The organism is Sorangium sp. So ce367 (assembly GCF_051520455.1).
Classification (GTDB): Bacteria; Myxococcota_A; Polyangia; order Polyangiales; family Polyangiaceae; genus Sorangium; species Sorangium cellulosum_B.
The window spans coordinates 519044-1441789 of sequence record NZ_CP150334.1; the positions used below are offsets into that span (position 1 = coordinate 519044).

691 protein-coding genes, 7 tRNA genes, 6 pseudogenes and 1 riboswitch (2 of these 705 only partly in view) are annotated in these 922746 nt (G+C 71.2%); of the genes and pseudogenes, 384 read left to right on the forward strand and 320 right to left on the reverse strand.

Features of this window, described 5'->3' with window-relative positions; all coding sequences use genetic code 11:
* The 3 genes from gspC to WME97_RS01980 form a co-directional block, all read right to left on the reverse strand.
* Window positions 1-952, reverse strand: the 5' portion of a protein-coding gene (gspC, locus tag WME97_RS01970; protein ID WP_437549039.1) for a type II secretion system protein GspC. It extends 8 nt beyond the left edge of the window; only the first 952 of its 960 coding nucleotides appear in the window; the start codon lies at window positions 950-952; its stop codon lies beyond the left edge, outside the window.
* 350 nt (window positions 953-1302) lie between these two features.
* Window positions 1303-3096 (reverse strand): cytochrome b N-terminal domain-containing protein, encoded by a 1794-nt coding sequence (locus tag WME97_RS01975; RefSeq protein ID WP_437549041.1) that lies wholly within the window; start codon window positions 3094-3096, stop codon window positions 1303-1305.
* The gene (locus tag WME97_RS01980; protein WP_437549042.1) at window positions 3093-3653 is read right to left on the reverse strand and encodes a ubiquinol-cytochrome c reductase iron-sulfur subunit; all 561 of its coding nucleotides are present in this window, start codon (window positions 3651-3653) and stop codon (window positions 3093-3095) included. Before WME97_RS01980 ends, WME97_RS01975 begins: the two co-directional genes overlap by 4 nt.
* A gap of 272 nt (window positions 3654-3925) precedes the next feature.
* Between WME97_RS01980 and WME97_RS01985 the strand changes: the two genes are divergently transcribed.
* Window positions 3926-6289, forward strand: coding sequence for an autotransporter assembly complex protein TamA (locus tag WME97_RS01985; protein ID WP_437549044.1), 2364 nt, complete (start codon window positions 3926-3928; stop codon window positions 6287-6289).
* Between the two features lie 69 nt (window positions 6290-6358).
* On the opposite strand, the gene WME97_RS01990 is transcribed toward WME97_RS01985, so the two are convergent.
* The 5 genes from WME97_RS01990 to WME97_RS02010 form a co-directional block, all read right to left on the reverse strand.
* The gene (locus WME97_RS01990; RefSeq protein WP_437531283.1) at window positions 6359-6514 is read right to left on the reverse strand and encodes a hypothetical protein; all 156 of its coding nucleotides are present in this window, start codon (window positions 6512-6514) and stop codon (window positions 6359-6361) included.
* Between the two features lie 379 nt (window positions 6515-6893).
* On the reverse strand, window positions 6894-9281 hold the full coding sequence (locus WME97_RS01995) for a (Fe-S)-binding protein (RefSeq protein WP_437549046.1): 2388 nt from the start codon (window positions 9279-9281) through the stop codon (window positions 6894-6896).
* A gap of 190 nt (window positions 9282-9471) precedes the next feature.
* Window positions 9472-10170, reverse strand: a complete 699-nt coding sequence (locus WME97_RS02000; protein ID WP_437549048.1) for a hypothetical protein — start codon at window positions 10168-10170, stop codon at window positions 9472-9474.
* Window position 10171: 1 nt separating this feature from the next.
* Complete coding sequence (locus WME97_RS02005; RefSeq protein WP_437549050.1) at window positions 10172-11008, reverse strand: TrmH family RNA methyltransferase; 837 nt, start codon at window positions 11006-11008, stop codon at window positions 10172-10174.
* A gap of 14 nt (window positions 11009-11022) precedes the next feature.
* Window positions 11023-11559: an ureidoglycolate lyase gene (locus WME97_RS02010; protein WP_437549052.1), complete on the reverse strand. Its 537-nt coding sequence runs from the start codon at window positions 11557-11559 to the stop codon at window positions 11023-11025.
* 213 nt (window positions 11560-11772) lie between these two features.
* Here WME97_RS02010 and WME97_RS02015 point away from each other — a divergent pair, with 213 nt between their 5' ends.
* The 4 genes from WME97_RS02015 (at window position 11773) to WME97_RS02030 (ending at window position 15364) form a co-directional block, all read left to right on the forward strand.
* A complete protein-coding gene (locus tag WME97_RS02015) occupies window positions 11773-12399 on the forward strand; it encodes a LemA family protein (protein WP_437549053.1) in 627 nt (208 codons plus the stop codon).
* Window positions 12400-12413: 14 nt separating this feature from the next.
* Window positions 12414-13205, forward strand: a complete 792-nt coding sequence (locus tag WME97_RS02020) for a TPM domain-containing protein (protein ID WP_437549055.1) — start codon at window positions 12414-12416, stop codon at window positions 13203-13205.
* A gap of 217 nt (window positions 13206-13422) precedes the next feature.
* The gene (locus tag WME97_RS02025; protein WP_437549057.1) at window positions 13423-14634 is read left to right on the forward strand and encodes a thiolase family protein; all 1212 of its coding nucleotides are present in this window, start codon (window positions 13423-13425) and stop codon (window positions 14632-14634) included.
* A 160-nt stretch (window positions 14635-14794) separates the two neighbouring features.
* Entirely contained in the window at window positions 14795-15364 is a 570-nt protein-coding gene (locus WME97_RS02030; RefSeq protein ID WP_437549059.1) for a peptidylprolyl isomerase, read from the forward strand.
* A 61-nt stretch (window positions 15365-15425) separates the two neighbouring features.
* On the opposite strand, the gene WME97_RS02035 is transcribed toward WME97_RS02030, so the two are convergent.
* The 3 genes from WME97_RS02035 to WME97_RS02045 form a co-directional block, all read right to left on the reverse strand.
* Window positions 15426-16517 (reverse strand): hypothetical protein, encoded by a 1092-nt coding sequence (locus tag WME97_RS02035; protein WP_437549061.1) that lies wholly within the window; start codon window positions 16515-16517, stop codon window positions 15426-15428.
* 173 nt (window positions 16518-16690) lie between these two features.
* Entirely contained in the window at window positions 16691-17776 is a 1086-nt protein-coding gene (locus WME97_RS02040; RefSeq protein WP_437549063.1) for a CHAD domain-containing protein, read from the reverse strand.
* Window positions 17773-19464, reverse strand: coding sequence for a ribonuclease J (locus tag WME97_RS02045; RefSeq protein ID WP_437549065.1), 1692 nt, complete (start codon window positions 19462-19464; stop codon window positions 17773-17775). Before WME97_RS02045 ends, WME97_RS02040 begins: the two co-directional genes overlap by 4 nt.
* 360 nt (window positions 19465-19824) lie before the next feature.
* On the opposite strand from WME97_RS02045, the gene sppA reads away from it, so the two are divergent.
* The 3 genes from sppA to WME97_RS02060 all read left to right on the forward strand — a co-directional run bounded on the left by sppA (window position 19825) and on the right by WME97_RS02060 (window position 26413).
* On the forward strand, window positions 19825-21633 hold the full coding sequence (sppA, locus tag WME97_RS02050) for a signal peptide peptidase SppA (RefSeq protein ID WP_437549066.1): 1809 nt from the start codon (window positions 19825-19827) through the stop codon (window positions 21631-21633).
* 518 nt (window positions 21634-22151) lie between these two features.
* Complete coding sequence (locus WME97_RS02055; protein WP_437549068.1) at window positions 22152-25562, forward strand: vitamin B12-dependent ribonucleotide reductase; 3411 nt, start codon at window positions 22152-22154, stop codon at window positions 25560-25562.
* A gap of 329 nt (window positions 25563-25891) precedes the next feature.
* On the forward strand, window positions 25892-26413 hold the full coding sequence (locus tag WME97_RS02060) for a hypothetical protein (protein ID WP_437549070.1): 522 nt from the start codon (window positions 25892-25894) through the stop codon (window positions 26411-26413).
* A 22-nt stretch (window positions 26414-26435) separates the two neighbouring features.
* On the opposite strand, the gene thiL is transcribed toward WME97_RS02060, so the two are convergent.
* From thiL to WME97_RS02090, 6 genes are all read right to left on the reverse strand, one after another.
* Window positions 26436-27425, reverse strand: a complete 990-nt coding sequence (gene thiL / locus WME97_RS02065; RefSeq protein ID WP_437549072.1) for a thiamine-phosphate kinase — start codon at window positions 27423-27425, stop codon at window positions 26436-26438.
* Window positions 27422-29026, reverse strand: a complete 1605-nt coding sequence (locus WME97_RS02070) for a sensor histidine kinase (protein WP_437549074.1) — start codon at window positions 29024-29026, stop codon at window positions 27422-27424. Before WME97_RS02070 ends, thiL begins: the two co-directional genes overlap by 4 nt.
* Window positions 29023-29751 carry a GTP-binding protein gene (locus WME97_RS02075; protein ID WP_012233021.1) on the reverse strand — a complete coding sequence of 243 codons (729 nt, stop codon included), beginning with the start codon at window positions 29749-29751 and terminating at the stop codon, window positions 29023-29025. Before WME97_RS02075 ends, WME97_RS02070 begins: the two co-directional genes overlap by 4 nt.
* A gap of 108 nt (window positions 29752-29859) precedes the next feature.
* Complete coding sequence (locus WME97_RS02080; RefSeq protein WP_437549076.1) at window positions 29860-31677, reverse strand: dynamin family protein; 1818 nt, start codon at window positions 31675-31677, stop codon at window positions 29860-29862.
* A 44-nt stretch (window positions 31678-31721) separates the two neighbouring features.
* Window positions 31722-32615 (reverse strand): M48 family metallopeptidase, encoded by an 894-nt coding sequence (locus WME97_RS02085; protein WP_012233023.1) that lies wholly within the window; start codon window positions 32613-32615, stop codon window positions 31722-31724.
* Window positions 32616-32814: 199 nt separating this feature from the next.
* Window positions 32815-33867 (reverse strand): homoserine kinase, encoded by a 1053-nt coding sequence (locus WME97_RS02090; protein ID WP_437549078.1) that lies wholly within the window; start codon window positions 33865-33867, stop codon window positions 32815-32817.
* A gap of 219 nt (window positions 33868-34086) precedes the next feature.
* Between WME97_RS02090 and hflX the strand changes: the two genes are divergently transcribed.
* Window positions 34087-35955 carry a GTPase HflX gene (gene hflX / locus WME97_RS02095; RefSeq protein ID WP_437549080.1) on the forward strand — a complete coding sequence of 623 codons (1869 nt, stop codon included), beginning with the start codon at window positions 34087-34089 and terminating at the stop codon, window positions 35953-35955.
* Between the two features lie 45 nt (window positions 35956-36000).
* Here the strand turns inward: hflX and WME97_RS02100 are convergent, their stop codons facing one another.
* The 8 genes from WME97_RS02100 to WME97_RS02135 form a co-directional block, all read right to left on the reverse strand.
* The gene (locus WME97_RS02100; protein WP_437549082.1) at window positions 36001-36951 is read right to left on the reverse strand and encodes a hypothetical protein; all 951 of its coding nucleotides are present in this window, start codon (window positions 36949-36951) and stop codon (window positions 36001-36003) included.
* Between the two features lie 10 nt (window positions 36952-36961).
* Window positions 36962-38248: a PEGA domain-containing protein gene (locus tag WME97_RS02105; RefSeq protein ID WP_437549084.1), complete on the reverse strand. Its 1287-nt coding sequence runs from the start codon at window positions 38246-38248 to the stop codon at window positions 36962-36964.
* A 174-nt stretch (window positions 38249-38422) separates the two neighbouring features.
* Window positions 38423-39031 (reverse strand): precorrin-2 dehydrogenase/sirohydrochlorin ferrochelatase family protein, encoded by a 609-nt coding sequence (locus tag WME97_RS02110; protein WP_437549085.1) that lies wholly within the window; start codon window positions 39029-39031, stop codon window positions 38423-38425.
* A gap of 97 nt (window positions 39032-39128) precedes the next feature.
* Complete coding sequence (locus WME97_RS02115) at window positions 39129-39890, reverse strand: hypothetical protein (RefSeq protein ID WP_437549086.1); 762 nt, start codon at window positions 39888-39890, stop codon at window positions 39129-39131.
* A 131-nt stretch (window positions 39891-40021) separates the two neighbouring features.
* Window positions 40022-41638 carry a BamA/TamA family outer membrane protein gene (locus WME97_RS02120; protein WP_437549088.1) on the reverse strand — a complete coding sequence of 539 codons (1617 nt, stop codon included), beginning with the start codon at window positions 41636-41638 and terminating at the stop codon, window positions 40022-40024.
* 51 nt (window positions 41639-41689) lie between these two features.
* A complete protein-coding gene (locus WME97_RS02125) occupies window positions 41690-42592 on the reverse strand; it encodes a hypothetical protein (RefSeq protein ID WP_437549090.1) in 903 nt (300 codons plus the stop codon).
* A gap of 256 nt (window positions 42593-42848) precedes the next feature.
* Window positions 42849-43538, reverse strand: a complete 690-nt coding sequence (gene hisIE / locus WME97_RS02130) for a bifunctional phosphoribosyl-AMP cyclohydrolase/phosphoribosyl-ATP diphosphatase HisIE (RefSeq protein ID WP_437549092.1) — start codon at window positions 43536-43538, stop codon at window positions 42849-42851.
* 3 nt (window positions 43539-43541) lie between these two features.
* Window positions 43542-45008 carry a prolipoprotein diacylglyceryl transferase gene (locus tag WME97_RS02135; protein WP_437549094.1) on the reverse strand — a complete coding sequence of 489 codons (1467 nt, stop codon included), beginning with the start codon at window positions 45006-45008 and terminating at the stop codon, window positions 43542-43544.
* A gap of 216 nt (window positions 45009-45224) precedes the next feature.
* On the opposite strand from WME97_RS02135, the gene WME97_RS02140 reads away from it, so the two are divergent.
* A complete protein-coding gene (locus WME97_RS02140; RefSeq protein ID WP_437549096.1) occupies window positions 45225-45977 on the forward strand; it encodes a hypothetical protein in 753 nt (250 codons plus the stop codon).
* A 5-nt stretch (window positions 45978-45982) separates the two neighbouring features.
* The gene (locus WME97_RS02145; RefSeq protein ID WP_437549097.1) at window positions 45983-47470 is read left to right on the forward strand and encodes an MXAN_5187 C-terminal domain-containing protein; all 1488 of its coding nucleotides are present in this window, start codon (window positions 45983-45985) and stop codon (window positions 47468-47470) included.
* Window positions 47471-48132: 662 nt separating this feature from the next.
* On the opposite strand, the gene WME97_RS02150 is transcribed toward WME97_RS02145, so the two are convergent.
* Entirely contained in the window at window positions 48133-49935 is a 1803-nt protein-coding gene (locus WME97_RS02150) for a serine/threonine-protein kinase (protein WP_437549099.1), read from the reverse strand.
* Window positions 49936-50689: 754 nt separating this feature from the next.
* On the opposite strand from WME97_RS02150, the gene WME97_RS02155 reads away from it, so the two are divergent.
* The 18 genes from WME97_RS02155 (at window position 50690) to panB (ending at window position 69779) form a co-directional block, all read left to right on the forward strand.
* Window positions 50690-50762: transfer RNA gene (locus WME97_RS02155), tRNA-Thr, on the forward strand.
* A gap of 81 nt (window positions 50763-50843) precedes the next feature.
* Window positions 50844-50925, forward strand: a tRNA-Tyr gene (locus WME97_RS02160).
* A gap of 74 nt (window positions 50926-50999) precedes the next feature.
* Window positions 51000-51072: transfer RNA gene (locus tag WME97_RS02165), tRNA-Gly, on the forward strand.
* 16 nt (window positions 51073-51088) lie between these two features.
* A tRNA-Thr gene (locus tag WME97_RS02170) sits at window positions 51089-51164 on the forward strand.
* Window positions 51165-51216: 52 nt separating this feature from the next.
* Entirely contained in the window at window positions 51217-52407 is a 1191-nt protein-coding gene (tuf, locus tag WME97_RS02175; protein WP_012233037.1) for an elongation factor Tu, read from the forward strand.
* Between the two features lie 9 nt (window positions 52408-52416).
* Window positions 52417-52587, forward strand: coding sequence for a 50S ribosomal protein L33 (gene rpmG, locus WME97_RS02180; protein ID WP_437531315.1), 171 nt, complete (start codon window positions 52417-52419; stop codon window positions 52585-52587).
* Between the two features lie 29 nt (window positions 52588-52616).
* Window positions 52617-52689: transfer RNA gene (locus WME97_RS02185), tRNA-Trp, on the forward strand.
* 87 nt (window positions 52690-52776) lie between these two features.
* Complete coding sequence (secE, locus tag WME97_RS02190) at window positions 52777-53406, forward strand: preprotein translocase subunit SecE (RefSeq protein ID WP_437549101.1); 630 nt, start codon at window positions 52777-52779, stop codon at window positions 53404-53406.
* A 30-nt stretch (window positions 53407-53436) separates the two neighbouring features.
* A complete protein-coding gene (nusG, locus tag WME97_RS02195) occupies window positions 53437-53967 on the forward strand; it encodes a transcription termination/antitermination protein NusG (RefSeq protein WP_012233040.1) in 531 nt (176 codons plus the stop codon).
* Window positions 53968-54084: 117 nt separating this feature from the next.
* On the forward strand, window positions 54085-54528 hold the full coding sequence (gene rplK / locus WME97_RS02200; RefSeq protein WP_272097520.1) for a 50S ribosomal protein L11: 444 nt from the start codon (window positions 54085-54087) through the stop codon (window positions 54526-54528).
* Between the two features lie 144 nt (window positions 54529-54672).
* Entirely contained in the window at window positions 54673-55383 is a 711-nt protein-coding gene (rplA, locus tag WME97_RS02205) for a 50S ribosomal protein L1 (protein WP_272097521.1), read from the forward strand.
* 3 nt (window positions 55384-55386) lie between these two features.
* On the forward strand, window positions 55387-55917 hold the full coding sequence (gene rplJ / locus WME97_RS02210) for a 50S ribosomal protein L10 (protein ID WP_437549104.1): 531 nt from the start codon (window positions 55387-55389) through the stop codon (window positions 55915-55917).
* Between the two features lie 98 nt (window positions 55918-56015).
* Window positions 56016-56402 (forward strand): 50S ribosomal protein L7/L12, encoded by a 387-nt coding sequence (rplL, locus tag WME97_RS02215; RefSeq protein WP_437531319.1) that lies wholly within the window; start codon window positions 56016-56018, stop codon window positions 56400-56402.
* Between the two features lie 366 nt (window positions 56403-56768).
* Complete coding sequence (gene rpoB / locus WME97_RS02220; RefSeq protein ID WP_437549106.1) at window positions 56769-60905, forward strand: DNA-directed RNA polymerase subunit beta; 4137 nt, start codon at window positions 56769-56771, stop codon at window positions 60903-60905.
* 141 nt (window positions 60906-61046) lie between these two features.
* Window positions 61047-65330, forward strand: a complete 4284-nt coding sequence (gene rpoC, locus WME97_RS02225; RefSeq protein WP_437549108.1) for a DNA-directed RNA polymerase subunit beta' — start codon at window positions 61047-61049, stop codon at window positions 65328-65330.
* A 390-nt stretch (window positions 65331-65720) separates the two neighbouring features.
* Window positions 65721-67973: an HD domain-containing phosphohydrolase gene (locus WME97_RS02230; RefSeq protein ID WP_437549109.1), complete on the forward strand. Its 2253-nt coding sequence runs from the start codon at window positions 65721-65723 to the stop codon at window positions 67971-67973.
* Between the two features lie 21 nt (window positions 67974-67994).
* The gene (locus WME97_RS02235) at window positions 67995-68624 is read left to right on the forward strand and encodes a GNAT family N-acetyltransferase (protein WP_437549111.1); all 630 of its coding nucleotides are present in this window, start codon (window positions 67995-67997) and stop codon (window positions 68622-68624) included.
* 207 nt (window positions 68625-68831) lie between these two features.
* Window positions 68832-69779, forward strand: a complete 948-nt coding sequence (gene panB, locus WME97_RS02240; RefSeq protein ID WP_437549113.1) for a 3-methyl-2-oxobutanoate hydroxymethyltransferase — start codon at window positions 68832-68834, stop codon at window positions 69777-69779.
* Window positions 69780-69901: 122 nt separating this feature from the next.
* Here the strand turns inward: panB and WME97_RS02245 are convergent, their stop codons facing one another.
* Together WME97_RS02245 and WME97_RS02250 are read right to left on the reverse strand one after the other, a co-directional pair.
* Entirely contained in the window at window positions 69902-72046 is a 2145-nt protein-coding gene (locus WME97_RS02245) for a VWA domain-containing protein (RefSeq protein WP_437549115.1), read from the reverse strand.
* A complete protein-coding gene (locus WME97_RS02250) occupies window positions 72043-73002 on the reverse strand; it encodes a DUF58 domain-containing protein (protein ID WP_437549116.1) in 960 nt (319 codons plus the stop codon). The genes WME97_RS02245 and WME97_RS02250 overlap by 4 nt, the downstream gene beginning before the upstream one ends.
* A gap of 255 nt (window positions 73003-73257) precedes the next feature.
* Here WME97_RS02250 and ftsH point away from each other — a divergent pair, with 255 nt between their 5' ends.
* A complete protein-coding gene (gene ftsH / locus WME97_RS02255; RefSeq protein ID WP_437549118.1) occupies window positions 73258-75117 on the forward strand; it encodes an ATP-dependent zinc metalloprotease FtsH in 1860 nt (619 codons plus the stop codon).
* 3 nt (window positions 75118-75120) lie between these two features.
* On the opposite strand, the gene WME97_RS02260 is transcribed toward ftsH, so the two are convergent.
* The 3 genes from WME97_RS02260 to WME97_RS02270 form a co-directional block, all read right to left on the reverse strand.
* Complete coding sequence (locus tag WME97_RS02260; RefSeq protein ID WP_437549120.1) at window positions 75121-76566, reverse strand: choice-of-anchor D domain-containing protein; 1446 nt, start codon at window positions 76564-76566, stop codon at window positions 75121-75123.
* A 104-nt stretch (window positions 76567-76670) separates the two neighbouring features.
* On the reverse strand, window positions 76671-77927 hold the full coding sequence (locus WME97_RS02265) for a serine/threonine-protein kinase (protein WP_437549121.1): 1257 nt from the start codon (window positions 77925-77927) through the stop codon (window positions 76671-76673).
* Window positions 77924-78877, reverse strand: a complete 954-nt coding sequence (locus tag WME97_RS02270) for a LysM peptidoglycan-binding domain-containing protein (protein WP_437549123.1) — start codon at window positions 78875-78877, stop codon at window positions 77924-77926. Before WME97_RS02270 ends, WME97_RS02265 begins: the two co-directional genes overlap by 4 nt.
* A gap of 163 nt (window positions 78878-79040) precedes the next feature.
* Between WME97_RS02270 and WME97_RS02275 the strand changes: the two genes are divergently transcribed.
* Window positions 79041-80063, forward strand: coding sequence for an OmpA family protein (locus tag WME97_RS02275; RefSeq protein ID WP_437549125.1), 1023 nt, complete (start codon window positions 79041-79043; stop codon window positions 80061-80063).
* Window positions 80064-80103: 40 nt separating this feature from the next.
* Here the strand turns inward: WME97_RS02275 and WME97_RS02280 are convergent, their stop codons facing one another.
* Together WME97_RS02280 and WME97_RS02285 are read right to left on the reverse strand one after the other, a co-directional pair.
* Window positions 80104-81615, reverse strand: a complete 1512-nt coding sequence (locus tag WME97_RS02280; protein WP_437549127.1) for an ArnT family glycosyltransferase — start codon at window positions 81613-81615, stop codon at window positions 80104-80106.
* Window positions 81608-83266 (reverse strand): helix-turn-helix domain-containing protein, encoded by a 1659-nt coding sequence (locus WME97_RS02285; protein WP_437549128.1) that lies wholly within the window; start codon window positions 83264-83266, stop codon window positions 81608-81610. The genes WME97_RS02280 and WME97_RS02285 overlap by 8 nt, the downstream gene beginning before the upstream one ends.
* Window positions 83267-83484: 218 nt before the next feature.
* Here WME97_RS02285 and WME97_RS02290 point away from each other — a divergent pair, with 218 nt between their 5' ends.
* From WME97_RS02290 to WME97_RS02310, 5 genes are all read left to right on the forward strand, one after another.
* Window positions 83485-84708, forward strand: a complete 1224-nt coding sequence (locus WME97_RS02290; RefSeq protein WP_437549130.1) for a DUF1015 domain-containing protein — start codon at window positions 83485-83487, stop codon at window positions 84706-84708.
* A 33-nt stretch (window positions 84709-84741) separates the two neighbouring features.
* Entirely contained in the window at window positions 84742-85179 is a 438-nt protein-coding gene (locus WME97_RS02295) for a rhodanese-like domain-containing protein (RefSeq protein WP_437549132.1), read from the forward strand.
* A gap of 95 nt (window positions 85180-85274) precedes the next feature.
* Window positions 85275-85985 carry a glycosyltransferase family 2 protein gene (locus WME97_RS02300; RefSeq protein WP_437549134.1) on the forward strand — a complete coding sequence of 237 codons (711 nt, stop codon included), beginning with the start codon at window positions 85275-85277 and terminating at the stop codon, window positions 85983-85985.
* A 208-nt stretch (window positions 85986-86193) separates the two neighbouring features.
* Window positions 86194-88416, forward strand: coding sequence for a HAMP domain-containing sensor histidine kinase (locus WME97_RS02305; RefSeq protein ID WP_437549136.1), 2223 nt, complete (start codon window positions 86194-86196; stop codon window positions 88414-88416).
* Complete coding sequence (locus tag WME97_RS02310; protein WP_437549138.1) at window positions 88413-88781, forward strand: response regulator; 369 nt, start codon at window positions 88413-88415, stop codon at window positions 88779-88781. The genes WME97_RS02305 and WME97_RS02310 overlap by 4 nt, the downstream gene beginning before the upstream one ends.
* Here WME97_RS02310 and WME97_RS02315 read toward each other — a convergent pair.
* On the reverse strand, window positions 88769-89764 hold the full coding sequence (locus WME97_RS02315; protein ID WP_437549140.1) for a squalene/phytoene synthase family protein: 996 nt from the start codon (window positions 89762-89764) through the stop codon (window positions 88769-88771). The genes WME97_RS02310 and WME97_RS02315 overlap by 13 nt on opposite strands.
* A 952-nt stretch (window positions 89765-90716) precedes the next feature.
* A complete protein-coding gene (locus tag WME97_RS02320) occupies window positions 90717-94676 on the reverse strand; it encodes a serine/threonine-protein kinase (RefSeq protein WP_437549142.1) in 3960 nt (1319 codons plus the stop codon).
* 466 nt (window positions 94677-95142) lie between these two features.
* Between WME97_RS02320 and WME97_RS02325 the strand changes: the two genes are divergently transcribed.
* From WME97_RS02325 to WME97_RS02340, 4 genes are all read left to right on the forward strand, one after another.
* A complete protein-coding gene (locus WME97_RS02325; protein WP_437549144.1) occupies window positions 95143-95667 on the forward strand; it encodes a hypothetical protein in 525 nt (174 codons plus the stop codon).
* Between the two features lie 323 nt (window positions 95668-95990).
* Window positions 95991-97169 carry a hypothetical protein gene (locus WME97_RS02330; RefSeq protein ID WP_437549146.1) on the forward strand — a complete coding sequence of 393 codons (1179 nt, stop codon included), beginning with the start codon at window positions 95991-95993 and terminating at the stop codon, window positions 97167-97169.
* Window positions 97170-97498: 329 nt separating this feature from the next.
* A complete protein-coding gene (locus WME97_RS02335) occupies window positions 97499-97783 on the forward strand; it encodes a hypothetical protein (protein ID WP_437549148.1) in 285 nt (94 codons plus the stop codon).
* 30 nt (window positions 97784-97813) lie between these two features.
* Complete coding sequence (locus WME97_RS02340; protein WP_437549149.1) at window positions 97814-98614, forward strand: ADYC domain-containing protein; 801 nt, start codon at window positions 97814-97816, stop codon at window positions 98612-98614.
* Between the two features lie 69 nt (window positions 98615-98683).
* Here the strand turns inward: WME97_RS02340 and WME97_RS02345 are convergent, their stop codons facing one another.
* From WME97_RS02345 to WME97_RS02355, 3 genes are read right to left on the reverse strand one after another with little or no spacing between them, the layout of a single operon-like run.
* Window positions 98684-100186 (reverse strand): AMP-binding protein, encoded by a 1503-nt coding sequence (locus WME97_RS02345; protein ID WP_437549151.1) that lies wholly within the window; start codon window positions 100184-100186, stop codon window positions 98684-98686.
* Window positions 100187-100196: 10 nt separating this feature from the next.
* The gene (locus WME97_RS02350; RefSeq protein WP_437549153.1) at window positions 100197-100466 is read right to left on the reverse strand and encodes an acyl carrier protein; all 270 of its coding nucleotides are present in this window, start codon (window positions 100464-100466) and stop codon (window positions 100197-100199) included.
* A 34-nt stretch (window positions 100467-100500) separates the two neighbouring features.
* Complete coding sequence (locus WME97_RS02355; protein WP_437549155.1) at window positions 100501-101886, reverse strand: cystathionine beta-synthase; 1386 nt, start codon at window positions 101884-101886, stop codon at window positions 100501-100503.
* A gap of 384 nt (window positions 101887-102270) precedes the next feature.
* Between WME97_RS02355 and WME97_RS02360 the strand changes: the two genes are divergently transcribed.
* On the forward strand, window positions 102271-103638 hold the full coding sequence (locus WME97_RS02360) for a sigma 54-interacting transcriptional regulator (protein ID WP_437549157.1): 1368 nt from the start codon (window positions 102271-102273) through the stop codon (window positions 103636-103638).
* Window positions 103639-103762: 124 nt separating this feature from the next.
* On the opposite strand, the gene WME97_RS02365 is transcribed toward WME97_RS02360, so the two are convergent.
* Entirely contained in the window at window positions 103763-104062 is a 300-nt protein-coding gene (locus WME97_RS02365) for a CsbD family protein (protein ID WP_437549159.1), read from the reverse strand.
* Window positions 104063-104495: 433 nt separating this feature from the next.
* Between WME97_RS02365 and WME97_RS02370 the strand changes: the two genes are divergently transcribed.
* Window positions 104496-104753, forward strand: a complete 258-nt coding sequence (locus WME97_RS02370) for a GlsB/YeaQ/YmgE family stress response membrane protein (RefSeq protein ID WP_437549160.1) — start codon at window positions 104496-104498, stop codon at window positions 104751-104753.
* A gap of 400 nt (window positions 104754-105153) precedes the next feature.
* Complete coding sequence (locus tag WME97_RS02375) at window positions 105154-106368, forward strand: pyridoxal-phosphate-dependent aminotransferase family protein (protein WP_437549161.1); 1215 nt, start codon at window positions 105154-105156, stop codon at window positions 106366-106368.
* Here WME97_RS02375 and WME97_RS02380 read toward each other — a convergent pair.
* Both WME97_RS02380 and WME97_RS02385 read right to left on the reverse strand, forming a co-directional pair.
* Window positions 106365-108194: a chloride channel protein gene (locus tag WME97_RS02380; protein WP_437555292.1), complete on the reverse strand. Its 1830-nt coding sequence runs from the start codon at window positions 108192-108194 to the stop codon at window positions 106365-106367. The genes WME97_RS02375 and WME97_RS02380 overlap by 4 nt on opposite strands.
* 61 nt (window positions 108195-108255) lie before the next feature.
* Window positions 108256-108822: a MarR family winged helix-turn-helix transcriptional regulator gene (locus tag WME97_RS02385; protein WP_437549163.1), complete on the reverse strand. Its 567-nt coding sequence runs from the start codon at window positions 108820-108822 to the stop codon at window positions 108256-108258.
* Window positions 108823-109076: 254 nt separating this feature from the next.
* Between WME97_RS02385 and glyQ the strand changes: the two genes are divergently transcribed.
* On the forward strand, window positions 109077-110024 hold the full coding sequence (gene glyQ / locus WME97_RS02390; RefSeq protein WP_437549165.1) for a glycine--tRNA ligase subunit alpha: 948 nt from the start codon (window positions 109077-109079) through the stop codon (window positions 110022-110024).
* A gap of 61 nt (window positions 110025-110085) precedes the next feature.
* Here glyQ and pyrE read toward each other — a convergent pair whose 3' ends face one another.
* The 4 genes from pyrE to WME97_RS02410 are packed head-to-tail and all read right to left on the reverse strand — an operon-like array spanning window position 110086 to window position 112157.
* Window positions 110086-110664 (reverse strand): orotate phosphoribosyltransferase, encoded by a 579-nt coding sequence (pyrE, locus tag WME97_RS02395; protein WP_437549167.1) that lies wholly within the window; start codon window positions 110662-110664, stop codon window positions 110086-110088.
* Window positions 110661-111356 carry a bactofilin family protein gene (locus WME97_RS02400; RefSeq protein ID WP_437549169.1) on the reverse strand — a complete coding sequence of 232 codons (696 nt, stop codon included), beginning with the start codon at window positions 111354-111356 and terminating at the stop codon, window positions 110661-110663. Before WME97_RS02400 ends, pyrE begins: the two co-directional genes overlap by 4 nt.
* 3 nt (window positions 111357-111359) lie before the next feature.
* Window positions 111360-111674 carry a bactofilin family protein gene (locus WME97_RS02405; RefSeq protein ID WP_012233083.1) on the reverse strand — a complete coding sequence of 105 codons (315 nt, stop codon included), beginning with the start codon at window positions 111672-111674 and terminating at the stop codon, window positions 111360-111362.
* A 54-nt stretch (window positions 111675-111728) separates the two neighbouring features.
* A complete protein-coding gene (locus tag WME97_RS02410) occupies window positions 111729-112157 on the reverse strand; it encodes a bactofilin family protein (RefSeq protein ID WP_012233084.1) in 429 nt (142 codons plus the stop codon).
* A gap of 624 nt (window positions 112158-112781) precedes the next feature.
* Between WME97_RS02410 and WME97_RS02415 the strand changes: the two genes are divergently transcribed.
* A complete protein-coding gene (locus WME97_RS02415; protein WP_437549171.1) occupies window positions 112782-114146 on the forward strand; it encodes a styrene monooxygenase/indole monooxygenase family protein in 1365 nt (454 codons plus the stop codon).
* 43 nt (window positions 114147-114189) lie between these two features.
* On the opposite strand, the gene WME97_RS02420 is transcribed toward WME97_RS02415, so the two are convergent.
* Complete coding sequence (locus WME97_RS02420) at window positions 114190-114366, reverse strand: JAB domain-containing protein (RefSeq protein WP_437549173.1); 177 nt, start codon at window positions 114364-114366, stop codon at window positions 114190-114192.
* A 59-nt stretch (window positions 114367-114425) separates the two neighbouring features.
* Here WME97_RS02420 and WME97_RS02425 point away from each other — a divergent pair, with 59 nt between their 5' ends.
* Complete coding sequence (locus WME97_RS02425; protein ID WP_437549175.1) at window positions 114426-114899, forward strand: hypothetical protein; 474 nt, start codon at window positions 114426-114428, stop codon at window positions 114897-114899.
* Window positions 114900-115217: 318 nt separating this feature from the next.
* Here WME97_RS02425 and WME97_RS02430 read toward each other — a convergent pair whose 3' ends face one another.
* The gene (locus WME97_RS02430) at window positions 115218-118325 is read right to left on the reverse strand and encodes a VWA domain-containing protein (protein WP_437549176.1); all 3108 of its coding nucleotides are present in this window, start codon (window positions 118323-118325) and stop codon (window positions 115218-115220) included.
* 385 nt (window positions 118326-118710) lie between these two features.
* Here WME97_RS02430 and WME97_RS02435 point away from each other — a divergent pair, with 385 nt between their 5' ends.
* Both WME97_RS02435 and WME97_RS02440 read left to right on the forward strand, forming a co-directional pair.
* Window positions 118711-119856 (forward strand): serine/threonine-protein kinase, encoded by a 1146-nt coding sequence (locus tag WME97_RS02435; protein WP_437549178.1) that lies wholly within the window; start codon window positions 118711-118713, stop codon window positions 119854-119856.
* Between the two features lie 100 nt (window positions 119857-119956).
* Window positions 119957-120547, forward strand: coding sequence for a Uma2 family endonuclease (locus WME97_RS02440; protein WP_437549180.1), 591 nt, complete (start codon window positions 119957-119959; stop codon window positions 120545-120547).
* Window positions 120548-120718: 171 nt separating this feature from the next.
* Here WME97_RS02440 and WME97_RS02445 read toward each other — a convergent pair whose 3' ends face one another.
* From WME97_RS02445 to WME97_RS02455, 3 genes are all read right to left on the reverse strand, one after another.
* Window positions 120719-122557, reverse strand: a complete 1839-nt coding sequence (locus WME97_RS02445; protein WP_437549182.1) for an FG-GAP repeat domain-containing protein — start codon at window positions 122555-122557, stop codon at window positions 120719-120721.
* 258 nt (window positions 122558-122815) lie between these two features.
* Window positions 122816-124849: a vWA domain-containing protein gene (locus tag WME97_RS02450; protein ID WP_437549184.1), complete on the reverse strand. Its 2034-nt coding sequence runs from the start codon at window positions 124847-124849 to the stop codon at window positions 122816-122818.
* A 1-nt stretch (window position 124850) separates the two neighbouring features.
* Entirely contained in the window at window positions 124851-125738 is an 888-nt protein-coding gene (locus WME97_RS02455; protein ID WP_437549186.1) for a DUF58 domain-containing protein, read from the reverse strand.
* A 317-nt stretch (window positions 125739-126055) separates the two neighbouring features.
* On the opposite strand from WME97_RS02455, the gene WME97_RS02460 reads away from it, so the two are divergent.
* The 5 genes from WME97_RS02460 (at window position 126056) to WME97_RS02480 (ending at window position 132760) form a co-directional block, all read left to right on the forward strand.
* Window positions 126056-127213 (forward strand): zinc-dependent alcohol dehydrogenase, encoded by a 1158-nt coding sequence (locus WME97_RS02460; RefSeq protein ID WP_437549188.1) that lies wholly within the window; start codon window positions 126056-126058, stop codon window positions 127211-127213.
* Between the two features lie 401 nt (window positions 127214-127614).
* Complete coding sequence (locus WME97_RS02465; RefSeq protein WP_437549189.1) at window positions 127615-129129, forward strand: hypothetical protein; 1515 nt, start codon at window positions 127615-127617, stop codon at window positions 129127-129129.
* Between the two features lie 11 nt (window positions 129130-129140).
* Window positions 129141-130721 carry a vWA domain-containing protein gene (locus tag WME97_RS02470; RefSeq protein WP_437549191.1) on the forward strand — a complete coding sequence of 527 codons (1581 nt, stop codon included), beginning with the start codon at window positions 129141-129143 and terminating at the stop codon, window positions 130719-130721.
* A gap of 265 nt (window positions 130722-130986) precedes the next feature.
* The gene (locus tag WME97_RS02475) at window positions 130987-131844 is read left to right on the forward strand and encodes a hypothetical protein (RefSeq protein ID WP_437549193.1); all 858 of its coding nucleotides are present in this window, start codon (window positions 130987-130989) and stop codon (window positions 131842-131844) included.
* Window positions 131845-131854: 10 nt separating this feature from the next.
* Window positions 131855-132760 carry a hypothetical protein gene (locus WME97_RS02480; protein WP_437549195.1) on the forward strand — a complete coding sequence of 302 codons (906 nt, stop codon included), beginning with the start codon at window positions 131855-131857 and terminating at the stop codon, window positions 132758-132760.
* 95 nt (window positions 132761-132855) lie between these two features.
* Here WME97_RS02480 and WME97_RS02485 read toward each other — a convergent pair whose 3' ends face one another.
* On the reverse strand, window positions 132856-134391 hold the full coding sequence (locus tag WME97_RS02485) for a WD40/YVTN/BNR-like repeat-containing protein (RefSeq protein ID WP_437549196.1): 1536 nt from the start codon (window positions 134389-134391) through the stop codon (window positions 132856-132858).
* Between the two features lie 74 nt (window positions 134392-134465).
* Between WME97_RS02485 and WME97_RS02490 the strand changes: the two genes are divergently transcribed.
* On the forward strand, window positions 134466-137099 hold the full coding sequence (locus WME97_RS02490) for a hypothetical protein (RefSeq protein ID WP_437549198.1): 2634 nt from the start codon (window positions 134466-134468) through the stop codon (window positions 137097-137099).
* A gap of 43 nt (window positions 137100-137142) precedes the next feature.
* The gene (locus WME97_RS02495; RefSeq protein WP_437549200.1) at window positions 137143-137805 is read left to right on the forward strand and encodes a hypothetical protein; all 663 of its coding nucleotides are present in this window, start codon (window positions 137143-137145) and stop codon (window positions 137803-137805) included.
* Between the two features lie 46 nt (window positions 137806-137851).
* Here the strand turns inward: WME97_RS02495 and WME97_RS02500 are convergent, their stop codons facing one another.
* On the reverse strand, window positions 137852-138820 hold the full coding sequence (locus WME97_RS02500) for a hypothetical protein (RefSeq protein WP_437549202.1): 969 nt from the start codon (window positions 138818-138820) through the stop codon (window positions 137852-137854).
* Window positions 138821-139206: 386 nt separating this feature from the next.
* Here WME97_RS02500 and WME97_RS02505 point away from each other — a divergent pair, with 386 nt between their 5' ends.
* Window positions 139207-140580: a hypothetical protein gene (locus WME97_RS02505; RefSeq protein ID WP_437549204.1), complete on the forward strand. Its 1374-nt coding sequence runs from the start codon at window positions 139207-139209 to the stop codon at window positions 140578-140580.
* Between the two features lie 18 nt (window positions 140581-140598).
* Here the strand turns inward: WME97_RS02505 and WME97_RS02510 are convergent, their stop codons facing one another.
* Window positions 140599-141573 (reverse strand): tetratricopeptide repeat protein, encoded by a 975-nt coding sequence (locus tag WME97_RS02510; RefSeq protein WP_437549206.1) that lies wholly within the window; start codon window positions 141571-141573, stop codon window positions 140599-140601.
* 479 nt (window positions 141574-142052) lie between these two features.
* On the opposite strand from WME97_RS02510, the gene WME97_RS02515 reads away from it, so the two are divergent.
* The gene (locus tag WME97_RS02515; protein ID WP_437549208.1) at window positions 142053-143759 is read left to right on the forward strand and encodes a serine/threonine protein kinase; all 1707 of its coding nucleotides are present in this window, start codon (window positions 142053-142055) and stop codon (window positions 143757-143759) included.
* A 99-nt stretch (window positions 143760-143858) separates the two neighbouring features.
* Window positions 143859-146048, forward strand: coding sequence for a bifunctional alpha,alpha-trehalose-phosphate synthase (UDP-forming)/trehalose-phosphatase (locus WME97_RS02520; protein WP_437549210.1), 2190 nt, complete (start codon window positions 143859-143861; stop codon window positions 146046-146048).
* A gap of 16 nt (window positions 146049-146064) precedes the next feature.
* Here WME97_RS02520 and WME97_RS02525 read toward each other — a convergent pair whose 3' ends face one another.
* Complete coding sequence (locus WME97_RS02525; protein ID WP_437549212.1) at window positions 146065-147792, reverse strand: right-handed parallel beta-helix repeat-containing protein; 1728 nt, start codon at window positions 147790-147792, stop codon at window positions 146065-146067.
* Window positions 147793-148132: 340 nt separating this feature from the next.
* Between WME97_RS02525 and WME97_RS02530 the strand changes: the two genes are divergently transcribed.
* Window positions 148133-148750, forward strand: a complete 618-nt coding sequence (locus tag WME97_RS02530; protein ID WP_437549214.1) for a Maf family protein — start codon at window positions 148133-148135, stop codon at window positions 148748-148750.
* Between the two features lie 372 nt (window positions 148751-149122).
* Window positions 149123-150457 (forward strand): magnesium transporter, encoded by a 1335-nt coding sequence (gene mgtE / locus WME97_RS02535; RefSeq protein WP_437549216.1) that lies wholly within the window; start codon window positions 149123-149125, stop codon window positions 150455-150457.
* Between the two features lie 78 nt (window positions 150458-150535).
* Here mgtE and WME97_RS02540 read toward each other — a convergent pair whose 3' ends face one another.
* Window positions 150536-151141 carry a hypothetical protein gene (locus WME97_RS02540; RefSeq protein WP_437549218.1) on the reverse strand — a complete coding sequence of 202 codons (606 nt, stop codon included), beginning with the start codon at window positions 151139-151141 and terminating at the stop codon, window positions 150536-150538.
* Window positions 151142-151490: 349 nt separating this feature from the next.
* Here WME97_RS02540 and WME97_RS02545 point away from each other — a divergent pair, with 349 nt between their 5' ends.
* The 3 genes from WME97_RS02545 to purU all read left to right on the forward strand — a co-directional run bounded on the left by WME97_RS02545 (window position 151491) and on the right by purU (window position 153655).
* Window positions 151491-151796, forward strand: coding sequence for a hypothetical protein (locus WME97_RS02545; protein ID WP_012233127.1), 306 nt, complete (start codon window positions 151491-151493; stop codon window positions 151794-151796).
* Window positions 151797-151918: 122 nt separating this feature from the next.
* Entirely contained in the window at window positions 151919-152656 is a 738-nt protein-coding gene (locus WME97_RS02550) for a histidine phosphatase family protein (RefSeq protein WP_437549220.1), read from the forward strand.
* Between the two features lie 102 nt (window positions 152657-152758).
* Window positions 152759-153655 carry a formyltetrahydrofolate deformylase gene (gene purU / locus WME97_RS02555; protein WP_437549222.1) on the forward strand — a complete coding sequence of 299 codons (897 nt, stop codon included), beginning with the start codon at window positions 152759-152761 and terminating at the stop codon, window positions 153653-153655.
* A gap of 295 nt (window positions 153656-153950) precedes the next feature.
* On the opposite strand, the gene WME97_RS02560 is transcribed toward purU, so the two are convergent.
* The 3 genes from WME97_RS02560 to WME97_RS02570 form a co-directional block, all read right to left on the reverse strand.
* Complete coding sequence (locus tag WME97_RS02560; protein ID WP_437549223.1) at window positions 153951-154622, reverse strand: hypothetical protein; 672 nt, start codon at window positions 154620-154622, stop codon at window positions 153951-153953.
* Between the two features lie 497 nt (window positions 154623-155119).
* Window positions 155120-155809: a glutathione S-transferase N-terminal domain-containing protein gene (locus WME97_RS02565; RefSeq protein WP_437549225.1), complete on the reverse strand. Its 690-nt coding sequence runs from the start codon at window positions 155807-155809 to the stop codon at window positions 155120-155122.
* A gap of 168 nt (window positions 155810-155977) precedes the next feature.
* On the reverse strand, window positions 155978-156907 hold the full coding sequence (locus WME97_RS02570; RefSeq protein WP_437549226.1) for a homocysteine S-methyltransferase family protein: 930 nt from the start codon (window positions 156905-156907) through the stop codon (window positions 155978-155980).
* Window positions 156908-157265: 358 nt separating this feature from the next.
* On the opposite strand from WME97_RS02570, the gene WME97_RS02575 reads away from it, so the two are divergent.
* From WME97_RS02575 to WME97_RS02610, 8 genes are all read left to right on the forward strand, one after another.
* Window positions 157266-157886, forward strand: coding sequence for a hypothetical protein (locus WME97_RS02575; RefSeq protein ID WP_437549228.1), 621 nt, complete (start codon window positions 157266-157268; stop codon window positions 157884-157886).
* A gap of 119 nt (window positions 157887-158005) precedes the next feature.
* Complete coding sequence (locus WME97_RS02580; protein WP_437549230.1) at window positions 158006-159538, forward strand: S53 family peptidase; 1533 nt, start codon at window positions 158006-158008, stop codon at window positions 159536-159538.
* A 23-nt stretch (window positions 159539-159561) separates the two neighbouring features.
* Window positions 159562-160491 carry a hypothetical protein gene (locus tag WME97_RS02585; RefSeq protein WP_437549232.1) on the forward strand — a complete coding sequence of 310 codons (930 nt, stop codon included), beginning with the start codon at window positions 159562-159564 and terminating at the stop codon, window positions 160489-160491.
* Between the two features lie 133 nt (window positions 160492-160624).
* A complete protein-coding gene (locus WME97_RS02590) occupies window positions 160625-162190 on the forward strand; it encodes a L,D-transpeptidase (RefSeq protein ID WP_437549234.1) in 1566 nt (521 codons plus the stop codon).
* A gap of 207 nt (window positions 162191-162397) precedes the next feature.
* Entirely contained in the window at window positions 162398-162748 is a 351-nt protein-coding gene (locus WME97_RS02595) for a hypothetical protein (RefSeq protein ID WP_437549235.1), read from the forward strand.
* Complete coding sequence (locus WME97_RS02600) at window positions 162738-164213, forward strand: TolC family protein (RefSeq protein WP_437549237.1); 1476 nt, start codon at window positions 162738-162740, stop codon at window positions 164211-164213. The genes WME97_RS02595 and WME97_RS02600 overlap by 11 nt, the downstream gene beginning before the upstream one ends.
* A gap of 1 nt (window position 164214) precedes the next feature.
* Entirely contained in the window at window positions 164215-165549 is a 1335-nt protein-coding gene (locus WME97_RS02605; protein WP_437549239.1) for a multicopper oxidase family protein, read from the forward strand.
* A gap of 240 nt (window positions 165550-165789) precedes the next feature.
* A complete protein-coding gene (locus tag WME97_RS02610; RefSeq protein ID WP_437549241.1) occupies window positions 165790-166401 on the forward strand; it encodes a DUF2914 domain-containing protein in 612 nt (203 codons plus the stop codon).
* A 44-nt stretch (window positions 166402-166445) separates the two neighbouring features.
* Here WME97_RS02610 and WME97_RS02615 read toward each other — a convergent pair whose 3' ends face one another.
* The 8 genes from WME97_RS02615 to WME97_RS02650 form a co-directional block, all read right to left on the reverse strand.
* Window positions 166446-167051, reverse strand: coding sequence for a Uma2 family endonuclease (locus WME97_RS02615; protein ID WP_437549243.1), 606 nt, complete (start codon window positions 167049-167051; stop codon window positions 166446-166448).
* 86 nt (window positions 167052-167137) lie between these two features.
* Complete coding sequence (locus WME97_RS02620) at window positions 167138-168475, reverse strand: metallophosphoesterase (RefSeq protein WP_437549245.1); 1338 nt, start codon at window positions 168473-168475, stop codon at window positions 167138-167140.
* Between the two features lie 58 nt (window positions 168476-168533).
* Window positions 168534-170645 carry an alpha/beta hydrolase gene (locus WME97_RS02625; protein ID WP_437549247.1) on the reverse strand — a complete coding sequence of 704 codons (2112 nt, stop codon included), beginning with the start codon at window positions 170643-170645 and terminating at the stop codon, window positions 168534-168536.
* Window positions 170646-170687: 42 nt separating this feature from the next.
* Complete coding sequence (locus tag WME97_RS02630; protein WP_437549249.1) at window positions 170688-171734, reverse strand: hypothetical protein; 1047 nt, start codon at window positions 171732-171734, stop codon at window positions 170688-170690.
* On the reverse strand, window positions 171727-172956 hold the full coding sequence (gene tyrS / locus WME97_RS02635; RefSeq protein WP_437549251.1) for a tyrosine--tRNA ligase: 1230 nt from the start codon (window positions 172954-172956) through the stop codon (window positions 171727-171729). The genes WME97_RS02630 and tyrS overlap by 8 nt, the downstream gene beginning before the upstream one ends.
* Before the next feature lie 159 nt (window positions 172957-173115).
* Entirely contained in the window at window positions 173116-173460 is a 345-nt protein-coding gene (locus WME97_RS02640; RefSeq protein WP_437297590.1) for an HU family DNA-binding protein, read from the reverse strand.
* Window positions 173461-173594: 134 nt separating this feature from the next.
* Entirely contained in the window at window positions 173595-175997 is a 2403-nt protein-coding gene (locus WME97_RS02645; RefSeq protein ID WP_437549253.1) for a hypothetical protein, read from the reverse strand.
* A gap of 1 nt (window position 175998) precedes the next feature.
* Entirely contained in the window at window positions 175999-178410 is a 2412-nt protein-coding gene (locus tag WME97_RS02650) for a hypothetical protein (protein WP_437549255.1), read from the reverse strand.
* Window positions 178411-178844: 434 nt separating this feature from the next.
* On the opposite strand from WME97_RS02650, the gene WME97_RS02655 reads away from it, so the two are divergent.
* The 19 genes from WME97_RS02655 (at window position 178845) to WME97_RS02745 (ending at window position 209990) form a co-directional block, all read left to right on the forward strand.
* Complete coding sequence (locus tag WME97_RS02655) at window positions 178845-181280, forward strand: thioredoxin domain-containing protein (RefSeq protein ID WP_437549257.1); 2436 nt, start codon at window positions 178845-178847, stop codon at window positions 181278-181280.
* A gap of 539 nt (window positions 181281-181819) precedes the next feature.
* Entirely contained in the window at window positions 181820-183724 is a 1905-nt protein-coding gene (locus tag WME97_RS02660) for a GAF domain-containing protein (RefSeq protein ID WP_437549259.1), read from the forward strand.
* A gap of 12 nt (window positions 183725-183736) precedes the next feature.
* Window positions 183737-185428, forward strand: a complete 1692-nt coding sequence (locus WME97_RS02665; RefSeq protein ID WP_437549261.1) for a sensor histidine kinase — start codon at window positions 183737-183739, stop codon at window positions 185426-185428.
* The gene (locus tag WME97_RS02670; RefSeq protein WP_437549263.1) at window positions 185425-186387 is read left to right on the forward strand and encodes a TIGR02757 family protein; all 963 of its coding nucleotides are present in this window, start codon (window positions 185425-185427) and stop codon (window positions 186385-186387) included. The genes WME97_RS02665 and WME97_RS02670 overlap by 4 nt, the downstream gene beginning before the upstream one ends.
* Window positions 186388-187208: 821 nt before the next feature.
* Window positions 187209-188408: an alpha/beta fold hydrolase gene (locus WME97_RS02675; RefSeq protein ID WP_437549265.1), complete on the forward strand. Its 1200-nt coding sequence runs from the start codon at window positions 187209-187211 to the stop codon at window positions 188406-188408.
* A 134-nt stretch (window positions 188409-188542) separates the two neighbouring features.
* Window positions 188543-191320, forward strand: a complete 2778-nt coding sequence (locus tag WME97_RS02680; protein WP_437549267.1) for an MXAN_6577-like cysteine-rich protein — start codon at window positions 188543-188545, stop codon at window positions 191318-191320.
* 228 nt (window positions 191321-191548) lie between these two features.
* Complete coding sequence (locus WME97_RS02685; RefSeq protein ID WP_437549269.1) at window positions 191549-194092, forward strand: MXAN_6577-like cysteine-rich protein; 2544 nt, start codon at window positions 191549-191551, stop codon at window positions 194090-194092.
* 346 nt (window positions 194093-194438) lie between these two features.
* Window positions 194439-195560 (forward strand): hypothetical protein, encoded by a 1122-nt coding sequence (locus WME97_RS02690; protein ID WP_437549271.1) that lies wholly within the window; start codon window positions 194439-194441, stop codon window positions 195558-195560.
* A 244-nt stretch (window positions 195561-195804) separates the two neighbouring features.
* Entirely contained in the window at window positions 195805-196161 is a 357-nt protein-coding gene (locus WME97_RS02695; RefSeq protein WP_437297602.1) for an NADH-quinone oxidoreductase subunit A, read from the forward strand.
* Between the two features lie 26 nt (window positions 196162-196187).
* Complete coding sequence (locus WME97_RS02700; protein WP_437301525.1) at window positions 196188-196733, forward strand: NADH-quinone oxidoreductase subunit B; 546 nt, start codon at window positions 196188-196190, stop codon at window positions 196731-196733.
* On the forward strand, window positions 196730-197383 hold the full coding sequence (locus WME97_RS02705) for an NADH-quinone oxidoreductase subunit C (protein ID WP_437549273.1): 654 nt from the start codon (window positions 196730-196732) through the stop codon (window positions 197381-197383). Before WME97_RS02700 ends, WME97_RS02705 begins: the two co-directional genes overlap by 4 nt.
* 3 nt (window positions 197384-197386) lie before the next feature.
* Window positions 197387-198601: an NADH-quinone oxidoreductase subunit D gene (locus tag WME97_RS02710; RefSeq protein ID WP_437549275.1), complete on the forward strand. Its 1215-nt coding sequence runs from the start codon at window positions 197387-197389 to the stop codon at window positions 198599-198601.
* Between the two features lie 79 nt (window positions 198602-198680).
* Window positions 198681-200354, forward strand: coding sequence for a 2Fe-2S iron-sulfur cluster-binding protein (locus WME97_RS02715; protein WP_437549276.1), 1674 nt, complete (start codon window positions 198681-198683; stop codon window positions 200352-200354).
* Entirely contained in the window at window positions 200351-202117 is a 1767-nt protein-coding gene (locus tag WME97_RS02720) for a complex I subunit 1/NuoH family protein (RefSeq protein ID WP_437549278.1), read from the forward strand. The genes WME97_RS02715 and WME97_RS02720 overlap by 4 nt, the downstream gene beginning before the upstream one ends.
* An 11-nt stretch (window positions 202118-202128) precedes the next feature.
* A complete protein-coding gene (locus WME97_RS02725) occupies window positions 202129-202803 on the forward strand; it encodes a NuoI/complex I 23 kDa subunit family protein (RefSeq protein WP_437549280.1) in 675 nt (224 codons plus the stop codon).
* A gap of 109 nt (window positions 202804-202912) precedes the next feature.
* On the forward strand, window positions 202913-204370 hold the full coding sequence (gene gatB, locus WME97_RS02730) for an Asp-tRNA(Asn)/Glu-tRNA(Gln) amidotransferase subunit GatB (protein ID WP_437549281.1): 1458 nt from the start codon (window positions 202913-202915) through the stop codon (window positions 204368-204370).
* Between the two features lie 141 nt (window positions 204371-204511).
* Entirely contained in the window at window positions 204512-205357 is an 846-nt protein-coding gene (locus WME97_RS02735) for a lysophospholipid acyltransferase family protein (RefSeq protein ID WP_437549283.1), read from the forward strand.
* A 105-nt stretch (window positions 205358-205462) separates the two neighbouring features.
* Window positions 205463-208867: a GAF domain-containing protein gene (locus tag WME97_RS02740; RefSeq protein ID WP_437549285.1), complete on the forward strand. Its 3405-nt coding sequence runs from the start codon at window positions 205463-205465 to the stop codon at window positions 208865-208867.
* A gap of 625 nt (window positions 208868-209492) precedes the next feature.
* Complete coding sequence (locus WME97_RS02745) at window positions 209493-209990, forward strand: hypothetical protein (protein ID WP_437549287.1); 498 nt, start codon at window positions 209493-209495, stop codon at window positions 209988-209990.
* Window positions 209991-210537: 547 nt separating this feature from the next.
* Here the strand turns inward: WME97_RS02745 and WME97_RS02750 are convergent.
* The 4 genes from WME97_RS02750 to WME97_RS02765 form a co-directional block, all read right to left on the reverse strand.
* A complete protein-coding gene (locus WME97_RS02750; protein WP_437549288.1) occupies window positions 210538-211632 on the reverse strand; it encodes a hypothetical protein in 1095 nt (364 codons plus the stop codon).
* Window positions 211629-213989 carry a DEAD/DEAH box helicase gene (locus tag WME97_RS02755; protein ID WP_437549290.1) on the reverse strand — a complete coding sequence of 787 codons (2361 nt, stop codon included), beginning with the start codon at window positions 213987-213989 and terminating at the stop codon, window positions 211629-211631. Before WME97_RS02755 ends, WME97_RS02750 begins: the two co-directional genes overlap by 4 nt.
* Before the next feature lie 114 nt (window positions 213990-214103).
* Window positions 214104-215285 carry a hypothetical protein gene (locus tag WME97_RS02760; RefSeq protein WP_437549292.1) on the reverse strand — a complete coding sequence of 394 codons (1182 nt, stop codon included), beginning with the start codon at window positions 215283-215285 and terminating at the stop codon, window positions 214104-214106.
* 312 nt (window positions 215286-215597) lie between these two features.
* Window positions 215598-216938: a hypothetical protein gene (locus tag WME97_RS02765; RefSeq protein WP_437549293.1), complete on the reverse strand. Its 1341-nt coding sequence runs from the start codon at window positions 216936-216938 to the stop codon at window positions 215598-215600.
* Window positions 216939-217033: 95 nt separating this feature from the next.
* Here WME97_RS02765 and WME97_RS02770 point away from each other — a divergent pair, with 95 nt between their 5' ends.
* From WME97_RS02770 to WME97_RS02785, 4 genes are all read left to right on the forward strand, one after another.
* Complete coding sequence (locus WME97_RS02770; protein WP_437549295.1) at window positions 217034-218017, forward strand: TetR/AcrR family transcriptional regulator; 984 nt, start codon at window positions 217034-217036, stop codon at window positions 218015-218017.
* A gap of 210 nt (window positions 218018-218227) precedes the next feature.
* Window positions 218228-218500 carry a metal/formaldehyde-sensitive transcriptional repressor gene (locus WME97_RS02775; protein WP_437555294.1) on the forward strand — a complete coding sequence of 91 codons (273 nt, stop codon included), beginning with the start codon at window positions 218228-218230 and terminating at the stop codon, window positions 218498-218500.
* An 11-nt stretch (window positions 218501-218511) separates the two neighbouring features.
* The gene (dmeF, locus tag WME97_RS02780) at window positions 218512-219531 is read left to right on the forward strand and encodes a CDF family Co(II)/Ni(II) efflux transporter DmeF (protein WP_437549297.1); all 1020 of its coding nucleotides are present in this window, start codon (window positions 218512-218514) and stop codon (window positions 219529-219531) included.
* Window positions 219528-220097 carry a manganese efflux pump MntP gene (locus tag WME97_RS02785; RefSeq protein WP_437549299.1) on the forward strand — a complete coding sequence of 190 codons (570 nt, stop codon included), beginning with the start codon at window positions 219528-219530 and terminating at the stop codon, window positions 220095-220097. The genes dmeF and WME97_RS02785 overlap by 4 nt, the downstream gene beginning before the upstream one ends.
* A gap of 78 nt (window positions 220098-220175) precedes the next feature.
* Here the strand turns inward: WME97_RS02785 and WME97_RS02790 are convergent, their stop codons facing one another.
* From WME97_RS02790 to WME97_RS02815, 6 genes are all read right to left on the reverse strand, one after another.
* Window positions 220176-221528 (reverse strand): glycosyltransferase, encoded by a 1353-nt coding sequence (locus WME97_RS02790; protein ID WP_437549300.1) that lies wholly within the window; start codon window positions 221526-221528, stop codon window positions 220176-220178.
* Between the two features lie 522 nt (window positions 221529-222050).
* Window positions 222051-223442 carry a DUF1552 domain-containing protein gene (locus WME97_RS02795; RefSeq protein WP_437549302.1) on the reverse strand — a complete coding sequence of 464 codons (1392 nt, stop codon included), beginning with the start codon at window positions 223440-223442 and terminating at the stop codon, window positions 222051-222053.
* Window positions 223439-225184, reverse strand: a complete 1746-nt coding sequence (locus WME97_RS02800) for a DUF1592 domain-containing protein (RefSeq protein ID WP_437549303.1) — start codon at window positions 225182-225184, stop codon at window positions 223439-223441. Before WME97_RS02800 ends, WME97_RS02795 begins: the two co-directional genes overlap by 4 nt.
* A gap of 161 nt (window positions 225185-225345) precedes the next feature.
* Window positions 225346-226053 carry a hypothetical protein gene (locus tag WME97_RS02805; protein WP_437549305.1) on the reverse strand — a complete coding sequence of 236 codons (708 nt, stop codon included), beginning with the start codon at window positions 226051-226053 and terminating at the stop codon, window positions 225346-225348.
* A complete protein-coding gene (locus WME97_RS02810) occupies window positions 226050-226796 on the reverse strand; it encodes a tetratricopeptide repeat protein (protein ID WP_437549307.1) in 747 nt (248 codons plus the stop codon). Before WME97_RS02810 ends, WME97_RS02805 begins: the two co-directional genes overlap by 4 nt.
* The gene (locus tag WME97_RS02815) at window positions 226796-227341 is read right to left on the reverse strand and encodes an RNA polymerase sigma factor (RefSeq protein ID WP_437549309.1); all 546 of its coding nucleotides are present in this window, start codon (window positions 227339-227341) and stop codon (window positions 226796-226798) included. Before WME97_RS02815 ends, WME97_RS02810 begins: the two co-directional genes overlap by 1 nt.
* 209 nt (window positions 227342-227550) lie before the next feature.
* Between WME97_RS02815 and WME97_RS02820 the strand changes: the two genes are divergently transcribed.
* The 7 genes from WME97_RS02820 to WME97_RS02850 all read left to right on the forward strand — a co-directional run bounded on the left by WME97_RS02820 (window position 227551) and on the right by WME97_RS02850 (window position 233441).
* The gene (locus WME97_RS02820) at window positions 227551-228534 is read left to right on the forward strand and encodes a hypothetical protein (protein WP_437549310.1); all 984 of its coding nucleotides are present in this window, start codon (window positions 227551-227553) and stop codon (window positions 228532-228534) included.
* A 65-nt stretch (window positions 228535-228599) separates the two neighbouring features.
* Window positions 228600-229961, forward strand: a complete 1362-nt coding sequence (locus tag WME97_RS02825; protein WP_437549312.1) for a retroviral-like aspartic protease family protein — start codon at window positions 228600-228602, stop codon at window positions 229959-229961.
* Window positions 229962-230099: 138 nt separating this feature from the next.
* Window positions 230100-230570 carry a hypothetical protein gene (locus WME97_RS02830; protein WP_437549313.1) on the forward strand — a complete coding sequence of 157 codons (471 nt, stop codon included), beginning with the start codon at window positions 230100-230102 and terminating at the stop codon, window positions 230568-230570.
* A 162-nt stretch (window positions 230571-230732) separates the two neighbouring features.
* Complete coding sequence (locus tag WME97_RS02835) at window positions 230733-230915, forward strand: hypothetical protein (RefSeq protein WP_437549315.1); 183 nt, start codon at window positions 230733-230735, stop codon at window positions 230913-230915.
* Window positions 230912-231151 carry a hypothetical protein gene (locus tag WME97_RS02840; RefSeq protein ID WP_437549317.1) on the forward strand — a complete coding sequence of 80 codons (240 nt, stop codon included), beginning with the start codon at window positions 230912-230914 and terminating at the stop codon, window positions 231149-231151. The genes WME97_RS02835 and WME97_RS02840 overlap by 4 nt, the downstream gene beginning before the upstream one ends.
* 486 nt (window positions 231152-231637) lie before the next feature.
* A complete protein-coding gene (locus tag WME97_RS02845) occupies window positions 231638-232585 on the forward strand; it encodes a hypothetical protein (RefSeq protein ID WP_437549318.1) in 948 nt (315 codons plus the stop codon).
* Between the two features lie 424 nt (window positions 232586-233009).
* Complete coding sequence (locus WME97_RS02850) at window positions 233010-233441, forward strand: DUF6968 family protein (protein WP_437549320.1); 432 nt, start codon at window positions 233010-233012, stop codon at window positions 233439-233441.
* A gap of 102 nt (window positions 233442-233543) precedes the next feature.
* Here WME97_RS02850 and WME97_RS02855 read toward each other — a convergent pair whose 3' ends face one another.
* A complete protein-coding gene (locus WME97_RS02855) occupies window positions 233544-233807 on the reverse strand; it encodes a hypothetical protein (RefSeq protein WP_437549322.1) in 264 nt (87 codons plus the stop codon).
* 268 nt (window positions 233808-234075) lie between these two features.
* Between WME97_RS02855 and WME97_RS02860 the strand changes: the two genes are divergently transcribed.
* Both WME97_RS02860 and WME97_RS02865 read left to right on the forward strand, forming a co-directional pair.
* Window positions 234076-234408, forward strand: coding sequence for a hypothetical protein (locus tag WME97_RS02860; protein WP_437549324.1), 333 nt, complete (start codon window positions 234076-234078; stop codon window positions 234406-234408).
* A gap of 44 nt (window positions 234409-234452) precedes the next feature.
* The gene (locus tag WME97_RS02865; RefSeq protein WP_437549325.1) at window positions 234453-235595 is read left to right on the forward strand and encodes a D-alanine--D-alanine ligase family protein; all 1143 of its coding nucleotides are present in this window, start codon (window positions 234453-234455) and stop codon (window positions 235593-235595) included.
* 9 nt (window positions 235596-235604) lie between these two features.
* Here WME97_RS02865 and WME97_RS02870 read toward each other — a convergent pair whose 3' ends face one another.
* Together WME97_RS02870 and WME97_RS02875 are read right to left on the reverse strand one after the other, a co-directional pair.
* Window positions 235605-236699: a GHMP family kinase ATP-binding protein gene (locus tag WME97_RS02870; protein ID WP_437549327.1), complete on the reverse strand. Its 1095-nt coding sequence runs from the start codon at window positions 236697-236699 to the stop codon at window positions 235605-235607.
* Between the two features lie 150 nt (window positions 236700-236849).
* Window positions 236850-237353, reverse strand: coding sequence for a hypothetical protein (locus WME97_RS02875; protein ID WP_437549329.1), 504 nt, complete (start codon window positions 237351-237353; stop codon window positions 236850-236852).
* Window positions 237354-237702: 349 nt separating this feature from the next.
* On the opposite strand from WME97_RS02875, the gene WME97_RS02880 reads away from it, so the two are divergent.
* The 4 genes from WME97_RS02880 to WME97_RS02895 all read left to right on the forward strand — a co-directional run bounded on the left by WME97_RS02880 (window position 237703) and on the right by WME97_RS02895 (window position 245005).
* Window positions 237703-240045, forward strand: coding sequence for an ATP-binding domain-containing protein (locus WME97_RS02880; RefSeq protein WP_437549331.1), 2343 nt, complete (start codon window positions 237703-237705; stop codon window positions 240043-240045).
* Window positions 240046-240206: 161 nt separating this feature from the next.
* A tRNA-Met gene (locus WME97_RS02885) sits at window positions 240207-240283 on the forward strand.
* A 764-nt stretch (window positions 240284-241047) separates the two neighbouring features.
* On the forward strand, window positions 241048-243027 hold the full coding sequence (locus tag WME97_RS02890; protein ID WP_437549332.1) for a globin family protein: 1980 nt from the start codon (window positions 241048-241050) through the stop codon (window positions 243025-243027).
* A gap of 97 nt (window positions 243028-243124) precedes the next feature.
* On the forward strand, window positions 243125-245005 hold the full coding sequence (locus WME97_RS02895; RefSeq protein ID WP_437549333.1) for a protein kinase domain-containing protein: 1881 nt from the start codon (window positions 243125-243127) through the stop codon (window positions 245003-245005).
* 99 nt (window positions 245006-245104) lie between these two features.
* Here the strand turns inward: WME97_RS02895 and WME97_RS02900 are convergent, their stop codons facing one another.
* On the reverse strand, window positions 245105-245743 hold the full coding sequence (locus WME97_RS02900) for a hypothetical protein (RefSeq protein ID WP_437549335.1): 639 nt from the start codon (window positions 245741-245743) through the stop codon (window positions 245105-245107).
* A gap of 470 nt (window positions 245744-246213) precedes the next feature.
* A complete protein-coding gene (locus WME97_RS02905; RefSeq protein WP_437549337.1) occupies window positions 246214-247497 on the reverse strand; it encodes an MFS transporter in 1284 nt (427 codons plus the stop codon).
* Window positions 247498-247760: 263 nt separating this feature from the next.
* Between WME97_RS02905 and WME97_RS02910 the strand changes: the two genes are divergently transcribed.
* Complete coding sequence (locus WME97_RS02910; protein WP_437549338.1) at window positions 247761-247970, forward strand: hypothetical protein; 210 nt, start codon at window positions 247761-247763, stop codon at window positions 247968-247970.
* Between the two features lie 12 nt (window positions 247971-247982).
* Here the strand turns inward: WME97_RS02910 and WME97_RS02915 are convergent, their stop codons facing one another.
* The 3 genes from WME97_RS02915 to WME97_RS02925 form a co-directional block, all read right to left on the reverse strand.
* Window positions 247983-248909 (reverse strand): glutamate--tRNA ligase family protein, encoded by a 927-nt coding sequence (locus WME97_RS02915; RefSeq protein WP_437549340.1) that lies wholly within the window; start codon window positions 248907-248909, stop codon window positions 247983-247985.
* Between the two features lie 67 nt (window positions 248910-248976).
* Complete coding sequence (locus tag WME97_RS02920; protein ID WP_437549342.1) at window positions 248977-250773, reverse strand: glutamate--tRNA ligase; 1797 nt, start codon at window positions 250771-250773, stop codon at window positions 248977-248979.
* A 139-nt stretch (window positions 250774-250912) separates the two neighbouring features.
* Window positions 250913-252667, reverse strand: coding sequence for an adenylate/guanylate cyclase domain-containing protein (locus tag WME97_RS02925; protein WP_437549344.1), 1755 nt, complete (start codon window positions 252665-252667; stop codon window positions 250913-250915).
* Between the two features lie 437 nt (window positions 252668-253104).
* Here WME97_RS02925 and WME97_RS02930 point away from each other — a divergent pair, with 437 nt between their 5' ends.
* The gene (locus WME97_RS02930) at window positions 253105-253824 is read left to right on the forward strand and encodes a hypothetical protein (RefSeq protein WP_437549346.1); all 720 of its coding nucleotides are present in this window, start codon (window positions 253105-253107) and stop codon (window positions 253822-253824) included.
* 141 nt (window positions 253825-253965) lie between these two features.
* Here the strand turns inward: WME97_RS02930 and WME97_RS02935 are convergent, their stop codons facing one another.
* Entirely contained in the window at window positions 253966-254346 is a 381-nt protein-coding gene (locus WME97_RS02935) for an Hsp20/alpha crystallin family protein (RefSeq protein WP_437549348.1), read from the reverse strand.
* Window positions 254347-254438: 92 nt separating this feature from the next.
* Window positions 254439-254903, reverse strand: coding sequence for an Hsp20/alpha crystallin family protein (locus WME97_RS02940; RefSeq protein WP_012233212.1), 465 nt, complete (start codon window positions 254901-254903; stop codon window positions 254439-254441).
* A 438-nt stretch (window positions 254904-255341) separates the two neighbouring features.
* On the opposite strand from WME97_RS02940, the gene WME97_RS02945 reads away from it, so the two are divergent.
* On the forward strand, window positions 255342-255923 hold the full coding sequence (locus WME97_RS02945; RefSeq protein WP_437549351.1) for a YtfJ family protein: 582 nt from the start codon (window positions 255342-255344) through the stop codon (window positions 255921-255923).
* Between the two features lie 34 nt (window positions 255924-255957).
* On the opposite strand, the gene WME97_RS02950 is transcribed toward WME97_RS02945, so the two are convergent.
* Entirely contained in the window at window positions 255958-256872 is a 915-nt protein-coding gene (locus WME97_RS02950; protein ID WP_437549353.1) for a MerR family transcriptional regulator, read from the reverse strand.
* A gap of 173 nt (window positions 256873-257045) precedes the next feature.
* Between WME97_RS02950 and WME97_RS02955 the strand changes: the two genes are divergently transcribed.
* The 3 genes from WME97_RS02955 (at window position 257046) to WME97_RS02965 (ending at window position 261153) form a co-directional block, all read left to right on the forward strand.
* On the forward strand, window positions 257046-258662 hold the full coding sequence (locus WME97_RS02955; RefSeq protein WP_437549354.1) for a phytoene desaturase: 1617 nt from the start codon (window positions 257046-257048) through the stop codon (window positions 258660-258662).
* Window positions 258643-259599: a phytoene/squalene synthase family protein gene (locus WME97_RS02960; RefSeq protein ID WP_437549356.1), complete on the forward strand. Its 957-nt coding sequence runs from the start codon at window positions 258643-258645 to the stop codon at window positions 259597-259599. The genes WME97_RS02955 and WME97_RS02960 overlap by 20 nt, the downstream gene beginning before the upstream one ends.
* A gap of 66 nt (window positions 259600-259665) precedes the next feature.
* Window positions 259666-261153, forward strand: a complete 1488-nt coding sequence (locus tag WME97_RS02965) for a lycopene cyclase (protein ID WP_437549357.1) — start codon at window positions 259666-259668, stop codon at window positions 261151-261153.
* A 168-nt stretch (window positions 261154-261321) separates the two neighbouring features.
* Here WME97_RS02965 and WME97_RS02970 read toward each other — a convergent pair whose 3' ends face one another.
* From WME97_RS02970 to crtD, 3 genes are read right to left on the reverse strand one after another with little or no spacing between them, the layout of a single operon-like run.
* On the reverse strand, window positions 261322-261813 hold the full coding sequence (locus WME97_RS02970; protein ID WP_437549359.1) for a beta-carotene hydroxylase: 492 nt from the start codon (window positions 261811-261813) through the stop codon (window positions 261322-261324).
* Complete coding sequence (locus WME97_RS02975; RefSeq protein ID WP_437549361.1) at window positions 261810-262694, reverse strand: carotenoid 1,2-hydratase; 885 nt, start codon at window positions 262692-262694, stop codon at window positions 261810-261812. Before WME97_RS02975 ends, WME97_RS02970 begins: the two co-directional genes overlap by 4 nt.
* The gene (gene crtD / locus WME97_RS02980; protein WP_437549363.1) at window positions 262691-264262 is read right to left on the reverse strand and encodes a 1-hydroxycarotenoid 3,4-desaturase CrtD; all 1572 of its coding nucleotides are present in this window, start codon (window positions 264260-264262) and stop codon (window positions 262691-262693) included. The genes WME97_RS02975 and crtD overlap by 4 nt, the downstream gene beginning before the upstream one ends.
* A gap of 98 nt (window positions 264263-264360) precedes the next feature.
* On the opposite strand from crtD, the gene WME97_RS02985 reads away from it, so the two are divergent.
* The 5 genes from WME97_RS02985 to WME97_RS03005 all read left to right on the forward strand — a co-directional run bounded on the left by WME97_RS02985 (window position 264361) and on the right by WME97_RS03005 (window position 271861).
* Entirely contained in the window at window positions 264361-265272 is a 912-nt protein-coding gene (locus WME97_RS02985; RefSeq protein WP_437549364.1) for a polyprenyl synthetase family protein, read from the forward strand.
* Between the two features lie 431 nt (window positions 265273-265703).
* Complete coding sequence (locus WME97_RS02990) at window positions 265704-267473, forward strand: acyl-CoA dehydrogenase family protein (protein ID WP_437549366.1); 1770 nt, start codon at window positions 265704-265706, stop codon at window positions 267471-267473.
* Between the two features lie 292 nt (window positions 267474-267765).
* Complete coding sequence (locus WME97_RS02995; protein ID WP_437549368.1) at window positions 267766-268854, forward strand: MaoC family dehydratase; 1089 nt, start codon at window positions 267766-267768, stop codon at window positions 268852-268854.
* A 156-nt stretch (window positions 268855-269010) separates the two neighbouring features.
* Window positions 269011-271146, forward strand: coding sequence for an ATP-binding protein (locus WME97_RS03000; RefSeq protein ID WP_437549370.1), 2136 nt, complete (start codon window positions 269011-269013; stop codon window positions 271144-271146).
* Between the two features lie 145 nt (window positions 271147-271291).
* Window positions 271292-271861: a hypothetical protein gene (locus WME97_RS03005; protein WP_193790775.1), complete on the forward strand. Its 570-nt coding sequence runs from the start codon at window positions 271292-271294 to the stop codon at window positions 271859-271861.
* Here the strand turns inward: WME97_RS03005 and WME97_RS03010 are convergent, their stop codons facing one another.
* The 5 genes from WME97_RS03010 to WME97_RS03030 form a co-directional block, all read right to left on the reverse strand.
* Complete coding sequence (locus WME97_RS03010) at window positions 271862-273319, reverse strand: cyclic nucleotide-binding domain-containing protein (protein ID WP_437549372.1); 1458 nt, start codon at window positions 273317-273319, stop codon at window positions 271862-271864. It lies immediately after the preceding gene.
* Window positions 273320-273480: 161 nt separating this feature from the next.
* On the reverse strand, window positions 273481-274545 hold the full coding sequence (locus WME97_RS03015; RefSeq protein ID WP_437549374.1) for a retropepsin-like aspartic protease: 1065 nt from the start codon (window positions 274543-274545) through the stop codon (window positions 273481-273483).
* Between the two features lie 3 nt (window positions 274546-274548).
* Complete coding sequence (locus WME97_RS03020; RefSeq protein WP_437549376.1) at window positions 274549-275691, reverse strand: hypothetical protein; 1143 nt, start codon at window positions 275689-275691, stop codon at window positions 274549-274551.
* A gap of 75 nt (window positions 275692-275766) precedes the next feature.
* Window positions 275767-276612: a ribokinase gene (locus WME97_RS03025; protein ID WP_437549378.1), complete on the reverse strand. Its 846-nt coding sequence runs from the start codon at window positions 276610-276612 to the stop codon at window positions 275767-275769.
* Window positions 276613-276647: 35 nt separating this feature from the next.
* Window positions 276648-278516: a vWA domain-containing protein gene (locus WME97_RS03030; protein ID WP_437549380.1), complete on the reverse strand. Its 1869-nt coding sequence runs from the start codon at window positions 278514-278516 to the stop codon at window positions 276648-276650.
* Between the two features lie 361 nt (window positions 278517-278877).
* Here WME97_RS03030 and WME97_RS03035 point away from each other — a divergent pair, with 361 nt between their 5' ends.
* Complete coding sequence (locus WME97_RS03035) at window positions 278878-279687, forward strand: SIR2 family NAD-dependent protein deacylase (RefSeq protein WP_437555296.1); 810 nt, start codon at window positions 278878-278880, stop codon at window positions 279685-279687.
* Window positions 279688-279829: 142 nt separating this feature from the next.
* On the forward strand, window positions 279830-280069 hold the full coding sequence (locus WME97_RS03040) for a DUF378 domain-containing protein (protein ID WP_437549382.1): 240 nt from the start codon (window positions 279830-279832) through the stop codon (window positions 280067-280069).
* A 28-nt stretch (window positions 280070-280097) separates the two neighbouring features.
* On the opposite strand, the gene WME97_RS03045 is transcribed toward WME97_RS03040, so the two are convergent.
* On the reverse strand, window positions 280098-280946 hold the full coding sequence (locus tag WME97_RS03045) for an alpha/beta fold hydrolase (protein WP_437549384.1): 849 nt from the start codon (window positions 280944-280946) through the stop codon (window positions 280098-280100).
* A gap of 200 nt (window positions 280947-281146) precedes the next feature.
* On the opposite strand from WME97_RS03045, the gene WME97_RS03050 reads away from it, so the two are divergent.
* Together WME97_RS03050 and WME97_RS03055 are read left to right on the forward strand one after the other, a co-directional pair.
* Entirely contained in the window at window positions 281147-282016 is an 870-nt protein-coding gene (locus tag WME97_RS03050) for an isocitrate lyase/PEP mutase family protein (RefSeq protein ID WP_437549386.1), read from the forward strand.
* A 10-nt stretch (window positions 282017-282026) separates the two neighbouring features.
* Entirely contained in the window at window positions 282027-283202 is a 1176-nt protein-coding gene (locus WME97_RS03055; protein WP_437549388.1) for an acyl-CoA dehydrogenase family protein, read from the forward strand.
* 22 nt (window positions 283203-283224) lie between these two features.
* On the opposite strand, the gene WME97_RS03060 is transcribed toward WME97_RS03055, so the two are convergent.
* Both WME97_RS03060 and WME97_RS03065 read right to left on the reverse strand, forming a co-directional pair.
* Window positions 283225-283845, reverse strand: coding sequence for a glutathione S-transferase family protein (locus tag WME97_RS03060; protein WP_437549390.1), 621 nt, complete (start codon window positions 283843-283845; stop codon window positions 283225-283227).
* A 25-nt stretch (window positions 283846-283870) separates the two neighbouring features.
* Window positions 283871-284545: a glutathione S-transferase family protein gene (locus WME97_RS03065; protein ID WP_437549392.1), complete on the reverse strand. Its 675-nt coding sequence runs from the start codon at window positions 284543-284545 to the stop codon at window positions 283871-283873.
* 779 nt (window positions 284546-285324) lie between these two features.
* Here WME97_RS03065 and WME97_RS03070 point away from each other — a divergent pair.
* Complete coding sequence (locus tag WME97_RS03070) at window positions 285325-285915, forward strand: GNAT family N-acetyltransferase (protein ID WP_437549394.1); 591 nt, start codon at window positions 285325-285327, stop codon at window positions 285913-285915.
* A 97-nt stretch (window positions 285916-286012) separates the two neighbouring features.
* On the opposite strand, the gene WME97_RS03075 is transcribed toward WME97_RS03070, so the two are convergent.
* Entirely contained in the window at window positions 286013-286504 is a 492-nt protein-coding gene (locus WME97_RS03075) for an N-acetyltransferase family protein (protein ID WP_437549396.1), read from the reverse strand.
* A gap of 37 nt (window positions 286505-286541) precedes the next feature.
* Window positions 286542-290819, reverse strand: coding sequence for a tetratricopeptide repeat protein (locus WME97_RS03080; protein ID WP_437549398.1), 4278 nt, complete (start codon window positions 290817-290819; stop codon window positions 286542-286544).
* Between the two features lie 352 nt (window positions 290820-291171).
* On the opposite strand from WME97_RS03080, the gene WME97_RS03085 reads away from it, so the two are divergent.
* The 5 genes from WME97_RS03085 (at window position 291172) to WME97_RS03105 (ending at window position 304030) form a co-directional block, all read left to right on the forward strand.
* Window positions 291172-291768: a peptidyl-prolyl cis-trans isomerase gene (locus WME97_RS03085; protein ID WP_437549400.1), complete on the forward strand. Its 597-nt coding sequence runs from the start codon at window positions 291172-291174 to the stop codon at window positions 291766-291768.
* A 56-nt stretch (window positions 291769-291824) separates the two neighbouring features.
* Window positions 291825-292121 carry a polyhydroxyalkanoic acid system family protein gene (locus tag WME97_RS03090; protein ID WP_272097713.1) on the forward strand — a complete coding sequence of 99 codons (297 nt, stop codon included), beginning with the start codon at window positions 291825-291827 and terminating at the stop codon, window positions 292119-292121.
* Window positions 292122-292561: 440 nt separating this feature from the next.
* Window positions 292562-297334, forward strand: coding sequence for a hypothetical protein (locus tag WME97_RS03095; RefSeq protein ID WP_437549402.1), 4773 nt, complete (start codon window positions 292562-292564; stop codon window positions 297332-297334).
* The gene (locus WME97_RS03100; RefSeq protein WP_437549404.1) at window positions 297331-303354 is read left to right on the forward strand and encodes a hypothetical protein; all 6024 of its coding nucleotides are present in this window, start codon (window positions 297331-297333) and stop codon (window positions 303352-303354) included. The genes WME97_RS03095 and WME97_RS03100 overlap by 4 nt, the downstream gene beginning before the upstream one ends.
* 259 nt (window positions 303355-303613) lie before the next feature.
* Window positions 303614-304030, forward strand: coding sequence for a YkgJ family cysteine cluster protein (locus tag WME97_RS03105; protein ID WP_437279621.1), 417 nt, complete (start codon window positions 303614-303616; stop codon window positions 304028-304030).
* A gap of 34 nt (window positions 304031-304064) precedes the next feature.
* Here the strand turns inward: WME97_RS03105 and WME97_RS03110 are convergent, their stop codons facing one another.
* The 5 genes from WME97_RS03110 to WME97_RS03130 form a co-directional block, all read right to left on the reverse strand.
* Window positions 304065-305723 carry a phytoene desaturase family protein gene (locus tag WME97_RS03110; protein WP_437549406.1) on the reverse strand — a complete coding sequence of 553 codons (1659 nt, stop codon included), beginning with the start codon at window positions 305721-305723 and terminating at the stop codon, window positions 304065-304067.
* A gap of 88 nt (window positions 305724-305811) precedes the next feature.
* Window positions 305812-306279, reverse strand: a complete 468-nt coding sequence (locus WME97_RS03115; protein ID WP_437549408.1) for a hypothetical protein — start codon at window positions 306277-306279, stop codon at window positions 305812-305814.
* A gap of 26 nt (window positions 306280-306305) precedes the next feature.
* Window positions 306306-307259 (reverse strand): MlaE family lipid ABC transporter permease subunit, encoded by a 954-nt coding sequence (locus WME97_RS03120; RefSeq protein WP_437549410.1) that lies wholly within the window; start codon window positions 307257-307259, stop codon window positions 306306-306308.
* Window positions 307256-307816, reverse strand: a complete 561-nt coding sequence (locus WME97_RS03125; RefSeq protein WP_437549412.1) for a hypothetical protein — start codon at window positions 307814-307816, stop codon at window positions 307256-307258. Before WME97_RS03125 ends, WME97_RS03120 begins: the two co-directional genes overlap by 4 nt.
* A gap of 153 nt (window positions 307817-307969) precedes the next feature.
* Entirely contained in the window at window positions 307970-308746 is a 777-nt protein-coding gene (locus WME97_RS03130; protein WP_437549413.1) for a rhomboid family intramembrane serine protease, read from the reverse strand.
* A 63-nt stretch (window positions 308747-308809) separates the two neighbouring features.
* Here WME97_RS03130 and cysS point away from each other — a divergent pair, with 63 nt between their 5' ends.
* The 4 genes from cysS (at window position 308810) to WME97_RS03150 (ending at window position 314269) form a co-directional block, all read left to right on the forward strand.
* Window positions 308810-310381 carry a cysteine--tRNA ligase gene (cysS, locus tag WME97_RS03135; protein ID WP_437549415.1) on the forward strand — a complete coding sequence of 524 codons (1572 nt, stop codon included), beginning with the start codon at window positions 308810-308812 and terminating at the stop codon, window positions 310379-310381.
* 158 nt (window positions 310382-310539) lie between these two features.
* Window positions 310540-311505 (forward strand): DnaJ C-terminal domain-containing protein, encoded by a 966-nt coding sequence (locus tag WME97_RS03140; RefSeq protein ID WP_437549417.1) that lies wholly within the window; start codon window positions 310540-310542, stop codon window positions 311503-311505.
* 50 nt (window positions 311506-311555) lie between these two features.
* On the forward strand, window positions 311556-312623 hold the full coding sequence (locus WME97_RS03145) for an AgmX/PglI C-terminal domain-containing protein (RefSeq protein WP_437549419.1): 1068 nt from the start codon (window positions 311556-311558) through the stop codon (window positions 312621-312623).
* A gap of 200 nt (window positions 312624-312823) precedes the next feature.
* Window positions 312824-314269 carry a protein kinase domain-containing protein gene (locus WME97_RS03150; RefSeq protein ID WP_437549421.1) on the forward strand — a complete coding sequence of 482 codons (1446 nt, stop codon included), beginning with the start codon at window positions 312824-312826 and terminating at the stop codon, window positions 314267-314269.
* A gap of 10 nt (window positions 314270-314279) precedes the next feature.
* On the opposite strand, the gene WME97_RS03155 is transcribed toward WME97_RS03150, so the two are convergent.
* A complete protein-coding gene (locus WME97_RS03155) occupies window positions 314280-315542 on the reverse strand; it encodes a chorismate-binding protein (RefSeq protein WP_437549422.1) in 1263 nt (420 codons plus the stop codon).
* Between the two features lie 65 nt (window positions 315543-315607).
* Here WME97_RS03155 and WME97_RS03160 point away from each other — a divergent pair, with 65 nt between their 5' ends.
* Entirely contained in the window at window positions 315608-316345 is a 738-nt protein-coding gene (locus WME97_RS03160) for a TlpA family protein disulfide reductase (RefSeq protein WP_437549424.1), read from the forward strand.
* A gap of 82 nt (window positions 316346-316427) precedes the next feature.
* Here the strand turns inward: WME97_RS03160 and WME97_RS03165 are convergent, their stop codons facing one another.
* A complete protein-coding gene (locus tag WME97_RS03165; protein ID WP_012233257.1) occupies window positions 316428-317036 on the reverse strand; it encodes a response regulator in 609 nt (202 codons plus the stop codon).
* Between the two features lie 457 nt (window positions 317037-317493).
* Between WME97_RS03165 and WME97_RS03170 the strand changes: the two genes are divergently transcribed.
* Window positions 317494-317567: transfer RNA gene (locus tag WME97_RS03170), tRNA-Pro, on the forward strand.
* A gap of 200 nt (window positions 317568-317767) precedes the next feature.
* On the opposite strand, the gene WME97_RS03175 is transcribed toward WME97_RS03170, so the two are convergent.
* The 7 genes from WME97_RS03175 to WME97_RS03205 all read right to left on the reverse strand — a co-directional run bounded on the left by WME97_RS03175 (window position 317768) and on the right by WME97_RS03205 (window position 325456).
* Window positions 317768-320515 (reverse strand): ATP-binding protein, encoded by a 2748-nt coding sequence (locus WME97_RS03175; protein WP_437549426.1) that lies wholly within the window; start codon window positions 320513-320515, stop codon window positions 317768-317770.
* A gap of 181 nt (window positions 320516-320696) precedes the next feature.
* Window positions 320697-321668, reverse strand: coding sequence for an electron transfer flavoprotein subunit alpha/FixB family protein (locus tag WME97_RS03180; RefSeq protein WP_437549428.1), 972 nt, complete (start codon window positions 321666-321668; stop codon window positions 320697-320699).
* A 105-nt stretch (window positions 321669-321773) separates the two neighbouring features.
* Window positions 321774-322601 (reverse strand): electron transfer flavoprotein subunit beta/FixA family protein, encoded by an 828-nt coding sequence (locus tag WME97_RS03185; RefSeq protein WP_437549430.1) that lies wholly within the window; start codon window positions 322599-322601, stop codon window positions 321774-321776.
* Between the two features lie 191 nt (window positions 322602-322792).
* Entirely contained in the window at window positions 322793-323089 is a 297-nt protein-coding gene (locus tag WME97_RS03190) for a hypothetical protein (protein WP_437549432.1), read from the reverse strand.
* 293 nt (window positions 323090-323382) lie between these two features.
* On the reverse strand, window positions 323383-324198 hold the full coding sequence (locus WME97_RS03195) for a hypothetical protein (protein WP_437549433.1): 816 nt from the start codon (window positions 324196-324198) through the stop codon (window positions 323383-323385).
* Between the two features lie 266 nt (window positions 324199-324464).
* Window positions 324465-325103 carry a sigma-70 family RNA polymerase sigma factor gene (locus WME97_RS03200; RefSeq protein WP_437549435.1) on the reverse strand — a complete coding sequence of 213 codons (639 nt, stop codon included), beginning with the start codon at window positions 325101-325103 and terminating at the stop codon, window positions 324465-324467.
* Between the two features lie 44 nt (window positions 325104-325147).
* A complete protein-coding gene (locus WME97_RS03205) occupies window positions 325148-325456 on the reverse strand; it encodes a hypothetical protein (protein WP_437549436.1) in 309 nt (102 codons plus the stop codon).
* A 381-nt stretch (window positions 325457-325837) separates the two neighbouring features.
* Here WME97_RS03205 and WME97_RS03210 point away from each other — a divergent pair, with 381 nt between their 5' ends.
* The 11 genes from WME97_RS03210 (at window position 325838) to WME97_RS03260 (ending at window position 343655) form a co-directional block, all read left to right on the forward strand.
* Window positions 325838-326986 carry a serine/threonine-protein kinase gene (locus tag WME97_RS03210; protein WP_437549438.1) on the forward strand — a complete coding sequence of 383 codons (1149 nt, stop codon included), beginning with the start codon at window positions 325838-325840 and terminating at the stop codon, window positions 326984-326986.
* Window positions 326986-329673 (forward strand): protein kinase domain-containing protein, encoded by a 2688-nt coding sequence (locus WME97_RS03215; RefSeq protein WP_437555298.1) that lies wholly within the window; start codon window positions 326986-326988, stop codon window positions 329671-329673. Before WME97_RS03210 ends, WME97_RS03215 begins: the two co-directional genes overlap by 1 nt.
* Before the next feature lie 29 nt (window positions 329674-329702).
* A complete protein-coding gene (locus WME97_RS03220; RefSeq protein WP_437549440.1) occupies window positions 329703-330758 on the forward strand; it encodes a hypothetical protein in 1056 nt (351 codons plus the stop codon).
* A gap of 14 nt (window positions 330759-330772) precedes the next feature.
* Window positions 330773-331873 carry a PEGA domain-containing protein gene (locus WME97_RS03225; protein WP_437549442.1) on the forward strand — a complete coding sequence of 367 codons (1101 nt, stop codon included), beginning with the start codon at window positions 330773-330775 and terminating at the stop codon, window positions 331871-331873.
* Window positions 331874-332079: 206 nt separating this feature from the next.
* On the forward strand, window positions 332080-333465 hold the full coding sequence (locus WME97_RS03230) for a PGRS family protein (protein WP_437549444.1): 1386 nt from the start codon (window positions 332080-332082) through the stop codon (window positions 333463-333465).
* 1137 nt (window positions 333466-334602) lie between these two features.
* Window positions 334603-334974, forward strand: a complete 372-nt coding sequence (locus WME97_RS03235; RefSeq protein ID WP_437549446.1) for a hypothetical protein — start codon at window positions 334603-334605, stop codon at window positions 334972-334974.
* 176 nt (window positions 334975-335150) lie between these two features.
* A complete protein-coding gene (locus tag WME97_RS03240) occupies window positions 335151-336584 on the forward strand; it encodes a hypothetical protein (RefSeq protein ID WP_437549447.1) in 1434 nt (477 codons plus the stop codon).
* A gap of 1321 nt (window positions 336585-337905) precedes the next feature.
* Window positions 337906-338511, forward strand: coding sequence for a PP2C family protein-serine/threonine phosphatase (locus tag WME97_RS03245; protein ID WP_437549449.1), 606 nt, complete (start codon window positions 337906-337908; stop codon window positions 338509-338511).
* A gap of 1264 nt (window positions 338512-339775) precedes the next feature.
* Window positions 339776-341458 (forward strand): L-aspartate oxidase, encoded by a 1683-nt coding sequence (locus WME97_RS03250; RefSeq protein WP_437549451.1) that lies wholly within the window; start codon window positions 339776-339778, stop codon window positions 341456-341458.
* Window positions 341455-342417 (forward strand): CPBP family intramembrane glutamic endopeptidase, encoded by a 963-nt coding sequence (locus tag WME97_RS03255; RefSeq protein WP_437549452.1) that lies wholly within the window; start codon window positions 341455-341457, stop codon window positions 342415-342417. The genes WME97_RS03250 and WME97_RS03255 overlap by 4 nt, the downstream gene beginning before the upstream one ends.
* Entirely contained in the window at window positions 342414-343655 is a 1242-nt protein-coding gene (locus WME97_RS03260) for a patatin-like phospholipase family protein (RefSeq protein WP_437549454.1), read from the forward strand. Before WME97_RS03255 ends, WME97_RS03260 begins: the two co-directional genes overlap by 4 nt.
* A gap of 82 nt (window positions 343656-343737) precedes the next feature.
* Here WME97_RS03260 and WME97_RS03265 read toward each other — a convergent pair whose 3' ends face one another.
* On the reverse strand, window positions 343738-344238 hold the full coding sequence (locus WME97_RS03265; RefSeq protein WP_437549456.1) for a YchJ family protein: 501 nt from the start codon (window positions 344236-344238) through the stop codon (window positions 343738-343740).
* Between the two features lie 237 nt (window positions 344239-344475).
* Between WME97_RS03265 and WME97_RS03270 the strand changes: the two genes are divergently transcribed.
* The 3 genes from WME97_RS03270 (at window position 344476) to WME97_RS03280 (ending at window position 348534) form a co-directional block, all read left to right on the forward strand.
* Window positions 344476-344943 (forward strand): Tudor-knot domain-containing protein, encoded by a 468-nt coding sequence (locus tag WME97_RS03270; protein WP_437549458.1) that lies wholly within the window; start codon window positions 344476-344478, stop codon window positions 344941-344943.
* 176 nt (window positions 344944-345119) lie between these two features.
* Window positions 345120-347207, forward strand: a complete 2088-nt coding sequence (gene fusA / locus WME97_RS03275) for an elongation factor G (protein ID WP_437549459.1) — start codon at window positions 345120-345122, stop codon at window positions 347205-347207.
* A 10-nt stretch (window positions 347208-347217) separates the two neighbouring features.
* Window positions 347218-348534, forward strand: coding sequence for a hypothetical protein (locus WME97_RS03280; protein ID WP_437549461.1), 1317 nt, complete (start codon window positions 347218-347220; stop codon window positions 348532-348534).
* Between the two features lie 103 nt (window positions 348535-348637).
* Here WME97_RS03280 and WME97_RS03285 read toward each other — a convergent pair whose 3' ends face one another.
* On the reverse strand, window positions 348638-349072 hold the full coding sequence (locus WME97_RS03285; protein ID WP_437549462.1) for a DUF6918 family protein: 435 nt from the start codon (window positions 349070-349072) through the stop codon (window positions 348638-348640).
* A gap of 614 nt (window positions 349073-349686) precedes the next feature.
* Here WME97_RS03285 and WME97_RS03290 point away from each other — a divergent pair.
* Window positions 349687-350499: a hypothetical protein gene (locus WME97_RS03290; RefSeq protein WP_437549463.1), complete on the forward strand. Its 813-nt coding sequence runs from the start codon at window positions 349687-349689 to the stop codon at window positions 350497-350499.
* Between the two features lie 30 nt (window positions 350500-350529).
* On the opposite strand, the gene WME97_RS03295 is transcribed toward WME97_RS03290, so the two are convergent.
* Window positions 350530-352347 (reverse strand): glycoside hydrolase family 15 protein, encoded by a 1818-nt coding sequence (locus tag WME97_RS03295; protein WP_437549465.1) that lies wholly within the window; start codon window positions 352345-352347, stop codon window positions 350530-350532.
* Window positions 352348-352609: 262 nt separating this feature from the next.
* On the opposite strand from WME97_RS03295, the gene WME97_RS03300 reads away from it, so the two are divergent.
* The 8 genes from WME97_RS03300 to WME97_RS03335 all read left to right on the forward strand — a co-directional run bounded on the left by WME97_RS03300 (window position 352610) and on the right by WME97_RS03335 (window position 359361).
* Complete coding sequence (locus tag WME97_RS03300) at window positions 352610-353323, forward strand: hypothetical protein (protein ID WP_437549467.1); 714 nt, start codon at window positions 352610-352612, stop codon at window positions 353321-353323.
* 10 nt (window positions 353324-353333) lie between these two features.
* Entirely contained in the window at window positions 353334-353882 is a 549-nt protein-coding gene (locus tag WME97_RS03305; RefSeq protein WP_437297730.1) for an OmpA family protein, read from the forward strand.
* Window positions 353883-354034: 152 nt separating this feature from the next.
* Window positions 354035-354775, forward strand: coding sequence for a MotA/TolQ/ExbB proton channel family protein (locus tag WME97_RS03310; protein ID WP_437549469.1), 741 nt, complete (start codon window positions 354035-354037; stop codon window positions 354773-354775).
* 21 nt (window positions 354776-354796) lie between these two features.
* Window positions 354797-355294: a biopolymer transporter ExbD gene (locus WME97_RS03315; protein WP_437549471.1), complete on the forward strand. Its 498-nt coding sequence runs from the start codon at window positions 354797-354799 to the stop codon at window positions 355292-355294.
* Window positions 355291-356151 carry a TonB C-terminal domain-containing protein gene (locus WME97_RS03320; RefSeq protein ID WP_437549473.1) on the forward strand — a complete coding sequence of 287 codons (861 nt, stop codon included), beginning with the start codon at window positions 355291-355293 and terminating at the stop codon, window positions 356149-356151. The genes WME97_RS03315 and WME97_RS03320 overlap by 4 nt, the downstream gene beginning before the upstream one ends.
* The gene (locus tag WME97_RS03325; protein WP_437549475.1) at window positions 356142-357476 is read left to right on the forward strand and encodes a tolB protein; all 1335 of its coding nucleotides are present in this window, start codon (window positions 356142-356144) and stop codon (window positions 357474-357476) included. The genes WME97_RS03320 and WME97_RS03325 overlap by 10 nt, the downstream gene beginning before the upstream one ends.
* Before the next feature lie 322 nt (window positions 357477-357798).
* The gene (locus WME97_RS03330; protein WP_437549477.1) at window positions 357799-358371 is read left to right on the forward strand and encodes a hypothetical protein; all 573 of its coding nucleotides are present in this window, start codon (window positions 357799-357801) and stop codon (window positions 358369-358371) included.
* Between the two features lie 408 nt (window positions 358372-358779).
* On the forward strand, window positions 358780-359361 hold the full coding sequence (locus tag WME97_RS03335) for a hypothetical protein (RefSeq protein ID WP_437549479.1): 582 nt from the start codon (window positions 358780-358782) through the stop codon (window positions 359359-359361).
* Between the two features lie 182 nt (window positions 359362-359543).
* Here the strand turns inward: WME97_RS03335 and WME97_RS03340 are convergent, their stop codons facing one another.
* The 4 genes from WME97_RS03340 to WME97_RS03355 form a co-directional block, all read right to left on the reverse strand.
* Entirely contained in the window at window positions 359544-361229 is a 1686-nt protein-coding gene (locus WME97_RS03340) for a protein kinase domain-containing protein (protein ID WP_437549480.1), read from the reverse strand.
* A 289-nt stretch (window positions 361230-361518) separates the two neighbouring features.
* Window positions 361519-362346, reverse strand: coding sequence for a bifunctional hydroxymethylpyrimidine kinase/phosphomethylpyrimidine kinase (gene thiD, locus WME97_RS03345; RefSeq protein WP_437549482.1), 828 nt, complete (start codon window positions 362344-362346; stop codon window positions 361519-361521).
* A gap of 258 nt (window positions 362347-362604) precedes the next feature.
* Entirely contained in the window at window positions 362605-363825 is a 1221-nt protein-coding gene (locus WME97_RS03350) for a hypothetical protein (protein ID WP_437549484.1), read from the reverse strand.
* Window positions 363826-363909: 84 nt separating this feature from the next.
* Window positions 363910-364134 carry a hypothetical protein gene (locus tag WME97_RS03355; RefSeq protein WP_157907469.1) on the reverse strand — a complete coding sequence of 75 codons (225 nt, stop codon included), beginning with the start codon at window positions 364132-364134 and terminating at the stop codon, window positions 363910-363912.
* A gap of 200 nt (window positions 364135-364334) precedes the next feature.
* On the opposite strand from WME97_RS03355, the gene WME97_RS03360 reads away from it, so the two are divergent.
* The 3 genes from WME97_RS03360 to WME97_RS03370 all read left to right on the forward strand — a co-directional run bounded on the left by WME97_RS03360 (window position 364335) and on the right by WME97_RS03370 (window position 368322).
* Window positions 364335-365120 carry an ABC transporter ATP-binding protein gene (locus tag WME97_RS03360; protein WP_437549486.1) on the forward strand — a complete coding sequence of 262 codons (786 nt, stop codon included), beginning with the start codon at window positions 364335-364337 and terminating at the stop codon, window positions 365118-365120.
* A gap of 6 nt (window positions 365121-365126) precedes the next feature.
* Complete coding sequence (locus WME97_RS03365) at window positions 365127-367322, forward strand: ABC transporter permease subunit/CPBP intramembrane protease (protein WP_437549488.1); 2196 nt, start codon at window positions 365127-365129, stop codon at window positions 367320-367322.
* A gap of 316 nt (window positions 367323-367638) precedes the next feature.
* Window positions 367639-368322 (forward strand): extensin-like domain-containing protein, encoded by a 684-nt coding sequence (locus tag WME97_RS03370; protein WP_437549489.1) that lies wholly within the window; start codon window positions 367639-367641, stop codon window positions 368320-368322.
* Between the two features lie 23 nt (window positions 368323-368345).
* Here the strand turns inward: WME97_RS03370 and WME97_RS03375 are convergent, their stop codons facing one another.
* The 4 genes from WME97_RS03375 to uvrB all read right to left on the reverse strand — a co-directional run bounded on the left by WME97_RS03375 (window position 368346) and on the right by uvrB (window position 375520).
* Window positions 368346-370283 (reverse strand): glycoside hydrolase 5 family protein, encoded by a 1938-nt coding sequence (locus tag WME97_RS03375; RefSeq protein ID WP_437549491.1) that lies wholly within the window; start codon window positions 370281-370283, stop codon window positions 368346-368348.
* A 188-nt stretch (window positions 370284-370471) separates the two neighbouring features.
* Complete coding sequence (locus WME97_RS03380) at window positions 370472-371491, reverse strand: LacI family DNA-binding transcriptional regulator (protein WP_437549493.1); 1020 nt, start codon at window positions 371489-371491, stop codon at window positions 370472-370474.
* A gap of 283 nt (window positions 371492-371774) precedes the next feature.
* Window positions 371775-372959, reverse strand: coding sequence for a phosphoserine phosphatase SerB (serB, locus tag WME97_RS03385; protein WP_437549495.1), 1185 nt, complete (start codon window positions 372957-372959; stop codon window positions 371775-371777).
* A gap of 401 nt (window positions 372960-373360) precedes the next feature.
* The gene (gene uvrB / locus WME97_RS03390; protein ID WP_437549497.1) at window positions 373361-375520 is read right to left on the reverse strand and encodes an excinuclease ABC subunit UvrB; all 2160 of its coding nucleotides are present in this window, start codon (window positions 375518-375520) and stop codon (window positions 373361-373363) included.
* Between the two features lie 834 nt (window positions 375521-376354).
* Here uvrB and rsgA point away from each other — a divergent pair.
* Window positions 376355-377419, forward strand: a complete 1065-nt coding sequence (gene rsgA / locus WME97_RS03395) for a ribosome small subunit-dependent GTPase A (protein WP_437549499.1) — start codon at window positions 376355-376357, stop codon at window positions 377417-377419.
* Between the two features lie 397 nt (window positions 377420-377816).
* On the opposite strand, the gene WME97_RS03400 is transcribed toward rsgA, so the two are convergent.
* The 6 genes from WME97_RS03400 to WME97_RS03425 form a co-directional block, all read right to left on the reverse strand.
* On the reverse strand, window positions 377817-379763 hold the full coding sequence (locus WME97_RS03400; protein WP_437549501.1) for a sigma 54-interacting transcriptional regulator: 1947 nt from the start codon (window positions 379761-379763) through the stop codon (window positions 377817-377819).
* A 272-nt stretch (window positions 379764-380035) separates the two neighbouring features.
* On the reverse strand, window positions 380036-381793 hold the full coding sequence (locus WME97_RS03405) for a hypothetical protein (RefSeq protein WP_437549503.1): 1758 nt from the start codon (window positions 381791-381793) through the stop codon (window positions 380036-380038).
* A gap of 220 nt (window positions 381794-382013) precedes the next feature.
* Window positions 382014-382856, reverse strand: coding sequence for an SDR family oxidoreductase (locus WME97_RS03410; RefSeq protein ID WP_437549504.1), 843 nt, complete (start codon window positions 382854-382856; stop codon window positions 382014-382016).
* 126 nt (window positions 382857-382982) lie between these two features.
* A complete protein-coding gene (locus tag WME97_RS03415; protein ID WP_437549506.1) occupies window positions 382983-384131 on the reverse strand; it encodes an NAD(P)/FAD-dependent oxidoreductase in 1149 nt (382 codons plus the stop codon).
* A 6-nt stretch (window positions 384132-384137) separates the two neighbouring features.
* On the reverse strand, window positions 384138-384971 hold the full coding sequence (locus tag WME97_RS03420) for a 3'(2'),5'-bisphosphate nucleotidase CysQ family protein (RefSeq protein ID WP_437549508.1): 834 nt from the start codon (window positions 384969-384971) through the stop codon (window positions 384138-384140).
* 5 nt (window positions 384972-384976) lie between these two features.
* Complete coding sequence (locus tag WME97_RS03425; protein ID WP_437549509.1) at window positions 384977-385918, reverse strand: aldo/keto reductase; 942 nt, start codon at window positions 385916-385918, stop codon at window positions 384977-384979.
* 349 nt (window positions 385919-386267) lie between these two features.
* Here WME97_RS03425 and WME97_RS03430 point away from each other — a divergent pair, with 349 nt between their 5' ends.
* The 4 genes from WME97_RS03430 to WME97_RS03445 all read left to right on the forward strand — a co-directional run bounded on the left by WME97_RS03430 (window position 386268) and on the right by WME97_RS03445 (window position 390553).
* Window positions 386268-386873 (forward strand): hypothetical protein, encoded by a 606-nt coding sequence (locus WME97_RS03430; RefSeq protein ID WP_437549510.1) that lies wholly within the window; start codon window positions 386268-386270, stop codon window positions 386871-386873.
* Between the two features lie 71 nt (window positions 386874-386944).
* Complete coding sequence (locus tag WME97_RS03435) at window positions 386945-388042, forward strand: pectin acetylesterase-family hydrolase (RefSeq protein ID WP_437549512.1); 1098 nt, start codon at window positions 386945-386947, stop codon at window positions 388040-388042.
* A 247-nt stretch (window positions 388043-388289) separates the two neighbouring features.
* Window positions 388290-388982 (forward strand): ROK family protein, encoded by a 693-nt coding sequence (locus WME97_RS03440; protein ID WP_437549514.1) that lies wholly within the window; start codon window positions 388290-388292, stop codon window positions 388980-388982.
* A gap of 281 nt (window positions 388983-389263) precedes the next feature.
* Window positions 389264-390553: a cytochrome P450 gene (locus WME97_RS03445; protein WP_437549516.1), complete on the forward strand. Its 1290-nt coding sequence runs from the start codon at window positions 389264-389266 to the stop codon at window positions 390551-390553.
* A 251-nt stretch (window positions 390554-390804) separates the two neighbouring features.
* Here WME97_RS03445 and astD read toward each other — a convergent pair whose 3' ends face one another.
* Complete coding sequence (gene astD, locus WME97_RS03450; protein ID WP_437549518.1) at window positions 390805-392274, reverse strand: succinylglutamate-semialdehyde dehydrogenase; 1470 nt, start codon at window positions 392272-392274, stop codon at window positions 390805-390807.
* A gap of 544 nt (window positions 392275-392818) precedes the next feature.
* On the opposite strand from astD, the gene WME97_RS03455 reads away from it, so the two are divergent.
* Both WME97_RS03455 and WME97_RS03460 read left to right on the forward strand, forming a co-directional pair.
* Entirely contained in the window at window positions 392819-394369 is a 1551-nt protein-coding gene (locus tag WME97_RS03455) for a hypothetical protein (protein ID WP_437549520.1), read from the forward strand.
* 312 nt (window positions 394370-394681) lie between these two features.
* Window positions 394682-395143 (forward strand): hypothetical protein, encoded by a 462-nt coding sequence (locus WME97_RS03460; RefSeq protein WP_437549522.1) that lies wholly within the window; start codon window positions 394682-394684, stop codon window positions 395141-395143.
* Window positions 395144-395185: 42 nt separating this feature from the next.
* Here WME97_RS03460 and WME97_RS03465 read toward each other — a convergent pair whose 3' ends face one another.
* Window positions 395186-396061 carry an ATP-grasp domain-containing protein gene (locus WME97_RS03465; RefSeq protein ID WP_437549523.1) on the reverse strand — a complete coding sequence of 292 codons (876 nt, stop codon included), beginning with the start codon at window positions 396059-396061 and terminating at the stop codon, window positions 395186-395188.
* 245 nt (window positions 396062-396306) lie between these two features.
* Here WME97_RS03465 and WME97_RS03470 point away from each other — a divergent pair, with 245 nt between their 5' ends.
* On the forward strand, window positions 396307-398892 hold the full coding sequence (locus tag WME97_RS03470) for an SUMF1/EgtB/PvdO family nonheme iron enzyme (RefSeq protein WP_437549525.1): 2586 nt from the start codon (window positions 396307-396309) through the stop codon (window positions 398890-398892).
* A 93-nt stretch (window positions 398893-398985) separates the two neighbouring features.
* On the opposite strand, the gene WME97_RS03475 is transcribed toward WME97_RS03470, so the two are convergent.
* Complete coding sequence (locus tag WME97_RS03475) at window positions 398986-399642, reverse strand: hypothetical protein (protein ID WP_437549527.1); 657 nt, start codon at window positions 399640-399642, stop codon at window positions 398986-398988.
* Between the two features lie 42 nt (window positions 399643-399684).
* Window positions 399685-399834, reverse strand: coding sequence for a hypothetical protein (locus tag WME97_RS03480; RefSeq protein ID WP_437549528.1), 150 nt, complete (start codon window positions 399832-399834; stop codon window positions 399685-399687).
* Window positions 399835-400433: 599 nt separating this feature from the next.
* On the opposite strand from WME97_RS03480, the gene WME97_RS03485 reads away from it, so the two are divergent.
* On the forward strand, window positions 400434-400733 hold the full coding sequence (locus WME97_RS03485) for a hypothetical protein (protein ID WP_437549530.1): 300 nt from the start codon (window positions 400434-400436) through the stop codon (window positions 400731-400733).
* A gap of 22 nt (window positions 400734-400755) precedes the next feature.
* Here WME97_RS03485 and WME97_RS03490 read toward each other — a convergent pair whose 3' ends face one another.
* Window positions 400756-402201, reverse strand: coding sequence for a sigma 54-interacting transcriptional regulator (locus WME97_RS03490; protein ID WP_437549532.1), 1446 nt, complete (start codon window positions 402199-402201; stop codon window positions 400756-400758).
* Window positions 402202-402385: 184 nt separating this feature from the next.
* Here WME97_RS03490 and WME97_RS03495 point away from each other — a divergent pair, with 184 nt between their 5' ends.
* The gene (locus tag WME97_RS03495; RefSeq protein ID WP_437549534.1) at window positions 402386-402853 is read left to right on the forward strand and encodes a hypothetical protein; all 468 of its coding nucleotides are present in this window, start codon (window positions 402386-402388) and stop codon (window positions 402851-402853) included.
* Window positions 402854-402891: 38 nt separating this feature from the next.
* Here WME97_RS03495 and WME97_RS03500 read toward each other — a convergent pair whose 3' ends face one another.
* Together WME97_RS03500 and WME97_RS03505 are read right to left on the reverse strand one after the other, a co-directional pair.
* On the reverse strand, window positions 402892-404160 hold the full coding sequence (locus WME97_RS03500) for a glucuronyl esterase domain-containing protein (RefSeq protein WP_437549535.1): 1269 nt from the start codon (window positions 404158-404160) through the stop codon (window positions 402892-402894).
* 252 nt (window positions 404161-404412) lie between these two features.
* On the reverse strand, window positions 404413-405285 hold the full coding sequence (locus tag WME97_RS03505; protein ID WP_437549537.1) for an SDR family NAD(P)-dependent oxidoreductase: 873 nt from the start codon (window positions 405283-405285) through the stop codon (window positions 404413-404415).
* Window positions 405286-405378: 93 nt separating this feature from the next.
* Between WME97_RS03505 and WME97_RS03510 the strand changes: the two genes are divergently transcribed.
* The gene (locus tag WME97_RS03510; protein WP_437549539.1) at window positions 405379-406293 is read left to right on the forward strand and encodes a LysR family transcriptional regulator; all 915 of its coding nucleotides are present in this window, start codon (window positions 405379-405381) and stop codon (window positions 406291-406293) included.
* Between the two features lie 50 nt (window positions 406294-406343).
* Here WME97_RS03510 and WME97_RS03515 read toward each other — a convergent pair whose 3' ends face one another.
* A complete protein-coding gene (locus tag WME97_RS03515; protein WP_437549541.1) occupies window positions 406344-409802 on the reverse strand; it encodes a DNRLRE domain-containing protein in 3459 nt (1152 codons plus the stop codon).
* Window positions 409803-410238: 436 nt separating this feature from the next.
* Window positions 410239-410397 (reverse strand): hypothetical protein, encoded by a 159-nt coding sequence (locus tag WME97_RS03520; protein WP_437549543.1) that lies wholly within the window; start codon window positions 410395-410397, stop codon window positions 410239-410241.
* A gap of 155 nt (window positions 410398-410552) precedes the next feature.
* Between WME97_RS03520 and WME97_RS03525 the strand changes: the two genes are divergently transcribed.
* From WME97_RS03525 to WME97_RS03540, 4 genes are all read left to right on the forward strand, one after another.
* Window positions 410553-412046, forward strand: a complete 1494-nt coding sequence (locus tag WME97_RS03525; RefSeq protein ID WP_437549545.1) for a B12-binding domain-containing radical SAM protein — start codon at window positions 410553-410555, stop codon at window positions 412044-412046.
* A gap of 63 nt (window positions 412047-412109) precedes the next feature.
* Entirely contained in the window at window positions 412110-412250 is a 141-nt protein-coding gene (locus WME97_RS03530; RefSeq protein WP_437549546.1) for a hypothetical protein, read from the forward strand.
* 10 nt (window positions 412251-412260) lie between these two features.
* Window positions 412261-412686, forward strand: coding sequence for an STAS/SEC14 domain-containing protein (locus WME97_RS03535; RefSeq protein ID WP_437549547.1), 426 nt, complete (start codon window positions 412261-412263; stop codon window positions 412684-412686).
* A gap of 280 nt (window positions 412687-412966) precedes the next feature.
* Window positions 412967-417019 (forward strand): serine/threonine-protein kinase, encoded by a 4053-nt coding sequence (locus WME97_RS03540; protein WP_437549548.1) that lies wholly within the window; start codon window positions 412967-412969, stop codon window positions 417017-417019.
* A 185-nt stretch (window positions 417020-417204) separates the two neighbouring features.
* Here WME97_RS03540 and WME97_RS03545 read toward each other — a convergent pair whose 3' ends face one another.
* From WME97_RS03545 to bioA, 3 genes are all read right to left on the reverse strand, one after another.
* Window positions 417205-418050 (reverse strand): GFA family protein, encoded by an 846-nt coding sequence (locus WME97_RS03545; protein ID WP_437549549.1) that lies wholly within the window; start codon window positions 418048-418050, stop codon window positions 417205-417207.
* A gap of 196 nt (window positions 418051-418246) precedes the next feature.
* Window positions 418247-418672: a hypothetical protein gene (locus WME97_RS03550; RefSeq protein ID WP_437549550.1), complete on the reverse strand. Its 426-nt coding sequence runs from the start codon at window positions 418670-418672 to the stop codon at window positions 418247-418249.
* Window positions 418673-418791: 119 nt separating this feature from the next.
* Window positions 418792-420075 (reverse strand): adenosylmethionine--8-amino-7-oxononanoate transaminase, encoded by a 1284-nt coding sequence (bioA, locus tag WME97_RS03555; RefSeq protein WP_437549551.1) that lies wholly within the window; start codon window positions 420073-420075, stop codon window positions 418792-418794.
* Between the two features lie 303 nt (window positions 420076-420378).
* Here bioA and WME97_RS03560 point away from each other — a divergent pair, with 303 nt between their 5' ends.
* The 5 genes from WME97_RS03560 to WME97_RS03580 all read left to right on the forward strand — a co-directional run bounded on the left by WME97_RS03560 (window position 420379) and on the right by WME97_RS03580 (window position 423148).
* Entirely contained in the window at window positions 420379-421230 is an 852-nt protein-coding gene (locus tag WME97_RS03560; protein ID WP_437549552.1) for an alpha/beta fold hydrolase, read from the forward strand.
* Between the two features lie 82 nt (window positions 421231-421312).
* Complete coding sequence (locus tag WME97_RS03565; RefSeq protein ID WP_437549553.1) at window positions 421313-422062, forward strand: RNA polymerase sigma factor; 750 nt, start codon at window positions 421313-421315, stop codon at window positions 422060-422062.
* A 6-nt stretch (window positions 422063-422068) separates the two neighbouring features.
* Window positions 422069-422311 (forward strand): anti-sigma factor family protein, encoded by a 243-nt coding sequence (locus tag WME97_RS03570; RefSeq protein WP_012233331.1) that lies wholly within the window; start codon window positions 422069-422071, stop codon window positions 422309-422311.
* A 217-nt stretch (window positions 422312-422528) separates the two neighbouring features.
* A complete protein-coding gene (locus WME97_RS03575; RefSeq protein WP_437549554.1) occupies window positions 422529-422765 on the forward strand; it encodes a DUF433 domain-containing protein in 237 nt (78 codons plus the stop codon).
* On the forward strand, window positions 422762-423148 hold the full coding sequence (locus WME97_RS03580) for a DUF5615 family PIN-like protein (RefSeq protein WP_437549555.1): 387 nt from the start codon (window positions 422762-422764) through the stop codon (window positions 423146-423148). Before WME97_RS03575 ends, WME97_RS03580 begins: the two co-directional genes overlap by 4 nt.
* Before the next feature lie 245 nt (window positions 423149-423393).
* Here the strand turns inward: WME97_RS03580 and WME97_RS03585 are convergent, their stop codons facing one another.
* Together WME97_RS03585 and WME97_RS03590 are read right to left on the reverse strand one after the other, a co-directional pair.
* Window positions 423394-425235 (reverse strand): DEAD/DEAH box helicase, encoded by a 1842-nt coding sequence (locus WME97_RS03585; RefSeq protein WP_437549556.1) that lies wholly within the window; start codon window positions 425233-425235, stop codon window positions 423394-423396.
* Between the two features lie 79 nt (window positions 425236-425314).
* Complete coding sequence (locus tag WME97_RS03590) at window positions 425315-425761, reverse strand: hypothetical protein (protein ID WP_437549557.1); 447 nt, start codon at window positions 425759-425761, stop codon at window positions 425315-425317.
* 355 nt (window positions 425762-426116) lie between these two features.
* On the opposite strand from WME97_RS03590, the gene WME97_RS03595 reads away from it, so the two are divergent.
* The 5 genes from WME97_RS03595 to WME97_RS03615 all read left to right on the forward strand — a co-directional run bounded on the left by WME97_RS03595 (window position 426117) and on the right by WME97_RS03615 (window position 435297).
* Window positions 426117-427676 (forward strand): dipeptidase, encoded by a 1560-nt coding sequence (locus WME97_RS03595; protein WP_437549558.1) that lies wholly within the window; start codon window positions 426117-426119, stop codon window positions 427674-427676.
* 52 nt (window positions 427677-427728) lie between these two features.
* Window positions 427729-430014 (forward strand): hypothetical protein, encoded by a 2286-nt coding sequence (locus tag WME97_RS03600; RefSeq protein WP_437549559.1) that lies wholly within the window; start codon window positions 427729-427731, stop codon window positions 430012-430014.
* A gap of 128 nt (window positions 430015-430142) precedes the next feature.
* Window positions 430143-430982 (forward strand): inositol oxygenase family protein, encoded by an 840-nt coding sequence (locus tag WME97_RS03605; protein WP_437549560.1) that lies wholly within the window; start codon window positions 430143-430145, stop codon window positions 430980-430982.
* Window positions 430983-431372: 390 nt separating this feature from the next.
* On the forward strand, window positions 431373-434468 hold the full coding sequence (locus WME97_RS03610) for a hypothetical protein (protein WP_437549561.1): 3096 nt from the start codon (window positions 431373-431375) through the stop codon (window positions 434466-434468).
* Between the two features lie 196 nt (window positions 434469-434664).
* Entirely contained in the window at window positions 434665-435297 is a 633-nt protein-coding gene (locus WME97_RS03615; RefSeq protein ID WP_437549562.1) for a MarC family protein, read from the forward strand.
* A gap of 37 nt (window positions 435298-435334) precedes the next feature.
* Here WME97_RS03615 and WME97_RS03620 read toward each other — a convergent pair whose 3' ends face one another.
* From WME97_RS03620 to WME97_RS03635, 4 genes are all read right to left on the reverse strand, one after another.
* Entirely contained in the window at window positions 435335-436030 is a 696-nt protein-coding gene (locus WME97_RS03620) for an STAS domain-containing protein (RefSeq protein WP_437549563.1), read from the reverse strand.
* Window positions 435981-436391 carry a PAS domain S-box protein gene (locus tag WME97_RS03625; RefSeq protein ID WP_437549564.1) on the reverse strand — a complete coding sequence of 137 codons (411 nt, stop codon included), beginning with the start codon at window positions 436389-436391 and terminating at the stop codon, window positions 435981-435983. Before WME97_RS03625 ends, WME97_RS03620 begins: the two co-directional genes overlap by 50 nt.
* Window positions 436392-436629: 238 nt before the next feature.
* Window positions 436630-437538 (reverse strand): NmrA family NAD(P)-binding protein, encoded by a 909-nt coding sequence (locus WME97_RS03630; RefSeq protein ID WP_437549565.1) that lies wholly within the window; start codon window positions 437536-437538, stop codon window positions 436630-436632.
* Window positions 437535-437990 (reverse strand): nuclear transport factor 2 family protein, encoded by a 456-nt coding sequence (locus WME97_RS03635; RefSeq protein ID WP_437549566.1) that lies wholly within the window; start codon window positions 437988-437990, stop codon window positions 437535-437537. The genes WME97_RS03630 and WME97_RS03635 overlap by 4 nt, the downstream gene beginning before the upstream one ends.
* Window positions 437991-438160: 170 nt before the next feature.
* On the opposite strand from WME97_RS03635, the gene WME97_RS03640 reads away from it, so the two are divergent.
* The 8 genes from WME97_RS03640 (at window position 438161) to WME97_RS03675 (ending at window position 450540) form a co-directional block, all read left to right on the forward strand.
* Window positions 438161-439102 carry a helix-turn-helix domain-containing protein gene (locus WME97_RS03640; protein WP_437549567.1) on the forward strand — a complete coding sequence of 314 codons (942 nt, stop codon included), beginning with the start codon at window positions 438161-438163 and terminating at the stop codon, window positions 439100-439102.
* Between the two features lie 133 nt (window positions 439103-439235).
* Window positions 439236-440942: a right-handed parallel beta-helix repeat-containing protein gene (locus tag WME97_RS03645; RefSeq protein WP_437549568.1), complete on the forward strand. Its 1707-nt coding sequence runs from the start codon at window positions 439236-439238 to the stop codon at window positions 440940-440942.
* Between the two features lie 507 nt (window positions 440943-441449).
* Window positions 441450-442403: an IS110 family transposase gene (locus WME97_RS03650; RefSeq protein WP_437555300.1), complete on the forward strand. Its 954-nt coding sequence runs from the start codon at window positions 441450-441452 to the stop codon at window positions 442401-442403.
* 81 nt (window positions 442404-442484) lie between these two features.
* Window positions 442485-443087 carry a glutathione S-transferase N-terminal domain-containing protein gene (locus WME97_RS03655; RefSeq protein ID WP_437549569.1) on the forward strand — a complete coding sequence of 201 codons (603 nt, stop codon included), beginning with the start codon at window positions 442485-442487 and terminating at the stop codon, window positions 443085-443087.
* Between the two features lie 223 nt (window positions 443088-443310).
* Window positions 443311-444351, forward strand: coding sequence for a metalloregulator ArsR/SmtB family transcription factor (locus WME97_RS03660; RefSeq protein WP_437549570.1), 1041 nt, complete (start codon window positions 443311-443313; stop codon window positions 444349-444351).
* A gap of 153 nt (window positions 444352-444504) precedes the next feature.
* Window positions 444505-448416, forward strand: coding sequence for an ATP-binding protein (locus WME97_RS03665; protein ID WP_437549571.1), 3912 nt, complete (start codon window positions 444505-444507; stop codon window positions 448414-448416).
* A gap of 143 nt (window positions 448417-448559) precedes the next feature.
* The gene (locus WME97_RS03670; RefSeq protein ID WP_437549572.1) at window positions 448560-449282 is read left to right on the forward strand and encodes a hypothetical protein; all 723 of its coding nucleotides are present in this window, start codon (window positions 448560-448562) and stop codon (window positions 449280-449282) included.
* 220 nt (window positions 449283-449502) lie between these two features.
* Complete coding sequence (locus WME97_RS03675; protein ID WP_012233350.1) at window positions 449503-450540, forward strand: aldo/keto reductase; 1038 nt, start codon at window positions 449503-449505, stop codon at window positions 450538-450540.
* Window positions 450541-450655: 115 nt separating this feature from the next.
* On the opposite strand, the gene WME97_RS03680 is transcribed toward WME97_RS03675, so the two are convergent.
* A complete protein-coding gene (locus tag WME97_RS03680; protein ID WP_437549573.1) occupies window positions 450656-451132 on the reverse strand; it encodes a VOC family protein in 477 nt (158 codons plus the stop codon).
* A gap of 300 nt (window positions 451133-451432) precedes the next feature.
* Here WME97_RS03680 and WME97_RS03685 point away from each other — a divergent pair, with 300 nt between their 5' ends.
* The gene (locus WME97_RS03685) at window positions 451433-451879 is read left to right on the forward strand and encodes a hypothetical protein (protein ID WP_437549574.1); all 447 of its coding nucleotides are present in this window, start codon (window positions 451433-451435) and stop codon (window positions 451877-451879) included.
* A gap of 125 nt (window positions 451880-452004) precedes the next feature.
* Here WME97_RS03685 and WME97_RS03690 read toward each other — a convergent pair whose 3' ends face one another.
* From WME97_RS03690 to WME97_RS03710, 5 genes are all read right to left on the reverse strand, one after another.
* Window positions 452005-453585 (reverse strand): hypothetical protein, encoded by a 1581-nt coding sequence (locus tag WME97_RS03690; RefSeq protein ID WP_437549575.1) that lies wholly within the window; start codon window positions 453583-453585, stop codon window positions 452005-452007.
* A 327-nt stretch (window positions 453586-453912) separates the two neighbouring features.
* Window positions 453913-454497 (reverse strand): protoglobin domain-containing protein, encoded by a 585-nt coding sequence (locus tag WME97_RS03695; RefSeq protein ID WP_437549576.1) that lies wholly within the window; start codon window positions 454495-454497, stop codon window positions 453913-453915.
* 250 nt (window positions 454498-454747) lie between these two features.
* A complete protein-coding gene (locus WME97_RS03700; RefSeq protein ID WP_437549577.1) occupies window positions 454748-455407 on the reverse strand; it encodes a MarR family winged helix-turn-helix transcriptional regulator in 660 nt (219 codons plus the stop codon).
* Window positions 455408-455438: 31 nt separating this feature from the next.
* Entirely contained in the window at window positions 455439-456653 is a 1215-nt protein-coding gene (locus WME97_RS03705; protein ID WP_437549578.1) for an aminoglycoside phosphotransferase family protein, read from the reverse strand.
* Window positions 456654-456730: 77 nt separating this feature from the next.
* Window positions 456731-457660 (reverse strand): RNA ligase family protein, encoded by a 930-nt coding sequence (locus WME97_RS03710; protein ID WP_437549579.1) that lies wholly within the window; start codon window positions 457658-457660, stop codon window positions 456731-456733.
* Between the two features lie 207 nt (window positions 457661-457867).
* On the opposite strand from WME97_RS03710, the gene WME97_RS03715 reads away from it, so the two are divergent.
* Window positions 457868-459784 carry a response regulator gene (locus WME97_RS03715; RefSeq protein ID WP_437549580.1) on the forward strand — a complete coding sequence of 639 codons (1917 nt, stop codon included), beginning with the start codon at window positions 457868-457870 and terminating at the stop codon, window positions 459782-459784.
* Between the two features lie 119 nt (window positions 459785-459903).
* Here the strand turns inward: WME97_RS03715 and WME97_RS03720 are convergent, their stop codons facing one another.
* Window positions 459904-460476 carry a hypothetical protein gene (locus tag WME97_RS03720; protein WP_437549581.1) on the reverse strand — a complete coding sequence of 191 codons (573 nt, stop codon included), beginning with the start codon at window positions 460474-460476 and terminating at the stop codon, window positions 459904-459906.
* A gap of 400 nt (window positions 460477-460876) precedes the next feature.
* Between WME97_RS03720 and WME97_RS03725 the strand changes: the two genes are divergently transcribed.
* Window positions 460877-461383 (forward strand): DUF1993 domain-containing protein, encoded by a 507-nt coding sequence (locus WME97_RS03725; RefSeq protein ID WP_437549582.1) that lies wholly within the window; start codon window positions 460877-460879, stop codon window positions 461381-461383.
* 152 nt (window positions 461384-461535) lie between these two features.
* Here the strand turns inward: WME97_RS03725 and WME97_RS03730 are convergent, their stop codons facing one another.
* From WME97_RS03730 to WME97_RS03745, 4 genes are all read right to left on the reverse strand, one after another.
* On the reverse strand, window positions 461536-462027 hold the full coding sequence (locus tag WME97_RS03730) for a UPF0262 family protein (RefSeq protein WP_437549583.1): 492 nt from the start codon (window positions 462025-462027) through the stop codon (window positions 461536-461538).
* Between the two features lie 287 nt (window positions 462028-462314).
* Window positions 462315-462602, reverse strand: a complete 288-nt coding sequence (locus WME97_RS03735) for a hypothetical protein (RefSeq protein WP_437549584.1) — start codon at window positions 462600-462602, stop codon at window positions 462315-462317.
* Window positions 462586-462900: a hypothetical protein gene (locus tag WME97_RS03740; protein ID WP_437549585.1), complete on the reverse strand. Its 315-nt coding sequence runs from the start codon at window positions 462898-462900 to the stop codon at window positions 462586-462588. Before WME97_RS03740 ends, WME97_RS03735 begins: the two co-directional genes overlap by 17 nt.
* 77 nt (window positions 462901-462977) lie before the next feature.
* On the reverse strand, window positions 462978-463646 hold the full coding sequence (locus WME97_RS03745; RefSeq protein ID WP_437549586.1) for a hypothetical protein: 669 nt from the start codon (window positions 463644-463646) through the stop codon (window positions 462978-462980).
* Window positions 463647-464383: 737 nt separating this feature from the next.
* Here WME97_RS03745 and ltrA (WME97_RS03750) point away from each other — a divergent pair.
* From ltrA (WME97_RS03750) to WME97_RS03795, 10 genes and pseudogenes are all read left to right on the forward strand, one after another.
* On the forward strand, window positions 464384-465703 hold the full coding sequence (ltrA, locus tag WME97_RS03750; protein WP_437549587.1) for a group II intron reverse transcriptase/maturase: 1320 nt from the start codon (window positions 464384-464386) through the stop codon (window positions 465701-465703).
* A gap of 459 nt (window positions 465704-466162) precedes the next feature.
* Entirely contained in the window at window positions 466163-466951 is a 789-nt protein-coding gene (locus WME97_RS03755; protein WP_437549588.1) for a hypothetical protein, read from the forward strand.
* Window positions 466952-467521: 570 nt separating this feature from the next.
* Entirely contained in the window at window positions 467522-469096 is a 1575-nt protein-coding gene (locus tag WME97_RS03760) for a DUF1592 domain-containing protein (RefSeq protein ID WP_437549589.1), read from the forward strand.
* 71 nt (window positions 469097-469167) lie between these two features.
* The gene (locus WME97_RS03765) at window positions 469168-470457 is read left to right on the forward strand and encodes a DUF1552 domain-containing protein (RefSeq protein ID WP_437549590.1); all 1290 of its coding nucleotides are present in this window, start codon (window positions 469168-469170) and stop codon (window positions 470455-470457) included.
* Between the two features lie 118 nt (window positions 470458-470575).
* A complete protein-coding gene (locus WME97_RS03770) occupies window positions 470576-471070 on the forward strand; it encodes a cupin domain-containing protein (protein ID WP_437539753.1) in 495 nt (164 codons plus the stop codon).
* Between the two features lie 74 nt (window positions 471071-471144).
* Window positions 471145-471303, forward strand: coding sequence for a hypothetical protein (locus WME97_RS03775; RefSeq protein WP_437549591.1), 159 nt, complete (start codon window positions 471145-471147; stop codon window positions 471301-471303).
* A 213-nt stretch (window positions 471304-471516) separates the two neighbouring features.
* Window positions 471517-472304, forward strand: a pseudogene (locus WME97_RS03780) (IS5 family transposase).
* A 243-nt stretch (window positions 472305-472547) separates the two neighbouring features.
* Window positions 472548-473411, forward strand: coding sequence for a hypothetical protein (locus WME97_RS03785; protein WP_437549592.1), 864 nt, complete (start codon window positions 472548-472550; stop codon window positions 473409-473411).
* 69 nt (window positions 473412-473480) lie between these two features.
* Window positions 473481-474335, forward strand: a complete 855-nt coding sequence (locus tag WME97_RS03790) for an ATP-dependent Clp protease adaptor ClpS (protein ID WP_437549593.1) — start codon at window positions 473481-473483, stop codon at window positions 474333-474335.
* Window positions 474319-478233, forward strand: a complete 3915-nt coding sequence (locus tag WME97_RS03795; protein ID WP_437549594.1) for a serine/threonine-protein kinase — start codon at window positions 474319-474321, stop codon at window positions 478231-478233. Before WME97_RS03790 ends, WME97_RS03795 begins: the two co-directional genes overlap by 17 nt.
* A 133-nt stretch (window positions 478234-478366) precedes the next feature.
* Here the strand turns inward: WME97_RS03795 and WME97_RS03800 are convergent, their stop codons facing one another.
* Complete coding sequence (locus tag WME97_RS03800) at window positions 478367-479050, reverse strand: hypothetical protein (RefSeq protein WP_437549595.1); 684 nt, start codon at window positions 479048-479050, stop codon at window positions 478367-478369.
* Here WME97_RS03800 and WME97_RS03805 point away from each other — a divergent pair.
* From WME97_RS03805 to WME97_RS03815, 3 genes are all read left to right on the forward strand, one after another.
* On the forward strand, window positions 479049-479390 hold the full coding sequence (locus WME97_RS03805; protein WP_437549596.1) for a hypothetical protein: 342 nt from the start codon (window positions 479049-479051) through the stop codon (window positions 479388-479390). The genes WME97_RS03800 and WME97_RS03805 overlap by 2 nt on opposite strands.
* A gap of 568 nt (window positions 479391-479958) precedes the next feature.
* Window positions 479959-481281, forward strand: a complete 1323-nt coding sequence (locus WME97_RS03810; RefSeq protein ID WP_437549597.1) for a hypothetical protein — start codon at window positions 479959-479961, stop codon at window positions 481279-481281.
* Between the two features lie 317 nt (window positions 481282-481598).
* Window positions 481599-482144 (forward strand): DUF1003 domain-containing protein, encoded by a 546-nt coding sequence (locus WME97_RS03815; RefSeq protein WP_437549598.1) that lies wholly within the window; start codon window positions 481599-481601, stop codon window positions 482142-482144.
* Window positions 482145-482317: 173 nt separating this feature from the next.
* Here the strand turns inward: WME97_RS03815 and WME97_RS03820 are convergent, their stop codons facing one another.
* The gene (locus tag WME97_RS03820) at window positions 482318-483490 is read right to left on the reverse strand and encodes a hypothetical protein (RefSeq protein ID WP_437549599.1); all 1173 of its coding nucleotides are present in this window, start codon (window positions 483488-483490) and stop codon (window positions 482318-482320) included.
* Between the two features lie 656 nt (window positions 483491-484146).
* Window positions 484147-484380, reverse strand: coding sequence for a hypothetical protein (locus WME97_RS03825; RefSeq protein WP_437549600.1), 234 nt, complete (start codon window positions 484378-484380; stop codon window positions 484147-484149).
* A gap of 554 nt (window positions 484381-484934) precedes the next feature.
* Between WME97_RS03825 and WME97_RS03830 the strand changes: the two genes are divergently transcribed.
* Entirely contained in the window at window positions 484935-486461 is a 1527-nt protein-coding gene (locus WME97_RS03830) for an RICIN domain-containing protein (RefSeq protein WP_437549601.1), read from the forward strand.
* Between the two features lie 406 nt (window positions 486462-486867).
* Window positions 486868-488289, forward strand: coding sequence for an RICIN domain-containing protein (locus WME97_RS03835; protein ID WP_437549602.1), 1422 nt, complete (start codon window positions 486868-486870; stop codon window positions 488287-488289).
* A gap of 101 nt (window positions 488290-488390) precedes the next feature.
* Here WME97_RS03835 and WME97_RS03840 read toward each other — a convergent pair whose 3' ends face one another.
* Entirely contained in the window at window positions 488391-489170 is a 780-nt protein-coding gene (locus WME97_RS03840; RefSeq protein ID WP_437549603.1) for an NAD(P)H-dependent oxidoreductase, read from the reverse strand.
* 145 nt (window positions 489171-489315) lie between these two features.
* Between WME97_RS03840 and WME97_RS03845 the strand changes: the two genes are divergently transcribed.
* Window positions 489316-490221 carry a LysR family transcriptional regulator gene (locus WME97_RS03845; RefSeq protein WP_437549604.1) on the forward strand — a complete coding sequence of 302 codons (906 nt, stop codon included), beginning with the start codon at window positions 489316-489318 and terminating at the stop codon, window positions 490219-490221.
* Between the two features lie 125 nt (window positions 490222-490346).
* Window positions 490347-491705 (forward strand): FAD-binding oxidoreductase, encoded by a 1359-nt coding sequence (locus WME97_RS03850; RefSeq protein ID WP_437549605.1) that lies wholly within the window; start codon window positions 490347-490349, stop codon window positions 491703-491705.
* Window positions 491706-491762: 57 nt separating this feature from the next.
* On the opposite strand, the gene WME97_RS03855 is transcribed toward WME97_RS03850, so the two are convergent.
* Window positions 491763-492356, reverse strand: a complete 594-nt coding sequence (locus WME97_RS03855; RefSeq protein ID WP_437549606.1) for a hypothetical protein — start codon at window positions 492354-492356, stop codon at window positions 491763-491765.
* 672 nt (window positions 492357-493028) lie between these two features.
* Between WME97_RS03855 and WME97_RS03860 the strand changes: the two genes are divergently transcribed.
* From WME97_RS03860 to WME97_RS03870, 3 genes are all read left to right on the forward strand, one after another.
* Window positions 493029-493937 (forward strand): ABC transporter ATP-binding protein, encoded by a 909-nt coding sequence (locus tag WME97_RS03860; protein WP_437549607.1) that lies wholly within the window; start codon window positions 493029-493031, stop codon window positions 493935-493937.
* Window positions 493934-494773 (forward strand): hypothetical protein, encoded by an 840-nt coding sequence (locus tag WME97_RS03865; RefSeq protein ID WP_437549608.1) that lies wholly within the window; start codon window positions 493934-493936, stop codon window positions 494771-494773. The genes WME97_RS03860 and WME97_RS03865 overlap by 4 nt, the downstream gene beginning before the upstream one ends.
* Window positions 494774-494853: 80 nt before the next feature.
* A complete protein-coding gene (locus WME97_RS03870) occupies window positions 494854-495993 on the forward strand; it encodes a hypothetical protein (protein ID WP_437549609.1) in 1140 nt (379 codons plus the stop codon).
* Between the two features lie 77 nt (window positions 495994-496070).
* Here the strand turns inward: WME97_RS03870 and WME97_RS03875 are convergent, their stop codons facing one another.
* From WME97_RS03875 to WME97_RS03890, 4 genes are all read right to left on the reverse strand, one after another.
* Window positions 496071-496457, reverse strand: a complete 387-nt coding sequence (locus WME97_RS03875) for a VOC family protein (protein WP_437549610.1) — start codon at window positions 496455-496457, stop codon at window positions 496071-496073.
* Window positions 496458-496510: 53 nt separating this feature from the next.
* The gene (locus tag WME97_RS03880; RefSeq protein ID WP_012233393.1) at window positions 496511-496954 is read right to left on the reverse strand and encodes a helix-turn-helix transcriptional regulator; all 444 of its coding nucleotides are present in this window, start codon (window positions 496952-496954) and stop codon (window positions 496511-496513) included.
* A 69-nt stretch (window positions 496955-497023) separates the two neighbouring features.
* Window positions 497024-498541 (reverse strand): M20/M25/M40 family metallo-hydrolase, encoded by a 1518-nt coding sequence (locus tag WME97_RS03885; RefSeq protein WP_437549611.1) that lies wholly within the window; start codon window positions 498539-498541, stop codon window positions 497024-497026.
* 78 nt (window positions 498542-498619) lie between these two features.
* Entirely contained in the window at window positions 498620-498886 is a 267-nt protein-coding gene (locus tag WME97_RS03890) for a hypothetical protein (RefSeq protein ID WP_437549612.1), read from the reverse strand.
* A 383-nt stretch (window positions 498887-499269) separates the two neighbouring features.
* Here WME97_RS03890 and WME97_RS03895 point away from each other — a divergent pair, with 383 nt between their 5' ends.
* Window positions 499270-501522, forward strand: coding sequence for a prolyl oligopeptidase family serine peptidase (locus WME97_RS03895; protein WP_437549613.1), 2253 nt, complete (start codon window positions 499270-499272; stop codon window positions 501520-501522).
* A gap of 63 nt (window positions 501523-501585) precedes the next feature.
* Here WME97_RS03895 and WME97_RS03900 read toward each other — a convergent pair whose 3' ends face one another.
* The gene (locus tag WME97_RS03900) at window positions 501586-502926 is read right to left on the reverse strand and encodes a trypsin-like serine protease (RefSeq protein WP_437549614.1); all 1341 of its coding nucleotides are present in this window, start codon (window positions 502924-502926) and stop codon (window positions 501586-501588) included.
* Window positions 502927-503423: 497 nt separating this feature from the next.
* On the opposite strand from WME97_RS03900, the gene WME97_RS03905 reads away from it, so the two are divergent.
* The 3 genes from WME97_RS03905 to WME97_RS03915 are packed head-to-tail and all read left to right on the forward strand — an operon-like array spanning window position 503424 to window position 506621.
* Window positions 503424-504782: an ABC transporter substrate-binding protein gene (locus WME97_RS03905; protein WP_437549615.1), complete on the forward strand. Its 1359-nt coding sequence runs from the start codon at window positions 503424-503426 to the stop codon at window positions 504780-504782.
* Window positions 504782-505786: a carbohydrate ABC transporter permease gene (locus tag WME97_RS03910; RefSeq protein WP_437549616.1), complete on the forward strand. Its 1005-nt coding sequence runs from the start codon at window positions 504782-504784 to the stop codon at window positions 505784-505786. The genes WME97_RS03905 and WME97_RS03910 overlap by 1 nt, the downstream gene beginning before the upstream one ends.
* Window positions 505779-506621, forward strand: a complete 843-nt coding sequence (locus tag WME97_RS03915) for a carbohydrate ABC transporter permease (protein WP_437549617.1) — start codon at window positions 505779-505781, stop codon at window positions 506619-506621. The genes WME97_RS03910 and WME97_RS03915 overlap by 8 nt, the downstream gene beginning before the upstream one ends.
* A 258-nt stretch (window positions 506622-506879) precedes the next feature.
* Here WME97_RS03915 and WME97_RS03920 read toward each other — a convergent pair whose 3' ends face one another.
* Window positions 506880-507965, reverse strand: coding sequence for an STAS domain-containing protein (locus WME97_RS03920; RefSeq protein WP_437549618.1), 1086 nt, complete (start codon window positions 507963-507965; stop codon window positions 506880-506882).
* A gap of 318 nt (window positions 507966-508283) precedes the next feature.
* On the opposite strand from WME97_RS03920, the gene WME97_RS03925 reads away from it, so the two are divergent.
* Window positions 508284-509168, forward strand: a complete 885-nt coding sequence (locus WME97_RS03925; RefSeq protein WP_437549619.1) for a transglutaminase-like domain-containing protein — start codon at window positions 508284-508286, stop codon at window positions 509166-509168.
* A 54-nt stretch (window positions 509169-509222) separates the two neighbouring features.
* Here the strand turns inward: WME97_RS03925 and WME97_RS03930 are convergent, their stop codons facing one another.
* Window positions 509223-510593 carry a glycoside hydrolase family 15 protein gene (locus WME97_RS03930; RefSeq protein WP_437549620.1) on the reverse strand — a complete coding sequence of 457 codons (1371 nt, stop codon included), beginning with the start codon at window positions 510591-510593 and terminating at the stop codon, window positions 509223-509225.
* Window positions 510594-511005: 412 nt separating this feature from the next.
* On the opposite strand from WME97_RS03930, the gene WME97_RS03935 reads away from it, so the two are divergent.
* Window positions 511006-511908: a LysR family transcriptional regulator gene (locus WME97_RS03935; protein WP_437549621.1), complete on the forward strand. Its 903-nt coding sequence runs from the start codon at window positions 511006-511008 to the stop codon at window positions 511906-511908.
* Between the two features lie 97 nt (window positions 511909-512005).
* Window positions 512006-512428, forward strand: coding sequence for a DoxX family protein (locus tag WME97_RS03940; protein WP_437549622.1), 423 nt, complete (start codon window positions 512006-512008; stop codon window positions 512426-512428).
* A 58-nt stretch (window positions 512429-512486) separates the two neighbouring features.
* Here the strand turns inward: WME97_RS03940 and WME97_RS03945 are convergent, their stop codons facing one another.
* The gene (locus WME97_RS03945; protein ID WP_437549623.1) at window positions 512487-514262 is read right to left on the reverse strand and encodes a CotH kinase family protein; all 1776 of its coding nucleotides are present in this window, start codon (window positions 514260-514262) and stop codon (window positions 512487-512489) included.
* A 568-nt stretch (window positions 514263-514830) separates the two neighbouring features.
* Here WME97_RS03945 and hcp point away from each other — a divergent pair.
* Together hcp and WME97_RS03955 are read left to right on the forward strand one after the other, a co-directional pair.
* A complete protein-coding gene (gene hcp, locus WME97_RS03950) occupies window positions 514831-516132 on the forward strand; it encodes a hydroxylamine reductase (RefSeq protein WP_437555302.1) in 1302 nt (433 codons plus the stop codon).
* Window positions 516133-516208: 76 nt separating this feature from the next.
* Window positions 516209-517891, forward strand: a complete 1683-nt coding sequence (locus WME97_RS03955; RefSeq protein WP_437549624.1) for a delta-60 repeat domain-containing protein — start codon at window positions 516209-516211, stop codon at window positions 517889-517891.
* A 78-nt stretch (window positions 517892-517969) separates the two neighbouring features.
* Here the strand turns inward: WME97_RS03955 and WME97_RS03960 are convergent, their stop codons facing one another.
* Both WME97_RS03960 and WME97_RS03965 read right to left on the reverse strand, forming a co-directional pair.
* Window positions 517970-519436 carry a glucose/sorbosone family PQQ-dependent dehydrogenase gene (locus WME97_RS03960; protein ID WP_437549625.1) on the reverse strand — a complete coding sequence of 489 codons (1467 nt, stop codon included), beginning with the start codon at window positions 519434-519436 and terminating at the stop codon, window positions 517970-517972.
* A 478-nt stretch (window positions 519437-519914) separates the two neighbouring features.
* Window positions 519915-520715 (reverse strand): DUF4339 domain-containing protein, encoded by an 801-nt coding sequence (locus WME97_RS03965; protein ID WP_437549626.1) that lies wholly within the window; start codon window positions 520713-520715, stop codon window positions 519915-519917.
* A gap of 202 nt (window positions 520716-520917) precedes the next feature.
* Here WME97_RS03965 and WME97_RS03970 point away from each other — a divergent pair, with 202 nt between their 5' ends.
* Window positions 520918-521709: an OmpA/MotB family protein gene (locus WME97_RS03970; protein WP_437549627.1), complete on the forward strand. Its 792-nt coding sequence runs from the start codon at window positions 520918-520920 to the stop codon at window positions 521707-521709.
* A 30-nt stretch (window positions 521710-521739) separates the two neighbouring features.
* Here the strand turns inward: WME97_RS03970 and WME97_RS03975 are convergent, their stop codons facing one another.
* From WME97_RS03975 to WME97_RS04005, 7 genes are all read right to left on the reverse strand, one after another.
* A complete protein-coding gene (locus WME97_RS03975) occupies window positions 521740-523947 on the reverse strand; it encodes a hybrid sensor histidine kinase/response regulator (RefSeq protein WP_437549628.1) in 2208 nt (735 codons plus the stop codon).
* Entirely contained in the window at window positions 523931-525490 is a 1560-nt protein-coding gene (locus tag WME97_RS03980; protein WP_437549629.1) for a methyl-accepting chemotaxis protein, read from the reverse strand. The genes WME97_RS03975 and WME97_RS03980 overlap by 17 nt, the downstream gene beginning before the upstream one ends.
* Window positions 525491-525627: 137 nt before the next feature.
* Complete coding sequence (locus WME97_RS03985) at window positions 525628-526209, reverse strand: YfiR family protein (RefSeq protein ID WP_437549630.1); 582 nt, start codon at window positions 526207-526209, stop codon at window positions 525628-525630.
* A 75-nt stretch (window positions 526210-526284) separates the two neighbouring features.
* Window positions 526285-526797, reverse strand: coding sequence for a response regulator (locus WME97_RS03990; RefSeq protein WP_437549631.1), 513 nt, complete (start codon window positions 526795-526797; stop codon window positions 526285-526287).
* Window positions 526794-527282: a chemotaxis protein CheW gene (locus tag WME97_RS03995; protein ID WP_437549632.1), complete on the reverse strand. Its 489-nt coding sequence runs from the start codon at window positions 527280-527282 to the stop codon at window positions 526794-526796. Before WME97_RS03995 ends, WME97_RS03990 begins: the two co-directional genes overlap by 4 nt.
* 163 nt (window positions 527283-527445) lie before the next feature.
* Window positions 527446-529785 (reverse strand): TonB-dependent receptor, encoded by a 2340-nt coding sequence (locus tag WME97_RS04000; RefSeq protein WP_437549633.1) that lies wholly within the window; start codon window positions 529783-529785, stop codon window positions 527446-527448.
* Between the two features lie 387 nt (window positions 529786-530172).
* On the reverse strand, window positions 530173-532386 hold the full coding sequence (locus WME97_RS04005) for a hypothetical protein (RefSeq protein ID WP_437549634.1): 2214 nt from the start codon (window positions 532384-532386) through the stop codon (window positions 530173-530175).
* Between the two features lie 111 nt (window positions 532387-532497).
* Between WME97_RS04005 and trmB the strand changes: the two genes are divergently transcribed.
* Window positions 532498-533166, forward strand: coding sequence for a tRNA (guanine(46)-N(7))-methyltransferase TrmB (gene trmB, locus WME97_RS04010; RefSeq protein WP_437549635.1), 669 nt, complete (start codon window positions 532498-532500; stop codon window positions 533164-533166).
* A gap of 236 nt (window positions 533167-533402) precedes the next feature.
* Here the strand turns inward: trmB and WME97_RS04015 are convergent, their stop codons facing one another.
* The 3 genes and pseudogenes from WME97_RS04015 to WME97_RS04025 all read right to left on the reverse strand — a co-directional run.
* Window positions 533403-534041: a hypothetical protein gene (locus tag WME97_RS04015; protein WP_437549637.1), complete on the reverse strand. Its 639-nt coding sequence runs from the start codon at window positions 534039-534041 to the stop codon at window positions 533403-533405.
* Window positions 534041-534952: an AAA family ATPase gene (locus tag WME97_RS04020; RefSeq protein WP_437555304.1), complete on the reverse strand. Its 912-nt coding sequence runs from the start codon at window positions 534950-534952 to the stop codon at window positions 534041-534043. Before WME97_RS04020 ends, WME97_RS04015 begins: the two co-directional genes overlap by 1 nt.
* A 261-nt stretch (window positions 534953-535213) precedes the next feature.
* Window positions 535214-535393: pseudogene (locus tag WME97_RS04025) on the reverse strand (AAA family ATPase); the annotation flags it as partial.
* A gap of 57 nt (window positions 535394-535450) precedes the next feature.
* Here WME97_RS04025 and WME97_RS04030 point away from each other — a divergent pair.
* From WME97_RS04030 to WME97_RS04065, 8 genes are all read left to right on the forward strand, one after another.
* Entirely contained in the window at window positions 535451-535966 is a 516-nt protein-coding gene (locus WME97_RS04030) for a hypothetical protein (protein WP_437549638.1), read from the forward strand.
* Window positions 535963-536229 carry a hypothetical protein gene (locus WME97_RS04035; protein WP_437549639.1) on the forward strand — a complete coding sequence of 89 codons (267 nt, stop codon included), beginning with the start codon at window positions 535963-535965 and terminating at the stop codon, window positions 536227-536229. Before WME97_RS04030 ends, WME97_RS04035 begins: the two co-directional genes overlap by 4 nt.
* Window positions 536230-536809: 580 nt before the next feature.
* A complete protein-coding gene (locus WME97_RS04040) occupies window positions 536810-537526 on the forward strand; it encodes an MXAN_6577-like cysteine-rich protein (RefSeq protein WP_437549640.1) in 717 nt (238 codons plus the stop codon).
* Between the two features lie 86 nt (window positions 537527-537612).
* The gene (locus tag WME97_RS04045; protein WP_437549641.1) at window positions 537613-537873 is read left to right on the forward strand and encodes a hypothetical protein; all 261 of its coding nucleotides are present in this window, start codon (window positions 537613-537615) and stop codon (window positions 537871-537873) included.
* 329 nt (window positions 537874-538202) lie between these two features.
* Entirely contained in the window at window positions 538203-539135 is a 933-nt protein-coding gene (locus tag WME97_RS04050; protein WP_437549642.1) for an SDR family NAD(P)-dependent oxidoreductase, read from the forward strand.
* Between the two features lie 413 nt (window positions 539136-539548).
* On the forward strand, window positions 539549-539947 hold the full coding sequence (locus WME97_RS04055) for a hypothetical protein (RefSeq protein ID WP_437549643.1): 399 nt from the start codon (window positions 539549-539551) through the stop codon (window positions 539945-539947).
* A 479-nt stretch (window positions 539948-540426) separates the two neighbouring features.
* Window positions 540427-543417 carry a DNRLRE domain-containing protein gene (locus WME97_RS04060; RefSeq protein WP_437549644.1) on the forward strand — a complete coding sequence of 997 codons (2991 nt, stop codon included), beginning with the start codon at window positions 540427-540429 and terminating at the stop codon, window positions 543415-543417.
* A 345-nt stretch (window positions 543418-543762) separates the two neighbouring features.
* Window positions 543763-546705: a penicillin acylase family protein gene (locus WME97_RS04065; protein WP_437549645.1), complete on the forward strand. Its 2943-nt coding sequence runs from the start codon at window positions 543763-543765 to the stop codon at window positions 546703-546705.
* A gap of 509 nt (window positions 546706-547214) precedes the next feature.
* On the opposite strand, the gene WME97_RS04070 is transcribed toward WME97_RS04065, so the two are convergent.
* A complete protein-coding gene (locus WME97_RS04070) occupies window positions 547215-547502 on the reverse strand; it encodes a hypothetical protein (RefSeq protein ID WP_437549646.1) in 288 nt (95 codons plus the stop codon).
* A gap of 154 nt (window positions 547503-547656) precedes the next feature.
* A pseudogene (locus tag WME97_RS04075) lies at window positions 547657-548277 on the reverse strand (thioredoxin); the annotation flags it as partial.
* 345 nt (window positions 548278-548622) lie between these two features.
* Here WME97_RS04075 and WME97_RS04080 point away from each other — a divergent pair.
* Both WME97_RS04080 and WME97_RS04085 read left to right on the forward strand, forming a co-directional pair.
* A complete protein-coding gene (locus tag WME97_RS04080; protein WP_437549647.1) occupies window positions 548623-550302 on the forward strand; it encodes a GMC oxidoreductase in 1680 nt (559 codons plus the stop codon).
* 217 nt (window positions 550303-550519) lie between these two features.
* A complete protein-coding gene (locus WME97_RS04085; protein ID WP_437549648.1) occupies window positions 550520-550834 on the forward strand; it encodes a hypothetical protein in 315 nt (104 codons plus the stop codon).
* Between the two features lie 32 nt (window positions 550835-550866).
* Here WME97_RS04085 and WME97_RS04090 read toward each other — a convergent pair whose 3' ends face one another.
* The 4 genes from WME97_RS04090 to WME97_RS04105 all read right to left on the reverse strand — a co-directional run bounded on the left by WME97_RS04090 (window position 550867) and on the right by WME97_RS04105 (window position 557752).
* Window positions 550867-552255: a SagB/ThcOx family dehydrogenase gene (locus WME97_RS04090; RefSeq protein WP_437549649.1), complete on the reverse strand. Its 1389-nt coding sequence runs from the start codon at window positions 552253-552255 to the stop codon at window positions 550867-550869.
* A gap of 15 nt (window positions 552256-552270) precedes the next feature.
* Window positions 552271-553431: an amidohydrolase family protein gene (locus tag WME97_RS04095; RefSeq protein WP_437549650.1), complete on the reverse strand. Its 1161-nt coding sequence runs from the start codon at window positions 553429-553431 to the stop codon at window positions 552271-552273.
* A 62-nt stretch (window positions 553432-553493) separates the two neighbouring features.
* Window positions 553494-555443: a radical SAM protein gene (locus WME97_RS04100; RefSeq protein WP_437549651.1), complete on the reverse strand. Its 1950-nt coding sequence runs from the start codon at window positions 555441-555443 to the stop codon at window positions 553494-553496.
* Window positions 555444-555562: 119 nt separating this feature from the next.
* Window positions 555563-557752 (reverse strand): TOMM precursor leader peptide-binding protein, encoded by a 2190-nt coding sequence (locus WME97_RS04105; protein ID WP_437549652.1) that lies wholly within the window; start codon window positions 557750-557752, stop codon window positions 555563-555565.
* A 175-nt stretch (window positions 557753-557927) separates the two neighbouring features.
* On the opposite strand from WME97_RS04105, the gene WME97_RS04110 reads away from it, so the two are divergent.
* From WME97_RS04110 to WME97_RS04120, 3 genes are all read left to right on the forward strand, one after another.
* Window positions 557928-559631 (forward strand): S53 family peptidase, encoded by a 1704-nt coding sequence (locus WME97_RS04110; protein WP_437549653.1) that lies wholly within the window; start codon window positions 557928-557930, stop codon window positions 559629-559631.
* Window positions 559632-560130: 499 nt separating this feature from the next.
* A complete protein-coding gene (locus WME97_RS04115; protein ID WP_437549654.1) occupies window positions 560131-564225 on the forward strand; it encodes a TOMM system kinase/cyclase fusion protein in 4095 nt (1364 codons plus the stop codon).
* 84 nt (window positions 564226-564309) lie between these two features.
* Window positions 564310-565110, forward strand: a complete 801-nt coding sequence (locus WME97_RS04120; protein WP_437549655.1) for a GNAT family N-acetyltransferase — start codon at window positions 564310-564312, stop codon at window positions 565108-565110.
* Here WME97_RS04120 and WME97_RS04125 read toward each other — a convergent pair.
* Window positions 565082-566410, reverse strand: coding sequence for a TfuA-like protein (locus tag WME97_RS04125; RefSeq protein WP_437549656.1), 1329 nt, complete (start codon window positions 566408-566410; stop codon window positions 565082-565084). The two genes, WME97_RS04120 and WME97_RS04125, sit on opposite strands and share 29 nt — an antisense overlap.
* Window positions 566411-566484: 74 nt before the next feature.
* On the reverse strand, window positions 566485-568038 hold the full coding sequence (locus tag WME97_RS04130; RefSeq protein WP_437549657.1) for a YcaO-like family protein: 1554 nt from the start codon (window positions 568036-568038) through the stop codon (window positions 566485-566487).
* Between the two features lie 186 nt (window positions 568039-568224).
* On the opposite strand from WME97_RS04130, the gene WME97_RS04135 reads away from it, so the two are divergent.
* Entirely contained in the window at window positions 568225-568425 is a 201-nt protein-coding gene (locus WME97_RS04135) for a hypothetical protein (protein WP_437549658.1), read from the forward strand.
* Between the two features lie 30 nt (window positions 568426-568455).
* The gene (locus WME97_RS04140) at window positions 568456-569133 is read left to right on the forward strand and encodes an iron-containing redox enzyme family protein (protein ID WP_437549659.1); all 678 of its coding nucleotides are present in this window, start codon (window positions 568456-568458) and stop codon (window positions 569131-569133) included.
* Window positions 569134-569171: 38 nt separating this feature from the next.
* Here the strand turns inward: WME97_RS04140 and WME97_RS04145 are convergent, their stop codons facing one another.
* The 4 genes from WME97_RS04145 to WME97_RS04160 form a co-directional block, all read right to left on the reverse strand.
* Window positions 569172-570896, reverse strand: coding sequence for an ATP-binding protein (locus WME97_RS04145; RefSeq protein WP_437549660.1), 1725 nt, complete (start codon window positions 570894-570896; stop codon window positions 569172-569174).
* A gap of 8 nt (window positions 570897-570904) precedes the next feature.
* Window positions 570905-572860, reverse strand: a complete 1956-nt coding sequence (locus tag WME97_RS04150) for a protein kinase domain-containing protein (protein WP_437549661.1) — start codon at window positions 572858-572860, stop codon at window positions 570905-570907.
* 416 nt (window positions 572861-573276) lie between these two features.
* The gene (locus WME97_RS04155; RefSeq protein ID WP_437549663.1) at window positions 573277-574749 is read right to left on the reverse strand and encodes a DUF1552 domain-containing protein; all 1473 of its coding nucleotides are present in this window, start codon (window positions 574747-574749) and stop codon (window positions 573277-573279) included.
* 4 nt (window positions 574750-574753) lie between these two features.
* Window positions 574754-576502 carry a DUF1592 domain-containing protein gene (locus WME97_RS04160; protein WP_437549664.1) on the reverse strand — a complete coding sequence of 583 codons (1749 nt, stop codon included), beginning with the start codon at window positions 576500-576502 and terminating at the stop codon, window positions 574754-574756.
* A 756-nt stretch (window positions 576503-577258) separates the two neighbouring features.
* On the opposite strand from WME97_RS04160, the gene WME97_RS04165 reads away from it, so the two are divergent.
* The 3 genes from WME97_RS04165 to ltrA (WME97_RS04175) all read left to right on the forward strand — a co-directional run bounded on the left by WME97_RS04165 (window position 577259) and on the right by ltrA (WME97_RS04175) (window position 582315).
* Window positions 577259-578689, forward strand: a complete 1431-nt coding sequence (locus tag WME97_RS04165) for a right-handed parallel beta-helix repeat-containing protein (RefSeq protein ID WP_437549665.1) — start codon at window positions 577259-577261, stop codon at window positions 578687-578689.
* Window positions 578690-578848: 159 nt separating this feature from the next.
* The gene (locus WME97_RS04170; RefSeq protein WP_437549666.1) at window positions 578849-580273 is read left to right on the forward strand and encodes a multicopper oxidase family protein; all 1425 of its coding nucleotides are present in this window, start codon (window positions 578849-578851) and stop codon (window positions 580271-580273) included.
* 722 nt (window positions 580274-580995) lie between these two features.
* On the forward strand, window positions 580996-582315 hold the full coding sequence (gene ltrA, locus WME97_RS04175; RefSeq protein ID WP_437545495.1) for a group II intron reverse transcriptase/maturase: 1320 nt from the start codon (window positions 580996-580998) through the stop codon (window positions 582313-582315).
* Between the two features lie 237 nt (window positions 582316-582552).
* On the opposite strand, the gene WME97_RS04180 is transcribed toward ltrA (WME97_RS04175), so the two are convergent.
* A complete protein-coding gene (locus WME97_RS04180; protein WP_437549667.1) occupies window positions 582553-584721 on the reverse strand; it encodes an alkaline phosphatase D family protein in 2169 nt (722 codons plus the stop codon).
* 488 nt (window positions 584722-585209) lie between these two features.
* Between WME97_RS04180 and WME97_RS04185 the strand changes: the two genes are divergently transcribed.
* The 10 genes from WME97_RS04185 (at window position 585210) to WME97_RS04230 (ending at window position 598640) form a co-directional block, all read left to right on the forward strand.
* Window positions 585210-585719, forward strand: coding sequence for a chemotaxis protein CheX (locus WME97_RS04185; RefSeq protein WP_437549668.1), 510 nt, complete (start codon window positions 585210-585212; stop codon window positions 585717-585719).
* A 947-nt stretch (window positions 585720-586666) separates the two neighbouring features.
* Complete coding sequence (locus WME97_RS04190) at window positions 586667-589456, forward strand: nitrate- and nitrite sensing domain-containing protein (protein WP_437549669.1); 2790 nt, start codon at window positions 586667-586669, stop codon at window positions 589454-589456.
* 48 nt (window positions 589457-589504) lie between these two features.
* A complete protein-coding gene (locus WME97_RS04195) occupies window positions 589505-590041 on the forward strand; it encodes a chemotaxis protein CheX (RefSeq protein ID WP_437549670.1) in 537 nt (178 codons plus the stop codon).
* A 36-nt stretch (window positions 590042-590077) separates the two neighbouring features.
* A complete protein-coding gene (locus WME97_RS04200; RefSeq protein ID WP_437549671.1) occupies window positions 590078-590455 on the forward strand; it encodes a response regulator in 378 nt (125 codons plus the stop codon).
* A gap of 662 nt (window positions 590456-591117) precedes the next feature.
* Window positions 591118-592119 (forward strand): hypothetical protein, encoded by a 1002-nt coding sequence (locus tag WME97_RS04205; protein WP_437549672.1) that lies wholly within the window; start codon window positions 591118-591120, stop codon window positions 592117-592119.
* A gap of 4 nt (window positions 592120-592123) precedes the next feature.
* The gene (locus WME97_RS04210) at window positions 592124-593014 is read left to right on the forward strand and encodes a CHAT domain-containing protein (protein WP_437549673.1); all 891 of its coding nucleotides are present in this window, start codon (window positions 592124-592126) and stop codon (window positions 593012-593014) included.
* Window positions 593015-593127: 113 nt separating this feature from the next.
* Window positions 593128-594588, forward strand: a complete 1461-nt coding sequence (locus WME97_RS04215; RefSeq protein WP_437549674.1) for a caspase family protein — start codon at window positions 593128-593130, stop codon at window positions 594586-594588.
* Between the two features lie 609 nt (window positions 594589-595197).
* On the forward strand, window positions 595198-596028 hold the full coding sequence (locus WME97_RS04220; protein WP_437549675.1) for an SDR family oxidoreductase: 831 nt from the start codon (window positions 595198-595200) through the stop codon (window positions 596026-596028).
* Between the two features lie 150 nt (window positions 596029-596178).
* Window positions 596179-597267 (forward strand): nuclear transport factor 2 family protein, encoded by a 1089-nt coding sequence (locus WME97_RS04225; protein WP_437549676.1) that lies wholly within the window; start codon window positions 596179-596181, stop codon window positions 597265-597267.
* Window positions 597268-597686: 419 nt separating this feature from the next.
* Window positions 597687-598640, forward strand: coding sequence for an IS110 family transposase (locus WME97_RS04230; RefSeq protein ID WP_437555300.1), 954 nt, complete (start codon window positions 597687-597689; stop codon window positions 598638-598640).
* 76 nt (window positions 598641-598716) lie between these two features.
* On the opposite strand, the gene WME97_RS04235 is transcribed toward WME97_RS04230, so the two are convergent.
* From WME97_RS04235 to WME97_RS04250, 4 genes are all read right to left on the reverse strand, one after another.
* On the reverse strand, window positions 598717-600210 hold the full coding sequence (locus tag WME97_RS04235) for a carotenoid oxygenase family protein (RefSeq protein WP_437549677.1): 1494 nt from the start codon (window positions 600208-600210) through the stop codon (window positions 598717-598719).
* A 110-nt stretch (window positions 600211-600320) separates the two neighbouring features.
* Window positions 600321-601055, reverse strand: coding sequence for a hypothetical protein (locus tag WME97_RS04240; RefSeq protein WP_437549678.1), 735 nt, complete (start codon window positions 601053-601055; stop codon window positions 600321-600323).
* Between the two features lie 234 nt (window positions 601056-601289).
* On the reverse strand, window positions 601290-603203 hold the full coding sequence (locus WME97_RS04245) for a glycosyl hydrolase (protein ID WP_437549679.1): 1914 nt from the start codon (window positions 603201-603203) through the stop codon (window positions 601290-601292).
* Window positions 603204-603553: 350 nt separating this feature from the next.
* Window positions 603554-603676, reverse strand: a complete 123-nt coding sequence (locus WME97_RS04250) for a hypothetical protein (RefSeq protein WP_437549680.1) — start codon at window positions 603674-603676, stop codon at window positions 603554-603556.
* A gap of 188 nt (window positions 603677-603864) precedes the next feature.
* Between WME97_RS04250 and WME97_RS04255 the strand changes: the two genes are divergently transcribed.
* The gene (locus tag WME97_RS04255; RefSeq protein ID WP_437549681.1) at window positions 603865-605214 is read left to right on the forward strand and encodes an MBL fold metallo-hydrolase; all 1350 of its coding nucleotides are present in this window, start codon (window positions 603865-603867) and stop codon (window positions 605212-605214) included.
* 82 nt (window positions 605215-605296) lie between these two features.
* On the opposite strand, the gene WME97_RS04260 is transcribed toward WME97_RS04255, so the two are convergent.
* Window positions 605297-606475: a hypothetical protein gene (locus WME97_RS04260; RefSeq protein ID WP_437549682.1), complete on the reverse strand. Its 1179-nt coding sequence runs from the start codon at window positions 606473-606475 to the stop codon at window positions 605297-605299.
* Between the two features lie 311 nt (window positions 606476-606786).
* Between WME97_RS04260 and WME97_RS04265 the strand changes: the two genes are divergently transcribed.
* Window positions 606787-607536 (forward strand): hypothetical protein, encoded by a 750-nt coding sequence (locus WME97_RS04265; RefSeq protein WP_437549683.1) that lies wholly within the window; start codon window positions 606787-606789, stop codon window positions 607534-607536.
* A 59-nt stretch (window positions 607537-607595) separates the two neighbouring features.
* On the opposite strand, the gene WME97_RS04270 is transcribed toward WME97_RS04265, so the two are convergent.
* Complete coding sequence (locus WME97_RS04270) at window positions 607596-610175, reverse strand: ATP-binding protein (protein WP_437549684.1); 2580 nt, start codon at window positions 610173-610175, stop codon at window positions 607596-607598.
* Window positions 610176-610269: 94 nt separating this feature from the next.
* Here WME97_RS04270 and WME97_RS04275 point away from each other — a divergent pair, with 94 nt between their 5' ends.
* The 4 genes from WME97_RS04275 to WME97_RS04290 all read left to right on the forward strand — a co-directional run bounded on the left by WME97_RS04275 (window position 610270) and on the right by WME97_RS04290 (window position 628429).
* Window positions 610270-610914, forward strand: a complete 645-nt coding sequence (locus tag WME97_RS04275) for an SDR family oxidoreductase (protein WP_437549685.1) — start codon at window positions 610270-610272, stop codon at window positions 610912-610914.
* A 234-nt stretch (window positions 610915-611148) separates the two neighbouring features.
* Complete coding sequence (locus tag WME97_RS04280) at window positions 611149-612798, forward strand: PfaD family polyunsaturated fatty acid/polyketide biosynthesis protein (RefSeq protein WP_437549686.1); 1650 nt, start codon at window positions 611149-611151, stop codon at window positions 612796-612798.
* 26 nt (window positions 612799-612824) lie between these two features.
* Window positions 612825-620531: an SDR family NAD(P)-dependent oxidoreductase gene (locus tag WME97_RS04285; RefSeq protein WP_437549687.1), complete on the forward strand. Its 7707-nt coding sequence runs from the start codon at window positions 612825-612827 to the stop codon at window positions 620529-620531.
* An 11-nt stretch (window positions 620532-620542) separates the two neighbouring features.
* Window positions 620543-628429: a beta-ketoacyl synthase N-terminal-like domain-containing protein gene (locus WME97_RS04290; protein WP_437549688.1), complete on the forward strand. Its 7887-nt coding sequence runs from the start codon at window positions 620543-620545 to the stop codon at window positions 628427-628429.
* Between the two features lie 13 nt (window positions 628430-628442).
* Here the strand turns inward: WME97_RS04290 and WME97_RS04295 are convergent, their stop codons facing one another.
* On the reverse strand, window positions 628443-628718 hold the full coding sequence (locus WME97_RS04295) for a hypothetical protein (RefSeq protein WP_437549689.1): 276 nt from the start codon (window positions 628716-628718) through the stop codon (window positions 628443-628445).
* Window positions 628719-629058: 340 nt separating this feature from the next.
* Between WME97_RS04295 and WME97_RS04300 the strand changes: the two genes are divergently transcribed.
* The gene (locus WME97_RS04300) at window positions 629059-629583 is read left to right on the forward strand and encodes a GxxExxY protein (RefSeq protein WP_437549690.1); all 525 of its coding nucleotides are present in this window, start codon (window positions 629059-629061) and stop codon (window positions 629581-629583) included.
* 320 nt (window positions 629584-629903) lie between these two features.
* Here the strand turns inward: WME97_RS04300 and WME97_RS04305 are convergent, their stop codons facing one another.
* Both WME97_RS04305 and WME97_RS04310 read right to left on the reverse strand, forming a co-directional pair.
* Window positions 629904-630938 carry a PEGA domain-containing protein gene (locus tag WME97_RS04305; RefSeq protein ID WP_437549691.1) on the reverse strand — a complete coding sequence of 345 codons (1035 nt, stop codon included), beginning with the start codon at window positions 630936-630938 and terminating at the stop codon, window positions 629904-629906.
* Window positions 630939-630964: 26 nt separating this feature from the next.
* On the reverse strand, window positions 630965-631912 hold the full coding sequence (locus WME97_RS04310; RefSeq protein ID WP_437549692.1) for a hypothetical protein: 948 nt from the start codon (window positions 631910-631912) through the stop codon (window positions 630965-630967).
* A gap of 166 nt (window positions 631913-632078) precedes the next feature.
* Here WME97_RS04310 and WME97_RS04315 point away from each other — a divergent pair, with 166 nt between their 5' ends.
* From WME97_RS04315 to WME97_RS04335, 5 genes are all read left to right on the forward strand, one after another.
* Entirely contained in the window at window positions 632079-633545 is a 1467-nt protein-coding gene (locus WME97_RS04315; RefSeq protein ID WP_437549693.1) for a formylglycine-generating enzyme family protein, read from the forward strand.
* Window positions 633542-634936 carry a formylglycine-generating enzyme family protein gene (locus WME97_RS04320; protein ID WP_437549694.1) on the forward strand — a complete coding sequence of 465 codons (1395 nt, stop codon included), beginning with the start codon at window positions 633542-633544 and terminating at the stop codon, window positions 634934-634936. The genes WME97_RS04315 and WME97_RS04320 overlap by 4 nt, the downstream gene beginning before the upstream one ends.
* Window positions 634937-635014: 78 nt before the next feature.
* Entirely contained in the window at window positions 635015-636409 is a 1395-nt protein-coding gene (locus tag WME97_RS04325; RefSeq protein ID WP_437549695.1) for a serine/threonine-protein kinase, read from the forward strand.
* Window positions 636410-636445: 36 nt separating this feature from the next.
* The gene (locus WME97_RS04330; RefSeq protein ID WP_437549696.1) at window positions 636446-637621 is read left to right on the forward strand and encodes a serine/threonine-protein kinase; all 1176 of its coding nucleotides are present in this window, start codon (window positions 636446-636448) and stop codon (window positions 637619-637621) included.
* 128 nt (window positions 637622-637749) lie between these two features.
* Complete coding sequence (locus tag WME97_RS04335; RefSeq protein ID WP_437549697.1) at window positions 637750-638259, forward strand: hypothetical protein; 510 nt, start codon at window positions 637750-637752, stop codon at window positions 638257-638259.
* A gap of 267 nt (window positions 638260-638526) precedes the next feature.
* On the opposite strand, the gene WME97_RS04340 is transcribed toward WME97_RS04335, so the two are convergent.
* On the reverse strand, window positions 638527-638748 hold the full coding sequence (locus WME97_RS04340; RefSeq protein ID WP_437549698.1) for a DUF465 domain-containing protein: 222 nt from the start codon (window positions 638746-638748) through the stop codon (window positions 638527-638529).
* A 339-nt stretch (window positions 638749-639087) separates the two neighbouring features.
* Here WME97_RS04340 and WME97_RS04345 point away from each other — a divergent pair, with 339 nt between their 5' ends.
* Window positions 639088-640260 (forward strand): tetratricopeptide repeat protein, encoded by a 1173-nt coding sequence (locus WME97_RS04345; RefSeq protein WP_437549699.1) that lies wholly within the window; start codon window positions 639088-639090, stop codon window positions 640258-640260.
* 36 nt (window positions 640261-640296) lie between these two features.
* Here the strand turns inward: WME97_RS04345 and WME97_RS04350 are convergent, their stop codons facing one another.
* Window positions 640297-641433, reverse strand: a complete 1137-nt coding sequence (locus WME97_RS04350) for a vWA domain-containing protein (RefSeq protein ID WP_437549700.1) — start codon at window positions 641431-641433, stop codon at window positions 640297-640299.
* A gap of 634 nt (window positions 641434-642067) precedes the next feature.
* On the opposite strand from WME97_RS04350, the gene WME97_RS04355 reads away from it, so the two are divergent.
* Window positions 642068-643420, forward strand: a complete 1353-nt coding sequence (locus tag WME97_RS04355) for a hypothetical protein (RefSeq protein ID WP_437549701.1) — start codon at window positions 642068-642070, stop codon at window positions 643418-643420.
* A gap of 82 nt (window positions 643421-643502) precedes the next feature.
* Here the strand turns inward: WME97_RS04355 and tmk (WME97_RS04360) are convergent, their stop codons facing one another.
* Window positions 643503-644201: a dTMP kinase gene (gene tmk / locus WME97_RS04360; protein WP_437549702.1), complete on the reverse strand. Its 699-nt coding sequence runs from the start codon at window positions 644199-644201 to the stop codon at window positions 643503-643505.
* Window positions 644202-645092, reverse strand: coding sequence for a pantoate--beta-alanine ligase (gene panC / locus WME97_RS04365; RefSeq protein ID WP_437549703.1), 891 nt, complete (start codon window positions 645090-645092; stop codon window positions 644202-644204).
* A gap of 193 nt (window positions 645093-645285) precedes the next feature.
* Here panC and ppk1 point away from each other — a divergent pair, with 193 nt between their 5' ends.
* Window positions 645286-647499 carry a polyphosphate kinase 1 gene (gene ppk1, locus WME97_RS04370; RefSeq protein WP_437549704.1) on the forward strand — a complete coding sequence of 738 codons (2214 nt, stop codon included), beginning with the start codon at window positions 645286-645288 and terminating at the stop codon, window positions 647497-647499.
* Window positions 647500-647577: 78 nt separating this feature from the next.
* Here the strand turns inward: ppk1 and WME97_RS04375 are convergent, their stop codons facing one another.
* A complete protein-coding gene (locus tag WME97_RS04375) occupies window positions 647578-648360 on the reverse strand; it encodes a hypothetical protein (RefSeq protein WP_437549705.1) in 783 nt (260 codons plus the stop codon).
* Between the two features lie 1211 nt (window positions 648361-649571).
* Between WME97_RS04375 and WME97_RS04380 the strand changes: the two genes are divergently transcribed.
* From WME97_RS04380 to rpsS, 10 genes are all read left to right on the forward strand, one after another.
* Window positions 649572-649706 carry a hypothetical protein gene (locus WME97_RS04380; RefSeq protein ID WP_437549706.1) on the forward strand — a complete coding sequence of 45 codons (135 nt, stop codon included), beginning with the start codon at window positions 649572-649574 and terminating at the stop codon, window positions 649704-649706.
* A 61-nt stretch (window positions 649707-649767) separates the two neighbouring features.
* A complete protein-coding gene (rpsL, locus tag WME97_RS04385) occupies window positions 649768-650166 on the forward strand; it encodes a 30S ribosomal protein S12 (RefSeq protein ID WP_012233473.1) in 399 nt (132 codons plus the stop codon).
* A gap of 36 nt (window positions 650167-650202) precedes the next feature.
* Complete coding sequence (gene rpsG / locus WME97_RS04390) at window positions 650203-650673, forward strand: 30S ribosomal protein S7 (RefSeq protein WP_012233474.1); 471 nt, start codon at window positions 650203-650205, stop codon at window positions 650671-650673.
* Between the two features lie 304 nt (window positions 650674-650977).
* Complete coding sequence (fusA, locus tag WME97_RS04395; RefSeq protein WP_437549707.1) at window positions 650978-653092, forward strand: elongation factor G; 2115 nt, start codon at window positions 650978-650980, stop codon at window positions 653090-653092.
* Between the two features lie 9 nt (window positions 653093-653101).
* Window positions 653102-654292, forward strand: coding sequence for an elongation factor Tu (gene tuf, locus WME97_RS04400; protein WP_012233037.1), 1191 nt, complete (start codon window positions 653102-653104; stop codon window positions 654290-654292).
* A 10-nt stretch (window positions 654293-654302) separates the two neighbouring features.
* Window positions 654303-654614, forward strand: a complete 312-nt coding sequence (gene rpsJ / locus WME97_RS04405) for a 30S ribosomal protein S10 (RefSeq protein ID WP_272100105.1) — start codon at window positions 654303-654305, stop codon at window positions 654612-654614.
* Between the two features lie 13 nt (window positions 654615-654627).
* Complete coding sequence (rplD, locus tag WME97_RS04410; RefSeq protein ID WP_012233477.1) at window positions 654628-655251, forward strand: 50S ribosomal protein L4; 624 nt, start codon at window positions 654628-654630, stop codon at window positions 655249-655251.
* 15 nt (window positions 655252-655266) lie between these two features.
* Window positions 655267-655563: a 50S ribosomal protein L23 gene (locus WME97_RS04415; protein WP_012233478.1), complete on the forward strand. Its 297-nt coding sequence runs from the start codon at window positions 655267-655269 to the stop codon at window positions 655561-655563.
* Window positions 655564-655565: 2 nt separating this feature from the next.
* The gene (gene rplB / locus WME97_RS04420; RefSeq protein WP_437279857.1) at window positions 655566-656396 is read left to right on the forward strand and encodes a 50S ribosomal protein L2; all 831 of its coding nucleotides are present in this window, start codon (window positions 655566-655568) and stop codon (window positions 656394-656396) included.
* A gap of 2 nt (window positions 656397-656398) precedes the next feature.
* Complete coding sequence (gene rpsS, locus WME97_RS04425) at window positions 656399-656698, forward strand: 30S ribosomal protein S19 (RefSeq protein ID WP_012233480.1); 300 nt, start codon at window positions 656399-656401, stop codon at window positions 656696-656698.
* Window positions 656699-656821: 123 nt separating this feature from the next.
* Here the strand turns inward: rpsS and WME97_RS04430 are convergent, their stop codons facing one another.
* The 6 genes from WME97_RS04430 to WME97_RS04455 form a co-directional block, all read right to left on the reverse strand.
* Window positions 656822-657868 carry a tetratricopeptide repeat protein gene (locus tag WME97_RS04430; protein WP_437549708.1) on the reverse strand — a complete coding sequence of 349 codons (1047 nt, stop codon included), beginning with the start codon at window positions 657866-657868 and terminating at the stop codon, window positions 656822-656824.
* A 5-nt stretch (window positions 657869-657873) separates the two neighbouring features.
* Window positions 657874-662106, reverse strand: coding sequence for a protein kinase domain-containing protein (locus WME97_RS04435; protein WP_437549709.1), 4233 nt, complete (start codon window positions 662104-662106; stop codon window positions 657874-657876).
* 372 nt (window positions 662107-662478) lie between these two features.
* A complete protein-coding gene (locus tag WME97_RS04440) occupies window positions 662479-663126 on the reverse strand; it encodes a tetratricopeptide repeat protein (protein WP_437549710.1) in 648 nt (215 codons plus the stop codon).
* The gene (locus WME97_RS04445) at window positions 663126-664556 is read right to left on the reverse strand and encodes a serine/threonine-protein kinase (protein ID WP_437549711.1); all 1431 of its coding nucleotides are present in this window, start codon (window positions 664554-664556) and stop codon (window positions 663126-663128) included. Before WME97_RS04445 ends, WME97_RS04440 begins: the two co-directional genes overlap by 1 nt.
* Before the next feature lie 132 nt (window positions 664557-664688).
* Window positions 664689-666113: a GDSL-type esterase/lipase family protein gene (locus WME97_RS04450; RefSeq protein ID WP_437549712.1), complete on the reverse strand. Its 1425-nt coding sequence runs from the start codon at window positions 666111-666113 to the stop codon at window positions 664689-664691.
* Window positions 666110-667252, reverse strand: coding sequence for an SDR family oxidoreductase (locus WME97_RS04455; RefSeq protein ID WP_437549713.1), 1143 nt, complete (start codon window positions 667250-667252; stop codon window positions 666110-666112). Before WME97_RS04455 ends, WME97_RS04450 begins: the two co-directional genes overlap by 4 nt.
* A gap of 156 nt (window positions 667253-667408) precedes the next feature.
* Between WME97_RS04455 and WME97_RS04460 the strand changes: the two genes are divergently transcribed.
* On the forward strand, window positions 667409-669196 hold the full coding sequence (locus tag WME97_RS04460) for a hypothetical protein (RefSeq protein WP_437549714.1): 1788 nt from the start codon (window positions 667409-667411) through the stop codon (window positions 669194-669196).
* A complete protein-coding gene (locus WME97_RS04465) occupies window positions 669193-670119 on the forward strand; it encodes a 3D domain-containing protein (RefSeq protein WP_437549715.1) in 927 nt (308 codons plus the stop codon). The genes WME97_RS04460 and WME97_RS04465 overlap by 4 nt, the downstream gene beginning before the upstream one ends.
* A 160-nt stretch (window positions 670120-670279) precedes the next feature.
* Here WME97_RS04465 and WME97_RS04470 read toward each other — a convergent pair whose 3' ends face one another.
* The gene (locus WME97_RS04470; RefSeq protein ID WP_437544868.1) at window positions 670280-671701 is read right to left on the reverse strand and encodes an IS701 family transposase; all 1422 of its coding nucleotides are present in this window, start codon (window positions 671699-671701) and stop codon (window positions 670280-670282) included.
* 423 nt (window positions 671702-672124) lie between these two features.
* Here WME97_RS04470 and WME97_RS04475 point away from each other — a divergent pair, with 423 nt between their 5' ends.
* On the forward strand, window positions 672125-673138 hold the full coding sequence (locus tag WME97_RS04475) for a double zinc ribbon domain-containing protein (RefSeq protein WP_437549716.1): 1014 nt from the start codon (window positions 672125-672127) through the stop codon (window positions 673136-673138).
* Window positions 673139-673158: 20 nt separating this feature from the next.
* Here the strand turns inward: WME97_RS04475 and WME97_RS04480 are convergent, their stop codons facing one another.
* The 6 genes from WME97_RS04480 to WME97_RS04505 form a co-directional block, all read right to left on the reverse strand.
* Entirely contained in the window at window positions 673159-673554 is a 396-nt protein-coding gene (locus tag WME97_RS04480; RefSeq protein ID WP_437555306.1) for a DUF4150 domain-containing protein, read from the reverse strand.
* Between the two features lie 29 nt (window positions 673555-673583).
* On the reverse strand, window positions 673584-674291 hold the full coding sequence (locus WME97_RS04485) for a DUF3540 domain-containing protein (RefSeq protein ID WP_437549717.1): 708 nt from the start codon (window positions 674289-674291) through the stop codon (window positions 673584-673586).
* Between the two features lie 14 nt (window positions 674292-674305).
* Window positions 674306-675367: a pentapeptide repeat-containing protein gene (locus WME97_RS04490; RefSeq protein WP_437549718.1), complete on the reverse strand. Its 1062-nt coding sequence runs from the start codon at window positions 675365-675367 to the stop codon at window positions 674306-674308.
* Entirely contained in the window at window positions 675364-678003 is a 2640-nt protein-coding gene (locus WME97_RS04495; protein WP_437549719.1) for a DUF2169 family type VI secretion system accessory protein, read from the reverse strand. Before WME97_RS04495 ends, WME97_RS04490 begins: the two co-directional genes overlap by 4 nt.
* A gap of 7 nt (window positions 678004-678010) precedes the next feature.
* Window positions 678011-680449: a type VI secretion system Vgr family protein gene (locus tag WME97_RS04500; protein WP_437549720.1), complete on the reverse strand. Its 2439-nt coding sequence runs from the start codon at window positions 680447-680449 to the stop codon at window positions 678011-678013.
* A 122-nt stretch (window positions 680450-680571) separates the two neighbouring features.
* Window positions 680572-681714 (reverse strand): hypothetical protein, encoded by a 1143-nt coding sequence (locus WME97_RS04505; protein WP_437549721.1) that lies wholly within the window; start codon window positions 681712-681714, stop codon window positions 680572-680574.
* Window positions 681715-681923: 209 nt separating this feature from the next.
* Between WME97_RS04505 and WME97_RS04510 the strand changes: the two genes are divergently transcribed.
* The 3 genes from WME97_RS04510 to WME97_RS04520 all read left to right on the forward strand — a co-directional run bounded on the left by WME97_RS04510 (window position 681924) and on the right by WME97_RS04520 (window position 690088).
* Window positions 681924-682739, forward strand: coding sequence for an N-formylglutamate amidohydrolase (locus tag WME97_RS04510; protein ID WP_437549722.1), 816 nt, complete (start codon window positions 681924-681926; stop codon window positions 682737-682739).
* A 309-nt stretch (window positions 682740-683048) separates the two neighbouring features.
* On the forward strand, window positions 683049-685877 hold the full coding sequence (locus WME97_RS04515; protein ID WP_437549723.1) for a protein kinase domain-containing protein: 2829 nt from the start codon (window positions 683049-683051) through the stop codon (window positions 685875-685877).
* Complete coding sequence (locus tag WME97_RS04520; RefSeq protein ID WP_437549724.1) at window positions 685877-690088, forward strand: DnaJ domain-containing protein; 4212 nt, start codon at window positions 685877-685879, stop codon at window positions 690086-690088. The genes WME97_RS04515 and WME97_RS04520 overlap by 1 nt, the downstream gene beginning before the upstream one ends.
* A 6-nt stretch (window positions 690089-690094) precedes the next feature.
* Here the strand turns inward: WME97_RS04520 and WME97_RS04525 are convergent, their stop codons facing one another.
* The gene (locus WME97_RS04525; protein ID WP_437549725.1) at window positions 690095-691978 is read right to left on the reverse strand and encodes a S41 family peptidase; all 1884 of its coding nucleotides are present in this window, start codon (window positions 691976-691978) and stop codon (window positions 690095-690097) included.
* A 379-nt stretch (window positions 691979-692357) separates the two neighbouring features.
* On the opposite strand from WME97_RS04525, the gene WME97_RS04530 reads away from it, so the two are divergent.
* Window positions 692358-693185: a sigma-70 family RNA polymerase sigma factor gene (locus WME97_RS04530; protein ID WP_437549726.1), complete on the forward strand. Its 828-nt coding sequence runs from the start codon at window positions 692358-692360 to the stop codon at window positions 693183-693185.
* Between the two features lie 88 nt (window positions 693186-693273).
* On the opposite strand, the gene WME97_RS04535 is transcribed toward WME97_RS04530, so the two are convergent.
* Window positions 693274-694107: an MBL fold metallo-hydrolase gene (locus tag WME97_RS04535; protein ID WP_020733205.1), complete on the reverse strand. Its 834-nt coding sequence runs from the start codon at window positions 694105-694107 to the stop codon at window positions 693274-693276.
* A gap of 403 nt (window positions 694108-694510) precedes the next feature.
* Between WME97_RS04535 and WME97_RS04540 the strand changes: the two genes are divergently transcribed.
* The 3 genes from WME97_RS04540 to WME97_RS04550 all read left to right on the forward strand — a co-directional run bounded on the left by WME97_RS04540 (window position 694511) and on the right by WME97_RS04550 (window position 698653).
* The gene (locus WME97_RS04540; protein WP_437549727.1) at window positions 694511-695056 is read left to right on the forward strand and encodes a YdcF family protein; all 546 of its coding nucleotides are present in this window, start codon (window positions 694511-694513) and stop codon (window positions 695054-695056) included.
* A gap of 2 nt (window positions 695057-695058) precedes the next feature.
* Window positions 695059-697410 (forward strand): peptidylprolyl isomerase, encoded by a 2352-nt coding sequence (locus WME97_RS04545; RefSeq protein ID WP_437549728.1) that lies wholly within the window; start codon window positions 695059-695061, stop codon window positions 697408-697410.
* A 118-nt stretch (window positions 697411-697528) separates the two neighbouring features.
* Entirely contained in the window at window positions 697529-698653 is a 1125-nt protein-coding gene (locus WME97_RS04550; protein WP_437549729.1) for a glycosyltransferase family 2 protein, read from the forward strand.
* Window positions 698654-698670: 17 nt separating this feature from the next.
* On the opposite strand, the gene WME97_RS04555 is transcribed toward WME97_RS04550, so the two are convergent.
* The 3 genes from WME97_RS04555 to WME97_RS04565 all read right to left on the reverse strand — a co-directional run bounded on the left by WME97_RS04555 (window position 698671) and on the right by WME97_RS04565 (window position 702613).
* The gene (locus WME97_RS04555) at window positions 698671-699432 is read right to left on the reverse strand and encodes a YdcF family protein (RefSeq protein WP_437549730.1); all 762 of its coding nucleotides are present in this window, start codon (window positions 699430-699432) and stop codon (window positions 698671-698673) included.
* A gap of 168 nt (window positions 699433-699600) precedes the next feature.
* A complete protein-coding gene (locus tag WME97_RS04560; RefSeq protein ID WP_437549731.1) occupies window positions 699601-701457 on the reverse strand; it encodes an MYXO-CTERM sorting domain-containing protein in 1857 nt (618 codons plus the stop codon).
* Window positions 701458-701548: 91 nt separating this feature from the next.
* Window positions 701549-702613 (reverse strand): PQQ-dependent sugar dehydrogenase, encoded by a 1065-nt coding sequence (locus WME97_RS04565; protein WP_437549732.1) that lies wholly within the window; start codon window positions 702611-702613, stop codon window positions 701549-701551.
* Window positions 702614-702758: 145 nt separating this feature from the next.
* Here WME97_RS04565 and WME97_RS04570 point away from each other — a divergent pair, with 145 nt between their 5' ends.
* The 4 genes from WME97_RS04570 to WME97_RS04585 all read left to right on the forward strand — a co-directional run bounded on the left by WME97_RS04570 (window position 702759) and on the right by WME97_RS04585 (window position 706187).
* Entirely contained in the window at window positions 702759-703037 is a 279-nt protein-coding gene (locus WME97_RS04570; protein ID WP_437549733.1) for a hypothetical protein, read from the forward strand.
* Window positions 703038-703134: 97 nt separating this feature from the next.
* Entirely contained in the window at window positions 703135-703893 is a 759-nt protein-coding gene (locus WME97_RS04575; protein WP_437549734.1) for an EboA domain-containing protein, read from the forward strand.
* 23 nt (window positions 703894-703916) lie between these two features.
* A complete protein-coding gene (locus tag WME97_RS04580) occupies window positions 703917-704801 on the forward strand; it encodes a TatD family hydrolase (protein WP_437555308.1) in 885 nt (294 codons plus the stop codon).
* Window positions 704802-704813: 12 nt separating this feature from the next.
* Entirely contained in the window at window positions 704814-706187 is a 1374-nt protein-coding gene (locus WME97_RS04585) for an alkaline phosphatase family protein (protein ID WP_437549735.1), read from the forward strand.
* Window positions 706188-706263: 76 nt separating this feature from the next.
* Here the strand turns inward: WME97_RS04585 and WME97_RS04590 are convergent, their stop codons facing one another.
* The 4 genes from WME97_RS04590 to WME97_RS04605 all read right to left on the reverse strand — a co-directional run bounded on the left by WME97_RS04590 (window position 706264) and on the right by WME97_RS04605 (window position 711627).
* Complete coding sequence (locus WME97_RS04590) at window positions 706264-707928, reverse strand: hypothetical protein (protein ID WP_437549736.1); 1665 nt, start codon at window positions 707926-707928, stop codon at window positions 706264-706266.
* Window positions 707929-708011: 83 nt separating this feature from the next.
* Window positions 708012-708893, reverse strand: coding sequence for a UbiA family prenyltransferase (locus WME97_RS04595; protein ID WP_437549737.1), 882 nt, complete (start codon window positions 708891-708893; stop codon window positions 708012-708014).
* Window positions 708890-710305, reverse strand: a complete 1416-nt coding sequence (gene eboE / locus WME97_RS04600; protein WP_437549738.1) for a metabolite traffic protein EboE — start codon at window positions 710303-710305, stop codon at window positions 708890-708892. The genes WME97_RS04595 and eboE overlap by 4 nt, the downstream gene beginning before the upstream one ends.
* Window positions 710302-711627: a 3-dehydroquinate synthase gene (locus WME97_RS04605; RefSeq protein ID WP_437549739.1), complete on the reverse strand. Its 1326-nt coding sequence runs from the start codon at window positions 711625-711627 to the stop codon at window positions 710302-710304. Before WME97_RS04605 ends, eboE begins: the two co-directional genes overlap by 4 nt.
* Window positions 711628-711910: 283 nt before the next feature.
* Between WME97_RS04605 and WME97_RS04610 the strand changes: the two genes are divergently transcribed.
* From WME97_RS04610 to WME97_RS04625, 4 genes are all read left to right on the forward strand, one after another.
* The gene (locus tag WME97_RS04610) at window positions 711911-712522 is read left to right on the forward strand and encodes a polysaccharide biosynthesis/export family protein (RefSeq protein WP_437549740.1); all 612 of its coding nucleotides are present in this window, start codon (window positions 711911-711913) and stop codon (window positions 712520-712522) included.
* Between the two features lie 2 nt (window positions 712523-712524).
* Window positions 712525-714006 carry an oligosaccharide flippase family protein gene (locus WME97_RS04615; RefSeq protein WP_437549741.1) on the forward strand — a complete coding sequence of 494 codons (1482 nt, stop codon included), beginning with the start codon at window positions 712525-712527 and terminating at the stop codon, window positions 714004-714006.
* Between the two features lie 281 nt (window positions 714007-714287).
* Window positions 714288-715622 carry a nucleotide sugar dehydrogenase gene (locus WME97_RS04620; RefSeq protein ID WP_437549742.1) on the forward strand — a complete coding sequence of 445 codons (1335 nt, stop codon included), beginning with the start codon at window positions 714288-714290 and terminating at the stop codon, window positions 715620-715622.
* Window positions 715623-716083: 461 nt separating this feature from the next.
* Window positions 716084-717778, forward strand: a complete 1695-nt coding sequence (locus WME97_RS04625; RefSeq protein WP_437549743.1) for a SpoIIE family protein phosphatase — start codon at window positions 716084-716086, stop codon at window positions 717776-717778.
* 121 nt (window positions 717779-717899) lie between these two features.
* Here the strand turns inward: WME97_RS04625 and WME97_RS04630 are convergent, their stop codons facing one another.
* From WME97_RS04630 to WME97_RS04650, 5 genes are all read right to left on the reverse strand, one after another.
* Entirely contained in the window at window positions 717900-719333 is a 1434-nt protein-coding gene (locus tag WME97_RS04630) for a hypothetical protein (protein WP_437549744.1), read from the reverse strand.
* Window positions 719334-719421: 88 nt separating this feature from the next.
* Window positions 719422-721281 carry a hypothetical protein gene (locus WME97_RS04635; protein ID WP_437549745.1) on the reverse strand — a complete coding sequence of 620 codons (1860 nt, stop codon included), beginning with the start codon at window positions 721279-721281 and terminating at the stop codon, window positions 719422-719424.
* Window positions 721274-722830, reverse strand: coding sequence for a GumC family protein (locus tag WME97_RS04640; protein ID WP_437549746.1), 1557 nt, complete (start codon window positions 722828-722830; stop codon window positions 721274-721276). The genes WME97_RS04635 and WME97_RS04640 overlap by 8 nt, the downstream gene beginning before the upstream one ends.
* A 354-nt stretch (window positions 722831-723184) precedes the next feature.
* Complete coding sequence (locus WME97_RS04645; protein WP_012233514.1) at window positions 723185-723484, reverse strand: STAS domain-containing protein; 300 nt, start codon at window positions 723482-723484, stop codon at window positions 723185-723187.
* Window positions 723481-724068 carry an ATP-binding protein gene (locus WME97_RS04650; protein ID WP_437327675.1) on the reverse strand — a complete coding sequence of 196 codons (588 nt, stop codon included), beginning with the start codon at window positions 724066-724068 and terminating at the stop codon, window positions 723481-723483. The genes WME97_RS04645 and WME97_RS04650 overlap by 4 nt, the downstream gene beginning before the upstream one ends.
* 65 nt (window positions 724069-724133) lie before the next feature.
* Here WME97_RS04650 and WME97_RS04655 point away from each other — a divergent pair, with 65 nt between their 5' ends.
* Entirely contained in the window at window positions 724134-724865 is a 732-nt protein-coding gene (locus WME97_RS04655; protein WP_012233516.1) for a sugar transferase, read from the forward strand.
* Between the two features lie 74 nt (window positions 724866-724939).
* On the opposite strand, the gene WME97_RS04660 is transcribed toward WME97_RS04655, so the two are convergent.
* The 5 genes from WME97_RS04660 to WME97_RS04680 all read right to left on the reverse strand — a co-directional run bounded on the left by WME97_RS04660 (window position 724940) and on the right by WME97_RS04680 (window position 732105).
* The gene (locus tag WME97_RS04660; protein ID WP_437549747.1) at window positions 724940-726316 is read right to left on the reverse strand and encodes an O-antigen ligase family protein; all 1377 of its coding nucleotides are present in this window, start codon (window positions 726314-726316) and stop codon (window positions 724940-724942) included.
* 116 nt (window positions 726317-726432) lie between these two features.
* Window positions 726433-727398, reverse strand: a complete 966-nt coding sequence (locus WME97_RS04665; RefSeq protein ID WP_437549748.1) for a hypothetical protein — start codon at window positions 727396-727398, stop codon at window positions 726433-726435.
* 149 nt (window positions 727399-727547) lie between these two features.
* The gene (locus WME97_RS04670; protein WP_437549749.1) at window positions 727548-730013 is read right to left on the reverse strand and encodes a hypothetical protein; all 2466 of its coding nucleotides are present in this window, start codon (window positions 730011-730013) and stop codon (window positions 727548-727550) included.
* Window positions 730010-731020 (reverse strand): NAD-dependent epimerase/dehydratase family protein, encoded by a 1011-nt coding sequence (locus WME97_RS04675; RefSeq protein WP_437549750.1) that lies wholly within the window; start codon window positions 731018-731020, stop codon window positions 730010-730012. The genes WME97_RS04670 and WME97_RS04675 overlap by 4 nt, the downstream gene beginning before the upstream one ends.
* Window positions 731017-732105, reverse strand: a complete 1089-nt coding sequence (locus tag WME97_RS04680; RefSeq protein WP_437549751.1) for a Gfo/Idh/MocA family protein — start codon at window positions 732103-732105, stop codon at window positions 731017-731019. Before WME97_RS04680 ends, WME97_RS04675 begins: the two co-directional genes overlap by 4 nt.
* A 179-nt stretch (window positions 732106-732284) precedes the next feature.
* Here WME97_RS04680 and WME97_RS04685 point away from each other — a divergent pair, with 179 nt between their 5' ends.
* Together WME97_RS04685 and WME97_RS04690 are read left to right on the forward strand one after the other, a co-directional pair.
* Window positions 732285-733526, forward strand: a complete 1242-nt coding sequence (locus WME97_RS04685; RefSeq protein WP_437549752.1) for a glycosyltransferase — start codon at window positions 732285-732287, stop codon at window positions 733524-733526.
* 153 nt (window positions 733527-733679) lie between these two features.
* Window positions 733680-734057, forward strand: coding sequence for an STAS/SEC14 domain-containing protein (locus WME97_RS04690; protein ID WP_044963993.1), 378 nt, complete (start codon window positions 733680-733682; stop codon window positions 734055-734057).
* Window positions 734058-734211: 154 nt separating this feature from the next.
* Here WME97_RS04690 and WME97_RS04695 read toward each other — a convergent pair whose 3' ends face one another.
* Together WME97_RS04695 and WME97_RS04700 are read right to left on the reverse strand one after the other, a co-directional pair.
* On the reverse strand, window positions 734212-735414 hold the full coding sequence (locus WME97_RS04695) for a P1 family peptidase (RefSeq protein WP_437549753.1): 1203 nt from the start codon (window positions 735412-735414) through the stop codon (window positions 734212-734214).
* Window positions 735411-737705 carry a D-alanine--D-alanine ligase family protein gene (locus WME97_RS04700; RefSeq protein WP_437549754.1) on the reverse strand — a complete coding sequence of 765 codons (2295 nt, stop codon included), beginning with the start codon at window positions 737703-737705 and terminating at the stop codon, window positions 735411-735413. Before WME97_RS04700 ends, WME97_RS04695 begins: the two co-directional genes overlap by 4 nt.
* A 180-nt stretch (window positions 737706-737885) precedes the next feature.
* On the opposite strand from WME97_RS04700, the gene WME97_RS04705 reads away from it, so the two are divergent.
* Window positions 737886-740348 carry an ATP-dependent helicase gene (locus WME97_RS04705; protein ID WP_437549755.1) on the forward strand — a complete coding sequence of 821 codons (2463 nt, stop codon included), beginning with the start codon at window positions 737886-737888 and terminating at the stop codon, window positions 740346-740348.
* A 104-nt stretch (window positions 740349-740452) separates the two neighbouring features.
* On the opposite strand, the gene WME97_RS04710 is transcribed toward WME97_RS04705, so the two are convergent.
* Window positions 740453-742315, reverse strand: a complete 1863-nt coding sequence (locus WME97_RS04710) for a hypothetical protein (RefSeq protein WP_437549756.1) — start codon at window positions 742313-742315, stop codon at window positions 740453-740455.
* A 272-nt stretch (window positions 742316-742587) separates the two neighbouring features.
* A complete protein-coding gene (locus tag WME97_RS04715; RefSeq protein WP_437549757.1) occupies window positions 742588-743448 on the reverse strand; it encodes an MBL fold metallo-hydrolase in 861 nt (286 codons plus the stop codon).
* Window positions 743449-743585: 137 nt separating this feature from the next.
* Between WME97_RS04715 and WME97_RS04720 the strand changes: the two genes are divergently transcribed.
* From WME97_RS04720 to WME97_RS04730, 3 genes are all read left to right on the forward strand, one after another.
* Complete coding sequence (locus WME97_RS04720; RefSeq protein WP_437549758.1) at window positions 743586-744842, forward strand: MFS transporter; 1257 nt, start codon at window positions 743586-743588, stop codon at window positions 744840-744842.
* A gap of 641 nt (window positions 744843-745483) precedes the next feature.
* Window positions 745484-746734 (forward strand): DNRLRE domain-containing protein, encoded by a 1251-nt coding sequence (locus tag WME97_RS04725; protein WP_437549759.1) that lies wholly within the window; start codon window positions 745484-745486, stop codon window positions 746732-746734.
* Between the two features lie 162 nt (window positions 746735-746896).
* On the forward strand, window positions 746897-747790 hold the full coding sequence (locus tag WME97_RS04730) for an N-acetylmuramoyl-L-alanine amidase family protein (RefSeq protein WP_437549760.1): 894 nt from the start codon (window positions 746897-746899) through the stop codon (window positions 747788-747790).
* A 6-nt stretch (window positions 747791-747796) separates the two neighbouring features.
* Here the strand turns inward: WME97_RS04730 and lon are convergent, their stop codons facing one another.
* Window positions 747797-750208: an endopeptidase La gene (gene lon, locus WME97_RS04735; protein ID WP_437549761.1), complete on the reverse strand. Its 2412-nt coding sequence runs from the start codon at window positions 750206-750208 to the stop codon at window positions 747797-747799.
* Window positions 750209-750325: 117 nt separating this feature from the next.
* On the opposite strand from lon, the gene WME97_RS04740 reads away from it, so the two are divergent.
* Both WME97_RS04740 and WME97_RS04745 read left to right on the forward strand, forming a co-directional pair.
* Window positions 750326-751321: a lysophospholipase gene (locus WME97_RS04740; RefSeq protein ID WP_437549762.1), complete on the forward strand. Its 996-nt coding sequence runs from the start codon at window positions 750326-750328 to the stop codon at window positions 751319-751321.
* Window positions 751322-751335: 14 nt separating this feature from the next.
* Window positions 751336-751722, forward strand: coding sequence for an NFACT RNA binding domain-containing protein (locus WME97_RS04745; protein WP_437549763.1), 387 nt, complete (start codon window positions 751336-751338; stop codon window positions 751720-751722).
* A 91-nt stretch (window positions 751723-751813) separates the two neighbouring features.
* Here WME97_RS04745 and WME97_RS04750 read toward each other — a convergent pair whose 3' ends face one another.
* Window positions 751814-752287 carry a hypothetical protein gene (locus WME97_RS04750; RefSeq protein ID WP_437549764.1) on the reverse strand — a complete coding sequence of 158 codons (474 nt, stop codon included), beginning with the start codon at window positions 752285-752287 and terminating at the stop codon, window positions 751814-751816.
* Between WME97_RS04750 and WME97_RS04755 the strand changes: the two genes are divergently transcribed.
* A complete protein-coding gene (locus WME97_RS04755; RefSeq protein ID WP_437549765.1) occupies window positions 752279-752485 on the forward strand; it encodes a hypothetical protein in 207 nt (68 codons plus the stop codon). The genes WME97_RS04750 and WME97_RS04755 overlap by 9 nt on opposite strands.
* Before the next feature lie 143 nt (window positions 752486-752628).
* Here WME97_RS04755 and WME97_RS04760 read toward each other — a convergent pair whose 3' ends face one another.
* Window positions 752629-753345 (reverse strand): hypothetical protein, encoded by a 717-nt coding sequence (locus tag WME97_RS04760; protein ID WP_437549766.1) that lies wholly within the window; start codon window positions 753343-753345, stop codon window positions 752629-752631.
* A 489-nt stretch (window positions 753346-753834) separates the two neighbouring features.
* On the opposite strand from WME97_RS04760, the gene WME97_RS04765 reads away from it, so the two are divergent.
* Window positions 753835-755139, forward strand: a complete 1305-nt coding sequence (locus tag WME97_RS04765) for a glycoside hydrolase family 5 protein (RefSeq protein ID WP_437549767.1) — start codon at window positions 753835-753837, stop codon at window positions 755137-755139.
* 167 nt (window positions 755140-755306) lie between these two features.
* Window positions 755307-757163, forward strand: coding sequence for a hypothetical protein (locus WME97_RS04770; protein WP_437549768.1), 1857 nt, complete (start codon window positions 755307-755309; stop codon window positions 757161-757163).
* A 307-nt stretch (window positions 757164-757470) separates the two neighbouring features.
* Here WME97_RS04770 and WME97_RS04775 read toward each other — a convergent pair whose 3' ends face one another.
* Window positions 757471-759078, reverse strand: a complete 1608-nt coding sequence (locus tag WME97_RS04775; protein WP_437549769.1) for a CHAT domain-containing protein — start codon at window positions 759076-759078, stop codon at window positions 757471-757473.
* Between the two features lie 406 nt (window positions 759079-759484).
* Window positions 759485-761284 carry a sigma 54-interacting transcriptional regulator gene (locus tag WME97_RS04780; protein ID WP_437549770.1) on the reverse strand — a complete coding sequence of 600 codons (1800 nt, stop codon included), beginning with the start codon at window positions 761282-761284 and terminating at the stop codon, window positions 759485-759487.
* A 145-nt stretch (window positions 761285-761429) separates the two neighbouring features.
* Here WME97_RS04780 and WME97_RS04785 point away from each other — a divergent pair, with 145 nt between their 5' ends.
* Entirely contained in the window at window positions 761430-765281 is a 3852-nt protein-coding gene (locus WME97_RS04785) for a serine/threonine-protein kinase (protein ID WP_437549771.1), read from the forward strand.
* Here the strand turns inward: WME97_RS04785 and WME97_RS04790 are convergent.
* On the reverse strand, window positions 765232-766965 hold the full coding sequence (locus WME97_RS04790; protein WP_437549772.1) for a protein kinase domain-containing protein: 1734 nt from the start codon (window positions 766963-766965) through the stop codon (window positions 765232-765234). The two genes, WME97_RS04785 and WME97_RS04790, sit on opposite strands and share 50 nt — an antisense overlap.
* A gap of 241 nt (window positions 766966-767206) precedes the next feature.
* Here WME97_RS04790 and WME97_RS04795 point away from each other — a divergent pair, with 241 nt between their 5' ends.
* Both WME97_RS04795 and WME97_RS04800 read left to right on the forward strand, forming a co-directional pair.
* The gene (locus WME97_RS04795; RefSeq protein WP_437549773.1) at window positions 767207-769000 is read left to right on the forward strand and encodes an AMP-dependent synthetase/ligase; all 1794 of its coding nucleotides are present in this window, start codon (window positions 767207-767209) and stop codon (window positions 768998-769000) included.
* Between the two features lie 186 nt (window positions 769001-769186).
* Complete coding sequence (locus tag WME97_RS04800; RefSeq protein WP_437549774.1) at window positions 769187-770677, forward strand: hypothetical protein; 1491 nt, start codon at window positions 769187-769189, stop codon at window positions 770675-770677.
* A 202-nt stretch (window positions 770678-770879) separates the two neighbouring features.
* On the opposite strand, the gene WME97_RS04805 is transcribed toward WME97_RS04800, so the two are convergent.
* The 9 genes from WME97_RS04805 to WME97_RS04845 all read right to left on the reverse strand — a co-directional run bounded on the left by WME97_RS04805 (window position 770880) and on the right by WME97_RS04845 (window position 778903).
* Window positions 770880-771602: a glutathione peroxidase gene (locus WME97_RS04805; protein WP_437549775.1), complete on the reverse strand. Its 723-nt coding sequence runs from the start codon at window positions 771600-771602 to the stop codon at window positions 770880-770882.
* 275 nt (window positions 771603-771877) lie between these two features.
* Complete coding sequence (locus WME97_RS04810) at window positions 771878-773065, reverse strand: methylated-DNA--[protein]-cysteine S-methyltransferase (RefSeq protein WP_437549776.1); 1188 nt, start codon at window positions 773063-773065, stop codon at window positions 771878-771880.
* A 45-nt stretch (window positions 773066-773110) separates the two neighbouring features.
* Window positions 773111-773953 carry a helix-turn-helix transcriptional regulator gene (locus tag WME97_RS04815; RefSeq protein ID WP_437549777.1) on the reverse strand — a complete coding sequence of 281 codons (843 nt, stop codon included), beginning with the start codon at window positions 773951-773953 and terminating at the stop codon, window positions 773111-773113.
* A 214-nt stretch (window positions 773954-774167) separates the two neighbouring features.
* Window positions 774168-775217, reverse strand: coding sequence for a DUF2169 domain-containing protein (locus tag WME97_RS04820; protein ID WP_437549778.1), 1050 nt, complete (start codon window positions 775215-775217; stop codon window positions 774168-774170).
* A 280-nt stretch (window positions 775218-775497) separates the two neighbouring features.
* A complete protein-coding gene (locus WME97_RS04825; RefSeq protein ID WP_437549779.1) occupies window positions 775498-776340 on the reverse strand; it encodes a nucleotide-binding enzyme in 843 nt (280 codons plus the stop codon).
* The gene (locus WME97_RS04830; protein ID WP_437549780.1) at window positions 776337-776750 is read right to left on the reverse strand and encodes an RNA polymerase sigma factor; all 414 of its coding nucleotides are present in this window, start codon (window positions 776748-776750) and stop codon (window positions 776337-776339) included. Before WME97_RS04830 ends, WME97_RS04825 begins: the two co-directional genes overlap by 4 nt.
* A complete protein-coding gene (locus WME97_RS04835; RefSeq protein ID WP_437549781.1) occupies window positions 776722-777219 on the reverse strand; it encodes an HD domain-containing protein in 498 nt (165 codons plus the stop codon). The genes WME97_RS04830 and WME97_RS04835 overlap by 29 nt, the downstream gene beginning before the upstream one ends.
* Window positions 777220-777356: 137 nt before the next feature.
* Window positions 777357-778523, reverse strand: a complete 1167-nt coding sequence (locus WME97_RS04840; RefSeq protein ID WP_437549782.1) for a caspase, EACC1-associated type — start codon at window positions 778521-778523, stop codon at window positions 777357-777359.
* 20 nt (window positions 778524-778543) lie between these two features.
* Window positions 778544-778903 (reverse strand): hypothetical protein, encoded by a 360-nt coding sequence (locus WME97_RS04845; RefSeq protein ID WP_437549783.1) that lies wholly within the window; start codon window positions 778901-778903, stop codon window positions 778544-778546.
* 548 nt (window positions 778904-779451) lie between these two features.
* Here WME97_RS04845 and WME97_RS04850 point away from each other — a divergent pair.
* Both WME97_RS04850 and WME97_RS04855 read left to right on the forward strand, forming a co-directional pair.
* Window positions 779452-779982, forward strand: coding sequence for a hypothetical protein (locus WME97_RS04850; protein ID WP_437549784.1), 531 nt, complete (start codon window positions 779452-779454; stop codon window positions 779980-779982).
* A gap of 23 nt (window positions 779983-780005) precedes the next feature.
* Window positions 780006-780605 (forward strand): DUF1990 family protein, encoded by a 600-nt coding sequence (locus WME97_RS04855; protein WP_437549785.1) that lies wholly within the window; start codon window positions 780006-780008, stop codon window positions 780603-780605.
* A gap of 55 nt (window positions 780606-780660) precedes the next feature.
* On the opposite strand, the gene WME97_RS04860 is transcribed toward WME97_RS04855, so the two are convergent.
* Window positions 780661-781470, reverse strand: coding sequence for a haloacid dehalogenase type II (locus WME97_RS04860; protein ID WP_437549786.1), 810 nt, complete (start codon window positions 781468-781470; stop codon window positions 780661-780663).
* A gap of 208 nt (window positions 781471-781678) precedes the next feature.
* Between WME97_RS04860 and WME97_RS04865 the strand changes: the two genes are divergently transcribed.
* Window positions 781679-782617: a LysR family transcriptional regulator gene (locus WME97_RS04865; RefSeq protein WP_437549787.1), complete on the forward strand. Its 939-nt coding sequence runs from the start codon at window positions 781679-781681 to the stop codon at window positions 782615-782617.
* On the opposite strand, the gene WME97_RS04870 is transcribed toward WME97_RS04865, so the two are convergent.
* Together WME97_RS04870 and typA are read right to left on the reverse strand one after the other, a co-directional pair.
* Entirely contained in the window at window positions 782605-783099 is a 495-nt protein-coding gene (locus WME97_RS04870) for a hypothetical protein (protein ID WP_437549788.1), read from the reverse strand. The two genes, WME97_RS04865 and WME97_RS04870, sit on opposite strands and share 13 nt — an antisense overlap.
* A 77-nt stretch (window positions 783100-783176) precedes the next feature.
* Entirely contained in the window at window positions 783177-785063 is a 1887-nt protein-coding gene (gene typA, locus WME97_RS04875; RefSeq protein ID WP_437549789.1) for a translational GTPase TypA, read from the reverse strand.
* Window positions 785064-785213: 150 nt separating this feature from the next.
* Window positions 785214-785421: riboswitch (cobalamin riboswitch) on the forward strand.
* 240 nt (window positions 785422-785661) lie between these two features.
* Here typA and WME97_RS04880 point away from each other — a divergent pair.
* Window positions 785662-787863 carry a TonB-dependent receptor gene (locus WME97_RS04880; protein ID WP_437549790.1) on the forward strand — a complete coding sequence of 734 codons (2202 nt, stop codon included), beginning with the start codon at window positions 785662-785664 and terminating at the stop codon, window positions 787861-787863.
* 13 nt (window positions 787864-787876) lie between these two features.
* Here WME97_RS04880 and WME97_RS04885 read toward each other — a convergent pair whose 3' ends face one another.
* Window positions 787877-788371, reverse strand: a complete 495-nt coding sequence (locus WME97_RS04885) for a hypothetical protein (RefSeq protein WP_437549791.1) — start codon at window positions 788369-788371, stop codon at window positions 787877-787879.
* Window positions 788372-788826: 455 nt separating this feature from the next.
* Here WME97_RS04885 and WME97_RS04890 point away from each other — a divergent pair, with 455 nt between their 5' ends.
* From WME97_RS04890 to WME97_RS04930, 9 genes are all read left to right on the forward strand, one after another.
* Window positions 788827-790731 carry a hybrid sensor histidine kinase/response regulator gene (locus WME97_RS04890; RefSeq protein ID WP_437549792.1) on the forward strand — a complete coding sequence of 635 codons (1905 nt, stop codon included), beginning with the start codon at window positions 788827-788829 and terminating at the stop codon, window positions 790729-790731.
* A gap of 166 nt (window positions 790732-790897) precedes the next feature.
* A complete protein-coding gene (locus tag WME97_RS04895) occupies window positions 790898-791593 on the forward strand; it encodes a DNA-directed RNA polymerase (protein ID WP_437549793.1) in 696 nt (231 codons plus the stop codon).
* A gap of 98 nt (window positions 791594-791691) precedes the next feature.
* Window positions 791692-794223, forward strand: a complete 2532-nt coding sequence (locus tag WME97_RS04900; RefSeq protein WP_437549794.1) for a sensor histidine kinase — start codon at window positions 791692-791694, stop codon at window positions 794221-794223.
* Window positions 794224-794438: 215 nt separating this feature from the next.
* Window positions 794439-796190: a protein kinase domain-containing protein gene (locus WME97_RS04905; protein WP_437532528.1), complete on the forward strand. Its 1752-nt coding sequence runs from the start codon at window positions 794439-794441 to the stop codon at window positions 796188-796190.
* A 512-nt stretch (window positions 796191-796702) separates the two neighbouring features.
* Window positions 796703-799153 carry a sodium-translocating pyrophosphatase gene (locus WME97_RS04910; protein ID WP_437549795.1) on the forward strand — a complete coding sequence of 817 codons (2451 nt, stop codon included), beginning with the start codon at window positions 796703-796705 and terminating at the stop codon, window positions 799151-799153.
* A gap of 153 nt (window positions 799154-799306) precedes the next feature.
* Window positions 799307-799510: a hypothetical protein gene (locus WME97_RS04915; protein WP_437297996.1), complete on the forward strand. Its 204-nt coding sequence runs from the start codon at window positions 799307-799309 to the stop codon at window positions 799508-799510.
* A 246-nt stretch (window positions 799511-799756) separates the two neighbouring features.
* A complete protein-coding gene (locus WME97_RS04920) occupies window positions 799757-802162 on the forward strand; it encodes an alkaline phosphatase PhoX (protein ID WP_437549796.1) in 2406 nt (801 codons plus the stop codon).
* A gap of 8 nt (window positions 802163-802170) precedes the next feature.
* A complete protein-coding gene (locus WME97_RS04925; RefSeq protein ID WP_437549797.1) occupies window positions 802171-803823 on the forward strand; it encodes a hypothetical protein in 1653 nt (550 codons plus the stop codon).
* A gap of 384 nt (window positions 803824-804207) precedes the next feature.
* The gene (locus WME97_RS04930) at window positions 804208-805593 is read left to right on the forward strand and encodes an MATE family efflux transporter (protein WP_437549798.1); all 1386 of its coding nucleotides are present in this window, start codon (window positions 804208-804210) and stop codon (window positions 805591-805593) included.
* A 76-nt stretch (window positions 805594-805669) separates the two neighbouring features.
* On the opposite strand, the gene panD is transcribed toward WME97_RS04930, so the two are convergent.
* The 13 genes from panD to WME97_RS04995 form a co-directional block, all read right to left on the reverse strand.
* Window positions 805670-806059, reverse strand: a complete 390-nt coding sequence (gene panD / locus WME97_RS04935) for an aspartate 1-decarboxylase (protein WP_437297999.1) — start codon at window positions 806057-806059, stop codon at window positions 805670-805672.
* Window positions 806060-806192: 133 nt separating this feature from the next.
* The gene (locus WME97_RS04940; protein ID WP_437549799.1) at window positions 806193-807338 is read right to left on the reverse strand and encodes a hypothetical protein; all 1146 of its coding nucleotides are present in this window, start codon (window positions 807336-807338) and stop codon (window positions 806193-806195) included.
* Window positions 807338-807514, reverse strand: a complete 177-nt coding sequence (locus tag WME97_RS04945; RefSeq protein ID WP_437549800.1) for a hypothetical protein — start codon at window positions 807512-807514, stop codon at window positions 807338-807340. Before WME97_RS04945 ends, WME97_RS04940 begins: the two co-directional genes overlap by 1 nt.
* 202 nt (window positions 807515-807716) lie before the next feature.
* Complete coding sequence (locus WME97_RS04950) at window positions 807717-808853, reverse strand: metallophosphoesterase (RefSeq protein WP_437549801.1); 1137 nt, start codon at window positions 808851-808853, stop codon at window positions 807717-807719.
* Window positions 808854-808945: 92 nt separating this feature from the next.
* A complete protein-coding gene (locus tag WME97_RS04955; protein WP_437549802.1) occupies window positions 808946-809491 on the reverse strand; it encodes a DUF1232 domain-containing protein in 546 nt (181 codons plus the stop codon).
* 220 nt (window positions 809492-809711) lie between these two features.
* Window positions 809712-810890 (reverse strand): hypothetical protein, encoded by a 1179-nt coding sequence (locus WME97_RS04960; protein WP_437549803.1) that lies wholly within the window; start codon window positions 810888-810890, stop codon window positions 809712-809714.
* A 47-nt stretch (window positions 810891-810937) separates the two neighbouring features.
* The gene (locus tag WME97_RS04965; RefSeq protein ID WP_437549804.1) at window positions 810938-812017 is read right to left on the reverse strand and encodes a dipeptidase; all 1080 of its coding nucleotides are present in this window, start codon (window positions 812015-812017) and stop codon (window positions 810938-810940) included.
* A 4-nt stretch (window positions 812018-812021) separates the two neighbouring features.
* Window positions 812022-813362 carry a protein kinase domain-containing protein gene (locus WME97_RS04970; RefSeq protein ID WP_437549805.1) on the reverse strand — a complete coding sequence of 447 codons (1341 nt, stop codon included), beginning with the start codon at window positions 813360-813362 and terminating at the stop codon, window positions 812022-812024.
* Window positions 813363-813468: 106 nt separating this feature from the next.
* A complete protein-coding gene (locus WME97_RS04975; protein WP_437549806.1) occupies window positions 813469-816045 on the reverse strand; it encodes a transglycosylase SLT domain-containing protein in 2577 nt (858 codons plus the stop codon).
* A gap of 182 nt (window positions 816046-816227) precedes the next feature.
* Window positions 816228-816632: a c-type cytochrome gene (locus tag WME97_RS04980; RefSeq protein ID WP_437549807.1), complete on the reverse strand. Its 405-nt coding sequence runs from the start codon at window positions 816630-816632 to the stop codon at window positions 816228-816230.
* Between the two features lie 454 nt (window positions 816633-817086).
* On the reverse strand, window positions 817087-818493 hold the full coding sequence (locus WME97_RS04985) for a sensor histidine kinase (RefSeq protein WP_437549808.1): 1407 nt from the start codon (window positions 818491-818493) through the stop codon (window positions 817087-817089).
* 487 nt (window positions 818494-818980) lie between these two features.
* Window positions 818981-819445: an SRPBCC family protein gene (locus tag WME97_RS04990; RefSeq protein ID WP_437549809.1), complete on the reverse strand. Its 465-nt coding sequence runs from the start codon at window positions 819443-819445 to the stop codon at window positions 818981-818983.
* A 182-nt stretch (window positions 819446-819627) separates the two neighbouring features.
* Window positions 819628-820911 (reverse strand): SprT-like domain-containing protein, encoded by a 1284-nt coding sequence (locus tag WME97_RS04995; RefSeq protein ID WP_437549810.1) that lies wholly within the window; start codon window positions 820909-820911, stop codon window positions 819628-819630.
* 152 nt (window positions 820912-821063) lie between these two features.
* Between WME97_RS04995 and WME97_RS05000 the strand changes: the two genes are divergently transcribed.
* Entirely contained in the window at window positions 821064-823112 is a 2049-nt protein-coding gene (locus WME97_RS05000; RefSeq protein ID WP_437549811.1) for a sulfatase-like hydrolase/transferase, read from the forward strand.
* 5 nt (window positions 823113-823117) lie between these two features.
* Complete coding sequence (locus tag WME97_RS05005) at window positions 823118-825136, forward strand: sulfatase-like hydrolase/transferase (RefSeq protein WP_437549812.1); 2019 nt, start codon at window positions 823118-823120, stop codon at window positions 825134-825136.
* A 22-nt stretch (window positions 825137-825158) separates the two neighbouring features.
* Here WME97_RS05005 and WME97_RS05010 read toward each other — a convergent pair whose 3' ends face one another.
* Window positions 825159-825728, reverse strand: a complete 570-nt coding sequence (locus WME97_RS05010; RefSeq protein WP_437549813.1) for a hypothetical protein — start codon at window positions 825726-825728, stop codon at window positions 825159-825161.
* Complete coding sequence (locus WME97_RS05015; RefSeq protein WP_437549814.1) at window positions 825725-826975, reverse strand: AAA family ATPase; 1251 nt, start codon at window positions 826973-826975, stop codon at window positions 825725-825727. Before WME97_RS05015 ends, WME97_RS05010 begins: the two co-directional genes overlap by 4 nt.
* Window positions 826976-827298: 323 nt before the next feature.
* Between WME97_RS05015 and WME97_RS05020 the strand changes: the two genes are divergently transcribed.
* Together WME97_RS05020 and WME97_RS05025 are read left to right on the forward strand one after the other, a co-directional pair.
* Complete coding sequence (locus WME97_RS05020; RefSeq protein ID WP_437549815.1) at window positions 827299-827427, forward strand: hypothetical protein; 129 nt, start codon at window positions 827299-827301, stop codon at window positions 827425-827427.
* A gap of 139 nt (window positions 827428-827566) precedes the next feature.
* On the forward strand, window positions 827567-828157 hold the full coding sequence (locus WME97_RS05025) for a Uma2 family endonuclease (protein WP_437549816.1): 591 nt from the start codon (window positions 827567-827569) through the stop codon (window positions 828155-828157).
* A 40-nt stretch (window positions 828158-828197) separates the two neighbouring features.
* Here WME97_RS05025 and WME97_RS05030 read toward each other — a convergent pair whose 3' ends face one another.
* Together WME97_RS05030 and WME97_RS05035 are read right to left on the reverse strand one after the other, a co-directional pair.
* Window positions 828198-828710, reverse strand: a complete 513-nt coding sequence (locus WME97_RS05030) for a DUF1993 domain-containing protein (protein WP_437549817.1) — start codon at window positions 828708-828710, stop codon at window positions 828198-828200.
* Window positions 828711-828934: 224 nt separating this feature from the next.
* Complete coding sequence (locus tag WME97_RS05035) at window positions 828935-832021, reverse strand: PEP/pyruvate-binding domain-containing protein (protein WP_437549818.1); 3087 nt, start codon at window positions 832019-832021, stop codon at window positions 828935-828937.
* A 119-nt stretch (window positions 832022-832140) separates the two neighbouring features.
* On the opposite strand from WME97_RS05035, the gene WME97_RS05040 reads away from it, so the two are divergent.
* The 10 genes and pseudogenes from WME97_RS05040 (at window position 832141) to WME97_RS05085 (ending at window position 840816) form a co-directional block, all read left to right on the forward strand.
* A complete protein-coding gene (locus WME97_RS05040) occupies window positions 832141-833202 on the forward strand; it encodes a YegS/Rv2252/BmrU family lipid kinase (RefSeq protein ID WP_437549819.1) in 1062 nt (353 codons plus the stop codon).
* Between the two features lie 184 nt (window positions 833203-833386).
* On the forward strand, window positions 833387-834025 hold the full coding sequence (locus WME97_RS05045) for a hypothetical protein (RefSeq protein WP_437549820.1): 639 nt from the start codon (window positions 833387-833389) through the stop codon (window positions 834023-834025).
* Between the two features lie 163 nt (window positions 834026-834188).
* Window positions 834189-835322, forward strand: a complete 1134-nt coding sequence (locus WME97_RS05050) for a formimidoylglutamate deiminase (protein ID WP_437549821.1) — start codon at window positions 834189-834191, stop codon at window positions 835320-835322.
* A gap of 261 nt (window positions 835323-835583) precedes the next feature.
* Window positions 835584-835970, forward strand: a complete 387-nt coding sequence (locus WME97_RS05055; RefSeq protein WP_437549822.1) for a VOC family protein — start codon at window positions 835584-835586, stop codon at window positions 835968-835970.
* Between the two features lie 75 nt (window positions 835971-836045).
* Entirely contained in the window at window positions 836046-836531 is a 486-nt protein-coding gene (locus WME97_RS05060; protein ID WP_437549823.1) for a DUF1579 domain-containing protein, read from the forward strand.
* 51 nt (window positions 836532-836582) lie between these two features.
* Window positions 836583-836840, forward strand: a pseudogene (locus WME97_RS05065) (ATP-binding cassette domain-containing protein); the annotation flags it as partial.
* A gap of 199 nt (window positions 836841-837039) precedes the next feature.
* Window positions 837040-837180: pseudogene (locus WME97_RS05070) on the forward strand (JAB domain-containing protein); the annotation flags it as partial.
* Between the two features lie 540 nt (window positions 837181-837720).
* On the forward strand, window positions 837721-838182 hold the full coding sequence (locus tag WME97_RS05075) for a hypothetical protein (RefSeq protein ID WP_437549824.1): 462 nt from the start codon (window positions 837721-837723) through the stop codon (window positions 838180-838182).
* A 94-nt stretch (window positions 838183-838276) separates the two neighbouring features.
* Window positions 838277-838711 (forward strand): amidohydrolase family protein, encoded by a 435-nt coding sequence (locus WME97_RS05080; protein ID WP_437555310.1) that lies wholly within the window; start codon window positions 838277-838279, stop codon window positions 838709-838711.
* A 146-nt stretch (window positions 838712-838857) separates the two neighbouring features.
* A complete protein-coding gene (locus WME97_RS05085) occupies window positions 838858-840816 on the forward strand; it encodes a sensor histidine kinase (RefSeq protein ID WP_437549825.1) in 1959 nt (652 codons plus the stop codon).
* Window positions 840817-840840: 24 nt separating this feature from the next.
* Here the strand turns inward: WME97_RS05085 and WME97_RS05090 are convergent, their stop codons facing one another.
* From WME97_RS05090 to WME97_RS05100, 3 genes are all read right to left on the reverse strand, one after another.
* Window positions 840841-841671 carry a hypothetical protein gene (locus WME97_RS05090; protein WP_437549826.1) on the reverse strand — a complete coding sequence of 277 codons (831 nt, stop codon included), beginning with the start codon at window positions 841669-841671 and terminating at the stop codon, window positions 840841-840843.
* Window positions 841668-843218, reverse strand: coding sequence for a DUF5924 family protein (locus WME97_RS05095; RefSeq protein ID WP_437549828.1), 1551 nt, complete (start codon window positions 843216-843218; stop codon window positions 841668-841670). Before WME97_RS05095 ends, WME97_RS05090 begins: the two co-directional genes overlap by 4 nt.
* A gap of 329 nt (window positions 843219-843547) precedes the next feature.
* Window positions 843548-844096: a glycoside hydrolase family 11 protein gene (locus tag WME97_RS05100; protein ID WP_437549830.1), complete on the reverse strand. Its 549-nt coding sequence runs from the start codon at window positions 844094-844096 to the stop codon at window positions 843548-843550.
* Between WME97_RS05100 and WME97_RS05105 the strand changes: the two genes are divergently transcribed.
* Both WME97_RS05105 and WME97_RS05110 read left to right on the forward strand, forming a co-directional pair.
* Entirely contained in the window at window positions 844095-844625 is a 531-nt protein-coding gene (locus tag WME97_RS05105) for a hypothetical protein (RefSeq protein WP_437549832.1), read from the forward strand. The genes WME97_RS05100 and WME97_RS05105 overlap by 2 nt on opposite strands.
* A 421-nt stretch (window positions 844626-845046) precedes the next feature.
* Window positions 845047-846681 carry a glycoside hydrolase family 30 protein gene (locus tag WME97_RS05110; protein WP_437549834.1) on the forward strand — a complete coding sequence of 545 codons (1635 nt, stop codon included), beginning with the start codon at window positions 845047-845049 and terminating at the stop codon, window positions 846679-846681.
* A 116-nt stretch (window positions 846682-846797) separates the two neighbouring features.
* On the opposite strand, the gene WME97_RS05115 is transcribed toward WME97_RS05110, so the two are convergent.
* Both WME97_RS05115 and WME97_RS05120 read right to left on the reverse strand, forming a co-directional pair.
* Window positions 846798-847997, reverse strand: coding sequence for an alpha/beta hydrolase (locus tag WME97_RS05115; RefSeq protein WP_437549836.1), 1200 nt, complete (start codon window positions 847995-847997; stop codon window positions 846798-846800).
* A 155-nt stretch (window positions 847998-848152) separates the two neighbouring features.
* The gene (locus WME97_RS05120) at window positions 848153-849373 is read right to left on the reverse strand and encodes an aldose epimerase family protein (RefSeq protein ID WP_437549838.1); all 1221 of its coding nucleotides are present in this window, start codon (window positions 849371-849373) and stop codon (window positions 848153-848155) included.
* Window positions 849374-849951: 578 nt separating this feature from the next.
* On the opposite strand from WME97_RS05120, the gene WME97_RS05125 reads away from it, so the two are divergent.
* Entirely contained in the window at window positions 849952-850239 is a 288-nt protein-coding gene (locus tag WME97_RS05125; RefSeq protein ID WP_437549840.1) for a hypothetical protein, read from the forward strand.
* On the opposite strand, the gene WME97_RS05130 is transcribed toward WME97_RS05125, so the two are convergent.
* The 6 genes from WME97_RS05130 to WME97_RS05155 form a co-directional block, all read right to left on the reverse strand.
* Window positions 850220-851923 (reverse strand): DNRLRE domain-containing protein, encoded by a 1704-nt coding sequence (locus WME97_RS05130; protein ID WP_437549842.1) that lies wholly within the window; start codon window positions 851921-851923, stop codon window positions 850220-850222. The genes WME97_RS05125 and WME97_RS05130 overlap by 20 nt on opposite strands.
* 74 nt (window positions 851924-851997) lie before the next feature.
* Window positions 851998-852630 (reverse strand): hypothetical protein, encoded by a 633-nt coding sequence (locus WME97_RS05135; RefSeq protein ID WP_437549844.1) that lies wholly within the window; start codon window positions 852628-852630, stop codon window positions 851998-852000.
* Window positions 852631-852809: 179 nt separating this feature from the next.
* Window positions 852810-852977, reverse strand: a complete 168-nt coding sequence (locus WME97_RS05140) for a hypothetical protein (protein WP_437549846.1) — start codon at window positions 852975-852977, stop codon at window positions 852810-852812.
* Entirely contained in the window at window positions 852977-853732 is a 756-nt protein-coding gene (locus tag WME97_RS05145) for a sterol desaturase family protein (protein WP_437549848.1), read from the reverse strand. The genes WME97_RS05140 and WME97_RS05145 overlap by 1 nt, the downstream gene beginning before the upstream one ends.
* Window positions 853729-854295 (reverse strand): sterol desaturase family protein, encoded by a 567-nt coding sequence (locus tag WME97_RS05150; protein ID WP_437549850.1) that lies wholly within the window; start codon window positions 854293-854295, stop codon window positions 853729-853731. The genes WME97_RS05145 and WME97_RS05150 overlap by 4 nt, the downstream gene beginning before the upstream one ends.
* Window positions 854296-854307: 12 nt before the next feature.
* A complete protein-coding gene (locus WME97_RS05155) occupies window positions 854308-854904 on the reverse strand; it encodes a hypothetical protein (protein WP_437549852.1) in 597 nt (198 codons plus the stop codon).
* A 371-nt stretch (window positions 854905-855275) separates the two neighbouring features.
* On the opposite strand from WME97_RS05155, the gene WME97_RS05160 reads away from it, so the two are divergent.
* Both WME97_RS05160 and WME97_RS05165 read left to right on the forward strand, forming a co-directional pair.
* Window positions 855276-861977, forward strand: a complete 6702-nt coding sequence (locus WME97_RS05160; RefSeq protein WP_437555312.1) for an RHS repeat-associated core domain-containing protein — start codon at window positions 855276-855278, stop codon at window positions 861975-861977.
* Window positions 861974-862348 carry a hypothetical protein gene (locus WME97_RS05165; protein WP_437549854.1) on the forward strand — a complete coding sequence of 125 codons (375 nt, stop codon included), beginning with the start codon at window positions 861974-861976 and terminating at the stop codon, window positions 862346-862348. The genes WME97_RS05160 and WME97_RS05165 overlap by 4 nt, the downstream gene beginning before the upstream one ends.
* Before the next feature lie 405 nt (window positions 862349-862753).
* On the opposite strand, the gene WME97_RS05170 is transcribed toward WME97_RS05165, so the two are convergent.
* Window positions 862754-863668 (reverse strand): hypothetical protein, encoded by a 915-nt coding sequence (locus WME97_RS05170; RefSeq protein ID WP_437549856.1) that lies wholly within the window; start codon window positions 863666-863668, stop codon window positions 862754-862756.
* Window positions 863641-864615 (reverse strand): ferritin-like domain-containing protein, encoded by a 975-nt coding sequence (locus tag WME97_RS05175; RefSeq protein WP_437549858.1) that lies wholly within the window; start codon window positions 864613-864615, stop codon window positions 863641-863643. Before WME97_RS05175 ends, WME97_RS05170 begins: the two co-directional genes overlap by 28 nt.
* 540 nt (window positions 864616-865155) lie before the next feature.
* Between WME97_RS05175 and WME97_RS05180 the strand changes: the two genes are divergently transcribed.
* Both WME97_RS05180 and WME97_RS05185 read left to right on the forward strand, forming a co-directional pair.
* Entirely contained in the window at window positions 865156-865485 is a 330-nt protein-coding gene (locus tag WME97_RS05180) for a DUF2325 domain-containing protein (RefSeq protein ID WP_012233607.1), read from the forward strand.
* A 262-nt stretch (window positions 865486-865747) separates the two neighbouring features.
* Window positions 865748-866077, forward strand: coding sequence for a DUF2325 domain-containing protein (locus WME97_RS05185; RefSeq protein WP_437549860.1), 330 nt, complete (start codon window positions 865748-865750; stop codon window positions 866075-866077).
* Between the two features lie 41 nt (window positions 866078-866118).
* Here the strand turns inward: WME97_RS05185 and WME97_RS05190 are convergent, their stop codons facing one another.
* From WME97_RS05190 to WME97_RS05215, 6 genes are all read right to left on the reverse strand, one after another.
* Window positions 866119-866337, reverse strand: a complete 219-nt coding sequence (locus WME97_RS05190; RefSeq protein ID WP_012233609.1) for a hypothetical protein — start codon at window positions 866335-866337, stop codon at window positions 866119-866121.
* Window positions 866338-866373: 36 nt separating this feature from the next.
* The gene (locus WME97_RS05195) at window positions 866374-867009 is read right to left on the reverse strand and encodes a PH domain-containing protein (protein WP_437549862.1); all 636 of its coding nucleotides are present in this window, start codon (window positions 867007-867009) and stop codon (window positions 866374-866376) included.
* Between the two features lie 62 nt (window positions 867010-867071).
* Complete coding sequence (locus WME97_RS05200) at window positions 867072-867203, reverse strand: hypothetical protein (RefSeq protein WP_437549864.1); 132 nt, start codon at window positions 867201-867203, stop codon at window positions 867072-867074.
* Between the two features lie 20 nt (window positions 867204-867223).
* A complete protein-coding gene (locus WME97_RS05205; protein WP_437549865.1) occupies window positions 867224-867487 on the reverse strand; it encodes a GIY-YIG nuclease family protein in 264 nt (87 codons plus the stop codon).
* The gene (locus tag WME97_RS05210; protein WP_437549867.1) at window positions 867484-869868 is read right to left on the reverse strand and encodes a tetratricopeptide repeat protein; all 2385 of its coding nucleotides are present in this window, start codon (window positions 869866-869868) and stop codon (window positions 867484-867486) included. The genes WME97_RS05205 and WME97_RS05210 overlap by 4 nt, the downstream gene beginning before the upstream one ends.
* An 11-nt stretch (window positions 869869-869879) precedes the next feature.
* Window positions 869880-870728 (reverse strand): SDR family oxidoreductase, encoded by an 849-nt coding sequence (locus WME97_RS05215; RefSeq protein ID WP_437549869.1) that lies wholly within the window; start codon window positions 870726-870728, stop codon window positions 869880-869882.
* A 406-nt stretch (window positions 870729-871134) separates the two neighbouring features.
* On the opposite strand from WME97_RS05215, the gene WME97_RS05220 reads away from it, so the two are divergent.
* The 14 genes from WME97_RS05220 to pyrF all read left to right on the forward strand — a co-directional run bounded on the left by WME97_RS05220 (window position 871135) and on the right by pyrF (window position 886596).
* Window positions 871135-874044, forward strand: coding sequence for a protein kinase domain-containing protein (locus WME97_RS05220; protein WP_437549871.1), 2910 nt, complete (start codon window positions 871135-871137; stop codon window positions 874042-874044).
* A 581-nt stretch (window positions 874045-874625) separates the two neighbouring features.
* The gene (locus WME97_RS05225; protein ID WP_437549873.1) at window positions 874626-874961 is read left to right on the forward strand and encodes a hypothetical protein; all 336 of its coding nucleotides are present in this window, start codon (window positions 874626-874628) and stop codon (window positions 874959-874961) included.
* A 39-nt stretch (window positions 874962-875000) separates the two neighbouring features.
* Window positions 875001-875990, forward strand: coding sequence for a hypothetical protein (locus WME97_RS05230; RefSeq protein ID WP_437549875.1), 990 nt, complete (start codon window positions 875001-875003; stop codon window positions 875988-875990).
* Between the two features lie 67 nt (window positions 875991-876057).
* Window positions 876058-877608: a condensation domain-containing protein gene (locus WME97_RS05235; RefSeq protein ID WP_437549877.1), complete on the forward strand. Its 1551-nt coding sequence runs from the start codon at window positions 876058-876060 to the stop codon at window positions 877606-877608.
* 2 nt (window positions 877609-877610) lie between these two features.
* Window positions 877611-878396, forward strand: a complete 786-nt coding sequence (locus tag WME97_RS05240) for a glycosyltransferase family 2 protein (protein ID WP_437549879.1) — start codon at window positions 877611-877613, stop codon at window positions 878394-878396.
* Window positions 878393-879913: an AMP-binding protein gene (locus tag WME97_RS05245; RefSeq protein WP_437549881.1), complete on the forward strand. Its 1521-nt coding sequence runs from the start codon at window positions 878393-878395 to the stop codon at window positions 879911-879913. The genes WME97_RS05240 and WME97_RS05245 overlap by 4 nt, the downstream gene beginning before the upstream one ends.
* Window positions 879903-880847 (forward strand): nucleotidyltransferase domain-containing protein, encoded by a 945-nt coding sequence (locus tag WME97_RS05250; protein WP_437549883.1) that lies wholly within the window; start codon window positions 879903-879905, stop codon window positions 880845-880847. The genes WME97_RS05245 and WME97_RS05250 overlap by 11 nt, the downstream gene beginning before the upstream one ends.
* Complete coding sequence (locus WME97_RS05255; RefSeq protein WP_437549885.1) at window positions 880844-881302, forward strand: acyl carrier protein; 459 nt, start codon at window positions 880844-880846, stop codon at window positions 881300-881302. Before WME97_RS05250 ends, WME97_RS05255 begins: the two co-directional genes overlap by 4 nt.
* 2 nt (window positions 881303-881304) lie before the next feature.
* Window positions 881305-882636 carry a hypothetical protein gene (locus tag WME97_RS05260; protein ID WP_437549887.1) on the forward strand — a complete coding sequence of 444 codons (1332 nt, stop codon included), beginning with the start codon at window positions 881305-881307 and terminating at the stop codon, window positions 882634-882636.
* A gap of 259 nt (window positions 882637-882895) precedes the next feature.
* Complete coding sequence (locus tag WME97_RS05265) at window positions 882896-883780, forward strand: hypothetical protein (RefSeq protein ID WP_437549889.1); 885 nt, start codon at window positions 882896-882898, stop codon at window positions 883778-883780.
* Entirely contained in the window at window positions 883777-884466 is a 690-nt protein-coding gene (locus WME97_RS05270; RefSeq protein WP_437549891.1) for an SDR family NAD(P)-dependent oxidoreductase, read from the forward strand. Before WME97_RS05265 ends, WME97_RS05270 begins: the two co-directional genes overlap by 4 nt.
* The gene (locus tag WME97_RS05275; RefSeq protein WP_437549893.1) at window positions 884460-885068 is read left to right on the forward strand and encodes a GTP cyclohydrolase II; all 609 of its coding nucleotides are present in this window, start codon (window positions 884460-884462) and stop codon (window positions 885066-885068) included. Before WME97_RS05270 ends, WME97_RS05275 begins: the two co-directional genes overlap by 7 nt.
* A complete protein-coding gene (gene tmk, locus WME97_RS05280) occupies window positions 885065-885706 on the forward strand; it encodes a dTMP kinase (RefSeq protein ID WP_437549895.1) in 642 nt (213 codons plus the stop codon). Before WME97_RS05275 ends, tmk (WME97_RS05280) begins: the two co-directional genes overlap by 4 nt.
* 11 nt (window positions 885707-885717) lie before the next feature.
* Complete coding sequence (gene pyrF / locus WME97_RS05285; protein ID WP_437549897.1) at window positions 885718-886596, forward strand: orotidine-5'-phosphate decarboxylase; 879 nt, start codon at window positions 885718-885720, stop codon at window positions 886594-886596.
* A 402-nt stretch (window positions 886597-886998) separates the two neighbouring features.
* On the opposite strand, the gene WME97_RS05290 is transcribed toward pyrF, so the two are convergent.
* Entirely contained in the window at window positions 886999-887631 is a 633-nt protein-coding gene (locus WME97_RS05290; protein WP_437549899.1) for a HupE/UreJ family protein, read from the reverse strand.
* Between the two features lie 16 nt (window positions 887632-887647).
* Window positions 887648-888103, reverse strand: a complete 456-nt coding sequence (locus WME97_RS05295) for a DUF6640 family protein (protein WP_437549901.1) — start codon at window positions 888101-888103, stop codon at window positions 887648-887650.
* A gap of 214 nt (window positions 888104-888317) precedes the next feature.
* Here WME97_RS05295 and WME97_RS05300 point away from each other — a divergent pair, with 214 nt between their 5' ends.
* Both WME97_RS05300 and WME97_RS05305 read left to right on the forward strand, forming a co-directional pair.
* Window positions 888318-889223 (forward strand): LysR substrate-binding domain-containing protein, encoded by a 906-nt coding sequence (locus WME97_RS05300; RefSeq protein ID WP_437549903.1) that lies wholly within the window; start codon window positions 888318-888320, stop codon window positions 889221-889223.
* 126 nt (window positions 889224-889349) lie between these two features.
* Window positions 889350-890240 carry a LysR family transcriptional regulator gene (locus WME97_RS05305; RefSeq protein ID WP_437549905.1) on the forward strand — a complete coding sequence of 297 codons (891 nt, stop codon included), beginning with the start codon at window positions 889350-889352 and terminating at the stop codon, window positions 890238-890240.
* A 466-nt stretch (window positions 890241-890706) separates the two neighbouring features.
* Here WME97_RS05305 and WME97_RS05310 read toward each other — a convergent pair whose 3' ends face one another.
* Window positions 890707-891573 carry a GntR family transcriptional regulator gene (locus WME97_RS05310; RefSeq protein ID WP_437549907.1) on the reverse strand — a complete coding sequence of 289 codons (867 nt, stop codon included), beginning with the start codon at window positions 891571-891573 and terminating at the stop codon, window positions 890707-890709.
* A 205-nt stretch (window positions 891574-891778) separates the two neighbouring features.
* Here WME97_RS05310 and WME97_RS05315 point away from each other — a divergent pair, with 205 nt between their 5' ends.
* Window positions 891779-892960 carry an FAD-dependent monooxygenase gene (locus tag WME97_RS05315; RefSeq protein ID WP_437549908.1) on the forward strand — a complete coding sequence of 394 codons (1182 nt, stop codon included), beginning with the start codon at window positions 891779-891781 and terminating at the stop codon, window positions 892958-892960.
* A gap of 122 nt (window positions 892961-893082) precedes the next feature.
* On the opposite strand, the gene WME97_RS05320 is transcribed toward WME97_RS05315, so the two are convergent.
* The 3 genes from WME97_RS05320 to WME97_RS05330 all read right to left on the reverse strand — a co-directional run bounded on the left by WME97_RS05320 (window position 893083) and on the right by WME97_RS05330 (window position 896670).
* Window positions 893083-894441, reverse strand: a complete 1359-nt coding sequence (locus WME97_RS05320; protein WP_437549910.1) for a CotH kinase family protein — start codon at window positions 894439-894441, stop codon at window positions 893083-893085.
* A 194-nt stretch (window positions 894442-894635) separates the two neighbouring features.
* The gene (locus tag WME97_RS05325) at window positions 894636-895469 is read right to left on the reverse strand and encodes a hypothetical protein (RefSeq protein ID WP_437549912.1); all 834 of its coding nucleotides are present in this window, start codon (window positions 895467-895469) and stop codon (window positions 894636-894638) included.
* A 193-nt stretch (window positions 895470-895662) separates the two neighbouring features.
* The gene (locus WME97_RS05330; RefSeq protein WP_437549914.1) at window positions 895663-896670 is read right to left on the reverse strand and encodes a hypothetical protein; all 1008 of its coding nucleotides are present in this window, start codon (window positions 896668-896670) and stop codon (window positions 895663-895665) included.
* Between the two features lie 47 nt (window positions 896671-896717).
* Here WME97_RS05330 and WME97_RS05335 point away from each other — a divergent pair, with 47 nt between their 5' ends.
* A complete protein-coding gene (locus WME97_RS05335) occupies window positions 896718-897293 on the forward strand; it encodes an exonuclease domain-containing protein (RefSeq protein WP_437549915.1) in 576 nt (191 codons plus the stop codon).
* Window positions 897294-897450: 157 nt separating this feature from the next.
* Here WME97_RS05335 and WME97_RS05340 read toward each other — a convergent pair whose 3' ends face one another.
* A complete protein-coding gene (locus tag WME97_RS05340; protein ID WP_437549917.1) occupies window positions 897451-897909 on the reverse strand; it encodes a hypothetical protein in 459 nt (152 codons plus the stop codon).
* 1123 nt (window positions 897910-899032) lie between these two features.
* Here WME97_RS05340 and WME97_RS05345 point away from each other — a divergent pair.
* A complete protein-coding gene (locus tag WME97_RS05345; RefSeq protein WP_437549919.1) occupies window positions 899033-901294 on the forward strand; it encodes an SdrD B-like domain-containing protein in 2262 nt (753 codons plus the stop codon).
* A gap of 202 nt (window positions 901295-901496) precedes the next feature.
* Here WME97_RS05345 and WME97_RS05350 read toward each other — a convergent pair whose 3' ends face one another.
* Both WME97_RS05350 and WME97_RS05355 read right to left on the reverse strand, forming a co-directional pair.
* On the reverse strand, window positions 901497-902456 hold the full coding sequence (locus WME97_RS05350; RefSeq protein ID WP_437549921.1) for an alpha/beta fold hydrolase: 960 nt from the start codon (window positions 902454-902456) through the stop codon (window positions 901497-901499).
* Window positions 902457-902537: 81 nt separating this feature from the next.
* Window positions 902538-903284: an outer membrane lipoprotein-sorting protein gene (locus WME97_RS05355; RefSeq protein ID WP_437549923.1), complete on the reverse strand. Its 747-nt coding sequence runs from the start codon at window positions 903282-903284 to the stop codon at window positions 902538-902540.
* A gap of 572 nt (window positions 903285-903856) precedes the next feature.
* Here WME97_RS05355 and WME97_RS05360 point away from each other — a divergent pair.
* On the forward strand, window positions 903857-904333 hold the full coding sequence (locus WME97_RS05360; protein WP_437549925.1) for a hypothetical protein: 477 nt from the start codon (window positions 903857-903859) through the stop codon (window positions 904331-904333).
* Window positions 904334-904475: 142 nt separating this feature from the next.
* On the opposite strand, the gene WME97_RS05365 is transcribed toward WME97_RS05360, so the two are convergent.
* Both WME97_RS05365 and WME97_RS05370 read right to left on the reverse strand, forming a co-directional pair.
* Window positions 904476-904793, reverse strand: a complete 318-nt coding sequence (locus tag WME97_RS05365) for a DUF1330 domain-containing protein (RefSeq protein ID WP_437549927.1) — start codon at window positions 904791-904793, stop codon at window positions 904476-904478.
* Complete coding sequence (locus WME97_RS05370) at window positions 904783-905514, reverse strand: SDR family NAD(P)-dependent oxidoreductase (protein ID WP_437549929.1); 732 nt, start codon at window positions 905512-905514, stop codon at window positions 904783-904785. Before WME97_RS05370 ends, WME97_RS05365 begins: the two co-directional genes overlap by 11 nt.
* Window positions 905515-905623: 109 nt before the next feature.
* Here WME97_RS05370 and WME97_RS05375 point away from each other — a divergent pair, with 109 nt between their 5' ends.
* Window positions 905624-906559, forward strand: coding sequence for a LysR family transcriptional regulator (locus tag WME97_RS05375; RefSeq protein ID WP_437549931.1), 936 nt, complete (start codon window positions 905624-905626; stop codon window positions 906557-906559).
* A gap of 107 nt (window positions 906560-906666) precedes the next feature.
* Here WME97_RS05375 and WME97_RS05380 read toward each other — a convergent pair whose 3' ends face one another.
* On the reverse strand, window positions 906667-907575 hold the full coding sequence (locus WME97_RS05380) for a LysR family transcriptional regulator (RefSeq protein ID WP_437549933.1): 909 nt from the start codon (window positions 907573-907575) through the stop codon (window positions 906667-906669).
* A gap of 167 nt (window positions 907576-907742) precedes the next feature.
* On the opposite strand from WME97_RS05380, the gene WME97_RS05385 reads away from it, so the two are divergent.
* The 7 genes and pseudogenes from WME97_RS05385 (at window position 907743) to WME97_RS05415 (ending at window position 914109) form a co-directional block, all read left to right on the forward strand.
* On the forward strand, window positions 907743-908561 hold the full coding sequence (locus WME97_RS05385; RefSeq protein WP_437555314.1) for an inositol monophosphatase family protein: 819 nt from the start codon (window positions 907743-907745) through the stop codon (window positions 908559-908561).
* Between the two features lie 29 nt (window positions 908562-908590).
* Window positions 908591-909229 carry an NADPH-dependent F420 reductase gene (locus tag WME97_RS05390; protein ID WP_437549935.1) on the forward strand — a complete coding sequence of 213 codons (639 nt, stop codon included), beginning with the start codon at window positions 908591-908593 and terminating at the stop codon, window positions 909227-909229.
* Between the two features lie 354 nt (window positions 909230-909583).
* Window positions 909584-911296 carry a DUF1592 domain-containing protein gene (locus tag WME97_RS05395; protein WP_437549937.1) on the forward strand — a complete coding sequence of 571 codons (1713 nt, stop codon included), beginning with the start codon at window positions 909584-909586 and terminating at the stop codon, window positions 911294-911296.
* 5 nt (window positions 911297-911301) lie between these two features.
* On the forward strand, window positions 911302-912690 hold the full coding sequence (locus WME97_RS05400) for a DUF1552 domain-containing protein (RefSeq protein ID WP_437549939.1): 1389 nt from the start codon (window positions 911302-911304) through the stop codon (window positions 912688-912690).
* A 76-nt stretch (window positions 912691-912766) separates the two neighbouring features.
* Window positions 912767-913030, forward strand: a pseudogene (locus WME97_RS05405) (protein kinase domain-containing protein); the annotation flags it as partial.
* Between the two features lie 52 nt (window positions 913031-913082).
* Window positions 913083-913583, forward strand: coding sequence for an RNA polymerase sigma factor (locus tag WME97_RS05410; RefSeq protein WP_437549941.1), 501 nt, complete (start codon window positions 913083-913085; stop codon window positions 913581-913583).
* Window positions 913570-914109: a hypothetical protein gene (locus tag WME97_RS05415; protein WP_437549943.1), complete on the forward strand. Its 540-nt coding sequence runs from the start codon at window positions 913570-913572 to the stop codon at window positions 914107-914109. Before WME97_RS05410 ends, WME97_RS05415 begins: the two co-directional genes overlap by 14 nt.
* 167 nt (window positions 914110-914276) lie before the next feature.
* Here the strand turns inward: WME97_RS05415 and WME97_RS05420 are convergent, their stop codons facing one another.
* Genes WME97_RS05420 through WME97_RS05430 form a run of 3 tightly spaced genes read right to left on the reverse strand, consistent with a single transcriptional unit; the run spans window position 914277 to window position 916223 of the window.
* Window positions 914277-915467 (reverse strand): RNA polymerase sigma factor, encoded by a 1191-nt coding sequence (locus WME97_RS05420; protein WP_437549945.1) that lies wholly within the window; start codon window positions 915465-915467, stop codon window positions 914277-914279.
* 56 nt (window positions 915468-915523) lie between these two features.
* Window positions 915524-915841 carry a YciI family protein gene (locus WME97_RS05425; protein ID WP_437549947.1) on the reverse strand — a complete coding sequence of 106 codons (318 nt, stop codon included), beginning with the start codon at window positions 915839-915841 and terminating at the stop codon, window positions 915524-915526.
* Window positions 915729-916223 carry a helix-turn-helix domain-containing protein gene (locus WME97_RS05430; protein WP_437549949.1) on the reverse strand — a complete coding sequence of 165 codons (495 nt, stop codon included), beginning with the start codon at window positions 916221-916223 and terminating at the stop codon, window positions 915729-915731. The genes WME97_RS05425 and WME97_RS05430 overlap by 113 nt, the downstream gene beginning before the upstream one ends.
* Before the next feature lie 447 nt (window positions 916224-916670).
* Between WME97_RS05430 and WME97_RS05435 the strand changes: the two genes are divergently transcribed.
* From WME97_RS05435 to WME97_RS05455, 5 genes are all read left to right on the forward strand, one after another.
* Window positions 916671-917018, forward strand: coding sequence for a VOC family protein (locus WME97_RS05435; RefSeq protein WP_437549951.1), 348 nt, complete (start codon window positions 916671-916673; stop codon window positions 917016-917018).
* A 2-nt stretch (window positions 917019-917020) separates the two neighbouring features.
* Window positions 917021-917194 carry a hypothetical protein gene (locus WME97_RS05440; RefSeq protein WP_437549953.1) on the forward strand — a complete coding sequence of 58 codons (174 nt, stop codon included), beginning with the start codon at window positions 917021-917023 and terminating at the stop codon, window positions 917192-917194.
* A 35-nt stretch (window positions 917195-917229) separates the two neighbouring features.
* Window positions 917230-917589, forward strand: a complete 360-nt coding sequence (locus tag WME97_RS05445) for a YciI family protein (RefSeq protein WP_437549955.1) — start codon at window positions 917230-917232, stop codon at window positions 917587-917589.
* Window positions 917586-918848: an RNA polymerase sigma factor gene (locus WME97_RS05450; protein WP_437549957.1), complete on the forward strand. Its 1263-nt coding sequence runs from the start codon at window positions 917586-917588 to the stop codon at window positions 918846-918848. The genes WME97_RS05445 and WME97_RS05450 overlap by 4 nt, the downstream gene beginning before the upstream one ends.
* A 220-nt stretch (window positions 918849-919068) precedes the next feature.
* Window positions 919069-919389 carry a hypothetical protein gene (locus tag WME97_RS05455; protein ID WP_437549959.1) on the forward strand — a complete coding sequence of 107 codons (321 nt, stop codon included), beginning with the start codon at window positions 919069-919071 and terminating at the stop codon, window positions 919387-919389.
* Window positions 919390-919705: 316 nt separating this feature from the next.
* Here WME97_RS05455 and WME97_RS05460 read toward each other — a convergent pair whose 3' ends face one another.
* Complete coding sequence (locus WME97_RS05460; RefSeq protein ID WP_437549961.1) at window positions 919706-920086, reverse strand: Na+/H+ antiporter NhaA; 381 nt, start codon at window positions 920084-920086, stop codon at window positions 919706-919708.
* On the opposite strand from WME97_RS05460, the gene WME97_RS05465 reads away from it, so the two are divergent.
* Genes WME97_RS05465 through WME97_RS05480 form a run of 4 tightly spaced genes read left to right on the forward strand, consistent with a single transcriptional unit; the run spans window position 920079 to window position 921883 of the window.
* Entirely contained in the window at window positions 920079-920888 is an 810-nt protein-coding gene (locus WME97_RS05465) for a hypothetical protein (protein WP_437549963.1), read from the forward strand. The genes WME97_RS05460 and WME97_RS05465 overlap by 8 nt on opposite strands.
* Window positions 920885-921163, forward strand: coding sequence for a hypothetical protein (locus WME97_RS05470; protein ID WP_437549965.1), 279 nt, complete (start codon window positions 920885-920887; stop codon window positions 921161-921163). Before WME97_RS05465 ends, WME97_RS05470 begins: the two co-directional genes overlap by 4 nt.
* Before the next feature lie 52 nt (window positions 921164-921215).
* The gene (locus tag WME97_RS05475) at window positions 921216-921350 is read left to right on the forward strand and encodes a hypothetical protein (RefSeq protein WP_437549966.1); all 135 of its coding nucleotides are present in this window, start codon (window positions 921216-921218) and stop codon (window positions 921348-921350) included.
* Window positions 921347-921883 carry a hypothetical protein gene (locus WME97_RS05480; RefSeq protein WP_437549968.1) on the forward strand — a complete coding sequence of 179 codons (537 nt, stop codon included), beginning with the start codon at window positions 921347-921349 and terminating at the stop codon, window positions 921881-921883. Before WME97_RS05475 ends, WME97_RS05480 begins: the two co-directional genes overlap by 4 nt.
* On the opposite strand, the gene WME97_RS05485 is transcribed toward WME97_RS05480, so the two are convergent.
* Window positions 921838-922746, reverse strand: partial view of a hypothetical protein gene (locus WME97_RS05485; protein WP_437549969.1) — the final stretch only. 2466 nt of this gene lie beyond the right edge of the window; 909 of the gene's 3375 nt are visible here — the last part of the coding sequence; its start codon lies off the right edge, out of view; the stop codon is at window positions 921838-921840. The genes WME97_RS05480 and WME97_RS05485 overlap by 46 nt on opposite strands.

Below are 922746 nucleotides of genomic sequence, written 5' to 3' on the forward strand. Positions count from 1 at the left end.
TGTTGAAGTCGACCGTCATCAGCTGTCCGCCGCGCTCGATCGCGACGGACAGGCGGTTCGCGGTCCGGAGCCGCGCGTAGGCCTCCAGCGCCTTCTGGGGATCGGTGACGTCGAAGCCGTTGATCGACCTCAGGGTGTCTCCGCTCTCCAGCCCGAGCGTCTCCAGCAGCGAGCCTCGCCTGATCCTGAGCTTCAGCCCGACGACCTGGTCTCCTCGTCGCTCCGGGGTCACCCGGGCGGAGCGCATGAGGAGCGCCTGCTGCTCGAGGATCTGATCGACCGCCGCGCGGTCGACGTTGAACTCCGTGGCGCTCACCCGCCGGATGCGGGCGGCGATCTCCGGCGGGATCGAGTTCAGGTTGTTGTCGCTCCCGACCGGCCTCGCCTGAGGCCGGGGCTGCGGCGCGGGCGCCTCCTCGCGCGCGCTCTTCCCGAGCTTCCCGAGCTGCATCTGACAGCGGGCGCCCCCCGCGGTGATCCAGACGCGGTCCCACGCGATGCGCGTGAGCGTGCCTCCCGCCGCGTCGCCGCCGAGCCGGCGGAGCTGCGTCTGCCCGTCGGGGCCCTCGATGGCCGCGAACGACCACGCGGCGTCCTGCGACGCCGCGATGAGCACCACGCGTCCGGCGTCGCAGGTCGGATCGCTCCACGGATCGCCGTGCGCCGCGGGCGCGCGCTCCTCGGGAGCGCCGCCCGGGGGCGGGAGGAGCGGCCCCGTCGCCGAGTCGAACGGGTTGCGCCGGAGGATCACGTCAGCGCTCGTCGCGTGGAGGCCGTCGCGCAACGCGCGGTGGGACGCAGGGGGCGTGGAAGAGAGCCTCGTGGCTCTGTCCGGGATGATCGTCCTCCCGATCAAGTGAGACACCCCCGACGCCTGAAAGTAGGCGGCGGACGCGATCATCGTGCCCGCGATCCACAGGAAGTGGTGCTTCACAGCCGCATCCAGGTCCACGGGTCCTGCTCTTTCTGGGGCTCGATCGCTGCCCGCGCGCGGGGCGAGCGCCGCGCGCACGCCAGCGTGCGCGCGAGGCGAGCGCCGCGCGCACGCCGGCGTGGAGGCGACCGTGCACAATGTCGCCACCGACCCTCCCTCTCGGGACGCGCAGCACCGCGCGTGCCGGCCCGTCGCGCCGGAGCGCCCGCGCGAGCGCCTGTCAGAGCGCGCGCCTTGACCCGAACGGATCGGCGCGCGTCCACGAGCCGCGCGAGCGTCCACGAGCCGCGCGCGCCGCGGCGGCGCTCATCGAGAGGGGGATCGGGAGGAGGAGAGGGTGGGGCAGCGAGCGCCGGCGGGCGGCTCGCTCAGGGCTTCTTGTCGGGCGCCTTGGCGGCGACCGTCGTCCCGGGCTCACCGCGGCCGCGGCGGTACACCCAGGCGGCGAGGACCTTCCGGTCGTTCGCGGAGAGCTTCTCCTCGAACGCCGGCATGTGGCCTTCCAGGTCCTTCGCCATCGCGGCCGGCGGGTAGGCCTTGCCGCTGCCGGGGTTCGTGATCTGCGCCTCGATCCACGCGATCGAGGCCCAGCCGCGCAGCTCGGGGGCGGCCGACTCCTCGTCGTCGGTCTTGCCGTCGAGCCGGTGGCAGCTCGTGCACCGCTGCCGGACCATCTTCTCTCCGGGCGTCCCGGCGCCGGGCTCCCCGCGCGCCTGCCCCTCGAGGAACGCGGCGATCGTCTCCTGGTCGGCCGCGCTCATCGGCGTGAACACCTTCGCCGCCTCGGGATCCGCGGGCGGCTTCACCGCCGACGGCATCATCTCCTTGAATGCCGTCTTGCCGAAGAGGTGGTCGGCGTCGGGATCCCTCAGCACCTCGAGCGCCCAGGCCTTCGTCCCGAACCCGGTGAGGTCCGGCGCCGTCTGCTTGTCCTTGGGCGGGCCGAGATCGTTGAGCCGGTGGCAGCTCGCGCACTCCTTCTTGTAGAGGTCCTCGCCGCGCGTCTCCGGGTCGTTCCGTAGCATCGCGAGCGCTCCCTCGGGCGGGACGCCTTGCTTGAACAGCGCCACCGCGCGCGCGGTCCGCGCGGCGCTCTGCGCCTCGGAGCGCTGGAAGCCCTCGTCCTTCGCGTCCTTCACGAACGACATCCCCAGCAGGCCGACGGCCCCGAGGCCGATCAAGAACAGCGGCGCGAGCGCCGGCAGCCGCGCCCGGAGCGGGCCGGGCTTCCTGTCGATGAACGGCAGCAGGGCAAGGTACAGCCCGACCACCCCCGGCAGGCCGACGGTCGCGATGAGCTCGAGCGAGCCAGGGAAGTACTTGCGCAGCTCGAAGAGCGGGCGGAAGTACCAGGCGGGGCGGGCGTTGTAGTCGCTGACGGGATCCGCGGGCGCCTCGAGCGGGGCGCCGTGCTCCATGGCCGCGAGATCGAACACGACGACCAGCACGAGCGCCACGGCCAGCAGGATCAGGCCGAGCTGCTTCGGGTAGAACCGATCCGCCTTGCCGAGGTCGGCGCCGTGCGGCGTGCCGAAGCCGTGCCTGCGGAACTGCGCGAAGCTCGCGGCGAGCAGCACGGCCATGACCGCCGGCAGCACGAAGACGTGCAGGCTGTAGAGCCGCGTCAGCGTCAGGTGGCCCAGCGAGCTCCCGCCGATGACGAGCTGCTGCGTGAACGACCCGACCACCGGGACCGAGCCCATGATGCCCGTCTCGACGCGCGCGCCCCAGTAGCCGTCCTGGTCCCACGGGAGCGGGTTGCCCGTGAAGGTGAAGCCGAGGATCACGCCGAGCAGGCCGAGGGTCAAAAACCAGCCGATCTCCCGCGGCGCGCGGTACGCCCCGTGGAGCGCGATCCGCGCCACGTGGATCGCGACCAGGATGACGAGCGCCTGCGCTCCGAAGTAGTGGAGGCCTCGGATGAGCCACCCCGCGCGCAGGGTGAAATTGATGTGCGCGACGCTCGCCCACGCCGTGGTCGCGCTCGGGGCGTACGCCGACATGAGCAGCGCGCCCGTGACGACCTCGACGAGCAGCAGCAGCGCGAGCGCGCCTCCCCACACGTAACCGATGCGCGCGCCGCCGGGGATGGGCGCGTCGAGGAACCGGCGCAGCGGCTCGCGGTGCCCGATGCGCTCGTTCAGCCAGTCGCCGAGGCTCATCCTGCGATCTCCTGGAGCTCGGCGACCCCGTCACGGTAGCGCCGGAAGTCCACCTCGAGCCATCCATCGACGACCCGCGTCGCGAGCGGATCCATGGCGCGAGGGGACGGCCCCGTCTCAGGCGCACCCGACAGGCCGAAGCGCGACGCGTGGCACGGGCAGTTGAAGCTCTTCTTGTCGTCGTTGAGCTCGATCCCGCAGCCGAGGTGGGGGCACGTGGCGCTCATCGCGCGGATCTTCTCGCCCTCCCGGATGACCCAGATCGCGCCGAGCATCTGGTCCTTCGCGACCGTGAAGGCGTCGCGCTCCTCGCCGATCACCTTGAGCCGCCGCGGCTCGCCCGGCGGGAGGTCCGCGAGGCGCCCGACCCGGACCCAGCGCTCGCGCCCGCCAGCGGCGCCGGCGCTGCCTGCGGCCGGAGCCGCGATGAAGCTCGCCGCCGGTACGGCGATCGCGCCGGCGCAGGCCAGACCGCCGATCGCCACGAGCGCCTTCAGGGCGCCACGCCGCTCCTCGGGGGCCGGGACCGCGGACGGCGCGCCGGCGCTCGCGGGCACCCCGTGAGGCCCAGGTTCGTGCGGCAATCCATGTCCGAGGTACCCACCGGCACCAGGTTCCTTTTGCGTCGGCTCTGCCATCTCGTAGGCTCTCCCTCGCTCGCGCCGCTCTCCGAAGGCCGCCCAGACTGGAGCGGGGCCACCGGCGGCCGAAGCGGACGCAGCATATCGAAAACACAGGCGTAACGTTGAATCCTCGCCATCGCGCACATCGGGGCGATTGCGTTTCGGCCGGCACAGCCGAAAGTTCTCTTTCAGTTGTCCGGGTCCCGATGCCTCGTCCCGTCCCCGCAGCGCTCGTGATGTTCGCCTTGCTCGGGGCCTCCGCGTGTGCCGCTTCGCGTCAACCGCCGGCGTGTACGCGTCCCGACCTCAGCGGGTGCGCCATCGAGGACGTCTCGTTCGATGGCGACGACGTGATCAGCGGCGACGAGCTCGCCGCGCGGATCGCGACGGCCGAGAGCTCGCGCCTCCTCGGCGGCGCGTTCGAGCCCGTGCCGATCCTGAGCGTCTGGGACGCGCTCACGGTCGAGTACGAGCGCTTCGACCGGTTCGTCCTCGAGCGGGACCTGGCCCGCATCGAGCGGTACTACCGCGCGCGCGGGTTCTACGGGGCGCGGGTGCGGGCGGCGCGGGTGCAGCGCTTCGGCGGCCCCGGCAAGGAGGGGCGCGTGCGGGTGCGCATCGTCGTCTCCGAGGGCGCGCCGGTGAAGATCGCGTCGGTGGATCTCGCGTGGCGGGACTGGACCCTGGAGAAGGGCAGGGACATCGGCCGGCCGGTGACCGAGGCGAAGGACGAGCTCAAGGTCGGCGAGCGCCTGGACGAGGCTCGGTACGAGGAGCTCAAGAAGAGCCTGCTCCGGGTCCTCACGGATCGCGGCTTCGCCTACGCGAACGTGGAGGGGCACGTGGACGTCGACCTCGTGAAGAACGAGGCGCGGATCCGCTACACGATCGAGCTCGGTCCCGAGTGCAGGTTCGGCAAGGTCAAGCTCGAGGGGCTCGGCGAGCTGCCCGAGGGGCCCGTCAGGACGGCGATCGGCATCGAGGAGGGCGAGCGCTTCTCGACCGCGGAGCTGGCGGACGCAGAGCAGGCGCTCGCCGACTTCGGCGTGTTCGGCTCCGTCGCCGTGAAGCCCGAGCTCGCGCCGTCCGGACAGCCCAGGAACCCGGTCGTCCCCGTGACCTTCTCCGTGCAGCCGTCCGCGCTCCGCGCCGTGAAGCTCGGCGGAGGCGCCGAGGTCGGCTCGCGCGTCGAGGCGCACCTCGTCGCCGGGTGGGAAGATCGCAACTTCCTCGGGGGGCTGCGCCGCTTCAGCGTCGAGGCCCGGCCGGGGCTCGTCTTTTACCCGGTGGAGTTCTCGAACCTGCTCGGCAAGGAGCTCGGGGACACCTTCCGCCTCCTGCCGGAGATCCAGCTCCGGTCCGAGCTCCGCCAGCCCGGGGCGATCGAGCGGCGCACGGCCGCGGTGCTGCGCGGCTCGTTCAAGCTCTACTGCCCCCAGACAGGTGAGTTCTGCACCAAGCCGGACAAGCAGGGCGCCGAGGAGGGGGAGTCAGGAGCTGCACCAGAGGCTGCCCAGGAGGAGCCGGAGCACGCGATCGTCGGCTACCGCGAGTACGTCGGCTCCATCGGCATCGAGCGGCCCTTCCTGAAATCGGACCTGAACGCGGCCCTCCTCTACAACGTCCAGCTGAACAGCCCGTTCACCTACAATTCGGCGCGGCTGCCCTCCGGGTTCGGGACCCTCTTCATCCCTTACCTCCAGGCGCTCGTGTCCTATGACCGCCGGCTGAACGAGGCGGGGAAGCCCGATCGGGTCACCCCCCATCACGGCTATTACATCGCGCTGGACACGCAGCTGGCCGGCTATCTGGCGTTCGACACCGCGATCGCGGAGGCCCTGGTCGGCGAGAAGGCGCAGGACGAGCGGGACAGGCGGTTTCACTCCGCGCGCGACATCCGCCTTCAGCCCGAGTTTCGCGCCTACTTCCCTGTTTCGAGGAGATGGACGCTGGGTTTCCGCCTGATGACCGGGTGGCTGTTCACGGGCGACTACGGCGACGCCTCCGTGGATCCTGCCCAGTGCGACGCCCTCGCGGGCGTGGACAGGGACCGTTGCCGGAGAGACGTGGGGGCCGACCTTCAGCTGATGCAGTTCCGCGGGTTCTTCAGCGGCGGCGCGACCAGCAACCGCGGATACGGGTACAACGAGGTCGGCCCGCACGCCCGCGTGCCGAGCCTGACAGCCGGCGACAGCGCCGACGAGGAGAACGCCCCGCTGGTCCCCATCGGAGGCCGTCTGCTGTGGGAGACGAGCCTGGAGCTGCGGATACCGCTCGGCGAGAGCTTCGGTACGGTGATCTTCGCCGACGCCGGCGATGTCACCCGGGAGCACCGGCTGTTCCGCTCGGGAGCGCAGCGCCTGCACGTCTCGGCGGGCTTCGGGCTGCGCTACGTCACGCCGGTCGGACCGCTGCGCTTCGACGTCGGCTACCGCATCCCCTGCTTGCAGGTGCTCGGCGTCTGCAAGGAGACAAAAGCAGCAGGCTGGCCCGAGGACGAGCGGCCCCCGGGCAAGCTGTTCGATGTGCTGCCCATCGCCGTGAACCTGGCGATCGGCGAGGCGTTCTGACGTGGGGTGATCCCTCCGGCGGGCGCCGGAGGGCGGTGGGGCCCGCGCCTTCGGGCAGGCCGCGGGCGATCAGCCCTCTTCTTCTTCGACGTTCCAGGCGGACAGCGCGGTCATCCCGATGGCAACCGAGCAGAGGCAGCAGAGGGCAGGCTCCTCGAAGCGGAGCTCGTCGCCGCGCGACCATACGTAGAGGCCGCGTCCGTGGGGCTCCCCCGTGATGGCCACGTTGCACACGTCGCAGCGGAGCTCGGTTGCGCCTGAGGCTGCTTGACGCGCGCGCAGCGCATGGTCGGCGATCGCGTCGACCGAGACGCAAATCGGATGGGCCAGTGTCCCTGTGAGCCGGTAATCCGCATTTGCGGTCCCCTCCGGCGTAGGGCAGGGGTCCAGGTTCGCGGTCCCCTTCAGAGCGCCTTCAATCACATCCACCTCCGGCGGCAGGGCCGAATCTAGCTCAGGCCGAGACGGGACGCACGAGAAGGCTGTGCCTGAACACCATCAGGCCTGCTCCAGGGCGCGCATGTAGGCGAACACGCTGGAGCGGCGCGTCATGGCCTGCATGACGTGCCGCCCTGGTGCGCAATAGCAGCGGAATTTGGCGGGATCAGGCGCTGGCGGACGCGGCCGTCTCGGCGACGTCCTGGGCGGCGGCCGAGCGGCTGCCGGCCGAGCGGTCGAGAGCGCAGCTCTCTTCGAGCAGCTCGACGACGTCGAGCTGGCGGATCGACTCCTCCTTGGACTGATCCTTGAGGCCGTCGGTGATCATCGTCTGGCAGAACGGGCAGGCGGTCGCGATGGTCTTCGCCTCCGTCTGGAGCAGCTGCAGTGTCCGCTTGACGTTCACGCGGTCCTTGTTCTGCTCCTCCATCCACATCTGCGCGCCGCCGGCGCCGCAGCAGAGCCCCTTCTGCCGGTTCCACCCCTCGGCCTCGACGAGCTGCAGCCCGGGGATGCGCTTCAGGATGTCGCGCGGCTGCTCGTACACGTCGTTGTAGCGGCCCAGGTAGCAGGAGTCGTGGAAGACCACCTTCCCCTCGACCGGCTTGCTGGGGACGAGCTTCTTCTCGGCGACCAGGCCGAGCAGGAAGTCGGTGTGGTGCACGACCTCGAACTTCGCGCCGAAGTCGGGGTACTCGTTCGCGAGCGTGTTGAAGCAGTGGGGGCAGGTCGTGACGATCTTCCGGACGCCGCCCTGCTCCTTGTAGCCGTTCAGGGTCGCCGCGTTCTGCTCGGCGAGCATCGCGAAGAGGTACTCGTTGCCCGCGCGGCGCGCCGGATCGCCGGTGCAGGTCTCCTCCTGGCCGAGGATGGCGAAATCGACGCCGGCGGCCTTCAGGAGCCTGGCGGTCGCGCGGGCGATCTTCTTCGCGCGGTCGTCGTAGCTCGCCGCGCAGCCGACCCAGTAGAGCACCGGGGCCTGCGGCTTCTCGGCCATGGTCGGGATCTCGAGCCCCTCGGCCCAGTTGCCGCGGTCGATGCGCGCGAGGTTCCAGGGGTTGCCGTTGACCTCCATCGCGTTGAACGGATTCCCGAGCTCCGCCGGGAACTCGCCCTTCACGAGGACCAGGTGGCGGCGCATGGAGACGATCTTGTCGACGTAGCTGATCATCACCGGGCACTGCTCCTCGCAGGCCCGGCACGTCGTGCAGGCCCAGAGCACGTCCGGATGGACGACGTTCGCCACGAGGTCGACCGGCTTGTACGCGACCTCGGGGACCGGGACCGGGTTCTCCGGGGCCGCCTGCTCCGCGTGCTCCTGCGTCTCCGCCGCCTCCGCCGCCTCCGCCGCCTGGCCGTCCTGCGCCGCCCCGTCGGAGGCCTGCCCGTTCGCCTGGGCCGCGTGGCCGTCGCCCCGCGGGCCGCCCGGCCTGTTGATGAACTCCCCCTCTCGGCCGTACAGGTGATCGCGCAGGTCCAGGGTGAGCTGCTTGGGGCTCAGGATCTTGCCCGTCTTGTGGGCCGGGCAGTTGTCGCTGCAGCGGCCGCACTCGGTGCACGTGTAGAAGTCGAGGATCGCCTTCCAGGTGAAATCCTCGATGCGCGCGACGCCGACAGGGGCGGCCTTCTCCGGCTCCTCGGCCGCCTTCATGACCATCTCGCCGATCGCCTCGGCGCTGCCCGCGACGAGCGGCAGCCGGCCGCGCGCCTCGATGTTGCGCGTGAAGACGTTCGGGATCGACGTGATGATGTGGAAGTGCTTCGAGTGCGGGAGCAGGTTCAGGAACACGAGCACCAGCGTGACGTGCGTCCAGAACCCGATGTGCGCGAGCACGACGAGCGTCCCCGGGCTGGCGCCGCTCAGGAGGACGGCGAACAGCGAGCCCGCCGGGGCCGGGAACAGGTGCCAGCGGAGCGCCGCCGGGTCCGCGGGGACGCCCGCGAACGGGGCCGTCACGGTGGCGACGCGCTCGCAGAGCGCCCCGTCCGCGGGGCCGCACGCCGCCGTGGACCAGCGGTGGTGGAGCACCAGCGCGGCGCCGTCATAGAGCATGTCGCTCACCATCATCGTGACGATGATGCCGAGGATGAGGAGCCCCTCGCCGGACAGGGTCATGCGCCGCTCGCGCTTGATCGCCCGGTAGTAGATGAACACGAGCGCGCCGGTCACGACCAGCGTGGCCATGACGTCCTTCACGAACTCGTAGATTCCGCCGAGCGGCACCGCGCCGACGCCCGGAAGCCGCACCGGCTCGTGCCCCAGGATCCACAGATCGAACGACGGGTCGATGCCGCGCCCCCACAGCATCAGCGTCCGGAGCAGGAGAACCAGGAATCCGAAGAAGATGAGCTTATGCGCCAGCCCGGCGAGCGGGTAGTAACCCATCTTCCGTTGCCGGAAGGCGTACTCCCAGGTGCCTTTGAGGCGCTCTGCGATCCGGTCGAGCCGGTCTTCCCCGCGCCCGACCTTGAGGAGCTGCCAACGCCGGTTGGCGCTCCACGCAAAGGCGGCGAAGAGGCCGACGAGCAATGTGAGCATCCACGTGGGATTCATTCGCGGGGCGTCTCCAGGTGTAAAATGGCCACATCTTTTAAGGTGGGCGGCTGCCGGACGTCAACCGCGCGGCGGCGAGGGAACGCGCGGGGCTTCTTCGCCGGATTTCTATTCTTGCAAGGGCGGATACGTCGGTGCGCGCTGGGGCTCCTCGCGCGGCGCGGGCGCGGGCGCGCACCGCGCGAGCGGCTCAGAGCGTGAACTCGACGCTCTTCTCTTCGGTCGCGGCGGAGGGGGACAGATCGAGCGCCATGCTGTACGAGCGCTGGCCGACCCGCGCGCTCAGGCGGACGCGGATGGGGGCCGTCGCGTCGTTCAGCTTGTCGAGCCGCACGACGACGCGGTAGCGGCCCCGCGCCGGCTCGCCCTCGGTGAGGAAGACGTTCTCCACGTTCTGCTCCTGGCATTCGCCGCTCACGCGCGGGCAGTCGCGGTCCTTCATGAGGCCGCTCGCCGTCGGCTCTCCGACGCGCGCGAGCTCTCCCGCCGGGTCATAGACGTTGAGATCGACGTCGGCCTCGGGCTCCTCCCACGCGATCGTGAACTGGAGGATCCCTGTGTGGAGCCCGCAGCCCTCGTCGATCACGCCGTTGCAGTTGTTGTCGCGGGCGTCGAAGCAGAGCTCGACGCCCGTCGGTGTGCAGGCGATCTCGAGCCCGACGCCCTCGGAGACCTTGATGTCCTTCGGCTGGAGGGGCGGCCTGGGTGGGGGCGGCGGCACCTCGATGCAGCCGGCGAGGAGCAGGGCGAGGGCGGCGGCGCGCGCGACGTCGATCGCCGCGCCGGCGAGGCGCGCGCGGAGGCCGTGAGACGCCGGCTGGCGCGGTTCGGCGCGGCGGGCGCGCGGCTCGCGCCGCGGGGGACCGGGGCTTCGCGTGGGGGGCTGCATGTTATCCGCCTTCAGGCTCCCGCGGGGCGCCGGCGCTGCGCGTCTCGAGCACGGGCGGCGCGGGCGGCTTCCGCGGCTTGGGGCCGCGCGGCATCGGGGGAGGGGGCGGCGTTCCTCCGAGGGGCAGGGGCAGGTGCATGCCCCGCGCGGCCAGGATCTCCGCCGCGTGGGGGACGGTGAGCACGAGCGCGCGCGCGTAGAGCGTGATCTGGTAGGGCTCCGGCAGGTCGCCGGGACGGCCGTTCGTCGCGTGCTCGAGCAGGATCGCCGCGGTGACGCTCACGTTGAGGCTCTCCGCGAAGCCGCGCATGGGGACGCGCACGGCGCGGGCGCAGGCGGCGGCCAGGTCGGGGCGGATGCCGTCGCGCTCGTTGCCGAGCACCAGCGCGAGGCGGGGGATGCTCGAGAGGTCGCGCGGGGTGAGCTCGCCCTCCGGGTGCGTCGCAACGAGCTCGTGCCCCGAGGCGCGGAGCGCGGCGATCGCGGCCTCGGTGGTCGCGTGCGTGCGCACGTCGACCCAGCGCTCGGAGCCGCGCGAGACCGTGTTCGAGACAAGGAACTGCTCGGCCCGCTCGATGATGTGCAGCCGCTGCAAGCCGAACGCGTCGCAGGAGCGGAGCACGGCGGCCCCGTTGTGCGGATCGTGCGGCGCATCCATGGCCACGGTGACGGCGTCGAGCCGCGCCGCGATGACGCCGCGCAGCCGGGCCCTGCGCTCGTTCGTCACGAACTCCTCGAGGATGCGGGCGACGTCGGCGACGTCGAGGGAGTCGAGCGCGGCGAGCAGCCTTCGCTGCTCCTGCGCGACGAACGAGCAATTGGGGGTCGAGCGGCGCATGGCGAGGGGCGCCTCTATAGCAGGTCGATCGCGACCGCGATCCGCTCGCTCTCTGCGTACTCGACAACGGCGCAGTCGCCGGGAGAGCCGTCCTCCCAGGACAGGCAGACGAAGTCGGCCTCGGCGTCGAGCGCGATCATGGGGTGGTGCCACACGCCGGGGCGATACGTGATGCCCTGGGCGCCGTGGGCGATGAAGGCGCCGAGCGTCGTGAGCTCGGGCCTGTCGCCGCCGAGGGCCACGACGACGAGGTAGCGCCGCGCGCTCATCGGCACGAACGCCTGGGTCGAGCCGGGGTGCTTCTCGAGCAGGGCGATCGGGAGCGGGAAGCTCGAGCGCGGGGCGCAGCGGAACACCGAGACGTTCAGCGAGGCGTGCCCGGGGCGGAGGTTCTCGATCGCGGCGAGGTGATCGAAGCGCCGCGCCGTCCCCTGGTTGGCAGGCCTGCCGGGCTCGCCGTGCGGCGAGGCCATGAGGATGTCGCCATACGGCGCATAAGCTGCGGGGCTGAGCGAATGGGCTGCGATGCGCGGGCGGTGGCTCATCGTCATGGGCGACTGTGGCGGCGTGCCACGCGTGTGGCCTCCGTGGGGCTCTCCTGCGCGGTGCACGGAGCGCGCCGGCCGAGGCACGACAGGGAAAGGGTATCACGTCGCGGGCGCGCCGCAGCACGCCAGCTCGCCGCGAGCGCCATGGGGCCGGGTTTTGCAAGGCGCCTCGCGACGCAACCCCGACGGGTAATGCAAGCGACCCTGGAGCCAGTCATGCGGATTGTTCACAAATCGACATTTCGGAAGCGCCTCGCGGTGGCCTTCTTGTTCCTGGCGGTGCTCGCCGTCATGACGTCCGTCGTCGGCTGCCAGCGCTACGACGTGCTGGTCGAGAAAGATCAGATCGCGGCCCAGAAATGGTCCGATCTCGAGGCGGATCTCCAGCGGCGCTACGACCTGGTGCCGAACCTGGTGGCGGTCGTGAAGGGGTCGGCCAAGCACGAAGAGCAGACGCTGGCGAGCGTCGCCGAGGCGCGCGCCCGCGCGACCAGCGTCCAGCTCAAGGCCGACGATCTGACGGATCCGGAGAAGGTGCAGGCCTTCCAGAAGGCGCAGGAGCAGCTCAGCGGCTCGCTCTCGCGGCTCCTCGTGGTGCAGGAGCAATACCCTGATCTCAAGGCGAACCAGGGCTTCCACAGCCTCCAGGTCCAGCTGGAGGGGATCGAGAACCGGATCCTCCGAGCGCGCCAGGAGTACAACCAGGCGGCGCGCGAGTACAACGCGGAGCTCCTGAAGATCCGGGGTCAGGTGGTGAACAAGGCGACGGGCCAGCCGTTCAAGCCGCGCGTCTATTTCACCGCCTCTCCCGAGGTCCAGTCGGCGCCGAAGGTCTCGTTCTGATGAGGCGCGCGGCGATGCGACGGGTCGGCACGAGCGGGGCGCGGCTGCGGGCCGTGGCCAGGGCCGTCGCGGCCGCGTTCGCGCTGGTCTGCGCGCTCGTCGCGCGGCCGGCCCTGGCCGACTTCACGCCGCCGGCGCTCACGGGGCACGTCGTCGACACCGCTGGGCGGCTCGAGCCGCCCGACATCCGCGCTCTCGACGCGAAGCTCGATCGCATCCGCCGCGAGACAGGGTTCGAGATCGTCGCCTTCGTGGCCGGATCCCTCGAAGGCGAGACGATCGAGGACGTCGCCTACGAGGCCTTCAACACCTGGCAGCTCGGCCAGCGCGGGGCCGACAACGGCGTTCTCCTCGTGATCGCCCCGAACGAGCGGCGCGTCCGGATCGAGACGGGCAAGGGCGTGGGGGGAGCGCTCACGGATCTCCAGTCGAACGACATCATCCGGCAGACCATCAACCCGCTGCTCAGGCAGGATCGATTCCGCGACGCCATCGACCAGGGAACGGCAGAGATCGCCAGGGCGCTCATCGCCGGGACACCCGAGGAGGAACGGCGCCCGGCGCCCGACGCCCGGCCGGCGCCCGCTCCGGTCTCGCCGATCAAGGTCGGCGTGACGGTCGTCGCCATCGTGGCGGCGCTCGTGCTCGCGCTGATTTCGCCCTCCTTCCGCTGGTTCCTGTGGCTCGTCCTCCAGGCGCTCCTCTTCCGAGGCGGCGGCGGCGGCCGCAGCGGCGGCGGTGGATCCGGGTTCGGTGGCGGCGGCGGCGGTCGCTCCGGCGGGGGCGGATCCAGCGATAGCTACTGAGCCGCAGCGCGCCGCCTCTTCACCCTGTGCAGGACGGATCCGGCCGATCGATCGGCGTCCGCCCCGGCCTTTCGATCGGTCGCTGGGCTCACCCCTGGCGTGACCGGGCGGGCACACGCGACATCGACGCCGGCGCGGCGCCGTCGAACCGAGCGGAGATTCCAGGGCGCGCGCGATCTCCCGCTGCGCGCTGACCAGGCGACGCTACGCTCTCGTCATGGCTGCTGCCCTGCGCCCTGTCTTCGTCGTCGACGCTGTCCGGACCCCGATCGCCCGTTACGCCGGCGCCCTGGCGACGGTCCGCCCCGACGACCTCGCGGCGCACGTCCTCGACGCGCTCGTGCGTCGCAATCCTTCGCTTGCGCCGCGCCTCGATCACGTCGTCCTCGGCGCGACGAACCAGGCCGGAGAGGACAACCGCAACGTCGCGCGCATGGCCGCGCTGCTCGCCGGCCTCCCTTACGAGGTCCCGGGCGTCACGGTGAATCGCCTCTGCGGCTCGGGGCTCGAGGCGGTGGCCGACGCCGCGCGGATGATCGCCACCGGGGAGACCGACTGCGCGATCGCGGGGGGCGTCGAGAGCATGACGCGCGCGCCGTTCACGATGCCCAAGCAGGCCGAGCGCTTCGATCGGAGCGCGCCGACCGTCTACGATACGACCCTCGGCTGGCGCTATCCGAACGCGCGGATGGCCGCGCGGTTCGAGCTCCAGTCGATGGGGGAGACGGCCGAGAACGTGGCCAAGAAGCACGGCATCAGCCGCGACGACCAGGATCGGTTCGCGCTCCTCTCCCACGAGCGCGCCACGCTCGCCTGGGAGTCGGGGGGCTTCGCCGCCGAGGTGGTCCCCGTGCTCGTCCCCCAGAAGAAGGGCGATCCCGTCCTGTTCGAGCGCGACGAGGGCGTGCGCGCCGACGCCTCGCTCGAGGCGCTCTCGAAGCTCAAGCCCGCCTTCCGCGAGGGCGGGACCGTCACGGCGGGCAACTCGTCGCCCCTCAACGACGGCGCCGCGGCCCTCCTGCTCGCCTCCGGCGACGCCGTGCAGGCCGCCGGCGCGACGCCGCGCGCGCGGGTGATCGCGACGGCGACCGCCGGGGTGGATCCCAACCTCATGGGGGAGGGGCCGATCCCGGCCGTGAAGAAGCTCCTCCAGCGGACCGGGCTGCGCGTCCCCAACGTGGACCTCTTCGAGCTCAACGAGGCGTTCGCGGCGCAGGCGCTCGCGTGCTCGCGCGCGCTCGAGCTCGACCCGGCGCGCGTCAACGTCCGCGGCGGAGCGATCGCGCTCGGGCACCCGATCGGCTGCTCGGGCGCGCGCATCGCGTGCACCCTCGTGCATGCGATGCGCGCGCGCGGCGCCAAGGTCGGGGTCGCCTCGCTGTGCATCGGCGTCGGCCAGGGCATCGCGACGCTCTTCGAGCGTGCGTGAGGTCATTTCACCGCTCGTTCGTGGCGCCAGATGAGATAAGACCGCCGCAGCAGGACGCAGGAAGGGGGGCCCGCGGCTCACCTCCCTCGGCTGACGCCGCCGCCTCGGCGGCCAAGAACTGACGGCGCCGCCTCGGCGGCCAAGAAAAGGAGAAGGCCTGATGGAATTCCCCCCGATCAACGTGCCCGGCACCGGCAAGCTTCACGCTCGGCTCAAGACCTCGCTCGGTGACATCACGGTCCGGCTCGAGGAGGAGGGCGCCCCCAACACGGTCAAGAACTTCGTCGGCCTCGCCACGGGCGCCATCAACTGGACCGATCCGAAGACCGGCCAGGGGATGCAGGGGACTCCCTGTTACGACGGCGTCCGCTTTCACCGCGTGATCTCGGGGTTCATGATCCAGTGCGGTGACCCGCTCTCGCGCTACCCGGACAAGGCGCAGCTCTGGGGCACGGGCGGCCCCGGGTACAAGTTCGCCGACGAGTTCAACCCCTCGCTGAGGCACGAGGGCGCCGGCGTGCTCTCCATGGCCAACGCCGGCAAGAACACGAACGGCGCGCAGTGGTTCATCACCGACGGGCCGACGCCGCACCTCGACAACCGCCACACGGTGTTCGGCAAGGTCGTGAGCGGGCAGGACATCGTGAACCGCATCGCCAACGTGGCGACCACGCGCGATCGGCCCAACCAGGACGTCGTCCTCGAGCGCGTCGAGATCTTCCGGCAGTAGGCGCGCTGCGCGCCGCGCGGCGCCGTTCAGCGCCGCGCGGCCAGCGCGGTGCTTCGCTCGTTCAGCGGGCGCAGCAGACGGTGATCCTGTCGTCGCCCTCCTCGACCTCGCCTGTGGGGGCGCCGCCGCGCGGCTGGCAGCTGCCGCTTCCGGTCACCTCGATCGACACCGAGGCGGGGGGCGGGTCGTCGACGCAGGCCCCGTTGAACGGCACGGTCTCACCGGGCCCCCGGCAGCGGCTCTGCTCGAAGAGCGTCAGCGTCGCCGCGCAGCGCACGCCGCCCGCGTCGCACGTGCACCGCGTGCAGCCGCGGTTGTCGACCATCGAGCTCGCGAACACGTGTTGCTCGCCGAACCCCTCGGGGCAGCGCCGCTCCCCGTCGCGCCAGATGCAGACGCCCTGCTCGAACGGCGCATCGATCTCTCGCGGGGCGCAGGCCTCGCCGGCCTCGCATCCGCCGGCGTCCGACCCGGGGGCGCACACGAGCCCCTCGATACCGAAGCGCGGCCGCGGCAACATCGCCTCGCCACCCGACGCGGCGCACGCCGCCGAATCCACGTTCGGCGCTTCGCCGCTGTAGCTGCTGGGCTGGAAGTCGCCGAGGTTGATGCAGTTCTCCGCCTGCACCGGCACCGTCACGCTCCCCCCGTCACACGCGCCGTCCTCGTACACCGTGACCGCGGGCGTCTCGCACTCCACGGTCGGCGCGCCGCACGCGCACGGGCTGCAGGTCGCGGGCGTGTCGAGGGGATCGCGGCCGCCCACGTCCACCCGCTCGGAGAAGCCCTCGGGGCAGGCGACGTCCGCGGCCTCGGGGCCCTGGTACAGGAGGCCGGGCCCTTGCCAGTCCTCGGGCACGGCGACGCAGGCGAACCCTCCGCAGTCGTCGTCGGCGCAGTCGACGGCGCCATCGCCGTCGTCATCATCGCCGTTGGTGCACTGCTCGCCGCCGTCGGCGCCGCCGCTGCTCGTGGTGCTCCCAGCCGACGTCTGGCCTCCTCCAGCTCCGCCGGAGCTGCTGGCCCCGCCGGAGCCGCTCCCGGACGGTCCCGGGAAGAGCTCGGGCTCGAACTGGTCGAAGTCCTGGGTGCAGGCGCTCGCCGCGAGGAGAGCGACGAGCGCGGTGACGCTTTGGAACGCAGAGCGGCGCAACACGACCTCCGGGATCGGCGGGCTTCGCCTCGGTTCGAAGGAGCCCGACCGACGGTATCACGAAGCGCCTGCCCGCACGGCGAGCTCCGCAGCCTGCAATCCCGGTGACCGTTCGCCCGCCCGAAGCGCGCCTGCTGCGGCGCTCCTTGCTGCACCGCGCCCCGTGCGCTGCGTCATCCGCTCGGGAGCGCGCGGGGATCGCCCGACCAGAGCGATGTGAGCGTCTCGAGCTCCCGCGCGAGCTCCTCGGTCGCCTTGTGAGCGAGCCGCGCCCGCTCTGCGACGAGCGCCTCGATGACGGCGGCGCGCGCGTCGGGCGCAAGCTCCTCCGCTCTCCTCATCTGCGCGAGCGCCTCGTCGGCGTCGTGCAGCTGGCCGAGGCGGCGCTGCATCCGTGACGCGGATTTCGCGGTGCGCTCGGCGCGCTCTCCGAAGAGCGGCGAGAACGTCTCCGCGGAGTAGCGCAGCCGTTTGAAGCGGATCCGGAGCGCGTGCATGGCCGCGCCGTCGCCCGGGTCGCTCGAGGCGAGCGCGCTCACGTCGTCCAGGGCATCACCGATCGCTCGCCTCGCGAGCGCCTCGGCGCCGCGCTTCCTCGCTTTCCGGCGCGAGATGCGCCGCTCGAGGCGCGCGAGGTGAGGCTCCAGCCGGAGCCGCTCGCCCGCGGCCGGCGCGTCGACCTGCGTCGCGCCCGTTTCGCCCGCGGCCGGCGTGTCGGCCTGCGTCGCGCCCGCGTCACCCGCGGCCGGCGCGTCGACCTGCGTCGCGCCCGCGTCGTCCGGGCGATCCTGCCGGAGCAGCTCGACGATGTGGGCCCTCGCCTCGCGCTCGCGGCGCGCGCGCTGCGCGACCCATCCTGCGACCGCTGCCCGGGCCGCCTCGTCCAGATCGAGCGCGGTGAGCGTCTCGCGCAGCACCTCCTCGTCGCGCAGCGCGCCGGTCGCACGCGCGAACTCGCGGAGCCCTTCGGCCACGGGGCGGAGCCGCCTCCTGCCGTAGATGCGTCGCGCCGGCTTGAGCAGCGTCCGGAGCCGGCGAAGCGAGACCCGGAAGTCGTGCACAGCCTCCGCGTCCGGCTCCGCGCTCTCGCCCTGCTCGCTCGCGGCGACGACGCGCCGCGCATCGGCGCGGACGCGCTCGATGTGGGAGAGCAGCACCGGACCCAGGAAATCTCGCGCGGAGAGCCTCGCGCCGCCGCCGTCGCTGGCTCCGGCGCCATCGCCGCCCGAGGGCGGGGGGCTCCCCTCGAGCGGTGTCACAGGCGCGTGAGCGCCACCGTCACCAGCGGGCGCCTCCCGAGCTTCGCCTCGAGCGTCCGGCGCGCCGCGAGCCGGGCGATCTCGATGATGTCGTTGTCGCGGCGCCGCGCGCGCGGCTCGCAGTCGTTCACCGCCTGCGCGACCGCGCGCGCCGCGGCCCTCAGCGCGCCGCCCTCGAGCTCCCCGGTGACCCCGCGGGCGAGGACCTGCGGCGGCGCCGCGAGGGCGCCGTGCACATCGACGACCAGCGACACGAAGGCCACCCCGGAGCGACCGAGGTTCGCTCGCTCCCGGAGGACCTCCTCTCCGAGCTCCTCGCCGCCCGCCGTCGCCACCCGGCCGGTGACGGCCCGGCCGCTCCGGCCGAGCGGCTGCGTCTTGCCGATCTCGACGACGTGGCCGTTCTCGGCGACGAGCACCTCGGACACGCCGCGCTCCCGCGCGAGCTCCGCGTGCCGCGTCAGGTGGTGCAGCGCGCCGTGCACGGGGAGGAAGCTGCGCGGCTGGGTGAGGTCGATCATGCGCGCCTGCTCCGTCCGGTGCGCGTGCCCGCTCGCGTGGACGCGCCGATCCGTCGACCACGTCACGAGCTCGACGCCGAGGCGGAGCAGCCCGGCCATCATATCGACGACCGGGCGGTCGTTGCCCGGGATGACGCGGCTCGAGAGCACGACCCGATCCCCCTCTTCGAGGCGCAGGAGCGGGTGCGTTCCCGAGGCGAACCGCGTCAGCGTGGAGGCCCGCTCGGCCTGCGTGCCGCTCGCGATGACGAGGAGCCGCTCGCGCGGCATCGAGGAGGCGACCTCGGGCGGGACGAGCAGGTCGCTCGGCCACGGGAGCCTCCCCACGGTCTGCGCGGCCCGCACGTGCGTCTGCACGCTGCGGCCGAGCAGGCAGATCTTGCGGCGCGCGCGGACCGCGGCCTGACCGAGGGCGAGGAGGCGCTGGACGTTCGAGGCGAAGACGCCGACAACGACGCGCGCCGGCGCGGTCTCGACGAGCTCCGCCAGCGCGTGGGCGACGGCGCGCTCGCTCCCCGCCTCGCCGGGCGAGTCCACGTTGGTGCTGTCGGACAGGAGCAGCCGGACGCCGGCGTCGCCGAGCGCGCGGAAGCGGGCCTCGTCGGTCGGCTCGCCGTCGAGCGGCGTCGGGTCCAGCTTGAAGTCCCCGGTATGGACGACGAGCCCCGCGGCCGTGTGGATCGCGAGCGCCGTCGCGTCGACGATCGAGTGCGTCACCCGGAGCGGCTCCACGACGAAGCCGCCGATCGCGACCTCGCGCCCGACCTGCGTGGGCAGCAGGCGCACCTTGTCCTCGAGCGCGTGCTCCGCGAGCCGGTAGCGCACGAGCTCCAGCGCGTGCGGCGGGCCCCAGACCGGGACGTCGAGGTGACGCAGGAGGAACGGCAGCCCGCCGATGTGATCCTCGTGGCCGTGCGTCAGCACGATGCCGCGCACCTGATCACGGAGCGCGAGCACGTGATCGAAGCGCGGGTGATACACGTCGACGCCGAGGTCCGTGCTCGGGAACGTCACCCCGCAGTCGATGAGCAGCAGCCCATCGGCCTGCTGGAGCGCGAGGCAGTTCATCCCCACCTCGCCGAGCCCTCCGAGGGGCACGAGCCGCAGGGTGGACGGCGCTGGCGGGGGGAGCTGGCTCGGGGCGGGGGCGCTCTGCTCGGGATGCACGTTCGATGGAGGGGGTCTGCCACCCAGGGCGCCGGGAGGCCTACGGCCCGCGGCTTGCTGAGCTGGTCTGAAAGAGAGAGGACGACTGCTTCAAGACGTAACCCACATCGGCTCGCCGTCCCCTTCGAAACTTGGAGCGACAGTGTAGCCACAGGGTGGCCCCTTGCGTCACGCTCTCTCTTTCCAGTTCCACCGCCGGGGCCAGGCGGCGCCGACCTCACCAGCGGATCTCGTGCCGCGCGGACCGGTTCCTGCACACCCTGTTTCCCCCCACCCCCGTCTCCCCCCACCCCATCGTGACCGCCGGCGGACGCCGAGCCGCCTTTCCGTCGCCCATCCCCTGATTCCGAGGAGCTTCCGGTGATCGCTGCCCTGCTCGTCAATCTCCTCCGCCTGCTGCTGCTCCCCGTCAGCGCGCTCCGCTGGGCGTTTGCTGCACCCCGGGGCGGGTACGTCGTCCTCGAAATCGATGGCCGCGTGGTCGACCTGCAGCCCCCCCGGGTCCGCCTCGCGCTCCCGTGGCGTCGGAGGAAGAGGGCTCCGCTCTCGGTGGAGCGCGTCCGCGAGCTTGGCAAGCACCTGATGAAGGATCCGCGCCCGGCGGGGCTGCTCCTCCGGATGCGGTCGGTGCACGCGGGGCCGGCGGTGGCGGCCTCGCTGCGGGACGCGCTCCTCGAGATCCGGGCCGGGGGCAAGGACATCGTCGCCTACCTGCCGATGGGCGCCGACACCACGATGCTCCTGCTCGCCTCGGCCGCGCGGGCCATCGTCGTCGGGCCCGAGACGATGGTGTCGCCGCTCGGGTTCGCGGTGGAGGGCCGCTACGTGCGCCGCGCGCTCGAGCAGGTCGGCGTCGAGCCCGAGGTGTTCGCGAAGGGGATGTACAAGAACGCCGGCGAGGTGCTCGTGCGGGACACGATGAGCGCCGCGCAGCGCGAGCAGGTGGGCGCCCTGCTCGACGGGCGCCTCGGGGACCTGACCGCGGCGCTCGCCCAGGGGCGCCGCGTCGATCGCGAGACGGCCGCGCTGTGGATCGACGAGGCGCCCTTCGGCGCGGTGCAGGCCGTCGCGCGAGGCATCGTCGACGCGGTCGCGTACGAGGACGAGCTCGAGCACATGCTCGCGGCGGGGTCGCTCCCCTGCGCGACAGCGGCGCCGCGCCGCGCCGAGATCGGCGCGGAGAACGCGGACCGCGCATCGGGTGGAGGAGGCGCAGGAGCTCTTGATGCCGCGCGGCATTCGAAGAAGCGCCTCGTGTCGGCGGGTCGCTACCTGGGCGCGCGGCGCGCCCTCTCGATGACGCCGGTGTGGCCTCGGCCCGTCCTCGGCGTCATCGAGGTGCACGGCGCGATCGTCAGCCGCGCCCGCTTCCGGGGCGCCTCGCTGGCCAGCGAGGAGCGGCTCGTCGCGAGCCTGCGCGCGGCGCGGCAGAACCCGCGCGTCCAGGGGGTCATCCTCCACGTCGACTCGCCGGGCGGCTCCGCGCTCGCTTCCGACAGGATCCACCACGAGGTCACCCGCCTCGCCGAGGTGAAGCCCGTCGTCGCGTGCCTGTCGAACGTGGCGGCGAGCGGCGGCTACTACGTGGCGGCGGCCGCGCACGCGATCGTCGCGCAGCCGCAGACGATCACGGGGAGCATCGGCGTGGTCTCGGCGCGCTTCGCGCTCGGTCCGCTGCTCGAGCGCCTCGGCATCTCGACCGACGTCGTGAAGCGCGGCGCGCGGGCCGATCTGTTCTCGCCGTCGCGCAAGCTCGACGCGGGGGAGCGGGCGGTCGTGGAGCGCGAGCTCGACGCGATCTATGCGGCGTTCCTCCGCGTCGTCGCCCGCGGCCGCCGCCGCCCGGTCGAGGAGATCGAGCCGCTCGCGCAGGGGCGCGTCTACAGCGGCGCCGACGCGCAGGCGCGCGGCCTCGTCGACATGCTCGGCGGGTTCGAGCGGGCGCTCCACGAGCTGCGCCAGATGATCGGGCCCAAGGCGGCCGCCATCGAGCCGGCCATCGTGCGCGCGTCGCGGTACATCCCACCTCCACCGCTGCTGCCGGCGCCGGTGCCCACGCTGCTCGAGCTCGTCGGGCTCCGCGGGATCGCCCAGGAGGTGGCGCTCGCCATCCACTGCGAGGGGGAGCGGGTGCTCGCGTACTGCGCTGAGGCCGACGATCTCGACTAGACGGCGACGGCCGGCGGGGCCCCAGCGCGCCCGGCGCGCGCCCATGCCACGCCTGGCTCGATGGAGGAGCCGGTGGTTGGTTAGGCGCATTCCCGGGAAGAGGCGGATTTTCTCGCGGGAGAAGCTGTGCGTAATCTGTGCGCGCGGTGGGTAGCACCTGTTCAGAACTGATCACGGATCGCTAGGAATCCCGTACCGGACAGAGAGGCCCTATATGTGGGCCCTGTTCGGAGGGAGATCCCAACATGTAGCGGTTCTCCTTGACGCACGGACCGTTCGCGAGTTTGGATAGCAAGCGGTCAGGCGCTCCCGCATGTCGGCGCACGCCTTTCAGGCATGGCACCTGAAACTATGCTCACTGGTCTGAAGACGGAACGTTTGAGCAGGTAGTAGGGGAGAAGCGACGAGACCTGTGGAGATCGAGGCGATGAGGCCTCGTCGTTCTCCAGGGAACTCTTTGTGCTTTCGGTAGGACCCGGGTCACCGCCAGGTGCGGTGGTTCACAGGAGGACTTGGAAATGGCCCAGTCGGCAGTTGTGGGTGACGGCGGTAAGCTCCCCGCCGGGAACGGCAAGATGACGGCACGGACGAAGGAAGAGGGGGGGGCTCGTCCGGTGACCGGGGGGGCCGCCAAGGCGCAGGTCGACGGCGCAGCCTCGAAGAAGGGCGCGAAGAAAGGGGCCTCGCGCCCCCGCGGGCTCGGGTTCGACCGGCGGTTCACGCACCGGGCCGCGGATCCGCTCGACGAGGTCACCTGGGAGCGCCGATCGAGCGTCATCACCAACCCCGACGGCTCGGTCGTCTTCAAGATGGAAGGGGCCGAGATCCCCGCCGGCTGGTCGCAACTAGCGACCGACATCGTCGTCTCCAAGTACTTCCGCAAGGCGGGGATCCACGGCAAGAAGGAGCTAGGCGAGACCAGCGTCCGCCAGGTCGTCCACCGGCTGGCGCGCACCATCCGCGAGGCGGGTGAGCACTTCGGTGGCTACTTCGCGTCGGCGAAGGACGCGGACACCTTCGAGGCGGAGCTCGCCTACCTGCTCGTCCATCAGTACGGCGCGTTCAACTCGCCCGTCTGGTTCAACTGCGGGCTCTATCACCGGTACGGTATCGAGGGGTCGGGCGGCAACTACGCCTGGAACGAGGCCTCGGCCGACGCGGGGAACGGGAGCGCCAACGGGAAGGCGTCGGCGCCTCGAACGAACGGGGCGGGCGCGGTCGACGACATCGTCGAGACCCGGAACGCCTACGAGCGGCCGCAGTGCTCCGCGTGCTTCATCCAGGCGGTCCAGGACGACCTGATGAGCATCTACGACCTCGTGAAGAGCGAGGCCCGGCTGTTCAAGTACGGGTCCGGGACGGGGACGAACTTCAGCGCGATCCGCGGGAAGCAGGAGAAGCTCTCGGGCGGCGGGACGAGCTCGGGGCTCATGAGCTTCCTCGAGGTGTTCGACCGCGCCGCCGGCGCGACCAAGAGCGGCGGCACGACGCGGCGCGCCGCGAAGATGGTCTGCCTCGACATGGACCACCCGGAGATCGTCGACTTCATCCAGTGGAAGGTCCGCGAGGAGAAGAAGGCGATGGCGCTCATCGGCGCGGGGTACCCCTCCGACTTCAACGGCGAGGCGTACCACACGGTGAGCGGGCAGAACTCGAACAACTCCGTGCGCGTGAGCGACGAGTTCATGCGCGCGGCGGCGACGGGCGCGGCGTGGGAGACGCGCTCCCGGACGACCGGCGAGGTCGTCGACACGCTGAGCGCCAAGGATCTCTGGCGCCAGATCGCCGAGGCGGCGTGGGGCTGCGCCGATCCGGGCGTGCAGTACGACACGACCATCAACCGCTGGCACACCTGCCCGAACACGGCGCGCATCAACGCCTCGAACCCGTGCTCGGAGTACATGTTCCTCGACGACTCGGCCTGCAACCTGGCGAGCCTGAACCTCACCAAGTTCCTCCGCCAGGACGGCTCGTTCGACATCGAGGGCTACCGCCACGCGGTCCGGGTGTTCTTCGTCGCGCAGGAGATCCTCGTCGACTTCTCGGCGTACCCGACCCGCGGCATCGCGAAGAACTCGCACGACTACCGCCCGCTCGGGCTCGGTTACGCCAACCTCGGCACCCTGCTCATGCTGCAGGGCATCCCGTACGACTCCGATCAGGGGCGCTCGGTCGCGGGCGCGCTCACCGCGATCCTCTGCGGCCACGCCTACCGGGTCTCGGCGGAGATGGCCGCCGCGAAGGGGCCGTTCGCCGGCTTCGCCAGGAACCGCGAGCCGATGCTCCGGGTGATGGGCATGCACCGGGACGCCGCCTACGCGATCGACCGCGACCGCTGCCCGGAGTCGCTCTGGCGGGCCGCGTGCGCCGACTGGGACGAGGCGGTCCGGATCGGGCAGGAGCACGGCTACCGCAACGCCCAGGCGACGGTGCTCGCCCCGACCGGCACCATCGGCCTCCTGATGGACTGCGACACGACGGGCATCGAGCCCGACTTCTCGCTCGTGAAGTTCAAGAAGCTCGCCGGCGGCGGCTACTTCAAGATCGTGAACCAGTCCGTGCCCGAGGCGCTCCGGCGGCTCGGCTACCCCGAGGCCGAGGTGCAGGAGATCGTCGCCTACGTCTCCGGCACGAACACGCTCCTGGCGGCGCCGCACGTGAACCGGGCGTCGCTCAAGGCGCGGGGGCTCACGAGCGACGACCTCGCGAAGGTCGAGGCCGCGATCCCCGGCGTCTTCGATCTGGATCTCGCCTTCGGCCCCTGGATCCTCGGCGAGGAGGCCTATGACAGGCTCGGCGTCTCCAAGGAGTCGCGGGCGCGCTTCGGCTTCTCGCTGCTCCAGCACCTCGGCTTCTCGGCCGCGGAGATCGAGGAGGCGAACGAGACGATCATCGGCCGCATGACGGTGGAGGGGGCGCCGCACCTGCGCGAGGAGCACTACGCGGTGTTCGACTGCGCCAACCGCTGCGGCAAGAAGGGCCGGCGGTACCTCGCGCCGATGGCGCACGTCCGCATGATGGCGGCGGCGCAGCCGTTCCTGTCGGGCGCCATCTCGAAGACAGTGAACCTGCCGAACGACGCGACGGTCGAGGAGGTGCAGCGGATCTACGAGGAGGGGTGGCGCCTCGGGCTCAAGGCGGTCGCGCTCTACCGCGACGGCTGCAAGGCGTCGCAGCCGCTCTCGTCGACCTCGAGCTCGAGCGACAGCAAGGAGAGCAAGGGCAAGGCCGACAAGGCCGAGGTCCCCGCGCCCATCGTCCAGGCAGCGACCGCGCTGGCGCGCCCGCGCTCGCCCTCGGCGGCGGCGCCCGAGCGGTTCCGCCTGCCCAGGAAGCGCAAGGGCTTCACGCAGGAGGCGCGCGTCGGCGGGCACAAGATCTACGTCCGAACCGGCGAGTACGACGACGGGACGCTCGGCGAGATCTTCATCGACCTCCACAAGGAGGGCGCCGCGTTCCGCTCGATCATGAACTGCTTCGCGATGGCGGTGTCGATCGGGCTCCAGTACGGCGTGCCGCTCGAGACCTTCGTCGAGCAGTACACCTTCACCCGCTTCGAGCCGCAGGGCATCGTCGAGGGGCACGACTACGTGAAGATGTCGACGTCGATCGTGGACTACCTCTTCCGCGTGCTCGGGGTCGAGTACCTGAACCGCTACGATCTCGCCCACGTCCAGCCGGTCAGCTCGGCCATGGAGGACCCTGTCGAATCGCGGGCGCAGGAGAGCGGCGCGGCGTCGTTCTCGCAAACGGCGTCGGCCGCGGCGGCGCTGGTCGAGGGCGGGGGACGGGCGGCGAGCGCGCTCGACGCGCAGCTCGAGGACATGATGGGCGACGCGCCGGTCTGCGACGGCTGCGGGCACATCACGGTGAGGAACGGGGCCTGCTACAAGTGCCTCAACTGCGGCAACAGCATGGGATGCAGCTGAGCTGCGACGGGCGGGGGTGGGGGTGACGAGGGAGGGGCCGGCGGGGGGCCCTCCCACGAACTCGCGCCTTTTCGTGGCTGTTGCCTCGTGAACGGGGGAGACGGGTCTGAGAGGGTTCGCTGCGATGCGGGCCGGCGCTCGGATTCGTGGGGCCCTCCCCCGCCGGCCCCTCCCTCATCACCCCCACCCCCGCCGACTCGGGGGGGAAGGGGGGTGATCGCGGAGCGGTTGGGGGGAGGCGGGCGCGGGAGCGCGGCGGGGGGGACCGTACGGGCTTGTACTCGGGGAGCCGTATGGATGCGCTCGGAGAAGCTCTGTAGAAGACGGGCATGATCCGGTCGCGTTCGTCCATCGCCTTCGCCGTTCTTGTCTGCAGCATCCTGTCGAGCTCCTGCCGGAAAGAAGAAGCAGAGCCGGAGACGATCCCCGCGCCCACGCCGACGGTCGCGCCCGTGGCGGCCGATCCGGTGCCGACGGCGACACCGACGCCCGCTGCGACACCGACGGCGGCGGCGACGCAGGAGCCCGCGGCGGGGCAGGAGCCCGCGGCGGCGGCTTCCGCCGAGCCTGCGGCGACAGCCGATGCAGGGGCGGCGACGGCCGAGGGGGCGACGGGGACGGCGACGTCACGGGGGGGAGGCGCCTCCATCCAGGCGTGCTGCACAGCGCTCCACGCGGTCGCCACCAAGTCGGGCAAGTCGCCGGAAGCCAAGTCGAAGGCGGCGACGGCATCGCACCTCTGCGCCGGGATCGAGAAGCTCGTGAAGAGCGGGAAAACCCCGCGCGCCAAGGCGCTGACCCAGATCCGAGCGAGCCTCGCCGGAACCACACCGCCCGCCGAGTGCAACTGAGCGAGGTCGCCGCGCTGGCCGCTCAGGCGAAGTGGTCGTACCCCCGCGCCATGAGGCTCGTGAGCTGCCCACCCGGGCCGAGCAACGCCACGTCGCTCGCGCCCTCCTCGCGCGGCACGCAACGGCCGATCTCCACGAAACCGGCGAGCTCCCCGACGTCGGGGCCCGCGACCACGACGGCGTAGTCCTCGCCGCCGTAGAGCGCCAGATCCAGCGCGCCTAGGCCGAGCTGCGCGGCGGCGTCGCGGAGGTCGGCGCTCACGAGCGCCGCGGGATCGAGCAGCGCGCGCACGCCGCTCGCGCGCGCGAGGTGCGCCACGTCCGCGACGAGGCCGTCGGAGACGTCGATCGCCGCGCGGGCGCACGCCGCCGCGCGGAGGCCCGCGTCGATGCGCGCCACCGGGCGGCGGAACGCGTGGATCGCCTGCTCGGCGGCGGCGCTGGCCGGCGCGATGCCGCGATCGAGCAGCGCAAAACCGGCCGCGGCGAGGCCGACCGGACCGGTCAGCGCGAGCGCGTCGCCCGGTCGCGCGCCGTCGCGCCGGAGCGGCAGAGCCGCGACGCCGAGCGCCGTCGTGGTGATCGAGATCTCGCCGCCCCGCGAGAGATTCCCGCCGATGACGGCCGTGCCGATCTCGTCGCACGCGGCGCGCTGACCCCTCGCCAGCGCGCCGAGCTCGTCGTCGCTCACGCTCGGAGGAAGCACCAGCGCGGCCAGCAAGCCGACAGGGCGCGCCCCCATCGCCGCGAGATCGCTCGCCGCGGCCATCGTCGCGCGGTAGCCGAGATCCTCGAAGCCCAGCAGATCGCGCCGGAAATGGACGCCCTCGACGGCGCTGTCGACCGTCCAGACGAGCGGCTCCGGGGCGGCCGGGAGGACGCCGCCCCGCGAGGCCACGGGCGCGAGGATGGCGGCGTCGTCGCCGATGCCGCACAGAACGTGATCGCCCGCCGCGGCCCCGAGCACGGCGCGCAGCATGTCGATGCGCTTCCACTCGGAGCGCCCGCTCATTGGAAGATGGGCGGCAGGACGCTGTTCGCCGGCGAGCCGGCAACCGTGGGCAGCTTGACCACGAACACGGTGCCGCGCGGCTCGTTCGGCTCGATGCGCACCGTGCCGCTGTGCGCCTCGACCAGGCGCTTGACGATCGAGAGACCAAGCCCCGTGCCGCCGTGCTCCCGCGTCGAGCTCTGATCGATCTGGTAGAACGGGTCGAATACCTTCAGCCGCTCGGCCGCAGGGATGCCGATGCCCGTGTCCACGACGCGGATCTCGACCGCCTGCTGGAGAGGCGCGACGAGCACCAGCCCGGGGAGGTCGTCCATGTCCTCGCTCACGGCGCGCGCGACGAGCTGCACCTCGCCCCCCGCCTCGGTGAACTTCACCGCGTTCTCGACGAGGTTGATGAACACCTGGCGCAGCCGGTCGCCGTCCCCCAGCACCGGCGGGAGATCGTCCTCGGCATGGATCCGGAGCTCGACGCCCTTCTTCGAGGCAGCTGGCGCGATGGTCGACGCCGCCTCGACGAGCACCGGGCCGACGGCCACCTCGGTGCGATGCACGATCAACGTGCCGCTCTCCAGCTTCGAGAGATCCAGGAGGCTCATGATGAGCCCGAGCAGCTGCTCGCTCTTCGACCGGATCGTATCGATGAACTCGCGCTGCTCATCGGTCAGAGGCCCGCCGATGCCCTCGGCGAGCATCTCGCTGTACCCCATGATCGACGTGAGCGGGGTCCGGAGCTCGTGCGACACCGTGGCCAGGAAGTTCGACTTGAGCCGGTCGAGCTCCTTCAGCCGCTCGTACGCCTGCTCCAGCTCCGCGTTCTTCTGCGACAGCTCACGGAAGCTCTCGCGGATCGACGCGACGTGCATCGTCGAGGTGAGGAGCGATTTGTGCCCGCTGAACAGGATCAGATCGAGGACCGAGCGGAGGTGATCCGCGATCGCGCCGAGCCGCTCCGGCCGGAGCCGGGGCATCCGCAGCCGCTCCTCCGCCGCAGGCGCGAGCTCGAGCTGGGACGCCGCCTCGATCTGCGCGGCAGAGGGCTGGTCGAGGCCGTCGGGGAGGTAGGGGCCCAGGATCGACCGGCCGATCGCACGCCCGTCGTACTCGATCGGGAACACCTGGTAGAGCGCGCCCTCGAAGCAGGGATCCGCGACCTCGCTGCCGGCCGACGCGCCTTGTCTTGCCGTCCAATCCGACGGCGCCACGCTCGCCCGCCGGCCTTCCTGCTCGCCGGTCAGGCCGCCGAGCGGCGGGAGCGGCGCGAGCGCGCCCGACTCCGCGAGCGTCGCGCCGTTGATCGATTGGATCCGGATCGGCAGGCCGAACAGCTTGTGAAAGGACGCCGCCATCTCCCCGAGGGCCTGGCGATCCACGAGATCCTCGAGCGAGAGGGGGCCGATGCCGACCAGGTCGACCACCGGCGCCGCCGCGGGGGGAGGCAGCGTCGAGGGCTCAGGCGCGCTGGACGCGCCGTCGCGCTTCGAGGAGCTGGGCCCGTCCGCGACGCGCGCCGACGGTATCGGCGCGGAGCCCGGCATGCTGAGGAGATCCTCGTCGTCGAGGCCGAAGTCCGCCGGCGTCCCCTTGTGGGCGTCGGGCCTCATGGAACGATCCGGGAGCTCTTCTCGAGGCTGCCGCCCATTCGTCTCGCCAGGAGGTCGTTCACCGAGCTCGTCACCCCGAGCTGGCGCGCCGCGCTGTTCAGGAGCTCCTCGCCGCTGATCGACAGCCGCTTCGAGAGCTGATGCGTCTGATCGAGCGTCTCCCACGTGAGGTGGAGCAGGCCCATGAGCGTCTCCACCGTGCCCACGCCGCGGGTCGCGACGGCCTTGTACACCGGCTCCTTGCCCCGCGCGGCGAGCCGCGCCAGCTCCTCGTCGCTCCGGATGTCGGGCAGGTCGCGCTTGTTGAACTGGATGACGAGCGGCATCCTCGCGAGATCGAGGCCGTTCTCTCGCAGGTTCTGGCGGAGGTCGAAGAACGCCTCGGCGTTGCGCTGCGTCTCGGAGATCTGCGAGTCGGCGATCAGCGCGACCCCGTCCGCGCCCTGGAGCACGAGCCTCCGCGTGGCGGCGTGCATCGGCTGGCCGGGCACGGTGAACAGCTTGATGCGGAGCGAGACGTCGCCGTCCTTCGCGCGGAAGGTGAGCGGCAGGAGATCGAAGAACAGCGTGCGATCGTCCTGCGTCTCGAGCGTCATCAGCCGTCCGCGAGCGTCTGACCCGGCGAGGCCGTGCAGCGAGACGAGGTTCGTCGTCTTGCCGCTGAGCGCCGGGCCGTAATAGACGAGCTTGATCGTCACTTCACGGGCTGCGAAGTCGAGCTGCACGGCCGCATTCTCGCATGAGCGCCCGACGATTGGATATGGCCACGGCGCAGGGCGGAGGAGGCCGGGCTGAGCCGGACCTCCTCCCTTGTCAGGAGGCGTGCGCCCCGCTCAGGCCGAGCCGCCCGGCGCGTTGGGCACGCTGGACACGGGCGGAGGGATCGGCCTGCTCTCGCCGTTTTCGACGGTCCAGAGCGCGCTCCGCAGCCCCTCCAGGCGCGACGTCAGCGTCTGGAGCGCCTCGGCCTGGGCGTCGCACGCCTTGAGCTGGCTCTCGCTGCTCGGCTCGGCCTGGACCCGCTCCTCGCGCGCCGCCTTGAGGACCTCGATGACCTCCCGGTGCAGCTCCTGGCCGGCCGTGACCACCCACGCGTCGAGCCGGCTCGCGAACTCCTGGATCATCTCGTCGAGCTTCGGCCCGATCCGGGTGGCGGCCTCGCGCAGCGCGATCGGCGCCATCTCCTTCGCCTTCTTGCGGGTCTCGGCCTCGACCTTGTCCTTCACGTACACGGCCAGGACAGGCGCCGCGAGCGCCAGGATCCCGCCGAGCAGGGCGTTCGTGAACATCACGCCGAGGCCGATGGTGAAGAGCGCGAAGACGCCGACATCGTAGCCGAACGTGTCGACCTCGACGTTCGGCGGCTTCACGTCGCCGCCGAGCGCCTCGCTGACCCGCTTCGCCACGTCGTGCGCGTCCTCGCGCACGAGCGCGATCGTCTTCTCGGCGAGCGCCTCGAGCGCCGTGGCGATCTCCTTCGTCTCGGCCTGCGCCCACTCGGCGAACGTGCGCTCCAGGAACGCCCCGAGGTAGACCTTGATCTCGTCCGTGTGGGCCTCGTCGATGATCGCCGGGAGCTGCCGGAGCACGTCGTCGACGAAGCGATCGAGGTCACGGTGCACCCAGGCCCGGATGGCGCTCACCTCCTCGCGGATGCCGGCGCGCCGCTCCTCGATGGTGCGCGACTGGCCGGCCAGATCCTTCTCGATCATCTCGATGCGGCGGCTGAGCTCGTCGCGCGACATCGCGGTCGCCCGCCGCCGCGCGTCCACGCCCTTGCCGAGCAGGCGCGCGGACTCGAGGCCCTCGCCGAGCGCGTTGTCGAGCAGGATGCGCCCGCGCTCCTCGGCGAGGAACCGGGTCAGGTGATCGAGCAGCTCCGGCATCCCGCTGCCGGGCCGATCACCCTCCAGCGCCCTCTCGCTCGAGATCGGGAAGACCACGGGCGATTTAACGAGCTTCCCGAGCTCGCTCCGGATGTAGGCGAGCGCTTCGACCTCCTCGTCCTGGCTCCAGATGTCGCGCTTCGTCACGACGAACAGGATCTTGTCGCGCGACTGCCCGAGCAGCTTCTCCTGGAGGAAGACCCGCTCGCTCTCCTTGAGCGGCTGGCCTGCGTCGATGAGGAACAGCACGGCGTCCGACCGCGGGATGTAGCTGTAGGTGATGTCCGCCCGCTGGAGCGAGAGGTCGTTCACCCCGGGGGTGTCGACGAGGACCACACGCTCGCGCAGGAGCTCGGCCGGGTACCCCACCTCGAGGAACTTCACCTCGCCGGCGCTTGACGAGCGCTCTCCGCCGACGGTGAAGGCCCGCACGTCCTCGAACGGCAGGCCGGTGCGCTCGCCCGACGCGTAGACCACCTCGGCGCGCGGATCGGCCGCGTACTCGAGGTGGTGGATCACCGCCGTCGTGGGCGTCACGCCGACGGGGAGGATCGAGGCGCCGAGCAGCGCGTTCACGAACGTCGTCTTGCCGTGGTTGAACTCGCCGACCACGACGAGGTGGAAGCGATCGGCGTCGAGCTTCTTCACGAGATCGTTCGTGATGCGCGTCGCGACGCTCTTGGCGCCGAGGGCCTCGGCGAACGTCACGAGATCCCTGAGCGCCCCGGTCACGTCGTCTTTGCGGCTGTGGAAGGATTCGAGCATGTGCGTCTACCTCGGCCTTGCGCCTTTCCAGGAGCGGGAGCCCCTCAGCCCCAGATCTTGATGACTTCGTGCACCTTCTCGTCGACCTCCTCCATCGAGAGGCCGCCGGCGCCGAGCCCGGCGTGGCGCTTGTAGAGCTCGCTCTCGGCGAAGGCCCGGAGCGCGAGGACGCGCTTCGGCAGCCACGGGTGGCTGGCCGTGAACTCGGCGAACCTGCCGACGCCGCCCTTGCCCTCCTCGTGCTGGGCGATGAACGCCTCGAGGTTGAGCTCCTCGTACAGCTTGGTCGAGCCGAGCGCGAGCTTGGTGAGCGCGCGCGTCGAGACGTCGAGGCTCTTCGCGCAGAGCAGGCCGGCGCGGTCGCAGGTGACCTCGGCCCGGCGCGACCAGCCGGAGAGCGCGAGCATCGCCGGGCCGACGATCCACTTCACGAAGACCGACGCCATCCGCGTCAGGTAGTGCATGGCGGTCAGGTAGACCACGTGGCTGTTGTGGATGTGGCCGCACTCATGGCCGATGACGCTGAGCAGCTCGTCGTCGGTGAAATGATCGACCAGCGCCGAGTGCACCATGATGAACGAGTCGTCGTTCGTCCCGTAGGTGGCCGCGTTGAGGGTGGGGCTGTTGACGATGTAGATCGTCGGGGTCGCGATCCCGAGCGTCTCGGCGCAGTGGACCGCGAGGTTGTGGACGCGCGGGAACTGCGCGGGGCCGACCTTGACGGCGTGGCCGAGCAGCTCGTTCTTGCCGACCGTCTTGAACAGCCTGACCGCGGCGGTCACGGCGAGCTCGACCGGACGCATCTTCTCGAAGGCGAGCCGCGTGTTCTTGTCGGACACGTAGGCATACGCGTTGCCCGCGCCGTCCCCGCCGCCCGCGCGCTGGCCCTTCCGTCTCTCGATGAAGCCCTTGAAATCGAGGGTTCCGACCTGTGCCATTCGGCGAAGGTAACGGCCTAGCCGGGACCGCGCAACGCCGCCATCGCCAGGCGCAGCGAAGTTAACGCAAAATCACAGACGACCTCCGCTCACATCTGAATCGGACCTGAATCAGACGGTGAAGACGGCGAAGGCGCCAAGCAGACGGTAAGCAGACGGTGATCGGACAGCGGAAGACGTCGGCGCGAGTCGACGCGGATCAGACGCCGAGCAGCGCGAGGAGCCCCTCCGGGCCGAGGCGCTCGAGCGTCCGCTGCCGCGCAAGGAAGCGCCGGAAGTCCTTGTAGACACCGCTGCCCTTCGGGCGGAGCTCGAAATCGGTGATGCGCGTGATGGAGAACCTCAGCGCCGCGATCACGCTCTCGTGGAACAAACGGTCGCGCTCCTCGGTTGAGAGCGGCCGCACCGCCGTGTAGCCGGCGGCGAGCGCGGACACGAGATCCGGGTCGAGATCGTCGCCGAAGCACCACGCGAGCATCGTGACGGCGAGGTCGAACGCGGCGCTCCCGCGCGAGGCGCTCTCGAAATCGAGCAGCGCCGAGATCTCGCCGGCCTCCCAGAGCACGTTGTCGCGGAAGAGGTCGCCATGGATCAGCGTCTGGGGGCCGGGGGTTCGCGGCGCCGCGGCGCGGATCCGTTCGAGCCGGCCGGTGAGCTCGTCGACGGCGGCGGCCACGTCGGGCGGGAGGGCCGGGGCGGGAGCGGGGGCCGTCGACGTCGTGCCGGCGGCGGGCGCAGGGGAACGGAGCCCCCGGAGCCGCTGGTCGAGGCCGTCGAGGTCGAACCGGCTGGCGTTCGCCCCCTCGAACGAGGCGCCGACGAGGTGCACCCGCGCCAGGGCCGCGCCGACGCGGCGGGTCGCGTCCGGCGTGACGCGCGCCTGGCAGAGCGACGCTCCCCCGACCCACGGGAACAGCGCGACCGGCTTTCCAGCGTGCTCTGCCACGAACGCGGCGCCCTCCGACACGGACGCCGCGTCAGAGGGCGCCGCGTCGCGGCGCCGGAGCGGCTGCGGGGTGGCGACGCCCCCCGCCGCGAGGTGCTCGAGCATGCGCGCTTCGCGTGACGCCGCGCCGAGCTGCTGCTCCTCGTAGACCCGCAGGAACACCTGTCCGCGGCCGTCGGCGAGCGTCAACGCGAAGTTGGAGTTGACGCTCCCGGCGAGGAGGCCGCGCACGTCGGCGATCTCCAGGCCGTAGAGCGCGCCGATGCGGCGGGCATCCGCGAGCGAGAGGGGGGTCAGGATGGCCATCGCGGCGCAGGGTAGCCTCGTCTCGCGCGCGGTCTCCACAGGAACCTGGAGGAGCGCGTCGAGCGGGAGGCGAGGAGGGACGGGGAGCAACGGAAGGGGGACGAGCGACGAGAAAATGCGCGCTCCGCACGAAGATCCGCGGTGCCCCTGGTCGCGGACCGGCCCCGCGTGCGTTATGAAATCGAGTGAGCGGGATCGACATCCCCCTTCGATTATCGAATGCCCACCCTCTACGGAAACACCACCGGACTCAGCCCCCAGGCCACCAAGACCCTCGAGCGCATCTACCGCCGCAAGGTCCCGCTCGCCAGCATCGCCACGCCCGAGCTCATCAAGGCGCTCGCCGAGGCATCGCATGAGACGGGGCGCCAGGTCGGCGCGCTGGTCCACCGCTCGGGCGAGATCGACTACGTCATCGTCGGCGACGCGACCCGGCTGATGCTGCCGGACATCGGGCGCCTCCGCGCCGCGCAGGGCCGCTTCAGGGCGCTCCGGCTCGTCCACACGCACCTCTTCAACGAGCCGCTCACCCGGGACGATCTCGTGGATCTCGTCCGTCTCCGGCTCGACCTGGTCGCGGCCGTGCAGCTCACCCCTCAGGGCGAGCCGCGGACCCTCCAGTACGCGTACAACGTCCCGGTCCACGGGAAGGAAGCGGTCACGGTGACCGTGGACGAGGCGGAGGGGCGCGGCGACGGCCGCGGGGCGGCGGCGCTGCCGTATCGGACCGTGGGCCCCGTCGCGATCGGCCGCGCCGACGTCGATTTCGGCGCGCTCATCCAGGCGCTCGAGGACGAGTTCACGAAGCGGTCGCGCACGCGGTCGGTCGCGGCGAAGGACGGCCGCGCGATCCTCGTCCACGTCGCCGAGAAATCCAAGGTGGGCGCGCTCGCCCGGGCCGAGGAGAGCCTGCGCGAGCTGACCGAGCTCGCTGGCACCGCGGGCGTCGACGTCGCGGACACGGTCCTCCAGCTGCGCGATCGGCTCGACCCGCGGCTCGTGCTCGGCAAGGGCAAGCTGGACGAGGTCGTGCTGCGCGCCTCGGAGCTCGACGCGGAGACGCTGGTCTTCGACCGGGATCTGACCCCCTCCCAGGCCTCGGCGATCGCGAAGCACACGGATCTCAAGGTGCTCGACCGGACGCAGCTCATCCTCGACATCTTCGCCCAGCGGGCCGAGTCGTCGGACGGCAAGCTCCAGGTCGAGCTGGCCCAGCTGAAGTACACGCTCCCTCGCCTCGGGCAGAAGGACGACTCCCTGTCTCGCCTGACGGGCGGCATCGGCGGGCGCGGTCCGGGCGAGACGAAGCTCGAGATCGGGCGCCGCCGCGCGAAGGAGCGCGTCAGCTTCCTGGAGGCGCAGCTGAAGCGGCTCTCCCGCCAGCGCGAGCAGCGCCGCCGCCGCCGCGCCCGGCTCGGCGTGCCGGTGGTCTCGATCGTCGGCTACACGAACGCCGGCAAGAGCACGCTGCTGAACACGCTGACCGGCGCCGACGTGCTCGCCGAGAACAAGCTGTTCGCGACCCTCGACACCCGCTCGAGGCGGCTCCGCTTCCCCGAGGAGCGCGAGGTGGTGATCACCGACACCGTCGGCTTCATCCGGGAGCTGCCGAAGGACCTGTTCGCCGCCTTCCGGGCGACGTTCGAGGAGGCCGCCGACGCCGACCTCCTGCTCCACGTCGTGGACGCGAGCGATCCCGCGCGCGACCAGCACATCGAGACGACCGAGGCGCTGCTGACCGAGCTCGATCTCATCGGCATCCCCCGCATCGTGGTGTTCAACAAGGCGGACCTGATCGCCCCGGCGGAGGGGCGGCGGCTGCTCCTCGGGCACCCGGATGCGGTGGTCCTGTCCGCCACGGACCGGGAGACGACGCGGGAGCTGCTCGCGAAGCTCGCGGAGCGGCTCAAGAGCCGCTGGGAGGAGGCCGCGATGGTGCCTGCCTACGAGGCGGAAGCCGCGGAGGACGAGCTCGGGGACGGCGGGCTGTTCGAGGGAGAAGCCGAGTCGATGACGGTGCTGGGCCCGCCTTCGAGCTCCGGGGCGGGAGAGCTCAGCGCGCGCGTGAGAGGGACGTTCGAGGCGTGAGCTCCGCCGGGCTCCCTGGGGAGCCCGGCGGGAGCCGGAGAGAGCTCAGGGCGTCTCCGGGATCTCGTCACACCTGAAGAGGGGGCTGGGGAGGCACTTGCCGCTCGCGCACTGCTCGTTGGTGGTGCACTCCTCGCCACCCACCAGCTTGCAAGCGCCCTTGCCATCGCACGTGTTGATGCCGCTGCAGTCCGCCTCGTCCTCGGTGCCGAGCGGGATGTTCGAGCACGTGCCTTCCAGATCCTTCACATTGCAGGCCATGCACGCCGTGTCGCAGGCGGTGTCGCAGCAGACGCCGTCGACGCAGAGCCCAGTGGCGCACGCGCTCGCTTCCGTGCACTCCACGCCGTTCGCGGGCTTGCACTCGCCGGCGGCGTCGCACGCCTGGCCCTCGTCGCAGCCCAGGCCCTCCGCGCCGGCCGCGGCCAGCACGCAGGCGCCGTCCGCGCACTCGTGGCACTTCGCGCAATGCGCGTCCTCCATGCACTCGGTGAAGCAGGCGTTGGCCGCCTCATTGCAGGCGAACTCCTCGCACTCTTTCTCCTCGCCGGGCCCGCACTCCACGTTCTCCCCGTCGCAGGTGCCGCGGCTCGTCTCGACGCCCTCGGAGCACGTCGCCTCACCGCACTCGGTCTCGGCCTTCGAGGGGCCGCACTCGCCGTCGTCGCCCGACGCCTTGAGCGCGGCCGTGCAGGAGTCGCACTCCGCGTCGCAGGCCTTGTCGCAGCAGACGTCGTCGGCGCAGAAGCCGCTCGTGCAGTCGGTGGCTGCGGTGCACGCCTTGGCGGCGTCGCACTTCGGACAGATGGAACCGCCGCAGTCGACGTCGGTCTCTTCGTTGTTCTTCGTGCCGTCAGAACATCCGTCGTCGAGGACGTCCTCGTCCCCCGGGATGCGCGAGCGATCGACCGAGGCGATGAGCTCGCAGCCCATCCCGAGAGTCGAGAGCGCGCCAGCGCAGAGCGCCATCGCGAGAAGATGCTGTTTCTTCCACATAGTAGTCCCCTTAGAAGGTAAACCGCGCGGCGGCGCCGCCGCCTGTCGGGCTGACGAACGGAGTGACGAACGCCTTCTTCGTCGCGCTCGACGCTGCGGCCTTCGCCTGGGCCGGGTCGTCGCTGAGGAGCAGGACCGCGCCGGTGACGCCGAACGTGAGCGCCACCGCGAAGGACATGTCCGCGATGAGCGCGAAGCGATCGACCTTGTCCGCGGTCTTGGTCGTCGGGGCGTCATCGAAGTCGCTCTTCGCGCCGAGCGCCTGGATGCCGAAGATCGTCCCGACCACCACACCGGCGCCGGCGAGCCCGAGGGTGACGTAGGCCGGCACCGGAGAGCGCGGCTCGATCGGCGCTGCGGGCGGCGGCGGCTGCGCGGGCGGCACGTCGGCGGGCGGCGGCGGGGTGGGGGGCTGGGCCGGCGTCGCAGCGACAGGCGCCGGCGCCTGCGGCGTCAGCGTGACGTTGACCTCGCGCGCCTCGGCGAAGCTGACCTCGAGCTCCTGGCTCGCGTCGGCGAACCCCTCGGCGGAGACGGTGAGGGTGTGCTTGCCGGGGGGGACCGAGAGCTCCTTGCCGGTCTGGGCCACGCCGTCGACCGCGACCTTGAGGCCAGGCGGCGCCTCCGGGACGGTCGCGACCTTCACCTTCGCCGGCGTCTTCTTCAGGGCCTCGACGCGCGTCTGCCCCTCGGCGATCTTCTCCTTGAACTTCTCGGCGTCCGGCTTCGAATCGAGGAACGCCTGCCAGGCCGCGACGGCCTCGGTGACGAGGCCCTGCTTGTCGAGCGAGAGGGCGAGCTTGTACTTCGGTGCGGCGCCGGGCACGTACTCGTCCGCCTGGCGGTACAGGTCGGCCGCGACGGCGTACTCGCCCTTGTCGAACCTGGCCTCGGCCTCCTTGTAGAGCTTCTTCGCCTCGTCCTTCTTCTGCTTCTCGGTCAGCGCCTTCTTCGGCTTGGTGGTGGTGACCTTCGTCGCGGGCTCACCGGCCTTCGCGGGAGCCGCCGTCGCGGGCGTACCCGCCTTCGCGGGAGCCGCGGCGGGCGTCCCGGCCGCGGGCGGTGTCGCGCCGGCCGCGGGCGGCGTCGCAGCGGGGGTGGGCGCCTGCGCCGCGGATGTGGCTGGCTTCGCAGGAGCCGCCGCGGGGGCGGCCGGGGCGGCCGGCTTAGCTGCCGGGGGCGCTGCCGGCTTGGCATCCGTCTGCGCGGATGCCGGACTGACGTTCGTCAGCGTCAGGAGCCCAGAGACCATCGCCGCCGAGGTCAACATCGTCAGCCGGCCCGATCGTGAACGCATACCGTAAGCCCTCCTCCGCGGATAGTGTCGCGTGGGCGCCCACTTAAGCCTTGAAGGCCGCTCTACACAAGGGGTTTCGCGTTCATCCGGGGGCGCGCGCGCCTTGGCCGAGATCCGCGCCGAGGCCCGCGCCCCCGCGGCGCCCCCGCCGCTCCGGCGCGGCCTCTTCGGACATCAAGGCTCGTCGCCTCGCTCCAGCCATGCAGGGAACCGAAGCCTCGCCTCCAGCCCGAAGCCCAGGGTCGCCCGGCGCATGCGCGCGGCCCGCTCGGGGCCCCGAGGGAGGCTCTCGCGGAGCCTGCGCAGCGCGTCGATGTAGCGGGCGAACCGAGGATCCGAGAAGAGGGCGCCGAGGTCCTCCCGGATGCGCCGTATCGTTCCAGGGCTGACGCCATGGCTGCTGAAGCTCATCGTCAGTCCGGAGGCAGAGACCACCGAAGGATTGACGAAGTTCGACACCTCCGGGCGATCCAGCGTGCAGACGAGGCGCCCGGCGCCCGCGAGCTCTCGGTGGAGGCGCCGCGAGAGCGCCTCGTCACCCGGCACGAGGAACACGATCGCCGCCCCGGCGAGGTCGCCCTCCACGAATGCTCGCCGGTGCAGATCGAGCCGCCCCTCCCGGCTGGCTTGCTCGATGGACCCGTCGACCTGCCGTGGAGCGACGACGGAGACGCGAGCGCCCGCCGAGAGGAGGCGCTCCACGGTGTACGGGGCGTCGCCGTCCGCGCCGATGACGAGCGCCCGCTGGCCGTTGAGATCGAGCGCGATGGGAAAGAGGCGCATGGGGGTGGATCCGACACCAACAGAGCGTCCGCGCGACGAGTGTAGACCGACGCGCCGCCCGGCGGGCGAGGGGCGTGACGTCGAGCGAGGCCGCCGCTCAGCGGCCGGGAGACCTCTGGGGAGGAGGAGGCGGGCTGGGCGGTGGCACCGGCGGTAAAAAGGGCTGCGTGCGGAAGGCGAGCATCCGGTCGGCGTTGCCGATGCGCGTCACGAACAGGCCGACGAAGGAGCCGAACAGCGAGTCGCCCGGCCCGATCGCCGTCGAGCCGGGCGGTCGGGTCACCCACCGCTTGATGCGATCGAGCATCTCGGCGCTCATGGGGTTCACCTCGACCAGCACGGCGACGAAATAGCGGCTGCCGTCGCGGACGAGCGATCGCTCCGCGAGCGGCAGCCGCCGGGCCTCGGCGCAGTTGCGGAGCACGCCCTCGACGTTGATCGCGACCGTGCTCGACTGACCTCCGGCCTGGATCAGCTGGATCCGGAACACCTCATCCCAGAGGTCGTAGACGATCCGGCAGCTCTTGGCGGCGAGCGCGACAGGGTTGCCTCCGCTCTCGTGGAAGAGGTAGCCGCGCATTGTGATGACGGTGGGGAGCCCGCTGAGCAGCTTCTTCGAGATCTCGCCGTCGACGACGTCGCGGAAGCCCACGGTCAGCTGCACGATCGTCTTGTCGAGCGTCAAGCTCGCCACCCGGGTGGGCAGCGCGGCAGGCGCGCCGAGCGCCTGCTGCGCGTCCGCGTCAGCGATCTCCTTGGGCCCCGGCCCCTCCTGGGCCATCGACCAGCTCGCTCGGAGGGCGAGCGTCGCGAGCAGCGCGATCCCGAGCCAGCGCGCCGCTCCGTGGCCGAGCGCCACGAGCGCTCGCCGCGCCTCTCGGAGGTGCCAGGCGCGGCGGCCACCGCCCGCGCGCCGCGCACCGCGCACCGCGCGCTTCGGTCCGCGATGTGCATTGGAGCAGAATGAGCAGAGCGAGCAGAACGAGCAGATCATTTCCGCTCACCGCGTCGCGCCGGGATCAACCCGAGGAGGTTCGAGAACGCGAGCGTCACCCCGCCGACCGCGGTGTCGACCCGCAGACCGAGGTTGTAGGTGAGGTCCACGGGCACGCGGGCGAAGCCCTCGTATCCGGTCGGCGCATCGGTGAACTCGCGGCGCGTCGCGAGGCCGTACAGGCCCGCGGCGCCGAAGAGATCGACGCCGTAGATGGAGCCGCGGCCGGCGTAGACCGGGATCCGGTACTCCGCCTCCAGCTTGGCGGCGAAGTCCCCGTACCGGACCTCGATGATGTCCGTGCTGAGGAAGTTTGGCGGTTGCCTCCGATCGGGCGCCAGATCGAGCAGCCGATCCGGCAGGAGGTCGGTGAGATCGCCGACGTAAAATTTCTCGAAGAAAGGCGCATCCCCGGCTATCGCGCCGGCGAACGCCTCGACGCGGAGCACGTGCCGCAGCGGCAGGCGGAACCAGCGCTGCGCGCCGAACTCGAACTTCTGGTAGCCGTAGTCGCTGCCGAACGGCGGTACGCCCACCGTGACCGAGACCGACGCGAGCGTGCCCTGCGTCGCAAGGAAGGGCGCGTCGCGCGTGTCGTGATCGATCGCGGCGTGCAGCGACGAGAGCACCGTCTTGCCGCCCAGGATGTCGAATTCGATGGGCTCGCGGCTGTTGCCGCGCATGTGCGAGGCGACCGTGGGCACGGTCGCGTCGATCTGCTCCAGGTGGTAGTCGAGCGACAGCCGCGAGGAGGAGGAGACGTCGTGACCTGTGCCGAGCGTCGCGCCGAACCGCTTGTAGGCGACGACGGCGTAGCCCGTGACCTCGCGCTGCTCGAGCAACGGGGACTCGAAGACGACGTCCCGGTTGCCGAAGAAGTCACGGGCGTCGTTGTAGAGCACCGTCACCGTGGCCGACCAGCGGGTCCCCACGAACGCGGGGTCGACGAAGCGGGTCCTCAGCGCGAGCTGGTCGGCCGCGAGCCCGACGCCGGCGCCGAGCGTGATCCCTGTCCCGGCGAGGTTGGTCTCGGCGACCTGCACGCCGGTGAACGCGGAGAGCGGCTTCGCGTTGCCCGCGGTGTCCTCGTCGGCCGCGATGCCGAGCCAGAGGTCCTGCACGACGAACGTGTTGCGCTCGACGACGTCGATCACGAGCGTCGCGCTCCCGCGCTCGACCCCCTTGCGGAGCGAGAACCCGACCGAGGCGAAGAACCCGGTCCCGAGGAGGCGGTAGCGCGTGAGCTCGATCTCCGGATCCTCGACGTCGAGCAGGTCCCCCGCGCGGAACCTGACGTAGCGGAGGATCACGCGCGCGGCGGTCCGCACGTTGCCTCGGATCTCGATGCCGTCGAGGGTGTACCGGACGCGATGCCTCTCCTCTGGCGCCGCGCCGGGCGACAGCGCTGCCGCGTGGGGGGGCGCGGAAGCGTGCGGCGCTCGCTCCTGCGTCGTGGCTTCTGCGCCGGCGGCCACCGCGCCTTGCCCGAGCGCGCGCCTCGGGCACGTCCCCAGGAGCAACGCGCACCCGATCGCGAGGTGGGCGCGGCCGAGCGCAGGGGGCAGGGGGATGGCCCGGGAGCGTGAAGAGCTCCGGAATCGAGGTGGATTCACGGGATTCCTGCAACGCCGCCGAGGCCTCCCGAGGCGTCGGCGGCGCGCCCTTCAGCAGCGCACCCTAGCACGATCGATCGCCTCACCGGAGGAATCGGTCGCGTCGAGATCGACCCCCGCCGCGGTGTCCTCGGCGACGGCGTCGGAGGGGACAGGGGGCGACGGCGCCATGCAGCGGATCTGCGCCGCAGCGGTCACGCGCTGTGGCCAGCGTGCATCCCGCGGCGCCGGGGCGGGCTCGGTGTGCTCTGCCAGCACGAGAAGGTCCAGCCGGGCCGGCGTCGGCTCGATCAGGTGATCGGCCGCGGCGAGCAGAAGCGCCCGGACCTCGGTCCGGACGCTGGCCTCGCGCGCCCATCGCGCGCCGACGCTCGCGGCGATGGCGCGGGCGAGGAGGAGCTCCGCGCGGCCGCGCACGTCCGCGGGGATCCAGTCCGCGATGAGCGGATCAGCGAGCATGGATAACGTCTTGCGCAGCGCGGTGACGCGGCGAGGGCCGAACCTATCCGGCGCGCGCTCCGCGTGGCGCGCGAGGCGCCCTGCCCTGCGGAGCGCGCGCCTCGCCGCCCTGCCGACCACGGCCCCGTGCACGGTGAGCCGTTCGCGCGGCGCATCGATGGCGCGCAGCACCGCGGCCAGCGAGACCCCGCCCGCGATCACGAGCGCGACCGTCACCGCCGTGGCCTCGAGGCCGTGCAGCTGAAAGCCGCCGGTCGCCGCGACGAAGGCGCAGGCCGACGCGAGCAAGAGCCCCAGGGAGCCCAGCGCGCCTGCGGTGTGCGAGCGGCCGCGCCAGGAGCCGCCTTCGCCGTGGAGGGTCCGCGCGTAGCCGTCCGGCGCGATGAGCCGTCCCCCGCTCGGGATGAGGCCCACCATGGCTCGCCGCGCCGCGCGCCCGAGGCCGACCTCCAGCGGGCCGAGCTCGATGCCGGGCGGCTCACGGAACGGGCTCACCCATCCAGAATAGCCCATCCGCCGCCCTCACGGAGGGCGGGGGCCGGCGCGCAGCTGCGGTGGCGAAGCCTCGCCGTCTGCCACCTCGCTCTCGCGGGCGCCGCCGCCATCGGGGTGATCCCGATCGGCAGCCCCGGTCGCGGTGACAGGGCTTCGTCCGTCTACAACGGGCTCTGTGGTTGCTGACAGCGCAGCGCCGCGCGGCGGATCACGAAGAGCGAGCCGCCGCCACATCGAGGCAGCGGCGCCCGGCGCATCACGGCTTGCCCGGGCCGTCCTTCTGTGCCCGCGATGCCTTCTCGACGAGGCCGCTCGTGCCCATGCGTGACGCGAGCGCCGAGAGCACCGCGCGCAGCGGGACGCCGCGCGACGCGACGCCGACCAGCAGGTGGTAGATGACGTCCGCCGCCTCGGACGCGACGCGCTCGTCGCTCTCCCCGGCGATCGCCTGGGCCAGCTCGCCGGCCTCCTCGCGGAGCTTCGCCCCGATGAGCGGCGCGCCTCCGTCGAGCAGCTTCCGGGTGTAGCTCTTCGTCGCCGACGACGCCTTGCGCGCCTCGATCTCGCGCTCGAGGGCCTCGAGCAGCGCGGACGCGTCCTGCCCCTCGTCGGCGGCCTCGGGCTCCCCGTCGCCGCGGGCATCGACCTGCCGGAAGAAGCAGCTCGCGCTCCCCGTGTGGCACGTCGGACCGCGGGGCTCCGCGAGGATCAGGAGCGCGTCCCCGTCGCAGTCGGCGTGGACGCTCGTCACCGCCAGCGTGTTGCCGCTCGTCGCCCCCTTTTCCCAGAGCTCGCCGCGCGAGCGGCTGAAGAAGGTGGCGCGCCCCGTCTCGAGCGTCCTGGCGAGCGACTCCCGCGTCATGTACGCGAGCATCCGGACCTGCCCGGTCAGCCGATCCTGCACGACGGCCGGTACGAGCATGCCCTCTCCGAATGCGATCTTCACGTTCTATGCCTCTCCGGTGGTGTCGGGCGCCTCGGCGGCGCCGGTTTCGCGGGCCGTCGCCCGGCCTTCGTCCTTTGCGCTGCCGCGCCTGGCCCGCGACGGCGCGTCGCCGGCCTTCGCCGGCGCGCTCCGCTTCTTTCTCGGCGTGTCGTCCTCGTCCTCGTCGTTCTGGTCCTCGTCGTCGTCGCCATCTGCTTGCTTGTCGGCGGCCGCGGCGGGGCTCTCCGGGAGGCTGAGCGCCATCGCCTGCTCCGGGTGGTCCAGGGCGGCCTTGTGATAGACCGCGAACGCGATCGACGCGGCGAGCCCGGTCGCCAGCGCGACGGCCTGGGAGGTCGAGTACTGGAGGGTCGCGGAGGCGGCGAACGTCTCGGGCCTGAGGGCCAGGTACAGGGCGACCGCGGGGACGAAGGAGAGCACCTGCGTCACCTTGCGCACCACGTTGTCGCGCAGGAGGTGGGAGAACCCGATCGTGTACCCCACGGCGAAGATCACGAGGCCGGCCGGGAGCAACACGTGCTCCGGGAGCGACGGCGGGATCGAGCCCCGCTCGGCGTCGTCGCGGAGGAGCTCGAGCAGGTAGCGGCAGACGCCGTAGGAGAACGTGAAGATGAGGAAGATCTCGCCACGGAACTTCTGCCGGCGGCGCGCGAGGAGGAGGAGCGCGAGCAGCCCTGCGCCGACGAGCGCCTCGTAGATCTGCGTCGGGTGCACGGCGAGCGACGCCTCGGAGCTCGGATCCAGCCCGCGCTCCTTGACGTGCTGCACCCACGCCGGGGACCCGCTGCCGTGGTCCAGCGTGCCCTCGGCCCAGCGCGGGAACGTGCCGAGCTTCTTCAGCCAGGCGGGCGCCGTCTCGCCGAGCGGCCGGCCGAAGTCGCAGCCGAAGAGGTAACACCCGATGCGCGTGATCATCAGGCCCGAGGCGAGGCTCGGGACGGCGACGTCGGCCCAGGGGAGCAGCGGGATTCGATGGGAGCGCAGGAACAGGTACGAGCCCAGGAAGCCGCCCAGGAAGCCGCCGTACGCCACCAGTCCGCCGCGGCGGATGTCGAACATCGCGCCGAACGAGTCGAACTCGTCGAGGTTCGTGAGGATGTAGAGCACGCGCGACCCGACGACCGCGGCGAGAGCGGTGACGACGTAGCAGTTGGCCATCGTCTCCTTCGGCAGGCCGTCGCGCTCCGCGAGCCCGAGCGTCAGGTACCAGCCGACGACGAGCGAGAGCCCGAGCATGACACCGTAGCTGTAGATGGGCAGCGGACCCAGGGTGTAGGTCTGCTCCTTGACCTGAGAGGCGATCGCGGCGAGCGCGACGCCTGCGATGCCCGCGGCCGTCGCGCCTGGCTTGTTCTTCGCGATGAGCAGCCCGATCGCGCCCGCGAAAGCGACGCCCGCAGCGATCAGGAAGACCCAGAGCAGGGGCACGGTCCAGGCGGGCAGCGGGACGCGGAACAGGATGGGATGCATGGCGCCTCTCCTTACGCCTGGGCTTGGGGACCATCAAGCATCGTCTCTCGCGCATGACGCAGCGAGCCAAAGCGTTCGCTGACGCTGGTCCAACCGCGCCGGGCGATCTCGATGTGCCCGGGCCGTCAGCGCAGCGTGATGTTCTCCCCACCCCTGTCGTCGGCGCCCGCGAAGCGGCTCTCGAAGTCCGCGCGCGCCGCTGCTAGCATCGATTCCGTGCTCTCTGGCCGTGCCACCGTCGGGGTCTTCGCAGTGCCTGGACTGCTCGTGAGCGCGGCGTGTGTTCCCGAAGGGCCGGCCACGGGGGATGTGAGCGCGCGGCCAGCCGGGACGGTCGCGCCGTCGGTCTCCTTGCCGACCGCGGGCGCCGCTCCGGGAGCGCAGGGGACGGGCGTGTTCGAGGACGACTTCAACCGGTCGGCGCTCGGCCCCGACTGGAACGCCTTGAGCTCCAAGTGGGCCATCGACGAGGGGCAGCTCTGCGTGCGCGCCGCGAGGAACCGCGGCGTGTGGTTGAAGCGGCCGCTGCCGGAGAACGCCCGGATCGAGTTCGACGCCATCGCCGAGGCCCCAGACGGCGATATCAAGGCCGAGCTCTGGGGTGACGGCCGGAGCGGGGCGACGGCGGCGAGCTACACGAACGCGACGAGCTACCTCGTGATCCTCGGAGGATGGAAGAACACGAAGCACGTGCTCGCGCGCCTCGACGAGCACAGCGCCGAACGGCTGGAGATCGACGTGGATCCGGACAGCGACGACGACCGCGCGCGGCCGGTTGCGCCGGGGCAACCGTATCGCTTCCGGATAGAGCGTCGTGACGGCAGGACCCTCTCCTGGTCGGTGAACGACGTCGAGTATCTGGAGCTCAGCGACCCTGCTCCGCTCTCCGGTCCAGGGCACGAGCACATGGGCTTCAACGCATGGGATGCGCCGGTCTGCTTCGACAACCTGCGCATCACGCCCCTCTAGCCGCGATGGAATCGGGTGAGGTCGAGCGGGAGCTCGAGGAGCTGGAGACGCGCATCGAGCGGCTGCGCGCGCTCTACGAGCAGTACTTCATGGGGATCGAACGGCTGGAGCCGCTCATCCCGCGCAAGGACGTCGAGCGTCGCATCTGGGTGATGCGGCGGGAGCAGATCAGGAACACCGGGCTCCGGTTCAAGTTCCAGATGCTGATCCAGCGCTACAACACGTTTCAGCAGTACTGGGGCCGCATCTCGCGCGAGATCGAGAACGGCACGTACCGTCGCGACGTCATCCGCGCGGCGAAGCGGGTCGGAGCGAAGGAAGCGCTCACGATCGTCGGCCGCAAGCGGGCAGAGCGCTACGGGGAGCTCGCCGAGCAGCAGGAGGCAGCGCGCGAGCCGGTCCACCGCGCCGATGACAGCGGCGATCACGAGGAGATCGACGTCGACGACGAGGCGGTCACGCTGGCGCCCCCGCCTTTGCCCGCCGCGTCGCTTTTGGGAAAGCGATCGCTGGCCGCGCTGGCCGCCGAGGAGGCCGCGCCTCGCGCCGCGGCCGCGCCGCTGACCGCACTGGAGGCGTCGAGCGCGGCGCCCGCGAGCTCGCCGGTGCGCCCCGCGCTCGCGCCGCCTGCCATGCCGCAGGCCGCCGCGGTCGTGAAGCCCGCGCCGCTGGGAGGGCTGCCCCGGGGGCTCGGCCTGACCAGGCCCCAGCAGAAGCCGGCGGAGAGCAAGCCGGCAGAGGCGAAGCCGGCCGAGGCCTCCCCAGCGGGCGCGAAGTCGCCGGCGCGCCCTGCCGTCGACAAGGCTCAGCCTGCGGCGGGCGCGAACAGCCGTCAGCGGCTCGCCGAGCTCGCGGCGGAGATGCGCGCTCAGCGCACCAAGACCGGCGACGCATCGAAGGCCGCGGCCGGGCCTCCAGACGTGTTGACGGACGTCGCGTCCGAGCCTCCGCCTGCTCCGAAGCGACCGCCGCCACCGAGCCCGGTCAAGCCTTCTCCTGGCGCTCCGGCCGAAGCCCCAGCGGTCGCTGCCGCCGCGGCGGGCGAAGCGAAGGGCACAGGAGCGAGGCGGCAGGAGCGCGTCCACTCGGAGCGCCCGCCGTCGGCCAGGCGCCGTCGCTCCACCGCGCCGCCTGCCGCGGAGACCGGCGCGGCCAGCGGCGCTCGGCATACGGCGCCGCGGACGCCGTCGCGCCCCCCGGAGGCCGCGCGCGCCGGCGTCGACGCCGCGGTGCGCGCGCGACCCGCGCCCCCGCAGCGATCTGCTGCGCGCGACGACGAGCTCCCGGAGCAGCGGCTGCGTCAGATCTACGCGAAGTACGTCGAGACGAAGCGCGCCGCGCGTGAGTCGACGGCCGGCGTCACCTACGAGCGCCTGGCCGAGAGCCTCCGCGCGCAGGCCGCGAAGCTGCGTGCGACGAACCCGGCCAAGTCCGTCGACTACGATGTCGTCGTCAAGGACGGCAAGACCCTGCTGAAGCCGATCCTCAAGTAGCCGGAGATCGGCTGGCGGCAGGGCGGACGGGACGTCCCAAGGCAGGGATCCACGCGGGACCGACGCTCGGCGAACGTGAGGAGCATGAGCGCTCCGAGCTACGCTCGGTTCGCCGAGACGCTCCCGAGGGCGCTCGCCTCGTCAGACGGTCGGGCTGGGCGGGTGAGGATGCTCCGGCGGATCAGTGGTGCGCGACGCGGCGCCAAAGCTGCGGCAGTCGCTGGACCCGCGGAGGTACTCCGGCGTCGTCCTCGACGAAGAGGATCGCACACGCCGTGCGGTCGGCCTCGCGCATCCTCGCGCATAAGTCGGCGAGGTCATCGTCGGCGTCCACAACGTCGGCTTCGGCCGGCTGGGAACAGCCTTGAACGTATTTGACATTGTCAAGGGCGATCCATCGCCCAGCGAACTCTTTAGATCGACATATGTCGCGCCAGCTCATTCGAGGCGCGACCAAACGAATCTTACTGCCCATTTCCCGTGAGCGACCTTCTCCCCCGTGTTCCAAAGTCAAGCGCCGACCAAACAAAGCCAGGGCGCGGCGTGCACTGAACTTTCAGAACTGTCGGGGCAGGATCTAGCACCGGTCAAAATCGGGCGTCAAGGCAAGCCTGGAACAGCCCGGACCCGCTGAGCGTTGTGCCCGATCCGACCCGCCTCCTTCATCGACACTGCGCTGGCAGCTGGGACATCGCCTCGCCCGCCCCGATCCGCGCGGCGGCCAAGGCGTGGGACTTCGCCGCGCACCCCTTGGACGCGACCGCCCGCTTGGCGCTTGCGCTGATGGCCGCCCTCGCCTCGGCCTTTTTGGGGCCATCGCACGACGCGAAGCGCTTCACTGCGAGATCCGTGTTGCCGCCGTTCGCCAGGTTGATCGCGGCCCTGCACTCCTGCTCCGCCTTCTCGTTGCCAGGCGGCGGGGCCTTGGGCCCGGTGGTCGCGGTCGGGGTCGTCGGGGTCGTCGTGTTCTTCGGGGTGTCCGGAGCCGTCTTGTCCGGGCCGGTGGGCTCGGGCGGGGGAGGCTCCGGGGTGGCGGTGGGCGTGCTCGTGGGCGTGCCCACGGGATCCGACGCCACGGTGACCGACGGCGCGCCCGTGGGCAGCGGGATCGCGGTCGACGTGCTCTCCTCCGTCGTGCTCCCGCCGCTCCCCTTCGTCATCATGACGATGCCCACGACGCCGAGCACCGCGACGGCCGCGACCGCGGCGAGGATCGGAGCTGCCTTGCTCTTCTGCGGCGCCGGCGGCGGCGCGGGGAACACCTGGCCGCTGCCCGTGGGCACGGCCGGGTGCGCCGGGACGACAGCCTGATCCATGACCGTCGGGGCCTGATGGGCCTGATGGTTGACGACGGTCCTCACCGGTCCCGATCCCGTGGGCGGCCCCGCGACGAACAGCGGCTCCCCGAGCTGCGTCTGACCCGAGCGCGACGGCATCAGCGCCGTCCCGCTGGTCGGCGCGTCGCTCCCGACGAGGGTGCGCGGCGCCGCCGCGAGCACCGAGAGGCGAGCGCCCGCGCCGATCGTGAGATCCTCGTAGAACTCCCGCGCCGACTGCTGCCGGTCCTCGCGCCTCTTGCTGAGGGCCCTCATGACGGCCGCCTTCATCTTCGGCGGGGCCGCGGCGCCCATCGGCACCGCCTCGAACGGGAATGGCTGCGCCGTCATGTGCTGAGTCGCCCATGCCCACGGCGTGTCGGCGTCGAACGGCAGGCGCCCGGTGAGCATCTCGTAGGTCAGCACGCCGAGCGAGTAGATGTCGCTCCGCGCGTCGAGCTCGGTCCCCGTGAACTGCTCGGGGCTCATGTACGGCGGGGTGCCGAGCACCGTCCCCTGCTGGGTCAGCTTCTGCTCGGCCTTGGCGCTGCGCTCGTCGCGCTTCGCGATGCCGAAGTCGAGGACCTTGACGTAGTCCTCCTCGCCGGCGCGCTTGGTCAGGAAGATGTTGGCGGGCTTCAGGTCGCGATGGACGATCCCCTTCTCATGGGCCTCCTGGAGCGACCCGCACGTCTGCGCGATGATGCGATCGACGCGCTCGGGAGAGAGCGCGCCGCCCCGCTCGAGCGCCGTCTCCAGCGACTGCCCGTTGAGGAGCTCCATCGCGATGTAGAGCTCCCCGGTGTTCGTCTGCCCGAAGTCGTAGACCTTGATGGTGTTCGGGTGCTCGAGCTCGCTGACCGTGCCGCACTCCCGCATGAAGCGCGCGACCACCTGCGGATCCTTCGCGTGCTGCGAGAGGAGCGTCTTGATGGCGACCTTCCGCACCGACGTCCCCATCGGCTGCTCGCCGTTGTAGACGCGGCCCATCCCGCCCTCGCCGAGCACGCCCATGATGCGGAACCGGCCGCCGACGATGGCGCCGATGAGCGGGTCTGCTTCCACCGGCGCGACAGGGAGGAGCGCGCCGCACGTGGCGCAGAAGCGCGCCCCATCGATGTTTGGCTGATGGCAAGCGGGACATTCCATGCGATCGAACCTCTACCCCCGAAGCATGACGGAACGCGATCGTCGCCTCGGGCCGCTCCGCGGCGCGCCCGGGCGAGCGTGCGCCGGGCAGGATCGCAGCAGCCGCGAGCGGAGCGCAAGGGACCTCTCGCTCGCACGAGGCGCCGTCGACGCGCGTCCTCGTCGTCCCCGTCGTCCCCGTCTTCGCCCCCTCGTTCTCGTTCCACGTTCGCTTGCGTTCGCGCTCACGCAGCTGCTCGCCCGAGCCGCGTCGTCGCTGCGCGCGGCGTTCGGCGCGGGGCACGTGGCCCAGGCGACCCCCGCGCGCGCCTCGCCGCGGCGCTCCGCGGGATCGTTCTATTCGACGTCCGCCGACGTCCGCACTTGAAAATCGGGAGCGCTCGAGCGAGATCGGCGCCGTCGGAGGACGCCGGTGCTCTGGACCGCCCAGCTCGACCACGCGGTCAGACCGCGCTCTCGCAGCCGATTCCAGCGAAACGGACGAAAACGATGCACACCGCTTGACACGTCTCTTGCAGGGGGCTAAGAGCCTCCTCCCTTCGCGGGACTCGTCTACCTTCGGAGCGACGTGAGCGGCACCAACAGCTTCACCTCGCTGCGGTCCAGCCCGGTCGGCACACTCCGAACCGCGCAGGCAGGCGGTCCAGCAGGGCCGGGAGTTGATTGCTCGCACAGAAGTGATCGGTCTTGGGACATTTCGCTAGGTCAGCACGCACGTTTCCCGGAGCCCGGGGACGGGCAGCGGGTGGATGCCGCTGGCGTAGCTCAATCGGTAGAGCACCTGCCTTGTAAGCAGGGGGTTAGGGGTTCAAGTCCCCTCGTCAGCTCCGATGCAAGGCAACAGATTGGCGGTTCGGGAGGTCAGGGCAGAGACAAAATCGGCAAGATCCGATAAATAGAGAAAATCTGGAGGGTTGCCCGAGCGGCCAAAGGGAGCAGACTGTAAATCTGCCGGCAATGCCTACGATGGTTCGAATCCATCACCCTCCACCGGAGCGTCCTTTCGCTCCGAAAGCGGTTCGACCAGGATATAGATCCGCCGGGATCACTCTCGACGGAAGCCCGCGGGCGTAGCTCAGTTGGTAGAGCGTCAGCCTTCCAAGCTGAACGTCGCCGGTTCGAACCCGGTCGCCCGCTCCGTGGTCGGTCGTTTGCCCACCTAGCTCAGTTGGCAGAGCACGTCCTTGGTAAGGACGAGGTCGTCGGTTCAATCCCGATGGTGGGCTCCAGCCAGGACAGCGAAACGCAGCCGCGAACTTCATTTCGGCAGGAGACATCTCGATGGCCAAGGAGAAATTCACTCGTACGAAGCCGCACGTGAACGTGGGCACCATCGGCCACATCGACCACGGCAAGACCACGCTCACCGCGGCGCTCGTCAAGGTGCAGTCGAAGCGCAACCTGGCGAAGGCGATCTCGTACGCCGACATCGCGAAGGGCGGGACGGTCCGTGACGAGACCAAGACGGTGACCATCGCGGCGGCGCACGTCGAGTACGAGTCGGCGAACCGCCACTACGCGCACGTCGACTGCCCCGGGCACGCCGACTACATCAAGAACATGATCACCGGCGCGGCGCAGATGGACGGGGCGATCCTCGTCGTGTCGTCGCTCGACAGCGTGATGCCGCAGACGCGCGAGCACGTGCTGCTCGCCCGGCAGGTCGGCCTGAACCACATCGTCGTGTTCCTCAACAAGTGCGACGCGGTGGACGACCCGGAGATGCTCGACCTTGTCGAGATGGAGGTCCGCGAGCTCCTGTCGAAGTACAAGTTCGACGGGGACAACGCGCCGGTGGTCCGCGGCGCGTCGCTGCCCGCGCTCCAGGGCGACCCGAAGTGGGAGGAGACGATCCAGCAGCTGCTCAGCGCGCTGGACAGCTACATCCCCGAGCCGGTGCGCGACATCGACAAGCCGTTCCTGATGGCGATCGAGGACGTGTTCTCGATCAAGGGCCGCGGCACGGTGGCCACGGGCCGCATCGAGCGCGGCGTGATCAAGGTCGGCGACGAGGTGCAGATCATCGGCTTCAAGGACACGAAGAAGTCGGTCGTGACCGGCGTCGAGATGTTCCGCAAGCTGCTCGATCAGGGGCAGGCGGGCGACAACGTCGGGTGTCTGCTCCGCGGCGTGGAGAAGGAAGAGATCGAGCGCGGCCAGGTGCTGGCGAAGCCCGGATCGATCACGCCGCACACGAAGTTCACCGGTGAGGTGTACGTCCTCAAGAAGGAGGAGGGCGGGCGCCACACGCCGTTCTTCACCAACTACCGGCCGCAGTTCTACATCCGGACGACGGACGTGACCGGCACGGTGAACCTCCCCGAGGGGGTGAAGATGGTGATGCCGGGCGACAACATCACGATGACGATCGAGCTCATCGCCCCGGTCGCGCTGGAGGAGCAGATGCGCTTCGCCATCCGCGAGGGCGGCAAGACGGTGGGCGCCGGCGTCGTCACCAAGATCCTCGCGTAGGAGGCCGACGTGGGCGAGCAGGCCGGTGGGTGGCGTGCGGCGCGCATCGCCGTCTCACTGGCCTGCAGCGAGTGCAAGTCGCGGAACTACAAGACCACGAAGGCACCGGACCAGGTGGTGTCGCTCAAGAAGTTCTGCAAGCAGTGCAAGAAGCACACGGTTCACGACGAGACGAAGTGAACGAGTGCTCAGGAAGGCGCAGCGATTCTAGGGGTATAGCTCAGTTGGTAGAGCAGCGGATTCCAAATCCGCAGGTCGGGAGTTCGAGCCTCTCTGCCCCTGCCGGGGGATGTGGGCGCCTCAGGGCCGCCCCTGGATCCTCACCGAGCAGGCCTTTGTCTGCCGCGGTTCGGCGCGTTTGGTGTTGTTATGGCGAAGGGTCAAAAAGACAAGCCGCCGACGAAGGTCGCGGAGGACGAGGAGCCGGAAGAATCCGGACCGAGCTCGCCTGCCGAGGACTCGTCCCTCGTGGCGCAGAGCGAGGGGACGGGGGCTGCTGACGCGAAGGACGCCGAGGCGCCGCGTGCCGATGAATCGAACGACGCCGATGAGGCCGAGGACGAGGAGGTCGCGGCCACTCAGCTCGGCTCGGAGCGCTATGTGCTCGCCGGCTTCTTCGCCGCGGGGATGCTGCTTGCCTACCTGCTCGGCAAGGTCGTCCATGGCGTCTGGGCGACCCTCGCCAACAAGGACTGGTTCAGCCGGGCGCTGCCGGCGCTCTCCGCGGTGGGTGACGACGACAAGACGACGTACGGCATGATCGTCGGCGGCGTCGTCGCGCTGGTCGTCGTGTTGCGCGCGTTCCGCAACGCCGAGCTTCGCGCCTGGAGCGACGAGGTCGCCGCCGAGCTGGCGAAGGTGAAGTGGCCGACCAAGAAAGAGGTGACGAATGCGACGTTCGTCGTCATCGCGACGACCACCGTGGCGACCCTCTACCTGGCGCTGCTCGACCGCTTCTGGGCATTCGTGACCAACATCGTTTACGGCGATGGAAGCTGAAGCAGGGAGACCCTGAGGGAATCAAGCGCCATGGCCAAGAAGTGGTACGTCATCCATACCTACTCGGGATACGAGGCGAAGGTGCGCGACGCGCTCCAGCAGCGCGTGAAACAGTACAGCCTGGAGGATCGGTTCGGCGAGATCCTCATCCCGAGCGAGACCGTCACGGAGAACCGTCCCGGCGGTAAGACCCGCGTTCGTCAGAAGCTCAGTCTGCCCGGCTACATCTTCGTGGAGATGGAGATGAACGAGCAGGTCTGGCACCTGGTCAAGGACACGCCCAAGGTGACCGGCTTCATCGGCAACCAGACGCCGCAGGAGGTCCCGATCGTTCAGATCGACAATCTCCGGCGGGGGATCGTCGAAGGGGCGGTCAAGCCCAAGCCGCGGCTCACGTTCGAGGTGGGTGAGGAGGTGCGGGTCCTCGATGGCGCCTTCGCGAACTTCACCGGCACGGTCGATGACGTCAAGATGGACAAGCAGAAGCTCAAGGTGAAGGTGAGCATCTTCGGCCGACCCACCAGCGTTGAGCTCGACTTCTCAGCCGTGGAGAAGCGCTAGCCAGGAACGGACGGCTGCAAACCTGCGGGCGAGCACCGCGCCTCCGCGGTGCTTCGCTGTTTCTCTGAATAGTAGACCGCCCGTCGGGCGGCGGTTCGATAGGGTGCGAGATTCATCATGGCGAAGAAAGTCACAGGGTATGTGAAGCTGCAGCTTCCGGCGGGCAAGGCCAACCCGTCGCCCCCCGTCGGTCCGGCGCTCGGCCAGCACGGCGTCAACATCATGGCGTTCTGCAAGGACTTCAACTCGCGGACGGCGGCGCAGGGGGACATGATCATCCCGGTGGTGATCACGGTCTACTCGGACCGCTCGTTCACGTTCATCATGAAGACGCCGCCGGCCTCCGTGCTCCTCAAGAAGGCGGCGGGGCTCGAGACGAAGAAGAAGCCGGGCGCGGGCTCCAAGGAGCCCAACAAGGTCAAGGTGGGCAAGGTCACGCAGAAGCAGCTGCAGGAGCTTGCCCAGCTCAAGATGCAGGACATGAACACGACGAACCTCGAGTCCGCGATGCGCAGCATGGCGGGCACGGCGCGCTCGATGGGCATCGACGTCGTCGACTGAGGTGGTCGTGGCGCTCCCCGCCGTCGGGGATGCGCCCCGCCGCGCCGGGCGCCCGAGAGGGGCGTTCAGCGGGCCAGAAGCAAGACTTACCACGGTAGTTTAAGGCGCACCGTGGGAGGCGAGAGCCGTTAAGAAGGAGGGCATGTGCCGAAAGTCGCCAAGAAGAAAGTCGCAGCGCGGGCAGTCGTCGACCGCGCTCGAAAGTACACATTGCAGGAGGCGTGCGCGCTCGTGAAACAAGCGGCGCCCGCCAAGTTCGACGAGACAGTGGACCTCGCGGTCCGGCTGGGTGTCAACCCGCGGCACGCTGACCAGATGGTCCGTGGCGCCGTCGTGCTCCCGCATGGGACGGGGCAGTCGCTTCGGGTCCTGGTGTTCGCCAAGGGCGAGAAGGCCAAGGAGGCCGAGGCGGCCGGCGCCGACTTCGTCGGCGAGGCGGATCTCGTGAACAAGGTCCAGGAAGGCTTCATGGACTTCGATCGCGTGATCGCCACGCCGGACATGATGGGTCTGGTGGGCAAGCTCGGCCGTATCCTCGGTCCGCGCGGCCTGATGCCGAACCCGAAGGTCGGGACCGTGACGTTCGACGTGAAGACGGCCGTCTCGGAGGCGAAGGCCGGCAAGGTGGAGTACCGTGTCGAGAAGGCGGGCATCGTGCACGCGCGGATCGGCAAGGTCTCCTTCGCGGAGAACGCGCTCCATGTGAACGCGGACGCGCTGATCCAGGCGCTCGTCCGGGCCAAGCCGGCGACGGCCAAGGGCATCTACCTCCGGAGCATCACGCTGTCTTCGACGATGGGCCCCGGGGTTCGCATCGACCCGGTCCATTTCATCGGCAAGACGGAGGAGGCGTAGCCCATGGAACGGTCCCAGAAGGAAGTGCTGATCGGCTCCGTCCGGCAGAAGTTCGAGCGGATGTCTTCCGCGGTCTTCCTGGATTTCAAGGGGATGAACGTCGAAGCGGTCACCAAGCTTCGCGATGAGTTCCGGAAGTCCGGCGTGGAGTACCGGGTCGTGAAGAACACGCTCGTCCGCCACGCCATCAAGGAGCACCCCTGGGCGAAGACCCTCGCGAAGAGCCTGACCGGCATGACCGGCGTGGCCTGGAGCTACGAGGATCCGAGCGCGGCAGCCAAGGTCGTCAAGGCGTTCCGCAAGGACAACCAGAAGCTGCAGGTCAAGGCGGGGCTCATCGAGGGGCAGATCCTCTCGGGGGATGCCGTCGAGACGCAGCTCGCGACGATGCCCGGCAAGGATGAGCTTCGTGCCACGCTGCTCGCGACGCTGCAGGCGCCGCTCCAGCAGTTCGTGCAGCAGCTCAACGCGCCTCTCCAGAATTTCGCCTATCTCCTGAAGGCGAAGGAAGAGGAAGCGGGCAAGCAGGCCTGAGAGGGTGCTTTCGTATCAATTGGGCCTTGCGCCCGTCTGGTTTTGGTTTACATGGGCCCCTCCGCGGGGCGCGCAGAAGAGTTTGAAGGAGTCTTGCAATGGCTGAGATCACGCGCGAGCAGGTCGTCGATTACCTCTCCAACCTCCCTGTCATCCAGATCGCCGAGCTCATCAAGGACCTCGAGAACAAGTGGGGCGTCAAGGCTGCCCCCGCGGCCGTCGCCGTCGCCGCTGGTCCCTCGACCGCCGCTCCGGCCGAGAAGGCCCCGGAGCAGACCGAGTTCGACGTCATCCTCGCGAACGCGGGCAGCAACAAGATCGGCGTCATCAAGGCGATCCGCGAGATCACCGGTCTGGGCCTGAAGGAGGCGAAGGACCTGGTCGAGGCCGCGCCGAAGACCGTCAAGGAGCAGGTTTCCAAGGCGGACGCGGAGGAGATGAAGAAGAAGCTCGTCGAGGCAGGTGCTACCGTCGAGCTCAAGTAACGATCACCGCTCCCTGCAAGGGAAATCGGGATCCGCCGGCGGACGGCGGCAGGGGCGGTCGTCCCTGCCGCACGTCCCGCTTTTGTCTGATGAACGGGACCGCGTTTGCGGGCCCTCGCGCAACGCTGAAGAGGGCCGCGAGTACGGGTCCTCGGTCAATCCTGAAGAGGACCGCGGGTGCGGGTCCTCGGCCAACGTCGGAGCTCAATGGGTCGCCACGCGGTCCGCTCTGCCCCCACAACCAAGATGTTTTGGGTCCTCATTCCCTGGGGACGCTCGCTCGCCATTCGTGCGTAGCTTCGTGTTCGTTGCTCGGTTCGAGCCGTGCGCCCGCCCCGCACTGCTCGTGTGAGCCGGAGGAAATCGATGCCGTCGGTCGTCCAATCCAACTTCCGCGTCCGTAAGAACCTGGGTCGCGTTCGTCGCATCATCGACGTCCCCAACCTGATCGACATCCAGAAGTCGAGCTACGACAAATTCCTCCAGATGAGCGTTCCGCCGAACGAGCGGGAGGAGGTCGGGCTGCAGGCGGTGTTCCGCTCGGTCTTCCCGATCAAAGACTTCAACGGCACGAGCGAGCTCGTCTTCGTCTCGTACAACCTCGAGCCGCCGAAGTACGACGTCGATGAGTGCCGCCAGCGCGGTATGACCTACTCGGCGCCGATCAAGGTCACGAACCAGCTGATGATCTACGACACCCGCGACGGCGGGGAGCGGATCGTGCGCGACATCAAGGAGCAGGAGGTCTACTTCGGCGAGCTCCCGCTGATGACCGAGACGGGCACGTTCATCATCAACGGCACCGAGCGCGTCGTCGTCAGCCAGCTGCACCGTAGCCCCGGCGTCTTCTTCGACCACGACAAGGGCAAGACGCACTCGAGCGGCAAGCTGCTCTACTCCGCGCGCGTGATCCCGTACCGCGGCTCGTGGCTCGACTTCGAGTTCGACCCGAAGGACATCATCTATGTTCGCATCGATCGCCGGCGGAAGATGCACGCGACGGTGCTTCTGCGCGCGCTCGGGTACTCGACGCAGGACCTGCTGAACTACTTCTACTCGACCGAGACCGTGTACCTCGAGAAGGGTGGCAAGTACGCGAAGAGCATCGAGTACGATCTCCTCGCCGGCCAGCGGACGACGCGCGACATCAAGATCGGCAACGACGTCATCGTCAAGAAGAACACCAAGTTCACCCGCGCCGCCATCCGGAAGATGAAGGAGGCGAAGCTCGAGCGGCTCAGCCTCGAGCCGGAGGAGCTCGTCGGGAAGGTCGCGGCGCACGACATCGTCGACCCGGAGACCGGCGAGGTCGTGGTCGAGGTGAACGAGGAGCTCACCGAGGCGAAGCTCGAGCGGCTGCGCGACGCGAACATCGAGCAGTTCCGCATCCTCTTCATCGACGGCCTGAACGTCGGCTCGTACCTCCGCGACACGCTGCTCACCGACAAGGTGAAGACGATGGAGGACTCGATCCTGGAGATCTACCGGCGGCTGCGGCCGGGCGATCCGCCGACGCTCGAGACCGCCAAGACCCTGTTCCACAACCTGTTCTTCAACGCCGAGCGTTATGACCTGTCGAAGGTCGGCCGGCTGAAGCTGAACTACAAGTTCTACCGGGATGTCCCCGAGGACGAGCGGCCGGGGCTCGATCTCACGGTGCTCACGCCGCAGGACATCCTGGAGACCGTGCGTCACCTGATCGAGCTCAAGAACGGGCGCGGCTCGGTCGACGACATCGATCACCTCGGCAACCGCCGCGTGCGCGCGGTCGGCGAGCTGATGGAGAATCAGTACCGCATCGGCCTCGTCCGCATGGAGCGCGCGATCAAGGAGCGCATGAGCATGTCGCAGGAGATCGACACGCTCATGCCCCACGATCTGATCAACGCGAAGCCGGTCAGCGCGGTCGTGAAGGAGTACTTCGGGAGCTCCCAGCTCTCGCAGTTCATGGACCAGACCAACCCGCTCTCGGAGGTCACCCACAAGCGCCGCCTCTCGGCGCTCGGCCCGGGCGGCCTGACCCGCGAGCGCGCCGGGTTCGAGGTGCGCGACGTCCACGCGACCCACTACGGCCGTATCTGCCCCATCGAGACGCCGGAAGGTCCGAACATCGGCCTCATCGCCTCGCTGTCGACGTTCGCCCGCGTGAACGAGTTCGGGTTCGTCGAGACGCCGTACCGGAAGGTCGAGAACGGCCGGGTGACGGAGGACGTGATCTGGCTCTCCGCGCTCGAAGAGGAGGGCAAGTACATCGCGCAGGCGACCGTGAACCTCGACGAGGGCGGTCGCTTCAAGGAGTCGCTGGTCTCGGCCCGCTACAACGGCGAGTTCAAGATCGTCACGCCCGAGATGGTCGAGCTGATGGACGTCGCGCCGAACCAGATGGTGTCGGTCGCCGCCGCGCTCGTGCCCTTCCTCGAGCACGACGACGCGAACCGCGCGCTCATGGGCGCCAACATGCAGCGTCAGGCCGTGCCCCTCGTGCAGTCGCACGCGCCGCTCGTCGGCACCGGCATGGAGGAGCGGCTCGCCCGCGACTCCGGCGTCTGCGTCATCGCGCGGCGCCCCGGGGTCGTCGAGAGCGTCGATGCGACGCGCATCGTCGTCCGCGCCGAGGGCGAGGGCGCCGAGGTGCCCGATATCTACCACCTCATGAAGTTCCAGCGCTCGAACCAGTCGACCTGCTACACGCAGAAGCCGGTCGTCAGGACGGGCGAGGTGGTGAAGAAGGGCGACGTGCTCGCCGACGGCCCGTCGACGGACATGGGCGAGCTCGCGCTCGGCCAGAACGTGCTCGTCGCGTTCATGCCGTGGCAGGGCTACAACTTCGAGGACTCGATCCTGGTCTCGGAGCGCATCGCCAAGGACGACGTGTTCACCTCGATCCACATCGAGGAGTTCGAGTGCGTCGCCCGCGACACGAAGCTCGGCAAGGAGGAGATCACCCGCGACATCCCGAACGTCGGCGAGGAGGCGCTCAAGGACCTCGACGACTCCGGCATCGTGCGCATCGGGGCCGAGGTGCGGCCGGGCGACATCCTGGTCGGCAAGATCACGCCGAAGGGCGAGACCCAGCTCTCGCCCGAGGAGAAGCTGCTCCGGGCGATCTTCGGCGAGAAGGCCGGCGACGTCCGCGACAGCTCGCTCAAGGTGCCGCCCGGAGTCGGCGGGATCGTCATCAACGCCCGCGTGTTCTCGCGCAAGGGGACCGAGAAGGACGACCGCGCGCGGGACATCGAGGATCAGGAGCGGGCCAGGATCGAGCGGACGCGCGACGAGGAGATCAAGATCCTCCGCGACTCGTTCTTCCGCCGCATCCGCGAGCTCCTCCTCGGCAAGGAGGCGACGGGCAAGCTCGTCGACGACAAGGGCAAGGTGCTCTTCCAGAAGGGCGCCATCATCGACGAGCCCTCGCTCGCCGAGATCCCCCGCAAGTACTGGGGGGAGATCCCCGTGGACGACGCCGAGCGGGTCCAGCAGATCCTGCGCGACCTCGAGGAGCTCGTCCGCACGCGCGAGGAGCACTTCCGCGACAAGATCGATCGCCTCTCCAAGGGCGACGAGCTGCCGCCGGGCGTCATCAAGATGGTGAAGGTCTATATCGCCATCAAGCGCAAGCTCCAGGTCGGCGACAAGATGGCGGGCCGCCACGGCAACAAGGGCGTCATCAGCCGCATCCTCCCCGAGGAGGACATGCCGTATCTGCAGGACGGCAGGCCGGTCGATCTCGTGCTGAACCCGCTCGGCGTGCCGAGCCGCATGAACGTCGGTCAGATCCTCGAGATTCACCTCGGGTGGGGCGCCTTCGAGCTCGGCAACCAGCTGCAGCGGATGCTCGAGCAGCAGCGGGCGAGCGCCGAGATCAAGGAGCACCTGAAGGCCATCTACGCCGGCGACGAGACGATGAACGGCTTCTTCGACAACCTCGATGACGGCGACGTCAAGCGCTTCGTCAAGACGGTCGATGATGGCGTCTTCATGGGATCGCCGGTGTTCGACGGCGCGCACGAGTCGGACATCAAGGGCGCTCTCGCCCTCGCGGATCTCCCGACCTCGGGCCAGGCGATCCTCTTCGACGGGCGCACGGGCGACGCCTTCGATCAGAACGTCACGGTGGGCATCATGTACATGCTGAAGCTCCACCACCTGGTCGACGACAAGATCCACGCTCGCTCTATCGGGCCCTACTCGCTCGTCACGCAGCAGCCCCTCGGCGGCAAGGCGCAGTTCGGCGGGCAGCGGCTCGGCGAGATGGAGGTCTGGGCGATGGAGGCCTACGGCGCGGCCTACGCGCTGCAGGAGTTCCTCACCGTGAAGAGCGACGACGTGATGGGCCGCACCCGGATGTACGAGGCCATCGTGAAGGGGGACTACACCCTGGAGGCGGGGCTGCCGGAGAGCTTCAACGTGCTCATCAAGGAGCTCCAGTCGCTGTGCCTGAACGTCGAGCTGGTCGAGACGAGCGCAGGGGTGGAGGCGTCGGCCGCGGAGGAAGAGGAGTGATGCAGTTCGTCACGTCACGAGCGCCGCGCGCCTTCTCGGTGACGGCAGGGGAGGCGCGCCGCGCGGGCGGCGCGCTCCCGAACGCTCAAGCAGTGGGCGCGGACAGGTTCATCGGTTTCGTTTCTGTCTCCGGAGGTCTCCATGCGTGACATCTTCAGCTTCTTCGAGAAGCCCAAGGACCCGCTGTCGTTCAGCGCCATCCGCATCTCGCTCGCGAGCCCGGAGAAGATCCGCGAGTGGTCGCACGGCGAGGTGAAGAAGCCGGAGACCATCAACTACCGGACGTTCAAGCCGGAGCGCGATGGTCTGTTCTGCGCCAAGATCTTCGGGCCCGTGAAGGACTACGAGTGCAACTGCGGCAAGTACAAGCGCATGAAGCACCGTGGCATCGTGTGCGAGAAGTGCGGCGTCGAGGTCATCCAGTCGAAGGTCCGGCGCGAGCGGCTCGGGCACATCTCGCTGGCCACGCCGGTCGCCCACATCTGGTTCCTGAAGAGCCTGCCGTCGCGCATCGGAAACATGCTCGACATCACGCTCAAGGACCTGGAGAAGGTGCTCTATTGCGAGGCGTACATCGTCATCGATCCCAAGGAGACTGGCCTCATGCGGGGCGATCTCCTGAGCGAGGAGCGGTATCTGCAGCTCCTCGACGAGTACGGTGACGACAAGTTCAGCGCCGGGATGGGCGGCGAGGCGATCCTCGAGATGCTCAAGCAGGTCGACGTCCACGGCCTGGCGGAGCTGCTCAGGACGGAGATGCGCGCCGCGACCAGCGAGGCCAAGCGGAAGAAGCTCGCGAAGCGGCTCAAGGTCGTCGAGGCGTTCCGCGAGAGCGGCAACCGGCCCGAGTGGATGATGCTGACCGTGATCCCGGTGCTCCCGCCGGATCTGCGCCCGCTCGTCCCCCTGGACGGCGGCCGCTTCGCGACCAGCGATCTCAACGACCTCTACCGCCGCGTCATCAACCGCAACAACCGCCTGAAGCGGCTCCTCGAGCTGAACGCGCCGGAGATCATCATCCGGAACGAGCGCCGGATGCTGCAGGAGGCGGTCGACGCGCTGTTCGACAACGGCCGCCGCGGCAAGACGATCACCGGCCCGAACAAGCGCCCGCTCAAGTCGCTCTCCGACATGCTGAAGGGCAAGCAGGGCCGGTTCCGCCAGAACCTGCTCGGCAAGCGCGTCGACTACTCGGGCCGCTCCGTCATCGTCGTGGGCCCGACGCTGCGCCTGCACCAGTGCGGCCTGCCCAAGAAGATGGCGCTCGAGCTCTTCAAGCCGTTCATCTACAACAAGCTGGAAGAGCGCGGCTACGTCAACACCATCAAGAGCGCCAAGAAGATGGTGGAGAAGGAGCGCCCGGAGGTCTGGGACATCCTCGAGGAGGTCATCAGCGAGCACCCGGTGCTCCTGAACCGCGCCCCGACGCTCCACCGCCTCGGCATCCAGGCGTTCGAGCCCGTCCTCATCGAGGGCAAGGCGATCCAGCTGCACCCGCTGGTCTGCGCGGCGTTCAACGCCGACTTCGACGGCGACCAGATGGCGGTCCACGTGCCGCTGTCGGTCGAGGCGCAGATGGAGGCGCGCGTGCTCATGATGAGCACGAACAACATCCTCTCGCCCGCGAGCGGCAAGCCGATCATCAACCCGACCCAGGACATCGTTCTCGGGCTCTACTACGCGACCCGCGAGCGGAAGTTCGAGAAGGGGTCGTACCGCGCGGACACCCTCGCCTTCGGCGAGGACGGCGTGGCGCAGGGCTACCTGCGGGGCGTCTACGCCTCCCTCGAGGAGGTGCGGATGGCGTACGACAACGGCGAGGTCGCGCTGCACGCCGGCGTCCGCGTCCGCGTGCCGATCATCGACGACGACGGCAACCCGCAGCTCGACGAGTTCGGCCACGTGAAGCGCCGCATCGTCGAGACCACGGTGGGCCGCGTCATCATCTCCGAGGTCCTCCCGAAGGGGGTCGCGTTCGAGTACGCGAACAAGACCCTCGACAAGAAGGCGCTCTCGGCGCTCATCGACGTCTGCTACCGCATCCACCGCAACAAGGAGACCGTCCTCCTCGCGGACCGGCTCCGCACGCTCGGCTTCGACCACGCGATGCGGGCGGGTATCTCGATCTGCATGGATCACATGGTGATCCCGGCGGCCAAGAAGGTCCTCCTCGGCGAGGCGCAGAAGGAGGTCGAGCGCGTCGTCGAGCAGTACCAGGAGGGGCTCATCACCGACGGCGAGCGGTACAACAAAATCGTCGATATCTGGGCGAGCATCGCCGACCAGGTCACGACCGAGATGATGGCCGGCATCGGCAAGGAGACGATCGTCGACCACGAGACGGGCAAGGAGTCGATCGAGCCGAGCTTCAACCCGATCTACATCATGGCCGACTCCGGCGCGCGCGGCTCCACGCAGCAGATCCGGCAGCTGGCCGCGATGCGCGGCCTGATGGCCAAGCCGTCCGGCGAGATCATCGAGACGCCGATCACCGCGAACTTCCGCGAGGGTCTCAGCGTGCTCCAGTACTTCATCTCGACGCACGGCGCCCGGAAGGGGCTCGCCGACACGGCGCTCAAGACGGCGAACTCGGGGTACCTCACCCGGCGGCTCGTCGACGTGGCGCAGGACGCGGTCATCTCCGAGTTCGACTGCGGCACGCTCGACGGCATCCGCGTGGCGAAGCTCGAGGAGGCCGGCGAGGTCATCCAGCCGCTCGGCGACCGCATCCTCGGCCGCGTCGCGCTGGAGGACGTCGTCGACCCGCTCACCGGCGAGGTGCTCATCACGGCGAACACCGAGCTCGACGAGCAGGCGGTGCGGTCCATCGAGGACGCCGGCATCGAGGAGGTCGTCATCCGCTCGGTGCTCACGTGCCAGCTCCGCCGCGGGGTCTGCGCGCTGTGCTACGGGCGCGACCTCGCGCGCGGCTACCGGGTCAACATCGGCGAGGCGGTGGGCATCATCGCCGCCCAGTCGATCGGCGAGCCGGGCACGCAGCTCACGATGCGCACCTTCCACATCGGCGGCACCGCGGCGCGCGGCAAGATCGAGGCGAGCTACCTCGAGGCCCGCACCGAGGGCACCGTCCGCCTCCGCCGCGCGGTCGTCCAGAAGAAGAAGGACGGCACCATGGTGGTCATGAACCGCCACGGCGAGATCGTGGTCGTCGACGAGACGGGGCGCGAGCGCGAGCACAACCGCCTCGTCTACGGCGCCATCCTCAAGAAGGCCGACGGCGAGCGCACCAAGCCCGGCGAGCTGCTCGCCGAGTGGGACCAGTTCGCGACGCCGATCCTCACCGAGGTCTCCGGCGTTGTGAAGTTCGGCGACCTCATCGAGGGCGTCAGCGTGCAGGATCGCCTCGACGAGGTGACGGGCCTGTCGCGAAAGGTCGTCATCGAGTCGAAGGCGGCCGACGTCCGCCCGCGCATCTCGCTGAAGGACCCGGAGTCGGGCAAGACGCTGAAGCTCCCGAACAGCGAGCTCGAGGCGCGCTACCTGCTCCCTGTCGGCGCCCACATCGTCGCGCAGGAGGGGGATCTCATCGAGGCCGGCGAGGTCATCGCCAAGATCCCGCGCGACACGACGAAGGTGCAGGACATCACCGGCGGTCTGCCCCGCGTCGCCGAGCTGTTCGAGGCCCGAAAGCCGAAGGATCACGCGATCATCAGCGAGATCGACGGCGAGGTCACGTTCGGCAAGGACACGAAGGGCAAGCGGAAGGTCATCATCACGCCGTACTCGCCGGACGGGCACGCGCTCGGCGATCAGGCGCGCGAGTACCTGATCCCGAAGGGCAAGCACATCCAGGTGCAGCCGGGTGACCGGGTGCGCGCGGGCGACCCCCTCCAGGACGGCCCGCCGAACCCGCACGACATCCTCCGGGTGAAGGGCGAGAAGGAGCTGTCGGCCTGGCTCGTGAACGAGATCCAGCAGGTCTACCGGCTCCAGGGCGTCGGCATCAACGACAAGCACATCGAGGTCATCGTCCGGCAGATGCTCCGGCGTGTCCGCGTGCGCGAGGTCGGCGACACGAACTTCCTGGTGGACGAGCAGGTCGAGAAGCACATCTTCGAGAAGGAGAACGAGACCGTGCTCGAGCGCGGCGGCAAGCCCGCCATCGCCGAGGCGCTCCTCCTCGGCATCACCAAGGCCAGCCTGTCGACCGAGTCGTTCATCAGCGCCTCGTCGTTCCAGGAGACGACCAAGGTGCTCACCGAGGCCGCGATCAACGGCAAGACGGACGATCTCCGCGGTCTCAAGGAGAACGTCATCATGGGCCGCCTGATCCCGGCCGGGACGGGGCTGCCCGCCTACAAGCGCCTCCAGGTCGTGGTCGAGGGCGAGCCGGTGGCGCAAGCGCCGTACGTCGCCCCCCGGCCGCGTCCCGAGGAGACGCTCACGGCCGTGAACGAGGAGTAGCGGCCTTGCCGGCGCGCCCAGGGCGGGATCCAACCCCGACCCCGGGCGCGCCGCCCATCTCCCGAAGCACGCCCGCAGCGGCTCGGGAGGCGTTTTGCCCTTCGCCCCAGGCTCATCGGCGTCGCGCCGGACGTGGCGCGCGCGCCTACCCGGAGCCAGTCTTCACTTCCACGTCGCAGCGTATCGGGTCGAGCGGGCCTCGCCAGCCAACCGGCGTCGGCTGGAACGCTCACGGGGCTCGCGCGCCGCGCCGAGCTCTGCTCTCATTCCTCGAGCGCACCCCATGGCTGCATACGCCGCGAGCGGCTGGCCAGCTCTCCCCGCGTGCTCCCGTTCCGCGAGGGTTCTTGGGCGCGCCACCTCCAATTTCTGGGTAGAATCAGGGTTTCGATGGCTTCCGTTCAAGGATTGAACCAGCGGATTGCCGATCGCCTCGTCCTCGAGGGGCGCATCACCCCGGACGATCACCGTCGTGCGGTGGAGTACGCGATGCGTACGCGCGGCCGTATCGAGGACGCCATCATCGAGCTCGACATCGTCAACGAGGCCGAGCTCCTGAAGTTCATCGCGACCGTCCACAACACCCGCTTCGTCTCGACCGAGAAGCTCTCGAAGGCGATCATCGAGCCCCGCGTGCTCGCCAAGGTCTCGGCGATCACCGCGACGTTGCACGGTGTCTTCCCGGTGCTGCTCGACGATCGGAACACGACGCTCTCGGTCGCGACGGCGGATCCCGACAACGACGTCGCGCTGCACGAGATCCGGCTCGCCGCGGGCGTGCGGGACGTACGCGCCATCGTCGCCAGGCCGGCCGCGGTCCGCGCGGCCATCGCGTACCACTACCGGGGCGACACGACCGCGTTCAACTCGCTGCTGCGCCCGGTCAACTCGTTCGACGAGATCCTCTACACCAACAGCAATAACCCCTTCGAGCGCGCGTCGATGACGCACGAGCGCGCATCGATCACGCACGAGCGCGCGTCGATGACGCACGTGCCGGCGGCGGTCCCGCAGCCGGCGCACGGGCAGACGATGCACGGGCAGACGATGCACGGCCTGCCGGCGCACGCGGCGCCCACGCAGGCGGCGCCGATGCACCCGCAGGCGATGCACGGGCAGCCGGCGCACGCGGCGCCCACGCAGGCGGCGCCGGTGCCCGCGGCGCTCGTCACGGCGCCGCAGGTGCCCGCGGTGATGCGGGCGCCCTCCGCGCCGCCCCGCGTGGCCCCGGCCGGGCCGCCGCCCACGCCGGTGCCCCCATCGCCGCCCCCCCAGCAGCACGTCGCTCCCGCGCCGATCTCGGCGCCGGTCGCCGCGGCGCCGCCCCCGCCGCCGCCGCACCCGACGACGACCCACGCGTACGTCGAGACGCTCAACGTCCTCGTGAGCCTGCTCGAGAACGCGCGGCAGGACCTCCGGGGCCACTCCTCCACGGTCGCCCGCATCGTGCGCAAGCTCTGCGAGCGCATCGGCCTGCCGCCGACGACGGTCGCGAGCTACGTGGCCTCGGCCTACCTGCACGACCTCGGCAAGAACGGCCCGTACCACCTCACCGCGCTCAACGTCGCCGAGTACGAGGGGCACCGGCTCGCCGCGACGAAGAGCGTCGATCTCCCGGCGCACCTCATGGAGTCGGTGGGGCTGCCGCAGGAGGTCGTCTCGGCGATCAGCATGATGTACGAGCGCTACGACGGCAGCGGCTTCCCCGACGGCCTGTCCGGCAAGGAGATCCCGCTCGGCGCGCGCATCCTCGCGGTCGCGGACACCTACGCCGATCTCACGCAGAACCCGCGCAACCCGTACCGCAAGGCGCTCCGCCCGCCGGAGGCGTGCGACGTGCTCGCCCAGTACCGCGCCACCATCTTCGATCCGAACATCGTCGATCTCTTCCGCCAGGTCATGACGGGGGACGACATGCGCGCGAAGCTGCTCTCCGATCGGCACCAGGCGCTCATCGTCGACCCGGATCCCGAGGAGACGACGGTGCTCGAGCTGCGCCTGCTCGAGCAGGGCTTCGAGGTCTCGATCGCGCGCAACGTGGCGCAGGCGCGCCGCGAGCTCGAGACGAAGGACATCGAGGTCGTCGTCAGCGAGATCGATCTCGAGGAGCCCGACGCCGGCCTCGCGCTCCGCTCCGACGCGCTGAAGCTCGGCTTCGGCCGCGACAAGACGTGGGTCATCCTCACCGCGAAGACGGACCGGCAGACCGCCCAGCGCGCCTTCGATCTCGGCGTCGACGACTTCGTCTCCAAGCCGGCGTCGACCGACGTCATGGCCGCCAAGCTCCGCCAGCTCATCGAGCGGCGCTCCACGACCGCCGTCCCCCGCGGCGTGTCCGGCTCGCTCGCCGAGATGGGCCTGCCGGACATGATCCAGATCCTCTGGCACGGCCGGAAGACGTGCGCGCTCAAGATCCAGGCGAACTCCATGGCCGGCGAGATCCACTTCGCCGACGGGCAGGTCGTCCATGCGCTCTGGGCCGGCGCGCAGGGCGAGGACGCGTTCTACCGGATGCTCTCGCTCACGGAGGGCGACTTCCGCCTCGACCCGAGCTTCTCGCCCAGCACCCGCAGCATCACCGCGTCACCCGAGGCGCTGCTCCTCGAAGGGATGCGCCGCCTCGACGAAGGGACCTTGTCCTAGGCGCGTGGCGCTGGAGGCCCCTTGAAGAGCCCCGTCTGCATCGAGACCCCGCGGCTGCGCCTCTTCATCCCTCCCGTCGAGCTCGCTGGCCGCTACCTCGCCTATTTCGAGCGCAACCGCGATCACCTGGCGCGGTGGGATCCGCCGCGCCCCGAGGGCTTCTACACCGAGGCGTTCTGGCGCGAGCGCCTCCTCCGCGACCTCGAGGACTTCGCCGCGGATCGCGCGCTCCGGCTCGCGCTGCAGTGGCGCGGCGCCCCCGGCGGCGAGGTGATCGGGGTCTGCAACTTCACGCAGTTCGTCCGCGGCGCCTTCCAGGCCGCGACCCTCGGCTACTCGCTCGACCAGCGCGCCGTGGGCTCGGGCCTGATGTTCGAGGCGATCGAGGCGGCGATCGCGTACATGTTCGACACGCTCGGCTTCCACCGGGTGATGGCGAACTACCTGCCGCACAACGAGCGCAGCGGCCGGCTGCTCCGGCGCCTCGGCTTCGTCGTCGAGGGGTACGCGCGCGATTACCTGTTCATCGACGGCGCGTGGCGTGATCACGTCCTGACCGCGCTGACCAACCCGAGGCCCGCGCCTCCGGGCGGCTCGCGAACGACGGGGGCAGCACACCCCGTCCGCGGCGCCGGCCCGCGCCACGGTTGATCCGGCCGCTGCTGTGATCGCGCCGCCGCGCGGCGTCCTGGCCGCACGCCCTTGCCGGCCGGCGACCGGTCGGCAACCTGGCGAGAACGCTGAAGATTGCGGCTTGCCGCCCCGCGACCGCCGCGCGCCGCGTCTTGCCCCGCAGCGGGCGCCGCCCTAGCTTGTCCCGAGGCGTGGACCGCGAGTGCGGCCGCGACCCGGAGGCACATGTACGGTCCGCAAGGCAACGGTGGCGGCAGCGCACGCAGGCCAGCGCAGCGCTCGACGAAGGTCACGGTCCCCGAGATCCGCTCGCGCAAAGGGGCCTCGCCGATCGCGATGGTGACGGCCTACGACTTCACGATGGCGCGGCTGCTCGACGAGGGCGGCGCCGATCTGCTGCTCGTCGGCGACTCGCTGGGGATGGTCGTGCAGGGGCACACGACGACGCTCCCCGTGACGGTCGAGGAGATCTGTTACCACGGGCGCGCGGTGGCGCGCGGCGCGCGGCGGGCCCACGTCGTGGGCGACATGCCGTTCATGAGCTTCCAGCTCTCTCCGATGCACGCGCTCGAGAACGCCGGGCGCATGATGAAGGAGGGCAGCTTCGAGAGCATCAAGCTCGAGGGGGGCGAGGAGATCGCCGAGCACGTGCGCCGGATCGTCGCCGCGGGCATCCCGGTGATGGGTCACCTCGGGCTCACGCCGCAGTCGGTGCACGCGATGGGCGGGTTCAAGGTGCAGGGCAAGGGCGACGAGGCGGCCGAGCGCCTCATCGCCGACGCGCGCGTCCTCGACGAGGCGGGCGCCTACGCGATCGTGCTCGAGGCCATCCCGCCGGACCTCGCGCAGGAGGTGACGGCCGCGGTCTCCGTCCCGACGATCGGCATCGGCGCCGGGGCCGGCTGCGACGGGCAGGTGCTCGTCTGTTACGACCTGCTCGGGATGTTCCGCGAGCTGACGCCGAAGTTCGCGAAGCGCTTCGCCGAGGTCGGCGATCAGATCGTGGAGGCGACGCGCGCCTACGTGGACGAGGTGCAGTCGCGCACGTTCCCCGCGGCAGAGCACAGCTTCAAGCCGAACGGGCCTCGCCGGGCCGCGACCGTGCCCGCCGCGCCGGCCAAGCCCGAGTTCGCGCCGGCGGACGAGATCCCCCCGCACTGGCAGACGCACTGAGCGCGGCGGCGCGGTGCGGTGCGGTGCGGTGCGGTCGGTTGACTCGACTCGACTCGACGCCGGCTGCTCCGCGCCGGCAGGCGCGCGTCCCGCGCGGGCAAGCGCGCCGGAGGGGACCAGACTCAGCTCGCCTGGCCTTCCGCCGGCTCCTGCCGCCCTCCGATGGAGCGCAGCAAGAGCTCGACCGCGAGCAACAGGAGCAGCAGGAGCGCGACGTAGGGCGACCCGTCGATGGATGCGGCCATGCCGCCCAGCTCCGCCGCGCGGGCGCTCTCGGCGACGCGCCTGGGGCGGAGGTCGATCTCGCGCTCCGGGACCGACACGACGCGCGTCGAGCGCTCGCCGTCCAGGGTGAGCTCGTAGAGGCCGGCGAGCGGCGGAGAGACGCGCAGGCGCCGCTCGACCTCGGCGACGGGGAGCGCCTCGCGCGACCGCGAGCCCTGCGAGGCCCCGTCGCGGTCGACCCGCACGCGCTCGACCTTGACGTCGTGGTAGCCGTCGAACGTCCACAGCTCGCCCGCGGCGAGGCGCCGCGCGCCGCCGCGGGCGCGCGCGGCGCCGACGAAGCCGTCGAGCAACGACAGGAACGCCGGCCGCAGCGCGACGTCGCTCTCCTCCGTGCTGAGCGGCAGCGTCATGAACAGCACCACGCCGCGCCCGAGCGGGCGGCGCACGAGGAACGGGGCGCCGTCCGCCCACCGGGCGAGCACCTCGGCGCCCTCCGAGGCCTCCGCGCCCAGCGTCGCCCGGCCGCGCGGGGCGACGTCGGTGAGGCCGGGCGCGGACGGGCCGAGCCAGCCCGCCGTCGCCGGATCCACGCCGGGCACCGGGGAGGCCGACCAGCGGACGACCCCCGGGACCAGCGGCTCGAACCCGGCGCCGAGCGGCGCCGCGGCCGCGCGCTGGCCGAGCGTCAGCAGCGCGACGCCGCCGCGCTCGACCCACGCGGCGAGCGAGCGGCGCACCTCCGGCGTGAAGCCGGGCGCGTCGTCGACGATGAGCCCCGCGTGCGCGGCCAGCTCGTCCGCGTGCTCCGGGACCGAGGGCAGCGGTCTGATCTGCGCGTCCAGGTCGAGCGCCGAGAGGGCCTGCTCGAGCGGCGGCGGGCCGCCCGTCTCGACGTGCGTGGTCGCGGGGTCGACCACGACCGCGATCGAGAGCGGGCCGCCGGCGGAGATGATCGGGGCGCGGTCGTCCTCGACGATCGCGTCGCCGCCGGTGAGCGCGGCGATCAGGATCTCGGGCGTCCCGGCCGGGAGGTCGATCGAGAGCTCCTCGGCGCGCAGGGCCGGATCGAGCGCGACCTTGCCGAGCACGGCGTCGCCGGCGCGCACCTCGAGGGATCGCCCCGCCGCGGCGGAGGCGCCCGTCGCCGAGGCGCCTGTGGCGGCGGAGCCCGCGGCGGGCGGCGCGTCCGCGCCGCCGTCTCGCTGCGCGACGACGATGTCGGGCCCGCGCGCCGCGGTCGACCCGGCGGTGCAGACGACGCGGACGCGCGCCTTCTGGCCGGATCGATCGGCGCGGACGATCCCGCAGTCCTCGCCCGTCGCCTCGAGCTCCTGGAGCGGCACCCACGTGGCGATGTCGGGGGTGCCCGAGATGGGCGGGGCGCCGGGCGTGCCGTCCGCGAGGTCGCTGAGGAGCACGATGCGCTTGTCGCTCTGAGGCAGCCCACGGAGCAGATCGCGGGCGAGCGCGAGGGCGCCGTCGATGTCGGTGGCGCGGTCCGACGGCGCCACCGCGTCGAGCGCCTCGCCGACGGCGGCGAGGTTGGTTGTCGACGCGAGGGCGACGCGGGCCGGGGCGCCCGCGAGGACGAGCGCCGCGGCGTCGCCGGGAGCGAGGCCGCCGGCGAGCTCGCGCGCGGCCGTGAGCGCGCGCTCGAACCGCGAGGGCGAATCGCTCGACCGCCCGTCGCGCGCGGCGCCCTCGGCGCCGTCCGGGCGCGCCCGCATGCTGAGCGAGTCGTCGACGACGATGGCGAGCGCGACCGACGCGCCGGCCCTGCGGCTGAGCGACAGGTGCGAGCAGCGCAGGAGCGGCGTGGCGCCGAGCACCGCGAGCGCGATCACCGAGACTGCCCGGGTGGCGAAGAGGGCGCGGTCCTCGAGGAGGCTCCGTCGCCGCGCCGTCGGCGGCGTGGGCGGGACCAGGCGCGCCGGCGGGAACGGCCGCTCCTCGGCGCGGCGACGGCGCAGGAGGTGCGCGGCGACGGGCGCGCCGACGAGCAGCGCGACCAGCAGCGCGCCGAGCGTGACGAAGCTCATCGGCGCACCTCGGCGATCGCCTGCACGAGCGAGCGGACGACGTCGGTCGGAGGATCGGCGCTCGTCGCGCGGAGCAGGCGGCCGCCGCGCGACGCGAGCGCCCGCGACCAGGCCTCGGCCAGGGCGGCGAGGCGCGCCTGGTACTGCGCGCGGACCGCGCCCGCGTCGGCCTCCACGACCGCGCCGCCCTCCAGGGCGCGCAGGCGCACGTTGCCCTCGAAGTCGAGCGTCGCCTCGCTGGGATCGAGGACCTGGAGGGCGATCAGCGTGCGGCCGCCGGTGCTCAGCGACGTGAACGCCGAGAGCGCGCGATCGACGCCCGACGGGGCCGCGCCGGATTCATGAGCGAGATCGATGAGATCTGAGATGAGCAGGACGACGGCGCCGCGGCGGGCCTTCTTCGCGATGGGCGCGAGCGCGCGCTCGACGGCGCCGGCGTCACCGCTCCAGTCCTGGGCGGCGGAGGTGGCCTCGAGGGCGCCGACGATCCGCTCGAACGCCTCGCGCCCCGCCATCGCGGGCAGGCCGTGGGTGCCGGCGCCGCCGAGCCAGGCGAGCCCCACCGGGTCGCCGGTGGCGAGCGCGACGCGGGCCATGGCCGCGGCGATGAGCGCCGCGTAGGCCAGCTTGGCGCCGGGCGCGCGCCGGCCGCGGTACGACATCGAGGCGGTCGCGTCGACGCACAGCCACAGGGCGCGATCGGTCTCGGTCTCGAACTCGCGCACCATGAGGCGATCGTGGCGGAGCAGGGCGCGGCGATCGAAGAAGCGGAGATCGTCGCCGGGCACGTAGGGCCGCTGGCCGCCGAACTCGACGCCCGCGCCCTTGCGGACGCTCCGGTGCATGCCGGCGTAGACGCCCTCGGCGACGGCGCGCGACTTGAGGCGGAGCGGGGCGAGCCCGCCCCAGTCGATGGGGAACGCGGCGAGCGAGGCGCGGTCGGAGGCGAGCGGCACGGTGTCGCTTCTTAGCCTGGATCCACCGGGCGATCACCTCGCGGCAGCGGCGCGCCGGCGCTGCGGGGGGACGCGCGGCAGCCGTGCGCCGGCGCTGTCGGTGGACGCGCGGCAGCCGTGCGCCGGCGGCGCGCCGAGCCGCGCTCGGGGACGCTCCTGGGCTCCCTCCCTCGCGCGGCTTTCTCGTGGGCTTTCCCGTTGTTCCGGGGGCGAGGGCTTGCCGAAGCGACGCCCGCCGCACATCAGCTCCGTGGAATGGCTGACGAGAAGAGGCCGGCGTCGCGCGCGTGGCTCGGGTACCTGCTGATCGCCGTCGGGATCCTGGTCCTTTCCGGGATCGTCAGGTCACGAGGGCGCCCGCTCGTGCCGTACGACGAGGCGGTCGCCGAGGTGCAGCGCGGGGAGGTCTCCGCGGCGATCGTGAAGCCCGACGAGATCGAGCTGATCCGCCGCGAGAGCCCGCAACGACCGGAGGAGCGCGTCCGCGTGACGCGGCTGCCCGGCGTCGAGGACGAGCCGCTCGTGAGGGCGCTGCTCGACAAGCAGGTCCGCATCGAGGCGAAGAGCCCCCAGACGTCGGTGTGGATGCAGGTGGCGATCTGGATGTTGCCGCTCCTGCTCATCAACGCGGCGTTCTTCATGGTGCTGCGGCGGGCGGGGCAGGGGGCCGGCGGGCCGCTCGGATTCCTGCGCAGCAAGGCGAAGATCTACGATCGATCCAGGCAGGATCCGGTGCGCTTCTCGGACGTCGCCGGCGTCGACGAGGCCAAGGACGAGCTCGTCGAGGTGGTCGACTTCCTCAAGGAGCCCTCGAGGTACCGCTCGCTGGGCGGGCGGATCCCGCGCGGCCTCCTGCTCATCGGGCCGCCGGGCACCGGCAAGACGCTGCTCGCGCGGGCGGTGGCGGGCGAGGCGAATGTGCCGTTCTTCTCGCTGAACGCGAGCGAGTTCGTCGAGATGTTCGTGGGGCTCGGAGCCGCGCGGGTCCGCGAGCTCTTCGAGGAGGCGCGCAAGAGCGCGCCCAGCATCGTGTTCATCGACGAGATCGACGCCGTGGGCAGGACCCGGGGCGGCCTCGGCGCCCTCGCGACGCACGACGAGCGAGAGCAGACGCTCCACCAGCTCCTCGCCGAGCTCGACGGCTTCGACGCGCGCACCACCGTGATCCTGATGGCCGCCACCAACCGCCCCGAGGTGCTCGATCCGGCGCTCCTGCGGCCCGGGCGCTTCGATCGCCAGGTCATCGTGGATCGGCCCGATCTGCGGGGCCGCGAGGCGATCCTCGCCGTCCACGCGCGGCGGGTGCCGCTCGCGAGCGGCGTCGATCTCGGGCTCGTGGCGCGCCGCACGCCGGGCATGGTCGGCGCCGATCTCGCGAAGATCGTCAACGAGGCCGCGCTGGCCGGGGCGCGGCGCGGCGCGAGGGAGATCGGACAGGCCGATTTCGACGAGGCGCTCGATCGCTCGCAGCTCGGGCTCCGGCGCCGCGGGCAGATCATGACCGCGGAGGAGCGGCGGCGCGTGGCCTACCACGAGGCCGGGCACGCCCTCGTCGCGCTCGCGCTGCCGGCCGCCGATCCGGTGGAGCGGGTGTCCATCGTGGCCCGCACGATCGGCGCGCTCGGCGTCACGATCCAGGTGCCCCGCGACGAGCGACAGCTGGTCACCGAGCAGGAGATCGAGTCGCGCGTCACGGTGATGCTCGGGGGCAGGGCGGCGGAGGAGATCGCGCTGGGGCAGGTGTCGAGCGGCGCGCACGACGATCTCGGGCGCGCCACGGCGCTCGTCCGCGAGATGGTGACCCGCCTCGGGATGAGCCGGCGCCTCGGGCTGGCCGCGCTCGCGCGCACCGTCGGCGCGCCTATGCTCGGCGTGCTCCAGGAGGAGCGCACGTGCAGCGAGGAGACCGCCCGCGAGGTCGACGAGGAGGTGAGGGAGCGGCTCGGCGAGATGTACCTGAAGGCCAAGCAGCTGCTCGTCGATCGCCGCGAGGGCCTCGAGGCGGTCGCGGAGGCGCTCGTGCTCAAGGAGACGCTGCGCGGCGAGGAGCTGGAGGAGATCGCGGCCGTGTCGACGCGGCGGAAGATCGCCGTGGGCCCGCCGAGCGCGGCGTGAGCCTCAGGCCGCGCGCCGCCGGCGCCTGAGGCCGCCCGCGAGCGCGGCGAGCGACAGGCCGGCGGCCGCCCACGCCCGGCCCCCGGTGCTCCCGCGCGGCGCGCCCCCGGCCGCGCGGCAGGCGCAGCCGCCGTCCTCCTCCGCGAGGTCGCCGCCGCCTGCCGGGGCCTCCGGCTCGCCGACGCCGATCCCTCGCACCGCGATCATCTGCAGGGGTCGGTCGGGGTCGTTGGACTCGACGAGGACGGTCGCCGCGAACGCGCCGCTGGCCTTCGGCGCGAAGCGGATCGCGAAGTCGACCTCCGTTTCCGGATCGATCCCGAGCGCCGCGTCCGCGAGCTCGAAGCTCTCCGCGTCGTCGGTCGTCACGACGGCATCGAGCAGCGCCTCTCCCGCGTTCGACAGGCGGACGAGCTCCACGTTGGCCTGCCCCACCTCCACGGCGCCAAAATCGATCTCCTGCTTGTCCAGCGCGAGGTCCGGGAGCGGCACATGGACGCGCTCGCTCTCGAAGACCCATTCCCGCTCGGTGTGCGGGAAGGCGAGCGGGATGTCGGCGAGCGGGATCGACCACGAGCGGCCCAGCAGGCTGACGCCGAACGCGGGGACGAGGTGGAGCGTGCCGTCGTACCGCACCGAGCCCTCCGGACGAACATTGAGCTCGACCGACGGGCCTCCCAGGTAGTCGACGGAGGAGGCTCGGCCTTCGGAGGTGATGTCGCCTCCGCTCACCGTCGCCTGATCGAGCGTCTCGATGGCCACGCGATGGGTCGTGTAGCGGGCCGCGACGTCCATCGCGATGTCGAGCTCGAACCTCCCGTCGATTCCGGGGATCGAGCCGCCGATGAGGTCGCCGAGCGACACGGACGCAACGCGCTGCAGCGCGGTGGAGCTCTCCAGCGTGATGCCCGGCTCCCAGCCCCAGGCGTCGAACTGCTCTCGGGCGTGCACCTGGAAATCGATCTGGGGCACATAGGGGATATCACCCGTCCAGTCGAAGTCCTGGCCCAGGACGGAAATGCTGATGCGTCCCTGTGCGCTGACATCGAGTCCGTAATCGCAGCTGAACGCGCCGCCGTCCGGGGCGCCTGGTGCCTTGAGCGCGAGCGCCTCTGGCCACGACGCCTCGAGCGCTCCGCTCAACGAGACCTGGGTGTCGGCGTAGACCGCCGCCCCGAGGCTGACCTGGAGCGGTGAGCCCGGCGGGACCCAGCCTGTATCGAAGTCGAGCTCGAGCGGGATGGCGTCTCTGCGCTGGAACGTGAGCGGCCCCCGCGCGCACTGGAGCGGGTCGTCCGCGCACGGCACGGCGAGCGAGTCATAGGCCGAAGCGGCCGCGGGGGCGAACAGGGCGAACGCGGCGGCGACGCAGGGGAGAGCGCGCCGCCGCCGGGGCCGAGCAGAGCGGAGAGCCGCGAGGGCAGCGCCGCCGGACAGCAAGGAACGCATGAGAACGATTACCACGATCCTCGCGCTCCACGCCATAGCCGCAGCCCCCCGATGGCGGCGCGCCAGGCACGCCCCAGCTGCGTTTCAGCTCGTTCCAGCGCGTCCTAGCGCGCCCCGAACAGCGTGCCGACCACGATGCCGGCGGCCGCGCAGAGAATGGCCACCACGGTCCAGAGGATGAGCTCACGCGAGGTGCGGCCCGCAGTCGGAGCAGGGCCAGCGGGCGTCCCGCGGACCACCGCGGCCGCGCTTTCGGGCAGCGCTCTCCTCACCGCGCTCGCCACCGCGCTCTCCGGACGCGTAACCGGATGGCCGACGTGGCCAACATGGCCGACGCCCGGGGCGGAAGCACCGTCCTGGAGGGGCGCGGCGTAATCCAGGCCGGTCCGCTCGAGCGCGAGATCGGTGATCGAGACGGCGTCCGCGAGGCTCGCGGGGGTGTGGTGCACGACGCGCCGTTCTTCTCGGCAGGCGCGCAGGGCGTCCGCGAAGGCCCTGGCGCTCGGGTGCCGGTCGGAAGGGCTCTTGGCGAGGGCCCTCAGGATGACCGCCTCCAGGCCGGCCGAGATGAGCCCGGAGCGCTCGCTGGCGCGCGGCGGCAGCGGCTGCTCGGCGATCTGCGCCGTCATCACGGCGATGGGCGTCCGCTTGCTGAACGGCACGGCGCCGACCGCCATCTCGTAGAGGATGCAGCCGAGCGCGTAGATGTCGCTGCGCGGGTCGACGTCCTCCCCGCGCACCTGCTCCGGCGCCATGTACTCGGGCGTCCCGAAGATCATGTCCTTCTCGGTGAGCCCGGTCGTCTGCTGCTCGCCGTGCACCACCTTCGCGAGCCCGAAATCGACCACGCGGACGCGGCCCGCGAAGGGGGACGGCGCGGCGCCCGCGCGCCCGTCCGGGCGCTCGATGAGCACGTTGGCCGGCTTGAGATCGCGGTGCACCACGCCGGCCGCGTGCGCGGTCTCCAGCGCGGCGCAGATCTGCAGGGCGATCTCGATCGCCAGGTCGATCTCGATCGGCGCGTGGTCCCGCAGGAGCTCCTCGAGCGAGCCGCCGTCGATGTGCTCCAGCGCGATCACGAGGAGCCCGCCCTCCTCGACGAAGTCGAGCATCCGGACGACGTGCGGGCCCTCGACGCGCTCCAGGATGGCGGCCTCCCGGTGATAGCGCCTGAAGATCTGGGGGGTGCCCGAGAGGTGCCTGTGGATCACCTTCAGCGCGACGGGCTGGCCGTCCTCGTCGCGGGTGGCGCGGTAGACGACGCCGGACGCCCCCTCGCCGATGACGGACTCGACGGTGTACCGCGACGCGACGCCGTGCCCGGCGGGCAGGCGATCGGGCGCGGGCTGCTGCGAGGTCACCGCCCACCGCCCGCGTCCGCCGGGATCGGCGGCGCGGGGTCCGGCGAAGGCGCCCTGAGGTGCAGCTCCGTCGACGAGGTGCAGGCGCGCACGATCTTCGGGCTGAGCTCGATGGGATCGAGCCGCGCGGCGGGGTCGGCCTCGCGCCACGCGGCGCACGCGGTCTCGGCGAGCCCTGTGGCGTCGAGCGCGACGTAGGCCTCGAGCAGGTGCCGCTGCAACGTGGCGATCTGCACCCGGGCGAGATCGCCGTAGCCGAGCAGGCGGCTCGCCCGCGCCACGGCGTCGATGTAGCGGCCGCTCCGCACGTCGCCGGCGAGCTGCGGCAGCTCGGCGTCGACCCGGCGCTGGGCGTCGCGCGCGCGGCCGGCCCCCTCGGAGCGCACCAGCGCGCCGGAGCTCGCGGCCTCGGCCTTGCCCTCGGCCGTGAGCGGCAGATCCGTGAGCGGGACGAGGATCACCATGCCGCGGCGGAGCGGGCGCTGCTTGAGGTGGTTGTACTTGTCGAGCATCCACGCGTGGTCCCGCTTGCCCAGGAAGCGATAGGCGATGGTGAGCAAGGTGTCGTGCTGGCCGACGACGTACCGCAGGTTGTACGGCACGATGATCTCCTGCCCGTCGGTCGGCTCGAGCCAGGGCCACGTGTCGTTCGAGAGCGCGAGGACGTCGCTCCGGTCGGCGGTGCCGAGCAGCCGCTCCGCGAGGATCGCCCAGGTCTCGCCCGCGGTGACGCGGTGGTGACCCAGCGCGGGCACCTCCAGGCGCAGGCCGGGCATGATCGGCACGCCGGCGCCGGCGTCGAGCGCGTTGGCGGCGACGAGCACCTGCTCCATCTGCACGCGCCCGTAGGTGCGCTCCGCGATCTGCGCGAGCGTCTCGCCCTCGCGGACGACGTGCGGGAACGCCGCCGCGGCGCTGCCGACCAGCGTCGTCGCTGCGAGGGCGCCCACGGAAAACCAAGCTCGCGGAGACATCACGCCGCCGAGGGTACCAGGGGTTCGCGCGCGGTGGGACGGCTCGCGACGGCTCGCGACCGCTCGCGCGGCGGCGCGCGGGGAACGTTTGCCACGATTTCGTCGCGCCCGGGGTTTCGTGCCAGAGTGCGCGCGACGCATGAAAGACACGACGATGTCCGGCAGGATCCCGACGTGGCTCTCGCGGCGCTCGCCTGCGGCGGCGCGGCTCCTCACGGCCGGCCTGCTCGGGCTGGCGACGCCGGGCTGCCTCGTCCGGCAGGGGCTGTACGACGAGGCGCGCGCGGAGATCCGGAGAGAGCGCGAGGCGGGTGACAAGGCGCGGGCCGAGGCCCAGAGCGCCCGCGCCGAGGCCACACAGCGGTCCGCGCAAATCGCCGCCATCGAGGAGGAGCTGGCGCGCCTTTCGGACGACCTCCGGGCGCGCGATCTCAGGCTGTCCGAGGCAACGACGGCCGAGGCGGGGCTCGCGCGGCGGCTCGACGAGCTCGCCGCCATGAACGAGGAGCTGTCGGCGCGGCTCCGGAGCGCCGGGCAGAGCGTGGGGCAGCTCGCCGGCGAGCGGGGCAGCCTGTCGGCGGAGCTTGCGGAGACGCGGGCCAAGCTCGACGATCTGCGCCGGAAGCAGGCGGCGGCGGAGGCGCGGGCGGCCGGGATCCGCGACGCCGTGGACCGGCTGAAGGGCGCGGCCCTCGCGGGGAAGGTCCGTGTCGGGCTCCGCGCCGGGCAGCTCGTGATCGAGGTGCCGAGCGACGCGCTGTTCGCGGCGGGGAAGGCCGAGATCCAGCGCGAGGGGCGCGCGGTGCTGGCCGAGATCGCCGCGGTGCTCCGGACGATGCCGGAGCACAGGTTCCAGGTCGCCGGGCACACCGACGACGGCGGCGACGCGAAGAGCAAGAAGGCGAAGGGCGCGCGCTTCCCGTCGAGCTGGGAGCTCTCGTCGGCCCGCGCGGTGGCGGTGGTCCAGGCGCTGATCGCGGAGGGCATGGCGCCCGGGAGCCTGTCCGCAGCTGGATACGGGGAGTTCGCGCCAGCGGCGACGAACGTCACGGCGGAGGGGCGGGCGAAGAACCGGCGGATCGAGATCGGCCTGGTGATGGACCAGGAAGCGTTGGAGAAGGAGAGAGCAGGCGGCCCGAGCGTGGCGGCGCCAAAGCCCTGACGGCTCGCCTCCAGCGCCTCCGGGCGCCGCCCGCGTCACGTCACCGATCGCCCGCCGGCTCCCCGGCCGCCTCCCCTCGCCGCAGCGCGCATGCCGCGAGGATGCACAGCGCCGGCGTCACGACCATGTGATACCGGTCCTCGCCGAAGAACACGGCGTGCGTCAGCGCCACCGACGCGACCGCGAACGCGAGGTAGCCGACGACGCCCCCGTTCGCGGGCCGGCCCGGCAGCGGCAGCGCCGCGATCAGCGGGATCACCACCGCGAGCGGCCAGAACGCGTGCACATCGCCGAGCACCCCCCACGCGACGAGCCCGAGCACCGCCGCGAGCGCGAGGAGCTGCGCGACGAGCTCCCGCCGCTGCCTCCGCCGCGGCATCGCCACGACCCCGAGCGCCGCGGCGGACAGCAGGCCGAGGTGCGACGCCGTGAGCACCCGGCGCCCCGCCGCGCGCCGCTCCTCGGGCCACGCCGCAGGGTTCGCCTCGCCGAGATAGCCGATCGGGAACGACTCGTGATCGAAGGTGAAGCCCAGCTTCCTCGGGATCAGGGCCAGCCAGCGACCTGGATCATCCTTGATCCACTGAAGCCCCGCGGTCATCCAGCAGCGGTCCTGCGCCACCTGGCCGCGCGCGATCGGGCAGCCGTCTCCCGCGCGCAGCGTCTCGAAGCGGCCCGTCGCGCGCGGGAACGCGCCGATGGCGAGGTTCCAGCCGCCGTTCGTCGAGACGAGCGCGCAGCCGTCCATCACGCGGCAGTTGCGGATCGTCCACGGCGCCACCACGGCGAGGGCCGTCGCGGCCGCGAGCGCCGCCGCCAGCGCGCCGCGTTTCCACGCGGCCGCCCCTCCAGACGCCGTTGCCGCCGCTCCTCCGGACGCCACCCGCTGCGGGGCACGCATGGCCAGCAGCGCGAGCGCCGGCGCGCAGAGCAGGCTCTGGGGCCGCACGAGCGCCGAGAGCCCGAGCGCCACGCCCGCGAGGACCGCGCCGCGGGCCGGGCGGCCGCGCGCGGCGTCGCGCGCGAGCAGCCAGGGCGCCGTCACCAGGCCGAGCGCCGCGAGCGGCTCCGTCATGAGGAGCGCCGCATAGACGATGAGCCCCGGCGAGAGCGCCGCGAGGAGCGCCGCCACGCGGGCGCGCCCCGCAGTGGTCGCGTACCGGGCGAGGCGGTGGACCACGACGACGAGCAGCGCGCCGGTCACCGCGTTCGCGACGGTCGCCGCGTGCGGCCCGGCGCCGAACAGCCGGTAGACGAGGGCGAGGAACCCGCTGTAGCCGACCGGATAATGGCACCACGGGTGCCATACCGCCTGGCCCCCGACGATGAGATCGTCCGAGTAGCCGAGCCCGGCGGCGATGCGGCGCGCACCGAAATCGTAGTAATGGCCGTCCCACACGGGCTCGCGCGCCCACGCGATCGCCACGTAGAGCCGCGGCAGCAGCGCGAGCGCGAACGCGAGCGCCGAGAACGCGAGATCCCCGCCGGCGCGTTCTGACGTGCCGCCTCCGATCCGCGCCGCCCCGTTGCTTTCGCGCGACGCCTCAGCCATGCGGCTTGGCGCGCGAGCCGGCGGAGATCTCGCGCAAGCGACGCATGTAGGTCTTCGCCACCTGCGCCGGATCGAGCCGCAGGTACTTGGCAATTTCCTGAACGAATCCCTGTACGTAGACGGTCGCGGGCAGGTCGCCTATCGCCTCGTTCTCGATCGCCTGGAGGTGCGCCAGCGAGATCTTGGTCCGCTGCGAGATGTCGGTGAGCTCGACCCCCTGCGACTCGCGCACCTTGCGGAGCAGCGCGCCGCTGAACTGCGTCTCGGCGTTGATCTCGCGCGCGAGCTCGGCCTGGAGCATGGCCAGCTCGGCCACGGCGGCGGCGTTCTCGGCGCGCACCGGGCCGAGCTGCGTGCGCGGATCGTCCGGGTAGGTCGAGAGATCGTACGCGCGGCGGCGCACCGGATCGAGGAGGGTGTCGTGCGCCTCCTCGATGCGCGCCTGCTCCTTCTGGAGCACCGCGGGGCTCAGCACGCTGACCACGGGCAGGCTCCCCTCCCGGTAGGTGTCGCGCTGGCGCTTGTAGGCGCGCCGGATCTCGTCGTCGGCGGCCGTCCGCGCGAGGCCGAGCGCCTCGTAGAGCGTCGGCGGCGCGGCGCTCTTCGAGGCGGCGGCGAGGGCGCGGGCGTGCGCCTCGGCCGGGCGGGAGTCGCGCGCGGCGAGCAGCGCGAGGATGCGCCGGGCCACGCGCTCGAGGTTGCGCGCGCTCTTCGACGTCGGGCTGTCGATGAGGAGCGGCTGGCGCCGGCGCGCGGTCAGCCACACCGCGTCGTCGTGCTCGATGTGGCCGAGGTAGTCGAGGGAGATGCCGAGGAAGCGCTCCGAGACGGCGCTCATCGCGGGGCCGAGCTCCAGGTCCGAGCGGTGCCGGGTCTGGCTGACCACGAGGTGCGGCTTCACCCGCGGCAGCTGCGCGGCCGCGAGCGACGCGACCCCCTCGTCGAACCGCTTCACCTCCATGATGAAGTCGCGCGGCGTCGCGAGCGCCGGGAGCGACGCGGCCACCTTCTCCACGAGCCGGATCTTGAAGCGCTCCTTCATGAGCGCCCGGCGCAAGGTGCGCTGGTAGAGCGCGCGGCAGAAGCGGTAGGAGTGCTCGACCGCGAGCGGCTCGGGCGTGGTGGCGCAGATGCCGACGTCGGCGTGCAGGAAGAGGTCGAGCGTCGACGATCCGGTCGCCGCGCCGAGGCTGACGATCACGTAGTCGACGTCGAGCTCCTGGATCATCTTCATCCAGTAGGCGGCGCGGCTCGGCCGGTGCGGCGTGGCCGTCATCGGGTCGTACGCGGTCGGGACGAGCCGGAGCCCGGGCACCGTTGTCGCGATCGGCTCGGCCTTGCCCTCCTCGATGTCCTCGCGCGTGACGAGCGGCGGCGCCTCGATCCCCAGCGCGGCGTGCAGCCCCGGGCTGTAAGCGTCGGTGTCGATGATGATCACGTCGCGCCCGAGCTGCGCGAAATACACCCCCAGGTTGACCGCGAGCGTCGCCTTGCCGACGCCCCCGCGGCCGCCCCCCACGGCGATCACGCGGCGGGATCGCGAGCTGGAGAACGAGGTGATCTCGCCCGGCAGGGGGAGATCGTCGTCCGCCGAGCCGGGAGGGAGGGTCGAATAGCGCGGCGGAGGGTAGGACTCACCGGAGCTGGACAAGGTTCCTCTTCGTGCGGCGCGCGGCTGCGCGGGCGGGATGGTGCGGCGGCGAGCGGATGCGAGCGGCCCGCGGCGCGAGTCCCTCCTAGCACGCGCCGCGCGCGGCCATGAGCGCCGCCGTCGCCGGGGCTCCGCGCCGGTTTGCCCGCCCCGCCTGCCGCGGCTCCCGCCGCGCGAGCCGCCTCGACGCGCCCAGGCCGCTGGGCTAGTCGCTCCGCGTGGCTACCGTCCGACCTTTCCGCGCTTACCGACCCCCCCAGGCCCAGGCGGCTCGCGTCGCGAGCCCGCCGTACGACGTCATCTCGACCGCCGAGGCGCGCGTCCTCGCGGCGGGAGGCCTGCACAGCTTCCTCCGCGTCTCCCGCCCCGAGATCGACCTGCCCGAGGGGACGGACGAGCACGACGACGCCGTCTACGCCCGCGGCGCGCAGAACCTCGCCGATCTCATCGCGAGCGGCGACCTCGCGCAGGACCCGGAGCCGCACCTCTACCTCTACGCCCAGAGGATGGGTGATCACCGGCAGATCGGCGTCGTCGGCTGCGCCGCGGTCGCCGAGTACGAGCAGGACATCATCAAGAAGCACGAGAAGACGCGCCCCGACAAGGAGGACGACCGCACCCGCCACATCGAGGAGCTCGGCGCCCACGACGAGCCGGTGTTCCTCACGTACCGCGCCGACGCGGGCATCGACCGCGCCGTCGCGGAGGCCTTGCAGTCGCCGCCCATCTACGATTTCACGACCGCCGACGGCGTCGAGCACAAGCTCTGGGTCCTCGGTCGGGCGGCGACCGCCGACATCGAGGAGCGCTTCCAGGCGATCCCGACGCTCTACGTCGCCGATGGCCACCACCGCAGCGCCGCGGCGGCGCGCGTCCACAGGAAGCTGCGCGGCGACGGCGGCGAGCACGACGTCTTCCTGGCCGTGGTCTTCCCGCACGACCAGATGAACATCATGCCGTACAACCGCGTCGTGCGGGACCTCGCCGGCCGCAGCGCGGAGGCGCTGCTCGCGGCCCTCGGCGAGCGGCTCGACGTCGCGCCGGCGACGGACGGCGCGGCCGCTACCCCGGCCGAGCCGCGGACCTTCGGGCTCTACCTTGGCGGCCGCTGGTACACCGCCAGGGTCCGCCCGGGGTCGTTCGACGCGAAAGACCCGGTGGCCTCGCTCGACTGCTCCATCTGTCAGGACCAGATCCTCGGCCCGATCTTCGGCGTCAGCGACCCTCGCCGGGACAAGCACGTCGATTTCGTCGGCGGCATCCGCGGCGTCGCCGAGCTCGAGCGACGCGTCGACTCGGGCGCGTTCACGATGGCGATCCACCTCCATCCTACGCAGATCGACGAGCTCTTCGCGGTGAGCGACGCAGGGCTGCTCATGCCGCCGAAGAGCACGTGGTTCGAGCCGAAGCTCCGCAGCGGGCTCTTCATTCATACGTTCTGACGAGCGCGCCGCGCCGGGGGTAGACTGCGCCCCATGGCGGACATCAAGCGTGTATCTCCCCAGCAGGCCAAGAAGCTCATCGACGAGGAGGGGTATCTCTACCTCGACGTCCGGAGCGAGCCCGAATATGCGGCCGGGCACCCGAGCGGCGCGCACAACGTGCCGCTCATGCACGCCGGCGCCGGCGGCATGAAGCAGAACCCCGACTTCCTCGATGTGGTCCGCGCCCTCTATCCCACGGACGCGAAGATCATCGTGGGCTGCAAGTCCGGACAGCGCTCGATGCGCGCGGCCGAGGCCATGGTGTCGGCCGGCTACACGGCTGTCATCGAGCAACGCGCCGGCTTCGATGGGCCGCGCGACGCGTTCGGCGCGCTCACCGAGCCGGGGTGGGGGCCGGCCGGGCTGCCCGTCGAGACGGCCACGTCAGGCGGCTCCTACGCCGAGCTCCGCAAGAGCGCTGGCAGGTAATACGTCCGGCGCGCATGGCTCGCGGCGCGGCGCCGAGCGTGTCGTCGCGGCGTCGATCGCGTTGCCGGAGACCGCTCGCTCCGCTAGGAATCCGCGTGCTCCACGGTGCGCGCGTCGCAGTGGTCATCCCCGCGCGGGACGAGGCGCGATGGATCTCCGAGGCGGCGGCGTCGGTCCCCGCCTTTGTCGACCACGTGATCGTCGTGGACGATGCCAGTCGAGACGGCACGGCCGAGATGGCGCGCGCGGTCGGGGACGAGCGCCTCGAGGTGCTCGTCCACCCGGAGTGCCGCGGCGTCGGCGCGGCGATCGTCGCTGGCTACCGGCGCGCTCGCGCGCTCGGCGCCTCGGCCGTCGCGGTCATGGCCGGCGACGGGCAGATGGATCCGCGCGATCTCCCGCGCGTCGTCGCCCCGATCGCCTCGGGCGAAGCCGATTACGTGAAGGGCGATCGGCTGCGCCACCCCGACGTGTGGCGCGTCATGCCTCTCCAGCGGCTCGCCGCGACGGCGGCGCTCGCCGCGCTCACCCGCCGTGCGACGGGGCTCGACGCCCTCTCCGACAGCCAGTGCGGGTACACCGCCATCTCGGCCCGCGCGATCGACGCGCTCGATCTCGACGGCCTCTGGCCCCGCTACGGTTATCCGAACGACTTGCTCGCCGCCCTCGCGGCTCGCCGGCTCCGCGTCTGCGAGGTCAGCGTGCGTCCCGTCTACCGCGGTGAGGCGAGCGGCCTGCGCGCGCGCCACGTGCTCACCATCCTTTTCCTGATCGCCAGGAACGCCATAAGGCAGTCCCTGAGCTGATCAGGAAAATCGCAGAACGCCCGCGCGCGGACGGAACGTGTGAGTCGGAGTCGATCGAATCGACACGAGCCGCTGCGCAAAACGGTCGACAACTCGCTCATTGGTTTTCATAGCAAAGCTGCCTGACGACCTGACTCATCAACTTGGCGCGGAGGGGCTCCAGAGGCGCGAACCCCGCAGCCATGCTTCAACAAGGGGGGTGACGGACGTGGCCATCAGCCGAGCCGCCTGGGCTAGAATCTGGAATCCGGGGAGGTCGCGGACTCTGTCGTTCACGCCTCGGGTCGTGGCCTATGCGTTCGGCATCGAGCTGCCGTACAGCCTGCTTGTCCCGGTCGCTCACCTGCGCCTCCTCGGCGTCGTGGACTCGGCGGTCCAGGCGCGGCTGCTCGGGCTGATCGGGCTCATGTACCTCGTCAAGACGGGAGGGCTGATCGCGCTGCTCGTCCACATGCTGCGCCCGATCGAGCGCCTGCGGCAGTACTCCGTGGCCCATCGCCTCCAGAGCGGCGCGGGCGTCGAGGACACGAGCAGCGGGGGCGCGGCGCCCCCGGAGGAGGTCGTCCTCGCCGCGGCGAACGCCGCCTACGACACCCCGCTCGCGTTCGCGACGGTCTGGGCCGTGTCGTGGGGGCTCCTGTACCTGCCGGTCACGATGGCGCTCTACTTCATCGCGCCGGACCAGAGCCCCCTTGGCGTCCAGCGCGGCGTCGCGCTGGCCCTGTTCGCGCTGGCCCTGTTCGCGGCCGCGCTGCCGCTCGCCTACAGCATCCTCGGCCGCCTGCTCGCCCCCGCCGCCGGCGTGATCTCGCTCATCGCGCGCGAGCGCGGCCTCTCCATGCCCGGCAAGGGCTACTCGCTCGCCGTCCGCCTCGTGATCCTCGGCGCCTGCCTCGCCATCGCGCCGACGAGCTGGATGGCGGCCATGGTGCTCGGCGAGACGGCGGGGCCGGCCAAGCCCGGCCTGAAGCTCACCCTGGCGATCTTCTCGATGGTCGCGGTCACCTGGGCGCCCGTCTGCGCGGGCTTCCTCGCCGGCGCCCTCGCGGGCCCGCTCCAGCAGGTCGCCGCGGTCATCCAGAAGATCGTCCAGCGCGGCGAGGTCGACCGGCTGGAGCGGATCCCGGTCTATTTCAAGGACGAGATCGGCGCGCTGGCGGGCGGCGTCAACGCGATGGTCGATCGCCTGGAGGAGTCGTCCCGGCGCACGCGGAGCTACCTGGCGGAGCGCGAGCGCCTGCTGCAGGACGCGGCGCAGCGCGCGGCGCAGCTCGGGGCCGTGCTGGACAACCTCGTCGAGGGGGTGTTCGCGTGCGACCGCCAGGGCCGGCTGACGATGATCAACGCCTCGGGGCTGAGGCTGCTCGGCCTCTCGGGGCGCTCGGAGCAGGCCGGCCGGATGGTCGAGGAGGTGATGGACCTCGGCCGGATGCGCCACAGCGACGGCCGCGCCTTCACGCGCGACGAGCTGCCCATGGTGCGGGCGCTCGCCGGCGAGACCATCGTGCAGGAAGAGCAGGTGCTCGCGGAGGGCCGCGCGGGCCGCGACGTCTTCCTGCGGACCAGCGCGGCGCCGATCCGCAGCGAGGGCGGGGCGGTCCTCGGCGCGGTCGCGGTCGCCCGCGACGTGACGGAGCTCATGGAGCTCGATCTCGTCAAAGATCAGTTCATCCGGGTCGGCGCGCACGAGCTCAAGACGCCGGTCGCGATCATGAAGGGATACGCGCTCGCGCTCCTGCGCAACTCGAACGATCTGCCGGCGCCGCGCCGCAAGATGCTGGAGGCCATCGACCGCGGCGCGGACAGGATCAACCGCATCGTCGACGATCTCCTGGCCATCTCGCAGGTCACGCTCGACGTGCTCCAGGTCTCCGAGGAGGACGTCGATCTGAAGGAGCTCGTGCAGGAGTCGGTCGATCGCGTCGCGAAGTCGGCGAGCCGCCACCGGGTGCGGCTGTCGCTCGACGCCGAGCGGCCGCCCGTCGTGCGCGCCGATCCGGAGCGGCTGCGCCAGGTGCTCGCGAGCCTCCTCGACAACGCGGTGAAGTACTCGCCCGACGGCGGCGACGTCGACGTGCGCGTCGCCGTCGCCGAGCGCGCGCCGGCGTCGTCGCCGCCGTCCTCCTGCGACGCCGCGCTCTTCTCGCAGCGGCACGGCGCGGCGCCGCGCTTCGAGGCGGTCGTGTCCGTGCGCGACCAGGGCGTCGGCATCCCCGCCCACAGGCAGGAGCGCATCTTCGAGCGCTTCTTCCGCGCGCACACGGACACCCGACACGACTACGGAGGCATGGGGATAGGGCTGTTCCTGGCGAAGGACATGATCACCCGTCACGGCGGCCGTATCTGGTTCGAGAGCGAGGAGGACAGCGGCAGCACGTTTTATTTCACCCTTCCACTCAGCAGCGAGGCCCCCGCGGCCGATCGACGATGAGCGACAGACACGCAAAGACGGTGCTCCTCGTGGAGGACGACGCGGATCTCGTGGCGCTCGTCTCCCTCGTGCTCCAGGAGGACGGCTACCGGGTCAAGATCGCGTGCAACGGTCGCGAGGCGCTGGCCAAGCTGGAGCACGACCTGCCGGATCTCATCCTGCTCGACATGAAGATGCCGGTGATGAACGGCCCGGAGTTCGCGCGCGAGCTCGAGGTCCGGCACGGGCGTCAGGCGCCCATCGTCGTGCTCACCGCGGCGGCGGACGCGCACCGGCGGGCGGCCGAGGTCGGCGCGGACGCGTGGCTCGGCAAGCCGTTCGATCCGGACGCGCTCCTCTCGACGGTGAGGCGTTACACGGGGTGAGCGCGGAGGAGCTGCCGCCGCTCGGCGAGGTCGCGCCGCACCTCGGCCCAGTACCGCGCGGGGAACCGGCGGTGATCGAAGCCGGTCGCGCGGAACACCCGTGTGATGCGGGCATAACGGCGCAGGCTCCACTCCCTCATGATCTGGAGCGAGGGGTGGAGGCCGCGCGCCTCGATGAACGGCGCCGCCCGCGCGTAGAGCGCTGGCATGACCTCATCGAGCCAGTACCGCATCAGGGCCTGGTATCCAGGCGTGTCGACGCACCGTCCGGAGATCACCTGAGCGCGCGTGACCCCGTGGCGCGCGAGCTCCTCCTCGGGCAGGTAGCAGATGCCGCGATCGGCGTCCTCCTGCATGTCCCTCAGGTTGTTGAAGAACTGATCGAGCCGGCCGAACTCCCCGGCAGCGTCCCAGTGCTCCTTCGTCAGGAACGGAACCAGCTGAAAGATATGGCCTGACAGCCGCACGAGCATCGTGTCGTGCTCCTTCAGGGTGCGGATGAGCAGGCTGGGAGCGTGGTAGTCGGCGAGGGCGAGCAAGTAGGCGTCCCAGGCGGCGAGCGAGCGCGGTTGCATCTCGTCCAGGTCGGGACGATCGAGCGCGGGGCGGCGGAGCCACAGCGCGTGGATGGCGGAGAGCTCGCGCGCGAAGGGGCAGCACGGGTCGACGAAGCCGCAGGAACGGACGCGCCTCCACGCCACCATGAAGCGGCTGAATCGCCGCGCGTGCGGCTCGATGCGCTCGTTCTCGGCGAGGCGATCGACGATCCGGATCCAGCGGATGCGATCGAGCCACGCCCGCTTCACGTCGGGCGCGAGGCCGAGCACCCACGCGGCGTTGTCCTCGTCTTTCAGCGCGTCGTCCGACAGGGCGCGATAGTGCGATGAGCCGACGATCGCCGAGATCGGCTGGTAGGGAGTCCGCTCCGATGCCGGTGCGGCAGCGGGCAGGTAGGGCGAGGAGATGTGTTGAGTAGGTTTCACGATGTCGAGTGCCGCACGTTGAACGTGCCTGTCGCCGGTGTCGCCCTGGCTTCGCGCGGTCACTGGCGATTATGGACGTAGCTCACCCTGTTTGCTTTGGGGCGCCTGCGCCGGTGATGGATGGTGGCTCTCTACCGTGTAGAACTTTCCGATCCTCCGAGAGATGCGCGGTGACGCCTGTTCGCCTTCCTTTATGAGGCCTTATCGTCCCCCAGTCGACGCGGAAATTCGTCGTCCAGGGCACGGGCGCCGGAGATAATGCATGGATTCCCTGTGTGTTTTGCCGGTGTGTTGGGAACATGCCGTCAATGATCGTCGGTGTATACCCTGGGTCGGTACATTGTCCAACGGATAACGTCAGTGATGGCCTGACGTCTCGGCCCTCTCTCGCTCCGTCTCGGCGGTAGATCACGTGTTCTAGGCACATGGATTATTCCGGAGTTCCTGGCGGATGGCCTCTGCGCCCCACGTGAGGGCGGGTGAGCGCCGGGGGCCAGCCTCTCTCTCTGCTGCTCGGTCTGCCTCGGTGAGCGGCGCGACGGGAACGCTCCGATTCGCGATCGGACGCGATGCTAGACGCGCTCGTGAGAGGGGGGATTCAGCGGTTGTCATCGCGCCGTGCGTGCTGCGGTGAACGGCCCCGATCTGTGATTGTGACCACGGTCCAAAACGGTCATCCGCGCTCGGCGCGCCGAGCGGCGTCCGCTCCAGACAGAGGAGATCGAGCCGCGTCCCCGCGCATTCATCGTGTTCAGACCTGCAATCGAGAATCTCAGGTTCGAAAGACGTCAGGAGCATCCTTAAGGTCAACTCCATGAATCGAGCAAGGTCGGGCCCTGGCCCGTGTCCTGCTAAACCTGCTAAAGCGGAAGAGCAGAGCGCCCGTGACGGCTTCCCCCCGCCGTCGAATGGGCGCTCTTTTTTTTGTGCTGTTCGTCCGGGACGCGAGGTCCTAGCGCTCGCGCAGCCGGGCCACCCGGTCGCGCCAGTGCTGGAGATCGAGCGCGGAGAAGACCGCTGCGGCGCGCGCGATCTGGCGCTCGCGCTCCGGATCGCGGCGCGGGAGGTGCCGCGCGAGCTCGAAGCGGGCGCGCGCCTCCTCGACGGGCAGGCCGCGCTGCAGGGCGTCGTCGATCGCCGCGGCCCAGAGCCGCCTCGCGCGCGCGTGGCCGCCGGCGAGCCACGCGGCGAGGCCGCGCAGGCGGAGCGAGGTCGAGCGGCCGAGGGGGAAGATGCGCGCGTACCGGCCGAGCGCGCGGCACGCCTCCGCAGAGAGGCGTGAGAGCTCGCGCCGCTCCGCCGGGCCAGGGGCGTCCTCGAGCAGCGCGAGCAGCACCTCGCACGCCGCCGCATAGCCGTACAGGCAGTGGTAGCCCGCCGGTTGTCCCTCGCGGAGCATGGGGAGCGTCCGCTCGGCGGCCGCGCGGGCCTCGCCCTGCGCGCCGCGGAGCAGGTGCCCCAGCGCGACCTGGCCGTGCGTGATCTGCTGCGTGCGGTCGCCGAGCCGCTGCACCTCGGCCGACAGCGCGTCGAAGATGGCGATCGCGCCCTCGCCGTCGCCGAGCAGCAGCCGGCACTGCGCGCGGCCGCTCTCCGCCCAGATGTGGCCCTGCGCGTTGTCGCTCTCGCGCGACGCGATCACCAGCGCGCCGTACAGGTCGAGCGCCTCCCTCCAGCGGCCCTCGGAGTACGCCGCGCCGGCGAGCAGCGTGATGCACTCCTCCTTGCGGCGGCGGTCGTGCAGCGCCTCGGCCAGCCGCTCGGCCTGGGTGAGCAGCGCCCGCGCGTCGCGGCACCGGCCCTCGCCGAGCGCCGTCAGCCCGCGCAGGCACGAGACGAACGCGACGCCTTGCGGGTCGTCCAGCGCCGCGGCGACCGCCGTCGCGCGCGCGGCGTAGGCGTCGACGACGGCCTTCCACGGGACGTACCCGAACGCGACGCTCAGGGTCGCGTACCCGCGCGCGAGCGCGAGCGACGGGCCGAGCCGCGCCGCGGCGTTGGTCGCCGCCAGCGCGGCCAGGAAGGCGAGCGTCGGCTCGTTGCGGAACAGGTAGGTCTCCGACAGCTTCTCCGCCGCGAGCGACGCCTCGGCGAGGCGCTCGCGCTCGGCCGCGTCGCGCGCGACCGGGGCCGGCAGGCCAGCGACGTGCGCGAGCTGCAGGCCGAGCTGCTTCAGCGAGGCCATCGCCGGGCGCAGCCGCTCCCCGAGGCCCGCGCGGCCGCTCGCCGCGCGCTCCCCCGCGCGGAGCCACGCGGCCTCGTCCCGGGAGAGCAGCTCCAGCGCCGCCGCGCAGTGCCGCTCCGCGCCGAGCAGATCGCCGAGGTTGTAGTGGGCCTGGCCGAGCCGCCGCTCCCAGCGCGCGCGCCGGATCGGCGGCGCGCGCTCCTCCGGCGGGTGCGCGCCGTCGAGGTCGAGCGCCCTCTTGTAGAAATCCACCGCGTCGCCGGAGGCGCCCGTCGCGAGGGCCTGGGCGCCCGCCTTGTCGAGGTACTCCAGCGTCTTCTCGACGGCGCCCGCGATTCCATAGTGGTGGGCGAGGAGCGGGTACGACAGCGCGAGGCCCGGCGCGTCGCGGTGGCGCTGCTCGATCGCGCGCGCGGCGGCGGCGTGCAGGGCCCGCCGCTCCGACTCGGGGATGCCCGCGTAGACGATCTCCCGCAGCTTGTCGTGCACGAAGCCGAGCCGCCCCGGCTCCGTCTCCTCGAGCACGTGGCGGCGGGCGAGCTCCGCGAGCGCGTCCATGGCGTCGACCTCGGCGAGGCCCGCGGCGCCGAGCAGCAGGCGCTCCTCGAGCTCGCGGCCCAGCACCGAGGCGAGCCGCGCGAGCGCGAGCGCCTCGCGGCTCAGCCCCGACAGCCGGCGCGCCACGAGCTCGCGCAGCGAGCCCGGCAGCGGCAGCGGCGCGGGCGGCTGGCTCCCGCGCGCGGCGCGGGCGAGCCGCTCTGCAGCGGCGCCCTCGGCGCCCGCGCGGATGCGCCACGCGTAGGCCTCGTCCCGGTAGATCACCCGCTCCTGGATCGCGGCCCGGAGGTACTCGGCGATGAAGAACGGGTTCCCCTCCGACTGCTCGAAGAGGTACTGCACGAACGCCTCCGGCGGCTCGTCCAGGGCGAGCATGTCGCGCACCATCCGCTCGACCGAGCCGCGGTCGAGCCGCCCGAGCTCGAGCCGCGAGGCCCAGGGGGCGCCGAGGAGCGAGGAGAGCGCGGGCGACGTCTCCTCGGTCCGGTACGCGCACAGGAGGACGACGGGATGGGCCGCGAAGTAGTCGGCGTCGAGGTGCTCGAGGACGGCGCGCGAGTTCTCGTCGGCCCACTGGAGGTCGTCGAGCACGAGCAGGACGGGCCGCGCCGCGGCGAACGCGGCGAGCGTGTCGGCGAGCGCGGTCCGCAGCCGGTAGCGCGCCGCGTCCGGCGGCAGCTCGGGCGGCTCGGGGTAGCGGTCGTGGCCGCGGAGCTGGGCGAGCGACGGCTCGTGCGGCGCGAGGACCCTGCCGCGCGGGCCGAGCAGCGCGTCGTAGCCCGCGGGGCCGAGCTCGTTGCACCGGTCGGCCACCGCGAGCAGGAGCGGCCGGAACGGGTGCAGCGGCGCGGCCTTGACCGCGCCCTCGCGCTCGACCTCGGCGGACACGGCCGCGCACGCGCCCGTGACCACGGCCATGCGGTTGAGCGCCGCCTGGTGCGCCGCCTCGACGGCGAGCCGCGTCTTGCCCACGCCGCTCTCGCCGCCGACGACGACGAGGCTGCCCTGGCGCCGCTCGTGGGCGCGCTCGAGCGCCGCGGTGATCTGCTGCAGCGCCTCCCCGCGCCCGGCGAGGCGCGGCCGGTACAGGTACGGCTGCGCGTTCGGCACGCGCACGCGCACGCGCGCCGCGCCGCTCCAGTCGTGCGGCGGGGTGTCGGCCGCGCCGAGCTCGGCGAGGGCGGTCGCGACCTCGTCGGCGTAGCCGAGCCGGTCCTCGGGGCGCTTCTTCAGGAGCCGCGCGATGAGGGCGTCGAGCGCGGGAGGCACGTCGGCGACGAGCTCGGAGGCCGGGAGCGGCTCGGCGTAGAGGTGCATGGACAGCACGACGGAGCTCGAGTCGCCGAGGAACGGGACGCCCCCGGTCACGGCCTCGTAGATCATGCAGCCGAGCGCGTAGAGGTCCGCGCGCGCGTCGACGAGGTCGCCGCGGATCTGCTCGGGGGACATGTAGTCGGGGCTGCCCATCAGCCTGCCGCCCGCCTGGAGCACGTCGCGCCCTGTGTGCCCCTCGAACTGGAAAGCGAGGCCGAAGTCGAAGAGCACCGGCGTGCCGTCCGGGCGGATGAACACGTTGTCCGGCTTGAGATCGCGGTGGACGAGGCCCCGGCCGTGGACGTACGCGAGCGGCCGGCAGATCGCGCGGAGGAGCGTCAGCGCCTGGCGGAGCGCGCCGCCCGCCGCGCGGTGGAACGGGCGCGGCGCGAAGGGCTGGCACGAGCGCGGGATGATCGACGCGGGCGCGATCTCCGCCGTCGCGGTGCTGGCCTGCGCGTTCATGGCCGTGGAGACGCTCACGGTCGGCTCGCTGCTCACGCTCCCGCGGGCGCGCCAGCGCTCCTGGTTGTGATCGCGGAGCGTGCGCCCCTCGATCAGCTCCATCGCGTACCACGGGAGCCCGCCCTGGACCCCCTCGTCGAGCACCCGCACGACGCCCGGGTGCTCGACGCCGCGGAGCGCGTGGATCTCGCGGCGGATGCTGGAGACGAGGCTCTCGTCGCCCACGCAGACGGTCTTCAGCGCCGCGAGCGCGCCCGTGACGCTGTGCTGAGCGCGGTAGACGACCCCCATCCCGCCGCGGCCGAGCGGCGCGAGCACCCGCCACGGCCCGATGGACACCGGGACATCCGGAGGGTGCCTGGCCTGTTGCGAGCTCGGCGTCGTGATCATCGAGGGACCGACGCAGCCTTGGCCCGGGCCTGGATTCGCCCCAGGTGGTAGGTCAAAAGCGGTTTCCCGACATCCACGCTGGAGCTGAGTACATCCACCCGACGGCGCGCGATGATGTCACGGCGCGGCCGACCGTACAACAGGTCTGTGTGGAGGCCAGCTCATCGCACGAACGCCGGGCGGCGGGGCTGCCGCACCGACAGGCGACTACACATGAGGCGGCGGAGCGTGGCTCGCGCGGCGCTCGGGCGGGGACGTCTCGGTTCTCTCGCGGCGCGCGGACCGCCGGGGAGCGCCTGCTTTCCCCGCTTGGTGGATTCGACATCTCCGATGTCTTTGTCCCGTTTCATCGAGCTTCGACCGCGCCGTGCGATCCCATCGTGCACAGCTGAGCTCGCGGTACACGGTTTGCTCCCGGTGCGCTCGCGGCCCGCGCTGGCGGCCGCACTTAGAAAGGGAACCACGAATGAAGCATTCGACTCATCTCGGGGCCTTGTTGACCGTCCTGTTCCTCGCTGCGTGCGGCGGCGAAGGTGCAGATTCCGCCCCGACGGACAGCGCCGTGAGCTCCAAGCAGCTCAGGGATCTGACGGCCGATGACGTCCAATCCGCCTGCGATTCGCTCGCGGCGAGGGTGAAGCTCTCCAAGGAAGATGCCTGTGAGTACCTGGGCCTCGTCGCGTCTCCCGCCGTCGGGCAGCCGTGCGGCACGGTGAAGGACGAGTGCCTCTCCACGGCCGACGAGGCGGCCGCGGAGCAGGACGACCACGCAGCGGATTGCATGCCTCCGACCGAGCACCGGGCCGGCTGCTCCGCCACGGTGGCCGAGTACGAGGTCTGCTTGCTCGCCCAGACGCAGCGGGTCCGGGAGCTCACGTGCGACTCGGCGCTGAGCTCGCTCGAGACGGCTCCTCCGGAGTGTGATGCGGTGGCCCGCAAGTGCCCGCAGATCCTGGACATGGGCGGAGATCAGGGCGCCGAGAGCCCCTGAACACGGCGCCGGGGCGCGGGCGGCCACCGATCATGGGCGATCGATCATCGATCATCGCGCTCGACGTGGACGCACGGCTCGCTGAACGAATCGCCGGTAGGCACGACACGGCCGCTTGGCGGCCGTGAGTGCCATTGTCCTACCTCTGTTTCCCTGGATCTTTTGATTCCTACCGATATTCGTGCTCGTCCGCGCCTTCCAGGGCATCTCGGCGTATGATGGGCTCCGCAGCCGGCGCGCCCGGGGAGGTTCAACCCTCGGCGTCTCGGCTCAAGCGAAGTCGCGGCTCCCGCCGAGGGTTCGCTGGCACAGAGGAGGATTTCATGAAGATCACCAAGGTTTCCGGAGTGCTCGCCCTGCTGCTGATCGCCGCCGCGGCTGCTTGCGGCAAGAGCGAGCAGCCGGCTGAGGCGAACGCGACGGTCGAGGTGACCGCCACCGCCACCGCCGAGTCGGCGATCGGCGAAGGCGCTTACGTCGAGGAGCACGAGAGCGGCAAGGCCGCCTTCAACGTCGCTGCCGACGGGAACGTCAAGGCCGCGGTCACGGGTCCGGACGGCAAGCCGATCCGCGAGGACGTCAGCGGCACGCTGGTGTGGAAGGACGCTTCCGGGGAGAAGACCGTGCCGCTCACGCTCGACGCGAAGACCGGCCTCCTGGTCGCCGCCGGCCCCAAGCTGGAGGCGGATCTCACCGAGATCGGCTACACGCTCAGCGTCGCCGGCAAGCCGTGGAACGGGACGCTGCACGTGCCCGCCGGCGGCACCGCCGAGCTCTTCGCCAACGCCAAGGCGTCGGCGGAGCTCGGGCTGCCGGAGGGCAAGCTCGGCCCGCACGGCGGGCGCATCGAGATCGTGGGCGACGACCGCCTCGAGCTCCTGGTCGACGAGGTGACCGGCGAGGTCCGCGTCTATGTGCTCGACGCCGACCTGAAGCCCATCGACCTCGGCGAGCGCAAGATCACGCTCGGCGTGGTGGCCGAGGCGCCGCAGGTGGTCGTCCTCGCTCCGGCGGTCGCGACCGCGGACGTGGCCGCGACCGCGGCGGCGGGGGTGGCCGCGGGGGCGTACCTGACCGGCAAGCTCGCGCTCGCCGCCGATCCGCTGAAGTTGACCATCGCGGTGCGGAACGCGGGCCGCTCGGCGGTGGCCCTGTGCGGCTACCGGGCCGGGGCGGCGTTCGCCGTCCACGCGCGCGCCCCGCGGGTGAAGGTGCGCGTGAAGACCGACTGGGACGTGCACGCCCGCGCGCTCGCGCACGCCGACCTGAAGGCGAAGGCCGACATCGACCCGAAGGTCCACGTCCACGCGGGGGCGGGCGCCGCTGCCAAGGCCAACGCGAAGGCCAACGTGCACGTCAAGGCGCCGAGCATCCGCGTGACGCCGCCCAGCGTGAACGTGCAGATCAAGGCGCCGAAGATCTCGATCCCCAAGCCGAGCTTCAAGGCGTCGGCGTCGGCCCGCGCGAGCGCGGGCGCGGGCGCCAAGATCGGGGCGCATTGATGCGACGCGCGGCGGTGACGGGCGCGCCTGTCACCGCCGCCATCGCAGCGACGCGGCGTGCTCCGCGGCGCGATGGGGGCGAGGGGGGGCCAGGGCGAGCCGTGCCAGGTTTGGGCTTCCTCTCCGTGTGCGACAGCGTGTCGGGTGAGCGGTTCCATGTCGCGCGCGTGGACCACGAGTGGTTCATGATGGCGCCGAACGGTTGACGGCGACCGCACGAGAGCTGCTCGTGGGGTACCCGGGATGTGTGGCCCGGAGGACCCGTGGCGTGTCAGGCAGGCCCGCTGCCGCCGTCAATGGCGCCGCCATGGAGAGCCATTTCGGAGGAAATGGCCCTCCGGGCGAACGTCCATGACGGCATGTCGATTGCTCCCTCCTCCGCGGCCGCGCATCAGCGCGGCCAGACCGTGAACGGTCGGAGGTTCATCATGAAAAAGCTCGTATCTTTCGGTCTCGTTGCAGTGGCCCTCGTCCTCGGCACCGGGGCGGCGTCCGCGGGCGTGAGGCTCAATGGCGTGAAGCTCAACGGCGGTGCGTGGAACGGCACCTCGATGACCACCGGAATGAAGCTCGCCGGCGTGAAGCTGGTCGACGGTCGCCTCGTCCGCCGCTGATCCGCCGCTCACCGGAGAAGTAGGACGACCATGGTCTCCACGCTCGACCCGCGCAACGCGGGCAAAACCAACGTGCTCGCTGCCGTCGTGCTGGCCGCTGCGGCGCTCATGGCAGGGTGCGAAGGCTCGTCCTCCGGATCGCCGATCGGCGCCGGGGATGTGCTCGACGCGCGCGACGAGCGTGGAGCTCCGGTCACGCTGCGGATCGACGCGGTCGAGCGCGACCCGAAGGACGCGGACGGCGATCTCTTCCTCTATACCGTCTCGTACCGCGATCCGGAGGGAGGCGACTGGAAGCCTTTCTGCCGGCCGGATCGCGACGGGAGGAAGGTCGCCATACCGCTGCAAGGCTACTGGAAAGCCTCCGGCGATTACGTGGCAGCGGAGGACGTGATCACGTTCGGCTGCACGAGCGGCGTCGTCGGAAAGTGCGCGCGCTGGGGCTACAAGCCATGGAAGACGGTGGGCGGCGTCTCTCTTCGGAACCACCACCTCGCGTGCGTGCGGATGGCGCGCGCTGACTACTGCGGCGATGGACGGTCCCATACGCGCGAGGGGACATCCATCCAGATCTACGATCGGCTGGGGATCCAGAAGCGCGAGGAGGAGGCGGGCATGGTCTTCGAGGCTGCCTGGGGGCCCGAGGGGGCCGTGTACGTCGGGAAGGCCCGCTACGCCGAGCCGCTCGAATCGCTCGTGGGTCAGTGCGAAGGCCGTCTCCGCGGGCGTACGCGCCTCGATACCGAGAGCCTCGATGCACGCTCCGTCGCGGAGCGCTACCCCGAGGCCCTCCTGTTCAACGAATCGCAGGTCGTCGCCGAGCCACCCTGAGCAGGCGGCGCCTCAACATCGATGAGGCGGCGGGACATGCATCGTGGGATCGCGGCTCGTCGAGCGCGCTCACCCGGGGAGCGCGCGATAATCGATCTTCCCCGTCGAGGTCCGCGGCAGCTCGTCCATCGCGACGATCGTGTCCGGGACCATGTACGGGGGTAGGCGCTCCGCAAGATACAGCCTGAGCGAGCGATCGTCCGCGTCCCCTGCGAGGGCGACGAAGCCGCGCAGCGTCTTGCCGGGGCGCACATCCTCCACGGCGATCACCGCGGCCTGGCGCACGTCGGGGTGTGACGCGAGCGCGGCCTCGACCTCGCCCGGCTCGACCCGGTAACCCCGGATCTTCACCATCCGGTCGATGCGGCCGCGGAAGTAGAAGAGCCCGTCGGCCTTGCGCTCCACCCGGTCGCGGGTCCGGTACGGGCCGCCGTCCACGGTCGTCGGCCCCGAGACAACGAGCTCGCCCGTCCCGGGGCCCTCGATGACCTGGCCGCTCTCGTCGTCAGCGTCCAGCGCGAGCAGCGTGCAGTCGGCGTAGGGGCACGCGACGCCGATCGGGACCTCGCTCGCCCCGTCGAGCGCCGCGCGATCGACCTGGTGGAACGTGCAGACGTTCGTCTCGGTCGGGCCATAGAGGTTGTAGAGCGCCGCGCCGGGCGCCCGCGCCGCCAGGGCCGCGAGCTCGCGCGGCGGGAAGACCTCGCCGGCGAACAGGATGGCGCGCACGGGCGAGAGCGCGAAAGCCGGCGCCGGCGCGCCCGCGTCCGCCGCGGGGAGCGCCGCGACGAGCTTCATGAACATCGACGGCACGCCGTAGATGACCGTCGGCGCGAGCGCGCTCACCGCGTCGCGGAGCGCGCGGCCCGAGGCGAGGTCGCGCCGCGCCATCGTGGCGAGCGTCGCGCCCGCGCGGAACGTCGCGAGGTGGTCGAACCAGGCGAGATCGAAGACGAGCTCGGCCACGCGGAGGACCCGATCCGCCGGCGTGAGCCCGACGAGGTCGATGCAGAAGGCCGTGAACGCGTCGAGCCCCGCCCATGTGATGGGGACCGGCTTCGGCTCGCCCGTGCTGCCGGAGGTGTGCAGGATGCACGCGACGTCCTGCGCACGGTCGTCGCAAGCGCCGCCGCCGCCCGCGTCAGCGCGCGCGGCCCCGCGCAGGGGGCGCCCCTCGGCGTCGAGCGCCACGCGCGGCAGGCCGCCGCCGAGCTCGGCGTCGATGCCGTCCGCGAGGCCCGCGGCGCCGACGTCGAGCACGAGCGCCCGGCACCCCCGGGCCCGCGCGATCCGCCCGAGCCGCGCCGGCGGCGCGGTCGCGTCGAGCGGGACCGCCACGGCGCCCGCCGTGAGCACCCCGGCGAGCGCCACCGGCTCGTCGTGCGCCCGGCCGAGCGAGAGCAGCGCCACCCGGTCGCCCGGGCGCACGCCCGCCCCGGCGAGCGCCGCGCCCACGGCCGCCGCGCGCGCCGCGAGCTCGGCGTAGGTCACCGCGGCGCCGCGCGACGCGAGCGCGACGGCGTCGCCGCGCGCGGCCAGGTCCTCGGCGCCCAGGCGGAACGTGCCGGCCACGCGCTCCCCGCTAGCTCCGCGCGGCCGCGATGCGGCCGGCGACGAAGCGCGCCATGCTGTCCACGGTCGACACCGCGTCGAGGTCGACCTCCTCGTCCGGGATCTTCACGCCGAAGCGCTGCTCGATGAACACGAGCACCCGCGTCAGCGACATCGAGTCGAAGCCGGACCCGCCCGCGAACAGATCCTCGTCCAGGGCGAGCGGCGCCTTGCGCAGCAGGATCTCCTTCGCGATATGGTCGTGCAGCGCGCGCCGCACCGTGTCGAGATCGTAGGTCACCGCAATCGTCCCTTTCCAGCCGGAGCCCGGGCGCTCAGCCGATGGCCGGCGTCGCCTTGCGGGCAAGATAGTCGATGAGGTCGATCTTGGACACGACGCCGAGCACCGTCTCCTTGTCGACGACGAGCGCGATCTTCGCGTCGCTCAGGACGCCCTTCAGGAGCTCGACCTTCGTCGCGGGCGTCACGGTCGCATAGTCGCTCTCGACGAGCCCGCCGATGCTCGAGTCGAGCGTTCCGCTCCCCGTCACGAGGTGCCGGAGCAGGTCGATCTCGTGGACCATCCCGGCCAGCTTGCCGTCCTGGGTCACCGGGAGCTGGCTTATCCCGTGCGATTTCATCATGTCGATGACCTCGCGGACCCGGGCGTTCGCGTCGGCGGTGACCACCGCCCCGCTGGGCTTGACGGCGAGCAGGTCGCGCACCGTCCCGAGGCCCTTGTCCTCCTCGAGGAAACCATTCTCTCGCATCCAGTCGTCATTGAAGATCTTCGAGATGTACTTGGACGCGCCGTCGGGCAAGAGGACGAGGATGTTCTCCTTCTTCCCGCTCTGACGCGCATACTTGATCGCGCCGGCCACCGCCGCGCCCCCGGAGCCGCCCACGAAGAGGCCCTCGAGCCGCACGAGGTCCCGCGTCATGAGGAAGCACTCCTTGTCGTCGACCCGGATGATCTCGTCGATGATCTTGAGGTTCATCGTGCTCGGGAAGAAATCCTCGCCGATCCCCTCGACCTTGTAGGCAAACGGCTTCGTGATCCGCTGGGTCTTCACGTAATCGTAATAGAGCGAGCCGACCGGGTCGACGCCGACCATCTTGATCTCCGGCTTCCTCTCCTTGAGGAACTTGCCAATGCCGCTCAGGGTGCCCCCTGTCCCCATGCCGGCGACGAAGACGTCGAGCTCGTCGCCGCACTGCGCCCAGATCTCGGGGCCGGTGGACCGGACGTGGGCCTCGGGGTTCGACGGGTTGTGGTACTGGTTCGCGTAGAAGCAGTTCGGCGTCTCGTCGGCGATGCGCTTCGCCACCTGGTAGTAGCTGCGCGGGTCGTCGGGCTCGACGGCGGTGGGACAGACCACGACGCGGGCGCCATAGGCGCGCAGCGTCGCGATCTTCTCCTGCGACATCTTGTCCGGCATGACGAAGACGCACTTGTATCCCCGGATGGCCGCGACCATGGCGAGCGCGGCGCCCGTGTTGCCGCTGGTGGCCTCGACGATCGTCCCGCCGGGCTTGAGCCCGTTCGCCTCGGCGTCGCGGATCATGTTCAGCGCGACCCGATCCTTGTGGCTGCCGCCCGGGTTCAGGTACTCGCACTTCACATAGATGTCGCTCTCGAGCCCCTCCGTGACCCGGTTCAGCTTGACGATCGGCGTGTCACCGACGGCCTTCGTGATATCGCTGCGCGCGCCTCGCATCATGGGGAGACCTCTTAGCCGCCGCGCGCCGAAGCGACAAGGGGAGCACGCGAGAGGCAGGCTCGCCGAGGCGCTGGCGAGGGCGCGCGCCTGCCGTGACGGCCGTGACTGCCGGGTCCGGCCGCCGGTCATCCTTCCTATCCTTCCGGAGACAACGACAAAAGAAATTGTGTTTACGATGAGTCCACACTGCCCCTATCCGGCACGTCATCGTCACGGGTTCAAAGGCCCTGACGGTAGCGAGCCAGAGCTCTCCGGCGCGAGCCGCCGGGGCGCTCCGCTGGCCCGCTGACGCGCTGACGTCAACGCCACGCGGCGCTGCTGCGCGCCGGGGCGAACGGGCCGGCGGGCGATCTCGCGCCGCGCTCCCTGTGGTAGGCTGGCGAAATGGCGTCCGAGCCGAAGATCCATCCGAGCGCCGAGACGGCGCTCCTCAAGGTCCGCTCCAAGGAGATCGCGTTCAGCCGCTTCCGCGTGCAGGTGACCGCCGGCCCGGACGCCGGGGCGTCCCAGACGTCGGACGCGACGGAGTTCGTGATCGGCACGGCGCCCGGCAACCAGCTCATCCTCACCGACCGGGCGGTGTCCCGGCACCATTGCGTGATCTCGGTCACCCCGCGGGGGTTCTTTCTCCGCGATCTCGGCAGCAAGAACGGCACGACCCTCTCCGGCTTCCGCGTCGAGGCGGCCTATCTCCTGCCGGGCGCCTCGCTCGGGGTCGGGCAGTCCACGCTCCGCTTCGAGCCGCTGGCCGAGGAGATCCGCGAGCCGCTCGGCGACGAGGAGCGGTACGGCCGGGTGCTCGGGCAGAGCGCCGCGATGCGCCGCATCTTCGGGGCGCTGCCGCGGATCGCCGCGTCGGACTCGACGGTGCTGATCGAGGGCGAGACGGGCACGGGCAAGGGCCTGCTCGCCGCGGCGATCCACGAGAGCAGCCCGCGCGCGGGGGGGCCGTTCGTCGTGATCGACTGCGGATCCATCCCGCCGACGCTCATCGAGGCCGAGCTCTTCGGGCACGCGAAGGGGGCGTTCACGGGAGCGCAGGCGGCGCGCGCCGGCGCCTTCGAGGCGGCGCGGGGCGGCACCGTGCTGCTCGACGAGATGGGCGAGCTCCCGCTCGACATGCAGCCGAAGCTCCTGCGCGTGCTCGAGGAGCGGCAGATCCGGCGCATCGGCACCATCGAGCCGACCAAGCTCGATATCCGGGTCATCGCGACGACCAACCGCGATCTCCGCCAGGAGGTGAACCGCGGAAACTTCCGGTCGGATCTCTACTACCGGCTCAACATCGTCCGCCTCCGCGTCCCCGCGCTGCGCGAGCGCCCCGACGACATCGCGCTGCTCACCGCGCATTTCTACCGGCAGCTCGCGCAGGGGCAGGACCAGAGCCCCCCCGGCGAGCTGCTGGAGGCCTTCATGCGGCAGGACTGGCCGGGCAACGTCCGCGAGCTCCGCGGCGCGGTGGAGCGCGCGGTGCTGATGATCGATCCCGCGCTGTTCCGCGAAGCCGTGATGGGCTCCGAGGGGGCGGACAGCGGCGCTCCGGCGCTCCCGGCGCCCCGGGACGACGAGCTCAGCCTGTCGTTCCGCGAGGCGAAGGAGCGCGCCGTGGCGCGCTGGGAGCGCACGTTCCTCACGGCGCTCGTGCGGGCGAACGGCGGCAACCTCTCGCGCGCGGCCCGCGCGGCGCGGATGGACCGCAGCCACCTGCGCGAGCTCCTCCAGCGGCACGGCGTCTCGGCGACGGAGGCGTGACGGCCTGGCCCGCGGGCCAGCGCCGGAGACGGCCGCTCGCGCGTCTGGTGAGTGGGGAGCGGCCAGGGCGGCGCCGGAGGCGGCTCGCCCCGGCGGGCGGCGCCAGGGCGCGCCCTCTCGCTGGTTACTGATTGGCCTTCTGCCGGTTCTCTCCCTTGAGCTCCTTGGCCTTCCCTTCGGCGGCCATCTGCTCGTCGTCGACCAGCTTGCCGACCCGGTTCTTGATCGCGCCGGCGGCCTCCTCGAGCGCGCCCTTCGCGCGCTCCTCCGCCTTGGCGTCCTCCTTTTGTACCTTTCCCCGGAGCTCCTTGGCGCGGCCCTCCGCTTCCATCTGCTCGTCGCCGAGCAGCTGGCCGAGGCCCTTCTTGATCTTGCCGCCCAGCTCTTCGGCTGCCCCTTCATTGCGATCGCTTGCGTTGCTCATTGCATCCTCCTCGTGGCGTGGCCGCCGCAGAGCCTCTCTGCGGCGCGCCGCCGCCGTTGACCTCGCATTGGCAACCTCAGGAACTAGCAACCGGTGCGCCATCCCATCGCAAACGGCCTTTTCGAGGACGCGGAAGGGCGATTGGGGCAGGCTACCTCGCCTGCGCTCTGCCTCTCGGCTCGCCTGAGGCAATACGCCACGGGGCGGCCAAGCAAGCAGTCCCACGATCCGACCGGACGGCCCCCGCTCTCCTGGAGGCACACCGCGCTGCGGTCGGATTTCGCGGCGAATGCGGCGATGCGAGCGCTCTGTCCGCGGCGTTCAGCTCGGCTGGGCGTCTGTGGAGAGCCGGGACTCCAGGGCATGGCGCGGCGTTTGCTGAACAGCCTGCATAGCAACGAGGAGCACTTCGCTCCTTTCTGGGAGGTTCACCATGTCGTTCATTCTCTTTCTCCTGTTTGGCCTCGTCGTCGGTGCTCTGGCGCGCCTCATCGTCCCTGGACGTGAGCCGGGCGGGTGGGTCGTCTCGATGATCATCGGCGTTGTCGGCTCCTTCATAGGCGGGCTGCTCGGCCGCATGCTGTTCATGTACCGTGAGGGTGAGCCGGCCGGCTTCTTCATGTCGCTCATCGGCGCCATCGTGCTGACCGCCGGCTATCAGGCGATCGCGCGGCGCCGTACGGTGGTATGAGCGGGCGGAGCGATCCTCTCTCGAGGCGCCACGCCCCCTACCGGCCCACGGCGCTGCATGAAGGAGCTCTCGATCCGCCGCCCCGATCTGTAACGTCCGGGAGCACCTCGGGCCGAGAGCAGGAGGCGCGGAGGAGGCGCCGCTGTCCGTGAGCGCGATCTCGGCTCAGGCGGCGCGGCGCGCTCCTCTCCCGCTCGGCAGGCCGGAGGGGCCCTGCTCGTCGCACGGCCCATCCCCCAGGTTCGTACGACGAGCAGGGCCTTCGTCGGCCTGCGACGCGGACTCCAGCGCCGGCTCCGCATTTCCGCCGGCGCCGCGTCCGCTCGCCGGGTAACGCTTGACGCCGCAGGACGCTTTGGGCTTGCTAGCGGGCTCCGCGCTTTTGCCCAAGGTCCTGGCCATGTCGTTCTCGATCCTGCCCCCGCCGATCACGCCCCTCGCCGCGATCCTGCCGTCCGAGCCGCTGCTGCTCATGGGCGCCGGGCCGGTGCCCATCCCGCAGGCGGTGGCCCAGGCGAACGGGGTCATCATCAATCACCTTGGCCCCACCATGGACCGCGTCATCCAGAACGTGAAGTACATGGCGGCCTATGCGTTCCAGACGCGCAGCGACAAGATCCTCGGCATCGCCGGGCCCGCGTCCGCGGCGATGGAGATGGCCGTGGCGAACCTGTGCTGGCCGGGGCGCAAGGTCCTTTGCCTGAAGGTGGGGACGTTCAGCGGGCGCCTCGGCGAGATGGCGCTCGGCGTGGGCGCCGATGTCACGTTCCTCGAGGGGCCGCCCGGGCGGCCCGTGACGCTCGCGGACGTGCGTGAGGCGATGAAGAAGCAGCGCTACGACGTGGTCACGATGGCGCACGGCGAGACGTCCTGCGGCGTCCGCATGGTCGAGATGCCGGAGATCTGCAAGCTCGCGAAGACGCAGGGCGCTCTCACCATCGTCGACGCGGTGGTCACGCTCACGGCCATGCCGGTGCACATGGACGAGTGGGGCATCGACGTCGGCATCGTCGGCGGGCAGAAGGCGCTGTCGTCGATCCCGGGCGTCTCGGCCTGCGCGTTCTCGCAGGACGCGTGGAAGGTCGTCGAGGAGCGCCCCCTGCCGCGCCCGCACTGGTGCTACGACGCGACGCGCGCGCAGCGGTTCTGGGGCTACCAGCAGTACCACTACACGGCGCCGGTGCCCGGCGTGCTCGCGCTGCACGAGGCGCTGCGCCTCGTCTGCGAGGAGACGCTAGAGCGGCGGTTCCGTCGCCACGAGATGAGCTCTCTGGCCATGCAGGCGGGCCTCGAGGCCATGGGGCTCGAGCTGTTCGCGTCGAAGGACGTGCGCCTCAACAGCGTGCTCGCCATCAAGCTGCCGACCGGCGTCGATAGCGCGCGGATCCGCGAGTACATGACCAAGGCGTTCCGCGTCGAGATCTCGGGCGCCTTCGGCCTCAACATCGTGCGTGTGGGCCAGATGGGCGAGCAGTGCCGCTCGCACAACCTCTTCAAGACGCTCTACGCGATGGGCATGAGCTTCCAGCGAGAGGGCGTGAAGCTCGACGTCGCGAAGGGAATGGCCGCGCTCGAGCAGGGTCTGGCGGGCGATCGCGATTACTTCGTGGACTAGCCCTGCCCCACGGTGGCCCGGTCCGGGATGGCCGGACCTCCGCGCCGCCTCGCGGCGGCGAGGGCTTGCTCGCGGCGCTTGCCGGCGTCGATCCGGCTCCGATGCGCGTCGAGCAGGTCGCTGCGCGTCAGGATCCCGAGGACCTTGCGGGGGGCCTGCCTGGACACGACAGGGAGCCTCCCCACCCCCTCGGTGACCATGTGATCGGCGGCTTCGCGCAAGGAGCTGTCCTCGAACACCACGGCGGGCGGCCGCCGGACCAGGTGGCGGATCGAGATGGTACCGGCCTGCTCGGTGAGCACATCGCGCTGGGTGACCACGCCGACGAGCTCCCCCCGATCGTCCACGACCGGGAAGCCCTGGTGGCGAGAGCCCGCCGCCTGCGACAGCAGGAAGGCGCGGGCCGCCTCGACCGTATCGTCCGCGGCGAGCGTCACGACGGGGCGCGAGGCGGCCTCGCCGGCGGTGATCTGCGCCAGGTGATCGGCCGCGTATTCGCCCGGCACGCGCGCGCCGCGGCGGGCGATCTTCTCCGTCATGATGGAGTGCCGCATCAGCAGGCTGGAGACGAGGAAGGCCGCGCTGCAGCCGCCGAGCAGCGGCAGCAGCCCCATGGGCTGCCGCGTCGTCTCGAAGGCGAAGACGACGGACGCGAGGAGCGCCCGGGACGCGCCCGCGAAGATCGCCGCCATCCCGACGAGCCCGGCGACGCGAGGGTCCACGCCGAGCCCGGGGAGGAGCGCGGTCGCGGCCAGGCCGAGGATCGCGCCGAGACCGCCGCCGACGGTGAAGAGCGGCGCGAGCGTCCCGCCCGAGGTGCCGCTGCCGAGCGCGATCGACCAGGAGACGAACTTCATCAGCGAGAGCGACACGAGCGCGGCGAGCGCCAGGCGACCGCTCAGGATGTCGTCGATGTTGGTGTACCCGACCCCCAGCGTCCGCGGCGCGAAGTAACCCACGACGCCGATCGCGACGGCGCCGATCGCCGGCCACCACATCCAGTGGAGCGGCAGCCGCTCGAACGCCTCCTCGATCGCGTAGATCGCGCGGGTGGCGCCCATCGCCGCGAGGCCGAGGACCGCGCCGAGCACGATGTAGAAGGCGAGCGCGGGGCCTGTCGAGGGCGCCACGGACGCCATCTCGAACGCGGGCGCGGTGTGGCCCGCGCAGAGGCGCGCCGCCGTCGCCGCGGTCGCGGCGAGGGCGACGGGGATCACCGAGCGCGGGCGGTACTCGAAGAGGAGGAGCTCGATCGCGAGCAACACGGCCGCCACCGGGCTGCCGAAGGTCGCCGACATGCCCGCCGCCGCGCCCGCGGCGAGCAGCGTCTTGCGCTCGTCCGCGGTGATCCGGAGCAGCTGCCCGAGCAGCGAGCCGAGCGCGCCGCCGGTGGCGATGATGGGGCCCTCGGCGCCGAACGGACCGCCGGTGCCGATGGCGATCGCCGCGGAGAGCGGCTTGAGCAGCGTCATCCGCGGCGGGATGCGGCTCTGGTTGAACAGCACCTGCTCCATCGCCTCCGGGATGCCGTGGCCGCGGATCGCCTGGGAGCCGTAGCGCGCCATCACGCCGACGACGAGCGCGCCGAGGATTGGCACCACGAGCACGAAGAGGCCCAGGTGGTGCTCGGCGGGGGACGCGGGGGCGGCGGACAGCCGGCCGAAGAACGCGAGGTTCGTGATGACGGCGATGAGCGTGGTGAGCAGCTCCGCCGCGACGAAGGCCACGCCGCCGAGCGCGATCGCGAGGCCGCTGACGAGGACGACCCGCCGGTCGACGGCGGCGCTGGGCGCGGGGACGCGGAGGTCCTCGAGGGTCGGGCCCATCGAGGGGGCGACCGGGATGCTCTCGGTGACTGTTGGGGCTGGGGCGTTCGATCTGGACAATTCAGCTCTCCTCGCGGTCTGTCGCTTCGGGTCCGGCTCCGGCGGGGGTCTCCTCGCCCTCGAAGAACAGCGGGGGGGCCTCGTCGCCGGCGCCGAGCGCCCGGGCGAGGGTGGCGAGGCTCTGCGCGAGCGCGCCGCGCTCGTCGGCGGGCAGGCGGTCGACGGCGGCGACGAGCTCGGCCTGCGCGGTGCGGGGCGCGCGGCGGAGCAGCGCGCGGCCGGCCGCGGTGAGCGAGATCTCGGTCCGGCGCGCGTCCTCGGGCGAGGCGCGCCGCGTGACCATCCCTCGCTCGGCCAGGCGCGTCACAACGACCGACACCGAGCTCTGGTGCGTCAGCGTGCGCTGCGCGAGCTCGGCGATCGAGGACGCGGCGGCCTGATCGAGCTGCTGCAGCACGAACAGCTGCGCGCTGCTCAGGCCGAGCTGCCGCTCGCACGCGCGCGACGAGACGCGCAGGCGCTGTACGATCGCGCGGATCGCATCCATGACCTGCTGCGCGTCGGGTCCGCCGGGGGCCTGCCGCGCGGGGCTCTTCCGGCGCGCCGTCGAGGATGCATGGGCTCCCATATAATTGCGCGGGAACCTACGCCGCTCGCCGGTCGACCGCAAGCAGTCTGCGGACCTCCCTGGGGCACGGGCAGATCGAGGCGGGCCGTCCTCGACGGGGTGGTCGCGGGCGGCGGTGGATGGCGGCGGGGCGCCGGCGCGGCGTCCGGCGCGCGGCGCGCGGGCCCGGAGGCAGCGCGCCGGGCGGACCGTGCGGGCGACGCTACGCGGGGCGTCGCCTGCGCGGGCGATCCAGGCTAAGAACCGGCCCTCCCATGACCTTCCAAGACCTCATTCTCACCCTGCAGAAGTTCTGGGCCGATCGCGGCTGCCTCATCGTGCAGCCGTACAACTCGGAGGTCGGCGCCGGCACCTTCAACCCGGCGACGTTCCTGCGCGCGCTCGGCCCCGAGCCCTGGAATGTGGCCTTCGTCGAGCCTTCCCGGCGGCCCGCGGACGGTCGTTACGGGGAGAACCCGAACCGTATGCAGCAGTTTCACCAGTTCCAGGTGATCCTCAAGCCGAGCCCGATCGACATCCAGGACCTCTACCTGGAGTCGCTGCGGGCGATCGGCACGAACCCGCTCGATCACGACGTCCGGTTCCTCGAGGACGACTGGGAGTCGCCGACGCTCGGGGCGTGGGGGCTCGGCTGGCAGGTGTGGATCGACGGGCTCGAGATCTCGCAGTTCACCTACTTCCAGCAGATCGGCGGGATCGACTGCCGCCCCGTGTCCGGCGAGCTCACCTACGGGCTCGAGCGGATCGCGATGTACCTGCAGGACAAGGACAGCATCTACGACGTCGTCTACTCGGACCGCGGCGGGAAGATCGTGCGCTACGGGGACATCTACCAGCGCGCCGAGTGGGAGTGGTCGACCTACAACTTCGAGGAGGCCGACATCGCCGAGCACTTCGGGGCGTTCGACGTCTGCGAGGCCGAGGTGAAGCGGCTCCTGAACCGGGGCGCGGATCCGGCGGCGAAGGGGGCGGCGATCGATCCGAAGAAGGCGCTGGTGCTCCCGGCCTACGATTTCGTCGTGAAGGCGGCCCACCGCTTCAACGTCCTCGACGCGCGGGGCGCGATCAGCGTCACCGAGCGGCAGCGCTTCATCGGCCGTGTCCGCGCGCTCGCGCGGGCGGTCGCCGAGACGTACGTCGCGCAGCGCGAGGCGCTCGGCTACCCGCTCCTCGGCGAGCAGCAGGCGAAGGCGGCGGAGTAGCGCGCAGCCGAGGCGGCGGGCAGCGCGCCGTCGCCTCGGCCGGGCCGCGCGTCGCGCAGCCTCAGCCGGGCGGGTTGTCGGGGATGAAGTCGTGGCGGGTGCAGATCGCGACGACCGGCAGCCCCGCGGCGCGGATCGCCTCCGCGCCGCCCTCGAGGCGGTCGACCAGGGCGATCACGCCGACCACGGAGGCGCCCGCGGTGCGGAGCTTCTCGACCGCCTTCAGCGTCGAGCCGCCCGTCGTGATCACGTCCTCGAGGATCGCGACGGGCATCCCGGGCACGAGGTCGCGATCGCCCTCGACGAGGCGCCGCGAGCCGTGGTCCTTGACCTCCTTGCGCACGTAGAGCGCGGGGAGGGGGCGGCCGCGCAGGAAGCTCGTGAGCGACACAGCGCTCGCGAGGGGGCAGCCCCCGAGCTCGACGCCGGCGACGGCCTCGCACCGCGGGAGCGCGCCGAGCGCCTCGAACATGAGCGAGCCGACGAGGGCGTGGCCCTCGGCGGTCAGCACGGACTGCTTGCAGTCGATGAAGAAGTCGCTCTCCCGGCCGGACGCGAGGAGGACGCGCTTCTGCTCGAACGAGCGCTCGCGCAGCAGCGCGACGAGCCGGTCCCGCTCCGAGGCGCCGGCGGCGCTCACCGGCCGCCCCGCTTGCGCAGCGAGGCCTTCGCGGCCCCCTTCCGGAGCGCGGGGACCACGGGCGGCGGCGGCCCGCCGGCGCCCTCGGACGCCTCGGGCTCGTCACCCTCGCCGGCGGCCGAGCCCGATAGATCGGCCTCCTCGTCGTCGTGAACGGCCGCGAGGGCAGGGGCGGGCGCGGGCCTCGCCTCGACGACCGGGGCGGGGCGCGCCGCCGGGGCGGGGCGCGCGGGGGCAGGCGCGGCGCGCGGCGCAGGCCGGGCGGGCGGCGCAGGCGCGCGCGCCGGCCGCGCGGCCGCGGCCGCGGCCGCGGCGCGCGGCGCAGGTGCAGCGGCCGCGGCCCGCGCCGGGGCGGGGGCGGCCGCCGCGGCGAGCGGCGCGCCGGTGGTGACGTTGCCGCGCACCAGGGCGCCCGCGTGGATGCCGATCTGCGGCGCGCCGAGGTCGCCGACCACGCGCGCGCCGGGCTCGAGGATCACGGCCTCGTCGCCGGAGATGTTCCCGGCGACGGCGCCGCGGACGACGACGCGCCGCCCGCGGACGTCGCTCTGGATGAGCGCGCCCTCGCCGATGGTCACGTCGCCGGTCATGACGACGCTCCCCTCGACGCGGCCGAGGATCTCGAGATCCCCGTCGCCCTGCACGTTGCCGCGGATGGCCGTCGTCGGCCCGATCGAGGACTGGGCGGTCATCGGCTACACGTCCATGTCGACGTTGCCCTTGAACGAGGCTCCGTCCGCGATGGTCAGCCGCGACGCCTTCACGTCGCCGACGAGGCGACCGCCGGCGAGGAGATCGACGCGATCGGCCGCCGTGACGTTGCCGGTGACGTTGCCGCCCACCTGGAGCGACGCCGCCCCGATGTCCGCTTCGATCAGCGCCCCTGCGTCGATGGTGAGAGGCCCCTCGACGGTGAGCTTCCCGCGCACCGTCCCGGCGACGATCACCTCCTCGTCGGAGGTGATCTCGCCCTCGATCGTGAGCCCGTTTCCGATGATCGTACCCGCCACGTTCGTGCTCCTCGCCGCGCCCTCGCGGCGCGATTCTTCGTCCGTCAACGCGCGCTATCGCCCTGCCGGTTCGCGCCGGGGGGCCTGTCCGCGACCGCCGGTCGTCCGCTCCGAGAGCTCGGCCGGGAGGTCGAACTCCGCCTCGATGCGGCCGGCGAACGCCGCGCCTTCCTCGAGGATCACCTCGCTGCCGCCCACGTTTCCGGCGTACTGCGCGGTCGCCCGGATCGTGACGGGGCCGCGCGACACCACGTCCCCCGTGAGCTGGCCGGACACGACGAGCGAGCTCGCCTCGACGTCCCCGGTGACCGTCGCTCCGTCCTCGATCTCGAGGTCGCCAGCCAGCTGGATGTTCCCCTCGACGCTCCCCTCGACCCGGAGCGAGCCGTCGCCATGGACGCGCCCGCGGATGCGGGCGCCCCGTCCGATGAGCGATTCGGCAGCGTCCGATTCGCTGCGCGTCGTTGTCGAGCCTCGGGCCATTCTCGTCTCCTGTGCGCGGAGGGAGCCGCGCGAGCCGGGGCGCGCACCAGACGCCCGGCTCGTCCGCTGGAGCTGGGCGAACTGGATCGCTCGGCCCCGCGGCGGCGCGGACGCTACTCCAAGCGGCTGCGCCTCGCAACCGGCGGGCGGCCTCGGTGGCGGTACGCTCCATGGACTGACTGCAGGGGAGCCCTCGGGGGGAGGGGGCGTCGCGCGGGGGGGTGAGGGGGGCCCTCCCACGAACTCGCGCCTCTTGGTGGCAATGGCCTGCTGAACGGAGCTGGCGAGTCCGTGAGGCGTCGCTGCGATGCGGGCCGGCGCTCGGGTTCGTGGGGCCCTCCCCCTCACCCCCCCGCGCGACACCCCCTCCCCCCGAGGGCTCTCTCCGATGGCAAGCGTGACCGGAGGGAAGGCGGCGACGGGGATCGAAGCGAGGCGAGGGAACACACGAACGCACGTCGCGGGCCGCTTCCTGCGGGGCTGGATTGGGTGATACGGTCTCTCTTGACTGGGCTTTCCTTGCTCGCGACGCCTGCTGTGGCCCTGACGGCGAACCGACTCGGATGGCTCGGCGCGCGTCGTCGTTGAGGCGAGCGCAGACCAACCCAACCCGGGGGGTTCCTCATGCGGAAGATAGCTATCGTGGGGTCTGGACAGGCCGGCCTGCTCGCGGCGCACGCCCTGGTGAAGGCCGGCTACGAGGTGACGCTCTACTCGGATCGCACGCCCGAGCAGTGGCTCAACGAGTCGAAGCCGACCGGCACCGCGGCGCGGTTCGACGTGGCGCTCGCGTTCGAGCGCGAGCTCGGCCTGGCCTTCTGGGAGGACGCCGCGCCCCGGGGCCACGGGGCCCAGCTGACCGCGTGCGCCGCGCCGGGCAACCGCCTCCTGACGCTGGCGGGCCGCCTGGAGCAGCACTTCTTCGCGATCGATCTCCGGCTCCAGAGCCACCGGTGGATGCTCGAGCTCGAGCGGCGGGGCGGCAAGATCGCGATCGAGCCCGTCACGATCCCGCGGCTCGACGCGATCGCCGCCGAGAACGATCTCACCGTCGTCGCTGCTGGACGGGGGGATCTGTGCAACCTGTTCGAGCGAGACGCCGCGCGCAGCGTCCACTCGGAGGCGCAGCGCAACGTCGTCATGATGTGCGTGACCGGCCCGAAGCTCGGGTTCGACGGCATCCCGATGCTCCCGGTCAAGTTCAACCTGTTCGCGGGCATCGGGGAGGCGTTCTGGGTGCCCTACCACCACAAGGACGTGGGACCGAGCTGGAACTGCCTCGTCGAGGCGGTGCCCGGAGGGCCGCTCGACAGGTTCCAGGGCGCGAAGTCAGGCGAGGAGATCATCGCGATCGCGAAGGGGCTGGTGAAGGAGCTCATCCCCTGGGACTACGAGTGGTTCAGGAGCGCCGAGCTGTCGGACAAACACGGGTGGCAGAACGGGCGGGTCGTCCCCGCGGTGCGCAAGCCCGTCGGACGGCTGCCCTCCGGCCGGATCGTGACGCCGCTGGGCGACACGGCGATGTCGATCGATCCGATCGGCGGCCAGGGCGCCAACAACGGCAACAAGATGGCGCGCAACCTGGTCGAGTGCATCGTGCAGCACGGCGAGCGCCCGTTCGACGCCGACTGGATGACGCGCACCTTCGATCGCTTCTATGCGCGGCACGGCGGGCCCACCGACCGGTTCAACAACATCCTGCTCGCCGGGGTTTCGCCCCCGATGGCCCACCTCCTCATGGCGCAATACGGCAGCGACGGGCGAGCGGACAACACGAGCGGGCAGCAGGCGCTCGCGAACGCCTTCGTGAACAACTTCAACGATCCGGCGCGGCTGACGGCGGTCCTCGAGGACGTCGGGCGGGTGCGCGCCTTCATCCGGCAGACGACCGGGAGGCCCTGGCCCCTCGCGCTCGCAGCAGGGGGCGTTGGCGTCGGCATCGCGCAGGTGCGGCAGCGCATCGGGCTCCTGCCCGGGCACCCGGCGTAGCTCGCCACGGTTCCACGTGGTCGCGGAGATGGCTCCGCGATGGCTACTCCAGGACGGCGGCGAGGCGCCCGCCGGGCGTGACGAGGACGTGGGCCTGGAGCGGGACGTTCAGCGCGTAGGAGAGATCGCGCAGCTCCTCGGTCATCGCGTGGTCCTCCGCGGCCGGCGTCGGATCGCCGCTCGGGTCGCCGATGAGCCGAAAAGGCGGGACGAAGTACATGTGAAAATGCGTAGATATGTCGCGCGTCACGGCTGAACGCGACGTTAGGCGTTTTTGATATGACGAAACAATGCGACAACGTTCTGTTCCGTGAGAAGATTCGCCAGTACGACGCGCTGCTGATGCGAGTTCAGGATTGCGGCGCTCAGCAGTACACAGGCTTCGTCGAGAAGGTTTTCTCGAGACGGTTCGAGGGCCCAAGGCGCTATGGTGACGGCCTGTTGGAAGTTGTCGGTTCACCGGGTCATTGGGGCCAAGTGACCCTTAAGGACGGAGAGAGAGCGATAGTCTTTGTTCGCTACCTGACTCACTCCGGCCGCTACTACCAAGACCATTGGCGAGGGCACCTGACCATCATCGAGGGTGGCGATGTCGCTGTTGCAAACTGGCAGCTCCTCGGAGAAGGAGGACTCTGGGGGCCCGAGTACTTGCGCAGTGCTGCGAGGCTTCTTGATCCGTCAAACCCAGCAAAGGTCGCGCTTCCCTACAAGCTGGTGGAGCAGCATCTACACGAAGAAATCGCTCTCCTATGAAGCAAACGCCTGACCCTTCCATCGAGCGGATGTCCTGCCGGCTGCGTCGTCAAGCCACCGCTCATGTCAAACGTCAGGCCACTCCGCGCGCCCACGTTCGCCCGCATCGAGTGAGGTCGCGCCCCACCCCAGGCCAGCGATCGCGGCGACAGAAACAAGCGTAGTACCGAGCACGCGCGCCGACGAGAACCTGGCGCGGCCCGCTGCGCAGCCATCGACGCCTGGCTCGCGCGCGGACAGCTCAGGCCGCCGAGATCCTCGCGCGCCACGAAGCGCGACAGAGCGCAGACGTGCCCGGCACGGTCGCGCTCTGTCGCGTCACCTCCGCCCACGACGCCGCGCCAAGATCTTCTCCGCCGCCGTGAGCGGTCGTCCCTCCGGCGCCGCGCCGCCCGCGCCCGTTGCGTGTCCGCCCCCCGGGGACGCGGGTTGAGGCCCCGCCGCCGACCCAGGTTGAGGCCACGACGCCGATCCAGGTCGAGGCCACGAACCAGGTTGAGGCCACGACGCCGCCGACCCAGGTTGAGGTCCCGGCGTCCCCGCCGGCGGCGCTGTCCTCCCTGGCATCGCCGCCATTGGCGCGGCCTCGCCGCGCTCACCGGCGCGCGGCGCCGGGCTCGTCTCCGTGCCCTCGCGCCGCTCGCGCCCCCGCTCCCTCGCCGACAGCAGCGCCCCCACGGTCGCGCCCGCGGCGGTCGGCTCCGCGGCGGCTCCCCATCGCGCCGCGCGGAGCCGCTCTCCCGCCCGCGCGAGCCACGCCGCCGCGGCTTCCGGCAGCGCGAGCCGCCGCGCCGCCACCGCGAGGAGCAGCGCGAGCGCGGCGAAGAACACCAGGCTCGGCGTCGCGTCCCGGTACGCGAAGCGCTTCGACGCCCTATCCTCGAAGATGCCCGCGAGCGTGTCGCGCCGCTTGCCCCCTGTGAACTCCGCGATCCGCCGGAGCAGCGACAGATCGCTGCCCGTCGGGCGCAGCTCCTCGCCGGCGGTCATCGCCGCCCCCGTGGTCCCGACCGCCTCCCCCGTGAGCTCGTCTCGGGCCACCGCCACGTACGTCCCCGGCCGCGACAGCGGAAGCTTCGCCGTGTACGCGCCCGCGCCCGTCGCCTCGAGCGGCAGCTCTCGCGAGAAGCCATCGGGCCCCGCGACATGCACGACCAGCCGGCGGAACGACTGCGCCCGCCCGTCGTCGCCGATCACGCTCGCCCGCACCGACAGCTCGCCGCCCGACGCGTCCGCCTCCAGGCGCACGCGCGGATCCTCCTCCTTGCGCGTCACGTCGCGCGCGGCCTGCGCGATCATCCGCGCCGCCCCGGGCCAGCGCGTCCACGCGGCGCCCCAGCGGCCCTTGAGATCGCTCGTGAACGCGGCGGCCCGGCCGAGCCCCGCCGACCAAACGGCGAGCACCGGATCGCCCTCCGGCCCGGACAGCAGCACCGTGGACCGGCTCTTCGGGACCGTCACCACGTAGCCCCCGAGCGGGGGCGCCTCGCCGAACGGCACGCCGGCGGTGATCGACGACGGCGCGCCCAGCGCGACGTGGAAAGGCTCCTCCACGATCGCGCTCTTCGCCGCCATGATGGTCTCCTGCGTGAACACCGCGGGCAGCCGCGTGGCGTCCTCGACGAGGTAGAAGCGGCCGCCGCCGATGCGCGACAGCGCCTCGAGCTCCGGCACGTCGCTGCCCTGGCCCAGCGCCACGACGCTCGTCGTCGTCCCGCGGCGCATCGCCGCCTCCACCATCGCGCGGCACGGCCCCATGTTCTCCGCGTCCGAGCCGTCGGCGAAGAGCAGCACGTGCTTCAGGCTCGAGGTGTCCCGGTCGAGCGCCTGGTAGGCCGCCTCGAGGGTGATGTCGACGTAGATGCCGCCGCCGCCCGGGCCCACGGCGCGGATCGCCTTCTCGATCGCGGCGCCGTCCGCGACCGGCGCGAGCGGCACGCTCCACCGCACCGCCGTGTCGACGTGCGCGACGCCGAGCCGATCTCCAGGGCCGAGCAGCGAGGCCGACCGGGCGGCGGCCTCGTTGGCGAGCTCGAGCTTCGTGTGGGCGCCGGCGGTCGCCGCCATCGACCCGGAGATGTCGATGCCGATCACCTCGGCCAAGCTCGCCCGCCGCCGCTCCTGCTTCAGGTCGAACGCGACGGGCGAGATCTCCTCGAGCGGCGTCCGCGCGTAGCCGCCCGGCCCCATGCTCCGATCGCCGCCCATCAGGATGAGCCCGCCGCCGAGATCGCGGACGTAGCTCGCGAGCGCGTCGATCTGGCCTGGCGACAGATCCGACGCGCGGATGTCGCTGAGCACCACGACGTCGTAGCCGGCGAGCTCTCCGAGATCGGCGGGGACGCGGCTCAGGCCGCCCTCGTCCACGCGGAACGCGCCGTCCGCGAGCGCCCGCGCGATGAACGCGCCCTGCCCGGCGTCGCCCTCCAGCACGAGGGCCGCGGCGGCCCCGCGGACGCGCAGGAACGCGCTCGCCGCGTTGTCCTCGGCGGCCTCGTCGAGCCTCGGATCCTTCGCGGTGATCTCGACGTCGTAGCGGTGCAGCCCGGGCCCCGGCGCCTTCTCCCGGATGCGCAGCACGTCTTCTCCCGCGGCGATCGAGGCCTCGGTGCGGGCGATGAGCTCGCCGTCGCGGCGGAGGCGGATCTCGACCTCGGCCGGCGACGGCGACGAGGTGACGAGCCGCAGATCGAGCGCCTCCCCCTCGTCGGCCCGCGCGGGCGCGCGGAGGGCGACCACGCGGACGTCGGGGACGAGCCGCTGCTCCAGCGGGATCACGTCGACAGGGAGGCCGGCGGCGACGGCGGCGGCGGCCGCGGCCATCGTGTCGCCGCGGGTCGCGACGCCGTCGCTGAGCAGCACGACGCGCGCCGCGGAGTCCGGCGGCACCTCGGCGAGCGCGCGCCGGAGGCCGGCGGCGAGGTCCGTCCCGTCCCGACCGAGCGCGACCCGCTGCGGGGCCGCGAGCTGCGAGCGCGGGCGCGGCGGATCCTCGGTCGCCGCGCCCGCGGCGAACGCGATGGTGGCGATCCGATCGTCCTCGCGCATGCCGAGCTCGGCGACGGAGAGCTCCTGCGCGACGCGCCGGTCGGCGCTCGGTACGAGGTCGATCGAGCGGCTGCGATCGATTGCGACAAGGACGGTGAGCCGGTCGAGTGGCCGGCCAAGCTCTGGCCCGGCCACGGCCATCGCCGCGGCGAACGCGGCGAAGGGGGCGAGGAAGTCGCCGAGCCGCGAGCGCCACGCCCCCTGCCGGCGGGCGTGCGCCGAGGCGAGCGCGAGCGCGAGGTACCGGAGCGCGATGAACGACGTGGCGCCCAGCGCGAGCAGCGCGCCCCAGGGCCGCGCGAGCCGGAGATAGGCGTCCGGGAGCAGGCCGCACCAGACGAGGCCCACGTAGAGCGCCGGCAGCGCGCCTGCCACCATCCAGCCGAGCAGGATCGGGCGGCGGAGCGCGCCGCGCCGGAGGGCGAGGCGCAGCAGCGCCGCGAAGACGAGCGCGCCGGCGAGCGTGGCGGCGTAGGGGAGGGCGCGCAGCGCGGCCGCCGGGATCAGGGGGGCCTCCGTTCGGTCCGCATGCGGGGGAGCCGCAGTAAATCATCTTTGCGGGGGCCCGGGGACGCCGCTTCGGCGGGTGTGGCCGAGTGCCCCATCGGCGACGCCGTGGGGCGTCTCTGTCGGTGTCGAGCGGGTCTCATGGGGCGCTCCGGCGCATCGGAGCACCTTTCCATGTTTGTCAGGGATGGCACGCAGTCTGCTTGAGCGCGGGTCATGGGCGCGGCGAAACCGCGCAGCCGGGGCAGGAGAGATCATGTCGCGCATCGAGACCACGGACACCTGGAACGGTACGGGCAGCGGCGCGTTGGATCTCGACGAGGGCCTCGGCGAGCCCGCGGGCAGCGTGCACTACCAGGAGGGGGATCTCATCGCGGGCAAGTACCGCCTGGTCCGCAGGATCGGCGAGGGGGCGATGGGCACGGTCTGGATCGCGACGCACGTGGCGCTCGGGTCGGAGGTCGCGATCAAGCTGATGCGGCCCGAGCTCCGGTCGCCGGAGCTCGCGGAGTACTTCGTCCGCGAGGCGCGCGCCGCCGGCCGGCTGAACCACGCGGAGGTCGTCCGGATTTTCGACCTCGGCGAGACCGCGGCGGGGGACCCCTACCTGGTGATGGAGCTCATCGAGGGCGAGTCGCTGAGGAGCGCGCTCTCGCGCGAGGCGGCGATGACGCCGGAGCGGGCGATCGCGCTGCTCCTCCCGGTCGCGGGCGCGATGCACGCGGTGCACGAGAAGGGGGTCGTCCACCGCGACCTCAAGCCGGACAACGTGATGCTGGTGCGCCGCGGCGGCGGCCGATTCCAGCCGAAGATCGTCGATTTCGGCGTCGCGAAGATCGTCTCCGAGCGCGAGGAGAGCCAGGCGTCGGCGGCGTTCGAGGTCTTCGGCACTCCCGATTACATGCCGCCGGAGCAGGTGCTCGCCGTCCCTGACATCGATCGCCGCGCCGATGTCTGGGCGCTCTGCGCGATGCTGTACGAGCTCCTGTCGGGCCGGCCCCCGTTCTCGTCAAGGAACGCGCTGGACGGCTTGCGGGCGGTGCTGCAGGACGCGGTGCCGTCGCTCGCCGACACGTGCGGCCTCGACGCGGAGCTCTGGGCGATCGTGGAGCGCGGGCTGCGGAAGGAGCCGTCCTCGCGCTGGTCGAGCATGCGCGAGCTCGGCGAGGCGCTCGCCGCGTGGCTAAGGGCGCGGGGCGTCCTGGAGGACGCGCGCGGCGTGTCGCTTGCGGGGGAGTGGCTTCCTTGCGAGGAGCCCTGTGTGCCCGCGGCCAATGGCGCGACGCCGCGCGTATCCTGGGTGGAGGAGCGGAGCCGGCCGAGTCGCCGCTGGTCGTCGCGCCGCCGGGTGCACCGGGTGCACCGGGGCCGGCCTCACGGCGAGCAGACGGCCTGCCCTTGAGAGATCCCCCTGACGCGGTCGGCGTTCGCCTGGTGGCAGCGAGCGCGACGCGGATCGAGCGGCGGGAGTGACGGCGGTGTACGCTGGCGACAGGTCGCGCATGAACCTCGCCGAGAAGCTCGTCCGGTCCGCCACGCTCGCCGATCTCGACGAGCTGCCGCCCGGCTGGCGTGGCGAGATCATCGACGGCACGCTGTACGCCTTTCCGCGTCCCCGCTTCGTTCACGCGAACATCGAGGACCTGATCACGGCGGACCTCAAGAACCCCTACCAGCGGGGCAGGGGCGGTCCGGGAGGGTGGTGGATCCTCTCCGAGCCTGGCATCCAGATCGAGCGCGCGCCGGAGATATCGCCCGACGTCGCGGGCTGGCGCCGCGCGCGCATGCCCGCGGAACCCATCTCCCTCGTTCCCGACTGGTGCTGCGAGATCCTCTCGCCGCGCACGGCAGGCTACGACAACCTCGTGAAGCGCCGCTTCTACGCCGAGATCGGCGTGCCTCACCTCTGGTACGTGGATCCCGTCCGGCGGACGTTGCTGGTCAGCCAGCTCGAGAACGGGCGGTGGGTCGAGCTGGGGCTGCACGGACGAGACGAGAAGGTGCGCGCAGCGCCGTTCGAGGACGTCGAGATCGACCTGGCCGAATGGTGGGAAGGGCTCGACGAGGGCGAGGGCGAGGGCGACGCGCCCTGAGGCGCCGGCTCACCGAGGCGGACTGCGCTCGTCTCGTGGTCGAGCCGATCGGGCCATGGCGCCCGCCTGCGGCAGGTCAGGAGGCCGCGGCGGCCGCCCTGCCTCGATCCACCCGGACCGCCGCGAGCCAGCGCGCCGCTCACGGCCTGCCGTCCGCCGTGCGAGCGAGGGTCACCGCGAGGGCTGACCCGTGCGCAGCGGGCCACCTCGCGAGGTGGGCCAGAGCATGCAATTCGCCGCCGATCCCGGGATCGTGAAGACATCCATCCCATGCTCGAAGGTCTGCACGAAGACCTCGAGCTGGCCGTCTCCGTCGAGATCACCCACCGCCGGCGGGGCGGGCGCGCCGTTGCCGTTGCCGTTGCTGCCGGGGTTCGGCAGGGGCACGTCGTGCAGGACCGCGCCGTTCGCGCCGAGGATCACGAGGTTGCCGGAGTCGAGCACGTCGGGAGCGCCGTAGGTCGCCAGCAAGACCTCGGGTGATCCATCCTGATTCAGGTCGGCCACGGTGGCCTCGGTCGCGAACATGATCGATTTGCCGTGCATGTAGTTGTATCGCCACAGGAGCGACGCATCGGGGCCGAACGCATAGAGGTAGCCGTCGTTCATCGGGACGATGATCTCGGGCCGCGCGTCCCCCTGGAGGTTCACCGTCGTCGGCGAGGGCACGCCGTGCGGCGGGTAATAACCGTCGATTTCGAGCGGCCTCTCGCCGCGCGGGAGCGTCTCCCACCCGGGCTTGCGCATCGCCGATCGGCCGCCGTCGCCGTGCGCGCCCTCGAGCACCATCACCGCATACGCCTGCGTCTCGTAGGGCTCGTGCATCTCGACGTTTGGCACGCCGACGACTTCGTTTCGCCCGTCCCCGTCGAGATCGACCACGTTCGGCGGCGACGCGGTCCACTGCAGCCACTCGGCGGAGCTCGGGTGCGGCCACGTCCCGGTATGGAGATGGTAATGGTCGCCCTCCACCTCCGGATCCGCCCAGCGGATGAACTGGCCCCAGGTCAGCGGCTGGTCGGTGAACGCCTCGTCGCGATTCTTGAAATACGGCGCGGCGTCGATCGCCACGCCGTCGTGGTTGAACGCCTGGATGTGGTGGTTGTCGTACGTGGCCAGGATCTCGAGCTCCGGGTCGTCGTCGATGTCGCCGATGCCGACGTTGAGCCCATAACACCCGAACCCGGAGTGCCCCATGCCGTTGCGATCGGCGTCGTTCCCCGGGCCGCTCTGGCTGTTGTACCGAGGCCAGGCCGCGAAGGCGGCGCCCGCGGGTGCGGGTTGATAGAGCGACCCATCTGCGCTGAAGACGAAGACCTGCGCGCCGCCATCCTCGGTGGTCGCCGTCTGGGTCGTCGTCGCCACCACCTCGATGGTGCCGTCGCCGTCGAGATCCGCCGCGGCGAGCCCGCGCACCTCGGGGGCGCTGCCGGCCGTTGTGGTGTCCACCGGCCACCCGGCTTTCGGCGCGAGCCCGTCGTTCCATTCGAATGCGAAGACCTGATGACCGTTGCCATAAACGATGTCAATCGCGCCGTCGCCCTCGAGGTCGGCGACCACGTGCGGCGCGTAAACCCGGTCCTCGCCGGCCTCGGCGCGATCGATCTCCTTCCCGTTCGAGTCGAAGACGAAGAGCGCATAGTAAGCGGCGATGAGCTCGTTCCGACCGTCGCCGTCGAGGTCCATCACCACCGGCGACGCGTACCAGCTCGTCTGCCCGGGCAGGACCATCCGGTGCTCGGGCGCCCGCACCTCGCCGGCGCTCGTGCCCACCTCGCAGGTCGGGTTGCGCGTGCCGCCCGTGCTGCCCGTGCGGCCGCCGGCGCCGCTCGCGCCGCCCCCGATCTCGCCCCCGGCGCAGGCCGTCGCGAGCAGCGCGAGGAGCAACGCCGCGCTGCCGAAGGGCCCCGCACCCAGGCCGGTGCGCGCGGCCCATGGCAACGGGGGCGGGTGTCGAGGTCCGGTGGGGAACCCGCGATTGGGACGGCACGGGCGGCGCTGGGTAACCATGAGTCCTCCGGGGAATGTGCTCGCGGGCGACGCCCGCGGGCAGAAAAGGACAGGAGCCAAGCTCATCGAGATTACCAGGAACCTTCAGAGCCGTGGATACGAGAGTCCACCCGAGGGGAGCCTCGCGGGGTCGCCGTGAGGGTGGTTGTCCAGAGCAGGGTGTGGTTCGTCGTCCGGGGGTGAGTCTCGCCCGTCAAGCAGGGATTCGCGTGCATCGGCGAGCTCGCCGAGCACGCTGCGCTCCTGCACCCAGCGTGTTCACGACCGGTTCGGCACGCGCGTGAAATACCAGACGTCGAAGACCACGAAGCCGAGCGCGGCGAGCGCCAATAGCCACGTCCACTCGACGTGGGCGTCCGGCTGTCCCCCCGCGCTGGAGACGGCGACCTCGCCGCCTCCCTCCGCGAGGAGCGGCCTCGTCGTGAGGTCGCTCTCGGCGACGCTCGTGAGGTTCGCCGGCACGACGACGGACCCGGCCTGCGGTCCCTGCCAGGCGAGGCGGTAGAACCCGGCGCGGGGCGTCTCGGCGATCACCGCGACGCCGCCGCGCTGCGCGACCTCGAGCCGCTCGCCCGCGGGGCCGATGGCCTGGAGGTCCCGCGCGGTAGCCGGGACGCTCACGCGCAGCGGCTCGCCGGTGCGCGCGGGGCCGGTGATGCCGTGGGCGCGGTGGGCTCGCGCCTGCTCGAGCAGGTTGCGCACGAACAGCACGAACGACGCCTTGAGCGGCCAGTCGCTCTCGCCCACGTCGAAGCCGAGCAGCGTGCCGGTCCGCGAGGCGGTGGAGATGTCGGTCGCGATCGTGCCCTCCTGGGCGCGGATCAGCTCCTGCGTCGCCGCCTCCGGCTTGAGGGACGAGGCCACGCGGAGGTTCACGCCGTCCAGCGTCAGGAAGCGCAGCCGAGGATCCGCCGTGTCCCACGACGTGAGCGTGGGGCGATCGAGCGTCTGCCCGACGAGCGTGCCGGCGCAGCGCCCGGGCGGCGGGTTCACGATCAGCAGATCGCCCCCCGGAGGATCGGGCGGGCACGCGCCGTCGATCACCACGAACGTGTCGGGATCGAGCCCGGGCTTCCCGAGCAGATCCGCGAGCGCGCCCGAGGTCACCGAGGTCATCGGATCGGACGCGAGCGCCCGCTCGATCCAGACGGAGCCGCCCGAGGGCGCTCCCGGCTGCGCGCCCTGGGCGTCCCCGCCCTGGCCCATGCCGGCCGACGCGAGGAACACCGGGAGCTTGTCGCCGGCCGGCACGCGCCCGTAGGCGACGTCGTCGAGCGGCATCGCATCGCGCGGCGAGAGCTCGAAGACGAGCCCCTTGCGGTGGTCGCCGGGCGACGGGCGGAACGTGAGCACGACAGGGAGGCGCTCGCCCGGCTTGACCAGCACGCGCCGCGAGCCGAGCACGTCCGACGCGTTGTCCTGCCGCATCGTCACGTACACGTCGCGCGGCTGCGCCCCGAAGTTCGCGACCACGAGGAAGGCCTGCACCTCCTCGCGCTGCTCCGATGGCTTGCCGTCCGCGCCGCTCGCTCCCCCCACCGCGCTCCCGGAGCGCACGTCGACGCGGACGATGGCGGCGTTGTCGACCGGATCACCCACGGTGATGACCTCCACCGGCAGCGACGCGCCGCGCAGCGAGGCGGGGCGGGCGAGGTTGCCGTCGGTGATCGCGACGACCCGGCGGGCGCCGCCGAGCTGGCGGAGCCGGTCGATCCCGAGCGCCACCGCGGCCTCGAGATCGCCCTCGACGTCGCGCGCCGCGATGGGGTCGATCGCCGCCTTGAGCCGGACGAGATCGCGATCGAGCGCCGCGACGAGGCGCGCGTCGCGCCCCGCCTCGACGATCAGCGCGTCGCTGCCCGGGGCGAGGCCGGAGAGGAGGTCCCTGGCGAGCTGCTTCGCGAGCTCGACGCGCGTCGTCGCCTCGCCGGTCGGCCCTCGAGCGGCCGCGGACATCGAGGCGCTCGTGTCGAGGACGATCGCCACGTGATCGCCGGTGAGCTCGCGCCCGCGCGAGGCGGGGCGTGCGAGCGCGAGCGCGAGGAGGGCGAGCGCGAGCGCCTGCAGCACGAGCGGCAGCTGGGCGATGAGCTTCCTGAAGGGCGCGCGCGCCATGAGATCGCGCTGCGCGGCGGCCCAGAGCCACGTCGAGGGGACGCGCCGGCGGCTCCGCTTGATCTTGAGGATGTAGAGCAGGACGAGCGGGCCGAGCAGCGCGAGCAGCCACAGGCCGCCGGGCGAGAGCAGCGCGAGCGGGGCGCCTGCGGAGGCCTGTGCGAGCGGGGCGGTCACGTCAGTCGACGCTCCTCGCGACGAAGCGGCGGACGGCGCCCTCGAGCGGCTCGTCGCTCCGCGCTCGCACGTACGTCGCCCCGTGGCGGCGGGCGAAGGCGCGCAGCGCCTCGCACAGGCCGGCGAAGCGGGCCGCGTAGGCGGCGAGGGCCGCTGCGTCCAGCGTCACGTCGACGAGCGCCCCCGTCTCGGCGTCCTCGAGCGTCAGGTCGCCCTCGAAGCTCGGCTCGAGCTCGTCGGCGGCGACGACCTGGAGGGCCGCGACGTCGTGGCCGGCCTGCGCCGCGCGCCCGAGCGCGGCGGTGACCGGGCCGGGGTCGAAGAAGTCGGAGACGACGCAGAGGAGGCCCGGCCGCGCGCTCTGCCGCACGACGGCGTCGATGGCGCGCGCGAGGTGCGTCCCGCCGGAGGCCCTCACGCCGTCGAGGGCGCGGAGGAGCGCGGCGAGCCCCGCGCGCCCGCGCACCGGCGCGTGCTCGCGCGCGATGCCGTCGCCCGCCACGAAGAGCTGCGCGCGCTCGGAGCGCGCGAGCGACATGTACCCGATCGCGGCCGCGAGCCGGCGGGCCGCGTCGAGCTTCGTGGGCTCCCCGAAGTCGAGGGACGCCGACGCGTCGCACACGATGCGGGCGACGACGTCCTCCTCGGCGCGGAACAGCTTGAGCACCGGCTCCCCGGTGCGGGCGTACGCGGCCCAGTCGATGCGCCGCATGTCGTCGCCGGGCGCGTACGCCCGGTGCTCCTTGAACTCGGCCGAGCCGCCGCGGCGCCGCGCGAGGTGCTCGCCGGCGCCGCCGGAGCGGGCGCGGATCTCGAGCCGCCGCTGGAGCACCTCGAGCTCGCGGACGAAGCTCGCGCCGAGGAGCGGCTCGGGGGACGAGGGGAGCATCGGAGGGGAGTAGACCTCGGCGCGGTCGGGGGTGCCAGCGGGGTCGCGGAGGAGCGGCGGCCCGCGCTCGGCAGGGGCGCCGGCCGCGCCCGGTTCGTCGTCGTTCCGCGTCGCTCCGCGGCGTCGAGACAGACCGCCACGGTGGGGCAGGGCACCCCACCCGCGTTCGTCGTGGCCGACGGGCCCCGTCAGAAGGCGCGCCGCGGCTCCGTGGCTCGCTTTATGCGAGCCAGCGCTGTGGTTCAGCTGTCGTGCGCCGGCCTGGCCGGTAGAGCCGCCGAGCGCCCGTACCGATGTGTCACCCGAAAGGAGGCACCGTGAAGGCCCTGGTTTTCCACAAACCCTCGGACGTCCGCGTCGAGGACGTCCCGGATCCCCGGATCGAAGAGCCCACCGACGTCATCGTGCGCGTCACCGCGACCGCGATCTGCGGCTCGGATCTGCACATCTACAACGGCTTCTTCCCCCAGGCGAAGCCCATGGTGCTCGGCCATGAGTTCATGGGCATCGTCGAGGAGATCGGCCCGCAGGTCACGAAGCTGCGGAAGGGCGACAGGGTCGTTGTCCCGTTCCCCATCGCGTGCGGGCGTTGCTTCTTCTGTCAGGCGGAGCTGCCCGGCCATTGCGAGAGCTCCAACCCCAAGCACTACGGCCCCGAGGGCGGCACGCTCGAGGGCAAGGGCGGCGCCCTCTTCGGGTACACGGACCTCTACGGCGGTTACAACGGCGGCCAGGCCGAGTACGTGCGCGTCCCTTACGCCGACTTCGGGCCACGGAGGGTGCCTGAGCGCCTCACCGACGAGCAGGTCCTCTTCACGACCGACATCCTCCCCACCGGGTGGACGGCCATCGAGTGGGCCGAGCTCAAGGGTGGAGAGACGGTCGCCGTGTTCGGATGCGGGCCTGTCGGCCTCGCGACCATGAAGTGCGCCTGGCTCCGCGGCGCGGCGCGCGTCATCGGCGTCGATCGGGAAGAGTACCGCCTGAAGACAGCCCGCGAGGTCGCCAAGGCCGAGACCGTCAACGTCGACAAGGTCGACGCTGTCGAGGCGATCCGCGCGATGACGGGCGGGCGCGGCGCGGACGTGTGCGTCGACGCGGTCGGGATGGAAGCGCACCGCGGCCTCCTCGAGAAGGCCTCCAGCGCCCTTCACGGCCAGGTCGGGACGATATCGGCCCTCCGGCTCGCCCTGAGCGCCGTGCGCCGGGGCGGGGTCGTGCCGGTCGTGGGGGTCTACGGCGTGCCCTACGACAACTTCCCGCTGGGCCAGGTCTTCGACAAGGGCCTGAGGCTCCAGGCCGGCCAGGCGCTGGCGCACAACTACATCGACCGGATCCTCAAGCACATCGAGGACGGTCACCTCCGGGCGGACGACATCATCACCCACCGCCTGCCGCTCTCGCGCGCCCCGCACGCCTACGAGATCTTCAACAAGAAGCTCGACGACTGCGTCAAGGTCGTCCTCAAGCCCTGACGCAGGGCGCGGATCACCCCTCCAGCGCTCGTCCGGCGCGCCGTCATGCGCCCTCCGCCCTTCGAACACCGCCATCACGCCCTCTTGTCGACGCGCGATGCTCCGCCGGTCGATCCCACGCTCGGGAGCGGCCACGCGCTCGGGCGCCGCGGCCACGCGAACCAGGGCCCGCCGCAGCCCTGACGCCTGACACCGGCGTCAGGGGCGCGAGGCCTCGTTGCTGTGTAATTGGTTGAATTGATGTTTGTTTGTTCAGGGTATGGCGCTTGCTTGGGGCCGGACCTCGGCGAGCGCTCCGCTCGCTTGCTCAGCCACCCGCGATGGCCTCTGATCGCACGGAAGGAGAGCTCCCGATGGCTCGAGATCTGCGCTCAACTCGAACGCTCCTTCACCCCTTATGGTTGGGAGCCCTGGCGCTCCTCGTCCTCAACGATCACGCCCTCAAGGGCTCTGGCGTGCTCCCTGGGTGGTTGACCGGGAAGCTCAGCGACTTCGCGGGGCTCCTGGTCGCGCCCGCGGTCCTCGCCTCGCTGCTCCGCGTGACCTCGCGCCGCGGATTCCTCGGCGCGCACGTCGTCATCGGCGTCGTCTTCTCGGCCATCAAGCTCGCTCCGGAGGCCGCCCGCGCGGTCGAGGGGCTGATGGCGCTCACGCCGCTCCCGTGGCGGATCACCGTCGACCCGACGGACCTCATCGCGCTGCCGGTCCTCCTCGCCTCGTACCGCGTGCTCGGCGAGGCGATGGCGCGGCCGGCGCCCGCGCGCCCGGTCGCGCACCGCCTGGCGCTGATGGCGGGCAGCCTGTCCTGCGTGGCCACGAGCTACGACCCGCCTCCGTGCGGCGAGGCCGAGGGGTGCGCGCCGCCGCAGCCGCAGGAGCTCGCGTCGCTCGTGATCGGCAACACGACCGGGACCGAGCAGCTCATCCGCGTGCGGCGCCTCCGGGAGTCGGTGCGGGTCGATTGCGGCGTCGTGCTCGACGACGCGACGAGCGCCCTCTCGCGCGATCTGTTCGCGAACGCCGAGACCTGGCTCATCGCGCCCGGCCGCGCGCTCCCGCTGGGCAACGCGGGGTGCGATGCCTACTTGATCGACGCTGACGGGCTGCCGCTCACGCTCCTCGCGTGGTCCGCTGCGGAGTTTCCGGAGCAGGAGGTCGTCACATCGACGGAGAACCCGCAGCCGGATCGGATGATCACGCTGCAGCGCGCCGGGGCCAGGCTCGAGCTCGCCGAGCACCCGGCGATCTTCCCGGCGCCGCCCATCGAAACGCCGGCTCCCGCGGGCGCATGCGGCGCCTCGGCCAATCGAAGCGGGCTCGACTGGACCGTGCCCGTCTCCAGAGCAGGGGTCCTCACCGGCGTGACGTCGTCGCCGGACGGGTGCCACGCCCTCGCGCTCGATCGCGGCGAGACCTTCTTCCTCTGCGCCCCTGCCGAGGCGATCCCGTTCAGCGAGGGCGACGTCCTCCATGTGAGCGCCGTCGCGATCGACGGCGGCAGGTACCCCGAGCTCCTGCAGGACCAGCTGGCGTTCGCGCGCGGCCTCCACATCGAGAGCGAGACGCACGCGGTGCTCGCGCTGCGCGGCAACGTGCTCGCCCGCTGGTCGATGGTCGGCCGGCAGCCGGCCGCCCATTTCACGGCCGATCTCTCGCCGCTCGCGGCCTGCGGCGGGTTCCACGACGCGTGCGGCAGCCTCGTCGAGCCGCTCGAGGCGTCGCTGCTCGGCGACGGCGTCTCCGGGGTCGTCTCGCTGCGGCCCGGCGAGAGCGCGGCGCTCGCCGAGGGCGCCGGCGCGCTCTTCCTCGTGCGCGCCGACGACATGCCGGTGCGCGACGCGGAGTGCTTCACCGTCCCCGTCGATCAACCCCGCCTGCTCGAGTCGGTCTTGGTCGCCGCCGCCGCGGCGCCGTAGGAGGTCACGCCATGAAGATCCGAATGCATGAGGTCCTCGCGCTCGGCGCCGCCGCTGCGCTCGGCGCGGCCGGCTGCGCGTCCTCGGACCGCGAATCCGGCGGCATCACCTTCCCCCCGGACCCCCCCGGGTCCCCGTCCCCGGGCAGCGTGGGCGTCTCCCAGGGCGGCGCGCAGGACTTCGGCCTGTTCCGGCAGATCCTCGAGGACGGCGAGATCCCTGGGCCGGACACGCTCGACGACGTCGGCTTCTTCGCCGAGCACAAGCTCGATTACCCGGCCGCGACCTGCGGCGAGGACGTGTGCATGCACGGGCTGCTCGGGATCATGGGCAACATGATCAGCGGCTCGCCCTGCACGCTCATCCAGATCGGGATGAACTCGCCCGTGGACCTCGGCGCGCTCGAGCGGCCGCCGCTGCACCTCGTCATCGCCGTCGACACGAGCGGCTCGATGGAAGGCGACCCGATCGCCTATGTCAGGGCGGGGCTCGTCGAGATGATCGACGCCCTCCAGCCGACCGACCGGATCTCGCTCGTCCGCTACGCGGACGCGGCCGAGGTCGTCCTCGAGCAGGCGGAGGGCTCGGACAGGGAGGCGCTCACGGAGGCGTTCGAGGGCCTGACCGCGCGGGGGTCGACCAACCTGTACGAGGGGCTCTTCACCGCGTATGCGCTCGCCGAGCAGCACCTCGATCCGGCCTGGCAGAACCGCGTGATCTTCCTGTCCGACGGCGTGGCCACGGCCGGGCTCACCTCGCCTCAGCGGCTCGTGTCGCTCGCGGCCGGGTACGCGGAGAAGGGGATCGGCCTCACGGCCATCGGCGTCGGGGCCGAGTTCGACGTCGACGCGATGCGCGGGATCAGCGAGGTCGGCGCGGGCAACTTCTACTTCCTCGAGGACCCGAAGGCGGTGGAGGAGGTCTTCGCCGAGGAGGTGAAGACGTTCCTCGTGCCCCTGGCGCTCGACGTGGAGCTCGACGTCGCCGTGGGCGACGGTTACGTCGTGCGCGGCGCGTACGGCACGAACGGCTGGCAAGGCGGCGAGCGCGGCGGCGCCGTGCACATACCGAGCCTCTTCCTCGCCGGCCGGACGAGCGCCGCGGAGCCCGTCGGCTCCGGCCGGCGCGGCGGCGGAGGCGCCATCCTGCTCGAGCTCGTGCCGAAGCCCGACCAGCAAGGCGTCGAGGACCCGCGCGCCGTGGGCAGCCTCGCGCTGTCGTGGCGGCACCCGCTGACGGGCGAGGCGCACGCGCAGGAGGTCGACATCGAGGCGCCGAGCGCGCCCGACGCGCCGCCCGAGGCCGGCTATTTCTCCGGTGACACCGTCGAGAAGGGCTTCGTGATGTTGAACCTCTTCGCCGGGTTCAAGCTCGCCGCCCAGCTCGCCGCGGACGCCGACCCCCGCACCGCGCGGCGCACGCTCGAGGCGCTGCGGCCGAACGTCGAGGCGTGGCTCGCGGATCATCCGGACCCCGACGTCGAGGACGACCTGCGCTACGTCGATCTGTTCATCGAGAACCTCATCACGGCGGAGGCGAACGTGCAGCCCTACACGCCGGCGGATCCGCCGAACCCCTGGCCCGCCGATTGAGCCCCGCGCGCCGCGCGCCAGGTGACGGCGAGGCGCGCTAGTGACACCAGCGCGCCTCGCCCGTGACCCCCATTCCCGTCGATGCCCCTCAACACGCGTCTCGACGTCTCCACGTCTCCACATGCGCTACGCGTGTACGCGTGCCCGCGTACACAACAACGCGTCCCGTGCGCCGCAAACGTGCGCCGCGGCGATGTCGCTTCCTCGCGGCGATCGCCTTGTGTAGGATCGAATTTTCCCGGCCGTCGAGGAGGAGAGTGCACCTATGCGAAGATCCATGTGGTTCGGGCTGGCGAGCATCACCGTCTGTCTCACGGCCGCTCTCCCGGCGAGCGCGGGTGTCCCGGAGTGCGGCAACATTCGCTTCGAGGGCCTGTCGAACTGCGAGGTGCGCGTCACGGGCGAGTGCACCGCGGGCTGCAGCGAGCTCGGGATCTACAAGACCGCGTGCGCCACGAAGCTCGTACCGGTCTGCAAGACGGAGTGCACCCTCGCGGCGGAGGCGACCTGCACGGACAGCTGCACCGAGCAGTGCAGCGCGGACTGCGACAGGGGCATCAATGTCATCTGCTCCCACAACTGCTTCGTCGAGTGCACCACCACGCGGGACGACGAGTGCCGTGGCGCCGTCGACGCCGCCCAGTGCGCCGCGACGTGGGACGCGAACTGCGACAGCGAGTGCGGCGCCAAGTGCGTGACGGTGGATGGCGGCTGCTACCAGCACTGCATCGAGTGCTGCGGGGGCTCGTGCACGGCGGACGCGAACATGGACTGCCAGACCACGTGTCAGAACGAGGAGTTCGAGGACTGCGAGCACGAGTTCCGCGCGAACTGCGACGCTTCCTGCAGCGGAGACGGCGCGCTCTTCTGCGATGGGAAGTTCATCATCTCCGGATCGCAGATCCCGGCGTGCGTGAACGCGCTTCTCGCGCAGGGCATCAGCGTGGAGGCCAAGGCGGAGGTCACCATCGGTCCAGACGGCATCGACGGGAACCTCGCAGCTGGCATGTGCGCCGCCAGGCCTGCGAGCAAGGCCTCCCTCACCGCGCCGCTCGCGGTGTTCGCCGCGGCGGCAGGCTGGCTTGCGCGGCGCCGCAAGCGCTCATCGCGCACTTCGGGCTGAGCGTCCCCAGGTGAGCGTGCGGCCGACCCACGAGGCGCTGCTCGCGCTGCTCCTCCTGTGCTCCGCGGGCTGTGCGGGCGAGGCGGCTGACGCGCTCGTGGTGATCGGCCTCACCACGGATATGGCGGTTGGCTTCCAGTTCGATCACATCGAGACGACCACGAAGGTGGATGGCGTCGTCACGGGCACCGAGCGTCTCTCGTATGGCGGGGGAGAGCTGTCGCTCCCGGCCGAGCTCGTGGTCGGGCCAGCGCCCGACGGCGCGGAGATCGAGCTGTCCATCGCGGCGTTCCGCGACGGCGAGGCCTCTCCCATCGTGACGCGGAGGGGCGCGACCCGCGCGGCTGGCGGGCGGAGTCTGCTCCTGCCCATCTCGCTCGACGAGGCGTGCTGCGCGACCCCCTGCGCGGCGAGCGCGACCTGCGCGGCGGGGGCGTGCGTCGAGCCCTTCATCGCCCCCTCCGCCCTCACCGACTACGACCCGCTGTGGATCGCGTCGGCGAGCGATGCGTGCAAGACGCCAAGCTCTGGCGACCCCGCGGTCGTGATCGGGCAGGGGGAAAGCGTGTTCGCTTCGCTGGAGCCTGGCGAGGTGGTGCCGATCGAGGCGGGCCCTCAAGGAGGCCATCACGTGTGGCTCGCGCTGCGCGTGACCGGCCTCCGACAGATGGGCTCGCGCCTGACCGTGGAGGGGTACTTCCCCGAGCTGGAGTTCGAGCTCCTTCCCTTCACCGCCCAGGTCACGATGCACAAGGCCGGGGAGGACCGCTGCGAGATCGATGGCGTGCGCTTTCAGGTGGACCGGGGGCTCCCGGTCGAGGCCGTCCGGGGGCAACCGCTCGATATCGAGGTTGCCCTGGAGGACCCGAACGGCGACGTCGCGATGGCCGCGCAGCGGGTCGTCATCTCTCCCTGACTCGTCACCTGTCGGAGCGGCCTCATGAGGGGGCCGACTCCGGTTCCGGATCGACGTGCCCCCTTCGCGAGGGGGCGCCGGCACGTCGCGACCGCTCAGGGGCGGCCCTCGAGGCTGTCCGTTTTGGTCCTGGCTCGGCCGAGCACCCCTCGTACGATGACGCCAGCGCGTCGCGACCTCCGTCGCGCCGCCGCGGCCGCCGCCAGGCACGCGGCGGAAACGGCGCCGGCCTGGCCCTCCTCCGCGCCGCCGGTACGACAGCCGCAGCCCGCTCCGCCCGGCCGCGCTCCGCCAGAAGGCGGCGCCCCGCCTGCTGGTCCGTCGGGCGCTCCGCCTACACCCGCGGCGCTCGTCTGGCCGCCGCCGCTTGCCGCCGCTGCGCCGGCGCCGGTCGCGCCGGTCGCGACGGCGTTCGTGCCGCTGCCGGCCGCGGGTAAACCGGCGTCCGGCGTGCAGTCCCGGTGGCCCGTCATCAGCGCGATCCTCGGCCAGTCCGCCGGGCAGACCGCTCCGACCGCGGTGCTCGCCGCGCACTCCAGAGGGCCACGAATGCACCCCTGCTGGAGCAGCGGTTCGAACGTCGCGCCGCCGTCGAGCGAGCGGCCGATCGTGAAGCCGTCCAGGAACTCGCTCGCGCACGCGTAGAGGCCCGAATCCGTCCAGGCGAAGCAGCGCGGCGCGACGCTCGAGACCCGCTCGAAGGCCAGCGTCGACGAGGGCGCGCGGAAGACGCCGTCGATGTCGCTGCCCACCGCCACCGTCGCGCCGTCCGGCGAGATCGCGAACGCGCGCACGAAGCCCTCGGTCGTGAACACCGGCGCGAACGCCGCCCCGCCGTCCGTCGAGACGAACAGGCGCCCCGGCGCGCTCGCGATCCGCACGTACAGCACGTCGGCGTCGAGCGGATCGACCCCCGCGATGTAAGGCTCGCGCGACGTCGTGCTCCCCGGCACCGCCGCGGTCTGCCACGTCTCCCCGCCGTCGGCCGAGCGCGCGAGCACCCCCTTGACGGAGCCGCCCTCGCTCGCGAGGCCGCTCACGTAGACCCGCCGCGGATCCGACGGCGCGACGTCGACCGTCCGGGCCACAAAGCCCGCGGGGAGCGGCGCCCCCGCGCCGGTCCAGCTCGCGCCGCCGTCGCGCGACGCCCAGAGGCCGTGCCTGGTCCCCGCGGCCACCGCGACGACGTGCGACGGATCGCCCTGCCGGACCGAGAGATCGATCACCTCCCGCCCGGCGAGCTCGGCGGCGCGCGCCCAGGCGCAGCCGCCGTCGGCGCCGACCGCGATGCCGTCGGTCAACGCGGCGAACACCCGGCCGCTCGCCGCCGCCGCGATGGGCGGGGATTGACCGGCCGTGTCGTCGTACCCGACCGCGCCCTCGCAGATCCAGCGCCAGCTCGCGCCCCCGTCTCGCGTGGTCAGCAGGCCGTACGTCATCCGGGCGACGGCGCGCGCTGGATCCGCCGGGTCGAACACGATCTGGTCCGCCGAGGGAAAGACGCCGTTCGCGGCCGCAGGGGAGGGGAGCGCCATGGCGACGAGCGCGACGGCGCGCGGCACGGCGGCGAGCGCGGCGGCGCGCGCCGGGCGAGAGCTCGGCCTCACGGCGCGCTGGGGAGACGATCGCATCAAGGGATCCATCGTACCGCGGCGCGCGCCGAGAACCGCCCACGCGCCCTCCGCGCCCCGCTACACTCGCCGCAATGCCGGAGCGCATCGTCGTGTCCTTTCGAGGTACTGCGGCCCTCTCGCAGCCAGACAGCACGGACGCGGTCGCGCCGTGGCCCGGCCGCCGCGGCGCGGCGCGGGCGCCCGCGCCGCCGTCGCGCCAGAAGGGCGCCGCGCGCGCCGCCGGCGGCGCCGCGCGCGCCACGGGCGGCGCCGCGCGCGGCGAGGAGAGCTACCTCGCGAGGGCGCTCGCGCTGAAGAAGCGCGCCGAGGCGCTCGGCGCCACCCTGTGCGCCTGGAGCGCCCAGACCTTCTCGTTCGAGTTCACCCCCGACGACGTCGAGGAGGCCGTGCTGCTCGCCGCGCTCGCCGCGGAGGACGCGTCGGTGCACCCCGACGCGCGCTTCGCGGTCGGCATCGCGCGGGGCGAGATGACCTACGTCGGCGAGGCGGGGCGCTTCACCGCGCTGTCCTGGGGACAGCCGCTGCTCGTCGCCGTCATGCTCGCCCGCGTCGCGCTCCCCGGCGACGTGCTCCTCGATCCGGCGCTCCCCGCCGTGCTCTCGGGCGAGCTCATGACCCTCGGCGCCCACCGCGGCATCGACGGCGCGCGCCGGGTGCGCGGCCTCCGCCTCGACGCGCAGCAGCCGCTGCGCAGGCAGGTCGCCGAGAGCGTGGCGCGCCTGTGCAAGCCGCCGCTCATCGGCCGCGACGCCGAGCTCGCCGAGCTCGCCGTGCCCCCCGGCTCCCTCGCGATCGTCCGGGCCGAGCCCGGCGCCGGCGGCACGCGGCTGCTCCTCGAGCTGGAGCGGCTGCTCGCGCCGTCGCGGAGCCTCTTCGTCGCGCCGATCGGGGCCTCGCGCGAGCCGTTCGGCGCGCTCCGGCGCGCCCTCGCGCGCGCGGCGCTCCGCGCCGAGAAGAGCCGCGCCCGCGCGCCGGTGCTCCCGGATCGGCTGAAGCCCGCGCTCGCGCGGCTCCTCGCCGGCGAGGGCGTCGAGCCGAGGATCGCCGCCGAGGTGCTCGCCGTGTGGCTCGCCCCGTCCGACGTCCGCGTCGGCCTGCTCGCCGTCGACGACGCCTCCGAGGTCGACGCCGCGAGCCTCGACGCGATCGCCCTCGCCCTCTCGCCGGGCGGCGGCCCGCGCGCCGTCGCCCGGCTCGGGCGCTCGGATCCGCTCCCCGCGCCGCTCACCGCGCTCACCCCCGCCGCCACGGTCACGCTGGGGCCGCTCCCCGCGCCGGGCGCGCAGGATCTCGTCCGCCGCCTCCTCGACGGCTGCATCGACGAGGCGGGCGCGCGCCGCTGGGCCGCGCGCGCGCCCGCGTTCCCGCTGGCCGTGCGCGAGCTCCTCTGCGAGGCGCTGGAGAGCGGCGCGCTGCGCTGGATCGGCAGGAGCGTCGGGCCGCGCCGGCGCAGCGCCGGGCGGGGCAGGCCCCCGCGCACGATGACCGGCGCCGAGCTCGCCGCGCCCCCCGCGCTCCGCTCGATCGAGGGCCGGCTGCGCCTTCTCGCGATCGGCCAGCGCACGGTGCTCACCGCGCTCGCGACCCTCGGCGGGGACGCGTCGGACGCGGCGATCGACGCGCTGTGCGACGGCACCGGCGCCCCGAAGGTGGCCGCGGTCCAGGCGGCGCTGCTCGGCGCCGGCTGGGTCTTCCGGCCGGAGCCTGGCTGGCTGCGGCTCTCCTCGCGCACGCTGCGCGACGCCCTGCTCGCGGGCGTCCCGCCGGGCGAGCGCGCCGCGTGGCACCTGGCCGCGGCGCGGGTCGTCGAGGATCACGCCAGCGTGCTCGGCCTCGCCGACGCCGCGTGGCACGCCGCGAAGGCGGGCGATCGGCGCTCCGCGGCCGATCTCGCCGGGCGCGCCGGGCGCGCGGCCGGCGACGCGCTGCTCGAGGGCGCGGCCGCGGAGCTGCTCGCGTTCGCCGACGAGCAGGAGACCGCGAGAGATCACCGCGACGAGGCGCCGGACAGCTCGTCGAGCCAGCCGCCCACCCACCGCACGCCCATCGAGGTGGTCGGCGACGCGCCGGAGCCGCAGCGCGCGGCGCCGGCGCCGGTCGGCGAGCGCTCCCGCCCCGGCGCGCCCGCGGCGCAGCCGGACGACCCGCCTACGGACTTTCCCGACGCGACCTCCCCGGACGTCGGCCTTCCGTGCGGCGACGCCTCCGACGATCTGCTCGCGAAGACCACGGAGTCGCCCGTCATGTCGATGAACGACATCGCGCTCCGCCTCGCCGAGCTGGCCAAGCAGGCGCTCGTCCAGGGCGACCTCCGCACGCTCGAGCGGCTCGTGGGCGAGCTCCGCCGCACCGGCGAGCACCTCGATCTGGCGGAGCGCATGACCGGCCTGATCTCGCTCGGGCGCGGCGCGAAGGAGGAGGCGCTCCGGCGCTTCCGGATCGCCGCGGAGGCCGACGCGTCGCCTTCGCAGCGGGCCCGGGCGCTGCTCGCCTACGGCGTCGCGCTGGCCGCCGCGGGCCGCACGGAGGGCGCGCTCCTCGAGGCGCTGAGCGCCCTCGCGCGCGCCCGCGAGGCCGAGGATGCCCACGGCGAGCAGGCGTGCGCGCAGTTCCTGGCGCAGCTCGCGGCCGCGACCGGGCACGAGGAGGCGGCCCGCGCGTGGGCGCAGGTGGCGCGCCTCGCCGGCGCGGCGCCCCCCTCGTGACGGCGCATTGACAGCGTCGTCGCGGCTGTCCATACCGCCGGCCATGTCGTCCCGAGAGCCCTCCGGCGCGCGCCGGGTCGCCGCGCTCCTCGCGCTGGCGCTCTCGCTCGGCGCGATCGCCGGCGTCGCGTACCAGCGCTACGCCGCGGTGCACCTGCGCGCCCTCCCGAGGGTCCCGAGCTGCGTCCGCGGGGCGCGGGTGGCGCTGCGCAAGCCGGTCGCGGCGTCCGGCACGGAGCCGCGCCAGACGGCGTCGGGCGAGACGGTCTACCTCACGCCTGGGGAAGATCGCGCCGTCGCCTGCGCCTTGCAGCTCGACGAGGCGCTCGCTCGGCACCTCGCCGGAGCGCTGGCCGAGCAGGCGCCGGCGCAGCGCGCCGCCCGGATGAGCGAGCTCGTGCGCGACCGCGTGCCGGCCGACCCGGCCCACGATCGCGCCGCGTCTGCGGCGTACATGATGGCCTCCGCGGCCCTGCGGGGCCTGCCAGACGACGTCCCCGAGGTCCGCGCCGCCGCGGAGGAGCTCGATCGGCATCACGCCTGCCGCTTCGACACGCGCCGCCCCTGTCCGACGCGCCCGCCGCTGCCGGCGCTCGTCTGGCTCACCGGCGTCCCGGCGGCGCTGAGCCTGCTCGGGCTGCTCTGGATCGGCCTCGCCGCGAGCGCCGCCCGCTACAGGCGCTGGACGGCGCGCCGGGGCCGCTGATCGCCCGGGCTCGCGCGCGTCGCGCGCCTCCGCCTCTGCGATTGCCTCAGTCGATCGCCTCGACGCGGAAGCTCGACTGGACGAGGCGGCGGGGCCGGGCCCCGATGTCGGCGACGTCGAACCCGAAGCCCGCGCCCTGGTGGTGGATCCCGCCCGACGTGGCGCCGCTCGGCATCTGCACCGACGAGCTCACCGTGACGTAGACCTTCGCCCCCTTGGTGAACGCGGCGGTCATCGCGAGCACGCGCCCGGCGAGCTGCGCCGCCGCCTCGCGCGCCACCCGCGCCCAGAGCGCCGCCGCTCCGGCCGTCGACGACAGCGCGCGCACCCCGAGCACCGCGCCGGCGCCGCTCAGCTGCACCTCGAACACCGCGCGCGCCGTCGCGGGCGTCTCGGCGCTGCGCACCGCCTCCGCCACCACGGACGCGACCGTGCCGGCGGCGGGCAGATCCAGCCCCAGCGTCTTGTCCCGATCGCGCATCGCCTCGCGCAGCAGCTCGCCCGCCCTGTCCGCCGAGACCTCGCGCGGCGCGGCCGGCGCGGTCGGCGCCGGCGCCGGCGGCGCGCGATCCGGCAGAACGCCGGGCAGCTGCCACACCGGCGCCCCCCCGAGGCCGGCGACCCCGCGCGGCGCCTCGGCGGTCGGCGGCCCGTCGTACTCGCTCGACGGCGCGGGGGCCGGAGGCGCCACGGGACCCTCCCGCGGCTCGACCGGCGCCTCCGTCGGCGCTTGTGGATCGAGCGGCCGCCGCTCGCGGCGCGCCGTCCGGCCGAGGACCGGCTCCGCCTCGCGCGGCCGTGCCTCGTCCGCCGTGCGCGGCGGGGGCGTGCGCGCCTCGTCCTGCTCCGGCCCACGCGGCGCGACGGGCTCTATCTCGATCTCCACCTCGCGGCGCGCGCCGCTCGAGCGGGCCTCGAGCACCGGCCCCGGGGCGCCCGCGATCCGCGCGAGCAGCGGGATGGCGGCATGGAGCAGCGTCGCTGCGAGCAGGAAGCGGACCTCGCGGGAGAGCAAGCGCCGAGCACCTTGGTGGGTGCCGGACAGGGGCGCAAGTGCGCGTTTCGTCGCCGGCGTGCTCACGTCCCCACTCGCGCGCACCAGCGCAGCCCGGGGCACACCCCTCCCGCTCCCTCGCTTTGCGGCCCGACAGGCTCACCCACGCGTGTTCCAGCAGGGGACAGGGTATTACGGCCACGCTTAAATATGCGCGTACGGAACGGTTGTCGCTTGAGCTGGAGACCGTACTGGTCGATGCTCCGCGTGCCGCGACGCCTTCCGGGCTCACGGCAGGAGCAGAAACGCAGCGCGCTGCCGCCATGCGGCGCGCTCACGGAACAGACGCAGCGCCTGGCAAACCAGGGCTCGGCGCTACATCCCCGTTGTAAGGGAGGGGTATCGAAATGAAGGGAAACGTGCGCGCTGACGGGTCGCCTGCGGACCTGTCGCCGACGCCCACGCCGCCGCCCGTCACCGTGATCCAGGGTTGCGCGGATCGCGGTCTTCCCCTCGACCTGCCCCCCCTCGGCATGGCCCCCGCGCCGGAGGAGCAAGCGTTCCTTCCCGGTTTCGCCCCGCCAGCGCCGCAGGGGACGCCGCCCTTCCCCATGGCCGGGGCCGGGCCGTACGGCTCCTGGTCCTCGCCCTCGCCGGACGAGCGCCGCGCGCGCGTGTGGCGCGCCCTCGGGGCGTTCGTCCTGGCCGCGGCCACCGTCATCGTCGTCGTCGCCGCCGCCGCGCGCGGGATCGCCGCGCGGATGCCGATCGCCTCCGCCGAGGCCTTCCGCGCCATGACCCCCGTCAACCGCGCGTCGCTGCTCGCGCTGCGCTCCTCGCGCGAGGACGCCGGGGCGAGCGCGGCCGTCGCGCCGGAGGGGCTCGCGCGCTTGCAGCCGCCGGCGCCGCCTCCCGCGCCGGTGACGCCGCCGCCCGCGATCAAGCACGAGGGGTACGCGTCGATCCGCGGCGGCGTGCTCTTCACGCCCGACACGTTCAGGCCCACGGGGTCGAGCTACGATCTCCTGCTGCACTTCCACGGCAACACCCAGCTCGTCCGCGAGAGCGCCGAGGTCGCCGGGCTGAACGCCGCGGTCGCCGTCATCAACCTCGGCATCGGCTCGGGCGCGTACGAGGACTTCTACGCGACGCCGGGCGTCTACGAGAGCCTGCTCGCGGACATCGACAGGGCGCTCGCGCAGCGCGGGCTGCCGACCCCGCGGCTCCGCCGGGTCGCCCTCTCCTCGTGGAGCGCGGGCTACGGCGCGGTCGCCAAGATCCTGGAGCTCCGCCGCGGCACCGAGCCCCTCGACGCGATCCTCGTCACCGACGGCATCCACTGCGGCTTCGTCCCGGAGCAGCCGAGCGGGCTCAACCCGCTGCAGCTCGCCTCGTTCGCGCGCGCCGCGCAGCTCGCCGCCTCGGAGGAGCTGCTGTTCACCATCACGCACTCGGAGATCGACCCGATCGCGTACGCCAGCTCCGCCGCCACGGCCAGCTACCTGCTCGACGCCGGGGCAGGGCGCCACGTCGAGCGGTCGCCCGCGTCGGACGCGCCCCCGCACCTGCGGCTGCGCGCCGCCGAGGGCGCCGTCTCGAAGAAGCTCGAGAAGCAGATGATCCCGACCACCGAGGCGAGCGTGGGCGAGCTCCATGTCCGCGGGTTCCGGGGCAACACGCCCGAACACCACATGGCGCACCTGCTCCAGATGGCCTCGACCGTACTCCCGGAGCTCGTCGAGCGCTGGCGAGAAGGCGGCGATCCGTCGTCCGAGCGCTGATCGACGGGAGCGGCGGAGTCAGCTCCGGCTCCGCGCCTCGGCCATCCAGGCCCCGATCGCCGTGGCCACCGGGTGATCCGCCCCGAGCTCCGCCTCGGCGAGCGCGAGCGCCCGCTCGTACAGCGGCAGCGCCGTGGACGGCCGCCCCGCGGCGTGGTGGACCTGCGCGAGCCGGACCAGCGTCGGCCGGAGCGACGGGTGGGCGGCCCCGGCCAGCGCCTCCCGCGCGGAGAGCGCGCGCTCGTACAGCGCCGCCGCCTCGGCCGCGTCCCCGAGCGCCTCCCGGGCGGCCGCCAGGTTGTGCAGGATCGACGCAAGGAGGGCCCCGTCCACGCCCGCCCCCGCCTCGGCGATCTCGAGCGCCCTCCGGAGCATCCTCTCCCGCTCGGCGGTCGGGAGGTCGTCTTCCTGCTCCAGGAACGTGGCGGCGTTGTAGAGCGCCTCCGCGACGAGCGCGTGACGGGCGCCGAGCGCCCCCTCCCGCAGCGCGATCGCCCGCCGGAAGAGCGGCGCCGCCTCGGCGCGGGCCCCCCGCCTGCCGAGCAGCAGGCCGAGCCGGTTCAGCAGCGCCGACAGCTCGATGGGGTCGGGATCGCGCATCCGCTCGTAGCCCGCGAGCATCCGGCGGAACAGCGCCTCGACGTCGTCGAGCTCGCCCTGCCGCTCGAGGATGGCGGCCAGCTGCTCGAGCAGCCTCGGCAGCGGCGGATCGGCGCTCCCCGCCGCCTCGGCGATGGCGATCGCCCTCGCGGAGCTCGCGCGCGCCTCGTCCAGCCGCCCCTGCGCGAGCCGCGCCGAGCTCAGCGCGTAGAGCGGCGCCGTCAGCTCGGCGTCCCCGTCGCCGTAGATCTCCTCGGCGATCCGGAGCGCCCGCGCGCATGTCGCCTCCGCGTCGGCGTGGCGCGAGCCGGCAAGCTCGGACGCGGCCACGTCGAGTAGGCGCCGGTACTCTCTTCCCCTCCACCAGCGCAGCACGGCGCGATCCGGTCGCATCCTCCTCTACTACCTCGTCCCCACCCGGGAGGGCGAGAAGGCCGGCAGGGACGTCCGGCGCGCACCGGCCGGCGTCCGGCGGCGGCGCCCGACAAGGATGATCGGAAGAGCATCGCGCGGGCGCGGAGCAGTGTACTCTGCTCGCAGGATCTCGTGGCGCGAAGGTGCGATGCAGACGCTCGATGCCAGCAACTGGCGGCTCCCGTCGATCGGGGCTATGGCGCACGGCGCATGGTGCAGCGCCTCACGGCCGGCCTCGCGATCGGCCTCTCGCGCGGGGGCCCCGGCCTCACGAGCGGGGCGATCGTGGAGGCGATCGAGGAAAGGTCGCCAAGGACATTTCTTCCGTTTAGACTGCCCCGACGGCCCCACGCGCCGACGCTCCCCACGATCATGAGGTCCAGGCTCACGCATCGCGAGGCATCGTCACCGAGGGGAGGGCTCGCCCGCGCCCGCACGGGGAAGGCGACGGAGTTCATATGAGTGGTGCCAACGAAAACGTCGTCGATGAAGTAGCGCGCAGCGAGCCGATCGATCCGTTGCTCGGAAAGGTGCTCAACGGAAAGTTCAAGATCCTTTCCCAGCTCGCGACCGGCGGCATGGGCACGATCTATCGCGGCGAGCAGCTCCCGCTCGGGCGCCAGGTGGCGATCAAGGTCTTGATCCCCAACCAGGCCTCGCGGCAGCTCGACCCGAACTTCCACAAGCGCTTCTTCCTCGAAGCGAGCATCCTCGCGCGCCTCCAGCACCCGAACATCGTCACCGTCTTCGACTACGGCCGCATCGAGGCCGACGATCAGGAGCGGTTCTTCATGGCGATGGAGTTCCTCGAGGGCGAGACGCTCTTCCGGCGCGTGCGCCGGCAGGGGCGCCTGCCGCCGCCCGAGGCGATGCGCATCGCGCGGCAGATCGCGCGCGGGCTGCGCGAGGCGCACAAGCACGGCGTCGTCCACCGCGACCTCAAGCCGTCGAACGTGATGCTCGTCTCCAACGAGGACGCGGAGGAGGCGGTCAAGATCCTCGACTTCGGCCTCGTGAAGCAGCTCGGCGACGACTCGGAGGAGCTCACGCAGCAGGGCGCGTTCCTGGGCTCGCCCCGCTTCATGTCGCCGGAGCAGATCTCGCACGGCAAGGTCGATCTCAGGACCGACATCTACTCGCTCGGCGTCATCCTCTACCAGATGCTCTGCGGGAAGGTCCCGTTCGAGTCCGAGAAGTCCATCCAGATCCTGATGGCGCACCTCCAGCAGCCGGTGCCGCGCATGAAGGAGCGGAACCCGGACGTCGACATCCCGGAGCCGCTCGAGGCGCTCGTGATGCGCTGTCTCGCGAAGGATCCGGACGGCCGGCCCGCGACGATGGACGCCCTCATCCAGGGCCTCGGCGAGTGCGCCCGCGGCATGGGCGTGACGACCGCGTTCGGCGGCACGCAGATCACCTCGTTCGAGTCGCTGCCCGGCGTGCAGATCTCGTCGCGTTCGTCCACGGTGCAAGCGCTCAAGGACGCGGTGACGCTCCCGGCGCCGTCGAGTGATGACGATCCGAGCGGCCGCACCTCCGGCGTCGGCTCGGGCCCGGGCGCCGCCGCGACCGCGGCGGGCGCGTCCAAGGGCGCGACCGGCGCGCACGAGGCCCCCTCCGGCGGCGGGCGCAAGGCGGTGATCCTCGCCGCCATCGGCGCGGTCGTCGTGGCGGCGGGCGCGTTCATGCTGACCCGCAAGCCCGCGCAGACCGAGGCCACGCCCGAGGTCGCGACCGCGCCAACGACGGCGCCCGCGGCGACCGGCACGCCCAGCGATCACAAGGGCGCGCCCTCGTTCATGCTGATCATCGAGTCGATCCCGCCGGGCGCCGACGTCGTGGAGGACGGGAAGTCGCTCGGGCAGACGCCGCTCCAGCTCTCGATCGCGAACGACGAGGTGCGCGCGTCGCCTCGCCGGCTGACCCTGCAGAAGGAAGGCTTCCAGCCCTACTCCATCGTCCAGGGGCCGTCGGAGATGTCCGTGCAGACCGTCGCGCGGCTCGCGCAGGTGGCCGCGCCTGCGAAGACCGAGGACGCGCCGTCGAACACGAGCTCGGGCGGCCGGCGAAACTGGGGCCGGCCCGTTCGCCCCGCAGCGCCCACGGCCACAGCGAAGCCCAACCCTCCGGAGAACACGGCGCCGTCGATCCGGGTAGACCGGTAGCGATCAGGGCGCGCCCGACGAGCACCATCGGCTAGCCCCTGATTTCACCGCGCCGCAAGGGCGTGGTGCAGGGGCCATGCGCTAGCTTCCTGGCCGCGCATGTCCCGCCTGCTCATCGTCTCGAACCGCCTTCCGGTGACCGTCCACGCCGATCAGGGGGACGTCTCCGTCGTCCCCTCGGCGGGCGGCCTCGTGACCGCGCTCCGGGGCCCTCACGAGCGCCACGGCGGCCTCTGGCTCGGATGGCCGGGCGACCTCGCGCGCCTCACCGAGGAGCAGCGCCGAGAGGTCGAGGATCGGCTCGAGCAGCTCGGCGCGGTCCCGGTGCACCTCACCTCGGCCGAGGTGAGCCGTTACTACGACGGCTTCTCGAACGGCGTCCTGTGGCCGCTGTTCCACTACCTCGTCGAGAAGTTGCACCTCGACGCCCGGCACGACTGGGAGAGCTACCGCGAGGTGAACGAGCGCTTCGCCGAGGCCATCGTCGCCCGGTACAGGCCGGGCGACAGGGTGTGGATCCACGACTACCAGCTCACGCTGGTGCCGGCGATGCTGCGGCGGCGCATCCCCGACGCGCGGATCGGCTTCTTCCTGCACATCCCTTTCCCGGCGGCCGAGGTCTTCCGCATCCTGCCCTGGCGGGAGCAGGTGCTGCGCGGCATGCTCGGCGCCGACGTCGTCGGGTTTCACACGACGGCCTATCGGTACCACTTCGTCTACTCCGCCGCGCGCGTGCTCGGGCTCGATCCCGACCTGGAGACGCTCGCGTACGAGGGGCGGCGGGTGCGGCTCGGCGCCTATCCGGTCAGCATCGACGTCGACGAGTTCGTGCGGCTCGCGCGGGACGAGGAGGTCCGCGCCGAGGCGCGGCGCATCCGCGAGAGCGCCCAGGGCCGGAAGATCGTGCTCGGCGTCGATCGGCTCGACTACACGAAGGGCATCCCGCGGCGCATGCTCGCCATCGAGCGCTTCCTGGAGCGCGAGCCCGAGCTCCGGAGCAAGGTCCGGTTCATCCAGCTCGCGGTGCCGACGCGCGAGAGCGTCGACGCCTACGCCGAGTTCCGGCGCGTCGTGAACGAGCTCGTCGGCCGCATCAACGGCAGCTACGGGACGCTCGACGATGTCCCCATCCACTTCCTGCACCGGTCGATGCCCATGGCCGGGGTCGTCGCGCTCTACCTCGCGGCCGACGTGATGATGGTGACGCCGCTGCGCGACGGGATGAACCTCGTCTGCAAGGAGTACGTGGCCTCGCGGCTCGACGACACCGGCGCGCTCGTGCTGAGCGAGTTCGCGGGCGCGGCCGCCGAGCTGATCGAGGCGCTCCTGGTGAACCCGCACGACATCGACGCGGTGGCGTCGACGATCCAGCGGGCGCTCGTCATGTCGCCGTCCGAGCAGCGCGTCCGGATGCAGGCGCTCCGGCGCCGCGTCATGACGCACGACGCGCACCGCTGGTCGCACCGCTTCCTGAACGATCTCGAGCGCGCGGGCGGCGCCCCGCCCGCGGTGGGGGCCGTCCGGCGGCCGGAAGGCGCGCCCCGGGGGAGCACGATCGCGAGCGCGCGCAGCGCGCCGTCGCTGATCGTGATGCTCGACTACGACGGCACGCTGGTCCCCCTCGAGGCCATGCCCGAGCTCGCTCAGCCGGACGAGGCGCTCGTCACCGAGCTGCGCGAGCTCGCGGCGCGCCCGCGGACGCAGGTGCACGTGGTGAGCGGCCGGCCGCGCGAGGACCTCGAGCGGTGGCTGGGCGAGCTGCCCATCAGCCTCCACGCCGAGCACGGGTTCTTCTCCCGCGCCGCGCCCGGAGAGCCCTGGGTCGCGCTCCGCGAGGCGGCGCTCGACTGGAAGCCGAGGGTCCGCGACGTCCTCCAGGGCTTCGTCGACCGCACGGCGGGCAGCTTCATCGAGGAGAAGATGGTCTCGATCGCGTGGCACTACCGGGCCGCCGACCCGGAGCTCGCCAGCCAGACGGCCCGCGAGGTGCCCCTGGAGCTCGCCGAGGCGCTGCGCGAGCACGATCTCGAGCTCATCCCGGGCCGGAAGGTGCTGGAGGTGCGGCTCCGCGGGGTCAACAAGGGGGTGATCGTGCCGCGGGTGCTCGCCACGATGGGGCCCGACGCGGTGGTGATCGCGCTCGGCGACGACAGGACCGACGAGGATCTGTTCGCGGCGCTCCCCCCGACCGCGCTCACGATCCACGTGGGCGGCGGGGAGAGCTCCGCGGCGTTTCAGCTGCCCGACCCGGCCTCGGCGCGTCGCTTGCTGCGCGCGCTCATCGCCTGAGGGCTCGCGCCGCGGCTCACGCCCCGGGGCGGCGACCGCGCCGCCGGAGGGCGGCGCCGAGGAGCGCCGCCGCCCCGGCGACGAACGCCCCCGAGCCGGCGACCGGGCCGCCCGCGAGCGCCCCGCCGACGCTGCACGCGCTGGCGTGGGCGCCGCGCGGAGCGTCCGCGCTGCCCTGCGCGGCCTCGGAGCACGCAGCGGCGCGCGCCGCGGTGTCGTCGCCGTCCGCGGCGCAGTCGCCGGCGGACGCGTCGCTTTCCGCGTCGGCGTCGCTGGCATCGCCGTCGTCGGCGTCGCTGGCGTCGGCGTCGCTGGCGTCCGCCTCACCGTCGCTCGGGGCGGCATCGCCGTCGACGTTCCACCCCTCCTCTGCGGCTCTGCTGTCGCTGTCGTCGAGGTCCCGATCGCTGTCCGCGGCCCTCATGGCGAGCGCCGCGAGGCCGGAGCCGGACTCGTAGGCTCCGATGTCGATCGCGCCAGCGACCGGCCGCAGCAGCGGTCCGCTGGCCGTGCGCACGCCCCTCCTGGGCGAGGACTGCGGCGCGGTGAGCGGCTTCGGGAAGGGGTACCCTGCCGGGCTCGGCATCGCGCTGGAGCCGGCGTTGACGAGCGGGCTGTTCGACGCCGGGCGGAGGTCCAGCGAGCTGAGGTTGGTGAAGCCGGGGTCGGTGCCCTGCACCGTGCCCGTCCACGCCGCGGGGAGGGCCGAGGAGCCGGTGGGCACCCAGTTGTTCGCGCCCGAGATCAACGCCGTTCCGGTCTTCCAGGTCGCGCTCCTGTCGACATAGACCTCCACGCCGCCGCCGCCGCGCCGATAGAACACGTTGTTGCTCATCTCGACGCTCTCGATCCCATCGAACATCCGGATCGCCGGCCGCGACCCGGGGGCGAGCAGGAAGGTGTTGTTGACGAACCGGAAGCGACCCCACGTCTGCCCCGTGCCGTCGCCCCCGACGCGCACGGCGAAGTGCTGGCCGCTCTTGACGATGACATTGCCGACGACGTCGGAGTCCTCGCGCGCGAGCCCCTCGTCCTGGCCGTCCGGCCCGATCAGCTCGAGCTCGTGGTATTTCGCGCCCTCGATCCAGTTGTAATAGATCTCGTTCCGCTCCGCGCGGCTCTTCACGCTGTTGCCGCCATTGCCGTCGTGCACATAGCAGTGCCGCATGCGGAACACCGAGCCGAGGCGCGTCTCCTCGTCGGTCGCGATGTAGATGGGGTGCCTGGTGTCGCCCGAGCCGCAGGCATAGACCTCGACGTACTCCAGCGTGAGGGAGCCCGACTCGGAGTCGGCGCCGAGGATCCCGTGCCCGGCGCAGTCGTGCACCACCGAGTCGCGGATCGTGATGTCGTGCGCCTTGTTGAACACGCAGCGGCCCGAGCCCCCGGTGATGTCGAAGCCTTCGAAGGTATAGTGATTGCCAGCGAAGATCACGGTGTTCGTCCCCCCCGATAGGACAGGGCGGCGGCCGTTCACGCGGACGCCGCGGATCGTGATCTTCTGCGCCTCGGTGCCCGACTTCTTGAAGAACAGATCCCCCGGATAGGTCGCGTCGCCCTCGACCAGAACCACGTCCCCGGCAGCGAGGCGAGGGGCGACCTCCGCGAGGCTCGCATAAGGCTTGCCCCGCCCCACCTCGTACGTCGCTGCGCTCGCCGGCGAGGCGGCGAGCAGCACGGAGAGCCCGATGCCCGGCGCGACGAGAGAGAGTGTGACGAGGTGCCTTGTGTTGAGTTGCTGCATTGGCGTACTGTCGCGTGCTGTAGAGTCCGAGTGCAAGCTGCTTTTTAATGAAATGCATGATGGGTAATTCAGGCGACACCTGACGGCAGGAATTCCTGCCGCTATTCCCGTGTCCACAGCGGCTGTCACCATTGCTGAGAATCCGTGTCGTCTGCCATTTCTCGATAAATTTTGGTAAATGAAAGCAAATCGGTGCGAACGCCGCGAAGAGCGTGAAGAGCAGGGTTGCGCGGGTGAAGCGCGGGAGGAGCGGGAGGAGCGCGAGGGGCTGGAGGAGCGCGAGGGGTGAGGCGGGTGGTTCCTCTCGGCGCGCGCGTCGTTCCGTGCCATGGAGCCGACCATGTTCCCGGTTGTCCTCGCCTCCACGTCGCCCTTCCGGAGGGCGCTCCTCGATCGCCTCGGGCTCGCGTACGAGGCCGTCGCGCCGGCGTTCGAGGAGAGCGCGCCCGAGGGGATGCCGCCCCTCGCGTGCGCCCGCCTCTTCGCGGAGGGGAAGGCGCTGAGCCTCGCGCCCGCCCGGGAAGGCGCCCTGATCATCGGCGCCGATCAGGCGCTCGAGCTCGATGGGGAGCTCCTCCGCAAGCCGGCCTCGCTCGACGAGGCGGCAGACCAGCTCGGGCGGCTCTCGGGGCGCGTCCACGCGCTCCACACCGCCGTCGCGGTGCACGCGCCGCCGGGGGTGCCGCTCGCGGCCGGCGAGCCGCGGACGCTGGCCGAGATCGTCACGGTGGAGCTCCGCGTCCGCCCGCTCGGCCGCGCGCAGATCCGCCGCTATGTCGAGCTGGATCGGCCCATCGGCAGCGCGGGAGGATACCTCTTCGAGAAGCACGGACCGTGGCTGTTCGACGACGTGCGCCACGCCGACGAGGCGGCCATCGTGGGGCTGCCGCTCGTCCCGCTCTGCCGCCTCCTGCGCCGCTTCGGGGTCGATCGGCTCGACCCGCCCGCGCGCGCCTGAGCGCAGGCGCGCGCGCAGAACGTCAGAGAGAGCGCCGGCGGGCGCCACGCAGGCCAGAGAGAGAGCCTGCATCCTGGGAGATACGGTAGGTTCCCGCCAAAACGCGCCATTGCGCGTCGCCGCGATCCGAGCGCCGAGAAGAAGCCCGAGGCAGCCAGGAAGTTGCCGGCTGCTCCAGGCGCTTCGCTGTCCGACGGCGCAGGCGGGGGGCCGCGGCGCTGTGCGTGCCGGGGCTCCCAGGGAGGGGCGGCCGTGGCGCGCGCGTTGCTAATCGTGGTTCCAGGGTCGAGCCTGCCGCTGGGCCCTCACGAATGAGCATCTTCTGCCGGGCGACGCCGACGGGGCGGGCCAGGCGCTCGACGAGGTGAGGCGATGATGGAACGCCCGCCCTTCAACGCGGCCGAGGCGCTCACGGCGGCTGATCTGACGCTGTCCTGGTCGGCCCTGCAGAACGAGGAGCGGGTGCAGGCCTATCGCCGCCTACGGCGCGAGGAGGCGGAGGATTTCTTCGAGGGTCTCCCCACGGCCGACCAGGCCGCGCTCCTCGCGGGCCTCACGAGGGGCGAACGCAAGCTATGGCTCCGCCTGCTCGCGCCCGACGACGTGGCGGACCTCCTCCTGGAGGTGTCGCCGGCCGACCAGGCGGAGCTCCTCTCCTTGCTGGACGAGCCGACGCGGCGCGAGGTGATCGCGCTCCTCGCGTACGCCGAGGACGAGGCCGGCGGGCTCATGAGCCCGTGGTTCGCGCGCGTGCGGCCGGAGGCGACGGTCGACCAGGCGATCAGCTATCTCAAGCGGCAGGCCAGGGATCACCTCGAGACCATCTACTACGGTTATGTGCTCGACGCCGAGCAGCGGCTGCGCGGCGTGGTGTCGCTCCGGCAGCTCATGATCGCCCCCGGCGACCGGCGCGTCAGCGACGTGATGAAGACCGACGTCGTGTCGGTCAACGAGGACGCCGACCAGGAGGCGGTGGCGCGGACCTTCGCGGAGCACGATCTCGTGGCGATACCCGTCGTCGACAGCGAGGGTCGGATGAAGGGGATCGTCACGGCGGACGACATCGTGGACGTCGTGGAAGAGGAGGCGACCGAGGACATCCAGAAGCTCGGCGGCATGCAGGCGCTCGACGCGCCCTACCTCCGGACCCCCCTCTCCAGGATGCTCGGCAAGCGCGCGGGCTGGCTGTCCGCCCTGTTCGTGGGCGAGCTCCTCACCGCCACGGCGATGGGGCACTACGAGAGCGAGATCGCCCGCGCCGTCGTGCTCGCCCTCTTCGTGCCGCTCATCATCTCGAGCGGGGGCAACTCCGGCTCTCAGGCGACGACGCTGGTCATCCGGGCGATGGCGCTCGGCGAGATCCGGCTCGCCGACTTCTGGCGCGTCAGCCGCCGGGAGCTCGCGTCGGGCCTCGCGCTCGGCGGGATCCTCGGCGCCATCGGCTTCGCGCGCGTCATCGCCTGGGAGAAGCTCTTCGGGGCCTATGGCCCGCACTACGCGCTCCTCGCCCTGACCGTCGCGATCAGCCTTGTCGGCGTCGTGACCTGGGGCACGCTGGCGGGGGCGCTCCTGCCGTTCGTGCTCCGGGCGCTCCGCTTCGACCCGGCGAGCGCCTCGGCCCCGTTCGTCGCGACCCTCGTCGACGTCTCCGGCCTCGTGATCTACTTCAGCGTGGCCGAGCTCCTGCTCCGCGGGGTGCTGCTGTGAAGCGGGCGAGCGCCCCCCGCGCGCTTCCCTGGGGCTTCCCCGAAGCGCGCGGCCGGGGAGAGCCCCGGCCGCGGGGGCCTAGGGGCTGACGCGCGACGCGAGGTAGCGCGCCACATACGCGCCGATCACGCGCGCGTCCTCGCGCCAGCGGCCGCCGGGCTTCAGCTTGTCCGCGTCCGCGGAGCTCAGGTTCGTGTTCGGGATGGGCGACGCCGTGCGGCTCGAGAACTGGACCTCATCGAGCACCCGGCCGTCCGGCGTCGTGAGCCGGAGCGTCAGCCGGATCTGGCTCGGGGCCGAGGAGACGACCGCGTAGAAGCCTGGATTCATGTAGCCGATATAGGGCTTGATCACGAACGGCGCCGACGTGTGGCCGTCGGACGGCGCGACCTCGATGCCCTCTTCCTGGGCGGCGCCGACCAGGGCCTTCGTGAACTCCTCGTTGATGGTCTCCTTGTCCTCCACGAAGCGCTGGTGATCGTCGGCGTCCTTGCCGGCGAGGTACTGGTCCTCGCGCTGGTCGAGGATGAAGAGGCCCACGTAGTCGATGGGCATCAGGGCGAAATACCGCTGGCCGACGAACGTGTCGGGGCTCGCCTGGGTCACGACGCGCCAGCGCGGCCCGCACCCGGCGAGGGCCGCGAAGCCGAGCAGCGCGGCCGCGATGAAGCTGCGACGGTGCATGAAAGTCTCCTTCAGAGGGCCCGCCTTGTAGGCCATGTCCGAGCGAGCTGGCAAGGGCGGCGCAGCGCGCCGCGCCCGGGCGGGCCGGTCCGGCGCGCCGCGCCCAGGCGGGCCGGTCCGGCCCGCCGCGATCACGCGGCGGCGGCCCGCGCGGCCCTCCGACCCGGACGGGGCAGGCGGCCGCGCATTCGATCCGATCGATGGCGCGCGCGCGGGCTCGCCCCGCGCTCGCGCGCTGTGCAATGGGCGGACATGACCGGAGCTGGCCTGTCGGATGCATGTTGGATTCGACAGCTGCAATGGCCACCTCGCACGAGGGTGCCTTTCTATCGACGTTGGAGGTAAACCCATGATCCCGAATTTCGTGGCCGGTCTCTTCAGCATTTTTCCCATCTTGGTGCTCCCGTTGCTCGGCGTCGATCCGCCGGAGGACGCGGGGGGCAGCGGCTCGCAGGTGGGCGAGGGCTCCGAGCTGGAGATCCCAGGCTTGCCCGGGGAGGGCGCCTCGCGGTTCGTCTATTCGATCTCCTGCATCGAGGGCAGCACCGGAAAGAAGACCTTCCTGACGGAGGACGACTTCTGCAGCGCCCTGCGCGACGAGCAGGTCTGCTCCGAGAGCGCGGCCATCTTCGCGCTCTTCCACGGCTGTCCCTGAGCGCCCGCGCGGCGGCGGTACAAACCCTTGACATTCGAGGGGGGCCTTGCTCTTCCTAGCGAGCGCGGACCGCCCCGCGCGGCCCTCCCCCCACAAGGTCGCGCGCCTCGGAGGCTCAGATCGTGACGAACCTCTATCTCATCCGGCATGGAGAAGCGCAGGTCAACGTGAACCATATCGTGGGCGGGATGCGCGGCGACACCGGGCTGACGCAGCTCGGCGTGCTCCAGGCGGAGCGCTTGCGCGATCGCCTGGCCGCGACGCGCGAGATCCCCGCCGACGTCCTGATCGCCAGCACCTATCGCCGGGCGCAGCAGACGGCCGAGATCGTCGCTCCCGCCCTGGGGCTGCCCGTCACGCTCGACGACGAGGTGCAGGAGCTCCGCCCCGGCGAGGCGGACGGGATGCCGGTCGGCGAGGCGATGGTGCGCTACGCGATTGATTTCGAGCGCGAGCCGTACCGGCCGGCGAGCCCCGGTGGAGAGAGCTGGGCTCAGTTCATGCTGCGGGTCTCCGTCGCCCTCGATCGCGTCACCCGTGAGCACGAGGGGCGGACGATCGTCGTCGTCACCCACGGCGGCTTCATCGACGTCGCGTTCCTCCACTTCTTCAGGATGAACGCGCTCGCCTTCCCGAGCGCGCACTTCGCCACCCGCCACACCTCGCTCACCCACTGGCAGCGAAGGCGGCGCTGGGGTCGGGCCGAGGCCTGGCACCTCATCTATTACAACGACAGCGCGCACCTGCGCGACGTCGAGCGGACCGTGCGCATCCCCTGGGCGGAGCTCTCCACGCTGGCGCCGAGGCTCGTGGATGATCCGTCTGGGCCGCCGTCCTCCGAGAGCGGCGAGGGGCGCTAGCACGCCCGGCGAGGCAGCCTGGCGGACAGGCCGCCACCCGCCCGTGGTCCCTCGCGGCCCTCGCGCTTGCGCCTCCGCCTCGGGGCGAGCTACATGACCCGTATGACGGGTCCCGTTCACGCAACCTTCCTCGTCGCCGCTCCCGACCAGCCCGGTCTCGTCGCGCGACTCGCGGGGTTCTTCTACGACATCGGCCTGAACATCATCGACGCGAGCAATCACACCGATGCGTTCATGGACGAGGGCCCGCGCTTCTTCATGCGTCTCGTCGTCGATCTGTCCGGCCTCGCCTCGCCGGCCGCCGTCGCCGCCCTGGGCGGCTCGGCCACCCGCGGCGCGATCGAGGCCGCCTTTCGCGAGCTCGCCGCGTCGCTCTCGGCGCGATGGTCGGTGGAATACAGCGATCACGTCCCGAAGATGGCGATCCTCGTCACAAGGGATCCCGCGTGCCTCTACGATCTGGTGCTCCGGCAGCGCGCGGGCGAGCTTCGCTGCGAGATCCCGCTCGTGATCTCCAACCACCCCACGCTCGAGGCGGTGGCCGAGAGCTTTCGAATCCCTTTCTTCTGCATCCCGATCACCCCGGAGACCAAGCGCGAGCAGGAGCGTCAGGTGCTTCACCTGCTGAAGAGGCACCATGTCGATCTCGTCGTGCTGGCGCGGTACATGCAAATCCTCTCCGAGCAGATGCTCGATGAGGCGCCGCCCGTCATCAACATCCACCACGGCTTCCTGCCCGCGTTCCAGGGCGCGAAGCCTTACCACCAGGCGCACGCGCGCGGCGTGAAGCTCATCGGCGCGACGGCGCATTATGCGACGCGGGACCTGGATCAGGGGCCGATCATCGAGCAGGACGTGGCGCGCGTGAATCACCAGATGGGCCCCGAGGAGATGACCCGGATGGGGCGTGACGTGGAGCGGCTCGTCCTCTCTCGCGCCGTCCGGGCGCACCTGGAGCGGCGGGTCATCGTAGAAGGCCGCCGCACCGTCGTCTTTTAGAGCTAGAGCGGCGGTCACCCGCTTCGGATACGGGCCCATCTCGACGTTTTCGGTGCTCAGCGCACCGGAGTGCGCTTCCGCGCCGAAAACGCCGATCTGGGCCCGTCTCCTGTGCGGGTGACCGCCGCTCTGCGGCTCTGCTCTGGATGGTGCAGAGGGGGGCGGAGAGCGCTGTAGATCTCCAGACAATGCCCCGACCGACCTGGCAGTCGGGGCAACCCGGGCGATCGAGCGGGTGAAGTGCGCGCGCCCGGGCGTGCTCTCCTGGGAGCCCGACGAGCGCGCGCGCGAGGCGTTACGGCCGGCCCTGCTGGCCGGGCGCGGTGATCTGGCCCGTGACGGAGGGCCCGATCTGCCCGATGACGGAGGGCCCGATCTGCCCGATGACGGAGGGCCCGATCTGCCCGGCGACGGCCGACTGGCCAAGGCCGGCCTGCTGACCAGCATAGCCCTGCATACCCTGGCTGGATTGCTGGCCGGCATATCCGCCGAACCCGGCCTTGGACGGCATCTGGGCCTGCCCGGGGAACATCCCGGCCTGGCTCGGCACGAGCGCGCCCTTGCCAGGGAACACCTCGCCCTTGCTCGGTCCGAGCTCGCCCTTGCTGGGGAACATCCCGCCCTTGCTCGGGCCGAGCTCGCCCTTGCTGGGGAACAGCTGGCCTTTGCTCGGGCCGAGCTCGCCCTTGCTGGGGAACAGCTGGCCTTTGCTCGGGCCGAGCTCGCCCTTGCTGGGGAACATCTGGCCCTTGCTCGGGCCCATCTGGGCCTGTCCGGGCGCGAGCTGCGCCGCGCCCATCCCCAGGTATCCGCCTCGCTCCTCCTCCAACGCTTGCTCGACGGCCCCGATCTCGTCGTCACCGAGATCGCTCTGATCGAGGTCCGCGTCGTCCGTATTCACCGCACAACCGGCGGCCAGAGCAGCCAAAAGAAATGCAGGCACCAGCATCTTGCTATGCATCGACATGATCGTTTCCCCCCGATGTCCGCGAGGGCCCACCAGGCCCAGACATCTCGGCTCACCGCAGAGCAGAGTGTGTGCCTGGCGGAGCTGTGCAGACGTTTCCGCTCCCGGCGTGCTTGACGTCCGCGAGGGCGTCAATGCAGCGCGCTCGCGCGCTCGGCGCCCCGCAGCGGAGCCCGCGCGATCCGGGCTGAGCGGATCGTCGGGGAGCGCTCGTTGCCCTTTTCTCCGGCGAAAGGAGGTGTCGGGTCCAGCCAGGGCGCACCAGCGGCCCGGCGCGCCAGGTGAAACCCTGACGGCAGGGCGCGCTGCGCTGGTGGCCCCGCCCTGCTCAGGACGCTCTGGGGTGCGGCGCGCGTGGCGCGCTGGCGCGCTGGACGGCTCGCTGGAGCTTGGTTTGTCCGCCCCGGTCGCAGTCCGTCAGCGAGGCACCGCGCGCCCAGGGCGCACCACCGCGCAATCGCGGGGGGCGCGGTCCCTGCGCGTGCGGGACGGTCGGCTCACTCGGGCTTCTTCCCGAACAGCCACTTCTTCGCCTCGTCGTCGATGGGCTGGCTCGCGTTCCGCAGCTCATTTCCGACCGCGAGCCCGCGCTCGACGGCGGGCCTCGCGCGCACCGCATCGACCCAACGCTTGAAGTTCGGGAGCTCGTCGGCCGGCACCCCGTACCGCTCGTGCGCCATCGCCCAGGGGTAGCTCGCCATGTCGGCAATCGAGTACTCGCCCGCCAGGAAAGGCCGGTCCGCGAGCCGCTTGTCCATCACGCCATAGAGCCGGCGTACCTCCTTGGTATAGCGCTCGATCGCATAGGGGATCTTCTCCGGCGCATAGTGATTGAAATGGCCCGCCTGGCCGCTCATGGGGCCGAGGCCGCCCATCTGCCACATGAGCCACTGGGTCACCTCGTGACGACCGCGGACGTCCGAGGGAATGAACTTGCCCGTCTTCTCCGCGAGGTAGAGCAGGATCGCGCCCGACTCGAACACGGAGATCGGCGCCCCGCCGCCCGGAGGGTCGTGATCGACGATGGCGGGCATCCGGTTGTTGGGGCTGATCGCGAGGAACTCCGGCTTGAACTGCTCGCCCCGCCCGATGTTGACCGGGACGAGCTTGTAGGGGAGGCCCGTCTCCTCGAGCATTATGCTGATCTTCCAGCCGTTCGGGGTGGGCCAGTAATAGAGATCGATCATCTTGCGCTCCGTGTCCGTCGGTCGTCGCCGATCGCGACGGCGTGCTGTCTCAGGCGATGGATCGTGTCTGCCGGGCGCCGCGCCGCTTCGCGCTGGCGCCGCCCGGCCCGTCGGACAATCGGTGGCACGTCGCCCCGTGGGGAGCAACCGGCGTTTGGGCGCGTCGCCTCAGCGCGGCGATCCCGCCGGTTCGCGCGCGGGCCTCGCCCCGTCGACGAGCGCGCGCAGCGCCGCGATGTGCCCGGGCCCCGTCCCGCAGCACCCGCCCACGATCGCGGCGCCCGCCTCGATCCAGCGGCGCGCGAGCTCCGCATAACGCGCGGCCGCCGAGCCGCGCTGGTCGACGCCAACGCCCCAGCCGAGCCCCTCGGCCTCCGCGCCCGCGTTCGCGTAGGCCCCGAACGGGACGCCGCACGCCGCGAGCCGCTCGATGTGCGCGAGCGTGCGAGTCGCAGGGGTGCAGTTGACGAGCACGGCCCTCGCGCCGCGAGAGGCGGCCTCCCGCGCGGCGAGCCCGATGTCCTCGGGCGAGAGCAGATCCGACCCCGGACCCGCCGTGAACGACACCCATGCTTCGACGCCCGTGGCGACCGCCTCCTCCAGCGCCACGAGCGCCTCGCCGACGTGCGGGAACGTCTCGCAGAGGAGGAGGTCGACGCCCGCCCTCGCGAGCGCCTGCGCGAGCTCGCGGTGCTCCTGCCGCGCGTCGGCCGGGCTCAGGTCGGGCCTGTAGCAATCCTCGATCGGCGCGATGCTGCCGGCGACCCGGTGCCGTGGGCCCTCGCCGCGCACGGCCTCGCGCGCCAGCGAGACCGCGCGCGCGGTCAGCTCGGCCCAGGCGGCGCCCGCCTGCCTCCGCTTGGTGCGGAACGTGTTCGCCGTGTGCACCGTCGCGCCTGCGCGCGCGTAATCCCGATGGATCGCGCGGACCACGTCGCGGCCGCGCGCATCGAGCAGGGCCGCGGCGCTCCAGAGCGGCGCCGGCGTCTCGACCCCGCGCGCGGCGAGCTCGGTCCCGAGCGGGCCGTCGAGGACCACGATGGCAGCCTCGGCGGACACAGCAGCTGAACCGAACGGCGATCTGGCCACGTCCTCCATGTAGGCTCCGGTATGTCCGCGGCCGGCTCCCACCGCAACCCCTGAGTCGGGTCATGGCCCGTCTGCGGCTCGGGGTAAGCGAGGCCCCGCACGGCGCACCGTCCCGACCACTGTGCCGCAGAAAGAACGATGGAATTCTCTTTCGCCCCGGGAAATTACTTGCCAGGTATGGGGGGCCTGCGGCACCGTTGAAATGAATTCATCTTCCCCTCATTCCACTCGACTCGCCGGAGTCGTGGCGTCTGACAAGCAAACGATCGTTTGCAGGACCGACGCAGGACCGACATGGGGGAGCTCCCGCTGGCCGTGCGAGGCCAGGCGAGCGCCGTCAGTGAGCCCATAAGAAAGGAACGCCATCATGATTCGACAGTCCATCCGTTCTTCCAAATCGCTCGCTCTCAGTGTTGCGCTCGGCGTCATCGCAGCGGCCGGTTTCACCGGATGCGGCGCGTCGGAGGAGGCGCCCGTCGATGACGCGGTGGCGCACGAGCGGATCACCCAGGCGGAGGTCTCGAAGGCCCTCGAGACGAGCGAGTTCCTGAGCCTCGACATGAGCCGAGACACGGTCTACGCCCTCGATTACTCGGGGGGGGCCATCGACTACGCGCGCATCAAGCTCTCCACCGGCAACGGCAAGGAGATCTTGCTCTCGGAGCAGATGGCCGCCATCGAGCAGGCGGACTACGGCGACTACCCGGCGCCCGTCCTGACCGAGGCGTCGGACGATCGGTTCAGCATCTCCTCGGACGAGGCCGCCTTCGGGAAGCTGTCGGAGAGCGAGCTCGACCAGCTGAGGACCGACGGGTTCTTCTACACCGAGGAGCCCCCGGCGGGCCCCGGGGCGAAGCCGCAGAGCACCGACCCCGACTGCATCCACGCCTACTGCGAGGTATGTACCGACAACACGACCGGCGGGCGCCCCGAGACATGGAAGCCGGGGACCTACACCTGCTACCTCATCGAGCACGTGTGGTGCTGAGACGCGCCTGACGGACTCCTTCCCCCCTCGCTCGCAGGGCCTCGTTGATGCGTTCGCTCTCGGTTTGGTGCGTTGCGCTGCTCGCCCTCGGGGGCACAGCGTGCGGAAAAGACGGACCCGTGCTCCCGAGCGGCCTTCCCCGGCCGCTCGCGGGGATCTACATGGACTTCGGCGCGGCGCCGGAGGAGGACCGCTTCCGCGCGCTGATGGGGTTCCCGACCCGGGATGTCCCCGGGCTCGAGAGCGCGATCGAGGACATGTACGATCCCGGGAAGCCGGACACGTTCCGGAAGTACATGTCGGTCGAGACCTGGATGGAGCGCCACGCCCCGTCCGAGAGCGACGTCGCGGCCGTCGAAGACTGGCTCGTCAAGCAGGGGATGGAGATCCGGCGGCGGTCCAAGAACCGGCTCCTGCTCGAGTTCGCGGGCACGGTCGAGCAGTTCAATACCGCGTTTGACACCGAGCTCCGCGACTTCGAGCGCGAGAACCCCGCGGCCGGCGGCAAGCCGCTCCGCACGTTCGGCGCGCTCGATCCGCTCAGGCCGCCGCAGCGGATCATCGACCTCGCGTCGGGCGTCATCTCGGTCGAGATCCCCGCGGACACCGATCCGCTTCCTGGCGAGGGGGGCGCGATCGAGGAGGAGCCACCGCCGGAGCCGGAGCAGGGGTACACGCCCGCGCAGATCGCGCGGGCCTATGGGGTCGAAGCGCTCCACACCGCCGGCCACAGCGGGCAGGGCGTGAAGCTCGGCGTCGTTGTCGGGGCGACGTTCAAGAGATGGGATCTCCAGTCGTTCTGGCGGTCGTTCGGCGTCTCGCGCGATAACCCCGAGGAAGTGGTCACCGCGGATCCGATCTCCACGCGTTATATCGAGAGCACGCTGGACATGCAGTGGTCGGGCGTGATGGCGCCCATGGCGGAGCTCATCGCGTACCAGGGGCCGGACGCGCGCACCCACTCCATCCTCTATGCGTGGAACGAGGCGATCGCCGCCGGCGAGGTGTCGGTGCTCTCGACGTCGTTCGCGCACCGCGAGGAGACGGAGGCGCAGCCGATCCGCGAGCAATACAACGAGGCGGCGCGCATGGGCGCGGCGCTCGGGATGACGATCGTCGTCGCGAGCGGCGACTCGAGCAGGCCCGACGTGCCGTCGTCGAGCCCGTATGTGACGTGCGTCGGCGGGACGGTGCTCGAGCTCGGCGACGGCGGTGGGGTCGCGCGCGAGGTGGCGTGGAGCGGCTCCGGCTCGGGCCGATCGCGCGCCTTCGATACGCCGTGGTGGCAGGAGAGCGTCGTGACGGACGCGCAGGGCACGCGCGCGGTCTCCGACGTCGCGCTGAGCGCGTCGTCGGACTTCCCGTACTGGCTCTACTTCCTGGGCGAGTGGGATCAGCGCGGCGGCACCTCGTTTGCGGCGCCGGTGTTCGCCGGGCTGATGGCGTCGGTGAACAGCCACCGGATCGCGCAGGGCAAGCCCGTCGCCGGGTGGCTGAACCGGGCGCTTTACACCGATGCGGGCGTGCAGGCCGCGTTCCGCGACATCACCGAGGGCAAGACCCCCGAGGGGTTCAGCGCGGGGCCCGGCTGGGACTATCCGACCGGCTGGGGCGCGCCGCTCGCGGACAAGCTCGCGGAGGCGCTCCCGTAGGAAAGCGTCATCCTCTGGGTCGGATGGCGTTCCCTGTCACGTTCCTCTTCCTCTCGCTCGTGTCGCTGCCGCTCCTCGCGGCGGCGGCGCTCGGCTGTGACCGCTCAGGCCGCTCCGCCGGTCCGGCGCCCGCGCCGCCCAGCGTCGCGCCCGCCCCGGTGCGGGAACAGGCAGCGCGGGTCGCGGACGGCGGCGTGACGCCGGAGGCCGCGGACGGCGGCGCGACATCGGCGGCCGCCGCCGGGGACGCGGCGGCCGCAGCGGCGAGGGCCGCGCCGCTCCGCGCGGACGCGCCGTTCGTGGAGCTCCCTGTCGAGGGGTTTCCGAGCGCCGTGGTGTCGGTGCCGAACGGCGCCACCGCGCGGCGTCCCGTGCTCATCGCGTCGCACGGCAACTACGATCGGCCCGAGTGGCAGTGCCAGGTGTGGCGCGACATCGTGGGAGACGGCGTCTTCGTCCTGTGTCCGAGGGGCGTCGCGCGGCCCGATTCACCGTCGGCGAGCGACGTCCGCTTCACATACGAGAGCAACGCCCGCCTGGAGCAGGAGATCGACGCGGGGCTCGCGGCGCTGCGGGCGCGCTTTCCCGAGCACGTGGATCCCGGCGCGGTGCTCTATACAGGCTTCTCGCTGGGCGCGATCATGGGCTCTGCGATCGCCGCGCGCCGGGCGGCGCTCTTCCCGCGCCTCGTGCTGGTCGAGGGCGGACACGACAAGTGGACCCCGGCGACGGCCAAGGCGTTCGCGGACGGCGGCGGGCAGCGGGTCCTCTTCGTCTGCGCGCAGGCCGGGTGCGGCGGCGCCGCCGCCGCGGCCGCGGCGCGCCTGGAGAAAGCGGGGGTGCTCGCTCGCGTGGCGCGCAGCAAGGAGGCGGGCCACCGGTACGACGGGCCTGTGGCCGAAGAGACCCGAAGAGCGCTGGATTGGCTGATCGACGGCGACCCGCGCTGGTAATCGCCGCTCGGCGACGCGAGGGGGAGCGCGCGCGATGAACTGCCGCGTCTGCCCGGCCGGGTCGAGACGTCGCGCCGCGCGGGCGGTCTGGTCGGCGGGCGGCCTCTGAGCTAGACGAGGCCCGTTGCTCGTCATGGCTTGCTCTTTCCCGGATGCGCGCGCGCGCCGCCGCGGTGGCCTGGATCGGCTGCGGCGGGCGTCGGCGCTCGCCGCGTCGGCGCTCGTGGCGGCCTGCGGCCCGGGCGAGGAGCCGCCGGGGCGCTCGGCCGCCGCGCAGCCGGCGGCCCCGGAGCCGGCGCTCGCCGCCGCGGGCGTCGTGGAGCCGCTGGACGGCGGCGCGGATGCCGAGGCCGCGCCCGCGGCGTCCAGGGAGGCGCTGCGGCCCGGGCGCGGCGACAAGCTCGCGAGCATCGCCATGCGCACGTCCGTGTACGCCGCGCCCGAGCGCGGCGCGCGCAAGCTCGGTTACCTCCGGGCCGGCGCGCTCGTCGAGCGCGCCGCGGCGCCGTCGGGCGACGCGGGGTGCGCCGGCGGGTGGTACGCCATCCATCCCCGCGGCTTCGTGTGCGTCGGCAAGGGCGCCTCGCTCGACCTGGACCACGACATCGTCGCCGCGACGCCGGCCGGCCCGCGCCGTGGCGAGCCGTATCCGTACCGTTACGTCGTGTCGCGGAAGCCGCCGCCGCACCTCTATGTCCACCTGCCCAGCGAGGCCGAGCAGCGGCGCGTCGAGGGGCGCTCGCGCGCCCAGGGCACCCCCGCGTGGTCCCGCCGCGACGAGGCGCTCCTGGGCGAGCCGGAGCCGCTCACGCCCTTCTTCGCGAGCCGCCGCGACCTGCCCAAGCCGGTAGGCGCTGCCGAGAAGGTCCGCTTCCCCGCGCACCGCGGGCGCGCGCGGGCCGACTCGGCCTTCGGCTTGATCTCCACGTTTGAGTGGACAGGGCGGCGCTTCGGCCTGACGACCGAGCTCGACCTCATCCCGATCGATCGCACCTCGGCCGTCGCCCCCACCGCGATGCGCGGCGTGGAGGTGAAGAGCGAGGGGACCCCCGCGTTCGTCATGCACCACGGGGTGCGCACGCTGAAGCCGGACGCCTCGGGCGAGCTCAAGCCGGACGGCTGGGCGGCGTACCGCTCCGGCTGGGTGCTCACCGGCAAGACGGCCGCTGGCGGCGCCTACGCGGAGACCGACGCGGGCGTGTGGATCCCCGCGTCCGCGCTGCGGGTCGCGCGGCTGGGCCGCGACTTCTGGGGGCACGCGGCGCGCGGAAGGAAGTGGATCGACATCTCCATCGAGCTCCAGACGCTGGTCGCCTACGAGGGCGAGCGCCCGGTCTTCGCGACCCTCGTCTCGACGGGCAGGGGCGAGCTCGGCGATCCCGCGACCACCAGCGCCACCGTGCAGGGCACGTTCTTCATCCGCGAGAAGCACGTCACGGCGACGATGGACGGCGACGAGCTCAGCGAGTCGTCCGTCGACCTGCGGGACGTGCCCTATGTCCAGTACTTCCACAACAGCTATGCGCTGCACGGCGTCTACTGGCACGACGCGTTCAGCAAGGTGCGGAGCAGCGGCTGCGTGAACCTCGCGCCCGCCGACGCGGCGTGGCTGTTCGCGTGGACCGATCCCCCCGTCCCCGAGGGCTGGCACGCCGCGTTCAACGACAAGGGCGGGACGCTCGTGTACATCCACGCCTGACCGCGCGCGGTCCGGGGCGGCGACGTGTAATACCGCCGGGCCGCGCACGTCGGCCATGCATGCAACCCGGGACGATGCTGTTGGCGATCCAACTTCCTGCGCTGAGCTCTGGAGCCCTCGAGCTCAAATGCGGCATGAAGCCGCCGCGGGGCGCGGTCGCCCTCGGGCCCCGTACGTGATCGCACTCGCCACGCTGGAGCGGCTTCCATGAAATCACCTCACCTCGTCGGCCTGAACGCCTTGCTGATGCTCGTCGCTGCGCTCGCCGGCTGCGCGCCGCGCAGCCTTCCCGCGAGCTTCCCCGCGTCCTCTGCTGCCTCGCCGCAGGCCGCGGAAGCTCCCTCGCCGCGGATCGGCGTCGCCCTCTCGGAGGAGCCTCCGCTGCCCGGCGAGCCCGCCGCGGGCTGGGTCGGGCTCGAGCCGGCGGGGGCCGCGGGCGCCGGCGCCGACCCTCACCAGCACCACCACCACCACCATCATCACGGCCCGGCACCGGCGAGGCCGCCGGAGGGCGGCCCGGCGGCTGCCACGCCCGAGGAGCCCGTCCATGCGCACTGAACGTCGGCGAGCCCGCGCGCTCGCCTCGCGCCTCCTGCCGCTCGCGGCGGCCCTCGCGCTCCTCTCCGCGGCCGGCTGCGCCGCCCCGTCGTCGACCGCCGACATGGCGCGGATCCGCGAGCTCTCCCGCCTCGAGCTCCCGCCGAGCGCGGCGTCGGAGGAGGTCGATCCGGCGCCGGCCGACGGCGCGCGCGCCCTCGGCCAGGCGCCGCGGCAGCCGCTCACCGCGGACGCCGCGGTGCGGATCGCGCTGCTCAACAACCGCGAGCTGCGCGCCGTGCTGAAGGAGGTCGGCGTCGCGCGGGGCAACCTCGAGCAGGCGGGCAAGCTGCCGAACCCGGAGATCGGGATCGGGGTCACGCCGCAGCAGGAGGGGGTCGAGCACGCGCACCTCGAGCTCGAGGTCGAGATCGACCTCACGTCGGCGCTCCTCTCGCCGCTCCACGCGAGGGCGGCGCGCTCGGAGCACGAGGCCGCGCGCTACCGCGCCGCGGGCGCGGTCGTCGATCTCGGCTACCAGGTGCGCGCCGCGTTCTACGCCGCGCAGGCGGCGGAGCAGCGCCTCGGCATCGCGAACCGCGCGCTCGACGCGTTCGCCGCGGCCCGCGACGCCGCCCGCGCGCTCTTCGAGGCGGGCAACGTCCCGGAGCTCGACGTGGCGACGCAGGAGGCGGGTTACGAGGAGGCGCGCGTCACGGCCGCGCAGATGGAGCTGGAGCTCCTCTCGCAGCGCGAGCGGCTCACCCGGCTGCTCGGCCTCTCCGGCGCGGCGACCTCCTGGACGATCGCCGGCGCGGTCCCCGCGGCGCCCGAGGCGCTCGCGACGCCGCCGCGCGCGGAGTCGCTGGCCTTGCGGGCGAGCCTCGAGCTCGCGGAGCTGCGCAGCCGGATCGAGGCGGCGGCGGGGCGCGCCGGGGCCTTGCGCGCCGAGGGCTGGGTGCCGGACGTGGCGATCGGCGTGCACGGCGAGCGGGAGCTCGGCGCGAGCGGCGAGGCGCACGAGCACCCGTGGGTCCTCGGCGCCGGGGTCCGCCTCTCGCTCCCGCTCTTCGATCGGCGTCAGGGGGCCGAGGCGGCGCAGGCGGCCGAGTTCGACGGCCTGCTCGAGCGCTACCACGGGCGCGCCGTCGACGTCCGCTCGGCGGTCCGCGAGGCGCAGAGCAGGCTCTCGTTCGCGCACGCGCGCGCGCGGCACTACGCGCGCGTGATCCTCCCGGCGCGCAAGCGGGTGCTGGAGCAGACGTTGCTCCAGTACAACGCGATGCAGGTCGGGGTCTTCCAGCTGCTCTCGGCGCGCCGGGAGCAGCTCGACGCCGAGCTCGCGGCGGTCGAGGCGCTGCGCGAGCACTGGACGGCGAAGGCTGCGTTCGACGCGCTCCTGGCAGGGCGCCGCGTCGAGGCCGCGGGGGCCGGAGCTCCCGCCGCGATGCCGAGGGCCTCGGCCACCGGCGAAGGAGGGCATTGACATGGACCGACGTGCTTTCATCCACGCGGGCGGTCTGGCCGCCGGCGCCGCCATCCTCACGCAAGGGCTCGCCCATGCGCAGCAGCGCCCTGGCGCGCCGCCCGCCGGGGGCCCCGCTGCGCCCCCGCCTCGCCGGACCGCGGCGCCCGGGGGGCAGCCCGCCGTGGTGACGCCGAACGGCAGCACGCTCCCGCTGCGCGTGGTGGACGGCGTGAAGGTCGGCCACCTCGTCGCCGGCCCCCTCGATCACGAGATCGCCCCCGGCCTGAAGAGCGAGGTGTGGGGCTACAACGGGAGCACGCCCGGCCCGACCATCGAGGCGGTCGAGGGCGATCGCCTGCGCATCTACGTGACGAACTCCCTGCCGGAGGCCACCACGGTCCACTGGCACGGCCTCGTGCTGCCGAACGGCATGGATGGAGTCGCCGGGCTCACCCAGCGCCCGATCGAGCCCGGCGAGACGTATGTTTACGAGTTCGTCGTGCGGTATCCGGGGACGTACATGTACCACTCGCATTTCGACGAGATGACCCAGATCGCGCTGGGCGCGGTGGGGATGTTCGTCGTGCACCCGAGGAGGCCGAGGGGGCCGCGCGTGGACCGGGATTTCGTGCTGATGACGCACGAGTGGAAGATCAACGCGGGGGCGCGCCGGCCCGACCCGAACGCGATGAGCGATTTCAATGTCCTCACGTTCAACGGCAAGGCGTTCCCCGCGACGGCGCCGCTCGTCGTCGGCCGCGGCGAGCGCGTGCGCGTGCGCCTCGGGAACCTCGGCCCGATGGATCACCACCCGATCCACCTGCACGGCCTGTCGTTCCAGGTCACGGCGACGGACGGCGGGTTTGTCCCCGAGTCGGCCCAGTACCCGGAGACGACGGTCCTGGTCCCGGTCGGCAGCACGCGGGTCATCGAGTTCGTCCCCGAGGAGCCGGGCGACTGGGCGATGCACTGCCACATGACCCATCACACGATGATGCAGATGGGCCATGGCCTGCCGAACATGGTCGGCGCCGACACCCGCGCGCTCGATCGGCGGATGAGCCGCGTGATGCCCGGCTACATGACGATGGGGACCACGGGGATGGGTGGCATGGGCGAGATGCCCATGCCGATCCCCGCGAACAGCCTGCCGATGCGCGGCGGGGCCGGGCCGTTCTCGTACATCGACATGGGGGGAATGTTCACCGTCCTCAAGGTCCGTGACGACCCGGACAAGGCGGATCCGGCCGGGTGGTATGTGCACCCGGCCGGCACCGTGGCCGGGCCGGCGAGCGCCGAGCGGATGCGGGCGGACGGGATTGACCCCGCTTCTGGAGCGAAGCCGGGCGGGTGATCTCTCGACGTGAGCGAGAGCGCGCGGTCGGCATCTCGTCCGCGCGCCGACTCGAGGAGGTCGGGGGCTCGGGTCGATCGCGGCGGCGCGGGTCGGCCGTCTCGATGGACACACGAGGCGCGGCCGAGCGACCACAGGTCAGCCAAAATCTTCAGTGATTTCAATGAGCCAGAAGCGGTCCACGCCTTGCCATATCCGGTGGCGAGGCCGGGACGCCCCGGATCGCGGAGGAGTGCTTCGATGGCAATGAAGATGGCTCGACGGATGACGTTTCTGGCGCTTTGCACGGTCTCGCTCGCCGGCTGCGGCGAGCGTCACGACGCGCGGCCTCCGGCGCAGGCCGCTGCCGCGAGCCCCGCGGCGACGCAGTGCCCCGAGCCTGCAGCCGCCACGGCGGCGGCGCCCGCAGGCCTGCCGGCCGCGACGGTGACCGCGCCCGCGCCGGACGCGAACGTCGTGGCGGACAAGGGGAGCAAGGGGAGCCGTGAGGCCAAGGAGAAGGGGAGGGGTGCGGCGGAGCTGAAGGTGAAGCGGCTGGTGATCGCGGAGGGGGTGAAGGACCGCGAGCCGGTGGCGCCGGGGACGACGTTCCACGCGCCGGAGACACCGCGGCTCTATGCGTACCTGGAGGTCGAGAACCGGAGCGACGTGGAGGGCGAGGTGACGGTGGCGTTCGTCCCGCCGGGCGGCGGGGAGCCGGTCGGGAACGTGACGCTCGGGGTCGGGCCGTCGCCGCGGTGGCGGACGTGGGCGTTCACGCGCGGGGCGCGGAAGGCGGGGGAATGGACGGCGGTCGTGCGGTCGGAGACGGGCGAAGAGCTCGCGCGCGCGCCGTTCGAGGTGACCCTGTAGCCGAGGGCGGCTGGCCCCGGGAGACGCCGGTCGTCGTCAGCGCGTCAGGGCGCGTCCTTCGGCGCTTCTCCCATCGCATCCCGTTCGAAGACGTCCAGGTACACCCGGTCGACGTCGAGCGCGCCGCCGAGGGACGACAGCTCTGCGTGCTCGCCGGGGTCGTGGATCCGGAGCAGCCAGCTGCCGTCTGGCTGCCGCGTGAACACCTCGATTCGCGGCGCCTTCTGCGACGCGAGCACGTACTCCGCGAGCGACGGTAGCGTCCTGTACTGGGCGAACTTGTCCCCGCGATCATAGGCCTCGCTGGAGTCGGAGAGCACCTCGACGATGACGCGTGGGTTCAGGAGCGTGTCGCGCTGCTCGTCTTCGAACTCGGGACGCGCGCAAACGACGGCGCCGTCGGGGTACACGTAGCGGCGCGTGGCGGCGATCTTGATGCGCATGTCGGAGGTGAGCACCCGGCACCCCCGACCGCGGAGCGCGTTCCGCAGCTCACCGAGGATGTTCGCGGCGATCGCGCTGTGCTCCAGCGTGCCGCCCGCCGTGGCGAAGAGCTCACCGTCCGCGTATTCGTGGCGAAGCGGCGACGAACGCTCGAAGTCCAGGTACTCCTGCGGCGAAAGGCCGGTGCGGACCGCGGCTTGTGCCATGTCCCGGAGTTTCACCCGGGAGACGGAGCGCGTCCACCGGTCGAGAGCTCCGCAGAAGCGCAGGAGGCGAGACCCTCCCTGCGGCGTCAGGCGGGCACGAGCTCGACGAGCGTGATCTCCGGTGGGCAGTTGATGCGGACCGGCAGCCAGCCCCCGGCGCCGGCGTTGACGTGGAGGCGCCGGCCGCCGTGCTCGTAATGCCCGTTGTGGTAGAGCCCGGCGGGCAACATCGGCGTGAGCGCGTAATCGCCGATCCGGCCGAGCGAGATCTGCCCGCCGTGCGTGTGGCCGGACAGCATCAGATCGAACGGCAGCTCGCGCGCGGTTCGGAACGTGCCCGGGTGGTGGCTGAGAAGGACGCGCGGCGCGCCGTCGTCCCGCATCTGGCCGAGCGCTCGATCGAGCCCGTCGCGCGTCGGGCGCCGGGCGGGCTCTCCTGGGCGCGCGCGGCTCGGGTAGTCGATGGCGCCCATCCACAGGCGATCGCCGCCAATGCGGACCTCCCGCGCCTCGTCGACGAGCACCTGGGCGCCCGCTTCCTCGAGGCCCTTCACGATCGTCCCGACGCTGGCCGACCGGGCGGCGATGTACTCGTGGTTGCCCATGCAGAAGAAGAGCTGCCCCCGGGTGGGGCGCAGGCCCCGGAGCAGCCGCGCGGACAGCTCGAGCTGCGAGACGTGGTGATCGAGCAGATCGCCGGTGACGACGTGGATGTCCGCGCGGATCGCGTTCATGGCGTCGCGGAGCTCGTCGAGCCGCTCGGCATCCATGAAGCTGCCGACGTGCACGTCGCTGAGCTGCGCGATGGTGACGCCGTGCAGGCTCGTCAGCTCGCGGCGCACCGGCAGCGCGAGCCTCACGACGGCCGGACGCTGTCGCGACGCGAGCACGCCGCCCATCGACACCGCGACCGCCGCCGCGGGCAGCGCCCATGTCGCGCCGACGACGAGGCGGCGGCGGCGCTCATCGATGGCCTCCGGCCGGGCCTCGACCTCCGCAGGCCCGCGGATGTCCTGAGTGGCTGGATCGGCCTGAGCGCCGGCGCTGGCCTGCGCGCTCGTCGCAGGCTGGGTATCGGCCGCAGGCCGGGCGTTCCGGGGTGGCTGGAGCCGGCGGAGCGCCCGGACGGCCGCGCACGCGAGCGTGGCGAGCCCGAGGAGCAACCCGTAGAGGAGCAGGCCCACCTGCGCGCCCATGGCGATCAGCGCCAGAGGCTCCGGCGCGTGGCGCTGGAGCGCGCGCAGCCCCGAGAAGCTCGCCGCGGCCATGAGCAGCGCCGGGAGCGCGGCCAGCAGCAGGCCCGCAGCGCAGAGGCCGTTGATCAGCGCTGCATGCCGAGGGAACGCCGCGCGCAGCCGCCGCCACAGGATCAGGCCGAGGAGGCCGTTGACGAGCGTGACGACGAGGCCGCCGAGCTGGTACACGCCACGGAAAGTAGCATCGCGTCGATAGCGCGTCCGGCCGCGGCCCCGCCGGCTGCGCCTAGGAGCCAGCCGCTCCGTCAGGCACCTCGGCGCTGACCGGGATCTCACGTGCTTCGAGCCCCTCGAGCGACGCCTTGCCCGAGAGCGCGTCGAGATCGCCGCGCGCGTCCCGGAGGTAGCCATTGAAGAACGCGGCGAGGTAGCCCATCGCGATCGCCTGCTGCTCGCGCCGCGAGAGCCCGGCGCGGCCGTCGAGCGGCTCGGCGAGGCCGAGCGACGTCGTGTAGCCGAAGTGGTTCGCGCCGGGCAGGGTCACGAGGTGCTTCGGGGCGCGCGCGCGGTCGTAGAGCGCCGCCGGGACCGCGGCGGCGATGGGGTCCGCGGTGCCGCGGACGACGAGCGCCGGCCGAGGCGCGAGCGCGTCGATGGACAGCGCGCGCTCGGGGGCGCCCGCCGGCGCCAGGAGCGCGAGGGCGCGGACGTCGAACGGGCAAGCGGCGTCGAGCGCGAGCGCGAGCGCCGCCTGCGCGCCGAGCCCGTGGCCCAGCAAGCCCACTCGAGCGAAGTCGGCAAGGAGCGGGCCCCGGGAGCCGGCGCGGAGGTGCGTGAGCGCGTCCCGGAGCACCGCGGCGCGGCGCAGCGGCGCGTCGTCGGGCGTGAGCCACGAGAGATCGGGCGCGACGACGACGAAGCCCCAGCGCGCGAGGTGCGCCATCACGCCGGCGAGCTGGCGGTAGTCCTGGGCAAGACCCGCGGGCGACCCGGCGGTGGCCGCGCTCGTGGCGAGGCGCCGCTCGTGGGCGATCGCGATGACCGGGAACGGGCCTCCCGACGAGAGCGGCGCCTCCTCGCCGTCCGCGGACGCGGGGTAGTAGAGCAGCGCGGCGCTCCGCGCGGGGCATCGGTAAATCGCGCCCTGGAACGGCCACGTGTCGGGGTAGCAGGCGTCCGCCGACAGCGAGAGCGCGCCGATGCGCCGGAACCCCGCCCGGTGCGGCCCGGCGCGCAGCCGCGGCGAAGCGCCGGTGGGGAGCGGCGCAGGCGGAGGCGAGCTCGTGGAGGGGGGCGGGCGAGAGGTCGTCGCTGCAGGCGGGCGAGACGGCGTCGCTGCAGGTGGGCGATTCGTCGTGGCGGCGGGGGGGCGAGAGGTCGTCGCTGCAGGCGGGCGATTCGTCGTGGTGGCAGGCGGAGGGAGCGTCGCCGGAGAGGGGACATCTGCCGGGGAAGGGGACGCATTGCCGACGATCGCGCGCTGCGACCAGACCGCGCCGTCGCGCGCCGCGTGGACGATCCGCCCTTCGGCGCGCACGGCGAGCTCGATTCGCCCGAGCGGCCAGCTCTCGATCACCGATACCGCGTCACACCGGCCCAGATCGGTGGCGAACACCGTCGGACCGCGGAAGCGCGCCCCGCGGGCGCCGTCGTCGCGGCACCACCGCGCGAGCCCCACGCGCGCGAGCGGCGAGAACAGCTCGAGCGTCCCAGGTCCGCCGATCGTGCTCCGGACGAGCGCCGGTGCCCCGCGGACCCCGGAGACCACCTCCTCCGGGCCGTGCCACGCGGCCCCGGACCCGGGAGAGCGCCAGAACATCACCAGGCGATCGCCGACGCGCGCGACGACCTCGAGGTCGCCGGGCGCGTGCGGTCCGTGCGGCGCGCCGCCCACGCGCTGGATCATCGCGACCGCCTCGAATCGACCGAGCCCCTCGCCGAAGATCACGGGGCCGCGCCAGCCGAGCTCCGCGGTGTCGTTGTCGCGGTGGTAGTGCGCGATCCCGCCGCTCGCGTGGGGCACCACGAGCTCGAAGTTGCCTTTGCCCCCGAAGCCGCCCTGGATCAGGGCGGGATCGCCGGTCGCGCCCTCCGCGAAGAAGCGCGGCTCGCTCCACGACGGCTCGCTCGAGGGCGCGCACCAGAACGCGGCCAGCCGATCCCCGATGCGCGCCACCGCCTCGAGGTGGCCTGGATCGCCGAAGTTGCTCTGGATGAGCGACACCGCGTCGACCGGGCCGAGGCCGCCGGCGAACGTCGCCACGTGACGCCACGGCCCGGAGGCCTCCTCGCGGCGGTGGTGCTCGACGCCGAACGGCGTGTCGGCGGCGGGCAAGACGAGCTCGAGCGTGCCGCGGGAGGCGCATTGCAGGAAGAAGCCGCTGGTCGTGGTGGGCATGGCGCTGACGGCACCCAATTTACCGGTGAGGCGCCGCGGCGCCTACCGCAGCATCTCGGCGAGCCGTTCGCCGGTCGCCGCCGCGAGCCCCCGGGCGAGCGCCCGCGGGTTCAGCTCGACCGCGACGGCCACCGCGTCCGGCGCGTGGGTGGCGAGCGGCGGCTCGACCGGCGCGTCCAGCCCGAGCAGGTGGCCGAACGAGCCGCCCGCCAGCTCGCTCCAGGCCGCGAGCAGCTCCTCCGAGGCGGCCTCCCCGCTCGTCGAGAAGTCGCCTGCCACCGCGATCGCGAGCGCGATCCCCTCGCGGGCGCTCGGCCTCGCGGCCGCCCCCACGGCGGTCGCCGCCGCGAGCAGCCCCCGCGCGCCGCGGGCGAGCTCCCCGTCGAACGGCCCCGGCGCGAACGCGCGCACGGGCGCCGGGCCGAGGCGGGCCTCGAGCGCGCGCAGCGGGCCGCCCGAGAGCGCCGCCGGCGAGCGCTTGAGGCGCCCGAGCGCGTACAGCGACGCGACGCGCGCCGGCCCGCGCAGCGGGCTGCCGCCGTCCTGTACGCAGGCCACGTCCTCGCCGAGCAGCACCAGCGCGTGTGGCTTCGTGCCGATGTCGCCCGTCACGCGCACGACGTCCGGGCGATCGAGCGCGCGCCGCTCCTTGCCCGTGAGCCGACGCCGGAAGAGGCGCTCGATGGCGCGCGGATCGCCGCTGTGGCGCGCCACGTAGAGCGTGGCGCCGCCCGCCGGCCCCGCGCCCGCGTACGACGCGATCGCCGCCTCGCGCACCTGCCGCAGATCGACGCCGGTCGCGCGGGCGTGCCGGGCCAGGTTCTCCTCGGGCGCCACGAGCGCGATCGACGGGATGAGCCACGGCACCGCCGCGACCTCGCGGGGCCGGACGAGGAGCAGCCACCTGAGCCCCGCCTGCGGCAGGAGGCGCGTCAGGTCCGCCGTGGCGAGCGGCGGCAGCGGCGGGCTCGGCCGGGCGGGCGGCCGCGGCGCGCCGCCGCACGAGGGCAGCGCGAGGCCGAGGGCGCAGCCCAGGAAGCCGCCGAGCACGGCGCGCCGGCGAGGCGCTCGCCCGGGCGCGTCAGCCAACGACGAGGTAGGCGAAGCGGCGGTTCTTCGAGCCGACGCGGACCAGGTAGCGCTTCCCACGCTCGAGCTTGAGCTGCTCGTCCTTGACCACCTCGCCCTCGAGGTGCACCGCGCCGCCCTTCACGAGGCGCCGCGCCGCGGAGGTCGACTCGGCGAGCCCCGCCAGCGCCAGCGCGTTGCCGATCGGGATCGTGTCGCGGTCGCTCGCCACCTGGAGCTCCTCGATGTTCTCCGGCAGGCCGCCGGCCGCGACGCTGCGGCGCCGCTCGAGGGCCGCGCGCGCGTCCTCCGCCGAGTGGAAGCGGGTGACGATCTCCTGCGCGAAGAGCTCCTTCACCGCGATGACGCCCTGCTCGCCGCGGAGGACCGCCCCCCGCAGGGCGGCGATCTCCTCGGGCGGGCGCGACGAAAGGAGCTCCATGTACCGCCAGATCACGCCGTCATCGACGAGCATCAGCTTCTGCAGCATGTCGAACGGCGGCTCGGTGATGCCGACGTAGTTGTCCGCGCTCTTCGACATCTTGGCGCCGACGACCTTCCCGTCCTCGACGCGGGCGTTCGTGCCCTCGAGCAGCGGCATCGTCATCACCATCTGAGCGCGCTTGCCGTAGCGTGGCATCAGGTCGCGCGCCACGAGCAGGTTGAAGAGCTGATCGGTGCCGCCGAGCTCGATGTCGGCCTCGAGCTCGACCGAGTCGTAGGCCTGGAGGAGCGGGTACATGAACTCGTGCACGTAGATGGGCCGCGCCTCCTCGTAGCGCTTCTTGAAGTCGTCGCGCTCCAGCATGCGGGCGACGGTGTACTTCGCGCAGAGCTCGATCATCTGCGTCGGATCGAGCTTGTTCAGCCACTCGGAGTTGTAGCGGACCTCGGTCCTGTTCTTGTCGAGGACCTTGAACGCCTGCGCCTGGTAGGTCTCCGCCGCGGCGACGACCTCCTCGCGCGAGAGCCGCGGGCGCAGCTCGTTCTTGCCGGTCGGGTCGCCGACCATCGCCGTGAAGTCGCCGACCACGAAGACCACGTGGTGCCCGAGCTCCTGGAACTCCCGCATCTTCTGCATCACCACCGTGTGGCCGAGGTGGAGATCGGGTCGGGTCGGGTCGAAGCCGGCCTTCACGCGCAGCGGCTTGCCCTCGCGGATCCGCTCCTCGAGCTCGGCTCGGACGTGGAGGTCGACGACACCCTTGCAGAGGATCTGGAGCTGACGTTCGGCGGGGACCATGGGGGCCCGCTTCTACCGCGCAGCGGAACCGCCCGCCAGGGGGGCGACGCGCCCCGGCGCGCGCGGAGAGGGCGCAGGAGCGAAGAGGGCGCCGCGAGCGACGTCGGCACGCCGTCACGCCGTGGGGCGCGTCACGTCACGGACGCGCCGCGCGCCGCCTCATTCGTCGTCGGTCTCCTCGTCGTCCTCGTCCTCGTCGTCGTCGTCACCGGAGATCGCGTACGCGCGGCTCGCGTTGACCAGCTCCTTGAGCTCCTTGCCGACCTTGAAGAACGGAAGGCGCTTGGCGGGCACGGGCACCGGCTGGCCCGTGCGCGGGTTCCTGCCGCTGTAGGGCTTGTACGGCCTGACCGTGAAGCTGCCGAACCCGCGGATCTCGATGCCTTCGTTGCGCTGGAGCGCCTGCGTCATGGCGTCGAAGACGCAGTTCACCACGAGCTCCGCTCGAGCCTTGGTGAGCTCCCCCCGTCCCGCGATCGCGTCGATGAGCTCGCTTTTCGTCATGGTCGACCTCCCCCACCCGAGCGGACCGCCGCCGGCGCTCGACTTGCCGCTTTCCACCGCAGAGCTCCAGGGGATGCGCCGCTCCAGGAGCCGCACGACAACAGAATCCTATGAAAAGCTCGCATGTTACGGGACTAGCGGTCAACCGAATTCCCGCCCACAACGGAGAGCGCGTCGAGCGCGAAGAGGGCTCCGGTTTCTCCCGGCCCGGTCTCCCCCGTAACCGCCGCGTCCTCGCGGGCGAGGGAGAGCTCGATTCCGACGGCACCCTCGGGGATCGGATACGCCGGGAGCTCGGGGCAGGCGAGCGGAGCGCCCGGGGGGCTCGGCGCGGCGGGCTCGACCCGCCAGACGTGGAGCAGGGCGCCGTCGACGACGAGGCGCACCTCGCCGGCGCCGTCGCCCGAGAGCGCCACGCGCGGGCTGATCCGGGCGCCGCGGAGCCAAGGGGCGGGCAGGCCGACCCGGACGACGGCCTCACCGCGCCCCGCCGCGTGCACCGCGAGCAGGCGCCCGCCTGACGCGCACGTGCCGCCGGCGTGCTCGGGCAGCGCGAAGGCGCCGCGCTGGTCGCGGGGCGGCCACAGCGACTCGCCCTCGATGCGGGCCTCGCCGGGCGGCTCGGCGTCGAAGACGAGCGGCGTGATCGAGACCGAGGCGAGGCCGCCTCCGTCCGGGATCGCGAAGCGGTAGCGGTACGCAGGGGGGCGACCGCGGGCCTCCCACGCCATGCGGTCGATCGCGTCGCCCCGGTAGCGCAGCACCGCGACGTCCTCCGGCGCGGGATCGAAGCCGAGGTTGAAGCCGTGATCGGTATCGACGAACACGAGGCCGCGCGAGACGCCCGCGCGCGCGACGGCTCCGGGGTCGAACATGGGCAGGCCGCCCTCGCGATCGCGAAGCGCGGCGTGGTCGAAGCCCGCGCGGAAGGCGAAGCCGGCGAGCGGGAGCGCCGCCGCGAAGAGCGCCGCCGGGAGGAGCGCCGCCGGGAGGAGCGCTGCGGGGAGGAGCGCGCCACGCCGGCGCGCGGGGCCGCGCTCCGCGTGCGCCGCCGTCGCAGCGCGCTCGGCGAGCGCGAGGGCGGCCATGGCGGCGAGGACGTGCTCCACCGGCAGCACGTCGGCGAAGAAGCGCGCGCCGCCTCCCGGGTAGTTGCCGTCGAAATAGAAGGGGGCGTAAGCGGCGACCTGGAGGAGCGGGGCGATCGCGAGGGCGCGCGAGCGCGGCCGCCGCCAGGCGATCAAGGCGCCGGCGAGCACGAGCAGCGCGAGCGGCTCGGCGTTGAGCGCGTCCACGAGGTGGAGCTTCAGGCGGCGCAGCGTCGTGCCGGCAGCCGCCAGAAAGCCGTATCCTTCCGCGAGGTTGTGACGGACGAAGTCGCCGTGCTCGCCGAGGCAGCCGACGCCGGCGCCGAAGCCGTAGCGGAAGCAGCCGGGTGGGCCGTCCGAGACCGCGTAGTACGCGGCCTGCGACGAGGCGAAGGCGCCCGTCGCGGCGCGCTGGTGGGCCGCGAGCAGCGCGAGGCCGGGGAGGGCGCCGATCGCCATCGCCGCAGCGAGCCGCGCGAGCCGCGGCGAGGGGCGCGGCGGCGGATCGCCCTCGCGCGGGCCGGCCGCCGCGCTCCCCGGCGCGATCGCCGGCAGGATCACGAAGGGCAGCGTCGCAGCGAGGGCGAGCGCGCTCGGCGGGCGCGTCGCCGCGAGCCAGCCGGCGGCGAGCCCGGCGAGCGCGGCGGCGCGGACCGCCGGACCGAGGGGCCCCGTCGCGGCGCCCGTCGATGCGGCGGCGCGGGCCTCGTCGAGCGCGCGCCGCGCCGACGCGAGCGCGACCGTGAAGCAGAGGGCCGCGAGCCCGTGCGACATCGTGTCGGCCGTGTGGTAGCGGAGCGCGGCGCAGAGCGCCGAGAAGAGCGCGGCGACGAGCGGAACGAAGCGGATCGGCGCGGCGCTCCCGGACGGGGCGGGGCCCTCCGGCGCGAACCGCGCGGCCAGGTCGTAGGTGGCGATCGCGAGCGCCGCGGCGAGCGCTGGGCCGACCGCGAGCGGCGCGCCCGCGAGGAAGCCCAGCGCGAGCAGGGCGGGGTAGCCCGGGGGGAAGAGGACCGCGACCTCGGCCGCGCGGTTCGCGCCAGAGGGCCCGGCCATCGTGTCGCTGCGGACGAGGAAGCGGCCGAGCACGGAGGCCGCGGGCTCATCGAGCGGCCACGCGAGGTAACCGGCCGCCATCGCGCGCGCCTCGAGCCAGTAGCTGGTCGCGTCGATGATGCGGGGGCCGCCCCGCAGGTAGACCGCGACGTACGCGGCCGAGAGCAGCGCCGCGACGATCGAGAGCGCCGCGGCGATCGCGGCGCCCAGGGCCGCGCCGGAGCGGGGCGCGGGGTCGGGGCCCGAGTGCGCGGCGCCGGGGCCTGGAGGCGTGGGGCCGGCCCGCGCGATGGCGGGCGAGCGGCGGAGGAGCCAGGCGCCGGCGAGCAGCGCGGCGAGGGCGAGCGCGAGCGCGATCCATTGCGCGGGGTCGCGGGGCAGGCCGGCGCGCACGTCACTGTCCGGCGAGCGGGCGCGCGCCGGCGCCGCGCGCGGGGCGATCGAGGATCCAGACGTGGTGATCGACCCACTCCCCGTCGACCGGCGTGAGCGTGAGCGTGAACGTCTCGGGCAGGCCCTCGGGGAGGTCGAGCGAGGCCTCGGTCCAGCCGTCGCCCCTCTTGAGCGCGAGGTGGCCGATCTCCCGGCCATCCGCCGTCGCGCGGATCGTGGCGGCGCGGGGCGCGGCGGTGCGGACCACGAGCCTGCCCTGGCCCTCGCGGGGGGCGTGAAGGCGGGCCGCCTCGCTCCTGCCGCCCGGGATGACGCGCCCCGCGTCGAAGCGATCGTGCCCTGATCCGCGCGGATCCGGGAGGACGCTGAAGCCGACGAAGCCGGCCTGGGGCCGCGGGAAGGCGTAGCCGTGCTCCCGCTCGCTCACGAGATCGGCGACGTCGAGCTCGTCGACGACCCGCTCGTCCTCGCGCATCGACGCGGGCGCCTCGCCGTGCGCGAGCGGGCTCCAGTCGGCCTGGTAGATGACCTTCTCCGCGCCGCCGCAGATCACGTTGCCGACGACGGGGATCGCGGCGATCCGGCTGCCGAAGATGGCCGGGAGGTCGCCCCACCAGCCCGGGTAGATGGCCAGCGTGTCGGGGCGGTCGTCGGCCGGGATGCGCTCGATGAGCTCCAGCGAGGCGCCCAGGCCGTGGACGCCCGCGCGCGCGAACGGCAGATCGTGGTAGCCGCCGAGCCCGATGATGTCGAGGCCGGGCCGGTCCGACGCGTAGAGGAGAGCGCCCGCGTCGCCGACGAGGACGCGGCGCACGTCGAGCTGGGCGAGGAGCTTGCCGGCGACGAGGTGCTGATCGCGGATGTTGCGGCTGGCGCGGCCGAAGAACCAGATCTGGTCGCGCATCCTGGGCAGCTGGTGCGCCCAGAAGAGCGCGGCCACGGCGAGGGCGAGCGCGACGCGCGCGCACCAGAGGCCGCGCGAAAGGGCGCCGCCGCGGGCCGCGGCCGCGAGGCCGCCGAGGGCCCCGAGCCGCGCTCTGAGCCCGGCCGGGGCGCTCTCTGGCCGCTCCTGGCGGCGCTCGCCGCCGCTGGCCCATGCGGCGCGCGCGACGAGCAGCGCGAGCCCCATCGCCGCGAGCACCAGCAGCCAGGCGACCGCGGGCATGGTGTAGCGCTCGTTCTGCCAGCGGACCTGACCGTTCAGGGCCACGAGCGCGAGCCACCCGACGACCTGGACCCAGAGCAGCGCCGCGACCCCGCGGGTCCTGCGCGAGGCGAGGGGGATGAGCGCGAGGGCGGGCACGAGCCAGCCCCAGGGGAGGGCGTCCGAGAAGTGGTGGTTGGTGTTGCGGGCGACGACGTACGTCGCGAGGAACTCGTAGGTGTCCCACTTCTCGGAGGACGTCATGTACGGGTTGTTCAGCGCCAGCTTGGCGATGGCGCCGCTCGCCGCCCACTCGCCGGTGAACACGCGGTTGGCGACCGCCTGGGCGAGGCACGCGAGCGCGCCGGGCACCGACGTCCGGAGCAGGGTCGCGATCGCCGCGCGCGCGCCGTGGGCCCGCCTCACGGCGATGGCCGCGTACACGCTCAGCGCCGCCACGCAGACGACCGACTCCGGCCGGGTGGCGTAAAGGAGCGCGCCGGCGAGGCCGGCGGCCCAGCCGAGGTGGGCGAGGCGCTTCGGCGGCGCCTCGGCGCGCGCGCTTGCTATCGCCCGTGCCCCCAGCTCGCGCGGCGCGTCGGCCGCGCGGGCGACCGAGAGCGCGGCGAGGGTGGCGAGCGCCCAGACGCCGAGGTGGAAGGCGTTCTCCATCCCGCTGAACAGCGACCAGTCGAGCGCGCCGATGGAGAGCGCCACGGGCGGCAGGAGGTACTTCGCCCAGCGCCCGATGGGCTCGAGGAGCCGCGCGCCGACGAGCAGGAAGCCGAGCGTCGAGGTGCACGCGATGATCGCCGCCCACTGCATCAGCAGGACGCCGCGGAAGCCGACGAGATAGCCGAGCGCGAGGACGAACGGGTAGCTCAGGCTCGTGTTCCCGCTCGAGAAGCCGTTGCCCTCGGACCACTCGAACGGGTACCCGCGCGCGGTGGCGCGTGCGTAATCGAAGTGGATGAAGACGTCGTCGAGCGGCGCCGACCACATGCCGCCCGTCTGCTGGTGCATCGCGCTGTAGAACGCGACGGCGGTGTAGAGGACGCATGCGCCGGCGTAGGCGGCGAACAGGACCGGATCGACGCGCGGCCAGGCCGCGATCAGGCGATCGAGCCAGCCGGGGGGCGCCGCCGGGCCGGCGCCCCGGGAGGCCGGGGTCTCGGTTCCGTCCGTTCCGTCGGGGGAGGCGCTGCTCGGCCGGGGCGCTGCGCTTCCGGGCGGCGAGGAGGGACCAGGGTCGGCGCTGGACGGTGACACGCGGCTCTTTTACACGACTTTCACGCAGCCTGACCCGAGCAGCCCGCCCGCGAAGGCTGAGGTCGCCAGCTCTGCCCAGCACGTTTGCAAGCGGCTGCTTCAGGATTGAAATGGGAAAGTCATTTTACTAGCGAAAGTCCTCGAACTCCGAAGGGAAGCTCCTGGCCCGCATCCTGCTCAGTGAGCGGTGCAGAGCGCCCGTGACGGTCTCCCCCCCCGCCGTCGAGCGGGCGCTCTTTTTTTTCTCCGCTGCCTCGCTGATCGGATGGCTGGCGGACGGATCTGCGGGTGTTCCTTGGCAGGCGCTCGCCGTCTGGGCTCGCCGGGGCTCCCATTGTGCGCCCGTCTGCAGCGATGGCGCGCGGCCCGGGCGACCTGAGCTGGGGCCGTCCGTGTAGGATCCCGTCCACGGACCGCGACACTCGAGGGGGCTCATGCCTGCGCTACCGCCGTTTTCCCGTCTGTTCTTGCTGCTGTTCCTCTGGAGCTTTCTCGCTGCCTGCGCGTCGGGCGCGGTGACCCCGTCTGCGGTCGAGCCGCCGAAGACGGTGATCGTCCCGCCGCTGGCCGTGCCGGCCGCTGTCGTGGCGGCCGAGCCCGAGCCGGAGCCGGGCACCGCCGTGCCCGTCACCCGCGCGGATCCGTGGTGGGGCGAGCCGCTCGCGCCGGTCACCCTCGTGGTGTGGGGCGACTACGAGTGCCCCTTCACCTCCAGGCACATGGCGACGCTGGAGCAGCTGAAGGAGGCCTACGGGCCCGATCGGCTGCGCATCGTCTGGAAGCACTTCCCGCTCGCGTTCCACAAGAATGCGCGCCCGGCGCACCTGGCGGCCGAGACGGTGTTCCGGCTCGGCGGGGACGAGGCGTTCTGGAGATTCCATCAGCTCGCCTTCGCCAACCAGCGCTCGCTCGCGCCGGCGTCGTTCGAGGCGTGGGCCGCCGAGGCGGGCGTCGATCAGGCGGCGTTCCGCGCGTCCTTCGAGGAGCAGCAGCACGCGCCGAAGATCGACCGGGACGTCGAGGCCGGCAAGGCCGCGGGCGTCGGGGGCACCCCGGCGACCTTCGTGAACGGGGTGTCCGTCAGCGGGGCGCGGCCCATCGACGACTTCCGGCCCATCATCGACGAGCAGCTCCGGGCGGCCGAGGAGCTCCGGCGATCGGGCGTCCCGCAGGAGCGTGTCTACGCGGCCCTGTCCGAGCGGAACAAGGCGCGCGCTCCGGCCCCGAAGCCGCCCACTCCGCCGGCCCCCGAGGACACGACCGTGTGGAAGGTGCCTGTCGACGGATCGCCGATCCGGGGCAATCCGGGCGCTCCGGTCACGCTGGTCATGTTCTCGGAGTTCGAGTGTCCGTTCTGTCGCAGGGTCGCCCCGACCGTCGACGGCCTCGAAAAGAAGTACGGCGCTCAGCTGCGCGTCGTCTTCAAGCACAACCCGCTCCCCTTCCACAAGCGGGCCGAGCCCGCCGCGGAGCTCGCGCTGGAGGCCAAGGCGCAGAAGGGCGACGCGGCGTTCTGGCAGGCGTACGAGCTCTTGAAGACCGGGGGCCTCGAGGACGCGGACCTCGCGGCGCACGCGAAGTCTCTGGGCCTCGACGTGGCCCGCGCGCAGAAGGCCATCGCCGCGCGGCGCCACGCGGCGCGCATCGAGCGCGATCAGCGCCTCGCCGACGACCTCCAGGCGAGGGGGACGCCCCATTTCTTCATCAACGGCAGGCGCCTCGCCGGCGCCCAGCCGGCGGAGAAGTTCGAGGCCCTCATCGATGAGCAGATCGCGCGCGTCGCGAAGCTCGTGGCCGCGGGCACGCCGCCCGCGAAGGTCTACGACGCGCTGCAGAAGGAAGCGAGGGCCGGCAACGCGCCCGAGCGGATCCTCGCCCCGGCGCCGACCAAGGACAACCCCGGCAAGGGAGCGAAGCCCGGCGCGAAGGTGACGATCCAGATGTTCGCCGACTTCCAGTGCCCGTTCTGCAAACGCGTCCAGCCCACGATCGACGAGGTCATCGCCGCCTATCCGGGCAAGGTCCGCGTCGTCTTCAGGCACCTGCCGCTCCCCTTCCACACGCGGGCGCCCCTCGCCGCCGAGGCGTCGATCGAGGCGTTCCGGCAGAAGGGCGAGGCCGGCTTCTGGGCGATGGCGCAGCGCCTGTGGGAGGACCAGTCCGAGAGCGGGCTCGGCCGGGAGGCGCTCGAGAACCACGCGGCCGCGATCGGCCTCGACGTGGCGAAGTTCCGCGCCGCGCTCGACTCGGGAGCGCACCGCGCGGCGGTCGAGGCGGACCTGAAGCTCGCCGAGCGCCTGCACATCACCGGCACGCCGTCCTTCGCCATCAACGACTACTTTCTCAGCGGGGCGCAGCCGACCGCGCACTTCAAGCGGCTCGTCGACAGGGCGCTCGGCCCGCACGATCCCCCCACGAAGGAGTCGCTTCACGGCGCGGGCAAGCCCGCGGCCCAGCCGGGAGCAGCGCAGCCGACGCCGGCCCAGCCGGGGGCGGCCCAGCCGGGCGCAGCGCAGCCGCCCCCGGCGCAGGGGGCGCTGATTCCTGGCATGCTGGGCGCCAAGCACCTTCTCATCATGTACGCGGGGTCACGGCGTGCGCCGCCGCACGTCGCCCGCACCCGGGACGAGGCGCGCGCGCTCGCCGAGCAGCTGCTCCAGAGAGCGCAGCGCGGGGCGAAGTTCGAGGAACTCGCGGCTCAGTACAGCGACGAGCCGGGCGCCGCCGGGCGCGGCGGCGATCTCGGAAAGTTCCCGAAGGGGGCCATGGTGCCCGAGTTCGAGCACGCGGTGGAGAAGATCGCTGTCGGCTCGCTGAGCGGCGTCGTGGAGACGCCGTTCGGCTTCCACGTCATCCTGCGGACGCAGTAGCGATGGTGCGCGGACCTCTCCGGTGGTCGTGGCCGGAGTCGCCCCTCGGAGGGGCGCACACGAGGTCGGGAAGGCAGGAGGAGCGCTGGGGGTTCCTCCCGCCTTCCCCGATCCATGTCGGAATTTGCTCACCCCCTCACAGGGGGTGATCGGCGCACGAGCGGAGATGCAGAGTCGATCATCCCAGGTCGTCGCGTGGGCCGGGCTCGCCGCCCACCTCGTGTTCGGCCGGGCTCGTGCGCTCACCCGCGCGCTCGTATCGCCGTGGGGGGCCGGGGATACCCGGCGGCCGTTCAGTGGACGACCGGGTTCGTCCGCGGCGACTCGCGGCGCGGGCGGCGTGATTTCAGGACAGGCCCGATTCTTCTTGCCGGTCCCGGTCGAGAAGATTTCGCGCCATCCTCCAAAGGCGTCCGCGCGCTCTCTGCGCGGTCCCGTGCGGCCTGCGCGTTGACCCCTCTCGCGCGCGTCGAGTAGAACGATCTTCGCGCCCGAGCGCGCCACCCAGTCAGCGCCAGCGCGGATTGGAACCGCAAACGATGCGTTGGTTCGTCGAGATCTCGTCGTTAGGCCAGAACGCTCCGCCGAGCAGGAAGGTGTGCGTCGAGGCCCCGCAGTGGCAGCCCGCGCTGCAGAAGGCCCGGGCGCTCCGCGGCGATGGGGGCCCGCTCAACAATTTCTCGGTGGATCTGCTGGAGAGCGGCTACCGAGCGATCGATCCGGCGACGCGCGTGCGGTACGTCGTGCAGCGCGCCCCGGACGACGCGGCGCTGACCGACGGGACCGACACGCCGGCGGGCGCCTCCCCGGCCGGGGCGGCTTCTCCAAAGCCGGCCGAGCCAGCGGGGCGTGTCGCAGGGAAGCGCCCGATCGCGCCCACGGTCCCGTTCATCTCGATGGGGACCGCGCTCCTCGTCTCGGAGCCAGCGGGCGCCCAGGCGCAACCGGCGAAAGGCGTGGAGGCCGCGCCGGGGCGGGATGCGCCGCCGGAGCGAGGCGCCGAGCCGGAGCGAGCGCCCGCGGAGCTGCCGCCGTATCAGCTCATCTCGCAGCGCGAGGAGAACCCGTCCGAGCGCTCGCCGCTCACGTACCGAGAGCTCGTCTATGCGGTCGCCACCGGCACCCCGCGCGATCTCGTCAGCGCGCTGCTGATCGATCGGCTCGAGCGCGCACGGCAGCGCATCGACGACGCGCGACCGGGCAAGTTCATCCATATCGCCGTGTTCGATCACGTCTTCGACGGCCGGCCTCAGCGCAGCCCGCTCGCGACCCTCGCCTGGAAAGACTGGCGCTCGGCCGAACCGGAGATCCAGTTCCGCCCGCGCACCGGCGGCACCGCACCGCCGCCGGCCATGCCACCTGCGGACGTGGCGCCGCCGGTTGCTGTGCCGCCGGCCATTGCGCCGCCTGTGGACGTGGCGCCGCCGGTTGCCGTGCCGCCGGCCGTGGCGCCGCCGGTTGCCGTGCCGCCGGTCGTTGCGCCGCCTGCGGACGTGGCGCCGCCGGTTGCCGCGCCGCTGGCAGACGCCGCGCCGCCTGTGGACGTGGCGCCGCCGGTTGCCGCGCCGCCGGCCGACGTGGCGCCGCCTGTGGATGTGGCGCCGCCGGTTGCCGCGCCGCCTGTGGATGTGGCGCCGCCGGCTGACGCGCCGCCTGCGGACGCGGCGCCGCCGGCAGACGCCGCGCCGCCTGCGGACGGGCCACCGCCGGCCGCCGCGTATTCTGCGGACCTGCCGCGGCCAGCCCTCACGCCGCCGGCCGACGTGGTGCTGCTCGCCGTGCCGGCCGACCAGCAGGGGGCGCCGCCGCGCCTCCAGCTCGTCCCGGAGCCGCCCGAGGTCGCTACCCCCACGCCGGCGCCGCCGCGGCGGCGCTCCTCCTTCCCTCCGAAGAACGGGCGCCTCTCCGGCGACGACCTCATCGCCGAGCTGTTCGAGGCGTGCAGCGACCTGCACTTCCTCCAGGACACCCTCGCGGGCGCCGACTTCATCCTCGCGCTCACGCTCGACAAGATCCCGTGCGCCCTCGGCCTCGTGTCGCTGTTCGACATCAACCGGCGCGAGTTCGTGGTCGTCCGGCAGTACGGCGGCAAGAGCGCGCTCCTCGCCAGGCTGTCCGAGCGGGCGCCGCTCCCGCTGGCCGCGATGCGGTCGAGGCGCGCCGTCGTGGTGCCCGACGCGGCCAAGGACGAGCGCGTCATGGACGAGCGGTGGAAGGCGATCGGCGTCGAGCTCCGGAGCGTCATCTGCGCGCCCGTCGAGCTCGCGGGCCGCTACCTCGGCCTCCTCGAGATCGGAAACCCGCTCGACGGCAAGCCGTTCTCCGAGAGCGACGGCAACGCGCTCACCTACATCGGCCAGCAGTTCGCCGAGTTCGTCGGGGCGCGCGGCGTGGTCCTCGAGCCCGGCCTCGTGACCGCGGGGGCGAAGAAGGCCGCCCGCTAGCGGAGCCGAGCGATGGACCTCCTCCCCTCCGCTGGGAAGCGCCATCGCGTCCCGTACTTCGCCCTCGTCCCCGCCATCGTCGTCGCCGTGCTCGTGCTGGGCGGGATCGCCCTGCGCACGACGCTGCAGATCGAGAAGGCGCGGCAGCAGACCGTCTTCGACGCGACGCTCACCCTCGCCGACGAGCGCGTCGATCGGCTCGACAAGCTGATCATCGCCCAGGACAACGTCGTCGCCGCGCACGTCGACGTGGCGAACCTCTCGGTCATCGCGCGGCGGTGGCTCCCCACGGCGGCCCGCGAGACGCCGACCGTGCGCGCCATCCTGGTCCTCGACATGGACAACGAGGCGCACGACGTGCTCGCGTTCGCCTCGCGCGGCGCGTCCGGGCGGGAGGACGACGCCTTCCGCAAGCTCCTGCTCGCCCGCCTCCTGCCGCAGATGAACTTCACCGGCGACACGGCCGAGCTGCGCCACCTCCACCACGTCATCGATCAGCAGAGCCTGCTCGTGAGCTACTGGCAGCGCGAGCACGCGGGGCGCAAGTGCCTCATCGTCGCGTGGCACGAGGTGCCGCGCCTGGTCCACGAGGTGATGCCCCGGCTCTTCCGCGACCTCGATCGCGAGAAGAGCCGGATGAACGTCATCGACGAGGAGGGCCGCATCGTGTTCGGCCCGCCCATCATCGGCGGCGAGTTCACCGTCGGGCGCCCCTTCCCGACCACGCTCTACAACTGGCGCCTCCAGATGGCGCTCACCACGGCCGAGGAGCTCGGCGAGAAGGTCGAGCGGCAACGCCTGATCGAGATCCTGATGGTCGGCTTCTCGGCCCTGGTCGCGCTGGCCGGGCTCGCGATCGTCGTGCTCGCCTCTGTGAACGAGCGGCGGCTCGCGGCGCTGAAGAGCGACTTCGTCGCGAACGTGTCCCACGAGCTCAAGACGCCGCTCTCGCTCGTCCGCATGTTCGGCGAGCTCCTCCTCGGCGGCCGCGTCCCCAACGACGAGAAGCGCCGCCAGTACCTGCAGATCATCGTGAGCGAGAGCGAGCGGCTCACCGCGCTCATCGAGAACGTCCTCGATTTCGCCCGCGTCGAGCGGGGCAAGGCCGCCTACGAGTTCGCGCGCGGCAGCGTGGCCGAGGTGGCGACGCGCGCCGTCGACATGTACCGCTACCGCGCCGAGCGCGAGGAGATGACCGTCGAGCTCACGATCGCCGAGGGGCTGCCCGAGGCGCTCATCGACGCGCGCGCGCTCGAGCTCGCCCTCGTGAACCTGCTCGACAACGCGCTCAAGTACGCGAAGGACGGCGGCCGCGTCGCCGTCGCGGTGGAGACCGAGGGCGGGGGCGGCGGGCGCCTCGCCGCGCTGACGCGCCAGGCGAGGCAGGTCACCATCCGGGTGAGCGACCGCGGGCCGGGCATCGATCCCGACGAGCAGAAGCACATCTTCGAGCGCTTCGCGCGCGGACGGCGGGCGAGCGAGCGGCAGGTGCGCGGCAGCGGGATCGGGCTCGCGCTCGTGAAGCACATCGCCGAGAGCCATGGCGGCGCCGTACGGGTCGAGAGCCCGCTCACCGACGACGGGCGCGGCAGCGCGTTCGTCGTGTCGCTCCCCGCGCTGGAGTACGACCGGGAGGCGCAGGAGCGCGCCGCGAGCGCCGAGCCGGTCGCGGCCGATCCGGCGCCGGACGCGGGGTCGCCGTGAGGGCGCGCGGGAGCGGCGAGGCGGCGCCCCGGCCGGGCGACGTCGCGGTCAAGGCGGCGCCTCAGCAGCGGAAGGACGCCGCGGTCAAGGCGGCGCCCCGGCCGGGCGACGCCGCGCGGGGCGCCGCGGTCAAGGCGGCGCTCGACGGGGTGCGCGCGCGGTGCGCCGTCGAGGAGCGCCGCGCGCGAGACCCGGTCTCCTTCGTCCACCGCTACACGGACCCGGCCGATCAGGAGCTCGTGGCGCTCATCGCCGCGTCGCTCGCCTTCGGCAACGTGAAGGCGCTGCACGCCAAGATCGGCGAGGCGCTCGATCGCCTCGGGCCGGAGATCGCCCTCACCGCCGACGACGCCCGGGCCGTCTCGGCGCGGCTGCGCGGCTTCCGGCACCGGATCTACCGCGATCGCGACCTCGTCGGGCTGATCGTCGGCGCGCGGCGGGTGCAGCGGGCCTCGGGCTCGCTCGGCGCCGCCTTTGCGGCCGAGCTCTCGCGCACCCGCGACCTGCGCCAGGCCCTCGGGGCCTGGGTGCGGGCGATCCGACGCGCCGGCGGCCTCGACCGGCGCCCGGACGACCGCGGAGCCGCGCACATCCTCCCCGATCCCGAGAAGGGCAGCGCCGCCAAGCGGCTCATGCTCCTGCTGCGGTGGATGATCCGCCCCGCGGACGGCGTGGACCTCGGCCTGTGGCCGGTGCCCCCGTCGGCCCTCCTCATCCCGGTCGACACGCACATCGAGAAGCTCGGCTACAACATCGGGCTCACCGATCGCAGGGGCGCCACCTGGAAGACGGCAGAGGAGATCACCGCGGCCCTCCGCGGCTTCGATCCAGCCGACCCGGTCAAGTACGACTTCGCCCTCTGCCACCTCGGCATGCTCCAGCAATGCCCGTCGCGGCGCGATCCGGTCCGCTGCCAGGGGTGCGGCGTGAAGCCGGTTTGCCGCCACTGGGACGAGTGAACACGCCTCGAACGGCAGATTTCCGTCCGGAACAGCTACAGCCCCGATCAGATCGAGAACGCGAAGGCCTTCGAATTTGAATCAGATTGCAACTGTGATTTTCAGTCGTGCAATGGTGGCTGGTTGTGGTTGGCGTAAGTATTTGAAATTCTATACTGCGTGGGTCGGCACGGAGCCTGCAAAATGACACGCGAGCGCCGTCGCGGAGACCTTCCCCCCCCAGGTCCGCGAGGCGCTTTTTTCATTTTGTCTCCGGCAAGCGCATGAGCGCGGCCGTCCGGCAGACGGCACGGCAGGAAGAGCGCCGCAACCGAGCCCCCCCGAGCTCTGCTGCGGCGTTCTTCCTGCCGTGCCCCCTTTCCCGGGTGCTTACGGGACCCTCGCCGGCTCTCTCCTCGCCCTGGGTGTATTGCGATCCGCATGCCACGTTCCGGGGCCGGTAGATCTGGAACCTTTGTGCACGCCTGTGCTGGAGCTCTCGATCGCGCGCCGCGGTAGGCCTGGGCACATGGTCATGTCCCCGCGAGACGCGAATCCCAGGGAAAACGCGCCGTTGCCAACGTGCGTTTCTGCCAGGGGCAGTCGCCCCACGCGCTGTCCGGCGCGATGGGGTGGAGTGGCTTCCGGAACGCTGTGTGACTTTTTCACGCGCTGCAGGAGATGATCGTGAAACGTGCTGTTCCCATGGATTCATGATCATCCAGACGAGCGAACTGGGTTGCGGCCTCGACGAGCGACTGGCCTGTGTTCCGTCCATCCTGCTGAAAAGAATGTCGAGGTTGCCTGCATGCGGAAGCAGCGCCAGCAGGTAGATTGACCGTATGGTCTGGACATTCGGGGCAACCCTCCTGGTGGCGCTGGCGCTCGCGGTGCTGGCGGCGATCGGGCTGTGGGCGCACCTCCTTTACTGGGTCAAGCGGCTGACGCTGCCGCTCGAGTACAGCGTGGAAGAGGTCCTGCGGACCGAGGATGGCGCGCCGATCGAGATCCGCCGCGTCCCGCGCCCGGACGGCGCGGAGGCGCAGCCGGACCTGCCGCCGATCCTGCTGGTCCACGGGATCGCCGCGAACCACAGAAACCAGGACATCCACCCCGATTACTCGCTCGCTCGCCACCTCGCCACGCTCGGACGCGACGTGTGGTTGCTGACGTTGCGCAGCGGCCGCCTGCTCACCCGCGTTGAGCGCCGCAGCGTCCGGTTCTCCGCCATGGTCCGGTACGATCTTCCCTGCGCCATCGAGGCGATCCTGGAGCGCACCGGCGCCCGTTCGCTGGATTATGTCGGCTTCTCCATGGGGGGCATGCTCCTCTATGCGGCGCTCGGCCGGAGCGTCGCCGGCGACCGGGTCCGCCGCGTCGTCATCGTCGGCTCGCCTGGCCGGGTCACCACGCCGGTGCGCCTCATGCGCTTCCTGCCGGGCCGGCTGCTGCCGGGCGTCCCGCTCCGCCTCATGGCACGCAGCGTCGCGTTCGCGTCGGAGTGGCTGCCGACGCCCATCCATCACGCCGTGGCCAACCCGCGCAACGTGCCTCCCGGCGTCACGCGGCTCGCGCTCGTCAACTGCATCGAAGACATCCCAGCAGCGCTGAACGCCGACTTCGCCGCGTGGATGGCGAGCGACGGGGAGATCCGCGTGGACGGCGAGAGGGTCCTGGACGGCCTCGCCTCGGTCGCGGCGCCGGCCCTGTTCATCGCGGGCAGCGCCGACAGGATAGCGCCCGCCTCGGCGGTGCGCGCGGCGTTCGACGCATGGGGGCGCGATCGCCCGGAGACGCCGAAGCGCTTTCTCGTGCTCGGGCGCGACTTCGGAGCGCGGGAAGATTACGGTCACGGCGATCTGGCCGTCGGCGCCTATACAGGCGTCGAGCTCTTCGAGCCGATCGCTCGTTTCCTCGGCCCCGATCTGCAGGCCGAAGAGGCGCCGGGGCCCGAGACGGGCGCCGTGGCGCTGGAGGCCATCCAGGCGCGTCAGCCGACATCCGACGAGGCCGCTCCGATGCCAGATCTCCCGGCCGCCTGACGCCCGTGGAGGTCGATCGCGCGCGTGTGGAAGCGCGGTGATCGACGATTGCAGAGCGAAAGCGAAGAGGCGTATCCTCGGCGCCGGATCTCTCGGAGCCGCGCGGTGGCCGGCCTGTCCGCCGAAGGATGTTCATGAGTCACCCCGGATTGCGCGCGAGATTCGAGCCGTCGTCGATGGCGCTCTGGCTGACGGTCGCGGCGCTTGTCGCCCTTGCCGCCCTCGCCGCGTCCTGCGCGGAGGACCCGGCCGCCGCGCCGTGTGATGACGGCCTCACGCCGTGCGGGGGAGCGTGCTTCGACACGCAGGCCGATCCGGACCACTGCGGCGGCTGCGAGGGCGTCTGCGCGAGCGGGACGCGGTGCGAGGCGGGCGTGTGCGTCGGCGGGGACGGGGGCGGGGGCGGGGCGGCCGGCGAGCTGTGCGCCTCCGGCCTCGTGGCGTGCGGCGGCGGCTGCGTGGACGTGAAGAGCGATCCGCTGCATTGCGGGACCTGCGAGGCGCGCTGCCCCGTCCACGAGACGTGCGTGGAGGGGGCGTGCGTCTGCGACGAGGGCTTCGCCCTCTGCGGCGACAGGTGCGTCGATCTGGCCGTCGACCTGGCGCATTGCGGCGCGTGCGGCGCGGCGTGCGCCCCGGGGCTGTTCTGCCGGGAGGGCGTGTGCGCCTGCGCCGTTGGCGACTACGAGGACATCGGCTCGACGGTCCCTCAGCTCCTGACGGGCACCACGGTCGGCGCGGAGGCCTATTTCTCGCTCGCTTGCACGGCCGTCGGATCGAGCGAGTTCGTCTACAGGTTCACGGCGGAGGAGGCCGGCAGATACAAGTTCGACACCGCCGGATCGAGCTACGACACCGCCATCGGCGTCGTGGACTTCGACGCCTGCGAGGAGCTCGCGTGCAATGACGATCGCGGGGGAGCGATGACGGGCAGCGCCTCGGTGGACCTCGAGGAAGGGCAGAGCGTCTTCCTCGTCGTCGCGGGCTACGACGGCGCGCAAGGCGACTTCGCCCTTCACCTTGACCGGATGGCGCCGCCGGCGTGCCCGCTCGACACCCTCGCGACGGCTCTCCCGCTGAGCGTCACCGGGGACACCTGGCGGCTCGGCGACGCCGTCTCGACGCGTTGCGGTTCAATCGACACCTCCGACGCGAGCTATAGCTTCACCGCGCCGCACGCTGGTGGGTACGTCTTCGACACGTCCGGATCCACGTTCGATACCGTCCTCGAGCTGCGCAAGGGGTCCTGCTCCGGGGCGGTGATCTCGTGCAACGACAACGACAGCGCCGTGGGAGCCAAGACGTCGCGCCTCGTCGCGAACCTCGCCGAGGGCCAGACGGTCGTCGCGGTCGTCGACGGCGTCGACGGCGGATCTGGGCCATTCACGCTCAACGTCTCCGAGTACGTGCCGCCTCCATGTCCGGAGCTCACGCTCGGCACCACGTTTCCGCAGAGGGTGACAGGCACCACGGCTATCCCGGATCGCATGAGCGCCCTCCCGTCTCCCTGCACCAGGGACAGCGGCCCCGAGGCCACCTATGCCTTCACCGCGCCGGCGACCGCGCTCTACACCTTCGATACCTTCGGCTCCTCCTTCGACACGGTCCTGCACCTCCACAAGGGGACATGCAGCGGCGAGAGCGTCGCGTGCAACGACGACGCCTCTGGCACGCAATCGCAGGTGGAGGTGATGCTCCGCGAGGGAGAGACCATCTCCGTCGTCGTGGACGGCTACGCTCCAGTCGCCTCCGGCGCCTTCCAGCTCAACGTGAGCCAGACCTTCGTCCTCCCTTGCCCGCTGATCGATCTCGGCTCGACGGTGCCTCAGACAGTGACGGGGACGACCGCGGATGTGGCCGACGTCCTGCGCCCGAGCTGCGGCGCCGGCGCCGGCGAGGTGACCTACCGCTTCACCGCGCCCGCGACCGGCACCTACATCGCCGATACGTTCGGATCGAGCTTCGACACGGTCCTCTCCGTCCTCGACGGCAGCTGCACCGGGGCCGAGCTCGCGTGCAGCGACGACGCGCTGGAAAGCGAGCAGTCGCGGCTGACGCTGGAGCTCGCCGAGGGGCAAACGATCGTCCTCCTCGTGGACGGCAGCGCCGCGGGCGCGTCGGGCGATTTCACGCTCCGCATTGCCCCGTTCTCCGGCGGCGGCACCTGCTCGACGGCGATCGATCTCGGCCCCTTCGTGCCGCAGCTCGTGACAGGGAGCACCGCGGAGCGCCCCGAGTCCGTTCGCCCGACCTGCGGCTCCTCGTCGCATGCTCCAGACATGATCTACCGCTTCACCGCGCCGGCGGACGGGCTCTACATCTTCGACACGTTCGGATCGAGCTTCGACACGATACTCCAGCTCTTGAAGGAGAGCTGCACGGGGACGTCGCTCGGGTGCAACGACAACGCGGACGGTCGGCAGTCGCGTGTCGCCCTCACGCTGGCCGCCGATCAGACCGTCCTCGCCGTCGTCGACGGCATCGGCGCGAGCTCCGGCGACTACGTGCTCCAGGTGGACCGGTTCACCGGCCCGGGGACCTGCGCGACGGCGATCCACCTCGGATCGCCGCTGTCGCTCACCAGGACCGGCACCACGCGAGGCCAGCCCGACGCGGTGAGGCCGACATGCGTGTCCGCGGTGTCCGTGTCCTCTCCGGAGACCGTGTTCACCTACACCGCCCCGATCGGCGGCACCTATATCATCGATACGATCGGTTCGTCGTTCAACACCGTCCTTCACGTCCACTCGCGCGGCTGCGCCGGCACCGAGCAACAATGCAACGACGACCTGACCAACTCGCAAGCGTCGAAGGTAGAGATCAAGCTCGCCCGCAACCAGACCATCACCGTGGTCGTCGACGGGTACAATGGAGCGTCCGGCGACTTCACGCTGAAGATCACCAAGCTCTGAGTCCGCGCTGAATGTGCCCTGGAGCCGGCCCGACGATGGCGCCTGTTGCGTCGAGCCCGCGAGGGCGCCTCTCCGCGGCGCGGCGAGCGCGGTCCGGGCCGCGGCTCGACCTGCGCGCGGTCAGCCGAGCACCCCCGCCGGTTGCGGATGCGTCGGCCGTGGGCGTATCCTGGCGCACGCCTCGTTATCCGCTCGCCTCGAACGGCCACGCACCCCCCAAGGATGGCTATGAATAGATCCGGATTGCGCCTCAGGCCCGCCCTGTCGTCCGCCGCGCTGCTCCTGGCTGCGGGGGTCGTCCTCGCGGCGTCCTGCGCGGAGAGCCCCGACGTGTCGAGCGAGTGCCCCGACGGGCTGTCGCGGTGCAATGGAGAGTGCGTCGAGCTCGAGGCGAACGCCGATCACTGCGGCGCGTGCGGCGACGCCTGCGAAGCGGGGCAGCTCTGCGTGAAGGGCCGCTGCAGCGGGGGCGGCGGCGAGGGCGGCGGCGGCGAGGGCGGCGGTATAGGGACCGGCGTCGGGGGCGGGGAGGCGTGCGGAGAAGGCCAGTCCGACTGCTCGGGCAAATGCGTGAACCTCGAGACCGACCTGCGGAACTGCGGCGATTGCGACGTCGAGTGCGCGGAGGGGCACGTCTGCGCGGACGGCTCCTGCGCGTGCGCGGGCGACCTCACGGCGTGCGACGGCGCCTGCGTCGATGTGCTGAGCGACAGGCGCAACTGCGGCGAGTGTGAATCCAGCTGCGCGCCTGCCCAGCAGTGCGTCGACGGCGTCTGCACCTGCCCCGCCGGCCTCGCGGCGTGTGATGGCGCGTGCGCCGAACTGCAGACGAGCCAGCTCCACTGCGGCGCCTGCGGCGTCGCGTGCGAGCGAGGGGCGGTATGCCAGGCAGGCGCCTGCACCTGCGTCCTCGGGACGTATGACGAGCTCAGCGACACGTTCCCGCAGAGGGTCACGGGGACCACCATCAGCGGCGAGACGAACTACGATCTCGCGTGCGTGGCCGCCAGCTCGTCGGAGCGGGTCTACCGCTTCACGCCTTCCGAGGCGGGGACATACACGCTGGACACCGTCGGGTCCACCTTCGATACGGCCATCGGGGTGCTGGGAGCGACCACCTGCGCTCAGCTCGCCTGCAACGATGACATTGCCACCGGGGTCGCCCAATCGCGAGTCCGCGCGGTCCTCGAGGCGGGCCAGCAGGTCCTCATCGTCGTGACCGGCTTCGACGGAGGGGAAGGCGATTTCACGCTCAACATGACGAAGGCCGATCCGCCGAAGTGCCCTGGGGGGGCGATCGACGCCGCGCTCCCGGCGACCGTCACCGGCAACACCGAGCACTCCGGCGACGCGATCAGGCCGACGTGCGGAGCTGCAGACAGCCCCGACGCGAGCTACATGTTCACGGCGCCAGCGGCCGGGAAGTATGTATTCGATACCTTCGGCTCCGGGTTCAATACGATCCTGGAGCTGCACGATGGCGCTTGCGATGGCGACGTGCTCACCTGCTCCGACGACGCGGGAGAAGGGTCGCAGTCGCGCGCCACGGTGGAGCTCCGCGCCGGCCAGACGGTCGTGGCGGTCATCGACGGCTTCGAGGGCGCGCGTGGGCCCTATACGCTGAACGTCGACGCGTGGGCTCCGCCCGCGTGCCCCATGGTGGATCTCGGCTCCGCCTACCCGCAGACGATCACGGGCCGCACGTCAGGCCGCGACGGCGTCCTCCAGCCCCCGCCGGACTGCGCCACGGGCAATTCCCCCGAGGTCAGCTACAGCTTCACGGCGCCCATCGCCGGCCGGTACACGTTCGATACGAACGGCTCGACCTTCGACACGGTGCTCCACGTTCACGACGGCAGCTGCACGGGCGCCTTGCTGGGGTGCAGCAACGACGCGGAGGGCTTGTCGTCCCAATCGCAGGTGTCCACGCCCCTCGCGCAGGGGCAGACGGCGTATGTGGTCGTGGACGGCGCGTCCGGGAAGCACGGCGCGTACACGCTCAACGTGAGCGGCACCCCGGGCCCCCCGTGCCCGGAGAAGGCGCTGGAGTCGGTCGTCCCGCAGACCGTGTCGGGGACGACCGCCGGCGCCGGCGACTACGTGAGCGCGCCGTGCGGCGTGCCCGGCGGCGAAGACAGGGCGTACAGCTTCACGGCGCCGGCCGACGGATTGTACGTCTTCGATACGCTCGGATCGAGCTTCGACACGCTCGTCCACGTGCACGCCGGCACGTGCGGCGGCGCGGTTCTCGGCTGCAACGACAACGCCGCGGGCGTCCAGTCGCGGATCGTGGTGCCGCTCGCCGCGGGGCAGGAGACCGTCGTCGTGGTCGATGGCGCCAGCGCCAAACCTCAGGCCGCGGGCGAGTTCGAGCTCAACATCAGCCTGTTCCAGGGGGACGGCATCTGCGGGAACCCCGTCGATCTCGGCTCGACGGTCCCGCAGACGACGAGCGGCTCCACCTTGTTCCAGCCGAACTCGGGCACACCGAGCTGCGTCCCGTCGAGCGGCAACGACAGGGTCTATCGCTTCACCGCGCCGGCGGACGGGACCTACGTCATCGACACGCTGTCGTCGAACTTCGACACCGTCCTTCACGTGCACGACGGCGACAGCTGCTCCGGCCCCGAGCTCGCGTGCAACGACAACGCGGTCATGGCCAGCTCGCGCGTGACCGTGACCCTCACCGAAGGGCAGGTGATCACGATCATCGGCGACAGCCGGCGTTCCTCCTCCGGCAACCTCACCCTCAACATCGCCACTGTCCCTTGAGCGGGGCGCGCCCCGCTCGGTGACCCGCCGGCCGGGGGGAGCGGGGCGGCACGGCTGCTGTGGCGGGTCGGCCGCCGAGGCGGGCCCGGCCGGGGGCTCGGGCCACGGGCGGGGGAGGGAGGCGCGGATCGGCGCGCGTGGGGGCAGGTGGAGCGGCATGGAACGATCGGGAGCCATGGAAGGCGGCCAGCGCTCTCGTCGGTGAGCGACGCGGGCGACGCGTCGACGCTGTCGACGGGCCCGCCCTAGGAGTTTTCTTGAGAGCGGCGCCCGCCCGTGCGAGTCTCGGCCCCCTTGGGACTTGCGCCCGTCGTCCGGGACGCGCCCCTGTGATCCGGGTCGAACCATGCCAAAGGAACGCGTGTTCTCCCTCGATGCCGTTCGGACCGACGGCTGGTTCGAGCGCATAGGCGACGGCATCGGCAGCTTCCAGGCGCTCTGCGAGATCGTGGGCGAGGCGTTCTTTGCCTTCTCGATGATTACGGGCGCCCGCATCACGGCGCTGACCGTCGACCGCCGCAACCCGGACAACACCCTGGTCGACTTCGTTATCGCGCCGCCGGGCGAGGAGGACATCGACGGCGACGTCCAGCGGCTCACGCTCGCGGACTTCCGCCACCGCCTCGTCGGCGCCCTCCTCACGGAGGACACGACGCCGCCCGCGCCCGAGCGGGACACCGACCTCGAGGGCATCCAGCTCCACATCGGGGTCCGCTACCTGCTGCTCGCCCCGCTCTACGGCTACAGCCTCCGCAAGCTCGCCGTCGAGGGGAAGAACTCGCGCCTCCTCCTCCTGCGCGACGGCATCGAGGAGACCCACGAGCTCAACGAGTTCCGCGCCCGAATCCGCTCGCACGTGCGCGACGAGCTCGAGCGCGCCTCGGCCGGCGCGCGCTCCGCCATCGACCTCACGAAGGTCGCCGAGGCCGAGGTCGCCTCGCAGCGCGGCGACTTCCCGAAGGTGATCCAGCTGCTCGGCACCTGGCCGGCCCCGCTCGCGATCTTCCTGCGCACGCCCGAGGGGCAGATGCTCACGCCGGACGCCCGCAGCCTGATCGCCAAGGGCCTCGGCCTCCTCGGCACCGCGTGCGTCAAGCTCGGCGAGGAGCACCAGGGCGAGGAGGTCATGCGCCTCGCCGTCCAGTATGCGCACGACGGGGCTGCGGCCGGCGACATCTTCCGCCGGCTGGGCGAGGCCATGCTCGAGGACGGCCGGGCCGGCGAGGCCATCGGCCCCCTCCGGCGCGCCGCCAACCTCGGCGCCCCGCCGAAGCAGATCTGGCCGCTGCTCGCGCGGGCGTTCGTGCAGCGCAAGAAGTTCGTCGCCGCCCTCGCCTGCGTCCGCGAAGCGCGGAGCGTGGGCGTGGCGGACGCCGACATGGTGGAGGAGATCCGGGAGATCGAGGCCAGCCTGGGGACGGCGCTCACCGCGTGGCGAGGGCTGGTCCTGGCCGCGAACCGCTCCTAGGATCGTGGTCCACCGGTTGGCCGACCGCCTCCATTGACACCCCCGCGGCGGCCGACTAGATCCGGCGCGGATTAAGCCGGGATCGCTCGGATTTTTGCTGCTTAAGGCAGCATCGCCGCGTCGCTCTCACCTTTTTGGACTGCATGGTTCGGGGCCGTGGGCCCCGAGGTCTCGCCCCGAGACGCCGCGCGCCTCGGCGAGATGGTCGACCCCTCCAGGGTCGACGCGTAGGAGTGCTCTCTCGATGGCCACCTACATCCCCCTGTTCCTGCTGTTTCTCGTCGCCGCGATCATCGCGCTCGCGATGTTCACGCTGACGTCGCTGCTCGGCCCGAGGAACCCGACGCCCGAGAAGATGATCCCGTACGAGTGCGGCAGCGACTCGACGGGCGGGCGGTTCGTCAAGCCGAGCGTGAAGTTCTACCTGACGGCGATCCTCTTTGTCGTGTTCGACATCGAGGCGGTGCTCATCTACCCGTGGTCGGTCCAGTTCCGCACCCTCGGGTGGACGGGCCTCGCGACGATGAGCTCGTTCGTCGCGCTGCTCGTCGTGGCGCTCGTGTACGTGTGGAAGAAGGGAGCTCTGGAATGGGAGAAGTGAAGGCCGGTGGGCCCTCGACGCGGGTGATGGAGGGCTCCGAGCACGGCTTCGCGACCACGCGCGTGGACGCGCTGCTGAACTGGGCGAAGAAGTACTCGCTGTTCCAGTACCCGTTCGTGACGGCCTGCTGCGGCATGGAGTACATGGCGATGGCGAGCCCGCGCTTCGACATGGCGCGGTTCGGCGCCGAGGTGCCGCGCTTCTCGCCGCGCCAGGCCGACCTGCTCTGGGTGGTGGGGACCATCAGCCAGCGCCAGGCGCCGGCGCTCCGCCGCATCTACGAGCAGATGGCGGACCCGAAGTGGGTGCTGGCCTTCGGCACGTGCGCCTCGTGCGGCGGCTTCTACGACAACTACACGACCGTCGCCGGCATCGACAAGGTCATCCCCTGCGACGTCTACGTGCCCGGCTGTCCGCCGCGCCCCGAGGCGGTGCTCGACGGCCTCATGCTGCTCCAGGACAAGATCGCGCGCGGCGATCGCACGCCGGCGATCGTCAAGCCGCGCGAGGACCCGGCGCAGACGACGGAGCACCTGGTCACCCTCCAGCGCAAGGAGCGGAGCCTGCCATGAGCAAGAAGGTCCTAGAGCTCCTCACGGCGCAGTTCCCGGGCGCCGTCCTGGAGACGCACTCGCAGTTCGGCGACGACACGGCGGTGCTCGACCCCGCCGTGTGGCGCGACGCCGCCCTGTTCCTCCGCAACGACCCGCGGACCCTGATGAACATGTTCGTCGACCTGACCGCGGTCGACTACCTCTGGCGCGGCGACGTGCCCCGCTTCGAGGTGGTCTGCCACCTGCGGTCGCTCGAGCGCAACCACCGCATCCGGATCAAGGCGCGCGTCGGCGACGAGGAGGGCAACGGCGCCGAGATCGACTCGATCGTCCCGGTGTGGAAGGGCGCGAACTGGTTCGAGCGCGAGTGCTACGACCTGCTCGGCATCGTCTTCAAGGGGCACCCGGATCTCCGGCGCCTCCTGATGTACCCGGAGTTCGAGGGGCACCCCCTGCGCAAGGACTACCCGGCCAACCGCATCCAGCCGCTCATCCCGTTCCGGGACGTGCCGAACACCGGCAAGCTGCCGCCGTTCGGCCCCGACGAGGGCATGAGCTTCGGCCGCCAGTCGCACGACTTCGCGCGGAGTGGCCCCGGGGCGTCGATCGACGGAGACGAGGCCGTGAGCAACGGCAGGCGCGCGGGCGCGCTGGAGGAGCGGAGCTGACCCATGGAACCCCTGGATCGCGAGCTGGACGAGGCGGAGCTCGACCTACCGAGCGAGCCGATGCTCCTCAACATGGGGCCGTCCCACCCGGCGATGCACGGCACGGTGCGCATCGTGCTCGAGCTGTCCGGTGAGACGATCAACAAGGCCGACGTGCAGATCGGCTACCTGCACCGCGGCTTCGAGAAGATGTGCGAGCGCGGCACGTGGTCGCAGGTCTTCCCGTACGTCGACCGGCTCAACTACGTCTCGCCGATGCTCAACAACGTCGGCTTCGCGCTGGCGGTCGAGAAGATGCTCGGCGTCACCGTCCCCGAGCGCTGCCAGTACTACCGCGTGATCCTCGGCGAGATGGCGCGCATCTGCGATCACATGATCTGCAGCGGCGCCATGGCCATGGAGCTCGGCGCCTTCACGCCGTTCCTCTACCTGTGCCGCGCGCGCGAGATCTTCTGGGAGATCTTCGAGGAGGAGACGGGGGCCCGCCTGACGCACAGCTTCGGCCGCGTCGGCGGCATGGCGCGGCCGCCCACGGCCGACTTCAAGGCGATGGTCCGCGTGGGCCTCGAGCGCGTGCTCGCGCTCATCAACGACGCCGAGAAGCTCATCCTCAAGAACCGCATCTTCCTCGATCGCCTCGACGGCGTCGGGCAGATCTCGCAGGAGGACGCGCTCGCGCTCGGCTGGACGGGCGTCGTGCTCCGGGCGACCGGCGTGCCCTACGACGTGCGCCGGGCGAACCCGTACATGGTCTACGACCGCTTCGACTTCGACGTGCCGGTCGGCACGCGGGGCGACAACTACGACCGGTTCATGTGCCGCCAGGAGGAGATCCGCCAGGCGGGGAGGATCATCGAGCAGGCGCTCGAGCAGATGCCCGACGAGGGGCCCATCAACATCGACGATCCGCGCATCGTGCTGCCGCCGAAGGAGGAGGTCTACACGACCATCGAGGCGACCATCCAGCACTTCAAGATCGTCATGGAGGGCATCAAGGTGCCCGCGGGCGAGTGTTACTCGTACACCGAGGCTGGCAACGGCGAGCTCGGCTTCTACCTCGTGTCCGACGGCAGCGGCACGCCGTACCGCGTGCGCATCCGCCCGCCGTGCTTCGCCACGACGCAGGGGCTCTCCCAGCTCATCACCGGGCTGATGATCCCCGACGTCGTGCCGACCTTCGGCTCCCTCAACATGATCGGCGGGGAGTGCGACCACTAGCGACGGCGCGAGGAGCGCTCCCGTCATCGACTTAGGAAAGCAAGGGCCCTCCGCGGCCCCGCCGGGAATCGAGAGCACGATGCCTACGATCAAGATCGACGGAAGGGAGATCCCCTTCGAGAGCGGTGACACGATCATCCGCGCGGCGCACCGCGCCGGGATCGACATCCCCCATTACTGCTGGCACCCGGGCCTCAGCGTCGCCGCCAACTGCCGGATGTGCCTGGTCGAGGTGCTGCCGCCGCCGGGGCGGCCGGCGATGAGCCTCGACATCCTCCGCTGGGACGCGGCGAAGCAGGACTACGTGCCGGCGGCGAAGCCGAAGCTCCAGCCGTCCTGCCAGATGGCCTGCGCGAACGGCATGGAGGTCCTGTCCGACAACAGCGACCACGTGGCCGAGGCGCGCTCGGCGGTGCAGGAGCTTTTGCTGCTGAACCACCCGGTCGACTGCCCGATCTGCGACCAGGCCGGCGAGTGCCGCCTCCAGGACTACTGGCTGGAGCACCAGCGCAAGGGCAAGCGGATGCGGCAGGAGCCGGTGCACAAGCCGAAGGCGGTCACCTTCGGCCCGACCATCGTGTACGACGCCGAGCGCTGCATCGTCTGCACGCGGTGCATCCGCGTCTGCAACGAGCTCGCCCGGGATCCGGTGCTCTCCGTCCGCGAGCGCGGCAACCTCGGGGAGATCACGGTCTCGCCGGGGCGCGAGCTCGACCACAACTACACGCTCATGACCGAGCACGTCTGCCCGGTCGGCGCGCTCACGTCGCGCGACTTCCGGTTCAAGGCGCGCGTCTGGTTCCTCCGCAGCGCCCGGACCGTCTGCCAGGGCTGCGCGACGGGCTGCAACGCCTACCTCGACTACGATCCGCGCAACAACACGCCGTACCGGCACCGCCCCCGCGAGAACATGGCGGTCAACACGTACTGGATGTGCGACGAGGGCATGCTCTCGTACCGGCACGCGGTCGATGGACGGCTGCTCACGGCGCTCGTCGGCAACGACGACGCGAGCGTCGACGACGCGCTCGCCGCGGCCAAGGAGCAGCTCGCCGGCCACGGCGACGACCCGGCGAAGGTCGCGATCGTCCTGTCGGCGCAGCACTCGAACGAGGACAACTTCGCGCTCTACCACCTCGCCACGACGTACCTCGGCGCGACCGACTTCTTCGTGTCGGGCAAGCCGCTCGGCCAGGGCGACGACATCCTCATCAGCGAGGACAAGAACCCGAACACCCGCGGCGCCGTGCAGATCGCGGCGGCGACCCCGCCGCGCCCGGTCGCGGAGCTGATCCAGGGGATCGCGTCCGGGCAGTACGCGTACGTTGTCGCCCTCGGGTCGGACCTCGAGGTCGACGCGGGCGAGGCGCAGCGGGCGTTCTCGCGGCTGAAGGGGGTGGTGACGATCGCCGCCCACGAGGGGCCGCTCGCGAAGGCCGCGCGCGTCGCGCTGCCGGCGTGCTCCTGGGCCGAGGCCGAGGGGACGTACGTGAACGGCAAGGGCCTGGCGCAGCGGAGCGAGCGGGCGCTGCTCCCGCACGGCGACGCGCGCCCGGCCTGGGAGCTCATCGGCCGGCTCGGGCGCGCGCTCGGGTACGAGACCGGGTGGAAGACCCTGGCCGAGCTCCGCCGCGCGATGCCGCCCGGCGCGGCGCTTGGTGGGGCAGCCGCTCCCACCGCGGCGCTCGGCGCTGCGCCCGCCATCGCCGACGGCGCGCGGGTCGAGCCGAAGAAGACGGAGGCCACGGCATGACCAGCGTCGAGCTCGTTCTCGCGATCGTCAAGATCCTCATCGTCGTCCTGTTCCTGCTGAACATGGCGGCGATCGCCACCTGGGCCGACCGGCGCCAGGGCGCGATGGTGCAGGACCGCGTCGGCCCGAACCGGGCGGTCGTCTACCTGCCGTCCCTGGTCGTGCGGGGCATCGTGTTCTTCCCCCCGGCGCTGCTCGCGGCGCTGTCCGTGTTCACGGCGACGCGCGCGGCGTCCGCGCCGGCCGCGGCCGAGACGATGGTGGCCGCCGCGCAGTTCGCGGTGGCCGTGGCCTGGCTCGGGCTGATCGTGTTCTGCGCGTCGGCCCGCAGCGGCGGCCCGATCAACCCGGCGGAAGAGGCGCTCGCCCGCGTCGAGCCCCGCAACATCTTCTACGGGGGCGTCATGGCCCACGTCGCGGTCTTCTTCCTGACGCAGGCGGTCCCGCTCTCGGCGGCGCCCGTCGTCGCGCGGATCGCGTGCGTGCTGCTCGGCGCGCTGCTGCTCGTCACGGGCGCGTACGCCGCGCTGCGCGTGCCCGAGGGCAAGATCCCGCTGCGGCTCCTCGGCACGCTCCACGCCGCGGCCGACGCGATCAAGATGATCTGGAAGGAGGACTTCATCCCGAAGAACGCCGACCGGCTCCTCCACTCGCTCGCGCCGCTGCTCGCGATGTTCCCGGCGCTCGTGACGTTCGCGGTCATCCCGTTCGGCGACAAGCTCTGCTTCGAGGACAACGGCGACGGGGTCTTCGGCTTCGGGGACCTCCCGCTGCTCAAGCGGACGGTCGACCAGGCGCTCACGTGCGGCGGCCACGTCGTGAACCTCCAGGTCGCGGACCTCAACGTCGGCATCCTCTACATCTTCGCGATGGCGGGCACCGGCATCATCGGCGCCGCGCTCGCCGGCTGGGCGAGCGACAACAAGTTCTCGCTGCTCGGCGGCCTGCGCGCCGCGAGCCAGATGGTCAGCTACGAGGTCGCGATGGGCCTCAGCGTCGTCGGCCTCTTCATCATCTACGGCAGCGTCCGGCTCGGCGACATGGTGCAGTGGCAGGCCGAGCACACGTGGGGGATCTTCGTCCAGCCGCTCGCGTTCATCCTGTTCCTCGCGGCCCTCGCGGCCGAGACGAAGCGCATCCCGTTCGATCAGCCCGAGGGCGAGAGCGAGATCGTCGCCGGCTACTTCGTCGAGTACTCCGGGATGAAGTTCGGCATGTTCATGACGGGCGAGTACGTCGAGCTCATCACGTCGAGCGCGCTCCTCGTCACGCTCTTCTTCGGCGGCTACCACCTGCCGTTCCTGGACCGCGACGGCATCAACATCGCCTTCGGCGACGCGACGCTCTTCCAGTACAAGATGACCCACTTCGCCGTGAGCCTGACCTACGTGCTGGCGTTCTTCGGCAAGACGATCCTCATGGCGTGGGTGCAGGTCTTCTTCCGCTGGACGCTGCCGCGCTTCCGTTATGACCAGGTGATGCGGCTCGGGTGGACGAAGCTCCTGCCGCTCACGATCGTCAACATGATGGTCACGGGCATCGTCGTGCTGGCCGTCGACTCGGCGCCCGCGGGGCTCGTCGGCGGTCTCCAGGTCGCGGCGGACGTCACCCACGCGATCGTCGCCCTGGGCGGGTTCGCGGCGGTCGTGGCGCTGATCGCCGGCCTGCTCGAGCCGGTCGAGCGCCAGCGCACCGTCAACTCCACCTCGTCCCGGTTCGCTGCCGCGGCGGGGGGCACCAAGGCGTCGCCGCAGCAGGCGTAGAGGAGGATCTCATGGCGAGAGCTACCCCCAGCACCACGTGGACGAAGCCGGCCGGAAGGCCGGTCGCCGGCAAGCCGATCCCGCGCCCGACCCGGAGCGCCGACGTCCAGGCCTACATCCCCGAGATGGTCAAGGGCCTCGGGATCACGATGAAGCACTTCTTCAAGAACACGAAGGAGATGGTGCTCGGCCAGAAGCCCGACCCGGTGCTGCACGCGCTGGAGCCGGGCGTCACGACGATCAGCTACCCCGAGGAGAAGCGCCCCTACCCGGAGCGCTTCCGGGGGATCCACCGGCTCACGCTGCGCGAGGACAACTCGCCCCGCTGCGTCGCGTGCCTCTGCTGCTCGACGGCGTGCCCGGCGCAGTGCATCGCGATCGAGCCGGCCGAGTACCCCGACGGCGATCGGCGGAAGGGCTACGAGCGGTACCCGAGCAGCTTCGTCATCGACGAGCTCCGCTGCGTCTTCTGCGGCTTCTGCGTCGAGGCGTGCCCCGTCGACGCCATCCGGATGGACACCGGCCTCCACGCGGTGCCCTACGATTCGCGCGAGCAGTTCATCTACCGGCGCGATCTCCTCATGAGCCTCTCCGATCGCTCGGGCTCGCGGCTGACGGCGAACACGCGCCACGAGCCGGGCGACCCGACGCACCCCGGCCTCTCGCGCGACCACGCGGATCACTGAGCTGGTCTTCCTCCCCCGGTAGGCCGTGTCGTTGCGCCGCCTGGCGCGCGCGGTGGAGCCCGGGCATCTCGCCTCTCGTCCGGCCGAGGTTCTGCTAGAAGGGCGGGTCATGGCGACGACGTACGGCTCCTTCGAGGCGGTCATCGGGCTCGAGGTCCACGCGCAGCTCCTCACCCGGACCAAGGCGTTCTGTGGCTGCGCGACCAGCTTCGGCGATCCGCCGAACACGCACACGTGCCCGGTCTGCCTCGGTCTCCCGGGGGCGCTCCCGGTCCTGAACCGCGAGGCGGTCCGGATGGCGGTGAGCGCGGCGCTCGCGCTCGGCTGCGCCGTGCAGGAGAGCAGCGTCTTCGCGAGGAAGAACTACTTCTACCCCGACCTGCCGAAGGGCTTCCAGATCAGCCAGTTCGATCGGCCGCTCGCGCTGCGCGGCCAGCTCGAGATCGAGACCGAGGCGGGCAAGACGCGCGCGGGGATCACGCGCGTCCACATGGAGGAGGACGCCGGCAAGAACGTCCACGGCATCGGCGGCCTGTCGGTCGTCGATCTCAACCGCGCCGGCACGCCGCTCATCGAGATCGTCGGTGAGCCCGACCTCCGCTCGGGCGCGGAGGCTGCCGAGTACCTGAAGCGGCTGCGCGAGATCCTGATGTTCATCGGCGTGAACGACGGCAACCTCGAGCAGGGCAGCTTCCGCTGCGACGCCAACGTCTCGGTCCGCAAGGTGGGGGAGACGAAGCTCGGCACGCGGACGGAGCTCAAGAACATCAACTCGTTCCGCTTCGTCGCCGAGGCGATCGATCTCGAGATCCGGCGGCAGATCGCGCTCATCGAGCAGGGCGGCCGCGTCCGGCAGCAGACCCGCGGGTACAACGCCGAGAAGAAGGAGACGTACCTCCTCCGCGACAAGGAGAACGAGTCCGGCTACCGCTACTTCCCCGAGCCGGATCTGCCGCCGCTCGTCGTGGACGAGGCGTTCCTCGCCGACGTGCGCGGCGCGCTCCCGGAGCCGCCGGTCGAGAAGCGGCGCCGCTTCACCGAGTCGCTCGGGCTCACCCCGTACGCGGCGTCGGTCCTGACCGGCCACCCGCAGATCGCGGCGTTCTTCGAGGAGGCCGCGCGCCTCCACGGCGACGCCGTGAAGGTCGCGAACTTCGTCCAGGGCGAGGTGCTGCGCGACACCCGGACGACGGGGCTCTCCGCGGCGTTCCCTGTCGCCCCCGGCCAGGTGGCCGCGCTGCTCCGCCTCGTGGACGAGGGCGCGATCAGCGGCAAGCAGGCCAAGGAGGTGTACACGGAGATGGCCGGCACGGACCGGGCGCCCGGCGACATCGTCCGCGACAAGGGCATGGCCGTGATGAGCGACGCGGCCGCGATCGAGGCGGTCGCCGCGTCGGTCATCGCCGCGAACGAGAAGCAGGCGGCGGCGTACCGCGCCGGCAAGACCGCGCTGTTCGGCTTCTTCGTGGGCCAGATCATGAAGAAGACGGGGGGCAGCGCGAACCCGGCCGTCGTGAACGACGTGCTGAAGCGGCTGCTCGACGGAGCTCCCGCCACGGGCGGGTGACGGGGCTTTCTCCGAGCGCAAGCGTGAAATAGGGTGCCGCCGGCAGGCGCTCTCGCCGCGCGAGCCGGGGCGCGCCCGGCGCCTCCGCCTCGCTGAAGCCCTGGTTCCACGATCGCCCCGAGCGGGCAGGACATCCGACGCATGGTCAGCGCTCGTCCCCTCGACGCCCTCCGCTTCCCTCTCCGCACGGCCGGCTTCGTCGGCCTCACCTTCGGCATGTACGGCCTGCTCGAGGTCGACACCGCGATCTCGCCCGCGGCCGACCGTGAAGTGGTCCTCCACACATGGATGCGCCGGTATGGGCGCGCGCTCCTGAAGCTCTACGGGCTCGACGTGCGCGCGGGCGGCCTCTTCCAGGGGGAGCTCGCGGCGGGGCGCGCTGCCGGCGCGGCCGATCCGGAGGGCGCCGGGTACTGCCCTGGGCGCGACGCCGCCGGGCTCGGCCGGCTGTTCGTGATGAACCACCGCTCCGCGCTCGACATCATGATCACGCTCGCCTTCTTCGAGGCCACGGTCGTGAGCCGGGCCGACCTCGCTGGATGGCCGGTCATCGGCATGGCGGCGCGCCGCGTCGGAACGCTCTTCGTGGACCGTTCCAGCAAGCGCAGCGGCTCTGCAGTCGTCCAGGCGATGTCCTCCGCGCTCAAGGGCGGCCGTGGTGTGATGGTCTACCCCGAAGGGACCACGTTCTCCGGAGATGAGGTGCGGCCGTTCCGCGCGGGCGGCTTCACCGCGGCGTGCCGCGTTGGCGCGGAGATCGTCCCTGTGGGGCTCGTGTACGGCGGCGCCGAGTCCTCCTACGTCGACGAGTCGTTCACGGCGCACATGGCCCGGGTGAGCCGTGCGCGACGTATCCCGGTGGCGCTCGAGGTCGGCGCGCCCATCGCCACGGTAGGCCAGGACGTCGGCGAGGTGCGCGACGAATCGCACCGCGCCGTCCAGGCGCTCGTCCGCCGCGCCCGCGCGCGGCTCGCCGCAGACGGTTAGGCGCCGCGCTCTCTCCTGCGCCGCTGGCTTCTGCGATCGGCCCTCGCTACGATGCGGGCCGCCGGCGACCCCATGGAGCGTGAAGGCCACCCTAGCGAGACCGCCATGATGTGGCAGGTCCTGAAGCCGCCCCGCGGAGGGGCGATCCATAATGAGCTGATGTTCCTGGCGGACGCGAGCGAGCAGCTCACCGGATCGCTTGACCCTCATACGATCCTCGAGCGGCTCGCGCGTCTGTCGGTGCCCTACCTGGCGGACTGGTGCACGGTCGATCTCATCGAGCGTGGCGCCGCGGACGCCATGGGCCTGGTCGGCTCCGTGCCGCCGCCGCCGCCGTCGTCGGACGGCGGTCCCGCGTTCGTGGCCGGGCCGGAGGGGATCGACCCGGCGCCCGTGGCGGGCATCTACGCGGCCCGGCGCCATCGCGCCGCCGCGGACTCGGACCCGGCGGGCTCCGATCGCGCGGGCCAGGCGGGCGCGACGCGGCGGCGGTTCTGCCGCGTCGCCGCGAAGCACGTGAACCCCGAGCGCGAGGGGCTCCTGCGCGCGATCTCGCCCGACGCCGAGGAGCGCCTCGGCATCGCCAAGGTGCTGCACAGCGGCGAGTCCGAGCTCTTGCACGAGCTCGATCGCGACAAGAGCGACGAGGCCGCCGAGCGCGCCGCCGCGCTGGAGCAGCTCGGCACGCGGTCGGCGATGGCGGTGCCGCTCATCGCGCGCGGCCGCAAGCTCGGCGTGCTGTCGTTCGGCGTCTCGGAGTCGAACCGCATCTACTCCGCGGACGATCTCGTGCTCGCGGCCGAGCTCGCGCACCGCGTGGCGCTGGCGCTCGACAACGCCTACCTCTACCGGAAGGCGGAGGAGGCGCGCCACGCCGCGGAGCGGAGCGCGGACCGGGCCGCGTGGCTCTTCGCGGTGACGGCCGCGCTGTCCGACGCGATCACGCCGCCCGCGGTGCTCCGCGTGCTCGCGAGCGACGTCGTCGCGGCCGCCGGGGCGATGACCGGCGTGGTGGCGCTGCGCGCTGGGCTCGGCGGCGAGCTCGAGACGGTGCGCTCGACGGGCTACCTCGAGGCGCAGATCGCGCGCTTCAAGAGCTTCGACCTGGGCGCGGAGCTGCCGCTCGCGCGCGCGGTCCGCGAGCGGCAGCCGATCTTCCTCGAGTCGGAGGGGCGCTTCGGCGAGTTCGAGCCGGGCTTCGCGTCGTGCTGCGTGGCGACGGGCGAGCGCGCGTACGCCGCGATCCCGCTCTTCCTCGAGGGGCGCGTGCTCGGCGCCGTGGGGTTCGGCTTCTCGGCGCCGCAGTCGTTCACCGAGGACGACCGGGCGTTCATGCTCGCGCTGGTCCAGCAGAGCGCGCAGGCGCTCGAGCGGGCGCGCCTCTCCGCGCTGCAGACGGAGGAGGCCATGCACCTCTCGCACGAGGTGCTGAAGCAGATGCCCGAGGCCATCCTCGTCACGGACGTCGAGGGCAACATCCGGTACTGGATGGGCGAGGCCGAGTCGATCTTCGGCTACCTGTCCGAGGAGATCGTCGGCAAGAGCATGGCGCTCCTCCACCGCGAGGACGTCCGCGAGGAGAGCACGGCCCGGATCCTCCAGCAGATCGAGGACGCGCGCACCTTCGTCGGCGAGGTCCCGTGCGTGCGGCGCGACGGCTCCGAGGTGCCGATCGAGATCACGGCGTACGCGGTCCACGACCAGGAGGGCCGCCCGCTGTTCCTCGTCGGCATCCACCGCGACATCACCGATCGCAAGCGGGCCGAGGAGGAGCGCGCCCGGCTGATCCGGGTGCAGGCGGCGCGGGCCGAGGCCGAGGAGGCGGCGCGGCGGTTCGCGTTCCTGGCCGAGCTCAGCACGGCGCTGGCCGCGTCGCTGGACTTCACGGCCACGCTCCAGTCGCTCGCGCGGCTCGTGCTGCCGGTGCTCGCCGATTTCTGCCTCGTCGACATCGACGACGGCCTTGGCCTGCGCCACGTCGCGGCCGCGCACGTGAGCCCGCTGAAGGAGCCGCTGCTCCGTTACTTCCACCCGAGCCGGGTCGACGGCGAGCCGGGCCCGGTGGCGCGCGTGCTGCGCACGGGCCGGTCGGAGCTCTACGCGGACGTCCGCGGCGACGTGCTGCTGCACGAGGCGATGACGAGCGAGGAGGCGACGGCCAACCGGACGCTCGCGCCGCTCTCGTACCTCGTTGTGGCGCTCCGGGCGCGCGGGCGCATCCTCGGCGCGATCTCGCTCGTGTCGTCGGAGTCGGGCCGGTTCTTCGAGCGGTCCGACGTCGCCTTCGCGGAGGAGGTGGCGCACCGGGCCGCGCTCGCGCTCGACAACGCGCGCCTGTACCGCGAGGTGCAGGACGCGAACCGGCTGAAGGACGAGTTCCTCGGGACGGTGTCGCACGAGCTGCGGACGCCGCTCAACGCGATCCTCGGCTGGGCGAGGATGATGCAGGCGGGCTCGCTCGATCGGGTCGCGGAGACGCGGGCGCTGTCGGCGGTCGAGCGCAACGCCGAGCACCAGGTGACGCTGATCGACGAGCTGCTCGACGCGTCGCAGGTCGTGACGGGCACGCTGAAGATCGAGCGGCTCGCGGTGGAGCTGACGCTGCCGGTGCAGACGGCGGTCGAGTCGATCCTCCCGTCGGCCGCGGGCAAGGGCGTGGCGATCGAGACGAGGCTCGATCCGGAGGGGGTGTTCGTCGAGGGCGACCCTGCGCGGCTCCAGCAGGTCGTGTGGCACCTGCTCTCGAACGCGGTGAAGTTCGCGCGCCCCGGGGGGCTCGTGCAGGTGCAGCTCTCGCAGGACGAGCGCTTCGCCGAGGTCAAGGTGATCGACGACGGCGAGGGCATCTCGGCGGACTCGCTCCCGCACGTCTTCGAGCGCTTCCGGCAGGAGGACAACAGCGGCGCGCGCCGGCACGGGGGGCTCGGGCTGGGGCTGTCGATCGTGCGGCACATCGTCGGGCTGCACGGCGGCATGGTGCGCGTGACGAGCGCCGGCCCGGGGCGCGGGACGACGTGCACGGTGCAGCTGCCGCTCTCGACGGGCGCGACCGCGACGGCGCTCACGAACGCGGGCATCGCGCCGGACCCGCGCAACCCGTTCCCGCGGCTCACCGGGGTGCGGGTGCTCATCGCGGACGACGATCCCGATACGCTGGCGATGCTCTCGGCGGTGCTGCGGCGCTGCGGGGCCGAGGTCAGCACGGCGACGTCGAGCAACGAGGCGCTCAAGCTGCTGGAGACGTCAGAGCCGGCGCTGCTCGTGGTCGACATCGGGATGCCGGGGGAGGACGGGTACTCGCTGATCCGGCGGGTGCGGGATCTGCTGCCGCGCAAGGTGGGGCGCACGCCGGCGCTGGCGCTGACGCCGTACGCGCGGACCGAGGACAGGGTGCGGGCGCTCGCGGCCGGGTACCAGATGCACGTGCCCAAGCCGATCGAGCCGATCGAGCTGGCGGCGGCGGTGAAGTGCCTGGCGACCGGGTTGATGCCCTGGTCCCGGGAGGACTGACGGGGGATCCGGGGGCACGCGCCGGGGTGGGGGTGTGCGCGGCAGCGCGCGGGGGGCGCTGGCCATCCGCCAAGACGGGGGCGGGGGAGCTTGCGCATGAAACACCGCCCGGCATGTCTCACTTCGGGCCTTGCCCTCTGAGACGTTTCGTCGCGCGCCACACAAGGCGCGCCTGGGACGTGGAGCCTGCTGGGACCTTATGGCACCTCGTTCGGTGCTCCAGCGCGCCCCCCGCGCGCTGCCGCGCACACCCCCACCCCGGCGCTCACCGCCTTGGCGCCCGCTGGAGAGGAGAAGGGGGATTCGGCAGCAGCGGTGCAGGTGGCCGGGGCAAGGGAGGCGCGCTTGCCTTGAGGAGCAGGGGTGCGTGGGGGATCACTGCAGAGGTGGGGCGACGGCGTCGGAGCTCCTATCTGGGTTTTGAAGAGACACCGCAGCGGATTTGATAGAATCATCGCAGAGAGCGCCGGGACGTGTAGGGGCGGGGAGATGGGGTGGCCTACATCGGGGGCGCGTGAGACGGTCCAAAGCGCTGACGACGATCGAACGCCGGATGGACGGGTCGGTTGGGAGGCTTCACATGATCAAAGGTTGGCTTGGGCGAAGCTTGTTGATGTGTGGCGCCATGGCGCTCGCGGGCTGCGGCTCTTCGCAGAAATACCCCAGGTATCCGTTCGTCAAGTACGAAGAGACGGCGACGGTCATCTTCCAGAATTTCGAGGAAGATGACAGGATGACCATGTACAGCGGCGGCCAGTTTTACGACATCTCGCCTGTCGAAGGATCGACCACCGCGCCGGTCCCCGCGGGCAAGGTCATCTCGATTGGAGCCCACCTCGTTCGACGTTTCTCCAGTCGGGCCTACTGGAGCGTGCCGGCCGTGGGGTTCGCTCCAGCGCGAGGGAAGTTCTACAAGTTAACGCTCCTTATTACGTTCCCGAAGTGTCGTCTGGAGGTCGAGCCCTTTGTGCCCGAAGATGCTCCGGAGGACCCGTTCGCCGCGGCCAGCGACAGGGGCGGCGCCGGAGGCCCCGACAACTCCAACGCCGAGGCGGAACGGACGACGATATCTGCTTCGATCCGCCATCCGGCGTCGTCCCACGAGGCGTCAGCGGGACGTTGACGGTCGAACGTACCGCCTGCTCGCGCGGCGCTATTCCGCACATCGGACGCGCAAGGAGCAGGAGAGCAAGTAAAGCCGACCGCGCGCGACTACCCAGGGGGAGGGCCGCGCCAGAGCCCCACGCTCAGCGAGCAGTCGTAGAAGCAATCAAAGCCCCAGTGAAGCAATTGTCATCGCAGGTCCAGGCACGATGCTCAGATGCTGCGCCCTGCGTCACGCGTTCATGGTGGCGCTCATATTCCACGATTCCCTGCTGAACGTCGCCGATCGCCCAGAGCCTTGGAGGCTCGGCGCCGCCTTCCGCGGCACCCGCGAGGGTGGATGGCGCCTCGGTCGGTGGACCCGCCCCTCCACCGGCGGCGGGTCCAGAGGAATGAACTGGCCCGCGGCTCGGCGCCCGACGCTCGCGTTCTCGAAGAAACTCTCGCGACACGGCGCGGCGGTCGCCCTGCACGATGTCCACGTGAGCTCCTGCCATCTCCCGCGGAACATGCGGGGCACCCCGGCGATGGCTGCGGGCGTGAAGCGAAGCGTCGGATAGGCGCCCTCAGCGCCGCTTCGCGCACGCCGGGCACGCGATCCTGCCCTGCGCGTTCGGCGCGCACGCCTCGCAGAGCAGATGCAGCCGATCGTCGCACGCCGCCGGCCGCGCCGTCGCGGCGCCGCACGCCTCGCACAGGAGCCTGTCCAAGCTCGATGCGCCCGCGGGGAGCCTAACGACGAGGTCCCGCGACTCCTTGCGCCGCCGGAGACGCAGGCTCACGAGCGCCGCCGGGACCTCGGCGCTCACCAGCGCCGCGACCGAGCACGTCACCTTCGCCGCGAACCGCGCGGGCAAGGCCTCGAGCTTCGCGTTCCGCTCGGCGATGAGGTGCGCGACCTTGGCCTCGACCGCCTTCGGATCCGCGCGCCGCCGCGGCGCCCGCGCCTCCGCGATCAGGTCCGCGAAATACGCCACGATCCGATCGTGATCCCGGGCGTGCCTGCGCTCGACCTCGCCGAGCAGCAGCCGCACCGCCGCCCGCACCGCCTGCTCGGCGCGGAGCGCGATCCAGTCCGCTGCGCGGCCGTCCACCGAGAGCGGGGCGGCGCTCGGCAGCACGAGCGCGCTCGGCCAGGCGAGATCCAGGTGCGCGCCCAGCGCGGCGTCCGGCTCGCCGCCGTCGTGCGCGTTCACAACGATCCGCACGAGCCCCTCGCGCCGGTCGTCGGCCTCGACGCCATAAGCGACGACGGCCGCGACGTAGACCGCCGTGCCCGTGGAGACCTGCCCGGGCTCGCAGAGCCCGTTGCGCAGCACGAAGCGGTCCGCGGCGGCCCGCACGTGGGCAGGCCGCGGCGGATCCGCGGCGAGCCGCACCGAGGTGGACACCGGCCGCCCGCGCGCCCTCGCGATGAGCCGCTCGAGCAGCGTGGAGCCGAGCCCACACGCGACGTCCCCGTCCCGATCGGGGTAGAGCGCGAGGGCGCACTCCTCCGGGACCTCGATCTCGGCCGCGAGCCGCGCCGGCAGGAGCGCCACCGCCCGCGCGTCGTCCCGCTCTGCGAGCGCTCCGGCCTCCGCGAGCGCCTCGAGCACGAAATCGAGCGGAGAGGGCAGCGCGCCCTCCGTGGGCGAGGACTTCCCCAGCGCCGCGGTCACGCCTCGTAATCCTTTCCAAAGAGCTTGGCGTCGAGGCGCTTCACCTGCTCGTAACGCCCGCGCGCCGCGGCGAGCTCCTCGGCGATGGCGTCGAAGCCGCTCGCGAGCTCTTCCTCCGAGCGCGACGTCGCATAGAGGGAGACGATCCGCTCCTCCAGATCGCGCTCGTCCGCCATGTTGCCAAGGACCATATCCATCTCGCCCACGACCAGCTCGAACAGGTGCAGGCGGCGGTCGAGCAGATCGAGGACACGCTCCTCGGCGGTGCCCCGCGCGCAGAGGTTGTAGACGCGCACCTCCTCTCGCTGGCCCATCCGGTGCAGCCGCCCGATCCGCTGCTCGATGAGCATGGGGTTGTAGGGAAGATCGAAGTTCACGAGGACATGGCAGTGATGGAGGTTGTGCCCCTCGCCGCCGGCGTCGGTGGAGACGAGCACGCGCGCGCGGCCGTCGCGGAACGCCGAGAGCGCCGCGCGCTTGTCGGCGGCGGAGAGGCCGCCGTGGAACGCCACGGGCTCGACGCCGGCCTCGCGGAGCACGGCCTCGATGTACGAGAGCGTGTCGCGGAACCGGGTGAAGACGAGGACTTGCTCGTCGTGAGCGCGCACGAGATCGACGAGGGCGCCGCCCTTCCGGGACGCGCGGACCGAGGCCGCGAGCTTCGCCAGCGCGGCGAGCGCGGCGCGCAGCGCGGGGACGCGCCGCTCGCTCGCGCTCATGCGCTCGAGGCTCCCGCGAACTGCGGCGGGGCTCGAGCCGGCGCCGAGCAGGAGCGTCGAGGCCAGCATCCGGGAGCCGGCGTCGGCCCCGTGCACGCGCACGAGGGCGAGGACGCGCTCGTAGAGCTCGCGCTCCTCCGGGAGCGGATCGACCAGCGCCGTGCTCACATAGCGGGGCGGCAGCGCGAGGCCGCTGTCCGCGCGGGTGTTGCGCACCATCACCTCGGCGAGCAGGGCGCGCAGCCGCTCCCGGTTCTTCGGCGACAGCGGGTCCTTCGGGTCGACGAACTGCGCGCGGAAGGCCGCCGGGGTCGCGAACTGCCCGGGCTTGAGCAGCGTCACGAGGTTGTAGAGCTCCTCGAGATCGGTCTCGATCGGCGTCGCCGTGAGCATCAGGAGGAACCGGCTGTGCAGGCCGTCGACCAGCTTGAAGCCGGCGGTCGTGCGGCTCTTGACGTGATGGGCTTCGTCGATGATCACGAGGTCCCACGAGGCGGCCTGGACGAGCGGCGCGTGCTTCGCGCTCCTCGCGAGGGCGAGCGACGCGACGACCACGCCCTCATCGCGCCAGAAGGCCTCGGGGTCCGCCGTGCGCGCGGCGTCGTCGGTCGTGCGCGCGGCGATCCCGGCCTTCTCCGCGAGCTCGCCCGTCCACTGGCCGACGAGCGCAGGAGGGACGAGGACGAGCGCCCGCCGGACCATCCCGCGGAGCTGGTACTCGCGCAGGATCGTCAGCGCCTCGACTGTCTTGCCTAGACCGACCTCGTCCGCGAGCAGCGCGCGCCCGCGGAACACGCGGAGGACGCGGCGCGCGGTCTCGATCTGGTAGCGGTGCGGCTCGACGCCGGTGAGCGCGGCGAGCGCGAGCAGCTCCTCGAACTGCTCGGCCGAGGCGAGCAGGTGAGCGCGCAGCGCGTGGCTCACCGCCGCGAGCGACGACGGCGGGTCCGCGAGCCGCTGGAGCAGCTCGGACCGGTCGAGGCCGGACATCAGGAGCGGCGCCGGCTTCCTGGGCGGCGGGGCCGGCAGGGGAGCCGGCTCGGGCGAGGGCGCCGGCTCCGCCACGCCGGAGGCGGCGGGCGGCCGGGAGGCGGCGGGCGTGCCGCGCGGGCTGGCAGCACGGGCGCGCGGCGGGCGTTCCGGGGTCGTCGGGGTGGCGGGGGGACTTCGTGGCGGCACGGCGGGCGCTTCGGTCCGCCGAGCCCGCGCGGGTGAGCGGGACCGAGCGCGGGTGACAGGGCGCTCCGGGGGCGGCGGCCTCTCCGCGCGATGAGCCAGGAGGAGTCGCTGGACGTCGTGACGAAAGACGAGCTGTCCCAGCCGACGCGGGATACCGACGTTGCGGTCGACGCAGAACGTGCTCGCGTTGTAGACAAGGAACGCCGGATCGGCGCTCGTCGATTCGCGCATCCGCTCGATGAGCGCGCTGCCCGCGAGCGCCTTTGGAAGGCCGCGCGCGAGGAGCAGGTCATGCGCCTCGTCGAGCGTCAGCGGCTCCTGGTGCGACCGGCCCGAGAGCGCGAACGCCAAGGTGAAGAGATCCGCGCCGGAGAGCAGCCGGCTGCCCGCTTCCGTGGCGAGCAGCCAGCTCACGTCGCTCGCGGAGATCGACGTGATGGGCGTCGTCGAGACCTGCATGCCTCGGCCGCGTGTATCCCTCTGGCTCCGGGATGTCGAGGTGCCATGGGCGCGAGAACGGCAGAAAATTGACGATTATTTTTGGAAATTTGGCGCCCTTGATCGGAATGCGTCCTAGATCTTCTGGCGAAGCCAGCGCGTGAAGGGGGCAAGGAAGGTCTGTTTCCAGTGGACGTTGAAGTAGACGTCCGCTTCGCCGAGCTCGGGGTTGTGATCGATGGTGACGGACGCGGCACGATCGAAGAGACCTGCGGTGTCGAACATGGCGGGGCCGAAGCCGGTGCCCTCGACGTAGATGAGCACATCGCCGCGGAAGGCGGAGAGGTTCGACGTGTGGCTCGCGTCGCGTCCCGATAGCCCGCACGCGAGATCGCGGACGCCGGCGATGGCGCCGTAGTTGTCGATGAGGGGACCTACGAGCTCGAGCCGGGCCTCATCGCTATAGACGAGGCTCTGGGTCTCGAAATCGGCGACGACGCGGACGAACGAGGGAGTCGGGGCGAGCGCGCCCGGGGGAGGCGGGGCGCCGAAGACGAGCAGCATGGCGAGCTGGTTGGTCGTGCCCGGGGGGAAGATGGGCAGAGGAAACGCGCCCTGAGGATCGGCGGCGGCGCCGCGCAACGCGAGCCCGAGGACGGCAATGCCGGGATCGTAGGTCGAGCCCGCGGCGAGCGCCCCCTCGAGGTTGCTGCAGATGGCGTCGTTGTGCGCGGCGATCTCCGGATCCTCGGTGTAGAAGGTGCCCTCGTAGAGGAACACGCCCGAGAAGGCGCGGGGCGCGCGATTGACGAGCGCCATGGCCGTGTTGGCGCCCGCGGAGAATCCTCCGATGACGGGCCGCGCGCCGGGGTTCTGCGCGCGCACGAGGGAGAGCGCGAAGAGCCCGTCGTTCGAGAGGGTGTCGAAGTCCCAGTCGGCCATCACGCTGCAATCGGCCGCGCCGGACTCGCACGCGCCAGGCGGGAGCTCGGTCCTCCGCTGGTCGACGAGCCAGACGTCGTGACCGGCCATGGCGAGCTCGCCGGCCGCGGACTTCGCGTACCTCCCGGTCTCGCTGATCTCGTAGAATTCGCCCGGGAATGTGAAGGGGCTGAAGAGGATCACGGGCTCGCCGCAGCCGCGGCCGGCCCCGCGCTTGCTCACGTGGATGATCGAGAATCGATCCAGGGGGCTGTCCCCGGCGTCCACTTCGTAGACCACCCTCTCGATCGATGGATGCGGCCGCGTGACCTCGACCGAGGCGATGTCGTACGGGCCGAAGGCGCTGCCCGCGAGAAATCCCAACCATCCCAGCATAGGCGCTTCCCTCCATAAGAACGGGGTGACCACCGCGATGTTCACCGTGGTGCTTCGAGCGGCGCTCGCTGCTCGATGCGTCCATCTTCCGCTCGCTCGTGCGCGGACGCTTGGTTGAAATGGTCGAAAGCGTGCGGCGTTGCCGCCTTGTGATGCTGGCTACATGTGGTGTCGTGTGCGGTGGCCCGGCGAAATCACGAGGTCAACCGGCAAGCGTCATGTTTGAAGATCGCTGCGACGTGCTGCGATCGATCGCGAGCGACGAGCGCCGATCGCCAGGCTCATGGGGCGGGAGAGGGCGCGGTCGCGGCGTCACGGTGTGATCGGCAGCGCGACCATGATGTTCGCGTTGCACATCTCGTTCTGCGTGCCCCATCCGGGCAGCACGGGATCCTGTGCGTCGCGCGTGTCGAAGGTGCATGTCACCTCGAGCGAGGAGCCCGGGTCGAGCAGCGGCGGCGTGCGGTACCAGTACACGTTTTGCCAGTGGACGTCCCAGTCCTCCACGCGCGCGATGCAGCTCTCCTGCGCCCCCGACGCCACGCGGATGTCGAAGGTGCGCCCGCGCTCGTGCATGTGCGGCATCACGCCGAGCACCTCGATCGGGGGAAGCGCCGGGTCGATCGCGAGCTCCGCCCGCGTCCTCTTCCACGTGTAGGCCGCGTCCTGCTGGCCGGGAGGCAGCGTGTCCGGGCCGTCCGGCTCGAAGAGGGTCGTGAGGAAGCCGTCGTCCCCGATGAACACGGCGCGCCGCTCCACGGTGTCCTCGTAGCGGAGCCGGAGGCGCGTCGAGTCCTCGGCGGAGGCGCTCGCGTGGTCATGGAGGTTGTAATGCACCTGGACCACGAAATGGTCCTTCGAGGAGAGCGGCGCCCCGGTGCCGACGGGGAACTCGACCACGTTCTGCCCGGGCGCCCAGGCGAACAGCGGCTGGAACGGCATCCCGTCGGACGGGCCGCCGAAGCACTCCCAGCCGGGCCTGTCCGGCGAGGCGCCGTCGAGCTCCGTCATCAGATCCTGGTTCGTCTTGCCCTCCACGAGCGACGGCTCCGAGGGAGTCACCCGGTAGACCGTGACGTGATGAACGATGGACCGGACCCCGGGCGTCACCTGATATCCGGTGATGAAGCGGTCCGCCTCGATGCCCGGGTCCACCTGGAAGCACCGCCACTCGTCGTACGCCGCGAGCGGATTGGCGGGGTCGACCACGGGGGTGATCGGCGGTGTCATGTAGTCGACGCCGCCCTCGAGCGTGGGCACGGGCGGGGCGGGCGGCGCGCCCGCGCGCTCTCCCTCGGCGCGCGCCCCGGTCGCCCAGCGATGGATGATGTCGATCTCCTCGGCGGTGAGCGTCGCCTCGTCCTCGAAGTCGCCGCACGAGCCGTCGTGCGTCACGAGAAACGGGGGCATATGGCCGCCCTGCACGGCGTCGTCGATCGCGCCAGCGCGCGCCTTCGCCGAGATGTAGTCGTCCAGGCGGAAGGGCGCGAGCCCGCCCTCCTGATGACACGCGGCGCACCTGGACGTCGTTATCGGCGCGACGTCCTGCCAGAACGTGGGCTCCGGCGTCGGCTCCTGCGCCGCGCATCCGAGCGAGAGCGCGAGCGGCACGACGGCCGAGAGGCCGCGCGCGTGGAGGGGCAGGATCGTCATTCGCGTCGATCGCCTCGGGTCGTGCTGCTTCAAGCGGGCCTCCATAAAATGTGTATTACGTACACGTTTATGTGTGTGGTATACGCAATAGAGGGATGGCTGTCAAACCAACGAGGCGTCGGAAAACGGCGACGGAGTACAGCGGCGGCGGCGACGCCGTGCGCAGCCTGGAGCTCCTCTGGGGGGCCAGGAAGCGGCCGAGCCGGGGGCCCAAGCCTGGCCTGAGCCTCGATCAGATCGTGCGGGCCGCCATCGAGCTCGCCGACGGCGAGGGGCTCTCGGCGCTGTCGATGCAGCGGGTCGCCGGGAAGCTCGGGTTCACCACGATGTCGCTCTACCGGTACGTTCCGAGCAAGGCCGAGCTCCTGGATCTCATGCTGGACACCGTCGCGGGGGAGCTGCCCCTGGTCGACGACGTCCCCGGGGGGTGGCGGGCCAAGCTCGAGGCGGCGGCGCTGGCGGACTGGGCGCTCTACCACCGCCACCCGTGGTTCTTGCACGTGACGCCGGTGCGCCCCGTGATGGGGCCGAACGGGATGGCGGCGTACGACGCGGAGCTCCGCGCGGCCTGCGGGATCGGCCTCACCGACCGCGAGGTGATCGCCGTCGTCCACCTCGTCGACGGGTACGTCCGAGGCGCGGCGAGGCTCTCGGTGGACGTGGCCGAGGCCGAGCGGGAGACCGGCGTCACCGACGCGCAGTGGTGGTCCGAGCGCGCGTACTTCTGGGACAAGCTCTTCGACCCGGGGCGCCTCCCGACGATGGCGAAGCTGATGCGCTCGGGCGCCTTCGGCGAGCACCCCTTCACGGAGGAGGTGTTCCTGTTCGGCCTGCAGCGCGTGCTCGAGGGCATCGAAGCGCTCGTCCGGTCGCGCTCCCGTCAGTGTGACGAAAGTCCCGAAACGTCACGGTCTCCAGCGCGGGGTTGTGACGAAAGTCTCCCTGATGCTCCTCGGCATGACGAGAAGTCGAGGTGCGCGCAGTGCGGCGGCGAGATCGCCCAGTCCTCCACGGGGCGGCCGCGCGCTTACTGCTCGCGCGCTTGCCAGCAGCGCGCTTACCGGGCGCGCAACGGATAGTTGTCCCCCTCAGTCCACATGGGTTGAGCGACCCATTGCGTGGACTGCGTGGACCTGATCGACCCCCTGCCGCCCATCCTGCCGAACGCCTGGGAGCTCGGCCTCAGCGACCTCGGCGAGACGACGAACCTGCACCGACCGTCGCCGGCCTCCGAGAGGAGCCAGCGCGCGGGGCTTGATCCATATAGTATACCCCCCTATGCTATAGGCGTGCACACGGTCGAGAACAAGAAGAAGCTCATCGCGCGCGTCCGGCGGATCCGCGGGCAGCTCGAAGCGGTCGAGCGGGCCCTCGAGGGCGAAGCGGGTTGCTCCGAGGTCCTGCAGACGGTGACCTCGGCGCGTGGCGCGCTGAACGGCCTCGTGGGCGAGCTCATCGAGGGGCACATCCGCACGCACGTCATCGACGCGGAGCGCGCAACGGCACCCCAGCGGGAGGCCGCGGAGGAGCTGGTTCAGATCGTCCGCGCCTATGTGAAGTGAAGGAAGCAACGATGAGCGACTCCACGGGATCCGATCGGCTCGCCCAGCTTCGACACGCCCACGACCACGGCGCCGCCGCGCCTTCGCACGAAGCCAGGACCCGGTGGGTCGTTGCGCTGACCTTCGCCATGATGGTGGCGGAGCTGGTGGTCGGCTACGCGACGAACTCGCTCGCGCTCACCGCCGACGGCTGGCACATGGCCACGCATGCGGGCGCGCTCGGCATGTCGGCCTTCGCGTACTGGTTCGCGCGCAAGCAGTCCGGGTCGAGCGCGTTCTCCTTCGGCACGGGCAAGGTGCACGCCCTCGCCGGGTACACGAGCGCGGTCGCGCTCGCGCTCATCGCGCTCCTCATGGTCGTCGAGTCGCTGCGCCGCTTCCTCCATCCCGAGTCGATCGCCTTCTCCGAGGCGCTTCCCGTCGCCGTCGTTGGTCTCGCGGTCAACCTCGTCAGCGTGCGGCTCCTCCACGCCGACGATCACCATCACGAGGCGGACGACGACCACCGCGACCACGATCACCACGCTCATGGCCATGACGATCACGACGACGAGCACGCCCATGGCCACGACCACCACGGGCACGACCAGAACTTGCGCGCGGCGTACTTCCACGTCCTCGCGGACGCGCTGACCAGCGTGCTCGCGATCCTCGCCCTCCTCGGCGGGCGCTACCTTGGCTGGACGTTCCTCGACGCCGCGATGGGCATCGTCGGCGGGCTCGTCATCGCGAAGTGGAGCTACGGACTCTGTCGGCAGGCGGCCAGGCAGCTGCTCGACGTCGTCCCTTCCGAGTCCCTTGCCCAGCGCATCCGCGATCGCATCGAGTCTACCTTCGCAGGAGCGAGCGTCGTCGATCTCCACCTGTGGGACATCGGCCCCGGCGCGCGCGCCTGCATCGTCTCGGTCGCGGTACCGAGCCCACTGGCGCCTTCCGCCTACCGTGACGCGTTCGTCCCGATCGCCAGCCTCCAGCACGTCACGGTCGAGGTTCACCCGCTCTCTGCCGGTGACGCGCGGAGGGGCTCGTGAATTTCGGCGCGATCTTGCTCCTCGCGCTCGGGCTCGCGATGGACGCGACCGCTGTCGCGGCGGCACGAGGGCTGTCGGTCCCGGCGATTCGGGCGCGCCATGTCCTGCTCGTCGCCGGGTTCTTCGGCGGCGCTCAGGCCCTGATGCCCGTCATCGGCTGGCTGCTCGGAGAGCAGATCGGTCCGCGCGTGCAAGCGTGGGACCACTGGATCGCGTTCGTGCTGCTCGCGTTCATCGGCGGAAAGATGCTCTGGGAAGCCCGCGACGACGGCGAGGGCGAGGGCGAGACCACGGTCGATCCCTTCGCGTTGAGCTCGATGTTCGTGCTGGCGATCGCCACGAGCATCGACGCCCTCGCCGTGGGCATCACGCTGCCGATGCTGAACGCCCCGTTCGCGATCTCCGTCGTGACGATCGGCGTCGTCACGGCGCTGCTCAGCGCAGCGGGGCTCTTCGCGGGACGGCGGTTCGGGGCGATGCTCGGCAAGCGTCTCGACCTCGCTGGGGGGATCCTGCTCATTGGACTCGGGTTCAAGATTCTCCTCGAACACCTTGTGCTGTCGTAGGCGTGTCCCTGCGGACCGCGCCGCCGGCTTCCGAGTGCGCAGGGACGAGGCGAGCTCGAGGTGCGCCGCAGCGCCCGCTCAGATCGACAGTGCTATCGGCGAGCGCGGCCGCGCGCTGGCCGCCGCGTCGCTGTGCGGCGCGCCCCAGCCGCCGCCCGGCGCCTCGGCGGCCTCGCTGACGCCGAACGCGCGCTGCACGAAGGACGAGCTCCGCGCATAGGCGAACAGGTCGCTCGGCCGGATGGCGGGCATGCCGCGGTGCAGCCGCCGTACGAGCAGCAGCGTGTAGAGGTCCATGTAACGCTCGACCATGCGGGCAGCGGAGTAGCGCTGGAGCGTGACCTTCCGGCCGTATCGCCCCATGCGCGCGGCGAGCGCGGGGTCGTCGCGGAGCTCCGTCAGCCTGGCCGCGAGCGTCTCGGCGTCCCCGGAAGGCACGAGGAAGCCCGTGTACCCCTCGGTGAGGGCCGTGGGCACGCCGCCCACCGCGGTCGCGACGACGGGGAGCCCGGCGGCCATCGCCTCGAGGACGGCGAGCGGCAGGCCCTCGGCGACGGAGGTGAGGGCGAACGCGTCGAGCGCGGCCAGGATCTGGGGCACGCCGTGCCGCCCGCCGACGAAGTGCGCGCGCTCGGACAGGCCTAGCTCGCGCGCGAGCGCGACGAGCCGCGCCCGCTCCGGGCCATCTCCGGCGAGGAGCAGCCGCCCGTCCTCCGGCAGCGCCTGCGCGGCCGCGCGCAGGAGCAATGCATGGTTCTTCACGGCAGAGAGGCACCCCACGCTCCCGAGCACCCAGGCCCGCTGCGAGATGCCGAGCTCGGCCCTGACACGGGCCCTGGCCACGGGATCGGGCGCGAACCGCGAGAGGTCGAGGCCGCTGGCGACGACGTGCAGCTTCTCGGCGCTGACCTGACCCTGGTTGACCAGGGCCTCGGCGGCCGGCCGCGACACCGCGACGTGGGCGTCGACGAACGCGGCGGCGGCGCTGCGCAGCCATCGCCGGCCTTGCAGCTCGTCCGAGACGCCGTGCTTCGTGTGGACGACCGGGACGCGATGCAGCCAGCCTGCGGGCGCGGCATAGAGGAGCGGCTGCAGGTTATGCGCATGGACGAGCGAGATCCCTCTCGCCCTGAAGAGCGCGACGAGCCGGGCTGTCATGCTCACGTCGAGGCCGCGGCGCTTCGGCAGGAGCTGCACCTCGACGCCGCGCCGCCGCAGCTGCTCTGCCCGCGGACCGTCCGGATCATCGGCGATGGCGATCACGGTCACGTCATGGCCCGCAGCGCGCTGGAGCGCCGACAGATCGACGACCACCTGCTCGGCGTCGCCGGCCTTCAAGCTGCTCACCACGTGCGCGATCCCGAGCTTCCATGGAAGCCCCGCCCGGTCCCGGTCGCGGTCTCCCGCGCCGTAAATGTCACGAACATCCATGTCTCCCCCCCTCGAACGAAACGAATGGAACAGTGTCGACGCGCGCTGCTCGTCCAGCGTGCCTGCGCTGCCTGGCTCCTCGAGGCGTGATCTGGCTTCTCCGATCGGCGGAGCGGCGCTCCGCTCCCTGGCCGACGCAGCGAAGCGATGATGGACGAGCGTCCTGGGCTTGAGAAGCGTAAGCGCCGCGGCACGCCGAGGGCGATGCGCGGCGGATGGTAGGAAAATTGATTGATGTGGAATATAGGCCGAACCCGGAATGTGGCAATACGAAACTGTGATGAATGGTAAGACGGCAGTGCGCGAGGAGGGTTGTCCAGCTGTCCAGTTGTCCAGGCCGGCCCGGGCCGCGCGCCGCGCGCTCGCTCCGGCTGAACGGGATCCGTCCGCGACTTCCGACCTCGGCGCGAATGTCGGGTTTCTTCCGGGGCTGCGTACGGTTTTATCTGCTCGCTCCCCTTGGCGCGGAGCTTCGCGACCGCGTCGATCGCGGCGGCCGGCAGGTCGCCCTCTCCCCGCGGCTCAGGCCAGGAGGCCTGGCAGGGGCCCGGTGCACACGCCGGGAATGCCGAAGGTGGTCACGTCGTCGAGGCCCATGGCGTTGCATACTGACACGAGCAGGTTGTTGTGCGGCAGATCGGCGTACTTCATGTAGCGGCCCATCTTGAAGTAGCCGCCCGCGCCGCCCGCGAGCACCCACGGGATATCCTTGTACGTGTGCGTGTTGCCGACGCCGAGCTCGTTGCCCCAGAGCAGCAGGGTGTTGTCCAGCATCGAGCTGCCGTCCACTTCCTTCGCGAGCGCCAGCTGATCCAGCACGTATTTCACCTGCTCGCTGTGCCAGACGTTGATCTTCACGAGCTTCTCGTTCGCGACCGCATCGTTGTCGCCGGCGTGGGAGAGCTCGTGGTGCTCCTCGTTCACCCCGATCCAGGGATAGTACTGCCAGCTATCGGCGTTGGCCCACATGAACGTGGAGACGCGGGTCATGCCGCAGATATGCGCGAGCAGCATCAGGTCGGTCTGCAGCCGGCCGACCTTCGGATAGTTCTCCATCGCTCGCGTGTCGAACTTCTCCGGCATCGTGAGCGGCGTGCACGAGACCGCCGAGCTCTGCAGCCGCTGCTCGATGTTGCGGATGCCGCCGAGGTGCGCCTCGAGCCGCGCCTTGTCCTCGGAGCTGACGCGCGCCTTCAGGCGGCCGATATCGTCCTTGAGGAAGTCCAGCACGCTCTGGCGCTCGGCGATCAGCCGCTGCAGCTCCGTTTCGGAGAGATCCGCGTTGGCGAAGATGCGCGAGTACATCTGGAATGGATCGTCGACGGCCGTGTTCGGCTGGTTCGGACCGCGGTACGAGATCACGCGGAGCGGCTCCTGCCCCTCGATGCGCACGCCGAACTCGAGCGACGGGAACTGGCTGTTGCCACCGATGCGACTCGCGATGTGCTGGTCGACGGAGATGCGATCCGCCCAGCCGGCGGGGCCGCCCGCGCCCGTGAAGCTGCCCGCGAGCAGCGAGCCGCCCGTCAGCATCGCGCCGGGGCCCTTCATGTGCGGGCCGCCGGGTTTGTTCTCGCTCGTGACGCCGAGCTCGTCCTCGACCGTCGAGTTCATGTGCACGCCCTTGAGCACAAGCATCCTCTGCTTGTGCTCCTCGAGCGGCGCCAGGATAGGGCCGAGCGAGAGCGGCGCCTCGTGCGCGTCCCCTGCCGGAAAGAACGCCGACGGCACCGTGCCGTTCGCCGAGAAGATGCCGATGAAGCGCCTGGCGCCCGGCTGCTTCGCGTCCTGTCCAAACACGGTGGCGCTCCGCCAGACGGGGCTCGTGAGCGCGACGGTCAGGGCGCCGAGCCCGCCCAGCAGCTTGCGGCGGCTGATCTGGGTGCGGAGGTCGATAGGGCCTCTTCGGTTCATGGCATCTCCTTCGTGTGCGCGTCGATCGGACGGCGGTAAAGGAAGGCGTCCGTCTCCACGACGGCGCGGGGAAGCGCGTTCAGATCCTGGCCGGTGGCCTTGAAGGTCTCGAGCAAGCTCTCCATCGAGCAACCATCCATGTCCTGCTCGAAGCGGGCGATGGCGAAGCGGAACCACTGGCGCGCCACGCACTCTTCCACCTCGGCGCTGCCCGCGAGCCTACTGCCGAGCTCCGCCACGCCCTCGAACTCGCCGTCCATGTCGCGGGTGGCGATGACCTTGCCGCTCGCGTCGACCGGCTCGCCGCCGTCGAGCTCGCGGTAGCGGCCGATCGCGTCGTAGTGCTCGAAGCCGAAGCCGAGCGGATCGAGCAGCTGGTGGCAGCCGACGCAGCTCGGGTCCACCTCGTGCTGCGACAGCCGCTCTCGGGTCGAGCTGCTCGGGTCGACCTCGGGCGGCTTGGGGATGTTGGCCGGCGGGGCCGGCAGCTGCTGGCAGAGCAGCGCCTCGCGCACGAACTTCCCTCGGTAGATCGGCGAGCTCTCTGCGGGCTTCGCCTGGATGGCGAGCAGCGCCGGGAGCGTCAGGATACCCGAGGTGGCCCCGTCCGTGCGCTTCAGCGCCTGGAAGGAGTCGTCGCCGGTGACGCCGTAGTACCCGCCGAGATCCTTGTTGTAGAAGACCGTCGTGGAGGTGAGGAGCGCGCTCAGCTTGCCTCCCTCGTCGTCGAGCACGTGGTCGAAGAAGGCGTCGGCCTGCCCGCGCAGCGACTCACGGAACGACCGCGATTGCCACTCGGGGAAGGCGTCCGCGTCCTTCACAACGCTGTTCAGGCCGTTCAGGTGCGTCCAGCTGCCGAGGAAGCGATGGACCAGCCTCTCGCCGCGCTCGTCCTCGAGCATCCAGTCGAGCTGCGCCGCGACACCCTCCTTCGTGGTCAGGCTGCCGTCTTCGATGGCCTCGTTCAGCCTGGCGTCCGGCAGGGTGCCCCACAGCATGTACGAGAGGCGAGCTGCCACCTCGTGCGGAGAGAGCTTCACGGCGCGATCGCTCACCTTCTCCGAGGTGCCGATCTCGACGCGGTACAGGAAGCGCGGCGACTGCAGCATGCCGCGGAGCAGGAGCTCGATCCCGTGCTCGTAGCTCGTCTCCGCGCCGACGTCGAAGAGCTGCAGGTGTCGCTCGATGTCCGCCGCGTCCGTGATCGGGGCGCGGTAGGCGCGGGCGCCGAAGCCCACGACCAGCTGGCGCGCGCACTCGCTCGGCTCGGCTCCGGCCTCGCAAGGCGCGATCCTGTCGAGCGCCGCCGGATTGCCGGCGACGGCCGCGGCGATGACGTCCGCCGCGGCCTGGAAATGCTCGAGCTCGACCTGCGTCACGTCCGGCTGCAAGAGGCCGAACGCCGACGCCTCGATCGCGGGGCCGAGCGCCGCGTCGAGGCCGGGCACGTCGCCGGCGAGGTCGCGCACGGTGTTCAGGTACTGCTCCCGCGAGAGCAGCCGCATCGGCGAAGGCCCAGGATCGATGGTGCTCGCGTCGCACCTCAATGGCTCGCCCGGGCCCGAAGGCCCCGAGCCCGAGCCTCCGCTGCTCGAGCTGCCGCTCGTACCGTTCGTGCCCTCCTCCGGCGATTTGCCGTCTTCGCCGCCCAGGTTGCCGATGCACGCCGACAGCGCGAGCGCCGCGGCGAGCAGGCCCACGCTTCCGTGGGACTTGAATTGTTCAATCGATGATGTAGTCATTCAGGGCTCCGCTCGAGGCTGCTGGCTACTCAGCCTCGGTGGGAGACCCGCTCGGGCGCGATCACCTTTTTCGTCCTCGAAACGTGGAGACGTTTCGATTGGTACGAAGAGGTAGGTCTACGGTCGCCGCGCTCCGACCCGACGGCGGGGGCGCCGCCGGCTCACGGTCCTTCGACGCTGCAGCACACAGCGCAATCGTAGGCTTCGAGCAATTCGCGCCCGGCGCACGGGACGTCGCCGCACGCGGTCCCCTTCAAGGCGCCGCAGCTCGGGAGGCATTCCCCTTCGACCTCGATCGAATGCGGCGGATCGCAGGGCGTGTCGTTGCCCGGGGGCTCGTCGCCGTCGGGCGTGAAGTACAGCCGATCCAGCTGGACGCCCTCGACGGCGTTCGCGAGGACGAGCTCGTGCGCTCCGGCCGAGAGGGGGAAGCGGAGCGGCTCGCCATAGCGCGTGTTGTCGTGGAGATCGTCCCAGAACCAGATGTCACCGACGCTGATGCGCCAGAGGTACCAGGGGCCGCCGTCCACCTGGAACCAGAAGCGGTTGTTGAGGGCGCTCGGAGCGTGGATCCGCCCCCAGATCACGTACTCTGCCCCGCTCGGCGCCTCGAAGCGGTAGCGAGCCCGCGCGAGCCCCGGCGCATCGTCCGAGGTCAGTCCGGCCGGGGGCGCGACGAAGCGGCCCTCGGAAGCGCGGCTGTCTTCACCGACGGTGAAGCCGTCGCTCAGCTCTCCGAGCTCCGCCTCGATATACGACGATCCGGACACGTCCGGCGCCCAGGCTCCGACCGAGGTGATCTCCGCATCACACCCGGAGGCCGCAAGGCAGCCGAACGCCATGAAACGAGCGGCCGAGCAGCGCTTCACGGCTGATCCAGGAACCGCCTTAGCTTCGCGCTGTGGGGGCTCTTGGGATACTGCTTGACGAAGGCCTGAGCGCGCCGCTTCGCCTCCTGTGCGTTGCCGCGCGCGGCCAGCACGTCGATGGCGAGCACCTCGCGCTCCTGCCGGAGCACGCCGTTCGGGAACTGCGCGCGCAGGCGCTCGAGGAGCGCGGTGGCTCCCGCCACGTCTCCGGAGCGCAGCTTGGCGCGCGCTTCCGTGAGCAGCGCGCTCTCCGCGCGCAGAAGATCGGTCTCCGTCGGCTTCGGTCCGCTCGGCCTCCGGGTCGGCTCTCCCGCGGTGGGGCCATCGAGCGGCGGCTCCGGAAGCGCCTTGGGCTCCTCCAGAGGCGCCACAGGGGCCTGGGGCACCTCCGCAGGCGCGCGCTCCGGGGCCGCCGCGCGGGGCGGCGCAGGTGGCTCGTCCGGGGAGGAGAGGGCCCAGTACGCTCCGCCGAGCACCAGGCCGCCGCCCACGAGCACCGCCGCTGCCTTGATCGAGAGCGCCGACGGCAACAGCGAACCGACGCCAGCCTTCGTGGCAGCGGCGGCGCTGGCGCCGGCCGTGGCGCCGACGGCCGTCCCCGCCGCCAGCTGGCCCGCGATGCCGCGCCATGCGCGCTCCTTCGCGCCCTCGGGCGGACCCACGTGGCGCACGCTTCCAAGGAGCTCCCGCTCGAGCGGGTCCGCCCCGCTCTTGACGCTCAGCAGCCGTTCAGGATCCCCCATCACACGGCCTCCTTTCGGCTCGTGTCCTGTGCCAGCGCGAGGCGCTTGACCTCGCGGGAGAAGGTCTCGCGCGCCAGGCGGAGGCGCGAGCGCACCGTGCCCACGGAAATGCCCAGCAGGTCCGCGATCTCCTGGCCCGACTTCTCCTCGAGCTCGAACAGGACGAACACGAGGCGCTGCGGCTCCGGCAGCTTGTTCAAGATGGCCTCCGCCGCCTGCGCGCGCTGCCGCGACTCCGCGCTCAGCGCGAGCTCCTCGGACGCGCCGCCGTAGAGGTCCATCTCCGCGGCGTCCGTCGTGACCTCGCGCCGGAACCGCGCTGAGCGCCGGTAGTCGCTCGCGACACGCTGGCAGATGCCGAAGAGCCATGTCGTGAGGAGCGATCGACCCTCGAACTCGGGGAGCTTGAAATGCGCGGTCAAGAACACCTTCTGCGCCAGGTCGAGCACGTCCGCCTCGCGCACCCCGAGGCGCCTGAGCGAGCACCAGACGAAGTTGAAGTGCGCGTCGTAGAGGGCTCGAAACTCGGGGTCCGGTGTGCTCATGCCGTGACGTCCCGGTGACCTGTCAGCGAACGAGACGAGCAGACGCCGCCAGATCGAGCGCGGAATTGTGCAGGGACGATACCACTCGGTCCCCTAGTGGGGACGCCGGGCCCAGACGATCACAAATAAATGCGCGTGCTCCGCGCGGCGGCTACCCTCGCGTCGTCCCGATGCGGAGGCGTCGCGCTTTTCCCGTGGTTTTTGGTGCGATGCTGGCGGCTTCGGGGACCGCCACGGCGCAGACCGAGCCGTTCCTGAGCGTGACGCGCGGCGCTGGCGCCGAGAGCTGCCCGGACGCGGCGCGCCTCATCGAGCGCGTCGAGCAGCTGCGCGGCCGGCCGGAGACGGGTGCGAGCGGCTCCTACGTCGTCGAGTTCACCCGGGAGGCCGACGGCTTCCGCGCGTCCATCCGCAGCGGGAGCGGCGCGCGCGAGCTGCGCGATCGCAGCCGCAGCTGCGCCGGGCTCGAGCAGGCGACGGCGGTGACGCTCGCGCTGCTGCTCGACTCCGACGGGCAGGCGTCGTCCCCGCAGGGGCCCGGAGCCGAGGCGCGCGACGCGCCGCCGCCCGCGCCTCCAGCGCCGGCGTCTTCGCCCAGCGCCTCGGCGGAGCGGCCGCTGGTCGCGCGGCCCGCGCCAGCGGGCGCCGGCGGCGGCGAGCGCGAGGCGCCGACGTCCGAACGTGGCGCCACGCGGCTCACGCTGGCGGCGGGCGCTGCCGGCCTGTTCGGCGTGGTGCGTCCCTTCGCGCCCGCGCTCTCCGCGGAGCTCGGCATCGGCGGTGCGCGATTTCGAGCGGCGATCGGCGCGCTCTGGCTCGTCCCGCAGACGCTGGAGCTCGGGCCGGGCGAGCTCCGCGAGACGATGTTCGGCGGCGTCGTGCGCGCTTGCTTCGTGGCCGCGGGCGTTGGGGTGCTGCGCTTCGACGTGTGCTCCGGCGTTCACGCTGGCCGGCTGATGGTGGCGGCGAGCGGCTTCACGCGGAACGACGCCGTCGAGAAGACGTGGCTGGCGGTGCCGATCGAGCTGTCGCTGGCGAGCCTGGCAGGTCCGCTCGGCTTCGAGGTCGGCGCCGCCGCGCTGGTGCCGCTCCGGCGCAACGATTTCTCGGTGGATGGCGTGGGGGTCGCGTACAGGTCGCCGCCGGTCGGCGCGCTGGTGTCGCTCCGTGGCGTCGGCAGCTGGGCGCTGTAGGCGTCTCTGCATCAAGGCGGTTTGCTTCCCCGTCCGACTTCCCTCAGCACTGCTAGCCTATGAGGGTGACGTATCGCGCTCGTATCGAGGAAGGCCCGCGCTGCCGCTTTCATGCGCTCGCCCCCTCGACGGAGGAGTGCGCGCGCTGCGGCGCTCCCGTCTGCCACGTGTGCGTCTCCTTCTCCGCTTCCCACGGGGTCGCCTGCCCTGGCTGCGAGCGTGCGATCCGGCGCGGTCGCGCGCTCAGGAGCGCGGGCGTCGCGGCGGTCTTGCTCGCGGCGCTGGGCGGCGTCGCGGCGGCGTACATCCACGCTGCCGCGGCCGTGCGGATGCCGCCGGAGGGCCTCGCCGCGACCGAGCGCGCGCTGGAGGCGAACCCCTGTGAGGAGGACCTGATGCTCACGCTGGCCGAGCTCCTCCGTCGCGCCAACCGCGATCGCGAGTTGATCGAGCGCAGCGAGGCGTTCCTCGCGGCGTGCGGCCACGAGCCCAGGGTGCTCTGGAAGATCCGCGCCGCCCACAACCGCCGCGGAGAGTACTCCGGGGCGGAGCGCGCGGCGACGCGGCTGCTCGAGCAGAACCCGGCCGACGGGGACGCCTTTTGCGGGCGCGCCGAGTCGCGGGAGCGCCAGGGGAAGCTCGAGGAGGCGGCCGCCGACTACGAGCAATGCATCTCGCTCCGCCCGCACCAGCGGGGGGCGCCCGTCCACCTGGCGCGCGTCTATCGTGATCTCCGCCGCCCGTGCGACGGCATCGCGCCGCTCGTCCTGCACCTCCATTACAACGCCGATCAAGGGACGCGGCTCGCGGGGTGGTCTGGCTTCACCGTGACGGAGGTGGCGAGCCAGCTCGCCACCTCCGCCGAGTGCCAGCATCTCGCCGTCACCGGACAGGCGCTCTTGCCGCTCGGGGAGGACGGCCTGGCTCGAGGCGAAGCAGCGATCGACGGCAAGGAAAAGGGCGTCTTCGTCGTCGATACGATGGTGAGCCACGTGCTTGTACAGAGGGCGTTCGCGGACCGGATCGGCCTCTCCGCCGGGCCGCGTGTGCTGTGGGTGTGGACGCCGAGCGGCCTTCAGGAGGCGAAGCTCGCCGTCGCCGGCCGGCTGGAGGTGGAAGGCGCCTCCGCCCCGAGCGTGAAGCTCGCGATCGTGGAGGACCTCCCCGGCGTGGCGGGCGTGCTGGGGCAGTCGTTCCTGCTCCGGTTCCGCGCGCAGTCGACTGAGAAGGGAACCACGCTCTCGCCGCCGCCGGCAGGTGCGGCGCCGTGGACCGAGGAGACGGCGATCGCTGCGGCGGCGGGCGATGAGGACGAGACGGCAGCAGCGGATGACGGCGGGGCGGCGGCAGCGGACCACGAGGCGGCGGCGAAGGCAGGCGACGAGGAGGTGGCGGAGGCCCATGAGGGGCTCGCGCCGGCTCGCTGACCCTCGGGATCGACGAGGTCGCTGCGCTCGCGTGTTCCGAGCGCGGCGTCCGGGAGGGAAATTACCATGCGACATCCATTCGAACGGATTCCGGCGTCGGGGCGCACCGTCCTCTTCTGGTCGCTGCTCGGCCTGACGGTGGCGAGCGGTGTGGGGTTGATAGCGCTCGATGAGCGGCTCCGCACTGCGGAAGCACCGAAGGGGATTATGTCCCTGGAGTTTGCGGGGAGCGCAGGCGAGGTTCGCCGAATCCTGGGCTCATGGGACGACCGCGCCCGTCTCGACGCCGCGTTCATCCTCGGGCTCGACTATCTCTTCCTGGTTGCCTATTCGAGCTTGCTCGCTCTGGGCTGCGCCGTGACGGCGGACAAGCTGCGCGCTCGAGGCTTTCCAGGCGCCCGCCTCGGAGGGCTGCTCGCGTGGGGGCAATGGCTGGCCGGCCTGCTCGACGCGACGGAGAACGCCGCGCTGCTGGCGGCGTTGCACGGCGCAGAGGAGGAGATCTGGCCCGCGATCGCGTCGCACTGCGCTCGCGTGAAGTTCGGCCTGGTGGGCGCGGGAATGGCATACGGCCTGATCGGCTTGATCGTGCGCCGCCGCGCCGCCTGACAGTGCGCCGGACAGCGGGGGCCGGGCGAAACCCGATCATCTGCAATCGGTCGAGCTAGATCTAGGACTGCTCCACGCGCACGGCGCTTGGCAGCGGTCGTGCGGGAGCGGTCGAGGTGAGACGGGGCAGGGGAACGGCTCACGGCGACCATCGAGCGGCTCGTGGCAGCGATCGAGCGGCTCGTGGCAGCGATCGAGCGGTTCGTGGCAGCCATCGGGCGGCTCGTGGCAGCGATCGAGCGGTTCGTGGCAGCCATCGAGCCGTTCTTGGCGGCCATCGACCAGCTCGTGGCAGCGATCGAGCGGTTCGCGGGCGACGCGTCGCGACCGTGCGCACGTTCATGACACTCTTCTACGACCGAATAGCGCAGTCCGATATCCAGCCCGAGCAGGAGTTCGACGAACTCGCGCTTCAGGCATCCCGTGTAGAGGCGTTCGTCGAGCATGTGGGCCATGACCGCGCCGAGTTTGCCGATGTGCGCATCGATCTCCGCGTCCGCGCTGAGTTCGTCCGCGACGAATCGCAGCCCGCTGCGCTCTGCTCGGGCTCGGCCGCGGAGCGGGGGCCTGATAAACGGTAGCGCAAGGACACGAGCAGTGATGCGAATCACCGTTGCGCCCGCATCTCCGCGCGTGTATCCGGAACGACCTGGAGGATGGGGGCATGCGACGCAGGTCGAAAACGAAGGCGGCCGCTGTTCTCGTTTGCGGTCTCACGGCGTGCAACTTCGACATGGGTGAGTGCTATCTCAGGGGCCAGGGAACGGACGGCGCAGGTGGCAGTATCATCATCCCGTCAGCAGCTACAGGAGACGCATACCGAAACGGTGACGACGTGGGTAGCGGTACCTCTGAGCAGATGGCAGGGTGTGCCCCGGTCACCAGGTGCAGCGAATACTTTGAAGCTTGCCAGGTCAAAGGACGGCCTTGCACGCGCATAACGACAAGCGGTCATACGTTCTGTCGCGACTGTCTTGACTATTGTCTTCGCGGCGAGCCGTACGAATCTAGTGAGTGCCTTCGCTGTGGATATCGCTAGCGCAACACATGTGGTTTTCGAGTCTCGCGTGGCGGATCGCATCGCGCCGCTCGGTGCCGCCAACGTTGTCGTCGACTCCGACTGTGTTCTTGTTGGACCGTCTCGCGTGGGTGCGTCCGAGCATGTCCTTGCGCGTCAGGCGTGGTGGGGTGATTTTGACGACCCTATCGGTGCTGATCGCAAGATAGGTCCTGCGGTTTTCGTATGGGTTTCGTCCACCAATCTGCGCGAGCGCGTCGCGCTCTGGAGAGCCTGCAGCAGGCTGCGCACGCGTGCCATCCCCCGCAAGGACATCGTCGTCGTCGATCTGGATCCTCCATTCCTGGGGCTGGACACCAACGACTCTGCCGTGCCGACGTGGTGCTCCGCCTCCGCGCTTGGTACGATCCTGGAGCGGCTCGATGAAGCGCGTCCCTGGCCGCCCGGACGCTACCGACGTGCCGTCCGCCTCTGGAGCCAGTACACGGCAGCAGATCCGAGGCCGTTCGCACAGAATTGCGCGCGTGGCGTCGAAGGGTTTCCAGAGCTCGCGCCCTTGTGGGAGCTCCTCTCGTCCTTTTTCCCGAGAAGGACTGCGGGAGGAGCGCTGCGCCTCAGTCGATTCGACGAGCTGCTCCTGACCATCCTGTCTGCGGAGTGGCAGACTCCTCTCGCGGTGGTTGGGCGCGACCTGCGGGCTGGAATGGACTTGTGGAGGACGCTCTCCTGCACGGGCGACCTGTTCCTGCCGCGCCGGCTGGAGCATTGGGCAGACCACGACGCTGGCGCGGCTGTGGAACGAGCGCCAGGCCCAGAGCCATCCGACTCGCACCCGATGCTCTCGCGAGTGTATCGGCTTACCGAACGTGGGTTGAAGCTCCGCGAAGGCATCGATGTCCTCGCGGACGCACCTGGTTTGCCCCTGGCAGGGGTCGAGGCGTACTCGACTTCAGCTCCCTGGGTGCTGCTCGAAGATGGACGGCTGGCTCGCTTGTGATGACTACGTATTCTGGCGTGATCCTGCCGCCCGTTTCGACCTGATCCTGCCACCGGTTCTAGCGCCACCCGGCCACCGATGCCGGTTTCGTCGAGAAGCTCGACGAGCTCTTCCCCGGCCTCGTGACGCTCACCAAGGAGCAGCGGAAGACCGCGCCGAGGCTGCGTGACGGCGAGCACGCGATGCTGCACAAGGTGCTCGAGGTGGTCGACATGAAGCCGGCCCTGTTCGAGTCGCTGGCCGATCAGGACGAAGGTATGGACCCGAACCGCTTAGAGACGGCGCTGGTAGCCTCGACCAGGGCGGGGGAGCGCGCTGATGCGGCCCCAGGAGAGGCCGCGAGCGTACAGACTCTGCGAGCTCGGCAGCATGGCCTGTCTGGCTCGTGTGGTGCGCGGTCGAGTTCTCGTAGTAGCCTCATCGCATGGATGAAAAGGATTCGCCGATCGCGGAGCGTCGCTACAGCGTGGAAGGTCAGCCTGGGCGAGAGATCATCTTGAAGATTGGACGGCCGTTCGAGGTGAGCCCTCCTGGGGTGGACTGGGCGTGTCCCGTCATCTTCGAGGGCCTGGACGACGGATGCAGCAAGTGCGTGTACGGGATCGACGGTGTGCAGGCGATCCAGCTCGCGATGCAGTACGCGCGCAACCAGCTGGAGGCCTCCGGGCTGCAGCTCCTCTGGGTGACCGAGGAGCCGGGCGATCTGGGGCTCCCGCGCCCGATCGAGAGCACGCTCGGCGTATGGTTTCAGCGCGAGCTCGAGCAGATGGTGGAGAGTGAGCAACGCAGGATGCACGAGATCGTGCTCAAGCTCGGCGAGGTGCGCGAGCGGCGCCGGAAATTGACCGGAGCCTAGCTTCGGCGCGGTGCCCGTTCCGTCCCGTGGGCGGGGCCGATCGACCGATGCGTGCTCCTTTCCTCGTCGGCTCCTCCTCCGTCGAGAAGGCGGCGCGCCCCATCACATCGTTTCGATCGACTTGAGCATCTCCGGCACGAAGTGGAGTCTCGGTCGGAGCAGCCTGTCGCGACGCCCGGGCTGTCGGACTTGGAGCATGGCGCCGGTCGCGGAGCTGTTCGAGGCATCCAGCAGATCATCGGTGAACGTATAACTATAATTCTCTTGCTTGGTCGGTGTCTTGTCCTCCGCAGCGGCCTCGGGGATCGAGACGCCGAGAAACAGCAGCGCGGCTGTGACCGAAATAAGCGATCGCGGTTTCATCATGTCTCCTCGCCTTTGTCGGACACGAGCGAGGTCCGCAGATTGGGACCCTTTTTGTCGAGCTCGCCGGTGCGGCCCTGCTTGAGCGCGCTGAGCTCCCTGCTCGGGGCGCCCGCTCCCTGGGGCACGCTCCATCCATGGGGACGATGCACCCCTGCGTTCCGCGCCGACAGGCGCGCTCGATGTCGTCGCGGAGGGCTTCCCGGACGGACCACCCGATCTGGTGACAACGCAGGTGACATCGCTCTCCTTCCGCGTAGAATCGGGCCCGATGCTCATCTGCAGTCGAAGGAGCACGACGGGCGGCCTCATCGTTGCGGTCATCGCGGCGCTGGCCGTTGTCGTCCCCGCCGGAGCGGCGAGGGCGACCGAGGAAGCGCCGGCAAAGGTGGAGAACGGCATCGCCGTCGGCGCTCAGCTGGAGGCGCTCGCGGACGTCAAGGTCGCGCGCGCCGAGGTCGCCCGGGGCTCCAGGGTGAGCGTGGCCAGGCTGATCGAGCGCCAGGGCCAGCTCACCGCCGTCGACGTCGAGCTCGCCGACGGCCACGTCGCACGCGTGGCGATGGCGACGGTACGCAAGTCGTTCCGCGTCCTCTCCGAGTAGCCGGCTTCTTCGCCCCGGCGCGCGATCGCGGCTACGGTGCCGCCATGCCGAACCCTGCCAAGGTGCGCGTCGCCGTCCTCTTCGGCGGCCGCTCGGCCGAGCACGAGATCTCCCTCCTGTCCGCCCGCTTCGTCGTCGAGGCGCTCGACCGTGACCGCTTCGAGCCGGTGCTCATCGGCATCGACAAGTCCGGCCGCTGGCTGCTCCAGGAAGAGGCGCTGCTCCTCGGCGCGGCGCGCGACCCCCGCCTCGCCCGGCTGAACGAGGCGATGCCGGAGATCGCCCTCGACGCCCACCCCGGGCCCGCCGGCGAGGCCACGCTGACCGTGCCGGGCGGCGCGCGCGCCGCGATCGACGTCGTCTTCCCCGTCCTGCACGGGCCCACGGGCGAGGACGGCTGCGTCCAGGGCCTGCTCGAGCTCGCCGGCGTCCCGTACGTCGGCTCCGGCGTGCTCGGCTCCGCCGTGGGGATGGACAAGGACGTGATGAAGCGCCTGCTCCGCGAGGCGGAGATCCCGATCGTCCCCCACGTCACGCTCCGCCGGGCCGCGTGGGACCGCGATCGCGGCGCGTGCATCGACCAGATCGCCGCCCTCTCCGCCCCCAGCAGCGCCGGCTTCGGGCCGATCTTCGTCAAGCCCGCGAACCTCGGGTCGTCCGTCGGGGTCCGGCGCGTCAAGGTGCGCTCCGAGATCGAGGCGGCCGTCGAGCACGCCTTCGAGTTCGATCTGAAGATCGTCTGCGAGCAGGGCATCGAGGGCGTGCGCGAGATCGAGTGCTCCGTGCTCGGCGACGACGACCCCATCGCCTCCGTGCCCGGCGAGATCGTGGTCGGGCACGCCGACGGCTTCTACTCCTACGCCGCCAAATACATCGACGCCGACGGGGCCACGATCCGGATCCCGGCCGACCTCTCCCCGGCCGAGGCGAACGCCGTGCAGCTGGTCGCGCTCCGCGCGTTCCGCGCGCTGGAGGCGTCGGGGATGGCCCGCGTCGACCTCTTCCTCTCGCCCGATCGCGCGCTCTACGTGAACGAGATCAACACCATCCCCGGCTTCACGGCGATCTCGATGTACCCGAAGCTCTGGGAGGCGAGCGGCATCCCCCCGCGCGAGCTGATCGAGCGCCTCATCGGGCTCGCGCTCGAGCGCGGCGCGCGCAAGGCCCGCCTCAGGACGAGCGCCTAGCGCCGCGCGTCAGCCCCCGTCGAGCCGCACGCCGGGGGCGCCGAGCGCGGGCCGCCGCACGAGGCAGGGGCCGAGCGCCTCGAGGATGTGCGCGTGGCGCTCGGCGGGCGCCCACACGAGGATGTGCCCGCCGCCGCCTGCGCCGCACACCCGGAGGACCTCGACCCCGAGGCCGTCGAGCCGCCGCTCCACCGAGAGCGCGATCGCGCTCGCCGCCCTCGAGAGGCGCACCTTCGCGGCCGCGCCCCGGCGCATGCCCGAGAGCACCAGCGAGAGCGAGCCGATCTCGAAGCCGCGCGCGACCTCGCCGGCCGCCGCCACGAGCTCACCGTTCGCGTCGCACGCCGAGCCGGCGTCCATCCGATCCAGCACCTCGCCCGACACGCGCCGCACCTCCGTGTCCACGAGCAGCAGCCCCGCCGAGAGCGCGGGCACGAGGTCCGGGCAGCCGATCGCGAGCGGCCGCACCCCGGAGCAGCCGCCGGCCTCGAAGGCGAGATCGAGCAGCCCCCCGAACGCCGCGAACACCTGATCCTGCGCGCCGCAGGCGTTGCGCAGGCGCTCGCGCTCGATCGCGACCGCCTCGCGCGCCAGATCCTCCGGCGCGACGGGCTCTCCGATCGAGGCGCGCAGCGCGAACAGCGCCGCCACGGCGACCGACGCGCTGCCGCCCAGGCCGGCCCCGGGCGACGTCTCGCTCTCCACCCGCAGGGCGACCCCGTCGCCCACGCCCGCCGCGGAGAGCGTCGCCTCGACGAGGCGGAACGCGAGATCGTCGCGCGGAGGATCCGCGCGGCGCCGCAGGAGGACGCGCGCCCCTCCGGCGCCGCCGGCGCCCTCGGTCGGGTGCGGCTCCGCCCGCCCCTCGCCGCGCGCGGCGAGCTCGAGCCGCACCCAGCCTCGATCGAACGGCTCCACGATCACGCGCACGCGCAGATCGATCGCGGCGCCCACGACGCGCCCGCCGTCCTGTCGGGCGATGCCGGGCAGGTCGCTGCCACCCCCGGCGAAGGAGACGCGCATCGGCGCGCTCGCGGCCGCGCGCCACAGCGGGCTTCGCAGCGTTCGCGGCGCGGAGAGGGAGCCGGCGCAGGGGATGCTCATGCTGTCCTTCGGCGCGAGCGCGACCCGCCGGGACGCGAGCCCGCCCCAGGGACCGAGGCGGAGCGCCCCGCGGCGGCACCCGGTGCAGGGAGCAGGCCATCGATGGAGCGCCCGGCGTGCACGCTCCCGCGCGGTCCCGCTCGGTTCCGCTCAGTTCAGGTCCTTGCTCGCGGGCTCGCTCCGCGGCGAGGGCTGCGCGCGGGCCGCGTCGAGGATCCGGTCGATCACCTTGAGCCCGGCCGCGAACATGTCCCGCTCAGCGCGCTCGCCGCCGGCGTGCACCTCGGCCGCCTTCTCCCGGAGGGCGAGCGCGTCGCGGCGGACGACCGGGAGGCGGGCCGCGCCCGCCGCCTCGGCGATGCACCCGGCGAGATCGTAGATGAGGAACGCGTCCTCCTCGCTGATCCGGGCCTCCGTACGGCGCCCCTCGGCGCGGGCGCGCGCCGGGGATCCACCCGCGCGATCCCCCCGGGCGTGCGGCGCGATCTCCCGATCGTCGTCGTCCCCGATCGAGCCCGAGGAGACGCGGTCGAGCAGGCTGGTCAGCTCGACCCGGTAGGCGGCGAGGACCAGCGCGCAGAGCGCCCCGCGATCGCGCAGCGAGAAGAGGATCAGCTCGAGGAGCCGGTCGGACCGGGTCGCGCAGTTTTGCATCGCTGCCTTGTACGGCGTCCGCCCAGGTGACCTCAATCCAGAACGCCACCGCCCGCGGCGGATCCGCCCTTGGACGCGGGGCACGTTACGCACCGAGGGCGCTCGCGTGGCGCGCGCCGGCCCGTCGAGGCGCACGCCGAGGCGCGAACCGCCCCGTCGAGGCGCGCGCCGGCCCGTGAAAACGCGCCGAAACGCGGATAGCGTGGGGGGCCCCACGCGGCGGTTGCGGAGCTGTGCCGGATCGGTCAATAGGTCCGACCCTCCTGCGTCAACGGGCCGCGACGGATGTCTGGCGTGCTGACGCTCCGGCTCAGCCTGTCACCTCATCCACCATCGCATCGGCATCCCCGTGACCGCGAATCGTTCTACGAGCCCCACGCCCACCCGAGAGCAGTCCACCGCGCCGTCCTCGGCCACCGTCACGACGTCCGCCCGGCCCGCGCCGCCCACGTCGCCCACGTTTGCGGACGGCGCGCCCGGCGCCGGGCTGAGCGAGCACGGCGCGGCGATCGTCCGCGAGGAGGAGGCGCTGCTCGCCCGCGTCACCGCGCACCTCGCCGCCGCCGCGACCAAGCCGTCGCGCCCGCCGCCTGTCGAGAATTACGAGGAGCAGCTCCTCTCGCTGCGCGATCAGATCGCGGCGGCGCGGCTGGAGGACGTGCCGGCGCTGGTGCAGCAGATGGAGCGCCTGCAAGGGATCGCCGCGCGGCGGAACGAGAACGTCGTCGAGCCCGTCGATCCGAAGTCGCCCTACTTCGGCCACCTGCGCCTCCGGGAGAAGGGCCGCCCCGAGCGCGACGTCCTCATCGGGCGCACGACGCTCGTCGACGCGAGCGCGGGCGTGCGGATCGTCGACTGGCGCCACGCCCCGGTCAGCCAGATCTACTACCGCTACGAGGAGGGCGCGGAGTACGAGGAGACCTTCGGCGAGCGCGACGTCGAGGGCACCGTGCTCGTGCGGCGCACCGTGACCATCGACGACGGCGAGCTCTATCGCATCTCGGCGCCGCAGGGGACGCTCGTGCGCGGGCCCTCGGGCGGCTTCCGCGAGATCGCGACGCGGGCGACCGAGCTCTCCGGCGGGCAGGGCAGCGCGGTGCGCCCCGAGGACATGCGCGACATCGCGCGCGCGGCGGCGGGCGGCGCGCGCGGCGGGCTCGGGACGGGGGCGGCGTTCCACGCCCGCGAGGACCGGCACCTCCCGGAGATCGCGGCGCTCCTCGACCCGCGGCAGTTCGAGCTCATCTCGAAGCCGGACGCCGGCATCGTGGTCATCCAGGGCGGCGCCGGCAGCGGCAAGACGACGATCGGCGTCCACCGGCTCGCCTTCCTCTCCTACAACGGAGGCCGCCGCTTCACCGCCGACAAGATGCTCGTCATCGTCGGCAGCCCCGCGCTCCGCGCGTACATCAGCGAGGCGCTCCCCGCGCTCGGCCTGGGCGGCATCGCGGTCGAGACGTTCTCCGAGTGGGCGCGCGTGGCCCGGAAGCGCGCGTTCCCATGGCTCGAGGCGCCGATCGAGGAGAACACGCCCTCGGTCGTGACCCGCTACAAGACCCACCCGGCGATGCTCCACCTCCTCGAGCAGCGCGCGGCGGAGCTCAAGGACGACGCGCGGGCGCGGCGCGACTCGCGCGGCACCCTCGCGTTCTGGGCGGACGTGCTCACCGATCTCGACCGGGTGATGGCCGCCTTCGAGGCGGCGGGCGACCCGGAGTTCGGCCCGGAGCAGGTGAAGCGCGCGTGGCGCTGGTGCGCGGACCGCTGCCCCGCCGTGCTCGACCTCGACCCGGGCGACCGCGCCGAGCGCAAGGCGGCGATGGCCGACGAGCCCGCGGACGACGACGACGACCGGGGCGGGGACGGGCGCGAGGTCTCGAGCGACGACCGCGCGGTGCTCGACCCCGAGGACGACGCGCTCCTCCTGCGGGCGTACCAGCTGCTCAGGGGCGAGCTCCGCAAGGGGAAGAACGTGCTCGTCTACGAGCACCTCTTCGTGGACGAGGCGCAGGATCTCGCGCCGATCGACCTCGCGGTGCTGCTCGGCGTCGTGGCCGAGCCGCGCAGCGTGACGCTGGCGGGCGACACGGCGCAGCGGCTCTTCATGGACTCCGGCTTCCGCGACTGGCGGGCGACGCTCGACGACCTCGGCCTGTCGCGGGTCGACGTCGAGCCGCTGCGCATCGCGTACCGCTCGACGCGCGAGGTGCTCGCGTTCGCCCGCGCGGTGCTGGGCCCGCTGGCGGATCCGACGCCGCCCCTCGCCCCGCGCAGCGGGGCGCCGGTCGAGCACCACCATTTCCCGAGCGCCGGCGCGGCCGTCGCGTTCCTGGCCGACGCGATCCGCCCGCTGTTCGCGCGCGAGCCCCGCGCGACGCTGGCGATCCTGGCGCGCCACCCCGAGCAGGCGGACGTCTACTACGACGCCCTCAGGATGGCGGAGATCCCGAACCTCCGGCGCGTGCGCGCCTACGAGTTCGCGTTCCGCCCCGGCGTCGAGGTGACCGAGGTCCGGCAGGTGAAGGGCCTCGAGTACGACTACGTGGTGCTGGTCGACGTGAACGCGTCGACCTACCCGGCGGACGACGAGTCGCGGCACCTGCTCCACATCGGGGCGACGCGCGCGGCGCACCAGCTCTGGGTGATCTCGACGGCGGCGCCGTCGCCGCTCGTGCCGGACTGGCTGGGCTGAGGGGCAGGGGGACGAAGGGGCCGCTCGAGCGCAGCCAAGCTGCGCCTCCCTCGGCAGGCCTTGGAAGGCATCGGAAAGCCTCCGAGGGGGAGATGGACACAATCGACACCGGGCCGTGAGAGAATCCTTGACCAAAGCGAGGCCGTGAGTAGATTCCCTCTCGCGCGGTGGAGCAGCCTGGTAGCTCGTCGGGCTCATAACCCGAAGGTCGTGGGTTCAAATCCCGCCCGCGCAACCACGACCCAAGTAGCAAGAGGACGCGAGGATTGGCCGAAAAGGCCACCTCGCGTTTTTCGTTTTCAGGGTCTGTCCGCTTGCGCCGAGCGTGAGACCGGAGAGGCGATCTGAGCGATCCCGCCGTCCGGCCGCTTCAGGCGAGCGCTGCTCGTCGCGCGCTTTGCCTGCTCGCTTGGTGTGTGCCTCTCGGGAGAGGTCCTGGTCGTCCCGGCGGCCTCGCGCGCCCTGGGTCCGAGTCGTTCCATCGGAGCGCGGCGGCACGGCGCGGCTCGCGCGCAAGGGCGATAAGACGCTCACCCCTTCTGGAACATCGAGCGTCGACGAGCGTCGATGGCGCGAACTCCATCGCTCTCTGCGGCTCCGGCGCGCCGCCGCTCCGATGCCCTGTCCGTCGGCGGTGTCGCTCGGGAAGTGCGCCGCGCTACGGGGCCGGCACAGGTGCGGTTCGCCAGCGCCACATCCGCGGCCCCGGTCCGCTCGTCGCGCGGCCGCGCCCCCGGCGAGGTCGCCGCGATCTGTGCGCGTTCGTCGTGCGTTCGTTGCGCCTTGGTCGGGCGTTGGTCGGGCGTTGGTGGCGCGTTCGTGGGCATGGCGCGCGCTTCCACGGGCGTCTCGCGCCGGCGGCGCAGCCCTCTCGTCGCGCCGTAGGCAGGCGCCGGCCCCCTGATGTAGGATGGCGATAGAGGCGGCTCCTGTGCTCTGAACACGCGCGCCGCGGCGCGCACCTCACCGGCGCATTCCGGTAACCTCCAGCGGACAACCACGATGGCCAAACCGAACGATCCCTTCGCACCCTCGACCAACACGCGCGGCGCTGCGACGCCGGGGGATGCTGCCAAGCCGCAACGCAGCGCCAGCGCGCCCGCGCCGGCGGCGCGGGCGTTGCCCTCCACGGGGCCTGCCACCCAGCGAGGGCCGGGGGCCTACGGCGCGCCCGAGTTCCTCAACAAGGCGCGCAGCGCGCAGCCCCCGGAGCTCCTGAGCCAGCGCACCATCGAGCTCGTGCAGTGGTCCTGGGCGAAGGTGATGCCCATCTCGGACGCCGCCGCGGCGCTGTTCTATGAGCGGCTGTTCACGCTCGAGCCGTCGGTGCGGCCGCTGTTCAAGAACGATATCGCCGAGCAGAAGAAGAAGCTCATGCAGACGCTCTCCGTGGCCGTCGATGGGCTGAACAACCTGCCCAAGCTCGTGCCGGTGCTCCAGGCCCTCGGCGTCCGGCACCAGGGCTATATGGTCGTCGATCGGCATTACGACGTGGTGGGCGAGGCGCTGCTCTGGACGCTGCGCGAGGGGCTCGGCGACTCCTTCTCCGCCGACGTCGAGTCCGCGTGGAAAGAGGTCTACGGCGTGGTCTCCGACGTCATGAAGAAGGCCGCCGCGGCGCACGCGGCCGTGGGCGGCGCGCAGGCGCACCCCTCGCCGGCGCCGGCCGGGAGGGAGGCCCCGCGGCTCGGCTCCTCGCAACCGGCGCAGCGCTCGGCGCCCGTGGAGCAGGCGGTGCAGCTGCCGAAGTCGGTGCCGCCGCCCTCGTCGACCAAGGCCTCGCGGACGCTCGTCGGGGTCGTGCCGCCCTGGCAGGGCGACCCGCCGCCGCCGCCCGCGCCCGCCGCGGCGCCGGCGGGCGCGCCGATCAGCCTGCGCACGATCGAGCTCGTGCAGCGATCGTGGGCGAAGGTGATGCCCATCTCGGACGCCGCGGCGGCGCTCTTCTACGACCGCCTCTTCGAGCTCGATCCGTCGGTGCGGCCGCTGTTCAAGAACGACATGGCCGAGCAGAAGAAGAAGCTCATGCAGACGCTCGCCGTGGCCGTCGATGGGCTGAACAACCTGGGCAGGCTCGTGCCGGTGCTCCAGGCGCTCGGCGTGCGGCACCACGGCTACATGGTCGTCGATCGGCATTACGACGTGGTGGGCGAGGCGCTGCTCTGGACGCTGCGCGAAGGGCTGGGCGACGGCTTCACGCGCGACGTCGAGTCGGCATGGACCGAGGTCTACGGCGTGATCGCGGACGTCATGAAGAAGGCGGCCGCAGATCACGTCGCGAGCGGGGGCGGTCGCAAGGCCGACGCCGCGCCCGCGCGGGAGCGGGCGCCCGCGCAGCGGCCGCCCCTCTCGGAGCAGCGCGCGCCGGCGCCGTCGAGCGTCACGGAGGTGATGCCGGCGAAGCGGCGCCCGGGCCCGCTCGACGAGGACGCCGACACGCTGCACTACCAGACCAACCCTGCCCATGAGGCCATGATGACCAGCGGTATCCACCACGAGGAGTCCCGGGCCGCGGCGCGCCCGGCATCCGCAGCGCAACCTGTCGCCGCGAGCGCGAGCCCGCAGGGGCTCGTCATCCCGTGGGCGGGCCAGGACATGGTCGTCAACGTCCACGTCAAGCTGGACGGTCCGCTGGTGACGGTCCCGGTCGCCTCGCCGGGGATCGCGTCGCCGGCGGCGGCGCCCGTCGTCCTGGAGCCGACAGGCCCGAGCGGCCTCGCCGCGGGGCTCGCGATCGCCCTGCTCTCGATCGCCGCCTCGATGGCCACGGCCATCCTGATGACGGTGGGCGGCGCCGACAAGGCTGCGGCCGGCGCGGGCGCCGCGGCCGGCGCGGGCGCCGTGCCCAACATCGCGTCCCTCGCGACCTACGCCGTGCCGATCATCGTCACGGTCCTCGTCCTCTCCGCGTTCACGATGGGACACATCCTGGGGCGGGGTCGGGCGCGGAGCGACGGGGGGCCCGGCGCGGGGCAGCTGTGAGCTCCTCGTGCGGGTCGTGAGCGGGTCGTGGACTGGAAGCCGACGCATTCGCCCGGCGAGCGCACGGGTTTGATGGCAAGATGGGAATGAGAGTCCGATGATCGCGGAGCCTGCGAGTACGCTGACCCACCTGGCGGGACAGTGGCTGGGACCGTTCCAGCTGATCCAGCTGCTCGGCATCGGCGCGATGGGCGCCGTGTACCTGGCCAGGGACAGCGTGCTCCAGCGCGACGTCGCGGTGAAGCTCATCGCGAAGGGGAGCGCGGACACCGATCCCGAGCGGCGCGACCGCTTCCTGCGCGAGGCGCGCGCGGCGGCGCGCCTCCTCCACCCGAACGTGGTGCAGATCTTCCAGGTCGGCGAGGACGAGGACGTCCGTTACATCGCCATGGAGTACGTCCACGGCCTCACCATGGCGCAGGCGGCCAAGCAGCACGGCGGCCGCCTGCCGGAGCAGTTCGGGATCGAGAAGATGCGCGAGGCCGCGGCGGCGCTCGAGCTCGCGGCGTCGTTCGGCATCTCCCACCGCGACGTCAAGCCCGCCAACCTCCTCCTCAATGCGTCGGGGACGCTCAAGATCGCCGACTTCGGCCTGGCGTCCCATCCGGAGAGCGGCCCGCTCGGGAGCAGCTCCGCCCGCACGCTGGAGGGCACGCCGTTCTACATGAGCCCGGAGCAATGGACCGGGCAGGACATCGCGCCTCCGTCGGACATCTACAGCCTCGGCTGCACGTTCTACCACCTGCTCGTGGGCAGGACGCCCTTCTCGGCGCGGGATCTCGCTGGCTGCTTCCAGGCGCACTGCCACGCGGCCGTCCCGGATCCGAAGCTGGCGATGCCGGACATCGACCCGCTCCTCGCGGAGCTCTTGCGCCGCTGCATGGCGAAGAGGCCGCAGGAGCGGCCGTCGGCCGGGCACATCGTGGCGTTCCTCGAGGACATGCTGATGCTCCGGCGCAGCAGCGTCAGGCCGCGAGAGATGTCGGAGCCGAAGAGCGCGCTGCTCGGCGCGCCCATGGATCTCTCCGATACGAGGATAAGCGAGCTCCCAGCGCCGCCGAGGGGCCCGCTCGCGACGCCGACGGGCACGATCCTGGTGAACAGCTCGACCGCCGTCGGGCACTTCACCGGCCAGTACAGCTACCGGGATCATTTCGGGCTGACCGGCTATCCGTTCAGCGACATCCGGCAGCCGAGCTTCTTCTGGGACGCAGGCCCTTATGCCTGGATCCTGAGGACGCTGGCGTCGCAGATCGTCGCCGGGCAGCGCCCGGCGATCCTCGTGGGCGAGCCGGGGAGCGGCCGGACCTTCGTCTGTGAGATGATCAAGAACAAGGTCCCGCGGATCCACGTCTTCTCGGTCGAGCCGCAGCTGCTCTTCGGGACGCGGCCGCTCGTGTCGCTGTGCAGGCAGGTGGGGGCGACGGCCATCACACCGACGCTGAGCCAGCAGTTCCTCGTCGACGCGTTCCTCGGGCAAGCGCTCCTCCGCGCCGGGTCGGACGCGATCGCCGTGCTGGTCGTCGACGGCGTCGATCCGGAGGATCACGATCTCCTGATGGAGCTCCATGACATCCTGCGCTGCGCCCCGGCGGGCAAGCTCTCGATGATCCTGGTGGGCGCCCCCGATCTCCCCGCGACCCTCGCCTCGAACGGCGTGCCGCGCGAGCTCTACTCCGGCGCTCAGTCGCTCCTCTTGCCCGGCATGACGCAGCAGGAGATGATCGAATACATCGACTTCCGGATGTGCTCGGTCGGAGGGAGCAGGCGGGGGCTCCAGCTGGGCCTCGCGGCCCAGCAGCTGCTGCACGCGAGGAGCGGCGGCAGCCCGAAGCTCATCAACATCTACTGCCACAACGCGCTGACGATCGCCGCGCTCCAGGGCGAGACGGACGTGAGCCTGTCGTCGATCCGCCTGGGAATGAAGAGCAAGAGCTATCTCACCGCCGAGGCGGCCACGAACCTGATCCGGGGCTGAGCGCGCCTCCTGCGGTCGTCTGGCGCGGCCGGAGCGGTCGTGCGCGGGGCGATCGCGACGCGCTCGCGCGCTGGCCAATCCCCCTCATTCCTCGCCTCGTTAGCTGTCGTTTCCGGCGGTCCCGGCTGGTGCGACCGTCCTGACCGCTCCGGTCGCGGACGGCGCGCTCGGCGGCGCCGCGGGGAGGGGGGCGCGCCCGGGCATTGCGGCGAGCACCGCCGCGTCCGTCATCGGCGCGCGCGGCACGTTCAGCGCGCGTCCAATGCGCGCCCTCGAATGCTTGTCGTTGTCGATGCACCTGCCGCGCGTGTATGCGCTGAGCCGGTCGCGCGGCTCCTGCTTGCGGCACGCCCCGAAGGATCCCTTGATCAGCGCGAGTCCCGCGCGAAAGCATTTCTCTCGATCCCCGACGAGATCCTCGTGAGACCACCCCTCCCGGGTCTTGCCGGCGCCGACGCGGACCTGGAGCAGACAGGAGTCGAGCCCCGAGCCGCGCGCGAGCTTCCCGAGCCCGAGGTCCACGTCGCGACGGTAACCGCTCTCGAAATACGCGATCGATAAGAGCAGCGCCATCGTCTCGGCTCGACCGCGCGGGCCTCCGAAGAGCGGCTTCAATGCAGGATCATAGGCAACCTTCGCCGCCGCGCGCGCGATCTCGTGGTAGCGCGCGCGGCCTTCCTCGGGCGTCTCGACCGCGTCCTTGATGAAGCTCTTCCCAGGCGGGGCCCATGTCATCATGATACCAACAGCCCACGCGATAATCGTATCCATAAGACATGTAAGGTCATGGGATACCTCTGTGTCAAGCAATTCGGACAGTCTGGCTGGGATTGTCGTGGTGCGTTGTACGATGGCGTGCCGCTCAGTGTGCATTATAACGTCCTCGTCAAATTGCGAATGATCTGGGAAGCGGTGCGTCGTACGTGGTGCGCAATCGTTTTCGCACCGGTTCGCACTGGATTTGTGTTCGGTTGTTTTCGGTCGTGTTCGGTCGTGTTCAGTTACGTTTGTTACGCTTGTTGCGTATGTTGCGCTCGGCCTCGAGAGATTGCGGGTGTGCTCGCGGTCAAATTCGCGCCGAGTTGTCTCGTGCTCTCGCCGCGGGGCTCACGAATGGAGTGGTCGCCTCCAGTCCTCGAGAGAGCGACTGGCCCTCACCGGGCTGGGAGCGATGATGTGCTTCGCGCGCGCTCGACGCGAGGCGCGCGTCAGGCCTTCTCGGCGGCGTCTTCTTCGGAGGTCGCGCGCGTGTCTTCGAGCCGGTCGACCGCGCGCAGCTCGGGGAACAGCCGTGCCCAGAGCAGCACGACCGCGATCGTCCCGAGGCCGCCGAACACCACGGTGGGCACCGTCCCGATGAGCCTCGCGAGGGTGCCCGACTCGAGCTCTCCGAGCTCGTTCGAGGCGCCGACGAACACCATGTTGACCGCGCTCACGCGGCCGCGCATCTCGGGCGGCGTGGCGAGCTGCTCCAGGGTCATCCGTACGACGACGCTCACCATGTCGGCGGCGCCCATCACGGTGAGCGCGACGAGCGAGAGGGGGAAGCTCCGCGACAGGCCGAACACCACCGCGGCGAGCCCGAAGAGCCCGACGCAGAGGAGCATCCTCGGCCCGGCGCGCCGCGTGATGGGCCGGAAGGCGAGGACCACGGCCATGAACCCGGCCCCGACGGCCGGCGCGGCGCGCAGGAAGCCGAACCCCTGCGGGCCGACCCCGAGCACGTCGGTCGCGTAGATGGGCAGCAGCGCGACCGCGCCGCCCAGGAAGACGGCCACGAAGTCGAGCGAGATCGACCCGAGGAGGACCTTCTTCCGGTAGACGTAGCGCAGCCCGGCGAGCGCCGTGGCGAGCGACGGCGGCTTCCTCTCCAGGCGGCCGGCGGGCGCCCGCACGGCCAGGGGCCCGGCGCACGCCGCGGCGAGCGCGAGGCTCGCGCTCAGGTACACGGGCGCGGGCGCCTTCCAGAGCGCGTAGAGCAGCCCGCCCAGGCTCGGACCGCCGATGGCGCCGACCTGCCAGAGCGTCGATTGCCACGTCACCGCGTTCTGGAAGTGCTCCGTCGGCACGAGCGTCGGCAGGAGCGCCGAGCCGGCCGGCCCCTGGAAGGCGCGCACCGTGCCGAGGAGCACGAGGACCCCGTAAATCGCCGGCAGGTTCGGGCTCGGCGAGCGCGCGAGGAAGAAGAGCGCGAGCGCCGCGAGCGCCGAGGTGAGGTAGCAAAGGACGAGGATCCGCCGCCGATCGAAGCGATCCGCCGCGTGCCCCGACGCGAGGGACAGCCCCGCGACGGGGAGGAACTGGGCGAGCCCCACATAACCGAGCGCCAGCGGATCTCGCGTGAGGTCGTAGATCTGATACCCCACGGCGATCGATTGCATCTGGTAGGCCACCGTGGCCAGAAGGCGGGCCGCCGCGTAGACGCGAAAATCGCGCGATGTGAAGGCGGCGAAGGGCGACGACGGCTTCAGGGCGGCGGGGGCGATGGCCATGAACGAGTCCGGGCGACGTGATGGCGCATTCCAGCGAGGGTCGCCAGGCTGCGATGCCGCGGTGACGGGCCGGGAGACCGAGGGAGACCGAGCGCCAGGTCGCTGCATCCAGCGCGCCGTGGAGGGGGTGCATCCCGGGCACTGTGAAAGAGAGCAGGGACGGCCCGGGCACCACGGCCGGTCATCGGGACGGTCACGTTCGCGTGCCCTCGGTGTGGAACACTGGCGCGCCGACTTGGACCTGTGGTAAGCGGCAGCCACACATGATGCTCCTTGGACATGACACTTCGTCGGGACGGGCGCGCGACCTCGCCGAGCAGGCGTGGCGCGCCTGGACGCTGTTTGGCAGCCGCTCCCGCCGTGGGCGTGATGGCCGGCGCGACGACGACGACGACGACGATTTTCCGCGGCCGAACGCGATCCTCACGTGGCTCCCGATGCTGGGACGCGCCGTCTCGCCGCTCCCCGCCTGATCTACGCGCCGCTCAGGGCCCGCTCGCCGTCAGCGTGAGCGAGCCGTCGCGGAGGCTCACGATGCGGTCCGCGGTCGCGACGCGCGACCAGTCGAACTCGCGGAGCAGCTCCGCCGGCGTGCACGGATCAGGGCGATCCCGCAGGCCGACGCAGCAGGCGAGCGCGCCGGTGAGCGCGGGCGCGCTCCGGGCGAGCGCCGCCCCGCGCGCCGCGCCGTGCGTCTTCGCCAGCTTGCCGCCGCGCTCCTCCAGCAGGAGCAGGTGGTGCCGGTAGACCGGGGCTGGCAGCCCGAGCAGCGCCTGGAGCGCCGCCTGCGTCGCGGTGCTCGGCGCGATGTCGCGCCCCCGGACGACGCGCGTGACGCCCGCCGCGCCGTCGTCGACCACCACCGCCAGCTGGTAGGAGAAGGCGCCGTCGCGCCGGCGAACCACGGGATCGCCCATCGCGAGCGCGGGCTCCTGCGACAGGTCGAGCCCGCCCTCGTCCAGGGGCCGGAACACGCCGTCCGGCAGCCGCGCCCGGATCGGCTCCACGCTCGCGCGCCACCCGCCGGGCGGCAGCGCGCGGCCGCGCGCGCGGTTGTCGTAGGCGAAGCCGCCGTCCGGGGCGCGCCGGCCGATCGCGCGCACCTCCTCGCGCGTCGCGGAGCAGGGGTACAGCGCGCCGAGCGCCTCGAGCCGGTCCAGCGCCGCCTCGTGGTGCGCCCTCCGCGCGTGCTGCTCGACGCGCTCGTCGAAATCGAGCCCGAGCCACGCGAGATCCTCCTCGATCGCGCGCGCGAACTCGGGCCGGCAGCGGTCGGGATCGAGGTCCTCCAGCCGGAGGACCAGCCGCGCGCCCCGCGACCGCGCGTCCAGCCAGGAGAGCAGCGCCGCGGCGAGCGTGCCGAGGTGGGCGGGCCCGGTGGTCGACGGGGCGAACCGGCACACCTCGCTCATCGCTCTTCCTCCTGCCGCTGCCGGCCGCGCCCTCGTCGCGCGGCCCGCGGGCCCACCACGCCGCGCCTCAGAGGAAGCGCGCGATGCGCGCCCGCACGCGCGGCTCGCCCAGCACCGCCATGACCTCGGTCAGATCAGGGCTGTTCCTCGTCCCGCAGACCGCGACCCGGAGGAGCATCGAGACGTCGCCGACATGGCCCTTCCACGACTCGGGAGAGGCCTTGTACTGCTTCACCTCGCCTGCGTAGCCCGAGGCCACCGCGATCTGCCGGATCTTCTCGAACCACGCCTCCTTCGAGTCGGCCGGGTCGAACGTGTCGAGCATCTGCCGGAGCAGCGGCTGGCGATCGCCCTCCGGGACGTTCTCGGGGAAATCGAGCGCGTCGACGCGGCTGTAGAGCTCGTCGTAGAAGAAGAAGAGCTGGGCCCGCAGGTCGGGCCAGGTGGTGATGCGCTTGTTCGACTTCTTGCCGCCGCGCTCGATGCCGAGCGCGCGCTTCGTGTACTCCGGATCTCGCTCCATCAGCGCGGCGAGCTCCTTGTCGTGCTCCCTGGCCCAGTCGAGGCCCTGGGCATAGACGTCCTCGGCGCTCATCCGGCTCACGACCGCCTGGCTGACGCTCTTCAGCTTCACCATGTCGCTCAGCGCGCCGCCGGGGGCGAGCTTGTTGAGCTTGAGGGGGAAGGCGGAATAGGGCTTGTCGGGGTTCGCCTTGCGCCAGTCCTCGAACGCGGAGTTGGCGATGTTGAGGAGGTACTCGATGGTGCCTGTCTCGGGGACGCCGATCTCCCGGTAATAGGCGATGTTCGCCTCGGGGTCCTTGCGCTTGCTCAGCTTGCGCCGGGCGTCCGAGACCTTCGTCTCGCCCGTCTCCGGGTCGACCTCTTCCGCGCGATCGAGCTTCTGGATAGGCGGGACGTGGGCGTATTCGACCGGCCTGAAGCCGAGCGTGCGGAAGAGCTGCAGGTGGAGCGGCATCGACGAGATCCACTCGTCGCCTCGGATCACGTGCGTCGTGCGCATCAGGTGATCGTCGATCGCGTGGGCGAAGTGGTACGTCGGGATGCCGTCCGACTTGAGGAGGATGGTGTCGAGATCGTTGACGGGCATCGAGATGACGCCCTTCACGCCGTCCTTCCACTCGACGCGGCCGGAGACGTCGTCCGGGGCGCGCAGCCGGAGCACGAACGGGGTGCCGCCCGCGAGCGCCTCCTTCACCCGGGCGAGCGGCGCGTCGCGCCACTTCGCCCACCGGCCGTGGACCCCGGGCTTCACCGTGAGGGCCATCTGCTCCTGCCGGATGGCGTCGAGCTCCTCGACCGTGCAGAAGCAGGGGTATGCGAAGCCGCGGCGGATGAGATCGATCGCGTAATCCCGGTAGATCTCGACCCGCTCCGTCTGGATATAGGGGCCGTAGCTGCCCTGCTGCACGAACTCGCCCCGCGACGACGGGTCTCCGTCCTTCGCCGGCGCGCGGAGCACGCCCTCCTGAGGGGAGAGATCGAAGCGCGCGAGGGAGTCGACGATGGTGTCGAGCGCGCCGGGGATGGCCCGCTTCACGTCGGTGTCCTCGAGGCGGAGATAGAAGACGCCCTCGCTCTGGAGCGACAGCCGCTTGTTGATGAGCGACACGAAGATGCCGCCAATGTGCATGAACCCGGTCGGGCTCGGCGCGTAGCGGGTGACCATCGCGCCTTTGGGCAGCGCGCGCCGGGGATAGCGCGCCTCGTACTCCTCGGGCCGCCTGGCCGACGCCGCGGCGTCGCCGAAGAGGAGGCGCACGAGCTCGTCGCGGTCCTCTCCGGGGCCCGGTTCGCGGACGGTGACGGGAAGCGTCGTCTCGTTCGGGGCCTGCTTGTCCATGAGGGCGCGTCGCTCCTGGTCTGACATCGGGCGGGCAGCCATTGCACGCCCGCCTGGCCTTGTCAATCGGCCGGGGCCTGTCAATCGCGGGGTAACGAGCGCGAACGAGCGTGGGTCGCGACGCGCGCCGCGCGCCGCGCTACTGCGGTGTGTTCTCGCCGATGAGCCAATAGGTCTTCATCGCGCCCTTGCCCTTGATCGCCACGAGGCCCCGCTCCTCGAGGAGGAAATCTCGCGCGAGCAGGGAATAGCTCGCCTCGCTCACCTGGATCCGGCCGGGCTCTCCGCTCGACTCCATGCGGCTCGCCACGTTCACCGCGTCACCCCAGAGATCGTAGCTGAACTTCTTCTTGCCGATGACGCCGGCGATGACAGGCCCGGTGTTGATGCCGATCCTGAGCTGGAACGGCTCGCCGTCGTCGCCGACGAACTGGCGCACGGTGTGCGTCATGGCGATCGCCATCCGCGCGATGGCCCTCGCGTGATCGGGGCGCTGCGCCGGCAGCCCGCCGACGACCATATAGGCGTCTCCTATGGTCTTGATCTTCTCCAGGCCGTGCTGCTCGGCGAGCTGATCGAACGAGGAGAACATCCGGTTGAGCAGGCCGACGAGCTCCGCCGGGGGGAGCCGCGCGGCGAGCGGGGTGAAGTCCGCGATGTCCGCGAAGAGGACGGTCACCTCCTCGAAGTGCTCGGCGATGAGCTGCTCGTGCTCCTTCAGCTGATCGGCGATCGTCCTCGGCAGGATGTTGAGGAGGAGCCGGTCGGAGCGCTCATGAGCTCGCTCGGCCGCCGCCTTCGCCTGCTCGAGCGCCGCCTTCTGCTGGCTCTGCCGCCGCGCGTTCGCCTCCAGGGCCGAGAGCATGCCGTTGATCGAGCCGGTGAGGCGCGACAGCTCGTCGGTGCCCGGCATCGCGACCCGCGCCGAGAGGTCGCCGACGCCGCCGATCTCCGTGACCTCCCGGCTGAGGCGGGCGAGCCGGTACAGCACCAGCTTCTCCAGGAGCAGCAGCGTCACGCCGCCGAAGACCAGGCCCACGACAACGGTCACGAGCACGAGATAACGCAATGTGTCATGGCCCATCCTGAGGATGGCCCGATCGTTGTCCACGCGCACGAGCAGCGCGGGCTTGCCGTCGATGTCGTCGAGGACGGTGTATCCGGCGATCCGGTCGCTGCCGAGCGGGTGGACGAGGATGGGGTCGCGGTCGGACAGGGCGGCGCGGGCCTCGCGGAAGTCGTCGGGCAGGTGGGGATCGTCGAGGCGGTGGACGGCGAGCGAGAGGCCGGCGGGCTCGGTGAGGCGCTTGATCTCGGCGTCGGTCAAGAAGCGCCCGAACGTGACGGTGCCGGCGACCGGTCCGCGGCCGGAGCTGCCGACGCTCGGCTGGGAGCAGAGGAGCATCGGCCCGTCCGGGAGGAGGACGATGCCGCCTCGCACGGCGCTGCCGGGCGCGTCCCGCCCGAAGAGGAGATCGCCGATGCGGAGCCGCTCCTCGATGCCGCGCGGCAGGGGGGCCCAGCTCTTCGTGGCGTGGTTGTAGCCGGTGCTGTACACGGGCCTTCCGTCTGCGCCGGCGAAGACCGCGAGATCGATCCGGGCGATGTCGAAGAGCTGGGCGACGAGGTTCGAGCGAACGAACTCTTGATTACCGTCCTGCACGAACGCGTAGGCGTCATCCCACTGGCTCCAGTCGGTCCAGCGCGCGTTGAAGTCGCTGCTGGCCTGGCGGAAGAGGTTGAGCGCCACCTGCACGGTACGGCGGGTGTCCTGCGCCTCGGCGGCCATCGAGTTGGCGAGGAGCGCCCTCGAGGACACGCCGTACAAGGCAAAGCTGAGCCCGAGCAGCGTGGCGGCGATCGCCAGCAGCGTCTTCGCGCGCAGGGAGAGCAAGGCGTCGAGGGCGGGCTTCAGCGGTGCCGAGACTATCGAAATGCGGGACGGCGCGGAAGCGCGCCGACACCAGCCGGGACGGCGCGGGCCCGCGGCGGGTCGGGGAGGGAGCGCGGCGGCGTGGTGCGGCGGTGCCCCTGGCCCGCTCCAGGCCGCGCTCGCTTGGAGGGGTCTCCGGGGCGGGTCTGGAGGCGAGGTTTCATTCTCGTTCTACGGCGGCACGCGAGGCATCGAGTTCCAGATGTGTATCGTGGACGTTCCCGCCCGTCGCTCCGGGTCGAGTCTTCATCGACTTTCGCGGAAATTCAGGTCCGTAGTGATGAAAACAACTTGAACGGTTGCCGCCGTTTCCGGCGGTGATGAACGACGCTGCGGTATCTCACGTTGCCTCGTGGCTTCCTTGGACCGCTGTCGCGAGAGCAGATAGAATGCGTGCAATGCACACGCCCGGCCGGCTGCTTGTCGTTCCTGCGGTCCTTCTCACCCTTGCCGCGTGCGCCAACGGCACCGACGATCTGCTGCCCGGCTATTACGAGGAGCAGGCCGGCGGCGGCGAACTCGGCGGTGATGACGGCGCCGGAGGGGAAGACCTGTCCGTGAGCTCGAGTTCTAGCTCGAGCGTGAGCGCCGGCTCCACCGGGGCCGGCGGCGCTGAGGGCGTGGGCGGCGATGTCGGGAGCAATGAAGGCGACGGAGGCGACGGCGGTGGGGGAGCGGTGGCCGAGTGCGACCATGCGGCGCCCAATACCTGCACGGGAGCAGAGGCTCTCGGTAGTATCTCGGGCGACGTCGAGGCTGATTCGATGACGGTGACGGGGACCACGTCGAAGTGGTTCAAGATCCTGATCGTCGACAATGCAGATGAGGCCAGCTCCGAGCACTTCCGTGCCACGCTCGAGTCTCCGCCGGGGATGAACTTCGATTTGATCGCTTACCAGGGGCAAATTGAAGTCGATGCACCGAATTGCTTTGCGTCCGGCGTCAGAGGGCAGGGCACGCCCGAATCATTTTACGTGACGTGGAACGACCGCTTCGCCGATCCCGATGAGCTCTGGTTTATCCTCGAGGTGCGGCATGTGGAGGGCACCGCGTGCGGCGAGGACGCGAAGTGGACGCTGACGCTCCTCGGCAACAATGCGGCGTTGATAGAGCCTTGAGCCTGCACGCGCAGCCCGCAGGCCGGTCACCGGCACAGGAGAGCTCCTTGAGCCTGTGCCCACCACACATCAGCGCCGCCTCACCTCGATCTTGCTCCGTCCGGGACAGCGCTCCTCCTCCTCGACACCGGGCACACCGCCTCAGCTCGCGCTGATCGGGATCTGACGCGGCTTCAGCGACGCGCTCTTCGGCAGGTGGATCCGCAGGACGCCCGCGCGGAGATCCGCGGAGATCTTCTCGGAATCGATGCCCTGCGGGACCACGAAGCTGCGGCGGAAGTCCGGCAGGCCTTCGACGCCCTGCTGCCGCTCGGCCGCCTCGGTCCGCCGGCCCTCGAACGTGAGCTCCCCCTTCTCCACACGGACGGCCAGGCGATCCTGCGTCACGCCCGGGAGATCCGCCACGACCAGGAGCTCCTCGGCGCTCTCGTAGATGTCGACCGCCGGCGCAACGGCGGGGCGCTGCTGGATCTTCTCGGGGTTGCTCTCGGCACGGTGGGTCAAGCTGCGATCAGTGCTCATGTTCATCGCTCCTTCCTCGGTACACTCCAGATCCGCTCGTCGCTGGATCGTCGCTCTCCTCTTCTTCGTTCGCTCTTCAGCTCCCGGCTCCCTCAGCGCGCCGTCACCGCGATCTGACGCGGCTGCGCCTCGGCGGCCTTGTTCAGCGTGAGCGTCAGCACGCCGTTCTTCAGGACCGCGGTCGTCTTCTCCGGATCGACCTTGCTCGGCAGCGTGAAGCTCCGGCTGAAGCGCACCGCGCCCCGCTCCTTGCGGTGGACGAGGTAGCCCTCCGGCGCATCCGACTTGCGCTCGCCGCTCACCGTCAGGACGTCCTGATTCAGCGAGATCTGGACATCCTTCTCCGTCAGACCCGGAACATCGGCCTTGACGACAAGGGCGCTCCCTGTGTCGAACAGGTAGACGCGCGGACCCCCCACGTACCGGGACGTCTGGTCGAAGTCGCCGCGGAGCGACGCGCGGGGCGCGTCCGCCTCCTCGAACACCCAATCCAGGCGCCGGCGAAGCTCATCCATCATGGCAAACGCGCGATCGAAATCCGTGGTTCGGTGCAGCATGGTCAATCCTCCATGACCACCGCGCGCGGCGCGCGCCCGGGCTCCGCCCGCGGCGCCGTCAACCTGCTCGCGACGGCCGATTTGTTGTAGCGTTACGGGACCTTGGCTCCGAGAGCCGGTCTCTTCGCACCGCCCAATCTTTGCACGGCACGTGGGGTGTCAAGAGCACGGCGCGCCGTCGTCCCCCAGAGGCAGATCGGCGGGAGCAGCGGTGGCGACCGGACTCGTCAGACCGAAGGGAGAGGCAGGGAAAGGCGGGCGAGCGCGACCTCTCCGGCTCCCCGGAGCGGCTCCATGCGCCGCCCCGCCGGCCACCGCCCCGGAGGCCGAGCCAGGCCAGCCGGCCGTCGGCGGGGCCAGCCACGCCGGCGCCCGGTGGAGCCTGCCGCCTCGAACAGCCCTGGGAGCACGTCCCGGAAAGCGCTAGAAACCCAGGATATGCAGCCCTGCCCGCCCGCCCCCCGCCGCCGCGGCGTCCTTGCCGCCCGCCTCCGCTCGGTCTCCTCTGCGGCGGCGCTGTCCCTGGCGCTGATCTCGGGCGCCGCGCTGGCGCTGCCCTCGGAGGGGGACCGGGCGCCGAACGCCCGCGTCGAGGACGCGGACGGGCGCGAGCTCCGGCTCAAGGCGCTTCAAGGCAAGCCGATCCTCATCGTCTACGAGGACAAGGACTCGAAGGCCCAGAACCAGGCGCTCAAGGACGCGCTGGCGAAGCTCACGAAGGGCGACCGCTACCGGCGAGGCATCGCCGTCGCCGCGATCGCCGACGTCAGCTCCTACGACTTCTGGCCGGCGAAAGGCTTCGTGAAGGACGCCATCCGGGAGGAGTCGAGGAAGGTCGGCGGGACCGTCTATTGCGACTGGGACGGCTCCTTCCGTACGGCCTACAAGCTCCGCCGCGGCGTCAGCAACGTCGTCGTGGTCGGCAAGAACGGCCACGTGCTCTTCGCGGCCGAAGGCGCCCTCAAGCCGGAGTCGCAGAGCAGGGTCCTCGAGCTGCTCCGCAAGGAAGTCGAGGGCTGACCGCAGCGAACGCGCCGGCCGGAGGGGCGCGCGCTCAGCGCCCGTCCCTGCGGCGCCGCCGCGCGTGCAGCGCAGACTCGACCTGCGCGCGGATCTCCGCCGCCTCCGCGGCCGCCACGAGGCCGCCGCGCGCCTCGATGAAGGACCGGAGCGCCCCGGCGCCCGCGCCGCCCACGATCCACGGCACGCCACGGCACGCGTCCGCGTAGGCGTCGATGAGCTCGCGCGCCGACGGCGGGAGCGGCGGGATCGCGACCGTCAGCGCGACGAGGTCCGGCGCGAGCGCCTCGACCGCCCGCGCGATCGCGGCGGGCGGCGTCCTCGCGCCGAGCACGACGGAGCGGAAGCCCCACGAGCAGAAGCGCAGGCCGATGCCGAACAGCCCGAGCACGTGATCCTCGTCGGCGAAGGCCGCGAGCAGCACGCGCCGCCCGCTCTCGCCAGGCTGCGCGAGCCGCAAGAGGTGCAGCAGCGTCGCGCCGAGGACCTGCGAGGCGAGGTGCTCCTGCGCGACCGTGATCTTCCCCGCGTGCCAGAGATCGCCGATGCGCTCGAGCGCCGGGCCGAGCGCGCGCTCGAAGATCGTCACCGCCGGGCCGAGCGAGAGGGCCCGGTTCACCTCGGCCTCGAGGCCGTCGGGATCGAACCGGACCGCGGCGTCGACGATGCGCTCGCTCGCCCCGGCGAACGCGTCGCCGCCGCTCGTGCCCACCGGCGCGCGCGGCCCCGCGGCCTCGAGCACCATGCGCGCCGCCTCGGCCGCGGCGATCCCGCCGTTCACGTGGTCGCGCATCTTCTTGATCACCGCCACATCGTCGTCGCTGTACAGGCGATACGCCGACGCCGTGCGCGCGGGCGACGGCACGCCATAACGGCGCTCCCACGCGCGCAGCGTCGCCGAGGACACGCCACACATCTCCGAAACGACATGGATTCTGTAGCGGCTCAACTGGATAAACCTTGCTAGGACCCGCCGAGCCGCGGCCGTCCGCGCCGGTCCGGCGCACCGGGATGCATCGGAACGGCGGGCAGCGAGGCCCAGAAAGACCCCCTCCTGCCGACGTCTTTCGCGTTCGTCATTCGCCTTTGTCAAAGGCTAGGACAAACATTATACTGAGCGTCATGCAAAACACCAGCGCTTCGGCGCAGGATCCGGCGCATCCGGCCAGGCCTGACGCCTCGCCGGGCGACGAGGTGGCCGCTCCCCCGCGAGCGGCGGGCGCGGCGCTCGCGGGCCGCGTCCTCCGCGGAGCGCGCGCGCCGCGCGCCGTCGTGATCGGCAGCGGCTTCGGGGGCCTCGCGGCGGCCGTGCGGCTCGGGGTGCGGGGCTACGACGTCACGGTGGTCGAGAAGCTCGACCAGCCGGGCGGGCGCGCGTACGTCCACCGCCAGGACGGGTTCACCTTCGACGCGGGGCCGACCGTCATCACGGCGCCGTTCCTCCTGGAAGAGCTCTGGCAGCTCTGCGGCCGGAACATGGCCGACGACATCGACATGCGGCCCGTGGCGCCGTTCTACCGGATCCGGTTCCACGACGGCGCGACGTTCGACTACACGGGCGACGCCGCCGCGATGCGCGCCGAGGTCGCGCGCCTCTCACCCGGGGACGTCGAGGGGTACGAGCGCTTCGTCCGGCGGAGCGAGGAGATCTTCCGCGTCGGGTTCGAGGAGCTCGCGCACGTGCCGTTCGGGTCGTGGATGGACATGGCGCGCATCGTGCCGGACATGATGCGGCTCGAGAGCTACCGCACGGTGTACGGCCTGGTCGCGAAGCACGTGAAGGACGACCGCCTGCGCCAGGTGCTGAGCTTCCACCCGCTGCTCGTGGGCGGGAACCCGTTCTCGACGACCTCGATCTACAGCCTGATCGCGTTCCTCGAGCGCAACTGGGGCGTGCACTTCCCGATCGGCGGCACGGGCGCGCTGGTGAAGGGGCTCGTGTCGCTCATCGAGGGGCTCGGCGGCTCCGTGCGGTGCGGCGCCGAGGTGCGGCGCATCTCCGTGGAGGGCGGCCGCGCCCGGGGCGTGGAGCTCGCGTCGGGGGAGCGGCTCGCCGCCGACGTCGTCGTCTCGAACGCGGACTCGGCGTGGACCTACCGGCACCTCGTGCCCCCCGAGGCGCGGAAGCGCTGGACCGACCGGCGCATCGAGCGGCAGCGCTACTCGATGAGCCTCTTCGTGTGGTACTTCGGCACGCGCCGGCAGTACCCGGACGTCGCTCACCACACGATCCTCCTCGGCCCGCGGTACAGGCCGCTGCTCGAGGACATCTTCGAGAAGCACGTGCTCGCCGACGACTTCAGCCTGTACCTGCACCGCCCGACCGCGACCGATCCGGCGCTCGCCCCGCCCGGCTGCGACGCGTTCTACGTGCTGTCGCCGGTGCCGAACCTGCTCAGCGGCACCCACTGGCCCACGACCCAGGAGCGGTACCGGCGCTCCATCTCGGCGCTGCTCGAGGCGACGCTCCTGCCGGGGCTCGAGGGCGCGCTCGCGAGCTCGCGGCTCCTCACGCCGCAGGACTTCCAGGACCGGCTGCTGTCGTTCCGGGGCGCGGCGTTCGGGCCGGAGCCGGTGCTCACGCAGAGCGCCTTCTTCCGGCCCCACAACGCGAGCGAGGACGTCGAGCGCCTCTACCTCGTCGGGGCAGGCACGCACCCGGGCGCCGGTCTGCCCGGGGTGCTCTCGTCGGCCCGCGTGCTGGATCAGGTGGTCCCGGATGCATCGAAGCTCGTCTGAGGTGTCGGCGGCGGACTTCGCCGCGTGCAGGGACCTGCTGCGCAAGGGGTCGAAGAGCTTCGCCGCGGCGGCGCTCCTCCTGCCCGCGCGCGTGAGGGAGCCGGCGGCGGCGTTCTACGCGTTCTGCAGGGTCGCCGACGACGCGGTCGACGAGCTCGGGGAGCACGCGCCGCCGTCCGCGGCCGCGGCCGCCGTCGCGGCGCTGCGGGAGCGGCTCGCGCGCGCCGCGGCGGGCAGGCCGGACGACAGCCCGGTCGATCGCGCGCTCGCCCACGTGATGGCGGAGCACGGGCTGCCGCGCGCGTTCATCGAGGCGCTGCTCGAGGGGTTCGCGTGGGACGCGGAGGGGCGCCGCTACGAGACGCTCTCGGACCTGAACGCCTATGCGGCGCGCGTCGCGGGCACCGTGGGCGCGACGATGTCGACGCTCATGGGGGCGCGGGGGCCCGACGCGCTCGCGCGGGCGTGCGACCTGGGCGTCGCCATGCAGCTCACGAACATCGCGCGCGACGTCGGCGAGGACGCGCGGCGCGGTCGGATCTACCTGCCGCTCGCCTGGATGCGGGAGGCCGGGATCGCGCCGGACGGGTGGCTCGCGCGGCCGGTGTTCGACGACCGGCTGGGGCGGCTCGTGGCGCGGCTGCTCGCCGAGGCGGAGGTGCTCTACGTCCGCGCGGGCGCCGGCATCCCGATGCTGCCGCGCGACTGCCGCCCCGCGATCCAGGCGGCGCGGCTCATCTACGCCGACATCGGGCGGGTCATCGCGCGCCGCGGCTTCGACTCGGTGTCGACGCGCGCGGTGGTGTCGCCGGGCCGCAAGGCGTGGCTCGTGCTGCGGGCGCTGCTCCGCAGGTCCGTCGCGCCCGCGGAGGCGCGGGAGCACGGCGCGGCGCCGCCGCTCGACGAGGTCCGCTTCCTCCTGGAGGCGGCGCGATGAGCGGCGGCGCGAGCGGCGCGACACGCGCTCTGGAGGCCGCGCGATGAGCGCCCTGGTGGGAGCGCGATGAGCGCCGGCGGCGCGCCGGGCTCAGCCGCGCGGGAGATCGACGCGGCGCGGGGGCGCGTGCGCGAGGCGGGCGGGGACGCGCTGCTCGCGCGCCTCGAGCACCTCGACGCGGTGCGGGCCGCGCCGGCGCCTCGACCGGGACCCTCGCCGCGGCCGCCGGATCGGGGCGCGACCGCCGATTACGACGTGGTCGTCGCGGGCGGCGGGCTGTCGCTCCTGCTCGCGCCGCTGCTCGCGTCGGCAGGGCTGCGCGTCGCGGTGCTCGACCGGGCGCGGATCGGCGCCGCGCACCGGGAGTGGAACGCCGGGACGGCCGAGGTGGCCGCGCTGTCGGCGTCGGGGATCTTCGCGAGGGACGAGATCGAGCGGCTCGTCATCGCCCGCTACGTCGAGGGGCTCTGCCGCTGGCACGGCGGCGGGACGTACCCGGTGCGCGGCGTGCTCGACCACGCCATCGACGCGGCGGGGCTGCTCGCCGCGGCGCGGGCCCGGGCCGAGGCGCTGGGGGTGACGCTGCTCGACGGGCACGCGCTCCTCGGGCACGCGGAGGGGCCGGACGCTGTCGCGCTCGCCGTGGCCGAGGCGCAGCCGGGCGCCGCGCCGCGCGCGCCGCGCGCGCTGTCCGCGCGGCTCCTCGTCGACGCGCGCGGCGCGGCGAGCCCCTACGCGACCGCGGACCTCCTCTGCCCGACCGTCGGCGGCGTGCTCACGGGGCTCTCGGAGGGCGACGGGGAGCGGCGGATCCGGCCGGACGTCGGCGAGATCCTCGCCACCACGGAGGACGTCGAGGAGGGCCGGCAGCACCTCTGGGAGGCGTTCCCGGGGCGGCCGGGCGAGACGACGGTCTACCTCTTCTATTACGCGCGCTCCGGGGACGTCGGGCCCGGCGCGCTCCTGTCGCTCTACGCGCGGTTCTTCCGGCTCCTCTCGCGCTACAAGGAGGGCGACGCGCGCCTCGTCCGCCCGACGTTCGGCTTCATCCCCGGCTGGTCGCGGCTGTCGGCCGCGCCGCGCGCGCCGGGGCGCCGGGTGCGGCTCGTGGGGGACGCGGCGGCGCGGCACTCGCCGCTGACGTTCTGCGGCTTCGGCGCGAACGTGCGCGAGCTCGCGGCGACGGCCGCCGATCTGGCGCGGGCGGTCCGGGAGCCGGGCGCGCGTCGCACGTCGGCGACGGCGCGCGACGCGCCTGTGCACTCGGGCACCGGCGCGCTCGCGGCCCTCATGGCGAAGCCCGCCGGCGGGGCGAGGGCAGGGGAGATGAACGCGCTCCTCGACACGGCCTTCGCCGTGCTCCACGCGATGGGCAACGACGCGTACGCGGCGCTGCTGCGGGACGAGATGCAGCCGGCCGATTTCGTGAGGTTCTTGCGGGAGACGGCGGCGCGGCGGCCCGAGGTGTACCGCGAGGTCGTGAGCGCGCTGCCGCTCCGGGCCATCGGCCGCTGGGGAGCGGGGCTCGCGCGGGAGCTCTACCGCGCCCGCTGAAACTCTAGAACACCGATCAGGTTCAAACCCGGAGAATTTTCACAGGGAGGCGGGGAGGCGGGGAGGAAGAAAGAATGAAGTTCTTTCTCTTGCCGTCTCTCGCTCCCCGCCTCCCCGTCTCCCTGTGAAATTCTTGCTTTTTCTCGTGGTTTCAACCCGTATGTCGCTCTACCGCGCCCGCTGCGCGGCGCGCTGGGCGCGGCCTCCCGCGACGCCGCGGCGCGCGAGGACGAGGGGCCCGAGGAACAGGCCGTACGGGGGGCCGCCGGTGCCGTGGTGGACGCGGTGCGCGTCGCGCACGCGCGCGAGGTACGGGATGCGCGCGAGGCCCGAGACAGGGAGCCGCCCGTGGACGAGCCCGTCGTGGACCAGGACGTAGGCGAGGCCGAAGGCGGTCATGCCGAGGCCGAAGCCGAACGCGGCCTCGCGCAGCGGCCCCGGCGCGCCCCAGCTGCCGTACATGATGAGCCCGGCGGCGATCGGGGCGTGGAGGAACGCGAGCGCGTCGTTCTGCTCGAAGGCGCCGCGCCGCTTCGCGTGGTGGGTGCGGTGGATGCGCCAGAGCGCGTGGTGCCAGACCTTGCCGTGGAGGAGCGCGGCCCACACCTCCATGATCGCGAAGGCGGCGAGCGCCGTGCCGATCCAGATCGCGAGCGTCATCGCGCCCTCCTCATGCGGAACGGCAGGAGGAGCTGCACCCAGGGGCTGGCGAAGCGGTCGAGCGAGAGGGCCTCGTGGACGACCGTCGCCGGCTTGCCGCCGAACGTCGCGGCGGCGAGGGAGCGCGCGTAGAACGGCGTGTCCTCGAGGGTGCGGAGGAGCCGCGGCGCGGACCCCGGGTCGGCGGCGATCTCCCGCGCCAGGCCCCAGCGCGTGTCGCCGAGCGGCCGCGGGGCGAGCTGCGGGAGCTCGCGCGCGCCGCCCGCCGCGTCGAACGCGGGCGAGAGGAGCATGCGCGTGCCGTCGCGGCGCCGGACGTCGTAGGTGAGGGCGATCCCGTCCGAGCCGAGCGCGCGCGACCAGGTCCAGCGCTCGAAGGCGTGGCCGAGCGGCTCGTCGCCGGCGTTCGTGTCGAGGTAGGCGCTGCCGGAGAAGCGCAGCGAGGGGTGCGCGAGCTCGACCTCGGCCCGCGCGATCGGCGCGATGGGCGTCCAGCGGTGGAGCCCCCGCCCGTCCAGGGCGACGCCATCGTGCGCGCCGTCCGCCGCGGGCCCGGGCACGGACGGGCGGAGGCGCACCGTCCCCGAGAGCCGGGACGGCAGAGGCGCCGTGATCTCGTCGAACGAGACGCGGAGCTCACCCCCGGACCACTCCATCAGGCTCGGTCCGATGGCGAGCGACCGCGGCGATCTGGAGACCGCGCCCCGCGGCCGCTCGGTCAGCGCCCAGCGATCGGCGCGCGCGCCGTACAGCGCGACGTTCATCGCGCAGTGCATGAGCGGGTCCGCGGCGCCGCGCGATCGCGCCTTGGCGTAGTAGGGCGAGAAGACGCTCCCGAGCATCGCGATGATCGTGATCGCGCTCTGCCCGTCGTCGCTCACCGCGTCCAGGTACCACCAGGCGTAGCCCCCGCTCGGGATCTCGAGGTCGAAGCGAGGTCCTCCATCACGCTCCGCGCCGCGAGCTGGCCGCTCAGCGCCGCCATCGGCACGCCCGCCCCCGGGTGCGCGCTCCCGCCGGCGAAGTACAGGCCCGGGAGCTTCGAGCGCGAGGCCGGGCGCGCGAAGGTCGAGTTCCACCCGTGGGACACCGGCCCGTACAGCGCGCCTCCCGTCGCCGGGAACATCCGCTCGAAGTCCGCCGGCGTCGTCGCCACCGGGGAGGCGCCCGTGCTCTTCAGCGAGAGGCCGAACCGCTGCAGTTGCTGGAACACGCGCTGCTCCCATTCGTGGATCTCCGTCGATGAGGGGGTGTGTTTATCACCGGTCGCAGGGGCATTGAGGATGAAGAACAGCCGCTCTCCGCCTCCGTCGGCGCCTGCGCTCGCCCCGACCCCGCCGGGCTCGTGCGCCGGCGCGTCGCCGCGATCCTCGGCGCAGACGTAGACCGTGGCGTCGCGCGGGAGCTCGGCGCGGTCGAACAGCGCGCGGAACTCGGCCTCGTAGTCGCCGGAGAAGAAGACGTTGTGCCGGAGGAGGGGGAAGCCGCTCGCCTCGGCCACGAGCGCCCAGGTGACGGCCGAGAGCGAGCGCGGCTCGCTCCCCGGCGCCTTGCGGGCGGCGCGCTCGCCGAACAGGCCGGCCCGCAGCGCCGCGGGGTCGGCGTTCAGCACGATGGCGTCGGCCTCGATGCGCTCGCCGCCCTCGAGCACGACGCCCGTCGCGCGGCCGCGGCCCTCCTCGATGGCGGCGACGTGCGCGCCGCAGCGCAGCGTCGCCCCGGCGCGGGCCGCCGCCGCGGCGAGCGCCTCGGCGACGCGGCCCATGCCGCCCTCGGGGAGCCAGAGGCCCTCGCGCTCCACGTGCGCGATGACGCTCAGCGTCGCAGGCGCGAGGTACGGCGACGAGCCGCAGTAGGTCGCATAGCGCCCGAACAGCTGGAGGAGGCGCGCGTCCGTGAAGAAGTCGCCGAGCGCGCGGTGGAGGGTGCGGTGCCCGTCGATCTTCATCATCCCGCCGACGCCCAGGGTGCCCGCAGTGCTCAGGATCGTCCTGAGCGTGGGCCGCTCCGCGCGCATGAACGGCGCCTCCACCACGTCGAAGATCTCGCGCGCGTACCGGCTGAACCGGCGGTACCCGTCCGCCTCCCGCGCCCCCGCGAGCGCGCCGATCGCGTCCGCAGCGCGCTCGACGTCCGCGAAGAGGTCGAGCGTCGAGCCGTCCGGCCAGGCGTGGCGCGCGAGCGTCTCGGCCCGGCGGAGCGACACGTGGTCCTCGAAGCGGAGCCCGAGCGACGCGAAGATCTCGTCGAAGACCCACCGCATCGTGAGCACCGTCGGGCCGACGTCGACGCGGCGGTCCCCGAGGACCGCCTGGCGTATCTTTCCGCCGACGCGCGGCGCCCGCTCGAGTAGCACCACGTCGAGCCCGCTCGAAGCAAGGAGCGCGGCCGAGGTCAGACCGCCGATACCCCCGCCGATCACCACGACGCGATCTCTCCTGTCCGCCATGGTCGGAGTGTACGCGTCGGAGGTAGTTTGTCTATACTTTGTTTAACTAATGTTCAAACTATTGACAAGCCCCTGAGGCTCGCCAAGACTCGCCCCCCATGGATTTCGATCGCCGGATCGAGCGCGTCCTCCTCGCCGCCATCGAGCCGCTCTCCTCGCCCGCGTCGCCGCCCGGGCTCCTGGCGGCGACGCAGCACGCCGTGTTCCCTGGAGGCGCCCGCATCCGTCCGCGCCTCTGCCTGGCCGTCGCTTCGGCGTACGGCGATCCCGCGCCGGAGGCCGCCGACGCCGCGGCGGCGGCGGTGGAGCTCATCCACTGCGCGTCGCTGGTCCACGACGACCTCCCCTGCTTCGACGACGCGCCGATCCGGCGCGGCCGTCCGTCTGTCCACCGGGCCTTCGGCGAGCCGATCGCGGTGCTCGCCGGCGATCAGCTCATCGTGCTCGCCTTCGAGGCGCTCGCGCGCGGCGCCTTCCACGCGATGGCGAGCGGCGTGACCGACGCGCGCAGGGCGGTCCGGTTCTTCGAGGTGCTCGGGGGCGGCGTCGGGATGCCGCAGGGGATCATCGCCGGGCAGGCGTGGGAGTCGGAGGCGAAGGTCCCGCTCTCGGCCTACCGGCGCGCGAAGACAGGCGCGCTCTTCGAGGCGGCGGCGACCCTTGGCGCGCTCTCCGCAGGCCAGGACGGGGCCGCCTGGGGCGATCTCGGGCAGCGCATCGGCGAGGCGTACCAGGTCGCGGACGACGTGCTCGACCTGGTCGGGAGGCCGGAGGACATGGGCAAGCCGGCGGGGCGCGACGGGGCGCTCGGGCGCCCGAACACGGCGCTGGAGCTCGGGCTCTCCGGCACGACCCGGCTGCTGCAGCGGCTCATCCAGGACGCGGTCGAGGCGGTGCCGCAGTGCCCGCGGGCGGACGCCGTGCGGTCGTGGGCCGTCGAGCTGGGGGACAGGCTCCTCCGGGTCTGCAGGGGGCCTTCGACGGCGCTTCCGACCGTGAGCTCCATGTGACGGCTCGGGCGGCCTGACGTACGTCCGAGAGGGGCGGCCGTCGGGGGGACTCGGGACGTCTGAGACTGATGATCGGGAGTGGAGCTGGGTTGTTTGCGCGTCGCGGGACGGAACGCGTGAAGCCGACGTGGACCGACGTGAAGCCGACGTGAACCGAATGAAGCCGACGCGGACCGAATGAAGCCGACGCGGACCGAATAAAGCCGACGTGCACCGACGTTGAGCAGATTCAGGGAGGGCCTTAATGCGCTGTCGCCTCGCGATAGTGAGGCTGCGCCCAGGCTCGACGAACGCGGTTTGGGGTGGCATCCTCGGCGGGCCTTTCCGCGTCTGCCGCGGGGAGCGTGGCTGTGGCGCGGTGTAAAGGCGCTGTGTTCTGCGTCCCGTGAAGCGAGGCGTGGGTCATGGTCCGCAAGCGGGGGGATCGGGGGATGAGGGCGATTCGGGAGCAACACGCCACGATCGTTTCTCGAAAGCTCGAGGCCGACAGCCCCGGGGGGATGCGCGAGGCGATCACCTCCGCCGAGCAGCTCGCGCGCGTCGCGCGCGGGCGCCTCCGCGACCGGGTGGTGGACGTCGGGAGCGCGGTGGGAACCGCCCTCCGGGGCGCGCCGAGGAGCGCGAGCTTCGTCCGGGCGGGCGCCGCCGCGGTGCCGCTGCACGTGTCGCGGATGCTGCTCGATCGACACCAGGTCGCCGCCCACGCGCTCGCCCACCTCTACGCGGAGATCGAGGCCTGCCGCTCGCTCGCGAGCTGGGCCTGCGAGGCGGGCGGGGAGGCCAGGGCCGTCGCCGAGGCGCACGCGGGGGCGCTGCTCCTGTCGCTGCGCGGCGGCGTCGATCTGGGCGGCGGAGAGATCGCGCCGCTCGGCGAGCTCGAGCTCCGCGACGACGAGGTCGCCAAGGCGATCGGCCACCCGGCGGTCGCGGCGTGGGCGCGCGACGCGGGCTCCGGCGTCGCCGTCGCCTCGATCGCGCGCGCGGCCGCCGAGCAGGGCATCCCCGCCAGCGCCGGCGCGGAGGACGAGCGCGTCGGCTGGATCCGGCACAACATGCGCGACTTCGTCGAGCGCCTCGTCGAGCCGCTCGCCCCCGAGATCCACCGCCGCAACGGGCTCATCCCCGAGTCGATCGTCCGCCGCATGGGGCAGTTCGGCGTGTTCCGGCTCGCCACCGCGCCCGAGCACGGGGGCGACGGGCTCGGCGTGGCCGCCATGGCGACCGCCATCGAGGAGCTCGCGCGCGGCTCGCTCGGCTTCGGCGTGCTCACCATGACGGCCTCCATCGCGTCGGACCTGCTCGCCCGATCCGGCACCGACCTGCAGCGGAGGACCTGGCTTTCGCGCATCGCGAACGGCGAGGCGCGCTGCGCCCTCGCGTTCGCGGAGCCGGCGTACGGGTCGGACCTCGCGCGCGTCGTCACGCGCGCCGAGCGCCAGGCCGACGGCAGCTACCTCCTCATCGGAAAGAAGGCGTGGGTCACCGGCGCGTCCCGCGCCGACCTGGTGCTCACCCTCGCGAGGACCACGACGCCGGGAGGACAGGGGCAGCTGCCGCTCGGGCCGAGCCTCTTCGTCATCGCGAAGCGGCGCGGCGCGCCGGGCGCCGACTTCCCGGACGCCGGGATGGCCGGGACCGAGCTGCGGGCGCTCGGGCAGCGCGGCATGGGGCACTACGAGCTCCGGATCGAGGGGCTCCAGATCGGCCGCGAGGCCCTGCTAGGCGAGCGCGAGGGCGAGGGGATCGCCCAGATCCAGCGGGCGCTCGTGACCGGCCGCACCTACGCGGCCGCGTGCGGCGTGGGCGTGGCGCAGGCCGCGCTGGAGCTCGCGCTCGAGCGGGCGAAGACGCGCGTGCAGTTCGGGTCGCAGCTCATCTCGTTCCCGCGCGTGGCGCACCGGCTCGGAGGGCTCATCGCGCGCGTCGCCGCCGCGCGGCAGCTCACGCGCGCCGCGGCGCACGTGGCGGACACCGGGCAGCCGTGCGAGCTCACGTCGGCGATGGCGAAGCTCTTCTCCAGCCGCGTGGCCTGGGACGCGGCCGACGCCTGCATGCAGCTCCACGGGGCGAGCGGCTACGCGGAGAGCTCGACCGCGGCGAGGCTCCTGCTCGACGCCCGCAGCCTCTTCTTCCAGCTGGGCCCGCACGAGGTGCTCGCGCAGGGCATCGCGCGCGCCCTGCTCGAGGGGCCGCTGCCCTAGAGCGGCGGTCACCCGCTTCGGATACGGGCCCATCTCGGCGTTTTCGGTGCTCAGCGCACCGGAGTGCGCTTCCGCGCCGAAAACACCGATCTGGACCCGTCTCCTGTGCGGGAGACCGCCGCTCTGAGTCGCGTGTGCCAGGGGTGGGCGAGAACCGCTCTAAGGCGCGAGCGACTGCGGCGGCCGCGAGCGGGCGGCCGGCGACGCGAGCCGGCGAGCGGGCATGTGCGCAGGGCCGCGACGCGCGCGCCGTCGTCAGCCGAGCGCGCCTGTGCCATGATCGCGCGGACCGATGGTCCGCGTCCGCTCTCCTCGCTACGGCCGCAAGCTCGACGATTTCACGGTGGGCGCGGTGTATGCCCACCCCTGGGACGTCACCGTGGACGAGGGGATGCTCGCGCTCTTCGCGGCCTCGTTCCAGGACGCGATCCCGACCTACGCCAGCCGCGTCGCGGCCCGGTCGGTGGGGCTCAGGGACAGGCCGGTGAGCCCGCTCCTGCTCCTCAACCTCGGGATCTCCTTCAGCGTGCACGACGTGAGCGAGCAGGCGATCGCGCACCTCGCGTACACCGACGTCCGGTTCCCGGCGGCCTGCTATCCGGGGGACACGCTGCGCGCGAGCTCGCTGGTCATCGGCAAGAAGCCGGTCTCGACGGGGGACAAGGGCGTCGTGCACGTCAGGACCCAGGTGGTGAACCAGGACGGGCTGCTCGTCTGCTCGTTCGAGCGCAAGGCGCTCGTGCCCCCCGGCCGCGTCGCGGAGCGCCCCGCGGACGCGCCGCACGCGGTCGCGCAGCCGGACGCGCCGCCGGCGCGCCTCCCGGAGGAGCTCGACGGCCCGCTGCCTCCGCCGGCGCGCCAGGGCGGCTTCGCCTGCGCGTGGGACGACTTCGAGGTCGGCGACGTGATCACCCACGAGGTCGGCAGGACCATCGGTGATAGCGAGCACATGCAGCTCGCGACCCTCCTGCGCAACTCCCACCCGCTGCACGTGGACGAGCAGTACTCCAGGTCGAGCTCCTTCGCGAAGACGCGGGTCGTCCACGGGGGGCTCGTGCTGTCCTGGGTGCTCGCGCTCTCGAGCCGCGACACGGCCGGGTGCGGCGTCTGGGACCTCGGCCTCGACGAGGGGGCGCACCCGAGCGGCGTGCTGGCGGGCGACACGCTGTTCGCCGCGTCGAAGGTGATCGCCAGGGAAGAGGCCAAGAGCGGCGCCGGGAGCGTCACCTTCCGGATCGTCGGCGTGAAGAACACGCCGCCGCGCGCCCTGATCGAGCAGGGCGCCGACCTGTTCACGCCCGAGCTCGGCAAGGCCGACGGCAGGGTGAAGGAAAAGGTCGTGGAGATCACGCGAACGCTGCTCCTGCGCCGGCGGAGCTAGCTCTGTACGTCAGCGATCACCGGCGGGATTGCTGACGCACAGAACCAGGCGCGCCCGAGGCGGGGGCCGCAGAATGAGGAGTCCCCGGCGGGCCGCCTGCGGCATACAATGGCCGGCCATGAGCACCGCTCTGCCCCAGCGAGGAACGGGACGGCCATGAGCACCGCTGGGAGCCGTGAGCTGGACGCGCTCCGCGCGCGCGTCGCCGAGCTGGAGCGGGAGCTGGCCCACGCCCGCGCGCCAGGTCGGGTCGCCGCTGCGCGAGGCCTGGACGCGCCGGCCAGAGACCCGGGCAGCGCGAGGGGATCCGCCCTCGTCGAGGCGGCGCGGCGGCAGCTCGACGAGGGCGAGCAGGCGGCGCAGATGGGCAACTGGCTCTGGGAGCTCGGCCAGAGCAGCACCACCTGGTCGCGGCAGCTCTTCCGGATCCTGGGCCGCGATCCCGAGACGGACACGCCCTCGACGGAGACCTTTCTCGAGGCCGTCCACCCCGACGACCGGGAGCGGCTGCAAGCCCTCCTGCTGCTGGCGAACGAGACAGGAGAGGGGTCGGGCGCGATCGCGTTCCGCGTGCGCCACCGGGACGGAACGGTGCGGGAGTGCCTGCTGAGCAGCCTGCCCCTCGTCGAGGGGGCGGGGCCGCCGTCGCGCTTCTTCGGCGCGGTCGTCGATCTCACCGAGCGCCGCCGCGCCGAGCAGGAGCTCCGCCGCAGCGAGCGCATGCTGAAGGAGGCGCAGCGCATCGCCCACGTGGGCAGCTGGTCCTACGACATCGCGTCGCGGACGATCCGCTGGTCCGAGGAGCTCTACAACATCCTCGGCGTCGATCCCTCGGTGCGCCCGACGTTCGAGCTCTTCGCGGGCCTCATCCACCCCGAGGATCGCCACCGGGTCTTCGGCGGCGCGGAGACCGCGTCGCCGCTCGGCGTCGCGAGCCCCGTCGAGTGCCGCGTCGTGCGCCCGTCCAGCGGGGAGCTGCGCCACGTGCAGATGGCGGCGCAGCTGGTCACGGACGACGCCGGGACGATCACCGGGCTGGTCGGCACGAGCCTCGACATCACCGAGCGCCGGCGCCTCGAGGAGCAGCTCCTGCACAGCCAGAAGCTCGAGGCGATCGGGCGCCTCGCCGGCGGGGTCGCGCACGACTTCAACAACATGCTCACCGCGATCTTCGGGCACAGGGAGCTCGCGGTGCGCAAGGTGCCGGCGGCGTCGCCCGTCGCCGAGCACCTCACGCAGATCGGCACCGCCGCGGAGCGGGCCGCGGCGCTCACGCGGCAGCTGCTCGCCTTCGCGCGCAAGCAGCTGATCCAGCCGAGCGTCGTCGACCCGAACGCGCTGATCTTCGGGGTCGAGCCGCTCCTCCGCCCGCTCGTGGGCGAGGACGTGGAGCTCGTCGTGCTGCCGGGGAGCCAGATCTGGCCCATCCACATCGATCGGGGGCAGTTCGAGCAGCTGCTCATGAACCTGGCCGTGAACGCGCGCGACGCGATGCCCGGCGGGGGCCGCCTGGTGATCGAGACGGCGAACAGGGCGCTCGGCGCGGGCGACGGGGGGTGGGGGCCAGAGATCGAGCCCGGCGACTACGTGGAGCTCACGGTCACGGACACAGGGCAGGGCATCGACGACGCCGTCCAGAAGTACGTGTTCGAGCCGTTCTTCACGACCAAGGAGCCGGGCAAGGGCTCGGGCCTCGGGCTCGCGACGTGCCACGGCATCGTGAAGCAGCACGGCGGCCACATCTGGTTCGCCAGCGCCCCCGGCCAGGGCACGCGCTTCACGATCTGCTTCCCGCGCGTGCGCGGCGTGCCCTGCGAGCAGCCTGTGAGGGCGACCGCGGCCGCCGTCGGGGGCGTGGAGACCGTGCTCGTCGTGGAGGACGAGGCGCAGGTGCGCGAGCTCTGCGTCGCCGCGCTGCGCTCCTTCGGCTACTCGGTCCTCGCGGCGCGGAGCGGCAAGGAGGCGATCGCGCTCGCGGCCGCCTATCCAGGCCCCATCCACCTGCTCGTGAGCGATGTGGTCCTGCCGGACGCGCGCGGCCCCGCGCTCTCGGCGATGCTCGCCCGCGCGCGCGCCCCGCTGCCCGTGCTCTACGCCTCGGGCTACACGGAGGACGCCCTCCTCCAGACGGATCTGCTCGACGGGGTCGCCCACTTCCTCGCCAAGCCGTACACGCCGACGCAGCTCGCGAAGGCGGTGCGCGCCGTGCTCGACGCGTCCGCGCAGGCGCGACGGGCGAAGGGCTCCGGCGGCGCCCCGCCGCCGGCTCCGACCGCCGAGCGCCTGCAGTGAGCGCGCTCGTGCGCCGCGGGAGGCGGGCTCACGGCGCCTTCGCGCGCGATCGCCGGCGTGTGGGCGCGCGTGCGAGGCGGCCCGCAGCGCGCCACGCTGGCCCCCGCCGCCCGGGTGCATCTATCCTGGACGGGCGGCTTTGGCGATGAAGATCCGGGGGTCGGCGCTCATGCACACGAGGACCTACCTGCAGACGCGGTGGGGGAGCCAGGCCATGTCCGCCCTCGACGCCAAGCTGCCCGCCGCCGCGCGGGCGGTGTTCACGGCGCCCGATCTCGCGGCGCACAGCTGGTATCCCATCTCGGTCTGGAACGCGATCGCGGACGAGATCTCGCGGTGGCCCAACCGGTCCGGTGTCATTCGCGATCTCGCGGCCTACGTGGCCGAGCAGGACCTGACGCTCGCGCACAAGGTGCTGCTCAAGCTGGGCACGCCCGCGCTCGTCATGCGGCAGGCCGGCGTGATGTGGGGCATGTACTTCAACGGCGGCCGGCTCGCGCCCCTCGCCGAGGGAGAGCGGTTCTTCCGGCTGATACTTTACCTGGGGGTCGACCCGCAGTCCGACCCGGGGCGCCAGATCTGCAGAGACGCGGTGCCGGCGTGGCAGGAGAACGCGCTCCGGCTCTCGGGCGCGCGAGGGGGCCAGAGCCTCCACACGAAGTGCCGTTTCGAGGGACACCCCACGTGCGAGTACGAGGTGCGCTGGCTTCGGTAGTCACCACTTGGTGCAGAAGGCGAACAGGTTCACCTGCGCCTCTTCGGCGAGCACCTCGACGGGGGTGCTCCCGAACTTCGACCGGGCGAACAGGGTCCTGAGATCATCGGTGCTGCGGTGGATCAGCTCCCACTCGAGGACGTGATCCATGAACGCCTTGCTCGGGTTGTTCACACCGAAATTGCCCACGACCGCGACGCCCCCGGGCAGGAGCTTGTCGTGCATGCAATTGAGGAGGCTCACGACCAGATCGTCGCGGAGATAGTCCGTGAGCCCGATGCTGTAGATCATGTGCTGGGGCTTGAGCACCGTCCTGCCGCGGCCGTGGGCCAGCCGCACCACGTTGTCCTGCGCGAAGCTGAAGCGGTCCATGACGCCGAGCTGGTCGGCGATGCCGGCCGCGTAGGCGAGGGCCTGGTTGTCGATATCGATGCACGTCGCCTTGATGTCGGGCAGCTCGCCCCCCTCCGCGAAGAGGTCGAACAGCTCCCGGGCGGGGCCGCTCGCGAGGCTGGTGATGTGGACCGGGCCGGACGCGTGCGCGCTGCAGGCGTCCCGGAGCGCGCGGCTCAGCACGCCTCTCCGGTTCTTGACGGCGCGGCAGGCGTCGATGGCGAGCCCCCACTGGTCGATGAAGCGGCCGAGGCGGCCGTCGCCCGCGGGCTCGTCGTTGTACATCATCTCGATGGTGTAGAAGTCGCCCGCGTAGCCGCGCGGCTTCGTGTAACACCGGTCGACGGTGCGGCTCAGCATGAAGAGCGAGAACGTCTCGCGGAAGACATAGGCGCCGATGCCCTTCTCGAGGTGGCGCTCGCGCTCGATGTGCTCGCGCAGCGCGGACACGATCGTCTGGCACGCGGCGCTCACCTTCTCCTGGATCTCCGCCTCGGGCTGCTTGGCCTCCTTCACCATCCTGTCGGCGATCATCATCTCGAACTTGAACTGTTCGACCGTGTCGATGAGCTTCGGAGGGATGTTGTTGGTGCCGGCCTGGCCCGTCCTCGCCGCGTGAAAGCGGTTGACCTGCGGCACGTCCTCGACGAGGAGCGGCGGGAGCATCGCGGTGTTCTCGCGGAGGCGCTGGGCGAGCATGATCGCGAGCGACTGGTAGAAGCGCGCCGCGAGCCCGGGGACGGAGGCGAGGAGCGAGTGCACATACGGGCCCTCGATGACGTCGAGCGTGCACTCCTCGCGGGCGACGACGGAGGCGCTCGCGGCGGCGCTCTCGAGGAACGACATCTCGCCGAAGATGGCGCCGGGGCCGAGCTGGCGGAGGGCCACGCCGCGCCCGAGGTGGGCGACCTCGACCCCGACAAGGCCGCTGCGCACGATGAAGATGCCCTGCCTTCGCGAGCCCTCCTCGAGGATCTGTTCGCCCGGTCGGTAGGTGACGCAGCTCGACTTCTCCAGCAGCAGCCGCTCGTCGTCCTGGGTCAAGAACTCGAAACCTGTCGTCATGATGCCTCCCGAGCGCCGCGGGCGCCCCGGACTCGCGGAGGAACGGATCTCTCCCCTCCGCCGCGGCGACAGAGGCGTCCACGCGTGCGCCCCTTCTACCACGACGCATCGCGCCTCCGCTGAGGCATGGCGGTCCGCGCGTCGCGCGGTCCTTCACCGGGTCACCGCGGGGCGCAGGCCGCGAGGCCGCCGTCCTCGGCGAGCACCAGCACACAGGTGCGGAGCACATCCATGCCGGCAAATCCGTCCGACGGACAGGTCGCCCGCCGCTCGCCGGGCAGAAGATCGAACTCCACGGCGGCGTCGAACCCCGCCATCCGGAGGCGAGCGCCCGAAAGGACGGGAACGGTGTGCCTGCCTGAGGCGGCGTAGGCGCTCCTGCCGCCGGTCGCCCGGCGCGACAGCCGCTTCCCCGCGGGGGAGACGGCGAAGAGCGAGCTGTGCGACGCCCCCGAGTCGATCTTCAGCGTGACGTCGATCCCCTCGACGCTCGCCCTGGCGGTGAGCTCGCTGCCCTGGTTCGGGCCGCCGCAGCGGGCGAGCTCCACGATGGCGGCCTCGCCGAACCGCGCCCGGAGCGCGCGTGCGGCCTCGTCGCGCGGAGCTTCGGTCATCCGGCCCTCGCGCAGGTCGAGCACGACGGCGCGGCCCGGCCCCGCCAGCTCCTGAGGCGCCACGATGCCGCCGATGCCGATGCGCTGCAGGACGTCGGGCATGCGGACGACGAGCAGCGCGGAGACCTCGACCCGGCCCCACCCGGAGAGCGCGAGGCTCGCGTCCTCGAGGCGGGACACCGCGAGGGGCCTGCCCGCGTGGTCGACGGCGACGTCGCCTGCGGTCGAGAGGGGCAGCGCGAGCTCGTCGGCGAGCCAGCGGGCGAGGACGTGGTGGGAGGCGCCGGTGTCGACGATCAGCACGGCCGGCTGGCCCGCCACGACGGCGTCGATGAGCGGCGAGGGGAACGCGCGATCGTCGAGGTGGTACTGGAGGCTGGCCCGGCGCTCGGGGCCCGCCGCCGGCGCCGCCGGGCCCGCGCCCGCCGCCGGGGCGCCCACGGGCGAGGACGCGTCGCCGGCGCCGGCGCCGGTCGACGCCGCGCTGCGCGGGGTCGCCGGCGCGGCGCGGACCGCGGCGGGCTCGGCGCAGCCGGCCACCGCGAGCGCGCCGGCCGCGGCGGCGGCCGAGAGCGCGGCGAGGAGCTGCCTGCGAGCGCGCGGCACGAGCATCCGCTACTCGACGCAGCAGAGCGTCGACTGCCCCGTGGGATCCAGCGAGCCGCTGAGGCTCGTGCGCGCGGTGCAGGTGGAGTTTGTCGGCGTGCCGACGAGGTGAGCCGGGGGCGAGTAGGCGTACCCGCAGTACCGCCCGCCCTGCGAGATCTGGGCGTGATCGAAGCAGCTGTAGTCGTTGCCGAGCTCGACGCGCACGTAGTTGCAGTCGCCGCCGCTCGCGGTGCACGAGCACGACGAGCACGTCCGGGTGTCGTTGTACCCCCGGAACCAGTCGCTCTCGCGCCGCGCATAGCCGCTGCAGGTGGCGCTGCCGGACACGAGCGCGCATTGCGTCGCCGGCGAGGCCTGCCTCGGGACGCAGGCCTCGCCGGCGCGGCAGCCCGCGCCGGCGGTCGCGTGGCAGAGCTTCCTGGACTCCTTCCACGTCGCCGGCGCGGGGATCGCCGTGCCGGTCGCGGTGCAGCTCTGGATCACGTCGAAGAGGCCCGCGCGCACGCCGCCCCAGCCGACGAACCCGTTGTTGATCGGCTTCGAGTCGCACGTGAACCCGACCCGCTTCGCGAGCGTGCCGCGCGTCCCGGCCTCGTCGGCCTCGCACTGCGACTCGTCGGCGTAGAGGTAGAGATCCGCCGCGCAGTCGGTGGGGTTCGGCGTGCAGCCGCAGCCCTCGCAGCCGCTGCCGGAGAGGCCGCGGAAGAGGAGCGTCTCCTTCGCGGTGAACCCGTCAGGGCACGGCTCGGTCGCGTCCACGACGACGCCGAGCTCGAAGTTCGTGGGTGCCGTCAGGCAGACCGCGCCCTCCGCGCAGTCCGAGTCCGCGCAGTCGACGGCGTCGTCGCAGTCGTCGTCGCCGCCGTTGAAGCAATCCTCGACCTGCGTGCAGCCGGTCGTCGTGCTCGTGCCGGTCGTCGCGCTCGTGCCGGCGCTCGCGCTCATGCCGGCGCTCGCGCTCGTGCCGGCGCTCGCGCTGGAAGGTTCGGTCGTCCCGGCGCCATCACCGCCGCCCGACCCGCCCGCGCCCGCGAAGTTGCGCTCCTGGACGCTGCAGGCCGAGAGGCTGACGAGCGCTGCTATCGCAGGCCCGCGAAAGTTCGTCATGCCGCCAGGATAGCCGCCCTTGCCGGCGAGGTGCAGGGTCATGTCCTGGAGGCGCGGCGCTCACCGCGAGGGGGGCGTGATGGGCGAGGTGCCCTGTGACGCCGGGAGGAGAGGCCGTCACGGAGCCGCGGCGCGCTGGAGGCGGCGCTCCACCTCGGCGCGCGTCGGATACGATGTCTGACACCCCTCGCGCTCGACCGAGATGCCCGCCGCCGCGATCGCGAACCGGAGTGTGGCCTCGATCGCCATCCCGGAGGCGAGCCCGCCGGCGAGCACGCCCGTGAGGGCGTCCCCGGCGCCCGTCGTGTCGACGGCGCGGGCCGGCAGGGCGGGGAGCTCCTCGCCCGACGGCAGCAGCACCGCGCCGCGCGCGCCGCGCGTGAGCACCACGCGCTCCGGCAGGTGACCGCGCAGCGCCTCGTGCTCGATCTCGTTGACCACGGCGAGATCGAACCGGCCGACGAGCTCGGGATCGATGGCGTTGACGGGCGACGGATTGCAGATCGACAGCGCGCCGTCGGCCCGCGCTGCCGCGAGCACGCCGTCGATCGCCGCCGCCGGGATCTCGCCCTGGCAGAGCCAGACCGAGGCCCCGCACGGCGAGGGCGGCGTCACGAGCGCGTTGGCGCCGGGGATCGCGAGGATCTGGTTCTCTCCGGCCTCGTCGACGCAGATCAGGGCCACGCCCGTCGTGGCGCCGCGGTGGACCGCCACGGCGGAGAGCTCCACCCCGTCGGCGGCGAGCGCGGCCGCGCAGAGCTCGCCGTGGGCGTCGTCGCCGCGCGCGCCCGCGAGCCGCACGCGCGCCCCGGAGCGCGCCGCCGCGACCGCCTGGTTCGCGCCCTTGCCGCCCGGCGCGACGAGGAACCGGCGGCCCAGCACCGACTCGCCGGGGCGCGGCAGCCGCGGGCCGTAGCCGATGAGATCGGCGGTGATCGAGCCGCAGATCGCGAGCAATCCCATCACCGCCGCATACCACGAACGAGGCGGCGCGCGCGTCAGTCGGCGTTCACGGCCACGGCGTCGGTCTTGCCATGGGCGAGCGCGCCGGCGCGGCGGACGATGCCGATGAACTCCTGCTGATCGCCCTTGCTGGACGCGGCGGCCCTCGCGATCTTCTCGATGTCGGCGAGCCTCCAGGAGCGCGCGTGCGGGCTGTGGCGCAGGACCTCGGCGAACCCTGCCACCGCGGACGCGAAGCGGAAGTCGGCCGGCGCCGCGTCGAAGGTGGGGGCGACGGCGCCCGGGGCCATCTTGACCAGGGTCTCCTCGGCCGTGTTCGAGCCGAGCGGCGCCTTGTGGCGGAGGCGCACGACGACCGGCGCCGCGGCCTCGCCCTTCGGCGCGGTGGCCTTGAGCTCGACGTCGTAGATGGCCGTCACGCTGTGCCCTGCGCCGATCTCGCCGGCGTCCACCTTGTCGTTCCGGAAGTCCCGGTCGGCCACGTCGCGGTTCTCGTAGCCGATGAGCCGGTAGCTCTTGACGAAGCTCGGGTCGAACTCGACCTGGATCTTCACGTCGCGGGCGATGACCTGGAGCATCCCGCCGACCTGCTCCGAGAAGACCCGCCGCGCCTGCGCCTCGCTGTCGATATAGGCGTAGTTGCCGTCGCCTTGGTTGGCGAGCTGCTCCATCATGAGATCCTTGTAGTTGCCCTGGCCGAAGCCGACGGTGGACAGCGTGATCCCCTTGTCCCTCGCGCGCTTGATGGTCTTCAGGATCTCGTCGTGGGAGGTCGGGCCGACGTTCGCGTCTCCGTCGGAGAGCACGATGACGCGGTTGACGTGCCCCTTCACGAGCGTCCGCTCGGCCAGGCTGTACGCGAGATCGATGCCGCTCGACATGGCGGTGGAGCCGCCCGCGGTGAGGTCGGCGAGGGCCGCGAGGATCTTCCCCTTGCTCTCGATGCCGGTCGGCGCGAGCACCTCTCGCACGCTGCCCGCATAGGTGCAGAGCGCGACGGTGTCCCCTGGCTTGAGGGTGTCGGTGAGCATCTTCAGGCTCTTCTTCGCGAGCTCGATCTTGTCCGGCGACTGCATCGAACCGCTGGTGTCGACGAGGTACACGAGGTGCACCGGGGTCCGCTCCTTGACCGGCACGCGCTTGCCCTGGACCGCCACGCGCACGAGGTGGTGGCCCGACGTGAACGGCGAGGGCGCGGCCGCGAGGTGCACGGCGAACGGGCCTGTCGCGGGCGACGCGTAGCCGTAATCGAAGTAGTTGAGGAACTCCTCGGCGCGCACGGCCTGATACGGGGGCAGCGCGCCATCCATGATCTTGCGGCGCGCGATGGCGTAAGCGGCCGTGTCCACGTCGATCGCGAACGTCGAGAGCCGGTCCTTCGCGGGGTCCTCGACCGGGTTGACGCCGTAGTCCCGGTACGTCTCGCTGCCCTGGGGCTCGGGCGCGGTGACGGCGACGGCCGCGGGCGGGGCCGCGGGGCGCGCCACGGCGGTCGCCGCCGGGGCGGGCGCCTTCTTGGGCGCGGGCGCGGCGCCCGTCACGCGGACGCGCGCGTCCGCGCCGGGCGCGGCGCCCGCCTTGGTCGCCCGGGACTGCGCGGGCCCCGGCGAGACCGGCGAGGGCGCCACAGGGGCGGCCGCCACGGGCAGGGCCGGCGGCGGCGCGGCCTCCGCGGCGGGCGCGGCGTCAGGGGCGCTCGCCGCGGCCTCCTCGCGCTTGGCGTCGGACGCGCTGCCCTCGTCTTGCGCCGCGTCGAACTCCGGCTGCGTGGCTCGCCCGGCGGGGGCCTCGGTCGGCGCGGCCGATGCGGTCGCCGCCGTGGGGGCAGGCGTGGAGCCACCGCAGCCGATGAGCAGCGCGGTGACGAGGGCGGGGGCGACGAGATCGAGGGGCCGGGTGCGCATTGAGGTGTCCTCCTTGAAGGGGATCGCGAGGGCGGATCCCTGCTGTACGTTCTCGTGGGTCGGCCATCGCCGATCGCCACACACAGGTCCTTGCGGGGGCCGCACGCGCGGCTGCCCCATCGTGCGTTTTCCACGGGTGAGACGGGCCCTTCGCCGCTTTCGCTGCGTGAACGCCGCGTGTCGCCGGTCGTCCGGCGAGCCGACGAAGGGCTCTCGCGGCCGGGGCCCGCTGTCGCGGGGCTCGGCGCGTCCGAGTGCCAGGGAAACGCGGTCGTCTCGGCCGGCTTACACCCGAAATCGACGGGAGCTCGGGTCGGGTCCTCCGCCCGCCTCCCTCTCGATCTATCCTCAGGGGTCCGTGATGAGCGAAACGAGCCGCGAGCGCTTCCAGTCCACCCTGTGCCGCGCCAGGAAGATCGCCGTCCTGACCGGCGCAGGCGTCTCGGCGGAGTCGGGTATTCCCACGTTCCGCGGCGCTGGGGGGCTGTGGCGGCGTTACGAGGCGACGAGCCTCGCCTCGCCCGAGGCGTGGCGGCGCGATCCGGGCCTCGTCTGGGAGTTCTACAATCACCGCCGGGAGCGCGCCCTCGGCTGCGCACCGAACCCGGGTCATCACGCGCTGGCGCAGCTGGAGGCGCGGTGGCGGGAGGCCGGCAGGGTCTTCACCCTGATCACCCAGAACATCGACGGCCTGCACGAGCAGGCGGGCTCCAGGAGCCCGGTGCGCCTCCACGGCTCGCTGTGGCAGGTGCGCTGTCTCTCGTGCGGGAGCGTGACCGAGAACCGCCACGTGCCCATCACCCCCGCCTTCGCTGGCAGCGGCTCGCCCGATCCGGAGGCCCCCGCCCGCCGCTTCACGGCGGCGGAGCTGCCGCGCTGCGGCTGCGGCGGCGTCCTTCGCCCGCACGTCGTCTGGTTCGGCGAGGCCCTCCAGGAGAGCGATCTCGCCGCGGCGGCGGCCGGCGTCGAGGGCTGCGATCTCCTGCTCGTCGTCGGTACGTCGGCCGTTGTGTATCCCGCCGCCGGTTTCGTCCCCATGGCCAAGCGCCACGGCGCCCTCATCGCCGAGGTCAACGTCGAGCCGAGCGCGATCTCCGGCCTCTGCGACGTCGTGTTCACCGGCGGCTCCGGCGCGATCCTGCCCTCCCTGCTCGACGTCACGCCGGCGTGAGCGCCGCGGCCTGACGGGCGCGGCGAGCCGGCGGCGTCAGCACGGTGAGGCGAGCCGGCGGCGTCAGCGCGACGCGCTGTCGCGCCGCAGCGGGCGCGCGGTGCACGCATCGCGCGGCGCGGCGCGTGCTTCTGCCGGGGTCATGGAGCAGGTCAACCGTGGGATCTCAGGGCTAACGTGGGCGGCGATCACGCTCGTCGTGATCGGCGCCGTCAACTGGGGGTTCGTTGGGCTGTTCGAGTTCGACGTGGTCGCCGCGCTGTTCGGCAGGCTCAGCGCGCTCAGCCGCATCATCTACGTGCTCGTCGGGATCGCCGGGCTCTATCTGCTCTACGCCGCGGTCCAGCTCGGAAAGCGCGCTCGGGTCACCACGATGCCCTGAGGGCGATGCGCCCGTGCACCCCAGGCGCTCATGCGCCCGGGCTGGCCTGGCCGCCGAAGCCGCGCGGACGGGCGGCGATCGCGCGCGCCTCGATGAACCGCGACACCGCGTCGACGAACGCCTCGGGGTTCTCCACCTGCGGCATGTGCCCTGTCGCCGGGATGAAGGTGAGCTGCGACCCCGGCAGCGAAGCGTGAAGCTTCTTCGCGTCGTCCGCGCTGTTGCCGAGGAGCTGGTCCGCCTCGCCCCAGACGAGGAGGGGATTCAGGCTGAGCGGGGCCCGGAGACCTCCATGGATGGCGGCGTCGAGCACCGCCTCCAGCTGAGGTGGATTGGCGCTCTCCAGGACCTCCCGCAGGGCAGCCGGGGCGCGGCCGGGATCGGCGTAGGCGCGGCTCAGGACCCCGGGGCTATAGGTCTGCTTCCGCATCAACGCGCGCAGCACCCGGCGGGGCAGCGGCCGCGCTCCGAGCCAGCCGACGAGGCGCGGCAGCGGGGGGATGGGAACGCCGTTGACGAACACGAGCCCTCGGCAGCGCGCCGCGAACAGGGTAGCGAAGCTCGATACGACCGAGACGCCGAAGGAGTTGCCGACGCACCACGCGCTGGAGACACCCAGCTCGTCCAGGAGCCGCTCCAGCCAGCGCGCATAGGCGTCCAGCGAGCCGAGCCCCGGCGCGTCCGTGCGCCCGATGCCGGGCAGATCGGGCGCGATCACCTGGAAGCGCTCCGCCAATCGCTCCCAGACAGGCGCCCAGTGCAGCGACGCCCCGCCCCAGGCGCCGTGCACCAGCAGCAGCGGCTCGCCCTGCCCGCCCACGTGGACGCTGGCAGGGCGGCCGTCGATCGCGATCTCCTTCACCGAAACCGTGCTCATGCCCCTCTCCTGTGCGGAATCATCGCGGGGCCCATCCTGCCCCCGGCCGCCGGGGGCCCGCAACAGGAACGCACGCCGGCGCGCGCCCACGTCCCTCCCTCTTGCGTATGCGGGCGCTGGCCGGGCGCGCGGCGGCGCGCGGCGCCTCTCGGCCCTTCGCGCTTGCCTCACGGGCAGCCGATCGCGGTATCGTCCCCGCCGTGTCCTCCGCTCAGAAGCTCCGCGATCTGCTCGCCTCGCCCGGCCTCCTCGTCATGCCTTGCTGCTTCGACGCGCTGTCGGCGCGGCTGATCGAGCAGGCCGGCTTCTCGCTCTCGTTCATGAGCGGCTTCGCGGTCTCCGCCGCGCGCCTCGGCGCGCCCGACACGGGGCTCATCTCGTATGGTGAGATGGTCGATCAGGCGCGGGCGATCTGCGGCGCCGTCTCGATTCCGGTGCTCGGCGACGGCGACACCGGCTACGGCAATGCGATGAACGTGAAGCGCACGGTGCGCGGTTATGCGCAGGCCGGGCTGGCCTGCGTCATGATCGAGGACCAGGTCGCCCCCAAGCGCTGCGGCCACACGCGCGGCAAGCAGGTCGTGCCCCGCGACGAGGCGTTCACCCGCGTCCAGGCCGCCGTGGACGCGCGCGACGAGGGCGCCGGCGTGCTCGTCATGGCCCGCACCGACGCCCGCCAGACGCACGGCTTCGACGAGGCGCTGGCCCGCGCGCGGGCGTTCGCCGAACTCGGGGCAGACATCGTGTTCCTCGAGGCGCCCGAGAGCGTGGAGGAGATGCGAACGTTCTGCCGCGAGGTGCGTGTGCCGACCATGGCCAACATGGTGGATCACGGCAGGACACCGGTGCTCCCGCCGGCCGAGCTAGAGGCGATCGGCTACAAGATCGCGGCCTATCCGCTCACCCTGCTCTCGGTCGCCGCCGCCGCCATGCGCGAGGCGCTCGCGGCCCTGCGCGCCGGCCGGCACCCCGACCCGCGGATGAGCTTCGCGGCGCTCCAGGAGATCGTCGGGTTCCCCGAGTACTACGCTGAAGAAGAGCGCTATGCGCAGCCGCCAAGGAAGGGGTGAGTCGAGCACCATGACCACGATGTCCTCTGCCGCCCCCGCGTCGCTCCTCGACGCGGCGCGCAGCCTCGTTCCGCTCGTCCAAAAGCACGCCCAGCGGGGAGAGCGCGAGCGCCGTTTGCCCGATCCGGTCGCGAGGGCGCTCCGGGAGTCGGGCATCTTCCGCATGTGTCGTCCGCGCGCGCTGGGCGGGCTCGAGGCCGACCCCCTCACGGCGCTGCAGGTCATCGAGGAGCTCTCGCGCGCCGACGGCGCGGCAGGGTGGTGCGCCATGATCTGCGGCACGACCGGCGCGTTCGAAGCGTACATCCCGGCGGAGGGGGGCAAAGAGATGCATACGAGCCCGGATGTCGTGACCGCCGGCGTCTTCGCGCCGAGCGGGCGCGCCGTCGAGATCGAGGGAGGATATCGGGTCGCCGGGAGGTGGGCGATGGCGAGCGCCTGTCATCATTGCGACTGGCTGGGCGGCACCGCGGTGGTCTTCGACGGGATGGCCCCGCGCCTGCTGCCCGGGGGCGTCCCCGAGGCCGTCGTGCCGATGTTCCGCGCCTCGGAGTGCGAGATCCTGGATACGTGGAGCGTCTCCGGCCTCGCCGGCACCGGGAGCCACGATTTCGCGGTCGTGGACGCCTTCGTGCCGAGCAGCCGGTGCATCCGACTCCCGATGACGGCTCCGACGCATCCAGGGCCTCTCTTCGTGTTCCCGCTCTTCGGCTTCCTCGCGAGCGCGGTCGCGACGACCGCGCTCGGGATGGCGCGCGCGGCCATCGATGAGCTGGTCCGACTCGCGGCGACCAAGCGGCCGAGCGGCATGACGACGTCGCTCGCGACGCGGCCCTCGACGGCGCTCGCCGTGGCCGAGGCCGAGGCCACGCTGGGCGCGGCCAGGGCCTACCTCTTCGAGGCCGTCGGCGCCGTCTGGGACGCCGCGGTCTCTGGCAGGCCGATCTCGCTGCGGGAGCGGGCGCGCGTCCGGCTCGCCGCGACGAACGCCGCCCTCGGCGCGGCGCGCGCCGTCGATCTGGCGTACGCGGCGGGCGGCGCCACGGCGCTCTACGCGGAGAGCCCTCTTCAACGCAGCTTCCGCGACGTTCACGCCGTCACGCAGCACGCCCTCGTCGCCCCGCACACCCGCGAGGTCCAGGGCCGTGTGCTCCTCGGGCTGGACACCGAGCTGCCGATGTTCTGAGGGGCCGTCCGCGAGCGGGCTCTCATCCCAGGGGCAGATCCACCCACCGCTCGAATCCAGGCCGGCGCTTGATGCGGCCGTACCACGCGTCGACGTGCTGCAGCGCGGGCCGCTCGGCCGGCAGGTTGTACCACCGCTGCGCCGCGACCCCGAGGGGGATATCGGCGAACGTGAAGTACTCTCCCGCGACCCACGGGTGCCGTGACAGCTGCCTGTCGAGGATCCCGAGCGCGGCGAGCGCCGACTTGCGGGCGGCGTCGATCGCGGCCTGATCGCGGCGCTCTTCGGGCGTGCGCACGAGCTGCACGAGGAGCGTCCGGATCGGCGGCCACAGGGTCCCGAACTGCCAGTCGGTCCAGGCGTCGGCGCGCGCCCTGTCGGCGAGATCGCTCGGCTGGAGCGGCGGCGACCCGTAGCGCGAGAACAGATAACGCACGATCGCGTGCGACTCCCAGAGCACCAGCGGGCCGTCCTCGAGCGTCGGGACCAGCCCGTTCGGGTTGAGGGTGAGATAGTCGGCGTCCTTGACGCGACCGAACGGTCCGCCGGCGTCGATGCGCTCGAAATCGAGCTTGAGCTCGTCGAGCGCCCAGAGGACCTTTTGCACGTTCGAAGAATTCTTGTGACCCCAGAGTCTCAACATGATGTCCCTTGTCTTTCGGCGCCGCTCAGGGCGCCGTCGTCGCCGCCGGCTTCACGAATTTCGCGAAGCGCTCCACGTAGAACTCGACCGGATTCTGGATGGCGCGGACCGCGGGGCGCGCCTGCACGGCCTCGATCCACGCCCGGAGCCGCGTGAGCTCCGCTGGGATGGAGAAGTCGCGGAGGCGGCCGACCGCCGGCAGCCGCTCGAACCATGGATAGAACGAGACATCGACGAGGCTGAGCTCGGCGCCGAGCCAGTAGGGGCCCTGGCCCGACGACCTCGCCAGCGCCTCCCGCTCGATGAACGCGAGCACCTCGCCGAGCGCCTTGCGCCCCTCCGCCTCCTGGTCTCGCGTCTCGGCCCTGAGCAGCTGGGTGAACGCCGGCACGAGGCGCGTGTTCGCGTGATCGATCCAGATCCTCGCCAGGGCGCGCCTGCCCGGCTCCCTGGGCAGGAGCCGTGGCTCGGGGAAGACCTCCTCGAGGTACTCGTTGATGATCGCCGACTCCCAGATGCGGTGGCCCTCGTGCTCGATCGCCGGGACCTTTCCATAGAGCGAGGCGTCGACGAACGCCCGCGGCTTGTTCTGCAGATCGACCTCGGTCAGCTCGAAGTCGATCGCCTTCTCCTGCAAAACGAGCCGGGTGCGGTGGGCGAAGGGGCACGCCTTCGCGCTGTAGAGTCGCAGCTTCGTCATCCTGTTCTCCTTGATGGCGTGCGCCACGCGAAGAGCTCTCCTGCTCTCAGGCAGAAGGGGCGCTCCGCTCACGGGCCGTCGTCGTGGCAGGGAGCAGGGAGCGTGCCAGGGCTTTATTGCAGGAACTGCAGGAACGGATCACAATCGTCCGCGCTGGCCGCGCGCTTGCTGCGACGGGAGCAGGGATTGCTGGTGATGTGCTGCTGAGGCAGCAGTGAATCCGGCGTGGGGCGTGGGAAGGCCTCTGCTGATGGATGGTCGGCCCCTGTCGAGTACCCGGGAGACGTCACGTCCGTCGGGATGAGGCGTGCTCAGATCTTCATCCTTCCTCCTCGTGTCATGGTTCGCAGCCCGCGCCACCTCAGCCAATGGCACCTCTGCTCGAGCGGTCATCCGTCGTCCACGCGCGGGCGTGGACGTGGACCTCCTCCCGGTGGGCCGGGAGGGCGCGCTGATGTTTTCCGCCTTACTCTTCTATGACGGACAGTAGTCTGCTATGACGGACATGTCAAGACGCTGCGCGGTAGCGTCGATGTCCTCGGCAAGAGGTGTGTGGACCGGCGTGCAGCGGCGATGATCGCTGCGGAGGCCGGGGATTGACCGGATGTGCGAGGGCTGTCTTCGTTGTAAGCTGCGTGCCGTGACGCCTGCTCGCCTCGACGCCCGAGCACTCCACGGCTCGCATGGCGCGGGGCGTGACCGTCGCGTGGTCCGATGGCCTGGGCAAGACAGCGTTGTCGTCGTCAAGCGCATGACGGCGACAGGCATGGAGCGACGCGATGACAGGTGAGCGCCCGCCGGACCGCATCCTGACCGCTCGGCTGACGCTGCGAGCGTGGCGGCCCGAGGATGCACCTCTGATCAGGGAGGCGATCGACACAAGCCTTGCGCACCTGCGGCCCTGGATGCCGTGGGCCGTGCACGAGCCTTCTTCCGTGGAGGCGACCGCGGCGCTCCTGGAGAAGTTCCGGGACGACTTCACGGCAGGACGCGACTTTCATTATGGCATCTTCACGCGCGACGAGCGCGCCGTGCTCGGGGGTACGGGGCTCCATCCCCGGATCGGCCCGGGCGCGATCGAGATCGGCTACTGGCTCCGGGAAACCGCGACGCGCTGCGGTTACGCGACCGAGGCGGTGGCAGGCTTGACCCGGGTCGCGCTCGAGGAGCTCGGCGTGAGCCGGGTCGAGATCCGCTGCGATCCGCGGAACACCGCGAGCGCCGCCGTGCCCCGGCGGCTCGGGTACCGGCATGTGACGACGCTCGAGGCGAACGCCCTGACGCCCGCGGGCGAGCCGCGCGACACGATGGTGTGGGTCCAGGCGGCCGCGGAGCTCTCGGGATCGCCCCGGGGAGGCCGAAGCTCATGAGTCCATCACCCTCGGCCAGCGCGCCGGGAGCGACATCGGATTCGGATGGTCGGATCGAGGAGCGGCCGGCGCGCCGATAGCGGAGCGGACGCCGCGGTCACTCGAGCCCGAGCGTCATCTCGATCATCGTGCGACGGAAGCCGAACCGCTCGAACAGGCGCTGCGCGGCGGCGTTCTGCGTCGCGGTGTGGAGCACGATGCGCGGCGCGCCCAGGGCCCGGAGGCGCGCGATGACGGCCGCGAGGAGGATCGCGCCCGCGCCCAGCCGGCGCGCGGGCTCGGCGACATAGATGTCGTGGAGGGCGCCGCAGGTGTCGAGGAGGCTGTTCCAGTCGCGCGGCTCCCGGCGGCCGTAGGCGTAGCCGACCAGCGCCGGCTCGGCGCCGGTTCGCTCGGCGACGACGATCGCGGCGTCGGGGTTGGCGAGCTCGCCCGTGAGCCATCGCTCGTAGCCCGGCTCGATCGGCTCCAGGCACATGAAGCGGTGCGGATCGAGGGTGTGGTGCAGGCGGACGAGCTGCGCGGCGAAGCGCGCCACCTCGGGCATGTCGGCGCGCACCGCGAGGCGGGCGTTGACGGAGGGGGGCATCCGCCAGGATAGCCGAGCGCCGGGCGCTCGCTCCGCCTCAGCGTCCCTTTCCGGCCCCCAGGCCCTCCAGCGCCTGCTCCGCGTCGCGCCGGTAGGCGTTGTCGGTCGGCGCCGTCTCCAGGAAGCGCTCGTAATGGTGGATGGCCTTCTCGCGGTTGTTCGCCGCGCGGAGCGCCTCGGCGAGGAGGAAGTGCGCGTCGAACAGCCACGGCGGGGTCGAGCGGTCCGGCGCCTCGCCCAGGGTGACCGCCTGCTCCATCTCGCTCGCGGTCCCGGCCCGGTTGCCGCGCGACGCGTAGATCTTGCCGAGGCGGTAGTGCCACTCGGGGACCTTGTCGTTGGCCGCGATCGCCTTGCGCCACGCCTCCTCCGCGGCGGCCCAGTTGCCCTGATCCTGGTAGCAGAGCGCCATCGTGGCGTAGGCCTCGTAGCGGGACGGCCGCTTCTCCAGCGCGATCTTCAGATCCGCCAGCGCGTCCCGGCTCGCCCCCTGCTTCTGCAGCAGCACGCCGCGCTGCCAGTACGCGTCGCCGAGCTCCGCGTCGAGCTCCAGCGCGCGCCTCAGCGCCATCTCCGCGCGCGCCGTCTGGGCCGTCTCGTTGGCGCCCCAGCCGACGTAGAGGTGGTACTCGGCGCGGTTCGGATCGAGCTCCGCGGCGCGCTCCAGGAAGCGCAGCGCCTCGGCCGTGTTCGTGCCGCGCACGAGGAGCGCGCGGCCGAGGAAGTGGTTCGCCTCGGCGGAGTTCGCGCGGTCCTTGAGCACGTCGCGCAGGATGGGCTCCGCCTGGCTCGCGTGCCCCGCCATGACCTGGGTCGAGCCGACGCGCAGCTTCAGGTCGATGTCGTTCGGCGCCTTGCGGAGCGCGTCGGCGTACATCTCCAGCGCGCGCTCGCTCTGGCCGGTCTCCTCGAACAGGAGCCCGCGCTCGAGCGCGAGGCCCGGGTAGTCCTTGTCGGCCGCCGTGACCTTGTCGAAGATCTTCGCGGCGTCCTCGAACCGGCGCAGGCGACGGTACGCCACGCCCAGCTTGAACTGGCTGCCGAGGTCGTCCTCCTTCGCGAGCGCGAGCTCGAGCTCCTGCCGGGCCTCGTCGTACCGCCCGGTCTGGAGCGCGACCTCCGCCTTGGCCTTGTGCAGCGCGGGCAGGTCCGGGAACTTCGCCGTCGCCTCCGACAGCCTCTCCGCCGCCGCCTCGTTGCGGCCCATGCTGGACAGGAGCGACGCCAGCGCCACGTACGCGTCGACGACCTCCGGGAGGTTCTCCGTCGACTTCACGGCGTCGAGGTACGCCTGCTCCGCGTCCTTCTTGTTGCCGAGCGCGAGCTCGGTGCGCCCGAGCCAGTAAGCGACCTGCGGGGCCGCCGCGTGGGTCTTCTGCAGCTCCTTCAGGAGGTCCTTCGCCTCCTTCATGCGCTCCTGCGCCAGCCACGTCTTCGCCTTGCCGAGCTGCGCGGCGAGGTTCTGGGCGTCGGCGCGGGCCGCGGCCTCGAAGCGCGCCTGCGCCTCGGAGTAGCGGCCCGACCGGTAGAGGACCTCGCCGTTGCCGATCAGGGCGCGCACCGCCTGCGGGTCGAGCTTCACCGCGGCGGCGAAGGCCTGCTCCGCCGCGCTCATGCGCGACCTCGCGAGGTGGATGGTGCCGAGCAGCGTGTACGCGTCGACGATCTCGGGGTCGCTCGCGGCGGCCCGGATCGGGCCGTCGCCGGTGACCTTGCCGAGCAGATCGAGCGCCTCCTGCTCGCGGCCCGGGGTCTGCCAGAGCAGCGACGCGATCAGGGTGCGGGCCCCGACGTGGTCGGGCGAGGCCTCGAGCGCGCCGCGGGCGCTCGCCTCGGCGCCCGCGGTGTCCCCGGCGAGGATCTGCGCCCGGGCCAGGCCGAAGAGCGTGCGCGCGCTCTTCTGGAGGCCGCTCGCGTGCTGCCACGCCGCGATCGCCTTGGGGGCGTCCCTGGCGGCGAGCTCGATCTCGGCCGCGAGGACGGCGAGATCGACGTCGTCCTTGAGCTGCGCGGCGAGCGCCTGCGCGGCCTGTCGCGCGCGCGGGAGCTCGCCGCTGGCCGCGGCCTGCGCCGCGACGGCCAGGGAGAGCAGGTCGCCCGGATGGGAGCTCGCGAGCGTGAGCATCTCCTTGCCGAAGGCGTCGTCGACGGTCCGGTGCCCGAAGCGGATGCTCCGCGCGAACGCGATGTACGCGGCGTAGGCCATGGTCGGCCGGTGGCGCGGCGCATTGGCCCGCGTGGCGTTCGCGTCGTTCAGCGCTCCGTTGGCGGCCGACGCGGTGTCCTTGGCGAAGGCCGTCTGGGTCCGCTGGCGGAGCTCGGCGAGCGCCCCCTCGTGCGCGAAGGCGTTGAGCCGGTCGCTGATGAGGTTCACGCCGAAGGCGCCGACGTCCGGAACGAGCGCGAGCGCGCCGCCGCTGACGGCGGCGACCGCGAGCGCCGCCACGACGTAGCGCTTGATCTTCGACTTTTGCGGCGGTGCTTCCGTGGTCGCCGCGGGCTTCTCGGCCTGCGCGCCGGGACCGGCGCTCAGGTCGCCGATCTCGGTGCCCGCGCCGGTCAGGTCGACCTCGTCCCCGACGCTGGGGTGCGGCTCGCTGAGCTCGATGCCCCGATCGTCGGCGTCCGCGGGCGATTGCGTGAAGTTCGCGGAGCGGTCGGACGGATCGTAAGGGGTGGGCGCGCCGCCGGGGGCGAGCTGCGTGACGCTCTCCCCGAGCGCGATCTCGTCGCCGAAATCGGCGACGCCGAAGCCGGTGGTGGACGCGGCGCCGAGGCCGGTGGTGGACGCGGTGCGGGCGTCGGCGGGCGGCGCGGCGAGGAAGTCGGCGGGGGGTAGGGCGCCGAAGTCGACGGGCGGCATGGCGCCGCTGCTGGGCGGCTCCGGCGCTGCCTGCGGCGGGAGGGGGCGCGGCCCGGGCGCCTGGAATGCGGCGCCCACGCGCGAGTCGTCGTAGTCCGGCGGGGCCTCGTCGAAGAGCTCGGCGCCGACGATGGTCCCCGGTCCTGCAGGTGAGCCGGCGCCGGTGGCCTTCGAGGGGAGGGCGGAGCCGGCGGCCTTCGAGGGGAGGGCGGGGCCGGTGGACTTCGAGGGGAAGCCCGCGGGGGCCGGGGCAGGGAAGCCCGCGGCGGTCGGAGAAGGGAAGCCCGCCAGGGCCGCGGCCGGGAGCCCGGCGCGCGCCGGCGAGGGGAGCGGCGCGGAAGCCGGCGTGGGCAGGCCCGTGTTCGAGAACGGGGCGGGCATGCCGATGACGGCCGGGGCCGAGCTCGGCAGATCGCCGGCGACGATGGGCAGGTCGCCTGCGGACATCGCGGGCAGCTCGGCGTCGCCGTCGCCCTCGAGAGGCAGCTCGAGCTCGCCGAAGCCGAACGACATGGATCCGCTGCTGGATCGCGCCGGAGGAACCGGGGGCGCGTCGTCGTCCAAGTCTCCGAAATCATACTCCGGGACCACGCGCGGGGGCGCGTCCCCTGCGCCGCGGGTGCGCCCGCGACCGAGCGGCTGCGTGGTGGCCCCGGCGTTTCGCCCGCCGAGCCCCGCGTCCCGCGCACCAGGCCTCGAGGGTGCGCTCGGCGCCGACTCTCGATCGCCGAACCCGAGGGTGCGCCGGCTGCTCGGAGGCAGCGGCTCGACCCGCGCCGGCAGGTCGGTGCCGGCGAACGCGGTCGGCGTCGCCGGGGCGGTGCGGGACTCCGCGCGCGATCGCGCCGGGAGCGCCACCGGCGCCCCGGTCGCATTGCCGTAGACGACCGGCAGATCGTCCGGGTTGAGCCCTTGCACCTCGGCGTCCGTCGGGCTCGGGAGCTCGACCATGAGATCGATCTCTCCGAAGCCGCGCCGCTGCGGCACCGTCTTGGCGTTTCGCCGATCGGACGGGGCGGGGCGGTCGGGGACGTCCGGCAAGCCGATCTCGCCGAAGACCTCCGGACCCGGCGGCTCAGGAGGCGGCGCGGGCGGCGCAGGCACCGCGGGCGCCGCGCGGCGCGGCGGCGTCGGTACCGGCGCCGGCGTCGGCCCGGGGCGTCGGGGAGGCGCGACCGCGGGGAATGCGATGTCCTCCGGAGCCGCCATGGGCAGATCGGCGTCCTCGGGCGCCGCCGGGGCGCTCCGCTCCGAGAGCTGAAGGCCTCCCGCCCCGGCCCGCGGCGGGGGGGTGGGCACAGGCGTCGGCGCGGGCGCTGCGCTTGCGCCCCCCTTGGTCACCAGCAAGCTCGTACCGCACTTCGGACAGCGCATCCTGAGCCCCGCAGGGGGGACACGCTTCTCGTCGACCTGGTACGGCGATTTGCACCCGTCGCACTCGACCTTGATCATGCTTCCCGACCCGATGCCGGCGCTGCGAGCGCCTTCGCAGGCGCCCCCACGCTCGTTCGGCCTACAAAAGGCCGGGATGCCCCGACATCCGTTCTCCTTACTAGCAGGGGTTGTGGTCCTTAGGATCGCCTCTTCTGCCGGGCGCCCTCAAATCGGCGACTTCCTCGGGCATGTCGCGTGCTTGGTCCGGAAGTAGGAAGCGGACAGCGCGCAGACGCGGCGCGGCCGGGGACAGAGGGGCGCGGGGGCGGGCGGGGACGGTAACGAAGCGGCGACGCCGTCTGGCAGGCGGCGCGTGTCGCCATCGCGGCCTCGCCAAGCGTCCTCCACCTGTGCTAACGCGCTGCCGCTCATGCAGCGCTCGACGGCGGTCATCTACACGCTCTTCTTCACGGGCGCGCTGGCGTTCGTCATCACGCACGCCGGCTCGAAGGGGCACGGCGCGGCCAGCGCGCCCGCCGACGCAGGCCCCGCCGCCGACGCCGCCGCCTCGCCTGCGACGGCCGCGGCGGGCGACGCCGGCGCGGGGAGCGACGCCGGCGCCGAGGGCATCGTCCAGGAGCGCGGCCCCGAGCCGGCGGGGCGATCCGACGCGGGCGTCACGCTCCTCTCGGGAGAGGCGCCGCCCTCGCTGCCGGCCGAGGCGCCGAAGAAGGTGCGCTTCGGCGTCGTGCTCATCCAGTACCGCGGCGCGCAGGGGGCGGCGCCGACCGCGCGCTCCAAGGACGCCGCGCTGGCGCTCGCCAGGGAGCTCGCCGAGGTGGCCAAGACGGACTTCAAGGCCGCCATCGAGAAGGGCGACAAGGGGTCGACCGACGACCTCGGCTACATCCCGCGCGGCGTGCTCGAGCCCGCGCCGGAGTACGAGCTGTTCAGCCTCCCCAAGGGGGGCGTGAGCGGCCCGGTCGACACGCCGCGCGGCTTTTGGATCGCGCGTCGGATCGAGTAAGTAAAGCGTACCGCGCGCGGCGCGTCGCCGTGGACGCGAACGAGTGGAGATACCGTATGGCGACGATCGACATCCGTCGGCAGCACGCGCTCACCAAGGACGAGGCCAGGAAGCGCGCGGAAGAGCTTGCGCGGGGCATGGAAGACAAGCTCGGCATCCAGTGGCGATGGGATGGCGACGTCATCCGGTTCGAGGCGCCGGGCGGCGCCGCGAAGGGGACGAAGGGCCTCGTTCGCGTCGAGGCGTCCGCGGTCCATGTGGAGATCGATCTGCCGTTCCTGCTGAAGGCGATGAAGGGCATGGTCGAGTCGAAGGTCAACGACAAGCTCGACGCCGTGCTGGGCAGGGCCTAGCCCGGCAGCCGGGCCAGGCGCGCTCCGGCGGCTCGATCGACCGCGCCGCCCCGCAGCGCGCGGCGCCCCGGCCGACACGCGCTCCCTCCTCCTCAGCCCCGCCTCCTCCTCGCGAGCGAGCGACCTCCGCCCGCTCGCGCGTGTCGCGCCGCGCGCGAGCGCGCCCACCGTTCTTCGTTTTCCGGCGGTTCCGGCGGCCTACGCGGTCGACCGGCGCGCTCCGCGGATCTCCTCGCCGGGCGCGGGCGCCCGCACATCCGTGTCCGCCGCTCGACCCACCGATCGCGCGCGGCCAGGCCAGGCCACTCGACGCCGCTCGACGCTCTTCGAGCCCGCTCCCTGCCCGGCGCGCTTTACTCCGTCAGGTTCGGTTCGCTACTCTCCGCCATCGTCATGCGGTGCGCACAGATGAGACCCCGTTCGGAGGCGTCGCGAGCGAGATGACGGTTCAGGCACCCGAGGGGCAAGCGGAGAGCATGACGGCCCTGATCGCGCGGCTGCGCGCGGAGCAAGGCGAGCAGCCGGAGCGACAGCTCCAGGCGCTCTTGCTGCACGAGCTCGGCGCGCTCGAGGAGGCGCTCGGCGAGGAGCCCACGGCGGCGCGCGACTACCTCGCCGCGTTCAACGCGGATCCCCAGTTCCGCGAGCCGCTCGAGGCGCTGGTCCGCATCCTCACGCGGCGCAAGTCGATCAAGAACCTCGGCAAGCTGCTCGACGCGCTCACGCGCGCCGCGGCCACGCCCGAGGAGCGGGCGCGCTCGTTCTGGGAGCGCGCGGCGTACCTTCAGGACCACGAGCAGAACCTCGCGGCGGCCAAGGAGGCGCTCGAAGAGGCGGCGCTCAGCAACCCGGAGGACGCGACCCCCTGGCTCGAGCTCGAGCTCATCGCGGCCAAGGAAGGGGACCTCGCCGGCCGGATGCGCGCGCTGGAGGCCCGCGCGGAGCTCGCGACGGACGCGACGTGGAAGGGGCTGCTCTTCATCGAGCTCGCCGACCTCGCGGCGGCGACCGAGAACGTGGAGCGCGCCTACGAGCTGCTCGACGCGGCCGCCGCGCTGGAGGGGCGGGCGCGCTTCAGGTCGCAGCTCGCGCTCGAGGTCATCGCCCGGCGCGAGGAGGACCTCGGCGCGCTCGCGCGCGCCCTCGAGGGGCAGGCGGAGCTCATCGCCGACGCGCTCGACGACGAGGCGAGCGGCGACGCCAACGGCGTCCCGCGGACCCTGCGCAAGCCGGAGCACGCGGCCGACGCGTGGCTCCGCGCCGCCGAGCTGACGCAGCGGGCCGGGACGGGCGGCTTCGCGTCGCTCCTCGAGCGGGCCGCGGAGCGGCTGCCCCAGTCGACGCTGCTCGGCCGGGCGCGCATCGCCGCGCTCGAGTCCGCCGGCGAGGCCGAGGCCGCCGCCAGCCTTGCCAAGCAGGAGATCGCGCGCGGCGCGAGCGGGCCCGGCGCCGCGGCCCTGTGGCTGCGCGTCGCCGAGGCGGCGGCGCTCGCGAGCGATCGCGAGGCCGCGCTCGCGGCGCTCCGGAGCGCGCTCGCGGCCGACCCGCAGTGCATCCCGGCCCGCGCGCTGGAGATCGATCTCCTCGGAGACGGTCAGGACCCGTCCGCGTTCGCGGCCTCGCTCGAGGCGACGGCGGCCTCGTACGCCAGCGACGACGCGAGGGGGCGCGCGCTGCTCCTCGCGGCCTACGTCTGGGCGGTGCGGACGGACGACGTCGGCGCGGCGAAGGCGGCCCTGTCGCAGGCCGGCATGGCCGGCGTCCACCCGGGCGTGCTCGCGCGCTTCGGCCGGTCGTTCGCGGCGCTCCGCGGCGACGCGGCCTGGTACGAGGAGTCGACGAAGCGGCTGCTCTCGACGGGCGTCGACCCGGCCGAGAAGGCGAGCCTGTGGTTCGAGATCGGCCGGAGCCGCCTCCTCCGGGGGGACGCGGACGGCGCCGAGGGCGCCTTCGCCGAGCTCGCCGACGCCGGCGCCGACGACGGCGCCACGCCGAACGCGTGGCTCGGGCGGGCGCTCGGCGCCTTCGCGGTCGATCTCGTCCGCAGCCGGCGCGAGCGCGGCGACGAGCCCGGCGCCCCAGGCCCGCGGCGCTCGCCGACGGTCATCGAGGCGCTCGCCGAGGTCGAGGGCGAGGAGACCGCGCGCGGGCTGTGGCTCGTCGCTGCCCTGCGCAGCGCGCGCGGCGGCGATCTGGATCGCGCGCGGAGCCGGCTCCGCGCGCTCTTCGAGCGATCCGCGGACGACGAGGTCGTCGCGGTGTTCCTGGCCGAGCTCCACCGGCGCGCCGGGAGCCCCGCCGCCGCGGCCGCGACGCTGTCGGCCTGCGCCGCGGCGATCGACGACGCCGATCTCTCGGCGGCGCTGCACATCGAGGCGGCGATCCTGCTCTGGCGCGCCGGCGAGCGCGGGCGCGCCGTCGAGGAGCTCGAGGCGGCGCGCGGCAAGGCGCCGCGCGCCGGCGCGACGGCGCTCACCTGGGCCCTCCGCGGCCACGAGGCGGGCGATCTGGAGAGCCGGCGCCGCGCCCTCGAGGTCGCCGGCGAGGCGGGCGAGGACCCGGCGGCGCTCGCGCTGTCGCGGTTCGGCCTCGAGGTCGGCGCGGCCGAGGGCGGCGACGCCGACGAGGCGCTCGCGACGCTCGAGGCGCTGGAGTCGCAGGCGAGCGACGACCTCGCCTTGGCCGCCGCGCTCGGGCGCCTCCTCTGGCAGCCGGCCCTCGAGCAGCGGAGCGCCGTCGAGCGCGCGCTCGACTACATCGAGGAGCGCGGCGACGGCGCCGCGACGATCGCGCACGCCGAGCGCTTCCGCCTCGCGCGGACCCTGGACCAGGATCGCGCGCGCACCGCGGCGCGCGCGGCGGCGTGGGCCGCTGCCGACCCGAGCCCGCACGCCGAGCTCGAGTGGCTCGGCGCCGCGCTCGGCGCCGAGGACCGCGAGGCGGAGGTCGCCGCGCGGAGCGCGCTCGCGCGGCACATGGAGGGCGAGGCCCGCGCCGCGATGGAGGCCTCGGCCGCGATCGTCGGCGCGCTCGATCAGCCGAACCTGCCGCGGCCGTTCCTCACGGGCGAGCACGCGCCCGCGCAGCTCGCCAACCTCGAGCTCGCGCTCCCCGGCTGCGATCCGCGGCGCCGCGCCGCGGCGCTGCACGGGCTCGGCGACGCGCTCGGCGAGGAGGCGCAGCTCACGGCGCTCGGCCTCGCGGGCTGGTCGGACTTCGCGGCCGGGGATCACGAGCGCGCGCTCGCCGCGTTCCGCGCGGTCGTCGAGCGGCGGCCCGACGACGTCGCCGCCTGGGAGGGCGTCCGCGCGACGTCCGAGGCGCTGCGCGACCCCGTGTCGACGGCGCTCGCCTCGGCGCAGCTCGGGGCGCTCTGCAAGGACGACGCGCGCGGCGCGGGGTTCTGGGAGAGCGCTGGGCTCCTGCTCCTCCAGCACACCGAGGCCCACGACGACGCGGAGATCGCCTTCGATCGCGCGTTCGCGCGCGACCCGCGGCGCGGCGTCGCCTTCGACCGGCTGTTCCGCCGGGTCCGCGCGCGCAACGAGGACGATCGGCTGCTCGACATCATCGAGAGGCGGCTCGGGGTGGCGGACAACGACCTCGAGCTCTGCAAGCTGTTCTGGGAGCGCGCGCGCGTGCTCCGCAAGAAGGGCAGGCTCGACGACGCGCTCGCCGCGCTCGAGAACGTGACGCTGCTCGAGCCGGATCACATCGGCGCCCTGGCGCTCTCGGCCGACATCTCGAAGGCGCAGGGCGACCTCGGCCAGGCGGCCGCCTTCTACGCCGAGCTCTCGCGCGTCGCGAAGGCGCCGGGGGAGCAGCGCCTCATGTCGGGGATCACGGCCGTCGATGCCTACGAGAAGCTCGGCGAGCACGACAGGGCGCTCGAGGTGCTGATCGGCCTGCACCGGGCCGGGCTGTCGACGCTCGTCGTCCGCGAGCGCCTCGTCCGGGTCGCCGCCCGGGTCGGCTCCTGGGACGAGGCGACGCGCCTGCTCGAGGAGCTCATGGTCGAGCGCGACACCCCCGAGGGGCGGATCGAGGCGGCGCGCCTCGCGATGGCCATCTACCGGGATCAGCTCGGCGCGCCGCGCCGCGCCGAGCGGGCCGTCGCGAAGCTCCTCGAAGAGGCGCCGGACGACGGCGAGGCGATCGATCTCGTCCTCACGACGGACTACGAGCCCGCGTTCCGCACCCGCGTGCTCGGCCGCGCCAAGGCGACGCTGATCCAGGCGCTCGCGGTCGAGCCGCTCGACGCGGCCCGGGTCGCGCTCCTCGCGAAGATCGCCGGCGCGGGGCAGGACGCGGCGCTCCGGCAGGCCACGCTCGGCGCGCTCGTCTCGCTCGTCCGCATCGACGACGGCATCTCCGCGGAGCTCAGGAAGATCGACGCCCGCGTCCCGGCGCGGCCGCAGATCGCCCTCGACGCCAAGGCCATGGCCGACATCGCCGATCCGCTCGACACCGGGCCCGTCGGCGAGCTGTTCGCGAAGATGGCCGAGACCATCTGCATGGCGCTCGGCCCGTCGCTCGTGTCGCTCGGCGTCGGCAAGAAGGACCGCATCGACTCGCGCGGCGGCCACCCGCTGCGCGTGGCGGTCGCCGAGTGGATGGGCGCGCTCAGCTTCGAGACGGACTTCGAGCTCTACGTCGGCGGCCCGAGCCCGCGCGGCGCGACCGGCGTCTACGGCCAGCTGCCGGCGCTCGTGCTCGGCGCCGAGATCACGACGCCGCTCGACGCCGCCTCGCGCTCGGCGATCGCGCGCGAGGCGTTCGCGCTGCGCCGGGGCATCTCCTCGCTCAGGACGCGGGACGACAGCACCGTCGCCTCGCTCGTCGCGGCCGCGTGCATCGAGGCGGGCTTCGCGGTCCCGCAGCCGCCCTACGCCGTCTTCGGCGAGGTCTCGCGCGCCATCCACAAGGAGATGTCGCGCGCGACCCGCAAGGCCATCGCCGACGTCTGCCAGCGCATCGTCTCGAGCCAGCAGGACCCGCTCCGCTGGGCGCAGGCCGCGCGCAGGAGCATCGACCGCATGGCCGTCATCGCCGCCGGCGACGTCTCGCTGGTCCTCTCGGACATCCTCAATACCCCGCGCGAGCAGCTCGGCGGTGTCGTCGCCGAGAGCGAGCGGGCGCGCCAGCTGGTCGCGTTCGTCCTCTCGCAGAGCTACCTCGAGCTCCGGAAGAAGCTCGGCATGGGGGTCCGGTGAGCAAGAATCCGCAATCCAAGAGCTCCTCTGGCGGCGGCGACGAGGGCGCGCCGTCGCAGGAGAAGATCACGGTCCCCCCGCCGGCGATGTACGGCGCGGCGGTCTCGGAGGGCGACGTCGAGGAGGCCACGCTCCTCGCGAAGATCCCCGAAGAGCTCATCCAGTCGATCCGCGGCGCCGAGGAGGGCGAGCGCGCCGGCGAAGGCGGCCTGAAGCAGCTGTTCTCCCGCGAGCCCGTGCCCGTGCCCGCGAGGCCCGCGCAGAGCGCCGGAGAGAGCGACGCGCTGCTCGACATGCTGTTCGAGGATCAGCGCGCCGAGGACGCCGACGACGGGGTCGTGACCTCGGCGCCGGCGTTGCACGGGACGCGCCGGCCCCCGGCGCCCATCCCGCCGCCGCGCCCCCCGTCGCTGCCCCGCCCCGCCGCCCCGCCCCGCTCGGGCAGCAGGCCGGGCGACGTGAAGGCGTCGCTCGGCGCGGAGCTCACGCCCGGCGATCGGACGCCGAAGATCCCGCCGCCGGCCCCGTCCGCGAGGTTCACGGCGCCGCGCCCGCAGCCCGCCGCCCCGCCGCCCCCGCTGCCGCCGCCGTCGGTGCGCCGGGAGCCTGTGTTCGAGGAGGACACCGCCGAGCCGGGCGACCGCGCGACGCCCATCCCCGACGGCGGCGACTCCCCGTTCGAGTTCGCGCCGCCCAGCGGCGCCAGCAGCGGCCGGTTCGCGGAGGCGCACGCCTTCGACGACGAGGAGACGCACGGCATCGACGACGAGGAGACGAACGCCCTCGACGAGCCTGGGCCCACGACCCGGCCGTACACCGGCCAGTCGTCCGCCTCCGCCAGCCGCTGGGATCAGCCCGCCGCCGACAGCGATCCCGGCGAGCTCGTCGACGAGTCCAGCCTGCTCAGCGGGTCGGCCGAGCCGACCGATGAAGAGCTCGAGGACGATCTCGCGCAGACGCGCGTCGCGACCCGGAGACCCGACAGCGGCGTCGCCTTCACGCCGCCGCGCCCGCCTTCATCGCCGCGCGGGTCGTCGTCGCCGCCGCGCCCGTCTTCGTCTTCGCGCGCGCCGTCGTCGTCGCCGCCACGCCCGTTTGCGCCGTCCCACGTCCGGCCGTCGTCGTCGTTCGTGCCGTCGCCGTCATCGTTTGTGCCGTCGTCGTCGCGCGTGCCGTCGTCGTCGCCGCCGCGCCCGTCTTCGTCAGCGCGCGTCCCGTCGGCGCCTCCTTCGGGCCCGTTGTCATCGGCTCCTTCCCGCGCGCCCGAGAGCCTCCCGCCGCTGCCGTCGATCCCGCCGCCCGCCTCGGTGTTCGACGGCGAGCAGGACGCGAGCGCGATCCTCGTCCAGTCGCAGCAGCGCGACGTGTGGGCGGCGCGCGCCGCGTGGCTCCGCTCCGAGGCCGAGCTCATCGAGGACCCCGCGGCCCGGGCGCGCGCGCTGCTTCCCGTCGCCGAGCTCTACGTGATGGCCGGGGAGGACGTCACCGCCCGCGCCATCGCCGCCGAGGCGCGGGATCTCGCCCCGAGCCTGATCTTCGCGCACCGCCAGCTCCGCGGCCTCCTGATGCGCGAGGCAGATCTGCCCGCCGCGCTCGAGGCGCTGGAGAGCGAGACCCGCGTCCTCGGCACGCCGGTCGCGCGCTGCCACAACCTCGTGCTCGGCGCGGAGCTCTGCCGCATCCCGCTCGCGGATCCCGAGGGCGCCCACAAACGCTTCGAGCTCGCGGCGCGGACGCACCCCGCCGATCCCCGCGCGCACGTCCAGCGCTTCTGCGAGGCGCTCGCCGCGCCGGACTCGGACGCGGCGGCCTCCGCCGTGCTCGCGAAGTTCCGCCTCCCCGAGGCGCCCGAGCTCGCGCCGCTCGCCGCCGCGAGCGCTCAGGTCGCAGCGCACCGCGGCGCTCCGCGGCCGGCGCGCGGCCGCGCCGCCCCCGCCACGCCGTACGAGGCGCTGCTCCGCGCCCGCGCCCTGCTCGGCGCCGGCGACCTCGCCGAGGGCCTCGCGACCCTCGATCCCCTGCGCGGCACCTCGCTCGCGCCTGCCGTCGCGTGGCTCACCGCCGCGCTGAGCGCCGCGCGCAAGGAGACCCGCCCGGCGTCGCTCGGCGCGCTCCGCAGCGTCGCCGCCGGCTCGCACGGCGGCCAGGCGCGCCGCGCCCTCGCGGCGCAGGCGATCGAGCTCGGCGACGCCGCCGCGGTGCGCGACGCGACGCTCGACGACGGCGACGCCGGCGGCGCCTTCTCGCCGGCCGATCGCATCGTCCTCTCGGCGCTCGCCGGCGGCGCCGCCGGCGAGATCGACCCGTGGCTCGACGCCCTCGCCGACGATCCCGAGTTCGCGCCGCTCTGCGCGGCGGCGAGCGCCGCCCTGAGCGACGCCGGCGGCGACGCCGCGGTGGCCTCCGTGGACGGCGCGCCCGCGTCGAGGGGCGTGCGCCCCCTCGGCGGCCCGAGGGCCCGCGCCGCCGCGGCCCTCGGCCGCGCGCTCTCGCGCGAGGCCGTCCCCGCCGAGGGCGGCGTCGACGCGAGCGACGCCTTCTCCCGCGCGGTCGTCACGTACGGCGACACCGCGCCGGAGAGCCCGCTCTTCCGGGCGCTCGCGCTCGAGCTCGATCTCGACGGCGATCGCGGCGCCCGCGTCGCCAGGGCCGTGGCGTCGCTGCGCGAGGTCGCGTCCGAGCGCGACAGCGCGCTCGCCGCCGCCGTCCTCGCGGAGATCGCGGGCGATCAGCGCGCGGCGATGAGCGATCTCGATCGCGCCCGCGCCGCGGACCCGCAGCACGAGGGCGCCGCGCGCGCCCGCGCCGCGCAGGAGAGCGGCGTCGGCGCGGCCCGCATCCTCGCGGAGCACGCGCTCACGCTCGACGAGGGGCCGCGGGCCGCGGTGCTCGTCACCGAGGCCGCGATCCGCCTGCTCGACGGCGGCGACAACGAGGAGGGCGAGCGCCTGCTCTCGCGCGCCGCCCAGATCGATCCGAAGCTCCCCGTCGCGCTCCACCTCGGCGAGCGGAGCGCGCGCGCCCGGGTGGACCGCGACGGCCTCCTCGAGTGGCTCAGGACCCGCCGCGAGGGCGCGGCCGATCCCCTCGAGCGGGCCCACGATCTCGTCCGCGAGGCGCTCCTCGTCGCCGAGGCAGACCCCGCGGCCGCGGCGTCGCTCCTCGAGACGGCGCACCGCTCGCGCCCCCAGGACATCGGCCTGCGCGAGCTCTTCGAGCGGCTCGCGCCGGAGCCGCCCGCCGACCGCGCCTCCTGGCGCGCCGAGCGCGCCGCCGAGCTCCTGCGCGCCCTCGACGCAGGCGGTGATGGCGACGCCGGCCGCCCGGGTGACGACCGCGCCGCCGCGGGCATCGAGGCCGCTCGCCTCGCGCTCGAGGCCGCCCTCGACCACGAGCGCGCCGGCGACCTGGCGCAGGCCGCCGCGTGCGCCCGCCAGGCGATCGCCGCCGGGGACAACGCGCTCGCGCCGATCGCGCTCTACCGCGCGGCCGTCGCGGGCCACGGCACAGGAGAGCTCGTCGACGCCCTGATCCCGCGCGCCCGCGAGGCGGCGGACGCGGCGGAGCGCCTCGACATCTACGAGCGCCTCGCGGAGCTGGACGAGCACGGGCGCAAGGACGCCGGCAGCGCCCTGCTCTGGCGCCGATCCATCCTGGAGGAGACGCCGCACCACCTGCCGACGCTCCGCCGGATCGCCTCGTACCTCATCAGCGAGGGCCGCGACGAGGAGCTCGAGCCGATCGCCCTGGAGATCGCGCGTGTCCTCGACGGCCCGGAGGCGATCGCCCACGCGCTCCTGTCGGCGCGGCTGCGCCTGCGCGTGCTCCCGTGGGAGGAGGCGCTCGAGCCGGTCCAGATCGCGTACAGGAACGAGCCCCGCGGCATCTGGGCGCTGCGCCAGATGGCCGCCCAGGCCCGCGCGAAGGCGGATCACGCCCTCGCGATCGAGGCGGATCGCCAGCTCATCGAGCGCACCGATCGCCCGTCCGAGGCCGCGGCCCTCTCGGTGCGCGCCGCCAGGGACGCCCTGCTCGCGGGCTCGATCGAGGACGCCGTCGCCTTCTTCCGGCACGCGATCACGCTCGTCCCGCACTACCTCGTCGCGCACCTCGATCTCGCCGACGCGCTCGATCGCGGCGGCGACCCGGCGGCCGCCGCCGCGGCGCTCGAGTCTGCCGCGGGCGCGAGCGTCGGCCCCGAGGGGCGCGCGCACTCGCTCTACGCCGCGGCCGTGCTCTGGCAGGACAAGGTCCAGAACGTCGCGCGGGCGCGCGACGTCCTCGAGGCGGTCGCCACGGTCGATCCGTCGTACGCCGACGTCTTCTCGCGGCTCAGGGCCATCTACATCGCCGAGGGCGCGCGCGCCGAGCTCGCCGCGCTCCTCGAGCGCCGCCTCGAGGCGGTGACGGATCCCGCGGAGCGGGTCGAGATGGAGGTCCTGCGCGGCCGGGCGCTCGCCGACGTCGGCGACGCGGCGGCCGCCAAGCGCGCGCTCGCCGCCGCGCTCGACGCGAACCCCGATCACGTCGAGGCCCTGACCGCGTTCGCCGACGTCTGCGCCGGCGAGGGCGACTGGGCCGGCGCCGAGCAGGCGTGGATCCGCCTCGCGCGCCTCGTGCCCGAGCCCGCGAAGCAGGTCGCGATCTACCTCCGCCTCGGCGAGCTCTACGACGAGCACCTCCCGAACGCGGAGCGCGCCGAGCTCGCGTACCAGGAGATCCTGAAGCGCTCGCCGGGCGACGTGAGCGCGCGCGAGCGCCTCGTCTCGCTCTACAAGCGTGCCGGCGACGGCGCCCGCGCGCTCGAGCAGCAGAACCTCCTCATCAGCGCCGCGGAGGCGCCCGAGCAGAAGTGCCGCCGCACCGCGGAGCTCGCCGAGATCTACGAGGCGATGGGGGACGCGAAGAAGGCCGAGGCCACGCTGCTCACGGCCCGCAAGACGTGGCCGAAGGACGACTTCGCCCTCGGCGCGCTGGCCCGCTACTACCAGCGCACCGAGCAGGCCTCCGCGGCGACCACCCTGCTCGATCGCGCCCTCGCCGACGCGCGCCGCGCGCTCAACACCGGCCGCTTCGAGCCCTACCTCTTCTCGACGGTCGCGACGGTCGCGGAGCTCCGCGGCCGCGCCGGCGCCGCGAAGATCGCGCGCGCGACGGTCGACGCGCTCGACGGCCGCGACGCCGCGATGGGCGGCGCGGGCAACGCCGCTGGCGCGGCCCGCCTCGACGCCCACCTCGCGCCGGAGCTCATGACCCCGGCGTTCCGGGAGCTCCTGCTCAAGACGGGCCCGCTGCTCGACGCCGCGGTGCCGTTCGATCTCGACTCGATCCGCGCGACGCCGCTGCCGCCCCAGCACGCCGAGATCACCGATCTGGCGCGCGGCATCGGCGCGGCGTACGGCCTCCCCGGCCTGCAGGTCTACATGACGGGCGCGCTCGGCGCCGTCTGCGTGCCGGCGTCCACGAGCCCGCCCAAGATCGTCCTCGGCCAGGCGCTCGTCACCTCGCCGCGCGAGGACGTCCGGCTCGCCCTCATCCACCGCGCCGTCAAGATCCTCCAGACCAACGCCTCGGCCTTCTCGCGGACGGCGCCGATCGATCTCTGGCCGCTGCTCGCGGCTTACCTGAAGGCGTTCGTCCCGTCGTGGTCGCCGCAGGGCGCGGACGCCGGGCGCCTGCGCGAGTACCACGGCCGCATCGAGCGGGTGATGGCGGGCGGCGTGGATCCGAAGATCAGCGTGCTCGCCGCCGACGTCATCGGCTCGATCGGCAACCGCGCCTCGACGTTGAACACCGCGATCAACGGCTGGGGGAACCGGGCCGCGTTCCTCGCCGTGGGCGACATCAACGTCGTCCTCACGGGCATCGCCTGGTCCGGCGGCAACACGAACGCGCCGCCCGCCGCGGGCAAGGACCGCGTCACCTGGATCGGGCGCAACGCGGAGGCGCGCGACCTCATCGTCTTCGCCGTGAGCGACGGCCTGACCGAGGCGCGGGAGCAGCTCGGCTTCAACGAGTGAAGGCGGGCGAGCGCTCGTGTGCTCGTGGCTGCGCGCTGCCCGCGCCTCATCGCGTCATCGTGCCACCGTCCTCGCGCATCGCTTCCCATCGCGTTCCCATCGCTTCCCATCGCAGGATTGCGCCGTGGCGCTATGTTGAGCGCGCGCCGTGGCGAGCACTTCGCCGTCGCGGAGGCTTGCTCGGCCGCGTATGCTCCGCTGCCCGCTGGCGAGCGCGCGGCTCTTCGCTCCGGCAGCGGCTGCACGTCCCTCACGATCCATGACGACGACCCTCAAGGCCAAGCCCCGCGTCTCTTACGATTGCTCGAAGTGCCCGGCCTACTGCTGCTCCATCTACGAGCGGGTCGAGGTCACGCCGCGCGACCTGCGGCGGCTCGCCCGCCATTTCGGCCTCACGCTCGAGGCCGCGGAGGCGCGCTTCACGAAGCGCTACAACGACGAGCGCATCCTCCGGCGGCAGTCGGATCCCGTGCTCGGCCGGGTCTGCCGCTTCCTCGATCTCACGACCCGCGGCTGCACCATCTACGAGGCCCGGCCCGAGGTCTGCCGCGACTACCCGGGCAGGCCGCGGTGCGGCTATTACGACGTGCTCCAGTTCGAGCGGGAGACACAGGACGATCCCGACGTGATGCCGCTCGTGCAGATCACGTTCCGGTCCAGGACGCCGGCCGGTTAGCGCTCGATAGGCGGCAGCGCGGCTCAAGCGCGGCTCACGTCCACTCGGGCAGCTCGTCGCCCGTGTCCGCCTGCGCCGCCGCGCTCGCCTTCCTCCGCTCGTGCAGCCACTCCTCCGGCCGATCGGCGGGGTAGGTCCGCAGCGAGCCGTCGGCCGGCCCGAGCAGATCCTCCGCGCGCGCCGCGCCCGTGATCCGCTGCGCGGCCATGAGGCCTGACATCGCGGCGCCTGCCACCCCGTGGCTCAGCGTGCTCGCCCCGCACTGGTACAGCCCCGGGATCCTCGTCCCGATGGAGAACGACAGCGGGCCGAGCTGCCACCTCGTCTTGGCGGTGCCGTAGGCGGCGCCGCGGTACGTGGCGCAGTAGAAGTCGTTGGTCAGCGGCGTCGCCACCGAGCGGAACACGATCGCGCGCGAGATGCCTGGGATGACATTCTCCGCCGCCGCGATCATCTGATCTCCGATCGACTCCTTGAACGCCTCGTACTCCGCCCCTCGCTCGCCCGTGCGGGTCTTCTCCCAGCGCGTGAAGGGGCCGTGGGGCACGAACGTGAACATCTCGATCGTGTGGTGGTCGCCCCGGGTCGGGTGGCCCGGGTCCTTCAGCGTCGTGATGGTCAGGAACAGCCCGTCCACCGCCCCGCGCGGCAGCTGGTGCTCCATGCGCTCGTAGAGGCGCCCCACGTCTCGCCCGCGGTACCACCAGTAGTTGCCTGAGTCGTAACCCATCGACCGGAGGTCCATGTCCACCGCGCAGAACACGCTGAGCAGGCTGACCGAGTACTCCATCCGCTGGACCTTGCGGCGCTCGCGGGCGGTCAGCTCGGGCGGCAGCAGCTCTCCATAGGTGATCGCCGGGTCCGCGTTCGAGACGACGCTCGCCGCGCGCAGGACCTCGCCCCCTTCCAGCTCGACGCCGGCCGCTCTCCCTTGCTCGACGAGGATGCGCTTCACCCGCGCGCGCGTCCGCACCTGCCCGCCGAGCCGGCGAAGGGCCCTGATCATCGCGAGCGGGATCCGCTTCGCGCCCCCGCGCGGGTAGTACCCGCCGTCCATGTAATGGCAGACGATGCCCGCGTGGACCGGCAGCGCCACGCGCGACGGCGAGAGCCCGTGATCGCCCCCCTGCGCCGAAAGGAACGCGCGCAGCAGGGGATCACGGATCGTCGCGTCCAGCAGATCTTCCTGGGTGCGGAGGCCCCAGCGCACGAGGCTCGGCGCCTTGAACGGCGCGAGCAGCACCCTCGGGAACCCGAGCATCGCCTCGAGGCGCCCGAGATCGTCGTTGACCCCGCGCAGCACACGGAAATACCGCGCTATTCCCGCGGCCTCGTGCGGGAACCGCGCCGTGAGCCGGGCGATGAGCCGATCGAGGCCCTTGGGCACGTCGAGCCGCTCGTCGCCGATGATCAGGTGATCGAGGCCGTCCGGGTTGAGCTCGCAGAACTCGAGATCTCCCGAGAGCCCGAGCCCCTCGTAGAGCCGCCGCACGGCGCCCCCCGGGCCGAGCCCGCCGATATAATGGACTCCCGGGCTGAACAGGTACCCGTTCAACGAGAAGCTGTGCGTCCACCCGCCGGGCAGGTAGTGCTGCTCGACGACGAGCACCTTCTGTCCCGCGCGCGCCAGCGCGAGCGCCGCAGTGAGCCCGCCGGCGCCCGATCCGATCACGACGGTATCCGCGTGCCGCATGACGCCACCCCCCCCCGGACTACGATGCTCCAGGGACGTGGGCGGCTGCGCGCTTGTGCCCTCGATGGCCCCGCCGCTTGCCCGTCGCTTACCCGCCGTCTCGCTTGCCGGCGTCGGGCGGCGCCCCGGCGTCGGGCGGCGCCCTGTCCGCCTTCTCCATCGTCATGAGCGGCAGCGGGCAGACGACGGGCACGGCGCGCGCGGGGGTCTGCGCCGACTCGCGGAGACAAGTCTTGCCGGTCAGGCGGAGGCGCTCGCCCACCTCGAGGTCGGGCGGGCACACGACCGCCTGGGACGCGGAGACGAGATCCCCATCGATCCAGAAGAGCTCGCACCCGTCGTCCGTCCGGCGGAGGTGGTAGTGCCGCGTCGGCCGCCGCGGCGCCGGCGTGCCCTCCGGGAGCGCGGCGCCGCCGTCGCTCGCCTCCGCGACCCCGCCCTCCCTCCCGGCGTCCCCCTGGCAGGCGGTCACCCCGAACGGCACCCCGAACAGCACCCCGGCCAGCAGCGCCGGCAGGAGCCCGGCCAGCGTTCGCTGCGACGTCGGCGGCGGCATCTGGGCGCCTCCCGGACCGCCCCTGCTCACCGGGTCGGGAAGAGCAGGATGGACATCTTGGTCAGGAAGAAGTCGGCGATCAGGATGGTGATCGACGTCACGACCACCGTGCGCGTGGTCGCGTGGCCGACGCCCTCCGTTCCGCCCCGTGTGATCAGCCCGAAGTGGCACCCGACGAGCGCGATGATCGCCCCGAAGAAGGGCGTCTTGTACATCCCGCTGAAGTAATCGTTGAACGTGACTGAGCCGAGCGCCGTCCTCAGGAAGAAGCCGGCGGGGATGCCGAACTCGGTCGCGCAGACCAGCATCGCCCCGCCGAAGCCCAGCACGAGCGCGAACGCGCCGAGCACGGGCATCACAACGATGCTCGCGAGCAGCCGCGGCAAGACGAGCTTCTTCAGCGGGCTGGCGCCGAGGGCGCGGATCGCGTCGATCTGCTCGGTGACGGCCATCGACCCGACCTCGGCCGCGATGCCGGCGCCGATGCGGCCGCCGACGATCACCGCCGTCAGCGTCGGCGCCAGCTCGCGCGAGAACGACAGGCCGATGATGCGGCCCGTGTACTCCATGCCGCCGAACTTCTGCAGGCCGATGGCGAACTGCACCGCCATGACCATCCCGACGAAGAGCGCCGTCACCGACGCGATGGCGGCCGAGCGGACGCCGAGCGCCTCCATCTGATAGAGGGTCGAGCGGATCTCGAGCGGCCGCTCGAACATCGACCTGAGCGCCCCCCAGGTCATCCGCCCGAACTGCCCGAGGTGCTCGACGAACCCGACCGCGTTCTCGTTGATCCGGGCGAGGAGCGGGGGGAGCGGCGGAGGGGGCAGGCTGTTCGGCGCCTGGCTCTGCGGGGGCACGCTCGTCGGCTGCAGGCTCTGCGGGGGCACGCTGGTGGAGCCCCCGCCGGAGGAGGCGGCCGGCGGGCCGTTCGAGGCGGGCGGCGGCGCCGCCACGGGCCGTTTGCGATCAGTCGTCATCGGTCATCGGTGCGCAGGGTCGAGAAGCCGCGGACCATCCGCGTGAACGCCGGCTCGCTTCCGGCGTAGCGGGCGGGATCGGCGATGAGGAGCATGTCGTACACGCAGCCGTTCTTCTTGAGCACCCAGATGTCGAAGACCTTCGGCACCCCGTCGAGCTTCGCCGACATGACGGTGTGCATCGCCTCGCGGCCGTCGAACGGCACGACCTCCTGCTTCAGCACCTCGCGCTCGGTGAAGTGCAGGAAGAGGTGGTTGGTCAGCGAGACGAGCGGGATGTCCTCCTCGTTCCGGCAGCGCCCGTTGAGGGCGATGGTCGCCCCGTTCGCGTCGTCGCGGTATGCCACCGCCGCGTCGGACACCTCGAGCCGCTCCCAGCTCGCCGGCGCCGGGGGCACGCGGAACGCCACGTCTGTGCCGCGGTAGACCGTTCCGTCGAACGACGGCCCTCCGCAGGCGGCGAGCGCGATCGCGACGGCGAGCAGCCAGGCTCGGGGGTCCGCTGCCTCGCCCGCAGAACCCGCGGCGGTGAGGCGCCTTCGAAGGGGTCGTCGCATCGCTGCGGGCCGACGCTATCACGCTTTTGCATCCTGGGCGAACCGCGAGCAGCCCGGCCGTTCCGGTGAGATCCTTCGGATCTCACCGGCTTTTTCGGCGCGCGCCGCGTACGGGGCGCCGCACCTCGGGTCGCTCCTGGTCGTACCTCGCCGTCACCAGGAGTCTCGCCGCCGCGGCGCGTCCCACGGCGGGGACCGGCGGGCAGCGGGGCGCCGGGGGGACGGGCGAAAGTGCTGCCAGCGCTCGTGCTCGCGCCGGGTGCGCCCTGTCATGAAGATGCGGACGAGGAAGAGCCCGGCGACGAACCCCCCGAGGTGCGCGAAGAACGCCACGCCGCCGCCGCGCACGCCGATGGAGCCGAGCCCGTTCAGCAGGTTCACCACGAAGTACTCGAGGATGACCAGCCACGCCGGGAGCTCCAGGAACAGCCCGAAGATGAACCACAGGAGGAAGATCGGGTTCAGCACCGTGATCGGCGATCGCGGGTAGAGCGACGCGTACGCGGCCAGCACGCCCGAGATCGCGCCCGAGGCGCCCACCATCGGGATCGTCGAGCCGGGATCGATGATGATCTGCGCGCCCGCGGCGGCGACCCCGGACAGCACATAGAAGGCCGCGTAGCGGGCGCTGCCCAGCGCGTCCTCGACGTTGTCGCCGAAGATCCAGAGGAACAGCATGTTCCCGCCGAGGTGGGCCCACCCCGTGGGGTCGTGCAGGAACATGCTGCTGAAGACCGTCCACCACGCGTCGCTCGGCGCTTCCAGGAGCTGCTCGGGGACGAGGCCCCACGCCGAGAGCAGCCGGTCGGGCGGCAACCCGGCAGCGATCGTCGATCGCATCCAGAAGAAACCGAGGACGTTGAGCGCGATCAGCAGGTAGTTGACGACCGGCAGCTTGCGGGTCGGCAGTTGGTCACGGACGGGCAGCATCGTGACCACCTTAAGCACGCGGGCCCGTGACAGCATCCGCCTGCCTTGATAGACCCCCGGCCGATGTCCGCCCTGCGCCTCCACGACACGCTGACCCAGAAGCTCGCCCCGCTCGCCCCACGGCGGCCTGGCGAGGTCCGCATGTACTGCTGCGGCCCGACGACCTACGACGTCGCGCACGTGGGGCACGGCCGCGCCGCACTCGCCCCGGATATCCTCGTCCGCCACCTGAGGGCGCGCGGCCTCCGCGTCGTCTACGTTCGAAACGTCACGGACGTCGACGACAAGATCCTGCAGCGGTCGGCCGAGTCCGGCGAGCCTCCCATGGACCTGTCGGCGCGGATGGCTCGCCTGTACCAGGACGACGTCGCCGCCCTCGGCTGTCTGACGCCCGACGTCGAGCCGAAGGTCTCGGAGCACATCCCGGAGGTCATCGCCCTCGTCGAGCGGCTGATCGAGCGAGGCGCGGCCTATGTCGTCGAGCGGCCCGGCGACGTTCGCGACGTGTATTACTCGGTCCGCAGCTTCCCCTCCTACGGCAAGCTCTCGAAGCGCAACCTCGACGAGCTGCGGGTCGGCGCGCGCGTCGGTCCGTGCGAGGACAAGCGCGATCCGCTCGACTTCGCGCTCTGGAAGGGGGTCGCCCCCGGCGGGTGGGGCTGGGACAGCCCGTGGGGCAAGGGGCGCCCCGGGTGGCACATCGAGTGCTCCGCCATGGCGGGCCGCTACCTCGGGGCCGGCTTCGACGTCCACTGCGGCGGCATGGATCTCGTCTTTCCCCATCACGAGAACGAGATCGCGCAGAGCGAGGCTGCCGATCCGGACGGCGCGCCGCTCGCCTCGATCTGGATCCACAACGGCTTCGTCAACGTCGACAAGGAGAAGATGGCGAAGTCGCTCGGCAACTTCGTCAAGCTCCGCGACGTCTACGCGCGCAACGACCCGGAGGCGCTCCGCTACTTCCTGCTCACGGTCCACTACCGGGGCCCGCTCGAGTTCGACACCCACAAGCGCGACGACGGCCGCGTCGTGTTCCCCGGCGTGGTCGAGGCCGAGCGCCGCGTCGACTACCTGTATGCGACGCTCGATCGACTGTCCGCGCTGTCCGCGCTCGCCGGCCCGCCCGACGCCGGCGACGGCGCCGCGCCGGAGCTGCCGGCGCGGCTCCCGAAGGGGTTCGCGGCGCTCGCCGCGCTGGCCGACGGCGCGCCGGGCCGCGCCGCCGCCGCGCTCGACGACGATCTCAACACCCCCGTCGTGCTCTCGATCATCGCCGAGGTCGCCAAGGCCGCCAACGAGCTCGCCGACGCCGCGCAGCGGCGGGGGAAGGACCAGGACGTCGCCCGCGCCGCCCCGCCGCTCGCGCGCCGCCTCCACGCGGCCCTGCGGTCCTCGCTCGACGTCCTCGGCCTGCTGCAGACGCCGTCTCCGGTCTACCAGGCCCGCACGCAGGAGCAGCGCCTCGGGCTCCTCGGCACGACCCGGCAGGCGATCGAGGCGAAGCTCGCCGAGCGCGCCGCGGCGCGCGCCGCGAAGGACTTCGCGCGGGGCGACGCCCTCCGGAAGGAGCTCGAGCGCGACGGCATCGAGGTTGCCGACTCTCCCACCGGTACGACATTCCGGGTGAGCGCCTGAGGCGCGCCGCGCCGCGCGCGTTCCACCGCTGACGCTCGTGCAGGCGGCTGCCCCCAGTGGACGAGGACCGACGGCAGATCTAGGTTTCGGCCCGATGAAGGCCCGCAGCGGTCCGCGCGGCTCGCACCTCCCGCGGACCAGAACGATGACGGACGACCATGGCTCGTGATCTCTACTCCGTGCTCGGCGTCTCGCGCGACGCGGACGAGGACAGCATCAAGAAGGCGTTCCGCAAGCTCGCGATGAAGTACCACCCGGACAAGAGCCCGGGGAAGGCCAACGAGCAGAGGTTCAAGGAGATCAACCAGGCTCACGAGGTGCTGAGCGACAAGACGAAGCGCGCGCTCTACGACGAGTTCGGCGAGGAGAGCCTCTCGCAGAACTTCGATCCCGAGCGCGCCCGCGCCTACCGCCGCTACGCGAACGCGCGGGCCGGCGGCGGGGGCCGCGGCCCCGGCGGCTTCGACGTCCAGGAGATCTTCGGCAACGCCCAAGCCGGAGGCGACCTCAGCGACATCCTCGGCGACCTCTTTGGCCGTGGCCGCGCCGGCGCGGGGGGCGCGGGCCGCCGCCCGCAGCCGGCGCGCGGCCGCGGCGGCGACATCGAGCAGAACCTCACCATCGATTTCGTGTCGGCGGTGCGCGGCACGACGCTCCAGCTGCAGCGCGAGGGTGATCCCGAGCCGGTCACGGTGCGCGTCCCGCCCGGGGCCGCCGAGGGCAGCCGCCTGCGCATCCGCGGCCAGGGCGCGCCGGGCATGGGCGGCGGCGAGCCCGGCGATCTGCTGCTCAACATCCACGTCACGCCGCACCCGTTCTTCAAGCGCGAGGGCGACGACCTCCACCTCGACGTCCCCGTCACCCTGGGCGAGGCCTACCGGGGCGAGAAGATCCGCATCCCCACGCCCGACGGCGAGGTGACGCTCAAGATCCCGGCGCGCACCCAGACCGGCCAGGTGATGCGGCTGCGCGGCAAGGGCATCGCCCGCAAGGCGAAGGAGCCCGGGGATCTCTACGTGAAGTTCGTGGTGCACGTCCCCACCGTCGACGACCCCGAGGTCGCGAAGGCGATCGACGCGCTCGACGGCAAGGTGGAGGCGCCGCGCGGCGATCTGCGGTTCTGAGCGCGGCCTCGCGGTGCGGCGCGGGCTGCGCGTACGGTCCGCTCCTCGCCGTGGCCATCGCGCTCGCCGCGTGCGCCTCGCCGGCGCCGCCGCGCCCGGCCTCGCGCGCCGCCGGCCTCTCCGCCCCGGCCGCCGGTCCGCCCAGGCGAGTGGACGCCCTGGCGCCTACCGCCTCCTCCACTGAGCCGCGCGCCCCGGCCGCGCCTCCGGCGGTCTCGCCTGCGGCGCCGGGCGCCTCCCTCGGGGACCCGTCCGCGGCGGCCGCCGAGGGCGACGCGCGCGGCGCCTCGCAGGGGCCCTCGATCGCGATCGATCCGCCCTACAAGCTCGGCCGCCACCTCGTGCCTCGCGGCCAGGCCGAGGTGGCGGAGCAGAATCGCTGGAACGTCGGGGGCAGGGGGGATCCCCCCGCGCCGCCGCCTCCGACCGAGGGGCACCCGCTGCCGAGGATCATCGTGGACATCGACCACGTGAAGGGTCCGCTCAAGGCGAGCGAGGTGCAGCGCATCGCCCGGCGGCACCTCTGGATCCACGTCTACTCGTGCTACCGCCTGCGCGCGTACCGGGACCCGACGCTGCACGGCAAGACCACGGTGCGGCTCACGGTGAGCCGCGCCGGCAAGGTCACGGGGGCGCGCGCCACCTCGTCCACGCTCTCCGCGCCGGACGTCGTCTCGTGCCTCGCCGCGCGCGCCCGGTCGCTCCCGCTCCCCAGGGCCAAGGCCGGCTCGACGGTCACGGCCACGCTGCAGGTCTATCCGGGCGACGAGCCGGTCGAGCCTCCGCCGTCCGTCCTCGCTCCTGGGCCGGGCGAGCTCCCGCCGGACGCGATCTCCGCGGCTCTGGCCGAGGCCTTGCCCGTGTGGCGGAGCTGCTACGAAGAGGCCCTCGCGGGCGCGCCGGCGCTCTGGGGCCGCCTCGCGATCCGCTTCCACGTGACCGACAGCGGCGCCGTCGACGAGGCCTTCGAGGCCGAGTCGCGCTTCCCGGACGAACGGCTCACCCGCTGCGTGCTCCGGCGCGCGCGAGCGCTCACGTTCCCGGCGCCGGAGGGCGGCGACCTGCGCTTCGTCGTACCGCTCCGGTTTTCGCCCGACCCGCAGCCCTCAGCACCCTAGTTCCGCCCCAACCGGGACGGGCTCCTTGTGCTCCGCGCTACGACTCGCCTCTTCCCGCGCGCTGCGTGCGGTGCGAACGCTCCCGCCGCCTGCACGGTCGAGGCGGTCGCACAGGCAAACCGTGCAGCGACCCGCAACGCCAAATTGCGCCGCATGGCGTATGTGCAACTTTACGGTGGGGGAGGAGGCTCAGGTAACCCATGGATATCTCACCGGGCACCATCGTTGGGGGGAAGTATCTGCTGGAGAGGCAGCTCGCGCGTCCGTTCGCGCGGATCGCGCGCGACCGCGGCTCGGTCTGGGTCGCGCGCGAGCTCCAGCTGGGCGTTCGCGTCGCCCTGAAGCTCTTCGACCCCGACGCCGGCGCCACGGGGGAGATCCTCTGGCTCGACCGCTGGGTCCGCGCCGCCGCCGAGCTCTCGTCGCGGCACGTCGTGAGCGTGCGCGATCACGGCACCGAGGACGGCGTGGTCTACCTGGCGATGGACCTGCTCTCCGGCGAGGATCTCGCGGCGCGCCTCGTCCGGCGCGGCCGGCTCTCGCTGGACGAGGCCGCGCGCGTCGCGGCGCAGGCCGGCGACGCCCTGCAGGCCGCCCACGCGGCGGGCCTCCTTCACCAGGGCCTCCGGCCGGAGAGCCTCTTCCTCGCGCTGGAGGGCGACGAGGAGGTCGTGAAGGTGCTCGACTTCGGCCTCCCGAGGGCGGTCGCGCCACGGCTCGTCGGCGAGATCGCGGCAGAGATCAGCGCGGGCGCGCTCCACTACCTCAGCCCGGAACAGATCCGTGCGGAGCGGACCCTCGACGCGCAGACCGATCTCTGGTCGCTGGCCGCGATCCTGTTTCGCGCGGTGACCGGTCACCTCCCGTTCCCCGGCGACATCGCCAGCGTCGTCGCCTCGAAGATCCTGCTTGCGCCGGTGCCCATCGCGACGCGGCTCGCGCCGAGGCTGCCTGCCGCGCTGGACGGCTTCTTCGAGAAGGCGTTCGCGCGCGACCGGGCCCGGCGCTTCCGCTCGGTGGAGGAGATGGTGTCGTCGTTCGCTCGCATCGCGGAGCACGCGCCGCCTCCCTCCTCTGGCCTCCAGCGCCCGCCCCTGTCGGCGCGCGCTTCCGGGATCGCCTCGGTGCGGGCGCCGGTCGCGGCGTTCGCGCAGGGGAACGCGGCGGCCCCTCGCGCCATCATGGGGCCGGAGGCCGGCTCCGAGCCGCCGACCGCGAGCCGCACGACGCCGCCGGACACGCTGCTCGGCGCGGAGAGCGCCAACGTGCTGCGCGGTCTCGCGGCGCCCGCGCGCCTGGGCTGGCTCCTCCCCGCCGGCCTCGTCGCGCTGATGGGCGTCGCGACGTTCGTGACGCTCACGCGGCCCGAGCGCCCGAGGCCCGCGATGGCCGCGACCGGCGCCAGGGCGGCCGTGCTCACGGCGGTGCTTGCCGCCGGCAAGGCGCAGGCGGCGCGCGCCGCCGCGCTCGAGGCGATCGCCTCGCCGCCGGCTCGGCCGGCGCTTCCCGAGCCTCCTCAGCGCGGCGCCCGCGCGGCGGCAACCGCGCCCCAGGCCACCGCTTCGTCGCGGCTCGCGCGGCCAGGCACCGCCACGGGGGCAGCCCCCACGGGCGCGCGCGTGCGCCAGAGCCTGCTGCACGACTGAGCGCTGCGCGCTACGCGCTCTGGACCGCGTCGTCGTCAGCGGCCTTCTCGGCAGCGGCCTTCTCGGCGGCGGTCTTCTCGGCGGCGGCCCTCTTCTCCGCGGCCGCGTCGCTCGCCTTGCGCGCCTCCTGCGCCGCGCGGATCGCCGACAGCGCCGCGCGCGCGTCGCCGCGCGTCCCTTCCGACGCCGCGCGCGGGTCGCTCCCGTTCCCGATGCGCGCGCCGGTCATCGTCTCGAAGTAGCCCGACTCGACCCAGACGGCGCCGAGCGTGTGCGCCATCTCCGCGCCCTCCGGCCCGAAGTACCCGACCGAGCCGCCGTAGATCTGGCGCGGGCCGACCTCGAGGCGCCGGCTCACGCCGCTCGCGCGCGCCGCCGGCGCGCCGACCGCGCTGCCGCGCGCGAAGGCGGCGCGCAGCGCCTCGACGGGCGACGCGTCGCCCGCGCTCGGCCCCGCCGATGGATCGCGCTCGACGCGGACGAGCGTCTCGCCCGACGCGCCTGCCACGGTGAGCCCCGGCGCGAACGGCGACTCCGCGAAGTCGAGGAAGTAGAGGTGGGTCGACGGCGCGAGCACCCGCAGCGCCCGGTACACGTCGAACGGATCCGCGCCGCGCAGCGGGGCTCGGAACCTGCGGGCGAGCACGACCTCCTTCGCCTCGCCGGCCGCGACGCGCTCGTGCGCGGCGACCACCTTCGCGGCGAAGTCCTCGTCGGCCACCGGCGTCTCCACGTGCTCTGGCAGGGCGTGCGGATCGAGCGCGGGGAGGCTCATCTGCTCTGGCCCGTGCGATAGCTCCCAGGCGCATCGGCTCACGGCGCCTTGCGACTGGCCGGCGATCGTCATGGTCTGCGCAACGCTGTCGAACACGACGACGGTCGCGTCCTTCATGACCCGTCCGAGGTAGGCCTCGTCGGGCCACGGCTCGACGCCGAGGAGCAGGTGCACCGCATCGTACGCGAGGAAGCCGACCCAGGCCTGACAGACGCGGGCCGCCAGGTCGCGCGCCGTGCCCTGTGCGTCCGGCGTCTCTCGGGCCGTGGCTTGCGCGAGCCCGTCCGCGAGCGTCGCGAACGGGTCGAACCCGCTCGGGAGGAGGGTCTCGGCGCGCGCCCTGTAGCCGAGGATCGCGTAGCGGCCCCAGCGCTCGCCGGGCAGGGCGGACTCCAGCATGAACGACGACCGGCCCGGCGACTGGGCGCGGAGCGCGGCGTAGGCGCGGACCGGCGTGACGTGATCGGCCGGCAGGGTACGGGTCACGACGGAGCTCATCGCGGCCCAGCCTACACGACGTTGCGCCGCGCGGAGAAGGCGGGCAAGGTACCTCGAAGGACGCGGTGCGAAGCGCGAAAGCCCTCTCTTCGGCCCTCGGTTTGACTGCCCGCGGCGGCTGGCTGACTGCCTGCGGCGGCTGGCTGGTCGCCTTTGGCAGCCTGGCAGCTGCCTGCGGCGGCGCGCAGCCCGCCCCGGAGGGCGCGAGCACCACGGTCGTCTCGCTGCGGAAGATCGACTGCGAGGCGTGCGGCGCCGAGCTCGTCGCGGATCTCCGCGAGCGCCCGGGCGTCTATTCGGCCGCCTTCGACAGGCGCCGCGCCGAGATCTCCGTCACCGCGTCACGGTCGTTCGACGTCGCTGGGACCGTGAAACGGCTCGCCGCCGACGAGGGGTTCGAGGCGGTGCTCGGCGCCGGCCAGGGGCAGTACCTCGGCTGGGCGACGTTCCCCGAGGGCGCGGACGCCCGGACGATCGAGGACGGCGGCGCCGACATCCCCGACCTCGGCGCCCAGATCGTCCCGGGCAAGGTCACGGTCATCGACTTCGTGGCGGCCTGGTGCATGCCCTGCCGCAAGCTGGACGCGCACATGGTCACGGTGCTCGAGGCCCGCAAGGACGTCGCGTACCGCAAGCTCGACATCGTCGACTGGGACAGCCCGCTCGCCCGGCGGTACCTGAAGGAGATCTCGAAGCTGCCGTACGTGATCGTCTTCGACACGTCGGGCGCGCGGGTCGAGGCGATCGCCGGCCTCGCGCTCGACGAGCTCGACGCGGCGATCGAGCGCGGCGCGCGGCGCTGAGCCGGCGCTGGCCCGGGCGCGCGCGTCCACGCTGTCCACGCTGGGCGCGCGGCGGGCCAGGCGTCGCCGATCGGCGAGCGGATCAGTAGTGGCCGAAGAGGTCCTGGATGCGCGACTCGAGCGCGACCGCGATCTTGTAGAGCGACGAGATGGACGCCGACGACTCGGCGCGCTCGATCTGCGACAGCAGCGACACGCTGAGCCCCGTGCGGCGCGCCATCTGCTTCAGCGTGAGGTCCTTGTCCTTGCGGAGGTTCCTGATCGTGTCGCCGATGACGCGGTGGAGCTGCTCCTCGGGCGTGCGCGCGAGGCCCTTCTTGCGCATGACGCGGGCGAGCACCTCGCGGAACTCGTCCACGTTGAACGGCTTCTTGATGTAATCGACCGCGTCGAGCTTCATAGACGCGACGGCGCTCTCGAGGTTGGGGAAGCCGGTGAAGATGACGACGGCGATGTCGTTGTCGACCTTGCGGATGCGCTTGAGCACCTCGATGCCGTCGAGCTTCGGCATCATCAGGTCGAGGATGATGAGGTGATAGCCGCCTGTGCGCACCTCTTCCTCCACGGTCGTGGGGTCGCCCAGCGTCTTGACCTGGTACCCGTCGCGCTCGAGAAGCGTCTGCATGTAGTCACAGATCGCGCGGTCGTCGTCGACGATCAGAATGCGTACAGCGGGAAGCTCAATTGCCACCTGTTCCTCCTCTCACGTCACGACCGCCGGAGCCGGCCGGTCGCCCTGGTCCGTTCTGGAAGGGGCCGCCCGTGCGGTCCCCTGCTCAAGTTGCGCGAGCAGGGGGCGAGGTCCTCACCGGCGCACCAGGCGCCTCGCTCTCTGCTTCCTTTCGGCAACATCGGGATTCCAGTGACACTTTAACACGACCTGAGCAAGTTAGGACGGGACATTTTTCTTGCGCTCCCACGATTCTTGGCTTCGTGAAACGTCCGGGGCGCCGGGGCGACCCCGAAGTGAGCGAATTCTTGCCGCTTTTTGTCATCTGGCTGTCATGCGGCGCGCGGGCGCTCCCGGGGATGCCGTGCGCGCCTGCGGTGCAGCGGTGGAGCCCTGATCATTTCGTATTGACAAGCGGCTCGCTCTTGGCGATGTTGCGCGCCCGCTGTTCAGCGGGCGTTGCTCTTGGGGCAGCGAACGGGGCGTAGCGCAGCCTGGTAGCGCACTCGGTTCGGGACCGAGGAGTCGGAGGTTCAAATCCTCTCGCCCCGACTCAGTTCATCTGGGATCCACGAAGGGCGGCCTGATGGCCGCCCTTCGTCGTTTGGGCGTGCCGACGGGAAGACGGGGAGCGGGGGGCCTTCCTGGCCGTGGGCGTCTACGTTGACGTTTGGCCGTTTACGTCCACGACCACGACCACGTGGACGTTCGCGTCCGCGTTGACGTCCACGTTGGGGTGGGCGGGGGCGGGCCTAGCCGGTGCGGCCGGCCAGGTTGGCGATCACGGCTGCTAGCTCCGACGCCTCGATCGGCTTGGGCACGTGCGACTGGAAGCCGGCCAGCAGCGCGCGGGTGCGGTCCTGGGCGCTCGCGTACGCGGTCAGCGCCGCGGCGGGGATGCGACCTCCCTGCTCGGGGCTCTGCGCGCGCAGGCGCCGGATCAGGCTGTAGCCGTCCTCCCCGGGCATCCCGAGATCGCTCAGGATCACGTCGGGCTTCTCGCGCTCGATCGCGGACAGCGCCTCGTCGACCGTCGCGACCGCGGTGATGCTCGCCCCCTTGCGCTCCAGCACCGTGGTCACGAGCTCCCGCGCGTCCGGCTCGTCGTCGACCATCAGCACCCGGACGCCCTGGAGCGTCGGCTCCAGCTCGTTGGACAGGGGGACCAGCCCGTCGGCCCTCCGGAGCGCCGCGATGGCGCCCCGGGGCGCGAGCGGGATGTCCACCGTGAACGTCGCGCCCTTGCCGTCCCCGGCGCTCTCCGCCTTCACGGTGCCGCCGTGGAGCTCGATGAGGTGGCGGGCGATCGCAAGGCCGAGCCCGAGCCCGCTGTGCGGCCGCGTGCTCGTGCTGTCGGCCTGGCGGAAGCGGTCGAACACGTACGGCAGGAACTCCGGCACGATGCCCTGGCCCGTGTCGCTCACCTGGATGCGGGCCAGGCCCTCGGCCCTGCCGAGCTGGATCGACACCTTGCCGCCGCGCGGGGTGAACTTGATCGCGTTCGACAGGAGGTTCCACACCACCTGCTGCAGCCGCGTCTGGTCGCCCGAGATCGGCCCCGCGTTCGGGTCGAGCTGCACGAGCAGCTCGATCCCCTTCGCGTCCGCGCCGTGGCGGACCGCGTCGATGGCGGCGTTGATGATGGGCGGCAGGTCGACCAGCATCACGTCGAGCCGCAGCTTGCCGGTGATGATGCGGGAGGCGTCGAGGAGGTCCTCGACGAGCTGCGCCTGGAGCGTGCCGTTGCGCTCGATCGCCTCCAGCGCGCGGACGTGCGTGTCCGGCTTCAGCGAGCCCTGCCGCAGCATGCGCGCCCAGCCGAGGATCGCGGTGAGCGGGGTCCTGAGCTCGTGCGAGAGCGTCGCGAGGAACTCGTCCTTGGCGCGGTTGACCTGCTGCGACTCGCGGTAGAGCTGGGCGTTGTCGAGCGCGAGCGCGGCGAAGTTGCAGAGCTCCTCGGCGAGCGCGAGATCCTCGACGGTGTAGCGCCGGCTCGGCTCGGTCGAGAGCAGCGTGATCGCCCCGCGCGTCCGGTCCCGGGCGCGCAGCGGCACGATCATCGCCGAGCGGACGCCGAGCTCCCGGAGCAGCGCGAGGTAGGCCGGGTCGTGCGCGCCGGACCAGCACTCGTTGCCCGGCTTCAGCGACGCGGCGCGCTGCCACGCCATGCCCTCGACGTCGGGGAGCAGGAGCGACTCGCCGCACCGGAGCACCGCGTGCACCGCGCGCGGCACCTCGGGATCCGTCGGGTAGCGGGCCGGGAGATCCCGCCCCAGCGCCTTCTTCGTGTCGCTCGCGTGCACGGCCGCGAGCCGGCCCAGCGAGCCGTCCGGCTCGACGATGTCCACCACCGTGGCGTCGGCGATGTGCGGCACCGCGAGGCGGGCGACGTTGGCCAGCGTGCTCTCGTAGTCGAGGCCCGACAGCGCGAGCTGCCGGCTCGCCTCGCCGATGAAGTAGCGCCGCTTGTCGGCGAGCCGCTTCTCGGTCACGTCGCGGAAGACCAGCACGAGCCCGACGAGCTCGCCCTCCTCGCTCCGGATCGGCGCGCCGTTCGAGTCGATCGCGAGCTCCGAGCCGTCCTTGCGCAGCAGCAGCGTGGTGTCGTCGAGCCCGATGATGCCGCCGTGGCGCAGCACCTCGGTGACGGGGTTGTCGAGGTCGTGGCGCGTCTGCTCGGAGATGATCCGGAAGACATCGGACAGGCGGCGGTCCTTCGCCTCGTCGAGCGTCCAGCCGGTCAGCGTCTCGGCCACGGCGTTCATGAAGTCGATCCGCCCGGTGCCGTCGGTCGAGATCACCGCGTCGCCGATGCTCTTCAGGGTGGTCGAGAACTTCGTCTTGCTGACCCGGAGGTCCGCCTCGAGCTGCTTGAACTGGGTGATGTCGGCGAAGATGGACACCGCGCCGAGCATCTCGCCCTCCGGCGAGAAGAGCGGCGCGCAGCTGCCGAGCAGCATCCCGTGGGTGCCGTCGAAGCGCTGGAAGTGGATCTCCTCCGCGGGGACGGTCTCCCTGCGCGACAGGCACCGCGCCATCGACCAGTCGCCGCCCTCGAACGGCCGCCCGTCGGGGTGGAACGCGCGGTAGCGCCCCCAGCCCTCGACGTTCTCGGCGGTGGAGCTGCCGGCCCAGATCCGCTCGGAGGCGCGGTTCTGGAGGATCAGCTTGCCCTGGCTGTCGGAGACGATGATGCCGTGCGGGCTCTCGCTGAGGAGCGCGTCGAGGAGCCCGCGCTCGTGCTGGGTGATCACGCGCAGCCGCTCGACCTCGCGGCGCAGCGCCTCGATCTCCGTGTCGACCGGCGGCACCGACGCCGCGAGCGGCGTGAGCTCGAAGGAGGCGCTCGCGGTCGGATCGAGGCTCACGATCGCGCGGTCGATCTCCATGACCGTCGGGCCGATGAGCCGCCGCTGCTCCGTTGTCCTGGCCGTGTCGTACAGCAATGCCCGCGCCTGCGCGAGCGCCGCGACGATCGGCATGTCCGGGCGTTCGGGCATAGAGGTCAAGGGATCCCACGGCCGCAGGACGCGAACAAGATGCTACGTGCGCGACCTGACACGGAAATCGCGCCCGTGAACGTGAACTCCTCGCTGGACGGACTCATCCGGTGAGCCGGGGTACGCCCGCGTCCCTGGAGGGCGGACGAGGTGCACCCCGGCGGGGTCGGTCGCGCGAGGATCAGCTGCGGGCTGCCTGGATCTGCTTCACGAGCTCGGGCACGGTCGCGAAGAGATCGGCGACCAGGCCGTAGTCGGCGACCTGGAAGATGGGCGCGTCGGCGTCCTTGTTGATGGCGACGATGACCTTCGAGCCCTTCATCCCGGCGAGGTGCTGGATGGCGCCCGAGATGCCGACCGCGACGTAGAGCGAGGGGGCGACGACCTTGCCCGTCTGGCCGACCTGGAGGTCGCTGGCGGCGTAGCCGGCGTCGCACGCGGCGCGGCTGGCGCCGACGGCGGCGCCGAGGACGTCGGCGAGCGGGTCGAGGACCTCGTTGAAGCGCTCCTTCAGGGCGCGGCCGCCGGAGACGACGACCTTGGCCTCGGCGAGCTCGGGGCGCTCGCTCTTCACCTGGTCGAAGGAGACGAACTCGACGCGCTCGGCCGCCGCGCTCGGCGGGACGACCGCGACCTGCTCGATCGGCGACGTCGACCCGGTGGGCTCGGCGGCGGCGAACGCGCTCTGGCGGACGCTCACGACCTGGACGGGGGTCGAGACGGTGCAGACGCCGTACGCGTTGCCGGCGTACATGGGGCGCTTGTACTTGAGCTTGCTCCCCTCGGGGAGGAGCTCGGAGATGTCGCTCGCGAACCCTGCCGAGAGCCGCGCCGCGACGCGCGGGAGCAGGTCCTTGCCGTAGGCGCTCGCGGTGCCCACGACGACGGCGGCGCCCTTGGCGGCGGCCGCGACGGTCGGCACGTAGCGCTCGGCGACGTAGTCCTTCAGCGAGCTCGCCTGGGCCACGAGCACCTTGGCCGCGCCGAGCGTCGCCGCCTCGGCGGCCGCGTCGCCGAGGGCGTCGCCGATCACGAGGATCGAGTACGTCCCGCCGAGCGCCGCCGCCGCCTGCCTCGCGAACGTGACAGCGGAGTGGGTCGTCTTCTTCAGCTTTCCATCGGCGGCCTCGGCCACCACGAGAACGTCAGCCATGATCCCTCCTGCACGACCCGCCGCTGCGGGTCGGGGTCCGCGTCGGCGGCACCCTCGATGTCTTCGGCCTCTTGTCGCGTCCGGTCTTGTCCCTGCTGCGTCCCGTCAGATGACCTTCGCCTCGTTCTTGAGGCGCGAGACGAGCTCGCTGACGTCCTTCACCTTGATGCCCGCCTTGCGCGCGGGGGGCGGCTGGAACGCGCTGTACTGGACCTTGAGCGCCTGGTCCGCGGCGAGGTCGGCGAGCTTCACCTCGGTGAGGGGCTTCTTCTTGGCGGCCATGATCGCGGGGAGCGCCGCGAAGCGGACGCCGTCGTTGTACTTGAACGCGGGCGCCGTCTTCTGGGAGTACACGCTGGTCGGCGCGACGATGCGCAGGTCGACGGTGACGACGGCCGGCAGGCGCACGCGGAGGGTGGAGACGCCGCCGTCGACCTCGCGGCCGACGAGGAGCGCGCCCTTCTCTTCCTTGATGGTCGCGGCGAACGTGGCGAGCGGCCAGTCGAGCAGCTCGGCGAGGATCTGGCCGACCTGGTTGGAGTCGCCGTCGACGGCCTGCTTGCCCATCAGCACGACGTCGGGCTTCTCGCGCTCGACGAGCGTCTTGAGCGCGCGGGCCACGAGGTCGCCGTCGAGCTTGTCGTCGGTGACGTCGACCCGGATGGCCTTGTCGGCGCCGGTGGCGAGCGCGGCGCGGAGGGTCTGCTCGGTCTCCTTCGGTCCGAAGGTGACGACGACGACCTCGCCCGCCCGCGTCTTCGGCGCCTTGCCGTCCTCGGTCAGGCGCAGCGCCGCTTCGAGCGCGTACTCATCGAACGGGTTCGGCTTCCACTCGAGCCCGGTCGTCTCGATTTTGTCCCCGGAAGCGGGGATCTTCACCTTGTTCGCGTTATCCGGATCGGCGACGCGCTTGAGCGGAACGAGGATCTTCACGGCTCGGTGGCTCCTGTTGCTGTGTGGTAACGCAGAGCGTAGTCCGCCTCGGCAAGGACGCGCCACGCCTGCGGCAGCCGGGCCGGCGGCCCCATGCGTGGACCCGGCGCGCGCGGCTGAAACAGCACGCCCGAGGCGGAGGGAGCCGGTCATGGCAGCGCCGACGTGGTGCGTCAAGCAGGCGCGACGGCCTATTCGAAGGCGCGAGCCATTGTGAGGGGTCTCGCGGCGCGCGGGGAGACAGAGGTGATCCGTTGTGAGGAGGTGGCGCAGGGGGCGTAACGGAGGCGATCCATCGAGAGAGGGAGGAGAGCGTCGTGAACGTGGTCGTGGTCGTGGTCGTGGTCGTCAACGGCTCGATCGTTGACGTGAACGTTGTGCAGAAACCCTTGGTCAACGAATGAGAGCGGGGACTTCCGGGTGACGTTCACGTTCACGGCTGTGCCGTCGACGACCACGACCACGACCACGACCACGACCACGTTCACGACCCGTTGGTGACCGCTGGTCGGGGGGGTTGCGGATGCGATCCGTTGCGAGGGGGGTGGCGGAGGGGGTTGGTGACGGATCGAGTGAGCCCGGAGGGCCCGGCGGAGGGGGGTGGTTAACGGATCGAGTGAGCCCGGAGGGCCCGGCTGAGGGGGTGGTTAACGGATCGAGTGAGCCCGGAGGGCCCGGCTGAGGGGGTGGTTAACGGATCGAGTGAGCCCGGAGGGCCCGGCTGAGGGGGGGGGTTAACGGATCGAGTGAGCCCGGAGGGCCCGGCTGAGGGGCGGCCCCGTCAATCCACGCCGGTCGCCGGGGCTCCCTCGTCGATCGCTGGCTCACCGGCGTCAGGCGGCGCGCTGCCTTCCACTTCGGTCTCCTCCTTGCCGCCCGAGCGCCGGCGCTCGGCCTTGGCCGCCTCCCGCTGGAGCGGCGCGAGCAGACGGCGCGCCGTCTCCTCATCGGCCCCCTCGAGCTCCAGCATCTGGAGGACGCTGCGCACCACCTTGATCCAGCGGTTGCGCGCCCGGAGCTGCCCGCCGCGCGGGTCGGCCCCATCCGGCCGCTCCTGCGCATGCAGGTGGATCCGCTGCGCGTCGAGCTTGCCGAGCTCGTCGCCCGCGGCAAACCACGCCTGCACCGCCTTGAGCAGGTTGCCCCCCGGCGTTGGCAGCGCCCTGAGCGCCGCCTTGGACTCCGGCGTCAGCCGGTCGCGCGCGAGCTTCACCTCGCCCGCCTCATCGCTGTAGCTCGCCCCGATGAACCTGAGCCCATCCGCGAAGAGCTGATCGCGGATCTCGAGGTAGATCGCCGCGTCCTCGGCATCGTCGGCCAGATCGGCGAAGCCGGTGAGCACCGCATGGGCGCCGCGGGCCTTGCGATCATGGATCTGATCGGTCGCGACCAGCTTCTGCTGGATCTCGGAGATCTGGTCGTCCGCCTTCTTCTGCCGCCGGTGCGACTTCAAGACGCCTTCGTGCGCCTCCTCGATATCGTCGATGAGCGGGGCACACCGCTTCAGCGACGCGAGGCGCGGCCTTTCGCGCTCCGGATCGAGCCAGGCGCCGGTGATCTGGACCATTTGACGAGGAGAGAGGTCTTTGAGGGCCATGGTGCCTCCTTGGTTGTCCTCCGGCGACGCGCCGGGGAATGCACCATCCGTCACGCTCCCAGGCAGGATGGGCGTTGTAAATGCTCTTTTGCGCGGCGCGAGATTTCGAGTCGGTCCAGTGCGCGTCCGGGAGGGGCGCCGCGGCGCGATTACCGCTCAATTACGGCTAATTCGCGGCTCGAGAGGGGCTCGAGGGGGAGGACGGTGTTATCGCCTGTAATTGCCTTTTGCGCCGGAAGCTCGGGTGGCCCGGCGCGGAGGTCCCTTCAGGCCCCTTCGCTCGGCGGCGGCTCCTCGACGTGGCTCGTCTGCAGATCGCCCCGAAGGCGTTTCCGCAGCTGTTCGTCCATGCGGGTCGCGTACTTCTCGTGGACGCCGAGCGCCGCGGCGACTTGGGCCCACGAGAGCTCCTGCCAGTACCGCAGCTCGATGAGGCGCGCCTCCCGTTCGTCGAGGCCGCGGAGCGCCCCGGCGAGCGCCTCGAAGGCGCGCGTGCGCGCGAGCGCGTCTTCCGGGTGCGCCCTGAGCCGCTCGCCCGTGTCCCCGACGAAGCGGGTGAAGGCGAGCGTCCGGCAATGGGCCATGAGCTGGCCCGACGCGTCGTCGTCGTCGTCGCTGAACGGATCGCTTGTGTCGCGCATCGACTCGGCCGCGTCGAGCGCGGCGGCGGCGCCGGCGCGACGGATCGGTGCGTCGCGGGTCAGCTGCCGCATCACGGCGCCGGCGACCCGCTTCCAGGCATAGATGCCGAGGGGGACGCCGCGCGTTTCATCGAACCCGAGCCCGGCTTCCAGGAGGGCCTGATAGGCAGTCTGCTCGCAGTCCTCGATGCCCTGGCGCGTCCGCACGCCGTAGATCCGCGCTGTCGCCCTGGCGACGCGGCGAGCGAGGGGGAGCGCCGCCATGATGCGCTCCCGCGGGGGGTGAGGAGAAGGACGCTGGTCCCTGATCAATGCCGCCCGCCGGAGGTCCCGTCGTCGGGCGCCGCCGCCTCCTCGCTCGCGCCCCCGCCCTCGCGGGCCACCGCGCCGCTCCCGGCCGGGACGTAGCCCTTCGCCCGCAAGCGAGCGTGGAGCGGCGCCGCCGCCGGGTGGGTCGTGATGAAGACCGTGAGGTACCTGCGGTAGTCCTCGAGCTCCTCGGGGGAGAGCACCCCGAGGTACGGGCCGAGCGCGTCGGCGAGACAGGCCTCCACGATGGGATCGGCGTCGCCGGGCGGCTCCAGGTCGTCGTGCTGGTCGGAAGCGTCGTGCGTCATGGGGACCTCGCGCAGGGGGCCCGCGTGCGTGCGGCGCCCCTTTCTTCTCCTAAATCACTGCCGGGTGGCCGGTTCAGACAAGGAAAGCGACACGCCGGGATCGATTTGTCGCGCCCCGCCCCCGGAGGCGCGCCGGCGCCGGGTGGGGGTGCGGGGGCAGGTGGAGGGCCGGACCTTGCGCCGGAGCGCCGGGGGGGCGCCGCGGCCGTGGCCGTGAGGGCTGGTAACAGCTTGAATTGACGTCGTTCTTCAGGAATCGACATCGCCGGTGCATTTTCTTTGTCTGAACCGGCGCCCTGGTCGTGATTTCCATCTCAGGAGACCTCGCTGGTGGAACGCGGCACCTCAGACGGCTCAGGGCGCTCGGGCGGTGCCTGGGATGTGTTGGAAGGCACACCTTACCGGGCGGTCCGGGTGCTCGGGCGCGGGGGCATGGGGGAGGTCGTCGAGGCGGAGCACCGCGCGCTCCGGAAGCGGGTCGTGGTGAAGCTGGTCCGCCGCGCGCTGGCGCACGATCCGCGGTTCGCGGACCGGCTGCAGGTGGAGGCGCGGGCGCTGGCGGCGGTGTCGTCGCTGCATGTGGTGTCGGTCCTCGATCTGGGACAGACGCCGTCGGGGCGCCCGTATTTCGTGATGGAGCGGCTCGAAGGGCGGACCCTGGGGGAGGAGCTCCAGCGGCGCGGTCCGCTGCCGGTGGCCGAGGCGATCGAGCTGGTGCGGCAGGTGCTGGCGGGGCTCGCGGCGGCGCACCGGGTGGGGCTTGTGCACCGCGACGTGAAGCTCGACAACGTGTTCCTGTGCGCGCCGGGGGCGGCGGCGCCGGGCGGCGCCCGGGTCGCGAAGGTGCTCGACTTCGGCGTCGCGAAGGTGCTCGACGGCGCCCTGGCCGGCGCGGCGCCGGGGGCGCCGCCTGCGGTGGACGGGCCGGCGTATCCGACCGACGCCGGACTGCTGGTGGGGACGCCACGGACGGCCTCGCCGGAGCAGGCGCGGTGCCAGCCTGTGGACGGGCGGGCGGATGTGTATGCGGTGGGGCTGCTGATGTATACGCTTGTTGTGGGGCACGGTCCGTTCGCCCATGTCGAGGACGCGCTGGCGCTGCTGCGGGCGCACGTGGTGGAGCCGCCTGCGCCGCCGTCGCGGTACGCGGGGCAGCGGATCCCGGGTGCGCTGGACCGTGCGGTGCTGAGGGCGCTTGCGAAGCGGCCGGAGGAGCGGTTCCAGAGCGCCGAGGCGTTCGGGGAGGAGCTGGGGCGGATCGGCGCGGCGCTCGCGGAGGAGGACGGGAGCGGGAGAGCGGCGCGGAGGCCGGAGGCGGAGGCGGGGTGGGGGCCGCAGAGCAGGGCGTGGTTCGAGGCGAGGCCGGAGGGCACGAGCGGGGCGAGGGCGGGCGCGGGGGTGGCGGGCGTGGCCGTGGAGGCGGGGGCGGCGCCGGTGGACGCGCGGCTGTTCGCGGGGCTGACGCTTGCGAGCACGGTGGTGTTCTCGGCGATCGCGGCGCTGGTGCTGCGCGGGATGGGGGTGTGGTGATGGCGCGGGAGGCGCTGAAGGCCGGGGACGTGTTCCTGGACTACCGGATCACGGAGGTGATCGACGCGGGTGGGATGGGTGAGGTGTACAAGGCAGTGGAGGACTACTCGGAGGATGTCGTGGCGATCAAGTGCATGCTGCCGCGGCACCTGAAGAGAGAGGACTTCGCGAGGCGGTTCCGGCAGGAGTGCAAGTTCTATCCGAAGCTGAAGCACCCGAACATCGTGCGGATGAAGAAGGCGGGTGTGTCGCCGGATCACGTGGCGTACATCGTGATGGATTACCTCGAGGGGAGGACGCTGAGGAAGCTGCTGAACAAGGCGTACCGTCTCGATTTCCTGAGCGCGATGCACGTGATGCTGCAGGTGGCGGACGCGATGACGTTCGTGCACTCGAAGGGGATATGGCACCGGGACCTGAAGCCCGAGAACATCATGGTGGGGACGAAGGCGGACGCGAAAGGGCACGTGTGGCTGCTCGACTTCGGGATAGCGAAGTTCGCGGACGGCGGGATGAACACCGATGATCTGCCGGACGTCGGGACGGTGAGGTACATCTCGCCGGAGCAGGTGAAGATGTTGTACACGAGCTCGAGGAAGGCCGAGCGCGTGGAGCGGGCGAGGCCGGATGGGCGTACGGACATCTACGCGTTCGGTGCGATTTTTTATGAGGTGCTGACGGGGAAGCACCTGTTCCTGGACGACAGCGAGCCGGCGACGGCGGAGGAGACGCTGACAGGGCACCTTGTGGCGGCGCCGGAGCCGGTGCACGAGATCGTGCCGGATTGCCCCGAGTTCGTGTGGCCGGTGGTGGCGCGGTGCATCGCGATCGACCGGGAGGAGCGGTATCCGAGGTTCGACGATGTGGCGCGGGACCTGCGGGGGCTCCTGAGAGAGACGGTGCCGGCGGGGCACGTGCTGGCGCAGCGGCTGGCGCGGGAGCGGATGGAGGCGGAGCGGCAGGCGGCGTTCGCGGGAGTGGCGCTGGAGGACAGCGCGCCGGTGGAGGACGAGAAGGGCGCAGCGGGCGATGAGGAGACGGAGGAGGCGGGGCAGGAGGGCGGGATGGAGCGAGGGAGCGCGGCGGCGGCGGCGAAGGGAGAAGAGAAGAGGGGGCGGCGGGTGGTGCACGGGGAGACGGCGCCGCTGGAGCAATTCGTAGCGCCGGCGAGCGCGCTGCCGTTCGCGCCGTCGTCGCGCGTGCCGCGGGGGCGGGGGGTGGGGCACACGGAGCCGCTGCCGGCGCTGAAGCCGCTGGAGTCGACGGCGAAGCTGCCCGGGGCGTGGGCGGAGAGGATGGCGCAGCGAGCGGGGGCGGCGGCGATGCCGCAGGCGCCGGCGGAGGTGAGGGCGGGGAGTTATGCGGGGCCGGTACCGATGCCGCAGTCGCACGGTGGACCGCCGTCGCTGCCGCAGGCGCACGGAGGGCCGGTGCCGATGCCGCAGGCATATGCGGGGCCGGTACCGATGCCGCAGTCGCACGGTGGACCGCCGTCGCTGCCGCAGTCGCACGGAGGCCCGGTGTCGATGCCGCAGGCGTATGCGGGGCCGCCGCCGATGCCGCAGGCGTATGCGGGGCCGATGCCGCAGTCGCACGGTGGGCGGGCGCCGATGCCGCAGGCGCAGGGCGGGCCGGCGCCGATGCCGCAGGCGCAGGGCGGGCCGGTGCCGATGCCGCAGGCGTATGCGGGGCCGGTACCGATGCCGCAGTCGAACGGTGGGCGGGCGCCGATGCCGCAGGCGCAGGGCGGGCCGGTGCCGACGCCGCAGTCGTATGGTGGGCCGGCGCCGATGCCGCAGGCGTATGCGGGACCGCCGCGGCCGATGCCGCAGGCGCAGGGCGGGCCGGCGTCGCACGCGGGGGCGCAGGGGTATGGTGGACCGCCGCCGTTGCCGCTGATGGAGACGCAGCACGCCGTGCCATTGAGGGAGGCACGACGAGCCGCACCGCAGCCGCCGCAGGAGGTGGAGCTGCCGTACGTGACGCCGCAGCTCCTGGCGACGGAGGCGTCGCGACCGGGAACGGCGCCACCGATCGCGGCGCGGCCAGCGGCGCCGAACTCGGTGACGGCACCGAGCGCGGGGCTGGCGGAGTCGTTGCGGAAAGAGACGCCGATGACGCCGGTGGCGGCGCTGCTGACGCAGCCGCGGCGAGCGCCGAGAGCGTACGTGCTGGCGCCGGTGGTGGCGCTGGCGCTGACGCTGGGAGGCGTGGGCGCGGTGCTGGGGCTGCGCTCGGCGCGCGACACGGCGCCGGAGCCGGTGACAGGAGAGCCGGCGGCAACGGCGGCGGCGGCGGAGAGCGCGACGGCGAACGCGGCAGCGGCGCCGCCGGAGGCGAGCGCGGCGGCGAGTACGGCCGAGGCGGCGGTGGAGGCCGGAGCCGTGGAGAAGACAGGGGCGGCAGCGGAGGTCGAGGCGCTTGCTCCCGAGGAGCAAGCGGCGGCGGCGAAGGAGCAAGCGGCGGCGGTGAAGGCAGAGCCGGCGAAGGCAGCGCCTGTGAAGGCTGCGGCGGGGACGGAGGACGACGAGGACTTCTACCCGATGCCGAAGCGTCAGAAGCCGTCGTTTCTAAGGGTGATCGAGGAGCGGAAGAAGGCGGCGCCCGCGAAGCCGGCCCCGCCTGCGAAGCAACAGGGCGCGAAGCCAGCCGGGCCATGCGCCACGGCGGGGTGCAGGCCGTTCTAGTGCGTGGTCGCTGAGGAGAGAGGTCTTCGATGGGCAGCAACAAGGACAGCGACGACATCCGGCAGTACCTTCCGGATCTGGAGAGCATCCGGCGGGAGGCGGATCCTGAGGTTGCGGAGCGGAAGCTGCAGCAGGCGCTGAACAACCCGGAGCTGGACCGCGCGCTCACGGAGATGCAGCAGCAGAAGCCGACGGGGCAGCCGCTGTTCCAGTTCCCGGTGGTGCCTGCGCTGGCTAAGGAGCGAACGGGGCCTCCGCCGCTGCCGGTGCAGGCGGTGCCGCCGCCATATCCGGCGACGGCGCAGCAGCCGGCAGGATCGCAGGTGACGGCGGCGCATCAGCACGGCGCGGCGGTGCAGCACGGGGCGGCGGCGCATCACGGCGCGCCGGTGCAGCACGGGGCGGCGGCGGCGGCGCATCACGGCGCGACGATGACGCAGCGGGCGCCGGTGCCGCAGCCGGGCGCGCCGGTGCAGCAGGGCGCGATGATGACGCAGCGTGTGCCGGTGTTCGGGGGCGCGGCGGCGCCGCAGGGCGTGCCGGTGCAGCAGCAGAGCGCCATGGCGCCGAGCCAGTGGGCGGATCGAGCGCTGCCGCCGATCGACAAGGCGCTGCTGCCGTCATCGTTGCTACCCGTGACGCCGCCGCCGGTCGCGGTGCCGAAGGCGCCGGCCGCCACAGAGTCGACGGGACGGCGCCGGCAGTGGATGCCGACGTGGCTGATGGTGTTGCTTGCGGTCATCGCGGTGAGCAGCCCGTTCGTGCTGGCGACGATCCTGCGGCGAGAGACGCCGCCGAAAGAGCCGGAGCCGGCGCCGCGGTCGAGCGGGATGCCGGCGCGGAGCACGCAGGCGCCGCCGGAGGCCTCGGAGCTGCTGCCACCGGCACCGCCGGCACCGCCGGACGCGGTCGAGCCAAGCCTCGATGACACCGCGTCCGCTAGCCAACCGCCAGCGCCGCCGGCGCCGCCAGGGCCAGTGTCGCCTGTGCCGGCGCGGCCGACGCGTGTGGTGCCCCACGTTCCGCAGGCGCCCGTCGCGCCTGTGCCCACCGAGAAACAGCTCGCCGATGACGTGATGGAGTGAACCCGCCTGGAGCCATGATGATGAACAGCCGAAGCCTTGCCGTGTTGTTGACCGCCGCGACCGTGATGGCCGCTGCCGATGTGGCCAGCGCGCAGCCTGCCGCGCCGCAGGAAGCGCCCGCCAGCACCGGCGACGCGGTGACGCGCGCGGATGGGTTCTTTCGACAAGGGCTGCGCCTGTACTCGGACAAGAAGTACGTGGAGGCGGAGAAGGAGCTGGAGTCGGCGTGGGCGCTGAACCCGACGTTCGACGTGGCGTACAACCTGGGGAACACGAAGTACCAGCTGAAGAAGCACAAGGAAGCAGCGCAGTACCTTTCGTTCGCGCTGAGGAACTGGCCGCTCGTGAAGACGGTGGCGAAGCTGAAGCCGACGGCGGAGCAGCGATACGCGGAGTCGCGAGCGCAGGTGGGCGCGGTGGCGGTGACGGTGGAGGTCGCCGGAGCGGAAGTACTGGTGGACGGCAAGGCGGTAGGGCGAGCGCCGCTGGAAGGGGAGGTGTTCGTGGAGCCGGGCGAGCACCAGGTGGAGGCGAGGCAGGTGGGGTATGCGCCGGCGAGCCAGACGGTGACGGTGGCGAAGGGAGCGACGGCGGCGGTGACGTTGGCGCTGGCGGCGGCGAAGAGCGAGGGGGGGACGACGGAGGGGGGCGGGAGCGCGGTGGGGGCGGGTGCCGGTGCGCCGCTGATGGGACAGCCGCCTGCGGGACCAGTGGAGCCGCAACCGCTGCCGGAGAAGAGGAGCTGGGTGCCGGTGATCGCGCTGGGCGCGGCGAGCGCGGTGGGGCTCGGCGTGGGGATCGGGATGACGGTGGCGTCGAACAGCGCCAACTCAGACGGTCGTGCACAACGGGATCAAATCTTCGCCGACGGTGGCGGCTGCCTGGCGTCGCCATCGTTTGCAGAGCGATGCGCGAAGGTTGAGCGCTCAGCTGAGAGGGCCGGTCTGCTGGGTGATATCGCGTTGGGTAGCTATATCGCGTCGGGCGTGCTCGCCGCAGCCGCCGTTACCTACGCTTTGTGGCCAGCGACAAGAACCGAGAAGTCGACAGCAGTGCTCGTGCTACCTGAGCCGCGGGTGGATGGTCTCGGCTTTGTGATGGCGGGTGCATGGTGAGTCGAGCTGGAGAACGAACGATGAGAACGCTTGGGCGAACCCTGCTTGGATCGGCTGTCGCAGTTGTATTGTTTTCGACTGGTTGCGAGGGGCTTTGGTACCATGTCGAGAACGACTGCGAGTACTTGCTCACCTGCGAGAAATATCGGGGCAGGGGCAGTGAGGTCGTGCCTACCGGATGCGTACCGAGCGAGATCGAAACCGCCGTGGATGACACGTGCGGCGTCTTCGTGGCGTCGACAGGCAACGACGGTAACGTAGGTACCCGGGCTGAGCCCGTCGCGACGCTCGCCGAAGGGCTCCAGCGCGCTGCCAAGAACGGCACGGGAGTCTATGCGTGCGCCGAAACGTTCGAGGAGGCGATCGTGTTGCCAGCGGGCGCCAAGCTCTTCGGGGGCCTCGACTGCGCGAAGGGGTGGACCTGGATCGGCGAGACGGCGAAGACGGTCGTGGCGCCTAGCGAAGAGGGGATCGCGCTGAAGGTGACGCGTGGTGAGGACCCGGTGAGGATCGAGGACGTGTCGGTCCATGCAGCTGGCGCGGAGGTGCCGGGAACGTCGTCGATCGCGGTGCTGGTGGATGCAGCGAAGGCTGAATTGACGCGATGCGAGCTGGTCGCGGCCAAGGGAGCGGATGGCGCGAAGGGAGAGGATGCGCCGACCGCGCCACCGGAGCAGGCGTCACCTGGGAATGCCGGCACGAACGCATGCAGTGATGTTGACGGCACGCCGGGATCAGACGCGACGCTGGCCGGTGGCGCCCAAGTGGTCAATGAGTGCGGTGACGATCTGTCAATCGGCGGTGGTGGTGGTGATGGTAATGTAACTAATGGCGGCGATGGTGCGACCAGCCAAGGTACCGCAGAGACTGCACGTGGTGGTGTTGGCGAACCATTTTCGGGCGCTTGGGACTGTGGCGGCGCGGAGCCCAATGGCCGAGGCGACGATGGTTCGAACGGCGCACCCGGCGACGTCGGCGAGGCCGCGAGCGGCCTCGGCACGCTGAACACGTCGGGCTTCGCGGGCGTGAGTGGCGGAGACGGGGGACCGGGCAAGCCCGGGCAAGGCGGCGGCGGAGGCGGCGGTGCGAAGGGCGGCGCGGCCATCTGCCCAGGCGCCATGCGGGGAGCTGGGGCGAGCGGAGGCAGCGGCGGCCCTGGTGGCTGCGGTGGGCTACCCGGCCAAGGCGGCGGCGCCGGCGGAGCGAGCATCGCGCTGGCGAGCGTGGACGGGAAGGTGACGCTGAAGGACTGCGTGCTGAAGGCGGGCAACGGAGGCAAAGGAGGCGCGGGGGGCGACCTTCAGCCGGGCGGAAGCGGCGGTCCCGGTGGCGCTGGCGGCCTGGGGGTCGGCGGGTCGAAGAACGCTTGCACCGGGGGGCAGGGGGGTCAGGGCGGTAATGGCGGCCCCGGAGGAGGAGGCCTCGGCGGGCCGTCGTTCGCGATCGCGTACCGAGGCGAGGCGGTGAAGCAGGAAGGGCAGACGATGCTGCAACCGGGTACGCCCGGCACTGGGGGACCTGGCGGAAGCAGCAACGTGTCCGAGAACGCTGGCGCGGACGGGACGGTGGCGGCGGAGCAGAAATTTCCGTGAGCGAGCGATGAGGCGGCGGGCGGCGTCTTCGATGGCGCCGCCCGTGGGGCCGAGAAGCGCGGCGGAAGGAAGAACTGGCGATCGCGCGAAGCGCCATCGAAGGGGAGAGGTGTGCCCGCGGACAACGTGCGCGGTGATGGGCAGAGCCCCGTGGATCGCCGCTACCGGTGAGCGGTGGAGAAAGTGAGGACGACCCTACGATTCCGTGACGATCCCGCACGGCTACGCGTAGTTGGGTGAAAAAGCTTTGATTTCGGAAGCAAGCCCTAGGTGAGCTTCATGGGGGCACGGCGGGCGAGGGCGGAGACATGGCGCTGGTGAGGAGATGCCGGCGACGTGAGCGTGCGCGGAGAATGTTGGGGCTTCATGGGCAATGCGAGCTACGGCCAGTGAAGTGAGGGATGCCGTGAGAATGAGTGAGAATTTTTTATAGCTAAGCGTAATGCGGAGGCGCGACGGACGAACGTTGTGCTCCGCGAGCAGCTGAGCTGAAGGAGAGAACAAGAAATGGTTGGACGCACCCCGCGCCGGGGTGGTAGGGACCGTTTTGTCGCGGAGACGCGGCACGGTGGGCTTCCCGGCGCTGACAACTTCACCACCTCCGAGTGGACTGCCCAAGGCGCGGGTGGAGGGACCGTTGATCTGCTGACTTCTTCTGCGTCGGGCCGCGAGAGCGGATGTTATCCGACGGTCGCTGAAGGGAGCCCGGCAGCAGGTCGCTTTTGCGCGGCGGGAGAGCTTCGTCGCGTGGTCGTGAGGGGATGGACGCGCTGCTGCGCTGGACCCCGAACCGCCGTTGTAAACGAGACCCCTCCCGTCCCGTGGGTAGCGCGGGACATGGGAGGGACGGGCGGCGCACAGGCGCGAAGCGCCGAGCACCGACCGGGGGCGGGCATTCTCGTGCTCATTGCTGTCGTTATCAGCGCCCCCGCGCGAAATGCATGGTGCGAGCAGCGGGTGCGCGGAGCTATGGGAGAGACGGCCGACGCGGCGCTGGCGAAGAGCGAGGAACCGACGGCGGCGGGAGCGACGACAGAGGGGGGCGGGGGCACGACGGGGGCGGGGGTCGTTGGGCTCGTGGCTGGGCCGCCGGCGGTGCTGATGGAACCGCGACCGCTGCCGGACAAGAGGAACTGGGTGCCGGTGATCACGATGGGGGCGGCGAGCGCGGTGTGGCTCGGCGTGGGGATCGGGATGACGGTGGCGTCGAACAACGCGAGCGAGGATGGGCGCGCGCAGGCCAATGCAATCCTCAACGCCGGCGGTGGCTGCCCGGATGTGCCGCCCAGATACCAACAGGCGTGCTCTGAGCTTCGGACTACCGCCTTCCGCGTCGACACATTCGGGCGTGCAGCGACCGTGGCGTATACAGCATCGGGCGTGCTGGCCATCGCAGCCGCGACCTATGCGCTGTGGCCGCTTTCGGGGACCAAGGCGTCAGGCAAGGTGCGTGCTCTACCCGAAGCGCACATCGGTTACGGGGGGATTGAGGTTCAGTGGGTATGGTGAAGAGCCGAAACGAGGTTGCAATGAAGAGGAATCGAGTTCGCGGGCAGCTGTGTTCCTTGGGGCTGGTCGTTTGCACCGTCGGTTGCGATACGGTGTGGAGCAACGTCGCAGAGGATTGCGAGGTTACCCTGTCGTGCGACCATCACCGCGGGCTGTGGGATGGCACAGGTGGCGGTGTGCCGAACCCCGCATGCGAGCCGGATCCGACCGAGGATGCGAGCGCGGTGACGGACGAGTGCGCGGTGTTCGCGCGCGCAAACGCGGCACCTGGCGGGGAGGGGACAAAGGAGAAGCCGTACGCTTCGCTCGCGGAGGCGATCGCGAACGCCCACGGCAAGCGGGTGCTGGCGTGCACGAGCGGAGCGTTCGCGGAGAGCGTGACGATCGAAGCGGGGGTGGAGGTGATCGGCGGCTTCGACTGCGACGCGGCGTGGACGTGGAGCGAAGCGGCGCGGAGCGCGATCGAGGGGCCGCCGGATCAGATCGCGCTCACGCTGGGGGAGGGAGCGAACGGCACAAAGGTGCGGAGCTTCGCGGTGCGCGCCGCGAGTGCGACGAAGGCGGGCGGGTCGTCGATCGGGGTGGCGGTCGCGGACATCGGGGCGGAACTGGCGCAGGTGGAGGTGACCGCAAGCGACGGGATGGATGGCGCGGACGGCAAGATACCGATCGAACGGCCGTACACAGGGGCGAGCGGGTCGACGAATACAGCTTCCTTTGCGTGCATTATCGATGTGTCCGTCTATGGCGGCGACCCCGGCGTCACCCTCTGCGAAGACGGCGAGACCCGTGGCGGCGAAGGCGGCCTCGGCGGCATCCCAGGCATGGGTGACGAGGACGGCCGGCCCGGCCAGGCCGGAACCCCCCTGCCCGACCCGATCCTCCCCGACAGCCCGGGTCTCGGCGGCATGGGCCAAACGGCGACGGGCGAATGCGAACAGGGCCGACCCGGCCGCGATGGCGCCTCCGACACCCACGGCCCCGCCGGTCGCGCCACCACCCTCGCTCTCACGGGCATCGCCGGCGGCGACGGCGCCCCCGGCATCACCGGCAAGAAAGGCCAAGGAGGCGGCGGAGGCGGCGGCGCGAAGGCGGGGTATTATTGCGGAAACCCGAGGAGCCCCGTGGAGGCTACTGGCGCCAGCGGCGGCGGCGGCGGAGCCGGCGGCTGCGGAGGCAAAGGAGGAGGCGGCGGTCAAGCCGGCGGATCGAGCATCGGCATCCTCAGTCTGGGAACGAAGCTGGAACTGACCGAGGTGACCGTCGCCGTGGGCAAGGCGGGCAGCGGAGGAAAGGGCGGACTCGGACGACCTGGCGCCAGCGGGGGCAGTGGCGGGACCGCAGGTGACGCTGCGCCTCTTGGTGGCTCCGGATGCGATGGTGGTCGTGGCGGCACGGGCGGCCGCGGCGGCCTTGGCGGCGGCGGTCGAGGCGGCCATGCGGTGGGAATCGCCTACGCCGCGGCGCCGAACGCGGCGGTGGAGCTGAAGGACTTCAAGGAGGGGGCGGCGGGCGACGGCGGGCAGCTCGGGTTCGGCGACAACGCCGGCACGCCCGGTGTGAGCGCTGCGTGCTGGAGCTTCGGTGGAAACGAGAGCTGCGGGCAGTGAGAAAAAGGTCTCATTGCATGAGAATTCTGCGGGTCTCAAGGTGATGCAGTCGGTGGAGTCATGAGCGCTGCGGTTTGTGAGCAGCTGAGCTGAAGAGGAGACAAGAGCGGACGTGGGGCTTGCGATGGCACCGATGAAGAGCGAACTGCTGGCGACGGGGGGCGTGAAGAAGGAGGGGCGCAAGCGGGCCGAGTGCGCGCGGCCGGCGTGCCGGTGGGGGAACAGCCGCCTGCGGGGTCGGTCGTGCCGCCGATGCGGATGCAAGAGAGGCACAGCGGCGGTGGAGCAGTAACTTCCGTAAGTGAGCGACGAGGCAGCGGGCGCTCTCGTCGTTGGTGCCGCCTGCCGTCGCCAAGCGTGGCGGAGGCGACCCCGACGATCGCGCGACGCGCGATCGAGGGGGGCGACGCGCCTCCCGCAGGCGACAGATACGGCGCCCAGCAGCGCCCGCTGGACCGCTGCCACCAGCGAGCGGTGGAGAAAGTGAGGACGACCGTACGATCTTGTGACGCCCCGGCCTGGCTTCGCGTAAGTAGTCGAAAGATATCGATTTCTGGACGAAAACGCTTGGCGAGCTCTTTCGTGACCGGCAGTATGCGCGCCGCTCGATCCAAGGAGCGCCCTGCCGATGCGCCGGAATTCCAGTGGAAACGATGTCCCTCCCTCCGGAAGACGCCCCAGCCCGAGCGGGATGGGGGAGTGGGAGCGGATGTGGGTGCGCAGGCTGGGCCTCGAGGATGTGGAGTGGGACCCCGAGCTGCACTGCGAGCACTGCATCGCGAAGCGAGCGGCCTGGGAAGCGGTGATGGAGGAGCTTGCCGCAAGGTCGGGGAACCGACCGAAGCTGCGACTGAGCCCTGGGTGGGAGAAGATTCCACCGAGGGCGGGTAGGCGAAGCAGGCGTAGCAAGGGCCGCTGCAGGCGGCTGCTGCTGAAGATGGTGCGACTGGCGCGTCTCGTGCGCGACGATTTTTGAGCGCTTGAGCGAGATGTCCCGTCGCGAGCTCCCAGCTCGATCGAGCAGCCGCTGACGACCTGAGCACGCCGAGAGGGCGCACGGCGGCGGCGCAGCGCGCTGGGCGACAGAACAGGAGACCGGCGCACCGCGAGCGTGGTGCGCGCTGACTCGGCTCGTCCTTGCGACGAGCATGCGAGGTGGAGGATGGTGCGTCCAACGCTCGCCATCGAGGCAGGGGCGGAGGCCCTTGTGTCGAGGCGTCGTGCGAGCAACGAGGAGCGCTCCGGGGAGTTGCCTTGCCTGGGCCTCTTCCTGGTCACGGGCCGGCCTGGCGGAGAGGTCGTCTCCCGCACGGCGATCGAGATGGTGCATCCCGCTGTCGAGGCAGACTGCGTGGACGACCTTGGTGCTGGTGAGATGATTGCGCCGCAGTGCCAGGACGAAGTGCGGCTCATGATGAGCCCGCGTCGAACAGGCCGCTCCGAGGACGAACGTCTGGGGCCGCGACCGAGCGGCGTGCAGGTGAGCTTCGCCGGTGTACTCCTCGCGCCAGGGGCGGCGTATATCGCCTACGCCGACGATATGCACATCTACCGGTTCCGTGGGGGGAAGCTGCAGGCGCGAACGCGTGAGGTTGCGGCGCCCGACGGTGGGGCGTTCAACGGATCCATCTCGCCGGATGCCGCAGCCGTGCTGAGGCAACTCGCCAGCGCGGCCACTCGCGCGCTCGGCTGCGACGCAGCGGTGGAGGTGACGGCCCAGGTCGAGAACACGGAGCCGGGCGACATTTTCCTGGCGTGCTCGGGGGGCCTCTGGGGTTCGGTGTCCGAGCAGCGCATCGCCGGCATCCTCGCAGCGCACCGTGAGCTGCGCCTGGCGGCGAGCCTGCTGATGGAGTGCGCTCATGAGAACGGCGAGCTCGAGCAGGCAATGTGCGTCCTGGCACGTGTGGCGGGGTCTGTGGGTTGACTTCGTAAGGAGGAGCGGCGCAGAAGCGCCGGAGCGCAGCGAGGCTGTGGCGAGGCGGCCCCTCCCGTCCCGCGCGAAGCGCGGGACTTGGGAGGGGCGGACCGCGCGCAGGCCCGGAGGGCCGAGCACGGGCCGGGGGTGGGCAGCGTTCTTGGGGGGAACGTCGTGGCGCGAAGGGCGGGGCGGCGATCTTCCCGGGAGCCAGGCCGGGCGCCGGAGCGAGCGGAGTTAGCGGCAGACCCCGCGGCTTCGGCGGACTGCCCGGCGAAGGGGTGGAGCGGCGAGCAGAGCCCGCTGGACTGCTGATCGCGGCGAGCGCTTCAGAAAAAATGAGAGACGGTATGATTTCGTGGCAATTTCGGAGGGCTGAACGTAACTCGGCAAAACGGCAACGCTGATTCGAAGAAACCCCTTGGCGAGCTCATTCGTTGCCGGCAGAATGGGCGCCGCCCAAATTCAAGGAGTCCCATGCCGAAGCGCCGAAGGTCCCGCGGAGACGACCCCCCTCCCTCTGGTAAGCGCCCCAGCTTGAGCAAGATGGGGGAGTGGGAGCGGATGTGGGTACGGAGGCTGGGTCTCGAGGACATCGACTGGGATCCTGAGAAGTATTGTATGCACTGCATCGCGGAGCGGGCCGCTCGCGAAGAGGCGGCAGCGGAGGAGCTTGCGCCGCCGTCAGGGCCCAGACTGCCCGCGTCGCAGAGCCTCTTGTGGGCGAAGAACTCACGCCCGGCAGGTGGCCCTAAAGCGCAAAGCATGCGTCGCCCCAAGCTGATGCTCGTGCCCTCGGTGCACCGCAGAAGCGAGGACTCTTGAGCGAGAGGCCCCTTCACGAAGGGTCTGGATCGAGCGAGTCGACCAGAGGGTGTGGGGGACCCTGGCTCTGATGTGCTCTCCGGGAACCTGTCGTGTCGTGCCAGAACACCGCATCTCGGGCATCCTCGCTGCGTCTCGCGAGTTGCTGCGCGAGTCGCGTCTTCGCGAGTCGCGGCTTCTGATGGATGGACTGCGCTCATGAACTCGCGCTGCGAGCCGGAGCGCGCGACGTGCGCCCCGGCGCGCGTCGACAACGGCCGAGGCGCTCCTCCATGAGCGCGATCAGCCCGTGCGCGCGCCCACACCTCGCGCAGGCTCACGCCAGCGCTCGGCTCTCCCCCCCGGCCACGCCGGCCTCCCGCCCGAACGCCTGGCCGAAGCGCCGTCGCACGCAGGAAGCGCACCACGGCCTACCTCCGTGCGCCCCGCTCCTGCTACCCTCCTGGCCGTGGCGATAACGACCGATTTCCTCGTCATCGGTAGCGGTGTGGCTGGGCTGACCTTCGCGCTCGAGGCGGCCGAGCACGGCGAGGTGATCATCGTCACCAAGCGCGCGCGTGACGAGTCCAACACGAAGTACGCCCAGGGCGGCATCGCCGCGGTCTTCGCCCCGGACGACTCCCCCGAGGCGCACATCGCCGACACGCTCGAGGCGGGGGCCGGCCTCTGTCACGAGGTGGTCGTCGAGATCTGCGCGCGGGAGGGGCCCGAGCGGGTGCGCGAGCTCATCGCGCGGGGCGCCCAGTTCGATCACGAGAACGGCCAGGTGCGCCTCGGGCGCGAAGGGGGGCACTCCGCGCGGCGGATCGTGCACGCCGCCGACGCGACCGGCCTCGAGATCGAGCGCGCGCTCCTCGAGCAGGCCCGGCAGAACCCGAACATCCGCTTCGCCGAGCACCACACGGCGATCGACCTCATCCCGCTCTCCCGGTTCGGGGGGCCGGACATCTGCGCCGGCGCGTACGTGCTCGACGAGACCGACGCCGCGCTGAACCAGGGCAGGCCGCGGCCGCGCGACTCGGAGCGGCCAGCGCCCCGGCACCGGCCAGCCTCGAAGCCGCACGTCGTCGAGACCTACCTCGCGCGGGCGACCGTGCTCGCGACCGGCGGCGCAGGGAAGGTCTACCTCTACACGACGAACCCCGACGTCGCGACGGGCGACGGCGTCGCCATGGCCTACCGGGCAGGCGCCGAGATCGCGAACATGGAGTTCTACCAGTTCCACCCGACGTGCCTGTTCCACCCGGAGGCAAAGAGCTTCCTCGTGAGCGAGGCGCTGCGCGGCGAGGGCGCCATCCTCCGGCTGCCGGACGGGACGGCCTTCATGGCCGGCCACGATCCGCGCAAGGACCTCGCGCCGCGCGACATCGTGGCGCGGGCCATCGACTTCGAGATGAAGCGGACCGGCTCGGACTACGTGCTGCTCGACATCACCCACCGGCCCGCGAGCTTCATCCGCGAGCACTTCCCGACCATCCACGCGCAGTGCCTCCGCTACGGCATCGACATCACCGCGCAGCCGATCCCCGTCGTGCCGGCCGCCCACTACATGTGCGGCGGGATCACCACCGATCTCTACGGCAGGACGACGATCCCCGGGCTCTGGGCGATCGGCGAGTGCACGTGCACGGGGCTGCACGGCGCGAACCGGCTCGCCTCGAACTCGCTGCTCGAGGGGCTCGTCTTCGGCCAGCGCGCGGCCGCGCGCCTCGGCACCCAGATCGCCGAGCTCCGGCAGAGCCCGTTCCCCGAGGTGCCCGAGTGGCAGGTCGGCAACGCGGTCGCCAGCGACGAGGAGGTCGTCGTCGCCCACAACTGGGACGAGCTGCGCCGCACCATGTGGAACTACGTCGGCATCGTCCGGTCGGACGCCCGCCTCCGGCGCGCCGCCCGGCGGATCTCCCTGCTCCAGGAGGAGATCCGCGAGTACTACTGGAAGCACCTTGTCACCCGGGATCTGCTCGAGCTGCGCAACATCGCCACCGTGGCCGAGCTCATCGTCGGCTGCGCCTCCGCCCGGCACGAGAGCCGGGGGCTGCACACGACGATCGACTACCCGGAGACGAGCGATCGCCTCGGCACGGACACGGTCGTGAAGCGGGGCGTCCTGCCTTATCTGCGAGGTCGATGAGCGATCTGCACGGCACCCCCGACCCTCCGCCGAGCGGCGGAGGGCCCGGTCCGCTCGTCCGGCAAGGCGGCGAGGAGCGACCGATGTCGATCCCCGGGGCCATCGGCTGGACCGTGGGCGTCACCGCGCTGTTCCTGTTCCTGCTCGGCCTGATCTCCTCTTTCCGGATGGAGCCGGCGCTCGACGGCGCGGGCTCGTTCCGGGCGGCGCCGAAGCTCGACGTCATCGGCAGCTTCGCGTGCCAGGCCGCGGCGTACCTGCTCGGGCTCTTCGGCGTGCTCCAGGTGCACGCGCCCCGCGCGTCGATCCGGCAGTTCCTCGGGCTGCGCGGGACGCACGTGGCGTTCTATCCGCTCGCGATCGCGCTCGGCTTCGCGCTCGAGGGGCCCATCGCCGCGCTCTACACGGCGATCGAGGCGCGCTGGCCGTCGGGGATCGACGACGCCGAGCTCGTCCGGGTCTTCGTCGACGCGAGCGCGCCCGAGCGGGCCGCGCTCGGCCTCATCTTCATCGTGCTCGGCCCCGCGCTGGAGGAGGTCTTCTTCCGGGGAGCGCTCGCCCGCCCGCTGCGCTGGACGCACCGCGCGCCGCTCGTGATCGCGATCACGGCCGCGCTCTTCGCGGTGGCCCACGTCGGGTGGCAGAAGTTCCTGCCGATCGGGATCTTCGGCGCGGCCCTCGGCGTCCTTCGCGTCGCGAGCGGCTCGCTCTTGCCGTCCATCCTCCTCCACGGCACCTACAACGCCATCCAGTGCTTCTCGCTCCTCTCCGCGGCGGGCGCTGGGGCCGTCGACGGCGCGCCCTCGGCCGCCGGCGCCGCGCTGCCCGACGCCGCGGCGAGCCCGGTGTGGCTCGTGGCGGTGAGCTCCGCCTCTGCGCTCGTGTTGACCGCGCTCGCCTGCGTCCTCGGCCGTCGCGCCGAGGGGGCGGCCCGCGCGAGGGAAAAGGACCTCTCATGATGCCGGCGTTCGGGAGCCAAGGCGGCGGCGAGAGCCGCGCCGCGCAGATCGCAGCGGGGGACGGCGAGGGCCGCTCGTCCGGGACCGTGGACGCGAGCGGCGAGGGCCGCGCCGCCCCGCGCGCCGGGGCGAAGCGAGCGCGGGTCAGCCTCTGCTTGCCAGGGGGCGGCCTGACGGGCGCGCTCTACCAGATCGGTGCGCTCGCGGCGCTCGAGGACGGCGTCGAGGGGATCGACAACCAGAGCTTCTCGCTCTACCTCGGGCACGGCAGCGGCGCCGCGGTCGCCGCGGCCCTGGCGGGCGGCATCCCGATCGAGCGGCTCTACCGCGCCCTGCTCGATCCGGTCGACAACTTCTTCCCGCTGGAGCGCAGCCACCTCCTCCACCTCGACGTCGGCGAGTGGCGGCGCGCGCTCAGCACCAGCCTGGTCGCGCTCCGCCACGCGATCGTCCGGCTCACGACCCGGGGCGACGCGACCCCGAACGCGCCGGCGCAGCAGTACCTGTTCGAGCAGCTCGATCGCTTCAACGACTCGCTCCCCGCGGGGCTCTTCCAGCTCGATCGTTACGAGCGGTTCCTCGGCGAGTTCTTCCTGAGGCGCGGCATCCCGAACTCGTTCCGCGCGATGCCGCGGACGCTGCGCATCCCGGCGCACGACCTCGACTCGGGCGAGCGCGTCGTCTTCGGCGCCGAGGGGTTCGACCACGTCCCGGTGTCGCTCGCCTGCGCGGCGTCGCTCGCGCTCCCGCTGTTCTTCTCGCCGGTGCGCGTCGAGCACCGCCACTACCTCGACGGCGGGCTGGGCCACGTGGCGCACCTCGATCTCGCGCAGGCCGCCGGCGTGGAGCTCACGATCGTCGTGAGCCCGCTCGTGCCCGTCTCCACCGCGCACCGCCCCGTCCCGACGGGGCACGGGGTGCGCGAGAGCGTGCGCGACAAGGGCATGCTCTGGATCTTCAACCAGGCGATGCGGATCGGCGCGCACGCGCGGCTCCACCAGGCGGTGGGGCGCGCGCACGCCGAGGGCAAGATGCAGGTCCTCGTGCTCGAGCCCGCGCAGAACGACGCGCTGCTGTTCCTCCACAACCCCGCCAACCTGCGCGCGCGGCGCGCCATCCTGGAGTACGCCTACCGGACGACGCGCGAGCGCATCGCGGTGTGGATGGACAAGAACCGCGCCGTGGTCGAGGCGATGGGGTGGCACGAGGCCCGCGCGTCGGGCCTGTCGGCTGGCTGAGGCGCATCGCCCGCCCGAGGGCCTGGTCAGCGGGCCCAGGGCGCATCAGCCGCCCGAGCGCCCGCTCGGCCGGCGAGGCCGGTCAGCTGGCGAGGGATGAGAACCGGGCGATCGTCAGCTCGTCGGGCGGGACGCTGATGCGGGCGCGCGGGATGGCGACGCCGTGGAGGTAGCGCCAGCCCTCGCCGTCGTGGAGGAAATCCGACAGCTCGACGAACGAGCGATCGACGCCTGCCTCGAAGATCTTGGCGAGGAACAGCACCGACGCGGAGTCGCCGCTCTGCAGGCTGTCGAGGATCTGGAGGCCCCGGTACCGGTGGTGGTGGATCGTCACCTTCAGCTCGCGGAGCACCTGGTCCCTGTCGCGCCCGCGGTCGATGTGGCCCATGTGCAGCGTCCGCCAGAGGTAGGCGGTGTCTCCGACGGCGAAGGCGGCGTACCGCGAGCGCATGAGCGTCACGGCGTCGGGCGCCTCGCGATCGCCCAGATGGCAGGGGGCGCAACACTCGCGGTACGAGCGCCCCGAGCCGCACGGGCACGGGCGGGAGAGGGTCCCCGTACCAGGACGAACATCTCGGGTCATGGGCGTTCTCTACACGGGTTCGTGCCCCGTTGCAGCGCCCTGGGGGGGCGTCTAGACGGGGCGCGGCGGGCGTGCGGCAGGACGGCGCACCACGGCATGGCGCGGCCTGCGGCAGGATGGCCCGGCACGGCATGGCGTGGCCCGGCGCCGTCGCGCCGTCCAGCGCCGACCCGCGCGCGTCCCTGAGCGAAGCCTCTTGCGGGGCGCCGGCGAGGACGGTAAGGCGAGCGGGAAGTTATGCCCGCAGCGCGCGCTCACGCCGCGGCCCTCCTGCTGGCCCTCGCCCTGGTTCTGGGGGGCTGCAAGCGCCAATACGCCATCGGGGATCACGTCCTCGTGACGTGGGAAGGGAACGTCTACCCGGCCGAGGTCATCGAGGTCCTGGGTCCGACGAAGTTCAAGATCCACTACCAGGGGTACGACGACATCTGGGACGAAGTTGTACCTCGTGAACGGATCCGCGGTCTCGTCGAGGGCAACGTCGTCCACCCGCCGCCGCCGCCGAAGGTCCGGAGCAAGGGGCTGCAGGCGTCGCAGACCAACGTCTACAAGATCGGCGACAGGGTCCGCGTCGAGTGGCACGGGCAGATGTACCCGGCGGTCGTCACCGGCATCGTGGGGCAGGAGCGCTACCGCATCCACTACGACGGCTACGGATCCGAGTGGGACGAGACGGTCGGGCTTTCCAGGATTCAAGCCAAGTAGCGTGAAATGTTCACGCGCGATCATTTTCCCCCTGGCGCTGGCCATGGGGCCGAATTAAGAGCCGCGCCGAATTTCTGACTGGGCGATCGCAAGAGTGCGCCGCCTGGCTGACGTTCGATGCGTGCCGCACGCCCTCCACGGGCACGCCCTCACGGGTGCGCGGCGGGGAGCCTTCTGTGATCAGCGAACTGTCCAAGCTGCGCAACATCGGGATCAGCGCCCACATTGATTCGGGCAAGACAACGCTGACCGAGCGCATCCTCTTTTACACCAAGCGGATCCACGCCATCCACGACGTCAAGGGCAAGGACGGCGTCGGCGCGAAGATGGACTCGATGGATCTCGAGCGCGAGCGCGGGATCACCATCCAGTCCGCGGCCACGCACTGCTTCTGGAACGGGCACCAGATCAACGTGATCGACACGCCCGGCCACGTGGACTTCACGATCGAGGTCGAGCGCGCGATGCGCGTGCTCGACGGCGCGATCCTGGTCCTCTGCGCCGTCGCCGGCGTGCAGAGCCAGTCGCTGACGGTCGACCGCCAGATGCGCCGCTACGGCGTCCCGCGCATCGCGTTCGTGAACAAGTGCGACCGCGCCGGCGCGAACCCGCTGCGGGTCCGCGCGCAGCTGCGCGAGAAGCTCAACCTGAACCCGGTGCTGCTGCAGCTGCCGATCGGGCTCGAGGACAAGTTCGAGGGGGTCGTCGACCTCATCGCGATGAAGTCCTACCGGTTCGAGGGGGCGAACGGCGAGAAGATCGTCGTCGGCGAGATCCCGGCCGAGATGGCCGACGAGGTGAAGACGGCGCGCGAGGAGATGCTCGACGCGCTCTCGATGTACTCCGACGAGCTCACGGAGGCGATCCTCGAGGAGCGCGTCACCGAGGAGCTCCTCCAGAAGGCGATCCGCGAGGCGACCGTGAAGCTCCAGATCGTCCCGGTGATGATGGGGTCGGCCTACAAGAACAAGGCGGTGCAGGTCCTGCTCGACGGCGTGACCCGCTACCTGCCGACGCCCGCCGACATCACGAACAAGGCCGTGGATCTCGACAAGGACGAGGCCGAGGTCGTCCTGTCGAGCGACTCGGAGAAGCCGCTCGTGATGCTCGCGTTCAAGCTCGAGGACGGGCGGTTCGGCCAGCTCACGTACCTGCGGGTCTACCAGGGCAACCTGGCCCGCGGCGGCGAGATCACGAACACCCGCACGGGCAAGCGCCACAAGGTCGGCCGGCTCGTCCGCATGCACGCGGACGAGATGGAGGACATCGACTCCGCGGGCGCGGGCGACATCGTCGCGATGTTCGGCATCGACTGCAACTCCGGCGACACCTTCACGGACGGGACCCTGAGCGTCGCGATGACGTCGATGCACGTGCCCGACCCCGTCATCTCGCTCACCGTGACGCCCAAGGACAACAAGGCCCAGGCGAACATGTCGAAGGCGCTGCGCCGCTTCACCAAGGAGGACCCGACCTTCCGCGTCGGGGCGGATCCGGAGAGCGGCGAGACGATCATCCAGGGCATGGGCGAGCTCCACCTGGACGTCTACATCGAGCGCATGAAGCGCGAGTACGCGGCCGAGGTGGTCACGAGCCCGCCGCGCGTCGCGTACCGCGAGACGATCACGCGCCGCGTCGACTTCAACTACACGCACAAGAAGCAGACCGGCGGCTCCGGTCAGTACGGCAAGGTCGGCGGCTTCATCGAGCCGTGGACGGAGGCGCCGTTCCGGTTCGACGATCAGGTCGTCGGCGGCGCGATCCCGCGCGAGTTCATCCCGGCGGTCGAGAAGGGCTTCGTGTCGATGCTCGCCAAGGGGCAGCTCATCGGCGCGCCCGTCACGGGCGTGTCGGTCACGCTGAACGACGGCGCGGCCCACGCGGTCGACTCGTCCGACATCGCCTTCCAGGAGGCCGCGCGCGGCGCCTGGCGCGAGACCTACCCGAAGGCGGGCCCGCAGATCCTGGAGCCGCTGATGAAGGTCGCCTGCGAGGGGCCGAGCGAGTACCAGGGCGGCATCGTCGGCATCCTCATGCAGCGGCGCGGCATCATCGTCGGTTCGACCGAGGCAGACGGCTTCTGCCGCGTCGAGGCCGAGGTGCCGCTCTCCGACATGTTCGGCTTCTCGACGGTCCTTCGCTCCGCCACCCAGGGCAAAGCCGAGTTCACGATGGAGTTCTCGCGCTATGCTCCTCTTCCGGCGGCGCTTGGTGAGGAGCTCATCAAGAAATACCGGGAAGAGCAGGCGAAGAAGGCCAAGTGAGGGGGTCGGCATGTACCGCAAAGAGGTAAACGAGCGGAGCCCCATGCGGGTCTTCGAGGGGTCGATGCACGGCGGGCTGGGTCGCGGCAACGTCGGCGTCATCGTCTCCCGGCCCGGCGTGGGCAAGACGGCGTTGCTCGTGCAGATCGCGCTCGACGATCTGCTGCGGGATCGCCGGGTGCTCCACATCTCGCACGAGAACGCGGTCGATCACGTCCGCGCGTACTACGACGAGATCTTCCACGATCTCGCGCAGTCGATGCGGCTCGAGGAGCCGGAGGCCGTCCGGCTCGAGGTCGAGCGGCACCGGCAGATCTACTCGCACCTCGGCCACGTGAAGGCGTCGGCCGACGCGCCGGAAGAGGCGGCGCGCCTGTGGGTCGAGAAGATGCTCGAGACGGTGGCGTTCGCGCGCGGCGTCGCCCACTTCGAGCCCGACGTGATCATCGTCGACGGCTTCGACGTGGCGGTCGCGTCGGAGCAGGCGATGGAGGCGCTCGGGCGGCTCGCGAAGGAGCGCTCCGCCGAGGTCTGGGTCGCGGCCCAGGTCGACGAGGCGGGCCCTCCCGGCAAGCTGCCTGCCGCGCTCCAGAAGGTCGAGCGGCACCTCAACGTGGTCGTCTACCTGCAGCCGGAGCGCGACGTGGTTCGCCTGCGGCTGCTGAAGGACCACGGCAACAAGGATCTCGCCGATCTCCACCTGCGGCTCGATCCCCACTCGATGCGCGTCATCGACGAGGACGTGCGGCCCCCCTCGGAGCGGCCGAAGGACCCGCGGACCTTCCGCGTGCACTCGGGCGGCGCCAAGGGGGCCGAGGCCGAGTTCGGGGCGTGCGCCGAGCGGTACGGGGTGCAGGAGCTGAACTACAGCTTCGAGGGCCACCGGCTCCTCGAGCGCCAGCGCGGCGTGGTCGTGCTGGGGGACGACGAGCTGCGCAAGGGCGACTTCAGCCTCGTCTACGTGTCGCGGCGCCTCGGCCGCGTGCTGAGCGAGATCCCGCTGGTGCGCAACATCCTCCAGACGATCTGGCACCAGATCAACGCGGCCAGCCAGGTCTTCGTCGTGGGCACGCTCCAGGAGGACGGCACCGTGCGCGGCGGCACCGGCTGGGGCGCGGAGCTCGCGCGCCTCTGGAAGAAGCAGCTGTTCGTCTACGATCAGGAGAAGCGCGGCTGGTTCCGCTGGAGCGGCTCGGCCTGGGAGATGGCGCGGCAGCCGAGCATCACCTGCGAGAACTTCGCCGGCATCGGCACGCAGGATCTCAACGACGCCGGCCGCGACGCGATCCGCGACCTCTTCGCGCGCAGCTTCGGCGAGCCTGGCTGAGAGCCGATCGCAGGGGCGCCCTCCGCCGCGCACGCGGCCGCGGGGGCGCCTCGGTGCGGCGCGCAGCAGGCCGGCGCGAAGCGGGCCTGCTGCGCCGAGCCGCTCAGGCTGAGTGCTTCTGGATCAGCTGGGCGAGGCGCGGAACCGCCTCCTCGACGTTCTTCTTCGCTGAGCCGCGCAGCTTCTCGTAGGTGCCGCGCACCACGCCGCTCGACGACGACTTCGCCTTCTCGTCGGTGATGCTGAGGAGCGCGTCGGCGATCCGCGAGCGGTTCGACGTGAAGAAGGAGCTCGGGTTGCCGCTGCTCGCGGCCTCGGTCCAGATGGGATCGAGCTTCTTGGCGAACTCGGGCAGGAGCTTCTCGACCACCTGCTGGATGAAGCCGGGCTTGATGCCCTTCACGGCCGCGTAGCCGGCCTTGACCGCCAGGCCGGAGAGTCCGCTCTTCGAAGCCACCTCCTCGTCGACCAGCGTGCAACAGTCGGCGACGACCTTGGATTTCTTGTTCGCATCGAGCAGCGTTTCGCTGAGACCCATTCTCGAACTCCTCCGGGCGACTCGGAGGCCGGTCGCGGCCCCCAGACCCATGTCAGCGTGACCCCCGGCAGGGAGCGGCGACCACGTCGAGCGGACCGGTGGTCCGCTCCCGACCACATCGAAGCGCGGCTCTTACCACAGCGGCCCGAAGGCCGGCATCGCAAGCGCCCAGCTGGGAAACCTTCGGTCCAGGACGGCTCTCGGCCGATGTCGACCGTCCGGGATGGCATTGCAACGCCGTCACGCGCTCGATTCTCGGAAATGCCGCGCGGAGACCGCATGCATGGCCGCCCCTCGCGCGCCATACTCAAGATGTAATTTGAATCACAGTTTGGCGTGGCGGGCGCTCGCCGCTGTCGTGTCGCGAGGCCTGCGGGGGGCTCATGGACGTTACCTGCGAAATCTGCGGAATCGTCACCACGGTGTCGAGCGACGCGCGCGGCGGGGCTGCGCTCGAGTGCAGCGTCTGCGGCGGTGCGATGCTCCGTGCGCACGGGAGGGGTGCGGCAGCGCCCCCGGCGGGAGGCGCCGGCCGGCGATCGAGCCGGCCTCCTCCGCCGCTCCGGCGATCGATCGCGCCCTCGGTGCCACGGAGCGACGATGACCCGACGATCATGGATCTCCGGTCGCTCGCGCTGAAGTCGTTCATCGCGACGCTTCCCGCCGCGCCGCCGACGAGCGCGCCGGCGGCGGGCTCGGTCGCGCCGGGCAGCGGCCCGGTCGCTCCGGCGGCGGTGGGCCTGACGACGCCACAGGCGATCCGGGGCGCGGAGTCGACCGCGGCGACCGCCTCGAGCGCGTTCGCGGGCACGGCGCCGGTCGGGCTCGATGCGCCGAGCGTGAGCGACGTGATGCGCGTCCACGACGCGCTCGCGCCCGTCGCGGTGCCCTCGCTGGCGCGATCACGGGCCCGCGTGCGCATCCTCGCGGCGGCGACCGTGGCCGCCGCCCTGGTGATCGCTGTCGGGCTCACGCTGATCGTCGGCCGGATGTCGCGTGCGCCGAGGGATGACGTGCCGCCTGCAGCGCAGCGCGGCGTATCCCGGGCCGGGGAGATCGCGCGCGAGGTGCGCGCGCCGGTCGAGGCGCCCGGCCCCCGGAGGACGGCGCTGCGCGGGCTCGACGCGCGCGCGCGAGCGGCCGACGAGGACGAGGCCAGCGCCGCCGAGCCCGCCACGGCGCCGCAGCCGCGCGCCGCACCGGAGGCGGGCGCGCGCGAGGCCTCCGGGGCGGGTGTGCGCCCGCCCGCCGCTTCGGGGGCCCGCGCCCGGCCTGAGCGTCAGCCGTCGCCTTCGCTCGCGTCCGAGGAGGTGTCGCGGCCTCAGGCGCCGATGTCGCTCACCGACGCGATGGCTGCCGCCGTCGCCGATCCTCCGGCGCCCGCCGCTGCGGAGACGCAGCGCCAGGCCGACACCAGCGAGGAATAGCCCGCGCCGAGGGCGCGCGCTCGGCGAGCGTCAGCGCCGCGCCCTCCGGCGCCGTCGCGTGAGGCCGGCCGCGGCCATGGCCGCCGCGAGCGCCGAGGGCGCGGCGCCAGGGCCGCTGCTCGCGAGGCGGCAGCCGCAGCCGGCGTCGTCCCGGAGATCGCCGCTGCTGTCGCCGCCGCCGTTGCTGTCGTTGCCGCTACCGCCGGCGGCGTCGGCTCCGGCGGCGCCCGCTCCGGTGGCGCTCGCCCCGCCGGCGCCCGCCCCGCCGGCGCCGGTGCTCGGGGGGCCGCCGCCGGCGCCGCCGCTCGCGGCGCTCTCCTCGAAGTACGCGCCGCAGGCCGGGCCGACGACGAGCCCGTCGCGCGCCGCGAGCGCGAGCGCGTAGACGCCCGCGCCGAACCCCACCATGGGCGCGTTGAACTTGTAGGTGCCGCGGATCTCGTCGTAGGTCTCCGCGATCGCGAGGTAGTTCGCGGCCGACTGATCGAGCACCCACCGGAGCAGCCGGTCCGAGCGCGCGACGTCCCCCATGAGCCGCGCCGCGACAGCGCCGCGCAGGTCGGTCACGACCCACTCGGCGCTGTCGTACTCGCTGCCCCAGGGGCTCAGGTCGTCCGCGCCGGCGTGATCGGTGCGATCGTCGTTCCGGGACCACCCGGCGCCCGCGGGGACGCGCAGGTGCTCGTCGAGCCCGGCGAGCGTGGCCGCGGCGATGCGCCCCTGCGGATCGAACAGGCCCATCGCGATCCCCTCGAGCACCGCCGCGTCCCAGTAGCCCGCGCCCGACGCGAGCTCCTCCAGGCTCGCGGCGAGCGCGCCCGAGGCGTCCGTGAGCCGCGCGGCGATCGCGGCGCGCAGCCGCTCCGCTACGCGGCGGTACGCCGCGGCCCGGTCCGCCTCGCCCCGCCGCTCCGCGATGGCCGCCGCGTCGCACAGGCCCCGCGCCGCGGTGATGCTCGTGTACGCGAACGACCGCTCGCGCCCGTTCCAGTGGGTCTCCCAGATCGACGAGTCCTTCCGGACGAGCCCCGTGTCCGGATCGATGAGCGCGACGAGGGCGTCCGCGACCTTCGTCGACGCGGCGGCCCAGCGCTCGTCCACGAAGCCCGTATCCCCGGTGAGATCCTCGTACTGGCGCAGCGCCCAGAGGAACAGGCCGAACCCGTCGAGCTCCAGGTTCGGGCCGAAGTCGTTGAAGTCGGTCTCCTCGACGCCGAAGCCGTGGTAGCGCACCAGGCTGATCTGGTACGGCGGCATGTCGTACGACGCGAGCTCGCTCCAGCCCTGGAAGCGCCCTGCCTCCGCGTCGAGGTAAAATCCCAGCGCGTCGCGCGCCTCCGCCTGCATGCCGAGGGCGGCCATCGCGACGGTGGCGTAGGCGCCGTCGCGGATCCAGGCCACCGTCCACTCGCCCGGCGGGAGGCTCGCGAGGACGGCGCCGTGGCCGCGGTGGGCGATGGTGGCCGGCAGCGTGGCCGGCGGTCCGCCGAGCGTCGCGCCGAAGCGCGTGGCGCGCGGCTCGAAGTCCCGCGTCAGGTATTCGCGCAAGAAGGCGTGGCTCTCGCGCGACTGCGCCATCCGGAGCGTCACGGCCGACTGCCGGAGCAAGGCCGCCTCCTCGGGCGACGCCGAGGGCGGCACCCGGATCGAGCCCTGGAACGCGCTGTACGCGGCGATCTCGTCCGCGACCACCTCCGCCGCGCGCTTCGCGCCGAGGTACGCGTCGAGGGCGCCCTGCACGAGCGGGTCCGCCGCGCCCGAGGGGTCGCCGTGGTGCGCGAACGCCACGCCGACCCACCGCGCCTCGCCGGGGCCGATGCTGCCGAGGTCCCACTGGAACGCGCTCACGGAGCCGTCGGCGGTGGGCGCGGCCCCGTCGAGGTCCGACAGGTCGGCGCCGCCGTCGTCCGCGACGATCCGGTAGACGTCGAGGTCCGGCGGGCTGCCCGCCCTGGAGGCGCCGTGGCGCGCGGGGGGCTCGAGCGCGCGCGACCACCACGCCGGCGAAGGCGCGCTCGAGGAAGTCGCGCCGGCCCTGGCTCGCGTCGTAGGTGATGGTCTCGCCCGACTCGCCGATGTCCGCCATCACGCCCGGGCGACCGAAGCCGAGGTGGAAATTGTGCAGCGAGAACGCCGACACGCGCTCCGCCGGCCGCTCGCCCCGGTTCTCGACCCGCATCGCCATCACGAACCCCGCCTGCGGCAGGCCCCGCGGCGCGAAGAAGAGCTGGGTGCACTCGAGGTTGCCGACCCGCTGCACCATCGTGACGACGCCCGTGCCGCCGCGCTGCCCGTCGGTCCAGCCGGCGTAGCCGCTCGCGTCGAGGTCGACGGGGACCTCGGTCAGCCACCGCTGGTGCCCGTCGGAGCGCAGCCCGAAGTACGCGTCGTAGAGCAGATCGCGCGTGCGTACGGCCTGCGGCTGGTTGCCGATCCAGACCTCCTCGCCGCGCTCGTCGAGGAGCGGCTCCTCGGTGGCGAACAGGCGCTCGCGGAAGTGGGTGAGCCTCGCCGCGCCCAGATCGAGGAGCACCGCGCCGAAGCCGTTCGACGAGGGCAGGCGAAAGAACGTGCGCTGCACCGGCGCCTCGGCCCGCGCCGGGTGAGGGGCGGCGAGCGCGACCGACGCCGCTGCGCCGAGCGAGAGGAGCGCGGAGCCGAGGGCCCGGGGGGCGCGGGGCGGGTCAACCCGTTGGTGCCCCAAATATTCCCGCGCATGGATCGCGCGATGCATCGCGGCACTTTAACGGAATGCCTGTCCTCCGGGCGCGCCGGCTCGCCGGCGGGCGCTCAAAATGCTGCAACGCGCCTCCCGGCGTGGTAACGGCATGCCCATGACAAAACTGCCTGCGTTGATCCTCGTGGTCTCGGCGCCCCTTGCCGCCTTCGCGGCCGGCTGCGGCTCCGATCCGCAGCCGCCGGCCAATGTCGCCAGCGACGTCGCGCCCCCTCCGGTGGCGAAGACCGCCGCCCCGCCTGCCCCGAAGCAGGACACCGAGAAGCCGACGAGCGGCTCGATCCGCATCGACGACAAGATCCTCAAGGCCTGCGGCGATCTACCGACCGCCCGCTTCGCGTTCGACTCGACGTCGATCGAGGGCGAGGCGGCGGGCGCGCTCGACGCGCTCGCGCGCTGCTTCGTCTCGGGTCCGCTCAAGGGCAAGGGGATGAAGCTCATCGGCCACGCCGACCCCCGCGGGGAGACGGAGTACAACCTGGGCCTCGGCCAGAAGCGCGCCGGCAGCGTCGCGGAGTACCTCGGCAAGAAGGGCCTCGAGCAGGGCCGCATCGCGACCTCGTCGAAGGGCGAGTTCGAGGCGACCGGCACGGACGAAGAGGGCTGGGCGCGCGACCGGAAGGTCGACATCCTGCTCGCGGATTGAGCGCCGCGCGCCGCGTGCGGCGCCGGGCGAACTTGAAGAGGGCCACGGCCGCGCTTCCAGGCGAGAGAGGGCGCCGCGGCCGCAAACTCCACTGAACGGGGCCGCGCGCGCGGAACCCTGACGAGCCGACTCCCTGACCCGAAGAGATCGAAATGGCCTTCCTGCAGAGCGCCCCTGACCCGGCGACGACGGTCCCGATCAAGCTCGATCCCGTCTCCCTGGTCCTCCACGCCTCCGGTCCCGTCTTCCTGGTCGTGTGGCTGCTGATCTTCGCGGCCATCCTCGTCTGGGTGATCGCCGTCCTCAAGGTCCTCCAGCTCGCGCGGCTCGCCTCTCTGCAGGCGCGGTTCGAGCAGGAGTCGGCGCACGCCCACTCGCCGGATCAGCTGTTCGCGCTCGCGCAGCGGCACGCGGACGCGCCAGGCGCCCGCGTCGTGATGGAGCTCAGCCGCCGCGTCGGGACGAGCCGGCTCCTCGACTCGATCGCGAAGCGGGCGATCGTGACCGAGACGCAGCGGGCGAGCGCGCTCATGCCGACGCTCTCGTCGATCGCGGCGGCGTCGCCGTTCATCGGCCTGTTCGGCACGGTCTACGGGATCATGGACGCGTTCCTCCGCATCGGTCAGCAGAAGAGCGCGTCGCTGCCCGTCGTCGCCCCGGCCATCGGCGAGGCGCTCATCGCGACCGCGATCGGGCTGTTCGCCGCGATCCCGGCGGTCATCGCGTACAACGGGATCAACAAGCGCGTCGACGACCTGCTCGCCGCGCTCGAGGCCGCGAGCGAGGGCTGGGTGGAGATCGCGTCGCTCTCCGCGCGGGGGATGCAGGAGTCCATCCCGCTGGCGCTCCAGCGGTCGAGCGACCGGCCCACGCCGGTGATGCCGAAGGGCTGAGGGGCGGGGCGGATCATGGGCATGTCGGTCGGTGGAGGGCGCAGGCGGCGCGGCGGCGGCGGTTTCAGCGACATCAACGTCACGCCGCTCGTGGACGTGATGCTCGTGCTCCTCGTGGTCTTCATGGTCACGGCCCCGCTGCTCACGGCCGGGCTCCGGGTCGAGCTGCCCAACGTCTCCGCCGAGGAGGCGCCGACGAAGGACACGAAGCTCGTCGTGACCGTCACGAAGGAAGAGAAGATCCTCTTCGGCGAGGACGACGCGACCGCCGACATCGAGGGCGTGCTCGCCTCGAACGGGCGCGTGCAGAAGGAGAAGGAGCTCTACATCCGCGCCGACAAGGACGCCCGCTACGGCGCCGTGGCGCGCGTCGTCGCCGCCGCCCGGGCCGCGGGGGTCGAGGGCCTGAACCTCCTCGTCCAGCCGGAGATCGAGCCGGAGGGCGCGCCGCCGCCGCCCGGGGGAACGGCGCCGCGACCCGGGGGAGCCGCGCCGCGGCCCGGGGGAGCCGCGCCGTGAGCACGGCTGCGGCGCGCGCGCCCGGACCGAGGACGCCGTCAGGACAGCGCCGGCCTGCGAGCGACTTCCGCCCGCGGGACATCGCGCTCGCCGTCGCGGTGGCGATGGCCGTGCAGGCGGGGGCCGCCGTCGCGGTCAGCCTGGCCGACCTCACGGTGCCCGCGGCGGCGCCCGAGATCGAGAAGGGGCCGAGCGTCCCGGTGAAGGTCGTGCCGGTGCTCGACATGGACACGCCGCTGCTCAAGCTGGGCGGCACGCGCGACAAGATGAAGCTGCCCGACCGGTGGGTGCGCCAGACGCCCAAGCCGCGCGTCGAGCAGAAGGCGTTCGTGTCGCCGAGCGCGGGCAAGACCGAGGCGGACATCCCGCCCCCGGAGGTCAAGATCGCGGACGCGGGCACCGCGCCGCCGCCGCCCGACGCCGAGATTGCGAAGCAGGTCGACACCGAGCTCGATCCGAAGACCGACGCCGCCCCGGCCGCCAACGTGGACCAGGAGGGCCACGAGGACGGCGTGAAGGAGGGGACCGAGACCGATCCCCTCAAGGCGCGCGCTGTGGATCTGTACCTGGCCCGCATCGCGGGCTGGTTCTCGAGCAGGTTCCGCGTGAACGGCTCGGGGCTCCCGCCGGAGGAGCTCACGAAGCACAAGCCGCGCGCGGTCATCGTGCTGTCCGACGGGCAGATGGTGAGCTACACGCTGACGCCGAGCGGGAATCCCGCCTTCGACGCGGCCGCGCAGGCGACCCTCGAGGCGGCGAAGGGGCAGGCGCTGCCGCCGCCGCCCGAGAATTATCCCAACCTCGGGCAGAAGCAGGTCAGCGTCACGTTCGTCTGTAGAGAGACCACATGCGACTAGCTCGATACGCCCTCGGCGCCCTGGCGCTCGCCGCCGCCGCGCTCGCTGCTCCCCCTGCTCCTGCGCAGGCGCCGGCCTCCTCGGCGGCGCCGCCCAACCCGGATGAGCTGCTCGGCCACATCACGGTCGTGGCCGGCGCGACGCGCCCGCTCCCGAAGATCGGCGTCCTGCCGTCGCTCGTCTCGGACCCCGAGGACGTGACGATCCACAGCGTGGTCCGGCGCGACCTCGAGCTGTGCGGCGAGTTCGAGGTGCTGCCCGACAGCGCCGCGCCCGACGGCCTGTACCTCTCTGACAGCCCCGTGGACGTGAAGGCGTGGTCCGCGAAGGGGGTCGAGGCGGTCGTGAGCGTGAGCGGCAAGAAGGTCGCCGCTGACAAGGTCGAGCTCGTCGGCCAGGCGTTCCTGGTGAACCGCGGGCAGGCCCCGGTGTTCGACAAGAAGTTCATCGTGCCCCTCCGCGACGTGCGCTTCGAGTCGCACCGGGTGGCCGACCAGCTGATCGGCGCCCTCACCGGCCAGAGCGGCGGTTTCGCCAGCCACATGACGTTCGCCTCGGGCTCGGGCGCGCTGCGGCGTGTCTTCACGATCGACGCCGACGGCCATGACGCCAGGGCCGTCTCGCCGCCCGACCAGACCGCCATCGCCCCTGCGTTCGGGAAGAACGAGCAGCTCCACTACGCGGCGAGCGTGAAGGGCGACGAGTACAAGGTCTTCACGCCCGCCGGCGGCCCGCTCGCGCTGCCCGTGAAGGGCTCTGTCTACGGGATCGCGTTCTCGAAGGATCGCGCCCAGGTCGCCCTCAGCATCGGGGTGGGGTCGACGATCAAGCTGTTCTCCGGGCCCGATCTCCAGAGCATCAAGCCGGCGTCCGAGGTGGGGATGGCGCTCCACCCGGTGTTCACGCCGACCGGCAAGCTCGCCTTCTCCGGCGAGGGCAGGTACGGACAGCGCATCTACGTCGGCGGCAAGGCGATCTCTCCGGACGGGCTCTTCGCCTCGGCGCCCACGTTCTGCAACCACCCCGACGGCGTGAAGGCCGTCTATGCCGTCGGCGTGGGAAAGAACACCGACCTCGTCGCCTCGGGGGAGACGGGCGGCGGCCTCGTGCGGTTGACCCAGAATCAGGGCAGGAACGGGTACCCGGCCTGCAGCCCCGACGGGCGGCTCGTGGCGTTCTTCTCCACGCGCACCTCCGGCGAGGGGCCAGGGCTCTACGTCATGCGCGTCGACGGGCAGCGCCCGAAGCGCATCTCGAACCTCCTCGGGGACTCGCTGCGCTGGGATCCCCTTCCGCCCGGCAAGGCCGTCGAAGCGAAGAACTGACGCGGGCGAGCCGCAGGGCACGGCCCGGACATCCGGCGTGTGTCCGATCGAGGGCCGCCCGCATCGTGGCTGAGCCAGGCGTTCTCTCCCCGACAACTTTTTACGTCCGGGCACGTCTAACGTGGGTAGTTCCTGCGCGCCCTCCCACGCCCCTGCTGCGAGCGAGGGTGAAGGGAGACCGCTCGCAGCCCCCGCTTCCTTGGCCCGCCGCGTCGCTCGCGGTTAGCCTCCGGACTGCTCAGGGGGAGAGTTGGCTGGAAAATTGCACCGAAACTGGGACGAACCGCCCTGGCCAGCCAGCCAAGAGGAAATGGAGAAGTGCATGGTGTCGAGCCGTATCTGGACCGCCATCGCGATCGTCTGGGCCTTCTGCGCCGGTGGCTGCAGCCAGGTGGCGGCCGTTCAGGAGGCGAGGATCAGCGAGCAGGGGGGGTTCAGGAACCCGGAGCACCGGCTCGCCGCGGCAGAGGACGGGGGTTACTGCAGCGCCGAGGTGCTGCGCTGGCAGTACGATGAGCCGGCGGCGACGCTCCGCCTTGCCGATGCCCGTTTGATGCTCGACTGCTGCGGGAAGCGCGCGATCCACGTCGAGAGGATCGACAGCCTCTTCGAGGTCACCGAGCGGGACGCGCCGGACGGCGCCGGAGGTCGCTGCAGCGAGCAGTGCGCCTTCGATCTGTCCGTCGGCGTGCGCGACGTCCCGCGGGGCGAGGTCTACGTGAAGCTGCTGCGCGACGTCGTCGATCAGCAGGGCGGCCCGGCCGTGATCTGGAGCGGCTCCCTCGATCTGGGTGTCTCTGCCGGCGCGGTCGTCCTCGACGAAACCCCCGCGGAAGCCGGCTGCCAGGCGAAGGGCTCCCCGCGCCAGCGCAGCAAGACGGTCGCCGCGCGATGAGGCGCTGAACACACGCCCTCGGATCGCTTCGCAGCACCTCGCGTCCGCGGTCGGCCGGGGGACCTCGCGAATGTCCCGCCGCGCATGGCAGCGCACGGCAGCGCGTCATGGGGTGGGATGATGGAGGATGGTGGAGGAGCTTGGTCGACCATGACGTTCATGGTCAGAGAATCGGGCTAACTCTGCCACTTTCGCCTGGACAAGGTTTCCAGAAACCCGTAGATCATACTCGAATGTGCGTGCAGCTGCTCCGGGGTGCGGCGCATGTGCGCACCTTATGTACGTTGGCTTGCAGCTGAATCCCTAGGCGCAAGTAGCGGATACGTGAAGCGCGTTTCTAGAGGCCCTGGTTCTTTGCCTTTTGGGCGTATTTTGACAGTGTCGCGGGACAGCCAAGGAAATCGGGGCATGAAGTACCTGGGGGTCTGTGGAGCGCTTGCAACGGTGGGGTCGCTGCTTGCTCTGAGCGCGTGCCTGGAAGCGGAGCCCGCGCAGGTGGGGCTCGTGAGCGAGGCCGGCGGGTTCGTGGATCCGGAGCGGCGGCTCGCCTCCGAGGGGGAGGAGAGCTACTGCGGGGCCGAGGTCCTGCGCTGGCGCTATGACCCGTCGAGCGGCGCTCTGAAGATCGCGAACAGCCGGCTCTTGCTCAACTGTTGCGGCCAGCGCGCGATGCACGTCGACAGGATCGACAGCATCTACGAGATCACCGAGCGGGACGAGCCCGACGCGGCGAACCCGAGGTGTGATTCGGTCTGCGCGTTCGACTTCGCGGTGGCGATCCCCGAGGTCGCCCAGCGCAAGGTCTACGTGCGGCTGCTGCGCGACGTCGTCGACGCTCAGGGCAGCGCAGAGCTCGTCTGGCAGGGCGAGATCGACGTCCGGAAGTCGTCCGGCGAGGTGGTGCTCGATCGCGTCGCCGCTCCGGGCGAGGCCTGCAGCGGGCCGTCCCAGCAGCCGCTCACCGCCCAGCATCCGCTCGCCGTCCAGTAGCCGCTTGCTGCTCCGGCCTGGGAGCGGCCCCGTTGCGCAAGAGCGCTCGCAGGGTGCAGTGCTGCGTGGCGTGCTGCCGGCGCGGTGCGCCTGGTGATGGGCTCCGTGCCTTCGTGACGGAGCGCGCGCGAGCAACCGCCCGGTGGTCGAGCGACGGTCGAGCGACGACCCGGCGGTCTGCCTCAGTCGATCAGCGTGCGCGCGGGGCGGCCAGGCTCGCACTTGACGAGCGTGGCGGTCAGCTCGAGCGTCTCGGGGAGCGTGCCCTGCACCTGCGCGACGACCTGCTCGACCACGTGCTGGGCCTCGTCCAGGTTGGGACCCACGATGGAGACGACGAACGTGAGCGGGCCGGTGCGCCCGGCCGCGGCCGGCGTCAGGCTGAGCAGCAGCGTCTGGGTCAAATCGACGACCTGAAGCGCGGCCTTGCGCAGCGCGAGCATCTCGAGGATCGTCGGGCGCAAGCTCACGAGGCCGTTCTGGCCGCGGAGCTCGAAGCGCGCGATCTGCATCGGCACCTCGGCCCACTCGGCGAAGAAGCCGTCCTCGTCGATGGCCTTCATCAGGTACTCGCGCACGAGCAGCCCCGTGAGGCCGTCGCGCCGGGCGAGGTAACGCTTCGCCTTGTCGTGGTGCGGCGAGTCGGGCCCGAACGTGACCACCATGAGACGGCACTCGCCGAGCTGCACCTCGGCCCCATGGAGCAGCGAGACCTGCGCTTTGCGCTCGAAGGGGAAGTCCGCGTACGTGCCGTTCGTGCTGTTGAGATCCTCGACCAGCCAGGAGCCCGTCTGCCAGCGGAGGAGCGCGTGTGAACCGGAGACGGTCGCCTCGGCCAGGACGAGGTCCTGATCGCTGCGGCGGCCGATGGAGAGCACCGGCTTCTGCAGCGGGAACAGGGTGGTGACGCTGTCGGGCGCGTTCGTGGCGTACGTGATGAGCAGCGACTGCGCGCCGGGCGTGAACTGCGTCTTGATGGCCCGCCCAGGCGCGGGGCCGGGATCGATGCGCTCGCGCGGCAGCTGGATCGGCGCGGTCGTGGTCTGCGTCGGGTTGAAGAACCGCATGTGCCGCGCCTGCGGGCGCATCTGCGGATCCGGGTTCAGCGCGCGGAAGATCTGCCTGATCTCGTCGTTCGTCAGCGCGGCGGGCACGTCGAACGTGATCTGCTGCTTCATCGTCTTGAGCCGCGGCTTGTAGCCGGGCTCGGGGACGCGGCAGGTCCACATCTCCCAGAGCGTCAGCGCCGCCGCGTAGACGTCGTCCTCCGGGCTCGCGCCGCCGCTGCGCAGCCGCTCCGGCGACATGTAGTGAGGCGTGCCGCCGTCCGGAGGCGCCCCCGGCTTGCGCACGGCGGCGCGGGCGCGCTCCTTCGCGAAGCCGAAGTCGAGGATGACCGCCCGATCGTCGGCGACCATCACGTTCCCGGGCTTCAGATCGCCGTGCACGAGCCCCTGCTGGTGGATCGCGGCGAGCCCCGCGCAGACGTCGGTCGAGATCTTTCGGAACTCGTCGGCGCTGAACCCGCCCGACGTCTTGCGCTTGCGGATGTGGTTGTGGAGCGTCTGCCCGGGGATGTACTCCATCACGAGGATGGGGCCCCACGGGCTCGGGGCGAGGTCGTGCACGCGGCAGACGTTCGGGTGGCGGGCCTTCTGCGCGAGGATCACCTCCTGCCGCAGCGCCTCGTCGTCGCCGGGCATGGCGGAGGCCTCGGGCACCACCTTGAGCGCCACCTGTTGCTGGGTCAGGCGGTCGAAGGCCAAGAACACCTCCCCCATGCCGCCTTTGCCGATGCTCTTCAGGACCTCGTAGCGGTCGTTGATGACCGTTCCGACGTCGATGGGAGGGAGGGGATCTTTGGTCACGGCCACGGGCGCACGAAGGGTGAGGAAGAGCTCCGCGACGGCGCCGAAGGAGACGCGCCGGGACGCCGATACGGACTGCGCGCAGGGTCGTCCATTCGAGCGCCGGGCGCAACGAGTCGTTGCACAAGCGCTGCACGCGGCCCGTCCGGCGCCGCACCGGGCCGCCCCGCCGCTCCTTCGCAGAGCCGCCGGGCCGCCGTGCGGGGCCCGCGGCGCGGGGCCGCCGTGGTCGTCGCGGCCGTCGCGCCCGTCGCGCCCGTCCACAGACGCGCGCGGCGCGCCGCGCTGTTCAGGGGAACGGCCGCGCCGTGTGGGCGTGGTTCAGCGGCCCGTGGCCCTGGCCGAGCCCCGGCGCGGAGCGCATCGCCTCGCGGAGGTAGCGCCTCGCGCGCCCGATCGCCGGGACGAGGGCGAGACCCTGGGCGAGACCCGCGGCGATGGCCGATGCGAGCGTGCAGCCCGTGCCGTGGGTCGCGCGCGTCTCGATGCGCGCGTCCTCGAACAGCTGCTCGCCCTCCGGCAGCCCGGCGCCGCCGGGCCCCGGCGCGACCCGGAGGACGTCGACGACCGTCGCGCCCGGGAGGTGGCCCCCCTTCAGCAGCACGGCGCGCGGACCCATGGCGAGCAGCCGCGCTGCGGCGCTGCGCATGGCGTCCACGCTGTCGATGACCACGCCGGTCAGCGCCTCGGCCTCGGGGATGTTCGGCGTGAGCAGCGCCGCGAGCGGCAGGAGCCGGGTGCGCAGGGCGCCCTCGGCGTCGGGCTTCAGCAGCCGGGCGCCGCCCTTGGCGACCATCACCGGGTCCACCACGAGCGGCGCGCCGCGGCCGAGGCGCTCGTAGACGCGCGCGACCTCGTCGATGACCTCGGCCGAGTGGAGCATCCCGGTCTTGATGGCGTCCGCGCCGATGTCGTCGAGCACGACCTCCATCTGGCGACCGATGAAGTCGGGCGGCACCGGGAACACGGCGTCGACGCCGCGGGTGTTCTGGGCGGTGAGCGCGGTGATCGCCGTCGCGCCGAACGCGTCGAGCGCGGTGACCGCCTTGAGATCGGCCTGGATTCCTGCGCCGCCGCCCGAGTCGGAGCCGGCGACGATGAGGACGCGTCCTTTCATGGCGCGCTCCGGCGGCGGGCGGTCGCGGAGGCCGGTCGGCCCCCGCGCGGCAGGTGCGCTGGGAGAGCGGGGAGCGAGCTGCGAGAGGCGCGCATGGCGAGCGCGCAGGGTGTCCTGAAACGCAGCGAGTGGCGAGGGCTTCTTGCTGGCGGCGCGAGAGGGCCGCGGGCCGCCGGCCATGGAGGTCGGGCCGGCGGCAGGTCGCGCTCTGCTCGCCGCCGCGAGCGCAGGCGCCCGCGCCGCGATCTCGGCCGTGCGTCAGAGGCCAGCGCGCACGATCTCACCCGACATCGGGCTCCCGGACAAGCCGCGGTTGGACCAGTAGACGAAGCCGTTCCGGAGGCGGACGCTCGTCGGCCGCGCCTGGTTCGAGGCGATGACCCGAGGGCCGCCGCCGCAGCCGTCCAGCGGACACATCTTGACGACGCCGTCTGCGCTCATGCCCGTGCCGAGAGCGGTCCAGTACACGCCTGTGGGGCCGACAGCCATGCTGGTCAACGACGGCTCGCCCTCGACGAAGGTCGTCGGGCTGCCGCCGCACCCGGTCTTCTTGCACGCGAAAATGGTATTCTTGACCGCGTTCATTACGTAATGAATCCCGTCGTGGATCGCCATGACGACGCCGTGCTCGGCGTGGAGCTGGATCGCGCCGTCCGTAGTGCCGGGATTGCAGAAATAGACGCCTCCTGGATCGGTGGCGTGGGCCCAGTACACGGTCGTCCCATCCATGACGAACGAACGGATCCCGTCCGCGCTCACGCAGCGGATCCGCTGGCATTGGCCGTTATCGCACTCGATGACATCGAACTTATCCGAGATGCGCGCCACGCCGTCGTCGCTCACCTGGATCTGGTTCAGGTTGCTCACGATGGACTCCAACACTTCCACCGGCGACTTGCCGAAGCAACCGGCCGCCGGACATCGGTAGTAGCGGCGCGACCCTCCGTCGTTCGGGGAGCTCAGCCAGTGCACGAAATTCGGATCCACCGCGACGAGGTAGGGAGAGGCGATGGCGGCGCTCGTGGGAGGCCCGAGCCCCTCGGCGAGGACCACCGGAGCCGGGCAGCCTGCCAGGGGGCAACGCAGCAGCGTGGAAGTGGAGAGGATGAAGACGCTCTGGTCGTCGACCGCGATCGAGTACGGGTCGTCAAGGCCGGTGGCGACGACCTCCGGGGGCAATGGTTGCGTGTCCCCTCCGCCAGCTGCGCCCGTTCCTCCTCCCCCGCCTTCGCCGGCGCTCACGCCGCCCCCAGTCCCGCTGCCGGTCGGCGACGCGCCGCCGCTGCCGGTCGGCGATGCACCGCCGCTGCCGGTCGGCGACGCACCGCCGCTGCCGGTCGGCGACGCGCCGCCGCTCCCGCCGCCGCCGCTGTCGCCGAACGAGCGCTCCGCCGGTGAGCAGGCGACTGCCAGGAAGCCGGCCGGGAGGGCCACCGCGCCGAGCAGCACGAGCGATATCGTGAAGAGCCGTTGCCGCATCGGCGACGAGTATGCCACAGGGCGCGCCGAGCGAGGCGACCACGGCACGGGGGAGGGGGCCTGATCGCGCTGGAGGCCTCGGCGTCAGTAATGCTTGTCGAGGACCGCGGGATCCTTCGTCGTCGCGAAGACCGTGTCGCAGCGCCGGCACCTGTACTTCACCTTCGTCGGCCGGGCCGAGATCCCGAACGCGAGCTGGATGTACCCGAGGACGCGGTACTCCGCCTCGGCGCTCACCATGTAATGATCGCGACCATGGCCGCAGGGGCACTGGACCGGCTCGGGCGTCGTACGGTCGCGATAGGGCATCGACGGGCTCGTTGGCATGGACGTCAGCGTAGTCTAGGGGGGCCGCGGCGGACGTCGAGGGGGCGGCGCCGCGACGCCGCCTTGACGGAGGCGACCGGGCGGTGCGAGCAGAGGGGCGGCGCGCCGCGGCACGCGCTGCGTGCGGGGCCGTCCGACGGGCGCTTTGCGCCGCGCCGCGGGCCGAACTAGGAGACGCTTCCATGCGCCCCGCCCTGTGCGCCGAGCATCTGGTGAAGCGGTACGGCGGCGTCACGGCCGTGGACGGGGTCGATCTCGCCGTGTACGCCGGGGAGGTCGTCGGGCTGCTCGGGCCGAACGGCGCGGGTAAGACGACGACCTTGCGGATGCTCGCCGGCATCCTGTCGCCCGACCAGGGGCAGATCCTGGTCGGCGGCGTCGACCTGGCCGCGAGGCCGCTCGAGGCGAAGCAGCGCCTCGGCTTCCTCTCCGGGGACACGCAGCTCTACCAGCGGCTCACGCCCCGCGAGGTGCTCCGCTACTTCGGTCGGCTGTATGGCATGGAGGAGGCGGCGCTCTCGCGCCGGATCGACGCGCTCGTGGCCGATCTGGAGATGGACGCGTTCGCGTCGCGGCCGTGCGGCACGCTCTCCACGGGGCAGAAGCAGCGCGCCAACATCGCGCGCGCGTTCCTCCACGAGCCGGAGGTGCTCATCCTCGACGAGCCGACGACCGCGCTCGACATCCTCAGCGGCCGCTTCATCGTCGCGTCGATCCGGCGCGAGCGCGCCGCGGGCAGGGCGATCCTCTTCTCGACGCACATCATGAGCGAGGCCGAGTACCTCTGCGACCGCATCGCCCTCATGCACGAGGGGCGCGTCGTCGACGCCGGCACCCTGCCCGAGCTCCTCGGGCGCTCCGGCACCACGAACCTGACCGACGCCTTCCTCCACCACGTGGAGCGGAGCCGCCCGGGCGCGGCGCGCGACACGCCCGAGCGCGCCGGCGCGCCCGCGGCAGGGGGCTGAGGCGCCGTGAGGCTCGCCATCGTATGGACGATCCTCCGCAAGGAGCTCGTCGAGTCGCTCCGGGATCGGCGCACGCTCGTGCGCCTCGTCGTGGTCCCGCTCCTCCTTTATCCGCTCTTCGCGCTCGCGATGAGCAAGCTCGTCGGCGTCGAGGCGGCCGCGCGCGAGGCGCGCCCGTCCAGGATCGCGGTCTGGGGGGAGCTCGCCGAGGGCCTGCAGGCGAGGCTCTCCGCTGCGGGCAAGATCGAGCTCGCGCCGTGGGCCGGCGCGCCCCCCGACGTGCGCGAGGGGCTCCTCTCCGGGGCGCTCGCGCCTCCGGCGGGGCCAGAGCCCGCGCCGGACGACGGCGAGGCGGCGCCCCCCGAGGCGGAGGCCGAGCCGGCGAGGTGGATCGAGCCGGAGAACCCCGTGCTCGCCGCGGCGCGCGCCGCCGTGAGCGAGCGCAAGGTCGACGCGGTGCTCGTGCCGTGGCCCTCGATGGGGGCCGAGCTCGGGCGCGGCGGGAAGGGCGCCGTCGCGATCTACTTCGACTCGGTCCGCGCCGACTCGGCCACGGCAGAGGCGCGCCTCGAGGGCGCGCTGCAGCGCGCCCGCAGGGCCATCGTGGCGGATCGAGAGGCGGAGCGCGACCTGCCCGAGGGGTTCTCGCGCGCGTTCGACGTCGTGCCGCGCGACGTCGCGGCGGACAGCCGCAAGGTCGGCCAGATCCTCGGCGCGATGATGCCGATGCTGCTGATCCTGATGTCGCTCCTCGGCAGCTTCCTCCCGGCGATCGATCTGACGGCGGGCGAGAAGGAGCGCGGCACGATGCAGACGCTGCTGTGCGCGCCCGTGCGGCCCATCGAGATCATCTCGGGCAAGTTCCTGGCCGTGTGGGTCATCTCGCTGCTCACCGCGCTCGGCAACGTGGTGAGCATGTCGCTCACGGTGAGCCGGTTGCTGCCCGACGCGATGGTCGTCGGCCCCGGCACCTTCGCGCTGACGTTCGTGCTGCTCGTGCCGGTCACGCTCCTGTTCTCGGCGCTGTTCCTCGCGCTCGCCGTGTTCGCGAAGGACTTCAAGGACGGTCAGAACGCGCTCATGCCGGCGTACCTGCCGCTCTCGCTGCTCGCCGGCATCACGGCCCTGCCGGTGGTCGAGCTCAACCCGTGGACGGCCTACGCCCCGGTCCTCAACATCGCGGTGCTGATCAAGGCGCTGTTCGTCGGAGAGGCGCCGGCCGATCTCCTCTTCACGGCGCTCGTCTCCTCGGCGCTCTATGCGTGCCTCGCGCTCCTCTTCGCCGCGCGCGTCTTCGAGCGCGAGAGCGTGCTCCTCGGGGGGCACGAGCCGGCGCGCGCCGTGCTCGGCCTGGGGCGCCGGGCCGGCGGGGCGCCCTCGGCGGGCTTCTCGCTGGCGGCGTTCGCGGGCGTCCAGGTGCTCTTCTTCTATGGCAGCCTGCTCATCGCCCGCACCAGCGTGGCGGTCCAGCTCGCGGTCTCACAGGTCGGCTTCTTCCTGGTCCCGACCCTCGCGCTGGTCGCCGGCTTCGGCTACTCGCCGCGGGCGACGCTCGGCCTCAGGCCGGCCTCGATCCGGGGCCTCGCCGGGGCGCTGCTCCTCGGGGTCGCGGCGTGGGCCGCGATCGGCGGCACCGTCCTCCGTTGGTTCCCCGCGCCGGAGCCGTTCGCCCGTGAGCTGGGCGAGCTCGTGCTGCTCGGCGGGCAGCCGTACCCCGTCGTCCTGCTGCTCGTCGCCGTCACGCCGGCCGTCTGCGAGGAGCTCCTGTTCCGCGGCCTCGTCTACGCAGGCCTGCGCCGCGCCGGGCCCGCGGTGGCGATCGGCGTATCGGCGCTCCTCTTCGGGCTCGCGCACGGGTCGGTGTACCGGCTCTTGCCGACGTTCTCGCTCGGGCTGGCGCTCGGCTACGCGCGCCACCGCACCGGCTCCGTGCTGCCCGGAGCGCTGCTTCACGCCCTGAACAACGGGCTCGCGGTGTCGCTCCTCTATTTCAAGCCGTCATGGGCGCAAGGTCTCCTCGAAGGAGAGGTCCTGCCGTGGAGCATCACATTCGCGGGGATGGTCGTCTCGTTGGCCGGGCTGCTCCTGCTTCGGTTCTCGGCGCCGAGCGCGCCGGAACCGGAACCGGAAGGGAAGGCGAAGATGGACGAGCGCGAGCGTCGCGGGGGAGCGGCCGGCGGAGGCAGCGCGGCACAGGGCTGAGGCTGGCGAACGCGGCAGCAGTGTGAGCGAGAGCGCGTGGCGGAGAACCGCGCACCTTGCGCCGGCCGCTCGCGGCGGTACGGACATCGATGTGCACGCACGCTTTCTTCCGGGGCTCGCCGCGGCGGCGATGACCTTGGCGCTGTCCTGCTCTCACGGCGGTCCCACGCTCGCGGAGCGCGGAGGAACCGCACCCGGCCGTCTCGCCGCACCGGCCCCCGGCGGCGCGCCAGCCCTCGCTGGAGCAGCACCGGTGGAGGCCGGGAGTGCGCCGGTCTCCCCGGAAGCAGCGCCCACCGGTGCCGCAGGACCACCCGTGACGCCGCCGACATCGCCGGGATGGGCCGGCCCCTGGATCGAGCACCTCGCCGACGCTGCTGGCCTCCGCGAGCGGCCGCCGCGGGCGCAGCGCCAGTGGAACCACATCGCCGCGGCCGCGGGGGCGGATTGCCGCGACGCCCTCAAGGTTGCGGGGGCGCGGTTCCAGTCGCTGCCGGACACCGAGAAGCCCAACAAGAAGGGGTGTGGCATCCCCCACGGCGTGCTGCTGAGCCGCGGGCCGACCGGCATCGTTTACTCGCCGCCGCTGCAAGTCGATTGCTCGCTCGCCCTCCGGCTGGCCGATATGGAGCGCGTGATCCAGGAAGAGGCCGAGGCGCACCTGAGCTCGCAGATCATCCGCATCAACACCCTGGGGAGCTATGCCTGCCGCGAAGTGGTCGGCAGGATGCGCCCGTGGAGCGAGGGGCTGAGCGAGCACTCGTTCGGCAATGCATTCGATATCGCGCGCTTCTCGCCGAAGCGCGGCCGCGCGATCAGTGTGCTCCGCGATTACGTGCTCCACGGGGACGACCCGAGCACCCGTGAGGGCCGCTTCCTCCGGGGCGTGACCCGCCGGCTCCGCGCCGAGGGGGCGGCCGCGCGCGTCCTCGGGCCGGACTTCGACGCGAGCCACCGGGACCACCTACACATCGATTGCGGCACGCCGCGCTGGTACTGAGGCCACGGCTGGCGGCCCCGCGCTTACCGCGGCTCCGGCCGCAGCTCGAGGATCCGCACGTCGTACGGCGCGAGCTCCACGGCGTGGACCGGGGACTTGCCTCCCAGCTCGGTCAGGTGCCCTGAGGCCGCGGCGGGCTTCACAGAGAGCGGCTGATCCGCCTGGCTGACAAGGAACACGAAGCGGCGGCCATCCCGGTGGCGCAGCGTGTCGGCCGCGACGCGCGGGTCGTCCACCGTCACCGGTCGCTTCACGCCGGCGAGCTCGGCGAGCGCGTCGTAGATCCTGTAGGTCGGCTCCGGGTTGATCCGCGGGGTCGCCGCGGCGAAGTGCTCGATCGGATACGTGCAGAGCACGACGCTGCCGCTCCCGATCTTGCGCCGCAGCAGCGCCGGCCGGCCGCGCTGGTCGACCGCGACGACCTCCGCGCCCCTCGAGCGCACGGGCAGGTAAGCGCGGCTGTGCTCGGTGCCGGAGACCGGGAACGTGAGCGTCGTGCCCGCCGCGATCGTGCCGAACTGGCATTCGAAGGTGAGCTTCGCGCGATCGTCCTCGATCGGATCGATCATCCCGTAGCGCAGCTGGTGCTCGACGCCGAACATCGCGTTGAGGTGCGCGTACCACGGCCCGCGCTGCGACCCGTGGGTGCCGTGGCAGTACGACGCGTAGACGACCGCGCCGGCCGACGCCAGCCGCTCCAGGAGGTGCCATGTGGGCGCGGTCAGCTGCTTGGCCGACGGCAACAGGTAAAGCCGGCAGTCCTCCGCGATCCCGTCCCGCTCCCGCGTCAGCCCGACCGGCAGGTCCGCCTCCTTCGCCGCGATGTAGGCCTGCCGCAGCATCGTGAACAGGTAGCTGCGGTCCTCGGCCTCCGTGAACGGGAACGCGCCTTCCAGGTACGACGGGACGATCAGCGCCGCGTCGGCCGGCTCGCGCTCACAGCCGAGGACGTCGATGTCGGAGAGCACCTTGGCGAAGCGGGCCATCTCCTCGAGCTGCGGCTTGGGGCGGCCCTCGACGGTCGTCAGCCCGAAGTGGAGCTCGAAGGGGTGGTGCCTGTAGGGATCCTGGTGGATGAGATCGAAATCGGTGTTGTTCCAGCCGATCCACCCGGTAGCGCCGGCCAGCAGCGTGTTGTGGAGGACTTGCCGGTAGTAATGCGCGGCGTTCTCGTCGGACGCGAAGGCCGACGACACGCCGAACTCCTCCAGCACCACGGGCTTGCCGAGGAAGCCCGTGAGCTCGCAGACGAACGCCGCGCCGTAGTGCTGGCGCGCCAGGTCGTTCTCCATCCGGTACACGTGCGGGCCGAGGAAGTCGACGAGCGCGCCGAGATCGCGGACGGAGAACCCATTGTCGTTCCCCGTGACCTCGATGCCCCACGCGCCGTCGCCGATCGAGATCGGCTGGCTCGCCCCGCCGGCCCGCAGCGCTTGCACGACCAGGCTCGCCCAGCTCGTGACGTTCTCGCGGATCGAGCGCTCGCGCTCGCCGTAGATCGGCATCTCGTTGGAGACGAGCCAGCCCGTCACCGCCCGGTGCCCCGCGAAGCGCCGCGCCATCTGCTCGGCGAACCAGGCCTGCCGGGCCACCATCCACACGTCGCCGTAGAGGTCCCGCCCGCGCCGCCAGGCCGGGTCCCAGTTCTCGCCGGACATGTGGCCGACGAGGAGGGTCGGGATCGTCGTGAGGCCCGCCTCGACGTGCGCCGCGAGGAAATCGGCATAACGCGCGACGCAGTCCTCGTCGATCCGGTCCGGCTCCGGCATGAAGTGCGGCCAGTAGAAGAACGACCGGGTCATGGTCAGTCCGTGATCGGCGAGCACCCGGAGCTCCTCCCGGACCACGAACGGATCGTAGCTCTGCCACATGAGCGGGCCGCCGCGCCTCGACCAGAAATTGGCCCCCAGCCAGGCGACCGCCTGTTGACGAACTGCGACTTTGGCGAAATTGCGGTGCATAGTCCTCACGTCCTGGTCATGCAGAGCGGCGCTCTCGAACACCGTCCGTCCCGCTGCTCGCGGCGCGGGCCGCGCGCTCGCTGCGCGAGCGACGGGCAGGTGACTTAATCGGTTCAGTTTACGCCACTTAATCGGTTCAGTCTACGCGCCCGTGCGGGGGGCCGGGCCCTCGCTCGGGCCAGGCCGGCTCATGCGCGGGGGGGCGGGGCGGTGCTGCCCCGCGTCGCGAGCGTCGGCGCGCTGCACTCGTCGTCGGTGACCGGTTCTCCGGCGACGAGGCGGAGGAGCAGCGCGGCGGCGCGGGAGCCGTGCTCGGCGATGTTGCGGCGCACCGCGGTGAGGGCGGGGTGGACGAGCTGGCACAGCGCCGAGTCGTCCCAGGCCACGATCGAGAGGCGCTCCGGCACGGGGACGCGCATCTCGTGGGCGACCGCGAGCGCGGCCACGGCCATCACGTCGTTGTCGAAGACGATGGCTGTGGGCGGCGAGGCCTCGGCCAGGAGCCGCCGTGTGGCCTGGCCGCCTGCCTCGCCCGTGTAGTCGGCGTGGACCGTCTGCACCCGATCCAGGCGCCGCTGGCGCGCGGCTGCGGTGAACGCCTTGGTGCGGACCGCGGTGTGCACGAACTCGGCCGGGCCGGCGACCCGCGCGATCGACCGGTGGCCCAGCGCGGCCAGGTAGTCGACGACGGCCCGCATGGCGCTCGCGTCGTCGCTCCACACCCCGGGCAGCTGCCCCTTGCCTGCCGGCCCGCCGATCACCACCGCCGGGAGCTTCAGCTCCTCGATCAGCTTCACGCGCGGATCGTCGTCGCAGAGGTCGACGAGGATCACCCCGTCGACCCGCCGCTCGGCCCACCAGCGGCGGTAGGTCTCCACCTCGGCCACGCGATCCTCCGTGACCTTGAGCAGCAGCGCCTCGGCCTTTTCGGACAGCTCCGCCTCGATGCCGGAGATGAGCTGCATGAAGAACGGCTCGATGCCGAGCATGTGCGCGGGCCGGTCGATGACCAGGCCGACGGCGCCGGCGCGGCCGTCGGAGAGCGCCCGCGCCGCGTTGCTCGGCTGCCAGCCCAGCTCCGCCGCGATGGCCAGGATCCGCTCGCGCGTCGGCTCCGACACGCCGGGCCTGCCGTTCAGCGCATACGACACCGCTCCTTTGGATACCCCCGCCCGCCACGCGATGTCCGTGATCGTCGGACGCTTCACGCCTCACCTCCGCTCCAGGCGACGGAGCGCGCCTGCCGTGTGAACCCGCTCCGCCGCATGGCCCCGGTGGATAGCACGACGGCCCGCTGGCGAGCCGAACGCCGCGCAGGGCCGAGCGCCGCGAGCGAGCGACGAGCCCAGCGCAGCCCCTCCCACACCGTCGCCTGGCCAGGCGAGGCGCCGTGCTGGACGGCCGCGGGGGCCCGGTCAGCGCGCCGCTGTCAAGCGCGGCGCTGTGTCCCGTGGGACTCCGCTGCTGGGCGGACGGGCCGTGTCGCGCTGTTCACGCCACCTCGAGGAGCTCGCGTTCGGTGATGCCGAGCAGGAAGAGGATGGCGTCGAGGCCGCTTGCGGAGAGGGACGTGTCGGCGGCCTCTCGCAGCTTGGGCTTTGCGCGGAACGCGACGCCGAGGCCGGCCCTTTGCAGCATCAGGAGATCGTTGGCGCCGTCGCCCACGGCGATGGTCTGATCGAGCAACACGCCTTCTGCCTGGGCGATGGTCTCGAGCAGCTCGGCCTTGCGTTGCGCGTTGACGATCGGCCCTGTGACCCGGCCGGTCAGCTGTCCGTTCGCGACCTCGAGCGCGTTCGAGTAGGCGTAGTCGATCCCGAGCCGTGCCTTCAGCGCTTCCGCTGCGATCGAGAAGCCGCCGGAGATCACCGCCGTCCGGTAGCCGAGCCGTTTCAGCACCCGGATGAGCGTCTCTGCGCCCTCGGTGATGGGGAGCTCTGCGGCGAGCTTCCGCAGTACGCCGACGTCGAGGCCGCGGAGCAGCGAGAGCCGCTGGCGGAGCGACTCGTCATAATCCATCTCCCCTTGCATCGCGCGCTCGGTGATCTTCGCCACCTCCTCCGCCACGCCCTTCGCGCGCGCCAGCTCGTCGATCACCTCGATCCGGATGAGTGTCGAGTCCATGTCCATCACGACGAGCCGCTTGCTCCGGCGGAAGAGGCCCTCGCGTTGCAGCGCGAGATCGAAGCTGTTCTGCGTCGCGAGGGCGAGGAGGGCCTGCTTGAGGGTGTCGGCCTCCTCTTCGCGCTGGAGCAGCACCTGGATCTCCACCGACGAGAGGCGTTCGACCGACAGCCGCGCGATCTTCTCGATGTTCGCGCCGTGGGCAGCGAGTGTGGAGGCCACGTCGTGCAGCGGTTTTGCGCCGAGCTCGCGGCCGATGGCTGTCACCACGTACCGGCTCCCTGGCGCGCGCCGTGGCGCGCCCCCGTCGAGCGGCTTGAAGTCGAGCGTCACGCCGAGCTCTTTCGCGGCGAACAGCAGCTCCTTGAGTCCGCTGCGTGTCTCGGGGAAGAGCGCGAGGAGCGCGAGGTTCAGGTTTCCGTGCACCACCACCTGTTCGATGTCGAGCAGCGTGGCGCCGATATCGCTGAGGATGCCCGTGAGCCGAGCGGTGATGCCGGGGTGGTCCCTGCCGGTGACGGTGACGAGTATCGGATCGGACGAGACTGCCATGCCGGAGCCCCCTTAACAGCGCCGCGCGGCAGGGTCGACGCCGATAGCTCGCTGCACGAAGCAAAACGATGCTTCACCGAAAGAGCGTTTGCCAAACCACCGCTCCCCCTCCGCGCTCCACGCCCCGGCGACCTCCTGCTCCCCATGGCCCGCCGCGCCTGCACGCCTGCAGCCTCCCCATCCCCCCACCCCCCCACAAAGAGCCCGCGGGGGAGGAGGCTGCGCGCGCGGGGGGGCGGTGGGCGGGCCCCACGAATCCGAGGGCCGGCCCGCAGCGCAGCCCCATCCGCGCGGTCCTCCCTCACCCGTCCAGCCGGCAACAGCCCCCCAAAAGGCCCGAGTTCGTGGGAGGGCCCACCGCCCCCCCGCGTGCGCAGCCTCCTCCCCCGCGGGCTCCGTCGCTATCGGTAGCGCCCGCCCCCTCGCCCCGCCGCCGCCCGTCCGCCCCCTTTGCCGCCCGCCGCCGGCCGCCCGCCCCCCTTGCCGCCCGGACCGCGCCGGCTCGCCGGCCGCCCGGCCCGCGCCGGCTTCTCCTCGGCCGCCTCGCGCGCCGCGCCGGCGTCCCCGTCCCCCTGCTGTGCCTTGAGCTGCCGGAGCTGATCGCGCAGCCGCGCCGCCTTCTCGAACTCGAGGTTCTCCGCCGCCGCGAACATCTCCTGCCGGAGCGCGTCGATCTGGTCGACCAGGTCCACCGCGGCGCGCGCCGCATCGGTCGCGGGCTTCGCCGGGCCCTTCGGGACGGCGTAGTAGTCGCGCGTGCCCGAGGTGGGCGACAGGTCGAGGATCGCCTTCTTCACCGTGGCCGGCGTGATGCCGTGCTCCTTGTTGTACGCCTCCTGGATCGCGCGCCGCCGGTTCGTCTCGTCCATCGCGCGCTTCATCGCCTCGGTGATGCGATCGGCGTACATCACGACCTCGCCGTTCACGTTGCGTGCGGCGCGGCCGATCGTCTGGATGAGCGAGCGCGGGCTCCGGAGGAAGCCCTCCTTGTCGGCGTCGAGGATGGCGACCAGCGACACCTCGGGGAGATCGAGCCCCTCGCGCAGCAGGTTGATGCCGACCAGCACGTCGAACTCGCCGCGCCGGAGATCGCGGAGGATCTCCACGCGCTGGAGCGTGTCGACGTCCGAGTGGAGGTAGCGGACCCGGATGCCGAGCTCCGTGTAGTACTCGGTCAGATCCTCGGCCATCCGCTTGGTCAACGTGGTGACGAGCACGCGATCGCCGCGGCCGACCCGCTCCCGGATGCGCGCGAGCAGGTCGTCGACCTGACCGGACACCGGGCGGATCTGGATCTGCGGATCGATGAGCCCGGTCGGCCGGATGATCTGCTCCACGACAGAGCCGGCCGACTTCTGCAGCTCGTAGTCGCCGGGCGTCGCGCTCACGAAGAGGACCTGCGCGTAGTGTTGCTCGAACTCCTCGAACTTGAGCGGCCGGTTGTCGAGCGCGCTGGGGAGCCGGAACCCGTACTCGACGAGCGTCTCTTTCCGCGCCCGGTCGCCCCGGTACATCGCCCCGACCTGCGGGACGGTCTGGTGCGACTCGTCGATGATGAGGAGGAAGTCCTTCGGGAAATAGTCGATCAGCGTCGGCGGGGGCTCGCCGGCCTTCCGGCCCGAGAGGTGGCGCGAGTAGTTCTCGATGCCGTTGCAGAACCCCATCTGCTCCAGCATCTCGAGATCGTACATCGTGCGCTGCTCGATACGCTGCTTCTCGAGGAAGCGCACGGCCCTGTCGTAGAAGTCGATGCGCTCGCGCAGCTCCTCGCGGATCGCCTGGATCGCGAGCCTGAGCTGCTGTTGCTCGGTGACGTAGTGGGAGCCGGGGAAGACCGCGTAGCGATCGAGCTGGCCCACCACCTTGCCGCGGACCGGGTCGACCTCCTTGATGGCCTCGATTTCGTCGCCGAAGAACTCGACCCGGATCGCGAGCGCCTCCTCGTAGGCCGGGAAGATCTCGACGACATCGCCGCGGACGCGGAACGTCCCGCGGTGGAAATCGACGTCGTTCCGCGTGTACTGGATGTCGACGAGCCGCCGCAGGAGCTCGTCGCGGCGGATCTCGGTGCCGCGCTCGAGCTTGATCAGGAGCCCGTGGTAGCTCTCGGCCGAGCCGATGCCGTAGATGCAGCTCACGGAGGCGACGATGATCACGTCCGGCCGCGAGAGCAGCGCGTGCGTCGCCGCGTGGCGCATGCGGTCGATCGCGTCGTTGATGATCGCGTCCTTCTCGATGAACGTGTCGCTCGTCGGGACGTAGGCTTCGGGCTGGTAGTAGTCGTAGTAGCTGACGAAGTAGTGGACGGCGTTGTTGGGGAAGAGGTCCCGCATCTCGCCGTAGAGCTGGGCCGCCAGCGTCTTGTTCGGCGCCATGATGAGGGTCGGCTTTTGCAGCTTTTCGATCACCTTGGCGGCGGTGAACGTCTTGCCGCTGCCCGTGACGCCGAGGAGGACCTGGAAGGCCTCGCCCTGCTCGAAAGCGGAGCAGATCTCCTGGAGCGCGCGAGGCTGGTCACCGCACGGCTTGAATTCGGAGACGAGCTCGAAGTGTGTGGGCATGGAGCGGAGGACCCTAGTGCGGCGAGGCGCTCCTCGCAACCTCCGCGGCCTTCAGGGCCGGAGGGCGGGGTGGCCTCGCCGGGAAGGCGTGGTCTCGTCCGGCTTCGTCCGGCTTCGTCGGTCTTCCAACTATCGGCAACCATTGGCAACCATCGGCCGAGCGGAAATTGTCGACCCACTGTCGTTCACCTGGAACGAGGGCGCCCCACGTCGTCCCGCGCGCCTCCGTCCGGCCCACGCTCGTCCCCGCTTCGCCGCATGCGCCGCACCTCGCCGCGCGCTCGTTGCACCCCAGAGCGGGCTTCGCGCGCTCGTTGCATGACGCGCGCTCCGTACGCGCGCGCTGTGCTCGCTGCCCATGCGGCCGGGCCGAGCCGAGAGCGCTTGACGTCGGCGCGGGGCCATAGGATTCTAGGTGCTGTCGCGTCGTGGTGACGTGAGCCGAACGCGGAGGTCAGGTCATGAGTGCCAACACATCGCACACCCATTGCGCCGCCGCCGTCGTTTCCGCCGCGGCCGGCTGAGCTCGTCTCCACGTCTCCGCGACGTTGCCCGCGTGCCCTGAGGGGCGCGTGTGTGCCCTGAGCGCGTGCCCCTCCCAGGGATCTGCCCTGGCCGGGTGTGCCTTCTGGCGTGACGTCCTGATCGATCGACGAGCTCCGCTCCGCGGTGGCCCCGCGCGTGGAATGGCCGGCGCGTGCGCGCTTGTTCGCCGCCGCGCCCTGTCCGTCGATCGCCGCGCACCGAGCTCGGGCGCGGCCGAACGCCATGGAGCGCTCGTCCGTCATGCAAACTCGCCTCGATTCTCTCGTTGATCCGTCTTCTCAGCACGAAATGCAGCCCGATCTGGTCGGGCTTGGATGGACTCCCTTCTTCGCGAGCCAGCTCGCCTGTCTCAAGGATGCCGTGCAGCCTGCGCGCGTCGTCCTCGCCTCCGCGTCCAGGCACCACGTTCAGACGGCGGATGGCCCGCGCATCGCGGTGGTCAGCGGTCGCCTCGCGCACGAGGCAGCCGACCGCGCGGCGCTCCCCACCGTCGGTGACTGGGTGGGCCTCAGGCCGGGCGACGGCGCCGGGCCTTCGTACATCGTGCACACGTTCGCGCGGAGCACGTGCCTGCGCCGCAAGGCCGCGGGGCCCACGGTGGAGGCCCAGGTGCTCGCGGCCAACATCGACAAGGTGTTCATCGTCACGTCGCTGAACGCCGACTTCAATCTGCGCCGCATCGAGCGTTACATCGACGCCGTCCTCGACAGCGGCGCTCGCCCGGTCCTCGTGCTCAACAAGGCCGATGTCTGCCCGGATCCGGAGCGGTACATCGACGCGGCGCGGGATGTGGCCCCTGCCGCGCCGATCGCGCTCGTCAGCGCGCTCTCCGGCGCCGGCCTCGACGCGCTTCGCGCCGAGATCGGGGCAGGGGAGACCATCGCCCTCGTCGGCTCGTCCGGCGTGGGGAAGTCCGCGCTCAGCAATCGCCTGCTCGGCGCGGAGGTCCAGCTCGAGGGCGCGATCCGGGCGTCGGATGAGCGTGGCCGCCACACGACGGCTCACCGGGAGCTGTTCCTGATCCCTGGAGGTGGCCTCCTCATCGACACGCCGGGCATACGGGAGCTCGGCGTCTGGTCCGCGGGCGGCAGCGCCCCGGCCGGCTTCGACGACGTCGAGGCCCACGCCGCGGCCTGCCGTTTCCGGGACTGCGCGCACGACGGCGAGCCCGGTTGCGCGGTGCTCCGTGCCATCAAGGACGGCGACCTCGATCCCGAGCGTCTCGGCGCCTACCTCAAGCTGGGTGCGGAGCGACGCCACCTCGCCGGGCAGCAGGACGTGCGCGCGAGGATCGAGGAGAAGCGGCGCTGGAAGCAGATCTCGAAGCAGATGCGCGCCAATCCGAAGCGATAAGCGGAGCCGCCCTCCCGCCCCCGCGGCCAGCCCCCAGCGTCCCCGCCACGCCGCGTAGACACCCCCAGCAAATCCCCCGCATCCTCCCCCCGCCCCCGCCCGCCTGCGCGCCCCCTCGAAACCGCTCTTCCCATCCCTTGGAAAGAGCCCTCGGGAGGGGGTGTCGCGCGCGGGGCCGGCGGGGGAAGGGCCCCACGAACCCGAGCGCCGGCCCGCATCGAAGCCACTCGCCCTTGGTTCTCCCTCCCCCGTTCAGCCGGCCATAGCCACCACAAGGCGCGAGTTCGTGGGAAGGGCCCCCCGCCGGCCCCGCGCGCGACACCCCCTCCCGAGGGCTCCCCCGCGTCCTGGGAAGCCCTCTCCGTCCCGTGTCCCGTGTCCCGTGTCCCGTGTCCCGTCAGATCCCGTATTGCCGGAGCTTCTTGTGCAGCCCCTCGCGCGTGATCCCGAGCGACTTGGCCGCGTTGGTCTTGTTGTTGTTGTGCCCGCGCAGCGCTTCCAGGAGGAAGAACTTCTCGACCGCGTCCATCATCTCCTTGAGCGACCCCTTCGGCGTCCCCGCCCGCGCGATGAGCCCCTCGACCTGCCGGATCCTCGGCGAGAGCAGCTCCGGCGTCCCGAACGCCCCCGGCTCCAGCTGGATGACGATCCGCTGCACCTCGTTCTGGAGCTCCCGGACGTTGCCTGGCCAGTCGTACGCGACCATGAGCTCCATCGCCTGCTGGCTGAACCCGCCGCAGGGCTTGCCGATCTCGTCCGCGTAGCGCTCCAGGAAGTGCGTAGCGAGCAGCGAGATGTCGTCGCGCCGCTCTCGCAGCGGCGGCAGGCGGATCGGGAAGACCTTGAGGCGGTAGTAGAGGTCCTCGCGGAACCGCCCCTTGGCCACCTCGTCCTCGAGGTTCCGGTTCGTCGCCGCGACGATGCGCACGTTGACGTGCTTCGGGCTCGTCGCGCCCACGGGCCGGATCTCGCCCTCCTGGAGCGCCCGGAGGAGCTTCGATTGCAGCGACAGCGGCGTCTCGGTGATCTCGTCGAGGAAGAGCGTGCCGCCGTCGGCGATCTCGAACAGCCCCTTCTTCTCCTCGGTGGCGCCCGTGAAGGACCCCTTCTTGTGCCCGAACAGCTCGCTCTCCAGGAGGCTCTCGGCCAGCGCCGCGCAGTTCTGCGCGACGAACAGCTTGTCGCGGCGGCGGGAGCGGTAGTGGACGGCGGCGGCGATGAGCTCCTTGCCCGTGCCCGTCTCGCCCTCGATCAGCACCGTCACGCGCGTGTCGACGACCTTGTCGAGCTGCCCGATGACCTTGCGCATCGCGTCGCTGTTGCCGATGATGTCGACCGCGCCCCCGCTGCCGCCCCGGCGGCGCTCCTCGCGCCCCTTGAGGAAGCTGTTCTCCTTCTGGAGCCGCTCCTCCGCGAGCACGAGCCGCTTGATGAGCCGGGCGTTCGCCACCGCGAGCGAGGCGTTGGCGGCCAGCACGAGGAGCGTCTCCAGGTCGCCGGCGTTCAGCATCCCGGGCACGCTCCGGTTGTCGGCCTGGAGCACGCCGATGATCTCCTCGCCCTTCCAGAGCGGGACGGCGAGCGTGCTGCGGATCGAGGCGCCCATCAGCGACTCGGACTGCCCGACCTCGATCGGCGCGTCGGCGGCCAGCACGGCCGCCCGCTCCTTGATCACCTTCCGGTACACGCTGCGCGTGATCGGGACCGGCCCTGCAGGCGGCCCCCCTTTGCCCGACGCGGACCGGACCCGCGTCAGCACCGGCACGAACGCCGCCGGCGCCGCGCCCGGCTCCTGGTCGTCGTCGCGCAGCACCACCGTGACGTGGGTCGAGCTCGGCACGAGCGCGAGCACCGCGTCGGCGATCTCGGCGAGCACCTCGTCGAGATCGGTCGCCGCGCCGATGCGCTTCTGCGCCGCGTACATCGCCGACAGCGCGCTCGGGTCGCGCTCGATCTTCGCCTCGGCAGGCTCGATCTCGTCGAGGCGGCGGATCGAGACGACCCGCGCGTCGTCGGCCTCCTCCGGGATCTTCACCACCATCCGGGTGACCGCGTCCCCGGAGCCGAGCTCGATGACGTCCCCCGTCTGGAGGGCGAGCGCGCTGCGCCCCGCGCCGAGCTCCAGCCGCTCGCCCCGCCGCGTCACGCTCGTGCCGTTCGTCGAGCGCAGATCCTCGAGGATCACCCCGTCGGCGCCGCTCACGATGCGCGCGTGCGCCCCGGAGACGTGGCGATCGTCGAGGACGACGCGGTTGTCCGACGAGCGCCCGAGCGTGATCAGCTCGCCCTGGAGCTCGAAGGTGCGCCCGGCAGCGAGACCCTGGGTTACCTCGAGCACGATCATGGTTCGTTCTTCAGCCGGAAAGACCCCGTGACAAGGGCCGGAGTAAACCGTCAAGACGGCGGAGACGCCAGGAAAAATCAGGAGCCAGGCGCGTCGGTGAAGCTTCGCGCAAGCTTCGCGCGAGCTTCGCTCGAAGCTCGCGCAAGCATCGCGCCCAGGCGGCGCCAATCAAGGAAAATCTGGATCCAGGTGATGTGCCCGCATGCGCGCTCCATGCGCTCCAGGCGCTCCAGGCGCCCCGACCGCGGACGGGGCGCATGGCGCTGCGGCGGTCACTGCGCGCGGGCGGTGAGGCGGTAGATGACCGTCTTGAAGGGCGCGTTGCCGGCGATCTTCTCGGGATCCTTCGAGGCCTCGCCCTCGTCGACGATCTTCTGCAGCTTGGTCGCGACCTCGGCGTCGCCCTTCGGCGAGAGGGCGTCGATGACCGAGACCGAGACGAAGCGGACGGCCGCGTTCGAGACCTTCGGCATCGCGTCGATGATCTGCTGCCGGACCTCGGGGGTGCCGAGCACGCCCGCCATGTAGGCGGACTTGATCCCCTGGAACTGCGTCTCCTTCGCCTGCGACGCCGGCTCGCCGAGCTTGCCGACGTAACACTCGAGCTTGGTGCCGCAGGCCCCGAGCAGCTCCTTCGCGATCTTGATCTCCTTCTCCATCGACTTGCCGACCGTGCCGCCGCCGCTCGTGCGGGTGCCCGCGAGCCGGTCGACGTCGGCGATCTGGTCGGGCTTCATCAGCTTGAGCGCCGTCTGCAGCGAGACGTCGCGGATCTGCGCGACGTCGTCCTCCTCGCCGCGCGCCTCGAGGCCGGTCTTCACGAGCCACGGCACGAGGCTCGCGTCGAAGAAGTTGCTCGCCGCCTCGGCGAGCATCACCCGCGCGTTGATGCCGGCCGGCGGCATCTCGAGCCCCGCGGGCGTCTTCTCGTAGGCCGCCTGGAAGGCCGCGAGGGTCTCCGGCGTCCTCGGCACCTTGGTCAGCTCGCGCGCGATGATGGCGCGCGGCACATCCTCGGCCTTCCCGAGCGCGGCGAGCAGCGGCTGCGACGACTCCTGCCGGCCGATCGTCGCCAGGACGAGCGCGGCCGCAGCGACGTGGGCGGTCTCCGCGGCCTTCTTCTGCTCCGCGTTCGCCTTGTCGCCGCCGGCGCCCTTCAGGTTCTCGACCTTCGAGTACTCGACGAGCTCCTTCTGGTCGCCCTGGAGCAGCGCGATCGTCGGCTGGATCGCGGGCTTGCCGATCTTCGTGAGCGCCAGGATGGCCGTCGTGGCCGCGTCCGCCTTGAACGGCGACAGCACCACCTTGAGCAGCGGCACGACCGCCTTCTCGCTGCGCTGCCACCCGAGCAGCTCCGCGGCGGTGATCTGCCAGAACAGCTCGTTCCGCATCGTGCCGACGTCCTTCGGGTCGTTGATCGGGCGCCCGATCATCGTGATGAGCCCGTCTTCCCAGGACTTGCTGTTGATGTCGACCATCGCGTCGTGCACGTCGCGCGAGATCGTCGAGCCCTTGGGCTTGCCGTGCTGGAGCTTCGAGAAGACGGCCATGAGCGGCTCGGCGGCCTTCTCCGACTTCATCGCGCCGAGGGCGCGCACGGACCAGCGGACGTCCTCCTCGGTGGACTCGGGCTTGTAGTCCTTCAGCGCCTTGATGAGGCAGGCCTCGCCGCGCGGGTCCCTCGTGTCGGAGATGAACTTGATGAGCTTCGAGTTCGTGCGCTCGTCGAGATCGCCGGTCACGCACTTCTGCGTCATCGGCTCGATGATCTTGTCGAGGAGCGGCTTCACGGTCGGGCCGTTCCGGTCCTTGTTGTCACGCGTCATCGCGTCTTCGAAGAACTGGACGAGCCGGTTGACGGAGGCGGTGAGCGTGGCCGGGTCGTCGAGCCGCTTGACGTGCGTCTCGGGGTCGTTCTCGTCGCCGCATCCGACGATGACGCCTGCGGAGAGCGCCATCGACGACGCGGTGGCGGCCCCCAGGAGGAGCGAGCGAAGGAGCGGCAGGATGCTGCGTGCTGAGCGGGACATGGTGTTTCCTCCGGGACCTCGGTGATGCTGCCGGCCTGACCTCGCCGTCGCACGGCGCGCTTCAGGAGAGGCGGTCAGCGGCTAGCCTTCGTTAGCCTGAGGGGACGAAAGTGGACAAAAACAGCGCGCGGCAGGGGGCGCGGCCCCCCTTCGGCCACGACGTGGCGCCGCTCCGCCATGGAAACGGCGAAGCCGACGCTATTCGCCGCCAGAGAACGTGTCAACGCGAGCGCGGCGCCGAGACGAGCCGGCGGATCCCCGTGGCGAAGAGCCGGTCGGGGATGACACGGCGCAGCGCGACGAGCGCGCGTGCGTCCCGGCCGACGAGGGTCCTGAAAGGCGGCGATGCGTCGTCGATGAGGCGGAGGATCGCGGCCGCGACCGGGGCGGGCGGCGGCGCCTTGGCGGCGTCCTTCAGGACGATCTGCTCGATCGCCCTGGTCATCGCGCCGTAAGGGCCGTCGAGCGAGACGTGGGCGCCGCGCCGCTGGTTCTCGTAGAAAATTTCGGTCTTGAAGGTGCCGGGCTCGACGAGGCAGACGTGGACGCCGAACGGGGCGACCTCCCAGCGCAGCGCCTCGCTGAAGCCCTCGACGGCGTGCTTCGTCGCCGCGTAGGCGCTGACGCCGGGGAGGCCGACGAGCCCGGAGAGGCTCGAGACGTTGACGATGCGGCCGCGCCCCGCGCCGCGCATCGCGGGGAGCACCGCGCGCGTCACGGCCATCAGCCCGAAGACGTTGGTCTCGAACTGCGCCCGGACGTCGCCGTCCGCCTGCTCCTCGAAGGCGCCGCCGACCGCGATGCCGGCGTTGTTGACGAGGGCGTAAGCGGGGCCGTGCTTCCGAAGGATCTCCCGGACCCTGTCGGGCGCGCTCGCCGCGGCGACGTCGAGCTGCTCGATCTCGAGCGTGACGCCACGCGCGCCGGCGGCGGCGAGGAGCGCGCCGGCCTTCTCGGGGCGGCGCATCGTGGCGATGACCCGGTGGCCCGCGGCCGCGCACGCGACCGCGGTCGCGAGGCCGATGCCGCTCGAGGAGCCGGTGACGAGGACGAGGTGACCCATGGCGAAGGGGCGCGAGTATAGGCGAAGCGCGACGCGGCGGGGGAGCGCGGGGCGCGGCATGTGCGGCGCGTGCGGCGCGTGCGCCGCGTCGAACCGCCGCCGCCGCCGCGCCGCCGGGGCGGGCGCTCAGCCGATGATCATCGCCTCGCTGAGGAGCCGGCCCTCCCTGAAGCGCCGCAGGTTCCAGCGGTCGAACAGGGGGAGGGAGGCGCCCTCGGCGATGTGCTGCGCGAGGAGCTTGCCCATGACGGGCGCGATCATGAAGCCGTGCCCCATGAACCCGGAGGCCTGGTAGAAGTGCTCGACCTCGTCGACCCCGCCCACGATCGGGTTCTGATCCGGGGTGAGGTCGTAACAGCCGGCCCACTGCCGCAGCACCTTCACGCTGCCGAGGAGGGGACACGCGGTGACGAGGGCCCGCGCGTACAGGGCGAGGAACTTGTGGCTCGACCCCATGTCGAGGCCGTCGGGGACGTCCTCGTTGGAGATGCCGCCCACGATCTCGCCGCGCATCGACTGGGAGAAATAGAGGCCGTTCGAGAGATCCGCGACGAGCGGGCCGAGCCAGGGCTTGAGCGGCTCGGTCGAGCAGATCTCGTGGCGGTGCGGGTGGTTGGGCAGCTCCACGCCGAGCATGCGCGCGATCTCGGGGCTCCACGCGCCGGCCGCGTTGACGACCTTGTTCGTCCGGATCTCGCCGCGATCGGTGACCACGGCGTCGATCCGCGCGCCCTGCGTGCGGAAGCCGAGGACGTTCGTGAAGGTGGCGATGTCGACGCCGAGCTTCTGCGCGCGCTCGGCGTAGCCCCAGACGAACGGCCACGGGAACACGACGCCGTCGTCGGGGTTGTAGCTGGCCGCCACGACGCCGTCGGTCGAGAGCTGCGGCACGATCGCGCGCGCCTCGTTGGCGGTGAGCATCCGCGTCCCGAGGCCGCACGCGTTCTGCACGGCGACGCTCTTCTCGAGCGTCCGGCGGCCCGCCTCGCTACGCACGAGGAAGAGGTAGCCGCCCTGCCGGAACCAGATGTTGATCTTCATCTCGCGGGCGAAATCCCGGCAGATGCGGATGCTCTCCTGCATGAGCCGGATGTTGCCCTCGCTCGAGAACTGCGCCCGGACCCCGCCGCCGTTGCGCCCGCTGGCGCCGCCGCAGAGGTAGCTCCGGTCGACGACGACGATGTCGGTGATGCCGTGGTGCCGCGCGAGGTTGTACGCGATCGCGAGGCCCATGATCCCCGCGCCGATGATGACGATCTCGGCCTGCCCCCGCATCGCGCCTCAGCCGAGCTCCGACCTCGCCGCGGCGACGACGGCGGCCTGGAGGGCGCCGTTCGAGGCGATGATGCCGCGGCCGAGCTTGAGCCCGGGGCCGTTGTAGTCGATGGGCGCGCCCGAGAGGTCGGTGAAGCTGCCGCCCGCCCCGAGGAGCACGGCCTCGGGCGCGCAGCTGTCCCAGAGCTTGGCGCCTCCCCCGCCGTGCACGTAGAGGTCGACCTCGCCGGTCGCGATCCGGGCGATCTTCACGCCGACCGAGCCGCAGGGGACGACCTTCGAGATGCCGAGCCGCGCGAGGACCGGCTCGAGCTCCTTCGGCCGGTGCGAGCGCGAGATGATGAGCGTCGCGTCGGCCGGAGCGCTCACGGCCGAGACCCGGAGCGGCCTGCGGCTGCCGTCCCTCGCCTCGAGGAAGGCGGCGCCGCCCTCGCCGGCGCGGCCGGCCAAAGCCTCGCCCGTCGTGGGCATCACCACGACGCCCAGCGCCGCGCGGCCGCGGACCGCGAGCCCGATCATGACGGCGAACTCGCCGTTCCTGTCCGCGAACTCCCGCGTGCCGTCGAGCGGGTCGACGAAGAACACCCGCTCCTTCCGCAGGCGCGAGGCGAGCTCGTCGCCGGTCGGGACGCTCTCCTCGGCGAGGATCGCCTCGCCGGGAAACGCGGCCTCGAGCGCGCTGCAGATGAGCGTGTTCGCCTCGCGGTCGGCGCGGGTCACCGGGTCGCCGGGGCCCTTCATCTCGACGGCGAACGGCGTCGCGTACACGTCCATCACGATCGCCGCCGCGGCGCGCGCGATGCGGACGATCTCGTCGAGCTCCCTGTCGTTCCGGTCCATCGTGCTCACACCTCGATCCCGGCCTGCTTGAGGCGCACGGAGAGCTCCGTGAGCGCCGTGTCCTGGAGGTAGGGCGGCATGCCGGCCTCACGGACGAGCTGGTCGAGCTGGGCGACCGAGCGGGGGCCGAGCACGGCGGACGAGACGACGCGGTTCGCGAGGACGAAGCGCAGGGCCGCCGAGCGGAGCGACGTGACGGCGCCCGAGACCAGCGGCCTGAGCGCGTCGAGCTGGCGGATGCGGGTCTTGAGCTCGTCGCGGGTCCACCGCTGGTAGCGGTGATCGTCGAGGTAGAACTCGCGCTCGGAGCTCCACTGGCCGGCGAGCAGCCCGTGCGCGAGCACCGATCGGGCGAGGACGCCCGCGCCGGACTCGGAGACGTCGCCGGCGACGTCGTGGAGGTCGCCGGGGAAAAAGGCGTTGTAGGCGATCTCGATGACGTCGACCTCGTCGCGCAGCGCGGAGCGGGCGACGTCCGCGGAGCCGGCGCTCACGCCGTAGGCGCGGATCTTCCCGGCCTGCTTGAGGTCCTTCAGGAAGGCGAGGGCCTCCTTCGATTGCATCGCGGCCACGGTGGGGTTGTGCAGCAGGACGACGTCGACCACCTCGCGGGCGAGGCGCTCCTGCGACCGCTCGAACGCGGTGCGGAGGTGGGCGGGGTCGAAGCGCTTCGTCGGGGGATCGCCGTCGCGAACGGTGCCGATCTTGGTGACGACGAACGTCGCGCCGGCGCCCTGGAGCCGCCTGCCGAGGCAGCGCTCCATCTCGCCGCGGCCGTAGACGTCGGCGGTGTCGAAGAGGTCGATGCCGACCGCGAGCGCGCGATCGATGACGCGATCGATCTCGATGTCGGCGACGGGACCGTAGCCGTCGCCGGAGAGTCCCCAGGTGCCTAGGGCGAGCTCCGAGACCTGAAGGGTCGTCTTGCCGAGGGGGCGCTTCCTCACGGGCGGCGATCTACACCAGCGCCGGGAGGGCGCCACGAAATAGGGGCGGAGCGCCGGGCACGGCGCGCCGCGTCGCGCGCCCCTCTGGAGCGGCGGAGCTGCCCCGGGGAGGGCGTCCCCCGTCGCGCCTCGGCGCGCGGTCGCAGGGCGCGTCCTCCGGGGCCTCACCGGCCGGCGCGGGTCGCCGGGCCGCCACGTCCCTGCGCGCTCGGCCACGGAACGCTCCATGCCAGAGAGCCAGGGAAGGGGAGTGATGCGGAAGCGCGCGGGGCGGCGCCGCGGGGGCAGGGTCTTCAGGTGACATGTCGAGTCGAGCCCTGCCGGTGGCCGACGAAGGGGGCTGGAGAGTATGGCGAAAGGGCCTAATGAGGCATCGGCGGCCGAACCCATCAGCGACCGGAGGTCGCGGCCGCCCGCGGCGAGCGCCTCTGCGCGGCGCGCGCTGGAGCTCGTCGCCGTCCGAGGCAAAGACGTGCTCGGCGTCCGCCACGTGCTCGCGGAGGGGCGCGCGCACATCGGAGACACGCCCGCGTCCATCGTGCGCGTGCCGTCGGGGGAGCTCGATAGAGCGGCCCCGGTCATCGCGGAGGTGATCGGCGCCCGCTACGTGCTGCACGTCCCGCGGCGGACGCGGGCGCGCCTCCACGGCGCCGACGGGCTCGCGCGCCTGTTGACGGGCCCGGCCGACATCGAGCTCCAGGAAGGCGACCGCGCCGTGCTCGTGATCGGGGCCGTCCAGATCCGCGCGCAGATCGTGCCCATCGAGATCATCTCACGCCTGGGTGCGTCCGGCCTGCGCTGGATCGGGCTCATCGGCGCCCTCTACCTCGTCGCGCTCGGCATCTGCGCCGCCCTCGCGCCGCGCGACCGCGCCCGCCTCGACGAGGGGTCGATCCGCCGCGCGGTCGGCGAGGCCGCCGCGCAGCTGTGGGCAGAGCACGCCCCTGTGCCATGACGCGAGGGCACGAGCGGGCCGTCACCGGCGGGTGATGCCCGTGCGTCATGGAGTGGTATTCTCTGCCCTCCATGCGATTCACGATCGTTCCGCCCCTTCCGGTTCAACTCCTGCTCTGCCCGCTCGCCGTCCTCGGCTGTGGCGGCACGTCCGCCGAGCACGAAGATCCGAGCCGCGAGCCGCGGGGCGGGATCCTGAGCCTGCCGTCCGGCTGGAGCTCCATCGAGCCGGGCGGCGAGACGACGTGCTCGCGCGGTGATCCGTTCAAGTACTTCGTCCGTCCGGGCACCGTCAATCGCCTCATCGTCGAGTTCCGCGGCGGCGGCGCGTGCTGGGACGCGACCACGTGCTCGTTCGCGGGATCGCTCTTCCAGGAGACGGTCGGCGAGGACGCCCTGACGACCGGGATCTACGATCATGAGAACCCGGACAACCCCTTCAAGGAGTGGCACCATGTGTACATCCCCTATTGCACCGGGGACGTGCACTGGGGCGACAACGTGGCCACGTATGGGGAGGGGAGCCAGGCCGTCACCATCCAGCACAAGGGCGCCGTCAACGTCCGCGCGGCGCTCGGCTGGATCTACGAGAACGTCCCCGCGCCAGAGAAGATCTTCGTGACGGGCTGCAGCGCGGGCGCGTATGGCGCCATCCTCTGGTCCGCGCACCTGCGAGAGCACTACAAGGGCGCGTCGGTCATCGAGTTCGCCGACAGCGGGGCAGGGATCATCACGGAGACGTTCTTCAGGGACAGCCTTCCTTCCTGGAAGCCCGAGGGCGCTTATCCCACATGGATACCTGGCCTCGATCCGGCCGAGCTCGCGCGGCTGTCGGTGCTCTACGAGAAGATCGGCGCCCATTACCCGGACATGCGCCTGTCGCAGTACAACACCGCCTATGATGAGGACCAGGTCTTCTTCTTCAACGCGATGGGCGGCGGCGGAGCCCAGGCGTGGTCAGACGCCATGAGGGCAGAGATCGCCGAGATCGAGGCGTCGACGCCGAACTTCAGGTCGTTCCTTGCCGCCGGCTCCGCGCACTGCATCCTCTGGCGGCCGGAATTTTACACCCTCGAGTCGCGCGGATCGCGCCTCGTGCAATGGCTCGACGGGCTCGCAAACGGTGCGCCGCCGCCGAGCGTCGCGTGCGACGCTTGCGGTTCGCCTTGAGCGTCGCCCGGCGGTGGGCGGCGCGGCGGCCGGGCAGCGAGGGGCGGGGTGCGCGCTGGTCGGCGCCGGGCGGAGTGTGCGCGGGAGGGCGGGCGCAGGGGGGCGTGGTCGCCCGCTCAGGCGTGCGCCGTCGCGGCGCCAGTTGACGCGCAGCCAGAGCTCTAGATTATGTCCGCCGCGAACGCGGGCGCGTGGGCGCATCCGCGGCGGCCCCGGAGGAAGAGCTCCGGGGGGAGACAGAGGGATCATGCGCACGCTTTGTATCGATATCGGCGGAACGGGGATCAAGGCCACCATCCTCGACGAGCAGGGGACTCCGATGACGGATCCCGTGCGCGTGTCGACGCCCCAGCCGGCCTCGCCGGACCCCATCCTCGACCTCATCGAGGAGATCGCCAGGGCGCAGGGGGAGTTCGATCGCGTCTCGATCGGCTTCCCCGGGGTGGTGATGGAGAACGTGACCAAGACGGCGCCGCACCTCGACAACGAGAAGTGGAAGGGCTACCCGCTCGGCGAGGCCGTCGAGCGCCGCCTCGGCAAGCCTGTCCGTGTCGCCAACGACGCGGGCATCCAGGGGCTCGCCGTCATCGAGGGCAGGGGGCTCGAGATGGTGCTCACCTTCGGCACGGGGCTCGGCTGCGCGCTGTACATCGACGGCCGCTACGTGCCGAACCTCGAGCTCGGGCACCATCCGTACGGAAAGAGGGACCTGAAGTACGAGGACCGCGTGTTCGACGCCGAGTGCAAGCGCATCGGCCCGAAGCGCTGGAACAAGCGCGTGCGCAAGATGATCGAGCAGCTCGAGCCGATCTTCAATTACCGCAAGCTCTACCTCGGCGGCGGCAACGCGCGCCTGCTCGATGCCTCGAAGCTGCCCGAGAACGCCGTCGTGGTGGACAACGTCGCTGGCCTGCTCGGCGGAATCAAGCTCTGGGCCTAGAGCGACGGTCACCCGCTTCGGATACGGGCCCACCTCGACGTTTTCGGTGCTCAGCGCACCGGAGTGCGCTTGCGCGCCGAAAACGCCGATCTGGGCCCGTCTCCTGTGCGGGAGACCGCCGCTCTGCTGCGGCTCTGGATGGTGCAGAGGGGGGCGGAAGCCGCTGTAGCCAAGGGCGGCCGCGCGCCCGTGCGCTGGCGGGGAGGCCGGCCTGGGGCGGGCCTGCGGGGGCGTGGGTCGCGCCGGTTCCCAAGCGGGCGTGACCGTCGTACCCTGGCCCGATGAACTCGCCCGACGCACCGAAGCCCGACGCACCGCCCGCGGCCAATCCAGCGGCGGACGCTGATCTCGATCCGTTTCGCCTCCAGTCGCCGGAGACCCTCGCGAACCCGTACCCCGTGTACGCCAGGTTGCGCCAGGAAGCGCCCGTGTACTTCAGCGCGGCTTACAACGGCTGGCTCATCACCCGCTACGACCAGGTCGCGGCGGGCTTTCGTGACCCGCGCCTGTCCGCGAAGCGCTCCAGCGCCTTCGTGACGAAGCTGCCTGAGGAGGTGCGGCAGCGGCTGGAGCCGTTGCGCCGCAACCTGGCGTCGTGGGCCTTGCTGCTCGATCCGCCGGAGCACACGCGCATCCGTTCGCTGATCAACAAGGCGTTCGTGCCGCGGCTCGTCGAGGGGTTGCGCTCCCGGGTGGAGACGCTGGTCAACGAGCTGCTCGACGCGGTCGCCCCGACGGGCCGGATGGACGTCCTCCGCGATCTCGGCGACCTCTTGCCGCTGCTCGTGATCGGCGAGGTGCTCGGTGTACCCGCCGAGGATCGGCACCGGCTGAAGGGCTGGTCCAACGCGCTCAGCGGCTTCCTTGGCGCGGGCCGGCCGACGCTGGAGATCGCGGGGGGCGCGCTGAGCGCCGTGGCCGAGCTGGAGGACTATTTCCGCGGCGTGATCGCGGCCCGGCGGCAGAGCCCCGGCAACGACCTGCTCAGCCAGCTCATCCTCGCGGAGGAGCAGGGCATGATCCTCGGCGAGCAGGAGCTGCTCTCGACGTGTTGCATGCTCCTCTTCGGCGGCCACGAGACGACGAAGAACCTCATCGGCAATGGCCTGCTCGCGCTCCTTCTCCACCGTTCCGAGCGCGAAGCGCTGCGCGCTACCCCGTCGCTGATCGGCCCGGCGGTGGAGGAGCTGCTCCGGTACGACTCTCCGGTGCAGTGGATGAGCCGCGTCGCGCTCGACGACATCGAGCTCGACGGCGTGCGGATCCCGAAGGGGGATCGTGCCTTCCTGGTGCTCGGCGCGGCGAACCGCGATCCCGCGCAGTTCCCCGACCCCGACAAGCTCGACTTCCGCCGCACGGACATCCGTCACATCTCGCTCGGCGTGGGCGTCCATTACTGTGCCGGCTCCGCGCTCGCCCGGGTCGAGGCCCAGGCAGTCATCTCCACGTTCCTGCGCCGTTTCCCCGACGCCGAGCTCTCCCCTGGGCCGCTGACCTGGCGCATGAGCCCCGGCATGCGCGGCCTCACCGCCCTCCCGGTAGAGCTAGGCCCGCAGAGCTCCGCCTCCTGACCCCCGTCAACCCGTTCTCCAACCTGCCTGGTTCCACCCTGGAGCCGCCGGGGAGAGGGGAGGGGGCGTGCGGGGGCGAGGGGGAAGGGCCCCGCGGATCCGAGCGCCGGCCCGCTCCGCAGCCAGTCCCTCCAGATCTCCCTCTCCCGCACAGCCGGCCATAGCCACCACAAGGCGCGAGTCCGCGGGAAGGGCCCCCCTCGCCCCCGCGCGCCCCCTCCCCTCTCCCCGGCGGCCGTTGCGTCTTGGTTCTAGCTGTTGAGCCGCATCCCCGGCGCCAGCTGCCCAGGCAGCGCCACCGCCGCCGCCTCCAGCCCCGCGACCGGATACGCGCAGTAGTCCGCCGCGTAATACGCGCTCGGCCGGTGGTTCCCGCTGCTCCCGACCCCCCCGAACGGCGCGGCGCTCGACGCCCCCGTCAGCGGTTTGTTCCAGTTGACGATCCCCGCCCGCGATTCCCGCCAGAACCGCTCATAGAGCTCCCTGCGATCCGAGATCAACCCGGCCGCGAGCCCATAACGCGTGCGGTTGGCCAGCGAGAGCGCCTCATCGAAGCTCCCGTAGCGCTGTACCTGCACGAGCGGCCCGAAATGCTCCTCGTCCGGTAGCTCCTTGATCGCCGATACATCGAGGATGCCGGGCGAGAGCAGCGCGGTCCCCTCCTCGAGCCGGCGCATCTCCAGCAGCACCTCGCCGCCGAGCGCGACCAGCCGTGCCTGCGCCGCGAGCAGCCGATCCGCCGCCGCGAGCGAGATCACCGCGCCCATGAAGGGCTGTTCTGCGTCGTCGTACCTGCCCACCTTGAGCCGGGACGCCGCGTCGACCAGGCGCGCCAACAGCGCGTCGCCCTCCGCCGTCGCCGGCACGAGCAGCCGCCGCGCGCACGTACACCGCTGGCCCGCCGAGATGAAGGACGACTGAAGGATATGGTGGATCGCCGCCTCGGTGTTCGCGACGTCCTGCACGATGAGCGGGTTGTTGCCGCCCATCTCCAGGGCGAGGATCTTCTCCGGTTGGCCCGCCAGCTGCCGGTGCAGCGCGTTGCCCGTGCCGGAGCTGCCTGTAAAGAAGAGGCCGTCGATGCCCGGGTGACCGGCGAGCGCGACGCCGGTGCGCCTCCCCCCCTGGACCAGGTTGAGCACCCCGGCCGGGATCCCCGCCTCCTCCCAGAGCCGCGCGGTCTCCTCCGCGACCCTCGGCGTGAGCTCCGAGGGCTTGAACACCACGCAATTGCCCGCGATCAGGGCCGGGACGATGTGGCCGTTCGGCAGGTGGCCCGGAAAGTTGTAGGGCCCGAGCACAGCGACCACGCCGTGCGGCCGGTGGCGCACCACGGCCGTCGCGTCGCCCGCCTCGGCCTGACGCTCGCCCGTCCGCTCGCGCCAGGCCATCAACGATACGTCGATCTTGCCGATCATCGTCTGGACCTCGGTGAGCGCCTCCCAGCGCGGCTTGCCCGTCTCCAGCCCGATCACGTCCGCGAGCCGGGCCTTGTGCTCGGCCAGGAGACCGGCGAACCGCTTCACCAGCGCCGCCCGCTCCTCCAGGCCGCGATCGCGCCACGCGGCGAACGCGCCGCGCGCCGCCGTCACGGCCGCGTCGACCTGCTCCTCGCTCGCGGCGCGCCCCTCGAAGACGACCGCCTGCGTCACGGGGTTCCGGCTCGCGAACGGCTCGCCCGCGCCGGTCACCCAGCTGCCGTCGATGAAATGGGTCGACATGGTCACCTCTCTGTCGCGGAGTTCCCCCGCGGAACACCACACGGGCTCGACAGTCCGTCCACCGAGTATGGTTTGCGTCCACCTCGCTCCGCCAGTGTGCATCGTACCAGAGGCCGGCGCCCCCAGAGCTCGCGCGCCCCCGGACGGAACATCGCGCCGGCGACCGCCCAGGAAAGATGGGGCCGCTCGTCGAGCTCGCCAGGGCTTCGCCGCGTCCGGGGGGACCACAACATCATGTGTTCCGGCGCGACTGCGCCCCAACCAGAGGGGGCCGCTCGGTCGATTGCTCTCTTGGTGAGAATCCAGGAGCCGAGAGCTCAATGCGCTTCGTGGTCGATCGTTCCGAGTCCGCTCGTGGCAGGCGCGCGACATTCACGGGAATGCACCGTGGCGAACAGGTGTGCTGAGCGTGTTTGCGCGTTGGAACACGCTCCGGGCGCACTGCAGCAGGGCGCTCTCCACGCCCGGTGACACCAAGTCTTGACGGTCCTGTGGCTGGCGTGGAGACGTGCTCATGTCAGTTTTCCCGCCGATGCATCACACGGTGGCTATCTCAGACATCCATCTATGTGAGCTCGAGCCGACCGACGGTCTCTGGATGCGCTATCGGCAGGCGCCGTACTCCCCGGACGGGGAGATCGCGGCCATGCTCGACGCGCTCCGGGGAGAGGTCCGGAAGGGGGCGGGCGGCTCCGGGGGGCTCGGCGCGGAGCGCGACGAGCTGACGCTGGTCCTGAACGGCGACATCTTCGACCTGGATGCGCCTCGGGTGATCGGCAACGAGAGCGTGGTCCACGACCTGCCGCGCACCGCCGAGCACGCCGTGCCGGCGATGGAGGCCATCCTGCGCGATCACCCGGTGTTCGTGGCGGCGGTCGGCCGGATCGTCGCGGACGGGCACACCGCGGTCTTCGTGGCGGGCAACCACGACATCCAGCTCACGCTGCCCGAGGTGCGCGAGGCGGTGCAGCGGAGCGTCGTGGACGCGGCCATGCACGAGCTCGCCACCCGGGACGGCGGCCTTCCGGCGGGATCGACCGAGGCGCTCCGCGCGGCGCTCGCGGCGCGGGTGGCCTTCCGCGCCTGGTTCCACCGCACGCACGACGGCGTCATCGTCGAGCACGGCAATCAGTACGACTCGTACTGCTGTTATCGCTACCCGATGGCGCCGTTCGGCCGGAATCCGGGGGAGATCCAGCCGACGATGGGCTCGCTCGTGAGCCGCCTGCTCGTGTCGCGCATGGGGTACTTCAACCCGCACGTCGACTCGTCGTTCATGCTCTCCGGCTTCGGCTATCTCTCTCACTGGACGCGGTACTACCTGTTCTCTGGCCGCTCCCTCGTGCTCGCCTTCGGCGTGGGCGCGCTACGCACGATGATCGAGCTCGTGCGCCGGCGCGACCCGAGCCGCCGGGCGCTCCGGCGTGCGGACCTCGCCGCGGCCGCCCGCGAGACGGGCACGCCTTTCCCGGCGGTGGTCAAGCACGCGCGGCTGTTCGCGCGGCCGGCCGAGGACTGCCTCGGCCGCGTGGCGCGCGAGCTCTGGCTGGATCGCCTCGGGCTCGCGGCGGTCGGGATCCTCGCGGCGCTCGCGTGCCTGTGCTGGATGCCGGGGGGGCTCGCGGCGGCGGCGCTGCTCGCGCCGACGCTCCTCGTCGCGTACGAGTGCGCCGTGCCGAAGCCCACGCTCGACGCGGTCTGGCAGGGCGTGAACCGGGCGGCGCGGTCCGTGGCCAGGGCGCACGGCGCCAAGGCCGTGATCTTCGGGCACACCCACAACCCGGAGGGGAGCTGGGAAGGCGGGGTGTTCTTCGGGAACACCGGCTCCTGGTCCGCGGCGTTCGAGGACATCGCGTGCACGCAGCCCGTCTTCGAGGCGCGCCCGCTCGTCTGGTTGCGGTCCGAGGAAGGCGCTGGCCCCGAGGCGCCCCTCTCGGGCGGCCTCGTGATGTGGAAGGACGAGCGGTTCCAGCCCTGGAGAGCCGACGCGAGGCCGTCCGTGCCCAGGAAGGCCGAGATGGCCAAGCGCCCGCGCCCCGCGCTGCGTCCGCGCCCCGCGCTTCGGCCCCAGGCGACGGCCGCGCTGCGCAGCTAGGCCGCCGGCGCCCGTCCTGCGCGCGAGCGCCGAAGACCCGGCGCCGGATCCTGCCTGGGGCATGTGTGGCCCCACGACCCCGCAAACAGGCAAAGACAGAGACGTCGCCGGTCGTGTCGCGCCCGGCTCCGTCAACCTCGACACGCTTCGCCGTCTCGGGCATCGTCGAGGCCGACCCTGTCTCTCCCTCACCCTCATGCCGCTGCCCCGGGGCAGCTATCTTGCCGGCACGCTCCCGGTGGCTGCTCAGCGGTCCCTGGCGCGCTGCGCGTGGCTCATGTTCGCGAATGACCTGGTTCTTGCGAGACTGGAATGAACTTTCTGTTCGAGATCTGTCTGGTCGTGAGCGTGGTGCTGCTGGGCTTGCTGGCGGGAGCGCTCTGGGCTGAAGGCGCTTTGCTGGTGCCCTACTGGAAGACCCTGAAGGCGGAGGAGTTCTATCGTCTGCATCCCCAGTACGCGCCGCGCCTGTTTCGCTTCTTTGCGCCTATCACGGCGATAACTCCTGCCGCCGCATTGGTCGCGGCCGTCTTTGCCTGGCTGGCAGCCAGCCGGGCTGCGTGGGTGTCGACGGTCGCCGCTGTGCTGGCGAATTCGCTGGTCGCGATCTATTTCGGCTATTTCAAGCGCGCCAACGCCGCCTTCGCGCAGGCATCCATCGACCCCAAGGACCTGCCGGCGGAGCTCGCGCGCTGGGGTGATTGGCACAGGCTGCGCGTCGCGATTTGCATGCTGGCGTTCTTCGGGAGCGTCGTTGCGCTCTATCTTTCCTGAGCGAGCCGTCCGTCGGCTCGTCGTGCCGCCGCCCCCGGCGCCTCAGCCCAGCACCGCCCCGTAGAAGTCGCGCGGATCCATCTGCTCGGGGAAGACCGAACAGCCGCCGTCGTTGATCTCGATCACCGTATACCCACCTCGCTCGAGCCGGGCCACGTCCGCCGTGAAGAACGGGGAGCCGATGACCTGGCCGAGATAGCTGAACTGTGCCGGATGCTCGAGCGTCGAGTCCACGTCGTAATACGGCGCGTGCGCCGCCAGCCGACCCTCCCAGAACACGAGGCGGTGCTCGTCGGTCACGCGGCGCTGGCCGGGCGCCCAGCCGGGCAGCGTCGCCAGATCGAGGTATTTTCTCACGACGAACCCCCGCTCGAAGCGGTCCCCGCGGAGCTCCAGGATCTTCTCGCACACCTCGGCGAAGTCGTCGTACGTGGCGCCCTCGGGCACGAAACACGCACGATGCCAGAGCTCCTTGACCGATTTCACGTGGTCCTTGACCACCCACGGCGGCGGCCCGAGCTCCAGCGCCGCCTCCCACGCTTCCCGGATGTCTTCGCCCTCGGTCCACCGCGTGGGCGCCGTCTTGTCGCCGAGCAGCGGGACGTAGTTGGGCATGTACATCGCCTCGGCGAAGCTCTCCGGATCGACGACGAGCTCCTCGCCGCGGTCCTGCATGGCCTCGTACAGGCCCGTGTATTCTTCTTCGCTCAACATCCACCCCCGGTAGATCCACGTCCGGTGCCGGGGCCTCGGCAGCCGGCGCAAAGCGCGCTCCGGCTCGCCGTTCACGACGGGATCGAGCGGGATCGCGTACGACTCGATGCCGAGCTCCTCGGCGGCCAGCACGTCGATCTCGAAGCGATCCTCGGCGAGCTGAGGGACATGGGGTCTTCCGAAGAGGATGGTGACGTCGCTCATGGAGTCCTCCTGGGTGCCGCCGCGCCCGGGTCCGGGTCGGCGCGGCGGGGCGGACAAGGTGGATCCACGTTCGCGAAGAACCAGTCTTGCGAAGAGCGATCGCTTGCGAGAGGATGGACTCAACGGGGGCGAAAATCGGGTCTTTCAGCCCCTGTCGGGTTGAGCCCAGCGCGCCCGGACGATAGAGTCGGCGCGGACCTCGGCCCTGGGGAGCTCCCCGGCGCGATCCGCGGAGTGGACGACGCATGAGCCTCAGCGAGCGCGAGCGGATGGCGCTGACGCAGCCCGCGTGCGGCGCGTCCGCCCCGACCGAGGCGGGTAGCGCGCCGCCGGCCGGCGCGGCGTCGGACGTCACGTTCAGGCTGCGCGAGACCCCGGGCGCCACGGCGCCCGAGCCGCCGCCCATCTCCGTCACGGCCCCCGAGCGCCTGTCCGCGGAGGAGCGCTACGAGGATCTCGGCTGCATCGGGCGCGGGGGCATGGGCGAGGTGCGCCGCGTGCGCGATCGCATCATGGGGCGCGTGCTCGCGATGAAGATCCAGTCGTCCGAGACGCGCGACGCGACGCCGGATCGCGCTCGCTTCCTCGCCGAGGCGCGCCTGACCGCGGCGCTCCAGCACCCGGGGATCGTGCCGGTGCACGAGTGCGGCGAGCTCGCGGACGGGCGGCTGTGGTTCACGATGAAGGAGGTCCGCGGGCGCACGCTCGGCGAGGTGATCGGCGAGGCGTACGCGGCCGGCGGCGGGAGCCTCTCGCCCGTCGCGCTGCGGCGGGCGGTCGACACGTTCCTCCGCGTCTGCGAGGCCGTGGCGTACGCGCACAGCCGCGGCGTGATGCACCGCGACCTCAAGCCCGCCAACGTGATGATCGGCGAGTTCGGCGAGGTCCTGGTGATGGACTGGGGCCTCGCGCGGCCCTCCGCGTCGCTGCGCGGGTCGCCCGGGGCCGCGGGCGCGGCGGACGTGATCGAGGCGGCCCCGCTCACGCAGCCCGGCGAGGTGCTGGGCACGCTGCTCTACATGGCCCCGGAGCAGGCGCGAGGCGAGGGCGATCGCCTCGGCGCGGCGAGCGACGTCTACGCGCTCGGCGTCGTGCTCTACGAGATCCTCGCCGGGCATCACCCTTACGGCGGCCAGCCCGCGGCGGTCTGGGGCGCGCTCCTCACCGGCCGGCTCAGTCCGGTCGAGGCGAGCGCCCCCCACGAGGTGCCCGCGGAGCTCGCGGCGATCTGCGCCCGCGCGATGGCGCTCGCCCCGGAGGCTCGCACCCCGGACGCGGGCGCGCTCGCCGCCGACGTCCGGAGCTGGCTCGACGGCGCGCGGCGGCGCGAGCGCGCGCTCGCGATCGTGGACCATGCCCGCGCGATCCGGCCGGAGATCGAGGCGACGCGGGCGCGCGCCCGGGCGCTGCGCGACGAGGCGCGGGCGATCCTCGACGGCCTGAGCTCGTTCGATCCGGCCGAGCAGAAGGCGCGCGGGTGGCGGCTCGAGGACGAGGCGGAGCGCCTGGAGCGGGAGGCGTCGCTCGGCCAGGTCGAGTGGATGCAGGTCCTCCGCTCGGCGCTGAACGAGGCGCCGGATCTCCGCGAGGCGCACGAGGCGCTGGCCGACCACTACGCCGAGGAGCTCACCCAGGCCGAGGAGGCGCGGGATCCGCGGGGCGCGGCGCGCGCCGAGGCGCTCCTCCGGCAGCACGACCGCGGGCGCCACGCGGTGCTGCTCGCCGGCGACGGGGCGCTCACGCTGGCGACCGTGCCCGCGGGGGCGCAGGTCTCCCTCCACCGCTACGTCGAACGCGACCGGAGGCTCGTGCCCGAGCTCGCGCGCGAGCTCGGCCCCACGCCGCTGCTCGAGGTGGCGCTCCCGCGCGGCAGCTACCTCCTCACGCTGCGCGCGCCGGGGTGCCACGACGCGTCGTATCCCGTGCTCATCGAGCGCGGGCGGCGCTGGGACGGCGTCCGGCCAGGCGGGGAGGGGGCCCACCCGGTGCGCCTGCTTCGCCTCGGCGAGCTGGGCGAGGACGACCTCTACGTGCCGGCGGGCTGGTTCCTCGCCGGCGGCGATCCGGACGCGGGAGACAGCCTCCCGCGGACGCGGCTCTGGTGTGACGGCTTCATCGTCCGGAGGCACCCGGTCACCAACGCCGAGTACCTCGCCTTCCTCAACGCGCTCGTGGCGAGCGGGCGGGAAGCCGAGGCCCTCGAGTGCTGCCCGCGCCTCTCGCTCGGCCGCGCCGCCTCGGGATCGAGCCCGGACTCGCTCCGGTTCGAGCGGGGAGACGACGGCCGCTTCCGGCTCGGGTGCATCCAGACCGACGTCCAGGAGGAGCCGAGGATGCCCGTCGCGTTCGTCCACTGGCGGGCGGCGATGCGGTATGCGGCGTGGTACGCCGCCGGGACGGGCGCGCCGTGGCGCCTCCTGAACGAGCTCGAATGGGAGAAGGCGGCGCGGGGCGTCGACGGCCGGTGCATGCCCTGGGGTGATTTCCTGGAGCCGACCTGGGGTTGCATGCTGGGCAGCCACGAGGGCGTCGCCGGCCGGCGGCCCGTCGACGACTTCCCGCAGGACGAGAGCCCTTATGGCCTGCGGGGCGCGGCGGGCAACGTGCGCGACTGGTGCATCAACGCGTGGAAGCGCGAGGGGACGCGGACCGAAGCGGGCATCGTGCTGCTCGATCCGGCCGACGACGGCGACGCGGATTTCCGCGCGGCGCGGGGCGGCGCGTGGTCGACGTCGCCGAACCTCTGCCGCGCGGCGGGGCGCTTCGCGGGCAAGCCCGGGGATCGCTTCGGGGGGATCGGGTTCCGGCTGGCGCGCCCCGCGCCGGGGTGAGCGGCTCGCGGCGCTCCGCTGCCCAGCGCTGGAGGCCTGCCCGGGCGCGCCTGGGGCGGCGCCCCCGGGCGAGGCGTCAAGCGCGCTGGCCGCTCACGCGGGCCTCATCAAGCCATGGTAGTAGTACCAGGCGCTCTGAGGGTCGATGTGGTGCGGATCGATCGACGGCGTATCCCCCACGAACACCTGCGTGAAGTTCAGCTTGCTCGGGGTGCTCTGGAAGATGAGGCCGTTCTGGGGCCGATCCATCTTGTACCAGATCGCGTTGCGCAGCTCGCCGGCGCTGCCGAGCTCCACGAGGAGGCCGATCCGGCGCCCGAGCGGCCCGTCCGGATCGACGGCCCAGTAGAGCGCGCTGGCCGGGGAGGTCGGCTGGTAGACGCCCTGAGTCCACTGCTGCCCCGACGCCTCCTGGCCCGTCGAGAGGACGCTGCCCCCGACGAGCCAGTCCCGGAACTCCTTGGGGTAATCCGGCGCTCCCGGGCGGTTCGTGAACCCGAACGAGACCAGGGTGATCGCCCTCGACTTGAAGGGGGTGAGCCTCGACCAGTACTCGGTCTTCGCCGTGAATCCGCTGGGGGGCGTCAAGCCCGACACGGCCACATGGAGGAGCGGGGTCCCGGTGCTCGTCTCGATGAAGCGGAGCTTCGAGTCGATGGGGATCTGCGCTCGGCCCGGCTCATCCGTCCCCTTGGTCAGGAGGTCTCCCCGCGTGACACCCAGCTCGCCCGTGGTTGATTCAATGCTCATGGCTTGATGAACTCCTCGTCTCGTGTGTGGAAGCTCGGAATGTTAGCCGGAGAAGGCGACAGCGTCGCTGGCCGCCGACTGCTCGACCGCGTCCGGCGGGGCGAGCTCCTCCGCGGCCGACTCTCCAGCGGGCGCGACGGCGCAACCAGCGAGCAACGAGAAGGACAACGAAGCGAACAGTGCACGCATCATGAGAGAGCTCCCTTCGAGGTGTGCCTGCGCGCTCTCCTGCCGAGATAGCGGCGCTGCGCGCGGCGATTGGCCTTCAGCAGGCGTCGTGCCACCGCGAGGAAACGAGGATCCGTGCGGGATCCGAGGAGCTCTCGCGTTGCGGCGCAGCAGGTCGGGTCACCCTCGCTCGACTTGAGCAGGACCTGCGCGAGCGGCGCTTGCGCGAGCGCCGCGCGGCGCCGCACGCGGCGCGTCCTCGACAGCCGTTCCGAGTGTGGACCTCACCTCGTCGTCCGATAGGGTGTTCGTGCTGTAAATTTCTGTTTATGCTTGACGCGCGGATCGGCGCTCGGCGGGTGAGCTCTGCATTGAAAGTGCGAGACGAGGTGTGATATGTGTCGCCTATGAAGGTTGGGGGAATTCATCTCATCACAGTTGCTGCGCTTCTCGCCTGTGGGTGCGCTTCCTCTCCGCCGCCCTCGCCGTCGACGCCGGAGAGCCTGGGGGGTGGTGCCCCGGGGGTGGCCGTCGCTCAGCCGGCGGCCCCGGCCGGCGACACCGCCGCGGCGGGCCCTGCCGGTCCCCGGAGCCGCCGCTATCCCTTGGAGGAGCTGCGGAGGGTGGCTCGCGTCGCGTCCGCGCGTTGCAAGAAGGCGAATGCGTCCTCGGACTCGGCGTGTCTCCTCACCGAGGCCACACCATTCCTCAAATACCGGCCCGAGGATCCGGATTGCCGTTACGTGTCGGGGACCGCGCTGTCCGTCGCGGAGTGCTCCGATTTCGAGGAGGGCTGCCAGAGCGTGGACGCGAAGGATCTCGACCACCAGCTCGCGGCCCTGCAGAACGCCGGCAAGGACTGCAGCCGCGAGCCGACCGACTCCGAGCGGGCAGAGCTGCTGAAGCTCCTCGGCACGAAGTGAGGCTTTGCGCCTCTGGCGCGCGTCAGCGCTTGCCCTTGCGCGGCCGCGGGATGCCGTAGGCGCTCAGCCGGGCCACGAAGGTGCGGCGGGGCATGCCGAGGAGCGCCGCGGCCTGCGTCTGGTTCCCCGCGCACTGCTCCAGCGCGTCGACGATCCGCCGCCGCTCGAACGCGTCGAGCTCTCCCCGCAGGCCGCTGGCGCCCTCGGCCGGGGGGACGGAGCCGGCCGTCGCGGCGGCTTCCGTGGGCACCGCCGCAGGGCGCGCCTCGACGGGCGCCGCCGCGGGGCGCGCTTCGGCGGGCGCGGGCGGCAGCGCGGCGGCGGCGTCGAGCAGGAGGTGCTCCGGGAGCAGCGTGTCCCCGCCGGAGAGCACGACCGCGCGCTCGATGACGTTGCGCAGCTCGCGGATGTTGCCGGGCCAGCGGTGCGCCTCCAGCGCGGCGAGCGTCTCGGGGGCGAACGCCGGGGCCGGGCGCCCGAGCGCGCCCGCGGTCCGATCGGCGAGCGCCCGAGCGAGCGGCGCGATCTCGGCGATCCGCGCCCGGAGCGGCGGGATCGTCAGCGCGATGCCGTTCAGTCGGAAGAACAGATCCTCCCGGAAAGCGCCCCGCTTCACCTCGGCCGCCAGATCGCGGTTCGTCGCCGAGATGAAGCGCACGTCGATGGGCCGCGGGCTCAGCCCCCCGACGCGCATCACCTTCCGCTCCTCGAGCACGCGTAGGAGCTTCACCTGGATGCTGGGCGGCAGCTCGCCCACCTCGTCGAGCAGCACCGTGCCCTTCTCGGCCGTCTCCAGGAGGCCCGGCTTCGCCTGGACCGCGCTCGTGAACGCGCCCCGCTCGTGGCCGAACAGCTCGCTCTCGAGGAGCGACTCCGAGAGCGCCGCGCAGTTGAGCCGCACGAAGGGCCCCTGCGCGCGCGGCGAGCGCCGGTGGATGTGCTCGGCCAGCACCTCCTTGCCGGCGCCCGTCTCGCCGAGCAAGATCACGGAGATCGGCGCGCCGGCCACGCGCTCGGCCAGCGCGTAGAGCCGCTCCATGGCCGGGTCGAGCACGATGGGCTGGCCCTGCCCCTGGCCCGGCGCCGCGCTCGCGGCGCCCTCGCGCGGCAGGATCACGATCAGCGTCGAGCCGAGGTTCACCGCGTCCCCGACCGAGAGCTCCATCGTCTTGCCCTGCTCGGGCTGGAGCTCGAGGAGCTTGGTCGTCGGCCCGGCGCTGCGCTCGCGGCGGAGGCGGGTCCCGTTCGCGCTCCCGAGGTCCTCGATCGCGATGGGCGGGCCGAGGTGGATGATCGCGTGCCGGCGCGAGACGGAGCTGTCGTCGATCGGGACGTCGTTCTCCGGCGACCGCCCGAGCGACACCCGGCCCTCGGCCGGCAGCGGGTGCCGCGTCACGCGGCCCCCGGCGAACACCGCGAGCTCCAGGGCGCCCTGCACATCGTTCCGGGTGGACTTCGCGGCGGTCACGTTTCTCTCCCTGTTCACTCCGCCTGGTTCTACCTCGTCGCGCCGCCCCCGTCTGCTCACGTCTCGATCCACGCGCGCGCCGGCCGGCGCATCGTCACGGTCCCCGCGTGACCGCGCGACGGTGAGGGCTGGAGGAGCCTCGCTGCGTTGCGGGCGATGAAGCGGGTATGGTACTTGTCGCTCCATGAGGCCTGGGGGGTCCTTGCTCGTCCTCGCCGGCGCGTGCGCGCTCCTCGCCAGCGCGTGTTCTGGAGCGCCGCAGCCCGCCGCGGGCCCGCGGGCCGCCGGCGCCGCGAGCGCCGAGCCCGCCCGCCCCCGGGTTCCCGTGTATCCTCCGGCCGAGCTGGACCGGATGGCGCGCATCGCCGCCGCCCGCTGCAAGAAGGCGAGCACGCCGTCGGACGCGGCGTGTCTCCTCACGAATGCCTCCACCTTCCTGAGGTACCCACCCGGGGATCCCGATTGCCGCTATGTCGCCGGGACCGCGCTCTCGGTCGCCGAGTGCTCCGAGTTCGAGGAAGGATGCCTGAGCGTGGATCCCCAGGATCTCGTCCGCCAGCTCGATGTCCTGCAGAGCGCCGGGAAGGACTGCCAGCGCGAGCCGACCGACGCCGAGCGCGCCGAGGTGCTGCGGCGCGCCGGCGCGAAGTGACGCGCCGGCCCGAGGCGAGGGCGCAAGCCTGAAGCGCGTCAATCCAGCGTGGGGATGTCCCCGTCCTGCCACTTGGCCGCGTCGAACGTGAAGCTCTCGGTGAACAGGTCGGCCGTGCTCACGGACTGTCCCTTGAGGAACCGGTCGACGAACTTGTTCCAGTACTCCACCGCGAAGGTCCCCGCCTGAGCGCAGTGACCATGGTTCGGGTGAGGGAAGCCCAGGTAGTCCCTGGAGCCGAGCGCGTCGTAGACCATCTGGGTGTACTTCATCGTCGTGTAAACGCACTTCGGGCAGTTCCAGCCGTCGTTCGTGCCCTCCATGATGATGATCGGCCTCGGCCACGCCAGCGCGAGCACCTCGTGCTGGTCGATGGGCAGCTTGCTGACGTTGCTGTTGCCGAAGTCCTCGAAGGCGTCGCCCATCCAGTTCTCTTCCCCGAAGATCTGGGCGGCGGTCTGGACGTTCGCCCCGGCGGCCTTCTCCGCCTCCGCGGGGCGCCAGCCGCTCGCCAGCCCGGAGCCGGGCGACTGCGCGGCCACGAGGGCGATCCTCTCGTCGAAGAGGCCAATGACGCCGGCCTCCTTGCCGTTGCGTGAACAACCGAGCGCCGAGAGCTTCGTGGTGTCGATGTTGTGGCCCGTCGTCATCTCCAGGGCGTCGATGACGCGGCTCGCTCCCCAGGCCCACGCCATGAGCGAGCCGGTGGACTTGTGGTCAGGGTAGAGCTCATAGAACAACCCCGAGGGCGCGCGGCGCCCCTGGCTCCCTGTCGACTTGGCGAGCGACTCCCCGACGCTCCCATAGTCGATCGTCGCCACGCCGGCCGGCGCCGACGCGCCGATGCTGAAGATCGCCGGCGTGGGCCCGCCACCTCCGCCCGTGGCCGCCTTGATGTTCACCGAGAACTGGATCGACTTTCCACCGTTGGAGACGGTGATGGCCAGCTTCCCATCGCTGAACGTGGCCTCGATGGACTCGGGCTTTCCAGGGTTCTTGCCATAGATGAACTCCTGCGCGAGGAGGCTGATCTCCTTCCTGCGGCAGGCCCAGTCGGCCTTCGAGGTCACCTTGGTGCCGTCGAGGAAGGTGAACGGATCGGGCATCTTGGGGTTCGCCGTCAGCTCGGCCAGGGTCGGGATCTTGATGTCCTTCGAGCAGCCCTCCCCGAACGAGCCGCCGCCCCCCGTGGAGCCGCTGCTGGCCGCCGAACCGCCGCCCCCGGCGGAGCCGGAGCTGGCGGCCGCGGAGCTGCTGCTCGAAGCGGAGCTCGAAGGAGAGCCGCCGGTTCCGCTCGAGCTTGCCACCGTCGAAGAGGCACCCGCACCACCAGAGCCACCGGCGTTGTCCGATCCTTCGGAGGGTGAGCTTGAACACGAGGCGAGGGCAGCGAGGAGCAGACTGCCGAGGAGCACGTGGCGAATCATGGATCAGCGACCTTTCCAGGTACGAATCACGTACCTTGACCGGGGTGAATTCCAGCGGATGGCGGGGCTGATCCTGGTGGAAACGAAAATTCGCCAGCTGAGAAAATTGCGATAAGAGGGGAATGGGGTGAGCTAGGAAATTTCCGCGCCGGTCGCCGCGGCGTCGACCGTGGTGTCGAGCGCGATCGCCTCGGTGCGGTCGACGTCGGCCGCGACGCGGGCGAGCTTCGCGCGGATGCCGCTCACCGCGTCGGCGCCGAGCGGCAGGCGGAGCGGCATCGGATCGAGCCCGATCGCATCGGCGATCGCGCGCGCCGCCTTCGCCGGATCGCCCGGCTGCGATCCGTCGGACCCGGCCGCGTACGCGCGCGTCGCGCCGACGGTGGGCGCGTAGGCGTCGAGCGCCGGCATCGACCGGAAGGCGCCCCCGAAGAGGCGCGTGCGGAACGCGCCCGGCTCGACGATGAGGACGCGCACGCCGAGCGGCGCGAGCTCGGCGGCCATGCACTCCGAGAGCCCCTCGAGCGCGTGCTTCGCGGCGCAGTAGGCGCCGAAGCCGGGTCCCGTCGTCAGGCCGCCCATGCTCGTGATCTGGACGATCGCGCCGCTCTCGCGGCCGCGCATGTGCGGCAGCACCTCGCGGGTGAGGGCCACGGCGCCGAAGAACATCGCCTCCATCGCGGCGCGGAGCTCCTCGTCGCTGGTCTCCTCGACCGCGCCGACCAGGCTGTAGCCGGCGTTGTTCACCAGCACGTCGATCCGGCCAAAGCGCGCGAGCGCCGCCGCGACGCCGCGGCGGATGTCGTCCGGCTTCGTGACGTCCAGCTTCACGACCTCGACGCGCCCCGGCGCCTCGCCCGCGAGGTCCGCGAGCGCGCGCTCGCCGCGCGCCGCCGCCACCACCGAGTCGCCACGCCGGAGCGCCTCCTCGGCGATCGCGCGGCCGAAGCCCGAGGACGCGCCGGTGATGAACCAGATCCTGGATCCGCTGTTTGCAGTGCTCATGGGTCTCTCTCCTCTGCCTTCGACGGGGAGCCTACGCCGCGGCGCTGCGCCGAAAAACGGGGTGAATCTGCACGGGATGTTAAGCTGCGCTTCATGATCCAGGACGACCTGGCGGGCCTGTCGGTGCTCCTCGTCGTGGCCGAGAAGCGGAGCTTCACCCGGGCGGCGGCGGAGCTGCGCGTGACGCCCTCGGCGGTGAGCCAGACGATCACCGGGCTCGAGCGGCGGCTCGGCGTGCGGCTCCTCCAGCGCACGACGCGCAGCGTGGGCCTGACCGAGGCCGGCGCCCGCTTTCTCGAGCGGCTCCGGCCCGCGCTCGCGGAGGTCCGCGCCTCGTTCGAGGCGCTCGACGAGCTGCGCGATCGGCCCGCCGGGACGCTGCGGCTGAACGTCCCGAGGATCGCGAGCCGGCAGGTGATCGAGCCGGTGCTCGCGGCGTTCGTCGCGGCCTACCCGGAGATCCGCGTCGACGTGGCGATCGAGGACGGGCTCGCGGATATCGTCGCGCGAGGGTTCGACGCGGGCATCCGCCTCGGCGAGACGCTCGACAGCGAGATGATCGCGGTCCGCGTCAGCGAGGACCAGCGCATCGCCGTCGTGGGGTCGCCGGCGTATCTCTCTGCGCGCGGCAAGCCAAAGCACCCGCGCGACCTGCACGCGCACGCGTGCATCAACTACCGGCAGATCACGAGCCAGAACGTCTACAGGTGGGAGTTCACCGAGAACGGGAAGGACTTCGACATCGCGGTGAGCGGGCCTCTCGTGTGCAACGATCCCGATCTCATGGTCCGCGCCGCGGTCGACGGCATCGGGCTCGCCTACGTCCTGGAGGCGACGGTGCGGGACGAGCTCCGCGGCAAGCGCCTCGCGCGCGTCCTCGAGGGCTTCTGTCCGCCCTTCCCGGGGTACTTCCTTTACTATCCGAGCCGGGCGCACGTGCCGCCCAAGCTCTCGGCGTTCATCGACTTCCTGCGCAGGCGCGGGAGCCGCGGGCGGCGCGGCGGCTGAGGGATGTCACCGAGAGCGATGGGGCGGACTGGCGCTGTCGAGCCGGCGGATCAGTCGGCCGCGTGATAGCAGACGTCGAGCCTCGGCCTGCGCGCGGCGTCGGGATATTCGCTGGAGCGGAAGTCGGTCCTGTTGTTCGCGTCGACCAGCGCGACACCGTGGTTCGGCTGCGCGCCATCGACCCAGCCCTGCACGAGGGACGTCAGATCGGCGGTGACGAACGCGTCGGTCTGCGCCAGCGTGGCGAGGGAGGCCTCGACGGCAGGGCTGTATCCGCTGAACCCGCCCCCATGAAGCGTCGATTCCTCCCAGGCGCCGTTCACGCGGTGCACGGTCACGACGCTGCCCGCGGGCTTCCACGCATAGGACAGCGATAGCGTCGCCGAGGTCACGCTGGAGCCCTCCGGGATGAACGACAGATCGTAGGCGAGGACCGCCGTCGCCGGCTGGACCGCGCTCGCGCTGGTGATGAGGTAGGGATACGCGCCGTACGCCCAGCCCGTCGTGGGACCCTCGACGAAGGAGTCCTGCACGGCGCCGAACGCGCCGCGACGAACGCTGATGCACTCGAGGTCGCATGCGTTGCCGAGGCCGTCGCCGTCCGAGTCGCCTTGAGCGGCGTTGGGCTCGGCAGGGCAGTTGTCGCTCGCGTCGGGCACGCCGTCGCCATCCATGTCGGGCGCGATGCGGAAGCGCGCGACGCCGGGGTCGTGGTCGCTGGCCTGGTCGGCGAACTCCGCATTGACATGGACGACGTCGAAGCCAATGAGCTTCGGCCCGGCCAGGTTGGCGCTGACCAGCACGTGGTCGAGCGACTGGCCATTGCCGTCGAACACGTACGTGTAGCGCTCCTCCGGCGGGAGCGTCTCGATGAGCGTCGTCAGCCCGGCGTCCTTGAGGATGCCGAGCGGCGCCGAGAACTGGAAGTCGTTCAGGTCGCCGAGGACCACGACGTTGGCGGAAGGATCGCTGTCGAGGATCTGCCGCACGAAGCCGGCCACCACGGTGGCCTGCTGCCGCCGCTGGACCTCGCTCGAGAGGGTCGGGGGCTGGAAGCGCCCGTAGAGCGGCTCGTCGCCGCCCTTGGAGTTCCAGTGGTTGGCCACCACGAACAGCGGCTGTCCGTTCCAGCGGAACTCGCCCGCCAGCGGCTTGCGGCTGCTGGCGAAGGCCGGATTGCCCGGGTCGATGCGGCCGGGGCTGTAGCGCAGCGACACGCCGCCCGCGCCGCCGATCACCTCGTTCGGCGTCAGGGCGCCGGCGCCCGGGCGATCGACGAACTCGAGCCCGCGGTCGGTCCGGAACAGGAAGCCAACGCGGATGTTGCCGCCGGGCTCCCCGCCGTCCGTGCCGTCGGCCGGATCGATGCTGCGGAATTGATAGGTGCTGGGCCCGCCGGGCACGGCCGCGATCGCGGCGATGAGCCGAGCGAACGTGGTCGAGGCGTCCACCACTCCATTGTTGGTCGGTCCGCTGTTGTCCTGGACCTCTTCGAGCGCGACGAGGTCGGGGCTGCCGAGGTTGTCGACGAGGATCCGCGCGAGGCGATCGAACTTGTCCTGCGGGTCGCCCGGATCGAGGTTCTCGACGTTGAACGCGGCCACGTCGAGGTCGTCGGCGGTCCGCGGTCCGAGCGACGTGATCTCGCGCGAGAGCGTCGAGGTCGCCGCGGGGAGCGCCTCGTCGACCGGCAGGAGCTTGTAGTTGGCGAAGTTGTAGTCGACCGTGCCCACGATGGGCCCGGCGAACGTGGCGCCCACGTCCAGCGCGGGCGGCGAGTCGCGCAGGGGGATCTGGAGCAGGATCCGCTCCGGGTTGAAGTCGCCGGGGCTGACGACGACGGCCCCGCGCTCGCTGCGCAGGCCCGCCGCGTCGCCCGTGGCCGCGTCGCGGTCGCCCGGGACCAGCGCGATCTCCGCGGTCCCGGAGCTCGAGAACTCGCGGGTGGGGCCCACGACGGCCGGGGCGTTGATGCTCACCCGCATGCCCTCGAGGCTCTCCCAGAAATCGATGCCGTCGGCCTCGGGGTCGAAGCCGTTCGCGGCCTCGACGCTGCCGCTGGCGTCGTCCTCGATGATCTGCGTCGGGGGGCGGCGCGCGCCGGGCGCGAAGCCGATCGAGACCGGGGCCGGCAGCGCGTGGCCGCTCGAGAGGACGGTGATCTGCGGGCGGGCGAGCTCGGTGACCGTCAGGTTGTGGTACGCGCTGCCGCGGGAGGGCGTGCACGGGTCCGCGCAGCCGGCGCGGTACTCCGTGACCTCGCCGGTGAGCTCGACAAGGTCGCCGACCCTCACCGACGGCGCGGCGCCGGTGAAGACGAGCAGCCCCTCGGAGGTGGCCGGATCGGCGTCCGGCGCCGGCGACTCCACGGTGAAGCCGTTGCTGCGCAGGGTCGCCACGAGGCCTGTCGTCTTCACGACCGCGCCCGAACGCGGCGAGAGGTGCGCGCGCCCCTGGACGTCGTGGATCGCGAGCGCCTGCGCCGCCTGCGCCGTGGTGAACGAGACCGAGACGTCGGCGGGCAAGGGGTCGATCGTCCCGTTGCTCCCCGGGTCCTGCTCCTGCACGCCGCTCGCCCGCACGACGAGGAGGCACGCGGCGCCCGGGGGGAGCGGCTCGGCCGGCGTGAGCGTGAAGGCGAGGGGGCCGCCGCTGACCGCGATCGGGCGCGCGCTGCCCGCGCAGGAGAGCTCGAAGGCCTCCGCCGCGACGACCGCCTCGCTGAACGTCACGCTCAGGCTCGCGGTCGGGTCGGCGCCCGTCGCGCCGTCGCCGGGCGCCGTCGAGGTCACCGCCGGCGGGGTGTCGCCGCCGCATTCGAGCGCGGCGGTCGAGGTGTTGCGGGGGGTAGGCGCCCCGGTCGAGAGGTCGTCGACGTTGCTGCCCGTGTCCTGGCAGCCAGCGCCCTGCCGGAGCGACGCCGTCGCGTTGGCGGTCGCCGGCGCCGGCGCGGCGCCCTCGAAGTAGCTCGCCCCGCCGAAGCCGACCAGATCCTCGATCAGCGCCTCCTGGGCCGCCGAGCAGGGCGCGGTGCCGCCGTTGCAGCCGAGGCCCGTGGCCTGCCGGACGAGGGCGACCTTGCCGGCCGAGCCGCTCATGTTGATGGGGGTCGCATCGACGAGGTCGGCGGCGGGGAGCGGCGCGCCGCTGCCCGAGCCCCCGGCCTCCTGCACGAGGAAGTACTGGCCGGGCTGCAGGGTGATCGCGGGCAGCTCCGTGAGCTGGGTCGTCGTGGCCCCGAGGGCGCCCGTGCCGCTGGCGCTCGCGTACTGGATGGACCACCCCGCGAGCGACACCGGCTCGTTCGACCGATTGAACAGCTCGATGAAGTCGTGCGTGTAGACGGCCCCAGCGTTGCCCCCGCCGCCGTACACCTGGCTGATGACCACGCGCCCGCTCGGGAGGGTGGCGGCGAGCTCGGCGGTCCCGAGATCGCCGGGCTGCTCGGCGGTCCCGAGCTCACCGGGCTCCGGCGAGCCGCCGCAGCCCCAGGCGGTCGCGAGCGCCATGGCCGCCGTCCATCGAACGCGGTCACGCCGAAGAAGAGAATACCCCGCGCGCGAGAGGGTGCGCGGGAACAAGGGTAACTTTAGCACGATGACACCTGTTGGCCTTCGAAGACGATTGCAAGGAACGGCCGAAGCAGACAGCAGCGGCCACTTTCACGCTATGCTGGAACGCGCGTTGTGAATGTCACGTCTCCATGAAATCGCAACTGGCCAGTCCGGCCGACCCCCGGAGCCCGGGATGCTGCGCGAGGAGATGTTTCGATTCGATGATCATCTTGTTGATAGTTGTGATGTGAATTACATTTAAATCGTGCGATTCGTCTACGCGACCATGACGGGGGTGGGATCCGGGCCTAGGCGTTAACGACGATTCGCGCCGCGTTCTGCTGCCTCTGAACGTTTACGTGGTCGTGAACGTGGTCGTGGTCGTGGTCGTTCACGGCTTACCGTTGACGACCACGACCACGACCACGACCACGACCACGTTCACGTAAACGTTCACGACCACGTTGGTGACCGATCGTGGGGTGGAGGGGGGCCCTGCGCGCGACCGGACGAGCCTGGTTAGCCCCTGGGGATCCGGGAGGCCGACCAAGGTTCCTCCTGTGTCCTCATGTCGTGTGGAGTGCTCGCTGAGCTGACCCCCGCCCAGTGTAGGGCGCATTTGTGCCGCTCCTGCCCGCCTTTTCGTCTCCGTCCTCCTTGCCTCGAGGGTGTGATACGTCCTGAACTGAACCAGGAGTGTCCTCGATGCGCATCGCAATCATCTCGACCTATACGCACCCGAGCCGACTGCTCCGCAAGGAGCGCTCGATCATGCAATCGTCCGTGCCCGAGCTGCTCGCGGCCCTGTGCCCGGCCGACGCCGAGATCGAGCTCTACAACGAGAAGGAAACGGACATCCCGCTCGACCGCCACTGGGACCTGGTCTTCTTCTCGTACCTGCACGCCTATTACGAGCACACCAAGGTCCTCTCCACGCTGTTCCGGCGGCAAGGCATGACCACCGTGGCCGGCGGGCGGCACGCGAGCCATTTCCGCGCGGACGCGCTGAAGTACTTCGACGCCGTGGTCGCGGAGGACCCGGAGGCCAACCTCCCGGCCCTCATCGCCGACTTCCAGCGGGGCGAGCTCCAGCCCGTCTATGCGCTCCCCCCGGTGCCCCCGGAGCAGATCCCAACCTACCGCTATGACCTTGTCGACTACCGGAACAACCTCGTCCGCCTGCCCGGCATCGAGGCGTCGCGCGGCTGCCCCTTCTCCTGCAACTTCTGCGTGCTGACCGGGCACGAACAGTATCGCTATCGCCCCATCGACCACGTGATCCGGGACATCCGCGACCGGATGATCTTCAACCAGCGCATCCCGGGGGTGACCAACAATGTGTTCAGCTTCCTCGACAACAACCTGGGGGGCTCGCCCCGCTACCTGCGCGAGCTCTGCGAGGCGCTGATGCCCCTCAAGAAGATCTGGGGCTGCGCGCTCACGTTCAACGTGCTGCGCGACCCGGAGCTCGTCCGCCTCATGGGGCGGGCAGGGTGCCGCTACGTCTACACAGGGCTCGAGTCGCTGAACCCCGAGTCGATCAGCTCGATGAACAAGGGCCAGAACAAGCTGAGCGAGGTGCGGGAGGTCATCCAGCGGGCCTTCGCGAGCGGGATCGTCCTCTCCTTCGGGCTCCTCGTGGGCGCGGACGGGGACACCAACGACTACCTCGAGCGGGTGCCCGAGTACCTGCATGATCTCGGCGATCACTGCCCGACCTTCCTGGGCATCGTCTGCCCGTACCCGGAGACGCCCTTCTTCGCGCAGGTGGCGGCCGAGGGGCGGCTCCTTCCCGGGGTGATCAGCCGGGACCTCGATGGATACACCCTCTGCCACCGCCCGCCCCGGCTGCACCCCTCGGAGGTGATCGACCATTTCCAGCGCCTGAGCCGCGCGCTGGGGAGCCTCCACAACGTGGGCCGCCACGTGTGGAATCGGCTGATGACGAGCGATCTGCCCCGTTACAAGGCGTGCGTCGTCATGTCGGCGCCCGAGGTGATGAGCCTGCGCGCGCCGCTCGCCAACCGATCACGCAGCTACATCGCCGGGCGCGATCCGATCGAGGCCTGGGACGCGGAGAAGATGCGGGAGCTCGGCCTCGAGCCGCAGCGCATCGAGGCGTCGTCCTGCAGAGCGGATCCGCGCGGCCTCGCGCGGATCCGGCCCCGCCGGGCGGGCCGCTCCAGCGCGGCCGCCTGAAACCATGGGAGATCCACCCTGAAGGGCAGCACACGCCTCGTCGCGATCGTCTACTTCGCCCCGGTGCACGCCGCCGCCGTCCTCGGGCTGTTCCTGCCGCTCCGGGCGAGCCCGGCCCGCTTCGGCGTCGGGCTCGCCTCGGACATCGAGCCGAGCCCGGCGGACCGTGAGAGTAGGCACCCCGCCGCGCGGTCGAGGCGCTAGCATGGGTGGCATGAGCGATCTCGGCCTCAACGACGTGAGCCCCGACGTTCGTGACGAGCCCGACGGCATCCTGCGGGTGGCGATCCACGGCGAGGTCACGGAAGACCGAGCGCGCGCTGTCCTCGGCGTGATCCGGCGCGTGGCGGAGAGCGGCCGCGACGTCCTGGTGCTCGCCGACATGCGCCACACGGGCCCCCTCTCGGCGCCGGCGCGCAAGGTGGTGACGGAAGGAGTGCGGGCAGCGCGCATCGATGCTGTCGCGATCATCGGAGCGAGCTATTCCCTGCGCGTCGTCTTGACCCTCCTCGCGAAGGGCGTGCAGATGATCACGGGACGGTATTACCCGCAGCAGCTCTTCGACACGGAGGGCGAGGCGCACACGTGGCTGCTCGCTCGGCGAGACGCGCTCCGGGCAGGGCGACGCCCGGATACCTGAGTGACCGCGCGTGCGCACGGGGTCGTCGCAGGACTGCTCGTACGGTGACGGTGCCGTGGCAGCTCGCGTGATCGCGGCGTCATGCATGGGGCAGGAGCTCAGATGCCGCTCCCTATCTGTACTTCGTGGCCGAGGACGCCCCCGAGCCCGAGCTCCCCGGTGACCACATTTCCGTGCTACAAGCGCATTCTGTCCGTCCAAGAACGTGGCGTGTCGTCATCGCAAGGCGCCTGAAATTCTCATCACGCGTTCAGGACGACTGGGGCGGTATCATCAGGGGATGCACAGGGGGGAGTCGCCGAAGATCCTTGCCGGTCGGTTCGAGCTCGAGCGGCTCGCCGGCACCGGAGGCATGGGCGACGTCTATCGCGCGCGCGATCGGCAGGATGGTGAGCCGGTCGCGCTCAAGCTCCTGAGAAGCTCGGACGCGCAGCTCGTCGCGCGGTTCCAGCGGGAGGCGCGGCTCCTGGCTGAGCTCCGGCATCCGGCGATCGCACGCCTCGTCGCCCACGGCGTCTCTGACCAGGGACAGCACTACCTCGCCATGGAGTGGCTCGAGGGCGAGGATCTCGCGTCGCGGCTCGCCCGCGGGCCGCTCGGCGTCGAGGAGGGGCTCGCCCTGGTCCACCGCGTGGCCGAGGCGCTGTCGCTCGTGCATGGCCGCGGCGTGATCCACCGCGATCTCAAGCCGGCAAACCTGTTCCTGCAGGGCGGTCAGCTCGATCGGGTCAAGCTCCTCGATTTCGGGATTGCGCGCGACGCGGCAGCGACCGGCGGGCTGACCGAGCCCGGTGTGCCCATTGGAACGCCCGCCTACATGGCGCCGGAGCAGATCCGCGGCGAGCTGGACATCGACGCACGCGCGGACGTGTACGCGCTCGGGTGCATCCTGTTCGAGTGCCTCACCGGCCAGCCGCCTTACTGGGGCGAGCACGCGTTCGCGGTGTTCGTGAAGGTGCTCTTCGAGGACGCGCCGAGGCCGAGCGCGCTGCGGGGCGAGGTGCCCGAGGCCGTCGACCTGCTCACGGCGCGGCTCATGGCGAAGGACCGCGAAGGCCGGCCCGAGGACGCGGCCGCGGCGGCCAGCGCGCTCGCTGCGCGCTCGGCAGAGCATGCGGCCGAGGAGCTGTCTGCGCCGGCGCTGACGCGCCGCGAGCGGGGGCTCGTCAGCGTGATCCTGGCCAGGGTAGGCGTGCCTTTCCTCCCGGCCACGCACACCGCGCTGTGGGCCAAGGAGGCCATGCGGATGGGCAGCGAGGCTTCCTCCACGGGGCCGCGCTGCGAGGCCGCCACGGCGCCGCATGCGGACGCCGCCGCGGCGCCGTGCGCGGAGGCCTCCACGATCGATGCGCGAGGGAAGGTCACGGCGCCGCCAAGGACGGCGCCGTCCCTCGCGGACCTGCGCCACGCGGCGGCCGAGCACGGCGGCCGCCTCGAGCCGCTGCAGGACGGCGGGGTCGCCGCGGTCCTCACGGGCGCGGCGACGCCGATCGACCTGGCTGCGCGCGCCGTGCGCTGCGGTCTCGTGCTGCGGAAGCTCCTGCCCAGCGCCCGGCTGGCGGTGGCGACCGGGTGGGACGCGCTCGGCGGCGGGCAACCCATCGGCCCGGTCATCGACCGCGCCTCCGCGCTGCTCGTCGGCGGCGACGCCAGGCCGCCGGGCGACGGCGCATCGGAAGCGCAGGCCCCGGTGCTCGTCGATGCGATCACGGCCAGCCTCCTCGGGCCGGGCTTCGAGATCGCGAATGGGCCCCGGGCGCAAGCGGTCGTCGGCCAGCGTGATCCGTTCGATGAGGCGCGCACGCTGCTCGGCAAATCCACCCCGTTCGTGGGGCGCGACCGGGAGCTGCGCGCCCTGGAGGACCTGTTCGACGAGTGTTCAGGCGAGCCCTGCGCGCGGGCGGGGCTCGTGATCGCGGCGGCGGGGATGGGCAAGTCACGCCTGCGCCTGGAGCTCGTGCGGCGGCTCAGGGCGCGGTCCGAGCCGCCCGAGATCTGGATCGCGCAGGCGGATCCCGCGCGCGCGGGGGCGCCCCTCGACCTCCTCGGGCAGGTGGTGCGCCGCGCCGTTCACCTGGTCGACGGCGAGCCCCTCGAGCGCCGCCGCGATCAGCTCGCGGCCCGCGTGGCCCGGCACGTGGACCCGGCGCTCCGGGAGCGGGTGACCGAGTTCCTGGGAGAAATGGTCGGCGCGCCGTTCCCGGGCGAGGGGCGCGTGCAGTTGCGCGCGGCCCGGCGCGATCCGCTGCTCATGGGCGACCAGCTCCGCCGGGCGTGGGTCGATTTCGTCGGCGCCGAGTGCCGGGAGCGCCCCCTGCTGCTCGTGCTGGAGGATCTGCACTGGGGCGACCTCCCGACCGTCGAGTGCGTGGACGCGGCGCTGCGCCTCTTGGAGGAACAGCCGCTCATGGTGCTCGCCCTGGCGCGGCCGGAGGTGCGGGCGACCTTCCCTGCGCTCTGGGCCGGGCGGGGCACGATGGAGCTCGGGCTCGGCGAGCTGCCCCGGCGGGCCTGCGAGCGGATGGTGCAGGCGGCCCTGGGCGACCGCTCCGACGCGGAACACGTCGCGGAGATCGTGCGGCGCGCCGCGGGCAACCCGTTCTTCGTGGAGGAGCTCGTGCGCGCCTCGGCCGAGGGGCGGGACGCACGCGAGGCGCCGGAGACGGTGCTGGCAATGGTGCAGGCGCGGCTCCAGGACCTCGACGCCGAGGCGCGGCGGCTCCTGCGCGCCGGGAGCGTGCTCGGCGAGGTGTTCTGGCGCGGCGCGGCGGCGCGCCTCCTGGGGCTTCGACAGGAGGGAAGCGCAGCGCTCGACGCACGGCTCGCGGATCTGGAGCGGCGCGAGTGGATCGTGCGGCAGCCCGAGCCACGGTTCGCTGGCGAGGCGGAGTTCGCCTTCCGGCACGGGCTCGTGCGCGAGGCGGCCTACAGCATGCTGACCGACGTGGACCGCCGGCTCGGCCACCGCCTCGCCGGCGTGTGGCTGGAGGAGGCCGGCGAGCGCGACGCGCTGGTGCTGGCAGAGCACTTTGAGCACGGCGAGGCGATCGAGGCGGCGGCGCGGTGCTACGAGCGGGCGGCGGAGCAGGCGCTGGAGGCGAGCGACCTCGAAGGCGCGCTCGCTCGGGTGGACCGGGCGCTGGCCTGCGCGCCGGGGGACGGTGCCGCTGGACGGCTGTACGCGCTCGCGGCGACCGCGCACAACTGGCGGGGCGCGTTCGTGGACGCGGAGCGCGCGGCGAAGGCGGCGGTTGGCCTGACGCCCGCGGGGAGCAGGGGGGCGCATACCGCGCTGGCGATGCTCGCCTGGGCGAGCGGGGCGCTCGGGAAGGCTGAGCAGCTCGAGGCGGTGGCCTCGTCGCTGCCGCTCGACCGGGAGGGCGCGGCGCTCGACCGGGAATTCCTCCTCGCCTGGTACAGCGCCGCCACATGGTTGCGAGAGCTCGGGCGCCACGCCGCTGCCGACGCGCTCGAGGGCGTCATGGGCGGGGTGCAGCCGGAGCATCTGGAGCCCGGCCTGGCGGGGCATATCTACATCACGAGGAGCACTGCAGCGTGCTACAAGCCCCGTCGACTCGAGTTGTCCCTGCGCCTCACCGAAGCCGCATTGCAGGCTTACGAGCGCGACGGCGCGCTGCGGGACGCGTGCCTGACGTGCGTGAATCTGGGCGTGACGCAAAAGCGACTCGGCGCTTACGGACTGGCAGCGTCGACGCTGCATGAGGCGAAGAGGGTTGCTGCTCAGCTCGACCTGCCCTATGCGGCGAACGGGGCCAGCATCCATCTGGGGTACATCGGCATGGCGCGGGGCCAGAGGGCCGATGTCATGGCGCTGGCGGCCGGGGTCATCGAGGAGGCGCGAGCGTTCGCCAATGGCAGGCAGATGGCCCAGGCCAGGGTGCTGCTCGCGCAAAGTCTGCTTGCTCTGGGCGATTTTGTACAGGCGTGCGCGCAGGCGACCACCGCGATCGGCGAGACGCAGGCGTACCCCGCGCTGCAGGCCATCGCGCACGCCACACTCGCCCAAGCCCTGCTCCGAGCCGGGCGCGACGTGGATGCGCTTGCCGCGGCACGCGGGGCGATCGAGCTTGTCGAGCGCTTCGGAGGTCTCGATGAAGACGAAGCGCTCGTGCGCCTCGCCTGGACCGAGACGCTCCACGCCTGCGGTGACGTCGACGCGGCCCGGGCAGCGCTCGTCGCTGCCCGCGATCAGCTGCATGCCGAGGCGGACGCCATCGAGTCTCCCGACCTGCGCCGCAGTTTCCTCGAGGCGGTGCCGGAGCATGCCCGCATCCTCGCGCTCGCGGAGGTGTGGGGCGTGGCAGGCAGGTGATCCCCCGGATCGGCGCAGCGGCTCGCGTGGCTGCGAAGTGGCGTCCCTTCCCTCGATGAGGGGGGCCTCTTGGCGCTGGGTACAGTGCTTTGCGCTGCGCTCCTCGTGACGGTACCGTGAGCGCCGGGATGGGCCGTGACGGTTACTATGGTGACCGTGCCGTGGTCGATCGCTTGATCGCGGCCTCAGGCCTGGGGCGGGTACTCGGCGAACCGCGGCAGGTCGTCGGTGATCGGGAACCAGCTCGCCTTGGAGTCGACGAAGATGTGGGCTGCGGGGCGGATGCCGGGATCGGTGTCGAGCGTGCCCGCGGGCACCACGGCGAAGCCGCGCTCGGGTGACTGGCGCGGGGCCGCGCCGCCGCAGCGCTTGCAGAACGCGACGGTGAAGAACCGCGCGTCGGGCACCTTGTAACTCGCGATCTGCGCGTCACCGTGGATCCAGCGGAAGCTGTCCAGGGCGGCGAAGACGTTGGTCGCGTGCGCGGCGCTGCGCCCGAGGCGACAGCGCGTGCAATGGCAGCTCACCATGCGGAGGGGCGCGCCGTCGAACTCGAAGGCCACGTCGCCGCACAGGCAGCTCCCCTGGGTGACGCCTTCTTTCGGCGGGGCCACGGGGCGGGAGACGACCGGCGCCTGCATCTCGGGCCGCCATTCCTCGAACTGCGGCAGGGAATCCGTGATCGTGTACCAGGGCGCCTTGGAGCCGACGAACTGGTGGAACTTCGGCTCGATCCCGAGATCGCCCTCCAGGTTGCCGGCATGGAGCACGGCGAGCTGCCTCTCGGGGCGGAGCATCGGCGTGGCCGAGCCGCAGGTGGCGCAGAAGGAGCGGCGGTCGCTCGCGCAGGAGGGGCGGATGGCGTCCTCGCCGGCGAGCCAGCGAAACCCCGGCAGCGGCGCGACGACGGCCGTGGCGAACGCCGTGCCGTGGAACTTGCGGCACATCGAGCAGTGACAGTTCAGCATGGTCTGGAACGGACCGTCGATCTCGAAGCGGACCGTTCCGCAAAGACACGCGCCCTTGGTCATGTTCGTACCTCCCGTGGTCGTGGGTGCTCCGTGTGCGCAGGAGCGACGGCGTGGGCGTGCACGCTAGCACACCGGGGTTGCCAGGCGCGTCCCGATCCGTCGCTCGACGCGGGCGCAAGCGCGCGACCGCGTCGAGCATCGGAGCCGAGATCACGAGCTCACGACGAGGCGTTCCGGGCCCTTGCCCTGGAGGATCTCATGATCTGGATGGAGCTCGACGGAGCGACATGCCTTTTCGGACGAGGTATGCGGCGATACAAAGTTTGAACAGCCCGTTGACGATGTCAGCTACCGTGATGCTGCCGTCGCCACGGACGCCGCCACCGATGAAAGCCGCTGCAGCGAGGAGGATTCCGCCGACCAGGCATGCCGTCCCTAACAACCTGTCCTTCCTCGCGCGGCTGAGCGCGCTGGTCTCCTCCCCCGTGTCCGTGGCGACCTCTCCCGTGCGCCTGGTTGGGCCCTTGTCGGCCTGCGCGACGATGCCCTCGATCTCCTCGGGTGAGTCCGCCGCGACGAGCTGTGTGCCGCAGTCGCTGCAGACCGCCATGGAGTCGACGAACTCCGCCGGCGAGCGCGTTCGCAGTCGGTGAGGACAGGAAGGCTTGGTGCAATACTTCACGCGTACGAGTCTATGGTCCAACGTGCCGGGTCCACAAGCGGGTCCATCCGCTCTTCGGGCTGCGCGCGATACGCCCGGGAGGCTGGCGCCTGCCGCCTGCGATGGGAGAGCCGCGCGGCTTACATCCCGGACAGCACGCCCACGATCGCCTCGCTGATACGCGATAGGTCGGCTGGCTCGATGATGTAAGGCGGCATGGTATAGACCAGCTTCCCGAAAGGCCGTAACCAGACGCCGCGCTCCACGAACGCCGGCTGCACGCGCGCCGTGTCGACGGGCTGCTTGAGCTCGACAACGCCGATGGCGCCGAGCACGCGCACGTCGGCGACCGCGTCGAGCGCGCGGCACGGGGCGAGCTCGCGGCGGAGCTGCGCCTCGATGGCCGAGACGCGCGCGCGCCACGGCGAGGCGAGCAGGAGCCGGATGCTGGCCAGCGCGGCGCTGCAGGCGAGCGGATTGCCCATGTACGTCGGGCCGTGCATGAACACGCGCGGCTCGTTGCCGGCGATCGTCGCGGCCACGCGCTCCGTGCAGAGCGCGGCGGCCAGGGTCATCGTGCCGCCGGTGAGGGCCTTGCCGAGGCACATGATGTCCGGCGCGACGCCCGCGTGGTGGCACGCGAACAGCTCGCCGGTGCGGCCGAAGTTGGTCGCGATCTCGTCGAAGATGAGCAGCACGCCGTGGCGGTCGCAGAGCGCGCGCAGCTCGCGCAGGTACTGCGGGTGGTAGAAGCGCATCCCGCCGGCGTTCTGCGCGATCGGCTCGAGGATCACGGCGGCGACCTCGTGCGCGTGCCGCTCGAGCAGCGCGGCCATGCTGCTCAGGGCGTCCGGCGACCAGGGCGCGTCGAACGCCGGCCCGGGCGCTTCCGCGAACAGGTGCTGCGCGAGCGCGCCGCGGAAGAGGTGGTGCATGCCATTGACGGGATCGGTGACCGCCATCGCGCCGAACGTGTCGCCGTGGTAGCCGGCGAGCGCGCTGATCAGGCGGCGCTTCTCGGGCTGCCCCCGCGCAATGAAGAACTGGAGAGCGAGCTTGATGGCCACCTCGACCGACACGGATCCGGAGTCGGCCAGGAAGACGCGCGTCAGCGGCTCAGGCGTGAGCGCCACCAGCGCCTCGCACAGCTCGACCGCGGGCGCGTGGGTGAGCCCCCCGAACATCACGTGGCTCATCCGCCCGAGCTGGGCGCTGATCGCCGCCGTCAGCGCCGGGTGCGCGTAGCCGTGGATGGCGGCCCACCAGGACGCCATGCCGTCGATGAGCTCGCGGCCGTCGGTCAGGGTGAGGCGAACGCCCTCCGCGCGCTCGACCGCGAAGAGCGGCGCGCTCGAGATGGGCGCGGCGTAAGGGTGCATCACGCAGCGGCGGTCGCGCGCGACGAGATCGTCTCCGCCAGGCATGGCGCTCTCCGATGGCATGGCGAGGCGTCTAGCCCAGAACGCCCATCGCCACCAGGTCCGCCGGGCGCGCGGGCGGCCTCCGCGCGCGGCGCCATCCCACCGGCGGACGCGGCTCCGGCCGCCTTCGGACGATTCCTTGATCGGGCTGTAACGTTCGGCCCCCCTCCGAGACTGTGCAGGTAGCGGGATAGCCGTCGCGGCGCCGGGGACACGCCCGGGCGCAGGGGCGCGCGCATCCATCGCACGTCGAAATACCGATGACGTCGCGCTCGAGGAGAGCCTCGCGACGATGAGGAGACATCCATGAACGGTCTGCTTCGCAAGGTCCTGCGGTCTGGCACCATGATCTCGGCCGCTGCGCTCATGTCGTCCGCGCTGCCCGGCTGCGGCGGCAGCGACACGGACGGGAGCACGGGGGGCGGCGGGCCCCAGGGCTCGGACAAGAACACGTATGTCCTCGTCCACGGCGCCTTCGTGGGCGCATGGGCATGGGACAAGGTGGTGCCGCTCCTCGAGGCCGGCGGCAACGAGGTGATCGCCCTCGATCTCCCGGCTCACGGCGAGGACCAGACGCCCGTCGCGGACGCCGGCCTGGAGGCCTATACCGACGCCGTGGTGGAGGCCATCGACAGCGCCTCGCGCCCCGTGATCCTCGTCGGCCACAGCATGGGCGGCACCGTGGTGAGCCAGGCCGCCGAGCAGCGGCCCGACAAGGTGAAGAAGCTCGTCTACCTGACCGCCTTCCTGATGAAAGACGGCCAGTCGCTGAGCCAGGAGTGGGCCGACGACGAAGGGGCCGCGATCAAGGCGTACGCGGCCGCTTCGGAGGACGGCACGACGCTGACCTTCAAGGAGGGGTGGGCCGCGGACGCCTTCTGCCAGGATTGCTCTCCAGAGGACGTCGCGCGGCTCGAGAGCCACCTGCGCGAGGAGCCCGCGAAGCCGTTCGACGAGCCGATCCATGTCACGGAGGAGAGGTGGGGGAGGGTCCCCCGGGTCTACATCGAGGCGCTCAAGGATCTCGCCATCAGCCCTGCAGAGCAGAAGCAGCAGTACACCGCCTTGCCCTGCGAGAAGGTCATCTCGATCGACGCGGGCCACGCCCCCTTCCTGACGAAGCCGAAGGAGGTCGCGGACGCGCTGAGGTCGCTCTGACCGGGGCGCCGGCCGCCGTCGTCCGCGGGGCGAGCCGCCCCGGATCCGCGTCGATTGATGCGGGGCTCGGCGGCGTGATACCGTGCTCCGCGTGTCCCATGACCCCTCGGCCGCCGCCGACGGCAAACAGGTCGCACCGGCGCAGCGCGCATCGGCCGAGATAGGTTCGCTCCTCGCGCCCGCCGCGCCGGGCAACGCGGCTGCGCCCGGTTGCGCGGCGCCGGCGGACGACATCGCGCTCGTCCGCCGGCTGCTCGCGGGGGATGAACAGGCCTTCGAGCAGCTCGTGACCCAGCTCCACACACCCATGCTCCGGCTCGCCCGGGCGGTCGCCGGCCCCTCGGGCGCGCAAGAGGTCGTCCAGGAGACCTGGGCGGCGGTCTTCGATGGGCTCGTGCGCTTCGAGGGGCGCTCCGCGCTGAAGACATGGGTGTTCAGGATCCTGACGAACCGCGCCAGGACGTGGGGCGCTCGAGAGAAGCGCATGGTGCCTGTCTCCTGGCTGGAGGACGGGGATCACGGCGGCGAGCCGGCGGTCGATCCGGCCCGATTCGACAGCATCGGTGACTGGGCGACTCCGCCTGTTCCGTGGACGGAGCAGAGCCCGGAGGTGCTCTTGCTGCGCAAGGAGACAGGCGCCGTGCTGCAGCGAGAGCTCGAGACGCTGGCGCCTGGACAGCGCGCGGTGGTCCTCTTGCGCGACGTGGAGGGGTGTCCGTCCGAAGAGGTCTGCGAGATCCTGGGTATCAGCGAGGCGAACCAGCGGGTCCTCTTGCACCGTGGCCGATCGAAGCTCAGGGCCGCGCTCGAGCGCTACATGACGAGGGGGTGAGCGCGCATGATCGTCACGTGCTGTCAGCTGACCGAGATGATCACCGACAGGAGCGAGGGAAAGCTGTCCTCCGAGCAGGAGGAGGGCTGCGCGCGGCACCTCGCATGGTGCGACAGGTGCCGCACCTACCTGAAGCAGATGGATCTGACGATCGACGCGCTCCAGGGGCTCCCGGGTGAGCCGCTGCACGACGACGTTCGCGCCGCGCTGTTCGCCCAGTTCCAGCGGCGGAAGACCACCGCCGACTGAGCCTGGCGTCCCGGGGGGCGGTGGCGCGCAGGGCCGGGGGCGGCGCCGCGGGGGTGCCATGCCCGCGTTGCTGTGAGCATGGAACGCGCCGCTACCGCCACCGCGACCGGCCGAGGCAGCTTGGGCGCCGGCCGTGCCGCCCGGCGGTGCGTCGCGCATTCGCCGAGAAAGCAACTGACGGGGGCGGAGGAGCCGACGATGAGGTAGCCTCGCCAGCATGCCGACGGAGCTGCTGGAACGGATCACGCACGACCCCGCCGTGATGGGGGGCCGGCCCTGCATCCGAGGGATGAGGGTGACGGTGGGCACCATCCTGGGACTGCTGGCGGCGGGGCACTCGGTCGAGGAGGTGCTCGAGCTCTATCCCTACCTCGAGAGGGACGACGTGATGGCGGCGCTCTCTTATGCGGCATGGCGTGTCGAGGAGGTTGAGCTCCCGCTGAAAGCTTCATGAAAGTTCTGGTGGACATGAACCTCTCGCCGACCTGGGCACCGTTCCTGAAGGGCGAAGGCATAGAGGCCGTTCACTGGTCTGCAGTCGGCGACCCTCGAGCACAGGATCGAGAGCTGATGGCCTGGGCACGCCAGGGCGGGTACATCGTCTTCACGCACGACCTCGATTTCAGCATCATCCTCGCTACAACCGGCGCCAGCGGTCCGAGCATCCTGCAGGTTCGAACCCTGGATCCTCTCCCGAACGCGATGGGGGTCGATATCGTCCGCGTGCTTCGCGAGCATGACGACGAGCTCGACCGCGGTGCAATTGTCACCGTCGATGGGACGACGTCGCGGGTCCGGATCCTACCGATTCGAAGGGCAACGAAAGGCCATGGCTAACATTGCCGCATCGGAGACCCTTTCCCGCGATCTCACCGTCCTCAGTACACGCCGGCTGGCCATCAGCGGCTGATAACGACGCGAACCGGCGCGGCGCGCGAACCGCCAGGGACACAGTGAGAGCTGCCAGGGACGCTTGGAGCGCCGACAGGGACAAGAAGCTGTCGTGATGACGAACCGCTTCTCCGGCTCTCCAGCGGAGCAGACGCCAGCGCTGGCTGTCGTGGATCTCAGGCCCGTGGATCTCAGGCCCGTGGACGCCGGCGCGGGGGCGCCATACCCGCAGCGCCATCCCGTTCCTCAGCCGCGCCGCCTCGGGCCTCGGCCGCCCCGCCTCGCGCCTCGCGGGACCCCGCGTCGTCCCGGCGGACCTGGACCTTGCGGCCCTTCAGCCGTGTGGCGCGCAGCGCCTCGATGACGGCGTCGGCCGCGTCGGCCGGGACCTCCACCGTGGAGAAGCCGTCGGCGATCTCGATGGCGCCGATGTCGCGGGAGCTCAGCGACGCCTCGTTCGCGATGGCGCCGACCAGATCGGCCGGCCGGATGCCCGCGGCGCGCCCCGCGCTGACGTACAGCCGGGCGACGTTGCCGTCGGTCTCCCGCCCCTCGCGCCGCGGCCGCGCCTGCGCCTCGCCCGGGCGCCCGCGCGGCCCCGCGGGCCCGCGCGGCGCGCGGTCGTCGCGGGCGCGCTCCGGCCCGCGCGGAGGCGGCCGGAACGACGGGATCTCCGCCTCGTCCTCCTCCCGGTCCCCCTCCGTCGCGTCGTGGGCGAGCTTCACCGCCGCCGCCGCGATGTCCATCACGTCGAACTCGTCGGCGAGCGCCTCGACCACGACCCGGAACCGCTCGGCGCCGCCCTCGATGAGCGCCTCCCGCAGCGAGGCCCGCGTCAGCTCCAGGCGCCGCGCGCGCAGGTCGGCCACGGTCGGGAGGGTGGCGGCCTCGATGCGCTGCCCGGTGAGCCGCTCGACGTTGCGGATCAGGTAGTGCTCGCGCGGCTCGACCAGCGTGATCGCCGCGCCCTCGCGGCCGGCGCGCCCCGTGCGGCCGATGCGGTGGACGTACACCTCGGGGGCGCAGGGGACGTCGTAGTTGATGACGTGCGAGACATGCTCGATGTCGAGCCCCCGCGCCGCGACGTCGGTGGCGACGAGCAGCTCGGCCGTGCCGGCGCGGAAGCGGGCCATCACGCGATCGCGGTGCTCCTGCGAGAACCCGCCGTGGAGCGCCTGGGCCTCGTAGCCGCGGGCGCGCAGCGCCTCGGTCAGCTCGTCGACCTCGTTGCGGGTGCGGCAGAAGAGGATGGCCGACGACGGATCCTCCATGTCGAGCACCCGGGTGAGCGCGGCGGACTTGTGCGCCCGCGGCACGATGTACGCCGTCTGGCGGACGCGGGGGAGCTCGCCGGGGGCCGCCTTCTCGCCCGCGATCTTGACCCGCACCGGCTCGCGCAGGTGCCGGCCGGCGATCGCGGCGATCCGCGGGGGCAGCGTCGCGGAGAAGAGCACGGTCTGCCGCGCGGCCGGCGTGGCGGAGAGGATCTCCTCCAGCGCCTCGGCGAAGCCCATGTCGAGCATCTCGTCGGCCTCGTCGAGCACGACGGTGCGGATGCCGTCGAGCGCGAGCGTGCCGCGCCCGATGTGGTCGAGCGTCCGGCCGGGCGTGGCCACGATGACGTGGACCCCGCGGCGGAGCGCGCGCAGCTGCTGCCCGAACGGCTGGCCGCCGTACACGGACAGCACCTGCACGCCGAGCCGGCGGCCGTAGCGGTGCATCGCCTCGGCCACCTGCATCGCCAGCTCGCGGGTCGGCACGAGCACGAGCGCCTGGGGGGGGCCGGGCGGCTCGCCGCCGATCTGGAGGCGCTGGAGCAGCGGCAGCGCGAACGCGGCCGTCTTCCCGGTCCCGGTGGCGGCCTGCCCCAGCAGGTCGCGCCCGGTCAGGAGGTGCGGGATCGCCTCGCGCTGGATCGGCGTGGGCTCCTCGTAACCGAGCTGGGCGAGCACGTCGAGGAGGGCAGGCGCGATGCCGAGCGCGGCGAAGCTGGCGGACGAGGGGGTCGTCTCCACAGGGGTTCCCCATGTCATGGTCGCGCGCCAGCGCCGTTGCAACCTGGCATTCACCGCGGGGCGCAGCGCGCGCGGCGGGCGAGCCCCGCTGCCCCGATCAGCCGAGCTTCGCGGCGAGGGCGCGGTACCGCTCCGGCAGGCGCGCGGCGTCCAGCCGGCCGAGGAGCGCGCGCGCGGCCTCCTGCGCGCGGGGGCTGCCCTCGGGCGCGCGGCTCACCGCCTCGAGGTAGAGCTCGAGCGCGCGCCTGCGCTCCGCGAGCGCCGGCGCGGCCCGGCCCCGGAGCTCGAGGATCTCGGCCTGCTCCGCGCAGAGCGCCGCGTACGCGCCGATCTTCTCGTGGTCGCCGAGCAGGGTGGCCGCGCCCGCGGCGTCGAGCCGGTCGAGCATGTCCCGCATCGGGCCGAAGAGCCCGTCGGCGGTGGTGCGGACGAGCAGCTCCGCCTCGTCGAGCTGGCCGGCGCGCCGGAGCCCGGCGATCCGGCCGATGGCCTCGGCCAGCTGCTCGATCATGCGGAGGAGGTAATCGCGCTGTCGGAGCGACATCGGGTCTTCCGTTCGAGTCTAGAGCGCCGAACACGTCGATCGAGCGAGAAATGAGCCGCCTGCCGCCAAGAACAGAGCACTCTCTCGGCGTCCCTGGCGCCTCGGCGGCTCAAGACCCTGCTCTTTTCCGGGGTTTCGACCCGTTGGTTGCTCTGGCCGATCGCGGCTCTGCCGCGCGCGCCGGCGGCACCAGCCTTGCTCCACCGGTGGCTCACAACGGGGGTCATCAAGGCATAGGGGCCACCTGGACCGATATGTCGGCGCCCAGCGGCGGTGCTGCCTCGCCTCTCCGGCGCACGATCCTGCCACCTTCATGGCTGGCTTTCCCGCCGAGCTCGCATGGTACGATCCGGTCATGCGCACTTCGCCAATGCTCGCGCTGCTCGCCGCCGCGTCGCTCGCGGCCTGCGTTCGTTCCCCCGCGCCCGCGGCGGCGCCCGATGTCTTCGCGCCGTCCGCCGCCGACGTCGGGCCCTGGTACACGTCGGCGCCCGACCTCACGGCGACCCCACCGGGGCTCGAGACGCCGGAGCAGCGGGCCGCGCGGCTGCAAGCCAAGGCGATCCTCGTGGATGGCCACAGCGGCGTGCCCTCGCTGCTCCTCGGCGGCTCGTTCGCGCAGGTGAGCTCGGACGACGAGCTGATGGCCGCGGAGGTCGCCAGGAACAAGGCGGCGGGCGTCACCGGCGCGTTCTTCCCGATCCACGTCGGCGCGCCCGCGCCGCCTTCGTCCTCGCGGCTCGGCGGCAGCGCCGCGCGCCGCGCGCTCGATCTCATCGAAGCGACCCACCGTCAGATCGAGCGCCACCGCGAGACGCTGATGCTCGTGCGCGACGCGAAAGACGTGCGCCGCGCCGAGCGCGAAGGCAGGATCGCCGTGATCATGGGCATCGAGGGCGGGCACGCCATCGAGAACTCCCTGCCTGCGCTGCGCTCGTTCTATCGCCTCGGCGTCCGCACCATGGCGCTCACGCACATGACCACGAACGACTGGGCAGGCTCCGCGGGAGGAGCGCTCGATCCCGGGTACGTCCGCGACCGCGGCCTCTCCCCCTTCGGTGAGGCCGTGGTCCGCGAGATGCAACGGATCGGCATGCTTGTCGACGTCTCGCATGGATCGGACAGCACGTTCCAGGGCGTCATGAAGGTGGCCAGGGCGCCGATCATCACCTCTTCCACGATGCCCGCCGCCGGCCACCGCCGCCGCGACCTCGACGATTACATGCTGCGCGCGATCGCGGAGAACGGCGGCCTCGTCATGGTGAACTCCTGGGCGCTCTTCCTGGACGAGGCGTATGCCGAGCAGTCGGCGCGCTTCGCGCAGAAGTACGGGGCGCACCTCAAGGAGCTCGGCGAGAGGCTCCCGGGCGACACGAAGGCGCTCCGCGAGGAGATCGAGAAGCTCAGGACCCAGGAGGGGCAGAAGACGCCGCCGCTGTGGCGGATCATCGACCATATCGATCACGTGGTGAAGATCGCGGGGATCGAGCATGTCGCCCTCGGCTCCGTCTTCGAGGGGAGCGAGGCGCTCAAGGAGGGGCTCGCAGGCAGCGCCGGGGCCCCGAACCTCACGCTGGAGCTCATCCGTCGCGGCTACTCGGATGCGGACATCCTCCGCCTGCTGGGCGGGAACTTCGTGCGGGTCCTCGAGCAAGCCGAGGCCTATGCGGCCGCGACGGAGACAACGCTGTCCGGGGATGGCAGCACGCAGCAGCTCAGCGCGGCCGAGCTGGGCGATCTGCCGGGGCAGCCCCTGCTGCCGGCGCCCCCGCCGCCGGCGCCCCCGCCGTCGCGGGGGCCGATGTCGTGGGGGGTTGTCCCGCCGTCCTCGCCGTCGCCGCAGCGACCGGTCGCGCAGCCCTCGAAGGCGGGAGCGCCGGAGTCTCCGTCCTCGGAGCTCCTGCTGTCGCGGTAACGTCTCGTCGTCGACAGGAGGTCGCGCCGGGTTTACGGTGGCGATCCCCGGGATGCGAACGGCGGCGCGACCCCTGACCCGGCTGCGAACACCCACGCTTCCGGCGGCGCTCGCCGCCTGCGTGCTCGCCGCCTGCGTGCTCGGCGGCGCGTGCGCGGGGGAGGCGCCGCCGGGCGGCCACGGCGGCGGCGGCCAGGGCGCGGGCGCGCACCCGGTGACGACGACCACGTACGTGAGCGCGGCCACGGGCTTTGGAGGCGCCCTGGAGGAGCTGCCGCGTGTGTTCACGGTGACCGGCGTCGTCACCGACGGCGCGGCGCCGCTCGAGGGCGCCATCGTGATGCAGGCCGGCGGGGAGCCGGCCCTCGTGACCGGCCCGGACGGCGCGTTCTCCATCGAGATCACGCGGGACATCCCGGGCCAGCCGACCGTTGTCGCGGCGAAGATCGGATACCGGACGGACGGTATCGAGTTCGAGGTCGTCCCCGACGGGCCGGTGGAGATCGCACTTCGCCGCGCGTCGCCGCCGGACAACGCGCTCGGCTACACCTACGGCGATCCGGGCGACGGCGACCCGCACAACTCGACGCGGTTCTGCGATCACTGCCACACGACGCTCGTGGCCCAGTTCCTCGAGTCGGGGCACGCGCGGTCGGCCAGGAATCCGCTCCTCCAGGCCATCTACGCCGGGGTCTCGATGGCCCACACGGACGAGGCCTCGTGCGGCGCCGCGGGCGGGCGCTGGAAGGCCGGACGCGTCCCTGGCAGTGAGGGGGGCGCTGCGATGCGGTGTTATCTCGGGACCGGCGTGCTGCCGGATCTCAACCCGTCCTGCGGCGGGGAAGCGCAGCCCTCGTGCGACGATCCCGCGCTGCCCGAGGCCGTGCGCCCGGCGGCGTTCGGCGCGTGCGCCGACTGCCACGCTGCGGGGATCGACGGCCCCGCGGGCGGGCGAGACCTGCTCGAGGCCACAGGCATCGCGTTCGAGAAGGGCGACCACTGCGACGCTTGCCACAAGATCCGCGACGTCGATCTGAGCAAGCCGCCCGGGGTCGCCGGGGCCCTGATCGTCCAGCGCCCGCAGGAGAGGAGCTCCCCCGATCCCTCGTCGAGGCTGCTGGAGGTGATGTTCGGCCCGCGGCCGGACGTGCCGAACAGGTTCATGGGCGGCAGCTACCAGCCGAAGTTCTCGGCCTCGGAGTTCTGCGGCGGCTGCCACGAGCAGAAGCAGGCGGCGCTCCTGCCGGGCGCGGCGCTCGATCCGGTCCGCTGGCCAGACGGGCTCCCGATCCATCAGACGTTCTCCGAGTGGGCCGCGAGCTCCTGGAACCGCCCGGCCACGCAATGCCAGGCCTGCCACATGCCAGGGGTCCTCTCGCTGAAGAGCAGCCTCGACGTGACGAACGAGGCGAACGCGAGCGTCTCGCTCGGCTTCGTCCGCCCGGCGGGGACGGTCCGCTCCCATATTTTCCGCGGCCCGCTGGAGGGGTCTCCTCGGCTCATCCGGGGCGCGGTCGAGGTCCGCATCGACACATCAACGGCGTCGGGCGAACTCGCGGTCACGGTCTCCCTGGCCGGAGGCGCGGCGGGCCACGCCGTTCCGACCGGGGAGCCGATGCGCGCGCTCGTGCTGCTCGTCGCGGCGGAGGCGTGCGGCGCGCCCCTCTCGCCGTCGAGCGGCATGACGGTGAACGACACCGGGGGCGCGCTCGCGGAGGCGCGCGTGGGCCAGGGCGCGGCCCTGACGGGCGCCCAGCTCGCCTGGGACGAGGGCGCGGCGCGCGCGAGGGCGGGCGACGTGGTGCGGATCGTCCGCCCGACCGGAGTCTACGACGATTACACCGGCATCGGCCGCTTCGCGGACCCGTCGCTCGACGCCGCGGACAAGGGCCTGGAGGTCCGCGCGCCGGTCGGCGAGGCGCGGGTGGTCGCCGCGGGCGGCGGCGTGATCACCCTGAGCGGCGCGATCGCCGCGCAGGACGGGGATATCGTCTACCTCGGCGCGCCCCTCGCCGCTGCGCCCGCCGACGGCCAGCCCGCCGCCGCGTTCGCCGGCGCCGCGGGGTATACCTTCGCCAAGGTGCTCGTCGATCCGGCGGGCGCGCGGCACGCGCCGCAGCACCGCGCCGTCGATATCGCCAGCGACAACCGCATCGCGCCGGGGAGCGTCGCGGTGACGTCGCACGGCTTCGCGATCCCCGCGGGCTGCTCGGCGACCGCGAACGTCACCGCCACGCTGCTCTACCGGCCTGTCCCGCTCGCTCTCGCGCGGGAGCGCGGGGCCTTCGCGCGCGATTACCTGGTCGTCTCGGCGTCCTCGCCGGTGCCGCTCGACTGAGCGACAACGTAAACGTTGGTGACCCGCAGCACCGCGAGCCGATCGCGCGGATCGTACTTGCCGTTCCGATATCGTGCTGGTCTCAGGCGCTGGCGCTGGATTGTGGGGGTACGCTATGGGCCTGAGCGATGAGCGAGAAGCGTGAGCAGACGTCGGGTGTGGAGGGGAGCGCCGCGCGCGCAGCAGCGGAAAAGAGGGAAATTTCGGCGTTCCGCGATTACCGCGAGGAGGCGCGGCCGAGCGTGAAGGAGCTCTACCGGCTGAACCACGAGGGGCAGACGCTCGCCTTCGTGCAGGAGAAAGAGCGGGAGTACCTCGGCCTCGACCGGCGCCGGATGGGCATGTGGGAGGCGCTCGAGCTGCTCGATCGGGTGGTCGACGACAGCGATCCGGACACGGAGCTGTCGCAGATCGCACATGCGCTCCAGTCCGCGGAGGCGGCGCGGCGGGACGGGCAGCCGCCGTGGTTCGTGCTGACCGCGCTGATCCACGACGCCGGGAAGATCCTGTGCACCTGGGGCGAGCCGCAGTGGGCCGTGGTGGGCGACACCTTCCCGGTGGGCTGTGCAACCTCGGACCGGATCGTCTTCCCCGAGCTCTTCGCGCGGAACCCGGACATGGCGAACCCGGCGTACCAGACGCCATGCGGGATTTACGAGGAGGGCGCGGGGCTCTCCCGGATACACATGTCGTGGGGGCACGACGAGTACCTCTATCATGTGGTGAAGGACCACCTGCCGCTCGAGGCGCTCGCCATGATCCGATATCACTCGTTCTACGCGGCGCACCGCGAGGGCGCGTACGGGCACCTGATGAACGAGCAAGATCGGCGGATGATGGAATGGGTGCGGCGCTTCAACCCGTACGATCTGTACTCGAAGGCCGATGACCCGCCGGACGTTGAGCGGCTGAAGCCGTTTTACAAGGACCTGATCGCGGAGTTCCTGCCGGACGAGCTCCGCTGGTGAGGCGCTGTGACGGACGGAGCGAGCGGACGGGCGCGCGTGGGCCCCGCGGGTGAGGACCGCGAGCGTGCAGTACTCCTCGAGCAGGAGCTGTCCGGAGTTGTAGAAGCCGAGGGCGCCGGCGCCGTGCTTCGCCTGGATCTCCCTGGAGCGCGCGACGATCGCGCCCATGGCGGTGTCCCAGTCGGTCTCGACCACGGACGCCCCCTGCGGCGGTGCGCCCGGGGGGCTGTGGCGGCCATCGGCTGCGTCCGAGCGCCTCGCCCTCGGGTCAGGGTCTCGCGGCGGATCGTGAATGTCCTGCCGATATCGAGCAACTAAGCCTGGATGAACAGAGACACTGATCCTGGTGTATCATCACCATCCCGGGCAAGCCGGTGTGTCGGGACTACCTTGACCATTGCAGCTGTCCTCGCCTCCACCGCGTGCGATCTGGTCGTGCGCGGGGGCGCGGCAGGTGACGGCGGCGGCGGCAGTGGCGGCGGGGGCGGCAGCGCTGATGGCGGGGGAGGCAGCGGCGGCGAGGGCGGCAGCGGCGGTGGCAGCGGCGACACGAGCGGCAGCGGCGGCAGCATGCCCGGCCTGTGCGTGCCGGGCTCGGTCATCACCTGCTACACTGGCCCCGCCGGGACCGCTCACATCGGGCCGTGTGCCACCGGGACGCAGACGTGCCGCTCTGATGGGTTGGGCTACGGGCCCTGTACAGGTGACGTGGCGCCGGCCGCAGAGATCTGCGTCACGCCAGTGGACGAGAGCTGCGACGGCGAGCCCCATTGCCCTCGGGTCCCGCCGTGGGCGCGGGGATACGGCGGTCCCGGCCAGGACAACGGCCTGTCCATCGTGATCGACGCCTCGGGCAACACCTACGTATCGGGCGACTTCGAAGGAACGGTCGACTTCGGCGCCGGTCCGCTCACCAGCGCAGGGGGCTCCGACATCTTCCTCCTCAAGCTCGACCCCTCCGGAACGGTGATCTGGAGCCGGCGCTTCGGGACCGAGCACGACGAGAGCGCCACCATGACCGTCGACGGGAGCGGAAATATCTTCCTCGCTGGCCTCTACGGCGATCCTGCGTCCCCCTGGGCACCAGGGCCAGATTTCGGCGGGAATCCCGTGAGGGCCGCCGAATACGCCGGGCTCTTCGTTGTCGAGTTCGATCCCGCAGGCAACCACATCTGGAGCAATGGCTTCCAGGCCATCTCATCTATTCCGTTTGACACCTTTCCCTGGAAGGTAACGCACGCCGCCGTCGATGGCGTCGGCAATGCCTATATCCTCTACGGTATCACTGACCTGGCCGGCGATCTGAACGATACCACCTATCTGGCGAAGGTGAGCGCCGGAGGCGCCGCCCTCTCCTGGCGAAAGACCCTGACGGGAGACGGCATCGATGGAGCAGGAAGTCTCGCGATCGACAGCGCCGGCAACGTTCTTGTCGCGAACGAGACCCCGACCACCGAGCTGCACCTCGGTCCGCTCGAGCTCACCGTCTCCAAGTTCACCCCGGCGGGTGTCCTCTCGTGGCGGCGGTCGTTCGCATCCAGCTCGACCGGAGGAACCGCGGCGGCGGTGGCCTCCTCGGTGGTGGTCGACGCGGCGGACGAGGTCCTCGTGACGGCCTTCACGGACGGGACCATCGACTTCGGCGGCGGCGTGCTCCCCGAGGGGCCCGTGCTCGTGAAGCTGGATGCTGCAGGTCAGCATCTCTTCAGCCGCTCGGTTCGCTTCGGCGACGAGATCGCCCTCGATCCAGCCGGTGGCCTGCTCGTCGCCGGGCACGGCCTTGCCAGGCTCGACGCGAGCGGGACGGAGATCGGATCGGTCGACTTCGATGCTCTCGTGGCGGACATCGCGATCGCTCCGAACGGCACGGTCGCGGTCGCCGGGAGCACACTCGCGCCGGTGGACTTCGGGACGGGCCCGATCGCCTACGCAGCGGGCCGCGATATCTTCGTCGCCACATTCGACCCCTTCTGCGAGAACGGCGAGAGCGACTGCGAGTCTGTGGGCGGCGGCGGCGCGGGCGGCAGCGGCGGCGGCGGCGCGGGCGGCAGCGGTAGCGGCGGCGGCGCGGGCGGCAGCTGCGCGCCAGGCTCGGTCCTCGCCTGCTACACGGGTCCCGTCGGGACGGTCGGCGTCGGGCCGTGTGCCACGGGGACGCAGACGTGTCGCGCCGATGGCCTCGGGTATGGCCCCTGTACGGGGGCGGTGGCGCCCGCCCCAGAGCTCTGCGCCACACCGGTGGACGAGAGCTGCGACGGGGCGCCCCATTGTCCCCGGCTCCCGCCGTGGGCGCGGGCCTACGGCGGCCCCGGTCGAGACAGCGGCCTGTCCATCCTGAGCGACGCGTGGGGCAACACCTACGTCTCGGGTGACTTCGAAGGCACGGTCGACTTCGGCGCCGGCCCTCTCACCAGCGCAGGGGACTCCGACATCTTCCTCCTCAAGCTCGACCCCTCCGGCTCGGTGATCTGGAGCAGGCGCTTCGGGACCGAGCTCCAGGAGGCGAGCGCCACCATGGCCGTCGACGAGAGCGGAAACATCTTCCTCGCCGGGTTTTATTACACCTCGTTTTCCTCTTGGGCGCTCGGTCCGGATTTCGGCGGAGGTGGCATTCCACCCATCCCCGACCCCGCGTTCTTCGTCGCCCAGTTCGATCCCGAAGGAAACCACACGTGGAGCAATGGATTCAATATTACCCCCTGGCCCACGAGCCTACAGAAGATCGCCGTCGACGGGGGCGGCAATGTGTTCGTCCTCTACATCGTCGAAGATAACTATTATATGACAAAGGTGGGCGCCGGAGGTGCCGCGCTCCTCTGGACACAGGGTGTGGAGGCGGGCGGCCTCCCTCCCTCCCTCCCGAGCTCAGGGGGAGGCCTCGCTGTCGACAGCGCCGGCAATGTGCTCGTGTCGACCGGATCTTTCGCGACTGGCCTGAGCCTCGGTCCGGGGGTTTTCAGGGTCGCCAAGCGCTCCGCGACAGGCGCTCTGCTATGGGAACGGCGGTTCGAGTCGACGGTGTTCGGCGACGATCCCGTTCACGGACGCTCCGAGGCGTGGGCCTACTCGCTGGCGGTCAACGCGGCGGACGAGGTCCTCGTGACGGGGGTCACCGATGGAAGCGTCGACTTCGGCAACGGGATGATGGGGGGGTCCGTCCTGGTCAAGCTGGACGCAGCAGGGGAGGTCATCTCCACCCATCCTGTTCCCTTCCACGAAAGGATCTCCCTCGACCCTGCCGGCGGAATGTTCGTCGCCGGGAACAGGGGGCTTGCCAAGCTCGACGACAGCGGGGCGACGCTCTGGTCTGCCGAGTTCCACGACCCCACGGGGGACGGTTACAACCTTGGCGTGCGGGACATCGCGCTGTCTCCGAACGGTACGGTTGCGATCGTCGGCACCGCGTACTCGCCGATGGACTTTGGCACCGGCACGCTCCCCTACACAGCGCAGGGCGATATCTTCGTTGCCACGTTCAACCCCTGAGGACCTCGCCGAGCGCCCTGCTTGCTCCCTCCCTCCGAGGCGCTTCGGTATGCACACATCCAGCGGTCCCGGGGCGTCCGACGGATCACGCCGGTTCGCTACCGCACCATCGTCCCGCGCGACGCTGTTCTGGCGCGGCCGCCCGGGATGTGGGAGATGGGCCTGGCCCGCGGGGGCCGCGACGCATCCGATGAGCATGGCCCATTACGTCTCGGTCTTTCTCGTGTCGCTGTCGGCGATCTTCTTCGTCGTGGATCCGCTCGGCATCGTGCCGCTGTTCCTGACAATGACCGCGGGCGATCCGCCGGAGAAGGTGCGGCGCACGGCGCGGCGGGCGTGCGCCGTCGCCGGCGGGCTCATGCTGTTCTTCGCCCTCTTCGGCGGCGTCGTCTTCAAGGTCTTCGGCGTCTCGTTGGCCGCGTTCCGCGTCGCGGGCGGGCTGCTCTTGCTCGTCACGGCGCTCGACATGCTGCGCGCCCGCTCCTCGGCGACGCGCACCACCCCGTCCGAGGAGCAGGAGGGCATCGCGAAGGAGGACGTGGCGCTCGTGCCCCTGGCCATGCCGCTCCTCGCCGGGCCGGGCGCCCTCGCCACGGTGATGGTGCTGATGGCGCGCGAGGGCAACGACCCCGTGGCCATGGGGCTGGTGCTCGCCGGCGTGGCCATCACCTTCGTGGCCTCCTACTTCGTGCTGCGCGGCGCGGGGCTCGTGCAGCGGGCGCTCAAGGCGTCCGGCATGGCCGTACTCGAGCGCGTCATGGGCCTCATCCTGGCCGCCATCGCCGTGCAGTTCATGGCCGACGGGGTGAAGGAGCTCTGGCACGGGTGACGCGCGTCCGGCGTTGCCCGGCGCGCCGCTCGGCGCGTCAGTTGAGCTGGCCCGTGCGCCGCGGCGCCTGCTTCATGCAGAGGACGAGCGCGTCGCGGAGCCGCGCGAAGGTGGATACCCGCGACATGTCCACGCCGTCCACGAGGAGGCCGCGCGCCACGTCGGGCCGGATGCCCACGATGATCCCTTTCGCCCCGAGGAGCTCCACCGCGCGGACCAGCGACAGAAGGGTGTTCCCGAGCGAGGCGTCGATGGAGTCGACGCCTGTCAGATCGATGATCACCACCCTGCAATGGGTGTTCGAGACCGCGCCGAGGAGCCCCTGCATCATCTGGTCCGCCCGGTAGAGATCGACCGCTCCGAGCACCGGCATCATCAGCACGCCCTCCCAGACCTGGATGATCGGCGCCGACAGCGTGCGGATCGTCGCCTGCTGCTCCGCGTTGACGGCCCTCGTGCGCGAGAGCTCCTGCGCGAGGTCGTCGAGCCGCCTCAGGTTGCTCGCCGCGACCGCCTGGGCGATCTGGACGAGCTCCTCCCGCTCCCTCAGCGCATCCCCGAGCTCCCCCAGCGCCGCCGCGATCGCGCCGAGATCGTCGCCAGGGTCCGATCCCTCGGCGAGCGCTGCGTCCGCGTCTCCCTCCTTGAGCTGCTCGATGTAGCGTAGGATCGCCTGCGCCCGCTCACCCGGCACGACGACGCCCCCGGAGCATCTCGCTCTTGAGCTGCTCATAGACCGTCTCCGAGATGCAGCTCGTGAAGCAGCGCGTGTGGACGAACTGGCCGTCCCGCTTGAAGACGTTGGAGTTGATGAGCACGTGCTTCATGCTGCCGTCCTTGGCGCGGAGGCGGGCCGGGTAGGAGGCCAGCTTGCCGGTGCCCGCGAGCGAGCAGAGGATCTGGTCTATCACGTCCTTGTCGACGTGGAAGTCGGCGACGTGTCGATTGATGTACTCCTCGCGCGTATAACCGAGGAGCTCGAGCTCGAGCTTGTTCGCCCACAGGATCTTGCCGTTCGCGTCCACCAGGTGGACACCGAGCGAAGCGTTGTCCAGGACGTCATGCCAGTCTTCCACGCGGTCCTTCGTCCCCATCGCCACTCTCCCCCGGTCGTGCTTCGACCTTGACTTGTCCGGCCCGATGAGCGCCTGAGGTGCCGTGTCCGCGAAGGCGCTGCCTGCCCGCAGCTGCTCAGGTTACAGGAGAATGGGGAGCTCGACGAGGGGTGTGGTCGCCGCAGTGGGGTCGGGCACAACTCAGGAGAGGGTGAAGGCGGCGTGTCGTGGAGCTCGCTTGTCGGCTGGATGCGGCGGGCTCGGCGGTTCGACGTCGCTACGCGGCCGGGCCCCCGCGGCGCGCGCTGGGCTCCCCGCGGAAGACGTGCGCGTGGGCGCGCGCGAGATCGCCGAAGGCGCGGGGCACGCGGCCTGTCACGCGCTGAACGACGTCGGTGACGCGGTCCTCGGCCCCGTCGCGGATGGCGAGGTCGAGGCTCACAAGGAACGCGGCGTAGGGCGATGGGATACCCGCGCTGACGAGGTACGCGCGAGCGTCCTCCTCACCGGCGTGGACGTGGCGTATCGCCCGGCCGGTGATGCGGGACACGATGGCCGCCACGTCATCGTAGCTGAGCGCCTCCGGGCCGGTGATGATGTGAGATGTGTTGTGCGGCGCGCCGTCGAGGAGCGCCCGCGCGGCGACCTCCGCGATATCGTCGGCGTCGACGAAGCCGACGCGGCCGCTGCCCGTTGCGGTCGTGAGCTCGCCTCGCCCGGCGATCGCCGCCGCGTGCGGGTGGCGCGGGTCGATGAAGTTCTGCATGAACCACGACGGTCGGAGGACGGCCCACTCTGGAGCGCGCTCGCGGAGCGCGCGGTGGACGAGGCCGAGCCCGGGGCTCCCCTCCGCCACGGGCGACGCGCTGAGCAGGACGAGGCGGCGCGCCCCGCTCGCGAGCGCGCGCTCGACGAAGGGCAGCATGAGCGCCGAGGGATCCTCGACCATCGCGGGCGCCACGAGGTACACGCGATCGGCGCCGCGGAGCGCCTCGTCGTGCGTCGCGGTGTCGGCCCAGTCGAAGCGGGCGTGCTCCACGCCGTCGCGGGCGGCGGTCGCCGTCCGGCTCGCGGTGCGGACGCGCGCGCCGGCGGCCGCGAGCCGCGCGGCGAGGGCTCGCCCGGTGGTGCCCGTCCCGCCGGTGATCAGGACGAGCGGCCCATCGCTCCCTGCGCGCGTTCTCATGACGCCTCCTCGCGATGCATGTTGAGCTCGCTGCCGAAGGCCTCGAGGACGGGCGCTGGGTTCCAGTACTCGCGGTAGCGCACGACTCGGCCGTTCCTCGTCGCGACGATCATCACATAGTCCTGCTCGTAGCGTTTGCGCGCGGGCCCGATGGTCGCCGAGCCGTGCACCTCGGCGAGCGCGACGTCGGGATCGGTCGTCGGATACCGCCGCACGTCCCGGAGCTCGAGCCCGTGGAAGCTCTGGAGGATGCCCTCGAAATGGCGCCGGATGGCCGCCTTGCCCTCGAGGCGCGCCGGCGCGCCGAGCGCCGGGGCATACGGGAACTCGACGGTTGCGTCGTCGGCGAAGAGGTCGAGCCAGCGCTCCAGGTCACGGCCGATGAGATCGAGGAGCGCGTCGAGCGCCTGCGCGGCGTCGAGCGGCCGGGAATGCGGCGGGGGGTGCGTCATGGGATGTCCTTTCCTTTCGTGTCGACGAGGCCAGCGTAGGGATGCCGCGATTGCCGCGCGTCCAGCTCCCCGATCCGCGCGTCCACGGTCCACGGCCGGCGCCGCCCGCGCGGCGGGTCGCGCGCGCCGGCGTGGCGCGGCCCGCCGCGTGATGTAGAGTCGATCGCGCCATGTCCGCCGCGTTCGACGAGCTGGCCCGGAGCGTCGTGCTCCGCGAGGCCGAGGTGAGGCGCTTCGCGCTCGGCGATCGCTGGGGCAAGCGGCAGCCGGCGCAGCGCGCCGCCGCCCGGGTGTACGCGGCGCTCGGCGGCGGCGGGTGGATCGACGTCGCGCGCCGGCGGCTGGCGCTCGGCGCGGGGGAGCTCGTGTTCCTGCCGCGCGCCGAGGAGCACGCCATCCGCGATCGGCCGACGACCTCGCTCGCGCACCCGGAGGCCCTCTGCCGCGGGATGCGCGCCGTGGCCGACGACGCCCTGGCCACGGAGGCCCCGCCGGAGACGCGCCTCGTGGTCGTCGACCTGCACGTCGACGCGGCGGGCGCCCCGTGGGTCGCCCTGCTGCCGCCGGCGGTGCACGTCGCGGGCGCGACGCCGGGGCTCGCGCGCTGGCTCAACGACACGCTCGCGCTGCTCGCCGGCCCGCAGGCCCTGTCGGCGGCGCTGCGCCGCTCCGTCGGCGAGGCGTGGGCGCACGCGCTCTTCGCGAGCGCGCTGCGCGACCCCGCGGCGTCGCTGCCGCGGCGGGACGCGCTCCGGGACGAGCCGATCGCGGCCGCGCTCGCGCAGGTGCGCGCCTCGCCCGAGCGCGCGTGGGAGCTCGGGGATCTCGCGCGGACGGCCGGGCTCTCGCGATCCGCGTTCGCGGCGCGCGCGACGGCGCTCCTCGGCGAGCCGCTCGGCCATCACGTGCGCCGGCTGCGCCTCGAGCGCGCCGCGGTCCTGCTCGGCGAGACGACGCTCCCGGTGAAGCTCGTCGCCGCCCGCGTCGGCTACGACAGCGAGCCCGCGTTCGGGCGCGCCTTCGCGCGCGCCCACGGCGTGAGCCCCCTCGGCTACCGGCAGGCGAGGCGGCGAGAGCACGACGGTGCGCACACCGTCAGACGCGTAGGTTGACGAGAGGGAAGCGCTGCTGAGCGGCGCAGCTGGTATCATGTCCACCCGGATTGGAACACCAGCTCCCACGCGTCGGCGCGCGGTACGTGGCTTTCGGCGCGGTGTGCCCGGTTGATGGCGTATCCTCCTGCGGATGCGGCAAGGCGCGAGGATAGGTGTCCTGCTCGTCGCGATGGCGGCGTGCGGCGGCGATGGCGATGGCGATGATGCGGAGTCCACCGCTGGCGCCGGAGGCGCCACGCCGGGCGCGGGCGCCGCCGGAGGCCCCACGTCGGGCGCGGGCGCCGCCGGTGGTTCCTCGTCTGGCGCGGGGGGCTCCACGCCGGGCGTCCCGGCCTACGGTCGGCTCGGCCAGCCCACGACCACCTTCACGCTGCCGGAGCCGGCCCCGAGGGAGGGGGAGCTCCCCGAGATCGCCTATCCCGATCTCGCCGGGTCGTTCCCGGAGGTCGACTGGAGCGCGCTCGATCGGCTCTACATTCCGGCTGGCCACTACCGGAGCATCCTGCTCGGCGGCCTGCCCGAGCGGAGCGCGGAGCGCCCGCTCGTGATCACGAACCTCGGCGGACAGGTCGAGGTCGGGGGCGACGCCGCCAACTACGTGTTCGTGATCAAGGGCGGAAAGGGCTGGATCCTGACGGGCCGCCACGACCCTGTCTCGAAGACCGGAGACGAGGGGTTCCGGGGGCACGCCGAGGGCGCGTTCGCCCATGGCCAGGGGACGTACGGCATCTTCATCGACGATGCGTTCAGCAAAGAGGGCCTCTCGGGGCTGGCCATCGGCGGAGGAGCGTCGGATTTCGAGCTGGATACCCTCGAGGTCACGCGCGCCGAGTTCGCCGGCATCGTCGCCAAGACCGACGACGACGGGCAGGCCACGATGCGCAACGTGAAGATCCACGACCTCTACGTGCACGACGTCGGCTCGGAGGGGATCTACTTCGGCAGCACCCAGGCGCAGCCGCAGCACGCGTTCGAGCGCCTCGAGGTGTACGATAACCGGTTCCTCCGCACCGGCACCGAGGCGCTGCAGGTCGGGCAGCTCGGCTCGGACTGCGAGATCCACCACAACGTCATCGGGCCGGGCGCGGTCCGGTGGCGGTCGGCGTTCGACCATTACCAGGATGGCAATGTGCAGTTCGGCCAGCGCTACGGCAGCTCGAGCTTCCACCACAACCTCGTGATCGGGACGGGCGACCTCTTCGTCGAGCTGTTCCCGACGCGCGTGGACGGCGATCCGCGCTCGCCGTCGGACACGGTCTCGTTCACGGACAACTACTTCGCCGACACGTCGCTGAGCGGGGTGTACACGCACGCGGTGGACACCGGCGCCACGATACGCTTCGAGCGCAACGTCTTCCTCGGTTTCCACTTCAACTATGGCGAGGTGTACCCCGACGCGGACGAGCCGGTGCAGGTCTTCGCGGTGGGCAGCAACGCGCCGAACCCGCACATCCTGAAGGGAAACCGGGTGGACGGGCCCTATCCGTTCATCAAGTGGCTCTTCGACAGCGTGCAGGCCGAGGACAATCCGACGGTCGCGGTGGAGCGGGTCCGCTTCCGAGACTTCATGGGGGGCGGCCTCGACCAGGACTACCGGCGCCTGGAGTGGTGGACCGACCGCGCGACGCTCAGCCCGGACGAGCGCGCCGTGACGTACCCCAAGGGAGCCCACGTCCTCCACCAGGGCGCGCTCTACGAGGCGCTCGCGGAGAGCCAGGGCAAGCAGCCCGATCAGCACCCCGACGTGTGGCGCGCGCTGCCGGCTCCTGCGGACGACGTCCGTTTGAGCGCCGACTCGCCGCACCAGGGGCTCGGCGTCCGCTGGCCGCCGCCTTAGCGCGTAGGAGGGGGCGGATCGCGCAAGATATCTCCTGCCCTCCGAGGAGCGCGTATCCTTGTTCTCTCGTCCCTTGCCTCGCCTGGTGACGTGCCGTTCCTGAAGTATCCCCTCGAATTTTCGGAAAAATTCACAGGGAGGCGGGGAGACGGGGAGTAAAATCCCAACAATCTCCCCGTCTCCCCGCCTTGTATGAACCTTGTATGAACCTCGGGAGCGCCTGGTCTACGTCGTCGTCGTCGCTGACGAGGGGGGCCCGGGGGGAGACCGGCAACTTGGGGGAGCTCGGGGGAAAGCTCGTCCGGTGGGCGCCGAAGAGCTAAAAGAGCTGCCCCGCGGCAGATCGACCCCGCCCTGGTCTCGAAGACCGTCAGGGAGCTGAGGTCGCCGCGGTGTAGGTCTCCTCGCAGAGCCCGAACGGCTGCCTGAGCCAGAGCTCGCATTGTTGCAAGGGTGGGCGCGCCGGGGAGATCGTTTCGTCGTCGTCCGGAAGAAAGCCCCAAGGTTATGGCAGAGTACGTAGGCATCGATGTTTCGAAGGAGCACCTCGATATCGCGCTGCACGAGGCCAAGCGCGTGTGGCGGTGCTCTCACGACGACGACGGTCTCCAGGCGCTTGCGAAGGAGCTGGCGTCGATCGGACCGGAGCTCATCGTCCTCGAGGCCACCGGCGGCTTCGAAATGACCGTGCTCGCCGCGCTCAGCGTCGCGCGGCTCCCCGTGGCCGTGGTCAATCCGCGCAACGTCCGCGACTTCGCCAAAGCGAGCGGGCGGCTGGCCAAGACGGACAAGCTCGACGCCAGGTGCATCGCCCACTTTGCGGCGGCCATGCAGCCATCGCGGACCGAGATGCCCGACGAGACGACGCTCGCCCTCGAGCAGCTCTTGGCGCGCCGTCGGCAGCTCATGCAAGAGCTCGTCGCCGAGAAAAATCGACGCTCCACGCTGCTCGGACCACGACGTACTCAGCGCGTGCTCGATAGCCTCGACGGCCATATCGACTGGCTGACCAAGGAGATCGCGGATATCGACGATGACCTGCGAGGCCACATCGAGCGCAGCGACACCTGGCGCGCCAAGGACCAGCTGCTCCGCACCGTCCCCGGCGTCGGCCCGGGCACGGCGCGAACGCTGCTGGTCGAGCTTCCCGAACTCGGCACGCTCGACCGCAAGACGATCGCCTCGCTCGCCGGCCTTGCTCCGTTCAACGACGAAAGCGGTGGCAAGGAGCGCCGCCGTTCCATCCGCGGCGGGCGCACCCCCGTGCGCTCCATGCTCTACATGGCGTGCGTCTCGGGCCTGCGCTGCAACCCGGTCCTCCAGTCGCTCTACGAGCGACTGGTCGCGGCTGGGAAGCCCGCCAAGCTCGCCTTGACCGCGTGCATGCGCAAGCTCCTGACCATCCTCAACGCGATGGTGAAGGCGGGCCGACCCTGGGCTTTCACCGCAGCCACCTCTTGACAAGGAACACGGCTGCTCCCTGTTCAAATTTTTTTTGCTAAGATATCAACAAATGAGGCGATTCGTCAGGAGCTGTTCTCCATGAAGCTCTTCTACGCGTCCACATCACCCTTTGCCCGCAAGGTGCGGGTCGCCGCGCATGAGCTGCAGCTGGGAGACCGGATCGAGCTTGTGCTGGTCAATCCCTGGTCGGATGCGGAGCTGCGGTCGCTGAACCCGCTGGCCAAGGTACCGACGCTGGTCCTGGGGGACGGGCAGGCGCTCTTCGAGTCGGCGCTCATCTGCGAATACCTGGATCACCTCGCGGCCGGCGGGCTGTATCCAGCGCCGGGAGAGGCGCGGTGGAGCGCCCTGCTCCGCCAGGGCATCGCGGACGGTATCAACGCTGCTGCCGGGCGCCTCTTCGCCGACGAACATCGCCCATCCAATGAGCGATCCAGCAGCGTCATGCTGCGTCAGGCGGCTGCCATCGAGGCCGGCCTGGACAGGCTGGAGCGGGACGCCGGGACGTTATCGACGGAGCTCGCGGACATCGGCGCGATCTCGGTCGCCTGCGCGCTCGGCTACCTCGACTTCCGCTGGCCGGATCGGGCGTGGCGAAGCGGCCGGAGCGGCCTTTCTCGCTGCTTCGACGTCGTCGGCCAGCGCCCGTCCATGACCGCCACGCAGCACCGCTCGCCGTGATCTCCTGACGTGAGGTCCCCAGGCGGCGCTCGCCGCCCCTGCGGGGCCGACGCTCGTCACTTCCCGCCCGCATCCCGCCCGCATCCCGCCACGCCCGAGCCCGGCTGCGCGCTCGACGGTGACGCTTGGACGCTTGAACCGGCGGCGGCCGTCCCGCGAGCTTCCGGTTCGATGACCGTCGAAACAGATTGATGGCGCCCCCGCGCCGCCTAGATTCATTTTGATGACCATCGAAGCAGATCCCCCGGCGCACGATCTGGGCGTCGAGGCGCGCATCGGCGTGCTCAAGGCGCTCGCCGACGCGTCGCGGCTCCAGGTGGTGAACGCCCTGATCGAGCGGCCGCACTGCGCCGAGGAGCTGGCCGAGCGGCTGGGTCGCGCGCCCTCCACGGTCTCCTTCCACCTCCGGAAGCTCGACGAGGCCGGGCTGGTGACCAAGCGCAAGACCCAGTACTACCTGGTCTATGCGCTGCGCGACGATCTGCTCCGCCTCACGCTGAAGGAGCTCGTCTCGCTGCCCTCCGCTGCCGATAGCGCCGCGCGGCGGCGCGCGGAGCGAGCCCGGAGCCAGGTGATGCGCGCCTTCTTCCGCGGGGGCGTGCTGGTCCAGATGCCGAAGCAATGGCGCAAGCGGCGCATCGTGCTCGAGCAGTTCCTGGGCAAGTTCCAGGCGGGCCGGCGCTACCGCGAGCAGGAGGTGAACGAGATCATCCAGACCCTGTATCCCGACCACTGCACGATCCGGCGCATGCTCGTCGACGAGGGATACATGACGCGCGACGGCCTGCACTACGAGCTGATCGCGGAACAGACCAGGACACCCGAGGCGAAGGACACGACACCCGGGGCGGAGAACACGACGCCCGGGTCAGGGACCAAGAAGGCGGGAGCGAGCACGATGGAAACGCGCAAGGAGCTGAAGCGGAAGTACCTCGAGACCCCGAAGCAGGCGGGCATCTTCCAGGTCAAGAACACGGTGAACGGCAAGGTCCTGCTCGGCAGCAGCACGAACCTCCACGGGCCGCTCAACAAGCACCGTTTCGCGCTGTCCATCGGCGCGCACCAGAACCAGGCTCTCCAGCGGGACTGGCAGCAGCACGGCGCCGACGCCTTCACGTTCGAGGTGCTCGAGGTCGTGCAGCAGAAGGACGAGCCGGGGTTCTCCTTGGCGGACGAGCTCACCCTGCTCGAGCAGATCTGGCTGGAGAGGCTCTCGCCCCTCGCGCCGCGCGGCTACAACACGGATACGCGGCTCCGCGAGTGAGGCGACGTCGCGGCGCGAGAGGGCGGCGTCCCCGGAGGCCGCCGCGCTCGCCCGTTTCCTGGCCGCCGGGGCGGCTAAAGGCCGGCGGCGCCTGAGCCGCGCGCGGCGTGTCCCGGTGGCAAAAGGCGTGGATTTCATCCACCATGGCGCTGCATGCGGCCAGCCGGCATACAGAAGAGATCTTCGGATGTCGTCGAGCCCTCGCCCGATGGCAGCGCCCTGGACGCGAGCGCCCAGGACTGCCTCGCCGGGGGCGGCGAGATGGGCGCGCTGATGCGCTCGATCGACTGGGCGAAGAAGACGAAGCTCGGCCCCATCGCCGCATGGCCGACAGGCCTGAAGACCGTGGTCGGCCTCGTGCTCTGCAATCGATTCCCGATGCTCATGTTGCTCGGGCCGGAGATGCTGCAGATCTACAACAATGCCTATCTGCCTATCCTGGGCATGAAGCACCCTGCGTCGATGGGCGCTCGGGCGGCCGAGGTCTGGGCCGAGATCTGGGACGTCGTCGGCCCGATGACGCAGAGCGTGCTCGACGGGGGGCCCGCGACGTGGAGCGAGCACCTCATGCTTCCGGTGATCCGGCGAGGCTTCGTCGAAGAGGCGTACTTCACGTTCTCGTTCAGCCCGATACCCGGCGATCCCGAGCGGGTCGCCGGCGTCCTCGTCACGGTGAAGGAGACCACGGAGCAGGTCCTCGACGCGCGCCAGCTCCGCATGCTGCGCGATCTCGCGACGCGCTCCGCCCATGCGAAGTCCGGGGAGGAGGCGTGCCGCACGGCCGTGGAGATCTTCGCAGCGAACGACGCCGATCTGCCGTTCTCGCTGCTCTACCTCCTGGACGGCGACACGGGCGACGCGCGCCTCGCCGGCGCGAGCGGGCTCGACGACTACGAGGGCGCGGCGAAGCCGGCGCGCGTCTCCCTCCTCGAGCGAGGCGGCGAGGCCTCGACCTGGCCGCTCGCGGAGGCCGCGCGGGTCGGCGAGATCCTCGTGGGCGATCTCGCGGCCCGCTTCGGCGCCTTGCCGGGCGGCCGCTGGGGCAGCGCCCCGGAGCAGGCGATCGTCCTGCCCCTCTCGCGGCCGGGCCAGCCCCGTCCGTATGGCTTCCTCATCGGCGGCGTGAGCCCGCGCCGCCTGCTCGACGAGCCGTACCGCGGGCTGTTCCGGCTGATCACCGATCAGGTGGTGACTGCCATCGCGAACGCGCGAGCTTATGAGGAGGAGCGCAGGCGCGCCGAGGAGCTCGCCGCGATCGATCGCGCGAAGACGCTGTTCTTCAGCAGCGTCAGCCACGAGTTCCGGACGCCGCTGACGCTGATGCTCGGCCCCATGGAGGACGCGCTGGCGGCGCCCGGGTGCGTGCTATCCAGCGAGCACTTGGCGCTCGCCTACCGGAACGCGCTGCGCCTGCTCAAGCTGGTCAACGCGCTGCTCGACTTCTCGCGCCTCGAGATGGGCCGCGCGCAGGCGTCCTACGAGCCGACGGACCTCGCCGGCCTCACCGTCGATCTCGCGAGCGCGTTCCGCTCCGCGATCGAGCGGGCGGGGCTCGCGTTCAAGGTGGACTGCCCGAAGCTCCCGGAGCCGGTCTTCGTCGACAGGGACATGTGGGAGAAGATCGTGCTGAACCTGCTGTCCAACGCCCTGAAATTCACGTTCGACGGCGAGATCCTCCTGTCGCTCCGCGCGCGCGGGGACCACGTCGAGCTCGCGGTGCGCGACACGGGCACCGGCATCCCCGAGCACGAGCTGCCGCACCTCTTCGAGCGCTTCCACCGCATCCAGGGGGTGCGCGCGCGCACGCACGAGGGCTCCGGGATCGGGCTCGCGCTGGTGCACGAGCTGGTGCGCCTGCACGGCGGCAGCGTCCGGGCAGAGAGCCGCCCGGGCGAGGGGACCGCGTTCACGATCGCGATCCCGCGTGGGTCCGCGCACCTCCCGGCGGAGCGCATCCGCGCGGAGAAGACACTCGCGTCGACGGCGACCGGCGCCGCGCCCTACGTCGAGGAGGCGCGGCGGTGGCAGCTCGCCGCCGAGGCGCCCGCCTCGGGCGATCGCGTCGAGCCCGACCACGTCGCGGCCCCCTTCGACCCGAGCGCGCGCATCCTCCTCGCCGACGACAACGCCGATATGCGCATGTACGTGCGGCGCATCCTCGATGGGCGGTGGACCGTCGAGGCCGTGAGCGACGGCGCCGCCGCGCTCGAGAGCGCCCGGCGGTCGCCGCCGGATCTCGTCATCGCCGACGTGATGATGCCGGTCCTCGACGGCTTCGGCCTGCTCCGGGCGCTGCGCGCCGATCCGGCGACGCGGGGGGTGCCGGTCATCATGCTCTCGGCGCGCGCGGGCGAGGAGTCTCGCGTCGAGGGGCTGGCGGCCGGCGCCGACGATTACCTCGTGAAGCCGTTCTCGGCGCGCGAGCTCATCGCTCGCGTCGCGACCCACCTCCAGCTCGCAGCGCACCGGCGGGCCGTGGAGTGGGAGCGCGGGCGGATGTACGCGCTGTTCGAGCATGCCCCCGTCGGGATCGCCGTCTACCGCGGCCCGGAGCTCGTCGTCGAGATGGCGAACCCGCACTTCGTGGCCATGGTGGGCCATCGTGAGGTGATTGGACGCACGTTGCAGCAAGCCTTCCCGGAGATCATCGGCTCGCCGCTCCTCGATGTCTTTCGCCGGGTCTACGCGACGGGCGAGCCGTTCGTCACCTACGACTGCCGGTTCGACCTCGATCGCGGGCGCGGCGTGCGGGAAGAGTCGTACTGGAGCTTCAACCTGCACCCGATGCGTGACGCGGGCGCTGCCGTCACCCGGATCCTGGTCGTCGCGCTCGACGTCACCGAGTCTGTGCGGGCGCGAAAGAAGCTCGAGGCGGCGGCGCGGGAGCGCGAGGAGCTGCTGCGCCGCGCGGAGGACGCGCGGCGCGACGCGGAGCGGGCGAACCGCGCGAAGGACGAGTTCCTGGCGATGCTCGGCCACGAGCTGCGGAACCCGCTCGCCCCGATCGTCACGGCGCTCCACCTGATGCGCCTCCGCGCCGGAGGGCACGCCGAGCGCGAGCGGCTCGTCATCGAGCGCCAGATCAAGCACCTGACGGCGCTCGTCGACGACCTGCTCGACGTCTCCCGGATCACGCGGGGCAAGGTCGAGCTGAAGAAGCAGCGGATCGAGATCGCGGAGGTCGTGGCCAAGGCGGTCGAGCTGGCGAGCCCGCTGCTGGAGCAGCGCCGGCACCACCTCACGGTCACGGTCCCCTCGAGCGGCCTGGCCGTGGACGGCGACGTCACGAGGCTCGCCCAGGTGATCTCGAACCTGCTCACGAACGCCGCGAAGTACACAGAGAGCGGCGGCGAGATCGCCGTCCGGGCCGAGCGCGCGGAGGGCGAGGTCGTCCTCTCCGTGCGCGACAACGGCATCGGCATCGCCCCCGAGATGCTGGCGAGCGTCTTCGAGCGCTTCGTGCAGGAGCGCCAGGCGCTCGACCGATCCCAGGGCGGCCTGGGCCTGGGCCTCGCCATCGTCCACAACCTCATCGCGATGCACGGCGGCCGCGTGAGCGCGCACAGCGAGGGCCGCGGCTGCGGGAGCGAGTTCACCCTCCGACTGCCGGCCGCGGCGGACGTGCGCTCGCACGAGGCCGCGCCGGCGCGCCGGATGGCCGGGACGCAGGGGACTCCCTCTCTCGTCGATCGGCGTCGCATCTTGCTCGTGGACGACAACCTCGATGCGGTCGAGCTCCTGGCAGAGTCGCTCGGCGCCTCGGGGTACACGACGCGCGTCGCCTCCGACGGCCCGTCCGCGCTCCGGATCGCGGAAGAGTTCGCGCCCGACGTCGCGCTGCTCGACATCGGGCTGCCGGTGATGGACGGCTACGAGCTCGCGCGGCGCCTCCGCGAGCAGCCGGCGGGTGAGCGTGTTCGCCTGATCGCGATCACCGGTTACGGGCAGGAGGCGGATTTCCGGCGCTCCGAGGGGGCAGGCTTCGAGACGCACCTCGTCAAGCCCATCCAGATCGATCGATTGACGTCGCTCCTCGAGGAGCCGCCGGCCCGCAGGGCCGAGTGAGCCACGGCAGGCTCGTCCCGCTGGAGTCCGGCGAGGGCTCACGCACGACACGATGGGACCGCGCCCGGAGCGCTGTGGCGACGCGCGCCGCGGCGAGACCGAGGCAGCCTCTGATGGGAGAAGGAACAATGAGTACGCAACGCATGCGAATTGCGACGATGGGTGTTCTGGTCGTAGGATTCGCCGCGAGCGCGGGATGCACGCTGGTCTCGGGGGTAGGAACGCTCGAGTTCGACGGTGACGCCGCTGGGGGAGCTGGCGGAAGCGGTGACGCCGGCGGCGGCGGCGCCGAAGCGGGAGGCGGCGAGGCGGGCGGCGCCGGCGGCGGCGGAGGGGAAGCGGGAGGCGGCGAGGCCGGCGGCGCCGGCGGCGGCACGGGCGGCGGCGCCATGGGCGGCGACGTGATGGTCCAGGAGTGCGTGCCCGGCAAGGGGGTTGCCGTGGGCGCCCGCGTCTGGGGTGACGCGTGGCTCAACGGGTTCGTCCTTCATTGCGCCGACTTTCAGAGCGACGGTCACACGGGGGAGGGGTACGATGCCGGCCCCGTGACTGGCAGCATGACGGGCTCGCACGTCTCCAAATTCTGCGACTACCCCAGGAATGTCGTGGCGTTCAGGTATACGTACGACGCGGAGCATGTGTACCAGGTCCAGTTTGGTTGTTCGACACCCGAGGTATGGAAATCGTCGACGCCCAGCGTCGAACAATGGCTCGATCCCATCGGCGGGACGACGGCTGGTCCGCAAGAGTACGGAGCGCAATGCGAGGAGGGCTCCGCCTATAGCTACTTCACGCTCAACGTCAGTGAGGAGGGTCAATCCATACGAAGCTTCGAAGGGCCTCGCTACTGCCTGGGAATGCCCTGATCCCTCGCAAGGCCGCCTCCGGAGACGCCGCTCCTCGGCGAGAGGGCTCTCCTCTGCGAGGCGGCAGCGACCGGGGACCCGCGCCGCCGGAGGCGAGCTCCAGGTCTCCGGGCGCTGTCGAGCGCGGAGAGGTGCTGGTCCGCTATAAAAGAAATGTCGTCCGTTATGGTGGACGTTGGCGCTGCCCCGTGGTACTGGGCATCCAACGGACGGGACAGCCATGCACTACCGACAGCTGGGTGACAGCGAGCTCCGGGTCTCGGAGCTCTGCCTTGGGACGATGACGTTCGGCGAGCAGAACACGCTCGAGGACGCCAGAGCGCAGCTCGACTACGCGTTCGACGCGGGCATCAACTTCATCGACGCGGCCGAGATGTATCCGGTGCCGACCCGCGCCGAGACGCAGGGGCGCACGGAGAGCTACGTGGGCGAGTGGCTGAGCCAGCGGCCGCGGGACAAGGTGATCGTCGCGACGAAGATCGCGGGGCCGGGCCGCCCGATCCCGTGGGTCCGCGGCGGCTCCCTCGCGATCAACCGCGCCAACGTCCGGCGCGCGGTCGAGGACAGCCTGCGGCGCCTCAGGACCGATTATATCGATCTCTACCAGATCCACTGGCCCGATCGGTACGTGCCGCAGTTCGGCGCGAGCGCCTACGATCCGGCGAACGAGCGCTCGAGTACGCCGATCGCCGAGCAGCTCGCGGCGCTCGCGGAGGTGATCCGCGACGGCAAGGTCCGGTATTTCGGGCTCAGCAACGAGACCGCCTGGGGGGTGGCGCAGTGGAGCCGCGTCGCGGCGCAGCTCGGGCTCCCCAGGCCGGTGTCGATCCAGAACGCCTACAGCCTCGTCAACCGCACGTTCGACTCCGCGCTCGCGGAGGCCTCGCGCCGGGAGGACGTGCCGCTGCTCGCCTATAGCCCGCTCGCGTTCGGCCTGCTCACGGGCAAGCACCTGGGCGGGCCGCCGCCGGGCTCGCGCTTCGCCCGGTTCGAGACCTTCGGCCAGCGCTACAGGAAGCCCAACGTGGACGAGGCGGTGCAGGCCTACGTCAAGCTCGCGCGCGCCCACGGCCTGAGCCCGGCGTCGCTGGCGCTCGCCTTCGTGCGCAGCCGATGGTTCGTGGCGAGCACCATCCTCGGGGCGACAACGCTCGAGCAGCTCGAGGAGAACGTGAAGAGCGCGGGCGTGGTGCTCGCCGCGGAGGTTCTCGGAGAGATCGAGCAGATCCACGCCCGGTACCCGAACCCGGCGCCCTGATCTCGCCGGCCCCGGCGGCGCCGCTCGCCCGGGGCGGCGCGCGGTCCGACCTCTCTGTTCGCGGGAGAGGTCCGGCGAGCCCTCGCCGGACCTCGGGCGGGCGGGACGAGGGCGCCTATCGGGCGGCCTCCTCGATCCGCGCGATGTCGATCTTCTTCATCTGCATCATCGCCTGCATGACCCGCCCCGCCTTGGCCGGATCCGGGTGCTGGATGAGCCGGATCAAGGCGGACGGGACGATCTGCCAGGACACTCCGAACCTGTCCTTGAGCCACCCGCACTGGCTCTCGGCGCCGCCGTCGGCCGTGAGCTTGCTCCAGAGCTCGTCGACCTCCTCCTGCGTCTCGCAGGTGACGACGAGCGAGAACGTCTCGTTGAACTTCTGGTGGGCGCCGTTCAGGACCATGAGCCGCTGGCCGTGCAGCTCGAACTCGGCCATCACGAGCGAGCCCTTGGGCCCCGGACCCGCGTCTCCCGAGCGGAGCTCCGAGAGGATGCGTGAGCCATTGAAGACGGACAGGTAGTACTTCACCGCCTCCTCGGCGTTGTTGCTGAACCAGAGGCACGTCTTGATCTTCTGCGGGGTGGTCATGATCGGGGCTCCTGGCCGGGGTCGGGCCCGGCGGTGAGGTGAGGGCGGCGCGGTCACCGCGACTGCGCTTTGCCTGGATGTCGGAGCTCGGTGCGCCGGCTCGACATGGGGCCGACGATTTTTTTTTCGACCCGCCGGGGCGGCCGGACTCCCGGGTCGCCGGGGCGGCCGAGGGGGGCGGGGCGGCAGCCCGCCGGGCGGCCGCCGTGGTGCGCCGGCCGCCGCGCCGGGGCGGCCCTGGGCGAGGATGAGCTCGCGGGCAGGGTGGAACGTCGCGGCGATCCGTGAGAGAGCACGCGCATGAGACACATCCTCGATGGGTCGATGGGGGTCATCCTGGCCGCGGGGCTCTGCGGCGCCGGGTGCAGGGCGTCCACGCACGAGCCTCCCGGCATGAACGAGCCTCCCGGCGCCAATGCGCCTCCCGGTACGAACACGCCTCCCGGTACGAACACGCCTCCCGGTACGAACGCGCCTCCGGCGGATGAGCCCGCCACGCCGCCGGCGGCCGCCCCGATGGGCGAGCGGATCGTCGTGGGCAGCGATCCGTGCAAGAGCGACGCAGACTGTGTGCCCGTGTGCGCGTGCCACGCGGCCGCGTGCATCGCGAAGGCCACCGCGCCGACGTGTGATCGAGGCCTGATGTGCACACAGGAGTGTCGGCCCGGAACGATGGATTGCGGCGGCGGCTGCCTCTGCCAGGGCGGCCGATGCGCGGCCCGCCTGATCAACGTGCCGCCGCCCTGAGCCCCTCTCCGCGTGGGCCGGCCTGCAGATGAGCGCGTGAAACCTCCTGGAGCCCGGCTGAGGGCCCACCAGGACCGTAGACGCCTGGACTCAGATGTCGGTGGAGCGGGCGCCCAGCGCCGTCCTCAATATTTGTAAACAGCGGCGAAGATCGAGCTACGCATGACCTCGTTCGTCGTCGTCTCGCGCACCCACGCGGCGATCCCGGTCCCGTTCGGGCCGAAGCCCACCGCCGGCTCCCAGTGTTCGGCGGCGTTGTCGTCCTCCAGCGCGTGGGCCCCCGTCCATCCCTGCGCGGGCGAGAGCTCGCTGGCAAAGATTGACCGGAGGGCGGCGGCTTTCTGGGTCCACACCGCGAGCCCGCGCCCGGCCCCATCCACGGCGATCTCGGGACCGCTCACGCTATCTTCGTCGGCCGAGAGCTTGTCGGCCGGCTGGAACGTCGTCCCCGAGAAGCGCCGCGCCCAGATCGCGCAGCCGGCGCCGCACTGACGGAACACCACGCCCCCTTCACCCTCCGCGTTCATCGCGACGGCGTAGTCAGACGCTTTTTGCCCCGCGGTATCCACCCCGGTGGCTCCGGCCCACACGCCGCCTGAATAAGAATTGGCGATCACGTGCGACACCGAGGAGGTCGAGTCGCGCTGGAGGAAGACGACCATCGCGTTCCCGTTGCCGTCCATCACGACGCGCGGGCTCAAATGGTCGAGCGTGTCATCCGCTTCCAGCGGCTTCGGGCCTGCCGCGCTGCCCTTGTGCGTCGTCAGATCGTAGGTAACCACGTTGCCCAGCACGTTGAGACGCCCGCCGTCCGACTGGTACCACGCCGCCACCGCGCGCAGCGTCGTGCCCACGGTCGAGACGCCGACAGCCGTGCCGTTGCAGCTCGTCGTGCTCCCCGACACCTTCACCGGTGTCTGCCAGCCCTGCCCGCCCTCGTAAATGGCCAGGTAGCCCTCACGCGCCGAGGTGTCGGTGGTGTTCACGTCGATCCCCACGGCGATATGGCCGGCGGGGGTCATCGCGACCGTCGTCGAATGTTTCGAGACCCCCGAGGTGCCCTCGGCGATCGTCTCGACCGTGCCCCACCCGGCGGGCCATCCGAGCGATGCCGTGAACCGCTTGCCGAACACGGCGCCGCCCACCGAGGACGAATACCAGACGACCACCCCGTTGCCCTCGGCGTCGATGGCGACCCTGGCGTTCACGCCTCTCGTGGCCGCGTCGTTGATCTGCAGCAACGGGTCCCAGCTGTCGCTCTTCTTGACATAGCGGCGCGCCCAAACGGTGGACTGATCATAAAACACGAGCAGCGCGTCGCCGTTGGCCGAGACCGCGACCTGCGGAAGGAAATTCGAGATCTGATTGGCGAGATCGTCATGACCGACGCGCTCGAACGTATCCCAGTGAGGCGGAGGGGCTTCGCCGCCTGTCCCGTCGCCCCCGGTCCCGTCGCCGCCTGTCCCGTCGCCGCCTGCTGCGCCGCCACCCGCTCCGTCGCCTCCGGTCCCGTCGCCGCCTGTCGCGCTGCCGACGCTGCCCGCATGACCGCCGCCTCCGCCGCTCCCCACGTCGCTGGAGCTCGACGACGACTCGAACGTTCGCACCTTCTGTCCGCAGGCCGCGACGAGGAGGAGCCCAAGAATGAAACCCAGCTTGGGCCTGGCGCCCGACCCTCCGACGTGTCCGAATTGTTCGCGCATCATGCGCCAGGATGAGATCCGAACGCCTCGGAGATGTCAATCCCCGACCGCGCGACCTGTCCTGGCTTGATGAGACACATTCAACCTCTCCGCCACCGCGGCAGGACAGGGTAGCAGCGCGCCCACAAGCTCACGTGCGTTCCCGCACGTCCCTCACGTGCTCGAAGGACGCTGAGCGAGGAAATCGCGCCCCTGTCTACCACACAAGCGAGCGGGCGATGGGGTGCTGGTCTACAGACTCCATCCGTACGGCGCCCGACGCGCAGAGGGGCTCCGGGCGCCTCGAGGCGCGGCGCAGAGCACGCGCAGCGGCGCAGGGCGGTCAGCGCGTCAGAAGTCGCCCTCCTTCACGTAGGGGTAGCTCCACAGCGTGACCTGCAGCAGGCAGGATTTGACCCACGCCGCGTGCATCTTCTCGACCTCCTCGGCGGAGTGGCCCTTCTTCGCGAGGAACGGCTTCAGGGTGAGCGTCACCGGGAAGATGAGCGCGAAGAGGTTGCGAAACGGCACCAGGTCGGTCGACGGCGCCCCGTCCGTCTTGTTCTTCTTGATGCGGTGGTGGCGGAGGCCGATCTCGTGCTGGTAGTCGAGCCACTTCTGGTCGTACTCCGCGCGCGCGGTGTCGAGGATCCACTGGCCGAAGCGCTTGCGGACCCCACCGAGGTAGTCGCCGAGCGGCTTGCCGTCGGCCTTGCCGGTGAAGGACGCGAGCAGGTGCGGGTTCGCGCCGACGAAGCCGTACCAGACATCGAGGATCTGCTCGACCTGATCCTTCACGACGTCGTGGGAGAGGCGCAGGTACTTCACGTCTTCTTCCCCGAAGAGGGCGCTCTTCTTCATGTCCTCGAAGTCGGCGGGCAGAACCGGGGACTTCGCGACGGCGTGTGTTCCAACCGTGTATCCATGGATGGTCATGATCGTTCATTCCTTCTGCGGGCAATACCCCGCGCTCACCCCGAGCGACGTGCTCGGGGCGTCGAACCGGTCGTCGCGACGGCGACTGGCCGGTAGGTTGTTCCTCCGAAGCTCGGCCTCGATTCCTCGCGACAGCGCCGGCGCGCGCGCCGGCCGCGCTCCGAGGTCGCGGGCGCGCAGGCCCGGAGCGAGGAGCCAGTGACAGGCCTCGGGAAAGCTATCCCCTCATCTCGCGGGGATGAGCAACGCTCTAGTCAGGCTGGACGAAGCGCCTCCACGCGTCTTCGCGCTGCTGCTCTTCAGCCTGCTCGTGTTCGCCGCAATCGATCCTCAGGTGTCGGCCCGCCATCGGCGCGTCGACGAAAGCACAGTGGTGGGGCAGCGCCCCTTCATGCGCGTTCGGCCGGAAGTACTTGCACGTGACGCACATGCGGCTCACCGGGATATGCCCGCTGAGCTGCAAGGACCGGATGATCTTCACGACCCCGGCCAGGAACGCCTCTTGCTCCAGCGCCGAGAGCGCGCCCACCGCGGAGACGATGGCGTCGGGCAACGTCGTTACTTTCTGCGCGAGCGCGCGCCCGTGCGGCGTGAGCTCGATCAGGCTCGCCCGCGGGTGGCGCGGGTCCGGGCGCTTGACGACAGCTCCCTTGTCCACGAGCGTTCGGACCGAATCGCTGATGGTCGCCAGCGTGACGCCCAGGCGATGCGACAGCTCGCTCCCGCTGAGCGGCCCCTCGAGCGAGAGGGTCGCGAGGATCTGCCCCTGCGTGGGCGACAGGCCCTCGTGGTTCGCCTGCTCCCACGCCTGCAGCTTCATCGCGAGCCCCAGCTTTCGAAGCCCGACCGCGATGCGTCGATCGATCGGCTCGGAGTTCTCCTCGAAGAAGAGCGGGAGCGAGCGACCCATGACCCTCATCTAACTTAGGAGTCCTAAGTTGTCAAGGGAGGGTGCGCCGAGAGCGCACGACCGCGGCTGTCCTCGCGAGCCACGCCACGGGATCTCTCGCGTGGTAGGGGTGCTCCGACGGCTCGATGTTGTCGAGGAACTTGCGGTAGATGGTCGCCTGGCGGGCCGCGGCGACGGGCGCGAGCAGCTCGGCGGCGCGCTCGGGGTCGGAGCCCGGGATCGCGGCGCGCCACGCGCGGCTCCAGGAGCTCCGGAGCGGCTCGACCGCGCCGGGCGGGGCCCCGTCGAGGAACGCTGGCTGGTCGAGCAGCGGATGCCCGACGCCGCTGTCGCCCCAGTCCAGCAGGACGGCCGACGTCGCGTCCCCGCGGGCATTGCCGACGTGGAAGTCGCCGTGAACCAGCGTGTCGGGCAGCCCGGCCTCGGCCAGGCGAGCGAAGCGCTCGGGCAGGCCATCGACGAAGCGGTCGAGGGTCGCCCGATCGCCGGCGGACAGGTCGGGCGTCCGGGTCACCACGTCCGCGATGAGCCGGGTCATGGCCGGCGCGCGCCAGTCCGGCAGCCCCAGCGAAAGGAGCTCGCCGACCTGCCGGCTCGCGTCGCGCTGCAGCCCGACAAGCAGCGAGACCAACCGCTCCCGGACCGGCAGCTCGGCCTCGTAGAGATCCTCGCCCGGGATCTCGGGCATCAGGATCCGCCGGCCGTCGTGGCCGAGGAGGGCTGGCACGGGCCCTCCCGCGAGCCGCGCGATCACGGCCCCCTCGTGCCCGAGGAACGGAGGGACGTGCTTCAGCCAGACCGTCTGGTCGCCAGCACGGAGCCGCCACAGGCTCGACAGGTTCCACGACCGCATCTGCTCGGCGGGCGCCGTCCGCGTGAGGCCCCGATCGCGCAGGACGGCGTCCGCCCACGCGAGGTCGTCATCAGGCCCGCCCGGCTGCGCCCACGGCTGCCGGAGCGGGTGGTCGTCGAGCGCCCCGCGCCAGGGCTCGACCCCGGGCGGCGGCGCGTCGATCTCCGCCTCCGCGAGGTAGGTGACCGCCCCGCCTTGGGGGGCCGGGAGCTCGGCGGCGAGCATCCGGAGGACCGTCACCTGGAGGCCGAAGCGCTCGCGGGCACCCTGGACGACCGCGTGCGCGTCCTGCCACCACGGCGTCGCCACCGGATAGGGCGGCAGCGCGCCCAGGAGCTCACCGCTCGTGGTGAGGAGGACGAGCCGAACGACGCGCGGCGGGTGGGGCAGCATCGCGCGATGATAGCGAAGGGGCGGCGTCGCTCGCGCGCGGGTGCTCGGCCGCGGTACGAAAGACGTCCCAGCGCCGCTCACGTCGAGAGCGGCTGTCCCGCGACGGCGGCCCTGACGGCGCGCTCCAGCGCCTCGCCGTCCTCGGGCGAGAGGGCGCGCACCGCGCCGGGGAACGCCGCCTCGAGGTCCACGAGCACGTCGAGGGCCGCCTCCTCGTCGACGGCCGCCCGATCGTGGCGCCCCACCTTCGACGCGGCGGACGCGAGGCGCGGGCCGTTCACGAGCCGCTCCCCCCAGCGGATCAGCGTGGCGAGGTCGACCGGGCGCTCCGGGTCCCACGGCGCGCTCTCGTCGAAGCGGTCCTCGCGCATCTCGGCGATCTTGCGCTTCAAGGCCATGTAGGCCCCGGCCGGCATGCGGACGTCGGGCCTGGCCACGAGCCCCTCCGCGAGGTTCTCCGGGCCGAGGGGCGGCAGCCCCAGGGCGGACGCGACGCGCGACGGGAAGCGCTCGGGCACGGCGGCGATCTCCGCCTTGCGCCCCCGGGCGAGCAGCGGGGGCATCATGAGCCCCGCCGCGGCGGCGACCGGGGCCGCCTCGCTCCAGGCCAGGAAGGCGTCCTCGCCGGCATCGACCGCGCGCAGCTCGAAGGGCGCCCACCGCAGGTCGGGCGCGTACCAGACCCCGGTCTGCACCGGGCTCACGCCGCCCGAGGGCACGTCGGGATGCGGGTAGCCGCCGCCGAAGAGCTCGCCGTAGAGGACGAGCCGCGCCGCGCCGACCGCCGCGTGCGCCGCGCGGGCGGCGTCCCGGAGCGACGCGCGGAGCAGCTGCCAGCCGAAGAAGGGGTCCTCGTCCCGGAGCCACTCCTTGCGCTTGCCGAAATGGACGCCGGTCGCGTCCACGCCGATCACGAGCTGCGCGCCGTGGATCTTCTCGAGCGCGACCCAGGTCGGAGCGTCGCTCGCGCCGAGGCACGGCATCTTCGGGAAGGGGAGGAACTCCATTTCCGGCGACGATAGCGCCGATGGCGCGGCCGGTCCGCAGACGCCGGAACGGTGCGTTGGATGGTGCGTTGCGTCGTACGCGGCGGAGGAGCGCGGCGATCCCCGCTCCGCCCGCGCTGCGAGCCGCCGGCGCGGCGAGGGCGGCGGGGGCGCGAGGCGCTTGATTCCGGGAAAGCGTTGGCGTTCCTTAGCTCTCAGGGGGTCACCATGTCCGCTGAACCCAGCCGGGCGCCGCCTGCGCCTTGCTTTCGCCTCCTGCTGATCGAGGACAGCGCCATCGCGGCCTCCGTCGTGCAAAGCCACCTCGACGCCGTGCCGTGGCAGCGCGCCGAGCTCGCGCACGAGGAGACGCTCGCCGCCGGGCTCGCGCGCGTGAACGAGGGGTGGGATGTCGTCCTCCTCGACCTCTCCTTGCCCGACGGCGAGGGCCTCGAGGTGGTCGAGCGGGTGCGGGCGGTGGACCCCCATGTGCCCATCGTGGTGCTGACGGGCCACGACGACGTCCGCCTCGCGGAGCGCGCGCTCGGCGCGTCGGTGCAGGATTACCTCGTGAAGCGGGGCCTCGACGCGGACACGCTGTGGCGAGCCATCCGCTATGCGGTCAGCCGCCAGCAGCTCCTGACGCAGCTCGCGCGGGCGATGGCCGAGGCCCGCGAGAACGAGGCCAACCTGCACCAGCTCATCGCCCGGAGCGCCGATGGGGTGATCGTGCTGGATCCCTCCGGGACGGTGCTCTTCGCGAACCCCGCCGCGGAGTCGCTGCTGGGCGACGGGCGCCCCGTCGCCGGGCGGGGCTGCCCGGCGGCGCTCTGCGCCGGCGAGACGAGCCTGGAGATCGGAGGGCAGCAGGTCGTCCTCGACGTTCGCTGGGTCGACGTGGACTGGCAGGGGCGCCCCTCGCGCATGGCGCTCCTGCGCGACGTGACCGGGCGGCGCCGGGCCGAGGAGCTGAGGTCACGGCTCGAGCGCAGCGAGCGGCTGGCCGCGGTCGGCCAGCTCGCGGCGGGCGTGGCCCACGAGATCAACAATCCTCTCGCGTACGTGGTGGCCAACCTCGAGCTGCTCGCCCGCGAGGTGCGGCGGCTGGCCGGCAAGGGCGTCGCCACCGAGCACCTCGCCCAGCCGCTCGCGGACGCCCGCCAAGGCGCCGCGCGGGTGGTGGACATCGTCGGGGATCTCGGGGTGTTCGCGCGCGCGGAGGCGAACGAGGCGGTCGGGCCGACCGACGTCAACGCGGTGATCGAGAGCGCGCTCAACATCGTGCATTCCCAGATGAAGCACCGCGCGCGGGTCGTGCGCGAGCTCGCCTCGGTCGCGCCCGTGAGCGGCGCGGAGGGGCGCCTGACGCAGGTGTTCGTCAACCTGCTCATCAACGCGGCGCAGTCGATCCAGGAGGGGCGCGTCGCCGACAACGTCGTCGAGGTGCGGACCCGCGATCAGGGCCGGGAGGTCGTCGCGGAGATCGTGGACTCCGGCTGCGGCGTGCCCGAGGAGCACATGCACAGGCTGTTCGAGCCGTTCTTCACCACGAAGCGCGCGGGGGAGGGGACGGGGCTCGGACTCGCGATCTGCCGCAACATCGTGGAGTCGTGCGGCGGCACCATCGGCGTCAGCAGCGAGGCCGGCGTCGGCACCTGCGTCCGCGTCCGGCTGCCCGCCTGGGCGAGCGCCGAGCTCACCCCTCGCCGCGCGTCGCCCGCGCCCGCGCCCGCGCGGCATGAGGAGCCGGCGCGGCGCGCCCGGATCCTGATCGTGGACGACGAGCCCCTCCTCCTTCGCGCGCTGCGCGGGCTCCTCGAGGCGTCGCACGAGGTCGTCTGCGCGCGCTCGGGCAGAGAGGCCCAGAGGACGCTCCGGCTGGACGCAAACTTCGATGTCGTGCTCTGCGATATCGTGATGCAGGAGGGCACGGGGATAGAGCTCCACGAGTGGCTCGAGGCGGAGCTGCCGGCGCTCGTCGACCGGGTGCTGTTCATGACCGGAGGGGGCACGAGCGAGGTGAGCAGGCGGTTCCTCTCGGCCCACGCGGGACGCGTGCTGCCGAAGCCGATCAATCCAGCGGAGCTGCTCCGGCGGATCGATGCGCTGCTGGAGGCGAGAGCGGCAGAGCCCGAGAGCGTGTAGAGGAGAGCCCGGGGGCTGGAAGGTGGGAATCGGGGCCGGCCGGGAAGGTGGGAATCGGGCCCCGCCCCCCGCCCCCCGGCGCGTCATTGACCGCGCGCCGCGCGATGCGCGGCGCGGGCTCACGTCCCGCCGCAGGCCTCGTACTCCGCCTTGCACGCGTCCGCGCCCGCCTGCTGCACGCACGCCCTGCAGTCCGCCGCGATGCCCTGGCCGGCGCACTCCCTCTCGCATTCGTCGGCGCACACGCCCGCCGCGCAGACGCAGGCGATGAGCGCGTCCGTCTCGGGATCTTGCAGGGGATCGGTGTTCGGATCGCAGCCTTGCACGCACGCACAGCAGATGCCGTCGCCAGGGCAGCAGCCGTCGCTGCGCCCGAGGGGACAGCGGCAGGCGCCGCCGCCTTGCTCCATGCACGGCCCGTAGCCGCTGCCGTCGGCGAGGCACGTCGCGACGCCCGGCGCGCCGACGGCGTGACAGGTGCAGGACATGGTCTCGCCAGGAGCGCAGGTTGCGCCCGTGGCCGAGCTGGAGGTCGTCGAACTGGCGCTCGTCGAACTGGCGCTCGTCGAGCTTTCGCTCGTCGAGCTGGCGGACGACCCGCCGCTCCCGGTCGGCTCCGGATCGGTCGTCGAGGAGCCGCATGCGGTCGCCAGCACAGCCGTGAACAAGCTGAGGAAAAGGATGTGTCGCATCGGCGCCCCCTATAGCGCGCCGTCCCCGCGGCCGTCGAGGGCCATCACCGCGCTCCCGTCGCGCTCCCTCCCCGGCACGGAGCCTCGCGCCGCGGCACCCCGTCATCGGATCTTGTTCGTCAATGCCCTTTACATTACTTCACGAGCGCGTCATGACGCGGAGCGCCCCGCGGGCTTGTCCTCAGCGCTGGAGTCCGAGGATCCCCGTGAACGAGCGCCGTGCTCGGGCGCTCGGGGGGCGCGGGCGGCCCCTGCGTGAGAGGGCGTGCTTGCCTGGCGGGCAGGATGCCCTATGTTCGCGCCTGCTCGCGTCCCCGCCGGGGGGTGCGCCGGCGCCGCGCCGCGTGCGCCGTGCGGGGAACGCGCTGCCTGAACCGTGCGATAGCAAGGAGATGAGAAGATGACGATCTCGATGTATCAGGCCTCGGTCCCGGTGCTCGTCAGGATGCTCGGCAACCTCTCGGCGATCCTCACCAAGGCCGCCGCGTACGCCGAGGCGAAGAAGATCGAGCCGCGCGTCCTGCTCGACGCGCGCCTCGCCCCGGACATGCTCTCGCTCACGCGCCAGGTGCAGATCGCCTCCGACTCGGCCAAGGGCTGTGGAGCGCGGCTGGCGGCCGTGGACGTGCCGAAGTACGAGGACAACGAGGCCAGCTTCGACGAGCTACAGGCCCGCATCGCCAAGACCGTCGCGTTCCTGAACAGCCTCCGGCCCGAGCAGATCGACGGCTCCGAGGACCGCGATGTCACCATCCCGACGCGCGATCAGCCGCTGCAGTTCAAGGGCCTGGTTTACCTGGTGAACTTCGTGCTGCCCAACTTCTATTTCCACGTGACGACCGCCTACGCGATCTTGCGCCACAACGGGCTCGAGATCGGCAAGCTAGACTTCCTAGGCGCCCGCTGATCGAGCAGCGGTCACCTGCTGCGGATACGGGCCCACCTCGACGTTTTCGGTGCTCAGCGCACGGGAGTGCGCTTCCGCGCCGAAAACGCCGATCTGGGCCCGTCTCCTGTGCGGGTGACCGCCGCTCGTCGTCGTTTCTGGCGGACGCCCGGCTACCGCACGCGCCTTGGATCGTGGTGATGTGCTGGGAGCGGGCCGAGCTGCGTGGTGTCGACGAGGAGCGAGACGACGAGCGAGAAGAAGCGGCGGCGCGTCTCGAAGCTCGGGCTCAGGTCGGGGAGGAGGGCGCCCATCCGCCTCGCGCCGGTGTCGTGGAGGACGCGCTTGGCCATATCGATGGGCTCGATGTGGGCGGGGTAGAGGTCGCCCCCGGAGAGCTTTCGGATGAGGCCCACGTACTCGCCCACGAGCGGCGCGACCTCCGCCCGGGGGAGGGCGAGGGTGTCCGCCGAGGGGGAGCTCCCGGTGAAGACGAAGTGGAGGTCTCTGTCGTCGCAACCGGCGACGAGGGTGCAGGGCTCGCGCGAGGGCCAGGGCGGCTCGCCGGAGACGATATCGATCGTGAGCGTGCGCCACTCCTGCCTGCGGAGCGGCGACGCGCTCGACCAGAGGCGCTCTTCGATTCGGATGGCATCGACGGGCATATGGGCTGAGCTCAGTGTAGCGCTCACCCCTCACGGTTGTAACCGCTCACCGTCGGCCACCGAGGAAATCGACAGAACTCCATGAACTACATATTGTCCGTATTTGGTCCGGTGCACGATCGTCGCCGGGACCCTCGGACGCCCAGGATAGAATTCCGCCGCAACCTCTGCCTCGTCACGCCGCGCGACCGCCGGAATACGCGCAGCGCTCGGTGCGCGAGGGCGAACCGCGGCATCGCCGTGGGGCTCCTCGTGTGTGGCACAAGGCCCGTATCGCGACGGCAGCGCTAGAAATCCCTCACCAGGATCCAGAGATACCTCGGGGATGGGAAGCGCTGCGCGATGACGTCGATCTCCGCTGGATCCGCGCCCTGGGCGTAGCTCGCGCTGGAGATCTGCCGGAGCTCATCGGGCGATACGCCGCTCCAGGCTTCCAGGCCTGGCATCCGCGTACCAGGCTCCCGCCCGAGGACCTGTCGAGCGCGCTCGAGCGTCAAGTTGCCGCCGAGGGAGCGGCTACAAACAACGGCAGCGCTGTCCGGGTCGACGATGAGCAGGTCAAGGTCGGTAGGCATGGTTCGAGTCGGCGTAGTAGAGGCTCACGCGGGTCGAGGCGCCTGCCGCGAAGAGCTCTCGCACGAGATCAAGGGTCTCCGAGCGATGCTCGGGATAGACGTCGTGGGCGACGAGGTCTTCTGCCTCCTCCGGGGTCAGCGCGCCCCACGAGACGACCGATCCGTCGTCGAAATCAGGTGGGCGTGCGAAGCACGAGCGTGTCGTCTCCAGCGGAATGAACAGCTCGAGCCGGTCAACGAGGCGGCCCTGGGCGTCGAGCGACACGAGCATGGCGTAATCTCTGAAGTCTATGGCCATGAGAGTGCCCCAGATCTGCCCGACGTGCCGCTATCGAGCCGCGGCCGCTTGCTTCAGCAGCTTGTCGGGCGGCGACGTCACGCCAGGATGCTCCTGGTGCACGAGTGGAGCGCTTCGGGGAACGACGACATCGTCTGCTTGAGTGAATGACTCCGGGCGATGCACTCGAATGTCTCGTCGTGGAAGGCAAGCAAGTAGTGTCGATACTGCTTCCACCAATCTGGATTGTACTCGCTGTGAACCGAGTTGATCTTCATCAGCTCGGCGATCCATCGAGACCTCTCGACGACGTGCGCAGCATACGCCACCAACCCGCGGCCGTGCAGGGGATGTCCGTGGAGCACCTCGTCATTCGGTGAACCGAACTTGTGGGCGAGGCATCGCTCGAATTCGACGATGGCGATCAGGCGTAGGTCGGCGCTGGTTGGATCGACCACGGTGGCATACGATCCATCCCACCTGGGGTCAGGTTCGCGCATGTTGTAGACGACGAGAGTTCTGGAGCTCGAGGAGAAAACATGCGGGAGTGGGGCGCCGACATTCCAAGGATGCTGCCAGGGGATCTCGACGGCACACTCCTCCCCGGCCGCGCGGGCGAGATCTCGCTCGAGCGAGATGCACTTGTCGTGCGCAGCTTGGTAACGGGCCCATCCCCCGTCTCCGCGTTTTCCGGAGAGCGCAGCGGCTGCAGCCGACAGCTCCTCGCGGGCGGCCTCCAGGCCGCGCCTTACGTCTTCGACCGTCATTTCGTCCACCCGACGTCTTGCCGGTGTGCCGCCGCGCGAAGCGTGGTCGACACCAGCGGCTTGCTGGGCGGGAGACAGAGCAAGAGAGAGTACACAGGGAGGCGGGGAGAGTGCGACCAGGCAAGGCTGGTCCCGAGGGAAAGGAGTGAGCGGTAGCTTCTGAAATCGGGTTTCGCTGTCCAGCGGGTGCGAATCCCGCCCGGCCAAGGTCACGCCCGGCCAGCCGGAAGCCAGCCTTGCGACGGACCCCGTGAGGGGCTCGGCGATGCGTAGGCAGGTGAGTGAGCGAGCCGCAGCATGCCAGCCACGAAATCCTCCACTTTCCGGGTGCCCAGGGTGTTCTCTCGCCTGAAGGCAACAGCGTCCTACCTCGCAAGGGCGGGAGGGGGACGCACCCGGCGGGGTAGTTGGCTGCGGCGCGCAGCAAGAGGACGGTCCAGGCACCTGGGAGGCCCTCGTCTCTCCACGAGAAACGCCGGTACGACGGGGAGCCGGTGATCCGTCCCCGGGGCGAGACACGCCGCGGATGCCCGTGTCTCGCAGCCGAGCCCAGCGGGCTCCGCAAGGAAATGCGCATCCGCCTCGCGGTAGGCCCACAGCAAGGGGAACCGGAGCCGAAGCCGAAGGAGACGAGGGAGTCGGAGGGTCCCATACGAGCGACGACGCGGGCGAACGGAGGGCATCGGAGCCTGTCGAGCAAAGGGGACCCGTGTCGAGAGGAACTTCAGGAGGGAACCATGAGCGCTGCCACGACGGCGAACATCATGTCACCGGGACTGTTGAAGGTAAGGGAGAGAGCGGAGCGAGACCCGGAAGGGGTCCTCCTCGCGCTGGCGCACCTCATCGACGAGGAAGCGCTGCAGCGAGCGTACCGCAGCCTCCGCAACGAGGCAGCGGTGGGCGTGGATGGCATCACGAAGGAGCAGTACGGGCAGGACCTGGAGCGCAACGTTGGCGATCTGCACGCGCGGATGAAGTCGATGCGTTACCGGCACCAGCCCATCCGACGGGTGCACATCCCGAAGGAACGGGGCAAGACGCGACCGATCGGCATCTCGTGCACCGAGGACAAGATCGTCCAGGCCGCGGTGCGGGAGGTACTGGAGGTCGTCTACGAGCCGGTCTTCCGAGACGTCTCGTACGGGTTTCGGCCCGGTCGCAGCGCGCACGACGCGCTGCGCGCCCTGAACCGGATGCTGCTCGGCGGGGTGGAGTGGATCCTGGAGGCCGACATCGAGTCCTTCTTTGACAGCATCGACCGCACGAAGCTGATGGAGATGCTCCAGGCCCGGGTCGCCGACAAGTCGCTGCTGCGGCTGGTCGGCAAGTGCTTGCATGTAGGGGTCCTCGACGGTGCGGAGTTCTCCGCGCCGGAGGATGGGACGGTGCAGGGCTCGGTCCTGTCGCCGCTGCTGGGCAACGTCTACCTTCACCACGTGCTCGATCTGTGGATCGAGCGCGACGTCCAACCGCGGCTCATGGGTAAGGCCACCCTGATCCGCTACGCCGACGACTTCGTCATCGGCTTCGAAAGGGAGGACGACGCGAAGCGGATGATGGAGGTGTTGCCGCGACGCTTCGAGCGGTACGGACTGAAGCTGCACCCGGACAAGACCCGCCTTCTGCCCTTTGGGCGCCCGGACAACCGGGATTCCGGGGGCGAGGGTCCGGCGACCTTCGACTTCCTCGGCTTCACGCACTATTGGCGGCGAAGCCGATCGGGGCGATGGATGCCGGGCATGAAGACACGCAAGGCGCGCCTCCGACGGGCCATCACGGCCGTCGCCGACTTTTGCCGACGCCATCGGCACTTGCCGGTCAAGGAGCAGCACGCCGCGATCACACGACGCATCGTTGGGCACTGCAATTACTTCGGCGTAAACGGAAACATCCGGAGCCTCGCGCTCTTGATCCGTGAGGCCGAACGGGCATGGCACAAGTGGCTATGCCGGCGGAGCCAGCGTGCGTACATGAATTGGGAGCGATTCAAGGCCCTGCTGCGGGATTTCCCGCTGCCCAGGCCGAGGACCCGCGTCCAGTTCTGGGCGTCCCCCTGAGTCCTCTCGGCGGAAGAGCCGGATGGTGGAAATCTCCTTGTCCGGATCTGGCGAGGGCCCCCCGGACCCGTCGGTCCGGGGGGCTACTCTACCGGGGAGGAGAGAGAACTGTGCAGACCGAGATGGAGAGGCGAGGGATGGGGACCATGACGTCGGATTCCCATCTCTCGTCTCCCCGCCTCCCCGCCTCCCTGTGAATCTCTTCTTCTTCCTCTCCGCCCAACGAGCAATCGGCAGGTCAACGGAAGCCGCCGGACCAGGTCTGTCGATTCAGGCGCTCTGGGTGACCTCACGCACGGAAGATCTCACGGATCGGCGCTGCGCCGCAAGTCCCGGGTGTCGTCCAGCGCCGCAGGGCAGATCCGTCCGACGCCGGCGGCCGTTGCAGCCTTTCCGGGTGCCGAGGCTGCGGCGGTGGCCGCGGTGGACCGCGCCCGCGGGGTGGTGGTAGGAAAAGATATGGCGAAGAGGCATGCAGCATGGATGTGCGCGGCGTGGACGCTCACAGCCGGTGGATGCACCACGCTCGCGGGGCTGGACGACGGCTACCACCTGGTGGACGGAGCGGGTGGTGAGGCCGGCGCGGGCGCGGGCGGGGGCGAGGCGGTCGTCCCCACCGACGTCGAGCTGATCGACGACATGGAAGACGGCGACAGCGCCATCGATGAGGCGGGTGGCAGGGTCGGCTACTGGTACAGCTTCAATGATGGGACGGGCACGCAGACTCCCCCGGTCTACTCGGAAGAGAATCCCGTCGGGTTCATCCCGGAGGCGCTCGCGGAGCCGCGCGGCGAGAGCACGATGGCGATGCACACGTTCGGATCGGGCTTCACCGAGTGGGGCGCCGGGTTCGGCTTCGCCCTGAACGGCCCCGACGGGGGCCTGCTCGCCTACGACGCGTCGGCGTACAGCGGTATCGTGTTCTGGGCCAAGCTCGGCGAAGCGAGCGCGGCGACGACCATGAAGGTCAACATCACGGACAAGACCTCGGATCCCGCGGGCGGCATCTGCGATGAATCGGGAGAGGACGTGGCCAACCCGTGCTTCGACGACTGGTCCTTCACCGCGCGCCTCGGCAAGGCGTGGGCCCCGGTCGTGACCCCCTTCGAGCAGTTCGCGCGCGGCGGCGAGGGCGCCGAACCCACGGTCGATGCCATCGACCTCACAGGGCTCTTCGCGATCGAGTTCGGGTTCGTGCAAGGCGACGATTTCGACGTCTACATCGACGATGTCGGCTTCTACAGGTGATCGCCTGAGGAGGCGTCTCGGCGGCGTGACGCTGGGATCGCGGGCGCTCAGCGAGACGCGCCGAGGTGATCCCGGACCACGCCGTCGTCCAGGCGTCAAAATCGTTGATAGTTGAACTATCTGCTCTCGGCAGTGCTGTGCGGTGAGGCGCCGTGCGCAGATACCGTCGAGGTTCAAAAACGCGACGGCAGTAGATAAAGTGGGTGGGTTGGTGGGTCGTTGGGGCACAAAAGTGTTCGCAATCGACCTCTGCCGTGAGCCGGACGGGACAGGTTCTGGTACATAATGTCAAATCGGCGCTGTTGAGTCGCAGCGTCGGGAACCCGTGCAGGTGCCGATCCATGTGGTCGGCGCTCGCACCAACTCGTGCCTTTCTTCGGGCGCGGCGTGGAGAACACGGTGAACCCCGAGCAACACACGCATCGCTGGCCTCTTGAGCTTTTCGGCTCACAACTCAGGTACGCTGCGCCGCTCTTGCTCGCGCTCGTCGCGGCATGCAACGGCCAGATCGGCGGGCCCGGCCAGTCCACGGGGTCTGGCACGGGCCCCGGCGGGGACGATCCTGGGATCATGGAGCCCCCGGAAGACGTGCTGGATTCGGCGTTCTGCCAGACGCCGAGGCCCGGTACGGCGCCGCTCCGCCGTCTCAGCAATTATGAGTACGCCAACACGGTGAAGGATCTCTTCTCCGGCGTCCCGGGCGTGGCCTCCACCGTCGACAAGGTGGTCGCCACGTTTCCGAACGAGTCCGAGTCGCTCGGCTTCCGCAACAACGCGAGCTTCTTGAACGTCGGCTCGCTCGTCGCGCAGAAGTTCCTCGACGCCGCGGAGGAGGTCGCCGCTGTCGCGGCCCACGCCTCGGGCCTCGTCTCCTGCGATCCGGAGGAGATCGGTGAGCTCGAGTGCGCGCGCGACTTCATCCGCACCTTCGGCGCCAGGGCGTACCGCCGGCCGCTCACGGAAGCCGAGGTCCAGAGTTACGAGGAGCGCTTCACCGCAGGATCGGACGGGTACACCTTCGACGACGGCATCGAGTGGGTCGTCTTCAGCATGCTGCAGTCGCCGAACGTGCTCTATCGCGTCGAGCTCGGCCAGGCGAGCACGGGGGACGTCACCGAGCCCACGCCGTACGAGATGGCCGCGCGGCTCTCGTACCTGGTCTGGCAGTCGCAGCCGGACGAGGAGCTCACGCGGGCGGCGGAGGCGGACGAGCTCGGCACGCCGGAGCAGCTCGAAGCCCAGGTGCGGCGCATGCTGGCCGATCCCAGGGCCGAGCGCTTGCTCGAGTACTTCGACCAGTGGCTCGACACCGACATGCTGAGCAGCATGAACCGCGATCCGGAGGTGTATCCGGACCTCTCGCGCGATCTGCCCGCCCTGCTGCGAGAGGAGACGCGCGCGTTCGTGCAGGACCTGCTCGCGAGCCCGAGCGGCTCGCTCGACGACCTCTTCGCCGCCGACTACAGCTTCGTGAACGGCGCGCTCGCGCAGCACTACGGCGTGAGCGGGGTGAGCGGCGACGATTTCATCAAGGTCGACATGCCTGGCCGCTCGGGCGTGCTGACCCAGGGCATGATGCTCACGCGCGACAAGGCGGCGCGCACCTCGATCGTCCGCCGCGGCCTCAAGGTGCGCACCGATCTCCTGTGCCAGATCGTGCCCGCGCCGCCCAACGACGTGAAGCTCGATCTCGAGGGCCTGGGAGAGGGGCTCTCGCAGCGCGAGCGCCTCGAGCTCCACCGCACCGAGCCGAGCTGCGCGGGGTGCCACGCGCTGATGGATCCCATCGGCGTTGTGTTCGAGTCGTTCGACGCCGTGGGCCGCCCTCGCACCACGGACGAGGCCGGCAGGCCGATCGACACCTCGAGCGCCATCTCGAGCACGCGCGACGTCAACGGCCCTGTGGCGAACGCCGCCGAGCTGGGCCAGCGCCTCGCGCAGAGCGAGGAGGCGCGCGCCTGCTACGTGCTGCAAAACTTCCGCTTCTTCTACGGTCGCGACAAGACCGACGCCGATCGCTGCTCGATGGCGTCGCTCTCGCTCGCGTTCAAGGAGAGCGGTTACAGCCTGTCCGAGCTCCTGGTCGCGCTCACGCAGACCGACGCCTTCCGCTACCGCCCCGTCATCGTCCCGGAGAAACAATGAAACCTCTGAGCCGCCGTACCTTCCTGCGTGGCGCATCCGGAGTTGCGCTCGCGCTCCCGTTCCTCGATGCGATGCGTTCGAGCCGCGCGCGAGCCCAGACGACGCCGTCCCCGCGCCGTATCATGTTCGTGTTCCAGGCGAACGGCGACGAGACGGAGAGGCGCTTCGACGCCCGCGGCGAGACGAGCTTTCAGCTCGGCGAGTTCCTCGCCCCGCTCGAGCCGTACCGCGAGGATCTCCTCTTTCTCAACAACCTGCACAAGCGCTTCTACGATCTGCCGGAGTCCGAGCGGGCGGACAACCACCAGCAGGGCGGCAGCTCGCTCGCTCCGTGGAAGTCCGGCACCGGGTCGTTCCCCATCGGCGGCACCGAGACCACCATCGGTTACGTGGAGGGGCCGAGCGCCGACTACGCGATCGGCGGTCGCGTGCTGGAAGCCAACGAGAGCGTCGCGCACCGGCACCTCGTGTACCGCGTCGGGGACAAGTGGAACGACATCTGGAACACGCACTCCCACGCGGGGCCCGCGGGCGATCAGAACCCGATCCCGCCGGAGACGGACCCGTACGAGGCCTACGCCCGGATCTTCGCCGCCATGCCCGGCGACGGGGGCGCGCAGCAAGAGGTGCTGAGGCGCCTGGCGAAGAAGCAGTCGGCCATCGATCTGGTGCGCGAAGAGGGCAACTCCCTCCTCACCCGGGTCGGCGCCGACGACCGCGCCAAGATCCAGCAGCACCTCGACGCGATGCGCGACGTCGAGCGCGCGCTCCAGGCGGGCAACGGCGCGGCCGCCTGCGTGCAGACCCCGCTCGGCGAGAGGATCAACCCCTACGCCGACGAGAACCACGCGATCATGGGCGAGCTGTTCTTCAAGATCAGCGCCCTCGCGTTCGCCTGCGATCTGACGCGCGTGGTGCATTTCAACTGGAGCGGCAACACCAGCAACCGCGTCTACTCGAACCTGGGCCTCAGCGATGGGCACCACGACATCTCGCACAACAGCGACGACGACTCGTTCGCCAAGGTGCGCAAGATCCACAGGCACCTCTGGGAGCAGAACACGAAGCTCTACGAGATCTTGAAGAACACGAGCGACGGCGACGGCACGCTCTGGGATCATACGCTCGTCGTGCACTGGAACGAGCTCGGGCAGGGCGACAGCCACAGCATCGAGGACAGCCTGGTCGTCTTCGCGGGAAAGGCCCACGACCACTTCCGGCGCGGTCGGCTGATGGATTTCCGCGGCGATCGCTCCTTCGCCGACATGCTCGTGAGCTGCTTCCACTATATGGGCTTCGAGGACGTCAAGAGCTTCGGCGAGGGCGTCTTGAACACCGGGGGCGCCCTGCCGCTCACCTGAGCAGGCGCCGCCTCCCGTCGGCGGCGCGGAACGCAGCGCATGGGGCGCCCCGGCTGCGGGCGCGCTCCGTACGCTTTTCCAGGTGAGCGCTCGCCCCGCGGGTGCTTCACTGGGCGGCATGTCGATCATCCAGCCTTGTTTCGATCGGTCGGTCGTCGTCCGTGGCGCTGACGCTGAGATCGTCGGCTCTCCCGCCGCGCGGATCCAGCTCCTCGCGGACAGCAGCGCGACGGGCGGAGCCCTCTCCACCGTGCGTGTGACGCTCGCGAAGGACGCGGACGGCGCGCGGCCCCATCGTCACGACGCCTCGGCCGAGATGTTCTACGTGCTCGACGGCGCCGTGCAGGTCCTCTCGGGGAGCGACATCGTGACGGCCGAGAAGGGCGATCTCCTCGTGGTCCCTCCGCGGGTCGCCCACGCGTTCGCCGCCGCGCGCGGCAAGGGCGCAGAGCTCCTTGTCGTCATCACGCCAGGGGTCGAGCGCTTCGACTACTTTCGCAAGTTGACGCGCATCGCGTACGGCGAGGAGCCGCCCGAGACCTTGCGCGACGTGCAGGAGCTCTACGATACGTACTTCCTGAGCAGCCCAGAATGGGAGACGGCGCGCCGATGAGCGGGCCTTCGGCCGAATGGATGTCTCCCGGGGGGTAGACCGCATCGGCCGCTGGGGCGCTCGGCGACGCCGTCGTGGGCCCGCTGTTCGGGGCCGTCGGGCTCGGGATCGCCGTGCCGCTCGCGCGCGATGTGTATTTTTACACGGACGAGGCGGGGGAGCGGCGCGACGTCTTCCGTGCGTCACCGGTGTCGGCGATCCTCGATCTCGGCCTCGGCCTCGAGCTGCCGTGACCGGGCCGCGTCAGATCATCGACGCAGTGGCGGGCTGAGCAGTCCTCCACGTCGTCACCAGCGCATCGACCCACCCCGCGGACGGCTCCGCGCGCCCAGCGCCCCACCCCTGAATCACGTCGTTCGGCTTAGAGCACCTAACAAAAGCTCGTTCACCCCGCTTGCTTGAGGGAAGCCGATGGTGCGGCAGAATACAGCGTGGGCAAGCTGTTGGTGCCGGACGAACTCTGGGAACGAATCGTACCTCTATTGCCGAAAACGGAGCCGAAGCCGCAGGGGGGCCGGCCGCGTACGCCTGATCGGATCGCGCTGACCGGTATCTTATTCGTGCTCAAGACCGGGATCCCTTGGGAGTATCTCCCGCAAGAGCTCGGCTGCAGCGGCATGACGTGCTGGCGCAGGTTGCGCGACTGGCAGCAGGCTGGCGTCTGGGATCGGCTCCACGAGGTCTTGCTCGATGAGCTCGGCGAAGCCGACAGGATCAACTGGGAGCGTGCTGCGCTGGATGCCTCGCTGGTTCCGGCAAAAAGGGGGGTGAAAAAACTGGCCCGAACCCCACGGATCGCGGCCGGCCGGGCACGAAATATCACATTCTGGTCGATCAGAATGGTATCCCGCTCGCCGTCGAGATGACGCCGGCGAACGTCCATGACTCGAGGATGTTCACTCCTATGGTGGACGCGGTGCCGCCGATCGCGCGTCCTTGCGGCCGACCGCGGCGCCGCCCCAAGAAACTGCATGCCGATAAGGCCTACGACGACCCGGCCCTTCGGTTGGCTTGTCATCTGCGCCACATCGTGCCCCGCATCGCTCGAAAGGGCATCGAGTCGTCGGAGAAACTCGGCCGTTACCGCTGGGTCGTCGAACGGACGATCGCTTGGCTCCGGCGCTTCCGCCGCTTGACCGTGCGGTATGAGCGCCGTGCCGACATTCACCGAGCGTTCCTCCTGCTCGCCGTATGCCTGATCTGCCTCAACCATATCCCGACGGGCTTTTGTTAGGCGCTCTTAACACGTCTTAACAGTGGGCGGCCTCGGTCCGCGCTATTCACCGCCGCGGGGGATAACGTCGCTCTCAGGAGAATCCTTATGATCGAGAAGAGCACTCTGTCGATGCAACCCTGTTCTCTCCGCCCGTCACGCGCTTTCCTGCCGCGAATCGGCGCGGCGCTGTTGCTCCTCGGAGCCCTCGGCGCGGCCGCATGCACAGCCGGTGCCGGCGCGGACGAAGAGGAGAGCCTCGGTGTGGCGAGCCAGCGCGGAACTTACGATCTGACGAGCAGCTACACGGGCAACGTCGGAGACACCCGCGGCTGGCTCATCGAGTGGCAGGTACCCCAGCTTCTGAACGCGTCCACGGCCTGGACCGCGGTGGGCCAGTGGTACTACAACCTCGAGTCCGGCATTTACCACAGCCCGGATGGATGGTTCGTCTACTACTTCGGAGATGACAACGGCGTCACGGGGAATCATTCGAGCTGCAACACCCAGTGGGGCTCGGGGGGCACCTGCGGCGGCTCGCTGGGCGGCCTGCAGCCCGGGCAGCAGGTCGTCTTCAAGTACGAGTGGTGCACGCCCGAGCGCGTCGCGAGCGTGACCGGCGCCCAGCTCTGCCTTTATGTCGACATGAAGAACGGCGCCGGCTGGCAGTTCCTCGCCCAGGACGCGCGCAGCACCGTCGAGATGTACGCGCACGACATCGAGCATTTCGCCGACGTGGGCCCGCAGTACCCCGAGCCGCAGGTCTCCTGCGAGGCGCCCATCAAGATGCTTCGCCAGCAGGTGAAGACGACCTCGGGCGCCTGGCAGAACATGTCGGGCGCGAGCACCTGGTCGTTCCACGACGCCGCGCCCTACGTCTACCAGAACAAGAACCTCAGCGCGTCGCCGTCGACCTGGGAGGCCTGCACGTCGACCGTGCCCGCGAACTGCAGCAGCGCGCCCGCATGGATGTCGGCGCAGGTGTATACGCCCTCCACGCTGGTGACCAACGGTGGCCACCTCTGGTCGGCGACCCAGCAGATCTGGTGGTCGCACCCGGACTGCCCGCCCAGCAACCCGACCTCCTGGTGCCCGGCCGAGTGGGCCGACCTCGGGCCGTGTAACTGATCGCGGAGCCCGCTCCCCACGAGGCGCGCTGGAGACAACCGTGCTTTCAGCGTAGGATGCGCAGCGCGCATGCGCATCCTCCTCGTGGGGCTCTGGCTCCTCGTCCTGGCGACCGGGCTCGCCATCCTCTACCGCCGACGGAAGCGGCGCTCACGCGCGCGTCCTCGCGGCGATAGCACCGTCGTCCTGCACACGGCGACCATCGAAGCCATCCGGCGCGGGCAGCGGGTTTTGCTCCCGGAGCATGTCGTGCTCGCTGCGCTCTGCGATCGCCGGGTGGCAACGCTGGTCGCATCGGCCGGCGCGAGCGCCGCGTCCTTGCGGCGCGAGCTGGAACAACAGCTCCCGGCGCCGCGCCACGCACCCACGGACAGCGCAGCGTTCGAGCTCTCGCCGGCTGTGAATGCCATCGTGGACCGCGCCTGGTCGAGGTCGGCGTCGTGGGGGGGCCCGTCGCCGCTCGATCTGGTGGTCGCGACGCAGTCGGCGGGGGAGGGCTGCTTCGCCGCCGCATTGCTCACGAGGGCGTGTCGCGACCTCGACCGGGCGAGCCGGGAGCCGCCCCGCGCCCCGGAGCGCAGCGACCCCGCAGGCGAGCTGGTCGAGGTCGTGTTCTGGAACGACGACGTGACCAAGATGGAAGCCGTGCAGCGCTTGCTCGTCGACTGCTTCGGAATGGACGAGGTGGAGGCGACGCACTTCATGCTGACCGTGCACTTCGCGGGCTCCGCCGCAGCGGGCCCGTATCGGCCGGATACCGCCGCCGCGCTCCTGGCGCGCGCGACGCAGGTCGCGCGCGAGCGCGGCATGCCGATCCGCATCACGCTAGGTCCGGCGGCAGAGGAGATGGGCTTCACCTGGGCCACCGAGCCCGCGGAGGCAGGGACGGGTCAGATGGACAGCTCAGATGGACAGCGTCGCTGACGGTCCGGCCGCCGAGGGGTTCGGCGGCACGGACCGCTTCGAGATCCGCGCCCGCCTCGGTGCGGGCGGCATGGGGGTCGTTTACCACGCTCACGATCGGCTTCGCTGCGCCGATGTAGCGCTCAAGACGCTGCTCCGGATGGAGGCCGCCGACATCCTCCGTCTCAAGAGCGAGTTCCGCGCCATCGCGGACATCGCCCATCCGAACCTGGTGACGCTTTACGAGCTCATCTCCGCGCAGGGGCGCTGGTTCTTCACGATGGAGCTCGTCTCCGGCGTGAGCTTCACCAGGTACGTCCGCGGGGGCGAGCTCGCCGACCCGGGCTCGCCCGCGCATGCCCCGGAGCGGACTTCCCCCGCGGCGGCCACGACCTGTCAGGCGAACCTCGACGGCCGCGCGCCCTCACCCCGCGCCGACGCCGCGGCGCCGACGGCCTCCGGCGGCGCGCCAGCGTCACAGCCCAAGGTCGACGTGGCGCGCCTCTGCCAGGCGCTCGAGCAGCTGGTGCACGCCGTCGAGGCGCTGCACGGCGCGGGCAAGCTGCACCTGGATCTCAAGCCCTCGAACGTGCTCGTGGACCAGAGCGGACGGGTGGTCGTGCTGGACTTCGGCATCGCCCGCGACACCGGCGCTCGCAGGACGGCGCTCGCGACCGCCGAGACAGACGCCCCGATCGCCGGGACGCCCATCTACATGGCGCCGGAGCACATGCGTGGAGAGCCGTCCGCCGCCGCGGACTGGTACGCGGTCGGCGTGATCCTTTACGAATCGCTCACCGGCCGCGCGCCTTTCAGCGGCAGTCTCTTCGACATCGTCGAGGCCAAGGCGTTCGGCGAGCCGCCGCCGCCTCACCTCGTCGCGCCGGACGCGCCTCGGCCGCTGAGCGATCTGTGCCTGCAGCTCCTCCAGCGCGACCCGCGCGCGCGGGCCACGGGCGCGGACGCGCTGCGCGTCCTCCGCGAGGCGGCGGTCGCCCTCGCGGCAGCGCCTGGCGCCGCTCCCCGGCCCGGCGCTCCGCCGCCAGGCGGCGAGGCGCCGGCGCCGCTCCCTCGCGCGCCGTTCATGGGACGCGGCGAGCAGCTGCGAGCGCTCCAGGAAGCGTTCGACGAGGCGCGCGCTGGCCGCCCGGTGGCGGTGTACGTCCATGGTCGCTCCGGCATGGGCAAGTCGGCGCTGGTCGAGCATTTCCTCGACGATTTGCGCGGCCGCCGCGCCGCGGTGGTCCTGGCGGGCCGGTGTTATGAGCGCGAGTCCGTCCCGTTCAAGGCCTTTGACAGCGCGCTGGACGCCCTCAGCCGCCATCTCAAGCGGCTGCCGCGGTCCGAGGCCGCGGGCCTCCTGCCGCGCGGGATCCACGAGCTCGTGCGCGTGTTCCCCGCCCTGCGCGTCGTCGCGGCCATCGAGGACGTCCCGCGGCGCGCCTTCGAGATCCACGACGCCCAGGAGCTCCGGTTCCGCGCGTTTCGAGCGCTCAAGGAGCTCCTGTCGGCGCTCGCCGACAAGGGGCCGCTCGTCGTGTCCATCGACGATCTGCAGTGGGGCGACCGCGACAGCGCGCTGCTCCTCGCCGACCTCCTCGGCCCGCCCGACCCGCCCTCGATGCTCATGCTCGGCGTGTATCGGTCCGAGGACGAGGCATCGAGTCCATTCCTGCGGGAGCTCTTCGGCGCTCCGGCGCCCAGGTGGACGGGGGCCACCGAGCACCGGAAGCTCTGCCTCGGCCCGCTCGTTCGTGAAGAAGCGGAGTCGCTGGCTCGCTCGCTCCTGGGCGGCCACGGCCCCCCGCACAAGGCGTCGGAGATCGCCCGCGAGTCCGAGGGCAGCCCCTTCTTCCTGGCGGAGCTCGCGCTCCACCTGGGCCGCGCGGCGCCGGTTCACCCGGGTCACGAGGACGCCTGCTCCCCGGCGCCGCCGGTGTCGCTGGAGGCGCTGTTCCTGGAGAGGTTCGCGGATCTGCCGGCGGACGCCCGGTGGCTCCTCGAGGTGATCGCCGTCGCCGGGCTCCCCATCGAGCAGCGCGTCGCGCTCAGGGCCGCCGGGTTGCAGGGGGACGCCGCGTCGGCGCTGCACGCCTTGCGGACATGGCACCTGGTCCGCACCGGCGGGCTCGAGGAGGCCGATCCTGTCGAGGCGTACCACGATCGGGTGCGCGAGGCGGCGTCCGGCCAGATCGAGCCGTCCCGGCTCAAGGACCATCACCGCCGCCTCGGCGAGGAGCTCGCGGCCCTGGGGCGCGCCGATCCCGAGCAGATCGCGCGTCACTTCCACGGCGCGGGCGACCTCGACAGGGCGGGCGCGTACGCCGCGGAGGCGGCGGACAGGGCCGCCGCCGCGCTCGCGTTCGAGAACGCGGCGCGGCTCTACCAGCTCTCGCTCGACTGCGCGCCGGCGGGCAGCGGGCGCCGGCACGGGCTCCTCGTGCAGCTCGGCCATGCGCTCGCGAACGCGGGCCGCGGCGCCGACGCCGCCCGCGCCTACCTCGGCGCGGCGGACGCCGCGGGAGGCGCCGCGGCGCCCTCGGTCGTCCTCGACTGCAAGCGCCTCGCGGCCGAGCAGCTCCTGACGAGCGGTCACACGGAAGAGGGCGTCGCGGTGCTCCGGGAGGTGCTCTCCGAGACGGGCCTGCTTTACCCCGAGACGAAGCGCCGCGCCCTCGCCGCGGCGCTCGTTCACCGGACGCGGCTCGCCCTGCGCGGCTTCGGGTTCAAGGCGCGCGACGCGAGCCAGATCGATCCCGGCGAGCTTCGCCGCGTCGACGTCTGCTTCTCCGCGTTTCTCGGGTTCTGCGCGGTCGATCCGGTGCGCGCGGTGGGCTTTCACGCGCAGCACATCCTCCTCGCGCTGGCCGCGAGGGAGCCGGGGCGCGTCGCGATCGGGCTCGCGTTCATGGCGCTGTTCGCGTCGATCATCGGCAAGCCGGCGGGCAGCTCCGTCGAGCGCGCCCTCGCCGCGGTGACGCCGCTCCTCCAGCGTTCCGCCGACGCGCGCGTCGAGGGCGTCCTCCGGATCCAGCGGGCGATCGCCGCTCACGAGACGTCGTTTCGAGAGATGGTGATGCACGCCGAGGAAGCGGAGCGCATCTTCCGCGAGCGGTGCACCGGGGTGGCCTGGGAGATCGGCACGGCGCAGACCATCTGCATGATCGGGCTCGGCAAGCTCGGCGATCTGAGGGGGCTCGCCCAGCGCCTCCCCACGTGGATCAAGGAAGCGGAGGCGCGCGGCGACAGGTATGCCGTCACGTCGCTGCGCACGGTCACGGGGGGCCACAGCCTCGTCGCGCTCGCCGCGGACGATCCGGCGCGGGCGCGCGTGGATCTCGCGGAGGCCCTCGCGGCGTGGCGGCAGCAGGGGTTCCAGCTGCAGCACTTCTTCGGGCTCTTTGCGGACGTGCTCATCGATCTGTACTGCGAGGACCCGGGCGCCGCGTGGCGCCGGCTGACGGCCGCGTGGCCGATGGTCGAGGACTCCACGTACCTGCGCATGAGCCCGATGCGGATCGGCGCGATCGAGCTGCGCGGGCGGGCGGCGCTCGACGCGGTCGCAAGCGCGGCGGATCCGGCCCCGCTGCTGCGCATCGCCGAGCGCGTGGCCGGCGCGCTCCTGCGGGAGCGGGTGGGCTGGGCGAGCGCCCAGGGGTGGCTCACGCTGGCCGCCGTCGCCTGGACGCGCGGCGACGCGGCGCTCGCGCGCACGCACCTGGAGGCGGCGATCGCCGGGTTCGACGCGAGCGAGGTCGCGCTGAGCGCCGCGGCGGCGCGCAGGCGGCTAGGGGAGGTGCTTGGCGGCGATGAGGGCCGCGCGCTCGTCCAGACGGCCGACGACGCGATGGTCCGCCTCGGCGCCAGCCGCCCGGATCGGATGACGGCCCTGTTCGCTCCCGGCTTCGGCGGTCGCTGACGCCGGGAGGAGGGGTGCCCGATCCAGCGCGACGGCCTCGCGGTGAGCTCGATGAGCTCGTCGTTCGGCCGGCATCTCGGGGCGGCTCATGGCGTTGTCGGCCGGGGGGGCGGCGCGCGCCGGGTTGCCTGCGTCAGGGCGTCAGGGCGAAGCAGTAGATCCCGCCGTAGCCGCCGCCGCCGCCGACGGTGTTCGAGCCCGGCGCGGGGCCTCCCGCGTCCACGAGATTGACCCCCGGCGCGCACCCCGGTGCATTGTGGGACGTTATCCAGTGGGCCCAGCTCCCGCCCCCGCCCGGGCCGCCGCTGCCCCTTGGCCACGAGTGTCCAAGCTGCGGTCCCCCCTCGGACCTGTCTCCCGTCTTGGCCGTCCAGTCCTTGCACGTCGCCGTGGCGCCCTGGAGCTGCCCCTGGGTGTTGGAGCCCGTCAGGGTGTCGTGGTTGTCGACCTCGGGTTGGCCCGGGTCGGGCTGGTGGTTGGGGACACCCTCCTCGTTCGGCAGATCGTTCATGATCGCCGCGTCGGCCCCGCTGGGGCGCGTGTTGAGCAGCTCCGCCTTCTCGTTCGCGACCAGCCGGCCGAGCCGGTCGTACCAGGGCCCCTCGCCGATCCGATCGATCGCGTTGACCTGCTTCCCGTCCTCGCCTGCCGTGGCGCTCAGGAACGCGCGCCACGTCTTGCTTCCTGCGCCCGGGAGGCTCTTCTCGGCGATCGTCGCGCAGATCTTGTCCGCGCCGCGGAGACCGGCGCCCGGCCCCGTCTCCCCGAAGCGGAGGTCGCCCCCGAAGCCGTCCTGGGAGCCCGACAGCTCCCGCATGGCGGCGAGGCTGGTCACGAAGAAGCTGAATTTCTCGGTCGTCCCGCCGCCTGAGGTGGACGAGGTGGTGTCGCCGGTCGAGGTGGACGAGGTGGTGTCGCCGGTCGAGGTGGATGAGGTGGTGTCGCCGGTCGAGGTGGATGAGGTGGTGTCGCCGGTCGAGGTGGATGAGGTGGCGCCGCCGCCCGAGGTGGACGAGGTGGTGCTGCCGCCGGAGGTGGTCGAGGTGGTGCTGCCGCCGGAGGTGGTCGAGCCGTCGCTCGAGGTGTCCGCATCCGAGTCTGAACCGCAGCCGACCACGTGCGAGAAGAGCGCGAGGGTCAGAGGCAGCAGCAAGTGACGATAAGTGCGTGTCATGGTCTCCGTTTCCTTTCTCGTGTTAAGCAGGAGGGCAGCCGCGCCGCGGTGCGGCGAGGCTCACTGGCATGGGAGGGCGCCGATCGCCGTGGAGCCCACCGCCTTGCGCCTCCCGAGCCCGACGTATCGTTGCTGCCAGCCGCACCCCCAAGGTCGAGCAGGCGAGAGACAGGGGGCCCACAACCCAGCTGAGGGTGCTGGCGTCCCATCCGCCTGGCGAGGGGAATTTCTCAATTCGGCAAATTTTTTGCAACACCCAGATGGATATGTGGCGACGCCGCGGGATGGAGGGTCAATCTTTTTTCGCGGGCTCCTGGATGGGATGTTCCGCTCGGAAGGTCGCGCTCTGTTGCGCGTGACACCTTCCGCCACGAGCTCGCTCGCCGTCGGTCGCACGGCGACATGGAGCTCCGAACGGACCGCGCGCGGCGCGTGCTCCCGCCCTCCAGAGCCGCTTTCCGTCATCCATCGCGGTCGTGCCGGTTCGCGCCCTCTGGTAAATTTGGAGCCGAGATCGATTCTTGGCCCCCCTTTTTGCTTACGGAGGTTCCATGTCCTCTTGTTCCCGCGCGCTCCCGCCCACGCTCGCCGCCCTCGGTGTCGCCGCCCTCGTCTCGCTGCCCGGCCAGGCGCGCGCCGAGGACGATGCTTTTGCCATGTCGGTCGGCGTCTCCGTGTCCGTCTCCTTCGGCCAGAAGCTCGCCTTCGGTCTTGGCGCCGACCTCCGCGCGACGTTCCTCATGGACGGCACCTTCGCCGGAGTGTTCGACTCGGGTCACATGGGATTCGGTCCGTTCGCGCAGGCGACATGGCTCGACTTCTCTGCCGGCCGCTTCGCGATCGGCAGCCACGGCGGCGGCGATACCTCGGGCAACTCCGACCAGGTCGTCGCCTGCAGCATCGCCGGTGAGCTCGGCTGGACGTACCGCACCCGCATCAGCGACGAGTTCCCGGCGCAGCACGGCCTCCACGTCGGCGCGATGGCCAGCCTGTTCGAGCCGGTGGTCGTCGATTTTTCGGCGCGCGCGGTCATCCCGGTGTCGGGCGAGCTGTACGTCCCCGAGGGCATGTTTGGCATGGGTGTCCGCGCCAACCGGCCTTTCGGAGAGCGGTCCCATGCCATCGACGGCCGGCCGCTGCGCACGGCCGATGGCGTCGTGCTCCCGCCGGTGCTCGGGCTGGGCCCCGCCGCGTCGCGCCCGGCGCGGCTCGATCGCGCGACCCGGGCGGCGCTCGCGGGCGCGTGGCTGGACAGCGCGCGGGCCGAGTGCGGCTCGATCCCGGCGTTCCTCGCCCTCGCGCGGGACCTCGCGGCGGTCGGCGCGCCCGCGTCGCTCGTGGCGCGGGCGCTCGGCGCGCTCGGGGATGAGGTCCGCCACACGGCGCGATGCAGCGAGATCGCGAGCGAGCTCGCGGGGTGGCGCCTCAGGCCGGCGCTGCTCCCGCCTCCGGCGGCGCGCGACGCGGACCGGCAGGCGGCGCTCGTGCGGATGGCGCTCGAGGCGTGGCACGACGGCTGTCTCGGCGAGGGCGCGGCGGCGGCCCGGGCGCGCCGGTCGCTCGCGGCGGCGAGGGACGAGGGCGTGCGCGTGGCGCTCGGCGAGATCGCGCGCGACGAGGCGCTGCACGCCGAGCTCGGGTGGCGCGTGCTCGCCTACTGCCTGGCCGAGGGCGGGCGCGAGGTGCGCGAGGCGGTCGGCGACGCGATGACGGGGCCGGCGCCGGCGCCGCCGGCGGACGACGCCGAGGTCGAGGGCGAGCGGAAGAAGGTGCAGGCCTTCGGCCGGCTCCGGCGCGCGGAGGCGGACGCCGCCTGGGACGAGACGTGGGCGGCGGCGCGGCGCGACGGGGAACGGATGCTCGTCGCCGCGTGAGCGGCCGCGGCGAGCGCGCCTGGCCGCGAGCGCGCCTCCCGCGTACCTGGGCACGCACACGCGAGAGGCGCCCTTCAAGTACCGAGGAGCGACGCTGGCCCAGGCCCAGACGTACACGGGCATGTTCACGCCCTGAGGGCGGGAGCTCGCTGGCGCGCACCGCGCCCAGGCGCCGGCGGTTGGGCCCGGGTTGGGGCCATACCCTCCGGACGCCCGGCGGGCTGGCGCAGCAGCCAGTCATCCCGTGCGGGTACGGCCCACGCCGGGAAGGGCGCGGGTCGTCCCGTGGGGGCGAAACTTGCATCCGCATGACTCCGATGGATCGCAATCGACGTCACGCGAACACGAGCGAGCTGAACAACCTGGTCCGGCGCAACATAGAGACCCTGATCGCCGTACGGGAGAAGATGGAACGTGGGAAGACCCATCAAGAGACGGTGGCGGACGCGATCACCCGCTTCGCGGGGAGCATGACGTTCGTTTATATCCATGCTCTCCTGTTCGGGGGCTGGATCCTGGTGAACCTGGGCGTCGTCCCCTGGATCCAGCCCTTCGACCCGTTCCCCTTCGTGATGCTGGCGATGATCGCGTCGGTCGAGGCGATCTTCCTGTCGACCTTCGTGCTCATCAGCCAGAACCGGATGCAGGCGCTCGCGGACAAACGGGCTGATCTGGATCTCCAGATCAACCTCCTCGCCGAGCACGAGGTCACGCGGTTGATCGGCCTCGTGGACGACATCGCTCGTCATCTCGGTGTCACCAGCGGACAGGACGCAACCCTGGACGAATTGAAGAGGGATGTCCGGCCCGAAGAGGTCATCGAGGAGATCGAGCGGGCGGCGCGCGACAGGCCCGGCACGTGAGGCCGCGTGAGCGCGCGAGGCCTGGATGAGCCCGGCCCGCAGCGCGGCGAGCCGAGCCGTCGAAACTCCGCGTCACCTCGGTCGAATCCTTCTCGGGCAGCGCCGGGGGAGGGAAGTCAACATGCCTCGGAGACGTCAAGCCTCGACGGCGGCACCTGCGGGCTCGGCGCAGCTCAGCGCTTGCCCTTGGCGCCGCCTGACTTCGCCGCGCCGCCGCTGCTCCCATGCGCGTTCGCCTTGCCGCCGCCGCCATGGTCCTTGTCGTGGATCATGACCTTGGTGTTGCCGCCGCCATGGCCCTTGTCGTGGATCATGACCTTGGTGTTGCCGCCGCCATGGCCCTTGTCGTGGATCATGACCTTGACCTTGTCGCCGCCGCCATGGTCCTTGTCGTGGACCATGATCTTGACCTTGTCGCCGCCGCGATCATGATCGTGAACCTTCACATCCACGTCCGCGCGCGCGCCCGCGTGCACGTCGACGTCAGGCCCATCGACGAAGCCCTTCACGAGGATGTTGACCCGCGGCGCCCGCGCGGCCGTCGCGATCACGCGCACGCCGGGCCGGTAGCCCCAGAGCGCCACGCGCGTCGTGCCGTGGAATCCGAGCGCGACAGTCAGTCGGAACGGGTTCACCACCGCCGCGAGCTTGCCCACGAAGTAGAACCCGGCGGAAGCCGGCGCGAGGACGAGCACCTCGGGTCGCTCGGCCACGAGACCCAGCTTGAGCGTTCGCCCCTCGATGGCGACCGGCTTGAGGTGGGCATCGAGCACATAGACGCGCACCTCTCCCGTCGCCTCGTTCGCGACCATCTCGAGCCGGTCGTCGCCGACCACCTGGACGGAGCCGCCGTGGGGGCCCACCGTGACCTCGGAGACCTTGCTCTCCGCGCTCACCCTGGCGCTCGCCACGAGCTCCGCCGTGCCGCCCGCCGGCACGTGCAGCACGCCGCTCCACGGCTTGCCCGAGATCGTGAGCGTGTAGCTGATCTCCGTCAGGTCCGCCTCGAGCTTCGGCCCCGCCGCGACAAGGAGCCCCGTCCTCGCGTCGATCGCGAGCGGGATCGTCCGCGCCTCTCCGGACGGCAGCTTCCAGACGAGCGTGCCGCCGACGTCCTCCTTGATGCGCACGCCGGAGCTTGCGGTGATCGCGGCCTTCACCTGGCCGTCGCCGTCGATGCGCCAGGCGACATTCCCCTCGTCGTGCTCCTCGACCAGCGCCGCGGCGCCGAGCTCTTCGCTCAGGGCCATCTCCGCGCTGGCCGTCGCGGTGGCCTCGCCGCAGGCGGGCAAAAGCAGGAGCGCGAGGGGGAGATACACCAGCGCGCTATGAGCCATACGGATCATCGGTTCCTCCGTTGCCGTCCTGTGCCGCGCCGGCCAGCGCCGGCTCGGTCGTGGCATCCTCTCGACTTCCTGCAGCAGTGCGCCCGACGGGGCGCCGCGGCTCATCAATCTCGTGGTGGGGAGGTGCGGGACACACCTCCGGGGTATGTGGATCTGCGTCTCAAGGAGGCGTTCCTGAGCCGGTGGTGAACCGTCGCGAGCCGTCGCATTGGCCCCGCGGCTTCGAGGTGCCGGTGATCGCCGTGCTGGGCGGCGCCCGAGGTCGTCCCTTGTCGCGCGGGGGTCGTGCCGAGTGGCCCGGGCTCACGCTGAGCGCGGAAGCAGGGACGAGCTGGATGGTGTGCCGCGGCTCAGCACGCGAGCGCGCTGGCTGGGTGAAATTATGAATGTTCACAGCAGCGCGCACCTCGCTACCCGAGCGGCAGGCTGGTCGATCAAAGTTGACACCGGAGATGTGAACGCTCACAGTGTCGACCGGTCGTCTTGCTTTTGCTTCGCTCCGGATGGGCCCTCATGCGCATCCAGGAGACGGTCATGAAGTAGCGCTCGGTCATGTCGCTCGCGGCTGGGATCGCGGTCCTGGCCAGTGGGGACAGTGGCTGCAGCAACGATCCCAGCGGAGGGAACCCCGCAAGCGACCCGGCATATCCCGCCCATCAGCAGGACTCTCCGGGGGGCTGCACCATGAACATTCTGGTTGTGTTGTACGGCAACGCCAGCTGCTCGATGATGAGGTCGCTACTGCTCGTGCGCTTCATTGTCCTGTCGGAGCCAGCAGGCTGTGGCGTGAAGGGGGCCCGTTCGATGCATGGATGAGTCTGATAGAGCATCACTTTTTCAGGAGTGAGGCGGATCGAATAATGTTCGATATGCCGACCAACGTGCAGCATGGCTGTACGACGGGACGGCCGCTGCGAGGGGCTTGATTTCCGCGTCTGGATCTCCTGGCCCCCGGCATCTCATCCATTCTCACTCCAGATTTTCGAGCGCGCTCGCATGCCGAGCGCGGCCGGCGAAGCCCGCTGGTCGCAGGCGGTTTTCGACGAGATTCGCACGAGATTCGCACGAGATTCGCGCGTCTGGCGCGCCGGGCGATCGCGCCCGTGAAGGACTCGACCCCATGTCGGCGTCAAGTCACCACCGTGACTCCGCATCTGAGCTTATCGCACCTTCATGAGGATCAGGCCCGCTCGCGATGCACAATGGGCTTGACGGGTCTGCCAGCCCGGAGCAATAGATTCCCTCTTCGTGTTGCCTGGCGCGCGAGAAATGAACTTATCCACTCTGCGCGCATCTTGACAATCGTCCGCAGCGGCAATGGCCGGCGCGGCGGCCCGCTCGGGAGTCTCGAGGGCGCGGCGAGCGACCTCGACGCTGCGCAAGGGCGGCGTTGAGCCGTAAGAAGACTCCAGTTTCACTTACTTAAGTTGACGAGGAGAACAAGATGAGACTCGGAACCAAGCAGAGCTTGCTTGCGGCGGCGACGGGCATCCTCGCCGTGTCGTGCGTCATCGGCCCCGAGGGGGCGTACGACGCCGAGATCGAGGAGGCAGGCTCGCTCGAGGGTGCCATCACGATCGATACGAGCGCGGTCTACACGATCGTCGGTGTCCAGAGTGGAAAATGCGTGCAGGTGGCTGGAGGCAGCACCGCTGATGCAGCGGCCATGCATATCGCCAGCTGCAACGGCTCGACGCGGCAACAGTTCCGCATGGAATCGGCAGGCGGCGGCTACTATCGCATCCGCAACGTGAACAGCAACCGTTGCATGGACGTCACGGGCGCCTCCACCAGCGACGGCGCCGCCATCCAGCAATACTCCTGCTGGACCGGGACAAACCAGCAGTGGTCGTTCACGGACGTGGCCAGCGGCGTCGTGCGCCTCACCGCGCGCCACAGCGGCAAGTCCCTGGACGTCTACGGCCGCGGCACCGCGGACGGCACCGCCGTGATTCAATGGGCGTCGAACGGCGGCACCAATCAGCAATTCCGGCTCACGCCCGTGGGCTCGGGAACCGGCGGCACCGGTAGCACCAGCGGCACCGGCGGCAGCGGTGGCACCGGCGGCAGCGGTGGCTCTGGCGGCGGCACGGGCGGCACGGGCGGCACGGGCGGCACAGGCGGCAGCGGTGGCTCCGGCGGCGGCACCGGCGGCACGTGCACCGCGTCACAACCGACTGGTCGAAACGTGTCGGGGAGCGGCCCTCACAGGGTGGTCGTCGAGACGAATTCGGACCCAGGCATCAACCAGGGCACCATCTTTCGTCCGGCGGATCTCGGTGGAGGCGCCAGGTATCCGATCTTCGTCTGGGGGGAGGGCGCATGCTCGCGAGACGGGCTCGCAAATCAGGCGGCTATGGCCGAAATCGCCTCGCATGGTTACTTCGTGGTGGCGGATGGGACACCGGTCAACAGCCAGCCCAACCGCGACCTCGGGAGCGGAGGCGACGTGCTGCGCGCCTACGTCGACTGGGTGATCGCCCAGAATGAGAAGCCTTGCAGCGCCTACTACCAGAAGATCGACACCACGAAGGTCGCCGCGAACGGCTTCTCCTGCGGCGGCTTGATGGCGGCGGGGACCGCTGCAGATCCCAGAATGACGACCTGGGGACACACGAGCAGCGGCTCTTTCTCGGCGAATCAGTCATTCTACAACTCGATTCACACACCCGTGTTGATCGTCACCGGCACCGCCGATAGCCTGGGTGCGAACGCGAACGGCGCGAGAGACTTCGCGAACATCGCCGCCTTGGGTGATATTCCGGTCATGATGTTCGCCAAGGTCGGCGCGGATCACGGGGGCGATCTGTGGGCCAGGAACGGCGGCGAGTTCACTCAGGTCAACCTGGCGTGGCTCAACTGGTGGCTCAAGGGCGACGAATCGGCCACCGGCAAGGGCGCGCTCGTCGGCCCGAGCTGCCGCTTCTGCACCGACAGAACCTGGCAGGTCTCTTCTGCCAATCTGCCCTAGAGCGACAAACGGGTTGAAACCACGAGAAAGAGCAGGAAATTCACAGGGAGACGGGGAGGCGGGGAGCGAGAGACGGCAAGAGAAAGAAATTCATTTTTTCTTCCTCCCCGCCTCCCCGCCTCCCTGTGAAAATTCTCCGGGTTTCAACGTGAACGGTGTTCTGGGGGGGCTCGCTCTCGAACCGCCTTGCTCCGAGGAGCAGGGCGGTTTGACCGACCCTGGCGCACGCAGAGCGAACCTATCCACCCTGCGCGCGTCTCTACATTCATCCGCAGCGGCAGTGGCCGGTGCGGCGGCCCGCTGGGGAGCCTCGAGCGCGGGGCAAGCGACCCCGACCTGCGCAAGGGCAGCGTTGAGCCGTGAGAAGATGGCAGTTTCACTTACTTGACAGGAAGAGGAGGACAAGATGAGATTCGGAACCAAGCAGAGCTTGCTTGCGGCGGCGACGGGCATCCTCGCTGTGTCGTGCGTCATCGGCCCCGACGAGGCGTACGACGCCGAGATCGAGGAGGCGGGCTCGCTCGAGGGCGCCATCACGATCGATACGAGCGCGGTCTACACGATCGTCGGCGTCCAGAGTGGAAAATGCGTGCAGGTGGCTGGAGGCAGCACCGCTGATGGAGCGGCCATGCAGATCGCCAGCTGCAACGGCTCGACGCGGCAACAGTTCCGGATGGAATCGGCAGGCGGCGGCTACTATCGCATCCGCAACGTGAACAGCAACCGTTGCATGGATGTCACGGGCGCCTCCACCAGCGACGGCGCCGCGATCCAGCAATACTCCTGCTGGACCGGGCAAAACCAGCAGTGGTCGTTCACGGACGTGGCCAGCGGCGTCGTGCGCCTCACCGCGCGCCACAGCGGCAAGTCCCTGGACGTCTACGGCCGCGGCACCGCGGACGGCACCGCCGTGATTCAATGGGCTTCGAACGGCGGCACCAATCAGCAATTCCGACTCACGCCCGTGGGCTCGGGAACCGGCGGCACCGGTAGCACCAGCGGCACCGGCGGCAGCGGTGGCTCCGGTAGCACCAGCGGCACCGGCGGCACCGGCGGCACCGGCGGCACGGGCGGCTCCGGTGGCGGCGGCGGCTCCGCCGGCACGCCCAGCGCCGGCTGCGGCATTGCCACCTCCTTCACCAGCGGTAACCGCACCATCAACGTCAACGGCACCACGCGCCAGTACGTGCTCGACGTTCCGGCGAACTACGACCCGAACAAGGCGTATCGGCTGGTGTTCGGGTGGCACTGGCGCGGCGGATCGGCCAACGACGTCGTGAACAACGGGTACTATGGGCTCAAGGCGCTGGCGAACGGCAGCACGATCTTCGTCTCGCCGAACGGCATCGACAACGGATGGGCCAACACGGGCGGGCGCGACATCGCCTTCGCCCGCGCCATGGTCGACTCCCTCAAGGCCAACCTGTGCGTCGACACGAGCCGTGTCTTCTCGACCGGGTGGAGCTTCGGGGGGATGATGTCGAACGCGCTCGGCTGTGATATGCCCGACGTCTTCCGAGCCATCGCGCCGATGTCCGGCGCCCTCTACAGCGGCTGCAACCAGTCCAACACCCAGCCCGTCGCCGTCTGGATGTCGCACGGCCTGTCCGACAGCGTCGTCCCCGTCTCGGCCGGAAGGGCGGCGCTTGACGTCTTCGTGCGCAAGAACGGCTGCAGCACCCAGACGAGCCCCGTAGGTTCCAACTCGTGCGTCGCCTATCAAGGGTGCCGGGACGGATACCCGGTGCATCGCTGCGAGTTCCCCGGTGACCACCAGACGCCGAGCTTCGCGAGCTCGTCCATCTGGAACTTCTTCTCGCAATTCTGACCTCGCGCCCCGCCGACGCGGCGGCTCGGGCGGCGGCTGACGCGCCCGCCCGAGCCGCCACGTCGCCCGTCCCTCTTCACGCCACAGCCTGCGGGCGTGAGCTATGACCGGTGAAGCCTCAAGCCCTGCTGCCCAGCGCCGCCGAGCCCCTCCCTCAGCTTCATCGACGGGATCTCGTAATCGCCGTAGTTCTGCGGTCGGTAGGCGATCGGCCTGTCGACGAACAGCCGCTCGAGGCGCCGATCGAGGTCGATCGCGATCGCCTGGAATCGCTCCTCGTCCATCCGCTCGGCGCGGTAGACGACGAAGGGATCCAGCACCGAGAAGCCGGGATAGAAGAGGATGCCGTGCTGGATCGGAAACAGCAGGTCGTCCATCGGCCCGTTGATGCCGCGCTCCGAGTAGTGATCGGCCCAGCCGCCGGCGGTGAGCGCGAGCATGGCGCGCTTGCCGACGAACACGCCCTCTCCGTAACGATCGCCCCAGCGCCGGTCCGAGTGCTCGCCGACGCCGTAGGCGAAGCCGTGCGCGAAGACGCGCTCGACCCAGCCCTTCAGGATCGCCGGCATGGAAAACCACCAGAGCGGGAACTGGAGGATGACGGCGTCGGCCCAGAGGAGGCGCCGCTGCTCCTCGGCGACGTCCGGCGTCTGCGTGCCATGCTCGAACGCGCGGTGGGAGGCCTCGATGACGCGCAGGGGGGCGCCCGCCGGCTCGGCCGGGAAGTCGACGCCGTCGAGCGCTGCCTTCCAGCCCTGCGCGTAGAGGTCGGAGACGAGCACCTCGTGCCCGGCGGCGGTGAGCGTCGCGACCATCCGGTCGCGGAGCGCGCCGTTCAACGAGCGCGGCTCGGGATGCGCGTAGACGATGAGGACCTTCATGGCATGTCCTTTCCGAGGAGCGTGTTCGTCTCCTCCTGCAGTGAATCAGCGGATAGGCCCGGGTGCGGCCGGGTGGATGCCCAGGAAACTAGGTCTCTCCCCGGCATCGTTGAAGTCACGGTTCTTCTGTGCTGCTATCGACCCGGTGGATAGCAGCCGCCTCGATCTGAACCTGCTCGTCGCGCTCGACGCGCTGCTCGCCGAGCGCAACGTGACAAGGGCTGCAAGGCGCCTGAACCTCAGCCAGCCGGCGCTGTCTGCGCAGCTCCAGCGGCTGCGCGAGCTCCTCGGCGACCCGCTGCTGGTCCCCGCGCAGCGCGGCATGACGCCCACGAGGCGCGCGCTGGAGCTGCAGGCGCCGCTGCACGAGGCGCTGGAGGGCGTGCGCGCCGTGGTCGCCGCCGGCGCGGGCTTCGATCCCGCGACGTCCGAGCTGACGGTCGCGATCGCCGCGTCCGACTACGTGCAATATGCGCTGTTGATGCCGCTCGCCTTCCAGCTCCGGCGCGAGGCGCCGGGCGTGCGGCTGGCGTGGCGAGCCCTCGACGTCGCCCAGCTCGCGGGCCAGGTGGAGCGCGGGGAGGTGGACCTCGCCGTGCTGACGCCCGAGCTCGCGCCCGAGCACCTGCGGACCAGGAAGGTGCTCGACGAGCGCTTCGTCGTCATCGTCCGGCGCGATCACCCGCTGGTGTCGCGCACCATCAGCCTCGACCAGCTCTGCGCGCTCGACCACGTGGTGGTGAGCCCGCGCGGCGGCGGCTTCACCGGCGCGACCGACGCCGCGCTCGCGGCGCTCGGGCGCGAGCGGCGGGTGGTCCTGTCCGTGCCCTCGTTCCTCATGGTGCCAGAGCTCGTGGCGCGCTCGGACATGGCGGCGCTCGTCCCCGAGCGCCTGGCGCGCGACCGCGCCGACCGGCTGGAGCTCCTTCCTCCCCCCGTCCCCGTGCCGGGCTTCGCCATCGTCATGGCGTGGCACCACAGGACAGCCAAGCACCCGGCGCTCACCTGGCTCCGGGACCGGGTGCGATCGCTCGCGGGGGATGTTCGATGATGGCGCCGCTCGCCGCGGCGAGGCCGGCGAGGCGGGTCGCGGGCGCTCCTGCGCGCGATCGAGCGCGGTAACGTGAAGTCGGCAGCGACGCTCCTCAGGGCGCACCTCTCGGAGTTCTACGGCACATGAACCCGCTCGACGAACTTGCACTTATCCTGGGCGACGGCCTGGTGACGGATCGGGACATCCTGGAGGGCTATCGCCGCGATCAGGCCCTCTGGGCGCCTGGTGGCTGGCCGGTCGCGGTGGCGCGGCCTGCCTCGACCTCCCAGGTGCAGGCGCTGGCGCAGTGGGCGACCCGGCACCGCACCGCGCTGGTGCCGCGCGGCGCCGGGACCGGGGTGGCCGGCGGGGCGACCGCCAGCGACGGCTGCGTGGTGCTGAGTTTCGAGCGCATGAACCGGATCCTCGCGATCGACGAGGCGGCGATGCTCGCCGTCGTCCAGCCGGGGGTGCTCAACGGCGAGCTCAAGGCCGCCGCGCACGAACGGGGGCTGTGGTATCCGCCCGACCCGTCGAGCTACGCCGTCTCGACCCTCGGCGGCAACGTCGCCACCAATGCCGGCGGCCTGTGCTGCGTGAAATACGGTGTCACGTCCGATTACGTGCTCGGCCTCGAGGCGGTCCTCGCCGACGGGACGGCGCTCCGCACCGGCGGCCGGAGCCGCAAGGACGTCGCAGGCTACGATCTGACGCGGCTCCTTGTCGGCTCCGAGGGCACCCTCGCGCTGATCACCGAGATCACGCTGCGTCTGCGGCGGCGGCCCCCGCCGGCGACCACGCTCGTCGCGACGTTCACCTCGCTCGAGGCCTCGGGCCGGGCGGTCGCGACGATCGTCCGGTCGGTCGATGCGTCGATGCTCGAGATCATGGACCGCACGGCCCTCCGCGCCGTCGAGCGCTACCGCCCGCTCGGCCTCGACACCGAGGCTGCCGCGATGCTGATCGCGCAGAGCGACGCGCCCGGGTCCGCCGAGCTCTCCTGCATGCAGGAGGCCTGCGAGGCCGCCGGCGGGACGGTGGTCGCCACCACCGACGACGAGAGCGAAGGGCAGATGATGCTCACCGCGCGCCGCCTTGCGCTCACGGCGCTCGCGGAGCTCGGCACGGTGCTCGTCGACGACGTCGCCGTACCGCTGCCGCAGCTGCCCGAGATGTTCCGTCGAATCGAGGCGATCGCCGCCGCGACGCAGACCACCATCGCGACGGTGGCGCACGCGGGCGACGGCAACCTTCACCCGCTTGTCGTGTTCGACGGAAGCGACGCGGCGGCCGATGCGCGCGCGGTCGCGGCCTTCAACGAGGTGATGGCGCAGGCGCTCGAGCTCGGCGGCACGATCACCGGCGAGCACGGCGTCGGCACGCTCAAGCGCGGCCTCCTTGCCCGCCAGCTCGGCGCGGCGTCGCTCGAGCTGCACCGCCGCATCAAACACGCCTTCGACCCGGGCGGCATCCTCAACCCCGGAAAGGTGATCGACGGCTGACGTGGCGTGGTGTCCGCGCAGCGCGGCGGCGCCTCGCGCTGCGCGGCGCCGCCGCGATCAGAGCCCGGTGTAGATGGTGGCGAAGGAGGCCGCCTCGCCGCGGAGCAGCAGGCTGAGACGCGGGTTCGGCACCTTGAAGGTGTGAATCTTGGCGTTCCGCACGTCGAGCACCGCGAAGGCGCCGCCCGGCGTGCTCTCCGCGAGACCGTTCATCAGCAGGTTCAGCACGACCGAGACGCGCTTGGACGACAGCGGCTCCCCGCGGAAATACATCTTGATGACGTGGGGCGTCCCGTCGATGACGAGCCCGAGCTCCGGATTGACGTTGATCTCGAGATCGCCCAGGCGGTACGTCGACGCCGGCGGCTCGAACCACGTCATCTTCGCCGAGGCGAGGAACTTGCGATATCCATTCACCACCGACGGGTAGATGCGGCGGCGCCGCTCGTCGTGCTGCGCGGCCAGGAAGCCGTCGAGCACGCTGGTGGGCTCTCCGCTCCTGTGCATGTCGACGATCGCCTCTCGCACCTGCCTGTAAAAGTCCGTGTAGAGCTCGTCCTTCCGTTCCTTGAACTCCCTGACGCCGGTCAGCTTGGGCGTCCCGGCCTTGAGGACGAAGTCGACAAAGTACGTGAGCGAGATCTTTTCCATGAAGTCTCCTGCAAAACGAAGCATTCGGGCGCGCCACTGACACGCGTCGTATGAGAGACACGCCGTCGCGCCGCGTCCTTGGTGTCTACCATGGATAGTCATCTTCGACCCGTCGGGAAAGGGATCGGTCGGACGGACATTGTCCCAACCTGTCGAGGGCGGACGGATGCGCCGCTTGTTGAAAAATGTTTGTAATTACGAGTATTTACGAGTGTGGTCGGGCGCGGTTCCCCCGGCGGCGCGGGGCCCCTCCTGGCCGCGCGAGTGGCCATGACGAGAGGAGGCGCGCGCGGCAAAGGTAATCGACAGAATCCAGCTGTTCTCCAGGGGATCTCCTGTGGAGAACCCCTGTGGAGAACTGGAGAGGTCGGGGTGTGATCGAGGCGTGGACCCGGTCGGACATGGTCTGTCATAACCACGTGCTCCTTGGCGCTTGACGCTGCCCGCGGGCGGAGGATGGGGCCGGAACGCCTCCGGAGCGCCTGGACTTCCCGCTCCCTCACGATGGGTTTTGCTCTGAACCTGTGTTTTCGAGGTCGACTCGGCGCGCCTGGTCGCGCCGTCGCGAGGGAAAGATTCCTGCCCCGCTCTCCCTCGCCGCGGGCATTCCGCTTGCGTGCGGCGGTCGGCCGGCCAGACTACGCCGCCGTGCTGGCCATCGAAGCGTCCGCCGTGAGGAAGGTCTACCGCGGCTTCTTCCGCCGGAGCGGCGGACAGACGGCGCTCGCGGGCCTCGACATCGCCATCCAGCGCGGCGCCGCGTTCGGGCTCATCGGCCTCAACGGCGCGGGCAAGACGACGTTCATCAAGACGCTGCTCGGCGTGGTGCGCCCCACGAGCGGCACGGTGCGCGTGCTCGGCGGCGAGCCGGAGGACCCGGGCGTGCGCGCCAGGATCGGGTACCTGCCGGAGCGGCTCTTCTTGCCCAGCGCGTTCACGCCGCGGCAGTTCCTCGCGAGCGTGGCCCGCATGAAGGGCCTCTCGCCGGGCGAGGGCGCGCTGCGCGCGCTGGTCGAGAGGGTAGGGCTCGGGGTCGACTCGGACCGCAAGATCGGCGGGTTCTCGAAGGGGATGCGGCAGCGCCTCGGGCTCGCCGCGGCCTTGCTCGGGCAGCCCGAGCTGCTCGTGCTCGACGAGCCCACCGACGGCGTAGACCCGCTCGGTCGCGCCGAGATCCGCAGGATCCTCGGCGAAGAGCGCGCGCGGGGGGCGACCTTGTTCCTGAACTCGCACCTCCTGTCGGAGACCGAGCGCATCTGCGACCGCATCGGCATCCTCGCGGGCGGGCGGCTCGTGCGCGAGGGCGCGCTCGTCGAGCTGTGCGGCAGCGAGACGGCGTACCGCGTGCGATTCGCGGACGGCGTCGACGCGGCAAGGGTCGCCGCGCTCGGGTTCCGCCCGATCGACGGGGAGGGCGGGTGGCGCCTGGAGGCCGAGAGCCCCGCGGCGCTCAACGAGGCGCTCGACGAGGCGCGGCGCGCCGGCGCCCTGCTCGTCGAGCTGTCGCGGGACCTGCGCGACCTGGAGGACGTGCTGGCGGAGGCGCTGGGCGCGGGCGGCGCTCGCGGAGGTGCGGCGTGAGGGCGGCGCTGAGCGTCGCCGGCGACCTCCTGCGCGAGGCCTCGTCGCGGCGGTGGTTCCTCGCCCTGGGGCTCGGCGTCACGATGGCGCTCGTGGTGCTCGGGAGCGCGCTGCAGCTCGAGGTGGTGGACGGCGCGCTCGCGGCGACGCGGCTCTTCGGCAAGGAGCTCGGCCGCGGCGAGATCCGCTCGGTCGACGTCGCGCTCCGCTACGTCGGCCGCGCGCTGGCCTACGTGCTGTTTTACGGGGGGCTCGCGTTCGGGATCGTCTCCTGCGCCGATTTCGGCCCGAGCCTGCTGGCGCCGGGGCGCATCGAGCACCTGCTCTCGCTGCCCGTGCGGCGGTTCGAGCTCCTGCTCGGCACGTTCCTCGGCGTGCTCGCGCTCTCGCTCGTCAGCACGTTGTACGGCGCCCTCGGGATCACGGTCATCTTCGGGCTGAGGGCGGGCGTGTGGATGGCGAGCCCGATCGTGGCGGCGCTCCTCGCGAGCGTGACGTTCGCCGGCATCTACGGGGCGATGCTCACGACCGCGGTGATGGTGCGGAGCGCCGCCCTGTCCGCGGCGGTGGGGATCGCGCTGTTCATCCTCGGCATCGTCGCGGGGTACCGCGAGCAGCTCGACTCGTTCTTCGAGCCTGGCCTGGCCCGCGGGGCCTTCCGCGCGGCGACGCTCGTGCTGCCGCGGGTCTCGGCGCTCGCCGACGCGTCGGCGGACATGGCGGTGGCGACGGCGATCAAGGGGGATGTGCTCGCCAGCCAGGTGGCGGGGCTGCTCCTCTTCGGCCTGGCCGCGCTCGCGGTGGGCATCCACGTGTTCGAAGAGAAGGATTTCTAGGGTGGAGCGGCGATGCTGGACGAGGCGGTGAGCGATCGACATCGGCAGCTCCGCGGCGCCTGGGTGGGGGGGACGACCCGATGAGACCGATGAAGAAGCGGGGCGTGTGGCTCGCGGCGGCGATGGTCCTGCTCGCGCTCGCCGCGTGGCTTATGTCGCGCGGTGACAAGGAGAAGCCCACGGTCCGGCCCCGGAAGATCGAGTTTCCGCGCTATCCGAAGCCGGCGGAGATGGAGCGCGCCAGCCGCCGCCGCACCCTGCCGCCGCTGTCTGCCCCGCCGCCCGGCGTCGAAGCGCCGCAGTGGACGCGCGACCCGGTGCTCGCCGCCCTGCCCGTCGATCCGAAGCACTCGGCCATGGTGTTCGAGATCGAGGCGCTCAAAGAGTCGCCGATCATGCAGATCTGGCTCGATTGCATGCTGTCGCGCGGCGAGGAGCGCGCCGGCGTCGCGCGCCTGAAGGACCGATTCGGGATCGACGTGCTGGAGGACGTGGAGCGCGTCGCCTCGTCGAGCGCGGGGCTCATGGTGCTCCAGGGATCGTTCGAGGGCGCAAAGTTCGAGCGCGAGCGATGGACCACGCGGACGTACGGGGAGAAAGGCATCCTCTACGAGGACAAGGACACGGGCAGGGTCGTCGCGACGTGGGGGCCTGACGTCCTGCTCTTGAACCCGCGCGCCGAGCCCGATCTCGTCGAGGACGCGATCGATCGACTCGAATCGACCGATCCCGCGCAGGGCTCCATCCTCCAGGAACACCAGGCCTACAGCGACGTTTATGGAGTGCTGTCGCCCGACGATCTCTCGAAGATGCTGGCGTCGGAGCAGGACGAGCTCGCCGAGCGGATCCGAGAGACCGTCCAGCGGGTGGAGATCCACGTCGACGCCTCGGAGGACGTCGCCGTCGTCGCCGATGTCGCCGGCCCCCCTGGCCAGGAGATGGAGGACCTGTCGAAGCTGTTCGGCGCCGCGCTCTCCATGGGGCGGCTCAACGCGATGCGCGAAGACAATGACGAGCTCGCCGAGCTGCTCGACCACGCGAAGGTGGAGACGCAGGCGCGGCGCGCTCCCTGGGCGAGCAAGCCGGAGGAGCAGCGCTTCTCGGTCGACGTGGCGCTGCCCGTCGAGCTGCTGAAGAACCTCGGCCCGTGCCGTCGAGACCGCGATCCGGACCGCGACATCAAGCCCGTGCCCGAGCCCGAGCCAGCGCCGACGCGGTGACGCGCGCAATGCCTCGCGAGCCGCGCGTCCCTGGATGATACCCTATCAGGGCCGGGGATGGCCCTGGCGATGGGGTATCAGAGCGGCTGATACAGCTGGATCAGGTTCCCGCAGGTGTCCGAGAACACCGCGATCATGACCGGGCCCATCGGGGTGGGCTCCTGGGTGAACGCGACCTGGTGCTCCTTGAGGCGAGCGAACTCGGCCTTGAGGTCCGACACCTCGAACGCGGTGAGCGGGATGCCCTGCGCGAACATCGCCTGCTGGAACGTCTTGGCTGCCGGGTTGGCGTTCGGCTCCAGCACGAGCTCCACGTCGTCGGGGCCCTCCGGCGAGACCACGGTGATCCACCGGTACTCTCCGACCGGGAAATCGTGCTTCTTCTTGAAGCCGAGCACCTCCGTGTAGAACGTGAGCGCGCGTGTCTGGTCCTCGACCATGATGCTGTTGAGCTTGATCCTCATCGATCGCCTCGCTGAGCTGACGGTTCGGGCCGACTCTGCCAGGGCCGCCCGGCTCACGCTTCTCGAAAACTGCGAAACGCGCCCGGCGGCAGCCGGCCCATCAGGGTGAGACAGCCGGGGACGAGCTCCCACGGGAGCCTCCCCGGCACCTGCACCATCGCGCGCACGCGGCGCCGGTACGCCGACGGCGGCACGCCGATCCGCTGCGCGAACAGCGCGCTGAAGCTGCCGAGGCTGGAGAACCCGACCTCCATGCACACGTCGGTCACCGAGTGATGCCCAGCCGCCAGGAGCTGCTTGGCCAGATCAAGGCGCCGCCGGATGCGGTACTGGTGCGGGGTCACGCCGAACACCGCCTCGAACTGCCGGATGAAGTGGTAGGGCGAGATCGCCACCTCCCGCGCCACGTCCTCGATCGACAACCTCGACTCGCGCACCTCGGAGAGCAGGTCCCGCGCCCGGCAGAGGTTCCTGAGCGCGTCGTGTCCGAGCAGCATGGCCGGCGACCAGGATAGAGCGTGGCGGCGGCTGGCTCAAGCGACCCACCGGAGGGGCGCGCGAGGGCCTCAGAGCGCGAACAGAAAATCGACGAAGGAGCGGGTCGCGCCGTCGAGGCCGAGGTACTTCTTGCCGGCGGCGGGCTCGATGACGAAGTATTCGTCCTTGGCGTGGGCGCCGGAGCCGTGGCCGAGGCCGACGTGGCCGGCGGGGAGATCGAGCGGCTTTCCCGTGAAGAGGTAGCCGGGCCAGGAGCCGGCGAGGCGCGGCCAGATCACCGGGGCCAGGCCCGCGGCCTTGTAGACGGCGAGCTGGGTCTGGATGGGCGGCGCCTCGAGCGCGGTGTCCGTCGGGTCGTAGCTGCCCATGTTCTTGATAGCGATGTCCTTGTAACCGCGCCTGTCGAGGTGCTTGCGCAGCTTGGCGAGCACGTCCGTTGCGGTCATGTCCGGCACCAGCCGGATATCCATCTTGGCGAAGGCGCGGTGCGGCAGGATGGTCTTGGAGCCCTCGCCGATGTAGCCGGCGTAGAGGCCGTCGATGTTGACCGACGGGCGCGAGACGTAGCGCTCGAGCATGGCGCGCTCGTCGAGGTCGTTCACCCACCTGTCGACCCCGAAGACCTTCTTCCAGTCGGCGTCGTCCCAGCGCGCCGACAGGTCGTCGAGCAGCTTCTTCTGCTGGCTAGAGACCGGGCGCACGGCGTCGGTGAGGCCGTCGATCATCGGCTCGTTGCCGTCCGCCGAGACCAGCGTGCCGAGCGCCTGCACCAGCCGCCAGGCCGGGCTGTCGACGACCACCTTCATGCTGGAGTGGATCTCCCCGCCGCGCGGGCCGCGCCCCCACGCCTCGCCGCTCGCCTCCAGCTCGACGTAGACGATGCCCTTCGCGCCGAGGACGACGTTGACCGTGCCCGACAGCGATTGATCCGCCGCCGGCATCATCACGCCCTGGCATTTCTCGAGCGCCTTCATCACCTCATCGTTTCGCACCACCTGCGAGAAATGCGGCGAGCCGAGCTCCTCTTCCCCCTCGGCGACCACCACCAGGTTGACCGGCAGCTTCAAGCCGGCGGCGCGCACCGCGTGCAGCGCGGCCAGGAACGCCCCCTGCGGTCCCTTCTGGTTGACCGCGCCGCGCCCCACGATGACCTTGCCGACGTCCGCCTTGTCGACAAGCCTGGCCGCGAAGGGCGGGGAGGACCACTCCTTCTCTTCCACCGGCTGGACGTCGTACATGAAGTAGAAGCCCATGGTCTGCCTCGCGCCGGCGTCGAGCGTCGCGAAGATGCCCGGATGCCCGTCGGTCTTCATCTTCTTGACCGTTCCGAAGCCGGCGTCGCGCAGGAGATCCATCGTCAGGTCGCAGCACTCGGCGATGCCGACGTTCTGCGCCGAGATCGACGGCTGCTGGATCCAGCGCTGGATGCGCTCGATCGACGGCCTCCGGTGCTCGGTGATCTTGTCGTATACCGGCGAGAGGTCGACGGCCTTGTCGCGCGCGCCCCTGGCGAGGCGGGGAAACGAGGCGAGCAGTCCGGAGGCCGCGGCGCCGGCGATGAACGTGCGGCGATCGATGTCCAGCATGGCGCGCAGCTTAAAGCGCGCCGGCCGGGAACGGTCCTCCCCCCGCTTTCATGGACACCCCTCGTTGCGCGACAGCGATCAGCCTCTGACCTCTTCGTCCTCGCCTTCTGGAGGCGGAGGGCGCTCGCCCGCGGCGACCTGGAGCTCGCGGACGATCGAGAAGAGCGCTGGACAGCAGAAGCGCTCGACCACGGAGCCGTCGGGCGCGAGCTCGAAGCTCGGCGGCTCGCCGTGCACCGGGCAAGCCACTTCGGCGTACTTCGATTCGAGATCTTTAAGGACGCTCTCGTCGACCTCGCGGACCTCGCCGTTCGCAGCCGCCCCTTCGTTCGCGTAAGTTGACATGCGGCGCACGGTAGCACGAAGGGCGCCGCGCCTCGCGCGCTGCCCGGGTGCCAGGGCGACCTCTGCCATCGATGCATGGGACGCCGGCGCCCACCGGCCTCAACCATCGAGGCGCCGCGACCAGAGCGGCCGCCCGAGATCAAGAGGACAAAATAGCAGCGCCGCCGGGCGCCTCGGGGGATTAGGCGGAGGCCGCCGGCGGAGCTGGTCGAGGGTTAAGCATTCTCCGTACCAGGTACACCCTTCGGAAAATCCCCTACTTATGTCTCGGGCGCCGATCGGGCGGGTTTCGATTGTGCGAGGAGCCGGCTTGCACGGTTGCAGGATCGCGACGGCGCTCGCCCTCTTCCGTGACCGCCCTGTCGCCGGCTAGCGTCGGGTACATGAACCGCCTGCGTACGACCTCCGCCCTCACCCTGGCGCTGCCGCTGCTCGCGGCGTGCAGCGCCCCCGCGCCGAGGCCGCTGGACAAACCGGCCGCGTCCCCGGCCGCCGCGACCCCGCCGCCGCACGCGGCGCTGGCAGCGCCCTCCGGACCGGGGCGGCTTCCTTATCCGGCGACCGCGAAGCGGCCCGTGGCGAGCGAGTACCATGGCACCCGGGTCGTCGACGACTACCCGTGGCTGGAGGACGGGAGCTCCCCCGAGGTGGAGCGCTGGGTCGCCGAGCAGAACCAGCTCTCGCGCGCCTACCTCGACGCCGTGCCGGCGCGCGGCGCCATCCGGGCGCGCGTGCAGGAGATCCTGTCGGCGACCTCCGCGAACCACTACGCGCTCGAGGAGGCCGGCGGGCAGATCTTCGCGCTCAAGGACCAGCCGCCAAAGCAGCAGCCTTTCCTCGTCGTCCTGAGGTCCGTGAACGACCCCGCCTCCGCGCGGACCCTCGTCGATCCAGAGGTCATCGACCCGAAAGGGCACACGGCCATCGACTGGTTCGTCCCGTCGCGCGACGGCAAGAAGGTGGCTGTTTCCCTGTCCGAAGGCGGCACCGAGAGCGGGACCGTGCGCGTCTACGACGTGGCGACGGGCAAGGAGACGGGCGACACCGTCCCTTACGCGAACAGCGGCACCGCGGGCGGCAGCCTGGCGTGGACCGGCGACGGCAAGGGGTTTTACTACACAAGGCACCCTCGGCCCGGGGAGCGCCCACGAGAGGACATGGGCTTCTTCCAGCAGATCTATTTCCACAAGCTCGGCACGCCGGACAAGGACGACAGGTACGCGCTCGGCACGGAGTTCCCCCGCATCGCCGAGGTGGAGCTCACGACGAGCGAGAGCGGCAAGCTCGTGCTCGCCAGCGTGCAAAACGGCGATGGAGGCGAGTACTGGCACTATCTCCTCGACGCCTCGGGCAAGTGGACGCGCTTCGCCGACCTGCCCGACAAGGTCATCCGGGTCGTGTTCGGCGCCGACGACCGGCTCTACCTCCTGTCGCGCAAGGACGCGCCGCGCGGCAAGGTGCTGCGCCTCTCGCCGGGCAAGCTGGACCTCGCCAGGGCGGAGCTCGTCGTGCCGGAGAGCGAGGCGGTGATCCAGGACTTCTTGCCCACGACAGGGCGGCTCTACGTCCGCGATCTGCTCGGCGGCCCGTCGCAGGTCCGCGTCTTCGATCTGAAGGGCAAGGCGCTCGGGACGGTGCCGATCCCGCAGGTCTCCTCGGTGCGGCAGCTCGTGCGCACGCAGGGCGACGACATGCTCTTTCGCGGCGTGAGCTACACCGAGCCGGCGGCCTGGTTCAGGTACTCGGCCAGGGACGGCAAGGTGACGAAGACGGCGCTCGCGATGACGGCCCCTGTCTCCTATGCCGACGTGGAGGTCGCCCGGGAGGCGTGCACCTCGAAGGATGGGACCAAGGTCCCCCTCAACATCCTGCGCCGGAAGGGCGCGCCCCTCGACGGGACCGCGCCGGCGCTGCTCACGGGATACGGCGGCTACGGGATCAGCATGGCTCCCGGGTTCAACCCGCTCTGGCGGCTGTGGTTCGACCAGGGAGGGGTGGTCGCGATCGCCAACCTGCGCGGCGGCGGCGAGTTCGGGGAGGCGTGGCACCGCGGCGGCAACCTGACGAAGAAGCAGAACGTCTTCGACGACTTCGCGGCGTGCGCGCAGCACCTCATCGACGGGCGCGTCACGAGCCCGGCGCGGCTCGCCATCCGCGGCGGCTCGAACGGCGGTCTGCTGATGGGAGCGCTGCTCACGCAGCACCCGGAGATGGTCAAGGCGGTCGTGTCGCACGTCGGTATCTACGACATGCTCCGGGTGGAGCTCACGCCGAACGGGGCGTTCAACGTGACCGAGTTCGGCACCGTGAAGGACCCGGAGCACTTCAAGGCCCTTCACGCCTACTCGCCGTATCACCACGTCAAGGACGGGACCGCCTATCCGGCGACCCTGTTCCTGACCGGCGCCAACGACCCGCGGGTGGATCCATGGCACTCGCGGAAGATGGCCGCGCGGATGCAAGCGGCCTCGTCGGGCCCGGCGCCCATCCTGCTCCGGGCGAGCGGCTCGACGGGCCACGGGGCCGGGACACCGCTCTCCGAGGAGATCGAGGAGCAAGCCGACGTGTTCGCGTTCCTCTTCAAGGAGCTCGGGCTCGGCGCCCCGCCCGCCAAGGACGACGCGGCGCCCCGGTGATGGAACGGCCGCGGCCGCCCCCGCCCGGGGTGCGGCCGCGGTCCGGTCGCTGCGCGTCTCGCTCTACCAGCTGGTGAAGTAAGCCCACGCCTCGTTGCCGGCGGAGGCCTGGAAGCAGTATCCGCCGTTGCGCTTCGCGGGCAGGGTGATGTTGCCGCCGTTGCACGTCACGGTCGTGCCGTTGACCGCGAACGTGCGGCCGCCCGCGAAGTTGCCGCAGTTGGCGCCGCTCAGGTTCGCCGTGGTCTCGAAGCAGCGCGCGCCGGTGCCGAGGCTGCCCGAGCTGTAGCTCGCGCTCGAGAACACGGTGGGGCTCGTGCACAGGCTGCTGCACGGCGCCGTCCCGGTGCTGGGCTGGCAGACGCCGGCCACGCAGCTCAGGCTCGTGCAGTCCGCGCCGGTGACGCACGCCTGGCCGTTCGCGCAGTCGGCCGTGCACGTGCCGCCGCAGTCGACGTCCGTCTCGGTGCCGTTCTTGACGCCGTCGGTGCAGGTCGGCGCGGCGCCGCCGTTGATGACGCTCACCCCGAGGCCCTGGAGCCACGTCGTCACCGGGTAGCGCGCCGCCGTGTCGAGCCGCGTGTGCCAGTTGGTCTGCGAGGGCGCGGGGCCGCTCCAGCCGGACGGGAACGTGTAATAGGCGTTGACGCCCACGACCACGAGGTCGGTCGCGCTCTGGCGATACAGCGGGCCGCCCGAGTCGCCGAAGCACAGGCTGGCATAGGTGGTGCTGGTGGCATAACCCGGCGTGAGCACGTAGGCCGCGGCGACGTCATTGATCGCGGCGCCAGAGACGTACGAGCCGGGGTGATCCAGGATCGAGGCAGGCGACGCGCTGAGGTTCTGGAGCTTGAACAGGCCGCCGCCCGAACCGCTGGGGTCCTCGCAGCCATAGCCGGTCGCCACGACGGGATCCCCCACCGCGACCGGCGCCCCGTCGACCACGGCGGCCGGGATCGTCGGCGAGAGCTCGTTGACGACGACCACCGCGAGGTCGGGCGCGTACCCCGGGTTCAGGACGTTGACCCCGCAATTGGCCGCTCCCCCCGCCAGCGCGGCGGCGCAGACCTCGAGCCATTTCGGATGGATGTACGTCTGCTGGATCGTCAGGTTGACGTACGGCGAGATCGGGGGCGTGTTGTCGGCGCTGACCGAGTAGGAGCCGCCCGGCCCGTAGCCCGCGGCCACGGTGGCGGTGAACTCGTCATCCACGCAGTGAGCCGCGGTGAGGAAGTGACGCGGCCCGACCTTCGCCGCGGTGCACCCCGGGCCGACGACCGTCGACGGATACTGCGATTCTAGCGCCGGCTGCCCCCCGATCAGCGCGTCGTCCGCCGCGCCGATCTCCTCGGAGGTCTCGCCGTAGCCCTCCACGCTGCAGGCGGCCAGGCACAATGAGAGCAAAGCATATACAGGTGAGCGCACTGGTTGATTCTCCTGTCGCCCCGAGTGCATCGACGCCTCGCGCCCCCCGCGTCGTATCGGTGCGACGGAGAGTCTTTATGTCGATGGTTAGCCTCCTTCCAACTCGAATGCATCATGGACCTCATGCAAGGCGTGCATGCCGTCGCCAGATCGCCACGACTGCGTCGCACGAGCCAGGGGCCGGAGGCGAGCCGGAGGAGCGCCGCCCGCCCCCGCGGCTCGCCGCGCCGGCGACGGCGCCCCGCCGCCTCGCCGCCTCGCCGCCTCGATGGCCGCGATCCCGGGTCGGGCGGGGTGGGACGCCCGCTCACGGCCATTGACTCTGAACCGATTAAGTGCTCTGCTCGCGCGCGCTTCTTGCAGGTCGTGGGGCACGTCCTGCGCCCGGCGCTGGAGGTGGTTTGCGCCGGTAGCCTGCCCGGGCTCGCGCGGCCCGAGCGACGGGGTGTGAATCTTCAGTGGGAGGAGGGGTCACCGTGACGTCACGCACGATCGAGGCCGTAGCCGCATTCGCCCTGTTCGCCGTCGGAGCCGCCGCGTGCGGCAAGAGCGGGGGAGACGCGCCGTCTCCCTCGCCGTCAGGGTCGGCCGCGTCGGCTTCGCCGGCGTCCGATCCGGTGACGCTGTCGTACTGGGCGAGCAATCAGGCGCCCAGCGTGGAAGAGGACAACAAGGTCCTGCTGCCCGAGCTCGCCAAGTTCGAGAAGCAGACCGGGATCAAGGTCAAGCTCGAGGTCATCCCCTGGTCGGATCTGCTCAACCGGATCCTGGGCGCCACGTCGAGCGGCAAGGGCCCCGACGTCCTCAACATCGGCAACTCGTGGTCTGCGTCGCTGCAAGCCACCGGAGCGTTCCTGCCGTTCGACGACGCCGCGCTCGCCAGGATCGGCGGCAAGGACCGGTTCATCCCGGCGAGCATGTCGGCCACCGGCGCGCCGGGCCAGCCCCCCATGTCGGTGCCGCTCTACGGGCTCGCTTACGGGCTCTTCTACAACAAGAAGATGTTCGCCGACGCCGGGATCGACAAGCCGCCGGCGACGTGGGCGGAGCTCGTCGCGGTCGCGACCAAGCTCACGGACCCGAAGAGCGGCCGTTACGGCCTCGCCATCATGGGCGCGAGCTACACCGAGAACGCGCACTTCGCGTTCATGTTCGGCCGGCAGCACGGCGCCAGGATCTTCGACGGCAAGCAGCCTCGGTTCGACGACCCGGAGATGGTCGCCGGCGTCAAGCAGTACGTGGACCTGCTCGGCGTCCACAAGGTCGTGAACCCGAGCGACGCCGAGTACGCCAACGACCCGCAGATCCTGAGGGCGTTCACCTCCGGCAAGGCGGCGATGCTCATGATCCAGAGTTATGCCCAGGCGCCGATCGAGCAGAACGGCATGGCCCGAGACGCCTACGGCGTTGCGCCGATCCCGCTGCCCGACCCGCTGCCCGGGAGCGGCAAGCGCGTGAACAGCCACGTGGCCGGCATCAACATCGCCGTCTTCGAGGACACCAGGAACAGGGACGCTGCGCTGAAGTTCGTCCAGTTCATGACGAGCCCCGAGGAGCAGAGGATCCTGAACGGCGCGTTCGGCAGCCTGCCGGTCGTGACGGAGGCCTACGCCGACGAGCGGTTCAGGAGCGCCAACACCCAGGTCTTCCAGAAGGTGCTGGCCGAGACGGCGGAGTCGATGCCGATGATCGAGGAGACAGCGCAGTTCGAGACGCTCGTGGGCACCGCGATGAGGGATCTGTTCGCCGAGGCCGCCTCGGGCAAGGCGGTCGACGAGGCGGCGATCCGCGCCAAGCTGACCAGGGCCAACCAGCAGATGGCGAGCGGCAAGTAATGGGCGAGGGCGGCGCGGGAGGCGCAGGCGGGGAGGCGCCGCGCCTCGCCGGGGCGGCCCCGCCGGCGACCGGCGCCGCGCGGCGGCGCGCGGCCTCGCCGGCGCGCTGGCCACGGGTGTTCCCGTACGTCCTCTTGCTGCCCGCGCTCGTCGCCGAGCTCGCCGTTCACATCGTCCCGATGCTGGTCGGCGCGTGGATGAGCTTCCTCCAGCTCACGCAGCGGTTCATCCGCAACTGGCTGAGGGCGCCGCCGGCGGGGCTCTCCAACTACCGCACGGCGTTCGACTTCGGCTCTCCGATAGGCGGTGAACTCCTTCGCTCCTTCTTCATCACGGTCGCCGTCAGCGTCCTCGTGGTCTCGGGCTCGTGGCTCCTCGGGACGGCCGCCGCGGTCGCGTTGCAGAAGCCGTTCCGCGGCCGCGCCGCGCTGAGGACGCTGTTCCTTGTGCCGTTCGCCATGCCGATCTTCACAGGCGTCATCACGTGGAGCTTCATGCTGCAGCGCGACACGGGCATCGTGAACACGGTCCTCGTCGATCAGCTCCGCCTCCTGGACGAGCGGCCGTTCTGGCTGCTCGGCGGGAACAGCTTCCTGAGCCTCGTGGTCGTGGCGATCTGGCGGACGTGGCCGTTCGCGTTCTTGACGGTGACGGCGGGCCTCCAGGCGATCCCGGCGGATCTCTACGAGGCGGCGAGCGTCGATGGGGCCGGCCCGTGGACGCGGTTCCGGTCGATCACGCTCCCGATGCTCCGGCCGGTGAACCAGGTGCTGCTGCTCGTCCTCTTCCTGTGGAGCTTCAACGATTTCACGACGCCCTACACGCTCTTCGGGCGGGCGGCACCGCCGGAGGCCGACGTGATCGCGATCCACGTCTATCAGGCGTCCTTCATCACGTGGAACTTCGGGCTGGGATCGGCGATGTCGATGCTCCTCGTGGCCTTCTTGCTCGTCGTCACGACAGGCTACCTGCTCGTCACCGGCAGGGGGGCGCGCCATGCGTGAGGCCGCGTGGGTCGCGTGGCTGCGGCGCGGCGTGCTCGCGGGGCTCGCGGCCTTCACCGTCGCGCCGCTGTACGTGATGCTGATCTCGGCGCTCAAGCCGCTCCGGGACGTCCAGGGGCCCTTCACCTGGGTGCCGACGGAGGTCACGCTCCAGCCGTTCATCGACATGTGGCGGACCGTGCCGCTCGCGCGCTACTTCGTGAACAGCGCCGTGGTCGCGGCCGCCTCGACGGTGTTCTCGGTGGCGCTGGCGATCCTCGCCGGCTATGCGGTGAGCCGTTACCGCTTCTGGGGCCGGCGCGCGTTCCTCACGACCGTGCTGTCGACGCAGATGTTCCCCGGGATCCTGTTCCTGCTCCCGCTCTTTCTGCTCTTCGTCTCGATCGAGAGGGCCACCGGCCTCGCGCTGCACGGCACGCGGCTCGGCCTGATCCTCACGTACCTGACGTTCTCGCTGCCGTTCTCGATCTGGCTTATCGCCGGGTATTTCGACACCATCCCGCGCGAGCTGGACGAGGCCGCGCTCGTGGACGGCGCCGGGCCGCTCACCGCGCTCCTCCGCGTGGTGCTCCCGGCGGCCAAGCCGGGCGTGGTCGCGGTCGCGATCTACGCCTTCATGACCGCGTGGGGAGAGGTGCTGTTCGCCTCGGTGCTCACGGGCGACGAGGGGCGGACGCTCGCCGTGGGGCTTCAGGGGTACGCGACCCAGTCGAACATCTACTGGAACCAGGTGATGGCCGCCTCGGTGGTCGTCAGCGTGCCTGTGGTGGCCGGGTTCCTGCTGCTCCAGCGCTACCTCGTCCAGGGCCTCACAGCGGGCGCGGTGAAGACCTGACCGGTCGGGACGGGGGGTGTCGCCTCGGGCTGGGATACTGGTCGAATTTGGACAGGGAGGCGGGGAGAAAAAACTTAGTAAATCTCCCCGTCTCCCCGTCTCCCTGTGATCTTTCTCGGGCAAAGTTGACCACCACCCGGCCTCGAGGGGAACGCCCGGGCGCAGGCGACGGCGCCGCTGCGAGCGCTCGATGGCTTCATGCTGGACAGCAGGGCATAGGTCCGCCCGCTGCGCTGTTTGCTGTGGCCGGGCGTGCGCTCACCGCTTGCGAAACGGAGCCTCTCCACGAGGTAGCGCCGCCGGCCGATGCGCCTCTCCACCGGGCAGCGCCGCCGGTCGATGCGCCTCTCCACGGGGCAGCGCCGCCGGCCGATGCGCCGCTCCCCGTTCGCCTCGCTCGGGCGCGTGCGCCGCGACGGTCGTGCTCCGCTGCGCCGCGAACGCGGCGCTCCGCTGCGCCGCCCCACGGGGCGCGGCGAGGGCCCGGGTCAGCCCCTCGGCCAGCGTCGCCGCGGTGTCGAGGCCGCCGAGGTCGATGCCGAGCTCGACAAGCGTCTGCGCGAGCGCGGGCGAGACGCCCACCAGCGTGCAGGACGCGCCGAGCAGCCGCGCTGCGGACGCCGCCCCGACGAGCTGCGCGGCGGCCCGGGCGTCGAGCGCCGGCACGCCGGTGATGTCGAGCAGCACCTGCGCCGCCTGCTGCGCGGCGATCGCCTCGAGCAGGCGCTCCAGGAGCGCGCTGGCCCGCGCGTCGTCGATCATGCCCACGATGGGGAGGCAGAGCACGCCGTCCGCGACGCGGATCACCGGGACGCTCATCGCCTGGATCGCGTCCCGCTGCGCCGCGATCACCCGCACCGTCTCTTCGAGCTCCCGGTTCCGCGCCTCCAGCGACGCCTGGAGCGCCCGCTGCTCCTCGATCAGGGCCTCGTATTTGTGCTGGATCTCGGCCGCCTCCGGGACGGCGAACTGGAACAGCACGCCCTCGAAGCCGTCCCCGGCGTCGCGCACCGGCACGCCGAAGGAGCAGACCCACACCGCTCCGCCCTTCTTGCCCGTGAGCTCCTCGACAAGGTCGGTGTCGTAGCTGATCGGCGGGATCGCGACCTCCTCGCCGCGAAAGAACCGCTCGACGTGCGGCATGATCCCGTTCTCGGCGAGCTGCCGGTCCTCCAGCATGTTGTAGTTCAGTTGCAAGAACTCCTCGGCTGAGGCCCGCCAGAGCGCTTCCCAGCCGGCGTTGACGGCGTGGGTCCTGCCGACGGGCTGGTGGATCGACACGCTGAGGCAGCGCGCCGCCATCAGCGCGCGCCATCTGCCTGCGTCCGCCCGCAGCGATTCCATCTCCTGCTCCATCGCCTCCAGGCGGCGAGCCAGCTGAGCGCTATCGTCGTCCCCCTCGTGTCCCATATGCCCGAGTGTTCCCCGAGCGGCGCCGGGCTGTCCAGCGCCGCACCGGGCGAGCGGGCGGATAGCGCACGCCCCGCGGCTCCTCTCCCGCGGATCAGCCCCTCTTTAGCGAGGGGACGGCCGGCGAGGGCGCCATCGGTCTTTGCTAGCTTCGAGGACGCAAATGAAGGCGAAATACATCCCGCTTTCATCTAGACCTCTCCGGGCAGACGACACCCTTCCCCTTACGGCCTACCTCGTGGAGAACGAACGATGACGACCACCCGAGAGATCCTCGATTTCTACACGCGCCCCGCTCCCATGACGTCCGGCGGCGCGCACGCGCCCCGGTTCGACGAGCTGCCGGGCGACGTGGCCTCGCTCGTGCGCGTCGTGCAGGGCCTCTTGCTGCACGTGCACTGGGCGCAGGCCTATGGCGTGGAGCTCTCGGACGAGCGCCGCGCCGAGTCCCACCTCCGCCCGACGGACCGCAGGCTAGATCGCCTCTTTGCCCACGACGAGCGGCCGCTCCCCGCCGCCCGGCCGCTCGACACGCGCCTCGTCGGCTCCTGCCGTGACTTCACGGTGCTCCTGGTCGCCTTTCTGCGCGCCAAGGGGATCCCTGCCCGCGCCCGCTGCGGCTTCGGCGGTTATTTCCACGCCGGCGACTTCGTGGACCACTGGGTCTGCGAGCACTGGAACGCCGCCGAGGAGCGCTGGGTCCTCGTCGACGCGCAGATCGACGACGTTCAGCGGGCGGCGCTGAAACCCGATTTCGATGTGCTCGACGTGCCGCGCCGCCGCTTCGTGGTGGCGGGCGACGCCTGGGCGCAGTGCCGCGCCGGGGAGGCCGATCCGTCGAAGTTCGGGATGTTCGACATGCGCGGGCTCTGGTTCATCAGCGGCAACGTCCTGCGCGATCTCGCGGCGCTCAACAACATGGAGATGCTGCCGTGGGACGACTGGGGTCCGATGATCGGACCCGACGAGCCGCTGCGGGACGATCAGCTCGCGCTGTTCGACCGGCTCGCGGCGATCACCCGCTCACCCGACGCGCGCTTCGCCGAGCTGCGCCAGCTCTACGAGGGCGACGAGCGCCTGCGGGTGCCGGCGGTCGTCTTCAACGCCGTGCTCAACCGTCAGGACGCGCTGACCTGACCTGCGTCGAGCCTCGCCGCCGGGCACCTCTCGCACGAGCGCGCCGCGCTCCGGCTAGCCGTGGCGGCTCGGAAAATCGCCCACGGCGGCCTCGCGCGCCCTGACCGCGCTCCGGAAGGTCGCGTAACTCCAGCTCAGATCGCTCACGCTGCATTCGTACCCGTTGTCGCGATCGAACTGCTCGCTCAGCTGGAGGCGATCGGAGTGGTAGATCACCGCCTCGAGCATCCTGTCGCCCGCGTCGATCAGCTTCGCCGCGATGTCCGGATCGGCGGGATCGATGACGCCCACCTGCGCGAAGAACTTCTGCGTCGTGGCGTTCACGAGCACGGCGCCGGGGGAGCTCTTGATCTTCGCCGCGAGCATGAAGTAGAGCTCCGCGAAGTTGCACGTCGTGAGCGCCCACGGGTGACCGGCGTCCGGACCGTGATCCGACAGGTTGCCGTCGTACGTGTCCTCAGGGTACCGCCCGATCATCGGCCCCCTGCTCCGAGGCAGCGCCCGATCGGCGTCGTTGATGCGGTACCGCCGGTCGCCCTGGGTGAACGCCTCGCGCACCAGCGCGGCCGTCGAGAGCAGCACCGGGTCCGCGCAGTTCGTGGAGCCGTAGACGGCCGACATGACGACATCCACGTTGAGCGTCGCTCCCCTGCCTTCGACGGGCCTGCCGTTCGGCCCCGTGATGGACGCGTAGTACGGCTGCCCTTCGTACGTGCCCTGGTGCGTCGCCATCTGGCTGCCCAGCCACTCTGCGGCCGCCCACATGTCGTTGATGTACGGAGAGAGCCCGTGCTCGTCGGCGCGGCTGATCAGCGAGAGGAACGCCTTTCGCTGCACGGAGCGGGCATAGAAGCTGAACCCGGCCGTCTCCTCCCAGAGGTTGTGTGTCTGCTCCTTGTAGGCCGAGAGGAGGTACCGGGTGTCCTTCTCGATGATGGACCTGGCCGTGGCGAGCGCCTGCAGCGAGAGCCGATCCTCGATGGCGAGGAGGGACAGGATGCGGTGCGCCGGGCCATCGGTCTGCGAGGTCCAGTTGTCGCGCACGGTGCCGTCGATGTGGAAGCACGCCAGCGCGAACCTGCTCGCTCGCTCGGCGTTCTCCTGGCACAGCGCCGAGAACATCGTGTAATCCTCGCAGATTGTCCGCGCCGTGAAGACCGGGTTGTCGAGCGCCTCCGGAATGCAGATGGCCGCGTCCCGGATCCAGTGGTGCACATAGTCCTGGTCGGTCTGACCCCTGTCGTCCGGCAGGGACGGGGACGCGAGCACGCACCCCTTGACGGACTGCATCGCGCCCTTGCTGAAGACCCAGGTCCCCGTCGCGATGTTCCGCAGGAGGAGCACCTGCATGTACTTGCTGATCGCGTCGAACGATACGGACGAGACGTCGACGCTGGTGCTCAGGTAACCGAATGAACTGGCCATGGGACCCCCTCTCTCTCGTGGTTGGTTCCTTTATAGCGGGGCGCCGATCCGTGCGCTACGCGCGATCGCGGCGCCGTGGTGTGGGAGGCCCTGCTCGAACGCCGTCGTGTTGCTATCCCTTCGCATGGCGGGGCACAGGGCTTGCCCCTGTCGTGCAGGGATCCCGCGCGGAGCGACGCCACGACCGGCGGCGCCGGCGCGTCGAGAGCAGGCGTACGGCGGTCGCGCGCCGCGTCACGCGGCCAGCGGAGCGTCGCGGCGTCGTCGCCTGGTCTCCTCTGAACGTCGCGCTCCGCGAGGAGGCCCCGGCCGCCCGCCGCGCGGCGCCGCGTTGGCCGGGCCGTGGCGGGCGGCGCCGATCCCGGGATGTTCGCTGTTGCGAACAATCCGCCCCGCCGCGCACAGTGGGCGCATGGTCGACCCGCTCTTCGACGATCTGCCCGCCCTGCTGTGCTTCGCGCGCGTCGTGGAGCGCCGCTCGTTCACGGCGGCCGCGGCGGAGCTCGGGGTGTCGAAGTCGATGGTGAGCACCCGGGTCGCGCGCCTGGAGGAACGCCTCGGCGAGCGCCTGCTCGTTCGCACCACGCGAAAGCTCACCGTCACGGACGCCGGCATGAACCTCTATGCGCGCTGCGCGCGCGTGCTCGAGGAGGCCGCCGCCGCGGTGCGGGGCGCGTCCGACGCCGACCGGGGCCGCATCCGGCTCAACGCGCCGGTCAGCTTCGCGCAGATGTACCTGGCGGAGCCGCTCGCGCGGTTCCTCCGGGCGAGCCCGGGCGCGCACGTCGAGCTCATGCTGAACGACCGGCTCGTCGACCTGGTGGAGGAGCGCGTCGACCTGGCCATCCGGATCACGAAGCTCAAGGACTCGAGCCTCGTCGCGCGCCAGCTCGCCACGACGGCGCTGCACGTGGTCGGCGCGCCTGCGTACCTCGAGCGGCGGGGGCGGCCCGAGCAGCCGGGGGATCTCCTGCACCACGACTGCCTGCGCTACGTCCACCTGCGCGTCGAGGACGAGTGGCGCTTCTACGGGGCCGGCGGGCGCATCTCCGTCCCCGTCTCCGGCCCGCTGACGGCGAGCAACGGGACGGCGCTCCGCGAGGCGGCCGTGTCCGGGATCGGCCTCGCGGTGCTGCCGCGCTTCATGGTCGACGAGGAGCTCGCGGCCGGGCGCCTGGTCACGCTGCTCGACGCGTTCGCGCCCCGGCCCATGGGCATCTACGCGGTGCACGCCGCCGGCCGGCGCCCGCCCGCGCGGGTGCGGCGGCTCATCGAGCACCTGGCGGCCGCGTTCCGCGGGATCTCGTGGGCGTAGCGGCAGATCGTTCTCCCCGGAGAACAATTCGTTCCCGGGCGCGCTCTACCGTGGCGCGGCGCCGGGGCTTACTGCTTGGGTCATGGAGGCATCACCCATGAACCGTGTCGAAACGATCCTCTCCGTTCCCCGCTCGGCCGAGCTGGCCGCGCTGATGTTGCGCCTCGGGCTGGGCGCCGTGTTCCTGGCGCACGCGCTCGCCAAGCCGCTCGTGTTCACGTTGCCGGGCACCGTCGCGTTCTTCGCGGCGAGCGGCTTCCCCGGCTGGACGGCGTATCCCGTGTTTCTCGCCGAGCTGATCGGCGGCGCGGCGCTCCTCGCCGGGCTCAGGACGCGCCTTGTCTCGCTCCTGCTGCTGCCGGTGATGATCGGCGCGCTGCTCGTGCACCTGCCGAACGGCTGGATGTTCGCCGGCCAGGGGGGCGGCTGGGAGTACGTCGCCTTCCTGATGATCGCGCTCGGCGCGCAGGCCCTCCTCGGCGACGGCGCGTTCTCCGTGAGCCGGCTGCAGCGCGGCTAGCGCCTCGCCGCGCACGGTCGAGGAGGGCCGCGCGATCTGCGCGGCGGCCCGCGCCGCGTCACGGCAAGTTGGCGTCCATCCAGGCGAGCCGGGCCCGCAGGAAGTCGCGCATGCTCTGCAGCTGCCCCTCCCACGTCGGCGCGGTGGGGCCGCCGAGGAAACCCTCGCTCGACTCGATGATGCTCGACACCGGCCACTTGGCGAAGTCGCGGACCACGGCCTGCGAGAGCGGCGCGCTCAGCTGGTTCATGCGCTCCTCGATCGCGGCCTCGGACAGGTGCGTCTGGCGAAGGGCCGTGTAGCGCGCCTTCACCTGTGCCATGAAGCTCGGATCCGCGGTGAGCTTCTGGTACCAGTTGTTGACGTTCCTCGTGCCGCTGAAGCGCCAGCCGGTGTCGTTCTCCGATTGCGGCGTCGCGCTCTGGGCGCCCACCCCGCCGAGCGCGAAGTTGTAATCCCACAGCGGCCCGGCCTTGAGCTTCTGATCGCGATCCTTGAAGTAATAGGCGCTCCGCACGTACGCGTCCACGTTGAGCGTCAGCTCGCTGATGATCAGGTAATCGATGAACGACGGCACGTCGATGTACGACGCGTAATCGCCGATCGGCGTCTGGTGGATGCTGTCGTGGAACTGCTGGATGTACTGCGTCAGCCAGGTCGCCTGCTCGTCATTCAGGGGATCGGGATCCACGACCTCGAGATCGATCCAGCACGTGCCGCCCTCGTCGGGACGGGGACCGCCGCCGCCGAAGCTGAACGACGGGAGGGGATCCGACCCGGTGCAGGCGAGCTTCGGCTCCTCGGCGGCCGCCTGGTCGAACTTGAAGATGTAGCCGCCGCTGATGTCCGGCAGTGCCCGGTCCGTCTCCTTGAGCTCCTTGAGATCGGTGCGGACCTTGTTGTTCTTGATGGTCTCGGAGATCCAGTAGATGCCCTGGTAATCCGCCTCGCCGACGACGCGCGCGTCGTAGTTCAGATAGACCTCGGCTAGCTCGACCCGTGGCGCCTGGAGGCCCATGTCGCGGCCGAGGCTGTAGGTGAACGGATTGCGGATCAACGTGCGGTCGTAGTAGGGAGGGATCAGCGCCCAGTCCGAGTCGGCGGGCATGCCCAGCACCGGGTAGTCGAGGTCCTTGTCGTCGTTGTCCCACAGCTCGAGCTTGTACGGTGTTTGCGGGAAGTTCCGCGACGACTGACCGCGCACGTGGTACCCGCCGCGCATCGCCAGCGTGGGCAGCGACGCGATCGACGCGACGCCGTTGACCGGCTCCCAGACCATCACCGCCGCGTCGAAGTAGACCTCCTTGTCCGTCGGCTTGCCCATGCCGTAACCGTCCATGATCACGATGGGAAGATCGGAGGTCGCGTCGAAGGTGCGCGCGATGTAGAGGCCTGTGCTCGCCGCGCCGCTCGCGGCGCCTCCCACGAACGCCTGCGCGCGGACCTGCGTCGTGACGGTGAGGGTCACGGGCTCGCCCGTGTACAACGTGGAGGATGCGGTCGGCAGCAGCCCGTCCAGCGTGTAGCGGATCTCGGCCCCCTCGATGGGGGTGGACATCCCCACCTGGATCTGATCCCTGAACGTCTGGCTGGGCGTGGAGAACGACACCTCCCCGGTCAGGGAGGGGGGAGGCGCCGCGGTGCCGTCGCCGTTGCCCCCGCCGTTGCCGTTGCCCCCGCCGTTGCCGTTGCCCCCGCCGTCGCCGTTGCCCCCGCCGTTGCCGTTGCCGCCGTTGCCGTCGCCAGCCGGTGCCTGGCCGCAGGCAACGCTCAGCGAGATCAGGGCGAGCGAGATGGAACGGTGAAACCGGGCAAAGCGCCCTCGTTTGACCATGACATGATTTTCCACTGCGACCTCATTCAGAGTTCAAGGATCCTCCATTCTACTGGCACACAGGGCTGCAGCGCTATCCGTTTCGGGCGCGGCGACTCGAGCGGCCTCGTGTCCCTCGGCGGGGAGCAGCTCACATCTTGTAAAACGTCGCGTGTGAACGTGGATCATGGGGTAACGGCAGCGCCAGCTGGGATTGGAATGGCGGCATGGTCGCGTGGGCAGGTCGACCTCGCCGCCGAGACGCTTCGTCTCCCTGAGCTGAACAGGATCAGCGCACGTCAGGCGCGTCCCTGGCGAGCGGCGCAATCTCTCTTCGAGCCGCTCTCGCGCACCGTTTGCACCCCTACGCCATGATTGCGCCTCGGCCGCCGCGGGGCAGCGCCGGACAGCCCGGCCTTGTCCCCTTCTGGCCTCCCGGGATCCGGGGCGAGCCGCCGGCACGATCGTTGATTGGCCTCGTGGCCGCCGAGGACGCGCCCTGCGCGGCCGCGCTGCGGCCCACGCGCGCTCTCCGGCCGGCGCCCGCGCAGCGCGCGTGGGCCCACAACCCTCGAGGTCCGTCATGACCATGTTCTGCAACCAGTGCGAGCAAGCATCCCACGGGACCGGGTGCACCACGGCCGGCGTCTGCGGCAAGGACGAGGACGTGCAGTCGCTCCAGGAGCTCTTGATCTACGGCCTGAAGGGCGTCGCCGCCTACGCGCACCACGCGCGAAAGCTCGGCATGCGCGACGAGCGGGTGAACGGCTTCCTCGAGGAGGCGCTCTTCTCCACGTTGACCAACGTGAGCTTCGACCCGGAGGCGCTCCTCGAGCTCTGCCTGGAGTGCGGCCAGGTGAACCTCCTCGTGATGAGGATGCTCGACGAGGGCCACCGCATGCGCTTCGGCGAGCCGCAGCCGGCGATGGTCCGGGAAGGCACCCTCGCGGGGCCGGGGATCCTCGTCTCGGGGCACGATCTCTCGGACCTCGCCGAGCTGCTCCGGCAGTGCGAGGGGACGGGCGTGAGGGTGTACACCCACGGCGAGATGCTGCCGGCGCACGCGTATCCGGAGCTCGCGGGCCATCCGAACCTCGTCGGCCATTACGGCTCCGCGTGGCAGCACCAGAAGGCCGAGTTCCTGGCGTTCTCTGGGCCGATCCTGATGACCTCGAACTGCGTGCTCATCCCGAAGGAGGCCTATCGCGATCGCCTGTTCACCGCCGGCGTCACCGCGGTGCCCGGCGGCCGGCGCGTGCGCGGCGGCGACTTCTCCGAGCTCATCCGGGCGGCCCTCGCGAGCCCGCCGCTGCCCGACCACTTCGTCCGTGAGACCGAGGTCGGCTACCACCACGAGGCGATCCTCGCGCACGCTGGGGCCATCGTGGAGGCGGTGAAGGCCGGGAAGATCAGCCGGTTCTTCCTGATCGGCGGCTGCGACGGCCCCGAGGCGGCGCGCAGCTACTTCACGGACTACGCCGCGCAGACGCCCCGGGACTCGTTCATTCTGACGCTGGGTTGCGGCAAGTACCGTATTCGCAACCAGGACCACGGCACCCACCTCGGCCTGCCGCGGCTGCTCGACATGGGGCAGTGCAACGACGCCTATGGCGCCCTCCGCGTGGCGGGCGCGCTCGCCCAGGCGCTCGGCTGCGGGGTGAACCAGCTGCCGCTCACGCTGGTGATCTCGTGGCTCGAGCAGAAGGCCGTGGCGGTGCTCCTCACCCTGCTCAGCCTGGGTGTGAAGGGCATCGTGCTCGGGCCGCGCCTGCCGGCGTTCCTCACGCCCAACGTGCTGCGGCTGCTGCAGCAGCGCTACGATCTTCGGCTGACCGGCAGGGCGCCGTCGATGGACCTGCTGCAGCTCCACCGGGCGCCCGCGAGCGCCTGAGCGCCTGAGCGCGGGCTGGCCCGCGATGCGGCCGCCGTCTCGACGTCGTCCCGCGGGTGACCTAGCCTGGCGGGCCGTGAACAGCACAACCCATCGAAGAACCGCCGCCCTGGCCCGCGCGGCGCTCCTGGGGGGCGCCGCGGCGCTCCTCGGCTGCGAGGCGCTCCTCGGCATCGAGGACGTGTCGCTCGACCCGGGCGCCGGCGGCGGCGCCTCGTCGTCCTCGTCCCCCTCTGGTTCCGGCGGGGGGACGGCCGACGGAGGCGGCGGGCAGGGGGGCCAGGCCGAGGGCGACTTCACGTTCGCGATCCTGGCGGACTCGGTCGATGTCCCTTACAACGGCGTCAACCACGTCCACGTCGCGATCACCCGCATCGGCGGCTTCGATGAGCCGGTCGTGGTCGACGTGCAGGCGGCGCCCGCCGGCCTCGTCGCGGATCCGATCACCATCCCGCCCGGCAGCAGCGCGGGCAGGCTGGAGGTCGGCGCCTCCGGCGCGCTCACGCTGGGCACGGCGTTCGACCTCGACCTCATCGCCACCTCCGGCCGGACGACGCGCACCGACAGCGCGCGCGCCGTGGTCACGGGCAAGCCCGGCACGCTCGACGAGAGCTTCGGCGCGGCGGGCATCACCTCGTGGAACCTCGCCTCGGACGGCGGAGGGCTCCACGACATCCGGGAGGCGGCGTCGGGGCAGATCCTGACGGCCGGCAACAGCGTCAGCGGCGTCGGCGCGTCGAAGCTCGAGGGCTTCCGCCTGCTCCGCGACGGCGCGCTCGACCCCGCGTTCGCGGGCGGCCGCGTGACGAGCAGCTTCTGCAATTGCACGAAATACCAGGAGCTCCGCGGCATCACGCGCCTCATCAACGGCGCCGTCTTCCTCGCCGGCTACGCCAGCGGGGAGGCCACCGACGACATCGCCTTCCTGCGCTACCGGGACAACGGGACGCAGGACAACATCGACTCGGCCAACACGGGCAAGGGCCTGATCGATCTCGGCGGCGACGAGCACGTGGCGGCCATGGATCTGTCGGCCTCCGAGCAGCTCTACGTGACCGGCGAGCGCGATGGGCAGCTGTTCGTCGCGGCGATCAACCCGACGTACGGCTACCTCGACAACAAGTTCGCCACGGTGGGGTGGATCGCGCCGCTTGGCGTCGGCCCGAGCGCGGGCACGGCGCTGGCGGCACGTCCGGACGGCTCGGTGCTGGTGGCCGGCTGGGCGGAGCAGGGCGGCGACCGGGACATCGTGCTGGTGTCGCTCGCCGCGAACGGCGCGGTCAGCGGGCTGGGGCAGCTGACGGTCACGAGGCCCGGTCAGCAGGAGCCGGTGGCCGTGGTCGTCCAGCCCAATGGCAGCGTCCTCGTGGGCGCCCGGAGCACCGAGGCGGGGTCGAGCGACTTCCTCGTGGTGAGCATCGACGCCGACGGCCGGCTCGACCCGACCTTCGGGGAGGACGGCTTCGCGCTGGCCGGCCTTGAGGGCGGGGACGCGGTCGACATGGCGCTCCAGCCCGACGGCCGCATCGTGGTCGCCGGCAACGTGGGGCCGCGCGAGGCCAACCAGCCCACCCTCGCGCGCTTCCTGCCGGACGGCGGGCTCGATCCGACGTTCGGCGACAAGGGCGTTCAGGCGCTCTTCCTCGGCGAAGAGGATTTCGTGCAGTCGATGACGCTCTCGACCGACGGCAAGCTGCTCGTGTCCGGCATCCGGCAGACGTTTCCCACCCACGGCCTCGTCGCGCGGCTCTGGAACTGAGCGAAGCGCCCCGTCAGGGGGCCAGTCGGGCGCGGGCCTGCGCCGGCACGACGCAGGCCCCCCGACTCCGGTGCTGGCTCAGTGCGATGTCGTGTACTTGAACTCGAGGATCGCCCCCGGGTTGTCCAGGACCGTCGTGACGCCGCCGGTCGGTCCGCTCGTGTTCCCCGTGGTGTCCGTGATGATGTAGAAGGTCTTGCGGTCCGGGCTCATCGCGAGATCGCGGTACCGGTTCGTGGTCTGGAAGAGGACGGTGGGCTCGCCCTCCACGGTCTTCCCGTTCGGGCTCAGCTTCACCTTGTACACGGCGCCCTTCTTGAGGGAGGTCATCAAGAGAGTGTGATCCCACCCGGGGATGCCGTGCCCGGCAGGGTAGTAGTGGAGCGAGGAGGGCGCGATGGTCGGCCAGCAGATGTACTGGGTGAACCCGCACGCCCAGTCGAAGAAGACGTAGTCGTTGGGGACGGTGTAGAAGGTGAGGAGCGGCTCCTTGAAGTCCGGGTGGCTGAAGGCGCTCTCCAGCTGCCGCGGCACGGACGGGGGAGGAGCGAAGTCGCTCCAGGAGAGCTCGTTGCACGGCGTCGGGCTCGAGGCCGACCAGTTGTCGTACGTGTACGCCTGGTCGTCCTGGTAGCCGGCGACGTACGGCCAGCCATAGTTGTTGCCGGGCTGGATGAGGTTCAGCTCGTCGTCGCTCTTCGGCCCGTGCTCGTTCGCGTAGAGCTTGCCGCCCCGGCCGAACGTGAGGCCCTGCGCGTTGCGATGGCCGTAGGAGTAAATATGGCTGCGGACCCCGTCGATCTTCGGGTTGTCCTTCGGGATCGAGCCATCGACGTTCAAGCGCAGGATCTTGCCGACGTATTTCTGCCAGTCGTGCGCCGCGACCTCGGCCGCCGTCGGCAGCTCCTGCGCGCGGATGGGGTTGCACATCCTGGCGAACTGGTTGTTCCCCTGATCCCCTATGGTGTAATAGAGCTTCCCATCGGGGCCGAACAGGAGCCGCGCGGAGTTGTGATCGTCGCTCCCCGGCAGGCCCGTGATGACGTCGACAGGGTTTCCGAGGGTCTCGGTCACCCGGTTGTACGTGTAGCGGCGGATCTTCGTCCTGCGGTCCACCGCCGGATCTGCCGCGACGTTGTAGGTGAAGGAGACGTACACATAGTCCTTCCCTTTGTGCTTGAGCAGATCCGGGTGCAGCGCCAGGGCCAGCAGCCCGTCCTGACCTCCCGACTGGAACGCCTCCGGGATGGTGATCGCGGTCTTCTGAAGGCCGTCCTCAGGCCTCACGCGCACGACCCGCTTCCCGGTGCGCTCGGTGAGCCACAGGTAGCCATCCGGTCCCCAGACGATCCGCATCGGAAACGAGAGATCCCGCACGATCTCGCGCGAGGTGAAGGTCGGCTCCTCGCCGGAGCACGCCTCGTCGCCATCGCCGGGATCCTCGGCCTCCTCGGCGACGAGGGCCTGAGCATCGGATTCGAGCGGCTCGTCCGGGGGAGCCGCCTGGCCACATCCGGTGAGGCTCCACGAAGCCGTGGTGAGCAAACCAACTTGAGCCAGAACAACAGCCAGGTTGCGTGAGATAAAGGGCGACATAGGACTACCTCCCTGTCTCGTTCACGGGATTTTTAAATGTCGATGCTGACCAGATCCCACCGCGCCACGGCGTGGCGGACGCGCTGGGTAAATCTCGGCATACAACCGGGGATTGCGAGACATCCGGTAGGGCCCTCCCCGATTAGAGTAAGGTCTTTACTATAGCAAATGTGGAGCTCGCTCGCACTGACAACGTTGATTTGCGATGTTGGCGATGTCGGCGGACGACATTGTGCGTGAACGAGCCACTGTGTCGTTCCTGGCGCGGACATGGCTGCGCTCGCGCTCGTGGCGTCGCTTGCGCCTCGGCGGCCTTCGTGTCTGGGTCGCTGTGCCAGGACGGCCGGGCGTCGCAGCGCGGCCGATCTCGCGACGTCGCGTGTCGCGTGTCGCGTGTCGCTCGAAGGAGCGCTGGATCTCGGTGGGGTTACTTCGCCGGCGCCGGCTGTGCGGACACGTCGAGCTTCTCGATCGAGCGCGGGGTCCCGAAGCCGGGCCCGCCGAGCGCGGTCTCGACCTTCAGATACACGCCCTGATGCCCGGAGGAGCGCGCGGCGTCGAGGAGGACGTCATTGCGGTAGAGCGTCACGACCAGCCCCGCGACGACCGACAGCGCGAGCGTCAGGCGCTGCGCCCGGCCCGTGTCGCGCGCGCGGGGCGCCGCGTAGGTCGCCTCGTTGAACAACTCCGGCTCCCGCGCCTCCGGCATCCACGGCGGCGAGGTGGGCCGAGACGCCGCGAGCATCGCCGCAGGCGGCGCCTGCACCTCGGTCCGCGTCACGAGGTGAGGCGAGCTGTCGTCCAGCGCTCGGAGCGGCATCGTGTCGCCGAGCGACATCGGGGCGCCGAGCGGCATCGTGGAGGACATGGGCGACGCCACCGGCGTCGGATGATCGGAGTCCATGTTCCGCCGCCCGGGGGCGCGCGGGGGCGGCGGAGGCGGGCCCCGGCGCGCCGTGCTCGGCGGAGGGCCCTGGACCTGCGCCGGCTCGGGGGGCGTCGGCTCGATTCCCGCCACGACGCCGAGCGGCTGCCAGGCGGCCATCCCGGGGCGCCATATCTTCGTCGTCTCGTCGATCACATCGAGACGGAACAGATCGTCGAGCTTGTCCAACGTGAGCACCTTGATGTCGTCAGGCGCGATCGCGACGTGCCAGAGACTCTCGCGATCATCGGTTGCCGGAACGGGCGGCGCCGGGCGCCTGGCCGGAAGGGGCGGCGGTTTCATACAAAGTCCTCCCTTGCGCCCCCGAGGATGCCACGGCGCGAGCGCACCGTACACACCGACATGAGCCTCGGCGTGCTTTCGAGACGGTGCGGATTTTTGCAATGAGTGAGGTGTGAGCCGTAACGCTGTGACCGTGGCGCTGGCGGGATCCTCGCCATGCCGGTATTCTCGCCCGCGATGGCGGCGGAGCATGGAGGCAGTCATGAACATCGCGGATGAGGCGATCGCGGCCGGCAACAGCGCTGGATCGTCCAGCTTCCGACGCTGGATGCGCGTCATGCCGGCGCTCCTCCTCGTCGCGGCCGCCGCGTTCGTGGCGGCATATTACGTCCCGCTTCACCGCGCTCACGTGCTCTTGCTGGAGGAGCAGCGGAAGTCGAACCAGAGGGCCAAAGAGCTCGAACAGACGCTGAGCCAGGTGCGCGGGGAGCTCGAGGCGAAGACGGCGCAGATCCAGAAGGGCGAGGCGGAGCGGCAGCAGACCGAGGCCGCGAAGAAGTCGGGCGCCGAGCGGGTAGGGCAGCTCAAGGCGGAGCTCGCGGGGAAGCTCGACAAACACGTCAAGAAAGGGGTCGCGGCGGTCGCGGTCGCGGAGGGACAGGCGTTCGTCGCGATCTCGGAGAGCGCGGTGTTCCTCCCCAACACGGTCGACGTGAGCCCGCAGGGGCAAGCCCTCCTGTGCCAGGTCTCGGGCGCGCTGTCCTCGACCGGCGGCGGCCAGGCGCCGCTGCGCGTCGGCGCGGTCAGCGGTCCTCCGGCCTCGGTGCCGGCCCCCTTGCAGGCCGCCTATCCGACGCCGTGGGAGCTCTCCGCCGTCCGGGCGGCGACCGTCACGCAGACGCTCCAGGACAAGTGCGCGGTGGCAGGGGCCCGGCTGTCGGCGGTGGGGCACGCCGAGCACGACCCTGCGGCCGCCGCGCTCGGGGAGACCAAGCTGCCCCCGGGGCGCGTCGAGATCTCCGTCGCGCTGCCGGCGGCCTCCGCCGACAAGTGACGGCCGCGAGGGCGCTCGACGTGCCCGCCGTCACGCGCCCCCCAGGCTGGCCGCGATGATCCGGCGCAGCTCCTCCTCGACGAACCGCTGCTTCGACAGCACCGCCCGCACGCCGAGCCCGCGCAGCGCGGCCTCGCTCTGCTCCTGCGCCGCCGTCGTCAGCACCACGACCGGCACCCGGGCGAGCCCGGGCGAGCGCCTGAGCTCCGCCACCATCTCCAGGCCGCTCAGGTAGGGCATCTCCAGATCGGTCAGCACCACGTCGGGCGGCGCCGCCCGCGCCCGGGCGAGCCCCTCCCGCCCGTCGCTCGCCTCCTCCACGCGGAGCCCCATCGACCGCAGGATGCCGCAGAGCAGCTCCCGCGCGACGGGCGCGTCCTCCACGACCAGCGCGAGCGGCTCCCGCTTCTGGTCGGCGGCGGCCGTGAAGGGCGCGTTCCCCGGCGCCTGCCGGGCGTACGCGAACAGCCGCTCCACGTCGAGGAGCAGCATCGCCTCGCCGTCCGCCGTCGGCGCCACCCCGCGCACGAGCGGCGAGGTGAGGGGCATCTCCTCCGAGCGCACGAGCGCGACAAGCCGGGGGTTCTCGTAGCCGTCCACGCTCACCGCGAACAGGCCCGCGGCGTGGTGCAGCACGAGCGCCGCGTCCCCGGGCGCGGGCTGGCCTCCGTCGCCGAGCACCGCCCCGAGCGCGTACAGCGGCGCGAGCTCCGCGCAGGCGCCGCTGGTCAGGCGCACGCGCGGCCCGTCGGGGGCGCGCAGGAGCTCCTCGTCCTCCAGCAGCACGACGGAGTGCACGGCGTGCGTCGGCACCGCGCACCGGAAGCGCCCGCTGGAGACGGGGACCACCTCCTCGCCGTGCAGGTTCTTCGGCACCACGAGCACGATCGTCGTGCCGAGCCCGGGCTTCGAGTCGACCCGTACCTGCCCGCCCAGCGCGCCGATCTCGCGCGCCACGATGTCGAGCCCGACGCCCCGGCCCGAGATCGCGCCGACGCTGCGGCTCGTCGTGAGCCCGTGCGCGAACAGGTACGGGATGAGCTCGGCGTCGTCGAGGGTCGAGGCGCCCGGGACCGACGGCGCGAGCACCTCGCGCAGGCGGGCGAAGTCGACCCCGCCGCCGTCGTCCTTCACCTCGACCCGCACGGCGGCGTCGGTCTGGACCACGGTCACCGCCACCGTCCCGCGCGCGGGCTTGCCGCGGCGCGCCCGGACGTCCGCCGGCTCGATCCCGTGGTCGATGGCGTTGCGCACGAGGTGCAGCAGCGCCGGCTCGAGGCGGCGCTCCACGGCCGCGTCGAGCAGCCCCGTCCCCTCGACCCGCGCCTCGACGTCCTTGCCCAGCATGCGCGCCGCGCTCCGGGCGGCGAGCGACACCTGGTTCAGCAGGCGCTCGGTGCGCACGACCGACGCCCTCCGGACCACCTCGTCGAGCTCGTCGAGCGCGCGCCCCGCCGCGAACTCGTTGCTGGACCAGTCCGCCCGGACGGCGCTCAGGAGGCGCTCGATCTCCGCGCCATAGCCGAGCGTCTTCGCGATGCGCTCCGCGAATCGATCCACGTCCGCGCCGCGGGGGTCGATCTCGACGAGCAGCGCGCGGAGCATGCGCTGGGACTCGCGGAGCCGCCGCTGGATGACCTCCCGCTCGCCGTGGAGCCGCTGGAGCTCCTGCAAGAGCGCCCCGACGGCCTCGGCGTCGAGGGCCGCGCGGGCGGTCGGCTGGGCGGGGTCGGGCGGCGCGTCGGGCGGGTCCAGCCGCGGCGGCAGGACGCTCTCGTGCACGGAATCAGACGCCGGCACGAGCGGCGGTACGAGCGCCGGCGCGAGCGGCGGAGCGAGCTCGCCCGCGGGCGGGCCGCCGCCGCCGCCGAGCTCCGCGCGCGCAGCGCGGAGGGTCTCCTTCACGATCGCGAGCTCGGGCGCGGCCTCGGCGTCGGGGCTCGCCGACAGGAGCCCTAGCCCCTCCAGCGCGCCGAGGAGGCTGTCGCCGGTGAGCTGCGTGGGGCGCGCGCCGCCCCGCACCGCGTCGATGACGTCCTCCGCCAGCTCGGCCAGGTCGCCGCACGCGGCGAGCTCCAGCATGTGCGCCTCGCCCTTCAGCGTGTGCAGGAGCCGGCGCAGCACCTGCAGGTTGCCGCTCTGGCCCTGCTCGTAGCCGAGCCACAGGTCCGTCGCCTGGGCCACGCGGTCGGGCATGGTCCGGCGGAAGGCGGCGACGAGATCAGCCCGGCTCCTCATCCGCCTCCGCGCTCTCGGGCTTGCCGGCCCTCGCCCCCGGCGGCTTGACCCGGAAGGCCTTCGCCGTCGTCTTGAGCACGTGCGACAGCTGGAGCAGCGACTCGGCCGAGCGCGTCGCGGCCACGCTGCTCGTCAGCGTGTCGTTCACCGCCCCGACGATGTTGACGATCGCCGTCTTGACCCGCGCCGTCCCCTCGCGCTGGTGGTCCACCGCGTCCGAGATCTGCGCGGCGGCCGCGGCCGTGTCGCGGGCCAGCTTGATCCCGTCCTCGGTCGCGAGCACGGACGCATGGGAGGCCGCGTGCATGTTCGCCACGAGCTTCCGGATGTCGCGCACCGAGTCCATGACGTGCTCGGACAGGCGGCGCATCTCGGCGGCCACGAGCGAGAACCCGCGCCCCACCTCGCCGGCCTTCGTGCCCTCGAGCGCGGCGTTGAGCGCGAGCAGGTCCGACTTGTCGGCGATGCTCTGGATCAAGGACAGGATCTCGCCGATGCGGTCCGAGTGGGAGCTGACGAGGCGCGTCTGCTCCGCCGTGTGCTGGACGCTGACGAGGCTCCGCTGCGCCGTCTCGTGCACGGTGGCCGCGTCCTTCGCGATGTGATCCGCGCTGGCGGTCAGGGCCTCGACGGTCCGCCGGATCTCCTCGAGCGCCGCGTTCTGCTGGCTCGCGCTCGTCTCCTGCTCGCGCACCGACGAGAACATGCCGGCGGCGGCCGACGCGACCTCCGCCGAGGTGTTGCCGATCCGCGAGGCGAGCTCCTGGAGGCTCGTCACCATGGAGCGGAACGCCGCGAACAGCTCCCCGTCGCCGGTGATCTTGCAGGTGAAATCGCCGCCCGCGACCCGCGCGGCCGTCTCCTGGAGCTCGCGCAGCTGGGTGTTCATCCGCTCGAACGCGCTGGCCATGTCCCCGAGCTCGTCGTCCGAGATCCTGAGGGACAGCCGGGCCGAGACGTCGCCCCGGGCGATCCGGTCCGCCGCCTCCTTGATGTGCGCCATCGAGCGCGTCATGCGCGCCGAGATGACCCAGGCGAGGCCCAGGCCGAGCAGCGCGATCCCCGCCGATTGCAGGGCGATCGTCCTGCGCGCGTCGGCGCGGCGCTCGGCGATCCGGTCGCTGCGCAGCCCGACGGCCAGCGTCCCGAGCTGGCGGTCGCCGTTCCGCGACCGGATCGGGGCCTCGCTGACGACGACGCCCGCGTCGCCCCGGCCCCGCGCGCCCTCGGGCGCCTGCACCGCGCCGATCGCGGCGATGCGCTGCCCCCTCGCGTCGTAGACCGACACCCAGCTCACCAGGGGATCGGTCATCGCGGTGCGCAGGGTGTCCGGGAAGGTCTCCGGCGGCTGCTCGAGGTCCATGGCCACGCCGATGGGCTCCTTCAGCATGGTCGCGAGGATCCCGGCGCGCTCGCGCAGCTCGGCCTCGCTCGCACGCGCGGCGTGCTCGGGGATCAGCCACAGATCCAGCGCCGACAGCACGATGGCCACCGACGCGACGAGGGCGGCGATCTTCCAGCGGATAGAGCGAAAGTTGAGCATGGCGGGTGAGGGGCGGCGATGGCGGACGCTGAACGAGGGGCGCTGGATGGGCGATGGGAGATCGCGAGTCGTGAACCGTGAGCCGTGAACCTGCGAGCGGCGATGCGCGGTGTCCGGTGACGGACGCCGCGAGGGCCTCAGTCGACGATGCGGGCGAGCCGGAGGAGCTGCGGGTCGAAGCGGAGGCCGACGGCGTTGGCGTGCTTGACGTTCAGCAGGAGCTCGGGCTTGGCGCCCGAGAGCCCCACGGCGACGGCGCAGCCGCGCTTCGTGTCGTCGCCGTCGCCGCACACGACGATGCGGACGACGGCTCCCTCGCGCGACGGGATGTCCGGGATGGCCGCGGCGAGCCCGCGCGCCACATAGACCACCTCGGCGCCGGCGGCGCGCAGCGCCTCCTGCAGCTGGGCCCTTCCGCTGTACGTCACGCGCAGGACGGACGCCGGCCGCTTGGCCACGGTCGTCTTCGCGGCCAGCCTGGAGAGCACGGCCGCCATCGCGCTCGCGTCCTCCGCGCTCGCGCCCGACTCCGCCCCGACGACCGCGAGCACGGCCGTGCCCGCGCGGCTCGCGAACCCGCTCTCGTAGCCGATCGATCGCAGGAGGATGGCGCCCCGCAGCTCGTAGGGGACGGAGGCGGCAGAGTGGCTCTCGGTGCTCACGGTCGTGAGGAGGGCCGCGGCCATCAGCATTCGAATCGACGAGATCGGAGACACCATGTTCCGCTGGCGAGCTCTGTACGATCGCGGACGGATCCTCGACGGGCGTGGCATCAGGCGACCGCGGTCCCCACGTCAGCGTTCCTTGCCGGCGAGCCGCTGGACCAGGGCCGGCAGACGATCGAGGTGGCGCTTCGAGAGGACCGCGTCCGCCTGGACCTCCAGCTTCAGCTGCTCGAGCTCCCGCTCGGAGTGTCCGGACATCAGGATGACGCTGAGCTGCCCGAGCCGCTGGTTCTTCCGGAACAGGGTGAGCAGCCGGTCCCCACGGATGGTGGGCATGAAGACGTCGAGGACGACGATGCGCACCTGGTGCCGCACGATGGCCTGCGTCGCCCCGATGGGGGAGGGGAGCGCGAGCACCTGAAAACCGGCAGCGCGCAGCACGCGAGACACCTCTTCTCGGGCGATCTCGCTGTCGTCGATCACGAGCACAGGCGGGTTCGCCGGCGCGGTTGTCGGCGTGCTCGCCGGCGCGCTCGCCGGCGACCGCGACAGCGGGGCCGCGCTCGCCGGGGACGCCTCATCGGCCGAATCGAGCGGCTGTCTGGCCCTGGGCGCAGGGGATCGGGAGCTCGGAACGCTCATGGATTCGACCAGATGCCCTGAGCTTCGCGCGTCGCCACGAAGGGCCGAGGCGCAACGCCGGGAGCGTCGACCAGGTGGGTCACGTCGAGGAAGGTCACTGCTCCCTCGCTGGTGTCGATGAGAGCGTTCGGCACGGGCTCCCCGAACACCTCGACCGCGGCGACACACCGCGTCTTGCCGGCGGGCAATCCCAGGTAGCCGCGCGCAGCGCGGCAGACGACGATGCGGAGCGGGGTAGCCGCCGGCTCCGCGAGGAAGGGCGACAGGATCACGATGATCCTCCCCCGGTCCTGGAGGATGCCCATCACCCGGGGGTCGGTGCGCGGCAGCGGCAAGGGGGTGCGCCACGCGATCACCTCTTCCACCTGCCGCGCCCTCAGCGCGAAAGTCGCCGCGCCCATGTCGAAGAGCAGGAAATCGACAACGGCCCTCTCGCGCAGGCCCTTGTCCGGGGTGTCGTCGAGCAGATCGTGAACCTGGCTCATTGCTTCGGACAAGGTGTCCTCGATTTATCACAAGGGCAGACGCCGGGGAGGTGCATTCGTATCGGGCTGCGCGGTGTCAGGAGATTTCTGACATCGGTTCTGCTGGCGCTGTCGTGCGCGTGGCCTCCCCGCGCGGGGCGCCTTCCCGCGCAGGCCGGCGGCATCAGTAAGACGCCTCGACGGAGGCGCCCACGTAGGGGCGACCGGTGGTGATGATCAGCCGGTGCGAGGCGTAGGACGGCGGAGGGACCTTGTTGAAGGTGAGGTTCTTGCCGAACACGGAGACCCAGACGCGCTCGAGCGGCGAGAAGGACACAGAGGCGTCGAGGTTGAACGCCGATCGCGCCGCCAGCCGATCTCTGGGCGGCAGCTCGTCGGTGTCGTGGGCGGGCGCGTCCCTGGAGCCGTGGCTGTTCATGCCAGTCCGGAAGGTCGCGGCGAGCCCGGCGGTGAACCGGCTGGCGCTGTAGCTCACGTGGCCTTTGACGAGGTGGATGGGGTAGTTGGCCCAGGTCTCGCCGTCCCAGTTGGTCAGGATGTTGAGGTCGCTCTCGGCGCCGAACGGCTTCGACACGCTGTACCAGAGGTCCCCCGCGAACCCGCCGCCGAGGTCGGCGATCGCGCCGATCTCGCCGCCGAGGGCGTCGACGTCCGCGGCGCTGTTCGAGAAGCTGCCCCACCAGCCGCCCGCGGACGGGTGCCTGGGGTTGTGGGCCACGTGGTCCTCGAAGTCCTCGGGCCGCACCTGATCCCACGACACCCAGCCGAGGGTATTCGTGTAGCGCTCATAGAAGAGCGCGACGTCGAGGGCGAGGCGCTCGTCGAGCAGGCCCACGACATAGTCGAGCTCCACGAGGTGGGAGGACTCCGGGACGAGCGAGGGCAGCGGCGCGATGGGCTCGTCCTCGAAGGCGGCGTTGAATTGCTCGAGCCAGTTGAAGTAGGCGGCGTCCGGGAAGCGGAAGCCCTTCTGGTAGGACAGCTTGACGTTCTGCGTGTCGCTGATCGCGTAGGCGGCCGCGACGCGGTAGGAGGGGCTGTCCACCGGCTCGGGCTCGCGCGAGAGGCCCGCGCGGAGGTTCAGCTCTCCAAACTCGGTGTGATCGAAGCGCAGGCCCGCGGAGACGGTGAGATCGTGGAAGGTGGCGGTGCTCTCGCCGAAGGCGGCGAGCTCGGTCCACGAGAAGCTCTCCGGGGACTCGAAGGCGGTCCCGTAGAGCCGTCCCCAGCGGGACCTCTGGCCGCTGAAGCGCTTGTGGCTCGCCGACGCGCCGATCGCGAGCTGGCTGTTCGGCAGCGCCGTCGTCTTGTAGACCGCCTTGATGTCCCGGTGCTCCTCGCCGAGGCCCCCGACCGGCAGGACCCCTGCGCCCGGGGCCGGACTGGACGCCTTCGCCATCTCGCCTGCGACCCAGTCGGCCGGGACGAGGGCCGTCTCGAAGGCCGAGAAGGTCGGGACAAGCTCGACCTTGTGCTGCCTGGACAGGTGGACGTGGATCTCCGGCGTGACGGTGAACGTCCTCTGCCGCAGATGGCCGGTGTTGCTGTCGGACCACTGGCCCGCGAGCTGCTCGGGGGTCATGGCCCTGTTCGGGGCGTTGCCCATCATCGACGTCTGCGCGTAGTCGAGCCGCAGATCGACGCTGACGGGGCTGCGCTCGGAGCCGTAGCGGAACCGGCCGAAGCCCTTGTAGCTCGGCTCGCCGAGGGCGTTGACGCGCGTGTGGCGCAGGAAGGGAGACGTCGTGACGCCTGCGTAGGCCTTGCCATACAGCTCCGCGGTGTTCGGCCGGGGCGCCTGGGGCAGCTCCCCTTCGTTGTCGGCGTGGCCGAAGTAGAGGAAGCAATCGGCGTTGTGCTTCTCGCTGAGCAGGCCGCCGTAGCTGACCTCCAGGGTGCGCGTGTCGCCGGAGGCATACGACGCCTTGCCCCAGAGCCCGGGGCGGGTGATCCCCGTGGGCCTGAGGACGTTGACGAAGCCGCTGATCGCGCCGGAGCCGTGGACGATGGCGCCGGGGCCGAGGATCACCTCGACCCGCTCGATGTCTCCGGTGAGGGGCACGGCCAGCGTGCTCCCGATGGCGCCGAAATGGGCGCGCATGTTCGTGTTCACGCCGTCGACCATGACGAGCGTCTTGGCGTTGTTGTCGATGAGCACGCCGCGCACGCCGATGAGGCGCGAGGTGCGCTCGTGCTCGCCGATCAGGACGCCGGGCTGGTGGGCTTGCAGGAGGTCGTCGAGCGAGCGGACGGCGTAGAGCTTCAGCGTCCGCGCATCATAGAGGCGCGCCTGACCGGTCGACGTCTTGCTCTCGGTCTCGAAGAAGCCAGTCGACGAGACCTTCACGTTGAGCAGCTCCTCGAGATCGAGCGAGAGGAACTGCCCTTGCCCGCCGTCATCGCCGCTGGCCGGCGCCTCGCCCCCCGGGGTCTGCGCCCAGGAGGAGCCCGCCGCCCCGAGAGGGCATAGCAGCGAGCAGAGGAGCAAAGCCGACTTGCGCATCGATTCCCCACGTTCGAGCGCCGGGCAGGGCGCACGGGATCGGGGCGAGCCGGTGGCCCGAGGTCCTGGAGCACGGCTGGACCGCCGGCCATGGCCGTGCGCGGCGGCGCCAGCGGGCGCGCGCTGCCCGGTCTCCCCCACGAGTCTGCGACGGATCTGTTCGCTGACTTGCTGTATTGCGCGAACATCCCGATGTTACACGAATACCCGGATGCGTCAACGGCTGTCCTGAACGCTCGACGTGGAGCGCCGCGAGCCCGCCGGCGCGCTCTCGACTCTCGAGAGGCATCTTGGGGGCGGGAGCTGCACCCGGGGCGCGACTCGATGGGAGTCGATGTGAGAAGGTGTGGTGTTCCCCGATGAGCGAGCGGCGCCGGGGGCCGGCGGTCAGCGCCCGGTGATCCAGTAATGGAAGGCGTGGAATCCAGCCCCGCGGCGCAGGGTGATCGCGATGGAGGCCGGCGTCGAGAGGCGCGCGGCGGGGAGGGGCAGGGCCCGCTCCACCCACGGTCCACGCGGCACGTCGATGGCGCCGATCGCCTCGCCCGCCACGGAGACGGCGAGCTCGGCGCCGTCGTCCGAGGCCACCCGGAGCACGAGGCGCGCCTCGGCGGGGGGCGCCGCGAGGTGGGCGACGAAGCGATCGGCGGTCCGGTGGTAGCGGCCGCCGTCCGCGAGCTCCGCGCGCGTGAGGTCGAGCTCCCCTGGCGCGCTGCTCTCCGGCGCGGCGAGCGCGATGGCCATGTTGCGCTGGTCCGCGAGCGGATCGAGCGCATAGGCGTGCGCCGCCTCGGACTCGAGGTCCGAGACGTCGAGCTCGTCGAGGATGCGCTCGCCGGGCACGGACCGCACCGGCAGCGCCCCTGAGCCGAGGAGGTCCCAGCGCGCCTCGTAGGCGATCATCGTGGTGCCGCCGAGGATGGCCTGGTCCTCGACGGTGGCGTCGACCAGCGCGCGGCCCAGCACCGGCGGGCACGCCATCCAGTGCGGGTAGACGATGAAGTGGGTCGGCCGGCGCTCCGGGGGCAGCTTCTCGTAGTGCTCGAACCTGGAGCCGGCGCCGGCCACCCAGTAGCGCGCCTCGCCCTCGGTGGTCAGGCCCACGACGTCGAAGGTCCTGCGGCCGCTGAAGTAGGCGAGCGCGCCCGTGTCGTTGACGCCGATCCTGGCGTCCTCCGGCAGGTGCTGCGCGGCCCAGCGGCCGAGCCAGACCTGCTGCCGATCGATGGCGCGGGCGGAGTTGGCGAGGTCGCCGATGGCCCACGGCAGCCGCGCGGCGAGGGCGCCGGCGAACGCGCCGGCGAGGAGGGGCGTCACGTAGTGGAGCGAGGGCCGGAGCCGCCGGGCGGCGTCGCCGAGCTCGCGCGCGAGGCAGGCGGCCATGACGATCCACGCCGGCGCGAAGGGCCAGACGTACCGCACGCGGTTCCAGAGGAAGCTGAGGTACGTGCAGGGCAGCAGCGCGCCGAGCGCGAGGGCGCCCACGATCGCGGCGTGCGCTGGGCGGCCCCTCCGGTGCGCTGCCACGGCGAGCGCGACGGCGCCGAGGGCGATGACGGCGGCGGAGCCCTCGGGGAGGAAGACGGCCGTCCACTGGCCGCCGTCGATCACGTCGGTCACGAGCAGCCGGACGTTGTCGAGGAGCGCGGCCCTGAGCGTCGGTCCGTCGTAGTTGGGGTTGCCGATCAGCCACTTGACGGAGGTCGTCGATGAGGTCGGGTGGCCCGCGAGCAGCAGGTTCAAGGCCGGGACGACGAGCGGACCGAGGAGCGGCGCGAGGGCGAGCAGGCGCCCGGCGGAGCGCGCGGAGTGCCAGAGAGCGCCGCTGCGGAAGGGGGATGGAGCGGAGAGGGGCGGCGCCGGGAGGGGCGCTGGAGCCACAGCGCGTGACGCCCACAGGGCGAGCGCGATCGCGGCGAGCAGGGAGGCGAGCGCGCCCTCCGGGCGGAGCAGGGGCGCGACGAAGCCGCAGAGCGCGAGGGAGCGGGCGATGGAGGCGGTGGGCGGCTGCGCGGGCGCGCCGGGCGGCTGCGCGGCGGCCGCGCTGTCCGTGGCGGCCTCTGGCGGTGCCGGCTCGCAGAGCGCCGCTGCCAGACGGGCGGTGCGGGTGAGGATCCAGGCGAAGGCGACCGTCTCCATCCCGCTCCAGGCGAACCACGCGAACGCGGCGAACCCGGCGCACATCGCGCCCGCGCCGGCGGCGGCCGCGGGGCCGGCGAGGGGGCGCGCGAGGCGCGCGGTCTCGACGGCGAGCGCCGCGTGGAACACGAGCCCGAGCGCCCAGACCGCATAGACGAGCGAGAGATCGCGCAGGCCGAGCGCGTGGAAGGGGGCGAGCAGCACGGGCCAGAGCAGGCTGGTGGCGCCGCTCGAGTAGCCCTCGCCGGCGACGAAGCTGAAGAAGCCGCCCTCGGCGAGCCGCCGGGCGTACTGCATGTGGATGAACGCGTCGTCGAGCGGCAGGGCCGGGCGCCCGGCCTGCGCAAGGATCGCCCTGATGCAGAGCGCGCCGAGCGCGCCGCTCGCGGCGAGGGCGGGCGCATAGGGGAGGGCGCGCGCGGCGAGGGCGCGCAGCCGGGAGGGGGCCGGAGGTGCCGCCATGGGGCCCGACGCATACCACCGTGCCGCCCGGGGACAGCGATTTCCCGCGCCGGGTGGCCGGCGGATTTCCCGCGCGGGGGCGTCCGGCATTTGGTAGAGCGCCGGGGCTCCATGGTCTTCCAGCCGCGCCCGAACCACCCCTACGCCGACGCGCCTCGCTTCCCTGACGGCGACGACGTCTCCATCGACGCCTTGATCCCGGGCGCCGGCCCCGTCGAGATCGAGATCGGCCCCGGCCGCGGCGGCTTCCTGTTCGAGCGCGCGGCGGCGAGCCCCGAGGCGCGGCTGCTCGGGCTGGAGATCCGCCTGAAGTGGTCGGCGATCGTCGACGGGCGCCTGAGGAAGGGCGGCCTCGGCGGCCGCGTGCGGGCGCTCAACGCCGACGCGCGCGAAGCGCTCGCGCGGCTCCGCCCCGACGCGTCGATCGCGCGGTTTTTCCTGCACTTCCCGGATCCGTGGTGGAAGAAGCGCCACACGAAGCGCCTCGTGATGGGCCCGGCGCTGCTCGACAGCCTCGCGCGCCTGCTCATGGACGGCGGCGAGCTCTTCGTGCAGACCGACGTCGAGGAGCGCGGCGCGCTCTATGCCGAGCAGATCGGCGCGCACCCCGCGTTCGAGCCGGCGGGCGACGCGCCCGGCTCGCCGCACCTCGCCGAGAACCCCTACGGCGCGAGGAGCCCCCGCGAGCACCACGCGATCGCCGACGGGCTGCCGGTGAGCCGGCTGCGTTACCGGAGGCGGCCGCGGGGCGCGGGCAACATGCCGCCGGGCGACCGATAGACCTTCTCAAACATCGCGGGCCGCGCGTGCCTCGTAGTTCGGCGTCGCTCTCCGGCGCGTCGGCCCAGCGCAGGCCCGCCTCATTCAATCAGCAAGAAATTACAGCAACTCCCAGTCGTTGGCTGATCTTCTCATCGCTGACGCGCGCTACCGCGAGCCTGCGGTGTCTACCGCTTCGTGTCCGCGATCGGCGCAAATCCACCTGGCATGGTTCACGTTGGACATGTTCGAAGCGTCTATGGCTTTTCCCCACGTCTCGTCCGCTTTCCCTTGGGGGTACCGGAGGTTTTCGTGGGTGCTGTCCCACCAGCAGCGGGGCGCAGCTTGCTGACCAACAGATCGATCAGCGTGCGAAGCGACGGCATCTTGTCGAGCACGCAGTCCCGCCGCATGCGCGCACGCTCGAAGAAGATGGCATCCCTCTCCAGCATGTCTTTGTGCTCCACGGCGCGCTCGATCCGCCTGGGATCGAGTGAGGCGTCACACTCCGCTGCCGCCGTGAGCACGCTCTCGGTGTTCTGTACCAGCAGGACAATGAAGAGTCGGTCCGGCGCACGGCACCCTTTCCGGATCTCCTGCTCCACGTTCGCATGGCTCGCCATTCGTGGCAACTTGAGATGATGTCGGATGGCATCGTTGTCGATGACCGCGATCACGTCGCGCCCGTCGATCGCGATGAGATCAAGCTCCTCGCGGCAGGCACGGAGGACATTTTGCACGCCCTTGAGTGGGCGCGCGTCGGCGAGCATCTTCTCGATTCGATATCTGTCGCCGCTCAGCGCATCGTGGACGCAGGCTTTCACGAGCGTATGCAAGCCGAAGCTGTTGCCGTGCGCGCGCTGATCCTCATAGAGGATCGTGACCGAGGCCGACATCAGCTGAGCTCTGCCTTCGTGAGCACGGAAGCCGCATGTCCCGCAGCGCGGATGTCACCGAGTCCACGGTAGCGTTCCATCCATCTCTCTAACATATGCCGATCGGGCCGCACAAGACGCGTTGCGCCATGCTCGTCGAGCTCACACAGCACCACAGAATTCGCTGGATCACGAAGGCCGTCGAGGAGGCGGTCGGAGTGCGTGGCCAAGAGAACCGGGCAATCGCGAGCCATTGACTCGAACATGTCGAGTACGCGCATCAGCAGGTGCGGGTGGAGGTGCAGATCGGGCTCATCGAAGGTGACGAGTGAAGGCTTCGTGGTATGGAGGCGGAAGAGCGCAACGAATGCAAGGTACGACAGCATGCCGTCGGAGAGCTGCGCTGCGGGGATCGCTAGATCGAGACCAACCAGCTTGAGCGAGAGTCCGATGTTGCCACCGCCCGGGTCCGCCCAGGTAACCACGTCCTCGATGCGCTCGCCGAGACCGAGACGGAGGTACTCCAGGGTCTTGTCCCAATGGTCGCGGCCGAATCTGTTCTTGAGGGCGTGGTAGGCACTGGCGAGGTTGATGCCCAGCTTTTCCAGGTGATCGGCGGGAGTGAGAAGGGCCGAGGAGCGAAGTGCGGACTTGCGGTCGAGTGCGCGGGCCGCCCATGCGGGAGTTGTTTCGAATGGAAGATGGATGCTGAAATTCTTGAGATGACTTCCGATGAAGTGCAGCGTTGTCCACACGATATCGCCGTAGCTGTCGTCCGATGAGCCGTAGTTTAGCTCGGCTAGGAATGAGTTTCGTCCATCTTCCGGTCCAGAAGTGTACCATTTGGCTCGGTCGGCGAAAAAGACAAAATTGTCCCCCTCGTGCTCGAACAGGATCTCCAGATTCTCGGCGCCTGAAGCTCCTTCGTTCACGCTTCTTGCCCTCTTTCTCCGGGCGCCCATGGAAGTCACATGTCGTCTTCCTTGCGGTGTGAACCTGGCAGAGACTCTTTCGTGGACCGAGGCGAACGGGCCCGTGGGAACAAGCGTTAGCTCGTACTTGACGAGCTCGTACGTGTCAGTCATAACGCTTTCGATATCTCCAAGCTTGGCTCGTTCCGCTCGTGGCGTAATCGTCAGCCCGATTGAAAGCCGCTTCGCGCCCTGGCGTAACAACGCCGTGAGTCCGCCGTGGATGCCATGGAATTCGTCGAGGAACCGAGGCCCCGTCGTCCGTCGAAGAATTTCGCACGCTTCCAGGATGCTACTCTTCCCAGATCCATTGTCGCCAATAAGCACCGTAAGTCCGTTCAGGCGCAAGTGAACGTTCTGGATAGTGCGCAAGCCTTCGATGTGGAGCTCGGTGATAGGCACGGCTCCAAGGGAAGCGGAGGACGCTCACCGCGTCAAGCATCCGGGCTCCACGGTGGGGTGTCACGTTCGCGGGCGGCGATCGTCGACGGGCGTCTGCGGAAGGGCGGCCGCGTGCGGGCGCTCAACGCCGACGCGCGCGAGGCGCTCGCGCGGCTCCGCCCCGACGCGTCGATCGCGCGGTTTTTCCTGCACTTCCCGGATCCGTGGTGGAAGAAGCGCCACACGAAGCGCCTCGTGATGGGCCCGGCGCTGCTCGACAGCCTCGCGCGCCTGCTCGTGGACGGCGGCGAGCTCTTCGTGCAGACCGACGTCGAGGAGCGCGGCGCGCTCTACGCCGAGCAGATCGGCGCGCATCCCGCGTTCGAGCCGGCGGGCGACGCGCCCGGCTCGCCGCACCTCGCCGAGAACCCCTACGGCGCGAGGAGCCCCCGCGAGCACCACGCGATCGCCGACGGGCTGCCGGTGAGCCGGCTGCGCTACCGGAGGCGGCCGCGCGCGGCCGGCGGCGCGCGCCGCTGGATCCCGGCCGAGACGCGGGGTAAACCCGCGCGACGCGCTCGAAGGGGCGCGTGAGCCGGATGACGGCTACGCTGCACGTCATGCTTTCGATCCTCACGTGGACAACCGTCGCCGCGGCGATCCTCGCTCAGGCGTTCATCACGGTGCGCCTGTGGCGGAGCGAGCTGTACTCGCGCGACCAGAAGCTCCTGCAAAGCGCGCTGATATGGCTATTGCCGGTCGCGGGATCCTTCATTGTGTACTCGGGGTTGCGGCAGGAAGACGATGTCTCTCGGCCCACGCCCAACACCGAGATGGAGAGTGACGACGAGGAGTAGATGGAGAATGGCTGAGGAGTAGCACCGCGCGCTGCTCGGCAGGCGGTGCTAGAGCCCTGGGGATCCTCGCCCAGGCACGCACGGTGGCCGCTACGATGCTGCCGAATCGGGAGAGGGAGCCAAGCCTGCGCCAGGCGCAGCGCCCATCGCCGCATGTGCGTCGCCGACGCTGATCGTGGACCGATGCCGTCGCGGTGTCGCAAGCGTGGGAGTCGAGCGCCCCTACGCCGTGCGAAGGACGGGGCCGGTCGGCCGGTGTTGAGGCTCATGTGTCCTACAGCGATGCGGGCACACCTGGGATGGGGGACGCGAGGCTTCGGGTGAAGGGCTCGTCCTGGGCTCTCCGTGGTGCTCCGAACAGAGGCAGTCGTTCTTTCGGACCCGAGATGAGAAAAATCTGAGCCGCGCGCGCCGTCCGCAGCGACAGCGGTCCATGGGAGTCGTCGAAGCTGCCCAGAGCAAGCCATGATGTTGGCACGACTCCACTTACCTCTTACATCTGGAGGACGACATGCATCGTGCGCGCGTGAACATGGGGATCCTGGGTTGGCTGGCGGGCGTGGCCGTCTGTTCGGCACCGATGGTCGGATGTAGCGGCGGCGAGAGCACCCAGGCGGAGGCGAGCGCCACGTCAGGCTCCACCACCACGAGCACCGGTAGCGCTACCGGCGGGAACGCGGGGAGTGGCGGAGACGTGCAGGGGGGCACGGGCGGGCTCGGGGGCGCTGGAGGGCAAGGCGGGAGCGGTGATGGAGGCGCGGGCGGCACCGGCGGCGCGGGTGGCACCGGCGGCGCGGGCGGGCTCGGGGGGGCCGGAGGGCAAGGCGGGAGCGGTGACGGCGGGGCGGGTGGCACCGGCGGGGCGGGGGGGCAAGGTGGCCTCGACGGCTCGGGGGGACAGGGTGGGGCCAGCGAATCTCCGTGTCCCCCGACCCAGACGTTCTGTGATCCCGCGTGCGTCGATACGCAGACGGACAGCATGAACTGTGGGGCTTGCGGCACCACCTGCAAAGCGGGCTCGACCTGCCAGGCCGGCGCCTGCACATGCCCGCTGGCAGGGCAGACCTACTGTGATCCGCTTTGCGTCAACACGAACCTCGATCAGTTCAACTGCGGGGCGTGCGGCAACACGTGCGGCGGCGGCTCGTTCTGCACCGCTGGCGAGTGCACGTGCAACGCGGGGCTGGCGTACTGCGGCAACCGATGCGTGAATCTCAGCAACGATGAGAGCAACTGCGGAGCGTGCGGCACCGTCTGCACCGACGGACAGAACTGCGTCACGGGCATCTGTCGCTAGTTCCGCGTGTCAGAGATCCCGCCAGAAACACCGGTCGATGACGAGCGGTCGCCGGGCTCGCCTGGCGGCGCCCGAGCCACGTCCGCATGGTCATCGCCTGCGCCAAGTACCGCGACGCCGGCGCGGCGGACACTGCCGAGCCGACGATCGTGACCGCACCGCTGCCGCCGCAGATCCTGCCGCGCGCGCGCGCTCGCGACACCTTCGCTCCTGACCTGACCGACCTCGCGCGTTCGCAGGTGACCGAGCTCGTTCCACACGAGCTCGGTGCCGTCTTCGTCATAAGCCCCGTCGAGGAAGACCACGTGCGAGCCGCTCTCCGCTGGGCGTTTCCGACACGAAGTTAGCCAGTTTCCCTTCTGGCGCAGACAGCGCAAATCGCTCCGTCCGCCGTTGCGGAAGGCTCGCGAGCGCTTCCGGCGGAAACATCGCCCTCACGAGGTTGATCCCCGGGCTCTTGCCGTTCCCGCCCTCGCCAAATAGAATCGGGCAGCGCTGAAATCTGACGGCGTCGCCAGCGTAATGTAGATAATATTACATATCCGAGTGAACTCGTTGGATCTGTTGGTATTTATACGCGGATCAGTGGATCGTACTTCTTGTACGTTATGCCAATTGCCGGTCGTTGGTGGAAAATTCTTGACAGGCCGGAATGGCTTCGCGCGGGCTATCCTCGGTGGCACGCCAGCGCGAACGCTTGGACGGCCTCGAGCTCGTCAAGGCGAGCCCGCGGCGCCGCGAACGTCGCGACGAGCACCGGCGGCCCCTCGGGCCGCTCCTCTTCGCCGTCGTCCCGTCAGCTGGAGACAGCCAGTTTCTCGATCCATTCCAATCCTTATTACACGGAGTTAAAATTACCATGCTCAGCAATAAAGTCGTTTTGATCACCGGGGCCACATCGGGAATCGGGGCCGCGACAGCGATCGCGGCGGCGCGGGCCGGCGCCAAGGTGGTGCTGGCCGCGCGACGCCAGGAGATGGGCGACGCGCTCGCGGCCCGCATCAAGGTGGAGGGTGGAAACGCGCTGTTCGTCCGCACCGACGTCACCGTCGAGGCGGACATCCACGCTCTGATCGAGCGCACCGTGGAGGTCCATGGGCGGCTGGACAGCGTCTTCAACAACGCCGGTATCGCCACCGCGCTCGGGCCGCTCGCGGACGTGCCGGTCGCCGATTACCTCGCTCTCATGCAGGTCAACCTGCACAGCATCTATCTGTGCATGAGGTATCAAGTGCCCGTCATGAAGAAGGGCGGCGGCGGCTCGATCGTCAACTGCGGCTCGATCGCCTCCACGGTCTCTGCGCCCGGGTTCGGCGTCTATGCCGCGACCAAGCACGCGATCCTCGGCCTCACCAAGTCTGCGGCCATCGACTACGCGGCGGACAAGATTCGCGTCAACGCCATCCTGCCCGGCCCGGTCGAGACCGAGATCTGGGATCATATGCAAAGCGGCGAGCAGGTGCTCGACGCCTTCGGCGCGGCCACGCTGATGAAGCGGTACGCGCACGCAGACGAGATCGCTCGACCGGCGGTCTTCCTGCTGTCCGACTGGTCGTCGTACATGACCGGCACGCAGCTGACCGTGGACGGCGGCTACACCGCAGTGTGACCCGGGGCAGCGCGCCTCGGAAGATCCAGGCGCGCTGCCGGCACCTCGCCGCGACGACGCGTGGGCGAAGGTCGAGCAGTGGAGCCGTGAAGAGGGGGAATTCGAGAAGCGAGCGGCGTTCGCGCTGCTTTCTCTGCTCGGCGAGCCGGCGAGGCCTTGCCCGGCGGGGAGTCCTCCGCGGGTCGCGACAGAAAGCCCCGCGGATCGGAGCGAAACCCCCACCCTGTCGAGGCTGCACGAAGGGTGATACTCCTCTGCTGAAGGCGGTCCGGGCGACCGTCCGCCTGAAGCCGGGGGCGCCCTTCGTGCTTGGCTGTCGGACCGGAGACGATCCGCTGCTGAGGGCCGTCGAGGACCGGCGGGCCCTCGCGGAGGGGCAGCCGCCCGAGGCGGCGGAGCAGCGACGGAAGGCCATGGCGTCGTTGAAGATGCCGGCCTCGGACGCCGAGGTCTTCGCGCTCCTGGCCCGGGCAGGCTTCATCGCGCCTCGCCTGATAACCCTCGGCACAGCGCTCGATCAGGACTGGGAGCGGCTTTTTGCTTGCGGAGTCGCGGTGTCGCCAACGAAGCGCGCGACCTCCATCGCGTCGCGGGGGCCGCCGCCGAGCCAGCCAGCGCGGGGGCAGGTAAGTAAAGGTCGTTGGCTGGCCTGGATAACCCAGTCGCGCTGGGTGTTCACCAACACTTCTGTGGATTTCGTCTGCGTTCATACACTCAAGCGGGCGGACGGTCGCTTCTCTATACCTTGCTTCACACCGGCGGGCGGCCTGAGCACTTCAGTTCTGCATCGAAAATTTATAGCCTTGATGTGAATAGCGACCGAAGTGTGCGACCTAATTGGCGGTCGTTTGATCCTGGAAAGTATTTCGTCTTGACCGGACATGTCGATCCGGGAATAGAGTCGTTTCACGAGAGCGCCTGTATCCGCACCCTCTGGTGCTGGATGGTCTGCACCGATGGTTCGCGGCGCGAAGGCATGCAGCGGGAGGCTCCTCTTCTGCCCCCTGGTGCCTTCGCCCGTCACGGTCCTGTCCACCGCAGCGGTTCGACGACGCCGGGGGAGAAGAAGCCACGCATTCGATTTCTCGATGCTTTGGGTCGCGGTCGTTTGCCGCCGGGAAGCTCATCACCTCGCTCGTGGTGATGTCGATCGTTGAGCGCCGCTCGATGAGGACGTGACCGCGGAGGGGCCGCGCAGGCCCCGATTCGAAGTCAGTCGCCGAACGGGTAACCCACAGACGAAGCAAGTCTGCGACGGGGCACGTGTGTGCCTTCCGTCAAAGGAGACTCAATGCGTAGAATCAGTCACCTCCTTCCCTTGGCGTTCTTGGCCGGGAGCTCCGGCCTGCTCGGCTGCCTGGGCGTCCCCGATTCGGACGAGCTGGATGAGCTGGCCGAAGAAGACGTGGGCGCGAGCGAGGAGATGCTGGTGGCGCGCCCCGCCGCGCGGCTCATCTTGACCGACTCGGTCATCGCGCGCCTGAAGGCGCGCGCCGCGGCTGGCGACGCCGCCTGGACGGCGTTGAAGAAGCGCTGCGACGATTACACGACCGGCACGATGCACCCGCCGAACGGCAGCACCTACCCGGGCTACCCGAACGTCGGGCAAGGCTATCAAGGTGACGAGTATCCGCCGGTAGTGCGCGCGCTGGGCATCTGCTATCGCGTGACGACCGACACGGCCGCGCAGGCTCGCTACGGCGAGGCCGGCGTTCGCCTGCTGGAGGCCATGAGCACCCCGGTCGCGTCCGGGGGGCAGAAGCCGTCGACGGACCTGGGTTACGGCATCCGAAACTACGTGGTCGGAATGGCGTTCGGCTACGACTGGCTCTACCCGGCGCTGCCGGCTGCGACCAGGACGCGCCTGGTCGCTTCGATGAACGCGTGGATCGACTGGTACGACGAGAGCGGGTTGATCAAGAACGACCCGATCGGTAACTACTTCGCCGGCTACTACCTGGCCAAGACCGCGGCGGCGCTGGCGACCGAGGGCGAGAACGCCAAGGCCAGCGTGTACTGGAACGACGTCGTGACGCGCATGTGGGGACAGCTCGTGAAGCCGAAGTTCACGAGCATGATGGCCGGCGGAGGCTGGCCGGAGGGCTGGGGCTACGGCGGCAGGGCCGTCTTGTACATGGTCGAGGCGCTGTGGGCGACCAAGACGGCGACCGGCCTCGACTGGTGGAAGGAGCTGCCGCTGGCCCGCGAGCAGTCGACCTATGCTCGGTACTTCACGTGGCCTTCACTCAAGCACATGGACGACCAGGGCACGATTCGTGCGGGCATCAACATGCGTCCTTCTGCGGCGATGTTCCTCGGCCTGGCGACCATGCTCGAGCAGCAGGGTGACACCTCGGCCGCCGTCGCGCGCGGCTTCGCCGCCGACGTGATCGCGGCAGCAGGCGACGACTCGGCGCCGTGGTCCAAGTTCTTGTACGGCGATCCGGCCGCCGCCAGGAGCGGGTACCAGTCGAGCGGCTTGTCGCACTTCGCGGCCGGCCCTGGCCACGTCGGCATGCGCTCGTCCTGGGACAAGACGGCCGTGTGGGGGGCGCTGTCTGGCGGCGCGTACATCAACGCCGCCTACTCCGGTGAGCAGATGTTCAACGCCGGCGGTCTGAGCGTGGTGGTCGGCGATCAGCCGGTACTGATGAACGCCACCGGCTGGCTGCCCCAGAACTGCGGCAACGCCTGCGAGAACCTGGTGAACGACGACAGCTACGGCACGAGCCAGCGCCGGCTGCACAATACCTTCTTCGTCGACGACGCCACGAACCGGTACAACCCCGGACAAAATTCGCTCTCGCCGGTCGATTCGAACGCCCATGTAGAGCGGTACGAGGACCGCGGCGCGTTCGTGCGCGCGCGCGCCACGGGCCTCGGAGACCAGTACGGCAGCCCCACGGTCAAGCCGGTCTCGCAGTTCACGCGCGACGTGGTGTTCTTCCGTCCAGGCAGCTTCGTGCTGTTCGACCGCACGACGGTGGCGAAGGCCAGCGCGGACCAGTGGATGAGCTTTCACACACCCGTGGCGCCGCGTCAGGTGACCACCGCCGACGCGACACAGAAGCGCTTCGACGTCGTGGTGGGGACCACGCTGGTTGGAAGCGTGCGCGCGCTGCTGCCGAAGAGCGCGAGCACGACGACGACGACGCTGCCGGCTTCGACGGCGCGGCTCGAGGTGCACGCTCCGGTGCGTGCGGCGGCGCAGCAGTGGCTGACCGTCGTCTCGGCGGGCGCGACGCTCGGCGAGCAAACGCGACTGTCGGCTGCGGACGGCAACGTCATCGCCGGCAACGTGGTGGGCGTCGAGCTTTCGGCGCCGCAGAATCAGGTCGTGCTGTTCTCGGCCGATCAGGCCGCGACCGGCACCGTGTCGAGCGCGGAGTACCTGGTCTCGCAAGCGGCAGCCGAGCATGTGCTGGTCGATGTTGCGCCCTCGAGCTCCGGATACGCGGTCACGGCCGTCGCCTCCGGCGGAAAATGGCGCATCCGCGTGAGCGCGGGCGGGGCGCTGCAGGTGTCGGGCGCCAGCAAGACCTTGAGCTTCAAGGTCAGCGCCACCGGCGCTGTCACGGCGGGCTCCTCGACGCCTCCGACGTCGACGCCGACCACACCGTCGCCGCCCACCGAGCCGACGCCGCCGACGCCGACGACGCCGACCGAGCCGACGCCGCCGGCGCCCAGCGGTACAGCGCAGACGCTGACCTTCACTCAGGGCGTCAATGGCTACACCGGTGTGCAAGATCTGAGCATCTCCAGTCTGAATTACTCGTCCAGCAACCCTGTCGGCACGGTCTACAGGACCAACGACGTGCTCCTCGCCGACACGCGCCGCTACACCACCAAGGCGCTCATTCGTTTCGACGTATCGCAGATCCCCACAACCGCCACGGTGACGGCCGCCACGCTCGCCGTGACGTTCGAGAGCTGGATCGGGCCGCAAGCCATGAACGGCAACTTCATGAAGACGCCGTGGAGCTACGGCTCCACGACGCTGGGCTTTTCGAGCGGGGGCGCGGGCAGCAACTGGACCGCGCCGGGCATCGGCTCGGGCGACGTGCAGGGACCGACCTTTCAGTTCCTGAACATCGACGACAGCGGCTATCAGCGCAGATCGATCGCGCTCGACCCAGGCAGCGTGCAGAGGTGGGTCCGGAGCAGCGCCGCCAATCAAGGCCTCGTGCTCGCCAACACCGCGACCGGCAAGGATCTGCGCATCTGCTCGAGCGAGGTGGCCAATGTCGCGAGGCGTCCGACGCTCTCGGTGACCTTCCAGTAGCGCCGCGCAGTCGAGAAAGGTCCTCCCGGACCGCAGTCGCTGGCCTCCTCGGCGACCCGGGGTACCAAGGTAAGATTCAGACGGCTTGGCGCGGGGGCGGTCCGGCGCGGGCCGCCACGGCGTCTGCGTGTCATGCTGGCCCAGACACCGCGCCAAGGCACGCTGCCTCTTGCCGGCCGTGCCCTGGCCCATGCTGCCGCGAAAGGAGCTCCGAACCTACCTCGCTTGACGACGCGCTGTTCCAGCCACCGCGTCGCGGGACGACACCGCCGCGGTGGCTCGCTTCCATCCTACCAAGGAGCGTTCGTGCGACTGTCATTCTCTTCGGCACATTGCGTCCTTGCCTTGGTCACCGGGCTCACGGGCATGCTCGGGTGCTCGGACGACCCTGGTCCCGGCAGCCGCGCGCCCGACGCGGGCGCGCCCGGCGATCCCGACGCGGGCGCGCCCGACGGCAGCCCGCCCTCCTCCGCGACGTTCGGTCCCCTCGGCGATCGGCCGGATCTGCCCGTGGACGGGCGGCTTACCATCGGCGGCCTGCTCGCTGCCGTCGATGTCGTCCAGGACAGGGACGGTAGGCCCCATATCTATGCCGAGAACCTCGTGGACGCGATGCGCGTCGAAGGGTATCTGACGGCGCGCGACCGCGCGCTTCAGCTCGAGATCTTGCGGCGCACAGCCGAGGGGAGGCTCGCAGAGCTCTTCGGCGACATCGATCCCACCACCATCGATCAGGACATCGCGCTCCGCCATGTCGGGCTCGGTCGGATCGCCAGGGCCCAGTACGACGCGCTCCCCGAGGGGGAGCTCCGCCAGATGCTCGACGCGTACGCGGACGGGGTGACCCAGGTGTTCAGGAAGATCCGCTCCGGGGACATCCTCCTCCCCGAAGGCGCGACGGGGATACCCGCCAAGGCGTTCACCGACTGGAGCGGCGTCGACTCGCTCGCGATCAGCCGCTTCCAGAGCTACCTCCTGTCGTTCGACGCCGAGCTGGACATCACCATGCAGCAGCTGTTCGACGCCGCCCGGACGACGTTCGCGTCGAGCAGCGCCGATCCGCTCGCGCAGAAGCGCGCCGGCTTCGAGCGGGACTTCCTGAGGTTCGCCCCCTCCGAGCCCGCGGTGACCAGCAGCGGCTATCCCGCCTCCCCGGCGCGGGAGAAGGCGCAGAAGGCGGAGGACAAGGCGGCGAAGAGGGCGCTTCGCGCGCCACGACCGGGCCGCGCCGCGCCGGGCCGCGCGAAGCTCATTTCGTCGCTGACCGGCTACCTGAGCGCCGTCCAGCGCGCCAGGAGCAAGGTCGCCCCGGAGGGCTTCGGCTCGAACAACTGGGCCATCCACGCGAGCCGGAGCGCGACGGGGCACGCGCTCGTGGCCAGCGATCCCCACCTGTCGCTGAGCGCGCCGGCCGTCTGGTATGCCGTCTCGATCCATGTCACCGCGCCTGAGGGCAAGGACGCGAGCCGCGATGTTCACGTCGGGGGCGTCACCTTCCCCGGGATTCCGGGGATCATCCTGGGCCACAACGAGCACGTCGGGTGGGGAGCGACGGTCGCGATGTACGACGTCACCGATGTCTATGCCGAGAAGCTCACGCCCGACGGCAAGGCTGTGCTCTTCAATGGCAATCCAGTGCCCCTCCAGACGGTCGAGGAGGTCATCGCGATCGCTGGCAGGGAGCCCTATACCTACCGTGTCCCGATCGTGCCCCATCACGGCCCGCTCCTGCCGACCATCGTCGAACACGCGGTGGTGGATCCGGACCCGGCCGTGGGGGCGCTCAGCGTCCGCTGGACGGGGCTTGCGCCGACGAAGGAGCTGGAGGCCATCTTCGGCCTGCTGCGCGCTCGCTCGGTCGATGATGCGCAGGAGTCGCTCTCGAAATTCAGCGTCGGGGCGCAGAACTGGGTGATGGGCGACACCGCGGGCGACATCCTCTGGACGACGCACGCGGCGATCCCGACGCGGTCTCCTGAGGCGTTCGCCTGGGACGCGGCCACCTATACGGGCGTCCTCCCCTGCATGGTGCTCCCCGGCGACGGGACCGCGGAGTGGACCGGGGTGCTCCCCGAGCACCTCATCCCCCGGGCGAAGAACCCGCCGGCGGGATACCTCGCCACGGCGAACAACGACCCCATCGGGGACTCCCTGGACAACGATCCATCGAACGGCACGCTCCCCGACGGCACCCCGATGTACCTGGGTTGCAGCTTCGACATCGGGTTTCGCGAGGGCCGCATCCAGGAGCGGATCGATGCCCACGCGGGACCTCTGTCGCCGGAGGATTGCGCGGCGATCCAGGGCGACATCAAGTCGGCGCTCGGCGCGAGGCTCGTGCCTCACCTCCTCCGCGCCGTGGACCGCGCCGAGGCGGAGCGCAAGACGCCCGGTACTCACCCCGATCTGAGCGCGATCGTCGCGGACGCCGCATATGACCCGCAGCGCATCGCCGCCCTGCGGGTGCTCCTCGACGGCTGGGGCAAGGAGGCGGACTACAAGGCGGCCGCCGGCATCGATCTCGACACCGCCATGCCGCTCGCGGACGAGGGCGATGGCCCCGGCGCGATCGACGCCCGCGCCTCGGAGGCGACCTTGGTCTTCAACCTCTGGCTCGTCCGGGTGGTGCGCCGGGTGCTGGGCGACGAGCTCGACCGGATGGGCTTCCCGTCGTTCTCCCGGGAGCTGTCGGCGAAGGCGCTCCTCCACCTGTTCTCTGCCGATCGGGAGCAGCTCGCCACCTTCGATCCGGCCGTGCAGGACAGCGCGCTGTGGGACGACATTGGCACGCCAGCGGTCGAGTCCAGGGACGAGCGCGTGCTGCGCGCCCTGCTCGACGCCCTCGCCTGGCTCGAGCAACAGGGGGGCTCCGGGGCTGCGGCGCCCCGCTGGGGCGCCTTTCACACGGTCACCTTCGACGCGCTCGTCCCCCTCTCCAGCAGCCTCAGCATCCCTCCGCCGAGCGATCCGCTCTGGAGCGGCGGCTTTCCGCGCGGCGGCGACGAGTTCGCGGTGGACTCCTCGGATTACCGCCTCTCGTGGGCGCTCGACGAGTCACCGGATTTCCGGTACGTCCACGGCCCGTCGCAACGGCTCGTCGTGGAGCTCGACCCGGCGGGGCCGAAGGCGTGGAACGCCATTCCCGGAGGCAATGTCTGGGACGCCGAGAGCCCGCATTTCCGCGATCAGGCGGAGCTCTGGCGAAAGAACCAGACGCACCTGGTGCCGTTCCTGCTCCCCGACGTGATCCAGGCGAAGGCGTCGCGCACGGTGGTCGAGGCGCCATAGCCGGCGCGGCCACCGCGAGCGTCGCGCGCGCGAACGTCGGCATCGTGGCCGCCACAAAGGAAGAGCTCCTGACAAGAAACTTCCGCCAGTGGTGCCCTGGTTTTTTCGTTGAGCCGAACGAGAACGCTCGGGGTACGTACAGGTATGAGGCGGGAATCCTTATTTCTTGCGAGGGTTGCTGCGGTCGCTGCGGCAGCTCCGGCGGCGTGCTCGGCTTCGGGGGAATTTCCGAGAGGAGGGGCGGGCCGTCGAGGATCGGCTGGGGCATCCGAGGTCGTGCTCGCCTTTGGCCTTCACTTCCGGATAGCGTCTATTCTCCTCCTTCCCCATCCTGCGGGGGAGCGGGACCGCACGGCCCGCGATCAGACCCAGCGCTCCGCGTTCAATCGTCTCTTCGAGGCGGTCGCGCACCAGCTGGCGAATGCGCGGATCGAGGCCTGGGACGACCGGTGGGGGGACGCCGCGCCTCCGGATGGCGCGCAGCCGCCCTGTGGCTCGGAGCCGGGCGCTCACCCCTCCCGGCGCGCCGCTGTCGCGTCGCGGCGCTCCGGCTCCGCGCCGCCGCCGCGGGCGACCGCACGCTCGTCGGGAGGAGGCCGCCACGCGCCCCACAGAAGGCCCGCCGACGCCTCCTCGCCTCCTGGCTCGGCCGCCGCCGCGCGCAGCGCCTCCCGGGGCGCCCCCTGCGCCTCCACGGGCGCCGCGCCGGTCACCAGCAGCGCGCGCTCCTCGCTCCGCGCAGCGACCGACGAGGCCAGCTCGCCGCGCCGCGAGCCGCCCGGGAGCGCGCCGAGCACGTGGGCGCCCGCGCGCCGGTCCGCCTGACGCCGATCATCTCTGCGCCTCGCTCCCCTCCGTGGGCGCGACGCAGAAATCCGCCTCGGCGCCGTATCCCTGGGCGCCGCGGAGCTCCACAACCCGGTCCCGGCCGAGGGGCGCCGCGCCGAGGACGCTGCCGCCCGGCGCGCGCAGGTTGGGGTCGTGGCGCAGGGCGGCGCGCGCGGCGTCATCGAAGCCCAGCTCCTCGACGTGCTCGTGGGCACGCCACTCCCATACGATGTTCCCCTTCCAGTCCACCTCGATGATCTTGTCATCGAGCAGCGGATGCTCGGAGATGGCGAAATTCTGCACGTTCTCGTGCACGAGCAGGAACGTGCTCCCCCGGTCGACCAGCGGGTCCTGGCCGGGCGCGTAATAGCCGACCGGATTGCCCTGCCGCTGGAAGTCGTGGTGCTGGCGCGAAAGCCAGCGCGGCGCCGCGCCGGGATCGTGGATGTGCTCGAGGCGGTCGAAGCGCCACACCACGTTGCCTTCCCAGTCGACCTGGACGAGGTCGATCTGGTCCTGCGCCCCGTGCCGCGGGTCGCGCTCCCCGGTGCTGCCGAACACCTGTCCACCGGGCAACAGCTTGTTGGGAAACCCGTGCAGCCCATTCCAGAGCTGCACCTCACGGCCGTTCATGTCGATGAGCAGCGCGCCCAGCCCTGCAGCCTGGAAGATCGTATAGCCGTTCCAGCTCCGGTCCGGGTCATAGAGGGTGACCCCGGTGGGGTAGATGGTCGGATGGCCCATGGTTCGCGTCTCCTCGTCCGCGGTGGCGCTACGCACGGGGCGTACCAGCGGTGAATGCCGCGGGGGGAGGTGTTGCGCCGGGCGCCGGCGCGCGGGCGCTGCTGCGCAGCGAGCAGCCGACCAGCACCTTGCGCTGGCCTGGGCGCACCGCGGACGTCGCGAGCGTCCTCCGGCCGCCGAGATCCCCGCCGAGGTGTGCACCTCTCCAGAACGGCGCGCCCCGCTCTCGGCGACGCGGGAGGGCGTGCGCGCGGTCAACGAGGCGCGAGGCGCGAGGGCGAGCCGCGTCCGCCGGTGGGCTCTGGAGACCGGCTGGGCCATACTCCCCCCCGAGAAGCGGGTGGCATGGATTTCGACGTCGACTTCGCCATCGTGGGTTCGGGCTTCGGCGGCAGCGTCTCCGCGCTGCGCCTCACCGAGAAGGGCTACAGCGTCACCGTGCTCGAGTGCGGCAAGCGCTGGCGCAAGGAGGATTTCCCGAAGACCAACTGGAATGTACGGAAGTTCCTCTGGGCGCCCACGCTGCTCTGTCACGGCATCCAGCGGCTGACGCTGCTCAGCGACACGCTCATCCTCTCGGGCGCGGGCGTGGGCGGCGGCTCGCTGGTCTATGCCAACACCTTGCTGGTGCCCCCGCCCGAGGCCTTTGCCAGCCCCGGCTGGCCGGCCGGCACCAGCTGGCGCGACGAGCTGATGCCCTTCTACGAGCTCGCGAAGCGCATGCTCGGCGTGACCGCGAACCCGAAGCTCTGGCCGGCCGACCGTCAGCTGCGGCAGATCGCCGACGAGATGGGCCGGGGGGACACGTTCCACGTCGCCAGCGTGGGTGTCCTCTTCGCGAGGGAGGGCGAGCAGGAAGGGCAGCGCGTGCCAGACCCGTTCTTCGCCGGCGAGGGCCCCGATCGCACCACGTGCGTCCACTGCGGCGGATGCATGGTGGGCTGCCGCTTCGGCGCCAAGAACACGCTCGATCTCAACTACCTTTATCTGGCCGAGAAGAAGGGCTGCACCATCCAGCCTGAGACGATGGTCACCGCGATCGAAGCGCTCCCGGGCGGCGGCTACGAGCTCACCCTGGAGCGTTCGACCGCGCTGCTCAGGAAGCGGCGCCGCACGCTCCGGGCGCGCGGGGTGGTGCTCAGCGCCGGCGTGCTGGGCACGGTGAAGCTCCTGCTGAAGGCGAGGGCTGAGGGCCGGTTACCCCACCTCTCCACGCAGCTCGGCAACTACGTGCGTACCAACAGCGAAGTCATCCTCGGGGTGACAGCCAGGGACGACCGGGTCGACTACTCCCGTGGCATCGCGATCGCGAGCGGCATCTACCCGGACGCGCGCACGCACATCGAGCCGGTGCGTTACCCGGCCGGCTCCGACGTGATGGGCGCGCTGGGCACGGTGCTCACCGACGACGCGCCGGGCCTGCCGCGCTGGCTGCGCTGGCTGGGCCGCCGGCTGCTCCACCCCATCGACCTGATCACCGGGCTCCTGCCGTTCAGGTTCGCGAGGCGCTCCACGATCCTCCTCGTGATGCAGACGGTGGACAATTACATGCAGCTCGCCTGGAAGCGCGGCGGGATGACCACCCACAGACCGCCCGGCCAGCCGAAGCCACCAGCGTACATCCCCGTCGCCAACGAGGTTGGCAAGCGGCTCGCCGTGCTGATGGACGGCACCCCGCGCAACGCCATCAACGAGGCCGTGCTGAACGTCCCGACCACCGCGCACATCCTCGGCGGCTGCGCGATCGCCGACAGCCCGGAGCGCGGGGTGATCGACCAGCGCAACCAGGTGTTCGGCCACGACGGCCTTTACGTGGTCGATGGCTCGATGGTGCCCGCGAACCTGGGCGTGAACCCGTCGCTCACCATCACCGCCATGGCCGAGCGGGCGATGAGCAAGATGCCGCCGAGGCGGGACAACCCCGCCTTCACCGGGGCGTCCAGAATGCTCGAGGCGGCGGCGCCCTCGAAAGGCCAGGCCACGATAAAAAACGGTTGCGAGGCGAACAAGATTCCTTGTAGGTAGAGAATGTGGTGTGCGTGGTAGTGCGCGCCACGCAAAGGCAGGGGCAGCTTGGGCTCTCGACAGAAGATCGGCGCGGTGCTCGGGGACCGTGATGAGGCGCACCCGACACGGGAAGCGATCGAGAGATCGTCGTCCGACCCCAGTACCTCGACCAGATGACAGGATCCGGTCTCAGCGACCGGGTATCGAGCGAACGCAGGGAAGGAAGGATGGCCGCATGGGTGTCGACGTTGCAACGATGTCAGAATGGCAGCACGTATGGATACAGGCAGTCCAGAAGGCCTGGGCCGACGACGCGTTCGCGCTAGAGCTCAAGAGTGACCCGCGCGCAGCGCTATCGAAACACTACAATTTCGAGGTTCCCGAGCACATGCACTTCCAGGTCGTCGAGCAGAAGGACCTGCCTAAAGGGGAACATTCATGCCTGACGCTGGCTTTGCCTCCGAAGCCGAATGAAAAGGACTACAAGATCAAGACTGCCAGCCTGGAAGAAGCAACGGCGAAGAACTGCTGCGGGCACCCCTGCTGTTGACCCTGCATGTCCCGTGCGACGGGGGGCCCCGGTCAGCTCGTCGAGCCGCCGAGGGCAAATTCTCCCACCGAGCTCTCGACATAGTAATCCGTCCCCGCTGCACGGCAAAATAGGTCTGGGTCGCCGTGCCCGATGGCATAGGGGGCCAGCGACATGGCTGTTGCCACGAGGTACATGGTCTGGAGGACGACGCCCACATCCTTCAGGATCAAAGAGTAGGCGATCGACTCGTACTTCCAGGCGATACGTTGAAAGCGCGCGGCGATCACGAACAGCACATCGGGAATCGCCTTGGACGCGCTGGCAGACGCGAGCAACGCACGCACGTCCGGCGTTGCTCCTGCGATTGCCTCCAGGCGGTGCTGCAGTGGGCAATAGTGGTACATGCCCGCTGCGACGCCGTCACAAACATGGACGACCGGATAAACCTCGATCTCGTACTGCGAGCCTGCGCCCGGATAGGGCCGATCGGTGTTTTCGCCGTAGGAAGAGGTGCGCACCTGCCGGATACGCGCGCTCCGGAAGAGGAACTCGCCTAGCTGGCGCAGGGTAAGCCGGGCCGCGGCCGGGGGCCGGATGGACCGGCGCCGTTCGAGCACCTCGGTGAATGGTACGTCGTTCGTGCGCAAGGCCTCGATGTCCGGCCTTGGCAGGTCGATGAACGCGCTGCCCATCGGGGGCTTCACCGAGGGCAAGGGCGGAATCTCACCAGCGAACCGATACGTGGCACCCCATCTCCTACCGTGCCGCGTGCCGCGCGAGCGTGCATGAAACAGGAGATCGTGCGGCTCCCACTGTCGAAGGGCGAGCTCCGTGGGTGTACGCACAGCTGCCTCCGCTGGGGCCGGCGCAGCCAAACCCGCGTCAACGAGCAGCTGAAGGACCGCGCGCGTCGCCCCAATGTCCAGATCCGGAGCGCGCTCGGCCGCAGCACGAGGGCTGATGGGCCGGGCCAGCTCGAAGAGGAGCGATGCGACGCGACGGTCGTGCACGACCACGAGCACGTGCGAAAGCGGGGACTCGAGCACCATACGCCCGTCTTCGACACGGCTCACCGCAAACCGTGAGATCTCGTAGGCGACGCCATCGCCGATCGTGCTCCGAGAGCGAATGAAATAGGGTGAGGTCGCCGACGAGCTCATGAGCTGGTGCCCGTCGTGCGTGACCGTCGTGCGCAGGAGACAGAGGTTCGCTGCGGAATTCAGGTGGTAGAACAGCTGCGGCGCGTGGTCCCCGGCCAGCGTCAAGAGCGCCATCTCCGTGACGGGACCGGACGCCAGGGCTTCGAGCGCCACGCGAAGCTGATCCGGCGGGCGCCGGAGGATGAGCTCGCCGAAACGCCCGGCGAGGCTCAGCTCCTCATCACGCGAGATGCGCAGCTCGACGCCGTCGGCGAGGGAGAGATCGATCGTCGTCGCCATCACGCCATGCCCGACTCACCCCTGTAACCCGAAGAGCCGGGCCGAATTTTCCCAGAGGATCTTGCGGAGCGTCTGCTCGGAGAGCTGCTTCTCGAGCAACAACACCTCCTCGACAGCATCGAGGCCATGGTCAGGGTGGGGGAAATCAGAGCCGAACACCAGATTGTCGTCGCCGACGTGACGGATCACCTCCGGCAACAGCGGCTCGTCCGCCTCGATCGTGAGGAAGTACTGACGCCGAAAATAGGCGGACGGCTTCATGCGGACGTGCTCGGCGACCTCGCTCGCCACGTAACCGTATTCGAGCTCGTCGAGCCGCCAGAGCCAGTACGGCAACCAACCACATCCCCCCTCCAGGCCTGCGACGCGCAGCCGGGGGTGGCGCTCCAGCACGCCGCCCTCGATCAGGCTGAGGAGCGCCATCATCTGCTCCATCGGGTGGGCGCAAGCATGCAGGGCGAAGTGGGTCTTGAACCGATCGGAGCCCGCCGAGGGAACGTAGGATTCCGTGTTGTTATGGATCGTCACCGCGATGGATCGCCGCTCGCAGGCGTCCCAGAACGGCTCGTAGGCCGGATCCGAGAGCGGCCGCCCCGCAATGGGGTTGGGGCGGATGACGACCGCTCTCCAGCCGAAGCTCACCACGCGCTCGAGCTCGTGAACCATCTGGGCTGGATCGTGGAGGCTGATGAGCCCGACGCCCTGCAACCGCTCGGGGGAATGGCGGCAAAAGTCGTGCAGCCATGCGTTGTACGCTCGGGCCAGCGCGCTGGCGACGGCAGGCTCCAGATCGGTGAAACCTTGGATGAGAAGGGCATAACCAGGAAAGAGGAAGGCGATGTCGACGCCCGTCCGGTCCATGTCTGAAAGGTAAACGGCCGGATCCTCCAGGCGCCCCACCTTTCCAAGGCGCATGTAGGCGGTGTTGCTGATCTCGAGCCACGCGCGCTCCGTCATCCCGTTCCAGAGGGGCTTGCCGCCGAGCGTCGGCATGGGCAGCACAGGCACGAGGCCCTTTGCGCCCAGACGGGCAACGCGCTGGGCGAGGGGCTCCTCGGTCACACTCCCGAGCTTGGGTGCGTGCTCCCTGAACTCGGGCTCCAGGTAGGTGATCCATAGGTCCAGCGGCTCCACCACGTGCCGATCTGCGTCGATGATCTGGTAGCCATTCCGCATCGATTTTCAACCTCACGGTGTCTCGGTACGTGACGCGTTCTGCTCCGCTCCTGGCACCTGGCTCATGTGCTCGCCATCCGGCTGAGCTCGTCACGAACGTCCTTCAGAACGGCATCGGCGAGGCGACTTTTCCGGATCTCTGTAAGGGCCGCGCGCTCCTCCTCGAGGGAGACGGCTTCGAGCCGGCCGCCCCGCTTCGCCGACGCCCGGTCGCACAGATCCATCAGGGAGGGTTCGTGATAGGGCTCGATGTTCTGGAAGGTGGCGCCCCAGCGCACCACGAAGTCGACGAGCACCTCCCGCGCGGCCTCGGGGATGACGCTCTTGTCAGGGAGGCTCCGGTAGAGCCGCGAGTAGAGCATGGGGAAGATCGTGGTCATCGCCGGGCCGAGCGACGGAGGGACCAGCAGCGGCCGCCGGTCGACGACCAGGTCGCCGCGCCGCTCTCCCTCGAGGACGCTCTCGTAGAGGGGAAGACTCCGCTCGTGGCGCCGCCGTTGAAGCTGGTTCTTGATAAGGAAGAACACGACCCGATTGATGAGGTGAGGCGCGACGCGAAGCGCCTCGCCTATCGTATCACCGAGCAACTCACGCTCGGCCGCCGAGAGCGCCCACGAGCGCGCCGCCTCTCCGAGGAAGCGGTCGCAGGCTGCCCGCGACAAGAGCTCCTCCTCGACCCGCGGAGCGCGGTGCACCATGGCTGCCCAGCCGCGGATCCGCGCGCAGGCCGCGTCCCAATCGTAGATCCGCGTGATCAGGTCGCGGTGCCCCTCGATCAGCTCCACGCGGCTCATCCCTCGAGGAATCAGGTTCAGCACCGCAGGGTTGGGTTCGCTCGTCGCGTGGCGCCGCAGATAGGCGATCCGCCCCTCCGAGCGCAACCTCACCCACAGCGCGCTGTTCTCCGGTGCGTAGAGTGGACCCACGACGACCCAAGGGAGGTTGGTCCGCTGAATCCCCTCGTAGAGCGCGTCGAAGGTCTCGGGGCTGTCGTGATCGAACCCTATGATGAAGCTGCCTCGCGCGCCGATGCCGTAGCCCAGGATCTTCCGGACGTCACCGACGATGTCCTTTCGAATATTCTGATGCTTGTGCGTCTCGCGCAGCGACTCCTTGTTGAACGACTCGATCCCGAGGACGATCGTGTAAAAATTTGCGTCCGCCATCAGCTGGAGGAGCTCCACGTCACGGCTCAGGTTCATCGTGGCCTGAGTGAAGAACCGCAGTGGATGGGCGAAGTCGTTGTTGACAAGGATGAGCCTGGACAAAAGCTCTTTGGCACGCGCCGGGTCGCCGACGAACTCGTCATCGGCGAAGAATATACCGCGCGCGCCTAGCGAATTCAGCGCGCGGACCTCGTCGAGCACCTGGTCGATCGGCTTGTGCCGCTGGCGCCGGCCGTACAGGTGAATCACATCGCAGAATTCGCAGTCGAAAGGGCAACCGCGAGTCGTCTGCACCGTGGACCACTCGTACTTGGGGATGCTCTCGGCGACGTTGCACCACCGCGGAGGCGGACTCTCACCCAGACCGGGCTTCTCGATCTGTCGATACTCAGGTTGCACGTTGCCCTGCTCGAAATCGAGCAAGAACTGGGGCCATGTTCGCTCGGCTTCATTCACGAAGATGGCGTCGAAGAACGGGCGGTATTCCTCCGGTGCGGCCGATATCGCCGGTCCGCCGGCCACGACGGTGCATCCTCTGCCCCTGAAGTACAGACCGAGGAACTTCGCCTGATTGGCGAGGGCGGTGAACATGAGCGAGACACCGACGATGTCGTAGTCGCCAATCCGCGTGTCCATGCGGATCTGCCCGTGCAGCTGCTCGTCCCAGATCTCGACGTCATAATGATCGGGCGTCAGCCCGGCCAGGGTCGCGCAGGCGAGCGGCGTCATGGGACCGCATGCGACGAGATCGCCGTCCGAGTTCACCCCTTCCCAGCGATCCACATGGCGCTCATCCATCCCGCACAGGATCAGAAGGATCCGCTTTTTCTTCGAGAGCGACGGCATGGCATCTCCAGGTGGTGGCGGCCGGGAGCACATCGTCTCACCCGGCCGAGTGCCCGTCAAGACCGGCGCTGCCGCTGGGAGAGGCATATGCGCTCCTCGGTCGCCGCGTCCGCGCGACGTCAGAAGATGAATGGCACTGGGTTCAGCTGCGCCTCCTCCAGCGGTGCCCGCAACCAGCCCATGCGCACGGGCACCTCATAAAGCCGTCCCGGCCCGAGGCGTGGCCAGAAGTGCCTCAGGCCGGGGACGATCACCTTCACGGCGCACAGGCCGACGTCCGGCCTCGTTTGATCCAGCACCAACGTCTCCAGGCCCACCCGAGCCGCGCGGTCCACGCACTCCTGCACGTCATCGCGCAGGTCGTCGCGATGATGCTCGGGGTACTGAGGGCGGCCTCGTGCGGCCGCAGCCTCGTCAGGTAGTAGATAGGCGAAATCCACGAGGGTCGAGGCCTCCCATGGCGAGCGCGTCAGATCGCGGGGGTTGAGGCACTGATTCACCTCGGTGAGCGCCCGTTGCACGGCGAGGCGTGCCTCGAAGTGGCTGCCGCAGCCCGCCCAGATGCGGCCGGTATCGGGCGCCCACGCAACCGCCGCGAAGGTGGGTATTTCCAGATCATGCGTGATGTCGATCACCCGGAGCCGAAGGCCGATCGAGCGAAAATAGTCTTCCAGCCCGAGGAAGTACGGCTCGTCGAAGCTCCGGAGATCGACCCCTGGTCGGTGGATACGATTATACCACCACACTGCGACGGCATCGCGCTCCACCAGCTCCAGAAAGCCTTGAAGGATGGCTTCCTCCGGGCAATTTCCAGCAGCGTTTCCGTTTGAATTGAAGTAGGTGAACTGCTCTTCAGGCGGCGTCGGCGTATAGAGATAGCAGTAGGATGTCGGTACATAGCGCCGGCGCTGATGTGTCAACGACCAGACGGGCGTCCAGTCGATGATCGGGTCGCCGTCGTAGGGGAGGGGAATCACGCGCTGCGGATCCTCGCGGAGGTTCACTGCCCCGCGCTGGCGATACTGCGCGGCGCTGTAGCCCTGCAAAACATTCGGATGGATGGCCGCGCCGCCGAGCTCCGAGAGGCGTGCTCGCAAGCGATGCTCATCGCCGCGGAAGACGGCGCTGTAGCGTTCGATGGCCTCACATAAAGCCCCGGCGCGCGCTTGCGCGGCGGTGCGGCCCTTGCCGCTCGCGACGCGGTGAAAGTCCTCCCCGAGGGGCATCGTGGTCGACGGTCGAACTGGGAATATCGCGTTGTAGACCTGACGGTGTGCGTTGTTGCCGCCCACAGGCCGAAGATCGCTGACGACGCCGGTGATCCGGCTGATGTGATGCTGATAGCGCGCCACCGTCTCCTCGGGCGTGACGCAGCGATGCCCGCCGTCGGCCGTGAAGCGCTTGAGGCGGCTCGAGAGGGCGATCGGCTCGAGGGCGCGGGTCTTTGTCACCCCAGGATCGCCGCAAACGGAACATTGCGGTCGACGCACGACGACGTGCCGCTCGACGCGGAGGTCGCCCGCGTGGAAGCTCATGAGGTGCTCATCGAGGACCCCCTTGCGGCCGTCCACGATCCAGCGCGCCAGCGCCAGGGCGACGCAGTGGAGGCCGGCGACAGCGCCGGCGCGCAGTCCCACGCGCGCCGGCGCGGTGGGCGCGACTCCTCCGCGGCGCTGGCGCAGATACTCCTCGACCGGGCGATTGTCACGCAGCCGAGCGGTGAGACATGCCCAGCAGGCGGCCTCAGGTGCGCCGAACATGGGGCCAAACCAGCACTCGATTCCTGCAGCCTTGACGGCCATCCAGCGCGTTCCCGGTGCAGCCTCACGACTCCAGGCATCAAGCTCCGCAGGTAGATAATCCGGCGTCATCACGACACAGATGTCAGCCTGCGGCCCTACGAGGACCCCGGCGGCCTCGAGCGCTTCGATCAGGGGCTGCGGATCTTCCGCTCCGATCGCCCTGACCTCGACCGTCGTCGATTTCAAACGAGCCGCAGCCTGCGCCGCGTCGCTGCCGAGAGACTCCCAGAACCCCTCGACCTCCGGCGCCTGCGCCGGGCTGACCTCGACGAGGTACCCCTTCTCCTCCAGGCGCGACAGTACGTAGTAGACCTCCGGGGCCGAGACCCGGTCTGCGAGCATAGCGATCAGCTCACCAACGGTACGCCGCCCGTCGATGAGCGGAGCGACCAATGCATGGACGCGCCCGTGAAAAAGGACGTGTTCCTCCTCTCCGACCAGAAAAAAACGCTCGTCGTCGAGCGGCTCGACGCCGAGATGACGCTTGAACCGGAGGATCTTGTCCATAGGGGTTCGCTCGCGCACTTTACCGCTTTGCGCAGGCCGTGGCAAGCTGTCCAAGGCCTCGGATGCGCTTGTGGTGCATGTCATGCCCATGGTATGGCTGTGAAGGACGACCATTTTGCGAGACGCAGGGCGTCCAGCCAACGAACACGGCATCCAGCCAAGGAACACGGTACCTATGCGTCCTGCCTCTCTGGACACAACCACCAGCATCCACGGGGGCGAGCCGCAGGAACCCATCGGGCCCGTGGCGGTGATTCTTGTCCTCCGCGCACCGCAAGACGACTCGCTCCCGACGCAGCAAGAGTTGTGTCGAGGGGCACCGAGAACGCCGCTCACCTATGATCAGTTCAGGGAAAAATTCGGCATTCCATCGGAGATCCTCGACAGGGTACAACGATGGGCAGAGCGTGGGGGGCTGACTTTCCCGGCGTCCGACTGGCGGGAGAAGGCCGGACTGTCGGGCGCGGTAAAGCTGATGGGCACGCCGCCGCAGCTGCGCCGGGCATTCAAGGTGAATGACCTTGCCTGTATCGATGGCGGGGCGGCGGAGCTCTCGATGCATTCGGTTATTTTCGATCCGGAGGATATTTGCGACCTTGTGCGCTGGGTCTACGGGCTGAACACGTCGTGCGCGGTCCTGCCCGCTGCGCGTTGTCGCCGCCTTGCCGCCGCGGATGGGGCATGGGCTGACCGTTTGCACACGTACCTTCCGAGAGAGATTGCGCGCATCTACGGCTACCCGCCCAACGAGGGCGAGCATCAGACGCTAGGGCTCATCGAGCTCAGCGGAAGCTGTTCTCCGAGTGACCTCAAGCAATACTTTGAGTCCCAGCAGATGAATCCCAGGATTGTGCAGGTTGATCTCGGATCTTCGACGCGAGCCTTCGGATTGGCAAACCTCGAGGTCACCCTCGACGTTCAGCTGGCCGCGTCGGTGTGTCCGAGCGCGACCACGGTCATTTATAATGCCTGCTCGGAAGATTTTTCGCTCAGAGATTACTTCGATGTGTTTAGCGCGGCGATCTTCGACACCGAGAATCGACCTTCCGTGCTGTCGACGAGCTGGGGGTTTCCCGAGTTCGTCGCAGGGCTCGGCGGGAATGTTCCACCAACCGTCGTTCGCAAGGAAGAGCAGGATCCGTTCGAACTTCTCTTCAGGAAGGCCGCTCTCCTTGGTATCACCATCTGTGCATCATCCGGCGACACGGGCTCGTTGGTTCCGTTCGCTTCCGACGGTATGGCGAGCGGCGGCACGCTCCTGCCCGCGACCAGCTTTCCGGCGTCTTCCCCGCTGGTGCTCGGCTGCGGAGGCACGAGCCTCGAACCGAACGGACGGGAGGTTGTGTGGAATCGTCTGGCCGAAGTGCTCGTCGTGCGACTTGGGAATTCGGGTGTTCTCGTGATGCCCGGTGGTGCGAGCGGCGGGGGGGTCAGTCAATTGAACGACTGTCCGTCGTACCAGGCGAATTTCGGTGTGCCGAAGGTCACCGTGGTCGACTGGAAGGACGGAGTCGTTGAGATGGTGCAAGAACGTCCTGGTCGGGGTGTCCCCGATGTCGCGGCGAATGCGGATATCTCAACTGGTTACGAGATTCTTTATGAAGGCCGTCGTGCTGTCGGTGGAGGGACCAGCGCGGCGGCGCCGATGTGGGCGGCCCTCATTGCGCGCATCAACAGCGCTCTCGGCAGGCCAGTGGGGTTTATTAATGGCATTCTTTACCGAGGGCAGAGCGAGTTGGGTAGTCTGTGTAGGACGATTGTCGAGGGGAGTAATGGTGCCTATCGTGCAAGTGATGCGCTCTGGAATCCGTGTACCGGGCTCGGCTCCCCGAATGGTATGGAGATTCTCAGGGTATTGAAGGCCGGCCTCCAGGTGTAACACGCGGCTCTGTCCCACAGGGGGCGGGACCGCATGGTCCGCGAGGAGACCCGGCGCTCCGCGCTCGTCGGAAGCAGGCCGCTGCGCACCGGAGAGCAGGGCCGTGGGCACCTGGTCGCCTCGGACTCGGGCGCTGCGCGCCGGGCCTGCTGCGCGGGCTGCGCTGGCTGGGCCGGCGGCTGCTCCACCTCATCGACCTGCTCTCCGGGCTCAAGTGCGTGAACGCGCATGCCTGGCCCAGTGCGCTCGACGCCCTGGGTCAGGGGCTCGGGCGCGTTCGCCGCGACCGGGAGCCACTCTTGCAGAAGTCGCTCCTGCGCCGACGAGCGAACGCAAACAGCTGGAAACACGTGACGTTCCCGGCGGATCGGGCGGGCCAAAGCGGAAGCGAGAGGCCAGGCTACTGTAAAAAAAAAACGGTTGCGAGGCGAACAAGATTCCTTGTAGGTAGAGAATGTGGTGTGCGTGGTAGTGCGCGCCACGCAAAGGCAGGGGCAGCTTGGACTCTCGACAGAAGATCGGCGCGGTGCTCGGGGACCGTTATGAGATTCTCGCCGAGCTGGGCGAGGGCGGCTTCAGCACCGTCTACAAGGCGCGGCAGCTCGCGACGGGCCAGTGCGTCGCTATCAAGGTGCTGCAGCTCGGATCGAGCGGCGCGGCGCAGGCGCGCGAGAAGCGCGTCGCGCGCTTCAAGCGCGAGATGCAGCTCTGCGGGCAGCTCCACCATCCGAACATCGTCAGCCTTATCGACTCGGGGCAGGCGGACGAGGACGTCGTCTATTCGGTCTTCCAGTTCGCGCCTGGCAAGGACCTCGCCCGGGTCCTCGCCGAGGAGGGCCCGCTGGATCCTCGCGAGGCGCGGCACTTCATGCTGCAGATCCTCGACGCGCTCGGCTGCGCGCACGCGCAGGGGGTGATCCACCGGGATCTCAAGCCCGCGAATCTCATGGTCATCCCCACCGGCGCCCGGCGCAACGTGCTCGTGCTCGATTTCGGTATCGGCGCGCTCACGGAGGAGGCGAGCCGCGAGGAGAAGACGCGGCTCACGCTGACCAACGAGTCCGTGGGCACGCCCGCCTACGCTGCGCCCGAGCAGCTCCGCGGCCAGCCTCCGACGCCGCGCACCGATCTCTATGCCTGGGGCTTGGTCTTCCTCGAGTGCCTGACCGGCAAGCGCGTGATCGCGGGCGACACCGCGGCTGACGTGATCTTCAACCAGCTGTCCGCCGATCCCGTCGCCATCCCCGCGACCATCGTCGACCATCCGCTCGGGGACATCCTCCGACGCGCGACCGCGAAGGACGCGGCGGCGCGCAACGTCACCACCGAGGGGCTCCTGCGCGAGCTCGAGGAGTGCGACGTGAGCGGGCTGCGATCGAGGAGCGCCCCCGTGCGCCTCCAGCGGGTCGCGCCGGACATGCTGACGGAGACGGTGGAGCTCGCCAGGCAGCTGGCCGACGGTGGGCGCTCCAAGCAGCTGGTGGAGGGCGAGCGGCGCCAGATCACGGCCGTTTGCTGCACCCTGGCGGCGTCGAGCACGGCGCAGGGGCAGGTGGACACGGAGGAGCTCGATCAGCTCCTCGGCCTCCAGCAGGAGGCGTGCACGATGATCGCCCGCCGCTTCCACGGCCACGTCGCGGGCGTGCTCGGCGACAGCGTGCTGTTCTATTTCGGCTACCCGACGGCGCGCGAGGACGCCGCGCGCCGCGCGGCCGAGTCGGCGCGTGAGATGGCGGCGGATCTGCGCCGGCGAAGAGAGGCGGTCGAGGCGGAGCGCAAGATCCGCATCGATCTCCGCATCGGGATCCACACCGGGCTGGTGATCGCGCGTGAGGTGCGCGATCTGAAGGTCGCCGGCCTCGGCTACGTCGTGGGGACGACGCCGAACCTGGCCGCCCAGCTCAGCGCGGCGGCGGAGCCCGGCGGCATCGTCGTGAGCGGTGAGACGCAGCGGCTGCTCCGCAAGCACTTCGCGCTGGAGGAGGATGGCTCCCGCTCGCTCGATGGCTCCGAAGCGCCGGTCGAGGTGTTCCATCTGCGGGACGGGAGCGTGTCCGGCGGGCTCCGAGATGTGCCCCTCGTCGGCCGCGCGCGGGAGCTTGACACGCTGCTGGAGCGCTGGGGCCACGTCCACAGCGGCGGAGGCCAGGCCGTCCTCATCACCGGTGAGCCGGGTATCGGCAAGTCGCGCCTCGCCCGCGAGCTCGAAGAGCGGATCGATGCGGAGGCGCACAGCTGGCTGGAGAGCCGCTGCACGCCGGACAGCGCGAACAGCGCGTTCTACCCCATCGTCAGCCTGCTCGAGCGCCTGATCGATCCGCGCCGCGAGGCAAAGCCCGAGGATCGGGCGGACAAGCTGGAGGCGCTGCTCTCGCTCCACGGCTTCGACCTGTCCGAGGCGATGCCGCTCTTCGCGTCGCTCCTGTCGCTCACGCTGCCGGGGACGTGGGCGCCGCTCGACGCCTCGCCCCAGAAGCAGCGCGAGCTGACGCGCAACGCCGTGCTCTCGCTGCTCTTCGAGATGGCCGAGAGGGAGCCGGTCGCGCTCTTCATCGAGGATCTGCACTGGGCCGACCCGAGCACGCTCGAGCTGCTCGGCCAGCTCGTCGGCGAGGTGGGCTCGTCCCGCGTGCTCGCGCTGTTCACGGCGCGGCCGGAGTTCGCGCCGTCGTGGTCGCCGGCTGCGGTGCTGCAGATCCAGCTCGGGCGCCTCGGCCGGCCGGAGGTCGAGCAGATGGCCATGAAGGTCATCGGCGGCCGCGCGCTCCCGGCCGAGGTGCTCGATGTCGTCGCGGGCCGCACCGACGGTGTGCCGCTCTTCGTGGAGGAGCTGGTCCTGGCGATGATCGAGGCCGGCGCGCTGGTCGAGGTGAAGAACGAGGAGCGCTATGCGCTGGTGAAGCCGCTCTCGGAGCTGGCGATACCCGCCACGCTTCGCGACTCGCTGATGGCGCGGCTCGATCGCCTCGGCCGGGCCAAGGAGACGGCGCAGATCGCGGCGGCGATCGGGCGGGAGTTCACGTTCGAGCTGCTGCAGGCGGTGAGCCCGCTCGGAGAGGCAGAGGCGCAAGAGGATCTGGACAGGCTCTTGGCGGCGGAGCTCGTGTACAGGAAGCGGCGGCTGAAGAGCGCCGCGTACACGTTCAAGCACGGGCTCATCCGCGACGCGGCGTACGACTCGATGCTGAAGCGGTCGCGGCAGCAGGTGCACGCGAGGATCGCGAAGGCGCTCGAGGAGACGCTCCCGGAGGTCGTCGAAGCAAGGCCGGAGCTCCTCGCGCACCATCTCGCCGAGGGAGATCTCGAGGAGCGCGCTGTCGACCAGTGGCGCAAGGCCGGCCACCTCGCCAACCAGCGCTCGGCGCACGTCGAGGCGGCCGCCCACCTCAGCAGGGGTCTGGCGCTGCTCGAGTCGCTGGCCCATATGCCAGCGCGCGAACGGATCGAGATCGATATGCAGCTCGCGCACGGCGCCGCGCTCATCGCCGTCCGCGGCTATACGGATCCCGTCGTCGAGCGCGCGTATGCCCGCGCGCAGGCGCTCTGCGAGCGTGCAGACAACAACCCAGAGGTGTTCTGGGCCTTGGTGGGGCTGCACCTCCACCATCACGTGATGAGCAACCTCCGCGAGGCGGTCCGCCTTTCGGAGCTCCTCCAGCGTATCGCCGAGGTGTCCGGGGAGCCGGCGCTGCTCGCCGTCTCGCAGTTCGAGCTGGGCTCGCAGAACTTCTTCCTGGGCGACTTCCGGAGCGCGCTGTCGCAGCTCGATCAGGCCTTCGCCCTGTGCCCGCCCGACGAACGACTCTACCTTTCCGTGACCGGCGGCGATCTGCGGGTGCTCGCGCTCTGCTTCGGCGCGCTCGTGCTCTGGCATCGCGGCCGGACGGAGGACGCGCTGGCGCGCGGGGAAGAGGCGCTCGCGCTCGCGCGTGAGCTGCGGCACGCCCACACCTTGACGTGCGCGCTCATCTTCATCGGAGCCGAGCTGTTCTTCTACACCGGCGACCGGGTGTCGATGCGTCGCTATATCCAGGATGCGATAGCGCTCTGCGATAAGCATTGCTTCCCGTACTGGAGGGTCGAGGCCGAGTTCTTCCTCGCCTGGGCCGCGGGCGACGCCGCGCTCGAGGGCACCGCGCTCGACGATCTCCGTCGCAAGGTCGACGAGCACGCCGGTGTGGCGCACACACTGTTCCTCGGCATCGTCGGCGACATGCTCCTCGAGAAGGGGCGGTTCGACGACGCGCGGCAGGTCGCGCGGCGCGGGCTCGAAATCGCGGAGAAATCGCTGGTGCGCCTCTGGAGCGCCGAGCTGATGCGCATCCAGGGCGAGGCGACCCTCGGCGCAGGCGGCGGCGTTGACGAAGCGGAGGCGTACCTCCGTGCGGCATTCGACCTCGCTCGAGCGCAGGGCTCCGTCGCCCTGGAGCTGCGCGCCCTCCACAGCCTCTGTCGCTTTTGGAGAGCGCACGGGCGAGCGGGGCACGCGCGCGAGCTGGCGGCGGCGCGCTCGGGGGACATCGCCGACGGGCTGGAAACAGCAGAAGCGAAGAGCGCCAGGGCTGAGCTCGCGGCGCTCGCGCGGGGCGTGTGAGCGTGGACTGCGCAGCCCGCGCAGGCCCGGCAGGGGTGAATCAACCTCCCTCCTTGGAGACCGCGAGAGCGATCAGACGACGCCATGATTGACAGCCGAGTGCTCGAATCGAATCAGCTCTTTATCGACGCGTGGTCCTTCTGGGCAGAGCGTTCGCCCGACGGCAGCGTCAGCAGGCCGGCCCCCGGCGTCGTGGCCAGGTGGATGAACCACGCGTGGCCGATCTGTAACCTGATGTTCTTCGACACCCCGGTCGACGACGAGGTCGATCTCGTCGCCCGTATCCGCGCGACGTTCGCCTGCGCCAGCGGGCTGAAGCATGGCTGGCTCTTGTTTGTGAGCCCAGACATGCTGCCTCCGGAGCTCCGCGAGCGCGCTCCGGAGATATTCGCGCAGCAAGGCTTGCCGCACGCAGAGCCGATGACCGGCATGGTCGCGGACTCGTTCGCGGTACCGCAGCATGAGCTGCCGAACGTGGAATATGTGCGAGTCCGCGACGAGCACACGCGGCGGTCGGTGGGGACCGTCAACGCCGAGGCCTATGGCATCCCGAACGAGTGGGGGATCGAGGCGGTGAACTACCCATCGATGTGGCCCGACGCCGCGTTCGGTTATCTCGCCATCGTGGACGGGAAAGCTGTCTCGACCGCAACCGTCGTGTCCCTCGAATCGTGCCACTATGTCGGCCTGGTCGCGACCTTACCGGCCTACCAGCAGCGTGGCTACGGAGAGGCCGTGATGCGGCACGCCCTCGAGCAGGCGGCGCTCGCGAAGGGCCCGAAGCGCATGGCGCTACATGCGACCGAGGCCGGGAAGTCCCTTTATGCGACGATGGGCTTTCGCGAGGTCGCACCGTTCATCGGTCACTATGCGAGCGAGGGTTGAACATCCGCTCGCGCGATCGGAGCGAAAGGGCGATACGGTCGCGGTGCTCGACGAAAGGGCCAAGGCCGTAGGCCGTCTTCTCCGCCGCCTGCCGCAGGTCGAGCCAACCAGCAAAGCCGTGGGCGGCGAGCATCGCTGTTGAGGCGAGCTGGCGATCGCGCGGCCGGATCGTGAGCCCGCGTCGTCGCGCATCGAGCTCCGCTTCGCGAAAGGCGCGCCACCGGAAGAGCTCGGCGTCGAGCCCACCGGAGATCGTGAGCTCGTCCCACAGGGCTTCTGCGAACTCTTCCTCGGCGGCGATAAACGCCATCCAGATCTCCATCATGGCAATGCGGAGCGCGGTCGGCGCGACGAGCGCGCCGCTGCCGGGATCCGCCTGAGCGCCTGGCGGCGCCGCGCCCAGGCGCAGCGCGCCAAGGAGGAGCGCCGCGCGCGGCGCCGCCATCTCGATACGGCGGCACAGCTCTTCCCCGCGCCGCGCGACCACGACGGGGAGCAGGTGGTCGACGTAGCGGCCGCCGAGGAGCTGCCAGCGAGCCAACGCTCGTTTCATGAGCCGTGGCTCGGCACCGCCGAGGGCGTCGTGCGCTCGCTCGCGGTGGATTTCGGTTCGCGCGAAGGATGCGGGACCGAGGCGCCGTCGCGCGAGGGCGCCGGGGTCCGCCGCGATCCGCCGGGCGGTGCCGCGCAGCGCCCTCAGGGCGTCGTCGCGCTTCAGATCGTGGGTTGCGAGGAACGCTTCGATGTGTCCGTGAGGATCCGAGACGCGCGCGCGCCCGAGGATGGCGCTCCATGTTCGATCCGCGTAGTACAGGTCGACGGCGGCTCGAATGATCCTGTCCGCGGTCGCGCGGTCGACGCGTCCGGCGCGGACGGCCATCGAGACCGCGTGGCGAACGTTGATGAGCGCTACGGTCAGCGCGCGGTGGCCGTCGTCGGGATCCATGAGCACCGCGACCTCATCATCGGACCCAAGCGCGCTGCGGCGGAAGAGGCGATAGATCGCCCCCATCCCTCGCATCCCGAGCGGCCAGCACTCGGCCGCTCGCAAGGCCCCCATGCTCGAGGCGCCGATCACCACCGCCCCATCCCGGAGGACGTCGACGATCTCGCGGGGCGACACCGCTTCTTGCTGGGAAAAGACCCCGTCGATGATAACGAAGACGGAGCTCCCGTGCTGCCGGGCGGCATAGAGGTCCCCGCGCGCCACCGGCGGGCGAAAATCGCCCCCAGCGAGCGCCGCCTCCGCGTCCCGACGCGAGATCGTGGGGCCGATGTACACGACGGGTGCATCCGGCATGGTGGGCATAGGGTGTCCTTGGCTCGTCGCCGCGGCGGCGCGTCATAACACAGGGAGGGACCATAAGAAACGAGCTACGGCCACAGCAGATGGCGTAGGCAGCGTTCGCCCACCCGCCGCCGGTTGACGAGGAACGGCGAGAGGCCGGGCACGCGGACGCGCACGACCGGGATGCCGATGTCGGGCCGCGTGAGGTCGACGGCAATGACGCGCTCGATGCCCGCGTCCGCGAGGCGGGAGAGCAGGAACGCGAGGTCGTCGCGGAGATCCGTGGAGGCGAAGGACGGCACGGCCGAGAACGGCCTCCATTTCATCGACAGCAGCTGCCGCAGGCGGATGGTGCGACTCTCGGCGCGCCGGCCTGCGGGCAGAAAGTTCCATGCGTCGCGCGCGCCGTGGATGACGCCGACGCGTGACTGCACTGCCTCGGTGATTGCGCGCAGCAGCGCGACCTCGGCCCTTGGAGCGGTCCCCGCGCCGCTGAAGGTCCGGGTGGCGACACCATCGGCGGTCGGAAAGCGCGAGTCGGTGAGGACGGCCCAGAACGTTGCGACCCCGATATCATTGGTGATGTCGTGGACGACCATGTGGAGGTCATGCGCGGCCAGAGCATCGAGCCAGCCCCGAGCGCTGTCGGGCAAGGTCGTCGGATCGATCTGCGCGAGCGGCGGGGGCGGAGCCTCGGGAGCGCCGAAGAGCGCGAAGAACTCGACCTGGGCCTGCGCGTCGCGCTCGATCACCTCGCACAGGGCGTGGATGACGGCCTCGATGACGGTGCTGCCGGAGGCGAGCCCATTGGTATCCACGTCCCGCAGGAGGCCGTCTGTCGGAGGGCTCACGGCCAGGTCGGCCGCCAGGAGGACGCCGGTCTCCGAGCGAAGCTCGCGCCCGGCGACCCAGGTGATCGCGCGCTCGGCGGAGTACAAGGTATCGTCGGGGAGGTCAAAGAGGGCGGGGTCGAGGGCGGGTGGCGAGAGGCTCCCCTCGAGGTCACGGAAGCTCGCGCGCAGCGTCAAAGATTCCGGGATGGATTCCGCAGAGACGCGCTCGACAGCCTCCATCAGCGCGCTGACGCGGGCCGACGTCGCGTCGCGGCCCTTGCCGAGGTGTGTCGTCAGATCGCGCGCGAGCGGCGTGACGGCGGCGAAGACCGGGAGGCGGAGCCTGTCGAGCGGCGAGAGATCAGACACTCGGGTGATCGGGACACGGGTGGCGATGGCGCTCACGCGGCGCTCGGCGTCATCCGCGGTCGTCACGCGATCGACGAGAGGGTCGATCTTGGGGCTCGGGGGGAAGCGCCAGGGGTCTCTTGTCTGCAAGGCGGTCCTTCCTCCGTGATCGGTAGAGGAGTGGCGGCGACAGGGGGGCGGTTTACCGTCGATGATACATCCGACGGACACCGCGACTCTCGGTTTTTTTTGTTTGACAGCTTGAAGCGTTCCCAGGTAAGATCGCTGACAGAGCGTTGATTTTGAATCGGGGCCCCTGATGAGCAACTTCGATACTCTATATAACGCGGGCATGTTTCCGAGCGCCGTTACAAAGGAAGCTGATCTCGATCCCACGGTGCGGGACACGATCGCCAGGCTCTCCAGCGATGAGATCAACGCGCTGATCTCGGCGTACAAGAAGCTCGATAGCACCGCTCAGAGCAATACTCAGGCGTTTCTGCAGGTGTGTGGCTTCTGAGCGGCGTCGATGGAGCGGAGCGCTCGATCCATGCAGCGCGTCGGCGAGCAGCTGGGAGCCGGGCGGCAGCTCTACAGTGTTCGGCTCGTGGAGAATGAATCTGGACCTCTGAGCAAGGGGCAACGATGCGTAACTTCGACGTGCTGTATAAAGCAGGCCTGTTTCCGAGCAGCGTGAATCAGGAGTCCGACCTGGACCCCAAAGTTCAGGCGACGATCGAGAGCCTATCGCACGAGGAGATAAGCGCGTTGACATCGATATTCAACAAGCTCGATGGCGTCGCTCAGAACAACGCCAGCGACGGCATGCGCACGGCCTCCTTCTGAGCGGCGTCGCTGGCGCGGAGCGTTCGAGCCATGCAGCGCATCAGCGAGCAACTGGAAGCCCGGCGGCAGCTCTACAGTGCTCGGCTCGCGGAGGCGACCGCCAGGTTCTGGGAGCACCCACAGCTCGTGGAGCTCTACCCCGTCATGCTGTTCCGGATGCACTGCATGGCGCGCGCGACGGTGCCGCTGATGGAGGCGGCGGTCAGCCGGCTGAGCTCGATGGACACTGCCGATCCGGTGGTCGCTGGTCTCCAGGAGTACTTCACGGATCATATCCCGAGAGAGCGGCGCCATGATGAGTGGATCCTGGAGGACCTCGCGGCGCTAGGGCTCGACGTGCGCGAGGTGCTCGATCGGCTCCCTCCGCCGACGATCGCGTCGATGGTGGGTTCGCAGTACTACTGGATCTATCACCACCATCCGATCGCGCTTCTCGGCTATATCGCGGTTGTGGAAGCGGAGCCTCCGACCCCCGAGAGGGTGGACTCGATCGTCGCGAAGACTGGCCTGCCCAGGACGGCGTTCCGGACCTACCTGCGGCACGCGGCGCTCGAGCCTGAGCACAATGCGATCTACAAGGAGCTTGTGGACAGACTGCCGCTCGAGCCGCGGCATATCGCCGCGATCGGGCTGAGCACGCTCCACAGCGCTTACGAGGTCGGAAGGTCGATGGAGCAGATCCTCGGAGCCGGCGCGCAGCAGGGGTGAGCTGCCCGGCGGCATCGGTCGAGCGATGCGCCTCACGCCTATGAAAGCGGAGCGCCGCGGCTCTCCTTCGGCAGCGTGATCACGAACTCCGTGTACTCCCCTTCCTCGCTCTCCACCCGCATCGTCCCCTGGTGCCCCTGCACCACGATCTCTCGGCTCAAGGACAACCCCAGCCCGGTTCCCTCGCCGGGCGGCTTCGTCGTGAAGAACGGCTCGAACATGCGCACGGCGACTGTTTTCGGGATCCCCATCCCGTTGTCGCGGATGCGCACCTCGACCTGATCCGCCCGGTCCGCGGTGCGGACGCTCAGCTCGGGCGTGTAGCTGGCCCCGCGCTCGCGCTTCTTTTGCCGCATCGCGTACAGCGCGTTGTCGACCACGTTGAGGAACACCCGCCCCATGTCGAGCGCCGCCATCTCCACCGGGCCGATCGCCGGATCGTACGCCGTGACGATGTGCGCGTCGGCGTCGCCGCCCTGGGCCCCGGCGCGCGCGTGCCGCACGCTCTCGTCCACCACTGCGTTCAGGTCGGCCGGCGCCCGCTCGCCCGCCGGGCGCCGGGCGTGCTGGAGCATCCCCTTGATGATCGCGTCTGCGCGACGGCCGTGCTCGGTGATCCGGGCCATGCTGTCGCGCAGGTGGCCCAGGTTCTCCTCGATCTGCGCGAGCGCGCCAGGGTCGAGCCGCTCCCCTTGCGCGCGCAGCTCCTCGCTCAGATCCTCGGCCACGCCGGCGGCGATATCAGCGAAGTTGTTCATGAAATTCAGCGGATTGCGGATCTCGTGAGCGATGCCTGCCACGACGCCGCTGAGCGACGCGAGCTTCGCGTCCAGCACGAGCTGCATGCGCTCCACCGTCTCGCGCTCGAGGCGCCGGTACAGCGACGCGTTCTTCACGGCGACGGCGGCCTGGCTGGCGAACGCGACGAGGAACTCCAGATCCGCGTCGGTGAAGACATGTGTCGCGCTGCGGTTGTCCACATAGAGCACCCCGATGACGTCGTCCTTGGGCTTGAGCGGAACGCACATCGACGCGCGGATCGACTGGGCGACGACGGAGCGCGCCGCGTCGAGGCGAGGGTCGAGAACGGCGTCGGCGAAGAGCGCCGCCACGCTCTTGCGGAGCGCGTAATCGACGATGTTTTGGCTGAAGATCGGCTCATCGTCAGGCAAAGGCAGCGACGTCTTCACGGCGCGCCGCTCGAGCTTCCCCGTCGTTTCGTTGACGAGCAGGATGGCGCCGCGGTCCACGTCGAGGATCTGAAAGATCAGATCGAGGATCTTGTGGAGCAGGGTGTTGATGTCATCGGAGACCGGGAGCAGCTTCGCGACCTCGATCAGGATCTGCAGCCGAGCCTCCGCCCGCGGCGCGGAGCCGGGACCGCCGCGCTCGCTCTCCTGCATGAGCTTGCTGATGACGGTGTGTGTCAGCGGGCGGATCGCCTGCGGTCGCAGCGACGGCTTTGACGAAGGAGCGCCGTCTGTCGTGAAGAGCAGGTCGAGATCGCCGAGCGTGATCGTGTCGCCGCTCCGGATCTCTTTGCGCAGGACCCGCGCGCCGTTCACGAACGTGCCGTTCTTGCTCTGCAGGTCGACGATGAAGAACCTGCCCTCGGACGGCTCGATCCGCGCCTGGCTGCGGGACAGGCTCCTGTGCGGGATGCAGATCGCCTGATCCTCCGCGCGGCCGATGGTGATGGCAATGTCTCCAATGGAGAAGGCCTGCTCCTCAGGACCGCCGGGATTGTAGATGAGCGTCGGCAAGGCTCGGCCTATCGCATGGTGGTCGTCATGGTAACACTGACGGTCGGCGTGCCCTCTGCGAGGCAGGCGGCCGGACCGCGGCGAACCACGTTGAAAACGTTCACGGGCGGACCTCCCGGCAAGAGGCTCCTCGCGTCCACCGGCTCGAAGTCGAACAGCCCCTGCGCGGCGTCGCGGCCCGCTGCATCGATGAGGATCTCCCCGGGAAGCGCCGTCCTGGCGAGGTGCGCGGCGGCGTTGACCGCCTCGCCGAGCACCGTGTAGTCGAGCCGCCCGTAGGCCTGAGAGCCGACGCTGCCGGAGAGCACCTGCCCCGTGGAGAGGCCGATGCAGATCCGCCGCATGTAGGACGAGCACTTGCCGGCGCGGTGCGCCACCGCCGCCGCCTGCGTGCGGACGGCCACGCACGCGCTGAGCGCCCTCGACAGATGATCCGGCCCCTGGAACACCGTCATCACCGTGTCGCCGAGAAACTTGTCCACGACGCCCCCCTTCGCCAGGAGCTCCGGGACGATCATCTCGAAGTTGGCCCTGAGCAGCCTCATGGCCTCTCCGGGCGGCATCGCCTTGGCGGCGGGGATGAACTGGAAGACGTGGACGAACGCCACCGTGGCCATGAGGGTCTCGCTCTCGAGCGCGATCGTGGGCCCTATGGCCCGGAGCCGCTCGACCAACGCCGCGCTCGTGTACTGGCGGAGGACCTTGTTCTCCTCGTCCGAGCGCGCGTTCCTCCGCAGCTCCGCGACCTGTTTCTTGGTCTTGTCGATGGTCGCCTCGAGATCGGCGCGCTGGAGCGGCTTGAGCAGGAAATCAAATGCGCCCTGGTTCATCGCGGACCGGATGTTCCCCATGTCGCCGTAGGCGGACATCATCACCGTCTTTGCGAACGGGTTCACCTCCGGGACGTGCCCGAGGAACGTGAGTCCATCCATCACGGGCATCTTGATGTCGGTCAGGATGACGTCGATATCGGGGTGGCGCCGGAGCTCGCGGAGGGCGGACTCCCCGTTGTCCGCGAAGAGGAACTGGTAGACGCCGTCGCGGATCTTCTGCCGGAAGTGCAGCTTCATCATGAGCGCCACGTCGGGCTCATCGTCGGCGACGAGGATCTTGGTGGGACCGCTGCTGGCCTCGCTCACCGCCGCGAACGCCGCGACGAACTCGCGCGCGGACTGGAACCGCTGCGCCGGATCCTTCGCCAGCGCGCGCTCGAAGAAGCCGTCGAAGTCGGGTCGCAGGCTGGGGACGACGCTCGACGGCGGCGGGGATAGATCCGTGCAGATGCTGATCAACAGCTCCCCGATCCCGCTCGTCGTGAAGGGGAGCCGGCCTGTGAGAGCCCTGTAGGCCATGACGCCGAGCGACCAGAGATCGCTGAGATGGTTCGGCACGACGGCGCGCACCTGCTCGGGGCTCATGTACGCCGGCGTTCCGATCGTCCTGCCAGCCACCGCCTGCTGGTCTTCGTCCGACCCCTCGAAGACCGTCCACACCACGCCGAAATCGAGGAGCTTCACGCATTCGCCGGGCTCCTTCCGGGCGATGAAGACGTTTGCCGGCTTGAGATCGCGGTGGACGATCCCCGCGGAGCTCGCCGCCTCCAGGCCGATGGCGATCTGTCGGAGCAGGGCGAGCGTGGTCGACGGCGAGAACAGCTGCTCCCGGGCGAGCCTGCTCTCGAGGTCCTCGCCTTCGAGGAGCTCCATCACGATGTAAGGGCAATCCTCGTCGATGCCGTAATCATATATCTGCACGATGTGCTCGTTCCGGAGCCGGGCGATCGCCATCGCCTCCCGCTCGAAGCGGCGTCGCGCGGTGTCGGAGGTGAGGTGCTCGGGCGTCATCACCTTGACGGCGACCGGACGCCGGAGCACCTGATCGAACGCCTCCCAGATGACGCCCATCCCTCCGCGTCCGATCTCACGTTCCAGCGTGTACTTCCGTGCGATCGTACGATTCGACATGATCATGTGGGCGTCTGGCTCACGCGCGAAGCACGCGAGCTCGTCCGCGGTGTCTTGGCCCTGGTACTGGGCAGTTCGTACGTCGGTAAGCAGCGCGCCGCCACACGTCCACGACCTTCATGCGGCACGGGAGCGTGCGCGCCGGCATCCCAAGCCACCGCGCTGCCGCCCTGGACCGGTTCGCTTGGACGCATGCGCTGCTCCTCGGTGGTATCTATATCAGGCTGGTTCGAGCCGTCCAAGAGGCATCGCCGGACGGCGCCCTTGCAGCGGCTCGGCCGCGCTCGGCGGTCGCCGTATCGCCCGCTAGCTTCCAGCCGCGAGACCGGGTGGGAATCGTCCGGCCGAGCGTTCAAGGTGGCCGGGGCGGAAGCGGTTTGGTGCAGACGGCGCGCCGAAGGCGCCTCGTACGTCTCTCACGGCAGCTCCGCGAGCGGGCCCTTCCTGTACGCCGTGTCGTTTCCGAAGTGCTCGTCTTCGTAGCCGAAGGCGCGCAGGATCGATGTGTAGACGTTGTGCATCGAGACGTCGGTCTCGTAGTCGGACTGGGTGGGATCCGCGCTCGCGCGCTTGTTGTAGTTGACGTGGCGGCCGCCCGGCCACCTGCCGCCTGCCTTGCCGGCGAGCAGGACGGGGATATCTCGGGGCGAGTGCCCGCCGCCGCACCCGAACTCGCTCGTGAAGAGCACGACGCTGTTGTCGAGCATCGTGCCGTCGCCCTCGGGGGTGCTCTTCAGCCCGTCGAGCAGGCGTGCGAAGAGCTCCATACGCCAGTTGCGGTTCGCGAGGATGGTCGCGCGCCAGTCCTCGAGCTTGTCGGGCTCCGCGCCGCTCGGGCCGACGTCGAGGGCGGCGTGGCCGAGGCTGTGGCCGAGGTCGGTGCTGTAGGGCTGGGGCAGCCAGCTCGTCAGGACGTCGGCCACCTGGAAGGTGGCTACCTGCGTGAGACCGCACCGGAACGCATGCAGGAGGACGTCGACCAGCAGGGGCGCGGCCTCCTCGATTCCCCCTCCCGTGTAGGATCCATATCCCTGGTACACGGGCGCTCCGCCGACATCCGGCTTCGTGCAGGCCGCCAGGTTGGAGATGCCCTCGAGCTTCTTCTCCAGGCTCCGGATGTGCTCGGCGTGCGCGTCGAGCAGGTGCCTGTCGGCCGCGCTCACGCGCCCCTTCAGGGCAGCGAGGTGCTCGCTCACGCCGTCGAGGACGCTCTTCCGGTGAGCGCGGAGCCGGAGCTGTTCGGGCGTCGGGCCCGCCCCGGTCTCCGTGACGTCCTGGAAGAGCCGGTCGAAGGCGCTCGTCGGGTCCTTCTCGCTGGACACCTGCTCGCCCGCCGCGTTGTACAGCGGCTCTCCGTAGTTGTGTCCGTCGACCATGAGATCGATCGACGAGAACGGCGCCGGGCTCTCGCCGGCGAGCCGCTGCGCGATGACCTGATCGATCGATGGGCCGAGCGCCCTGGCGTCGTCGCCTCCCGAGGTCGTATCGGCGCAGGTGAGCACTGTCGCGTTGGAGCAGCCGTGGTGCCCGCCGTAGTCTCCCTGGAGCATCCCGGCGGCGTCGTCGACGCCGCGGAGCAGGGTGAGGTCGCCCTTGTGGGCCTCGAGCGGCGCCATCTCTTCGCCGAGGACCTCGAGCGCCGACCCCTCGCCGCCGGGCGCCCAGAGGTCGAGCATGCTCCAGGCGCCCGGCTTCCAGGGATCCCCCTTCTCGCCGGAGGAGTGGCGAGACGTGATCGTGCCGCCGTGGCTGAAGAACACGATGAACCGCCTGGCCCTGCCGTTCGCGGCCCAGACGTCCCCATGGGTCGCCTCGAGCAGCGGCAGGGCGATGCACAGACCGGTCGCGGTGCGGAGGAAATTCCTTCGGCTGAAAGCGGCGCGGCTCATAAGTTCACTCCTCGATCTGGCGCAGGTGCAAGAAGGCATTGCTGGTCGTGAGGGAGACGATGAGATCACGCACGCTGCCGCCGCTCTCGGGCGTCGGTGTGGCCGCCTCGATCGACGCGAGATCCTGGTCGATCGGGACGCGCCGGAGCGCCGTCTGGAAGAAGCGCTTCGTGAGGCAGGCGCGCGCCGCGGGGCTCGCCGCGAGGGCCGCCGACATCCCGACGCCGCCGTCGACCTCCACGCCCTCTTCGTCCGGAGGGAGCGCAGGGAGGCTGCCGCGCGCGTCGATGTCGAGCAGGTAGGGCGCCTGCGCGTCCCCGCCCGCCTCCTGCGACTGCCATCTCCCGAGCGCGTCGTAATGCTCGAACGCGAAGCCGATCGGGTTGATGGTCCTGTGGCAGCTCGCGCAGGCGCCGCTCGACGTCTTGGCCTCCACGTCCTGGCGGATCGTCCTGTGCACCACCTCGCCGTTCTCCTGGACGGCTCCGCCCTTGACCGGCACGTCGCTCGCGTTGGGGGGCGGCGGGCCGAGGGGGCGGCAGAGCACCTGCTCCAGGATGTACGCGCCGCGGCGGATCGGCGATTTGACCTCGAGGCTGCCGAACACGCTCAGGAAGGCCGCCCGCGTGAAGATCCCCGCGCGCTGATCGCGGGGGAGGGAGACCCACGAGAACGTGCGCTCGTCGGCGGGGCCCTCCACCCCGTAGAGCGCGGCGAGGGGCCCGTTCACGTAGGCGTCCGTCGTCGTGAGCAACGTCTCGAACCTGCCGTCCCCCTCGAAGAGCACGCGCTCCACGAGGGCCTCGAGCTCGGTGCGCATGGCGGCGCGCAGCGCGGGTGAATCCTCGGGGTAGATCTCGGGGCTCTTCGGCGCGCTCTCGAGCGAGGCGTGCTTGTTCGTGCCGTCGAGCTCCAGCCAATCGGCGAAGAAGCGCCTCGCCGTGGCGCGGGCGCGGTCATTCGAGAGGAGCCGCTCCGCCTGCGCGCGCACGCCCTCCGCCGTGTCGAGCGCGCCGGACTCCGCGGCGTCGAGCAGCGCGTCGTCCGGCGTCGTGTTCCAGAGGAAATACGACAGGCGCGACGCCCGCTCCCAGCCCGTGAGCGGGCGGACGCCGGAGGCGAGCGGCTCGCTCCCGTCCCCGCCGCGGCCGAGCTCGACGAAGTAATAGACGTTGGGCGACTGGATCATGGTCTCGAGCACGACGAGGAGGGCGTCCTCGAACGACTGCTCCTCCCGCGCCCGGGCGTACTGGCCCTTGAGCATCGCGACCTCGGCCTCGTCGAGCGTGCGCCGGAAGGCGCGGCGCCCGAACGTCCGCACGAAGCCGTCCACGCACGCCTCGTCGTCCGCGCCGCTCGTGTCGCAGGGGAACACCGGTGTCCCCCACGAGGCGCGCCGCGCGACGATCGCCTCCGCCGCGGCATTGAGCTTGTCGACGGCGAGGAGCGAGGCGACCTCTCCCGTGTCCGGGTCGAGGTCGAGCTCGAGCCCCGGATCGCCGAACAGGTCGCGCATCGAGCTCGTGAACTGCGCCGGTGTCATCCGGCGCATCCCCGCTGGAGCGACGTCGACCAGCCCGCTCGCGCTCGGCGACCCGCCGCGGTCGCCTCCGAGGTCGCCGACGCAGCCCGAGAGCAGGTGGGACGCCGCGAGGACAATCGCGCCGGCGAGCGCCGTCGCGCGCCGCCCTGGCGCGGTGAATCTATCGAGAACGTCGAGGGGTTTCACGCCGCTAGGCTTCGTTCGCTTCATGGCTTCAGTCCTCGCGCGGTCGCTGAACACAGCGGGCTGGATCGAAGGGGCCTCGACGCGATCTTCCCGGGAACTTTCCCGGGAATTATCGAGCCACGCTGTGCTGCGTGTTCGCCGTCCGCCGGGGATTGGCATCGAGCGATCGCCGAACCGGGGCCCCCATCCATCGTGGATAATCGACTAACTCATCGGTGGGATCCAGCTCACAGGCCGCATGGAGCTCATGCACCTTGTGCATATCCTACGTCATCGTCTCGAATGAAGCGAGGGCCGTTGATCGAAGAGAGCCGACAGGACCCCAGGAACCCTCAGAGGCGCGAGAAAAATCCCTTCTTGGCGTCCTTGGCGGCTCAACTTCTTCTCACAGGAGCGCCGTTATCATCGATGGTTCGATGTAAGGAAGATGGTTCGATGTATTCGATGTAGGGAACGCCCCGTCGGCGAGCCTTTCGCGAAAGCGGCATCCAGCGCGAGTCTGGATTACATCCTGCTACCTCGGGGGCGGAAGATGCGACAACAGCAATGTCCGGTCGCATGACAAAGTGCATCGACGTGTCATCTTGCCGCACTGAGGCGAGAAGGCCTCGCAATCTGTAAAATTACAGTGGAGCTTTTATGGCCCATATCGTGGAGAATTCTGTGAGGGTTCGAGCTTGCGTGACCGGATTGCTCCTCGCCGCAGGTTGCACCGGCGAGCTTGGCGGAACGACGGGAACGGCGGCAGGCGGCGGTCCGGCGCCGCTCCCTCCGCCCGTCGTGAACATTCCGCCGATCCACGTCGATTGCAGCCACGTCGGAAGCGGCAAGGATTACCAGGTCGGTCCTGGCAAGGAGTTCGAGGCGATCGGCGACGTCCCGCTCGAATCGCTCGTCGCCGGCGACACGGTGCGCATCTTCTGGCGTGCCGAGGCGTACCACGAGAAGATCATGCTCGGGGGCCAGGGGACGGCCGAGCAACCCATCCGGCTCTGCGGCGTCCCGGGGCCGAACGGCGAGCTGCCGGTGATCGACGGTGAAAACGCGACCACCCGGCCCGAGCTCGATTTCCCCTTCGACGGCCACCAGGTGCGGGGGCTCATCATCGTCGGGCACAAGCACGACGACCCGTGGGAGCTCGGGCCCACCCACATCACGATCGAGGGCCTCGAGATCAAGAACGCGTCGCGCCCCCACCGTTTCACCGACAAGGCGGGCTCGGAAGCGGCCTACTCGGACCCCGCGGCCGGCATCTTCGTGGAGCGCGGCGATCACGTGACCATCCGCGCCTGCGAGGTGCACGAGAACGCCAATGGCCTCTTCATCGGCACGGCCGGCGGGGATATCCTGACCACGAACGTGCTCATCGAGTCGAACTACATCCACGACAACGGGAGCCTCGAGGATTACAACGAGCACAACGTCTACAACGAGGCCTCGAACGTCGTCTACCAGTTCAACCGCTTCGGCCCCACGCGCGGCGGCAACGGCAACAACATCAAGGAGCGCTCGGCCGGCGTCGTCATCCGGTACAACTGGATCGAGGACGGCGCCCACCTGATCGACCTCGTCGACGCGCAGGAGGCGACCGACTCGGTCGCGCTGCCGTCGTTCCACGAGACGTTCATTTACGGCAACGTGCTCCTGCGCAACGGCTACGGCGCGTCCATGATCCACTACGGCGGGGACAGCGGGGAGACCGAGTACTACAGGAAGGGCACGCTCCACTTCTTCTCCAACACCGTCTTCGTCAGGAACGACAACTACGAGGACTACGATCGCTCAGCGATGTTCGAGGCCTCGACCAACGACGAGCAGATCGACGCCCGCAACAACGTGTTCGCCAGCAGCCTGGAGCCGACCGAGCTCCGCGCGGTCACCTTCCTCGGGGACCGCGACGGCGTGGCCGCCGGGGCCCTCACCCTGTCCGGGAACTGGGTGACGAACGGGTGGCTGCCGTTCGATCCTGTCCGCGAGGTGGTGAAGGTGATCGGGCAGGTGGACGGCCTGGACGACTCGATCTTCGGCGTCGATCCGGCGTTCGCGTCGGCGGCAAACCACGACTTCATGCCGGCCGCGAGCGCGCCGCTCATCGGCGCTGGCGCCTCGCTCGACGGCCTCCCGCCGGTCGAGCACCAGTACGCGCCGCACCAGCAGGCCAGGGCGCGCAACGACGGCGCGACCCTCACGATCGGCGCGTTCGGGCGGTAGCCCCCGCGCCGTGCAGTCCCGCGGCGAGGCTCACTCCACGGCCCGCGGGGTCACCCCACACAACCCAGGTCGGCTCGCCCGTGAGGGATCGCGCCTTGCAGAGGGCGGCGCATGCGCTGGATCGGATGCGCCTTGCCCCGCGCAAGGCGCAAAGGATGCGTGTCCCCGGCACGCTTTGCCGGAGAGATCGCTGTCATCCTGTCGCTCGTGAGCCCGCTCGCGGGGTGCGGCGCTGAAGAGGCGCCGCCGGATCTCCGGCAGCCGGCGGGCTGGGACGACGCGCTGCGGCTGCCGGACGCCGAGGATCACGACCCCGCGCCCGACGTGGTCGAGGTGCACCTCGAGGCCAGGGTGGCCGCGATCGAGGTGGTCCCAGGGCTCACGACCGAGGTCTGGACCTACAACGGGATGCTCCCCGGTCCGACGATCCGCGCGAAGAAGGGCGATCGCGTGGTGGTGAAGTTCCAGAACCAACTTCCCGAGGCGACGACGATCCACTGGCATGGTCTGCGCGTGCCGGCGGCCATGGATGGGACGCTGCACGTGCAGAAGCCCATCGAGCCGGGCGAGGGCTTCGAGTACTCCTTCACCGTGCCGGACGCCGGCACGTTCTGGTACCACCCCCACCTTCGCTCGAGCGCCCAGGTCGGTGCGGGCCTCTACGGCGCGTTCGTTGTCGAGGATGCCGCGGAGGAGGCGCCGCTCGGCGACGAGCTGCTGCTCGTGATGAGCGACATCGGCGTCGAGGAAGACGGCTCGCTCACCCCCGCCGACGAGAGCGGATGGTTCGGCGATTACTTCGGGCGCGAGGGCGGGACGGTCCTTGTCAACGGGAAGATCGTGCCGACGGTCGCGGCGCGGGAGGGGGTTCCGCAGCGCTGGCGGGTGGTCAACGCCGCGCGCAGCCGCTACTTCCGCTTCGCCGTGCCGGGCCAGCCGCTCGTGCTGATCGGCGGAGACGCGGGCCTCTCGGAGAGCCCGCTCCCCGTGGACGAGGTGACGCTCGCCCCGGGCGAGCGCGCGGAGCTCTACGTGATGCCCGTCGAGGGCGAACCGGTGGTGATCCCGCTGCTCGACGCGAATCGATTCCACCTGCCGAACGAGGCGGATCCCAAGGACCTCATGCGTCTCGAGCTGGCCGACGAGCCTCCGGGGAGCGGCGCACCGACGCTTCCCGAGCGTCTGGCCGAGATCGCCTCGATCGACACCACGGGCGCGCAACGACAGGCGGTGGAGTTCATGGAGCAGGGCGATGCCGACGGAGCGGTGCTCGGGATCAACGGCCAGACGGACGGCTCTCTCATGTTCTCTGCGAAGACGAACACGGTCGAGGTCTGGACGCTGACGAACACCACCAACTACGATCACCCGTTCCACCTGCACGGGTTCTTCTTTCAGGTGCTCGACATCGACGGCGCTGCGCCGCCGGTGCGCGCATGGAGCGATACCGTCAACCTCGTGCCTGAAAAGGCCGTGCGGATCGCCATCCCGTTCGATGACCGCGCCGGCATGTGGATGTTCCACTGTCACATCCTCGATCACGCGGATCTGGGGATGATGGCGATGCTCCACCTGATGCCGTGAACGGTCCCTTCGCGTTGCTCCGTGCCGTAGTTGTCCCTGGCCACCTGAAGCATCCCCTCAAGATCTTCGGAAGATTCACAGGGAGGCGGGGAGAGTGCGACCAGGCAAGGCTGGTCCCGAGGGAAAGGAGTGAGCGGTAGCTTCTGAAAATCGGGTTTCGCTGTCCAGCGGGTGCGAATCCCGCCCGGCCAAGGTCACGCCCGACCAGCCGGAAACCAGCCTTGCGACGGACCTCGTGAGGGGCTCGGCGATGCGTAGGCAGGTGAGTGAGCGAGCCGCAGCATGCCAGCCACGAAATCCTCCACTTTCCGGGTGCCCAGGGTGTTCTCTCGCCTGAAGGCAACAGCGTCCTACCTCGCAAGGGCGGGAGGGGGACGCACCCGGCGGGGTAGTTGGCTGCGGCGCGCAGCAAGAGGACGGTCCAGGCACCTGGGAGGCCCTCGTCTCTCCACGAGAAACGCCGGTACGACGGGGAGCCGGTGATCCGTCCCCGGGGCGAGACACGCCGCGGATGCCCGTGTCTCGCAGCCGAGCCCAGCGGGCTCCGCAAGGAAATGCGCATCCGCCTCGCGGTAGGCCCACAGCAAGGGGAACCGGAGCCGAAGCCGAAGGAGACGAGGGAGTCGGAGGGTCCCATACGAGCGACGACGCGGGCGAACGGAGGGCATCGGAGCCTGTCGAGCAAAGGGGACCCGTGTCGAGAGGAACTTCAGGAGGGAACCATGAGCGCTGCGATGACGGCGAACATCATGTCACCGGGACTGTTGAAGGTAAGGGAGAGAGCGGAGCGAGACCCGGAAGGGGTCCTCCTCGCGCTGGCGCACCTCATCGACGAGGAAGCGCTGCAGCGAGCGTACCGCAGCCTCCGCAACGAGGCAGCGGTGGGCGTGGATGGCATCACGAAGGAGCAGTACGGGCAGGACCTGGAGCGCAACGTTGGCGATCTGCACGCGCGGATGAAGTCGATGCGTTACCGGCACCAGCCCATCCGACGGGTGCACATCCCGAAGGAACGGGGCAAGACGCGACCGATCGGCATCTCGTGCACCGAGGACAAGATCGTCCAGGCCGCGGTGCGGGAGGTACTGGAGGTCGTCTACGAGCCGGTCTTCCGAGACGTCTCGTACGGGTTTCGGCCCGGTCGCAGCGCGCACGACGCGCTGCGCGCCCTGAACCGGATGCTGCTCGGCGGGGTGGAGTGGATCCTGGAGGCCGACATCGAGTCCTTCTTTGACAGCATCGACCGCACGAAGCTGATGGAGATGCTCCAGGCCCGGGTCGCCGACAAGTCGCTGCTGCGGCTGGTCGGCAAGTGCTTGCATGTAGGGGTCCTCGACGGCGCGGAGTTCTCCGTGCCGGAGGATGGGACGGTGCAGGGCTCGGTCCTGTCGCCGCTGCTGGGCAACGTCTACCTTCACCACGTGCTCGATCTGTGGATCGAGCGCGACGTCCAACCGCGGCTCATGGGTAAGGCCACCCTGATCCGCTACGCCGACGACTTCGTCATCGGCTTCGAAAGGGAGGACGACGCGAAGCGGATGATGGAGGTGTTGCCGCGACGCTTCGAGCGGTACGGACTGAAGCTGCACCTGGACAAGACCCGCCTTCTGCCCTTCGGGCGCCCGGACAACCGGGATTCCGGGGGCGAGGGTCCGGCGACCTTCGACTTCCTCGGCTTCACGCACTATTGGCGGCGAAGCCGATCGGGGCGATGGATGCCGGGCATGAAGACACGCAAGGCGCGCCTCCGACGGGCCATCACGGCCGTCGCCGACTTTTGCCGACGCCATCGGCACTTGCCGGTCAAGGAGCAGCACGCCGCGCTCACACGACGCATCGTCGGGCACTGCAACTACTTCGGCGTAAACGGAAACATTCGGAGCCTCGCGCTCTTGATCCGTGAGGCCGAACGGGCATGGCACAAGTGGCTATGCCGGCGGAGCCAGCGTGCGTACCTGAACTGGGAGCGATTCAAGACCCTGCTGCGGGATTTCCCGCTGCCCAGGCCGAGGACCCGCGTCCAGTTCTGGGCGTCCCCCTGAGTCCTCTCGGCGGAAGAGCCGGATGGTGGAAATCTCCTTGTCCGGATCTGGCGAGGGCCCCCCGGACCCGTCGGTCCGGGGGGCTACTCTACCGGGGAGGGAAATATTCAAAATACTCCCTGTCTCCCCGCCTCCCTGTTCAATTTCCCCGCTGAAAAGGGCTGCAAATACGGGGATTCATTGAGGGCACCGGAACACGCTCGTCCTCGGGCGACGAAGCCCGAGGGCTGACGGGCGTCAGACCCACGCCTGTGTGGTGGGATCCCAGCGCTTCCAGGCGCCGCCGTCGTCCACGTAGAGCTCGCTCTCCCCGGGGAGGGTGCGGAAGCGCTTGCTGGTGATCTTCAGATCGCCAATCCTTCCCGAGTAGTCGGTCTGCGCTTCGGTGGCCTTGATGCTCCGCATGTCGGCGACGAGCTCTTGCCCGCTCGCCTCGACCACAACATAGCCGTGGGCGTTGCTGTTGGCGTGGGCGAGGTGCGGGTTGATCTTCGTCTCGGGCGACGTGAGCAGCGCGTCGATGCTGAGGGCGAGCGCCGCGGCGCCCGGGAGCCCGCGCAGCGTCGGATCGCTCGCGACCTGGCTCGTCAGGATCTCGCGGAAGGACGCCGAGGAGACGGCGCCGCCCACGAGCTCGACGATCTTCTTCGTGGGATCGCCGCTCGGTCCGGGCGTGCCAGCGTAGAAGGCGTGGACGTCGCCGGTGATCGCCACGACGCCCCCCAGCCCGACGAGCCTCTCGAGCAGCTCGTCCCGCTTGTTGCGGAAGCCGTCCCAGGCGTCGGTGGTCGTGTAGAAGCTGCGCTTGAACTGGGCGGGGAGGGAATAGGGGCTGAGATCGACGGCGAGCTGGACGAGGCAGAACTCGTTGCCCCAGACCTTCCATGTCGCCTTCGAGCCTTCCATGGTGTCGAGGAACCAGGCCTCCTGCTCGGCGCCCATCATGGCCTCGCTCGCGCCCTGCGTCTCCTTGTAGCGGATGGCAGCGTAGATATCGAAGGTGTCCTTGGCCGTGAAGTAGCGGCTGCCGATCATCCCGTACGCGTTGATCTTGCCGAAATCCACGTAGGCGATGCCCCGCTCCAGGCCCGCTTCCGCGGCGTCGATGAGCGGGATCTGCGTGTCCTCCGGCAGGCCCTCGTTGGCGGCGGCGACGATCTCGTTGATGAAGGCGACGCTGATCTTCCCCGTCACCTCGGCGGGGTCGTAGCCCACGGTCTCCGCGGCCCCGAGGAGGACCGGCGCATAGATGCCGTCGCCGTAGGTCTCCACGTCCACGTAGGGCAGGGCGGCCGCGGGGACCTCCCCGAGCTCGGCCACGAGCTTCGGCTGATCGAGCGCGACCCTGCCGGGGAAAGCGTCCTCCGGGATGAGGTGATCCGGCCGGTAGCTGCGCAGATCGGTCATCACCAGGTGGACGTGCCGGCCGAACACGAAGTCGCGGTAGATGTGGAATTCGTCCGGGAGCGCGGCGTCCGGGTCGAGCTCGACGTCGCCGTAATCGACGGGCTGGTACTCGAACCAGGCCTGGTTCGCGGCCTTGCGCCGGTCCGCGTCGGTCTCGTCCTGCCGGCCGTCGAAATAGGTGGCCGTGGCGCCGAAGCAGTCGTTCGAGAACTCGTGGTCGTCCCACGTGGCGATCATCGGGAAGCTCTCGTGGACCTTCTGGAGGTTCGCGTCGGAGCGGTACGTCCTGTAGAGCTCCCGGTAGTTATCGAGCGATCTCGCCGCGTGGTAGGCGCCGTCGCCGTCACCGAGGGAGATGCTGCCGGCCAGGTCGGTGAAGACGACGCGGCGCCCGGCCGTGCTCTGGAAGCTGGGGTCGCCGTCCGTCTCGTAGATGTAATCGCCGAGGTGGACGAAGAAATCGAGCTCCTCCTGGGCGAGCGCCAGGTAGGTGTTGTAGTACCGGCCCACGTAATCCTGGCACGACACGTAGGCGAAGCGGACCTTGACGTCCGCCTCCTCGGCCGGGGCGGTCTTGGCGCGCCCCACGCGGGACACGTAGCTCGTCCCGCCCTTCACGTAGATGAAGCGGTAGTAGTAGACCGTGCCCGCCGCGAGGCCGCGGACCTTCACCTTCACGCAGTGATCGTGCCTCGCGAGCGCCTTCACCTTCGCCTGTCCGGCGTCGAGCGCCACCCGCTGCGCGAACCCGGCGTCGGTCGCGACCTCGACCTCGAGATCGAGATCCGCTGCGCCGTCCTGCACGCGGGTCCAGAGGACGACGCTGCCGGGGCGCGGATCGCCGGAGGCGACCGACTGGGGGAAGTACTCGGACCCGTCCGCGAGCTCGCGCTCGTCGCCGAGCGGGTTGATCGTCTCGGGATCGTCGCCGCAGGCCGGGACGACCAGCGCGCCGGCGGTGACGAGCGTGGCTCGAAGGAAATCTCTGCGCTTCAGCATCGGGCGATCAGGGAATCCTGGAACTTTCGCTGATGTCAATCTCCTCGTGGACCCCGCCGCTTCGCGCGCTGCCGGCCACGCCTGCACAGCGCAAAGCGCGGCGTCCGGTGAGTGGGGCACGTGTGTGTGCCAACCTACGTGCCGAGCGTTGACGTGCGGGGTCAAGCGCGGCTGGGCGTGGTCAGGCGTGGTCAGGCGTGCTCAGGCGTGATAGACAAGCCTTCGCGTGCTCGTGCGTCCTGTCCGAGGACCGCATTGGTCCTCGAGGGATAGATGAGCTAAGTTGAGCGTTTATCATGCGGCGGCGGAGCACGACACCGGAGGGTGAGTCCGACATGAGGTCGGGGCACAGCATCTCTGACCGCCCCGGCGCCGAGCGTCGCGACTCGTTCCCCCCGCCCCGATCCGGGCAGCCATCCTCCCGGCCCGGGCTCTCCGGCCCGTCCAGCGAGCCGTCGCCTGCTCCAAGGTCTGCTTCGTCGCGCAAGGTGCGGACCATCGACGTCCTCGTTCAGGGCGCGACCGTGGAGCTCTTCCATTTTTACGGCGTCGCCATAGCGCCAGCGGACATCGGGGAGAGCCGCGACGAGGCGCTCGTTCACAGCGATCCCGTGAGCACGGTCGAGTTCTCCGCGCCCGGCTTCTCCGGCCTGCTGGCCCTGTCGGCGCACCCCGGCGTGTTTCGCGCGATGACGGGGCTGCCGCCCGGGCTCGACAGCGTCGACGACTGGATGCGCGAGGTCGTCAATCAGCTCATGGGAAAGGTGAAGAGCCGCCTCGCGCGGTTCCAGATAGCGCTTCACGCCGAGCTGCCGCAGCTGCGCCGCGCGAGCGACGTGGCGCGGCGGTACCGGGGCAGCAAACAGCAGTTCTGCTATGCCTTCCGGACGTTGAAGGGCGAGGTCGTCGTCACGCTGGGCGGCGACTTCGACGAGAGCTCGCTGGTGTTCTCGAACTCGTCCCCGCTTCCGCTCGATGGCAAGGTGATCCTGTTCTGAGCCCTCTTGCGCGGCGCCTGCGCCGCGCAGTCTAGAACACCGATCACGTTGAAATCCGGAGAATTTTCACAGGGAGGCGGGGAGGCGGGGAGGAAGAAAAAATGAAATTCTCCCTCTTGCCGTCTCTCGCTCCGCGCCTCCCCGCCTCCCTGTGAAATTCCTGCTTTTTCTCGTGATTTCAACCCGTTTGTCGCGCTAGGGGCTGCCGCCGCCGGCACCGCCGCTGCCCGTGGCGCCGCCGCCAGCGCCACCGTTGGCGCCGCCGCTGCCGATGGAGGCGGGGGCGCCGCGGCCGCGCCGGTGGCGGGGGGCGCCGCGGCCGCTCCGGTCGCGGCAGGCGCGGCGGGGGGCGCTCCGGTCGTGGGGGGCGCGGCGGGGGGCGCTCCGGTCGTGGGGGGGCGCCGGGGCGACGCCGGCGCCAGGGCTCTGCGCATGTGCGAGAGATGCCGTGAAGAGCACTGCTCCGCTGGCTGCGCTCGAAGCGCGCGCGAGGCGACCTGTCCGCGCTTGCCGCAGTGAACTCCGACCCATCATCATTGATTTCTCCCCGTTCGCAGAGCCTTCGTCGCGGCTCCAGCCGACGTCGAACGCGCTCTTGCGGACTCGCGAACTTCACGCGTAGCATGCACGGCCACGAGGACGGGCGTGAACTCGACGCGCTCCGTTACGCTCCGGTGCACCACGGCTGGGTGAGACATCACAACAGGAAAGAACGTGAATCAGGGGAGCGTACATGGTGCGCGGGCGAACGTTGATGATGACTCCACGTGTGCACGTGTTGATTGTCATTTGCGTCAGCCGCGCCGCGCGCGGGGGGCAGCTCGCCAGGTGCTCGTGCTGAGTGCGCCGCGCGGGGGGACAGGCGTTCGCGCGAGACCCCTCGTCATGAAGCACACGAGATGCGCGCGGGCGCCGCGCCGCGGGGGCCACGCCGGGGGGACGGGGGCATGCCGACATTGCGTAGCGCTTCGATTCGACTGAAGCTGTGGTCGCTCGCCGGCGTCCCCGTCGCGGGGGCCCTGCTGCTGGCGGCGATGATCGTCGGCGACGCGCGGCAGCAGGCGGCGAGGGCGGCGGGGATAGGCTCGATCGAGGACCTCGCGCAGCTCTCCTCGATCATGGCGCAGCCGCTGCACGCCCTCCAGAAGGAGCGGGCGTGGACCGCGCTGGTCGAGGGGCTGGAGGCCCGTCCTCCGGAGATGACCGACGTCGAGGGCGAGCGGCGCGCCGCGCCGCCGCTCAATCGCGCAGCGGAGCTCCTGAGCGCCGGCGGCCAGCTCCGGGACGCGCGGGTGGCGACCGACGAGAGCCTCGCCCAGCTCGACGCGTTCCTGGCCGCGCGCGACCTCTCCGGGCTGCCGCGCCGGCTCGCCCGCGATCTCGCGGAGGGGCGCGCCAAGGTCGGCGAGCTCGGCGCGTTCCGGGCCCAGGCCGACGCGAAGACGGTGTCGCTCGACAGCGTGCTGAGGGTCTTCGGCGGCATCAACGTGAGCCTCATCCGGGCCAACGCCGGCCTCTCCGAGCTGAGCGACGAAGGCGAGCTCCTGCGCAGCATCCAGTCGATCGTCGCCGTCCACGAGTTCGCCGAGCGCGCCAGCCGCCAGCACGCGCTGCTCGCGCACGCCTTCGCGTCCACGCTGTTCGAGCCGGGGGCCTTCAAGACGCTCGTGACGCTGATGACGGAGGAGCAGCTCTATCACGAGGAGTTCATCGCCAACGCGTCGGAGCCGGCGCGGGCGCTCTACGACGCCGCCCGCTCCAACCCGCGCGTGCGGCGCGCCGACGAGCTGCGCGCCGCCGCCATCGCGTCGACCGACGAGGCGCTGGCGATCGATCACGACGCGTGGTTCGAGGCGCAGCAGGGGCGCGTCGACGGGCTCGCCGCGATCGAGGAGGAGGCGATCTCCGGGATGAGGCGCGCCGCGGCGGCCAGGGTCGCGGACACGCGGAGGACGGTGCGCGACGGCGTCGCGGTCTCGGCGTTCGTGCTGCTCGTGTCGGTCGCGCTGGCGCTGGTCCTCGTGCGGGGGATCTCCCGATCGCTCGAGGTCCTCGGCGAGGCCGCTGCCCACGTCCGGCGGACGCGCGACTACACGACGCGCGCCCGCAAGACCGCCGACGACGAGTTCGGGGCGCTCACGGACGCCTTCAACGAGATGCTGGCGGGCATCCAGGCGCGCGACGAGGTCCTCGAGGGCCACCGGCAGAACCTCGAGGCCACGGTCGCCGAGCGGACCTCGGAGCTCGAGAAGCGCAACCGGGAGATGCGCCTCGTCCTCGACAACGTCGATCAGGCCCTCGTGACCATCCACCGGGACGGCACGATGGAGCCCGTGCACTCCGCCGCCTTCGAGCGCCTCTTCGGCGTGCCGGCGCGCGACGAGCACTTCGCCGATCGCATCGCCGGCCACGATCCGCGGGCCAGCGCGTTCCTCAGGATGGGGTGGGAGGCGGCCTGCGACGACTTCCTCCCGCTCGAGGTCGTCCTCGACCAGCTCCCGAAGACCTTGCACCGCGAGGGCCGCTACCTCGCGCTCGGCTTCAAGCCGATCCTGTCGGGAGAGGGCCAGTTCAACGGGGCGCTGATGGTGATCACGGACGTCACGTCCACGATCGCCTCCGTGCGCGAGGCCGAGCAGCAGCACGAGTACATCCAGGTGTTCGAGCGGGCCGTGAAGGACCGGCTCGGCCTCGTCGGCTTCGTCAACGACACGACGAAGCTCGTCGACGCGGTGAGCGCGCGGTCCAGCGGCGAGGTGGACGAGGTGATGCGCCTCGTGCACACGATCAAGGGGAACGCCGGGCTCTGGGACGTGACGAGCGTGGCGAGGGTGGCGCACGAGATCGAGAGCTTCGTCGTCGAGGAGCGCGCGCTGCCGTCCGACGAGCAGATCGACGCGCTGAGGGACGTGTGGCTCGCGTTCGTGGGGCGCGTGAGCGTCCTGCTCGCGTCGACGGCGCAGTCCTCGCGCGCCGACGTCGGCCATGAAGAGGTCGATGCCCTGCTCGCCATGGTGCGCCAGCGCCGCGACCCCGCCGAGATCGAGCGGGCCATCGCGGCCCTCCGCGACGAGCGGACCGAGGTGCGGTTCAGCCGGATGAAGGACCAGGCCGAGACGCTGGCCCGGAAGCTCGGCAAACCGAAGCCCGAGGTGCGCATCGACGCCGGGGGCGTCCGGCTGCCCGCGTCGCGGTTCGCCGGGATGTGGCAGGCGCTGGGCCACGTCGTGCGCAACGTGATGGATCACGGGATCGAGCGGCCGGAGGCGCGCGAGGCGGCGGGCAAGCCGTCGAGGGGCACGCTCACGCTCCGCTCGCGGATGACGGCGGACGAGATCGTCATCGAGGTCGGCGACGACGGCGCGGGCATCGACTGGGAGCGCGTGCGCGAGAAGGCCGTGGCCGTCGGGCTCTCGGGCGCGACGCGGCGCGATCTCGAGGCCGCGCTGTTCGCGCCCGGCTTCAGCACGGCCGAGCAGGTCACGGACGTCTCCGGCCGCGGCGTCGGTCTCGGCGTGGCGCTCCACGAGTGCCGGCGGCTCGCAGGTCGGATAGAGCTCGACACCGAGCGCGGCCAGGGCACGACCTTCCGCTTCCGGTTCCCCCGGGATTCGAGCGACGCCACGGGGGTGTCGCTCACGACTGCCTCGCTGCCGCCTCCGAGCGGGCGGGGCTCGCTGGTACCTCCCCCTTCGCGGGGCGGATCGAGCCCGGGCATGGCGTCGGGGAGCGCGTGACACGGTGAGCACATCGACAATGCAGAGCGAGATATCGAGGAGAGGGGAATGAACTCGGAGAGCTGGGACCGCATCCACGAGGAGCTCGCTTCGTCGTGCGTCCACCTGTTTCGCGACAACGGCGTCGATCTCGGGCGGCTGGACGACGCGGCGTCGGAGGCGACGCCGGGCAACGCGGTGGTCTCCTTCATCGGCTTCACGGGCGACCACCTTCGGGGGAGCCTGACCATCGTCGCCCCCCTGGCGCTCATCACGCGCAGCCACCCGCTGCGAGAGCGGCGCGAGATCGACGAAGACATGGTGTGCGACTGGGCGAGCGAGCTCGCCAACCAGCTGCTCGGGCGGGTGAAGAACCGCCTGCGCCACCTCGGGCTGGTCATCGTGCTGTCGACGCCGAGCGCCGCGATCGGCGAGCACCTGCGCGCGAGGGAGGAGCAGAGCGAGGGCTTCCGGCGGCTCCTGTTCGCCGCGGGGCCCGACCGGCTCGTCGTGCTCTTCGACGCGCTGGCCCCCGACGACGCGCTGGAGCTCGAGGAAGTGAACATGCCCGATCCGCAGCCCGAGGGCGAAGTGCTGCTGTTCTGAGCCGGATGGCCGTACACGCAAGAGGAGACACGTCACATGGCCAAGAAAATTCTTCTCGTCGAGGATTCGAGTACGGTCCGCCAGCAGGTCGGCATTCTCCTGTCGGGGGCGGGTTATGGCACGCTGGAAGCGGACAACGGCCGAGATGCGGTCGCCACGGTCGCCGCCCACAAGGATGATCTGGCGATGATCATCGCGGACGTGAACATGCCCGTGATGAACGGGATCGAGATGATCCAGAGCTTGCGGGACAAGGGGCTCGCGTCGGGCGTCCCGATCCTGATGCTCACCACCGAGGGGCAGCCGGAGCTCATCGAGAAGGCCCGGAAGGCCGGCGCGAAGGGCTGGATCATCAAGCCGTTCAAGCCGGACCTGTTGCTCGCCGCGGTGAAGAAGCTCGCCGGCGAGCCCTGAAGCTGCGGCGGCGCAAGGGGAGCGCGTCTCCCATTCACGAAGGGCGTCGGTCCCCGTTGAGGTCGCCGATGCTGAGCGCCGCGGGATCTTCGTTCGCGGCGGCGGAGGCCCGAAAGGTCGAATCTCAACCACCGCCGGTGCGACACGGATCTGTCCGACGGCGCTGGATAGCGCTTGGTACTTGCGGCGCAGCGCCGATCCGTGTGACCCTCGGTGCGGCAGGTCACCAAAGGCGCCCCAATGGACACATCTCAATTCACCGGTTTCAGTTGACCAGTCGCCTACTCGTTGGGCATGCACTAGCAGTGACATCCTCACGCAACATCAAGCCATATTCTCTGGCCCTGGCGACATCCACCTCAACAGGATCCACAAGATTCGGCTTGGCATCCGTGCGCCAAGCGCACGGGCTTTCCGTTCGAATCTCGCCCTGCGCCTACAGTGCCGTTAAGAGGCAATTTCAATGACCAAGAAGAAAATACCCATACCCCCTACCACAACGCCTTCGAAGCCGGTCATCGAAGAGGTCATACGGAAGGGGCCTCCCACTCGGCAATTTGATAGCCCGAAGGAGCCGCGTCCGACCCCGCCTACGAAGCCCCGCACACCGTCAAAGCCGCCTGGCTCTACGAAGCGCTAGCGCTCCCGACACGGTACGCAATATGGACCTCGTCACAGTGCTCATCAGCTTCGTTGGAACGCTTGCTGCGCTCGCCATCACTAAGACAATCGAGCGTGCTATCGTGCGGCGTCTTGATGCAGCTGACCTTTCAAGAGATGCCCTCGTAGACGTCTTAAGCACCCTAACATCCGCTCATGCAGTCCTGAAGTCACTTCTCGCCGAGGAGCACCCCAGATCGATCAGTGATCTTCCGTTCACTCCGAGCGGCTGGGAAATATCTCCGCTTTCCCTGTCGCTTGAGAAGCTTCTTTCCGTTTTTGACGACGAGGAGATTCACAGACTTGTGATGCTCTTCTTCGAGCGAAACAGACTGTTTGTCGCGCGTTCGACGGAACATGCGGTCTCGTTTTTCTGGCTTTTAGATAATCCCGGTGTCGACTGGGAAAACCCGAGATCTAGAGAGCGTGTTGAAACGCTCAAGGTCACGCGCGCTCGAATGAGAGACTATGCCCGTGATATCCTTTCTATCGGCTGGGAGCTCGCCGACCGGTTGACTCGATACGCCGATGAACAGCCATCATACGTGCGGTCAATGCGAGGGGGTGTTCACAGTTTCATTGCCAAGCATTATCATCTGAAACCCGAGGACATCAGCCTGCGAGCATCGTATTACGCCGTTGGCGGCGTCCCAGCCGTATACGATCCCGAGGTTCCAATGTACTCACTTATATGGGACGACGCTTGCGCGCAATGCTTCGCTCCGCTCGGCGCGTGTATTGATGTGGTGGCAGAGTGGCCAGGTGAAGTCTCGACGACGGAGCACGCGTTCACTATTCCGGCGCTTCGGGTGGTCACACTGCCACGGGCACTGTTGGTTAAAAAATTGTCTTTGCGGATCGCTGGTCGTCGCGAAAGGGTGCATGAACTGCGATCGACCAAGTTGCCGCCGGGCACTTCGACCGCGGACGTGAGCCAAATCGTCTTGGCCTCCGATGATTGTCTTGCGGTTGAGTCGTTCGACAAGCCCATGCAAACCACATAAGATCATGGCGTCTCAAGGCAAAAGAGTAGGCACAAGGAAAGTTCTTGCTGTTTTTGCGAATCCTAAAGATACAGATTCGCTTCGTGTAGGAGAGGAGCAGCGCGTCATTCAGCAATGCATAGAGCAGTGTGCCCCGAACGGGCGCTTGCGCGTTGATGTCCGGACGGCTGCCACGGTCGACGACCTGTCAAGAGCTTTGCTTAGCGAGCGGTACTTGATCGTGCATCTCTCCGGACATGGTACAGAACATGGCTTCTATCTGGAGGACGAACACGGTAATTTCTTTGTGCCGCCACCGGCTGCCCTCGCAAAGCTGCTGGGCGACTATTCGCCACCAATTGAGTGCGTTGTCCTTAATAGCTGTTACTCGTTGCGGTGTGGGATGTTGGCAGCATTTAACGTGCCGTATACGATTGCCTCGGAAGGGCCCCTGAGTGATCGGTCGGCCATAGAATTTTCTCGTGGTTTTTATGATGCCATCGCCCGAAATTGGAAAGTTGTCGATGCGTACCACGAAGGAGTTCGCCGATGCTTGCTGAAAGGGTGTAAGCCGCACGATGTTCCCACGTTGCTTGAACGCAACGACATCTTGAGGCGCCCGCGAAATCAGCTTCCCATTCCGTTGGATGACGGCTCGGTCGTCCTCCCTCAAGAGGTTGTCGCAGAGGGTCAGTGTCGATGTGAGCGCAATGCTTGTGTCGGCTTCGATCGAAAAGTGTACTGCTATTTCAAGTCTGGGCTGTCGAAGTGGGTAATTGTGAAAAATTTGTATTGGCGCTGTTATGACGAGATCATCCGCTGTCCTCGTTGTCGGCGGCAGCATAAGCGGGGCCACGTTGGTCGACCACGAATTTGTCGCGTGCCTTATCGTCATCCCGTTCTGCAACGTGATTGACGGTGTGTCTACATTGGGCTCTTGATGCAGTGTGCTCAACAATCGGCTCAAGGTGGCGAGCGCCTTCGGTGCTCGCAGGCTGCCCGAGATCGAGCCAAAACATTGGAGGAAAAATGCGGCGTTTAGGTATTGTCATCGGGTGCGGTGCATATGCATCACCTGGTAGCGAACTTCCCGCTGCGGCGAACGACGCGCGCACGGTCGCGCGATTCCTGGAGCAGGGGAATCTGTGTGACGAGGTGCTTTGCCTCGTTGATGTCGAGACTGCCGCTCAGACGAAGCAACAGTTGTCATCTTTTGTGCAGAAGCATCAGGCGTCGCGCGCGCAGGAAGTCATCTTCTACTTTTCAGGGCACGGTCTCTATAGGGACGGTGAATTTTTCTACGTTCTTAGGAACTATGATGAACTTCGGCCACGCGAGACTTGCCTGGAAAATAGCGAGTTGGACGACATGCTGCGCGCCTTGTCGCCCGATCTGACCGTCAAGATCGTCGATGCCTGCAATTCTGGCGTGCCTTACGTGAAGGCTCCGTTGGAGCCGACACAATTGGAAAAACATATTGATGAAACACAGCGACGGTTTTCAAAGTGTTATTTTCTCTTTTCGTCCTATCGCGATCAGTCGTCCTACGCTGATGACAAGTATAGTTATTTTACGAGGGTCTTGCTTGACTCGATCGCTTCTCACAGCCTTGGGACGATTCGTTACAAGGACCTGGTCAGCGCTGCGGCCGATGCGTTCGAAGGTGATCCACATCAACGTCCATTTTTTGTCATACAAGCCGACCAGACGGAGGTGTTCTGCACGCTCACTGAGCAACTGAAGCGCTTACTGGCCGGTGCGCTAGAGCCTTCAGACAGGCAGCCTATTGCGTCCGAGCCCGGGCCAGTGCAACTGGTAGTTTCCGCGCTTAGGCGGGATGCTGCGCGGTTCGTAACACCTGAGGTGGCGCACGAACGACTGGAAGCGCTGCGCGATGGCCTTTCGAACGCACCCGTGCCGGGACCACTCCTCGAGTTGTATTCGACTGAATGTGTTTCATGCAGCGGTAGAGGTACCCACCCCGGTGCGGCCAAGGTGGGTGAATGGATTCTCGACTATGGGGCGGATGTGCTCGCAAAAGCTAAGTTCAAGCTTGTAAGCGAAGCCCAGACAATGCTGGACCAGATCGCAGGTGTGGTCCCGCGGAAATTTGAATCAAAAGATGTCGAGAGTTATGAGCATACGGTTGTGCTTCCGTTTGCACGGTTAGAGCTGAAGGCCGTGGCGTTGCTTCCGAATCTTCACCTGTTCAAGCTAATCGTTGTGCCCGTGCTTTCGCGGTCAGATGTTCATCTCTTTGCTGGGATTTGTGAGTATGGTCATAGTACTTGGACGGATATGAAGCTCCTGAAAAATCCTGTTTGGAATAGTACTAAGGTTCCAATGGCGTCAGGTGATCTGCTTGCTTCCACGGTGAAGATGGAGACCCGAAGGTTGTGGGATGCGCTCGCGAAGCATGTTGCCCAATCTGCGGGTGCCAAGAAGGAGGACGGGGAGGCGTTTCTTCGGTTAGTGCGGGAGTCTGGTTAACACACACTGTGTTGCAGCCGGATGGCCTGGAGCCTGGGGATCTCGGCGTGTCGACGGTGGTAACTGGGGCACCGAGGCAGCCAGCGGGTCATCATGTGGGCGGCGGCCAGACGATAGGTGGCAAAGGAGTGGCTGAAATGGCGCTCAGGCCGCGAGCGGGAACGGTGCGAGGACACGCGTCCGTTCGGACGAGGGGGAAGAATGCCGCGCGCGTTTGGCGACAACAAACGCGTAGCAGCAGAGCGCGACGGTGACATGATGGTGCCAGCCGGGCAAGCGCCGGTTTTCTAAGTGATCCAGGCCGAGCTCGCCCTTTAACTCCTCGTAGACCTTCTCGGTACGGTATCGCATCCTTGTGGATGCGCACGATCTCTCGCCGGGACATCCGGGCGGGTAGCGTCGTGAGGGCGAACTTCGTTGGCCGACGTTCTCCGCCGAGCCACTCGATCAGAAGCCAGGGCGGCTCGTGGTGCGCGATCGTAAGGCCACCGCGGTGCGCTGCGCGCACGCGCCGCAGTGCGAAGCGCGAGGACAGCGTGCGCGCAGCGCACCGCGCAGGAGCTTGACACGAGCGATTTTATCGTATGGCCTGTCCTGCTCGGAGAGCCCATGAAAAAAGCGTGGAAGGATGCAGTCACCTTCATCACGGGCGGCGGCTCGGGGATCGGTCGAGCGCTCAGCCTGGAGCTCGCGCGGCGCGGCGCGCGCGTGACGGTGACGGACGTGAACGGCGACGCCGCTGCGAAGGTGGCGGCCGAGGCCGGCAACGGTGCTTCGTCGCGCACTCTCGACGTGCGCGACGAGGCGGGCATGCGTGAGGCCATCGAGGACACGGCAGCCCGCGGCGGGCGCCTCGACTTGCTCATCAACAATGCGGGGATCGGCGTCGCCGGCGAGGCGCACGAGATCCCGCTCCCGCACTGGAACCGCGTCCTCGACGTCAACGTGCGCGGCGTGCTGCACGGCATCGTGGCGGGCTACCCGATCATGGTGCGCCAGAAGAGCGGCCATATCCTCAACGTGGCATCGCTCGCCGGCCTGGGCCCAGCGCCGCTCTTCACGCCGTACGCGATGACCAAGCACGCCGTCGTCGGTCTCAGCACGAGCCTGCGAATCGAGGCGGCGGCCTACGGCGTCCACGTCAGCGTGCTCTGCCCGGCCGCGGTCGAGACCCCGATCCTGGACTCCGAGAACCCCCCCGATCTGCCGGCGGTCCCGTGGGTTCCGAACGCGCGACGCCTGCTCGAGGCCTTTGCCGGCCCGCCTTACCCGGCCGACGCGCTCGCGCGCGAGGCGCTCGATGCGGCCGCCGCCGACGTGCCCGTCATCGTGCTCCCCTCGCGCGCACGCTTGCTCTGGCGCCTCGGCAGGATGTTCCCGGCGCTCGTCGAGAAGGGCGGCCGAGACGAGATCGCCAAAGAGCGAGCGACGCGAGGGTGAGCGTTCGAGCGTGGGGGGTGCTCCACCCCTCGGCGCAGACGCTGAGCTCGCCATTCGAAAAGCTCCTTCAGAACTTCAGCATGTTTGAAACGCTCCGCGGCCCATGCGCCGCGGATTGCCTCCGGGTGCGCGGCGCGATAGGGAGCGTGGATGAACATCGCTCCTTGGATCGGGCTGGCGGCCGTCTGCCTCTTCGTGGCGTGCTCCGACGAATCGGGCGATACGCCTGACGATCAAGGCGGCACCACCGGCGGCAACACGACAGCAGCGTCGGCGGGCAGCAGCGGCGCGGGGGGCGACGCGTCGTCCGCGGGTTCGACGTCCTCGGGCTCGACGTCCTCGGCTGGTTCTCCCGCTTCCACGGGGAGCGGCGGGGAGCCGCAGGGCTCGGGTGGTGATGCGCAGGGCTCGGGCGGGAGCGCGCAGGGCTCGGGGGGCGACGCGCAGGGCGGCGCCGGCGTCGGGGGGAGCGGCGCTGGCGTCGGGGGCGGCGACGTTGGGAGCCGCTGTGATCCGGAGGAGTCGCGCGCGAACAAGGCCCTCGTCGCGCAGGCCATCGACGCGCTGTTCGTCCAGAAGGACGTCTCGGCGATCGATCGCTATTGGGCCGATCCCTACCTCCAGCACAACCCGATCGCGACGAGCGGCGTCGCCACGCTCAAGAACCTGATGCGGGGAATCGTCACGTCGGGGTCGTTCAGCTACCAGCGCCTGCGCACGTTCGGCGAGTGTGATCTCGTGGTCGTGCAGGGCCGCTATTCACAGACCGGCGTGATCTTCGACATGTTCCGCGTGAAAGACGACAGGATCATGGAGCACTGGGACTCCGACTCGAACCAGGCCTCGGCTACGGACGGCCCGACGGCGGTCGAGGACGAGGCGCTCACGGGGCAGAACCGCGCGCACGTGCTGAGCTTCATCGACGCCGTGCTCATCGGAGGGGCGCACGCGCGAGCATCGGAGTTCCTCGGGGGGAGCTACGTCGAGCACCGCGACACCGACGCGAGCGGCCCCGCCGCGCTCGTCGAGTACGTGAAGGACGAGGGCATCAGCTACGTCAAGGTGCACCACGTCATCGCCGACGGGAACTTCGTCTTCACCCTGTCGGAAGGGAAGCGCAACAACGCCGCCTATGGCTTCTACGATCTGTTCCGCGTCGAGGGCGGCGACATCGTCGAGCACTGGGACTCGCGGCGCTCGGTGCCCAGCTCGACCATGAGCGGGCTCCCGATCTTCTAGAACACCGATTACGTCGAAACCCGGAGAATTTTCACAGGGAGGCGAGGAGGCGGGGAGGAAGAAGAAATGAATTTCTCCCTCTTCCTGTCTCTCGCTCCCCGCCTCCCCGCCTTGTATGAACCTCGGGAGCGCCTGGTCTACGTCGTCGTCGTCGCTGACGAGGGGGGCCCGGGGGGAGACCGGCAACTTGGGGGAGCTCGGGGGAAAGCTCGTCCGGTGGGCGCCGAAGAGTTAAAAGAGCTGCCCCGCGGCAGATCGACCCCGCCCTGGTCTCGAAGACCGTCAGGGAGCTGAGGTCGCCGCGGTGTAGGTCTCCTCGCAGAGCCCGAACGGCTGCCTGAGCCAGAGCTCGCATTGTTGCAAGGGTGGGCGCGCCGGGGAGATCGTTTCGTCGTCGTCCGGAAGAAAGCCCCAAGGTTATGGCAGAGTACGTAGGCATCGATGTTTCGAAGGAGCACCTCGATATCGCGCTGCACGAGGCCAAGCGCGTGTGGCGGTGCTCTCACGACGACGACGGTCTCCAGGCGCTTGCGAAGGAGCTGGCGTCGATCGGACCGGAGCTCATCGTCCTCGAGGCCACCGGCGGCTTCGAAATGACCGTGCTCGCCGCGCTCAGCGTCGCGCGGCTCCCCGTGGCCGTGGTCAATCCGCGCAACGTCCGCGACTTCGCCAAAGCGAGCGGGCGGCTGGCCAAGACGGACAAGCTCGACGCCAGGTGCATCGCCCACTTTGCGGCGGCCATGCAGCCATCGCGGACCGAGATGCCCGACGAGACGACGCTCGCCCTCGAGCAGCTCTTGGCGCGCCGTCGGCAGCTCATGCAAGAGCTCGTCGCCGAGAAAAATCGACGCTCCACGCTGCTCGGACCACGACGTACTCAGCGCGTGCTCGATAGCCTCGACGGCCATATCGACTGGCTGACCAAGGAGATCGCGGATATCGACGATGACCTGCGAGGCCACATCGAGCGCAGCGACACCTGGCGCGCCAAGGACCAGCTGCTCCGCACCGTCCCCGGCGTCGGCCCGGGCACGGCGCGAACGCTGCTGGTCGAGCTTCCCGAACTCGGCACGCTCGACCGCAAGACGATCGCCTCGCTCGCCGGCCTTGCTCCGTTCAACGACGAAAGCGGTGGCAAGGAGCGCCGCCGTTCCATCCGCGGCGGGCGCACCCCCGTGCGCTCCATGCTCTACATGGCGTGCGTCTCGGGCCTGCGCTGCAACCCGGTCCTCCAGTCGCTCTACGAGCGACTGGTCGCGGCTGGGAAGCCCGCCAAGCTCGCCTTGACCGCGTGCATGCGCAAGCTCCTGACCATCCTCAACGCGATGGTGAAGGCGGGCCGACCCTGGGCTTTCACCGCAGCCACCTCTTGACAAGGAACACGGCTGCTCCCTGTGAATTCCTGTTTTTCCTCGTGGTTTCCGCCAGCCGGGGCGGAAGCAGCGGCTGTCAATCCGCGCGGGGCAGGAACGCCCCATGGAAGGTCTGGGGCGAGGCGTGGAGCAGGTGGACCCGCGCCGCTGGCCCATCGTCCAGGTGCGCAGCGTCCCAGACGTGGATGGCGCTCTTCCCGGCCTTCGCGTCGGTGACCAGGGCGAGCACGTGGCCGTCGCCCTCGGGAGCGCCGGGCGCGCGCGGCACGAAGACCGGCTCCGACGGGCGCTCGTGCTGCGCGACGCGCGCCAGGGTGATCGCGCCCGTTTCGACGTCGACGCGCGCAATGGCGTTTCCGTGCGGGTCGTCGGCCCGCCCCTTCGTGGCGAGGAAGACGGCGCCGTGCCGATCCCCCTCGACCCGGGGGTCGACGCGCGGGAACTCGCCGACGACGCCGCCGAGGTCCTCCACGAGGAGCTGCTCGCGGCCCGCGCGCACGCGGTGGCGCACGAGGACGCCGCCGTCGACGGAGGCGAGCTCGGGCCGATCCGGGTCCTTGCCGATCGCGCCGAGCGTGGCGAGCGTGCGGTGACGGACGAGGTCGACGACGAGGTCCTCGCCGTCGTCGTAGGCGTTCGCGAAATGCCACTGGAAGAACGCGTCGACGCCGAAGCGGCGCACGCGGGAGACGTCGTCGATGTCGACGACGATCACCTCCGTGCCCCGGCGGGGCTCGAAGCGCACCCAGGACTCGAAGCCTCCCCACTGGAGCATCGCGCGCCCCACCCGGATGATCGCGGGCGAGACGAAGAACACGAGGTGCCGGCGGGTGGCGCAGAAGTCGTGGAGCATCACCGGCGCCGGGAGCGGCACCGCGCCGAGCGAGCGCGCGCGCCCGTCGTCGTCGACCGCGTAGAGGTCGATCTGGGTCCTGCGCCCGTAGCGGACGCCGAAGTTGTAGCTCGTCTTCCTGGCGGCAACCCGGTGCGGGTGGGCCGAGAAGGTGGGACCCAGCGCGCCGCCGAGATCGCTCTCGCCGAGCGTGTCGAGCGTCGCGGGATCGAGCTCCGTCGGCCTGCCAGACTCCACGAGCGCGAACAGCCGGCCGCCGGCGAGGAAGGGGCTCGTGTTCGCGACGTTCTTGCCCCTGCGCTTGCCTTGCAGCGCGTGGAGCACGCGCTTCGGCCAGGACAGGGTCGAGCCGTAGAGGCGCCGCCCGGCCGCGAGCTCTTCCACCAGGCCGCGGCTGCGCACGAGGCGGTGCGCGCCCTCCGCCCGGCCGCCCGACAGCCGCACCGCGAGCACCCCTCCGTCGGCCTCGAAGGAGTGCGGCACGCGGACGCCGAAGAGGGTCGCGCGGGCCGGGCCCACCCGAAACAGCGTGCCCTCGAGGCCTTCGGGCAGCGTCCCCTCGACGGCGAGCGGCGTGAAGCCATACTCGGCCTCGAGGTCGAGCGGGTGATCGAAGGCGCGCGCTCCGCGAGCGGCGTCCGCGGAGGCGCCCCCCGCGCCGGCGAAGGCGGCGTCGAGGGCGGCGTCGAAGTCGGGGGCGGACAGGGCGATGGACATGGGACCTCCGGGCGGCCGATGTGCTCGACGATCACATCGGGCGCCGGTGATGTCATCATCGATCACATTGGCGGGCGTCGAAGCGGCCGGCGCACCGGCGCCGGCGCTCGTCAGTGCAGCTTGTCCTTCGCCTCGGCGAGCTCCTCGTTGATCCGGTCCACGAACGCGTCGAGGGTCATCGGGCCCTTGCTCGCGGCGGCGGCGGCCTCGATGGCCTGCGAGGCGAGCGAGGTGAGGCGCTCGACGTAGGCGAGCTGGCCCTCGAGCTTCTCGTAGTCCCCGTCGACGAAGTACCCGCTGTCGTCCTTGACGTCGAGCTCGGGCGCATAGCGCTGCTTCACGTACCGCAGGATGGCGCACACGGCGACGTGGACCTTGGGGCCGGCGAACTGCGTCTTCGTCCAGTTGTAGCGGCTCCCCTCCTTGAAGAACTCGACGCCCGGCGCCTCTGGCAGGCTGGGGACGCTGACGCTGACGCGCGGCCCTCCGCCGCGCCCCGCCCTCTCCTGCGCTGCGCGGGTGAGGTTGCGCGTGATGGCCGCGGACTCCGCCAGCGCCTGACGCATCATGTCCGCCATCTTCGAGTCGCTGAGCAGCGCGTGGTACGTGTGGTTGATGAAGGTGCCTTCACCGTCGAAGTGAAAGTGGAGAGGCTCGCATTCGCGGTGGGGATAGAGCGTGATGCCCTCGAGACCCGAGCAGGTCACGCGCCGATCGGCGATGAGCTCCTTCATGGTCTTGCTGGGCCAGCCGGCGGCCGCGGCCTTGGCGGCGAGATCCGCGACGAGCTCGGGGACGACGATCGGGTCGCGGAGCTTGCCCGAGTACGCGATGGAGATGCCCATGGTGCCTCCTGAACGATCTCCCCTTACTCCAGCGCCGTCGTCGAGGCCAGAGCGCGCCGGGGAGGGAGCCCTCGCCGCGGCGACAAGGACAGTGAAAGAGCCGCCGGAGCTCCCTCGCTCCGGCGGCTCTGGGCCGCCTGGGACCGCCTGAACCTCGACACCTGACCGCGAGGCCCGGGGCTCGGCGGTTCCTTCACGTCTAGAGCGGATGTCCGCTCCTCGCCCCCCGCCGGGCTACTGGCAGGCTGTCGCGCCGAAGCAGACCGCCGGATCGTTTGCGAAGCGACGGAAGTTGTCCGCCTCCGGGTGGCCCGGGAAGGGAACATAGTAGTAGACGGCCTTGTCGTCGAAGTCGCTGCCGTCGTAGTAGGTCTGCCACGTCAGCGCGTAAGCGACGCCGGCGCTCTTGGCGAGATCGAGGAGGTGGGTGTTGTACCAGTCCTCGGTGAGCGCGCCCTGCCCCGCGTCCGGAAACAGGCTCGTTACCTCGGCGGAAGAGAGCGCGACGGCGCCCGTCGAGCCGAGGCCGTAGTTGGCAAGGAACTCCGTCCGCAGGCTCTCATCGAACAGGGTGTCGTGCCACTTGCTCACGTGGTCTGCCGGGTAGAGCGTGAGCGACGCGCCCGCGGCGAGCTTGCTGACCCGGTGGAGGAGGTGCAGCCGGTAGGTGCCCGTCTCGGTGAGCGCGTGAGGCTTGCCCTTGGCCGCGCCGATCGCCGCGACGGCGCTCGCCATCGCCTTCATGTCCTCGAGATCTGCCGGGGACGCCGCGCGCTCGTACGGGTAATAGAGATCGATGCCGAGGATGTCGATGAGGTCGTCGCCAGGGTACGCCTCGAGGTAGTACTCCTCCAGCAGCGCGGACGGCGGCTGACCGTCGGTCTCGAGCGCCGCGATGGCCTCCTGGGGCGGGCTCTCGTAGGCCGCGCCCAGCTCGGTGAGCTCCTCGACGAGGCGGGCCCGGAGCATGTCGCGAGAGAGGCTCTCTGGATCCCTGACCTTCGCCTCGGCGGGCGTCACCGAGCTGTCGCTCAGCTTTCGCACCTTGTCCGTCGAGTACGCGAAGATCACGTTCTCCATCCCCGGCTCGCTCCGGACGGCCTCGGCGAACGTGCGGTACGCGGCGCTGTAGGCGGCGGGGCCGGTGACGGCCTGATCGTCGTCCAGCAGGGCCTGGCAGTTCCAGTAGGGCTGACCCCACCAGAACCATCCGCCGGTGTGCTCGTGGAACGGACGGAGGACGATCGGCTTGCCGTCGAGCCCGTGCTCGCGGAAGAACTGGGCCACGTACTTCGCGTGGGCCACGAGCCAGCCGCGCGCCGAGATGCCGGCGTGGGTCCCCTGCTCGATCGGCACGTCGTTGGCGATCTTGCAGATGCACTTCAGGTTCTCCGGGATGTCCGCGCTGGAGCCGAGGGAGCGCGAATAGTACGTCTCGGCGTAGAACGGGGTGCCTCCGCCCTGGGCGTGAATCGGGACGCTCTGTCCGTCGACCGTGAGGGTGGCGAGCGGCGTCTCGATGGCGTCCGCGAAGTCCGAGGTGCTGATGTCGTAGTTGCATGGGGGCGTGTGCCAGTCGAAGGCCACCATCCCGCCCGGCTGCTCCAGCATGTACGCCGCGGCGTCCGCGGTGACGTCGCGGCGATTCCAGGGGACCGGATCGAAGACCATCGCGTCGAGGGAGACGCCGAGCAACCCGGGGTTCTCTCCCACGGTGGCGCCGGCGTCCGACGACCACTCACGCTCGCCGCGGCTGGCGGCGCCCGCCATGCTCGAGAACCAGTCGTTGGTCGACACGAGCTGCTTGGTGCCCGGGTCGTAGAGCCCCCACGTGATCGCGTTCTCGTAACCGAACCGGAACTTGCCCGCTCGAGACGACGTCCAGAGGTCCTCGAGGAGGTCGCCCCTTGGCGTGTCCGGGAACTCCGGTGTGTCGTCCGGCGTGCCTGTCGAGGTGCTCGACGCCGTGTCTCCGGACGCGCTCGACGACCCGCCTCCGGAGGCGCTCGACGATGTAGTTCCCGACGTGCTCGACGACCCGCCCCCCGAGCCTTCCGGCGGCGTGTCGTCGCTCGACGACCCGCAAGCGGCCGTCAAGCACAGGAGGAATGCGGCATAGAAGCGTGGGCTGAGCTGGATGAGATTCATGGGTTCTTCCCTGCGAGCTGTGGCAGTGACGCGGCGAAATAGAACGGGTTAATCGGTTCAGTGTCAACAGCCGCGTGCTGGGCACGTCGCCGGTGCCGGTCTCGCGCCGGTTTCGTCGCGCGCGCCGCTGGCGCGATGCCGCGGCGCGTCGCGGCATCGCGCCAGCGGCGCGCCCTTCGAGGCGCTGCGGGCGCATGGCGTGTTACTGTTCGAATTTGAACAGGGAGACGGGGAGGCGGGGAGAAGAAACTTAGTAAATCTCTTTGTCTCCCCGTCTCCCCGTCTCCCTGTGAGCTTCTCCGGCAAAATGGACCACCTCCCCGGTAGAGTATTAACCGGTTCATTTTCTTTCATGGATCATGGTCGTGGATCGCGCTCGAGCGCGCGGCCTCGGCGAGGACGCCGACGTAAAGGTAGAACTTTCTGCTCGCCATGTCCTCATCTCCTTTCTTCACCCGAGACAATGCGTGCATTCAGTCGCCTGCATGACGATCTCCGCCTCGCTGCGGATGTCATCGATGCTGAGGACGATGGTGTACGGCGTGGACGATCGGGTGGCGTGGTGATGATGTCATGGTAGTTGTACTGCTCGGCGCGCCCGGCCGCTCGAGGCGATCGGCGTACATGCTAGATCGCGAACAGCGTGGTAGTCTGCTCGCCTATGGACAACGCGCAGAGCGACGATATCGAGGAGGGCGACTGGGGACGACTTCACGTCACGCGCGCCTGCTGTGGCGCAGGCGTTTGCAGGAACTTCGCTCCAGAGCTCCTGGGCGAGGTCGCGCCCGCGCACTGGGAGGCCATGGACGGCGACGTCCGGCGCCGCGGCCCCGCCGTGCTCGCGGGCACCTATGATGAAGGGGCCTTCACCGGCATCCTGCGCCAGCCGCGGAGCCGGGCCGATCTCGAGGCGGCGCGCTCGGCGGTCGCCGCCTGTCCCGTCCACGCCTTGCGCCTCCGATCGTCGCCGCTGTCCCGCGCGCGGCCCGGCGCGCTCGGCGCCCCGTTCCGCGCCTGGCCGCGCCGCATCGAAGAGGACGTCTGGGCCCTCGGCCACCCCGCGCGCGAGAACGCGGGCGCGACGGCCTACTTCATCGAGCGCCCCGGCGGGGGCGTGCTCGTCGACCTGCCGAGCCCGACCGAGGCCGTCTTCCGTTTCCTCGAAGAGCGCGGCGGCGTGCGGTGGATCTTCCTCACCCACCGTGACCACACCGTGCACCACGCCGAGTTCGCGGCCCGCTTCCCTGGGTGTCGCCGCGTCCTCGGCGCTGCGGACGTGAACCCGCGCGGCGCCGGGCGCAATCCGGCCACCTCCGAGGTGGAGATCCAGCTCAGCGACCGCCTCGATCCGATGACCCTCGACGGCTCGCCGCTCGCCGACGGCGACCTCGCCGGCGCCGAGCTCGCCGTGCTCTCGCAGCCCGGCCACACAGCGGGCTCGATGTGCCTGCTGTACCGGGGCCGCTTCCTGTTCACCGGCGACCACCTGGCCTACTCGCGCCGCGTCGGCCAGATCGTGGCGTTCCGGCTCCACTGCTGGAACGACTGGGAGCGTCAGATTCGCTCCGTGCGCCGCCTGGTCGCGCTGGCGGGCGCTGGCCACCTCCGCTTCGGGTGGCTCCTGCCCGGCCATGGCGAATGGCACCGACTCGAAGGCGACGGCGGCGCTCCCGCGGCGGCCGCCGAGCTCGGGCGTGCGCTCGCCTGGATGGAGCGGCAGGCGCCTGGCCACGTCCCCTTCTTCCGGTTCATCCCCTGGCTTCAGAGCCGCTCGTACCCCGGCACCCGCCTCGCGCGCGCTGTGCACGCGATCGGCGGCGATGGCCCCGGGAGCGAGGCCTGGGTGCTGCCGCGCGCCGCCCGCCCGTACCTGCCCGATTACCGGCCAGAGAAGGCCGCCGCCGCGTGGCTGCGGGTCTCCCTGGTCGCGGCGACGGCGCTCGGCGCCGCGGCCGCCGCCGCCCGGCTCGCCGCGCGCGCGGCGGGGGCGGTCGCGAAGAAGAGGGCGTGAAGCGGCCTTGAGGGGCGGCCGGCGCTCCGATCTCCGCACGGCCGAGGCAGGGGTCGAGGCGCCGCCGCGCCGGCCTGCGCGCTCAGCCGGCCGCGCTGCCCCGGTCGTCCGGTCGCAGCAGATACGCTGTCTCGGGGTTCTCCCGGCGCCAGATCACGTTGTCCATGAAATAGTGGTGGATGTTCACGAACACGAAGACGGCTGCGAAGTACGGTGTCGGGCCCAGGTCGGACATCGCTTCGCCGTCGCTCGAGCTCAGCACCAGCGCGCCGTGCGCCCCGTCGAGGAGCGCGGGCGCCCCGCGGAACACGACCCACCCGAGGCCGACGGCGGTCGCCGCCAGGAGCCCGAGGCGCAGGCCAGTCGGGCGCCCGAACAGCGGCGGGCCCTCGGCGTCGCGCGCCTCGTTCCGCTTCATGAGCCAGACGAAATACAGATACTGAACGGAGTGGAGCGCCGGGATCAGGTACACCATGAGCCGGTCGAGGCTCGAGTAGACCGTCCAGAGCCAGATCGTGATGAGGAAACCGGCCAGCGGCGCGAGCGGCGGCAGGCGCCGCTCCATGCGCCACCTGCGCGCGAGCACCCAGAGCAGCGCGAGCGCGCTGAGCCCGAACGCGAGCCCGGTGACGGGCTCGAGCGCCGGCGGGTGCGCGAGCGACGTGTAGACCACGCCTTTCTCCTCGACCTCCCTGCCTGGATCCGCCGGGCTCGCCCACGCGTACGCCCAGGCCGCGAAGCAGTGCGCGAGGATCACCCCGCGCTCCAGGGGGGCGAACCGGAACCCACGCCGCGCCGAGAGCACCGTCAGGACGCCGAAGCCCTGCTTCACGTAGTGCCAGCCCACCAGGAGGAACATGAGCTGGATCATGAAGCCCATGGACCGCGCGGAGCCGGTCGAGAGCGCCCCGATCGCCCACGCGAGCAGCGCGACCGGGACCAGGAGGCCGGCCAGGATGTAGCGGGCTCGCTGCGCCGGGGCGAAGGCGCCGCCGAACGCGCGGCGCCTCGCGTCCTTGTAGAACAGCAGGTACGTCACCGCGAAGTGAGGATCGTTGATCACGGACGCGGCGTGAAACGTCAGGAAGCCGATCGCGAGCTCCGCCGCGTCGAGCCCGACGGCCCTGCGGGCGAGCCACGCGAGCGGGAAGAGCACGAGCGTCGCGCCCCCGACGAGCAGGAACTCGGTGAGATGGGCGCGCAACGCGGCTCGACGCGGCGTCGCGACCGGGACTGGCAGCGTCGCGCCCGCGCTGGTCATGCGCCGAAGCTACCACACAGGGACGCCCGTACGGCGGGCGCGCCGCAGATCGAGCTCCGGCTCGAGGGCGAGCTTGATGCGGTGCGCTGTCGGCTCGAGGGGGGCGCGGGGCGCCGTGGCCTCCCTCCCTCTTCGTGATCAATAAATGACGAGATCTCTCGTCACAAATAAATGACAGATCGCTCGCCGCAAATAAATGACAGATCCGATGTCGCGCCGCCGCCGGCGGCAGCGAGGGCGTTCGGCGCGAAGCGGGCGCCGCTCCTCGTCCAGGTCCAGCTGTGCTATTCCGCGATCATGCGGAGTCGATCATGAGCTTGGGCGACCTGGTCGACGACGTCCCCGAGGACCCGCTCATCACCGGCGCGGTCCAGCGCGCGCTCGTCGCCTATGCGGCGGTCCTCCCCGAAGATGTCCTCCGTGACGTCGAGATGCTCGCCACGAGGACGCTGTTCGTGCACCCGCTCGGGATCTCGTTCGTCGCCCGGCTCGCCCCCGGGATCCGCGTCGAGGTGGACATGGGCGACGATCTCGCCGAGCAGGCGCAGCAGGGGTTCGCGGTCGGCGAGATCATGATCTCGATGATGCGCGTGCTCCGCAGGCGGTCGCGCGAGCGGGGCGAGCGCCGCTTCCTGATGCCCGAGACGCCGATGCTCATGCTGCAAGCTTTCCTGGGCTACTTCAACCCGGACCCGGCGCTCTGGACGATGGGCGACGACGCCGTGCGCGGCGCGCTGGATCGCCTCTGCGAGGCCGTCGTCGGCCTGTTCTTCACGGGCCTCGTCGTCGATGTGCTGGAGAGCCCATCGTCGCTCGACGACTGGGGGGAGACCGGCCTCGCGCTCTCCGCGGGGCTGCCGGCCATGACCGCAGCGCTCCGCGGCGCGAGGGCCCGGCTGTCCAGGCGCGACCGGCACGCGCTGGAGACCTACGATGCCTGCGGCTGGGATGCGGCGCGGCTCGAGCGCCGGCTCGGCGGCGGCCCGGAGCCCGCCCGTCCGGCCTTCTTCGCCCTGGGCGCGGCGCTCGCCGCGGAGCTCCGCGCCTCACCGGCGAGCTGACCCGCGTGGCCGGCGTGGTCGGCGTGGCCGGCGTGGTCGCGATGCCCCGCTCCCTCGCCTCACTCCGCCCCTTCCGTTTGCCGCGCGGGCAGCCACATGCGCACCGTCGTGCCCTCGCCCGGCGCGCTCTCGATACGGATGCTGCCCTGGTGCTCCTCGATGAACCGGTGCGTCAGCGACAGCCCGAGCCCGGTCCCTTGCCCGGGCGGCTTCGTCGTGAAGAACGGCTCGAAGATTCGGCTCAGGTCCTCGGCGCGGATGCCGCAGCCGTGGTCGTGCACGTCGATCTCCACGCCGTGGATGTCCCCGCGGGGCAGCGGGCGAGCCTCGACCACGACGGCGCTGCCGTGCGGGCTGGCGTCGAGCGCATTGCCTATCACGTTGAGCAAGGCCGACTCGAGCTGCGATGCGTTGACGAGCACCTCGGGCAGCGCCGATGAGGCGCCGTCCGTCTCGAGGTGGACCCTGCGCTCGCGCGCCCGCGGCGCGGACAGGTCGACCGCGCGGCGGAGCGCCGCGCGCACGTCGCACGGCTCCCGGCCGATCGGCTTGCCGCGCGCGTACTCGAGCAGCGCCGTGACGAGATCCGAGCACCGGATCGCCTGCCGCTCGATGGTGCTGAGCGCCTTCAGGAGCGAGGCCTCGTCGGGCAGGCCGTGCCCCTTCCGGTGCCGCCTGAGCAGCAGCTGGGCGTTCATCAGGATGGCCGACACCGGGTTGTTCATCTCGTGCGACAGCCCCGCCACCAGCGTCCCTATCGCCGCCATCTTGCCCGCCTGGAGCAGCTCCTGCTGCGTCTCCGAGAGCCGCTCCAGCGCCGCCGCGAGCTCGCCGTTCTTCGCCGCGAGCTCCAGATAGGCGCGGTGCAGCCGCTCGGCGGCGCGGACTCGCGCCCTGAGCTCAAGGGGGTCGAACGGCTTGCTCATGTATTCGTCGGCGCCGACGTCGAGCCCCCCCACGGCCTCCGCGCCGCTCGCCCTGGCCGTCAAGAGGAGGACAGGGATGTCCCGGAGCGCGGGATCCCCCTTGAGCCGCCGGACCAGCTCGAATCCGTCCATCTCCGGCATCATCACGTCCGAGACGATGACATCTGGCCGCTTCGCCGCGATCGACTCGAGCGCTTCCCGGCCGTTCGTCGCCAGGACGATCTCGTGTCCGGCCGACAGGATGTCCGCCAGGTACGATCTCATGTCGGGGTTGTCTTCCACGACGAGCACGCGCGGCCCCTCCGCGCGGCCGCCGGCGCGGGGCGCGCCTGCGGCGGGCGGCGGAGGCACCTCGAAGCCGCGGAGGTTGACCGACGACGGGGGAGGCTCGTAGGTGCCCGCGCCGTTGAGCGATCGCGGCGGCTCGGGCGCGGCGGTCGCCCGCCGCACTGCCAGGAAATCCGCGGCGCGCGGGAGCCGCACGAAGAAGCGAGAGCCGACCCCGGGCTCGCTCTCCACGCCGACCGTGCCGCCCATGAGCTCCGTGAGCTCCTTGGCCAGCGACAGCCCGATCCCCGTCCCCTCGTGCTTTCGCGTCGCCGAGGCGTCGATCTGCTGAAACCGTTGAAAGAGCAGGTGTCTCCTGTCCGCCGGGATGCCAGGGCCGGTGTCCTCGACCGAGAGCTCGAACAGACCATCGAGCGCCCGCAGGTCGACGGTGACGCGCCCGCCAGGCGGGGTGAACTTCAGCGCGTTGCCCAGCAGGTTGAGCGCGATCTTCTCGAGCTTGCGCCGATCGGCGGGGACCCTCCGCAGCTCGGGATCCACGTGAATCGAGAGATCGAGCCCGCCGCGCGCCGCCGCCGGGCGAGCCTCCTCCACCATGTCCGAGACGAGCTCTCCGACGTCGACGGCCTCCCAGTCGATCTGCATCTTGCCGGCCTCGATCTTCTGGTGATCGAGGACATCGTCGACCAGCCGGCGGAGCCGCCGCCCGCTGCGCTGGATGAGCTCGAGGTCCCCACGTACCCGCGGTGAGAGCGGTTCGTCCCGGCTGGACAGGAGCGACTCGAGCGGTCCGAGGATGAGGGAGAGCGGCGTCCGGAGCTCGTGGCTCATCACCGTGAGGAACTCTCCCTTGGCGCACGCCGCGGCGTCCGCCGCCTCCTTCGCCTTCTGGAGCTCGATCTCCATCCGTTTGCGCTCGGTGATGTCCGCGTAGATCCCGAGGATCCCCGTCACATCGCCCCGTTCGTCGCGGATGGGCACCTTGCTGGTGAGCAGGAACCGCTGCTCGCCGTCCGGGCGGAGCAGCGGCTCCTCGACGTCGAGCATCGGGGTGCCGCCCTCCATGACCTCCCGGTCGATGCGCACGAAGCACTCCGCGTTCTTGCTGCCCCACACGTCGTAATCGGTCTTGCCGACGAGGTTCTCCAGCACCTTCGTGTTGGTGTCGTTGAGGAAGTTCTGATTTCCCCCGAGAAACCGTCCATGACGGTCTTTCCAGAAGATGGCGTGGGGGACGTTGGCGATGACGTACTTGAGCACCGCCTGCTGCTGCTCGACGGGCGCCGGCGTCCATTCCTGGGCGGCGTTGCCAGTCGGGGCCTCGTCCGGCGGCGCCACACGGGGCGTCTGCGCGCGTGCTTCGCGCGTCCGACGGGCCGTGAGGAGCCTGCTGATCTTGGCAGAGAGGCGGTAGAGACGTCTCATCGTCGTATCGTCACAGGAGCATAAGGCGAGCGCGGGCGACATCAAACCTGCTCAGCACCGGGACGCCGCGGTCGAGCGCGGGCGGTCGTGTAAAATGACGCCCGAGCAGGCTGGCGCGTCGCATCTGCCGCTCACCTCGCCGCTGGGCGCTGTGGTAGCGCCTGGTGTCGGTCCCGTCGAGCTCTCCCGGCGGCGCTGGCCTGCGCGTCGCAGGCCTCGTCCCACTGGCCCTGAACCCCACCAGCTCTGCACCTGCGCCTGCGCGCGGCGGCTCCGCCGTGCTACAGGAGAGGAGGTACGCCCATGGTGGAGGGAGTCGCGCTCATCCCTTCGTCTGCTCAGGAAGACCGGTCGTGGCGGGACGGCTGTCGTCGTCTCCTCGGTCGCGGCGGTCAAGGCCGAGCCGGGGATCGGTGCTTATGGGGCATCCAAGGCCGGCGCGGCGCAGCTGGTCCGCGTCGCGGCGAAGGAGGGGGCGCGCGACAAGATCCGGGTGAACGGCGTCCTGCCTGGCGGCGTCGAGACGCCGATCTGGGCCCAGGCGCCCTTCTTCCAGGCGCTCGTCACGACGGCCGGCAGCGAGCGCGCCGCGTTCGATCAGATGGCGGCGATGTCGACGCCCCTGGGCCGCTACGCGAGCGCCGACGAGATCGCCGGGCTCATCGCGTTCCTGCTCTCCGACGCCTCTGCCACCATGACTGGCGCGCTCCTCGTCAGCGATGGTGGGTATTCGCTATAGAGCGACGGGCCCGTCGCCGGTGCGGTGAGCGCCGCGCTGCGGCGCGTGTGACAGACCCGAAACAAAGGCGCGGTGCGTCACGGGGCGCGTCAGGCCCGCAGGAGCCGAGGGAAAGCGCTTTCATCGCCTGGTGAAGGGGTCCGTCCCGCCGTTGCGCCGTGACCGAACCATTACCGCGGGCCGCTCACGACGGGTGTTATAGAGGCCGTGCTTGTCATTAGGAGGCAGCTCAGCATGATTGAGGATCCGCAGGTCATCCGCAGCGCCGGCCTCCAGCCGATCGGCATCTGGCGCAGCGGGCCCTGGCTCCCCGCGTTCACATCGACCGATCTGCGGGAGGCCGTCTCCTGCGTGCGAGAGCCGGTGCACGTGGTGCGTGAGACGCCGGATGGGCGCGTCGGCGTGTCCCGGGGCGGCGCTGTCCTCCGCGAGGATCAGGTCAACGGGGTCCCGACGTTCCCGCTGCTCGGAACGCTGCCCGCCCTGTACCCGGAGTGGCTCGGAGACCGCTCCTTCGTCGAGGTCCACGGCCTGCGCTTCCCGTACGTGGCCGGCGCGATGGCGAACGGCATCCACACCACGCGGCTCACGATCGCGATGGCCAACGCAGGCATGATGGGGTTCTTCGGCGCCGCAGGCCTCGGGCTTCACCGGATCGAGCAGGCGATCGACGAGATCTCCGCGGCGCTCGGGACGGACGGCCCTACCTGGGGCTGCAACCTCATCCACGCTCCGAACCAGCCCAGGCTGGAGAGCGACACGGTGGAGCTCTACCTGAAGAGGGGAGTCCGGCGCGCCGAGGCGGCCGCCTACATGGGCCTGAACCCGATGGTCGTGCGGTTCGCCTACAGCGGCGTCAAGCGCTTGCCCGACGGCCGCGTCGACCGGAAGAACCACCTGTTCGCGAAGATCTCGCGCCCGGAGGTCGCCGCGCGCTTCCTGTCGCCTGCGCCGGCCGAGATCCTCGATACCTGCGTTCGCAACGGGTGGCTCACCCGCGACGAGGCGGAGCTCGCGCGGAGCCTCCCGGTCGCCGAGGACATCACCGTGGAAGCGGACTCCGGCGGTCACACCGACAACCAACCCCTCGTCGCGCTGTTCCCGGTGATCCTCGGCGTCCGCGACGAGCTCGCGGCGAAGTACGGGTATCACCGGCCGATCCGCGTCGGCGCCGCCGGCGGCCTCTCCACGCCGGAGTCGATCGCCGCCGCGTTCGCGCTCGGGGCGGCGTACGTGCTCACGGGCTCGGTCAACCAGTCGTGCATCGAGTCGGGCCTGTCCGACGAGGGCAAGAAGATGCTGGCCCAGGCCGATCTCCCGGACGTGGTGATGACGCCGGCCGCCGACATGTTCGAGCTCGGCGTGCAGGTCCAGGTGCTCAAGCGCGGCACGATGTTCGGTGTCCGTGCGCAGCGGCTCTACGACCTCTACGTCGCCCACGACTCCATCGAGTCGCTGCCCAGCGACGTGCGTGCGCGCATCGAGAGGGAGCTGTTCCAGATGTCGTGCGACGAGGTGTGGGCGGGCTGCGAGCGGTTCTTCGCCGAGCGCGACCCGGCCGAGCTCGAGCGCGCCGCGCGCGAGCCGAAGCACAAGATGGCGCTGATCTTCCGCTGGTATCTCGGCATGTCCAGCAAGTGGGCGATCGCCGGGGACCCGAAGCGCCGCGCCGATTACCAGATCTGGTGCGGCCCGGCCATGGGCGCGTTCAACCGCTGGGTCAAGGGGTCGTTCCTCGAGGACCCGGCAAGCCGCACCGCCGTCCAGGTCGCGCGCAACCTGCTCGAGGGCGCGGCCGTCGTCACGCGCGCGCAGCAGCTCCGGACGTACGGCGTCCCCGTGCCGAGCGCCGCATTCCACTTCACTCCTCGCCCGCTCGCCTGAGCGCCTGACCACCTGCCGAGGTCCTCATGCACCCTTCGTCTTCGCGTATCCCGCACATCGCCGTCGTCGGCGTGAGCGCCATCTTCCCCGGCTCGGTCGACGCGCACGGCTTCTGGCGCGATATCCTGTCCGGGACAGACCTTATCACGGATGTCCCGAGCACCCACTGGCTGGTCGAGGACTACTACGATCCCGACCCGTCCGCCCCGGACAAGACGTATGCGAAGCGCGGCGCCTTTCTCAAGAATGTGCCGTTCGATCCGCTCGAGTGGGGCGTCCCGCCGTCGATCGTCCCGGCGACGGACACGACGCAGCTGCTCGCGCTGATCGTGGCGAAGCGGGTCCTGGAGGACGCGGCGCAGGGGCAGTTCGAGTCGATGAGCCGCGAGCGGATGAGCGTGATCCTCGGCGTCACCTCCGCGCAGGAGCTGCTCGCCTCGATGGTGAGCCGGATCCAGCGGCCGGTGTGGGCGAAGGCGCTCCGGGATCTCGGGTATCCGGAGGACGAGGTGAAGCGCGCCTGCGACAAGATCGCTGGCAACTACGTGCCATGGCAGGAGTCGAGCTTTCCGGGCCTGCTCGGGAACGTGGTGGCCGGGCGCATCGCGAACCGGCTCGACCTCGGCGGGACGAACTGCGTGACCGACGCGGCGTGCGCGTCGTCGCTGTCGGCGATGTCCATGGCCATCAACGAGCTGGCGCTCGGCCAGTCGGATCTCGTGATCGCGGGCGGCTGCGACACGATGAACGACGCCTTCATGTACATGTGCTTCAGCAAGACGCCCGCGCTGTCGAAGTCGGGCGATTGCCGGCCGTTCTCCGACAAGGCCGACGGCACGCTGCTCGGCGAGGGCATCGCGATGGTGGCGCTCAAGCGGCTCGGCGACGCCGAGCGCGACGGGGACCGGGTCTACGCGGTGATCCGCGGGATCGGCTCCTCGTCGGACGGGCGGAGCAAGAGCGTGTACGCGCCGGTGCCGGAAGGGCAGGCGAAGGCGCTCCGCCGGACGTACGCCGCCGCCGGGTACGGCCCCGAGACCGTGGAGCTGATGGAGGCGCACGGCACCGGGACGAAGGCCGGCGACGCGGCCGAGTTCGAGGGCCTGCGGGTGATGTTCGACGAGTCGGGGCGCGAAGACCGCCAGTGGTGCGCGCTCGGCAGCGTGAAGTCGCAGATCGGCCACACCAAGGCGGCGGCGGGCGCGGCCGGCCTGTTCAAGGCGATCATGGCGCTGCACCACAAGGTGCTGCCGCCGACCATCAAGGTCGACAAGCCGAACCCCAAGCTCGAGATAGAAAAGACTGCTTTCTATCTGAACACCCAGGCGCGGCCGTGGATCCGGCCGGGGGACCACCCGCGGCGGGCGTCGGTGAGCTCGTTCGGCTTCGGCGGCTCGAACTTCCACGTGGCGCTGGAGGAGTACACGGGCCCGGCGCCGAAGGCGTGGCGGGTGCGGGCCTTGCCGGCGGAGCTCTTCCTCCTGTCGGCGGACACGCCGGCGGCGCTCGCGGATCGCGCGCGGGCGCTGGCGAAGGAGGCGGAGGTGCCCGAGATCCTGCGCTTCCTGGCGCGGGAGTCGGTGCTCTCGTTCGACGCGTCGAGGCCGGCGCGGCTCGGGCTGTGCGCGACGGACGAGGCGGATCTCAGGAAGAAGCTCGAGCAGGTCGCGGCGCACCTCGAGGCGAGGCCGGAGCAGGCGCTGTCGGCGCCGCTCGTGCACTGCGCGACCGGGGAGGCGCCGGGGCGGGTGGCGTTCCTGTTCCCGGGGCAGGGGAGCCAGTACGTCGGGATGGGCGCGGACGCGCTCATGACGTTCGACCCGGCCCGCGCGGCCTGGGACGCGGCGGCGGGCGTCGCGATCGCGGACGCGCCGCTGCACGAGGTGGTGTTCCCGCGGCCGGTGTTCTCGGACGAGGACCGGGCGGCGCAGGAGGCGCGGCTCCGCGAGACGCGCTGGGCGCAGCCGGCGATCGGCGCGACGAGCCTCGCGCACCTCGCGCTGCTCGCGGCGCTCGGGGTGCGGGCCGAGGCGTTCGCGGGCCACAGCTTCGGCGAGATCACGGCGCTGCACGCGGCCGGCGCGCTGTCCGCGGCGGACCTGCTGCGCGTGGCGCGGCGGCGCGGTGAGCTGATGGGCGCGGCGTCGTCGGAGCGGGGCGCGATGATCGCGGTCCCGCGGGGGATCGACGAGGTGCGTGCGCTCGGCCTCGGCGGCGTGGTGATCGCGAACCACAACGGCCCGAAGCAGGTGGTGCTGTCGGGCTCGGTCGCGGCGATCGAGGCCGCGGAGGAGCGGCTGAAGGGCGCCGGGATCCAGGCGCGGCGCCTCGACGTGGCCGCGGCGTTCCACTCGCCGCTCGTGGCGGAGGCCAGCGCGCCGCTCCGCGAGTTCCTTGCGAGCATCGCGGTCGAGACGCCGGCGGCGCCCGTGTACAGCAACGCGGAGATCGAGCCGTACGCGGGCGGCGGCGACGCGGCGCGCGACCGGCTGGCGCGGCAGCTCGCGGAGCCGGTGCGGTTCGTGGAGGAGATCGAGCGGATGTACGCGGACGGCGTGCGCACGTTCGTCGAGGTCGGGCCGGGCTCGGTGCTGACGAACCTGGTCGGCGACATCCTGAGCGGCCGGCCGCACCGGGCGGTGGCGCTCGACCGCAAGGGCAAACACGGCGTGACGAGCCTGCTCGAGGCGGTGGCGCGGCTCGCCGTGGCCGGGGTGCCGGTGGACGCGCGGGTCCTGTGGGAAGGCTTCGCGGCGCCGAGCGATCCGCGGGCGCTGCCGAAGCCGAAGCTGGCGCTGCAGATCAACGGCAGCAACTACGGGAAGCCGTACCCGCCGCAGGGGGGCGCGAAGGCGCTGCCGGCGGCGAGCCCGCCGCGGGCGGCGCAGAAGCCGGCGCCGGAGGCGGCGCGGCCGGTGGCGAGCGCGCCGCGGCCGGTGGCGAGCGCGTCGGCGCCGGCAGTGAGCGCGTCGGCGCCGGCAGTGAGCGCGTCGGCGCCGGCAGTGAGCGCGCCGCGGGCGGTGGTGAGCGCGTCGCAGCCGGTGGTGAGCGCGTCGGCGCCTGTGGTGAGCGCGTCGGCGCCTGTGGTGAGCGCGCCGCGGCCGCTCGTGAGTGCGTCGCAGCCGGCGGTGAGCGCGTCTGTGGTGGCGAGCGCGTCGGCGCCTGTGGTGAGCGCGCCGCGGCCGACAGTGAGCGCGTCGACGGCTGTGGTGAGCGCGTCGCGGCCGGCGGCTAGCGCGTCGTGGCTGGCCGCGTACCAGGAGGCGCAGCGCGCCACGGCGGACGCCCACAGCGTGTACCAGCGCACGATGGCCGAGAGCCACATCGCCTTCCTCCAGGCCGCCGAGGCGTCCTTTGCAGGGCTCGCCGCGCTGGCGACCGGCGCTTCGTACCCGGTCGCTCCGACGACGGTATCCGAGGTACGGCCTGCGCCGGTTCTCCTCGCTCCGGTGCATGTGGGGCCTGTCTCGGAGGCGTCCGTACGGCCTGCAGCGGCGCCGACCGCGCGCTCCAGCGAGGGCAGGAGCAGCGTGGCCCTGGACGGCCTGAACGGCGCAGGCGGGGAGCTCCATACGGCTGTCACGCTGCCGGCGCAGGCGGCGCCTGCCGTGACGGCGAAGGTGGCAGTCGCAGCGCCCGCCGTGACAGCAAAGGCGGCCACCGCGGCGCCTGCTGCGGCTGTGAAGGCCGCAGCCGCGGCGCCGGCGGTGGCAGTGTCCAAGGCCGTCGCCGCGCCCGCGGCCGCCGCGGCAACGCAGGCGGCGGTCGCCGCTGCGCCGCGTGTCGATATCGAGCGGTTGGTCCTCGAGGTGGTCGCGGACAAGACGGGATACCCCGTCTCCATGCTCGGGCTGCAGATGGAGCTGGAGAGCGATCTCGGCATCGACAGCATCAAGCGGGTGGAGATCCTGTCCTCGGTCCGTGACCGGACGCCGGGGCTGTCGGAGGTCGACGCGTCGGCGCTGGCGCAGCTGCGCACGCTGGGGCAGGTCGTCGACCACCTCCGCGCCTCGCTGCCGGCCGCCGGGCCGGCCGCCAGCGCCAGTCCGGCTGCCGTCGCGCCCGCCGCGAAGGCGCCTGCCGTCGCGGCGCCTGCAGTCGCGTCCGGCGCGGCGCCCGCGGCGGCCGAGGTGGAGCGTGTGGTGATGGCGGTCGTCGCGGAGACGACGGGCTACCCGGCGGAGATGCTCGGGCTGCAGATGGAGCTGGAGAGCGATCTCGGCATCGACAGCATCAAGCGGGTGGAGATCCTGTCGGCGGTCCGCGACCGCACGCCCGGGCTGTCGGAGGTCGATGCCTCGGCGCTGGCGCAGCTGCGCACGCTGGGGCAGGTCGTCGACCACCTCCGCGCCTCGCTTCCGGCCGCTGGGCCGGCCGCCAGCGGCAGCCCGGCTGTCGCTACGCCCGCTGCCACCACGCCCGCCGTCGCGTCCGGCGCAGCGCCTGGAGCGGCCGAGGTGGAGCGTGTGGTGATGGCGGTCGTCGCGGAGACGACGGGCTACCCGGCGGAGATGCTGGGGCTGCAGATGGAGCTGGAGAGCGACCTCGGCATCGACAGCATCAAGCGGGTGGAGATCCTGTCGGCGGTCCGCGATCGGACGCCGGGGCTGGCGGAGGTCGACGCGTCGGCGCTGGCGCAGCTACGCACGCTGGGGCAGGTCGTCGACCACCTTCGCGCCTCGCTCCCGGCCGCCAGCGCCAGTCCGGCTGGCGCCGCGTCCGTCGTGAAGGCCTCTGCCGCTGCGGTGCCTGCCGTCGCGTCCGGCCTGGCGCCCGCGGCGGCCGAGGTGGAGCGTGTGGTGATGGCGGTCGTCGCGGAGACGACGGGCTACCCGGCGGAGATGCTGGGGCTGCAGATGGAGCTGGAGAGCGACCTCGGCATCGACAGCATCAAGCGGGTGGAGATCCTGTCGGCGGTCCGCGATCGGACGCCGGGGCTCGCGGAGGTCGACGCCTCGGCGCTGGCGCAGCTGCGCACGCTGGGGCAGGTCGTCGATCACCTCCGTGCCTCGCTGCCGGCCGCCGGGCCGGCCGCCAGCGCCGGGCCGGCCGCCAGCGCCGGTCCGGCTACCGCCGCGCCCGCGACGAAGGCGTCTGCCGTCGCGGCGCCTGCCGTCGCGTCCGGCGCGGCGCTCGCGGCGGCCGAGGTGGAGCGTGTGGTGATGGCGGTCGTCGCGGAGACGACGGGCTACCCGGCGGAGATGCTGGGGCTGCAGATGGAGCTGGAGAGCGATCTCGGCATCGACAGCATCAAGCGGGTGGAGATCCTGTCGGCGGTCCGCGATCGGACGCCGGGGCTGGCGGAGGTCGACGCCTCGGCGCTGGCGCAGCTGCGCACGCTGGGGCAGGTCGTCGACCACCTCCGCGCGAGCCTCGGTCCCGCCGCTGCCACCGCCGGCGCTGCCCCGGCGGAGCCCGCCGAGGAGCCGGCCTCCGCGCCCCTCGGCCGGTGGACGCTCGTCGAGGAGCCTGCGCCCGCCGCCGGCCTCGCGATGCCCGGCCTCTTCGACGCAGGCACCCTCGTGGTCACCGGCCACGACGCGATCGGCCCCGCGCTCGTCGCGGCCCTCGCGGCGCGCGGGATCGCCGCCGAGTACGCCCCCGCCGTGCCCCGCGGCGCGCGCGGCGCCGTGTTCCTCGGCGGCCTGCGCGAGCTGGCCACGGCCGACGAGGCGCTCGCCGTCCACCGCGAGGCGTTCTTCGCCGCCCAGGCGATCGCGGCGAAGCCGGCCCTCTTCGTCACGGTCCAGGACACCGGCGGCGACTTCGGCCTCGCGGGCTCGGACCGAGCCTGGGTCGGCGGGCTGCCAGGCCTCGTGAAGACCGCGGCGCTGGAGTGGCCCGAGGCGTCCTGCCGCGCGATCGACCTCGAGCGCGCCGGCCGCTCCGACGGCGAGCTCGCGGAGGCCATCACCTCGGAGCTCCTGTCCGGCGGCGTCGAGCTCGAGATCGGCCTGCGCGCGGACGGCCGGCGCACCACCCCGCGCAGCGTCCGGCAGGACGCGCAGCCCGGGCCGCTCCCCCTCGTGCCATCCGACGTGGTCGTGGCGAGCGGCGGCGCCCGCGGCGTCACCGCGGCGACGCTGATCGCGCTCGCCAGGGCCAGCCACGCGCGGTTCGCGCTGCTCGGCCGCACCGCGCTCGAGGACGAGCCGGCCGCCTGCCGCGGCGCCGACGGCGAGGCCGCGCTCAAGGCGGCGCTCATCAAGGCGACGACCTCCGCGGGCCAGCGGATGACCCCGGCGGAGATCGGCCGGAGCGTCGCGAAGATCCTCGCGAACCGCGAGGTCCGCGCGACGCTCGACGCGATCCGAGCCGCCGGCGGCGAGGCCCTCTACGTCCCTGTCGACGTGAACGACGCGCGGGCGGTGGCCACGGCGCTCGACGGCGTGCGCGGCGCCCTCGGCCCCGTCACGGCGATCGTCCACGGCGCCGGCGTGCTCGCCGACAAGCTCGTCGCCGAGAAGACGGTCGAGCAGTTCGATCGCGTGTTCAGCACGAAGGTCGACGGCCTCCGGGCCCTGCTCGGCGCGACCGCGGGCGACCCGCTCAAGGCGATCGTCCTCTTCAGCTCGATCGCCGCGCGCGGCGGCAACAAGGGGCAGTGCGACTACGCGATGGCGAACGAGGTCCTGAACAAGGTCGCGGCCGCCGAGGCAGCCCGCCGCCCGGGCTGCCGGGTGAAGTCGCTCGGCTGGGGCCCCTGGCAGGGCGGCATGGTGAACGCGGCGCTCGAGGCCCACTTCGCGCAGCTCGGCGTGCCGCTCATCCCGCTCGCCGCGGGCGCGAAGATGCTCCTCGACGAGCTGTGCGACGCCTCGGGTGATCGCGGCGCGCGCGGGCAAGGCGGCGCCCCGCCCGGCGCGGTCGAGCTCGTGCTCGGCGCGGAGCCGAAGGCGCTCGCGGCCCAGGGCCACGGCGGCCGGGTCGCGCTGGCCGTCCGCGCGGACCGCGCGACGCACCCCTACCTCGGCGATCACGCCATCAACGGCGTGCCCGTGGTGCCGGTGGTGATCGCGCTCGAGTGGTTCGCCCGCGCCGCGCGCGCGTGCCGGCCGGATCTCGTCGTGACCGAGCTCCGCGACGTGCGGGTCCTTCGCGGGATCAAGCTCGCGGCGTACGAGTCCGGCGGCGAGGTGTTCCGCGTCGACTGCCGCGAGGTGAGCAACGGCCACGGCGCGGTGCTCGCGGCGGAGCTGCGCGGGCCGCAGGGGGCGCTGCACTACGCGGCGACCATCCAGATGCAGCATCCCGAGGGGCGCGTGGCCCCGAAGGGCCCGGCCGCGCCGGAGCTCGGCCCGTGGCCCGCCGGCGGCGAGCTGTACGACGGCCGCACGCTCTTCCACGGCCGCGACTTCCAGGTGATCCGGCAGCTCGACGGCGTGAGCCGCGACGGGATCGCGGGGACGGTCGTGGGCCTCCGCGAGGCCGGCTGGGTGGCCCAGCCGTGGAAGACCGATCCGGCGGCGCTCGACGGCGGGCTGCAGCTCGCGACGCTGTGGACGCAGCACGTGCTCGGCGGCGCAGCGCTCCCGATGTCCGTGGGCGCGCTGCACACCTTCGCCGAGGGGCCGTCCGACGGCCCGCTGCGCGCGGTGGTGCGCGGGCAGATCGTGGCCCGCGATCGCACGAAGGCCGACATCGCGTTCGTCGACGACCGCGGCTCGCTCGTCGCGGAGCTGCGCGACGTGCAGTACGTCCTGCGCCCCGACACGGCGCGCGGCCAGGCGTGATCGAGGCCAGCGTGTTCGAGCCCATCGCGATCGTCGGCCGCGGGTGCGTCCTCCCGGGCGCGCTCCACCCCGCGGCCCTCTGGGACAACGTGCTCGCCGGCCGGGACCTCCTGTCCGCCGCGCCCGACGGCCGCTGGCGCCTCTCGCGCGAGCGGGCGCTCGCGGGGCCTTCCGCGCGCGACGCGCGCGACGTGCGCGACGCGAAGGACCGCGCGTGGAGCGATCGCGGCGGCTACGTCACCGGGTTCGACGAGCACTTCCGCCGCGTGCTCGCCAGCGACCCGTTCCCGCGGCGAGGCGGGCCGCCCGAGTCCCTGCTCGCGCTCGACCCGCTCTTCCAGTGGGTGCTCCACGCGGGCCGCGAGGCGCTGCGCGAGGCGGGGCACGAGGGCCGGTCCGACCGCGCGGGCGCGGTGCTCGGGAACCTCTCGTTCCCGTCGTCGGCGATGTCGGCGTGGGTCGAGTCGACGTGGCTCGGCGATCTCGCCGGCGTCCCGCGGCCCGATCCGCGCAACCGGTTCATGTCGGGGCTGCCCGCCCACCTGCTGGCCGACGTGCTCGGCCTCGGGGCCGGGGCGTTCGCGCTCGACGCCGCGTGCGCGTCGTCGCTGTACGCGATCGCGCTCGCCTGCGAGCGGCTGCAGGACCGCGAGGTCGACCGGATGCTCGCAGGCGCGGTGTGCCGCTCGGACGACCTCTTCATGCACATCGGGTTCTGCGCGCTGTCGGCCATGAGCCGCACCGGGCAGAGCCGCCCGTTCTCGTCGGAGGCCGACGGCCTGGTCCCGGCGGAGGGCGCGGCGTTCGTGGTCCTGGAGCGCCTGTCCGACGCGGAGGCCGCGGGCAGGCCGATCCTCGGCGTGATCCGCGGGATCGGCCTGTCGAACGACGGCCGCGGCCGCGGCCTCCTGGCGCCCTCCGTCGAGGGCCAGCTGCGCGCGATGCGGGCCGCGTACGCGATGGCGGGCCTCGATCCCCGCGAGGTGTCGCTGCTCGAGTGTCACGCGACGGGCACGCCCCTCGGCGACGCGACCGAGATCGCGACCCTCAAGGAGGTGTTCGGCTCCCGCGACGTCCCGCTCGGCTCGCTCAAGTCGAACCTCGGTCACCTCGTCACGACGGCCGGCGCGGCCGGGCTCCTCAAGTTGCTCGGCGCCATGGCGGCCGGCGTCCGCCCGCCGACGCTGCACGCCGATCCGCTGAGCGAGGCGGTGGCCTCGAGCCCCTTCCGGGTGCTGCAGCGCGCCGAGCCGTGGGAGGGGCGGCGGCTCGCGGGCCTGTCGGCGTTCGGGTTCGGCGGGAACAACGCCCACCTCCTCGTGGAGGCGTACGAGCCGTCCTCGCCGAGGGGCCGCGCGGCCCACGCCGCGCCGCAGGCCGCCGCGGCGGCCTCGCGCCCTGTCGATGCCGGGCGCCCCGCGCCGGCGGGCCCCCTGGCCGTGGTGGCCATGGGCCTGTGCGTCGGTGAGCTCAGCGGCGTCCGGGCCTTCGCGGAGCCGCTCCTCTCGGGCCGCGGCGCGGATCCCCGCCGGGCGGCGGTCGCGCTGCCCGCGGATCGGCTCCGGTTCCCGCCGCGCGATCTGCAGCAGGCGCTCGCCCAGCAGACGCTGCTGCTCGAGGCGGCGATCGAGGCCACCGAGGGCCTCGCGCTGCCGCGCGATCGCACCGCCGTGCTGATCGGCATGGGCGCCGACACCGAGGTGTGCCGGTACATGACGCGATGGCGGCTCGCCGAGACGGCGCCGGCGCGGCTCGGTCCGTCGGTCGACGTCGGCGCGCTCCAGGACGCGATCATCCCTGCGCTGCAGGCGGCGGGCGTCGTCGGGAACATGCCCAACATCCCGGCGAACCGGCTGAACAGCCAGCTCGACGTCGGTGGACCGTCGTTCACGATCGCGGCCGAGGAGCTGTCCGGCCCCTGGGCGCTGCGCGTCGCGTCCCGCGCCCTGCGCGCCGGCGCGGTGGACGCGGCGATCGTCGGCGCGGTGGATCTCTCGTGCGAGGCCGCCCACGCGGCCGCGCTCGAGGCGCTCGGCGTCCGCCTGCCCCCCGGCGACGCCGCCGTGGTGCTCGTGCTCGAGCGCCTCGACGACGCCGTCCGGCAGCGGCACCCGGTCCTGGCCGTGGTCGTGGACGAGCCGGCCGACCCTGGCCTCGTGCTGTCGTCCACGGATCTCGCGCCGCGGTTCGGCCACGCGCACGCGGCCTCGGGCCTGCTGCACGTGGCCGCCGCGGTGCTCGCCTGCCGTCACGGCCGCAAGCCCGACGGGGCGCCGTGGTCCGACGAGATCCGGGTCGCCGAGGTCCGCTGCGCCGGCCTCGGCGGCGGCTCGCTGTCGGTCCGCATCGGGGCCGGCGGCCCCGCCGCGCCGCTCCCGCCGCCGCGATCGGCGGAGGGGCCGACGCTGACGTTCCCCGCCCACCCGCCGGCGATCGTCGTGCCCGGCGCGGCCTCCTGTTCATCCCCCGGAGACTCCATGGAACCTGCGCCGCCTCTGCCGTCCGCTCTCGACGACCTGCCGCCGCTGTACCCCGGGCCCACGGGGTTCTCTGCCGCCGACGCGGATCGCGCGCCGTCCTGGGACGAGCCGCCGCCGGTCGGGCCGGCGGTCGTCACGGCCGTCGCCGCGAGCCTCGCAGAGGAGCCGCCGGTCGGACCGGCCGTCGTCGCGGCCGCTGCCGTGGACATCCCGGGCGACGTGATCGCCGGCGCCGCGGCGTTCACCGTGCAGCTTGCGCAGATCCACAAGGAGTGGGCGGAGCAGCAGGCCCAGGTCCACCGCCGGTTCCTTCAGATGCGGCAGCGCGCGCTGGACTCGCTCGTGCAGGCGTCGTCGGGCGGGGTCGCGGTGGTGGTCGAGACCCCCTTGGCGCAGGTGCCTCACGCCGCGCCGGTCCGTATCGAGGCGCCGCGCTCCGCCGCTGCGCCGCAGCTCGCCCGCGCCGAGTTGCCGCAGCTCGCCCGCGCTGAGGCGCCGCGTCCGTTCGAGCCGCCGCGCGTCGTTGAACCGCCGCCCGTCGTCGAGCCGCCGCGCCCCTCCGCCGCGCCGTCGGGTGGTGGTCAACTTCACCCGAGAAAGATCACAGGGAGACGGGGAGACGGGGAGATTTACTCCGATTTTTCTCCCCGCCTCCCCGCCTCCCTGTTCAAATTTGACCAGTACCCGCCTGCGCCGCGTCCCTCCGCCCAGCCGGCGCTCTCCGCGGCGCCTTCCGCCGCGCCCCGCGGCCCCCGGTTCAGCCGCGAGCAGCTCGAGCACCTCGCCTCGGGCCGGATCTCCGACGTGTTCGGCCCGCTCTTCGCACGGCAGGACGCCTATCGCCGCCAGGTGCGCATGCCCATGCCGCCGCTCCTGCTCGCCGATCGGGTCACCGGGATCGACGCCGAGCCCGGCTCGATGAAGCTCGGCACGATGTGGACCGAGACCGACGTGCGGTGGGATTCCTGGTACCTGCACGACGGCGCGATGCCGGCCGGCGTCATGATCGAGAGCGGCCAGGCGGACCTGCTGCTCATCAGCTGGCTCGGCGCGGACTTCGAGAACAAGGGCGAGCGCGTCTATCGCCTGCTCGGCTGCGAGCTCACCTTCTACGGCGGCCTGCCGCGCCCGGGCGACACGCTCGTCTACGACATCCACGTCGACGGGCACGCGAAGCACGGCGACGTCCGCCTGTTCTTCTTCCACTACGACTGCCGGATCGGCGGCGAGCTGCGCCTGAAGACGCGCAAGGGCCAGGCAGGCTTCTTCACCGACGAGGAGCTCGCGAGCTCCGGCGGCGTCCTCTGGGACGCGGAAACCGCCGAGCACGCGACGACCGCCCGCCTCGATCCGCCCCGGATCGCGTGCCGGAAGTCCGCGTTCGACCGGGCCGACCTCCTCGCGTTCGCGGCCGGCGACGGCGCGGCGGCGTTCGGCCCCGGCTTCGATCGTCTGAGCACCCACGTCAGGACGCCGCGGATCAGCGCCCCGCCCATGCTGTTCTTCGATCGCGTCGACCTGTTCGACCCCGCGGGCGGTCCGTGGAAGCGCGGCTATCTCCGGGCCACGCTGCCGATCACGAAGGACGGCTGGTACTTCGAGGGCCACTTCAAGGACGACCCCTGCATGCCGGGGACGCTCATGTTCGAGGGCTGCCTGCAGGCGCTCGCGTTCTACATGGCGGCCATGGGCTTCACAGCGGACGCGGACGGCTTCCGCTTCGAGCCCGTGCCGGAGATCCCGTACCTGCTCCGCTGCCGCGGCCAGGTGGTCCCGACGAGCCGCGTGCTCACGTACGAGGTGTTCGTCGAGGAGGTCCACGACGGCCCGTGCCCGACGGTGTTCGCCGACTTCCTGTGCACGGTCGACGGCCTCAAGGCGTTCCACGCCCGCCGCGTGGGCCTGCGCCTCAGCCCCGACTGGCCGATGACGAGCGCCCCCGAGCTGCTCGACGGCCACGTCGAGCCGGTGCCGGTCGCGCGCGTCCCCTGGTCCGAGACGGGCGCGCCGCCCCCGGACGGCGCCGTCTCGGCGGGACACGCGGACGCCGGCGGCTTCCCGTTCGATTACCGGAGCCTGCTCTCGTGCGCCTGGGGCAGGCCGTCGGACGCGTTCGGCCCGCTCTACCGCAGGTTCGACGGGGGCCAGCACGTCGCCCGGCTCCCGGGCCCGCCGTACCACTTCATGAGCCGGGTCCTGTCGGTCTCTCGCCCCATGGCGTCGATGAAGGCCGGCGCCGAGGTCGAGGTCGAGTACGACGTCCCGGAGGACGCGTGGTACTTCGACGAGAACGCGAGCCTCACGATGCCGTTCGCGGTGGTGCTCGAGGCCGCCCTCCAGACGTGCGGCTGGCTCGCGAGCTACGCCGGCTGCGCGCTCTCGACCGACGGTGCGCTGTACTTCCGCAACCTCGACGGCAAGGGCACGCTGCACGCCGAGGTCCTGCCGGCGCCGGCGCCGGCAGTGAGCGCGCTGCGCACCAAATCGCGGCTCACGAACATGTCCCGTTCGGGCGGCATGATCATCCTCTCGTTCCGGGTCGAGTGCAGCCTCGGCGGCGCGCGGGTGTACGACCTCGACACGGTGTTCGGCTTCTTCCCGAAGGCCGCGCTCGCGACGCAGATCGGGATCCCGCCGAGGCCCGAGGAGGTCGCCGCGCTCGATGAGCCGTCCGATTTCGAGGTCGATCTCCGCGAGCGCCCCGCGCGGTACTGCGGGGGCAAGCTCGGGCTCGCGCGGCCGTCGCTGCTGATGATCGACCGGATCGACGGCCTGTGGCAGGCCGGCGGCCGGAAGGGGCTCGGCCGGCTCCGCGCGCGGCGGGACGTGCACGCGTCGGAGTGGTTCTTCAAGGCCCATTTCCTCGGCGATCCCGTGCAGCCAGGCTCGCTCGGCATCGAGGCGATGCTGCAGACGATCCAGTTCTGGATGCTGCACCAGGACCTCCACGCGGGCCTCCGCGACCCGCGGTTCGAGCCCGTGATGACCGGGCACGAGCACTCCTGGCGGTACCGGGGCCAGGTGCTGCCGGCCAGCCGGCGGGTGACTGTCGACACCGACATTCTCGAGGTCGGCCGCGACGATCGCGGGCCCTACGTCATCGCCGAGTCCTACCTCTGGGTGGACGGCCTGCGCATCTACGGCGCGACGCTCGGCGTGCGGATCGTCGACGGCGCCTCGCCCCGGGCGCGGCGCGACGTCGGCTTCGACCCGCGCGCGAGCGCGCGCACCCTCGCCTCGCTCCCGGGCGCCGTGGGCGGGAGCCCGCGCCTGCGCCCGCAGGAGCAGCCCGCGGCGAAGGCCGCGCCGGCGCTCGACGACATCGAGGAGGTGCTGGACCCGGATGGGTGGGTCGCGGACCACCGCCCCACGTGGACGGTCCCGGCGCTCCCCGGGATGAGCATGGTCGACCGGCTGGCCGGCGCCGCGTTGCGGGCGCGCCCGGGGAGCGTGGTCGTGGCCGTGGAGGACGTGGTGGTGCAGCGCTGGCTGCCCGTGCCGGGGCCGGTGCGCGTCAAGGCCGAGGCGATCGGATCGGGCGACGTCCTCGACGTCCGGCTGTTCGCGTGGCGCGAGGCATCGAACCCGGCGCTCTCGCGGTTCGAGCCCGTGTGCACCGGCCGCGTGCGGGTGGCTCGTGACTACCCGCCCGCCCCGGCGCCGGAGCCGGCGCTCGACGCGCCGGAGGCGGACGATCCGTACGCCGCGGGGACGCTGTTTCACGGCCCTGCGTTCCAGTACCTGACCGCGCTCCGCCTCGGCGCGCGCGGGTCATCGGCGGTGCTGGACCCTGCGAGGGGCTCGGTGCCTCCCGGCACGCTGCACCAGGGCATGCTCGACGCGCTGACCCACACCATCCCGCACGACCGGCTGTCGCTGTGGGATCCGGGGTGCCCGCCCGCCCAGATCGCGTTCCCGTCGCGCATCCCGTCGCTCCGCCTGTACGGGCCGGCGCCCGAGTCGCCGGTGCGCGTGGAGGTGCGTTACGAGGGCCGTGACGATCGCTTCGTCTCGTTCCGGGTGCAGGCCATCGCAGAGGCAGGGGCCGCGGCGGGAGAGCGCGTCTGGCTGGAGCTCCGGCTGGTCGAGGTGCTGCTCCCGCAGGGGCCGATCGGCGGCGCGCCTCCCGGGATCCGCCGGGCGTTCCTGCGTGATCGCGCGCCGGTCGACCTCGCTGTCTCGCGCGTCGATGCGGCGTCGGGCGAGGCGCGCTGCAGCCCCGCCGACGTGCGCACGATGGACTGGATGCCCGGCACCGTCGCGCAGCTCTACGCCGCGTCGGGCGACCTCGTCGAGGCGGCGGCGGTGAAGGATCACGTCGCGCGGCGCGCTGGCGTGCATCCGTCGACCGTGTCCCTCGCCGGCGTCTCCTCGGCGCAGCCGCTCACGCGCTGGCCGTTCACCGTGGCGCGCGAGGGCTCCGAGGTCGTTGTCCGCGACGCGGGCCCGCCCGTGATCGACATCGCGCCTGTCCGCCGCTACTGGGGCGCGGCCATGGGCATCGGCCGGTGGCCGGCGGAGGACCTGTATTTCGGCCTCATCGAGCGGTTCATCCGGCGGGTGCACGTCGTCGATCCCGAGGCGTTCCGCGCCGTGAAGGGCCGGAGCCTGCTCTACCTCGGCAACCACCAGGTCGGCGTGGAGTCGCTGCTGTTCGGCATCGCCGTGTCCGGCCTGACGGAGGTCTCGACGGTCACGCTGGCCAAGGCCGAGCACCGGACGACGTGGCTCGGCACGATGCTCGCGCATTGCTTCGCGTACCCAGGCGCGCGTGATCCGAAGGTGATCACGTACTTCGATCGCGAGGACAAGGCGTCGCTCGGGACCATCATCGCGGAGCTCGGGGCCGAGATGCAGGGGGCCGGCAAGGGCGTGATGGTGCACGTCGAGGGCACGCGATCGCTCGAGTGCCGCACGCCGGTGCGCAAGATGAGCGGCTCGTTCATCGACATGGCGCTCGCGGTGGGCGTCCCGGTGGTGCCGGTGCGCTTCTCCGGCGCGCTGCCGCCGGAGCCGCTCGAGCGGCGGCTCGAGTTCCCGCTCGGCATGGGCGTGCAGGACATCTGGATCGGCCGCCCGCTGCTGCCCGAGGAGCTCGCGGGGCTGACCTACAAGGATCGCAAGGACCTCGTGATCAGCGGCATCAACGGGCTCGGCCCGAGCAACGCGGAGGAGCAGCCGTTCCCCGGTGATCCTGCGTTCGCGGCGTCGGTGGACGCCTGGGTGGAGGAGGCGGGCGTCGCGCACGAGGACGCGACGGTCTTCCGGGTGCTGCAGGCGTGCGCCGACCCGACGCCGGAGACGGCGGCGATCCTGGAGGCCGCGCGCACGGGGCGGCTCGTCGCGCCCGACGCGCGGCGGGCGGACTGGCTGCGGAAGCTCGCCGCGCGGCTCCTCGGGAGGCGGCTCGGGGGGTGAGCGGGGGTGGAGCTCAGTGCGGCCATCCCTGCGAGCGCGCGACAGCGCGGACTGCTTCGGTGAGCTCGGCTTCGAAGTGCTGGAAAGCCGGCAGTGCTCGCAGCGCCTCGAGGCTGACCTCTTCGCCGAACAAGCGGTAGAGGCGCTCGGGCTTTCGTCTCATCCCTCCTTCTTTCAAGAGCCGCCCCAGCGCCAGCTTGGGATAGGTCTCGCGTTCTGGCTCGGCGGGGAGCGCTGACTGCGCGCCGCTACCGAGCCAGGGCCGGAAGACCTCGGCATCGACCAGCATCCGCGCCTCGGTCTCGACATCGCAGGCGCCGGGAAATAGAGCGACAAGGCGAGCGAGGACAGCAGTCGATCGTCTTGCCGGTGTGCCGCCGCGCGAAGCGCGGTCGGCAGCAGCAGCTTGTTGGGAGGGAGACAGAGAAAGAGAGATTACACAGGGAGACGGGGAGGCGGGGAGGAGAGAGATATATATAGAACAAGGTGGAGAGGCGAGAGGTGGGCCATCCTTCGAGGCTGCTTGCTTGGGGGTTGACTGTTTTCAGGTCGCTCGCTTGCGGGGCGGTTCCCGCTGACGTCAATTCGCGCAACCAGATCTGGTTTTGCGTCGATATATAGGCATGAGCATGGATTCGGCACGGGGTGACAGGGAAACGAGAAGATTGTGGGATCTGTCCGAGCGAGTCATCGGAGCGTGCATCGAGGTGCACCGCCACCTCGGTCCCGGGCTACTGGAGTCTGCCTACGAAGAATGCTTGTGTCGTGAACTGTCGCTCATGGACTTAGGCTTCGCGAGGCAAAGGCCACTTCCAGTAACCTACAAGGGGGCCACGCTCGAGTGTGGTTATCGACTCGACGTTGTCGTCGAGGAGAAGCTCATCCTGGAGCTCAAGGCCGTCGAGCACCTGCTGCCCGTCTATGAAGCTCAGGTGCTCACATACCTGAAGCTGACGCACCTGGACGTCGGGTTGCTCGTCAACTTCAACACGCCGGTGCTTCGCCGCGGGATCCGACGCCTGGTACGCCGCGATGCCGAGGCTGTCAGGTTCTCCCGATGTCGCACCGAAGACGGCCACCCCAGCACCACCGGCCGCCCCGCATCGATGCCGCCCGAAGCAGTCGGCGCCGAGCCTGATGGCTTGAACGACTGATCCCCATCTCTCGCCTCCCCGCCTCCCCGCCTCCCTGTGAATCTTTCCTTCTTCCCCTCCGCCCAACGAGGGGCGGCAAGAGAAAGTTGTAGTCACTCGGACCTTCCGCATAGCGTCCTGCGAGTAGGTAGAGCCGCCTTCCGGTCATTCGGCGGCCTCGCTGGCCGTGGTCTCGAGAACCGCGTCGACCTCGCGCAGCGACACGGTGCGGACACCGTTGCCGGGCCTTTCTAGCTGCCCCACCGTACACGCGCCGCTCGGTTGCCTCGCGCGCAGCACGGCGGCCCTGGCATCTGGGCGCCTCGCGCGCCCGACGCCCCTCACCACCTGATCGCCGCCGGCTCCGCGACCCAGTTCAGGCTCCCCCCGTTGTAGTCCGGCTCAGGCCGCGTCAGCGCGTACGTCAGCACCACGCCCCCCGTCACCACCGCGGCCGCGCCCGTCCAGAACCACCACCGCGTCCACAGCGACGGCCGCACCGGGATCAGCTTGGCCGTCAGATCCGCCCGCTGCCCCGCGTGCAGATCGAGCGTCGCCGCGTACGTCTCGAACCCGTCCCGCAGCACCTCGATCCTGTACTTCCCCGGCGGCCGCTCGAGGTCGATGGGCGCGAGCCCGGCCTCGCGGCCGTCCACACGCACGAGCGCCTGCGCCGGCTCTGCGCGCACGGCCACGCGCGCGGGGAGGATGTCCAGGTGCAGATCGAGCGTGGCCTTCTCCCCCGGCCGGTAGGTCTTCTGGACGAAGGCATCCTGGCGCCCTGGCCGCGCCGCGCGGAAGAGGTGGATTCCGGGATCGAGCTCCACGGTGAAGCTCTTCTCCACCGGCGCCGCCGCGCGCTCGGCGGACCCGGGGAGCGTCACGAAGACCCGGGTCCCGTCGTCGGTGGCCAGCCGGAGCGCGCGCCCGTCGACGGTCAGCGGGGTGCCCGGGGGATCCAGCGTGACCGCCACCCGGACCACGAGCTGATCCAGCTCGGCGACGAACGCCCTCGCGTCGTCGATCTGCGCGGCCGCCAGGCCCTCGGTGCCCGCGAGAACGCGGCGGAAGGTGCGGCGCGCGGCGACGTAGCGGCCCAGGGCGCGCTCGCAGAAGCCGATGTTGTACTGGACGATGGGCGCGTCCCGCGCCGCCGCCGCCTCCTCGAAGGCGGCGAGCGCCTCGCCCCACTGCGCGTCCTTCGATCGCTGCACGCCCAGCAGGAACGCCGCCCTGCCGCGCGCGGTGCGCTCATCGACAGCCGCCGCCTCTGCCGGCGCCGCCGCAGGGGCCGGCGCCTCGGCGCGCGCGCGCCCGGCCGTCGAGAGATCGACCGCCGCCACGACCAGGCCACCCAGGATCCATCGTGTCCGCATCGTACCCCTCGTCCCTGACCGCCCCGTCAGTCCGTCCCGCCGCATGCGATCTCGCAGTGGGCGAGCGCGCAATCGAGCCCGGCCTCGTGGGTCGCCACCGCGTCCGGGAACATCGCGTCACACTCCATGAGACAGGCCTGGTCCGCGACGTCGCACGGGACCTTGCAGTTGTCCAGCAACGCACACTCGATCTCGTGCTGGCAAGCCGCCATCTCATCGGCGCAGTGCAGGTTCTGGCACTTGACGCAGGGGTCCAGCGGCTCGTTGCCGCAAGCGTCGTCGTCGAAGCAGAAGTACTGCATACACGCCATCCGGTGGCTGTAGGCGACGTAGCCGGCGGCGTGCGCCTGGTAACACGCGCTCTCGCAGGGCGAGAAGGCCGCATCATCCGGGTCCTCGGCGCACGCCTTGACGCACGTGACCAGGTCCTGGCAATCCTGGTCGTCGCTGCAAGCCTGGTAGGTCTCGCAGCAGCGCTCGTCCTCGCACTTGTAGCAGGTGTTCGGATCCGTCGACGGCGAGCACGTCTGGTTGAAATCCGGGTCTGTCGGGGCGGGGATCTGGCCGCAACCGGCGCACTCCGCGCCGGGGCCGGCGAGGCGGCAATCGATGAAGGCCTGCTTCGCGCTCTGGCCAAGAGATCCGGTGACGGGCGGGCACGCCTGCTCGCACGCGATGTCCGCGTCCCCACCTGGGCCCAGCGGACAAGCGTCGAGACAATCGAGGTAGGCGGCGCAGCCCGGGTCGGCCGCGCACGCGTTCACCTGGGACAAGCACGCTGCCTGCTCCACGCACGTACCGCACGCGCTCGCGCCGTACGTGGCATCACCGCCGCCACCGCCGTCGCCGCCCGATCCCGTGCTCGCCGCCGCTCCCGGATCCTCGGATGGGGAATCGCCGTCGCATGCGGGGGAGAGCGCCGCCGCGATGGCTACGGAGAGCGCGGCGAGCACTGGCCGGGTGACCCACGACATACAACCTCCTCGCGAGCGGCAGAGCGATGTTCGGGTGAATCGCGTGAATCGCGTGAATCCCGTGAAGAAGCGAAAGAACCCTCTTGGCCTCGCCCCTCCTCGATGATAGCGAGGAGACTACCCCTGGGTCCTGTCGGGCGGCAACGAGAAAGGCGAAAGGCGGCAGGTGGTCGAACCGACACGCGCGCTCTCGATCCTCGTCGTGCTCGCTGCGGCGGGGCTCTCCGGCGCCTGCGGCGAGCGAGAGCGACCGCAGCTCCTCGTCGTCGTGGACACCGACGCGCCGGTCGCCGCGCAGCTCCTAGCAGACCCCTCCATCTCGCCGGAGGCGGTCATCGATACGGTGCGCATCGATGGGTTCGACGGCGCGTGGCGCCCCGGCTGTATCGATGACGTCGACTGCACGGCGAACTTCGTCCTGCCGGACCCTTCGTCCTGGCCGTTCTCCTTCGGGGTGGCCGCGCCGGAGGAGGGGAGCGCCGTGCTCCGCCTGCGCATCCGGGCGTTCCGCGGCGCCGTCGCGACGCGGGGTGAGGACTCCATCGAGGGGAGGGGGTTCTCGACCATCGATCCTCCGCCAGAGGCCGCCATCGACCGGCTGATCGAGGTCGCGCTCCCGACGTCTGGCGTGGAGACGGTGCAACTCACGCTCTCGGCCGACTGCCTGGGCGTGCCCGCGTCGCTGCGCAAGCCGCCCCACACATGCATCGATGCCTCCAGGCGGACGGCGGCCCCATCGGAGGGGGCCCTCGTCGGATCAGGGGCAGAGATGGGCGCGACGCGCGCCGGCACGTGGTCGCGCGCGCGGGAGGTCCCCTGCGGCGCCGCGCCCGAGGGCGCCGATGCCGTCTGCATCCCCGGCGGCTTCAGCGTCATCGGCCAGGCCGAGCTCGCCGGCGTCGACGAGCAGAGCTATGTCTCGGTCGTGCCGCCGCGGCCGGTGCATGTGGGCCCGTTCTTCATGGACAGGACGGAGTTCACGGTCGGCCGTCTCCGTGCGCTGCTGAACGAGGGGCTCCTTCACGCCGAGGGGGATGACCTCGCCGGGCCTGATCCGAGCAGGGTGGGGCTCGCAGACTGCCGCTGGCTTGGCGCCGCCGACGGAGCGAACGATGGATATCCGCTCAACTGCATCTCGTGGCGCCTTGCCCGGGAGGCGTGCAGAGCGAGCGGCGGTGATCTGCCGACGGAGGCGCAGTGGGAGCACGCCGCGCGGGGTCGAGGGCAGGGGCGGATCTATCCCTGGGGTGACGCGTCTCCCGCGTGCTGCACGGCGAGCGCCGGGCGGGGGACGCTGTGCCCTGGCGATCCGGGGCCGGAGGAGGTCGGCTCGCATCGGCCCTCGGCGACGTGCGGTGGCCTCGGCGACAGCTCCAGGGATGGCGTCCTGGATCTCGGCGGGAGCCTGAGCGAGCTGTGCGCCGACAAGCTGGTTCCGTACGGAGAGGGCTGCTGGAGCGCGCCCGGGATCTTCGTCGAGCCCCGCTGCGACGATGCCGGCATCAACGCGCACGCCTCCCGCGGTGGAGACTGGGCCAGCGGCCCCGCGAACACGAGGCCCGCGTTCCGGAGAGGGGATGTCCTGGACTCGCTGCACGGCTTCCGGTGCGTCTACGCGGGAGGTGCGCCGTGACGGCTCGTGGCCTGTCGACGGCGCTCGCGGCCGCCGGGTTTCTGCTGTCGGCGCTCTCGGCGTGCGAGCCCGAGCCTCGCCAGTGGCTCGTCAGCGTCTCCACGGACGCCCCGGCGCCCCGGTTCGGCGATCACCTGCTGCTCGAGGTGATGGGCGAGGGCGCGACCTGCACCGGGTGCATGCGGCTCATCGGGGTGGATGGGCCGGACAGCCTGCCTGTCAGCTTCGGCGTGGTCCCGCGGGAGGAAGGCGCCGCCGTGCGGGTCCGCGCGCGGCTCTACCGGGCCGAGCAGGCGGGCCCCGACGGCCTTCCCCGCGGTCCGGCCTTGATCGACGCCGTGGCCAGGCTCCCACCGCTCGATGGCGAGACCCACGTGGCCCTCGATCTGTCCATGCGTTGCTTCGGCGTCCCGAGCCTCCCCGAGCAGCGCGCGACCTGCGACCCGGAGGCGGGCGCGCTCGCGCCGGAGCCGGTGCTCCCGCTGCTCTCCGAGGTCGACGCCCGGCCCGAGCCCGGCTCCTGGCCGAGCGCGGCCCCGGTACCCTGCCAGGGGCCGGCGCCGGCGGGGATGGTGTGTGTGCCGGGAGGGGTGTTCCTTCTCGGGACGCCGCGACCCGGATACACCATCGATCTCGACGAGCTGAGCCAGCCCGAGCGCCTCGTGCAGCTCGGCGCGTTCGCCCTCGACGCGGACGAGGTGACCGTGGGCACGGTCCGGGAGCTCGTGGCGACAGGGCGGATCCGATCAGCGCCCGTGGCCAGGGACATCGACGCGCCGGGGTCGGATCTGGTCGCTTGCACGTACCTCGGCGCGTCCGACGGCGCGAACGACGCGCTGCCCGTCAACTGCGTCACCCGCGCGCTGGCGGAGGAGGCCTGTTCCGCGCTGGGGAAGCGGCTCCCCACAGAGGCGGAATGGGAGTACGCGGCCGGCAACCTCGATGACGAGACCGCCTATCCCTGGGGCAACGGCGGGGATCTCTGCGCGATGGCGCTCCTCGGCAGGGGCCGGGGCAGCGGGGAGGTCGACCAGGACGTGTTCGAGAACTCCGACTGTCGCCCGCTCGACGCGCCGGTGCCCTGGGGGCCTGTCGCCGGAGGCGCCCCGAGCGACGTGACCGCCCTTGGCGTCCGGAACCTCGCAGGGAGCATGTCCGAGTGGGTGGCCGACACCTTCGCTCCCTACGCCGCGCCTTGCTGGCAGTCGGGCGGGCCGCTCCTCGTCGATCCGGTGTGTCGCGAGCCGGCCCCCGGCGCGGCGCCGGGCTTCTCTTATCGCGGGAGCTCCTGGTCGGGTTACAAGCTGGGGGCCCGGGCCACCGCGCGCAGCCATGAGAGGGCGTCGGCGTTCAACCCGGCCACCGGCTTCCGCTGCGCGCAGCCGATGTGACCGCGCTGCCGCGGATCGGGGCCGGCCGGCGACCGCGAACCGCTGCGTCCGGCCGGGAACCACGGTACGCTGCCGCTCGTGTCGGACGATCTCCAGGGCTCCCTCCCGGCCGGCAAGATCATCGCCGGGCGCTTCCGGATCGAGCGCCTCATCGGCCGCGGCGGGATGGGCGAGGTGTACGCGGCCAGGAACGTCGGCACCGGGCGCGACGTCGCGCTCAAGATGATCCGCGGCGCCGCCGACGCCGCGCAGACCCGGCGCTTCCTCCGCGAGGCCAAGGCGGCGACCGCGATCCAGCACCCGAACGTGATCGAGGTGCTCGACGTCTTCGAGGAGGACCACACGCCCGTGATGGTCATGGAGCTGCTCCGCGGCGAGCCGCTCTCCGGGCTGCGCAAGCGCAGGGGCGCCCTGCAGCTCTACGAGGCGGCGCGCCTCCTCGTGCCGGTCGCCTCAGCGCTCCGCGCCGCGCACGAGAAGGGGATCGTTCACCGCGACCTCAAGCCGGACAACATCTTCCTCTCGGAGCCGCAGGCCGGCGGGTGCGTGCCCAAGGTGCTCGACTTCGGGATCGCCAAGGTGCTCGACCCGACCTCCATCAGCTCGGAGACGCAGGGAGGCAACACGAGCACCGGCTCGATCCTCGGGACGCCTCATTACATGTCGTTCGAGCAGGCGATGAGCGAGAAGGACATCGATCATCGCGCCGACATCTGGGCGATGGGCGTCATCCTGTTCGAGGCGCTCACCGGCCGGAGGCCGCTCGAGTTCGAGAACCTCGGCGAGATGTACACGGCGTTCCTGCAGCGCGAGGTGCCGTCGATCCGCTCGGCCGTGCCCGACCTGCCCGCGGACGTCGCCGGGGTGCTCGACCGCTGCCTGCAAAAGCGGCGTGAGGATCGGCTCGACGATCTGGGGCCGCTCGTCGAGGTCCTCGGCCGCTACACCGATCCCACGTCGGCGGGCGCGCTCGCGGGAGGCAAGGTCGTCGGCGCGCTCGCGCCGCTCGCCGCGTCCCCGAGCTCGGGCGCCGTCGCGGCGCCTCCGGCCCTCACGGCCCCCGGCGGGCGCGCGAGATCGCTGAAGAGGGCGTTCGCGTTCGCGGCGCTCCTCGCGGTGGCCTTCGTGGCGGCGCTCGCTGCGCTCCGCCCCCCGCCGCTGGGCGGGCCTGCCGCTCCGGTCCCCGTCTCGGCGGAAGCGGTGGTGGAGCCGCCGCCCGCGGCGGTCGCGGTGCCTCCAGCATCCACGCCGAGCTCGCCCGCCCCGCCCCCTCCCGCTCGGGACGCGCCTGCGGTCGCGGGCGTCGCGCCGTCCGCTGCTGCGTCGTCGTCCAGGCGACCCTCACCGAGCGCGCTCTCTGGCACGCTGAAGGCGCCGGCGACATCGACGACGCCGGCGGCATCGACGACCCCGCCGCCGCCGTCGGCGCCGACGACGCAAGCGCGGGGGATCGTCGATCAACTCCCGTACTGACGGCGAGCGCGCCCCGCGTTACCCTGCTCCCGCGCCATGGAAGGTCAACGTATCGCCGGGAAGTACCGTCTTGCCCGGCTCCTCGGCAGGGGCGGAATGGGCTCGGTGTGGCTGGCAGAGCACCTGTCGCTGCGCACGCCGGTGGCCATCAAGCTCATCGACGTCGAGACCGCGAAGAACGCGACCGCCCGGGCGCGCTTCGACCGTGAGGCGCAGATCGCGGCGCGGATCCGCAGCGCCCATGTGGTCAAGGTGCTCGACCATGGCCTCACCGACGATGGATTACCGTACATCGCGATGGAGTGTCTGGCGGGCGAGAGCCTGCGCGATCGCCTCTCCGCGCGCCGGCGCCTGACGCCGGCGGAGACGGCGACGATCGTCTCTCACGTCTGCCGCGCCCTCTCGCGCGCCCACGAGGTCGGGCTCGTCCATCGCGACATCAAGCCGGAGAACCTCTTTATCGCGCGCGAGGATGATGGGGAGATCGTCAAGATCCTCGACTTCGGCGTGGCGAAGGTGACAGACGCGCTCGCCATCACCGGCATGGATCCCACGCGCACGGGGGCGCTCCTCGGGACGCCCTACTACATGAGCCCGGAGCAGGCGAAAGGCCTGAAGAGCGTCGATCACCGCTCCGATCTTTGGTCCCTGGGCGTCGTGGTCTACGAGTGTCTCACGGGGGAACGTCCTTTCACCGCCCCGGCGCTCGGGCCGCTCATCGCCAAGATCCTGGGCACGCCCCCGCCCGCGCTGACCGCGGCGGCGCCGGACGCTGGCATCCCGGTGGAGGTCGAGGCCTGGATGCGGAAGGCGCTCGCCGTCGAGCCGGACGCGCGCTTCGCCTCGGCCCGGGAGCTCTCCGAGGCGTTCATGGTGGCGTCGGGCGTCGCCGACTCGATGGATCGCGGCTCCTCCGCGGGCCTCCCGGAGGGCAAGCCGCCCTCGGCCGTGCGCCCCCCCGCCGGGATGTGGGAGACGGGCGACACGGTGGCCTTGCCCTCGAGCGCCGGGCAGGCGCCGGTCGTCGCTGCGCCGCAGCCCCCGGCTGCACCGCAGCCCCCGGTCGCCCCCCTGTCGTCGGCGACGGGGCCGGGCGCGGTCGCGGCCGCGCGCCCTGTTGCGCCCGCGCGCGGCCTCGTCTGGGCGGTTGTCCTGCTGGCGATCGCGCTGCTCGCGGTGAGCGGCGTGCTCGCCGCGACGCTCCTGCGCTGACGGCGATCCGCTGGATGCCGAGCGCCGCGCGGCGGCGCGGCGCGCGTCAGCGGCCGGCGCGGCGCGTGGTGTGTGGCGCGCTGCCTTCGTGCTTGATCGCCCGGCGACACGGGGGATACCCTGCGCGCATGCGCCGCCTGGTCCCGTGCGTCCTCCTTCTCTCGTCCTTCGCCCTTGCGTCGGGTTGCGCGACCTACACGCAGGATCTCGATCGCGCCCGCAGCCACTACGAGGCGAACCGGTTCGAGCAGGCGCTGGCGCTGTTCCGGGTGCTCGAGCACGATCAGGACTCGTTCTCGGTCCCGGAGCGGGCGCAGTACGCCTACCTCCGGGGCATGACGGACTACCGGCTGGCCGAGCTCGCGCCGCAGGGCACCGGCGTCGCCGATCCGCGCAAGGGCTACCGCGACAACGCGCGCCACTGGCTCGGGCTCGCCGCGGCGACCGAGAAGCTGGCCCCCGGCGGCATCACCAGCGAGCAGAAGAACCGCCTGACCGAGACGCTCGCGGACCTCAACCGCGACGTGTACGGCGGCGCCGAAGCGCTGCCCGAGGGGGGCGCCGCGCCGCCGTCCGACGCTCCCGCGTCGCCCGAGGAGCCGCCGTCGGAGTCGGAGCCGTCGGCGCCCACGCTCTGACCGCCGCGCGCTGACGTCCCCGCTCGTCGCGCCTCGCGGGCATCGACTCGGGTGCGAGCATCGCATTGCGTGCGCGCGTCCCCGCCGGCACGTCCGCCGTGGCGATCGGGCGCGCGCGCGTCCCAGCAGCGCGCGCAGATCCGTGCGGCGCGCGCAGCGTGCGAGCGGCCCATTGCGTGGGCGCGCGGGGTGTCTGGAATGGAACGGAAAGGGGCGGGGGGTGCGCCGTGTGTGGCGCAGGATCGAGGGTCGGCGAGGAGTCGCTCGCTACGACAACCGCCGGCGCAGGGATTCGATCTCGTCCTTCGCGGCGAGCTTACGTTTCTTGAGCTGGGCAGCTTCCATTCTCTCCCCCGGTGTCAGGAACGCCCGTCGACCCAGCTGCCTGAGGCGTGAGTCGAGCTCGCGATGACGCGCTTCCGCCATGCTCAGCCGCTGCTCCGTGCCGATTCCAGTCACCGCGCGAGGAGAGATGATCTGATGCTTCATGTGCCCACCTCCAAGGCCCCACAACGGGGCCGTGATGCCTTCGAGGGCCCACAACAGAAGCCCTCGTTCTGATCGTCGCTGGAGAGGAGAACGCCGCCGACCGAGCTACACGCCGAGACAGCGGCCTGATGAACGAATGCGAGATTACCGCAACATGGCGGATCCATGCAGGCTTTTTGTCGGGCGAGGCCATTCTGCAATTTCACAGAGCAGCCGTTTGTAGTCAGGGATTGCCCTACGGCGTACAGCAATCCACCGGTGTCCCGGACGGCCGGGCCGGACGCTCCGTCCATACACGTTGCGGAACAACCTCGATCGTGGGGCTATTCTTCCCCGGCAATGTCGACTTCCTGCGCCACCTCGGTCGCCCTTCTGGCCCTTGCGGTCGTCCTGGGCGGATGCACTTCGGAGGCCAACGTGCCGGCGCCGGCGCGATCGCCGCAGCCGGCCTCGGCGCGCGCGCCGGTCGAGCTCGCGCCGGTCGTCGTGTCGCCTTACTCGGACGCCGAGCTCGCGGCGGAGTTCGAGCGGGCGCGCGCGCTGCTCCTGGCCGACAAGGCGCGTGAGGCGGCGCCCCTGTTCGAGCGGCTCGCCCGCCTCGCGCCGGGCGGCGAGGTCGCGCCCCCGAGCCTGTTCAACGCCGGGCTCGCGCACGAGGCGCTCGGCGACCGCGCGCTCGCGGCCGAGCGCTACCGCGAGGTCGCGCAGCGCTTCCCGGACCACGCGGTCGCGCGCGGCGCGCTCGTCCGGCTCGCGCGCGCGGCGGCCGCCCTCGAGCGATGGCCCGAGCTCGTCGAGGTGTCGCGCCGCCTGCTCCGCCTCGCCGATCTGAGCGTGCTGGAGGCGATCGAGGCGCGCGGCGCGCTCGCGCTCGGCCTGGTCGAGCAGGATCTCGTGGAGGAGGCGGCGCGCCAGGTCGCGCTCGCGCGCGATCTCATCGAGGAGCACCGGCTGGGCGAGTCCGGCAAGCCGCCGATCGAGCTCGCGCAGGTGAGCTTCGCGCTCGGCGAGGTGCGGCGGCGCCGGAGCGAGGCGATCACCTTCGTGCCGGTGCCGGCGAGCTTCGCCGAAGCGCTCGAGCGCCGCTGCCAGGGGCTGCTCGACGCGCAGAGCGCCTACACCGAGGCCATGCGCAGCCTCGACGCCCACTGGTCGGCGATGGCGGGTTACCGCATCGGGCAGCTCTACAAGGAGCTCCACCGCGACGTGATGCAGGTCCCGCCGCCGCGGAGCGCCGACACCCCGAGGGAGAGGCAGCTGTTCGAGGGGGCGATGCGCCTGCGCTACCGCGTGCTCCTGGAGAAGGGGCAGAAGATGCTCGCCGGCACCGTGCGCCTCGGCGACCGCACCGGGGAGTCGTCGGCGTGGGTCCTCCGCGCCCGCGACGCACAGCGCGAGATAGAGCTCGCGCTCGCCGACGAGCAGGCGGCCCTGGCGAGGCTCCCGTTCACCGAGGCCGAGCTCCTCGCGGCGCTCGACGCCCTGAAGACGGCGGCGCCGAAGCGGCCGTGAGCCCGGCGCGGGCGGCGGGGGTGGGGCCCGCGCGGCTCAGTTCAGCGTCGGCGCGCACCCGAAGAGCACGTCGAGCTCCGCGCGCACCTCGTGTTGCACCGTCGTGCAGGACGCGGGGCAGAGGATGATCTTCTTCGGGAGCACATCGTCGTCGTAATACCACCCCGGCCCCGTGCCGCAGTCCGCTGCGTCGTCCGCCTTCGGGACCTCCAGCGGGCTCGCGCCCTCGGGCGCGAACCTGACCGCGACCCGGCTCGTGTCGAGGACCGCGCCCGCGGGCGGCGCGGGGATGAGGAGCTCGCACGGGAGCGCCGACGCGCGGATCTCGGCCATCTTCGCCGAGAACGCCGTGATGTCCGCCGTGACGTCGAACGCGCGGGTCGTCCCGCCGGCGGCGGCGATCTGGTCCAGGTTGGTGAGCGTCGAGCCTTGCACCGCGACGACGTAGGTCTGGACGCCGTTGTAGCGGAGGGCCCTCTGCGCCATCTCCGCGGTGCTCGCGACGGTGTTTCCGGAGCAGCCCGAGGGATCGCCGTCGGTCGCGAGCACCACGATCACCTTGTGGGAAGGGTTCGCGTCCTTGTAGGCGGTCGCGTTCGTGAGCACCCCCTGGAGCGCCGGGCGCATGGGCGTCCCGCCGCCCGGCGAGGTGCTCTGGATCGAGGCGGTGAGCTCCGGCGTGTTCACCGGCAGCTCGCCGATGGCGACCGCGAGCTCGTCGTAGCTCGTGTGGTTGCAGTCGCTCTGCCCATTGCTGCTCCGCGGGAAGTAGGTCAGCCCCACGTTCATCCCGGCCGAGGCGGCGTCGGTCACGAACGCCGAGAGCGCGTTCGTGACGCCGACCCATTTCGAGCCGAGCATGCTGCCGGATCGGTCGAGCAGGATGAGCATATCGAGCGGCAGGAGCGTGGCCTCCGCGCTCGCCTGGGCGCAGGAGGACCCCTCCCCGAGGCCGCCCTCGCCGGCGCCGCCTAGCCCACCCCCCTCGCCGAGCGACGTGTCTCCGCTCGCGCTGCTCACGCCGAACCAGCCGCCGCCTCCGCTCGCGGCGTCATCCGGCCGGGGGATCCTCGCCGGCTTCTCGTCCTCGGTGGCCGCGCAGCCGCTCGACTGCGCCGCGATCCCGGCGGCGACGAGGAAAGGGGCAAACACGAAATGACGTCGGAAGGACATCTCTGCGCTCCTCTGAAAATGGGCGCGACGTGGCTCGCTGCCGCGGGGCTCCACGCGCGAAGTGGTCTGTCTATCGAGGGATGGCCGAGCTCCGAGACGATCTCGTCAGTGTATGCAGTTCTCGATCGAGGCGCGATAGGGGCTCTCCGGTTTGTAAGCCCGGCTCGTGTCGTGCTGTCGTTGCTCTCTCTTCTTTCGTCGCTTGTCGCGGCTCTCGTCGCTTGTCGCAGCTCTCGTTGCTTGTCGCGGCTCTCGTCGCACTCGCGGTCTCGTGGGCGCGCCGGCGCGGTGGGGCCCGACGTCTTTGCTCGTCGCTGATCGCGCCGACCGTTCCGGGTGCTCGCGCGCCGGAACATCATGTTTCCTTGCGCAGCCGCGAAGGACGCGTAATTCCCACGAGGTGCGTCACGCTTGCTGGAAAGAGGCGAACATGACTAGGTGGATTCCATGGGTACTTTCCGCTGTCGCCCTGACGGATCTCGGCTGTTCGACTGCGACATCCGCGGGCAGCTCGGGCCCGGCGGGGGCCGGCGGCGCCGCCGGGGCGGCTGTCTCGAGCGGCGGGGGCGGCGCAGGCGGGGACGGCGCGCCGTGCCGGATCGACTGCTCGCTCGTTCCGACCTCGCAATGTGTCATGGCCGTCTGCAACGAGGCGACGCGTGATTGCGAGCTCGTCCCCAGCGCGGGCGGGGAGCCCTGTGACGACAGGGACGCCTGCACGGTCGGCGAGGTGTGCGAGGAGGGTGTCTGTCAGGGCGGGGCCCCGGAGGACTGCGGCCTCGCGCCGGACGCCTGTCACGTGGTCACGTGCGTCGACGCGGGCGGCGCGCCTCGCTGCGGGGTGGAGCCGAGGGCGAACGGGGTCCCGTGCGCGACGGAAGACCGCTGTCTCCTCGACGCGGCGTGCCTGGACGGCGCCTGCGTCGGGACGCCGCGGGACTGCTTCTTCTTCCACATACCGGACTCCTGTCATGTTGGTGCGTGCGACCCGGCCACCGGTGCGTGCGAGGCGGTTCCGGGGAACGAGGGGGCGCCGTGCGCGGACTCCGGCGATCTCTGCATGGTCGGCAAGACCTGCCAGAGCGGCCGTTGCGAGGGGGGCGTCCCGAAGGACTGCAGCGCGCTGAGCGTCGGGTGCAACGATGGCGCCTGTGATCCGGGCTCTGGCAATTGCTATGCTGAGCCGATCGGACCGGGCGGCGCCTGCCTCTCTGGGACCGACGAGTGCAATCGTGGCGTCTGTGACGAGAGCGGCGCCTGTATTTCCATCCCCACCCCGGGGGAGTCGTGCCTCTCGCAGGCGGTCGGTTGCACGCGCGGCGTCTGCAGCGAGGCCGGGGTGTGCACGGCGCGCCCGGTTCCCGACGGCGGGGTCTGCGTCGACAGCGACTCGTGCACCGTGGGGGAGTCCTGCCTGGCTGGCGTCTGTCAGGGCGGCGCCTCCGCGGCGGCGCCGGTGGTCTATTTCCGGGATACGTTCGAGAGCGACGGGGCCGGGTGGGAGCTCGGTCCGACCTGGCAGATCGGCGCGGCGAAGGCCTCAACCGGGCAGACCTACGGGCACGCCGATCCGGCGCTTGATCACACGGCGACGTCGGACAACGGGGTGGCCGGCGTGGTCATCGGAGGGAACGCGCCCCTCGGGGTCCACCCGTACTTCTACCTGACGAGCCCGGTCGTCAACGCCGATGTCGCGGGCGGCGTGTACCTGACGTTCTGGCGCCTCCTGAACAGCGATGAGACGCCTCACATGACGAACCGTGTCGAGGTCTACGACGGCGTCCGCTGGAAGGTGCTCTTCGAGTCGGGGGCGTACCCGGGTGTCCGCGACTCGGCCTGGACGAAGGTCGTCCATGATCTGACGCCCTACAAGAACGCCGGCCTGCGCGTCCGCTTCGGCTACGAGATCGGGCGGGAAGCCTTCGTCGATACCGTGTCGAGCTGGAACGTCGACGATGTGGAGATCGCGAACGCGGCTTGCCCGTAGAGCCCGCGACGGGGGCGCGGGGAGGCTCAGGGACCTTGCGCCCTCGGCAGCTCGACTCCGATGTTCGAGCGGAGGCTCTGGCTCACCGCTCCACGACGGCCGAGAGCGCCGCCGTGATCGCCCGGGCGACCTCGTCGACCGCGCCATCCCCGTCGATATGGATGACCCTGTCCCCCGGGACGAGCTCCTCCGCCCGGCGGTACGCCTCCGCGAGCCGCGCCTGCAGCTCGGTCTTCTCGAACAGCTCCTCCGCCCCCCCGCGGCCGCGGCGGCGCTTCTCGGCGATCTCGGGCGCCACGTCGATCACCACCGTGACGTCGGGCCTCAGGGCGTGGCGGTTGAGCTCACGGATCCATTCGACGATCGCCCCGGAGCCCGCCCCGTCCTCGCCCGCCGTCGTGGACTGGTAGGCCAGGCTCGACAGGTCGTAGCGATCCGAGATCACGACGTACCCGTCGCGGAGGAGCGGCTCGACCTCGGCGCCAAGGTGATCGAGGCGATCGGCCGAGAAGAGGAGCGCCATGATCTCCGCCTGGCGGGCGCCGGGGAGCGAGATGCGGTGGGTCAGGACCTGCCGGAGCAGCGCGCCCACCGGCCCGGCGCTCGGCTCTCGGGTGACGTGCACCATGCGCCGCGCCGCCCTGAGGTGCGCCGCGTAGCGCTCGGCCTGCGTGCTCGTGCCGGCGCCGTCGATGCCCTCGAACACCACGAAGACGCCACGGCCGGCCTCCCCCGCCGGGCGCGACGCGGGGCTCTCTTGCCCACCTCTCGTCTTCGGCATCTAGCTCGCCTCCTCGCTCGACTCCGCGACGGGCGGCGCGTCCTCCCCGAGCACGACGTTGTCGATGAGCCGCGTCGTCCCGACGCGGACGGCGACCGCCAGCAGCGCCCGATCGCCGATCGCCGCGGAGCCGCTCCAGATCGCCAGGGACTCGGGATCGGCGAGGTCCACGTAATCGACGCTCGTCGCGGCGGCCGCGAGGCGCGCGCGCGCGGGATCGAGGAGCGCCGCGGCGCGCCGCTCGCCGCGGGCGAAGGCGCGGCACGCGCCGGCGAGGGCGAGCGGGATGGCGCGCGCCGCGCGCCGCTGCTCGGGAGAGAGGTAGGCGTTCCGCGACGACATCGCGAGGCCGTCCGGCTCGCGCACCGTCGTGGCCCCGACGATCTCGACGGGCAGGAACAGGTCGGCGACGAGCCGCCGGATGACCTGGAGCTGCTGGTAGTCCTTCCGGCCGAAGACGGCGACGCACGGGCCAGCGAGCGAGAGCAGCTTCGTCACAACGGTGGCGACGCCCTCGAAGTGCACGGGTCGATGGACGCCGCAGAGCGGGCCCGCGGTCGCGCCGACGCGCACGCGCGTCTCCTCGCCGGGCGGGTACATCGCCGCGACGTCCGGCGCGAACACGCCGTCGGCGCCGGCCTCCGCGCAGGCGGCGAGGTCTCGCTCGAGCGTCCGCGGGTAGCGCGCCAGGTCTTCCCCCGCGCCGAACTGGGTCGGGTTGACGAAGAGGGTCACGGCCACGAAGTCCGACCTCCGCCGCGCCTCCGTGATCAAGGCGAGGTGGCCTGCGTGGAGCGCTCCCATCGTCGGGACGAGGCCGACGCGGCTCCCTCCCGCACGAGCCCGGTCGCACGCCACCCTGAGGTCGCCAGGATGTCGCCAAAACTCCATAGTTGAACCCTATCAGACGTACGGCAAAATCGGAGCTTCGATCATGGTTGACCCGCCGTCCACCCCAGATAGCGCCCTCGCTCCCGACTCAGAAGACGACGTGGATTCAGCTCGGGTCGCCGGGCCTGCGCCGCGCCCGAGCGGCCCCTCCAGCGCGCGGTCCGGGGGGAGCTCCGCTCCGTCCAGCGGCCCGGTGTCGATATCGGCCGCCCCGGGGGCGATCCCGATCGAGGGGGACCCGGCGCACTACCTGAACCGCGAGCTCTCGTGGCTCGAGTTCAACGCGCGGGTGCTGGCGGAGGCCAGGTCGCACGAGGTGCCGCTGTTCGAGCGCCTCAAGTTCCTGAGCATCTTCTTCTCCAACCTCGACGAGTTCTTCATGGTGCGCGTCGCCGGCCTCCAGGCGCAGACGCAGCGCACGATCGCCGAGGTCCCGCCGGACGGGCTCACGCCCCACGAGCAGCTCGTGGCGATCAGCGCGCGGGTCCACGCGCTCGTCGATGATGCCTACCAGCTGTGGCACTCGGATCTGATCCCGGCGCTCCAGCGCGCCGGCATCGTGATCGTCCGGCCCGATGAGCTCGACGCGACCGAGCTCGGCGCGCTCGACGAGCGGTTCCGCACGGACATCTTCCCGATCCTCACGCCGATCGCGATCGATCCGGGGCACCCGTTCCCGCACCTGCGCAACAAGATGATCAACCTCGGGATCATGTTCTCGCGGGAGCATGAAGCGCAGGAGCCCGGCTTCGCGGTCATCCAGGTGCCGCCGGGGCTGAGCCGGCTGATGCGGGTCCGCGTGGAGGGCGCGACGCGCGCCTTCGTCCTGCTCGAGGACGTGATCGCCCGGCACGTGAAGGATTTCTTCCCCTCGGGCAGGCTGCGCGGCACGTACCCCTTTCGCGTCACCCGGAACTGGGACCTCGAGATCGACGAGGAGGAAGGCGAGGATCTGCTCGAGACGATCCAGGCCGAGCTCCGCCGGCGCGATCGCGGCAACGCCGTGCGCCTGGAGATCGGCTTCGGCGAGGGCGCCGGCACCTCGGTCCAGCGGCTCTGCCGCGCGCTCAAGGTCGACGCGTCGCACGCCGTCTACCGGGTGCCTGGGCCGCTCCACATCGCCGACCTCATGGGCATCGTCGCGGACGACGAGCGCCGCGAGTACCGGGACGAGCCGTTCGCGCCGCAGGTCCCGCCGCTCTTCCGGGACGTCGAGGACGTCTTCGCCGTCATCCGGGAGCAGGACGTGCTCCTGCACCACCCCTACGAGTCGTTCGATCCGGTCGCGGAGTTCGTCTCCCGCGCCGCCGACGACCCGAACGTGCTCGCGATCAAGCAGACGCTCTACCGGACCGGCGGCGACTCGCCGATCCTGAAGGCGCTCGCGCGCGCGGCCGAGAGCGGCAAGCAGGTGACGGCGATCGTCGAGCTGAAGGCGCGGTTCGACGAGGCGAGCAACATCCAGTGGGCGAGGACGCTCGAGCAGAGCGGCGTGCAGGTGATCTACGGCCTGCTCGGGCTGAAGACGCACGCGAAGGCGCTGCTCGTGGTGCGGCGCGAGAAGGACAAGCTGCGCCGCTACGTGCACCTGTCGACGGGCAACTACAACCCGCAGACCGCGCGGCTCTACACCGACATCGGCCTGTTCACGGCGAACCGGGAGATCGGCGAGGACATGACGTCGCTCTTCAACCTGCTGACCGGCTACAGCGCGCCGCCCAAGTGGAACCGCCTCCTCGTGGCGCCGCTCGGCCTGCACGAGGCGGTGCTGGGCCTCATCGCGCGCGAGGAGGCCCACGCGCGGGCCGGGCGCAAGGCGGAGATCGTGGCGCAGATGAACGCGCTCGTGGACGTCGACGTCATCGACGCGCTCTACTCGGCGTCGCAGGCCGGGGTCGACATCAAGCTCGCCGTGCGCGGCATCTGCTGCCTCCGGCCGGGGATCCCGGGCCTGTCGGAGCGGATCCAGGTGCGCGCGATCATCGATCGCTTCCTCGAGCACAAGCGCCTGTTCCGGTTCGCGAACGGCGGCAGCGAGGAGATCTACATGTCGAGCGCCGACTGGATGCCGCGCAACTTCCATCGCCGCGTCGAGCTGATGATCCCGATCATCGAGCCCGCCACCCGCGCGCGCGTGGAGGACATGCTGAACACCGTGATGTCCGACACGGCGAAGACCTGGGAGCTCGCGAGCGACGGCAGCTACCACAAGCTCCAGCAGCCCGCCGGCGCCCCCCAGCTGCGGTCGCAGCACCGCTTCATCGAGCTCGCGCGCGAGCGGGTGAAGCTCGGCGATCCGCTGGCGCGCGGCGGCGGGCGCTTCCACATCCTCCGCATGCCCGCGGCCACGGACGACGGCGGGCCGCGCCACCGCAAGGGCGCCAAGAAGAAGAAGGGTCTGCCCTGAGCGACGACGCGCAGGAGCGGTAGAGGCCTCCCCGCGACCCCGCGCGCGGGGAGGGGAGGATCGGGCGAGGGGAGCCCTTCAGAACTGCGTCTGCAGCGCGGCGGAGCCGGGGCCGAGCGAGAGCGTGGTCTGGGCCGACGCCTTGGGCGTCGCGTCGCTGACCGGCACCTTCTTCCCGCCCATGACCCAGAGCGGGATGCCCACGGCGATCATGATGCCGCCCGCCACGGAGACGAGCGCGCCGGCGAGCTGGCGGCGCCCGTCGGAGCGCGTCTCGCAGATGCCTGTGAAGCCACCGAAATCGCAGTAGATCTCGTATCGGTTGCTCGCCGACGCGAGCAGGCCCGTCCCGGTGAAGAACGCGATCGTGCCGCCGGCGGTGAGCGCGATGCCGCCCAGCATGAGGCCCGGGCTCTTCCGGCGCAGGGGAACCGGGGGCGGAGCAGGCGGGATCTCCGCCGGGGCCACCGGGTAGCCCGGCGGGAGCGGAGGGTAAGCGCCGCCGTACGGAGCGTAGCCGCCCGGGGGACCAGGCGGCGGATAGCCCGGCGAGGCCCCTGGCGGAGCCCGCGGGGCCTCCTGCGGCGGCGCCGGGTAGGGGACCGCCGGGTACGGCGGCGCCGAGGCAGCGGGCGGCACGGAGGCAGCGGGCGGCGCGGAGGCAGCCGGCGGCGCCGAGGCAGCGGGCAGCGCGGAGGCAGCCGGCGGAGCGGGTTGCGGCGCCGGCTGCGCGCCCGCCGTCTCCGCGGCGAGGAGGCCGGACAGCGCGACGCCGAGCGGCAGGGCGAGCGCCCGCGCGCGGGAGCGCGGCGAGCGGCCCGGCGTTCGAGCGGCGTCGGGCGAAGCATTCAAGCGAAGCATCTCGGGCGTCCTTTCATCACGGCGGTTGCGATCACTCGTGTGGAAGCTCGGCGGGCTTTTGCGCGGGCTCCGGCGGAGGCGCCGCCTCCGCTGTCGGCGCCCCCGCTGCCGGCGTCGCCCCTGCTGCCGGCGTCGCCCCCGCTGTCGGTGTCGTCACGGGCGGGGCGGCGGCCGGCTTCGGTGCGCTGGTGCGCTTCTTCGGCGGGGCGGCTGTGGCTGCTCCTGTGGCTGCTCCTGATGGAGAAGCGCTGGCAGCTGTCCCCTTTGGTGAGGCGCCGGCTGCAGCACCCTGCGGGGTTGCAGCGCGCGCCGTCTCCGCTGCGGGCGGTTCGGCGGTGACGATCGTCGGCGGCGACGAGTCGACCGGAGGTGGAGCCGGCAGCTCGTCGGTCGCCGTCGGCGCGGCGGGGGACGCGGTGGACGGCTCCGCGGCGTGGGTCTTTGCCGGAGCGGCTCTCGCGGGCTCCGGCGCGGCGCGCTCTGGGGCGCGGGGGGACTGCGCGGCGAACACGATCACCGCGGCGAGCGCCACGAGGCCCAGGAACACCAGGAGCGCGCGATCTCGCTTTGGCTTCGTCTGTGCACTTCCGCCGCGCGCTCGCGCGGGCTGCGCCTCGACTCCGCCTCTCCGATGGGATCGATCGCCGGCGTCGCGCGCCCGCGCGGGCTCCGCGCTGCTCGGCGCAGCGGCGCCGCGTGTGCGCGCGCCGCGCGGGTCGTCGCCGCTTCGGCTCGCCGTCGGATCGACGCGCGCTACCGAGGGGCCTCGCGCTGTCGCGCTGCCGCCCTGATCGCCGCGCGACGAGGGCCCCGTGTCCACCTCGGACGCCGGCCTCGACGCAGCGCTGCTCTGCGGCGCCTTGCGCCGGCTTTCTTTACGCTGGGCGCGTGAAAGCTTCTTCGCCACGCAGCGACCGTACCGAACAGCAGGCGGGCCGCCAAGGGCCCGCGGCGCGTGCCGGCGTCCGACTCGTGCGGCGGGCGCAGGCTCCCGCGCGTCCCGGGAGCCGCGGTCGCACGCCGAGCGCCCCGTCGAACGAGACGCGCACGGACGGCCCCCGCCGCGCGCCGCGCCCACGAGCCCTTCGCGCGGGGCCGGGACGCGCAGAACACGGCCTCCGCAGGCGCGGCGGGACCGACGCGCCCGACACGAACGATGCCGCGCCTCGGCCAGCGCAACGGACGAGACCGACGCGACCGACGCCAGCGACGTGAACAACGCCAGCGACGTGAACGGCGCCAGCGACGTGAACGGCGCGACCGACGCGGCGGGCGCGACGCACGGGATCGACGCGAACGAACGGCTCGCTGGCGTATCCAACACGAACGGGTGTCGTCCCGCTTGACATGGGTCGCCTCCTGGGTATCCTGCGCGTCCCCATCCCTCAGGTGGAAATCCGCGTCACTATGCCGACCATCAGCCAGCTCATCCGCCAAGGCCGCGAGGCCGCTCGTTACAAGACGGCCTCTCCTGCGCTCAAGTCCTGCCCGCAGCGGCGAGGCGTGTGCGTACGTGTTTACACCACGACGCCGAAGAAGCCCAACTCTGCGCTCCGCAAGGTCTGCCGCGTCAGGTTGAGCAACCAGATGGAAGTGACGAGCTACATCCCGGGCGAAGGCCACAACCTGCAGGAGCACTCGGTCGTCCTCATCCGTGGCGGCCGTGTCAAGGACCTGCCGGGCGTGCGCTACCACGTCGTCCGCGGAACGCTCGACGCGTCCGGCGCTGCCGGGCCTAGCTCCACCAACAAAGCGACCCGCAACCGCAAGCGCTCGAAGTACGGCGTGAAGCGCCCGAAGGCGTGACGGCCTGACCGCGCGAAAGCCAGCAGAGGAACGAAGATGCCCCGTCGTCGCGAAGTCCCGAAGCGGAAGATCATTCCGGACCCGAAGTACAAGGACAAGCTCGTCGCCAAGTTCACGAACTCCCTGATGCAGTCGGGCAAGAAGGCGACTGCCGAGGGGATCCTCTACGGCGCGTTCGACATCGTGCGCGACCGGTTCAAGGAGGAGCCGATCGACGTCTTCCGCAAGGCGCTCGACAACGTGAAGCCGAAGCTCGAGGTGAAGAGCCGGCGCGTCGGCGGCGCGACCTACCAGGTCCCCGTCGAGGTTCGCCCCGAGCGTCGCGTCGCGCTGGCGATGCGTTGGCTCGTGACCTACTCGCGCGGCCGCGGCGAGAAGACGATGCGCGAGCGGCTCGCCGCCGAGCTCGTCGACGCGGCGCAGAACCGTGGCAACGCGGTCAAGAAGCGCGACGACACGCACAAGATGGCGGAGGCCAACAAGGCGTTCGCCCACTATCGCTGGTAGGTCAGCGAGGCCAGCGCAGATCCCGGATCTGCGCTGGTTCGTCATTTCAGGTCCCATCCCCAGGCGAGGAGACGCGTAGAGCGAGATGGCACGGCTGACATAAGGATCGGGTTACAGAGCCGGTCCTCTCGAGGGAGCGCGACAGCGCTCGCCCTCGCGGGACCTAGAAAAGCTGCTGCTGTACCCCGACACCCTCTCCAGGTTCAAGTGCCCGCCACAACAGCGGCGGGCCGGGCTGGAGAGGGTGTTTTGCATCCTGAGTCCGGAAACCTCACCCCACGCATCACACGACGGAGAAGGAAAAGTGGCACGCGAGTACAGCCTGGAACGGACGCGCAACATCGGGATCATGGCCCACATCGATGCGGGCAAGACCACGGTCACCGAGCGCATCCTTTATTACTCGGGTGTCAACTACAAGATCGGCGAGGTCCACGAGGGCGCAGCCACGATGGACTGGATGGTCCAGGAGCAGGAGCGCGGCATCACGATCACGTCCGCCGCGACGAACTGCTTCTGGGCGCCGGAGCAGGGCCCCGAGAAGGGCGTCTCTCACCGGATCAACATCATCGACACGCCCGGTCACGTCGACTTCACCATCGAGGTCGAGCGGAGCCTCCGCGTGCTCGACGGCGCGGTGGCGGTGTTCGACGGCGGCAACGGCGTCGAGCCGCAGAGCGAGACGGTGTGGCGGCAGGCGGACAAGTACGGCGTCCCGCGCATCGCGTTCATCAACAAGATGGACAAGGTCGGCGCCGACTTCGACATGTGCGTCGACTCCATCCGCGAGCGCCTCGGCGCGAACCCTGTGGCGATCCACTACCCGCTCGGCGCGGAGGACTCGTTCCGCGGCGTGATCGACCTCGTGACCCTCCGGGCCGCCGTGTTCGACGAGGAGACGAAGGGCCAGCGCTACGACTGGCAGGAGATCCCGGCCGACCTCCTGCCGCGGTGCAAGGAGCTCCGCGAGAAGCTCATCGAGGCGTGCGCCGACGCGAGCGACAAGGTGATGGAGAAGTTCATCGCCGGTGAGATCGACCAGATCGCCGAGCAGGAGATCCACGCGGCCATCCGCGCGGGCACCCTCGGCTTCAAGATGGTCCCGGTCCTGTGCGGCTCTGCGTTCAAGAACAAGGGGGTCCAGCTCCTGCTCGACAGCGTTGTGAACTACCTGCCGTCGCCGGTCGACATCCCGGCCGTCGAGGGGACGCTGCCCGACAAGAAGGAGAAGGTCGTCTCGCGCAAGGCGAGCGACGAAGAGCCGTTCGCGGCGCTGGCGTTCAAGGTCATGAACGACCAGTTCGGCAACCTCACCTTCTTCCGTGTCTACTCCGGCACGACGAAGAGCGGCGTCAGCGTGCTCAACTCGACGCGCGGCAAGCGGGAGCGCTTCGGGCGCATCCTCCGCATGCACGCGAACAAGCGCGAGGAGATCGACGTCTGCTACGCGGGCAACATCTACGCTGCCGTGGGGATGCGCGACACCCGCACCGGGGACACTCTCTGCGAGGAGAAGAACCCGATCGTGCTGGAGCGGATGGAGTTCCCCGACCCCGTGATCTCGATCGCCATCGAGCCGAAGACCAAGGCCGATCTCGACAAGCTCGGGCTCAGCCTGCAGAAGCTCGCCTACGAGGACCCCTCGTTCCGCACCTTCACGAACGAGGACACGGGCCAGACGATCATCGCCGGGATGGGCGAGCTCCACCTCGAGATCATCGTCGACCGCCTGAAGCGCGAGTTCAAGGTCGACGCCAACGTCGGCAAGCCCGAGGTCGCCTACAAGGAGACCATCTCGAAGAAGGCGACCGACGTGGAGGGGCGCTTCGTCCGGCAGTCGGGCGGACACGGCCAGTTCGGTCACGTGAGGATCGACATCGAGCCGGCCGAGCGCGGCGCGGGCTTCGTGTTCGAGAACGACATCGTCGGCGGCATCATCCCGAAGGAGTTCATCCCCTCGATCGAGAAGGGCATCCGGGACGCGATGGGCCGCGGCGTGCTCGCCGGCTACCCCGTCGTCGACATCAAGGTGCGGCTCCACTTCGGCAGCTACCACGAGGTCGACTCCTCCGGGCCCGCGTTCGAGGTCGCCGCGTCGATGGCCTTCCAGGACGGCGCCAAGAGGGCGGGGCTCGTGCTCCTCGAGCCGATGATGGCCGTCGAGGTCGTGTCGCCCGAGAACTACCTCGGGGACGTCATCGGAGATCTCAACTCGCGGCGCGGCCGCATCCTCGATATGGGGCAGCGCGCGAACACCCGGGTGATCCGCGCGGAGGTCCCGCTCGCCACCATGTTCGGTTACGCGACCGACGTCCGTTCCAAGACGCAGGGCCGCGCGACCCATTCGATGCAGTTTTCTCATTACGCACCGGTTCCAGCAGCGATCCAGGAAGAGATCGTCGCCAAGCAGCGAGGTTAAAGAGACGCCATGGCCAAGGAGAAATTCACTCGTACGAAGCCGCACGTGAACGTGGGCACCATCGGTCACATCGACCACGGCAAGACCACGCTCACCGCGGCGCTCGTCAAGGTGCAGTCGAAGCGCAACCTGGCGAAGGCGATCTCGTACGCCGACATCGCGAAGGGCGGGACGGTCCGTGACGAGACCAAGACGGTGACCATCGCGGCGGCGCACGTCGAGTACGAGTCGGCGAACCGCCACTACGCGCACGTCGACTGCCCCGGGCACGCCGACTACATCAAGAACATGATCACCGGCGCGGCGCAGATGGACGGGGCGATCCTCGTCGTGTCGTCGCTCGACAGCGTGATGCCGCAGACGCGCGAGCACGTGCTGCTCGCCCGGCAGGTCGGCCTGAACCACATCGTCGTGTTCCTCAACAAGTGCGACGCGGTGGACGACCCGGAGATGCTCGACCTTGTCGAGATGGAGGTCCGCGAGCTCCTGTCGAAGTACAAGTTCGACGGGGACAACGCGCCGGTGGTCCGCGGCGCGTCGCTGCCCGCGCTCCAGGGCGACCCGAAGTGGGAGGAGACGATCCAGCAGCTGCTCAGCGCGCTGGACAGCTACATCCCCGAGCCGGTGCGCGACATCGACAAGCCGTTCCTGATGGCGATCGAGGACGTGTTCTCGATCAAGGGCCGCGGCACGGTGGCCACGGGCCGCATCGAGCGCGGCGTGATCAAGGTCGGCGACGAGGTGCAGATCATCGGCTTCAAGGACACGAAGAAGTCGGTCGTGACCGGCGTCGAGATGTTCCGCAAGCTGCTCGATCAGGGGCAGGCGGGCGACAACGTCGGGTGTCTGCTCCGCGGCGTGGAGAAGGAAGAGATCGAGCGCGGCCAGGTGCTTGCGAAGCCCGGGTCGATCACGCCGCACACGAAGTTCACCGGTGAGGTGTACGTCCTCAAGAAGGAGGAGGGCGGGCGCCACACGCCGTTCTTCACCAACTACCGGCCGCAGTTCTACATCCGGACGACGGACGTGACCGGCACGGTGAACCTCCCCGAGGGGGTGAAGATGGTGATGCCGGGCGACAACATCACGATGACGATCGAGCTCATCGCCCCGGTCGCGCTGGAGGAGCAGATGCGCTTCGCCATCCGCGAGGGCGGCAAGACGGTGGGCGCCGGCGTCGTCACCAAGATCCTCGCGTAGGAAGAGCACCATGCCTGATACAACCAAGATCCGGATTCGCCTCAAGGCCTTCGACCACCAGCTGCTCGACAAGTCGACGAGCGATATCGTCGAGACGGCGAAGCGGACCGGGGCGCACGTCGCGGGGCCCATCCCGCTGCCCACCGAGATCCGCCGTTACACGGTCCTGCGGGGGCCCCACGTCGACAAGAAGTCGCGCGAGCAGTTCGAGATCCGGACGCACAAGCGGCTTCTCGACATCATCGAGCCGACGCAGCAAACCCTCGACGCGCTGATGAAGCTCGACCTTTCGGCCGGCGTCGACGTCGAGATCAAGAGCTAGGAGTCCAGGTACCATGAAGGTTACCGTTTACAACCTCAAGCGGGAGCAGGTCGGCGAACTCGACCTCTCGGACGAGGTCTTCGGGACCGAGGTGAAGGAGCACCTCTTCTACGAGGTCGTGAAGGCGCAGCTCGCGTCCCGCCGCTCGGGCACCAAGGCCACCAAGGAGCGGAGCGCGGTCGCCGGCTCCACGAAGAAGCTCTATCGCCAGAAGGGCACCGGCCGCGCTCGCCAGGGCTCCATCCGCGCGCCGCACCACGCGGGCGGCGGCATGGCGCACGCCCTGGAGCCGAAGGACTGGTCCTACCGTCCCCCGCGCAAGGTGCGGATCGGCGCCCTGAAGAGCGCGCTCTCGCTCTTCGCGAAGGAGGGCCGGCTCATCGTGCTCGACAGCCTCGAGGTCTCCGAGATCAAGACCAAGGCGATCGCTGCCACGCTGACGACGCTGCAGGCGGATCGGAAGTCGCTGGTCGTTGACACGGCCGGCAACGACAAGCTGGTGAAGAGCCTCCGCAACCTGGAGAACCACCAGTACCTGCCGCCGGAAGGGGTCAACGTCTACGACCTCCTCAGGCACGACCACCTCATCGTCTCGAGGGACGCCGCCAAGGCGCTCGAGGCGCGTTGCCTTCGCTAGTCAGGGGAGTCCGACATGCAGCCCGAGCAGATCATCCGCCGGCCAATCATCCTCACGGAGAAGTCGAGCCGGCTCCGCGACCAAGGCAACAAGGTCATCTTTGAGGTCCGCCGCGAGGCGAACAAGATCCAGATCAAGGACGCCATCCAGACGCTCTTCAAGGTGGGCGTGGTGGACGTCAACACGCTGATCATGCGCGGCAAGGACAAGCGCATGGGGCGCGGCTACGCGAAGCTGCGCAATTGGAAGAAGGCGATCGTCACCCTCAAGGAGGGTGACGAGATCCAGTTCTTCGACGAGAAGGCGGAATAGCGATGGGAATCAGATCCTTCAAGCCGACCTCGCCGGCGCGGCGTTACTACTCGGTCAGCGACTTCAAGGAGATCACGAAGGTCGAGCCCGAGCGGTCGCTGCTGGAGCAGCAGACGTCCACCGGCGGCCGGAACAACAACGGCCGGATCACGTCGCGGTTCCGCGGCGGTGGTCACAAGCAGCGCTACCGGATCATCGATTTCCGGCGCGACAAGATCGGCGTCCCGGCGAAGGTCGCCGCGATCGAGTACGACCCGAACCGGACGGCGCGCATCGCGCTCCTGCACTACGTGGACGGCGAGAAGCGCTACATCCTGGCGCCCGACGGCCTCGCGGTGGGGGCGACGCTGCTCGCGAGCCGGAACGCGGACATCAAGCCTGGCAACAGCCTGACGCTCCGCTTCATCCCGCCCGGCACCTCGATCCACAACGTCGAGGTCAAGAAGGGCAAGGGCGGTCAGCTCGTGCGCTCGGCCGGCGTGGCTGCGCAGCTCATGGCGAAGGACGGCGACTATGCGCAGGTCCGCCTCCCGAGCGGTGAGATCCGCAAGGTGCACCTCGATTGCCGCGCCACGATCGGGCAGGTGTCGAACTCCGAGCACGCGAACATCAGCCTCGGCAAGGCGGGGCGTTCGCGCTGGCTCGGGCGCCGGCCGCACAACCGCGGTGTCACGATGAATCCCGTCGATCATCCGATGGGCGGTGGTGAGGGCCGGACGAGCGGCGGGCGCCATCCGTGCTCGCCGTGGGGTCAGCTCTCGAAGGGCCTCAAGACGCGGAACAACAAGCGCACCGACGGGATGATCGTCCGGCGGCGCGGGACCAAGGGTTAGTCATGCCGAGGAGCATCAAGAAAGGGCCCTTCATTGACGGTCACCTGCTGGAGAAGATCCAGGCGGCCCAGGCGACCAATGCCAAGAAGGTGATCAAGACGTGGTCGCGCCGCTCGACGATCCTGCCCGAGTCGGTCGGCCTGACCTTCGCCGTGCACAACGGGAGGAAGTTCGTTCCCGTGTTCGTGACGGAGAACATGGTCGGCCACAAGCTGGGTGAGTTCGCCCCGACGCGCACGTTCCACGGTCACTCCGGGGACAAGAAGGCCAAGGTCGCCAAGGGCGGCCCGGGCGGTCGCTGATCGCTCCGCGTCAACCGCGAGCGCATCCGACATGAAGCGGGCAGGGTCGCAGCAGCGACCCTGCCCGTTTCTTTTTGCGCAGCTACGGCCTGAGCGCCGTCATCACGGGCGTCGCCGCGCGCGTTAAAATGTGCCGCGTAGACCGGTGAAGCTGGGGCCGACGAGCAGCTGCGTCGAGGCCGTGGCGCTCTGCGAGCCGCCAGCGCCGCCCCCGGTGAAGCTCAGGATGAGCAGGGTCGTGCCCGTGACGAGCCCGAGCGCGCCGACCACGACGCCGATGTTCGCGACCGTCTTCTGGGTCCTGCCGGCGTCGACGTCGTCCTGGCGATCGGCGGGACAGGGGCCCCTGCAGGTCTCGGTGAGATCGCTGTAGGTGCTGTTCGCCATCAGCCCGGCGACGGTGAACATCGCGAGCCCCGCGACACCCACGCCGCCAGCGGCGTAGGCATAAGGCCGCAGGTACGCGCGCGGCGAGGGCGCTTCCGAGAAGGGCGGGCTCGGGCCCTCGTCGAGGAGCGCCGGAGTGCCGGAGCCGGCCTCGGTCGGGCCGCTCGGCTCGGCGTCGAGCGCGACGGTCTTCGCTTCGCCCGCCGAGAGATCGACGGTCTGCGGCGTCGAGGTGAGCTTGGTGCGCAGGACGATCTCGGTCTTGCCGGGCTTGACCGGGAACGGCTTGCCCCAGCGCTCGCGCGGGACGTCCTTGCCGGCCACCGCGAGCGAGGTCGCCGCGTCCGGGTGCGCGACCGTGACCGTGACGAGGGCGATCTTGCGCGCGAGGTCGTCGCGCTCCAGCTGCGCGGTCTGCTCCGTCTGGGCATAGCGCGGCTCGTCCTTCGCCCGGGACGCGGCCTCCGCCGCGACCTGATCGAACTCGAGGTACGCCTCGACGTGATCGCCCAGATCCGCGAGGCAACGCGCGATGTAGAGGCGGGAGTTCGGGCTCGGCACGGTGGCGTACGAGGCCCGGAACTGCTCCAGCGCAAGCGCGTAGCGCTTGCTCTCGTAGAGGGCGGCGCCCTTCTTGAAGTGGTTCTGCGCCTTCTCCACCGCGTCCGGCGCGGGCGTCGCCGCGGCGCCGTCCGCGCCGGCTGCGGGCCCGGGGAGCGTGCACAAGCACAGGCAAGATGCCGCACCGAAGAGCAGCGCACGGAGCCAGGGTCGAGATCGCACGGTGTTCAGATACCCGATGGGTTGTACTTCTTCTTGGGGGTGGGTTTGCCGGTCGTTGCCGGCTTGGGCGCAGGCTTCGCCGGCGTGGACGTCGTCCGGGGGCGCGTGGTCGACGGGGGGGGCGACGCCTGCGGCGCGGCGATGGGCTGCGCCGTCGCTGCCGCGGCCGCCTTGGCCGTCTGGGAAGGCGCCGGCTCCGCCGCGGGAGGCGTCGGCGAGGGCGCCGGCGCCGCCTCGGGAGGCGTCGCCGACGCCTCGGGAGCGGGCGGCGACGCCGGCTCCGCCGCCTGAGGCTCCGCCGGCGAAACGGGCGCAGCCGGGACGGCCTCCGCCGCAGCCGCGGCGGCGGTGGTGTCGGCCGCCGCAGCCGCGGGCAACGCATCGACGCGCGCCTTGCCGATCTCCGGACGCGAGCGCTCGTCGCCGCCGCGCACGACCAGCGCGACGGCCCCGAGCGCCACGCAGAACATCGCCGCGCCAGCCACGATCAGCTGGAGCCGCTTGCGCCGCTCCGCGGTCTCGAACGATCGGTCGACCGCCGTGACCTCGCCGACGTCGTTGGCGAGGCTCCGCGAGCCGCGCCTCGCGAGGCGTTCGCTGAGCGCCGCGGCCCGGGACGCGGGCGGATCCGCCGGCGCGAGCACCTTCGTGGCGGGCACGCCGGCCGCCGGGAGGATCCGCTTGGCGGACGGGCCGAGCGGCTTGCCCTCGCGGGCGGTGGGCCGCGGGCTCACCGGCTCGGCGGGCTCGCCGGGCGCGACGTCGGCCTGCAGGGCGGGCGCGATGATGAGCCGCGGCGGCACCCCGGCAGGCTGCGCCGGCACGGCGATCTCTTCGAACGAGATCGGCTCCAGGCTGACCGGCGGCTCCTCGTCCTTCTCCGCGGTCGTTGACGCGGCCGCTCCGCTGGACGCCGGGCCGGCGCCGGCCGGCGCCGCTGCCGCAGGGGGAGACCCCGCCGCGGCGGCGGGAGCGCCCTCGCGTGAGCCCGCGCCGACGTCGGCCAGCGCAGCGTGGCCCTCCAGCGAGGCCCCGGGCCGGCGCTCCGAGTTCACGGCCGCGCCTGCGTCGACGGCCGCGATCGCGTCGCGGAGCTCCTGCGCGCGCTTCGACTGGATCTCGCCGATCGCCTGCCGCACGAAGGCCGCCACGTCCTCGTCGGTCGTGGGCTCGCCGAGCGTCGACGCGACCTGATCGATGGCCCGCTGCATCTCCGCGCACGTCGAGAAGCGGCTCTCGGGGTCCTTCTCGAGCGCCTTGAGGATGATCCTGTCGAGCTCGGGGTGGATCGCTCCGTTCAGCTCGCGCGGGGGGAGCGGGTTCTTGATGGTGATGTTCTCGATGGTCGCGAGCTCGGTCTCGGCGCGGAAGGGGTGCAGCCCCGTCGTGAGCACGTACAGCAGCGCGCCGAGCGAGAAGATGTCGCTCCGGCGATCGATGGGGAGCCCGCCGAGCTGCTCCGGCGAGAGGTACGGCGTCTTCCCCTTGACGATGCCGCCAGCGCGCGTGACGTGCAGGCGCCCCTTCGACTTCGCCACGCCGAAGTCGACGATCTTCACGAACCCGGCGGTCGAGATGAGCACGTTCGCCGGCGAGATGTCCCGGTGGACGAGGTCGAGCAGCACGCCGCTGTCGTCGCGGAGCTCGTGCGCGTTGTGGAGCCCCGCGCAGATCTGCGAGGCGATGCGGAGCACGATCCGCTGCGGGATGCCCCCGAGCCGCTTCGCGGCCTTCTGCAGCGTGCCGGCCGTCTCGCCGTCGACCCACTCCATCACGATGTAGAGGACGTCGTCCTCCTCGCCGAGGTCGAGGATCTCGACCACGTTGGGGTGCCGGATCCGCGCCGCGACCCGCGCCTCGTCGAGGAACATCGACTCGAAGTCGGGGTCGTCGGAGACGTCGGGAAGCATCGTCTTGATGGCGACGATCTTCCTGAAGCCGCGGGTGCCCTGGAGGCGCGCGGCCCAGACGGCCGCCATGCCGCCCTTGGCGACCGGCATGAGGATCTCGTAGCGGCCGAGGGTGCTCCCCGGGCCCAGCTGGTCGACGGCCGACGCCGCGCGACCCCAGAGCTTGTTCGGGCCCTGCATCCCGGTCGGCGTGGCGACCGTCCTGCTGGAGGTCGATGCCGGACCGTTGCCGCGCGCGCCCTCCTGCGTCGCAGCCACCGCAGGCGCACCGCCCGGAGGCGCGGCCGCCGCCGGCGGGGGCGGCGGGGTCTTCGCTGCGACAGGGATGGCAGGCGCGGTGGCCGACGCGGGCGCAACGGGGGGCAGCGGCTGAGAGGGCTCAGCCGACGCGGCCGGCGCGGGTGCAGCGGGCGGGAGGGGCGCCGACGGTGTCACCGGCGCGCGGCTCGTGGCCGTCGCCAGCGGCGGCGCGGGCGTGGCGGCCGCGCGTGGCGCCGGCGTCATGGCGGGCACCACGGGTGTGCGGCGCGTCGCAGCGGCCGGCGGCGGCACAGGTACCCGAGGCGTCGGAGGGCTCGGCGCGAACGCTGGCACGACGGCGGCAGGCGCTGCAGCGGCGACCTTGCCGTGCGTCTCGGGCTGCGCCGGCGACGCCGCGCGAGCCGGCGGCGGCGGGCGAGGTGGCCTCGGGGACGGCCCTCCCAGGGCCGGCGTCGGCGGCTTCGGCGCCGTCCCTTCGGCCGGCGTCGGCGTCGCCCGCGCCGCCCCGACAGGGTCGCCCAGATCGCCCGGGCGCGGCGCGGCCGGCCGCGCGGGCGGCTGCTCCTTCGCCGTGGCCGCCCCCGTCGCTGCGGCGCGCTCGGTGCTCGCCCCGCCGGCGGCGCGGTCCTCCGTCCCCTGGCCCGACGGCTCGATCCGCGGAAGGGTCTGTGCGGGACGCCGCGGCCCGGGCAGGTCGCGGGCGGGGACCTCGTCCACCGAGCCCCACCCGGTGTCGACGCTGGCGTGCGCCGCATCGGCGCCCGCAGGTCCCGCGCCGTTCGACGCGCCTGCGCCGGCCGCTGGCTTGGCCGTCAGGCCGTTCTTCGGCGCGGCGGCGTCCTTCGTCGCCGTCGCGCCGCTCGTCGGGCGCACCTGGCTCGCGGCGATCGCGCCGCCCGCGGCCACCGGCGGCGCGCCAGGCGTCGCGCCGCGCGCGCGCGGCGACGGCGCGGTGATCGCCTGACGCGGGCTGTCGCCGCGGGGGGAGAGCGCGCCGTCGGCCGCGGGGATCGCCACGCCCACCAGCGTCATCCCCCGCGCGCGCGGCGGCGGTCGCGGCTCGTCCGCGCCAGCGGGGCTCGCCATGGCCGCCGCGATCATCGTCCTGCGCGGCTCGATCGTCTTGCCGGCCAGCCTGCTCACCGCCGCGGCCACGTCCTCGTCCCCGGCGATCCGCCCTGCTCCCGCGGCCTCCAGCGCCGCGAGCATCGCCGAGGCGCTCTCGAAGCGGCGCGCCGGATCGCGCTCGAGCGCCGCCTGGACGACATCGACGACCTCGGCCGGGACGGCGCCCCCGGCGAGCCCAGCGAGCTGGGGGATCGGCGCCGACTGCACCTTCTGGATGACCGCGGCCTCCAGCTTCGACGAGAACAGCCGCTGCCGCGCGAGCAGCTCCCAGAGGACCACGCCGACCGAGAAGAGATCCGCGCGCGGATCGAGCGGGGCTTCCGCGTGCGCTGCCATCGCCTTGACCCGCTCGGGCGCGGCATAGGCCAGCCGATCGGGGTTCCTCGTCCCCATGGGCGCGAGCCCGGCGATGGCCCGCGCGACGCCGAGGCCGCCGACGCGGGTGACGCCGTCGATGCCGACGGAGACGTGGGTCGGGTTCAGCTCGCCGTGAACGAGCGGCGCCGGCTGCGCCGTGTGCGCGGACGCGAGCGCGCGCAGCACGTCGATCGCGATCCGGAGGGACACCGGCGGCGGCAGCCCCTCGGCGCCGGCCAAAGGCACCAGCGCGCCCAGCGGCTCGCCCTCCACGTACTCCGAGACGATGAAGACCTCGCCGTCCGCGATGCGGGCGTCGAGCACCGAGAGCACGTTGGGGAAGCGGACCTGCTGCGCCATCCCGGCTTCGCGGAGGATGCTGTCGGCGGTCTCGGCCCTCTTCGTGAGGTGCCGGTAGATGCGCAGGATGGTGACGGGCGGCGCGCTCTTCGCCTCGCCCTCGTCGGAGGACGCTCGCGCCAGCCACGTGGAGCCGATGCCACCGCCGGAGAGCTCTCTCAGCAGCTCATAGTTGCCGAGTCGCGAAGCAGAGCCCGCACCGGGCGGCCTGTCGAGCGCCATGGGATTCGCATGCTATCAGGACGTCAGAAGCTGGATCCAGCGTTCACGGCCGACGACTCGGCGAGTTTGGGCGTGTCCGGAGCGCCCTGTCAGGCGGGTCTCGCATGGGATCCAAGCGGGCGCTGGACGGTCGGGCCAGCGCCGCGCGTGCGGCGAAATGCCACGCGTTCGCGAGATCTCGCCCGCGTGGGGGCGCTGCGCGCGCGGCCGGGCACACGTCCGCGACGCGCCGCAGGCCGCGCGGCGAGGGCGCTCCGCCAAGGCGCGCCACCGCTGCGCGATCATGTCCGGAGCGAGGGGCGCGGGCCCCCTCAGCTCACACACAGGCGCTGGGGTGTGGGGAGCTCGGTGTGGGGCGCCGGCTCGGCGAGCTCAGGGGCGCGAGACGCTGGACACGCGGAGCGCACCGGGGTGAACGGTCAGCGTCACGAACCTGGTTCGGCGCTCGTGGCTCGAGAAGGCGCTCGCGGCGACGGGGATCCCGTGCCGGAGCGCCACGGCGACGTGGGGGCCCGGATCGACCCGGATTGCCCGCGACGGCTTCGTCACCTCGCCGTCGAGCAGCAGGGTCACGCCGTCGGTCGCGCCGGCGAGGTTCAGCACGATCCTCGGCATCCGTCCCTCGAGGTCCTCGAGGCGCGCGTCGATCTCGGCGAGCACCCCCGGCGACGCCTTCCGCGCGTCCGCGTCCGCGTCCGCGATCGCTCGCGCGTTGTTGTACGTCCGCTCGGCCGTGCGCAGCCGGCCGAGCCGCTCGTGACAGAGGCCGATGTGGTACGTCACGTTCGCCGTCGGCCGCCGGCGGGCGATCGCCTCGAACCTCTCCAGCGCGTCGGCCCAGCGCCCCGCGATCTCGAGCGTCAGCCCTTGCGCGAACTGGAGCCTCAGCGCGCGCGTCACGCTGTCGTCCTGCGCGTGCAGCCAGGAGGGCGAGAGCAGCGCCCAGCAAACGAGCCCGAGCGCGGCGGCGCGCCGCCAGCGGCGTCGGCGAGGAGCGGTGATCGGTGCGGCGCTGGTCATCAGAACCCGGGGCTCGTGATGCGGGGTCGAGATGGCCCGCGCGGCGCTTGCCAGCGCGGGGGCTTGTCCTCGTAGGCCGACGAGACGTCGTCGCTGCCCGGGTCCCTCGATGCGCGCTCGGGCGAGCCCGGCGCGCCGCCGCGGCTCGCCGCGTCCCGTGGCCGCGCGTCGCCGCGCGCCGCCTCGGGGGCGCTGGCGCTGCGCCGCCAGGCGGCGCCGCTGTCGGCGAAGGCCGTGGCCAGCACGGGGCGGAGGCTCTCGCGCGCCGCGCTCTCGGGCCCCGCGTCCGCCTGCTCCCGCAGCGCGGCCGAGCTGAGCGCCGCCGCGAGCGCCGCGGCGCCCGCGAGCCGGATCGCCAGGATCGTCCTCGCGCGGCGCGCCGCGCCCTGCGGGGCGGCGGCCCCCTGCGTGCGCCCGATCGTCGTCGCCTCCCGCCATCGAGGCGCCCGTGGCGCCCGGGTCCAGAGCCGCTCGAGGGCGCGAACGGCGAGCCTCGGGGGCGCGGCGAGCGCGCCGCGGGCTCGCGTCACCTCCTCGGCCCGCGAGCCAGAGGCCGGCGGCGAGAGGATCACGATCGGCGCGGGCGCGCTCGCGCCGAGATCGTCGAGCGCGGCCTTCAGATCCGCGCGCAGCGAGGCCGCGTCCGGGTAGCGCCGCGCCGGGTCCTTCTCGAGACACCGGCCGGTGATCTTCCGGAGGCGCGGCGGGATCGAGCTCGGCAGCGGCGCGGGCTCGGTCTCGAGGATGCGCCGGAGGACCGCGTGGTGGTTGCCTCCCGTGAACGGCTGCGCGCCGCTGAGCGCCTCGTAGAGCATGACGCCGACCGCCCAGAGATCGGCGCGCGCGTCGATGGTGCGCTTGCCGAGCGCCTGCTCCGGGCTCATGTACGAGGGCGTCCCGAGCAGCTGTCCGTCGATGGTGATGGCGTCGCCCGCGCCCGTGAGCTGGCTGATGCCGAAGTCGACGATCTTCGGCACGATCCCCTCGCCGGGGACCGCCGCCATCATGATGTTCTCCGGCTTGATGTCGCGGTGCACGACGCCCTCGGCGTGGGCGGCCGAGAGCCCGCAGCACACCTCGATGAGGACCGGCACCACCTCCTCGGGCGGCAGCGGCCGGTTCGGCTGGAGGCGGTCAGCGAACGGCGAGCCCCGCAGGAGCTCCAGGGCCAGGAACAGGTACCCCTCGTCCTGGAGCTCGCCGGCGTCGACGACGCCGACGATGTTCCGGTGCTGGAACTTGCCGATGATCTTCGCCTCCCGGATGAAGCGCCCGACGACCTGCTCGTCCCGGAGCGCCGGGGACAGCTTGAGCGCCACGTCCCGGCCGATGAGCTCATGGCGCGCCCACCACACGCTCGACATCCCACCCGCGCCGATCTGCCGGATCAGCCGGAAGCGACCTCCTGCAACGTCCCCGGCATGAAGCATGTGCCCCCTTCGCCCATCGCGCGTGAGAAGCCTTCACGCCGATCGAGCAAAGACAGCGGAAAGCACGAGCAAGGCCACCGGGCCGGCCGCCAGCCGTCGGCGTCGAACCGACCCCAAAGCCGGCGACGCTCGTCAGGGGCGATAGCGCTCCAGGATGTCGTTCGAGAGCTTCACGCCGAGCTCCTGGTAGCCGCGGAAGGTCAGATGGACGCCGTCGCGCGACGCGCGCGGCGGGCGCTCGCGGTACCAGGCCTCGATCGAGCCCCTCCCGCCCATCGCCTGGTACGTGTCCCAGAACGCGCAGCCGCCCTCCCGCGCGGCGTCGCGCAGGACGTCTCGGACGACGGGCGTGCGCTCCGGCGTGTCCCTCCGGTCCGTCGGCGCGAGCACCAGGCAGTCGACGTCGGGCTCCACCCTGCGGGCGCGGGCGAGCAGCTCGGCGAGCTGCTTCGCGTAGAGGGACGGATCCGTTGTGACGTCGCCCGCCTCGTTCGTGCCGTACCCGAGCACGACGAGCTCCGGCGAGCGCCGCGCGAGCTCGGCGGCCCAGGCGAGCTCGCTCCACCGGAGCGGCGTTGCCAGGCGGGCGCCGTTGATGCCGAGCGTGTCGAGCACCACCCCGGCCCCGGCCTCCGGATCGCGCTCGACGACCAGCCCGCAGAGCTCGGCCCCGCCCGAGGGCGCGACGCCGAGCTTCACCGCGCCCACGCTCGCCAGCCGCGTGTGCTGCAGCGCGCCGGGCGCCTCGCCCGCGGCCGCGCGGAGCACCTCGCTCGGTCCGCCCTCGATCGCCACCGCGACCTCGTCGGTCGGCGCGCTCGGGCGGAAGCACACGTCCCAGAGCAGCCGCGCGGAAGGCGCCGCCGAGGTGAGCGAGATCTCCGCGCGCACCGGGGCCGCCTGCGCGCCGAAGAGGATGCCCCCGAGCCCGAAGACGCCGTCGTCGGCCGGCGTGGAGCCGCCCGGAGACTTCGGGCGGGTCCGCCACTTGCCGTCGGCCGTGAGCCGCGCGCCGTTGTGGCGGTAGGCGGCGTAGCCGAGGTGCACGAAGCCGAGCCCGCCGTCGCCGAAGCGCCGCTGCAGCGCGGCGCGGACCGCGCCGCTCCAGAAGTCCGCCGCGGCGTGCGAGTCGCCGAGCCATGCGATGCGCACGTGATCCCGGCGGCGACCCTGCTCGAGCGCGCGGAGCGCCGCGAAGAAGTGGGCGTAAGCCCCGTCCTCGGGGCGCAGCAGATCCAGCTCTGGCGGGCGCGCCGGCGCGGCCTCCGGGGGGCTCGGCGCGGCTGTCTCCGGGGCGGGCGCCTCTGCGGGGCGCGGCGGGGGCGAAGGCGCGGGCGGCGCGGATCCCACCTCGGGCGCGGGCGGCGCGACGTGCTCGCGCGTCGCGCTGCAGCCGAGCGCCTCGGCCGCGAGCAGCGCCGCGAGCAGCGCCGCGAGGGCGCGCCGCGACGCGGCGGAGAGGGGCCGCGCCGGCGCTCGCCGCCGCGGGGCGCGGCAGGACGCCGCGCGGCGCTCCGGGATCTCCGCGCGGGCTGCGGGGCGGGCTGCGCCCCTCACGACAGCGGATCCTCGATGTCGGGCTCGGCGTCCGCGCTGACCTCGATCTCCTGGCGCTCGCGCCGCTCGCGGACGCGCTCCTGGACGGCGCCGACGAGCACGTCGACGTACGACTCGAAGGGCGGGCACGCGATCCCCGCGGCCGTGAGCACGAGATCCGCGTTCCTGGCGTCGTAGCGGACCGGGGTCATCAGCTGCTCGACGAACGCGCGCGGGCTGCGGACGAAGCGCTCGATCCCGGGCGTACGGAGCAGCGCCTTGGCGAGGTTCGACGGGATGTGACCGCGCGCGGCGCGGCGGCCGCTCGCCCGCGCGATGAGATCGAAGACCCGCCGCGCCGACAGCGGGTGCGGATCGGTGACGTGGAGCGTGCGACCCGGCGCGAGGCGGTTCAGGCCGATCGCGTGCGTCGCGCGGACGACGTGATCGATCGGGACGATGTTGAGCGGCACGTCGCCGCGGCCGGGCATCGGGATCGCCATGTCGGCCGGCGCTGCCATGATGAGCAGCACCAGGAGGTACAGGCCGTCGAGCCGGTCGATCTCCCCGGTCGTCGCGTCGCCCACCACCGTGGTCGGCCGGACGACCGCCGCCGGCACGTGGCGCATCGCCCGCCGCACGAGCACCTCCGCGCGCATCCGCGTCTCCTCCACGGGGTTGCGGAACGCCTGGCCGGCCTCGAGATCGTCCTCGTACACCATCCCCGTCCGGTCCCCCGCGACGAACGCGGTCGATTGATGGACGAGGCACTGGAGCGAGGTGCAGGCGCGGGCGAGCTCGATCACCTCGGCCGTCCCGACGACGTTCACGGCGTGGGCGGTGCTCCGGTCGGCCCCGGCGTGGCCCACGTGCGCGAGGTGATGGATCCGGTCGACCTCGCGGGCCAGCTGCCGGAACTCGGCGCCCGACAGCCCGAGATCCATCGCCGCGACGTCCCCCTCGAGCAGCACGAGGCGCTCGCGGTCCGCCGCCGGGAGCGCGTCCCGCTCCGCGCTGGCCTGCGCCGACGACTTCGCGATCACGACGGCAACCACGAGCGTGCGCGGCTCCGACGCGAGGATGTGCTGCAGCATCTTCCGCGCGATGAACTTGGGGAAGCCGGTGATGAGCACCACGCTGTCGTAGCCGGGGCGAGGCATCGGCTGGAGCTTACCGCAGCGGTGCGCCTGCTCCGCAGCTTTCCGCTGAGGCCGCCTGGGACCAGCGCGGGGGTGATGGGGGCAGCTGCCACGGCGCGCGCGGCGATTTTGCAGGTTCGTGGTCGACCGCGGCGGGAAGGCGCTACCGTTCGGGTCGTGATCGCGCGATCGACCTCTGCCGTGCGCCGCGGCGCTGCGGCGCTCCTGGCCATCGTCCTCGGCCTGAGCGCGGGCGCGCTGGCCTGCAAATCGCCTGGCGCGCCGTCCGACGCCGGCGCCGCGGCCCTGAGCCCCGTGCCCGCGCCGGCGGGGCTCATCGCCGAGGCGTTCCTCCCGACGCCCGACGCCACGTGGGCCAAGGCGCGCGCCCTCATCGGCGGCTCGGCGGCGCTCCTCCCGAGCAGCGCCGGCGCCCTCGCCGCGTCGCTGCTCGGCTTGCCCATCACCGTCGCGTCCGAGATCGACGGCGGGGTGCCGGTGCTCGGCGCGGCCGTGGAGGCCGCGGACGGGGCGCGCCCGCGGGCCGCGCTCGGCATCCACGTGAAGGACGGGGGACGCTTCATCGACCAGCTCACGCGAGGCGAGGGGGCGCGCTTCCGCGCGAAGCCCGACGCGGCGACCGCGATCGCGCTGCTCGAGCCGCTCCAGCTCCAGGGCGCGAGCCCGGTGGCCCTCGGCGTCCTTGGCAACTACCTGCTCGTCGCGGAGACGCCGGGCGACCTGATCTCCCTGGGCCCCTACGTCGCGCGGACGATGCCGCAAGCGCAGGTGCCGAAGGAGGATCTCGCGGTCGAGATCCCGAGGGCCGCGCTCGAGGGCCCGGTGCTCAAGGCGGCCCGGAGCGCCTGGGACAAGGCGCGCGGGCCCGACGGCGCGCCGCGCGCCACCGCGGTGCCGCTCGGTCCGATGATCGAGGGCGCGCTCGCGATGCTCGGCGATCTCGAGCGAGCGCGCCTCACGCTGGTGCTGGACGAGAACGCGCACCTGCGCGTCTCCGGAACGCCGAAGGCAGGGGGCGGCCCCGCGTCGAAGGCGTCGGCCGATCTCGCCGTCGGCGACGTGAAGCCGCTGCTCGATCTGCCCGCCGACGCGCTCGTCGGGATCCTCGTCCGCGATCGGGCCGCGACGCGCGCCGAGAGCGTGCCCAGGCTCGTCGACGCCCTCGCTGGGCTCGTCGAGGGCGACCTCCCGGCCGCGGAGCGGGAGCGGGTCGGCGCCGCGATCCGCGCGGCGTCGGATGCGCGCGGCGACTGGTTCGCCGGCGGGCTCCGCTTCGACGGCGCGGGTCCCACGGCGTTCGTGCGCGCCGCCGTGGGCGACCGGGCCAAGCTCGAGGCCTCCATCCAGGAGCTCCTCGGGACCGCGGAGCTCCCGCCGTTCAAGGCCGCGCTGCAGCGCGAGGGGCTCCGGGTCTCCGCGGGCAAGGCGGCGCTTCCGCTGCTCGACGGCGACGTCCGGCGGGTGCGGTTCGAGCGGACCGCCGGGGCGAGCGCGCCCGCTGGCGCGGGAGGGGCGCCGGCGCGCAAGGGGCCGCAGGGCGGAAAGGGCGGGCCCGCCGCGCAGGGAGCGTCGCTTCCGCCGTCCTCGATCGAGCTGCTCTACCTGGTCCGCGACGACGGCCTCTTCGCGTCCGTCGGCAACGATCCGGGCGCGGGGCTCCGCAGCGTGGTCGGCGCGCTCCAGGGAGAGCGCCTCGGCGAGGTCCCGTCCATGAAGACCGCGCTGGCGCCGCTCGGCTCGGACATCGCGTTCGCGCTGGTGGTCGAGCCGCTGCGGCTCGTCGCGAGCCGCCTTGGCCAGCCGGGCGCGGGCGACTCCGCGCCCGTGGTGATCGCGGCCGGCGCCGCGCCCGAGAGCGCCGGCTCACCCGCCGTGTTCTGGGCGCGCGCCGACGTCGCCGCCGCGGCGATCCGGGAGCTCGCCCGGCTCGGAGGCGCCTTTTGACGAGCGCGGCACGCGCGCGAGCGCTCGTCCTCGGCGGGATCCATGCGCTCCTGCTCGCGCTCCCCGCGGGGTGCGCGGCCAAGGGGAGCGCGGACTGGGTCCACGACGGCTCGAGCGAGCCGCAGATCGCGCGCGGAGGCGGCGGCTGGCTCCACGAGCCCTCCCCGGACGACGGCGATCGCGACCGGCGCGCCAGCGCCGCTGTCGACGGCGCGCCGGGCGAGGCGCGCGGCGCGGCGCAGGCCGATCTGGGCGGCGCCTCGGCGCAGGGCGACCCGGTGATCCTCGTGCGCGAGCACGGCCGGCCCGCGCGCGCGGCGCCGCAGGCGGTGCCGGGGCTCGCGCCCGGGATGTTCCGGAACACCTACTACGACTTCCCGAGCGAGGGCGAAGGGCCGAAGGATGCGGTCCTTTACGACGCTGCCTGCGCGCCGCTCTCGAGCGTCCCGCGCGCGTTCCACGACCAGGTCTGCGTCCAGGGCAGCGGCCGGCTCGCTTCGGGTGACACGGTGAGCTTCGCGCGACGCGGCTGCGCGTGCGCCGATGTCTGCCCGCGCACCGGCCAGCAGGTCTGCTTCGAGCGGCTCGATCCGCGGCGGTTCCCGTATGGCCGCGGCGCGACCGGGCGCCCGATCACGCCGCTGCGCACGGTTGCGGTCGACTCGAGCGTCATTCCGCTCGGCACGTCCCTCTTCGTGCCCGAGCTCGTCGGGCTGCCGCTCCCCGGTGGGGGCCGACACGACGGGTGCTTCGTCGCCGAGGATCGCGGCATCAAGGTCGTCGGACGGCAGATCGACGTCTTCACGGGCGATCCCGCGGTCACAGCGCGTCTCAACGCGCTCTTTCCGTCGAACCGCGGCGTGCGCCCCGTGCTCGACGACGCGCGCTGCCGCGCGCTCGTGGGCCCTGCCGGGCCGTCCTAGTACTACAGCCGCGGTTAGGGAGCCCGGGCGCGGGCGCTCGGCCGGTTGCGGCGGCGCCGGTAGCAGCAGGCGCGAGCCTGAGCGCGCTTTCGGCGTCGCCACCATGACCATGCCCATCGGAACTCGGGCGAATGGGCGGGCAACGGAAGCACCAGCTCCATTAGGCGACGGACTTCGGGAATGCTCCAGGGCGCCAGCGTCGGCGGAGCGTCGCTTTCTTCGGGCGTGGCGCGCTTTTTTTCCCCGACGTGTCAAGCGCCGCCTTCTGCATGCGCTCGGCGTTCTTTCCCGGCCCCGGGCGCGCCGCTTTGGGCACGAACTCGGGGCTCATCGCCGGGGCGTACGGGAACGCGCCCTCCGCGGGAAGCTTCGCGCGCACGAAAGCCAACCACGCCAGGGCCATCATCCCGAGCGTGATGTACCGATGCCAGCTCGGCCACGTGCGGACCTCGTAGTGGTCGAGGCCGACGTCATCCTTCGCCTCCTCGAAGCACTGCTCGATCGTGTAACGCGTGGAGGCCACGTGCGCGAGCGTTGCCAGCGGCGTGGCGGCTCCAGCGTTGGACAGGTAGTAGGCCACTTCAGACGGATTCGAGACCGAGCGGCGAGCCAGGAGCCAGATCTCGTCGGTCGGTAAGCGCCGACGACTGTCGACGACGCGCGCGCGGGCCCAGTCGTACTCGATGGGTCCCTTCTCGCCTTGATGGACGGCAAGGCGATGCCATTGCTTCGGCGACCACTGCGCGACCACCTTCGCCACAGTGGAGGCGTGCGGCGCGCCCGGTGCAAGACGAGTGCGCGTGCGGAGCGGACCACGAGGGTGTTCGCGTTCGGTAGGGGGCTCCGCAACCTCCGGTCGCTCGGGCCACACCGGCGTGCTCGAGACGACCGCGAGAACATACCGATGGCCCTGCGCGGCGATGCCATCGCGAAGCACGGGGTCGTCCCCGTAGACTTCATCGCCGGCGACCCACGCCATCGGTACACCTCGCTGCCAGGCGCCATGCAGCATCTGCATCGCCAGCTGCGGCTTGGTCCGGAACGCGACATCCTCCGGAACGTGAGCGTCCTGCCTCCGCTCCGGATCGCTGCACCACGATCCTGGCAAGTAAAGACGACGGTCAAGGATCACATGTCCACGTGGGCCGTTGTAGCTGAGGAACACACCGATCTGGCAGTTCTCGATCTTGCCTGCCGTCCCACTGTATTGCCGCGCAACGCCGACGGACTTGGTGCCTTTCTTAAGGAAGCCCGTTTCGTCCAGTACGCCGATGCCCTGCGGATCGCCGAACTGCTCGATCGTGAAGTCCATCAGCAGATCGCGCGCCGCGTCCGCGCTCCAGTCCGCACTGTACATCAGCCGCTGCACGCGATCGGGCGTCGGATCCCCGATGGCCTCGGCCAGCTGCCAACCGTTCCGGCGCGCCACCGGCCCCATCAGCGAGCGCACGTACTTGATCGCCTGTTCGCGCGGCTCGCTGCGCGCGAACAGCCCCGCGAATCGCGCGTGAAATGCCTCAAAATCTGCTGCCAGCGCGTCCCACGCGGCCGCTGCTGGCAGCCCGCTTGCCCCCGGATCCATGGGCGGATCCTGGGTCCAACTAGATCGATGTCGAGGTGCGGCTGTAGTACTAGAACACCGAGCACGTTGAAACCCGGAGAATTTTCACAGGGAGGCGAGGAGGCGGGGAGGAAGAAAGAATGAATTTCTTTCTCTTGCCGTCTCTCGCTCCCCGCCTCCCCGTCTCCCTGTGAAATTCCTGCTTTTTCTCGTGGTTTCAACCCGTTTCGCTCCAGCTCCGCGTACCAGCGGTCCCGCCAGGGATCTCCGGAAGCGGATTCGAGCACGCCGTGGACCTCGCGCAGCGTGCGCACCTTCGCCAGCGCCTCTGCGTACGGATCGTGTCCGTGTTCGTCCCGCACTTCAGGGCGGCGACCGTGTCCGGCCGGCTTGCGCGCTCGCGGCGTCGCGGCCCACGCAGAACCGTTCGTGTACACTCGCCGCATGGCCACGTGCCCGTTTTGCAAGACCCGATACAGCGGGGGGGCGCTGCTGTGCCGCAACTGCGGCCGGCCGGTCCCGCCAGCGGATATCGCGGAGGAGGCGGGGATCGCGGAGGCGGCCATCGCGGAGCTGGCGCTCGGGCCCGGCGATCCGACGCCGAACGTCGCCGCGAATGCGCTGCGCATCTGCCCCCGGTGCGGGCGCGTCGTGCCGACGCGCCACAAGGCATGCAGCGTGTGCCGTGACGACCCGTCCGCACCTGTCGAGGTGGTGCGGCGCGTCGACGATGCGTACTGGGGCCATGTCGCCTTCGCGTGGGCGTGCGCGGGCTGCTCCAGCCGCGTGCCGCTCGCCTCGCTCGCGGACGACGGCCGCGCGGTGTGCCCGACGTGTGCCCACACGCAGGAGCTCCCCGCCCTGCTCTGGCGCACCGCGCTCCGGCACGCGCATGCGGTCGCCGACATGGCTGGCCCCGACCCCGAGGGCGGCGCGGTCGGCCGGCCGCCGATCGCGCCCCTCAACCCCTTCAAAGAGGTCGGCATCGAGCGCGCCGACGCCCCCGGCGAGCGGCTCCGGCCCGACGACGACACGCCCGCCAACCTCGTCGCCGGCCCCGGCCACCCGATCTGCGCGTGCGGCGCCCTCGTCGAACCCCGGTGGCGCGGCGGCGGCTACACGTGCACGTGCGGCGTGAGCCATTCGGGCGAGGTGCCCGCGCTCGTCCGGCGCGCGATGCCGCGCGGCGTGGTCGCGCTCATCGTTGACCGGGACCGGCCACGCGCGCCCCGGGGCGCCGCCGTGATCGCGCTCGAGTGCCCGCGCTGTCATGCGCCGCTCGACGCGCCTGAAGGGGTGCGCCGTGTGACGTGCAAGTACTGCGGCGGGTCGGCCGCGATCGTCGACCCCGCGGTGCCCCCGCCCTCGCCCTCGCCGTCCCCTGTGCCGCGGCTATGGGTCCTGTTTCGGGGCCCGTCCGGCGCGCGCACCGATCTCGAGGCGAGGGCCGGGAGATGAGGCGCGGCGCCGCGCCCAGGTCACGGCGACAGCACGATGGTGTTCGTCACGCTGGGTACGATCTTGGCGCCGAACGCGTCCGTGCTGTTCTGCATCGATAGGCTCGTGAGCCGGGTGACGGGCGCGCAGCCGACGATGACGGTGAAGGCTCCGGTCAGGTTCCGCTGCGGCGCCATCACCGTTCCCGAGGCCACGCCCAACGCGACGCCGGCGTTGTCACCGTTGGTCATCGGCGCGATCGTCGTCATGTTGTGAGCGGGCGCGCAGGTGATGAGCACGTTCGGCACGAAGGCGATGTTCGTCGGCTCGAGCGCGATGTTGGGATAGGGGATGGGCACCGGTCCCGCTGGGGTCGGGGTCAAGCACACGTCGGGAAACGCGAAATTCATCCCACCCGCCTGCGTCTTTGCCAGCATCGCGTCCTCCATTCATCCCATCGAACCGTTCAACCGATCTTGACCTGCTCGCCATCGAGCTTCGCGAGCACCCGCGCGGAGACGATGGTGTTCTCACCGCGCATCGCGGCGAGGTTCTCGGCGCGCAGGTCGTAGTTGCCCACGCGCGCCTGCTCGATGTCGGTCACGAAGCGGAACGCCTGCTTCGCCCGCTGGAGCACGCGCGAGGCGCGCGACTCGACGCGCTCGGCGAACAACGTCGCCTTCTCCGCGAAGCTCGCCTCGACGGAGCGGCCGAGGACCTTCAGCTCCTCGATCATGACGCTCGCGGACCTCGCGCGCATGAGGAGCGAGGCGCCGCTGATGGCGATCTCCCCGCCGGCTTGCAGCTCGAGGGAGCCGTCCGCGACCACGCGGGTCGGCCCGGCGCCGGCGCTCTCGAGCACGGCCAGCACGTACACGGCGTCGGCGGAGACCGAGCACAGGACCCGGTCGCCCGGCGTGACGGCGACGAGGCAGCTCTTGGCCCGCCGCGCGGGACGGGGACCGCCGTCGAGCTGGACGGCGAGCTCGCCGCCGTCCAGCGCGGTGCCGTAGGCGAGCGCCGGCGGGCCGGCGCCGAAGCCGGCTCTGCCGGCGTCACCTCGGGGCTCGGGCGTCGGGCGCGCGTCGAGGTCGACGAGCTGCTCGAGCGAGGGGCGCTCCTCGTACGGGGCGATCTCGTGCAGTTCCTGTCTCTTGGCGTTCGTCGCGTGCATGCCTTGCCTCGGGATCAGCGGGCCGTCCGATCGGCCCCGTGGCGCGCCTTCCAGTCCTCCAGCGCGGCGACCTCGGCGTCGTCGCCGAGCCAGTCGCCGCCCGGGATGACGGCGCCGTCGCGCGCCGCGCGGTGCAGCTTCGTGCGAAACATCGAAGCCCTGCTGAAGTCGGCGCCGTTCAGCTGGCAATGGGAGAAGTCCGCGTAGCTGAGCGTCGCGCCGACGAAGCGCGCGCCCGGAAACGCCCCCTTCGCCAGGTAAGCCTCCGTCAGGTCGACGTCCGCGAAGTCCGCGCCGGGCAGGTTCGCGCGCTCGAAGATGGCGTTCTGGAGCTTCGCGCGCGTGAACTTGACCTTGGCGCCGCGCGCCTGGCCGAACAGCGCCTGGGTCAGCACGGCCGCCGAGAAGTCGCAGCCCCCGATGTCGACGGCCGTGAAGTTGCACTGGGTCGCGTCACACCCGGCGAAGCTCGATCCGGCCACGCTGCCGCGCATGAACTGCGTTCGGAAGAGCTTCGTGCCCGCGAAGGAGCGGGCTCCGAGGCTCGACTCGACGAACGTGGTGAGCGTGAGAATGGCGCCGTCGAGCAGCGCCGTCGCGAGGTCCAGCTTGTAGTACGTCCCGCGGTCGAGGTTGGCGCGCCGGAAGTCCGCGCGGTCGAGGCCGCACTCGAGCACGTTGGCGCGGTCGAGGTTGGCTCCTTCGAACGAGCTGCCCGAGAGCACGCAGTTCGTCCAGGTGGCGAGCGGCGCCTCGCACCCGGCGAAGCTCGCCCGAGGCGCCGGCGACTCGACGAAGGTCGCGCAGATCAGCTTCGCGCTCGAGAAGCTGACGGCGTCGAGCTTGCTGCGGAAGACCGTCGCCATGTGCAGGTCGCTGCCCGAGAGGTCGCACGCGGACAGGTCGCACTCGTTGAGGCTCGCCTCCTTGAGCTGCGCGCCGGCCATCCGCGCGGGGAAGCGCACGCGGTCGAAGACGCCGCCGGAGATGTCGGCGCCCGAGAGGTCGAGGCCCGAGATGTCCCCCTGGACCACCGTGCCGTGGCGGATGGCGTCGATGAGCTGGTCGCGGTTCACGGCGCGGGCCTCGTTGCCCCTTGGTCGAAGCGAGTGAACTTCACGACGGCGTCGGTGAAGCGCGTGTCGCGGTCGCCGATGGCGCGGCTGAAGTCCGCGCGTGTGAGCTGGGCGCCGGTGAAATCAGCGCCGGCCAGCCTGGACTTCGACAGGATCGCCTCGGTCAGGTTCACGCCGCGCAGCGACGCGCCGTCGAGCCGCGCCCGGATCAGCAGCGCGCTGCTCAGGATCGCCCGATCGAAGGTGGCCGCGCTGGCGTCGCACTCCGACAGATCGGCCATCACCATCCTGGCGGCGACGAACTTCGCGCCGGGCAGCGCGGTCGTCCGCAGGCAGCACTTCTCCATCACGGCGTCGGTGAAGTCGGCGCGCGGGAGCTCGCTCTTGTGGCCGATCACCGCCTCGCTCATGCGGGCACGAACGAAGCGGGCCTCCTCCCCCTTGCAGGTGACGAAGCAGGCGCGCTGGAGATCGGCGCCCGAGAAGTCCACACGATCGAGCTGGCACTCGATGAACGTCGTCTGCACGAGGTGCGCGGCCGTGACGTTCGATCCCGTGAAATCGGCCCGGAGGAAGGTGCACTGGTCGAGCCGTGCTCCCGCGAGGTCCACGCCGATCCACCTCGTCTCGAGCACGTCGGCGCCCGTGAGCGTGGCGCGGGCGAAGCTCGCGCCCTCCACGCGCGCGCCCATCAGGACGGCCTGCGACAGATCGGCGCCCTCGAAGGAGGCCCTCTCGAGGTTCGTGGCGCCGAGGTTGGCGCCGACGAGCCGCGTGCCTTTGAGGCGCGCGCCGCGCAGGTCGGCCCGGGTGAGCACGGCGCCTTCGAAGATGGCGCCCGAGAGGTCGGCGTCGCGCAGATCGGCGCCCTCGAGGAACGCCCGCGAGAAGTCCATGCCGGTGAGGTCCATCCCGCGGAAATCCGCGCCGGTGAGGTCGCGGTCCGCGAGGGGCTCGCCTGCGTCCCGCGCCACCTGGATCAACGCGCGCGCGATCTCCACCGCCTCCTCCGTCATCGGTGGAGCCGCGGGCGCGAGGTGGGCTGTTTGCTGGTACCCGGTGCGCGTCAGCGCCTCGAGCCGGAGGAGCTCCTCGTGAAACGCGCGGCTCGCGAGCTTCGCCTCGAGCTCGAGGTCCGGCTCGCCGGCCGCCCGCGCGACCCTCGCGAGCTCGGCTTGCTGTCGGAGGTGCGCCTCCGCGCGGAACGTCGGTGGACCGCCGGTGAGGTCGCCTTGCTCCGCGGCCGGGTCGAACCCGGGGGCGCCCATCGCTGCCCGGTGCTCCGCCTTCAGGTCCTCCGCGGCCTTCTTCGCCTTCTCCTCCTCCTCGGCCACCTGCGCTTCGATCGTGAGGAGGTACTGCGCCATGGCGTCGAGGTCGTCCGTCGGCGGGAGCGCGACGGCCGGGAGCGGCTCGGCGAGGCCGTACAGCGCCGGATCGATCCCCTGCGCCTCGCACTCGGCCACGCGCTCCTGGCGCCGGCGCTCGGCGCCGCGCCGCTCGTTCTGCATCGCGATCAGGTCCGGCCTTAGCCACTGGCCTATCGGCCCGAGGTCCATGTTGGCGACCACGCCGGACGCGCGCGCGGGCATGAGGTCGCTGTCGCTCAGATCGTTCAGCGACCCCTTGTCCTTGTCGAGCCTGCGCACGAGGGCCTGCTGATAGTGCTCGATGGGCCGGGGCGCGGCGGGCTCCTCGCACGCGACGACGAGGTGGACGATGTCGCGCGCATCGTCGTCGGCGACGAGCCTCCAGCCGTGCAGGATCAGGGCGCCGATCCCGGCCGTGGGGAAGAGCCAGACCGTGTCGCAGCGAAGGCCGATCTCGACGAAGCGCTCGCCGTCCGCCGTTCGATGGGTCACGAACGCCCGCGCCACGAGGCCCGGCAGCTCTCCCTCGATCCGGGGGCTCGACGGGTTCATGTTCTCCACCAGGAAGCGCTCGTCGCCCCGCCAGAAACCGGGGAGCCACTGGTCCTCGGGCGCAGCGTTGTACACGGTGGGGTCGTGGTCGGGGGGCAGGCCCGGCGCGTACTTTTCGACGTAGTCGCGCCCGAAGGTCCCAGCCCGCGCGCGCCGCGGCGCGAAGCTCATGTCCATCGGCGCGAAGGACTCGGGCTGGCCGCTGTTCGAGCCGAGGAGGCCGCCGAGCGGCTCGATGTTGGGCAGCGGTCGCACGCGCTTGCCGTCGCGCTCGATGTCCTCCGCGCCGATGCCGTAGGGGTTCCGCGGATAGTCCTTGCCGCCGTAGGCGTGCGCCCAGTCGACGGGCATCTCCGCGAAGGGCTTCGGCTCCGTGGCGAAGCCGAACTGGCGGTGGCGATCGCCCATCACCATGAGCTTCTTGTCGATCGCGCCCACCTTTGCCCGGACGTACGACGCCGTCAGGGGCCGGCCGCCGGGGGTGCAGCAGCGTCCGGCGACGAGCAGCTCCCCGCGAGCCTTGGAGATCCCCTCGTCGAGCACGGCGATCCCGAGATCGGGGGTGACCGCCGGCCAGAACGCGAGCTCGTCGAGGAGCGCCCGCGGGCGGTCCAGGGGGAAGCCGATGATCGCGGCGACGTGGAACTGGGGTCTCCGCAGGTGCTCGATCACGCGCGTCAGGATCGGGATCTTGAGTGGCTTGCAGACCTTCACCGGCCAGTCACTCCTTCTTGAACGCGCCGTTCCAGATTCCGATGGCGTAGTCCGCGATGCCGAACAGGGCAGTCTTCTTCGACATGGCGTACGCGCGCAGGAACATCCCGCCCGTGATCTTCTTGCAGAACTCGTTCTCGACCTTGACCCCGACGGTGTCGATCTTCAGGCCATAGGCGGACTGATAGATCGCCGCTTCGTCCAGCTTGAGGACGCCCGCGGCGCCCTTGTGGGTATACCAGTCGAACCACTTGGTGCTCTTCACCTGCACGTCGACGCCGTTGACCGTCACCTTGGGCGCCGTGAGCTCGATGCTGTCCGAGCCCTGGAGGTTGCAGTGGCCCCCGAGGCCCTTCACGTCGACGTTCCCGGCGGGGGCCTTGATCTCGATGCTCGCGCCCGTGCTGGTGACCGAGATGGCCTGACCGACGGTCGCGGTCCAGCTGTTGTCGATGTTGGACACCCACGTCCCGTAGTGGTCGGTGTTCGTCGCCGTCACGTTGTGCTCCCATCCGCCCGTGACCGTCGACTTCCCTCCAGGCTCGATCGTCTGGGTCAGCCCGCCGTGGATATCCTGCACCATGCCGCCGGCCAGGACCTTGTCGGTCCGGCCGGAGGTGATCTCCGTATTTCGACGGGCATGGTACTTCTCGTTCGAGTCGGCGCCGATGTCGAGCGTGAACGTCGACAGGTAACCGTGGGATACGGCGCCGTACACGAACCAGTTCTGCGTTCCCCAGACGTTGACCCAGGAGTCTCCGCCGACGAAGAGGCCCGAGTTGCCGTCGGTGGTCTGCCAGAGGCTCACGCCGACGTCGACCCCTGCGTTCGTGTCGCCGGTCGCCGCGGCGCCGGGGTTCGTGAAGTACCAGCTCGTCGGCTGGTCGCCGTCCCCGGTGAAGATCTTCGATTGATCGCCGGAGGGATGGCCGAGGTAGATGCCCGTCCTCTTGTTGGGGGACTGGATGAAGATGAACTCCTTCCCCTGCTCGTCCTCCATCACGATCTGGTTGTTGCTGCCCGTGCGAATCACGTTCTGCGTGCGGTTGCGCTCCTTGACGACGCTCGGCTTGTGCGCGTTGGGCACGACGCCCGCGATGAACGGCCGGTCCGGGTCGCCGCCGAGGAAGCCGACCATCACCTCGGTGCCCTTGCGCAGGGGAAAGTGGAAACCCTCGTTCTCTCCGCCGTGCGGCTGGAGCATCCGGACGCGCGTCGACACCTGCGCGTCGGGGAGATCGCTCGTGTCGAACTCGAAGCGGACGAGGTACCGGCCGTCGGCGTCGATCTGGGCATAAGGGCTGTCGGCCGGGCCGCTGACGACCCCGTTCTCGAAGCCGTAGATCCGCGGCCACGGGGTGGACTGCGGCGCACGGTACTGTGCGCTCGCGGGTACGGCGAAGAGCCTCATCTTGTACGTGTCGGTGCCCTTGATGCCCGTCATGCGGACCACCTCGGGCGTCACGCCCGCGTGGGAGCCCTCGTGCTCCACCTCCACGGCGAGCCAGCTGTCTGCGAGGTCGTCCGGTCCGTCGTCGATGGTGAAGCGGTAGCCTGACCGCGGCCCGAGAGCGCTGCCCGCCGCGCGGAGCGTGCGCTCGCGGCAGCCGATGGATTCGGCCCGCACCGTCGCGATGCGCTTGGCGTCGCTCTCGCCGAACACGCGAGCGCCGTACTCCCGGATCGTCCCGACGCCGCGCTCGGTCACGTCGCTGTCGCTCTTCACGGAAGCCGACGGGTTCGCGTAGTTGTAGTCGGCGATGGTGACCGTCTTCGGGAGCCACCGCACGTCGGCCTCCATCGAATGCAGCCCGGGCGGCGCGGTGACGTCGTCGCCCAGGATCGGCGTGTACCTCACGTGGCCGCCGCCCGGGAAGTCGTCGTGGAGCTCGCGGTTGTCCGCGATGACGAGGACCTCGCTCGGCTTGTCGTCGCTCTGCTCGAAGTAATAGTAGAGGCCCTCGCGCTCGCACCACCGGTGGAAGAAGTCGAGGAGGGTCTCGCGGTACTGCGCGACGAACTCCTCCTTCGGGTACGTGCCGATGACGGAGAACCGGAATTCACTCGTGCTCAGGCCGCCGGCCTTCAGCGTGTCGGTCAGGAACTCGTCCACCTGCTTGTCGGTGAAGATGAAGCTCCGCCAGAAGTGACGAAGCATCCAGAGCTTGGGGACGAGCAGCGCCCGGTACAGGGCGCGCTCGGCCGTCTGGTGGAGCAGCCGCGTCCCCGCGATCACGCCGTGGAACACGACCGGGACCGCGTCTTCGCCGCGGCTGATCGTGAGCTTGGCCCGCTCGCCGACCGCATCCTGGACAGCCGTGCCGACAGGGACGGTGAAGAACAGCTCGATCTCGTACGGCCGAGATATCTCCTCCTTGCCGCGGAACCCGACGAAGGAGATGTTTTCGAGCTTCGAGCACGCGAGGGAGTAGAGCGCGGTGGGCATGTCTTGCCTCTTGCGACGCGGGGAGTGTGAACGGAGAGTCTCGGCCGGGCCTCGATTCGTGTCAACCGCTCACGCCGCGCCCGTAACCCGGCGGCGCGCCATCGAGGCCGTGGGGCCGGCGGTCAGGTGCCTTGGCGGAAGTACCTCCGCGCGTTCTCCCGCATGCGCTCCCATTGCTCGGCGAGCGCCGGATCGGCCGAGAGCCGCGCCTGCCAGAAGCGGTCGAGCGCCACCCGCTCGTCCGGGGTCCTCACACCATATCGGCTCTGGGTGTTCTGGGCATGGAGAGGATAGAGCTCGCAGGCCACCACCATCCCCGCATACTGCTCCAGCGTGAGCGGGGCGATGCTGGCGGCAGCGCCCACGCCCGAAGACGGCGCTGCGGGGCTGGCCTGGGGCGGCGTGCGCCAGGACGTGAGCTCGGGACCCATCGAGGCGCGCTCCTCGCGCGGAGCTGCGGCCGGCGCCGCCGGCGGCGGCGCCGCCGGCGGCGCCGAGGTGGAGGCCTGCGCCGCCGAGGAGGGGGGAGGGCGGAACGGCAGCACCGAATCGTACCGGGGCGCCGAGGACGACGGCGTGGGACGGTCCCACCCCGCCCTGGCCGCGAACGGGAGCGGGCTCGTCGTGGACGCGAAAGGCAACGCGCCCAAGACCTGCAGCGGCGTGGGCGGCAGCGTGGCATCCGCCAGCGGGGGCGTCGGCGCCGCTGCGGCGGCGGGCGTGAACGGCAGCGGCCCCACGGCGGCCGGCGTCGGCGCGGAGAACGGGACGGGACCGGCGGGCGCCGGGGCGACATCGGACGAGGGGCTCAGGGCGGGCGCAGGCGGCGAGAGCGGCCCTGCCAGCGGCGCTGCCGTCCCTTGAGGCCATGTCGACGCGACGTGCGGCGGCGGGCCCGCGGCCGCTTCTGCCGCCTCGGCCTTGCGCGTCAGCGCCGCCCCCTTCGCCTCGGCCAGGCGGCGCTCCAGGAGCCCTTTCACCTCGGCGAGCGCCACCCATGCGTCGGGCCCGCCCTCCTCCATCTCCGCGATGCCGCCGATCGCCAGCAAGAGGTCCCGGGCCGCGCGGAGCGCGGACTCCTCGACGGTGCGCCCGGGCATGTGACGTTTCGAGAACGCCGGCAGGTCCTCGTCCTCGCAGCGCGCGAGCTGAGCGAGGCGCTGGGCGACCCGGCGCCGCGCTGGGTCGGCGCTGCCGCCGAGGCTCGGGCGCATGGCCTCGTCGAGCTTCGCGAGGGCCTGGGCGATGGACGTGTTGTCGCTCACGGGGAATCACACCTGGACACGAGGACCGCCGACCTAGGAGTGTCGCTAGCCCTCCCGCACCACGTCAAGGGGGGCGGGGTTGCCGGTTGCATTCTGCGGCGGAGGAGCGCTCGCCGGACCGGTGTATCCTCCTGCCGCATGCGCCACGCGCATCACGCGCTCGCCCCTCGCGACGACACGTCCTTCGGCACACTCCGGCGCCTGGCAGGATGACCGCTCCGCACTTCGAGATCCTGGGCCCCGATGCGCCCGGCCCCGTCGTTGTCGAGGTCCCCCACGCGGGCCTCGGGCTCGAGCCGCTCACCGCGCGGGGCCTCGGCCTCCCCTCGATCGCGCTCGACGCGGGCGCGCCCTGGGCCGACTCGGACGTGGGCGCCGCAGCCGTGTGCGAGGGGCTCGAGGCCAGGGGCGTGCGGCGCGTCGTCGCCACGGCGAGCCGTTACGTCGTCGATCTCAACTCGGAGCCGCGCGTGCCGACGCCCTATGAAGACAAGCTCCCGCCGGGGCTCGGCGACGTGCGCCGCTTCTCGTGCGCCGGCGTCATGTGGTGGGAGCGCCGGCGATCGCGCGCCGAGGTCGAGGCGCTCCTCGCAGAGGTCTTCGCGCCGTACCACGACGCCGTCGCCGCCGAGCTCGCGGCGTCGTGCGCCCGCCACGGCCGCGCCGCCCTCCTCGCGGTCCACACGTACCCCGACGGAGGCCGGAAGGACGCGCCGGACGTCGTGCTCGGGACCCGAGACGGCCGATGCGCGCGCCCGGCGGTGCGCGACGCCCTGGCGCGCGCGGCGCGGGACCATGGGCTGTCCGTCGGCGTCGAGGCGCCGTTTCCGGGCGGCTACTCCGTGCTCCGCCACGCCGCGCCCGGCGTCGACGCGATCCAGATCGAGCTGGCCCGGGCGCTCGTGTGCTCGCCCGGCGATCGGCGCCGCCCGGCGCTCGACCCGGACCGCGTGGCGCGGATGACGGCGGTGCTGCGCTCGCTGGTGGACGCGCTGGCCATCGAGCTTTCGCTCGGCGCCCCGTGACGTGCGTCCGTACGCGAGGAGGCCCGCAAGGCCGCCGAGGCTGGACAGGCCAACGTCAAGCCGGCGGCGGCGCCCGCGACCCCCCCGACGTCGGCCGGCGGTCCGCCCTCGTGATCCCGGCCGGCTCGCCGCCCGTGCGGCGATCGCACCCCTGGCCGGACGCCCGGCGGGTGGAGAGAGCTACCGTGCCAGCGATCGCCCTGCGCCTGCCTGGCGCCAGGAAACGGTAAGGCTCACCGCCCGCCCGCCGAAATCCGGAACCTGGGGCGGGCGGGGAGGTGATACGATTTCCCGCCTTCCGGTGGCCGAATGACCTCACGTGGCGTCCTCCCCGAGTCCGTCATCCCTCCGCCCTCGGAAGTCACGGACGCGCCGGACGAGAAGCAGCGGGCGCGCGCCCGCCTCGGGATGACCGTCAAGAACAAGTGGCGGATCGACTCCCTCCTCGGCGTGGGCGGCATGGCCTCCGTGTACGCCGCCACCCACCACCGGAACGGCTCGCGCGCCGCGCTGAAGATCCTGCACGCCGAGTTCGCGCGCGACGTCGGCATCCGCGAGCGGTTCCTGCGCGAGGGCTACGTCGCCAACAAGATCGATCACCCCGGCCGGGTCGCGATCCTCGACGACGACATCACCGAGCAGGACGAGCCGTTCCTCGTGATGGAGCTGCTCGACGGGGAGACCGTCCAGCAGCTCTGGAAGCGCAAGAGCCGGAAGCTCCCCGTCGCCGAGGCGCTCTGGATCGCGGGCGAAGTGCTCCACACGCTCGAGAGCTTCCACGCGGAGGGCATCGTCCACCGCGACCTGAAGCCCGCGAACATCTTCATCACGAAGGACAACGTGGTGAAGCTGCTCGACTTCGGCGTGGCGAGGATGCGCGGCGCGCCCGGCGACAAGACCAAGGCGGGCACGGCGCTCGGGACCCCCTCGTTCATGGCGCCCGAGCAGGCGATGGGGCTGACCGAGGGGGTCGACGGGCGGGCGGATCTCTTCTCGATCGGCGCGACCCTGTACGCCGTGCTCAGCGGGCAGCGCCTCCACCAGGGGCGCTCGGACAACGAGGCGTTCATCCTCGCGGCGACGACGCCGGCGCCGTCGCTCGCGCGGATCGCGCCCGAGCTGCCCGCCTCGGTCATCGGCCTCGTCGACAAGGCGCTCGCCTGGGACAAGCGCAACCGCTTCGAGTCGGCCGCGCAGATGCGGCAGGAGGTGCTGCGCGTCCTCGAGGAGGTCGGCGCGTCCTTGCCCCGCCGCTCCTCGCCGCAGAGCACGAAGCGCCCCCCGCCGGACGACTCGCCCACGGCCGTCGGGATGCGGGCGGCGGAGGAGCCCGTGCCCCAGGACGAGCCGGGCGAGGCGGAGCCGGACGACCCCGCGGTCACGCGGCTCACCGAGGTGTTCCGCCGCATGGAGCGGCTGCTCCCGGCGGTGCGTCACTACGGCTGGACCCACCCGGATGCGGACAACAAGCTCCGCGCGACCTTCCAGGCGATCGTGGAGGCGCTGCGCGCGGACGGGAGCCTCGTCCACTGGACGCTGACGCCGTACGCCTTCGAGCATCGCCGGCGGACGGTGTGGGAGCCGTCGCACCCGCTCGACCTCGTCCCGTACAACCTCTTCGCGGCCGGCGTGCGGCGCGTCCAGCTGCTCCCTGGCATCACGGAGGACGAGCTGCGCGCCCTCTGCGAGGTGCTGCTGCTCGATCCGCTGCGCGACCTCGCGCCCGAGGACGACGTCGCGGCCGCCCTGTGGGAGCGCCGCCTCGAGCACGTGCGCTACGACGTGGTGAGCATCTTCGTCGAGGGGGACGCGGCCGATCGCGAGCAGTTCTGGCACGAGGCCGACGACCTCGAGGGCATGGCCCGGCGCGCCGCCGAGGAGAAGGCGAACCGCGCCGAGGCGGCGGCGATGGTCATCGACACCGACGCCGCCGCGCTGCGCGCCGCGCGCCGCGCCGCGAGCGCGCTCGCGCTCGACCCGGTCGCGCAGCGCGCGCTCGGCACGCAGCTGGTCATGAGCCCGGACCGCTGGAGCGAGCGCTTCGTCGAGGTCGTGGCCGACGCCTTCCTGAACGCCAGGCGGTACAAGGACGTCGAGCTCGTGACCGAGCCGATGGCCGCCTCGGCGCGCGATCTCATCCTCGCGCGCCGCTTCGAGGTGCTCTTCGGGATGCACGACGCCATCGAGAAGGCCCTCGACGCGCTCGCGCCCAGGCAGCAGGGGGGCGCGCTCGCGACGGAGCTCGCCCGGGGGATGTTCCCGCCCGACACGGTGCGGCTGCTCCTCCGCGAGGCGACGCGCGTCGTCATGACGGCCGCCCCCGGCGGCGCGGCGCAGCCCGCCCCCGTGGACCTCGATCTGGTCGCGCAGCGGCTCGCGCCCATCCTGAACAAGCTCGGCAGCGAGACCCTGCCCGTCGCGATGGAGGTCGTGGGGCACACCGGCCACGAGGCGCTGCGCCGCGCGCTGCTCGGCCACGTCGAGCGGACGCTGCCCGGGCACGAGGAGGGGGTCGTGGACGCGCTCATGACGCTGGATCTCGACGTGGCCCGCCCGATCCTCAAGATGTTCGCCGCGTCGCGGACGCAGGGCGCCCTGGGCGCGCTGAAGCGGCTCTCCGGGTGCGCGAACGCGGCGCTCCGCTGCGAGGCGATCGCGCACCTCGCGACGAGCCCCGAGCAGATCCGGGACGAGCTGCTCTCGCTCGCCGAGTCGGCGCCGCCCGACGTGCGCGTCGCGGCGCTCCGCACGCTGGCGCACCACCAGGTCCGCGCGGCCGGCCCGCTGCTCGTCCGCCGCGTGCAGGACAGCTCGTTCCACCAGCTCACGCTCGACGAGCGGCGCGAGTTCCTCGGCGCGCTCTACACGCTCAACCCGGCGCGCGGCGAGTCGGTCGCCGTCGAGCTGCTCCAGCGGCACGGCCTCCTCGCCGACGACGCGGCGGAGCAGACCCGCTGCCTCTCGGCCGAGCTGCTCGGCCGCGAGGCGCGCTCGCAGGAGGCGCTCGACGCCGCGCTCGCCGCCACGAAGCGGCGGCCCTGGAACAGCCAGGCGCTGCGCGACGCCGCGGGCGCCGCGGCCGAGGCCATCGCCGCGCGCCTCGGCAAGCGGATCTCGACCGCCGGGGAGGTCCCGTGATGGCGCCCCAGGTCGACGTCATCAGCCAGAACGTGTCGGAGAACATCCGCCGCGAGCAGGCGCGCGATCTCGCCGCCAGCGTGGTGCAGGCCCTCTTCCGGCTGGTGAAGCTTTCGACGCTGCACGCGATCGACAACCAGGCCATGGTGCGGCAGGTCGAGGAGACGGTCTCGCTCGTCCAGGACTTCGGCCAGCGCTCCGGTCACAACGTCTCGATCCTGTTCACCCGCGGCTCGGTGTTCGTCTCCGGGCAGCTCCTCAAGGCGAACCGCGCCGTCTACGAGGGCGCGCTCGAGCTCGGCGACGTCCTCGGCCGCTGCGGCTACTCCGAGATCGGCGTCGCCAAGGACGTCCGCGCGAGCGATCTCTACGCCCTCGCCTCCGCGCTCGCCGAGGCCCTCCGCAGCAGCAAGCCGGCGCTCGCCGACCGCCCGTCGCCGCGCGTCCGCCTGCGCGCCGTGGACGAGGCCGTGCTCCGCCGCGAGGTGGCGATCGATCGCGAGGGCGACGAGACCTCCGCGATCGTGCGCACCTACGCGACGGCGATCGTGATCATCCGCCGGTTCTACGACGACCTGCGGCGCGGCCGGTACACGCTGCGGCAGGGGGTCAAGCGCATCACGCAGCGCCTCGTCGACCTCTCCGCGAACGAGACGCCGGCCTTCCTGGGCGTCACCGCGCTGCGCAACCAGAACCACGACGACGCCGGGCGCGCCGTGAACACCGCGATCCTGAGCCTCGCGATGGCGCGGCAGATCACGAGCGACGTCGTCCTTCTCCAGCGGCTCTCGATGGCGGCGCTGCTCTTCGACATCGCCCGGCCGCGCCTCACGGGCGCCGCGACGAGCGGATCGAGCGGGCTCGTCCCGCAGCTCAGCGAGCAGCAGGAGGCGGACGTCCCGGCGGGCACGGCGGTCGTGCTGACCGCGCTCGGCCTCGTCAACGAGCCGAGCGTGATGCGCACCGTCGTGGCCTACGAGGCGCACTGGGTGCGCCGCCAGCCGGCGCTCGGCCCGGTCTACCGCGGCCTCCGCCAGCCGACGCTCCAGGCGCGGATCCTCGCGACCGCCCGCGCGTTCAACGACCTCCTGACGCCGGCCCCGGGCGAGGCGCCGCTCTCCGCCGACGAGGCCATCGCCAAGCTCGAGCGGGAGGCGGCCGATCCGGCGGACCGCGCGGTGCTGCGGCTGCTCGTGGGCGCGCTCGGCATCTTTCCGACCGGCACGCTCGTGGAGCTCTCGACCGGGGAGGTCGCGCTCGTCGTGCAGACGCCGGCGCACCCGGCCCGCTACTCGCAGCCGCGCGTCCGGCTGGTGCTCGACGCCGCTGGCGGTCCCATCCCGCGCGCGCTCGAGGTCGATCTCGCCGAGCGGCCTCGCCAGGGCGAGCCGCCGCGGCACATCCGCCGGATCGTCGCGACGAGCGACGACCCCGCCGCCGCGTCGATGCGCGCCCACGCGGCGATCCAGGAGGCGCCGCAGGTGTCGCTCCGCTCGCCGGTGCTCGCGGCGGAGTCGCCGCCGATCCGCAACGCGCCGGCGTCGCCGCTCGGCAACCTTCGCATGCCGCCGCAGCAGCAGATCACGCGGCCCTCGTCGCCCACGCTGCCCATGACCAGCGCGCCGGCGAGCCGGAGGACGCAGCCGCGCGCCAGCGACGCCGCCCGCGGGCCCGCCTCGCCGCCCGAGGCCACGTTCGGCGGGCTGCCGGACGACGGCGCGGAGGCCAGGATGCTCGCGGATCTGCCGCCTGCGCCGTCCGGCAGGCTGTCTCCGCCCTTGCGGTCAGGGCGCACGACGGCGCGCTGGCCCGATCCACCGCATCTGGAGCCCGCCGCGGTGGCGGACCCAACCTCGCCCGCCCCGGGCGCTCATGGAGAGGAGTCGTGGTCGGTGCAGACAGACAGCGATCCGGACGAGGTCCCCGAGGAGAGCGCGCGCCCGCCGTCGGTGCGCACCCGCGGCTGGGGAGATCCGCCGCAGCGGCGCGAGCGCAACCCCGTGTCTGATCTGCCTCCGTCGGCGATGGCCGGTCCGATCGCCGTGCTGTCGTTGCCGGGCGACCCGCCGACCGCGGAGGGCACGCTCGCGCGCACGCCGCTCGTCCACCTGCTCGTGTACATGCTCGACCGGCGCCTCACCGGCACGACGTGCTTCATCGACCCCGACGGCGTCCGCCACGGCATCTTCTTCAGCGACGGCGTGCCCGCCAAGATCTGGACCGGGACGATCATCGCCCCGCTCGATCGGGTGATCCTCGATCTCGGCCTCCTGGACGAGGCGACGCTCCGGGAGACGCTCCGGGACATCACCAAGCGAAGGGTGCTGCATGGCCGGCTGCTCGTCTCCCGGGGCCTGCTCGACAGGGAGACGGTGTCCGGCGTGCTGCGCGAGCAGCTCGTGCGCAAGCTGGTCGCGCTCTACGATCTCCCGCCCGCGACGCGTTACGCCTACTACGACGCCCAGAATCTGCTGTCGTCCTACGGCGGTCCGGAGCTCATCGGGTGCGAGCCCCTCGCGGTGATCATGGCGGGCGTCCGGCTCCACGCCGACGATCCGCTGATCGACACGACCCTGGACCGGATCCAGAACCGGCAGCTCGGGCTCCACGTCGAGGCCGAGCTGAAGCGGTTCCAGCTCCATCGCGACGAGGCGGCCATCGTGGATCTGCTGCGGATGCGGCGCATGACGCTGGCCGAGCTGCTCGCCGCCGGCGTCGCGCAGGAGCGCGTCGTGCGGCTGATGATCTATGCGCTCGCGATCACGCGGCACCTCGATCTCGGCGCGCCGGGCCGGCGCCCTGTCGGGGTCGGCGGTCCCGCCGGGCCCGGCCGGGAGCGGGCCGCTGGCGCGCCCCAGGCCGAGGCGGGGCCAGCGCCCCAGCGCGAGCCCTCCGGCGCGGCGGCGCGCTCGCCGCGCGCCACCGTGGGCTCGACGGGCTCGACGATGCCCGGTCCACGCCCGGCGCGGGGCGAGGCCGAAGGCCGCGCACCGCAGCGGCAGCCCGACGACGTCGCGGCGCCGTCCAGCAGGCGCGCTGGGGTCCCGGTCGCCCCGCGCCGCTCCACGGCGCCACCCCCGGCCGCGGCGCCGGAGGCGGCGTCGTGGACCGGCGCGCCGACCCCGAGCCCGGTGGCGCCCTTCGACCCGCGCGCGTCCGGCGGTGATGCGGGCGGCGGTTACCGCGGCGTGGATCCCAAGGCGCTGAGGCCGCCTCCTGCGCCGACCTTTGCCGGCGCCCGCGCTGCGCCGCCGCCCCCGCAGGCGCCCACCGTCAAGATGGCGGCGGTCGGCCCGGAGGGCAGGGCCGCGCGAGGGGCGGGGCGCGCCGAGGCGCCGTCGCCCGTGCCGCCGGCGCGCGCCGCGGAGCCGGCGAAGCCGCAGGGACCGGCGGCGCTCGCGCCCGATCTCCCGCCGCTGCCGCGCGCCGCGCCGAACCCCGAGCTCGCCGCGCGCCGCGCGGAGATCGAGGCGCGCGCCGCGTCGATCGACGGCGAGGGCTTCTTCGAGATGCTCGGCGTCGCGGAGGACGCCCCTCCGGAGCGCGTGCAGAGCGCCTATTTCGCGCTCGCCAAGCGGTGGCACCCGGACCGGACGCCGGCGGAGCTCCAGGACGTCAAGCCGCTCGTCGCGCGCGTGTTCGCCCGCATCAGCGAGGCCTACCAGACGCTGAGCGATCCGAAGCGGCGCGCCGAGTACCAGAGCGCGCCGAAGGAGGCTCCGCCCCCCGCCGAGGACGAGCAGCGGATCGCCCGCGCCGTCGACGCCGCGCTCGAGTTTCAGAAGGCCGAGATCCTGCTCAAGAAGAACGACCTCGCGGGCGCCGAGGCCCGCGCGCGGCGCGCGCTCAACGCCGACCCGGAGCAGCCCGAGTACATGACGTTGCTCGTCTGGATCCAGGCGCAGCGGCGCGGCGATCCGCCCGTGCTCGCGGAGGGGGCCACGAGCGCGCACTACGACGATCTGATCCAGACGCTGGATGCCGTCCTGGAGAAGGAGCCTCGCTACGAGCGGGCGCTCTTCTACCGCGGCATGCTCCTCAAGCGCTCGGGGAGGATCGACAAGGCGATCGGCGATTTCCGCCTGGCGGCAGAGCTCAACCCGAAGAACCTCGACGCCATCCGCGAGGTCCGCCTGCAGGAGATGCGGAGCCGTACGACGAGCGATCCGACGCCCGCGGGGGGCCTCCTCGGCAAGTTCTGGAAGCGCTGACGCGCGTCAGCGCGCTGCCGCGGGCACCGCGCCGAGCGACCGCAGCGCGCGGCAGACCGTCTCGTCGCGGCAGGGCCCTATCCGCCCTGCGTGCGCCGGCCAGGGCACGTCGCGCACGCGGTGCAGATCGCGCACGTCGGGGCCTCGCCACGGGCCGAGCGCCCGGTCCACGCGCGCCTCTCGCTCGTTCGTCGCCGGCAGCGACAGCTGCACCTGCGGCACGATGCCCACCTTCTGCACCGGCGCGCCGTCGGGGAGCGCGTAGAGGAGCGTCGTGAGCCGCAGCACGCCGACGTGGGCGTCGTCGTCGAGGTATTCCTGAGCGCACCCCTTGCCGTACGTCCGATCGCCGATGATCACCCCGCGCCGGTAGCTGGCGATCGCGCCGGCGATCATCTCCGCCGCGCTCGCGGAGTCGCCGTCGACGAGCACGGCGAGCGGCCCGCTCCACCCGCGCTCCTCCGGGACCTCGGGCGAGCGCTCCACCTCGACGCCGCCGTCGCGGCGCCGCATCGGGAACAGCGGTACGCCCGGCAGGAACAGCCCGAGCGCGGCGATCGCGCCGTCGGTCGAGCCGCCGCCGTTCGCGCGCACGTCCAGCATCACGCCCCGCGTGTCGCCCTGCGCGCGCGCGCGGAGGAGCGCCGCCGCGACCCGATCCCCGAGGTCGTCGGGCACGTCGGGGATGGCGATCACCGCGACCTTGCCTTCCCCGTAGCGCACCAGATCGAGCGGCAGCTCCGAGGGCGCCGCCTCGGCCGGCTGCGGTCCGACCGGGTGCGGCGCAACGGTCAGCTCGAGGGGCGCCGCGACCCCGCGCCGCAGCAGCGCCACGCGAGCGGTCGTCCCGGGGTGCACGTCGGACAGCACGGCGAGCTGCTCGGCCTGCTCGACGCTCATGCCGGAGATCGGCAGATCCTGGATCCGGAGAACCACGTCCCCGTCCTCGAGCGGCGCGAGCGCGCCGCGGTCGATGCGCACCCCGATCGCGGTGCGCGTCATCTCTTGCCAGAGCCGGGCCGGCGGGTGCGCCTCGAGGTCGAGATCGTAGATGGAGACCTCCTCCTCGAGCGGCGCCCAGGCGCCGTGCGCGTCCAGCTGGGGCACGTAGGCCCGCACCGCGGCGGCGATCACCGTGCGCGCCCAGCCGTCCTCGCTCATCGAGGGCGCCGCCCGCTCGCGCACGGCGTCTACGTACCGGGCGAGCGGCTCCCCGACATGCGCGCGCAGCCCTCCGACCTCCCGGCCGAGCTTGCGCGCGAGGTCCCGGGCGCTGCGCGTCACCTCGCCGTCCTCGAACGGCGCCGACGACACCAGCTCCCACGCCGCGGCGTGGGTCGCGGGCGGGCTGGCCAGGCCGCGCCGGTAGCCGTCATCGAAGAGCGTCTCGAGCTCGCGCGACCACCGGGCGAGCTCCTGCCCGACGCGCAGCGCCGCCGCGCACGGCCCGCTGCCCACGGGCGCCTGCAGCTCGTCCAGGAGCGCGGCGGCTTCCCGCTGCAGCGAGGCGCCCACGGGCGTGTCGGGGGCGACCGACCACAGCCCGTGCGGATCCAGCCAGTCGGAGGTCGCTTCGGCAAACTTTGCGGGATCGACGCGGAGCGGCGGAGCGGCCAGCGTGGTGCGGGCCTGGGCCACGATGGCGCGGGCCTGCTCGCAGCCGAGCGACGTCGGCGCCCCGGTCGGCACCGCGATGCCGCGGTCGAGGGCGTTCGGGTCGCAGCCGACGCCGTCGATCTCCTCGTCATCCGGCGCGACGGTGTGGAGCAAGGGCCGCGCGATCCCGCGCCGCGCCCTCGCGAGGGGGATCTCCGCCTCGCGCGAGAGCAAGGCGAGCGTCGCCAGGCTTGCGGCGATGCACGCGACGGAGCCCGCGACGCGCGTCCTCACTGCTCCCCGGATATCACGACGCGGCGCGCGGGGGCAGGGGCGACCGCGGCGGCGTCCGGGCGGAGAGCGAGCGCGCGCGCCGCGCGGGCGCCGCCGTCGCCCGCGGCCTGGGGCCTCGGCGCGCACCTCGCCCGCCTCGTTCGCCGCTCGTGCGCTGTGGATCTGGGCTCAGCGCTGCGCATTCGTGCTCCTCCGCTTTCCCGCAAAGCTTTCGCTTCCGTCGAGGGATCCGAACACGTTGCGCATTCCAGCGCAAAAAAAGGCGATTTCCTAGGGTCAATCCCGGCATCACGCCTGCATCTGCCCCGGTGCCGCCCGCCGGCCCGCAGGGGCTCGCAGCCCTTCTTGATCGGCGCGCGCGGTGGAGAGCGGAGAGATCATGAGCGCCACCTGGGATCGTGCGGCATTCTCGGCTTATCGTACAGAGCTCGCGAACTACGCCACCCTGAGCCCGGAGGCCGAGCGAGAGCTCGCGTTCCGCTGGCGAGCTGGTGACCGGGACGCTGGCCGGCGCCTCATCGAGGCGTGTCTGCCGTTCGTGATGACGATCGCTCTCGAGTACCGCCGCTGGGGCCTGCCGATGGAGGACATCGTGCAGGAGGGGAACATCGGCCTCCTGAAGGCCGCGGAGCGCTTCGATCCGGACCGCGGCTGCCGCCTGGCGACCTACGCGGCCTACTGGATCCGGGCGGAGATCCGCGAGCACGTGGCGCGGGGGTACCGGATCGTGCGCCTCGGGTCGTCGAAGAGCGAGCGGCGCGCGCTGCGCATCTACCGCAAGACGCACGAGAAGGACCCGGCGGTGCTCGCGGAGCTGAGCGGCCTGTCGGAGGAGCGGGCGGCCGAGCTGCTGCCGCTGCTCATGGCGCGCGACGTCAGCCTGGAGCGCTCTCCGACCGAGGACGGCGTAGCTCCGGTGGAGCGCCTCGCGTCGAGCGCGCACACGCCGGAGGACGAGGCCTGCGACGCCGACGAGCGCGCGCAGCTCTCGCGCGCGCTGCTCCAGGTCGTGAACGAGCTGTCGCCCCGCGAGCGCTCCATCATGCACCAGCGCTGGCTGACGGACAGCCCCGTGACGCTCGAGCAGCTCGGCGCCGACTTCGGCGTCAGCAAGGAGCGCGTGCGGCAGATCGAGGAGCGCGCCAAGAAGCGGATGCGCGCGCGCATCGAGGAGATCACCCGGGAGCCGATGGCCAAGAGCGCCTGAGGCGCCTGCGGCAGCGAGGCGCGGCGCGCTCCAGCGCCGCGTCTCGCGCGCGCTGCTCCTTGCCGCCTCGGCCTGGCGAGGCGTCGCGCTAGATCTCGATGACCGTGCCTTCGCGCGCGGCGATGGTGTTCGGGAAGAGCTCGCGGGCGCGCATCTCCTTCTCGCGCACCATCGCGTCGGTCTGGTTGGGATCGTGGTGGTGCAGGACGAGCTGCTTGGCGCCCGCCGCCTTCGCGAGCTCGCAGCCCGCGACGAACGTGGCGTGACCCCAGCCCGTCTTCGGGCCGCCGCCGACCTCGCCCGCGTACTCTTCGGGCGTGTACATGGCGTCGAAGATCAGCACGTCGGCGCCCATCGCGAGCTTCTTCAGCTTCGGATCCACGATCGCGTAGTGCTCGGAGTCGGTGATGTACACGACGACCTTGCCCTCGTGCTCGACGCGGTACGCGTACACGCCGTTCGGGTGGTTGCCGCGCGCGTTGGTCACGCGCACATCGTCGTTCGGGCCGATCGTGACCACCTCGCCCTCGTAGAGGTCGCGGAAGGTCATCGCCGCGCCCATCTCCGTGAGGTGCACCGGGAAGCTCGGGTAGTCCATCTGCCCGGCCAGCGTCTCCTCGAGCGTCCGGGAGACGTTGAGGCCACCGTAGAGATGGATCTTGTTCCCGCGCACGAACGCGGGCGTGAAGAACGGGAAGCCCTGGATGTGATCCCAGTGCACATGACTGAAGAACATCCAGGCTTCGAAGGGCATCTCCTTGACCAGCTCCTGGCCGAGGAGACGGAGCCCCGTCCCGCCATCGAGGATGACCAGCGTTTCGCCGGCACGAATCTCATAGCAGCTCGTGTTGCCGCCTACTTCGACCGTGCCTGCACCGGGCGTGGGGATGCTTCCGCGAACCCCCCACATCTTGATCCGCATCCTGCCTCGCTCGCTGAACCCCGCCCGTTTCAAGGTAGAGCTATTAGATTCCGAGCGCGGGCAGCGTCAAGCCGCCTGGTGCACCGGGAGCAAGGAAGGTCGCAGACGTGGAGACCTGGCCGGGGGAGCAGGGCCAAGGCGCCAATGTAGTCAGGGGATAGGTTGCGGGCCCAGCGGCCGGCGCGGCCTGCCGCTGGGGGGCCGTGAGCGCGCGGGGGCGGGGGCGCGGGCGGCGGGGGCAGAGGCGCGGGCGGCGGGGCGGGGGCGCAGGTGGCGGCCCCAGGTCGGCCTGCGTGCGGCGCAGGCATCGGAGCGGCACGGCCCGCGGGCGGCGGCGGGAGGGCAGGACGATCGCGCGCAGCGGGCACGCGAAGGCCGCGGCCGATGGGCTATGGTCGGTCGCATGCCGCTCCACGCGGACGCCATCGTCGTCCTCGGCTGCAGGGTGTTTCCCTCCGGGCGCCCGGCGGCCCCCGGCGCGCGCCGCGCGGCGCGCGCCGCGGAGGCCTACCGCGACGGGGTCGCGCCGTGGGTGATCGCCAGCGGCGGGCGCCGCTGGGGAGCGCAGGTCGAGGCGCGCGTGCTCGCCGCCGAGCTGCGGCGCGCCGGCGTGCCGGCGCACGCGATCCTGCAGGATCTCTGGTCGCTGACGACGCACGAGAACGCGATCTTCAGCGCGGCCCTCCTGCGCCGCGTGGGCGCGCGGCGCGCGGCGATCGTCACCTGCTCCTGGCACATGGCCAGGGCTCTCCAGAACTTCCACGACGTCGGGATCGACGCTTGCGGGCTGCCGGCGTCGCGCGTGGGCGAGCCGGTGGTTGCGCGCGCATGGCAGCGCGGTCACGAGGTGGTCTCGATGTGGCTCGACGCGCGCGCGATGCGCCGCCAGCGGATCCTCAGCGAGAGCGCCGCCTGGCTGCTCGACACCGCTCGTCAGGGTGAACCGTGATCATGCCGAGAAGGCGCTCCTCTCCGCTCCTCGTCTTCACGCTGCTCTTCTCCCTGTCCGCCTGCACCGGGCAGCCGGCGCCGGGCCCTGCGCCCGACGCCGGGAGCTCCGCGGCGGCGCCGGCCGCCAGCGCCGGGGCGGCGGGGAGGCTCGACGCCCTCCTCGCGGCCGAGCAGCGCCGCGCCGCCCTGGAGGTGAGCCCCGCGGACCAGCAGAGCCGCGACGTCGGCGTGCGGCGCGCCGCCGCGCGGGCCCTCGCGCGCATCGGCGGAGACGCGGCGTGGCCTGGGCTCGCGCGGGCGCTCGCCGACGAGGACGACGATGTGGTCGCGTGGGCCGCCTACGGCCTCGGGTTCTCGTGCAAGGAGCGCGAGGCCGAGGCGGTCTCGGCGCTCGTCGCGCGCGCCCTCGCCCGCGACGCACGCCCGAGCCCCGCGGGCGCGGCGACCGCCGCTGCGTCCGCGGCGGCGCCGAGCGGCGGCGCCGCTGCGGGTGCGCCGCCGCTCGACGCGGGCGGCGCGCTCGCCCGCGCCATCGGGCGGTGCGGCGCGGAGGCGTCGGAGCCGACGCTGGTCGCGTGGCTCGACGGCCCGCGCGAGCGCGCGATCCACGCGGCGTACGCGCTCGGCGATCTCGCCGCGATCAAGCTCAAGCTGCGCGAGGAGACGCTCGTCGCGCTGCTCAACCTCGCCTCGGGGAGCGCGGCGAGCCCGCCGGTCCCCGAGGCGCTCTACCCGATCGGTCGCCTCGAGCACGTCCCGCTCACGGTCATCCCCCGCATCCGCGACGTCGCGACCGCGCGGCTCGCGGAGGCCTCCGACGCGCGGCTCTTCGCGGTGCGCGCGCTCGGCCGGGCAGGGGAGGCGGCCGCCTCCGAGCTCGCGCGCGTCCTCTCCGCGAAGGGGGTGTTCACCGCGAGCGAGCGCGCCGAGGCCGCGCGCGCCCTCAAGCGGCTCGGCCCGCCCGGCCAGCGCGCCCTCGCCGACGCGGTCGCCGCGCTCGCCCCGAGCGCGGACCCGATCGCGCTCACGGGCCTCGTGAGCGAGGACTTCGGCGTGCTGCTCACCGCGCTCGACGCGCTCGGATCTGCGGGCGCCGCGCGCAAGGCGCTCCGCGATCTCGCCGCCCTGCCGCCGCCGCCGAGCGCGCCCGCGGCGATCCTCCGCCGCGTCGCGTGGCTCCGCTGCGGCGCGGCCCGGCTCCTCGCGGGCGGGGACTACCGCGATCCGCTGCTGCTCGGCTGTGACGTCACGGCGCCGGCGGAGCCGGGGAGCAAGCCGGACGCAGGCGCGCCGGTGCGCGGCCCGATCGGCGCCCGGGCGGTCGTCGAGGTGATCGGCCGCGACGCCATCACGGGCGCGCGGCTCGCCGCGTTCCGCGCGTACGCCGCGTCGGGCGATCTGCGCGCGCGGGAGGCCGCGATCGAGCTCATCGCCGCGCACGAGGAGATCGCCGGCGCGCCCGACCTGCTCGCGAAGGCGCTCGCCGCGGAGGAGCCGGGCCTCGTCGCCGCCGCGGCGGAGGTCATCGCGCGGCAGCCCCAGCGCGCGTCCGAGGCGCCGGGGAAGCGGAAGCGCAGGAAGCGCAGCGACGAGAAGGACGCTTCCGCAGCGGTCACATCGCCGGCGATCGAGGCCGCGCTGCTCGCGATCCTCGACCGCCCAGGCGCGCGCGACGATCCGGAGCTGATCGGCGCGGTCGTCGACGCGGTGGGGGCGCTGGCGCTCAAGCCGGCGGAGGCTCGCCTGGAGCAGCTCTGCCGGTCGAGCCACCCCACGACGCGGGCGCGCGCCGGGACGGCGCTCGGCGTGCTCAGGGGCCGCAAGATCGCGTGCGACGCCGGTCTGCCGGGGGACGCGGGCGCGGCGGGGCGGCCGGCCGTCGCGCCGCCGGTCGGCGAGGTGCCGGCCGAGGCCTCCGCGCTCGTGCGCGCGCCGGCGGTGCTGATCTTCGACACGGACGCCGGCGAGCTCACGATGACGCTCGACCCTGCGCTCGCGCCGGTCGCGGTGACCCGCTTCGTCGATCTCGCGCGCTCCGGCTATTACGACGGCAAGATCGTCCATCGCGTGGTGCCCGGCTTCGTCACCCAGTTCGGCGCGCCGTTCGGCGACGGCGCCGGAGGTCCGCCCGGCAGGCCGGCGCTGCGCTGCGAGACGTCGCCGGTCGCGTTCGAGCCGCTCCGGGTCGGCGTCGCGCTCGCCGGCCGCGACACCGGATCGAGCCAGCTCTTCGTGATGCACGCGCGCGCGCCGCACCTCGACGGCCAGTACGCGGCCGTCGGCGTCGCCGCCGGGCCGTGGGCTGCGCTCGCGGATGGGGACATCATCCGGAGCGTGAAGGTGCGGAACTGATCGCGGGCGGCGCGGCGTGCGCGTGCCGTGCAACGCGCGCAACGTGAACGGCCGTGTCGCGGCGTGGCCCATCCATGTCGGTTGACAAGCGCCCCCGACCGGCGCTCTACAGTTTAGCGTGGTCATTGCCTCCTTTCTGGCCGTCGCGGTGCTCGTGTACACCTACTTCGGGTACCCGATCGTTATCGGCATCCTGGCGCGCCTCTGGCCTGCGCAGCGGAAGGAGGATCCGGACTACGTCCCCACGGTGACGGCGTGCATTCCCGTCTTCAACGCGGTGTCGTATCTCCCGGCGAAGGTCGAGAGCCTGCTCGCGCTCGACTATCCGAAGGACAAGCTGGAGGTCCTGCTCTTCTCGGACGGCTCGACGGACGACACCGTGCTCGTGGCGCGACAGCTGGCCGAGCGCGATCCTCGAGTGAAGGTGATCGTCAGCGAGGCGCGTCGTGGCAAGCCGATCGGCGTGAACACGATGCTCGGGGTCGCGACGGGCGAGGTGCTGTTGATGACGGACATCCGCCAGCCGCTCGTGCCCGGGGCGCTGCGCGCGCTCGTGCGGCTCCTGGCCGATCCGAACGCGGGCTGTGTCTCTGGCAACCTGGTGCTGAAGGGGTCGGCGGGGTCGGGGGCCTACTGGCGTTACGAGAACTGGATTCGCCTCCAGGAAGGGCGGTTCAGGAGCATGGTGGGCGTGACCGGTCCCATCTATGCGATCCGCCGCGCCGACATGAGCCATCTCCCGGAGGGCGTCATCCTCGACGACATGTGGGTGCCGATGCGGCTCCGCCTCGAGGGGCGTTCGATCCTGTTTGCTCCCGACGCGATCGCGTACGACGACGCCTTCGGCGACGAGCGCGAGTTCGGCCGCAAGGTGCGCACGCTGGCCGGCAATTATCAGCTCTTTTCGCTGCTCCCGGCGCTCCTCGTCCCGTTCAGGAACCCGTCCTGGTTCGAGATCTTCTCGCACAAGCTGCTACGCCTCGTGTGCCCCTGGGCGCTCGTCGCGCTGCTGATCACGTCGACGGTCGCGTGGATGGGCGCCGAGATGAGCGGCGACGCCTCGTGGACGCTCTACGCGGCGCGCGCGCTGTTCGGTGGGCAGGTGGCCTTCTACCTGCTCGCGGTGCTCGGGGGCGCTGCGGGCAAGCTCGGCGCGCTCGCGCGGACGTTCGTGGTCCTGAACGCGGCGGCGGTCGTCGGCCTCTGGCGGTACCTCCGAGGCTCGCAGAAGGTCACCTGGTAGCGCGGGGCGCGCCGGGGCTACGGCTCCAGGAGACCCACGAGCTCGTGAACGGCGCGCTGCGACCGCCTGAGGGAGAGCGACTCCGGCAGCAGCCGCTCTAGCCCCTCGGGTGGCAGCGACTGGAACCTGACCGGCGCGGGGAGGACGTCGAGCCCTGCGCGCTCGAACATGCGGAGGGAGCGCGGCATGTGGAGCGCGCTGGTCACGACCACGACGGCGTCGGCCGACAGGCCGCGGGCGATCCGCGTCGAGTGGAGGGCGTTTTCTCGGGTATCGCGCGACTCGGTCTCCAGGATGATCTTCTTCCTGGGAACGCCGAGCTCCACGAGGAGATCGGCCATCGCGCTGGCGAGCTGGGTGGGCGCGCCTCGGACGTCCTTCCCCGAGACGATGACGTGGCCGAAGCCGTACTCGCGGTAGACCCGCACGGCGGCGAGGCCGCGCTCGAGGCCTGCCGCCGACTGCCGTTCCATGGCTGGCTCGCCGAACTCGTCGGCGTCGATGCCGGCGGTGAGGATGACGAGGACCCGCCGCTCGGGTGAGCTTCCGGCGAGCTCCGCGTGCAGGTCCCTCGGCACCGTGCTGATCCGGCGCGCGAGCGTGCTGGAGAGCCAGGGCGTGGAGAGGAGCCACAGCGCGAGCCAGGCGCTCCACGCGAGCGCCCGCCCGATCTTCGCCCCGCGTGTTCGGAAGCTCCAGTCGCCGCCGGAGAGCGCGAGGCCGACGCCCGCGGCGACGAGGAGCACGAGCAGGGGATCGACGAGGCGGGAGATGGGCAAGGCGAGGCTCGCCGTGAGGCGCTGGGTGGGCTCACTCTATGAAGGCGCCGGGGGGGCGATGCGAGCGAAAAAGGGGCCGTCTCCAGGTGAAACGGCGGGACGGAGCCGATCGGGGATCGTCCGCCCCGCAGCGACGCGCCCTTGCGGCGGTTCGTGGTGGAGCGAGGCTCACTGCCGCCGGTGTGTGCGCCGGCGCCTGGCTGCGGCGGCGAGGGTGAGCCCCGCGAGGCCCGCGGGGAGCCACCCGCCGGGGGCGTTGCCGGGCATCCGGCAGCCGCACCCGCCGTCGTCGCTGGAGCCGCTGACGCTGCCGCCGGTCGAGCTCTCGCCGCCGGTGCCGTTCCCGCCGGCGCCGCTGCCGCCGGCGCCGCTGCTGCTGCTGGCGTTGGCGGGCGGCTCTCCCAGATCGAGCGGCGCTTCCGCGTCATCGGCCGCGACGAGGATGGGCGGCGCCTCGCCGGTCTCCTCGTAGATGGCCCGGAGGTCGTCTCCTGTGCTGTCCGTGCGGTTCTCGGACTGCAGGAACTCGATGTACTCCTTCGTCATCGACTGGTAGTACACGCGCGCCGAGAGCGTCTGCCTGCCGAAGGCGTTGGCCGGGACGGTGAGCGTGAAGCGCGCCTCGTCGTAGTTGCGGTATCCGCCGTTCCCATCGGTGAAGTCGATCTCCTGCGTCGGCTGGGTGGTCCGCGACGGGACGAAGCCCTTCGGCGGGATGCGCGTATCGGAGATGATCATGTCGTGGAGCGCGAGGTGCTCCTCCTTCTCGCCCACGCCCGCCTCGCCGTCCCAGCGCCCGTGCACGGCGCGGTACTCGTGGGTGGGCGGCTCGTGCTGGATCTCGCCCGTGTCTGCGTCGTAGCCGCCGAGCAGCGGTCGTTCGACGCCGTTCTCGTCGACGAGGAACACGGCGATCCAGGCCCGCCGGCTCTCCGCATAGCCTGTCGGGAACTTGTGACCGGTGAGGTTCTCGACCCGGACGGTGACGGCGATCTCCTCTCCTGGCGCGGCCTCCTGCGGGGCGTCGACGAGCGTGACCGAGGCGGCCGAGGCGAGGCTCTTGAGCGTACCGTCGAGCGCGAGCTGGAAGGAGTCGGCGTACTCCGCGGCGCGCGCCGGGTCGGCCGCCATGACGGCCTGGATGCCCCAGTGGTTGCCGCCGACGAGGAGGTGGGTGCGCGGATCGGTTCGAAGCGGTCCGCGCTCGCCGACACGCAACTCGCCGAGCCTCCGCTGCATATGACAATCGGCGCAACTTTGAGCGCTCGAACCGCCATTGCGGAAGTCACTGGAGGCCCACTCTTCGTAGGTTGTGTCGAGCGGAAACTCGATGGTGGTGGGGGTTCCGCTCGCGTCCCTCAGCATGACCTCCGGATTGGTGACTTGATGACATTGGCCGCAAAATTCCGATTCGCCCAGCGCGGGCGCTGCATCTCCAACGTGAGATTCAGACTCGACGTCCGGATATGGGCCATAGACCAGGGGCGTAGCTGTGAACCCGGCAGCCGCGGGCGTGTGGTCAAACACGAGCTGAGCGTTGCCGATGATGTACGGTGACGTGGTTTCAGGGTCTGACGTCGTCATCGCGCGATGACAAACGCTGCAGCTGATGCCCTGACCATCGACGATCTTCCCATCGACCGACGCCTCGGGGTCGAACCCAGAGCCATCCGGGGGCGTCGCTCTCCCGTTCAGGAACCCAATGGGAGAGTGGCAACGCAGGCAGAATGTCCCGACCCCCGGCGCGTCCTGGTTGGCAATCGCGAGAGCAGCTTTGAATACAGGATCGCGCCATGCGTTGGCCATCATGGTGCCCGCCCACGTGTCGGTGGGCATGTAATCCCGGTGATCCTCGATCTCTGCTCGATGGCAACCGGAGCAGCGCTCGGCGGTGCCCAAGTTGTTCGATCGTGGCATGTCGTCTGCCGTCGTGCCCTTGAGGTCATCGATCCCGGCCGCCGCATCGTGACTCAGCAGCCCGAGCGCCAGCACCCAACCCACCGCCAGTCTCCGCGTCTTCTGCATAGCTCGAACCCAGATCTGGTAAGCTGCTCTCTTCGGAAATCAGGGACCAACGGTGAACACCCCCGCTGGTCCCTGCGGACTGCGGGCCAAGCTATTCCGGATCGATCCGGAAGATGCTGCCTCCGCCGTAGGATACGATGTACAGCTCGCCCGCCGCATCCTCGCCGAACGAGGCCAGGCCCTCGATGGTGTTCTCAGAACCGAGGTCTTGGCTGAGCGAGCTCCTGGGCGTGGCGACGCCGTCCTTCCAGGTGAGCATCCAGACGCGGTCCGTTTCAAAGTCGCCGAACAGGTACTTCCCACGAAGCGCGGGGATCCTGCTCCCACGATAGACATAGCCGCCTGTCACCGAGCCATCGCCGCTGTCGTGGTCGTAGGCGAAGACGGGCGGCGTGATCGTCGGCGAGTCGCAGCTGGTCGCCTGGTCCTCCTGAAGGCATGTGCCTCCCTCGGTGACGCTCCATCCATAGTTCTTGTGGCCCTGGCCGCGCGGCTCGATGTTGATTTCCTCGAAGAGGCGCCCACCGACATCTCCGATGTAGAGATCACCCCTGCAGCGGTCGAAGCTGAAGCGCCAGGGGTTGCGCAGGCCGTAGTCCCACACGTACGGGTCTCCACCGGGGACGTTACCCGCCGGCGCTGTCGGGTGATTGTTGACGTCTACACGAAGTATCTTGGCGTACTTCACCTCGATGTTTTGCCCATTGTTGTCCGGATCGGGGTCGGAGGTGCTCCCGCCGCCGTCGCCGACGCCTACATAAAGATTTCCATCGGGGCCGAACGCGAGCATCCCGCCGTTGTGGTTGCCGACCAGCACCGGGAACGAGAACAGCGTGTTTCGCTGCTGCTCCTCCTGCCCAGCCTGCGGCACCGCCTGGTCCGGATTGGACTCTGAGCGCTTGAACTCTCGGAGGGCGATCGTTCGCGATCTCGTGTTGTAGTAAACGAAGAACCTTCCATTGCTCGCGTACTGCGGGTGAAATGCGAGCCCAAGGAGACCTCGCTCTTCCTTCAAGTCGTTAGATTGATAGACATCCGCGGTGATGTCCAGGAACGCAGCGCTCTGCAGTTCACCGCCCTTGATGAGACGGATTGTTCCACCCTTCCCCACGACGTAGAGCCGACTGGCATCTTCCGGTTCGCTTGTTACGTACAATGGCCGATCCAGGCCGCTTGCTACCTCCGTGAGCCGGAGCGGCGGTACGGTCCCGCCCGGCTCGTCGCACTCGATCGTCCCGCTCCCGCCGGCGCCGGATCCGGCGCTGGTTGCAGGGCCGGCGCCCTCTCCGGTGCTAGCGGTCGTGCCCGAGCCGCTGGTGTTGGCGCTGCTGCTGGTGCTGGTGCCGTTGCCGGTGCTGGTGCTGGTGTTCGAGCCGGTTCCGCTGCTCGTGGGAGAGCCGGTCGAGGTGCCGCCGCCGGAGCCCGGTCCACCGGGGCCCGTTCCTCCCCCGCCTCCTCCGCCTGTGCCTGCGCTGTTGTCGCTGCCGCCGCAGCCATTCAGGATGAAGCCGAGCCCGAAAAGGGCGGATGCGATGGGCATAAAAGACAAAAGGAAACGCTTCTGGTCCATCATGCAGTAGGACACTATCCGAACAGCGCGCCCCTTGGTATAACTTTCCACCGCTCGGCCACGTCGGCATCTTGCGGCAGGCGCCCGGACCGGCGGGTATGGCTACAATGCAAGACGCTTCCCTACTGCTGCTTGAAATTCTATCGCGCCGGATTCCGTCGGCGTCGCGCTCCTGGCTGGAGCGCGTCGAACGGGTGACCGGCACTGGTGCGGGCCCCGGTGGCGCACCGGACGCTCGGGAGAGCGAGTCGTCGACCTGGTTCGATCTCGACCGCTTCCTTGCGACGTTCACTGCAGCGGTACGCGTGCTCGGTAGGGCACCGCTCGGGCTTCACCCCGACGAGCGGGAAGCTCTGGAGGCTGCCGGTGTCGCTGGGGTGGTCGATGGCCGGGGGCTGGATGAGCTCGGCCGTGTAACGATGCTCGCGCAGGTTTCGAGGCGCCTCCCTGCACCGGAGCTCGAGTCGCTGCTCCGGGCTTGCTATGAGCAGGGAGATGGCCGGGAGCGGCAGGCGCTCTTGCGGGCACTGCCGTTCTTGATCGAGGCGGAGCGCTTCGTTCTGCTCGCGGTCGAGGCGTGCCGCACGAACGAGCTGCCCATCTTCGAGGCGATCGCCTGCGAGAATCCCTACCCGGCCGCCTATTTTTCCGATCTCAACTTCAACCAGATGGTCCTCAAGGCCATGTTCATGGGCGTGGCGCTCGCCCGAATCATCGGGCTCGACCGCCGGCGATCGAGCGAGCTCGCCAGGATGGCGGAGGACTTCGCTAGCGAACGGAGGGCGGCTGGCCGGAGCATCCCGGCCGACATAGGCTTGCTTTCCCTGGACCATGAGCGCGAGCGCGCGACGCGGATCCCCGAGTGAAGCGGCGCGATGCGGAGGGACTCTTGAAGCTATTCGATCCCCATATTCACATGACATCGCGGACGACCGACGACTACCAGGCGATGGCCGCGGCCGGTATCGTCGCGGTCCTCGAGCCGGCGTTCTGGCTCGGTCAACCGAGGACCCATGTGGGCACCTTCGAGGACTACTTTACGTCCCTGCTCGGCTGGGAGCGTTTCCGGGCCAGTCAGTTCGGCATTCGTCACCTTTGCACGCTGGGGCTCAACCCGAAGGAAGCCAACAACCCCCGCGTGGCGCAAGGCGTCATCGATCTCTTGCCGCGCTATCTCGACAAGGAAGGCGTCGTCGCGGTCGGGGAGATCGGGTTCGATGACATGACACCGGAGGAAGAGAAGTATTTCGCCCAGCAGGTCGAGCTCGCCCGCGAGCACGATCTTCCGATTCTGGTGCACACGCCACACCGTGACAAAAAGCGGGGTACGGAGCGGACGCTCGCCCTGGTGCGGGAGCTCCGGTTCCCTGAAGAGCGTGTTCTCGTCGATCATAACAATGAGGAGACGCTGCCGCTCGTGCTCGCGACCGGCTGCTGGGCCGGCCACTCCATCTACCCCAACACCAAGATGGACGAGGACCGGATGGTCGCGCTGGTCAAGACATTCGGTGCCGAACGGATCCTTATCAACAGCGCGGCGGATTGGGGCGTGAGCGATCCGCTCAAGGTCCCGAAGACGGCGGCGCGGATGCGCGAGAACGGGATCTCGGACGAGGCGATCGAGCGGATCGTCTGGAAGAACCCCCTCGCCTTCTTCTCCCAGAGCGGCCGGCTCGATCTCGCGGAGTTCGGCGAGGCGCCGGCGGTGGATCAGCGCGCCCTGTTCGAGGGGAACTCGGTGCTGCGCGGGCAGGCCCCCGTCGTGAAAAGCTGATCGAGCGCACGTATGCACCGCACTGTCGTTTTAAATGTCGTCGGGCTCACCGGAGAGCTCCTAGGCGACGCCACGCCGAACCTGAAGCGGCTCGCAGGGGAAGGGGCGATGCGCCCTCTCGAGACCGTGCTGCCGGCGGTCACGTGCACGGTCCAGTCGACCTTCACGACAGGCCTCCTCCCGAGCGGGCACGGCTGCGTCGCGAACGGCTGGTACTATCGTGACATCGCCGAGGTGAACCTGTGGCGCCAGGCGAACCAGCTCGTGACGGGTGAGAAGATCTGGGAGGCCGCGCGCCGTCGTGATCCGGCCTTCACCTGCGCCAAGCTCTTCTGGTGGTACAACATGTACAGCTCGGCAGATTACGCGGTGACGCCGAGGCCAATTTACTGGGCGGATGGGCTCAAGCTGCCGGATATCTACACGGAGCCGGCGACCCTGCGCGACGAGCTCGTACTCCGGTTGGGCGAGTTCCCGCTCTTCAACTTCTGGGGGCCGAACGCGGACATCCGATCCACCGAGTGGATCGCGCGATGCGCGCGCCACGTGTATGACACGCGCCGTCCGACGTTGACGTTGGTCTATCTCCCGCATCTCGACTATAACCTGCAGCGGCTCGGCTCGGGTGATCCGTCCATCGAGAAGGATCTCAGAGCCGTCGACGCTGTGTGCGGGGAGCTGATCGATCATGTGCGCAAGGATGGGGCGCGGGTGATCGTCCTCTCCGAGTACGGCATCATGCCTGTCACCGGCGCCGTGCATATCAACCGGGAGTTACGTGTACAGGGGTTGCTCCGAGTGCGGGTCGAACGTGGCCTGGAGAAGCTCGACGCAGGGGGCTCCGAGGCGTTCGCCGTGGCGGACCACCAAGTTGCGCACGTCTACGTGCGGCGCGCGGAGCGTATCAGCGAGGTGAAGGGTCTGCTCGAGAGGCTGCAGGGGGTGGACTTCGTCCTTGACAGGGAGGGCAAGCACGCCGCGGGGTTGGAGCACTCGAGATCAGGTGAGCTCGTCGCCGTCGCTAGGAGGGATCGGTGGTTCACTTATTACTACTGGATGGACGACAGCAAGGCCCCTGAGTATGCGAGGACGGTCGATATCCACCGCAAGCCAGGCTACGATCCCGTGGAGCTCTTCGTCGACTCCAACCTGCGTGTCCCGCGGGTGCGCGTCGCGCGGAGGCTGCTCCAGAAGATGCTAGGGTTTCGTTACCTGATGGATGTCATCCCGCTGGACGCTGCTCTCGTCAAAGGCTCACATGGTCGTTTAAACGAGCACGCCGGAGAAGGGCCGCTCGTCGCGTCGACCGAAGCGTCGCTGCTGACTGGCACGAGCGTCCGCGCAGTGGACATCAAAGAGATTGTCTTGCGCCACATCTTCGATTGACCGCTCTCCCACGAGGCCTATACCGGGCGCTCGGCTGGCGGCGAGATCCTCGCGGTAGGTTCTTGCACGATGACGTTCACTTGCCGAGCTTCGCGATGAAGAGAGAGTGGTCTCCTATCGGCTGTGGTGCGGCTCCGAAATCGATGTTAGCGCCTTGGCCCGCGCTATCTATTCCTCGCCCAGAGATGACGCTCTCTCCCTTGGGATCCGTCGCTGCGGCCCTTGCCTCCCCCACGCCTAACGGCTGAACGGGGAACCATTTTCGCCACACCGTCCTCCCCTCGGGGGCCAGCTTGATCGTCATCGGGGAAGGAAACTCGGACACATATATTATCTCGTTCTCGTCGATTGTTACGTCGTGCATGACGGTGGCGAGTATGAGCAGGTCATTGGAGGCGTCCGTGCTGATGCTCGACGTCTTGATCCCACCGATGAAACCTCGGCTCCATCTATGGTTTCCTGCGATGTTGAACTGCGCTGCGAATGCCATTTGGCTCCACTCCGGCAAGTCCCCTCCGCCGAAGTTGGTGGGATGTTCGTAGGCCCCTGTTGCAGAGATGTTGCCGAGCGTGTCAATGGCGAGCGCGGTCGGCTCAGCGTTGGCGAAGCCGCGCACCCAGGTAGGCTTCCCCGTCCTGTCGAGATGGGTCAGGAACATCCCCTTGGCGGTTGTTGGCGAGAGATTGCCGAACTCGATTCTCTGGGCGAAATTTCCAGTGATGACGATGCTGTTGTTCGAATGGACGGCGACGCCCGCCAGGGTGTCGTGCCCCTGGCTCGTGAACCGTTGGACCCATCCGCCGTCCGTCGTGTTGGATGAGCCTGTATCTCCGTCCAGCCTCGCAACGTAGATATCATACGCGTCCGCCGGATGAGTGGTAAACTCCGTTTCGCCGAGCTGGAGGGTGCCAGCGAAATGGCCCGCGAGGATCACGTCGCCATCCGGGGTGCACGCGACCTTTGGAGCGCCCGCAAGGAAGCCTGAGTCGCCTACCGGAGAGCCTTCGATGCCGCTGCTCCATGCATGTGTGCCGGAGCTGTCGAATTTTGCGACGAATACTCCCGGGCCTATGTCGTCCTTGCCGAGGTTGATTCTGCCGCTGTTGACTCCTGCGACGATGACGTTCCCAGCGCCATCGACGCACGCAGACGTCGCCTCCTGGTTTGCCGGGTCGCTGAACTGGTGGCTCCAGCGATGTTTTCCTGCGCTGTCGAGCGAGACGATGAACGCGTCAAGAGCAGAGGGGTCGTTTTGCGCTGTGCCGACGAGCGGCTCGGCTCCGAACTGTATCGTTTCTGTGAACGATCCAGCTATGGTTATGTTGCCTTGGTTGTCGATGGCTATCGAGTTGATGCGCGATTTGTTGTTCGGTGCTTCGGTCGTCCGGACCCAGAGTCCGCAATCAAACCCGTCGCAGTTCTCGTCTTCGCTGGAGGCACAGCTCTCCTGCTGCGGCACCACCTCGCCCTGGCAGGCACTCCATGTTTCGCCGCCGCTGTCGCACGTCCGTGTACCGGAGCGGCATAGACCCACCTTCTCTGTTCCAGGTAGGCCGCTGTAGCATTGCTCCGTCTTGTCAGGAGGGCAGGTGTCCGCGCCGCCGCTCCCGCCGGATCCCTGGCCGCCTGGCGCAGGCGCGTCGTCGAAATCGTCGAGTCCGAGGAGCAGCCCGCACCCGGACCCGGCGAGGACGAGCGCGAGGAGGCCGCCTTGCAACATTCCAGCGCGAGGTAATGTCATGTCTTCGTCTCTCCAGGGGTTCAACCTACTGTCTCTCGTGTGGCGCGATGCAGCGAGGCATGGATGTCCTTGTCGGCGCGCTCTCACGTCCCCCTCACGACACGCTGCATCGCCAGCGTCAGCGGGAATCCCAGCATGGCAAGCGCCGCCGCGCCGCCGGCGCCTGGCACGCCGCTCCTCGCGATGAGCACCGCATCCAGCAGCGATATCCCTGCGATGAGCGTCACCACGGCGCGCGGGATCCGGTCCTTTCGCGTCCCCCGCAGCAACCTCACCGCGTGGATCACGCAGCCAGCGAGCGCCCCGTACGCGATCGTCCCCATCATCCCCGTGAGTGGCGCGCCGAGCGTCGCCAGGAACGGGACCGCCATGAAGCCGAGCGCCCAGAGGCTGCGCACCGCCAGCAGGTTCTCCTGCTTCGCGATCGCGGTCAGCCCGATCAGATAGAACAGCAGCGCCACCCCCCCGGCGAGCACCGCGCTCCCGAGCTGGCCCCCCGCCGCGAGCGCTGCCGTCACATAGACCAGCACGCGGCACGCCCCCATCAGCGCCGGGCTCAGCGGGTTCCCCTTGTGCCAGGCATCGTAAAGCACGATCGCCCCGGCGAGCAGCACGCTCGCCAGGGCGGGCGCCATCCCCCGGTTCGCCACATAGGCGTGGCCGCCCACGATCAGCACCCCCGCCCCGAGCAGGCCGTAGCCGACCGCGAACACCTCGCGGGCGCTCACAAGCCCGGATGGGATCGGCCGCTCGGGCCGCTCGCGCGCGTCGATCCCCCGGTCGAACGCGTCGTTCAGGAACATGCCGCCCACGTACATCAGCGACATCGCGAACCCTACAAGCGCCACCTCGAGCGCCCGCGGCGCAGACCCCGACAGGGCCATGCCACAGAGCACGTTCGTCCACACCGTGGGCAGGTTCGAGACGCGGCCGAGCCGCAGATAGACCCGTGCACGCGAGCTCATCGCTCAGCCCCCGCTCGGCTGTCCTCTCGGCCACCGGCGTTCGCGCCGACGCTTCTGCCCTCGCCGACGCCGGCGCCCACGCTTCCGTTACCCACCATCCGCTCCTCCACCCAGCGGAGCTCCCTTGCCACCGCCTCGACCAGCCCGCCGCGGCGCTGGTCCTCCGGAAGTACGTCCCAGGTGTAGGTCTCCACCTCGAGGTGCTGCGTCGCTGGCGAGTCTCGCAGGTGCGACAGCAGCGCCCCCAGCTCCGGCTGCGTGGTCGCGAGCGCGCCCTCGATCTCCCGGAAAATCGGCACATGGAAGTGGACTCGCCACTCCTCCGGCTGCGCCCCGGGCGGCGCTGCGGTCTCGTCGTCGAGCGCCGCGAGCGCCTCGGGCAGATCCAGGTAGCGGACGAGCTCGCCCCCGCCCGGGCCGCCGCGCCGCTCGACCACCTGGTGCAGGTAGACGACGTCCTCCGCGTACGCGCGCAGCCTCGCCATCGTCGCCGGCTCGCGCTCCGCCACGCGGGCGCGCAGCCCGGCGCTGAGCTGCACCTTGTGCACGCCGATGCCCGCCGCGCGGAGCGCCGCGAGCGACGCGGGGGCGTCCTCGAACTCCACCGCCATGTGGCACGCGTCGAAGCAGAGGCCGAGGTGGCTCCGGAGCGCCTCCTCGGCGTCCGGCAGGCTCATCCCGGCCAGCGCCGACAGCTCGCGCGCGCGCTCCGGCGCGAACACGTGATCGGTGAAGAAGGCGATCGCCTCGGGCGTCGTCTCGAGGAAGCAGCACGGCTCCGGCTCGAGGGCCAGCGCGATGTGCTTGCCCGTGCGGCGGCGGATCTCGACGAGGTGCGCCGCGTGCTCGACCAGCCGCCGCGCCATCGCCGCCGCGTCGCCCGGCGTGCGCACCCGCGGCCTGAACGCGCCGGGCACCGTGCTGACGCTTCCCATCAGGCCCTCGTTCGCCGGCAGCAACTCGGCGAGGAGCGTCGCCAGGAGATCGCTGTACGCGAGCCGCTCCTCGTCGAGCCAGTCGGGCAGGTACACGCGCTCCTTCACCGGCGCGCCGTGGAACCGGCCGTAGGGGAAGCCGTTCAGCGTGAACACGTAGAGGCCGTTCCGCTCGAGAAAATCGCGGAACGCGTCGAGCTCCGCCGGCTCGGTGAGCTCCGCCGCCGCCCTCGCCGACAGCCGCAGCCCCACCCCGCACCGGCGGCGCGCGCCCGGCCCGAAGCCCTCCGCCCCGCTGCCGCCTCCGCCGCTTCCGGCGCCTCCTCCGTGCAGCGCCCCTTCCTCCCCGCCGGCCGCGCGCGACCAGATCGCGAGCAGGTGCGTCTCGAGGCTCTGCTTCACCTCCGACCACGTCTCGCCCGCGTGGATGTTCGTGCAGTACGTGAGGTGCGGCGCGCCCGCGCACGCGAGCCTCATGATTGCGCCGCTCCCGTGACCGCGCTCGCCGCTCCCGTGGCCATGCCCGCCGCTCCCGTGACCGCGCTCGCCGCTCCCGTGGTTACGCCCGCCGCTCCCGTGGCCGCTCCCGTCGCGCCGATCGCCGCGAGCGCGCCCCGCCTCCCGGCGCGCTCGCGCAGCCGCGCGATCGCCGCGACGATGTGCCGCTCCTCCATCGCGTGCACCTCGCGGGCGCGCCCCACGTCCTCGAGCAATGTCACCGTGAGCTCCCCGCCGAGGTGCTCGCGGAACTCGTCCAGCCCATCGAGCACGCAGAGCCGCTCGCCCCGCTCCCCCCTCTCGCACGTGCGCGTCAGCGCGAGCGCGTCGTCCCACAGCGTGAAGCCGAGCGCCTCGAGCGCCGCCACCACCGCGGCCGCTGTCGTCTGGCTGCACAGGCCGGCCAGCTCGGCGTACAGCGTGTCGATCGCGATCCCGATCGCGACCGCCTCGCCGTGGCGGAGCCTGTGCTTCGTGAGCGACTCCAGCTTGTGCGCAGCCCAGTGCCCGAAGTCGAGGGGCCGCGCGCTCCCGAGCTCGAACGGGTCGCCCGCGCTCGCGATGTGGTGGAGGTGGATCTCCGCCGAGCGGCGCACGAGCTGCGCGAGCGGCGCGAGCGACCCCGACGCGAGCGCGGGCGCGTGCTCGGACAGCCACGAGAACAGCCGAGCGTCCCGGATCAGCGCGACCTTCACCGCCTCCGCCATCCCCGCCACCTTGTCGCGCAAGGGCAGCGTCTCCAAAAAGCGCGGATCGATGAGCACCGCGAACGGCGGGGCGAACGTGCCGAGCAGGTTCTTCTTCCCGAACGCGTTGACGCCGTTCTTCACGCCGACCCCGGAATCGGCCTGCGCGAGCACCGTGGTCGGGATCCGCACGACCCGGACGCCTCGGTGCACCGTCGCCGCCGCGTAGCCGACCATGTCGAGCACCGCGCCGCCTCCGACGATCATCACGAACGACTGCCGATCCATCCCCAGCGCGTCGAGCCTCGCCTGCAGCGCCGCCGTCGCCGCGCCGTCGTTCTTCGCCGCCTCGCCGCCGGGCACCACGATCGGCTCGGCCGCGAGCGTGAGCAGGTCCGGTCGCGCGCCCACGTACCGCGCGATGTCGTCCGCCAGAGACGGCCACGCCGCCGCGACGCCGCCGTCGATCACCGGCAGCACGCGGTGACGCCGGCGCGGCTCCTTCGCGGCGATGGCGGCCGCCAGGTCGGCGTTGCTCGGCGAAAAGACGCCCTCCGTGAAGTAGACGGGGTACTCGAAGGGGACCGCGATCCGTTGCAGATGAAGCAGCATCAAAGCCGACTTTCGAGAGAGGTCATCGGCCCGTCAAGTTGGTTCCTCGCGAGGATCCCGCGTCTTGCCGCGGTACGAAAACTTCCCCTTGGCGGCGGACGGCCTTCCTGCAATGCTGGCGCCGCTCGGTGAATCGCGCCGCCGTACGGCCGAGTTCACCTCGTTCCCTGTGAACGCCCCGTGATCGCCCCTTGATCGCCGCGTGATCGCAACCCCGTACCGCCTGACATCCTCCTCAATGCAGACGCCCATGGAAGGCACAGCCCGTCCCACGAAACGGTCCTTCATGCGAGGAGTGCTTCTGACGGCAGCGGCAGGGCTCGCCCTCGCCGCGTTCTCCGCCGGGTGCGCGCCGACGTACATCTACAACCCCGCGAACTACGCGAAGGAGTACGACCCGCGTAAGCACGAATACACGATCGGGGTAGGGGACCAGATCCGGATCAACGTCTGGCGCATGGCCGACCTGTCGAGCGAGGCGCTCGTCCGGGCCGATGGCGTCATCACGATGCCGCTCATAGGCGACGTCTACGTGGCCGGAAGGACCCCGACCCAGGTGCGCGAGGAGCTGAAGAAGCGGCTCTCCGAGTTCGTGAAGGACGAGACGGCCGTGATCACCGTCGCCGTGACCGGGATCAACAGCTACCGGTTCGTGGTCAGCGGCAACGTCGCGCGCGCCGGCATCTTCGCCTCCAACTACTTCGTCTCCGTCTCCGAGGCGCTCGCGCTCGCCGGCGGTCCCAACCAGTTCGCCTCGACGGATCAGATCCTGCTCATCCGCATGGATAGCCCGGGCAAATTCCGGCACATCCCCATCAACTACGACGAAATCGCCTCGCGCAAGCGGCCCGAGCAGGACCTCGTGCTCAAGGCCGGCGATACCGTCTTCGTGCCCTGATCGTGGCCGGCTCCTCCGCGCTTGCCCGAAAGGCGGTCCTCGGCGCGGTCTGGACGATCGCGACCGGGCTCGGCTCGCGCGTGCTCGGCCTGATAGGCACCCTCGTGCTCACCCGGTTCATCGCGCCGGATGTGTACGGCGAGGTCTCGGCAGCGTCCGTCGTGATCATGACGGCGCATTTCATGTCGAGCCTCGGGACCGGCCAGTTCATCGCGTCGAGGCCCAACCTCGACCGCCAGATGGTCTTCAACGCGACCGTCTATTTCCACGTGGCGGGCCTCATCGCCATCGCCGCCGTGTACCTCCTCCGGGAGCCGATCGCGGTGCACCTCGTCGGCGCGCCCGGGATGCTCGAGTTCATGCCGGGGCTCATCGTCGCGATGCTCATCGATCGGCTCTGGTACGTCCCCGATCGCTTGCTCATCCGCGAGATGCGCTTCCGCAGCGTGAGCCTCCGGAACGCCGCCGGCGAGCTCACCTACACCGCGGCGTCCGTCTCCCTCGCCGTGCTCGGCTGGGGGGGAAACGCCATCGTGGTGGCGACGCTCCTGCGCGCCGTCGTGCGCGTCGTGACCACGGTCCCGGCGGTGAAGCTCTCCGAGTGGCTGACGCCGAGCCCGCTGTCGCGCGAGAAGGCGCGCGAGCTGTTCGCCTTCGGCATCCCGCTCAACTTCGGATCGCTGGCGAACTTCGGGGCTTCCAAATGGGACAACCTCGTCATGATCCGCCTGTTCGGGGAGCAAGTCGGCGGGCTCTACAACCTCGCGTGGAACCTCGCCGACATCCCGGCCTCCCAGGTCGGCGAGCGCATCGGCGACGTGCTCGTCCCGTCGTTCGCGAAGCTCGAGCCGGAGCAGCGCAAGGCGGCGCTCGTCCGCGCGCTCACGCTGCTCGCCCTCGTCATCTTCCCGCTCGCCGTGGGCCTCGGCGCGGTCGCCCCGACGATCCTGAACGACACGTTCTTCAACGAGGCATGGGAGCCGGCCGGCCCGCTCCTCGCCGTGCTGTCCGCGCTCGGCGTCGCGCGCCCGATCGGCTGGGTCCTGTCCTCGTACATGCAGGTCTACGGCCGGACGCGGACGATCATGGTCCTGGAGTGGCTCAAGGTGGCCGCGATCGTCGGCAGCATCGCGCTGCTCGGAACGATGGGCGGCGTCCTCTGGGCCTGCGCCGGCGTCGGCGTCGCGTTCGGGGTGCACGCCCTGGCGAGCCTCTGGGTGGTCAAGCGCGCCGATGGCGTCCCGTACCTGCGGCTCCTGCGCCCGCTGGTCCGCCCGCTCGTCGCGTGCTTGCCCATGGTCGCCGCGGTGCTCGCCGTTCGCTACGGCATGCGGTCGCTCCACGACCTGCCCCGCGGGTGCCGCCTTGGCGCCGAGGTGGTGGTCGGCGGGCTCGCCTTCGTCGCCTCCGCGCTGGTGATCGCGCGGCAGGCATCGCGGGACTTCCTCCAGCTCGCACGCGAAGCAGTCCGCCGCCGTCGTTAAGGCGTTTCCTGAATGTCACCGACCGGCGTGACGAGCGAAGCGCGCGCAGCGAGCGGGATGAGTGCGGTGAGAGCAACACGCGTAACGAGCGTGGCCAGCGTAACGAGCGTGCGTAACGAGCGTGCGGATCGCAACGAGGAGCACCTTTCCCCTCCGAACGTTGGGGCCCCACGCGACACTCGAGCGAAATTGAAGGGCCTGTGGTAGCGTCGGGCCCCTCTCTTCGAAACTGGGTCGGGATCCGCATGGCGGTTCCCCTCCACCACTGGAGATAAATGGAAATGGCAGAGACGCATCCCCCTGCGGTCGAGAGCTTCCTGGCCAAGATCAACTCCCGCGAAGCCCAGGTGGGCATCATCGGCATGGGTTATGTCGGCCTGCCGCTGGCGCTCACGTTCATCGAGAAGGGCTTCCGCGTGCTGGGCTTCGACGTGGACCCGGCGAAGGTCACCGCGCTCAGCGAGGGGAAGGGCTACATCAAGCACCTCGATCCCGCGCGCATCGCGGCGGCAGCCAAGACGGGCCGATTGGAGGCGACGACGGACTTCTCGCGGCTCGGCGAGCCCGACGCCATCCTGATCTGCGTCCCGACCCCGCTGACGGCCCAGCGGGAGCCCGACATGAGCTACGTCGTCGGCTCCGCCCAGAAGATCAAGGAGCGGCTGCGGAAGGGGCAGCTCATCGTCCTCGAGTCCACCACGTATCCCGGCACGACCGATGAGCTCGTGAAGGGCATCCTCGAGCAATCGGGCCTGCGCATGGGGCAGGATTTCTACCTCGCCTTCTCGCCCGAGCGCGAGGACCCGGGTAACCGCGATCACAGCACCGCGACCATCCCGAAGGTCGTCGGCGGCGTCGATCGCGCGTCGCTGGTCCTCTCGCAGGCGCTCTACTCGCAGGCGATCGCGCGCGTCGTGGCCGTCTCCTCGGCGCGCGCGGCCGAGGCGGCGAAGCTGACCGAGAACATCTTCCGGGCCATCAACATCGCCCTCGTGAACGAGCTCAAGGTCGTCTACGACGCCATGGGCATCGACGTCTGGGAGGTGCTCGACGCCGCGTCGACCAAGCCGTTCGGCTTCATGCGGTTCAACCCCGGCCCGGGCTGGGGCGGCCACTGCATCCCGCTCGACCCGTTCTACCTCGCGTGGAAGGCGCGCGAGTACGGCGTGTCCACCAAGTTCATCGAGCTCGCCGGCGAGGTGAACGTCGAGATGCCGCACTACGTCGTCAACAAGCTCCAGCTCGCGCTGAACGAGCGCGGCAAGGCGCTGAAGGGCACGAAGGTCCTGCTGCTCGGCGTCGCCTACAAGAAGGACATCGACGACCCGCGCGAGAGCCCCGCGTTCGAGATCATCGAGCTCCTGCGCAAGCTCGGGGCCGTGCTGAGCTTCCATGACCCGCACGTGCCCAAGCTGCCGCGCATGCGCACCTGGCCGCATCTGCCCGAGCTCTCGTCCGTCCCCCTCAACGAGGACACGCTCAAGAGCCACGACGCGGTAATGATCGTCACCGACCACTCCGTGGTCGACTACGATCTGGTGCTGAACCACGCCGCCCTGATCGTCGACGCCCGTGGCGTCTACCGCGCGGCGAACCCCAAGGTGGTCAAGGCCTGACGGAGGGCGAGGGCGCTCCGAGCGGCGCAGGCAGGCGTCGCACGCCAGCGCGGCGGTCCTGGTGACCAGGCATCCAGCGGCGGCGTCCTTGCCGCCTCGCCGCTGGCCCCGTGGCGTGTCGCTCAACTCCCGCGCTGTGGGCGGCGCGCCGCGGGCATCGCCGTGGCGCCCACGCCGCGGCGCCGGCGCCGTGGCGGAGCGCCCGGGTGACTCCTCGGCAACCGCGAGGGGCTCCGCGCGTCCTCGCGACCTCGTAGCCGCGTCACCTTGTATCCGCGTATCCTCGTCACCACGTATCCTCGTGACCCCGTAGCGCCGTAACCCGGTAACCCCGTAACCGATGCAGCTCTTGCCGAGCTCGCGAAATCGCGAGCATCCCCTTGATGTCAGGGCGCCGGTTCGGTACCCATCAAAGACGGTCCATGTCCACGCCGCCGCCCATGGTCGGGCCAGGTCGAACGATGTCGCCTGCAGATGACAGCCTGGGCCCTGCGCCGTCGAGCTCGGATTGGAAGGGCCACCTGGAGATCCGGCTCGGCGATCTCCCGGGGACGCGACGGCCGCTGACGGAGTCCCACATCGTCATCGGCAGGGCGCCGGGCGTGCAGCTCACGCTCGACCACTACACGGTCTCCCGGCGCCACGCGGAGCTCTTCTGCGATCCGTTCGGCCGGTGGTGGATCCGCGACCTCGGCAGCACCAACGGAACGCTCGTCAACGACGAGCGGATCAACGAGAAGGTGCTGAAGCCGGGCGATCGCATCGGGATCGGCGACTACATCCTCGAGTTCCAGCTCACGGCGCGGGCCCCTCGCGTGCCGATCGACCCGGGCGGCCTCCATTTCGAGGAGGACAAACCGACCGCGATCCGCAAGCTCGGCGAGCTCGACCCGCCGCGGATCGCGGCGAAGCACCTGTTCACCCTGATGGACCTGTCGCGGCGGCTCCTCAGCATCGAGGACGCGACGGATCGGTTCGACGCGCTCTGCCAGCTGATGGTCCGCGAGGACTTCCACGGCAGCATGGCGCTCGCGCTGCGGCTCCGGCAGAACGGCGCGCTGACGATCCTGTCCGGGCCGCACCGCCCGTTCCAGTCGCTCCGGCGCGAGGACTCCGTCGCCCCGCCGTACATCTCGCGCCGCGTGCTCGCGGCGGTGCAGGACACGCGCGAGCCGGTGCTGGCCGGCAACCTGGTGAGCGACAGCGCCACGGTCGAGCTCACGATGTCGCGCGACGTCATGGCCCTCTGGGTCGTGGCCTGTCCGCTGCGCGTCGAGGAGCAGATGATGAACCTGCTCTACGTGACCCTGCCGCCCGACTTCGGCAGCGTCGAGTGGCTCGGGCTCATCGCGCTCGCGGCGGAGGTCTATCAGCAGGCCGAGTCGGCCTGGGAGGCGCGGCGCCACGCGCAGGCGCACGCGGCGATCGAGCGCGAGCTCGAGATGGCGCACCAGATCCAGCGGACCTTCGTCCCGAAGCGGCTGGAGTTCAAGGCGCTGGACGTGGCGCTCGGCTTCGAGCCGTGCCGGTGGGTCGGGGGCGACTACGTGGACATCGTCCCGATGCCGGACGGCCGCATCATGCTCGCCGTGGCGGACGTCTGCGGCAAGGGGCTCCAGGCCGCGCTCATCGGCTCGAGCGTCCACACGATGGTGCGCGCGACGGTCGACGCCGGCCGCGGGATCACGGGCATGATGGACCGGCTGAACGCCTACCTCTGCGAGTACCTGCCGGAGCACTCGTTCGTCACGATGGTGGCCGTCGCCCTCGACCCCGCGACCGGCCGCATGGAGTGCGTCAACGCAGGGCACCCGCCGGCGCTGGTGGCGACCGCGGAGGGCGGCCTGCGGCACCTCCAGGCGGCCGTCAACCCGGCGCTCGGGGTCGGCCTGGTCCCGATGGAGGCGCACCAGAGCGTGCTCGCGCCGGGCGAGGTGCTCGCGATGTACACCGACGGGCTCACCGAGCTGCGCAACTCGTCGAAGCAGATGCTCGGCCTGCACGCGCTCGGCACGGGCTTCGCCAAGCTCTGCGCCACCAGCGCTGGCCGCCCGGTCGCGTCGATCGCCGACAAGCTCACGCACATGCTCGAGGAGTTCCGCGGCGACCAGCTGCCCGAGGACGACAGGGCCTTCCTCCTCGCGCGGCGCACCTGAGCGCGCCGCTGGCGACGGTCCGGCGAGACCCCCGAGCGCGCTGCTGACGGCAGCCCGGCGAAACCTCTGAGCGCGCCAAGCGCGGGTTTCCGGCTCCGCTGGGGAGCGCGCCCCGTCGCGCTCAGCGAGCGGCGTCGCTCGTGCCGGAAGACGTGGGCGCCTCGCCCTCCAGCGGCTCGCTCGGCGTCTCCTGGCGGCGCGTCGCACCGGAAGGGCCTGCAGAGCCGAAGGGCTGGGTCATCAAGATGCGCGAGCCCGGCACCGCCTGCCGGGGGAACGCGCCCGACACGGTCAGGAGGAGCGTGTTCCGGACGACGCGTGTGTCGGGGAGCTGCTCCGTCCTCCCCTCGATCTCCACCGTCCTCCCCTCGGTGCGCTGGTTCCCGTGCTGGTACCGGAGCGCGAGCGCGAAGTCCGGGATGACGATGACGGGGCTCCAGAGCAGCGCGACGTCGGTGAGCACCGCGATCGTGGTCGGCCCCGTGTCGAGGTCTCCCTCCGCGTTCGGCTCGAGGGGCTGAGCGAGCTGCGCGCCGGCCGAGCCCTCGACCGACAGGTGCCAGGCGGGGCGGACGGGCACGGCGGCGCGGAGCGTCAGCATATGGGAGAGCTGGATCTGCTGCAGGAAGACGTTCGGCGTGGCCGAATAGGCGTACGCGAGCTCGGCCGCCTCACCCCGCTCGTGTGTGTAGCGCAGCGCCGCGAGCCCGGCGGGACGCGCGAGCGACCCAGCGCCGTCCTTCAGGTCCGTCGCGACGACCCCGCCGACGTCGAGCTGGCTCGAGAAGCGGCGCCCGAGGTCGTGCTGCCAGCTTGCCACGAGCGTGCTGACGAGCTGGTCGCGCGACGCATACGTGACCGCGGTCGTGGGATCGGCGTCGACGTTGTCGAAATGGGTATAGCCGACCGAGAGCGCGAGGGACGCGGCGTCGTGGCGGAAGGCGCGCTGCGCCGTCAGCGCGTTCGCCGCGCTGTACGTGCGCTGCGGGCGATCCCGGAGCGGGTTGTAGACGGCGAACGTCGCGGCCTGCCCGAGCGACCAGACCGGCGAGGGCTGGAACGAGAACCCCTCGTTGAACGACCCCTGCACGAAGTTCGTCGTCCCGCCCTCGGTGCCCTGGAGCGTCGTGGTCCCCGGCGTCTGCTCGAGCTGGAACGTGTTGAGCTGGCCTTGCGACCCGGACGCCCCGAGCGTCAGCGAGGTCCTCGGCGACGTGACGAAGCGGCCGGTCCACGCGGCCACGTTCGAGTACGAGCTCGCCTCCGAGCGCCGGAAGAAGAGGCTCGTCGAGAACGTGTAGGACAGCGTCTGCGCGGTCCGCGGCGTCGTGTAGGTGAAGATCAGGCCGGGGCTCACGGTCGCGAGGCCGTCGGCCTGGGGACCGGCCGGGGGCTCGGCCTCGGACTCGGGCTCGGCCGCGGAGGTCACGTTGTCGGTGACGCCGATCGACCCGGTGAAGACGCCGTGGAGGGTTGCGTCCTGCGCCCGGGCGCCGTGGTGGGTGAGGATCGCGCAGCCGAAGGCCGCGACCGCAATACCTCGTCCGGAGCGCATGAGGGCTGCAAGGTAACAATGGAGCCGGCGCTCGGCTACGCCTCCCCGACCTTTCGGCGCAAGGAGGTGAGCGCCGCGCGCCGGCCGTTCAGGCGTCGAGGAGGACGACACCGAGGATGGGCGCCGGCCGGAGCTGCTCGATGGCCTGGCGGATCGCCTTGCGGGTCGACTTCTTGACCAGCGAGGTCAGGACCACGCCGTCCACCGAGTCGCCGATGACGTTCAGGTCCATGCTGCCGAGCACCGGCGGCGTGTCGATGATGATGTACGAGTAGCCCGCGCGCTTGAGGCTCTCGATCGCGGTCGAGAACGCCACCCCGTCGAAGATCGGCGGCCGCTCCGTGCGCGGATCGACGGCCAGGATGTGGACGGGCGTCTGGAGGGCGAGCCTCGCGTCGGGCGACCTGCCGCCCATCGGCGCGGCGTTCCTGTCCGACGACGTCTCGCCGCCGTCGTCGCCCGGCGTCACGGCGGGCGCCGCCTGATCGACGACGACCCAGGGCGCGAACCGGTCGTTGACGTGGCGCTGGAGCTGCTCCGTGAAGCAGCTCGGGGGCTCGAACCGCAGCGCCTTCGCGATGCCGGGCTTGCGGATGTTCGCCTCGACGAGGAGGATCTTCCCGCGGACGGTCTCGCGGAGCGCGAGCGCGAGGTTGATGGCGCACGACGTCTTGCCCTCGCCGGGCCCGGCGCTCGTCACCGCGATGGTGATCCCCGAGCCCGTCGGCAGCTTGCGCCGGAGCGTCCGGTACGCGTCGGCCTGGGGCGAGTAGGGCGCGCGGAGCATCACGATGTTCGGATCCACGGCGTCCGGCATCGGCACGGGGCGCACGGTGATCTCGCCCGGGCCGCGCAGCGACTCCTCCGGGAGCAACCCGGCGTTCTCCGGCGTGGTGGGCAGGGAGCGCAGCTGCTCGATGTGCAGCGACGGCGGCTCCTCGAACGTCGGATCCAGCGACTGCAGCTTCGCGTCCACGGCCTGGTGCGCCGGGGTCGACACCACGCGGTTGAAGATCAGGGAGGGCGGCGAGCTGAACGTGCTGGTGAGCGAGCGATCGATCGGCCGCTCGGGCGGCGGCTGCTGCTGCGGCGGCGGCTGATGCGGCTGCGGCACCTCGCGCACCGTCACCTCGCGCGTCGCGGGCGGCACCACGCGATCGAAGACGAGCGAAGGCGGCGAGGGGAACGCGCCGCTGAACGATCGCTCGATGGACGGCGCTCCCCCCGGGGGCGCCGACGCGTCCCGGACCCCCACGTCGCGCGATGGCGAGGCGATGACCCGCTCGATCGGCACCGGCAGCGCCGGCGAGCTGCCCGGCCTCCCGCCGCTCGACACGAGCCCAGGGCTGCTCAGCGTCGCGCTCAGATCGACGACGCGCGCGATCGCGGGGGATGAGCCTTGCCGCTCGGGGCCGGGCGGCAGCGCCGGCGCGGGCATGCCGAGCACCGTCGCGGTGCCCGGATGCGCGCGGTGCTCGCCGTGGTCCGCCGCGGGACCCCCGAGGAAGAGCGCCGTCGCTGGCGACGGCCCCCTGAGCGGCTGCTGCGCGCCGGGGTGAGCGCCCGGCGCCTGCGCGGCGCCGAGGCGCAGCCCCATCGCCTGCGGGTGCTGCGGCGGCGGGGGCAGATCTTGCCGGATGGTCGGCGAGTCGAACGCGGCGCTCGGGTCGTCCTGGCTGGAGCTCGGGCGCTCCGCCGAGACGACGTCCTCCGCGTCGTTCGCGAGGCGCAGGACGCGGGCGATCATCTCCTCGCGCACGTCCGGATCCGGCGCGATCGAGCGCCAGTTGCCGACCACGTTGCGGAGCCGGCGCGCCTCGATGACGAGGGCGCGGACCCGCGCGGTCTGCTCCGCGCGACTCAGGAAATCGCAGACCTGATCGAGCGCCCGCTCGAGGGAAGCGACCGGCGGGGGCTTTCCCGGCTCAGCTCCGCCTGTCTCAGCCACGGCGCCCTCGGGGCGCGCGCGCGGCGGGCGGTACGACGACGAGCACCGGAGCGAGGGCCATTCGATCGATATCTTCCATGTCGTAAACCCGATCGTCGAACACGATGCCACGCGCCGCGGCGGCCGCGATGCCGGCCGCAACGGACAAGAACAGCCCGCCGATGGCGATGATCAACCGCGACGGGCTCGACGGTGCGCTCGGCCGGTACGCCGGGTCGAGCACCTCGATCTGCGCCGAGTAGCCGCCCTGCTCCGAGCTCGCGGCGATCTCCGCGCGGAACGACTTGCCCTCGAGGTCGGAGAGGCGCTGCTGCGCGCGCGCCTTCTCGCGGCTGAGCCGCGACCAGTCGGTCTCGGTGTTGATGATCTGCTTCGCCGCCTCGCTCGCGTCGGCCGCGTTGCCCTTCTTCGCGCCCCTGCGCGCCGCGATCTCCCGCTCGAGAGCCGCGAGCTGGGACTTGATCTTCGCCTTCTCGGCCTCGTCGGTCGCGGGGACCTCCACCACCGGCTCCGGCGGCAGGACGAGCGCCTGCTCGGCGCGCCGCAGCGCCGCCTCGGCGTTGGTCACGCGGGCCGCCGCCGCCCGGACGTCGGGGTGCTGCTCGGTGAAGCGGGACTGCTTGTCGGCCAGATCCCGCCGCGCGGTGGCGAGCTCCTGCTCGGCCTGATCCCGCTGCCGGGTGAGCGCGGGGGAGGGCACCCCGGCGGCGCTCACCGCCGGCTGCTCCGGCTTGCCGGTGAGCCGGCTGCGCAGGCGGGGCACCTGCCGCTCGAGCGCCTCGAGCGTCGGGTCGGTCCCGGTGGCGCGCCGCTCTCGCTCGCGGATGGCGGCGCCGCCCTGCGCGCCGCCGGGCGAGTTCTGCTCGGCGGCGAACTCGGGGTGCTCGGCCAGGAACGCCGCGAGCTCGGTCTCGGCCTTCTCGACGTCCTGCTCGGCGCGCTTCAGCTCGGCGTCGAGGAACTCGTTCGTCAGCTTCGCCTGCGACCTGCGCATGCGGGTCGTCTCCTCGACGAGGATGTCCGCGAGCCGCTGCGTCACCTCCTGCGCCTGCTCGCGCGTCTCTCCTTCGGCCGAGATCGCGAAGGTGTCCTGCGAGCGGGCCTTGAAGGTGATCTTGGCGCGGAGCCGATCGACCGCGTCGACCATGCCCCGCTTCTCGAGGACGTCGGGGAAGAGGTTGAACTCCGTCACGACCTTCTCGAGGTTGGAGCGCGCGAGCAGCGTCTCCTTGAGCCGCGCGGAGAGGGTGCGGAGCGGGTCGGGCCCGTCGGGCCCGAGGTACGTCGCCTTGACGCCCTCGCGGTAGAAGATCACGGTCTCGGAGCGGTACGCGGGCTTCCTCGACTGCACGACGAGCACCGTGAACCCGAGCCCCGCGATCGCGACCAGCACCGCCACGTACCAGTGCGCCAGCGTCCGGTTGATCATCGCGCTGACGCTGGGCGGCTGCGGACCTGCCGGCCGCGCCGCTGCGTCGGCGGGGATCGCCCCGAGCGCCTCCTGGGGCGGGGTAGGCCCGGGGAGCTGCTGGTTCATCTTCTTGTCCATGGTCCCCGCTCCTCGAAGGTTGCCTTGCTCCGCCCGATCCGGAGGACGCGCACCCCGGTCTGGCAGGCTGGTTGGCTATGGTAGACGTGCGACGCGCGAGCGCCAGCTTGTTGCACTCGGCTGTGCCCGCCGCGTGCCCGCCGCGTGCCCGCCGCGCGCAACCCCACGCCTAACACGCCCCCAGTACGCGCAGCACGCGGAACCAGCGCCGCGACGACGGAGCGGCACCGTCCGGGCGACTCCAGCCGCTCAGCGCCGTCCGCGCGACACTCGCCGCGGGGCGCTGCCACCGCAGCCGTTGTCGACGGCTGGGCCGAGGGGCCGGGGTGGCGGCGCGCGCGCCGCCACCGAGCGTCACGTGGGGAACACCCGATCGAGGCGCAGCAGGCGGAAGATCGCGCGCGGCTGATCCCTCAGCCCGACGATGCGCACCTGGCCGCCGTTGGCCCGTACCCGCTTGAACAGCGAGACGATGACGCCGACGCCCGAGCTGTCGATCAGCCGGAGGGACGAGAGCTCGAGCGTGATGTTCTGCCGGTTCTCGGCCACCAGCTCGTCCACCAATGTCCTGAACTCCGGTGCGGTCACTGCGTCGAGGGTCCCCTCGAACTGCACGACCGTCTCACTGCCGTTATCGGTCCGCGTATAACTCATTGGATTTTGATTCCCCCTGCGGCGCGGGTCGCGCCCGAACGGGAGACGCTCCGCATTCGAAAACTGCTCGTCCGATGCCCTGTCGCCCCGGCGAAATCGGCGTCGGAATGCTCTTGTTCGCTGCTGCCTTCACCCCCGTCGCCGGCAATACACGAGCTGCCCTCCCTCCGTTTCACAAGACGGAGGACATTCGGACTGCCGGGACAGTAGTCGACCTCATCCATGAACGACTTGATGATGAAGAGCCCCATCCCGGACTCGGGGAGGTCGTCGATGGGAGGGTTGTCGATGGCCGCGGGATCGAAGCTGCATCCCGTGTCCATCAAACGGATGATGATGCCGTCCGCGTCGGATTCGATCTCGATGTCGACGTCGCCCGGCGGGCCAGCGCGGTATCCGTGAATCGCGATGTTGTTGAACGCCTCGCCGAACGCCGAGACGGTCTGGTCCTCGAAATCCTCCTGGGTGAGGCCGGGCGACCCGCCCTCGACCCTCCCAGGCGCGGCCATCTTGCATGCGGCCGCCACCACGCGGAGGGCGAGGTGGCGATAGGTCAACGAACCTGGTACGCGGAGTCGGATCACGCCCAAACCTCCATCCGAGCTTGTACCCTACCACGTTCTCGACTATGGGAGCCACAAGGTAAACAGTGACACCTGGCGTTCGTGTAGCGAAACGTGCGATCGACATCGCGGGCTCGCTCGTGGGTCTCACGCTGACCCTCCCGCTCTACCCTCTCATCGGCGCGGCCATCTACCTCGAGTCGCCCGGGCCGATCTTCTACATGCAGCGCCGTGCCGGGATGCTCATCGGTACGGAAGTACGGGATGGCGTGGCCTACCCGCGGTTCGTCGAATTCCACATGCGCAAATTTCGTTCCATGCGCGTGGATGCCGAGAAGTTGACGGGGGCCGTGCTCGCCCAGCAGGACGACCCGCGCATCACCCGGGTCGGCCGCTTCCTGCGCAAGACGCGCCTCGATGAGATCCCGCAGTTCTGGAGCGTGCTCATGGGCGACATGAGCATCGTGGGGCCCCGCCCCGAGCGCCCCGAGCTGCTCGTCAACCTCGCGCTCGCCATTCCCTTCTTCGAGGAGCGGATGCGCGACATCAAGCCGGGCATCACCGGGCTCGCGCAGGTGTCGCTCGGGTATACCGGACGCGCCCCGGCGGAGAGCGAGGTCGCCGCGTTCGAGGCGACGCTGACGAACCCGTTCGGCCTCGAGGAGGCGGAGGGGGCCGAGGCCGACGACATGCGGATGAAGCTGCTCTTCGATCTCGCGTACGCCGCGTCGCTCGAGAAGCTCTCGACGTTCCTGCAGATGGAGCTCTCGATCATCGTGAAGACGCCGCTCGTGATGGTCCTCGGCCTCGGGCGCTGAGCGGGCGCCGCGCCTCCGGACCCCGGCGCCATTGCGCTCTCTCCGCTGAACCGGGGCCGCTTCCCGCGGCTCCGCTAGCCCCTCTTGCTGAGCACGACGATCACGAGCACCAGGGCGAGGTCGGCCAGGATGAGCCGGTAGACGTCGCGCTTCTCGAGCCGGATCGAGAAGTTCGGATCGACGCTCCTGATGGCGGAATACAGCGCTCCCGCCAGGCCGAAGTAGATCCAGAGCACGTAGTGGTAGGTGAACGAGAGGAAGAAGATCCCGACCATCATCCCGCAGAACCCGGCCATGATCGCCATGGACCAGGCGCGGATCATCGCGAACTGGGCGCCGTGCTCGTACCGCTTGAGCGCGACCAGCGAGATCTTGAGGGTGAGGTAGATCATCGCCGTCCACGCGAACATCCCGAGCGGGCCGAGCTCCGAGAGCGCGAGCAGGTACGCGTTGTGCGCGGTGAGCCAGTGGTGCTCCGTGAACTGGCGGTAGCCCGCGCCCATCAGCGGGAACATCCGGTAGATATTCAGGCCCTCGCCCAGGATCTCCGTGCGCTCGTTCGCCGACTCATCCGCCTCGCCGCCGCCGCGGCCGCCGAGGAGCATGAGCGGCGCCGCGCAGACCGCGCCGAAGATCGCGCCGCGGATGCCGTACTTCTTGACGAAGTAGACGCCCAGCACCGTCGCGAAGACGAGCTGGCCGCCCCGGGACTGCGTGAGGATGATCGCGGTCGCGATCAGGAGGAGCGAGCCGAAGACCAGGAGCGCGCGCGTGAAGGAGCGCTTCTGCTCGAACATCGCGAAGCTGAACGGCAGCACGATGCCCGCCGTGAGCGCGAGCTCGTTCGGATCCTGGAGCACGCCGCGCCAGCGCACGCGGCCGTTGATCGTCGACGTCTTGAAGAGGCCGACGCGCTCGCACAGGTACTCGACCTCGGGATCGGCGCCCGGCCCCTCGCGGCAGTCCACGCGGAGCTCGCAGGACCGGCCGTCGGGGATGCCGGCCTCGCCGCGCGAGCCTCCGATGGTCTGCGTCATCGCCAGGCACTGAAACGAGGAGAACCCCTGGTGGATCGCGACGCCCGCCACGAAGAGGCCCATGATGAGCACCGTGGCGGCGAGCTTCTGGAACCCTTTGAAGCCGTCGGGGCTGTGCCCGATCAGGAAGAAGAGGACGAACGTCACGCTGATCGAGACGAACCCCCCGGTGAACTCGGCGGGGTTCCGGATGCCGAGCGTGAGCACGCACCAGAGGTAGACGACGATGGCCCACCGGAGCTGCGGGGTCGCCTTCAGCCTGACCTTGCCCATGGCGAGATCGAGGCCCATGCCCATGAAGGCGAGGCCGAGCCAGAGGTACAGGAACGGCAGGCTCTCGAAGCGCTCGTCCCACTCCTGAGGCCTGCCGTAGATGAAGACGATGAGAAGGATGACCCCGGGGAGCGCGAGCATGTCGAGGGTCCTCGGCGGAGACGCCGTTCGGGTGGTGGGGGACGTTCCGGAGGATCGCGGCTCGCGTCAAGCGACTTGCGCTCGCTCCCTCCGGCGTGGTTGCCGGGCCCTCGAGCCTACGTGCTGAGGCCCACGCGGCGCACGGCCTGGTTCAGGAACGGGACGAACTCATCCGCGGCCCTCGCGTTGCCCGCGCTCGAGGGGTGGTGGTCGGTGTTCCCCTCCGAGCCGTGCAGGGAGAAGTTGGACTCGCCCTTGTTCGTGAGCACGTCGTAGTAGTCGAAGACGACGACGTTCTTCTCCGGATAGCCGCTGAGCCAGCCGTCGGGCGACTTGACCCAGTTGTTGAACGAGCGGGCGAGATCCGCCTGGCGCTGCGCGATCTCGGCGTCGGAGGGCTTCCCGAGGAGCCGCTTCGCGGTCCACTTCCAGGCGGGGTCCTTCGAGCGTTTGAGGATGTTGGCGGGGGCGGTGACGTAGACGAACAGCGTGTCCTTCCGCTTCGCGAGGTCGGGCAGGATGGACGCCAGCGTGGCCTTCGCGTTCCAGACGGTGAGCTCCGGGCCGGCCGGGTTGCCGGGGGCGGAGCCCTCGCCGACGAAGCGGTTGTTGGGATAACAGGACTTGAAGACGACGATCCGGTTCACCACGCCGTCCGGGTGCATCTGGTCGTTCAGCGCGACCCGGAGCACCTTGTCCATCTTGTCGCGGAACTTGGGCGCCCAGTCGAAGAGGTCGGTCTTCTCGCCGATCTCGCTGCCGTAGGAGGCCTCGTGGACGCGGTAGCCCTGCTCCGTCAGCTTCCTCTTGAGCCCGCCTCCGTTCGGGTGCGCCTCGTAGACGCACGACGCCTTCTCCTTCTCGGCGCCCGTCTCCGTGAGGAGCTGGCCGCCGCACGAGTGATGGATGAACAGGAGATCCAGCGGGGCATCGGGCCGGGCGCTCGCGAAGCCGGACAGGTCGAGCGAGCCGGCCTTCGCGATGGGGCCGGTCGCGGCCGGCGCCGTGCCCTCGATGGGGATGAACAGGGCGCCCAGCGCGACGAGGAATGCGCCGGCAGAGACGAGTCGCTTCTTGCTCATGGCATCTCCGTACAGGACGTGGGCAAAGAGAGTGGATTATCGCAGCGCGCCACGCCGAGGACAAGCGGGCGCGGACGGCGTCATCGTCGCATTTGCCGTTGCTGTTTGGCGTTTGGCGTTTGCCGTTTGCCCCGTTTGCGACACGGCGCTCAGAAGGTGAGGACGCCGCCCTCGTCGGCCTTGGCGGCGGAGCCGGCGCGGATCGTGATCTCGTCGCCGCCGCCCGCGGGCTTCCTGATCACGTCGTAGGACGCGCCGGGGGAGAGCCCCGTGACGACGTGCTTCGCCACGCCAGGGAGCGAGGTGAACTGCACCTCGGACACAGCGCCCAGATCGACCGGGAACAGGACCAGCGTGCCCTTCACCGCCGCGCCGGCGAACGGCGTCCCGCGCTTCGTGCGCACGAGCGTCACCGGATCTGCCGTCGCGTTGCTGGCCGCGCCCTGGAGCACGTGCAGGAAGCGCGTGTCCTTCGGCATCGGGGCCGGCGGCTCGACCCGCAGGGTCGCGAGCATCTGCTCGTTCTCGGCCGGCTTGGTCTCCCAGGAGCCCGTCGGCTTGTACGGCTCGGCCACCATGACGGCGCTCTCCGGCAGGAGCGTGGTCACGAAGAGCTTCTGCCCCTTCGCGGTCGTGGCCGTCGCGAGCTTCCCCGCGACCTGCGCCGCGCTCGGCGTCTGCACGAAGAAGCGCTTGAAGCGCCCCTCCTTGCCCGTGGCGGCGCGGTCGTAGAGCACGAGGTGGTCCGGCTTGAGCCACACGAGCGCGCGGCTGACGTGCGTGACGTCGCGGATGTTCTCGTACTCGGAGTTGTAGAGCGGGGTCGCGTCGCCGAGGACGTAGACGTAGTCCTGCGCGAAGCTCTTCGCGAGCACCCTGGGATCGCCCGTGTGCACGAGCGGCCACTGGGACCCACGCCGCCAGAGCTCGCCGCGGTTCGGGTCGTCGTGGCGGCGGTTCTTGTCGTTCTCGACCGTGAGGGTGTTGTGCTGATCGGAGCTCGCCATGAAGGCGCCGTACCCGACGCGCTCCTTCGTGAGCCACTCGCCGCCGCGGTAGAAGCCGAAGCTGAGGCCGTCGCCGTGCTGGTGGTCGATCTGCTCCCAGCCGAGCTGGAAGTGGAGCCACGTGGCCTCGGGCCCCCAGCTCGTCCTCGCGAAGACCTGGCCGAGGCCGGGGCCGTAGTGCGTGAGCGGGACGGAGGGGCGCGGGTCGGTCGGGGTGACCGCCGGGTCGAGCAGGAGGAAGTACATGATCGAGTGGCGCTTGTGGACCTGGCCGAGCTGCGAGCGGGCGCGCCGCGCGAGGGCGGCGGCGCCCCCCGGGCCGGCGTGGATGGCCATCCAGCGGAGCGCGTTCAGGCGCTCGGCGTTGCCGCTGTTCTCGGCGTGGAGGCCGAGCGCCGCGAACGGGTCGATGTGATCCGTGTACTCGTAGCGCTCCCCGTCGCCCGTCCACGCGGCCTGGTGGGTCGGCCCGATCCGGCCCGCCGGCGTGGCGGGGCTCAGGCTGTGGAGGTGGGCCGGGATGAACTCGTGCCAGAACGGGTTGCCGTCGAGGTGCACCTGCGGGCCCCACTTCGCCGGATCGGCCTCGCCGGCCGTCTGGATGGCGAGCAGCGTCTCGCTCACGTAGGCCAGCGTCGCGGGGCCGTACTGGAAGCCCTCCGGCGGCGCGCCGCCGCGCGCGTCGTTCCGCAGGAGGCTGTCGGTCATGTAGAGCCACGCCCCGGCGACGTTGGCGAAGTAGTCCCTGAGCCGCGGGTAGGTGCCGCTCGGCTTCGGATCCGGCGGATCGTCGGCCTCGTCGAACGCGAGCGACAGGAGCGTCAGGTTGCGCATGTGCGACGTGAAGTAGTTGTTCAGGGCGTACCTGCGCTTCTTCGGCTCCTTCAGCATCGCCGGGTCGTTCAGCTTGCCCACGGGCTCGGGGTGAGCGTGGCTCGTCGTCGACGACTTCAGCTGCTCCTCCGCCCAGCGGAGGAAGACGGGCCGTATCGCCGCCTTGTCCTGGGCCGAGAGGTACCCGTAGATCCAGTCGACCGTGAGGCCGAACGACTCGCCGGCCCAGCGGGCGCGGTCGCCGGTCGAGAACCTGCGGACGAAGGGATCCTGCGGATCCCCCTTGTTCACGCGATCGACGATGTAGAGCAGGATCTTGCGCGCGCGGGCGGCGTGGTCGTTGCGGGCCGCCTCGTCGCTCGAGACGAGCGACATGAAGGCGAACAGCTCCGCGTGCGCCTCGCAGTAGGTGCGGGCGTGGGTGCAGTCGCCCTCCGAGGGGATGTTGCCCTTGTCCATCGCCGCCGCGGCGTCGGCCGCCACGGCGGCGAGCTCCTTGAACAGGGGGTTCGCCTGCGTGGCGCGCGCCCGGAGCTTCGGCAGATCGGCCGCGCGCACCCAGAGCCGGGGGTGCCCCTTGGCCGGCGTGGCCGGCGGCGCGGCCGGCGCGTCGAAGCGCGGCGCCTCGACCGCGAGGGCGGCGGTGGCGGACTGGGTGCCCGCGCCGCTGTGGACCGCCGGGGGGCCCGGGGTCTGCCGCCGGTCGCAGCCGGCGAGGAGACCCGCGAGGCCGAACGCGAGCCCGAGCGACGCGAGCGACCGCGAGCCCGTCATGTCGCGCGTTCCTTGAGGTACGTGAACGTCCGCTGGAGGCCCTCCTCCGTGGAGACCAGCTGCTTCCACCCGAGCGCCTTCAGCTTCGTGTTGTCGAACCGGTTCCCCTTCCACGAGGTCGCGCTCTTGTACGGCGTGAAGATGGCGGGCAGCTGCCCCTTCGAGTAGGCGTGGTAGCGCTCGACGAGCTTCGATATCCCGGTGAGGGCGAAGTAGGGCACCGTGAGCGAGCGGATCGGCTTCACCTCGCGCTTGTAGCGGGCGAGGTAGACGTCGGCCGTGGGCAGGTCGTCGTCGTGGACGTTGTAGACCTGCCCCCGCGCGACCTCGCTCCGGCCGGCGACGGCGATCGCCTCCGCGCAGTTCTCGACGTACGAGAGCGGGAGGATGTTGCGGCCGCCGAGGTGCAGGAACACGCCGAAGAGGCTCATCCCGACGCGGCTGGAGAAGGCGTTGCCGCCGGGGCCGTAGATGACGCCGGGGCGGAGCACCGTCAGCGGGAAGCCGTAGCGCCCCTGGTACTCCCAGAAGAGCTTCTCCTGCCGGAGCTTCGCCTGCGAGTAGAGATCGCGCTGCGCGGGCCGCGTCTCCAGGGGCGTGTTCTCGTCGACGATGTACCCCCGCGGGAGGTCGGCGACGCCGTAGACGCCGAAGGAGCTGACCAGGACGACGCGCGGCGATCGGCCGGTGTGGACGAGCGCCTCGAGCAGGTTCTTCGAGGCGACGACGGTGCTCAGGAACATGTCCGCGGGCGCGCCGCCCATGGCCGCGGCCACGTGGTAGACGACGTCCACGCCCTCGACCGCGCGCTCCGCGGCCTCCTTCGTGGCGAGGGAGCCCACCGCGATGTCGAGGGGGACGCCCCGCCGCTTCTCGATCTCCTCGAGCCGCGAGCGGTTGCTCGCGGGGCGGACGAGGCAGCGAAGATCGGTCTCGCCGTGGGCGAGCAGCCGGTCGACGAGGGCCGATCCGAGGAAGCCGTTCGAGCCGGTGACAAGGACTTTCATGTGCGCGCCTTCTCCTGCGGGACCTGCCGGAAGATCTCATCCATCATCGACGCGACCCGGATCATGTCCCGGTACGAGATGGGCAGCTCCGCGCCCCGCGTGATGCTGTCGTAGAAGAGGCCGATCAGGCGGTTCAGCCCCGAGAAGAAGTGGAAGTCGCTGCGGGCGAACCGCACCACGTTCTTGCCCCCCTCGCGGAGGTACGAGAGGGCCTGATCGAAGGCCGGGACGACGCGCCCGATGGCGCTCGGGAGCTTCGGCGACGCGTCGAGGGTGACCGTGCGGCTCGTGAAGTCGACGTGGAGCGTGTTCTTCGTGCCGTAGACGCGGAGGAAGTGCCCGGGCGGCCGCGCGTGCGACGAGAAGGTCCCGTAGGCGCTGACGCGCGCGCCCTGCACCGTGACGCGGAGCTCGTCGAGCATGTCGTCGCGCGAGTCGCCGAACCGCTTCTCCCGGAGCGCGTAGGCCGTCGCGGTGACCTTCGGCTGCTCGTCGTCCACGAACTCGACGATCTTGTTCAGCAGGTGATCGACGTTGTTGTGGAACAGCTTGCCCGGGAGGCGATGGACCCAGTGCGAGCCGTCGCCGAGGAGCGCCGTGCCGAAGGGGCCGGCGAGGTTGTAGCCGAAGCAGCTCTCCACGTGGACGGGATCGCCGATCACGCCGTCGCCGACGAGCCTGCGCATCTCGACGGCCGGGGGATCGAACTGGTACTCCCAGCCGACGGTCATCTTCTTCCCGGCGGCGGTGCAGAGCTCGATGAGGCGCCGCACGTCCGCGAGGTTCAGCGCAGTCGGCTTCTCCACGTAGACGTGGGCGCCGGCCTCGATGGCGCGCCGGGCGAGGAACAGGTGCGACTGCGGAGGGGTGGTGATGTGGACGACGTCGGGCTTCTCGACGTCGAGCAATCGGTCGAACGAGTCGTAGTGGCTCGGGATGCCGTAGCGCACCGCGATCTGCTCGGCCATCAGGAACTCCAGGTCGCATACGGCGACGACCCGAGCCCGCTCCGGCATCTTCTGGATCTCTTCTATGTGGCCGTCGGCGATCTTGCCGCAGCCGACGATCGCGATTTTGAGGGTCATGCGGCGGCGGAGCGTACCGCAACGTGGCAGCCGAGAGCTAGGCTCTCGGCCGGCCCGCGGTCAGCGTGGACGCGTCCAAGCTCCTGCCCGCGCGCGGGGACGGGCGAGGAGGAGCTTGATGACGGTCGCGGCGGCCTCGGGTAGGCTGCGCGGCGCAGCATAAAGAAGGGTGGTGATTCGTGCGCGTGCTCCATGTTCTTCATACGTCGCTGCCTGTCATTGCGGGGTACACGATCCGCAGCGACTACATCATCAAGCACCAGGCCGAGCACGGGATGCGGCCGGCGGTGGTGACGTCGGCGCAGCAGGGGTCCGGGGATGCGCTGAAGGACGAGATCGGCGGCATCTCGTACTGGCGGACGCGCGAGCCAACCGGCAAGAAGCTGCCGCTGGTCAGGGAGCTCCAGCTCGTGCGGGCGCTGGAGGCGCGCGTCGAGGACGCGATCCGGGAGTTTCAGCCCGATCTCGTGCACGCGCACTCGCCGATGCTCGTCGGCCTGCCGGCGCTCGCGGCGGCGCGCCGCTTCGGGCTGCCGCTCGTCTACGAGGTGCGCGACCTCTGGGAGAACGCCTCCGTCGACCGGGGCAAATTCAAAGAGGACTCGGCGCCTTACAAGGTCGCCGCCGGCCTCGAGACGATCGTCTACAAGTACGCTGACGCGACGGTGACGATCTGCGAGGCGCTGAAGGGCGCTGTCGCGCCGCGGGTGCGCAGCACGGACGCGCTCCACGTCGTGGGCAACGGCGTCGACTCGGACAAGTTCGCGCCGCGGGAGGCCCCGCCCGGCGCCTGGGAGCGCTTCGGGCTCGCGGGGAAGAAGCTCATCGGCTACGTCGGCACCTTCCAGCCGTACGAGGGGCTCCAGACGCTCATCGCGGCGATCGGCGACATCGCGCGGGAGATCCCGGACGCGCACGTCGTGATCACCGGGGCCGGCGGCCAGGAGATGGAGCTCAAGGCGTTCGCCCGCGAGCGAGGGGTGGAGTCCAAGGTGACCTTCACCGGGCGGGTGCCGCACGACGAGGTGTTCAACATCTACGCGATGGCGAGCCTGCTCGTGTATCCCCGCATCCGGACCCGCACGACCGAGCTCACGACGCCGCTGAAGCCGCTCGAGGCGATGTCCATGGCCCGGCCCGTGATGGTGAGCGACGTCGCGGCCATGGGGGAGCTCGTCCGTTACGGCGAGACCGGGTTCGTCTTCAAGGCGGGCGACAGCGCCGACCTCACGAGGCGGTGTGTCGAGGCGCTCAAGGACCCGGCGCGCCTCGAGCAGGTCGGCAAGAACGCGCGGGCGTGGATCCTCAAGGAGCGGCAGTGGCCCACGCTGCTCTCGCGGTACGAGACCATCTACGAGCAGGCGATCGCCGTGCGGCGCGGACAGGGCAAGTCGCGCGTCGGCGAGCCGCGCGCGGCGTGAAGGGCGGCGACGCCGGCCCGGGCTTCCCACGGCCGACGGCCAGCGTCGCTGCCGCGTGAGCGTCGCGATCCCTAGGCGCGTCCTCGCGCGATCCGGGGTATGATCACGCGGCCCCATCCCTCCCCTTCGGGAACTGGCAGGAGGTCTCTCAACGTGTTCGAGATCAAAGTCGACCGGAACATCGCCATGGTGGATTTCGTCCTCGAGGGGCGTGTCCGCCTCGAGGAGATGGAGAACTTCGTCAGCGAGCTGAGGAAGGCGTGCGAGAGCCTCCAGGGCCGGGGGATCAAGATCAAGGCCGATGTCCGCGGGTTCAGGCCGATGTCCCCCGATGTGGCGGAGAAGATCCGCGCCGTCCAGGAGTTCGGCCTGGAGCTCGGGGTGATGCGGGTCGCCGAGATCATCGAGAGCGACATCGTCGCGCTCCAGCTGAACCGCGTGGCGCGCGAGAGCGGCACGGACAAGGTCCTCCGGCGCTTCTGGGACGAGGACGCAGCCCACGAGTGGCTCCTCCACGGTGATCCGGAATGAGCGGCGGGCACCCGCTTCGGATACGGGCCCATCTCGACGTTTTCGGTGCTCAGCGCACCTGAGTGCGCTTCCGCGCCGAAAACGCCGATCTGGGCCCGTCTCCTGTGCGGGTGATCGCCGCTCGGCGGGGCTTTTGCCAGAGAGAAGGGGGGCGCTAGAAGAGGGGGGGCGGGTCGGAGGGGTGCGGGGGGCGGTACTGCTTCAGGATCTCGGCCACGGCGTCCAGCGGCAGGGCCGGGGCGTGGTGTCCGCTGTGGCCGGTCATGTCGACGCCGCCGAACATCGCGTTGAGGATCGCCTCCTCCACCACGTCGACGGTGGCCTCGTAGAGCGCGTCGACCTCGGTGTCGAGGACGAGCTCGGCCATGTGCCGGCCCGGCGCGAGGGGGTGCACGCTGAGCGAGCGGCTCGACCGGGGGGCGCTCCACTGCTCGGTGGGGACGCGAGGCACCCGGTTCGCGGTGCTCCAGGCGAGGACGATCTCGCCCGAGTTGTTGGCCGCATACCCGCCGGTCCGGCCGATCGCGAGCGCGGCGCGCCGCGCGAGGCGCGCGAGCTGGCGATGGATGAGCGGGGCGTCGGTGGCGACGAGCACGATGATCGAGCCGGCGGGGCCCCGCCGCGGGACGTGGTTGAAGCGGTCGCTGATGAGCCGCCCGACCGGGACCCCATCGACGCGGAGCAGCTCGCGATCGCCGAAGTTCGACAGCACGAGCGCCCCCACGAGGGCGTCGACCCCGCCGACAGGGACCGACCGGCTCGAGGTGCCGATCCCGCCCGCGAAGTGGAACGTCTGCATGCCCGTGCCGGCGCCGACGCACCCCTCGGCCACGGGGCCACCCCGGGCGTTGTCGATCGCCTCGTCGACGTCGGCCTGCGCCACGTGGCGCCCCACGGCGTCGTTGAGGAAGCTGTCGTCGCACTCGGCGACGACCGGGATCACGACGTCGTAGTCCTTGCCGATCTTGGGGTGCTTGCGCGAGAGCCACGCGACGGTCGCGTCGAGGACGCGGCCGACGCAGAGCGTGCTGCAGAGCAGGATCGGCGTCTCGCAGAGGCCCCACTCGTTGATCTGCGAGAGGCCGGTCACCTCGCCCGCGCCGTTGAGCACGTAGCTCGCGGTGAACACCCGATCGAGGAAGACGTCGCCGTCGGCCGGGACGACCGCGGTCACGCCCGTGCGCACCGGACCGAGGCCGGGGACGAGCTCGCCTTCGCCCTCGATCTTGGTCACGTGGTGGACCCGCACCCCAGGGATGTCCGTGATCGCGTTCTCCGGACCGGTCGGAAAGCGGCCGATCGCGACGCCGAGATCGCGCAGCCGAGGGCGCCTGAGCGCGGTCGAGGGCGCGCTCATGGGCCGGCGACCTCGCCGCTCGCGACGGAGACCGTGTCGGAGAGGGGCGCGGACTCCGCCGGCAGCGGCGCGGGCCCGGCGAGCGCCGGGCCGGGCGCGGCCAGCAGGCCCGGGTCGGCGGCCGGCGAGGCGATCGCCGCGCTCGCGGAGGGCGCGGCCGCGCCCGCCGCAGGCGCCGCCGCGGTGAACGCGGCCCGCGGCGCCGCGGCGCGGGCGTCGCGGTAGCGCTTGAGGCAGCCGGCCAGGATCTCGCCGATCAGCGTCCGGTAATCCATCCCCGCCACCTTCGCGATCACGCAGAGATCGCTGAAGTCGGGCGTCAGGCCGGGCAGCGGGTTGATCTCGATGACGTACACCCTGCCGTCCTTCGCCATGCGCAGATCGACCCGGGCCACGTCGCGGCACGCGAGGGCCGCGAACGTGTCGCGCACGACCTTCTCGACGCGGCGGAGCTCCGACGGCGTGAGCTGCGCGGGGCACTCGAAGCGCACGCGCGGCGTGTCCGATTGCTTCTCGTCGTAGCCGTAGACGGGGTAGGTGGGCGGGTCGACGAAGACGACCTCCATCGGCGGCAGCACCTTCGGCCGCCGCTCGCCGAGCAGGCCCACGGTGAACTCGCGGCCCGTGATGTACTCCTCGATGAGGGCCGGCTGGTGGTAGCGATCGACCAGCTGCTTCGCCGCGGCGCGCGCGGCGGCCTCGTCCTTGACGACGGACGCGGAGGTGATCCCCTTCGAGGTCCCCTCGGCGTTGGGCTTCACGATCACCGGGTATCGGAACGGCTTCAGCTTCTCGCGCCCGGTCGTGACCACCTGCCACTCGGCCGTCTCGATGCCGGCCGCCCGCAGGATCTGCTTCGTGAGGCCCTTGTCGAGGGCGAGCGACAGCGTTGTCGCGTCCGAGCCGCTGTAGGGGATGCCGAGCAGCTCGCAGAGCGCCGGCACCTGCGCCTCGCGGCCGCGGCCGCGGAGCCCCTCGGCGATGTTGAAGACGACGTCGACCCCGGAAGCCGCGAGCGCGCGCGGCAGGTCCGGGGTCGCCTCGAGCGGGACCACGGTGTGGCCGTAGCTCTCGATGGCGCTGGCGATCGCCTGGATCGTGCGCGGCGAGTCGAACTCGGCCTCCAGGTCGTGCATCGTGCCGGGGCCCGCCTTGTCGGCCGCGGCCGTGTCGCTCCGCTTCATGTTGTAGGTGAAGCCGACGCGGAGCGCGGTCCGCTTCGACCGGCGCGGCTGGTTGCTCTCCAGGAGCGGCAGGAGCCCCCGCCGCTTGCAGGCGCTCCTCACGATGGCCCGGATCACGCCGTCGAAGTCGACGCCGCGCTGCGCCGCCGCGACGAAGACGCTGGCGCCCGGCTGGAGGGTGGGCAGCCCGTCGACCTCGAGGAAGTGGACGTCGTGGCCCTGGCTGCGCGAGGCGGACGGCGTGACCCGGAACTCGCAGCGGGCGTGATCCTTGAGGTCCAGGGCGCGCACGACGCGCGCGGTGAGCGACCGGATGCGCTCGAGCGTGGCCGCGGGCAGCTGCGCGGGCCGGCGCGTGACGTGCTCGGGCTTCGCGTGCTTCAGGTTGAAGTCGTAGACGTTGTAGCTGCCGGGCACCTGGGGATCGATCACGAACTCGATGGGGTCGAGGATCCCCTCGGGGATCCCGGTGCCGCTCGAGCGCGCGGGGCTCGTGTCCTTCAGCCCGTCGACGAAGGCGCACGCGACGTCGATGCCGGCGATGTAGTGCTCGACCAGCAGGCCCGCCTCGAAGCGCGCGAGCTGCCGCTCGACGACCTCGGCGAGGTGGTGCGCGTCCTCGCAGACGCTCCACTCCCGGAAGATGCCCTTGGAGGAGCCCTCGAAGTTCGGCTTCACGATGACGGGGAAGCTCATATCGTCGAGCGCGCCGCTCTCCAGCGTGGTCCGGTTGACGAGGCGGGCGCGCGGGGTGGCGACGCCGTAGCTCGCGAGGACGCGCTTCGTGAGCGACTTGTCGAGCGCGACGTTCAGCGTGTAGGCGTCGGAGCCGGTGTACGGGATGCCGAGCTCGTCGAAGAGCGACGGATAGAACGCCTCGCGCGTCTTGCCCTTGTGGCCCTCGGCCGTGTTGAAGATGAGGTCCGGCTGGAGCGCCTCGAGCCGGGCGAGGACCCGGGAGGCCGGCCCGCTGACCTCGATCCGCTCGACCTCGTGCCCGGCTCGCTCGAGCGCGCCGGCGATGGCGGCGATCGTCTCCGGGCTGTCGAACTCGGCTTCCTCGGCGGAGCTCGTGATCTTCAGGTTGTGCGTGAGCGCGATGCGCATGGTCTCTCCTGTGCCGGTCGTCCGGGCCGCTGCTCCCCCGGTGCTCTGCCGGAGGCGCACGCGCGTGCGAGATTACGGCCAGCAGGCGTGATTTGCCGGGGAAAAAGCAGGAGAGCGCCGCGGGGGGCTCCGGCGCTCGGCGGGCTCCCGCTCGCGCGGAGGTCGTGCTAGCGACCCCGTGTGGATCGTTTCGCCGCACACGACGCCGACCGCTCTCCGCCGCCCGAGCCTGGCCTCCCTTACGAGGAGCTGAACGAGCCGCAGGCGCGCGCGGCCAGCCACGCGGCGGGGCCGCTCCTCATCTTCGCCGGCGCGGGGAGCGGCAAGACCCGCGTCATCGTGTACCGGATCGCGAACCTCATCGTCACGCACCGTGTCCCGCCCTACCGGATCCTGGCGGTGACGTTCACGAACAAGGCGGCGACCGAGATGAAGCGCCGGCTGGAGGGGCTCATCGGGGCCGACATCGTGAAGGACCTCTGGGTCGGCACGTTCCACGCGGTGTGCGCGCGCCTGTTGCGCCGGCACCACGAGGCGGCCGGGCTCGACAAGAACTTCGTCATTTACGACGACGACGATCAGCGGGCGGTCATGAACCGCGTGCTCAAGGAGCTCAACCTCGACGATCGGCGCTATCCGCCCCGCCAGGTGCTCTCGCGCATCCACGCGGAGAAGCAGGAGGGGCGGGGGCCCGCCGAGTTCGAGCGGAAGGGCTACTTCGACGACGCGATCGCGCGGTGCTTCGAGGCGTACGAGCGGCACCTCAAGGCGGCGAGCGCGGTGGACTTCGACGACCTGCTGCTCGCCGTGCTGCGCATCGCGGAGGACCCGACGAGCTACGCCGGCGAGGATCTCCGGGGGCGCTTCCGGCACGTGCTCGTGGACGAGTTCCAGGACGTGAACCAGGTGCAGTACCGGCTCGTCCGGGCGTTCTGCAAGAGCCACGACAACCTCTGCGTGGTCGGCGACGACGACCAGAGCATCTACCGCTGGCGCGGCGCGGACGTCCGGATCGTCCGCGGCTTCCGGCGCGATTTTCCGCACGCGACGGTGGTGAAGCTCGAGCAGAACTACCGCTCGATCGGGCATGTCGTGCGGGGCGCGCTCGGCGTGATCCGCCACGCGTCGGATCGCGAGCCGAAGGAGCTCTGGACGGCGAACCAGGACGGCACGCCGATCGACGTGGTGGCGGCGGACAGCGAGCACGACGAGGCGGCGTGGGTTGTCGAGTGCGTCCGCGCGCTCATCGCGGAGGGCGTCTCGCCGAACGAGATCGCGGTGTTCTACCGGATCCACGCGCAGTCGCGTGTGCTCGAGGAGGTGCTGCGCGAGGCGCGCATCCCGTACCAGATCATCGGGGGCACGCGCTTCTTCGAGCGGGCGGAGGTGAAGAACCTGCTCTCGTACCTCCGCGTGATCGCGAACCCCAAGAGCGACGTGGATCTCAACCGCATCATCAACGTGCCCGCCCGCAAGATCGGCCAGAGCACGGTCGACAAGCTCATCCAGGCGGCGGACCTGCTGGGCGTGTCGCTGTTCGAGGCGATCGATCCGCTCCTGGAGGGGCGGGTGCCGCCGTCGGCGATGCCGGGGGGCCAGCTGCCGCCGCTCGCGTCGGCGGCGAAGCGCAGCCTGCTCGGCTTCCGCGATCTGATCCACGGGCTCATGACCGAGGCGAAGAGCGCGTCGCCGAGCGCGCTGGCGGAGGAGGTGCTCGCGCGGTCGGGCTACGCCAAGGCGCTCGAGCAGGAGGACAGCGTCGAGTCGGAGGCGCGGCTCCAGAACTTGCGCGAGCTCGTGCAGTCGCTCGTCGACTACGAGCAGGAGGCGACCGCCGCGGGCGACGAGGCGACGCTCGCGGGCTACCTCGAGCGGGTGAGCCTCGTGTCGGACGTCGACGCGCTCGCGGACGTGCCCAAGGTGGCGATGATGACGATCCACGCCGCGAAGGGGCTGGAGTTCCACGCGGTGTTCCTGACCGGCATGGAGGAGGACCTGTTCCCGTTCCGGAGCCAGGATCCGAACCGCAAGGGCGACATCGAGGAGGAGCGCCGGCTGGCCTACGTCGCGATCACGCGGGCGCGCGAGCGGCTCTGGATCACGCACGCGGCGCGGCGGGCGATCTTCGGCCAGACGCGTTACGGCTTGCCGAGCCGCTTCCTCGCGGATCTGCCGCCGGCCTCGGTGCGCCCGATCGCGACGCCCGCCAGCATGATGGCGCAGCGCCGGGTCGAGGGCGGCTTCGGCGGGGGCGGCGGGTACGCCGCGCCCGGGCTCCGGTTCGGCGGGCAGGAGCGGCAGGAGCGCTCGTGGGAGGGCCGCGAGCGGAGGCCCGGGGCGCAGGCTGACGAGCGGTTCGCAGGGGCGCGGTTCTCGCGGGAGGGCGAGCCGGCGAGGGCGCGCGGCATGGACGGCCCCGACCGGGCGCCGGGCGAGCGGTATGTCGAGCGGGAGGCGGTCGACCCGGGCGCCGAGGGCAGCGAGGGGCTCGCGTTGCGGCGCGGGATGCGGGTGTACCACGAGCGGTTCGGGCCGGGCGTGGTCGAGAGCGTGGATCCCGGGGCGGATCCGATCGCGACCGTGAAGTTCTCCGGGTGGGGGAAGAAGCGGATCAAGGTGGCGTTCCTGCGCGCCGGGCCGTGAGAGGGGCGGGGCGCTGGTAGCGCGTCGACAAGGGACGGTTCCGGCCGCGCGGGAAGCGCCGCCCAGCGGCCGGGCCCCTGAGAGGGGCCCTGAGCGACCCGGTGTCAGCGGCCGGAGGCGGCCGCGGCGGTGGACGTGGCGAGGCGCCGGAAATGCTCGATGCTGAGGAGGTTGCACAGGGTCTCCAGGTGCCGCCGGCGCGCCCTGTGCTCGTCCAGCAGGCGGGCGACGGACTCGTGCCCGAGCAGGTCCACGGCGATGCTGTCTCGCGAGAGGAGCACGTCGCGCGCGTGGTCGTGGAGCGGCCCCGCGAGCATTTCGGCGCGCATGGCGTCCGCCGAGCGGCGCTTCTTGCCCGAGCGGCCGCGCCACGCGCTCGCCGCTCGCCAGACCTCGCCGGTGACATAGAGCAGATCGCGCGCGAGCAGGCGTGAGAGCCCGGGCCCCTGGAGCGCAAGCAGGGAGTTGTCGTTCACGAGGATGCCGCGCGCGGACGGCAAGAAGCGGCGCACGATGGCGTCGTGGAGGCCTGCGTGCATGCCAATCGGGGAGGGCAGGCCGAACGCCAGCCGCACGAGGGATGGGCTGGCGTACGGGGAGAAGGTATTCCACCAGGCGAAACGCGACGTGATCGCGCCCCAGCGGCCATACCGCTCGAAGAGGTAGAATTGATCGAGCACGTCGTGGAGGTTGGGCGAGCGCCGGAACATCGCCTCGACCACCGAGCGGGTGCGCTCGCGGGCGGCGGCCAGAGGATCGGGTGAGCGAAAGCTCAGCGCTGTCGGGCGGCGCCACTTCCGGACGAAGAAGGCCGCTACGTCGTCCGCGTTGGCGCGGGCCACCCGCGTGTATTGGCCAGGGCGAGCATAGTAATAACCACGGAAGATCTCGCCTCCACCCCCTTCGAAGCCCAGGGGGCGGTCGTCCCAGCTCGGATACCTGTCAATCGCGCGCTTGGCGCTGGAATCGCCGTTCATGTGAAACGCGATGAGATCCGCGTGACGGCTGAAATCGTCGTGGATGGGCAGATCCAGCTCGCGGTGCTCGTGGCGTACGCCCACGAGAGCGGCGATGCGCCTGGCCACGCGCACGTCGAGGCTGTCGGTCGCGCCGGTGGTCTTGGCCACGATGCGCTCCGCCGGCGCGATCGACGCGACCAGCGCAAAAGCCGCGCGGCTGTCGATGCCCGCGGTCAGGTCGGCCTGCACCGTGTCGCAGCCCGCCGCGGCGAAGCGCGTGTTCTCGCGCATGGTGTCGACGATCCGGTCGATTCGCTCCCGGACCGCGGCCGCGTCGCGGGCGTCGATGCGGCGCTCGAACAGCCCGAGCGGCGCGGGGAGCCGCTCCAGGCGGCCGCCCCGCAGGCGCAGCCAGTGCGCCGGATCGCCCGGCTCGACGCGCGCGAGCAGCGGCCGCCCGCCGATGGACCAGTCCGCGGTGATGATCGAGCACGCCGAGGCGTGATCGATCTCGACAGGGCACGCCCCGGTCGCCACGAGCGCGACGTCGTGCGGAGAGACGTAGAGGACCCCGCCCGCGTGCAGGGTGCGCAGCGCCCGGCGGCCGAGCAGATCCGAGATCACCGAGGCCGTGCGCTCAGCGCGGTCGACGACGATGGCGGAGAAATTGCCATCGAGCGCGGCCACCGCGTCCCCGCCGCCCGACGTCCAGGCGCGGAGGACGGCCCTCGCGGGCGCAGCCCTGGATTCGCCCTGCAGCTCGCCGAACAACAGCACAGCGTGCGTGTCGGTGACCACCTGATCGAGCAGGGCGAGCCGCGCCCCCGGCTCCGGCGTGAGGAGCGCCCACCCGCCGCCCACCTCTGGCAGGACCTCCACCGTTATCCGGGGCTCCGGGCCCATGGAGGACATCCGCTCGCCGACGAGGAGCGCCGCGCGGCGGAGAAACGCGCCGGGATCGCGGTCGCTCGCGTCCGGCAGGTTGAAGGCGGCGATGAACGAAATCAAGGTATCCTCACCTGAGCTGTGATGCCCGCCCAGCAAAGCGGGTGATGGCGAGCGGCCGCGACGAGCGCTTCGCGCGCGAGGAGGGCCAGCGACGGGGAGCGCTCATGCGGGCGCGAATCTAGCCGGAGCTCCGCCATCGTCGCAAGCGACTGCCGAGAGGACGCCGCGCGGCCCCTCGCACGGAGCGCGCTGGCTGGGGAAGACGGCATCCCCGCTCCCACCCACCCTGGTACAAAGTCCTCAGGCACGGCGAGGGAACAACACGCCTCGACCTAGATCCACACCTCGCCTAGCAGCGGGAGCACGCCCAGGTTCACGTCCCGCGACGCCCGGCCGAGGCGCTCTGCCAGGCGCTCTCCCTGCATCGCGGGGAGCGCGACGGCGGGGCGATCGAGGGGCAGAAAGAAATTGTCCCAGTGAGAGAAGAGCACCGCGCGCGGCGACAGGGCGCGCGCGACGCGCTCGGGGAAAGCGCTCGAGGTGGTCCAGCCGGCCACGCAGAGCAGGAGCAGGTCGGGCTCCCTGCAATCGAGGCCCGCCTCGACGAGCTCCGCGCTGCCCAGGTGGACGATGCGCCGGTCCGCGACCCGGATCTCCACCGCAAAGACGGCGCCGCACCGGTAACGCTCGGCCCGGAGCGGGACCTGGTCGCAATCGGAGATGTCGCCGGGGAAGGGGACCCGGCCGAGCAGCAGGCGGGCGTGAGCGCTCGGGAAGAAGCGCAGCTGGAACGGGCCGACCTCGGCGACCACGGGCTCGCCGCCCGGCGCGCGCTCGACGTCGCGCACGCGCGCCGCGGGGACGCCGGCGGCGCGACAGAGCGCCGCCGCGGAGCGCGAGCCGAAGACCGTGGCCCCGGTGCGGAGCGCGATCTCCGGGATGTCGAGCGCGTGATCGAAATGGGTGTGGCCCGCGATGACGGCGTCGGCGCGCGGCGCGTGGCGCGCGATGGCGGCCACGTCGGGGACGAGCCGGCCGACCACGCAACGGAGGAGCGAAGCGCGCGTGAGATAGGGATCGATCAGCACCACCGCGCCGGCGTGCTCGATCGCGAACCCCGCCGTGCCCAGCCACCGCACCCGGACCTCGCCCGCCGGCGCGAGCGACCGCGGAGAGAAGGTGTCGGCGATCATGGGCGCGCGCTCGTCCGGCCGGCAGAAGGGGTGAGTCGGTGCGGCGTGCTCATCGAGATCGGATCGAGATCGAAACGTACGCAAGTGTCCGTGTTTCCGGCGACCGAAGCTCGTCCGCTCGGTTACGATTGTCGGTCGTGGCAGACCGAACGCGCGCCGGCACGATCGCCGCCCTCGCCGCGCTGTACTTCGCACAGGGCATCCCGTTCGGCTTCCAGGCGACGGCGCTCCCCGTCTTCCTGCGGGCGAGCGGCGTCTCGCTCTCCGGCGTGGGCTTCGCCGGCGCGCTCGCGCTCCCGTGGGCGGCGAAGGCGCTCTGGGCGCCGCTCGTCGACCGCTACGGCTGGGAGCGGATCGGCAGGCGCCGCTCGTGGATCCTGCCGCTCGGGGTGCTGCTCTCGCTCACGTGCGCGGCCGCCGCGTTCGTCCCGCCGTCGCGCCACCTCGGCGCCCTGCTCGCGCTGGTCTTCCTGATGAACCTGCTCGCGGCCACCCAGGACATCGCGGTCGACGGGCTCGCGATCGATCTGCTCGGGCGCGGCGAGCTCGGCCTGGCGAACGCCGCGCAGGTGGTCGGCTACAAGGTTGGCATGCTCGTCGCGGGCGGGCTGCTCGTCTGGGCGAGCGCCTGGATCGGCTGGGGCGGTCAGTTCGGGGCGATGGCCGCGCTCGTCTTCCTCTCGGCGCTGGCCTCGCTCGCGCTGCGCGAGCCTCCCGCGAGCGAGGCCGAGGCGCACGCGCGCCGGTCGCTCCGCGAGGTGCTCGCGGCGGTCTTCGCCGCCCTGCGGGCGCCTGGCGCGCTCTGGGTCGTCGCCTTCCTCGGGACCTACAAGCTCGGCGAGGCGATGGTCGACATGATGTTCAAGCCGTTCCTCGTCGACGCCGGCTTCCCGCCGCACCGGATCGGCCTCTGGGTGGGCACGTACGGCCTGGTCGCGTCGATCGCCGGCTCGCTCGCGGGAGGCCTCCTGTCGCACCGGATCCCGCTGCTCGCCGCCGTCGGGGTGACCTCGGCGCTGCGCACCGTCGCGATGGCGGGCGAGTGGTACCTCGCCGCGGCGGGGGCGCCCACAGCGAATGCCGTCGTCGCGGTCACCGTGGCCGAGCACCTCTTCGGCGGCGCCCTCACGACGGCGGTGTTCGCTTTCATGATGTCGCGTGTCCGGCGGTCGGTCGGCGCGACGCACTACACGCTGCTGGCCAGCGTGGAGGTGCTCGGCAAATCGCCCGCTGTGTGGCTCTCGGGCGCCGTCGCCCAGCGGCTCGGCTATGCCGGCCTGTTCGCCCTGGGGACCGTGATCTCGGTCGTCTTCCTCGGGCTGCTCTTGCCGCTGCGGGATGCGGAGAGCGGGAGAGGGGTGAGCGGGCCCGGTCGCCCCATTTTGCCCCAGTGACCAATTTTGCCCCAGTTCCGTGACCTGGCGAAATTGAATCGTAGAGGCAAGGCGGACGTCGAGACGCCGAGACGCCGAGACGCCGAAACGCAGGGGAACGCACGGGAACGCAGCGGAAAGAGGAGAGATGAAGAATTTTTGCTCTCTCCTCTTCCCTCGGCGCCCACGGCGCCCACCATGGCTCTCTTTCTCATGAGATCAGGGGGACAGCCTTTTTCGTCGCGGCGCTGGCTGGTGCGAAAGACGATGATCCGCGCGCCCATTTCATGATATAACCAGACAGCGCTACGGCTGACTGCTGCAAGAATCGCTCGTGACCGCGCTCGCCCGACTTCATCCATCGATCGCCAGGCCGACGACGACCCTCATCCCCCAAGGGGGGTGAGATCCTCCTGGGGGCCAGGGAGGTCGAGGTCGGCCACGATCCGGGAGGCGAGCGCCTGGTAACGGCCGTCCCATTGTGCCGTCGTGCCGCACGCGCTGGTTGACGAATGACTCCTTGAGCGCTCCGCCTTCGGGCAAATGGAGCACCGCATCCGCATCGCCCAGTTTGTAAGAAGTATTTTCTAAGTCCACAGCGTGCGGCAGCTCGCCGCACAGCGCGGCGCCGCCATGCCGGCGCCGCGACGAGGAGCTCTCCCATGAGAACCGCCTATCTGTCGATCTCTGCCTCTGCGCTCGCGCTCGCCTCGATGATCTCCGGCTGCATGGCTACAGCCGAGCCGCACGACGATACCGAAGATGCCGTCGGCGAGGGCGCGGCGGCGCTCGTCTCCTGCTCGGTGCTCCCCTCCGGCAACATCGTCACGAACGGCAGCTTCGAATCGCCGAACGTGTCGTCCGGCACGTCGTCGATCTACAACGGCTCGATCACCGGCTGGCAGGCCGCCTATGGTCAGATCCAGATCCATGACCACTCGAACGGCATGAGCCCCGCGCACGGCAGCCAGCACGTCGAGCTGGACGCCACGAACTCGAGCGGCATCTATCAGGACCTCACGACCGTCCCGGGAGCGACCTACCAGCTCCGGTTCGCCTTCGCCGCGCGCCCCGGCACGAGCGCGAGCCAGAACGTGCTGGGCGTCGTCTGGGGCGGCCAGCAGGTGGCCACGCTCACGACCGCCAGCACCGCATGGGTCAATTACACCTATACCCTCGTGGCCTCCGGCACGACGACGCGCCTCCAGTTCAACGACCTGGGCATCTCGAACGGCCAGGGGACGCTCCTCGATAACGTCACCGTGGTCGCCGCCGATACGGATCAGGACGGGGTGTTCGACTCGTGCGACAACTGCCCGGCGCTGGCCAACCCCTCCCAGGCCGACGCCGACGCCGACGGCATCGGCGACGCCTGCGAGCCCCCCCCGCCCGCCGAGCCCGTGTGCGTGGTCGTGCAGCGCGGCACCTACGGGAGCGTGCAGGATGCGCATATCCAGCCCGGCGTCTCGTGGCCGTACGGCGATTACCCGTACATGGTCATGAACACGTTCCCGGAGGGCGTGCAGCTGGGCGTGCTGGCCTTCGATCTGTCGTTCATCCCGGCGGGCTCCGACGTCGAATCCGCGACCCTCTCGCTGGCTCACACGTGGAAGGCGAGCGCCAGCACCATCGAGTTGCACCGCGTGAACGGCCCCTGGCAGGAGTCGACCGTGCACGCCGGCAACTTCCCCGGATACAACCCGGCCGTCGAGGCCTCGATCACCACCGTCGCCCAGGCGAGCGCCGTCGTGACGGCCAACGTGGCGGCCCTCGTCCAGTCCTGGGTGGATGGTTCCCCGAACCACGGCGTCGCGCTCCACGACGTGAACGGTCGGACCGATATCCGATCGAGCGAGCAAACGAACATCGCCCCCCGGCCGAAGCTCGAGGTCTGCTACACGCCGGCCCAGTAACGGGGTTCCGGCCGAGGTGCGGGGCACGCCGGGTCACGAGCTCTCGGACGTCCCGGGCGATCTCGGGATGTCGCCATGTCACGTCCCCTTCGTCACCTCGGCCACGCTCGCTTGCCGAGAACCTGACGCCGCGCTTCGCCTTTGATAGCAAGCGGAGCCGCGGTGATCTCGCGCAGGAAGCTCGTCCTCGGTCTCGCCGGCGCCGCCGGCGCCGCCGCCCTCTCACGGGCGCTCGCCCCGGGCTCCCCGCGCGAGATCGCGGCGCGGCGCGCCCTCAAGCTCCCGATCGCGCCGAGCGGGTGGCCGTTTCCAGGGGCCCGCGTCGTCGCCCCCTCCGCCGTCTTTCCGCCCGATTTCGGGGTCCGCCGCATCTACCTCGACGCCGGACATGGCGCCCCCGGCAACACCGGCAACCTCTCCTGCTTCTGCGTCGACGAGCAGGACTTCACCCTCGCCGCGGCGCGCGCCCTCGCCGAGCGGCTCAACGCCACCGGGCGCTTCGAGGCGCGCGTGGGCAGGGCCGGCGACCGTCCGTTGCCCTACGCGGAGCGCGTCGAGGACGCCGCCCGGTGGGGCGCCGACGCCTTCGTCAGCCTGCACTCGGACGTGCGCGGCAGGACCGAGACGTGGTCGCCCGGCCAGGGCCGCCAGTGCCCGCTCAGCCTCGCCGCGCCGGGGTTCGCCGTCCTGTGGTCCGACGAAGGTGATCCCGCCCTCTGCGCCCTCCGGCTCGCGCTCGCGCGCGGCTTTGCGAGGCGCATGGAAGAAGCAGGCCTGTTGCCCTACGACGGCGCCGCATACAGCGACCTGTACGCGCCGGACACCGCCCAGCCCGGCGTCTTCCTCGACCGGCGCCCCCCGGGACAGCGCATCTTCGTGCTGCGCCGCCCTTCCATGCCCTCCATCCTCGTCGAGACCCACCACGCGCTCGACGCCCGCGAGGCGACCCGCTGGACCGAGCCCGCCACGCTCGACGCCTTCGCCGCAGCCGCAGCCGCCGCGCTGGCCGATGCCCTCGGCGCCGCCGGTGCACCGGCCTCCTCGCCGCCCACCTGAGGCGCGTCAGGACGCCCGCGCGTGCGGCATCTCCTCGGGCGCCTCGAGGCGGATCGAGCGGAGCCGCAGGCAGAGCGCGAGCGCCTCGTCGAGCGTGTTCACCAGGTAGAACTCGAGCGAGCTCCTCACCTCGGCCGGCAGATCGTCGAGATCCGCCTCGTTGTCCGCCGGCAGCAGGATCTCGAAGATCCCAGCACGGTGCGCCCCCAGCACCTTCTCCTTGATCCCCCCGATCGGCAGCACCGTCCCGCGAAGCGTGATCTCCCCGGTCATCGCGATGTCGCTCCTGACCGGCCTGCCCGACAGGGCGCTCACCAGCGCCACCGCCATCGTCACACCCGCGCTCGGCCCGTCCTTCGGTACCGCCCCCGCCGGAACATGGATGTGGACGTCCCGCCGCTGCAGCCGATCGGACGGCACGCCGAGCTCCGCCGCGTGCGCTCGCGCATAACTCAGCGCCGCGCGGCCGCTCTCCTTCATGACGTCGCCCAGCTGCCCCGTGAGGACGAAATCGCCCTTGCCGGGCATCACGCTCGCCTCGACGTGCATGATGTCGCCACCCATCTGCGTGTAATACATGCCGGTCGCGACCCCGGGCTGATCGTACTGGAGCCTCCGCTCAAGGCGCATCCTGGCGCGGCCGAGCAATTCCTTCACGTCGTCGTCGGCGCCCACCACAGCCCGCTCGATCTCACCGGCCGCTATCCGCCGCGCGGCCTTCCGCGCCAGCGAGCCGAGCGTCCGTTCCAGCTGCCGCACGCCCGCCTCGCGCGTGTAGCCGCTGATGATCCCGCCGATCGCCGTGCCCGTCACGCGCAGCTGCTCCTCGCGCAGCCCGCACTCCTTCCGCTGCCGGGGAAGCAGGTACTTCCGGGCGATCTCGTGCTTCTCCTGCTCCGTGTACCCGGCGAACAGCGCGGGCTCCATCCGGTCGAACAGCGGAGGGGGGATCGTCTCGCGGAAGTTCGCCGTGCAGATGAACAGCACCTCGGACAGGTCGAACGGCAGTCCGAGGTAGTGGTCGACGAAGCCGTCGTTCTGCGCCGGATCCAGCACCTCGAGCAGCGCCGCGCCAGGATCGCCCTGGTAAGAGGCGCCGAGCTTGTCGACCTCGTCGAGGACGATCACCGGGTTCTTCGAGCCGATCCGCTTGATCCCCTGGAGGATGCGGCCAGGCATCGCGCCCACGTACGTGCGCCGGTGGCCGCGGATGTCCGCCTCGTCGCGCGCCCCGCCCAGCGAGACGCGGACGTACTTGCGCCCGAGCGCCCGCGCGATCGACTCCGCGATGGACGTCTTGCCGGTCCCGGGCGGACCGAGGAAGAGCAGGATCGGCCCGCGGGAGATCGCGCGGCTCCGCTCTCCCTCGCTCCTCGCCTGCTCCAGGCGCAGCTTGCGGACGGCCAGGAACTCGAGCACCCGGTCCTTCACGTCGCCCAGGCCGTAGTGATCCTCGTCGAGGATCGCCCGCGCGCGATCGAGATCGACATGGTCGTCAGTGCGCTGGTTCCAGGGCAGATCCGCCACCCACTCGAGCCACGTCATGAGGACCTGCGCCTCCGGCGACGTCTCCCGCCCCATGCGCCGCAAGCGCGCGAGATCGCGCCGGGCCTCCTGCAGGATCTCCGCCGGCAGGTTGGCCCGCTGCAGCTTGTGCTCAAGACGTGCGGCGGCGTTCTCGTCGTCCTCCTCGCCGAGCTCCTTCTGGATCGCGCGCAGCTGCTCGCGCAGGTAGATCTCCCGCTGCCGCTCGCCGAGCTCCTCCTCGACGGTCGTCCTGATCTTCTCCTGGGTCTCGACGATGCCGATCTGCCGGTAGAGGTGCAGCGCGAGGCTGCGCATCCGCTCTTCCGTCGAGAGGATCTCGAGCAGCGCCTGCTTCTCGGGGGTCGGGAGGTCCAGGTAGAAGGCGATGTGGTTCACGAGCTCGGCCGGGCCATACATGCTGCCGACGAACTGCTTGAGCACGTCCTCGGGCGCGCCGCGGTGGCGGCCGTACTCGACGGCCCGCTCGCGCACCTCGCGGGAGAGCGCCTCCAGGGCGCCGTCCTCCTCTGGACGGAGGGGCAGATCGGCGAGCTCGATGACGGGGGCGCGGATCACGCCGTCGACCTCGGTGTAGCGGGGCGCGGCCGCTCGCCGCTCGCAGTAGAGCACGAGCTGAAGGCCCGACCCGAACCGCTGCACCTGGGTGATGCGGGCGATCACGCCGATCGAGAAGAGGCCGCCCGCGGTGGGCTCCTCGGCGGCGTCGCGCTGGGCGACCGCGAAGATGCGCTTGTCTTCTCCCTCGACCCGGAGGGCGGCCTCCACCGCGCGCAGCGTCTTCAGCCGTCCGACCGTGATGGGCGTCGCTATCCCAGGGAAGAGGACGGTGTCGCGCAACGAGAGCACGGGCAACGATCGGCGCTCGGGCATGGCCGGCCTTTGTGCGAACCTCATGCCATGGAGGACCGTACCGAAAACTCCTTTCGGCGCGGAAGCGTCGAGAATCGTGGTCAGACGCGCGCGGAGCGGTGGTAGGGTCGGCCCGCGATGCCCGCGGACACCTTCACGTTTCAGGCGGACGATGGCCGAGAGCTCTTCGTGTACCGCTGGCTCCCGGACGGCGGGGCGCGCGGCGTCGTCCACGTCGCGCACGGCATGTCGGAGCACGCGGGCCGCTACGCGCGCCTCGCGCAGGCGCTCTGCGCCGACGGGTGGGCCGTCTACGCGAACGACCACCGCGGCCACGGCGCGACGGCGCGCGGGAGCGACGAGCTCGGCTTCTTCGCGAGCCAGGGCGGCTTCCAGCGGGTCGTCCGCGATCTCGCGCAGCTCCTCGCGCGCGCGCGCGGCGAGCACCCCGGCCTGCCGGTCGTCCTCTTCGGCCACAGCATGGGCGCCGCCCTCGCGCAGGAGGTCTTGATCGAGCACGGCGGCTCGATCGACGGCGCGGTGCTCTCCGGCGCGGCGGGCAAGGCGAACGCGCTCGTGGACGCGGGCCGGCTCGTGGCGCGCGCCGAGCGGCGGCGGCTGGGCGAGCGCGGCAAGAGCCAGCTCCTCCAGACGATGAGCTTCGACAGCTTCAACAAGGTGTTCGCGCCGACGCGCACGCCCTTCGACTGGCTCTCTCGCGATCGCGCCGAGGTCGACGAGTACATCGCCGATCCCCGCTGCGGCTTCCCGGCGACGACCTCGCTCTGGGTCGACCTGCTCGACGCGATGGCGGCGCTCGCGCGCCCCGAGCGGCTCTCGCGCATCCCGAAGGACCTGCCCCTCTACGTCGTCTCCGGCTCTCGCGACCCGGTCGGCGGGCTGCTCAAGGGCGTCACCCAGATGATCGAGGCGTACCGCGCCGCCGGTCTCCGCCGGGTGGCGCAGCGGTTCTACCCCGGCGGGCGCCACGAGATGCTGAACGAGATCAACCGCGAGGAGGTCGTGCGGGACCTGCTCGCGTGGCTCGACGCCGAGGTGGCGGGCGAGGCGAGGGCGCCGGCGAGGCCCGCGCAATCGGGCACCGGACGCGGCGCCGGCGCCGCGCCCGGCTGACGGCGGGGGCCGGCATGGGCAGCAAGGGGCGGCCGTACCGCACGCTCACGATCGATGGCTTCGAGGTGCTCGTCGGCCGCGGCGACGAGGACAACGACGCGCTCACCTTCGAGATCGCCGAGCCGCACGATCTCTGGCTGCACGTGGCCGGCGGCACGCCGGGCAGCCACGTGATCGTGCGCAACCCCGAGCGCGTGGAGGTCCCGCGCGAGGTGGTCGAGCGCGCCGCGGCGGCCGCCGCGTGGTACTCGAAGGCGCGGAGCGCCGCCAAGGTGGAGGTCCACGTCTGCAGGGCCGGGGACGTGAGCAAGCCGCGGGGCGCGCCCGCCGGGCTCGTTCAGCTCGCGCGGTGGAAGAGCGTGCGCGTGCGGCCGGAGATCCCCGGGCGCGATCCAGGGTGACCGCCGCTCTAGCGCCGGGGCGTGGTGCGAGGGCGACGGCGAGCCGCGCAGGGGCGAGCGACGGCTCGGTACGTCGTCGTGGGGGCTCCGCTCAGCGCTCGTTCGAGATCACGCACGCTCCGGCCTGGCAGGAAGCGGTGAGGCCGGCACACGGCGCGACCAGACACGCCACCTCGTCTCCCAGGCACTTGGGCGCGGCCGTGCCCGTGGGGACAGCGTCGCAGTTGCAGCCTCCACAGTAATTGTCGACGAGGCTGCAGTCGGCGTCGGTCACGCACTGGCGCTTCGGGGCGGGCACGCACGCGGCCCTCCCCTTCCGTTCCTCGCAGACAAACCCGTCCATACAGCGGATGACAGCGCAGGTGAGGCGGCCGCCCGCGGGCCCCGCGAGCTCATCCGCCTGCTCGGAGAGGTTCTCCTCCTCGGCGCCATCGAGCTCGGCGCCATCGAGATCGCCCACGGGCGGGGCGCCGCACGCGGAGAGGAGCGTCGTGAGCGCCGCGGTCGTCGCGAGCAGCGCGCAAAGGTGCATCTTCATCGAGCGCAGGTTCGTGTCATGAAACATGATGTCTTCTCCCATCGTTCTGGTGAGGGGCGAGCCGCCGCTTTCACCTTGGGGCCGGGCGCCTCGCCGTCGTCGATAGAGGAGTATGCGCGACGCTCGCCACATCTGACATCGCGTATCGTTTTCTTTATCGCCGCATTTCACCATGGCGGCAATCTGGCAGCGGCAGCTGCTCGCCTGGCGATCGCGAACAGCTAGACTGTCGCCGTGCAGCTTCGCATCGAAGGGGATCGATTGACGCTCACCCTGGAGGGCGCCGAGCGGCTCTGGGCCGTGAGGCTTCGGCCCATCGTGGTGCCCCGGCCCGAGGGCTGCGGCGGCGCGCTGCGAGGCCGCTGCGCTCACGCGCAGAGCGAGGCCGCCCTGCTCCGTCCTCCGGGCCCGCTCCGCGCGTGCTCGCCGCACCCGGCGGCCAGCTCCGCGAACCGCCGCTTGAGGCGGCTGCTCCAGGCTTGCACCGCGCAGGCGCTCATGCCGGTCCGCGCGCAGACCGAGGCGATCGGCTCCTCCTCGATGAGGAGCGCCTCGAGGAGCGAGAGCCCGAGGGGGCTGAGCTCCGCCCGGAGCAGGCCGAGGGGGCGCTCCAGCGCGTCGCGGGCGAGCACCCTGGCCTCCGGATCGTCGTCGGACCGGGCGCCCTCCTCCGGGGCGTCGTCGAGCGGCAGCGCCGCGGCGTCGAGCTGCCGCTTCCGGCAGCGGAAGGCCGCGGCCACCTTCTGGTCGGCGATGAGGCCGACCCAGTTGGCGAGGCTCAATCCGCGGGCCGGATCCCAGGCGCGGAGCGCCCGGCTGTCGTCACGGAACAGCTCGACGAACACGTCCTGCACGAGGTCGTCCATGCGGTCGTCGGCGCCACCCGCGAACCGCGCGCGGCGCCGGTGGAGCGCCCGGCCGACCCGCGCGTGAATCACCGGCGTGAGCGCGGCGATCACGGATCGGAGGCACCGAATCTCTCCGCCGAGCGCGGAGTTGAGGGCGGATGTCGTCAGGTTGGCGTCGGGCAAGCGGATCTCCTCGGGCTGCGAGCAGGGAGCGTCCTCGCTCGTCTCGCCATGCATCTGCCGTCCTCGCCCGCGTCCGCGGGTGTGCGCGCACGGAAGACAGGAGGCGGCAGAAGAAAGATGCGAGGCGGATGCGGCGGACGTGACCGCTCCGTCATCGGGTGTTCGAGAACCCTGCGAAGCGCTCAGGCCTTGTCGTCGTAGCAGCCTGCGTGCCTGCGCCCGCGCCGCGGGCGCAGCGCGCTCCAGCGAGCGTGACGCGTCCCCCTGGCCGGCTCGTGCAACTCTTGCACGACCGGCTAGGTAACTCTTGCCTGATCCCGGTAACTCCTGCACCCGGCGGGCGCCCCGCCCGCGCGCGGCGGCAGGGCGACGGTGAGCCGCGCCCTGGTAGCGAGCCGCCCCTTGGTCGTGAAGGCCGAGCTTAAGCTCCCAGGATCCGGCGTGGATCGCGGTCCGGGAGCGTCCGTGCGATTTGTGAAGGCTGGCAGGGGCGCAGCGCAACCGGAAGGAGACGAGCTCCTTTCCATCACCCGCAGAGGACCCATGACCCACGCGTATCGACTTGCTTTCTTCTCGATTCTCGGCTGGCTGGTCGCTTGCAACTCCACGGATCCCGATGTCACGTCGGGCGCAGGCGCGGCCTCCGGAGGGGCCACCGGGGGCAGCGGCGGAGGTACGGCCACGGGTGACGCCGGCACGGGCGGTGCCGGTGCGGGCGACGCCGCGACGGGCGGCGCCGGTGCGGGCGACGCCGGTACGGGTGGTGCCGGTACGGGCGGTGCCGGAACGGGGGGAGTCGGGGGCTCCGGCGGGACCGGCGGATCAGCGACGCCGGTGGACGCCGCGGCCATGGTCCCCGACATGGGCATCGGCGCCAACATCGGCAACACGCTGGAGAACACCACCGAGTGGGAGACGGGCTGGGGCCAGCCGCTGATCACGCAGACGTTCATCAACGGCATGGCCAGCCACGGCATCAAGACGGTGCGCGTGCCCGTGGCCTGGGACACCTACGCCGTCAATGGCACGATCGACGCCACCAAGATGGCCCGGGTCAAGGAGGTGGTGGGCTGGATCGAGGCCGCAGGGATGTACTCGATCGTGAACATCCACTGGGATGGGGGCTGGATCTACAACGAGGACAACGCCGACAAGTACAAGCTCACCGACGGCGTCAAGACCAGGTTCGCATCTTACTGGACCCAGATCGCCACGGCCTTCAGCGACGTCGGTCACAAGCTGATCCTCGAGGGGATGAACGAGGAGGGGAACTACTGGGTCAACGGCGTTCAGGACGGCGGGACGCCGGACTACGCCGCCCTGAACGAGATGAACCAGATCTTCGTCACCACCGTGCGAGAGCAGGGCGGCTACAACGCGAGCCGCGCCCTGCTCATCGCCGGCTTCGTGACGGACATCGACAGGACGTGTGTGGGCGATTTCAAGGCGCCGACCGATCCGGCCGGCACGAAGAGCCTCTTCCTCTCGATCCATTACTATACGCCCTATACCTTCTGCGGCCTCGACAAGGTGGAGAGCTGGGGCTCCCCCAAGACGACGTGGGGCACGGAGCCCGAGAAGGCGGAGCTGAAGAGCAAGTTCGACACGCTCGGCGCGTTCAGCGCGCAGCGGAGCCTCCCGATCATCCTCGGCGAGTTCGGCGTCACGCTGGGCACGAACTACCCCCGTGAGCCGGCGTCGCGGACGCTGTGGATGCGGTCGGTGGTGGAGGCGGCGAAGTCGCGCGGCGTCGTTCCTGTGCTGTGGGACACGGGGACGGACATCAAGCGCACGGACGGCTCGTTCTCGACGGAGTGGCAGGCCGTCGTGAGCGCCGTCAACCGGTAGTCGGCGCCGCCGGCGCCCGGCGGCGCGGCGGGCGCGGCGCGCCCCCGGCCGTCGCTTCGTCCGGCCATCGCGAAACTGGACGATCGCGCGAAACCACCCAACCTGGCCCGCGTACCTGGGGTGGCTGGACGACATGGAGCGGTCCAGACCACACCAAGGAGAGGGGCATGTCATCGACACGAGACGTCGGGATGGCGAGGGTTTGTGCGTCCGCCGTGCTGTTCTTCGCCGCGGGGGCGTTCGCCGCGTGCGCCGTCCCCGAGGGCGCCGAGCCCTCTGGCGATCATGAGGGCTCGGAGGGCTTCGGCGATCCAGGTGAGCGGGAGGCTGAGGCCGAATCGACGGCCGAGGCCGAGAGCGAGCTCAAGGTGAACGACTGCGTGAACCCGCACTCGTTCGCCGGCTGCAACGACGCGGCCGTCCAGAGCTGCGTTTGCGCGGCGGACCCGTTTTGCTGTACCACCCAGTGGGACTCGATCTGCGTCGGGGAGGTGACGAGCCTCCATTGCGTACCGCCGTCCACGTCCGTCATCGGGCGCCTGCAGTGCGCCGCGCCGGACGGTGCGGGGACGATCACGAGTGCGATCGCGTTCGCGCCGGTCAGCATTCCCGGCCTCGGGAGCGGCGTGACGGACGCGAACGGCGATTTCAGGATCCCCATCTCGTCGATCGCGAGCGCGAGCGTGCACCTCGACGTGACGTACGACGGCGTCGTGAGCTCGAGCGGCGTGACGACGCCGCTCACGATCATGGACGAGCTGCACGCGCCGCGGAGCCAGGGGGCCGACGTCGCTGGCAGCCCGCGCTCGAGCGGCGATCTCGACGTCGACGTGGTCACGCTGAGCGGCGTCGACTGCGAGCTCTGGCGGCTCGGCGTCGATACCCTGAGCGACTTCCACGCCGCCCGCGGGGCCCAGCCGCCCGCGCACGCGCTGCGCATGCTCCGCTGGAGCGGGGTCTACGTGGGCACGCCCTTCACGTTCTACGACTACATCAACATTCGCACGGACTTCCTCACGAGCACCTGGGGGAGCACGGCCGCGGAGCGCCGGCGGGTCATCACCCACGAGTTCGGGCACAGCGTGCGGCACGTCGCCGACGGGGATCTGAACCACTGGAATGGTGACGACGTGGCCTATGTCTATGGGCGCTCTCACGACGGCTCCGAGATCGCCAACCAGGGGTACGCCTTCAACGAGGGCTTCGCGGACTACTGGGAGCAAGCCCGGGTCGGCACGCGCGGCCGCCTCTGCGGCAGCGGGGACGCGTGCCCGTCGAGCCAGTACCGGGACTGGAACGAGAAGCGCATCGCCAACGCGCTGCTCGACCTGTCCGATGTCGTGGGCGACAGCGCGATGATCCAGGTGCTGGAGGCGAACCCCGGCGCGATCCACAGCCTTTACGATTTCCAGGCGCGTCTCCACGTGCAGAACCCCGCCGTCCCGGCCCCCGCCGCGGTGCCGGCCTGCCCGCCCGGCTTCAGCGATGACGGCGCGACGTGCTCCTCCACGGTGGCAAAGCCGAGCTACGGGCGCGGCGTCGGCGCGGTGCCGACGCTCTGCGGCGCGGGCCAGCAGTACGACGCGGGTCTCTGCTATCCTGCCTGCGCGTCGGGCTACTACGGGGTCGGCCCCGTGTGCTGGCAGAGCTGCCCGGCCGGGTACTCGGACGACGGCCTCACGTGCCGGCGCGACGCGCATATCATCAACGCCAACAACTCCGCGTGCCCCTGGTACGACGTCTGCGGCCTGACCTTCGCCAAGGGCTGCTCCACGTGCCCGGCGGGGTATAGCAACGACGGCTGCACGTGCCGGCGCGACGCGCATATCTTCGGAAAGAGCTCTTACGGGCGCGGCGCCGGCTCGGTGCCGACGAGCTGCGGCGCGGGCCAGCAATACGACGCGGGTCTCTGCTATCCGGCCTGCGCCTCCGGCTACAGCGGCGTGGGCCCCGTGTGCTGGGGGAGCTGCCCGGTCGGCTATGTCGACTTCGGTGCGACGTGCACGAAGGTCATCTCGAAGTGATCGACGGGCCGCTCGCCTCCTCGAGCAGAGCGGGAGAGCGCTGAAGCTCCCGCGTCGCCATCGTATCCTGGCGAGCTCGTGCGACCTTTGCACGAACGGGCCAGGTAACTCTCCCCTGATCCGGGCATGGGCGTTCACCTCGTCGCATAGCGGTATCATCTTGTCCGGATCGGGCGTGGGCCACGTGCTGTGTCTGCGCCGCAGGGAGCACGCGCCCCAGGAGCTTACGGTTCTCCAGGCGCAGTACCTCCTTGAGCACCCCTGCGAGATCGTCCTCGTAGGAGCTCGCGCAGGTCGTCCTCTCGGCTCATCGGGGCCCTTCCGTCCTGCCGGCGGTGCAGAACTCATAGGTGAAGGCCGGGTAGGTCGTGACGGCGGCGGGGGCGAGTCGCTTCGCGTACGCAGCCGGGAAGGGATACACCATGGGGCCGTAGCGGATCAGACGTACGGGCGGCGCCGCGCCAGGCGCCCCGGGGTCGATCTGCGCGATCTGGGCGGAGCGCTCCATCGATACCGCCTCGGCCGCAGCCGCCGCCGGCTCGGGTAGCGGGATGATGGTCCGCGTCGGCTCAGCGCCGGAGGCGCGCTGAATGCAGCTCTCGAACCAGTGCTCGTAGAGACGCCAGCGATCGGGGTGAGGGACGATGGCGGCGTCGAAGCGCCGTGCGAGCAGCAGCATCCGCCGGAGGTATGCGACGGCATCCGCGAGGCTCTCGCTCATGCTGCGCTTGGAGCGCCCGTACACGGACGCGGCGAGCTGAAACCCTGGATCGCTCAGCCAGGCGCGGGAGGCCTCGTCAATGGCCTTGAGGAGCTCCGGAGGTTCGTCGCCGGCGTCGCCGGTCACGAACAGGACGGCCTCTTCGAGCAGCTGATCCCCGGATACGAGCCCCGCCAGGATGCTCCCGAACTGGTTTTCGATGAGGACGTTCTCGAAGAGGCTCAGCGCGTACAGGTTTGAGCGCTGGCTTCGTGCGTCGACGCGGCGCGAGCCCGCCTGCGGCGGATACGAGACGATCAGCTCGGCAGCTAGCCGACGGTCGAGCAGCGAGCGACGCTTCAGCGGCTTCGCCTGGGAAACGTCGGGTTCCTCGCCGCGGGCGCCCGATGTGGGCCTGTCGAGGCTTGCAGCGGCCGCGGGGGGGCGCTCGGCAGCGCTCAGAAGCGGCAGACGGATGTGCTCCGGGGATATGCCCTCGCGTACCAGGAGCTTCGGCACATCGATGTCGAGCGAGCCGGCCAGGTGAATCTGGTTCTTGCCGAGCTCAAACGCCTTGTCGACCGGCTCCCCGAACCCTAGCCCTTGGTAGAAGGCCCAGGCGAAGGCGATCGCCGCTTCGTCCTGGATGGCGTGGCCCATCCCCAGCACGAAGTCCACCTGCTTCCGGAGGGCTTCTCCCTGAGCGGCGGAATGGCACGCATTGAGCACCACGCAGCGGACCCCGCCCACGATCCGGAACAGCTCGGCCAGCGCCGAGGTTGCGATGGGCACCGCGGCGCCAGCGTCGTTCTCCACCAGAATTTCGCTGCAATTGCCCGTGGTTGGCTCAGTCGTAGGCAGATCGCGGGTCATTCCCGCGGGGCCGCCTGCATGGCCAACCCCGGCGCGTCCGTGCCCGGAGAAGTGGACCACCTGCGGCCTGTGCCTCAAGAGCGCCGCCTGGATGTCTCCGACGCGCAGCGCCCACTCGTGCACCAGCTCGAACCGCTCGGCGTGGGGACTGGCGCGAAGCCGTCGGGTGATCTCGCGGATTTCGCGATCGAGCGCCAGGCGGGTGGTGTCGAAAGGGTTAGCGCCCAGGAAGAGGATTTTCATATCAGGTGAATGTGCTCTGGCACTCTGAGGTGCGGGCGGCCTGGACGGGGGCACCGCGAGCCGGCGGATGGGCGCTGTCGAGCGCCTGGGCGCTATCACCGAAGGAGGCAGCGGCCATGATCGGGCCGGATGTGTTCCTCCGGAGGCAGGAGATCACAGTGGGCAAGACTACCCGATCGGATCGAGCGCGGGAAGACGCCGGGGGCGTCGGAGAATCCGCCACGATGCCGGCGGGCACTGGAGAGCTCGCCGCCGGCCACTGCGGGGATCTGCGCCGCCTTCAGGGGATCTGCACCTCGGCGTCGCCGACCTTCTTCCCTGGTCTCTTGGCGTCATGGCGGTTCGCTTCCCCGTCCGACGGCCCGCAGCAGCGCTATTCGATCGCCCTCTCACGACCGAGCTCGGTGCCCCGGAGATGGCTCGAACAGGATGCGCCGGACGAGGGAGGCGCCGGGTCGTCTCCCGCTGACACCTTGTCCGCTCGGAGCCGCGCCCGGCGGCGGCGTCACCGCCTGCGCTTCGCCAGGCCGTAACGGTTCATCTTCAGCACGAAGGTCCGCAGCGGCATGTGGAGCGCCTCCGCCGCCCTCGTCTGCACCCCGCCCACCGCGGCGAGCGCCTCGGCGATACGCGTGCGCTCGAGCTCCCTCACCTCCTCGGCGAGCGGCCGGAACGTCCGGCCAGCACCCCTCGCGGAGGGCGCCGCGCGGGAGGGCGGCGCCACGGAGGGCGGGATGCCCTCGGGGCGCGGCGGCCCCGCCGCGAGCGCAGCGGGCAGGTGCCCGCGCTCGACGATGCGCGCGCTGACCGTCGCCGCGATGTAATCGATGACGTTCTTCAGCTCACGCACGTTGCCCGGCCACGCATAGGCCGTGAAGAGCTCCGTCGCCTCCGTCGACAGGACCATCTCCTCGCGCCCCGCGCGCGCACACGCGTCGGCCAGGAACGCCCTGGAGAGCGCGAGGATCTCCCGGGGGCGCTCCCGGAGAGGGGGCAAGATCACCGTGGCCGCGCCGAGGCGGTAATAGAGATCTTGCCGGAAGCGGCCGGCCTTGACCTCCCCCTGAAGATCCTTGTGCGTGGCGGCGACGACGCGGATGTCGACCTCGCGCTCCCGCACGTCGCCCAGCCGGAGGATCCGCCGGGTCTCGATCGCGCGCAGGATCTTCGCCTGGGCGCTCGCCGAGAGATCGCCTATCTCGTCGAGGAAGACGGTCCCCCCGCTCCCGTGCTCCAGCAGGCCCGGCTTCGGGCCCGCCGCGCCGGAGAACGCGCCGCGCTCGTAGCCGAAGAGCTCGCTCTCGACCAGGCTCTCGGGCATCGCGGCGCAGTTGAGCGTGACGAGCGGCCGCCGCGCCCTCGGGGACCACTCGTGCAGCGCGCGCGCCGCGCTCTCCTTTCCGGAGCCCGTCTCGCCGGTCACCAGCACCGGCAGGTCCGTCGCCGCGAGGCGCCGGATCAGATCGAACACGCGCACCGTGGCCGCGTCGGCGAGCACCGTGCGCTGCCCGCCGATCTCCAGCGTGGTCACCGCCTCCGCCGCGGTCGCCGGGTGCCCGGGGCGCGCGACCTCCGCGGCGGCCCGGGCCGACGCGACCAGCGTGTCCGCGTCGCAGCCGTCCGCCGGCGCCGTCGCCACGCCGACCTTCGGCGCCGCGGCGACGGCGTGCACGGCGTCGACGAGCCGCTGCACGGCGTGGCCCGCAGCGGCCGCGTCCGCCTCGGGCAAGAGCACGAGGAGGCGGTCGTCGGCCTCGAAGCCCGCGAAGTCGGTCACCGCGAGCTCCCGCTCCAGCGCGCCGGCGACGACCTCGCGGGCCGAGGCCGCCCCGAGCTGGACGGCGATCACCGTCGCCGGCCGATCGTGGCGCAGCGCCCTGTCTATCTCCCCCTCGATCCTCCGCCGCAGCTCCGCGATCTCGAGGACCTGCCGGCTCTTCGCGGGGCGCGGGCACCGCATCACCACGACGGCCTCGCCGATCGACACCACGTCGCCCGAGCCGAGCGGCCTCGCGCCGTCGACGCGGACGCCGTTCAGCAGGGTGCCGTTCCGGCTGCCGAGATCGACGAGCTGCGCGCGCCCGTCGAGCAGCACGATCTTCGCGTGCTCCCGCGACGCCGAGGTGTTGCGGAGGCGCACGTCGGCCCGGGGCCCGCGGCCCAGGAGCACCACGCCGCTCCGCGGCAGGCGGAGCACCGACGAGGAGCTGCCCTGCACCACGAGCAGGTACGAGCCGCCCTCGTCGGCCCCGCGCGGCGCCTCGTCTGTTCGGGTCGGGCCGCCGGACGCCGTTGCCTCGCTCATTCTCCCGCGGCCGACTCTCGCATTGCGGCGCCAGGGCGCGCAAGGCTCCAGGTCGACGCGGAATCCGGCGCGGAATCCGGCGCAAAATCGCGCGCGCCGCGTGGTAGGCTCGCCGCCCGCAGGCCGGGCACTGCAGAGCGATTCGATGCAGCGGACGCCCCCCAGCAATGCGCGATTCTCGATCGGCCGCCGCCTCGGCGAGGGCGCGTTCGGCGCCGTCTACGAGGCGCAGGATCGCGAGCGCGGGGCGCGCGTCGCATTGAAGTCGCTCCACCGCCTCGACCCGCTCGCGCTCTACCGGTTCAAGCGCGAGTTCCGCGCCCTGTCCGAGGTCGTCCACCCGAACCTGGTCGCGCTCCACGAGCTGTTCTCCGAGGACGATCAGTGGTTTTTCACGATGGACCTCATCGAGGGCATCGATTTCCTCTCGTCCGTGCGCGGCTCATCGGCCCGAGGCGCCCGAGGCGCCTCGGCGCTCAGCCCCACGGCGCCCAGCCTCGCCCAGGACGACCCGGACGCGACGGAACCGGACCTGTCGGCGGCGTGGCCCCCTCCGGCCGCCGGCGGCGCCGGGCGCGACCCGGCCGCCGCTGCGCCGCCGCCCTGGGGGCCGCTGAGGAGCGCGCTCCTCCAGCTCGCCCAGGGCCTCGCCGCGCTCCACGCGGCCGGCAAGCTCCATCGCGACCTGAAGCCGTCGAACGTGCTCGTGACGCGCGAGGGGCGCGTCGTCATCCTCGATTTCGGCCTCGTGGCGGAGCTCTCGAGCGGCTCCATCGACCAGAGCGGCAGCCACATCGCGGGGACGCCGGCGTACATGGCGCCGGAGCAGGCCAAGGCCGGCTCGCTGACGCCCGCGTGCGACTGGTACGCGGTGGGCGTCATGCTCCACGAGGCGCTCACCGGGCGCCGGCCCTTCGAGGGAGGGGCGCTCGACGTCATCCTGCGAAAGCAGGTGGAAGAGCCGCCTCCTCCGAGCGCGCTCGCGCCGGGCATCCCGGAGGACCTCGACGCCCTCTGCGCGGAGCTGCTGCGCCGCGCCCCCGACGAGCGGCCCCCGGCGCCCGAGGTGCTCCGGCGGCTGCTGCCGCCGCGCGGCGACGCCCGCGGCAGCGCCGGCGCGCCGCCGCTCGCCGAGGCGCGCCCGGGGCCGCCGGCCGGGAACGGCGCGCCGTTCGTCGGGCGGCAGCGGCACATCGACGCGCTGCGCGGGGCGTTCGAGCGGGCGAGGGGAGGGCGGGCGACCACCCTGCACATCCACGGCGCGTCGGGCACGGGCAAGACCGCGCTCGTCCGGCGCTTCCTCGACGAGCTCGGGCGCGTGGATCACGCGGTGATCCTCGAGGGCCGGTGTTACGAGCGCGAATCCGTCCCCTACAAGGCCGTCGACAGCCTGATCGACGCGCTCAGCCGTCACCTCTCGCGCCTCCCCAGGCTGGAGGCCGCCGAGCTCATGCCGCGCGACGTCCACGCGGTCGTGCGCCTCTTCCCGGTGCTCGGGCAGGTCGACGCGATCGCCCGGGCGCCGCGGCGCGAGATCGAGCCCCCGGACGCCCGGGAGCTCCGCCGGCGCGGGTTCGCCGCGCTCCGCGAGCTCCTCGCGCGGATCGCGGATCGACGGCCGCTCGTCCTGTTCATCGACGATCTCCAGTGGGGGGACGCCGACAGCGCCGCGCTCCTCACCGACGTCCTCCGCGAGCCCGACGCGCCCGCGCTCCTGCTGCTCCTCTGCTACCGGAGCGAGGACGCCGCGCGGAGCGAGCTCCTCGCGCGGCTGCTCCCGCCAGCCCCGAGCGACGGGGACGAGGGCGACGTGCGCTCCCTGGCCGTCGGCGCGCTCACCCCCGAGGAGGGGCGCGACCTCGCGCTGGCCTTCCTCGGCGGCGGCGCTCGGGCCGCCGCGCAGGCCGACGCGATCGCGGCGGAGGCGGCCGGGAGCCCGTTCTTCGTGATCGAGCTCTCGCGCGACGTGCAGGGCCAGGCCGCGCCGGAGTCGGCGCGCGGCGCGGACGACGGCGGCGTCCGGCTGGGATCGGTCCTCGCGAACCGCCTCCTGCGCCTGCCCGCCGAGGCGAGGCGCCTGCTCGAGGTCATCGCCGTGTCGGGCAAGCCGCTCGACCTCCGCGACGCCCGGCAGGCCGCGGCGCTCACCCCCGAGCAGGAGCGGGCCGCGCTCGCGGCGCTCCGGGCCGGCAACGTCGTGCGCGCGCGGGGGCAGCACGGCGAGCAGGAGATCGAGGCGTTCCACGACCGCATCCGCGAGGCGGCCCTCGCGCAGCTCGGCGCGGCGGAGCTCGCCGAGGTCCACCTGCGGCTCGCCGCCGTCCTGGAGGCCTCGGGGCGGGCCGACGCGGACGCGCTCGCCGTGCACTTCCGGCGCGCCGGGCGCCCCGCCGAGGCGGCCCGCTACGCGGTCCAGGCGGGCGACCGCGCGGCCGAGGCGCTCGCCTTCGATCGCGCCGCGGAGCACTTCGCCGCCGCGCTCGAGGCGGCGCCGGCCGGCGCGGGGGAGGCGCGCGCGCTGCGGGTCAAGCTCGCGCACGCCCTGCGCAACGCCGGCCGCGGCGCGGAGGCGGCCCGGGCGTACGCCGCCGCGGCCGAGGGCGCGCCGCCGCGGGAGAGCCTCGATCTGCGGCGCTGCGCCGCCGAGCAGCTGCTCGTGAGCGGGCACATCGAGGAGGGCAAGCGCGCGCTCCGGGGCGTCCTTGCGGCCGTGGGGATGCGGCTCACCGAGCGCCGGTGGGCGGTGCTGCTCTCGCTCCTGTTCTTCCGCCTGCTCCTGCGCGTGCGTGGCTTCCGCTTCCGGGAGCGCGACGCCCGCGAGCTGCCGGCCGAGACGCTGACCCGCATCGACATCTGCTGGTCGGCCTCGGTCGGGCTCGCCATGGCCGATGTCCTCCAGGGCGCGGAGTTCCAGGCGAGGCACCTCCTCCTCGCGCTCCGCGCGGGCGAGCCCTACCGCCTCGCCCGCGCCATCGCGACCGAGATCGCGCACCTCGGCACGGACCACGTCGTGGGGCGCCGCCAGGCGCACCGGCTCTACGGCACGGGGGCGGCGCTCGCGGAGAAGGTCGGCGACCCGTACCTCATCGCCTTCAACAAGGGCATGCTCGGCGTCGTCGAGAGCCTCTCCGGGCGCTGGGCCGAGGGCCTCGAGCTCTGCCGCGAGGCCGAGGACCTCCTGCGCGCGCGGTGCGCGGGCGTCGCGTGGGAGCTGGGCACCACCAGCCGGTTCATGATGGTGGCCCACTACCACCGCGGCGAGCTCGACGCGCTGGCCCGACTCGCGGCGCCGCGCTGCGCGGACGCGGACGCGCGCGGCGACCTCTACGCGGCCAGCTTCTTCCGGGTGGGGCTCACGTACATCGTGCCGCTCGCCGCGGACCGGCCGGACGCCGCGCGCGACGAGGTGCTGGGCGCCATGGCGCGCTGGCCGCGCCGCGCGTTCGACCACCTCGACTGCCTGGAGACCGTGGCGCTCGGGCGCATCGATCTCTACGCCGGCGCGCCGCTCGCGGCGTTGCGGAGGATCGAGGACCGCTGGCGCAAGATCGCCTGGTCGTTCCTGCCGAGGTTCCAGTACTACCGCGTCTTGATCCATCACCTGCGCGCGTCCGCGGCGCTGGAGGCCGCCGCGCGCGACGGCGCCGGCGACGCGCGGCTCGGCCGGGCCCTGCTCCGCGGCGCGGCGCGCGACGCCCGGCGGCTGTCGCGCGAGGGCGCGCCGTGGGTCGCTCCGATGGTGATGTCCCTGCGCGCCGCCATCGCGGCGCAGCGGGGCCAGGCCGCCTCGGCCCTGTCGCTCCTCGCGGCGGCCGCGGCCGCGTTCGAGGAGCGCGGGATGGGCCTCTTCGCCGCCTGCGCGCGCCGCCGCCGCGGCCAGCTCCTCGGCGGGGACGAGGGCCGCTCCCTGGTCCAGGCCGCGGACGCCTGGATGGCGGGCCAGGGCGTCAGGAACCCCGGGCGCCTGGCGGCGATCTTCGCGCCGGGGTTCCCGTGAGGTCGATCTCCACGGTGTGCACCGCGGCCATCGCCGGGGAGGTCCGGAGCGCCGAGAGCAGCGGGCTCGCTCCGGCGTCCTCGGGGCGGTAGGCGACGATCAGCAGGAGCGCGGCCGGGTCCGGCGAGCCCATGATCTCCGCGAGCAGCGACGCGCTCTCCGCGTCACCCCCGTGGGCGTCGTCGATGAACACGACGACGGCGCGCCGGTCGGAGATCCGCCCGAGCAGATCGCGCAGCGCGGCCGAGGCGCGCGCCCGGAGCCGCTCCTCGCCCTCTTCCGCTGCGCTCCGCGGCGCCGGGAGCGGCGGCGACGCGCGCACGGCCGGGACGCGCGCGAGCACGGGAAAGACGCGGGCCAGCGCGGCGGCGCCGCGGGGCATGAGCGCGGCGGCCTCCCCCGGCGGGGTCCGCACGAGGTGGCGGCTGAGCGCGTCGATCGCGCCGTCGAGCGCCCTGAACGGCACCTGCTCGCGCTCGTGGCACCTGCCCTCGAGCACGAGCGCGTCCCCGGCCTCGCGGTCGAGGAACGCGCGCACGAGCGCGCCCCCGTCCGCCGCGGCGGCGCCCTGGACGAGGACCAGCCCCGGCCGCCCCTCCCGCACCCGCGCGAGCGCGCCGGCGAGCGCCTCGAGCTCCCGCGGCCGCGTCGCCGGCGTCTCCACCGCCGCGCGCGACGGGCCGCGGCCGCCGCGACCGACCGGCGCCGCCGGGTCGGAGGGCGCCGCCGCGAGATCACCCGCCGCGCCGAGCCGCCGCACCACCTCCGCGCCGGAGGGGCGCCGCTCCGGCGCCGCGCACAGCAGATCGGCGACGAGGTCGGCCAGGTCGTCCGGCGCCCACGGCGCGACGTCGCGGAGCCGGGGCGGCGCGGATCGCTGCTTCTCGGCGAGGACCTCGATCGACGTGCCCGTGAAGGGCGGCCTCCCTGCCAGCGCCTCGAAGAGCATCACGCCGAGCGCGTACCAGTCGGCGCTCGGCGCCGCGGCGCTCGCGCCCACCTGCTCCGGCGCCATGTAGCGCGGCGTCCCGACGAGCTGCTCGGCGTCGGTCGCGCTCTGCCCGCTGCCGCTGGTCGAGAGGCGCGAGGCGATGCCGAAATCGAGCACGACGGCGCGCCCCTCGGCCGTGACGAGCACGTTGGAGGGCTTCACGTCCCGGTGGACGAGCCGCGCCGCGTGGACCGCCTGGAGCGCCCGCGCGACCTGGACGAGCGAGGACCGCACCCGCTTCAGGTCGGCGTCGGCGCGCGCCTCCGCGCAGGCGGCACCGGCAGGAGAGGGCGCGGGCGGGCGCTCGACCGGCTCCTCCAGCGTGGCGTCGAGATCGATCCCCTCGTCCGGGGGCGCGGTGCTGGTCAGGCTGGGCCACGAGGCGGCGCCGCCCGCGGCTCCCTGCCCGCGCACGTGGGTGAGCCAGTCGACCCCGCGCACGAGCTCCATGGTGAAGAACCACTCGTCCCCGCTGCCGATGAGCTCGTGGAGCCGGACGAGGTTGTCGTGGGTGACGTCCGCGAGCGCCCGGAACTCCCGCTTGAAGCGGTAGAGGGCCGAGGCGCCCACGCGCGCGAGCGCCTTCAGGGCGACCCGCTCCCCGCGCTCGCGATCGATCGCCTCGTACACGATCCCGAAGCCACCTGCCCCGAGCCGCCGGACGATCTGAAAGCGCTCGGGGACATGCCGCATGGACGGGCCACGTGAGGTGAAGGTTCCTTATCGGATCGTATCAGGCCGCGGCGCCGGGCGGCCACGCCGAACCGTGACCCGCGACGAGCGGGCCGGGCGGTACGCGGAACGAGGAACGAGACAACCGGCGGCTCGCCGCCAGCGCTTCGAGGGGCTCCTCGACGCTGATTGACAATGCCCCGGCGGCTCCCGCATCCTGGCCACCCCGCGACCCTCGAGGCCTTGAGCCGCAGGAGATGCAATGAGCACCGTCCTCCACCGTCTGGAACAGTGGGCTAACGAATCTCCTGACGCGCCGGCCCAGCGCTTCAAATCTCAAGGCGAGTGGAAGACGCTGACCGCGCGCGACTACCGTGACCGGGTTCACCACCTCGCGCTGTTCCTGGAGTCCAGGGGCTTCGACGCGAGCCAGGTCGGCGCGATCCTCTCGTACAACTGCCCGCAGTGGGTCCACGTCGACCTGGCGGCGCTGCTCGTCGGGGGCAAGTCGGCGGGCCTCTACCCGAACTCCACCGCGAAAGACATCCAGTACATCCTGAACCACACCGAGGCGACGCTGCTCTCGGTGCAAAACAAGGAGTACTTTCAGAAGATCTCCGGGGAGAAGGGCGAGTGTTCCGTCCCTGACAGCGTGAGTTGGATCCTCGTCTTCGATGGTGACACATCGATCTCTCCCAAGGCGATCTCGTACGAGCAGGCGCTGGCCGAGGGCCGCGCGCTCGCGGGGCAGCCGGGCGCGAAGACGTTCGCCGACTACCTGGCGAAGATCGACCCCAGGGCCGGCGCGTTCCTGATCTACACCTCGGGCACGACGGGCAACCCCAAGGGGGCCATGCTCTCGCACGACAACCTGGCTTACACGGCCGACATGGTCGTGAAGTACTGGAACCTGCCGTTCGCGCGCGGCACGATGTTCTCGTTCCTCCCGCTCTGTCACATCGCCGAGAAGCTGCAGTGCGTCGGGGCGGGCCTTACCCAGCGCTACACCGTCAACTTCTGCTCGAAGTTCGAGAACGTCTCGATCGAGCTCCCCGAGGTGCAGCCCACGCTGCTGCTCTGCGTGCCGCGGCTCTGGGAGAAGATGATGGAAGGCGTGATGGCGAAGGTGCGCGGCGGCAAGGGCGCCAAGAAGAAGCTGGCCGAGTGGGCGCTCGCCGTGGGCGCCCGCGTGGCCCAGGCGAAGTACGCGCAGCGCGCGCCGAGCGCGCTCGACGCCTTGCAGCTCAAGCTCGCCGACAAGCTCGTGCTGGGCAAGGTGCGCGCGGCGCTCGGCCTGGGCAAGGCCGAGGTGCTCGCCTCGGGCGCGGCGGCGCTCGCGCCGCACATCTCGACGTGGTTCCGCGCGCTGAACCTCGAGATCCTCGAGGACTTCGGCCAGACCGAGTCGACAGGCGTCATCTGCATGACCGAGCCGGGCATCGAGAGCGCGGGCACCGTGGGCAAGCCCGTGCCGGGCGTCGAGTTCAAGCTGGCCGAGGACGGCGAGATCCTGACCCGCGGCCGGCACGTGTTCGTGGGTTATTACAAGGACAAGGCGGCGACGGAGGCCGCTCTCGAGGACGGCTGGCTGCACACGGGCGATCTCGGCGAGTGGAACGACCGCGGACAGCTCAAGATCCGGGGCCGCAAGAAGGAGATCCTCAAGACCTCGGGCGGCAAGATGATCGCGCCGCTCCCGATCGAGGAGAGGCTCAAGGCGGCGGAGATCATCAGCCAGGTGTGCATGGTGGGCGACGGCCGCAAGTACCTCTCGGCGCTGATCACGCTGACCGAGGGCAAGCTCGCCGAGCTGAAGGAGCGGGGCGCCCTGGGCAGCGACGCGATCACGAGCGTCGAGGTGGTGAGCCAGGTGAAGGTGCACGTCGACGCCCTGAACGCGGAGCTCGCCAGCTTCGAGCAGATCAAGCGGTTCACGGTCCTCGGCCGCGAGTTCTCGGTGCAGGACGGCGAGATGACGCCGACGCTCAAGATGAAGCGCAACGTGATCGAGCAGCGCTTCCGCGGGACCATCGACGAGATGTATCCCGCCGAGTGAGCGGGGGCCGCGGGCCCCGCCGGCGGGCGGCCGGTCGATGAACGCGCCGCGGCGCTCGCCCGGCCCTGGGAGAGGCGCCCCCCGCGGCGCGTTCGTCGACCGCCCGCTCGATCAGAGAACGTCGGGCTGTCGCTCATCGCCGGAAGAAGTGATGCGCGCGGCCGTTTCATGTGGGAGGGAAAAGCCATGAGTTCACCGAGAAGCCACCTCGTGCTCGTGCCGGGTTTCGCGGGCTTCGATATCCTGGGCTCGATCGTCTATTACAGCGGTGTCACGGAGATCCTCCGAAACACCGACACCGGGCCGTATCAAGGCCCGCTCTCGGTGCATTGCTTCCCGAACCTGCCCACGGCGAGCGTGGACACCCGCGCGCACGCGCTCCTCCGCTGGCTCGCGGATCGGTTCAGGCAGGGGGTGTTCTACGGGGGCGCGGGCCGCGGCCAGCGGGACTGCGTCCACCTCGTGGGCCACTCGACAGGCGGGCGGGACATCAAGACGCTGATGCTCCTGCTCCTGGCCGAGACCGAGCAGAAAGGGTCTGTCTACGGCGTCCCGGTGGAGCGCATCCTCGAGAGCATCTGCTCGATCCAGTTCCTCTCGACGCCGCACCGCGGGACGAACCTCGCCCACGTCCTCCACCGGAGGCAGCCCCTCCTCACAGGCCTGGCCGGGGCCCTCCACTGGTGGCTCCGCCTGGCTGGCCCGAAGGACGCGAGCTCCGCGGCCCGCCGCGCGAAGACGCTCCTCCAGGTGTTCGGCCAATCGGACGGCATCGTCCGCGCCGCCCTCGACACGATCGAGCGCTTCCACGCGCTGCCGTGCGACGACCTCGCCAGGGCCGAGGCGCGCGGCGAGTACTTCAACGTGCTCCGCTGGCTGCTGCACGTCGCCGAGGACACCGAGGCCTTCGAGGATCTCGATCCCCTGCCGCTGTCAGGCCGTCCGCCGCGCGAGGAGCGCTGGTCCAGGCAGGGCCTGTCCGCGCGCGGTATCGGCGCCTGGCCGCGCGAGCTCGCGGCCTCCATCAAGAGCGCGAAGCGGACAAGGAAAGCCAGCCTCCTCGGGGCGGAGCTCGAGGAGGAGCTGAGCAAGTACTACGAGGAGCGCGGCATCGCGCTCCGGTCGATCGTCACCCGGGCAAAGCGTGACCCCGGCGGCCCGTTCCTGGGCGCCTTCGGCATCTTTCACGGCATCACGGCCAACATCAAGGAGCCGAAGGTGGTCGAGGCCCTCGGGCCGCCCTGCTCCGTGCCACGGTTCGAGAACCCGACCCAGACCGAGCCGCTCACGCCGGAGATGAACGACGGGATCGTCAACTGCGTATCGATGGTCTATCCGGACACGAAGCGCAGCTTCCTTGTCGACGCCGACCACGCCGACGTGATGGGCCATTATCGGTTCATCGCCCCGGAGGACGGCGACGGAGCGGACCCGAAATACGGCGGATACGACCTGTTCCAGTCCCGGTCGACCTTCGATCAGGCCGAGTTCGACAGGCTGTGGAGCAGCATCGGGCAGTTCGCCATGAACAGCGACAGGTGCGCCGCCGCGGCGCGCCGCAGCTCGGCCGTCGCCCCCGTGGAGGTGCCGGCCTCGGCGCCCGCGGTGTCGCCGGCCTCGGCGCCCGCGGTGACCCATTTCCGCGCCGATCCGTCGGACCCGGAGGGCGGCGCGTAGGCACCCCCGTCGCTGGGGGCGCCCAGAGCGCCGATCACGTTGAAACCCGGAGAATTTTCACAGGGAGGCGGGGAGGCGGGGAGGAAGAAAATGAATTTCTCCCTCTTGCCGCCTCTCGCTCCCCGCCTCCCCGCCTCCCTGTGAAATTCCTGCTCTTTCTCGTGGTTTCAACCCGTCTGTCGCTCCAGGCCGCCTTCGTGAATCAGGCCTTCGCGAGGTAGGCTTCGAGCTCGTCGGCGCCGCCGATGTGCTTGCCGTCGATGAAGACCTGCGGGGTCGTGCCCTTGCCGCTCACCGCCCGCAGGCGGCGCGGCGAGGACGCCACCTCCTCGTAAGGGATCTTCCGCGCGTCGAGGAGCCGCTTCGCCTTGGTGCAGTAGCCACAGCCCGGCTTCGTGAACAGCAGCACGTCGTTCGGCGCCTTCGACGACGGATCCAGGTACTTCAGCATCGTGTCCGCGTCCGACACATCGAAGGGATCACCCTCCACCTCGGGCTCGATGAACATCTTCTTGATCACGCCGTCGTCGACAAGCATCGAATAGCGCCACGAGCGCTTGCCGAAGCCGAGGTTCGCCTTGTCGACGAGCATGCCCATCTTCTCGGAGAACTCCCCGTTCCCGTCGGGCAGGAACTGGACCTTGTCCGCCTCCTGCGCCTTGCACCACTCATCCATCACGAACGCGTCGTTCACGGACACACACGCGATCGTGTCCACCCCGCGCCGCTTGAACTCCTCCGCGAGCTCGTTGTAGCGCGGCACGTGGCTGCTCGAGCAGGTCGGCGTGAAGGCGCCCGGCAGCGCGAACACAACCACCTTCTTGCCGGCGAACACCTCCTTGGTGGTCACGTCCTTCCACTGACCGTCGACACGCGTACGAAACGTGACATCCGGAACGCGCTGCCCTTCGAGGTTCTTCAGCATGACTGTCGTGCTCCTCCCGTGCTCTTCTCGTTGCCATCCGCGACGGCAACCTTGTCCAGCGTCGTGCGGCGCTCCACGCGGCGCTCTCGGGCCGGCGAGAACTTAGCCCCGGGCCTCGACGCCGGCCAGCGCGACGGCGAGCCCGACCGAGGGCCGCGCCGCAATGGCGAGCCCGACCGAGGGCCGCGCCGCGACGGCTGCTCGCCCGGGCGACGGCGACCGCGCCGGAGGAGGCGCCCCGCTGGGCAAGCCCAGCGCCGCCGTGGGGCGAGGCGTCAGCCGCCCCGCGCCAGATCCACCGCGCGCCAGAGGTACCAGGTCGCCACCGTGCGGTACGGCTTCCACCGCGCGCCGCGCTTCTCGAGATCCGCGCGCGCCGGCGGCTCGGGCCGCTTGAACGCGAGCGTGAAGCCTTTTCGGATGCCGTAGTCGTCCACGGGCAGCACGTCCGGGCGGCCGAGGCGGAACATGAGGAGCATCTCCACCGTCCACCGGCCGATGCCGCGCACCCGCGTGAGGCGCTCGATGATCGCCTCGTCGTCCATGCCGTGCACCTCGGCGAGCGTGGGGAGCTCGCCGTCCTCCGTCTTCCGCGCGAGGTCGCGCAGCGCGAGGAGCTTCGCCTGCGAGAGGCCGGCGCCGCGGAGCTTCTCGTCGGAGGCGCGCAGGAGCTGCGCGGGCGTGGGGCCCTCGTGCGCTCGCGGGAAGAGCGCGCGCACGCGCGCGAAGATGGTCGCGGCGGCCTTGCCGGTGAGCTGCTGGTAGACGATCGACTCCGCGAGCGCGAGGAAGAGGCTCGACGTCCTGTCGATCCGCATGGCGAACGGCCCGACCGCGTCGATGACGCGCGCGAGCGCCGCGTCGGACGCGCGCAGGTGCTCGACGGCGGCGCCCGGATCGAAGCCGAAGTCGCCGCCGGGCGCGCTCGACGGGGCGCCGCGCGTCTGGCCGCCCTCGATCGCGAGGAGGCGGAGCTTCGTCGTGACGCCGCCGTTCGCGGAGAAGCCGCCGGCCTTGCCGCCGGCCGCGAGCACGCGGTGGCACGGGACGATGATCGCGAACGGGTTCCGCCCGAGCGCCTGCCCCACGGCGCGCGCCGAGCCGACCGCCCCGAGGCGCGCCGCGACCTCGCCGTAGGTCAGCGTCGCGCCCGGCGGGATGGTGCGCGCGACCTCGTAGACGCGGCGGTGGAACGGCGGCACCCGATCCATGTCGAGCGCGACGGCGGACAGGTCGCTCGCCTCGCCGCGCAGGAGCGCGACGATCGCGTCGACCGCGCGCTGCACCTCGGGCGGCGGCGCCGCCGCCTGGGCGCCCGGCAGGCGCTGGAGCAGGCGCGACCGCGTCTCGGGCTCGCGCGCCTCGGGCAGCTGCAACGCGGCGACGCCGCGCTCGCCCCACGCGATGCCGCAGCGGCCGATCGCCGTGTCGAACAGGAGGAAGCCGTGTGCCGTTGCTGTCATGAGGGTCCTCGCGGGCAGGCGGGGCGCCCGCGTCCGGCGGCCATCCTAGGAGCGCGCGGCGAGGCGATCTTGGAAGATCTTGCGATCCCCCCTCGCCGCCTTCCGGAAGCCGCGGGGCGAGACGCCGGCCGCGCGGTGGAAGGTGCGGACGAAGTTGGAGAGGTCGCCGAACCCGACGTCGAGCGCGATGTCGGTGATCGACCGGGCGCTGTCGGCGAGGAGGCGCGCCGCGCGGCGCAGGCGGGCGCGGACCAGGTACTGGTGCGGGGTCACGCCGACGACTTTCCCGAAGACCCGCAGGAAGTGGAACGGGCTGAGCCCGACCTCCCGCGCCGCGCCCTCGAGGTCGATCGGCTCGTGCGCGTGCTCGTCCAGCCAGAGCGCCGCCTCGACGGCGCGGCGGCGGTCGCGCGCCCCGGTGTCCGGCGGCCTTCGCTTCCGGCCGGAGGCGACCTCGACGAAGCGGGCGGAGAGGAGCACCCCCACCTCGTCGACGCCGAGGTCGCTCCTGCCCTCGGCGGCCGCCTGCGCGAGCTCGCCGAGCACCATCAGCTCGGGCACGGGCGGCAGGCCGCCGGCCCGGAACGCGCCGGCGCCGTCGCCGAGGGCCTCGACGAGCGCCGGCGCGAGCTGGAACGACAGGCACTCGTCGCCGACGACGTGCTCGTGCGAGCACGTGTACTCGTCGCCGGGGTGGCCGACCAGGAGCGACCCGGCCACGAGCTCGAACGCCTCCCCCCGGACGCGGTAACCGAAGCTGCCCTTGCGCACGTAGGAGACGGAGAAGCCGCGGTGGAGCTCGGCGAACGGCGCGTCCCCGGGTCCGGAGCGGCACCGGTAGTCGACAACCGAGATGGCGTCGCCCCGCACCAGCGTCGTGACGTCCATGGGTCACCGAATGTACTTGCGGCGGCGAGGCCGAGCAACGCGCCCCGCGCCCGCGCTGCGGCGCCGCGCCCGCCGCTCCGGGGCCCGCGCGCGCCGTCGACCTCGACAGTCCCCCCGGACACCGTTTGCGACCGCTCCCAGATCCCGAACGCCGTTCAGACCGTGATCGCGACCGTCGTCAGCGCCTTTGGAATGGGTCGCGCGACGGCCTCGCTCACGTACTGACGACGTCTCGATCGGACCGGTTGAGCGTCACCTCTGCCGGATCGGACGTCGCGACGGCGCTCTGGGCGGCTATCACGATCTCGGCAGGGGCCAGCCATGCGGGCGGGGCGCCCGGCACCTCGACGCCGACGACGACGCGCACCGCCGCGAGCGCTGCTTCCTCCGCGAGCGGGAAGCTGCGCCGCCAGACCAGCGAGCACGATTGCCGGTCGCCGTCGATGTGCAGCGTGTCCAGCACGAGATCGAGCGGCTGCCCCTCCGCGACGCCGAACGCGGAGAGGCCATGGACGCGCCCGAGGGCGCGCGCCCCGGGGAGCCGCGTCCGCAGCGCTGGGAGCGTCGGGTGGAGGCCCGCGAGCACGAGCCACTCGTCGCCGACCAGGGCTTCGACGCGCTGATCGGGGGGGGCCGCCTGGAAGTAGCTCCAGTCGAAATCGTCGGGGATCTCGAGGATGGGCCCCTCGAGCGCCTTGTGGGGCGTACGCCCGAGCAGCCGCCTGCGCGAGGGCCACACGCTCCCGAGCGGCGCGAAGCCCGCTGGGCGGTCGCGCCGCGAGGGATCCAGGACGGCCGGGCGATCGGTGCCGAACGGGTTGTCGGCCATGCCGATCCCCCCGAATGCGCGCTCGTAGGCGAGGGGGATCGCCTTCTCCGCGCCGCCGGGCTCGATCGAGAGCGCCTTGTCGAGGATCGGGCGCTCGCCGGCGAAGAGCGCGAGGCGCACGGAGAAGGGCGCCGCAGGCGGGCCCGGCGGCGCGTGCGCGTGGCCCGTGAAGAACACGTCGATGCGCGCGAGGTAGGGCGCGAGATCGCTCGTCAACCGGACGCTGCGGCCCGGGTGGTTGTGATGGTGGATGTCAGCATCGATGATTTTTTGCGGCTCGACGGGAATCATCGGTGCGCCGTCGACAAAGGCGAAGGTCGCCTTGGCGATCACGGTGAGGTGGAGCCGCCCCCGCGCGCGCCACATCACCGCCGCTGCCGCCGTTCCGGAAGGCGCCGCCATCGCGCTGGGAACGGGCGGGTCCTCGGGCTTCACCGCGCCATGAGAGCACTTGGGCGTCGCGAGGGTCAAGCCTCGCCACGCGGCGACACCGGCGCGTCGTCCGACGCTCGCCTCTCCGCCCGGCGAGGAGGTTCATCGGCCTCGCAGCGCGGGTGAAAGCGGTGGAGTCCGGCGACGACGGCAGGATCCGAGTCCGGCGAGTCGTCCTATCCATCCATCGGTGTCGAGCCTCGCGCTCGGCGAGCGACGGTATCCCTTCGTGCCGTCGCGGGAGCGCAGGAGCGCCCGACCCTCCTCGCCTGCGGTCGGGGCCTCAGGCCGTGTCCTCGAAGCCGGGGAGCGGCTCGTAGTCTTGAGTTGCGTCGTCCTCCTCGCCAGGCTCGGCGCAGGCCGGCTCGTCGCCGTCGTCTCCGGTGCCGCCGCCGTCGAGCAGCCCATCGAACGGCCCGGGGAGCGGCTCGTCCTCGTCCGCCTCGAGCAGCGCGTCCATGCCGTCCACCTCGCCGGTCTCCAGGTAGCGCTCCCACGCGACGGGGTGATCCCGGGCGCAGAGCGCCGAGAGCGCGGCGACGCCGAGGCGCACGATCGGCTTCCCATCGGTGCTGCTGCGGGGCCGCGCCCTCAGATCGCGCGGGGCGTACACCGTGAGCTCGAGGGGCGCCACGTCCGCCACGTGGTAGTGGACGTACTCCCGGAGCTCTCCGCCCTTCTGGATCGTCACGCGCTCCCGGTCGAACGTCCAGCCGAGCGCCCGCACGTGCCGCTCCAGCGCCTCCTCGTCGGCGGGGAACACGTGCAGATCGACGTCGCTGCCGCGGCGGATATGGCCGGTGGAGACCGAGCCGATGAGCCGCGGCGAGAACGGCGCGAGCGCGCGCATGGCCTCCAGCGCCACGATGCGCAGCGCGAAGAGCCGGCGCGTCCGCTGGCTCCCCTCGGCGCGCTCGGCGAAGAGGAGCAGCGCCTCACGGATCTCGCCGTTCGAGGGCAGGTCCGCGGGCCGGTAGCGCGCTCGCCGCCCCTCCACCTGGCCGAGGATCCGCTTTGCGGCCATCCGCTTGGCGGTGAAGTACTGGTCCACGCCTTCCTCGTACATGAGGCGCGCGGCCTCCGCGGCGATGCGGGCCCGCAGCCCGCCGAAGCGCTCGGCGCTCATCGGGCCCCCCGCGCCGCGCGCGCTGCCGGCGTCTCTGCCGCCCGCGCCGGCGCCGCGGCGACCGTCGGCTCGAGGGCCTGCCGCAGCCGGAGCATCGCGCCGCCCACCACCCGGCCGCACCGCGGCGCCCCGAACAGGCGCTTCTGCACCACCTGCTGCGCCACGCCGAGGCGGCGCGCGATCTCGCCCTGCGAGAGGCCGTCGAAGAAATACGCCTCGACGACCTCCCGCTGCTTCGCCGTCAGCGCGGTCTCGACCGCGTCCCGCACCGCGGCGCAGAGCCGCGCTCGCCCGGGCGGCTCGGCCTCGCCGCCCCAGAGCCGGCGATCGTCGGCCCAGCGGTCGACGTCGTCGCAGAGGACCTCCCGGCGGACCTTGCGCTCAGGCGAGCGGCTCCTTTCGCAGGTCATCGGAGGGGGCGGGCTCGCCGCCGATCGAGAGGAGGGTCCAGTCTGCGCCGTCGAGCAGGAGCTCCACGGCGGCCTCGGGGCGGAGCACGGTCGCCTCGGGCGAGCGGCCGCCGACGTCCCAGCGGCGGAGCCGCGCGAGGTCCGCGAGCGCCTTCGTGCGCCGCAGGCGCCGCCGGGTCGCGCCGGGCGCGCGCAGCAGGTGGAGGTGGTGCCGCACGAGCCAGACGATCCGCGGGCACACGAGCTCCTCGAGCACGTCGGCCCCCTCCTCGGCGTGGTCGGCGCAGGCGAACGCCTTGCCGACGTCGTGGAGCAGGGCCGCGGCCCAGAGCGAGCGATCCGCGGTCTCACGGCGGGCCAGGTCGAAGACCTGCAGGGAATGGAAGAGCGCGTCGCCCTCGGGGTGCCAGCGCGGATCCTGCGGCACGCGGTCGAGGGCGAGGAGGAGATCGAGGAGGTCCTTGTGCATCGACGGGAGGGCGGTCAGGCCGCCCGCGGGCTGCGGGCGAGCGGTGCCCCTTCACCCTGGGGCGCGGTCACACCCACCGGGAGGCCCCGCGCGCCGGGCGAGCCGAAGCATAGCGCGGGCGCCCCCTGCGCCAGGGCTCAGGGAGTGAACAGGGTGGCCGATCGCTTCCTCGGCCCGGTTGGCGGGTGCGCGACCGTCTCCGCGGTCTGACGTGTGCCCGCGGCCTCCAGGCGGACCAGCCTGAGCACGGTGCCCCCGACGACGATCTGGCCGTTTTGCGGGAGCAAGGCGCTCGTGATGCGCTGATCGTCGATCTTGGTCCCGTGCGTGCTCCCCTGGTCGATCACGCGCACCTCATCCGCTCCGACGACGATCGTCGCGTGCTTTCGCGACACCTTCGGATCATCCAGGCGGATGAAGCAGTCGGGCTCTCGCCCTACCGTGAACTCTCCAGGGTGGAGCACGAACCGCCGACCTGCGAGGGGCCCGTTGCACACGAAGAGCTCGCAGGTGATCGCGGCGTTCCCGCCCGACGCCGGGATCGTGGCCCGGAGCGGGGCCTTCGCGATGCGCAGCCGCCCCTCGTACTTCTGCGTCCACATCTGCGGGGTTTGCCGGCCTCCCTCGGCCTTGATGCTCGCTTGCACGTACTCGCAGAGCTCGTGGACATCGACGTATCCGTCTCGGTCCAGATCGGCTGTGCCGGTCGACAGGCCCTCGACGATGTGGCGCGTGAAGATCGACTGCGGGGTCACCCCCACGGGCTGGTCGGCCTGCCACGCCAGCTGAACCGACGTCGTGGCGGAGATCACGACGCGACCCGAGCCGTCTCCCATGAACGTCCCGGCGATGTCGACGCTGTCCTGCTCGCTCTTGGCGGAGTTCTCGTACGCGCCGCTGTAGCAGCAGTCGAGGATCAGGACGATGCGCTTCGCGGGGCACTGATCGATCTGGCGGCTGATCCACGCCGCGTCGACCGAGGTCGCGCTGAAGAGCTCTTTCTCCGTGTCGTGCGTGGCGAGGTGGAGGTGACCCCAGTCGTCCTTCAGGCCATGACCGGAGTAGTAGAGGACGAGCAGATCCTCCGGATGGCGGCGATGGAAGAGCGCGCCGATGGCCTTCCGGACCTCGAGCTGGCTGCCATCGACGCAGAGCTGGACGCGAAAATCGCCGATGTCCGGGTTTCCCATCGTGTCGGCGAGCTTCGATGCGTCGAGGGCGGGCGCCTGGAGCGAGCGCAACCTGCCGTCCGCATACATTCCGTTCGCGATGATGAGCGCGATGCGGTCCCGTCCGCCCAGCACAGGATCTCTGTCCAGGGCTGTCATTTGATTGCGCTGATGCGGCGCGCGAGGTCGAGCACTTCCTTCTCCCCGAGCGGCTTGTCCGAGGTGAACTCGACCTCCAGGCCGTTCTTCCCCCGGATGCGAATGCGGCGCCTCGGCGCGCGGACGACCCACTCATTGACGAGCTGAATCACCTGGGGGAGCACCGCGGGGAGCGCGGCGAGCGCGATCGCGCCGACGGTGAAGGCGTCTCCCTTGGCGTTCCTCGGGAGGTGGCCTTCAACGGCGCGCCGCGGGGTCGCGCCCGCGGTGCCGATGTCTCGCATCAGGCTCTCGAGCATCGCGTCCAGCTGATCCGCCTCGACCTCGGCGTCGTGAAAGTTGAACTGCATGTCCATTGGCCATGCACCTCCTCGCTGTTACGAATCGCCGAGGAGCGTATCAGCGCTCGCCGGGAGGTGCCAGCCGCACACGCGGAGTCGCGTCGTGTACGCGCCGCCATCCTCGAGCTGCGAGACGCGCCTGAAGCCTGCTTCGCGATCGTCCAGCCCATCTCATGTCCATGCCGATCCCTCGGTGAGCGGCGTCTCGGATCCGTGCAGGCCGGTTTGACGCAAAGGCGCTCATCGCGCTTCGTCGTGGCCGTAAACCCATCACGTCGCGGGGGCGGCGGGAACATACCGCCGCGCGAGCTCGCGTCCGGTCCGAGAGCTCGTGCAGCTCGGATCGCGGACGTGAGACGGCGGTGACCACGTTGCGGTCGTGGGAACACGCTCCTTCGTAACCGAACGATCTCGGTGGAGCGCCTCGCCGAGGCAGCGCGCCGGGATGCCGCGAGGCGGCCGGGGGGTCGCCGGCGGAAGCGACCCAGCTCGATGACTTGCGGCCGCTCCGGCGGCTCGAGAACCTCGCGCTCGACTCGTGTGAGCTTTCCGATCTCGGGGCCTTGTCGGCCGTTCCCACGCTCCGTCGCCTCTTCGCCACGCATTGCCGGATCGCGGATTGGTCGGGCCTGTGCGCGCTGACCCACCTCACGGATCTCAACGTCACGGCGTGCGACCTGACCGAGCTCGGACCTCTCCTGGATCGCCTGCCGGCGCTCGAGCGCGTCACGGTCGCTGGCAACCCGCTGGGCCTGGCGGCTCGGGCCGACGTCGCGCGGCTCCCCGCGCCGGTCTTCTGGCCGCATCCGGACGCCATCGAGATGGAGGTCAACGAGGCGCTCGTCGAGCTCCGCCAGTACCAGATCTACGGCGCGTGCGCCCGCTGGAACGACGGTTACCTGGTCGGTCTGTGGAGCGCGCGAGGCTGCCTGACGTGGTATCGGATCGACATCGACCGCTTCCGCACCGCCCTGAAAGAGCGCCGCCACCCATGGGACATCCGCTCGTGGATCGAGGCGTGTCCCATGGTGTTTGACGTCGGCTGGGCCTCTCGCTGGAGCGAGCTCGGCTTGCGCCCCTGGCTCCACGCCTGACCGCCTCGGCTATCCTGCCCCTCGTGCTCTCCCGCGCCCGCCCCTCCGATGCCGCGATCCGCGCCTTCCTCGCTCGCCAGGCGGGCCGGCCGCTCTCGTACGCGGAGGTCGGCTGCACCGGCGCCGGCGATGGCCGCCCGCGGCCGCCTGCCGGCTTCAACGTCGACCACCACCGCGCGGTGCTCGGCCAGGGCGCCGCGCTCTTCGACCGCGCTGTCGAGGCGATGCGGCGCTGGGCACAGTTCCGGCTCGGCTGGGTCGAGCTCTGCTATCCCGACGCTCCCCTCCAGGCCGGCGTCACGGTGGTGATCCTCGTCCGCGTGCTCGGGATTCACTGGCTCAACGCGTGCAGGGTCGTTTACACCGTCGACGAGACGAGCGGCCCTGTGCGCCGGTTCGGCTTCGCCTACGGGACGTTCGAGGAGCACGGCGAGCGCGGCGAGGAGCGCTTTCTCATCGAGCACGACGAGCCTTCCGGCGAGGTCGCCTACGACATCTTCGCCGTCTCCCGGCCGAATCACGTCCTCGCCCGGCTCGGCTATCCCTACGCGCGCAGGGTCCAGGGGCGGTTCGCCCGCGACTCCATGCGCGCCATGCGCGGCGCCGTGACCTCGCCGCCGTGAGGCGCGCCGGGAGCCCTGCGACCCGCTGATCGCACAGGCGGCATGGCCCCGCCGGTCACGCCCTCTCCTTCACGAACTCCACGAGATCCGAGAGGCTCGCTCCCGTCGCGTCGGCGCTCACGCCGAGCTCCTCGGCCGGCAGGCCCAGGCGGTTGACCCAGAACGTGGGATAGCCGAACCACCGGGCCCCCGCGGCGTCCCAGCCGGCGAACGCGACGAACGCGATCTCCTCGCGCGTGAGGCCGAACGCGTCGAGCGCCATCCGGTACGCGCGAGGATCGGGCTTGTACGTCCTCGCCCCGTCCGTGCTGAGCACGTGCTCGAACAGGCCCCCCAGACCGGAGCTCTCGATGGCGGCCCCGAGCATCCTCGGCGTGAAGTTCGACAGGAACGAGAGCCGGATCCCCGCGCCCCTCAGCGCCCGGAGCGCCGGCAGCACGTCAGGCCACGCCCGGAGATCGAGGTACGCGCCGAGGAGCCGCGCCCGCTTCTCCTCCCCGAGATCGAGCGCCAGCGCGCGCTCGGCGAACACCAGCGCATCCGAAGTCACCTGCCAGAAGTCGGCATACTCGTGGGACGCGACCCGCAGCCACGTGTACTCGAATTGACGGGTGCGCCACGCCTCGCTCAGCGATGCCCCCTTGCCCGGACAGAGCTCCTCCGCGAGCGCCGCGATCGGCCGCGGATCGAATATCGGAAAGGCGTCGAAGGCGATCGCCTTGATCTTCGATCCCGCCGCCGGCCGCGGCGGCGCCGGCCCGTGCTGCGCGGCACAGGAAGCCGTCCCGGCCGGGGCCGAGCCCAGGAAGCCCGCCGCGGCCGTGCCGGTCACGCGGTGGAGAAACTCACGACGATTCGTCAACATGCCAGCCTCCCTCCGATCCTCCGACGTGAAACTCGCGACCTGCGAGTCCGCGAGTCCGCGAGTCCGCGAGCGCGCGGGTGCGGGAACGCACGCGGGAGAGCATGCGCGGTCCGACGTTGCCCGGGGATCCGCCATCGACGTAGACTCGCCATGCACCTTTGCATGGCGCGGAGCGCTCTCCGGCAGCAGCGCCCCGCGCCCCGGAGCCATGCTCGACTGGGACGATCTGCGCTACTTCCTCGCCGTCGCGCGGCACGGCAACCTCTCCGCCGCCGCGCGCGTGCTGAAGGTCACCCAGCCGACCGTGGGGCGGCGCGTCGCCGCGTTCGAGCGGCGCCTCGGGGCGAGGCTCTTCCAGCGCTCGCCGTCGGGGTTCTCGCTCTCGGCCGCGGGCGAGAGCGTGCTCGGCCACGCCGAGCGCATGGAGCAGGACGCGCTCGCGGCCGAGCGCGCCGCCGCCGGACGCGACGCAGGCCTGAGAGGCCACCTCCGTGTCACCGCGTCCGAGTGGCTCGCCACGCGCGTCCTCGGGCCGCTGCTCGTCCCGTTCCTCGCGCGCCACCCCGCCATCTCCGTCGATCTCATCGCGGACGCGCGATGGCTGAGCCTGCCGCGGCGGGAAGCGGACATCGCCCTTCGCCCCGCCGCGTTCGAGCACCACGAGGTCTTCCAGCGCGAGGTCGCGCGGATCGGGTTCGGGCTCTATGCATCGGAGGCCTACCTCGCCGAGCGCGGCCCGCCGGACTGGGGCCGGCAGTGCGAGGGCCACACCCTCGTCACCATGAACGACGAGCCTCCGGCCATCGCCGACCTGTCGTGGGTGCGCGCCGTCGCCGCGAAGGCTCGCGTCGCCGCGCGCACCAACGGCCGCGAGCCCCAGGCGACGATGGGGGCCGCCGGCGTCGGGCTCGTCTGCCTGCCGCGCTACCTGGGCGACGCGACCGCCGGCCTCCGCCTGCTCTCGCCGCCCTCGCCGCCGCCAGGGCGCAAGCTGTGGCTCGGGGTGCACCGCGATACGCGCGGGGTGCCGCGCGTGAAGGCGCTCGTCGCGTTCGTCGCCGACGCCCTCGGGCCGCTCCGGAGCGCCCTCGACCCCGGCGCGGGGCCGCGCGCGTCAGGCGACGAGCGCCCCCGCTACCGGCCCTGATCGCGCTGGCACGCCCTGAGCTTCTCGAACTGCGCGTCGCACGTCGGGGGCAGGAAATCGGTCGCGCACTCTCGAACGCGCCCGCTCAGGCAATCGAAGAGCGACGTGATCGACGGCGCGAGGAACTCGCAGGGGATCCGGTCCGCGGAGGCGACGGTCTCGCCCACGCAGTCGAAGAAGGGGGAGGTCAGCGCGTTGCAGGGGCGCTGCTCGGAGAGCAGGTCGGCGCAGCGCTCGCTGCACCGGAGCTCCGGACACGTGACGCCGTCGAAGAGCGAGCAGAAGAAATCGCACGAGGCCCTCTGCTCCTCGACGGAGGACCCGCCGGAGCTCGCCGACTGCGACCCCACGGCCGCGCCTGCGCCCCCGGCGCCGTCCGAGCTCCCCGGGAGCCCGTCGACGACGACGGCCCCGCCGCAAGCGCCCGCCCCCGCGAGCGCGACGAGCGAAGCCAGGAAAGCGAAGAGCAGCGGCGTTCTCATCAGGGCATCCTATCGCGCGGCAGGCACGGCAGGGGCGCGCATCAAACGCCCCGCACGTCCCGCGCGCCCCCGGTCGCTCACTCCACCGCCTGCGATTGCTCGATCGCGTCCTCGCGGCGCTCCCGGCGGTTGCACGCGAGCACCTTCTTGCGGACGCGCACCGCGTCGGGCGTGACCTCGACGAGCTCGTCGCCGTCGATCCACTCCATCGCCGTCTCGATCGTGAGCAGCCGCGGGCTGGCCAGGAGGACGTTCTCGTCCTTGCCGTGGTTGCGCACGTTCGACAGCTTCTTCTCCTTGATGACGTTGACGTCGGTGTCGTTCGGCCGGTTGTGCTCGCCGATGATCATCCCCTCGTAGACCTCGACGCCGGGGACGATGAAGAACATGCCGCGCGGCTGCAGGTGGTGCAGCGCGTACGGGGTCGCCACGCCGACGCGATCGGCGACGATGGCGCCGGTCGGGCGGCGCATCATCGGGCCGCCCCAGGGCGCCCAGCCGTCGAACATCGTGTTGAGCAGGCCCGTCCCGCGCGTCGCCGTCAGGAACTCGCCGCGGAAGCCGATGAGCCCGCGCGACGGCACCCGGAACTCGAGGCGGGCGCGGCCGAAGCCGGGGTTCGTCATCTTCACCATCCGGCCGCGCCGGGAGCTGAGGCGCTCGGTCACGATGCCGACGTAGGTGTCCGGCACGTCCACGACCACGAGCTCGAGCGGCTCCATCACCTCGCCGTCGATCTCGCGCGTCACCACCTCGGGGTTCGAGAGCTGCATCTCGTACCCCTCGCGCCGCATCGTCTCGACCAGGATCGCCAGCTGGAGCTCGCCGCGGCCGAGCACCACGAACGTGTCGGGCACCTCGGTCGGCTCCACCCGGATCGCGAGGTTCTTCATCGCCTCGCGCTCGAGCCGCTCCTTCAGGTGACGGCTCGTCAGGAACTTCGACTGCTTGCTCTTGCCGGCGAACGTCGACGTGTTGACGCCGATCTTCATCTTGATCGTCGGCTCCTCGACCACGATCCGCGGCAGCGCCTCGGGGTGCGCCGGATCCGTGATCGTGTCGCCGATCGTGACCGTGTCGAGCCCGGCGATCGCGATCACCTCGCCCGCGACGGCGCTCTCGACCGCGACGCGCTTCAGCCCCTCGTAGGCGTAGAGCATCTTCACGTAGCCGCGCGACTGGCCGCCCTCGCCGAGGAGCGCGACGTCGGCGCCGGACCGGGCGGTGCCGCGGACCACGCGGCCGACCGCGAGCCGGCCCACGTACTCGTCGTGGGTCGTGTTGCAGACGATGACCTGGAGCGGACCGTCGGGGTCACCGGAGGGGCCGGGGACCCGCTCGAGGATGGTCTCGAAGAGCGGCTCGAGGTCCTTCGCCTCGTGCTCGAGCTCGCGCTTCGCCTGCCCGAACTTCGCGATCGCGTAGAGCGTCGAGAAGTCCATCTGCGCGTCGCTCGCCTCGAGGTCGCAGAAGAGGTCGAACACCTCGGAGAGCACCTCGTGGGCGCGCGCGTCGCTCCGGTCGATCTTGTTGATGACCACGATGACCGGAAAGCCGCGCTGGAGGCACTTCGAGAGCACGAAGCGCGTCTGCGGCAGCGGGCCCTCGGCGGCGTCGACGAGGAGGAGCGCCCCGTCGGCCATCATGAGCGTGCGCTCGACCTCCCCGCCGAAGTCGGAGTGGCCGGGCGTGTCGACGATGTTGATCTTGACCCCGCGGTACCGGATGCTCGTGTTCTTCGCGAGGATGGTGATGCCGCGCTCCCGCTCGAGGTCGTTCGAGTCCATGACCCGCTCGGCCACGACCTCGTTCTCTCGGAAGGCGCCCGACTGGCGGAGCATGTGATCGACGAGGGTCGTCTTCCCGTGGTCGACGTGGGCGACGATGGCGATGTTGCGGAGATCGTTACGGGGCATATACGGCGGCGGCCGTGTAGCACGCGACCCACGGAGGAGCGAGCCCATCCTCGCTAGAGCCCGAACGTTCGGCCTGCACGGCAGGCCCGCGTCGAGGCGCTCGGATGGAGAGCGCGAGGCGCGCGCATGGCGCGAGAGCGGCGCGCGTCGAGCGGGCGAGCCGAGCGGTAGCGATTGACAGCCGAAGGCGCACGGCCATAGGGTGCGCGCCGTGCTGGTGCCCGGGCGTTCGCCTGGGCCGAAGAGGGAACCCGGTGAAATTCCGGGGCTGCCCCGCAGCGGTAAGCGAGAACGACCTCCACCCCATGCACTGGCCCGCCGAGGGCTGGGAAGCGGTGGACAGTAGGGAGCCGGTCAGACCGGAGCGCTCGCGAGCCCGAAGACCTGCCAGCGCCCGGCGGCGGGAGACATCCGGCGCCGGTTCGACCTGGGAGCCTCGAGGGAGGCGGTGAGGTCCGAGCCGGTGCAGCTCCACCTCTCTGCGCACGTCCCGGATACCGAACCGCCCCCGCGTCGCCTTCCGGTCGCCCGCGGGGGCGAGAGGTCGGTCCAGCGCACCGTGCGATGGCCAGCCATTTCGTCCTCGCGGAGCTCGACGCGAGCGGCCCGACGCCGCTCCGCGCGATTGCGGCGAAGGAGGACACGAATGCTGCGCGAGACGGTCACGACGAGCCACGGGCACCGCCATCCATTTCACCTGCTCGCCGCGTTATCCATGGTGCTGGCCGCCGCGCGGCCCGCGCGCGCCGAGGGCGACACCCCCGAGGCGCCCGCTGCCCCGCCGGAGACCGCCGCTGCAGCGCCCACCGGCGAGGGTGCGCCCGCGGGCGACGCCGCGATCGAAGTGACGATCCAGGCGGAGAAGCCGGGCAGCGAGGCCGCGTCGCGCGTCTCCGTCGGACACCGGGAGCTCGAGCTCAGGCCGAGGCTCCGGCCGGGCGACCTCCTCGAGTCGGTCCCCGGGCTCTTCGCCGTGCAGCACGCGGGCGGGGGCAAGGCGAACCAGTACTTCCTCCGCGGATTCGACGCGGATCATGGGACCGACGTCGCCTTCTTCGTCGACGGCGTGCCCGTCAACATGGTCAGCCACGGCCACGGGCACGGCTTCACCGATCTCTACTTCATGATCCCGGAGCTCGTGACAGGGCTCGACGGCTACAAGGGGCCTTATTACGCGAGCATCGGCGACTTCGGTACGGCGGGCGCCGTCAACCTGCGCTTCGCCGAGAAGCTCGAGGAGAGCTACGCGCAGGTCAGCCTGGGGCAGTACGGTATCCAGCGCGGCCTCGTCATCGCCTCGCCGGATCTCGGCGACACGTGGCGCGCGGTGGCCGCGGCGGAGATCTACCGGAACGACGGGCCGTTCCTGAGCCCGGAGCGGCTCAAGCGCTTCAACGTGTACCTGCGGGCCACGCACGATCTGGGCAACACCGGGAAGGTCCAGATGACCTGGATGTCGTATGGATCGACCTGGCACGGCTCCGGCCAGATCCCCGCGCGCGCCGTGTGCGGCGAGGGCGAGCAGGGCGGGCTGAACCCGCCGCCCTCGGCGTTCGGACAGCCGTGCATCGACCATTTCGGCGCCGTGGATCCGACCGAGGGCGGGGCGACCGAGCGGCACATGGCGTCCGTCGCGTACTCCACCGCGTGGCGGGACGCCGATCTGAGCGCGCTGGCCTACCTCGTCCGGTACCGCTTCACGCTGTACTCGAACTTCACGTTCTTCAGCGAGGACCCCGTCCACGGCGACCAGATCGAGCAGAACGACGACCGCACCGTCGGCGGCGCCGATCTCCGGTTCCGCAGGCAATACGAGCTCGGTGGGGCGAGGTTCACGACCTCGCTGGGGGCGCAGATCCGCGCGGACGCGATCGACAAGTCCCTCCACCACGACGAGGCGCGCGAGCGGATCGAGGAGAAGAGCAGGACCCACGTCGATGAGAGCCAGATCGGCGTCTACGTCGAGCAGGACGCCCGGCTCCGGCGCTGGCTCCGCGTCGTGCTCGGGGCGCGCGCGCAGTGGATCGACGTCAACGTGGACGACCCGGGCGAGGACCTCGAGGCGGCGGGGAACAGGTCGAGCGGCGCCCGGGGACAGATGCAGCTGCTCCCGAAGCTCACGGCGATCGTGTCGCCCGTCGAGGGGGTCGATCTCTTCGCCCACTTCGGGCGGGGCTTCCACTCGAACGACGCGCAGGGCGCGGTGCTGGGGGAGGGGGCGGCGACGCTGATCACGCCCGCGACGGGCTACGAGGTCGGCCTGCGGGTCGCGCCCCTGCGCGGGCTGTCGCTGAACGGGGCCGCGTTCCTGCTCGACCTGGACTCGGAGCTGGTCTGGAGCGGCGACGCGGGCGCGACCGAGGCGTCGGGGCAGACGCGGCGCTACGGGATCGAGATCGGCGGGCGCTACCGGCTCCGGAGCTGGCTCTTCGCGGACGTGGACGCGACCTTCACCCGCGCGCGATTCCGCGAGAACGCCGGCAACGCGAGCGCTGTCGCCCTCGCGCCGACCCGGACGCTGACCGCGGGCGTCGGCGTCCGCCCGACGTTCGGCGCGTTCACGCCGTTCGCGGCGCTGCGGGTCAAAGCGATCGGCGCGCGGCCCGCGACCGAGGACGAGTCGCTCACCGCCGAGGGGTTCACGGTCGTCGACGCCAACGCCGGGCTGCGGTGGAAGAACGTCGAGGTGGCCGTGGACGTCCAGAACCTCTTCGACACGACGTGGCGCGAGGTCCAGTTCGCGAGCGCGTCGCGGCTGCAGTACGAGCCGGCCCCGGTCACCGGGATCCACTACTCGCCGGGGTGGCCGTTCACCGCGATCGGGCGGGCGACGCTGTACTGGGAGTAGACGCCGCGCCGGCTCATGTCCGGCGGAGGTCCTCGCGCAGCGCGTCGAGCGATGCCCGGAACGCGGCTTCGCTCACGGCGGCGCCCGTCACCGCGGGCAGGAGCTCCGCGAACATCTGCCAGGCTTCCCCGATGTCACATACCCTGTGCGGGTAACGCTGGCGGGCAATGAGCGTGAGCCCTGTCACGACGCTGCGAACCATCGCCGCCTGGAACCCCGAGCCCTCGAAGACGACCGCTGAGCACCTGATGGTCGCGCTCGCCTCCGCGAGGAAGCTCGCGATCGCCCTGCGCGCGGGCGCCGATGGCAACGACGCCTCGCTCTCGACGAGGGTGAGCAGCCCTATGCCGCGCGGGTGCTTCTTCGCGAACTCCGCGCACGCATCCCTCAGGTGGCGCGCGCCGTCCTCGGTCGTCTCGCGGCGCCAGATGACACAGAAGATCTGGTGCCAGGAAGCCAGGATGTAGTCTGGTTGTCTGGTGACCAGGTGCCAGGGGTCAGGATGCATGATCGTGCTCGTTCTGGAGCGGTCGCAGCGGAGAGGCTCGCGGGGGCCTCACGGTACACCGGCCAGGGTACACCGGCGTTTCTTCGCCCGCGACACGCGCGCACGCCAACTCGCGCGTGGGCCACCGGGCGTCGGCAACGGATCGGCGCCGCGCGCCCTCGGAGCTGACGGGCAAGACAACTCCGGTGCCCTCGAGGTCGGGTGGCTCGCACTGGACACGTTCGATGGCTCCAGAATCGATGCGTCCGTCTTGATACTCTCGAACCGCTCCAGCGGCTGGCGGTGGCCCTGCGCGGCCGCCGGCGGGCGCTCTCGACGCGGGCTCATGGGGCCATTGCTGTGCTCGTCACTCGCCGCTGCCGGCCGACACGACGACGGCTCGCGGACGCGGAGAGCAGGACAGGAAGGGAGAGCATGGCGTGGCGAACGTGTACCCATGCTGTAGGCTGTGCCGCATGGATCCGACGGGGCTCGGCGCCGATCTGCAATTCCGCATGCTGGTCGAAGGGGTGAAGGACTACGCCATCTTCATGCTGGACACCGAGGGGCGCGTGACCACGTGGAACGCCGGCGCCGAGCAGATCAAAGGATACTCCGCGAAAGAGGTGATCGGCTCGCACTTCTCGCGCTTCTATCCGGCCGAGGCGATCGAGCGGAAGTGGCCACAGACAGAGCTCGCCGAAGCGCGGCGCGTGGGCCGCTTCGAGGACGAAGGCTGGCGCGTGCGCAAGGACGGCTCGATGTTCTGGGCGAACGTCATCATCACGGCCCTCCACGGCCCCGACGGCGAGCTGCGCGGCTTCTCCAAGATCACGCGCGACCTGAGCGAGCGCAAGCGCCAGGAAGAGTCGCTGCGGCAGAGCGAGGAGCGCTTCCGCGCGCTGGTCGAAGGCGTGAGGGATTACGCCATCTTCATGCTCGACCCCGAGGGCAGGGTGGCCACGTGGAACGCCGGCGCGGAGCGGATCAAGGGATACTCCGCGCAAGAGGTGATCGGCACGCACTTCTCGCGCTTCTATCCGGCCGAGGCGATCGCGCGCGGCCGCCCAGAGACGGTGCTCGCCGCCGCGCGGCGCGAAGGCAGCTTCGAGGACGAAGGCTGGCGCGTGCGCAAGGACGGGTCGTCGTTCTGGGCGAGCGTCCTCGTCACGGCCATCTACGGCCCGAGCGGCGAGCTGCGCGGCTTCTCCAAGATCACGCGCGACCTGAGCGAGCGCAAGCGCCTGGAGCAGATGGAGTCCAACGCGCGCCAGATGGAGGAATTCGTGGCGATGCTGGCGCACGAGCTGCGCAATCCGCTGGCGCCGATCGCCAACGCGACCAGCGTCCTCAAGCTCGAAGGCAAGGACAACGCCCAGGTCGTCTGGGCAGCCGGCCTGATGGAACGGCAGCTCGGCCAGCTCGTGCGGCTCGTCGACGACCTGCTCGACGTGAGCCGCATCACGCGCGGCAAGATCGCCCTGGAGTCCAAGCGGATCGATCTCGCCGACGTTGTGACGCGCGCGGCGGAAGCGTCCCGGACCTGGATCGACGCGCGCGAGCAGATCCTGGAGCTGCAGCTGCCCGCCGAGCCGCTCGCCGTCGTTTCGGGCGACCTGGCGCGGCTCACGCAGGTGGCGAGCAACCTGCTGCACAACGCGGCGAAGTTCACGCCGCCGCGCGGCTCGATCCGGGTCACGGTGGAGGCGGACGACACGCACGCGATCCTCCGTACCCGCGACAGCGGCGTGGGGATATCGCCCGAGCTGCTGCCGCAGGTGTTCGACCTGTTCACGCAGGGGGATCGCGGCCTCGATCGCGTCGAGGGCGGGCTGGGCCTCGGATTGACGATCGTGCGCCGGCTGGTCGAGCTGCACGGCGGGACGGTCCAGGCGCTCAGCGAGGGGCCCGGCCGCGGCAGCGAGTTCATCGTGCGATTGCCGCGGCTGACGCGCCCCCTCGCGCCGCCGACGGTGGGCGCGCCCGCGACGAAAGCCGGGCGCAAGCTGCGCATCCTCGTCGTCGACGACAACCGCGACTCGGCCGAGAGCATGGCGCTGCTGCTCAAGCGCATGGGCAACGACGTGCACGCCGTGTTCGACGGCCCCTCGGCGCTCGAGCTCGCGACGCAGCTCCAGCCGGACGTCGTGCTGCTCGATATCGGCATGCCGGGCATGACAGGAGTTGACGTCGCGCGCGCGCTGCGTCGCATTCCGGGCCTCGCGGGCCTATCGCTGTTCGCGATGACCGGTTACGGCCAGGAATCGGACCGCCGCATGACCCGGGAGGCCGGGTTCGACATGCACCTGGTCAAGCCGATCCGCGCGGAGGTGCTGAAACAGCACCTGGCGGACATCGCCAATCGTCCTGGAGCCGGCTGAGCGCCTCATCCCGTCGCGCGCCCCGGAGGCGGCGATTCCGCCGTGGCGTCGCCAGGCACCCTCGCGGCGAGCGGCTCGTCGGCCCGCTGTAAGCTGCGCCCGGCCGCCCCGTTGCGAAGAGGTGCGCCGCGGCGATCTCGCCGAGGCCTCCTCAACGAGGGCTTCCATGCCGTTCTCCGTCCACACGACCCACGCCGCGGCGCGCTGGCGCCTGTCCACGGCGTCCGCCCCGCTCTTTCTCTCGCTCCTGTCGCTCCTCCTCCTGGGCTGCGGCCCCCGCCTCGTCCCGTTCACGCACGAGCTCCGGGTGCAGCACGACCTGAGCGACAGCGACGTGAAGAACCTGCAATTTTACGTTTCGCACCAGATCGCGCTGCGCCGAGAGCTCACGGCCGAGAGCTCGCAGGTGACGAGCAGCCACAAGCTCCTGCTCGTCTCCGGGAAGGTCATCGAGGAGGTCGTCGTCGAGGAGCGCACGCCCGGCGTCGTGGTCGCAGCTCGCGGCGGCGCCCTGTCGGTGAGCTTCGAGCCCGGCGCGTCGCTCACGTTCTCCGCGGGCCCTGAGCCATTCACATCCGCGCCGCCCGCGCCGTCGTTCCCGGGCTTCGCGACCCCGCCCGATCCGTTCCCCGGCAATGCGGAGCCGCTCCTGGCCAGCCCGAGCGCGGCCGGGGACGGCAGCGGCCCCGGCGGCAACTACTGGCTCGCGTCCGGGCCCGGCCGCGAGATCCGTTACCAGGGCAAGGTGTTCTCGGCCATCGAGGACAGCCTGCGGGCGCACCTCCTGATCGACGCCGACGCGCTCGACGAGGTCGTCGAGCGGCGCACCGTCCTCCCGGGCGTGCGCCTCCCGGGCCGCTGACGCGCGGAGGCGCGCCCCGCCGCGCGCCGTCGCACGTGCGCACGTGGGGGCGCGCCGTTGCGATGGCGCGCGCCCTGCGCTTCCATGCCGCTCGCCTCGTGACCACGCCGCCGCCGCCCCCGCCCGCCGCGCTCCGCGCCCCGCGCGTCCGCGCAGAGCTCGTCGCGACCGGCTGGGAGCTGTTCTCGGCGCTCCTGTTCCTCTCCGCCGTCGTCCCCGCCGCCCTCACCACGCCGTGGCCGGCGATCCTCCTGCTCTCCTCCCTGGCCGCCTCGGCGGCGCTCTCGGGCTCGCTCACCCGCCGCGGCGACCGTGGCTTCGCCGTCGCGGCGGCGATCCGCGCCCTCTCGTGGCCGCTCGCTGTCTTGCCGCTCGCGTTCCGAGGCGCCCCGACCGCGCCCCCCTCCTGGCCAGGCCCGCTCGGGATCGGCCGCTCGACGCCGCCCTCGTGGCTCGGCCTCCTGGTGACCGCTGTCGCCTTCGGCGTCATGGCGGGCGGCATGCGCCGCGCGATCTACCGCGCCCTGCTCCGCGAAGGCGCCGTCGAGGGCGGCGCCGGAGACGCCGCCTCGGCGCGCGCCCTCGCCGCGGCGCTCCGGCCGAGGCTCGCGGAGTCGGCGGCGACCGCGGGCATCGTCGGCGGGCACGTCATGCTGCTCTTCTGCGTCGCGTTCCTCCGCACCCAGAGCCAGGTCGTGTTCCAGGCGTGGTTCGAGGTCGTCCCCCTCCTCGCCCTCTCCGGCACCCTCGGCTTCACGCTCGCCGTGCGCCCCGCCACGCGCCCGATCCTGGCCGCCCTCGCGGCCGGCCCTTCCGGCGCCCGCGCCCTGCTCGGCCGCGGCCTCGCCCGCGCCGAGCGGCTCCCCGACGTGCTCGCCTCCCTGAACTTCGCGCTGTGGCTCGGGTGCACCGCGATCGGCATGGCTTACGTGCGCGTCGGGGCCACCTCCAGCGTCGCCGACGCGCTCATGCAGCTCGGCTTCGGCGCCCTCTTCGCCTTCGGCGTCTCGTTCTACCAGCGCGCCTGGCACAAGGACTCCGTCGCCCGCGCGGTGGACCTCCTGCGCGCCTGGACGGGCGCGCCCGAGCACGGCGGCGCGCCCCCGACGCCCCTCCGGCGGCGCATGCTGCGCGACTTCGGGCTGCCCCTTTTGTTCACGGGGCTCCTCTCGCTCTTCTCCTCGATCGGCCTCTACCGCGCGCTCGCCACAGGCTCGTCGTTCGACGAGGACTTCAACGCGATCACCGCGCTCTTCGCCTCGCTGTCCCTCCTTGTCCTCGCCGCCCTCGGCGTCGTCGCGCGGGCGGCGCGCGAGCTCTCCCGGCCGATGGCACAGCTCGCCCGCGCCGCCGACGAGGTCGCGCGCGGCGAGCTCGACGCCGCCGTACCGCGGCTGTCAGGGCCGAAGGAGGTCGTGGGCCTCGGCGAGAGCGTCGAGCGCATGCGGCAGGCGCTCTCCCGGACGATCGCCGAGCTCGAGGCCGAGCGCGCCGGCCTCGAGGAGAACGTCGCCGCGCGCACCGCGGAGCTCACCCGCGCCCTGTCCGAGCTGAAGCGGACGCAGGCCGCGCTCATCCAGGGCGAGCGGCTCGCCTCCATCGGCGAGCTCGTGGCCGGCGTGGCGCACGAGATCTATAACCCCCTGAACGCCATCGCCGGCGCCGCCCAGCCGATCGAGGAGCGCGCCGCGGAGCTCCGCGCCGTCCTCGACGCGTACCGCGAGGCGGAGCGCGATCTCCCGGGCGAGCGCCGCCGCGCGCTCGAGGCGCTCCGCGAGCGGCTCCAGACCGAGGCGGCGCTCGACGATCTCGCCGGCATCTCGACCCTCGTCCACCGCGCGGTCGAGCGCAGCGTCCGCATCGTCACGAACCTGAAGAGCTTCTCGCGCGTCTCGGGCGAGCCGCTGCCGGTCGATCTGCACGCGGGGCTCGAGGAGACGCTGCTCCTGCTCGGCCCGCGGCTCCGGCAGGCGCGCATCGAGGTGATCCGGCGCTACGGCGAGCTGCCGCCCGTCACCTGCCGGGGCGGCGAGATCAACCAGGTGTTCATGAACCTCCTCGTCAACGCCATCCAGGCGCTCGAGGCGCCGCCGGCGCCTGCCGCGCCGGCAGAGGAGGGGACCTCCGGCGGGGGCGCGGCGCCGCGCGCGCCCGGCGAGCCGGCGATCTGCATCGAGACCTGGGTCGACGACGACATGGCGGCCGTCGCGATCTCGGACAGCGGGCCGGGCGTTCCGCCGGACCTCGCCCCGCGGATCTTCGATCCGTTCTTCACGACGAAGCCGCGAGGGCAGGGGACCGGCCTCGGGCTGTCGATCTCGACCGAGATCGTCCGGCGGCACGGCGGCACGCTCGCCCTCGCGGCAGCACCAGAACCAGAACGAGAAGGAGAAGACGGCGACGGCGGCCGCGGCGGACACCCGTGCCGCGGAGCGCCGGCCTCGGTCCACGGCGCGCGCTTCGTCTGTCGCCTGCCCCTCGATCCTCGCCCGGCGAGCGCCCGTCCGCAAGGCGATACCCCTCCTCCCGCGCGGCCGCCCGCGGAGGCGAGCCCGCCCGAACGGCCGTCCGCGGAGGCGAGCCCGCCCGCTCGGCCTGACGCGCGGCTAGGCTCGGCTAGGCTCGGCTAGGCTCGGCTCGACGAGCGCGTCATCGGCGCCGGTCTCCCACCCCACCTCCCCACGGAGCTCGCACGATATTCATCGCAACCCGACCGCGGGCCCGTAGACCAGCTGTTTCAAACCGGATACGTTCAGCGAGCGATCCGACTCACCGCACAGCGCAATAGGGCCCTGAGAGACGAGAACGGCTCTTCTGGGGAGCGCTGAGGAGAAACGAAGGCACCATGGAGCGCGCGATTCAGCGACCGGCAGGTCCCAAGGCTTCGAGCACCGATCCGTTGATCGGGAAGGTCGTGGCCGGCAGGTACCGGCTCGAGGCACGGCTTGGCGAAGGCGGCATGGGCGTCGTTTATCGCGCCCGCCACGTGCTGATCGACCGGGTCGTCGCCCTGAAGCTCATCCGGCCCGATCTCCGCGGAGAGACCCACCTCCGCGCGTGGATGCTGCGCGAGGCGCGCGCCGCAAACCGCGTTGATCACGCCCACATCATCGATATCCACGACATCGGCGAGACCGAGGAGGGCGAGCTCTATCTCGTCATGGAGTACCTCGTCGGCACGCCGCTCTCGGCGGAGCTCGCGCGCGGCCCGATGCCGATCGCGCGATCGGTGGACATCCTCGAGCAGATGTGCGCCGCGCTCGCGCGCGCCCACGACCTCGGCGTCGTGCACCGCGATCTGAAGAGCGACAACATCCTGCTCACCCACCGCGGCGGCCGGAAGGATTTCGTCAAGATCCTCGACTTCGGCCTCGCCGCCATCGCGCGCGACCCGCGCCTCGCCCCGAAGGGCGCGGTCTTCGGGACGCCCGAGTACATGTCGCCCGAGCAGGCGCGCGGCGAGGAGGCCACGGCGCAGTCCGACCTCTACGCGCTCGGCGTGCTCTTCTTCGAGATGCTGACCGGGCAGCTCCCCTTCCGCGCGAACGACCGCGACACGCTCCTCGAGATGCAGCGGACCCACGCGCCGCCGCGGCCCCGCTCGATCCGCCCCGACGCGCACGCGCAGGGCGAGGCGATCGTGCTGCGCCTGCTCGAGAAGGACATCCGCAAGCGCTACCGTGACGCCCACCACCTCCAGGAGGAGCTGAAGGCGCTCCAGCGCGGGCTCCCGGCCCACGCGTGGGAGGTCGAGGGGAGCGACGGCGTGCCGGTGCCGCCGCCGCCGCCGCCGCCGCAGAGCGCGGGCGTCATCGAGTGGGCGAGCCGGGCGGCCCTGTTCTCGCGCATGGTCTCCCGCGCCTACCCGTCCGGGCAGGTGCCGCAGGAGGTCCAGAACGGCCTTGCGCAGGCCTGGGACCTCGCCGCGCGCGCCAACAAGCTCGAGGGCGAGGTCGCGAGCCTCACCCGCAAGCTCGAGGCGCTCGAGCGCCGCGGCCGCGCGCTGCGCGCCGAGATCGGCCGCAAGGTCGAGGAGCTCGCGCACGAGGAGTCGCGCGTGATGCGCGAGGCGATGGCGGACGGCGAGGACGTCGAGAAGGTCCGCGTCGAGCTCGCCGCCGCCGAGAAGCTCGCGCTGTCCGCGCGCCAGCTGGCGGACGGGGCGGTCCGCCAGGGCAATCACGATCCGCTCGTCTACGAGCGCGCGGGCGCGGCCGGCGCGACCGCGCAGGCGAAGCGCGAGCAGCTCGGGCGCTACGAGCACAAGAAGAACACGCGCGAGGCGAACGCGCGCGACCTGCGCCGCCAGATCGACGAGCTCCGCGCCCAGCTCGCCCGCTACGCCGAGGCCCTGGAGGAGGACCTGGCGCAGGGGCGCGAGCGCGTCGCGGCGCGCACGCGCGAGGGGCTCGCCTACGAGAAGTCGTTCAGCGAGGCCTCCAACCTGCTGCTGAGCCACCTCCGCAACAAGCCGGAGTGTCGGGATCTCGTGGCGGAGCTCCTCACGTCCCACGCCAGCCCTGGCGCGGACTCCGGCTCGGATCAGCGGCTCTCCGGCTCGGATCGCCGGCTGAACAACGCGACCGAGCGCAACTGAACACGGACGAGCACAGCTGAACACGATCGAGCGCAGCTGAAAGCGTCCGAGCGCAGCTGAATACGACCGGACGCGAAAGCGTGTGACAGCGTTCGGTCGTGCACGCTTCTTTCTTTCACCATCGTACGTAATCTCCCTAAGTGATCTCCTGACGTCGCGCCGCTGACAGGCCCTCTCGTCGTGGGCGCGCATCGCGCCCTCTCGACGGCGTCTCGGGTGCATGGTAGCTAGCGCGCGCCTCGGGGGTCCGGTAACGGTGGAGGCATGCCTGGCAGCTCTGGGCACTCCGACACCCTCCGGTCGTCGAGGGACGAGGCTGTGCTGAAGCGTCAGCGTTAGAGCAAGAGCCACTCCGGCAGCGCGCCGGTCCCCTTCCCCTTTACGCAGGCGGCCAACCCCTCGGAACCACGAAGCTGCGGGCGGCGATGGCGCCGTCCTCTGCCTTCGGATTTTGCGATGGAGGCACACCGTCAATGAACGTCATCCGGTCCCAAAAGGCCTGGCTCGCACCGATGCTGGCCGGGCTCGCCGCGCTTGCCCTGCTGCTCAGCGGCGGGCTCGCCAGCGCCAGTGAATCCGATCTGGTCCTCCCCGACCTAGGCACCCAGTCCTTCGGTGGCATCGACGGCCGCACGCTCCTCATGGGCGGCATCGGCGTCTGCGCGCTCGGGTTCGTGTTCGGGCTCGTCATTTACTCGCAGCTGAACAAGCTTCCGGTCCACCGCGCGATGCGGGAGATCTCGGAGCTCATCTACGAGACCTGCAAGACGTACCTGGTCACGCAGTTCAAGTTCATCCTGGTCCTGGAGATCCTGATCGGCGCGGTCATGGTTCTCTACTTCGGCGTGCTGCGTCACATGGATGCCGGCAAGGTCGTGGTCATCCTGCTGAGCAGCCTCGTCGGCATCGCCGGCAGCTGCGGCGTCGCGTGGTTCGGCATGCGCATCAACACGTTCGCGAACTCGCGCGCCGCGTTCGCGAGCCTCAAGGGCAAGCCGTTCCCGACGTACGCGATCCCGCTCAAGGCCGGGATGAGCATCGGCGCGGTCCTTATCAGCACCGAGCTCATGCTCATGCTGGTGATCCTGCTCTTCATCCCGGGCGACTACGCCGGCCCGTGCTTCATCGGCTTCGCCATCGGCGAGTCGCTCGGCGCCTCCGCGCTCCGCATCGCGGGCGGCATCTTCACGAAGATCGCCGACATCGGCTCGGACCTCATGAAGATCGTCTTCAACATCAAGGAAGACGACGCGCGCAACCCGGGCGTCATCGCCGACTGCACCGGCGACAACGCCGGCGACTCGGTCGGCCCGAGCGCGGACGGCTTCGAGACGTACGGCGTCACCGGCGTCGCGCTCATCTCGTTCATCCTCCTCGCCGTCCCCGACACGGCCGTCCAGGTCCAGCTGCTCGTCTGGATCTTCGTGATGCGCATCGTGATGGTCCTCGCGAGCATCGGCTCGTACCTCCTCAACGAGGCGATCGCGAAGGGGTCCTACGCCGACGCCGACAAGATGAACTTCGAGGCTCCCCTGACGCGCCTCGTCTGGCTGACCTCGATCGTGTCGGTCGCGCTCACCTACGCCGTGTCGGCGTTCATGATCCCGAACCTCGGGGGCGACACGACGCTCTGGTGGAAGCTCTCGTCGATCATCACCTGCGGCACCCTGGCGGGCGCCATCATCCCGGAGATGATCAAGATCTTCACCTCCACCGAGTCGCGCCACGTCCGCGAGGTCGTGACCGCGTCGCGCGAGGGCGGCGCCTCGCTGAACGTCCTGTCGGGCCTCACTGCCGGCAACTTCAGCGCGTACTGGATGGGCCTCGTCCTCGTCGTGCTGATGGGCATCTCGTACTACTTCTCCGCCCAGGGCCTCGGGCAGCTCATGATCGCCGAGAGCGTGTTCGCCTTCGGCCTCGTGGCGTTCGGCTTCCTCGGCATGGGCCCCGTGACCATCGCCGTCGACTCCTACGGCCCGGTGACCGACAACGCGCAGTCGGTCTACGAGCTCTCGCTCATCGAGAACGTCCCGAACGTCGAGGCCGAGCTGAAGAAGGATTTCGGCTTCACCCCGAACTTCGACAAGGCGAAGCACTACCTCGAGGAGAACGACGGCGCGGGCAACACTTTCAAGGCGACGGCCAAGCCGGTGCTCATCGGGACGGCGGTCGTCGGCGCGACGACGCTGATCTTCTCGATCATCGTCGTGCTCAGCAACACGCTGGTGAAGAACGCGGCGAATCTCACGCCCCAGGAGCGGTTGAAGGAGATCATGGGCCTGCTCTCGCCGCTCCACCCGCCGTTCCTGCTCGGCCTCGTGACGGGCGGCGCGATCATCTACTGGTTCACCGGCGCGTCGACCCAGGCGGTCTCGACCGGCGCCTACCGCGCTGTCGAGTTCATCAAGGCGAACATCCGCCTCGAGGGCGTGGAGAAGGCCTCGATCACGGACAGCAAGAAGGTGGTCGAGATCTGCACGCAGTACGCGCAGCGGGGGATGTTCAACATCTTCCTCGGCGTCTTCTTCTCGACGCTCGCGTTCGCCTGCCTCGAGCCGTTCTTCTTCATCGGCTACCTCATCAGCATCGCGCTCTTCGGGCTCTATCAGGCGATCTTCATGGCGAACGCCGGCGGCGCCTGGGACAACGCGAAGAAGCTCGTCGAGGTGGAGCTGAAGGAGAAGGGCACGCCGCTCCACGCGGCGACGGTCGTCGGCGACACCGTGGGCGACCCCTTCAAGGACACCTCGTCCGTCGCGATGAACCCCATCATCAAGTTCACGACGCTGTTCGGCCTCCTCGCGGTCGAGCTGGCGATCGAGATCGACCGCGGGACGAGCCTCGTTCTCGCGGGCATCTTCTTCGTGCTCTCGATGGTGTTCGTGTACCGCTCCTTCTACGGGATGCGGATCAAGTCGGACGAGAAGCCGACCGCCGCTGCCGGCGCCCGCGCCACGGCCTGAGCCGGGCGTCTCCTCTCGCGCTCGGCGCTCCCCGCGCCCTGCCGCTCCCCTCTCGCACGCGCTGACCTCCCCCGCCGCCCGACGCCGCTCCGCGGTCGACGGCGCGCAGGGGAGGGCCTTGCGCCGAGCGCGCCCGCACTATAGGGACCCTTCATGCGAGCGCTCTGCCCCACCTGCGGCCTCCATCACGAGGTAGTCCGGGTCCTCGAAGACGGACACGGCGAGCAGCGCAAGGACGTCTATCAGGTAGAGCCGCTCCTTGGCTGCGAGCGCACCTGGATCTCGGACAGGGAGCTGCTCGAGGCGCGCGCGCGCTTCGGTCAAGACGTCGTCGTGCCCGACGAGGACGACGAGTAGCGCGGCGACGACGGCCGCGCGGTCATGGCGCCTGCGCCTGAGCGGTCATGACGAGCAAGGCGGCTCCGCCGGTCCTCCGAGGGATCTTCGCCGTGGCCCCGTTGCGCGGCCGCCGGTCGTGCGGCGCTCATGACACGCCTGATCGAGGGTCAGGGGATCTCTGACAACAACTCGTCGCGTGAGGGGCATTGGGGCGCCACCGTCGCCAGGCATCGTCTGCGGCCATTACCCGGCGGAGACGAGGACATGATGACGAGGCGGACCCTGAGGACGGCGTTGCTTCTGGTGCTCTCAGGCGGTCTTGCCGCGATCGGGAGCGGTTGCGGCGAGGATGGCGCGAAGGGCGCGCCCGGGGCGCCCGGTGAACAGGGCGCGCCAGGCAAGGACGGCGCGAACGGGGAGCAAGGGGAGCCTGGGGCGCCTGGTGAGCCTGGGGCGCCCGGTGAGCCTGGGGCGCCCGGGGCGCCTGGTGAGCCCGGGGCGCCTGGTGAGCCCGGGGCGCCTGGTGAGCCCGGTGCACCCGGGGAGCCCGGGGAGCCCGGGGCGCCCGGCGAGGACGCGCCGGTGTGGAGCAGCGCCGCGAACCTCGCGCACTACGTGAGAGAGCGCGTCGCGCTGTTCGCTGCCGGCACCTTGCCCGAGGGCGAGCAGTTCCCGCTCCGCGCGGCCGCGACCGACACCCTCCGGGCGCTCGCCGGCGTTCGCTCCGACATCGTGGTGACCTGGCTCGATCCGCTGACCTTCAGCGCCGCGCCGGAAGCGCCCCGCTTCGGCGCCAACAACGATTACACAGCGTTCTTCGGCGAAGGGTGGGCCGCCACAGCGGGCGACGCGCCGCAGTGGAACGGCTCCGCCACCGCCGGGTGGCTCTGGGTCAACCACGAGTACGTCTCCGGGCGGAGCCCGACGGTCAGCTCCGCGCCGACCGGGCAGCACCTCACGCTGGCCCGGCACCTGCGCAAGCTCGGCGTCCTCACGAATGATGTCGAGTCGAACGTCTGGTCGCAGGCGGACGTCGACACCTATATCCGCTGGGAAAAGAAGGAGGTCGGCGGCTCCTGGCTCCGGACCGTGCAGGACCCGGCGACGGGCGCATGGTCGGTCGACCGGAGCGCGACCGCCCTCCGCTACGACGCGACGAGCAAGACGTTGAGCCGCCTCGCGGGGCACGAGCTCTCGAGTCCGGGCCGCGACGACTCGACCGGCGCGGCGCTCGCGGGCGGGCTCGTGGCAGGCATCATGGGCGACTGCGCCGGCGGGCAGACGCCGTGGGGCACGGTGATCACCGCCGAGGAGAACGTGCAGGACTACTACGGTGATCTCGAGGCGAGCTGGTCGGGCGATCAGCGGTTCCTCACCGGCCGGGGCTTCGACCCGGGCGCGCCGGTGAGCCCGGTCTTCGAGGCGAGCACCAGCGCGGAGTTCGGGCGCATCTCCGATCCGAACGGCCGGCAGCCGCGCGACCATTACGGCTATCTCACCGAGATCGACCCGGGGCAGCCCGCGGGCGAGTACGACGGCAAGACGCAGCCCGGCACGGGCCACAAGAAGTTCGGCTTCATGGGCCGCGCCCGCTGGGAGGCCGCGACGTTCGCTGTCGACGACGCGTGGAGGCTCGTGCCCGGTCGGCCGATCGTGGTCTATGGGACCGACGATCGCCGCGGCGGCCGCATCTACAAGTACGTGACCAGCGGCAACTACACGGCCGGGATGACGCGCGCGGCGATCCGCGCGCTGCTCGATGAGGGCAAGCTCTACGCGGCGCACATGGCCGGGCTCGACAACACGACCGGCAACACCCTGGTCGCGACCCACGCGGCCCCGACCGAGGCGGCCCCGGGCACGGGGCAGTGGATCGAGCTCTCCGTCGACAGCGCCGCCATCGCGCCGAACGCGGCCGCGCTCGGCGACCCGGCCAGGACGGTCGGCGATGCGCTGCGCGACGTGAGCTGGAACCGGATCGGCGGCTTCCAGACGGATTACGACGTCTGGCGCGCGCTGTTCACGGTGAGCAACAAGGTCGGGATCATGGAGCTGAACCGGCCCGAGGACATCGAGTGGAACCCGCGCGACCCGAGCGGCACGCCGCGCCTCTACGTGGCGTTCACCAACCACACGGGGCAGACGTCGCTCGATCAGGACGGCGCGGTCTTCGATCCGGCGACGCACGCGACCCAGTCTCCGAAGCGCGCGGACGCCGTGGGCTCGATCTTCGCTCTGGAGGAGTCCGACCCCGCGAACCCGGGCGCGTCGACCGAGTTCGTGTACTTCGAGGTCTGGCACGGCTCGAAGGGGCAGGGCGACTTCGACGCTTCCTGCCCGGACAACCTGCTCCTCGACCGCGACGGCGGCGTGTGGTTCGGCACCGACGGCAACTTCGGCGTGGCCTCGCACGCGGACGCCTTCTACTACCTCGATCTCGACCCCGCCCACCGCGCTGGTCAGCCGGGCGTGACCCGGCCGAGCTTCGGCAAGGCGTTCCGCGTCGTGGCGTTTCCGAGCGACGCGGAGGCGACGGGCCCGTCGTTCACGCCCGACATGGGCACGATCTTCATGTCGGTGCAGCACCCCGGCGAGAACGCCTACAGCACCTGGCCGAAGGGCGACGGGGCCCTGTCGAGCGTGATCGCGGTCACCTTCCTGCCCGAGTGATCTCCGCCATGCCCGCCCGCCGCGCGCGCCTGCTGTCCGCGCCCCTGGCCTTCGCGGCGGTGTCCGCCGTCCTCGCCGCGGGCGCGCGCTGCGGCGGGGGCGGCTACGACCCGCTCGCCACCGCGGCCGCGCGCGCCGGGCGCGCTGGCAACCCCGAGGCCTCGATCCCGCCGATGTGTTACGCGACAACGGCCAGCGGCGCGAACGGCTGCTGGACGTGCCACACGATCGGGATCGGGCCGAACACGCTCGCCGATCACGAGCTCCAGCGCGAGTACAGCTTCTCGGACGCGGCCCGGAAGAACCCCTGGACGAACCTGCTGGAGGACCTCTCGGCCGCCGCCGCCCGGACGAGCGACGCGGAGATCCTCGAGTACATCCGGGAGGACAACTACGCGCCGCTGCGCGAGGCGCTCGCCGCGCGCCGGGATTACCCGGGCTACGTGCCGGATCTCGACCTCGGCGCCGGGCTCGACGAGGAGGGCTTCGCGCGCGACGGGAGCGGCTTCCGCGCGGTCCGCTACAAGCCGTTCCCCGGGAGCTTCTGGCCCACGAACGGCAGCGCCGGCGACGTGTTCCTCCGGCTGCCGGCCGCGTTCCGCGAGGACGCCTCGGGCGCGCCGTCGCGCGCGGTGTACAAGCTGAACCTCGCGCTGCTCGAGGCGGCGATCGCGTCGCCGTCGCCCCTGCCGAGGGAGGGCACGGCCGGGCCCGCTGATGCGGCCGCCGGGCGGGAGGTGGAGCCGGTGAGCGAGCTCCTCGCCGGCTTCGATCTCGACGGCGACGGCGCGCTCGAGCCCGCGGTGACGCGCGTCGTCCGCCTGCCCGCGCGGTACGCCGGCGGGGCGGCCGGCGTCCCGGTGCGGGCGTGGCTCTACCCGCGCGGGGCGGAGCTCCTGCACTCGGTGCGGTACCTCGACCCGGATCACCCGGCGCTGCTCGCCGCGCGGATGAAGGAGCTGCGCTACGCGCGCAAGGTCGACGAGCCGGACGACTGGGCGATCGCGCGCGCGTACGAGCGCGAGGCGGAGGAGAAGGACGAGGGGCAGCCGCCGTTCCACCCGGGCGGGCCCGAGGTCGGCCTGCGCAACGCGTTCGGCTGGCAGATCCAGGCGTTCATCGAGGACGAGCAGGGCCGGCTTCGGCTGCAGACCGCGGAGGAGCACCGGGCGTGCATGGGCTGCCACGGCGCGGTGGGCGTGACGGTGGACCACACCTTCTCGCTGGCGCGCAAGGTGCCCGGCGCGGCCGGCTGGCGGCACCAGGACCTGCGCGGCATGCCCGACGTGCCGCAGGCCGGCCACGCGGAGCCGGAGGTGCTGACCTACCTGCGCCGCGCGCGCGGGGCCGACGACTACCGCGGGAACGCGGAGATGCTCGCCCGCTTCTTCCCGGGCGGCGCGCTCGACGAGGCCGAGGTGCGGCGTGGCGCGCCCGGCGGCGACCGCGATCTCGCGTACCTCGTGGCGCCGTCGCGCGAGCGGGCCCTGCTGCTGGACAAGGCCTACCGGGCGCTGGTCCGGATCCAGCGCTTCGAGGCGGGGCGGGATGTCGCGCTCGGGCCCGCGACGGGGATCCTGCGCGTCGTGGAGGGCGAGTCGACGGGCCTCGGCGAGGCGCAGCGCGTGTACCTCGACGGGCGGGCGCACCTCGCCTGGTGACGGCTGGGGCGCGGGTGCGACGAGGGCGGGGCGACGCGCGGGGGGAAGAAGAAAAAACGCAAAGGCGCAAAGACGCAAAGACGCAAAAAAGAGAGAAGAATGATTGAGCGCTCCTGGGCGCACGGCGATGGCCGAGGCACGGAAATGTGCTGTCCGTCGAAGACGACGCCCGGAGCTGAGAGAGGTTCTATCTCTCCCTTGCGTCTTTGCGCCTTTGCGCCTTTGCGCCTTTGCGTTTTTTCTCGTTCTTCTCCTCTCGATCCGGCTCGCTTGTTTCTTGATAAACTTATGTAATCGTTGATCTTTTGGTGGTCGTCCCACCTCCGGCGAGCGCTCCCACCCCGGCGCGCTATGGTGGCGCCCCTTCGTCGAGCCGGTGACCCCTTGAACCTTGCTTCCGCCCCTCTCGCCGCGGACAGCGCGCGGTCCGAGCTGCGCGCCCTGGCGCGCCTCGCGCTGCCGATCGCGGTGGCGCAGGCGGGCCTCGTCGCGATGGCGCTCGTCGACGTCGCGATCGTGGGGCGTGTCTCGGTGAACGAGCTCGCCTCCTGCGCGATGGGGAGGACGATCGTCCACACGAGCAACGCGCTCGGGATGGGCGTCTCGGCCGCGGTCGATCCGCTCGCGTCGCAGGCGATCGGCGCCGGTCGCCCGGGGCTGGCGTGGGCGGCGCTGCGCGCGACCCTGCGCGCGAGCCTGCTCGTCAGCGTCGTCGCGTTCGGGGCCGCGCTCGCGGCGACCTTCGCGCTCGCGCCCATGGGCGTCGATCCGGCGCTCGTCCCCGGCGTGCGCCGGTACATCCTCGGCCACGCGCTGTGGATCTTCCTCTGGCCCGTGTTCCTCGCCGGGAAAAACTTCCTCCAGGCCCACGGCGCGACGCGGCCCGCGCTCGTCGCCGTCGTCGCGGCGAACGCGGTCAACGTCGTGGCCTGCAACCTGATGGTCCGCGGCGACGAGGCGCTGCGCTGGGTGGGCCTGCCGCCGCTCGGCCTGCCGCAGCTCGGCGCGCTCGGCGCGGGGCTCGCCGCGAGCCTCGCCAGCGCGGTGCTGTCGTCGATCGTGCTCTTCGCCGCGGGACGCCGGCGCGGGGCGCCCCGCGAGGAGGACGGCGCGGTGCCGGTGGCTGTGGTCTACCGGCTCGGCGTGCCGATAGGCCTGCAGCTCCTCGCCGAGGTCGGCGTGTTCGGGATGACGGCGCTGCTCGCCGGGCGGCTCGGCGCGACCGTGGTCTCGGCGCACCAGATCGCCATCGGGCTCGCCTCCTTCACGTTCATGGGCGCCATCGGCGTCGGCGGCGCCACCGCCGTCCGCGTGGGGCACGCGGTCGGCGCGGGCCGGTCGCCGCTGCGCCCCGGCGTGCTCGGCCTCCTGCTCGGCGCCGGCCTCATGTGCGTGAGCGCCTCGATGTACGCCGCGTTCCCTCGCGCCCTCATCGGCGCCTTCACCCCGGACGCCGACGTCCTCGCCATCGGCGTCCCGCTGCTCCGCATCGCCGCGCTCTTCCAGCTGTTCGACGGCGTCCAGGCGGTCGCCGCCGGCGCGCTGCGCGGGGCGGGCGACGTGCGGTTCCCCTTCTGGGCCAACCTCGGGGCCCACTGGGCCTTCGGCCTGCCGCTGTCGATCGGGCTCGCCTTCGGGCTCGACCTCGGCGTCCGCGGGCTCTGGTTCGGGCTCACCGCGGGGCTCATCGCCGTCGCGGGGGGGCTCTCGGCCCGCTTCGTCCGGCTGGCCCGCGCGCCGCTCGCGCGGGCGCTGCCGCACGCCGGGTGACACGCGCGCTCCGCCGGTCCGCCGGGCGCGCGGCGCGTCTCGGGCGAGGCGCGAGGCGCCCGGCTGGCCCGCGCGCTCAGTTGGGCGCGAGCGGGCCCGGCGTCTCGGGCGGCTGGTCGGCGAGCGGCCGGTTGCGCCCGTCGACGCGCAGGACGCGCGGCGTGTGCCGCCGCGCCTCGGCGTCGTCCATGTCCGCGAACGTCGCGATGATCACGAGGTCGCCGGGCTGATTGAGGTGCGCCGCCGCGCCGTTGATGCATACGACGCCCGAGCCGCGCGCCCCCGCGAGCGCATACGTGGTCAGCCGGGAGCCGCGCGTCACGTTCCAGATGTCGACCGCCTCGTACGGCAGGATGTCGGCGGCCTCGAGGAGGTCGGCGTCGATCGTGACGCTGCCCTCGTAGTGCAGATCCGCGTGGGTCACGGTCGCGCGGTGGATCTTGCTCTTGAACATCCGTCGGTTCATGCGTGATGCCCTCTGCCCTTCCCGGCCATGGACGGCGGGGCGCGCGCCGGGTCGAGCGCGCCCCGCAGGCCCGCGGGCGAGGCGGCTCCCTCGCCAGGGGAAGGACGGGCTACCTCATGCGCGCAGGCGGCGGTCAGTCAAGGAACAATCGCTGCCGCAGGAGCCGGCCGCCCGCCAGGTGGATGGCGTCCTCGTCGGGCAGCCGGTCGTCCGGGCCTGGCAGCGCGCCGGGGTGCCCGACCACCAGGACGACCTCGCAGGGACCCACCGCGACGTCCCGGAACAGCTCCTCGCGCGTGCCCGAGATGCTCGCGCCGCCGGCGCCATCCAGCGCCAGCTCCACGGACCACGGGCGCGCGATCCCGCCCTGCACCAGAAAGGCCCTTACCGCGACCGGCGCCGGCACGCGCGTGCCGGGCGAGAGCGCGATCGTGAGCCTTTGGCCCCTGCCGACGTGGCGCGGGGCGCCCGGCCCGCGAGCTCCCTGCTGCGGGCCGTCGCCGAGGGTCGTCGTCGCGAGCGTGTAGTCGGGGAGCGGGGCGGCGCCCGGCGCGAACGGCGCGGGCCGCAGCGCGAGCAGCGACACGAGCGCCGCCGACACGACCCAGCCGACCACGCCCACGGCCGCCCGGGCCCGCGCCGCCGGCGTCGTCCGCCGCGCGCTCCGCCGCTCGACGACCAGCTCGGGGTGCGGCAGGCCCTTGCGGGGGGGCCTGGCGAGGGCGTCCGCGCCGTCCTGCGCGCGCTGGGCAGGCTGCCCGGGCGCTGCGCTCGAGCGCGCATCGCGCGGCGGCTCCGATGTCCCGGGCGGCACGGATTCGCCGTCGATCGCGCGACAGACCGGCGCGTCGGTGGTGGACGGCGCGCTCGTGCCGCTGAGCGAGTCGGCGTCCGCGCCCAGCGGCGCGGCATCGGCGACGTCGCTCGCCTCCTCCGCGTCGCAGTCCCACTCCTCGGGGCACCGGAAGCGGATCCCCGACTTCCGATCGACCGCTGGACGCGCCAGCGGAGACGGCGCGGGCGCACCGCCGCGCGGCTCCCGGAGCTGCGCAAGGAGCTGGTCGGCGAGCCGGGCGCGGGTCTCGTCGTCGAGGGGCGGCCGGACTTCGCGCTCTTCCCGCCCCGCGCTCGAGCGGGACGCGGTGTTCGCGGCGTCACCCGGAGCGTCTTGCGCGTCCTCCGGGCGCGTCTCTTCGGCGAGCCTGCGCCAGCGCGGATCGGTCGTCGGATCCCGCTGTGCGATGCGCGTCAGGGCGCGCAGCAGCTCGTCGTCGTCCATCAGCCGCTCCCCGCGTCGAGCCACGCGGTACAGCGCTCGCCCCGCCGCCACCGGCTCAGGAACGCGGGCGCAGCACGGGGGACCGGAAGGGGGGGGCGCCGCTCGCCGAGCGTCAGGGTAGGCACCCCGTCGCTCAGATTCGCCTCGTGGATCAGCGCGAGCGGTCGCTCGGGCATCTGATTCCCTTCCCCTGGGGATCGAAGCACCCCAGTTTGCTATTCACGTTATCCGGTCTTCGCGGCGCGCGTCAATGCGCTGGTGGCCGCGCCCGGGGGCTTCTCCCCCTGGCGCGTGTTGGCGTGGCCGTCGCCGTGAACGTGGTCGTTGACGACACGCGATCGCGTTGCGGACGGCGCTGAAGTTTTCTCACAACTGCGTCTATTTTTTCGGTTTGGTCGCTTTGGTCGCGTCAGTTGCGCCGGTTGCGCCGGTTGCGCCGGTTGCGCCGGTTGCGCCGGTTGCGCTGGACGCGTCGGCCGCCTCGGTTGCCTTGGTTGCGTCGGCTGTCAAGACGCGCACGGTGTCACCGACAATCTCCAGCGCTGCTGGTTTTCCGCCGTAATGCGACGCCATGCCGACGTCGATCCGCCAGATCTTGTCGCCGCAGGCCGACGTGGCGCCGTGCTTCTGGACCGTGTGGCCCACGACCATGCGCTTCGCGGACATCGCCGCGAGGGTCTGGTCGAGCGCCGCGCAGGGGGGCGACCCTGGGCTCGGCGGCGGCTCGCTCGAGTAGAGGCGCGCCCACACCGGGCTGTCCTCGGCCGCGATCACGGCCGGCGCGGAGGGGCTCTTCCCCTCCATCCACGCGCGCACCTCGCGGTTGATCCGCGCGATGCCGTAGCGCGTGTGGGCCGGGAGCACGCCGCCGTGCGCGAAGACGGTGTCGCCGACCGCGATGATCACGTCGCGCGCCGCGAGCTTCCTGGCGTAGAGACCGCCGGGGGCGAACGCGGCGGCGCGGGCTCGCGCGGGGGGCGGCACCGGCGCGAGGCGGGGGCCCGACGCGTCGAGCCCGGGCACGTCCTCGAAGTCCTTGAAGCCGCCCTCGGTGACGTAGCGGAAATCGAGCTGGACGTTCATGACCTCGTGGTTGCCGTTCAGCGCGTACACGGCGCCGCCGGCGGCGCGCGCCTCGACGGCGAGGCGATCGAAGAGGTCGACGATCTCCTGCTCGCCGTCGCCGCGGTCGAGCTCGTCGCCCGTCTGCACGAGCACGAGCTTGCCGCCGATCCAGCGATCCGCGCCGTCGATCGCGCCCGCGATCCGCAGGGCCGCGCGCGTGGCCGCGAGGTCGCCGTGGACGTCGCCGATGGCGACCACGCGATCGGCGGCCGGGTAGGCGTAGGAGCGATCCGCGTCGGGCGGCGGCGCGGCCGGGGCTCCTGTCGAGCGCGAGGGCGGAGATGAGGCGGCGGCGGCCGGGCTGTGCGCCGTCGAGGCGGGTCGGTCGGCGTCGCAGCCCGCGGCGAGCAGTGCGGCGAGCAGCGCGGTGAGGCGGGGAGCGGCTGACATCGGACGCGATCCTCCGGGGGATGATCGGGGGTGTACCATGGCGAGCTGTGGACGCGCCGCGACGCGCCGCGGCGGCGCCTCGACGCGCGCGCTCAGGCCGGGAGCTTGGCGGAGAGGAAGGATTTCAGCTTGATCAGGTTCTTCGCGTCACGGCTGAAGCTCGGTGCCGTGTAGCTCGACGCCCAGCCGGTGATCTCGTGCATGAACGAGGTGCGGACCTGCTCGTCGCCCAGGATGTCGTCGACGGTGCGGCCGCGCGCGGCGCCCTTCTCCAGCGAGCGCACGTAGCCCTTGAGCCGGGCGTAGTCGCCGCCGAGCAGCTCGGCGATGAGCTCGGCGTCGCGGGCGAGCCGCGCGAGGGCCGGCGCCTGGTCGCGCAGCTCCGGGCTCTCCGCCGCGGCGAAGGACGCGGCGACGCGCAGCACGAAGGCGTCGTCGAGGAAGCCGAGATCCTCGATGCCGTCCGGGATGAGGTCGAGCGACTTGAAGAGGTAGTTGAGGCCCCCCGCGAGCGATCGGCGCGTGGCCTCCGGGCTTTCCGGCGAGGCGAGCAGGCCCGCCAGATCCGTGGCGTCCGAGGCGAGGCTGCGCAGCCACTCGGGGAACGTGTCGAGACAGCGGTCGTCGAGATCGGTCATGGGATCCTCCCGGCGGGAGCGCGAGGGTAGTCCGAGGGGCGCGGCGCCGTCCATGCCATCCATGCAGGCGAAGGCGCTCGGCGCCGCTTCGGGCGCCGGGCGCTGCGACCAGGACGTCGTTGCCGGCGCGGGCGCGCGCGTCGCCGGCGCGCGTCGATCGGGGCTCGCAAGCGCCGCGCCGCGCAGCGCGCGCGGGCGCTCCAGCGCGGCAGCCCCGCGATCATTCGTCCGGTAACCCGAACCCGACCTGCCCCGCGACGCTCGAGCTCGCGCGCACGCTCACCTGGATGCGCACCGACGCGCTCTTCGAGGCCTCGGCCGCCTCGGCGACGCACGCGAGCGCGCGCGCTCCCGCGTCGCCCACGAGCCGCGGGAGCGCGGCGCCGACCTGGGCCACCGCCTGGGCGTCGCCGAGGAGCCGGTGGCCGAGCGCCTTCTGGGCGTGCAGCAATGCCGGCAGGTTGGCCTGCAGCGTCGCCGCGAGCCGCGCGGCCATCTCGCCGCCCTGCACCACGCGCGTCTGCACCAGCGTGGGCGTGCAGGCCGCGTGGACGGCCGCGTGCGCGCGGCAGCACGCCTCGCACTCGGCGTCGCCGCTCGGGGGCCACTCGATCCAGGAGCACTGCGGCGCCTGCCAGGTGCCCGCGCAGCGCTCGTGGCACGTGTCGTCGCAGCCGCCGTCGCACTTGCCGTCGCACTGCCCCACGCAGCGGCCCTGCGCGTCGTAGGCGGAGCACTCCCCCCCCCAGCACTGCCCGGTGCAGCGCCCGTCGCACGGCCCGTAGCAGCGGCCCCGGCAGGTGCCGGAGAGCCGCGTGGGCTCGCAGTACACCACGATATCCTCTTGAGTCAGGTCCACGTTGCACGAGCCGCTGCACCGCGCGCCGCTCGGCTCGCAGTCCGGCTGCGTCAGCGCGACCCCCACCAGGGCGTCCTGGAGGAAGATGGCGTCGATCGCCGCCGAGACCGGGCCGCAGGCGCCGCTGGCCTGGCCCCCCACCTCGTCGCGAGGCGCCATCTGCGCGGGGGGTATCCCGAGATCCGCGCCCATCCGGCGGCACGCGTCGGCCACCTGCGCCTCGATGACGACCGACACGACCGCCATGTCCTTGGCGGCCTGCACGAACGTCCTCACCTTCGCGTTCGTCCGGGCGTCCGCGGTGAGCTGGGCCCCGAGGACGTCGCCCGGGTCGCGCAGCTCGGGGCAGGAGGCCTCGCCGGCGCCCTCGACGCGCGGGAGGCCCGCGGCGAGCTGGGCCCAGCGGACGTCGCCCGGACCGAGCAGCTCGGGGTAGGCGCCCTCGACGCGCGGGAGCTCGGCGCAGCTCGGGCCGGCGATCGACGCGAAGAGCGCGAGGGCGAGAAGCCCTCGCGCCGACCGAGCGACTTCCCTGCGCATGCGTGGCGTTTACCACGAGCGCGCGGGCGGCGCGCGGCGGCCTCCGGCTACGGGCGCGCGCCGCCGGCCGCGCTCGCGCTGTTCGCATCCATCGCCGGCCGCCAGCCGAGGATGCGCAGCGCGTTCTGCGAGAAGATCTTCACGACGTCCTCGCGCGACATGCCGCGCTGCCTGAGCCGCGCGGCGAGCGCCGGGAGCGCCGACGCGTCGTCGAGCCCCCTCGGCGGGACGATGCCGCCGTCGAAATCGGAGCCGATCGCGACGTGATCGACGCCGGCCACGCGGACCATGTGATCGACCTGCGCGACCACGTCGTCGACGTCCGCCTCGCTCGTGCCGTTCACGAAGGGGGCGTGGAAGTTGAGCCCCGCGACCCCGCCGCTCCGCGCGATGAGCCGCAGCTGCTCGTCGCTCAGGTTGCGCGGCCGGTTCGCCACCGCGCGCGCGTTCGAGTGCGTCGCGACGATCGGCGCGCCGTGCGCCGCGGCGATCGGGACGAGATCCGCGAACGCGGCGTCCGAGATGTGCGAGACGTCGATCAGGGCGCCCTGGCCGTAGACGCGCTCGCAGAACCGCTTGCCGAGCTCGGTCAGCCCGTACGCCGCCGGCTCGCCGGTCGCGGACGACGAGAGCCGCGTGTTCTTCGCGTGGTTCGGGCTGATGAGCCGCACGCCGCGCGCGATGAAGCGGTCGATCTGCGCGATGTCCGCCGCGAACGCGCCGGCCCCCTCGATCGAGAGGAAGGTGCTGATCTTCCCCGGCTCGGCCCGCGCCGCGCCGAGCGGGAGGAGCACCGGGTTCGCGGCGATGATCGCCTCGATCGTCGCGAGGACCGCGCTGGCGTCCTCGATCTGCGGGCCCTCGGGGCGCGCCTGGTCGGGCAGGTAGATCGGCAGCACGATGCCGAGGTAGTGGCCCGCGACGAGCGTCTCCCTGCGGGCGTGGCCTTCGCCGAGGCGCCTGTCGCGCCCCTTGAAGTGGACCTGCCACGGCACGTCGACGTGCAGATCGACGACCGGCACGGGGGGCTCTGCGGGCGGGTCGCCGAGCGTGGGCCGCGGCGCGCCCAGGGCGCCGGCGGCGCAGGTGACGGCGAGCAGGGCGCGGACGCGGGCGCTTCCGTTCATGCGCTCACCGGCTCACCAGCACGCCCAGCGCGAAGCCGACGCCGAGGCACACGAGCCCGATGAGCCCCACGAGCCACCAGGCAGCGCCCTCCGAGCCCCCGCCCTCGGCGACCAGGGGGACGTCCACGACCCGCACGTCGTAGTGGCCGCCGCCCGTGAGCGTCGGCACGCCGGCGGGCTGCTGCGCGCTGATGTGGGTTGGCCTGGCCGAGAAGGTCGCCGTGGGCGCCAGCGACGGGGACGCCTGGATGGGCGGCGCCGTCATGCGCGGCGGGGGCACCGTCGGGATCCTGGACGCGATCGGCGGCACGCTCTGCACCGGCTGCGTGACGTTCTGCGGCGGGGGCGCCATGTTCTGCGGCGGCTGCGTCGGGCTCTGAAGCGGCTGCGGCGGCGGCAGCGAGGGCAGCTGGTGCGTCAGCGCGGGCGACGCCGGCGCCTCGGGCCGCGCGCTGGGCGTCGTGATGCCCGTGCGGTGCGCGATGGCGCCCAGCGTCTGCGCCATCTCCTCGGCCGTCTGGAAGCGCCCGGCCACGTCCTTGCAGAGGGCGCGCTGGAAGAAGAGGCCCCAGGCCGCGAGGTGGGGCGCGACCTGCTCGATCGGGCGCACCTCCTTGGCGAGCACGGCGGTGAGCCGCGCGAACTCGTTCTCGGCGGGGAACGGCTGCGTCGCCGTGAGCATCTCGTAGAAGATCACGCCGACGCTCCAGAGATCGGCGCGCGCGTCGACGCCCTGCGCGTTCTTGATCTGCTCGGGGCTCATGTAGCCGGGCGTCCCGAGGAGCGTGCCGGCGCGGGTCTTCAGGCCCATGCCGCCGGCCGCGTCCATCACCTTCGCGATGCCGAAGTCGAGCACCTTCACGCGGAAGCCCCCGCGCGGATCGCGGATGAGGAACAGGTTCTCCGGCTTCAGATCGCGGTGGATCACCTTGTGGCTGTGCGCCGCCATGAGCGCCTGGAGCACCTCGTGGATGATCGGCACGGCCTGCTGCGGGGGGATCGGGTTGCCCGTGTCGATGTACGCGGCGAGCGGGACGCCTTGCAGGAGCTCCATGACGAGGTACGGCGTGCCGTCCTCGGCGCGGGTCGCCTCGAAGACCGAGGCGATGTTCTGGTGGACGAACCCCCTCGTCGCCTCCGCCTCGGCGAAGAAGCGGTGGAGGACCTGCTCCTCCTGCGTGAACTCGGGGTGAAGCACCTTGATCGCCCGCTTGCCCTCGCCGCGAAGGCCCTCGGCCTCGTAGACCGCGCCCATGCCGCCCTCGCCGAGGAGACGCAGGATCCGGAAGCGCCCGCTGAGCACGGCGCCCACGAGCTGATGGGAAGGGCTCGATGGGTCGATCACACGCGGACTCTACCAAAGCTTGAGCGCGGCCCGCTCGCCGAAACCTCGGCGGTATGCGGCTTCCGCCGGCGCTTCGGCGTTTGGCTTCCGGTTCCGCCGGCGCGGGTCAGGGCGCGGCGTTCGCCACGGCCGAGCGCGCGGCCGGGCTCGCGGGGAGCGGCGTCCGCAGGGCCTCGCCCGGCTGAGCGCCGGCGTAGAGGAGCTCGTAGACGGCGAGGCTCGTCATCACGCGCTTCGTGTAGAGCCGCGTCTCCTCGTACGGGATGCGCTCGACCCACAGGTCGAAGCTCTGCGAGGGGCGCTCCGCGATCCATCGCTTCGGCGCGCCGCCGCCCGCGTTGTAGGCGGGGATCGCCAGCAGGGGGTTGTCCGAGAACTGGCCGCGCAGCTGCGAGAGGTAGCGGCAGCCGAGCGCGATGTTCACCTCGGGGCGCTTCAGCGCGTCGGCGCTCCACGGCAGCCCGAGCGGCTTGGCCACGAGCTTCGCTGTCGGCACGATGAGCTGCATCAGCCCGAACGCCTGGGCCGGCGAGGCCACCCTCGGGTCGAAGGCCGACTCCTCGCGCATGATCGCGTAGGCGAGGGCCTCGGGGATCCCGCTCCGCTTGGTCTCCGCGGCGACGAGGCCGGAGAAGGGGCGCGGGTAGGCGAGCTCCCACGCGCCGCGCCAGCGCCCGACGGGGTAGTGGTCGACCCACTCGCCCGCGAGCTCGACGGCCGCGGGCGCCGCCATGGCGGTGCGCAGGATGCTGTACGACTGCGGCAGCGCGCCCGAGCGCGCGAGCAGGAACGCCGAGGCCCACATCACCTCGCGCGGCGCCGTCTTGCCCCCGACGCCGAGCAGGTCGAGCTCGCGCCGCGCGAGCTTCGCCTCCCCCTGGCGCGCGAGCTCGACCGCGCGCGTGAACGCGGGCTGCGCGAAGAGCGGGCTCCTGAGCTCGGTGTACGGCGCGCTCGCGTCGCGCTCCAGGGCCGCGGACAGGGCGCGCTGGGCGGCGGCGGGGTCCACGTCGGCGAGCCGCGCGTGCGAGAGCGCCATGTAGAAAGAGAGCGGGTAATCGCGGATCACCTGCTCGAGCAGCGCCTTCCCCTTGTCCGGCGAGCCCGTCTCGATGTGGGCGCGCCCGAGGTAATAGGGGAGCCTGCCGGCGGCGTGGTACGCGCGTTCGTGCGGGAACCGCTCGAGCGCGCGCTCGAGCGGCCTGACCGCGCCCGCCCAGTCGCCGCGCTCCATCTCGAAGAGCGCGAGCTCGAACAGGCCGTCGGCGACCATGTCGCCCGACGGGTAATCGTCGGGCATGGCGGTGAGCAGCTGCACGAACTGCGCCTGGTCCCCGAGCCCGAGCAGCGCGCGCGCGCCGAGGTAGCGCGCGTCGTCCGCGAGCCGGTGATCCGGGTATTCCTTCTCGAGCAGCGCGAAGCGCGCGGCCGCCTCGGCGTGCCGATCGACGCGGAGCGACGCGCGCCCGGCGTTGTAGAGAGTCTCGGGCCGCCGTGGGGCGGGTGCCCCGCCTGCGGCGGGGGCCGCGCTTGCGGCGGCGGGGGCCGCGCTTGCGGCGGCGGGCGCGCTCGCGCCTGCGGCGATGGGCGCGGCCGGCCCGCAGCGCTCGATGGCCGTGCCGAAGAGGTCGGCGGCCTCGGCCCGCCGCCGGAGGCGCCCGAGCGCCTCGCCGCGCGCGGCGAACGCGTCGCAGGCGAAGGCCGAGGGCGCCTGCGCCTCGGGGAGGGCGATCAGCGCGTCGGTGACGGCGAGCGCTTCCTTGTCCTGGCGCGAGGCGAGCAGGGCACGCGCGCGGGCGAGCAGATCGGCGGGGCCCAGGTCGAGGAACGGCTTGCGCCGCGCGAACGGCAGCGTCGACAGGGCCTGGTCCTGGATCTCCTTCGCCTCCCCGGCGCCGGCGCCGCCCGGCGCCTCGTCGATGACGCGCCGGGTGACGCGGATCGCCTCCTCGGCGTGGTCTTCGCTCGGGTGGCGGAGCAGCGCGCGGGCGAAGCGGAGCGCCTCGGGCACCCACGTCGACGCCGGCCAGCTGCGGGCGAGGTACGCGCGCCAGCGCGCGGCCGCGCCCTCGATGTCGCCCTTGTCAGCGAGCGCGCCGGCGACGATGCGATCGAGCTCGTCGGCGATCGCTACGTCCGACGTGACGGCGCGCGCGCGCTCGAGCGCCGCGTCGGGCTGCCCCGCCCTGGCGAGGAGATCGGCCGCCGCGAACCTCGCGTGATCCGCGAGCGGCCCGCCCGCCGCCGCGGCGGCGTCGTACTCCTTCGCCGCGCCCACGGGATCGCCCGCGAGGGCGCGCAGCCGCCCGAGCTGGTAGCGGAAGGCCGCCGCGTCCGCGGGCGACAGGGGCGCCGAGAGCGCCTGGGCCATCGCCGCGGCCGCGCCTGCGTACGCCTCCTGCTCGACGAGCTTCTGCACCTGCGCGAGCCGCGGGTCGTCCAGCACGAGGGTGAGGCGCTCGGGGTCGAACGCCGGCGCCTCGCCCGGCGTGCCCGGGACGACGGGCCCGGCCGGCGCTGCGCTCGGCGGGGGCGCCGGCTGCGGGCAGAGCGGCGGGCAGGCCGCCGCCCCGCGCTGCGCGGGGGGCGCGCCGGCGCACGAGGCGCCGAGCGACGCGGTCAGCGCGAGCGTGGCGGCCAGCGCGAGCGCGGCGGCCCCGGAGCGGGCATCCAGCCTGAACATGCCTGCACCATACTCCGGATCGCGCGATCGCACAGCGATCGAGGCGAGCGGCGCGCCTGCGAGCCGCCGGCGCGCCCTCTCGTGAGCTGGCGCGCCTGCGAGCCGCCGGCGCGCCCTCTCGTGAGCTGGCGCGCCGGCGTTCGGACGTGGTGGGAAGCGTGCGGGGCAGAGACGCGGCGGCGTTACTGTGCCGCGTCGCAGGCGAGGAAGACCCGGATGGCCTCGATCGTGTCGTCGGAGAGCTTCGAGCCGATGGGCATCCCGTCCCCGCCGTTCGCCCCGCCGATCTGGATCTCCGCGAGGATCTCCTCCGCCTCGGCGGTGACGCTGGCGGGGTCGTCGACGTTGACATCCTCCGGAGCGCCGATGCGCGACGCGCCCTCCGAGGTCGACAGATGACAGGGCGCGCACTGCGTCTGGAGCGCCTGGTAGCCCGTATCCGCCTGCGCGGCCGAGTCCGGCGGACAGTCACCGAGCGCCGATCCCCCGGAGGTCTCGCCGCCGCCGCCGTCATCACCGCCGCAACCTTGGAGAGCGCCAATCACGAAGGGCGCGAAGCAGAGCAAGAGCATCGTACGAACGGGCATCAAAGCACCTCAACAGCTTGTTAGGGAAGGGGAGCGAGCCGGAGCCGAGCCTCCGGCCATGCAGGCCGGCCGACCGGGCGCTGCGCGCCGATGGTGCCTGGCGCCGCGCACCGGGTCAACAAAGACGGATCATTGTGTACTGAAGGAAACCGGGATCGTCCGAGGGGGCAACCTTGTACAAGTTCGAGGCGCCGTGGGTCGTCCGAGGGGGCAACCTTGTACAAGCTCGAGGCGCCGTGGGTCGCCCGGGGCGACAGCCTTGTGCAAGTTCGAGGCGCCGTGGGTCTCCTCGGCGGCGGCATCGTGCGAGGGGAGGCGCCGCCGGCCCCGTCTGGATGGGGCGGCTACTGCGTCACGTTCGGCACCGGCGTGTCGAGCTCGATCTCGGCGCCTGTCTTTCGCAAACGCATCCCCATGTCGCTCGCGGCGCGACCGGGGCGCAGCCTCCCGGAGGTCATGCGTTGGTGCTCGATCCGATGTTGAACGCGTGCGCTGGCTCGGCGCTCGCTCTGGGCAGCTCGAACCAAAAGAGGCTCCCCTTGCCCACGACCGTGCGGAGCCCCACGCGGCCGCCGTGCGCCTCGGTCAAGCGTTTGACGGTGGCGAGCCCCAGGCCCAGACCCGGCACTCGAGCGCCTTGCGCTCGGACGTGAGGCTCGAACACCAGGTGCTCGAGGGCCGGCGCGACGCCGGGCCCCGTGTCCTCCACCTCGATCCGCACAGCCTCTCTCGCGTCGAGCACCCGGATCACGACGCGACAGACCGCCGCGTCGCCGAGGTACTTGAGCGCGTTGCGGATCAGGTTGGCGAGGATGCTTGTCAGCACGCCGGGGCTCGCGGCCACCGCGCACGGGGCGAAGGGCTCGACGCGGAGCTCCGCGCCGAGCTCCACCGCGACAGGGGCGAGCTCGACCATGAGATCGTCGATGACGGGGTGCACCTCGGCGCGCGCGCCTGGCTCCGGCCTGGCGCCCGCGCGAGCGAACTCCAGCAGCCCGTCGGTCATGCGCTTGACGCGCAGGATGGACAGCCGGGCCCGTTCGAGCGCATTTCGTGCCGGATCTCCCTCGCCGCACCGCCGCAGGGCGAGGTCCAGCGCGAGCGCGACCGAGCCGAGGGGGCTGAGCACGTCGTGCGCGACCCGGCCGGCGAACTGCTCGAGCTCATCCGCTCGGCGCTCCAGGAGCACGCCCTGCCGCCAGAGCAGCCTCACATGGCGCCGGATCTGCACGGCGGCCGCCGCGCAGGCCAGCAGCGCGAACATCACGCTCGCCGTGTTGAGCACCAGCGCGATCCGGCGAGAGCGAACGCGGCTGGCTGCGATCTCGGTCGCCAGACGAAGCGCCTGCCGCGCGTTGAGATCGATGCTCGCCATCACGGCCTCGCTCGTCGAGTTGAAGTCCGCTCGCAGCGCGCCGTCGACGAGCTTGTTGGCCTGGTCCGGATGGCCGCTCGCCACCAGCGAGAGGGCCCGGTCGGCGTCCAGATGAAGCTTGGCGAGCTCCTGAGCGACGGTCTGCCACTGCCTGAGCTCGCCCGGATAGACGGGCATGTCGAGGTAGGCGTCGAGGCTCCGGGAGAGAGCGTCACGCGCCTCGTCGAGCTCATGGCGATCGAACGGGCGGCCCAGCGCGGCGTTGTTGACGAGATCGCCCAGGAGCGCCTGGGTATGCCTCAGCTCGGCGCGCGCGGCCGCCAGGTGCATGATGCTCGACGTGGCGTTCTCCGCCAAGCTCTTGGCCGCCGCGTCGATCTCGGCCTCTCGGTGCTCTGCGTAGGCGGCCGAGATCACGAAGCTCGCGATAGCGGCGAAGAACGCCGCAAACAGCGACAGCAGGATGGACGGCAGTCTCTCGGGCATAAGAGTAGACTTCGACCTCGCCGGATCCTTCCGCCGTCGCATCGCCATGCCGGGATGCTGTTCCGCCGTCCGCCCGAGCGCAACGCGGGAAGTACGCCGGCGTCGTGGCGAATCACCCCTCACTGCATCAGCGGATGTCCCCCAGGCTCGTGTCGAGGGAGGATAAGATAACCACGATTACGCTGAGCATAAGATAACCACGATTACGCTGGTGAGCGCTGGTCGGCCTTGGTGCCCCGAGCGCGATCGAACGACCTTCGTGAACACCGATGAGGCCCCCGGAGAGGGTGTCCGTGGGGCGGCGCGGGGGACGGACCGCTGTCTGAGCCTGATCGACGAGCTCTCTCCGGCGTGCGCAGCGCGCCGGAGAGAGCTCGTCGATCAGGCGAGTTCGGTGGGGCCCCCGCGCCGCCCCACGGACACCCTCTCCGGGGGCCGGGCAGCCGGGACCAGCGCCCTCTCCGGGGGGCCGGGCGCGCAGCGCTAGCTAGCTCGCCCGCCGCCGCTCCAGGTGCGTCTTCATGGCCTTGAGATCCCCGTGCACCGCCTTCTTGAAGCTGCCGATGAACAGCCGCCCCAGCGTCTCCATGAACCAGCCCATCCCGGCGATCTCGCCCTCCATCTTGAGCAGCGTGCCGGCGCCCTCGGGCTCGAAGACATACCGGAAGCGATAGGCCCCCCGCCCCGTGGTGCCCTTTTGCCCATCGACGAAGAGGTCCAGACGCCTGCCTGGCTCCGCCGCCGTGACCTCGAACAGCTCGGTCGATTCCTTGCCGAACATCTTGCGGGTCTCACGCCACATCGCGCCCTTGCCCACGACGGCGCCCGTGAGCCTCTCTACCCGCACGAAATTGGGCATCCAGTCGCCGAACGCGTCGATGTCGGTCGCGAGCCGGAAGACGTCCTCGGGCGATGCATCGAAGCGCTCTTCAATGGTGAACAGGAGCGGCATCTCGTTCTTCTCCTAGGCTTTCCCGCGCGCCGCGCCATCGTGCCGGAACCGCTCCTTCTCCGTCAACGAGCGCGTCGAGCGCGCGCCGCGGCCGAGACGCCGACGCTGCGCCATCTCGCATCTCTCGCATCGTATGGCTTCCGTCCGAGCTCCTCGCGCGGCCCGGATCCGGCGTCGTGAGCTCAGCCCTTCTTGCCCGGCGGCAGCAGCATGCCCCGGTTGCCGGTCGCCTCCTGCATCGGCCGGTGCAGGACGATCTTTCGCCCCGCCTCGCGCCCGTGCGCGTGCGCCGCTGTCCGCTGGTTGCCCGCGTGGCGCAGGTGCTGCACGTGCGGGTGGCGCGTTCGATAGTAGCCGTCCAGATCGGCGTCCCTCACCCAGACGAGCCCCTGCTCGACGGACACCTTCCGCTCCGCGTTCAGCTTCTCGAGGAACCCGAGCATCACCCCGGCCTGGTAGGTCCGCCGGTCCTTGTTGCCCTTCACCCCGTGGGTCCGCTTGTGCGCGTTCCACAGCTGCTCGGCCGTGTGGTGCAGGAACGCGTGCACGTAGGCCGCCATCTCCAGGTTCGCCGGCGTCCCGCAGATCTCGAGGACGCTGCCCCGCTTGCCCTCGAGCGGCAGGTAGACAGGCACCCAGATCGCCTCGACGAAGAAGTGCTTCCCGAGGATGCCGCCGACGATCCGCTCGGTCTCGCCCACGCGCCCGCTCGGCGCCCCGAGGTGGCGGAAGCCGTACTGCCGCGCGGCGCGCGCCTTCGCGACGTCGAGGTTGTACTTCAGCATCAGCCGCTGCGCGGCGCTCATCGCCGCCTGCGCCTCGTTCGCGTTCGGGCTGTCGGCGAGCGCGAGCAGCCGCGCGATGCGATCGAGGATCCGGGCGTCCACGCTCGCCTCCGACGCGCCCGCGTCGTCGCCGCGCGCGACCCCGGCCGGATCCGCCGGCGAGCGCCCCGCGGCCGGCATCCCGGCCGCCGTCCCGTCGATGCCGAGGCGCGTGCACACCTCGCGGAACGCCGGCCCGTGCGCCGCCTCGTCCGTGACGCCCAGCACCTCGTGCACGTACTGGTGCGCCATCTCGTGCTTCAGCACCTCGATCACGACGCCCCACGGCTGCGTCAGGACGAGCGGCCGCGAGATCTCGATCGCGCGCGCCTCCGAGACCCATCGCCCGAGCCGGCTCGCGGCGTCCGACAGCTCGATGGACGCAGAGCGCAGCTTCCGCCGGAAATGCGTGTAGTTCAGGCTCTGGTAGGCCGCCATGAGCTCGCGCACGAGCGCCGCCTCCAGCTCGGCGCTGAGCCTGGCCGCCGTCTCGAGCGGCGGCTCGGGCGCCAGCGCGCCCGGCGACGGCCGCGCCTCGGGCTGCGCGGCGGCCTCGGTCGACGCGGGTTCGGCCGGCGGCGCCGCGGCCCCGGGGGCCTGCTGCGCGCCGCGCATCCCGTTCAGGAAGAGCTGCTCCGCCATGCGAACGCCTCCATGGCACGCCTCGCGCGGCGGTCGAAGGGTTTTCTCCTCCCCGGGCGGGCAATCCCGGCCGGCGCCGTCACCTCGACGGCACCGAGCCGCCTCAGAAACGTTCCCGATACGCCACGTCCTCGGTAAACTCGCGCGCCTCCGTGCTCAGCTCCAAGGCGCTCAACGATCCTCCGCCGGTCGAGGCCGACGCCTCGAGCCGCTCGTCCCGCGGCTTCGCCCGCGATCTGGGGGCCGATCGCGCCGCGGCGCGCGCTCGGCTGCGCGCCGTCGCCCGCGTCCGCCGCCGCTACGGCCGCCTGTTCCTCGCGCTCCCGCTGCTCCTCATCGTGGCGGCGGACGTCCTCCTCCGCGGCGATCGCCTGCTCGATCTGGGCGGCAAGCACATCGCGAGCTACCTCGGCGCGATGGTCGAGAGCGCCGCGCTCTGGGGGCTCCTGCTCTTCGCCGCCTCGTCGCGGCGGGGCGCGTCGCGGTGGCTCGCGGCGCTGCTCTTCGTGGCGCTCGCGACGCTGTCGCTCGGCGGCCAGCTCTACTTCCACCGCCAGTACGCGACGTACCTCAACCTCGACGCGACGCTCTTCGGGACCTCGCTCTCGGCCAGCCTCTTCGGCCAGCTCCGGGCCGACGGCGAGAACTTCTTCCGCTCGGTCCTCCCGCCGCTCCTGCTCGCGATCGCGCTCGTCTGGCTGGGCCGGCGGATCGTGCGGCCAGGCCGCACGGCGTGGGCCCGCGCCGCGCGCCTCGCCGCGCCCGCGGTCGTTGTGGCCGCGTTCGTCCTGCCGTGCTCCTACCGCACGGTGCAGGCCTCCACGCCCGACGTCATCTACTTCCACGCGATCGGCGGCCTGCTCAAGGAGCTCGCCGGCGTCCAGACCACGGCGCAGGTGCGCCCCGGGCTCCGCACGCCGCCCTCGCTGCCGCCGGTCACCCCGCGGCCGGGCCCGCGGCGCAACGTCCTCTTCATCCTGACCGAAAGCGTGCGGGCCGACGCGACGTGCTCGGCGCGCATGCCCGTGGCCGCCGGCGAGGCGCCCGCCGCGTGCCCCGGCACGCCGCGCATCGACGCGGCGGTCCCCGACCGGCTGCCGCTCACGCAGATGCGCTCGAACGCCTCGACGACGGCGATCGGGCTCGCGGTGCTCTGGTCCGGCCTCCAGCCGGTCGCGACCCGCGAGGCGCTCCACACGGCGCCGCTCGTCTTCGACTACGCGCACGCCGCCGGCTTCGACAGCGCCTACTGGACGAGCCACCACATGATGTTCGCCAACTCGCGCCTCTACGTGCAGGACCTGCCGGTCTCGCACCAGTGCGGCGCGACCGAGCTCGATCCGCTCGCCGACATCGATCTCGGGGCCGACGACCGGCTGCTGTCGGCGCACGTCCGGTCCGAGGTGCTCTCGCTGCGCGAGCCGTTCCTCGCGGTCGCTCACTTCGGGAACACCCACGTCCCTTACCTTGTCGACCCGGAGGACGCGCCGTTCCAGCCCGCCCTCGAGAGCAAGGCGCCGGACGACAACGAGGCGTACCGCAACTTCTACAGGAACGCGGTCTACCGTCAGGACGCGGCCATCGCGGACCTCATCCGCTTCGTCCGCGGCTCTCCGGTCGGCGAGCGCACGGTCATCGTCTTCACGTCGGATCACGGCGAGGCGTTCCGGGAGCACGGCCAGCTCGGCCACACGGGCTCGATCCTCGACGAGGAGATCCGGGTGCCCGGATGGATCGACGCTCCGCCGGGCACCCTGACGGCGGCGGAGGAGGGCGCGCTGCGCGCGGCCCGGGACGAGCCGGTCTTCCACACCGACGTGGCGCCGACCCTGCTCGACCTGATGGGCCTCTGGGAGGAGCCTGCGCTCGCGGGGTACCGGGCGGCGATGGTCGGGCACAGCCTGCTCCGGCCGTCGCCGGGGCCGGCGGCGCTGGCGCTCACGAACTGCACGGGGATCTGGGGCTGCGCGTTCAAGAACTGGGGGATGATGCGCGGCAACATGAAGCTCGAATCCCGCGCCTGGGACACCGCCTGGCACTGCTACGACGTGCTCGCCGACCCCCGCGAGCAGCGCGACCTCGGGCCCGCCGCCTGCGGCGACCTGCCCCGGCTCGCGGACGCCCTCTACGGCGGTCCCGCGGGCAGCGTCGATGTCCCCGCCCACCTCCGCGACCTCGCGGTCGGGCCTCGCCACGACTGATCCGGATGACCCAGGACATCGACCGACAGGGCGGCGCGCTCGCCGAGCCGCCCGCGTCCCCCGCCATCAGCCTGCCCGCGCACGGGGACGATCGCGCCGCCCGTGACCGCGTCCGCCCGCGCGCCGCGCGGAGGGCCGCGCTCCGCCGCGGCCGTCTGATCAGCTTGGCCCTCCTGGCCTCGCCGGCGCTCTGGATCCTCGTCGCCGACGTGCTGCGCCGGGCCCGCCACATGACAACGTTCGATCGGCCGCACGCCGCGGGGTACGCCGCGACCGTGGCCGCGTCGCTGGGGTTCTGGGGCCTCTTGCTCTACGTCGCCTCGGGCCGCCGCGGCGCGGCGCGCGGCGTCGTGGGCGCGCTGTTCGTCGCGCTCTTCACGCTCGCGTGCGGCGTCCAGGGGGGCTTCCACGCCCTCTACAACCTCTACTGTTCGGTCGACTCCCAGATCCACTCCCAGTCGATCCCCTGGTCGATCGTGGGCACGCTCCCGCTCGGGCACCCGCGCGTGATCGCCCACTTCGCGGTCGCGCTCGGGCTCGCCCTTGGGGCGCTCCGGCTCTCCCGCCGGCTCGTGCGCCCCCGGCGGCTCCGGCGGCGCCTCGCCGCCGCGCTCGTGCCGCTCGCGCTGGCCGGCGTGGCGGTGATCCCGGTGAGCTACCGGGTGATCCAGTCGTCGTCGGCCGACATGATCTACTTCCACGGCATCACCGCCGTGGTGAAGGAGCACCTCGGCATCACGAACGACTCCCCGGATCTGCGGGTGCAGCGCCGCGACCCGGAGCGCGTGCCGCGGCTCTCGGCGCGGCCTGCGCGGCCGCGGAACGTTGTCCTCCTCCTGCAGGAGAGCCAGCGGGCGGACGTGACGTGCGTCGCGTACGACCCGGCCTGCGACAAGGCGACGCCGTTCTCCAACGCCGCCGCGCCCCGCCGCATGCCGCTCCTGCAGATGCGGGCCCACGACTCGACGACGGCCATCTCCATATCGAACATCTGGTCCGGCGTCCCTCCGACGGAGCGCCTCGCGGTGCTCGGCGCTGCGCCGCTGCTCTGGGATTACGCCCACGCGGCCGGGTGGGACACCGCGTACTGGACGAGCCAGAACCTCATGTTCGGGAACGCTCGGCTCTACGTGCAAGACATCCCGGTCTCGCACCGGGCTGTCGCGACCCAGCTCGATCCGGGCGCCGACCTCGATTACGGCGCCTATGATCGGCAGCTCACCGATCGGGTGATCGAGGAGTGGGACGAGCTCGTCGAGCCGTTCTTCGCGGTCGTCCATTACTCGAACGTCCATTTCCCGTACGTGAGCGATCCGCTCCACTCGCCGTTTCAACCGAGCGAGCTGACGAAGGCGCCCGAGAAGAACGAGCACTTCAAGAACTACTACAAGAACGTCGTTTACCTGTCGGACATGGCGGTTGGCCGGCTCATCGAGCACATCCGCGGGACGCCGAGCGGCGAGCGCACGGTCATCGTGTACACGTCGGATCATGGCGAGTCGTTCCGGGAGCACTGGCAGCTCGGCCACACGAGCTCGCTCTGGGACGAGGAGATCCTCGTCCCGACGTGGGTCGACGCGCCGGAGGGGACGCTCGCGCCGGAGGAGCGGGCGAGCATCGAGGGCGCGAAGGACACGTTCGTGTGGCACCTCGACCTGGCGCCGACGTTCCTCGATCTGATGGGCCTCTGGGACGAGCCGGGGCTCGATCCGTTCCGCCGGCGGATGATCGGACATCCGTTGACGCGGCCGGAGCGCACGGTCGCGCCGGTGCCGCTCACGAACTGCACGTGGGTGTGGGGCTGCGCGTTCCGCAACTGGGGGATGATGCAGGGGCCGATGAAGATCGAGGCGCGCGAGTGGGACGGCGAGTACCACTGCTTCAACGTGCTCGAGGACCCGCTGGAGCTGACCAACCTGGGAGAGCAGGCGTGCGCTCCGCTGCCCGACCTCGCGCGGGGGCTCTTCCACGAGATGCCGAACGTCACGCCGCCCGGGAGGCCCAAGGTCGACTGGGGCGGGTGAGCCTGTACGAGGCGCAGGGGCGCTACGCGCCGAGGCGTCGCTCGAGGTCCGCGACCTCCGGGCACAGGGAGCGAATGCGGCTGTACCGCGAGGCTGCTTCGCGGGCCAGGATCCCGCGCCCCTCCGCCGGCTCCTGGAGGACGCCGCGCTTCTTGGCGAGGGGTTGATAGTAATGTTCCTTCGGGTTTTCGTGGGCGCGTACTGCCTTCCACGCCCACTCGGAGGGCAGATCGTGTCCGGCGAGGAGCCACACCTCGATCTCTTGCCAGGCGTTCTCGGCCAGAAAACGTTTTCCCTGTGGAAGCGCGGCGCTGGCCAGCGACTCCAGTCTATCGAGGGCCTCGCGCCGCCCCGGTTTGCCATCGCGATCGACGAGGAGCAGGAAACACTCGATCATCGCCTGGTAGCGCAGAAGTATCTCCTGGAGGCGCTCCCACCGGAGCGCCTGGTCGACGCCGCCGAGGAGCGGATCGCGGCACACGAGCACCTTGGCCTTGCGGCCAACAGCCTCGAACATCTTCGCGACGATGGGCTCGAGGACGTACTGATCTTTGCGAAAGTCCTCGGGGATGACGAGCACGCGATAGCTCACTGGGCGGCCTCGCCCGCGTCGTCTGCCATGAGCTCTACCATGTCTTCCAGCCACCCCGAGGCGTGTAGGCGAGCGAGGTCCTGCGTCTCGAGGACCCGGTTCAGGTCAGGAAGGTCGACCACCTTGCGCACGCTGGACTCGTCGGCGCCGCGGAGCCGGTAGATGAGGAGAGCGCTCTCCCTGGACTCGGGGCTGAGGAAGCCGAGAAGCTGGGGCGAGTGGGTCGTCGCGATGACCTGGACATCCCTGGTGCGACACTGCTGTTCGATGAGCTGCACGAGGAGGTGAAGGCGTGTCGGATGGATGCCGTTCTCGATCTCCTCGAAGAAATAGAAGTGAGCGGAGTCGGTGTCGAGAAGAGCGGCAAGGATCGCGAGGAAGCGCAGCGTACCGTCCGAGGCGCTGTAGGCCGAGATCCTGCGCCCGCCCTGCTCCACGAGGTGCACGAGGACGCGTCCGGCGAAATCCTGGGGAAATTCGAGATTCATCACGTCGAGCGGCGTGAGGGCGCGGATCCACTCGAGGAGCGTGTCTCTTCGCTTCGGATCCTGGGAGATCGCTTGCAGCACGGACGAGAGGTTTTCGCCGCGATCCCCGAGCACCTGTCTGCCCGGCAACGAGGGTAGCCGGGCAGCGTCCGGTGAGAGGTCCAGGAAACGCATCGAGCGTAGCGTGTGCAGCGTCCGCTTTGCTTGTCTCCGGACGTAACGAGGATCCCTGACCTGCGCGATCGCAGGCGAGCTTATCGCAGGCGAGCTTGACAAGGTGGATTCCTCACCACCTCGCGCGAGGCGTACGAGCAAGTGCTCTTTGCCTTGCTGCGCAGGGGCGTCCTCAGCGGGGTGTGAGTCGAAGTCCATGTCTGTGCTCCCGTAGAGGGCCTCGCGTGTGACCCTGGGAGCAGCATTCGAGAGCCCGGTGGCGACGGAGACTCGATATTTGTGATGGTATTGATTCTCAATGTCCTTGAGCTCTGCACTGATCGAGAACTCCGGTCCTCCTCCGAAGACAACCTCCCTCGTGCCGCCTCGAAGACCCTTCCACTGAAGCTCGCCGCCCTCCCCGTACTTCTCGCCAAGGATCTCCGCCAGCGAGTAGCCGCGGCCGACGCCATGGAGAAAGCGGAACGCATCGCGGAGGTTGCTCTTGCCGGATGCGTTCGTCCCGACGAGCAGCGTGAAGGGGCCCAGCGGGATCGCAGCCTTCCGGAAGCTCTTGAAGTTCTCGAGCGTGATCGAGGTCAGCATGGGCTCTCGGCGTGGAGTGTAGCCGCGGCGCTGCCCGTCGTTTCACTGAATCGCTCGACGGCGCGCCTGCGCCCGGTGAAGCGTGCGGACTCTGGACGGGCGGCGGACGGACGGCGCGCGCTCCGGGCCCAGCACGCTCCGCGACGCGGGCGGCTGAGCCCCGCGCGGCGCTCAGCCCTCCTCCATCCGCGCCGCCTGCACGGCCCGGAAGCGCGCGCTCTGCGCCGCGCGCTTGCGTCAGGCGAGGTGGATCGTGTTCCGGGCGCCCCGGCGCCCCTTGCCCGCGGCTGCGCTCCCTCGGCGCGCGCTACGAGCGAGGGCCGGTGTGGGAGCCGTTCGCCGTCGGGCATGGCCGGCTCGTCACCGGGCAGACCCCGGCGCCCTCGGCGTTGGTCGCGCGGGAGACGCTCGCGGCGCTCGCCGAGCAGGAGCCTCGGTCCAGCGCGCGCTGAGCGGGCGCCGCGCTGGACCGAGGCCCGGCGCCGATCGGGCGAGAGAGCGCGTCGCGGTCCCACGTCGTGGAGGCGGAGCGATCTGGTAAGGCCGAGCGAAGCGTCGCGACACCTCGCTCGGAGGCGCTATGCTCGACGCGTGCCCGCAGCACAGAAGCCACGCCCGGCCACGGTGGCGGATCTCCTGGCCATCCCCGAGGAGCAGCGCTTTCACGAGATCCTCGACGGCGAGCTCGTGCAGAAGGCCGTTCCTTCGTTCGAGCACGGCGACGCGCAGTCCGCCATCGTCGCGCACGTGAAGATCCCCTTCCAGCGGCGCCCCGGGGGCCGCTGGCCCGGAGGATGGTGGTTCGCCACGGAGATCGAGGTCGAGTTCATGCCGGACCAGGTGTACCGGCCTGATGTGGTCGGCTGGCGCCGCGAGCGCGCGCCGGAGCGGCCCAGCGGGTGCCCTGTCCGGATCCGGCCCGACTGGGTCTGTGAGGTGCTGTCCCCGAGCAACGCGCGCAACGACACGGTCAAGAAGATGCGCGTCTACCAGCGCTGTCAGCTCCCCCATTACTGGATCGTCGATCCCCGGGAGGAGACGCTGACCGCGCACCGGTGGACCCCGGAGGGGTACCTCGTGGCGCTCCGCGCGGAGCGGGGCGAGCGCATCAGGGCCGAGCCGTTCGATGCGATCGAGCTTCAGGTCGGCGTGCTCTTCGGGGACGAGCGCGAGGACGACTGACGGCCCCCCCGCCGCCTCCCGCGGGGGAGGGCCGCCTCGGTCACAGGTCGCGGAGGTCGAGCGACCCGATGAAGTCGGACTTGCCGACGTCGAGCCCGTTGTGCCGCAGGATCGAGTACGCGGTGGTCGCGTGGAAGTAGAAGTTGGGGAGCACGAACCCGAACACGAACGCCGGGGCCTTCATGCCCTTGCCCGGCAGTAAGAAGAGCGGAATCGTGCGGTCTTCCGCGCCCTTCAGCTGCTCCGGCTTCACCGCGTTCAGCTGCTCGATCGCCTTGCCGATGCGCGCGCGCAGCTCCGCGATCGTCTCGTCGCCCGTCTCGAGCTGCGGCAGCTCCGCGCCGGTGAGCAGCGCGCTCAGCCTCAGGGGCCAGGCGATGACGTTCTGGATCTGACGCCTGAGGTTCCACTGATCGGGCGCGAGGCGCGCCGTGAGGAGCACCTCCGGATCGAACTTCTTCTGCTGTGCGTAGGTCTCCGCCTTGTCGAGCCAGACCAGCACCTGGCCGAGCATGCGAGTCATCTGGGGGAACGAGCTGTCGTAAAGGCTCATGATCTTCTCCTCGTCAGCAGGAATAGCCGGCGCTTCTGGTCCACCGGCAGCCTCCGCGCGTCAACTCCGCGCGCGCGCCGGCCCGGTCCGCGTCGCGCGGTCGGCGCGGTTGACTGGAGCGGCGGTCGAGCCCGGTGGTGCGCTTCGAGGAGAAGTCACGAGCCCGGCGGAGCCTCGGGCGATGGCGGGGCTCGCCGGGGCTCCGCAGGCCTTTCGGGAGACGCTCAGTCGACCTGGTGGAACACGCCCGCTGGATCGAGGGTCCAGAGCTTCGGGCCTTGCTCGCCGCCGTCCGGCGTCCGGACGTGGATCAGCCGGATGCCCTTCTCCTCCAGCTCGGCGAGGATCGCGGGATCCAGGCCGGGCTCGAGGCGGGGCTCGAAGATGAAGTCCTCCGAGAAATTGTGGTGCTGCGGGCGGTACGTCTGCGCGTAGTAGCCCTTGAGCACGATCGGGGCGCTCGTCAGCCCCTCGATGCGCGTCCCCACCCACTTGTGGAGCGGCGCCGTGTACCCCGCCGTGGGGCCCGTCGGGGCCGGCGGCCAGTAAAACGCGGTCTCCACGGTGACGCCGGACGTCCATGAGAGCGAGCGCTCCTGGAGCAGCGCGCCCGCCACCGGAGGGCCCTCCGCGGGACAAGCGTCGAGCTGCACCACCTCCGAGGACACCGCGAGCGGCGTCCCGTCCCACTCGAGCGCCGGCACGGGCGTGGCGTAGGAGGCGCTCAGCATCATCCCGACGTCGCGCAGCGCGACCAGCGGGCCCAGCGACGGTGGCAACAGCTCGGGCACCGGGGAGGCGGCGAGCGCATAGGTGATCTCCGAGGCCCCGGCGCCGTCCACGAAGGAGTCCGTGGCCGTCTCGCTGGCGTACGCGTGGGACGCGGCCGGCCACGCCGCGGGGCTGCCCGAGAGGGTCGCCACCGATCCACCGGAGAGGTAATCGAGCCGCGCGTCCTCGTTGAAGAGCGTGCTGGCGAGCGCCGCCGGCGTGAGGAACCCGCTCTTCGCCGAGAGCCTCGCGCGCACCTTGAGCCGGTGGTTCGCGAACACGTCGCCGGACTCGCCCTGGAAGGTGCAGACCTCCCGGGGCTCGTCGAGCAGGAACGGCGTGAGGCTCGGCGTCGTGTCCGGGAGCGCGACCTCGCGCACCTGCTTCACGACGAGATCTCCGGGCTTCATCTTCTTGAACTCGTAATCGAGCAGGAACGACTTCCTGCCGGGGTTCAGCTCGCTGAACCGCGCCTCGACGCGGCCGAGCAGCGCGGCGAGCGCGAGGTAATCGTCCTCCCATTGCATGACGTGGCCGCCGAGCGGGACGAGCGTCGAGCCGGACAGGAGGTAAACGGAGGTCTCCTGGTCGAAGAGGCTCGCGGTCACGACCTCAGGCTGCGCCCCGCCTTCCGGGTTGGTGACGGACGTCGCCCCGAGCTGCGTCACGATCTTGATCTGGTCGTTGACCAGCTCGCGCCGCTCGAGCGTCGCGACGCCGTTCGCCATCTCGTCCTCGTCAGGATAGGAGTGATGGACGAGGACGCCCATCCCGACCTCGGCCTCGTCGACGCCATGGAGGAGCCGGGCGAGGAAGGCGTTGTCGTTGTAGAAGCTCGCGTACACCTTGCGGATCGCGCGGAACACGCCGCGCTCGCTGGCCTCGCCGGGGTCGCACAGGCTCGGCCCCTCCTGGTCGGCGTCCCGATCGTCGGCCAGGCAGCCGCTGTAGCTGTCGTAGAGGCCCGCGCCCGTGAAGACGGCGCTGTCCTCCACGTTGGTCGAGCTCCGGAACCGGATCTTCTTCGTGGGCGTGAAGCCCTCGAGCGCCGCCTCGATCGCCTGCCGCTGCCCCGCCGAGAAGGCGGTATCCCCTGTGATCCGCGCGCGGATCGCCGCGAGATCGGCCTTGAGCGCCAGCATGTCGGGCGGGTAGCTATGGCCCGCGAGGCGCTCCGCGATCTCGGCGCGCAGCGTGCGGCCGCCGGGCATGACCTGATCGAGGAAATCGTCCCAGAGATCGAGCGACAGCGCGACCGCGACATCGGAGTTCTCCGGGATGGCGTCCCGCAGCAGGCCATAGTTCGCGGCCTTGCCCCCGAAATGCACGATATCCGCGGGGCCGAGATCCTCGGTGGACCCGGCGTAGGCGCCGAGGGGCTCCTTGGGGCGGATCCCGAGCTCGCCAGGCCGCTTCAGCGCGAGCAGGTGCTCCCTGTCCGCCGGCGCGATCCCTCCGGCCTCGAAGAGCACGGCGCGGCAGATGGACCCGTATTGCAGCGAGGCCCGCAGCGCGACCTCCTCTCCGTCGAGCGCCTTTGCCGCGTCGGCGGCGGCCGGATCGCCGAGGTAGACGAACGGGATGCCGAACGAGGTCGCGAGGAGGGCGGTGTGCGCGTTCGGCGTCGCGGGCGACAGCGAGACGATGCCCGCCACATAAGGCACCTCCGCAGGGATGGAGTCGGTGAGCAGGATGTCCTCGGCCCGAAGCTCGCCGCTCGCGTAGGCGGCGTCGATCGCGTCCGGCGGGACATAGCGGAGCCGCCCCACGGCCCAGCCCGTCGCATAACACGCGTCGCCGTCCAGCCACCGCTCGACCGAGCTCACCGGGAACCCGCTCGCCTCGAAGAACGCGCTGTTCTCCGCGGCCGACGCCGCTTGCTCGTACGTCGGGAAATAGAAGGGCCGCGTCCCCCCGGGCGCGATGACGCTGGCCTTCACGAGCTCCAGGACGACGCGCGCCACCTCGGGATCGTAGGCGTCCTGGCGGACGAGCTGGATGCCGTACTCCGGCACGCTCTCCGGGGTCGGCGGGAAGATCACGGCGCCGAGGATGGCCTTCTGCCCCTCCTCGTGCAGCGAGACCTGGTCGAACTCGTCCCGCGACATCTCGAAGAACGGGTCGAGCCGCGCGGTGGCGAACTCGCCGTGGAACGGGAACTTGTTGCTGTCCTGGTAGTAGACCTTGGTGGGGTCGTGCATCAGCACGGTGAACTTGACCCAGCCCGGCGTCTGGAAGGTCGGGGGCCAGGCGGCGAAGGGCTCGAAGGGGAAGCTGATCTGGTTCTTCCAGTCCTCCGATGGAGTGATGTCGATCGGGTAGGTGTCGACCGGCCATGACGCGCCGCCTCCGGCGCTCCCGCCGTCCCCCCCGCCTTCGCCGCCCGCGCCGCCCGCGCCGCCTTCGCCGCCGGTGGCGCCCCCGCTGCTCGTGGCGCCGTTGCCACCCGCGCCCGAGTCCTCTCCGCAGGCGGCGAGCGTGCCCGCGCCGAGGAGCGCGAGCGCAAGACAAGCCGGTCGACCGATTCGCTGAAGTCTCATGAACAACATCGCGGTACAACTGCCGTGCCATCGTGCAGCCAGCGGCGTCTCTGGGCTGCGCGGCGGGGCGCTGCTGTCGCGCGGGTGGCGCATGCAGGCACAGCCGTACGGGCGCGGCGATGGCCGCTCGCGCGGGTCCGCTCGCGGCCACCTTGCCGATTTTTCTTGGGGTTTCAACCGGTTCGGCGTTCTACGATGCCGCCATGACCGAGCGGAGAGCGGCGCTGATCGTCAACCCTGCTGCCGGCCACGCGGGCGATTCGGTCGAGTCGCTGCCTGCCCGGCTCCAGCGCGAGTTTGCGCTGAGCGTCTACGAGACGAGCGCGGAGCGCTCTGCCGCCGCCTGCGCCGACGCAGCGCGCCGCGAAGGCGCCTCCCTGGTGATCGCGGCGGGCGGTGACGGGACGATCTCCAGCGTGGCGTCGGCGCTCCTCGGGACCGATGCGTGCCTGGGGGTCCTGCCGCTGGGAACGGCGAACTCGATCGCGCACTCCCTGGGGATCCCGGCCGACCTGGAGGGGGCGATCGACGTGCTCGTCCACGGCGAGCCGACGCGCATCGACGCCGCCCGCGCCAACGGGAAGACCATGATCCTCCTCTCGGCGGTCGGGCTGCACGCCGACACGGTCGGCGAGACCCCGCAGGACGAGAAGCAGCGCTGGGGTGTGCTCGCGTACATCCGCACCGGGCTGAAGAAGCTGATGAGCCTGGAGCCGTTCGTTGTCGAGATCGAGACCGAGGACCAGCGGATCCACTGCCGTGCGGTCGCGGTGACCGTCGCCAACATGGCGCCTCCGCGCACGGTGCTGGCGCAGGGGCCGCCTGTCCTGTCCCCCGACGACGGGCGGCTCGACCTGACCATCGTGTCGGCCACGACGCTGGTGGAGGCGGTCGCGACCGGGCTGCACCTCCTGAGGACCGCGATCGACGGCGAGCCGGCCGAGCGCGACAACGTCGGTTTCCTCGCCGCCCGGCGGGTCTGCATCACCACCGAGCCGCCCCAGAACGTGCTCATCGACGGCGAGGAGGCCGGGACGACGCCGCTCGTGGTGGAGTGCCTCCCGCGCGCCCTGACGGTCATGGCGTCCCGCCGCGAGGAGGCCCGTGAAGCGCCGCCCGCCGCGGAGGTCGAGGTGAAGCTCGCGGGCTTGCCCGAACTCGAGGTCGAGCCGAAGCGATAAGGCGCCCTCGGGCCGAGAAGGCCCGAGGAAAATCCAGACGACCGGGGCCGGATCGTGCGTCGCGGCGCGGCGACCAGCATCGTGATGGCCTCGCGAGGGAGGAACCACACCCGCCCGGCGTAAGGAAACGTGGTTCTGCCGCGGCAGGGCTCGATTCTTGACCTTTCATCGGGAGCGCAGAGGAATGCGAACGACGTTCTGGGCTGGGGTGGTGGGGGTGTGCTTGGCTTGCGGCCTCTCGGGGCTGGGCTGCGGGGGCGACGACGACGGGGCGACGCCCGGTGACTGGACGGGTTCGGCGGGAGGCGGGGGCTCCGCGGCCGCGTCCTGCTCCGGACTCGACACGTCGGCGCTCGTCAGCGAGCTCTCGCCAGCGGAGGTCGAGCAGGCGTGCAAGGGGTATCGCCGCTGCAGCGCCGAGCAGGTGACCGTCGAGTACGTCTGCCTCATGCAGGGCGTGCTCGGCGCGGCGTACGGGGACGACGCCGGGACCAGCGACGCCGAGCTGCAGGCGAAGTGCTCCGAGCTGGTCGAGGGGTGCATGGCCGACCCGAGCCAGGCAGAGCAGCTCTTGGAGCAGGCCCTCATGGAGGTCGACGCAAAGCCCTGCGACCAGCCGACGCAGTGCACGGCCACGATCGCGGAGATCGACGCTTGCGCCGCCGAGATGCGAGCGTACGCGCGCGAGGTGTTCCCCGAGTGCAGCGCGCTCACCATGGCTTTCTACGAGCAAACCGACAAGGGCGACGCCCTGCTCGACGGGGCTTGCGGCAAGCTCGGCGCCGGCTGCTTCCCTCTCTTCACGACGCCAGGCGCAGAGTGAGCAGACCGCGCCGGACGCGGCGCGCCGCGGGCCGTGCGCACCCTGCTCCAGCGCGGAGGGCCGCTCTGGCGCGCAGCGCAGGCAGCGCGACCGGCCGCGCCTTTCCCCGGCCATCCCGGCGCGATGGACGTGATGGACGTGATGGACGTGATAGACGTGCGCCATGAGGCTGACCGAGCGAGCCATCGAGCTGCCGGCGCTCGCGAGCGCCCACTCCCATGCTTTCCAGCGCGGGATGCGCGGTGAGGCGCAGCGGCCGGGGCCGTCGGGGGCGGACGACTTCTGGTCGTGGCGCAGCGCCATGTACGCGCTCGCCGAGTCGCTCACGCCGGAGTCCATTCATGCGATCTCGAAGGTGGCCTATCGCGAGCTCCGCGCCGCGGGCGTGCGCACGGTGGGCGAGTTTCATTACGTGCACCACCAGCCGGGCGGCGCGCCCTACGCGGATCGCACGGTCCTCGCGGACGCGGTGATCGAGGCCGCGCGCGAGGAGGGCCTCCGGATCGCGCTCCTCCGGGTCGTCTACGCGCGCGCCGGCGCGGGCAGGGCGCCCGAGGGGGCGCAGCGGCGGTTCTCGGACGCCTCGCTCGACGCGGCGCTCGCGGACGTCGAGGCGCTTCGGGCGCGCTACGCGGGCTGCGAGGACGTGCGCGTCGGCGTGGCGCCCCACAGCGTGCGCGCCGTGCCCCCGGCGTGGCTCGGCGAGATCGCGCGGTACGCCGCGGAGCGCGGGCTCATGGTGCACATGCACGTGGCCGAGCAGCCGGCCGAGATCGAGGCGTGCCTCGCCGAGACGGGCCGGCGGCCGGTGGAGCTCCTGGCCGAGCGCGGGGTCCTCGGCGAGCGCTTCGTGGCGGTGCACGCGACGCACCTCGCGCCGCACGAGCCGGCGCTGCTCGGCGCGGCGAGGGCGTTCGCGTGCCTGTGCCCGACGACCGAGCGCGACCTCGGCGACGGACTGCCCGACGTGGGCGCGCTGCGCGCGGCGGGCGCGCGGCTGTGCGTCGGGATCGACAGCCACGTGATCACCGATCCGTTCGAGGACATGCGCGGCGTCGAGCTCGGCGAGCGGCTGCGGACGGGCCGCCGCGTCACGCTGCGGGGCGAGGGCGGGGCGACGCCCGCCGAGGCGCTCTGGGAGATCGGCTCGCAGCGGGGGGCGGAGGCGTGCGGGTTCGCGGATCCCGGCGGCAGCATCTCGGTGCGCCGGGACGCGCCGGCGCTCGCGATGGTGCGGGAGGAGCGGCTGCTCGACGCGGTGGTGTACAGCGGGAGCCCGGCGCTCGTGGAGGGGTGAGCGGCGCTCTTCACGAGCACGAACGAAGGCTCTTCGCCTCGCGCTCGCTCGCCCGAGCCGGAGCCCGCTCGCAGGCGCGCGTGGAGTCCAGTAGACTCCGCGCGCGATGAAGCTCACCCATCGGTGGTGTCCTAATTTGCCCGGAGAGAGTCCACATGAAGGCGGGAAGGCGGGAAGATCATCGATCTTTTCTTCCCGCCTTCCCGCCTTCCTGTTCAAATTAGGACACCACCGGAGAACCAGCCACCCGGAGGAGACTCCATGAGCTCGCACCACAAGCCCGACACCTACAGCACTGTCTCGCCGTACCTGATCGTCGACGGGGCGAGCGCCACGATCGACTTCCTGGTGAAGGTCTTCGGCGCGGTCGAGCTGCGCCGCTTCCCGAACGCCGAGGGCAAGCTCCAGCACGCCGAGGTGCGCATCGACGACACGGTGGTGATGATCGCCGATGGCGCCGACGGCTGGCCGCCGATCCCATCGTACGTGCATGTCTACGTGTCCGACGTGGACGCGACCTACCGGCGCGCCCTCGAGGCGGGCGCGACCTCGGTGCAGGAGCCCGTGAAGAAGGCGGATGAGGACAAACGGGGTGGCGTGAGGGACGCGGGGGGAACGACGTGGTGGATCGCCACCAAGGTGGAGTAGGCTCCTCGCGCTCGCCGGCGCGCGCGGAGCGCCGGAGCGAACCCCACGATACAAGCGCTGCAACAGGAGACGCCGATGACGACGACGACCGGATCGCAGAATGTGCACCCGTGGCTGGAGCAGCTCGTCGGGGAGTGGACGAGCGAGTTCGAGGCGCCGGCCGAGCCCGGTAAGCCGCCGCAGACGTTCACGGGGACGGAGATCGTGCGCTCGCTGGGCGGGGTCTGGGTGGTGTGTGAAGGGCGCTTCGAGACGCCGGGAGGCGTGGGGATCAATCTGATGACGCTCGGCTACGACCCGCAGAAGAACAAGTTCATCGGGACCTTCGTCGGCGCGATGATGACCCATCTGTGGGTCTACGAGGGCTCGCTCGACGCGTCGGAGCGGGTGCTGCGGCTCGACACCGAGGGGCCGGGGATGGAGCCGGGGGCGGGCCTGACGAAGTACGTCGACTCGATCGAGCTGAAGAGCGACGACCATCGGGTCCTGACGTCGCGCATGCTGGGCCCCGACGGGGCATGGCAGGAGGTCATGACGATGAACTACCGGCGCAAGAAGTGACCGCCGGCGACGGCTGCCCACGACCACGGACGCGCGGGGCGCGGCGGCACGATGATCGGGCGCGCCCCCGTCGCAGGAAGGACCTGTCGAACAGTCCACGAACTCGCACCCTGCTCGGCACGGGAAGTGACGAGGTGCTGCTTCCCGGAGGCCGGTCTCGACTGGAGCCGACATCTTACCCAGAGCCGCCGGCTGACGGACACCGCGCCGCTCGCCGCGCGCCCCTTCACCGCGCTCTCGCAGGGCGAGCGGCAGCGCGTGCTCCTCGCGCGTGCGATCGCGACGGGGGCCAGGATCCTCCTGCTCGACGAGCCCACCTCGGCGCTCGAAGTCGGCCACGCCCTTCGTCTCTACGCGCTGCTCCGGCGCCTCGCGGCCGACGGCTGCTGCGTCGTCGTGGTGCTCCACCCCCTCGCGGAGGCGCTCGACTGGACCGACGCCGCCGTGCTCCTGGATCGTGGCCGGCTCCGCCAGCAGGGCGAGACGCGCGACGTCATCAAGCCCGGCGGCGGCCCTCGCCGAGCGCACCCAGATCGCCCTCTTCGATGCGAGCCGGCTCGCCGCCGCCTTCGAGCTCGGCCGCCGCTACCACGCCGCCCGCGCGCGCCGGGGCGCGCTCCTCACCCATGGCTGCGCGCGAGCGTCCCGCAGGTGATCGTGCCGATGTTCGCCAATCAGCGCTACTGGGCCTCGCGCGTCCGCGCGCTCGGGATCGGGACGTCCGACGCTCGTGGAGCGCTGAGCGCGGAATCCCTGCTGACCGCGTTTGGGGACCGGCCCGCGCACTGTCTCTTCCGGACACCTCGTGTTCAGCTCCTCTCGCCCCGGCCTGGTTGCCGCGAGGACGACGAGCCGGCCATGGCCTCGTCTTGCTCACGATCGATGTATCGATGCGTGTTCAACCAGAGTCGCTTTCCGCAGGGAGGTATCGGATCGCCCACAAGCATGTCTACCGACCCGGGGCATGCCCCGCGGCTGGGGCTTGACGTTTCCTGAGCGTTTGGGTCTCCTTCTCTCCTGCCTCGTACGAGGCAGCACCAGAACAGTGCCAAGTGGGTCCTCACCGCTGATTTGACATCCCGCGCGCGTGGGGGGGAAGCCACTGGCGCGCTGTCTCCTCCGGACACTCAGATCGGCGGTGAAGACCCACTCAGTCGCTGAAGCCATGTCCTGCTCTCAGGAGAACCTCATGCGGAAGTCGTTATTGGGAGCCCTGGCCCTGCTCGTCGTGGGCTGTTCAGGGCCTGACGTCTCGAGATTCGAGGGAACGTGGAGGGCGGTAGGCGGCCGGGGCACCAGCTCGTGTTACGGCGACTGGGAGCTGCGGTCCTCCTTCAACATCCGGCTACGCGAAGGAGAAGACAGCGACCTCGAGTACATCACGCTCGATGAGGAGGGTCAACCCTGGGGAAGCTGCATCTATGGTTACTCCGTGGAGGGTGAGGTCGCGACGTTGGACGGCCAGCAAACATGCGTCCGCACGGGTTTCCCGGAGTACATCGAGATGCGCTGGATCTACACGAGAGACGACATCAACCTTGTCGATCACTGGATGCGTGAGGACGGGGAGGCAGTCGTCGAAGCCGATCTGTTCGATGGAACGACGGAAACCTGCAACGAGACGTACACCTATGAACTTGTGCGGCCCTGACCTGGCGCGTAGGTAAAAGAAGCCGGATCGCAGCACGAGGAAGTGTGGCGCGGCAAACCGGAGTGGCGGGACCGCGGCGCCGCACGAGCCGGCGCTGCTCGGCGCGGCGAGGGCGTTCGCGTGCCTGTGCCCGACGACCGAGCGGGACCTCGGCGACGGACTGCCCGACGTGGGCGCGCTGCGCGCGGCGGGCGCGCGGCTGTGCGTCGGGATCGACAGCCACGTGATCACCGATCCGTTCGAGGACATGCGCGGCGTCGAGCTCGGCGAGCGGCTGCGGACGGGCCGGCGCGTGACGCTGCGGGGCGAGGGCGGGGCGACGCCCGCCGAGGCGCTCTGGGAGATCGGCTCTCGGCAAGGGGCGGAGGCGTGCGGGTTCGCGGATCCCGGCGGCAGCATCTCGGTGCGCCGGGACGCGCCGGCGCTCGCGATGGTGCGGGAGGAGCGGCTGCTCGACGCGGTGGTGTACAGCGGGAGCCCTTCGATCGTGGAGGGGAGCCCCGCGCCCTCGGGCCCGCCTGCGCATTGAGCATTGACCGAGGCGAGGCGCCGGCTCGCCTCGGCGCAAGGGATCGAGGCAGGCCCGGGCCGAGCGGGCGAGCGTGAAGCGCGCTCACACCGGGTGGTGGCGTGGTTTGTGAGGTGCTGTCCCCCCGCGTCTCGCCTGCGTCATGCATGGGAAACGAACGGCGAAGGAAGGAATGGCTCGACTGGATGCCCCTGGCGGCGCTGCTGCCGATCGGCGTCGTCTTGCTCCTGAGCCTCCACGAGATCCAGGACGTCCATCGCAGGAACGTCGCGGCGACCCTGCAGGCGGTGCTCTCGACGACCCGCGAAGGGCTCTTGACCTGGGCGCGGCAGGCGAAGGGCGCCGCGGGGTTCTGGGCGAACGAGCCGAGGATACGGCGCGCGGTCGCCGCCCAGGTCGAGGTGCGCCGCAGCGACGGCTCGCTCCGCGATAGCCCGTACCTCCAGGATCTGCGGCTGGAGCTGGAGAGCGTCGTCGAGCGGGAACAGTGCCTCGGCTTCGACGTCATCGCGCTGGATGGCACCCATATCGCCTCGGATCGCGATGAGCTCCTCGCCACCAAGACGCTGAGCGCCCACGACCCGGACACCATCGCCGCGGCCCTGCGCGGCTCGACCGTCATGGGGACTCCGTTCGCCATGCGGTCTTCCGTGCTCGGCAGGGTCACCCCCGTCCTCGTCGTCGCGGCGCCGGTGCGTTCCGTCGCCGGGGAAGGGGAGATCATCGCGGCGCTCGCCTTCCGCGTCGATCCCGGGAGGGAGCTGACGCAGATCGCCCATCGTGGCCAGGTCGGCGCGGCAGGGGAGACCTACGCGTTCGACAGGCACGGTCGCGTCGTCACGGAGCTCAGGTTCGCCCAGAACCTCCGGGACATGGGCCTCCTGGCGGCCGGCGAGCGCACGAGCCTCAACGTGGAGATCCGCGATCCCGGGGGCGAGGTGCCGGGCAGCTCCGCGCGCCCCTTGCCTCGCATGGAGCAGCCGCTCACGCGCATGGCGACCAGCGCCGTCGCGGGGATCGCCGGGGTCGACGTCGAGGGATACCGCGATTATCGCGGCGTCGAGGTCGTCGGCTCGTGGCTGTGGGATCAGGAGCTCGACCTCGGCCTGGCGACCGAGATCGACAAATCCAGCGCGTATGGCGTGTACGTCGTGACGCGCCGTGTGGTCCTCACCGCCTGCGGCGTGATGCTGCTCGCCACGCTCGTCCTGACGATCCTGCTGCAGCGGCGCGCGAAGGACCTGGCCACCGGCGTGCAGCGCGAGCAGGAGCTGCGCAGGGAGCTCGAGGATCGTGTCCGCCGCCTGGAGTGCGCGGAGACCGAGCTGAAAGACGCCATCCGCGTCCGCGAGGAGTTCCTGCGGTTCGCCTCGCACGAGCTGCGCACGCCGCTGACGAGCCTGCGGCTCCTGTACGAGCACATGCTGCGATCGCGATCGCAGCCCCTCATGGTGACGCTGGGCTCGAAGGACATCAGCCGCTTCTTGAAGGTGTCCTCGCGGGAGCTCGCCCGGATCACGCAGGTCATCAACAACATGTTCGTCGTCGCGAGCTTCGCGACCGGCCCGCCGGCGCTGAACCTGGAGAGGACGGAGCTCAACGAGATCGTGCGCAGGACCGCCCGGCAGGTGACAGAGCAGCTCGAGGCCGACGGGTGTTCCCTGGAGATCCAGCTCGATCGATCCGTGTTCGGCTACTGGGACGACGCGCGCGTCGAGCAGGTCATCACGAACCTCCTGTCGAACGCGTCGCGGCACGGCGCTGGACAGCCGATCACGCTGTCGGTCGTCCGGCAGGCCGGCTTCGCGGTGATCTCCGTGCACGATCGCGGCGTCGGCATCACGCCGGAGCAGCGGGACAGGCTCTTCGAGCCGTTCCGGTGGACCCCGGAGGCGCACAGCGGGCTCGGCGTCGGGCTCTACGTCTGCAGGCTGATCGTGTGGGCGCACGGCGGAGAGATCGTCGTCGAGAGCGAGCCAGGTCAGGGCACGACGTTCCGCGTCCGGCTGCCGCTGCCTCCGGAGATCGAGGGAGGCGACGCCGCCCTGGCGCCCGATGGCGAGCGAAAGCCGGCGGAGGAGCGGAGCAGCGGAGGGACGGAGTAACGGGAGCAGGGGAGCGGCGGGCGCTCATCCCATCGCGCCCGCGATGAGCTGCGCCGCCCTCAGGAGGACCGCCACGACCGCCCCGACGTTCCACGCGCGCGCGAGCCACCACTGCACCTCGGCGCCGTTGATCCACGGCGGCACCCACGCCGGCGGCGCCAGCAGATCGGCGACGGCGAGGACCCGCTCGCGCTCCTGCGCCGCGCGGTAGCCGCCGTCGCCGCCGCGGACGTGCTCCTCCGCCCGAACGAGGGCGAGGAGCCGCGCGCCGCGCCCCTCCGGGAGCAGCGCAGCGCCCGCGCGCAGCGCCTCCGGGGTCGCGGGCAGCTCGACGGCCCGGCCGCGCTGCGTGAGGCGGAGCGCGCCGTCCCCCGCGCGCTCGACCCGCGCGCGCACCCAGCCCTCGGAGCGCTCGCCGCGGAGCACCGACGAGAGCGACACGAGCTCGGGATCGGGGCCCAGCCGGGGCGCGCGCTCCCCCGGGAGGACGCGCGCGGCGAAGAGCCAGAGGGCGATCGGGAGCACCGACAGGAACGGATTCAGCGCGAGCAGGCTGGTCACGCCCGCCACCCCGTCGAGCACCGGCAGGGCGAGCACGCCCGCGCCGGCGAAGGCGCCAACGGCGATCGTCGCGCCGAACCCGCCGACGACGCCGACGGCGACGTTGCCGATCGCGACGACGCCGACGGCGACGTTGCCGATCGCGATGAAGCCGCGCGCGACGTTGCCGATCGCGATGAAGCCCGTGACGACGTTGCCGAACACGAGGAACCCGTTCGCGATGTTGCCCGCGTCGACCCAGCGCGCGCGCTCCGCGGCGCTCGCCTCGCCTCCGCCCCGGAGCGGCCAGCTCATTCCGTCACCTCGAACGCGGTGCGGCCGACGAGCTGGCCGTCCTCGGTCTCGACATCCACCGTCCAGCGCCCCGCCAGGCGGCGCGGCAGGCTCCCGCCCACGAGCTGCGACTTGAGCCGCACCGCGCCCTCCGGCCCGGGCACGCGCAGCGTCTCCTCGGGCGCGCGGAGGACCTCGCGCCCCTCGCGCCGCCAGACGTGGAGCAGCTGATCGCCGTCGCCGCCCGGCACCACCACGTCGGTCACCGCGCGCAGCTCGCGGATCACAGAAAAATGAAGTGATTTCACGGACATGGCGAGACGTCCGTCCGGGAGCACCGAGGGGCCCACGGCCGCGGAGGACAGGTGCATCGGCACGGGCGGGATGAGCTCGCGCGTCCCGTAGGCGAGCCCGACCCCGGCGGCCATCGCGACGACGAGGAACACGACGCCCATCCGGCTCCAGAGGGCCCCGAACGGCAGGTGCAGCGTGCAGAAGCCGAGCACGGACACGAGGGCGGCGGAGAGCAGGGTGTACAGCGTGCGGGTGTCGGGGAGGAGCGCGGGGATGACGAGGTTCAGGCACGCGAACAGCGTCACCCCGTAGAACACCGACGCGAGGGTCTTCCAGCGCATGAGCACGCGGTCGAAGACGAGATCGAGCGTCGAGAGCACCGCGCAGGCGGCGAGGAGGAGGACGAACCACCGGTTCGGCGCGTCCAGGCTGGCGCTCTTCCAGTAGAACGGGAGGAGGAAGAAGAGCATGCCCTGATAGAGGTTCTTCAGGACATAGGTCATCACGAGGAAGCGCAGCCGGGCGCCGCGCCACGCCGTCGCGAAGTCCTGGCGGGCGCCGGTGCCGAAGAGCCGGAAGAAGAGGAGCACGAGCAGCCAGGCGACGCTGACCGTGACCGCGAGGAAGCGCGCGTGCTGGAACCCCTTCTGCGCGAAGGTCACAACGAAGGCGCCGAGGCTGAGCGCATACGCGGTGTGCAGCCACCAGAGCTTCTTGTGGTGGCGCTTGAGGAAGGCGCGGGCGGACGATCGGAGGTCCCCGGGCTTGCCCTCGTCCTCGGCGTTCAGGTCGACGTAGGACGCCTTGGGCTCGGCCTTGACGGTCGGCGCGTTGTCGTCGTCCGCTGCCCCGCCGCGCGCTTGCCGCTCGGGCATCTTGAGCGTGCGGTCGTCGTGCTCCCCGCCCGGGGTGCTGGCCCTGGCCGGCATGCGCAGGGTGGCCTCGTCCCCGGCCTGGGCGCCGGCCCTGGGTGGCATGCGCAGGGTGGCCTCGTCCCCGGCCTGGGCGCCGGCCTTGTGCGGCATGCGCACGGTGGCCTCGTCGGTCGCCGGAGGCCGGGCCTGTCCGGCCGCGTGGGGCGGGGCGTGGCCCGGCGAGCGATCGGGCTCGTCGCCCGGCATGTACATGATCGTGGGCGCCTCTCCGAACGCCTCCGGGACGCGCGTCTTGTGGACCTGCGTCGTGGCGCTGGAAGGCGGCGACGGCAGAGAGGGCGCGTTCGCGTGGGCCCCGGGGGCCGGGGCGTCAGGGGAGCGCGGCGCGTGCTGTTTCATGTCCGGCCCGCAGCGTACCCGACGGGCGGTCCACCTTCGAGCGCCGCACGAGCGGGCCGGCGCGGCCGGCGCTCGGGGGCGCGCAGGGCGGCGAGCGCCTCGACGGGGCGCGTGTCGTCGTCCTGAACAACCCCCTCATGGGTCGGCCTCGGCCCGCCTCTTGCCGGGAAACGGAACAGGGAGACGGTGAGATCGTCGGGATGTCACTCCCCATCTCCCCGCCTCCCTGTGAATTCTCCCCCCGAAAGATTCGAGGGGGTGCTTCAGGTGCCCGTCGTTGCTCCGTTCAGGGACGGCCGTCGGCCGAAACGATGCTCAGGGCTCAGCGCTCACTCGATCGAGACCTTCACATCGGCGCTGCCGCTGCTTTGATAGCCCTCGACGACCAGCGAGACCTCATAGAAGGTCCCCAGGGTCAGCCCCTGCTTCCCCCACGCGTCGAAGTGATTGCCGACAGTGATGGTTCCGCTCGTGCGCTTTTGCTGCCGGACGCTCCAGAACTGATAGAAAGTCGCATTGCCGTCGATGGAGGGCTGGTTGACTCGCTGGGTCTTGTAGATGTCGTAGGTGCCTCCGTCGCTGCTGACGGTGCCCACGTGCCCTTCTCCGCCCGGCGGACGCCAGTTGCCCCAGCTATCGATGATATAATACTCGATGAGCGGGTTCCTCGTCCACCCGTAGACACCGAGGTAGGAGTTGCCGTTCGGACGGTAGTCGGCCTCGTAGGTGACGACATTGTTCTTCCCGCCCGGCCTCACGCCCTTGCGGCCCAGCAGGTTGTTGATGTTGTTCCAGTCCACCCTGAAGCCATCCGCCGTGTTGACGAGGCACCCGTTTCCGCGGTCCTTCCAGTATTCGAAGGTGAGCCCGCAATGCATGCCTGTCCTGTCGCTGCAGACCTCCAGGTCGGCTTCCGTGCACCGGGTAGGCGTGCCGGTCCCGGTCGTGGACGTGGTGCTGCTCGCGGTCGTGGTGCTCGTGGTCGTGGTGCTCGTTGTCGAGCTGCTCGTTGTCGAGCTGCTCGTTGTCGAGCTGCTCGTTGTCGAGCTGCTCGTGGTCGTGGTGCTCCCGCCCCCGGACCCGTCAAAGCCCCCGGCCCCGCTCGTCGTCGACCCGCTCGTGGTGGTGCTGCCCGCGGTCCCGCTCGTGGTCGATCCGCCCGGGCCCGTCGTGGTGCCGGTGGTGCCTGTGGTGCCGGTGGTGCCGGTGCTGCCCACGGTCACGCCGCCCGTCCCAGCAGACGAGCTGCCCCCCGCCCCGGCCTCAGCAGATGAATCGTCCGGCCCCGCGCACCCCACGGCGACGAACCCTAAAGAGATAGTAAAAACTTTTAACAAAGTTAAACGCACAGCGCCTCCTTGGCTAGATGACTCAATTCCCCGCAGCCGCTCTCGTGATCATGGCTAGCACCAGGACTCGGTGGCGACAACGACCCGTAGAGCCCTTCCAGCCGCTGGTCCAAGTCCCGCCCTCGGCTCGATCCGGTTAAGCTGCGGACGAGGTCGCACAACCGCCCCGGTACGGTGGGTCTGCGAACAGCTGCCGAGGCACGCGCTTCCCCCCGTCACCCTGGATCCCTGACGCGCTGGAGCCTTGACGCGCTGAGTCGCGTGAAACAGCGCAAGAGAACTACATGAGGACGGGAATATGGGATCGGCTCGGGTCCCATCTTCCACGCTCCGGGCCGCCATGCTCTAATGTTGCGGTTCTCGGGAAGACGCTGCCTGTTCGGCGCCTTGCCCGGCCGGACAGGTCATCGGCCACCTGAGAGAGCTGTTGAGACCTCTCACCGTGGAGCGACCGGTCGCCGGCGCTCGGGGACGACCCCATGATGACCAGGACGTCGAGAACCTCGTCCCTCCTTGCGATCACCCTGGTCCTCGTATCGGGCTGCGGTCGTGATTCGGCAGCTCCCTCGGACGAGGCCGGGTCGAACGGTGGAAGCGGCGGCGCGCCCTCGACCGGAGCAGGAGGAGCCGCGGGCTCCGGCGGGGCGCCGGCGGGCTCCGGCGGGGCGCTGGCGGGCTCCGGCGGGGCAGGGGCGGCGAGCGCGGCTTCGACCAGCGGCGGCTCGTCGGGCGCGAGCGGGGGCGCGCCGGGCGAGCCTCGCCCCACGGTGACCGCCGCTCCGGGCACGGAGCTCGTCCGGGTCGACACGAACGTGATGCACCAGTCCTTCGAGGGCTGGGGCACGAGCCTGTGCTGGTGGGCCGATCACGTGGGTGGATGGCAGGAAGCCAGGCGCAACGCCGTGGTCGACGCGGTCGTCGATCCGGTGAATGGCCTCGGCTACAACGTCTTCCGCTACAACATCGGCGGCGGGGAGAACCCGTCCCACGAGCACATGAAGGAGCACCGCGAGATGCCTGGATTCCAGAGCGCCGACGGGACCTTCACGTGGGCGAACGACGAAAGGCAGCGCGCCATCCTCCTGCGCATCGCGGAGCGCGGAGCGGATCTGATCTTCGAGGCGTTCTCCAACTCTCCCCCCTACTGGATGACGAACAGCGGTTGCGCTTCGGGCAGCAGCAACGGCAAGGACAACCTCAAAGCGGACCATTACGACGACTTCGCCCACTACCTCACGGAGGTCGTCCGTCACTACAGGGACGAGCACGGGATCACCTTTCGCACGCTGGAGCCGCTGAACGAGCCTTTCGCCGACTGGTGGAAATCGAACGGCTCCCAGGAAGGATGCCACTTCGACCGGGCGAGCCAGGAGAAGATCATCCAGGAGGTGGCCAAGCAGCTGACCAGCAAGGGCCTCGGCGAGACGGCGGTCAGCGCGTCGGACGAGAACAGCATGGATGACGCCGTCCGGAACATCGGCGCCTTCGGCGCGGGGACGCTCGCCGCTTTCCAGCAGCTCAACGTCCACTCCTACGCGGGCAGCCAGCGCAGCGAGCTCCGGCAGCTGGCGACCAGGCTCGGCAAGCGGCTGTGGCAATCGGAATCGGGGCCGCTCGGGCAGAACATCAGCGACGACACGGACGCGGCGCTGTTCATGGCGGAGCGCATCATCGACGATCTACGCGAGCTGAAGCCGGAGGCCTGGGTGGACTGGCAGTCGGGCGATCCGTCGCGCAGCTGGGCGAGCTTCACGCTGAACGACCGCGAGCAGTCCTTCGCTCCCATCAAGCGCTTTTACATGCATGCCGGCTTCAGCCGTTACATCCGGCCCGGCGCGCGCTTCGTCGACGTCGACAGCGAGGACATGGTGGCCGCGGTCAGCGCCGACGGGGGCTCTCTCTCGCTCGTGGTCCGCAACGGCGATCGCAACGCGAGCCGCGGCTACACGCTCGATCTCACCCGGCTGCCCACGGTCGGTCCCGCCGCGGAGGTGCACCGCACCTCGCGCACGGAGGACCTCGATCGGCTCCCCGACATGGCGATCGAAGGCTATCGCCTGGTGGTCACGGTCCCGGCCTTTTCCGTCACCACCTTCGTCATCCCGATGCCCTGATTTCGCCTGGCTCGACATCCATGGTCGAGCATCGGACCGTCCGCTTCACGACGCTGTGCGTCGGCGGGTCGTGCGGGGCGCTCGCGGGCTGCCCCCAAGGCCACCGGCCCGTGCCGTCAATCGACCGGGTAGCCCCGCCACATCCAGCGCAGCGTGTCGGGGAGCGTCTGCTTGATCACCCTTCCGTCGCAGTGGCCTGCGCCCTTCGCGTAGACGAAGCGGTAATGGTACCCCTTCTCCTTGAGGACCGCCGCCACGCGCTGGTTCGCCATCACCCAGTTGTGGTGGCTGGCTTCATCCCGGGTGCTGCCGAGGTCGTTCTCGCCGACCTGCAGGAAGACGCGCAGCGGCTTGGGCGGGCTGTCCCGGATGAGCCCCTCCGTGTACTCCCAGGCGCCGTCGGGATACTCGGCCTCGGTGGGCGCGACGGGGTTCTGCTGGTCGACGAACGTGCCGGCGTAGGTGACGATCTTGCGGTAGGTGTCGTGGCCGAACCAGCCCATGGTCAGCGCCGCCGCCCCGCCCGAGCTGCACCCGTACGAGGCGCGGCCGTCCGGGTTGCTCGTGAACTTCAGGTTGGGGTACGCGGCGCGGACGGCCTGGTCGTTCTTGACCGCCTCGAGGAGCTCCGTATCGACGAACCTCTGATAAGCGTCCGACATGGTATCGTATTCGAGCCCCCGCTCGCTGCCGTACGAGTCGCCCCCTCCGCTCGCGGCGAAGATGGTGATGACGCTCGGGAAGCGGTTGTCCGGATCCGCGACGAAGTTGTTGATCGTGTTGATGATCTCGTTCCTGTCGCGCGCGTCCTGGACGACCATGAACGGCGCCTCGGCGCCGTCGACGTACGTCGCCGGGATCGCGACCTCCACGCGGCGGTTGAAATCCCCCTTGGCGTTGTCGTTCAACGTCGGATCGTGGCCGGTGAAGATCTCGCTCTCCCGGGACGACAGGGAAAACGTGAACGTCCGCCCCTGGGGAACGCCGTCGATCCTCTTGATCTCCGGGGCGTCCCGGTAGTCAGGCCCGATCTCGAAATCGCCGTCGCCTTCGGTGCCGACCGGATCGACCGTCCCGCCCTGTCCTCCCCCGCCGCTCGGGTTCGGGTCGTCCGTGCCGCCCGCGCCCGAGGTGCTGCCGGTGCTGCTCGAAGAGCTGCTGCTCGAAGAACTGCTGCTGCTGCTGCTCGAAGAACTGCTGCTGCTTCCTTTTCCTCCGCTGCCGCCCGAGCCGTCGGCGGCGTCGTTGTCGGACCCGCAAGCAGCGATTGAAAGCGCGACAAGGAGCGAGATACTGCACGGGATCGAGCGGGTCATGGAGCCTCCTGGGATGAAGTTGCCGCCCGCCATTGGCGCGTGCGGCACCGATGTCGGGCCGTGGCGCTCGCGCGCCGGCGGCGGACGTGAAGCCGATTGTGACGTTCGCGTGAGCGCGCAGGCGCCGCGAGGCAGCGCGGGTGACCGCCGACGAGCTACTCGGTGGTGAACCGGAAGACGGCCGTCTGCGCGTAGCGCTGGCCGGGCTTGAGGATGACCTCGTTCTTCCAGGCCGGGACGTTGATCGAGTTCGGGAACTTCTGCGGCTCGAGGCACAATCCGCTGTACTGGTTGTACACCGCGCCGCCCTTGCCCTTGATCGACCCGTCGAGGTAGTTGCCGGTATAGAACTGGATCCCCGGCTGATCGGCCTCGATCGTCAGCACCCGGCCGGTCTTCGGATCCTTGACCCGAGCCGCCTCGCGGAGCTTGTGCGGGTCGCCGCTGATGACCATGTTGTGGTCGAATCCGACCGGCTTGCCGCCCATCGCCTCCAGGTCCTTGCCGATCGGCTTGGCGGCGGTGAAATCGAGCGGCGTCCCCTTCACCGGCTTGGTCTGGCCCGAGGGGACGCCGGTGGCGTCCGGCGGGGTGTAGCTGTCGGCGTGCAGCATCAGCTCCTGGTCGGCGACGGAGCCCGAGCCGTGCCCTCCCAGGTTAAAGTAGCCGTGGTGGGCCATGTTGACGATCGTTGTCTTGTCGGTCGTGGCCGACATCTCGACCCTGAGCTCGTTCTTGTTGGTGAGCGTGTAGGTCGTGGTCGCGTTGACCGTGCCGGGGTATCCTTCTTCCCCGTCCTTCGATACGTACGTGAGCTTGATGGACGGGCCGTCCGGCGTCTCGGTCGCTTCCGCGTCCCAGACGACCTTGTCCCAGCCTTTCTTGCCGCCGTGCAGCGTGTGGGCGCCGTTGTTTGCGGAGAGCTTGTAGGTCTTGCCATCGAGCTGGAACTGCGCGTTCTTGATGCGATTGGCCACGCGGCCGACCGTCGCCCCGAAGTACGGGCTGCTCTTCAGGTACCCGTCGAGGTTGTCGTGGCCGAGGACGATGTCGCCCATCTTCCCCGTCCTGTCGGGGACGTGGAGCTCGGTCACCGTCGCGCCGTAGGTCATCACCTTCGCGACCAGGCCGTTCGCGTTCGTGAGCGTGTAGAGGATCACCTCTTTGCCATCGGCGTTGCCGAAGGGCGCCTTGGAGACGGCAGCGGGCTTTGCGTTCACGGCTTCACCACCAGGTGGCTCGGCCTTGGCGGCCGGGGCCGCTGGAGCGGCGTCCGCCGCGGGGGCCGCCGCCGGCGCAGGCGCAGGCGGCGCTGCCGCAGGGGGCGTGTCGACGGCCTGCGCGCCGCCGCACGCGCCGGCGAGGCACGCCGTCATCGTCAATCCGAACCACGATCTCGTCCTACCCATCGCCATGCTGTTCCCTCCGCCACGATTGTCTCACCTGGATCGGCTCCACCTGAGCGAGCCCAGCGCAGGCGAGCCCCCGCGATCTCGTCACGGCTTGCGTTCACGACACCCGAGCGGAGCCGGCGCAGAGATCGATCCCGGTACAAAGGACCAGGAGTCCGGTGCGCACGACGGCTACCCGGGACAAAGCGAAACGATACCCTGAGACGAAATTGTGAACGTTCACATTGCCCATGTCAACTCAAATGAACCGGCGCGAGGCGAGCGTCGATCCCGAAATTGGAATCCACATCGAACAATACCGTGGCCCTGCGCCCGCCCTCTTGACGCGCCGCTCCGGAGGAGACTTGCCAGCCACCCCATGTCGAGCTTGGCCGACGACCGCGCCGCCACCCGAGCATCACTCAAGCGAGCGGGCACGCGAGCGGTGTCACGGTGTCAGCGGGGTATCGTTGGGTGCTCTGCGCCTGCGTGGTGCCCAGTTGATGTATCAGCCATCACGAGCGCCCGTACGTGCAACTGTCCCAGGCGCTCCGTGGACAGAGGTGTCGAACAGCGAAGATGTCGATCTCAGCTACAACGTGGCCAGGAACAACGCCGTGGGGTTCTCGGTCGTGTTGCTGCCGGGCATCTTCGACGTCCGGGCGGGCGCCAGGCGAATCGACGTTCGCGACAACGATGTGGTCGACAACAACAGGCCGAACACGGCGCGGCCAGGGAACATCCTGGCGGCCATCCCGCCCGGAACCGGGGTTCTCTACGTCGGCCTGGACGAGTCGGAGATCTCGGGCAACCGCCGGGGACGGCCCGGGTTCACTGGACCTGGATCGTGAACTCGTCCGCGAGGCGGCCGTTCACGTCCTTGAAGTACGCTGTCGCGCGCTTCGGATCCCCGCCGACGTGGAAGCGGATGAACAGGGCGCCATAGGCGGCGGTGCCCGACATGACCACGTTGTTCTTCTTCCACTTGTTGCCGGCGTAGTAGGAGGCCCACCACGTGTCGTCGTCGTGGCTGGCCGCGTCGTAGTCGCGGATGCCGACGCCGGCGAGGCCGGAGACGAACACGAAGTTGCGGCTCGGGCCGAGCTCCACGAGGTCGTAGGCGCCTGTCTTGCCGTGGCCGGTCGCGGCGTTGCCGACGTCGGTCAGGGTCAGCGTGCGCGCGTAGGAGTGCTCGTGGCCGGTCGAGACGATCGCGCCGGCGTTCATGCACTCCTGGTACGCGCTCCAGCCGACCTCGTTGCCCTTGGTGCCGACCTGCATGTCGTTCTGGTTCTTGTGCCAGTTGCAGATGGACCAGATCGAGCTGTCGGCGGCGAGCGAGTCGCGGATGAAGTCCACCTGGTCGGCCGCGTTGGCGGCGCAGGTCGACCGGAGCTCGCTCGTCCCGACGCAGGACTGGATGATGTGCAGCCCGCGGAAGTTGCACGTCGACTTGACGCCGAGCTCGCCTGTGCAGTTCATCGACGGCACGGCCGCGTGGCGAGCCTGGATCTTGCTGGCGTAGCCGCTCGCGCCGCTCCAGGCCGCGGCGTCGTGGTTGCCGATGATCGCGAAGTAAGGATAGTTCGCGCCGAGGATGCTGTTGATCCGGTTGTCCCACGCTGTCGGGTTGTTCGCGTAGTCGAAGTCACCGTTGTGGATGGTGGCCGCGGCGCCCTCGTCCTTGATCAGGTTGAGCACCGCGTCCGAGTTGCCGTTCGCGCCCTGGTCGCCGATGAAGGCGATCAGGAGATCGGGATCGGTCGGGGTGCCCGCGCCGCCGCCGGGCGCGCCATACGTGATCGTGAGCTTGGGCCGCTGCGCCACGGTGGCGTGCTCCGAGGACGCGAAGTCGATGCCATCGGTGTTCGACGCGCTCGCGATGAGGAGGCCGTCGCTGGAGGTCCCGTCGACCCACGCCTGGACGAGCGCCACGCCGGCCGCGTTCAGCGTGATCGTCCTGGCGCCGGCGCTGCCGGTGACGCTGCCCACGAGGCTTCCGCGATCGGTCGAGCCCATCGCGCCCGCGGTGGCCCACGCCGTCGTGGAGGTAGCGTTGTTCCAGGTGACCTGTGACTCGTTCCACGAGCGCTTCACCTCGTGGACGCTGTACGTGTTCGCGGAGCCGTCCGTGACCTGGAGGGTGATCGACGCCGACTGGACGATGCTCCCCGCGGGGATGCCGGAGAGGGTCCATTTCAGCAGGCAGGATTTGTCCACGCCCGAGCCGTCGTCGCCGTCGGCCTCGCACGTGGTGGCTCCGCCATAGTTCGTGGTGCCGGCGGCCTGCCGGAGGGTCGCGTCGGTCGAGCCGGCGTACGACGAGCTCGGGAGCGACCCCTGCTGGAAGGAGACCGTGGTCAGCGTCTGCCGCGTCTCCAGGACCTCCTCGATGTACCCGTCATTGGCGCCACAGGCATGGATGACCGCGAGCGCCGGCAGAGCGGCGCAGAGGGCGCCCTTCGATCGTCTCGACCAGCTCGTCTCTCGGTGTTCGTGTGTGCCTGCGTCCTCTCGCGTGCGCGAATTCTGCATGAGCCTGTCTACCCTTTCTCCTGATCTCGAATGTAGGTGTGAGCGAGGCAGATCCCGCCGCTCGCGATGGCAGCTCAGTAGAGATCGCCGGCGCACCGGAGGGCGAAATTGCCGGATGCGTCCTGCGTGCAGGTCGGTGCGGTGGTGCACTCTCTTTTGTCGCTGCTGCCAGCCGGCTTGACCACGTCGATCAGGCAGGTGCAGGAGGGCTCCGACGCGCAGGCGACGGCGACCGCTTTGCACGAGCTCTGCGGCGGCAGCCGGAACCGCTCGTCGTGTTGATCCTCGATGGTCTGGCAGTACTCGCTGTCCGATCGGCAGAAGTAGCTCCCGCAGGCGAACGTCCCCGGCGGCGCTGCGCCCGCGCACTCCTCGCCGTTGCCGACGCTCACGCCGGCCCGCGCGGCCTCGCAGGCATTGGCGTACGAGCGCCCGTCGCAGGCGCAGACCTCGCGCGGCGTGGCGGTGTCGCACGACGCGGGCCGCTCCTGGCAGACGCCGTAATTCCCCGGGACGACGCCGCCCTCTCCGCAGTCTCCTGGCGGGTAGTTGCAGTACTGATCCGCGGCGCAGAACACGCCGCCGCAGGGCCCTCGGGCCGCGGCCGTTCCGTCGTCGCCGCCGTCCCCGCACGCCGCGAAGAGCGCCACGAGCGCGCCGAACGCCCCGAGCCCCACGCTCGTCGTCGCGCTGGTGCCGGGTTGCACCGCGCCATGCCTCACCGCACGTCGCACCGCCATGCACGTTGGAAGATCCATGCCGCCCCTCCTCTCACGTGGCCATCGGACGATCCTGGATGGCCCGTGTCGTTCGGCGGGCGGAAGGTAAAGGAGCTGGACGGGCCAGTGTGCAACAAGTCTGTGTCGGCGAGGGCGCGGCGCTGCGATCAGAGCTCCGGGATGCTGAGCCGATCGGCAGCCTTGCCCCTACCGCGGACCAGGGAGGCCTCCACGGCGTCATCGCTCTCTCTCGGAACGAGCGAGAAGAGCTGGCCGAACGGGAATTTGATCTGGGCGACCGCCGGATCCGCCCGGCGGTTCCCGGGCGCTGACATCACCGTTCGAGGCGCTCGAGCGCTGATCTGGAGCGCACATCCCGGGTCGTCGCGTCCGTGGCGTCGCCGCGGTAGTACGTCCCGCGTACCAGATCCCAGAGGGGGAAGGTGACGTTGAAGTTCCACTGCCGCATCAACGACGGCCGGTGGTGCGCGCCGTGGTGGCGCCGGAGCCGTGCCACGACGCGGCTGCGGCCTATCCTGCCGTCGGGCGGGAGGTGGTACGCGAGATGGAGACACTCGTACAGCACCATGTACCCCATGCACGTCGCCACGAAGAGCGATGCGAGGTTGCTTTGACCGGCCGCGCTGAGGGCGAGCGCGAGCGGGAGCGTCAGCGCGAAGACACCCGCGATGCCGTACGACGGGATCAGCACGAAGCCGAGCTCACGCGGTGTGCGGATCGCCATGTCGTGCTCGACGAACACGCGGTGGTGCACCGGCGTGTGCCGGTCGTAGAACGCCTCGAGGAAGCGCCGCCTCCGGTGGAGCAGACCCCGATGCGCCCGCCACTCGACGGCATTGCAAAAAACGAAGAAAAGCGGAATCGCGGCGAGCTCCCAGGTCCGCAGGCCATGCAACCGCGTCAGCGAGAGCGCCGCGAGCCCACACCCGAGGCCGACCGTGCTCGCGAGGTGGAGCCAGGGAGAGTACCACCGTGGCATCGACATGACCCGGCGCCGCCGCAGCTCGGCCCGACCCGGGTCGTCGAGCGGGGCGGGGTCGGGCGAGCCATTCTGGTCAGACGCGCTCACTGGCCTGCCTCGCGCCCGGTGTCGAACGCCCGGTCCCAGAGCGCGGAGCTCACCCCGAAGCGCGCGCGCGGCGCGGCGTGGTGCCGGAGGTGATGGCGGCGCTGCGCCGGAAGAGGGTGCTCGGCGTCGCTGAGCAGGTGCGCCGCGAGATGGGAGAGCTCATAAAGAAGATAGCCGGCGACGAGCCCGGCCCAGAGCGGCGCGGCGGGAGAGGCCCCCGCGGCCGCCGCGGTCGCGAAGAAGCCGGCGGAGAAGGCTCCGAGCGTGGCAGCGGGGGGTTTGACGACCGGCGTCTGGTCAGCGGCCTCGTGGTGCGCCAGGTGGATACGGGCGCCGAGGAACGCGAGCGGGTGCTCCGCCGGCAGGTGGAAGAGGAAGCGGTGGAGCAGGTACTCAATCAAGGTCCATCCCGCGAGGCCAGCCGCCCAGAAGAGCCCTCCGGCGAGGGCGCCGCCTCCGCTCCACACGCCGATCCCGAGGAGGAGCACCTCGGCTGCCGCGACGACGGCGAGCCGCCGCGCGTCGGCGGGATCCCGGAACATGGCGCCACGCAGGGTCGACATGCGGCCTGGCCCTCACATGAAGATGCCGTCGACGAGGGTCCAGGGCTCGCGCGTCAGGACGCGCCGGGCGAAGTCGAGGAGGACGGCGTTGAAGTCGCCCCGCGGATAACGCGCGAAGCCGTCGCGCACCGAGGCGGCGTCGAGGTCGTAGCGGCGCACACCGAGGGAGTGGTCCATCCACACCGACTGCCGGAATGCCGTCGATTCAGGGCATAACGCCGGCGTCGGGCGGAGGCGATGGTTGTAGAGGAGGCACTCGTCGGCCACGCGCAGGTCGTACGGGGAGAGCTCGAACGACTTCGCTGCGAAGGCGCGGTGGAACAGCGAGCGGCTGCGCTGCATGTAGTCTCCGCCCCGCTCGCCCGGGCACAGCAGCCCGAGATCATGAATCATCGCCAGCGCGTGGAGCAGGTCGGGATCGGCCTTCTGGCGGCGGCGCTCGAGGAGCAGCATCGTGAAGTGGAATACGCGAAGACAGTGGTTGCGCAGCCCGTCGCCGGGGTAGGGGGAGAGCTCCTCGAAGAGCTCCTGCGCGCGTGCCCCGAGCGCCGGACGCGCTCCGAGGTGATGCGACAGCGCGGCGTCCGGCGTCGGCATGAGCTCGGCCATGATGAGATCCTACCACGGAGCGCGCCGGAGCTGGCGCGCCGATCGTCGCCCGTGTCGGAGACTCCAGCTTCCCGTGCCCCTCGGTTCCAGATCGTCGGTAACCCCCGCGTGAGCTGGTCCTCGTCGAGGTAGGGGGCACGCCGTCATGCGCGCGTTCACGCTCGCTTGCCCTCTCCTCGTCGCGACTTGAGCATGGACGGCCAATCGCGCCTTGATGAGCGCAGCTGTGGCGCCTGCGGCGTGCACCCCGGACACGTACAGAGGCATTCACGAATGCGTCGATCTCGGCGTCGATGGCGCGGTTCCGCAGGAGCGCGGCGCTTGACGCGCGATGCAGCGCCGTGGCACTGCTGTTCGCCGGGGAGGCTGAGATGTCGCCAGTTCCGCGTTGGTCGCTCCGGGCGTTGATCCCGCTCTGGATGTTTCTGGCTTGCGTGCTCGCGTCGGGCGGGTGCCAGTGCGCCTTCGGTGAGCCGCTTCCGGAGCCGCCCGGCCTTGTCGCCTGCCGGACGCAGCGCGCGCATGGCCCTGCCACGTCCCGTCCCGCGCCGGAGGTCGAGACCGTCGCCGCCGGCACCATCCCCGGGGCGTTCTCCATCACGAGCACCGGCGAGGCCGTGTACACCATGGGTCTGGCCTCCCCGCCGTCGCGTGCGGGCATGGGTCCCGGGCTCCAGCTCGTCTACCGCAGCGACGGCGGCGACGGCGTGCTCGGAAACGGCTTCTCCCTCAGCGGACTGTCCGCGATCACGCGATGTCCGAAGAGCCTCGCGCAAGACGGGGAGGTCCGCGCGGTGCGGTACGACGGAGACGACGGGCTCTGCCTCGACGGCCAGCGCCTCGTCCCCGTGGGAGAGGGGCCGGGAATCATCGAGTACCGCACGTTCCCGGATACCTTCGTCAAGGTGGTCGGTCACTACCCTCCGGAACGTAGCGCGCCCACCGAGGCGCTCTTCTTCGAGGCGAATCTGCCCTCCGGCCGTATCGTGGAGTACGGCCGCGCCGACGGCAGCAAGCCGCTCGCGCGAGGCGGCGTCCCGCGCGCGTGGCTCGCGAACGAGGCCCGCGACGGCCGCGGCAACGCCATGACGTACGCGTATTGCCTCGCAGAGGCCGAGGACGGCCATGCGGCCGAATACGCGGTGGACGAGATCCGCTACACGAGCTTCGAGGGCACGCCGTCGCTCGAGCCTTCCCGGGCGGTGCGCTTCGTGTACGGGACCAAGGACTCGGCCGCGGTTCGCATGGGCTACTCGGGTGGCATGGCGCTCCAGCGCTCGCTTCGCCTGGAGGAGATCCAGATGCTCGGTCCGGGCGACGCGCTGGTCCGGAGCTACGGTTTCCGCTACGAGCTCAGCCCGACGACGAGCCGGACGCTCCTGACCCAGGTCGAGGAGTGCGCGAGCGACGGGGTCTGCAAGCCTCCGACACGGTTTCAGTACAGCCGCGGAAAGCCCGGATTCGAACGGCTCACGACGGACATCGACAAGCCGGTCTCCGAGAAGGCGAGCCCGATGGCGTTCGACATCGACGCCGACGGCCTCGACGATCTCGTGATTCCGGACATCGTCCCGGGGTCCAGCACGCCGTCGCATCCGATCACCACGTGGCAGGTGGCGCGCAACCTCGGGCCCAGCGCCTCGCCGTCCTTTCTCGCGGCGCCGGAGCGCGCCTTCCTCCAGGATTGGCTGTTCGCCGCCGATGCGGATGGACCGTCCGACCCGGCCCTTCTTCAGCCCGAGCTCGGGACGGTGCTCGATTACAACGACGATGGGCAGATGGACGTCTTTCTCCACGACGTCTTCGACACCAGGACCACATGGCACGTGCTCCTGTCCCGGCCGGACCGGACCTTCGCGCTGCATGACACGGGCATCCGCCGGCTGTTCCCGCTCGGGAGCACGCCAAAACCGCCGAGCCTGAGCAGCCCCGTCGCCTCGGTGCACCTCGCCGATCTCGACGGCGACTCGGTGCCGGATCTGATCCAGTGCCAGGACCACGTCGAGGAGCTGGTACCGGATCCGGTGTCCGCCGTGTGGACCGTCCACATCTGGAGGCCCGCGCGCGGCGCGACGCCCGCGGGGTTCGGCCCCACGGGCGAATCGATCGAGGTGCTCAGCGCCTATCCATGCGATGTGGAGCTCCACACGCTCGACATCGACGCCGACAGCAAGATCGATCTCGTCGTGCCTTCCCTGATGTTGTGGAATGACGGGACGCCCCTCATCGGAGAAAGCTACGAAGCGATCATGCGCCGGGGCGAGGGGCGCTGGGAGCTCATCGACACCAAGCTCCCTGTCGTGCGGCGCGGGGGCCGCGTCGTCTTTCTCGATGTCAACGGCGACGGCCTGCCCGATGCCGTCGAATCCGGCAGCAGCGACCACCAGCTCTATACCTACCTCAACACGGGGCCGACGTTCGTGATGTCGCCCTTCCGGACCGTCGACGCGTTCAGCTTCGGCGATCTGCTGGGGGCCCCGGATCACGACGCGCTTTTCCGCCTCGCGGTGCCGCTCGACTTCAACGGCGATGGACGGCAGGATCTGCTCATGCCCGTCCCACCAGGCATGCTGCTGAGTGGCTCCAATGTCCTCCCCTCCTGGGGCGTCCTGCAAGCGACGGGCGACCTGGCGGGGCCGCCGTTCAAGCTCGTCGATGCAGGGGTTCCTTTCGAGGCCAAGCTCGGCGACGCGATCACGCTCGCCGATCCGCGCGGGCCGCGCACCGGCGATCTCGACGGGGACGGGGCCCAGGACGTGATCCTGGCGCTCGGCGGCGTGTTCAACGTCTTCCAGAACCTCTCGGCCGACCAGGATCTCCTAGTCGCAGTCTCTGATGGGATGAACGCGCACGAGCCGACCGAGCCGGGCTTCGTGCCCAACGTGAGCCTCTCGTACGGCCACCTGACCGATGCGCTGGTCACGAACGGAGGCGCGGAAGAGGATCCGGACCGGAGGAGCGCGCTCTACGTCGCGCGTTCCGGCGCGGCGGACGACTGCGGCTATCCGCGGCGCTGCGTCGTGGGCCCTCGCCGGGTGGTCAGCGCATACGCGCTCAACAACGGCGCGGACCGGCCGCGGCGCTTCGAGGTCGGCTACCGCGATGGGCGTTACCACCGGCTGGGCCGCGGATTTCTCGGGTTCGGCGAGCGGATCGTCACCGACCTGGATACGGGTGCCGTGACGATCGACGTCTACGACCACGGCACCTTCGACGACGAGCTCCAAGTCTTTCCCTTCGCGGGGAGCGTCCAGCGGACGCTGCGCGGGGCTCCGGGGCTCGCGAGCCAGCTCAGGCCGGAGCAGATCGAGCTCTCGTTCAGCGACGTGACGCGGACGCTCGTGCCGACCAACGACGGCGCCACGTACTTCACGCTGCCCACCGAGCGCCGGGTGAGGCGAGCGCAAGGGGTCTATCCGCCCCCGAGCGGCGCGACGCCCTCCGTCGAGGCGTACGTGCGGGAGATCGAGCGTGGCGGCGACGGCGCGACGCTGCTGCGCGACTCGGTATCGAAGGTGACGGACTTCGACACGTTCGGCAACGTGCGCGCCGAGGAGATCTCGACGGAAGACGTCGACCTGACGCTCGAGGTCACGCGGTCGTTCAACAACGACACCGAGCGCTGGGTCCTCGGCCAGCTCGAGACGCAGAAGGAGTGCAGCGCCGCGGCGGGGATGTCGCAGTGTCGGACCCTCACGCGAACGAACACGATCCACGGCGAGGTGGAGACCGAGTCCACCGAGAGCGACGACGGCCTGCCGGACACGAAGCTGAAGCTCACCTATGCGCGCGACGACTTCGGGAACATCACCGGCGTCACGGCGGAGGACGCCTTCGGGCACAAGCGGCCATTCAGCACGGGCTTCGACGAGGAGGGCATGTTCCCCGAGAAGTACGTGAACGCGGCCGGGCACACCACGCTCCTGGAGTTCGACGACGCGCTCGGCGTGCTCCTCAAGCGGGTCGATCCGAATCAGCTCGTGACGATGTGGGTGCACGACGGCTTCGGGCGGCTCGGCATCGAGAGGCGCCCGGACGGCACGACGACGACCGTCACCCTCGCTCGCAGCAAGGATGGTGGCCCGGAGCAGGATGCGTGGCGGGTGAGGCAGCGGAGCATCACGACCGGCGGTGCCGACGATACGGTGGAGTTCGACAGCCTCGGCCGCCCGATCCGATGGCTGGGACACGGGCCCGAACCGGAGCCCTCGGAGGGCTCGGGCGATGCGAAGCGCATCATGCAGGAGATCGGGTACGACGCGCTGGGCGAGCACATCGCACGGCGCTCGGTGCCGGTCAGGGAGGACACGCCCGAGAGCGCGATCCTGTACGATCGCTACGAGTACGATGCGGCGGGCCGCGAGGTGCGCCGTACGACGCCGTGGAACGCGGTCACGACGACGGCGTACGATGGCCTGCAGGTGCGCGTCACCGACCCGCTCGATCATGTGACGGTGACCGAGCAGGACCCGCTGGGGCGCATCAAGACCATCACCGACGCGGCCGACGGGATCACCCGCTACGCGTACGGCCCCTTCGGACTGTTGCACACGGTCACCGATCCGGGCGAGGCAGTGACGCGCACGACGCGCGACGCGTTCGGCCGTGTCCGGCAGCTCGACGACCCCGATCGGGGCACGACGGTCTCGATCCATGACGGCTTCGGCGAGCTGATCTCGTCGACCGACGCGCTCGAGCGAAAGGTCACGTGGACGTACGACGCGCTCGGTCGACCCCGCTCACGCGTGGACCAGGACGGCGCCGAGCGCCTGACAACCACGTGGACCTGGGACACCGCAGCGCACGGCGTCGGCAAGCTGCACACACTCGCGAGCCCCGACGGGGAGAAGACGTACGGGTACACGGGCCGTGGCCAGCTCGACACGATCGCGCTCCGCATCGACGGCGAGCGCTCTCCCCTGGAGGCCAGGCTCGGCTATGACGACCTCGGTCGCGTCGAGACGGTCACGTATCCGGCGCCTGCCGGCGTGGCGCCGTTCGTCGTGGCCCGCGAACGCGACGCGTACGGCCATGTGCTCGCCGTGCGCGACAGCGGAACGAACCTCACTTACTGGCGCTTGGCGGACGTGGACGACGCGGGGCGCTTCCGGGAGGAGGTGTTCGGCAACGGCGCCGTCACGGAGCGGAGCTACTTCGCGGACAAGCAGCGCCTGAGGCACATGGCGACGCAGAGCGGCGCGGGGGAGGTGCAAGACCTGGACTATGGGTTCGACGATCTCCTGAATCTCACGCGCCGCACCGACGCGCTCCAGCCGGAGAACACGACGGAGCGCTTCCGGTATGATCCGATCCAACGGCTGACCTGCGCATACTTCGGCGATCTCGAGAGCGCGACGGCGCCCTGCGCGCTCCGCTACGACTACCACCCGAACGGCAATCTCACCTTCAAGTCGGACGTCGGTGACCTCTCGTATGACGACCCGCTGCACCCGCATGGGGTCACCGGCGCGGGTACGGACACCTTCGCGCATGACGCTGTCGGCAATCAGACCGCGCGGCCTGGCGGCACGACGGTGCGCTATACGCCGTTCGATCTGCCGGAGCGCATCACGCAGGGCGCGAGCACCATCACGTTCGACTACGACGGCGACCAGCAGCGGATCCGCAAGACCACGCCGGAAAAGGAGACGCTCTACTTCGGCGATCTGTACGAGCGGGTCACCGAGGCGGCGTCGGGCGCCGTGGAGCACCGGTACCACGTCCACTCGCCGGAGCGCGTGGTGGCGATCGTGACCCGGGGAGGCTCGGACGACGGCACGCGCTACGTGCATGTCGATCACCTCGGCTCGATCGATGCGCTCACCGACGAGGACGGCGACGTGATCGAGCGGCGGAGCTACGACCCGTTCGGGCAGCGCAGGAGCCCCGTGTGGGGGGAGCGCCCGCCAGCCTCGTTCCCGAGCGAGACGACGCAGGGATTCACGGGGCACGAGAGCGACGACGAGCTCGGGCTCGTGAACATGAAGGGTAGGATCTACGATCCCAGGATCGGGCGGTTCTTGACGACGGACCCGATCGTTTCGATTCCATCCTTCGGGCAGAGCTGGAATCCGTACAGCTACGTGCGCAACAGCCCGCTCAATCACGTGGATCCGAGCGGCTTCCAGGAAGAGCCGGTGGAGCCGCCGATCCTGCCGGTCGACTCGGTGGTGCGCCCGGAACAATACGCCGTAGAGATCTTCTACTCGCCGCCGAAGGCAAACCAGCCTGAAGAAGGGCCGCGCGAGGCCGTGGAGGTCGGCGCCACGACGGCGCCTATCGACGTGGGCACGACCGGAAGCTCGTCCGGGTACGTGCCGCAGCCGGTGACCGTCTCGCCGGAGCACTCGGGCGTCGGCGGCCCAGGCACCGTCGTCGGCCAGACCTTGCTGGGCGCCGCGGAGGGGACGCGCGACCTCGGAGCAGGGATCGGGCGGATGCTCGTGCTGAATGCGCTGACGCTCGGGATGTACAGCGGCTACGAGTTCGCCAGCGCGATGTGGGACGGCTACGACGAAGACGGCCTCGTCGGCGCGCTCAACGCCGTCAACCCGCTCTACCACATCGGCCGCGGCGCGGCGGACACGGCCCTCGCCATCGATCGGGATGACTATCGGACAGCAGGCGCGGCGGGAACCAAGACGATGGTCCTCGCCGCGGCCACCGTCTTCGGGATGGGAAGGGGGCTGGGCGCGGCGGCGGAGGAGTCGGCGGTTGCGGCTCGAGCTGCAGGCGGAGCCCCGAGAGTCGCCGCATACGAAGTGGGAGCCTACGACGCACTGAAAGCTCGCTCAGTTGTTGGAGATGCACTCGACATTCATCATGTAGGACAGGCGCACGCAATGGAGCAAATCGCCCCTGGCTACAGCAGGGCTTCCGGACCTGCCATCGCCCTACCCCGCGGTGAACACGCCTTGGTTCCGACGCTCCGAGGGCCTGTATCGCTCTCACCTCGGGCACTGCTCGCTCATGACATTTGGAACTTGCGTCAGTCCACCAATGTGCCAAACGGCGCACTCCGAGAACTAATTCAACTCAATAAGGAAATGTACCCTGGAGCTTTTACAAAATGACACCGGAAGAATTTGTCGCAGCGATACAAAAAAACGTCCTCGAAGCCGCAACCGAGGCGACGGTGGCAACATTGGAGCACCCGCCGGGGCGTCGGCCGGAGAAAGATCTTATTGAGGCAAGTCGGTGGTTTGGAACCTTGTCCGACCAGGATCAGGCGACACTGCTCCGAGTGCTCAACATGGCGGCCCATCAAGCAGTTTTCGGGTTTCTCGCTGTCCTCGACGGTTCGAGAGTGATCGAAGATGACGCAGAGAAGGGAGAATTTAGGCTGATATTCCGAAAGGGGGGACACGAGTGGGAGATAAACAGCCCCGACGGAACGCCGCTGCACGACATCCTGAACCAGCAATTGGGCGATAGAAATATATAGCATGATACCGCCCGGATCGCGGCATCATGGGCTCGTGACCGAGTGGGGGTACGACGCGCTCGAGCGGCTGACGTGCGCGTACTTCGGCGATCTCGAGAGCGCGACGGCGCCCTGCGCGCTCCGCTACGACTACCACCCGAACGGCAATCTCACCTTCAAGTCGGACGTCGGTGACCTCTCGTATGACGACCGTTGCACCCGCACGCGGTCACCGGCGCGGGCACCGACAGCTACGCGCATGACGCCGTCGGCAATCAGACCGCGCGGCCTGGCGCACGGCGGCGCGCTATATCGTTCCCACGGCTCGCGCCGGTTCGGCACGGCAAGTTCGTCCCTGCGCGGTGCGGTTTGCGTCGCTTCCAGGGCGCGGACCCCGGCGCTCGCTGCCCGATCGGAGCGCCTCGGTCACTCGAGATCAGGCCGCGTGCTGCCCATGCCGATGGCCCACGCCATCGTGTAACGCGCGTTGATCTCGCACCGCGGGTTCCAGCGCAGCGCGCCGTGCTCGTCCTCCCAGCGGAAGGCGTCGATCCCGAACGGCCCGTAATAGCCTGCGTCGGCGAGCGCCTGCCCCGCCTCGAGCGCGGCCTCGACGAGCCCCCGGCGCTCGCCGTCGCCGAGGTCGCCCTCGCCGGCCAGGGCGGCCCCGAGGTACGCCCCGTTCGCGTCGCAGCGCTGCACACACGGGTCGCCGAGGCGCACCGCGCCGCCGCGGGCGACGTGCCCATGCAGCGAGAAGTCGCCGCGGCGCTCGACCCAGGGCTCGACCTGCAGGCCGCTGTCCGGCGACGCGGGGTCGAGCGACGCGACGGCCCAGGGCCGCGCGTCGGGCGGCAGCGCCCCGCGGGCGACCCGGCGCCGGCCGCGCCCGGCGAACCCGAACGGCCGCTTGAGCAGCCAGTGGCCCGTCGGCGTGGGCTCCGCGATCGCGGCCTCGAGCTCGGCCAGGGAGGCGACGTAGCGCGCGCCGGGCAGCGTCTGGCCGAGGTCCGCGCAGAACCTCCGGTGGTTGACGCGCCGGAGCACCTCGAGCGGCGGCGCCTCCGCGAGCGCGACGCCGGCGCGGCCGAGGAGGCGAAGGGCGCGGGGTGTGGGGCACCACGCGCGGCCGACGAGCGGCGTTCCAGGAGGCGCCGGCGGCACGAGGGGCGAGGGGAGCTCGGGGCTGAGCACGACGTCGCCGGGGCGCAGCAGGGCCGAGACGCGGCCGGCGAGCTCGGGAGCCCGGCCGGCGACCGCGGCGCGCGGGGTGTACCCCGCGGGGCGCGCCAGCTCCTCGTCGGCGTCGAAGTTCAGGACCCAGGCGCTCGCTCGGTCCATGAGGCCAGCGCGTCGAGGAACGGCTCGGAGAGGCCGGTGCGGCTGCGGTCGCGGCGGTTCATCGGCTCGCCCCGCATGAGCAGCGGCGAGAGGGGCGGCGGGATGTGGCGGACCCAGGCCTCGAAATCGCTCGGCCCGCGCTGCGCGACGTCATCCGGCCCGCGCGGCGCGGCTTCACCCGCGGCGGCCGGATCGCCTGCGGCAGACGTGGAAGGCGCCGCCTGGCCAGCGCTCCCGCTCGCCTGCGTGAAGCGGCGGAACCAGCGGACCCCGAAGCGCACGTGCGGGATCTCCTCCGCGCAGACCCGCTCCGTGAGCGCGGCGCCCTCGACGTCGCCGATGGCGCGGAAGCGCTCGGCGAAGCGCGCCGTGTGGTCGAGGTTGCCCCCCTCGAGGCCCATGCCCATCACGGCCACGAACTGCGCGGGCGACGCGGCGGCGGGCACCCGCGTCCAGAACCAGTCGCGCACCGGGAAGTCGCCGAAGCGGTGGCCGATCGCGGCGAGGTACGCGGCGTAGAGCCGCATGTGGCGCACCTCGTCGAGGGCGATCCGGACGAGGCCGCCGCGGAAGGCGCGCGGCGTCTCGGGGAAGGCGAGCAGCGCCCAGGCCATGAGCTCCGCCGCCTGGAGCTCGTGGTGCAGGAACGCGTGGAAGAGCTGCGCGCGGCGCGCCGGGTTGCGCAGCGCCTCGGGCCCCGGGCTCTTCTGCGCGCGCTCCGAGATGCGCAGCGCGGCGGGCCGCCCAGGTCGCTCGAGGCGCCGCGGCGGGGCCGGCGCGGCGCCCGACGCCGACAGCGTGGCATCCGACTCCCAGAGGGAGGGCACGGGCGGCGGAGACAGCTTGTGCTCGAGGTCGGTCGAGAGGACGTAATCCCATGCCCAGCGCTCGACGGTGCCGGGCGGCGGCGGAGGCGGGTCGCTGGGCGGCGTGGCGGGAGACATCATGGCACGGCGGGGCAGGGGGGACGCCGCTCCCTACCACAGCTCGACGTCGCCGGCGGAACGCCGTGGCGTCCGCCAGGAGAGAGCCATCCTGCAAGCGTTCAACATGGAATATTGTTGAATTTTATTCCGGCGTTCCCGCCTTCGTGCCCGCATCCGGCGCGCCCTCACCGGGCGCACCCCGGCCGCGGGCAGCGGGGACGGCATGTCGGGCTATCTCGGTGCCGGTGGGTTTGCCTTCCGCACCGAGGGGTCGTCGTCGCGGCGCTCTCGTGGCTTTGGCGGGACGCTCGCGGTAGCGCCTGCGATCCATATCCTCGGCCGGGCCGCGCGCGCCGGCAGGAACTGCCGCGAGGGGGAGAATATTCCCCGATCCTCGCGGCTACCGCCGCGCAGCGTCGGGTCCTCGCGCTCGCGATGTCACGATGACAGAGGCCTCGGTGACTCGACGACATTTTGCCGGGGAATAGGCCGGAGCCGCGACATTTGCGCGGAAATGGCCGCTGGAGCAGCGTGGCTTACGGCTTGCTCCAGGGAGATCGCATGAAGGCGGAGCGGCGTTCCCAGGCGGTCGACAGGAAGCGCGAGGAGCAGACGGTGCTGGTCATCGGGGGCAGCGGCGGCATGTCGAGCCGCTACCGCGATGTGGTCGAGAAGCACGGCTGGTCGCTGCGCCATTACGAGAACCGCGTGCCGCCGGGCGCGCGCCACGGCGTGGGGAGGATCGCGCTCATCGTGATCATGGTGACGATGGTCTCGCACGCGCTTCGCGATCAGATGCAGAGCCTCGCGGCGGATGGCGCCCCCGTCGTGTACCTGCGCAGCGCCTCCGTCTCGGCGCTGCGGGCCGCGATCGAGCAGCGGTCCGCCTGACACCACGTCGCGCCGCCGCGGCGAGGAGAGGACCTCTCCCCCGGAGCCGGCGTCGCGCCTCGTCTCTTCTTCTCTCCTGTCCTCTCCTCTCCCGACCCTCCTCGAGCATGTCTGTCCCGCGTTCCGACGCTCGCGCTGTCACGGTGACAAGGGCCTTTGCGATTCGAGGACAATTTGCCCCGGAATAGAGTCCGATAACGAGGGTTTTGCCAGAAACGGCGAGCTGGAGAGCGTGGCTTGCGCCTTGCTCCAGGGAGATCGCATGAAGGCGGAGCGTCGGAGTCAGGGGAGCGACAGGAGGCGCGAGGAGCAGACGGTGCTGGTCATCGGGGGCAGCGGCGGCATGTCGAGCCGCTACCGCGATGTGGCCGAGAAGCACGGCTGGTCGCTGCGCCATTACGAGAACCGCGTGCCGCCGGGCGCGCGCCACGGCGTGGGGAGGATCGCGCTCATCGTGATCATGGTGACGATGGTCTCGCACGCGCTGCGCGATCAGATGCAGGGCCTCGCGGCGGACGGCGCTCAGGTCGTGTACCTGCGCAGCGCGTCCGTGTCCGCGCTGCGGGCCGCCATCGAGCAGGCCGCCGCCTGACGGGAGGCGCCGCGCCAGCGCGCGGACACGCCACGCAGCGCTCAGCGCACGCCGACGAGGCGCTGCATGAGGCGCTGGAACTCGGGGACCGAGAGGTCGATGTGCTCGACGACGCGGCCGTAGAGCGTGGCCGTGGGCACGTTGCGGCCGTTGAACTCCTTCTCGAGCTCGGAGAGCTTCCAGAGGATGATGCGCTCGGCGCGGGTCAGGCCGTCGCGCACGTCCGGGAGCTCGTCGAGCGGGGATCGCCTAGGGGGCATGGTCGGGCTCCGAGATGTGGTCTTCGTGGGCCGCGCTCACTGCACGACGCCGAGCACGCGCTGCTGGCGCGCGAGCTCCGCGGCGTTCTTGAGGGCCTCGAACAGCTCGCGCGACGCCGGCAGCCCCCGGATGACGAGCTCGGGATCGCTCGCGTCCTTCGTGAACACGCGGATCTCCGCGACGTCGAGCAGCCGCTGCATGAACGTCTGGCGGAGGTCGATGTCGAGGACCCGCCAGAGCTGCAGGGTCTCGATCCGGCGCGTGAGCAGGCCGGCCTCGTAGTCGATCGTGCGATCGGTGATCTTGTAGCGGAGGCTCTTGCGCTTCCAGTGCAGGATGCCGAGCCAGATGAGGCCCACCAGCACGAGCGAGAGCACGCCCGCCGCCAGGTAGGACCAGAACCACGCCTTCCAGCTCGGCGTCCCCTCGAAGAGGACGCGCGCCGCGCCCGGCGCGGGGGCGAGCGCGCCGCCGGCGGGGGCGAGCGCGCCGCCGGCGGGGGCGAGCGCGCTGCCGGCTTGGGCGGTGTGGGCGAGCGGCGCGGCGGGGGCCGCGGCCACGGGCGCTCGCTCGTCGAGCATGCTGCCGCAGAATCGGCACTTGATCGCGGCGTCCTGAATCTGCTCCGCGCAGAAGGGGCAGGGCTTCACCCCGACGATTCTAGTCGACATCCCGGGCGTGAGATCCACGGCAACCACCAAGCTTCGCGTCGCGTTGTCCTACATCCGAACATTTACGTGGTCGTGGTCGTGGTCGTGGTCGTGGTCGTGGTCGTGGTCGTGGTCGTCAACGGTAGGCCGTGAACGACCACGACCACGACCACGACCACGACCACGTAAACGTTCACGTTCACGTTCACGTTCACGTTTACGTTTACGTAAACGTTTACGTTGACCCCTGGCCCGCGGCGGCGAGCGCCGCCTTCCCCGCGCGCCCCAGCCGCCGGATCGCGGCCTCCCTCCGCAGGGCCTCCCCCCTGTCCGCCGCCGCCTCGACGTGGACCAGCGCGAGCGGCCCCCGTCCGCGCGTGTACCGCGCCCCGCGCCCCGCCGCATGCTGCGCGAAGCGCGCCTCCACGTCGCGGGCGATCCCCGTGTAGAACGACCCGTCTCCGCAGCGCAGGATGTAGACGTGCCAGCCCGCGGTCACTCCTTCGGCCCCTCGTTGTAGCCCCGCGGCCGGTACTTCGGGTCCACTCCGCCGTGCGTCGCGCCGTTGTCGAGCGTGTCGGTCGCGAGGTACGCGAGCCACGTCCCGGGGTGCTCCTCCGCGAGCCGCCGGAGCTCCGCGTCGTGCGCCGCGAGGCGCTGCTCGTCGTGCAGGCACTGCAGCGCGAGCGCGATCAGGCTCAGCTCGTTCGGGCCGAGCTCCATGCCGCGCTTGTAGTGCGGGAAGGCCTCGTCGGGGCGGTGCATCCGGCAGAGCGTGTCGCCCGTGTACACGTGCGCCATCGGCCACGTCGGGGCGAGATCCATCGCGATCTTGCTCTCGGCGAGGCGGGTCTCGAGGTCGCCGCGGGCGCCCTTCATCACCGAGTAGTTGAGGTGCGCCTTGGCGCTGTTCGGGACCGCCTCCTTCGTCGCCGCCCAGAAATCGAGGTCGTTGCGGTAGTCCATCGCGTGCCGGTAGGCCTGCGCGCACTGGAAGCCGAAGAAGAGCACGAACAGCGCCGGCGTCACCCACGCCCTCCACGACCAGCGCGCGCGCGGCGTGAGGGTCGAGCCCGCGAGCGCCTCGTGGAGCCACGAGAAGGCGACGGCGAGGACGAGCGACGAGCCGATGGCCGGGAAGTACCAGAAGCGCTCGGCGCGCACCGTCGGCAGGACGACAGGGATGTTCGAGTGCGGGAAGTAGCTCACAACGACCCAGGTCAGCCCGATCGCCGCGATGCACAGCCCCGCGTAGCCGCGGCGCAGCGGCACCCAGGCGCTCCGGTCGGCCGTGGCCGGGCAGGGCAGGGGGCGCGCGCCCTCGACGAGCAGCCCGAGCCCGAGGAGGAACGCGGGCAGGAACGGCAGCGGCCAGAGCACGAGCGGCAGCGCCCGGAGCAGCGGCACGCGCCCCGCCGGGCGGAGCACGTGCCAGTCGTACGCCGCGAGCGCCGCCGCCGCGATCGCGAGGAGCGCCCCCGCGAGGAGCAGCGGCCACCTCCGCGACGTCGCCTGGCCGCCGTCCACCAGGAAGGCGGCGCGCACCGACCGCCGCTCGCGCCGCTCCAGGTGCTCGCGGCGGAGGGCCGCGATCCAGAGCGCGAGCGAGCCGAGCGGGGGCAGCACCATCATCGCGGCGCCGGCGACGCTGCCGAAGAAGACGAGCCTGTCCGGCACCGGCTCCTGCGGGTACGAGTAGTCGCCGCTCAGCGTCCACGGGAACACGAGCTGGGTGAGGCCCCGCCAGTAGACGCGCAGCGCGCCGGCGATCCGGTGCGGCATGTCCGCGGCGCCGAGCGGGTTGTTGAGCGGATCGCGCGGCAGGGGCGCCTGGTGGAACCAGACGAGCGCCTCGTGGAGCGCGCGCTTCACGAGCGGCGCGCCCTCGGGGAGCGGCGCGGCGAGCTCGGCCGGCATGGGCGCGGGGAACCAGCGCCGCCGGAGCTCGACGTAGAGCACGAACGCCGCGGCCGCGGCGAGCAGCGCGAGCAGCGCACGGACGAACCGCGCCGGCCGCGTGGGGTGGGTGAGCGGCGCGGCGATCAGCGCGGCGAACGGGACGAGCGGCACGCAGACGAGCGCGCTCTCCTTGGAGAAGAGGCCGAAGAGCACGGCCGCGAACACGCCGAACGGCATCGCCCACGCGGGCAGCGCGAGGGCGGCGAGGGCGGCGATCGCCCCCATGCCCCCGAGCACGTCGGCGATGCCCACGATGCCGCTCACCGCCTCCGTGAGCACCGCGCAGCCGACGAAGAGCAGCCCGGTGAGGTACGCGAGCCCGCGCCGCCGCGTGAGCCAGAACGTGACGCACGTGAGCAGCGCGGCGTTCACCGCGTGGAAGAGGACGTTGTAGAAGTGGTGGAAGAACGGCTGCTTCGTGACCGCCCAGATCGTGCGCCAGAGGAAGTTCGGCAGCGGGCGGTAGGAGCCGACGCTCCGGTCGGGCGGCAGCCCCCAGAAATCGCGGTGGATCGCGTCGAGGAAGCCGATCCCGCCCTTCGCGTTCACGTACGGGTTGGCGAGGAGCGCCTCCTGCTCGTCGAAGATGTAGTTCGTCGATGGTGCGCGGGTGAAGAGGATGACGGCGACCAGCGCGAGCGGCGCGATCGCGGACAGGAAGGTCGGGTCGAGCGCGAGGAAGTAGTCGCGCACGCGCCGCGCGGCGTCCCCGAGGAAGGACGGCGTGGCGGGCGGCCCTGCCGACGGCGGCAGCCCGGAGGACGGCGGCGGCCCGGAGGACGGCGGCGGCCCGAAGGACGGCGGCGGCCCTGCCGACGGCGGCCCGGAGGACGGCGGCCCGTACGGCGTCGTCGTGTCGTCGTCGAGCGCGCTGGACATGGGGTCGCGCGCGGCGGCAGGGGACGGGGGCCGATAGGTCACGCCGCGCCCTCTCAGCCCTTCACGTCCGGTGGAGCGCCCGGCGCGCCGTCCGGCTCGGGGATGGACCAGATGTCGCCCCAGAGCGGCTGGCCGCCGTCGACGCCGTAGACCGCGCCCGTGATGAAGTCGTTCTGGTCGCTGGCGAGGAAGACGATGAGCCGCGAGACCTCCTCGGGGGTGGCGAGGCGCTTGAGCGGCGTGGCGCGCCGCGCGAGCTCGAGCAGCTCGTCGCCGTACTGCGATGTGCCGCTCGACCGGATGTTGCTGCCGGGCGCGACCGCGTTGACCCGGATGCCGAGCGCCGCCCACTCGACGGCGAGCGAGCGGGTCAGGTTCTCCACGCCGGCGCGCGCGGCGCCCGTGTGCGCCATGCCCGGGAAGCCGCGGCTCACCGACGCGGTGACGTTCACGATCCGGCCGCGGCGCGCCGGGAGCATCGCGCGCCTCGCGACCTCGCGCGTCATGAAGAAGGTGCCGTTCAGGTTGTTGCGGACAACCGCCTCCCAGCCCTTCGGCGTCATCTCGCTGGCCGGGCTCGGGAACTGGCCGCCGGCGTTGTTCACGAGGACATCGACGCGGCCGAATTTCCCGAGGACCTGGCCCACGAAGGCGGCGATCTGCTCCGGCTCGCGGATATCACAGGGCGCGGCGAGCACGTCGTCGCCGGGGACGCCGTCGCCCGCGAGCGTGCTCGCCGCGGCCTCGAGCTTGTCGGCCCGGCGGCCGCAGAGGGCGACCTTCGCGCCGAGGTAAGCGAGCTCACGCGCGCACGCGAGGCCGATGCCGCTGCCCCCGCCGGTGACGATCGCCACCTGGCGTTCGAAGAGTCCTGGGGCGAAGATCGAGCGCACCTGGGTCACGCCCCGCGTTTACAACGGCTCAGCGGGCGCCGCCACACGCTGGGCGATCCGGGGGGTATCCGGCGTCCCAGGCAGAAAGGCCCCGGCGTTCGGGGGCGCTTGCCCGTCCGGCTCCGGCGCCAGGCGCGGAGTGCTCCGCGGCTCGGCGATCGCCCGGCGCGCCTGCCAGGCGCCTCGCGGCCAGCGCGCGGTCGGACCGCCGATCCCGCTGCGCGATGCCGGCGCTGCTGGCGTGGGCGACTGCCCCTCTTGAGCGAGGCATTCTTGAAGAAATTGGCTCATTTGCGTGGACTCACGACGTCCACGGGCCCCGGAGCCGCCCTCGCCTCGGGGCACGATTCCGGCGCTCCGGCGGCGCGGACCGCGCGGAGAGCAGCGCATTCCGCATGGTATCTTCTCGCTCCTCATGGACTCTGCGTACCTCGAAGGGCATGTGATCGCCGATCGGTACCGCGTCGTTCGCGTGCTTGGCCGCGGCGGCAACGCGATCACTTACGAGGCGGAGGACCTCTCGACCGGGGGGCGCGTCGCCGTCAAACAGCTCCTGATCTGGAAGCACGCGGAGTGGAAGGCCCTCGATCTGTTCGAGCGCGAGGCGAGGGTCCTCGCGAATCTCACCCACCCCAGCATTCCTCGCTACATCGATTACCTCAAGCTCGACGGCGCGCAGGGGCCTTGCTTCTATCTGGTGCAGGAGCTCGCGCCGGGGCGACCGCTCTCGGCCTGGGTCAAGGACGGATGGCGCGCCGACGAGGCCGAGGCGACGACCATCGCGCGGCACGTCCTGCGGACGTTGCTTTATCTCCAGGGCTTCAGCCAGCCCATCGTCCACCGCGACATCAAGCCGCAGAACCTGCTTCGCCACGAGGACGGCTCCGTGTACCTCGTCGATTTCGGCGCCGTGGGGGAGGCGCGGGACACGACGTCGGGAGGGAGCACGGTGGTGGGCACGTACGGTTACATGGCCCCGGAGCAGTTCCGCGGCCGCGCGGCGCCCGGGAGCGATCTCTACGGGCTCGGCGCCACGCTGCTGCACGTGCTCTCCGGCCGCGATCCCGCGGATCTGCCCCAGAAGGGCATGCGGTTCGATGTCCGCGGCAGCGTCCAGGTCTCGCCCCCCTTCGCCGACTGGCTCGATCGCATGCTCGATCCCGACCTAGATCGCCGGTTCGCCACGGCGAGGGAAGCGCTCCTCGCGCTCGATCGTCCGGCGGAACGCGGCCCCCGGCGGGGCCTGCTCGCGGTGGCCGCGGTCGCCCTCGGCCTCACGGTCGCCGGCGGCGCCGCCTTGGTCGTCCATCGCACCCGATCGGCTCCGCTCCCCACCGCGGCCGTCTCGCGCGACGCGCCCGGCACGCCCGGCACGCCCGCGATGACCACCGCCGCGAAGGAAGCGAAGGGACGGGCGTCCTTCGCCCCGCTGCGCACGCTCTCGGGGCACTGGTCCGCGATCTTCGAGGTCGCTTATGACCCGGGGGGCAAGCGCCTCGCGAGCGGCAGCAACGATCTCGCGCTCAAGCTCTGGAACCTCGACGACGGCCAGCCGCTGCGCTCCTTCGCCGGGCACACGAAGCGCATCGGAGGGATCGCGTTCACGCCGGACGGCAAGGCGCTTGTTTCTGCTGCCGACTCGACGGTGCGGCTCTGGGACGTCGACTCCGGCGCGCCGCTGAAGACGCTCGACGCCGGCGCCGGGGTCATCACCGATCTCGCGCTGTCCGCCGACGGCGGCCGGGTCGCCGTCTCGAGCATGGATGGGACCGTGCGGGTGTTCTCGATCCGGACGGGCGAGAGCGAGAAGACGTTCCAGAACGGCGGGCGCGTCATGTCCGTCGCCATGACGGCCGACGGCCGCGTGGTCCTGAGCGGCGACGACCGCGGGGCCGTCCGGGTCTGGTCGGTGGAGACGGCCAGCGAGATCGGCGTGCTCTCGGGTCACGCCGGCCCGGTGAACCGCATCGTGATCGGGCCCGACGGGCAGACCGTGATCAGCGCGAGCGACGATCGGACCATCCGCCTCTTCCACCTCGGCAGCCGGAAGCCGCTCAACACGCTCTCCGGGCACACCGACGAGGTCTGGTCGCTCGCGCTCTCACCGAGCGGCGACACCCTGGTGAGCGGCGGCAAGGACGACATGATCCGGGTCTGGGACGTTTACTCGGGCAAGGTCAGGAGAGAGCTGCGCGCCGGCCTGAACGGCGTGATCGCGCTCGCCTTCCACCCGGGCGGCGCGCAGTTCGCCGCGGGCGGCGGGAACAACCAGATCCGCATCTGGGCGGCGCCGGGCAAGGTGTGGAGGCCGCCGGTGCCGCCCGCCGACTACACGCCAGCGCCCGTCGCCCCAGAGCCGTCGCCCTCCGTCGAGGCGTCGCTCGTCCGCGACGCCAACGCGTTGCTCGATGAGGCCAGATCGCAGAGCGTCTACCAGCGGGCGCGCGCGCTGCTCGATCAGGCGATCCGCGCGAACCCCGCCTACGCGCCGGCCCACGCGGCGCTCGGCCGCGTCGCCTACAAGAGCGGTTACCTCCGTGGCAACGAGTACGAGCCCGACAGCCTTGTGCGCGCCCACGAGCACACGGACAAGGCGCTGGAGCTCGATCCCGGATGCCTGGACGCCCACGTGGTCAAAGGCTGGGCCTACATGTTCCAGAAGAACCACGGCGAGGCGCGCAGGAGGGTCGAGGCCGCGGAGGCGCTCCGCCGCGACGCCGACGATGTGATCCTCCTGTCGGCCACCCTCGCCGAGCGCGAGGGGAAGACGGAGGAGGCCCTCGCGGGCGCGAAGCGGATCATCGAGACCAGCAAGAACCCGCAGGTGCTGGCGCGCGCCTACGACATCCTCACCGACGTCTACAAGGCCATGCGTGAGTGGGACGCGGTGGAGGACACCTACCTGGCGATCGTTCGCCTCGATCCGAAGTCCGCCTGGGCCAAGGGCAACTACGCCAACTTTCTCACGTGGAGAGAGGAGCACGATCGGGCGGTGGACATGGCGCGAGCCGCCCTCGCCACGAATGATTACCCGATAGGGCGCACGATCCTGGCCAGCGCGCTGTGCGGCAAGGGCCGGCAGCTGCTCGCCCGGCAGGACCTCGAGGGCGCGCGGGCGCAGTTCCTCGCCGCGAAGGAGGCGTATCCCGGGAGCGCCGAGGCGCCGCACGGCATGGCGCTGTACCTCCGGGCGCTGGCGGACAAGGAGCAGGAGCAGCAGCGACGCGCCGAGGCGAAGAAGCACCTCGAGGAGGCGCTGCGGCTCGATCCCAAACACCGGGGCGCGCAGGAGGCGCTCGCAGCGCTCGACCGGCCCGCGCGCTGAGCGCGCTGGGATCGTTGGGTGCCCCCTGACTCAATGCCTTCTGGCACGTGGGCCACATGAATGATCTCCTCCAGACGAGGCCACCGATTCGTCGCCCCGCGTGCGAAGTGGCTGCCCACGCGCTCGAGAAATTTCCGTCCAGGCGGATGCCCAGACGTCACCGAGCGCTGCTAGTTCGTGCAGAAGAGCGGCGTCCGGCCGAGCTGTCCGGGGTGCGGCGGTGACCATGCACGAGACCCGCCGACCCCGCGGGCCTGCGGGGGCAGGACGGGGGCGGCTGCCTCGCCGAAGTACGACTGTAGTATTGGCGTGAGCTTGCGGCGCCGTCGCCTATCGCCCAATGCCGTGCGCGGCGTGACGCGGATCGCGGGGAATGCCGGCACGGGGAATCAATCAAATTTGAGCTTGACAGCCCATGGAGCATTTGTATGCGACCGCGCCGGTAGCCTGAAAATGCTTGACTCGCCATTCGCCCAGACCGCAAGCTTGTCGGCGACCGTGGTGAGGGCTCACGCGCGGGCACGACATTGCCAGCCGGAGCCGCGGATTGGGGTCTCAACTTCACGCGGAGGATGTAACCGATGACAAGCAAGGATGCGGATGTTTCGGCGGCGGCCGACGGCGGCAATCGTGCTCTCCGGGAGAGCCAGGTTCTTCGCTCGGCGCTCGTGAACGTGCTGTACGGTTCCATGTCGAAGCGTGTCATGGCGGACGGGAAGGAAGGTGCGCTATTCCAGATCTTCCGGGGCGCGGACGCCGAGTTTCACGCCCTGCATCCGGAGCTCCGCGGTCAGCCATTGAAGGAGTCGTCTCCCGAGGAGCTGAAGGCCGAGTGGGCCGAGATCTACAGGGCGCATTCCAGGCTCGCCCTCCAGAGGCTCAGGCTGGACGCCATGATCATCGACATTGGCGCGTGACCTCTCGCGCGAACTCGGGAGTGAGGTAGCGCCGTCGTCATGGCGATCTGGACAGCATTCGGCTGGGATGCCATCGACTGCTTCCTGCGCCCTCAGGCTCACCTGCTCGAGCTCGCGGCCCCCGGCACCGGGGATCCGTTCCTTCTCCTCCTCTCGCTACACAGGGCCCACGGCATCGGCGACCACTTCTCGTCGGAGGACTGCGGGCACTTCTCCTTCGTCGGAGAAGTCGCGGGTCCGGCTCTCAACGTCGATTTCCTGATTGAGCCCTGTCGTGGCCCCGACCAGGTGAGAGAGGCCGTCGAGCGTGCCGTCGCCGCGGGGGAGCCCGTGCTCGTACCGGCGGCTCGACGGGTCCGAGCAGGGGAGGCGAGCTCCGTGGGGCAGGGCGAGGCTGTCCATTATCATCTCGTCCTGCGCGAGGAGCAGCAAGATCTGGTCCTTCTGGACTCGGCGGATGCCGCCCCGTACGAAGAGCGGACCACCTACCAGGAGATCCGGTTCCCGAAGGTCGAGCTCGGGGCTCTTCTCGAGCGCTTCTCCCTGGCCGGAGCCGGCCATGTGCGATCCATGCTGCGGGAGCCGGGGCTCTGGGCAATGCGGGTTCGAGCACGCCCCAGCCCGGCTGGAGCGCACGCGACCTCACTGCTGCGCATGATCAATGGGTCGAGCTTGCAGCCCGGCGCTTCGGTCGATCGCCGCCACCTGCGGCGTCTTCAGGCCGCTCGCGGCCGGGGCCGGGATGTCACGCAGCGCCTCCTGAGATCGTACCTGAAGGAGGTCAACTTGGGCAACCTGCACCTGCTGATGCTCGCCCAGCACCTCGTCCAGGAGCGCGCGCCCGAGAGCGCGCGTGTCGCCCGCGAGGTGGATGAATTCATTGCGCGCACGAAGGAGCGGCGAGAGAGCATGATGGTGGAGATCCTGGTTCGACCCCAAGGGGTGGACTGGGCCGCGATGGACGCAGGCTTCGAGGCAGAGTGGCGCCAGATGCTGGATGTCCTGGCCTCCACGGCGGGGGCCTTCTGAGATGCTGGAGGACGTCCGCCGGAGGCTGGTCCGCGTTTCCCGGGCGACCGTAGGAGCGCGTGCCTCGGTGCTCGATCGGCCCCTGCAGGAGCTGGGGGCGGACTCTTTCTCCTTGATCTTGTTGCTCGCGGGCATCCACGATGAGTTTCACCTCCTGCTGTCGTCCAGGGATCTGTCGGTATCCCACAGCCTGGACGAGATCGCGACCACGCTCGCGGCGAGGCTGAGCGACGTCCGGACGGAGAGCGCGGGGACATCCGCTTTGCCTGCGCCGGACGAGGAGCAAGCCGCGCGTGTGCCGGCGCTCGCCAACCGCTACTCCTACTTCGTCCGGCGCGTCCGGAACCTCTCGGCGTGGAACGTCGTCAGCCACGTGTATCGATTGCTCCCGCCGGTCGACGTGGACGCCTTCGCGAGGGCCGTCGATCTGGTCGTGGCCCGGCACGATAGCCTCCGGCTCCGTGTCTGCGTCGGTCCCGGCGGCGTGGAGCAGGTATGCCTCCCGCCTCGGGAGGTCCGGCCGCTCCGCGTCCTGGAGATCCCCGGTGCGCTCTCCGCCTCGATGGCGTCGCGGTGGATGGAGGAGCAGAGCCGGGCGGCGCAACAGGCGCTCGCGCTGCCCGGCGATCTCTTCCGGGTGCTGCTCTTCCGTGATGTGTTCACAGGCTCGGCCTGGTTCTGCGTGATCGCCCATCACCTCTTGGTGGACTCCATGTCCTTCCGGATGGTCATGGCGAGCCTCGTCGAGGCCTACGCGTGCTGGGCGAAGGGGGCCGGCGAGGACCCGCCCCCGGCGCCGCCGACCCTGTCGTTCGCGCGATACTCGTCAGAGAGCATCGCGTACTGGGCTCGACGTGGGCCGGAGGAGGTCCCACGCTGGCTGTCGCTCCCATGGCACCTTGTTTCACCGTTGCTGCCGGGGACGTCGCCGGCCGATCCGCTTAACACCGAGGAGCACTCCGTCCAGGTCCTGCTCGCCTTGGAGGATCTTCCCGTCCTGCGCGACGGGGGGGGCGCGGGCGATCTCCAGATCACCGACCTCGTCGTCGCGGGGATTGCGAGAGCGTTCCGGCGTTGGAGCGGGCATGCGGCGCTCCACCTTTCGCTGGTGATGCACGGGCGCACCGAGGACGGGCTATCCGGGGAGCTGGCGCGGACGGTGGGCTGGATCAGCGAGACGGTGCCCATCGTCCTGCCGCTTGAGGCCGATCGCCGTGCCCTCGCCCTGGAAGCCCGGGCGCAGCTCGAGAGGGCCGCCTCCTCGGGGCGCTCCTTCGGTGTGCTCAGGCACCTGGTTCCCTCCACCGTGCCCGGCGTCGATGCCATCCGCCGGCTGCCGGACGCTGATGTGTCGCTGAACATCGATCTGCGAGAGCCTCTCCTGCCGAGACACAGCGCGTTCTTCGTGCGCGAGGAAAGCGTGGTCGCGCCCAGCGTGGTCGCGCCCTCGACACAGCGTGTATTCCTTCTGAGCGGCGGCGTCATCCGGCGGCAGGGCAAGGTCTGCGTCGCGTGGGATTTCAGCGAGCGGCTGCTCTCCCGGTCCCACGTCGAGGCCTTCACCGAGCTCTGCCGCGAGGAGATCACGGATCTCGCGCGCTCCGTCGAGGGCCAGTGACCATGAGCGATCCTCGAGTATCGGTGATCATTCCGACCTGTGACCGTCCACAGCTCGTGCACAGGGCGGTGCGGAGCGTCCTTGCTCAGAGCAGCGCGGCCCGGGAGATCATCCTCGTCGACGACGCCTCGTCGTTCGACTACGTTTCCGCGTTGCGGGCGCTGGATCCGAGCATCCACGTGGTCCGGCTCGAGCGGAACGCGGGGCCAGCGGTGGCCAGGAACGCGGGGCTCCGCGCGGCCACCTCGGAGCTCGTGGCCTTCCTCGACGACGACGACGAATTCCACCCCGGTTACCTCGCCCGTGCAGCCGCGGCGCTCGCCGAGGCGCCTGCCACGGTCGGGCTCTGCTGGACGGGGGTCCTGCTCAAGCCCTCGAACTCGGACGACCCGCGGGCGTCTCGGGTCAGGGACTTCGCGCCGAGGATCCGCGATCAGCGCAGCCTGCTTCTGGCGTTCCTGTCCATCGGCCTCGGCCACGGCGTGACCGTCCGCCGTGAGTGCTTCGCGCACGTCGGCGGCTTCTCCGAGGATCTCCGCTTGGTGGAGGACACGGAGTGGTTCCTGCGCTTCCTGTCTCATGGATACCTCCCCACCGTCGTCCCGGGAGTGCACGTCACGGTTCACTGCCACGAGGACTCCCGGCTCACGAGCCTGGAACATGACAACGCCCGCCTCCACGAGTGCGGGGTCGTCCTGGAGAGGATGGCCGCCGTCCTCGACGCCCATCCTTACCTCCGCGACAAGCTGCGGTTTGCCGTCGGTCTCTCCGGCCAAGATCCCCTATGAGCCGCATCCAGGACTGCTTCGAACTCGCGGCCGCGCGATTCCCCGGGCGACCATGCCTGTCCGTGGCCGGGCGCGTCTGGCAGTACGACGAGCTCCAAGCCGCACAACGTCGGATCGCGGATACGCTCACCGGCGTGGGTCTCGCCGGGGTGCCGATCGGCCTACTCGGGGAGAAGAGCTTCGCGATGTTCGCCGCGATGCTCGGCGTGTTGTCCAGCGGCAATGCCTACGTTCCTCTGGGCCTCAGGGAGCCCCCGAAGCGGCTGGGCGCACAGGTGCGTCAGGCGACGCTCGCAGCGGTCCTCTGCGCTCCAGAGCTCCGCGGCCGACTGCGCGCTGCCCTCGACCTCGACGACGCCGCGCGCCCGCAGGTCTCGGTCGAAGGAGAGGCGCTCGATCTGGTCGATCTGCGTCCGGCGACCACGGCTTCCGCCGCAGCTTCCGGGCTCGCGTACCTGATCCTGACCTCTGGCTCGACGGGGATTCCCAAGGCGGTGCCGATCTCCCACCACCATGCCGTCTCGTTCGTCAATGCCCTGAGCGCGGTCCTGCCCGTCGAGCCCTCGGACCGGGTCCTGCAGGCGGCCGACCTCTCGTTCGATCTCTCCGTCGGCGAGATCTTCCCGACCTGGCACGGGGGAGGCTGTGTGGCGGTGCCCTCGGCCGAGGAGAAGTTGGCGCTCCCTCCCTATTGCGAGCAAGAGAAGATCACCATCTGGAGCTCCGTCCCGACCCTCGCCGCCGCGATGGTCTCGATGCGCGCGGTCCGGACAGGCATGCTGCGGCACCTCCGCCGTTCCCTCTTCTGTGGAGAAGCGTTGCCCGTCTCGCTCGCCGACGCCTGGCGGTGCTTCGCCCCCGGCGCGGAGCTCGTCAATCTCTATGGCCCGACCGAGGCGACTGTCTGCGTGACCTGGTTCCGGTACACGGGGGGGCTCCCGGAGGATCTGCGGATCGTGCCCATCGGCGCACCGCTGCCGGGCGTGGGTGTCCGGATCGATCCGCTGGAGGGACATCCGGACGGGCGCGGGGAACTCCTCCTGTCGGGCGACCAGGTGGCCGGGCGGTACTGGGGCGACCCGGTAGCTACAGCCGCCGCTTTCGACGACACGTCCGCGGGCGTGTGGTACCGTACCGGCGACGTGGTGCGGCTCTCCCCCGATCATGGCCTGCTCTTTGTCGGCCGTCGTGATCAGCAGATCAAGATGTCCGGCTTCCGGATCGATCTGCTCGAGGTGGAGAGCCACCTCCGCGCGCTCACGCGGGCCCACGTGGCGGTCGTGCCGGTGGCGCAGGCGGACGGCCGAGTGTCGGGCATCGTGGCCTTCGTCGAGGGCGCCTGCTCCGCGAGCGACCTGACGCGTATGTGCGGCGAGGAGCTGCCTCCTCACATGGTGCCGCGCCGGTTCGTCCCGCTCGGAGAACTGCCGCGGACCTCCAGCGGCAAGGTCGACCGTGTCCGGCTCGCGAAGATGCTGCAAGCGGATGGATCGATGAGCGAACGCTATGGAGACTGACACCATCTCTGGCCACAGACTGCATGCCGCCTCGGACGCGGCCGTGTTCCGGTCCCGCTTCGAGGCGGCGACCGGCCGCACCATCGACGCCGTGCTGTCGGACTTCGTGGATCCCGCCGGGATCGTGCTCATCGCGCTCGGCGGGTCGATCCCCCTCGGGATCGCCACGGAAGCCTCCGACATTGATCTGCTGGTCCTGCTGAGATCGCCGGACTGCCTCCGTATGCCACGAGCCGGCACGCCTCACGTGCTTTTTGCAGGCAACTATGCCAGCTCGGACGAGCTGGCGATCGCGACGGCGGTGGTGCGCAGCTCGAACGTCGAGATGGATGTCCAGTTCCTCCTGACCGAGAAGCTATCGCAGCTCCTTGCGCTCTTGAAGACCTCCCGCGTGGCGCTCTCGTTCCAGCAGCGGCAGCTCCTGGCCCGACTCCGCAGGGCGTGGCCGCTGAGCCCCGAGGCGTGGCCGTCGGCGGTGGTGGATCTGCCGGACGAGAGCTTCGATATCCACTGTGCTGTCCAGTCCATGATCACGTCCTACCGTTCCCTCGTCGACGCCAGGGTCGCCGCCGAGGACAGCTTCTGGCTCTCGCTCGCGATGGGGCGCCACTCGGTCGAGAAGGCGTTCGAGGCCTATTTCGCCAGTCGCGGCTACAGCTACCTGGGGCTGAAGTGGCTGAGGTTCCTGGAGCGCCGCTGGAGCGACATGACGGGCGTCGAGCGCGGCCGATTGCCCGCGCCGGTCGCCGTGCGTGGCCGCGAGCTGCTCTTTCCGGTCGCCGCCCCCGAGGAAGTCCTCGGCTACCTGATGCGCGTGGAGGAGCTCGTCGGGGATGTTCGGCGCGTGCTCGACTCGAACCTGCGGTTCCGGCTGGCGCTGGATGTCTCGCCGTTCGTTGCCCGGCCGCGGATCATCAGCGGAGGGCGACCATGAGCGAGGCGACCGTCGGCCGGCTCGCGGCCATCTGGAAGTCCGTCTTGTCGGTCCCGGTCGTTCGCGACGAGGATGATTTCTACAAGGCAGGCGGCGACTCGATGGGGGTGATCAACCTGGTCGCCCGGGTGTGCGAGGAGCTGGATCTCGCGTTCGAATACAGGTCGTTCCTTGCGCACCCGACGTTCGAGAGGCTCGTTCGCGCGGTCCTCGCCACAGATCATCCGGACGAGCCCGGTCGTGGGGGCGCTTCTCCCGAGGTCCCGCCGGGTCTCCTGGCCCTCCCGGCGCACCAGCGAGCCGTCGACAGGTCCAGGCGCGCGGCCTCGGAGCTCCTGGGATACCGGCCGTTCGGGATCGACCCGCAGCCGAAGCAGACGCTGGCGCTCGCGCTCCTGCTCTCGATGCAGGTCCCCTGGGCCCCGGCGGTGCCCGGGCGCCCGGAGGAGGCGTAGGTATGGGGGAGGTAGTATCCTCCGGAGCTCCGGCGCCCGTCGGTCCTGTCCTGGCCTCGATCGAGCAGCTCGATGAGGCGCAGATCCGCCCGGATTCGGTTCGACGTCTGTCATCGGCTCGAGTGGCCCTCGCGGACTACGGGCTCTTGCAGCACGACTTCCCGGAGCTGTCCGACGCCGCCCTGCTGCGTCGCTTCCCGGCTCTGGGGAGCCTGCCCGAGGACAAGCGGCGGCGGGCGATGAGCGCGATGGTCGACCGGTGGCTGGTCGAGCACGCCGGCCTCATCTCCGAGGCTCAGCTCGGGCAGAACGTGGTCAATTCGGAGATCGTCACGACCGGACCTGCCTTGCCCTGCCACCGGCCGCCCGGGTACGGTCGATCGGCGATCGTGGCGCTCGACGAGATCCGCGCCGCGGATTGGTCGTGCCATGGCGAGGAGCGAGGGGGGCTCCTGGACCTCAAGGGAGTAGGGGTCGCGGCCGGCACGCGGCCTCACGCAGGTCCCTACGGAAGCGGCCTGGAATACCTCGGCGTGGCGCTCGGAGACTACCTCCTCAAGCGATTGGTCGACGCCATCTTCACGAGGACGGTGCCCTCGCTCTCGACGGTCCCGGTGTATGCGGTCCTGGATCTCGGCTTCGACATCGTGAATGGCTGGAACGGTACCGGCCCCGCCGGGGTACACGTGCGCAGAGCGCATCGCCGTCCGCCCGGGGGCTCGAGCATCCCCGCGAGCGGCAGCAACGCGGAGGCGATGAGCACGTTCATCGAGCTCCTCTTGCGCTCGTACGGCCTGACCTCGGTGAACAACGGCAACTGCCTGACGATCGAGGAGAAGGACGGAGAGCTCAGCGTGACGAGCAGTGGACGGGACATCACTCTGGCGCTCGACACTGACGACTTGCGCCGCCTTCGAGAGTTCAAGGGCGATCGAGGCGATCTCCGGATCGAGCGGATCAACATCCAGCTGACCCGGGACGTGGACGCGGGCGGGCGGGTCGCTCAGATGTTTGATTTCGGCCACGTGAACGTCAGGGCCGAATTTCACAATCCCCTGGCGAGCACGGTGTCGGACTCCTGGCTGTGTATCGGGGGGGTGCTCTGGCCGGGCTCCGCGTCCTTCGTAATGCCGGATCCTCGGCTATCGGCGCCGCTCGCCGGCTGGCACAAGCGCGCGGTGAACGAGCTCTGCTTCGGGCTCGCGCGCGAGGTCCGCGCCGGGACGCGCACGTCCGGCGAGGTCAAGGAGACCCTGGAGGCGATGCTCGGCGAGCTCGTGTCCTCGTGGTCCGAGCGGGAGGCCAGCGACGGCCTTATACAAAATGTCTCCTGAAAGTGCGGACATGCCGGGATCGATGTTTGCACACTTCATCTCGAAGATCGGCGCCCGGGAGGACGAGCACCGCGCGCTTCTAGAGCAGCTCGCGAGCCGGCGACCCTGGTGCTCACGGGTCCCCCGCGGCGGAGCTTTTCCCGGGTGATCATGCGGCCTGACCCGGAGACCGGGGGTTCGTGCGACGGGACCACCTCAGGGCGCACGCTTGCGCCGCGCGAGGTCGAGCGCGCCCTCCTCGAGGTGCTCGAGAGGAGCCATGCCGTTTGACAGGCTCTCGAAGCCGCTCCTGCCGGCGCTGCTGGCGGTCGAGTCGGGCGTCGATCTACGGCGCCACGCCTGGTACCGCAGCAACCTGCACGAGCCGGTCCTCCGGTCGATGGCGGTCGAGCGCCCGGGGCGGTGCCGCCGCGATCCGCGGACAGGCGCGCTGATCATCGAGCAGATGACCGTTCAACAGTATTTCGCGAGCCTCGGCGTCGCCGACCTGTTCGATCCCCGGGATCCCGGGTGCCTGGCCTCGATGCAGTACCGCTCGGTGAACGCGCTCGGCTTCTTCGGATACCAGTTCGGCGAAGCGGCCCTCGTGAGCCTCGGTGTCTACCGTCCGCGGCGCGTGCGCGTGGATCACCAAGGGCGCGGGATCGAGGTCGATTGCCTCTACTCGGGCGCCGTCCCGGCCAGCTGCTGGGCTGCCGGGCGGCGGGCGGGGCTCCAGCGCGTGGAGGGACAGATGATCTGGGCGACAGACGTCAACACCTGGGCGGGCACGTTCACGGGACGCCACGGCATCTGGACGTACGAAGACTGCATGTCACCTGCGAGCCAGGAGCTCCTCGTCCGTCAGCTCCTGGAGCGGAACCTCTGCGCGCTCGAGGAGGTACTCGCGGCCGCCGGAGCGACGCTCGATGAAAGCCTTCGCAAGCGAGGCGCGGACCTGTCCGGCGTCCTGGCCGGCGCCCATCTCTGCGGGCCGGCGGCGGTCGCCGAGTACCTGCTCGGCGGCGTCGCCGCCCGGGACGAGCTCGGAACGACCCTCGAGGAGTACGTGGCCCGCTTCGCGGAGCACGAGGTACCTCCGGTGCACCTGCGCGGGCGCACGTCGGGCGACGGGCTGCTGGACGACGAAAGGTGGGTCGTGTGAGCAACGTGCTCGTGACGGGAGGCTCGGGCGGCATTGGCCAGGCTGTCGTGCAGGGGCTCCGCGCCCGGGGGCACCGGGTGGCCGTAGCGGACAGGAACCAGCCGCAGGAGGCGGACTGCTACGTCCAGTGTGATCTGAGCGAGACGGAGGGGGCGGGCTCGCTCATCGCGTCCGTGCGGACCGCCCTCGGAGCCATCGACTCGCTGGTCCTGTGCGCCGCGCGCTACGACGCCTCGACTCTCGACGGGTGCACCGTCGACTCGTTCACCTCCGTGCTCCGGATGAATCTCGTGAGCCCGTTCGCGCTCGTCCGGGCGTGGCTCGATCCATCGGCGGAGGATCCGCGGGGCGTCGTCGTGCTCGTGGGCTCCGCGGCCGGCCACATCGGCAGCCGCGATCCCGGATACTCGGCCTCGAAGGCCGGCATCCTGGGGCTGACGAGGAGCCTTGCCCTCAACCTGACGGGGCGCGGGCCAAGCGTGTTCAGTGTGTCTCCCGGGATCGTCGATACGGCGATGTCCCGCGCACAGCCGGAGGAGCGGAGAGAGATGGCCATCTCGAGAACCATGCTGAAGAGGGCCGCGAGGCCGGAGGAGGTGGCGGCGGCGATCCTCTGGCTCGTCGAGACGCGCCCTCACTACATGAGCGGCGCCGACCTCAACGTGAGCAATGGACTGACATGGTGAACGAGCACGTCATCCTCGACTGCGTGCGGGACGTTCCCATGGAGACGCCGCACGGGCGCTTCCTGTCCGCTGCGATCCGGCTGCGCGACGTGGCTGGGCGCGAGAGCGAGCACCTGTGCCTGTACAGGGGCGTGGGGCCGGGCTCCATCTGCCTCTTGCGGCTGAACTCCGCGTGCCTGACCTCCGAGCTCTTCGGCTGCCAGCGCTGTGATTGCATCTGGCAGCTCGCCGAGGCGCTGAGGATGTTCGAGGCCGAGGAGTCGTGCGCGCTGGTGTACACTCCGACGGACGAGGGGCGCGGTCACGGCCTCGTCTCGAAGCTGCGCGCCTATCTCGGGTCCGACGGGACCGCCTCGAGCGGCCTCGAGGGCCGATACCTCGCGACGCGTGACCTGAGGCAATTCCGCAGCCAGGCGTTCGCGGCGCGATGGCTTGGCGTCCGGAGGGCTCGCCTGCTCTCGGACAACGACGCCAAGAGGGGCGCTCTTGTAGAGGAGGGCATCGAGGCGGTGGAGGTCGTCGGGCTGCGGTCGCCCGAGCCTCGCCTCGCGGATTTCTATCGCTTCCGGGATCGGTTCCTGTCGGGAGATGCCGGAACATGAGTAACGACCGGCCGGACATGGATGTAGCGAGTGGAAAGCTGATCGCCTTCGAGGGGCTTGACGGGTGCGGCAAGACGACCCAGCTCGGAGCCCTGGAGAGCATGTTGCGCGCGCGGGGCGCCAGCGTGCTCTGTACGCGTCAACCGACGTCCCACTACCGCGAGGACCCGCGGGTCCGTGCCTACCTGGAGCGAGGCGACGGGAGCATCGGGATGGAGGAGTTGTGTATTCTGGCTGCCGAGGATAGGCGACAGCACCTTGCAACCGTGATCGGCCCGGCCCTGGAGCGCGGCGCCTGGGTGCTATGTGACCGGTATGTATACTCTTCGTATGCGTTTTTTCGCGCACGGAGGGTCGACCTCGCGTTCGTTCGGCGTGCGAACGAGGGGGTGCGGATCCCCGACCTTACCTTGCTGCTGGATCTCTCCGCGGAGCAGGCCAGGAGCCGCGTACTGTGCCGGGAGGGGAAGATCACGAAATTCGAGGAGCGGAGGATCGAGTTCATGACACTTGTCCGGGAGACGTTCCTCGAGTGCCGGGACGAATCGTTCCTGGTGCTCGACGCCGGCTTGTCGGCGGATGTCCTCTCGATCAGGATCGCCGCGGAGATCCAGCGCCGGTGGGGCTCGATCCTGTGATAGGGGGGTTCATGGAGAATCAATCCACAGTCGTCTCGTTTGGTGTCAGGCTGGCCAGTCAGGTGCGGCGCCTGGGCAATCCCGTGGTGGTCGGCCTCGATCCAAGCTTGGATCTCATCCCTCCGGCGTTCTTGAGCGGAGGCGGGCCGAGCGCCGCCGTCGAGCGGTTCTGTCTCGCCATCCTCGACGCGGTCGGGGATCTCGTCCCAGTGGTAAAGCTGCAGTCAGCGTATTTCGAGGTGCTGGGGGGGGACGGGGTGCACGCCATGGCGAAGGTGGCCGCCTCCGCGACCGCCCGGGGCCTCCTGGTGATCATCGACGCCAAGCGCGGCGATATCGGGTCGACCTCCGCGGCCTACGCGGAGGCGTACCTGGGCCCGAGAGCCTTCCTCCCGTGCGACGCGATGACGGTGAGCCCCTACCTCGGGTGGGACGCCATCGAGCCCTTCCTCTCCGTGGCTCTTGCGAACCACAAGGGGGTGTTCGTCCTGGCGCAGACGTCGAACCCCGGCGCCCGGGATCTCCAGTTCGCCACCGTGAACGGAAAGCCAGTGTACCAGCTCGTCGCCGAGCATGTAGCGCGCTACGATCAGGCCGAAGAGCCGAGCCTCGGCCTCGTCGTGGGCGCCACCTTCCCCGGGACGGCGGAGGCGCTACGCGGCTCGGGGGCGCGGTCGTGGTTTCTGGTGCCGGGCATCGGTGCCCAGGGGGGCTCCCTCGACACCCTCGTTCGCTTCCGCCGGCCTGATGGGCTCGGCGCGCTGCTGTCGAGCTCGAGGGCACTCACGTTCCCGGATCGGTTCGGCGGCGCGGCGGCTTGGAGCGAAGAGGCGGTCCGGTCGTCGACCCGGCAGCTCATCGACGCCGTGGTTGCCCACCGGGCTGCTTGAGGCCCTCCGCTCGGAGGCAGGTCAGGGCAACAGTCGCTGCAGCGCGCGTCCGGGGCGTGGTGCGCCAGCGCGCAGCCCCCTTCATCAACCCGGAGACCCGCGCGAGCCCGGCCGCGGGGAGCGTGGCTCGCCCTGGACGCGGCGCTCGGGGGAGCGAGGCGCAGCAGGGCGGGGACAACAAAAAGAAAACGTAGCGCTTCGGCAATGCCTCCTGCTGCCAACCACCTCATTCGGTAGCAGACCGCATGGGGGAGCCGATTGACAAGTACTCGACGAATATCTCGATGGCTTCGGCGCGTAGGCAAATCAAGCCGGATCGCAGCGCGAGGAAGTGTAGCGCGGCAGAGCGAGAGGGTGGGACCGCGAGCGTCGTGATGGCTCGGTCCTGGGAGCCGCTTCCAGTCAGATGCCGGCCCCGCGCACCAGAAGGACCATCCCCGTCCCCATCACGGCGGCGCCGGCATAGCGCAGCCCCCGCGACAGGGACTCTCGACCGGCGGCGAGCTCGCCGAGGACGAGACCGCAGAGATGAAGCACGGTCGTGCTCAGCAGAAAGCCCATGGCATACAGCGCCGGGCTGACCGCATGGGGCATCTCCAGGCCGTGGGCATGTCCGTGAAAGACACCGAACATCGCCACGCATCCGGAGAGCAGGAACGGTGAGGAGCCACGGGTCGTGGTGACGATGCCGAGACCGAGCGCCGCGACCGACGCCGCGATGCAAAGCTCGCCCAGGGGCATGGGCCATCGCGCCATCCCCAGGAGGCCGCCGACCAGCATCGCGGCGACGAACGTGGCGGGGATCCGGAGGAGGTGCTTTCCGCCGAGCTGCGAGCTGACGACACCGACGCTCACCATCGCGAGCAGGTGGTCCGCGCCGAACACCGGATGGAAGAGGCCCTTCAGAAATCCCGCATCGGCGCCGCCCGGGTGCGCCCAGCTCACGGAGGGCCACGAGACGAGCGTGGCGACGAGCAGGGCGCGCGCGCCGGGACATGAAGCCCATCCCATCGTCTTCTGGATCGTGGATTTCATGAAGCGCCTCTCCTCGTCAGGCGTTCGCCACGCGCGCTGCCGTCGATGCAGGATCGCTGTGGAAGAGCTTGTAGGCGAGCGCCGCGAGCAAGAGCTCGGTACCTGCGATGAGCACGTTCGGGTAGAGCGGGATGCCCGCCACGACCGGGAGCGGCACGTCGGGGCCCGCGAGCAGGCTGGTCCCCGGGATGAGCCACGTAATGTAGAAGAAGGGCGTCCAGGTGATGACGACGATCCAGGCCGCCACGTTGAACCCGACCTGCGGCTCCATGGACCGCCGCCACACCATCCACAATCCGACGATCGTCACGCCACACAGGATGAGCAGCATGAGGGCGCCATGAAAGCGCGCATGCTCATGCCATGCAGGGTTGAACAGGTGGGTTTTATTCCAGTCCACGCCGACAGCGACGATGGCGCTGCTCGCCAGAGCGAACGTGAGAACGACTCTTCCCAGGGTACTTCGGTTCATGGTGATAGGCTCCTGACCGGCGGGCACGATCGATCCGCTGTGACGAGCCACCCATTTCCCGCACACGGGTGACTCCGTTGGCTATCCGCATTGGCCAGCAGGTGGCGGGCGCGCCGGCCAGGAAGACCATAGCCGCCCATTCACCAAGATGACAATATATTGATCCAATCGATCGATTTGATCTGCTGATTGATCCGTGGTACGGTCGAATGTCGTGGACCTGCGACACCTCCGCTATTTCCTGGCCGTCGCCGAAGAACGCCATTTTGGCCGCGCCGCGCGGCGACTGCACATCGTTCAGCCGGCGCTGAGCATGCAGATTCGGGCGCTCGAAAGCGAGATCGGCGGCGCGCTGTTCGTGCGGACGAGTCGGCGCGTGGAGCTGACCGAAGCCGGCGCATTGCTGGTCGTCGAGGCGCAGCGGGCGGTCGCGCAGGCGGAGCGGGCCAAGGCGATCGTCCAGCAATCGCTGCGCGGCGACATCGGCAAAGTTCGCATCGGTTACGCGGGCAACGCGATCCTCACTGGCAAGATGACGGACCACCTGCGAGCGTTCCGCAAAGCCCATCCTGCCGCGGAGATCGAGCTGCGCGAGATGCCACCTTCGAGGCAGGCGGAGGCCGTGTTGACCGGCGAGGTTGACGTCGGCTACTGCTCGGCGTTCGCTCTCAAGGTAGATCCGCGGTTGAGCGTCCAACCGATCGGCGCCTGGCCGCTGGTGGTCGCGATGGCAGAGGAGCACACGCTCGCGGCGCACAGGCGCGTGACGCCGAAGATGCTCGCCGGAGAGCCGCTCATCATGTTCCCATCGGAAGAGGCCGGTGGCGACGTGCTGAAGAGATTGACCCTCTTGATAGGACGCGAGCCGCGCCGGGTCCACCGCGCCGACACCACCTTGAGCATGCTGTCGTTGGCCGGCGCAGGCCTGGGCGTGGCGCTGGCTCCAAAACCGCTGATTCAGGTGAAGGTTCCCGGCGTCGTCTATCGTCCGTTCGTCGCGCCGAAGAACGTCTTCGCCGAGCTGCACCTGATCGGCCGCGCTGACGAGACCGCCGGCGCTGTACGCGCCTTCGTGAAGTTAGCATCCGGCTCCTCGGATCGGGCCACCTCACGGTCGTAGGCTTCCTTTCGTCGATGTCGTCATGAGCCTCCTGCACCCTCGGCTGCGGATGGGCGGGGCGCTGTCCGTGCCGGCCAGCCTCATGGCGTTCCACCTGGAGGCACACTGGGCTAAGCTCTACCCCTCGTGACCAAGCCGTCAGACCTCGACTGGAACGACCTTCGCTACGCCCTCGCCGCGGTGAGGGCCAAAACGCTGGCTGGCGCGGCGCGCTCGCTGGGCGTCGAGCACTCGACGGTAGGCCGCAGGCTCGCGGCGCTCGAAACGGCGCTGGGCGCCCCGCTGCTCACGCGCGGCCCCGAGGGGCTTTCGCTCACGGCGATAGGCCAGACGGTCGCGCCGCTGCTCGAGCAAATGGAGCAGGCGGCGCTCGCGGTGCAAGCGGCCGTGCGGTCGCAAACCGTCCGGGTCAAGCTGGCCACCCCCTCGGCCTTCGGCCGCTTGCTCGCCCCGCACATCGGCGCCTTCCAGGCCGCCCGCCCCGAAATCGTCCTGGAGATACTCAGCGGTAGCCGCCCGGCCGACCTCAGAAAGGGAGAGGCCGACGTCGCGCTGCGTTCGGGCACGGTCGACGGCGACGATCTGATCGCCAGGAAGGTCGGCGAGCTGGATTGGTCGCTGTATGCCTCGGAAGCCTACCTGGCGCGGCACCCGGCTTCGGCCGGCTCGTGCGACCTCCGGGGGCACGATCTGCTGGGTTTCGAGGCGGGCGTCAGCAACGCCCCTCTGGCCCGGTGGCTCGAAGAGCGCAGCGAGGGCGCCCGCGTGCTCATGCGGTACCGCGAGGTGAGCGACCTTCTGGCCGCCTGCGTCGCGGGCATGGGCATCGCCATCTTGCCTTGCCTGCTCGCCTCGCTCGAGCCTTCGCTCCGGCGGCTCACGGGCGAGAGCCTCGGGAAGAGCCGGCTCTCGATCGTGTACCGCAAAGAGGCGCCCCTCGCCGAGCCGGTGCGGGCGGTCATCGAGCTCGTCACCGAGGCGTTGCGCGGGCACCTCGGGACCCCAGGGCGCCGCTGACGAGCGGCGCCCCGCCCGGGGCCGTTCGGGGTCAAAGGTCCCGCGAACGGTGCCAGAGGGTGCCGTCGGAGCTCACGACCGACGCGTCCCAGGCCTTGTTGTACGCGCGACCGTCGGCGCCGCGGCCGACGAAGGGGCGGGGGGCGCGGGGCCTGCCCTGCTGTCGTTGCAATGCTTTGGTACCCGCCGGCGGACGAACCGTCGATTCGCAATGTGCGCCCAGGACCGTGCAAAAATGCATACACCGACACGGGGGTAGTAATCTGCCCCCCTCGCCCTGGTGAACGCCTCGGCTGCCGGGTCGAGGCCTCGGCGCTACGCCTTCACGGCGGGGGCCCGCTCGCTCATCGCGCGCTTTGCGCCGCGGGCCCGTTCATTCGCGCGGCCGCAATGTCTTCATGAGGCCGTCGATCATCGGCTGGAGGCCGAACTCGAACACGCGATCGAGGTTGAAATCGTACCCGCCCTAGAGCTCGTTCAGCAGCCTGGCGAAGCTCGGATACGGCCCCGACGTCGCGATCGCCAGGAACGCGGCCCCCTGCGATTCGTTCCACTGCGCTTCGGTCATCCCCGTGGTGGCCTCGGCCTCGCGCTCCGACTCGAGGTTCACGGCGACGCCACGAACGTAGCTGTAGAGCGTCATGTGCGCCTCGAGCCGGGTCGCCGCGTCGATCCCGGGGGCTTCCATGGCACGCAGGATCCACTCGGCGTGCGCGATCACGTTGCGCAGCGCGACGGGCCGCGCGAGCGGCAGCACGTGCGCGAGCCATCCGTGCCGCCGGTACAGCGCCCACTGCGCGCGGGCCGCGCGGATCAGGGCCTCGCGCAGATCGCGAGGAGGCGACCCCGGCAGCGGGTGCTCGCCGAATACCGCGTCGATCATGAGGAGCCCGAGGGCGTCTTTCCCCTCCACGTACCGGTAGAGCGACATCGTCGGCACGCCGAGCTTCGCGGCGACACCGCGCATGGAGAGGGCGTCGAGCCCCTCGTCGTCGGCGAGCCGGATGGCGACCTGCACGATCCGCTCGCGCGTCAAGGCGCCGCCTCGCTCGGACGGCTCACGTGCCGCGCGGTCGCCCTCGACCACCACGTGGCCCGAGCGCGGGACCGATCGAATGAGCCCCTCGTGGCGCAGGGTCGACAGCGCCTTGGTGGCGGTGGCGAGCGCGACGCCGAAGGAGCGAACGATCTGGCGCGTCGAAGGGACGCGATCGCCCGCACGGAGGCGCCCGGACGCGATGCGCGCGCGCAAGTCGTTCGCGATCTGCAGGTAGGGCGGTCCGTCGGCCGACTTGCGGCGGTTCGTCGACGTGCCGCGCTTCACCGGAGGCATGGTGACTGTACTAGCACAGATGGTCGGTTGAAAGAGCGGGCGATGCTGCCGGGACGCAGTCCGCGACCGCAGCTGTTCTAGCCTAGAATATTCGGCTAATGCGCCGTTCGCGGGGTGCCGAGCGCCGCCGTCGTCGCCATGCTGGTGCGTACGCCGTACGCAGTCGGTTGCGTACGTCGTACGCAACCTTCCCCCCGAGGTCCCCATGTCGAATGGCACCGTTCTCGTCTCCGGCGCAGGCATCGCAGGCCCCGCGCTCGCCTACTGGCTCTCGCGTCGCGGGTTCACCCCCACCGTGGTCGAGCGCGCCCCCGCCCTGCGGGCAGGAGGCAACGCCGTGGACTTCCGCGGGCCGACGCACCTGCGCGTCCTCGGCGAGATGGGGGTGCTCGACGCGATTCGACAGCATCAGACCCACATGCGGGATCTCGCGATGGTGGACGAGGCCGGCCGGCGCCTCGTCACGCTCCCCGCGGCGTTCGCGAGCGGCGACGTGGAGATCGAGCGCGGCGACCTCAGCCGCATCCTCCACGAGGCCGCGAAGGACGCGGCCGAGTTCGTGTTCGGCGACAGCATCGCCTCGCTCACCGACACGCCCGACGGCGTCGACGTCACGTTCGAACGCGGCCGGCCGAGGCGTTTCGACCTTGTCGTGGGCGCCGACGGGCTGCACTCCCGCGTGCGCGCGCTCGCGTTCGGCGACGAGTCGAGGTTCCTGCGCTTCCACGGCCATTACGTGGCGACGTTCGCCGCGCCGAACCACCTCGGCCTCGATCACCAGGGCCTCATCTTCAGCGAGCCGGGGCGGGCGGCCAGCATCGCGAGCGCCCGCCGCCCCGAGGAGGCGACAGCGCTCCTGATGTTCGCCTCCAGGCCGCTCGACCACGATCCGCGCGACGTGGCGCAGCACAAGGCGATCCTCGCCGAGCGGTTCGCGGGGATGGGGTGGGAGGTGCCGCGTCTGCTCGAGGCGATGAGGCAGAGTCCGAGTCTGTATTTCGACGCCGTGGGGTGGATCGACATGGATCGCACTTCGCGGGGTCGCGTCGTGCTCCTGGGCGACGCCGGCTACGGCGGCACCATCGGAGGGCAGGGGACCGGCCTCGCCGTGGTCTGCGCGTACGTGCTCGCGGGTGAGCTCGCCGTTGCGAAGGGAGACCATCGCGCCGCGTTCCAGCGCTACGAAGCGCGGATCCGTCGATATGCCCGGCGCTGCCAGCAGGGGGCGAAGCACGTCGGCTCGTTCTTCGCACCGCCGACCCGCGTGCAGCTCGCGCTGCGCAACACGATGTACCGGGCGCTCACCTCGCGCCCGCTGTCCCGCTGGTTCGAGAAGATGGTCACGAGCGCCGCCAGCGACCTCGTGCTCCCCGCGTACCCGGCGTGACCTCCTCGAGGGCTCGAAGCGCGCGGATCAGGGACGCCCGGAGGGCGACGTGTGCCGCGGCACGCCTCGCCGTGGCGCGAAGGCGGCCCCCTTCGTGGCGCGCCGCCCGCGCGGTGAGCCCCTTATTCGCCGCGCTCCGTGCGCGCCGCCTCGTCGAGGAAGCGCTCCATGCGGCTCCGCATCTCCGACAGCTCGCTCCTGAGGTACGCGACGTCCGCCGCCCACGCGGGGAGGGGGGGCCCATGCACGTCTTCCTCGACGGAAGAGCGAATGAGCTTGGCGTAGCGGTCCACCTGCTCCTCGAGCCGCCCTTCGCGGAACGGGCCGTCGAGGAGGCCCCGGACCGCGCTCCGGTAGCCCGCGAGGTCCTGGCGAAGGGCGCTGAACAGCACGTCGCAGCCGGGTACGCGCAGCTGCGCTCTGCCTTCGAGCACCGGGACGTCTTCGGGGCACATCTCCGGCGTCTCCGTCCAGTGAGCCGCCCCGCCGAAGAAGCGCCAGCTGCCCAGGCTCAATGTGTTGTCGAGATCCCACGGAATGATGCGGAACGTGCCGGACGAGGGCTCTTCGTAGACGAAGTAGTTGTGGTTCGCGGCGGAGCCGTCCTCGCCGACGTAAAAGGTGGTGATCCCGTCCCAGTTCAAGATGGCGTCGTCGACGGCCAGGTAGCGCTGGAGCTCCTCGACATCCATCCATGTCGACAGGGCGGCGAGGCGCTCCGCGCCCTCGGTGGACGCGAGGTCCTCCGCGAACGCGATGAAGCGCTCGTGCGTTGCCTCCTCTTCGTTCGTCTCGATCTTCTCGGCATAGTAAGCGGGGTCGGTCGAGACCGGCCAGGCTGCTTCGTAGAGGTTGCCGTCCGGATCCTCGGGAAACTGGTTTTTCGTGAAGCGGCCGTCGGCGTCCTCCACCATCGAGAAGAGGCCGAGCGGCTCGCCGTTCACGTGCAGCGTGGCCCACGCGCTCCTCGGGGCGGCCACGCCCATGTCCCTGTAGAGATCATAGGCGAGCCGCTCGTGGAGCTTCGTGGGGTCGCGGACCATGGAATGGAAGTTCAGGCGCTTCTGCCGGAAGAAGCGCTGTCCGTCGACATACTCGTCGAACCTCACCTTCATGCTGAGCTTCGCGCAGGGGAGCTCTTGCTGCTCCTCGACGCACATCTCGAGGGTGCCGTAGCCGCCCTTGAAGCGCAGGCCCACGAGGCCCAGGCTGCTGCCCCTGTAGCAGGCCTCCGCCTCGACGTACTCCTCCTCGATCGCGTTGGCCTGGAGGTCCGCCCAGGTCTCGTCGCGAAGCCGGAAGTCGAAGCGCGGGACGTCGCTGGCCGCGTAAAGCGCGCTCGGGTCGCCATCGGCCACCGCGGCGTCCGGCGGATAACACGGCAGCGTCTCTCCCTGCCCGCCGTTCGTGATCTCTTCGTCCCCACAGCCCGCGCCCGTGGAGAGCGCCAGCGCGAGCAAGAGGCAATAGGTTGGTTTCATCAGCCGCTCCTTGCGGGCGGCGAGCCTAGAGCGACACACGGGTTGAAACCACGAGAAAAAAACGGGAATTTCACAGGGAGACGGGGAGGCGGGGAGCGAGAGAAGGCAAGAGGGAGAAATTCATTTCTTTTTTCTTCCTCCCCGCCTCCCCGCCTCCCTGTGAAAATTCTCCGGGTTTCAACGTGATCGTTGTTCTAGCGCGGGACCTCGGGGATGAACTCGGCGCCCAGGCGGAAGATCAAGAAGTCCTTGGTGACGTTGCCGCCGCTGGTCTCAGGCCACATGAAGGGGCTGCCGGCGCTGCGGTCCGGATCCCACTCGTACCACATCCACCGAGCCGCCTCGTCGATGTCGCAGACGATGGAGAACTCATTGCCGGGCTCCGGGACCGAGCGCTCCGTGTCGTTCGTCTCTCCGAACGCCACATGGCCGTGCGCGGACGCCTCGGTGGTCACCCAGCCGGCGCTTGTCGTCTGCGGGTCGAGATCACCGCTGTTGCAGCGCGCGATATACTGGTTGATGGTCTCCAGCGTCGGCCCGTTCGAGCCGAGGTCGTAGTCCTCGCCCGTCGCGCAGACCTCCCACGCGCCGTTGCCGGTGAAGACGGGAGCGGCCCCCTCGCGGAAGAACTGGCCGATCACGCCCTGTGTCGTGGACTTGTCGGCATACGTGATGATGTAGAGATAATGCCCGGCGTTCGCGGACGCCGCTGGCACGGTGTACGACTCCGGCCCGTTGCCGATGGGACAGGAGAAGATCTTGCCGGCGAGGGTGTTCTCGATGCCCCCGAAATAGTTCAGGAGCCCGTCGCCGGTTCCGTAGCCGAAGCCGTACGCATTGTCGGCCGTGATGATCACGCTCACCGCGGTCGAGAGCTCGGTCCCTCCGCCGCCGCCGGCGATCTCCCCGAGACCGTTGTCGTCCTCCCCGCCCGCCCCCCCGTTACCGCCGCCGCCGGCGCCGGAATCGCCAGGATCGGTGCCGGCGTCCGAACACCCGGATGCATGAAGCGCGACAGCAAAAGCCAAAGCTGAAACAAGACGTAAATTCATTCCACCAGGATCGGCGAAGTCGCGCCCTGCGTAAAGGCCTCTCGGAGAGCACGAGCGCGCCGTCCGGGCGTCGCGGGCCATCTGGCACGATTCCGACGCTTCCCTCGCCGGGGTGCTGCCCGTCTCCCGGAAGGAAAAGGAGGAGGTCGAGAAGGCGGCTTGGTCCGCCTCAGCGCTTGTTTCCCGCTTCCGCTCGCCGCTCGAACCGCAGCCTGAGCACCTCGTCCTCGAGCTCGTTCGCGATCGCCATCGCCCGCCGCCTCGCCTCCGCGCCCTCGTCGCCGCCCACGATCCGCGCCAGCATGTTCAGCGCCATCGCGCGCATCCGCAGGTGCCCGCCGTCCCCCGCGTGCCGGCACGCCTCGCGCGCGAGCGCCGCGCCTTCCTCGGGGAAACCCTGCTTCCACCGCGCGTACGCCAGCCCGTTTGCCCGCCGCGACCGCGCGAAGGCCGGACCGTCCTCCGGGATGCGCCGGTAAAGCGCCTCCGCGGCCGCCGGATCCGGCTGCTTGCCGCCCCAGGAGCGGTTCCGCTCGAAGGCGCGTTGATCGATCCACCGCGCGAACAGGCAGGCTCGGTCGCAGGCGGGCATCGGCAGCTCGAAGAGCGGCTCGATCTCGTCGAGCAGGCCAGGCACGCGCGCGACGTCATCGCGGCTCGCCACGAAGGCCTCTGTGAGCAGGGCCTCCACCCGCGCCTCGGGCGGGGCCTTTCCGAGCAGCGGCCGGATGCGGGCGAGGTGCGTCTTTCCGGCCTCGCGGTCGTCGCCGCGCAGCACGCAGGTGGCGTGGGCGAGGGCGAGGAAGACGTGGGAGGTCGGATCCTCGCTCACCGGCGGTCGATCCCAGAGGCGCAAGAGGTCCTGGGCGAGGGGCAGGGGCAGGTCGGTGAACCGCGAGTGATAGGCGCCCATCCAGCGGGCGCGCTCGGTGAGCGCCTCCGGCAAGCCGAAGGCCCCGAGGGCGCGCGCCCCCCAGGTCCCGCCGTCCCGCTGGCCACGCGTCCGCAGGCGGCGCAGGGCGCGCTCGATCGAGGTCACGTCGTCCTCGTAGCCACGCAGGGAGGAGAGCCGCTCGGCGACCGCCGTCAAGGAGCCGTGCTGCGCGACGAGCCAGGCGACGTAATCCTCCCAGGAAAAGCCCGCGGGAGCGGCCTGTCCGGTTTCGTGTCCGGGCATTTTCTTCGCGCCGATCTTATCAAGGTCCAGCAGAGAGGAGGACGGACATGGGAAAAGAACCTGCGTTTTTCCTGGTGATCGATCTGGAGGCGACGTGCGACGAGGAGGGCCGCATCCCCGAGCGCATCATGGAGATCATCGAGATCGGCGCGGTCCTCGTGGACGGCGCGACGCTCGAGCCCGTGAGCGAGCTCGCCACCTTCGTGCGCCCGGTCATCCGGCCGAAGCTCACGGAGTTCTGCACGAAGCTCACCACGATCACGCAAGCAGACGTCGACGCCGCGCCCACGTTCCCCGAAGCCATCGCGGCGCTCGGGCGCTTCGTCGGCCAGCGGGAGGCGCTCTTCTGCTCGTGGGGCGATTACGACCGCAAGCAGTTCGAGATCGACGCGGCCCGCTGGGGCGTGCCCCTGCCGCTGCAGGGGCACATGAACATCAAGAAGCGCTTCTCCGCGGCGCTCGGGGTGACCCAGCGCTACGGCATGGCGAGCGCGCTCGAGCGGCTCGGACTCCCGCTCCACGGGACACACCACCGCGGGATCGACGACGCGCGCAACATCGCGCGTATCCTGCCTTACGCGATTGGCCGCGTGCCGATCCCGGAGGCAGGGCCCGCGGGGTGAGCGCCTCGCCGGGGCTTCGCTCCAGACCCGACCGGGGGCTGTCCGCCCCTGGACCGGACCCGCCAGGGGCGGAGCCGGGGTTGCTGGTCGAGTGGGACCCGCGCACGGGAGAGGACGTGGCGCGCGAGGCCGGAGAACCGCCCGCGCGCGGGCTGGCTCACCCCTCGCGCGCCATGCGGATCGCCTCCGCGAGGCCGGCGGAGGTGAGGTTGGGGTCCTTCAGGAGCGTCGCCGCCCAGGTCGCGAGCTCGCCGGTCGTCCGGAAGACGTTCGGCGCCCGCCCCGTCTGCAGCAGCATCATGATGGAGCGGACCGAGGCGGCGATGAACCCCTCCGACTCGACGAGCGTGGCCGTGCCCCTGAGGTTCCGGGAAGGGGAGCTCGCCGCCCGCCGCATCGCGGCCCGGCTCTCCTCGTCCGGCGGTAGGGTGCCCTGAAGGGGGAGGACGACGACGAAGACCGCGCCGCCCGGCTGGCCCGCCGACCAGCGAGCGAAGAGCTCTCGCGAGCGATCGATCCCGACCGCGGTGGCCTCGCCCCGCCAGATCAGCAGCATGAGCCGCCGCCACACCGCGACCACGTACCCGTCCGTGCGCTCGAGTAGCTCGGCCGTCATCGGAGGAGGACGGACCGTTATCATTGTGGCGTATTGTCGTTCCGCCGGGGGGATGGTCGTCAAGCCCATGCCGATTATTCGGCGCTCGCCGGACCCGGCGGACGCGGTTACGCCTACGCTAGCAGCCCGTCCCTCTCCAGCCGCTCCAGCCGCTCGATGGCCGCCCGGCGTCGCGCCAATCGGCCGCCAGCAGCGCCCGCCCGGCCGCGGTCCCGCTCAGCGTCTCGATCCGCGGTAAGCGCGTGGCCGGGCCCACCATCCTGGGCCGGGCGCCTCGGTGAGCCGGCTTTGGTGTGCAGCCGTACCAGCGGCGGCGGACCATCAAGTTCGCCCCACAGCAGCGGCAGCGCGCAGCAGCTTGCGGGCATGTGATGAACGGTGCGCGATGAGCTGCGCCCGCCGCCTGACACCCACCCGCACGCGAGCCCGCACGCGAGCCCGCACGCGAGACCACGAGCCAGATAAAAAGCTCACGCGGCGAAAAAGGATCTAGACAGGCGAAGCGAAGACTCGGTATCTTGAAAAATGGTCCCGTGCGCATTCTGCATCAAATCTCGTCAGACACTCCCGCGTACCTGATCCGATCCTGTTCGTCCCTCGGCCTCCGCGAAGGGTCGGCGAGGGCTGCTGATCCGGCTGAGCGTGCTGAGCGTGCTGAGCGTGAAAGCGTGCCGCCGCCGCACGCGCCGCCCGGGGCACGCCGCGACCCGCGGACCGCGAGCTGCGCACTGGCCATCGATGTCGATGAGACATCGATGCGACAGACCACGCTCGTCTCTGCGTTCCTCCCCACAGATCTCGAGACGACGCGAGACGCCGAAAAACGTCACCACACGACCCAAAATTGTCACTGCGCAACTCGATATATTTTTCTGGTCTGTCTTCAAAAAGATCTGGACACCTTCGTAGTCGAGTTGCTATCTTGAACACTGTCACCTTGCGCATCCGCCCTCCGATCGAAGCACAAGCACCCGCGTACTTGATCCGATCCTGATCAGCACGCGGGGGCTCATTCCGACCGGAGCCCGCGAAACCGACCTCGCCTGACCCGTGTGTCATGGCGCCTGCTATTCGGATGACGCTCCAGCAATGGTTCACCCGTGAGGACCTCGAGGAGCTACCAATGAAGCAGATCGCAATCGCATCTTCCGCCGCGCTCGCCACGCTGTTCATCACCGCCACCAGCCTCGCCAACACGACCGCTCCGTCTCCCACGTGCACCGTCATCAAGCGGGGTGTCCTGGGCGACATCTACAACGCGGAGATCTGGAGCCTCGCCCCGAGCTACCATGTCCCGTCCCCCTTCGAGGTCAACACCGGGTTCTCCAGCTCGGTCGGAGAGAAGCGCGCCCTGTTCCGCTTCGATCTCAGCCCCATCCCGGCCGGCTCTCTCGTCACGTCGGCCAAGTTCTACGCCCTGACGTACACGAGCACCGCGAAGACCGTGTACGTCCACCAGGTGCTCGCTCCCTGGAGCGAGTCGCTCGTCACGTGGAACAACTTCGGCGGCATGGACCCCGCCGCGTTCACCACGTTCGTGCCCAACGTCACCGGGTGGAGCTCGGTCGACCTCACCGGGATGGTGCAGCAGTGGGTGAGCGGGACGGCGCCGAGCTACGGGATCCTCCTCGAGGAGGGCGCCAGCGGGAAGACGTCGTACAAGGGCAGCGCCCACACCGACATGGGTTACCGCCCTCTCCTCGAGGTCTGTTACACGGTGCCGAAGGGCTCGATCGGCGACAAGGTGTGGTTCGACGCCAACGCGGACGGCATCGAGGACGCCTCCGAGCTCGGCATCTCCGGCGTCGTCGTCGACCTCTTCGGCGACCCGAACTGCGACGGCGTCGCCGACGGCGCCATGCTCCAGACGGCGGTGACCGGCGCGAACGGCGTCTACCGCTTCACCGAGCTCAATGCGGGCTGTTACGTCGTCGACGTCGACGACGCGACGCTCCCGCTCGGCCATATCCTGACCAGCGACGACGAGCCGCTCGGCGTGTCCCTCGGCGTGGGTGAGAACGTGGCCAACGCCGACTTCGGCTACGTGACGTACTCGTCGATCGGCGACACGGTGTGGCTCGACAGCGACGCCGACGGGCTCTACGAGCCGGAGACCGGCGAGCTCGGCGTCAACGGCGTCCGTGTCGAGCTGTTCCAGGGGGCCCAGCTCGTCGACTTCACGATCACCGGCACGAGCCCCTACACCGGCCAGCCCGGCTTCTACCTCTTCGACACGCTCCCGGCGGGCACCTACTCGGTGGTCGTCACGCCCGACAACTTCATGACGAGCGGTCCGCTCGCCGGACAGGAGCCGACGGCCGACCCCGACGGCGGGCTCGACAACGTGGGCGTGGTCTCGCTCGGCTGGGCACAGGACCTGCTCGACGCGGACTTCGGCTACCAGCTCTCCTGCGGCAACGGCGTTTGCGGCGGCGACGAGAGCTGTTCCACCTGCGCCGTCGACTGCGGCGTCTGCCCGCCCCAGTGCGGCAATGGCACCTGCGAGGCCGGCGAGGACTGCGGCAGCTGCAGCGCCGACTGCGACGTCTGCCCGCCCGCATGCGGCGACGGCACCTGCAACGGCAGCGAGAGCTGCGGCACCTGCGCGGACGACTGCGGCACCTGCCCGCCGGTCTGCGGCAACGGCACCTGCGAGGCCGGCGAGGACTGCGGCAGCTGCTCGGACGACTGCGGCGCCTGCCCCGCGGTCTGCGGCAACAACGTCTGCGAGAACGGCGAGGACTGCTCGACCTGCACCGGCGACTGCGGCGCTTGCCCCGCGGTCTGCGGCAACGGCGTCATCGAGGCCGGCGAGAACTGCCTCGAGTGCCCGAGCGACGTCGGCATCTGCCCGCCGGTCTGCGGCAGCGGCGTCTGCGAGGCCGGTGAGACCTGCTCGAGCTGCGCGGCCGACTGCGGCGAGTGCCCGCCGGTCTGCGGCGATGGCGTCTGCAAGGCCGGCTCCGAGGACTGCTCGAGCTGCGCGGCCGACTGCGGCGCCTGCCAGTGCGCCTCCCCCGGCACCGGCACCCCCGGCTACTGGAAGAACCACGAGGGCGCCTGGAAGGTCTCGCAGCTGACCATCGGCGGCAAGACGTACACGAAGTCCCAGCTCCTCGACATCATCAGCCGTCCGACCAAGGGTGACGTCACTTACATCATCGCGAAGCACCTCATCGTCGCCAAGCTCAACGTCGGTATCGGCAACCAGTCGAGCTGCATCGAGGACACCATCGCCGCGGCCGACGCCTGGCTCAAGAAGTACCCGCTCGGCAGCAACGTGAAGGAGGGCGGCAAGAACTCGCCCTGGTCGACCGGCGAGCCGCTCGCCACGAAGCTCGACAACTACAACAACGGCCGCCTCTGCGCGCCGCACCGTGACTGACCGACGCTCGGCCGATAGCCGGTGACCGGCCGGCACGACGAGACCTCCCCAAGGCCAGCGCCCGCCCCGAGCGAGCCGCCTCGAGCGCGACCTGCGCTGGCCCTTCCCCCTCTCCTCGGCCGCTTCCCCTCCTGCGCCGCTCCCTCCCCCGAGCTCCTCCTCACCGAACGTCCTGGTCCGCGATCGGCAGCCTCATCGCTCGCTAGAACGTCGGCGGCGATGGATTCAGGTCAGAGTCCAGGAACTCGGTGATCATGGGCACGAGCCAGCTCCCCCGTTGCATCATCCCGATGTGCGTGGTGCCCGGGAGGATGGCAAGACGAGACTTCGGCAAGCCGTGCATGTCTCCCATCTTTCCGCCGCCCTTGGCCCGAAAGAGCTCGAGCGCATGCTCGTACCGTATGCCATCGGCATCGCCAAGGACGATGAGCATGGGCGCCTCGATGCCTTTCACCTCACTGGACCAGTCATAAGGCTTCACGTCCACGCTGATGACCTTCTTGATGAACTCAGGAAAGCGTGCCGGGTCGTTCCCGAACTTGAGGTACTGCTCCTCGATGGGGGTGCCTTTGAACATGTCTGCGTTCATCGTGGCGAAGCTGGCCTCTGCATCCGGCCACCACCCGTCGTGCGCATAGACGCCCGACAAGATGACGACCCTGCGGACCTGCTCGGGATGGCGTATCGCCACCTGAAAGGCCACGCCTCCCCCCATGCTGTACCCCAGCACGTCAGCGCTCGCGATTTTCAGGTGCTTGAGCAGTCCGGACACATCATCGGCCATGCCTTCGTAGCTGAACTCCCGAGGTACATCTCGCGTCCGGCCATGGCCTTGCATCTCGGCCACGATCACTTGCCTGCCTCGTGCCAGCGCAGGGATGACGTGAGCCCAGTTCATGGGAATGTTCATGAACGAGCCATGTAACAGGACGATGGGCTTACCCTTCCCATGTACCTCATAGTACATCTTCAGCCCGTTCACATCCGCGTATCCGCTCTCGGTCGGTATTGTGCGCTGGCTTGCCGTCGCGTCGTTCATCGTACCTTCCATCGCGTCTTTCGGCGCAGTCGAGGCGTTATGGCTCTCTCTCGGCATCGGCCGGCACGCTGCCCCCACGAGGACGAGCGCGACCAGCAGCCCATGCGAGGCGTGCTGCTTCATTCTTGATGCCCTTTCATCGGCGATGAGGCGACCCTGGGGTCGAGCGCTTCGGGAGATGGTGGCCTTCGACGGCCGTGTCGCTCACTTCTCCAGGTTGCGCTTGGAGAAGGTGTCGTCGTTGATGGCCTCGTTCACCTTCACCTTCTTGCGCGTGAGCGTGGTGGTGAGGTTCTTCGTGTGGTCCACCATCTTGAGGGTGCCGGGGGTGCAGACGTCGCCGTCGCAGGAGTAGCCGGTGCGGGTCTCGGTCTTCACCAGCTTGCCCTCGGTGTTGTAATACTTGAGCTCGCTGGGGACGTTCTTGTCCTTCGTGATCGTCATCTCGATCTTGGCGTAGGAGGTCGTCTGGCCGCTCCTCGGGGTGAGCGTGAGCTTGACCTCCTTGCCGCTGGAGGAGCTGACGGCCGGCGTGTAGCTGCCGTACTTCTGGGTGGCCAGGTCTTCCTGGCTGAAGGCCATGCCGAAGGCGCTCTGATCGCTGGTGTGGCTGGCGATGCGGCGGACTTTGCCGAAGGACGGCAGATAGACGTACATCTCGGTAGGGGAGAGGATGAGGACCTTGGTGCCTTTGAGGTCCGCGGGAGCGGTGAACTCGGTGAGGCGCTTCTCGCCCTTCATCCACACGTTGATGCCGGCGGGTTTGTCGGGTTTGCCGCTCTCCGCCGTCTTGGCCTCGTATTCGAAGTAGAGCGTCTTGGCCTTGTTCATGGCCGCTTCGGTCGCCGCCAGGGCCTTGTCGGCGGCGTCGTCGGCCAGCGCCGCGGGGGCGTGCGAGAGACCGAGCGCGACCGCGGTGGCGAGGATGGAAACGAAGCGCGAAAACCTCATCGGGACCTCGGAGAGCTTGGGGGGGCCGCCGCTTGCCGGGGCGGAGCCGCCGTCGCGGCTCCACCTGCATGAGCGCGGGGGATAGGCATGATAGGAACATGGCGTCCGCAAGGTCAATCCTGCTGTTCCCGCACCTGCCGGCCGTGGCCGCGCAACCGGACACGTCGGAGGAGGTGGGAGGACGCGTCCGTGAAAGACGAGCACGGCCGGCGAACGGGAGGGCCAATGGACCCCGTGCAGCTGCAGAAAGGCTCGCTTGCATCATGGTGTCCGTGGCCATCTCGGTGATGTCGAGCTCTCGCTCCACGAGCGAAGCCTGCTTGCGACGCCCTCTCACCAAGGCACGACGGCTCGCGCCCCCCGGTGGTGCCGCGAGCCACCACCAGACATGGAGGCGCGTCCCTCCAGCCCCGCGTCTCTCGCGCCGCGCCGCCGCCAGGATCTCGGCTGAAACCGCCTCTCACCCTCGCCCCGCTCCCCTCGTTGGCCCTGGTACGGCTCATGCGAGTGTCCTCCTCGCCCCCGCACGAAAGAAGCCGCGCGACGCTCGCTGCAACGACCAAGGAGAACCGATGCTGCCCACGAACACGACCCAGAAGACCCGCTCCCTCGTCATGTCCCTCACGATGGCCGCCGGCCTGGCCGTCACCGCGTTCTCGTCCCCTGCGGCGGCCGGGCCGCTGCCGACGCTCTCCGGATGGGGCGTGCGCGGCCATGCCAGCTTCATGGGCTCGGTGAGCCAGCAGGTCGACGGCTCGCTCAGGGGGCATTTCACGATCATCATCCACAATCCCGGCGAAGACCCCGTCACCTGCCGCTACCTGCGCTTCCGTCCCCATACCGTGAGCGGCGGAAGCTGGAGCTTCGATGGACATGGCACGTGCTGGACCTCGGGCGGCGCGTTCGCTGCGGCGAACCGCTTCACCTTCTCGGACCTGGGCAGCCCAGGCGCGGGCGTCGACGCCGTCGACGTGAACTACTACGGCGCGGTCGGCGTCTCGATCCCCGGCGGCCTCTTCGATGACGGCGACATCGTCTACACGCCTTGAGGCCATCCGCAATCCAGCGGGCGTGTCACGCCGGGCCGGCGCTCCCGCCGCTCGATCGGCCGATCGGGCGACCGGTAGATCATGGCCCTGAGCCCGGCGCCGGTGATGCGACGCTCTGCTCCCTCGCCGCGCGGCACGCGGCTCACACCGCCGGCGCTTCGAACTCGCCGAGGATGAAGGTCGCCGCGACCGCGGGCTCGAAGAACTCGGCGCGCACGGCGCGGTACTGCGCGTCGGCGAAGAACCGCTCCCGCGTCGCGCGGTCGGGGAACAGGAGGGTGAAGACGCGGTTGATCCGCTCATCCCCCTTCAGCACGCGCGCCACGACGAAATCGTGGCCGAACGCGCCGCCATAGGACAAGAGGATCGGCATCATCCCGGCGCGGTAGCGGGCGTAGGACGTCTCGTCCGCCATGTGGAGCCCCACCAGGAGCACGTGCTGTCGGCCCTCAGCGCCCATGGGAGTAGCCTCCATCCACGTCGAGCGTCGTGCCGGTCACGAAGCCGGCCCTGGCAAGGAACAGCGCCGCTTCCGTCGTGTCCCGCACCTCGCCGACGCGCCCCAGCGGGTGGATCGAGGCCATCGAATCGGCCCCTTCGCCGATGAGCGGCGTGCGGATGATGCCGGGCGCCAGCGTGTTCACGCGGATGTTGTGGGCGGCGAGCTCGGCGGCCAGCGAGACGGTGAGCGCGTGGACGCCGCCCTTGCTGGCCATGGCGGCCGAGGCCGGCATCCGCGCCATGGCCTGCTGGACGAGCACCGTGCCGATGTTGATGATCGAGCCCCCGCCGCCCTCGATCATCAGCGGCACCGCCGCCTGCGTCATCAGGAACGTCCCCTTCACGTTGGTGGTGAAGAACCGCTCCAGGTCCTCCTCCGTGCTCTCGAGGAACGGCTTCACGCCGAAGATCCCGGCGTTGTTGATCAGCACGTCGACGCCGCCGAAGCGCTCGCGCGCGGCCGCGGCGACGGCCCGCGCCGTGGCCCGATCCCCCACGTGGCCCGGCACGGCGACGACGCGCGCCCCGCCGTCGAGGCTCCGCCGCGCCTGCTCGAGCTTCTCCGGGTCGCGGCCGTTCATGACGACGCTCGATCCCTCGGCAAGGAAGCTCCTGGCGAGGTCGAGGCCGATACCGCTGCTGGCGCCTGTGATGATGACGCGATCGATCCTGGTGGACATGGAGTGTCGTTCCTTTCGCGCCGACAACCTAGGACCGTCCCTCGAACCGAGAAAGTGGTATGTTTCTATCGACTTCATAACTCCAGGTTCTGATCCTGCGGGCCTCGCCATGACCTACGATCAGCTCGTCGCCTTCCTCGCCGTCGCGGGCGACGGCACGTTCAGCGCCGCGTCCGCGCGGCTGCACAAGTCCCAGCCGGCCGTGAGCAAGCTGGTGCGCAACCTCGAGCGCGAGCTGGGGATCGAGCTGTTCGATCGCCGGGAGTACCGCGCCACGCTCACCGACGCCGGCCGCCTGTTCCACGAGCGCGCCGCGGCCGTCATCGAGGGCACCGAGGCGCTGCGCAGCTTCGGCATGCGCCTCTCCGGGAAGGTGGAGCCGATCGTGCGGCTCGCCGTCGACGCGGTGACGCCGCTCGGCCCCATCATGGGCATCTTCCGGGGGCTCCTGGCGCGTTATCCCCTGGTGCGCATCGAGCTCGGCACCGAGCGGCTGGCGGGCACCGCCGACGCGCTGCGCGAGGACCGCGCCGATCTCGCCGTCGCCACGAAGCTCGGGATCGACGGCTCAGCGGTGGAGACGGCGCGCTTCTGCGACGTGCGGGTGATCCCGGTGGCGCGCTTCGATCACCCCCTGGCGACCTGCGGCGCGCCGATCCCGCCCGCGCTGCTGCGGGCGCACGCGCAGATCATCCTGCGCGACAGCGCGAGGGGGAGCGCCTCGCCGTCCCTGAACGTGCTGGAGGGCGGCCTGCGCTGGACGGTCACCGACGTCGCGGCGAAGAAGGAGGTCCTCCTCGCGGGCATGGGCTGGGGCGGGCTGCCCGAGCACGTGGCCGCCGGCGCGCTGGAGGCGGGCGAGCTCGTGGCGCTTCAGGTCCCCGAGTTCGTGGCCGACACCATGGAGCTCTTCGTGATCCGCCGCCGCGACCGCCCGCACGGCGTCGTCGCGCAGGCGCTCTGGGAGGCGCTGCTGCGCTGCGGCCACGGCGCCGGGGCACCCGCGGCGGCCGCCAAGGCCCCGCGCCGCCGGAAGAGGGGTTGAGAGGGGTTGAGGGCCGCGCCGGCCCGACCTCCGGCGGCGGAGCGCGCTCGCCAGGCGGGTCGACGCCATGCCCGCGAGCGCCGGCCGACCGGCACGCTGCTGCTGGGTCACGCCTCTCCACGGCAGATCGCCCGGAGGATCTCGCGCGTGTGTCCGCGCAGCCATGCGTGCGCCTTGTCGCCCTCGCAGCGCTGGTGCCACAGCTGGACGATCCTGAGCTCCGGCGCGTCGAGCGGCAGCGGACGGGTGCTGAGGCCCAGCGCCCGCACGATGGGCCCGCAGACGCGCGCCGGCAGCGCGACGACGAGATCGCTCTCGTGGGCGAAATGGATGGCCGCCGCGCACGTGGGCGCCGCCGCGACGACGCGCCGCCGCAGCCCCAGCGCCTCGAGCGCCTCGTCGATCGGATCGCGCAGGCGGCCACGGCGTGAGACGATGACGTGGAGCGCCTCGGCGTAGCGCCTGGCGGTGAGCCGGCCGCGCGCGAGCGGGTGGGCCCGGCGGAGGGCGACGACGACGCGATCTTCGCCGACCAGCTCCCCACGGATCTCGGGGAGCGCGGGCTCCGTCGAGCCGATCTCGAGATCCACGCGCCCTTGGCGCAGGTCGTCCGTATCTCCCGCGGGCTCGGCCAGGAGCCGGACCTTCGCGAGAGGCGCCTGCTCCTGCACCGCTCGCAAGAGCCGCGTACCGAGCGCCGTCGTGAGCGCGTCGTGGCAGCGGACGGTGAAGGTCCGATCGAGCCTCGCCAGGTCGAGCTCCCGCTCGGGCGCGAACACCGCGTGCGCTCGCTGGACGATGGCCTGGACCTCCTGTCGCAGGGCCAGCGCGCGGGGCGTGAGCGCCATCGTCCGGCCGGCGCGCACGAGGATCGGGTCCCCCGTGGCGTCCCGGATGCGCCCCAGCGTCCGGCTCATCGCGGGCTGGGACAGGTGCAAGCGGGCCGCCGCGGCGCTGACGCTCCTCTCCTCGAGCAACGCGTCCAGCGCCGGCAACAGGTTCAGGTCCACATGCATGGCAGTAATTATTCCTCATAGCAACTATGCATTGGACGGTATGAGTCGTCCAGGGTTTATTCCTCCGTACGGTGGCTCAGCGGTTCGCGACCACGCGCGCGCCGCTCGTCCGAGGAGGATTCATGTCGATTCATTCCGAGCATTCCGAGCAGATGAACAACGATGTGATGTGGCGAGACCGAGGCCCGGGCCGCGCGGAGGACGAGCCCCTGCTGCCCGCGGTCGTCGCGGCGCTCTCCGCGGCGGGCGAGCGGCTCGTCGGTCGCTTCTCGACAGAGCCGCGCCCGAGGAGCCGGGAGGACATCTTCGCCGCGCTCGGCGCCAACGATGCGGTTTCCCTCGAGGCGCTCCGCGAGCCCTTGTCGCGCGCTCGCCCGGAGGCCCGGTGGGTCGAGGACGAGCTCGAGTGCGGGCCCCTCCCGCCGGGGGAGTGGTGGGTCACCGACACCGTCGAGGGGAACATCAACCATGTTCACGGGATGGCGGACTGGTGCGTCACGGCGACCCTCGTCCGCGACAACGAGCCGGTCCTGACGGCGGTGCACCTGCCCTTGACCGGCGACACATACACCGCCCGGAAGGGCGCCGGCGCGTACCTCGGGACCAGGAGGATCCGCGCGTCGGCGAAGACGGAGTTTGGCGCCGCCTTCGTCGGGACCGGCCAGGCGAAGCCGGGTGAGGACGACGAGACGTACCGGCGGATCGGCATGTCCGTCACCGCGATGCTCGGGAGCGCGCTCGTCCTGCGCGTCTCGGTTCCGGCCACCCTCCAGCTCGTTCAGGTCGCGGCGGGCCGGATGGACGTCTTCTGGCAGTACAGCCAGATCCGCTCCGGGCTCGTCGCCGGGGCGCTGCTCGTCGCGGAGGCCGGGGGCACGGTCACGGACACACGCGGAGAGCGGTGGAGCCTCGCCAGCGAGGACTTCCTGGCTGCAGCGCCCGGGCTCCACGCCGGCGCGGTAGGCGTCCTGTCGACCATCCGATGATGAGGAGGAGGCTGAACATGGATCAACTCATGGGAAACATTGGAATCCTCGGCTCGGGCCGTGTCGCCACGGTCCTCGCCAACAAGCTCGCGGGCGCCGGGCGCGCCGTCACGATCGGCACCAGGGACCCGGCGCAGGCGGCGCTGAAATGGTCGGGAGCGCGCGTCGACTTCAGGGATCACGCGGAGACCGCGCGCCTGGCCGCGATCGTCATCAACGCCACCCCCGGGGACACGAGCGTGGAGCGGCTCGGCGCCCTCCGCGACGCGCTGAAGGGAAAGATCCTTGTCGACGTCTCCAACGCGACGCTGCGCGGCCGCGACGGCCTCCCCGGCAGCCTGCTTTACCCGAACGGCAGCGTCGCCGAGCGCCTGCAGGCTGCGCTGCCCGAGACGGCCGTGGTCAAGACGCTGAATACCATGCTGTTCACCGTCATGGCGGATCCCACGAGCCTGCGCGCCGCCCCGACCGCGTTCCTCTCCGGCAACGACGAGGGCGCGAAGGCGGTCGTCGGACGGTTGCTCGGCGATCTGGGCTGGCCGGCCGACTGGATCGAAGATCTCGGAGACATCGAGACCGCTCGTGGCCCCGAGGCGGTCGCCTTGCTCGTCCCGTCCGTGCTGCGAAGGCGAGGGCTCGCGCCGTTCGCCATCGCGCTCGCCCGGTAAACGCGACGAAGCACATCACGGAGCTGGAGCCCAATCCACCTCCGTGACCGTGGCTTCGCGAAACTGCCCATCCAATGTGAACGCTCACCGCGAGAAAAATTGCAGCCGACAAGAAGCGCCGTGTTCGTGTGATTTTTCGCTGCAGAACGGAACGTGTGCGCGCCGGGAGGCAACACGTCCTGAAGAATCAAATCATGTCGCCGTCACTGGAATCACGGAGCCGCCGGGACGGCCCCGACGGCTCCTGTGCGGTCGAAGGGGAGGGATCCGCTCTCAATTTCCTGGCGATTGAAGAGCGCTCGTTGTCTAATCGCGGGACTTCAGCGCTCCCAGCGCTGGTGAGGAGCGACAACGATGTCCAGACCCTCGCGTCACCAGCCTGCGCGCCGTCGCGGAGGCGCTCGGTGGGCCGCGCCGATCGCGCTGGTCCTCGCCGGCGGCTGTACGGGATCCGTGGGTGAGCCGGGCGCCGGTTCCGGCTCCGGCTCCGGCAAACCTGGTACCGACGATCCCATCGGTGTTTGCCGGGACGACACGGTGTATCCCGGGCGAGCGCCGCTCCGGCGGTTGACGCGCTTCGAATACAACAACACGGTTCGCGACCTCCTGGGGGACACGACGGAGCCAGCCTTCTCGCTGCCGAGCGAGGATATCGGGAACGGCTTCGGCAACGACGCGGACACGCTGTCTGTCTCGAGCCTGCTGGCCGAGCAGCTGGGCACCATCGCGGGGGGCATCGCCCAGCGCGCGACCGCGACGCCGGAGGCGCTCGAGAGGCTCGCTCCCTGCGCGGGCGACGTGACGGCGGCGAGCGAGGAAGCGTGCGCGCGCACGATCGTCGAGGACCTCGCGGCGCGCGCCTATCGCCGGCCGCTCCAGGCCGGCGAAGCCGACGAGCTCCTGGCGCTGTACAGCGTCGGGCGAGAGGACGCGACGTTCGCCGCCGGCATCGCGATGGTGATCGAGGCGGTGCTCCAGTCGCCCGATTTCCTCTACCGCGTCGAGTGGGGCGCGCCCGATCCCGCGCGCCCGGCGCTCCGCCGGCCGACGGGCGACGAGATGGCGACGCGGCTCTCGTACCTGTTCTGGGGCACGATGCCCGACGAGCGGCTGCGCTCGGCCGCGCAGGCGGGGGAGCTCGCGACGAAGGAAGGCGTGCGCTCGCACGCCGAGCGCATGCTCGACGACCCTCGGGCCCGGCCCGTCGTGCGGTTCTTCTTCGACAGCCTGCTCCCCATCAGCAGCCTCGCGGATCTCGAGCGGGACACGGAGGCCTTCCCGACCTTCTCTCGCACGATCGGCTCGCTGATGCGCGAGGAGACGCAGCGGTTCCTCGAGCAGGAGATCTTCGAGCAGGCCGGCACCTGGCCGTCCATCTTGACCGCCCCGTACACGTACATGAACGGCCCGCTCGCGGCGTTCTACGGCGTCTCCGGCGTGACGGGGGACGCGTTCCAGCGCGTGGAGCTCGATACGACCCAGCGCCTCGGGCTCCTCACCCAGGCGGGTGTGATGGCCGGGACGACGCACTCGAACATGACGAACCCCGTGGTCCGCGGCTCCTTCGTGGTCCAGAAGCTGATGTGCCATGTCATCCCGCTCCCCACGGGCGACATCCTGGAGAAGGTGAAGCCGCCGGACCCGTACACCGGCAAGACGGCGCGGGAGCGCTTCAGTCAGCACAGCGAGGATCAGGTCTGCGCGACGTGCCACCAGTTCATGGATCCTGTCGGCTTCTCGTTCGAGAACTACGACGCGGTCGGGCTGTTCCGCGCGACCGAGAACGACGTCGCGATCGACGCGAGCGGCTCGGTGCCGGGCACGGAGGGGACGGTGAGCGGGCCGATCGAGCTGGTGCGCAAGCTCGCCGAGACGGAAGACGTGCAGAGCTGCTTCGCGACGCACTGGATCGAATACGCCTACGGCCTCACGCTGCGCGCCGAGGACAAGTGCACACGAGAGGCCGTCACGGCCGCCTTCAAGACGTCTGGATACAACGTGAAACAGCTCCTCATCGAGCTCACGCAGACGGACGCCTTCCACACCATGGCTGCCCGGGAGGAGTGACCGCTATGTCGACGTCTCGCTCGACGTTTCGCTTGAACCGGCGTGCCTTGCTGCGAGGTGCCGGCGGCATCGCCATCGCGCTCCCGTGGCTGGAGATCATGGGCGCCGAGCCCACGGCGCGCGCTCAGGCCGCCCCCGCGAAGCGCTTCCTCGCCGTCTACACGCCCGGCGGGACCGTGATGGACCGCTGGCGGCCGACGGGCTCCGAGACGAGCTACACGCTGAGCCCCATCCTGGCGCCGCTCGCGCCGGTGCAGAGCCGGCTGCTCGTCGTCGACGGCCTCGACATGAAGAGCGGGCTCGGCGAGCAGCACCAGGCCGGGATCATCGCCTGGCTCACGGGCACGCCGCAGGACGGCGCCGCGGGCCGCGCCTACGGGAGCGGGCCGTCGATCGATCAGGTGATCGCCTCCCGGATCTCCGGGGGGCAGAAGGCGAAGGCGAGCCTCGAGATCGCGGTGCGCTGGGCGACGGGAAAGTCCCACGGCCTGCTGTCTCCGATGAACATCGCCAATTTCGAGAACGACGCGCCCTACAGCCCGATCCCGCCGCGCATCGATCCGGTGGAGATCTTCACCGATCTCTTCGGCACGCTGAACCCCGGCGCCGACGACGACGCCGCCCGTCGCCTCGCGCGGAAGCAGTCGATCCTCGACTTCCTCGACCGGCGCTACTCGGCCCTGTCCTCGCGGCTCGGCGCGGCTGACAGGCAGAAGATCGATCAGCACCTGACGAAGATCCGCGAGATCGAGGAGAGCCTCAGCAAGGCGCCGACCGCGACGGGCGCCTGCCAGGCGCCGGCGAAGGTCGACACGTCCGACTACAACCCGCGCACGGGGCGCAACTCCGCCGACAACGGCTCGATCAAGGACACGTCGACCGACGCTGCGATCCCCAAGGTCGGCAAGCTCATGACGGACATGCTGGTGATGGCGCTCGCCTGCGACATCACGGCGGTCGGCACCCTCCAGTGGAGCGACACCGAGGCGAAGCACACCTTCCCCTGGCTGAACCTGAGCGAGCACCACCATTACTACCAGCACGACGGCGGCTTCAGGGCGGCGGAGTGCGAGCTGATCTGCAACTGGTACTCGAAGCAACACCTCTATCTCCTGCAGGAGATGGAGAAGGTCGACATGGGCGGACACTCGCTGCTCGACGAGAGCGTCGTCTTCTTCGGCTCCGAGATCTCGGATCCGCCGAGCCACAAGAAGACGAACATGCCGTTCCTCCTGGCCGGCGGCGGCGGCGGTCTGCGTACCGGGCGCTGGCTCCGGTACAAGAACCTCCCGCACAACAACCTGCTCGTGTCGATCTTGAACCTGTTCGGCGACACCCGGACCACGTTCGGCACCCCGGAGCATTGCACCGGGCCGCTCACGAACCTGACATAGCAGCGAGAACGAGGCGCGTCCGAGCAAAACCGGGCGAGCCGCTTGGAGGCAACACGCAGAGGCCCACGCCCGCGGCGTCGTTCACGGGGACATCAAGCGGAGCAACCTGCTGCTGATCGGCGGCGAGGTCGACCAGGTGAAGGTGCTTGATTTCGGGATGGCGTGGCAATCCGGGGCGACGAGCCGGCTGACGCAGACGGGATCGATCCTGGGAACCCCCGGCTACATGGCCCCGGAGCAGGCTCGCGCGGAGCGCGAGGTGGGCCCGCCGACGGACGTGTTCGCGCTCGGTTGCGTGCTGTTCGAGTGCTTGACCGGCAAGCCCGCGTTCCAGGGGGAGCACAGGCCAAGTACGCATGGACGCAGCCCGCCGGAAAGCCATCCACCACGCCATGGTTCGGCTCTCCGATGGAGACCGGACCGCGTTCGACGTTCTGCTCGACGACCTCTGGCCCGTGATCCTCTCGTTCGCGGAGCGTGGGGTGGGCCGGGGCGCGGACGCCGAGGACGCCGCGCAGGAGGTCTTCTACAAGGTCTGCGCTCGAATCGCCGAGTTCGATCGAAGCCGCGACGGCCTCTCTTGGGCGTTCGGGATCGCCAGCTACGAGATCATGACGCACCGTCGCCGGCTCCAGCGCCGCCGCGAGGTCTTCGACGAAGCGTCCGTGGCAGGCCAGCTGGATGGCTCGGCGTCGCAGGAGGAGCAGCTCCTCGCGCGGGAGATCGCGCTCGCCTTCGAGCAGGCCGTAGGCTCACACACGGAGGAGGATCGGGTGTCGCTCGGGCTCGTGGACGGCACGTCCGATGCCGCCGGCGCCACGCTCCGCAAACGCAAGCAGCGCGCGCTCGACCGTCTGCGCGGAATCTGGAGGCACATCCATGGTGAACCGTGAGCAGCTGAAGCGCCTTGGCCTCCGCGCATACGAGGTCGGCCGGCTGCGCGTCGCGGCGCGCGCGGCGTGGATACTGGTGCCTGTCGTGCTCGTCTGCATGCTCGAGACGGGCGAGCGCGAGACCTGCGCGTGCCTCGGAGTGCTCCTGCTCGGCGCGAGCTTCTTCCTGCGCTGGCGCGACCGGCAGGGGGCGGACTCGGTGCGCGACGGGCTCCTCGCTGGCGCGCTGCCGCTCCTGGCGGGACTCGCCGCCGCCCGGGTGGCTCCGGCCTGCGCGGACGCGCCGCTCCTCTCCGTGTGCACCGCCGTGTGCCTGGGCATCGGCGTTCCATCGGGCGTTTGGCTCGGCGTCCGCCTCGTCCGGGGCTCGGCGCCCGCATCGACCTGGCTCGGGGCGAGCGGCATCGCGGTCCTGGCCGCGAGCCTGGGCTGCGCGGGCCTCGGCATCTCGGGTCTGATCGGCGCCGGCGCTGGCTTGGTCCTCGGCGCTGCGTCCGCGAAAGTGCTCTCGCGCGCTCCGACGTAGCTGACACGGGGGGCTTCCGTGGGATCGCGCGTTCGGCATTCCGGAACTTTCAGCGGGAGTTCAAGCCGCGCGAGGATCTCCCTCGCCCTCGCTGGCTCAGGCAGCCCGCGCGAAGCCGCCGCGAAGCGACGCCGAAGTCCCGCCTTCACTCCCCAGCCTGCGGGGAATCACGGACCGATGGCCCGGAGTCGCCGCTGCAACAGCGCTTTCACCGCGGGAGTGGGCGCGGATTTGATCGCCACATCTCGATAGCGCCGCGCCGCATCATCATTTCCGCAGCGCCGATGCAAGTCGGCGAGCACCGCGGCCCACAGGTAGGAGCCGGCCAGCCAAGTGGGCGGCTCGAGGCCGTCGAGGACCGCGAGCCCCGCGGCAGGCCCCTGCCACTCCGCCGTCGCGACCGCGCGATTCAGCCGGTGTATCGCGGAGGGGCCGAGCCGCTCCAGGAGGGCGTAGCAGTCCACGACCCTTTCCCACCGGGTTTCTGCGACAGACGGCGCGAGACAATGCTCCGCGGCGATGCCGGCCTCCGCGTGGTACCTGGAAAACACATCACCCTGCGCCGATTCGGCCAGCCACGAAAGCCCAGCCTGAATTTCCTGCTGGTCCCAAAGAGATCGGTCCTGCTCTTCCAGGAGCAGGAGCCCGCCGGAGGCATCCTGGCGAGCGGTCATCCGTGCCGCGTGCAGATGCATCAGCGCCAGCAGGGCAGACGTTTCCGGAGTCCGGCCCACCGGGTGTTCCGCCAGGATGGCCGCCAGCCGCATCGCTTCGTCGCAGAGCTCTCGGCGAATCGCTATCTCCGCGTAGGAAGAGAGATAGCCCTCCGTGAACAGGAGGTAGAGGATTGCGTGCACGGCGGGGAGCCGCGAGGCGCACTGCTCTCCCGTGAGCTCGTCGCGGAGCAGCGGAGATTCCCGCAAGCGGCTGCGGGCACGACCAAGGCGCTTGTACACGTTGGCTTCGCTGGTAAAGAGCCGCTCCGCGATCTCTCGGACATCGAAGCCGCAGAGTGTCTTCAGCGCAAACACGAGCTGCGACTCGACGGGGATCGCGTCGTCGCAGCAGACGAACAGCATCCTGAGCAGATCGTCTCGCACATCGCCCGCGAGGAAAGGGTCCGGGCCGTTCTCCGGCGCACCGGCGTCGTCCAGGGCGTGCTGCTCCGCCCTGCGATCGTGGCGCGCTCGTCGGCGCATCTCTCCCACAAGGTGGTTGTGCGCCACGCGGAAGAGCCAGGCGGATGGATTGTCCGGCAAGCCGGCAGTCGTCCACGATTCAAGGGCAGCCATGAGCGCCGACTGAACTGCGTCCTCGACAGCCTCGATGTGCTGCAGTCCTACGCGGCGCGAGAGCATGGCGACCAACCGGCCATATTCGTGCCGGAAGGAGTGCTCAAGCAGCCGAGGTGCGCTCAAGGAGCGTGGATCTCGATGACTTCGACGCCTGAACCGGGTCGCACGAGCCCTGGACATTCACGGGCCACCTGGATCGCCTCTTCCAGCGTCTGCGCCGAGACGATCATGTAGCCGCCGACCAGCTCTTTGACCTCCACGAAGGGCCCGTCCGGCGCAGGCTGCGTGGTGACGAGCCTTCCCGCGCCGAGCTTGCCCCCCATATCAGGCAGGTTCTTCTGGAACTTCTCCCTCCACTCGTTGAACTTGGCGTACATTGCTTGCATCTGGGCGGGCGAGGGTTTCTCGCCATCTCCACCGGGCAGCGCTCGCTGCAAACACAGATACTTGGGCATGGTTTCTCCTTGGAGAGCTCCGCCGGTCACCTCGACCGGCACCCCCATGACGCTCGCGCGCCCGGGTTTTGGACACGTCCGGCCATTTTTTGTCGAGGCCCTCCTTGCGCGCTTCGACGAGGCCCGCCTTCTCGAGCACCGCAAGGTGCTGCGAAGCCGCTTGCTGCGACACCTCGACCTCCACCGCGATCTCGCGCGACCGCGCGGGCCCGCCTTCAAGAGACGCAGGATCTCCACCCGCCTCGACTCCAGGAGGGCCTTGCAGGCGAGGGTCGCCTCGCTGCTCCGAGCGCTCCACGAGCAGGTACTTGTATACCACTGCGCCGTCTGGTACACCACAAGCATTCACTTGTGGAGATGTCACGACGACCCGACATCACGATGTCCACACCTGCCCGCCTGAGCTGATCCGCGACTTTGCGCAGGTGGTCGCCACGCTGGAGCGTGAGGCCGGCGTGACGCGCGGAACGATGTTCGGCTCGGAGGGCCTCGAGATCGGAAAGAGCGTCTTCGCCATGGAGGTGAAGGGGCGCCTGGTCGTCAAGGTCAGCGCGGAGCCCGCCGCGGAGCTCCGAGACAGCGGGCTGGCAGAGGCCTTCGACCCCGGGCATGGACGCCCGGTGAAGCAGCGGGTCAGCGCCTCGTCGCGAGCAAGCGTCGACTCGTTCTATCTCTTGCGCGAAAGCTCTGGCCTTCGTCGGCCGGGAGCGGACCGGATTTTTTCTGAGAGGGACCTGTCGTGGCGCGACCCGCTCGAACGTCTCCCGATCGAGGCCCCGCTTCGGGGCTTCGAGCTGGGAGAAAATAAGCCATGCAAGCCCCCTTTGTCTGGTTCCATCACAACGGCGAAAAATCCAATGAGACCAAGAAGTTCTTCGAGACGCTGCTCGGCTGGAAGCCGTCCGATGGCCCGGGCGGCATGACCATGCTGGCAGGCGAGGGAGGACCGTTCGCGGCCCTCGCGTCGAAGACCGAGCGCTACGGCGATCAGAGCGCCTGGATCCCGTTCGTGATGGTCGACGACGTCGATGCAGCCACCCAGCAGGCGATCTCGCTCGGCGCGGTGCTGCTCAAGGAAAAGAGCCGGGGGCCCGCCGGATACTTTTCCATCGTGCGCGATCCGGGCGGCGCGGCGATAGGTCTCTGGAAGAAGGCCTGACCATGACGGTGCTGAGGAGCCCGATTCACATGGCGGCGCTTCCGGAGCGCCTGTGGGTCGCGCTCGACCGCCTCGACGCCCTCGACGAGCACGATCCCGGCATCTCCAAGAGCGAGATCCAATCGGAGAAGCGAGAAGGGCTGAGCGCTGGCCGGGAAAGCGCCCGCGCTGGCTAGCGCGAACTGCGAGACATCCTGGGCTTGGAGCGACGATGACGACATACGCGCTGCTGATTTACCGGACATCCCCTCCTTCGGTTCCGATTCCGGAGCTCGAGGAAAGGCGGGCGCTCCTCGAGCATCGTGCGCTCCAAGCCGAGGCGTCAGCGCGCGGAGAGCTACACGCCGTCGCGCGGCTCGACGAAACGCGCGCGGCGCGGACCATCCGTCCGCGCTCCGGGGGGCATGAGGTCACCGACGGCCCGTTCATCGAGGCGAAAGAATGGCTCGTTGGCTTCTATGTGGTGGACTGCGAAAGTGAGGAGCAGGCGCTCGCACGCGCGCGGCAGATTTGCGGTGACGGCGCGCACGCCGTGGAGGTGCGCCCGGTCAACTGGCGGTGGAAGCCTTGAGCCAGGCGGATCACGCGGGGGCGATCCGGCGCGTCTACCCCAGCGTGCTCGCGAAGACGCTCGGTCTCACTAGGTCGCTCGTGGACGCGGAGGACGCGGTCCATGACGCGATCGAGCGCGCGCTCAAGTCATGGACCGTCACCGGCGCGCCCGAATCCGCAGAGGCGTGGCTGATCACGGTTGCTGCCAACTCCTACCGGGACCGAGTCAGGCGCTCGCGGAAGGAGGAGCGTCACGAGGACGCCATCGTGGTGCTGGCGCAGCTGAGCCCGTGGGCGCGTATCGCCGCCGCCGAGCCGGAGATCCTTCGCGGCTGGAAGGACGAGCTGCTCAGGCTCCTGTTCGCGTGCTGCCATCCAGCGCTCGAAGACGGCGAAAGCGCGGCCCTGGCGCTCTCGACGGTGGTTGGGCTCTCCGTCGGTGAAATCGCCCTGGCGTTCGTCGTGGCTCCCCGGAGCATGGAGCAACGCCTGACGCGAGCGCGCCAGCGGCTGCGTGACAAGGGCGATGTCGAGGGGACGACGCCGGAGCGCGGACACGAGCGCATCGGCGCCGTGCTGCGAACCATTCATCTGTTGTTCAACGAGGGCTACTGGTCATCCGCGGACGACGCGCCGGTCCGCGCGGACCTTTGCCGGCTCGCGATCGGCCTCGCTCGTTCGTTGTGCGAAACCTACCCCCGGGAGTCGGAGGCCGCGGGGCTGCTCGCGCTGCTCTTGCTCCACGACGCGCGCCGCGATGCTAGGCTCGACGAGCATGGCGGCCCGGTTCCGTTGCCCGAGCAGGACCGAACCCGATGGGATCATGATGGCATTCGTCGCGCGACCGACCTGCTCGAGCGGGCTCTCGGCCTGGGGGCACCCGGACCGCTCCAGACGGAGGCGGCGATCGCCGCCGTCCACTGCAAGGCGCGCACGGCCGAGGCGACCGATTGGGCTGAGATCGCGTCGCTTTACGCGCTGCTCGAGCGGTTCCGACCGACGCCGGCGGTGCGTGTGAATCGCGCCTTCGCCGTTGCCCGAGCCAGGGGGCCTGCGGAGGGGCTCGCCTTGCTCGAACAGCGTGACGTCGATGTGAGCGCCTATCCTTACGTGCACCTCGTTCGGGGGACGCTCCTGGGTGAAGTGGGGGAGACGGCGGCCGCTGCCCGCGCGCTCAGGGAGGCGGAACGGTGCGCGCGCAACATGCACGAGCGGAGGCAAATACAGGACCGGCTCGCTCGCCTCACGGCCAACGGAGACCGCCCATGGCTCCGCTGACCACCTCGGCACGTGGCGCTGTTTCCCCGATCCATGCAGACCTGCGTCTCACGCCGAGAAGCGCGGCGCGCTGCGAGGACCACCCCCTGCTGACGGCGTGGCGCGGTGCAGACAAGAAGACCTTTCCGACCCTGTCGACTCGCATCGACTCGGCCTCCGTCGTATTCCCCGGCGGTGTGCCTTGGCTCGTGAGATGCTTCTACGAGGAGAACGCCAATCCATGACCACCTCTCCTGAAGATCTGTTCTGGCGGCTCGCCGCGGAGCTCGAGCGAAACGACCCACGCATCACGGAAGGCACGATCATGAACGGCCGATGCCTCCGTGTCGGCAAGGAATTTCTCGCGCTGGTCGACTACAAGGGCTCGGGTTTGGTGGTGAAGCTGCCCAGGGAGCGCGTCGCGGAGCTCATCGAAACCGGCGTGGGCAAGCCCTTCGGCCCGGCAGGGAAGATCTTCAAAGAGTGGCTATCGGTCCCGACGCCGGACCGGCGACGGTGGTTACAGCTCCTGCGCGAAGGAATTGAGTTCGTCGGACGATAACCCTGTCTTCCGTGTCCCTCCCGACGGTGACAACGGCATCGATGCGTTCGCGCGCGACCCGGAGACGGGGAAACCCACGCGTTTCGGTCGTCCGATGACCGGCGACAAGGGCGAGCTCGGGATTCTGGTACCTGCCGGCGCTCCGCACTGATCGAGAGCACGTCCGCGAGGGGCGCGGCGGCGGGTGGTCATCTCGACCTCGTGGTGCGCACCGCCGGGGCCCAGGGCGATCGCGCCGTGGCTCCGGTGGACGCCAGCGCGGGCACGGACGCCGGCGCTCGCTGAGACCAGCCGCGCGAGTACCTCGTGGCTGCGGTTACGGCTCGGTCGACCCCTCGGCCTCCTCCGCCGTCCGCGCCGCACCGGCTGCCGCGGTGCCTGATAGCGCGAGCCTGCCGACGAGGAGGCCCACCACGGCCGCCACGGTCGAGGCGAGCAGGACGCCCAGCTTGGCCGCGGCAAGCATCGCGGCCTCGTCGAACGCGAGGCCTGCGGTGAAGATCGCCATCGTGAAGCCGACGCCTGCGACGCAGCCCACGACGGCGATCCCGCGCCAGCCGATGTCGCGCGGCAGGGCGCAGACGCCGAGCCGGACCATCGCGAAGCTCGCGAGGAAGACGCCGAGCGGCTTGCCGACGACCAGGCCGAGCGTGCTGCGTGGCGGCAGGGGGCCGCGGAGCGTCACGTTCGTGGCCAAGCTCGTGCATGGCGTTGCGGCGCGCGAGGCGGTTGTTTACCGGCGGCTCTCGAGGTCGGTCGCGCGGCGCTTCTCGCCGGAGCTGCTCGGCGCCCAGCGGCTCGGGAGACAGCGCTGGCTGCTCTACTTCGAGCGGATCGTGCCGGTGTGCCACTGGCCCTGGAACAACAGCACGCACACCGCTCGCGTGCTCGAGCAGCTGGCGCAATTCCACGAAGAGACGACGTCAGGCGACTCTCTGCCGGCATGGGACTACGAGGCCGAGAGCCTGGCCGCGGTACGGGAAGGGTGTAACTTCGACTTGGGAGAGTGCTACGTCTGGGGCGAAGGAACGGAAGGCGCTGGCGGGAGCATCATCACCCCCACGGGGGGGGTCGGCGGCTTCGGCTATGTACCTCTCCAGCCGCAGAATCACACCGGCTACGAGGAGGACCCGTGCGGCGCCTCACAGGTCGCCGAGTGTACGGTCACGTGGAAGGCTGATTCAGCTCAGTGCAAGAACCGAGGCGAGGCAGGCACCTGCACCACGCTCTACCAGGGCCACCATGCGAGCCTGGACGAAACCAAGGAACGATGTGAATATGCCAACGGGGTGCACCTCGGCTCCGGCGTGCAGTCGTGCGGCCCGTGTCGGTGGGTGACCGGTGCGCAGAATGACTGTTTAGAGCACTGCAAGGAGCTCTGTTACCAGATATGGGTGAATTGCCGCAATAATTGCCCCAGGGGGGATAAGAACTGCCTGTCTGAATGCACAAACGACCTCGCTGTTTGTAACCGCGATTGCGACAGAAAGTGCCGATGATCATGATCGAGTTAAAGTACGATTTTGGTGGAGATGTCCATCAGAACATCGTCGTGCGATTGTTCGATGTCAAGCAGGTGCGCGGTGCAGACGATCCCGCACCTTGGGATATCAGCGTAACGATCCTGTGGGGAGACGAGGTCGCGTTCGATCGCCAGCTAGCCGGTGCGGATCCGCTCCACGCGGTGGAGCTGGCCGCTCAGTTCGCGTCCAAGTACATCCGCGGCCGAGCGGAAGACGAGGGCGGCACCCTTGAACCGCCGATCGCGCCCTAAGATTTATGGACTAATCGATCCAGATCGTGCATCCAGCCTCAGCGAGGAGATCATGGAGGAGGTCGCAAACGGCATGGACTACCACCTGCCGGCAGGTATCTTCTGCAAAAGGTTTGCTGACACGGCGGACGCTGCGTTCAAGTCCAAGTACAAGCGACTCGGCGCCAAGGTGACCGGTCCACGATGATAACTCGCTCCGAGCTCCTCGACGTTGTTTACCGCTTCTACCCGCGCGGTGTGCATAAAATCACGCGCATCCATGTGCCCCCCGGCGAGCTCGTCTACGAGGACACGGAGGAGCGCCGCCGCCTGGTGGAAGCCGCAAGCCGAGGGCAAGCGGAGTACCCAAGGTGGAAGGTCATGATCGACAGGCTGGGGGAGCGATGCAGCCTTCAGAACGAGTCGCTCAGCCTGTTGGCGGGGTGGGTCGAACCGGCGTACTCGGCCCGCATCTGGCTCACCGATGATGCGGCGCTCAGCTTCCACGTGTCCCTGCTCGGGCCATACTACGGGATCCACCTCCCCGGCATCCCCGAGGAGGAGCCGGTGGCGCGCGAGATCGCTGGGGAGATCGAGGCCACGTACCCCGGCTACCAGCCGATCCCGCCGGAGCTCGGAAACGAGGTGGTGCCGGATGTGGACATGGACGGGGTGTCGATGGGTCAGGCGACAATCTACGTGTGCCTCTTCTCGGTCGTGTGGACTTGGGTGGATCCGTAGCTGTTCCCCTGGGTGGATGCCGCCCGTCGTGCAATGAGGGCGAGACCGAACAGGGCAACGGTGAGCCCGATGTATGCGGACCTGCTGCCAGCGCCGTGAGCGCTGCATCGTGCGTCGTTGCTGGTGTCGTCGGTTCCGTCATTTCTGCTGCTGCCGGCGGCAACGCTGGAGGTGCCGCCGCCCCCGCCGTTCTCTGCTCGGCCACCCGCGCCCGGCTCCGCACCGCCGTTTCCGCCCACCACCGGCTCCGCACCGCCGCTCCCGCCCGCGCCCGGCTCCACGCTGCCGCCTCCGTCCGTACCGAGCCCTGCGCCGCCGCTTCCACCCGCGCCGCCGGCTGCGGCCAGCCCGGGTGAGGGCTCCCAGCTGAGCAGCCGCGAGACGACGCGCCGCGTGCGCGCAGCAGGGCCGAGCTTGTCATAGGTCAGGAGGAACCGGCCACCCTCGCCGCGGGCCAGCATCGGCGCATTGCACTCGTCATCGACGAGCAGCGCCTCCATGCCCGGCGTTCCATCGGGGGCCACGGCGCGGATCCGGAGCCGGTGCGTCTCCGCCTCTTCCCACACCACCTGGTAGCTCGCGCCGTCCCAGGCCACGGCCGCCGCATGACCGGCGCTCGTCGGCGAGATCAGGAACGCTTCACCCCGCCAGCCGCCCGTGCCGTAGATTCGACCTTGCACCGGCCCCTCACCGCCCTCCGGCCAGCTACCTGCGGACTCCGTCCAGACAACGAGCGTGTCCGTGCCGTCCGTCGCCCCGGCGATGGCGGCCGGTGCGCTCGACAGCAGGAAGCCCTCCCCGACGCCTCCCGTGCGGCTCACGGGGACGAGATGCAGGCCCGCCTTCACGTAGGCCACCAGGTA

Coding starts and splice junctions, on each gene's coding strand:
- WME97_RS03305 (WP_437297730.1), top strand. CDS start 353,334: ATGACAAAACTGCCTGCGTTGATCCTCGTGGTCTCGGCGCCCCTTGCC.
- WME97_RS04240 (WP_437549678.1), bottom strand. CDS start 601,055: ATGGGCATCTCCATCGCGTACTCGGGCAAGCTCCGCGACCCGATCGTC.
- WME97_RS04085 (WP_437549648.1), top strand. CDS start 550,520: ATGGGTGTCGACGTTGCAACGATGTCAGAATGGCAGCACGTATGGATA.
- rplK (WP_272097520.1), top strand. CDS start 54,085: ATGGCGAAGAAAGTCACAGGGTATGTGAAGCTGCAGCTTCCGGCGGGC.
- WME97_RS04235 (WP_437549677.1), bottom strand. CDS start 600,210: ATGTCCATCGCCCTGTCCGCCCCCGACTTCGACGCCGCCCTCGACGCC.
- WME97_RS02415 (WP_437549171.1), top strand. CDS start 112,782: ATGCGGAAGATAGCTATCGTGGGGTCTGGACAGGCCGGCCTGCTCGCG.
- ftsH (WP_437549118.1), top strand. CDS start 73,258: ATGGCTGACGAGAAGAGGCCGGCGTCGCGCGCGTGGCTCGGGTACCTG.
- WME97_RS02985 (WP_437549364.1), top strand. CDS start 264,361: ATGGATTTCGATCGCCGGATCGAGCGCGTCCTCCTCGCCGCCATCGAG.
- WME97_RS02915 (WP_437549340.1), bottom strand. CDS start 248,909: ATGAGCGAGGTGTGCCGGTTCGCCCCGTCGACCACCGGGCCCGCCCAC.
- WME97_RS04645 (WP_012233514.1), bottom strand. CDS start 723,484: ATGAGTTATACGCGGACCGATAACGGCAGTGAGACGGTCGTGCAGTTC.
- WME97_RS02015 (WP_437549053.1), top strand. CDS start 11,773: ATGCGGATTGTTCACAAATCGACATTTCGGAAGCGCCTCGCGGTGGCC.
- WME97_RS03545 (WP_437549549.1), bottom strand. CDS start 418,050: ATGACCAAGGGCGCGTGTCTTTGCGGAACGGTCCGCTTCGAGATCGAC.
- WME97_RS03350 (WP_437549484.1), bottom strand. CDS start 363,825: ATGCGGCAACGGCTCTTCACGATATCGCTCGTGCTGCTCGGCGCGGTG.
- ltrA (WP_437545495.1), top strand. CDS start 580,996: ATGAGCGCTGCGATGACGGCGAACATCATGTCACCGGGACTGTTGAAG.
- WME97_RS02715 (WP_437549276.1), top strand. CDS start 198,681: ATGCCTACGATCAAGATCGACGGAAGGGAGATCCCCTTCGAGAGCGGT.
- WME97_RS04300 (WP_437549690.1), top strand. CDS start 629,059: ATGGATTCGGCACGGGGTGACAGGGAAACGAGAAGATTGTGGGATCTG.
- WME97_RS03985 (WP_437549630.1), bottom strand. CDS start 526,209: ATGGTGTCTCCGATCTCGTCGATTCGAATGCTGATGGCCGCGGCCCTC.
- WME97_RS04200 (WP_437549671.1), top strand. CDS start 590,078: ATGGCCAAGAAAATTCTTCTCGTCGAGGATTCGAGTACGGTCCGCCAG.
- WME97_RS05180 (WP_012233607.1), top strand. CDS start 865,156: ATGAAGGCGGAGCGGCGTTCCCAGGCGGTCGACAGGAAGCGCGAGGAG.
- WME97_RS05110 (WP_437549834.1), top strand. CDS start 845,047: ATGATGACCAGGACGTCGAGAACCTCGTCCCTCCTTGCGATCACCCTG.
- crtD (WP_437549363.1), bottom strand. CDS start 264,262: ATGGCGGACAGGAGAGATCGCGTCGTGGTGATCGGCGGGGGTATCGGC.
- WME97_RS03465 (WP_437549523.1), bottom strand. CDS start 396,061: ATGAGCGACGTCACCATCCTCTTCGGAAGACCCCATGTCCCTCAGCTC.
- WME97_RS02105 (WP_437549084.1), bottom strand. CDS start 38,248: ATGCGTTCACGATCGGGCCGGCTGACGATGTTGACCTCGGCGGCGATG.
- nusG (WP_012233040.1), top strand. CDS start 53,437: ATGGCCAAGAAGTGGTACGTCATCCATACCTACTCGGGATACGAGGCG.
- WME97_RS02340 (WP_437549149.1), top strand. CDS start 97,814: ATGGTCTCCACGCTCGACCCGCGCAACGCGGGCAAAACCAACGTGCTC.
- WME97_RS03810 (WP_437549597.1), top strand. CDS start 479,959: ATGTCCTCTTGTTCCCGCGCGCTCCCGCCCACGCTCGCCGCCCTCGGT.
- WME97_RS04470 (WP_437544868.1), bottom strand. CDS start 671,701: ATGGATCCGGGGGCAAGCGGGCTGCCAGCAGCGGCCGCGTGGGACGCG.
- rpoB (WP_437549106.1), top strand. CDS start 56,769: ATGCCGTCGGTCGTCCAATCCAACTTCCGCGTCCGTAAGAACCTGGGT.
- rplD (WP_012233477.1), top strand. CDS start 654,628: ATGAAGGTTACCGTTTACAACCTCAAGCGGGAGCAGGTCGGCGAACTC.
- WME97_RS03510 (WP_437549539.1), top strand. CDS start 405,379: ATGATCCAGGACGACCTGGCGGGCCTGTCGGTGCTCCTCGTCGTGGCC.
- WME97_RS05340 (WP_437549917.1), bottom strand. CDS start 897,909: ATGACGGCCGAGCTACTCGAGCGCACGGACGGGTACGTGGTCGCGGTG.
- WME97_RS03195 (WP_437549433.1), bottom strand. CDS start 324,198: ATGGCCCTCAAAGACCTCTCTCCTCGTCAAATGGTCCAGATCACCGGC.
- WME97_RS05170 (WP_437549856.1), bottom strand. CDS start 863,668: ATGGACCGAGCGAGCGCCTGGGTCCTGAACTTCGACGCCGACGAGGAG.
- WME97_RS03080 (WP_437549398.1), bottom strand. CDS start 290,819: ATGATCAAGGTCGAGTGCGACGGGTGCAAATCGCCGTACCAGGTCGAC.
- WME97_RS05345 (WP_437549919.1), top strand. CDS start 899,033: ATGAAGCAGATCGCAATCGCATCTTCCGCCGCGCTCGCCACGCTGTTC.
- WME97_RS02530 (WP_437549214.1), top strand. CDS start 148,133: ATGTTCCCGGTTGTCCTCGCCTCCACGTCGCCCTTCCGGAGGGCGCTC.
- WME97_RS03935 (WP_437549621.1), top strand. CDS start 511,006: ATGGTCGACCCGCTCTTCGACGATCTGCCCGCCCTGCTGTGCTTCGCG.
- WME97_RS02665 (WP_437549261.1), top strand. CDS start 183,737: ATGGACCTCCTCCCCTCCGCTGGGAAGCGCCATCGCGTCCCGTACTTC.
- WME97_RS03315 (WP_437549471.1), top strand. CDS start 354,797: ATGTCGGTCGGTGGAGGGCGCAGGCGGCGCGGCGGCGGCGGTTTCAGC.
- WME97_RS03055 (WP_437549388.1), top strand. CDS start 282,027: ATGACCACGATGTCCTCTGCCGCCCCCGCGTCGCTCCTCGACGCGGCG.
- WME97_RS02145 (WP_437549097.1), top strand. CDS start 45,983: ATGGAATCGGGTGAGGTCGAGCGGGAGCTCGAGGAGCTGGAGACGCGC.
- WME97_RS03220 (WP_437549440.1), top strand. CDS start 329,703: ATGGGCAGCAACAAGGACAGCGACGACATCCGGCAGTACCTTCCGGAT.
- WME97_RS02085 (WP_012233023.1), bottom strand. CDS start 32,615: ATGGCACAGGTCGGAACCCTCGATTTCAAGGGCTTCATCGAGAGACGG.
- WME97_RS03820 (WP_437549599.1), bottom strand. CDS start 483,490: ATGATCCGTATGGCTCATAGCGCGCTGGTGTATCTCCCCCTCGCGCTC.
- WME97_RS03600 (WP_437549559.1), top strand. CDS start 427,729: ATGCGAACGGCGGCGCGACCCCTGACCCGGCTGCGAACACCCACGCTT.
- WME97_RS05240 (WP_437549879.1), top strand. CDS start 877,611: ATGAGCGATCCTCGAGTATCGGTGATCATTCCGACCTGTGACCGTCCA.
- thiL (WP_437549072.1), bottom strand. CDS start 27,425: ATGAGCGGGCGCTCCGAGTGGAAGCGCATCGACATGCTGCGCGCCGTG.
- WME97_RS02510 (WP_437549206.1), bottom strand. CDS start 141,573: ATGCGACCGGATCGCGCCGTGCTGCGCTGGTGGAGGGGAAGAGAGTAC.
- WME97_RS04005 (WP_437549634.1), bottom strand. CDS start 532,386: ATGGCGGCACCTCCGGCCCCCTCCCGGCTGCGCGCCCTCGCCGCGCGC.
- WME97_RS03720 (WP_437549581.1), bottom strand. CDS start 460,476: ATGCGACACATCCTTTTCCTCAGCTTGTTCACGGCTGTGCTGGCGACC.
- WME97_RS04265 (WP_437549683.1), top strand. CDS start 606,787: ATGAGCTTGGGCGACCTGGTCGACGACGTCCCCGAGGACCCGCTCATC.
- WME97_RS03400 (WP_437549501.1), bottom strand. CDS start 379,763: ATGATCGTGCTCGAGGTAACCCAGGGTCTCGCTGCCGGGCGCACCTTC.
- WME97_RS05315 (WP_437549908.1), top strand. CDS start 891,779: ATGTCGAATGGCACCGTTCTCGTCTCCGGCGCAGGCATCGCAGGCCCC.
- WME97_RS03700 (WP_437549577.1), bottom strand. CDS start 455,407: ATGGGTCGCTCGCTCCCGCTCTTCTTCGAGGAGAACTCCGAGCCGATC.
- WME97_RS02660 (WP_437549259.1), top strand. CDS start 181,820: ATGCGTTGGTTCGTCGAGATCTCGTCGTTAGGCCAGAACGCTCCGCCG.
- WME97_RS05370 (WP_437549929.1), bottom strand. CDS start 905,514: ATGTCCACCAGGATCGATCGCGTCATCATCACAGGCGCCAGCAGCGGT.
- WME97_RS05140 (WP_437549846.1), bottom strand. CDS start 852,977: ATGTCAGCGCCCGGGAACCGCCGGGCGGATCCGGCGGTCGCCCAGATC.
- WME97_RS02935 (WP_437549348.1), bottom strand. CDS start 254,346: ATGAGCACTGATCGCAGCTTGACCCACCGTGCCGAGAGCAACCCCGAG.
- WME97_RS04715 (WP_437549757.1), bottom strand. CDS start 743,448: ATGATCGCCGACACCTTCTCTCCGCGGTCGCTCGCGCCGGCGGGCGAG.
- WME97_RS04520 (WP_437549724.1), top strand. CDS start 685,877: ATGGCGCCCCAGGTCGACGTCATCAGCCAGAACGTGTCGGAGAACATC.
- WME97_RS04980 (WP_437549807.1), bottom strand. CDS start 816,632: ATGCCCGTTCGTACGATGCTCTTGCTCTGCTTCGCGCCCTTCGTGATT.
- WME97_RS04955 (WP_437549802.1), bottom strand. CDS start 809,491: ATGACCGATCTCGACGACCGCTGTCTCGACACGTTCCCCGAGTGGCTG.
- WME97_RS04950 (WP_437549801.1), bottom strand. CDS start 808,853: ATGTCAGCCGCTCCCCGCCTCACCGCGCTGCTCGCCGCACTGCTCGCC.
- WME97_RS03330 (WP_437549477.1), top strand. CDS start 357,799: ATGGTGTCGAGCCGTATCTGGACCGCCATCGCGATCGTCTGGGCCTTC.
- WME97_RS04755 (WP_437549765.1), top strand. CDS start 752,279: ATGAAACATGATGTCTTCTCCCATCGTTCTGGTGAGGGGCGAGCCGCC.
- WME97_RS04905 (WP_437532528.1), top strand. CDS start 794,439: ATGGAGCGCGCGATTCAGCGACCGGCAGGTCCCAAGGCTTCGAGCACC.
- WME97_RS05445 (WP_437549955.1), top strand. CDS start 917,230: ATGACGACATACGCGCTGCTGATTTACCGGACATCCCCTCCTTCGGTT.
- WME97_RS03975 (WP_437549628.1), bottom strand. CDS start 523,947: ATGAGGAGCCGGGCTGATCTCGTCGCCGCCTTCCGCCGGACCATGCCC.
- WME97_RS03065 (WP_437549392.1), bottom strand. CDS start 284,545: ATGACGAAGCTGCGACTCTACAGCGCGAAGGCGTGCCCCTTCGCCCAC.
- WME97_RS02280 (WP_437549127.1), bottom strand. CDS start 81,615: ATGGCTGAGGCGTCGCGCGAAAGCAACGGGGCGGCGCGGATCGGAGGC.
- WME97_RS04155 (WP_437549663.1), bottom strand. CDS start 574,749: ATGAGCCGCGCCGCTTTCAGCCGAAGGAATTTCCTCCGCACCGCGACC.
- WME97_RS04310 (WP_437549692.1), bottom strand. CDS start 631,912: ATGTCGTGGGTCACCCGGCCAGTGCTCGCCGCGCTCTCCGTAGCCATC.
- WME97_RS05440 (WP_437549953.1), top strand. CDS start 917,021: ATGACGGTGCTGAGGAGCCCGATTCACATGGCGGCGCTTCCGGAGCGC.
- WME97_RS03620 (WP_437549563.1), bottom strand. CDS start 436,030: ATGAGCAGCTCAAGAGCGAGATGCTCCGGGGGCGTCGTCGTGCCGGGT.
- rpsS (WP_012233480.1), top strand. CDS start 656,399: ATGCCGAGGAGCATCAAGAAAGGGCCCTTCATTGACGGTCACCTGCTG.
- WME97_RS04305 (WP_437549691.1), bottom strand. CDS start 630,938: ATGCGGACACGATGGATCCTGGGTGGCCTGGTCGTGGCGGCGGTCGAT.
- WME97_RS02575 (WP_437549228.1), top strand. CDS start 157,266: ATGATTCGACAGTCCATCCGTTCTTCCAAATCGCTCGCTCTCAGTGTT.
- WME97_RS04260 (WP_437549682.1), bottom strand. CDS start 606,475: ATGACCAGCGCGGGCGCGACGCTGCCAGTCCCGGTCGCGACGCCGCGT.
- WME97_RS05335 (WP_437549915.1), top strand. CDS start 896,718: ATGGGAAAAGAACCTGCGTTTTTCCTGGTGATCGATCTGGAGGCGACG.
- WME97_RS02385 (WP_437549163.1), bottom strand. CDS start 108,822: ATGGGAGCCCATGCATCCTCGACGGCGCGCCGGAAGAGCCCCGCGCGG.
- WME97_RS03410 (WP_437549504.1), bottom strand. CDS start 382,856: ATGGGTCACCTCGTCCTCGTCACCGGCTCCTCGAGCGGCATCGGCCTC.
- WME97_RS01985 (WP_437549044.1), top strand. CDS start 3,926: ATGCCTCGTCCCGTCCCCGCAGCGCTCGTGATGTTCGCCTTGCTCGGG.
- WME97_RS02675 (WP_437549265.1), top strand. CDS start 187,209: ATGGTCTGGACATTCGGGGCAACCCTCCTGGTGGCGCTGGCGCTCGCG.
- WME97_RS04985 (WP_437549808.1), bottom strand. CDS start 818,493: ATGCCCGAGAGACTGCCGTCCATCCTGCTGTCGCTGTTTGCGGCGTTC.
- WME97_RS03890 (WP_437549612.1), bottom strand. CDS start 498,886: ATGTCAACTTACGCGAACGAAGGGGCGGCTGCGAACGGCGAGGTCCGC.
- WME97_RS05380 (WP_437549933.1), bottom strand. CDS start 907,575: ATGCATGTGGACCTGAACCTGTTGCCGGCGCTGGACGCGTTGCTCGAG.
- WME97_RS02030 (WP_437549059.1), top strand. CDS start 14,795: ATGGAATTCCCCCCGATCAACGTGCCCGGCACCGGCAAGCTTCACGCT.
- WME97_RS05060 (WP_437549823.1), top strand. CDS start 836,046: ATGACGACGACGACCGGATCGCAGAATGTGCACCCGTGGCTGGAGCAG.
- WME97_RS03680 (WP_437549573.1), bottom strand. CDS start 451,132: ATGACCACCCCGCAGAAGATCAAGACGTGCCTCTGGTTCAGCAACAAC.
- WME97_RS03540 (WP_437549548.1), top strand. CDS start 412,967: ATGCACAGGGGGGAGTCGCCGAAGATCCTTGCCGGTCGGTTCGAGCTC.
- WME97_RS05160 (WP_437555312.1), top strand. CDS start 855,276: ATGTCGCCAGTTCCGCGTTGGTCGCTCCGGGCGTTGATCCCGCTCTGG.
- WME97_RS03970 (WP_437549627.1), top strand. CDS start 520,918: ATGAACATCGCGGATGAGGCGATCGCGGCCGGCAACAGCGCTGGATCG.
- WME97_RS02850 (WP_437549320.1), top strand. CDS start 233,010: ATGGATGAAAAGGATTCGCCGATCGCGGAGCGTCGCTACAGCGTGGAA.
- WME97_RS04195 (WP_437549670.1), top strand. CDS start 589,505: ATGAACTCGGAGAGCTGGGACCGCATCCACGAGGAGCTCGCTTCGTCG.
- WME97_RS04575 (WP_437549734.1), top strand. CDS start 703,135: ATGCAAGACGCTTCCCTACTGCTGCTTGAAATTCTATCGCGCCGGATT.
- WME97_RS04830 (WP_437549780.1), bottom strand. CDS start 776,750: ATGACCTGCGAAAGGAGCCGCTCGCCTGAGCGCAAGGTCCGCCGGGAG.
- WME97_RS05475 (WP_437549966.1), top strand. CDS start 921,216: ATGGAGGAGGTCGCAAACGGCATGGACTACCACCTGCCGGCAGGTATC.
- WME97_RS03825 (WP_437549600.1), bottom strand. CDS start 484,380: ATGCTGCACGTTGGTCGGCATATCGAACATTATTCGATCCGCCTCACT.
- WME97_RS04745 (WP_437549763.1), top strand. CDS start 751,336: ATGGGCAGCAAGGGGCGGCCGTACCGCACGCTCACGATCGATGGCTTC.
- WME97_RS03270 (WP_437549458.1), top strand. CDS start 344,476: ATGCCCGCAGCGCGCGCTCACGCCGCGGCCCTCCTGCTGGCCCTCGCC.
- WME97_RS03605 (WP_437549560.1), top strand. CDS start 430,143: ATGAGCGAGAAGCGTGAGCAGACGTCGGGTGTGGAGGGGAGCGCCGCG.
- trmB (WP_437549635.1), top strand. CDS start 532,498: ATGGTCTTCCAGCCGCGCCCGAACCACCCCTACGCCGACGCGCCTCGC.
- WME97_RS03655 (WP_437549569.1), top strand. CDS start 442,485: ATGAAGCTCTTCTACGCGTCCACATCACCCTTTGCCCGCAAGGTGCGG.
- WME97_RS04015 (WP_437549637.1), bottom strand. CDS start 534,041: ATGTCGGCCTCGGTCACGATCCTCTATGAGGATCAGCGCGCGCACGGC.
- WME97_RS05095 (WP_437549828.1), bottom strand. CDS start 843,218: ATGAAACAGCACGCGCCGCGCTCCCCTGACGCCCCGGCCCCCGGGGCC.
- WME97_RS03255 (WP_437549452.1), top strand. CDS start 341,455: ATGAGCGATCTGCACGGCACCCCCGACCCTCCGCCGAGCGGCGGAGGG.
- WME97_RS04205 (WP_437549672.1), top strand. CDS start 591,118: ATGGACCTCGTCACAGTGCTCATCAGCTTCGTTGGAACGCTTGCTGCG.
- WME97_RS03615 (WP_437549562.1), top strand. CDS start 434,665: ATGGCCCATTACGTCTCGGTCTTTCTCGTGTCGCTGTCGGCGATCTTC.
- WME97_RS04920 (WP_437549796.1), top strand. CDS start 799,757: ATGATGACGAGGCGGACCCTGAGGACGGCGTTGCTTCTGGTGCTCTCA.
- rplJ (WP_437549104.1), top strand. CDS start 55,387: ATGGAACGGTCCCAGAAGGAAGTGCTGATCGGCTCCGTCCGGCAGAAG.
- WME97_RS01995 (WP_437549046.1), bottom strand. CDS start 9,281: ATGAATCCCACGTGGATGCTCACATTGCTCGTCGGCCTCTTCGCCGCC.
- WME97_RS05290 (WP_437549899.1), bottom strand. CDS start 887,631: ATGAAATCCACGATCCAGAAGACGATGGGATGGGCTTCATGTCCCGGC.
- WME97_RS02595 (WP_437549235.1), top strand. CDS start 162,398: ATGAAATCACCTCACCTCGTCGGCCTGAACGCCTTGCTGATGCTCGTC.
- WME97_RS02495 (WP_437549200.1), top strand. CDS start 137,143: ATGTCGTCCCGAGAGCCCTCCGGCGCGCGCCGGGTCGCCGCGCTCCTC.
- WME97_RS04485 (WP_437549717.1), bottom strand. CDS start 674,291: ATGCACGCGACGAACGCCAAGAGACAGGAACTGCACGAGATCGCCCCG.
- WME97_RS02920 (WP_437549342.1), bottom strand. CDS start 250,773: ATGGACAAGCAGGCCCCGAACGAGACGACGCTTCCCGTCACCGTCCGC.
- WME97_RS04455 (WP_437549713.1), bottom strand. CDS start 667,252: ATGCCTCGCCCCGGCTACGACAGCGTGGTGCTCATCACCGGCTTCCCC.
- WME97_RS03285 (WP_437549462.1), bottom strand. CDS start 349,072: ATGGGTCTCAGCGAAACGCTGCTCGATGCGAACAAGAAATCCAAGGTC.
- WME97_RS03885 (WP_437549611.1), bottom strand. CDS start 498,541: ATGCTGGACATCGATCGCCGCACGTTCATCGCCGGCGCCGCGGCCTCC.
- WME97_RS04210 (WP_437549673.1), top strand. CDS start 592,124: ATGGCGTCTCAAGGCAAAAGAGTAGGCACAAGGAAAGTTCTTGCTGTT.
- WME97_RS05230 (WP_437549875.1), top strand. CDS start 875,001: ATGGCGATCTGGACAGCATTCGGCTGGGATGCCATCGACTGCTTCCTG.
- WME97_RS03180 (WP_437549428.1), bottom strand. CDS start 321,668: ATGGCTGACGTTCTCGTGGTGGCCGAGGCCGCCGATGGAAAGCTGAAG.
- WME97_RS05015 (WP_437549814.1), bottom strand. CDS start 826,975: ATGCTGACCTCGATCACGCTCGAGAACTTCAAGAGCTTCCGGAAGGCT.
- WME97_RS02355 (WP_437549155.1), bottom strand. CDS start 101,886: ATGATGCGAGGCGCGCGCAGCGATATCACGAAGGCCGTCGGTGACACG.
- WME97_RS02245 (WP_437549115.1), bottom strand. CDS start 72,046: ATGAGCTTCGTCACGCTCGGCGCGCTGCTGGTCGCGCTGCTCGTCGGC.
- WME97_RS05130 (WP_437549842.1), bottom strand. CDS start 851,923: ATGCAGAATTCGCGCACGCGAGAGGACGCAGGCACACACGAACACCGA.
- WME97_RS04675 (WP_437549750.1), bottom strand. CDS start 731,020: ATGAAAGTCCTTGTCACCGGCTCGAACGGCTTCCTCGGATCGGCCCTC.
- WME97_RS04500 (WP_437549720.1), bottom strand. CDS start 680,449: ATGCCCACCGCGCTCTACTCCCTCGCGTGCTCGAAGCTCGAAAACATC.
- WME97_RS05055 (WP_437549822.1), top strand. CDS start 835,584: ATGAGCTCGCACCACAAGCCCGACACCTACAGCACTGTCTCGCCGTAC.
- WME97_RS05190 (WP_012233609.1), bottom strand. CDS start 866,337: ATGCCCCCTAGGCGATCCCCGCTCGACGAGCTCCCGGACGTGCGCGAC.
- WME97_RS03650 (WP_437555300.1), top strand. CDS start 441,450: ATGGCAGAGTACGTAGGCATCGATGTTTCGAAGGAGCACCTCGATATC.
- WME97_RS05255 (WP_437549885.1), top strand. CDS start 880,844: ATGAGCGAGGCGACCGTCGGCCGGCTCGCGGCCATCTGGAAGTCCGTC.
- WME97_RS05050 (WP_437549821.1), top strand. CDS start 834,189: ATGAGGCTGACCGAGCGAGCCATCGAGCTGCCGGCGCTCGCGAGCGCC.
- WME97_RS03150 (WP_437549421.1), top strand. CDS start 312,824: ATGGATATCTCACCGGGCACCATCGTTGGGGGGAAGTATCTGCTGGAG.
- WME97_RS04180 (WP_437549667.1), bottom strand. CDS start 584,721: ATGCTGAAGCGCAGAGATTTCCTTCGAGCCACGCTCGTCACCGCCGGC.
- WME97_RS03995 (WP_437549632.1), bottom strand. CDS start 527,282: ATGAGCCAGGTTCACGATCTGCTCGACGACACCCCGGACAAGGGCCTG.
- WME97_RS03735 (WP_437549584.1), bottom strand. CDS start 462,602: ATGCCTACCGACCTTGACCTGCTCATCGTCGACCCGGACAGCGCTGCC.
- WME97_RS03850 (WP_437549605.1), top strand. CDS start 490,347: ATGAACCCGCTCGACGAACTTGCACTTATCCTGGGCGACGGCCTGGTG.
- WME97_RS04910 (WP_437549795.1), top strand. CDS start 796,703: ATGCTGGCCGGGCTCGCCGCGCTTGCCCTGCTGCTCAGCGGCGGGCTC.
- thiD (WP_437549482.1), bottom strand. CDS start 362,346: ATGAAAGGACGCGTCCTCATCGTCGCCGGCTCCGACTCGGGCGGCGGC.
- WME97_RS05395 (WP_437549937.1), top strand. CDS start 909,584: ATGTCCAGACCCTCGCGTCACCAGCCTGCGCGCCGTCGCGGAGGCGCT.
- serB (WP_437549495.1), bottom strand. CDS start 372,959: ATGGCAGTCTCGTCCGATCCGATACTCGTCACCGTCACCGGCAGGGAC.
- WME97_RS03260 (WP_437549454.1), top strand. CDS start 342,414: ATGATGCCGGCGTTCGGGAGCCAAGGCGGCGGCGAGAGCCGCGCCGCG.
- WME97_RS05120 (WP_437549838.1), bottom strand. CDS start 849,373: ATGACGGCGTGCCTCGCCGGCGCGTGCGGCGGCGCGCAGGCCGTCGAC.
- WME97_RS02060 (WP_437549070.1), top strand. CDS start 25,892: ATGATCCGGTCGCGTTCGTCCATCGCCTTCGCCGTTCTTGTCTGCAGC.
- WME97_RS02400 (WP_437549169.1), bottom strand. CDS start 111,356: ATGACCGCCCAGTCCTCGATCGGGCCGACGACGGCCATCCGCGGCAAC.
- WME97_RS03595 (WP_437549558.1), top strand. CDS start 426,117: ATGCGCACTTCGCCAATGCTCGCGCTGCTCGCCGCCGCGTCGCTCGCG.
- WME97_RS02965 (WP_437549357.1), top strand. CDS start 259,666: ATGAGCGCCGGCGGCGCGCCGGGCTCAGCCGCGCGGGAGATCGACGCG.
- WME97_RS05040 (WP_437549819.1), top strand. CDS start 832,141: ATGGCCGCTCGCGCGGGTCCGCTCGCGGCCACCTTGCCGATTTTTCTT.
- WME97_RS03835 (WP_437549602.1), top strand. CDS start 486,868: ATGAGATTCGGAACCAAGCAGAGCTTGCTTGCGGCGGCGACGGGCATC.
- WME97_RS04255 (WP_437549681.1), top strand. CDS start 603,865: ATGGACAACGCGCAGAGCGACGATATCGAGGAGGGCGACTGGGGACGA.
- WME97_RS05250 (WP_437549883.1), top strand. CDS start 879,903: ATGGAGACTGACACCATCTCTGGCCACAGACTGCATGCCGCCTCGGAC.
- WME97_RS03585 (WP_437549556.1), bottom strand. CDS start 425,235: ATGACATGGGGAACCCCTGTGGAGACGACCCCCTCGTCCGCCAGCTTC.
- WME97_RS03420 (WP_437549508.1), bottom strand. CDS start 384,971: ATGGACCGGAACGACAGGGAGCTCGACGAGATCGTCCGCATCGCGCGC.
- tuf (WP_012233037.1), top strand. CDS start 653,102: ATGGCCAAGGAGAAATTCACTCGTACGAAGCCGCACGTGAACGTGGGC.
- WME97_RS03675 (WP_012233350.1), top strand. CDS start 449,503: ATGCACTACCGACAGCTGGGTGACAGCGAGCTCCGGGTCTCGGAGCTC.
- WME97_RS02320 (WP_437549142.1), bottom strand. CDS start 94,676: ATGATCACGACGCCGAGCTCGCAACAGGCCAGGCACCCTCCGGATGTC.
- WME97_RS03470 (WP_437549525.1), top strand. CDS start 396,307: ATGAGCCTCAGCGAGCGCGAGCGGATGGCGCTGACGCAGCCCGCGTGC.
- WME97_RS02540 (WP_437549218.1), bottom strand. CDS start 151,141: ATGCACCGTCGCAGCTTCATCGCGGCCGCGCTGCTCGGCTTCGCGGCC.
- panC (WP_437549703.1), bottom strand. CDS start 645,092: ATGGAGTTTTGGCGACATCCTGGCGACCTCAGGGTGGCGTGCGACCGG.
- WME97_RS04040 (WP_437549640.1), top strand. CDS start 536,810: ATGGTCGGATGTAGCGGCGGCGAGAGCACCCAGGCGGAGGCGAGCGCC.
- WME97_RS02760 (WP_437549292.1), bottom strand. CDS start 215,285: ATGCTGGGATGGTTGGGATTTCTCGCGGGCAGCGCCTTCGGCCCGTAC.
- WME97_RS03430 (WP_437549510.1), top strand. CDS start 386,268: ATGGCGAAAGGGCCTAATGAGGCATCGGCGGCCGAACCCATCAGCGAC.
- WME97_RS04190 (WP_437549669.1), top strand. CDS start 586,667: ATGCCGACATTGCGTAGCGCTTCGATTCGACTGAAGCTGTGGTCGCTC.
- WME97_RS02560 (WP_437549223.1), bottom strand. CDS start 154,622: ATGTCGATGCATAGCAAGATGCTGGTGCCTGCATTTCTTTTGGCTGCT.
- WME97_RS02455 (WP_437549186.1), bottom strand. CDS start 125,738: ATGCTCCCCTCGTCCCCCGAGCCGCTCCTCGGCGCGAGCTTCGTCCGC.
- rpsJ (WP_272100105.1), top strand. CDS start 654,303: ATGCCTGATACAACCAAGATCCGGATTCGCCTCAAGGCCTTCGACCAC.
- rpoC (WP_437549108.1), top strand. CDS start 61,047: ATGCGTGACATCTTCAGCTTCTTCGAGAAGCCCAAGGACCCGCTGTCG.
- WME97_RS02150 (WP_437549099.1), bottom strand. CDS start 49,935: ATGGAATGTCCCGCTTGCCATCAGCCAAACATCGATGGGGCGCGCTTC.
- WME97_RS04415 (WP_012233478.1), top strand. CDS start 655,267: ATGCAGCCCGAGCAGATCATCCGCCGGCCAATCATCCTCACGGAGAAG.
- WME97_RS05030 (WP_437549817.1), bottom strand. CDS start 828,710: ATGAGCCTTTACGACAGCTCGTTCCCCCAGATGACTCGCATGCTCGGC.
- eboE (WP_437549738.1), bottom strand. CDS start 710,305: ATGAGGCTCGCGTGCGCGGGCGCGCCGCACCTCACGTACTGCACGAAC.
- WME97_RS03660 (WP_437549570.1), top strand. CDS start 443,311: ATGACCATCGAAGCAGATCCCCCGGCGCACGATCTGGGCGTCGAGGCG.
- WME97_RS03895 (WP_437549613.1), top strand. CDS start 499,270: ATGAACCGCCTGCGTACGACCTCCGCCCTCACCCTGGCGCTGCCGCTG.
- WME97_RS02970 (WP_437549359.1), bottom strand. CDS start 261,813: ATGACGCTCGCGATCTGGATCGGCACGGCGCTCGCCGCCTTCGCGATC.
- dmeF (WP_437549297.1), top strand. CDS start 218,512: ATGAGCGACTCCACGGGATCCGATCGGCTCGCCCAGCTTCGACACGCC.
- WME97_RS02420 (WP_437549173.1), bottom strand. CDS start 114,366: ATGTACTTCGTCCCGCCTTTTCGGCTCATCGGCGACCCGAGCGGCGAT.
- bioA (WP_437549551.1), bottom strand. CDS start 420,075: ATGCCTGGCGGAGACGATCTCGTCGCGCGCGACCGCCGCTGCGTGATG.
- WME97_RS04375 (WP_437549705.1), bottom strand. CDS start 648,360: ATGCTTCGCTTGAATGCTTCGCCCGACGCCGCTCGAACGCCGGGCCGC.
- WME97_RS03030 (WP_437549380.1), bottom strand. CDS start 278,516: ATGCGCACCCGGCCCCTCGATCTCGTCGCCCCCGCCCTCGTCACCGCG.
- WME97_RS03005 (WP_193790775.1), top strand. CDS start 271,292: ATGAAGATCCGGGGGTCGGCGCTCATGCACACGAGGACCTACCTGCAG.
- WME97_RS02765 (WP_437549293.1), bottom strand. CDS start 216,938: ATGACGATCCTGCCCCTCCACGCGCGCGGCCTCTCGGCCGTCGTGCCG.
- WME97_RS04510 (WP_437549722.1), top strand. CDS start 681,924: ATGACCGCTCCGCACTTCGAGATCCTGGGCCCCGATGCGCCCGGCCCC.
- WME97_RS03690 (WP_437549575.1), bottom strand. CDS start 453,585: ATGATGCGCGAACAATTCGGACACGTCGGAGGGTCGGGCGCCAGGCCC.
- WME97_RS04785 (WP_437549771.1), top strand. CDS start 761,430: ATGCAGCGGACGCCCCCCAGCAATGCGCGATTCTCGATCGGCCGCCGC.
- WME97_RS05295 (WP_437549901.1), bottom strand. CDS start 888,103: ATGAACCGAAGTACCCTGGGAAGAGTCGTTCTCACGTTCGCTCTGGCG.
- lon (WP_437549761.1), bottom strand. CDS start 750,208: ATGCCCGAGCGCCGATCGTTGCCCGTGCTCTCGTTGCGCGACACCGTC.
- WME97_RS04585 (WP_437549735.1), top strand. CDS start 704,814: ATGCACCGCACTGTCGTTTTAAATGTCGTCGGGCTCACCGGAGAGCTC.
- WME97_RS03040 (WP_437549382.1), top strand. CDS start 279,830: ATGGAGCAGGTCAACCGTGGGATCTCAGGGCTAACGTGGGCGGCGATC.
- WME97_RS02690 (WP_437549271.1), top strand. CDS start 194,439: ATGCCAAAGGAACGCGTGTTCTCCCTCGATGCCGTTCGGACCGACGGC.
- WME97_RS03115 (WP_437549408.1), bottom strand. CDS start 306,279: ATGCCGCCGCCGACGTCGCAGCGAACGCTGGCCGGGCTCCTGCCGGCG.
- WME97_RS03645 (WP_437549568.1), top strand. CDS start 439,236: ATGCGGCAAGGCGCGAGGATAGGTGTCCTGCTCGTCGCGATGGCGGCG.
- WME97_RS02310 (WP_437549138.1), top strand. CDS start 88,413: ATGAGCGACAGACACGCAAAGACGGTGCTCCTCGTGGAGGACGACGCG.
- WME97_RS01975 (WP_437549041.1), bottom strand. CDS start 3,096: ATGAGCCTCGGCGACTGGCTGAACGAGCGCATCGGGCACCGCGAGCCG.
- WME97_RS02020 (WP_437549055.1), top strand. CDS start 12,414: ATGCGACGGGTCGGCACGAGCGGGGCGCGGCTGCGGGCCGTGGCCAGG.
- WME97_RS03855 (WP_437549606.1), bottom strand. CDS start 492,356: ATGGAAAAGATCTCGCTCACGTACTTTGTCGACTTCGTCCTCAAGGCC.
- WME97_RS05400 (WP_437549939.1), top strand. CDS start 911,302: ATGTCGACGTCTCGCTCGACGTTTCGCTTGAACCGGCGTGCCTTGCTG.
- WME97_RS05115 (WP_437549836.1), bottom strand. CDS start 847,997: ATGACCCGCTCGATCCCGTGCAGTATCTCGCTCCTTGTCGCGCTTTCA.
- WME97_RS03515 (WP_437549541.1), bottom strand. CDS start 409,802: ATGGCGCTCGCGACCGCCTGGGGCTGCGGCGGCTCGCCGGAGCCCGGT.
- WME97_RS03130 (WP_437549413.1), bottom strand. CDS start 308,746: ATGCTGCCCGTCCGTGACCAACTGCCGACCCGCAAGCTGCCGGTCGTC.
- WME97_RS03310 (WP_437549469.1), top strand. CDS start 354,035: ATGGCCTTCCTGCAGAGCGCCCCTGACCCGGCGACGACGGTCCCGATC.
- WME97_RS05410 (WP_437549941.1), top strand. CDS start 913,083: ATGGTTCGGCTCTCCGATGGAGACCGGACCGCGTTCGACGTTCTGCTC.
- WME97_RS04445 (WP_437549711.1), bottom strand. CDS start 664,556: ATGCTTCATGCCGGGGACGTTGCAGGAGGTCGCTTCCGGCTGATCCGG.
- WME97_RS05220 (WP_437549871.1), top strand. CDS start 871,135: ATGGACTCTGCGTACCTCGAAGGGCATGTGATCGCCGATCGGTACCGC.
- WME97_RS04990 (WP_437549809.1), bottom strand. CDS start 819,445: ATGCCGCTCCTGTTCACCATTGAAGAGCGCTTCGATGCATCGCCCGAG.
- WME97_RS04135 (WP_437549658.1), top strand. CDS start 568,225: ATGCGTAACTTCGACGTGCTGTATAAAGCAGGCCTGTTTCCGAGCAGC.
- WME97_RS05390 (WP_437549935.1), top strand. CDS start 908,591: ATGGGAAACATTGGAATCCTCGGCTCGGGCCGTGTCGCCACGGTCCTC.
- WME97_RS04100 (WP_437549651.1), bottom strand. CDS start 555,443: ATGCCGTCGCTCTCGAAGAAAAAGCGGATCCTTCTGATCCTGTGCGGG.
- WME97_RS02755 (WP_437549290.1), bottom strand. CDS start 213,989: ATGCAGGTCTCGACGACGCCCATCACGTCGATCTCCGCGAGCGACGTG.
- WME97_RS03495 (WP_437549534.1), top strand. CDS start 402,386: ATGAGGCCTGGGGGGTCCTTGCTCGTCCTCGCCGGCGCGTGCGCGCTC.
- WME97_RS04330 (WP_437549696.1), top strand. CDS start 636,446: ATGGAAGGTCAACGTATCGCCGGGAAGTACCGTCTTGCCCGGCTCCTC.
- WME97_RS03590 (WP_437549557.1), bottom strand. CDS start 425,761: ATGTCGCTCCGACAGCGCGATTACCTCCTCCGCATGATCGAGCAGCTG.
- WME97_RS05175 (WP_437549858.1), bottom strand. CDS start 864,615: ATGATGTCTCCCGCCACGCCGCCCAGCGACCCGCCTCCGCCGCCGCCC.
- WME97_RS02770 (WP_437549295.1), top strand. CDS start 217,034: ATGGCTGTCAAACCAACGAGGCGTCGGAAAACGGCGACGGAGTACAGC.
- WME97_RS04625 (WP_437549743.1), top strand. CDS start 716,084: ATGTCGCCTGCAGATGACAGCCTGGGCCCTGCGCCGTCGAGCTCGGAT.
- WME97_RS03060 (WP_437549390.1), bottom strand. CDS start 283,845: ATGTTGAGACTCTGGGGTCACAAGAATTCTTCGAACGTGCAAAAGGTC.
- WME97_RS04535 (WP_020733205.1), bottom strand. CDS start 694,107: ATGCGGATCAAGATGTGGGGGGTTCGCGGAAGCATCCCCACGCCCGGT.
- WME97_RS03035 (WP_437555296.1), top strand. CDS start 278,878: ATGAGCGAAACGAGCCGCGAGCGCTTCCAGTCCACCCTGTGCCGCGCC.
- WME97_RS05455 (WP_437549959.1), top strand. CDS start 919,069: ATGACCACCTCTCCTGAAGATCTGTTCTGGCGGCTCGCCGCGGAGCTC.
- WME97_RS03140 (WP_437549417.1), top strand. CDS start 310,540: ATGGCTCGTGATCTCTACTCCGTGCTCGGCGTCTCGCGCGACGCGGAC.
- WME97_RS03640 (WP_437549567.1), top strand. CDS start 438,161: ATGTCCGCCGCGTTCGACGAGCTGGCCCGGAGCGTCGTGCTCCGCGAG.
- rplL (WP_437531319.1), top strand. CDS start 56,016: ATGGCTGAGATCACGCGCGAGCAGGTCGTCGATTACCTCTCCAACCTC.
- panD (WP_437297999.1), bottom strand. CDS start 806,059: ATGAACCGACGGATGTTCAAGAGCAAGATCCACCGCGCGACCGTGACC.
- WME97_RS04215 (WP_437549674.1), top strand. CDS start 593,128: ATGCGGCGTTTAGGTATTGTCATCGGGTGCGGTGCATATGCATCACCT.
- WME97_RS03765 (WP_437549590.1), top strand. CDS start 469,168: ATGCGTTCGAGCCGCGCGCGAGCCCAGACGACGCCGTCCCCGCGCCGT.
- WME97_RS05225 (WP_437549873.1), top strand. CDS start 874,626: ATGACAAGCAAGGATGCGGATGTTTCGGCGGCGGCCGACGGCGGCAAT.
- WME97_RS04090 (WP_437549649.1), bottom strand. CDS start 552,255: ATGGCGACGACGATCGATCTCTCCCTCGCCGACGGCGTCGAGCTGCGC.
- WME97_RS04350 (WP_437549700.1), bottom strand. CDS start 641,433: ATGTCCTTCCGACGTCATTTCGTGTTTGCCCCTTTCCTCGTCGCCGCC.
- WME97_RS02295 (WP_437549132.1), top strand. CDS start 84,742: ATGGCGGACATCAAGCGTGTATCTCCCCAGCAGGCCAAGAAGCTCATC.
- WME97_RS02960 (WP_437549356.1), top strand. CDS start 258,643: ATGCATCGAAGCTCGTCTGAGGTGTCGGCGGCGGACTTCGCCGCGTGC.
- WME97_RS02695 (WP_437297602.1), top strand. CDS start 195,805: ATGGCCACCTACATCCCCCTGTTCCTGCTGTTTCTCGTCGCCGCGATC.
- WME97_RS02260 (WP_437549120.1), bottom strand. CDS start 76,566: ATGCGTTCCTTGCTGTCCGGCGGCGCTGCCCTCGCGGCTCTCCGCTCT.
- WME97_RS05245 (WP_437549881.1), top strand. CDS start 878,393: ATGAGCCGCATCCAGGACTGCTTCGAACTCGCGGCCGCGCGATTCCCC.
- WME97_RS05150 (WP_437549850.1), bottom strand. CDS start 854,295: ATGTCGACCCTGCGTGGCGCCATGTTCCGGGATCCCGCCGACGCGCGG.
- WME97_RS03360 (WP_437549486.1), top strand. CDS start 364,335: ATGCGCCCCGCCCTGTGCGCCGAGCATCTGGTGAAGCGGTACGGCGGC.
- WME97_RS03840 (WP_437549603.1), bottom strand. CDS start 489,170: ATGAAGGTCCTCATCGTCTACGCGCATCCCGAGCCGCGCTCGTTGAAC.
- WME97_RS03105 (WP_437279621.1), top strand. CDS start 303,614: ATGACGACGACCCTCAAGGCCAAGCCCCGCGTCTCTTACGATTGCTCG.
- WME97_RS02740 (WP_437549285.1), top strand. CDS start 205,463: ATGATGTGGCAGGTCCTGAAGCCGCCCCGCGGAGGGGCGATCCATAAT.
- WME97_RS03635 (WP_437549566.1), bottom strand. CDS start 437,990: ATGACGCACCCCCCGCCGCATTCCCGGCCGCTCGACGCCGCGCAGGCG.
- WME97_RS03120 (WP_437549410.1), bottom strand. CDS start 307,259: ATGACGACTGATCGCAAACGGCCCGTGGCGGCGCCGCCGCCCGCCTCG.
- WME97_RS03730 (WP_437549583.1), bottom strand. CDS start 462,027: ATGCCCGTCGATGCCATCCGAATCGAAGAGCGCCTCTGGTCGAGCGCG.
- WME97_RS03755 (WP_437549588.1), top strand. CDS start 466,163: ATGGCGAAGAGGCATGCAGCATGGATGTGCGCGGCGTGGACGCTCACA.
- secE (WP_437549101.1), top strand. CDS start 52,777: ATGGCGAAGGGTCAAAAAGACAAGCCGCCGACGAAGGTCGCGGAGGAC.
- WME97_RS02955 (WP_437549354.1), top strand. CDS start 257,046: ATGCAAAACACCAGCGCTTCGGCGCAGGATCCGGCGCATCCGGCCAGG.
- WME97_RS05385 (WP_437555314.1), top strand. CDS start 907,743: ATGTGGCGAGACCGAGGCCCGGGCCGCGCGGAGGACGAGCCCCTGCTG.
- WME97_RS02110 (WP_437549085.1), bottom strand. CDS start 39,031: ATGCGCCTCTTTCCCATCGCGCTCGATCTCAACGGCCAGCGGGCGCTC.
- WME97_RS04925 (WP_437549797.1), top strand. CDS start 802,171: ATGCCCGCCCGCCGCGCGCGCCTGCTGTCCGCGCCCCTGGCCTTCGCG.
- WME97_RS03045 (WP_437549384.1), bottom strand. CDS start 280,946: ATGAGCACGGTTTCGGTGAAGGAGATCGCGATCGACGGCCGCCCTGCC.
- WME97_RS02325 (WP_437549144.1), top strand. CDS start 95,143: ATGAAGCATTCGACTCATCTCGGGGCCTTGTTGACCGTCCTGTTCCTC.
- WME97_RS04245 (WP_437549679.1), bottom strand. CDS start 603,203: ATGAATCTCATCCAGCTCAGCCCACGCTTCTATGCCGCATTCCTCCTG.
- WME97_RS04975 (WP_437549806.1), bottom strand. CDS start 816,045: ATGTTCAGGCTGGATGCCCGCTCCGGGGCCGCCGCGCTCGCGCTGGCC.
- WME97_RS03965 (WP_437549626.1), bottom strand. CDS start 520,715: ATGAAACCGCCGCCCCTTCCGGCCAGGCGCCCGGCGCCGCCCGTTCCG.
- WME97_RS02370 (WP_437549160.1), top strand. CDS start 104,496: ATGTCGTTCATTCTCTTTCTCCTGTTTGGCCTCGTCGTCGGTGCTCTG.
- WME97_RS04960 (WP_437549803.1), bottom strand. CDS start 810,890: ATGCGCAGGGAAGTCGCTCGGTCGGCGCGAGGGCTTCTCGCCCTCGCG.
- WME97_RS02475 (WP_437549193.1), top strand. CDS start 130,987: ATGCGAAGATCCATGTGGTTCGGGCTGGCGAGCATCACCGTCTGTCTC.
- WME97_RS04770 (WP_437549768.1), top strand. CDS start 755,307: ATGTCATCGACACGAGACGTCGGGATGGCGAGGGTTTGTGCGTCCGCC.
- uvrB (WP_437549497.1), bottom strand. CDS start 375,520: ATGCCCACACACTTCGAGCTCGTCTCCGAATTCAAGCCGTGCGGTGAC.
- WME97_RS04670 (WP_437549749.1), bottom strand. CDS start 730,013: ATGACGGGCTCGCGGTCGCTCGCGTCGCTCGGGCTCGCGTTCGGCCTC.
- WME97_RS04530 (WP_437549726.1), top strand. CDS start 692,358: ATGAGCGCCACCTGGGATCGTGCGGCATTCTCGGCTTATCGTACAGAG.
- WME97_RS03175 (WP_437549426.1), bottom strand. CDS start 320,515: ATGCCCGAACGCCCGGACATGCCGATCGTCGCGGCGCTCGCGCAGGCG.
- WME97_RS02055 (WP_437549068.1), top strand. CDS start 22,152: ATGGCCCAGTCGGCAGTTGTGGGTGACGGCGGTAAGCTCCCCGCCGGG.
- WME97_RS04355 (WP_437549701.1), top strand. CDS start 642,068: ATGGCCGTCTGCAACGAGGCGACGCGTGATTGCGAGCTCGTCCCCAGC.
- WME97_RS02525 (WP_437549212.1), bottom strand. CDS start 147,792: ATGCAGCAACTCAACACAAGGCACCTCGTCACACTCTCTCTCGTCGCG.
- WME97_RS04095 (WP_437549650.1), bottom strand. CDS start 553,431: ATGCGGAATGGCTACCAGATCATCGACGCAGATCGGCACGTGGTGGAG.
- WME97_RS02425 (WP_437549175.1), top strand. CDS start 114,426: ATGACGAAACAATGCGACAACGTTCTGTTCCGTGAGAAGATTCGCCAG.
- WME97_RS02860 (WP_437549324.1), top strand. CDS start 234,076: ATGCTCATCTGCAGTCGAAGGAGCACGACGGGCGGCCTCATCGTTGCG.
- WME97_RS04680 (WP_437549751.1), bottom strand. CDS start 732,105: ATGACCCTCAAAATCGCGATCGTCGGCTGCGGCAAGATCGCCGACGGC.
- WME97_RS04120 (WP_437549655.1), top strand. CDS start 564,310: ATGATTGACAGCCGAGTGCTCGAATCGAATCAGCTCTTTATCGACGCG.
- mgtE (WP_437549216.1), top strand. CDS start 149,123: ATGATGGAACGCCCGCCCTTCAACGCGGCCGAGGCGCTCACGGCGGCT.
- WME97_RS04230 (WP_437555300.1), top strand. CDS start 597,687: ATGGCAGAGTACGTAGGCATCGATGTTTCGAAGGAGCACCTCGATATC.
- WME97_RS04295 (WP_437549689.1), bottom strand. CDS start 628,718: ATGCTGGTCGATGCCGAGGTCTTCCGGCCCTGGCTCGGTAGCGGCGCG.
- WME97_RS02735 (WP_437549283.1), top strand. CDS start 204,512: ATGGTCAGCGCTCGTCCCCTCGACGCCCTCCGCTTCCCTCTCCGCACG.
- WME97_RS04160 (WP_437549664.1), bottom strand. CDS start 576,502: ATGAAGCGAACGAAGCCTAGCGGCGTGAAACCCCTCGACGTTCTCGAT.
- WME97_RS02590 (WP_437549234.1), top strand. CDS start 160,625: ATGGCTTGCTCTTTCCCGGATGCGCGCGCGCGCCGCCGCGGTGGCCTG.
- WME97_RS03830 (WP_437549601.1), top strand. CDS start 484,935: ATGAGACTCGGAACCAAGCAGAGCTTGCTTGCGGCGGCGACGGGCATC.
- WME97_RS03695 (WP_437549576.1), bottom strand. CDS start 454,497: ATGACCATCCATGGATACACGGTTGGAACACACGCCGTCGCGAAGTCC.
- WME97_RS03670 (WP_437549572.1), top strand. CDS start 448,560: ATGCGAATTGCGACGATGGGTGTTCTGGTCGTAGGATTCGCCGCGAGC.
- WME97_RS05435 (WP_437549951.1), top strand. CDS start 916,671: ATGCAAGCCCCCTTTGTCTGGTTCCATCACAACGGCGAAAAATCCAAT.
- WME97_RS03375 (WP_437549491.1), bottom strand. CDS start 370,283: ATGCACCGCAATTTCGCCAAAGTCGCAGTTCGTCAACAGGCGGTCGCC.
- WME97_RS03760 (WP_437549589.1), top strand. CDS start 467,522: ATGGAGCCCCCGGAAGACGTGCTGGATTCGGCGTTCTGCCAGACGCCG.
- WME97_RS02685 (WP_437549269.1), top strand. CDS start 191,549: ATGAATAGATCCGGATTGCGCCTCAGGCCCGCCCTGTCGTCCGCCGCG.
- WME97_RS02930 (WP_437549346.1), top strand. CDS start 253,105: ATGCACACGCCCGGCCGGCTGCTTGTCGTTCCTGCGGTCCTTCTCACC.
- WME97_RS05165 (WP_437549854.1), top strand. CDS start 861,974: ATGACACCGGAAGAATTTGTCGCAGCGATACAAAAAAACGTCCTCGAA.
- WME97_RS02900 (WP_437549335.1), bottom strand. CDS start 245,743: ATGATGACATGGGCCCCGCCTGGGAAGAGCTTCATCAAGGACGCGGTC.
- WME97_RS05195 (WP_437549862.1), bottom strand. CDS start 867,009: ATGTCGACTAGAATCGTCGGGGTGAAGCCCTGCCCCTTCTGCGCGGAG.
- WME97_RS02490 (WP_437549198.1), top strand. CDS start 134,466: ATGCCGGAGCGCATCGTCGTGTCCTTTCGAGGTACTGCGGCCCTCTCG.
- WME97_RS03090 (WP_272097713.1), top strand. CDS start 291,825: ATGGCGACGATCGACATCCGTCGGCAGCACGCGCTCACCAAGGACGAG.
- WME97_RS04275 (WP_437549685.1), top strand. CDS start 610,270: ATGACGCCCGAGCAGGCTGGCGCGTCGCATCTGCCGCTCACCTCGCCG.
- WME97_RS04940 (WP_437549799.1), bottom strand. CDS start 807,338: ATGGACGACGACGAGCTGCTGCGCGCCCTGACGCGCATCGCACAGCGG.
- WME97_RS03200 (WP_437549435.1), bottom strand. CDS start 325,103: ATGGCGGCGCTCCCCCTCGCTCGCCGCGTCGCCAGGGCGACAGCGCGG.
- WME97_RS03415 (WP_437549506.1), bottom strand. CDS start 384,131: ATGCGGGGGCAGGCCGAGATCGTCATCATCGGCGCGGGGATCATGGGC.
- WME97_RS03665 (WP_437549571.1), top strand. CDS start 444,505: ATGCGGCCAGCCGGCATACAGAAGAGATCTTCGGATGTCGTCGAGCCC.
- WME97_RS04480 (WP_437555306.1), bottom strand. CDS start 673,554: ATGCTGGCAAAGACGCAGGCGGGTGGGATGAATTTCGCGTTTCCCGAC.
- WME97_RS04435 (WP_437549709.1), bottom strand. CDS start 662,106: ATGGCGCTCGACAGGCCGCCCGGTGCGGGCTCTGCTTCGCGACTCGGC.
- WME97_RS02440 (WP_437549180.1), top strand. CDS start 119,957: ATGAACCTCGCCGAGAAGCTCGTCCGGTCCGCCACGCTCGCCGATCTC.
- WME97_RS04965 (WP_437549804.1), bottom strand. CDS start 812,017: ATGAACGGAAGCGCCCGCGTCCGCGCCCTGCTCGCCGTCACCTGCGCC.
- WME97_RS04795 (WP_437549773.1), top strand. CDS start 767,207: ATGAGCACCGTCCTCCACCGTCTGGAACAGTGGGCTAACGAATCTCCT.
- WME97_RS03800 (WP_437549595.1), bottom strand. CDS start 479,050: ATGCGGGAGCTGTCGGGCTCCCAGGACGGCTTCGGGGGCGACCTCCGC.
- WME97_RS03920 (WP_437549618.1), bottom strand. CDS start 507,965: ATGGAATCGCTGCGGGCGGACGCAGGCAGATGGCGCGCGCTGATGGCG.
- WME97_RS03015 (WP_437549374.1), bottom strand. CDS start 274,545: ATGCTCGTGCCGCGCGCTCGCAGGCAGCTCCTCGCCGCGCTCTCGGCC.
- WME97_RS04515 (WP_437549723.1), top strand. CDS start 683,049: ATGACCTCACGTGGCGTCCTCCCCGAGTCCGTCATCCCTCCGCCCTCG.
- WME97_RS03725 (WP_437549582.1), top strand. CDS start 460,877: ATGACGATCTCGATGTATCAGGCCTCGGTCCCGGTGCTCGTCAGGATG.
- WME97_RS05075 (WP_437549824.1), top strand. CDS start 837,721: ATGCGGAAGTCGTTATTGGGAGCCCTGGCCCTGCTCGTCGTGGGCTGT.
- WME97_RS03125 (WP_437549412.1), bottom strand. CDS start 307,816: ATGCGACGACCCCTTCGAAGGCGCCTCACCGCCGCGGGTTCTGCGGGC.
- WME97_RS04475 (WP_437549716.1), top strand. CDS start 672,125: ATGGCCACGTGCCCGTTTTGCAAGACCCGATACAGCGGGGGGGCGCTG.
- WME97_RS03325 (WP_437549475.1), top strand. CDS start 356,142: ATGCGACTAGCTCGATACGCCCTCGGCGCCCTGGCGCTCGCCGCCGCC.
- WME97_RS02940 (WP_012233212.1), bottom strand. CDS start 254,903: ATGCTGCACCGAACCACGGATTTCGATCGCGCGTTTGCCATGATGGAT.
- WME97_RS05470 (WP_437549965.1), top strand. CDS start 920,885: ATGATCATGATCGAGTTAAAGTACGATTTTGGTGGAGATGTCCATCAG.
- WME97_RS03475 (WP_437549527.1), bottom strand. CDS start 399,642: ATGAGCATTGAATCAACCACGGGCGAGCTGGGTGTCACGCGGGGAGAC.
- WME97_RS02330 (WP_437549146.1), top strand. CDS start 95,991: ATGAAGATCACCAAGGTTTCCGGAGTGCTCGCCCTGCTGCTGATCGCC.
- WME97_RS02790 (WP_437549300.1), bottom strand. CDS start 221,528: ATGGATGTTCGTGACATTTACGGCGCGGGAGACCGCGACCGGGACCGG.
- WME97_RS04045 (WP_437549641.1), top strand. CDS start 537,613: ATGGTCATCGCCTGCGCCAAGTACCGCGACGCCGGCGCGGCGGACACT.
- WME97_RS05035 (WP_437549818.1), bottom strand. CDS start 832,021: ATGAGACTTCAGCGAATCGGTCGACCGGCTTGTCTTGCGCTCGCGCTC.
- WME97_RS03440 (WP_437549514.1), top strand. CDS start 388,290: ATGCGCACGCTTTGTATCGATATCGGCGGAACGGGGATCAAGGCCACC.
- WME97_RS04345 (WP_437549699.1), top strand. CDS start 639,088: ATGTCGACTTCCTGCGCCACCTCGGTCGCCCTTCTGGCCCTTGCGGTC.
- WME97_RS03880 (WP_012233393.1), bottom strand. CDS start 496,954: ATGCTGCTCGGACACGACGCGCTCAGGAACCTCTGCCGGGCGCGGGAC.
- rplB (WP_437279857.1), top strand. CDS start 655,566: ATGGGAATCAGATCCTTCAAGCCGACCTCGCCGGCGCGGCGTTACTAC.
- WME97_RS05480 (WP_437549968.1), top strand. CDS start 921,347: ATGATAACTCGCTCCGAGCTCCTCGACGTTGTTTACCGCTTCTACCCG.
- WME97_RS03435 (WP_437549512.1), top strand. CDS start 386,945: ATGCGATTCACGATCGTTCCGCCCCTTCCGGTTCAACTCCTGCTCTGC.
- WME97_RS02910 (WP_437549338.1), top strand. CDS start 247,761: ATGATGCTCCTTGGACATGACACTTCGTCGGGACGGGCGCGCGACCTC.
- WME97_RS04695 (WP_437549753.1), bottom strand. CDS start 735,414: ATGAGCGCGCCCTCGACCGCGCTCAGGCGCCCTCGGCTGCGCGATCTC.
- WME97_RS02365 (WP_437549159.1), bottom strand. CDS start 104,062: ATGAGCAACGCAAGCGATCGCAATGAAGGGGCAGCCGAAGAGCTGGGC.
- WME97_RS03685 (WP_437549574.1), top strand. CDS start 451,433: ATGAGACACATCCTCGATGGGTCGATGGGGGTCATCCTGGCCGCGGGG.
- WME97_RS03580 (WP_437549555.1), top strand. CDS start 422,762: ATGAAAGTTCTGGTGGACATGAACCTCTCGCCGACCTGGGCACCGTTC.
- gatB (WP_437549281.1), top strand. CDS start 202,913: ATGGCGACGACGTACGGCTCCTTCGAGGCGGTCATCGGGCTCGAGGTC.
- WME97_RS04540 (WP_437549727.1), top strand. CDS start 694,511: ATGCCGCTCCACGCGGACGCCATCGTCGTCCTCGGCTGCAGGGTGTTT.
- WME97_RS04890 (WP_437549792.1), top strand. CDS start 788,827: ATGGATCCGACGGGGCTCGGCGCCGATCTGCAATTCCGCATGCTGGTC.
- WME97_RS03445 (WP_437549516.1), top strand. CDS start 389,264: ATGAACTCGCCCGACGCACCGAAGCCCGACGCACCGCCCGCGGCCAAT.
- WME97_RS04110 (WP_437549653.1), top strand. CDS start 557,928: ATGCGTCCTGCCTCTCTGGACACAACCACCAGCATCCACGGGGGCGAG.
- WME97_RS03095 (WP_437549402.1), top strand. CDS start 292,562: ATGACGGTTCAGGCACCCGAGGGGCAAGCGGAGAGCATGACGGCCCTG.
- WME97_RS03980 (WP_437549629.1), bottom strand. CDS start 525,490: ATGCTCAACTTTCGCTCTATCCGCTGGAAGATCGCCGCCCTCGTCGCG.
- WME97_RS04805 (WP_437549775.1), bottom strand. CDS start 771,602: ATGCTGAAGAACCTCGAAGGGCAGCGCGTTCCGGATGTCACGTTTCGT.
- WME97_RS03930 (WP_437549620.1), bottom strand. CDS start 510,593: ATGGCCAGTTCATTCGGTTACCTGAGCACCAGCGTCGACGTCTCGTCC.
- WME97_RS03945 (WP_437549623.1), bottom strand. CDS start 514,262: ATGGTCAAACGAGGGCGCTTTGCCCGGTTTCACCGTTCCATCTCGCTC.
- WME97_RS04880 (WP_437549790.1), top strand. CDS start 785,662: ATGCTGCGCGAGACGGTCACGACGAGCCACGGGCACCGCCATCCATTT.
- WME97_RS02410 (WP_012233084.1), bottom strand. CDS start 112,157: ATGGCCCGAGGCTCGACAACGACGCGCAGCGAATCGGACGCTGCCGAA.
- WME97_RS03205 (WP_437549436.1), bottom strand. CDS start 325,456: ATGACGCACGACGCTTCCGACCAGCACGACGACCTGGAGCCGCCCGGC.
- WME97_RS05275 (WP_437549893.1), top strand. CDS start 884,460: ATGGTGAACGAGCACGTCATCCTCGACTGCGTGCGGGACGTTCCCATG.
- WME97_RS05045 (WP_437549820.1), top strand. CDS start 833,387: ATGCGAACGACGTTCTGGGCTGGGGTGGTGGGGGTGTGCTTGGCTTGC.
- WME97_RS03740 (WP_437549585.1), bottom strand. CDS start 462,900: ATGGCCATAGACTTCAGAGATTACGCCATGCTCGTGTCGCTCGACGCC.
- WME97_RS02070 (WP_437549074.1), bottom strand. CDS start 29,026: ATGAGGCCCGACGCCCACAAGGGGACGCCGGCGGACTTCGGCCTCGAC.
- WME97_RS02875 (WP_437549329.1), bottom strand. CDS start 237,353: ATGCAAAACTGCGCGACCCGGTCCGACCGGCTCCTCGAGCTGATCCTC.
- WME97_RS04220 (WP_437549675.1), top strand. CDS start 595,198: ATGAAAAAAGCGTGGAAGGATGCAGTCACCTTCATCACGGGCGGCGGC.
- WME97_RS02135 (WP_437549094.1), bottom strand. CDS start 45,008: ATGCATCCCATCCTGTTCCGCGTCCCGCTGCCCGCCTGGACCGTGCCC.
- WME97_RS03480 (WP_437549528.1), bottom strand. CDS start 399,834: ATGATGCGTGCACTGTTCGCTTCGTTGTCCTTCTCGTTGCTCGCTGGT.
- WME97_RS02640 (WP_437297590.1), bottom strand. CDS start 173,460: ATGACGAAAAGCGAGCTCATCGACGCGATCGCGGGACGGGGGGAGCTC.
- WME97_RS02470 (WP_437549191.1), top strand. CDS start 129,141: ATGAAGATCCGAATGCATGAGGTCCTCGCGCTCGGCGCCGCCGCTGCG.
- WME97_RS04750 (WP_437549764.1), bottom strand. CDS start 752,287: ATGTTTCATGACACGAACCTGCGCTCGATGAAGATGCACCTTTGCGCG.
- WME97_RS04270 (WP_437549684.1), bottom strand. CDS start 610,175: ATGAGACGTCTCTACCGCCTCTCTGCCAAGATCAGCAGGCTCCTCACG.
- WME97_RS03925 (WP_437549619.1), top strand. CDS start 508,284: ATGACGACCACCCGAGAGATCCTCGATTTCTACACGCGCCCCGCTCCC.
- WME97_RS03020 (WP_437549376.1), bottom strand. CDS start 275,691: ATGACCCTGCACCTCGCCGGCAAGGGCGGCTATCCTGGCGGCATGACG.
- WME97_RS02565 (WP_437549225.1), bottom strand. CDS start 155,809: ATGATCGATCTCTATTACTGGCCCACCCCGAACGGCTGGAAGATCAGC.
- WME97_RS02515 (WP_437549208.1), top strand. CDS start 142,053: ATGAGTGGTGCCAACGAAAACGTCGTCGATGAAGTAGCGCGCAGCGAG.
- WME97_RS05375 (WP_437549931.1), top strand. CDS start 905,624: ATGACCTACGATCAGCTCGTCGCCTTCCTCGCCGTCGCGGGCGACGGC.
- WME97_RS04250 (WP_437549680.1), bottom strand. CDS start 603,676: ATGCACGCATTGTCTCGGGTGAAGAAAGGAGATGAGGACATGGCGAGC.
- WME97_RS02795 (WP_437549302.1), bottom strand. CDS start 223,442: ATGAACCGAAGAGGCCCTATCGACCTCCGCACCCAGATCAGCCGCCGC.
- WME97_RS05085 (WP_437549825.1), top strand. CDS start 838,858: ATGGGAAACGAACGGCGAAGGAAGGAATGGCTCGACTGGATGCCCCTG.
- WME97_RS03290 (WP_437549463.1), top strand. CDS start 349,687: ATGGATCTCCGGTCGCTCGCGCTGAAGTCGTTCATCGCGACGCTTCCC.
- WME97_RS02520 (WP_437549210.1), top strand. CDS start 143,859: ATGTCCCGCCTGCTCATCGTCTCGAACCGCCTTCCGGTGACCGTCCAC.
- WME97_RS02000 (WP_437549048.1), bottom strand. CDS start 10,170: ATGCAGCCCCCCACGCGAAGCCCCGGTCCCCCGCGGCGCGAGCCGCGC.
- WME97_RS03715 (WP_437549580.1), top strand. CDS start 457,868: ATGTCCGCTGAACCCAGCCGGGCGCCGCCTGCGCCTTGCTTTCGCCTC.
- WME97_RS03155 (WP_437549422.1), bottom strand. CDS start 315,542: ATGAGCTCCGTCGTGACCCGTACCCTGCCGGCCGATCACGTCACGCCG.
- WME97_RS05100 (WP_437549830.1), bottom strand. CDS start 844,096: ATGCATTGCGGGCTCACCTTCGAATACTGGAAGGACCGCGGAAACGGG.
- WME97_RS04140 (WP_437549659.1), top strand. CDS start 568,456: ATGCAGCGCATCAGCGAGCAACTGGAAGCCCGGCGGCAGCTCTACAGT.
- rpsL (WP_012233473.1), top strand. CDS start 649,768: ATGCCGACCATCAGCCAGCTCATCCGCCAAGGCCGCGAGGCCGCTCGT.
- WME97_RS04125 (WP_437549656.1), bottom strand. CDS start 566,410: ATGCCGGATGCACCCGTCGTGTACATCGGCCCCACGATCTCGCGTCGG.
- WME97_RS04060 (WP_437549644.1), top strand. CDS start 540,427: ATGCGTAGAATCAGTCACCTCCTTCCCTTGGCGTTCTTGGCCGGGAGC.
- WME97_RS04545 (WP_437549728.1), top strand. CDS start 695,059: ATGCCGAGAAGGCGCTCCTCTCCGCTCCTCGTCTTCACGCTGCTCTTC.
- WME97_RS03815 (WP_437549598.1), top strand. CDS start 481,599: ATGGATCGCAATCGACGTCACGCGAACACGAGCGAGCTGAACAACCTG.
- WME97_RS02700 (WP_437301525.1), top strand. CDS start 196,188: ATGGAGGGCTCCGAGCACGGCTTCGCGACCACGCGCGTGGACGCGCTG.
- WME97_RS02800 (WP_437549303.1), bottom strand. CDS start 225,184: ATGACTACATCATCGATTGAACAATTCAAGTCCCACGGAAGCGTGGGC.
- WME97_RS04630 (WP_437549744.1), bottom strand. CDS start 719,333: ATGCGCTCCGGACGAGGTATTGCGGTCGCGGCCTTCGGCTGCGCGATC.
- WME97_RS02840 (WP_437549317.1), top strand. CDS start 230,912: ATGACACTCTTCTACGACCGAATAGCGCAGTCCGATATCCAGCCCGAG.
- WME97_RS02275 (WP_437549125.1), top strand. CDS start 79,041: ATGAAAGACACGACGATGTCCGGCAGGATCCCGACGTGGCTCTCGCGG.
- WME97_RS04080 (WP_437549647.1), top strand. CDS start 548,623: ATGGATTTCGACGTCGACTTCGCCATCGTGGGTTCGGGCTTCGGCGGC.
- WME97_RS04335 (WP_437549697.1), top strand. CDS start 637,750: ATGCGCCGCCTGGTCCCGTGCGTCCTCCTTCTCTCGTCCTTCGCCCTT.
- WME97_RS03000 (WP_437549370.1), top strand. CDS start 269,011: ATGAGCACCGCTGGGAGCCGTGAGCTGGACGCGCTCCGCGCGCGCGTC.
- WME97_RS03245 (WP_437549449.1), top strand. CDS start 337,906: ATGGTGCATCCCGCTGTCGAGGCAGACTGCGTGGACGACCTTGGTGCT.
- typA (WP_437549789.1), bottom strand. CDS start 785,063: ATGGGCTCGCTCCTCCGTGGGTCGCGTGCTACACGGCCGCCGCCGTAT.
- WME97_RS05355 (WP_437549923.1), bottom strand. CDS start 903,284: ATGAGGTTTTCGCGCTTCGTTTCCATCCTCGCCACCGCGGTCGCGCTC.
- WME97_RS02005 (WP_437549050.1), bottom strand. CDS start 11,008: ATGCGCCGCTCGACCCCCAATTGCTCGTTCGTCGCGCAGGAGCAGCGA.
- WME97_RS02615 (WP_437549243.1), bottom strand. CDS start 167,051: ATGGCACAAGCCGCGGTCCGCACCGGCCTTTCGCCGCAGGAGTACCTG.
- WME97_RS03630 (WP_437549565.1), bottom strand. CDS start 437,538: ATGAGAACGCGCGCAGGGAGCGATGGGCCGCTCGTCCTGATCACCGGC.
- WME97_RS02430 (WP_437549176.1), bottom strand. CDS start 118,325: ATGGTGGCAGGCGCGCTGCCGGCGCTCTACGTGGGCCTCGTCTGGTGC.
- WME97_RS03805 (WP_437549596.1), top strand. CDS start 479,049: ATGGCGGCGAGGCTGGTCACGAAGAAGCTGAATTTCTCGGTCGTCCCG.
- WME97_RS02230 (WP_437549109.1), top strand. CDS start 65,721: ATGGCTTCCGTTCAAGGATTGAACCAGCGGATTGCCGATCGCCTCGTC.
- rsgA (WP_437549499.1), top strand. CDS start 376,355: ATGCAGCCCGATCTGGTCGGGCTTGGATGGACTCCCTTCTTCGCGAGC.
- WME97_RS02625 (WP_437549247.1), bottom strand. CDS start 170,645: ATGCCCACCACGACCAGCGGCTTCTTCCTGCAATGCGCCTCCCGCGGC.
- tmk (WP_437549702.1), bottom strand. CDS start 644,201: ATGCCGAAGACGAGAGGTGGGCAAGAGAGCCCCGCGTCGCGCCCGGCG.
- cysS (WP_437549415.1), top strand. CDS start 308,810: ATGTCCGCCCTGCGCCTCCACGACACGCTGACCCAGAAGCTCGCCCCG.
- WME97_RS03560 (WP_437549552.1), top strand. CDS start 420,379: ATGAACGGTCTGCTTCGCAAGGTCCTGCGGTCTGGCACCATGATCTCG.
- WME97_RS05360 (WP_437549925.1), top strand. CDS start 903,857: ATGCTGCCCACGAACACGACCCAGAAGACCCGCTCCCTCGTCATGTCC.
- WME97_RS03265 (WP_437549456.1), bottom strand. CDS start 344,238: ATGACCCGAGATGTTCGTCCTGGTACGGGGACCCTCTCCCGCCCGTGC.
- WME97_RS03225 (WP_437549442.1), top strand. CDS start 330,773: ATGATGATGAACAGCCGAAGCCTTGCCGTGTTGTTGACCGCCGCGACC.
- WME97_RS02360 (WP_437549157.1), top strand. CDS start 102,271: ATGGCGTCCGAGCCGAAGATCCATCCGAGCGCCGAGACGGCGCTCCTC.
- WME97_RS03070 (WP_437549394.1), top strand. CDS start 285,325: ATGACAGGTGAGCGCCCGCCGGACCGCATCCTGACCGCTCGGCTGACG.
- WME97_RS02570 (WP_437549226.1), bottom strand. CDS start 156,907: ATGGAGGACGTGGCCAGATCGCCGTTCGGTTCAGCTGCTGTGTCCGCC.
- WME97_RS03110 (WP_437549406.1), bottom strand. CDS start 305,723: ATGCGGCACGCGGATACCGTCGTGATCGGATCGGGCGCCGGCGGGCTC.
- WME97_RS05310 (WP_437549907.1), bottom strand. CDS start 891,573: ATGCCTCCGGTGAAGCGCGGCACGTCGACGAACCGCCGCAAGTCGGCC.
- WME97_RS02895 (WP_437549333.1), top strand. CDS start 243,125: ATGATCGCGGAGCCTGCGAGTACGCTGACCCACCTGGCGGGACAGTGG.
- WME97_RS02380 (WP_437555292.1), bottom strand. CDS start 108,194: ATGGGCCCGACCCTCGAGGACCTCCGCGTCCCCGCGCCCAGCGCCGCC.
- WME97_RS04640 (WP_437549746.1), bottom strand. CDS start 722,830: ATGGACAAGAAGATGAACCAGCAGCTCCCCGGGCCTACCCCGCCCCAG.
- WME97_RS04620 (WP_437549742.1), top strand. CDS start 714,288: ATGGCAGAGACGCATCCCCCTGCGGTCGAGAGCTTCCTGGCCAAGATC.
- WME97_RS04845 (WP_437549783.1), bottom strand. CDS start 778,903: ATGGACATGCAGTTCAACTTTCACGACGCCGAGGTCGAGGCGGATCAG.
- WME97_RS02435 (WP_437549178.1), top strand. CDS start 118,711: ATGTCGCGCATCGAGACCACGGACACCTGGAACGGTACGGGCAGCGGC.
- WME97_RS05260 (WP_437549887.1), top strand. CDS start 881,305: ATGGGGGAGGTAGTATCCTCCGGAGCTCCGGCGCCCGTCGGTCCTGTC.
- pyrF (WP_437549897.1), top strand. CDS start 885,718: ATGGAGAATCAATCCACAGTCGTCTCGTTTGGTGTCAGGCTGGCCAGT.
- WME97_RS03790 (WP_437549593.1), top strand. CDS start 473,481: ATGCGCATCCTCCTCGTGGGGCTCTGGCTCCTCGTCCTGGCGACCGGG.
- WME97_RS03990 (WP_437549631.1), bottom strand. CDS start 526,797: ATGAGCGTTCCGAGCTCCCGATCCCCTGCGCCCAGGGCCAGACAGCCG.
- WME97_RS04665 (WP_437549748.1), bottom strand. CDS start 727,398: ATGAGCAAGAAGCGACTCGTCTCTGCCGGCGCATTCCTCGTCGCGCTG.
- WME97_RS05265 (WP_437549889.1), top strand. CDS start 882,896: ATGCCGTTTGACAGGCTCTCGAAGCCGCTCCTGCCGGCGCTGCTGGCG.
- hflX (WP_437549080.1), top strand. CDS start 34,087: ATGCCCACCCTCTACGGAAACACCACCGGACTCAGCCCCCAGGCCACC.
- WME97_RS03745 (WP_437549586.1), bottom strand. CDS start 463,646: ATGACGGTCGAAGACGTAAGGCGCGGCCTGGAGGCCGCCCGCGAGGAG.
- WME97_RS04915 (WP_437297996.1), top strand. CDS start 799,307: ATGCGAGCGCTCTGCCCCACCTGCGGCCTCCATCACGAGGTAGTCCGG.
- WME97_RS03705 (WP_437549578.1), bottom strand. CDS start 456,653: ATGCTGCCCCACCCGCCGCGCGTCGTTCGGCTCGTCCTCCTCACCACG.
- WME97_RS02610 (WP_437549241.1), top strand. CDS start 165,790: ATGGCAATGAAGATGGCTCGACGGATGACGTTTCTGGCGCTTTGCACG.
- WME97_RS04610 (WP_437549740.1), top strand. CDS start 711,911: ATGCGAGGAGTGCTTCTGACGGCAGCGGCAGGGCTCGCCCTCGCCGCG.
- WME97_RS04945 (WP_437549800.1), bottom strand. CDS start 807,514: ATGCCCGAGCGACCGCTCGCGCTGATCCACGAGGCGAATCTGAGCGAC.
- WME97_RS04440 (WP_437549710.1), bottom strand. CDS start 663,126: ATGACCAGCGCCGCACCGATCACCGCTCCTCGCCGACGCCGCTGGCGG.
- WME97_RS05350 (WP_437549921.1), bottom strand. CDS start 902,456: ATGAAGCAGCACGCCTCGCATGGGCTGCTGGTCGCGCTCGTCCTCGTG.
- WME97_RS04595 (WP_437549737.1), bottom strand. CDS start 708,893: ATGAGCTCGCGTGCACGGGTCTATCTGCGGCTCGGCCGCGTCTCGAAC.
- WME97_RS04150 (WP_437549661.1), bottom strand. CDS start 572,860: ATGTCGAATCGTACGATCGCACGGAAGTACACGCTGGAACGTGAGATC.
- WME97_RS02375 (WP_437549161.1), top strand. CDS start 105,154: ATGTCGTTCTCGATCCTGCCCCCGCCGATCACGCCCCTCGCCGCGATC.
- WME97_RS02995 (WP_437549368.1), top strand. CDS start 267,766: ATGGTCCGCGTCCGCTCTCCTCGCTACGGCCGCAAGCTCGACGATTTC.
- WME97_RS02890 (WP_437549332.1), top strand. CDS start 241,048: ATGGCCAAACCGAACGATCCCTTCGCACCCTCGACCAACACGCGCGGC.
- WME97_RS04995 (WP_437549810.1), bottom strand. CDS start 820,911: ATGGCGGAGCAGCTCTTCCTGAACGGGATGCGCGGCGCGCAGCAGGCC.
- WME97_RS05155 (WP_437549852.1), bottom strand. CDS start 854,904: ATGGCCGAGCTCATGCCGACGCCGGACGCCGCGCTGTCGCATCACCTC.
- WME97_RS04055 (WP_437549643.1), top strand. CDS start 539,549: ATGGCGTCGTTGAAGATGCCGGCCTCGGACGCCGAGGTCTTCGCGCTC.
- WME97_RS04765 (WP_437549767.1), top strand. CDS start 753,835: ATGACCCACGCGTATCGACTTGCTTTCTTCTCGATTCTCGGCTGGCTG.
- WME97_RS05330 (WP_437549914.1), bottom strand. CDS start 896,670: ATGCCCGGACACGAAACCGGACAGGCCGCTCCCGCGGGCTTTTCCTGG.
- WME97_RS04000 (WP_437549633.1), bottom strand. CDS start 529,785: ATGCGCAAGTCGGCTTTGCTCCTCTGCTCGCTGCTATGCCCTCTCGGG.
- WME97_RS03625 (WP_437549564.1), bottom strand. CDS start 436,391: ATGGGGACGAAGGACCGCGTGGAAGACTGGCATGACGTCCTGGACAAC.
- WME97_RS04340 (WP_437549698.1), bottom strand. CDS start 638,748: ATGAAGCATCAGATCATCTCTCCTCGCGCGGTGACTGGAATCGGCACG.
- WME97_RS02605 (WP_437549239.1), top strand. CDS start 164,215: ATGGACCGACGTGCTTTCATCCACGCGGGCGGTCTGGCCGCCGGCGCC.
- tmk (WP_437549895.1), top strand. CDS start 885,065: ATGAGTAACGACCGGCCGGACATGGATGTAGCGAGTGGAAAGCTGATC.
- WME97_RS04800 (WP_437549774.1), top strand. CDS start 769,187: ATGAGTTCACCGAGAAGCCACCTCGTGCTCGTGCCGGGTTTCGCGGGC.
- WME97_RS02445 (WP_437549182.1), bottom strand. CDS start 122,557: ATGGTTACCCAGCGCCGCCCGTGCCGTCCCAATCGCGGGTTCCCCACC.
- WME97_RS02855 (WP_437549322.1), bottom strand. CDS start 233,807: ATGATGAAACCGCGATCGCTTATTTCGGTCACAGCCGCGCTGCTGTTT.
- WME97_RS03280 (WP_437549461.1), top strand. CDS start 347,218: ATGTACCGCAAAGAGGTAAACGAGCGGAGCCCCATGCGGGTCTTCGAG.
- panB (WP_437549113.1), top strand. CDS start 68,832: ATGTACGGTCCGCAAGGCAACGGTGGCGGCAGCGCACGCAGGCCAGCG.
- WME97_RS02815 (WP_437549309.1), bottom strand. CDS start 227,341: ATGAGCACACCGGACCCCGAGTTTCGAGCCCTCTACGACGCGCACTTC.
- WME97_RS03335 (WP_437549479.1), top strand. CDS start 358,780: ATGAAGTACCTGGGGGTCTGTGGAGCGCTTGCAACGGTGGGGTCGCTG.
- WME97_RS02485 (WP_437549196.1), bottom strand. CDS start 134,391: ATGCGATCGTCTCCCCAGCGCGCCGTGAGGCCGAGCTCTCGCCCGGCG.
- WME97_RS04225 (WP_437549676.1), top strand. CDS start 596,179: ATGAACATCGCTCCTTGGATCGGGCTGGCGGCCGTCTGCCTCTTCGTG.
- purU (WP_437549222.1), top strand. CDS start 152,759: ATGACGGGTCCCGTTCACGCAACCTTCCTCGTCGCCGCTCCCGACCAG.
- WME97_RS05105 (WP_437549832.1), top strand. CDS start 844,095: ATGCCTGTCCTGTCGCTGCAGACCTCCAGGTCGGCTTCCGTGCACCGG.
- ltrA (WP_437549587.1), top strand. CDS start 464,384: ATGAGCGCTGCCACGACGGCGAACATCATGTCACCGGGACTGTTGAAG.
- astD (WP_437549518.1), bottom strand. CDS start 392,274: ATGTCGACCCATTTCATCGACGGCAGCTGGGTGACCGGCGCGGGCGAG.
- WME97_RS04835 (WP_437549781.1), bottom strand. CDS start 777,219: ATGCACAAGGACCTCCTCGATCTCCTCCTCGCCCTCGACCGCGTGCCG.
- WME97_RS02100 (WP_437549082.1), bottom strand. CDS start 36,951: ATGTGGAAGAAACAGCATCTTCTCGCGATGGCGCTCTGCGCTGGCGCG.
- WME97_RS05005 (WP_437549812.1), top strand. CDS start 823,118: ATGACCCAGGACATCGACCGACAGGGCGGCGCGCTCGCCGAGCCGCCC.
- WME97_RS04280 (WP_437549686.1), top strand. CDS start 611,149: ATGATTGAGGATCCGCAGGTCATCCGCAGCGCCGGCCTCCAGCCGATC.
- WME97_RS04700 (WP_437549754.1), bottom strand. CDS start 737,705: ATGCGCATCGCGCTCACGCACAACCTGAAGATCACGAGCTCCGCCGAG.
- WME97_RS04790 (WP_437549772.1), bottom strand. CDS start 766,965: ATGCGGCATGTCCCCGAGCGCTTTCAGATCGTCCGGCGGCTCGGGGCA.
- WME97_RS05320 (WP_437549910.1), bottom strand. CDS start 894,441: ATGAAACCAACCTATTGCCTCTTGCTCGCGCTGGCGCTCTCCACGGGC.
- WME97_RS03915 (WP_437549617.1), top strand. CDS start 505,779: ATGCGTGAGGCCGCGTGGGTCGCGTGGCTGCGGCGCGGCGTGCTCGCG.
- WME97_RS02705 (WP_437549273.1), top strand. CDS start 196,730: ATGAGCAAGAAGGTCCTAGAGCTCCTCACGGCGCAGTTCCCGGGCGCC.
- WME97_RS04285 (WP_437549687.1), top strand. CDS start 612,825: ATGCACCCTTCGTCTTCGCGTATCCCGCACATCGCCGTCGTCGGCGTG.
- WME97_RS03770 (WP_437539753.1), top strand. CDS start 470,576: ATGTCGATCATCCAGCCTTGTTTCGATCGGTCGGTCGTCGTCCGTGGC.
- WME97_RS04725 (WP_437549759.1), top strand. CDS start 745,484: ATGAGAACCGCCTATCTGTCGATCTCTGCCTCTGCGCTCGCGCTCGCC.
- WME97_RS02725 (WP_437549280.1), top strand. CDS start 202,129: ATGGCGAGAGCTACCCCCAGCACCACGTGGACGAAGCCGGCCGGAAGG.
- WME97_RS03525 (WP_437549545.1), top strand. CDS start 410,553: ATGCGCATCGCAATCATCTCGACCTATACGCACCCGAGCCGACTGCTC.
- WME97_RS04815 (WP_437549777.1), bottom strand. CDS start 773,953: ATGGACGTCACGACGCTGGTGCGGGGCGACGCCATCTCGGTTGTCGAC.
- WME97_RS03870 (WP_437549609.1), top strand. CDS start 494,854: ATGAGACCGATGAAGAAGCGGGGCGTGTGGCTCGCGGCGGCGATGGTC.
- tyrS (WP_437549251.1), bottom strand. CDS start 172,956: ATGGTCCCCGCCGAACGTCAGCTCCAGATCCTCTGCAAGGGTGTCGTC.
- WME97_RS04810 (WP_437549776.1), bottom strand. CDS start 773,065: ATGACAGCAACGGCACACGGCTTCCTCCTGTTCGACACGGCGATCGGC.
- WME97_RS04870 (WP_437549788.1), bottom strand. CDS start 783,099: ATGAGAACGCCGCTGCTCTTCGCTTTCCTGGCTTCGCTCGTCGCGCTC.
- WME97_RS03405 (WP_437549503.1), bottom strand. CDS start 381,793: ATGTCCCGCTCAGCACGCAGCATCCTGCCGCTCCTTCGCTCGCTCCTC.
- WME97_RS03505 (WP_437549537.1), bottom strand. CDS start 405,285: ATGAGCACTGCAAACAGCGGATCCAGGATCTGGTTCATCACCGGCGCG.
- WME97_RS03085 (WP_437549400.1), top strand. CDS start 291,172: ATGCAGCGCTCGACGGCGGTCATCTACACGCTCTTCTTCACGGGCGCG.
- WME97_RS02335 (WP_437549148.1), top strand. CDS start 97,499: ATGGCCCTCCGGGCGAACGTCCATGACGGCATGTCGATTGCTCCCTCC.
- WME97_RS02745 (WP_437549287.1), top strand. CDS start 209,493: ATGGCGCTCGCGGGCTGCGGCTCTTCGCAGAAATACCCCAGGTATCCG.
- WME97_RS04760 (WP_437549766.1), bottom strand. CDS start 753,345: ATGCATGGCGAGACGAGCGAGGACGCTCCCTGCTCGCAGCCCGAGGAG.
- WME97_RS02810 (WP_437549307.1), bottom strand. CDS start 226,796: ATGGGGGATCCTGAACGGCTGCTGAGCGTCAAGAGCGGGGCGGACCCG.
- WME97_RS04885 (WP_437549791.1), bottom strand. CDS start 788,371: ATGCATCCTGACCCCTGGCACCTGGTCACCAGACAACCAGACTACATC.
- WME97_RS04860 (WP_437549786.1), bottom strand. CDS start 781,470: ATGTTGACGAATCGTCGTGAGTTTCTCCACCGCGTGACCGGCACGGCC.
- WME97_RS05090 (WP_437549826.1), bottom strand. CDS start 841,671: ATGAGCTGGCCGCTCCGGGGCGGAGGCGAGGCGAGCGCCGCGGAGCGC.
- WME97_RS04590 (WP_437549736.1), bottom strand. CDS start 707,928: ATGACATTACCTCGCGCTGGAATGTTGCAAGGCGGCCTCCTCGCGCTC.
- WME97_RS04780 (WP_437549770.1), bottom strand. CDS start 761,284: ATGAGCGAGGCAACGGCGTCCGGCGGCCCGACCCGAACAGACGAGGCG.
- WME97_RS02720 (WP_437549278.1), top strand. CDS start 200,351: ATGACCAGCGTCGAGCTCGTTCTCGCGATCGTCAAGATCCTCATCGTC.
- WME97_RS02710 (WP_437549275.1), top strand. CDS start 197,387: ATGGAACCCCTGGATCGCGAGCTGGACGAGGCGGAGCTCGACCTACCG.
- WME97_RS03010 (WP_437549372.1), bottom strand. CDS start 273,319: ATGACGACAGGTTTCGAGTTCTTGACCCAGGACGACGAGCGGCTGCTG.
- WME97_RS02655 (WP_437549257.1), top strand. CDS start 178,845: ATGCCTGCGCTACCGCCGTTTTCCCGTCTGTTCTTGCTGCTGTTCCTC.
- WME97_RS04105 (WP_437549652.1), bottom strand. CDS start 557,752: ATGGACAAGATCCTCCGGTTCAAGCGTCATCTCGGCGTCGAGCCGCTC.
- WME97_RS02870 (WP_437549327.1), bottom strand. CDS start 236,699: ATGAGCATCCCCTGCGCCGGCTCCCTCTCCGCGCCGCGAACGCTGCGA.
- WME97_RS04825 (WP_437549779.1), bottom strand. CDS start 776,340: ATGAGCGCCGAGCGCTTCGGCGGGCTGCGGGCCCGCATCGCCGCGGAG.
- WME97_RS02680 (WP_437549267.1), top strand. CDS start 188,543: ATGAGTCACCCCGGATTGCGCGCGAGATTCGAGCCGTCGTCGATGGCG.
- WME97_RS03575 (WP_437549554.1), top strand. CDS start 422,529: ATGCCGACGGAGCTGCTGGAACGGATCACGCACGACCCCGCCGTGATG.
- WME97_RS03355 (WP_157907469.1), bottom strand. CDS start 364,134: ATGCCCTATCGCGACCGTACGACGCCCGAGCCGGTCCAGTGCCCCTGC.
- WME97_RS02090 (WP_437549078.1), bottom strand. CDS start 33,867: ATGGCCATCCTGACCCCCCTCTCGCTCGCGGATGCCCGCCGCATCGGC.
- WME97_RS02820 (WP_437549310.1), top strand. CDS start 227,551: ATGCTGGCGGCTTCGGGGACCGCCACGGCGCAGACCGAGCCGTTCCTG.
- WME97_RS03795 (WP_437549594.1), top strand. CDS start 474,319: ATGGACAGCGTCGCTGACGGTCCGGCCGCCGAGGGGTTCGGCGGCACG.
- WME97_RS04740 (WP_437549762.1), top strand. CDS start 750,326: ATGCCCGCGGACACCTTCACGTTTCAGGCGGACGATGGCCGAGAGCTC.
- WME97_RS03940 (WP_437549622.1), top strand. CDS start 512,006: ATGAACCGTGTCGAAACGATCCTCTCCGTTCCCCGCTCGGCCGAGCTG.
- WME97_RS03460 (WP_437549522.1), top strand. CDS start 394,682: ATGAACTTTCTGTTCGAGATCTGTCTGGTCGTGAGCGTGGTGCTGCTG.
- WME97_RS02905 (WP_437549337.1), bottom strand. CDS start 247,497: ATGGCCATCGCCCCCGCCGCCCTGAAGCCGTCGTCGCCCTTCGCCGCC.
- tuf (WP_012233037.1), top strand. CDS start 51,217: ATGGCCAAGGAGAAATTCACTCGTACGAAGCCGCACGTGAACGTGGGC.
- WME97_RS02505 (WP_437549204.1), top strand. CDS start 139,207: ATGAAGGGAAACGTGCGCGCTGACGGGTCGCCTGCGGACCTGTCGCCG.
- WME97_RS02600 (WP_437549237.1), top strand. CDS start 162,738: ATGCGCACTGAACGTCGGCGAGCCCGCGCGCTCGCCTCGCGCCTCCTG.
- WME97_RS02545 (WP_012233127.1), top strand. CDS start 151,491: ATGATCCCGAATTTCGTGGCCGGTCTCTTCAGCATTTTTCCCATCTTG.
- WME97_RS03875 (WP_437549610.1), bottom strand. CDS start 496,457: ATGAGGATCAAGCTCAACAGCATCATGGTCGAGGACCAGACACGCGCG.
- WME97_RS05420 (WP_437549945.1), bottom strand. CDS start 915,467: ATGCTCTCGCGCCGCGTAGGACTGCAGCACATCGAGGCTGTCGAGGAC.
- WME97_RS03025 (WP_437549378.1), bottom strand. CDS start 276,612: ATGGGATTGCTCGCGATCTGCGGCTCGATCACCGCCGATCTCATCGGC.
- WME97_RS02080 (WP_437549076.1), bottom strand. CDS start 31,677: ATGCTCGAATCCTTCCACAGCCGCAAAGACGACGTGACCGGGGCGCTC.
- WME97_RS02010 (WP_437549052.1), bottom strand. CDS start 11,559: ATGACGATGAGCCACCGCCCGCGCATCGCAGCCCATTCGCTCAGCCCC.
- WME97_RS03075 (WP_437549396.1), bottom strand. CDS start 286,504: ATGCCCCCCTCCGTCAACGCCCGCCTCGCGGTGCGCGCCGACATGCCC.
- WME97_RS02945 (WP_437549351.1), top strand. CDS start 255,342: ATGCAGCCCTGCCCGCCCGCCCCCCGCCGCCGCGGCGTCCTTGCCGCC.
- WME97_RS05185 (WP_437549860.1), top strand. CDS start 865,748: ATGAAGGCGGAGCGTCGGAGTCAGGGGAGCGACAGGAGGCGCGAGGAG.
- WME97_RS04865 (WP_437549787.1), top strand. CDS start 781,679: ATGCTCGACTGGGACGATCTGCGCTACTTCCTCGCCGTCGCGCGGCAC.
- WME97_RS02585 (WP_437549232.1), top strand. CDS start 159,562: ATGGCGTTCCCTGTCACGTTCCTCTTCCTCTCGCTCGTGTCGCTGCCG.
- WME97_RS03710 (WP_437549579.1), bottom strand. CDS start 457,660: ATGGAGTTCCTCCCCTTCCCGAAGATGCCGTGCCTCGGCGCGAGCGAC.
- WME97_RS02865 (WP_437549325.1), top strand. CDS start 234,453: ATGCCGAACCCTGCCAAGGTGCGCGTCGCCGTCCTCTTCGGCGGCCGC.
- WME97_RS03215 (WP_437555298.1), top strand. CDS start 326,986: ATGGCGCGGGAGGCGCTGAAGGCCGGGGACGTGTTCCTGGACTACCGG.
- WME97_RS03570 (WP_012233331.1), top strand. CDS start 422,069: ATGATCGTCACGTGCTGTCAGCTGACCGAGATGATCACCGACAGGAGC.
- WME97_RS05365 (WP_437549927.1), bottom strand. CDS start 904,793: ATGGGCGCTGAGGGCCGACAGCACGTGCTCCTGGTGGGGCTCCACATG.
- WME97_RS04660 (WP_437549747.1), bottom strand. CDS start 726,316: ATGCTCGCGCTCCCCGGGGTCATCCTTCTCATCGTCTTCATCTACGGC.
- rpsG (WP_012233474.1), top strand. CDS start 650,203: ATGCCCCGTCGTCGCGAAGTCCCGAAGCGGAAGATCATTCCGGACCCG.
- WME97_RS04895 (WP_437549793.1), top strand. CDS start 790,898: ATGCCGTTCTCCGTCCACACGACCCACGCCGCGGCGCGCTGGCGCCTG.
- WME97_RS05415 (WP_437549943.1), top strand. CDS start 913,570: ATGGTGAACCGTGAGCAGCTGAAGCGCCTTGGCCTCCGCGCATACGAG.
- WME97_RS04560 (WP_437549731.1), bottom strand. CDS start 701,457: ATGCAGAAGACGCGGAGACTGGCGGTGGGTTGGGTGCTGGCGCTCGGG.
- WME97_RS02025 (WP_437549057.1), top strand. CDS start 13,423: ATGGCTGCTGCCCTGCGCCCTGTCTTCGTCGTCGACGCTGTCCGGACC.
- WME97_RS03910 (WP_437549616.1), top strand. CDS start 504,782: ATGGGCGAGGGCGGCGCGGGAGGCGCAGGCGGGGAGGCGCCGCGCCTC.
- WME97_RS03535 (WP_437549547.1), top strand. CDS start 412,261: ATGAGCGATCTCGGCCTCAACGACGTGAGCCCCGACGTTCGTGACGAG.
- hcp (WP_437555302.1), top strand. CDS start 514,831: ATGTTCTGCAACCAGTGCGAGCAAGCATCCCACGGGACCGGGTGCACC.
- glyQ (WP_437549165.1), top strand. CDS start 109,077: ATGACCTTCCAAGACCTCATTCTCACCCTGCAGAAGTTCTGGGCCGAT.
- WME97_RS02990 (WP_437549366.1), top strand. CDS start 265,704: ATGAGGGCGATTCGGGAGCAACACGCCACGATCGTTTCTCGAAAGCTC.